Genomic DNA, 922,746 nt, shown 5'->3' with positions numbered 1-922,746 from the left:
ACAACGGCTGGCTCGTAATAGCTTGCTCTGTCGATGAGGTCATTTGTCAAAATACCAACTGCCCCGTTAGTTTGCTTTGAGTTGCTTCGTTGAAAAACCATGTCGTCAGCTACACCTAGTTCGATGCCCTGTCGAACTAATTCCTGAACTTTTGGGGGCAATTGAAAGGTTGCTGTTCTAGCTTGCCCACTTTGGTTTTTGGAATGTATCGTAACCCAAGCAAAGGCGTCCATTCCTTCTTTGCTGTCCTCAATACCTCCTTCTATGCCTACCCAGTAATCGGCATTGGGATAATCTTCTTGGGCCTGAATGGTTCGGTTTAGAGCGCCTTGAAGGGTTTCCTTGTCAGACATGGGTTGATCGCTCACGCCCGAAGGTACCGAGACACCCTCAACTATGATCTTTTCATTTGGAAAGACCTTTTCAAAAGCGATTTGGGTGCACTTTGTCTTCACTGGGTTTTTGGACCCAACAACTACCTTAGTTTCCATTGAGTGCGGCTAACTTATCGTCTAATTTTAGACGTTTGTAGAATACTTCGAGGGCCTGCATTACCTTGGTATCACCAGGTTTAAGTTCCCAGGCTTTTTCCATATAGGGCAAGGCTTTCCGGGTCCAGTCATGTCCGATTTCTTCGCTTTCTCTACCGCGCATTTCATACTCCTCATTGCTCATAAGATTAATTCTCGTGTACACGCGATTAGCCTGTTCGTTGATCATGACGGCATAGTTGTAGTTAGCAGCGAAATGCAATGCATTGCGATTTAAGAAGCGCTCGTAATTGGTGGAGGCCATTTCAAAATAGCGTTCAGACCTCTCCGGTTCGCCATTAATATATGCGTCTTTGAAAATGATGTCGAATAAATCTGCCTGTCTTAGGATCAGCCTGGCATCATTTGGATTTCTTTTCACTGCTGTATTGAGAACCGACTCGGCCGCATCTAACCGATCAAGTCGGATCAGCGTTCTTACCTCTTCAATAATAAAAGGAACATGATTTGGGTAGTCAAAGCGGGCATCTCCTACCACCTCAAGTAATTCCTGATCCGAAACGCGTAAGTTTCGTTTCGCAAGAATAAGCCCGTCATAACCGTCCCGTGGTAAATCGTCAATGTCTTTGACGGCTAGATAATTATCAATAGCTAGTTGATACTTCCCTGCATAAAGCGCACTTACTGCAGTGGAAATATAGGCTCGGGATTCGGAGGGCTTAGTAATTTTCGCTATTTCAAATGCCTCAATCGCCTTGTCAAAAGCCTGCGCCTGAAATAACCGCTGACCTTCATTGATTCCATAAGCCCACAATATCTCAATCTGATTCTTAGCTAGCACATTAAAGTTACTCGTCCGGACAGATAGCGCAATGGTCTTATTGTAAGCCTCCACTATTGTACCTACAAACTCATTTCGATTTTGCTTGAATTGCTCCAGGTTGCGATCATTGGAAAGCAGGATTTCATGATAGATCCTTGCCTTCATAAACCAAGCTCCTGGGTTGTCCACCAGGGTAGTTTTTTCAAAGGCTTCATCGATCGAAGACTTGGCTTCGATATAGTTTTTGTCATTTAGGAAAGTAGAGGCAACAGAAATCAGGTCCTGAGAAATAACCCTCTCAGAAGAAAAGAAAACCAGTATGAAGACTACATATTTCAATGATCCAACACAGCGCGCTGAGCAAATTTAAGGCTTTTGCTACTTTTAACTACTAAGTCGAGGACAGAATGAATTTTAAATATACAACACAAAATTAATCTTTTACATACAATTATCTGTCGGTGACAGCAGTAAAATTGTTATGCAAGTAGCAGTATATACATACATTAAACTATTAGCTAGTTGAACGTAGTCAAGCACCTGAAAGGTTTTTGTGCTTTATAAAGAAAAAAGGGTGACTAAGTCAGCCACCCTGTCCTGATTATTGTTTTTTCCAGTTGGGTAATGCACTGGGCAATAGCGGTAGTCCTGCTTGACTGCCTAGCTTTTGGTCCATTTCCTCGAACTTTTCATGTAGTGCTTTTACTTTATCGAGAACTCCCTGAAACTCATCAGCGGCAATGTCATAATTTCTTTCAGAAGTACCGGTAACATTTGAAGTGGATCCGAAGATGTCGAAAATGGCACTTTGGGCCCTGTTGGCAGTGCTATATTCTCCATCGATGTCTAATCGGTTAGGCGTTCTGTCACCATTCAATAGCTCTCGAGCTGCCCTGAGTTCTGCCTCTAGTTCACGTACTTCCGTGAACATTACTGCGGACTCTTTTGCTGGTAAACCCTTCGCTGCAGCTTTATAGCCCTGGATTTTCGTGTTGAGTTGACCTAGAACACTCTGCGTGGCGTTAATGGCATTCACCAGTTTAACGGCCTTCTTTTTAAAGGTTGCCATGGCAGACCAGTCGTTAGCTGGAATGGTTCTGTTGTCCAACTCACTCACTTTGAAGCTCACAGCGTCAGTTAGATCCGTTACCTCACCTCCTACGTTTTTACTCATAGTAACCGTGTAGTTGCCTGGTACTACATAGACATTCGAAGATGGAAGGCTTTGTGTTTGACTAGCCTGTCTGGTATTTACCTGCCCGAAACTCATGTAAGTAAGGTCCCAAACTATTTCGCCCATGCCTTTACCCATTGGCTTTCTCAGTTCGCTCACAATCTCTCCTGATTGGTCTTTAATGCTAAATATCAAGAATGAGGGTTGTTCATCTTGCTCAGCTTTGAAGGCTTCAACCGTTGGGTATGGAATAGCCTCTCCATTTTTAAATGCTTCTTTTTCTCTTTTTTGTCGCTCTGCCTTCAATGTGGTAGGGCTTTCTTTTACCCAATATCTAATGACGGCCCCAGTCTTTGGGTTTTTTGCAGTGAAAAATGATTCGCCCTGAAAACCCTTCTCTCTTGAACCCAAGCTACCTAATGGTGTCCATGTATTGAACATATGTGATTCCTCAATGGCAAAAATATGAGCATCTTTCTCTGTGGCCTTCTCAGCTAATTCTCTCAAGGGACTGTAGTTATCGAGGATATAGAAACCACGTCCGAAAGTGGCGAGTGCTAAGTCATTTTCCCTTTCCTGAATGGCCATATCGCGAACATTGATCGTAGGTAGACCTGCCTTTAAGGCAGTCCAACTGGCACCACCATTGACTGTTACATGAACACCATATTCTGTTCCTGCGAATAAGATGTTTTCATTAACATGATCTTGTTCCAACGCATAGACAGCACCTTCTGGAAGGTTCGCACTGATATTCCTCCAGGTCAAACCTTTGTCGTTACTGACATAGACGTAAGGCGTAAAATCTCCACTCTTGTGATTGTTGAAAGCCGCATAAACCGTATTAGCGTCATGCTTTGAGGCAATCAGGTCGTAGACATAGGTGTTTTCAGGGACTCCTTCGAACCTGTTGATTTGTCTCCAAGAGGCTCCATCATCTTCGCTAATACTGATCTGGCCATCGTCAGACCCAACATATAAAAGACCTTTTTGGATTCTGGATTCATCTAATGAGACAGCAGCACCATACCTTGAAGTCGATCCGTTTTTGGCAACCGCGTCCATTGGCCAAACCTTACCCATGATCGGCAGCAGGTTTCTGTCAATATTTTGATCCAACTCATCGCTTATGACAGACCATGAATCACCTCTATCCGTACTCTTGAAAAGCTTGTTGGCTGCATAGTACAATGTCTTGTGATCATGAGGGCTTACCATTAGCGGTGCATCCCAATTAAAGTTGTAGGCCTTCTCTCCTTTTCTAGGCCTTGGTATAATGGTGACTCCCTCGCCACTTTTTCTGTCGAAGCGAATGAGCCCACCGTTTTGATACTGAGCATAAACAATGTTGTCATCCACTGGATCTGGAACAGATTCGAAACCATCACCACCCTGTGTTACAATCCAGTCGCTGCTTACAATACCATGCTGACTTACTGTTTGAGAAGGGCCATGTAAACTATAATTGTCCTGCGTTCCACCCATTACGTTATAGAAAGGTTCAGCATTGTCTACAGATACTTTATAGAACTGTGTCACGGGCAGGTTGGTAAAGAATTTCCAGGTCTGACCTTGGTCGAAAGATTCGTATACGCCACCGTCACAGCCTTGGAGGAGGTGTTTGTTATTATTCGGGTCGATCCACATGGCGTGATTGTCCCAGTGCTTGCTACGTTCTCCAAGGTTATTGAAGGTTTTACCACCATCAACGGTCACCAGGGTGAAAGTATTCAACAAATAAACCCGATCAACGTCCACAGGGTCAGCCACAATTTCTTGGTAATAATTTCCGCTGGAAGAAGTACTACTCATCTTCTGCCAAGAAGCTGCGCGATTGGTGCTTTTATAGAACCCACCCTTACCAGATTGAGCTTCTACCACAGCGTAAATTACTTCCGGGTCGACTGGAGAAATGGCCATGCCAATTCTTCCTTTATCACCTCCTGGAAGGCCTTTGTTTACTTTTTTCCAGTTGGCACCCGCATCAGTGGACTTGTAAATTCCAGACTCTGGACCACCTCCAAGGTAGGTCCACTGCCTACGCCTTCTTTGGTGTGCTGTAGCGTATAATACATCAGGGTTTCTTGGGTCGAAATGAATCTCATTCACTCCAGTATGCTCACTTATTTCTAAGACTTTTTCCCAGCTTTCGCCTCCATCGATCGTTTTGTAAAGCCCTCTATCGCCACCGGCACTCCAAAGCGGTCCGGTTGCGGCTACATAAACTACATCTGAGTTTCTCGGATCGATTTTGATCATTCCAATATGCTCCGAGTTGTCCAGTCCTACTTTCTTGAAAGATGCTCCACCATCAATCGACTTATAAACACCGTCACCATAAGAAACCGAGCGTTGGTTATTGTTCTCTCCTGTTCCTACCCAAATCACATTATGGTTATTGGGATCCATGGCCAGTGAACCAATGGAGTAGCTACCATAGTTATCAAAAATGGGTTTGAAAGTAGTACCAGCATTGGTTGTTTTCCAGACACCACCTGCAGCGGCTGCCACATAGAATTCATTTGGGTTGTCGGGATTTACCGCCAGATCGGCTATACGCCCCGATGTCAATGCCGGTCCAATACTTCTAAAGGACATAGAGCCTAAAGAGACACCTTTAAGCGGATCTTCGACCTCGACTTTTTCGGTTTTCTTACCTTTTCTGCGTTGCGCTAGTGAATCAAGATTGACAACGAATAACAATAGCGCAGTCAAAATGAGAGGGGAGATGTATTTTTTCATGGTTTAATTGTTTGACCTAGGAATATAAACCAATTGATTCAACATTAACCACTACTCTTTGATCAAAGGGCATAAAAAAAGCGCCATTGGGCGCTTTCTAATGGTTCATAAATTTTTCTATGCCTTGAGCACTTCGGAGAATTTATCTTTAACTCCAATAAATACTACAATTACCAGTGCCATCCATAGGGCTGCTGGACCAATGCCTGCTGGGTCTAATGAGGCATGAAATAGGAATGCATTGAAGGCGATGGGAGCATTGATAATTAATGCTAAAGCAACATATCTTCCGGATATAAAAGCTAGCCCGGTCAAAATCTCCAGCACACCTATAACATTCAGCACGTTAGCACTTGCAATGGCCCCGAAGTAAGCGCCAGCTGCTTCGTTCAATTCCGGTGGTGGTAAAAAGTTAGCAAATTTGTTCACTCCAAAAACCAGCATAATGATTGCCAATAGGATTCGTGCTATTAATAAAACTTTAGAATTCATAATGGTTAATGTTTAAGCTAAAAACATGTACGTACATGTATAAATAAGTTTAGCTTAATAAAAGTTCCATCATGTCAATCGTAATAGGCTATTAACCAGCCAAAAAGAAAGGGCTCGCGTTAACGAGCCCTAGCAAAATGATTGTGTTTGTTACTACCTTCCTTTAGAGTTAATACTCGTAGGTTCCGGTTTTGTTGCGGCATCCTTCACATATTTTTCAAGCCAGGTGTCCATTTCCCAAAGCATATGGAGTATCGATTCTTTAGCTCGATACCCATGGCTTTCATCGGGAAGCATAACAAGTCTTGCGGTGCCTCCATGCCCTTTGATGGCATTGTAATATCTTATACTCTGAATTGGGAATGTACCCGAGTTATTATCAGCCTCTCCATGTATAAGCAACAGCGGTTCGTTCACCTTATCTGCATGCATAAATGGGGACATATAGTTGTATAACTCCGGAGCTTCCCAATATGTTCGTTGCTCACGCTGGAAGCCAAAGGGAGTCAGGGTTCTGTTATAAGCCCCACTACGGGCTATCCCTGCGGCAAAGAGATCTGAATGGGCTAACAAATTAGCAGTCATGAAGGCGCCATATGAATGACCTCCAACACCTACTCTATTTCTGTCACCTACTCCAAGTTCTGCTACTGCATCAATAGCTGCTTTAGCATTCATGACCAACTGCTCTCTAAAAGTATCGTTAGGCTCATCTTCTCCCTCTCCGATGATCGGGAACTCAGTGTTGGCCATAACGGCATAACCTCTCAGCACCCAGAACAATGGAGAACCAGAACTAACCCTGGTAAATGAGTAAGGTGTACCTCTAACCTGAGCAGCTGTCGCTTTCGACTTATATTCACGAGGATAAGCCCACATCAATACCGGTAATGGACCATCCTTTTCTTTGTCATAACCAGATGGAGTATATAGTACTGCAGTCAAATCAATACCATCTTCTCGTTGATATTTGATGATTTCCTTATTGACGGCCATCATATCTGGCTGTGGATGAGGAAAGTCGGTCACCTGTTTCATGGTTCCCTTCTTAATATTCCTCACATAATAGTTAGGAGGCTCATTCTCTGATTCACGAAGTGTAATGATCTTGTCTCCTTTGGAAGACAGAATATCAATCGGTCGTTCGTAGTATGGCGCTTCCGAGCGGAAAAGGATTTCTTGTTTTTTCGACTTGAGATTGAATTTGCTTAGGAAGGGTCGATTTCCTTCAGAAGAGCCACCTATGCTGTTCATAAAGAGGTTATCCTTATCAAACATCATGGTATAGGTTCCATACTTGGTCTTTTTCATCATCGGCCTACCCGGATCGTTATAACTATCGGTAGTACTACGATCGATGATTACGGTACCTTCTTTTCCAGGCTTTGACGGATCTATTAGCGTTCTTTTATCAAGTCTTTTTGCCCACCAGTTCTCGTTTAGGATGGCTCTGGAATCGTCTCCCCAAGTAATACCTGAGTAACGAAGTGAGGTTCCTGCCAATTTTGTTGGCGCTTGGTCGAAAGGCGCTGATGCCATGTAAACCACATCTCTTTCTGTTACTTCAGCTTTCGGGTCGCCTCCGTCTTGCGCCTCTGCCCAATAGAGTGTAGCAGGTTTGTCAGCCCTCCAAGTCATGCTTCTAGGCCCTAAGCGGGTAGCATCAAAACCTTTTGGCCTTACTTCGTCTAGATTAATCTCCGCCATAACCTTTACCAGATTACCATTGGTGTCCCATACTTCATAATTAAATGGGAACCTGGATGCTGGTACCAAATATGAAAATGGCTTTTGGATGGTTTGGGTCAACATATATTTCCCGTCAGGAGATGGGTTGAAGCTTTTGATAATGCTGGGCTTACCAACCATGGTGGCCTTGCCATTTAAGTCAACTCTTCTTAACTGTACAGTCGTATAGTATTCAAATAGGCGCTCGTCATGAGAATTTTTGAGTAAATCCTGATAGGTTCTTGAAGGAGCCTCAGCACCCGAAGTTTCTTGCAACACAGGGCCTTTTGGTGCTCTAGGTTTAGTTGGAGCTTCACCTCTGCCTTCTACAATGGTGCTTACGATCAGGTGTTCGTTATCTGGCATCCAGTCATAGGCTGATACATAGGCATTATTAATGATGGCGCCTACCAGGCGTTTAGCAGATTTGGTCTTTATATCGGCAACCCATAGTTCAATACCGTCAGCAGTAGTGTGGGTAAATGCAATTTTGCTTTCATCCATCGACCAACCCACATTGCCTATTTGTGGTTTGGCAGGAAGCCCACTAAAGACAAACTCCTCTCCCGAGTCCATACTCTTTAGTTTCAGCCCAGTCATAAAGGTTCTACGACTTCGGCCATTGGTTGCTGGGTTAATTCGAGTTCCCCCGATCCGCAATTCAGGAGCTGCAACCTCTTCGATACTGGGGTAACCCGGACGTTCCATTAAGAGCATCCATTCTCCTTTCGAGTCCATGCTCACAGAAGGAGTGGAAGGTGCATCTATTAACTTGGCAATGACTTCAGGTGGCCTCTGGTAGCCCTCTTGTGCTTGAGCAGGGACCACATATAGCCAGGTGGCAATAAGGCAAATGCCACAGATTTTGAAAATGTTATGCTTTAATTTCATAGCGATGACTTTAATCAGACTATTGAAATTAGAATTGACTCATTGATAACCAATGACTAATACACTGAGGTCAAAAAAATAGGGATGGAAGGTTAATTTAATTGAGCGGGTTCGATCGCACTCAGCTTTTCCATGTCAACTTTGATTTTACCATTACCAGCGCTGTTGTAAATCTGCACGAATTTTTTGCCCCATTCTATTTCATCCGCGATATAGCTCATACGATCGTAAACCTGGCGTACATAGGTATCGTCAAAGGCCTTAAACATAACAATGATTTCGACCTGCCTTTGCTTGAAATCTGATTCATCCCAACCATAAATAGGGCTCTTCTCGTCAATTGGGTGTACGATGGTCCAGGTCATGGAAAAGAAGTTAATTTTTTTCCGTTCCAGATTCACGCTTTTAAAAACTCGCCTGTTGTCCTTGGGGTGCCAATAAGAGATCACGAAATCTACCTCAGCCTCAATTAATTGGTTCTTATTGCCATTGGAAAAGCGGAACATAAGGCCATTGATGCCCCGATAAGGAGCGATGACCGCTTTGTCGCTGTAGATTAGGTTTCTGCCTGGTCTAGAGAAGCGAGCGAACATCAAACCAGTGGCGAGTGCAAAACCCAACAGGCCTATAAAAGACTCGATGGCAGCTAAAATACTGGCAGCATTTGAGTTGGGGTACAGCTTACCAAAACCAACCGTTGTGATACTCTGCGTACTGAAATAAAATGAGTTAATAAAATGGTCTATGCCCGGTTTTGCTTCGTGACCAGCAATACTATCAATTCCGGAGATATAGTATAGGACAGCAAAAATCAGATTAGCAAAAAAGAACGCCAGCGTAATTACCCCAACAAAATTCCACCACTTCATGGAGATCAGCTCGTGATATATATCGAATGATTGCCAAAAGTGAAGACCATCTTTTTCTACATTGAATTCCCCATTTTGGGAGATCAAACGCGTGGTTTTAGTGTAGGCCTTCTGGCCAAAGCCGAGCTCTTCGCTTTTTCCAGACTTCTTTTTGGGATCTGACATTAACAATCAAAACTACAATTCTTAAAGAAAGTTAAAAGGTAAAATTGTCTACGAAATACTTCGTAATAAATTTGGAAGTACGAATCTGTTCGTATATAATTGAAGTACGAAAGATGTCGTAGATAAGATAAAACCAATATGACGAAGCCTACAGATTCAGAATTAGAAATATTGAGAATACTATGGTCTAGCGGACCTTCAAGTGTTCGATTGGTGAACGATAAAATGAATGAAGCCAAGGACACTGGCTACACCACAACCCTAAAGCTAATGCAAATCATGGCACAGAAGGGTTTGGTGGAAAGAGACGAATCGAGCCGAACACATATCTACAAGGCCGTAGCCCAGAAAGACCAAGTTCAAGGTGCTATGGTAGACAAATTGCTTGACCTGGCCTTTGGAGGCTCCTCTTCTCAACTAGTATTGAGCGCATTGGGTCGTGGGAAAACCTCGAAGGAAGAACTCGATAAGATTAAGGAACTTATAAAGAAGCTGGAAGATGGAGATCAATAACAATTTATTCGATGCCCTGGGAATGACTTTGATAGATTCCTTGTGGCAAGGGGCCATCGTTATGGCGATCGCTTTTGTGGGGCTTTGGGTCATGAAGAAGAGCAAGGCCAACCTAAGGCATAACTTCTTGCTGATCTGTATTGTGGCGCTTCCGGTAATGGGTGTTTACACTTTTAGCCAGCGTTACGAGCCAGCAGCTACTTATGTGGAAACAACGCTCCTCCAGGACATTGGTTTTATCAGTGATTCAGAGGCAAGCATGACTTCTGCTCCAGTATCCACATCACTGGATATCAAAAATGAAGCATTTGAATGGGTTCAAATGACACCTTGGATTGGTGTCTTCTGGACGGTCGGAATGCTCTTGATCTTTTTACGTGCTGCTGGTGGCTATTTATACCTAAATCGCTTAAAATCAAGTGCTTTCATTTTGGACGATATTGAGCTGAATCGTCTTTTTGACAAACTCAAGGATGGTTTTGATCTGAAAAGGGAGGTTCTGCTTAAAGAATCCATGAAGATATCAAGCCCAATGGTCTATGGGTACTTTAAACCCGTGATCCTGTTTCCATTAGGGCTTGTTCAGGGCCTAACCACCGATGAGGTGGAGGTGATTTTGCTTCATGAGCTCGCTCACCTGAAAAGAAATGATTTTCTTATCAACATAGTTATCAACGGTTTACGAGCTGTCTATTTCTATCATCCTGTTTTTTGGTGGTTGCAAAGTCAGCTTGACAATGAGCGAGAGTTCGCATCAGATGAAATGGTGATGGAACACCAAGCGGATGGGCTTACGCTCGTACGTGCCCTGACGAAGGCCAAGGAGTTCTCAATGCTCTCTCCTTCTCTTGGCTTTGCCGGTAGCTCAAAGAATCAATTACTCAAACGTGTCAATAGAATTATGAAAAAACAACAAAAACCCAATTGGACAGGGTTGATCTTGCCATGTCTGATATTAGTATCGGTATTGCTCTTTACAAGTCAGCGAGAAAAAGTAGACTTCAAGACGGAAAGTGACCTCGTTGAAGTAGACACTATTCCTAAATCAGATGGCCTTGGCCCTTTCTTGCTTGACTTGAACCCATCAGAAGGGGACAATCTTAATCAAGAATCAGTAAATTCTCCTTTTACAACCTCATGGTCTCATCACCCCCAAAAAGTTTCCGAGTTGATGGCTGATAGCATTACTGTTATGCAGGCTACTATGGAGCTTTTAGAAGATCCAAGCCCAATTTCGGTTACAGTTAGCATGGGTGACGGGGCACCTATCTACTTCTATAAAAACGGAAGAATGATTAAAGGAGATGAATTCAAGGTTTACGAAAAGGCTTATTTGAAACTCTACAAGTATTCGTCAAAGGCATCTACCAGAAACCAACATAGTTTTATGGGTGGTAATGGTCAATTGGATGAGCAACTCGTAAGGATGAGAGGATTTGACTTTTCTGGAACCGATAGTGAGCTTAATGTTAAAGAATTGGATAGGCTTGTCAATGAATGGGCTGAGGAAACAGTACTGAGGGATAAGATGATAATGGACCTGACTAAGAGTAAGAACCCATCGATTGATGAAATAAAGGCGGTACCAAAACAAGTGGAAAAGGTTGCCAATTTGGAGGATGAAATTGCTCGTTTTACCGAAGTTATGACACCTGAACAAAAGGAGGTTTTCTATAAACGTCAGGAAGTGGTTGAAAAGCAGAAACAGTTGCAAGGTCAAGCTGAACTTATAGAGCTTGAAAAGGAACTTGCCCAAGCCACTAGACAGTTGCAAAGCAAGCTCTCGGTGGAGCAGCAGAAATTGGATCAGATGATACTCAAATTAACAAGTGATCCTGAAAATACAGACCCTAAGGCGGTGAATGACCAAGTCATTATGGTGGACCGATTGAAGAAAGAACTCTCGGCCTATCCCACGAATGCCGAAAAGTATATTGATTATCAAAAATCGTTAGAAGAGGCTAGAGATCGGCAGCAAGTAAGAAACAATGAAATCTTTCAAAAGGAGCAAGAGTTAGTTGCTTTGAGGGATGATTTGATTGCCAATGAGCAGAAAATTTTTCAAGGAACGAGCTATTCTGAAGACGGCAAGTCTATTGAATTTCATCTTGGCTCAGAAGGCTTTGAATTCGCTAAGAATTTATACGAGTCTGATCAGGAATCAGGGACTAAGCCGATAATCGAAGTTGATGGCAAGTTGAGACCCGATTTAAAGTTCAGCGACTTCAAACAAGAGAACATCGCAAGCATTCAAATCTTTAAAGGTAGAGCACAGCAAAAGCGTTATCCAAATGGAGAGACTAAAGGTTACAATGGGATTATATCAATTATCACAGTGGCTAATATGGATGTTCTTATCAACCCTAGTGGTCAGCAGGAAGAGCGTTTATTTTCTAAGAAAAGAACAGTATATGGTTTCTCTGAAGATGAAGGTGGACAAAGATATGCGACTCAAGTCATAACAGACGCCAGAGCTGCTTATGATAATTCAGTTATCGTGTTTAATGGCAAATTTATGCCCGATAATTGGTTAGTCAAATATGACAAGTGGATCAAGACGATTAAGGTTATTCGAGGTGAAGCTTTAAAGAAGTTTCCTAAACGAAAAGTCAAGTCATATGACACAGTCATAGAGATATCGACCCGAAAATAGCCCAGTTTCTATGCAGAAAGCCCCAACTGATCGTCAGTTGGGGCTTTTTTATGTTATGGTTTCTTAACAATGCCGATATGGACTCTTAGCTAATAAAAATGTCTTATTTTTATAGTCAGAACACTATTTTTTAACACGAACGAAAATGAAACGCCTCCTGACTATAGTGATCCTCCTGGGGGTCATTTCCTACATCGCGGTTCAATATCTCAAAGACAGAAGGTTTAACCCTCCATCCGCATATGATTATCCAATTTCGGAAGCTATCGATAAAGACTACTATGATCAGCTAGTAGTAAAGGACTACTATAAGACAGCACTAGAAGTGGGATCCTATGCCCGTTCATTATGGTTCAATGATGGTATTGATGTCAGGCTCATGGAGAAGGATAATTTTGAGTCATCTCAGGCAACGGATTACTATGAGTTGCTTCGCGCTAGCGCCAGAATATTAGAGAACAGGCTTGTGAAGTCAGCCGATTTGAAAAAGCAAGGCTATAGCAATGACGAGATTAAGATGCTGGAGAAAGGGATAACACCTGAAGACATCGAGTTTATGGAAAAAGAGCACCTGCTCGGGCTTACGATAGGTTCAAATGGTCAGGAGGCCATGGAACTGCAGCGCATGCTCAATGCCAAAGGTGATAGTATACCCGTGGACGGCATTTTCAATACAATTACCAGATACAGATTAAGGGTATTTCAGACAGAAAACGGTTTGTACCCTTCTGGTCAAGTGGATAAAGAGACTTTAAAAGCATTATTAAAATAGATCATGGCAAAGAAGAAAGAAGAGAAAGCACCTGAAGAAGCCGTAGCAGGTGTAGATCCAAAAATTGAAGCAGTAAAACAGCTGATTTTTGGAGACAACATGCAGCAGTACGACTCAGAATTCAATGAGATTAAGGCACTCATAAAAAAGACACGTACTGATGTTGAGAATGAAATCAACGATACCCGTGATGCCCTCAATAAGCTGATTAATCAGACCAAAGAGACATTGACGAACGAGATTTCTGACCTGCGCAGTGACATGAATAAGAAAGTCACTCAGCTTAGGGCTGATATGGATGATTCGGTGGCAGATTTGGACGAGAAAAAAGTTAACCGGAAACTCTTGGGCACTATGCTTCAAGAAATGGGTAAACAAATCGCAGAATAGACCTTTCGAATGAGCAAGGCCGTTGGTTTTGAGAAACTGAAGGAAATCCTCCTGGAACAAGACCGGGAGGACAGAAACGAACTTGCTCAAAAATTAGAAGAACTAGACCGGCAACTCAACGAGAAAGAGCAGCTGGAAGAGCGCATAAACCCTATTCTCACCGATCAGGAAGGTGCACTTAAAAAGAACTTCTCTGGCTTATTCGGTCCTCAAATCACAGAGTCGATCAAAAGACAGATCAAAGAATCTCAAGATGAGGTTGTGGAGGTCCTCTACCCGATCATTGGTAGAATGATCAAGAAGTACATCACTTCCGAAATCGAGAAGCTTTCTGAAAAAGTAGATGCTCAAATGGAACTGGCTTTTTCATGGGAAGGCTGGAAGCTGCGCATCAAAGCCTGGATTTCAGGAACACCACAAAAAGACATGGTTTTATCCAACCTGATAGAACCTAAGATTGAGGAGATATTTGTAATCGAAAGAAATTCAGGTCTACTGATTGGCAGCTACTCTAAAAAAGGATCACTGGATGGGGATATGGTAGCCGGTATGCTTACTGCCATCAAGGCCTTTGTTGAAGATGCCTTTTCTGCCGATGCGCAAGAGCTGGAGAGCATCGATTATGAGAACTATAAAGTGATCATTAAAAACTTTAAGTCATTCTTTATCTCTGTCGTTTGCTCTGGAGGAATGAGCTCCACTTTCAAAGATAAACTGGATGATCAGCTCTTAACTTTTGCAGAAAAAGTGCTTGTTAAGGCCAAAGAAGGTGATGAAGCTGAAGCATCACAAGACCTGATCTCTTCGGGCTTAGAAGAGCACTTTAATGCTTTTGACGATGTCAGTGAGTAAGAAAGTAATACTCATTGGACATTTTGGCGTTGGCAAATCATCCCTTGTTCAACGTTTCGTCCATCAGAAATTTTCAGATCAGTATATCACCACCATCGGAGTTAAAATTGACAAAAAGATTGTCAAGGTGGGTGACATGGATGTAACCATGATTATTTGGGATATCGCTGGCGAGGACAGTCAGCAAAAGATACCCGCAAGCTATAAGTTGGGTGCTCATGGAGCACTCTATGTCTTCGATATCAGCAGACCCTCCACTTTTGAAAACTTGCAAGCAGAGCTCGAATCCCTTAATGACGTCATACCAGGAATTCCTGTGCAGGTTTTAGCGAATAAGATGGATTTGGTAAATGATGAGGAACGGGGAATGATTCTGTCTCGATTGCCGGTCCAGGGAGTTTTTGAAACAAGTGCTAAGACAGGCCTTCATGTGGAAGAGGCGTTCAAACAACTCGCTGAAAAAATGGTCTAATGTACGATCACATTTCAAACATTGACCGAATCAAATTACAGCTGATTGCTCCCATCTCTCAGGTAGTTATTTTCCATACCAACGGAGAGGTCATAGATACTTGTAATACGCTGTTCAGTGTGGAGACCAAACGATCGGTTTTTGACCAGTTCGATTTTCTCAAGAGTATAGAAGAAGTTTTCCCAGGTTTGCCCCTTGGGGAAAGGCTCACTTTTGAAGCGATAGAGTGGAATGAAGGGACTGAGGGACTCTTTGCCATGGAGTTTGTAAAGACCGATAATATCCGAATTCAGTGGATTATACAAGACCGGAGTAAGGACAAGGCCCAAATCGCACAAGTTCAGCAAGAACGTAATGAGTCCGCAATCAATGAAGAGTTTCTAGAAATTCAGCGCAAGTATCTGGAAATGGAAAAAGAGTTGCTGAATTATAAGAATGATGAATTGCAGCGCATACAAAAATTCAAAGAGCAGTTTTTTGCAGAGGTCAGTCATGAAATGCGAACCCCACTGAATAGTATTTCAGGACTCATTGATCTTTTAAAATCTACAAAGGGTCTCAGAGACCATGAATATCTTACCGCGCTCAAGGCAACTTCAAATCATCTGAATGCCATTATCAATGATGTGCTGGACCTTTCCAAGATAGAGGCAGGCAAGTTTAGATTGACTTCTGATGCCTTCGACCTGCGGCAAATGCTCGGCCGTATTTTAAAGGGCTTTGAAGTGGGTGCCTCTGAGAAAGGAGTGGTTTTAGATACCCACCTTGATACTGCAATTCCAATAATGATCGAGGGCGATGAGGTGAGGCTTTCACAAGTGATTTACAACCTGTTGGGAAATGCACTTAAGTTTACCGAAAGAGGTAGTGTGAGTCTGTCCATCAATGTGAACTCCTCCGAGCTTGGGCACAAGCTTGGCTTTACAATTACTGATACAGGAAAGGGAATGTCTGAAGCAGATGTCAAGCAGATCCTGGAGCCTTATGCTCAGGCAGATGGACAAGACCATGTGAAGTATGGTGGAACGGGACTTGGATTAGGTATTGCTCAGCAGCTGATTGGATTAATGGGAGGAGCGCTGAAAATTGAAAGCCAAAAAGGAGTCGGGACTTCCATGAGCTTTGAGTTAGAATTTCAGATGTCTGAACGGGACGTAGTTAGTGAGGTCAACTCAGTTTTGCCCGACTTAGGTCATTTGAAAGTACTTTTTGTGGAGGATGATGAGATTGGCCTCGTGCTATTAAAAGGGATTGTATCTGAGGCAGAAATCCAGGCAACATTTTCAGAAACTGTGGAGGCCTTTAATAATGAGATACAAAAGCAGACATACGATTTTATAGTTTCAGATGTAAACCTGCCAGACGGAAATATGATTTCTGCTATAAAGGGTTTAAGAGCCACTAAAGGGCCTAATCAATTTACCAAAGTGATCTTCTTATCGGGTGATGACGTCCCCACAAAGGAGCTGAATGAAATCTATGGTAGTCACTACCTTAAAAAGCCTATTGCGACCAATAGCCTTATGGATATTCTCATGGCCGAGGAAACCGAAGTAGCGATCAACTTGGACAACCTTGAAGCTTCAACGAGTGGCGATAAGGCCTTGATGAAAGAAATCTTAAATACAATACTAGAGACGTTGCCTGTCGAATTGTCTAACCTAAAGAAGGCCGAAAGCGAAAATAATCAAGAGCAACTTCGAAAGGTCTTGCACAAGATTAACCCTAGCATAAGCTACTTAGGAAATGAGCAGTTGATTGCCAATCGAAAATCTTTATATGATAAGGTTTTAGAACAAGAGACCGAAAATGGCATAATCTCTGAATTCTGTGACCTTACAAGAAAGGCCTTAGCTGCTGTTGTTAAAGAAAAAGAGAGGCTCTGAAGATATCCTTGGCCCTGGCTAGAATTGAAGCTGTGTTTGGTTATAGCCATAATTAGCCATAAATTAAGTGAGCGGCTGATCTCTAGTCGTTAATTCAATCCCACCAGAACATTGTGAAATACCCATGCATCCATTGGCTGTTCATTGGATCGTGTGCTTTAATTCATGATGTGCTATGACCATAAAACGGAGTTTTTTATCAACGCTTGCGATTGCCCTCTTCGGCATTATTCTTTCAACGAAATATTCCGCTAGGGCCAACCTACCCTTACCTCAACCTACATTTGACAGTGAGATAGCTAATTGGAGTGATTCTGATACTGTAATCGTCTCAGATGAGTTCAAAGCCAATATCAAACTGACTGCTAAGGCAGACGGAGGTAGAAAAATACCGTTCTATGGTAGTTTTGAGGTAGACTTTGTTATCGGAGAATCGAAGAGCAAAGGTAGAATTCGATTGCCAAAAGGAGTAAATATTTTCCGAGCTGGAGATACCGGAGTAGTTGCTGTAAGGCTTCGAAAAAAGATAAAGATCAAGAAAGGTATATCCTTTGAGATTCAAGAACTGGGTAAGAAAATCGGAACAGGCTTGATACTTAAAACCTATAAATAAAAAAAGGTGGTTTAAGAAGTACTCTTAAACCACCTTTTCATCTCTTAGCACGTACTATTGCCCAACCATAAATAAGGCATTGGCCACGAACATTTTTCCGTTTTCCCAGAAAGCCCTGAAAAGTGGGTTGTCAGCCATATAAACCATGGCACCTCTACCCATATTTTCAACCCCGTATACCATGGATTTTGCTAATTGCTCTTTAGCTTTTTTACCTGCTACTCCCGCTACATGTGAAGCCTCACTTTCAATGATGCCCACGTTCCAACCATTGGGTAAGTAGGCTAGTCTTGAGCCATTGGTCTTGATGGTGAAGTAGTGATCAGGGTATCCAAAACCCATAGGATGAGTATTGTCAACCTTGAGCTTGAAAATGGCACCTGGCAATCTGAAATCGTCAAATTTGCTTCCACGATCGGCATAGGAAGTCAAAGCATCTTTCTCTTTTTCTTCAGCGGTCTTTTTAGCAGGCTTACTGTCTTCATCGTTTCTTTTTAACTGAAAGCCATCTTTGCCTGCAAAACTATTAATGGCACGGTCTAATGCGATAACCTTTCCTCCACTACGAACCCAAGATTTCAAGCTATTCATTCCACTTTCGTTGAGCACTCTACCGTAAGATCCGGAAGGCATTACAATCACGTTATAGTTGTCAAGGTCAATCGATCTGAAGTCATCGGTATCCACCATAGTGATTGGGTAGTTTAGTTCTTGCTCCATGAAATACCAGAATTCACCAAAGCCAAGAGAAGAAACACCGTCACCCCGAAGAGCGAGTATTTTTGGCTTTTGAATAAAAGGAACATTATTAGACCCAAAGTCCTTTCCGGCATCCACAAAGGTAGTCGGTGTGGTATAAAGACTACGGTTGAACTTGACAGCGGAGGCTTTGACAACCTCATCAAAACGCTCTTTCATGCGCTGATTTCCTTTGCGCGTGATTATCAAAGTCCCGGGCTTAAATTCTCTACCAGCCACATTAAAGCTTTCAACAGCATAGCGCAGTTTAATATCATGCTTGAGTAACTCAGCTAAGAACTTGGCATCCTCTAGCGTTTCCCACTTGGCCAGATAAGCCGGAGGCGTGGAATTGTTAAGGATCACTTCAGGGCCTTGAATAGATATATCAGCCGCACTAACATCCACTTTTACTTCGGTAGCAAAAGCATTTAAGCCTAACATATAAGGAGTCGCCCAAGCGGTTATATCGTACGTATTATTGGTACTGGTATAAGTGTTTGGTTCAAAGAAAGCCTGTACCAAAACGGCCTTTGGCTGATAGGCAGAAATGACAATGTCACCATTTTGAATGGTCATGTTTTTCGTTTCACCCGAAGTGTAATCGAATGCCGAAACCGCTTTTCTCGTACTGCCAGTACCATATTGAATACTATGTCTGTCAAGAAAGTCTTTCAACTGAGCCAACTTATCTGGGTGGTTGGTGCCTCTAATCACGTAAGTCTTGTATTTCGCTTTGGGGCTGTTTACGGCTGTATTAAAGTAAGCTGTAAACTCGTCCACCATTTTTTCTGAATTGACCGATGCTACTTCTACGGTAGACATTCCCGTAGTATAATGGTGAGCGATGGCGTCTTGCAATTTTAAGGTATCGCCTTCATCGGTAAGAATGGCCAGGTCACTGCTTGCCTGCTCATAGGTCATCCCAATCGCACCATTATACATTGGGTAAGAATCACCATAACTTGGATAAAGGATATCAAAACTCTCTTTGGTAAAGAAAAGCCAGCCATTCTCATCGAAGTATTTGGCATGGTTTCTTCCGATCATTTCCTGAAAGTCTCTTTGCCACTGAGTTACCTGCTCATGAACAGGTTCTGCCGCTGGTGCAAAGTAATATGGACTGTTGCTTCCTTGCTCATGGAAATCTACATGTATATGAGGCATAACCATATTATAAAGCTTCATACGTTGTTGAGACTCTACTTGCTTTTGCCATGCCCAGTCTCTATTGAGGTCAAAAAGGTAGTGATTGGCTCTCCCTCCTGGCCATGGCTCTCGGTGTTCAACAGCGTCACGGCTAGGATTTGGCGAAGTACCAGCTACTTGGTTGATCCAGTTAGAATAGCGATCCCTTCCGTCAGGGTTGATACAAGGATCTAATATGACTACTGTGTTTTTTAACCATTCTTTGGATTTGGCATTCCCAGGTTGAACAAGTTCATAAAGAGTCTTCATGGCCGTTTCGGTAGAATTAGCTTCGTTGCCATGGACGTTATAACTCAACCAAACTATACCGATTTTTCCTCCAACAGGATCTCCCTCCATCATACCAATACGTTTAAGGTTATCCGTACGAATTTGGTCCCAATTGTCTATGTTTTCTTGAGAAGAGACTAGATTCGCGATTAGCGGTCTGAGCTCATTGGTTTGCCCATATTGATGTGTCTTAACGTTGCTCATTTCACCTGCCACATACTGGTAATAGTCTACTACTTTGTAGTGAGGGGTGAACCTGGTACCCAGTTCGTAGCCTAGGAATTCATCTGGGCTTTTGAGTTGCTGTGCAAATGATACAGAGGCAGCAAGAATAAAAATGAGTGATGCTGTTAAGAGCTTTTTCATCATGAGTGAATTTTAAGAAGGCGGAATTTACAGGAATTCACCTCCAGAAACAACATGATATTATGCAGGGGTCAGGCAGGGTTAATTGACTTCAAAAACCACCGCTCTCTGCCTATTTTCAGGAACGCCATTGGCAAAAACCATACGATTTGGCGTCAATTCGATAAGCCTTAGTATCCAAAGAGTAGCACTGGTAGAAGTGCCCTTGCCTTCGGCAATTGAAAAATCTAAAAAGAGATCTCCAGATTCCGGATAATATGTGTAAACGGCACCTCCAAACTGAACTTCAGGATCTGTCCAATAACAAGAGGTCTGACCATGCTCTACCAAGACTTCTCTTTCTGTTGATAGAAAAGTATAAGTTTCATCCAATAGACATGCTTCTAAATCACTCTTTATACCTTCTTCATAATCCTCATAAAATTCAGTGATGTGCCAGACCTTTTGATCTCCATTATGCATTTGGAGTAACTGAGTTTCAGAAAAAGTAAATGGATCAGGAGCTTCTTGGTCTTCGTCTTTGCCACAAGAGACAATCAAAATGAGAAGTGAAGAAAAAATGAAGAAGGGCTTAAAAAATTTCATGACTTTGTTTTGGTATGCGAGTCCATTTTCAAAAGGCATGCCAAAATTAGGAGATTGTTCTTGGCAAAAAAGGAATGTTGTATTGGTGGGACTGACTGATCTTGATAATATTTTGTCATTGAATAGTCGGAACTCGAACGCCAGAGGATATATGGAATAATGATTAGATTCAGCTGTGAAAGCTGCCGAATCGAGATACTTCCTTGCTTTAATCCCCCCTGAACCCCTTCAGTCAGAAATTCAGAAAGTCAAGGAATACTTTCGGGATACTTACAATAGTAAGGGCGCCTTGAGGTCTCCGGCCCATATCACATTGCACATGCCCTTTCTTTGGAAAGAGAAAAAAGAAAGCAAACTGATCAATTTACTTGCTCAAGCAACTAAAGAGGTTAAGTTTGAATTAAAACTTGATGGCTATGGAGCATTCGCCCCAAAAACCATCTTCATTAAGAATCAAGAGAGTCAGGAACTAATCGATTTTCAAAAGCGACTGGCTGGCTTTGCCAAGCGACATATGAATCTTTTCAATGCAACGCATAATCGCGGTTATCACCCGCACATGACGGTGGCCTTTAGAGATTTGAAAAAGGATGATTTTGCGAAGGCTTGGAATGAATTTCAAGACCGATCCTTCAACAAAGTGTTTGAGGTCAACTCATTCTGGTTACTAAAACATGATGGATCTCGCTGGAACGCTCATAAGGAATTTCAGTTTTCCTTGTAAGCCACTTTAATGCTAATTCTAACCAAGTCACCTAGAATCAAGTGGTTTTTGCCTACCCCGTAGTCTCTTCTATCCAGCTCTACATAACCGCTCAGTGACTTTTGCCCTTCGATTTCCTCCATCGTAAAAGGGATTTCGATAGTGTTAGTCGTTTTTTTGATGGTCAATTCCCCGGTCAAGGTATAACCTAGATCCGTTTTGGTGATTTTTGTTGATTCGAAGGTGAGGTTCGGATAGTTTTCAACATCAAAGTACTTGGCTTTTCGCAGGTGCTTGTCACGACCCTTAATTCCCGTGTTGATGGTAGTGGTAGGTATGTTAAGCTTAAAATATGATGCATCTAAGTCATCGGGATTGAACTGATATGTCAGACTATTTTCATCAAAAGATCCATCTACACCAATACCCGCGTTTTTGATGACGAAGCTTATGTTAGCAGATTCAGTTTGTGCGAAACTTAGGTTTACTGCCAAAGAAGCGATCAATAAGCAGCTAATCCTTGAGACGATTGAGAACACCATTTTCATTTAAAAGATTGATATAATCGGTCAGTTTTAATTCTAGTTCTGTTGGCCCAACGGCATACGGGGCGATTTCGTACGGGTTGAAATAGAAAATCAGACTTTTATTGATGATGGCGAAGTTGTCATTCAGCAAAAAATTGCCACCCTCAAAAAAGTAACCTTTGTCTTTTAGCTCCTCATTGGGTGGTATCTCTTTAAGCATTCTAAATTCTATTTCGGCCGCCTGGTTTAGCTCATCTTCAAATCCGGGGATTAGAATGTCTGCTAGGGTAATCGGATTGCCCGTTTCAAGATCAAAACTTCTGTATACCTGATAAGAATTGGGATGTGCACCACCCGTATAAGAGTATATGGTTGAAGCCACACTGATAAAACTGGAGTCTTGATAAATGATGTCCGAGTTGATCTCCATTGACCAAGAAGCGCCATAGTCCGGGTACTCTTTTAGGATGGAGGCATACTCTGTGGAAAGCTCCTCTATTAAGGATTGGAAACTTTCAGGCTTTTCTGTCAGAAATGCATAGTCAAAAATGGTGGATTTGATGTTCTCATTGATTTTGTCAGTAGCCTGCTCGCTAATTAAGCCAGTAATGACGGGATATTCTACCGTATAAGTCGCACATTGGGTAGAAAGGCTGTCCAGTTCACAAGGACCTGACTTTTCATCTAGCGCAGCTATTTCATATTCTACAAAGGTAGGGATGGCCTCCGGAGTTTCTTCCTCTACTATTGCCGGTTTTTTGGCACCGAACTCGCAAGCACTTAAGATGAATAGGAATGAAATAAAGAGTAGGTGCTTTTTCACTAGTCGAATTTGAACTGGATGAATTTAGTGTCCTTGTCAAGCTTATAACTCTTTAGTTTCCCTTTTGATTTGAAATGGACGATGTTTTGTTGATCATCAAAGACTTCCATCAACGCAATATTAGTGACTTCGGCCTCATCTACCTGCTCGACATTCTCGATTTCATAGTAGCACCAGCGTGCATCGCCTTCAAGTTCTGAACCTAGGTAATTAAAATCCTTGGATTCTCCATTGATTACGAAAAGCACCTTCTTTTTGAGATAAGAGCCAATTAAACTGTCAAGCTTTTCCTGGCTTTCGGGTTCATAAGTATCCAACTTTTCGATATCGTGGTACTTCTTTAAGCCGACCTCCAAGTCGTCCAAGAAGATTCGATGGCTGACTTGAATAGACTTAGCTTCAGCATCATGCTCAATGTCAGTCACGCTAACATGGAAAGGGTGCCAGTACAGAACAGCACTTAAAAAAACCGACCAAATAAGCTTTAGCTGCATGCTTTTAAGTTTTATAGGGGTATTCAAAATTAAACTTTATTATTGCATTCCTTACAAAATCCGGGCCCGAAATAAAGGGCGCTTATGAGTCAGTTTGCAATATATTTTGAATTAGGAAGGGAGCACATCCTAGACATTAATGGCTATGATCACATTCTGTTTGTGATTGCCCTATGCTCCATCTATTTGCTACAGGATTGGAAGAAGGTGCTCATCTTAATAACAGCCTTTACTATCGGTCACTCGATTACGCTGGCACTGAGCACGCTGGAGATTGTCAACTTTAGAAGTGACATCATTGAGTTTTTGATCCCCTGTACCATTTTTATTAGTGCCTTTTCAAACCTTTTAAGGAAGCAAAGTGCACTGACTCCTTCTAAATTCAATTTGAATTACTTCTTCGCGTTATTCTTTGGCCTGATTCATGGACTAGGGTTCTCAAATTATTTAAAAAGCATTTTGGGTCGGGAAGACAGCATTGTTACTCCCCTACTCTCATTTAATTTAGGCTTAGAACTAGGCCAGATTATTATTGTGGTATTCTTTATGATCATCTCCTTTGTCTTTGTCAACATATTCAATGTGGCGAGAAGAGATTGGAATTTGATTATTTCGTCTGCAGTGGCAGGAATAGCCATTACAATCATGTTGGAAACAAAATTTTGGTAAAATAAACGATATAAGAATGAAAAGACTTTGGCTTATGGCAATGGTTTTGACCTTTATGGGGTCAGGTGCTTTTGCTCAAGTAGTTAACAGTAATCATGGTAAGCGCTTTGAACAGTTGGAGCGTATGTTAAGGGACCCAAGTGTTTATAGAACGGCTTCCGGGGCTCCAGGACCACAGTACTGGCAACAAAAGGCTGACTATAAAATCGAGGCCACCCTGGATGATGAAAATCAGCGATTGACTGGTGCTGAGACCATTACTTACTACAATAACTCACCAGATCCTCTGAGTTATCTGTGGCTTGCACTAGACGAGAATGTGAGAAACCCGGAAAATGACTCATACAAGTTTGACCCTAGCAGTATTCGTCCTAGAATGACTTTTGGTCAACTGGATGGCCTTGATGGTCACGATAATGATTGGGGCTTTCACATCATGAAGGTGAAAGATGCCAAGGGCAACGATATGAATTATACGATCAATCAGACTATGATGCGTATCGATCTGGCTACCCCTTTGAAGCCAGGTCAGAAGATCGCTTTCAGTATTGATTGGTGGTATAATACTACACCGAGAGCCATTTCGGGTGCGCGTGGAGGCCACGAGTATTTCCCTGAAGATGGAAACTATATCTATACCATCACAGGATGGTTCCCCAGAATGGCAGTTTACTCTGATTTCCAGGGTTGGAACAACAAGCAGTTTACCGGAAGAGGTGAGTTCGCTTTAACCTTCGGTGATTACGATGTAAAAATGACTGTACCAGCGGATCACGTGGTTGGTTCGACTGGAGTTTTACAAAACCCTAAGTCTATTCTTACTTCAGAGCAACAAAAGAGATGGAACCAGGCGCAAAAGGAATTTGTAGAGCCTGTTAAGATTGTGACTTTAGAAGAGGCTAAAGAAAATGAAAAGACAAAAGCATCTGGAACAAAAACCTGGCATTATAAAGCTGAAGACGTGCGTGATTTTGCATGGACTTCTTCAAGAAAGTTTGTTTGGGATGCCATGGCTGTTGACATTGAGGGTCGAGACGATCACCCTATGGCGATGTCTTACTATGCTAAGGAGGCTTATGGCATTTACGAGCGATACTCTACCAAGGCAGTGGCTCATACATTAAAGACTTATTCAAGCTTCACAATTCCTTATCCTTACCCGGTAGCGATCTCAGTTGAGGCTTCGAATGGTATGGAGTACCCAATGATTTGCTTCAACTACGGTAGAACTTTGGCTGATGGAACTTATGCTGAGTCTACCAAATACGGAGCGATCGGTGTAATTATTCACGAAGTTGGACACAACTTCTTCCCAATGATTGTGAACTCTGATGAGCGTCAGTGGACATGGATGGACGAGGGCCTGAATACTTTTGTTCAGTACTTGACAGAACAGGAGTTTGACCCTAACTATCCTCACAGAAGAGGGCCAGCGCATAAAATTGCTCCTTATATGGCTTTGCCAAAAGAGCAGTTGGAGCCAATTATGACCAATTCTGAGAACATTATCGGTTTTGGAAATAATGCTTATGCTAAAGCCGCAACTGGATTAAACATTCTTCGTGAGACGATCATGGGTCGTGAACTTTTCGACTTTGCCTTTAAAGAATACGCGAAGCGATGGGCTTTTAAACACCCAACTCCGGACGATCTCTTCAGAACGTTAGAAGATGCATCGGCTGTGGATATCGACTGGTTTATCAGAGGATGGTACTTCACCATTGATAATGTGGACATTGCTATTGATGATGTGAAATGGTACCAGTTAAGCACTAAGAATCCAGAGATTGAGTATCCGATTCTGAGCGAGCAGGCTAAGGCTACTCAAAGCGATTTGGCAGCCAGAAGGAACAGGGCTGAAGGCCGAAAGTTCTATGTCGAAGAAGATGAAAGACTACAAGATTTCTACTACTCTTATGATCAGTTTGAAGTAACAGATGCTGCAAAGGCTGCATACCAGCGTTTTGATGCAACACTTTCTGACGAGGAAAGAGCTATTCTTGGTGATAAAGCCAACTTCTATGAAATAGAGTTCAGCAACGTTGGTGGTTTAGTAATGCCATTGATCATCGAGTGGACTTTTACAGATGGAACAAAAGAGGTGGACAGAATTCCTGCCTATATCTGGAGAAAGAATGAAGAGAAGGTGACTAAGGCCTTTATGAAGAAGAAACAGGTAGCTCAGATCAGATTAGACCCTGATAGAGAGACTGCTGATACTAATGAAGAGAATAATTACTTCCCGAGAAGTGCTAAACCAAATCGTTTTGAACTGTTCAAACGTAGAGGTGGAGCGGCCAGAGGCCAGTCTTCAGGCTCTAACCCAATGCAAAGAGCAGGCGGAGGAAACTAGGCCTTGAATAAGATATCAAAAAGCCCGAGGTTTATACCTTGGGCTTTTTTATGCACTTAACATTCCTGGAGCTGGTGGCGGTTCTCGATAAGCATAGTAGCCCATAACAGCTTCCATCGCTTGTCGAATGGCTTGGTTGATAGGCAGTAGATTATTGCCTAAGTCGGGGTCAACGCTTCTAATTTGGAAGTAGTAATCGTTCATCATCGGAACACTTTCACCATTGCCAATGCCGCTCTCAATGGCCGCGACCTTTTCAGGACTTTGGGTTTTCAATGGAGCACAGGTGACAAAGCTGGTCTTACCATATTTATTTCTGACAGCTGAGTAACCAAACAATCGACAAATTAAACCCCGGAACTTATACTCAGAACAACTACCATTGACCAGTGAACTCTCTTGCGGCTCGAAAATCGTGCAGATGCTAGACACCCTTTCTAGTAATAGGTCATATTTTTCTTCTATTCTATTGGTGAGGTAGAGATGGAAAGCAAATGGAAGAAACTCTAATGGGGTCGCTTCTACATCCGGCTTAAAACAGCATTTACCACAGCCGGCAATGCAACGAAGTCCACTGGTGGTTTGAAGGGCTGTGATTTCTTGATCGAGGGAAGCAAAAATCTTTTCAACCGCCTTCACTTTGCTGATTATGGACATCTATGCTACACAAGGTAGGTGACTTATGAGCGAATGAACCATAGAAGATGATTAATTTTCAGACTATCAGAGATTTATAGATTGCTGAGAAGTCCATTTCTCCCAAATTTGCATCTAAAGCATTTTTGAAGAGTTCTTCAGTTTGTTCCAGGCTCGGCATTGCTACATTCACTTCACTTGCTGTGTTCAGTGCAAGCATAATGTCTTTGTGAATCCATTTTAGTGGAAAGTTTACATCAAAATCACGATTCAGAAGCCTATCCTTTAATAGACCCATCACTGGTGAAACTACAGGTGTCGCGGTGAGTATGTTCAATACCAAACCTTCATCCAGACCCATACCCTTTCCAAGGCTGACTGCTTCCGCGAATGTTGCCATGGACTGGGCTAACATCAGATTGATTAACATCTTCATGTTCGTTCCATTTCCTGCCTGGTTCAGATAAAGTGTTTTCTTGCCCATAGCGTTGAAATAGGGAGCAATGGCTGAAAGGTCTTCCTCTTTTCCACCAGCGAGAAAAAGGAGCTCTCCATGCTCTGCAGGTGCTTTACTTCCTGCCACTGGGGCATCAATGAAGTGAACGCCATGGTTTTTTGCCAGAAGGTCCATTTTCTTGGAAAAAGAAGGATTGACAGTACTGCAGTCTACCCACCAGCTTCCTTTCTCTAAGGCAGGCAGAAATTCCTTTGCAGTGTTGTTGACGACTTCCGGGGTTGATAACATGGTAAAAATGATGTCAGTGCTCTGAGCCAATTCGAGAACAGTTGATGATAATTTTGCTCCCTGGTCGATCAGGTTTTTTGCCTTTTCTGGCGACCGATTGTAAACCGTTAAGTCGTAACCTGCTTTTATTAGGTTGGACGCCATTCTGCTGCCCATGATACCTAGACCTATAAATCCGATTTTCATATCAATTTTGTTTAATGCAAATGTGTAGGGGTCGCAAAAACAAAAATTGTGTTTTTCAGTCAAAGGCCTAGTTTGCCTGAATTTTCTTGTAATTGGCTAGCGCATATTGCTTGGGAGTGGTCGCGAATTGCTTTTCAAAGGACTTGATGAAATGTGGAATATCAGAGAAACCACAACGGATCGCTACATCGGTTATTGATAAATACTCCTTTGTTAAAAGCTCCTGTGCTTTGTCAAGTCGTCTCTTGATAAGCCATTTTTTCGGAGCCATATTAAAATCTCTATGGAAGTCACGCCTAAATGAAGAGACACTTCTGCCGCTAAGGTTAGCAAAAGTTTCGACTGCTAATGGCTTATCAAAATGAGAGAGCATGAATAGTGATAAGTCCTTTTTGGGATTGACTTTCAACTCAGCTACTTTTTCCAAAAAGTGACCATTGGGATTGAACTCAGCAATGAGGTGTAATATTTCCAAGAGCTTTCCTCTGACCATATTTGAATCGAGCTTGACTTGGCCATAAAGTGTGAGCGTTTGTTCGATAAAAGCCTTGAAAGGTCTATTTAGGCTAAACTTTGTGGGTAACTTCTCGGAGCTCACAATTTCTTGATTAATCGATCTCTGTTCCAAAAAAGTATCCGTAACATCATCATCAAAGAAAAAGACAATGGCTTCAAAGGCTCCATCATCAGGGATAAGGTCTGTGATGGCATATAGCCCTCTAGGTAACAACACCATTTCACCAGCACCGACTTGAATAGGAAGCCCATCATCACTATGAACGACCAAGCCACCATTGAGCACGACTGTTAATGCATGTGCCGCCAGTAGCCTTTGGTTGTCGAGGTCTGCTACTTCGGTTTTCTTATGGACAATGCAGCAGTTGCCATCGACCATAACCTTTTTGATAGTCGTTGCTGTGTAGAATGCCTGGGGAACGATTTTCATAAACTCACTTCTGACACAAAGGTGTCCACATGAATTTAATAAAATTGTGTTTTTCGATCAGTTGTCAACTCTTGTGAGTGTTAACTCACTTTTAATTGGGACAGCCACACCGTCTTTTATAGCATAGAAAACCCCTTTTATCTCTTTCTTGCGGGTTTGATAAATGTAGATGGTGCCCATCTCATGTTGATCCCTTTCCTTGTCATTTGGAGGAAAATCGAACTCCACAGCTGAGATATCATCAAATAAGTAAGTAAAGTATTTTTGACTTTTTAGGCTTTTTCCTGTTGTGACTTGATATGTGCTGTCAGTTGTAAATTGTACTTGAAGATCCTTAAAGTAAGGCTTAGATGAATTTAATTGCCACTGGCCTTCCAATATTTTGGGTGTGGATATCTTTTTTGCTTCGAAAGGAGTGAAATGATAATAGGTTGGTCGATCATCGAGGGTGGATCTCAGGATTAGCTCCTGCTTATTGTAGGTTCCATACAGCGTATCTCTTTGACCATAAAAATAGATTTGATCATTTGCTTTGTCGAAGGTCCATTGCTCTTCTCCATCCCATGAATGCGTTTTGGCTGTTGATCTTTTTTGAAACTCCAGGGTCATAAGGCCTGAATTGTATAGAAAGGTAGAATCCTGAGGGTCTTCATCGACCATTTCATATTGACCATCTATCTCCACCATGGTAAATACGGGTTGAAGGGCCTTTACATACTTCAAAATCCATAGGCCTGTTGGCTTTTGGGCACTGGATATATGGCAGGCGCACAGCAGGAATAGAATCAAGAGTCTTTTGAACATGCCCAAATATAAGTCAAAAGACTGCTTTGACTAAGGTTTGGCATATTTAGAAAACTGTGCTTGCCACAGTTTTCTGTAACGGATAAAGAAGATTGCTCCTAGAAGCATAATGAGTCCAGTGGCAAGGCCAACCATCCCGAAGAATCCGAAATTGATGCCCATAGGCACGCGAGTAATGGTTTCTGAAGCAAAGGCAGCATAAAGACCAATGACAGACCAGTACATAAAACCAATGTGATAGTCTATCCAATTACCTTTTCTTCTAATCGCTGGTACCATACCTCCATAAAGGGTGAGTAGGCTACCGATAGCGCCATAATGAAAGACTCCAAAGGTGCCAAAAAGCCGATAGGTCATGAAGGCTGTAATATTAAGTACAAGCATCGAAATGGCATATACATACCCCCATTGCTTGTGGAAGCGGGTTCCCTTTCTGGCACCAATGACAATGGTACCTGCAATTGTCGCTACCAAAGAGGCAATTAAGTGAACTAAACCAATATTACTTCCTACTAAGTTGTCCATGCAACTATCTGTCTAACCATTTCTTGAATTCCTGTACTTTATCGCGGCTCACAATAGCGTCCATTTCATCGGAGTGCTTCAAAATGAGCCTTAATCTGCTATTTGAGTAAGTAACAATGTCTTTCACAGCCTCCAGTGAGACCAGGTACTTTCTATTAATTCGGAAGAATCGTTCCGGGTCGACTAATTCCTCTACCTGTTCTAAAGTGTAATCGATAATAAAGCGATTCTTCTCAATAGTTTGCAGGTAGGTGGCCTTTTCCTGACTAAAGAAATAAGCCGTTTCGTTGGTCGGGATAGTGTGAATGTGCTCCCCTATTTTGACTACAAAGCGTTCCTTGTACTTTTTAGTCATCATTTGCATTGCCTGCTCTATCAAAGCCATATTCATGGGCTGGCTCTCCTTTTCTGAAAAGAGCTTTTGATACTTGTCAAGGGCATTACCTAGTTCTTCAGGATCGATCGGCTTAAGCAAATAGTCAATGCTGTTCAGCTTAAAGGCCTGTATGGCGTATTCGTCAAAGGCAGTAGTAAAGATGATGGGTGCAGCAACCTGTACCTGTTCCAGTATCTCGAAGCTCAGGCCATCGGCTAGCTGAATATCGAAAAACAGGAGATCGGCAGTACTATCTTTCAACCAATTAACGGCCCTTTTGACAGAGTCTAATTTGGCCAGTATTTCAATATCTGGATTTGCTTCCTGGAGTAGCCTCACCAGCCTTTTGGCGGCCATTGACTCATCTTCAACAATTAATACTTTCATGAGGAGAAGGACAGTAATGGTAGTTTGACAATAAATTCAGATTCCTCTTCGGTGATTTCCACTGGTGTTTGACTCAAGAATTCATAGCGAGCGACTATGTTTTTTAGGCCGACACCAGCCGATTCTTCCATTGGGATATTCTTCTTTTGAAGGTTATTCTTGATCACCAACGTATCACCATTTTCTACGAAAACATCGATGTTCAAGGGCTCCTCTTCAGCGATCGTGTTGTGCTTAATGGCATTTTCAAAGAGCATCTGAAGGGCAATTGGTGGAATCATCTTTTGCTCGTACCCGCTGATATCAATATTGACTTTCAACTTATCATCGAACCTGATTCTTTGAAGAAAGAGGTATGAATTCACGAAGGAGAGCTCGGTTTCCAGTTTGACGACTTCCTTGGACTGATTGTCTAAAACATACCGATAGACCTTTGATAGCTTACGGATAAAATCGGCCGCCATATCCTGGTTTTCATAGACAAGGTTGGTTAGCGCATTGAGGCTGTTGAATAAGAAGTGAGGGTTAACCTGATTTTTCAGGGATTCATACTTAGTCGACATCTGCTCGCGCTTCATACGCTCTGCATCCAGAGACGCTCTTCTCCAGTTGCTAAGAAATGACCTGGCAAACATAAAGAAGGTGATGAAGAAGGTAATGCCAATGGATATGAGAACATCTATGCCTCCCCAGTTTGTACTTACTCCCGGAATTAAGTTATAAGCCCAATTTAGAAATACAATGACAAATGGTGTGTATACAAGCACTGTGATTACACCTACAATGAACCGCTTGCCGGGTTGTTCTAACCATGAAATTTTCTTGTTCCAGAAATCAACCAGATAGGAGTTACCTTTCCAAAAGAAGAGCCACATAAAGCCTGAGTAACTCATGCTGAGCCTGACCACTGACCAGGGACGCTGATACAAGTCTCCATCAAAGACAAAGGCCATTACACAGCCCAGTGCGAAGATTAAAATGGATTCGAAGACTTCTTGCTGCCAAACCTTCTTGAATTTGAAAATGCCCATGTTTAAATATAAGGGTTAAACCGACCGAGTTTGGAACTGCGCTTTGTATTTCCTATTCCAATAGCTCACGATCGGAAAGCCAATGAAAGTTGGAAATACCCAGAGCATCCAGCCCAGTTGGTTTGGGAAGTTAAAGATTTCCCCATTCTGCACTAAAAATGCGGTAATGGTGGCAATGAGACTTCCTGACATGGAGTTCATGTGTGCGAACCACCACCACATCTTGTCTGCCGAATCGATCTTTCTATACATTCGAAGGTTTTCCCATGCATTTTGGGCAGTGAAGAATCCAAAGAAGAGGCATAGATAACCGAGCACGGAAGAGAAACTGGGTACTAAGTAGTTGAAGCCCATTCCAATCATAAATAGTCCGAATAATAGGGTAATGATGCCAGCAGTCCAGTCTATGGTTTCTACTTTTCGTGTCTTCTTGATTTTTAAAGAACGATAACCTGAAAAGGCCATATAGAAGCTGAAAACAGCAATTACCATTAGAAAAGCATTGAAACGAACTAGGCTAATAATGAGTATGGCACTGATAAAGACCCAGAACATACACCAGAAGAAAACTTTACCTACTTGTCTATGCAACTTTCCTCCTTTTCGACCAAAGAAACCAGCCACCAATCCGGTAAGCAACGAGGTAATTCCAGCAACTACATGTGATATAATGAGTATTTGTTCCATTGGGCTTTTGATTATTGGTGTTGGCTGAAGACTCCTGCAAATTCGCAGGTGTCCTCAGCTTAACCTCTTGCTATTGGCCGCATTGTTTTACAATGCCTTCTGCCATTCCTTTTCCCCAAGTTGGATCCAAGGTTTGCTTACCACTTTCGGCTTCAAATGCCGCTAACGTTCCTTTTACTTTGGCGCAAGGTTCATCAGTTGGAGAACCAAAGAACTGCGCCATACCAAGTTGCATTTGACCTAGTAGCATATTAGCTCTTGGGTTTTCTGGATCGATTCTCACGGCCATGCTGAACTGTTGCATCGCCTTCCCTGAAAGCATCTGACCTCTTGTATTTGGGTCGGCAGCCAATTGCGTCATGTAGTTGAAACCTTGAAGAGCTACAACCTCAGCGTTGTTTGGTTCTAGTGCAATGGCCTTGTCAATGAATGTTTGTGCTTTCTCTGTGTATTTGTCTTTAGTGCTAATGCCTTCTGCTACATAGGCCATATTAATGTAGTTGAGTGCAGCATAGTAATTGGGCAGCCATTCGCTATCTACCTTTGCCGCTATTCTTTCAAATTGGCTTGCGACCGCTTGTCTCTCTTCTACTGTTCCGGCAGTTGACATTTGCTCTAAAGCCTTAGACATTGCTTTGATATAGGCTTCCTGACCTTGTCCATGAAGGGCGAAACCTGCTACTAATAATCCGATTAATAAGAATATCTTTTTCATGATCCTGTGTTTTCGTTTTTGATGATTTAAAAGTAGCATGAAGTACAGGTGAGACATAAAAGGATTGACCGAACCGTAGAATAAGCCAGATGAATCGTAGCAAGTGTAAGATCTATTTCTTTAAAACAAAAAACCCCCGGCAAGCCGAGGATCTAATTTTGTGTTGTTTAGCCTAGAAACCACCTAGGTACATTAAAGTCACAGCGGTATCCATGTCCTCATCCACATCGAAGGAGGCATCATCAAAATCTGGTGGGCCTTGCTCTCCCATGGCATCATTTGAGAAGCCATAGCCTTCTGTAGGCATACCATAGCTGTTGAAGTCCATTTCTTCATTGCCATTTTCATCGTGCATAACCGCTAGGGCATACTCCCCAACAGGTACATTCTCAAATACGACCTCAACAGAACCACCTTCAGCTTCTACATATTTGGTCATAAAGGCCTCGGTGCCTGGAAATTCCGTTTCTCCATTGTGAAGAGCAACCGCGATGTAACCATTTTCATTTCTTAGATTATCCACTGTAACAGTGAGTGTAACTTCTTCTTTTTTTGAAGGAACCATGCCGAGCATAAGTCCCATTGCAATGATTAGTGTTGTAATTGTTTTCATGATTTTTGACTTATAAATTTTCTAATTGATTTTCTTGTCCGTCTTTGGTAAGTGTAATGAACAGGCCTAAAAAGATGAAGCGCTTGGCCCCCTGTCTAATAGGCTGTCTGTCATAAATACCATCGAAATTTGGCTGAGCGGCATACTCATAGCCGAATATGTTGTCTCTTCCGAAAATGTTGGAAGAAGACAGGTAAATGATAATGTTCTGTTTCAGTAAAATCGCTGCATTCAAGCTCAAATCCTGATAATCCGGAGTCCGATCATTCTGAAACCCAGGTCTGTTCGGATTGTGAAATGGTCGGCTGGAACCATAATTAAAAGTAGCTCCAAATTGCGTTCTCAATGGCTCAACAAAGTGCTTGATAACAAACGAAAAGTTGTGCTTTGAGAGAAAGGAGGGAGTCGCTAGAGTATTGAAGTCCTGATAATTCCTCTCAGAATCAACAAAGGAGTACGAAACCCAGTAGTCAGTTCCTTTAAAGGTCTTACCGTCTCTCCAGAATACATCAACACCTTTGGCCTCACCGAAACCTGAGTTGTTGTAGTTCAAAGGGTTGAAATCGTCCAAGCTTTGGAATTTCACCAAGTCATCGTATTTCTTCCAGTAAGATTCTACCCTGAATACTCTATTGTCCCTGATGTACTGGTAGTTCAAAATATGATGTGTTGCCTGCTCTGGGGCAAGCTGTTGATTCACTATGGCGTAGTCGTTTAAAGGCGACTGTAGAAACTTACCATAAGCCAGAGAAAACTGCCCATAGTCATTCAATTTGTAAGACATAGCCAAACGGGGACTGACCCAAGTTTGATTCACCAAGGAGGAATGCTCATAACGAAGCCCAGTTCTGAAAACTAACTTGTTTGAGGCGAAATAATCGGCCTCAACGAAACTGGCCAAGGTATTGTCTTCGAAGCCAAAACTGTCTAAAGGACCGTCCGAAAGACCGAAAGATCGATCGAATCGTTTGTGAAAGAATTCACTTCCCATATTGACGGTGATCTTCTCACTGGCATCCCAATTCAGGGCTACTTTACCATGAGCTCCCTTTTCGAGTTCATTCACTCTATCCTCATTGAAACCGACTTTTTCCTTGTTATAGGTAGTTGAAAGGCCCCCACGGATAGACCATTTTTTGTTGAGAATATCCTTATAACTGGCATTGACATAGCCGTAGTTATTGGCAACACTCACAGTATCCTTCAAACCATTTCTGTTAATGTTGGGGAATCGGATTCTGAAGTCTGATACATCAACATTGGTATAGATTTTCAACAGACCGTTTTTATTCACCTTATGTCTGAAGACGAGTTCTCCAACCGTACCCACTGGGCCTTGCTCCCAATCAAAGAATTGACGGATCAGGTCCTGATAGGGACGAAGGTCGGTATACTGAACCTTACCCGATATTGAGGTCTTATCCCATTTCTTGGTGTAAGCAATATCTCCGCCTACAGACATTAAAGAGATGTCTCCTTGAGTTTTGTCAGCGATGTCATTCGAATTCAATACCAAAGCAGAGGACAAGGCTTGTCCATATTCTGCTGAATAGCCTCCCGTGCTGAAAGTGACTCCTTTGAAAAGAAAAGGGCTAAATCGGCCACGGGTTGGCACATTGGGAGCAGTGGCCCCAAATGCATTTCTCACCTCTAAACCATCGATAAAGACCTTGGTTTCGTAACCCTCACCACCACGTACGAATAGGCGACCTGACTCACCAACAGTGGCGGTTCCCGGCAGTGTATTAATAGCACCCATAATGTCTCCTGCCGCGCTTGCCGTTGTAACAATATCTAAAGGCTTTAAGACCGTGACTTTTTTAATATCACTGGCCTCGAAGGCTCCGGCAGTAATCGTGACACCATCAAGCTTATTGATTTCTTCCTGTAGGACTAGGTTCAATACCAGGGTTTCACCTTTCAGTTCTACAGATTTCTCGATATCCTTAAAACCGATGAAACTGACGATTAGAATTTGTGCACCTGACTCTCCAGTTTCAAAGACGAATGAACCATCTGCTTGAGAGTTGACACCGTCAAATGAGTCTTTGATGTAAATATTGGCTCCAGGAATACTGACTCCTTTGGCATCTTTGACGGTTCCCTTGATGACCGTTTGCCCTAAAGCATTGACCGTGCTTATGGCAAGTATTGTGAGTATGAGTTTTAGACGTTGCATCGCTGTTGAGTATTTGATAACTCAAATGTGCAATGACTAAGCTCTCCTTATAAATAAGACTTACCGAATCGTAGGATTGGTAGGATGAATCGTAATGAACTCCGTCTATTCGTTTCTCAATGCCTCAGTAGGGTTGATTCTATTCGATTGCAAAGTCTTCAGCCCGGCAATTAAATATATGATGCTAAAGGTCAGCAAAGTGATTATGCCAAAGGTCAAAACGCCTAGGTCTATTCTGTAATTGAAATTATTAAGCCATTCGTTTAACATATACCAAGTAACCGGGATTGCTATGATGTTAGCGATCAACATAAGGCGTGCATAATTGCCGGATAGCAATACTAAAACCTGTTTCACTTTTACACCCAGAACTTTTCTAATGGCTAATTCTCTGGTGCGCTCTTGTACCGCAAAAGTAAGCAAGGCGTATAGGCCTAATACGGCCAAAAGAATAGCTACAAACGTAAGTGCTCCAACAATCTTACTGGTGCGAGTCTCGGCTTCATAGAGCTTGGCAAAGTTGGCATCCATAAAAGTGTATTCGAATTGCATTTCAGGAAGCACCTGGGCGTAAGTATTCTCAAGGGAGGAAATAAGTGACCTGATGTTACCGCCATCTAGTTTTACGGCCAATTGATTATGATTGCGCTGTGCTCTGATCACCAATACACAAGGGTCAATATCATGATGAAGTGAGCGGAAGTTGTAGTTTTTAACAACCCCGGAAATCGGTACGGCATTGCTCTGTCCAAAGGCGCTGAAAGATTTACCGAGCGCTGTTTCCCAACCGATCTCCTTTACGGCAGCTTCGTTCAAGATGAATTGGGTATTCTGGTTACTTCGAATAGAGGCTAGGTCTCCCTCTATCAGCTCCATATCAACCGTTTCGACAAAGTTCGGGTCGGCACCGATCAGGAACATGCTGATAGGCTCTTCTTGTCCCTCCCACCAAACGGTTTGGTTCCAATTGGCTCCCCCCGGTACAAAATCCGTAGCGGCTACATCGCGGACACCTGATATTTGTCTGAATTGTTCGGCCAGCAGTGGACCATTTTCCTGGGCGGTTTTATTACTCAGGGCAACATTCACAATTTGGTCCTTAGACATGCCCAGGTCCTTGTTTCCTAAGAAGTTGAGTTGCTTGTAAATGAATACACTTGACAGGATAAGAACGGTAGAAATACAGAATTGAAGGCCGAGTAAAACGTTTTTGAAAGCCACACCTTTATTTCCGGCTTTGTAGGCTCCTTTGAGGGCATTGATTGGCCTTGCGGAAATAATGAAATAGGCGATGTAAGAGCCAGAACTTAGCGAGACTGCCAGTATCAGGCCGATCAACACGGAAAGCATAAACGGGTCGCTCAAATCCATTGAGATACGACTGTTCATCAGGTCGTTGACAGCTGGAATGAAAAGAAAGGAGGAGAGGACTAGAGACACGGCAGCGGCAAAAAATGCAACCAAAAATGACTCAGCTATGAATTGTATAATCAACTGACTTCGATTGGCACCAACGACCTTACGAATGCCTACTTCTTTAATCCTTTTGGTCGAACCAGCAATGCTTAGGTTGACGAAGTTGATGAATGAGATAAATAGGATGGCAAGGGCTATGGCACCATAGATATAGATGTATTTGAAGTTGTAAGCTTGCTTTAAATTCCCTCGATTATCAACAAAATGAATTTCTGAGAGCGCTTGAATACCAATTTGACCCAGATCAAAGTTTCTGTTGTCTCCGAGGTTTACCTCCGTATTTTGAATTTTTGATTGTACGGTTTGTGGATCGCTACCATTTGCCAACTCTAAATAGGCGAAGTAGTTGAATTGACCCCAATTGCCCGTTAGGCTAGTTCCGGGAAGTACCTTTTCAAGATTGCTAAAGGAAATGAGAAAGTCGAAATCGAAGTGCGAGTTGAACGGAATGTCTTGGAAGACCCCGGAAACCTGAAAATTGTGCTGATCATCCACGCGTAACGTTTTGCCGATCGGATCTTCGCTACCAAAGTACTTTTCTGCTGTCGAAGAAGAGATGATAACACTATTGAGATCATTCAACGCAGTATTTCTCTCCCCTCTGAGCATCTCCATGTCAAACATTAATAGGATGTCTGGGTCTGCCAGGAAGAATTTGCTTTCGCTGAAAATGATGTTGTTATACTCGACTGTAACCTGAGGATCTCGTGTAATATTGGTAAGCCGGGTATATCGCTCTATTTCAGGAATATTCCTTTTAAGGGCAGCTGGCATAGGGGCAGATACTCTTACCCAGCCATTGCCTCCTTTTACATCACCTGTGACTAGGCGATGAATATTGTCAGCCTTGCTATGATACTGGTCGTAACTTAATTCATAATTGATGTGTAGGTAGCACAGCAAACATGCGGCAATACCAACGGAAAGGCCAAGAACATTAATTAAGAAATAGAGCTTCTGCTTAAGCAAGGCTCGGATTGAGGTTAAAAAGTAATTTCTCATCATAGCGGTAATGTTTGATTTATGTCTGGTATCTCGTCTCTTTAGAATTCCGAGGCGAACGAACCTAAGGGTGTTGTAAACGAATAAGGTATTGGACTTGAACCTGCTTTTGTGCTTCAGGTTGATCTCATATTGCTCAAGTAGGTCCCCAATTATGCTCTCCTGAAGCTGTTCAGGACAAATAGATTCAAATAGGCGCAATGCCCACCGGGGTGGAGATGACACATCCTTTTTCATTTTCAGAGCGTCTTAAGTTCTGGAATCATATTCCATAGGTTTTGTCGCTTCTCATTTACCTGCTGGAGCAGTTTTACACCCAGTGAGGTAAGCTTGAAAATTCGCTTTCTTCGACCACCCCTTTGTGCTGTCGCTCCACCGTAGGAAGAGGTCACATAACCTTTATCCTCCAGTCTATAGAGTGTTACATGCACCGCGCTTAGGTTAACCGATCTGTCCATTCTTAATTTGATCTCTTGAACTATGTTGATGCCATAGGCTTCATCTTTCAATAGCGCACAAGTGAGCATTACAAGCTCTTCAAACTCACCTAAATAGCTTCCTTTCATTTATATATATTTTGTCAAACTAATATAACTATATACTTTGTAAAAGAAATGATTTCTACTAAGAGACCACTGATAATGTGGAGGGTTGCATTAGTATTTCAAAACCTCTTTGAGCTTGCCATGGCCACTGCGGCTTACAGGCAATTGGCTTCCTGTTTTAAGAGATAGGAGGTAAGAGTCTTTTTCGTAAAGCTCGAGCTTCTCGATTTGCTTTACATTGACAATGTGTGATCTATGAATTCGCACAAATTCTCCTTGAGGCAGTCGGTTTTCCAAATGCTTCATCCGAAGCAGCTTTAGGAACTTACCTTGCTCAGAGTGGATGGCAACATAGTCATCTTGTGCCTCAAAGTGAGAGATGCTTTCCAGCGGAAGGATCTGGATTTTGTTGCCTGTTTTCACCACAATTCTATCCAGCGACTCGTCACTTTCCGAGCGCGTTTCTTGCAGCGTTTCTAACTCCGCTTTTGCAGCTCCTTGAGTGCCTATTTTGCCTTTCGCCTTTTCTACCGCTTCATCAAACCGTTGCTCGGCATAAGGTTTTAGTAGATAGTCGGTCGCATTCAGTTCAAATGCTTTGATCGCATATTGGTCAAATGCGGTGCTGAAGATTACAACAGGCGGTTCGTCTAATAATTCCAGCATTTCAAAGCCTGTGATTTTCGGCATTTGTACATCTAGAAAAATCAGATCGGGTTTGTGTTCTTGAATGGCCTTTAAGCCTTGAAAGCCATCACCACATTCGGCAATGATTTCTATCTCGCTAAATTTTTGGAGATAGGCCTTGATCAGGTCTCTGGCTAAACTTTCATCATCGATGATAATGGCTCGGATCATAGGTCAGTGGCAATTTGAGGAATGTCCAATCGAACAGTGAATAAGTTATCAGTCTTATCAGTAAATACCAATTGAGGGACACCATAAATGAGACGAAGGCGTTCCCCTACATTCTTAAGGCCAATGCCCTTTCCTTTTTTCCCGGTCGCCTTTGGGTCGAATTGATTAGAAACTTCAACCCTCAGAAGGTTCTGGTCTTGCCAGGCCTTCAACTTAACGGTCACCTGCTCTAGACTTTCATAGATCCCATGCTTAATCGCATTTTCGAATAGTGGTTGCAATATCAGGTTGGGAAGTTTCAACTGTAGCGATTCCTTGCTGATATCGGTTTCAACAGAAAGGCGATCACCAAAACGGACCTTTTCAATATCGAGATAGAGCATGATATTATTGAGCTCATCTTCCATCGTATTCATTTGATCATTTTCCTTACCCAAAGAATACCTTAGAAACTCAGATAGTTTGATGACCATATTACGAGCCTTTTCAGGGGAGACTATGGTGAGCGATGCAATGGAGTTAAGACTATTGAAGATAAAGTGAGGATTAATCTGAGACTTCAGCATCTCCAATTCAGAGCTTTTAAGCATAGTCTCTAGTTGAGATCGCTCCGTATTTTTTTGATTGAGATCATCATAATAGAGAATCAAGTAGTACACCAAAATGATAATGGAATAGTACATCAGCCCCAAAGCAGAACGCCAAGGGATGGATTGATTAAGAAATAATACGTATTCTTCATCTGCCGAAACTCTTGTCAGGATACTTTTCGATAAGAAAATGGCTAAAGCAATCGAGATCACCAAGGCCGCTATATGACTGACCGCGAGGTTTAGAATTTGGGACTTTTCAAAAGAGTTGTATCTAACATTGAACCAGTAAGCCAAGCCTAGACCAAAGAAGATGCCATTGAAAACGATACTATCTAGAGCGGCAATTTTAGCTTCGAAATCATAGAAGTAATAAAGGGCAAAAGCGAAAAGGCCTCCAATCACCAACCAGATGATGGAATAAATGATAATGCTTCTATTTCGGATAAAGGGGTGGTCCATAAAAAAATCCGCGCCAGGCGGAAATTACAAAAATCTTTGAGCAAAAAGTTGGGAGTTCCAATTTGAAACTCCCTAAATCCAAATCTATTATTTAACCTCTCCGCCTCCGAAAAGAACTAATCCTTTAATGACCAATTCTTTGCCGTCATTGGCATCGTTCTCGTTAATGACTTTTCGCTCGTCAGAGAATGCTCCAAAAATTGCGGTTACTTTCACTTTTACATTCATATCTGAAGGAACTCTAATATCGCAACCACCGAACAAAATAAATACATCCAATACGTTCGTGCCCCAGGCTAAATCAGCGTTTACTAAGTTTAAATCTGTTCCTCCAAATATTGAAGTGAGTTTACCTCCTTTGAATTCTTTTGAATAAACCTTACGTTCTGCCCCTGAGAAGATTCCCATCTCATCGACATGATCGTTGTCGTTTTCAATATTTTTTTTTTCGTAATCGTTACCTCTGTTTCGCTTTAAAATCAGTGATAAACCAATTCCTACAAAGGCCAGTGGCCATAATCTAAAGATGTCTTCGATGTAAAAATCCCAGTAATAATAGTCTGACATTCTATCCACAAGAAATATCGAACCGATAATGATGAGTGTGATTCCTGCACCTACTTTTTCTCTAACAGTGGCTAAGAACACACCGAGGATAATCAAGAAGGTATACCAGCGGAATACGTAATCTGGTAAATCGAAATTGAAGATATCCAGGTTGTCGAACGTCAGAAGCAAGCCTATAATAAGGAAAGCTGCTCCTACAAATATTCGTCTGTTCATTTTATTTTCCATGACTGTTAGTTTTAAGCGTTGTTCTATTTTGAGTTTTGACTTTGGGCTTATTGAGGGACCAACCTCAAGACCAAATGTTGTTTGTTGTTTTTGACTACTCAAATGTACGGGGTCTTAGGGTCTTCGGGGTTCGGCAAATCGGTAAACGAACGCCACAGTTCGGTAAATGATCAGGCGGTTCGACAGAAGTTTTTGGAGATATGGCACCTATCGGTGAATAACCTTGTTTTTCTTTTAGTATCAGGCCTTCAATGCCTAATTTTGGCCTGCTGAAAAACATCTCATTCACATGGAATACAGAATAGAAAAGGATACGATGGGCGATGTTAAAGTGCCCGCTGACAAATATTGGGGTGCTCAGACCGAGCGATCTAGAAACAACTTTAAAATTGGCCCGGAAAGTAGTATGCCACTGGAAGTGGTTTACGGATTTGCCTACCTGAAGAAGGCCGCGGCACACACCAATTGTGATCTTGGTGTATTGGCAGCTGAGAAAAGAGATCTAATCTCTGCGGTTTGTGATGAGATTTTGGAAGGAAAACTGGATGATCAGTTTCCTTTGGTTATATGGCAGACCGGTTCAGGCACACAGTCCAACATGAATGTGAATGAGGTGGTGGCTAACCGCGCCCATGTGATTGCTGGAAATAAACTAGGAGAAGGGGAGCGTTTTATTCATCCGAATGATGATGTCAACAAGTCTCAGTCGTCAAATGATACTTTTCCAACAGGGATGCACATCGCTGCATATAAGATGGTGTTAGAAACCACCATTCCAGGGATTGAGCAATTAAGAGACACGCTGAAAGCGAAATCAGAAGCCTTCATGAAAGTGGTAAAAATTGGACGTACCCACTTAATGGATGCCACGCCACTGACTCTGGGTCAGGAGTTTTCAGGATACGTATCACAGTTAGATCATGGCTTGAAAGCACTGAGAAATACCCTGGACCACCTTTCTGAGCTAGCGCTGGGCGGTACAGCCGTGGGAACAGGCATCAATACACCTGAAGGATATGCAGAGCATGTTGCCAAAAAGATTGCAGACTTCACGGGACTTCCTTTTGTGTCAGCCGAAAACAAATTCGAGGCATTGGCCGCACACGATGCTTTGGTTGAGACACATGGTGCGCTAAAGCAGATAGCGGTTTCGTTGAATAAGATTGCCAATGATATTAGAATGTTGGCCTCTGGTCCCAGATCTGGTATTGGAGAGATCATCATTCCATCTAATGAACCAGGCTCTTCGATTATGCCAGGTAAGGTAAACCCTACACAATGTGAGGCAATGACTATGGTTTGTGCTCAGGTAATGGGTAATGATGTGGCTGTTTCTGTTGGAGGAGCACAAGGACATTATGAACTGAATGTATTCAAGCCAGTAATGGCCTACAATGTATTACAGTCAGCGAGATTAATTGGTGATGCTTGCGTGTCGTTTGAAGAAAATTGCGCCATTGGTATAGAACCAAATACCAAAAGTATACAGCAACACCTGAATAACTCGTTGATGTTGGTAACTGCGTTGAATACCAAGATTGGATACGAAAAAGCGGCCAAAATCGCCAAAACTGCACATGAAAATGGTACGACTCTGAAGGAGGAAGCGGTGAATTTAGGTTACCTTACTGCAGACGAGTTTGACGAATGGGTAAGGCCTGAGGATATGATAGGTAGTTTGAAAAGCTGACCTTATTGTCCTAAATTGTACTTAGAATTAATAATTACTCGATGAAATCTCAGAAAGTATTTTTGACACTCTTGCTTGGAATTTTTGTCGCTTCAGTGGCTTTGGCACAAACGACAGAAGGCAGACCGCTTACAAAGAAGGAGTTGAAGGAGTGGGCAAAGCGCAAGAAGAAGATGTCTATTGAAGACTTCAAATTGCTTTATGATGAGAATGTGACCCAAAAAGCGAAGATCGCTAGTATTGAAGGTGAAATTCAAAACCTCGAACGTCAGGTGTCTACCAAAGATGATCGAGTGAGCGACCTTCAAAAGCAGGTTACTAGAATGCAGGCGGCATATCAGGCAGCACAACGGGAAATCGAAAACCTTAAAGATCAGTCAATCACCCCAGTTTATAACCCAGAGTTGATCAATGGGGAGGACTTTAGTGTTGGGGTCGTCTTTAAGGTGCAAGTAGGTGCTTTTAGAAAAATTGATTTGGCCAAGTACGCAGAAACCGCCAAGGATTTTGATCAGGAGGGTAACGAACTAAGGAAGTACATTATCGGAAATTTTAGAAATTACGATGACGCCAATATTCTCAAGCGTTACTTGAGAGAAATGGGTGTTGAAGATGCGTGGATAGTGCCTTATCGTGATGGTAAGAGAGTTCCACTAAAAGAAGTTATTGCCATTGAGAAGGTGTCTAACAACTAAGTTGTAATCATATTATAGGGGGCAGTGCCTTAATAGGGTACTGCCTTTTTTATGCCTTATAAAAGGAGGATTTTTTAATTTTATCTAATGCAGAAGCGGTGGTTATTTGAAGAAGAATATAATGAGGCAGTGACTGACCTTTTGCAAGAAGAAGTTAAGGTTAGCCCTACCATTGCCAAGCTCCTTTCCCAAAGAGGGATAACTTCTTTTGACGAAGCCAGATCTTTCTTTAGACCCTCCCTTGACCAACTCCATGATCCATTTCTCATGAAGGATATGGACAAAGCGGTAAATCGCTTAACCGATGCGATCGGCAATGATGAAAAAATATTGGTCTATGGGGATTATGATGTCGATGGGACCACTTCTGTCGCCATTTTCTACGGATTTCTAAATGCTTTCTACGATCAACTGGGCTATTATATTCCTGATCGGTATAAGGAGGGTTATGGTGTTTCTGCCGAGGGCATTCAGTTTGCCAAGGATAATGGTTACTCACTGATCGTAACATTGGATTGTGGAATCAAGGCAATGGATAAGGTCGAAATGGCCAATGATCTTGGCATCGATGTGATTATTTGTGACCACCATATGCCAGCGGATAACTTGCCTGCCGCCTATGCTGTTTTAGACCCAAAGCGAAAGGATTGTGGTTATCCTTATAAGGAACTCTCAGGTTGTGGAGTCGGCTTTAAGCTACTGCAGGGTTTTAGCATACAATCGGGAATAGAACCGGAGGTGGCTTATGAATTCCTAGATCTCTTGGCTGTAAGTATTGCCTCTGATATTGTACCGATAACTGGTGAGAATCGGATCATGGCCTACTTTGGTCTTAAGAAGCTCAACAGTAAACCTCGGCCAGGGCTCAAAGCCCTGATAGAACTAAATAAAGTCCAGAAAAACCTCACCATTTCGAGCATCGTCTTCGGAATTGGTCCAAGAATCAACGCTTCCGGTAGAATGGGTCATGCTGGTTCTGCAGTAGAGCTCTTGTTGGCAGAAACCGAGGAGGCTGCGGTAGAGTTGGCCAATACTGTAAATGACAAAAACGAGGCAAGAAGAGATTTTGACAGCTCTATTACTGAGGAAGCCATTGCAATGATTCATTCCGATGAGGGTTTTGATCAGGCGAAGTCAACAGTATTATATAAGCAAGACTGGCATAAAGGGGTCATAGGTATCGTAGCTTCGAGATGTATTGATAAGTTCTATAAGCCAACGGTAATTCTTACTGAGTCCAACGATATGGTGACGGGTTCTGCCCGGTCCGTAATGGGATTTGATGTCTATGAGGCCATTTGCGAATGTTCCGATTTGCTGGAACAGTATGGTGGCCACATGTACGCAGCAGGAGTGACCATGCCCATTGACAATGTCGAAGCTTTTAAAGAAAGGTTTGAGGAAGTGGTGGCAAGAAAGATCACGGACGATCAATTGATTCCTTGTTTGAAGATAGATTCCTTAATGAGATTGGAAGAAATAGACCAACGCTTTTACAATATTATCACTCAAATGGCTCCTTTTGGTCCTCAAAACATGCAACCCGTGTTTGTTTCTGAGCATGTCTATGCAACAAATGTTAAAGTTTTAAAAGAACAGCATCTAAAGTTCATTGTGAGGCAAGAAGGTACGAATGTTGCTTATGATGTGATCGGCTTTGGCTTTGGGGAGTACTCTGATCTGATAGACAGCGGCATGCGGTTTCATATCGCTTATACCGTAGAGGAAAATGAATTTAGAGGACATAAATCACTTCAACTCTTCATCAAAGACATCAAATTTGATTGATTAAACTATTTTTGCCTCGATGAAATTATCTGCAGACAATCTGGTAAAGACTTACAAGAAGAGAAAAGTTGTAAACGAAGTCTCCGTTGAAGTGAATCAAGGGGAGATCGTTGGTCTTTTAGGTCCAAATGGTGCAGGTAAAACCACGACTTTCTATATGATCGTTGGCTTAGTAAGACCCAATGAAGGCACTGTTAAGCTCGAAGGGGAGGATATCACACCTTTGCCAATGTTCAAACGAGCGCAACTGGGTATTGGCTATTTGGCACAAGAACCATCAGTGTTTCGAAAGCTGACTGTTGAGCAAAATATCTTGGCCGTGCTGGAAATGACTAAGCTTTCCAAGAAAGAGCAGCGTGAAAAAATGGAGTCTTTATTAGAAGAGTTCAGTTTGACACATGTTAGAAAGAACCTTGGACGAGTGCTTTCAGGGGGAGAACGGAGAAGAACAGAAATCGCAAGGGCTCTGTCGGTTGATCCGAAATTCGTTTTGTTGGATGAACCTTTCGCAGGAGTAGATCCGATCGCGGTGGAAGAAATTCAATCCATCGTTGCTAAGCTAAAAGACCGAAATATTGGTATCTTAATCACCGATCATAATGTACAAGAGACACTTTCCATTACCGATCGTGCTTATTTGATGTTCGAAGGCAAGCTGTTAAAGGCTGGTACGGCTGAAGAGTTGGCGGCAGACGAGCAAGTAAGAAAAGTATATCTCGGAAAGCATTTTGAGCTGAAACGCAAAATCTAGTCCATTGGCTATTCTGAATTCCATACTTACCTGGGTCATGAAGAAACGCATGCACCAGATTGATTTATTCATGAAGTATCCTCATGAAGTTCAGGAAGAGCTATTCAAAAGATTAATCACCACGGGTAGAAATACTGAGTTTGGAAGAACACATGGCTTTGCCGATGTGCATACCGAAGAACAATTCAGAAGAATGATCCCCATTTCGTCCTATGAGGATATTTGCCCATACATAGAACGTAACATGGCAGGGGAACAGAACCTACTTTGGCCCTCAGATGTAAAATGGTTCGCCAAGTCTTCTGGTACTACAAATGCGAGGAGCAAATTTATTCCTGTTTCATATGAAGCACTGGAAGAATGCCACTTTAAAGGCGGGAAAGACATGCTTTCCATCTATTGCAACAATTTCCCTGAGACCAAAATGTTTGATGGAAAAGGCCTAACCATAGGTGGAAGTCAGCAGATCAACCAGTTTGACAGTAACCATGAGTCGTTCTATGGGGATGTTTCTGCCGTGATTATGTCTAATCTACCCTATTGGACCAAGTTTGTGAGAACCCCAACCTTGGATATCGCCCTGATGGAAGAATGGGAGTCTAAGATTGATAAAATGGCGGAGTATACTATGCAGGAAAATGTGACGAGCATTTCAGGTGTACCAACCTGGACTATCATTCTTTTACAAAAGGTCCTTGAGCTTAAGGGTGCGAGTCATATCCATGAAGTATGGCCAAATCTGGAAGTGTTTTTTCATGGCGCAGTGGCTTTTGGACCTTATAAGAGCCTGTTCAAAAGCTTAATCCCTTCGGACCAAATGCGTTATATGGAAACCTATAATGCTTCGGAAGGTTTTTTTGGCATTCAGTATGATCCATCCGCAGATGATATGCTATTGATGCTGGATTATGGAATCTATTATGAGTTTATCCCATTTGCAGAAATTCATAAAGAAGCACCAAAAGTTATCGGACTCAATGAGGTGGTCAAAGGAGAACAATACGCATTATTGATTTCCACCAATGCCGGATTATGGCGCTATAAGATTGGCGATACAGTTCAATTTACCTCGACTGACCCATTTAGGATTAAGATTTCTGGTAGAACCAAGCATTTCATCAATGCCTTTGGAGAAGAAGTAGTAGTCGAAAATGCGGAAAGAGCAATAGCCGAAGCCTGCGAAAAGACCGGAGCTCAGATCAATAACTTCACGGCAGCTCCAAAGTATTTCGATAAAGACGAAAATGCTGCACATGAATGGATCGTAGAGTTTGAGAAGGATCCTGACGACTTGAACCGTTTTACAATAGCACTTGATGAGACTTTGAGAAGCATCAATTCCGACTATGATGCTAAGCGGTATAAAGATATGGCCCTATCCGCTCCTATTTTACACAAGGCAGCACCTGGTACCTTTTACCAGTGGATGCGCAAAAGAGGAAAGCTGGGAGGTCAGCATAAGGTGCCTCGCTTGTCCAACTCAAGAGAATACCTTGATGATATTCTTAATCTCATTGAGGTCAAATCTTAACTCTCTTAGACTAAATATATAAGGTAAGGCTGAATCGAATTTTTGTTGTACAAACACAAATTGTTCTCTTTGAGCACAAAATTGAAAATTGTACTTTTCTAATGTGTCTCTCGAGCCAATACAATGAAGTGAATTCAGAGTTAAAGCTAAGTTAACCAGATGTTAGAACGCGATGTATGTTCTTAATATTTATGTAACAGCTTATATATCTGACTTTAATGGTATTTGGTTACCATGACTGGCCCTGATTGAGTGCTTCAGAGCTGTATTTTTTGTGAAACTTTTTTTGAAAAAAAATTAAACAATTTGATAAGAAAGTAGATGCGCTTGAAATGAAGTTTTTAGACAAAAAAAAGAATCAATTTTTTGATCTACTTTTTTTCCACAATTTTGGATTTTTATCCACACAAATCACCTAATTCAATATAACTCTCTGATTTACAGAAAATTAAATAGAGATACTTCTTGTTGATTTTTGTTGATAACTATTTTTCTTTTTAGCGCAAAGAGAAATATTGAAATCTTTTGTAAGATGCCTCTAGGGCTAAAATTTGGGGGTTTAAGAGCCCATTTCTTTTTGTTGGCGCTTCAATTTTGTTCTGTAGGTATTGAAAATTCTAGACTTGGAAACGATACCCAAATATTGACCTTTGTCAATCACGGGTAAATTCCAGGCGCCAGTCTTTTCGAATTTGCTCATAACTTCTTGCATATGATCCTCTGGACAGACTGTTTCAGGAGGTCTATGCATCAATGTTTCAACAATTACACTTTTTTGAGATTCTGGGTCAAACATGATCTCCCTAATGTCATCAAGTGTGATTATGCCTTTTAAGGCGTTTTCCTCGTCAACTACAGGGAAGATATTGCGCTTTGATTTTTTCACAAGGGCAACCAGCTCTTCCAAATTTTGCTGAGGCTGGATGGTCAGCAAGTCTTTTTCTAGGAGCTTAGAAATATTCATCAAGCTGAGTAGTTGCTTATCCTTATCATGCTGAATCAGATCTCCAGACTCAATTAGTTTGGCAGTATAGAAGGAGTGTTTCTGAAAATAGCTGTTGGTACTAAATGCCACTGCCGATACTAACATGAGTGGAAGAAAAAGCGTGTAGCCGCTGGTGATTTCCGCAATCAAGAATATTGCTGTTAAGGGTGCGTGTAATACTCCACTCATTACTCCGCACATACCTACCAAGGTAAAATTACTAACAGAGAGTGTGCGACCTAAATCCAGAAGGTTATTTACTTGGGCAAAAAGAAAACCAGTGATGCCACCAATGAAAAGAGATGGTGCGAAGATTCCACCATTGCCACCAGCTCCTATGGTCAGCCCTGTTGCAATAGGTTTTAACAAAAGAACTATAAAAGCTAGGCCCACTAACAACCATTCGTCAGATACATTTGCAAAGAACTGACTATTGCTTAATACCTCGGTACCCTGGCCATTTAGAATGAGCTTAATAGTGTCGTAGCCTTCTCCATACAAAGGGTTGAAAAACAACATCAACACCCCGAGACCAAGTCCTCCTATCACAGCCTTGACGATAGGTTGCTTTATCTTGGACATGATTCTCTCGGCAAATTGAGTGGTATTAGAGAAGTAATAGGAAACAAGGCCGCAAATACCGCCCAATATCAGGTAGAAGATGAAATCTCTAGTGAGAAACGGATCCTTCAAATCGAAGGAAAACAAGACATCATCACCTAGCAATAGCATTGATACTAAAGACCCAATTACAGACGCTATGAGTAATGGAATGAAGGCCGCTATCGTGACATCCGTTAGAATTACTTCTATACTAAAGATCACGCCAGCAACAGGGGAGTTAAAAATACCAGATATTGCTGCGGCAGCACCACAGCCAATCATCAAGGTCCTTTGCTTATAGTTCAGGTGCATCAACCGGCCGATATTGGAGCCGATAGCAGAGCCCGTTACTACAATGGGAGCCTCAAGCCCGACAGACCCCCCAAAACCTACGGTAAGGCCTGAAGTGAGCATGCGGCTGTACATTTTTGTTCTGCTAATAATGCTCGACTTCTTAGAAATTGCATAGAGGATTGTGGTGATTCCATGTCCTAAACGCTCTTTGAGAAGATAGTTTGCTAGTAGGGCGGTTATTAAAATGCCGACTACAGGGAAGAAAATATAAATAAACGAATCGCTCAACCCGGTCAGAGAATGCTGAATGAAGTGAACAACACTCTTTAATGTCACTGCTGCAAAGCCACCAATGACACCGATAAGCCCACCAAGAATGATCACAAAATTCTTAGTACGAATATGGCGTATCCGCCAAATCAGAAACTTACCTAAGAGCTTTTTGAAATTCATTTTAACGTTTTGGCCTTTTCCCAATACTCGTCCATTTCCTCGAGGCTCATATCACTGATGGATTTACCGTCTTTTTTGGACTCTTCTTCCAAATATTGAAATCTCTTAATGAATTTGAGGTTGGTTCTTTCTAGTGCCTCTTCAGGGTCAATATCGATAAATCGAGAATAGTTGACCAGAGAAAACAGAAGGTCTCCGAACTCTCCCATGGCCTTTTGTTTGTCGATCGTATCGTCTTTGGCTACGTTGAACTCATTTTTGAATTCTTGCATTTCTTCCTCGACCTTTTCCCAAACCTGCTCCTTTTTCTCCCAATCAAAACCAATGCCTCTGGCCTTATCTTGAATTCGAATTGCTTTCACTAGAGCTGGCAGAGAATTTGGTACTCCTCCTAAAACCGATTTGTTGCCTTTTTCCTTTAGCTTAATCTTCTCCCAATTCGCTTTTACAGCCTCTTCGTCATTTGCTTCCACATCTCCATAAATGTGTGGATGTCTGTGTACTAGCTTATCACTAATGGCATTCAACGCATCTGCCACGTCAAAAGCCTTCTTTTCGTCCGCGATTTTGGAATAGAAAACCATATGTAGCATAAGGTCACCTATTTCCTTTTTTACTTCATCGAGGTTTTCGGTGAGGATAGCATCAGATAACTCGTAAGTCTCTTCAATGGTCAGATGGCGGATGCTCTCCAGTGTTTGCTTCTTGTCCCAAGGACAGTTCAAACGCAATTCATCCATAATAGTCAAAAGCCTATCGAAGGCCTCGAGCTTTTCCTTTCTGCGTAAATCTTTTGGAGGTTGAATCATCTGTTTTTCCTTTCCAGAAACTTATGGGGCAAAGGTAGCGTTATGAAATCAAGTATGTTAAATTTGCCACAAATTAGTCTGTCATGACCACATTAATATTGACATTAGTTTTAGTAGGGCTGTTTTTTGTAGGGATGTCTGTGCGTTTGATTCTTCTTAAAAATGGCGAATTCAAAGGTACATGCGCTTCCCAAAGCCCATTTCTCAACAAAGAAGGCGTGCGCTGTGGGTTTTGCGGCAAGGACATGAAAGAAGGAGAGACCTGCGGGAACCCTGACAATGAAGTAGATAAGGTGCTCGCACAGTTCAAATAGCCTTCTGTTTCTCACAATTTTTTCAACACATTTTATTAAAGTGTTTCTACACTTGTTTTGCTACTTTTGCATCTGAAATTAAGACAGGTAGCTAGTGACATTAATTAAATCAATTTCAGGTATTCGAGGAACAATTGGTGGCAAGGTCGATGAGGCGTTGACACCGATAGATGCAGTAAAATTTGCAGCCGCTTTTGGTACTTGGGTCAAAGAGAAATCGGGTAAATCAAAGATCGTTATTGGACGAGACGCTCGTCCATCCGGAGAAATGATCTCAAACTTGGTGACTTCAACACTTATCGGTTTAGGTATTGATGTTTTGGATCTTGGGTTATCAACCACTCCAACAGTGGAAGTAGCCGTTCCCGCTGAAGAAGCAGGTGGAGGTATCATACTGACAGCAAGTCATAATCCTGTACAATGGAATGCTTTAAAGTTATTGAACGAAAAAGGAGAATTCATTAGTGGAGCCGATGGTCAAGAGGTGCTTGAATTGGCAAAAAATGACTCATTTGACTTTGCTGAAGTAAAAGATTTAGGGAAAGTCACCTTTGATAATACTTATATCGCTAAGCACATTGATATGGTTTTGGATCTGCCATTGGTCGATGTGGAAGCCATCAAAGCAGCGAATTTCAGAGTGGTGATTGACTGTGTCAATTCTACCGGAGGAATCTCACTCCCTCCGCTTCTTAAGGCGCTTGGAGTAAGTCATGTAGAGGAGTTATACTGTGAACCTAATGGTCAGTTTCCGCATAATCCGGAGCCACTTCCGGAGCATTTAACAAAAATTTCTTCAACGCTAGAAAATGGAAGCTTTGACCTTGGTATTGTGGTAGATCCGGATGTCGATAGGTTAGCATTTGTTTCGGAAGATGGCACGCCTTTCGGAGAGGAATACACGCTTGTAGCTGTTGCTGATTATGTGTTGTCACAGACATTGGGTAACACGGTGTCCAACCTTTCTTCCACGAGAGCGCTTAGAGATGTCACTGAAAAGCATGGGGCTACCTATGAGGCTGCAGCCGTTGGTGAAGTGAATGTAGTCACTAAAATGAAGAATACTAATGCGGTGATTGGTGGTGAAGGAAACGGAGGAATTATTTATCCTGAATTACACTATGGACGAGATGCCTTAGTTGGGATTGCCTTGTTTTTGACGCATTTGGCAAAATTTGGGCAGCCTATTTCCAGGCTAAGAGCTTCATACCCTAACTACCATATCTCTAAAAATAAGATTGATCTATCACCAGAAATTGATGTTGATAACGTGCTTTCCACAATGGAGGAAAAGTATAAAAACCAGCCAGTCAATACGATAGATGGAGTGAAAATAGAATTTGACAAGGAATGGGTACATTTGAGGAAGTCAAATACTGAGCCGATCATTAGAATATATGCGGAGTCTGAATCTCAGGCAACGGCTGAACATTTGGCGAACAAAATAATATCTGACATAAAGGAAATTGTGTCCAATTAATATTTCAAGGCATGAAAGTTTACTTTGACAACGCAGCAACCACACCATTGGATCCAGAGGTTTTTGAGACGATGAAACCCTTGATGCTTGATGTCTATGGAAACCCATCATCTACACATGCACATGGTAGAGAAGCACGGACGAAAGTTGAGTATGCCAGACGTACTGTTGCTGAGTTGCTGAATACTTCTCCTTCAGAGATTTTCTTTACCTCTGGAGGAACTGAGGCAGACAATACAGCCATTACATGCTGTGTGGAAGCGTACGACCTCAAACATATCATCACCACTGAAATTGAGCACAAGGCTGTTCTTGAAACCTCAAGAAAACTCGAAGCGGAAGGCAAACTTAAGGTCAGTTATGTGGAACTGGATGATCAGGGTCATGTCGATATGAACCACCTTAACGACCTGTTGAAAAACAATAGTCGTTCATTGGTCTCTATCATGCATGCCAACAATGAAATTGGAACCTTAAACGATATCGGAGCTATTGGAGAATTGGCTTCGGAATATGACGCTATCTTTCATTCTGATACGGTTCAAACGATGGGCCACTTTGCTCATGATACACAAGACCTGAAGTGTCACTTCTTAGTGGGGGCCGGTCATAAGTTCCATGGTCCAAAAGGAGTTGGCTTTTTGAGGGTCTGCAAGAGCAAGAGAATCGGTCGATTTGTGCATGGCGGAGGCCAAGAAAGAAATCATCGTGGAGGAACAGAAAATGTTCACGGCATTGTAGGCTTGGCGAAAGCGCTTGAGATAGCCTATCGTGAAATGGATGAGCATCAAAGGTATATCAGAGGATTAAAAGACAGAATGATCGCTGGTTTGAGAGAGAAAATCTCAGGCATCTCATTCAATGGAGACATTCGTGATGGACATAGCTTGTATACCGTTCTGAATGTTAGTTTTCCGCCTTCGGAAGACAATGACATGCTCCTTTTCAATCTTGACATCAATGGGATCTCAGCTTCAGGAGGTAGTGCCTGTAATAGTGGCGCTGCAATGGGGTCTCATGTTTTAAATGGAATTAAAGCTGACCCTGATCGTCAAGGAATTCGTTTTTCGTTTAGCAAATACAATAAACCAGAGGAAGTGGACTACGTGCTTGACAAACTTGTTGAGATATTGGAACCTGCTATGGTCTGACGCAACTTTTTGATCGGAATACAGTCTGTATAGCTATACCAAGCACTTATGAAATCTGGCAAATTCTATGTCTTCATCTTCCTTTTGGGGATTCTGTCATGCTCAAATGAAGACTTTCAAATCGATGAAGTCACAGGAGTCGTTGAAGATGTTTCTGGAATTTTCGGTTTGGAAGAATGTGGTTTTATGATTCGCATTGATGGTGAGTTATACAAGCCAACCTACCTCAACCAACAATATGAGCAAGATGGTCTTCAAGTTTTGTTAAATGTTGAATTCTTGGAATTAAGAGCCAGTTGTAGTACTCGGGCACTTGCGCCACGCGAGATTAGAATAGAGCAAATACGCCCCTCAAATTAATATTTGCTCATTTTTTTGCTGATATCCTCCCAAAGTACAATGTTGGTACTTAACTTGTCGTTTAACTAAACGACTCTTTGAGGAATACCAAAACCATGAGAATTAAGTACTTTCTCCTTTTAATTGCTTTAGTATTTTTCGGATGTACGTCCAACGATGATACTACCGTAACAGAACAAAGGGCAATTATTAAAGATGGAGCCAATGTCTCGGGGCATGAGTCATGTGGCTGGGTAATTCAGTTCAATAATGGCTTTAATTCAGTGGTGGTACCCGAAAGCATACCTACAGAGTTTCAGCAAGACAATCTTGAAGTGCTTGTTATTCTTACTAATAGTGCCGTTGCAGCAAGTTGTACTAGTGCTTCCAATCACCAAGTAAGTATTGTGTCGATAAGGCTCGCGAATTAGGCCGATTTAACCAAGTCTTCTAAACATTCAATCCAGGTAGTAGAAGTGTTCAGACTGGGAACCAAATCCCAAACTTCACCTCCAGCCTCTTCAAATTCTTCTTTGAATTCTTCCCCAACCTCTAGTGTAGTTTCAAGGCAATCCGAGATAAATGCAGGAGAGAAGGCCAATACTTTCTTTATGCCCTTTGCTGGCAATTCTTTCAAAAAGATATCAGTATAAGGCTTTACCCATGGGTCTTTTCCCAATCTTGATTGGAAGGTGGTAGTATAATCGCCTTCCTGAAGCCCAAGCCTTTCAGCAAGCTGTCGCGAAGTATAGAAGCACTGTGCGCGGTAGCAATATCGATTTCTCTCATGCAGCTGATTACAGCAAGCACCTAGCTGACACTGATTTCCCACTGAACCCTTCTTAATTTGTCTTTCGGGCAAGCCATGGTAGCTGAAAATCACATGATCATAATCCTCTTTTTCCATCAAGGCCTTACCGTTTTCTGCAAATGCCTGAAGAAACTTTGGGTGATCCATAAACTGGTTAATATGGGTAACTGACGGTATAATCTGCCATGTATTTATGATACTATTGACCTTTTCAGAGACTGATCCTGTGCTGGCAGATGCGTACTGCGGGAAAAGAGGAATTACTATAATTTCAGTAACATTATGACTCCTCAGCTCTTCTAGCGCACTTTCTATACTTGGGCTTTGATACCTCATACCTAAGGCTACCTGATACTCATCACCCAGGCTCTCTTGAAGCATGTCTCTTACATCAAAACCATTGAATTTCAATGGTGAGCCACGGTCTTCCCAGAGTTTTGCATATTCTTTTGCCGACTTGGGAGCTCTAAATGGGGCAATGATACCATTTACTAAAAGGAATCTGGGAATCAATGGGATATCGATAACTCGACCATCCATTAAGAATTCTCTTAGGTATTTTCTTACGTCTTTTGTGGCAGGGCTATCAGGTGTTCCTAAGTTCACCAGCAAAACGCCTTTCTTCTCTTTTCCCATCAGTAAATATATTCAAGCAAAACAGGCTGCAAAGATATTTGTTTTCTGTTATGCTCCATACTTCAGAAAATGTTGAAAGGCTGCTAAAAAAGAAAGCTCGGGATGCCCCGAGCTAACGATCTATGATTGCCCAATATTCTTTAAAGAAATTGTGATTGCCAGTAATTTCCTCGATTTGCTGGCTAGCCCATCACATTGGACAAATTTATTAGGTAGTTATATGCTAAACACTCAAGAATGGGTTGACCCTTAGTTGAACAGTGATTATGCGTATATGTGTGCTGGCAGACAAAGGAGGATACGGAGAACACTTAACTTGTAATAAGTCAAAGGGTCAATAGATGAAAATTAACTCAAACAACTCATGGTTGTCAGCAATCTCTGATAAGAAGAATATTATGCTGGCAGTCAAAATGTCTCTGGTGGTTGGCACATTACTGAATTGTATTAATCAGGCAGAATGCTTGATAAACCAGGATTTCGAGCAGCTTAATATCCCAAAGCTCTTATTTACCTATAGCGTTCCTTTTTTCGTTTCCATTTATTCAAGCACAATCGCTAAATTCAATCGGTAGCACGAACTTTTTTGGAAGCTCGTGACTTGTAGATGAAATCCTTTGAGTGATGAAAAGCTTCAAACTTGAATTCCCTAATGCCGATGGTCAGATGCTTTCGGCAAGACTAGAAATGCCGGTGGATAAAAAGCCCAAGGCATATGCTCTGTTTGCGCATTGTTTTACCTGCTCCAAAAACTTAATGGCCGTTACCAATATTAGTAGGGCCCTGACATCCAGAGGGATTGCCGTTTTACGTTTTGATTTTACTGGGCTTGGTGACAGCGAAGGCGAATTCGCAGACACAAATTTTTCGAGCAATGTTCAGGATTTGATCGTTGCTGCGGAATACCTTAAGTCCGAATATGAGGCCCCTAAGCTAATTGTAGGTCATTCCTTAGGAGGGGCAGCTGTGTTAATTGCAGCCCATAAACTTCCTTATATCACAGCGGTCGCCACAGTTGGAGCGCCAGCCGATCCACCGCATGTAAAGCACTTATTTGAAGGAGCGCTAGACGAAATTGAGACAGCCGGCAAGGCAAAAGTTTCCCTTGGCGGAAGACCTTTTACCATAAAGAAGCAGTTCATCGATGACCTGCAGGAGTACGAACAGTCTCAGGTAATTAAAGAATTGGATAGGCCACTACTCATTCTTCACTCCCCACAAGATGATACAGTAGATATTAAAAATGCTGAGAAAATATATCTGGCAGCGCATCACCCCAAGAGTTATATCTCTCTGGATGGAGCAGACCATTTGCTGACAAGAAAGGAAGACGCCTCCTATGTGGGTGAAGTAATCGCCTCTTGGGCTACCCGGTATTTGCCAAAGCCAGATGAAGATGGGCTAACTACTGATCACCAAGTAGTGGTAAGGAATGAAAAGGAAAGAGGTCTGCTCACGGAGATTTTAGCTAATGGCCACTATATGATTGCAGATGAGCCAAAAGACGTGGGAGGTACCGACTTGGCTGGAACGCCATATGACCTATTGGTTGCTTCTCTAGGTGCTTGTACTGCCATGACCATTCGGTTGTACGCGAACCACAAAGGACTTGATTTGGAAGAGGTTAAAGTTCACCTCACCAGAGAAAAACGACATGCGGCCGATGCTGAGTCTTTAGATGAAAAGAGCAAGATGGAATTCATCGATCGGGAGCTGGAGCTAACCGGTAACCTTACTGAAGAACAGCGAAATAGGATCGTTGAGATTGCCGATCGCTGTCCAGTTCATAAGACACTGACGCAAGGTTTAATTGTGAACACTAAACTGAAGCAAGCTGTTTCCTGAAAATAAAGGCAGGTGATTAGTCATTTTTGATTAATTTGTAAGCTTGCACAAAGCTAGAATTGAATCGATATCATTAATAAGGCAGCTGAATGACTGAAATACAACAGACAGTTTTACTTCTGGGTGGTTTTGCCATTATCGCTGTGGCAGCTAATCAGATTGCCGGCTTTTTCCAAAAGATCAAGCTTCCCTTTATCACGGGTTTGCTGGTAATTGGGCTGTTTTCAGGACCATTTATTTTCAAATTGCTTCCTAAGGAAGCAGGCTCAGGCCTTCAGTTTATCAATGATATTTCATTAGCCTTTATCGCTTTTGCCGCAGCGGCAGAGCTTTACTTAAAGGAGTTAAGAGGTCAGATGAAGAGCATTAAGTGGATGACCTTCGGCCAGCTGGCGGTGACGTTCATCGGCAGCTCCGTATTGATATTCTTTCTTGCCGGACAGATAGAGTTCATGCGAGATATGAACAACGCGTCCAAAGTAGCGGTGGCGATAATGATGGCAACCATTTTTGTGGCAAGATCACCTGCTTCGGCAATTGCCGTCATCAATGAGATGAGGGCTAAGGGCCCCTTTGTGCAGATGGCCATGGGGGTGACAGTAATCAAGGACTTCCTAGTAATCGTCTTGTTCGCGGTGTGCTTGTCTATCGCAACATCGCTTGTGAATGGAAATCCATTTGATTTACAGTTTTTGCTTATTCTTCTAGCGGAACTATCAGCTTCATTTGTATTGGGCTATTTGGTAGGTAGAATACTCATTCTGGCACTGAAACTAAGAGCCAATCCTTATTTTAAGATGGCTTTGATTCTGGCCATTGGCTATTCCGTTTACCTACTTTATTATTTTGTAAAACACTATACACTTGATCATTTTGGTCACGAGTTCCATATAGAACCCCTGCTTATCTGTATCATTGGTAGCTTCATTGTGACCAATTACTCACGTTTTAGGTACGAGTTCATCAAACTTCTGGAAGAAATAGGGCCGGTAATTTATATCTGCTTTTTCACACTTACTGGTGCTACAGTATCTATCGATATCCTTGTCAAGGTAATTGGAGTTGCCTTTATGTTGTTTGGCATTCGTCTGGTTACCATGATCATTGGTTCTTTGGTCGGAGGTTCTTTAGCGGGCGATTCGGCCTTGTTCCGAAAAATAGGCTGGATGCCTTTTGTGACACAGGCTGGAGTTGGTTTAGGATTGGCGACAATTGTAGCGAATACATTTCCTGTCTTTGGAGCAGAATTTCAAACCATCGTAGTTGCCGTAATCGTACTCAACCAATTTGTGGGTCCACCATTGTTCAAATGGTCTATCCAGATGGTTGGCGAAGCGCGCACTAAAGCCAATACTCCACACTTTGATGGTGTTCGTGATGCTATAATCATTGGTATTGAGTCACAGTCGGTGGCTCTGGCCAGGCAGTTAAAAGAACATAATTGGGAAGCTGAATTATTAACCAGAAGCCAGGAGATTGAAGCATCTGAATATCCCGATCTGGTAGTACATAAGGTAGGTGACTTTGATGTCCAAACGCTTATTGACAATGATATTGAAAAGGCCGAGGCCGTTGTTTTAATGCTAACGGACGAGGAGAACCTTGCCATAGCTGAAATACTTTACGAGAAGGTTGGGACCAAGGACATTGTGGTAAGGCTAAACCACCGCTACAACTTCGAGAAATTCCATAAACTGGACTGCCTGATAGTTGACCCAGCAACAGCCATGGTGAGTCTCATGGATCACTTGGTAAGGTCACCACAAGCGGCAACCCTTTTATTGGGTATGCAGGAAAATCAAGATACCATGGATGTGGAGGTGCAAAACCCGAACTTACGTGGTCTGGCATTGCGTGATCTAAGATTACCCTCTGACGTTATTGTGCTTTCTGTGAACAGAGGGGGGCAAAGCATCATCACCCACGGTTATACGCGATTGAGGTTAGGTGATACCCTCACAGTGGTTGGATCTAATTCTAGCTTGGAAGAAGTCTCTTTGCGTTTCGAGCGATAATTAAAGAGTCGAGTACCTCTTGTAAATTCTTGGGAGGGGTTTTGCCGATCAACTTTTATATTGGTACAAATCTCCAACCATGAAACTATTGATCCAGCGTACATTCCTTTCTTTTCTCTTTCTTTTTTCCTTGATAAGCCTTTCGGCTCAAGACCTCTACATCACTGGCGGTTCGTACTTCGATGTGGCCTCAGGTGAAATGATCAAAAACCAGGGGATCGTGATTCGAAGTGGCAAGTTTGTGAACATCAATCAGGCTTTAACCTCAACCGAGGGGTATGAGGTATTAACGCTAAATGATAATCAATATCTGCTGCCTGGCATTTTTGATTTACATGCTCACTACCGCGTGACATTTGATGGGGTCCGAAGGGATGAGGTTGAGGCGAATCCCGTAATTTTTCTGGCCAATGGGGTTACTTCTACCTTTCCGGGAGGCGAAATTCAACCAGAAGTAATGCTTGAGGCCCGGAGAAAAATCGATCGTGGAGAGAAGATCGGGGCGCGAATTCATAGTTCTGGGCCATACTTTGGAACAGCATTTCCAGCCTGGAATAGGGGAACAACCATTGAAGACATTTACAATACGGTCGACAAATGGGCAGAACTTGGCGTCTCAGGCTTTAAAGCCAAAGGCATTTCACCTGTACTGCTGAAAGCTCTGATCGAAAGAGCACATATGCATGGCTTACCTGTCACAGGGCATCTGGGTTCTGGGTTTAGAAACACCGTCAATCCGAGAGATGCCATTACTATGGGGATTGATAGAATTGAGCACTTCCTAGGAGGCGATGCCTTACCCAATACACAATCGGCATATGCTACACTACAAAATTTAGACGTGAATGATCCAGCGATTGATAAGCAAATCGATCATTTCATCACCAATGGTATTTTCTTTGATGCTACACTCACTGCTTATGGATACTATGGTCATCGCGAGGAATTCTACGACCATTGGCATGATGAGCGTAAATATTTGACCCCTTATGCCTTTGAAATCACCAAAGAGACACGCCAGGAATTGGGTATGTTCCAAAAGATCTTCGATGTAAAGAAGGTGACGATCAAAAAGTACTTTGATAAAGGAGGTAAGATAACCTTAGGCACCGATCATCCTTCCGTTGGGGAATATATTCCTGGATTTAGTGCACATCGCGAAATGGAAGCCCTGGTTTCAATCGGTATTCCGAATGCTGAGGTTTTAAAAATTGCCACAATTAATGGTGCTCAGGCTTTGAGAAAGAGCGATATCCTTGGAAGCATTGCCGTAAGCAAATTGGCAGATGCTTTTGTGGTCACAGGCAACCCTCTGGACGAGATTACCAATACAAGAAATGTGCTTACCGTGATTAAAGGAGGAAAAGTATATGATTCAAAGACCTTGTTGAAAAGTGTGGAAGGTAAGATGGGGCCTAAGGATGAAGAGGATTGGAAAAATTGAGTGTTTTATGCCTTCAAAAGAACGTCATCCTGCCCCGAAGTTTCGGGGTATTTCAGGATCTAAAAAACCTTGTAGAACTCTCTTTGAGAGATTCTGAAACAAGCCTGTCTGCCACAGGCAGGGTGTCCGAAGGACGGAGGAGGCTTTTGATAGGTCAATCACGCAAGACCCCCCATTTATTACTTCCTCCACCCCCTAACCCCCGCCAGCGGGGGACAATATGGCTGGTGATGAGCGAAGGTCTCAATTACCTCCGTCTCCAGCTTTCTCTTTCTTTTCCTCAATGCGCTTTTGAGCGGCTCTTTTACGAAGCATCATTCTCCCTTGTCTGAACTGCGCTCTACCCATAAATTGGCGTTGACCGCCTTGTCTTCCTTGACCTCTAACCCCGTCTTGCCCTCTCTGGCCCCTTACGCGTTGCAATCTGTTTTTACCTTGTTTCTGCAGTTTTTGGAATTCTTCCCATTGCTCGGGAGTCAAGATACTTTTCATACGTTCCATTTGTTCTTGGCGTTGAACGAAAGCATCTCGCTTCATTTCTTCTCGCAATGCCCGCATTTTCTCCATCTGCGCTTTTCTGCTTTCTTGGTTGGCTTTTAACTCCTTATCCAGCTCGGCTTTTTGCTTGTCGGACAGCTCTAGCTTTGCTGCGATTTGCTCAGTCCTCAAGAGTGTCTTATCTCCACTTTGGGCGATGGCCTGACTGGCCGAAAAAATAACTGTAAGTATCAGTGTGCTTCTAAATAATGACCTCATATCTCTCTGTTTTAAATTCACCTTTTGGATGTGAAACAATGAGAATGGTTTAATTCAAAAGACGAAAGAATTTTAGAATGAAGTGCCTAAGCTTTAGCTTAGCGTACCTGAAAAGGCACTGTAACCTTGGTGTGATCCCAAGCTAAAATCAGTGCAGGAGTACCGTTTTCTTCAGTAAAATCAATGGTAAAAAGCTCCACCACATCGGGCAATAGCTCTACTCTCGCACTTACATTGACAACGTTGCTTTCTGGGTAATACGTGGTTCCCCAATCGGGAATTCTATTGTTGAAAATGACTTGCCAAGAAGAGGCGTCTGGGATGGTTACTAAAGAGTATTCACCGGCTGGAAGAAGCTGATCTTCTCCAAATGTGATGTCTCTGGAAACCTCAATTGTCGTTGGTTCGTTCGCCCCGGTTCTCCACCATCTGCCATAAGGGACCAAATCACCAAAAATCTCCCGACCCTTTTTTGAAGGACGACTATAAGTAACGCTTATACTGACGTCACTACTGGTATACCTAGCGATCGATTCTGGGCTATACTGTTTTGTTTGATATAGCATGTATTGCTGTACCCCAATAATTGCGAGTAGAACAAAGACAATAGTGCCAAAAATGTATATGACGCGCTTAGACATATGTCGTAAATATACCCATTTAGACATTGGAAACGTCCATTTGTCAAGTCATGTTATTTGATCGGTGTATTTCCTTTTTTAATTCATGTCTTGTACTAGTTGAATCCCTTTTCTATATCTTTGCCGCATGGCACAGAACGAAGATAATTTGCTCAAAAAGATCGCGAGTCACGCGAAGGAATACGGCTTCATTTTTCCATCCAGTGAAATTTATGACGGACTGGGTGCAGCATATGATTACGGGCAAAATGGAGTAGAGCTTAAGAACAATATCAAGCAATATTGGTGGAAGGCAATGGTTCAGATGAACGAGAACATTGTTGGCATTGATGCTTCAATTTTCATGCACCCAACCACCTGGAAAGCTTCTGGCCATGTCGATGCATTTAACGATCCGTTGATTGATAACAAAGACTCCAAAAAGCGATATAGAGCGGATGTGCTGATCGAAGATCACATCGCCAAGATAGAAGCGAAGATCAACAAAGAAGTGACCAAGGCGGAGAAGCGATTTGGTGACAGCTTTGACAAAGATCAGTTCATGGCGACTAATCCGAATGTGCTGAGAAATCAGGCCAAAATTGATGGCATCAATGAACGGATGGGAAAAGGCCTTGAAAATGGGGACCTCGCTGATATCAAAGCCTTGATTGAAGAATTGGGGATCGCAGATCCTGTATCGGGTTCTAAAAACTGGACCGATGTGCGTCAGTTTAACCTGATGTTCTCTACGGAGATGGGTTCCGTGGCTGATGATTCTAACAAAATCTACCTGAGACCAGAGACTGCCCAGGGCATCTTTGTCAACTTCCTCAATGTGCAAAAGACCGGTAGAATGAAAATCCCTTTCGGTATCGCTCAGATTGGTAAGGCATTTAGAAATGAGATCATTGCTCGCCAATTCATCTTTAGAATGCGTGAGTTTGAGCAGATGGAGATGCAATTTTTTGTCAAACCGGGCGAAGAAATTGAATGGTACGAAAACTGGAAGGCCAAGCGAATTGCCTGGCATAAAGCACTCGGCTTAGGAGAAGAGAATTACCGTTTCCACGATCATGTGAACCTAGCGCACTATGCGAATGCTGCTGCTGATATTCAGTTCAATTTCCCTATGGGCTTCAAAGAACTAGAAGGCATTCACTCAAGAACTGACTTTGACCTAAAGGCCCACGAAGAGCATTCAGGTAAGAAATTGCAGTTCTTTGATACAGTTGAGAATAAGTCTTACGTGCCGTACGTGGTGGAAACTTCCATAGGTCTGGATCGTATGTTCCTGGCTATCTTGTCCAGTGCTTTCACTGAAGAAACTTTGGAAGATGGAAGTGAAAGAACAGTGTTGAAGTTACCAGCACCATTGGCACCTTATCATGTGGCTGTGTTGCCATTATTGAAAAAGGAAGAGTCAGGTTTACCTGCAAAGGCAAGAGAGATTCTCTCTGAACTGCAGTTTGATTTCAATTGCCAATATGACGAGAAAGATGCCATTGGTAAACGATATAGAAGACAGGATGCCATTGGTACACCTTACTGCGTAACGGTGGATCACCAGACTTTAGAAGATAATACCGTGACCATTCGGGATAGAGATGACCTTTCTCAAATCAGAGTATCTATAGATGAGGTAAAAGGCAAACTCAAGGAAAAGACTTCTATGGAGTCTCTTTTGAGGAAGCTAGATTAGACTCCTGTGAAATAAGTTTGAGTCAATTCTTGGTTGTCTGCTTGAATCTCCTGTAGCCTTTGAATAGCATCATCTATTTGAGTATCCTTTGAGACAAAGTGTATTCCCTTTTTCTCTTGATCAGCTTTCTCTTTTTCTAAATGATCAAAGATTAACTTGAATTTACCGAATTCTTGATTTGTCATAGCAATAGAGGTGAATGTGCGAATTTATAAAATTATTTTCTTTCTAGCTTGAGCTTCTATTTGTAATCTAAGAGGTGTAAGGTTATTTAATGTGCCACACCTGGTGCATTTGAACGTATTATTTTTAGGGTAAGCTATTGCCCCTTGTTCTAAAGGAACGTTCTTTTTGAGATTAGCTTGTATTTTGTACCGGGCCTGGCAGGTGGGACAGTTATAGTCAATCATAGCTTTATCTGGTTCACCTCCTTTTCCAGGCATATTTTGAAGAGGAGGAATATTTGTTCCCGAGAATCTAAATATTTGTGAGGAGTGCGTTTCAAATACTTTGTAAATATTCGTTGACTCAAATGTCATTCTAAGTAGAGTATAGTATCTATTTATAGCGTCCTCCAAATTGGAATCTTCAGTATAATCCTTTATTTCTAGCTTCATCGCTCTTAAATCCGCGATTTTTATTGACTTGCCATGTGTCAGCCATTCTGAATGCTTACACAAAATGTTGGCAATGTCCTCTGCTCGTTTTACCTTTTCTTCATCAGTTACTTTCTTGCCAGTCGATTTATGAGTTTCCCAATTCTTGAACTTGTACGTTGATAGCCATTTTGTGACTAACGATTTTGAGAATGACTGAGCATTTTCGCAGTGTTGAATTTCTCCCGGAGAAATATTCTGTAAAATCGGTATGTAGGCAGGGTTTAATTTACCTCTTTCAATGACTTCTGACTTTATTTTTTCTAACCCTTCGAGGAATGCTTCCGCAGAGAATCTTTTATTATTAGATGCTATTTGAGCATCTATGGGCCCCAATGCAGCAGTTTTGCCCATAAGTATCTCATCCGTACCCATGGCGAATATTGTTCCAGCGCTTTTTGCTATTCCTGGTATGATTACGGCTACTTTTTCGAACTTTACCCGAAGTAGGTCTATGAGGTCTTCAACCACTTCGGCAAAACCACCAGGCGTTTCAATTATTATATCTACACTTTTGCTTTTGCATTGAGCAATTTGGTCCTTGAATGGAAGTACATCAGATAAATCGATAGATATGGGAGCATTAGCAGCGGTAAGGTCTGCGGCATAGACTAGCACATCAGAATCTCTTAACTGGGCTATCCTCTTTAATTGTTTTTTTCTTTCGTCCGATAATTTTTGAAAGTTCAACCCTTTATCAAGGTACTCAGAGTAGATTCCCATTTGTGTGCGTTTCTTTAATTATACCGAAATTATTTTAACAACACAACTATTATGTTTTGAGAGGATTAATAATAATTAGAATAGTTCTATTTGCCCTTTAGTTGTTCGAGCAAATAAATCTGTTCTAAGTGGCGGTCGATGGGGGATATCTTTGAAATATTTGGCTTTGTTGAGCTCAAACATCCGGTGAATGGACTGTACCATTCGCCCATCACCTTTCATGCGCATGCCAAATCGACTATCATTGAGTTTCCCGTTGTGAGCCCCCTTGATTTGATTTAGAATCTTTTCCGCACGATCGGGGAAAGCCTGTGGCACCCAGTTTTCAAAAACCTGACCAATTTGCCCGTTTAGTCTTACCATGGTAAAACCGGCACTTCTGGCCCCGGCATTGGCTGCCGCTTTCATAATGGCTGGAATTTCATGATCATTGAGTCCTGGAATCACGGGGCCAATCATAATGCTGACCGGAATGCCTCGATTGGACAGCTTTTCTATCGTTTTGAGCTTTTGTTTGGCGGTAGCAGTCCTTGGTTCCAGCTTTCGCCTGACTTTTTCGTCTAAGGAGGTAAGCGAAAAATGCAATCCGATGAGATTCAGATCTGCTAGTGGACCGAGAATATCTATATCGCGCGAGACAATCACATTCTTGGTAATCATCCCCACTGGATGCTTATACTGAAGGAAGATCTCAAGCAGCTTTCTGGTGATTTTCAATTTTCTTTCGATCGGTTGGTAGCAGTCGGTATTTCCAGAAAGGACAATTGTCTTTGGGTTCCATCTAGGATTTTGAAACTGCTTCTCAAGGAGTTCGGGAGCGTTTTCCTTGTAAAGGATGACTCTTTCAAAGTCGAGGCCTGCATTGTAGCCCCAGTATTCATGAGAGTTTCGGGCATAGCAGTAAATGCAGCCATGTTCACAACCCTGATAGGGGTTGAGGGAATATTCCATACCTACATCGGGACTGGTTACTTTATTGACAATGGTTTTAGGAAAGATTTTGATGTATTTGGTCTTTGGCGCATCTTCATCATACTCATCGATACCCTCAATATGTTCCTGTACATATTCATGAAGCAAGAATTTGTTTTTGACCTGTATCTGTGCTCCCCTTCCTTTGTACATAAACTATAAAAATTAGCAAACTAAAAATAATAGTTAAAAACTAATAATTATAGTATAAATCAATGAATGTTTTGGTGAAGTTTAGATCCTTCGTTGCAACTAAGAATCTATGTTCGTCATTCTGTCCCGAAACTTCGGGGTGTTTCAGAATCTACAGTAATAGACCCTGAAACGAGTTCAGGGTGACGCTGTGGATTGATTGGAAACGGATGAAACTAGCCGTCAGACTGCTAGAAGCGGTCGGACGGTTAATTCAGATAGTCAAAAAAGCCGCACCGAAAACACCAGCACTGTCACCAAGCTTTGGCCTAACAATTTTTGTTTCTAAGCGAGGGTTAAATACATGCTTTTCAGCTTCTGCTACTCCTCGTGTATAGAGCTCCTCTATGTTGCCCACTCCACCGCCTAAGATAATGACATCGGGATCTAGAGTATTGATGATAGTCGATATACCTAAGCCAAAGAAGTGCATCAGTCTGTCCATAGTTTTCACTGCATTAGGATCTTCACCTGTACGGGCCGCTGGAATGATTTCCTTGAGTCTTTTTCGGGTGCCCGTGATCTCCTCGTAGTAATTCTCAAGCCCAGTTCCAGAGATAATTTTTTCCGTGCAGCCTGATTTTCCGCAGTAGCAAGGCCCGCCAGAGGCATCAAGGAAGTTATGGCCCCACTCTCCACCAATACCATGCTTACCATTGATGACTTGTCCATTTACCACTACACCCCCTCCACAGCCAGTACCCATGATCACGCCAAAAACTACCTTTGCATCCGGATCTACTTCAGGAACAATACCCATTTGCGCCTCTGCAAGGGCAAAGCAATTAGCATCATTGGCCATAACGGTCGGAATTCCTATCAAAGCCTCAAGATCTTTTTTGAAGGGCTTCTTATTGATGGACTGAGAGTTGCTGTTTTTCAAGAGGCCAGTAGGAGGGTCAATCGCTCCCGGGGTGCCCATTCCGATGATATTAGGCCTTTCGCCAATTTTTTCCGACAATTGATCAATCAACATCTTAATGCGATTGAGTACATGCTCATAACCACCGTCACTTTCCGTATCGATTCTTTCTCTGACCAATACCTGGGGGTCGTCTTTCGACTTCAAAACGATGCCTTCGATTTTTGTACCACCTAAATCAATTCCCCAAAGCTTTTCTGACATGCCTAAATATAATTGTAATCAATCATTAACTCTAAAGACCTTTGCTTCCCAAGGTCTCATTAACAGGTCTTCTGTAGCATCAGTGTAGTTGTAGGCCAATAGTTCGAGGCCTGTGATAATCGGATCGAAGTCGACTTCCTGATCCGAGAAGTTCAACACTACTAAGAACTCGTTGACTTCGTCCCACCTTCGGTAGGCATAAATCTGTGGATGCTCATTTTGGATCGACTCATAATCTCCGTACACCAAAGTCGGATTGTCCTTACGGAACTGAATCATCTTACGGTAGAAATTCAAGATGGATTCCGTATTGCGTTCCTGATCTTCGACATTTATGTCTGTATGGTTGGGGTTCACTTTTATCCAAGGCTGACCTTCTGTGAAACCCGCATTTTTCCCATCCGACCATTGCATTGGTGTGCGTGCGTTGTCCCTTCCAATCTCGTATACCTTGCCTAAGTGATCCTTAGGGTCTTTGCCATCTGCTTCGAGGGCCTTAAAGAAGTTCAGCGTTTCCACATCCTTGTAATCATTAGGGTCTTCAAAGGCAATATTGGTCATGCCAATTTCATCTCCTTGATAGATATATGGAGTTCCTCTTAAGGTCATTAATAGGGTAGAGAGCAGCTTGGAGGCCTTTTCTCTGTAAGGCCCATCTGTTGCAAAGCGCGAGACCATTCTTGGAAAATCATGGTTTCCCAAGAAGATACTTCCCCAGCCTTTTCCTTTGAGTTTTTCATCCCAGCGTGTGAATACATCTTTGAATTCTTGAAAGTCAATGGGCAATGGATCGAAGCGTCCGCCATCTCCCATGTTCATGAACATATGGTCGAAATGAAAAACCATGTTCAGCTCATTTCGGTCTTCACCGACATAGTCGAGTCCATGCTCTAAGGTGATGCCTGGGCCTTCACCTACCGTCATGATATCGTACTGGCTTAAGACTTCTTTATTCAATTCTTGGAGAAATTCATGAACCCTGGGACCATTGGCGAACTGATTCGTTACAACTTCATCGAACCGTTCCCCGATCAGTTTGGCATATTCAGGTCGCTTAGAAATTAGTGAAATCACATCCATTCTAAAACCATCGACTCCCTTTTCGAACCAGTATCTCACAATCTCCTGGACCTCTTTTCGGACTTTTGGGTTTTCCCAGTTCAGGTCCGGTTGCTTGACGGTAAACATGTGGAGATAGTATTCTTCGGTCTGTTCGTCATATTCCCAGGTTGAGCCACCAAAGAAGCCTTGCCAGTCATTCGGTGGACCTCCATTTACTCCGGGTTTCCAGATATAGTAGTCGCGATATGGGTTGTCTTTTGATTTTCTTGACGCTTCGAACCACTTGTGCTCATCTGATGAATGATTGACCACCAGATCCATCACTAGTTTCATTCCTCTTGCATGAATTCCTTCGAGTAGTCGGTCAAAGTCATCCATAGTACCGAATTCATCCATGATATTGCGGTAATCCGCAATGTCATAGCCATTATCGTCATTGGGGGATTTATACACGGGACATAGCCATATCACATCAATACCCAATGACTGAATGTAGTCAAGCTTTTCGATGACACCAGGGATGTCTCCGAGACCGTCATTATCAGAGTCTTTGAAGCTTCTAGGGTATATTTGATATACTACGCTTTCTTTCCACCAGGTTTTTGTCATGATGTCTATTTATTCGTTAACCAATAGAATTGATATGGCTTAAGCGAAAGCCTTCCATCTTTAATTTTAACTGTTTTGCCAGAGATTCTATCTACCATTTTAAAGGGATTGACCTGTGTTTGTGGAAATACCAAATGAGGGTAAACCTCTTGATCGGTATCCTTGAAATTGGCAATTACCAAGGTATTCTGGTTTTCAAGGCTACGCTGAAACGCAAATACATGCTCATTTGACACTTCCACAAGCTGTGTGTTATTCTCGTCAGAGAACTCTTGTACCGATCGCCTTACACTAATCATTCTTTTCAAAGCGTTGAAGACTTTTTCCTCCGGAGTATTCTTTTTTGTTCTCTTTTCGGCCCTTTTCCAATCCATCATTGGCCTGTGCATCCAGCGATTGTCATCGCTTTTCGCTTCGTCTTTTAAGAAGCCATAATCATTCAGTGTTGCAATTTCATCTCCCGAATAGATGACAGGAATTCCCCCGTAAGAGAGGATAATGCTATGGAGCAAGTTGATTCTATCAATGGCTCTTCGAATGCCTAATGTATTGCCTTCATTTATCGCTTCTTCCAAACCCGATAGTGAGGCCATTGAACCCGAAATACGCGCATCACCTGTCTTTGGGTTATACATAAAGGGCATGCCCTTGGCGAAAGACCCGTGAAAGTCCCCGGTTAGAAACTTTGTAAGGAATTTTCTATGAGGTCCTGGATCAAAGCCTGATTCTTGAATATGCCGATCCTCGAAACCCATGCCAATATCGTCATGACAACGGGCATAGTTGATCCACGTGGTACCATTGGGTTTCCGAGGAATATCTCTTAGACTGGCTTTCATAACACGCGTACTTCGTGTCGCCAACGAATTCCATAACAATGCCATTAAAGTGGCATTATAAGCCATGTCATGCTCATTACTCCATACTTCAGAGTCACCGAAGTACTTGACAATTTCAGTAGGAGCAACGATAGCCTCAGCCAGAAATGCCACACCAGGAGCAGTTACTTGTGTACACAACTTAAATAACTGATGTATGATATGAGCTTGTGGTAAATTCTGACATGCGGTACCAATTTGCTTCCACACAAAGGCCACAGCATCCATTCGGAACACATCCACTCCCATATTAGCCAGATGGAAGATGTTGTCGATCATTTCCACCAATACATAGGGGTTGGTATAGTTCAGGTCCCACTGATAGTGGTTGAAAACTGTCATTACCCAGCGCTGCATCTCTTCATCAAAGGTGAAGTTGCCAGGTGAGCTTTCAGGGAAAACCTCTGGCATCGACCGCTCAAACATATACGGGGTAGAGCGATCCTCATACGTGTGGTAAAAATCTTGATGGGCCTTATCACCTGCTTTCGCTTTTTTAGCCCATTCGTGCTCATCGCTGGTGTGGTTCACCACAAAATCGAGCATAACCAATGTATCTCTCGAACGGAGTGCCTTGGTCACTTTTTTAAAGTCTTGGTTAGTACCAAAGCGTTGATCAATTTTTCTATAATCGCTCACGGCATAGCCCCCATCGTTTTTGACTTTAGGACTTTCGAGCAGAGGCATCAGGTGCAAGAAATTGACACCAAGTTCTTCGAAATAGTCTAGTCGATCCACAAGGCCATTTAAATCCTTATTAAAACGATCGACATAGAGCATCATTCCGGTGATTTCCTGACTTCTAAACCAGGCAGGGTTTTCTTCTCTCTTTTGATCAGATTTCTTCAAATATTCCGGCCGTTTCAGATAAGCCTCCAACATGACCTGGCTGAGTTTCTCAAAAGCAGGCATGGCATTTTCGTGCTGGCCATATAGTTTTTGAAATCGACTGTAGATATCACTGAACAGACTTATATATCTTCTTTCGAATTCATCAATACCCTTGCTGCCTGCCTTTACCTTAATTGAGGGCAGAAGCTTTTTCAATAATAAGTGGGCCGATGGGTTATACATTGAAGATGGCGTTCGATACGATCTAAAAGTGGCGGCTAAAGTATTTTATTCTTGACTGAGAACCAATGACAAAAAGCGTAAAAAAAGCCCCGATTCAGGGATTTCCTGAATGGGGCTTTTTTTCAAAGAAGTCCTAGGCAAACCATAGGACAATAATCGCTGTCAATATCAGAAGCAATAGAGACAGTGTTCTGTAGTTTTTATACCAAGGCAGACCAACCAACTCTTTGGTCTCGTCTTGGTAGATTCTCTTGCTCCAGATCATTCCCTCTAGTTTTTCTTCGGTCGGTGCCGGAGACATTGAGCTAACAGCAAGGTTAATTACACAAGCTATGACAAACAATACAGGAACAATGTATAAGAAGTGAACACCTGTTTGCTCTGTGCTAATGCCTCCGTATGTTGAGAAGCAATAGGCAATCCACCCAAGTACTAGTAAATAAGAGAGCACTAAACTCCAGAAGCCACCATTGGCATTGGACCTTCTGCTGAAGAGTCCAACCACAAATGCTGCTACAATTGGAGGCGAAATAAAGCCGAGAATCTGTTGTAAATAAGTCCACAGTGAGCGGAAAGTTTCAATCATTGGCGCCCAGGCCGCAGCAAGAATAACGAGTACAACTGTGGCAATCTGACCAGCTCTTACCAGTCCTTTGGAACTAATCCCAGGCTTCAGTTTTTGCACAAAGTCCATTGTGATCAATGTTGAGGCAGAGTTCAGAGTTGCTGAAATACTAGATGACATGGCTGCCAATAAGCCAGCGATTACTAATCCGAGAATACCTGTTGGTAGCAATGAATAAATCAGTACCGGATATGTCATATTAGGACAATCTGCTAGTGCACCACAAGTCTCAAAACCACCTTCGACTGGAATTTGATAATTCAAGAAGCTGATATCTGTATCTGAGAAAAGTAGTATGGCTAATACACCTGGAATTACCATGATGAATAGTACCGGTAATTTTAATAAACCTGCGAAGATGGCACCCCATCTACCATGGTTAAGATCTTTTGCTGAAAGCACTCTTTGTACCATAAACTGATTATTGGCCCAGAAGTAAAAGCCTAGTAGTGGTACACCGAGAAGTAAGCCAGGCCATGGCATTGACTTATCCGATGCTGGCCGTATAAGACTCAGCACTTCCCCCGAATCTTTTTCTATTGCTCCACTTGCATGTAGGTTATTCAAGCCATCGATCATGGCTCTCCATCCACCCACTTCGCTAAAGGCAAAGTAGGTAACCAATATAGAACCGAATATGAGTAACACAGCTTGAATAACTTCTGTATGCACCACCGATGAAAGCCCGCCTGGAATGGTATAGGCTGCTGCTGCAAAGGCCAGCAAAGCAATGATGATCCAGGATGGTGTTCCTGGGAAAATGATTTTAAGAATTAGATTACCCGCATAAAGGCCGGATGCGGTATCAATAATTACATTACCTACGATGGTAATTCCAGAAAAGAGGTAACGTGTTCTGGTATCATATCGCCTCTCCAGAAACTCAGGCATAGTATACACCTTGGATTTCAAGTAGAAGGGTAGAAAGAATATGGCAAAGATAACGAGCACAACTGCCGCCATCCACTCGTAGTTATAGACAGCCACGTCTGTGTTGAAAGCATCAGAGGTAAGTCCTATCAGTGTATTACTACCAATATTTGCCGCAAATAGGGAGATACCTACAATAGGCCAAGCCATATTTCGGCCTGCGAGAAAGTAGTCTTCGGAGCTCTCTTGTTTTCCCTTTCGGATTCCGTACCAAACGATTCCCACGAGGTACACGATAATGATCGTGTAATCACTCCATTCTAATCCAATATTGTCCATTAGTTGTTTTTAAGGTTGCCAAAATACACCTGTGGTTGCCTTGAGTGTATTTCAGTAAAAGCGCGTTTCAGTATTGAAGCGAGTTGTCAGTGAATTACCACCTGTCGCAACATATAATTATAAGGACTTCGGGGGGAAAATCATAGTTTTTGGAGGGTTAAAGCGAACATCCGAAAACAAAAAAAGCCAGCAATTAAAGCTGGCTTTCAATGACTTTTGAAATGTCTACTGATTATTCTGTGCTAGACTTTCGTTTTTCATTTCGAGTTTGTCAACCACAAAGTTGCCGAGCGCTCTTCCTTGGGTAACCCCATTGGCAATGGCAGGCATGTAGTGAATTCCGCCATACATTCTACTGATCGCAGCTTCTTCAGAGGCATCTATAAAGGAAGTAAACGATCTTACGGGAAGGCCATACTTAACTTCGGTATCGTCATCGAAGGCAAAATTGTCACCGAAGATTGAAGTTAAGGCCACTGCAGCAGCGTTTGAAATTACAGAGTGTCCACTCGTATATTCCGGAAATGGAGGCGTCTGTAACAGCGGTAACCATTCCTCATCAATATGCTTATTGATAAGTGTTTCAGGGCGAATAAGGTTACTCCTAAATTTCTCATCCCAGCAGCTGATGAAACCATCTGCCAGGGCGATTGAAGTCAAGGCATAGGCTTCAGCCGTCTTCATAGGTGCTGTTTCTTCTTTCTGACAAGCAATCTTTACAATACCAATCCAATGTCCACCAGGGGTGATTTTCTTGGTCGCTGCCATTACATGACCAGTCACATTCATTACATAAGGGTTGCAATCCCAGAAGGAGGCAATTTCTTTTTGCTCTTCTGTTAAATTGTTTCCAACCGTGTAAACCTCCATCACTTCTTTGTAGAAAGGGCTGCCTTCCTTCATGTCAAAAGGCGTTGGTCTGACAGGGACAAACTGGTCAGCAGAGTCTATGACAAAAGGCCTGATTTTCGTCCAGTGTGGCTCGATCGCCTCCATATAACCTGGAGGTGTTGGTTGCCATCTGGTAGGGTCGTCAGTTACCGTGAACTTAGGGAAGGTCCGGGTTTGCTTGTAATTGTCGCCATCGGCCCAAGCCAAAATATGAGCTGCAACCTGATCTCCATACGCCACTGAGGCATCGAAGTATGAGCTTTTAACCCCTCTTTTTAAGTCTTTATAAAGCTCGGCCTTATAGGTATCCATTTTGTCTTCAGAAAAAATTAGAGCGGTACCTACTTTGATGAAGGCTTCGAGTGCCGCTAGTTCATGACTGACATTTCCCTCGGGTTGAGGGATTGCAGTCATTTGAGCTAGTTGGCCTGCAAAGGCTTTATACTCGCTATTGTTTTGCGCCAGTATTTCATACATGGCTATGCTTGGGTAAGCATAGATTCTGCTGGCCACAGGTGGAGAGAAAATATCATGGACGATCACCTCAGAGAGCTTCTCCATCGTGTCATGATAGACGTCCGATGAAATGGAAATCTCCTCTTTTCCTGAATCACAGGCAGAGAATATCGATAGGCTTAATACTAGAATAAAAAAGTTCTTCTTCATCTCTTCCAACATTTCTGATTTACACTTCAAATTTTGCGGTTCTTCCGCTTATCTGCAAGCTAATGGGCTAGTATTAAGCCGAATAGGGTCTTATTTTTTGTAAAACCCTTTTATCTCCAAGCTTTTCCAGCCTTTAGGAAGGTTCTGTTTCCCTTTTACAATGCCAGCGTCAGTAATATCTAAACCACCAAAGCCGCCAAGTACAGTCTGCAACATTCCTCCTGCGCCTGTCGCAAAATATGGATTAGTGCCCCCTCTGGTTTCGGACAATACCCCAAAAGGAGGTACTCCATTAGGTCGAAAACTATTAGTCCAGACATCAAAAGCTTTGTTCGCATCACCGAGGCGAGCGTAGATAGTAGCTAAAACGCAAAAGCCCATAGCAGGACCATTTGGAGACATTTTGGTCTCATAAAATTTGAGGTCTTTTTCTATTTGTTTTTTGTCCGAATAGAATTGAAGTGGGTATGAAAGCAGGTTTACATCTGCCTGTTTGATCATGACATCTACATAAGTGGCATTTTCCCTAGTGGTACCATCATCAAATTTGAGAACAGGAATGTTGGCCGCAACATTAGCCCAATCAGGGTCGGCCGTTTCTCCTAAGATTTGAGCGGCCTCTGTTGCATAGCCCAGGGTTAATTTTGCAATAGCATTGGTAAAAGCATTGTTGTCAATGTTCTCTTCCCACTCGTTCGCTCCAATGACATTCTTGATATCATACTGGCCTGGACCATTTCTTTCAACTCTACTCGCCCAAAATGTGGCTACCTCTTTTAGCACTGGCCAGCCGCGATCTCTTAGCCACTCTTTGTCTCCGGTAACCTGATAATATTTCCAGAAAGCCCAACCAACGCAACCAGTAATGTGATGTTCAAAAGGACCTGTTAAGGCCCAAACAGGTGTATCTTCAGAGCCATCATCAGCAGATTCCCAGGGAAATTGAGCCCCTTTGTATCCATGCGCAAAGGCATTTTGCTTAGCCGCTTCCAGTCTTTGAAAGCGATATTCTAACAAGGATTTAGCAATGTCTGGTTGGAGCATCAACAGCGGTGGATACATCCATAGTTCTGTGTCCCAGAAGACATGACCATTATAGCCTAGACCAGAAAGCCCCATGGGCGAAAGTGAATAGGCCGTGCCAGCTCTTGCGAAAGAATACAAGTGGTACAATGCCGATCTAACGTCTTTTTGAGACTGTAAATCACCTTCAATGACAATATCACTTTCCCAAAGTTCATCCCAAGCGGCCACGTGTCTTTCGATTAAGCGATCCATACCTTCCAATCGAGCATAGATAGTAAGCCTTTCCGCTTCATTATGTGGGTCTGCAAAGTGCTCACTAGCCAATGTAGATCCTACCAGCGCAAATGTGTAAGTCTCTCCAGCCTTTAGCTCTTTATCAAACTTGGCCCAGTGTCGGTTGAAATCCCAGTCTTCATGGATCACTTTTGGTTCATGACCATGCTCTTCTGGAAAAATAAATGTAGAGGAGGCTGCTACTGTGCTAGATCCTGATGGACTCTTCCCAACTGAGGTCATCAAAGGGAAGGAAACGTGAGGGCGATCGATTTGGGCATAGAATTGGTTTACCTCGGTTAAGTGATCGGGCGCCTCCATTACGCTAATGGGGGTAATTAGAATGTCCTTTTTTGCCGTGATTTTCATGATTACCATAGCCGTGAAAGGCAATTGGCGTAAAGACATCATCTGATGTTCAACTGAAGCGAGGTCTTCAATATCAAAAGTAGTGGTGAGAATGGCCTTCTTCATGTCCAGGACTTGCTGATAGTTGCTCACCATATCGCCACCAACCCGTCTTCGATTGATGTCCAAATCGAAATTGACGTGATTGAATGTTTTCAGGATGTTAGAAACACGCCCTCTTTGGTAGTTGTCATATACTCCATTTAGCACCACATCTTGCACGCGCATAGGTTGAGGAGAGGAAACAATCCCAACCATCCCATTACCGACAGTGATGCCAAAGTAGTTATTAGGATCGATGTCTTTGGCTGGAATATGCCATGGTGACTGATCATAGTTTTGAGCGAATGCCGCTACAGTAAAGAGCAGCAGAAAACCTGAGATAAATTTTTTCATGATTCAATTAATTAGCGCGTTTCAAGAATATTTCTGCGAACAGAATGTATGAATAATGATACGAATTTTGACAGTGAGATTCTAATAAGAGAGTACTAGAATCGGCCTTAATTATATTAGAGGCTAATCTTCAGGGCTAAGGTATAAGTGCGTGTAGTGAAATGCTGAGCGCGCTCATCAATCCCAGCAGCAAATCCTTGGAAAAGGGAGCGCGCAGCCCTTGGGTGTATATACCTTATTTCTGGGTCAATCCCCGTGTAATTCGTAATTGTGAAAAGGTTTTGACCGATGAGCTCAATGGTCAATGAATGATCTCCGCCTATTACGACCGTCTTAGCAATGGCAAGATTATTTAGCCTTAGGAAAGAGGCCTTTTCTATATAGTTATCAGAAAAGGTTGATTCTGTAGCACCGACATACTGATCAGTAACAACAGAATTGAAACCTGCAGAAAAAGGGTTTAAAGATTCGTAAAACCAGCGAGATACATTTAATAATGAGTGACCAAAACTACCTCTTAGTAAAAAGCTGAGGCGCCAGCTGTTAAATGAAAAGGAGTTATAGAATCCAACATCAGTGGTAGGTAGCGCATTTCCGACTTTTTCCCATGCATCAAAGCTCTGATCAGTAACTTGAACATTACCATTATCATCTACAGAAAGGAGACGTGGGGCATATAGGTCTGCAATGGGACTTCCAACATAGCTTCTGGTTGATATATTGGAAGGTCCTCCTTGAGAAAAGGAGAAGGAGCCTACGACTGCGTCAAAACTTGCTCGGTCCAAAGTATTGGGTTGGTAATGGGTAGTATTTAATTGGCTCATCCATTTCACCTCACCTATTTCTTTGTCATAGTTCAAGGTGAATTCGATACCGGAAGTCGAAATATCGATTGCATTGCTGTAGACAAAGTTTGCTGTGTGGAAGGTCCCTGGATCGTATGCGTTGGGTGAGCCGATTGGCACGAATTCTCGATAAATAATGTCTTCGGATTTTCGATCGAAGTAGTTAAACGACCCTGACAGGCCCCATGCACCTATAGAGAAATCAATTCCAAGGTTTAACTCCTTGGTTTCTTCCCATTGTAACATTGGATTTCTGGAATTTGCCTGTACACCAGCAACGAAAATGTCATCTGTGGTATTGGCATCACCATCAAGGTCTCTGGGCGCATTTGGTACAATTATGTTCTCGGCAAGTAGGGGGCTTGGAGGCAGGTTGCCACTGGTGCCATAACTGGCATGCAGGCTTAGCTTACTAAGCTTCCCCGCATCTAGAATGTCTATCAGGTCATATTGAACTCCTAATCCATAGAAAAGGCCTGTTTTATTATTAATAAAGCCACTATAAGAGTCTGCACGAAGGTTTAAATAGGCGCCAAAGCTTTCGCTAAACTGGGCATTAACTCTGCCATAATAGGAGTTGAGACGGTCATCGGTTCTAGAACTGCTAACCTCAGCAAATGGACCAGAGGCAAGGGCTCCGAAGCCAAGGTTGTTGAATGTTTGAACGTCAAAGAGAAATTGGGTGACTTGCGCAAATAACGATTCGTTTTCACGATTTTGGAATCCGGTCCCCACCAAAAACTTAAAATCAATTCCTTTAATCCTTTTCTGATAGTCGATCGAAAAATCAGCAATCTCTGTAAAAGAATCTGTTGTAGAACGGTTTCCTATGCCATTGAAAAAAACTCCTATTTCATAATCATCCTTACTCCAATATTGCCCACCAAATCCATTGGCATTGTCTTGAGTATAGGACGCACGAATATTCAGGTTATCCAAAACTTTGTAAGAACCCGAGAAATTGAGTAACACCCTTTTGACTTCCAAGATGTCTTGTTGTTGTTTCATTAAGGCAACTGGATTCAACGATTCGAACAACCCCTGCTGGAAAAACCCACCCGTTGTATTGTTGCCGGGGTCTAGCACTGGTGCCGTGGGGTTATAGATTGTCATTTCTCTAAAAATCACAGGATCCACCGTACCCCGTTCTGAATTAGTAAAAAAGACTTGACCAGAAACCTTGAGTTTATCATCAAGCAGTAGATGATCAATTCCAAATCTGGCGTTCAGGCGCTTTTGGAACGAAGGGCTGACTATTCCTTCGATGTCACGATAGTTGGCAGACAAGGTGAATGCAGTCTTGTCGAGCTGTTGACTAACGAGAAAACCTGCGGCTTCCGATAGTCCCGTTTGGGTCGACTCTTCCACCCAGTCTGTGTTGGCCCCATAATCTGTTCCACCTAGACCGAGAAATGCTGATCTATCTAAAACATCATAGGTTTTACCAATACGATCTATGCTCACAGCCGTGTGAGCTGTCGCAATTGGACTATTGTCACGTGCTCGTTTGGATGTCATAAGAATGACGCCATTAGCACCGCGCATTCCATATAAGGCTGTGGCTGCACTTTCTTTTAAAACAGTAAAGCTCTGAATATCATTAGGGTCAATATTATCAAGTGAAACTCCTACCATATTGTCAAGCACAATTAATGGTCTGTTTTGAGAGGTCATGGTGTTTAATCCTCTGATTCTTATCTGATAGTCCCCGTTTATGTCTCCTCCTGGCCGAGTAATAGAGACTCCGGCTACTCTACCCTGAAAGAGTTGGACCGGATCGTATAGGTTTCCTTTGTTCAGGTCCGTGATTTGCTGACTAGAATCCGATTCAATATGCTGACCAGAGGCAATATGGACAGCGGAGAAGCAAACAATGATGGATAGGAGTAGCCGAGATAGTTTATACATAGATAGCGCTAGTTGACTATAAAAAGTAATATTTTATGGCCGTAAACTCAAGTTTTAGACTAAGTATTTAGGTGAAGATTCTGCCTATTTGAACAAAGGCATTAGCTTCTCATTATCTGGGTGTTCAAAGAACTTATCGAACTCTAGAAAGTAGCCTTCTGGATCGAAGCCAACAAAGGCTTTATATCGACCTCCGGGTCCTTCTTCGAAGGCTCCCTCTCTTAGTTCAAAAGGTTCATTTGCTTGCACATATTGATACCAGCCATCAAGGTCTTCGATGATGAATGATACGGTAACGCCCTTTTCTTCGGTGAACTTGTGCATGCCTCTTCTTTCATCCACAAGGCCGATGAAGCCAGTATCCGTAGCACGATAGATTTTTGTCCAGCCCTGATCTGCGACCATTTCTAAACCCAAAACATTTTCGGTGAAACCCTGCATGGCCAATAGGTCCTTATAATAGAGCCAGGTGATTGCGCCATGGAAGCTGAGTTGTTTGGCATTGTAATTAATAGAGGTCTGTACCTCCTCATTTTGTTCTAAGTAAGGAACGAAAGCTTCATTTTCCTGATGCTGTTTGAACATCTCGAATTCTAATAGGTAACCCTCAGGATCGATAGCGACAAAGCCATCATGTGGACCACCTTCTTTGGGTTTGTATGTGTATTTAATCTCTACTCCCTTTTCTTGTAAGTAAGCGTACCACTCAGGCAATTGATTGGTCAGTAGTGCCAAGGCTACCGTTTTAGGCTCATCGGCACTGTGCATGCCTTTGGCAGCGTCCACCAAGATGAGCAAAGCACTGTCGGTAATTTTGATAATGCTCGCATTGTCATATTCCGTCAACAGCTCAAGACCCAAAGTTTCTGTATAGAAGGTTGTGGCTTTTGCCAAGTCTTTATAATAGAGAAAGACATTAGTCGCTTGAATATTAAAGTCATCTAAGGTTCTGTATGCGGTATTATCGGCAAGTAGTTTGTTGATTTTTCTAGGGGAATAACTTAGTAAACGACCGAACCTTCTTGAAATTTCCAGACGTTCCGCTTGGTCATACTTGTTCGATGAGATTAACCCTTCCTGGTCTTTCTTGAGCTGATCGTAAGCATACTTGGTATTTCCCTGATGCAAGAGAAGGACTTCCTTGCCTTCCACAATATCTTTCGGAAAAAGGGAAGTCTTAATCAAATCTGACTCTCTAGTAACCAACACATTATGGACTTTGGCAGCTTCCACCGCAAGGGGATAAAGCTTATCCATTTCTGTTGGTGTCATTGGCGAACTCAAGGCAAGCTGTTTGACCCCTGCATTTACCAATTCGGAAAAGGCCGATACGACCCCTAATTCTCGATCAAATTCTTCTTTTGTACTGCAAGCACTGAGTATAAGTAAGGCAGATAGTAGGGATAGGGCTTTTGTCTTCATGTTTAGTCGTTTTGGTTGCCTGAGAATAATGGGGGGTGTTTTTCATCGAAATCTGTGACTTCTTGATAGGCCTTGGCCAGTGCCAAAATACTTCCTTCATCATAAAGGTTGCCCACAAAGGTCATACTGGTGGGCCTACCTCGTTTGTCAAAACCAGTAGGTATGCTGATCACTGGATGGCCGGTTAGATTGGTGATAAAAAGTTGTCTTCCTCTAAATGTTGGGGCTATGATCACGTCATAATCCTTAAAAAGCATATGAATCTCATCTATCAACTGTCGTCTTTGACGATTGGCCTGCAGGTATTCGACAGCAGGAATTAGACGGGCCTGGCGCAGCGAGTTGGCTCTCGATCCATAGTGCTGTTCAACCATCTGATCTACTCCTTTTGACAGCACAAGGTCGTCAAAGAATGCGCCTGCTTCTGCTCGCAAGATAATGTCGAATACATTGTAGGGATAGTCCTTGGGCAAGGCGATCGGCTCAGGTTCAATTCCCATTTCTTTCAATACCTTAAGGCCTTCCCAGAGGTTCTTGCCTTGGTCCGAAGAATCTGCCTCGATGTCTTCCTTCAAATAAGCAACTCTAAGGTCTTCAGGAGCCTTCTTGACCTGCTCGAAACCTACCGAATTGGTGGTAGGATCCAGATCGTCCTTACCATAAATGGCGTTGAACACAATCTCAGTATCTTCTGCCGATCGGCATAGCGGCCCAACTTTATCCATTGACCAACTGAGGCTCATAACCCCATGCCTGCTGACACGGCCGTAAGTTGGTCTAAGGCCTGTAACACCATTTCGGGTGGCCGGAGAGGTAATGGAGCCTAGCGTTTCAGTGCCCAGCGAAAAAGCAACGAGCCCAGCGGATGTTGCTGAACCCGAGCCGGCTGATGACCCACTGGCACCTTGTTTGAGGTCCCAAGGATTTTTGGTTTTTCCCCCAAACCATACATCTCCTCTGGCCAAAGAGCCTGATACCAGTTTGGCAATTAAGACGGCCCCTTGTGCTTCAAGCTTCCTGACCACGGTAGCAGTGTAGTTTATCATTTGATTTTTATAGGGAGCAGCACCCCAAGTGGTAGGATAGCCCTCGACAGCCATTAGGTCCTTCACCCCATAGGGTATACCGTGGAGTATTCCTTTGTAATTACCAGCAGCAATTTGCCTATCTGCTTCACGGGCTTGCTTTAATGCAAGCTCCCGAGTGACGGTAATAACACTTTGCAATTGCCCATCATACTTTTCAATGCGGCTTAGATAGATATTAGTGAGTCTTTCGGAGGAGAGTTTTTTGGATTTGATTAGGCCTGCCAGCTCTGGAATGCTCATAAGGGCTATTTCGTCTTCCGAGGATGGCAGGGTTATATTTTCGGGAATGCTCCACTCGTTGCCTGTGGCGCTATGATCAGGCATTTTGTAGCCGGCTGGATGCGGATCGAAGAGTAGCGCGGGGAAGGTCTCATTGTCGGTTTCATATTTGCGAAGCGAATCATAACCAGACTTGTTCCTTCCCAGATAGCGATACATGGTATTGACCGCCTGTTTGTCAAACTCCAAGCCAACCAATTTTTGACCTTTCCGGACGTCTTTTTTAGAAAATCCATACTCTTGACTTTTACAGGCTGAGAATAAGCAAATGATGGAAATGGCAAGAAGAGAGAGGGTAGTATTTCTTAAGGTCATAGCTCAATATAAGCATTGAGCTGCAAAATGAATGGATGACTTTTTTTAGCCTCCTTTCAACAGGACAGGCGGCTGATTGTTTCTCACAGCAATTACCATTGATTGCCCATTAACTAAGATTGGTTGTGCCGATCGATACTCACCCCAAGTCTCGGGTGTATTCAAGGAGTAGTCTGTTTGAGGCTCAAAACTTCCCTCACCATTACCCAGGAGTAAGGTGATGGGTTTCGCATCAGAACGACCGTAGTCATTTCTGAAAGTGTAATTATTTCCAAAAACTAAAAGGTCCAAGTTGCCATCACCATTAAGGTCCTTTGTCACAAAGTCCATTGCGCTTGAAAACTGTGCCTCATCTGGCAATGCAATCGCTTCAAATTTTCCGTTGCCCTTATTGACAAATGCTTTTGAACTAAAGGTGTATGCTCTTTTGATCAAAGCCTGGCCTTTATAGTCATTGCCCAGAAGATCTTCTGGACCTTTGATTTGAGCATAAGACTTATAATCAGGATGCAGTTTCTTGATGCCCGCCATTTGTTTGATTAAGTCATCACGAGTGGCAAAAGGAGACTCAATACCTTCCTGATAGTGAAATACGAAAGGGTCTGTTTGGCCATTGTCATCGAAGTCTCTGAGATATAGATTCACGGGCTGATCGCCAGAGGCTTTGAGTTTGTTGTTTAAGCCTAAGTTACCCGCTACAAAATCTGGAAGGCCGTCATTATTAATATCAGTTGCTTTCAGACTAAACCACCATCCATCGGACTGATTGAAGGCATCAACGGCTTTGGCCTCGAACTTTCCTGTTCCATCATTTTCAAAGAGCTGGATGGGCGTCCACTCGCCAGCCACCAACAAATCCTGGTCACCATCTTGGTCGAAATCTATCCACTGAGAGGCATTCAGCATTCCTAGTTCATTGCTTTTGGCTATTCGCGTATTGATCTCATTTTTGAAAAGACCTCTTCCATTATTGATCAGCAAGTATTGCTGTGGATTTTTACCATAGGCTCCGGAAACAATATTTGACCCTACGAAGACATCCAGGTCATTGTCTCCATCAACATCAGCGATTGAAATCGTTTTGCCTTGTGATCCTATTTGGGGTAGGGCTGCAGGCGAAAATCGAAAATTGCCACGTCCATCATTGAGGTATAGCCTATCGTAGGAGAAGAGTTGACCTTCTTCAGACTCATTTCCTCCTGTACTTACATAAAGGTCTTGGTCACCATCCCCATCTGCATCGAAAAATTCAGCAGCAATATCTTCGGCCTTGGCCAGTTGAGTGAAAATAGGAGAGGACTGAGCTTTGAATGTTCCATTAGCCCGTTGTACCCAGAGTTGTCCAGCCTGATCACGGGCCCCTCCGAAGTATACGTCTTCCAGTCCATCTTGATTGACATCTGCTACGGCTAGCGCAGGACCTTCATGATTGAATTGCCTTGGAATTAGATACTCTCGATCAAAATCAGTGAAATCATCCTCCTTGTGCTCAAAGCCAAATGGATTCTTGGCCATGGAGAGTAATGAATTTGCTGTTTTGGTATTCAGATCATTTGTATTCTCAGCATTCTGATAGTCCAAAATCAATGTTTGATTGGCAGACTGATTCGTCAAGGTTTGTGTTTTTCCGTCAGGCCAGATTACCGTTAACTTATCAATGGTTTTCGCTTTTCCAAGACCAAAATGTAGGCTGGGGGCAACGCTCGACTGAAAGCCCCGGGTATTGAAGTTCTCCCTTGTTAATTCCTGATCATTGGTTCTAACTTTCACTTTTGCTCCAATACCAAAAGGGTTGAGCTTTGATCCTTTGAAATTCAACTTGAGGTAGCTATTGTCCTTTGATAGGTTCTCATAAATGAATGCTTCTTGTTCAATGTTGTTAATGACGAGTTCGAGATCTCCATCATTATCCAAGTCAGCATAAGCTGAACCATTGGAGTAGGTCGATTGATTCAAGCCCCATGTCTCTGATATGTCTTCGACCTTGAACTTGCCAAGATTGCGTCCGGCATAATTTGGAATCTTAACGGTAGGCAGGGTTTCTACTAAAAATTCCTCGAGCTCATCTTGACTTCTTTGTCGAACCTCATTTGATGTAGATTGATAATTGAGATAGTCCAAATCGTTTGGCCTTTTGTAAATACCATTGGTGATATGAATGTCTTGAAAACCATCATTGTCCATATCGAAAATTAGAGGGGACCAACTCCAATCTGAGGCATAGGTATTGGTAAAGAGGCTCAGGTCAGAGAATTGTCCATTGCCTAGGTTTCTCTGCAGGGTATTTCGTACATATTGATGTCCATAGCCATAGCCAAGTTTGATTTTGTAGACTTCAGATTTGTCTTCAACCACAGATTTTTTCCAGATTTCTGGATTTGAAGGCAACATATCAGTGGTGATGATTTCACCTAGTCCGTCATTATTTAGATCGGCAATTTCATTGCCCATGGAAAACCGGCTGGTATGTGAGATTCTTTGCTCTAGTTCTTCTTTGAAAGTGCCGTCTTGTTGGTTGATGTATAAGTAGTCGTTTTCCGTAAAGTCATTGGATACGTATATATCAGCCCATCCATCATTGTTGATATCGCTGATCGCCACTCCCAGTCCAAAACCAATAGCACTTGAATAAATTCCTGCTTGATCGGTGATGTCTTCAAAACCTTCCTTGCCTTGTGCTGCTTGGTTTTGAAATAGTCTGTCTCCTCCTTCATCAGGCTTAAAGCGAGTGCTTGCTTCGGCAAAAACTGCCGGATTTTTAATGGAGTGATTCAGAAGGTACATGTCCAAATCCCCGTCTCTGTCATAGTCAAAGAATGCCGCCTGAGTTGAAAAACCTTTGAAAGCCAAGCCATATTTTTCGGCTGATTCTGTGAAGGTATTGTCTCCATTATTGATGTAAAGCTCATTTCGGCCCTGAGCCTCTTTGTAATCACCTACCTGTGAAACATAAATGTCTAGCAAGCCATCAGCATTGACATCTGCCATGGCCACACCTGAGGACCAGGTCCCAGTTCCTGCTATCCCTGCGGATTCGGATATGTCTTCAAATTTTAAGTCTCCTTGGTTCAAGTAGAGTTTATTTGATGATTGATTTGATGTAAAGAATAGGTCAACGAGACCGTCATTGTTGATGTCTCCAGTGGCTACACCACCGCCATTGTAGAAGTAGAGGTATTCTAAAATATTGAAGTCTGCCGAAGAGGAGACTATATTTTTGAATGCCACACCTGTTTCTTCGGATGGGACAAGCCGAAATAAGGGTTCGGATTTTTCAACCGAGCAACTCAATACAATAATTGACAAAAAAAGGATCGAAAACCTGATGCGCATGGCCTAGAACTTATAGGCTTTAACGGCTTCGTTGTTCATGGCTACCAAGAGTACTTTTTCACCATTGATTTCACGAATTAGGAAATCCCTTACTTCCCCTTCAATAGAAAGGCCTGTTCCAGATTTCGAGAGGGCAGAGAAGTTTCCTTTTCCATCACCAATCAATAGGACACCGTAATTGGCATCATATCGACCGACTTGTGGCTTTGCTCGATGTTGATTACCTCCTAGCAATATGTCAGTCTTTCCATCTCCATTAAAGTCTGCGGTGCTGATCGCATAGGTGGGAGATAACTGAGCCTGAAGGGGTAATGCTTGGATATTGAAGGTGCCATCACCGTTATTAATCATGAGCGAACTGGCTAAATGAGTCGCCTCTGAAACCACGGCTTTTTCTAACTGCGCTGGAGAGAATATTTGTTCCATGGTTTGATCATTAAACGCTTCGTATTTAAGGTAGCGTTTCTTAATCGCTGGGATTTGCATTTGCAGCTCGTGCTTCAATGTGTATGGTAAATTCTTACCATCTACTATTCTGGTAAAGATTTGCTCTGGGCTACCGTTTTGATCAAAGTCATTGACATATAACTTAATCGGTTGTGTAGGAGAGGCCTTAAACCTGGAGTTGAGGCCATGGTTTCCAAGAATGAAGTCCATATCTCCATCGCCATCAATGTCACTTGCTTCTATTCTGTTATACCAACCACTAAAATCAGAGGTACCGGCCTGTGCTGAGCTATTGGAAAGCTTTCCATTATCATTTTTGAATACCGTTGGGTTCATCCATTCACCCACGACAATTAAGTCTTGGTCATTGTCATTATCTATATCACTCCATACTGCATCGGTTACCATACCCAGATCATTTAGTGCTGGAGCGATCTCTTCTGTAGCGTTTTCGAATCCGCCATTGCCATTATTCAGATAAATAAAGCTCGGTGCTGGTACGCCATATAAAAAAGGTCGAAGTCTGGAGCCTATGAATAAGTCAACGTAACCATCTCCATTAATGTCGCTTGATGCGACAGTGCCTGTACTCCAGGTGTTCGCTCCAAGCACCGGATCGTTAGCTTTTGTAAAGGACCCTTTGCCATTATTCAAGTAAAGACGATCAATGAATTGCATGGAGCCTAATCCAAATTCATTACCACCACTAGCTACGTAAAGGTCTTGATCACCATCATTATCGAAATCAAAAAACAGGGCATCGACATCTTCAGACAGGGCGTCTGACTTTATATCTTCTTGCTTTGTCTGCCTGTAGGATCCATTAGCACTTTGCACGTAGATGGAACCCCCTTGTCCTTTAGCACCACCGATATAGACATCTTCAAGACCATCACCATTGACATCTGCAGAAGCCATTCTTGGCCCCTCATTTGAGATCATATGGTAGGTCAATCGATCGCGATCAAAGTCTATATAAGTACTCTCCTTGTGGGTGTATGAAAAAACCTTGCCTGCATCAACTTGGCTGAAAACCACATCTACTTTTTCTTCTTCCTTACTTGATTCTTCGGTAGCATCCTCCCAACTGAGTGCGAGCGTTTGATTGGTTGGAATATTCCTCATGGTGGTGACTTTGCCATCTGGCCAAGTGACTTCGATCAAATCAACGCTTTCCAGATTACCTAAGCCAATGTTCGGTCTGGCGTCAACCGTAGATTGAAAACCTCTGATGGGCACTTGTTCTATATAGAATTGCTGATCACCATTGACCACACGAACCTTTGTCGCGATCGCAAAAGTGTTTTGCCCTTTTCCTTTTAGGTCAAACTTTAAGTAATGGTTGTTGGCAAGTTGCTCCCCGGCTTTGTTTTCGAAGATATTCGCTACAGCGTTGACATTGCTTACGACCAGATCTAAGTCCCCGTCATTATCCAAGTCCCCATATGCCGAACCATTTGAATGAACTGCCTCCCCTAATCCCCACTTCTGTGCTTGATTAGAAAATTTCAGGTCACCAGAATTTTTGTAAGCGTAGTTTGGAATGGGAGTGACCGGTATAGGATCAATCAGGCTTTTATAATTTACTCCATCTTGGTTTATGGCGTTGACTTTCGTGTCATTGTCATCGGCAAAATTCAAGTAATCAAGGTCTGTGATGTCTTGGTAGATGCCGTTAGCAACAAATAGGTCTTTCAAGCCATCATTGTCCATATCAAAAAATAGGGCGCCCCAGCTCCAATCGGTAGCTTCTACCCCTGCCAATCTGCCAACTTCGGTATAGGTGCCGTCACCATTGTTCAAATGGAGCATATTGCGAATAAACTGATGGTGATATCCATTTTGGATCCCATAGTTGTATCGATCATAACTTTCGAATGTGGTGACTTGCTTCAGTCTTTCGTCTGGCTCTGGCAGCATATCGGTGACGAAAATATCAGGGTTACCATCGTTATTAATATCGGCCATGTCTGCACCCATAGAGGCCTGACTTATGGAGCGCATGCTTGACTCCAATACTTCATCAAATGTGCCATCACCCTGGTTGATGTAGAGATAGTCTCTTTCGAAGAAGTCGTTTGATATGAAGATATCTAGCCAATTATCGGCATTGACATCACCCACCGTCACTCCCAGGCCAAAGCCAATGATACTTCCATAAATACCCGCGTCCTCGCTCACATCAGTGAATTTGCCACCATCATTCCGGTATAGTTTATCACCTCCAACTGCATCTCGTTTGGGCCTTTCATTCTTTTGAAGGTTAAAACTGCCGATCGCTTTATAGGAGTTGTTCAACAGGTATGCATCGAGATCTCCGTCCCGATCATAATCAAAGAAGGCCGCATGGGTTGAAAATCCTTTGTCCGCCAAACCGAAAGCTTCAGCACTTTCGGTGAAAGTGCCATCACCATTGTTTATGAAAAGTTCATTTTGCTTGTCATCGCCCGAGATATCACCGGAGTTACAGACATAAATATCAAGGAAGCCATCACCATTAATATCCGCCATACTTACCCCTGTGCTCCATGCCTTCTGTCCCGAGACCCCAGCCTGATCTGTAATGTCTTCGAACTTTAAATCGCCAAGATTCTTATAAAGCTTATTTGATACTCTATTACCAGTGAAGTAGATGTCCACCAAACCGTCATTATCAATATCACCAAGGGCCACACCCCCACCATTGTAGAAGTTTCTATAGGTGTAGATGTTGAATTCCTCATCAAATAACAGCTCGTTTTCGAATGATACGCCAGAGACGCTAGGCTCGAGTTTATTAAACAGTGCAGGTCCCGATTTATCGGGAGTAGAGCATGCTATTGTAAGGATGATCAGGCCGAAAAGTGAGGTTTTTATAGCGTTCATAAATCAGTTTTAGGACTTTTCGCTATTGATCTCATTCATTTTAACCAAGTCCGTAAAAACCACGGCTACAGAGGATATACTCTGTCTATATACCCTTATGCGCCTGTTGCCGTCCACTTTTACCCAAACTGTCTTAGAACCATCATCACTTACCATCTTGATAAAACCTTCTCCGTACCATGATTCCAATACATCAATAACCTCTTCCATCAAGTTCTCAACAGAAAGGTCTTCGTTCCAAAGGGACCAGTTGTTATACTTAAACTCTACGGGCATTTCGTAGATTCTTCCATCTGCGAACTTGGGATAGAAGTGCATGGATGTACTTTCTTTAAAGTACTCGCTAACATCATACTTAATTTGGTTCCCTACCCCATTGGTGAGTAGGCCCTTTTTATTCATTTCCCAGCAGTGAACAAAGAACTCCTTGGACTCCATTTGAAGACTGATACCTAGATAGAGGCTATCTTGACGTACGTTTGTGCTTAACTCCGTTTCCACTAGTTTTTGATACTCCGATTTTTTGGTGCAGCTAGTGTACAGACCTACCAGCATTAGCATCATTAAGCTGACAATTATCGATCTACTCTTCATTTATTACTTTTTTGTAGGCAAGGCTACTTTCATTACTTCTCACAAAAAGAAAAACACCTTCACCTCTTATCTCGATTTTCTTGATTTGGCGCGTATCATTTCGGACCAGAATACCAGATTCTGAGGGTTTTAGTGCCTTGAAATCTTCATTACCAAGATTGAGTAAAGTTAAGCCATATGAACCATTATTGATACCCATTTCAGGCTTCATTCGTGTTTGATTACCTCCTATGATCAGGTCAATTAGACCGTCATCATTAACATCCTCTGGAAGAATGCTAAAAACCTGTGAAAATTGGGCCTCTGCGGGTACAGGAACCTTCCTGAAACCTCCGTTAGGTTCTTGGAAGAATATGCTTGTTCTAAGCTCATTAGCCTGACTTTTTAAGGAATTGCCTAGTGTCTCTTGATCAAATATATCTTCGATAGTCTGATCCTTATAGCTTTCATGTTTGACATATTTTTTTCTCAGACCAGGAAGTTGCTTAACCAAATCCGGAAGTAGAACAATGGGGTAACTGGTTTCCCCTTCGAACTGCGTGATAATTTGCTCAATACTTCCGTTTTGATCGAAGTCGTTGACATAAATTGACAGTGGGTGATCAATATCTGCTTTTAATCGACTATTTAGCCCATGATTACCCGCGATAATATCAAGAAGCCCATCGTTATTCATATCCGCAATCGAAAGGCTGTGCCATAGACCTTTGGAAATCGGGATTTCTTCAACCTCAAATACACCCTGGTGATTGCTGAAAACCTTGATTCCCATCCATTCTCCAAGAACTATTAAATCATCATCACCGTCACCGTCAATGTCTGAAACGACCCCATCTGTCATCATTCCTACTTCTTTAAAAGAGGTGACACCTTTGACTTCATTAAAGGTCTGGTTGTTATTTTCATAAAGATGGATGCTTCCAGGTATGCCATAGGCGAATGGGGTGCTTCGCGTTCCTGAAACTAAGTCCAAGTCACCATCGCCATCAAAGTCAATGGGTTTCAAAAAGGCGGAACTTTCACTGACTGATTGGAATTGGGTCCATGGCATCCGTTCAAAATTTGCCTTGCCATCATTTAAGTAAATTCTGTCTTGTAGGACGGGGTCCAGAGCCCCGTATTCATAGCCTCCACTAGCGACAATCAGATCCAGATCACCATCCTTGTCCAGGTCGATAAAAGAGGCGTCAATATCTTCGGACAGCAGGTCCTGATTTAGAAGAGTAGTAGTGAATGATCCATCTACTTTTTGAAGGTGAATTTTACCTGAGAACCCTTTGGCTCCTCCGATGAATAGGTCTTCTAGCTTGTCACCATTGATGTCGCCAATAGCCACAGCCGGCCCCTCGTTAGAACTCATCTGAAAGAGCAGTCTATCACGATCAAAGTCGATAAATTGATTTTCTGTATGAGTAAATTCTCCTTGAATAGGGGTTTGCTTGAACACAGAAGCTTGAGAGGTTCTGAGATGAGATGGTTTAGCTTCCAACCTCTTTTTGGAGAGCACAATCTTCTGGTCAACTGCTACATTGAGTAACTCTGATTCTGAATCATCAGGCCAAGTGATTGCAATTCGATCAACCTTAGGTAGACTTCCCAAACCGAAGTGAAGGATATGGTCCATTGAAGACATGTATCCTTTGACAGGATGGAACTCTTTGGTGAGCTTCAATTCTCCGGAATAAACACTGACTTTCGTGCCGAACAGTTGGTGAGCTTCCAAAGATTCAAAGCCTAGTTGCAGATAATGATTCTCTGTGTTTTGGCTACTGAGGTTTCTATAAATGAGTGCGGGACTATTGATATTATTAACAATTAAATCAAGGTCTCCGTCATTGTCAAGGTCTCCATACGCTGCTCCATTCGAAAAGGCTTTATCTGTCAGGCCTGCTTGCTCAGCTTTGTCTTCAAACTGAAAGTCTCCCTGATTTTGAAAGAGGTGGTTTTGAAGGGGTACAGAAGGTATGGCATCTAGTAATTTCGTTACGACTAGACTATCGGCTCGATACTGCTCGAAAAGGAGCGTGTTATTTGCATAAAAGTTAATATAGTCTTGGTCGGTAAGGTCTTTGACTACACCATTAGCTACAAAAATGTCCGACTTACCATCATTGTCATAGTCAAACATCAGGGCTCCCCAGCTCCAATCTGTGGCATGTACACCTGCCTGCCTACTTATTTCACTGAAGACTACTTCCTTGTTATTTTCTGGGTTGATGCCAAGGTTCTGTTGAAGTGTATTCCTAGTAAACTGATGATGATAACCGCTATTAACGTTGGCTTGGTATTTATCCCAACTCTCAAAAAGTGTTTTGGTCTTGACTCTTTCCTGAGATGCTGGAAGCATTTCAGTGACATAGATTTCTGGATAGCCGTCATCATTGAGATCGGTAATATCCGCACCCATAGAGCCCATACTAGTTTCAGGAATGAGTTGTTCTAAAGATTCGGTGAAGGTTCCATCCTGATTGTTCAGGTATAGGTAGTCACGTTCGAAGAAGTCGTTCGAAACAAAAATGTCAGGCCAGTTGTCTTGGTTAATATCTGCTACCGTTACTCCGAGTCCAAAGCCAATGGCGCTTCCGTAGATTCCGGCTTCCTCACTGACATCAGTGAAAATTTCACCGTCATTTCGGTAGAGCTTATTACCCCCATTTGGGTCTCTTACTTCTCGTTGCCCTTGGCGAAGATCATACCCACCGACAGATCTGGTACTATTATTCAATAGGTAAAGGTCTAAATCACCATCTCTGTCGTAATCAAAAAAAGCGGCATGAATAGAAAGCCCGATCTCGTCAACGCCATACTCCTTGGCCTTATCTGTAAAGGTTAGGTCACCGTTATTAATGAACAGCTGATTGTATCTATGCTCTCCTTCTAAAGGACCAGATTTACATACGAAAATATCGAGTAGGCCATCGCCATTAACATCGGCCATTGACACCCCAGATGACCAGACGTTTTTGCAGGAAACACCGGCAGACTCGGTGATATCTTCAAATTGAAAGTTGCCCTTATTCAGATAGAGCTTATTATCAACGAGGTTGCCAGAGAAATAAATGTCCGTTAGTCCGTCATTGTTGATGTCGCCTAATGATACTCCGGCTCCATTGTAGAAGTTTTTGTAAGTATAGGCGTTCAGTTGCTCATCATATTCCAATTGATTTTCAAAATCTATTCCTGATTCAGAAGCACTGACTTTTTCAAATAGGGGAGCCTTGTCTCTCGACTTCGTACAGCCAAGGGTGATTAAGGATAATGAAAACAGTAAGTAGAACTTTAACCGATGAGGCATCTTACAAAGATGTGAAATATAGAGCAAAAAAGGCCCCGACTAATCGGGGCCTTTTCAATGATTATGATAAAGTAATCCTAGTTAATATCCAGGGTTTTGTTGTAAATCTGGGTTAGCATCCAATTGGATTCTTGGAATCGGGAAGATATTGACAGATGGGTTAGAAGCATTTTTCTCCCACCAAGCGTCATTATATTTGCCGAATCTAATTAGGTCAGATCTTCTATAACCTTCAGCAAACATTTCTCTACCTCTTTCAGCAAGAAGGATGTCGTCAGTTAAAGTAGTAAGCGGGTCAATACCAGCTCTTGATCTGATTTGGTTTACATAATTCAAAGCACCAGCTGAATTACCTTGTCTGTGCATAACTTCTGCTTTCATTAACAAGATATCAGCGTATCTGAAAATTGGGAAGTCATTACTCAAGTTAGGTGTTGCACCAACTCTGTATTCGAACTTAGCAACTCTAACACCAGCTTGTCTCAATGAATTAGGAGCTAATTCGTTGATTTCTGGCGTAAAGTTAAGTCCAGGACCATCAGGGTCAGCATCTTCAGCGTTATCATCTGTCAAAGGGCTACCATCTAATGCAAACTGAGGACCAGCAAGGAAGCTATTTCTTCTTGCATCATTAGTCTCAAAAGCATTGTAGAACTCTTCTAGAGAAGCGTATCCATTCCAAGGAGAATCTTGAAGATCAAATGTTGCCTGAGTCTGGTAGTGACCAGTCATCTGAGCAATATTGAAACCACCTGCATTGTTCTCATCATATGGCAATGTCAAGATATTCTCGCTTGAGTTTTCGTTGTTAGTCACGAAGTTCGAGAAGAAGTTGTTCTCTAAACTGAATACACCACCATTAATGATTAGGTCAATCTGAGTTTCAGCGTCAGCCCATCTTGCGCTTCCAGTATACACTTCAGCATTCAAGTAAAGCTTCGCTAAGATTGCACGTGCTGACCACTCATTTAGTGTAGTCTTCGTGTTTTCAGAAGAAAGGTTAGCGATGTTATCAAGAACAGAATTTTCAATAAACGTGAAAATATCAGCTCTCGTACGAGTTGGAGGCGTTGGATCAGTATCAGTCTCTAATACAAGCGGCACATTACCGTAGGCATCAATTAACCAAAGGTAAATAAGTGAACGAAGTATCACGAGCTCAGATACTAAAGCTGTAACGTTAGGGTTCTGCTGAATCAAAAGGTTGATATCACCAATTGCTCCGTAGCAGTAAGCCCAAGCGTTGTTTATTGATTCCTCGTTTTCGTTGTACTCGTGTCTGTGCATTCTTAACCACTGACCACCATCTTCCCAGTCAGCTCCTTTATGAGCAATTAACATCTCATCTGAAGCTACTTCGTGCATTGACCATAGAGAGTTATGACCTCCCCATGTTCCAATGATACGCTGATAAGCTGAAGCTTTCAACACATCAATTAGCGCAGGCTCCGTGCTATTTGCGAGTTCCTCTGGAGTTACACCATCGAAAATTTCCTGCACCGGTTCCTCACAAGCCGCTGCTACAAAAAGTAGCGCCACAGCAAGAATTGTCGTTTTAGTATATCTAATCATTTCTTAATTATTTAATATTCAATTTCACACCGAGTGTAAATGTTCTCGTAGGAATAAACGTGTTTCTTCTTTCAAGACCAGGAACCAATGGGTTACCACCATCAGTATATCTTACCTCAGGATCTAAACCAGTGTAGTTTGTGATTGTGAACAAGTTCTGCGCAGCGAAGTACACATTGATGTTCTCAACCCAATCAGAGTTAGAAGGAACAGCATATCCTAACTGCAAGTTATCAAGTCTGATGAACGTTGCATCCTCGATATATAAATCAGAGAACGTAGGTGACGCAGTCACGACAGGAGTTTTGTCAGTTACAACACTATTCCATGCACTTGTACTAGCATCTTGGTTTTCATAGAAACTTCTGAACGAGTTATATAGGTCGTGACCGATACTACCTCTCAAGAAGAAACTGAAATCCCAGTTGTTATATCTGAAAGAGTTATTGATACCAAAGTCCGCATCAGGAAGCGCGTTACCAATAACTGCTAAATCGTCAAGAGCAAAGTCTGCAGCAGAATTACCTCTTACACCATTTGCATCTTCTAGAACATACTGGCCGTTCTCATCGATACCGATAAATTTAGCACCTACGAAGTTACCTAATGTCTCACCCACAGTATTAAGAATAATCTGTGTGTTGTTTTGTCCTGGAGAACCTAAGTTACCACCACGGATTTCTTCGAAACCAAGACCATCACCAATTGATAATTTCTCAATTGTGGTTTTGTCGTAGATAGTGAAGTTGAAAGAAGGAGTCCAAGAAACTTGGCCAATTTTCAATCCGTTGTATGCAGCAGAAAACTCAAATCCAGCTGATCTTAAATCTGCAAGGTTTACCCAAGTAGAACCTACAGTGTTGAAGTTTCCATCATCGAATGGGTTTGGAGCTCCAATTGGCACAGGAATATTGAAGATAAGGTCTTCAATGTTTCTTGTGTAGTAATCAGTAGTACCAGTGATCTTACCGTCAAGGATTGCAAAATCGAATCCAACGTTGAATTCCTTTTTGGTTTCCCACTTCAAGGTTGGGTTAGCATTTTGAGATTGTCTTGGAGCAATGTACTGATCATCAGTAGTATTTGCGTCACCATCCAAATCAATTCTACCACCATTTCTAAATACTGGAAGTGCTAAGTCAGCAGAAGGAGGAAGTGCTCCCGTAATACCATATGAAACTCTGAATTTCAATTGTGAAATAGGACCTAAGTCAGCAATTTCAGTAAGCTCAGCACCTGCTGATACCGCTGGGAAGTAACCTGTTTTCTCATTCTCACCAAAGCCTGAGTAAGACTCAGAACGCACACTGGCAGAGATGAAATATATACCTTGGAAATTGAGGTTGGCTCTGAAGAATGCTGAATTCAATACATTAGCATTCTTATAAGAGTAGTAGTTAGTTCCAGGGCCTGCTGACAATGCACCAGCACCTAAGTTATTCGCTCCGAAAGAATCGAAAAGGAACTGACGAGTCTGAAGACCAAAACCTTCGCTTGAAATTTCCTGACGCTCAGCACCAATTAAGAAATTCGCATCAAGTCCTTCAGCAATTTGAGTGTTATAGTTCAAAGTACCTGTGATGATTTCAGTAAATCTGTCATCAGTAGATCTGCCTGCAACACCACCGAAAGGTCCTCCAAAGTCGAAATCAGACTTACTCCAAGAGTTAGCGTTCAAACCAGTAAATCTATCTTGGTTATACTGAACAGCAACAGTCAAATCGTCTGTGATATCAAACTCACCTCTAAAAGATGCAAGAATGGTCTTGTTAGTACCGCTGAAGTTTTGCTCTCTTCTTAATGCTTCAGGGTTGAAGAAGTCAGAAGAAGCAAGCGTTTGGAAGTAACCACCCAAACTGTTCTGGCTAATAGTACCATCATCAAAAATTGGGGCAGTAGGATTGTAAGTCAATGCGAAATCAAACAGGTTGTTGTTTTTAGCACCAAATGATCCATTAGTGATGTTAATGTTAGCAGTTAATCTCAAACGATCGTTGATCGCATTGTGCGTAACATTAAGTCTAGTGTTAAGTCTTTCGTTTTTGAAACCCTTAACAATACCTTCATTATTTCTGTAGTTAACAGAAGCACGGTACGAAGTACCACCCATAGAACCGCTCAAACTTACGTTAGTAGCGTATGAGAATGCATCCTGAGTAATTACGTCAATCCAATCAGTATCTGAGCCAAAGTCAGTTCCACCTCTTGCAAGGAACTCGTCTCTTCCAAGAACGCTGATTTTGTTCAACGTCTTCTGCTCGATACTTGCAAAAGTGTTAACAGAGATATTAGTCACTCCTTCACCAGTATTACCTTTAGTAGTAGTAATAAGGATAACACCAGAAGAACCTCTAGCACCATAGATTGCGGCAGCCGAACCATCTTTCAATACATCGATAGATGCAATATCATTCGGGTCAACGTTTCCAAGGTCTGCACCTGGAACACCATCTAATACAATAAGTGGAGCTTGGTTACCACCGAAAGTTGAGATACCTCTTAAACGGATGTTAAAGCCACCGTTCGGGTCACCACCTGGTCTTGTAATGGATAGACCTGCAACTTTACCTTGAAGTAACTGGGTAGGATTTGAAATGTTACCGCTGTTAAAATCTTCAGGCTTAATGCTGGCTACAGCACTTGTGATCTCTTTCTTTTCTTGAGATCCATAACCCACAACTACGATTTCGTCTAGCTCAGCGTAGTCTGGTTGTAACACTATATTAATAGTGCTCTGTGTACCCACTAGTACCTCCTGTGAGATATACCCCACAAAGGAGAAAACTAATGTTTCGTTGGCAGCTACTTGAATGGAGTACGTACCATCTAAATTGGTCGCCTCACCTCGAGTAGTACCTTTAACCGTTACGTTTACACGTGGGATGCCTAAGCCGTCATCGCCCCCTGTAACCGTACCGGTAACGGTCTTTGTTTGAGCCAGTAGTGCCCCTTGGAAACCCACTGACATAACAAGTAGGATTAGTAAAAACTTTTTCATACAATCATTTTTAATTTACTTGATTTAAGGCCGAATTCGGCCAAAAAAGTGCAATCGAATGCTTAAAGTACTATTACTGGGGGGTAATTCATAGCCGACTTAACCTAAAATTAACGCAAACGTTTGCAGTAAATCGCGATTTTCGCATAGTAAACGCACGTTTAGTGAATCTAACTCTCAGATTCGCAGACTCATATTAAGCTCATGTTAATTAATACTTGAGCCCTCTAAACGGTCAGAAAAAAAGCCGAAAATCATCAACCGATTTAAGCGTTTGGATAGCCATGAAATACGGTTTAATTCATAATAATTTGTGCTGAAGCCGAGGATGTCTAATTTCAGCCCGTAAACAATTTTTGCAATGGACTGGAAAGTACTCTTGGATAGTGGAGAATCTCATCAGAAGAACACAGATCGATCGGTGTTTGACAGAGACTTTGACCGAATAATATTCTCACATCCTTTTAGAAAGTTGCAAGACAAAACACAGGTACATCCACTCCCAGAACATGATTTTGTACACAATCGTTTGACGCATAGTCTCGAGGTTTCAAGCGTTGGGAGGTCTTTGGGTAGAACCGTAGGTGCGGTCATTTTGCAGAGACATCCTGATTTGGAGCCTTTCTTTAGTGCAAACGATTTTGGTTTGATCACCGCATCGGCATCCTTGGCTCATGATATTGGTAACCCTCCTTTTGGACATTCCGGAGAAGATGCTATTTCTGATTACTTCGTCACAAATAAGGATTTGTTGGAAACGGATTTTTCGGAGCAACAATGGTTCGATTTAATCAATTTTGAAGGGAACGCTCAGGGTTTTAGGCTTCTGAATAAATCAGGTTATCAGGGTTTAAGGCTCACCAAACCTACCCTGGCTGCATTTACCAAGTATCCAAGACCATCGAAAGTCGCTGATAAATTCAAACCTAGAAGGAGTCAAAAGAAATACGGTTTTTACCATTCAGAGTCAGAAATCTTTAAGTCACTGGCTGAAGACCTGCAACTTCATTCACTTGCTGAAGAACAATGGTGCCGTCACCCATTGGCCTTTTTGGTTGAGGCAGCTGATGACATTTGTTACCACATTATCGACCTGGAAGACGGCTGTAACTTGGGACTTATTAGCCATGAGGATACTGTGGCTTTATATGCTCAGGTAATTGGTTCTAAGTTTGATGCTGCTAAACTGAAGACCATAAAGAGTAAGGCCGAGCAAATAGCGTTGTTAAGAGCAATGTCGATCGGGGCACTCATTGAGCAAAGTGTTGAACATTTCTTGGCTAATGAAGCCGAGATACTTTCAGGGGTATATGACATATCGCTTACAGATGATATTCAGGCCAAGGAGGCTTTAGAAGAAATCAAGAATGTGTCTATTCATAAGATTTATCGTGCTCAGCATGTGGTTGAGATTGAAGCAGCGGGCTTTAATGTCTTGAATGGATTACTTGAGTCATTTGTACCGGCTGTGATAAACCAATCGACAATCTCTAAGAAACAGTCCGTTGCATTTCGGTTATTGCCTGAAGATGTGAAAACGGAGATTAAAACGTGTGCCGATCAGTACACAGCACTGAGGGCCTTGCTAGATTATATTTCTGGTTTGACCGATTCCAACGCAATGAGCCTCTACAGAAAACTCATGGGCATATCCTTGCCGAGCATGCGCTAGCTTTTTATACCTATTAATAAGGAGTGATTCGAATATGATAGAAAGGGGAAAATATTACCTTTGTCCTCTTGTTTGAAAATGTGGTCTAAACTCCCTCATATCGTATTGAAATACAGGCTTATATTGATCATCTCGATCTTCCTGTTTACTGCCTTTATGGGCTATCAGGCAAGGAATGTCAAGATGGCATTCAATTTCAATACAGCCGTACCAAGCACAGACGAGAGCTATCGCTATTTCCAGAACTTTAAAGAAAAGTTTGGCGAGGACGGTAATATCCTGGTGGTTGGTGCAAAGGATAGCACACTATTTCAGCTAGAGAACTTCAATAAGTACAAAGAACTAAGCGAAACGATTGCAGGCCTTGAAGGCATTAGTAATGTCATATCATTGCCGGCTCTGCAAAAGATTGTCAAGAACCAAGACAACCGGAGTTTCGACCTGGAGGCTCTGATGAAGGAGTCCCCCAAAACCCAGGAAGAATTAGATGCGCTCTTGCAAGAGGCGCTCGGCCTGAAGTTCTATGCTGGCCAATTGCTTAACCCGGAAAATGGTGCAACGCTGATCCTTATTAATATGGAACGGGAGGTACTCAACTCTGCAGGGCGAAATGACATAGTTAATGAGATCAAAAAGATAGGTGAGGAATTTGCCGCAGATACAGGCATCGATCTACACTATTCTGGGATGCCCTTTGTGCGGACCATCATGCAACAAAAGACTAATAAAGAGCTAAGACTTTTCATCGTCTTGTCTTTGAGCATCACAGCACTCATTCTATTCCTGTTTTTCCGTTCCTTCACTTCCGTATTTGTGCCATTGATTGTGATCAGCGTGGTTGTGGTTTGGGTACTTGGAACAATTGGGCTATTGAACTACAATATCACCATCCTGATGGGCTTGATACCCTCCATCATTGTGGTCATCGGTATACCTAATGGTGTATACCTAATTAACAAGTACCATCAAGAGTTTGCCAAGCATGGCAACAAGCCGAAGGCGCTTAGCAGAATGGTCCGAAAGATTGGTTTGGTGACTTTCATTACGAACTTTACTACTGCGATTGGATTCTTAGTTCTGGTAACTACCGATATCAAATTACTCAAGGAGTTTGGCCTGGTAGCTGGAATCAATATTCTGGCGACCTTTATAGTCAGTATCATTCTGATCCCAGGCATACTTTCTTATTTACCAGCCCCAAAAAAGAATCAACTCAAGCATTTAGAATTCAAGGCGGTGGGTAAGTTTCTGGGCCTATTGGATCTTATTGTCCATAGGCATCGCTATCGTGTTTTTGCCGTCACGGCAGTCATCCTGACATTCGCTATTATCGGTTTAACAAGGCTTTATTCGGTGGCCTATATGGTCGATGATATTCCTGAAAAGTCAGAACTGAAGCAAGACCTATATTTCTTTGAGGATAATTTCAGTGGAGTAATGCCGCTAGAAATTATTATAGACTTTGGTAAACCAAAATCCACTATTAATGCTCGGAATCTCAGAAAAGTGGATCGTCTGGAAAAAGCTTTGGAGCCTTTGGAGAATATTTCTTCGCCTATTTCAATCGTCTCTTTTGCCAAGGCGGTGAGACAAGCCTTTTATAATGGCAATGAGCGATTTTACGGTCTCCCTAGTCCAAGTGATCGGAATGTAATTCTCAGCTATTTGAGTAATCGTGATGGAGACGCGGGTTTATTGGATTCTTTTGTGGACTCTACAGGGCAGGTGATGCGAGTGTCATTGAAGATAGCCGATATAGGCTCCCAGAAAATGGACTCACTGATCACCAACGTAGTTCAGCCAGAAATAGATAAGGTTTTTGACGATGAGAAGATAGAGACGGCTGTTACAGGTTCGACTCTTTTGTTTGTTAAGGGAAATAAGTTCTTGATAGAGAACTTGCGTTTCTCCCTGCTATTGGCTTTTGCCATTATCGCTGTGATTATGGCGATCCTTTTTGCCAATATCCGGATGATCATCATTTCGCTGATTCCGAATTTCATTCCATTGATCATGACGGCCGGAATCATGGGCTTCTTTGGTATTCCATTAAAACCGAGCACAGCATTGATTTTCAGCATTGCCTTTGGGATATCTGTTGACGATTCGATCCACTTTTTGGCAAAGTATAGACAAGAACTTTTCGCGAAGAACTTCTTCGTGCCCGTGGCGATTAGCAATAGTATCAGAGAAACGGGATCGAGTATGCTGTATACTTCGATCATACTGTTCTTCGGATTTGTGATTTTCGTGTTTTCGGATTTCGGAGGGACGGTCGCCCTAGGTTTGTTGACATCGCTGACTTTGTTCTTTGCCATGATTACTAACCTGACACTGTTACCGGCATTGTTGATGGTTTTTGACAGTGGAAAGCGAAACCAAAAGATTCATCCTTTGATTGAGCACTATGAGTTCTACATCGAAGATGATGACGAAGAGATAGACACAGACAATTTATTGATAAAGAAAGACGACCCATTCTTGGGTTCTACCGATAGGTAATAAGTATTGAAAGGAATTAGAGTGAGTAAGTATAAAGAGTACAAGAAACCGGAATTTGCGAAGGTTGGCGAAGACATACTTCAATTCTGGAAAGACAATGAGATTTTTGAAAAGTCAGTTTCTGAAAAAGAAGGCAAACCGACTTTTACATTCTTTGAAGGGCCACCATCTGCTAACGGTACGCCTGGTATTCACCATGTCATGGCCAGAACGGTCAAGGATATTTTCTGTCGTTACAAAACTCAAAAAGGATTTCAGGTAAAACGTAAAGGCGGTTGGGATACCCATGGCCTTCCTGTTGAGCTTCAGGTAGAGAAAGAACTAGGCATTAAGAAGGAAGACATCGGCAAGAAAGTCTCTGTCGATGAGTACAATCAAAAGTGCCGCGAAACGGTGATGCGTTTCAAGGATATCTGGGATGACCTTACTGAAAAGATGGGTTATTGGGTCGACCTTGACAATCCATACATCACTTTCGAAAAAGAATATATCGAGTCAGTCTGGAGCATGCTAAAAGAGCTTTATGACAAAGACCTCATCTACAAAGGCTATACGATACAGCCTTATTCTCCTGCTGCTGGTACTGGTCTAAGTTCCCACGAGTTGAACCAACCAGGTACTTACAAAGACATCAAGGATACGTCACTAACGGCCCAGTTTAAAGTATCTGGTACTGAGAATGATTACATCCTTGCCTGGACGACCACACCGTGGACGCTTCCGGCAAACAATGGCTTAGCTGTAGGCGCTGGGATTGAATATGTGAAGGTGAAGACTTTTAATCAGTACACCTTTGAACCGATCAATGTCATCCTTGCAAAGGATCGAGTTGGTTACTATTTCAATGACAAGGCCAAAGACTTGAAGCTTGAGGATTACAATCCAGGTGACAAGCTTATTCCTTTTGAAGTAATTGATTCTTTCAAAGGCCGTGATATGGAAGGAATGGACTATGAGCAGCTGATGCCATACATTCCTTTAGAGAAACCAGCTTTTACAGTGGTAGTGGGCGACTTTGTAACTACGGAAGATGGTACGGGTATCGTTCATATTTCAAAGACTTTTGGTGCCGATGACTTTAGAACATCTGCACAGTACAATATGCCAGGTGTCTTCGTGAAAGACGAAGAGGGTAAGGATGTACCGATCGTGGACAAGCAAGGTAGATACGTGAAAGAGATCACGGATTTTGCCGGCATGTACGTCAAAAATCAATACTACAAAGAAGAGGAGGCTCCTGAAAAGTCGCTAGATGTATTGATTTCCATTAAGCTGAAGGAAGAAAACAAAGCCTTTAGAGTCGAAAAATACGAGCACTCCTATCCGCATTGCTGGCGCACAGATAAACCAGTGCTTTACTATCCATTGGATTCATGGTTTATCAAAACCACCGCCTATAAGGATCGATTGGTAGAACTCAACAAGACCATCAACTGGAAGCCAGCCTCTACGGGCGAAGGCCGTTTTGGTAATTGGTTGGAGAACCTGGTAGACTGGAACCTCAGTAGATCGAGATATTGGGGAACACCACTACCGATTTGGGTTTCTGAAGATAAGAAAGAACAAAAGTGTATCGGTTCGATCGCTGAGCTGAAAGATGAGGTTCAGAAGTCAGTAGATGCTGGTTTCATGAATGAGCAGATTTCTGATGACTTTGATTTACATAGACCTTATGTAGACGACATCATTTTAGTCAGTGACTCTGGTCAAAAAATGAAGCGTGAGCTCGACTTGATCGATGTTTGGTTCGATTCGGGAGCAATGCCTTATGCACAGTGGCATTATCCATTTGAGAACGGAGACATTTTTGAAAAGAGCTTTCCGGCAGACTTCATCGCTGAGGGAGTCGATCAAACACGAGGTTGGTTCTTTACGCTCCATACTTTAGGCGTATTGCTTCATGATAAAGTGGCCTTTAAAAACGTAATAGCGAACGGGCTCGTACTGGATAAGAATGGCAATAAAATGTCCAAGCGATTGGGCAATGCCGTAGATCCATTCAAGACCATCGGGGAGTACGGACCAGATGCCACACGTTGGTATATGATCTCCAATGCGAACCCATGGGATAACCTAAAATTCAATATTGAAGGCGTAGGCGAGGTACAAAGAAGGTTCTTCGGTACACTTCATAATACCTATAACTTCTTCGCGCTATACGCAAATCTTGACGGATTCAAATTCGAAGAAGCTGCAATTCCTTTGGTTGAAAGACCAGAAAGTGATCGTTGGATTCTTTCAAGACTCAATACTCTCATCAAAACGGTGGATGCTGCTTATGATGAGTACGAGCCGACACGTGCTGCCAGAGCCATCATGGACTTTGTGGCCGATGAGCTGAGTAACTGGTATGTCCGTCTGAATAGGAAACGGTTCTGGAAGGGCGAGTATAATGATGATAAGCGTGCTGCCTATCAGACCCTATATACTTGTTTAATGACTGTGGCCAAGTTAGGTGCACCAATTGCGCCTTTCTACATGGAAAACCTATACAATGACCTGAATGCTGTAAGTGGACTTGATCAAAGTGAATCTGTTCACTTGACGGATTTTCCTGTGGCCGATGAGGCTTGCATTAACAATGATTTAGAGGCGCAGATGGCATTGGCTCAGACCGTTTCTTCCCTCACGCATTCAATCCGCAAGAAGGAGAAGATAAAAGTAAGGCAGCCACTTTCTAAGATTATGATTCCAGTGTTGGATGAAGTTACACGTCATCATGTGGAAGCTGTTGCAGACTTAATTATGTCTGAAGTCAATGTCAAGAACGTTGAGTTTTTGGACGATACTTCAGGAGTCTTAGTAAAGAAAGTGAAGCCTAATTTCAGAGCACTAGGTCAGAAATTCGGTCCTAAGATGAAGCTGATCTCAGGCGCTATTAACCAATGGGGTCAGGAAGACATTGCGACAATTGAGAAAGAGGGTCAATATGATTTGGCTTTGGAGGATGAAACCATCCAGCTTACCATTGATGACGTTGAAATCAGCAGCGAAGATATTCCAGGTTGGTCAGTAGCGACAGAAGGAAAAACCACTGTCGCACTTGACATTACCATTTCCGAAGCACTTCGTCAGGAAGGTATTGCTCGAGATTTGGTCAACCGTATTCAGAACTTGAGAAAAGATCAGGGACTGGATGTGCAAGACAAGATTGATGTACGCGTTCTGAACAATGAAGACATCGTAAACCAAGCATTGAGCTCAAATAGAGACTATATCTGTGAAGAGACTCAGGCACTCAGCTTGGAATTAGTGGATGCCTTAGAACAGGCACAGACCGTTGAAATTGATGACTGGAAAATTGATCTTAGCATTTCAGTGAGATAAGTTTAAGCTTGAAGCACCTCAAATACTTCTTTTTAACCTTGGGAGTAATTATCATCGATCAGGTGGTAAAACTAGTGGTGCATTTCAATATGGCGATGGGCCCAACGGGCGAGATCAACATATTGGGTGATTGGTTTAAGCTCCATTATATCCTTAACAGAGGGATGGCTTTTGGGCTTCGCTTTGGTTCGGAGTATGGCAAACTCGGCCTCACCATATTCCGAATGTTGGCCATGGTGGTGATAGGTATCGTGCTGTATCGAATGGCCAAAAAAAAATACCACCCCGGATTGCTATGGAGTATTGCCGCCATTCTTGGAGGAGCAATCGGCAATGTGATAGACAGTATTTTTTATGGCGTGTTCTTGGACAATGCTCCTTATGATGTCATCACGCCCTGGTTTCATGGGCAGGTGATCGACATGCTCTATCTCGATGTTTGGGAGGGCTATGTAGCAGACTGGATACCGATTTGGGGAGGAAAGAAAGTTGCGCTATGGCCAATCTTCAATATAGCCGATGCCGCCATCTTCATTGGGGTGTTTGTAATTCTAATCTTTCAGAAGCGTTTCTTAAAAAGAGAAGCCCAGATCTAAACGATCTCCTCATTGTATTAATATTTCGTTAAATAAAGTGAAAATATTTCTCGTTTTATCGTTTAAGCTATATATTAACTAATTCGATAGTTTACAATCAAACTCCAATCCAATGAAAAACTCAAAATACTTCCTTGGCCTGATCGCACTATTCTGTGTGTTATCACCTCTTACTGTAAGAGGCTTTCAGGAGCTGCCAAACGATCCATCTGTAAAGATTGGAACCCTTGACAATGGGTTTACTTACTACTTAAGAGAGAATAAACGCCCTGAAAATAGGGTAGAGTTCAGGTTAGCCATTAAGGCGGGCTCTATTTTGGAAGATGATGACCAACAGGGTTTGGCTCACTTTTCTGAACATATGCTGTTTAACGGTACCAAGAACTTCGAGAAAAACGACCTGGTCGACTTCCTTCAAAAAATGGGCTTGGAATTCGGAGGGGATCTAAATGCATATACCAGTTTTGATGAAACGGTTTATATACTTCCAATCCCAACAGACGATCCTGAAAATATTGGAAAAGCACTCACCGTACTAAGTGACTGGGCACATCAGGCCACTTTTGACAATGAAGAGATAGATAAAGAGCGAGGTGTAGTGATGGAAGAGTGGAGGCTTAGACTAGGCGCGTTCGAAAGAATGAGACAGCAAATTTGGCCTATCACCCTAGCGGGGTCCAGATATGCTGAGCGCTTGCCAATTGGTAAGCCAGAAGTACTGGAGAACTTCGAATATGATGCAGCCAAACGGTTTTACCGTGACTGGTACAGACCAGATCTAATGAGCCTAATAGCTGTTGGAGATTTTGATGCTCAACAGATGGAGATGGACATTAAGAAATTCTTCGGCCAGATAGAAGGGCCTAAAAATCCTAAAGAAAGAGTTTATTACTCTCGTCCAGATTTTGAGGGAACAAGAATAGCCGTAGCCACTGATGAAGAAGCTACCGGAAATACCATTTCTGTAGAGTTTATTACCCCGGGTCAGGCACAATCTGAAAACACGCTCGAATCGTTTAGAAAAGGTGTCTTAAGAGGCCTCTATTCCAGAATGATCAACCAAAGGTTAAACGAGTTGGTACAATCTGAGAACCCTCCGTTCCAGTTTAGTTTTAGCAGCTATGGTGGAACGCTCGGAAGAGACAAATTTGCCTATAGAATGTATGTTAGTGTCAAAGAAGATGAATTTAAGCAAGGGTTTCAAGCGGCAGTTTCTGCGAACGAGAGAGTTAGGCGCTATGGATTTACAGAGGGCGAATTAGAGCGTGCAATGGCTTCGTATAAAAACAGCTATGAAAGAAATGTTAAAGAGGCGGATAAGGCGGAATCTTGGAGAATAGTTAACCAGTATGTAGGTCACTTCCTCAATGGCGGCTCACTCTTAAGCCCGGCCCAGCGTTTGGAGTACTTTGAGCAAGTAATGCCAACCATCAAGTTGGAAGAGATCAATGAATTGGTAAAAGGATGGATTCGTGATGATAACAGAACCATAGAAATCAATGCAAAGACCAAGGATGCGGATAAAATCCCAACGGAAGAAGAATTACTGAGCATTTTAGACAATGCAAAGAATGACAACAGCATTAAGCCTTATGTGGAAGATAAAATTGCGACTTCCTTGATTACCGCTTTGCCGAGCCCTGGAAAAGTTACTGATGAATTGACTAATGAGACCACTGGCATCACCCAGCTTACCCTGTCCAATGGAGTTAATGTGTATATAAAGCCTACGGATTTTAAGAACGATGAGGTGAGAATGACTGGCTTCAGTTTTGGTGGAGCTTCTCTCTATAACCCTGATGAGCTTATGTCAGTTCAGAATGCTGGGCAAATCGTGAGCCAGATGGGTATTGGAGAATTCAGCTCTGTGGATTTAGGGAAATTTATGACGGGGAAAACTGCTTCCGTAAATGCTGGCATCGGTTTGTATGAAGAGAATATATCTGGCTTTTCTAGTGTCAAAGACTTAGAGACTTTTATGCAACTACTACACCTGAAGTTCACTTCTGTTAGAAAGGATGAAAAGGCGTTTAATAGTTGGTTGACAAGAACGAAAAACCTTTATGCCAATGTTACTTCTAGCCCAGACTTCCAATATCAGATTCAGATGCAGGAAATCATGTATGGCGAAGACAATCCATGGGTGGGGTTTCCTACCCCTGAGAAACTTGATCAGATAGATTTAGACAGGGCTATCGAAATCTACAAGGAGCGATTTGCCAATGCGGCTGACTTTCAGTTTGTATTTGTTGGCAACGTGGATATGACTACGTTTAAGCCACTGCTAGAACAGTACATAGCCACCCTACCATCAAACAATAATAAGGAGTCATATAAAGATGTAGGCCTTCAGGTAAGAAAAGGCCAGATTAGCGAAAACGTATATGTAGGCGTTGACGAAAAGAGTCAGGTTAACATCACCATCAGTGGTGATTATGACTATTCCATGGAGAACAACGGTCTGATGAACGCCATTGCTGGTATCCTAAGCAATAAGATGATTGAGACTTTACGTGAGGAAATGGGCGGGGTATATGGCGCAGGAGCGAGTGCATCACCACGGGAATATCCTGAACCTCAGTTTCTTTTTTCTATTTCTTTTCCTTGTAAGCCGGAAAACGTGGAAGCATTAACACAGGCGGCTTTGACTGAATTGGAAAAAATTAAGAATGGCGAGTTTACCGATGAGGATCTCCAGAAGATTGTCACTGCACGTAAGCAAAACTTTGAAGAGTCCATAAAGCAAAATAGTTATTGGTCTGCAATGATGGGTGCTTATCTCAAAAGTGGTGATGATTTTGAAATGATCCTTAAAGGAAATGAAAGAGCAGATGCCATTACAAGAGAAGCAGTGATTGCAGCCGCGAACAAGTATTTGACAAAAGATAATATGATCAAAGTGGTTAAACTTCCCGAGAATAGAAAAGAGGGGGATTTAAAACAAGAGATCAAGAAGAACTAAGATATTCTCCGAAGTTCAACGGTAAACAGACGTCATTCTGAATTCATTTCAGGATGACGTTTTAGCTTTATGTCAAGGAGCTATTTTACAATTACCTCATTCACAATTGGCTGTCCGAACTCTTTGGTTAACAGCACCAGAATCTTATCTCGAGACATATTGAGTTCATGTTTCAGCGGAGCAGATGATATGTGGACGAAGAGCTTTTTGTCCCTTATATAAATCTTGGATGTCCTCGATGCGATCGGCTTACCCATTACGCGTTCCCAGGAATTGATTAGATCTGTCTCGTAAAATTTTCCATCTATCCGAAAGGCCTTGAGCATTTCTCCAATGGCGTTCCCGATAGTTTCGGGTTCACTTTTTCTGCCTTTTTGGGTCGACCTTCGTCTCATTTATTTCCGTTTGGGACACCAAAAGTACCAATTCAGTGGTTGTCGTTTGGCATTAGATTGAAATTAGTCAATATTTATTGCAAAGTCGTTCACAATGTTCATTCGTAAACTCTTCAAGATCGGAGATAAGGCCAAGTGGCTCACGCTTGAGTTGCTCATCGTATTTATTGGAGTCTATTTGGCTTTTCTGTTTCAGAGCTATGCTGAAGACAACAAAATAGACAAGGAGAAAGAAAAAGTACTCGTTGGCCTTAAGTTGGAACTTGAGGAATTCAGAACCACCTTCGAGCGATTTGCAGATTATCAGAGAGATAAGGTGAAGGAGTGGGACTCACTTTTTCTGGCAGGAGAAGTAGCACGCTATTATGATTGGAGATATATCGAACCTCAATACAACTTTATGATTATTGAGTATGCCTTAAATCAGAAAGGAACTGATATAGTTGATTTTGAGCTTTACTCAAGCCTATCAGAACTATACAACCAGATTAAGAAGCTTGAGCATGCCGAAAGATTGATGACTGATCTGGCGATGAGTTACAATATCTTGCCCAAAGATCTAGACCCTAAAAAAGGCCAAGGGGCTGTGTTGGCCGCTGAGAATAGGTTCCACTTTTATAAGTTCAAGAATTTTGCTCGCGACAGGGCAGGAATGCTAGGACGTGTATGGAGTGCCTCATCAAACATTATCGGATTGATTAATGAGGAGTTGGGGCCAGAGCGATCGAAGGAAGTAGATGCTAAACTCCTTGAGAGGTATGTGAATGGAGGTATTCAGATGGACTTTGTAAAAGAGATATTTGATCAGTACTTCCCACAATATTCTGATGATGATTTCGACAGAATGATTGAGGAAATTCAGGAGAGAGCTTCTGTTAGTCAGACTCAATAAAGAGGTCAGAAGCTATTTTATCGGCAAGCAATTTTCCCTGATCGGTTAAGACTAAGAAACCATCGTCTTCGAAGACCAAGTCCTGTTGAGAAAGCCTTTCTAAGTAGCTTTCCTTTATAGATAGTAAGTCCACTTGGTACTTGGCCTTGAGCAAATCTAAATCACAACCCCACTTGGTTCTAAGAGAAGTTAGTATGTACTCGTTGACCTGATCTTCTGGTGAAAGCGTAATAACTTCAAAGGGTATTTTACCTTCTTCTATTCCTTTCAAATACTTGGCGTTATTGGATATGTTCGCTTTACGAAATTTTCCATTATATGAGTGAGCCGAAGGTCCAATCCCTAAGTACTTCTCATCTTTCCAATAGGCGCTGTTGTGTTGAGATTCATAACCAGGTTGAGCAAAATTCGAAATCTCGTATTGATCATAGCCATACTTGTTCATGATCTCTAATAGTATTTCGAACTGATCTGCCGCAAAGTCTTCATCAATGGCTTTTAGCTTTCCTTTAGCCAACCAGTTGCCGAATGCCGTTTTTGGTTCTATTGTCAAACAGTACGAAGAAATATGCTCTGGCCGAAGTGTGGTGATCATTTTCAGGTCACGAAGCCAGTTGTCATGGTTGTCACTTGGCAAAGCGTAGATTAAATCCAGACTGATGTTTTCGAAACCGGCTTGTCGAGCCAAATAAAAGGTGTCCATGGCTTGCTGACTAGTATGCTGACGATTCATCCATTTAAGGTGATCATCATTGAATGATTGGACGCCAATGCTCAGTCTATTTACACCATGATCGAAGAAAGTTGAAAGCTTGGCCTGATCGAGGTCGTCAGGATTGGCTTCAAGCGTAATCTCTGGGTTGCTCGATAATGCATATTCATGCTGAATAATGCGCATTAGTTTTTTTAAGTGAGGGCCTTCCAGCAGCGAAGGTGTACCACCACCGAAATAAACGGTATAAATGGTATCTCGGCCTAAGAAGTCGCTTTGCATCACCAGTTCATCGGCAATTGCATCTACCATTGTATCTATTTGGCCAAGCGATTGGGTAAAGTGAAAGTCACAATAATGACACGCTTTTTTGCAGAAGGGAATATGGATATATAATCCGGCCAAAGTTTCGTTATTTTAAATTCAAACCTAATAAATGTCAGGCTTTCGCTGTGCCATATTGGTCGTTTTCGGCCTGAGTTTCCTTATGTTTCATTCCTCTTTTGCTCAGCAAAAGACGGAATTGCTAATTAAGACCGCACCGGAATACGAACAACTGATTCGAAAGTATAAGTATAGTCAAAATCATAATGACTCCTTAACCGCTATTCAAACGATCCGGTCTTTAGTGAATCAACTTCATTTGGATGGATACCTTTTGGCCAAAGTTGATACGATTGTTTCAAGTAATGGTAGAATTGAAGCTTCGCTTGATCCAGGTTCCGCCTTTGAGTGGTTGTCTCTGAAGGCTGGCAATGTAGCACAGAATGTTCTGCGGAAATCTGGCTTTAAGGAAAGTCGCTTTGATGGAAAGAGGTTCAACCTGAATACGATTCGAAAAATTGAAGGAAGTATGATTCGTTATGCCGAAAGAAATGGCTACCCTTTCGCATCGCTGAAGTATGACTCTCTGCATGTAGATGCCAACCAGTTGAATGCCACTCTGAATTTGGACTTAGGACCACTGATACGTTTCGATTCGGTCCATGTTTCTAGAAAAAAGGTATTGAAATCACGTTTTGCAACTGCCTATTTAGGCATAGACATGGGAGACCCTTATGACCAGGCTATTGTCGATGGCATTGTGAGTAAACTGAGAAGACTTCCCTATTTGCGATTGGCCAAGAGCCCTGCTTTGTCCTTTCAAAATAGTGAAGCTAAGGTGACGCTAGATCTGGAGAAGCGACCTATAAATACCATTGATGGAATCATAGGTTTTTTACCAAATACGAGCCGGGATAACGGATTGCTGATCACGGGGCAGTTTGATTTAGAACTTTATAATCCTTTTGCTACAGGAAAGAAGATTGGCTTACACTGGAGGCGCCTGAGTGAGGAAACCCAATCGATCTTAATGGAATATGATCACCCTAACATTTTCAGAAGTCCTTTGTCTGTTGAGACCGACTTTGAGTTTTTGAAACAAGATACCACCTTCACTCGGAGGGATTTCAGAGTGAATTTCTCATTTAATCTTGGAGCCAATAGCTCGCTCAGTTTTTTCACTGATTTTCGGAACACTGATTTACTGGCTACGGCACAGTTTGCTAACGCGACCAGCTTACCTGATATCGTTGACTTTGGACTAACACGTTACGGGCTCAGTATGAACTTTGATCGCTTGGATGATGCCTTCTTACCAAAACGAGGTTTTCGTTTCAGTGCTTCGGCATCGGTAGGCAATAAGGTCATTGAACAGAATATCGATTTACCGTCTGAGATTTATCAGGGAGTAGACCTCAAAACCTTGCAGTACCAGTACGATCTTCGCTTGAGCAATTATTTGCCTGTCAGCCAGCGATTGATACTATATACCGGTATGGACGCTGGCTTCCTTTCCAATGATCAACTTTTTCAAAATGACGCCTATCGATTGGGAGGACTCAATACTATCCGTGGCTTTAGTGAGAATTTCTTTTTTGCTACAGCCTATGCCTATTCAACAGTTGAATCTCGGGTGTTTTTTGATGGGTCTTCATACTTGTCGGTTTTCACAGACTTCGGTGTTATCAGAAGTGACATTGTGGATCGTGTGGGCGACAAGAATGAATTTGCATTAGGTTTGGGTGCGGGCATTAACTTTTCAACTAGCAATGGTATCTTTAACTTTGTTTATGCCCTAGGGACTTCAGATAGTTCAGGAGGTTTAGACTTTAACCAATCAAGAATTCATTTCGGGTATACCACCCACTTTTAAAATGGAAGGCACTATTGACATTTCGCCAGCATTGTTTAGGGACATTGCCATCACGATTTCCTTACTTCTACTGGCAACATATGCGGTATCAAGAATAGTGTTTCCAAAAATGTTTGCTGCGACATACGACTTCTCCAAGTTCTTAAACTTCAAGTTGAAAGATGAGTTTGGTTCCAATCTTCGGTTGTTAAGTACCGAGAGCTTTTATTTCACATTGATTCTTTCTGCCTCACTCAGTTTTGTGCTATTGATACTGATTTATGGCTTGAATCAGATAGGGGAGGCAGCATTCGTCAGTTGGCTGATTCCCACCGGTTTTTGGGCAGGCTTGTTAATTTGGCTTGGGGTAACGGCCTCATTTCAACTTATATTCCTGATAAAATATTTGTTCATAGCCTTAGTGGGAGTGCTATTCAACCTTCCCGCTTCAACAAGTCGTCACTTTCAGGAAGTACAAAGCCTTAACAACTGCTTTGTACTGGCCGTGACTTTGGTTTGCACGGTTGTCATTTATAGCAATTTTATGATACCTCAAATCCTGATTAATGGGATAATCATTGTCACCCTCATCTATTTGCTTTACAGATCGTTAAACATTTATCTAAAGCTAGAACAACTCAAGCTTTATAGTAAGTTATATATATTTTCTTACCTTTGCAGCACAGAAATCATCCCTGCTATTGTAGGGATTAAATTACTGACGTAACACGCCAAATTCGGGTAAAAAGTAGGGAAGTATATGTCTAATAGCATCATTGAGGAGAGGCTGAAAGAAGTCAAGAGTTTGCTTGTATCTCAGCCAAAACCGTCTGATCCGAAATCACCATATTATAAACTTGCAGATAAGTACGGAATTAAGGTTGACTTTCGACCTTTCATTCAGGTAGATCCTATCGCAGCTAAAGAGTTTAGAAAGCAAAAGATTGATATTCTAAAGCATACGGCTATTATTTTTACCAGTCGTAACGCTGTTGATCATTTCTTTGCCATTTGTAACGACTTGAAGGTGGATATTCCAGCTGATATGAAATACTTCTGTATTTCTGAGCAGACAGCTAATTATCTCCAGAAGTATATCGTTGTTAGAAAGAGAAAAATATTCACTGGCTCAAGAACGGCTGAAGATCTTATTGAGATCCTGAAAAAGCATAAGAACGAGAAGTATTTATTCCCATGTTCTAATATTCGCAAGGATGATATCCCGAACTTTTTGAAAGACAGTGGTTACGAATATTCTGAAGCGGTCATTTACGAGACTGTAGCGAGTGATTTGTCAGACTTAGATAATGTCTACTATGACATCATTGCATTCTACAGTCCTAGTGGTATCAATTCACTTTTCGTGAATTTCCCAGACTTCAAACAGAATGATACTCGTATCGCAGTATTTGGCCCTACAACAGCTAAAGCGGCAAAAGAAGCTGATTTGGTTTTGGATATTGAAGCACCACAACCAAATGCTCCTTCCATGACTGGAGCGTTGGAGTTATACATTAAGAAGGCGAACAAACTTTAAGATTAGCGAAACCTATAAGGGCTCTTGCTAGTTTTGTTGTAATATATTCGCGCGGTTTAAATAAATGAAAGCTATTTCGCGTTACCACATTATGACAAGAGCCTTTCTGCTAACACTTCTATGCTTATGTTGTCATTTGAGTTTACGCGCGCAACAAGATGCGCAGTTCACTCATTACATGTTTAATCAGTTATATTATAATCCGGCATTCGCTGGTCTCTCAAACGGTAATACACTCACAGCCATTCACAGGTCACAATGGTTTGGCTATGATGGAACCATCAATAGTGGTGGTGCGCCAAGCACTCAGATGATTAGCTACAATACCAGTTCAAAGTTTTGGAATGGTGGTTTGGGCTTTCATGTAGTTAATGATAACCTAGGACCCTCGTCCAATTTAGAGTTCCAGATTTCAGGTTCTTATTTCCTTAGCCTCCCCAATGGGGCTTCGTTGAGTATAGGTTTGAAGGCAGGGATGTTTTCAAGCAGTATAGATTTTGATGAAATTGTGGTAGTCGATCCCAGAGATGGAGTAGGTAATCTAACAGGCAAAGAGTCTCAATTACGTCCAGATTTAGGGGTAGGAATTCTTTATAGAAATGGAAATTTTTTTGGTGGTTTCAGTACAAATCACTTAATTCAACCCGAATTCGACTTCGGTCAGGATCAAATAGCCAATCAATTACTTCGACACTACTATTTGACAGCAGGGTATGACTACGCGGTTACTCCTGAACTCACAATCACTCCAACTTTATTACTTAGATCTGTAGGGTTCGATTCCTACAACTGGGATTTAAGTGTTATTGGTCGTTTTAGAGACCAATTATGGGGTGGGGTATCTTATAGACAATCAGAATCGGCTTCGGCTATGATTGGCTATAAAGTACTAAAAGACAGGAGTTTATCGTTAGCATATGCAGTTGACATTGTTTTGACAGACAGGCAAAGTAAGGAGCCAACTTCTCAGGAAATTATGCTCATTTACACCTTCAAGTCAAAAACTAGAGTAAGAAATCTTGGACGAAATATCATAAGGACTCCAAGATACCGTTACTAAACAAAAGTTCGGTGAGATTGAAAAGGTTGAAATTTTTTCGCGCTCAGCGGATTACTAACAATAAAATATTAATTTTCGCGCTTTAAGCGGACTACTGGCGTCATTTGAGGAGGTAAATGGCCAGGAAAACTATAAAAACTGACTATGATGAGAAAGTCTGTACTGGGTCTTATGATTGTACTATTGCTCGGCACCACAGCCGGTTGTAGTATGTTCGATGGCTTCTTAGCAGGAGGAGGGAAAGAAGGAAAGCTGCTTGAAGAAGGCCAGCTTCTTGGTGTCCTTGATAGAGAAGGTTGGTATCAAGAGCTTCCTTATGGTATGGTTGCCATCCCTGCCGGAACATTTTTTATGGGCCAGGCGGATGAAGATGTAGCCGCCTCTCAAATTAATTCTAATAGACAAATCACAGTGAGTCCATTTTTCATGGACGCTGAAGAAATAACAAATAACGAATACCGTCAATTCCTATATCATGTTTCTGAGCTAGCGCAAAATGGAGACAGGTACTGGGATGCTACTTTGATTGCATCGGTTATGCCTAACCCAAAGGTGTGGGAAGAAGAATTTACTTACCACTATGCCGATCGTATGACACAATATTACTGGAAACATGCCGCTTTTGATAACTATCCTGTTGTGGGCGTTAGTTGGGAAGCTGCAGAGAAGTTTGCAGAATGGAGAACCATCAACCTAAATAATGGTCAACAAATAAAATATGAAGGTGGAGGAGGCCTATTCTCTTTCGGAGGAAAGAAAAAGGATAGAGAAGCCGCTGCAGCTGCAGCTGATGCCGCTCCAGTGCTTGGTGCTGTCGGACCTGCTGGTACTGCTAACGGTGCTGCTGCCAGTACTTTTGTAGATACCTCCCCAATCGAAACCAGATACCCTGATTTTAGACTCCCTACTGAAGCGGAGTGGGAGTACGCTGCCAGAGGAGGTAGAGAAATTGTAAAGTACCCTTGGGGAAATCCATACACTAGAAATAAGGATGGATGTTTCCTAGCCAACTTTAAACCTGGTAGAGGAGCCTATGCCGATGATGGCTATCCTTACACAGCTCCAGTTAATGCATTCTTGCCTAACCCATTCAACCTGTACAATATGTCAGGAAATGTAGCAGAATGGTGTAGAGATGATTTTTCACCGGTCTATAATCCATTGGTTTGGGATTTGAACCCGATGTTTACTTATAATCCAGAAACAGATAGCGACAGCCCGCACTTTGGAAAGAAAGTGGTCAGAGGTGGTGCATGGAACGATGTGTCCTACTATCTACAAACTGGAACAAGATCTTTTGAATACCGTGATGTAGCCTCGGCTTCTATCGGCTTTAGATGTGCCATGGACTACCTTGGCCAACAATAATTTCACCTATTGAATAATTTAACTTCAACCTAACTAAGAAAAAAAATGGCTAGTAAATTCGTTAACAACTTTTATGGCAACGTAATGCCCAAGATCTACGGTCTTGGTGCTTCTGTAGTAATTGTTGGTGCTATGTTTAAGCTTGAGGGCTGGGCTGGTGCAACGGTAATGCTTGTTACTGGACTAAGTGTAGAAGCACTAATTTTTGCTTTCTCTGCATTTGAGCCTAAGAGTACTGACTATACCAAGCTTTTATACGATCATTCCAAAGACAGCAATGGAGCAGCTTCTGATAAAGGAGATATTTCTTTGCAGAAAATGCTTAAGGAAGCAGCCATGAACAAGGAGGGCCTTCAAAACCTGAAAGCCGGAATGGATAACTTGGCTAACAATGCCAAGCAAATGGCCAACATGTCTAATGCATCTGTTGCCACCGATGAGTATGCAAAAAATGCAAAAACTGCAGCTGCTTCATTGGCTAGAATAGATCAATCTTCTGCCCAAGCTGCTACCGCATTTAGTGAGGTAGCTAACACAGTGAAGGGCTCTGGTACAAACCAGACACAATTGAAAGCAGCAACTGAAGCTTATCAAGCTCAGTTGAAAGATGCCGCTACTCAGCTTCAGGCTTTGAGTGGTGCTTATAAAACAGAATTAGCAGATACGGAATCTGTAGCAAAATATATGAAAGGCTACCTGTCGAACATGGAAACCATGATCAAAGGAGCTATGAATACCGCTAAGCAAACTGAAGAGTTCCAGGGCCAAATGGCGAAACTGAACTCGAATGTTACTTCGCTTAATAAGGTATATGGAGCAATGTTATCAGCAATGAAACAATCAAACTCTTAATCTGAAAGATAATGGCAGGAGGTAAAGAAACCCCGCGGCAGAAGATGATTGGCATGATGTATCTCGTGCTGACCGCTCTTCTTGCCCTACAGATTAAGGACTCCGTACTGGAGAAATTCGTATTGATGGAAAGCGGTTTGGAAGTTTCAAACGCGTCTTTCTTGGACTACAATCAGACTATCTTAGGCGACATCCAATCGGATGTAGTCAATCAAGGAGATAAACAGGGTGATCAAGCTGTGGCAAAAGTAGCCGAGGGTGTAAGAAACTATACCAACGGACTAGCTGCTTACCTTGATAATCTTAAGTATGAGCTTGGGAAAGTTTCAACAGGAGGAGATACCTCTAAATTGAGAAAAAGATCCACCTTGAAAAAATACGAGGAGCCGTCTAATTATATGGTGAATCAAGGGTTTGCTGATGAGTTAAAAGCAAAGCTCGATGAATATCCTGAAAAGGTTAATGGTCTAATCGCCCTTTTGGGAAAGGATACCATGACTCCAGAATGGATGGAATCAATTGCTCTTAAGGCGGATGATATCAAAATGTACGAGAATAATCAGGAAGAGAAGAAGAAGGATTATGCTGACTTTAATTTCTACAAAGCACCCTTAGCTTCGGTTCTTGCCCAATTGACATTCTATAAAAATCAGATTTACAGTAAAGAGGCTGTTGCTTTGAACAAACTAAAGTCTTTTGTAGGTACGGCAGTTTCTGTTAATCCAAATGACATACCATCGATAGAAAGTGTTCAGTCTGCTCCGGCAACTCAGTCAAGTGAGCCACAGCAAGTTGCTGAAAATGATAATGTAGCTAATACACCATCAACGACACCGAGTCAGCCATCAAACACTTCTAGTGATGCGATTGACCCTGAAGACTTCTTGACAGGTGCTTTTGCAGGTATTGATTACGCTGAAGCTACTGTATTATCTGAGTCGAATATTATAACAGCAGGTTTACCTTTTAAAGCCCAGGCCTTTTTGACGCTTGGTAACTCAAAACTTGAACCGACCGTGAAGATGAATGGTCAAGATGTTACAATGCTTGGTGGAAGAGGACAAATTGATTTTCCAACTTCGGCTCGCGAGAGTGAGTACGATGCGAATGGCTTGGCAAAAAAGACTTTCGAAGTAGAGATTACAGCTGACGATGGAACAGGTAGTCAAATTACCAGGACTACAACTCACGAGTACTTTGTAGCAAGACCTGTAATTGATGTACGTTCGCAATCAGTTGATGTACTGTATCTAAATTGTAATAACAACTTGACAATTAATGTTCCTGCTTTAGGGCCGGTCTATCAGCCGCGCTTTACGGTTACTGGAGCAACATATACGCAAGGTTCTACTAAGGGTCAGGTTTCGGTTGTGCCTAACAACAGAGCCGTTAAGATAGATGTATCAAGTGGAGGTCAATACATTGGCTTCAGAGAGTTTGAGGCTCGAAATGTGCCATTACCTGCACTGGATGTACGTCCTAATGGACAGGTTTATAATCCAAATGTGGGACTTACAGATATGCCAACAAGGCTTGATCTAAGGCTGAATCCTGATGCAGCATTTGCTGAGAAGTACCCTGATGATGCGAACTTCTATGTGACTAAAGGTACTATTTACTTGACTAGAGGGACTCAGAGAAAAGGTCAGATCAGAATTGATGGCTTGACACCAGATGTAGATTTATCTTCTATAAGAGCACGAATGGCTTCTGGAGATCAGCTGGTTGTGTCCATAGAAGAAATTGCTAGAGTAAACTATAAAAGTGAGCAGATTCCTATCGTTTTTGTAGATAATATGACGATGATCATCAATTAGATTTTAACGTTATGATGAAGAGATTATCCGGCTTATTGTTAATGCTTTTAACCTTGAATGCTATTGCGCAGGAAGAGGGTACAGGTATTGACCCTGCCAAGTTTCTGGAAACTATTGAGAGCACCACTAAAGTGGCTGGACTCAATAGTGCCAAGAAGCAAAACAATGAGTTTTCTGTGCGTCCTATAAGAGACGAAGACGTAATGTTTAGCATTCGTCTTTGGTCAAAAATGAATTTTAATGAAAAGCAGAATTCTAATTGGAATGCAAAGGAGTCTAGGATAACCAAAATCATCATTGAGGGAATAAGGGAGTACTATAAGGCTCAAAATGAAGCATTAGATCAGGTTGTTGGGATAACACCTTATCAAACCTTGGAAAATGAGGTGAAGACATTCACCGAAGACGATATTTTATTGGAAGAGGATTTCAATACAAATCTGTCAGACTTTTCAACCCAGCAAGGTAATTATGATGAGACACAAAGACCTAGAGCCCGAACCGCTTTGAAAATTCGTGATGGAGGAATCTATGCGAATTACAGTAATGCAAGGCTAGACTCGATCATTGATGCAGAATATGCGGCAACTTCTGGTGCTAAGGCACTTGACCCTGCTATTAAAGGTGATTTAGATGTGCTTTTATTGGAAGAGGATTTACTGTTCGATAGAAATCAGTCTTTGGCCAAGTGGGATATTGTTTCTGTTACACTTATCGCTCCTCCAAAGTCATCTGTAGATGGTGCTGAAAGAGAAATTGTGAGAGTGAAATATCAGGAGTTGGTGGCCTATATTGCTAAGATCTACGGAGAGAGTAATAAGGATAGGGCGTATTGGTACAACGATCGTAACCCTCGTAACAAAGAGTTGAGTTTTGCTCATGCCTTTGACCTAAGGTTATTCAGTACCTACATTACTAAATTCCAGAATATTGGAGACGATAATATTCAGACGCTTTACGGAAAACAGAATTACGACTACTCAATCATTGAGCAGGCCATGAAGAAGCGTTTCGAACTGTTAGAGAAAATGCACAACCTCTGGGAATACTAGAGATTGTCGAATGATAAATGAAAAAGGAAGCTATTTGGCTTCCTTTTTTTGTTGGAAGAAATTCTTGATTAACCGCGTTCTTGCTTCACCCACCAACTCATTGAGTTCGGCTTCCGAGGCTGCTTCTATCTTACTCATGGTTTTGAATTCCTTGAGTAATTTATTCACCGTAACTCTTCCCAGGCCTTTCACATTTTCAAGCTCAAAGTTGAAGCTGTTTTTACTTCTAAGGTCTCTATGGAAAGTAATGGCAAATCTATGTGCCTCATCACGCAGCTTTTGTATCAACCTTAACGACTCTGATTTCTTATCAATGTGCAAGGCGAATTGATCGCCCGGGAAATAAAGCTCTTCCAGTCGCTTTGCGATGCCGATGATTGGAATGGTACCATATAGACCGAGTTCTACCAGTGCATCACAGGCGGCATTCAATTGGCCCTTACCCCCATCAATGATGATAAGCTTTGGAAGGGGAGCATCCTCGTCTAAAAGTCGCTTATATCTTCTTCCAACAACCTCTTTCATGGAGCCAAAGTCATCTGGTCCAACTACTGTTTTGATTTTATAATGCCTGTAATCCTTCTTAGAAGGTCGGCCCATCTTAAAGCATACCATGGATGCCACTGGATTGGTACCCTGAATGTTAGAGTTATCAAAGCATTCAATGTGGGTTGGTAGTTCCTTTAATTGCAGATCATTCTGGAGTTGCTTGAGCACTCGATTTCCCTTGTCTTTGACATTTTCGAGAGATGCATACTTCTCCTTCTTGGCAAAGAGGGCATTCTTTAAAGAAAGGTCGATCAACTTCTTCTTATCCCCAATTTGAGGTTGAATTGTCTTGAAGTTATCTGAGTTGAAATCGATTGGCTTATTGACAAGTACTTCTTTGGCACTACTCTGATACTGATCTCTAAGTTGAATCAAGAGTAACATCAGAATCTCTTCATCGGACTCATCGAGTCGTTTCTTTACTTCAGAAGTTTGGGACAGGTTGATCGTACCGTTTTTAATACGCAGATAATTCACGAATGCCCATTTTTCATCCGTGATGATCGTGAATACATCCAAGTCGGCAATCTTGGGGCTCACCACTACAGACCTGGACTGGAAGAGATCGACCATATCAAGCTTCTCTTTGAATTTCTGCGCCTGTTCGAACTCAAGGTTTTCAGCAGCAGTACTCATTCTTTCTTTGAAATACTGCTTGGGTATGGATAAGCTTCCTTTCAGGATATTGATGGCCTGATCTATATCCTTTAAATAGTCTTCTTCGGTCTGCAAACCTTCACATGGACCTTTGCAATTGCCGATGTGATATTCAAGACAGACTTTGAATTTACCCTTCGCAATATTGTCTTCGGAGAGATCGAAGCGACAGGTTCTTAATGTGAAAAGGTTATTAATCAATCTCAACACATTGTTCATCACTTTTACATTGGCATAGGGGCCAAAGTAAGTGCCGTTAGAAGGAATGAACTTTCTGGTGCTGTATATGCGCGGAAAGCGCTCATTCGAAACACAGATATAGGGGAAAGTTTTATCGTCTTTTAGCAGTATGTTATACTTGGGTTGATTCTGCTTAATGAGATTGTTTTCTAGCAAGAGAGCATCAAACTCAGAATTGACAAGTGTAATCTCTATTTCTTTGATTTCGCTGACAAGTCTTCTGGTTTTCCGGTTGACTCCCGCATTCTTATTGAAGTAACTAGACACTCGCTTTTTGAGGCTTTTGGCCTTGCCTACATAGATCAATACACCCGCTTCATTGAAGTAACGATATACGCCCGGACTATCGGGGAGTTTCAGGATATCTGATGGTGTAAAGCGGGTGACCTCCATGGGTCGAAATTAATAAATCTCATCATCAAAGATGATCGTGCTGTCAGATGTACTTAGTACATCGGAGAATTTTTGACAATCAATTTCTAAACTTAACTCTGCTGGTCGATCGAAAAGCGATTTCTCAATACCGAGTGTCGAATCTGCATATACCTGTTGCAGAAAGAGACCAACAATTGGCATTGCCGTTCTGGCACCTTGTCCATCAGTCCATTTGGTAAAACGAATAGCTCTGTCATCGCCACCAACCCAGGCACCTGCGATTAAGTTTTGTGTAATGGCCATAAACCAACCATCAGAGGAGTTTTGAGTTGTTCCTGTTTTGGCCCCCAAGTTACTTTCTTTTTGACCGCGATCCACCAATTGATATTCCCATTGAAGCCTATTTCCAGATCCAGAGTTAACGGTTTCCTGAAGCATATTCAACATCACGTATGCCACATCCTCACTAATAGCCCTACTTTTTCTTGGAGGTTCGTTGTATATCACATTGCCAAATCTATCTTCAATTCGACTTACGTAATAAGGCTCAATATGCACGCCCTTATTCGCAAATGTGCCGTAAGCCCCAACTAATTCGTAAAGAGAGGCCACTTCTGTACCCAAAGCAATCGAGTAATAGGGAGGAATAGTACTTTTTATACCAAGCCTCTTGGTCATATCGACCACTTTTTCAGGTTTGACAATATCCATCACTCTTGCGGTAACAGAGTTCACTGATTTGGCCATGGCCGTTTTCAGCGTCATATCTTCACCACTGAATCTACCCTCAGCATTTTGGGGACTCCAAGGCTCATCCTGAAAAGGAATATCAATCGATACGGCCTCATCTTTAAAGGTGAAACAAGGAGAGTAGCCTTGTTCCACAGCGGTGGTATAAACGAAGGGCTTGAAAAGTGAACCCGGTTGTCTTTTCCCTAATCGTACATGATCATATTTGAAATGTGAGAAGTTGGTACCGCCAACCCAGGCTTTAATACCGCCAGTTCTAGGGTCTGTGGCCATAAAACCTGCCTGAAGAAACTGCTTGTAATACATAATAGAGTCAATAGAACTCATGACGGTGTCAATATCTCCATTCCAAGAAAACACACTTAGCTTTTTTGGGAGGTTCATATAGTAATCCACAGAGTCAGAATCTTCTCCGTATTGCTTCACCAAGTTGCGATAGGCCTTGGTTCTTGGTATCACATTATCTTCTAAGAAGTTTTCAATCTCTCTGTCTTTGCTATCAATCCAAAGAGTCCTTTCTTCCTTAGCTAGTAAGGTATCAAATCTTGCCTGCAACTTACTCATGGCACTGTCCATGGCAAATTCTGCATAGGCTTGCATTCGACTATCGATTGTTGTATAAATCTTAAGGCCATCGGCATAGAGGTCATAACCTAGCTCTTTGCAAAGTTCTCTCAAGTCACCCCTCGCTACTTCACGGAAATACTGGGCTAGTCCTGCATTTTGATCTTGCTGTTTTAAGGTCAGTTCAATGTCTTTCGGCCTGAGCGTATCATATACAGTCTGGTCTAGGAAACCATACTTCACCATTTGACTCATGACGACATTTCTTCTGCGTTTTGAGTTTTCCGGGTTGTTATCTGGTCTGTAGGTAGTTACTCCTTTTTGCATACCAGCTAAAACAGCCGCTTCAGGTACCGTAAGTTCGCTAGGGAGCTTGTTAAAATAGGTCTTAGCAGCTGATTTAATACCAAACGCGTTGTTGCCAAACTCAACAGTGTTGTAGTACATGGCCATAATCTCCTGCTTGGTATAAGACTTTTCAAGTCGAACAGACAGTATCCATTCTTTAGTCTTATAGATCAACTCGTCAAGCATTCGGTTCTTGCCTTCCAGTTTTCCTTTGTCTCTTTCGTCCAATACCCTGGTGGAGAAAAGTTGTTTGGCTAGTTGTTGACTGATGGTACTACCACCTCCCTTTCGGTTAAAGGTCAACACACCATAAGCTACACGAAACATACTCTCTAGGTCAATGCCAGAGTGTTGCTCAAACCGAATGTCTTCTGCCGCTAGTAAAGCATTGATGAGGTTATCGCCCAACTCGTCATAAGTCACAGGATTTCTGTTATCGCGAAAGTAACCAGAACCCAGTTGAACGCCATCGGAAGTGTATAGCGTGGAGGTCAGATTTTGATCTGGATTTTCTAATTGAGAGTAGGATGGAAGTTCTCCAAACCAGTTATTCATATTAGAACTAACAGCCCATATATAGGTGGGCAAGCCAACAACACCTAATGCAAAAAACACCCAAGCTGCGATAGTCAACTTTTTAAGTAAGGGGCGATTCTGGGCTATTTTACTTTTCAGGCTCATCTATTGATAAAATTTGTCATGAAAACTCATGTACTCTTCAATCTTCTCGCTATCGAACAAGAACTGTAAGTTGTCGATAGAGATAGCAAAATTATGAAAATTAGTGTCTTCTTGATTAATCGCTTCTGCTAAGACTTCAGAAAGCACATCTCTATAACGTTGAGAAGCAGATTTAGTCTTAAATGAGTTGATATAAAGTATCTCTACGTTTTCGTTCTTTTTCAAAGTGAGATTGCCGATCGATAGCCTTTGATTTGGAAACCGTTCACTGTTCAGTGTATTGATGATTGCCTTTACCTTATCAACCCCGTTCAAGGTCTTATCTATCGTAATGGCTACCAAATGCTGTTGTTGGAAGTCCTCACTGAAATCAAAGCCTCTGTCTGACAATATCTCGTCTTTTGCAGGTTTTAAGGCTGAAAGCAGGCCATTGGCATAATCAAATAAAGGTCCTTCGGTGTACTTGGCCGTAAATTCTTCTAAGGCTTTCTCGTAAGGGAATAAACCCTCAGTTTTGGCTTTTAAAATTGCCGATAGTAATTCAACGGTTGGTAAAAAGTCCACATCTTCAAAAGAAGCTAGCGCGGCTTTTAACATTTGATCAGCCTCAACATAATTACCGGCTTCGTATTTGGCATAAGCTTCTGCGTATTGCTGCTGAAGTCTGAGGTTTCTGGCCTCCTTTTCCTGAACATAGTTGGGATTAATAAGCACCTTGGCCGTCAGACTTTCTGGAAACTCGGCTATGATAAGTCGCTTGTAATCCTCAGCTCTGCCAGGGTCTGTGTTTTCGAAAAGTGTATAGAGCGCAAAAAGGGTCTCTAAGCGAAATTCGGTTTTGGGGTACCTACTTAACAGGGTTTCATAACTGTTGGCCGACTCACTGTTTCTTTTCAGGCCGAACCGATAGATTCTTCCAAGGTTGAAATAGGCTTCTTGGATTTCGGCATTGGCCAAGTCCTTTTGTTCGGCCGACCTTGGTATGGTCTCCAATAGCTTTTGCTTTTCGGCAGCTGTGCCATCTGTTGCACTTGATGTTTCATTGCCTTGATTTTGATTGTTGTTGTTATCGGCAATCAAGGAAGGGTCAAGTCCTACGGCAACGGTTGTTTTGCTCGAGCGTCTCCAATTATCCTCAAGCGGTCTGTTTCCCCAAACCCTCTGAAATTCACGTTCGCCTTGACTGATCGCTGCCTGATTATAAAAGTACCAGGTGTCATCATCGGATATATCTGTGTTGGTATTGGTAACTGATGGTGAAATGGGATTGGCTTTTCTCTTTTGCCTATCGATTTCTGCCTGCTTGGCAGCCTCAGCCCGCAGATACTGATCAAGAAATGCATCCAGCGACACGGGATTCATTTCTGCCAAGTTCAACAGACTATCATTTCGTGATATGGTATTTAATTGTGTCACAAAGTCATTGAGAACCTGTTGTTTATCGGCAATGGCTACGTAGTTCTGAAAGTCCTCAGGTAGCTTGGCGATTGCACTGTCATAATACTGGCTCGACAATGGGAAATTCTCATAAGGATCAAAATAGATTTCCCCTAGCTTTAAAAAATTCATTCCCTGCTGTCGCTGATCGGGCTGTTCTACCTGCGTTCCGGTTCTATAATGGTTAATGGCGTTGAGCAACTTCCCACGCTGTTCTTCCAACTGGCCCATCACATAGTAGATCTTGTCCTGATACTCTAGGTTCTTTCCGTCCTTAAGCATCTTGTCAAAGGTCTTGTATACCTTTTGAATTCTATCGGCACTGGATTTTGAATAATCTGTCAGGGCCATCTTATTCAATTCTGAATGGAAAACGAGTTCATATGGTGGGTTTCCCTTTAGAGCCAAATCATAGTAGTCAAAAGCCTGTTGCCCATCACCGTTCTTTTGAGCGATTTGTCCTAGGATAAAATTGGTTCTGGCCTTTTGATCGCGATTGCTAATGAGGTTATTGACTTCTCGGAGTGCTTCGGCAATTCCAGCTTCGTTTCCTTGGCGCTGATGATAGTAAGCGAGCAAGACCTGGTAGTCCAGATTGTTTTCAGGTGTTAGTTCTTCCTCTAAAGTCAAATAATTCGAAACGTCTGTCGCATTGTCCATATCGCCCATGTCCATATAAGTGCGCATCAAGCCGATCAATGCTTCTTGCCGTGCACCATCATCCTTACTGGTTTGATTAACAAATTGAAAAGTCTCAATGGCGTATTGAAACTGAGCCCTTAAATGCCTGATTTTCCCTATGAGTATGTAACTATCATCTACCCAATCGCTGGTTTTATACCATTCTATTACCTGAGATGCCTTTTTGAAAGCATCATCAAGCTTTTCTTCATTTCCCTGAACCGTGCCTGAATCTATATCAGGAAAAACCTTAAGAATATCATTGAAATTATAGTCGTATTTGTCCTCCAGGCTTTGATAAACCTCGTCAATGTATTGATTGGCATAGAAATACCCATTATAGCGGGCATTCATGTTCTGATAGCCTTTAGAATTGCAACCGACTATGCCTACGAATAGGAGAAGACAAAAAAATCTTTTGATATGTAAATTGCTGATTTTCAAATCAGAGTGATTTCTGAATAGGAACGAACAATAAGGCGCAATTAATACAATAAAAGGTATCTGGTTAGGTTTTAATCAATATTTTTGTTTCCCTTGATTTTTTATTGTGGCAAGATTCAAGAAAACCTTATCCAACTGGCTAAATACCAGGCATATTTTCATCGTTCAGAATGAGGAAGACTTTTCTGAAAAGGCCACCTATAAGTTTACCTATGCCAAAATAGCCTTCTTTGCCTTTTTGGTCTTCTTAGTCATTTTAACGATCAGTATTTATCTGGTCAATACGGTCTTAGCGCAATGGTTCGACCCACGTTATGCCGAGCAAGAAACCCGCAAAGACTTGGTTCAGATGAGCATATCACTCGATTCACTCACTCAGGAGTTAGAGAGTAGAGATCAGTTCATTACGAGCTTTAAAAAGATAATGCAGGGAGATGTGACTTCTAATGAAGTCCTAGAGTCTGAGGCTCCTCAGCCGCAGTCTCCTGGAAATGTTGAGCAATTGGAAACCACGGATTCAGCATTTAAGGCTGAGTTTGAAAGAGGAGGGGACTTTCTATTGACCGGGCAAATTGAAAATGAAGAACTCAGACAACTTTATTTCTTTTCACCCATCACAGGGTATATTTCAGAGCCTTTTAATGCTCAGAATGAACACTACGGCATTGATGTGGTTGCTAAAAAGGATGAACCCGTTAAGTGTATAGCGGATGGAACGGTAATTCTGGCAAGTTGGACACAGTCTGAGGGCAATGTGATTGCTGTACAGCACAGAGAAAATTTGATTTCAATTTATAAGCACAACTCAACGCTCACTAAGGAAGTGGGTGATTTTATTACTGCAGGTGAAATTGTGGCCATTATTGGTAACACCGGAGAGCTGACTTCCGGCCCACACTTACACTTTGAACTTTGGTATAATGGTTCTGCCGTAAATCCGGAAGAATTCATTTCGTTTTAATTAGAAAAACAGATTGAGCCATGTTTTCAAAAGAAGAAAAAAAATCATCAGAAGAATTGAGCCAAACCAGTAATATTATTGGTAAGGAAACCGTACTCGAAGGCAGTATTGAGTCTGCAGGCAATATCAGAGTAGAGGGTAAGGTATATGGCAATGCCAAAGCCAAAGCGAAGTTTGTGATGGGGCCCGATGCTTATGTGGATGGAAATGTGGTGGCTCGATCAGGAGAAGTGGCTGGTAATATTCGTGGTAATATTGAGATCTCAGAATTACTGATTCTGAAACCTACAGCCGTAATCAACGGTGATATTCTTACCAATCAACTTGTCGTGGAGCCAGGGGCAACATTCAATGGTGGTTGTAAAATGGGCCACTTGGCGAAAGACATTGTGATCGAACTGCCTGAAAGTCGTGCATCAGAGAAGGTAGCCAAGAGGGCCTAATATCAAACCCATATAACTATTTGATTAGTTAAAGGTGTTTTCTACCTTTAATACATGTCCAATCTGAGAATGGCTTGCAATGAAACGCCCCAATTGCGCATAGGTGTTTTGTGGCACACGCTCTTTTCGGTTTTCCTTATCACTTTCCTTGGTATTTCATGCCAGTCTAACCTTGAAAAGGTCATTGAGGAGAAGAAAATCCCTGACGCTATTTGGGTAAGCCTGAATAATGAAACTTCCGCACCCATAAGCATGAGCTTTCAGGCAGGAATCAACGATACCATTCAGGAACAATTTATCAGTGCAAAAAGTAAGGACACCCTCGTAATCTCTTTAGCGGAAGAACGACTTTTGACCATAGCGAATAAGCTTACTCAAAAGCAGGACCTAATCGTTTCGCCCGGAGATTCGTTGTTTTTTCATTTCGATGGTGAAGGAATAATACTCAGGGCCGTACCCGAAAGGGAGTTTATTAACATATTAGAAAGCCAATTTCCCTCTGAGCGATCGGTGGTTCAAGATTCATTATACAACCTGCTTGTGTTTACAGACAGCGCGCAGAAAATGACTGCCTCTAATGACTTTTCGCGAACTGACCTTTACCCTATCTTGTTTCAACGAGATTTTTACGAGGCTAATCCCCAAGTGCTCAACGAGTTTTTAGATCAGACCTATGGTCATATTGAGCAATTAATGAACAAGCTCAGTTTAGAGGCTAACTCGGCAGACACTTTCAGTTTGGACTTAAAGGAAGAGATTGAATTGAGAAGGCATTACCTGAGGCTCTCATTTTTGGTAAAGAAGCTAGATGATAAGACTTATTTAAAGGGCTTACTGGAAAGCTCTCTTTTTGAGGAAGAATTCATCTTGAATAGCCGATATGGTAAAACTTACCTGTACTTCTACATTACAGAAGGGATTCTGTTAGGAGAAAAGAAGCGAACATCAAATAAACTATATATAGATTATCCGAAAGCATTCGACTTGTTGGATAAGCATTTTGAAGGGTCTCTTTTGGCTAAGGCCAAATGGTTTTGCCTGGAAAGAATGGTGGACTCGAATGAATCTTATGAAACCATCTCCGCCTATGCCACTGATTATCAAAACGCATATCCAGATGACACCTTGTTTACCCAAAGATTTCAGGAGGATTTTCTGATCAATCGCGAAGCATTGGTCAAAAGTAATATTGGGGTCAATCTCTTACATGAAGATGGTAGCACCAATATGTTGACAGGTTTACTCAATGAGCTAAGGGGTAAAGTGGTCTATGTGGATTATTGGGCCAGTTGGTGTGCACCATGTCGGCAAGCAATGCCTAGCTCCATACAGTTGAGGAATAAACTAAAGGGTGAGGCTATTTCCTTCGTTTACTTTTCCATTGATAACAAGCAGGATGCTTGGAGGCGAGCGAGTATGTCTGATGGGCTCAATGGCTATATGCACAATTACTTAGTGCTTAATCACAAAAAATCTGAAATGAAAAAGAATCTGGCTATGGATGCCATACCGCGCTATCTAATCTTTGATAAGAAGGGTAGCCTGGTGGAACGAAACGCACCAAGCCCGATGAATGCAGGTTTGGAATCTCTGCTAATGCAGTATATTGAGCGGTAGATCATGAAAGAAAAAAACCCGAATGACTATCTCAAATACTCGCAGCTGGGTATTCAATTGTTTCTCACCATTGGTATTTGTGGTTGGTTGGGTTATAAAATGGATGAGTCTTGGAATTCGGGAAAACCATTATTCATCATTTTAATGATTTTGGTAGGGACTACTGGAGCCATTTATATGCTCTACCGATCGCTGCCCAAGGACTAACCCATTGTTATATCTTTTTTACCACTAAGTTTCTTCTCTAGTTTTCAAAGACTTACCTTTGCGGCATGCAAAGCATAGGCAAGCAAATCACCATATCCATAATCGTTTCGCTGGTACTAGCGGGAATCGTTTTTGGATTGCAGCAAATGGAGAGTACTGCTCAATTTGTGCATGAAAAAGTGTGGTCTATTGTCATTTTTTCAGCCATTCTAGGCTTGATCGTTGTGATCATAGGAGACTGGGGTATCAGAAATATGGATGCCCAAAGCCGGCCTAATTTATTCTTAGGTCTTACAGTTTTGAGACTACTTCTAAGCATGGGTTTTGTTGGCATTGTACTCTTTGTCGGTATCGAAGACAGAATCATTTGGGTAGCCAACTTTTTCGCTGCCTATTTATTCTACTTAGTATTTGAAATATATAGCATTCTGTCTAACTTGCGCGCGATTTCGACAGAGGGCGAAAAAACATGATGAAAAATAGCAGAACTAACTTTCCCAATTTACTGATCATAAGCCTCTTAATAACGCTTTTCAGTATTGCCAACAGTTCAAATTTATTTGCCGCTTCAGGCAGCGGAGACGAAGAAAAAGAGGAGGGGAGCACAGACTTCATCATGCATCACATTGCCGATGACTATCAGTGGCACATTGTGACGATTGGACACACCCATGTGACCATCCCACTTCCAATGATCATTTACGATCACGGTGAATTCAAATTCTTCATGTCATCTGACTTTTATGATGAGCACCATGAGCCTATTGCACATGATGGTTACATGATTTCTCATGGCAAATTGGTAAGAGCATCAGCAGGTCATGGCGAGTCAACGCATGGCACAGATGATGGACATGGCGAAAATGCTGGTCACGAAACAGATGATGCACATGGTGCACCGGCTTCTGATGATCATGAAGCTGAAGCTGACTTCTTAAACCTATCGATCACCAAGAATGTAGCGTCACTTTTTCTAAGCGTATTCTTAATGTTGATCACCTTCATTACAATTGCGAAAAGATATAAAAGTGGTGTTGCTGCCCCTAAAGGACTTCAATCACTATTTGAGCCTATCATTGTTTTCATTAGAGATGATATCGCTAAGACTAACATTGGAGAAGACAAGTACCAGCGCTTTATGCCATTCTTGTTGACCATGTTCTTCTTTATTCTATACAATAACTTACTAGGACTTACTCCTGGTGCTGCTAACCTTTCAGGTAACATCGCAGTGACTTTGAGTTTGGCCTTATTTACGTTCTTCATCACACAGTTTAATGGTAAGAAAGCTTACTGGGGTCACATCTTCGCGACACCTGGTGTACCGCTTCCTTTAAGGCCAATTATCCTTGTGGTGGAAATCATCGGAATTTTCACTAAGCCTATTTCGCTTACACTACGTTTGTTCGCCTCAATTACAGCAGGTCACATTGTAGTGCTAAGTATTGTTGGTTTAGGCTTTATATTGAATAGTGTCGCTGTAGGAGTTGTGGGAACACTCTTTTCTGTAGTGATCACTTTGATTGAAATATTGGTGGCTGTGATTCAGGCTTATGTCTTTACACTGTTCTCTTCGATGTACATCGGGCAGGCGGTGGATGATGGACACCATTAATTAGTTAGAATACCATTGTTTCATTTATAACAAACATAATTATGTTATCTATTCTATTAACTGCTGGTTATGCCCTTATGGGAGCTGGTATTGGTGCTGGTCTTGTTGCGATAGGCGCAGGTCTTGGTATCGGAAAAATTGGTGCTTCTGCTATGGAAGGTATGGCACGTCAACCTGAAGCTGCAGGTAAATTGCAGTCTGGTATGTTGATTATTGCTGCACTTATCGAGGTAATTGCGCTTTTCGGTGTTGTAGCTTGTTTCTTGCTAGCGACTAACAACGAAATCGTTGGTGCACTTTAAGAAGTATTTGAGAAGTTTCAGGCCTAGCATTAGGCTGGTCTGAAGCTTTTCTTCTAAAAAAAAGAGACATGGACATTTTATTACCAGATACCGGATTATTTATCTTTCAGACAATAGCATTTCTATTGCTAATTTTTCTGTTGGGTAAATTTGCATGGAAGCCGATTTTAAATGGGCTAAAGGAAAGAGAAGAAACTATTCAAAACGCTTTGCTTTCTGCTGAACAAGCAAAAAGTGAGATGGAAGCTTTGAACGCTGATAATGCTAAACTTTTAGCTGAGGCTAGATCAGAGCGTGACGCGATGTTAAAAGAAGCAATGGCAGCGGCTAACACCATCAAAGAAGAAGCGAAAGAAGAAACTGGCAAGATCACCGCTAAGATGATCGAAGATGCCAAAGCAGTAATCGAAAACGAGAAGAGGGCAGCATTGGCCGATGTAAAAACATTGGTGGCTTCACTTTCATTAGAGATCACTGAGAAAGTACTTCGCAAAGAATTGAGCGACAAGAAAGCGCAAGAGTCTTTGGTAGACGAATACGTAAAAGATTTGAACTTAAACTAATTCTGACGAATGTCTGAATATAGAATTGCTTCCAGATACGCCAAATCCTTGCTTGACCTAGCGGTTGAAAAAGGACAGTTGGAAGAGGTGAATAAAGACATGTTGATGTTTTCCGGACTCGTAAAGGAAAACAGAGACTTACTCTTAATGCTAAAAAGCCCGGTCATTACGCCTGACAAGAAGTTAAGGATATTGAACCAGGTGTTTGAAGGAAAAGTGAACGATTTAACGTTGGCCATCTTTCAAATTCTTACCAAGAAGCATAGAGAGATGTACCTCGATCAAATTGCGGTGGAATTTCATCACCAATACAATACCAATCAGGGAATTGAGGAGGCAACCATTACGACAACATTTGAACTTGACGCTAAGTCAAAGGCAGAGTTTGAAAATATTGTAACCCAGATTTCTGGTAAAAAAGTAGAGCTAACTGAAGTAATCGATGAAGACCTTATTGGAGGATTTATCTTGAAGATTGGCGATCGCCAAATCGATGATTCTGTAAGCTCAAAATTGAAGGCGCTTAGACTAGAGTTCACTAAGAACTACTACGAAAAGGCATTTTAAAAAAGATTTAAACATTAACTGTAATATAAAATGGCAGACGTAAGACCTGATGAAGTATCAGCAATATTGAGAGAGCAACTCTCAAACTTCAAATCAGAAGCCGAATTAGAAGAAGTAGGAACAGTACTTCAAGTAGGTGATGGTGTAGCCAGAATCTACGGATTATCTAAAGCACAGTCAGGAGAGCTCCTAGAGTTTGAAAATGGCTTGAATGCTTTGGTACTTAACCTCGAAGAAGATAATGTGGGTGCCGTACTTTTAGGTGATTCTGCAGGAGTAAAAGAAGGAGATACAGTAAAAAGAACTGGTCGAATTGCTTCTGTAAAAATCGGTGAAGGTGTGGTTGGTCGTGTTGTGGATACCTTGGGTAACCCAATCGATGGTAAAGGCCCAATCGAAGGTGAGACTTACGAGATGCCATTGGAGCGTAAAGCACCAGGTGTAATTTATCGTCAGCCGGTAAATGAGCCATTACAGACTGGTATCAAGGCGATTGACTCAATGATTCCGATCGGAAGAGGTCAACGTGAATTAGTAATTGGTGACCGTCAGACAGGTAAAACTGCTGTAGTAATCGATACTATCTTGAACCAAAAGGAATTTTATGATGCTGGTGAGCCAGTATTCTGTATCTACGTAGCAATCGGTCAGAAAGCATCAACTGTTGCTGGTGTAGTTGCAGCCCTTGAAAAAGGTGGTGCAATGGACTACACAGTAGTTGTTTCAGCTTCTGCTGCTGATCCGGCTCCAATGCAGTTCTTTGCACCATTTACGGGTGCTGCTATCGGAGAGTACTTCAGAGATACAGGACGTCCAGCATTGGTAGTATATGATGACCTTTCTAAGCAAGCTGTTGCTTACCGTGAAGTTTCTCTTCTTCTAAGAAGACCTCCGGGACGTGAAGCTTACCCAGGTGACGTATTCTATCTTCACTCAAGACTATTGGAGAGAGCTGCAAAAGTGAATGACAATGATGACATCGCTGCTGCAATGAACGATTTGCCTGAGTCTCTAAAAGGTAAAGTAAAAGGTGGTGGTTCATTAACTGCACTTCCTATTATCGAGACACAAGCGGGTGACGTTTCTGCCTATATCCCAACCAACGTAATTTCGATTACTGACGGTCAGATCTTCTTGGAAACTAACCTTTTCAACTCTGGTGTAAGACCTGCTATTAACGTGGGTATCTCTGTATCAAGGGTAGGAGGTTCTGCTCAGATCAAGTCAATGAAGAAAGTGGCTGGTACACTGAAACTAGACCAAGCACAGTTCCGTGAATTGGAAGCCTTTGCTAAGTTTGGTTCTGACCTTGATGCTGCAACACAGTTGACCATCGATAGAGGTAGAAGAAACCAAGAAATCTTGAAGCAAGCACAGTTCTCACCTGCAGCTGTTGAAGATCAAGTAGCAATTATCTACGCTTCAACAAAAGGTTTGATTGACAAAGTGCCAGTGGACAAAGTGAAGGAATTTGAAACTGAGTTCATCACTGTGTTGAAAGCTACTCATGCAGATGCAATGAATGATTTGAAAGCTGGAAAGCTTTCTGACCAAGCAGTAGATGCCTTGAAGAAGGTTGCTAAAGAGTTGTCTTCTAAATACTAATTAATAATAGGGCCTCGCCCATTTAATAATAGCCTATGGCAAGCTTAAAGGAAGTAAAAGAAAGGATTGTTTCGGTCAGCTCAACTCAGCAGATCACTAAAGCCATGAAAATGGTTGCAGCGGCTAAATTGAGAAGGGCGCAAGACAGAATCGTCCAATTACGCCCTTACTCTGAAAAATTAGGTGCTCTACTCGCTAATGTTTCTTCTGGAAATACGGAAGAAGGCATGAATACGTATGGTGAAGTGAGAGATGTAAAGCGCGTGCTCTTCGTGCCTGTCACTTCTGATAGAGGATTGTGTGGTGCATTTAATGCCAATGTTTTCAAAGGCGTTAGAAATGCACTAGCAACTGGAGAGTATGCGAATGCTGAAGTTGAGATACTACCCATCGGTAAAAAGTCATTTGATTTTTATAGAAAGAAGGAGCATCCTGTAAATGATGCACATTGGGGTGTTTTCGGAGACCTTTCTTTTGATGTAGTTAAAGCTGCTGCTGAAGAAGCAATGGAAGGCTTCCAGTCTGGTAAGTACGATAAAGTAGTTTTGGTCTATAACGAGTTCAAGAATGTGGCAACTCAGATCATTAGAACTGAGCAGTTTTTACCTATCGTTGAAAACGAAGTGGATACTGAATCTACAACCAATACCGATTACATCTACGAGCCATCGAAGGACTACATTATCGATGAATTGATCCCTAAGTCATTGAAAATTCAGTTTTATAAGGCTGTTTTGGAATCCAATGCTTCTGAGCATGGTGCGCGAATGACTGCAATGGGCAAAGCAACTGATAATGCCGGAGACCTATTGAAAGAGCTTCGTTTGACTTATAACAGAACGCGTCAAGCAGCCATTACCAAGGAGATTCTTGAAATCGTTGGTGGTGCAGAGGCCTTAGCTGCAGATAGTTAAGATTAATCTGAAACTAGATATATTGAACCCCGACATTTGTCGGGGTTTTTTTATGGAAAAGATTATAGACTTTGTTCAAAACTTGAGTCTCGATATTACGGGAGGAGCAGTGATCTCGAGTCTTTATGTTGCCCAACTCTTTGGGGTAGAACTTTCTAGTCAGATCGTTTTGGGTTTGGCTATTGCTATTTGGCTTATCTACACTGCCGATCATCTTTGGGATGGCTACAGAGTAAAGGGAGATGCGGTAAACCCCCGTCATGCTTTTCATCAGCGTCATTTTAAGCTGATTTTGGGTATTGCAGTTTTCGTATTTGGATGCGGTGTTTACAATACCTTTGAACTACTAAGCGATACAATTTGGTTTGGTCTTGGGCTTGTTGCTTTGACTGGTTTATACTTCTTCTATCTAAAATTCAGTAAAGCGCACCTACAAAAAGAGCTTTTCGCTGCCTTCGTATATGTAGCGGGCATTTTTGTGGGCCCCATGAGCTTGTTGGAACATTGGGATTGGTTTATGTTGGGAGCTTTCATTCAGTTTTTCCTATTGGCCTATGTCAACCTAATGTTGTTTCCACTCTTTGAAAAAGATGAGGACGATCAGCAAGGTATGGCATCTATTGTGACCAATAGAGGGGCTGAGCAAACTAGGAAAAGGATAGTGCTAGCATTGATCTTAAATGGTCTTATTGCCATTGCCTGTATTGGTTTGGGTATTAATGAGGGGAAACTTCAGTTTATGATCTTGGCAATGTCATGGCCTTTGCTGCTGCTGTTTCTTAGACAGGATGTCTTTAAGCGGTATAAGTTTTACCGGATTATTGGGGATGGGATTTTCTTTTTACCAGGTTTGGCCTTGCTATGAAGAACGACTTCAATCTTGTAGCGCCCGTTTATGATACTTTATCAAAACTTGTATTTGGTAAGAAGCTCGAGCAAGCGCAAAAAACCTTTATCTCAATCATTCAGCCGAATTCTCGAGTGCTGATCGTAGGTGGCGGGGCAGGCCGTATACTGGAGTGGCTACCGGCAAACTTCAATTTACAGATCCAATATGTGGAGCTTTCCGAGAGTATGCTGAACAAAGCGAAAGCCAAAACTTCGGTAGGAAATAACATTGAATTTCATGTTGGCGATGCCCTGGGGGTCAAAGGGGTTTACGATGTAGTCATCGCTAATTTCTTTTTGGATTGCTTTGCTCAGGAACGACTTCCAGAAGTCTTGCAAAAGCTTAAAAGTCGATTGAATGAGAATGGTAAGCTGATGGTGACCGATTTCTATCCATCAGAACACTGGTATCAAAAGTTACTGCTCAAAGTCATGCACTCATTTTTTAGACTAGCGAGTCAACTCGAGGCAGGGGAGTTAACGGATATACATGGAACAATTAAGCGATCGGGTTTTGAGACGGCTCATTTGGAGTTCTTGAATGGAGGCGCTCTTTTTTCAGCCGTATATCAACCACTATCTGACTAAAACTTTCAAAGTGACCACCCGCTGATTCTCGTCAAGAATACGAATTAGATTGAGTCCTTTCTGGAATTTGGATGTGGATATCTCTAACTCACCACTTATTGAAGCCGCCCTTTCCTGCTGACCCAAAAACTGTCCTCTAGGGTCAAAAATCATGATTTTAAGCTTTTGATCTCCATCGATCTTATACTTAATCTTTAAGGTTTGGCCTCTAACAATAGGGTTAGGGTAGGCTTTGAATTCTGTTTCAAAACTTGATTCTACGCGAATGGATTTTATTTCAGAGTGATCAAACTCACCACTAAAATCAGTTTGCTTTAATCGATAGAATGAAAGACCTATCAATGGGTTTCTATCAATAAAGCTGTATGTCAATAGCTGATCACTGTTTCCTGCCCCATCAATGATACCTATGGCTTCAAAGGACTGACCGTCTCTACTTCTTTCTATAGTATAGAATTCGTTGTTGATTTCCGAGGCAGTGACCCACTCTAACTTCACCTCATCCTCATTATAATGATCTGCTGTGAAAGAAATGAGTGTGATCGGCAGTGCATCGGTCTCGATAGAACCAAGGGTGTAGAACTGGCCATCAGTGAAATCAACCTCAAATGTTACCGTTCTGCCATCGATAGAACTTGGGCTAATGAGTGTTGCTCCTGATGAGAAATCGCCATCATCATCCACCATTAAACGAACGAGGTTTAGGTTATTATCGCCTATCGGTGTTCCTGTAATTCCTGAAAGATCATAAGTCAAGAGTACAGTATCAACAGTCCCAGTTTCTTGAACTCTCCATTCTCTATTCAATCGACTATTGATGCCTACAGGCCTTTCAGTATTGTCGATCGCCTCCATGGGTGCATTGTCATTTCCTGATAGAATAAATGTGTCATTGTCCTTGAAAGCTGTTGAATCCAACTCGAAAGTTACTATAGCATCGCTATTGAGACTTTTGGACTTCAATTGTTCAAAGCATGAAAGGTCGTCTCTTCCTATGCCTAAGATGTCATTGTGATAAGCTCCCTGGTTGTCAATGTCCCAAATGATACCGCCATCCGCAGCAAGGTAATCTTCGTCTGATTCGGTTAGGCCACCTACAGTTCTGGTAATACCGTATTTGATCGCTAAGTAGCTCTCTACTTTGGCACGTTCAACGGCAGTTAGCACTTTGTTAAAGACAAGTATCTCGGCTATGTCACCTTCAAACTGGCCGTCAGCGTCATAATCGGAATGGTTACCAATGGTGAATGTTCCCCCGGCATCAAGATTGACGTCATCAGAAGTAGCTGACCCAACATTTTCAGAATTCACATATAAGTTGATACCATTGGCCTGGTTGGCATCAACCCTAGTTGCTGTAGCGATTCTGGTTACTTCATCAACATATGTGGTTGCCGGTCTTATACTGTAACCGTTGTTATTTTCAGCATTTATGAAAAGTCTGCCTTCTGCTAAACCAAGCGCATAGTCGTCAGAGCCTGAAGTGGCTTCGTTCGAGATAAGTGCAGGTGATTCTGTAAAGTCTGTTCCAGAGCCATTGGTCTGAGCGGTTTTAAAGACACTAATAAGTGTAAGGTCATTGTCACTCAAATTACTTCCTGTTTCTAACCACGAGTTGTTGTTTGACTGTGCGTCAGAAAAACGAATGGCTGGATTAAAGTTCATTTCGTTGGCCTGATAGGTCGGTTCTACAGGCGATCCTCCACCCGCATTTTGCTCAGTGGCACTGTTTGCAGGAGAACTCTGGTCAGTCCATGTGGTAATATTTTCATTATCGACAGTTGTATTCGTACCAAGATCGGCTCTCAACCATAGTGCAATGTCTGTATTCACACCTCCCGGTCCACAAGTCACGTTCTGAGTGCCGATCGTGAAGAACTGGCCATCGGTAAGATTCACACCAGTGAATGATAGAATGTTTCCATTCAGTGTACCTCCAGTAATTATTTCAGCATCAGCCATCGTTGCAGTGTTTCCAACTAGTAGAGAAAAAGCATTTGGGTCAGAAACATCATATCCTAATCCGGTCAAATCGAATTGAAGCTCAGTTTCACCGACTGTTCCTGTATCCTGAACTTTCCATACCCGTGCCATTCTTTCTGCTATGGTTTCTGGTACATCGCTGGTATTGACACTGGCATCAGCTGTAGCACCATTGTCATTTCCCCAAACCAGATAGTCGTGATCATCGGCAAAAATATTTCCATTTTCTCCATTGGAATTGGCTATACTTCCTAAGCCTATGGTCAGAATGTCATCGGTATCTTCAGCACGAGATTGCTTTTGTTGCCAACATGAATTGTCGTCTCTTCCTATACCGGCAACATCGTTATGGTATGTGGTATTGTTAGAGTAATCCCAAACTATGGTTGTGCCATCTGAAGTAACATAATCTCCTTCAGTGACTGAGCCTGAAATGACCTCACCAAGGTTGCCATCGTTATCATTGTTATTGGTAAGTGTTACACCATACTTTAATGCCATGTAGGTATAAACTTGCTGCTTTTGGATATCCGTTATATCGTTGTCAAATACGATTACCTCCGATATAAGTCCATTATAGTTCCCAACACTAGCCAAATCACCGACATAGTTGGTTTTGGTTCCGCTTAGATCGGTGGAATTTGCATCTGTGTTTCTACCAATAGCACCGGCTCTTAATTCTTCGATAATCCTTCCGGATCCATCGTACTCAGAGAATACGATATAAGGAGCTTGAGGGGAATCAAAAGCACTTATCGTAGCATCCAGATCATTTCCCCAATGAGCAATGGTTGCCTGGGTGCTGCTTCTAAAGCCGAAATGAAGGTCTTCGTTTGCAGTTCCCCCATCCGAACCCAATACGTATTGAACTCCTGTTCCACTCTGTCTAATCCCTGTGGCCAACAATGTATAGTCACCCCCGTTAGTCGCTCCAGATTTGATATTTGCCAAATTGCCAAGACTCAGTCTGTCATCGACACCGTCAAAGTCTATTGTTGGGTTGAAATTGATATTATCGGTGGCGTTATTCTTGAAAAGAGGAGCGTTGCCATCTGCAGCAGCATTTGTGCTAGTGCCAGATTGGTCTGACCAAGTGCTTAGGGTAGTGTTATCCGTTGTGGTAGATGTACCGGCATCAGCTCTTAACCAAACGTAAAGATCAGATGTGATACCACCAGGCCCACATTGGGTTCTGGCAGTTCCTAAAGTAAAAAACTGTCCATCAGTAAGGTTGACATTCGTAAAAGTCAACTTATCACCCACTAAGGAAGCGGCTGGGATGGTTGTAGCTCCAGAAAAGTCACCTCCCACATTGGTATCAGAGATGATCAGCTGAAAGTCACTGACATTAGAACTGTAGCCAAGACCTGTCAAATCGAATTCGATGGTGGTGGCTCCAACAGTACCGGTTTCATCAACTTTCCAAACACGTTGCATACGTTCGGTCACATTCCCAGGAAGAAGGCTTACATTGGATAATGCATTGGCTTGGTTTGGATTTGTATCGTCATTACCCCACATAAGAAAGGAGTCATCTGCAGAGAAGTTGTTGGTGTTACTGGCATTGTCGGCCTCTATGGTTCCCAAGCCCATGGTTACAAGGGCATCGCTATTCTGGCTTATGGATTGTTTTTGCTCTAGGCAGGACATATCATCTCTTCCGATTCCCGCTATGTCATTATTGTATGTAGCATTAGCGGTGGCATCCCAAGCGGTACCGCCATCAGATGCGAGGTAGTTGGTGGCCGAAGATTGATCAATAGTAACCCCATACTTAATCGCGAGATAGGATTGTACCTTTTGCCGATCTGTCGCTGATAGTGTTCCTTCATACACAATCACTTCCCCCAGAAAACCAACAAAGTCGTTTCCTCCAGTATCGTCATCACCTAATGTATAGTTATAGGTACCGATACCTGCATCGGATAGGGTTGCATTGTAAGATGATTCAAAGCTTGCTCCATTTTGGAAAATGTTTGCGGTATTTCCTGATGGATGATCTATCGACCAGATATTCCAAGTGTCTTCGTTCAAGTTGCTCGCATAAGCGGTATTACCTGCATACCTCGAATTGATAAAAAAGCTTCGATCATCTGCAGTACCTCCACGAAGTTCTAATAAGGCATCATCACCTCCTGAAGTGCTGTTGATAAACCCAGCCGTGAATATGGTAAGTCCGGCATTGGTCGTGGTTAGAGAACCTTCAAGTGAAGTAGCATCATTATCGAATGAGATGGCGGGATTAAAGTTTACGGTATTGGTTTCAAACGTTGTCAGGTTCGATGGGTCTGCGGCATCATTGCCTTCTGTGCTTGAGTCACCCCAACCCGATACGGTCTGACCATCTGTGGCCAAAGTTGTACCCGTGTTGTATACCTTATCTGTTGCTTGTAGCCATAGCGCCAAATTAGTTTCTATGCCCCCAGGTGAACATACTCTAAAGTCAGTTCCAAGGGTAAAATACTGGCCGTTTTCTAAGTCTACACCGGTGAAGGTGATTACATTTCCTACCAAAGTTCCCCCGGTCAGTACCGTGGCATTACTAAAGTCGGCATTGCTACTGTTTCCAGCGATTAATAAACTGTAGTCACTCTCATTGGTACTTAAACCAAGTCCAGTGATGTCAAAGGAAACGGATGTAGTCAGTACTTCATTTCTCTCAGCTACCCTCCAAACACGTTCGAGTCTTCGGTCGATCGTATCAGGCTTTGTGAGAACCCCGCTTTCAGTCAATGCTCCATTGTCATTTCCCCAAATCAGCCAGGTATCATCTACACTGATGGTAGTCCCTCGATCAATAGTGACCACAGCATCTGTGTTCTCACTTTTTGATTTTGATTGATCAAGTTCGGAATTATCGTCACGACCTATGCCGGCAATGTCATTATTGTATTCTAAGTATCCACCAATACTTGCGTTAGTAGCAGTATTGAATATTATATCGCCATTTGAGTTTACGTAGTTTATCGCAGTGCTCTGATCCAACGTAATGCCATATTTGATGGCTAGATAACTTTCGATTTTATTTCTTCCAGCAGTTGAGAAAGACCCAGGCTCACTGCAGTAGATAAATTCAGGGATTGAACCATAAAAAGATGCGGCATCTCCTTGGTCAAAGACAGAAGTACTGCAATCCACAACTATAGCATCTAAGTGGAAGTCTACAGAACTTGGAGGATCGGTTTTGGTAATTTGAATATACCTAAAAGCGGTATTGGCAGTGATTACATCAGTTTGTGGTGTTGCCACTGAAACAGTTGGTGCCGATGGGTGATCGACAAAACCAGACCCTGAGCTGGTTGATTCTCTTAAAACCATCTGGGCAGTCCCAGTGGATGAAGGTCTTCTAATCCAGGTGATAGAATACTGTGTGCCTGCCGGATATTCTGCTCCGAAATCCACGGTTATGATGTTTCCGTTGGTATTCACTTCGGCATATGCTGCGTCCGCTGCGCCAATTATATTGTTAGGATTGGTTACACCAGTTGAAGAAACTACGGAGCTGACTGGGCATGTGGCAGGAGTGACCACTTGCGAATTGAAGTCTCCTAAGCCTATTTGGTCAGAATGATCGGCTAATTGCCCCACACTACTAAGGCTTCCAAAACTTTGTCCGTTCAAGTAAGCAGTTACTGTTCCAGTGCCTGAGGCACTGCCATTAAGTTCAAAGGTGATGATATATTCTGTCTCAGTCGAAACCGAAGTGCTAATCGTGGTAGGTGTTCCGGTATTCCAGGGTGAAGAAACGCCACTTCCTGAATCATCAATTTGATTATAAGCTGTCACGACCAAATTACCGGATTCGATATACATATCGATGCCTCTGTCATCATCACCTTGCTCATAAAGTTGCTGTTTGGTAGTCACATTGTTACCTGTTCTAATAGCAATATTGAATGCTTTGGTCGTGTAAGGTGCGCCACCAACGTTAAAATCTGAGTTATTAGCAATCTGAAGCCCTGTTTCTGAAGCGTCAATGAAATCAACAGTAGGGTTAAAGTTGATCGCTTCAGCCTCGGAAGCACTACCATCTCTATAAGTAGGCGCATTTATTAATGTTGTTGCATCATGATCCCCTAAAGACTGATCCTGCCAGTCTGTGACCGTAGAAGCATCAGTAGCTGTAGTTACGCCTTCATTGGCTTTCAACCAGGTGTTTAATGCAGCTTTGTACCCACCGGGGCCAGTTGTTTTTACCAGATTTCCATCACTTGAAACCGCAGAAACGGCTCCTGCAGCCATGTCGAGACCACTATTGTTGGAATCGGTTGGAAAGGTAGAGATGTCAGTAAGGTCATGATCCGTGGTATTCACATCCACCCCAAAAAGAGAATAACCGTAAACTATTTGGTTGGCGGTAATACCTAGCTCTGCAAAAGTGATACCTGTTCCGCCTAAGGCCTGTGTACTTGTTCCTGTAGGAATGGGATCTTCACCCAGTGCTTGCTGTAGAAATAACACTGACAAGCCCAAGTCGACTACACCAGAGCCAAAATCACCCGTGTTAACGGTCACCAGGTTGCCATATGTGGCAGGATCACCATTGGAATCTAAACTTAAGATCATGGCAATTTTAAACTCTCCATTTGCCCCTCGGTCCATCACAGGAATGGCCGCGTTGGCAGGGGTAGAGGTAGCCATACCTGTTCGGTAAATGGCATCTATTCTTTCAATATTGGATGCATTGGTACCAGAGTTTAGTAATACATTGTCATAACCGATATTGAGTAAGTTAGCTTGATATAGCGAACGCTCAGGAACTTGCCGCTCAGGAGCCAAGTATATTTCATCAGCAGTATTGTCTACAGCACCGTCCGCTTCAATCCAAAGACTTAGACGAGAGGCTGATCCAACCCTTCTTAGGGCGAGCGTATCTGGGTCTAAAAGAAAATCATAATCGACACCACCTAGCGTATAGCCCGAAACACGTCTATTGTTTTCTGTGGTAGTATTTCGAGAAAAGAAAATATCATAAGAAACATTATCGTCAATGTTTCCTCCAGAACTTGGAGAAGATGTGGCGGTGTAATCATTGGCACTATTGTTCACATCAACCCACGTAAAACGGATGTCCGTCAACGGGTTTTGCGCTTTGAGTTCGGTAGCCAGTATAGTAAGAAGAAAAATGCCTGCTAGCAGGCAAATTCTTTGTGGTCTCATGTCAGTGTTTTGGTAGTCTGTTCCAAAAAGTATTCCAAGTCATTGAAATACAGAAATCTTACGTTTACATACGAAAACACCCTACTGATCAGATTTATTTTTCTAAAAAAAAGATGAATTTCCCAAATTGGGAGGCTTAATGGAAGGGAAACTTGACTTATTGGACAATAACCTTCACTATTGCCACTTGTTGATTCTCATCAAGAATGCGAATGAGGTTTAGACCTTTTTGGAAGTTGCGGGTTGGAACTTCAATATACTTTTCGGTTACCAAGGCTTGCTCTTCTTTTCTGAAGATCAATTGACCTTTTGAATTGAGTACTGAGAGCCTTAAGGTTTGATCTCTTTCAATGGTATGAGCGATGCGGAGCATTTCCCCCTGTTGGATAGGGTTAGGGTACGCTTTGTAGGAAGATTCAAATTTAGATGTTACTCTGACTGATCTGATTTCAGAGAAATCAAATTCACCGCTAAAGTCAGTTTGCTTCAAACGATAAAATGAAAGACCATTTAATGGTCTGGTATCCATGTATGTATAATATAAGATCGCATCACTATTTCCAGCACCGTCAATTCTACCCACCGTTTCGAAGTCGACTCCATTTGTACTTCTTTCGATAGTGTAAAATGCGTTGTTAACCTCAGAGGCAGTTACCCAATCTAACTTGACTTGATTGTCATTATTGACAGATGCTTCAAATGAAATCAGGGTGATCGGCAAGGCGGCTACTTCAATAGAGCCTAATGTATAGTATTGACCATTGGTAAAGTCTACATCGAAAGTGGCAGTATTACTTGTACCATTTACTGCGCTGGGCGAAATGAGGGTTGTTCCTCCGTTAGAGAAGTCTCCATCATCATCTACCATTAGTCTAAGCTGGGTAAGGTTGTTGGTTCCAACTCCCAATGGACCTGTGATCGTTGATAAGTCATAAGTCAACTCGATAGAACCGACTGTTCCAGATTCCTGGACGCGCCATTCTCTATTAAGTCTACTATTGATAGTCGCCGGTCTTTCATTATTGGGAGCTTCTTCGATTGGGGCATTATCATTTCCTGAGAGGAGGTAAGAATCATTGGTGTCAAAACCCAAAGGAAGGTTGAATGTGACAAGGGCATCACTATTTTCACTTTTAGATTGTGTTTGCTCGAAACATGAGAGGTCATCCCTACCGATTCCGAAGATATCATTGTAATAAGTGGTGCCCTGACCATCATAATCCCAGACAATTCCTCCATCAGCTGCCAGGTAATCTTGTTCTGCCGCGGGTAGCGAGGCCACATCTCTAGTGATACCGTATTTAATACCAAGGTAGGATTCAACTCTGGTTCTTTCATTGGCGGTTAAAGCGGTTGAGAACACGATAGTTTCAGCAATATCTCCAGCAAACTGTGCTTGTACGTCTCCATCACTATGGTTGCCAATACCAAATGAAGTAGGCCCTGTTAGTGCCGTGGTGACACCGGTTCCTGTTGCGGCAGAGGCTCCATCCACAAATATTGCAACAGCCCCACTGGACTGAACTCTGGTGGCAAGGGCCATATGTGGTAAATTATCATTGTAGGTCGAAGATGTTTCGGCATCGAATCCTGTGCCGGTATTAGCATTAATCCATACTGTCCCATTTTCCATACCGAGACCATAGTCAGCAGTGCTGGAAGTTTCACTAGCACCAATCAGTGCTGGAGAATTCACAAAATCGCCCGCTGTACCGTCCACCTGACCAGTTTTAAACACAGAGATTAGGGTCATATCTCCAGAAACATTGTTAGAAGTGGTTTCTATATAGGCAGCGTTATTTGAATTAGGATCAGAGAACCTTAGGGCCGGGTTAAAGTTAATTTCTTCTGTTTCAAAGGTAGGTTCCACCGGATTAGCACCTCCCAGATTGCTTTCTGAGCCATTATCTTGAGGAGAACTTTGATCGTTCCATTGTTGTACATCATTTCCATCTACCGCAGGCGTAGTTCCGGCATCTGAGAACACTTCTAAATCACCTCTTAACCACAGGGCAATATTCGCATTTACACCTCCTGGACCGCAGGTTTCAAATGATGTACCAATTGTGAAAAACTGACCATCTGTAAGGTCAACCCCGCTAAAAGATAGGACATCTCCGTTGAAGGTGCCGCCAGTAACAATTGTGGCATCCGCCATGGTGGCGGTATTACCTATTAATAGAGAGTAACCACTTGCATCAGCAGTACTATAGCCAAGCCCTGCTAGATCGAATTGCAATTCAGTGTTGCCTACCGTTCCGTTATCTTGAACTTTCCAGATTCTCTCCATTCTACTTGCCAAAGAGGAAGGGAGGTCAGATGTATTGTCATTGGCTTGGTTGGTAGAACCATTGTCATTACCCCATATTAAGTAGTCCCCATCATCGGCAAAGGAATTGCTATTACTTGCATTATCAACAGCTACGGAGCCCAGGCCAACTGTAAGTATATCATCACTATTGATACTTGCAGATTGCTTCTGGCTGAAACAAGAGGCATCATCTCTACCTATTCCTGCAATATCATTATTGTATGCAGAATTAGTGGTGGCATTCCAAATCACTGTAGACCCATCAGAAAAAAGGTAGTTTGTTGCACTGGTCTGATCTATTGTAACGCCATATTTAATTGCCAAGTAAGTTTCTATTTGTTGTCTTTCAGTTCCGGTGAATGAGCCTTGGTAGGCAATCACATCTCCCAGGAATCCTACAAAGTCGTTTCCTGCATCATCGTCATCCCCGAGCGTATAATTGTATGTTCCTAAGCCTGCATCTGAAAGATTCGCATTATAGCTTGATTCGAATGAAGCTCCATTTTGGAAGAGGTTGGCGGTATTTCCTGAAGGGTGATCTACCGACCAAATATTCCATGCATCTTCATTAAAGTTACTAGAGTAAGCTGTGTTGCCACCATACCTTGAATTAATTAGGAAACTTCTATCATCTGAAGTTCCTCCCCTAAATTCAAATAACGCATCATCTGTTCCCGAGGAGCTATTGATAAAGCCTGCAGTTATAAAACTAAGACCAGCGGCAGTAGTGGTGATAGTACCTTCTAAAGAAGTAGCGTCATTGTTGAATTCAATGGCAGGGTTAAAGTTCACCGTATTGGTTTCGAATGTCGTTAGGTTCGAAGGGTCCGTGGCATCTGCACCACTGAGACTTTGGTCTGCCCAGGTTGCTACCGTTTGTCCATCAGTCGCTTGGGTGGTTCCCGTATTGAATACTTGTAGGTCAGCGCGCAACCAGAGTTCAAGATCAGCGGTTACTCCACCAGGGCCGCACTGGTCTCGACCGGTTCCTAAAGTAAAGAACTGACCATCAGTTAGATCAACCCCCGTAAAAGTCACAGTATTGGTCCCCACGTCATAACTTGCAGCTGGAATGGTGGTTCCCGAGGCCATTGTGGAACTGTTAGAGACGATAAGTTGAAAGTCAGTGAGGTTTGTTCCATAGCCTAAACCTGTCAGGTCGAATGAGATTTCAGTAGCACCGACCAAACCAGTATCATCCACTTTCCAGATGCGCTCCATTCTCTCCGTAACACTACCAGGAAGGTCGCTTGTATTGGCATTTGCCTGGTCTGCAAAGTCTCCATCGTTACCCCAGACTAAGAAGTCTCCATCATCATCAAAAGTATTTGAATTACTTGCGTTATTAGCCTCAATCGTATTTAATCCCATTTTTACAATACTCCCAGCGTTTTCGCTCTGAGATTGTTTTTGATCAAGACAGGCGTCATCATCTCTGCCAATGCCAGCAATATCATTGTTGTAAGTTGCGTTGGTTGTGGCATCCCATATGGTGGTAGCATCTGATCTGGTATAATTTGTCGCGGAGGTTTGGTCAAGCGTAATGCCATACTTAATGGCCATGCTGGTTTCTATTCTGTTCCTGTCTGTGGCGAGATAGGAAGATGGGGAATCATAATAGCTTATTTCAGAGATAAACCCATCAAAAGACAAAGCTCCTGAGGTGGTACCGTCATCATAACGTGAGGCACTGTTCTCATCACCAAGTCCAATAGCATCAGTATGCGAGTAGAGCCTCCCAACATTGGCCAGTGGAGTCCCAAAGCTTTGTCCATTCAAATAGCCCGTAATGTTTCCTGTAATGGCATCATTTCCCGCATAGTCAAAGGTGAGGACATAAGTTGTATTGGATGCAATAGACGTGGTATTCACAGTTGTAATTGCTCCAGCAGTGTTCCATGGTGCGCCAGTTCCATCACTTGCCTGATTCCATCCAGATATATGAAGGGTACTGGATTCGATATATACGTTAAGGCCTCTGGTGGCCCCACCTTGCTCATAAATGACTTGTTTGGTAGTAGGTGTTATATCGCCAGTTTTAAAAGCGATAGTAAATTTTTTGGAAAGGGACTCTCCACTATTCAGTCCTGCGATGGTTGGCAGGGCTAAACCCGTACTACCGGTGCTAAAGTCTATTGTAGGGTTATCATTGATGAGGTTAGTGGTTGCGCGGTAGACAGGCGCGGTTAGGTTAGTGCCATTATTTCCCGTTGGTGTTTGGTCAGCCCATAAGGTGACGTTAGCTCCTTCTGTTGCCGTAGTTACTCCTTCGTCTGCTCGTAGCCATGTTTGAATACCGTCATTATATCTCCCTGGCGTACAGAAGAAAAATGCTGTACCAAGGGTAAAGTACTGCGCATCATCTAGATCTACTCCAGTAAAGGTGATTACATTTCCGTTAAAGGTTCCTCCAGTTAAAACGGTAGCATTACTGAAATCGGCATTGGAACTGTTGGAGGCAACCAATAAGCTAAAATCAGCGGCATCAGTGCTTAGACCGAGTCCCGTCAAGTCAAAGGACACAGAAGTCGTTTGTACTTCATTTCTTTCTGCCACACGCCATACGCGCTCCAGCCTGGTGTCTATATTACTCGGGGAACTGACAGACGAACTTTCGGTCAAGGCCCCACCATCATTTCCCCAAATCAGCCATGTGTCATCCGTTGAAATGGTAGCCCCTCTATCAATAGTCACTACACTACCTGCATTCTCACTTTTTGAAGCGGGTTGGTCCAGTTCTGAGTCGTCATCTCGTCCGATGCCGGCAATATCATTGTTATACTCTAAGAAACCTCCAAGAGAGGCGTTCTGTGTGGTATTGAAAATTATAGTACCGTCAGAATTCACATAGTTGATCGGTGTAGACTGGTCGAGTGTAATACCGTATTTAATCGCCAGATAACTTTCTATCCTTTGCCTTTGCGCAAGCGGAAAGGATGCCGGTTCATTGCAATAAATAAACTCTGCAATTTCTCCCTCGAATGAAGTGGCTGATGTTCCTCCATCATCGTATCTGGACCCATCGGAGTCACCAAGCTCAATCCCTCCTGTGTGATCATACAGTAGACCAACACCCTGACTGAAGGGGTCAGAAAGTACTCCGAAGGACTGACCATTGAGGTAGCCGGTAATGGTGCCATTTTTCGAGCCTGAGTCATCACCATCAAATTCGAGGGTCACAATATATTCAGTATCTAGCGCTAAACTTGTCGATACAGTTTCAACACCGCTGGCGTCATCATTCCAATCGCCTTGGGCCTGAGCGCCACGGTTCCAAACGGACAAGTGGAGATTGCCAGCTCTGATGTAGATTCCAAGGCCATTGGTACCACCACCCTCTTCAAATAGCTGTTGTTTTGTGGTGATGTCGTTGGCATTTGTTCTAAAGGCAATATTGATTCCTTTTGACAAGAAACCGGTATTGGATACTTTGTCGTTGTAGTCGGCATTGTTTGCAGTAGCTAGGGCTCTTTCAGCATTTTCTACGAAATCAACGGTGGGGTTAAAATTGATACTACTGGTGCTACTTCTGAATGTGGGTGCTGTTCCGGAAGTGGTGTAATCATGATTTCCAGCGGACTGGTCTTCCCAAAACCCTACATTGGTTCCTTCTGTAGAAGCCGCACCTCCACTGGTGACAAAAGCTCCATCATTGGCTTTGAGCCAGGTTCTCAGTGCATCTTTGTATCCGCCTGGCCCAACGGTTTCAATCAAATTGTCATCACTTGCTACCGCAGCAGATACCCCAGCCACTAGGTCTAAGCCTGAATCTGATGAGAGGGTATTGGAAGGGAAAGTGGTTATATCGTCAAGAGAGACACCCCCCGCAATGGTCACAGTTCCACTAGTTAGTGTACTGCCTTGAGTATACCCACTGACTACATCAGCAGCAAATAGAGAATAACCGAAAATACTTTGCCCAGCTGAAATTCCCATTTCAGAAAAGGACACGGCAACCCCCTGCACCACTTGCGAACCAATCTCAATCAATGGAATAGGATCATCACCTACGGCTTGTCTTCTGAGAATTAAATATTGACTGAATGTCTGTCCAGACCCAGGCCAGAAATTTTCTCCTATGCCTACTGCTGTTCCGTAGGTGGCAGGGTCACCATTAGAATCCAGTGAAGTGATTGGGGCGATTACGATGTTGTCATTTCCACCTCGTTCGATTATCGGGAATACAGAAGTTGTTGGGCTAGAACTTTGAATACCTGAATACCAGATGACATCTACTCTTTCTGTTTCTACTTCAATACTTCCGGAAGCTAAGTCATCATCGTTTACAAGGATGTTGTCATAACCTGCATTGAGGTTTCCGGAAAGATAAATGGCATCCGCTTCTGCTACTATATCGGGATCGATATCCAGCTCATCGGGATTGGGTGTTGTGTTGATTTGATTTAACTGATACCAAATGTTCACCAGTCTATCGTTGGTCACTCGCCTTAATAAGATTACCGTATCGGGAGCTAGGAACCGATCATAAGTTGTTCCTGAAACTACATAGGAACTGACTCCAACATTGTTTCCCTGGCCATAATTAATGTTGTATTGGGTATTGGCTAAAATGCTATTGCCAGCATCACTAGGCGATGTAACCAGCGTGGTGGTTGTGGTGCCTGTAGAGGTCGATGTATTTATTGTGGAGATAACGGTCTGACCACTGACACTCGGGCGTAGGAGGAGCATCAGCACACAGTATAGAACTATGTGAAGTCTAGTATTGATTACCACGATGTTTAGGTGTTAAGCCATTCGGCTTAATTGTACTTTAATGATAGTACAAATTTATGGTACGAGCACCCTACTTTTTATTTTTTTGTTCGAAAAAAATATTGACAGGGTGTTTTTAAGGCTGTGATGAGCGGTAAAGAGCCGCAGTGTTGTAGTGGGCTATGTATAAATATTCAAATAATTTTTGACCTCCCAAAAAATACGAACATCAATGAATTGTATTTGAAAAGCCGTTATTTATATCTGAACAGAGTATATGCTCAGTTGGATTTGTAGATTGAGTGTTGTGAAACTGCCTTAATTGAGCTTTTTACTAAGCCTCTATCTGACCAGAATTTTGAGAATTTTCGTGTTATTATCTCGATCCAATATTCTCAATAAGTTGAGACCTTTTTTCATCTTGTCAGTTTGGATCTGGAAAGATTGCTGAGAAGCATATACTTGCTGTTCTTGTCTATGGATCACCTGGCCCGTATTACTCAGTATAGTAAGACTGAGTACTTGGTCCGACTCCACTGTGTAGTTGATTGTTAAACTTTCCCCTTGCACTATAGGGTTAGGGTAAGCACTAAAGTTCGCTTCAAACTGTCTTTCCACCTTTACGGATCGGATTTCAGAATAGTCGAACTCGCCACCAAAGTCGGTCTGTTTTAAACGATAGAAGGAGGTTCCATTAAGCGGATTCACATCAACGAAAGTGTAATACAATAAGTCACTGCTATTACCTGCACCGTCAAGATTAGCAACGGTCTCAAAATTCACCCCATCTGTACTTCTTTCAATGGTATAGAAAGCATTATTGACCTCAGAAGCTGTTACCCAATCGAGTTTGACCTGATCATCTTTGTAGTTGTTTACGTCAAAGGATATCAAAGTGATCGGAAGCGCATCGTTTTCAATAGAACCTAGGGTATAGTATTGGCCATCAGTAAAATTCACCTGGAAGGTCACAGTCTGACTACCGCCATTAGTGGCACTAGGAGAGATTAGCGTGGTTCCACCGTTAGAGAAGTCTCCATCATCATCAACCATTAAGCGGGTTTGCGTGAGGTTGTTGCTACCAGATGCAGTACCGGTAACACTTGAAAGATCAAATGTCAACTCTACTGTTCCGACAGTACCAGTTTCTTGTACTTGCCACTCCCTGTTGAGCCTACTGTTGATTGTTGCTGGTCTTTCAGTATTTCTAGTGGCTTCTAAAGCAGCATTATCATTACCAGATACCAGCCAAGAATCGTCAACACTAAATCCTCCCGTATTGTTTATGGTAACGATGGCATCACTATTAGCACTTTTGGATTGGGTTTGATCAAGGCATGAAAGGTCATCTCTACCTATACCGAAGATGTCATTAGAGTAAGTAGTCTTACCGCTGTAATCCCAAATAGTGCCTCCATCACCCCCACGATAATCTCTTTCATCCACCGATCCGGTAGTGCCATCATCAGCACCTGCAAGAGTGATTCCATATTTGAGGGCCAGGTAAGACTCTACCCTATTTCTTTCATCTGAAGTCAAGATCTGATTGAAGGCAATGGTTTCAGCGATGTCTCCTGCATACTGCGCATCCACATCTGAGGTGAAATGATTACCGATACCGAAGCCACCATCCGCATTCGTCAAGCTTGTAGTTATACCAGTTGCTGTAGCATCTTGCGCTGCATCGACATATAGGGATAGGTCACCAGTACTTACATCTCTGATTCCCATGGCAATGTGTGGAAGATTGTTATTATAAGTACTAGTTGTTTCGACTTCAAATGCTGCATCCGAATCTGCATTTACCCAAATGGTGCCATTCTCCATACCAATAGCATTATCTAAGCCTGACCCCGATCTTGTACTGAGTAGGGCAGGAGAGTTTACATTATCGTTTGCAGTTCCAGAGGTTTGTCCTGTCTTAAAGACTGAGATGAGCGTGAAGTCACCATTGACCGTTCCGGCTGAAGCCGCTCCAGTTCTCATATAGGAGTTATTGGTAGAACCAGGGTCGGTAAAATTAACTACAGGGTTAAAGTTGATTTCACTGGTTTGGAAGGTAGGCTCAATTGGTCCTGCACCACCTAGTGCTACTTCAGATGCATTTAAGTTAGCCGTACCTTGATCGTTCCATTGTTGTACATCATTACCATCGACAGCCGCTGTTGTTCCAGCGTCTGAGAATACTTCAACATCTGCTTTTAACCACAGTGCAATGTTTGTATTGACACCGCCCGGTCCACAAATGGTAATTCCTGTGCCGATGGTAAAGAATTGCCCATCAGTGAGGTCAACGCCTGTAAATGATAGTACGTTACCATTTAATGTACCTCCAGTAATTACTGTGGCATCAGCCATGGTAGCTGTACCTCCCACCAAGAGTGTGAAGGCAGTAGGATCTGCCACGGAGTAGCCTAGGCCCGTCAGATCAAACTGGAGTTCTGTTTCCCCGACAGTACCTGTATCTTCAACCTTCCAGATACGAGTCATACGCTCAGAGACAGAGTTAGGTACATCAACCGTGTTTTTACTTGCCTCTGCAGTAGCACCATCATCATTACCCCAAACTAGGTAATCACCATCATCAGCAAAAGTGTTGATGTTGGCTGCATTGTCTGTAGCCACAGCACCCAAACCTACGGTCAAAATATCGTCAGAATTAACACTTGACGATTGTTTTTGGCTAAAACAAGAAAGATCGTCACGGCCTATACCTGCGATATCATTGTTATACGTACTATTGGTCGTTGAATTCCATATAACATCACCAGCCGCATCAAAGTAATGCTTGTCATCTGCTGAGAGACTTCCATCTTGACTCAATGTAACTCCATATTTAATAGCTAGATATGATTGGACTTTTCGTCTATTGGCATCATCTAGTCTTGATGAAAAGGTTATCACCTCAGCAATTCTACCATCGAAAAAGTCTTCAGCAGGGTTAAGGTCATGATATGCGCCAAGGACATATGGAAGGTTGGTACCGGAAAGATAACTTCCAGCGGAGCTATTGTTTATTGTAATACCATCTTGATAAATGTCTGTGCCTGTAGGACTGCTACTGGTATTATCCTTGACGTTGAATATGTAAGGCTGGCCAGAAGGAATGCTCCCTGCACCTGTAAAGGCTGAACGCCAATCTGCACCACCACCCATGCCATGAAGTAAGATTTCATCTGCAAACGCACTGGTAAACGAACCTAGTGTAAGTCCGGCAAAATCCGCTGCACCCCCATCAAAATCACCTCCAGACCTATCAGCTGTAAATACAGACTCATTGGTTGATGCTGACGTAATGGTATTGTCTGGCTGAAAAACTACAAAGTAGTCGTTTGTATAAAAACCACCTCCTGAAGCACTCAGATAGTCAGAGTTGGCCGAAGTAAAGTCTACTGCATCGTTAAAGTTCACCGTTCCGTCAGCGATATCTGGCCTGTTACCCACACTGCCAGTTGCATTATTACTACTGTTTTGATCTGCCCAAGTGGTTACCTCGGACCCACTCAAAGTGATACCTTCATCCCCTCTAAGCCAAGTCACCAAACCTGTTGTAATACCCCCTGGGCCACAACTCGATCTTGCTGTGCCTAGTGTAAAGAAATCTCCATCACTGAAGTTTACCCCAGTAAATGTTACCGTATTGCTGGAAAATGAAGCAGCAGGTGTGATGGTACCACTTGCCATGGTAGAGGTGCTGGAAGTTATCAGGTTAAAGTCTGACGCAGAAGTACCTGTATAGCCTAGGCCTGAAATGTCAAAAGTAATGGTAGTAGCACCAACTGTTCCAGTTTCTTGAACATGCCAGATACGCTCCATTCGCTCAGTGATAATTCCTGGAACATCTGAAGTATTGGCACTTGCCTGTGCTGTAGCATCATTGTCATTACCCCAAACCTGGAAGCTATTGTCTGCGGTAAATGAATTACTATTGGCGGCATTAGTTGCCTCAATGCCTCCAAGGCCCATGGTGACTAGCCCATCCGAATTAATGCTTGAAGACTGTCTTTGCTCAAAGCATTGCGCATCGTCACGACCAATACCGGCAATATCATTGTTGTATCCAGAAGATTGGTCTGTAAAATCCCATATTACAGTACCCTCAGAATCTCTATAATCTCTTTCGTCAACGGAACCAGTAGTTCCATCATCTGCAGAATTCTTAGTAATACCGTATTTAACAGCAAGGTAGGTCTCGACTCTATTTCTTTCGTCAGAGGTAAGGTCATCGGAGAAAATGATTACCTCAGAAATGTTTCCTGCGAACTGAGCATTATTATCAAAGGGAGAATAGTGGTTACCAATTCCGACACCAGTACCTAAGTTAAGTGTAGCAACATCGGATACCGCTGAGGCTTCATTGTTTCCATCGATATATAGTTGAACCGAACCGGCAGCCGTTGATTGTACCCTGGTGGCTAAGGCAATATGAGTATTTCCATCATTGAATGTACCAGTAGTTCGTGCTCCATACTGGTCACCAGTGATTATTTTGGCATGAACGCGTCCTGCTGACTGACCCAGTGAGTAATTTGCTCCAGGGTTACTGTCATCAGTACTTACAAAGGCAGGAGCATCATAGGCTGCATTATCACCACTTTCATCGGCCTGAGTACTGGAATATACAGCAATTAGAGACATATCCGCTGTGGCCGGGATAGTTGATGTTCTGAGCCAAGAGTTGTTGGTACTATTTTGATCGGTAAATGAAATAGCAGGATTAAAGTTTGTACCTGATGTCACAAAAGTAGGTTCTGCAGGTGTTCCGCCACCGTTGGCTTCTGCAGCATCTGTGCCGTTCAACGATTGATCTTCCCATGAAGTAACATCTGAGCCATTCGTTGTAGTATTTGTACCAGAATCAGCCTCAAACCACAGCGCAAGATCAGCTTCTACTCCACCAGGGGCACAGGTTTCAAAGTCAGTACCCAAGGTGAAGTATTGACCATCTTCTAGGTCTATGCCGGTAAACGTGATGATATTACCATTAAAGGTTCCGCCACTGACCACGGTAGCATTGCTGAAGTCAGCATCGTTCCCACTAACGGTTACTGCATTACTGCCTGCTATCAATAAACTAAAGTCTGCTGCATTGGAGCTTAGGCCTAAGCCTGTTAAATCAAAAGAAACGGAGGTGGTTTGTACTTCTTTTTCCTCAGCCACGCGCCATACTCTGGTGAGTCTTGCGTCAATGGTATCAGGCATGGTGAGGGCAGTAGTTTCGGTCAATGCACCATTGTCATTACCCCAGATTAGCCATGAGTCATCAGTTCCGATGGTATTTCCTTTATCAATGATAACGATGCCATCTGAGTTTTCACTTCTTGACTTGGGCTGGTCAAGTTCAGAATCATCATCTCTACCGATCCCTGCGATGTCATTATTGTATTGCTTAAATCCTCCAGCAGTCTCATCATTGGTAGCATCGAAGATTACCGTTCCTGCGGAGTTCACATAATCGTTGGCAATTGCCTGATCTAGCGTAATGCCATACTTAATGGCCAGATAACTTTCTATTCTATCCCTTTGCGCTGTAGTGAACGATCCGGGCTCGTTACAGTAAATTAACTCCGAGATTTCTCCTTCGAAAGAGTTGGTACTGGAATTGGTTCCATCATCATATTGAGTAGAACCATCAGAACCTCCGAACTCAATACCATCGGTATCAGAGAAAAGAAGCCCAACACTGGAGAGTGTCCCAAAGCTTGCTCCATTTAAGTAAGGTGTTAGTGTACCGGTTGTACCGCTATTTCCATCTAGCTCTAGGGTTAAGATATACTCTGTATCTAGGGCAACGGCTGTACTTACTGTGGTAATATTTCCACTGTTATTCCAAGGAGAGCCAGTGCCATCACTATTTCTATTATAAGCAGAGACATGTAAGTTTCCACTCCGGATGTATACAATAATGCCTCTTGTGTTACCACCTTGCTCGTAGATGACCTGACGGTCAGTGATGTCAGTAGTACTGGTTCTGAATGCGAAGTTTAAACCCTTATTGGTATAAGAAGTGGCAGTATTAAAATCGGTATTGTTTGCAATGGTCAAGCTTGTTGCGCTAGCTGTAAAATCAACTGTTGGGTTAAAGTTGATGGTACTGGAAGTGCTTCTGTAAGTAGGTGCTGCAGTACCAGTGGTGGCGTCATGGTTTCCAATCCAGTGATCTTGCCAATCGGTGACAGTCGATCCATCAGTAGAAGTGGTAATATCATCCGCTTCGTTGGCCTTTAACCAGGTAGACAATGCTGCTTTATAACCTCCAGGGCCTTTGTTTTCAATAATCACATTTGTTGTACTGGCAACACCTGCAGCTACACCTGCAATAAGGTCTAGCCCTGAATCTGAAGATTTGGTTGTGGTTGGGAAAGTCGAGATATCAGCTAAATCAACACCACTATCAATAGTAACCTCAGGGGGCGTAGTATCAAGGGCGGTTCCTGAAGTATAGCCATCTACCACATCTGCAGGGAATATTGAATAGCCATAAATGGTTTCGTCAGCAGCGATATCCAAATTGGTAAAGCTGATAGCCACACCTTGAACGGTTTGACTTCCAATGTCCAAGAGTGGAATTGGGTCAACACCAACGGTTTCTCTCCTCAAAATGATGTAGCCTGTATAGGTTTGTCCAACACCAGGCCAATCATTTTCACTAATTCCGATGGCAGTTCCATAAGTGGCTGGGTCGCCATTAGAGTCAAGGGTAAGAATAGGAGCTACAACAATATTGTCATTCCCGCCTCTTTCTATAATCGGGAATATGGCTTCGTCAGGGTCTGGAGTTTGAATACCTGAGTACCAAATGACATCTACTCTCTCCGTTTCTACCTCAATACTACCTGATGCCAAGTCGTCATCATTTACCAAGATATTATCATAACCAGTATTGAGGGCATTGGAAAGGTAAATAGCGTCTGCTTCGGCAACTTTGGTGGGCTGTATGGTAACTACACTGGCTGTCACTCCATTGTCTTGATACCAAATATTGACAAGTCTGGAAGAGGACACTCTTCTTAATAGGAGCGTATCAGGTGCCACAAAGTTGTTATAAGTAAGGCCTCCTACGGTATAGGAATCAACCCTCACATCATTGCCAGAACCATAATTGAGCGTATAAGCAGCACTTGCGCTTACTGAATTGGAGGCATCACTAGGGGAAGTGACATTATCGGTAGAACTGGTGGCCGACTCGTTAGATACGGTTATAGCAGTAATATCCGACTGCGCATACAGCGTAGTCGATAGTACAAACATGAGCATACAGCCCAGCCAGCCTATAGGTTGTTTAATTTTAATAGTAGTAGTGTCTCTTTGAAGGCCCCAGACCTTCAACCCCTTAACAATTATGTATAACCCTATCGAAGAGAATACCCTCCTCGATAATGAAAAATGTTTAAGTGATTTTAATTGCTGTACGTGCACCCCTTTGAACTAATGAACTAAAGGTCATTAGACAGGACCGTGCCAGTATGTAGAAAGAGTAGTTAGGGCTGCAAAATTCGCCCTTTTTTGGGAATGGACAACATTTCGTAGACAAAATGAGTCCCAAATTGGGAATATTGCTATAATGAATGGGAAAAACACAAAAAAATGTTGTTCATATGTATGAACTTGTAATTGAAAGCGGTTTTTCGGCTAGTGTTGACTTACTTAAACCAAGTAAAAATTAGAATGGCGTTTTGCCTAACGGACAATGAAACGCTTGGTAATAGACCTCTTATTATCGACAAGTATTCTAGCGAAATAAATTCCCTTCGTAAGCCTATTTGTATTGTACGTTTTAGTTTGCGCTTCAGTATTTAGCATGTCCTTCAGTACATGATTTCCCTGGATATCATACACTCCCAAAACGGCATAAAATGCATCGGAGGGAAGCTTGTATTCAAAGGTGATATCTTGTCCTCTGATTACAGGGTTTGGCATGGTCACAAGCTCCAGTTCATCTTTAAGGTGAGTAAATACGCTTTCGATAGGAGAGTAGCTAAATTCACCGCTGAGGTCCACCTGCTTTAGCCTATAGAACGACTGACCCGAGAGTGGTCTCCTATCTAAATATCTGTAGGACCTGATTGAGTTAGTAGTACCCGAACCATCTACTTGAGTAATAGCTTCAAAATTAAAACCGTCATTACTTCTTTCTACTGTAAAAAAAGAATTGTTTTCCTCTGAGAGTGTTGTCCATTCAAGCGCAACAACCCCTTCGTTTGATCTTGCATCGAATGATAGTAATTCAATAGGTAGTGCATCATTTTCAAGAGAGCCGAGCGTGTAGTAGTATCCGTCAGTTCCGTTGAAATCTACCTCAAAGGTGACGGTCTGAGCTCCTGCGTCAATACTCGTTGGTGAAACAAGTGTGACGCCACTGCTAAAGTCATCATCCGTATCTATCATCAACCGTACTTGGGTAAGGTTATTGTCCCCAATGGGAGTGCCGGTAACCTCGCTTAGGTCGAATGTTACGCTTACGGTACCGACAGTACCACTTTCCTGCACCTGCCATTCTCTGTTTAACCTACTGTTAATAGTGGCAGGCCTTTCTGTGTTTCGAGGCGCCTCTAAGGAAGCATTATCATTACCCCAGATCAACCAAGAGTCATCATTATCCCATGATGTTATTTCAATGTCTACAATTGCATCATCATTTTCACTTTTTGAGTGGGTTTGATCAAAACACGAGAGATCATCTCTACCGATACCGGCAATATCATTGAAGTAAGTTGCTCCTCTGGCGGCATAGTCCCATATAACCGCTCCGTCTCCAGCTACATAGTCCCCTTCCCGAATCAGACCAGAGATTACCTCATTGGTAGTTCCATCCCCATCTGTATTATTGGATCTAGTAATACCATACTTCAAGGCCAAATAGCTTTCAGCTCTGGCTTGTTCTTCTCCAGTCAAGACGGATGAGAACACCAATACTTCAGCAATATTTCCCTGAAATTGAGCTCCGTTGGTATATCCACTATGGTTTCCAATGGCCCAGGTATCTGCAGCATCGAGAGCTGTTGCGTCAGATGTTCCGGTTCCCACATTTAAAGAGTTAACATACAAATTGACTCCAAATGGAGTAGTTTGATCTCTTGTGGCAGTAGCCATATAAGGTTCTCCATCATTATAGGTGGCCGTACTTCTAGCTGTGAAATTATCGTTGTTCGCTGCATTTACGACTACTTCACCTTGGTATACTCCGAGTCCGTAGCCATCATTAGTTCCATCGATTCCTGCTCCGATCAGGGAAGGTGTGTTTTCAATGTCGTCATTTGAGCCTTGATTTTGAGCTGTATTAAAAATCGCAATCATGGTTAGATCATTGTCCACATTGTTGGACAAAGGGCCCGAAGTGGTCTCTAAGAATGAATTATTCGTGGTATTCTGGTCAGAAATAAAGATTACAGGGTTATAGTTTATGGTATTGTTAGCATCTGACTCAAAAACAGGTTCTACAACCGACCCTCCTCCACCATTACCTTCAGAGGCATTATAGGCTGGAGAGCTTTGATCATTCCATTGTAGTACATTAGCACCATCAACAGCAGGTGTAGTACCTGCATCTGAGAAGGCCTCTAGATCTGCCCTCAACCATAGACCAATATTAGTGTTGACACCACCCGGACCACAGGTGGTAAGTGCTGTCCCTAATGTGAAATACTGACCATCTGTTAAATCAATCCCGCTGAATGAGAGCACACTGCCGTTGAATGTTCCTCCGGCAGTCAATGTACCATCGGCCATTGTAGAAGTGTTTGAGATAATTAACCTAAAGTCTTCTGCATTTGTGCTGTAACCGAGTCCAGTCAAATCGAATTGAATTTCTGTAGCACCAACGGTCCCAGTATCTTCTACCCTCCAAACCCTTCTCATCCTTTCGGCTACAGTACTCGGAAGGTCTGTTAGGTTTGCTGCAGCAGTGGCCTGATCAGTTGCGACATTATCATGACCCCAAATCAAAAAGTCAAGATTGTCGTGAAGACCTGAATTGGCCGCATTGTCGGCTGCAATAGAGCCGAGCCCTATAGTTAGTATGGTACCTTCACTTGCACTAGTACTTTGTTTTTGGTTTAAACAAGCGTCATCGTCACGCCCTATCCCAGCCATACCGTTATGGTAAGTTGAATTACTATTAGATTCATCCCAAATGATGGTGGTTCCGTCTGAGGCAACTAAATCTCCTTCCGCTACAAGGCCAGAAATAGTCTCGTTGAGTGTGGCATCGTTGTCATTGTCCTGTGGTAATGTGATTCCATATTTAATAGCGAAGTAGGAATAGATACGAAGCTTCTCTATGTCAGATACAGCTCCGTTGTACACTAAAACTTCACTGATAAAGCCATCATAGTTGCCTACACTTGCTAGGTCCCCTATGTAGTTGGTTTGCGTGCCACTGAGGTCTACGGTATTCGTATTTGTATTTCGATTGAAGATGTCATCTCGAAATTCTTCTATTACTTTGCCCGTCCCATCATACGTAGCCCCAATTAGAAATGGAACATTTGGACTGTCGAATGCATTGACCGTTACGTCCAGATCGTTTCCCCATTGGGCTATCGTGGCTGCTGTGCTATTTCTATATCCAAAATGAAGATCTTGGTTGGTGGTTCCACCAGTAGATCCAATTACATAATTAGTGGATCCATCATCCCGCAGACCAACACCAAACATGCTGTATCTACCTGTGCCTGTAGCCGACTTAATTTCGGCTAAGTCACCAACAGATAGCCTGTCGTCAGTCCCATCGAAAGATACTGTTGGCTGGAAATTGATATTGTCAGTACTGTTATCTCTGAATTCTGGACGAGCTGTAAGCGTTTCAGTACCATCATTGCCCGCAGTCGATTGATCAGTCCAAGTGTCTATTGGATTGGTGTCTGTGGTAGTGGAAGTACCCTGGTCTCCTCTAAGCCAAAGCACCATGTTACTTGTTACTCCTCCCGGGCCGCATAGGTCGGCAGAAACCCCAAGGGTAAAGTACTGTCCATCAGTAAGGTCTACTCCAGTAAATGTCAATACTGATCCATTGAATGTGCCACCTGTTACTGTAGTTCCAGCTTCAAGCGAAGTGTTATCTCCACCACTCGCGATGATCAACTGATAATCTCCAGCATTGGTACTATAACCTGTCAAACCCGTAAGGTCAAAAGAGATATCCGTTGCGCCTACATTACCAGTATCTTGAGCCCTCCAGATTCTGAGCATCCTTTCATTGACAGTTCCAGGAGTACCGGCTGTAGTAATGTTGGCAAATGCGGTGCTAGCTCCATCAGAGCCCCATGTCAAGAAGTCCAAGTCATCATCGAAATTATTCGGATTAGCCGCATTGGTGCTGGCGATTTCTCCTAATCCCACCGTGAGAATCGCATCTGTATTCATACTCCCAGACTGCTTTTGCTCAAGGCAAGTATCATCATCACGACCAATACCGGCTATATTGGTCACAAAGCCTGTATCATCAGAGTAGTCAAAAGTGATTGTGGTGCCGTCTGATGCTACATAGTCCCCCTCAACTACAGCACCCGCTATGGTTTCATTTGGTGTTGCATCCGCATCATTGTCATCTGTTAGGGTTACTCCGTACTTAATGGCCAAGTAACTTCTAACCTGTTGGGCTTCAAGGTCACTTATTGCTTCATTGTAAACAATGATTTCTTGCATGTCACCGAAGTATCTTCTTCCTGGAGCGTTGCTGGCCAGCGTATTTGATTCAGAAAGCCTCCCAATAGAAACCGGACCTTGGTCTGTGCCATGCGTACTCGCTTCGGCTATAGCGGCATTATTTAATTCTATACTTCTGGTTTCTGGGCCCCTAACTGCAGTTCCATCTACGTTAAAAACATGAGTGTCCGAAGTTCCTGCACCAATATTGTAATCCGCTTCCATAATGGTTGCTGGTCCTGTTGGAGAAACATCAAAGTTGTTGTTGTCTCCAGGAGATATGATAGTACCACGTGTTGCACTAGAACCCATGGCCACATGAGAAGCATTGCGATCCCCAAAACTATAAATGAATTTCTGCTGATTGGCGTTGTTGCTCCCTCCAGGAATATCTGGCTCAATTGCGGCAAAAACGTGCATACCGCCACCGGCATCTTCCGCAAAGATGTAATTGCTTCCCAGGTTAAAACCTATGTCATTATTTCCGGTAGGAAAATCCAAACCCGGATTAAAGTTCACGTCATTTTCTATCCAGGTTGGCCTAGTCGTGTTTCCTCCTGTTATGGCATCGAAGTCATTTCGGCTCTGATCACCCCAGGTATTAACGTCTTGTCCATTAGTGGCTGGAGTGGTTCCGGTATTGAAAGCTTCAGTATCCGCTTTTAACCACAAAGCAAGTCCATCCTGTACATTTCCAGGGGTACAAATAAAGAACTGCGTACCTAAAGTAAAGTATTGACCGTCTGATAGGTCGATATCATCGAATGTAATAACATCACCCACAAAAGTACCCCCAGTGACAACGGTGGCACTTGAAAAATCTGCCCCAGAAGAAGTGCCAGCTATTAATAGTGAAAAGTCAGAAGCATTAGTGCCAAAGCCCAAACCAGTTAAATCAAAAGAGATATCTGTAACGCCTAGGGAGTTCTCTTCGGCTACGCGCCATACCCTCTCGATTCTTTCATTGATCGTATCCGGTTTGGAGACTATTCTGCTGGCTGTCGTAGCAGCACCGTCATTACCCCAAATCAGCCATGTATCATCATTACCGATGTCGGTGTTCCTATCTACCTGAACCAGGCTTCCAGAATTCTCACTTTGTGATGATAATTGAACAAACTCAGAATCATCATCTCGTCCAATCCCTGCGATGTCATTGTTGTATTCAAGATATCCTCCCAAAGAAGCATTATTGGTGGTATTGAAAATGATATCACCAGCTGAGTTGACATAGTTGATCGCTGTGGACTGATCAAGGGTGATACCGTATTTGAGGGCTAAATAGCTTTCAATTCTGTTTCTTTGCGCTGAGGAGAATGATCCTGGCGAATCACAATAAATAAACTCTGGAATACTTCCATAGAAAGAAGCTGCTGCGGAGGTCCCATCATCATAGCGTGAAGCAGAGTTTACATCTCCCAAACCGATACCATCAGTATCCGCAAACAGCAGACCTACATTAGAAATAGTACCAAAGCTTTGTCCATTGAGGTAGGCTGTGACTGTGCCAGTCACGCCCGAGTTACCATCAAATTCTATAGTTAGAATGTACTCAGTTTCTGTGCTGATCGTACTGGTGCTTGTAGAATTGAATGCCCAGTTATCACCCGTGCCATCGGTATTCGGTATGTTCCATGCCCCGACATATAAAGAACCGGCTCTGATGTAAGCGTTAATTCCCCGATCATTACTCCCTTGCTCATAGATCTGTTGCTTTGTAGTGATATCATTACCCGTTCTGAAGGCAATGTTGATTCCTTTGGTCGAGTATGAGGTAGCCGTATTGAAGTCTGTGTTATTCGCTATTTGAAGCCCTCTTTCTGTAGCATCTAGAAAGTCTACTGTAGGATTGAAGTTGATATCGGCCACTGCATCAGATTCGTAGACAGGTGCTGTTGTTAATGTAGTGGCATCATGGTCACCAAGCCATTGATCCTGCCAGTCAGTAACATTAGATCCATCAGTCGCAGTGGTTACGCCTACATTCGCTTTCAACCAAGTGTTCAATGCTTCTTTATAACCACCCGGACCTTTTGCTCTTGTTAGGTTGGCGTCACTGGAAACGGCTGTCGAAATACCAGCAATTAAATCCAAACCAGATGCTGAACCTGTATTAGTTGGGTAATTTGTCGAGTTGGTGAAGTCCACAAGGTCACTTCCTGTGACAGTTACGTCATCGGCAAAAATGGAATATCCATAGACTATTTCATCTGCGGCTACCCCAAAATCCGAGAATGACACAGTTGCACCATGAATGTTCTGCGAACCTAAATCTACAACAGGAAGTGGGTCTGATGTAGCATCTTGTCTCCTCATGACTAGTGAGACATGGGCAATTCCAGTATTTCCCCATTCACTTGTTCCGTTATTATTGATTTGGACTACAGTCGGATAGTAACCGCTGGGGTCACCATTGGCATCTAGGGAGCTAATCGCTGCAACTCGAATATCGTCATTACCCCCGCGTTCGATAATAGGAAAAACGGCTGTTGAAGGAGAAGAAGTGACAACGCCAGAATTGTAGAGGATATCAATGCGTTCAACGTTCGCAAAGTTGGTGGCATTATTCACCAGAATGTTGTCATAGCCAGCATTCAGTAGTCCACTTTGATATAAAAGGTCTTCGTTGTCTTGTTGTTCAGCGTCCAAATCGATGATATCGTTGGTATTATCAACGTTATCAACTTCGTAGAAGATAATCAATTGGCGTCCAGCGTCTGTTCTACGAATGATCAGCGTATCAGGGAGTACAAAGTTATCATAAGTGGTACCACCAGCTACATAGGAAGTTACAAGTAGGTTCTGTACTTGGCCATAATTTACTGTATATGCTGTTGAGGCACTGATACTTCCACTTGCATCTGAAGGTGATGTAGCCACGTAGCTTGAGGTGGTAAGGCCAGTAGTAACTGCATTTGTGTTAATTGTGGTGATTTGGGTTTGGGCAAGAGATACCTTGCACAGTACTATGAGTAGTATAGTCAGTACTGCGTATCTGGAGAGAATACGTGTAATTATTGTGCTACGCACAGATGTCTAGGTTTACCAAATTCGAAAATCTGGCTGAGGTAAAGATAACGTTTTTGGTGTTGTTATCTCACCTTATATACCCTAATACTCGTATTTACCCCACTCTGTTTGGATAGAAAGGTGCTTTTTTTGTGATTCTTCAATACGGCCTACAATTTGTGCAGGAATACCGAAGCTTTTAGAAATAGAAATGATCTCTTCAGAAATACTTTCATCCACATAAATTTCCATGCGATGACCCATGTTGAAGACTTTGTACATTTCCTTCATGTCAGTGCCACTTTCTTCCTGAATTAATTTAAAAAGAGGCGGTATTTCAAAGAGGTTGTCTTTGATGATATGAAGGTTGTCAACGAAGTGAAGGATCTTAGTTTGAGCTCCTCCACTACAGTGGATGATTCCTCCGATTTCGTTTCTGAATTTCTTTAATATCTCCACCATCACAGGGGCATATGTTCTGGTAGGTGAGAGCACTAGCTTTCCCGCATCCAGTGGAGACCCTTCTACTGAATCAGTCAATTTTTTCGAACCTGAATAGACTAAGTCTTGAGGCACGCTTGGGTCGAAGCTTTCTGGAAATTTTTCAGCCAGATACTTATCGAAAACGTCATGTCTGGCGGACGTGAGGCCGTTAGAGCCCATACCGCCATTATACACTGTTTCATAACTCGCTTGACCGTAAGAAGCCAAGCCTACAATTACCTGTCCCGGTCGAATGTTTTCGTTCGTGATCACATCCTCGCGCTTCATTCGGGCAATGACTGTACTGTCCACGATTACACTTCTGACCAGGTCGCCAACATCGGCAGTTTCACCTCCAGTACTAATGATATTGAGCCCATTGTCACGAAGCATTTGTAGCACCTCTTCGGTACCATTGATCAAAGCTGAAATGACTTCTCCGGGAATTAGGTTCTTGTTTCGACCAATGGTCGAGGAGAGTAGAATATTATCCGTGGCGCCCACACACAGTAAGTCATCAATATTCATGATGATGGCGTCTTGGGCAATTCCCTTCCAGACACTGATATCACCCGTCTCTTTCCAGTACATATAAGCTAAAGATGACTTAGTACCGGCACCGTCTGCATGCATGATGTTGCAATAAGCATCATCGCCTCCCATGAAATCAGGAACTACCTTACAGAATGCTTTAGAGAACAATCCTTTATCAAGGTTTTTGATGGCATTGTGAACATCTTCTTTCGAGGCAGAAACTCCTCGCTGCATGTATCGCTCGTTCATCTTCAGAGTGTTATGGCACAAAAATAAGAAAGCCTCCAAATAAGGAGGTCTTTGATCTATTTTAACTTTAAAGTTCTGGAGAAATTCTAGTTCTGATCTACTTCGATTACTTTGAACTCCGTTCTTCTATTTTTTTGATGATCCTCTTCTGAGCACTCTACGTCATTGGAGCAACCATTGACCAGTAGAGACTCTCCATAGCCTTTTGCCACCAATCTATCCCTGGAAATTCCCTTAGATATGATGTAATCAACCGCTGATTGGGCTCTTCTTTGAGACAAGTCCATATTGGCTTCATCATCATCGCGTGAATCCGTATGTGAACTGATTTCAATCTTAATTTCTGGATTATCATTGAGCAGTTGCACTAGCTTGTCGAGTTCAAGTGCTGCATCCTGTCTAATATCTGCCTTTGCTAGATCGTAATAGATGTTTTCCAATAGAATAACTGCATCAAGCACGATTGGATCTAGTGTGACATCTTCGTTAAAAACTTTCTCCGTAAAACGTTCTACAAGGTCTTCCTGCGCAATACCCTGACCTACTGTGGTAAATATTTTTCTGGCGGTGAAGAAGGCGTCTTTTTCTCCCAAGAGTGTGTATTCTTTCTCTGGGTCTACAGGAAAGCTATAAGAACCTCCACGACTACTCAATACATCATCAACTAGCTGGCCATTTGCGTCCAAAAGCTTTACCCGAACTTCACCCAAAATGACTTGAGTACTGTCTTCATTTCTTTGGTAGGTCGTTCCGCGAAGGACATAAGTAATTTTTTTCAGGTCACTTGAATTGTCCACAAAGCTGTAAAGATCATCTCCGCCCTGACCTCCCTCACGGTTTGAGGTATAAAAGCCCTCAAAAGGAAAATCAGAATAGATTAAGCCGAAATCATCTGCTGAAGAATTAAATGATGGGCCTAAGTTTCTTACGGTTACTACGCCTCCTTTATTTTCTGCTGAGAATAGGTCTAGCATGCCGAAACCTGCATGTCCGTCTGAGGCAAAGTAAAGTTTGTTGTCTGGAGCTACATAAGGAAAAACCTCATCGCCAGCAGTATTAATTGCCGGACCCATATTGCTGACATTTGCCCATCTGCCGCGCGCATTCAATGTTGCACGATAAATATCAGAACCACCGAAACCTCCAGGGCGATCCGATGCAAAATACATAGTAGTACCTGATTGATTAAAAGATGGAGATGTATCCCAGTATTCAGGGCTATTAATCGGCATAGACACTGGTGTGCTCCACCTGCCATTCTTTTTCGTTGAAATGAAGAGGTCTACGCTTCGCCTACTTTTCTTTTCATCAGTGTTTCCTTTGGCAAAAACCATGGTATTTCCATCTGGCGAAAATGCAACAGAACCCTCATTGATACCCTCTGAATTAAATAACTCAGGCAGTCGGCTTAGTGATGAAGCGTCAGGGGTTAATCCTTCAACTCCCACTTTGTATAAGTCACTAAAAGGAACATTGTACCTGTTGAAAGTCTCAGCTTCCCTCGTACTCGAGAAATAGAGCTCATTGTTGTAAAAGGTGGGGCTATACTCAGCTTGAGGTGTGTTCACTTCGTCCAGCGGTGTCAAATCTACATTTCTTACATATAGGCTGATACTATCCAGCTTTTCAAGGTTTTTAATTTCTTGTTGAGCTCGTTCCTTATAGATCTCAATAGTTGCAAAGTTTTCATATTGCGTCAGTACCTCTTTCGCATCATCATACTGTTCATTTGCCTTTAGGGCTAAAGCATAGTTCAGTTCTAGCTCTGGATTATCAAAGCCAGCTGCTATTGCCTTAGCGTAATATGGGATAGAAGCTTTTGGGTTACCCAACTTTCGGTAAGATTCCGCTGTGTAATAGTTCAGGTCCCCGGCATCAGGATTACTCTCCAATTCTTTCCTGAAATCCTCTATGGCTTGAATGTAGTTTTGATCTTCTACATAATTCTTCAAGAACTTAGGCGTCTTCTTTTCTTCCTTATCAGCAGTGATAATTTTTGCTGCATTTTGTGATGGGCCAATGGATGGATTACTAGGCGCAGGGGTGGTTTTCTTGGGTGCTTCTTGAACACCCAAAAAATTTGTCTTCTGTGTAGCGCATCCACTTGCGTAAAGCAATGCTGTAATGAATAGTAATGAATAGAGCTTCTTCATTGCATGTAAATTAGCGAAATGCTACTTTATAATACGCTTTTCGCAGTCTGAAAGTATCTCTTAAGCCAACTTTCCTCTGCTTTAACGATCCATCGATTATCAAGTTCTGACTTCGTGCTCAGATTGTTATCAAAGAAAAGCGAACTACCATTCAACTTGCCTGATTCAATAGCGGACTTTACCTCTGTCATTGCCACAAACTCTACTTTATCTTCTATCAAAAAAGCGAGATTAGCTCGATCGAAGAAATTGATGTTAAACTTGGTTCCAATGTCCTGTACAAAACGAAAAGAACTATCAATGGAACAGCCGCTGGCCATATTAAAGCCTTCATCAGTGGCTATGATTAAGAAATGGTCGTGTTTTACTGTGGCTGAAGCCAATAACGCTTGACCATGGGCCGCCCATTGTTGTAAGAACTGGTCGGAAGCATTCAATATTGAAGACTGTTCTTCTTGACTTAAGGCTCTATCGGCTTGATAAACCCAGATTCTGGAGGCCGGACTTAGTTCTGCAAATGGGCTTAGCATAGGGTTTGTTTTCTTAAAGGGTCAAAATTCGACTAATATTTCTTCTCAAATGTCGTGTCGTAGTCCTTTGTAACCAATTAGTTGGCACAAAAATTCAATGGAATTGTTTCTTGAGTATCACCAATAGGAGTAAAAACACGGCAACGATCCATATTGTTGATTTTTCCGTGACACTTCTGTGATGAATGAACGCTAATCTTACCGATTGTTATGAATAAGAAAGTACTTATTGTCGAAGACGATGCTGATATAAGTGGGCTCATTGAGATCCACTTGAAGGATATGGGCTTCGAAACACTCATTGCCGATCGTGGAGATACTGCATTGGAAATAGCACTAACAGAGGCTTTTGATTTCATCATTCTGGATATTATGCTTCCGGGAAAAGATGGACTCGAGGTTTGCAGGGAGTTGCGGGCTTCAAAGCTCAAAACTCCTATTCTAATGCTTACTGCTAGATCTGAGGAGATCGACAAAATTCTGGGTTTGGAAATGGGTGCCGATGATTACCTGACCAAGCCTTTCAGTATTCGTGAATTGACTGCAAGGGTGAAGGCAATACTAAGAAGAACGGAATCTCAGGCTGACAGTGGTTCAGTTTCTCGTGAGATCCTGCGCTATGACGACTTGGTCATAGACAAAGACAAACGTAAAGTACTACTCAAAAACGAGCGGGTCGATTTAACGCCAAAAGAGTTTGATCTACTAGCATTAATGGCCGAAAATCCAGGAAAAAGCTACAGTCGAGAAAGTCTTTTGAATGTGGTTTGGGGTTATGAGTTTGCAGGTTATGAACACACGGTAAACTCTCATATCAACAGGCTGAGAAGTAAAATTGAAACGGATCTTTCAAGCCCTAAATACATATTGACTTCTTGGGGTGTTGGCTACAGGTTCAATGATGAATTAAATCAAGACTAATGAGTGAAGCGAAGAATTTAAAGGGTGGCATTAGCCTTTTTTGGAAACTCTCTGCTACTTTTTTGGCCTTATTGGTCATGGTAGGAGTGTTCCACATCATACTCTCAATCTCTACTAGTGAGAAGTACTATCTAGAAAGAAATCAGAGGCTGAATGCCAATATTGCCCAGAGCATAATCCAAGAGGTAAAACCCTTTATCGATGGTGAACTAAGCGAAACGGCAACGGATGATATCATGCACCATATGATGGCCGTTAACCCCAGCATTGAGGTCTACCTGCTGGATGAAGAAGGCGGAATCCTCAATCATGTGGCACCCTACAAGAAGGTGAAGCTCACAGAAGTCAGTCTCGATCCGATCAATGAGTTTATTGAGACTAAGGGCGAGGTTTGCGTGATGGGGGATGATCCGCGAAAACCTGGGGAAGAGCAGATTTTCAGTGCTGCACCGATAATGGAAGGAGATGTCCTTCAAGGGTATGTTTATGTGGTACTGGCTGGTGAAGATTACTATGAAGTGGCCTCTAACCTCTGGAGTGACTATATAACTGCACTTGGTGGTGGCACCATGTTGGCTATTCTGATTGCGGCCCTGATCGTTGGTCTCATTGCCATCTGGTTTATCACCAGAAACTTAAGAGGTATTGTCGATACGGTTAGGCGTTTTCAAGAGGGAGATTTAGACGCACGGATCGAGACAAAATCAGGAAAAGAGTTTAATACCCTTGGAGTTGCTTTCAATGAGATGGCGGATACCATTGTGGGGAATATTGAAAACCTCAAGTCTATGGAGAACCTGAGGAGAGAGTTAGTAGGAAATGTAAGTCATGATTTAAGGACTCCACTGGCTGTTATCCATGGTTATATTGAGACTTTAATGATCAAAAAGGATGACCTAAACCCTGCGGAAAGAGATAAGTACCTTAATATAATCCTTCAGAGTACCGAGAAGCTGAAAACAATGGTTTCGGAACTGTTCGAGCTATCAAAACTAGAATCAAAGCAGGTGCAACCTAAAAAAGAGCCATTCTTTGTCAATGAGTTGCTACAGGATGTTGTTCAGAAGTATCTGATACTTGCTCGGAAAAAGGGAGTTCTCATCCAATCCGTGATTTCAAACAATATTGAATTGGTCAATGCTGACATTTCTCTAATCGAAAGAGTCTTACAAAATCTGATTGACAATGCACTCAAGTTTACCCCAGAAGGTGGCACCATTACAATCAAGACTAATGAACTGGATGATGCCGTGGAAATTCAGGTGAGTGATACGGGTGTGGGAATCCCTGAAGAGCAGATTCCATTTGTCTTTGACAGATATCATATTGGCGATAAGCGAATAGGCTTAGATAAGAGTAATACGGGTCTTGGCTTGGCGATCGTGAAGAAGATATTGGAAATCCATGACGCTACGATCCGTTTGACAAGTAAGCTGAATCAAGGCACTTCATTTTCATTTGAACTACCATATCATCAGGCATGAAAAAGATAAAGTTTTATATACTCATTTTGCTCGTTAGTTCGGCCATGCTTGGCTGCATTGGGACGGATATCGTGGAAGATATAATAGTGAACCAGTCAGTATCAATAAGCAACAGGCTTGAGACTCTGGCAGTTGGCGATTCTTATCAGTTTGAGGCCAACTTCTTTGATGAAATGGGAGAACAGGCGACTGCCGACATCACATGGTCATCGAACAATGAAGCGGTGATGTCCATTACGGCTTCTGGCTTGGCAACTGGCGTGTCTCAGGGTGATGTTTGGATCAGCGCGATGTCAGGCGTAGCTCGAGATTCTGTGATGGTTTCGGTTGGTCCAAGTACCACTTTTGCTGCGGCAGAAAGGACTGGCTCATTTGTCGGCCTGAGAGATTATAACGTGAGTGGTAATTTCACCCTTACCGAAGATGGTGACAATCTAGTACTCACTTTTGCCTCGAACTTTATGGCATCAAGAGGCCCGGGGCTGTTCGTATACCTAAGTAACAATTCTACCAGGGTAAATGGTGGTGTTGAGATGGGACAATTGATGCAAAACTCAGGCGCACAGACTTACACCATTGCGCTAACTGAGGCACAGCTAGATACTTATAATCATGTTTTAATCTACTGTAAGCCTTTTGGTGTGGCTTTCGGAACAGGCCAATTTGACAATTAGAAATGAGAAGGATAAATCAAATATTGGTATTGAGTCTATTGATGCTTTTGACTAGCTCGGCATTTGCCGGAGGGGGTTGGCCAACGCCAAAGGAAAAAGGCTATTTCAAATTAAGTCAGTACGTATTGCAGGCCAATCAATATTATTCTCCAAGTGGAGAGATCATTGATATCGCCACAGCCGGCATATACATCAGCAGCATTTATGGAGAGTATGGGCTTACTGATCGCTTTGGCATATCGGCATATGTACCTTTTTTCTCAAGGGCGACATTGAATGAGCAGGTCTCTAGTTCAGGAACACTTTTGGCCGAAGGCGATGCCGTCAATTCACTGGGTGATTTCGATATTTCATTCAAGTATGGATTGATTGTCAACAAGCCAATTGTGGTGAGTGCGAGCTTGACGCTTGGTCTGCCACTAGGTAACCCAAGCGGAGGTTCAACTGAAATTCTTCAGACAGGAGATGGTGAATTCAATGTGATGCTGAGCGTAGAGGCAAGCAGAAGTTTTAATGGAGGTAAAGGGTATGTGAACACTCTCCTGGCCTTTAATGACCGAAGTGAGAATTTCAGCGATGAGTTCCGATGGGGTGTGGAGGTAGGCTATAACATTGCCCCAAAATGGAACGCTGCTTTAAAGGTACTCAGCGTCAACTCCCTAAGTAATGGCAGCGATCTGGAAACACCTGCCAATGGCATCTTTTCTAACAATATTGAATTCTTAGCGATTACACCTGAGCTGAACTATTCACTGAACGAGAAGTTTGGTGTCTCAGGGAGCATTGGCTTTGCTGCCTCAGGTAGAAGGGTCTTGGCAAGACCTTCTTATTCCCTTGGTGTATTTGTGAAACTGTAAGAAATTTTGATGGGGAGAGGTAAAAGGGGGGTTCGGCTGTTCGGAACCCCTTTTTAATTAAAGTCCTTCGTTTTTAGCAATGAGCTCAGCTAAGTCCATTACCGCCACAGTATCTTCCTTTTCTTTGGACTTGACGCCATCACGCATCATAGTCATACAGAAAGGGCATCCGGCTGCTATGATATTGGCTCCGGTATCCAGTGCTTCTTCCGTACGCTCAATATTCACTTCTTTGTCTCCTGGTTCAGCGTCCTTAAACATTTGAGCACCACCGGCACCACAGCAAAGACCTTTGGTGCGACAGCGTTTCATTTCTACCAATTCGGCATCCAGCGCTTCTAAAACCTCTCTTGGAGCATCATAGATATTGTTGGCTCTACCCAAGTAGCAGGAGTCGTGATACGTGATCTTCTTTCCTTTAAACTCTCCACCGCCTTTTAGGCCAACTTTGCCTTCGTTGATCAGCTGTTGCAAGAAAGTAGAGTGATGAATTACTTCATAATTACCGCCCAATTCAGGGTATTCGTTTTTCAGCGTATTGAAGCAATGCGGGCAAGCAGTTACGATCTTCTTGACATTATAGCCATCTAGCACCTGTATATTGGCAATGGCCTGCATCTGAAACAGAAACTCATTACCGGCTCTTCTGGCTGGATCTCCAGTACAAGTTTCTTCTTCCCCCAGAACGGCATAAGAGATGCCTACCTTGTTCAGTATTTTAATGAAGGCTAGGGTTACCTTCTTATATCTATCGTCAAACGAACCTGCACAACCTACCCAAAACAATACCTCTGGAGACTCTCCTTTGGCTGTCATTTGAGCCATGGTGGGTACACTCAATTGCTGATCACTCATTATTTCAGATTTATTTCGATTCTTTGTTTAAGTCTTCTGCCCAGTTGAATCTATCGGTTGGGGCGAATTTCCATGGGGAGAAACTCGTCTCGATATTTTGGAACATTCCATTCCATGATGCTGGTGCTGCCGATTCTTCCATCGAGACATAGCGCCTCATTTCGAGAATAATCGACAATGGATCAATATTAATTGGGCAAGCTTCCACACAGGCATTACAACTGGTACAAGCATTTATTTCTTCCTTGGTAATATAGTCGCCTAATAATGACTTACCATCTTCAAGACCTTTTCCTCCCTTGGCCAGACTCGCACCTACTTCTTCCGCTCGATCACGGGTGGCCATCATAATTTTTCGTGGTGACAGCTTTTTGCCAGTCATATTGGCTGGACATTGGGAAGTACATCTACCACACTCAGTACATGAGTAGGCATTCATGATGTTGACCCAACTCAAATCATTGACATCCTTGGCTCCAAACCGGGCAATTTCGGCAGGAGGTTCATTGGAGCCTTCCGCAGGCATGCCTAGCATCATTTTTACTTCGTTTGTCACTACAGGCATATTCTCAATTTTACCTTTTTCTTCAAGGTTGGAATACCATGTATTCGGAAATGCCATAGCGATGTGTAAGTGCTTAGAATAAGTTACATAGATGGCAAAACCTAGAATTCCGACAATGTGGAACCACCATGCAAAGCGTTCAACAAAGATCAATGTCGAAACACTCATGCCTTCAAACAATGGGATCAAAAAACTACTGAAAAAGAATGTTCCAGTCTGTGCATAGTGATCGTCCTGACCTTGAATGAGCATGTCTGTTGCATTCATAGTCAGGATGGCAAACATTAAAATGATTTCAATGACTAGAATGAGGTTAGCATCTAGCGTAGGCCATTTGCGCATTTCTTCTCCAGAAAATCGTTTTATTTTCATCACGTTTCTTCGGATCAGAAATGCAAAACATGAGAATAGAACTGCTACAGCCAGAAATTCGAAGACATTGATTAATACGGTATAGAAGTCACCTAGATAAGGAGCGAAAATCCTGTGTGTGCCTGCTAGCCCATCGATTACGAACTCTAGAACTTCAAGGTTAATCACTAAAAAACCAGCATATATCAAGAAGTGTAGAAATGCGGGTATTATGCGTTTGAACATCTTTTGTTGTCCAAATGCTACGAGTAGCATAGTCTTCCACCTTTCAGAGGTTCTGTCGGTTCTCCCAGAGGGCTTTCCCAAGAAGATATTCATTCTTATTCGAGTGATGCGTTTGTAGAGGAAAAATGATGCAGTCGCAACAATAATTAGAAAGGCTATTTGAGGCAGAAATTCCATATTATACGCTAGTAAGTGTTGGTCTTATTCTCAATTTTGAATTTATCAAAAATGTTTTGCACGCTTTAACTTTTTATATACTTTTGTGCTCCATTTCAGGGTGCTGTAGCTCAGTTGGTAGAGCATCGGACTGAAAATCCGTGAGTCGGTGGTTCGAGCCCACTCAGCACCACATCAAAGCCTTTCTTTTTGAGAGGCTTTTTTGTTTTCCAATACTGAAATCGTTTGCATAAGCCTTGCTAATATAAGGACGAAACGTAAAATAGTATGCATGCATACTATTTTATTTTAACCAAAGTACCTCTTTTTCGGTCAGAAAGCGCCATTTACCTCTGGGCAAGTCCTTTTTAGTAAGGCTTCCATAGACCACACGATCCAGTTTAGTCACATTATAACCCAAGTGTTCAAATATGCGCTTGACAATGCGATTTTTGCCTAGGTGAATCTCAATACCCAAGGTAGAATTGTCTCCATCTACGATTGCCAGGTCATCAACAAATACCTTTTCATCATCTAGGGTAATGCCGCTAAGAATCTCCTCAAAGTCGTTCTTGGTAATGGGTTTATTCAAACTGACTTGATAGATCTTTTTGATTTGATGCTTGGGCTGTGTGAGCTTCTTTGATAACTCACCATCATTAGTGAAAAGAAGGAGTCCTGTTGTAGATCGATCCAGTCTTCCTACTGGAAATACTTTTTCTAGACAAGCTTTGGAAACAAGATCCATGACTGTTTTTCGGCCCTCAGGATCAGAGGTAGTACTTAAGAAGCCTTTGGGCTTATTCAACAAGAGATATACTCTGTTTTCAGGCTTAAGTACACTCTTTTCATGAACCACAACCTGTCCTGGTTTTACTTTATAACCGAGTTCCTTGATCACTTCACCGTCTACGGTGATCTCGCCTTTTTCTATAAGCTTATCAGCCTCACGTCTGGAACATACTCCAGCATTGGCGATATACTTATTTAGCCTTATGGCTTCGGTTTGTTCGGTGGGTTGTTGAAGCGCCTGATGTTTGTAGTCAGGTTTCTTAACGGCTTTATTATTGCCTCGCTTCTTGTTCGGGTTGAATTTCTTCTTTGTCATAGAGATGCAGTATCACTACTGGATTTCGACAAAGGTAGCTAATTAATCAGCGCTAGTCTCTCCTTCTGGATCAGGCGTACCGATTTCGTTATCTGGGGTAGAAAAGTCCTTGGGTGTGGGGAGGTCTTTCAGGTCATTGATTCCGAAATAATCCATAAAAGAGTCAGAGGTACCATAGAGTAGGGGTCTTCCTACTGTTTCTGCCTTCCCTTTAATTTCAATTAGCTCTTTTTCTAAGAGCTTTTGAACTGAATAATCACAATTAACCCCCCTGATTTGCTCAATCTCAGACTTAGTGGTCGGTTGTTTGTAAGCAATAATCGAGAGCGTTTCTAATGCGGAGGTAGAAAGCCTTTTCTTTGATTGCTGTTTCAGTAGAATACCAATACTGGCTTGGTACGAAGGCTTGGTAAGGAACTGATAGCCTCCTCCACTATTAACTACTTCAAATGAGAAGGTATCAGCACTGAATTTCTCCATCAATTGTTCAATGGCCTCTTCGATATCCTTTTCCGGAACGTCAGCCTCAAACATTTCTGATAGGCAAGCTTTCAGTTCTACCAGCCTAATGGGTTTTTGTGCGCAGAAAATTAGTGCTTCAATATGCTGAGCCAGAAAGTCCACTACTTTCTTTTCGAAAGTTTAGCAGCAATTGAGTGCATGGTATGAGGAACGGCCATAAGCCTTTCCTTAGAGATCAGTTTCCCTGAATCAATGCAAATACCGTAGGTGCCGTTCTTGATGCGAACCAGTGCGTTTTCCAAATTATTGATGAACTTTTGTTGCCTTGCAGCCAGTTGGTTCAAGTTTTCTTTTTCCATGGTGTCGGCACCATCTTCCAGTACTTTTGTAGAATTATTAGTGATGTCATCACCGGTATCACCACTTTTGGTCAAGCTGCGCTTTAACTCGGTTAACTCAACTTTGGCTTTATCTATTTTTTCAAGGATAAGTGCCTCAAACTCTTGAAGCTCATTCTCAGAATATCGTGTCTTCTCCGCAGTGCTCATATGATTTCGATTTGATTAGTTGAGTAAAAAATTTGCGCTAAAATAAGGCTGCCCTATTCATTTGCAAAGTAATAATATGTTTTTTGATGGCATTACTTTTCAAACGTTCGTTTGGTAAAAAACACTTTACTAAGCAAAGATATTCTGAGTACACGGATTTTGACAAAACGTGTTGGGGTAAAAAGAAAAAGACCCCATTTGGAGTCCTTAAGTCTTAGTAGTTGATGTTCATTAACTGCATTCTTTTAGTCAGTGCCGATGTCTCTATACTCACCCGATAGCGCATACGCATATATCGAGCAATGACATCAACCTTCCGACCTCTTCGCAGATAACGGTCAACGGTTTCATTGATTAAGCAATTCATTTTAGTAGTGTCTCTTAGATTGTAGTCTTAACCTTAATATAGGCAAGATTGTTTTAAAATTGGTAACGATTGCGAAACAATTGTATGCTGCATTACCAATTTACTTCTTAATAGTTCGGTTGGCTGAAAATGGCGTAGACAAACTGTTGACAGAACCTAAAATAATGTCCCAACTGCTACCTTGTTTTTTGAATACCTGATAGTTCCATCTCGTGATATTATTTCGGTCAAAATCATATAGTATCCTACTCTGGCTTTCTGAGATTGATCGGTAGTTCCGTCCCAAATGATAGTACCCTCTCGACCAGCAATAGTATTTTGGGTCAGTTCCCTAATCCGATTTCCTTGGGCATCAATAATACTAATGTTTAGCGTATTACCACTTGATATGAATGAGTAGTTAATCGTGACAAAATTGGCTGCTCTAGAAGACTCTGGATCAAAAGTCAAAGGCTCAATGCTGATTTCTCCGGTTTGAGAAAACATAGGTCTTGACTGAGAATTGGCATAACCCGGTGTTGCGGAGTATTCTGTAGATGAAGCTGAAAACCAGCTGTCACGACTGTTGGAAGGCTGTGAGAAGTTGATTCTCTCTAGAGAAACTCCTCTAGGATCAGGCAACAAGGGGGAATGGTAGTCTTCGTTATAGGAAAGGCTGTCTATTACTGTGGTCGCTGAATTCAGTAATGAGAGTTCCCCAGAGTCCGAGGGAATGCTGGGCATGGATAATAATTCGATGAAAGTCTCTGATCTGGCATTTGGGTATTGCTCTTGTAATGTTGTTCCATCATTTGTTATAACAAAGTAGGACTGAGGGGCCATGAACAGGTTTTCAGAGGATAATGTCCTTTCGTTAGTAGATCCAGCGAGTTTCCAGTCTTTGAGGTTTATATACTTTGGGGAGTTGTTATAGACCTCTACAAAACGAACTCCACCTGAACGAGGGTTAAAGAGAATCTCATTTATAATAACGTCTTGAGAGTCTGCGCTGGAAGCAACTATAAGTTCAATGGAGTCACTACTCTCTTGTATTAGATTTCCACTACAATCGGTGATGTTGTCTACTGAAATGGTATAGACCGTATTTTCAATTAAGTCTTCATTTGTTGTGAGTTGAATTGTTCTGCCGTCCTCGTTTACAATTGCCGAAATAAAGCTTAAGCCCTGATCGCCCTTGAATTTCGAAGACTGAACCGTAGAAACATCCAGTTTTTCGTCAAATAGCAATTCGATGGTTGAAGCGTCTAAGGCAATGGCGCGAATCAGCTTTGGGCCAAGTAAATCAGGATTATCGTCATTAGCGGCATTAACCTGACCGGGTGTACCTCCTGATGGGCTTTTTGAAGCTATCCAGTTACGTTCTTCAAGACAGGGATAGTTAGGGTCGATCATCTCAAGAGAATATCCTCCGTTGGCCTTTGTTTCAGACCTGTACCAGGTATCAGAGTATTCTACCGAATGGACAAGGGTTCCATTTTGGTTGTAGATAGATAACTGATCACCGCTGTTGTTCAAGCTTACCCAGTTGCTGACACCTAGGACTTGTCCAAAAGCTGTGAATTGGTCTGAAACATTGTTAGCTGTCAGAATTATGTGTTGATGAGGAAATAGTGTGAAATCATCCAAACTGGTTGAATTGATGGCATCGGCTAGTGTCATTCCTCCTAAGCCGATTATTTTTTCAGAGTTATTGTAAAGCTCTATGTATTCGGCCTCGGGTAAACCCTGAGAAGGGCTAGGGGTGGCCATGATTTCCGTGATCAATAAGTCATTGAATTCTGGGCTCGCCCCAATAAAAAAGTCTAATATTACTTCCTCAATGCCGTTTCCAGAACAGTCTCTTATTCCTGATAGTCTTATGTCGTGAATAATTCCGGGAACTGGGAGTTTATCGAGATGAACGAGTAGGTCGGTTCCTAGGTCATTTCTTATACTTAAGTTCTTAATAGAAAGGCCGTGTGACAATGAGAAATTGGATGGTATTAGGCTGGTCACATCCATGGTCTGGTTGAAGCTAATTTGCAAGGTGCTATCATTGAGGAGCAAAAATGTGTCGACCTTGGGTGCCCGTGTGTCGGGACTTGGGTCATAGATAGAGTTTTGATAACCCGGTGTTCCTCCCTGATCACTCATTGAGCTACTCCAATTGTGAGCTCCAATACATGAAGGGTTGGGGTTAATTAGTTCAATAGACCAGCCTCCGTCCGATTTATCTAGATCATTGTACCAAGATTGGTCATATGAGATGCTGTCAATAGTGTTTCCCAGGTCATCAACAAGGACTATGGTTTCTCCATTATTACTAAGACCATTCCATGATGACACGCCAACAACATCGCCAAAGCTTTGAAACTTCTCAACATTGGACAAAGCCGTTGCGATGACATAAGCATTGGGCATCAATACAAAATGATTAAGCGTACCACCTGAGAGGTCAAAACCCGTGATGTCAATCGCTGTCAATGTATTATTGAATAATTCGATATACTCGTCTCTACTGTCATTTGGAAGCACAGATGGGTTAGGCTCATGATCTCCAGAAGGGTCGGCAAATATCTCGTTGATCAGTATAGCCCTTGGAGGGGTTGAGATTTCATTCCTCAGGTTTATGATAATATTCTCAGCAATCGCATTCCCGCTTTGGTTAATGACATTATTGATGGTAATCGTGTAAGTATTATTGACAAGTGGGCGGTTGAGCTTTAAATGAACTGTACTATCAGTCAAGGCGGAGAATATAGCTTTCAGACCAAAATTGAGGTCATAGTTGGTCAGTTCCAGAGCACTGTTACTCTCCACTGGTTGGTTGAAAGTCAGGTCAATTTCTGTTGAAGAATTGATCGAAATATCGGATACCGTTAAAGGCAGATAATTGAATGTTTTTATTAAGTCATTTGCTATAGCCAATAGTGACCTGTCCCTGAGTCCATTGATTGAGAGTTCGTAGGTTTCTTCTTCCAAATCCTCTTCTAGCTCCAATGTGATCCTGTTTTGAAATTGGCTGTCCAACCCTACCATAATTGGCTGTCCAATTTTTGGTGTTATAGCATAGTGACTTGGAATCATGGCCAGAGAATCGTCAAGTTCAAGGTTGAATAATAAAGCCAGTGTGCGTTGATCAATCACTTCCACCTCCAAAACCTCCAATGGTTCTATAAAGGTGAAATTCGCTTTCAAAGTATCGGAGGTGTTTTCGCCAGAGTCGCTTTCAATTCCCTTTGCAAAAACACTATAATGGCCGTTTTCAAGTAAGGAGGTTGATAGCCTGACCGTGTTCGATGTAATGAGTTGAGCCGCGTTAATAACGACTCCTTGGTTCACAGAATAGTTGATCACCTGTTCTGCTGATTCTTTTGAGATCGGTTGATTGAAGTTGAGCTCCACCGAGTTTTTGGAAGTCGCTTGGGCAGATACAAGCTCTACTGGGAGTTTCTGACTCTCAATTGAGAAGTCGTCAATTATCAATTCGGCTGCTGATCCCGAACCGCTGCCTCTTTCAGCTGTCAGTCTGACCACAACTTGAGATTGCCCACTTGCTTCTAGTGGTAGTTCGTAGAAGTATTCGGCATATGAAGTGGAATCATTGTTGGGAAAAGTGTTCTCGTTTCCAATCAAGGTGTTGGTCGAAAAGCTCAAACCTCCATCAATTGAGGTGGATAAACTAAGTAGGACTGGTCTAGTGGATGAGGAAGATCCATTCCTTTGGGAAAAGGCAAAAAATGATATTCTGGGATTATTGATTCCAGTCAGATCCAAGTCGATCTCTATAATGCCTTTGAAACTTGAGGTAGGGATAATATTAAGAGACTGGTCTCCCGTTCTTGGTGATGCTCCAGCAAAAATCCTGTTTCGTGTGCCGATTGTATTGCCCTTCCAATTTGGAATAAAGTAGGTGTTTGTACCAGTATTGAATGTTTGTTCGAAACTTTCTCGGTATGGAAAACTGTTCACCTGACTTAACAGTATATTTGTAGTTAGTACAAAAAGGGTACATAGTAACAGTCTCATGCATGTTGATTATTGTTTTAATATAATGATTTTGCATTATTTTGACTAAATAATAAAAGCCTAATTTAATAAAAGAGAAATGAAAATTGCCGTTGTTGGAGCGACAGGACTTGTAGGCGGAGAGATTCTGGAAGTCTTAGATGAGAGAAATGTTCAATTTGATGAGTTGTATTTGGTAGCATCTGCCAGATCGGCTGGGATAAAGAAGACATTTAAGGGTAAGGAATACACGGTAATTACCATGGAAGAGGCAGTTAAGTTAGCCCCTGACTTTGCTATCTTCTCTGCAGGTGGAGGCACTTCTTTAGAATGGGCACCAAAGTTTGCTGCGGTTGGATCCGTAGTGGTTGATAATTCATCCGCATGGCGAATGAGCCCGGAGCACAAACTAATCGTTCCGGAAATTAACGCAAGTCAATTAACTGCGGAGGACAAAATCATCGCAAACCCCAATTGTTCTACCATTCAAATGGTTGTGGCCTTGGAACCTCTACGTCAGCGTTATGGAATTAAGAGGATAGTCGTATCCACTTACCAGTCTGTTACTGGTTCAGGTAAGGCTGCAGTGGATCAACTCATGAATGAACGAAATGATCAGTCCGGAGAAATGTGTTATCCTCATAAAATTGACATGAATGCACTGCCTCATATCGATGTCTTCCAAGAGAATGGCTATACGAAAGAGGAGATGAAGATGATCAACGAGACAAGGAAAATCTTCAGTGATGAGTCCATTGCCATTACGACAACCACTGTTCGTATTCCGACTATTGGAGGACATTCTGAAGCGATCAACGTAGAGTTCAAAGAGGATTTTGATCTGGATGAGGTAAGGCAAATTTTGAGTCAGACAGAAGGCATAATTCTTCAAGATGACCCAAATCAAAATTTATATCCAATGCCGCTTACAGCCCACAAGCAAGACGAGGTGTTTGTAGGAAGGCTAAGAAGAGATGAAAGCCAAGCTAACACATTAAACATGTGGGTTGTGGCCGATAACCTTCGCAAAGGTGCAGCTACTAATGCTGTTCAAATTGTGGAATATTTGCAGAAGCAAATGCAAACCGCTTGATCGAAGTACTGACCAAACGAGAAGTTCAAGAATTTATCAAGGATCATCTTTATGATGATCCTGCTGCTTTAATGCTCAAGGCCAATCAATACCCTGAATGGCCAATGAAAGAGATTGTGGAGCAAATACAATCCAAAAGAAAAGCAAAAACTAAGCTTCAATCGTGGTTTGAAGTAGAAGGAATTATTTATCCACCGCTACTATCCATGGAGCAGTGTTCCTCTGAAATGACGGCCAAGTATAAGGCAAGTCTAGTCCCGGAAGGGTCCTCTATGGCAGACTTCACGGGTGGATTTGGAGTTGATTTTGCCTTCTTGTCTCAACGGTTCGAGCGTAGTACCTATATAGAGAGACAATCCGGTTTGGTGGAGCTTGCCAAGTACAACTTTGAGAAGCTCGGGCTTTCTGGCATTGAACTTCATCATGGAGAATCCAGAGAACTCTTATCAGCTCAAAACACCTATGACTTGATCTATTTAGATCCGGCTAGGCGAGGGGGTCATAATGAGAAGGTCGTGAAGCTTGAAGATTGTGAGCCTGATATTCTGGAGCTACTTCCAAAACTACTCGCCAAGGCGAAACGTGTGATATTAAAAACATCTCCTTTGTTAGATATAAAAGGAGCAATCACACAATTGGGCTGTGTAGAAGAGGTTCATGTTGTGTCGGTATCGAATGAGGTGAAAGAGTTAGTTTTCATATTGAATAAAGAGGCAACTGATGAACCAAAGATTCACTGCATTAACCTTAGGAGCAAGGGTAACGAAAGTTTCCAATTCACTTTTGACGAAGAAGAACGTGAGGTGATCGGTCAAGCAGAAGTGGAATCATATCTATATGAACCCAATACTTCAATTCTCAAGGCAGGGGCATTTAAGAGTGTCGGTACCCGGTATGGCCTGAGTAAGCTTCACGCAAATTCTCATCTCTATACGTCACCAGAACAAGTGAGTGATTTTCCAGGAAGGGCTTTTAAAGTAGTTGATAGTATCTCATTAAATAGAAAGGTGCTCAAACGTTACTTTCCGACAATGAAGGCAAACATCACGGTAAGGAATTTTCCGATGACCGTGGCGCAAATTCGGAAGAAGAGTGGTTTGAAGGAAGGTGGAGACTTGTATCTTTTTGGTACAACAGATTTGACAGGAAAACGTCTTCTGTTATGCGAGAAGGTAGATACAGAGCAAGAGAATTAGCATACTTCCATAGTATTTAAGAACCAAAAGACGATTCTGCTTACTCATCCACCAAAGGGCTCGCCATGGGCTTATTAATCCCAAAATCAGTACGAGGGTATTTAATCCGATGATATAGAGTAATAGATTGTCCATAAAAAAACCCCGACTCAATGAGTCAGGGTTTAATATATCGATTTAGAACTTTTATAAAGTTCGTTTCACTTCCTGAATTTCGAATCCTTCGATTACGTCACCAATTTTGATATCGTTGAAGTTCTTAATACTCAGACCACATTCGTAGCCTGATTTAACTTCGTTTACATCATCTTTGAATCGCTTCAACTGACCGATGTCTCCAGTGTAGGCCACGATACCATCTCTGATCAATCGAATTTGATTGTTTCGCTTCACAAAACCATCAGTTACGTAACATCCAGCTACAGTTCCAACTTTAGAAATCTTGAAGACTTCACGTACTTCAATGTTACCCGTGATAACTTCTTTCTCAGTCGGCTCGAGTAGACCTTCCATAGCATCCTTCAGCTCATTAATCGCATCGTAGATGATAGAATATAGTCTGATTTCGATCTCTTCAGTCTCGGCAATTTTTCTTGCTCCACCTGAAGGTCTAACCTGGAAACCAATGATAATTGCATCTGAGGCTGTAGCAAGCAATACATCAGACTCTGAAATCTGACCCACTGCTTTGTGAATGATATTCACCTGAACTTCTTCAGTGGAAAGCTTCAATAATGAATCACTTAGTGCCTCTACAGAACCATCCACATCACCTTTAACGATAACGTTAAGCTCCTTAAAGTTTCCAACAGCAAGTCGTCTACCAATTTCGTCAAGCGTAATGTGCTTCTTGGTACGAACGCTTTGCTCGCGAAGAATTTGCTCACGTTTGGTAGCAATTTCTCTTGCCTCTCGATCGGTATCCATGACATTGAAACGATCACCTGCTTGAGGGGCACCATCCAATCCAAGCATTTGAACCGGGGTAGCTGGACCGACTTTTTCAAGTCTGTTTCCTCTATGATCGTACATGGCTTTTACCTTTCCGAAATGGGATCCTGCTAATACAACATCTCCAATCTTCATGGTTCCACCCTGGACCATAACGGTAGATAGATAACCTCTTCCTTTATCTAGAGAGGCTTCAATTACTGTTCCGACAGCATTTTTATCTGGATTTGCCTTAAGCTCTAGAAGTTCAGCTTCGAGCAATACTTTTTCTAACAACTCATCGATGCCTTGTCCTGTCTTGGCAGAAACTTCCTGGCATTGATACTTGCCACCCCAATCTTCCACAAGGATATTCATTTGCGAAAGCTCTTCTTTGATCTTATCAGAGTTGGCGTTTGGTTTATCAATTTTGTTAATCGCAATTACAATTGGCACTTCAGCAACCTGCGCATGATTGATCGCCTCTTTTGTTTGAGGCATCACATTATCATCAGCAGCTACCACAATGATTACCACATCGGTAATTTTGGCACCACGAGCACGCATTGCTGTAAACGCTTCGTGACCAGGAGTATCAAGGAATGCAATTTTCTTGTTGTCCTTAGTCATTACATCATAAGCACCAATGTGCTGAGTAATTCCTCCAGCCTCACCAGCCGTCACATTCGCATCGCGGATATAATCCAGAAGTGATGTTTTACCATGGTCAACGTGACCCATGATAGTAACAATTGGTGCTCTGTCCAGTAGATCTTCTTCCTGATCTTCTTCTTCTATTACGTCAACCTCCTCATCGGCAGAAGTAAACTGAACGTCATAGCCGAACTCATCTGATATAATGGTGATGGCCTCTGCATCAAGCCTCTGATTAATAGAGACAAACATGCCTAAAGACATACAGGTAGAAATCACATCGTTGACAGAAACATCCATCAAACTCGCCAAGTCACTCGCTGAGATAAACTCAGTAACCTTAAGCGTTTTGCTTTCTTCCTGCTCCTGAAGCATTTTTTCTTCAGCCGCTTCAGCCGCTGCAGAACGTTTTTCTTTTCTGTATTTAGAACGGCTCTTGCCTCCACCTTTACCGCCACCACTTAGACGAGCAAGTGTTTCTTTAATTTGTTCCTGAATCTGCTTGTCAGTAAGCTCTTCTTTAGGGACTCTGCTCTTATTCGAACCACCGCGCTGGCCACCTCTTTGCTGACCACCTCCGCCTTGACCGGCCCCTTTGTTGGCGCGTTCAAACTTAGATTGAATACGTTTTCTTGGTCTTTTAGAGTCTCCCTCCTGCTTCTTCTTTTCTTCAGGTTTGGTCTTCTTTGGAGGATCGGGCAATTTGATTTTACCTACAACCTTAAGACCTCTAAGAGAATCTGCTTTGGCTTCTATCACCTTCTCAGGCGTAGCAGCCTCTTCAGTAGGCTTTTCTACTGCTTTTTTCTCTGGTTCGGCAGGTTTCTCTTCTGCCTTAGGTTCTGGAGCTGCTTTTTTCTTACCCTTATCAAGGTCAATCTTTCCTAAGATTTTAAGACCAGACTTTTCTTCAGCAGGCTCTTCAGTTTTTACCGGTGCTTCCTCTACAGGCTTTTCTTCCACAGCTGGAGTCTCTTCGACTTCAGCCTTTGGTTCTTCAGGTTTAGGAGCTTCTACTTTTGGCTCAACAGGTGAAGGCTCTTCCTTTGGAGTTGCTGGAGCCGGAGTTACTTCTGTTTTAGGTTCCTCAGCCGGAGGAGCGCTCGAAGTAATCGGTGCCAACTCTTCAACATGTTTGGTGCCAATAGTAAGATGAGACGCTTCCTCTTTTTCAGAGGCAGACGCAGCAAACTCCTTAGCAAGCAAATCATATTGCTCACCATTGATTTTTGCATTGGGGCTGCTGTCGACTGAGTGGCCTTTGGCTGACAGAAAGTCCACGATGGTATTTCTACCCACGTTAAGCTTTCTTGAAACCTGGCTCAGTCTCATCATTTTTTCTTCTGACATACTCAAATATCCCTTTTTTTCAGGTTTTAATAAAATCTATTATTTCTCGAATTCCTTTTTCAGGATTTCAAACAAGAACTTTACAGTTTCTTCTTCTAGTTCAGTTCTTCTAACGATATCTTCTTGGGCTAGCATCAATACGCTTTTCGCAGTATCAAGACCGATACGCTTAAGTTCATCGATGATCCAGCTATCAATTTCATCTGCAAATTCATCCAAATCGACATCTTCCTCTTCGTATTCTGATAGTTCTCTGAATACATCGATTTCTAGTCCAACCAATTTAGACGCCAGCTTAATATTCTGTCCACCTTTACCGATCGCCAATGAAACTTGATCCGGTTTTAAGTAAACCGATACGCGTCCATCGTCATCCAAAATTTTCATACTTGAAATTTTGGCTGGACTAAGCGCTCTTGAGATGTATAGCTCCATGTTATCAGTAAAGTTGATAACATCGATATTCTCGTTCTGCAACTCACGAACTATACTGTGGATTCTTGAGCCTTTCATACCAACACAAGCACCTACTGGATCGATTCTGTCATCGTATGACTCAACAGCCACCTTTGCTCTTTCACCAGGTTCACGAACTACCTTCTTAATGGTGATGAGTCCATCAAATACTTCAGGAACTTCACTTTCGAATAGTCTCTCAAGGAATTGGCCTGAAGTTCTGGATAGAATAATTTTCGGACTACCGTTAACCATATCAACACGGTCAACTATAGCTCTCACAGACTCACCTTTTCTAAATCTATCCTTAGAGATTTGCTCATTTCTAGGAATAGAAAGTTCATTTCCTTCATTGTCTACCAAAAGGACTTCACGACTTAGGATTTGATATACCTCAGCAGAAATTATCTCACCCACAAGATCCTTATACTTCTGGTAAAGGATATCTTTCTCAAGGTCCTTGATCCTTTGAATCAATGTCTGACGAGCAGTCATAACTGCTCTTCTACCAAAATCAACAAGCTTGATTTCCTCAGCTACCTCTTCACCGATTTCAAAATCCTGCTCAATTTTGCGGGCATCGGTCAAACAGATTTTGTCATGATCCCAAATATCTTCAGAGTTATCGTCAACGATTTCACGGAAACGCCAGATCTCTAAATCGCCCTTGTCGGCATTAATTACAATGTCGAAGTTGTCGTCCACTTCGTATTTCTTTCTGATCATGGTTCTGAAAACATCTTCCAGAATCCTAATCATTGTAGGTCGGTCTACGTTCTTGCTTTTTGCAAACTCTGCAAATGACTCGATTAATACTACACTGTCCATTTTTTCTAGTTAAATGACACGATCACGTTTGCTTTTTCTATTGTATTGAAAGGAATAGATGCCTTTTCAAGTTTCACCTTCTTCTTTTCAGTTATCTCTTTTTGTATATCCAATGCTTCTTTGGAAAGACCTTCTAGTTTTCCTTGGAGCACAGTTCCATCGACTAATCTGATCTTTAGTTTACGGCCCACATTTTTGGCAAACTGTCTTTCAGAAGCCAAAGGATGGTCCAGACCAGGTGAGGAAACCTCTAACACAAAGGCATCCTGAATTAGGTCTCTTTCTTCGATCTGGTAGGACACTTGTCTGCTCAGCGATGCACAGTCGTCAATTGTAACGCCATTGTCCCCATCAAGCAAAATCAAATGTTTTGTTCTTCCAGTTACTCCTTTGGATATTACATCGACAATGAAGTAGCTCTCATCCTTTAAAAAGGATTCTGCGAGAGCTCTTATTTCCGATGTTATGTCCATATAAGTACAAAGAAAGAGGGGACTTAAAGGTCCCCTCTGGTGTAATTCCAAATAAGTACTGCAAAAGTAGTTGATTTTTATTTCTTATCAAATACGTTAGTCATTCCTATTTTATGGAAAAAGGCTCTTATTTTTAGGTCAGATCTATGTCCTATGCGCTTTAAGTACTCAATAATTTTAGTGGTTTTCGTCCTTGCGGTTTTCTCTTGCGGAGGTGATGGCAACTCCCAAAAGACCTCAAATGCGAAAGTTGAGTTAAAACCAGCTCCATCTGTCAATGCAGATTCGGTTTATGGCTTTGTCCAAAAACAAGTTGATTTTGGTCCCAGAGTGCCGAACACCCAAGCGCATAAAGCTGCTTCAAAGTGGTTCAAGGAAAAATTCGAGAGTTATGGTGCCTCTGTCATCATGCAGAATTTCACTCAATATATCTATGACGGGACCAAAGCAGAACTTACGAATGTGATCGCTTCTTTCAACCCGGAAAGGAAGAAGCGAATTTTGTTGGCGGCACATTGGGATACGCGCCCCTTTGCCGATCGTGATGATGAAGACACCTATGCTGCCATAGATGGAGCTAATGATGGTGGAAGTGGTGTTGGCGTATTGTTAGAAGTAGCGAGGTTACTAAGTGAGAATGAAGCCCCCGATGTTGGTGTGGACATTATCTTATTTGATGGTGAAGATTGGGGAGAACATTTCGAAGAAGGGAGTAAGCAGTTGCCGGCAGGTCAGGATACTTGGTGGTGCTTAGGGTCTCAATACTGGAGTAAAAACAAGCACAAGTCAGGTTATACAGCTTATTATGGAATTTTGCTAGACATGGTAGGTGCCCCAAATGCGACTTTCCTCTATGATTCAGTGTCAAGGGAAAATGCTGGAAGAACGCTTGAAAAGGTATGGGGAATTGCCGGTCAACTAGGGCATGGGTCGATGTTCATTCAGCAGAATGGATTTAGCAACATCATTGATGACCATGTCTATGTGAATAATATTGCCAGAATTCCGATGATTGACATTATTGATTATCGGGAAGAGACAGGTTCATTCACTCCTGCATGGCACACAACAAACGACAATATGGAGAACATAAGTAAGGAGACACTTTCGGCTGTCGCGTCAGTGCTTATGAGTGTTCTTTATAACGAATGATTAGTCTGTAATTAATTTTCTTAGGTATTTACCATACCCAGATTTTTCAAGAGGTTCTGCTATTTCAATGAGCTGTTCTTTGGAGATGTATTTCATACGATAGGCAATTTCCTCAATACATGAGATTTTAATGCCTTGTCTTTCTTCCAAGATTTGTACAAACTGTGCGGCCTGTATGAGTGAATCAATAGTGCCAGTGTCTAACCATGCTGTACCTCTGTCCATTTGACTGACTTTTAGCTTGCCCATCTCTAAATAAGCCTTATTGATATCAGTTATTTCGAGTTCCCCTCTTGGACTGGGTTTAAGGTTTTTAGCAATCTCAACCACTTGGTTGTCGTAAAAATATAATCCCGGAACTGCCCAATTTGACTTGGGATCTGATGGTTTTTCTTCGATTGACAGGGCATTCATATTCTCATCAAAGTCAACGACCCCATAGCGTTCGGGATCATTTACTCTGTATGCATAAATAACCCCTCCATCAGGATCAGTATTACTCTGCAGAAGCTTTGGTAATCCTGAGCCATAAAAAATGTTATCGCCAAGCACTAGGGCTACCTTATCATTGCCAATAAACTCTTCTCCGATAATAAAGGCTTGTGCCAGTCCCTCAGGTTTGGGTTGCTCGGCATAGCTGAAAGTACATCCGACCCTGCTTCCATCACCTAACAAATGTTTAAAAAGAGGGAGGTCATGCGGGGTTGAAATGATAAGAATGTCACGAATACCTGATAGCATTAATATGGAAAGGGGATAGTAGATCATCGGCTTATCATATACAGGCATAAGTTGCTTGCTGATCGCAATGGTCAATGGATGAAGTCTAGTGCCTGATCCTCCTGCTAGTATAATTCCTTTCATGCCTTGTACTGTTTATCGTAATATTCCTGATAAGAACCGGAGGTTACATGTTCGAGCCATTCCGTATTTTCAAGATACCAATCTACTGTTTTTTCAAGACCTTCCTCAAATTGGAGGGACGGCTCCCAGCCTAGATCATTCTTTATTTTGTTCGCATCAATGGCATATCTCATGTCATGTCCTGCTCGATCCTTGACAAAGGTGATTAGTGCTCTGGATTTACCTTCCGGTCTTCCAAGCTTTCCGTCCATGATGTCACAAAGTAGTTTTACAATATCGATGTTCTTCCATTCATTAAAACCACCGACATTATAAGTGCTTCCAACTTCTCCTTTATGATAGATATCATCAATTGCCCTGGCATGGTCAACCACGAATAGCCAATCTCTAATATTCTCGCCTTTGCCATAAATAGGAAGGGGTTTGTTTTCCTTTATGTTACGAATACACAAGGGGAGAAGCTTTTCTGGAAACTGGTTAGGACCATAATTATTGGAGCAGTTAGAAATAACCACGGGCAACTTATAGGTATTTGCATAGGCTCTCACAAAGTGATCTGAACTCGCCTTCGAAGCAGAATACGGAGATTGAGGATCATAGGGAGTATCTTCCAGGAAGAACCCCTCAGCTCCCAAAGATCCATAAACTTCGTCTGTAGACACATGATAAAACCGCTTGCCTTCACGGTTGTTCTCCCATGCCGATTTAGCACTATTCAATAGGTTTACTGTGCCAAGTACATTGGTATTGACAAAAGCGAGAGGGTCAGTAATCGACCGATCGACATGAGATTCCGCAGCGAGGTGAATCACACCATCAAATTGGTATTGGCTGAAAAGTCTATCTAAGAAATGAGCATCACAAATATCTCCTTTGACGAAAGTATAATTCTTGCTTGATGCGATGTCATCCAGGTTTTCTAGGTTACCAGCATAGGTCAGTTTGTCGAGGTTGACAATCTGATATTCAGGGTACTTATTGACCAACAACCTTACCACATGGTTTCCGATAAACCCAGCCCCTCCAGTTATCAATATGCTCTTCATATTTCTTTTTTATCAAATCTAAAATTAAGCTTTCCAAGTGAAACGGGTGTTCGTTGACTGTTTATTTTAAAGAGTTGAACAGTGGAAATTAAAGGTTAACCATTCTACCTAACAAACGTTTGTTTGGAGAAGTAATTTGACTAATTTTCGACAAACTATAATAGGAATGGATTTCGAGATGAATGAAAACCAATCAATGATCGCTGATATGATCAGAGATTTCGGTGAGAAAGAGATAACCCCACATAGAAATCGGTGGGATGATGATCAAGAGTTTCCGATTCACATTTTCAAAAAGTTTGGTGAACTCGGATTAATGGGTGTTCTGGTACCACAAGAGTATGGAGGCTCTGGTTTTGGTTATCATGAATACATCACGGTAGTATCTGAAGTTGCCAAGTTAGACCCCGGTATAGGTTTATCCGTTGCCGCTCATAATTCACTTTGTACAGGTCATATATTACAATTTGGCTCGGCTGCTCAGAAGGAGAAGTGGCTGCCGAAATTGGCCACCGCTGAATGGATTGGTGCTTGGGGCTTGACTGAACCAAACACTGGCTCCGATGCTGGAAATATGAGAACCACAGCCAAAAAGGATGGTGATCACTGGGTTATTAATGGCACGAAGAATTGGATTACACATGGTAAGTCGGGAGATGTTGCTGTAGTGATCGTTAGGACAGGTGAAACCGGTGATTCTCATGGAATGACTGCCTTTGTGGTGGAAAGGGGCACGCCAGGATTCAAGGCTGGTAAGAAAGAAGATAAATTGGGAATGCGTTCTTCAGAGACGGCCGAAATGATCTTTGAAGATTGCCGCATTCCTGCTGAGAACATGCTTGGCAATGAGGGTGAGGGCTTTATTCAGGCTATGAAGATATTGGATGGTGGAAGAATTTCTATTGCCGCCCTTAGTTTAGGTATCGCGGAAGGCGCTTTTAACGAGGCATTGAAATATGCCCAAGAAAGAGAGCAATTCAATCAGCCCATCTTTAATTTTCAGGGAATTTCTTTCAAATTGGCTGATATGGCCACTAAGATTGAAGCGGCTACACTATTGACTCATCAGGCGGCTCAACTCAAAAATGAAGGAAAGCCAATGACCAAAGAGTCAGCCATGGCCAAGTATCATGCCTCTGAATGTGCCGTAGAGTGCGCCACAGAGGCCGTACAGATTTTTGGAGGTTATGGGTATACGAAAGACTATCCAGTGGAGAAGTACTACAGAGATTCGAAACTTTGCACGATCGGTGAAGGGACTTCTGAGATTCAGAAACTGGTAATTGCACGACAGATTTTGAGCTAATCACGTAAGGCTTATTCTTTCTTTTACAGATAGTTATTGAATTTCCGAAAAGGTTGTACCTTTGCCCTCCGAATTGAGAGGAGGTGTTTAATATATTATGATCATCATTAATGTAAAAGAAAACGAGTCTATTGATAAAGCCCTTAAGCGTTTCAAGAAGAAATTCGAGAAAACTGGAGTACTAAAAGAGCTTAGATCTAGAACTGCGTACGAAAAGCCTTCTGTCAGTCGAAGAACTGAAAAAATTAAGGCGGCCTACAAGCAAAAGATGTACGCCAAAGAAAACTACTAAGGCGTTCTGATTATGCCTTTAAATTACTATGTTAGTACTGTGTGTAATACGCAGTGCTGACATGGTAGATTCTTTCCTGAAATACATATCATTCGAGAAACGTTACAGCAAGCACACTGTAAGTTCCTACCAAAACGATCTCGGACAATTTCGTTCCTTTATTCAAGACAAGTTTCAAGCTGACCAACTCAGTGAGGCGACTCAGTTGATGATACGCTCATGGGTATTATCGCTTATGGATGCTAATATTTCGGCCAGAAGTGTCAATAGAAAGATTGCTAGTCTTAGGTCTTATTTCAAGTTCTTGCTAAAACGAGAGGAAATCAAGAAGGACCCGACTTCTAAGATTCGATCATTGAAGATCGACAAAGAGTTACCAAGCTTCGCTGACGAAGCTGAATTCTCAACTTTTTTAGATAGTGTTGTTTTCCCAGACTCATTTGAAGGAAGGAGAGATCAGGTAATTCTCGAGATGCTTTATGGCACGGGTATAAGACTTGCTGAATTACTTGGATTGAAAGTTTCAGATATCAACGAAAGTCAATCGACAATTAAGGTGCTTGGCAAACGGAATAAGGAAAGAGTCATTCCAATCTCGAATGCTTTAAGCGAGTTAGTAAAAAGTTATGTCGATGAGAAAAATCATGTGTTTTCTCATGACCTAAACTCATATTTAATCGTAAACAAAGACGGAGGGCAGGCATACTCGATGTTGATATACAGAACCGTTAAGAAGTATTTAAGTCAAGTCTCATCAATAGATAAGAAAAGCCCTCATGCATTACGCCATTCATTTGCGACTCACCTGTTGAACAAAGGAGCCGATTTGAATGCGGTTAAGGATTTATTAGGCCATAGTAGTTTGGCAGCAACACAAGTTTATACACACAATTCACTAGAAAAATTGAAGTCTGTTTTTGATCAGGCTCATCCTAAAGCATAAGTTTAACCCTTTAAATTTTAGAATTATGAAAGTACAAGTTCAATCAATCCACTTCGATGCAGATGCAAAGCTCATTGATTTCATCCAGAAGAAATTAGATAAGTTGGATACCTATTATGATAGGACTATTGATGCTGAAGTAATACTTAAACTCAATAATGAGGGGATTGAGAATAAGACAGTGGAAATTAAACTAAATGTACCAGGTGACCAGCTTTTTGCGAACAAGACCAATGGGTCTTTTGAAGCTGCCACCGATCATTGTGCTGAAGCCCTGAGGCGGCAAATCAAAAAGCACAAGGATAAATTAGTAGCACACTAAATAAAAAAGCCCCGATAATTCGGGGCTTTTTTATTATAGGCCAAATGCCTGTTTTACTTTGTCTACATAATCAAGTTTCTCCCACGTGAAGAGTTCCACTTCGAAAGTCTCAGGCTGTCCACTTGAATTAATGAATGTTTTGCTTACTGTTTCGTTTTTTCTTCCCATATGTCCATAAGCCGCTGTTTCGGTGTACATAGGGTTTCTTAATTTAAGACGGCTCTCGATTGCAAACGGTCTCATGTCGAAGACCTCTGATACTTTTTGAGCTATTTCTCCATCACTCAAATCTACTTTACCAGTACCATAAGTATCTATAAAGATGCCCATTGGCTCAACTACTCCAATTGCATAAGAAACCTGTACGAGTACTTCGTCAGCTACTCCAGCAGCCACGAGGTTTTTGGCGATATGTCTTGTTGCGTAGGCAGCAGAACGGTCAACTTTTGAAGGGTCTTTTCCAGAAAAAGCACCACCACCATGAGCTCCTTTACCACCGTAGGTATCTACAATAATCTTACGACCTGTCAGGCCTGTATCACCATGAGGACCACCAATCACAAATTTTCCGGTAGGGTTTATGTGATACTTAATCTGATCATTAAAAAGTGCTTGAATATGAGCTGGAAGCTGAGCTTTTACCCGAGGAATAAGAATGTCAACAATATCTTTTCTGATTTTGGCAAGCATGGCCTCATCGGTATCAAAGTCATCATGCTGTGTGGATACGACAATGGCTTCAATGCGCTGAGGTATGTTATCATCAGAATATTCTATGGTTACCTGTGATTTGGCATCGGGTCTCAAATAGGTGATTTCTGAACTCTCTCTTCTAAGGTCTGCTAGGACTTGAAGAATCTTATGAGAAAGATCAAGCGCCAATGGCATATAATTCTCAGTCTCTTTTGAGGCATAGCCAAACATCATGCCTTGATCACCTGCTCCTTGTTCTTCCTTTGATGCTCTGTCAACCCCTCTATTGATATCGTCTGATTGCTCGTGAATAGCGGAAAGCACACCACACGATTTACTATCGAATTGATATTCCGCCTTAGTATACCCAATATGCTGGATAGTTTCCCTGGCAATTCTCTGAACATCTAGATAGGTGTTCGACTTAACCTCACCGGCTAAGATTACCTGACCAGTGGTCACAAGTGTTTCACAAGCCACTTTTGACTCAGCGTCAAATGCTAAGAAATTATCAATGAGTGCATCTGATATCTGATCAGCTACTTTATCTGGATGTCCTTCAGAAACAGATTCTGATGTAAATAAATAAGGCATACTTCAAATGTTTGAGGGCACAAAAATAGAAGTATGACTGGAATAAAGAAAACTTATTTTACTTCGGGCTAATTGGCATAAATCAAGAAGATGGTTGGGATTTTGTTTAATGCGATTTCACCAAGTTTCCACTTGATTACTGACTTGGTCATTACCACCTCTTTTTGCCCTGTAACATCACGTGCTACACAGAGAAATGTATCTTTCCGTGCTACTTTTAAAATATCCCCTAGTAGTTGCTCATTTCGGTAAGGCGTATCCATGAATATTTGCGTCTGATCTTTTTCCTTAGATTCTTTCTCTAAGGCTCGGATCTTTTGCTGGCGTTCTTTTTTATCAATGGGCAGATAGCCATGAAAAGCAAAAGACTGCCCATTGAAACCACTCGCCATAAGTGCTAATAGAATTGACGAGGGGCCTACTATAGGTTGGCATTCTATACCGAATTGATGTGCCATATGAACCAATCTGGCCCCTGGATCGGCAATGCCAGGGCAGCCTGACTCAGAGATTATTCCCGCACTTTTCCCTTCAAGAATCGGTTGCAAAAGATCAATACAGTCTTCGAAAGAGGTGTTCTTATCAAGTAATTCGAACTTTAAATCTTCGATGAATAAACCCAGTTTTAAGGAGCTGATGTACCTTCTAGCAGTTCTAATATTCTCTACCAAAAATAAATCGCAATCCAAGATGGCTCTCCTAACTTGATTCGGAATAACCTCTTCCTGAGTACCATCAGAAATGATATTTGGAATGATATAGACTTTTCCTGCACTCATTTAAGACAAAAATTCGATCACTTTTTTGTAAAAATCACTGGGGTTTTCGGCATGCAGCCAATGACCAGCTCCATCAATAGTGTCCACTTTACTGTTCGGAAACACCGAGTGAATCAAGTTAAAGTCATCATTCAATATATAGTCCGAGTTTCCTCCTCTAAGGAAAAGGGTCTCTCTATCTATAATGGCATTTTGATTTAAAGCCTTGCCTACCTCTTCGATATTCTTAGCAATGATATCCAAATTCATTTTCCACTTAAAACCGCTACCCTCCCTACTCAGGTTTTTAAGTAAAAACTGCCTTATTCCAAAATCTGTGATGGATTTTGCTAGTATATCATCAGCCTCTTTTCTCGAGGTGAGTTGATTGATGGGTACAGAGTAGAACGCCTTTAGTATTTCGGTATGATGTACTGGGTAGAATTTAGGACCAATGTCAGCGATAACCAGCTTATCCAATTTTTCAGGGTGCTGCCTAGCGAACTCCATTGCAGTCTTTCCTCCCATGGAATGGCCAATGATGTGAGATTTTTGAATACCAAGAGAACCCATTAATTGACAGAGGTCCTCGGCCATTTCTTCATAGGAAAATAGGTCGTCATGAAATGACTGTCCGTGATTTCTTTGATCTACAAGGAAAACTTTAAAGTCTTCTCCAAACTTTTTGCCCAAAGTCACCCAATTATCGAGAGACCCGAAAAGGCCGTGAAGTATGATCAGAGGTTGGCCTTCACCGAAGGACTTATAGTTGAGTAGCATTTATTTTAATTCTCTTAAATATAGTTGAATGGTATTTTCGAGGCCATAATATAGCGCATCACAAAACAAGGCATGTCCAATACTTACTTCATCCAAGCTAACCAACTCCTGCTTCAAATAATTCAGGTTAGTTAAATCAAGATCGTGGCCTGCGTTTATCCCTAAGCCTAATTCATGTGCTCTCTTAGATGATTCTTTATATGGGGCAATCGCTTCTTGTGGATTGGTCTTGTGGCCTGTAGCATACATTTCGGTATACAGCTCGATCCGATCAGTTCCAACTTTAGCAGCGCCCTCAATGATTGACAGCTCAGGCTCTACGAAAATTGAAGTTCGAATACCCATCGATTTAATATGCTCAATCAACTCCTTCAGCTTGTCTTTGTGAGTAACAGTATCCCAACCAGCATTTGAAGTCAGAACATATGGAGGGTCTGGAACAAGTGTAGCCTGATCAGGCCTTACATCCTCAAGAATTTTTAAAAACCTTTCATCAGGGTAACCCTCAATATTGAACTCTGTCGTCACCACATCCTTAAGGTCATATACGTCTTGGGTTGTAATATGTCTTTCATCCGGTCTGGGATGTACCGTAATTCCTTGTGCTCCAAAACGCTCCGCATCTTGAGCCACTTTTACCACATTTGGGTTGTCACCGCCTCGTGCATTTCGCAGTGTTGCTACTTTGTTAATGTTAACACTAAGTCTAGTCATTCAAATTCCCTTTATTGCATAACTTTGCGCGCAAGTTAATGATTAAAAAAATCGAAATTATTCTCAAATGAGCTTAAAACAACAAATCGAAGCAGATATCAAAACCGCCATGTTAGCGAAGCAAAAAGATGAGCTTCAGGCGTTGCGGGCAATCAAATCAATGATTTTGCTTGCAGAAACTGAAAAAGGAAATGACGGTTCTGTATCAGTTGACGCTGAACTTAAATTGTTGATGAAGGCTGTCAAACAGAGAAAAGATTCAGCACAGATCTACAAGGATCAAGGACGCGATGACCTTATGGAAACGGAACTCAAAGAGATTGCTGTAATCGAAAAGTATCTACCAAAGCAATTGTCTGAGGATGAAATTCGTTCAGAACTTGTGAAAATCATTGAGCAGATGGGTGCTTCAGGCCCTCAGGATATGGGCAAAGTAATGGGTATGGCATCTAAAGCACTCGCAGGCAAGGCAGACGGAAAAACCATATCTGGTATCGTGAAATCAATTTTGGTAGGCTAGCTTGAAAACACTGGATATCATACTGATTATCCCTCTGGTTTTCGGAGCCGCTATGGGCTATAAAAAAGGCCTTCTACTAGAGATTTTTGGAATCTTGGCTTTTGTACTTGCGATAATAGGGGGCTTCAAACTTATGGAGCTCGGTATGTCCTACCTCTCTGATTATTTCGAGGGTATTGATCATCTACTTCCCTTTATATCTTTTTTGATCATATTTATCGCCATCATTCTTCTGGTGAATATGCTTGGAAAATTAGTTAAGAAGATGGTAGATATGACCCTGTTAGGTGGGGTAGATAAGTTTGCTGGGGCGTTAATAGGCATTGTCAAGTGGGCTATTGGTTTGAGTATCATCTTATGGTTGACGAATAACTTCGGGATTGAACTGCCGGGCCAGGATGAAGAATTGGTGCTTTATCCATTTCTAGCTGAACTCGGTCCAAATCTTATTGCCTCCTTGGATGTGGTTCTCCCTTTTGCAGAAGAAATGCTTGAATCCATCAAAGAGTTAATCTCTCCGGTTTGATCCTACTGTTAGATAATTATGATTCATTTACGTATAACCTGGTTGACTATTTCGGTCAATTGGGTATTGAATCAAAAGTATTCAGAAATGATAGTCCGCTAGAGCAAATTCAAGCCTTTGAATACGAGGGAATAGTACTGTCTCCAGGGCCAGAGAGCCCATCAAGTGCTGGAAATTTATTAGAAGTTGTAGGCCACTACATTGGTCAGTGCCCTATGCTTGGCATATGTTTAGGTCATCAGGCTATTGCTGAATTCTTAGGAGGAAATCTATCAAAGGCAGAGTATCCCATGCATGGCAAAATCTCACGAATTTCTACCGAGAAGAGTCATGTTTTTAAAGACTTACCTCAACATTTTGAGGTAGTGCGCTATCATTCTTTAATTGTCAATAGGCTTCCCTCTACCCTTACGCCAACTGCTTTTACGCCATCGGGAGAGTTAATGGCTTATGAAAGTGAGCCCACATTGAAGGCTTGGGGTCTGCAATTCCATCCAGAGGCAGTATTGACACAATATGGATTGGAAATGCTTAGAAATTGGGTGACATTTTATAATATTGTTTAGTCCCTTGAGGAGAAATCAAGAACTAAATGCCTTTTGGCATCGTTTTACGTCAAAGCTCAAATAAAAAAATGGTAGCAGTCGAATTGATAAATCATATGATTCCACCTTTGAAGCCGTCCGATGATGGGCATAAGGCAATTGTATGGATGGAAGAGCTAAGGACCAACCAGCTACCAGTCATTGAAAAAGGGAAGTTTCTTGGGTTTATCACCGAAGAGATTATTCTTGAGGAGAACGATTCAAAAAGGCCAATTAGAGACTATTTTTTAGATGGTGAAGATTGCTTTGTAATCGAGCATCAACACTTCTATGATGTCATTAAGGTAGCAACTGAGCATGATTTTCAGATGGTTGCTGTTTTATCAGAAACTGGCGGTTTCCAAGGTGTGATTGCTATTGAAGACACTATCAATGCCTTTGCAGAATCTACGGCAATTCAGGAACCAGGTGCTATTTTAGTACTGCTAATGAACCAGAGAGACTACTCTCTTGCAGAGATTAGTCGTTTGGTAGAGGCAGAAGGAGCTAGAATACTCAGTAGTACCGTCAACCCTGACCCCAAGGATATGTCAATGCTGAGGGTTACACTTAAACTTAACAAAACAGAGATTTCACACATCACTGCTTCATTGGAGAGGTTTGGTTATCGTATAATCGGAAGGTTCCAAGAAGAGGAGATAAAATCGAATGATCAAGAGCGATTTGATCTCTTGATGCGTTACCTCAATATTTAATCCATACATGAGAATCGCGATACATGGTAAAAGTACTGGCCCTGAGGCTCAGCATTGCATTCGTGATGTTTTCGAACTTTTAGAAAAGCACAACATTGAGGCTGCCATATCCAGTAGTTATAAATCAGATCTCAATGAGAAACAATTTGATTCCAGCGAGTTGAGCACCTTTAATTTGGGTGACGATTTATCATCATTCGATTACATTTTCAGTTTAGGAGGTGACGGTACCATACTGGATGCCATTACTTATGCGAGTAGTGCTGAGGTGCCAATTATTGGTATTAACCTAGGCAGGTTAGGATTTCTCGCCACCACCCCCAGAAATGAGATCAGCGATATTTTTGATAGGCTTATCAGTGGAAATTTGAGTATTGAGTCTCGCTCTTTGGTTCATGTAGATTCCAATCAGGATCTTTTTAAACCACATAATTTCGGACTTAATGAACTCACAATTGTGAAGAAGGAGACATCTTCGATGATCGTTGTTCATACATATGTAGATGGTGATTACCTGAATTCCTATTGGGCTGATGGCCTCATTGTATCCACCCCCACCGGTTCTACGGGCTATTCTCTGAGTTGTGGCGGCCCTTTGGTGCATCCAAGCATGAAGAACTTCATTATTACACCTGTCAGTCCACATAATCTTAATGTACGTCCAATTATAGTATCAGATCAGAGTGTTATCACCTTTGAAATAGAAGGTAGGTCCAGGCAATTCATGGTTTCTTTGGACTCTCGTTCTCAAAGTGTAGACGATAGTGTGAAAATTTCCGTTAGGAGAGAAGAATTTGAGGCCAAGCTGGTTCGTTTTAACAACCATAAGTATTTTGATACCTTGCGCCACAAATTAAATTGGGGCTTGGATGCGAGAAATTGAGTTAACAATATTTAACTCGCACCCTGAAAAACGTTACTACATTGTTATCTAGCTTGCGCTCATATCATACGGATAAACTGACTCAGCCAGTTTTTTGGCTGACATTATTTTTCCTTACCCTGTCACCTCAGTATCTCAAAGCACAGAATACTGAGATTGGGATGGAATTAGGAGGATATAGTTACTTAGGAGATGTTGCTCGAAGCTATCAGTTCAGCAATAACTCATTAGGAGGTCAGTTTTTCATCAGAAAACACATAGATGATGGTTTAAGCATTAGATTTTCTGTCGGTGCAGGACAATTGGAAGGTGCAGACGATGAAGCTTTTGACGTATTTTCAGCAAATAGAAGAGCCTCTTTTCAAGGAGACTTTGTCAATACAGACATGCTTTTTGAGTATCACTTCTTAGACTACCGGAACCCAAAGCTAGATCAGTACTGGACGCCTTATATATTGTTTGGTATTGGTGCCTATAGGTTTGAGGGACAAGACCAATTGTCAAATGTGTATTCTTCTGGCCTAAAGTTAAGAATCCCTGTAGGAGTAGGTATCAAGGTAAAATTGGACAGGCGTTGGACCTTAGGAATGTCAGCTTCCGTCATCAAGACAAACTCTGATGTTTTAGATAATGTGTCCTTGTCGACACCCAATATCAAAGATTATCGAGGAGGTAATCCAAATGATGATGATGTCATGTTTTTTACCGGATTCTCTCTGAGTTACACTTTCTTTCGGATTGTTTGTCCAAAACCATTCTTTTAATCTCTGACAAAGAGTTGATTAGGACATTTAGAAACCAATTCCATTTTTGTACCTTCGCGGTTGATTTTTGAGAAGCTGGTAGAATGAAGGAACAAATCAAGGCAGAATCTCTCCCCCAACATGTGGCTGTTATCATGGATGGCAATGGTCGTTGGGCTAAGAAAAAAGGGGCTGCGCGCGTTTTTGGGCATAAAAATGCAATCAAGGCTGTGCGTGATGTCACAGAAGGTTGTGCGGAATTAGGAGTCAAATACTTGACCCTTTATGCTTTTTCTACAGAAAATTGGTCTCGACCAAAATTAGAGGTTACAGCACTTATGGAGCTGTTAGTTTCTACTCTTAGCTCTGAAATGAAGACACTAATGGATAATGGCATAAAGCTAGATACCATTGGTGATACGGAGAGCTTACCTCCTAAGTGTCAAAGAGAACTTAAAGAGGCAATGGAAAAAACCTCCAAGAATAATAGGATGACACTGGTCTTAGCTTTGAGCTATAGTGGTCGTTGGGATATCACACAAGCTACCAAGTCAATTGCTAGAGATATGGCCGAGGGCAAAATTGATGCTGAAAATATTAATCAAGATTTAATAGACAATTATTTAAACACCTCAGGTATTCCTGATCCTGAGTTGTTGATAAGAACCAGTGGGGAACAACGCATAAGTAATTTCTTGCTTTGGCAAATGGCTTACACGGAATTCTTTATAACAGATACGCTGTGGCCAGACTTCAGAAGAGAAGACTTGTACAAAGCACTAATATCATATCAGGAGAGAGAACGTAGATTCGGAATGACAAGCGAACAATTAAAGAGTTGAGAAAGCGGATGAGAAAGTTATTGGTAGCTGTCATAGTCATGCTCGTTTGTGCGAGCGCGTTTGCCCAGAATAGATATGGTGTAAATGCAGGTGAAGGCGTTCAGATTGACTATTCTAACCCAAAAGTTTTTGAGATTGCGGATATCAAATTCACTGGCCTTACGAGCCTGAGTGAGAAAGCATTGATCTCATTTTCTGGAATTAAAGTAGGTGATCGTATACCAATCCCTGGTCAGCAAATCTCTGATGCTATTAAAAAGCTTTGGACCGAAGGTATCATAGCGGACGTTCAATTCTGGCTAACGCGTACAGATGGTGACAGGGCGTTTATTGAAGTTAAGATTGCTGAAAGACCACGAATTCGACAGTTTGAGATATCCGGCATTAACTCTACTCAAGAGACCGATATTAAAGATCAGATAGGGATTATAGGAAAAGTGGCGAGCCCTGCACTGATCAAGAACTCCGAGATTGTAATCCGTAAGTACTTTGTTGAAAAAGGTTTTTTGAATACAACGGTAAAAACCATCCAGAACCGAGATACTGTATTGACTGATGGAGTAGGCTTGAGGTTTGAGGTGGATAAACGTTCAAAAGTAAAAATTAACAAAATCTACTTCGAAGGAAATGACTCTTTCGATGACAAGCGTTTGAAAAGGACTTTCAGAAAAACCAATGAGAAGCCTCGGTTTTGGTTAGTATCAAAATTATTTGATCAGGTTTTTAAGACCAACCCTAATTCTATTAGAAATTATGTAGACTCTTCTTACACAGTTTCGAACAAAAAGTTCAAGGAGTTTTTGAATGATAACGTCAAACTTAACTTCCTGAATGGTTCCAAGTTCATCCAAAATCAATTTCGAGATGACAAGCAGTCGTTGATTGACTTTTATAACTCAAGGGGCTTTAGAGATGCCGAAGTAGTTGATGATGAAGTGGTAAAAGTTAATGAAGACTTCATTGATGTGAAGGTTAAAGTAGATGAAGGCAATAAATACTATGTACGTAATATTGATTGGGTAGGAAATTTCAAGTACTCCGATGAATTTCTTTCAGAGAAACTTGATATCAAAAAAGGGGATGTCTATAACCGTCAGAAATTTGATGAAAGAACACAGTTTGATGGTAGAAATGGAGACGATATAAGTTCTCTTTACACAGATGATGGTTATCTATTCTTTAGACTTGATATTGTTGAGGTTAGAGCCGAGAATGATTCTGTAGATATTGAAATGAGAATGTATGAGGGTGAACAGGCCGTCATAAAGCGGATTATTCTCAAAGGTAACAATCGAACCAGCGATCATGTAGTTTTGAGAGAAATCAGAACCTTACCTGGACAGAAGTATAGCAGAAAAGAACTGATTAGAACGATCCAAGAGCTTGGTCAACTAGGTTATTTCGATCCTGAGCAAATTAATCCTCAGCCGATCCCAAATCTTGCTGATGGAACTGTAGATGTTGTTTTTGACCTGGTCGAAAAGTCCTCAGACCAGATTCAGCTCTCAGGTGGTTTTGGTGGTCCTTTTGGTTTTGTCGGTACGGTTGGTCTTTCCTTGAATAACTTTTCTATCAGAAATATTAATGATTGGGATAAGTGGAGACCATATCCTAGTGGAGACGGTCAAAAACTGTCATTACAATTGCAATCCAATGGACGAAGATTTAGAAGCTATAGTTTAGTATTCTCTGAACCATGGCTAGGTGGGAGAAAGCCAAACAACTTTACAGTTAGTCTAAATAGAACGTCCAATAGAACGATCAACTTTACAAACAACGACCTGCTTGGTTTCCTTAAGGCTACGGGTGTTACGATTGGCTTGGGTAGAAGATTGAGGTGGCCTGATGACTATTTCCAGATTCAGAATACGCTTTCTTACCAACTTTATGATGTGTTTAACTTCGGTAATACACTAGGCTTCTCCACAGGGCAGTCTAATAGTTTGACCTTTAACACAACTATTTCAAGGAGTAATATTGACCAACCTACTTTCCCAAGATATGGTTCTCAGTTTACCCTTGCCATAAATGCTACCCCTCCTTGGTCATTGCTAAATCCAGATAGGTTCGAGGGAGAATTAACTGAGCAGGAACGCTATCGATTTGTGGAGTATCATAAATGGATGATGGACTTTTCATTGTTTATTCCGTTGAGTAAGAAGCTCGTTATTAATGCACGAGCTCATATGGGCTTCATTGGAACTTACTCTAGTAGGACTGACTCCGGACCATTCGAAAGGTTCTTCTTGGGAGGTAACGGTCTGAATGGAGGAAACAATTTTATAATTGGACAAGACATTATTGCGTTAAGAGGATATGAAGACAATGTTATTGACCCGATAGACCCTAATACTGGTTTTAGAGGAGGCGTTGTATATAACAAATTTGTCGCTGAATTGAGGTATCCTGTTTCGTTAAAACCTTCTTCAACAATCTACTTGTTGGCGTTTGGAGAAGCGGGAAACACGTGGACAGATTTTTCACAGTACTCACCTCGTAAATTGTTCAGGTCCGCTGGTGTCGGTGCTAGAGTCTTCTTACCTGCCTTTGGCTTGTTAGGAATTGATTGGGCACATGGATTCGATCAAGATCCTTCCTTCTCTCCAGCAATTGTTGGTGGCAGCCAAGTGCATTTTACAATTGGACAACAAATCAGGTAGTATGTACAAAGTTTTTTCCAACGTAGTAATCTTAGCATTAATCTTTAACTTTGCGCCTGCTCAAAAGGCGACTGCACAGAAGTTTGGTCATTTTGACTCAGAATTTGTCTTAAATAAGATGCCTGACTATGCCGAAAAGCAGAAGGAAATCGAAGCTTTGGCAGGCACTTATGACAAAGAGGTACGGAGTTTGTATGATGAGTTAGAAAAGATGCGTGCGGAACTAAGAGCAAGTGAGGTACTTCTGACTCCTGAAATGAAAAAAGATAGGGAGAAGGCTATCCAGGATAAACAGGGAGAAGCGTTAAAGAAATACACCGAGCTCTTTGGGTATGACGGACTCTACTATAAAAAAATAGACGAGCTAGTACTTCCACTAAGAAACAAAGTAAACCAAGCTGTGGAGGTGGTAGCGAGAAGATATGGATTAGATTATTTGTTTGACAAGGCCGAAAGTATCGGTATGATTTACACAAATCAAGTCCATGACTACACTGAGTTCATATTAGAAGAATTAGGTTTAAAACAAGAACAAGGAAACTGAAACATTAAAATAGAGGAATCATGAATCGTAAATTATTGGTGATGATAGTAGCACTTTTTATGTATGGTGCTGCTCAGGCTCAGGATTTTAAAATTGGATATACATATATCGATTTTATCGTATACAACATGCCTGAGATGGTGGGTATTAGATCTGAAGTAAAGACTTTTGAAGACCAGTTGACATCACAGGCACAAGCAAAAAGAGCTACACTACAGACTAAAGTAAACGAGCTTCAGCAAATGGCGCAGCAGCCAAATGCTAGTCAGGCGGCATTACAGGCTAAAGATGCTGAGGTAAGAAAAATGGACTCAGACTTTCAGACTTGGAGTGCACAAGCACAACAGTCTTTAGTAGCTAAAGAATCTTCTCTGATGAATCCAGTATTTACTAAGGTTCAAACGGCTATTGAAGAGGTACGTAAGGAATTAGGTTATAAGATCATCCTTAATATGAGAACTTCGTCTAATGATGGTATCGTTTTGGCCGCTGAGGAAGACTTGAACGTAACTGAAAAGGTATTTGAAAAGCTAGGGGTACCAATGCCGACCACTCCGAATCCTTCAGATCCAAATGCTGTTGATACTGGAAACGGAAACTAAGAATTAGTATTTATTCATAATCAAACCTCTTCCTTGGAAGAGGTTTTTTTATTTTGGCACTATGAAGATTCCTCAGTTTTTGAAAGTAGGTGATGAAGTTGCCATTGTGGCTACTGCGAAACGACTTGAGAAGGACATTTCTGAAGGGATCAACACATTAGAAAAGTGGGGACTAAAGGTCAAAGTAGGAAAGAGCGTTCATAATCAACATGGCTATTTTGCAGGTTCGGATGAAGAAAGAATTCATGACCTACAGAGTGCACTTGATGACCCTTCGATAAAGGCGATCGTTTTTGCCCGTGGGGGTTACGGCACCACCAGAATTCTTGATCAAATTGATTTTACCTCATATCTAAGTCAACCCAAGTGGATTGTAGGCTTTAGTGACTTAACAAGCATTTTGCTACTCTCATCTGTACTGGAAGTCCCTAGTGTGCATGGTCCTGTTGCCCTGACTATAGGTAGGGACGAAGTTTCAGATAACAAACTGAAGGATTTGCTGTTCGGTGAGCTTGACTTTGATATTCCATTGCTTGAATCAAACCACACCAAAGAAGGTAATTGCTCAGGAAAGGTTGTTGGTGGAAACCTGTCTTTGATTTATGAATCAATAGGCAGCTCAAATGAAATAGAGACAGATGGGAATATCCTCTTCTTAGAAGAGGTGAGCGAAGAGATGTATGCTGTGGATAGAATGATGAATAAACTGAGAAGATCTGGAAAACTTGAAGACATTTCTGGGGTGATCATTGGAAGCTTTACTAGCATCTCTGATTCACAATCCTATTTTAAAGAAAGTGTAGAAGAATTACTTTTAAAGTACTTCGGTCACCTGGACATACCTGTGGCTTTTGGTTTGGAAGCCGGGCATGAAAAGCGCAATTACCCCTTAATCTTGGGTATGAATTGTGAAGTGATACTCTCCAAGAATCAAATATCAATTAAGTATATCAGATAAGAAAGCCAGCCAGAAGCCCAGCCAGAATAATAAAAGGAGGGGGGATTTTAGTTAGGGTGAGTAACAGAAACGTTCCTGCTACAACAGAAACATCCATGACCGAGCCTTGTATCGGTTGGAAGAGAATGTAAGCCGCAGCGGCCACCATCCCAGAACTGGCAGCATTGATACCCTCAAGTGAAGCACGAACCACTCGATAAGTCTTTAAACTGTCCCAAAACCTGATCACAAAGAAGATCAGAAAGGTACCGGGTAAGAATATACCACAGGCAGATACAAATCCAGCTAGTATTTGTCCTCCAATGCCAAGATCTCTTACAGAGAGTGCTCCAACGAAAGAACTTACAGAGAAGACAGGTCCAGGAACAGTCTGTACAAGACCTAAGCCGGAAAGGAACTCTTCTGAAGAAAGGTATCCTTTGAACTCTACGAATTCAGTATTTAGAAACGGGATTAAGACCTGGCCACCACCAAAGATCAAACTTCCATTACGATAAAAGTTCTCAAACAGCAATACAAAACGATCTTGAGTGAAAGCACCTAATAGTGCTGCAGCCACTAATACAAGTCCCCAGAGTGTGAAATTCCCCCATTTGATTTTGACCTTCTCCTTGATCGCAATCTCTTGTTTTTTGTATTTGAATGCAGTGATCGTTCCAGCAATTACCAATACAATTGGTAAGGCAGCAGGTGTAGATATAAAGTAAGTCACGACTGCTGATAGGATCATCAATACCACAGCCGTCTTAGTGTTAATTACTTTCTTTGCAATGGTGAAGGCCCCATAGCTAATGAATCCCACGGCCATGGGCTGAATGAATTTTGTGAATTCAAGACTGAGATTTTTGGTTTGGTAAGAATTGATGAGAATAGCAGCGGTGGTCATAATAGTTACTGCAGGTATCATCCAAACGAGAAGCGTGAGGTAGGCTAATTTGGCTCCCCCAATCCTAAATCCTATTGCTGTTATGGTCTGAGTAGAGGTAGGGCCAGGAAGAATCTGGCAAAGTGCATTCAACTCTATTAAATCAGCTTCCGTGAGATAGCCTCGTTTTTCCACCATCACTTTGATAAACATAGCGACATGTGCCTGAGGCCCCCCAAAAGCACTGATGGCAAGGAGCATCACATCTTTGAGGAATATGAAATACCGAATTCTCTTAATCGCCATGATTAAGAATTACTTTTTGCTAAGACCGATTTCGGCTAATCGCTGTTGCAAGAACTGGCCAGCCGTGATGTCATCATACAGTTTTGGGCTGTCTTCGTCAATACAATTTGGAAGCACGGTCAAATCCATATCCGACCTAGGGTGCATAAAGAATGGGATGGAGAACCTGGACGTTTTCATCAACTCTTTAGGAGGATTTACCACTCTGTGAATAGTAGACTTAAGTTTATTATTGGTATGCCTTGAGAGCATATCGCCTACATTAACAATAATTTGATCAGGCAGTGCTGTAATGGGTATCCATTTATTATCACGTCTGAGTACTTGTAACCCGTCTGCACTGGCACCCATCAGAAGGGTAATCAGGTTAATATCACCATGCTCTGCAGCTCTAACGGCATCAGCAGGCACCTCATCAGGGTTTTCTATTGGGAAATAGTGGATAGGCCTTAGAATACTATTTCCATTGTGAACTTTGTCATCAAAGTAGTTTTCATCCAGTCCTAGATAGATGGCAATCGCTTGAAGCATTTTAATGCCGGTTGCCTCTAGCGTTTGGTATACTTCCAAGCCAATTTTTTCAAGTTCGGGCAGTTCTTTTGGCCAGATATTATCAGGATACTCATTTCTGATAGCATCACCATCAGTTACTTCCTGGCCTATATGATAAAATTCCTTCAAATCGCCCGTTGTGCGGCCTTTGGCATGTTCTTTTCCCTTGCCAATGTACCCGCGCTGACCAGCTAGTTCGGGAATTTCATATTGTTGCTTCACTTCATCTGACAACCCAAAGAAGGCTTGTATGGTGGAGTAAAGCTTGGCAGTCATTTCATCAGTCAAGCCATGATTTTTAATAGCCACAAAACCGATATTATTGTAAGCTTCACCAAGGGCCTGAACGAATGCGGCCTTTTTTTCTGGATTTCCGCTAGTGAAATCTGCAAGGTCCAAAGAGGGGACTTCATCGTATAATTTCGTACTCATTTTTCTATCGGTTTAGTCCGAAATTAATAATTAAATGGGAGAATTAATCACTCAAAACCACTTTGAGTATGTTAAGCGATTTGATTTCTCGTAGGCTATCAGAGTGAATGCGGTAGAACTTTATGATATGGTCTAAGACCTCTCTTCTGAAATAATTTGTCATATTAACTTGACAACCGTAATTGTCGGAAATCAACTGGTTTATGAATTCCTTTTCACCTTCGAGCGTACTAAAGTGAAACCCCGATTCGCTCAATTGATGGATAAAGTCTTCAGCACTCCCGGGTCCAAAACCGAGGTATTGGGTAGCCTTTAAAAGTAATTGTAAATGGAAATTGGATACATTCTCATGAAGGTGATCGAAGAGCTCTAGCGAATGAAAGAGGAAGTCGAACATGTCATTATTTTCTGACTCTTCCCTGAGGATTTTTCCAAAAATCTCTGTTATGAAAATCCCGATGGTTCTTTTTAATGGGTCAAAAGGAATTTCAGAAAAGGATTTGGCGAATTTAGCCTCTGAGATGCGCTGAATGTCTTTTCCTGGTTTTTGGTAAACGACCATATCCAATAGCGAAAGGGGTTGGTACATGGCGATTTTTCCTTTTGATCTTTGGCTCCTGACACCGTTAATGATGTAGGACTGCATACCGTAATCTCGCGTGAATATTTTAACAATGATGGAAGTCTCTTTAAACTTCACAGCACTGAAAACGATACCTTTTGTATGAAACAGCATTAGATCACAACAATTTTACCCACGAAGGTTTCTGAACCATCAGCATTTGAACTGAAAAGAAGATATACTCCTGATTTTACTCTATTTCCATTACTATCTCTTGCATTCCATAGCGATGTACTTCCGTTCGATCGCACTTCTCTAACAAGTTTTCCAGATACATCTGTGATCTTAACAAAGGCATTATTCGCTAGGCCGTTGATGACTATATTTCCTTGAAAAGAAGGATTGACAGGGTTGGGATAGATTTCCACATTTACATGTTGCTCGGTCCCCAAGGTGGCATCACTTCTAAATGATACAGTACCCTTGTCTGTGCCTATGAACAATTCTCCTGAAGAAGGGTCCATGAATAATGAGTTGATTTGGTTAGAGGGGAGTGGGCTATTAGCGAATGTAAAGTGATAGATAAGCTCTTCGCCTGTTTCGCTAAAAAGCCAAAGTCCATTATCTCTTGTGCCAAACCACTTACGGTTCGCTGGGTCGATAACAACTTGGGTAATAAACTCATCTCTAAGTAGCAGACGGTTTTCAAAAATAGGAACGTTAGCTGTTAGTGATCGGTTTTCAAGGACGATGGAAGGGTTAGGAAAGAATGCGATTCCCTGGTTGGTACCAACCCAAAGGAATAAGTTTTGATCGATTGCCATGTCAGTGACTTCGGAACCTGGAAGTCCGCCCTGACCACCATTTGTGTTAAGGCTTCTGGTTCTATTGCTTGTTTCATCAAAAACCACAATTCCTCCCCCTCTGGCGGGATCGATACTCATCCATTTATTGCCATCAGGTGCTATGAACAGGTCAACTGGGAACCTACCTAGTGTGGTGGGCAATGCAAAGCCCGTCCATTCATTTAATGTTGTATTCAACGAATAAAGTGAAGTCGATCTATCAGGTGTTGCTACCCATAGTCTATCACCATCTTGGCTGGCCAGAGCCGAAATATCATAGGAACCATTCTGAAAAGTAGGAGGGTTTCCACCAGTCACAGTTTCAATGAGGCTTTCAGAATTATCAATCGCATTACCTCCAAAAAACACTCCTTGGTCGAATGACGAAAACAAAGGTGCGGATATGTTGCCTTTATTGACCACACCAAATTCAAGGTCGGTCAAATTACCGATCGAGTTGCCAATATTATCTCTGGGTTTAAAGAAAGTCCAGGTTTGTGTTTCCAGGTCAAACTGTGAAATGGCAGCACTAGACTTCTCATCAATCCAATAGATACTATTCTCAAAAGCAGCTGGCTTGAGTAAAATATCAGCACCTGGACCTGCTGGTTTGAGACTACTGGGTGGCGTGCTAAGGGTGTTATACCTAAGTAAGCCTTGATCAGAACTCCCCAACCAAATTTGATTATTGAATTGCTCTAAACCTGTAAATTCCTGCTCACTCTCAGCATCAAGTTGTTTTGAAAATCCATTACCGTCATCAAGCCAGAGCGCAGTTTCCGTAAGTACAAATAGAGTGGAAGCATCAGGTAAATTAAGCTCGACTATGGGTTGATTAAAATTCTGACCGAAGGTCCAAGTTCCGGTGCCATATGAGAATACATCAGCATCAGCACTTGCGTAAATCGAATTACCAGATTGGACAATGTATTGAAAGGGAATCCCAGTCAAGGTCCTCTTCCAGTTATTAAAATCCTGTCTATTTATATTTTCGGCCAGACTTGCTGATAGAATTCCACTATTAGTGGCGGCATAAATGCTATCATTAGCGAATGCCGTTTGATAGACAATGAGCTCGGTTCCATTAGGGCCTAAGTTTTGGTAAGATTCGGTGATTTCATTTCTTGAAAGATCGTAAACCACTATCCCTAAGTCACCAGAGATGTAGAGTTGATCATCAAACTTCTGAACATCCCGGAGTCGTTTGTCAACGGTAGTTTCGGCCTCACTGATTGTGGTTATGGTTTCGACCTGCCCATTAGACCAGAAGTCAATATTTCCGTTTTGGTATGCGATAATAAGTTGATCATTGTCGGGATTGAAATAAATGGTACCAATTCCTACTCCTGATAAGCCAGTATTCTTGTTAATTAGATTAAGGCTGTTGTCTTCCAGGTCATAATAGAAAATGGCATTTTCTGTGGCAGCGAAGACTTTATTATCTCCACTGGTGACTTCTTTCACATTTGAATAACTGAAGTGCGTTCTCCAGCCTAGAATGGGAATGTTGTTTTGGGCAATGGATGGATTGGCGATAAGAAAAGCCCAAAGCATTAAGCCAACAGTAACTGGAAGACTATTGCTCTTTTTTATCAAGCTTTTCCTTTTGTCCTTCATAGAAGTATTTCCTGTTTCGGGCCTCATAAATGTCGGTTTCCCCTAATTCAACGGTTTTTTCAGAATCCGTAAGCTTGTAAGAGAACGATGCTAATGAACCACTTATGGCACAAATCGCATGAAGTTTAGTGACAAATTCTGCAATCGCTAAGAGATAAGGCATTGGACCAAAGGGTTTTCCACTGGCATCCATATCTAGGCCAGCTACAATCACCCGTTTTCCACTGTTGGCTAACTTTCGGCTTACATCCACGATTTGCTCATCAAAGAACTGAGCCTCATCTATTCCTATCACATCACTATCTCCAGCCAACAATAGTATATCTGAAGCAAATTGAACCGGGGTCGAACGAATAGCTGTCTTATTATGAGACACTACATCTTCATCGTCATATCGGGTATCTAGCGCTGGCTTAAAGATTTCTACATTTTGCTTGGCAATCGTAGCTCTTCTAAGTCTTCGGATGAGCTCCTCAGTTTTACCAGAAAACATACAACCACAGATCACCTCTATACTTCCAGAGGTATGCTCGCCTGCGATCTTTGATTGTGGTTCTAAAAACATTAGTCTGTATAAGTCATATGTGGAAATTTATTGATTTCCGCCACGCTAATTTCTAAGTCTCCTTTGCAACTGTTTTGACAAGCAAGCCTTTCATTGCTCTTCAGTTTCCCAAGCGTTCTGAACTTAGTTTCGGCTTCTGTGTCGGGGCCAAAACTCTCCAAGCCTGAATGTACAACCATTTTGCAAGTAGTGCACCGACCTTTTGCTCCACAAGCATGCATCCAGTCAATACCAGCATTGTGAATGTCATTCAATATGCTAGCCGAATCTTCGTTAGCTAGGATGACTTTATTGTTCAGATTTCGAATCAGGATTTTGGGCATAATGCTTAATTTACAAATCAAAAGAAATAAGCGATGCGCTACAAGTTAAAGCACGAAGCAGTCAGTGAAATAAGTGAATTAATTGGACATGATATAGTGAGCCAGTCTTTCCAAACCTTCGATAAAATTGACGGGGAAAGATTGATATCATTAACCAATTCAAGACAAGTTAATTCCTTTATTATCCGATCGCTTTTCAATCAATGGAGAGGCGAGGTTGAAAGACTTGAAAGCCCTTATTTCGATTTCAATCATGAAAGAGTGAAAGAGGCGCTAAAGGCGTTTATGAATGTGTTGTCCAATCACATAAGCATTGATAAAGAACACCTGACACCACTACTTGTCAAAGCCATAGAAGATGCTATTCTCATCTCTTTTGAGCCAAAAGGCTATCTGGAGAGTATCCTGGATCGAATCGAGAAACCTCAAGATTTTAGGCTCCAATTCAAGTATATAAAGACTAATCGAGACTTGTTTAAAAGTTTGATTGATAAGATTGGTGATTTTGATACCAAGGCGAGCATTATGATTTCTTATGATGCACTAGACGTTGCACAACTTGAAACCGTTGATGCGAATGAGTTTCTACAAAAGCTAGGTGCTGAAAGCCGAATAGAGGAACTCTTCCAGGCAATTGAAGAACCCAAATCGGAGCCAATTATTGAGGAACCTGTTGTAGTGGAAGAGCCAGTAATCACAAACGAAGAGCCAGCTGTTGACCAAGATCAGCCTGTGACCATTAATGATAAGTTTGACCCTCAGCAAAAGGGTATGACTTTGGCTGAAAAGCTACAGCGCAAGATGAACCAGTCGATAGAGTCTTCCTTGACTCTGAATGAAAAGTTCATGTTCCAAAACAACCTGTTTGGAGGTGATAATGCACAAATGCGAGAGGCCTTTGCCAGCGTTGATCAGGCAGTTGATCTTAATGATGCACTGAATCGAGCAAATGCTTTTAACACTGGATGGGATATGGACAGTGAAGAAGTAGAAGCCTTTATGAACGTTTTAGAAAGACGTTTCGCCTAACTAACCTCTCATTAAGACCTGCGTACGGTGCATATCAATCTTGAGCAGCACAAAGAGCATAATTGTAAAAGACCAAAGGGATGATCCACCATAGCTAAAGAATGGCAAGGGTATGCCTACAACTGGGAATAACCCAATGGTCATGGCGATATTAATCGTGAAGTGAAAGAAAATGATTCCCGCTACGCTATAGCCATAGATTCTTGCAAACTGTGATTTTTGGCGCTCAGCGATAAAAACTATCCGCATCATTAAGGCTATAAATAAGGCAATGATAAATGCACTGCCCAGCCAGCCATGCTCTTCAGCTAGTGTACTAAAAATAAAATCGGTGCTCTGCTCGGGCACAAAGTCAAACTTGGTTTGTGTACCGTCCAGAAATCCTTTTCCGGCAAATCCCCCTGAACCAATAGCGATTTTACTTTGGTTCAAATTGTACCCGGCACCTTGCGGATCGATGATATCTGGATAAAAGATTACCAAGATTCGGTCTCTTTGATACTTTGGTAAAACTTCTTCGAAGGCATAATTAAAGCCACTGGCAAAACCAATGCTTGCCCCAACAATGAGAAGGGTAAGCAGAATATTCTTCAAGGACTTTGAAGTGAGTAAGACCCAAATCACACCAATCGACCCTAGTATAATGGCGATTTGATCAATCGGCAATACAATGGCAAGTACTCCGATAATCACCATCGACAAGCCAGCAATTAAATAGATTGGAGGCAGTCCTTCTCTGAATATCGGAATCACAAACGAGAAAAAAATCAGTGATGAACCCAGATCCGGTTGAAGCATGATAAGACATACCGGAAAAAGCATAATGAGAAGCGAGGTCATCTGACTCTTGAATTCTGTCAGCTTTACGCTGTTGGTAGAAATGTATCTGCCTAATAAAAGAGCGGTGGCAAACTTGGTAAATTCTGAGGGTTGCAATCTGAACGACCCAAACTGAAACCAAGCCTTTGCTCCATTTATCTCTTTTCCAACAATGACCACAGCGATCAGTAGGAGAATGAAAATACCGTAAAGTAGGGGTGCTATGGACTCATAGATTCTGAAATCCAGCAGAAGAATGATGATGATTAGAATAACGGAAGAACCAATGAAAAGAAGTTGCCTGCCCGAATTTATACTGAAGTCCAGTATGCTTAAATCGGCTACAGGGTCGTAAATGGAGGCATAGATATTAAACCATCCCAGTGTGATTAGAATAAGGTATAAAAAGACCGTAAGCCAATCTAAGTTTGCAAAAAATCCGCCTTCTCTGCTCAATTCTGCTTACCGTCTAGAAAATCACCCTTCAATACATATTCTTCGCGCTTCCACCAACCGTGTTTGATATAACCGCGAAGATGTTTTTCTATCAATAGACTAGCTGTGCAAGCGGCAGCTCTACCGCCATACCCAGAGTTTTCTACATAAACTGCGATCGCAATTTTTGGATTTTCTCGAGGAGCGAAGGCTATGAAAACAGAGTGATCAGGCGTTTCATCCTTAAGGCCATTCTCAGCGGTTCCAGTTTTACCAATTATCTCAATATCATTGATGATCGCTCTGGGTGCAGTTTCGGCCATCACTGATGCCATTGCGTCAATTACCACCGGATAGTAATCCTTTCCTTTACCTGGTTCCTTCTTCTCGAACTGTAATAATTCCACTTTGCCATCTTTCTCAAACCCCTTTACTAAATGAGGTTTATAGTAATGACCCCTGTTTGCAATAATAGCTGCTACGTTGGCCATTTGCACAGGAGTTACCAGTAACTCGCCTTGCCCAATTGAAAGTGAGGCTACATTAGAATACTTCCATGGCTTATTGTCGTATAATCTGTCATAGTAAGAAGCGTCAGGAACTAACCCATTCTCTTCTCCTGGAATGTCAATACCGGTAGGCTGACCAAAGCCAAATCGCCTGATACCATCCGCCCATCTATCCATACCTATTTCAGAGTCCTTGTAAGTATTTGGGTCTATTTCTCTGTTAACTACTCTCCGCATTAACTCATAGAAATAATTATTTGATGATTTGGCTATTCCTTTCTTTACATCATAGTAACCAGGAGGTGCGTGATCACCAATGCTGAGCGTATCACAATAAATTTGTTCGGTAGGTGTGGTAACCCCTTCATCAAGGGCTATTAATGCTTGTACAGTTTTGAAAATTGAACCAGCAGGATATTGAGCCATGGTTGCTCTATTGAACAATGGTGCTGTCGTGTCATTTTTGATAATGTCGAAATTCTCTCCAAAATTCTTTCCAGTTAATAAGTTGGGGTCGTAAGAGGGTGCCGAAGCCATTACCAAGATTTCACCCGTGGAAGGTTCAATCGCTACAACACTACCTCGCTTGCCAGCCAGTAATTTTTCAGCATATTCTTGAAGTTCCAGATCAAGGGTTGTTAATAGGTTTTGTCCTGGAACAGAAACCGTGTCAATAGCACCCCCTTTATAAGATCCCTTATCTATACCTTGAACATTGACCATCTTATAACTCACGCCTCTTTCTCCGCGAAGTCGAGGTTCGTAGTATTCTTCAAGACCGGTGATACCTATGTAGTCACCGGCCCTATAGCCAGAGGTATCTTTGTCTAATTGTGACTGACTTATTTCACCTATGTATCCCAGCTCGTTGGCCAGTACAGGTTTTGAATACTTTCTAACTGTTCTCGGGTTTACATAGAATCCATTGAACTTATAAAGCTGATCTTGAATCTTGGCATACTTCTCATGTGAGATTTTCTTCAGGAAAACCGATGGTTTTACTCTCGAATAGCGCTTTGTTCTTGTGATATTCTCATCAAACTCATCTCTGGTAATATCGAACAGCTTACAGAACTCAGTTGTGTCTGATATTTGTACGTCCCGGGGCACAACCATAAGGTCATAGATGGGCTCATTATAAACGATGAGCTCATTATTCCGATCGTATATCAAACCTCTAAAAGGATACTCCACGATCCTCTGAAGGATGTTTCGTTCAGCCTTGGTCCTGTAGGTGTCATCTGCTACCTGCAAGGCAAAGAGGCGCACTAAAAAGACGAGTCCTATGAAAATGAAGAAAATTTGTATGATGTATCGTCTATTCTCCAACATGGCCTACCTCGCTTTTGAATAGAAAAGATATTGTAGAATAACCACAAAAAAAAGAGTAATCACTGTGGTAATCAGTGCTTTGGACAAAATCATCCAAAAAAGCCCGGTGTTGCCCGCCTCTATAAATAAGACAGTTAAAGAATAAACCAAAACTAAGGGAAGGGCATACACGATAAACCAGCCTAAACCATAATTGGGAATTGTGGGTAGATAGTTGACTTCATATCCACTTCTAGGAGTATTGACGTTTAACCAATAGGGTTTTAGAAACATTATTAATACGCCAGCGGCTGCATGGATACCGATGGTCTGGTAAAAGAGATCGATTACCAGTCCTAGGATCAAGGCGATCAGCATACCCAAGCCTATACTCAATTCTCTTGGTAGGCTGAGCAGAAACAATAAATAGATGAAGCAAAACCCCAAATTGAAGAAAACGAAGTTTCTGAAAACAAATACCTGAAGCGGTACCAGAATAACCAAGCTAACAATCAATATGAGTATGTTCCTGTTCACTGAATGTCTAAGGGGTTAGTATTACTTAATGAATCTTGCTCAGGTTTTCTGATATTCTCAATTACGTATACGTAGGAAAGCCTTCCAAAATCAACGCTCAAATCGACATCAACATCCAAGTAAGTATTGTTTGCATCTCGCTGACTACTCTTGACGGTACCTATGATCAGATTTTTTGGAAAGACCGCATTGAAGCTTGAAGTTACTATAGTGTCGCCCACTTGCATATTGACATCTGGTGTGATGAACAAGAGCTTGGCCACTTTTGGGTCGACACCATCCCATTGAACGGTTCCAATTCTATCCGAGTTTTTGTGCTTAGCTGAGAAAGAGTTCCGCGTATTCAAAAGAGAAATCCCCTCGGCATAATTCTTCGATGCATATCGAATTTTACCTACAACACCACTAGGACTGACGACACCCATTTCCGCTTTTATTCCATCTTTAGTTCCCTTGTTAATCATAAAGAAGTTGTTGGCCATGCGGATATTATTCCTGACAATTTCTGCAGACCTCAGCACATACTCTAATGAATCCGTACTGTCGGATTCAATGGTATAATTGCTCAAAGAGTCAATCGAGATACCTGGTTTGGAAAGCAGTAGTTCGCGAAGTCTGGCGTTCTCTTCAGCCAACTCACGGTTTACTCTTCTCAAGCCGAAATACTCCCCAATGTTGTCCGATGATTCAGTGATAGACCCAATCAGACCGTTAGAAGATTTCAAATAGGCACTTCGCTGGTAGTCATTGTTTGAGACAATAAGCGAGATGCATATCAACTCCAGAAAAAGAAAGATGAAAAATGCTCGGTATTTAACTAGAAAGGCGAGTAGCTGCCCCATTCATTTTTAAGTCATTAGTACCGTTCGATACGAATCAATGTTCTTCAAAGACTCACCCGTTCCTCTTACAACCGCTCTTAATGGATCATCTGCAATGTGGATAGGGAGTTTAGTCTTAAGCGCTAGTCTTTTGTCAAGGCCTTTGAGCATTGCACCACCACCTGTAAGGTAAATACCTCTGTCATAAATATCAGCAGAAAGCTCTGGTGGGGAAATCTCCAAGGCCTTAAGCACTGCTTCTTCGATTTTCGAAACAGACTTGTCCAAAGCAAATGCAATTTCGGAATATGAGATCTTAATCACCTTAGGAATACCCGTCATCAAATCTCTACCTCTGATTTCGTAATCTTCTGGCGGATCTTCAAGTTCAGTTAGGGCAGAACCGATAGCTATTTTAACTTTCTCGGCAGAACGCTCACCAATAAGGAGGTTATGTTGCCTTCTCATATAGTCAAGAATATCTTTGGTGAAAGTATCACCAGCAACGCGAATTGACTGATCACAGACAATTCCACTCAATGCGATTACAGCAATCTCAGTGGTACCACCCCCGATATCTACAATCATAGATCCAACAGGCTCATCTATCTTAATTCCAGTACCGATAGCCGCAGCGATCGGCTCATATATCATATAGACTTCTTTAGCATTGGCATGTTCGGCTGAATCTCGTACTGCACGTTTTTCCACTTCAGTGATTCCAGAAGGAATGCAAATCACCATGCGGTGAGAAGACGGCATAAAGCTTCTCTTTTTAAGGTCGATCATTTTGATCATCCCTTTGATCATCATTTCAGCAGCTTCGAAATCGGCAATTACACCGTCTTTCAATGGCCTAATGGTTTTGATATTGTCATGTGTTTTTTCGTGCATGTTCATCGCGTCTTTGCCGATGGCTAACACCTTGTTGGTATTTCTATCGATGGCAATGATGGATGGCTCGTCTACTACGATTTTGTCCTTGTGAATGATCAGTGTATTTGCTGTTCCAAGGTCAATGGCAATGTCACTTGTTAGGAAGTCGAAAAAACCCATTTAAGATAGTCTCCTTGTATTTTAATGAAAGAACTAAAGTAACGAATTACTTATTAATTCTTATGCTATGTAAATTAATGTTTAAAGTGCCTGGTGCCCGTAAATACCATGGCCATACTGTGATCGTCACAGAAGTTAATTGACAGTTCGTCCTTAATGGAACCGCCTGGTTGAATAACGGCTGAGATACCCTCTCCGTGTGCTATTTCAACACAATCAGGAAAAGGGAAGAAAGCGTCTGATGCCATCACTGAGCCATTAAGGTCAAACCCAAATGACTTGGCCTTTTCAATCGCTTGTCTGAGCGCATCTACTCTTGAAGTTTGTCCAACACCGCTGGCTAAAAGCTGACCGTCTTTGGCCAGTACAATGGTATTAGATTTGGTGTGCTTGCAGATTTTAGATGCAAACTCAAGCGCTTCTTTTTCAGTAGTAGTTACATCCTTTTTGGTTACCAGCTTGAAATCGGCTGATTTATCCGAAACCAAATCTCTGTCCTGAACAATTACGCCATTCAATAGGCTCTTGAATTGTTTCTGTGCTGTCAGGTTTTGCTTCTTAACGAGTAGTACCCTATTCTTTTTGCTTTTGAGCAATTCCAAGGCATCATCATTGAAACCAGGTGCAATCAATACTTCAAAAAAGAGCTTGTGCATTTCTTCAGCCGCTGCAAGGTCTACCACTTGGTTGGTAACTAATACCCCTCCAAAGGCACTCACAGTGTCAGCCGCAAAAGCCCTTAAATAAGCGTCTTTTACATCGTTACCTGTTGCCATACCGCAGGCATTCGTATGCTTCAGTATAGCGAAGGCATTGTCACTATTGTCAAACTCCTCGATGAGCGAAACAGCCGCATCAATGTCAACTAGATTATTGTAGGAAAGCTCCTTGCCATTTAGTTGATCGAAAAGGTCGTTCAATGGCCCAAAGAATTGCCCTGCTTGGTGAGGGTTTTCTCCGTAGCGCAATTGCTTGCCTGTACGCTCACTTACTTTGAATTTGTCTAGCCCTTCGTCCTGATTAAAGTAATTGAAGATGGCACTGTCGTAGTGAGATGAAATATCAAATGATTCAGCCGCGAACTTTCTTCGATCTGAAAGGTCAGATGAACAGTCTTTTTCGCTCAACAAAGTCTCCAATGCCGGATATTGCTCTCTAGAAGAAACGATCAGTACGTCCTTGAAATTTTTTGCAGCCGCTCTGATTAGCGAAATTCCTCCAATATCGATTTTCTCCACAATGTCTTGCTCTGGAGCTCCAGAAGCCACTGTTTCTTCGAAGGGATAAAGATCAACAATGACCAAATCAATACTTGGAATTTCAAATTCGGATGCCTGCCCTTGATCCCCTTCGTGATCCCTTCTGTAAAGAATTCCTCCGAAGATTTTTGGGTGTAATGTTTTTACGCGGCCACCGAAAATAGATGGGTAGCTAGTCAAGTCCTCAACGGGTATCACTTCGGCACCTTGATCTTCGATGAATTTCTGTGTGCCACCGGTAGAATAAATGGTTACTCCATTCGCCTTCAGAAGGTCGATAATTGGAGCGAGATTATCCTTGTAAAATACTGATACTAAAGCGGATTTGATTTTTATTTGCGACATGTTGGAGGGGTAAAAACCGAAGTCGCAAAACTAGGAATTTTATATGGATTTCCGAATTACTTCAGCCACGACTTTCGGATAATTTTCGTGCTCCAAACGCAATACTTTTTTAGCTATTTCTTCGGCAGAATCTGAGCTGTCAATAGCACAAGAAGCCTGGGCAATGATTTGACCCTCGTCATAGTTTTCGTTTACGAAGTGTATAGTTATTCCAGATTCAGATTCTTCAGCGGCCTTTACTGCCTTGTGCACATTCATACCATACATGCCTTGTCCTCCAAATTTGGGAAGAAGAGCGGGGTGAATATTGAAGATACGATCGGGATAAGCCTTTACCAGACTATCGGGGATTAATAGCATGAAACCGGCCAAAACAATGAATTCAATCTGTTCCTTCTCTAAAATACCCAGAATTGATTCTCCCGTTTTCCAATAGGTACGATTATAGACATGGTGAGGAATATCGAACCGATTGGCTCTTTCTATTACGCCTGCAGACTTATTATTAGTAAAGATAGAAGTGATCTCTATTTCTGGATCGTTTTGAAAGTATTCAAAAAACTTTTCAGCATTAGATCCGCTACCTGAAGCGAAAATCGAAATTCTTTTCTTACTCATATCCAAATCATACTAATGACACCTAAAAGCATGATGACTTTACTCAAAGTGCTCAACTGATGATAGGCTTTGACAGTGTCTGCTTTTATGAGCCCAAAGATCAGAAAAATTAAGGCAACAGTCAGCGTAATGGGTAGAATCATGGAGATATGGCTGATCATCAAGAATACGGTTGTGAGAAAGCCTGCGGCTATGACATAGATGATCCATTTAGTTTTGGCTATTCCAAAGACTATTGGCACCGTTCTGCAGCCAAAGCGCTCATCGCCCTTCATGTCTTCCATGTCCTTTATTATCTCGCGGATAAGGGTAATGAAAGCGGCAAAAACTGCGTAGCACAGGATCAGATACTTTTTATCACCAAAGTACTCACTTACCAGAATCAATGTTGTTCCTGTCAAAAGGGCAATAGAGAGGTTTCCGACAAACGGAAGTCTCTTCAGTTGATTTGAATAGAGCCATAAGAGAAAAGAGGCCCCAAAGTTGATTATGCCGATTGTTATCGAGAGGCTAAAACCCATAGCCACTGCTCCGAGATTCAAGGCAGTATGTCCCGCAATCACCCACCTACGCTTCAAGTCCTTCCCTACAACAACGCGCTGTGGTTTGTTGATCAAGTCGATTTTTACATCGTAATAATCATTGATTAGATAGCCTGCACCTGTAATCATTACCGTTGAAGAAACGAGCAGAAAGAAGCCTTTATCGGTCAATGTCTGATACCAATTCTCTGCACCACCAATTAAAAAAATAGCGGTTAGGTATTGCGTAAGCGCAACCATAAAGAGGTTAAAACCCCTAACAAGCTTCAGGTAATTAAAAACCAGTGATTTGGAATTGGTAATGCTTTGCATTGCTCCTATGTACGGTGCAAAGCTAAACCTGTTTGGCTAATTATAGCGATTTGTGCGAGCCATCACAGAAAGTACCGTTGCCTGAGTGCTTGCATGCGCACCACGATACCGTCTTAGCTTCTTCAAATACTACTTTCTCAGGGCTGAATGACGAACCTTTGTGCTTGCCATCGCAAAATGGCTGATTATCACTCTTTCCGCAGGTGCACCAAAAATAGGTGCCTGCTTCCATTTCTAGTCTTATGGGTGCTTTTTGAGGTATTTCAGGAGTTTCCATATTCAAAAAACCGAGAGAAGAGAGAATTGTTCTATTCTTGATAGTAATCGATAATATTCTGCGAAATCATACGATAAATTTCGGCCACATTAGGATCATTAGATAGGGATTCAAACTGTTTGTCTAAAGTTTCCATATCACCTCTAATAGCCGGCCCTGTTTGCGCATTATCCGGCCCAATGTCGAAGGATTTATTCAATGTTTCTGCAATCAAGGGCTTGAGCAAGTCAAAGTCAAGATCGTTGGAATCTAAAATACCCTTTGATATGGTAAACATATGGTTGGTGAAGTTGCAGGCAAAGACGGCCGATAGGTGAATGACCTTTCGCTGATTGCTATTGAGTACATGAACGGAGTGGCTTATGCTGTTTCCGATTGCTCTAAGAAGTTCGATAGTCTCTTGTGATTCTCCCTCGATACATATTGGAATATCAGTAAGGTCCGTGCTTTTGCCTTTGCTGAAAGTTTGAAGTGGATAAAAAACACCAATGTTGTGGGTTTGAGCATAGCCTAAAGCATTTAAAGGTATTGTTCCAGATGTGTGAACAAGGGTAGCATTTTGAGGCAGTTTTAACTGCTGAGCCACTTCCTCAATGCTATCGTCTGAAATGGCCATCAAAAATAGATTGGCATCAACACCTGACAGATCCAATGAATCCCCAGTAGATGCGTTAAAATAGTCCATAGCAAACTTTTCTGCCTTGGTAATGTCACGATCATAGATATGACGGATCACGTGGCCACCATTTTCCAAGGTTCTGGCTAATTGCCATGCTACGTTCCCAGTTCCAAGAATTCCAATTCTTTGGCTTTTCATTGCTCGCTAATCTATGAATTATTTTAAGGCAACTGCATCTATGGCCTCAACCAATCTTTCCATGTCATATTTCTTGGTATAAACATGGGGAGTGATTCTTGGACCGTTTACCTTCTCCCATTTAATAGGGCTTGTATGAATCTTATGCGTGCGGAATAATGCATTATGTACTGGTCCGGCATCCATCCCTTCTATACCAAAGTTAAAGAGAGCTCCACTGAGGCTGGGTTTTGTACTGGTATAGAATTTTACTTTATCAATGTCTTTGACTTGATCGATCCAGAACTGCTTTAAATACTTTAAGCGTGCTGCTTTTCTCGCTGCTCCTATGGCATTGTGAAAGTCAATGGCTGAGCCAATAGCCTGCTCTATAGCGAAAGAACGGGTTCCAATATTTTCAAACTTCCGGATATTATCGATTTGATTTTCGGGCGAAGCCAGTAGAGGCCAAACATCCTTGATTCTTTCCTTCCTAATGTAGAGCAAACCTGTGCCAAAAGGGGCACATAGCCATTTGTGAAGACTGGTGCCAAAAAAGTCACAACCTAAATCAGAGATTTTGAAGTCTAAATGTGCGAAAGTATGGGCACCATCTACTATTGAATAGATATTGTTGGCTTTGGCAAGCGCACATAGCGCTTTAGCCGGCATAATATGGCCCGTCCAGTTGATCATATGTGTTATATGAAAAACTTTAGTTCTCGTAGTGATTGCTTCTTTGAACTTCTCAATAACTTCATCGTCACTTTCCATCGGAATATCAAAGTCTAACCACCTAAGGACAATTCCGTCCCGTTTTTCTCGCTGCTTCCAGGCATTGATCATATTAGGGTAGTCATACTTGGTCAGGACCACCTCATCGCCTGCTTTCAAATTAAGACCGAAGATTACGGTGTTAATCGCTTCAGTGGTGTTACGATTGATGGCCAACTCCTCTTGGCTCACACCAGCTAAGGTGGCTAATTTAGTCCTCAGTGGTTCTCGACCCTGATCCAGAATCCTCCACATATAATAGGAGGGAGCTTCATTGGCATAAGTGTAGTACCGATTGGCCGCATCTTGGACTACTTTCGGCTGTGGACTTACGCCACCATTATTCAGGTTGATGATTTGATTAGATGCAGTATAGGCTTGTTGTATTCTTGACCAGAGCTCTTCGTCTTGAGCGGCAGCTTCTGGTGTCATAATCCTTAATTCACGGAAGGCATCTGCGATATCTGCAGCTATTGATTTCTGAAAGAGAGAACCGATAGAAAGCGTTCCTGCTGTCAGAAAGGTCTTTCGGATAAAAGATCTACGATTGTTCATTGGAGTCGAATTGTCTTCAACTCAAATTAGTCAAATTAGGGTAGAACAGAAATGGCTATTATGCGAAGCCCTTGTCGCGCATTTTGGCAAACTCTACATAGCGTCTTCTAGTGGCTATGATAAATCCTATGATCATGACCACCGTTCCAATCCAAAGTATATTGATCTGTGGCTTTTCTAAAGATTGAATAATGATGTAGTCTTTTTGGGCCGTCTGAATGCTGAATTCTACTGAGCCATCTTCTGGGTTAATGCTTTCGAAAATGATTCTGGAAGCAATTTCCTGATTCATAAGTGTCGGTCTTCTCAAAAAGCCATTCTGAATGACATACAATGGCTGGAGCTTATAATTGTTTCCACCCTCAGCAAAGACGGTAATATCAGCTCTAACGGCTACATCTTTGGGGCTTAAGTCTGCAAATGTCACACTTGGAATCCTCTCAAAGCCATCATAAATCGCTACATAATCATTGATAAAGAACCTCTGACCAATAGAATCTACTTTGACAATTTCTTTCTCGCTCCATTGGGTGAACTCATCCTCAAAATCATTACTCAACGCCACATAGGTATAGATATCTCTATTCCATTGCTTCTTGATATCGGGCGAAACGATGGTTTGACCCATGTTTTCGTTTTTCTGAGTCCTAGGGTAAAGCGTGAATTGTTTTCCTGATGTGAGATGGGTGTACTCTACCTCGTGGTATGTGTTCTCTGGGGTCCTAAAATAGAGTGTATCACCAAGAGCTGCATACTTAATACCCTCTTGAATTATGGGTTGGATGGCTACTTTGTAATGAGGATCATTTGTTTCTGCCAAAAGTGATTTTTTAATATAGCCAGGTATTCCTCTAGCGCTCAGCCCTTCGCTTTTATAAAGTAATTGATAACCGGCCACAGGCTTTGGATCATTCAAAAACAGAATGACCATATTATTATTTTGCTCCTCTGTCAAATCGTTGCTAATCCTTCTGGTCAAGTTCTTTGATAGCACTCTCGAATACCCTTCGGAGAACATAATGCCTATCAGCATCATAGCAATACCAATGTGGGCTACAGACCCGCCAGTTAATTTATAACTACGTGATTTAATAAGACTCAGGAAAATCTTACTGTTAGAAACAATGGAGTAGATACCTGCGACTAGTATTACAATGTATACGGGATCATAGATTTTAGCAGATGTGAATATTAAAGCAGAAAGTATCAGGGATATGATTACCGGAAGCGCCAAAGCTGATTTGAGTTTGGCCTTGTCCATCTTCTGCCAGAAGAAAAACTGCCCAGTTCCGGATAAGATGGCAATCGCGATTGCAAACCAGAGTTGCCATTGAGAGTAGAACTGGATTTGATCAGCAGGTGGTGCTAAAGTGGACAAGCCTCCAAAAGCCTCAACAATCTTATTGAAAACAGGAAAGGAGGTAGGTACAATCACCTGAAATGCCATCAAGCAGAGCGTTAATGCACCAATGAAGATCCAGAACTCTCTTGAGTATGTTGAAGCTTCTTTTTCCGAAGTTGGAATATGTTTCCATCTGACAGCTGCTAAAACAATAGCACCAATCACGAATACAAATAGATACACTAATAACTGTCCGGAAAGTCCAAGGTCAGTAAAGGAGTGCACGGAGGCATTACCCAAGATTCCACTTCTGGTTAAAAAGGTGGCATAAAGAATCAATAAGAAAGTAGAGATTACCAAGACAATCGATGTCTTCAAGGCGGTCTCACTTTTCTTAAATACAATCATGGTGTGCATACTCGCAATGAGTATCAACCATGGTACATAAACCGCATTCTCCACCGGATCCCAGTTCCAATAGCCCCCGAAGTTTAGTGTTTCATAGGCCCAGTAACCTCCCATGATAATCGCGGTTCCTAGAATTACCCCACCGAAGATTGTCCAGGGTAGTGCCGGCCTTATCCAATCTGTAAAATCCTTTCGCCAAAGACCTGCAATACAGAATGAGAAGGGTACCAATGTTAATGCAAAACCTAGAAAGGTCATTGGTGGATGTATCACCATCCAATAGTTCTGGAGCAATGGATTGAGCCCTGTGCCATCTTCAGGAACGAAATTCGGATTGATTAAAAACCTCGCATCGCTCAATACATCTCTGAGTAGTATGAAAGGAGAGCTTCCCAATTTGAAATCTCCTATAACGATTCCCAAGATCATCGAAGTTAGGAACACCTGAACTAAGGCGAACACTGTCATGACAGGGGCTTCCCATTTCTTATTGGTTCCAATAAGTACAAAGCCTAAAAGTGCATTCCAGAGTGTCCAAATAAGAAAGCTTCCTTCTTGGCCTTCCCAGAAACAAGCAATCATATAATGAACAGCCAGATTTACAGATGAGTGACTCCAGGCGTAATGGTATTCAAAATTGTGATTATAGATAATCAAAAAGAGCGTGACGGCCGCGGCTATTACAGCCACACCATGCGCAATAAAAATCTTTCTCCCAAAGCTAACCCAGGAGTCTTTTCCTATTTCATTATTGAGGGCTGCTTTACCATAAGCGAAGGTGGCCAGAATTGAAGCAACAAAAGAGATGATTACAAATATGTGTCCTGCGTTGCCTATGCCGAGGTTTATAGTTTGGGTCTCCATGCTTATGGATTTGGTTAGGGGTAGTAATCTTGATGATTATACTAAAGAGTAGTCTCCTCGTACTTTGAAGGACATTTCAAAAGGACCTTGTCTGCCATAAAGCGATCATTCTTATATCCTCCGATAACAACTACTTTTTCGGAGTTTAAAAGGTCTGATGGCATTGGGCTGTTTAAGAAAACCGTCTGCTCCTTGTTGTTCTCGTCAACGAGTACAAACTCTACAGATAGTCGGTCGGCACTTGGCTGAACTCCGACAATTTGGCCTGCACTGTTTTTCTTTAATTCTCCGACAACATGAATCGAACCTGTGTTACCAGTTTCCGACATTGAATAAGCCTCTTCGAAGGTTACATAGGAGCTTGCACTACTAGAGGTGGAGATAATAACAGCTATGGCTATAGCAATGACAACAATACCTATTAGACTTGATTTTTTCATAATCTCCTCTTTTTAGTTTTCAAGGCCAAAAGTAAGACACAAACGGCTAAGAATTAACCTTTTCACCAAAAACCTCATCTTCCATTTTAGACAGTTTTCGGTCTATTCTTACGGCATAGAAGGTTATGCCCAAAAAGATGATAATAATCACCCCAACGACTACATAGATTTTGCCATTCTCGCGCATTCTATCCGCCATGTCGACACTCTTATTTTCGTAGTCATTCTGAGTGATTTCGTGTTTCTCACCAGCTTTAACTTTGTCCAAATCCACTTGTGAAAAAACAGGTGCACATAGTAATAACATCAGGGCAAAAACAATTTTCTTCATCTCAATTTTCTTCTAGTGCTTTTTCAATTCTTTTATATCTAACCCTGAGTTCAGCTAACCAAACTCCCATCAACGTCCAACCAATTACTGCAGGATAAAGAACCATCTTCAATTTGTCATCAGAGTCGAAGAAGTTAAGGGCTGGGTTTCCACCATTTCCTGGATGCAATGAACTCTCAGCCATTCTTGGCAGAATAAAGAGCAGAGGTATCATAGCGGCATAGGCGAAAATGCTATAAACGCTACTGATTCGAGCTCTTTGTTGCTCATCTTGGAGAGAGTTTCGTAGTACTAAGTAGGCTAGGTATATCAATAGACAAATAGCCGCTGCGTTCTGTTTCGGGTCTCCACTCCACCATTCAGACCAGGTGAACTTGGCCCAGAGCATACCCGTCAACAAGCCTAGAATGCAGAAGAGTATGCCGGCTTTGGCTAACTCTACAGACTTCAAATCGAAATCTAGTTTACCAGTTCGGAGGTACTTGATTGAATAAACAACAGATCCTGTCAACATGATGATCATACCAAACCACATGGGCACGTGGAAATGAAGGTTACGAATAGTCTCGTTTAGAATTGCCAATCTTGGGACATCAAGTAAGAGTCCACTAACAATTGTGTATAAGATTAATATAACGGCTAGTACTTTCCACCAGACTTTTTTCATACATGGACTTTATGGTCTGTTCTTTTGAACAACGAGTTTTGATATACAATACCCAACCTGTTGACAATTAGCTGCGCCAAAGATAAGGGAATAGCAAATAAGAAACCGCTATGATAATGGCATTAATGGCAAGAAGCATGAGCATATCATCAAGATATACACCTCTGTCTAGCCCATCCATTGCCGATTTAGAGGTTTTAATAATAATAAGTAATAGGGGTATTAATACCGGAAAACTTAGAATAGCCATTAATGAACTACTGTTTGGCGCTTTAGAGGCTATTCCTGATACCATTGTCAGGGCCGATGCCAGCCCTATGGACCCAAGGCATATGACCAAAAGGAACATTGGTAAATCATTTACCATGCTTCCCATGAAAAGAGTATAGAATAATAATCCGATCATCGCCATTGCGATCATCAGAATTGAGTAATAAATCGTCTTTGAGACTATAAACGCTTCCGCTTTGGCCAGTGAATAATAATAAAGAAGTCGTCCAGAAGATTCTTGGATAAAGCTTTTGGCAACAGCATTGGTGGCAGTAAAGAGAATAATAATCCAAAACAAAGCATTCCATGTTGGTTCATCAATTGCTCCTGCTTTTAATTTAAAGCTCATATAAACCACAAAAATGGTGGAAGCCAAATAAAGAATTATACCATTCAGTGCATAGCGCTGACGCCATTCTGAGAGAAATTCTTTTTTGATTAATGTGATTATGCTTTGGCCCATTTTCTACTTCAAAGTTAACATTCAGGCTGAGAAAGTTTTTAGCCAATTTCCATTCTATTACTTTAGCGGAAATTTTTAGAAACAAATGAATTCTGATAAGATCGCGATTATTGGCTTAGGCTATGTGGGTTTGCCGCTAGCTGTGGCTTTTGCAGAAAAATATAAGGTAATAGGTTTTGACATTAATGAGCCACGGATCAAAGAACTTAATAGTGGACATGATCATACACTAGAGGTGGAAGATGAATTACTAAAATCAGTTTTAAAAGGCAAGGATTCAGAAGAAGGCCTTTTCAATTCTAGTGACCTGAATGATATTAAAGGATGTAACATTTACATCATCACGGTTCCTACTCCTATAGATGAGGATCACAATCCTGATCTCACACCATTGATTAGAGCATCTCAAACTATTGGGGAGGTACTAAAAGCTGGAGATATTGTAATTTACGAATCTACAGTATATCCTGGGGCAACAGAAGAAGATTGCGTTCCCATATTGGAGAAAATATCGGGACTCAAGTTCAACATTGATTTTTATTGTGGGTACTCACCAGAAAGAATTAACCCAGGAGACAAAGAGCACACAGTAACCAAGATTTTGAAAGTCACTTCTGGTTCGACTCCCGAAATAGCAGAGAGAGTGGATCAACTTTATAAAAACGTGATTACTGCGGGGACTTATAAAGCAGCAAGTATTAGGGTTGCAGAGGCGGCAAAGGTTATCGAGAACTCTCAAAGGGATATTAACATTGCTTTTGTTAATGAGCTGGCAATGATCTTTAACAAGATGGAGATTGATACTGTAGATGTTCTGGAGGCAGCGGGGACTAAGTGGAACTTTCTGCCATTCAGACCAGGACTAGTTGGAGGTCATTGTATAGGTGTAGATCCGTATTATCTTGCGCAAAAGGCAAAAAAAGTTGGTTATTATCCACAGATGTTGCTGGCTGGCAGGAGGTTAAATAATTCAATTGGCCCTTATGTTGGTAGTCAAGTAGTGAAACTTCTGATGAAATCAGGTAAGGTTATCAATCAATCTAAAGTTCTCGTTTTAGGAATAACTTTTAAGGAGAACTGTCCAGATATAAGAAACTCTAGGGTGATTGATATTATTCTAGAACTAGAGGAATTTGAAGTTGATGTAGATGTTCATGACCCGTGGGCAGATACAGTTGAGGTTCAGCAGGAATACGGAATTGAACTCGTTTCAGAGCCCAACTACTCGAATTATGATGGTGTGGTGTTGGCAGTGGCTCATGAAGAATTTAGATCTGGTGTACTTGATAAAGTAAATCCTGACATTGTAATATTTGATGTCAAATCGTTTTTTCCAAAAGACCAAATTACAGCGAGACTATAATGGCAAAAGTTTTAATCACCGGAACGGCCGGGTTTATAGGGTTTCATCTTGCACGGAAACTATTGAATAGAGGCGATCAGGTATTCGGTCTTGACAGTATTAACGATTATTATGACTTAAGAGTCAAGTATGGTCGCCTAGGAGAGACTGGAATAAAGAAGGACGCTATTGAATATAATACCTTGGTACAAAGTACAAAGTACCCTAACTACAAGTTTGTTCAATTACAACTTGAAGATTCGCAAAACCTTACCTCTTTATTTAAAAAAGAGAAATTTGACACAGTAATCAATCTGGCTGCACAGGCTGGAGTTAGGTATAGCCTGGAGAATCCAAGGGCATACATCGATAGTAATATCATTGGTTTTATGAACATTTTGGAGGCTTGTAGACATCATGGAGTAAAGCACCTGTCCTATGCCAGTAGTTCTTCCGTTTATGGTCTAAACGAAACTCGACCTTTCTCAGTACAACATAACGTTGATCACCCAATCAGCCTGTATGCTGCCAGTAAGAAGAGCAATGAATTGATGGCGCACACTTATAGTCATCTTTTTGGATTGCCAACGACTGGCCTTCGTTTTTTTACAGTCTATGGTCCGTGGGGAAGGCCAGATATGGCTCTATTTCTGTTTACCAAGGCAATTCTTGATAACGAGCCTATAAACATTTTTAATAACGGAAATATGTCTCGAGACTTTACATACGTTGATGACATTGTAGAGGGCATAACGCGGGTGAATGATAACCCGCCTCAAGGTAATGCAAATTGGACAGGTAAGAATCCAGACCCGTCAACTTCCATCGCACCTTACACGGTTTATAACATTGGCAATAATGCTCCGGTGAAGCTTATGGATTTCATATCTATAATTGAGAAATGTTTAGATAAGATTGCTCAGAAAAATTTTATGCCTATGCAGGCTGGAGACGTTAGTGCTACCTATGCTGATGTACAAAGCCTGATAGAAAACCTAGGTTATAAACCCAATACACCGCTTGAAACTGGAGTGACAAATTTCATAGATTGGTATAAAGAATTTTATAATGTCAGATAAGGCTTATTTTGTTCATGAAAGCTCGTATATAGATGAGGGTTCCGTTATTGGTGCCGGAACTAAAATTTGGCACTTTAGCCATATAATGTCAGGATGTATCTTGGGAGAAGGTTGTAATATTGGTCAGAACGTTGTAGTAAGCCCGAGAGTAACTCTAGGAACTAATGTTAAAGTTCAGAATAACGTCAGTATCTATTCTGGTGTAAAATGCGAAGATGACGTTTTTCTTGGCCCTTCTATGGTATTTACTAATGTTATCAATCCAAGGAGTGCAGTTAATAGAAAAAAAGAATATTTAGAAACTGTTGTACGAAAGGGTGCTTCCATTGGAGCTAACTCTACAATTGTTTGTGGTAATGAAATTGGAGTATTTGCATTTATTGGTGCTGGTGCGGTAGTTACTACTGATGTACCGGCCTATGCTCTTTTTGTAGGAAATCCAGCAAAACAAATCGGTTGGATAAGCGAGTTCGGACATAGATTGGAGTTTGATGATAATGGTAAATCCATTTGCCCCGAATCTGGTGAAGAATATGTTTTATTAAAAAATAAAGTAAGAAAGATATAAAATGAACTTCTCATTGATTGGTGTTGCAGGTTATATTGCTCCAAGACACTTGAAAGCAATTAAAGATACTGGTAATTCTCTGTTAGCGGCTGTTGACAAGTTTGACAATGTGGGGGTTATCGATTCTTTTTTTCCAAATGCGGACTTTTTTGTTGAATTCGAAAGATTTGACCGGCATGTGGAAAAACTTAAAAATAGAGGAGTTTGTATTGATTATACCTCTATTTGTACACCCAACTACTTGCATGATGCACACATAAGGTTTGGTTTAAGAGTTGGTTCAGATGCCATATGTGAAAAACCTCTTGTGCTAAATCCATGGAATATTGACGCACTACAAAGTATTGAAAAGGAAACTGGTCATAGAGTTTGGAATATACTGCAATTAAGGGTTCACCCAAGTATAATTGAGTTAAAGAAAAAAGTTGAGAATAGCCCTAAGGAAAAGGTTTATGATATTGATTTGACCTATTTGACTTCGCGTGGTCATTGGTATTACACTTCTTGGAAAGGTGATTTGGATAAATCTGGTGGGATAGCGACTAATATTGGAGTTCATTTTTTTGATATGCTGGGATGGCTTTTTGGTGATATTCAGAAAAATATAATTCACATACATGAGCATGACAGGGCTGCTGGGTATTTAGAGTTTGGTAGAGCTCGAGTCAGATGGTTTTTATCCATTAACGAAGATTTGCTTCCTAAGGAGGTTAGGGATAAAGGCCAAAGGACCTATAGGTCTGTTAAGATTGAGGGAGAAGAAATCGAGTTTAGTGGAGGTTTTACAGACTTGCATACTGCTTCATATTCGGAGATAATTAAAGGAAATGGCTTTGGGTTAGATCAAGCCAGAAAAGCAATTGAGATTGTCCATACAATCAGACACAGCAAGACTCAAGGCTTAGTGGGTGATTATCATCCTTTTGCACGAAAACCTTTGGCTGTGCACCCGTTCACCAAAACCTAACAAGATGAAGAAAATTCAAATGGTTGACCTGATAAGTCAGTATCAGGTTGTTAAGGATGAAATAAAAATTGAGTTTGATCGTGTTCTAGAATCAGCGACTTTCATTAATGGACCTGTCGTCAAGGAGTTTCAGTTAGATCTAGAATCGTATTTAGGGGTTAAACACGTTATTCCCTGTGCTAATGGTACAGATGCACTCCAGGTAATTATGATGGCTTATGGTTTTCCTAAAGGGTCAGAGGTTTTGGTTCCGTCATATACGTATGTCGCTACTGTTGAAGTCATAGCACTTTTGGGTCTTAAGCCAATCTTTGTTGAAGTCTACCCAGACTCGTTTAACATAAATATTGAGGACATGGAATCTAAAATCACTGAAAATTCGGTAGCTATAGTACCAGTCCACCTTTATGGTCAATGTGCAGATATGGAAAGGCTGATGAAAGTCGCCAAGACCTATGATCTTAGGGTTTTTGAAGATACAGCACAAGCAATAGGAGCAGACTATACTTTTTCAGATGGGAAAAAAGTAAAGGCAGGAACTATGGGTGATGCTGGAGCTACCTCTTTCTTTCCATCAAAAAACTTGGGTTGTTATGGGGATGGTGGTGCCATCTTCACAAATCAAGATGAGTTGGCAGGTAGAATCAGAATGATTGTGAATCATGGACAATCCAAACGATACTATCATGACTCAGTGGGCGTCAATTCTAGACTCGACTCTCTGCAAGCTGCCGTACTGAAGGTTAAGCTAAAACACCTTGATAAATTCAATGAAGCTCGAAGAACTGTTGCAATCAGCTATGATGAGGCCTTTGGTGATACACAAGTCATAGCCCCCCCTTTTAGGTCTGCCTTTTCTAGTCATGTCTTTCATCAATATACAGTGAAGCTGGATAAAGGCTTAGACAGAGATGGACTGAATGAATTTCTGAAGGAGAGGGGTATTCCTTCTATGATTTACTACCCAGTTCCGAATCACTTGCAGAAGGCATATTCTTATTATGGATATAAATTAGGTGATTTTCCAACCACTGAGGACTTGTGTTCAAGGGTAATCTCGTTCCCTATTCATACTGAGATGGAGACGGAACAACAAGGATTAATCATCGACTCTGTATTAGAGTTCATATCCTAACGGAGATCTCTTGACGTTTTATTAGGAAAGCCTAAATAGAGGTGTTTTCGGAATATTCCCATTGAACTTTTTCCAACATTAATTTGCAGTTAATAAATAACGAGTAATTTTGTTACTCGTTGTGCTAAGTCCGTATTTTGTGACTGACCGGGCGAAGCTATATCTAGGTTACTTATCTAAGTATGAAGGTATGTTAGAGACGTTAATTTCATCAAAGACTCGTATTAAGCTATTACTCAGATTGTTTCTTAATCCTGACTCAAAAGCTTATTTGAGAGGATTGGCGGATGAATTTGGAGAAAGCACTAATTCTGTTAGATTGGAACTTAATAGGTTTGAAGATGCGGGTATGCTTTCTTCAGAGCATGAAGGCAATAAAAAAGTCTATTGCGCTAATAGTTACTATCCCCTGTTCGGTGAGATTAGGAAAATATTACTCAAGTATACTGGACTTCAGGACGTCATTGATCAAGTCATAGAAGAACTTGGTGATCTTAATAAGGTTTATTTGACAGGAGACCTTGCTATGGGCAGACATTCGGATATTGTTAGCCTCATTTTGGTCGGTAATCCTGATAGAACGTACCTTTTAGAGTTGATTGGAAAGGTAGAAGAGCTTATACCCAAGAAAATACAGTATTTGATTTATTCTCAAGACGAAGCTGAGTCATTATACTTAGAAAACGAAAAAACACTGCTACTCTGGAATGAACAATGAGATGAATACCTTTTGGACGGCTTTTTATACCAAACCAAGAAGCGAAAAGAAAACCTCAGAACGGCTAATTGAAAAGGGCTATGACGTTTATTGTCCAACACGGACTATTGTTAAACAATGGTCTGATCGAAAGAAGAAAATTTCTGAACCTGTTTTTACTTCTTATATCTTCGCCAAAGTAGATGAGCAATCAAGGAATGAAATCTTGAATGACCAAGGAGTAGTTTCCAATGTGTTTTGGCTTGGAAAACCTGCAGTAATAAGAGACCAAGAAATTCATGCGATTCGCTCCTTCCTTGAAGACTTTCCTATGGCAGAGGCTCAATATGGAAATTATGAATCAGGTAGTAAGGTTGAAATCTCATCAGGACCACTATCTGGGCAAAGTGGCTTAGTAAGACGTATTCAGGGTTCTAAGGCTTACTTGACAATTGTAAGTCTCGGAATTGAGGTACAAGCTGAAATTGGTCTCGCCCATTTAAAAAAGGTAGGCTAATCATCTGTCGGTTAAATATTTTAAACACCTATATTTGCCCAGTTTATTGAATATGCTATCGCTCAACTTTAATATGAGAGAACTCCAAAGACCTATTAATCTCTACTCTCTACTGAGAACTCTCGCACTTATTGGACTCTTCTTTGTCTCAATAGAGAGTTTGCCTGTTCAAGCTCAGGCTCTGAATGGGCTCAACTTAAAATCGGTGAGTGTCGATGATTTGACCGATGAACAGATACTCGGATATATCAGACAAGCAGAAGAAAGAGGTTTGACACAGTCTCAGTTGGAAGCTCTAGCGAGACAACAAGGGGTTTCAGAATCGGAACTTACCAAGTTAAGAAGAAGGTTCGAAAGCCTTAGAGGACGGACAGCATTCAACAACCCTGCTTCGAGGACTAACGGTAATAGTGGTAGAACAACTCAGCTGGTGTCTCAACAAGATGTTTTTGGGTCCCTTGTAGGAGAAGAACCTCTTGAATTGACTGAAGAGCAAAAAAGAATTTTTGGTTTCGACTTATTTCAGAAGAAGAGTTTGACCTTTGCCCCAAATTTAAATTTGCCTACACCTAAAGGTTATGTACTTGGTCCTCAAGATGTTATTGTGGTTGATCTTTGGGGGGCAACTCAGCAATATTCGGAATTTGAGGTCTCACCCGAAGGTACTATTAGACCCGAAAATCTAAGCCCCATTTATGTAAATGGGCTCACTATTGAGAAGGCCACAGATAAAATAATTGCTCGCTTGAGTGAAATTAACAGTGGATTGAAATCCATTAATAATCAGCCACCTAAGATCTTTTATCAGGTGAGCTTGGGTAAGATACGCACTATTAGTGTTAATGTGGTTGGTGAGGTGGCCAGGCCTAGTCTTTACGCCCTTCCGTCTTTGGCAACTGTTTATACAGCTCTGCATGCTGCTGGTGGTCCTACTGAGACAGGCACTTTTCGAGATGTCAGATTAGTAAGAAATAACAAGTTGATTGCTTCTATCGACATTTATTCATTCCTAACGGATGGTATAAGGTCAGGTGATATGACATTGAAAAATGGGGATGTAATCATTGTTCGTCCATTAAAAACTCAGGTTGAATTGGACGGAGAGGTAAGAAGGCCTGGTTTGTTTGAGCTTAAACCGGAGGAAAGGTTTGAAGACCTTCTGGGGTATGCTGGAGGTTTCAACAATGCAGCATTTAAATCTAGGGTGACTGTAAAGAGAAATGGGGTTCGGGAAAGGGAGATTATAGATGTCGATTCCGAAGAATTCGAAAGCTTTATCCCGAATGACGGAGACTTGTTTGAGGTCAGTAGAATCTTAGATAGGTTTTCTAATCGAGTTATTATTAATGGAGCAGTTCTGAGAGAAGGAGAGTACCAGCTTACTAATGGATTAACTGTTAAGCAGTTGATTGAAAAGGCTGATGGTCTGAGAGGTGATGCATATAGAACAAGAGCTACTATTTATAGAACCGGAGAGGATTTTTCCCAATCAACTTTGCCGTTTAATCTAGGGGCTTTAATGAGCGGTTCAGAGCCAGATATCCCACTGTTGAGAGAAGACGTTGTTAGGATAACTTCAATTTATGACTTAAGAGAAGAGTTCATAGTTTCGATTTCAGGAGAAGTGCAAGAAGAAGGAGTTTGGCCCTTTTTTAAGCAAATGACTGTCAAGGACTTGATAGTTTTGGCGAAGGGTTTAAGGGAGTCTGCATCTGGAGCACTAGTTGAGATTTCAAGACGGAATAAAAACAGCAGTACAAATACTACGGCTGAAATAATAAGGCTTTCAATTGACGAAGATCTTTCTCTTAGAGCAGGTGCAGAAGAGACTGTTTTGCAACCATTTGATCAGGTTTATATTCGAAAGTCTCCAGGGTATACGGTACAGCAACAGGTGACAGTTGAAGGGGAAGTGGTAGCTCCAGGGCTTTATACTATCAGCAGAAAAGATGAGAGAATTTCAGACATTCTGATAAGAGCAGAGGGTTTAACCCAATATGCTTACCCTGAGGGGGCAATTTTAATAAGAAAAACTGAATTTTCTGACAGCAAATCTAACGATCAACTGAGTCAAGAGTATCTTCAGGAGTTGAGACAAAAAGTACTTAGTGATGAAACGGAACTTAAGAATATTAGTCAGGTAAGACTCATAGAAAGATTGAATAAAATTGGAAATAAAGTAGGCATCAATACAGATAATGATCAAGTTGGAAGTCGGTTCAAGAAGGATTTAATCGAGGATATAACTGAACAGGATTCCTTAATTAGGGATATAAAAATTGAAGAAGAGGAACCAGTGGCGATTGATTTGGATAGGATTCTAGAGGCTCCGGGATCAAAGTATGATTTAATAATCAGGCCAGGCGATGTCATATCCATTCCAGGAGAGCTCGAGACCGTAAGAATTGCTGGGGAAGTTACTTCTCCATTAAACATCCGGTTTGATGATGCCTATTCTTTTAAAGATTATATTTATCAATCTGGAGGCTTCTTACAAACAGCAAAGAGAGGGAGAAGCTATGTCCAATACCCGAATGGTGAAAAAAAGGGCGTTAGAAGGTTTTTGTGGTTTAAGAAATATCCTAAAATAAAGCCGGGATCGACAATCTTTGTAAGTAGAAAACGAGAGAAACAGCCAGTTAATTTTCAGACTATAATAGCTGCTGCTGGGTCAGTGGCAACCTTAGCATTAGTGGTTGATAGGCTGTCAAACTAGTAATGAAGGGGCTTCCTTTGTTTTCGTGCTAGTTCGTACTCTCTGATAATGTTGTATGCCTGTATTAGTTAAATTATTAAATAATAACCAGACCCCATAGATGAAAGAATTCTCCTTTGAGTCTGTTTTATTCTTGCTAATAAAGAAGAAAAAACAACTAGCAGTAGTACTTATTGTTTCAGTATTTGTGGGTATCGCATTTGCCTATATCAAAAAGCCTGTCTTTTCTTCAGCATCAATTTTGATACCAAATCAGGAGAGTAAATCAGGTGTTTCTTCTAACATATCTGGTATAGCAAGTTTGGCTGGAATCAATGTGGGTTCTATGAATGGTACTCAAGGAGGAATTTCTCCAGTGCTTTTCAACAAAGTTGTAGCGAGCCCTACTTTTGGATTAAAAGTATTAAATCAAAGAATACCAAGTCTTAGCACTGATAGCACTGTTACTTTTAAAGACTATTACCTTAATATTTCTAAACCAGATATTCTAAATCGCTCCAAGTCTTTTGTTTTTAGCATACCCGGAGAGATAATAAGTTTATTCAAAGAAGAAAAAGTTGACGATGAGACTGCAGAAATCATAAAAGTTGAACCTTATTCAACGGCTATTATTGAGTTGAGTAAGGAGGACAGGAAAGCCCTCAAATCCCTGAATTCTTCAATCTTCGTTTCTTTAAATGAACAAGACGGTTTTGTTACAGTATCAACAATAGCCGATAAGGCAAAAATTACGGCTGAACTCAATAAAACGGTCCTAGATGCATTATTGAGTGATTTGAAGGTTTATGTGACCAAAAAGGAAAGGGAAGAACTTGTGTTCTTAGATTCGCTAAGGACTGAAGCTTATGAAGAATTTGTTAGGTTGAAGGAGAAGTTGGCAAAATGGCAAGATGAAAACTTAGGTTTGAGTACTGAGTCTTCTAAAACGGAGCTTGAGTTCATTCGAGAAGAATATGACTTGAAATACAATGTCTATAAGAACATTTTGAACGAATATGAGAAGCAGCGCATTGCTGTTCAAAAAGAAACTCCTGCCATCTCTGTAATATCTCCACCAACTGTACCAAAAAGCAAAAGCGCACCAAATCGATTTATAATCTTGTTTATCACTGTTTTGCTAATCGTTGGGGGGTACATATTTATACTTGTTTTAAAGCCGATCATAAAAATATATTGGAGTAAACTTAAATCATATGATTCTTAAAGATTCGAAAGTACTTGTCATCGGAGGAGCGGGATTTATCGGGAGTTTCGTTGTGTCAGAATTGCTAAAAGAAGATGTAGCTGAGGTGACTGTCTATGACAATTTTGCGCGTGGTAGGAAGGAATACCTGACTGAGCAGTTAAATGACCCAAGGTGCACGTTATTTCCAATTGGGGGTGACATACGAGAAATCGATATTCTAAATGAAGCCATGAAGGACAAAGACTATGTCATAAGTCTTGCAGCCATGTGGCTCTTGCATTGCAAGGATTTTCCGCGTACGGCATTTGATGTTAACATAGCGGGTACGTTCAATATACTGGAGGCTTGTGTTAATAATGGTATTAAGAAATTAATTTGGTCTTCATCGGCTTCGGTTTACGGTGATGCTGTAGAACTTCCGATGACTGAATCTCATCCATTTAATAATAAGAATTTTTATGGGGCTAGCAAGATTGCAGGTGAGGCGATGGCCACCGCTTTTAATGACAGATATGGATTGGAAGTGATAGGGCTTAGATATATGAATGTGTATGGTCCTCATCAGGACCAGACTGCAGCGTATACAGGTGTAGTGCCGATAATGCTCAACAAAATTGAAGCTAACGAGCCACCAACAATCAATGGAGACGGTAGCCAGGCCTATGATTTTATTTACGTTGAAGACGTTGCAAGATGTAATGTAGACGCTCTTAAGAGCGATCAGAAATTCGGAATGTACAATGTAGGTACAGAGGTACAAACATCTATAAAGGAACTTTGTGATACCATTTTAGAGCTCAAAAAATCTGATCTCGAAGTGGTCTACAGACCTTATTCTGAAGATGATGCTAGGGCTTTGGTTCAGAATAGAATCGGTTCTAAAGAGAAGGCGCATGATGAAATTGGTTTTCATTTTAAATATGATTTGAAGCAAGGCCTTCAAAAACTAATCGACTGGAGAATTGCTACGGGACTAGACAAAGAGAAATAATGGAAAAGAGAAATATTCCAATATCCCTGCCTTTTACAGGAAAAGAAGAATGGCAGGCCGTCAAGGAGCCACTTATGACTGGTTGGCTTACTTCTGGGCCGAAAGTTCGGGAATTTGAACAGTTGTTTGCTGAACGACATCAGGTAAAGCATGCTTTTGCTGTAACCAGTGCTACTACGGCCTTACATTTATCTTTGGTTGCGTTAGATATTGGCCCGGATGATGAAGTCATTGTACCAGCATTCACTTGGGTATCTACTGCCAACGTAGTGCTTCATCAAGGAGCAAAAGTTATTTTTTGTGATATCGATCCGGCTACCTTTAACATCGACCCTTCGAAATTAAAGGAGGTAATTACCCCAAATACCAAAGCAATCATGGCGGTACACTTGTTTGGCCTTTGTGCAGACATGGATGCCATCAAAGAGGCGGCTGGAGATATCCCTATAATTGAAGATGGTGCCTGCGCTGCTGGTGCTGCTTTTAAAGATGTACCTGCCGGGGCTCTTGGTGAAATGGGCTGTTTTTCTTTTCACCCTAGAAAGTCAGTAACAACAGGCGAGGGCGGGATGTTGACCACTAATGACGATGCATTAGCTGAGAAGATTGGAATCTTAAGAAATCACGGTGCGTCTATTTCCGAAGAGCAAAGACACCACGGTCCTCGCCCCTATATTTTGCCCGATTTCGATGTGTGCGGTTACAATTACAGAATGACCGATTTACAAGGAGCAGTAGGGGTAGTACAACTCAAAAAACTGGATACTTTCATCAATGAAAGGGATGAATGGGCCAAATATTATAAAGAGGAGCTTAAAGATATTGCCTGGATAAAACTTCCAGAATTCAGCCAAGATTTCAAGCATGGGTGGCAGAGTTTCGTAACCTTGATCGATGAAGAAAAGTCCCCATATTCTCGCAACGAGATCATGGAAAAACTTCAGGAAATGGGAGTTTCTACCAGGCCTGGAACACATGCTGTTCATATGTTGAATTACTATGCAGACAAATACAATATCAAACCAGAAGATTTTCCAGGTGCCCAGATTGCCAACAATCATTCTATGTCCATACCACTTCATAATAGGATGGTAAAAGAAGATTATGAGTACGTTGTTAAGACCTTAAAATACTTAGACAAATGAATACAGAAGAGATTCTAAGAATATTCAAAGAGCCATTCGAAATTGAAGGGAATTTTATCACGTTCGAAACTCAATCAAATGAGGACAATCAGGGACAAACCAACAAAGTCTTTTCAGAGAAATGGGCTAAGGTCGATGATGGTGAGGATGAACTGAGCGATATTGAAAACTTTCAGAAAGATTGGTTTTTATCTCTCTACGGATTCGAATCTGAAGATAGAATTAGAGCTTTTCTTGCTGATAAAAAGATAATTCTGGATGCCGGTTGTGGTTTGGGTTACAAAACAGCGTGGCTAGCTGAATTGGCCCCGAACAGCATTGTAATTGGAATGGACTTTTCGCAGGCTGCCGAATTCGCTTCGAATAGATACAGGCATATAAACAACTGCTTTTTCATCAGAGGAGATATCGCAAACACAGGCATTAATGAGAACTCGATTGATTTTGTCCTTTGCGATCAAGTAATTATGCATACTGAAGATCCTGAATGTACATTTCAGCATCTTGCTGGCATTACAAAACCTGGCGGAGAGTTTGGTTGCTATGTTTATGCAAAAAAAGCACTGCCACGTGAGCTTTTGGATGATTATTTCAGGAAAGCTACTCATTCTATTCCTACAAAAGAGCTGTGGGAAATGTCTGAACAACTGACAGAATTGGGAAAGCGACTGTCAGAACTCGATGTAAAGTTTGAAGCTCCAGATATTCCTCTGTTAGGCATAAAGGGTGGAGAATATGATATCCAAAGATTCATCTATTGGAACTTTGTCAAATGTTTCTACCATGCGGATTGGGGCAGGGGTAGCTGCGATTCAACCAACTTTGACTGGTATTCGCCCTCAAATGCAAAAAGGTTCAGCAAAGAAGAATTTGAAACCCTTATCTCTGACAACAGTCTGACTTCTAACTACTTCCATTCCGAAGAAGCTTGTTTCTCTGGTAGATTCGGAAAATAGTCATGTGTGGTATTGCTGGTATATTAAAGCATGATGGTTCATCGGTTTTTACGGATAATGTGAAGCGAATGTCTCAGGCCTTGGCGCATCGAGGTCCGGATGGTGATGGTATTTATGTCGATGGCCAGATTGGACTGGGACATAAAAGGCTGGCCATATTGGATACATCGGCCGATGGGAATCAGCCCATGACCTCCAAAGATCAAAGATGGACAGTTGTATTCAACGGGTGTATTTATAATTTCCTTGAGCTTAGGCAAAAATTACGAGCCAAAGGTCATTCATTTACAACTGCTACGGATACAGAGGTAATCACTGAAGGTTTAGCAGCTTTTGGTACCAGTTTCATAGAGGAGCTTAATGGTATGTTCGCCATTGCTGCTTGGGACAGCGTGAACAAAGAACTTTATCTTTCCCGGGATCGATTTGGAATCAAACCTTTATACTATTATGAAGGCAATGGAATATTGCTTTTTGCCAGTGAGATCAAGGCGATCATTGCACATCCTGGCTACAAAGCCACTTTAAATTACTCAGCGTTAAACGAGTATTTTACATTCCAAAATCTATTCAGCTTTCAAACACTTTTTGAAGGTGTTCATATGATTCCGCCTGCCAATACGATCAAGATTGGAAGGGAACAAAAACGAGTAAAACACAATTCGTGGTGGGACTATGATTTTTCAAAGACAGAAGAAAGCATGTCATTTGAATATGCCAAAGAAGAGACTGAAAGGCTCTTTCACCAGGCAGTTACAAGACAAATGATCTCCGATGTACCGGTAGGCTCATACCTATCTGGAGGAATGGACAGTGGTTCAATTACTTCTGTAGCTTCACAACATGTAGCCAGATTGGCAACCTTCACATGTGGTTTTGATATGAGCGAAGTGACTGGTGTGGAGGCTAACTTTGATGAGCGGAGAGATGCAGAATTAATGGCTAATCATTTCAAAACTGAACATTTTGAACAAGTCATGAATGCAGGTGACATTCGTTGGTCATTGCCAAAACTGGTTTATCACCTGGAGGACTTGAGAGTGGGGATGTCTTATCCCAACTACTACATTGCAAGGTTGGCTTCAAAATTTGTAAAAGTCTGTTTGCAGGGTACCGGAGGTGACGAGTTGTTTGGAGGCTACCCTTGGCGGTATTACCGTGTTTTTGGTGCCCTTAACCAACAAGAATTCTTTGATCAATATTATGGCTTTTGGCAAAGATTGGTACCAGATCATCAAAAGGAGCAAATCTTTACTGCGGAAGTAAGACAAAATATTGATTTGCAGGAACCAAGAGAGGTTTTTGAACGAGTTTTCAAATTCAATACTGACTTAGGGTATGAAACTCCCGAACAACATATAAATAATTCGCTTTACTTCGAAGCAAAAACTTTTCTTCCAGGATTGTTCCTCGTAGGAGACAAATTAGCCATGGCCCATGGCTTGGAAGAAAGATTTCCGTTCATGGATAATGATCTTGTAGATTTTGCCATGAAAATTCCAGTAAAACACAAACTGGGAAATTTAACTAAGGAGATTGCTGAACTTGATGAAAATCGGGAGAAGAAAAAATCCATTGCGTATAGAGAGTTTGATGATGGCAAAAATGTTTTAAGGCAGGCAATGAAGGATTTCATTCCAGAAAAAATCATCAATAGGAAAAAGCAAGGATTTTCCGCACCTGACGAAAGTTGGTATAGAGGAGAGAATGCAGCATATATTAAGGACTTACTATTAAACCAGAATACTGTAAGTTCGATGTACATCAACCCCGATTATGTTAAAAGGATCGTCCGAGAACACACTGAAGATCATGTAAATCACAGACTTCTCATTTGGTCTCTCATGAACTTTGAGTGGTGGTGTAGAATCTTTCTAGATAATTATAAAATTTCATAGTGGTAAAAATTGTTTTTCTTGGCTGTACGGCATTCAGCGAGGCTATTCTTAAATCGCTATTAGAACACATCAATTGTGAGTTGCAGGCTATATTTTCGATTCCAAGAAAATTCAAAATCTCTTATAGTGAAGAAGAGGTTATCAATTCCAATTTTGCTGACCTCAGCACCTATGCTGAGGATCTGAATATCCCTTTCAAACTGGTGAATTCTGAGAATGGGATGAAACTCAAGGATTACTCCAGTATCATTGAAGACCTGAAACCGGATGTTATTTTGGTGATGGGTTGGTACTACATGGTACCCAAATCTGTAAGACAAATACCCCGCCTGGGTGCATGGGGTATACATGCTTCTTTGCTTCCCTCTTATGCGGGGGGGGCTCCTTTAGTATGGGCCATGATCAATGGTGAAAAGGTGGCTGGGGTCAGCCTTTTTCAACTGTCCGGAGGAGTGGATGATGGTGATATTATCCAACAAGTTTCCTTTCCAATTGAAGATACGGATACAATTAAGGAAGTGTACGGCAAAGCGACTGAATGTTCGATTCATGCTTTGACGGAAACTTTTGATGACATTGAGAACTTAAAATTCACCCCTCAGGATACTTCTAAAATTGAAGTATGGCCTCAGCGATCTCCAGCAGACGGTGAAATTGACTGGAGCTGGGATGCAGATAGAATAAGGAATTTCATTCGAGCTCAAACTCATCCATACCCTGGTGCCTGGACTGAGATAGATGGTAAGAAGATAATTATTTGGGATGCCCATATCATACCTAAGAAATAGGTTCTTGAAGAAGCTTGGCATCAAGCCCAGTGCTATTTATTTCATGAGAAGCCATAAGCAGTGAATATTAACTTTTTTCCGGCCAATATACAGGTATATAAGTTAAAAAAAGGTACTAGTATGTCCCTTTAAAGCTGAATGCGTTTTTCCCGACATTGATTAAGAATTGTATAATAGTTGCTAACAGAATATGTAAATGGTAATTAAGCTTATAGGTGTTACTATTTGTGCAGGAATTCTAGTTCTATTCCATTATTTACTCTCCAAGCAAATGGGATTAGGGTCTGATCATGGCCTGCACGTAAATATCATACAGCGAATAAAAAAAAACAGGCATCGATTTATTTCGGATTATTTACTATGCTACAATGAAAATAACCCTTGTTACCCTCAGTTATTTCATTGGATTTTGTCATTTCTTCCCTTATCAATTATTGAAAGGAAAGCTAAACGGGTGTCTTTAGCACTCAGTATTTTAGAAACAGTACTATTCAATTTTTTTATAATTTTATTTCAGGTTAGATCGCAAGTCGAATTAAGTGTTTTGCAATTGATTCTTGCGAATCTGGTCTTTTTTTCATTTCCTTTCTCTTATGCCGTTTGGAATGCTAAAAACACTGGGATTTCTGCTCGTCAGGCAGGTATAATAGGTGGGCAAATTTTCCTTTACGCTATAGCCTTCTACATTGATCAGCCTAACCTGTATCTGCTGGTTGGCTTGTATTTAATTGGATTTATCATTGTATTGCTGAGCCAATTTGCTATGCAATACCTATTGTTTAGTATCCTGTTTTTTAGCTTGGCCTTTGACCTTTGGCAGCTAATTGGAATACCTATAGTGGCTTATATCTTGTTTTATGCTATAATGCCAAAGGTAGCTGTAAGTTATATCAAGGGGCAGTTCAATCATAAGAGAAATTATGCTCTGTATATGGCTGAGATTTTCATTCTAAAAAGCAGACCAAGTATATACTTAGACTTTATACGAGATTTTTGGCTTCAGCTTAGGGAGAATAAAATTAAGGGGCTTTATTATATTTATGGTAATCCGCTGGTGGAACTATTGTATGGCTTTACCTATTTTTGGCCATTAGTGTATCTATATATTTTTGGTAACCTTGAGGCGCCATGGAACAGGCTAGTAGAAGTGGCGGGTATTGGCGTTGGAATTTTTATAGTCACCAGTTTTCGAAAGACGAGGTTTTTAGGAGAACCTCAAAGGTACATGGAATTTGCTATTCCGTTAATTGCCATAAGCTTCATAAGCGTTTTTGATCCGATAGAAGTTTTTTTATTACTCTTACTGAATTTAATCATAATACTGATTCCTAGAAAGTTGATTTTAAGAGGTAGAAAGCTACAAAGAGATCAAGATGCAAAACACGCATTGATGATCAGCATGAAAGACAAAGATTTGTTAGGGGATGAGCTTGTTTGGTCTTCGAACGATTCGGAACTTTTAAAGGAATTGGCTGTCGAAGGTGTTAAGATTTGTAGACCTGATTATACCTCATATTTTTCAAGTAAATCTGAGTTCAAAAGGCAATTCTTCGATGATTTTTTGGGCAATATTTCTCCCTCTGCGTTGAAGGACTACTTAAATAAGTATCCCCTCAAAGGTATTGTCCTCAATACTGATATATATGGCATGGAGGGACTTCCATTAGCTGTGAAACAAAATTGGGAATATTCATATCGAATTGATAATTATCAAATACTTCACAATTAATGATTAAACTTTTAGCTAAAGATTTTGTCATTTATGGCCTGGCAGCCTCATTGGCAAAATTAATTGGGCTAATATTACTACCCGTTTACACCAGATCATTTTCCGCCAGCGAGTTTGGAAACCTAGATTTGGTATCAACTATTGTTGCTTTTGGGGCAATTTTGGGTATGCTTCAGTTGGAATCTGCCGTCAGCAGGTATTTCTTTCAATCTAAAACAAAGGCAGACAAAAGGATACTTATATCCACAGTATATTGGACAATACTGCTTGGATCCGCTATAGTGATGATAACGCTAGTGGTTTTTAAATATCAGTTGGCTAGTTTACTCTCACTTAGTGACCCAAAAGTACTGATTGTTGCTGCAATGGTTATTCCAGCCTCTTGCCTCAATGCATTGTTGACAGTTGTCATCAGATTTAAAAAGAAACCCTTAATCTACTTAGGGTTTCAGTTGTTACTCATAGGTGGGATAGTCTCATTGACTCTTTACTTAATCCTGATCAAAGAATTAGGTATAGAAAGTGTTTTTTGGGGGCAACTTCTGGGATATCTTTTAGTCAGTATTTTCATGACACTGTACCTGAAGGAATACATTGGGTTCACTTTTAACATGGGTACGCTCAAAAGATCGTTTCGATATTCCTTACCCCTGGTGCCATCAGTAGCTGGTACATGGATAAATTCTTATGCAAACAGGTTTTTCATGTTGGGTTACCTAACGGTAGCGGATGTTGGCATTTACGCGGTGGCGCTCAAGTTAGCGTCAATCATTAATTTGGTAGGAGCTTCGTTTAAAATGGCCTGGGCACCCTTCATGTGGGAAAATTTTGAGAATAATAAAGAGTATAAAAACCTCTTTAGAAGTGTACAGGAATATGTGAGTTGTTCAATTCTTTTGCTGGTTTCTCTTTTGACCATATTTTCATACGACCTTACATCTTTTTTGGCTACTCCTGAGTATTTTTTCGCAAGCAGATTGTTTGGTTTCATCGCTCTATCTTATGCGCTTACAGTAGTTATAAATCAGACTGTAAGTTTAGGGCCGGGAATTGAAAAAAAGACTGAGTATAACACCGTTATATATCTAATAAGTGTTGTTGTTAATATCGCCTGTTTGTTTTTAATGGTGCCTGTTTTTGAACTTCATGGCGTTGTAATAAGCCTCTTAATTAGCTCATTGGTACAGGTAACTTTAAGCTGGATTTTTTCGGAGAAATTGCACCCGATAGGGTTTTCAATATTGCCAACTATACTTTCGTTAACAATCTCTTTTGCGACCGTCTTGGCTTTTTCAATGTGGACTATTGATTTAAGTATCAAGTTAATTCTAGGGCTATGTTTATTAGCTCTTGCAATTTTATATGTCAAAAGAGCGATTGGTAAGACTTTTAGTATTACATCCTGATCGAACTGTTTTAATGGATAAATTAAGTTTCCTTGGAGATGTTTATGTACCAGAGTTTTTTGAATCTGAAGTGTCATTGGAACACTTTATTTTCAATTTAGAGGCTCCTGTTACAACTGATCTTACTAATCCGGCCATACATAAGATAAATCTTCATATTGAAAGATTTGAGAATATTCATGACACCTTTAAAAGGAATCCTCTTGCAGTATGTCTATCTAATAATCATATCTTTGATTACGGAGATTCCGGCTTCAATAGAACAACAGACATACTTGATAAGGCCCAAATAGAGTATTTTGGTGCAGGTCTAAACGGCTCTCATTTCAATAATCCATTTGTATTTACTTTTTCGAATTCAAAAAAGATTGGGGTATTGGGCTTTTGTTGTAAAAGTACGCATCCATCAAAGGGGAAAAATGCCACTGTCGCTACCATTGAGTTTGAGCGCATTGCCAATGCAATAGAAGAACTAAAAAGTAGCGTTGATTTTGTTGTTTTAAACCTGCATTGGGGAGATGAAGAGATTGCGATTCCAAAACCCCTGGATGTAATAATGGCTCGCAAACTTGTTGATTGCGGAGCAAATTTAATCTTGGGCCATCATGCACACGTTATACAATCATATGAAAAGTATAAAGGTGTCAGAATTTACTATGGCATTGGAAACTGTATTTTCCCTGATTTTGATGTCCAAAGTAAGTTTGACGGTGATAGATTTACAACCAGATCACGTAAAGTTCAAGCTCGCAGAAATAAGCGATCAATAATGGTTCATTTGTATGAAGATTTTTCAGTTCATCATGAATTTTTGAAGTTTGAAAGTGGTGTTTTAGCTTATGATAAAAGTTTAAAATTGAGGTTTCAATTTTTGACAATGAGCACACGTGTTTACAATACCTTCAAATTTTTTGAAAGCAGGAAAGCGAAGATAATAGGAGTACTGCAAAACCCGAGAAAGCTCTCTTTTGGAAGTATGCTTAACTTTCTAAAGGGAAAATGAAATTATAGAATGAAACTCGCTATACACAAAAGACCAGGATCGTTCAGCGATAGATGGATAGAGTATTGTAAATTGCACTCCATCGATTATAAGCTTGTTAATTGTTATGCCGATGATATAATTGAACAGGTGAAAGATTGTGATGGACTCATGTGGCATTGGCATCATGCCGATCCAAAAGCGATTTTGTTTGCGAGGCAACTTACTCTATCACTGGAAAAATCAGGAAAAAAAGTCTTTCCCAACTCTGATACCTCTTGGCACTTCGATGATAAGGTGGGGCAAAAATATCTCCTTGAGGCCATGGAGGCGCCTATTGTAAAGTCACATGTCTTTTATTCAAAGAAAGATGCTGTTTCATGGGTGTCGAATACGTCCTTCCCCATTGTATTTAAATTAAGAGGTGGAGCTGGATCAATCAATGTTAGATTGGTTAAGAGTAAAGCTCAGGCAGATAGGCTCATTAGAAGGAGTTTTTCCAGGGGGTTCCCGGCCATAGACAGGTATTCCATGTTTAAGGATAGGCTTTATCACCTAAAAAGAGATCGGGATTTAGCAGCGCTTTTTGGGGTTTGCAAAGGTTTTGCAAGGCTATTTGTTAAGACTTCTATAGAAAAGGAAAGTCACAGGGAAAAAGGCTATGTTTATTTTCAAGAGTTTTTGCCAAAGAATGATTTTGATACTCGGGTGATAATCATTGGAGAACGCGCTTTTGCAGTTCGAAGGTATGTAAGAACAGGAGATTTCAGAGCTTCAGGCAGTGGTGTCAAAGGGTATGAAAGGGAGCTTTTTGATCTTGAGCTGATAAGGGAATCTTTTGACTTAAGTAAGAAGCTTAATACACAATCACTGGCCTTAGACTTTATTTATGATACTGAAGGGGAAATGTATATAGTAGAAATCTCTTACGGATTTGTGACGGGCCCCTTTTACGATGATTGCCCTGGTCATTGGAATAGTGATCTCGAATGGATTCCGGGAAATTTTAAAGCGCAGTATTTTATGATGGAGGATTTTATTACCTCTATAAAGCAAGCCAGTCATTAAGGAAATCAACTTAATAAAGTTAATTTGACTGAATGGTCCTTAAGGTAAAGCCCAATACTGAAATTCAGAAGACTTCATGCCTTGTGGCGTTACTTATACTTTTTTCAGTGTGGTCTTTTTTATATTTAGAAGGGAGTTTTTCGATTATCCTCTTTTCTCTTTTCTTTTTGATGCTGGGCGCATTGACTATCAGCTTATTCTCAAAAAGCTCTAGAAATGAATACGGTCATTTAGTCATATTCCTGAGTGCTTATGCCCTATATACTCTTTACACTGTCTACATAGATAAGCTCTTTTTTACTAACCCGGTAAACGATTATTACGTTTTCAGGGATCAGTTATTTTACTACCGCAATGCCATGGCTTTTGATGAGCGAGGTTTTGCTTACATAGCCAGAGATTCCTTTAATACTTTTGAATACTCCTCACTACCACTAACCATGTTCACTTTTCAGAGCATGTTTTATATTTCAAGTTTCTTTGATCCGCTTAACTACGATCCACTGATCTTAAAGTTGCTCAATGTCTTTTTGCTCTCTTTGAATGCTTCTATTCTCTACCTGCTTTGTCTGAAGTTTTGGAATCAGCAGGTCGCTTTTTTAAGCACACTTTTGTTTGCTCTGTGTTCACACAATTTCTTTTACTCAGCCTTTTTGTTGAGAGACCAGCAAATCGCCACAGTTTTTACATTGATTGCCTTTGTGGGCCTGGCAAATTATGCCCTGCTGAAAAAGGCAATATTAATTTTCTGCCTGGTTCTGATATGCTTCTACATTAGAAAGGCCAACGGAGCAGTGGCCGGGGTGTTTGGCATTTATTTTTTGCTTTCCGATTTGTATAAAAGGATGAATAGTAAAGCAGCGAAAACACTCTTTTATGGCTCCGTCTCTCTTTTAGGTCTTGTTTTTTTGTTCCTATTTATTCAAGTGGTACTACCTCTTTATCAAGACTTATATGCCACAATTGAATCTTACAACAGTAAGGTAGAAGCAACGGCAGGAAGAGGAGGTTCTTTAGGTTATGCATTAAGAGGCTCTCTCATAGGGCATCTACTTCTGACCTTGTTTTCACAGATTATTCCTTTCCCAATTACTCGAACACTGGAAGATGGCCTGGCTTCATTCCCGCTGTTGATCGCAACAGTCTTTTGGTTTATAGTTTGGTCGGTAATGGTCTTGGGGCTTTTACGTGTACGTATTCGAAAAAGTATACCCACTGAGATCAGAAACCTCTTCTTGATGTCTTTGGGAGTGATCTTTCTTACTACTTTTGCTTCCTTTGAGACACGTAGGCTTCTGGGGTTCTACCCATTGATCTACTTAGTTTTTATATCTGTGATTGTTCAACTCAATAAACTGGATAGAAGACTTTTTGTGACCCGTTCTTTGGGTCTGTATGCCATTTTACATGTCGTATACTTTATTATCAAATAATGAAGGTTCTGCTAATTATAGACAACATGGGATCGGGAGGGGCCCAACGTCAGATTATGACCTTGGCTAAGGCACTCAAAGCAGACGATTTTGACGTTGCGATAGCATGGTACTATAATTCCGAGTTTTATTTAGGCGAGATAACCCAGTTAGGTATTGATCACTACAGGCTTTATGAGTCAAACTATTTTGCGAGGTTAAAGTCTTTCGGAAAGTTATTTAAATCAACCAGGCCAGATTGGGTTGTAGCTTACTTACCAGGTCCCTCCGTGTTGGGCTGTTTACTGAAACCTCTTGGCGGGTACAAACTGATAGTAAACGAGAGGAGTGCAAAACCAAGTGCACAAAAAAGCATTAAGTCCCGACTTTATCGGATGGCCTACCTTTTGGCTAATTACGTGTGCACAAATTCATTCGCAAACATGGACTTCATTTCAGAGTCTGTTCCATTTTTGCCGCCTACCAAAAAAAAGGTAATCTACAACTCTTTGGACCTTGATTATTGGGCTGATAAAACTGAGGTGCATGGACAAGATGTATTTCATATGATTGTTTTGTCAAGCCACAGAAGGTTAAAGAATCTAAAGGGATTGATAGAAGCTGTGAACATTCTGAATGAAAGTTTCAGGCAAAACCTTAAAATATCATGGTATGGAGATGATTCTGGTGATCAATCAATGCAAGAAGGGCAGAAGCTCATTGAAACATACGGATTAGAGGAAGTTTTTTATTTCCAACCAGCAGTAACGGATGTGAAATCAGTCATTGCGTCAGCTACGGTAATCGGACTATTTAGCGAGTACGAGGGCTTACCGAATGCTGTGTGTGAAGGCATGGCAATGTCAAAGCCGATCATCGCTACTAAAGTGTCAGATCTCCCCGGTATTCTGGATGACCAAAAGGAACTACTTTGTGATTATCAAGATGCCAATACGATAAGCAAGGCAATAAAAAATGCCATGAAAATGTCTCAGGATAAGTTGCAGTTGATTGGTGCTATGAACAGAAAAAAGGCAACCGAGATATTTTCCTCGGTCAATAACTACAAAACACTAAAGTCACTTTTACGGACGGCATGAGGGTATTGATGATTAGTTCTGAGTGGCCAAGTGATGAGCATCCAAATTCTGGACTATTTGTAAAGCGCCAATTTGATTATTTAAAGAAGAATGGGGTAAATATAGAAATCTATTCGTTTAGAGGAGGAGGAAGCTTAAAAAATTACTGGATACATAGGCGAAAGATTAAGTCAACCATAAAAACTTTTAAACCAGATATATTTCATGCACAATTTGCTCAAAGTGCGCTTCTGGTAGTTGGGCGGAAGGGGAAACTGGTTGTAACATATCGAGGAGATGATGCTCAAGGTATCGTCAATGAAAAAGGCGTACAAACAAAAAAAGGGCTAATACTCATGCTCATTGGGAAAATAGTGTCAACGGTGAGCGACAAGATAATTGTCGTATCTAAGCATCTATTAAAAAAAATCCCATGGATATCGGATGCAAGTGTGATACCTTCAGGTTTGGAGCTTTACAGGTATGATAAACTCTTGAAGTCTGATAGGGCATCAATGAGGGAAAAACTTGGAATTCCTCCTGGTTTTATGATCCTATTCCCCAATAGCACGTCTAATCCGAATAAAAATTATCAGTTGGTTGAGCAAGCCTTAGCATCAGTTGCTATCAATGAACGAAAAGACTTTTTTGTGAAAACAATCTTTGGCCAATCTCATGAGGAATTACTTCAATATATGAGAGCCAGTGATTGTATGATACTTACATCTCTGAGAGAAGGATCTCCTAATGTGATTAAAGAAGCTATGGCTTTAAATACACCTATCATAAGTGTTCCTGTGGGTGATGTTCCTGAGCGGATATCGAAACTCAAAGGATCTTTTGTATCACAAGGCTATGACCCACAGGAACTAGCAAACCTTATGATAAAAGCTAAAGAGTTCGATTATTCGGAATACAACAGCAGGGAATTGGTTTCGTTATTAGATGAGCAAAAATTGACGGAAGGGCTCATTGATATTTATCACTCATTAATGAACTAAGAATATGTGCGGGATATTTGCTGCAGTAGATATTGATAATGGGCTTTCTCATGAAAATCTCCGTTTGTTCAGAAAGAGTGTCGATGTAATCGAACACCGTGGTCCTGACGCTTCTGGAGAGTACTGTTACAATACAAGGATGAGTAATGTCCAAAAAGAGGAGTTCAATTTGTACTTGGGTCACCGAAGACTATCCATCATAGACTTATCGGCCAATGGAAATCAACCACTTGAAATTGGCGATTATGTGATCATATTCAATGGTGAGATTTTTAACTACCAAAGTCTGCTGGATGAATTGGTAAAAGACGGTGTAAGTTTTAGAACTAAAACTGATACTGAGGTAATCATTGGGATATACAAAAAGTACGGGATAAAGGGTTTTGACAAGCTCAACGGTATGTGGGCTTTTATTCTGCTAGATAAAAATCAGAATAAACTAATCGTTTCCAGAGACAGGTTCGGAATCAAACCGCTTTATATTTCTCGTGTAGGTAGCAGTATTTATTTCGCCAGCGAGATCAAGCAGCTTTTACAGTATCAGAAATCACTTAAGGCCGATCATAGCGCCTTATACTGCTATCTAAAGCAAAGCATCCGGGATTATTCGGAAAACACCTTCTTTGAGAACATCAAGCAATTTCCAAAGTCCAATTCATTGGAGCTCGATTTGCAGTCCGGGCATGAACATTTTGAGTCCTATTGGGACTATAAACCCATTGAGAACCTTTCAGAGACAGATTATATAGACCAGTTTAAGGCACTCATGGATGACAGTGTCTTACTCAGAATGGTGAGCGATGTAGAAGTTGGTGCGCTATTGAGTGGAGGGCTTGATTCTACAGTCGTTTCTCTATTAGCGAACAAGTCAGCACCATCATTGAGGACTTTCTCTGTCATTTCAAAAGAACAGAAGTATAGCGAAGAGGAGTTTATAGATATTGCTGCTCAAGAGGGCAATTTGAAGAACTATAAATTCACCCTCGATCCGCAAAATTTTCTAGAACACTTAGACAAGACGATTTATCACCAGGATGAGCCCTTCACCACGGCCAGCGTTGTGGCTAGCCATTTGATTTTTAAACATATTAAGGAGAATTTTGGCCTGAAGGTGATTCTATCGGGACAAGGGGCTGACGAGCTTTTGCTAGGCTACCTGAAGTTCTACTTTTTCTATCTAAGCCGACTTAAACAGGAAAGAAAGTTTCTGCCTCTTTTTGCCAACATCTTTAGCGCTGTACTACAGGGTACCATTTTTAATCAGTTTGACCTCTCTGTGGCTAAGCGTTACATTCCGTTTCTGAACAAGCGAAGAGTTGATTACCTAAGGCTGAGCGGTATTGATGAAGACATCAGTAGCAGGGGCAATATGACCCAGAGACAAATTCTGGATGTTTCGAATTACTCACTGCCTTCGCTTTTTGCCTATGAGGATAGAAACTCTATGGCCTATTCGATTGAGTCCAGAGCACCATTTATGGACCATAGACTGGTAAATTTACTTTTGCACACCCCAGATCACTTGAAAATCAGTAAGGGATGGACTAAGTATATGATGCGAAAGCATCTGACCTACGTGCCTGACCAGATCAGATGGCGTAAAGATAAAAAGGGTTTTGAAACACCTGAGGAGTTATGGTTAAAACAAGATTTTCAGGGCTATCTTAAGGGTTTGAAACAGGAATCGGCATTGGCCGATATAGGTGCCATTGATGCTTCCAGATTCACAGATAGCTACAATCAATACCTTAATAACAGTAGTATCATTTCAAAAAAAGAGATTTTTAGCGTGTTTATTGCCGAAAGATGGGCCCGACTAAATTTTTAAAGACAACATGAAAGAAGTAAAATTTGCAATAGTAGGATGTGGCCGTATTGCCCTAAGACATGCCAAACACATCAATAATTACGGAAAACTGGTAGCGGTATGCGACATTGTCAACGAAAAGGCAGAGGAGCTAGCAGCGGCCTATGGCGCAACTGCCTTTAGTTCAATAGAGGCATTGCTTGATGCAAAGCCTGATGTAGATGTGATTTCCATTTGCTCACCCAATGGCTTGCATGCCAAGCATTCAATTCAGTCTTTGAATGAAGGTTATCATGTGTTATGTGAAAAGCCCATGGCCATAAGTGTTTATGATTGCGGTCAAATGATCACCGCAGCCGAAAAGAACAACCGTAGGCTTTTTGCTATCAAGCAAAATCGCTTTAATCCTCCGGTGATGGCTGTAAAGGAACAGATTGAACTAGGCAAACTAGGAAAGATCAATTCAGTACAATTGTCTTGTTTTTGGAATAGAAACGAAGACTATTACCATAATTCATGGAAAGGGAGTTCAGATCTTGATGGCGGTACTTTATTTACACAATTCAGTCATTTTATAGACTTGCTATTTTGGCTGGTTGGCGATGTTAAAAATGTGGAAGCCTATTTTCAGAACTTTGTGCACCAAGGCATTATCGATTTCGAAGATACGGGAGTGGTCATTATGCAGTTTTATAACGGGGCCATTGGAACCATCAATTATACTGTGAACAGTTATGGCAAGAATATGGAGGGATCATTAACCATTTTCGGTGAAAAGGGTACGGTTAAAATTGGGGGGCAATATCTCAATGAGCTGGAATATCAGAATATTGATGGGATTGAGATTAAGGGTCTTCCAGAAGGTAATACAGCCAATAATTACGGTAACTACCAAGGTTCTATGAGTAACCACGACAAAGTGTATGAGAACTTGGTAAATGTGCTGACCCAAGGAGGGCAAATTTCTACAAGTGCTTTTGAAGGGCTTAAGACTGTGGAGATAATTGACAAAATCTACTCTAAGAAGAAGGAATTCCACAAACTATGAGCTCTGAATTATGAGAGTTATTAAACATCAGATCGTAGACGTAGATTACGGTGAGTCAGTCACTGTAGTAGAGCCCGTAAATATCTATGGGTGTAAATTGGCAGATCATGTCTTTGTAGGGCCCTTCACAGAGATTCAGAAAAACGTGAGTGTTGGCGAAAAAACAAAAATTCAATCCCATACATTTGTTTGTGAATTTGTTAATATTGGCGCCAATTGCTTTATAGGGCATGGAGTGATGTTTATCAACGACCTTTTTCAATCAGGTCGTCCTGCTGGGGGCGATACTTCCAAATGGAGATCTACTGAAATTAGAGATAACGTCTCGATTGGCTCTAATGCTACTGTGTTACCGGTAACTATCTGTGAAGGAACAGTGATTGGAGCAGGAGCGGTAGTAACCAAAGACATCACTACCAAAGGAATTTATGCAGGAAACCCTGCCAAACTTATTCGAAAATTATAATGGAAATTTCATTTGTAGACCTGAAAGCTCAATATGATAGTATCAAAGCAGATATAGATGCTGCTATCAAATCAGTCATTGATAACACAGCTTTCATCGGTGGTCCTATCGTTCGCGAATTTCAGGCCAAGTTTGCAGAGAAGTATGGCGTAAAGCATTGTGTAGCGGTAGCCAATGGTACCGATGCCATATACATAGCCCTTAGAATGATTGGTATTGGGGATGGAGATGAAGTAATTACCACAGCTCATAGCTGGATTTCAACTTCTGAGACCATTAGTCAGACTGGTGCTAAGCCTGTTTTTGTAGATGTTGAACCAGACTACTTCACCATCGACCCTGAAAAGATCGAGGAAAAGATCACGGAACGCACCAAGGCCATCATTCCGGTACACATCTACGGGCAGGTATGTGATATGGACCGAATTATGGCCATTGCTAAAAAACATAAGCTTAAGGTACTCGAAGATACTGCTCAGGCACATTTTTCTGAATATCGGGGCACCCGGGCTGGGTTGATTGGAGATGTGGCCACTTTCAGCTTCTATCCTGGTAAAAACCTGGGAGCATATGGCGATGCAGGTGCCATTATTACCAATGATGATGAGTTGGCTGAAAACATGAGAATGTTTGCCAATCATGGAGCATTAATTAAGCACCAACACAAAATGGAGGGGATTAATAGCCGATTGGACACACTTCAAGCAGCTATACTTGCTGTTAAACTCAATCATATTCTTGACTGGACCCAAGCCAGAAGAGACTGCGCAAATCGCTACGATAAGTTGTTGGGAGGTATTGATGGGCTCGTTATTCCAAAAGTAAGACCCAACAGCAAACACAGTTATCATTTATATGTGATTAGGACAGATCGCAGAGATGAACTGAAATCCTTCTTAGCCTCAAAAGGGGTGCCAACAGTTCTACACTACCCAACCATCTTGCCCTTGCTAAAGCCGTATGAAAAATATGGTTACACACCGGAAAATTTCCCTGTGGCTTATCAAAACCAGAATACAATACTCTCAATTCCTATTTACCCAGAGCTGCCTGATGACCACCAAGCCTACATAGTGGAACAGATTGCAGCTTTCTTTAACAAATAAAATGAGAATAACGGTAGTAACCAGCGAGTTTTACCCGATGAGCCTAGCTGCTGCAGTCAGGATGGCCCCATGGGTAGACGCCTTGATCGATGCGGGACATGATGTAAAAATTATTACCACAAAAGCCTCTAAAGGGGTAGAGAAGTATAAGGTGGCTTGTACTTTTTTTCAGGGGCCAAAAAACAGCCAGGGCTTTGCAGTTCGGTTATTGGCTGAAATTCTCTTTGGGATTGAAATCGGGATCCGTTCTTTTTTCAGAAAGTCAGATGCTTACATTGTCACGAGCCCACCCTTTTTCATGGGGCTTATCGCCATTACGCTGATTCGTTTGAAAGGAAAACCTTATGTATTGGACATAAGAGACGATTATCCCAGGATTTTTAAAGAACAGGGGCTCATCAAGGAGACCAACCCGATCTACAGATTTATTGACGGGAGAACCACAGCGAGCTATAAAAAAGCTGCCATTGTTACCGGGGCCACTCAGGGATTGGTCGATAACATCATCCAAAAAGTCGGAACTGCTGAGAAAGTAGTCTTGCTCAGGAATGGATATGTAATACCGGAAGGGTTCTTGTGGCCTGCTAAGCGAAAAAAATTCACTGCAGTTTTTCATGGAAATTTGGGAAAGTTTCAGAACATAGAACTCTTGTTAGCCGTGGCTGAAAGGCTAAAAGAGCATGAAGGTATCGCTTTTTTGATCATTGGCTCAGGGGCACAGGAAAAACTGGTCAACCAATGTGAGTTACCTAATGTGTCATACTTAGGTAGAATTCCTCATGATCAAATTATGGTTACGATTGCTAGTTGTCATGTTGGTTTATCTTTCCGTATAGATGGGAGAATTTCCCAAGACGCTTTTCCTGTAAAGGTCTATGAGTATATTGGTGTAGGTATTCCGTCCGTTATTACACCTGTTAGCGAAGCGAGTGAATTTGTAAAAAAATATAGTATTGGTATAGAGTTTAGAAATCTGGATGTCAATGAGATAAGCAACACAGTTCTTCGTATGGCCAGTGATGAAAAGTACTATAGAAGCTTTACTAATGAGATTGCCAACCTAAAAAATGACTTTCAAAGGGATAATCAATGTAGAGAGTTTGTAAATTTGTTTGAAAGTAAATTAGTCCGATGATCTTTGATTATTTTTAGATAATATATGGTATATAGTTCAGATGACTTATTTAATCAAAAGCTTAGTGAGCGGTAGGTCAAATCATTTTTTAATTAAAGGATGGCTGAAATTTATATTATTCATGAAGTTACTAATTCTACCTTCCGAAAATATGATTTTAAAAATTCACTCGCTTTGGTAAACGGGTATAAAGAGCTCACGTCCTATACTCTATCTTATCATCAATCAATTGCAGTTGGTCAGCTTAGAAAAAGGGATGTTGTTATTTTATCCTGTAACATTCTTAGGGCAAAATACAAAGTGAAATAATGATAGGTGTAATAGGTGGATCTGGTTTCGTTGGTAGCTTTTTACTTAAAGAGATAGAGACCAAGAACCCCAAAAATTTTGATAAAAACTCTAGTCCATTCTACAATGACATTACTGTGAATGGGAATGTACTTGATACGGTTGCATTGGATGGTTTCCTTAAAAACAAAGATACTGTAGTTTTATTGGCAGCCGAACATAGAGATGATGTTTCACCATCCTCATTATACTATGATGTAAATGTACAAGGCACCAAAAATGTTCTTGCTTCTATGGACAAGTATGGTGCTAAAAACCTTATTTTCACAAGTTCAGTGGCAATTTATGGACTGAATCGTGATAACCCTAATGAAACACAGGTTCAAAACCCATTTAACCATTATGGTAAAAGTAAATGGGAAGCCGAAAAAGTAATCAAAGAATGGTATGATCAAAACCCGGCAGACAAGTCTGTAACAATTATCCGGCCTACCGTGATATTTGGTGAGCGTAACAGAGGGAATGTCTATAATCTATTAAAACAAATATGTTCGGGAAGATTTCTAATGATTGGAAAAGGTCAAAATAAGAAGTCTATGGCTTATGTCGGTAATGTTGTGGCTTTTATTAAAAATAGATTGGAACGAACGGAGACTGGATATCAAGTTTTCAACTACATAGACACACCAGATTTTACCATGACAGAACTGTTAGGTGTAATTGACAAACAAATGAATCTAGAATTGCCAGAAATTAGAGTGCCTTATTGGTTGGGGATGTTAGGTGGTTATGGTTTTGATTTACTGGCATTTCTTTCAAGAAGAAAACTTTCAATTTCATCAGTAAGGGTTAAAAAATTCTGCGCAACTACACAATTTGATGCAACCAAGGTTCATGCTACATTTAAAGCACCTTATTCTTTAGAAGAAGGACTGAAAAGAACTTTAGAGCATGAGTTCATAAATCCTCAAGCGGATGACATTTTATTCTTCTCTGAATAACAGCGACCAATTCTTATCTTTGTAAGATGGAACAAATTTTTTTAGTAGGTGGTACTGCGTTCTTAGTGACATTTCTGATGTTTCCGGTTTTTATAAAGTTTTTTAAGAGAAGAAATTTCTTGGATGATCCAGGTGGACGTAAAATCCACACAGCTAAAACCCCTGCTATGGGAGGTTTGCCTCTCTTCATTGGTTTTTGTATTGCCATTCTTATTTGGGCACCTTTTGAAGTATTGCGAGAGACAAAATATGTCCTAAGTGCTTTGTCCATAATGTTTATTATTGGCTTTAGAGATGATCTTATTAACCTCAGGGCCTTCCAGAAACTATTTGGTCAAATAGCTGCTGCTCTTATTATTGTCACAGTTTGCGACATAAGGCTAATGTCATTATATGGATTATTATTTAGTATAGGAGAGGTGCCATTAGCAGTGAGTTATATGATATCAGTGTTCACGATAATAGTTATTACAAATGCTTATAACCTTGTAGACGGTATTGATGGGCTTGCTGGGTCAGTTGGGGTAATAGCATCTTTGTTCTTTGGCACTTGGTTTTATCTTAACAATCTTGATTCGTTTGCCTTAATTTCCTTTGCTTTTGCTGGAGGACTTTTGGCGTTCTTAAATTTTAACTGGGCTCCTTCCAAGATATTTATGGGTGATACAGGGTCGCTATTGATAGGCTTTTTTCTGTCTATTGTTACAATCAAGTTTATTGACTCCAATTCAGGATTGGTATCTTCCGAATTTGCTTTTGGAGGGTCAATAGGAACCGCAATAGCAGTATTGATATTACCACTCGCTGATACCGCACGTGTTTTTGTCAAGCGAGTTGCCAAAGGCAAATCTCCTATGCACCCTGATAGAACGCATTTTCACCATATTTTGCTAAGACTAGGTTGTAATCACGCCCAGTCAACGGGAATTCTTGTAACGGTTAATATCGTCTTCGTGCTTCTGGCCTTGGTTTTGAAGAATTTTTCTGATGCCATTGTTATTCCTTCCATATTGGTGACTGTTTTTGCTTTGGGCACCATTCTTGAACTTATCTTTAAGTCAGCAATTGACAAACGAAAGGAAGAACTCAAAGAGCGAAATCGTGCTCAAAGAAACGAGACCAAAGTCGTTTCCATTTCTAAGAATGCGGGTTAGCCGTATTCATTCTCTCTAAACCTTCTTTTATATAATTATCTCTTATCTTGCAATAGATAAGTAGTTCCACCCTATGCGTTTATATCGATTGAAATGGGCTTTATTTTTAGCCCTAATTTTTTCCACTCACCTTATCATAGGACAGTCGCTACCTGATTTCTCCTCGGTTAATATTTCAGAGCTTTCGGATAAGCAGTTAGAACTGCTGATTCAAAGAGCGAATGCTGCTGGGTATTCCCAACAAGAGCTGCTACAATTAGCTAAAGGCCAAGGAGTTTCTGTTGAAGACATTGCAAAACTAAATAACCGTATAACGGACTTTAAGAGTAAGAGAGTTTCACCTGTTTCTTCCTCTCCAATTAATGATAGCAGGCTTAGAAAGGCATATCGAGATTCTTTGGATAGGGTAAGTACCTTAAGGTCGGAAATATTCGGTTTGGATGTCTTCAGTAATAGCTCTTTGCTATCTTTTCAAAATAGCCTCAATATCCCGACTCCTGAGGATTATCGATTGGGGCCAGGAGATGAATTGTTTATAGATGTTTATGGACAGTCAGAGAGTTACTACCAATCAGAGATAAATCCTGATGGGACTATTATACTGGAAAATGTCGGTCCCATAAGTATCTCGGGCCTTTCTATTAACCAAGCCAAGGCAACTGTCAGACGTAAACTAGGAGCCGTTTACCCAGGTTTAATAGGTGATAAACCAAATACATTTCTATCCATATCCGTGGGTCAACTCAGAACTATCAGCATCAGTGTTGTCGGTGCGATCCGAATACCAGGGACGTACAGTATGAGTTCTTTAAGCACAGTATTCAATGCCTTGTATAATGCCGGAGGAGTTACAGAGAAAGGAACGTTGAGAGAGATCAGAGTCTTCCGTGATAATAAGTTAGTCAGTGTCATTGATGTTTATGATTTTTTGGTAAACGGTAATTCCAAGGGGAATATTAGGCTAGAGAATAATGATGTTGTAATTGTTGGGCCTTATACCAATAGAGTGACATTATTGGGTGCTGTTAAAACGCCTGGTAAGTTTGAACTGAAAGAAAATGAATCGCTTGAGACCTTATTAGGTTATGCTGGAGGCTTTTCTGAGAATGCCTATTCGAATTCAATCAAAGTGAATCGAATTATTGATGGAGAAAGAGTAATTGCCGATGTTAGCTCCAATCAGTTTGAGGTTTTTAGTCCTAAGGCTGGAGATATTTTTGAAGTTGAGGAGGTATTGGATCGTTATAAAAACCGAGTCATTATTAAAGGGGCTGTTTTTAGGCCTGGTAATTATTCTATTACGGAACAATCCACTGTTAAGTCCATAATTGAAGAAGGATTTGCAATAAGACCAGATGCTTTTTTAAACCGTGCCTTTATTCTGAGAACCAAAGAAGACCTAAGTACCGAAACCATATCTTTCGATCTTGGTAGATTATTAAAAGGTGATATACCTGACATTAAACTTCAGAAGGAGGATGTGTTAAATATACTTTCCAAAAATGATTTGAGGGCGGAGAAGTACATTGAGATTTCTGGAGAAGTCAATAACACTGGGATCTTTGCTTATTCCGAAGGGATGACCTTGCGAGATGTTATTTTATTTGCAGGAGGTTTTAAAGAATCCGCGACTGGCAAACGCATAGATATCAATAGAAGAGTGACTGATGAGTCTGAAGTCAATTTTGACCTTTCTGAAGTTCTAATTGTCGATACGGATTTGAATTTTTTAAATACTGGCAGTAATGCTTCTTTCAGTATTGAGCCGTTTGATCATATAGTTGTCAGGCGTAACCCTAATTTTCATCGCCAAGAGTTTGCGAGTATCGAAGGGCAAGTTCTCTACCCAGGAAAGTATGCAATCAAAAATCATGGAGAGAGAATTTCGGATATACTCACCAGAGCTGGTGGATTAAACAATTATGCTTTTGCAGAGGGTGCCACTTTAATTAGAAGAACTGAGTTTTTTGAAGAAGAAACTGATATTGAACAGCAAATAGACGATTTAGTCGAATTGCAAAAAAGGCTTCAGATTGAACCTGAAACATTGACAGAGTCCGAGTATTTGATGATCGCTAGAGTTGAAGAAAACCTTACAAGGCTGGAGGAACAAAATGAAAGCAATCAGTCATTGTCTAATTTTGCCAAGAGAGAAAGACTCAAAGAGATACTTGAGAAGAACTCGCTTTTAGGGAATTCCTCGTTTAAGCAGGCAGAGGCGATCGGTATAAAGCTTGATGAAATTTTAAAAAGACCCGGTTCTCCTGCAGACCTTCTATTAGAGGAGGGAGATGTCTTGATTATCCCAAAAAAGACTGAAACAGTTCGGTTAAGAGGAAAACTACTCTATCCTACCACTGTGAGGTTCGAGGAAGGTAGGTCTCTTAAGCATTACATAAACAGTGCAGGCGGCTTCGATAACCGAGCCAAGAGAAACGGCACTTATGTAGTATATGCAAATGGTTCAGTGGCTAGAACCAAGAAATTTTTATGGTTCAGGTTTTATCCCAAGGTTGCTAGAGGTGCGGAGATTATTGTTCCCGCTAAGCCGCTTAAAATCCCACTTAGAATCCAAGACGTTGTGGCTGTCACAAGTGGTTTAGCTACATTAGTTCTTGTAGTAAATCAAATTACCAGCTCAAACTAATTTAGGTATACTATTAATCCAATGGAAACGCCTACAATTGGAATAATAATCATTAACTGGAACTCCTTTGAGTTAACACATGATTGTTTGAAGTCCTTGGAGAATGTCCACTACAGGGCCATCTCGGTCATTTTGGTAGATAATGACTCTTCAGATAATTCATTGGAGTTATTGAAGACCGCACACCCTTGGATTGTTACTGTAGAAAATACTCGGAATCTCGGGTTTACAGGTGGGAATAATAGCGGGATTAGAAAGGCACTTGAATTGGGTTGTGACTATGTAATGTTGTTGAACAATGACACTAAAGTTGAGCCAGACTTTTTGAATATTTTGTTAGCGAAAATCGAATCTGACTCGAGTATTGGTGCTGTCCAGCCTAAGATTTATTATGAGTCGGATCGAAACGTGATTTGGAATGCTGGAGGAAAGTATAATCCTTTATTTACCCGTCCAACACCAATCGGTGAGAATAAAATTGACGATGGATCCTATGAAACCACAAAACCTACAGACTGGATTACGGGATGTGCATTTTTAATTCGGAGTTCGGTCGTGAAAGAAGTCGGATTAACCAGTGAGCTATATTTTTATGGTTGTTTCGATGATGTGGATTACTCCATGGAAATCCGTAAAAAGGGGTATCAGTTGTACTTTTGTGCCGATTCCAAAGTTTATCATGCAGTAGGGATGGCTTCTAAGTCTGAAAAGGAGAATCCTGAGGGAGTCTTGAAGCCCTTCTTTCACTACTTGGCAACAAGGAATAATTGGTTTTTCATTAGAAGGCACGTCAAGAGTATTTATATAATTCCAACCTTGATTTATCAGATATACTCATTTCTGGGGCATATTGCATATTTTACCTTTAAAAGGAGATTTAGAAAGCTAAGGGCCTATCTTCATGGTTTTTTTCACGGTTTTACTAAACCCTTAGATGAAAGCAAATTAAATCACATCTCCTATATTCAACTGTATAAATGAACACTTTAGAATTATTTGATATACAAAGGATTATAGATAGTCAGTCTATTTATGAAAATGCAGAACCCTTTCCGCATCTAATTCTGGACGAGTTTTTACCTTTTAATTTGGCAGAGGATTTATTTTATGATTTCCCGAGTATAGGTGATACTAAGTTGTTCGAATACAACAATCCACTTGAAATAAAGAAAGCTCTGAATGATTGGAACTCTTATCCACCAGTTACTTATCAATTTCTTCAATTCTTAAACTCAGAGCCTGTTGTAAAGGCTTTGAGCAAATTGACGGGTGTACAACTTTATCCCGATAATGGATTACATGGAGGAGGCTGGCATATGCATGGTAGTGGGGGTAAGTTAAATCCACACTTGGATTATAGCATTCATCCTAAATTGGGTTTGCAGAGAAAGTTGAACCTGATAGTTTATTTGACAAAGGATTGGGAGGAAGACTGGGGAGGTAGCCTAGGGCTTTGGTCTCATGATGAAGAAAAGGGTTCACCTAATATTCTAAAGACGGAAGTACAAATCAAGTTTAACAGGGCTTTGTTGTTTGATACAACCTGCAACTCATGGCATGGTATTTCAAGACCAGTGAGCTGTCCTCAAGGATACTCCCGTAATTCAATAGCGGTCTACTATTTAGCAGATCCTGTGGAGAATGCTCCAGAAAGATCTAGAGCGCTTTATGCTCCGACTGAAGACCAAAGGGATGATGAAGAGATTCTTGATTTAATTAGGAAAAGAGTCGATGTCAAGACATCAAAATCAGTTTATAAATAAGTTTCTAGTTTTGTAAGAAAGGTATTGAATTGTGAATCAAGAAGAAAATCATATTGAAGAAGAAAAGATATCACTAGGGCTCTTAATTCAATGGTTTTTCGACTGGGTTAAATATCTTTTTTCTAAGTGGTTGCTTATCGGTATTGGTACTGTTTTGATCCTTATCCTGATAGTCGCATACAATTATCTTAAACCCAAAGTGTACTTTTCCAAAACAACCTTTGTTCTTGAAAACGAAAGTACTTCAAGTTTAGGTGGAATATCTTCTTTAGCCTCTGTGGCGGGCATTAATTTGGGCTCCATTACTGACGGGAATACACTTTTTCAGATAGACAATATTCAGGCGCTATATAGGTCATTTAATATGATTCAGAAGACTCTTTTGTTCAGTTATGATTTCCAATCCGGTAATGAGCAATTAATTAGTCGTTTGTCCAGTGTATTGGAATTGAATGATGATTTAATAAAAAAAGACCTGGACTTAGATAGTTTTAAGTTACCTAGAGAAGATTTTTCACGGGCACAGGATAGCGTTTTGTTTGAGTTATCTCTGTTGGTGCAAGAGCAGTTTTTGCATGTGGCTAAACCAAACAGAAAGACCTCGATTTTGGAGATTGGCTTTTACAGCAAAGATGAAGAGTTGGCCAAGGCGTTTAATGAAATTCATGTTAGAAATGTAAATCAATTTTACCAACAGACTAAAGCTAAAAAGGCGAGTTTAAGTGTAGAGGCACTTACTAAACAGGCTGATAGTGTAAGAACTGCTTTAGATGAGTCGTTGCTTTTTTTGGCACAAGCCGAAGAGAGCGTCCCGAATCCTAACCCGCTTTACAGAATGAGTCAAGTTCCTTATCAGAAGGCATTGATTCAGGTACAGGCGAATGGTGCTGTTTATCAGGAGATAGTTAAACAGTTAGAAATTGCTAAGATTTCTTTACGCAATAATACTCCTTTGATTCAAGTGATTGATATTCCCAAATACCCACTTCAACACAACCAATGGAAACTTTTCAAAACACTTGTTGTTGGCATTGTTGTTGGTTTGGCTCTAATGCTTCTTTACTTTACCTTAAAGCGTATGTTTAGTATCGCTTTGAAAAATTAGTTTTCAAAGTGAACAACTTTTAGCTAAAAACTTGCGCTTTTTAAAACAGGTACATTCCAAAAACTTTATTAACCTATCTCTCAATCAAGGAGTCAATGTACTTGTAGCCCTTGTGGTGACTCCATATGTCTTTCAGACTTTGGGCGAGGATGTTTTTGGTGTGATTAACCTTTCTCTTTCTATAGTGATGCTTTTCAGCATTCTGGTGAATTATGGCTTTCACCTGAATGGTCCCAAAAGACTGGCGCTAGTGAGACACAGCTTAGAAAAGAAGGAAGTTCTGATTAACGAAATACTTTGGACAAGACTTTTCGTTGCTGTTCTGTTGTTCTCTGTTCTTTTACTGTTAATAAACGTTTTTGGTGTATTTCATCGGCAGTCCGTCATATTACTGTTTTCCACCATAATTCTCTTGAACGAGGCCGTTTTCCCAATGTTTATTTTGCAAGGACTGGATAGAATTTCCTGGCTGGCTTACGGAAATGTTGTTACAAAAGTCATATATGCTTTTTCCATTTATCTAATTCTAAGATCACCTACTCAGGCCAAATGGGTCAATTTTCTATTTGGAATGAGTGCCTTCATGGTGAACGTAGTGTTGTTACATTTAATTTATAGGGCAGAAAAGATAAAGCTGAGACCACCAACCTTTAGTGCGTTGCAAGTTAGGTTTCGAGAGAACTTTCACTACTTCCTCTCTACGATTGCAGGTCATATTTCTATACATGGGGGAGTAGTGATTCTAAGTAATTTTATTTCGGATTTTCAATTGGGTCAGTATGCGTTGGCGCAGAGAGTGGCATTCTTATTAAGATTGGTACCTATGTTCATTGTGCAATCTATACTTCAACAAGCAACAAGAATGTATCATGAAGACAGAGTTAAGTATCACGCCTACCTCTCAAAGGCGTATATTACAAGTCTGGCAATTACACTATTCATAGGAATAAGCTTTTCTTTAGGAGCTCCATATGTCATTCGAGTTGTTGGAGGAGATTATATTGATTTCAGTGCAGATTTACTCCGAGTAATGTCCTTTATTCCCTTTATGAGTGCTCTTAACGTGAAGAACATAACAAAGATTTTGGCTACTGAGCGGAAGTCTGAATTGGTCAAGGCTACTTGGGTTACTGCCTGCTTTATGGTATTGGCATCATTAATTGGTAGTTATTATTATGGTGCCATGGGCCTAGCTTTTGCTCTTCTACTGACAGAAGTAATTAACTTTGCTGCTCATGGCATGATGCTGAGGTTATCAGCAAGTCCAAATTTTTAACACCCTATAGAGTTGAGCATTGTTGCTTCCTTATTACTAATTGCGTATGCTATATTCTATATATACATAGCACAACAGCTTCTGAAGGCTGATTTTAAATACCTACTTTTTTACTGTATACTGATTTTGCCGGTTTATTCCGTTTTCTTGAATATTATTTATGTAGGTTTTAAAGTCCCAGTTCTTAACCAGATTTTACAGTATTCTAAAGAGGTTCTAATCTTTGGTGGAGCAATTATGATTCTTTTTGGCTCTCAAAATCATATAAAGAGGCAATGGAAATTAGGCTTATTGGATAAAACTCTCTTTCTATTTACACTAATAGCTATAGCCTATGCCATCCTTCCTGTTGGCGAAGCAGCATTCATCAATAAGATTGTTTATCTGAAGAATGTGTTACTTATTCCTGTCTTTTATTTGTTCGGGAGAAATACAAAATTGACCTATGCCGATTGGAATACAGGTTTTAAGCTCTTCTTGGGACTTACTCTCGTTACGACAATAGTGGTTGTATTTGAGAAGATGGTAGGCTATCACTTACATGCATTCATCGATTCCGCACTCTATCATAGAGAAATGAAGGACATCGATTTAAAAGGAGTCTTTGGTATTGGCTATACATTTGAAGCGCAAGGTGGTAAACCTCGGTATGCATCTCTCTATGCTAATCCTTTGGAGCTTTCAGCTTCAATGCTTCTCTTGGTGTCATATACCATTTATCAGATGGTAAATTCTAAAAATAAAACCAACAAGCTGATATACTTTTTCTTTCTTGTATTAGGTCTCCTGAGCCTTTTATTTGCTTATTCTCGAGCCACTTTCCTGGCATTTTTTGTGATGCTAGTATTTGTGGCATTTCAGCTAAAGTATTATCGTATAATTCTGAGTACATTCGTCTTAGCTTCAGTTTTTGGTCTTTACTTTATGTTTCTAGCTTCTGACGAGCTAAGATATTTTGTCATTGACACAATTACTTTTCAGAACTCTTCAAGTTTGACACATGTTTTGGATTGGCTGGAAGCAATTGATAGTATGATCAATAATCCATTTGGTATAGGTTTGGGAACCAGTGGAAATGTTGGTGGGGTTGAGAGTGACCTAATAGTTGGTGGGGAAAATCAGTTTTTAATCTATGGAGTACAAATGGGGTTCTTAGGTGCCTTTATTTATTTCCTTGTCTTGTTCTTAGGAATCAAACACTGTTTTGCTTATCAGCGCACCTTAGGCTCTAATGAGGAAAAAATGGTTCCTTTCATTGCCGCCTCTGTTAAGTTTGGACTTTTGCTACCGCTCCTAACAGCTAATGTGGAGGCTTATCTCTTTATTTCATTAGTAACATGGTGGATGATAGGCCATGGAGAGGATCAGTATATTGATAGCAAAAAACACGTACAATATAGTAATCCAATGAGTCGGTTAAAACTAAAATCAGATTGAAAAGAGACGTTCGTATCACTCAAATTTCATGTATTTATCAGACTTTTTCTTTCTACCTAAGACACGATACAGAGGTCTTTGAAGCGGTTTCAGAAACTGGAGAGCATCTTTAATAGGGTGTACTGAGTGCTTATAACTTGCTTTAAAGGCTTTTTCAGCGGACTCATTAACCGTAGTATTCCTTTCTTTACCACCAATTTTAACGAGAGCAAAGCCGCCCCACATTTCCCTATAAGTATCGTTTTGCCAAAACGAGCCTTGAACATAATCTAACTCGATGTATTCAACATGATTATACTTGGTATAATCGATCATCTTCATTCCTTTGCGAGATCTGGGGTTGAAACTATCATGAATTAGAACAGTCAGATCGTTTTTGTGAGGGTACTCTAAAATCGCTCTCAAATCTCTATAAACTCCCATTTTTGAGTGATCACCATCAACCAAAATGAAGTTGAGTTTTCCCCCCTTGTTTTCAATGGTTTTAAAAAGGTCGGGCAATATTTCAGCAGACTTCCCTACCGAGAAGCTAACATTATCAAATTTCTCCTTTAAGGTTCTTTTTGGTTCATTACTGATGTCTATTGAGTAGACCTTCCGTGAATATTCACTTATTACTTGTAAACTCCCTCCCCTATATGTTCCTATTTCTATGGAACAATCTGGCTTTAGATGTTCGAGGAGACCAATTAGAGTATATTTCTCAGCTCGAGACATCTCCCAGTCATAGTCTGAGTTAGGTAGAAAATTTGAAAAAAATGGGCGACCTGAATCGAACTGCTGATCTGACATTAGTAATTACTTTGTAAACTGATTCGAAGATAAAGGAATACTTATTCAATGGTGGTATTGATAATGAGTGATTTTTTATGAACGGATACTTAGTAGATGACTTGATAAAAAAGAGATTTTATTCTATCTAAGGAGTTTTTATGGATATCAGCTGTGAGAAGCTTAGTTTGATGCCGAATAGTATATAATCCCATATATATTGAAAATACTACAGGTCCATAATATTTTTATCGGTAAAACTGGAGAAGAGACCGTTTTGGAAGAGGAAAGGATTATACTCGAGAAAAATGGGCATCAGGTAGTCCAATTTTTAAAGGATAATTCGACTTTGAGTTCTGCTAATGTTTTTGCAAAAGCAAGATTATACTCCAACCTAAGGAACTCCGAAATTGTAGCCAAAGAGCTAGAGTTATTGATAGAAAAGGAAAATCCTGATATCTGTCACGTTCATAATACATTTCCATTAGTCACACCTGTGATTTATAGAGTCTGCAATGAGATGAATGTGCCGGTTGTGAAAACACTTCATAATTATAAAATGGTGTGTACTAACAGCTTAATGTTTAGGAAGGGTGCTGTGTGTGAGAAATGCTTGAATAAGTCGTTTTACAATTCAATTAAGTATAAGTGTTATAGAGATTCCTACCTGGCCACAGCCATTCAAGCAAATGTACTTCAGCATCATAGGAATTCTGAGACATGGTCACGAAGAGTAGATGCTTTCTTTTGTTTAACAGAGTTCCAGAAGGACCTGTTGGCTTCTGGAGGGTTGCCAGCGAGTAAACTATATGTAAAGCCAAATTTTATTAAGAGAGATAATTCAACGGTTACTTACGATGATTTTTTTCTTTTTGTAGGTAAGGTTGATGATTACAAGGGGCTTCAAGACCTTCTGTATTTATTCGAAAGAAACATTAGGTCGAAATTCGTAGTGATCGGCAAAGCCGACAATCAAGACATCTTTAATGAGTTTAACAATGTAGATTATCTTGGCGAACAAGGAAGGGATGTGGTCTTGGATCACATGAAAAGATGCAGGGCGGTTATATTTCCGAGTTTGTATTATGAAGGTATGCCGATGGTGATTTTAGAAGCATTCTCGAATAGCAAGGCTGTAGTTTCGAGAGATCGAGGAGCAATGAGTTCAATGATTATTGAGAACTACAATGGCTTGAAATATGAAGATGTAGATAAGCTCGTTGAGATTGTTGAAAAGCTAGATGCTGAAAAGTCTATATCTATGAGACTTGGTGAAAATGCATATCTCGACTACCAGAATAAATATACTGAGCAGAAGGGTTATGAAAAATTGATAGGGCTTTACTCTTTAGTAATTAAAAAGAAGCAACGTTGAATAGGTTCATTTGATAAAATGAGAGTAAAAAGGCCATATAGCATTCAAGAGCATTTTTCTGCGTTGAGAAAGGTATTTATTACAAGGCTTTCCTTATGGCTACTTAAATTTTATAGGCCTAAGAAGTTGGTTGTAATAAGAGATGGCGGCTTAGGAGATTGCATAATGGCGACTTCAATAGTCAATGCTCTGAGAGAAAAATATATTGAGAGCAATTTGATCGTAAGTGCGAGCTACCCTGAACTATTCTATGACTACGAAACTGCTAATCACTCATTCCTTACTTTCCCAGTCATTTGGCTTAGTTATACATACTATGATTTTATTCCATGGGTAAAGAATGAGCCTTTGCACTGTGCTCATATTATGGCAAAACTGGCTGGTTTAGGTAGTGAGTTTAAGTACAAGCCTCAATTAGTTGTTAATGCCTTAGATCATCAAATGTTTTTTAATAAGCACATAGCGTCTAAGAACTATATTGTGATTCAACCTACAGCTGGAGGCTGGCTCAAAGAAAAGAATTGGAAGAAGACTGCATGGGATGAGCTCTTGGAAGAGTTAAAGAAAGATTATGAAATAGTCTATCAGATAGGTACCGAAGCTGATCCAGCGATCGAAAATGCAATTGACCTGAGAGGTAAGACAACAATTTATGAGAGCTTTCTACTGGTTAAACATGCACAATTGCTTGTGGGAGTCAATTCCTTTGCTGAGCAAGCCTCATGGGCCTTTAATACCAGCTCGGTTATTCTTTATGGCCCCACCAACCCGATGTACTCCTTGAACCCTAGTCAATTTGCGGTATTTTCAAACCAAGTTACCTCTTATGACATAATGAACACTAAGCGATATGAGTTTCCATCGATAGAAGAAGTAGAGCCTATTACAGTATTAGAGGCTATTCGGCAAGCAGCCCCAATTGAGTAAATGCTCTAAATGATTAATTAAGTATAGATGTTAAAAAATGCCCTTTTGGTATGAGTTCTACTTTTAGAAAGTATAAACTATTTGTTCCAGAATATGCCGATGTAGATTACAATTCTGCTTCGGAAATTATTATCGATTACGCCTCGAAGAGAAATAGTTTCGGAGTGTCAGCGCTAGCTGTTCATGGCTTGATAGAGAGCCTCGTGAATGTAGAGTTAAGAGACGTAATCAATAAAATTGATTTAATCGTTCCTGATGGTCAACCAGTGAGATGGGCGCTAAATAGTTTTTATAAATTAGGAATGAAGGAAAGAGTATATGGACCAGAACTCACACTTTGGGTATTGAAGAAAGCCAATATTGAAGGTTTGAGTGTATACCTTTATGGAAGTACTGAAGATACATTGACAAAGCTCAATGCCTTTATACAAGAGGAGTTTCCAAACGTGGTGATTTGCGGAATGCACATTGATCGGTTTAGAGATGCTTCAGATGAAGAGGATAAGGAAGACATTGAGAAAATCAATGAGAGTAAGGCCAATATAGTCTTAGTAGGCAGAGGTTGTCCAAGACAAGAGTTTTGGGTAGCAGATCATAAAGGCAAAGTAAATGCAGTGATGATGGCGGTTGGTGCAGCTTTTGATTTTCATGCCGGTACCCTAAAACAAGCACCTAATTGGATGCAGGGTATGGGTTTAGAATGGTTATATAGGCTGTTCCAGGAGCCAAAAAGACTTTGGAAAAGATATCTCCTGACCAACTCAATGTTTATTTACTATTATCTTAAATTCAAGCTATTAAAAAAAGATCCTAGTCTTTAATGTTACTAAGTCAAAAGATTGACACAGCGATTGACGTTGTTGAACAAGATGTTAAGAATGTCAGCTACTCGCGTGATATTGAATATTTCCGTTATCATAAACAAAGGTTTCGGAAGTTGGCTACAAGCGTCTCTGAATTATTGCCGCAGGGAGGTAAAATACTAGAGGTAGGAGGTCATTATCTTCAAACGGCATCTATTCTTTCTGAACTTAATTTCGATGTTGAGTCTGTTGACGTCTCAGCCTTTTGGGAGATGGATTTCGTAATCCAACGAAGTAAGGACTTTGAGATTAAAGGGATTACTGAAAATAACCTTCAACATTTTGATCTTAATAAGAATCTTTCTGGGGATTATGACCTAGTGATTTTCACAGAAATTCTGGAGCATATAACATTCAATCCTATTCGGTTTTGGAAATGTATTTATAATCAACTAGCCGATGGAGGGTATATTTACATAACAACCCCAAATGCTTTTTCTTTACCCCATCTAGTCAGAGCCCAATTCAACTTGCTAAGAATGAAATCTTTGGGTATTAAGGTTGACGAAATATTTTCGGAAGTGACTTATGGGCACCACTGGAAAGAATATTCAGCTAAGGAAATTAAGTACTACTTCAAATGCCTTTCGGAAGACTTCGATATATCTATCAACTACTTTAGCTATGGTACTCAAAAGAGTACTGGTTTTAGAAATGGTATTTGGAATAGCTTACTGTATATAGGCTCAATTACAAAGTTTTTGGCTTCAGGTTTAGAAGCTGTGGTTCAAAAGAAGTCTACTGATCAAGGGTTTAATCTTAAGACTCCCAGCTATTAAAGGTTTAGAAAGTATAGAGGATTTTGAAGTCTAGGTTTAAGTTGTTCCTGTCTTTTCCTGGCCTGTATTGAAAAGGAGAACCGTTGGGGTCAAACCGAACTTCCCACTGATAATTAAGTGAGTGCGTATAAAAAGCAGACACTGAAATTAACATTTTCTGATACTGAAAATCTAAGAAGCCATATATGTTATAGTCTACCCAGTATCTGGTGAAGTCAGTGGAGAAAGCCGCTGTCATAAAGTCGTTATTGTGCACACGCCTTTCAATAGCTCCTCCTATTTTTTTCAACCCTTTCAGCCAAGATAGTTCCAAGTACTGTCCATTTCCACCAGGTCCAAGACCCGATCCAAGGACCTCTCCATTGTTCGTATATCCATCTCGTACACTACTATGATGATACCAAGCTCCTGCGTTTCTAGCAAACCGACTTTCAGTTTGTGACATTTGGGTCCATTCAAAATTGAACTGAAGATCAGCGTCTGGATCGGAAGTTGGGAAGAGTTTATTAATGCCGACCGTCAGGGCACGCGAGTGATCTGTATCAACCAGTAAATCTCTAAGGTTGGCAGCTGCATCATTTTTGCCAAACTCGAAATAAAACTCGGCTTTTGAATCATACCAAATCCATCTTCCGAAGATACTTGCTGCTTGATCTCTAGCTTGTTCATCTAGTGTAACGTTGTTGTCATTGTTTCTGAATAGATTAGAAAATGCGGGGAAGTAATCATTGGTCTCTTTTACTGTCTCATAGTATTGCTGTACCCATCTAGTAATGCCCAGCGATAACCCCTTGATCCACTTAGGAGAATAAGAGAAAGAAACTGCTTGAAGATATCTCCAATCATCGGGTTTAGGTATGAAAGCAATAAAACCCCTAAAAGTTTGGTCAGCCGCAGGTGGATTATAATCAGAGGCTTCAAGTCTACCTGTGATAAACTGACCTTCAAAACTACCAATAGCTGTTTTTATTGGCCTTTGAGTATTCAAGGTAATATGGGCAAAGCCCTGAGCATTATGGCTCATCATTAGGCTGTTTCTTCTTGAGGGTCCCCACCAGATATTTTCTGTAGATAAACCTAAGGAAAGCCCCCATTTATTTAATCTTATACTTGACTGCCCTGGTAGGAGTTTATAATAACTATCTGTGCCATAGCGCTCGGGTTCGTCTATTTGATTCCAGAAGGCATATCTTGTTAGCCATGTACTTTCCCAATGCCGTGGCTTTTCGGGAAAGCCTTGATAAGCATTGTTTTCGGCAAAAATAAATTCAGGCTTTAGTTGAATGGACAGTGGTCCAAGTTCGGCATAAATGCCTGCACTTAAATAAGTTTGAAGACCTCTTGACCTTATCATAGCCCCATCATTTCTACTGTCAGGGTGATCATGGTCATATGCAATTCTAAAGTCTAAAGGAAGAAGTGCTACTTTCGATGATTTTCTTGAGTAAATTGGCTTGTAAATTCCTGACAATTCTTGTGGAAGATTCGTTTCATCAATACCATTTTTTGAGAAAACTATTGGTCGGTAATTGAAAGAAAAGGTGCTGTCGAAGCTTCCTTTCAACTGTTCACGTCTGAGGTAATCTTGAACTATTGCAGAACCTAACGTAACCGTTTGAGCGAATGAAGTAGCAGTTACAGCGTATAAAATGAAACCAATAAATGATTTTCTAAACATTACTCTTTCTTAAAGGTGCTTACAGATAGGTTATCGAGTGACCAGCTTTCATCACATAGGTTTCCATTTAATTTGTCATAAAAGGTTAGTACCGCAGTTCTATCCTTGTGAGGGAATACTAAATCCATTTTGTACATGGATGTTCCAGTAGGTGTATTAGACCACAAGCATCTTCCGTTGGTTAAAAGTGATGCTCCTTTTTTGGCGTCATTTGTAAGTGGAAATTGATCTGGAAATGACTGAGTATAACAAAAACCTGGAATACAGAGGCCATTTGAAAAAGTGGTTTCATAATAGAGGATATCGCTTCCCTTGAGGTTTTTTGCTGTGTCTATTTCTAATACCCATGAATCCTTTTCATCAAGAGCCTCCCCATCGAGATTTGCATTTCCTTCCCAAGAATCATGAACATAAAGGTCGAATGTCAAACGAATGAAATCATGCTCGGGCAAACTGGGCAAGTTCAGGTTGAAACCTCTTTTATTAAAGAAACCCATTACCCTATTACTCTCAAATATTGAGATAAAGACACCTTCTATACCTGTATAGTCTTCAGATTCGAAGTCATTGTTATAAACAGCAATTTCTGGCTTCAGACTAAAGTCTTTACACCCCATCAAAATGAGTACTAGTGCTATTATTAAAACTCTGGAATTCTGTCCTGACAATGCGATTTTATATAATCTATTTGCTCATTAAAGAGTCGAAAATAGGAACTATTTGATCATAGTGAAAAAGGAATTAAGTAATTCTTAGTCATACTGACTGATATAATACACAATTGGATTTTTTGATCTGGTAGAACACTTCTATATTCAGTGCAAATTTGTAAGCAGTGAAATCTATACTTGTCACAGGTTCTGGTGGACTTATAGGAAGTGAAGTAGTGAACTTTTTTGATCGTCTTGGTTGGAAAGTATTTGGGCTGGACAACAATATGAGGGCAGATTTTTTTGGAGTCAATGGGGATACCACCTGGAACATCAAACGGTTATCAATCGCTTGTTCAAACTATCAGCACTTTGAACAAGATATAAGAGATAGAAAGGGGGTAAAAGAACTTATTGCTCGATTAAAACCTGAGGCAATTGTCCATTGTGCTGCTCAGCCAAGCCATGACTTGGCTGCTTCAAGACCGTTTGACGATTTTGACGTCAATGCAGTAGGCACTTTAAACCTTTTGGAAGGATTAAGAAATTACTCTACTGAAATACCTTTTGTTCATATGTCGACAAATAAGGTCTACGGTGATGCCCCGAATAATCTTAATATCGTAGAAAATGAGACACGGTGGGAGTATGGGGATGAGACTTTTCATGAGGGAATTAGTGAGACTTTTCCTATAGATCAATCCAAACACTCAATTTTTGGAGCCTCAAAAGTAGCAGCGGATGTCATGGTGCAAGAGTATGGTCGATACTTTGGAATGCCCACTTGTTGTTTGAGAGGGGGCTGTTTGACTGGTCCCAATCATAGTGGTGTGGAACTTCATGGCTTTTTGAGTTATTTAATCAAGTGCAATTTAACGGAGAAGAACTATACCATTTTTGGTTATAAGGGTAAGCAAGTTAGGGATAATATTCATGCTTATGATGTTGCTCGTTTTATCGAGGAGTTTTTGATACAACCAAGGATTGGGGAAGTTTATAATTTAGGAGGGGGTAGAGAGAATTCAATCTCCATTCTAGAAGCCTTTGATTTAATTTCTTCTATTTCAGGAAAAAAAATGAGATATGAGTATTCAGATCAAAATCGGTCAGGGGATCATATTTGTTATATTTCTGACTTGTCAAAGGTGAAAGCACACTATCCCAGATGGTCAATAACCAAGGGTTTGAATTTGACCTTTGAAGAGATTTATCTTTCATGGAAGCAGCGATCCGCTTAACTAAACTTGAGAAATTGAATACAAAATTACTCTGTGCCCTTTTTCTGTTAACGATAGCTTCTTTTTCTGCTTATGCTCAAAGTTTTCCGAATAAAGACAGTTTAAATGTCAAATTTGCTATTGGTACTGCAACATCAACAGAGCCCAGCTTTCTTCCTTTCTATCTTGTGAACGATCGTTATGGCTTAGTCGATGAAGGCGATAATGTTTTTGTTCGAGGAAATTTGCAATATCAGAAAGATATTTTGGACCAGGTCGATTTCACAACAGGCTTTTCTTTCAGAAATGATCTCTTGAACACATACTTTCTCAGGCTAGATCATAAATGGCTATACCTGAGGATAGGTAGTCAGAAGGAACAGCGGGGAGGATTGGAAGAGTCTCTCTCAAGTGGTTCTATGGGCATTAGCAGAAATGCTCGACCAATTCCGATGATTTCCATAGGAATTGATGAGTATGTTGATGTTCCTTTCACCAATGGTTACTTCAAGACTAAAGGTCATTTGGATCATGGGTGGTTTGAAAGTGACAGGTACATATCAAATGCACTTCTTCATTCGAAGTCTTTCTATTTGAAGCTTGACTTGGAAGATGAGATTGGTTGGACCGCAGCTTCTGGTGTCGTTCATTTCGCACAATATGGTGGGATATCACCGCAAGGTGATCAACAACCAAGTTCTTTTTCAGATTTTCTGAGGGTGTTTTTGGGTTCAGGCATACCCAATCCTGATGGCACTACGGCTGGAGAAAGCAACGGCCTTGGCAATCATTTAGGTATTATAGAGACCACCGTCACGCACAGGTTAGGTGATCATAAGTTGACGATTAATTATCAAAAACCTTTTGAAGATCTGGGAGGCTTGCAGTATGTGAGTTTGACAGACTATCTTTTTGGTTTAGAATGGTCATTACCTAAGAAAGAGTCACCTGTTAACACAATTTACCTTGAGTACATTCAAACAAAATGGCAGGGAGGCCCTGGATTGCCTGACCCGACTAATGAAGTGCCTACTGAAACAGAGAATTTTGGGTACTCATTTGGAGGGCGTGATGATATGTATAATAACTGGCTTTATAGATCAGGTTGGACTTATGGAGGGCAAGTAATAGGGAATCCACTTTTTTTGACCCATGAAAGAGTCCAAGAGTTTCTTGGATCTTTTCCAGATTATACGGTTTCCATTGCCAGCAACAGACTCAGGGCTGTGCATTTAGGTTTCAGGGGCAAGGTAAGTTCAAAACTTGGGTATGAAGGTTTGTTCACATATACTCAGAATTTCGGGACATACGCTGGATTGTATGAAGGCCGTTTTGAGTGGGATGGTATAATAAATGATACAAGTTTTGATTATGTTTTTAGACCAATGAGAGAGCAGTTTTACTCTCAAGTTAAACTTGTCTACGAGAATGTATTTGATGATATGCCTATACACTTAGGGATAAGGTTGGCTTACGATTTTGGTGATCTTTATAATCTTTTTGGCTCTGAAATCTCTTTCGTCTATAATTTAACTAAATGATAAATCATACATAGTGTGGATAAAGAGCAAGGTTTTGTATTTTTGATTATATCATTTATTCAATTTCTGCTATCAGTTTGAAGTTTTTTTAAACAAAGTTGAAAAAGCGTTTTAATAAATATTTCCCACCCTTGTTCATAGCTGGAGAGCTTGTGATAGCATCCCTTCTCTTCTTTATCTCTTTGTACATAGCCTTTGGTTCTTTTCAACTTGTAAAACCATATACCCATGCTTTTTTGACTTATTTGACTATATGGCCGATTTTGTCATATGTAAGTCGCGATTTTAAGATTGGAAGAGCTGTTAGTTACTATAATACCTTTAAAAGGGCATTTACCAGTGTATTTATTTTCGTATCGATTATTTCTTTACTCTGGCTTTTTCTTGCCGAAAGTGCTATTGACAGACATTTTATCATGTCTCTTATTCTTCTGCTCTTTGTTTGGCTAACCATATATCGCGTCTCGGTTCACCTGATCCTTGATAAGTATCGCACTTTTGGTGGAAATATCAGAAATACAGTAATTATCGGTTATGACCAACTTGGCTTTAAGCTTTATGACCTTCTCATTAGAAAACCACATTATGGTATAAGATGTAAAGGTATATTCTCAGTCGATCGATCAGATCATACAACAAATGATTACCCCCTAGCGGGTGTCCTTGATGATTTTTTTAAGCTTGATTTATCTGAATTGGATTCGATTTACATAAGTGATAGACTGAATAAGCGTACCAAAGACAGTTTAATTCAATTTGCAGATAGTCATGCGAAGCGAATAAAATTACTGCCTGAGTTCAAAACTGATCTTCTAAAGACTTTTGTCTTGCGAAGGTACGAGAGTGTTGCGGTCATCGATATCAATAATTTGCCGTTAGATGGACTGGTAAACAGGATTGTGAAACGCTCTTTTGATTTGTTATTTTCCTTAATGGTTACTGTTTTTGTTCTTTCATGGATGTGGCCTCTTTTTGGATTAATCATAAAACTTGACAGCAGAGGCCCTGTCTTCTTTAAACAGTACAGAGAGGGTAAAGATGGGTCAAGGTTCCTTTGTTTGAAGTTTAGAACTATGGTGCTAAATGAGCATGCAGATACTATGTGGGCAGCCAGAAATGACCCCCGAACAACAAAATTTGGTTCCTTCCTAAGGAGAACTTCGTTAGATGAATTCCCTCAATTTCTGAATGTTCTTGTGGGTCAGATGTCGGTGGTGGGTCCCAGGCCACACCCAATCTCTTTGAATAATGCCTATAAGTCTAAAGTAGAAAAGTTCGCTAAAAGGCATGAGTCAAGACCAGGAGTGACTGGATTGGCTCAGGCTATGGGGTACAGAGGAGAGATCAACGAATACCATCAGATGAGTTCAAGAGTTAAGCTTGATAGGTTCTATCTACAGAATTGGTCATTCCTTTTGGATATTAAAATAGTGCTATTGACGGTTTTGGGTATTATGAAGGGCCAAGAAAAGGCTTATTAGTCTAGAAAGTTAAACTCTTGGTATACTGGAGTCGTAAACCAAAATTTCTCTGAGATCCAAAATTGGCTTCTTGATAATTGAGTGTGCTACCGAAACTTGCATAGCTTGATAGCTGGTAATTCAATGCGACATTGACAGCCCTTAATCTCAATGATGGGTCAATAACTTCAAACTTGGTGCCCTTGTTCTGAAAGTCAATATAGTTGACCTGATAGTTTAGCTTTCTAATTGATCCGCTGATTCCAATATTCACGGCATTAATGCTATTCTTAATTCTTGATGAGGAGGTTGACCCCTCATTTAAAAGTAAGAAAATTGGGTTTCCAATTACTTGATTATGATAAGACCACCCTGTTCTATATACGGAGTTATTAAAGAAATTGTCGGGTTCAAATATTGTGGTGCCGTCATCCGCTACTTTTTGTGCATTTTGGTTATTGGTTCTCACGACTTCTAACAGCACTTTCTTGATTAGTCTGCTATTCTTGAAATGAATAGAAGCCCCTATAAGGCCATCTCTCCAATTAAAAGGTGTCAAGCCTGATTTATCTTCCCATAAGAATTGCCAATAATTTGTCAATACGAAGCTTTTGAATTCAAAGCTCCCCCTTAAATCATAGCTACCGAGGTGATTTCCAAGTGCGTTTCGTTGGTCGGTCGATAGTGCATCACTACCTCCGGATGACCCTAAGAAAATTCTTGCATAGTTCTTAAGACCTGTTGGCTGAGTGCTTTCATTTTGCGAGTTACTCCCACCCCATTGTGCATTATGATTTAGTCCCCCTATTAACGTGAGCTTATTTTGAAATAACTTGGCTCTTAAGTAAAGGTATTTTTGGTGGAGCATAGCTTCACTTTGAAATCTATTTTGTTCAAACCAGCCATGAGCTAAATAGGCCTGGAAAGATAAATTTTTACCAAGTACTGGGCTTTTTTGCCAGCCGTTTGTTGATACCAACACCTTAGGAATGGGTCTTGCATTATTCCCATAGACTAAATTCCCAATGCTCAGTGTAGTATCACTAAGTCCGAAGAATTCCTCATCATAGCCCATTCTGAATCTGAGAAAATTTGTTTCAAAGCCAAAGTTGGCTTGAATGAATTTGCCATTAACGCGCTCGCGTATATTGAGAATTGACTCAAATTCCCAATTCAAATTGAACCCCTCAATCACTGGATAACTTCCACGGTAGTCTAAAATTTGGTAGTGTGAGTTGGCAGATTCAGCTGTAAATCGATTGGAATTGTTCGATTTCATCCAGAAAGGCAACTTGTCCTTGGCGCTTATCAAGACTCCTCCCTCAAATTTTAGGTTGTGTATTGCAGAACGACTGCTGTCACCTGCATATTCTTGGCTATAAAGACTTGAATAAGCAATAAATAATAAAAAAATAAGTCTAATTCTGACCATATACATTAGACTTCATTAACGTTAAAAAGGTTGTAAAGCTACTTGATAAATGAAGAAAAATTTTTGTGCTCAGTTTTGTGCAACTTCTCTTCAGGTAGTGATTTGAAATATTCGTATGTGATCTTTAACCCTACCTTGCGATCGACTTTGGCATCCCAGCCAAGTATTTTCTTTGCTTTGGAAGTATCTGGTTGACGCTGCATTGGATCATCCTTAGGTAGTGGTTTGTAGATTACTTTTTGATCGGTGCCAGTAAGCTTTATTATTTCCTCTGCAAACTGGGAGATGGTGATCTCATCAGGGTTACCAATATTGACCGGATAAGGATAATCGGACATCAACAGTCTGAAAATTCCTTCTACCTGATCATCTACATAGCAGAAAGATCTAGTCTGACTACCATCTCCAAATACCGTAAGGTCTTCTCCTCTGAGGGCCTGACCTATAAATGCAGGTAAAACACGTCCGTCATTTAACCTCATCCTTGGGCCGTAAGTATTGAAAATCCGTACTATTCTCGTCTCTAATTTATGATAAGTGTGGTAGGCCATAGTAATGGCTTCCTGGAATCTTTTCGCTTCGTCATAAACTCCTCTAGGTCCAACTGGATTGACGTTACCGTAGTACTCTTCCACCTGTGGATGCACTAATGGGTCCCCATAAACCTCTGAAGTCGAAGCGATAAGCATCCTTGCCTTTTTCACCCTAGCTAGACCTAACAAGTTATGAGTACCCAATGAGCCAACCTTTAAAGTCTGGATGGGTATTTTGAGGTAGTCTATTGGGCTTGCCGGGGAGGCAAAATGTAAGATATAGTCAAGTTTTCCAGAGACATGAACAAAATTAGACACATCATGATGGTGAAATTCAAAGTTTTCAAGAGGCATCAAATGCGCAATATTGTCTAGACTACCTGTTATTAGGTTGTCCATGCCTATCACTTCAAAACCCTCATTGACGAATCGATCGCATAGATGAGAGCCCAAGAAACCTGCCGCACCAGTAATCAGCACTCTTTCTTTCATGATCCTAGTTCAATCCAATGCCAAAGTAAGTATAACCAAGCTCCTTCATTTCATTCTGGTCATAAACATTTCGTCCATCGAAAATGATTTTATTCTTGAGAAGCTTACTTACCACAGTAAAATTCGGAATTCGGAATTCTGGCCACTCAGTGACAAGGAGCAATGCATCCGCATCCACGAGTGCTTCATACTCATCTTTAGTATAAGTTATTGTATCACCTAAATCTCTATGAGCTTCTTCCATCGCGACTGGGTCAAATGCCTTTATTTGGGCACCTAATCCCAGCAGTTGATTGATGATTACAATTGATGGGGCTTCTCTCATGTCATCTGTCTTAGGCTTGAATGAAAGTCCCCAAACTGCGAAAGTCATACCGCTCAAGTCATTTCCAAAGTGACTCTTAACTTTATTGACTAGAACGGATTTTTGGTCATTATTAACATCTTCTACAGACTTCAGAACACGCATTTGATATCCATTTTCCTCTGCAGTTTTAATTAAGGCCTTTACATCTTTTGGAAAACATGAACCTCCGTACCCTACGCCAGGGTAAATAAATTTTGTTCCTATTCGTGAGTCACTGCCAATGCCTTTACGAACCATATTAACATCTGCTCCCATAATCTCGCAGAGATTGGCAATGTCGTTCATAAAGCTAATCTTAGTTGCCAACATTGAGTTTGCAGCATACTTGGTCATTTCTGCTGAAGGTACATCCATAAATATCGTTGGGTGTCCATTGAGTAAAAATGGCTTGTAGAGTTTCTCCATAATTTTTTGAGCCCTTTCGGTCTCAACACCTACCACAATGCGGTCAGGTTTAAGAAAGTCTTGGATAGCGGCACCTTCTTTTAAAAACTCCGGATTAGAAGCCACATCAAAAGAGAGTTCGGAGTTTCTATCAGCTAGAGCTTGAGAAACAGTGTTTTTTACTCTTTGGGCAGTTCCTACGGGCACGGTACTCTTTGTAACCACTACAATGTAGTCGTTCATGTACTCCCCAACTTCTTTGGCTACTGCCAAAACATACTTTAAATCAGCGCTGCCATCTTCTCCGGGAGGTGTACCAACGGCAATAAAAACAGCTTCAGAATCTTGAATACTTTCTTTGAGGCTTGTCGAGAAATTGAGTCTACCTTTCTCAACGTTTTTCAAAACCATTGTCTCTAATCCGGGCTCATAGATCGGCATGACACCTTCTTTAAGGCCATCTATCTTTTTCTGGTCGATGTCCACGCAAGTAACATCTATTCCTACTTCCGAAAAACACGTTCCTGTGACTAATCCTACGTATCCTGTTCCTACTATCGTAATTTTCATCTTTGAATTATTTGATTCAAAAGTATCGTGAGGTTGTTTCTTTTATTTCAATAATCGCCCAAAGGTAATATTGATTCGTTAATTGACAGAATTTGATGGTTAAATACCAGATAACTTTTTTTGCCAGTTCCATGAATCCCTCAACGCATCATCTAATGAGTGCTTCGTTTTCCATTCTAAAAGGATAATAGACTTATCTACTTGAGCATAAATTTCTTCAACATCCCCAGGTCTTCTTGGTCCTAAAGAGTAGTTCAGTGACTCACCTGAGGACTTTTCGAATGATTCTATGACCTCCAAAACTGTGCTCCCTATTCCGGTTCCAATGTTAACAAAGTCATAATGGCTTAAATCTTCAATAGAATCAAGGTGTTTTAATGATTGTACGTGGGCATCCGCTAAATCCATGACATGGATATAATCTCTTATGCAAGTTCCATCGGGTGTGTCATAATTGCTACCAAACACAGTAAGCGAGTCTCTTTGGCCTGCAGCAGTCTGGGTAATAAATGGAACCAAATTACTAGGCACTCCTAAGGGCAGTTCACCAATTTCACTTGATGGGTGAGCACCTATGGGATTAAAGTACCTCAGTGCTATAGATTTTAAACCAACTTTAGCATCGACAACATCTCGGATAATCTCTTCACCTATTTGCTTTGTGTTTCCATATGGGGAATTGGCAGGCTTTGTTGGAGACTCCTCTGTGACAGGAAGTGTATCTGGCTGACCATATACTGTACAGGACGATGAAAAAACTAGATTAGGCACTTGGTGTTCGACCATTGCTTCTAGTAGACTCACTAAACCAGAGACATTATTTTTGTAGTAAAGTAGTGGCTTTTCTACTGATTCACCGACTGCCTTTTTTGCGGCAAAATGAATTACACCATCAATTCTGTTTTCATTGAAAATCTGGTCGAAGAGTGATCTATTGAGTATATCTCCTTCGTACAACTTGAAATTCTTACCGGTAATTTTGTGAAGCCCGTTTAAAACCGACTTTTCAGAATTTGAAAAATCATCAAGAATTATTGGGTTATAACCTTCTTCATGGAGTCGAACGATGACGTGTGAGCCAATATACCCGGCTCCTCCGGTGACCAGAATGTTTTTCATATTACTCCAAAAATAGGAGGATGGACTCATTTAATCGTGAAGTACTGTTATTTTTGTTTTCTTAAAGATTAGGGAGTAGAGATATGTCCGATAGATTCAAGGAGTTAGCCGAAGAGATTAAGAGTTTTAGTGTATCGAATGATGAGCAGCTAGAAAGCTATAGATTAAGGTTTATAGGAAGAAAGAATATCATAGGCGACCTCTTTGCTCAAATGAGAGATGTTCCTAATGAGGAAAAGAAAGCTTTTGGACAATCGGTGAATGAATTAAAGAACCTGGCTCAGGAAAAATTCCAAGAGTTGATTAATGGTTTGAATTCAAGAGAGGCTGAGGAAGAGGATCATCCTGACTTGACTTTGCCTCCTGTAGATAATGAGTTTGGGTCTATCCATCCCTTGACGGCCACTCGACAACGATTTATTCAGATTTTTGAGCGCATTGGGTTCAATGTTTCTTCAGGGCCGGAAATAGAGGATGACTGGCATAATTTCACTGCCTTAAACTTCCCTGAGAATCATCCGGCACGAGAAATGCAGGATACCTTCTTTATTGAGAAGAATCCGGATATTGCCTTAAGGACACATACTTCTAGTGTACAGATCCGTGTTATGGAGAACGAAAAACCTCCGATCAGAACATTATCACCAGGGCGTGTCTTTAGAAATGAGGCCATTTCGGCTAGAGCCCATTGCGTCTTCCATCAAATGGAAGGTCTATATATAGACAAGAATGTGTCCTTTGCTGATTTGAAGCAGACGCTTTATCACTTCGTGAAGGAGATGTTTACTAAGGACACTAAGATACGTTTCAGGCCTTCTTATTTTCCATTTACTGAACCGAGTGCTGAGATTGATATTTCTTGTCAGATTTGTCATGGGGATGGATGTAATATTTGTAAGTATACAGGCTGGGTTGAGATTGGCGGTTCTGGAATGGTAGATCCGAATGTCCTCAAAAATTGTGGTATCGACCCTGAAGAGTACTCTGGGTTTGCCTTTGGAATGGGCATTGAAAGAATAACCATGTTGAGGTATGGTATCAAAGACCTTAGGCTTTTTACCGAAAATGATGTGAGGTTCTTAAAACAGTTTAACTCTCTTTAATGAAACTTGAAGACATATCAAGAATTGCAGTAGTTGGGGCCGGGACAATGGGGCAAGGGATTGCTCAAATTTCTGGCTTGGCAGGTTATGACGTGGTGCTTTATGATCTGAATGCTGACGTTTTGAAGATTGCTCAGAACAACATTTCGAAGAACCTGGATAAAGGAATTGACAGAGGCAAGCTGACTCACGAAGACAAAGAAAAGACTCTAAAACGAATCACGTTTTCTGATAATAAGGACCTTTTAGTTGCTGATTTTATCATTGAAGCCATAATAGAGAAGCTAGATGTAAAGAAGGAGTTGTTTGAAACTTTAGAATCCATAAATAGTGAGAAGACCATCTTGGCCTCAAACACTTCATCAATACCCATCACCAGAATTGCTGCAGGCTTAAAATTCCCAGAACGCTTTGTTGGAATGCATTTCTTCAATCCTGCACATATCATGAAGCTTGTGGAAGTGATATCTGGCGTTGCGACTGACGAGACTATCGCAAATACTACAGCCGAACTGGCAAGAAAACTAGGGAAGACTCCTGTAATGGCGGCTGACGCACCTGGGTTTATTGTAAACCGCGTTGCCAGACATTTTTATGTCGAAGGGCTAAAGGTCTTGGAAGAAGGGGTTAGTGATGTCAAGGGGATTGATCGATTGGTCGAATCTTCTGGTTTTCGAATGGGACCGTTTAGATTGATGGATTTAATCGGAGTTGATACTAACTACTCTGTGACAGAGTCTATGTTTAATGCCTTCCATCAAGATGCCAAGTTTAGGCCATCGCGTATCCAACAACAGAAAGTTGATGGTGGACATCATGGGAGGAAATCAGGTAGAGGTTTTTATACCTATGATTAATTAAAGAAGGTCTTCAATCAACTTATCGATTGTAATGCCTTCAGCTTCAGCCTTAAAGTTTCTGATAATTCTATGTCTTAGAATTGGTTTGGCTACCGCTTGGACATCTTCAATATCAGGTGAATACTTTCCGTTAACAAGTGCATTGCATTTCGCTGCGATTACCAAGTTTTGAGAGGCTCTGGGTCCTGCACCCCATTCGATATATTCCTGGGTCGTAGAAGGAGCCATATTGCTAGCTATTCGAGTCTTATGAACCAAGCCAACTGCATACTCAACCACATTATCCGCGATCGGCACTCTTCTTACCAAGTGCTGATAATTCATTACTGCCTCCCCGTCTAAGATATGGTTAACCACATTCTCGACATCTGAGGTAGTGTTTTTAACTATATCGACTTCAGATTGAAATGTTGGGTATTCTAATGTGATGTTGAACAAGAATCTATCTAGTTGTGCTTCAGGAAGAGGGTATGTACCTTCCTGCTCTATTGGGTTTTGTGTGGCCAATACGAAGAACGGCTTGTCTAAATCAAAATGCTGACCCGCTACCGTAACAGAATACTCCTGCATGGACTCAAGTAATGCCGCCTGTGTCTTAGGGGGAGTTCGGTTGATTTCATCTGCCAAGATGATATTAGCGAAAATGGGTCCTTTGATAAATTTAAAATTTCTGTCTTTGTCTATTGTCTCTGCACCAAGAATGTCGGAAGGCATTAGGTCAGGAGTAAACTGAATCCTTTTAAAGCTTAAATCTAAGGCAGAGGAAATCGTCTGGATCAGAAGTGTTTTTGCTAGCCCGGGTACACCTACAAGCAAACTGTGGCCTTTACAAAAGATTGAAGTCAGAAGTAGGTTAACTACTTCATCCTGGCCAATGATCACTTTTGAAATTTCTGCTTTGAGACGTTTAAAATCTTCAAAGAACTTGTCGGCTAATGCGACATCAGACGTGTTTTCACTCATACTTATTGGTTCTTGATAATGCCGCAACGATTAAAAACTGGATCTATCTCAAGATATACTTCTTGCATTTTCTCCTCTAGATATTCGGCACGTTTGAGAGACTTCTTCATTTGTGTAGTTGCGGCTTTTAGCTTCTCATAGTCATCAGTCAAGTTTGCTCTATGAGGAGGTAATTTTTTCTTGTAATAAATGATTCGAACCACCTGCTTATCTGAACCTACCTGAATAACTTGTGGATCAGATATATCACCTTCCTTCATTTTGTCAATCTCAAAGAACAACTCGGGTTCAAGCGAACTTGCAGGAATCCGAAGCGAACCAAATTGATCTGCATAAAAGCCACCATTTACCTTTGTACTCTCATCATCTGACACAAGTTGCGCTGCTTGCTCAAAACTTATGCTGTCGGTTAAAATTTTGTTTCGAAGGTCTATTAAAATATCTGATGCCTTCTTTAAGTCATCCTCATTAGGTTTGGGAGTCATCAGAATATGACGAGTTGAATACTCGTTTCCTCTTTTTTCTACCAACTGTATCAAATGGAAACCAAAAGCTGATTCGACTGGCATCGAAATTTCGCCTGGTTTTAAACCTAAGGCACCAGCTTCATAGGCTGGGTCCATGGTACCTCTTGAGGCGAAGCCCAGATTTCCTCCATCTCTGGCTGAAGGACCTTCCGAATTGAAAGTTGCTAGTATTTCAAAACTCTCTCCATTAATAGCTCTTTCTCTTATGGCTAGTAGTTTTTCTCTAACCCGTTCTTTTTCTGCTTCACTGACGTCTGGTTCTTTTACAATAACACCAATCTCGTATTCCATAGAATAGAGGGGAAGACTGTCTGTCGGAAATCGATTATAGAACTTTCTAACCTCTTTTGGAGTGACTTTGACATCGGCTAGAATATTATTTTCTTGCTGCTCAACTCGGATTTGCTCTTCAATTGAAGGTTTTAACTCATCCATTATTTGGTCCAGTGTTTTACCGTAGGCTTGCTGAATGGCATCTTCCGAGCCAAAGCGTTGGATTATCTGCTGACTTCTACTTCTTATCTCATAGTCAAGTCTAGAGTCATCCACCACTACAGAATCTATTTCTGACATGATCAGCATGACCTTACTCTCTACAAAACTTTGAAGTAATACACATTTGGCATCTCCTTGAAAGCTTTGAGCCTGTGGACTAGTAAGAAATTGAATGTATGCCGATTCTAATTCGCTCTTCAGGATAATTTTATCATCAACCTTGGCAATGATCTTGTCCACTACCTGTCCTTCTTGAGCAAAAGAAACGGCCGGAATAAAAATGGCCAAAATCAGAATGGCTTTAATAATAAATCTTGTAGTCTTCATTTTCCTTCGCACGTTCATAAATATCATTCTCCAAACCCTTTGCCAACGCCACTTTTCTTTTGTTAAGAATTATGTTCCGAATCTCCTCTTGCACAAACTCTAACGGTGAAGCTTCCTCTGAAATTTTGTATTCCTGAATTTTGAGCAGGTAAAGATAGACAGAATCCGCTTCTTCCACATACCTGTTTCTACGAAGAAATTGTACTTTATTTGAGACCGTAGAAAGTGGAGAATTCTTTATTATATCGTCAAACTTGATCCATGTAGAATCTTCTAATGAATAATTATCTGCAAACTGAAAAGCATAGGACTTAAGCGACTCTAAATCTTGTGGACGACTAGATTTTATCCAACGTCTGATATCATTTTTTTTGGGAGCGTCATTTGATATTTTAAGATATCGACCCCTAAATATATTTTGACGGAGAGCGAAATTTTCTCGGTTCTCTTCGTAGTAGTTTTCGATTTCCTCAGTGCTGACCGCTGTATCAAGTGACTGCTGAATCATCTGTTTTTGATATTCATATGATAGTAGCGTATACCGATAGTCCGACACTTTTTTTTCTATCTCTGACTGGTTAATCTTCACACTGCTGTTCGCTTCTTTTACGAGCAATTCCTTTTTGACCCAATTCCTCACAAATTGCTCCACAATGAGGATACTATCTTCTCTATTAGTTTGAGGCGAGACTAAATTTGCAATATCTGATTCAAAGAGGAATGAATTACCCACACTTGCGACTAATGCTTTGCTATTGTCAACACTTCCTTGCTCAGAAGATGCAAAGTACTCACAAGAAAGTGAGCTCGTCAGTATGGCCAATATGAACAGGTACCTCAGTTTCAATTTTTTACTATCTTTTTCAGTGCCTTATTATAAATCTTAATATGGCTCTGCATACGTAATTCCTTTATCCATTGTGCTTCCAAATGGTCTTGATAATCAGAAAGAATTCGTCCTTTGATCTCCTCGTAAGCAAAAAAACCTCTAGGAATAATTTCTTCTAAAAAGTAGTACTTGGATTCATCAGGTTTTTCAATCCAACTGCCTGATTTTAATTCTGTTGAGCCAAATTTATTGATTTCAGATGCCTTAATTGTTCTTTTTACAATTTTTAACAGCGTTTGTTCTTCTTTGGTAAAGGTTGATTGGACAGCCTTCTCAAGGGATTCTTCTTCACTGATGGATTTTTTAAGCCTTTCAAGGAGCAATGCATTATCACAATTCACAATGCTTACTACAATACGCTCTTCAGTTTTGTATTGCCCAAGGTGGTCTTGATAATATTGCTTGGCACCGAGAGAGTCTTCAAGGGCCTTATTCCAAACCTCATTCTGCATGATCTCAAAAAGTAAGAGACCCTCCTCATATTCTTTCAACAAATAACCGTAATCAGGGTATTTTATCGGTGTAATGGAATCTTCATAGGCAATGATACTCTTCCTTTCAAATTCGGAATAGAGAGATCTTACTATAGTGTTATTCAAGGTAATCTTTTGGGAGGGAAGGCTTTGCACAAAGTCTTTAACCTTGAAAAGCTGCTCACCCAAAATGAAAAGCACACTTTCCTTAGTCTCATCATTTAAACTCCCCTTACTTATCGCGAGCAACGATGCATTCAAGGATTGTTCATCCTGTTGAAAATTGTTTTCTGTTTTAAGCTTTTCGATCAGCTGATTGTTGTTTAAGGTGTTTCTTCCCGATCGTTTTAACTGCTGTTCGATGCCTGTCCGCTCTTCGGAAAGGTCTCCGATGGGCCTTTGATCATTCAGCTTTACAATGTGCCAACCGAAACTTGTTTTTGAGGGCTTTGAGATTCCATTTACATTTTTGATGCTATAGGCAATGTCATAAAATTCATCAGGAAGCTGTTTGATTCTTGCCCAGGGGAGTTGCCCACCATTCATTTTGGTGCGATTGTCATCAGAATATCTTCTGGCCATTGTATTCCAATCTGCTCCATTTTTTAAGGAGTCATAAATTGATTCGGCTAACTTTTGCGCATCATCTTCACTTCGCCCACGATTGCTGAAGAAGATGTGAGATGTTTTAAGGCTTCCCTTAGAAGGCCTTTTTTGATTCACAAAGAGAATATGGTATCCAAATTGAGTCTTCACGACTTGTGATACTTCATTGGTGTTGGTGTTGTAAGCAGCATTTTCAAATGGGCCGACCATATCCATGGCACTAAACCAACCGAGCTTACCTCCGTTTTGGGCGGCCCCATCTTGAGAAAATCTTCTGGCCAAGGATTCAAATTGTTCCTGGCTTTCAATGGTTAGGCGTAAACTGTCTATAAATTTATAAGCCTTTAAAGTATCTTTCGGACTGGCATTCGGTCCAAGTTTTATGAGCAAATGTGAAGCATTAATCTCGACCTGCTTTCTGCTGTGAATTTCCTTGATGAGTTTCTCTTCAGCTTCAGGGTTTTCTAAATAAGGTTTTCGGATTTGGCTTATATAACCTTGTAATTCAGCCTTATAGTTTTGGAGTGTATCGTAGCCCTCTTTTCGAGCAGCCTGTACTTTGAGTTTAAAATCAATGTAATTGTTTAGGTACTTTTTTAAGGAATCAATATGCAACTCATCGTTCTGATCGCGGTTCTTTTTGAAGGCGTATAAAAGTTCCGAAGCGCTGATCTCATAGTCATTGACCTTTGCAACGATGATGGAGTCGGATTGAAACCCGTAGGTAGTAAGTGAAAAGAACAATCCAATCAGCAAAGTGCAGAGACTTTTCATATCAGATGCTATTTGGTGTACGCTACCTTTTTATAAAGGGTAAGGGTGTTCTTTGAAGGAGTAGATTTGAATTGAATATCATCCATGATCTTTTTGACTAGCATGATCCCAATTCCGCCTTTGTTCTTATTTCTTACCAAGTCTTCAATGACGGGCTCTTGATAACTGACAATGTCAAAGGCATTTCCTCGATCAATGATTTCGAACCAAACACCCTCATTTTTAAAATTGATTCCGAGTTTTACCTCACTCATATCATCTGACGGGTGACCATGGATAATGATGTTCGCACAGACTTCGTCCACGGCCAATACCATCATGTTAATCTCTATGTCAGAGACATTATGCTCTTTTAGTACGTCAGTGACGAACTTGCGCATCAAGCGTAGCTTGTTTTTGCTACTCGGTATGTCGAAACTATACTTCACGGAGTGCTGATATTGCTGCCTCTTTATTTTCTTTAATAGTCAATAATTGGTCCAAACCGAGAATACCAAAGACTTTTAAGACCTTTTCGGATAAACCGAATAGAATGAAGTCGATGGATTTTTCGGAGATTTCTTCTATGTAAGACATGAAGACTCCAAGTCCTGCAGAAGAAATATAGTTGAGATTGGTACAGTCAATAAGAATGTGCTGATGACCTTCCTCCATAGCTTCCTTAATCGCTTTGTCCAAGTGAATGGAAGAACTTGCATCGGCTTCTCCATTTACGGCAATGTTCAGATAATTGTTCTCGATTGCTTTATTTATTTCTATCATATGCTACTCTTTATCTACGGTAACTAATTAAACTTGATCACCAACATTGTATAGTCATCGTCAAGATCTTTACCACCACAAAACTCATATAGCTTACTGATGAAGACTTTTTGAATCATCATCGGGTCATAATGAGCATTTTGTTGCAGCAGGTTTTTCATTCTGTCATATCCAAATTCATCATGTTCGGCATTGGAAGCTTCCGAAATACCATCAGTGTATAAGACCAAAATATCATCCTTATCGAAAGACATTTTATTCACCTGAATGAAATTCTTGTATGTGGAATTTCTGATTATGCCTAAGCCTAAGCCTTTGTCTTGAAAATACCTTGCTTCCTTTTTCTTCTTATTGTAAAAGAGAGTTGGGCAATGGCCTGCGCGTGAGAATTCAAGTGTCTTTTCCTTCGTGTCGATAATGAAATAAGTCAACGTGATAAAAGAGGTCCTCTCAAGGCATTTGCTTAAAGCGGTGTTGGCATTGATCAAAAACTCTTCGGCTGACAAGTCTAATTGAACAAGACTTTGAAATATTCCCTTCATTTGCGACATGTGGAAGGCTGCTGAGGTACCTTTCCCGGATACATCACCTACTACGATAGCATATCGGTCTTCACTAAGCTGAAAAGTATCATAATAGTCACCTCCAACCTCTGCGGCTGCTTCTGTGAATGCATGAATAGAAAAAGATGAATTATGATCTAATTCCTTAGGTAATAGCGCTCTTTGAACGCTTTTGGCAATGTTTAATTCTTCTTTATATCGCTCATTCAAAAGCGCTTCGCCCATTAACCTGAAGTTCTCAATGGAGACACTTGCCTGGCTGGCAAAGGTGTTGATGATACTGATCATCTCTTTGTTGAAACTATCAGATACCTCATTGAGCAAGTACATAAATCCCTTTACCTGACCTTGTATCGTTAATGGTACTACAAATGCAGAGCGATAGTTAGACTTTTTAAGCCCGACCAGCACCCTATCTGAATCTGCGTCAGTAGCTAGTGGATTTTTAATGACTGACCTGTTCTTGCTAGTCATTATATGCTCCTTCACCAAGTTGATATTTTCTCGACTGATGTGTTTTGATAATATCTTGGTCTCATTTTGATCAAGGTTCACTTCAATCCAGCCGGCATCGGCATAGACTGCATTCATTGATGAGTTGAGCAAAACATCAAAAATTTGATCCTCATTTTCACCTTGTTGAATGGATTGGCTCAGGCGCTGGAAGTTGATTGCTTCCTCCATTTTCTTTTCAAATACCGATGAGGTAGGCAGGTTGAAAAGAATCACGAGCAAAGAGAAAATACTATAGAACAGCAAGAAGGTAAAAACCACAATGACGAATAAGTCATCTATGGCATTAAAATTCGTGATGGCCTCCTCCGGAGATACATAGAGATAAGTGAAGAAATAGAATATATAGATAGTGATAAGAATGATGATGAGAACACTCTTCCACTTCTGCTTAAAGTTCAAATAGGCCACCCATTTGAGATTGCCAGAGAGGATTATGGCCATAATGGCGAGTACTGCGAAAAGAATCTCGAAGATTAGATGTTCCTGTAAAGTAAAGCCTGTTAGGTTAAAGAATATTGATGCCACTAAGGCAACTTCAAATACATTCCAGTAGACGACAAGTTTTCTTGATTTCTGGTAAAGAATAAGCTTTTTCCATACCGTAAGCGTAGAAATCAGAAATACAGAAATTAATGCCCTATTGAGGCTATAAAGAAATGTATCCAGAAACTCATTTTCAGCCAACATGGTGTCAGCAATTGAGTCATAGAACAGTCTGATAGACAATGAAATTACTGTAGTGACCAGACCAGTGGCAAATACCTTCCAAAGTAGGTCCACAAAGTTTCCACTTTCAACGGCCCTTATTTTGAATCTGTAATAGATTAAAATGAATACATAGAATAGGTCTTGTAAGAGTATCGGCAGGTATCTCGATATCTCAAGGTCAAGTCCACTTTTGGCTGCCAGAATCTCCAGTATACGTATTGACGTAGCGATGACCCATATAATTATGGCCATGGTTACGCTCGCACGTATGTAGAATTTCGGTGTGAACTGGACTTTCAAAGGCATAAACTGATCCGAAACTACAAAATAAGGTATTGGTTGATGCTATGAAACGAAGAGTTTCACAATATCATTGTTTATGAGAGCTTTATTCCAAGCTCCTTTAACTGATCATTTGCTACTGGTGAAGGAGAATCTATCATTACATCACGTCCGGAGGTATTCTTGGGGAATGCGATATAGTCCCTGATGGTTTCAGTTCCACCGAACATAGCACAGAGTCTGTCAAAGCCGAAAGCAATACCACCGTGAGGAGGAGCTCCATATTCGAAGGCATCCATTAAGAAGCCGAATTGAGCTTTTGCTTCTTCATCCGTAAACCCTAAATGCTTAAACATGGTCTTTTGCATTTCACGATCATGAATTCTAATCGATCCGCCACCAATTTCAACGCCATTGATTACTAAATCATAGGCATTTGCTCTGACTTCTCCAGGTGCGGTTTCAAGCTTAGCCAAATCTTCTTTTAATGGTGAAGTAAATGGATGATGCATGGCGTGATATCGCTCAGTTTCTTCATCCCACTCCAATAATGGAAAGTCAACCACCCACAATGGCTCATATTCATCGCTTTTTCTAAGCCCCAGTTCATTACCCAAGTGTAGACGCAACTCATTCATCTGTTTGCGGACAGCATTTGTGGCTCCGGATAACACTAAGATCAAGTCTCCAGCTTCGGCACCTGCCTTATCAGCCCAGGCCTTAAGATCTTCTTGACCATAGAATTTATCAACGGATGATTTAAAAGAGCCATCAGCATTGCACTTGACATAAACAAGTCCCTTAGCACCTACCTGAGGTCGTCTGACAAAATCTGTTAGTGCATCCAACTGCTTTCTGGTATATTCTGCACAGCCTTTGGCACAGATTCCGACCACGAGTTCAGCTTGGTCAAAGACATTAAAGCCTTTGTTTTGACTGACCTCATTTAAATTGACGAATTCCATCCCAAACCGAATGTCTGGTTTGTCACTGCCATACTTTTCCATGGCGTCGGCATAAGTCATATGAGGGAATTGATTCAATTCAACTCCTTTGATAGACTTGAAGAGATGCCTTGTCATTCCTTCGAATACTCCCAAGACATCATCTCTCGTGACAAAAGACATTTCACAGTCAATTTGTGTAAACTCTGGTTGACGATCGGCACGTAGATCTTCATCTCTGAAGCATTTTACAATCTGGAAGTACCGATCAAAACCAGAAACCATTAAGAGTTGCTTAAAGGTTTGTGGAGATTGCGGTAATGCATAGAACTCACCCGGGTTAATTCGGGAAGGGACAACGAAGTCTCTTGCTCCCTCCGGAGTGGACTTGATCAAAACAGGTGTTTCAACTTCTAGAAAGTTGATTTCTGCTAAGTAATTTCTAACGGCTATAGCCAACTTACTTCTAAGCGCCAGCTTTTCTCTGACCTCATTTCTTCTCAGGTCTAGATAGCGGTATTTCATTCTTAAGTCTTCACCACCATCAGTATCATCTTCTATGATGAAAGGAGGCGTGTGCGAGGCGTTCAACACGATGATTTCTGTCGTATCAATCTCAATTTGACCCGTAGGGATTTTATCATTCTTAGAATAGCGTTCTACGACCGTTCCTTTAATCTGGATCACAAATTCTCTTCCCAATTCACGGGCTTGCTCGATAACTTCCGCCTTGCTTTTTCCTTCCTCAAAAGTGAGTTGGGTTACGCCATAGCGATCGCGCAAATCGATCCACATAAGCCCACCTTTATCACGGATACGTTGTACCCATCCAGAAAGGGTCACTTCTGTTCCGACATGTTCAATTCTTAACTCTCCGCAAGTATGTGATCTTAGCATTGCTGCACCTTTTAAAAATGAGTGGCAAATTTAGTAATTGTTTTAGCAATTGGGTTTAATATTACAATGAAAACCCAATAGCAAATGGAGCTTAGTGTTCACAAGGATGAGTATTTCATGGAACAGGCCCTGAGGCAGGCCGAGCTTGCATTCGAGTCAGGAGAGGTGCCAGTTGGGGCAGTGGTTGTCGCTGAAAAGCGCATCATCGCCAGAGCGCATAATCAAACGGAGCAACTAACTGATGTAACGGCTCATGCTGAAATGTTGGCCATAACCTCGGCTTTCAATGCCATTGGTTCAAAGTACTTAAATGAATGTACCCTCTATGTGACGCTTGAGCCCTGTGTGATGTGTGCAGGTGCTTTATACTGGGCGCAGCTGGGTAAGTTAGTTTATGGTGCTAGTGATCTGAAGCGAGGTTATAGTTTAAATGAGAAAAACTTACTGCACCCAAGAACAGAATTGACCTCTGGTTTGTTAAAAGGGGAAAGTGAAAAGCTGATGAAGCAGTTTTTTGCTAAGCTTAGATAGAATCACAATTTTTGTATAAATATTAAACCAATTCAATTATGGCATTCGAATTACCTCAACTTCCATACGCACACGATGCTTTGGAACCACATATTGACACAAGAACAATGGAAATCCACCATGGTAAACATCATGCGGGTTATACTAACAATCTAAACAACGCTATTGCCGGAACAGAAATGGAAGGCAAGAGTATCGAAGACCTTTTAGCCAACCATACAGATAATGGTGCGGTTAGAAATAATGGCGGAGGATTTTATAACCACAGCCTTTTCTGGTCGATCATGTCGCCAAATGGTGGAGGAGAACCTTCCGGTGATTTGGCCAATGCCATCAATGAAGCTTTCGGTTCATTTGATGCTTTTAAAGATGCTTTCGCGAAAGCCGCTGCTACTCGTTTCGGTTCTGGTTGGGCATGGCTTTGTGTACATGCTGGAGGTAAGGTTGAAGTTTGTTCTACTGCAAACCAAGACAACTCTTTGATGCCTAACATCGGCTGTGGCGGAACTCCAATCTTGGGCTTAGACGTTTGGGAGCATGCCTATTATCTGAATTATCAAAACAGAAGACCTGACTATATCAATGCTTTCTTTAACGTGATCAATTGGGATGAAGTAAGTAGAAGATACTCGGAAGGAAAATAATTGATCCTTCTTCATAAAGAAAAAGCCACCCCGATAGATCGGGGTGGCTTTTTTGATGGTATGAAAAAATTATGATGCTTTCTTCATCATCTCTGCGATTTCCTCCGGTGACCTACTCTTCGAAAGACTTTCACCATGCTGACTAATATCCAGGCCTACTTCTTCAGAAACTTCATTTACTCTCATAGGAATAATGAAGTTGGTGATTTTAAAGAGAAGGTAAGATGCCCCGAAGGTGAATCCTCCTACTAGGAATATGGCCGCCATATGTCTTAGGAAAGTTGTTGGGTCCCCATATATCAATCCAACATCTTTTGCAAAAACGCCTGTCAATATCATGCCTGTAATTCCTCCAACGCCATGGCATGGAAAAACATCCAGCGTATCATCAATTCCAGTTTTGTTCTTATAGTAGACTACTATATTAGAAATAATAGCACCAGCTACACCGATAAAGACACTTTGGCCAATGGTCACAAAACCAGCAGCAGGAGTAATGGCTACGAGTCCCACGACCGCGCCAATTGAAGCACCAAGTCCCGAGATCTTACGCCCCATAAGCGCATCGTAAAAGACCCAAGCCAACATTGCAGCAGCAGAGGCTACAGTGGTAGTAGCGAATGCCATGGCGGCATCGCCATTAGCACCCAAGGCCGAACCGGCATTAAATCCAAACCAGCCAAACCATAATAGGCCTGTTCCCAGCAATACAAATGGCACATTGGCTGGTTTATGAACAGCTCCATGATTCTTTCTTTTTCCTAAAATGATGGCAGCTGCAATGGCTGCAAAACCTGCCGACATATGAACTACCGTACCACCAGCAAAGTCAAGAACGCCCCATTTTCTGAGGAATCCATCTGGGTGCCAGGTCATATGCGCCAAAGGACTATAGACTACAATACTGAATAGAATGATAAATAGAATAAAGCTGGAGAACCTCACGCGTTCAGCAAAGCTTCCTGTGATCAATGCTGGGGTGATAATGGCAAATTTCATTTGAAATAGTGCGAAAAGGATAAATGGAATTGTGGGTGCTAAGTCTGCCTGAGTGGCGCTTCCGACTCCTTTGAAGAAGGCGAAGGTCCTCGGATCTCCTATAAAGCCTCCTATGGAATCTCCAAAGGCGAAACTAAAGCCTCCAACTACCCATACAAGGGTAATTACACCCATGCATATGAAGCTTTGAAGCATGGTAGAAATGACATTTTTTCGGCTTACCATACCCCCATAAAAGAATGAAAGGCCAGGAGTCATCAATAATACGAGGGCAGTGGCAGCGAGCATCCAGGCGGTGTCTGCTCCACTAATGTTTGGGTCAGCTAAAAACTCCTCTCCTGATGGCATATCGAGGAGGCTGACAAGGGCTACGATGATCAAAAGCGCAAACCCTGGGATCCATTGTTTTCTCATTTTCTGTAATTCGATATAAATCAGGCAAAAAATTAACCTGAAAACTGATTGATTACATAAAATAGAGAAATATTGGCTTAATAAATAACCTCTTGAATTCTAATTCTATGAAAACGATTGAAATATCGTTACGGATCGATAAGCTGGGTAATTACTTTTCTTTGAATGCTATCTTTCACAACTTTTGCTTCTTCTTCGCTTAGGGCATCTAGGTTTTTTTGATATAGTTGTTGTGCTAAGTCATTTTGTACAGTATTATAAGCATCGCGCACAATGTCCAAGACCTTCAAAAAACTGTCATATCCCACTTCTTTTGATACTTGAAATACAACTGTAAGTTCATTGCGATGCTTGCTGATTTGTGATATCAAAATATCCGGCAATAATGAAATATCAGTTTTGATCGAGTCTACAAATACCTCTTGTTCTTGATTCATCAAAAGTTGAATTTGAAGAGGTGTAGTTACCACAGAATCACCAAGATTGGGCAAGTATCCGATGTTGCTGTTTATGGGTAATGTGATGGAGTAAATTGTCAACAGAAACTTCCTTCTGATTGTCTGAATATCGAAGTCTTCATCTTTGAAAGCTCGAGCCCAGATTTTTCCAGCAATAAGGGGATCTTCAGAGAAATTACTTACTGTATCACCTGCATTCATAACTCTTAACTCCCACTCTACAACTTTCTCGAATTCGTTTACTTCATTTAAGGCCAATCGGCAATCTCCTTGTAGTAGATAATACGATGATTCGGTTAAAAGACTTCTTTCTTGCCTTCTTATGGTATCAAAGAGTGTCGGTGCTTGGATTTTTATGAAATCGTGAAGCGCTTTTGAGCTGGTATCTGCACATAGACCTCGCTGAACAAGTTCTAGATGAAAAGCGTCTATTTCATACTTTATGCTATCTAGGCTCTGTTTTGGAAATAGGGTGTCACAAGCTGTCTGACTGTAGGCGGATGTTAAGGATAGGAAAAGAGCGATGCTTAGGATAATTCTCATTTTGTCTTAAGTAGCTCCTTCAGTTCATTTAATTCATCCCTCATCTTAGCGGCTTCAATAAAGTCTAGCTCTCTTGCAGCTTTCTCCATGGATTTTTGAGTCTTCTGAATCATTTTCTCCAGTGCATTCTTATCCATATAAGCAACCACAGGATCTGCAGCAATGGAGTGCTCTTCATTTTCTACATAATAAGACTTGTGACCTTTCTTGGAGTCGGCCACACTGGTTTGTCCCATGATGGCCTCTTTCGATTTCTTGACCGTGGTTGGCACAATTCCGTGCTCTTCATTATAGGCCATTTGTATAGCTCTTCTTCGGTTCGTTTCATCGATCGCCTCGCGCATAGAGTCCGTGGTGACATCGGCATACATAATTACGCGGCCATTCTCATTACGGGCTGCCCTTCCTATGGTCTGGATCAATGACCTTTGGTTTCTCAGGAAGCCTTCTTTGTCAGCATCGAGGATGGCGACTAGCGAAACTTCAGGAAGGTCTAGCCCTTCACGAAGCAAGTTTACACCAACAAGAACATCAAAAATACCCAACCTGAGCTCTCGGAGTATTTCTACTCGATCCAAAGAGCTAACTTCTGAGTGAATGTATCTAACCCTAACACCTGCACGCTCAAGGTATTTGGTCAACTCTTCCGCCATGCGTTTGGTTAGCGTAGTAACCAGAACGCGCTCTTCCTTCTTCACCCGGATGTCAATCTCTTCCAGTAAGTCGTCAATTTGATTGAGTGAAGGTCTAACATCGATAATAGGATCCAGAAGACCTGTAGGTCGAATAATTTGCTCCACTACCTCTCCCTCGGTTTTTGTCAGTTCATAGTCTGCTGGGGTTGCGCTGACATAGATTACTTGATTCGTCAGACCCTCGAACTCATCGAATTTCAAAGGTCTATTGTCTAATGCCGAAGGTAGCCTAAAGCCATATTCAACAAGGTTTTCTTTTCTTGATCTATCTCCACCCCACATTGCGCGGACTTGAGGAAGAGTTACGTGGCTTTCGTCAATGATCAGTAAGTAGTCTTCAGGGAAGTAGTCCAAAAGGCAGAAAGGGCGTTGACCTTTTTGTCTGCGATCAAAGTATCTGGAGTAATTTTCAACTCCCGAGCAGTAGCCCAACTCTCGCATCATTTCCAGGTCAAATTCGGTACGTTCTTTTAGACGTTTTGCCTCTAAGAATCTTCGTTCTTGCTCGTATTGATCTATTCTTTCAACAAGGTCATCCTGGATTTCTGTGATGGCCTGTTGTAATACATCCTTTCCTGTAACGAATAGGTTCGCTGGGAAAATGGTGATGATTTTTTCCTCTGAAATTTTTTTGCCCGTGGATGGATCAATCATTTGGATCGATTCGATCTCATCTCCCCAGAAATATATACGATAGGCAAAGTCACCGTAGGCGATATAGATGTCTACTGTGTCTCCTTTTACTCTGAAGTTGCCCCTTTTGAACTCGACTTCTGATCGACTGTATAATATGTCCACTAGAGCAAAAAGCAGCTGGTTTCTCGGAACAGTATCACCCACTTGTAGCCTGACCACATTCTTTCCAAACTCATCAGGGTTTCCAATACCGTAGATACAGGAAACTGAGGCTACTACCACAACATCTCGTCTTCCCGTAAGGAGTGATGATGTCGCACTGAGCCTTAGTTTTTCAATTTCTTCATTGATAGATAAGTCCTTTTCTATATAGAGGTTGCTATTTGGAATAAAGGCTTCCGGTTGATAGTAGTCGTAATAGGAGATAAAATACTCAATGGCGTTTTCCGGAAAGAACTGTTTAAACTCACCATACAGTTGGGCTGCCAATGTCTTATTATGGCTTAAGATCAAAGCAGGTCTTTGCGTTTGTTGAATCACATTCGCTATGCTAAAGGTCTTTCCCGACCCAGTTGCCCCAAGCAACACCTGGGCCTCTTCGCCAGCTTCAACACCTTTTACAAGTCCCTCTATTGCCTTCGGTTGATCGCCAGTAGGCTCAAATTCTGAAGTGAGTTTGAATTCCATGATTTAAAGCTAATAGGAAGATGTTAGTACGGAAAGATTAGGGGATTGTTTTCCAACTTATCCGTTCCAAATCTCCCAAGATTTTTCCGCTTGACCATGGAGCATTTCCAATCCATTTTTTACCCAGCATTTAGCTTCAATTCCTTTTTGCATAAATGCTGTTTTCATAGGGTTGTACACTAAATCGTAAAGGAGATGATCGTGAGTCAACTGCTCATAAGGCAGGTCGGCTAAAGAGGCTTCATTAGGAGACATTCCTAAGGGAGTAGTGTTGACAATCAGCAAAGAGGAGAGGATGTGATTCGGTGAAGAGACGATACTTTCGTAAGAAAGCTGACCTTCTGCTGGTTCTCTTGAAACGAATTTATACTCGATCCCTAAATCTTCTAGGACAGCTTTTACCGCCTTTGAGGCTCCACCGGTACCTAGAATCAGGGCTTTTTCAGGTAACCCATTGGCGCCAATGAACTTTAACAATGAATCTTTGAATCCAAAATAGTCTGTATTGTAGCCTGTTAATTTTCCACCTTCTATTTTGATTGTATTCACCGCACCTATGGCTTCAGCCTTTGGGTCCATGACATCTAAATAAGCAATGACTTGTTCCTTGTAGGGGATGGTAACGTTTAGGCCAACTAAATCAGAGTTGTCAGAGAGTAACTTTGGTAATTCACTTATCGCTGCAATGGGAAAGAGCTCGTACTGGGCATCAGCAATTCCCTCCTTTTCAAACTTATTGGCGAAATACTTTTTTGAAAAGGAGTGACTTAAAGGGTAACCGATGAGTCCGAACTTTCTCATGTTAATCGTTTTTCAGCCAGTTGGCTAAGCGATCTATAAACAATACGATTAGAAATCCTCCAGCAGCATAGCCAAGGGCTTCAATGAAATGAGGCTCAATGCCCGTTTTTGCTAAGTAGTCGTTCGGCAATACATTCACCTCATACAGAGGTTTCAACTCGCCATGACGATCTACATAAGTTTCAATCGTCTCCTTCCAAGGCCATACCTTATTGAGAGCGCCAATCATGAATCCACTGAGTACACCAACTGTGATGTTATGGTATTTTTTAAATAACCAGCTAATTACCCTAGCAAAGCTCAAAATGCCTACAAGACAGCCAGCAGCAAACACCAGGATATCAACGATCCTTCGTTCGTTTAGTGCTGCCATCATGTATTCGTATTTACCGAAAAGCAAAACGATAAATGAGCCTGAAATGCCTGGCAATATCATGGCACAAATAGCCACCGCACCGGCAATGAATAGGAACCAAGGCTCATCTGGGGTCTCAGATGGTACAGCGGAAGTAATGAGGTAGGCGACTGCCACACCGATTATTATGGCAATAAAAACACCGATATTCCACTTTTTGATTTCACGCAGAACCATAAGTGCCGATATCACTATCAATCCAAAGAAAAAGGACCAGAGTTGTATAGGGCTTGTTTCCAGCAGGTAGGTAATGACCTTAGAAAGAGATAGAAAACTGGTTACAATTCCGGCAAAGAGAACAATCAGAAAATTGCCATTGACATGGTTCCAGAGGGCTTTGATTTCAAACTTTTTCAGATAGTTCAGTGCCTCTAAATCCACACTTTTAATGGAGTTCAAGAGCGTCTCGTATATGCCAGTAATAAAAGCAATGGTTCCACCAGAAACTCCAGGTACCACATCTGCGCTACCCATGGCTACACCTTTAAGGAATAACAGCAGAGGATTGATAATACGATTCATTCTAATCTTTCAGATTAAGGAAATGACTGAAGGTGTCTCCTCTTAATCCCAGACGGATAGTCTCCAAAGGAATGACATCAGCTGGTGCAATGTTACCGAGGTTCACATTAGCACCCATCAACTTAATGAAAAACACTTGCTGAGACTTTTGAGGTGCCTCCCAAATAATTTTTTCAAATGGAATTTGGGTCAAAATTTCCTGAACAAGACCGGACCGAACTTCTCCGGTAGAGCGGAAAAGGCCAACATTGCCACTTTCTCGTGCTTCACCGATTACCTTCCAGGCCCCTGCATCTAGCTCTTTTTGCATCAACTCGATCCACTTATATGGAGGAATGATTTTTTCTTCGTCTTTCGATCCAACTTCTGAGAGTACAGTAACTTGCTCCTTGAGCTTTGCGATATACTCACATTTTTGGTCATGGTCCATGTCTAAAGATCCATCGGAAACTTCAGCAAATGGCATGTCAAATTTATCTAACACCTTTCGGTAGTCGTCAAATTGATTTCTGGCGATGAAGGCCTCGAACAAAGTACCTCCGAAATAGAAAGGAATACCAGCTTCCCGATAAACATTTAATTTCTCGTCAAGGTTTGGTGTAACGTAAGAGGTAGCCCAACCCAACTTCACAATGTCTACGTATTCACTGGAAACGTTTAAAAAGTCTTCGGCTTGTCTAACGCTTAGGCCCTTATCCATGGCCATGGTGAATCCCTTATCTCTAGGCTTCTGTGTCCTTTCGGGCACATCTTTCAAAAAGTAGTGCATCTAATTTTTTTCTCTGTACTGATCAATGATCTTGTAAAGGGCCTTTTGGGTTTCCAGCTTTGGAAAGAACTCAAAGAGCACCTCGTGATTTTCGAAGTCCAAAATTAACGCATTTTCCAGATATGTAAATGCTTCTTTGTAGAGACCTGCGCTGATTTGATATACCACCATTCGATAAAGAAGATCAGAATCGTCAGGAGACTCGTCTAAAGCCCTTTCCATCAATTCAATAGACTTTTCATGTTCGCCTTGATCGTGATAAATAAAAGACCAGTCTAACCAGATATCAGCATTATTGGGTTCGAGCATGGCTGCTTCTTGATATGCCTCTGCAGCGGATACGATATTGTCAATATGATATTCAGCATCCGCGACTGCCATCCAGTAGTTAGCGTTTTCAGGATCTAGCTTCAAAGCCTTATTTAAGAAGTGGATCGCCTCATAATATTTATCTTGAGCTGCAAGGCAACAGCCGATGCCATACCAGGCGTCTTCATAGAACTGATCTAGCTTTGAGGCTTTTCGGTAGTATTTAATTGCATATTCGTAGGCTTCTTGCTTTTCATAAGAGGCCGCAATACAGCAATAGACTTCTGAAGATGGGCCCTCATTAGACAAAGTATTCTTATAAGCCTCTAGCGCGTCCTTGTACTGCTCAAGGTTCATATAAGAGTTGCCTAAGTTGAACCAGGCTGATGCAAAAGTGTCATCGATGACTAGTGCATAATCATAAGCCTTTACAGCATCTTCAAACTTTTCCAGCTTATTATAGACGATACCTAAGTTGTACCAAGCATATGATGAGTATGGATCTCTATCGATAAAGGCTTTATAATAGGAAACACTATCCTCTAACTTTCCGGTGACATCAAGACAATAGGCTAACTCATACAGGGCACTTTCGTGATTCAGATTGGCTTCTATGGCTTGTTTGTAATAATCAATAGCCTCTAAGTACTTACCATTGGTTTGATAAGTCAACCCGACATTATAAAACACTTCAGATTTATCCTCGGCCAGATCAAGAGTGCTAAGGAGCACTTCTATTGCTTTATCAAATTCACCTATAATGGAAAGAATATTTCCCTTTACTGTAAGTAACTCGGCATCATTAGGGTGAAGGTTTTCCGCATTTTCAATGATTTTCAAAGCCTCATCGAATTGCTCCTTCCCCAGATAACATTGTGCAGCCAGCATGCTGATTTCCATGCTGAAGGGGTATTGATCTAATGCTAAAAGCGAAGCTTTCAGGCCTTTACCATATTTAAATCTATCTAGGTAATACTGAATAATGGTCTCGTATTCAGTAACATCGAAAAAATTGAATGTCTTGTTTTTGAGTTGTTCCTCAAATCTATTGACCAGCCCACGTTCCTCTTCTCTACTCGGATAATCTTCCTGCATTGATGTCAATTGGTTTATTTAAAGTACTCAAAACCTATTTCTAAAACCACTCTGGCGATCGAAATTATGATATTACTGGTATTGCGATATTGTAGTTCTCTGAAAAAGAAATAGTTACTTGCTTCAGAGCGAATGCATTTCTTTTAATTCATTAACCGACCACTTGATACTTTCATCTAACGATCTAAACTCAAAATTGAGCGCATCCTTTATCTTATCATTTTGAAAATGAAAGTTTGACCTAGAAAGGATGGCCGTGTCTTTGGTGATCATAGCTTCATTACCTGTGATTCTTGATCGGACAAACTCAAAAGCAACTGCTATTTTTAGCATCCAGGGTTTGACTAATTTCTGTGGTCCCTTTTTTCCAAATGCCTCTGCAATTTTTCCAAAGAACTCTTTGTAAGATAGTGTACCAGCGTTGAGAATGAATCGCTCATCCTTAATGCTTGACTCTAATAATTGAATAATGATAGTGGCGACATCTCGAACATCCACGTAGTTCACTGTTCCAGCTGGATGAAAGGATTTTTCATCGTAGGCATATTTAAATACAGAAGTGCTGCCCCCTTTTCCCCAAAGGCCCGGCCCCAGAATTACTGAAGGGTTTACAATTTTTACTTCTAGGCCCTCTTGAGCACCGCGCCAAACTTCCAGTTCCTGAAGGTATTTGGACCGAGCATAAATAGAATCGAACTCGGTTCCTTCCCACCGATCTGTCTCCCTCAACTCGATTTGGCCGGCTTTTCTACCAATGGCCGCAACGGAGCTGATATGCAAAAACTTCGTGACGTTGAGTTTTAGGCATGTATTGACGAGGTCTGCTGTGCCCAGCACATTGGTCTTGTACATTTTCTTTTCCCAACGCTTATCAAATGAAATAATAGCTGCTGCGTGAATTACGGCATCGATATTTTCTAATGATGCCTCTAGAAACTCGGTGTCATTCATGTCACCAACTACCCACTCGATGTTTTTTTCGATGTCTTCAAGCAAAGTCATCTTGCTAGAGTTTCGTTTTACCGCACGAATCTCATGTCCATTTTCTAATAATTGACGACAAACAAAACTGCCAACGAGACCGGTGGCTCCGGTAATAAATACTTTCATTTATAATGAATTATTAAGCAATTCTAATTCTAATAGCTTTTTCCAATATTTGGTTTGCGTGGCCTCTTTCAAAAGGTCAATATGTCCCATATTGTGACAGTCGGTCCCGACTAAACGCGGAATTCTCATGTCTATTAGCTTTTCAGCAAACTTCTTAACCGGTTTTGAGTAACAGCCAGTTAAGGCAACAGCATTTAATTGAAATATGATGTCCCTATCTATCAACTCCTCCAAGAGCGTCTTGTCCTCTAGCAGATAGATGTATCTCTCTGGATGAGCGAATACCATTTTGTACCCCTTCATGGTAAGCTGAAACGAGGCTTCCTTCAATTGCGGAGGAGGGCTAATAAATGAAGTTTCAACCAGTACGAGGTTTTCCCCAAAGGTCATTAGAGGCTCATCCTTTTCTAACCTTTCCATAAAGGTCTCATCAAGAAAGTACTCAGTGGCTGCTGCTAATTCAATATTGATACCTTCTGAGTCGACAGCTTTTTTTACTCTCTCTAGACCTCCATTTATGATCTCAGGCGTATTGTCATAAGAGCCGGTCATGGTATGCGGAGTCGTTATGACTTTTGAATAACCTAGAGTCTCCATTTCCCTAAGAATCTCTAAGCTCTGCTCTATGGTTTGAACACCATCATCAATAGCCGGAATCAAATGTGAATGGACATCAGTCTTCAAGTACCCGATATCTGGTTCATTCGATTTTGACTTATTAAGAAATGAGAATATGCTCAAAATGCGGGTGCTTCAGTATAGGCTGCAAAGGTAGGTAAAACTTGATCTTTCTCGGAGACTATAGGTTCTGAAACCTCCCAGTTAATACCAAGGGCTGGGTCATTCCATAAAATTCCACCTTCTGATTCTTTGTTGTAATAGTTTGAGCATTTATAAGTGAAAATACTGTCTTCAAGTGCGGTAAAGCCATGAGCAAATCCGGCTGGGATTAAAAACATATTATGTCTACTTGCCTCAAGTAGAACTGTGTGGTGTTTACCATAAGTCGGAGACCCCTTTCGAATATCCAGAGCAACGTCTAGTACTTTACCACGTGAAACCCTTACTAGTTTTGCCTGTGCATACGGTGCTGACTGATAGTGCAGACCACGCAAAGTTCCCTTTACAGAGAAAGACTCATTGTCTTGAATAAAGTCTTCTTTTATACCGAGCTCCTGAAAAATGTTTCTTCGATATGATTCAAAGAAGTAACCTCTGTCATCACCAAAAACATTTGGCTCAAGTTCATAAAGCCCTTCAAAACCAGTTTCTATTATTTTCATTCTAATTCCTTAACCTCCCAAATATTGTGACTTTTTTCAGGAATGTCACAGCCTTTAGTTCAACCTGCCGATAAATACGCTGAATTTCCATTTGGTATCGATTAATCGTAGCTTTGCGCACTGATTTATGGGAGGATACGAGACCAGATCTTACGAAAAAGAGACCGCTGTTTTAGTGGCATTAATTACTCAGGAGCAGTCTGAGCAAAAGGTTGTTGAATACCTAGATGAACTGGCTTTTCTTGCCGAAACTCTCGGTTTAGAGGTGGTAAAGTCATTTACGCAAAGACTTGAAAGGCCAGATACGAGAAGCTTTGTAGGTAAGGGCAAGCTAGAGGAAATACAGACTTATATCAAAGCCGAAGAAGTGAGCACGATCATTTTTGATGATGACCTAACGCCTTCTCAACTTCGAAACCTTGAAAGAGAGCTTAAGGTCAAGATATATGATCGTAGTTTGCTTATACTGGACATTTTTCTTCAGCGTGCTCAAACCGCTCAGGCCAAGACACAGGTAGAACTAGCAAGGTCAACTTATCTATTGCCGAGATTGACCCGCATGTGGACTCACCTTGAAAGACAGCGTGGTGGAACGGGTACACGTGGTGGTGCTGGTGAGAAAGAAATCGAAACGGATAGAAGGGCGATTAGAAATACCATCACTGTCTTAAAGAAGCGCCTTGAGAAGATCGAAAAGCAAAATGCCGTTCAGCGAAAGTCTAGACATAACGTAGTAAGAGTAGCACTCGTTGGGTACACCAATGTAGGTAAATCGACCATTATGCGCTTGCTGACAAAGGCGGACGTTTTGGCCGAAGACAAACTCTTCGCGACAGTGGATTCAACCGTGCGCAAAGTGGTTCTAGAAAATATTCCGTTCCTACTTTCAGATACCGTAGGGTTTATCAGAAAGCTTCCCACTCATTTGATCGAATCATTTAAGTCTACTTTGGCGGAGGTGGTAGAGGCAGATGTGCTTTTGCATGTTGTTGACGTCTCTCATCCGTACTTCGAAGATCAAATGAAGACAGTAGATGAAACTTTGGCTGATATAGGGGTGAAGGACAAACCCACTATTCTTGTCTTCAATAAGATTGACCAATTCAATCATATTGATCCTGAACTGGCTGAGGAGATGGAGGAGCCGCCACTGACGCTGGAAGAATTGAAGAACACTTATATCGCCAAAGGCGCGAATACCTCAGTTTTTATATCAGCAGTAGAAAAAAAGAATATTGAAGAATTTAGGTCAGTTTTGATGGAAAAAGTGAAGAAAAGACACTTTACCATCTTCCCAAACTACTTGAAGGATTCTTATTATTAATTACATTTGTAGCCCTTCACGGTAGTTTTTGGCCTCGTAGTTCAATGGATAGAATAGAAGTTTCCTAAACTTTAGATCTAGGTTCGATTCCTAGCGAGGCTACTCTCTTACTTGACATCTAGCACCATTACCTGAAAGACGAGTACAGCATTTGGAGGAACATTTCTGCTTCCCTCTTCACCATAGGCCATATAAGGTGGTACAATGATGTAGCCGTTATCGCCCTTTTCGAAATAACCCAGACCCTTGATGAAGCCATCGATAAAGTTGTTTCTAAATAAGTTAAGGAGAATTGGCTTCTTTCTACGGAAAGAGCTGTCTAATTCTCTGCCACTATAGAGGTAGGTAGCATAGTGTAGGGTCAGGTCAGTTCTACCCGTTAAAGGCTCATAAAGATCAGATCGCCCCTTAAGTTTCATATAGCGAATCCCATTTTGTCCATTAATCCATTCGAAACTCTTAAACTGTTCGTTCCTCAGTTTTTCAAAAGCCTCTTCTGGGTTCGCATCTTCAATGAGGTTACCGTTTTCATCCCATACCTTCAGCCTGATATGGATGCCTTTATCGTTATAGGTTTCTTCCCTTTGTTTTTCGCCATTTTCAAACCAGAAAGTGTGTTTACCTACTTTAATACCATCCTTGGTCTTACCCTGATACTTCTTTTTTCCATTTTCATAACGCTCAGTTACTTTTTGAGCCAAAATGGTATTTGAGCCTGATATAATAAAGACTATTAGGGCAATACTAGAGATGAATAATCGCATAGAAATCTGAAATTAATAATCCTTGACAGAAGTTTTACACGGAAAGTGTAATTCTTGACTACTCATAGTAACTAACTACATTGATTATAAATTTGATAGTTCTAAGTCTTTGATCGAAGCGAATACCGAAGATAGGTTTGTTGAAATGGTTACTGAGTCTCAGGGAATCATTCACAAGGTGTGCAATATCTATTGTGATGATAGAGAGCACCGTAAAGATCTGTTTCAGGAGATTCTTATTCAGCTTTGGAAGTCGTTTGGGTCCTTCAAAGGAGAGGCAAAGTTTTCCACCTGGATGTACCGTGTAAGCTTGAATGTCGCTTTGCAATATGTGAGAAAAGAGCAGAAGAAGCCTCGTCAAACACAACTCTCTGATGAGATGAAAAACCTTTCTGATACCATATCAGATGACAGTTACGAAGAAGACTTAAAGCAGCTCTATCAAGCCATTAGCCAGTTAAATGATATTGAAAAGGCGATAATTATGCTCTATCTGGAAGATAGGGATAATGAGGAAATTGCTGAGATCATAGGAATATCTCAGAACTATGTCCGAGTTCGAATGAACCGAAGTAAAGAAAAACTCAAAAGGATCTTAAACGCTCAATAAGATGGAAGTCAACGACCTCAAAGCCATATGGAAGAAGGCCAATGACCAAGAGAAATCGGGTTATTGGGTGAGTCGGGAGGATATGCATGCTTTGGTACGGAAGAAATCTCGAGCTACGATTGCAGAGGTAATGAGAGAGTTGACAAGAAAAGTTCGCATCTCAACGGCTATTAGCATTCTGGCCGCTCTCATAGGGCTAATGAACATCTTAAACCCTCAAAATGAAGGCTTCATTTCCGAAAACTTAATAAACGATTCGGTATATGGTGTGTTGGTATTGATCATGTCGGCCTGCATTATGGCCATCTCAATTCATGCGCGTTTTAGAAGAAGACAATTAAGCGCACTTGAAACATCAGCAGAGACTTTAAAGAGAGCATTGATCAGCACGAAAGAAATCTTCGGTAAGATTATTCAGACTGGTATTTGGAGCGATACGGTTGTTACTCCAAGTATAATCATCGGCATGGCCGCCTTTAAAGTTTACCAAAAATCTCCTTTTGCCTTTGATATGCGACTAGTTTACCTGATTGGAGTATGGGTTGCATTGGGTTTTGCCTTTCATGCGCTGGCAAAATTTATGATGCGCAGAAAATTCGGTCGTTTTATCAAAAACCTCGATGATCGTCTCCAAGAATTCGAATCTCTTGAAGAATAAATTTCTAAGAAACTGTAATTCTTCTCTTAGAAGCTTCACTAACAAGTCAAAACAGAATCAATGACGAATCGAAGACATTTAAAATATGTTTGCTATACGGGTGCTATGATGGCGGTTTTTGCTATTCCTCTTTTCAAAGGACTCCAACCTTTAGGTAGCATCATTACAATTACGGGTTTGGCAATAGTGATAACAATGAAGGTGATCCTTTGGAGAACCCGAGTTAAAACAGCTTGATATGAATTACAGATTAAAAACCTTAATCTCATTGTCTATTATATGCTTGTCCTTCATGACGAGCTACGCTCAAATAGAGTATTCTATACAAATTGAGGCTTTGAAGAAGAGTTTTGAAGAACGGACGACTGAAGCGATAAAGCCGTATATAAGTGATTCACTAGCATTTGGCAATTATCCTTCTAAAGTCTCGATTCAAATTTTGACTCAAGTATTTAAGAATTTACCAGATTTAAATAGTCTTGAAATCCTGAGTCAAAAATCTGGAGAAGCTGAATTAGAGTATAATTTTACACTGCTGGGCAAACGCACTTCGAAAGTCCTATTTGACAATTCTGGTAAGGTAATGAGGCTAGAATTAGTAGATAATTTATTGAGGGAAGAGGCTGAAGCTCAAGCTGCACTTGCAAGACAAAAACAAGTGCCAACTCCTGGTGCCTTGGCCGAAAAACACCCATTCAAAGAAGTAAGTTTTAATGCGCCAGACGGTTTAATGATTACAGCAAACTTGTATGAAACTGGAGCAGGTTTACCAGTTGTCCTGCTTTGTCATCAGGCAGGTTATAACAAGTACGAGTATGCTGATATAGCTCCAAAGTTGAACGAAATGGGCTTCAATGTAATGGCGATTGACCAGCGTTCGGGAGGCAGTTTTGGAGGTCAAAGCAATGCCACTTTTGAAAGAGCAAAGTCAGCCGGCCTTGAAACAGGCTTCCTGGATGCCGAACAAGATATTGAGGCGGCAGTTAATTTTCTTTATGAGAAGTACGGTAAACAAGTAATCCTTTGGGGTAGCTCTTACTCATCTAGCCTTGCATTATTCATTGGAGACTCAAATGAGAGGGTTAGTGCGATGATATCATTTAGTCCTGGGGATTACTTTGGAGATGCAAAACCATCCCTTTCAACTGTTTTTAAATCGGTAGAAAAGCCCTTTTTGGTTACCTCTTCAAAAGAAGAAGCAAAGGCGCTGTCATCCTTGATAGAAGGTGCTCAATTGAACCAAAAGCAGTCTCAATTCATTCCTCAAGGTCAAGGATATCATGGTTCACGTGCTTTATGGGAAGGTCAAGAGGGAGGAGAGGAGTATTGGTCACAAGTGACTAGTTTTCTTCGTTCACTCAATTAAAACAGACCTGTTTATAAACTTTTCATACCTTTACTGTCAATGCAAAGGTTCTCATGGTGTAAAAACCATGGGATTAATAGGGAATCAGGTGTAATTCCTGAACAGTCCCAGCTGCTGTAAACCCATTTTTAGGTTTGCTGAATTTTGCCACTGCCCCGAATTATGTCGGGATGGGAAGGCTCAGTAAAACCGGGAAAGTCAGAAGACCTGCCTTTGTTTTTGAACACTATGACGCTTTCTGAGGAAAAGCTACTGGTATGAAAAGACTGAGAAACAATATTACCCATCGCAGGGCGGATTACACCCTGACATGGCTTCCCGCTTTATTGCTAGCCCTTCTTCTGGGCTGCCAAAATTCCGAAAATCAGAATACTGTTGATGAGGGTTTCGACCCGGATCGGGACTATTTTCCTTCAAAGACTTCCATTGACCATGCCATTGGTTTTGATATAGTTTATCACAATAATTGGAAGGAGATTCAACTCTTTCGGCATTACAACGACTTTGTAGATACCGTTAGGTTCGCTTTGGTCCAAAAAGAAACTCCATCTCCTGAAGGATTTTCCGATGAGCGAATTGTTAGCATTCCTTCTGAACACCTGGCTTCTATGTCTACCACTCACCTGGGCATGTTTGAAAAGTTAAATGCTTTGGATGTTTTGAAGGGCATTGAACGTGCGGAATATGTCTCAAGCGAGAAGGTTAAGGCTTTGGTAGAAGAAGGGAATATCACAGAACTTGAGCCTTCGGGAACCCTCAATACCGAATTGGCAGTGAATGAGGGAATAGAATTATTACTGGGCGTTGGATACCCTAATTCTCAAAATGATAGCTATCAAGAGTTGGAAAATGCTGGAATTCCGGTACTGCTCAATGCCGATTGGCAGGAGAAAACACTCCTGGGCCGAGCCGAGTGGATGAAGCTTTTGGCCGCCCTGCTGAATAAAGAAAAGCTTGTAAATGAGGTGTTCAGTGCCATGGAAGAAGAATTCAATCAAGTGTTAGAACTGGTTGAAGCCAATGTAACGAAGGGACCGTCCACTATCACAGGTATAGCCCAGGGGGATGCCTGGTTTGTAGCTGGGGGTAAAAGCTTTGCCTATTACATTCTTGATTTGGCCAAAGTCGAATACCCATGGAAGAACAGTGACAATACGGGAAGCCTAAGGTTAGATTTTGAGACTGTATATGCCGAAGGTCTAAAAGCCGATTTTTGGATGGTACCTAGTACGGCAAAGACATTGGACGAGATTCTTCAGGCCGATAGCCGATACGCAGACTTCAAATCCTTTAAAAACCGAAATATCTACAATATCTATGGTAAGTATACCGAAGGAGGAGGGAATGACTACTATGAATCTGCGGTAGTCAATCCGCATATCGTTCTGAAGGACAATATTAAGGTCTTTCATCCCGAGCTCTTACCAAATCATGAGTTGGTTTACTATAACCGTTTAAGGTAGGTCATTGTCTGTTTTCCATAACATACCGGGTGAATCAGGTAAAGGCCTGACACAATGGAGGCTCATGGTCATGCTGATCGTGGCAGTCATCCTATTGATTTTACTCGATTTGGGACTAGGTTCGGTACACATACCAATACCTGAGGTTGCAAGGATTCTTTTAGGAAGTTCGGTTGACAATGAGGCTTGGCAAGCCATTGTGCTTAAGATTCGGCTTCCAAGAACGATCACTGCCGTTCTTGCTGGTGCCGCATTATCAGTTGGCGGTCTTCAAATGCAAACGCTTTTTAGAAACCCATTGGCAGGACCATCGGTATTGGGCATTACAGCAGGAGCTAGCTTGGGTGTAGCTGCGGTTATGTTAGCCGCGGGTAGTGCCACTACGGCTTTTACTATTCGTTCTTTGGGCTTAGGAGGTAGCTGGTTAATTGTAATTGCCGCATCGATCGGTGCTGCACTTGTATTGTTGGCTATCCTTGCCATCTCTTATCGAATAAGAGATAATGTTGTCATGCTGATCGTGGGTATTATGGTGGCTAATATTACAATTGCCATTGTCAGTATATGGCAGTATTTCAGCAACCCTGAGCAAATTCAAGAATATATTCTCTGGACCTTCGGTAGCCTTGGTGGTGTAACCGCTGATCAGCTTCAAGTCTTAGGACTCATTGTTGGTTTGGGAGTCATTATGACCTTCGCGTTGAGTAAGACCCTTAATGTACTGCTGCTTGGAGAAGACTATGCTCAAAGTATGGGATTGAACATCCGTAGATCTAGGGTAGCAATTATTGGTGTTACCAGTATTCTGGCAGGAGCAATAACAGGTTTCTGTGGCCCGATCGGTTTCGTGGGAATTGCGGTACCTCATCTGACCAGAAGCCTTTTGAATACATCAGATCACAAAGTGCTTATCCCAAGCTGTGTTCTGGTGGGTGCCGTCCTTATGCTGGTGTGTGATATCATTTCTCAAGTGCCCGGCAGTAACACTGTTTTACCAGTGAATGCCATCACCGCAATGATCGGTTCGCCAATTGTCATTTGGATCATTGTTAAACGCAGAAATCTAAAATCTTCCTTTTGATGACCGACTCAAAAGCGATATTGACAAGTCAAAGCCTCGCAGTTGGCTATAAGGAAAAAGAAGTTCTATCTGGATTGAATCTCGTCCTTAAAAAGGGCGAATTGACTTGTTTACTAGGACCTAACGGTTCAGGAAAGTCAACCCTTATCAGATCCATAACGGGTATACAAAAGCCATTGTCAGGTAAGGTACTTATTCAGGAAAGGTCACTTTCTGAGATTACGCCTAAAGAAATGGCGAAGACCTTGAGTCTAGTCCTGACCGATCGCGTAACACCCGGTAACCTGACTGTTTTCGCTTTGGTGTCATTAGGTAGATTTCCTTACACCAGTTGGATGGGTGCGCTAAATAATAAAGACAAAGAACTCATTCAGTGGGCGCTAGAAGTTACAGGTACACTACACTTTGCTGATCGTCATGTTGGTGAGCTTAGCGATGGCGAAAGGCAAAAGGTAATGATAGCGAGAGCCTTAGTTCAAGACACCGATATTATCATTCTGGATGAACCGACTGCTCACTTGGACTCTCCTAATCGTATCGAAATATTCCATCTACTTAAGGAACTAACACACAAAACAGGTAAGACTATTTTGATCTCCACCCATGAGATAGACATGGCCATCGAAAACTGCGACAATATGTGGTTGGTCATGCCCGGAAGAAGTGTAGAGACTGGAATACCCGAAGAACTCGTATTGAGCGGTGCACTGGAATCTGCTTTCGGCTCAGAGGAATTGACCTTTGATTATTTAAAAGGTCGATTCAGCAAGTATGACGAAAGTTCCAGTCTCAGGGTGGAAGTGGCAGGAGATCCAATACTTGCCAAGTGGACAAAACAGGCACTTTATCGAAGTCAAATTAAGAGTCAGGAGGTCATTCAAATAGAGGTTTCTGGTAATCGGAAAGATCCACTTTGGAGAATTTCAGACACAGACGAAAAAATTAATTCACTATCACAACTTATTAACTACTTAAAAACAAAATGACAAACGTTAGAATGAGGGGGACAATACTAGTCGTATTGTTGAGCATCGGCTTTCTTTCATATGCACAAGAAAGAAAAGACACAACTGACCTGGGTGAATTTGTAGTAACCGGGACCCGTTTTAGAACTCCAATAGAGAAGTCTGGAAAGACAATTTACAAGTTAACGCGAGAATTTATTGACAAGTCTCCTAGTAAGACGGTTGCCGACCTGCTTAATGAAGTTCCCGCAGTGCAAACTGATGGTAATTTCGGAACTCCAGGCACGAATATCGAATACTATGTTAGAGGAGCTAGAAGTAAGTATACGCTTGTCTTGATTGACGGAGTTCCGATGAATGACCCAACAGGTATTAGTTTGTTTTATGATCTGAGATATTTACCTGCCAACCAGGTGGAATCAATTGAGATACTGAAAGGAGGTCTAAGCGCACTTTATGGAAGTAATGCTGCCGCTGGAGTTATCAGTATCAATTTGAGAGATAATGCCAAGGATTTGATTCAAGGGACTATCGATGTAAATGGGGGTTCATTTGGAGCGTTTGGGCTTAATGCCAATGTGAATGGAACTAGCAATAGTTTCGACTATGGCTTGTCCTTTAACAGAACTTCTTTTGATGGGTTTACCGCGGCTGCTCAAACTGACCCCAATGCTAATTTTGATGATGACGGTTTCGAAAAAACCAACCTATTGTTCAAAGGAGGTTATCAGGGAGACAACAGATTCGGTATGGATTTCACAGTCGCTTATGATGATTTCAAAGCAGACATCGATGCCTTTTCATTCACGGACGAGCTAAATGCTTTTTCAGACTACCAACAATTCAGAATTGGAGCGCGACCTCAACTGGAGTTCAAAAATGGCAGGTCTGCTTTAAGTGTTAGTTATATAAACAATGAGCGTGTTTTCCAAAGCGCTTTCCCATCCACTTTCGAAGGAGAGAATCTTCAGGTCGATCAGACCAATGAGTTTGAAATTTCGGAATTCGCAAGAGCTCTTTTTGGAGTCAATGTTCAAAGGCTTAAGAACAATACTGAAAACCAAGAGGGAGACTTTACGATAGTTGACCCCTATGCCTCTATTGTTCTAGAAAGCGATCAGGGCCTGAATTTTCATTTTGGATTGAGACTAAATACACATAGTGATTACGACAATCAACTCTTAACAACCGTCAACCCATCGTGGCTGATAGACTTGAGTAGAGATGTTTCCATAAAGCCATTCCTGTCGATCTCTAATGCATATAATACGCCATCACTGTTTCAGATAAACTCACCTTTCTTTGGGAATCAAGACCTTACTCCTGAGCAGACCAATAGCTATGAGTTCGGGACAGCGTTATACACAAAAAGTGGGCTGACCTATAACTTTGCATTATTCAGACGTGATGAAGACAATGCCATTGATTTTCTTTCAATTTTTGATGCTAATGGCGCCTTTATCGGAGGTCGTTATATCAATTTGGATTCAAGAAGGGAAGTGCAAGGCATCGAAACCGACATTACATGGGATATTAACACCAAGGTGACGCTGACGGCAAACTACTCTAAGCTAGCTACGAATAATGACGCTTTGTTCTCAAGAATACCCAAAGAGAAGTATGGCGTTGGACTTTTGTTCACTCCTATTGAAGCTTCATCAATCAATATTAGATATAATCATACTGGAGAACGTAGGGTATCCCCTTTTTCAGATGATAAGTTGGAGAGCTATAGCTTGGTTGACATTGCGTTGCGAAAGCAATTCTTATCTAAAAAACTTACGGCATACGGGGCCATCAATAATATTTTTGATGAGGAGTTTGTAGGCGTTGTGGGCTTCACTACCATGGGAAGAAACTACACCGTTGGACTAAGCTATGACTTTTAGTCTTTATGAATAAGGCAGTTTTCAATTGGAGTGGAGGGAAAGATAGTGCGCTGGCGCTGCACCTTAGCCTTCAAGACTCAGGATTCGAAGTCAATCAACTGCTGACTAGCATAAACACTTACACAAATCGAATATCTATGCATGGTGTTCGATTGGAGATGCTTGAGCGGCAGGCCCAGTCAATTGGTCTACCGCTTGATTTGCTTGAGCTACCCAAAGAGCCCTCAATGGCCGAATATGACCAATTGATGAAGGCAAAACTCGAAGGCTTCATAAAGGATGAAATCAAGTTTTCAATTTTCGGTGATATCTTTTTAGAAGACCTTAAAAAATACCGTGAAGACCGATTGGCAGAAGTTGGTTTAAAAGCCCATTTTCCACTCTGGGGAAGAGATACTCGAGAATTGATCGAAGCGTTTCTTAATCTGGGTTTTAGAACAATAGTTGTGGCTGTGGACGGGAGTAAACTCGATAAATCTTTTGTTGGAAGAGAACTCACTAGAGATTTTGTTTCCGACTTGCCATCGGGAGTAGATCCTTGTGGAGAGAATGGAGAGTTTCACTCCTTCGTCTTCGATGGGCCGATTTTCAAAAGACCAATTGCCTTTGAGAAGGGAGAGGTAGTGGGTAAATCATACAATTTATCACAAAATAGTTCGGATAGTGTCACCTATTGGTTTCAAGATTTAATACCAAACTAGATTAAGTCAACTGGCCGACCTTTAATGCATGGCTCACCATTGCATTGCAACTTTTTCTTCTATGCCCAAGTTTACTTGGTGCAAACATTGAAACCATGAGAATAAAGACAAATAGCTTGGTAGTCCTCGCCCTTTTACTGGCATTGGGATGTTCTAATTCTAAAAATACTTTTGCAGGTAGTGTCACAGATGCCCCGAGTCATGAAAATTGGACCAAGCTTTTGGCCAAGCACGTGCGACCAAATGGGCTAGTTGACTACAAGGGTTTTATTGCTGACAAGTCAGAACTCAATGCATACGCAGATTATTTGAGTGAAAACCCTCCGGCTGAGAGCTGGTCTGACAATGAAAAGATTGCTTACTGGATCAATGCATACAATGCATTTACTGTGAAATTGATCGTGGACAACTATCCTGTCAAGAGTATCAAAGATCTCAACCCTTCACTTTCAATCCCAACGGTACGAAGTATATGGACCAAAGAGTGGTTTCAAATTGGGGGAGAGGATTTTAGTCTGGATCGGATTGAGCATAAAATTCTGAGAAAGGACTTTGAAGAACCGCGAATTCACTTTGCTGTCAATTGTGCTTCCATTTCATGCCCTGTACTTAGAAATGAGGCCTATACGGCTGAAAAACTGGGCGTTCAGCTAGATGAGCAGGCACGTTTATTTTTAAATGATACATCTCGAAACAAAATCACACCACATCGAGTTGAGGTGTCGAAAATCTTTTCATGGTTTGGAGGAGATTTTAAAAAAGGCCAGTCCTTGATTCAATTTTTGAATAAGTACACAGACGTTCAAATTGAAGAAAAAGCAAAAGTTCGTTTTACTAGCTACGACTGGAACCTCAATGATGTGAATTAATTAGTAGAGTGTAAATAAACCCCAAAAGCCGTCCCAATATCTGGGACGGCTTTTTGTTATGTATTTAGTATAATTGTAATCTCAAAATTAGGTCAACGTATAATGCAGGTTCGGACAAGACCAATCGCGGTCTTATGCTTCTTGGTCATCATAGTTTCATTTACCGGTTTAGACAGGGGTGAAGTCATAAATGAAGAGTTAAGCATCAAAGAAGCCACTTCAGATAGAATATCACTTACTAATGAGATGTCTGATTTACCGACTTTTGAACCTATAGATTCGATGGTCAATCGTGCCATGCGAAGTCTTCGGCTTACGGGTGCTACAGTAGCGATAGTCAAAAATGAAAAGCTAGTCTATGCCAAAGGTTTTGGTTTTTCCGATAAGGAAAAGAAAGAGAAGGTAGCGCCACATCACCTTTTCAGGATAGGTTCGGTATCAAAACTAATCACTGCCATTGGGGTGTTGAAATTGGTCGATGATGGAAAGATCACTTTGGACGATTATGTCTTCGGAGAAAATGGAATCCTAAAAGGGCGACTCTATAGTAATATTTCGAACAGAAACGTCTATCGAATCAAAGTCAAACATTTGCTGAATCATACAGCTGGCTGGAGTTTGATTACCTATGGAGACCCTATGTTTATTCCTCATAAAATTCACAAAATGGATAAAGTCAGTTATCCTATCGAATTTGATGATGTGATAAAATTCGTCCTGAAGAGACACTTGCCTTATCGACCTGGAACACGGTTTAACTACTCTAATTTTGGCTATAGTTTGCTGGGAAGGGTTATAGAGGAGGTGACAGGCGATGATTACGAAGACTGGGTTCAGGATGAGATTTTAGAACCTAATGACATTCATAAAATGCGGATCGCTGGGAGTTTTGAAAAGGACCGTGTAAAAGATGAGGTGAAATACTATGATTATAGTGCCGACAACGAACAGTTGTCTTTCAATGGCTCTGGTAAAAAGGTTTATAAGCCCTATGGTGCCGATGATATAGAGATGTTAGGCCCTGCCGGAGGTTGGCTTGCTAATGGTGTGGATCTAATGCGAGTATTGGTGCTCGTAGATGGCTATTCAAAAAGATATGAGGACATATTAAGTTCTGACCTGATCAACAAAATGGTCAATGGAGTCGGAGGAGTGAATCGTCCACTGGGCTGGAGAAGTGTTAAAGGTCAGCACTGGTGGAGAACAGGAACACTTTCAGGAACCTCGGCTTTACTTACCAGAGATTTAAATGGTTATTCCTGGGTGATCATTTCGAATACTACGCCACGGAGGGGAAGCTTTCCGGGGACCAGCCGGTGGGCTATTAGAGAAGGAATCAAAAGGGTGAAATCGTGGCCTTCACAGGATTTATTCGAAGTTTCGGATTAGGGTAAAAAACGAAAGCCGATCTGACGACCGGCTTTACAACCAAAATTAACCCTAACTATGTACTATAGTTTTCTTACTTAGAAAGTCTGTAATATTTGTTGTTACCCAAGCTGCTTAAATAATCAGCCTGATTTACGAGCTTTCTTAATTCTTTATCATTAGCAGGGTTTCCAGAAGCGATTAGGTTATCGTTGTTGTCGAAAACATTTACCTCTTCGATGGCTTCTTCTTCCATTTCCATGTAGATTTCTTCCTCGATCTCCATTTCTTCTTCGTCAAAGAACTGCTCAATTTCTGCTATTAACTGAGCTTCCATTACTGACACTTCGCGATTTAGATCATTTGACTTGACCGTTCCTGCTTGAAATAAGGTGACCGCTGCAAGCAAGACCGCGATGATAGCACTTAAGTTTTTGAGTTTTGGGCTGTTGCTGTTTTTTGTGTTGACGTTTGGGCTTTTCATTTTGTTGTTGTTTTGAGTTTTTAACTTTTTTACTGACCTGCCCTTTTATATCCAATGCCTGTGCCAAAACTTTTAAGTAATTGATAATCAAGTATTTAAAATTAAGTGACCGATTTTGTACAAAAAAAGGTGTACGATAATCGTACACCTTATGGTTAGTTTTAGAACACTTTTACTCGTAACGAAGCGCTTTTACTGGGTTGGTAGTTGCAGCTTTGAAAGCTCGGTAGCCAATCGATAGGAGTGCAATCAGAATTGTCAATAAGAATGCGCCTACAAAGACAAGCGGACTCACTTCCACTTGATAAACGAATGAATTGAGCCATTCTCTCGTACCATAGAACCCAAAGGGTACTGCAATCACTGTAGCAATGGCTATTAACCAGATGTATTTGCTCGATAGTAAGAGTACAAGGCTGTTAGTATTCGCACCAACAACTTTGCGAATACCAAGCTCCTTGGTTTTTTGTTGTACCACGAAAGCGATTAGACTGTATAGGCCAAGGCAGCCTATGGCAATGGCCAGGATGGCCGTAGCATTGATGAAGCCAAAAAGCGTTCTGTCAATTTCGTAGTCAATCGCTATTTCATCGGTGAAGCTCTTGTAGTCAGCTACAAAGTCTGGGTTCATAGAAGAAGATACCTTATCTATATGTTGGGCAACCTCTGAATAATAACCCTCTTTCACCTTAACAAAAGTCTGATTGTAGCCAGCATAGTCTCCTTCGAAAACAGAAGGCTTAATTTCGTTTCGTAGGTTATCGGTATGGAAGTCGGCTAGTACACCAACTATAGTAGCATTATCAGAATAACCATTGATATTGACTCTTCGGCCAACGGCCTCTTGAGGATCGTCCCATCCAAGTTTTTGAAGTGCTAGTTCTGTTACCACAATCTCTCTATTCTCAGTTTGGTAATTTGCCGGAGAGAACCAAGAGCCAGCAATTACTTTAAGGTTGAAGAGTTCGGCATAGTTGATATCAACATGTTTGAAGTCGCAGTTTACTTCAATCCTTTCCGTGCTTTCAGGATCGACTAGTGTCGTGTTCCATGGGTTAATCGCATTGGGACCACCTGTTCCGAAGGTCACGTTTTCAATAAACGGACTTTCCATTAATTGGCTCTTTGCACTATTGATGAGTGCGGGGTCTACTCTATATCCGCCCGGAACAAAGTTGCCTAAGCCAATGATATCCTCAGTGTCGTAGCCCAAATCCTTATTCTTGATGTATGAAAATTGGCTATTGAATATCAAAACAGAAATGACGAGTATTTGCGCTACCACAAACTGAACAGTCAAAAGTGTATTGCGGACAACCGCCTTGCGACCTCTTACTTGTGTGAACTTACTTCTGATAACTTCAAGTGGTTTGAAGTTGACAAGCATTCCTACTGGGTACAGACCTGCCAGAAATGTAAGTATAACACCAAGGCCAATAGCGAAAATGATAGACGCCATTTCCAATTTCAAGTCAATGCTAATGGCAGACATCGCTCCATTAATTTCATTCAATAGGACTTCAGCAATCCAGATCGAGAAGAAGGTAGCGGTCAACGTGACTATCGACAGCTCCAGAAAGAACTGGTTAGCCAATTGACTTTTGGCGCAGCCGATAATTTTCTTAATGCCTACCTCTTGGCTTCTTTTGAGAACCTGAGCGGTAGATAGGTTTACAAAGTTGATGGTACAAGTTGCTAAAACAATGAATGCTATGATAAGCAAACCATAAATGGTGTCATTAGGGATGGTATAGTTGAGTCCGCTATACCGATCGTCTGTGTGCAGGGACTTCAATCCACCCAGTTCGAAGGAAATTGTTTCGGCTGCTTCTTCACCCAGGTTGTTCACCACGATAGCATTGAATTGACTCGCTAAATTTACTGGATCAACATTTTCCGGCAGTAATACCCATGTGGTACCCATGCTCGTAATACTCCAGGTATTTCTAACATAAAACTCCTGCACCTTAGGCATCATGGCCACATTCGCCAGCATGGTATAGGGAAGGTTAGTATTCAATCTTGGATCGGCAACAATACCTCTAATAACACCCTGAGCTCTTCTTGCAAAATCTATCGTTTGACCCATTGGGTCTTCATTTCCAAAGTATCTTTTGGCTGTACTTTCCGTCAGTACAACAGCTTGGGGATCAGAAAATGCTTCTTCAGGATTACCTCTAAGCCACTTTTGGTCGAACATTTGGAAATAATTCTCGTCAACAAATAGTGCCTTGCTTTCATCGAACTTTTCTTCTCCTATGAAAACTCTTGTTTCAATTGGGCCGATGGTACGAGAAACTGCTTCAATTTGAGGGTAATCTGTTCTTAGCACCTTATGAAGAGGCTCTGGAGTTTGGCTACCATAGTTAGCACCCCATTGTGTTTTTTCAACAAAGTTGACACGATAGACACGATCAGCATTTGTGTGGAAGTGGTCAAAAGTATACTGGTACTTGATCAAGGTGAAGATCACTATACTCACAGTCATACCAATGGTTAGACTTAGGAGATTGATTCCAGTATTCGCTCTATTTCTGAGCAGGTTTCTAAAAGCCGTTTTGAAGAATATCTTGTTCATGGCGATATCAATTTAATCGTTAACTGTGAATAATGTTTTAAATAGGTACTCTTTCATATTGTCCGACTGACCGAAAGTATTGGGATCGAATTGGTCAGTATTACTAAGGACAATGAGTGTTTCAGGTCCGTCTAATGAGGTTATGAGTACTGAATTGCTTCCCATTATGCCTCCTCTTCGCTCCATCACTCTAGGTTTGCCAGTAATAAAAGGTGAGTTGAAAGTCCAACAACCCAAGGCGGCATAACCTAAACTTGGTTTTGATTCGAAGAGAGATTTTTTTGCTTCTTTGCCTAATAAGGAATCACCCTTGAGGGCTTTAGTGAATTTGAGCAAGTCCGACACTGTAGAGAACATGGAGCCTGCTGCCCAAAAATTCTGAATATGAATGTTGAGTTCTGGTTTCTTGCTACCTCGTTTGATTTCGAATGATGGGATTACGTCAGCGGGTAATTCTTTCTCAACTAATAATCCAGTATTGGACATTTCTAAAGGAGTGATGATACGTTCGTTGAGTTCTGTCAGGTATGACCTTCCCGCAACCTGCTCTATGACTTTGCCAAGAATGAGGTAGTCAACATTATTATAGTTGATGTCGGCACCGGGTGCAAACTTGGCCTTCTTAGAAGCAAACTTTGAGATATTTTCTTCGGGACTGTTTGCGCTTAAGTAAGATATGTGACTTTCTTTTTTTAATCCTGTGGTGTGTTGAAGCAAATGCTTAATCGTGATTTGATGGGCATTCGTAATTTCTAGATTAGGTAATAGACTGCCGACCTTGGTGTTTAAGGCGATTTTTTCTTCTGCTATGAGTTGCATAATGATGACCGCGGTGAACAGTTTGGTGATTGAGGCGATCTTAAAGCGAGAGTCCGGATCTAAAGATTTAGTATTATCGAGATCTCCGAAACCGGTAGCAGCTATCATTTGGTTGCTTTCACTATCAACTGTGAGTATTGCTCCCGAAAATTGTTGGGTTTCTAAGTAAGCTTCGAGTGCAGCTTTGCTTGAAAGTGGGTTTGTCGTTTGGCTGCGCAACACTGCTAAGGCGAGTGTTAGAATGGTTAATGTTAGTGCAATCTTTCTCATGAAAACCATAGTTTCAACCCTTGTGCCATTATCGTAAAGCACAGAAAAACAGAGAGTTATAAAAATTTAAAAACTTATGCCTCAAAATGTTGTTCCGATATGAAACAGATTTCTGTTCCGCTCAGGAACATTTTTTAAACTTGACACCATGAAGCAGAAGGAAAATGCCCACATCCTAATCATTGATGATGATCCTGATGTATTGTTGACAGGTGAGATCGTGTTGAAGCAAAGGTTCAGCAAGGTTTCTTGTGTTGACCACCCTAAAAAGGCAGATGAGGTTTTAAAGTCAGGTGAAGTGGAAGTACTTCTCTTAGATATGAATTATTCTCCAGGTGCGAATGACGGAAAGGAAGGTCTAGAATGGATTTCAAAACTCAACGGTGCCCATCCCGAAGTCAAGATTATCATTATTACTGCCTACGGAGAGATCACTTTGGCAGTGGAAGCAATGAAGAGAGGCGCTATTGATTTCGTGACTAAGCCGTGGGAATATGAAAAGATTCAAGTTTCAGTAAGTAATGCATTGAAACTTGCTAGGTCAGAAAAGGAAATTCAAAGACTAGAGACGAAACAGCAAGGCCTAAAACAGCACTTAGTAGCCAAATCAGATCAGGTTATAGCCGAGTCATCAGAAATGCAGCAGGTGTTGAAGATGGCTGAGAAAGTGAGCCGAACCGATGCCAATGTATTATTGCTGGGTGAAAATGGCACGGGTAAAGGCCTGATGGCAAAACTCATTCACGAAATGTCGCCACGTGCTGGTGAAGTCTTCATGTCTGTTGATTTAGGGTCAATCACAGAATCCCTGTTTGAGTCTGAGCTTTTTGGCCATAAGAAAGGTGCATTTACCGATGCAAGAGAGGACCGAATGGGCCGATTTGAAGCTGCCGATGGCGGAACCATATTTCTCGATGAAATAGGAAACCTCACACCACAAATGCAGTCGAAATTACTGACAGTTATTCAAAATAGAGAGTTGACGCGAGTAGGTGAAAACAAGCCAAGACAGTTTGATGTGCGGATCATAGCGGCTACTAATGCCAAGTTGGAGCAGATGATTGAGAACGGAGCGTTTCGGGAAGACTTATTCTTTAGACTTAACACGATCGAACTGGACTTGCCCCCCTTAAGAGATCGTTTGGCTGATATAGCTCCTATGGTAGATCATTTTATGGCGAAGTTCTGTAAAAAGTATGCTCAGGATCAACCTAAAATGGGTGCGAACACATTAGAAAAGTTAAAGAAGTATCATTGGCCAGGTAACATCAGAGAACTGGAACATGCGGTGGAACGAGCGGTCATTTTGAGCGATGGTGTGACCCTGATGCCGGAAGATTTTAATCTGAGAAAGCAGATGAGATCTGACGACTTTATCACCACCACGAACCTGGAAGAACTCGAGCGAATCACCATTGAGAAAGTGATAAAGAAGAATGAAGGTAATATGAGTAAGGTGGCTCAAGAGCTTGGAATAGGTCGCACAACACTCTATAGAAAACTAGAAAAGTATGGCTTTCAATAGGTTCACAGTTCAGGTTGCTGTTCGACTGATCTTGATTGCCGCGACCATGTTTGCTGCAGTCTGGTCTTATTTCAAGACAGAGATTATCATGTCCCCGTTAGGCTTTGGCGTGTTGACTATTGCGCAGCTGGTTCTGTTATTCTATTTCATCAACAGAACCAGAGATGAGTTGCTCATCTTTTTTAAGTCCTTTGACAATCGAGACTTCAACAAGGCTTATAACGAATTTGCATGGGGGCAAAGTAAAGACGAATTGAAGGTGGCATTTAACAATGTGCTTAGAACTTTCAAAAAACTCACTTTAGAAAGAGAGGAGCAATATCAGTACCTGCAGATGGTGAATGAGCATGTTTCTGTCGGGTTGATCAGTTTCAAAACTGATGGGAAAGTTGACTTGATGAATTCAGCGGCACAAGACCTGTTTGGGGTGCCTGCTTTAGGAAAAATTGATCAGTTAGCCAATCACGATGAGGGTGTCTGGAATGCACTGAAGGCCCTTAAGACAGGAGATAAAATTGTACTCTCACCCAGTGAATCAAAAACAAAATTAGCCGTTGTTAGCCGATCGTTTAAGCTAGCGGAAGAAGATTATACACTCATCTCCCTTCAAGATATTTCAGCCGAACTCGAAGAGCGTGAAATGGACGCCTGGCAAAAGCTGATCAGGGTGCTGACCCATGAAATCATGAACTCGGTTACGCCAGTGGTATCCCTCACCACGGCCATAAAGATGATTATGCAAGATGATGAGGGTAAGCTTAGGGCAGACCAGTTTGAAAAAGATGATCTTGAAGATGTTTTCAAAAGCATAGTCGCAATTGAAAAAAGAGGACAAGGACTTCTTGGATTCGTTCAGGCCTATCGTGACTATACTAGGCCTCCTGTGCCGGAAATTTCCAGCGTTAACCTCTTCTCTCTAATTCACGACACGGTTCAAATTTCTAAATCGGAACTGGGTTCGGTGAAGCTCAAACTGTCGCCAGATATTCCAGAAGATGCTTTTGTACAGGCGGATGAGAAATTGATCAGTCAGGTCTTGATTAATCTGGTAAAGAATGCGGCCGAAGCGATGGAAGGTCAGTCTGATGCGCAAATCGATATCAACGTTCAGGAAGAAGCTGAGCACATTAATCTAGAAATAACAGATAATGGTCCAGGTATACCTGCAGACATCATCAACGAAGTCTTTGTTCCTTTCTTCACCACAAAGAAGCAAGGCAATGGCATAGGGCTTAGTTTATCCAAACAGATTATGAAGGCGCACAAGGGAGATATCACAGTTGTCAGTAACTCGAGAGGAACGACCTTTAGTTTGAAACTTTGAAAAGTTTGTTAGCCATATTCTTCTTTCCCTGAGGAACGAAGGGTCTTACGCGAATAGAAGATTCTCCTAGACTACAACATCTCATTAGCCAAGTTGGCCAATTCTGAGCGCTCACCTTTCTCCAAGGTGATATGCGCATACAATGGATGATCCTTCACACGATCAATCAAATAGGAAAGCCCGTTAGATTGAGAATCTAGATATGGTGTATCAATCTGATTTACATCGCCTGTAAAAACAATCTTAGTATTCTCGCCAGCCCTAGTGATCACCGTCTTAATTTCATGAGGCGTGAGGTTTTGTGCCTCATCCACGATAAAATAGATGTTGGATAAACTTCTACCTCTGATATAGGCCAATGGCGTAATCAAAAGTTTCTCTTTATTCACCATCTCAGTGATGGCCTTGAATTCTTTATCTGTTTCCTTGTACTGATTCTGGATGAACTTCAGGTTATCCCAAAGCGGTTCCATATAGGGGTTGAGCTTTGATTTGATATCCCCGGGCAGATAACCAATGTCTTTATTACTTAGGGGGACGATCGGCCTGGCAAGGTAGATTTGTTTAAAATCTCTTCGCTGTTCTAATGCTCCAGCCAACGTGAGCAATGTTTTTCCTGTTCCCGCCACACCTTGAATGGTAACGAGTTTGACATCAGGATTCATAATGGCATGAATTGCAAAGGTCTGTTCCGCATTGCGAGGCTTGATACCAGAAACCGGACGTTTGTCTACTTTTTGAATAACATCATCCTGAGAGTTGTGGTAGGCGAGGATTGAATTCCTGTCACTCTTGAGGATAAAGTATTGGTTCGGTAATGATTTTTTGCGCTTCAAAACCTCTTTTGGCTGGAGGGTGCCATTTTCATAAAGGTGATTGATAATGTCTGAATCGACCTTTTCAATTTCAATAGCCCCTTTTCTTAAAGAGTCCACGCTCTTGACTTTACCAGTCTCATAATCTTCGGCTGGCAGCCCCATGGATTTGGCTTTAAGCCTGAGGTTAATGTCTTTGGAAACTAAAATCACATTTCTACCAGCATTTTCTTCGCGCAAGCGAAGTGCTGCATTCAAGATCCTATGGTCATTCTTTTTCTCACCAAAGACTCTGTTGGCGTCAAGAGCACTTTCTCCTGTGCCAGCCTCCATTACTACTTTAAAACTGCCTCGCGTTTTTCCGTTTAATGGAATCCAGTCTTGCAAGGACTTATCTTTTGCCAGCTTATCCAGCAATCGAGTAAACTCTCGAGCTTCAAAGTTTTTAGTGTCGTTTCCTTTTTTGAATTGATCTAGTTCTTCGAGAACCGTGATAGGGAGCCCAATATCGTGCTCCTCAAAATTCATAATGGCATTGTGTTCAAATAGGATTACGGAAGTGTCAAGTACAAAAATCTTCCTTTCGGTCTTCTTAGCTCTCGGCATAGAGTAGTGATCAATATTTGATAGAACGTTGAATTAAGTTATGAAAAAATCGACTCAAACAAAGGTCTGATCGATGCTTAATAATCTGTTAATGGAAGACTTTTTTAAACCTGCTGGTAATGAAGCTTTTAGTGATAGACTATAACTTGGATTTACTCGAGACTCAGTTAGAATTTGATCTTTCTCCAGGTATTTCTCAACATTAATATAGCAGATAACGCCACGACTAGTAGGATGACCCCATTGGTAAGATTTCCATAAATAAACATGCCTGTAGAGAATAGCGCACTATAGACTACAATTATGCCTAAGAAGACCGCGAGAATATCTATACTTGATTTGCCTGTGCCAGACTCCAATGGTAGATTCTCCTTTTGGGCAATCTTTTTAAAACCATTCCAACCAGAACCATAAGGCTTAACTGAATTAAAGAAAGACGCCAGCGTATTATAATCAGTAGGTCTTGTAAAAAGTGTCACCACAACCCAAGCCACGGTAGTAACGCCTACACTTAGCAACAACTTGAATTCCGGTTTAATGGAAGTCAAGAACTCTGGTCCAATATTTTCATTGAGCAGTAAGGCGAAAATAAATGATACCACCATTCCCGTGATTTCTGAATAAGCGTTGATCCGCCACCAAAACCAACGCAATAGAAATATTGAGCCGGTTCCGGCACCTATAGACAACAGGATTTGGAAGGCATCATATGCGCTGGTCAATGCCAGAGCGAAAAGCCCTGCCAAAACCATCAGGAGCACGGTCGAGATTCTTCCCACATTCACAAGCTCCTTGTCGGAAGCTTCTGGTTTTACAAATCTCTGATAGAAGTCATAGGCCACATAAGATGATCCCCAGTTCAGATGTGTTGAAATTGTAGACATAAATGCAGCAATCAATGAAGCAATTACGATCCCTAGAAGTCCTTTTGGTAAGGTCAGAAGCATGGCGGAGTAGCCCAAGTCATGCCCCATCTTGCTTTCCGCAATATTGGGAAATGCCTCGCGAATGGAAGCTAAATCTGGATAGACAACTAATGAAGCTAAAGCGATTAGAATCCATGGCCAAGGTCTTAGTGCATAATGTGTAATGTTGAAAAGTAGAGTAGCAGAAACAGCGTTTTTTTCGTCTTTGGCCGATAACATTCTTTGAGCAATATAGCCACCGCCACCTGGTTCCGAACCAGGATACCAAACACTCCACCACTGGACTGCAATTGGAATGACCAGCAGTGTGATGAATAGTTCCTGATTGTTAATGTCCGGTATAAGGCTCAGTTTACTTACAATTTCTGGTCGCTCCACGAGTGCTGAAAGTCCACCCACCTCTGGAAGGTTCACAATGTAAATGGCAGCAGCAATTGAGCCCACCATGGCCACAATGAATTGTAAGAAGTCGGTAAGAATAACCCCTCTTAGGCCACCAAGCGAACTGTAGGCAACCGTAATCAATGAGGCATAGACGACAGTTTTCCAGGGCTCTAAGCCGAACATGACTTCCCCAATTTTGATGGCTGCCAATGATACGGTGGCCATGATCATTACATTGAAGAAGACACCTAAGTAGATGGCCCTGAATCCTCTCAAAAATGCAGCTTCTTTGCCACTATAACGTTTTTCGTAGAATTCGAGATCGGTTAAGACACCGGAACGCCTCCATAATTTGGCATAGATAAATACGGTGAACATACCCGTAATCAAGAAGGCCCACCAGGTCCAGTTTCCTGCAACTCCGTTTTGCCTTACTATGTCGGTTACAAGGTTGGGTGTATCTGCAGAAAAGGTGGTCGCTACCATGGATACGCCCAGTAGCCACCATGGCATGTTTCGTCCAGAAAGGAAGAATTCTTTGGAACTGGAGCCTGCTTTTTTGGACACCATAACACCGATAACCAAGAAGACAGCAAAGAATATGATGATGATGGTCCAATCGAGAGAGGAGAGGTTCATATTTATCCGTTGTTAGATTGACTGGTCGAAACTTTTTCGTCAACTTCGACCCAACAATATAAAAAGATTTTTAGCAGGACATTATGGATTTGACTTTAGTGGTTTTAGCGGCAGGTATGGGCAGTCGCTATGGAGGAAACAAGCAATTAGACGGGATTGGACCCAATGGCGAAATCATTATGGATTACTCAATTCATGATGCTATTAATGCAGGATTTACAAAAGTGGTATTCATTATAAGAACAGACTTGAAAGAAGCTTTTGAGACACATTATGCCGATCGCTTTAAGGGTAAGATCAAAATGGAATATGCTTTCCAGAATGAGTATACAGAACACACAGCTAAATACGAGGCAAACCGCAAAAAACCTTGGGGAACGACACATGCGATTTTGGCTGCAAAGCACCTGATCAATGAGCCATTTCTGGTGATCAATGCCGATGATTACTATGGAACTGAATCTTTCGTTGAGGCTGTAGATGCCATCAAAAGACTTAAGGGCAATGAATACCTGATCATGGGTTATGAGTTGGTGAATACCCTTTCGGATCACGGAACTGTGAATCGTGGTGTTTGCCAAGTGGATGAAAACATGAACCTTACAGGTATCAAAGAGACACTTTCAATCGGCAAGGATGGTGAGGAGATTTCCTATGAGGAAAATGGTCAGCGACATACACTTGATCCAAAAACCTATGTTTCGATGAATTTTTGGGGTTTCCCAACTTCCGTTTTAGATCATTTTGAAGAGAAGTTCATCGACTTTGTAAAGCAGAACAATGAAGACCCAAAGTCAGAATGCTTTATCCCTGTAGAAGTAGATAACTTAATGAAAGAGGGCAAGGCTACGGTAAAAGTGGAGCCTACCTCTGCTTCTTGGTTGGGAGTTACTTATCAAGAGGACAAGCCTCATGTAGTCAATGGTATTAAGCAAATGATTGCTGATGGTGTTTATCCGGAGGAAGTAAAGTAATGGAAGCCGCTCAAAAGGCACTTCAGACATTTAATATTAAGGGAGCAATCATGTCGGTTGCTCCTTTTGGTTTAGGCCATATTAATGATTCCTATCTGGTCAAGACTCACGACAAGCAATACTTGCTTCAAAGAATCAACAAACAGGTTTTCCAGTCTCCTCAATTAATTGAATCCAACTTTCAAGTTTTGCTTAGTAGAACTTCGAATCTGTTTGTAAGACATTACAAAACCATTGACAATGCTTTCCATGCTGAAGTAGAAGGAGACTTTTGGCGACTTTCCGATTTTATAGCGAATGCCTATGCTCCAGAGACTGCCCATAGACTTAAAGAAGTAGAGAGTGTGGCACTAGGCTTTGGAATACTTACAGCCTACATGAGTAGCTTTTGTCCAGCACAATTTGAAGAGGCTATACCCAAGTTTCATGATCTTTCTTGGCGATTGGACCAGTTTGCGATGGCAGTTGATAGTGACCCAGTGAATCGTTTGGAAACATCCAGAGATTTGGTCGAAAAGGTTGAAAATTTCCGATGGATTCTTGATCAGATGAACGAGTTGAAAGACAGGGGGCTCCCATTAAGAGTGTGTCATAATGATACTAAGCTCAACAATTGTCTCCTCTCAAAATCAGATCAAAATTTCGAGCATATTATAGATTTAGATACGCTGGGACCAGGTTTTGTGCTTTATGACTATGGTGATCTTATGCGTACCGTACTTTCACCAACAGCAGAAAATGAAGTAGATTCAGATAAGATCCATATCCAGCAGGACTATTTGAATGCACTGCGAAGAGGTTTTATTCAAGGTACTGGTGATGTACTATCTTCGATCGAAATTGATAACCTGGAATTTGGAGGGTTATACATGACCTTTACTATGGGCGTTAGATTTTTGACAGATTACTTGAATGGAGACATCTACTATAAAACTTCGTTTGAAAATGAGAACTTCATTCGAGCGAGAAATCAGTTCGCCTTATTAGAATTAATGCATGCACTATGAGTGAGAAATCAGCCGAATATTGGATTGAGAAGTTGAAACTTCAGGCTCATCCTGAAGGTGGCTATTTCAACGAGACCTACCGCTCGAAGGAGCATATCGAAGGGACTGAACTTCCAAGCCGATATGGGTCATCTAGAGTTTTTGGAACCTCTATATACTTCTTACTAACCATTGAGAGTGTCTCTAATTTTCACCGTTTGGCATCGGATGAAATTTGGCATTATCACCAAGGAGGTGGTGCTATAATTCATATGATTTCGGAAGAAGGAGAGTTGACATCTAAGCGTATCGGACCTGACCTTGAAGCAGGTGAATCTCTTCAAGTCATTATCCCTAAGGGAACTTGGTTTGCTGCGGAAGTAGAAAGAGATGCTTATATCTTGGTTGGTTGCACTGTAGCTCCTGGTTTCGAATTTGAGGATTTCGAATTGGCCGATCGGGATGCTCTGTCATCCGCTTATCCTCAGCACGGAACTCTAATTAGTGGATTTACGAACAATAGGAAGTGAGTTTTTACTCCAACACTTATTAAAATCAAAAACTGAATGATACTTACAACAACTAATACGATTGAGGGCTTTACAATTACCGAATATCATGGTGTAATTACTGGAGAGGCGATCATCGGAGCCAACCTCTTCAAAGATATTTTCGCTAGCATCACTGACCTAGTTGGTGGTCGCTCGGGTTCTTACGAACGAGTTCTTCGCGAAGCAAAAGAAAATGCTATGATGGAATTAGAGCATCATGCCAAGGGGCTGGGTGCTAATGCTGTAGTGGGCATTGATTTGGATTATGAGACCATTGGGCAATCAAGCAGTATGCTCATGGTCACCGCTAGTGGTACCGCTGTTACCTATAAATAAACTCAGCTCCTGACAAGGACAAATGTTTTCTATCCCAACAAAGAACCTTCTTTCGAGAAGGTTTTTTATATTTTAGCAATGAGGGTTTGGTTTCAAGCTTCAAAAGATTCAAGCATTGAGTAAGCAATATTCAGATGGAGATATCATTCAGGCTGTGCAGGTCGGTGATCCCACTTTTAGAGACCATGTTCTGTCCTGGCTTTACGGTCAGCAGTACCCTTTAATTGCCCAATATGTTTTGAAAAACAACGGTTCTGAAGCGGATGCAGCAGACGTTTTTCAGGATGCTATGGTTATTTTCTATCAAAAAGTAAGAACGAACAAGTTTCTGGGTCAAAGTAGTATTGGTACTTATCTATATGCCGTTGCTCGCAACCTTTGGCTAAAAAAACTTAGAAAAAGTCGTTTTGACCTATCTAAGATAGAGGTTGAGGAGAGCTATAGTTTTGATGAGGAGACAATTATTCAAAGTGCTCAGCTCACAATGAGGGAGGCACTGGAACAAATAGGGGAGGCTTGTAAGAAGTTACTGATGGACTTTTACTATCATAATAAGACTATGGAAGTACTCATGGAGACTTACAAGTTAGGAAGCAATGAGGCTGCTAGAAACAAGAAATACCGCTGTATGCAAAGACTGATTTCCTTTGTTAATGAAAATAGGTTAAAACGAACTGATTTTGCCATTGAGTAAAGTTGTAGACATAGCGTTGCTCGAACGATATCTGGCGGATGAAATTCCGGCCAAAGAAGTTTGTTATTCGGATGGTAGTCCTTTGTCTACCGATGAATTAAAAAAGGCGGTTGACAACTACAATGATACCATTGTGCAGCTAGAAGGAGCGGCACTCAAAGCCCAGTTGCAAGATTCTCACGAGCATTTGGTTACGCAGGTAAAACAAGTACCATCCTCCAGAAGGTGGCTGGCCATTGCTGCCTCAGTTGTGTTGATAGGAGTTTTCGGAACACTAATTTGGCAGCGTATTAATAAACCACCGGTTTTTTCGGATTATTTTGACCATTTCGATCAACTCTTGACCTATAGAGATTCTGATTCAACGAACTATTCTGATGGTTTGGAGGCATATTCTTTAAGAAATTATCAAAAGGCTTATACACTCTTGGAGAATATAGAGGGACTTACCGATGAAGTGAAGTTCTACCTGGCTATTAGTGCGCTGGCTATTGAAAAACCCAAAGAAGCAATCTTGATTTTCGAGACCATCGGAACCGATAAATCAAACAAATTTTACCAACAAACCCAATGGTACCTGGGATTAGCACATTGGCAAAATGGAGATATCGACAGTGCTCTCAATGCCCTAAAAGGGATATCACCCGGTCAGTTCAAATATGAGGAGGCAATAGAACTCCAAGAGAAACTTTTCAGGTAATCCCTCTACGATTGTTTGCTCTTAGTAGTAGCTGCTCAACTTGTCGCTCCTGAGAATCTTTTTCTTGAAACTAATATGACTCCCAGTAAAACAAGACCGACTAACCAATACCATTGATTACTTCTTGGTGTAAGATCAATAGGGTCAGGATTCCCAATGATAAAAAAGCTCCCCCAGTAATAGGGGTTTGCTGTGATATTATTGGCATTATCGAGAAATTCTAGCTTGGCTTGTCTCAGCGCTTCAGACTTGCTTTTCCCGTCTTGCAAGTGCTTGTAAAAGCCTTCCATAATTTCTGGCGTTGTTGCATCTGACACTTCCCATTGGCTCAACAGCACACTATTGACACCAGCATATCGGAATGCTTTTCCAAGGCTCATAACCCCTTCGCCATCATTTATTTTTCCGTTCCCTGTATTACAGGCACTGAGTACTGCCAGTTCCGCATTTAGTTCTATATTATATAATTCGAAAGTGTGTAGTGCATTATCCTCACCTTGCTCTTCAGGTTCCTGATTACCTGTGAAGTATAGCTTTGAATTATCAGGATCTTTACCATCGACTTCCCCATGCAACGCCATATGTAGTATTGCGTAATTGGATGCAGATTCTTTGAATTGAGATTCACTAGCTTCCTCACCATAGTAGAACTTCCCACTCAATGAATTCTCCAGGATTTTTAATTCTCTAGCGGTTCCAGGAAGGTTATTCTTAGGTGCATCCCTCATATTATCAATTTGAAGCATTGATTGATCATTGTCAGCATAGGAAAAGGCTAGTACCTGATTTCGGGATTTACTTTTGTCGTTACTATTCAACAATAAGCCCGTAGAATGACTATAACTGATAGCATATTTTTGAATGAGATAGTCTTTTCTAATCATCTCATTACTACCTGGGTTTGTTAACAACAAATCAAAGTTCAAATTCCAAAGGTCCTTATCAGGTATTATGATCAGATTACTTCCATCTATATAAGGTTCTACAGGCTCAAAGATTTGAGTATAGATCTGATGACTTGAGGATCTGAAAAGGTCCGTAGAGTCGTTTACCAAAGCTTTCTTAAAACTGATTATATCATTTTGGAGTTCTTCGGACCAATCAAATTTAAATGAGCGGAGACCATTATTATTAATTAGAAATGCATAAATGTTCTCTTCCGAAATGAAATAATCTAATATGTTATTAGTCTTCCCCAAAAACCCAGTGAGTTCATCAAATGAAATATCATCTTCGATATGCGAGAGTGAGTAGTCCTTTGGATATTGTGTCTTTAGTTTGCGTTCTGATTCCTTCTTGGCTTCGAGTGCTTGAAATAATCCTGCCCTAACGGAATCATGTTCATTTCCGTTAATAACTAATGACTTGTAATAAGAGATTTTATCCATTGACCTTTTTTGCTCTTCAAGAATACTGTCAGTACTCTTTAAAGGATAACTAGTTTGCCTCTTCTTCTCATTTAGTTTCTGCGTGACTCCTTTTGATGATTCAGAAAATTGCCACATCCTATGGGTATTATCCGTTTGTGACGAACTACTATCGGAAAGCCATAGAACATTCATGCCTAAAGAATATAGATTCTTATTTGCTGTTTGAAGGGAGATTAAATCAGAACTATTCAGGGTTTCATTCATCAATTCGTTCAATAATTGAAGAGAGATGTCAAATGATTTCCAGAACTCTCCGAAATCTGGCCTCTCTTGCCTTAGTCCTTTTTGATAAAAAAGAAGGGTCCGATGCCTATGAGTCAGCGCGTAAGTGTCTGATTGTTTCGCTAATAAATTCAAGGGAATTCCTTCTGATTTCAGAAGGTCCCTATTGTAGAGGTTAAGCTCAAGCGATTTTTTAGTAAACTCTAAGGATTCCTCAATGAGTCCTTGTTTTTCGAGGATGTTGGATGTGTTGTAGTAGATGTTGATGAGCCTTCTATGTTCTGGCCCATAGAGTTTTATGCACTCTTCTGCAGCTTCGCGGAGATATTTTTCAGCCTTATCATACTCCTCAAGTTCTTCGTGGATTAGTGCTAAACCTGTCCTTGAATTTATATTCAACACAGATAAGTCCTCTTTTGAAGTTTTTATCAGACTAATCATATCTCGATACACGGCTATTGATTCTTCAAATCGCTTGAGTTGTGTTAAGTTGAAAGCGATAGATGTATAAATAGCGGCAGTCATAAAATCACTACCTTTTATCCTTTTGTTTATGGCAAGTGACTCCTTACTCGTTGTAAGTGACTCCTCATAGTTTTCCAGTATATTGAGACCATAAGCCAAATGATGCAAAGCATCGACAGTGCGCCTGTCATATTTCCCATATAGCTTTAGGTTAATTCTGAGGCACTCTCTGAAATATTCTACTGCATCATTTCTCCTATCGCTTTGACGGAGTCCATAGAGGCCCAGTAACTTATAACCAACCGCCATTTCTGGGTGGTCAGGTCCCAATAGTTTCTTTTTTAACGTCATGGACTTCTCTCTATAATCCATCGCAGCGTTCATATTTCCTAAGTCAAAATGATCCACACTAATGAAAGAGAGCATTTGGGCCAATGATAGGGAATCTAAAAGGGGTGCAGAGAGCAAGAACAATTCTTGTTTCTCTTTAGCGAGTAATGATGAATCTTTCTTGCCTTCCCAATTATAGGTGACTCCTAATCGACTATAGAAACCTGAAATAAGATTATGTTCTCTTTGATCTTGTGGTGAAATCCGTTCAATAATTGGTAGTGTACTTAAAAGCTCGTTCTTTGCCTCTTTTACTTTACGCTGATTAATGAAGATGTTTGCCAATTGACTTTTATGTAAGGCTAGCATAAAATCATTTTGTGGCCTCATCTTTTCCGACATGTCGATCAAAACCTCCACGTAGTATTGTGCTGAATCAAAAGTCTGTCTTTCTCTATGCATTTCACCCAAGACTTCAAGTGCCAACATTCGGTTGCTCAAATCTATTGAATCATTTAATGTTGGATTTTCAAAGCGAACCGACTTTTGATCTGCGGCAGTTTTGAGGGCTTGGTGATTGTGGAAGGCTTCTTTCTTAGGGTCTTGCAAGTTGCGCCCATGGAAATTTGCTATATTTTGATGTGACAAGACCCGTGCTCTTATTGCTGCTTTCTCGTTACTCAATATACTGTTAGATATCTCTAGAGCTTTATCGTACTTGGAAGTTGCTATCCATGCACGACCAAGTTCTGATTGAGCTATTGTTTTGGTCCAACTGTCTTTTTCAACGGAGGCTAGTTCAATTGCTTTTTCGAAGTATACAATTGCTGAATCATATTGTCTGACACTGAGAAGGTCTCTGCCAATTTTTATTGCGGATTCGGAGTTGCTATTGCCATTCTGCGCTGTTAATGATAAAGGCAATAGGACAAGGAGCAGAATAGGGATTCTTGATAGGTAATTCTTCATCTTAGAGCGAAGTCTGATTTGCTTATTCGTACTAAAATTAGAATATTTTTGACTTAAAGAGGTCTAGCAATAGAACTAACAGCTAGATTCTTTTAAGAAGTTTGAAAAATACTACTTCATCTTCCTTGGAGGAACATATTTGAACCTTTGTCCACCAACGGAGGCTTCATACATTAAGCCACCTTTCGCCATTGTAAATACGGCAACCCCATCAGTATACTTGGCATCGACCGAAATACCGGATTTTAAGGCAACGGCAGAAGCTTGTGCTGCAAACTGAAATTGATTTTCCACGAATCGGTTGTAAGCATCAGCATCTTCAAAGAAGATTACCTCGCTGTAGGCCTGGCCACCAAATTGAAAACCAATAGAGATTTGAGTCATGTTGACGCCACCGCTAACGGCACCACCTTTATAAACAACTCCTTTACCTGCTGCACCCCCAATACCAATGGCGCCTTTTCCTATAGACGGAAAAACAGCATATCCATAAGCGGACGAAAAATAAGTGTCAATTCCAGCGTTCACTTTTTCGAATTCGGCAATGGTCTCCTGAGCCTTTTCAGGGTCATGCTTCTTTCGTTTTTTTCGCTGGGCTTCAGCCTGAAAACCCGTTATCAATGCTATCGTCAATAAGCAAGTGAAAATTCTTAAAGTGCGCATAATGTCTACTCTTTTATAAAGTACTGGTCACAGCCAGCTTGAGGTTTAATGTCTAATAAATTGGCCAAAACCAGTTTAACCAAGGTCTTTGAGGCCATGAACTTTGGTATTTCGGCTCTATTGGCAAACTCCTCGAGCGTAACGAATTGATTTTCATCAATCATCTGCATCAAGACTTTTTCTTTTTCGCCATAGTTGAAACGTTCGTCACGTTCATTATTGCGTCTTCTGAGAATTTGTCTCATCTCTTTAGAAGCTTTAATACTCTCATCACCTGATCTTACGAAAACTGTGCCGTGATCGGCCTTCGCATGCTCCTTGACACCATATGGTTTGTCGGAACCTTCAGGAATATTAAAAATAGCTACTCCTTTTTTTTGGTTGATTTTCAGTATATCAACTTCATAGTCCAAAGACGGATCAACCAGTTTTTTTATGGTGTCCTCCAAGAGGAAAACTTCTCCTTCGATGTTTCTTGTTCCAGAAATGGTTCCATCATCGTCAATTCCTAACAGTAACTTGCCGCCATGTGTGTTGGCAAAAGCAACTACTTCTTTGATTATCTTTTCTGGAAAATTGACCTTCTTTTTGAACTCAATTCTTTGCCCCTCTCCCTTAGCCACTAACCGTTGTACAGTAGCGATGTCCATTGCGTCTCAGGTTGTTCTATTACTCCAAATCGTCTTCGGTTAGATCGTCCAGGTCGGGCATGGAAAACATGCTGCTTAATAGATCCTTGAACCTTGTCCCTGTATCTAATGCGGTTTTACTAAGCTTGCTATATTCGGCCAGCCCATGAAGTACAAACTCCATTAGAAACAGATGTTCATGTTTACTGACTTTTGGATGTTTAGATTTGACCAAATCACTAAGGCCAGGCACAGCATTCAATCCCGCTTCGTAGTCGGTGACTTGAAGGTCATTGATGAGATCTAAGGTATAGCCTTCTCCAAACCAGCTAATTATTGATTTATAGGGGTTTTCTGATTTGTCCTTTGACTTGTCATCCGGTTGTGGAAAGTAGTCCGTGAACATGGTTCTCACGGCTTTGCCTACCAGGTTGTGTGCTACAATTCCTGCACCTTCTTGTTCACCTTCATAAACCAATTCAACCTTTCCTGTGATGGCAGGAATGACACCCACGAAGTCTGAAACTCTTATATAGGTCTGCTTTTCTTTGTTAATGATGGCTCTTCTTTCCGCAGCACTGATCAAGTTTTCGTAAGCCGAAATTGTCAAACGGGCTGAAACTCCACTCTTTTCATCCACATATTCACTATCGCGTGCTTCGATCGCGATTTGCTCGATTAAATCTTGAGCAATCTCGTTGATGATGACTTTACCTTTTTGATTGTCTTTAATGTCCGCTTCCTGAGTCGTGATTTGCTTGCTGATATCACGTGTTTTTGGATAGTGGGTGATGATTTGGCTATCAATTCTATCCTTTAGTGGAGTCACAATACTGCCACGGTTGGTATAGTCTTCTGGATTTGCAGTAAAAACGAATTGAATGTCTAATGGCATTCTAAGCTTAAAGCCACGGATTTGAATGTCCCCTTCCTGCAGAATATTGAATAAGGCAACTTGAATTCTTGCTTGAAGATCAGGAAGTTCGTTGATTACAAAAATACTTCTATGGGATCGTGGAACCAGACCATAATGAATCACGCGCTCATCGGAATAAGGTAGCTTCAGTGTAGCGGCTTTGATCGGGTCAACGTCACCAATGAGGTCAGCAATTGAGACATCAGGTGTTGCGAGTTTTTCGGCATAGCGATCGGAACGGTGTAACCAAGCGATAGGCGTGTCGTCACCCTTTTCCTCCAGTGTATCAACACCAAAACGTGTAATCGGGTGCATCGGGTCATCGTTCAACTCTGAACCTGCAATAAATGGCACGTACTCGTCCAGCAGCTCAGTCATTTGTCTTGCGATCCTGGTTTTGGCCTGACCCCTAAGACCCAATAAATTCATATTGTGCTTAGAAAGAATGGCACGCTCGATATCGGGAATAACGGTGTCTTCGTAACCCCAGATACCTTCGAAAGTAGGTTCTCTATTTTCAAGCTTGACGATTAGGTTATCGCGAAGCTCATCTTTAATCGATTTGCTCTGGTAACCGGCTGCTTTCAGCCCTTTTAGTGTGTTTATGGAGAGTAATTGATCTGTTGTCAATTCTTTATAATTCATGCTAGAATCTTTTTCTGCGATTGCGTTTGTAGTCTTCAAATATTAAGTGGCCTAGGCCTTTTAGGCTGCTGTAGTAAGCATTGCCATTGTTGGCTGTGGTAAACTCCTGAACAAACTGCTTCAGGTATGGGTCCGAGGCAATCATAAATGTGGTAACAGGAATATTCAACCTTCTGCATTGAGTGGCCAGGTTCAATGTCTTATTTAAGATTTTTGGGTCTAATCCAAAGGCATTCTTATAGTATTTAATCCCCACTTTCATACAGGTGGGCTTGCCATCGGTAATCATGAAAATTTGCTTGTTGGCATTTTTTCTCCTTCTAAGAATATCCATAGCCAATTCAAGACCTGATATGGTATTGGTATGGTAAGGTCCTACCTGTAAGTAGGGCAGGTCCTTGATTTCTATTTGCCAAGCATCATTACCAAAAACAATAACATCAAGGGTATCCTTGGGATACTTTGTTGTGATTAACTCTGCTAGTGCCATGGCGACTTTCTTAGCAGGAGTAATTCTGTCCTCACCATATAAGATCATAGAGTGAGAGATATCAATCATGAGTACTGTGGAGGTTTGGGTTTTGTACTCAGTTTCAATGACCTCCAAGTCGTTTTCGGTCATCATAAAATCGCCAAAGCCATGATTGATTTGAGCATTTCTGATGGAATCTGTCATGGCAATTTGTTGGATTGAATCGCCAAATTCAAAAGGCCTTCTGTCGGTTCCAGATTCATCACCAGTACCTGAAAAGTTTGTTTTATGCTGGCCTTTGCCCGCTTTTTTCAGCTTTCCAAAGATTTCTTCCAGAGATGATTTTCTAATCTCCTGTCCGGTTTTTCCAGTCACTTCAAACTTGCCATCCTGATTTTCCTCAGTGATATAGCCCTTGTCCTTTAAATCTTCAATGAAGTCACCAATGCCATACTGGCCGTCAGTGATGTTATACTGTTTGTCAACATTTGTCAGCCAGGAAAGTGCTTCTGAGACATCTCCGCCCGTAATACTGATGAGTTGGAGAAATATGTTTAAAAGATTGTCGAAAGCGGATTCTCCCTGTGCTTTCTGAGGAATGAATTTCGAAAATCTGTATCCCTTCATAAGTCCCTTGTCAACACGAATAAATGGAAATTGGTTTAAACTTTGAGCAATCTTTGGCAAAGTGCTTTACGCTGAATTAGTTATGTAATAGGTTACGTAATTGATTCAAAAATATTAGCTTGCCGTGTTCCTTTTAGTTGTGAAAGCGTTTTAAGTCCAAATTATCCAATGCCACAGTCATAACCTAGAGTGATCTTGACCAAATCGAACATATCAGAGTATACTGAGATTGAGCTGATTGAAAAAGCGAAAGGAGATAAGCGTTTTTTTGAGCCGCTTTACAAGAAATACTTTGAACAGGTTTATCGATTGGTGTTTTCAAGGGTTCAGGATGTGGACTTGGCAGGAGATATTACTTCCGAGGCTTTCGGCAAGGCATTATCTCATTTGGATGATTATAAATATCAAGGCTACCCCTTGTCAGCTTGGCTGGCCAGGATTGCGCTGAACAGTTGTTATGACTATTTCAGGTCACAGAAGAAACAACGATATGTTTCTCTTGAGAACTATGTTTCTCATGACATTGTGTTTGAGATAGAAATAGATGAGAATGAAAAGGAACTTTGGTTAACAATGTTACCAGAGGTGTTGGAGAAGTTGAAACCAGCGGAACTTGAGTTGATAGAACTCAGGTTCTTCGAAGGAAAGAGCTTTGCGGAGATAGGATATATTCTGGACATTACGGAAGGCAATGCCAAAACCCGTACTTACAGAATTTTGAAGAGGTTGAAAAAGCATTTTAAGCGAAGAACATCGTGAAATACAATTTTGTAAATAAGGCAAAGAAATTATCACCCAGTGATATCAAAGCGCACATGAACTTTGATAATGTAGTCAAGGGTGCGTCTATATGGGCAGGATTCAAATTAGGATCTGCCATACTCAAGTTAGGTACGAAAGCGAGCGCAGCGGTTGTGGCAGGCACCTCCACAGTGGTGGTTACGGCTGCTGTTGTGGTGGCTACAAATACGGATTTACTAAAAAGTAGTACTACGGAGGCTTCACCTCAACCTGAGCCACAGGTGCAAGAGGAGCTAGTACCTGCCTTGAATGACTCTATTTCAGAAGTTGAAGAAGCCATCGTTGATACTTTGGCTTCCACCACGCCACCGCCTGTACCACCGCAGACAAAAAAACCTAAAAAGGTAACCGTACCTGTGAAGGTGGTGGATGATGCTGATAGCATCAAAGCAGAAGATGTGATTGTGGAGGCGAGGCCACTTCCTGATTTTCAAACGTTTAGAGCGTTCGTTGATAGGGAATTAAAGTATCCGGCAGACCCAATTGGTGTTGGTATCAATGAGGCATCTGAAGAAAAGAAATCTCTAGAAGGTTATGTGGAGGTTTTCTGGACTATCAACAAAGAGGGTAAAGCCGAGAATTTCAAGATTAGAAAATCAATGGGGCAAGCTTTCGATAATGAGGCCATTCGAGTGCTCAAATTATATCAGAATTGGCAACCCGCCAGCTTCAATGGTTCTGCGGTTGACAGTAATCTTAGATTTAAAGTAAACTTCAGAGTAAAGTAGTCCCGTTCATACCTTTCTCAAGACGGTATTGATCAGCTTTTGCTTATCTTTTCATAGTGATAAGGTACTCTATAAAGGATCTGGAAAAGTTTTCGGGCATTAAGGCCCATACCATTCGCATTTGGGAACAACGGTATCAATTACTTAAACCCCAACGTACAGATACCAATATCAGGTACTATGACGATGAGCAGTTGAAATACCTGCTTAACGTATCATTGTTAGTCGAAAACGGATATCGCATTTCCCAAATCTGTGGTTTCTCCCAGGATGAGTTCAATGAGACTTTAAGAGATATTATTGATAAGGGCTATCCAACCAAGGAAGACCATCAAGTGAACTCTATCATCAACGAGCTGGTCATCGCTATGCTAGACTTAGATGAGAGAAGGTTTGAGAAAATCCTTTCTTCCAGTCTACTGCAAAGAAGCTTTGAGCAGACTTTGGTGAAAATTATATATCCTTTTCTGAAGAGAATTGGTGTGATGTGGCGAACGGGAGAGGTGTCCACAGCGCAGGAACACTTTATTTATCAACTGATTCGTCAAAAGATAATCGTGGCGATTGATGGCTTGTTGATTCCTAACTCAGATGCTGAGAAATACTTGCTGTTTTTACCTAAATCTGAGTTTAATGACCTACTGATATTGCTTTTTACTTATGTGTTGAAGAATAGAGGGAAACAGTGTATCTATCTTGGGGTTGATATCCCTTTTAAAGACTTAAAGCAAGTAACCGCCATCTCTAAACCGGAGACAATATTCACCTTCATTAAGGCACCTGCATCTAAAATAGATACGCAAGCCTATATCTATGAATTGTCGGAAGCCTTCACCACACAAAATATATTGATTACTGGCAACCCGTACTTTATGGAGGAGTTGGAGTATCCCGATAATGTCTTATTGATTACAGGGGTAGATGACCTGATTACGATGCTAGATGACTGATAATCAGTATATAGTCCATTTTTATTATATTCGACCGTGCGATTTTTTAAACTTGAATATCGACAGGCACTTCTACTTAGCATCTGTTTAACCCTCTTTTCTTGTGAGTCCAATACCAAAAAGACCCAACTATTAGGTCAGTGGTATAACGAGTCTATGGATGTGAAAATTGGGGCATTGGATGGAACAGTAGACTCTCTTTTTAGTGTCCCAGCTGGTCAATGGGAAGCTGTATTGGGCATTAAACCCATACTTACCACATATACCGAAGATGGTAAGTTCAATTCTGACTATATCAGTCTCGAGGGAGAGTTACTCCAAAGCAAAGGTGGTGCGTGGGAATTGAAAGGAGACAGTCTTTTCTTGACAGAGGATGGTCAAACGACAGCGTACTTTTTTGACTGGCGTGAGGGGAAAGCGGGTTTCATTGGATACTTGGATTGGGACAATGACGGCCATGCGGACGATTTGTACGAAGGTGTTCAGATAAAGAAGTAGCTTATTTTTTGAGAATCAACTTTAACTAAATCATATATTATGGATGTTTCAGCTATTAATTGGCTAGCAGTGATTGTTGCTGCGGTCGCATTTTTTGCACTCGGTGCAGTTTGGTATGGACCTATATTTGGTAAGACTTGGCAAAAGGGAGTAGGCCTTTCAGATGATGATATGAAGAATGCTAATATGGGCAAGCTCTTCGGTTCAGCATTTATTTTTGCGTTGATCATATCAGTTGGTATGGCCATCTTCTTCTATGGTTTTGGAGAAAATCCTGATATGAATGCTACTTATGGTGCTACCATGGGCTTGATGACGGGTATTTTCTTCCTATTTCCATCCATTAGTATGAATTACCTTTTCGCCAGAAAGTCAGCGGGTCTTATGCTCATCGATTCTGGCTATCATATTGTGGCTTATACCATTGTCGGTATAATATTAGGTGCCTGGCAGTAACACTTTTGTGTTAGTTGAGTCTAAACACTTAGATCCTGTTTACTTTTTTTAACATAACTGGGTCTAAGTGTATAGTAGACGTTCAGGCGTCTATAGTATGGGCATACAAGTGGCCCTTTGAACTTTCTCTCCATAAATCCGTGTTCAGGGGTAGGGAGATTCATTGGCTGTGGTATGTTTATTAAACTGACACCATGAAATTTAGAACAATTGAAAGGGTGATAAACTCACCTAAAGCCTATAAAAAGGGCTTTCAGATGGCTCAACAAGAGTATGATCGCTTTCTTGAAGTCAAGAATCGATTAAATCAAATGAAAGCTTATCAGCAATTAAAGCAGGGCGAATTATTTCTAGAAGTGATCGAAGCTTAGAAGCTTAGCGGAGATTTTAGATCGAAATTTTTAAAACTACTTTCCACTATTTTAGATGGGATTGTGGGGGGCTCTTCCCAAATCGGAAGGTCAAATCCATATTTTTCAGCCATCTTTTCATGAACTTCTTTTCTCGTTGGATGATGCTCAGATACTAGATTGAAAATTCGATTTTCATGGCTGTCTGGCCATTCATTGATCATATAACCTATAGTCTTGATAATATCATCCAGATGGATGTAATTGACAGGTGTATCTGCGCCTTTGGTAGGCTTACCAGCAAACCACTTTCCAGGAATCCTATCTTTTCCCATTAGTCCACCACATCGCAGAATCGTCAATGACTGACTAATCTGGCTAATCTGACCTTCCCCTTTAACCACTGCTTTTGAAGAACCTCTTTCAAAGTCTGGAGAGGTACTGACATTAACAAGTGTATTGGTGTTAGGATAGTAAGAAGTAGAACTAATAAAGATTACTTTTTCAACCTTACTAGATTGAAGCTGATACTTCAAGTATTTGATCTGCTCTTCGTAGAATTCAGGTTTATTTCTTTTTCTGCCTGGTGGGATGTTGATAATCAATAGATCAACTTGAAAGAGTCTGTTGAAGTCAATACCCTCAGGCATCGGGCTCAATTGAAAAAGGATAGGTTCAATTCCCTTTGAAGAAAGCAATTCTAGTTTTTGCTCGGTGGTAGTACTGCCAATTACCTCATGGCCTGAGTTCACCAATGATTCAGCTAGAGGTAGACCTAGCCATCCACAACCAATAATTCCTATTTTCATTGTTGTTGAAAGTATATGCCGGTCACGAAGTGGCCAACATAGTGGCTGCTACGTCAGCATAGAATTTCTCGTATATCGGAAGAATTACCTCTATATCAAACTTTTTGGCCTGAGCCAAAGCGTTCTTTTTGAAGGTCTCCAAGTTCTCTTCGCTTAAAATGTGCAGGGCATTCTTAGTCATTTCTTCAACGTCCCCGATTTTGGATGTAAATCCGGTCACACCATCAATATTAAGTTCAGGAATACCTCCAGCTCTTGATGAAATTACGGGCACTTCACATGCCATTGCCTCTAATGCTGCTAATCCGAAACTCTCTTTTTCAGAAGGCATAATAAACAAGTCTGCTACTGAAAGCACCTCTTCGACCGCTTCTAGTTTACCTAAGAAGCGGACTTCATCATAAATTCCTAATTCTCTACAAAGCGCTTCTATGTGACCTCTTTCCGGTCCATCGCCAACTAATAGTAATCGGGCAGGAACTGTCTCAGAAATCTTGTGGAAGATGCGGACCACATCGTCCACGCGCTTAACTTTTCTAAAGTTGGATGTATGGACAATCAGCTTCTCACCATTGGGGCAAATGGCCGTTTTAAAATGATCTTTTCGCTGCCTCTTGAATTTGGTCAGATCGATGAAGTTGGGTATTACTTCAATTTCTCTCAAGATATTGAAGTGCTTGTAAGTGTCTTTTTTTAGGTCTTCCGATACGGCAGTCACACCATCCGATTGATTGATACTGAAGGTCACTACCGGCTCGTAAGAAGGATCTTTACCCACCAAGGTGATGTCAGTACCGTGAAGTGTCGTGACTACAGGTATATCTATTCCCTCTGATTTTAGAATCTGGCGTGCCATTACCGCTGCAGAAGCATGAGGAATGGCGTAGTGAACATGAAGCAAATCTAACTTCTCAAATTTCACCACATCTACCATTTTACTTGCTAGTGCAAGCTCGTAGGGTGGATATTTGAAAAGTGGGTAAGACCTGATGTTAACCTCGTGATAGAAAAGATTTTCGTTAAAAAAATCTAGACGAGTGGGCTGTGAGTAAGTAATAAAATGCACTTCATGACCATTTTTGGCCAATCCTTTGCCTAATTCAGTTGCTACTACACCACTTCCTCCGAATGTGGGGTAACATACAATTCCTATCTTCATTTGAAAAATGTCGCGCTACGAAGAGTTAAACCGAATTAATCGGCTTTAGGTTCAAAAATAGATTCGTATAACAAATCATGGATCCTGGTTCGGACATTTTCTTCAAGCAATTTGAAGTTGTCGCTTTCGGGATAAGTGCGGTTGCATAGAAATACAAAAACCAACTCTTCAGCTGGGTCAGCCCAAACGGCAGCACCAGTGAAACCCGTGTGACCGAAGGTGCTTGCGGAAGAATACTTACTGGTGGGACCTTCATCCGTTCCGGTAATCGGTTTGTCCCAACCAAGACCCCTTCGGTTTTCCATATACTGTGCGCTGGTGAAGATTGGGATGGTCCAATTTTGGAAGTATTTCTTTTCGGCATATTCTCCCATTTGCATGTTCATCTGCATAAGGATAGCCAAGTCGTTTGCATTGCTGAAAAGGCCCGCATGGCCTGCTATACCTCCCATTAAAGTTGCATTTTGATCGTGCACGCTACCGCAGACAATTGTGTTTCTAAAGTAGTCATCAACCTCAGAGGGTGCTATATCCTTTCCATATCCCTTTTCTAAGGGCAAGTACATGGTTCTGCTTAAACCAAGTGGACCATAGAACTCTCGCTGAATGTATTCCTCAACAGGTTCTTGGATGATTTCAGAAATGACATGATACATCAGTGTATAGCCCAGGTCTGAATAGAGGTAGTCATACCGTTTTTTCTTTTCGGGTAAATCCCTCAAATCAGAATCTATGGTCCACTGCCATATGGAATCCGCAAGGGAAGGCGGTAAATCATTCTCCTGAAATCGAAAATCATGATTAGGACCAGAAGCATCTGTGAAATACTCCGCTTTCAAGGTGCCTTTGTCTACAGTCTTCTCCCAAAAGGGGATATAAGGCTTTAAACCCGCTTGATGTGTTAGCACGTCTCTTATTAAGAGAGAATCCTTGTTTGTTCCGCTGAGGTCTTTCAAATAATAGCCAACAGTTTTATTGATATCGAGCTTTTTCTCTTCATAGAGCTTCATAATCACCTGGGTGGTTGCAGCTACTTTGGTGATGGAGGCCACATCGTAAATGGTATGATCATTAATAGGCTTTTTTTCTGCATAGGTTTGATGGCCAAAGTTCTTTTGGTAGACCACCTTACCTTTTCGTGCAACAATGACTTGCGCTCCCGGAGTAGCTTTTTGTCGAATCGCCTCTTCAATGATTTCATCGATCTTCCTAAGCGAGTCAATACTCATGCCTACTTCTGATGGTAATCCATAGCTTAATCTGGAAGTGACGAGCGTCTCAATGCCAACACCGGCTTTGAACTCTTCGCCTGCCGAAATAGGAAGTTTCCCCTCAGCTTTTATAGCCCCAAAGATGATTTGTGGCGCAAGGTTTTGCGTGATGGTGTTATCCTCATAGGTACAAATAATGTTCTTGACCCCATTGAAATATTGAAGGCTATAAGCATTGCCGAAAGCAACGACTATTACATTGGTTCTTTCCTGAAGGGATTTGATTAGAGCAATGTCTTCATCCTTAACTCCATGTTGATTTTTTGGGGAGTTGGTAATCCCATGATACGAAACCACTAGCAGGTCGTTTTGTCCTAAAGATTCAATATTGAGTGAATCATTGACGAGGTGGTCAAACTTGGCATATTTATCCAGCATCCTTCTGAATTCTGACGGATCACCTTCCCCTAAGCTTATTGATTTGAAAGATCGATCAGCTAAATCAATGATCGGAAGCAATTGATCCTTATTGTCAACCACAGTGATCGCTTTTTGATAAAGGATTCTGTTGAGTAACCGGGCATAGTCATTATTTATCCTTTTGGTTAGGTTAGTGGTATTGATCATTCGTGGTTTGTCTAAACCAAACCAATATTTGGCCCTGAGCACCTTTTTCACACGCTTATCTATGGAAGCCTGATCTAAGCGATCTTTTTTCAATGCCTTTTTCACCTGCTTGATGGCTTTCGGCACGTCTAGTGGAAAAAGGATGATGTCATTACCGGCTTGTAGTGCTTTTACGTCCGCTTCTCCCGGATCATAATACTTGGCTACCCCTTGCATGTTCATGGCATCGGTAAAGACGAGACCATCGAATTCCAGTTCTTTTTTCAATAAATCTGTGACCACTTTATCGGATAGGGTGGTCGGCATATTTTCTCTATCATCATAGGCAGGCACCTGTAGATGAGCCACCATCATACTCATGAGGCTGTCCTTCATCAGTTGTTTAAAAGGATATAGTTCTGTTTTCGACATGCGATCAACCGAGTGCTTAATTACCGGCAGGGCATAATGCGAATCTGCATCTGTATCGCCATGCCCAGGGAAATGCTTGGCATTGGCCATAATACCATGATCCTGCATCCCCTTCATATAGGCAATGCCTTTTTCAGAAACTGAGAATTTATCCTCTCCAAAAGATCGATATCCAATGACTGGATTATTTGGGTTGACATTGACATCCACCACCGGAGCAAAGTTGATGTGCATATTCAGGGCATGGAATTGATTGGCCACTTCCTTGCCCATTTCATAGATCCATTTATTGTCTTGAATGGCGCCTAAGGTCATTTGCTTTGGAAAGTCGAGCACACTATCGAGTCTCATGCCAATGCCCCATTCTGCATCCATGGCAATGGCTAGTGGTACTTTTGCTTTAGACTGATAACGATTGTTCAGTGCTGCCTGACGGTATGGGCCACCCTGGAAGAAGATCAGCCCACCAATATTGTATTCCGTGATGAGCTTATCAATTTCTTTGTAGTGTTTCTCATCTCTGTTGGAGTAGGCTGCCACCATAAAAAGCTGACCGATACGTTGTTCAGGAGTTAAAGCATTGAATACACTATCAACCCATTCACTTTGTGCTAGTGTATCTGCTTTCTGATAGATTTTTTGGGCTTTTGAAGCACCAATTCCTATCAGAAACATCAACACCATCACGGTAACTTTTTTCATCATAGAGGCGTTTGACTTTTAATAAAAGTAAATTAACTATATTTTTAGGACATTAGTAAGAACGTTAAAAAAGGAGTAGTGATATGATGAAGCTTCCGAGTTTAATGAAAAAAGTGAAGTACCAGCGCTTTCATGTTACTCCACGCTATTACGATCCTATCAAGGAAGATATTGAAAACAGAACTTCTCGCATAAAAGCCGAGTTAGGCATTGCCGATGATTCAGTAGACCCTGGCTACACTTCTCAGATCTCCGGTTCCTTCAGAAAAAACATGAAGCACGCTAAGGGTGATGGCGTTGGGCAGACCATGATGCTTAGACTTATCATCATGATAGTGTTGGTAATGTTTGCCGGTGGTTTTGTTTATGTTGGATCTGACATATTTTATTTAGCCTTACTCTATATTCCGTTCTATCTTTGGAAGCGATTTAAAAAGTAACTTCCGAAGTTTCGAATGCCCGATATCATAAAGTTATTACCTGATAACATTGCTAATCAGATAGCTGCTGGTGAAGTAGTACAGCGTCCTGCCTCTGTGGTCAAGGAGCTGTTGGAGAATGCAATTGATGCAGGGGCTACAGATATCCAACTCATTGTAAAAGATTCTGGAAAGTCATTGATCCAAGTGGTGGACAATGGCCTGGGTATGTCTGACATCGATGCGCGTATGTGTTTTGAGAGGCATGCTACTTCTAAAATCAGAACGGCTGAAGACCTTTTTGCCATAAAAACCATGGGGTTTAGGGGTGAAGCTATGGCTTCTATTGCAGCTGTAGGTCAGGTAGAATTAAAGTCGAAAAGGGAAGAGGATGAATTGGGTGTCATGATCCAAATAGAGGCCTCAGAAGTAAAAAAACAAGAGCCGATCGCCACGCCAAAAGGAACCTCTACCTGCGTCAAGAATCTATTTTTCAATGTTCCTGCTAGAAGAAACTTCTTAAAGTCGAATGCAGTGGAAATGCGCCATATCGTGGATGAATTCCAACGTGTGGCCTTGGCTAACTCAGAAATCGCCATGTCACTGTATCAAAATGACATGGAGGTTTACAAGCTTTCCGGGGGGAAACTCAGCAAGCGCGTGGTTGGTATTTTTGGAAAGAAGTATCAAGACCAGATGGCTTCTTGTGAAGAAGAAACTGACCTGCTCCGAGTTTATGGTTATGTAGGAAAGCCAGAATTTGCTAAAAAGACACGCGGAGAACAATTCTTCTTTGTCAATGATCGCTTTATCAAGAGTAACTATTTGAACCATGCGGTAATGACGGCCTTTGAAAGTCTGTTACCCGATTCAACTTATCCTTTCTATACGCTCTTTATAGAAATTGATCCAAAGCATATTGACATCAATGTGCACCCGACCAAGACGGAAATTAAGTTTGATGATGAACGGACCGTTTATGCCATTGTGAAAGCAGCGGTCAGACAGGCATTAGGTACCCATAATATCGTTCCTGCATTGGATTTCAACCAAGACGTGAACTTTGCTTCTTTCCAATCGGCCCCACCTAAAGAAAGAACCAGCACTGCTGATCGAGATTATGCGCAGTTCAAAACCTTTGAAAAGAAACAGGATGCAGGGCAGTGGGAGAAGCTTTACGAAGGCTTGAAGCAAGACATTTCACAAGAAGAGCAGGCTAATGCCCAAATGGAGATTCATCCTGAGTCACAGAGTACGATTACCTTAGGCAGTGCTGCTAATTCCCCCGATGCTGTGGCACACACCCCTCGTGAACACAAAGCCTATTTTCAAATACACCAACAATATATCGCTACTCATGTGAAGTCTGGATTGATGCTGATCGCACAGCAAGAGGCACATGAAAGGATCCTATATGAAAAATTTCTGCTCCAGTTGCAACAGCGATCGGGGGCTTCACAACAGTCTTTATTCCCCCAAACTTTGGAATTGAATCCAGCAGACTTTTCGCTTGTGAATGATATTAAGGAAGAATTGAATGCGATCGGCTTCGAATTTTCTGATTTCGGAAATCATGCGATTGTGATCAATGGCGTGCCTGCGGACTTAAAAACTGGAAATGAAAAGGTGCTTTTTGAGGGCTTTATTGAGCAATTCAAACAAAACAAGTCTGAGTTAAGTATTTCTAATGATGAGAATATCGCGCGAGCCATTGCGAAAAGATCTTCAATAAAAAGGGGGAATGAGTTAACCCAAGCGGAGATGTCATCGTTAATTGATCAACTCTTTGCATGCAAAACACCAAATTATTCGCCAAGCGGTCTCAAAACGACCTTTATTCTCGAATTGGAAAAGATAGCCCAGTTTTTTAATTAGCATTTATGTTCGGAAGACTCACGCCCCTAGTAAAACAGCTCCTTTTTATCAACATCGGTATTGCCGTAGTTCAAATGCTGATGAAATTGGATCTAGGGGAGTATTTCGGTTTGTACTTCATTCTCTCAGATGACTTCAAACCTTATCAGTTCATTACTTACATGTTCTTGCATAGCACCCAAAGTATTATGCACCTCTTTGGGAATATGTTCGCTCTATTCATTTTTGGGCCGTTGCTCGAGCAATTCCTTGGTCAGAAGAAGTTCTTAATCCTTTACATGGTCACCGGTATTGGTGCCGGGATTTTCTATACGACAGTAAATTATCTGGAAGTGGTTTCAATTCGAAACTCGGTTCAGTCGTACGTTGATAACCCAAGCTCTCAAGACTTCAATCAGTTGATTGTAGACCATAATGTTTATAAGCCTGAGTTCATTTACAATTTTGTAGATCGCTATTCACGTAATGAAAATGATCCACGGTTGATAGAAGAGTCTAAGGAATTGGCCAGAGGCTTGTACAGATATTTTGGTGATTACAATATGGTAGGTGCTTCCGGAGCTGTCTTTGGAATTCTTGCCGCATTTGCCCTTTTCTTCCCTAATACAGAACTATTCTTACTCTTTTTGCCTTTCCCAATTAAGGCGAAGTACCTGGTAGGTTTTTACATACTCTATGAACTCTATGCTGAATTTCAGCGGGCACCTGGAGATAATGTAGCCCACCTTGCCCATATTGGAGGGGCGCTGATTGCCTATTTCTTAGTAAGGTTGTGGAAAAAGGATCGTCATAAGTTCTATTAACCGATGAATAGTATTCTAGAAGATTTTAAGTTGGCTTTTAAGACGGGAAATGTCTTAAATCAGATCATTGTCATTAATGTGGTGGTGTTTCTGTTTATGGGGGTATTGTCTGTTTTATTGACACTCTCTGGGCAGGAAGTGCTTTACGCTCAGCTGAGTCATTACCTGACCTTACCTGCAGACCCTGGTGCATTGTTGTATCGACCCTGGTCAATCATTACCTACTTCTTTTTTCATCAAGGACTTTTACACATCCTTTTCAATATGCTGTGGATGTATTGGTTCGGGAAGATAATCGCTGAGTATTTGGGTCAGAATAAGCTATTAGGCTTCTATGTTTGGGGTGGTATAGGAGGTGGTCTCTTCTACATGCTCATATATAACTTATTGCCCTACTTTCAGGAGGCTGTTCCATACTCGAGTCTACTTGGTGCTTCGGCTGGTGTGACGGCTATTGTTGTAGGCGCTGCAACGTTTCAGCCAAACTTTGCTGTGAACCTCATCTTATTGGGTCCTGTGAAGCTAAAGTATATTGCTTTTTTTAGTGTTTTCGTTTCATTCATACAGTCAACAGGTTCAAATGCCGGGGGAGAGATTGCTCATTTAGGGGGTGCTTTGGTCGGTTATGTTGGAATGACGCAATTGCAAAAAGGCAATGATTGGAGTAAGCCCATTGTGAACTTTATCATTTGGGTCAAAAGCTTATTTAAACCTCAACCAAAGATTAAAGTCTCCTATAAAAAGGAAACAAGCTCGAGGCCGAAGTCGAGAACTGCCAGAAAATCTAGTGTTAAAACGGACAGCAAGAAGGAAACGAGTCAGGCTGAGATTGATGCCATCCTAGATAAGATTTCAGATAAAGGCTATGATGCTTTGAGCAAAGAAGAGAAGCAAAAGCTCTTTAATGCGAGTAAAGACTAGGTAATTGTCTTTTGAGTTCAGGTTCAGTAAAACGGAACTGCATACCTAATTAGTTGAATTTTCATAATCGCATGAGTTCCCTCGACTTCGCTCGGGATAGAAAGGGAGTGGCTACCCATTCTTGCGAGCACTCTCTTTTTCACCTCGACCCCGTGGAGAGGTCCAGAAATAGATAAATATTAGCTCTTGTTCGCCAGCTGCCCACAAGCCGCATCGATATCCTTACCACGGCTTCTTCTGACATTCACGATAATTCCCTTTGCTTCGAGTATCCGCTGATACATATCCAGACTCTCTGGAGCAGCTTGTTGATACTCTCCATCATCGATAGGGTTGTATTCGATGATATTCACTTTGGAGGCTACCTTACCACAATATTTGGCCAGAGCTCTGGCATGTTGCTCATCATCATTGATGTTCTTCCAGACCACATATTCGAAAGTGATTTTGCGTCCCGTTTTGGCATGCCAGTATTGAAGCGACTCTGCTAATTCTGCCAGATTACTTTTCTCGTTGATGGGCATCATTTTAGATCTAGACTCATCGATGGCAGAGTGTAGCGATACTGCCAAATTGAATTTAACCTCATCGTCTGCTAGTTGCTTGATCATTTTTGGTATACCTACAGTAGAAAGTGTGATCCGCTTAGGAGACATGCCCAAGCCTTCTGGAGAAGTGATCATTTCAATGGACTTAAGTACATTCTTGTAGTTGAGCAATGGTTCACCCATGCCCATGTACACAATGTTGGTCAATGGTCTTTCAAAGTAGAGATCAGCTTGGTCTTTAATGGCGACCACTTGATCATAAATCTCATCGGCATTGAGGTTACGCATACGCTTGAGCCGAGCCGTGGCACAAAAGTTACAGTCAAGGCTACAGCCTACCTGCGAAGAGATGCATGCAGTGATTCTTTTTTCAGTGGGGATCAATACAGATTCAACCACGAGGCTATCATGCAATTTGACTGCATTTTTGATGGTACCATCATTGCTGCGTTGCATCTGATCTACTTTAACATGCTTGATGTCAAAATGCGCCTTCAGTTTCTCACGGGTCTGCAGAGAAATGTTAGTCATCTGATCAAAGTCCTTGGCTGACTTTTTCCATAGCCATTCATACACTTGCTTCGCCCTAAAAGCTTGTTCTCCTTCGGCAATGAAGAAGTCTTTGATGTCATCTAATGAAAGCTGACGAATATCTCTTTTGGCAGATGCAGATGTGCTCATGGCGCAAAGGTAGTACTAATCGGATTAAAGCTTATGATTGGAATGACTCAAGCTTTTTGGCAATAGAGGCCGGCATATTGCTGACCTTTCCTTCGGCATAATTGTAAAAGGCAATGCCGGTTTTGCCCAAGGCGATCACTTTGTCGGAGTCTTTAATTGACAACCGATAGTATAGGTCCATACTTTTGCTTGTAGTATCCCCAAGATAAATTTCTGCTGTTACTTGATCGCCATGGAAGCCTTCGCCCTTGTATTGGATGGCTGTGTCTACTTGTATAGTTCCTACTCCGTCAATACTGAGTTCATCGGTATAACCGAGGCTCTTATAAAAGCGAAATCGGGCCTCATGCATAAGACTGAGTACGCTGTCGTTCCCCAGATGATTACCATAATTGATATCTGAGATTCTAATACTCAATGAGGTTTCGAAGACTTTCGTTGGTGGGAGACTGATTTTGATTCTAGACATACTGAAGTGGAATGGTGCAAAATAAGTCAGAATAAGTATCTAATACTTGTCATGGACTTTGATTTTTGCTGAGCCTTGGCCAGAAGTTCCGTTCATGCCAATTCCCTGAATGTCAATCTCGATATCAGTTACGTCATCGGAGCTATAAAACTCGATAGAAGCTTTCCCATTTGCATCTATAGTAATCATCGGTTCCCAATGCATGGTAGCCCGGTTGTCAGGCCTGAAAGGTTCATCTCTTCCGTCATAAATCGGTCTGTAGAACTCTCGAGATACGTGATAACCAGGTAAGGTTCCAGAATAATAACTTGGCCCTTTAGGCTTAGCAGCATAATATTCAGCCCTGGTATAGGTAAATATCATAATGACTCCAGGTGGAGGATCTTTGGTAGCACTAATGGCCTTTATTCTTGTTGCTTCTAATCCATAAGCATCTCGGAATTCAACTGGTCTGCCGTCAATGAAAACAGCAGGAGGGCCACTGTATCGTCTTCCTAATCCCATCATAGGTATTTTTTCGCCAGCTCCGAAACCTAAATAGAAACCAGGAACACGCCCCATCATAATATTGTAGGCATCTCTGCTCTGTTTGTCTTCATAGGGTATGTCGTCCAGAAATAAGGCATTCCCTTGTATGCCTATTTGTCTATTTAACTCCGCCTCCCGGCCATCACGTGCTTCAACGATTACATCGCCCAAGGCGATCACATTCCCAAACCTTTTGTAAGTAGTATCGACCGTAATGTTGGTAATCATAAACTCCTTAAATCGGGTGATTTGCTCAGGTGTTCCAATTACTTCTTGTTCTATTAGTAAGGGATTCCAGCCCACTTCCTCATAACTGATTGAATCGAGCGTAAGGTTGATGTTCTTCCTACCTTTTTTGTAGAAAGCTTGAATGGTCAATACCGTAGTGTCGGTAAATACCTGATTTTTAAACTCAAACTCTCCTTTTTCATTTGTGATCACCAGGTCTTTTGATTCATTGGCATTCACATTGGTAAACATGAATACCTGACCGTTCTTCACGAGGTCCTTACCATCTCGATAAATCCTTCCCTTTACTGTTAAACCTTGTTCAACACTATACTCTGGAGAGAGAGAATCAGTTGATAGCACTGCATTCCATTGAAACCTGCGCCATCCGTTTACCATCATCAGCAAATCAGCTTTCAGCTGAGCTTCTTGTGAGTCACCTAGGTATTGAGCAGGCTGTTTTAGGTAACCTTTGAGATCTGAGCCTAACAATTGGTTTGCACGGATGTTATACTCAGACTGATTGTTTTTTGATACTTTATTATTCAAGGCGGTCAGTGAAAACTGGCCTTCTACAGGTTCTCCTTTGGCGTCTAGAACTGTGACATCCAATTTTACTAGTTCCCTCTTTTTATAGGTTGCCTTGTCAGATGCAACTTGTATGTTTAGCCCTTTTTGGTGGTTGATGAAAATAAGCCTTTCCGCTATTGGGCGCCTATTTGAGTCGAATAGTGTTAGCGTGGTAATTCCTTCGGGTAGGTCATTTTTTGGTATGGTAAGTCGCCCTTTTTTTCTGTTGAGTTTAATTTCACTTTGATAAATAGAAATGCCTCGGGTATGGGCATGTAGAATGTATTGCCCGGGTGAGTTGGTCATGAAAGTGGCAATTACTTCCTCTGGATCCGTATTGTTAACGGTCATTATGGTCCCCTTCTGCTGTGCTTCTGGTAAGGGCCACTTTTGACTCAATGACTCGATAATGGCGTAGTGTGATTCAGACCGAGGTAAGAACCTAAGTTTTCCTCTACCTTCATGAGAGGTTTCAAAGTCTTGAATGAATTGATCGTTTTGATCAAAGATCTTCCCCTTGATTATACGAGTTTTGGAGAGGCCATTAATCTCGAAAGCCATCCATGATTGAATGTCTTTGACTAAGTTTCCCCCTTCAGGGAAGAAACGAACAGATAACTCTTGAGTCTGCTGCTGTGGTTGGAATTGCTCTGAAAGGTCTGGAGAAATGATATTGATCTTCTTTTTAAAGAAGTATTCCTCATCTTGGTTTTTCATCCAGTTGGTGTAGGCGCGAAGATAATATGCGCCTTGCGACCAGTTATCGTCAATTTCAAGGCTAGCCTGACCAGTGCCTTCCTCTGATTGAACCGAAAGCCTTTTCATCACACTGCCACTCTCATTCAGTAGTTCTATGTAGAGTGTTTTGCTTATTGGAGAGGGGAGGTGCATGGGCCCAGCCACGAGATAGGACTTGATCCATATGATTTCCCCCAGTCCGAATTCCGACTTATTCAGATGTAGAAATACCTTTTCCGTAGGGAGTGCATTTTGATAGGTATTCAGTAGGTCTGCCGGGTCTACGTTTGACTTTTTCTGTCCAAAAGAAGAAGAGAAAAGACACATCAAACCAATACTGAGGAATATGACCTTTGATCTCATTAAAATTGTGTTTAATGAGCGTAAAACAGCTTCTTTAAATAGATTGTTTGGCCTTTGTTAGAGATTTCTACGAATGGCAAATCTGGCTGATCCTACACCTGTGAATCCGGTTTTAGAAATTCCCTGCACATCAATAAACACATTCGAGTTCTTATCATGTGTATAGAATTCCACTTGAGCCTTACCCTCACTGTCGGTGGTAATCATAGGTGCCCAGAAGATAGTAGAGCGCTCATCCGGAATAAACTGCTCTTTATTAGATTCATCATACTTGGGGGCATAGAACTCTCGGGCAGCGTGATATCCATTTCCGGTAATAATCCGCATGCCAGGCTTCAAACTCATTGCCTTTTTCAGTTTATCTCCTTTTAAGGTATAGAAGGCCATGGCACCATTAAAGCCATTAACACCAAACATAGCTGCAGATGCACTTTTATAGACTTCCACATAGTCTATCTCTGTTGCCCTTAGGTCATAAACAGCACTATACGGTACGGGCACATTGTCGATAAGAATTAAAGGCCCACCTTGGAAAGGTCCTGGTCTGAGTTGAGGTCTTCTAAATATGGGGTCATTCGCTGTAGACATGTCTGTAAAATTGCCTGCTCCGTTTGAGGAAGAACGTACTGCTCCAGCACCCAAAGACCCGTCTGAGCCAATACTTCCGCCTCCGGGTCCTCCACTGTTTCCCTGACTTGATAGGCCACTGTTTCCTCCGCTTGCTCCGCTTAGAGAAAAACCGGCTAGTCTTCCAAGCATAACGGTAAATGGATCTCGGCCATTTTTTTCTTCGAATGAAAGGTTATCAAAGTTGAGATAAGCTTCCCCTTTTCCGTATTGAGAGTTAAGTGTTCTATATTTTTCTTCACGCTTGCTCGCAGTAACGTATACATCGTCCAAGTAGATAACACCATTTTCTTTTCTATAAGTACTGTCAATTCTGATTGATGTAATTACAGATTCTTTCATTGCCCTCAATCTATCCGGGTTGTCTTGAGCGGGTGCTGCTAAGAATTTTGAATTAGGAATGACTTCAAAATCCTTGTTAATGTTGAATTGTATGTCACGTGCCTTTTTCTTCTGAAAGCCCTGAAGGGTAAGCTCTGTTGTATCATAGTAGACTAGGTTTTCAAAGGCAAAGTTTCCGTCCAGATCGGCCTCTACAAAACGAGAGGATTTATTATTTCCGTTTTCTTCTTGGTTGAGCAGGAAAACTCGTCCGTTCTTAAAGGCTTTACCACCGTTTCTGGTCATTACACCTTCCAAAGTCAGTGATTGCTCAAAGGCATATTGTGGTTGTCTTTTATCCAGGTTAAGCGAAGACCACTTGAAACGTCTCCAACCATTGACCATCATCAGTAAATCAGTATTCTCTTTAGAGGTTTCATCTTGCTTCAAATACTGAGAAGGATTTTTGATATGACCTCCAAGGTCTGAAGAAAGTAATAGGTTAGCCGATATGTTGTAATCGAACTGATCGTTTTGGACAAGCTTGGAATCGTAGGCTGAGAGCGAAAACGATCCTTGAACGGGGTTGCCTTTTTTATCGGTAACCTTTAAGTTGATAGTGGCCAAATCTCTGCTAGCATACTGCGGATCACTTGTGCTAATATCTATTTTGATTTCTGGAGTTGAGTAATTGAAAATGAGTCGTTCGGCAACCGGATCGAAGTCTTGATCAAACAGGGTTAAGTGTGCTATTCCATGGGGAAGATTACTCTTGTCAATCTTCAAGAGGTTTTTTTCGTTCCTAACCGTAATTTCTGAGGCATAGGTAACATAACCTCGCGTATGTACCATTAAGAAGTAATTCTCTGCACTAGGTGTGGCAGTTTTTAGGGCTACACCCATATAATCTGATGTTTGTTCTGTTACGCTGAGTGTTACACCTTCGGGCCTGACTTTTGGCAAGTCATATCGAGTATCAGACCCTTCCAGCTGTGCGTAGTAGCCGTCACCACTGGGTAGCATAGCAAAAACACCTCTGCCTTCATGCTTTGTGGTAAACGCAATAATCTCTTTTTGGTTCTTATCAAATACTTTTCCTGAGATTGGGAATTTACTTTCATTGATTCCGGTAACCTCAAAAGCCACTTGGCTGGTCACGCCATTGACCAGTTCTCCACCTTCGGGGAAGAACTGTAGATCAACTGCTTGATCAGAAGTTTCTTTAGCAATTACTTCATTGACGACTAAAGAGTGGACTTTGATTTTCTTTTTGAAGAAGAACTCTTCCCCCTGGTTTTTCATCCAGTTGGTATAGGCCCTTAGATAATAAAAGCCAGGCTGAAGCTCACGGGTCAAAGCTAAACTGGCTTTGGCTAGACCTTCCTCAGAGCGGAGGGTCAATCGTTTAGCGACCTCATCCTTTTGGTTGATCAACTCAACATAGACGTTTTGGCTAAAAGGAGATGGGATATGTCCAGCACCAGCGACCAGATAAGACTTCATCCAGATGGTTTCACCAATGGTATATTCCGACTTATCTAGGTGAAGAAATACTTTTTCTGTAGGGAGCTCTGTCTGGTAGCTTTGGAAGTCTTTCAACCAGTCTTGAAAATCATCGTTTTGAGCGAAGGAGAAATTTATGGTGCAGCAAATGAGAAAGCTGACGGTAAGGATTTGGTTGCGTTTCATGGCCTTGAGTTTTGCATACTTAAAATACGAAATAATTGACCAATTCTGATACTGTCGTGACAGAATGGCTGTATTTGTGAATTTTGAAGCAAAAATCCAGCCATAATTGCCGGTTTTAGGCCTTGGAGTATTGTTTGTTGATGAGCGGTAGATTGTGGGTAAAACACCCTGATTTTAATGAGATATGGATTTCAAAAAATATACTATCAAGTCGCAGGAAGCTATTCAAAAAGCGGCCGAGATCGCAGGTGCTAATCAGCAGCAAGCGATCGAACCAGGTCACCTTTTGAAGGCTATCCTTTTATCAGATGAGAATGTGATGTCTTTTCTGATAAAGAAGTTGGGAATGAATAGGGCACAACTTGATACCAAGTTGGAAGAGGTAGTAGCCGGTTATCCAAAAGCAAGTGGGCAACAACCCTACTTGTCAAATGATGCGCACAAAGCATTGACCAAGGCATTAGACTATTTAAAAGAGTTTAAAGATGAGTTTGTAGCAGTTGAACATATTGTATTGGGCTTGCTGGCAGGAAAAGAGAAGACTGCTTCCTTAATGAAGGAAGTGGGTTTTGCCAAAAAAGAACTCATTGAGGCGATAAAAGAACTAAGAGGAGGAAATAGCGTGACAGACCAAAATGCTGAGTCAAAGTATCAATCGCTCGAGCGCTACTCGAAAAACCTGAATGAGTTAGCTAAGGCGGGAAAGATTGACCCTGTGATTGGCCGGGATGAGGAAATCAGAAGAGTGCTTCAAATTCTTTCCAGAAGGACGAAGAACAATCCTATGTTGATCGGTGAGCCTGGCGTTGGTAAAACAGCAATCGTGGAGGGTATGGCACAGCGTATTGTAGATGGCGATGTGCCAGAAAACCTCAAAACAAAGACACTCATATCACTTGATATGGGGCTTCTGGTTGCCGGTGCAAAATATAAAGGCGAATTCGAAGAAAGGCTAAAAGCGGTCATCAAAGAGGTGCAGGATTCTGATGGAGAGATCGTCCTCTTTATCGATGAGATCCACACCCTGATTGGTGCTGGTGGTGGAGAAGGAGCCATGGATGCAGCCAACTTATTGAAACCTGCTTTGGCGAGGGGGGAACTCCATGCAATCGGGGCTACTACGCTCAAAGAATATCAAAAGCATATCGAGAAAGATAAAGCCTTAGAACGAAGGTTCCAGACCGTGACGGTGGATGAACCTACTCAGGAAGATGCAATCTCTATTCTTCGTGGAATCAAAGAAAAGTATGAGGTACACCACGGTGTGCGTATTCAGGATGACGCTGTAATTTCTGCAGTTGAGCTTTCAAGCATGTATATCTCCGATCGTTTTTTACCGGATAAGGCCATTGACCTGATGGATGAGGCAGCTTCCAAACTTAGAATCGAGATTGATTCCCTTCCTCAAGAGTTGGATGAGTTGAATCGTAAGATCATGCAGTTGGAAATTGAGCGAGAGGCAATTCGTAGGGAGAAAAACAAGGATAAAGAATCCGTCTTGTCTAAGGAGATTGCCGAACTATCCGAGAAGCGAGACGGCTTGAAAGGTAAGTGGGAGAATGAGAAAGCGGTGATCACCGGTATTCGCGAAGAGAAGGAGAACATCGATAAGTATAAGATGGAGGCTGAAAAAGCCGAACGCGAGGGTGATTTTGGGCTTGTTGCGGAGATCAGGTACGGTAAGATCACCGAAGCGGAGCAAAAACTGGAAGAGCTTAAGCTTAAGATGAAGGAAATGCAAGGCGGATCCACTTTGCTGAAAGAAGAGGTTGATGCTGAAGATATCGGTGAAGTAGTTGCCAAATGGACAGGAATTCCGGTATCTAAAATGCTGCAATCCGAAAGAGAAAAGCTTCTTCACCTTGAGGAAGAGCTTGGCAAGAGAGTAGCAGGGCAAGGCGAGGCAATTGCTGCGCTTTCGGATGCTGTTCGCAGGAGTAGGGCCGGTTTGCAAGACCCCAAAAGACCGATTGGCTCATTTATTTTCCTAGGAACAACAGGTGTGGGTAAAACAGAGTTGGCGAAAGCTTTGGCCGAATACCTTTTCAATGATGAGAATAATATGGTCCGCATTGATATGTCCGAGTATCAAGAAAGACATGCGGTAAGCCGACTGATCGGTGCGCCTCCGGGTTATGTAGGTTATGATGAAGGTGGACAGTTGACTGAAGCGGTGCGGAGAAAACCTTATTCGGTGGTACTACTGGATGAAATTGAAAAAGCGCATCCTGATGCCTTCAACATCTTACTTCAGGTACTGGATGATGGTCGACTCACAGATAATAAAGGTCGTATTGCCAATTTCAAGAACACCATCATCATCATGACGACCAATATTGGTTCGCACTTGATTCAAGAGAATTTTGAGAAGATCAATGAGGAAAATGTGCTGGATTTAATTGATGATACCAAAAATCAGGTATTTGATCTGTTGAAGAAGTCGGTGAGGCCAGAGTTCTTAAACAGGATTGATGAGACCATCATGTTTATGCCATTGAGTAAGGATAACATCCGACAAATTGTAGCGATACAGTTTGGTTTGATTCAAAAGCAGTTGAAAGAGAATGGTATCGAGATTGAAGCCACCAATGATGTACTCGACTATCTCGGGGAGATTGGTTACGATCCGCAATTTGGAGCTAGACCATTGAAGAGAGTGATTCAAAGGAAGGTACTCAATGAGTTATCTAAGCAGATTCTCTCAGGAGCTATTAGCAAAGACTCAGTAGTGAGTATAGAGCTTAATGCCGAGAAGGAGGTTGAGTTTGTGAATATTGAAAAAGTAGAGGAGGTTTAGACTCCTCTCCAAAGAGTAAAAGCACCGCTTGAACTTAAAAATTCAGTGGTGCTTTTTTGTTTGTGCGGAGAATAGAAGATATAATCTCTGCTAATTATGCGGAGATTATATTTGACGTGCGGAGAATAATTTTTACATTTACCGCATAATATGCGGAGAATATGCGGTACATTCATCAACTAAAAGGTTGGCCAAATTTTACTTGGGATAAGGCTCAGGTACTAGAAAGGCTGGTTCAGGTAAGGAACAAGCAAGGGTACCTTTTGGGTAAGATGGAAGGGCTTGGTTTTACTCTGAAAATAGAGGCTGGCCTAAACACACTGATATCTGATGTGACTAAGTCGAGTGAGATAGAAGGTGAATTCCTAGATCATGATCAGGTACGTTCGTCAGTGGCCAGAAAGCTAGGGCTTGAAATAGCCGGCCTTGTTCCCTCTGATAGGCATGTAGATGGTGTGGTTGAGATGACCCTGGATGCCACTCGAAATCATGAAAAGAGACTTACAAAGCAGAGGTTGTTGAGTTGGCACAAACTTTTATTTCCAACTGGCAAGTCTGGAGGGGTTCCGATAGTTGTTGGTAGGTGGCGAGATAATTCACCAAATGATCCGATGCAAGTGGTTTCTGGTCCGTTGGGTAAGGAAAGGGTACACTTTGAAGCTCCTGCTTCAAACTTGCTTGAAGCCGAAATGTCCAATTTCTTGGATTGGTTTAATAAACCAAGTTCATACGATCCTGTTTTGAAAGCCGCTGTCGCTCATTTATGGTTTGTCACGATCCATCCATTTGACGATGGCAATGGAAGAATAGCCAGGGCAGTTGGCGATATGTTACTGGCTAGGGCTGATGCCAGTAGCCAAAGGTTCTATAGCTTATCAACAGAGATCAGAAACCAGCGGCAGCAGTATTATGATGTTTTGGAACAAACCCAAAAAGGCGATTTGAACATCACTGAATGGCTAATGTGGTTTATCAACTGTCTGGAGAAAGCCGTGGAGGCGAGTGAGCAACTATTGCAGACAACTGTGCAGAAAGCTAAGTTTTGGGAGAACCATGCGAGTACACCGTTTAATGAAAGGCAGTCAAAGATGGTGAACAAGCTTTTCGATGGCTTCTTTGGTAAACTCACATCCTCTAAGTGGGCTAAAATGTGTAAGTGTTCTCAAGATACTGCGGGTAGAGATATCAATGACCTTTTGAAGAAGCAAGTTTTAGTAAAATCAACAGAGGGAGGAAGAAGCACCAGTTATCAGCTGAACCTGTCCTAAAACTTGATGGCTATTGTCATAGAAAAGAACGGTCCGATCGCTCAAAGCGGCCGGACCGTTTATTAATTTGTAAGGTACATTCTGCCTTGCCCCTGAGCTTAGACATCTTTATTGGGGTGTCTTGCCTATAATCTTAGTTAACTCTATAATTCCAGGTGAGCTAGTCTGACTCTTTTCATTTAAGAAACCAGTCGATTGATTATTCTCATAAATCGATTTAGCAATTTGAATCATAAGAGTGTTTCTTGAGTTCTCATCATCCGATGAAATCGATTCAGAGAATAGCTTGTATGAATTAAGTGCGTTCTGTCGGTGTATATTCAATACCTGCTGATGTTTTGAAATACTATATTGTTTTGCCGAAAATGTAAGGAGGTATATTTCAAGGCTAAAAATCAATAGTTTCACTATTGCATTGCTAATGCTGTATCGGATTAGAGAGTCAAACTCGTTAGTTATCTCAGTTGGAAGAACATCGTATCTTACGAAGATAAAAATTGTAGCAATAAGTATTATCAAAGAGCCAATGCCTACTTTCATCCAGAGACTGGCCCTTTTTCCGTTTTTAGTTACCTCAGTCTCGAATACTTTGGCATAATCAGAGACTGTACTTTCACTTAGCTTCTTCTCAAATTCACTATAGATCCCATCAAACCGCTTTTTTTGAGATTCCGCATCTTTGACAATTGACATTATACTCTGCTCATACTTCTTTGTGTTGAGCGGAGCATCCTTTTGGTAGCCTTTAGTTACTGCAATAAACTCCAAAAGTCGAGTCTGACTTGAATTTCCAAGTTCAAATGATTCACGATGAAAATTTCGAATATTCTGTAAAGCATTTTTCTTGTTTCTAACTATGTCGTCCTCATTTGATCCTTCGTGTTTATCTTCTATTGAATCAATTAATGAAAGAAACCGATCAAAGATTTGTGTTATTTTTAATACAAGATCAGCAGGAAATCTGTCTTCAACTTTTAAAAGATTTTCCTCTAGCATTATTAATGACTCATACAACTCAGCCAACTTGGATTGGGCTTCTTGTAATTGTCGTTCATCGAGAAATTTGTTCCATTCTAATTTTGATAAATCTATAGAGCTGATTCTTTTTTCTGGATATGTGTATTTATTCATAAGCAAATCTATTTTTCTTTCAACCAATCCTCTCGTCTCTTTTGGGCGGCTGATGAAGCATCAGCATTCCATGAACTGCGTCTATTTTGATTTTCACCCAAGACTGCGACCTTATTCATTTTTTGTCCCCAACGATCAACGCCTATTTCTATCCGGTCTCCTGGCTTATATTGGGTAAGAATTTCCTGAATATTGATTCTTCCTTCCACATCTTCCATCCGTTTCCCTGCAATGCTCACGATCTTATCTTCACGTTCAATTCCTGCCTCGTAAAGTGGGGAACCGACAAGGGCATTGCTTGTTAATCTAGCCGTTCCGTCTACCATTCTTAGGTTAGCGCCCAGCGAAATCTGCCCTGCGTTGGGATTTTCGAAGTTTACACCCATTTGCTGAAATAGGGCTTCGTAGTCCGGCATTTGACTGTCAAAGATGTATTTACCAAAGAACTCCTTGGCAAAGTCTTCTCCCGCATATTCTCCTAGTCTAGCTTGTAAATCACGAACGCTATAGGGGATCTCTGGCTTACCATGCGTTTTCCAGACATGTTGCATGTACCCATCAAGGCTTTTTCCATTATCCATGGTGCGCAATGACATATCAAGTGCTAGACCAATCACCGAACCATAAGTATAATATGATATGAAAATGTTGCTGTTGTTGGTCGGGTCTATAGACGCAGCGGCATCGACAAATGGAGCACGGTAACTCATCTCAATCGGGTTGAAGTACTTTCTACCTGGCGCATTCATGACATAGCTCACAGCACCACCAAGTCCGTTCACATATTGCTCTTTAGTGATGTTTCCTGAGCGTGCTCGAATCAAATTGGTGTAGTAACTGGTAAAGCCTTCGGCAAACCAAAGCTCTCCACTCATATTGGCATCTTCAAAATTGAAGGGTTCTAGCGAAGCAGGTCTGATTCTCTCTACATTCCAGGCATGGAAAAACTCATGTGAAATGGTACCCATGGATGTATTGCCCAATGGACGATCAGCAGACTTTCCACTTACAACATAGGTTGAGTTTCTATGCTCCATACCATCACCACTAGCATTCGGAACATAGCATGACAAGAAAGTATACTCCCCAAAATCGAATTTGGGTAGCTCGCCAAAAACAGCCGCTTGCTGTTCTACGATTTTCACTACTTCTTCGAAGTACGTATCCACTTCTTCATCGCTTGCAGGTGTATGAAGCGCAAGTCGAATGTTTTGTCCATCAATCATTCGCTCTCTTAGGTGGAAATCAGCGATCTCTGTAGGACTGTCCATGAAATAGTAAGTGTCAGGAGCGTAGTAGGTGTCATCTCCCATGTCCTTCATCTGTGTTGCCACCTTCCAATTTGAACCTTCTGGGAGGTTATACTTCACCGTTACAGGCCTATGTCCAAGGTCTCTGGCCCATACGAAGGTAGCCGGGATATTGAAGTGGGCGTGGGTTTCATCGACACCGGAGTAGGTTCCACCGGCTCTATTGGCGTAGAGTGTGTATTCGAAATTTACAGTGCCATCATGGTCCGCAATGTTCCACTGGCTGGGGTCAGATCGGGTAACGGTTAGTGCATTGCCTTTGCTATCAGTTGCCTTAACGGCATATACGTTTTTGGCAAATTCATGTACTGCATATCGTCCGGGAGAACTTCTGCTCATTCGAACCTCCAAGACTTTGTTTTCAAGGTTTGAGAATTTCACTTTAATATGAGCTTCATGATGAACTCGATTGTCAAAGGAGACCTCGTATTCATTGTGAGTTTGCGCCTGTATGCTAAAAGTCACCAGACTGATTAGGGCTAAAAATGTTGATTTGAGTTTCATAGGGTTCAAGGATAAACTGCTCTAACTTCTATTTCTATAAATTTATTTGGGTCAACCAAGGTGTACACACCAATAGTCGATCGGGCTACTTTATTCGGGTTTTCTTCGTTGCCGAAGTATTCGCCATAGGCTTTGAACCAGGCTTGAAAATCTGGTTTATTATCGTTCTCAGGATCAGGTGCCACATAAACTTTCATGGCAATCACATCCTTTAAACTTAGGCCTTCTTCGCCCAGATAACTTTGGATTCTCTTTAATGCGCTCACACTTTGATCATAAGTATCACCAAAACGACCGCGATCACCTGCTGGTTTACTCGCATCCTTTTCGGTAGCGACAATGCCACTGGCAAAATACATACTTTTACCTGCAGGTACTTTCGCACCCTTAAGAATGGAGGAACCTTCCCGCTCGAATCGAGTCACTGCTTCCTGATCGTGATTGTCATCATCATGCGCTTCTTCACAAGAGAAGACTACGACCAAAGAAAACATCAGTAAGTATAAAAAAGCCCTTTGTTTCATAAGAATCACTGTTTGTTCGAATATACAAAATCACCTATCAAAATGGCGTTGGTTTTTACTGACGGCAATGACTATCTTGAGACACAACCTTAAACCAAAATCCATGAAAGTGCTACGTTCTTTATTGCTAGCAGGCCTAATCCTATTGATTTCCTTACCAGAGACTTTCGCACAAAGGCGAAAACGCAAGTCTCAAGAACCTCAAGGTGTTTCATACGATACCGCATTATACAACGCCATGGAATTCCGTTTGGTAGGACCCTTTCGTGGTGGCAGAGCGACTGCCGTGGCAGGTGTGGTGCAAGATCCCATGACCTATTATATGGGCGCTACCGGAGGAGTTTGGAAGACGGATGATGCAGGTGACAGCTGGTTTAATGTTTCCGATGGTTTTTTCAATACGGCATCGGTTGGGGCCATCGCTGTAGCCGAATCTGATCCGAACGTAGTCTATGTTGGGATGGGCGAAGCACCCGTTCGTGGTGTGATGACCTCGCACGGTGACGGTGTCTATAAGTCAACGGATGCGGGAAAAACATGGAGTCATATTGGGCTCGAAAAAACAAGACAGATTTCAAAGATTGTAGTACATCCTGACAACCCAGATGTTGTGATTGTAGGGGCTCAGGGAAGTCCTTATGGAGCCACAGAAGACAGAGGTATTTATCGCTCTGAAGATGGTGGTGAAACTTGGACCAAGGTTCATTATGTAGATGAAAACTCTGGGATTAGTGATCTGAGCATGGATATGACCAACCCGAGGATAATCTATGCTGCCTATTGGGATCATAGAAGGTATCCCTGGAAAGTTCAAAGTGGAGGACCAGGTAGCGGCATTTGGAAATCAGTTGATGGCGGACTGACTTGGAAGAAATTGTCAAAAGGGCTTCCAAAAGGAGTAATGGGGAAAATTGGGATATCTGTCTCAAGAGCCAACCCCAATAAAGTATGGGCCATCATCGAGGCCGATAAAGGCGGTCTTTATCGATCCGATAATGGTGGAAAAAATTGGAGACTGATCAACCCCGATCGTCTCTTAAGAGCGCGCTCATGGTACTATATGCATATTCAGGCACATCCGACTGATGAGGAGAGTGTATTTATAATGAATGCGCCTTTGGTACAATCCACTGACAACGGAAAGACCTTTGTGAATCTGGGAACACCTCATGGCGACAACCATCAGGTTTGGGTCAACCCAGAGCATCCGCAGTATATGATTAATGCCAACGATGGAGGGGCGAATGTCTCGATCAATGGAGGCAAGGACTGGTCAAGGCAAGACAATCAGCCGACCGCACAATTCTATCGCGTCAATGCCGATATGCAATTTCCTTATCGCATCTATGGTGGGCAGCAAGACAATAGTTCAGTATCCATCGCGTCACGGGTGAATGGTGGTGGCATTAGCAATAATGACTTCTTTCCAGTAGGAGGTTGCGAAAGCGCCTACTCAGCTTTCGATCCTAAAGATCCCAAATATGTCTACTCTGGGTGCTATCAAGGTATCATAGATGAATGGAACTCCAAGACTAAGCAGACTAAGGATGTGATGGCTTACCCATTCCAAGGCCTGGGTACCAACCCGAGAGATGTTAAATATCGCTTTAATTGGAATGCGCCAATCATTGCTTCCAAGCATGATCCTTCTGTAATCTACCATGCCGGAAATAAGCTGCTGAAGACTTCTAATAGAGGAATTACCTGGGAAGAAATCAGTCCTGATTTGACCAGAAATGATAGCACTAAGATCAACTGGGGTGGTGGACCTATTACCAACGAAGGAGCTGGTGGAGAAATCTATCATGCTATTTATTATGTGGCTGAGTCACCTCATACGCCAGATGTGATTTACACTGGTGCCGATGATGGCATGCTGCACATTACCAAAGATGGTGGCGCCAACTGGACGGAGATCACGATTCCGAACACTGGCGATGGCATGATCAACCAGATAGAGGTTTCTCCACACGATCCAGGAACCGTGTATGTGGCTTTCAATAAGTACAAGTTCAATGATTTTACACCACATATTTTTAAGTCGACTGATTATGGGCAAACTTGGAATAGAATGGTCAATGGAATAGGTGATGAAGCACACGTCAGAGTTGTGCGAGAGGACCCTAAACAAAAAGACTTATTATTTGCAGGCACTGAATTGGGACTTTATGTTTCGTTGGATGGAGGTGTGAAATGGAATAAGTTCCAAAGAAACTTGCCTATCGTGCCGATCACAGATTTGATGGTGCATGGCAATGATCTCATCATCGCTACGCAGGGCCGAGCGTTTTGGGTAATGGATGATTTGAATCCACTTTATGAACTGAGCGAAGCAGCGAACGCAGATTTTTATGTCTATGAGCCAGAAGATGCCATTCGTGATAATGCCTTCAGAACAGGTAATAGATCCGTAGGTCAGAACCCATACCCAGGATTCTCAATCATGTATTATATCAAAGAAAATGTCGATTCATTAGATATGAGCATAGAATTCAAAAATGCTCAAGGCGATGTAGTGAGATCGTTCTCGACAGATTCAAAAGAACGACAGGAGAAGATCACTAAGAAATCGGGGATGAACCGTTTCAACTGGAACCTGTCAAAAACCAACTTCAAGGGAGTTGATGGTGTCTTTGTAGGGCTAGGTGCTGGTGGGCATCGTGTAGCACCTGGAGATTACACCGTTACATTTACCTACGGAGATACCGTTGTGGAGAAGGAGGTTACCATCAATCCAGACCCGAGATGGGAAGCTAATGAAAGTGATTACGCAGAACAACAGTCTTATCTAGAGGCAGTTAGAAGTATGATTGAAAACCTTCAGGAAAAGGCCAATGACATTCGATCGATTAGGTCGCAGATCAATGATTTGAAAGCAAGGATTTCTAAGGATGACTACGCTTCGGTACACGAAAAGGCCGATGAAGTACTGGAAATGATTAATGCATCAGAAGCAGAAATGGTGCAACCTAAGCAAAAGACTTTTCAAGATGTGATCAATTTTGAAAATAAACTTGAGGTACAATTATTGCATATATATGGCACAATTGATGGCATAGAACCACCGATCACCAACGGGCAGAAGAAGCGTGTACAGGATATGATTGGAAAATATGACACTGTCATGGAGCAAGCAGAGGCCATTGAAAAAGGCTTGGAAGATTTGACGGAATTGATCCGCACAGAAAGAGTGCCTTTTATAGCACCTAAAAAGAAGAATTAATTGGAAAGAAATATCATAGAGGAATTAGGTAGCCTGGCACTGGCTACCCGTCTCAAAAACTTAAGTGAGCGATTGGCGCGTGACGTGGCACAGGTTTACAAAGAATCTGCTTTTGACTTCGAACCGCGATGGTTTGCCATGATATATGCCCTCAAGGAAGGGGAAGAGTTGGCTGTCACGGAGCTTTCTGCTATGCTAAAACAAACACATCCTGCCGTCAATCAAGTCGCTAATGTATTGGTTGAGAAAGGACTGGCAGAAGAGCGGAAAGACTTTTCCGATCAACGTAAGCGACTACTTAAACTTTCCAGCAAAGGCCAGCAATTGGTTAAGAAAATGACGGCTATCTGGGAAAGGATCAAATCTGCGAATGACGAATTGCTCAATGAAGCTTCTGGAGATCTTCTTTCTACGCTGGATAAAGTAGAGTCCGCCTTAGACCAGCAATCCATGTACGAACGCGTTAATGCAAAGGCATAAGCTTATTTAGTGTTAATGATTGTTATTTCTTCAACTTCATCGTATCATTAACGTAAGCACTTACGTAAAATACTTTTTATGAAGAAGGTCTTATTACTTTTTGTGCTGATTGCATCTACCTTGAAAGTCTCTGGTCAAGATTTTGACAAGGAGAAAATCGTCAATCGGCTAGCAGATATTATGAATCGCAACTATGTATTTCCTGATAAAGGAAAGGAGATGCATGACCTCATTAAAGGCAAACTAAAGCGAAACGAGTACAGTGCCTATGAAGATGAAGCATCCTTTGCTCAGGCTTTGGAAGATGATTTAAGGTCAGTGATTTATGATAAGCACATTCGGGTAACCAATAATAGCCAAAGAGCTGAGGCCATTAGAAATAGAGACTTTGGTCCTGGACCGAGGTCCAACGGTAAGTTCGGCTTTGAGGAAGTCAAAATACTGGAAGGGAATATCGGGTATCTCGATTTAAGAGGCTTCTCTGATATTGGACAAGCGGAAGATGTTGCCAAGCCAGCCATGGATAAACTTATAAAGTCCGATGCGATCATTTTTGATTTGAGGAGAAATGGTGGAGGGTCTCCCAGTATGATTCGCTTTATTTCCAGTTATCTGTTTGGTGATGAACCCGAACACCTGAATACATTCTACTGGCGCCCGTCAGACAGCTATTCCGAAACCTGGACTGATCCGAAGATGGCTAGTCAAACCAAGCCCAATATTCCAATCTATGTGCTCACGAGCAATTATACTTTTTCCGCGGCAGAGGAATTTACTTACAATCTCAAAAACATGGAAAGGGCAACGATCATTGGTGAGACCACTGGAGGTGGAGCACACCCTGGAGGACCTTCCATAATTCATGGTGACTTCATTGTGAACGTACCAAGAGGTAGGGCCATTAACCCTATTACCAAAACCAACTGGGAAGGGGTAGGTATCAAACCTCACATCGAGCTGCCTAAAGAAGATGCCTTGAAGAAGGCCCTAGAATTAGCAAGAAAAGCCATTGCCTCGAAGTAACGTGTAACCATTTGCCTAAGTCTAAGTCATATAAATCATTGTCGTCTTCGATTCAACTTTTTTAAAATCAGGTCATGTTTAAAAATTATCTCAAAATAGCTTTCAGAAGCCTACTCAAAAGTAAGGGCACTTCAGTAATCAATATCCTCGGTCTATCTATCGGAATGGCTTGCGGAATCATCATCTTTCTCTTTGTTCAGAATGAACTTAGTTATGATCGGTTCCACGCTAAGTCGGACGATATTTTTCGAGTGCTCACTATTGACGAAGCCCTCGGAGTAAGTAGTAATCTCGTAGGTATCACGCTTCCAGCGCTGGGTCCTGCAATGGAGAATGATTTTCCTGAGGTGGAAAAAAGAGTTCGAATGATTCCCCAGGGAAGGCAACTCATCAACTACGAACAGCAAGGCTTCTATACTGAGCACTTTGCATACGCAGAGCCTTCTCTCTTCGAAGTATTCGATTTCAAATTGATCGATGGTGATACTGAAAAAGCGCTCACAGAACCGAATACAGTCATTTTCACCGAGTCAATGGCGGCCAAGACCTTTGGAAGCGAAAACCCGATCGGCAAGCGAATCGACATTGGGAATCAGGCAGGAATCGAAGTGGTAGGTATTATGGCCGATGTGCCCGATAATTCTCACTTAAACTTTGATGTTATCGTCTCGATGCAACAAGCCGATACAACTTCGGGCTTTGCGCAATTCCTTAGATCGTGGCAAAGTATCAGTATGGTGACCTATGTGGAACTAGCAGATAAGGAAAGCGAAGTCAATGTCGAAACCAAGATGGAAGACCTCATTCGTGCGAATAATGTGGGAGACAATTTCAAGGTGACACTGCAGCCTTTAAAGGACGTCCATCTTAATTCTAGCGGTATTCTGTTTGAGAACTATAACCTCAATAAGACGGATATCGGTTATGTATATACATTGGCAGCAGTCGGTTTGTTTGTTATCCTGATCGCTTCGTTCAACTTTATGAATTTATCCACTGCCCGATCGGCCAATCGAGCGCAGGAAGTAGGTGTTAGAAAAGTATTTGGAGCCATCAGGCGTCAATTGATCAACCAGTTCATGATAGAATCAGTGGTCCTTTGCTTGGTTTCCTTCGTGTTATCCATTGGCTTTGTCGGATTGACCAGCACCTTGATCAACCTGCCTATTGAGGAAAATTTAGCGGTGTACTTTCTTAGTCATTTTGAGTGGGCACTTGGTGCGATTGGCTTCGTACTCTTGTTGGGACTTTTTTCAGGAAGCTATCCGGCTTTGTTGCTCTCAGGCTTCAACCCGATCAGCATTTTGAGGGGCTCTTTTAAAACGAGTTCTAAAGGCGTCCTGCTGAGAAAATCATTGGTAATTTTTCAGTTTACCATTTCAATTTCCATGATCATTGGTACAGCAATAGTCTATGATCAATTGCAGCATCAACGTAATATAGACAAGGGTTTTGACCCAGAGCAGGTGGTTACATTGAACGTAGGGCATCCAAGTTTGCAGCAAGCGATGCCTGTGCTCATCAACAAACTGGAGCAAAATCCAGATATCATCAAGACGGCTCGAACAGGTGGAATGCCAGGAAGGACTTTTGGTAGAAGAGGAGTCAGACCAGAAGGCGTTCCGCAGGAAGACACCTGGATTATATCTGTCCTAAATTTCGATGAAAATTTCATGGAGCTGATGGACATGGAAATAGTGGATGGCCGTGGTTATGACAGAGAGATGCAAACCGATCAACAACAAGGTCTTCTCATTAATGAGGCCATGGTCAAAGAATTGACTTGGGAAGATCCTGTTGGCAGAAAGATCACTTTCGGTCAGCAAGAGAGAACTGTGATCGGGGTAGTGAAAGATTTCCATTTTGCCAATATGCGTCATAAAATTGAGCCATTGGCGATGTTCTTTAATCCAAACGGAGGCGGAAATCTGGCTGTGAAATTTGCATCTGCCAATGTCAGCGAAACCATGGATTTCATTCAGGCTTCATGGGATGAGGTATTCCCGAATAGTCCTTTAGAATACCGCTTTTTTGACGAGGAGTTCGGCCAGCAATATGCTTCTGATGAACGCTTCGGTAAACTTGTTTTCAGCTTTACCTGGTTAGCAATATTCATTGCCTGTCTAGGCCTTTTTGGACTATCAGCATTTACAGCGGAGCAAAAGACCAAGGAAATTGGCGTACGCAAAGTTTTAGGCGCTAGCATATCTGGCATTGTGCTTTTACTCTCGAAACAATTCTCCCAGTTAATTGGAGTGGCCGTTATACTGGCCGTACCTGTGGCTTACTATCTAATGAGTTCGTGGCTAAGTGATTTTGAATATAGGGTTGAAATCAACTGGATTTGGTTCATAGTTTCAGCTTTGGCAGCAATAATGATTGCGCTATTGACGGTGACCTTTCAATCTGTCAAAGCGGCTACCATCAATCCGGCAAAATCCTTACGCTACGAGTGATTTTTGCATTTTTTAACATTCATATGAGCATAAGTTGAAACTAGTATGACCACTTATGGTATTATACTTGTAGTTCCTATGTTACGTCTCCGTTAGGTTTGGGTGATTTTCACTACATTTAAATCCTTTTTTCGGAAAACGTTTAAGATAAAAACGCGTTGAAATGAAGATGATGAGAAAGATATTATGGCTTCCATTGGCAATTCTGTTTACAGGACCGCTTTTGGCAGCAGAGAGGGATTCTAGCCAAGTTTTACAACCCACAGCGGCACATTTAAAAGAGGCTAGGATAATCGTACAGATTTTAGATTACTTCCACTACCGTGAAACTGATCTGGATGACTCTCTTTCATCTGTCATCTTCAATAACTTCATTGAGTCCTTGGATGGTAATAAGAATTACTTCTTGGAAAGTGACATCAGATCATTTGAGAAGTACCGCTATCAATTGGATGACAAACTCAAGAATGGAGACTTAGTACCCGCTTTTTACATTTTCAATATCTATAAAAAGCGGCTCGATGCTAGATTAGACTACGCCTTGAATCATGTCGGTGACAAGTTTGACTATACGAAAAATGAGTCCCTGACCTTCGACCGTGAAAAAGAGCCTTATGCATCGAATAATGCCGAATTGGACGAGGTTTGGAGAAAGACAATCAAGAACCAGGCCCTTGGACTAAAATTGAGTGGTTCTGAAGATGAAAAAATCAAAGAAGTGCTAACAAAGCGTTATGAGAGATTCAAGAGCAATGTTGCCAAATATAATAGCAATGATGTCTTTGAAATGTTCATGAATTCGGTCACTGAAGCTTTTGACCCCCACACTAATTATTTTACGCCTCTTAATGCCGAAGACTTTCAAATGCAAAGCAGAAAGTCTCTCGAAGGTATTGGTGCTACACTACAGCAAGACAATGACTTTACAAAAATCACTGACTTGAGAGCAGGGGGACCAGCTTTTCTAAGCGGCCAGGTAGATAAAGAAGATAGAGTTATAGGTGTGGCTCAAGGAGCTGAAGGCGAAATGATCGATGTTATTGGATGGAGATCTGATGAAGTTGCTGGCCAAATCAGAGGTCCAAAAGGTACCTTGGTAAGGCTAAAATTGTTGCCTGCCGGGGCAAGTCCGGGAGGAGAAACCAAAGAAGTTTCTTTGGTAAGAGATAAGATTAAGCTCGATGAGGCCAGAGCCAAAAGTGAAGTGGTTCAATACACTGAGAACGGTACAGACTATACGATCGGAGTTATTACCGTGCCTGATTTCTACTTAGATCCAGATGGCTATGACAAAGGCGGTGAGGATTATACTAGTACAACCAACGATGTTAGACGCCTAGTTAAAGAACTAGAGAAGCAAGAGGTAGATGGCATTATGCTGGACCTTAGAAACAATGGAGGAGGAGCATTGGTAGAAGCCATTAGCTTGACTGGATTGTTCTTACCAGGAGGCACTGTTGTTCAAGTGAAAGACAGTCGTGGACAGATTCAGAAGTATGACGATGATAATCGAAATGTGACTTATGATGGTCCAATGAATGTCATGATCAACCGATTCTCTGCTTCAGCTTCTGAGATCTTTGCAGGAGCAATTCAGGATTACAAGCGGGGTGTTGTTGTTGGTGAGCAAACTTATGGCAAAGGCACTGTTCAGAATGTGAGAGGACTTAAAGAGTTTTTGAGACAACCAGACGAAGAAGAGTTGGGCCTTTTGAAATTTACAATTGCGAAGTTCTATAGAGTGACGGGTAGCAGTACTCAACATAGAGGAGTGACTCCTGATATTGAATATCCTTCTGTATACAGCGCTCAGGAATTTGGTGAAAGTTCTAAGCCGAGTGCATTGCCATGGGATAAAATTGCAGCAGCTCCATTTAAGCCAATGGATTACGTAGATGGAAATATGCTGTCTATGTTGAAGACACGTCACGATGAAAGATTAAAAAAGGATCAGTCATTATTAGATCTTCAATATGATATTGATGAGTTAAAGAAGAACAGATCTCGAAAAGAGGTCTCGTTGAACTATGCTCAGCGAAAGAAAGAACAGGATGATCGTCAGAAGAAGAGAGATGCTCGTGTGAAGATAGGGGCTTCACTTTCTGAACTTGAGGCAAACAAAGTTCAAGACAGATCGTTAGATGATATGAAAGATGCTTATTTGAAAGAGAGCATTAAACTCTTAGCTGACCAGATTCAAGCTGGGAAGAAAAGAAGAGGATAAAATTAAAACTCATGAAAAGGGCTCCAATTCGGAGCCCTTTTTTTATGTCTATGATTTCTGGTTTTACCTTAAGTTAGCAAAGTCAACCTCTGATGCTATATAGCCAAAGGCCGACCAAGAACTCCCATTAAGTACATTCTGAAAGATTTCTCGTGCTTTAGTAGTGTCATTTTGATACAAGTACCAATTTCCCACACCGTAACCCTGAGTAGCTAAGCTAAGTGCCACGTCATCTCCAGTAGCCTGCAATAAGTCATCAGGGGAGGCCTTGCCTTTGTACATCATAAGCCTTTTCAGATAGCTATCATTCTCTATGATCTCCATGGTGCCATCTATAGTAGTCAGTAACTGTGCTGCCTCATCTTCCTTACCTTGTCTTCTCAAAGTCATGTAGAGCCAATCGGTGGTGGCAACAATAAGATCAGGATTGTCGGAGTAGTCTAAGCACTCTTTATAAATGGCCTCAGCTTTTTCAAAATCACCTTTCAGATAATGGGCTAATCCATAGTGGTAAAGAATATTAAATTGGGTATTGGAAAGGGGGATATTCAACTTATTGGGTGACCCATCTGGTTCTATGTCCATTTGATCTTTTGGCATTAGCTCGTAGGCTTTCTCATAATCAGCGATGGCTTTATCAAACTGTCGGACGCTGATGTATCGATGACCTCTATGCCGATATAGTTTATGGGAGTTAGGATAAGCTGCGATGCCTTCAGTAAACACTGCAATAGCCTTCTTATAGTCGTACAGATAGGCATGCCTTCGCCCAAGCCAGATGGTGTTCATTTCTGTAGCCTCCTTATCGAAGTTTTCCTGAGCTTCAGCAAGGTTGTCATTTAATCGCTTCGCTTGTGCCTCGCTTCTTTCGGGTATGGTCAGATCCTTCCCGAGTAAAGAAGTTGCCTGCACGGAATCCGCAACATAGGTTTCATTTCCCTGCTTTTCGCCACAAGAAAGGCAGATGCAAAGTGCTAGTCCTAATACCAGTTGATGCTTCATATTACTTGTTGGTTAGTTTAAAGGTCATGCCATTTTTCTTCTCGTCAACCATTTTCTTGACGTCTTCTAAAAGCTTCTTGGCATCGTAAATGATCCCATCCTTGATGGTATATTTCACGCCACCCACCCTGATCACTTCATTGTTATCGTCTAACTGGATGGTTCCCGTTCCGTAAAGGACTTTTAGGTTCTGAAGTGGATTTTCTTCCACAATGGCGAAATCCGCATATTTACCCACTTCAATAGTGCCCAGCATATCGTCAGCACCAAGGGCTTCAGCACTATTGAGCGTAGCGGACATGATGACCTCCAGTGGGTGAAAGCCTGATTCACGGAGTAACTCTAGCTCTCGAATAAATCCGAAACCATAAAGCTGGTAGATGAATCCAGAATCAGATCCAGCGGTAACGCGCCCACCTCGGTTCTTGTATTCATTGACAAAGGTCATCCATAGCTTATAATTCTCTTTCCAGGCCACTTCTTGTTCAGTACCCCAAGAAAACCAATAAGAACCATGTGATCTGCGGCTTGGGCGATAGAAATCCCAAAGTGATGGCAAAGTGTACTGCTGATGCCATTCTGCTGTGTAGGCACGCATAAGATCTCGACTGGCTTCATAGATGTTGAACGTTGGATCAAGTGTAAAATCAAGGGCGATCAATTCATCCATCACCTTATTCCAGTGATCCGAGAATGGAGGAGCGGCTTGTTTCCACAATTGCCCTGCCTCACCAAAACGATCCTGCTCGTTTCGGTAGTTGTAATCAAGGCTATAATTCTGAACGCGCCTGTCAGTAAATAGTGCTTCAGGAAGTCCATACCAATGTTCCATGGAAGTGAGTCCCGCTCTTGCGGAATTCAATACATTCCATCGGACCACGTCCATTTGTGCATGATGCATCGCTGATCGCAGTCCCAGTTTCTTATTCTCTTCAAGTGCCGCTTGCATAATGTCAGGTGCTGCACCAAAGAATTTGATGCCATCAGCTCCATTTTTAGCATTATTTCTTACCCACTCTCGGGCCATTTCTGGTGAGGAGATAGGCTCTTTAGAGCCTTGCCCAAAGCCCGTATAAGCGAAAATTCTTGGAGCAGTAATCTGGTTTTTAGCACTCTTCTCTTTGTGTTCCAGTACCCACTTTAGTCCGTTTCCGGCTGAAGGGTCACGAATGGTAGTGATGCCATGTGCTAACCAAAGCTTGAATACATATTCTGATGGAGTCCCTTGTCCTGTACCTCCAATATGGCCATGCATATCGATAAGGCCAGGCAATACGTACATGCCTTCTGCATCCAATTCCTGATCTCCAGGATTAGCTTTAGGCCTATCTCGTTCCCTGATCGGCATGCCCGGATAGCCGACATTGAAAATTCCTTTGATAATGTTTTGCTCAATAACAATGTCTACCGGACCGGTAGGAGGGGCACCATTACCATTAATGAGTGTAGCACCTCTAATGATCAGTCGCTTGAAAGGTCCTTCTCCCTCTGATCTGGCTGGAGCCCTCTCGATTTGAGAAAATGCACTTGAAATGGGTAAAAGTATCAGGCAGATAAGCCCAATGAGGTAGGTTCTGGTTCGCATAAAAATAAAGGTTGACGAATCAAAAGATAGAGAATTCGTCAACCTTTAACAATATGCTTTATAGGAGCGATGTCAGCTCTTATCTCGCATGGTAAGGTTCAGATCGAAAGTGCCACCACCTTGACTCCACTTTCCTTCGAGTTTTCCATCTTTTAGAGTGCCTTCATATGACCCTCCTGCAGCAGTGATAGTAAACGTAAGTTTATCTTTTTCAAACTTTAGATTTTCCACAGGAATTTCTCCCGGTCCCTGATCTGGGCTTTCCATTGCCCCAGTGAGCTTTCCTTCATCGCTTCTTATGTGAACAACGAGTCTATAGGTTGCTCCTCCTGCTTCTAATTTACCATCCCAAATGCCAATTACTCTATTGTTTGGGTTGGATTGACCCATCAGGATCATTCCAAAAAAAATCGCTAATACTGCTTTCATAGGTATAATGTTAATTCCACTGCTAGTTTACTATAATTATGCTAAATGGCCCCTTCCCAAAGGTTAAATGGGGCATAACACGGTTGATCGTTTCATAATTCTACTGAATTTCATTCCTGAGTACCTCTAATGGAGGCTTACTTATAATTCCTCTACTATTCAGCAGGCCTATGATAATCGTGAGGCCAGTAATAATGACGTACACCAATACGATCGGTAGGAGATTAGGAACAAATGTCGAATCGAAAGAATAAAAGGCCAACCCCCAACTGCCCAGCATGGCTAGGAGAATTCCTGAAAGGGATGCGAGACTTCCTAGGAAGAAATACTCCAGGCTATTAATACTTAATATTTGTCTCCTACTGCCTCCCATGGTGCGTAAGAGGACGCTTTCTTTGATTCGCTGAAACTTGGATAGGATTACCGAGCTGATCAATACTAATAATCCCGTTATGATGCTAAATAGGGCCATAAAACGAATGACAAAGGCGATTTTGTCGAGAATATCATCCAACGTATTAAGAATTAGGCCAACATCAATGACCGAAACATTGGGATAATCCTTTACAATTTCTCTTTGAAAAAGTGCGCCTTCTTCGGTGCTCTTTACCCTTGTAATCAATACATGAAATTGAGGAGCTTGTTCCAAAACGCCTGTTGGGAAGAGGGCTAAAAAGTTGGTTTGAACACGCTGCCAATCAATTTCACGTGTACTGCCTAGTCTCGTGGCAACTGGAACCCCTTGAACGTCCCACACCAAAGTATCCATTAGTTCGAGGTTATTACGTTTTACGTAATCATCTTCGAGACTTACAAATGGCATATCTTCGAATTGCTTTTGAATGTGCTCAGGTGCATCTTTTGGAAATGTCAGTGACCCACTAACTAACTCCTCTGAATCAATTAGGCTATCGCGATACGTAACCCGCCATTCTCTCCTGAACATACCGCCTCGTAAGTTGATGGAGGTGTCTTCTAATGCCTGTTTATAAGTGATACCATTTACCGAACTCAGCCTCATGGTAACGATCGGTACGCTCTGTAATATGGGTAGACCTCTGGCCTTGGCTCTATCATTAATGGCATCTACCTGATGGCTTTGAATATCAAAGATCATCAGGTTAGGCCGATCATTATTCGTTGTTATTTCTACTTCGTTGATCAGAAGTGTTTGAATAAAGTAAAGCGTAGTAATCAAGGCTGTTCCTAAGCCAATCGATGAGATCAACACCAAGGTCTGGTTGTTGGGTCTATGGAGATTTGCCAGACTTTGTCTCCAAACATAACTCCAAGCATCGGGGAAGAACTTCTTCACCAACCACATGCTGATTTTCGCAATCAGTGCCAAAAAGCCAAAGGCCAAGCCGATGAATACTGTAAATACCAGGCTATCGTTTAGTGAGCCAATTTGTGTAAAGGCAAAACCGATGATGAATAGGAAAATGCATAAATAGATTATCCATTGTGCCCGGTCCAGCTTGAGTCTACCACCCTCTTGTATACCCCTGAGGGTAATGAGTGGAGAGGCCCTTCTGACCGAAATCAGTGGTGATAAAGCAAAGAGAATCGAGACAAACAAGCCAGTTAAGACACCTCCCAAGATAGAGGTCCATGACAAGGCTATGGTCACATCTACAGGTAGAAAATCTGCAAAGACTTTAGGCAATACAGTTTGGATGAATGTACCCGCAATGGCACCCAATATGGACCCAATCAGTCCAAGGAGTCCTATTTGAGTGAGATAGATATAGAAGGCATCGCGACCGCTTGCCCCCAGACATCTCAAAATCGCAACCAACCGAATTTTTTCCTTGATGTAAATGTGGACTGCACTAGCAACTCCCACACAACCCAGTAATAGGGCTACAAAGGCAACAAGGTTTAAGAAATCCGCCAGGTCTTCGAAGGTATCACCTGTTTCTTCTTTCCGTTCCCTAATGGTTTCGCTACTGATTTTGGCAGCACGCAATGAGTCACTATCTGTGCGAATCTGCTCGTCAATATCGAAGTCGCTGGGTGGATCATTAAACTTATAGAACCTTCGATAATAAACACGACTTCCCTTTTGGATCAATTCGGTATCATCCAAGTAGTCCATCGGAATGTATACTGCCGGAGCAACGAGTGTAGCGCCAATGGATTGGGAAGGAGAGCTAATCAATGATCCCTCAATCTTGAACATCACGCGACCTATTCTTATTGAATCACCCACCTGTACATTATACTGTACCATGACGCTTTGGTCTACCAAAGCCTTCGGGCTGCCATCGCGGAAAGTAGATTCGGCATCTACCGGCTCTGTCTCTATTTTGCCATAGTAGGGGAAACTTCCCTCGAGTGCTCTTACATCAACGAGCCTGCTTTCCTGATTTTTTGGAAAGAAAATCATCGAGGCAAAGCTGTTTTCATACGATACAGTATGATCCATCGCTTCGATCACAGGGTATCTGAAAGAGGAATCATTACTGGCCAGTTCCAAATCAGCGCCCAAGAGCTCGTTAGCTTGGCTGTTGATATCAGACTGAAGGTTATCGCTAAAGGAGTTGATCGCAACCAGTGCGGCTATGCCAATGACGATAGATGAAATGAACAGGAATAGACGAGATTTACTTTTGCGAGCATCCCTCCATGCCATAAGAAAGATCCAACGCCAAGCGACTTTTTGATCGGGTACCGATATCTTCTTATCCATTCTCAGCGACTAATTCATCTGTCCCATGCTGAACCATTCCTCCCTTGAGTCTTATGATGCGATCGGTTTTTCTAGCCAGATCTAAGTCATGTGTGACGAGTACAAGTGTAGTGCCTGACTCTCGGTTAAGCTCAAATAGTAAATGTTCAATTTTCTCCGAGGTCTCTTCGTCAAGGTTTCCCGTGGGTTCATCTGCAAAAAGGATCTCAGGATTGTTCGAAAAGGCGCGGGCAATGGAGATCCTTTGTTGTTCCCCTCCAGAAAGCTGCGTAGGATAATGATCATGTCTTTCGCCTAGTCCAACACGATCGAGAAGTTCTAAGGCTCTTTTCTTAATACCTTTTTCTCTGCGCAATTCCATGGGTACCATAATATTCTCCAAGGCGGTAAGGGTAGGTAGTAGCTGAAAGTTCTGAAAGACGAACCCGACATGCTGATTTCTAACATAGGCCCTTTCGTCCTCATTCAAATTATCCAGTGAGATGCCATTCAGTATGACAGAACCTGAAGTGGCGCGATCCAATCCGGCACAGAGACCCAGTAGGGTGGTTTTACCACTTCCTGATGATCCAACAATGCTGAGTTTATCACCACTTTGGATGCTAAAACTAATGTCAGAAAGTACCGTTAATGATTTTGTTCCGCTGGAGTATGTTTTGGTGAGGTTAGAAACCTCCAGAATATTTGACATATTCGAGATTCAAATGTTTGATATATTCAAGACGAATCTACTTGGTTTAGGTTCGTTTGACCAATTATTAAATGAAGATTAATACACAATTGTTCAAAGCAGGTGGAAGTATAGTGCTGGTCATAAGCTTGCTAAGCGCCTTGTATTCATTTTCCATTCAGGATGAAAAAAAGCGAATTGTCTTCTTTGGTGACAGCATTACAGCGGGTTATGGCCTTTCTACAGAACAGGCATTTCCAGCTTTAATTCAGAGTAAACTTGATAGTAGTAAAATGGACTATCAGGTAATCAATGCGGGTTTAAGCGGTGAAACTTCCGCTGGTGGCTTGAATAGAATTGATTGGATATTAAAGGCGAAACCTGACATTTTCGTTTTAGAATTAGGGGGTAATGACGGATTAAGAGGACTCAGTTTGGATGAGACCGAAAAGAACCTCACCATTATGATTCAAAAAGTAAGAACCCGGAATCCAGATGTGATACTATTTCTGTCGGGCATGCAAATTCCACCTAACTTGGGACAGGAGTACACCGAAAGGTTTAGAACACTATTTGCGAAAGTTGCGAAAGCCAATAACACTGAACTGATTCCATTTCTTTTAGACAAAGTAGGTGGGGAGCCAGAGCTCAACTTGCCAGATGGGATTCATCCCAATGTAGAAGGGCACCACATTGTCGCTGAAACTGTCTGGAAAAATTTGAAGAAATACCTCGACTAGCGCCTGAGAAAAGCCTGATACTTAATGAGGATTTTTTTGGTGATATCAAGTTCACTCCTTCCCAAGATCTCACCATCCAGGAAGTTGCAAAACTCCATAAACTCATCGATCACCCTATCGTCAATTCGAGTGACCCTTTTAACGAGCTTTTTGTTGAAGTACTTTTCCCGTTCCTTTTGTCTTTGGGTTTGAAAAGTCTCAGCCTCTTCCATTTTTCGAATGATCCTCGCTTGCTTTGGATTTTTACTGATCTCTTGAAAAATAGGTATGGACAGTAGCGTGACATCCCCACTTTCTTGAGGAACAAATTTGCTGGGAGGGCCAATGACCGGCATGCCAAGTACATTTACCCCTTTTACAGGAGGGTCAAGTGTGTCTAAAACCTTTCTCCGTAAATAGAAATTATCGGACATCTGATAAATTCTGAAATCGTCTAATGCCAATGCCTCCTCGGTCATTTCGATAGTTTTAACATAACCAGACACTCGCATTTCGCTAGTTACCAGAAAGGTGTAATCAGCATATCCCACAGAAGAAATTTTGATAGAATCGCCAATACTGACTGGTATCTCGAATTTACCATCAGCGCTTGAAGCGATGCCCTTGTTCTTATTGAGTACCAATACGCTGGCAAAAGCCATGGGTCTTTTCGAAGCAGAGTCGAGCAATTGACCTTTTAGATAAAAATCAGGTCGATTTTGTGCGTGGACTACGCCTGTCACAAGCAGTAACATGCATATGGTGAACAATCGCTTCATTAGTCAATTAATAAAACGAAAATCGGGGATAAAGTATTTGAAAGTAAGTGATTAACCCTTTTTAACCTTGGGCTCGTTTTGTTGCTCCAGAAATTTGTTGAAAACAAAGGCCATCCAAATGACAGCAACGGTAAGCAAAGAGATGTACTGATAAGTAGAACTCAAACCCAAATTAAGGGATATTTTGGGTGCCTCAAAGGTGTCTAATTGTTGGATCCCCAGGTCCATACCACCTGCTGCAAAGGCCAAATAGGCTAGAGGGCTCAATATCAAAAGAACAAATACGATTCTCACCCATATAGGGATGGGGAAGGTACTCCGTTTCTCTTCTTTTTTGATTTGCTCCAGAATATTTCTGTTGAAGCCCATAGAAGGTTCATCCATACCTTCATTTTGAAGGAGGGCTTTTAATTCTTTATCTGACAGATTAAACTCTTTCATAATAATGATCTAACCTCAGTGTCTAATAATTGCTCTAAAGCCTTCAAAAGACGTTTTCTGGAACGATGCAATCTAACTTTTACATTAGATAATTCCCAATTAGTGATTTCGCAGATTTCCTGAAGCGAATTCTCGTTTAGGTAAAACAGCGTGATCACTACCTGGTCTTCAGTTGACAGCAACTCTAAAGCCTCCTTTATATACCCCGATCGCTCGGACTTTTGTAATCGGTGCCATTCTTTGTCCGACTCGCTGTAGGAAGCCAGGTTTTCCTCTTGATGAAAGTCCAGATCGGTAGTCTGTAATTTCTTCTTGCGCAACCTTGTCAGCGCGGTATTATAAACGATGGTATAAAGCCAAGTTGAGAACTTTGAATTTCCTTCGAACTGATGAATGCTCTTGTATGCCTTCAGAAATGCATCTTGGGCAACTTCCTCTGCATCTTCCCGATTTTTCATCAGCTTCATGGCCAAGGTGAATGCCATAGCTTTATATTCATCAATGAGCACATTAAATGCAGCCATATCGCCCTCTTTGACCTTGGCGATAATTAACTCCATAGCGTATTGCTCATTTGTTTGCTTCATTATTTATTCGTTGGACTATGTCATTTGAAAATAGGTTACATTAAGGTACTGAGATTTGACAAAACTGGTTTTTTTGAGATATGTGTAACCTATCATCAATGACCTGCATCAAAGACTTTGAAACAAAATTGATAAAACGATGGACGGTGAATTTGCGGCATTTCTTTTTATGTCATCTATGATAATCTCCTTTGCAGGCCTTATTTTTTTCTGGCTTTTGACACGGCATAAAGAAAGAACACAGCTAATCGATAAAGGAGCTGATGCCTCTTTATTTCAGGCTGAACCACGGAAGAGAAACTACTTCTTTACTATGATTTTAGGAGTATTATTCGTTTGCTTGGCATTAGGAATAGGTTTGGGATTTATATTCGAGGGTTGGATGCACGATAACGGTTGGTTGAGGAATGGTAGTCCTGGCCCATATTTCTTCGGTATATTCCTAATGTTGGGAGTCGGATTTATTGTATGCTTTTTCTTGAATAGAAAACTAATTAACAAAGAGTAGTCTCTTTAATCGATTTGGAGGTATTGATAAGCCCTTGCTATATACAGCAAGGGCTTTTTTGTTGTTATGACTTTTTACTCAACATTACTCCAACGGAAATAATCCATAGGACTATGCCGAAAATGAATATTCTGAAACCATGCAGGTCTATTAGCCCAAAACCAGCAACTAGCATGGCCAGAAAACCAAGGCCAATACCAATACCCAAAAAGGCGATCCACTTTGGAAAGGTTTGGTTCTTAAGAATAGCAATTGAATAGAGTAGAAATGCCTCGCAAGTTGCTCCTATGAAGATGTAGTCAAAGGCATGGTTGAGTGAGAAACCATATGACAGGACTGTTCTTGACATTTCCAGTTTTTCTGGAGTCGCTGTTTCCAGATTATCGACAAAGAATGGGACAACCAAACCGTTAATAGCCCCCGCAAGCATAACCGAGATCATACCCAACCCAGCCGTTATAAAGGCGAGAACAGATAGGGTGTTGTCCATACCTATCCTCCGGCTTAACCCCCAAAAACCAAAGATTAAAAAGGGTACAGAGAAGAGAGCAATGGTGTGACTCGCAATGATCACTGTTGATATTTGGATTAAATGGTTTATATCTCCCCCTACTGGATGGAGCACCATGGTGATTACTGCAAGTATAGATCCTATGATTAAGGAGACACCTGCATTTCTTTCTAATTGATTTTTCATGAGATAGACTTTTATCTCATAAAGATTGAAAGTGAATGACCCAGTATTCCTTGATCGAAATCAATAAAGGCTTAGTTCTTGATTTTTGCCCTTACACGGCTGAGTGTTTCAGGTGTCATACCCAAATAAGAAGCGATATATTTAAGCGGGAACTTCTGAACGATTTGAGGGGAGTTTTTTAGTAATGTACGGTACTTTTCTTCCGGAGACTTTATGCTCTCCTCTTTGGTTGGTTCCGCATTTTCGAGCACTTTCCCTAGCATAAAGAAAGCAGGAGATCTGCCGATGAGCTCATGCAAATCATGCATGGTCAATTCCAGCATTGTGGAATCTTCAAAGGCTTGAATGTTATTCTCAGAGGGTTTTTGACCAACAAAACTATGATGGTCGATGACCCAATCACCTTCGACAAAAAGGTTAATCGTCAATTCTGAATATCCATCAATGTCTTTGTAATGCCGAAGACTGCCGGAGTTCACAAAGTATAGAGATTGGCATATTTGGCCTTGTTTAAGCACATAGTCGCCCTTTTTGAGTTCTTGCACCTGAATTCGGTCGGTGATTTGATCAACATGCTCTGTGGAAAAGTTTCCTAAAGATTGGATCGAAGATTGAAGCTGAGCGTACATAGCCGAAATATACGAGTCAAAGAATTATCTGGCCCAACCTTCTCTATCTAAACTTCGATACTGAATGGCTTCTGCTAGATGCTCGATACGAATATCTTCACTTGCCGATAAATCCGCTATTGTACGACTGACCTTGAGGATGCGGTCGTAAGCCCTAGCAGAGAGCCCCAACCTTTCCATGGCTTTCTTAAGGAGAACTCTTCCAGCATCGTTGATTTGACAAACTTCCTTGACCATTTGACTGCCCATCATGGCATTAGAGTGGATGCCATAATCACTAAACCTTGCTTGTTGGATTTCACGCGCTTTGATGACTCTTTCTCTAATCTCTGCACTGCTTTCGGCCTTTCTATCTTGAGTCATTTCATCGAAAGAGACAGGTGTCACTTCAACATGTAAATCGATGCGATCCAGGAGTGGTCCGCTGACCTTATTAAGGTAGCGTTGTACCTGACCCGATCCGCAGACGCATTCTTTTTCTGGATGATTGTAATAGCCACAAGGGCAGGGGTTCATGCTAGCGATGAGCATGAAGTTCGTTGGAAACTCTACAGATATTCTGGCACGACTAATGGTCACCTTTCGTTCTTCAAGGGGCTGACGCATTACTTCAAGGACTGTTCTTTTAAACTCAGGAAGTTCGTCCAAAAAGAGAATACCATTGTGGGCCAATGAGATTTCTCCTGGTTGAGGAACGCCTCCACCACCAACTAATGCAACATCGGAAATAGTATGGTGCGGGCTACGAAAAGGTCTTTGCGTGATAAGTTGGGCATTGCCACCTAATCTACCAGCAACAGAATGGATTTTTGTGGTTTCCAATGCTTCGTGAAGACTTAAGGGAGGTAGGATGGAGGGTAGCCTTTTCGCCAACATAGTCTTACCGGCACCAGGAGGACCGATCATAATGGCGTTGTGTCCACCGGCTGCAGCGATTTCCAGTGCGCGCTTAATATTTTCCTGTCCTTGCACATGGGCAAAGTCAGCTTCGTACTTATCCAGGTTTTCAAAGAAATGTTCGCGGGTGTCATAAATTACAGGCTCGATCTCTCTTTTACCATCCAGAAATTCTTTGGCTTCAATCAAGTTCTGAACACCGATTACATCTAGGTCATTGACAATCGCTGCTTCATTGGCATTTTCTTCTGGAAGGATAAAGCCTTTAAAACCTTTCTTGCGTGCCTCGATCGCGATTGGAAGTGCTCCTTTGATGGGTCTGAGCGTACCATCAAGCGCAAGCTCACCCATAATGACATACTCTTCCATATTATCAGCTGTGATTTGGCCAGATGACTTTAGCACACCAAGCGCTATAGGCAAGTCGTAGGCTGAACCTTCTTTACGAATGTCTGCCGGGGCCATATTCACGACTACCTTCCTGCGGGGCATTCGATAATTGAAGTATTTGAAAACGGATTCTATCCGATGCTGACTTTCTTTTACAGCGTTGTCGGGTAGACCTGAAAGATGAAACTTAGTGCCGTCAACAATATTTACTTCTATGGTGATGATCTGAGCATCGACACCGAAGACTGCACTTCCAAAACCTTTGCTAAGAATCAATGGTCTGTTTTTCTATCAGTTGAATCAAAATATGAATCACCTTGATATGAATTTCCTGAATGCGATCGGCAAAGCCAATGTGGGGGACGCGAATTTCAACGTCAACTAGGTCAGCTAATTCGCCTCCGTTTTTTCCCGTTAGGGCCACGACTTTCATCTTCTTCTGTCTTGCCACTTCAGCGGCTCTGAGTACATTCTTCGAATTTCCACTGGTACTGATTCCCAATAACACATCGCCTTCATTTCCTAAGCCTTCGATGTACCTGGAAAAGACAAAGTCGTACCCAAAATCATTGGAGACACATGAGATATGGCTTGGGTCTGAAATGGCAATGGCCGGCAGTGCTTTTCTGTTCTCGCGATAACGTCCTGTTAGTTCTTCTGCAAAATGCATGGCATCACAGTGTGAGCCTCCATTACCACAAGAGAAGATTTTTCCGCCATTGTTAATGGCCTCTGACATTAACTGAGCCGCAGCTTCAATCTGATTTAGGTTTTGCTCATTATTTAAGAATTGGTCCAATACCTTGGCCGCTTCTTTCAATTCTTCTAAAATCAGTTGCTGGTTATTCATATGATCAAGATTACGGAAGAAAATGATTTATTATATATAAGTCAATAAAAACATGGTTTAATCTAAACAGATTGCATGTTGATCAACTTGTGATAGATGCCTTTTTGCGTGATTAATTCCTCATGACTGCCTCTTTCAACAATCCTACCATTCTCCATGACCAAAATAAGGTCTGCATGCTGAATTGTACTCAATCGATGGGCAATTACAATGGACGTTCGGTTCTTCATAAGATTCGTCAACGCCTCCTGAACCAGCTTTTCTGATTCAGTATCTAGTGCCGATGTAGCCTCATCAAGAATAAGGATAGGAGGGTTTTTCATAATCGCCCGGGCGATGCTGATCCTCTGCCTTTGACCGCCTGAAAGCTTACCACCACGTTCTCCCACCGATGAATCATAACCTTCTTCTAGGGCCATAATAAAGTCATGAGCGTTGGCAATTTTTGCCGCTTTTATGATGTCTTCTTTATTCGCGTTCGGCATGGCAAAGGCGATATTGCTGGCCACAGAATCATTAAAGAGTATGGATTCTTGAGTCACTATCCCCATTAAGTTTCTTAATGAATTTACTTCGATGTCTTTGATTGGGGTTCCATCTATGCTGATTTCGCCCAGAGTAGTATCATAAAACCTGGGAACTAAATCTGCTAATGTCGATTTTCCTGCTCCTGATGATCCGACTAATGCAATAGTTTGTCCCTTTTCAACCGTGAGGTTAATATCTGAAAGAACAGGCTCCTTGTCATAGACAAAACCTACGTCTTTAAATGTGATATCTGAATCAAACGAGGGTTTGATTTGAGCTTGAGGGCTATCCTCAATTTGAGGCTTTTCATCGATCAGCTTGAAAATTCGATCTGCTGATGCCAAACCCCTTTGAATGCTACTGATAGATTGGGAAAGGCTTTTTGCTGGATTCAAGATTTGGCTAAAGACGATAATATAAACCAGAAGACCTTCTCCGTCTAGATTGGTTTCATCATTCAATACGAGATTACCACCAACCACCAAGAGAGTAGCTACCACAAGGATCCCCAGAAACTGAGAGATCGGGGAGGCCAACTCGTTTTTGCGGGCCATGGATACATTAATCTTGCGATAGGTTTTAGTTTCCTTTTCAAAAAGGCCACCTACATAATCTCTGGCATTAAAGGCTTTGATCACGCGCATTCCTCCAAAGACTTCATCCATTAGGTTGACAATTCTACCCAAACTTTCCTGACTAAGAATCGCCTTTTTCTTTAGCCTTTTCACAATTTCGGAAATAACGAAGCCCATGATGGGAAAGAAGACTAAGGTGAAGAATGTTAGTTGGACAGAAGTAGCAAACAAAAAAGTGAGGTATACTATAATGGTCGCAGGTTCTCTAAAAAACACCTTGATGGAGCTCATTAGTGTTACTTCAATTTCTTGAACATCATTGGTCATTCTAGACATGATGTCTCCTTTCCTTTCCCCGGCAAAGAAACCCAGGTGAAGTTTGGAAGTGTTATTGAAAACCTTGTTACGAATCTTTTCAATTAAATCGGCCCTCATATATCCCATAATAACATTTGAGATATAGGTAAAGAGGTTTGAGAATAAAGCAGAAATACCGATGATGATGCTTACATAGAGTAGTGCACCCTGAGGGCCATTGCTTTCCTTAAACTCTATGAGCTTTTGGTAGAAGGATGCTTTTAAAAAATCAATGCCAAAACTCATCCCCTCGGTATTGCCCATTTTAAGTAGCTCGTCCTCCTCTTTTGTCTCAAAAATTACCGTGAATAAAGGTTCGAGTAGTGCCAGATTGAACAGCCCAAAAATGATTGCCAAGAAGGCAAAAACTACATATTGAGGAAAGTACCTGTGATAAGGCTTGGCGTATGAAATAATCCGACCGTAAGTACTCATAGAGTGTCTTTCGGGGGCAAGTTATACATAATTATTTCAGAATTCATGCTGCCGTTGTGGAAGATTCCACCTAAGAGATAGCATAGTAATGAAACTACTTGCCGAACGTGTAGCCAACGCACTATCAAAGTTGCGGTATATAGTCCTAAGGTCTACGAAAAGGTTTTGAACCAACATGTAAGAACCGGAAAGCTCAACATATGTATTTGTGGTAGCCACACCCTGGCCAATGGTATTACCCGTATTGCCAATCCGATCGTCTGTGCTGTTCAACAAATTACCTCCATAGTTAAGACCATTTTCATCTTCGCCAAAATTGCTTCGAATGATCTTACCTGTAACGTAGAGCTTATTGATGGGTTGGTATCTGGCAGAAAGAACAAATTCTTTAAAGTTGGCTCCTAAAGGGTGTGCTAAGGGGTTTCTATAATTGGTATAACTCAATGCGGGTGTTTCAGAAGCATAGAAATATGGTCTTGCGACATTGTACTCAGTTTGCAGGTCGAGATTTGAAATATCGAAAGCATCTATATACTTGCCTCCCAACTGCACACCGAATTTGTTACGCCAATCACCATCGCCACTTCTCAAAGCATCGATAACAAACTCATCTAAAATGAACTGGCCATAGAATTGAAACTTGTTCATAAAGTTGTAGCTGAAGTCTAAGCCTAGTAGTGCATTGTGAGGACTACCACGTTGTTGTTCAATTGCTCTGTAGAAGACAATTGGGTTAAAGAAATTTATATCAGCTTCTTCTGAGATGATTGTTTCGAAAACTCCTATTTCAAGGTTTTTTGTAACGTTTACCCCTAGTCGGTGCATGCTGAGATACTTTCTTGGATAATTGCCATCCCCTGGAGATTGAGGGTTAGCGAAAATGATATCTGCGGTCAACTGACCGAAGAGATTTGTATACTGAAATTTACCTAGGCGTGTATTGATCTGCCCGAAAAGAAACGGACTAGAAAAGTCGGATAAAACCATTGATCTAAGTCCATGCCCAATGAATTTTTTATCATACCCTGCTTGAACATCGATACTATTAGTGACATTAAAGGTGAAGTAGCCTCTGGCATGCGTTAGGTCATACTGTTCAGCATCTCTTTTCCAAAACCCTTCATTGGGTACAGCCTGTTTTGTTAAGATAAAGTCCCTAACATAATTTGGGAAAACAGTTTGAGTGGTTGTAAGGAATGTATAAAAGCCAATTTTATCATCAATCATTCCCTGAGCCTCTACACCTCTAGTATTCGTATATAGTGTTCTATCCACATCGGGATCATTCCCTACAGCAAAATCAATGACTGGGTTTATACGGAGTGTAAAGTTCTCTGCTCCATAGGTCAGAAAATCAGACTTCTTAGCATACATCAAGTCCCACCATGATTTGTCGTTTTCGTTATAAGGAGAATTCGTCCAATCCCAATTGTCATTCATCAAGTACTGATAGTTGAACTGATCTTGTGGTGACAGGCTATCATACTGGTCCTTCATACCCAGTAAGAAATTTGAAACATCTACCCTGCGGAGTGGTTTGAAGGTGGTTTGAAGAAGATTCTCGGAGTTGCCATACTTAATTTGAAACCGATCGATTAGATGATAATAATCTCGATTATAGGGAATAAAGGTGCTTTGAGCATTGACTAGCCCTTGTGTTAGCAGAAACACAAGCAGAATGAGTAGCTTTTTCATAGGCGTATCGAAGACACAAGATAGTGACTTGAGTGGTTCTAACCTTTTATTATCCAAGAGAGTTGAATTTCTTTGAATTATAAAACTAATATGTTTGTGTAATATTCTGCAAGTCACTACATTTGCAGTCCTTTTTGAGGGAAGTAAAATTTAGCGCAATGAAAAAAGACATTCATCCTGACTATAAACCAGTTGTATTTTACGATACATCAAGCGAGACAAAGTTCATGACTCAGTCTACTATGACTTCAGGCGAGACTATCGAATGGGAAGATGGAAATACTTATCCTTTGATTAAAGTAGAGGTTTCTTCTGCTTCTCACCCTTTCTACACTGGTAAAAAGCTATTTGTGGATACAGCAGGTAGAGTTGAGAAATTCAACAAGAGATATAAGAAAAAATAGGCTTAACAGATATAAGTCATTTAAGGAAGTCTCCATGCGATTAAGCTGGAGACTTTTTTATTTTTGTGCATGGACATCAACCTCTACGATCCTGCTGAAATCAGAAGGAGCCTTCTGCCCTTCATTTTTACCAGACCTGTCGCGGATATTAGAATCGGGATTTTAAAAATCTCGGAAAAGTGGGAGCACTTTGGATTCAATGTTGGATTCTCCACTGAAGCCTATCTTTCCGACAAATTCAAAAGAATTGGAACATCCTTGAGCGTGAATGGTAGTTTATGTCCAAATAAGGATTTGGTCAATGGGATCCGATCCTTATCAGAGGGTCAGAAACTAGTTTCGGAAGGCGTAACGTTGGCCACATTCGGTGACGGAACCGAGGTCATTGAATACACCGATTCAATAAGGCTAGTTGCCAATCCTTGGGAAATTTTTCAATACAATAAAGAACAAATTCTAGCCGATTTTGCGCTGATTACCGAGGGCAGAGCATCTGCAGATATCACAGACCCGAATACCATTACCTATGGTGCTGAGAATATCTTTATTGAAGAAGGGGCCACTATCAAAGCGGCTATTCTCAATGCTGAGGATGGTCCTATCTACATAGGAAAAAATGCGCAGGTGCATGAAGGCACGATTATCAAGGGTGCCTTTGCGCTGTGCGAGAGCTCACATGTGAATATGGGCGCAAAGATCAAGGGCGACACAACGATCGGTCCTTACTCAAAAGTAGGAGGAGAAATCAGTAACTCGGTTATTTTCGGATATTCTAACAAGGGTCATGACGGGTTTTTGGGTAATTCGGTGATCGGTGAATGGTGTAATCTTGGAGCTGATACAAATACTTCCAATCTAAAGAATAACTACGCTGAGGTTAAGCTGTGGAACTACGAGTCAGGTAGGTTTGCCAATACGGGACTACAATTCTGTGGTTTGATGATGGGTGACCATGCCAAATGCGGTATCAATACCATGTTTAATACGGGTACGGTGGTCGGTGTAGGAGCCAATGTATTTGGTTCGGGGTATCCAAGAAACTTTGTGCCGTCCTTTGCCTGGGGCGGAGCTAGTGGATTGACCACTTTCCAGTTGCGGAAGTTTTACGAAGTTGCGGAAGCCGTAATGAAGCGCAGGAGTATTGAGCTGGATGATATTGATAAGGACATCTTGTCAACCATTTTCGAGAATACGGCCGTCTATAGAATTTGGGAGAAGAAAGCATGAGATTTCAAGACATTCCAGGCTTAGATTCGACTAAGCAAAAGTTGGTCGAAGCGGTTGCTTCGAGTCATGTTGCCCATGCGCAGCTGTTTGCAGGCACTGAAGGAAGTGCTAACCTGGCCATGGCATTAGCCTTTGCTACTTATTTGAATTGTGAGAACCCATCTTCTACCGACTCTTGTGGAGAATGCTCTTCTTGTCAAAAGAACGCTAAGTTCATTCACCCAGATGTGAACTTTATCTTTCCGTCTGCAGCTACCACCAAACTGAAAAGGGAGGATGCTACCAGCGAGAAATTCCTAAATGAATGGAGGGTGTTCCTCCAAGATTCAGTTTACGGTAACGTCTCCGATTGGAGTAGTCACTTTGGATGGGAGAATAAGCTTCTTATGATTCCTCGGCAAGAAAGCCGAAACATAGTCAAGGCCTTATCACTGAAAGCTTTTGAAGGACAATTTAAGGTAATGATCATTTGGTTGCCTGAGCTGATGAATACCAATGCGGCCAATGGCATACTGAAGATTTTGGAAGAACCACCGGAGAAAACGGTTTTTATAATGGTATCTAATGACGCTAACAAACTATTGACTACAATCCTCTCAAGGACACAACAGTTTAGGATACCGGCTTTTTCAGACGAAGAAATCAAGAATGCCATTTCCTCAGATGGTGTGTCTGATGAACGTGCTTCGCAAATCGCCTATATGGCCGAGGGTAGCATGCGTACAGCTTTACAAATGATGGATGGTGAGGACAACGAGACCCAGAACTATTTCAAAAACTGGTTCAGACAATGCTTCACTTATAACTTCACAGAATTGATCTCCATGGCAGATGAGTTTCAGAAAAAGGGGAAGGACTTTCAGAAAGAGTTATTAGGAGTAGGTTCTAGTCTAATGCGTGAATCATTGATTTACACTGCTCAGGCTACTGAAATTTGTAGAATACCTGCCGAGGAAGAGGACTTCATCCAGAAATTTGGTAAAGTATTCACCCCAGAAAAGATTATGGAGGTTTCCCCCAAATTAGATGAAGCGCAATACCATATAGAAAGGAATGCTAACCCTAAAATTCTCTTCCTTGATTTATCTCTAACGATTGCCCAAATTGCGCGAGCCTAAGGCGAATGAATGGGAGAGCACTTAACTATAATCGGCAGACAAGATATTGTTGATTTGCCCGAATTGAATTTAGTCAATGTAGAGGCTAAGGTAGATACGGGTGCCTACACCTCATCCATTAATTGCTCAAGAGTAAGTGTGAAGGTCATTGATGGAGTCAAAACGCTGACTTTTTTCATCTCAGGAAGCAGAATTCACGAGAAAAAGGCGAGAAAGTTTACAACCACGACATTTGATCAGAAGAAAATTCGCAGTTCAAATGGCATTACCGAAAGTCGATATATTATAAATACCTACATTATTCTTTTTGGAAAGAAGAAGAAGTTGGAATTGTCTTTGGCAGACCGAAGTAAGATGAAGTTCCCAATACTTTTGGGACGAAAATTTTTGACAGATAGGTTTATTGTAGACGTTAGTGAGAAGAACCTCTCATATAAGTTAAAAGGGAAGAAATGAAAGTAGCTGTATTGTCGAGAAATCCAGAACTGTATTCCACCAGAAGGCTTGTTGAAGCTATTGAAGCAAGGGGGCATGAATCTATGGTGATCGATCACTTGAAATGCGATTTGGTGATTGAGTCGAGTGGTCCTGCTGTTTACTACCAAGGGGAAAAGCTCGAGGATATTGATGCTATTATTCCTCGAATTGGCGCTTCAGTGACCTTTTATGGCACGGCAGTGGTAAGGCAATTTGAAATGATGGGCGTATTCAGTGCCTCTTATTCTCAGGCAATAGTAAGATCAAGAGATAAATTGAGAAGTTTACAGATTCTTTCTGGTGCTGGACTACCTATGCCCAAGACCGCATTTACCAACTATTCGAAAGAAGAAAAGAGCCTCATTGACCATGTCGGTGGTGCACCGGTGATCATTAAATTATTGGAGGGCACTCAGGGATTGGGCGTAGTGTTGGCAGAAACTCGCAAAGCTGCACAATCAGTAATCGAAGCATTTCATGGATTGAAGGCACGGATAATAGTACAAGAATTCATAAAAGAAGCTAAGGCTTCTGACCTCCGCATATTCATAGTGGATGGAAAAGTAGTAGGTGCCATGAAGCGCACTGGAGTCGAAGGTGAATTTAGAAGCAACCTGCACCGAGGTGGTTCAGCGGAGATCGTGAAATTGAGTCGAAAAGAGAAGTCTGCGGCCATTAAAGCGGCTCGTGCACTGGGACTGTCAGTTGCTGGAGTCGATATGCTTCAATCCAGTCGAGGCCCGCTAATACTAGAAGTGAACTCCTCGCCTGGGCTTGAAGGCATTGAAAAGGCAACTGAGGTAGATATTGCTGGAGAGATTGTCAAATACATCGAGGCAAATCAACCCAAGAAACGTGGCGTTAAATCAAAATTGAGAACCTCATGACAGTACGAATCGGCACACGAGGAAGTAAACTGGCACTATGGCAAGCTTATAATGTCCAGGATAAGCTTCAAGCCGCGGGTCATAAGACTGAAATCATCACAATCGAGACGAAAGGTGATAAAATACTGGATGTTTCTATTGCCAAAATAGGTAGCAAAGGAGTCTTCACGGAGGAAATTGAGGAGCAGCTAGCCAATGGTGGAATTGACATTGCTGTGCATAGTGCCAAGGATATGCAATCTACTTTGCCCGAGGGTTTTGAGTTGATCGCCTTTATGGATCGTGAAAAAGCCAGTGACGTCATTATTAGTCATCAAGAGGGCTTAGAAATGACTAACGATTCTGACTTCCTACTAGGCACATCTTCCACACGCAGGGTGGCAACACTAAAGCGTTTTTATCCCAATATTAAGACAGTGGCTGTCAGAGGGAACCTTCAAACCAGAATTCGAAAAATGAAAGAAGGTGCTTGTGATGCGCTTCTTTTGGCTTATGCCGGAGTTCATCGAATGGGTTATGAAGATATGATAAGGAAGGAATTATCATTCGATGAGTTTATCCCTGCCGTGGGTCAAGGAAGTGTGGCGATTGAAGTGCATGAAAGCATTGATGCTGAGAAATCGAGTGCGATTAGAGAGGTTTTGAATCATGTAGATACTGAAACCTGTCTTAAAGCTGAAAGAGCCTTTTTGAAGACTGTTGATGGTGGATGTAGTATTCCAGTCTTCGCGCGGGCTACACTTGATGGAGCTGATCTTGAGATCGAAGGAGGCATCATTAGCTTGGATGGAGAAGAAAGAATTTGTTATAAACTCAAAGGGCAATCAAATCAACCCTTTGAATTAGGTGAACAACTCGCCAGAGAAGTATTATCTTCGGGCGGAGAAAGAATTTTGAGAGACATAAAAAATCAGATACATGAGGAATAGAATATTTCAAATATTAAGCGCTGTATGCTTAACACTAATCATCGCGAGCTGTGGGGAGACAAAGTCTTCAGAGACGCCTGCTGCCGAAGGTGACGATTACTTGGTTACCATTAAAACCAGCATGGGTGAGATGAAAGCCATACTTTATGATGAAACTCCTAAGCACAAAGAGAACTTCCTAAAGCTTGTAAATGATGGTTTTTACGACAGTCTGATCTTTCACAGAGTGATCAACTCATTTATGATTCAGGGTGGAGACCCGGAGTCAAAAAATGCGCCACAAGGCCAGCCATTGGGTTCAGGTGGACCAGGATATAAAATTCCTGCAGAGTTTGTCCCGACACTTTTTCATGAAAAAGGCGCCTTATCTGCTGCAAGGCAAGGTGATCAGGTGAATCCTGAAAGGGAATCAAGTGGTAGTCAATTCTATATAGTTCAAGGTACTGTTACACCAAGAGAACAGCTTGAGGGAACCGATCAGAGAAAGATTATTTCTGCTTTCAGAGAGTGCATGCAGACTTACCCGGAAAGTGATCTCGCAAAAGAATATCAGGCCGTTTTGACGGAAAACCCTGGAGATAATGCTGCGATACAGACTAAGGTAGAATCAACACTTGATAGGTTGACTGAATTAACCGGAAGAACTTTTACCATGTCAGAAGCCCGTATTGAGGCATACTCGACAATTGGAGGCACACCATTTTTAGATGATCAGTATACTGTCTTCGGGAAGGTTATTTCTGGATTGGATATTGTAGACAACATAGCAAGCGTTCAAACAGCACCTGGCGATCGTCCATTGGAAGATGTGAGAATGTTCATTTCTGTGGAAGTAATGCCAAGAGCTGAGATCGAAGAGAAGTATGGTTATAAATACCCTGTAGCTTTGGAGCAGTAAGCTTAAAAGACTAGAAAGAAGGGATTTCATTGATATGAATTCCCTTTTTTTATGCCCTGTTGAAAGGGAAACGCTGGAATTATAAGAATGGGTGTGTTTATAGAATTGTGTAGCGTAAATTGTCCCTGGTTCAATAGAAGACTTATGAAAATCAAAGCCTTAATAGTTCTTGCCTTGATAGCCTTTTTATCCAGCTGCGCTCAAGAACAAGACGAAATCGTTATCATCTCCACACCATATGGTGATATGACTGCTGTTCTCTTCGATGAGACACCTCTGCATAAAGCCAATTTTTTGGAATTGGCTAAGTCAGGAAAATATGATTCGGTTCTTTTTCACCGAGTGATCAATCAATTCATGATTCAGACAGGAAATCTTGCAACTGGTAAGGAAGAAAAGGGAGTTGACTATATGCTTCCAGCTGAGTTTATGGCAGAAAAATATATCCATGAGAAGGGAGCTTTAGCCGCAGCGAGAACTGGCGATGCATCAAATCCTGAGAAGAAGTCAAGTGGTTCACAGTTCTATATTGTGCATGGCGAGAAGTTCGATGATGAGGGTTTGGCCGCTCGTGCAGATAGGAGACAATACCTAAAGTTATCCGGTATTTTCCAGCGCATGCTAAGGTCTGAACGTTTTCCTGAACTGACAGAGAAATACAATTACCACGTAAACAAATTTAGAGAGGATTCGACCTATGACTTTAACAGGGCTCAGAGAGAGTTGATATTCAATTCAATTGACGTAATGGAAGAACGCTTTGGTCCACAAGATGATCCAGGCTATCCCGATTGGGCAAAAGAAATTTATGCCACTATTGGTGGAGCGCCCCATTTAGATGGTCAGTACACAGTTTTTGGAAAGGTAGTGGAAGGACTTGAAGTGATTGATAAAATTGCTGGTACACCGACCAATCAAAGAGACAGACCGTTAGAAGATATCCGGATGGAAGTGAAAGTGATCAAGATGAATAAATCTGAGATTACTGATAAGTACGGCATTACTTACCCTAATAAATAAACTTTGAAAATACTTATTACTGGATCAAATGGCCTGCTGGGGCAGAAATTGGTCAAATTAATCCTTGATAAAGGTAAAGACGAATTGATCGCCACCGCTCGTGGTGCCAATCGACTTCCGTATCCTGAAAGCCATTATCAGTTTGATCAGATGGATATCACCGATCGCGCTCAAGTCGATAATGTGATGAACAGACATGCGCCAGAAGTGGTCATTCATACTGCAGCAATGACTAATGTAGACCAGTGTGAAACCGAGCAGGAGGATTGTTGGAAACAGAATGTGGATGCGGTTGAATATCTGATCAAGGCATGCGAGCGGAACTCAAGTTTTCTACTTCACCTTTCTACAGACTTTATCTTTGACGGAGAAGATGGTCCTTATGATGAACAAGCGGAAGCAAATCCGATAAGCTATTATGGAGAGAGTAAACTAGCTGCAGAAGAGCTTTTGCTGAACAGCGATATAAAATTTGCTATTGCCCGGACAGTCTTGGTCTATGGCATTGCCCATGATATGAGCCGTTCGAATATTGTTTTATGGGTTAAGAAGAGTCTGGAAGATGGTAAATCGATTAAAGTGGTAGATGATCAGTTAAGAAGTCCAACATTGGCTGAGGACTTGGCCATGGGCTGCTATTTGATCGCTGAAAAGAAGGCCGAGGGGATCTTCAATATTAGTGGAAAAGACCTATTGACCCCTTATGAAATGGCATTGAAAACTGCGGCATACTTTAACCTTGATACTTCTACAATGGAAAGAGCAGATGCCTCAACCTTTACACAAACTGCAAAAAGGCCCCCAAAAACTGGGCTCTTAATTGACAAAGCAATTGCTGAACTCGGTTATGCTCCACATACGTTTGAGGAGGGAATTGGAATATTGGTTGACCAGCTGTCCTAAAGCCATCCAGCCTATTTAAAGTTGAAGTCTCCACCTTTTTGGATATATTGGTCTGTTATTTTTTAATCTCAACTAAACCTTAAATACTAATTCTATGGCAATCAATGCTTCTTCCGACAACCGTGGGCAGTGGGGATCCAAGTTTGGATTTATCATGGCTGCTGCCGGTTCAGCTGTCGGACTGGGGAACATTTGGCGTTTCCCTTACATCACAGGAGAGAATGGTGGTGGAGCCTTCGTTCTTGTTTATTTAGCCTGTGTAATCCTTATTGGTGTACCATTGCTTTTTACAGAAATGGGTTTTGGTCGATTTACCAAAAAGAGTACCATTGGAGCTTTTAAAGACACTGGGGCTAACCCTTTCTTTATGGGGCTAGGAGCTATCCTTGCCGTACTCGTTAGTTTCTTTGTACTATCTTATTATGGTGTAATTGCTGGCTGGACGATCGGTTATATTGGTAAATCTATCTCTGGCTCTACTGAGTCATTTGCAGATTTTGCCGCCAACCCAACGATGACAATTCCACTAATGGCCGCCTTTACTTTGGTCACGATTTTCATTGTTAATAAAGGGATATCTGGTGGTATCGAAAAAGCCGCCAAAGTTTTAATGCCAGTCTTATTCATTCTCATTGCTGTAGTAGCAATCAGAAGTTTGACACTGGAAGGTGCTATGAAAGGGGTTGATTTCTATATGAACCCTGACTTTAGCAAGATTACCGGAAATACAATTCTAGCCGCATTGGGTCAGGCATTCTTCTCAATGAGTATCGGATGGGGTATTATGGTGACCTATGGATCTTATTTACCAAAAACAGCCAACATCGTAAGTAGTGGTGTTTGGGTGGGCTTTATGGATGCGGGAGTAGCGCTACTTGCCGGATTTATGATCTTCCCTGCTGTATTTGCATATGGACTTTCTCCTGAGGCTGGACCAACTTTAGTGTTTCAGGTGTTGCCAGAAATATTTGCTCAAATGCCAGGAGGTGCCGCTATTGGTGCTTTCTTCTTTTTGCTATTGACTGTTGCCGCATTGACCTCTTCAATTTCAATGCTAGAAGTACCAGCTTCCTATTTTATGGATGAAAAGAAATGGAGCCGTAAGAAATCTGCCTGGGTTGTCGGTATTGCCCTTTTCGTAGTTGGTATTCCTTCAGCACTTTCTTCAGGAGGATCAGCATTCTTTTCAGAAATGGAAGTTTCGATTTTTGGTGGCACTTACACCGGTTTTATGGACATTCTTGACTACTTCTTTGGTACCTTCTTTATTGTGATTGTGGCACTGATAACTTGTATCTACGTTGCTTGGAAAATGCCAATTAACAACATTGTTTCAGAGATTGATTTAGGCTCTAAATGGACTGCAGGTACGTTTGCTTCTAACGCCTTTATCTTCTTTATCCGTTTCGTTTGCCCGGTAGTAATCCTTTTGGTATTGCTTAATATGATGGGCGTGTTCGGCATCTTTGCTGGAGGCGGTTAATAATTCTAAGACTTCAAAAAGTGAAAGTCCCTTCCGCTGGTTGGGACTTTTTTATTAGTTTCAATTATGGCAAAGGATCATACCAATTTCTTTAATAATGTTTATGATGTGGCACGGCTTATACCCTATGGTCGCGTGACAAGTTATGGCGCCATTGCCCATTATTTGGGTACAAAAGGTAGCGCCCGAATTGTCGGTTGGGCCATGAATGCATCTGGCATACATGAAGATGTTCCGGCCCATCGTGTGGTAAATCGAGCCGGTGTACTTACCGGTAAACATCATTTCGGTACGATCAACCCGATGCAAGAACGATTGGAAGCTGAGGGCGTAATAGTAGTCAATGATAAAATTCAAAATTTGAAGGAGGTCTACTGGGATCCAACCGAAGAACTAGCCCTCTAATTCTCCTATATTTGTACATCAACATTTTTCTCATATAAATGGAAGTCTTATTGACCTCAGAAGGCATTATCGCCTTGCTTACCCTTACTTTTTTGGAAATCGTCTTAGGGGTAGATAACATCATCTTTATTTCTATTATCTCAAACCGATTGCCGGAGCATCAACAAGCTAAGACACGGAATCTTGGTTTGCTTTTGGCACTGGTCATGCGGATCGGCCTTTTGCTGGGCATCAGTTGGATTATTGGATTTACAGAGCCCCTTTTTACTGCTTTCGAATATGAGATCAGTATCAAAGACCTAATTCTAATTGTTGGAGGATTATTTTTAATTGGTAAGAGTACTACCGAGATACATGAGTCTCTCGAAGTAGAAGAACATGAGGAAACTAAGAAAGTAGCGACCTCAATGGGTAAGGTGATACTTCAGATTGTAGCACTCGATATGGTCTTTTCTTTTGATTCAATTCTAACCGCTGTAGGCCTTACAACAGAGGTTTTGATTATGATTGTAGCCGTTACGATCGCTATGATAGTGATGATGACATTTGCTGGCCGTATCAGTAACTTCATCAACAAGCATCCTTCATTGCAGATGTTGGCGATGTCATTCCTTATCCTTATTGGTTTTATGTTAGTGCTTGAAGGTATAGGCCAACATATTCCTAAAGGCTATATCTACTTTGCTGTATTCTTTTCGTTGACAGTTGAGTCACTGAATATGCGAAGAAGAAGAAAGGTGGCTGCACTTAAACTGAAGAAAAGGATTACTAGCTAATAGGTCCTTTTCTTGATATCATCAGTAACCCTAGGAAAGTTAAGGCCCCGTTTAAGGCAAGCACAAAGAATCCAAACCAGCCACCTGTATTGAAGTCGATCAGGTAGGAAAGGAGCGGAGCAGCTATACATACAATCAGTACATACTTATCTCTGACCGCTCTTTTGGTTAGCAGTCCGAATGAGAACAAGCCTAGTAATGGGCCATAGGTATAGCCGGCAGCTCTGAAAATAGAGTTGATCACACTATCGTCATTGATCGCATTGAAGATCAAGATGATTAAAAACAGGATTACAGAAAAGGTAATATGTACTTTAAGTCGCGTTCGCTTTTTCTCTGATTCTTCCTTCCGATCAAAATTCAAAAAGTCCACACAAAAAGATGTCGTAAGTGCTGTGAGGGCCGAATCTGCACTTGAATAAGCCGCTGCTATGATACCGAGTAAGAAGACAATTCCTGCGAAAGTCCCCAGGTGATTCAGTGCTAGTAGTGGGTAGAGACCATCTGTTCTGTCAGGAACGGTAATGCCATTTTGCTCAGCATAGAAATACAAAAGTGCGCCCATACTCAGGATGAGAATATTGGCAATGACGAGAATCACACTAAACCAGAAAATGTTCTTTTGAGCATCTTTCAGTGACTTACAGGTGAGATTCTTTTGCATCATGTCCTGGTCTAAACCTGTCATCACAATGGCAATAAGAGCACCAGATATAAATTGCTTTGGAAAGAATCGAGCATTACCCCAATCGAAGTAGAATGTCTTTGAAAGTTCACTTGCCTGAATCTCACCAATAGCCTCAGAGAAGCTCCACCCAAGTTCTTTGGTAATAATGAAAATGGTGGTAACCACTGCGATAAGTAAGAAGGAGGTTTGTAAAGTGTCCGTCCAAACGATCGTTTTTATACCCCCTTGAAAAGTGTAGACCCATATAAGTAGAATAGTCACCGCTACCGACACCCAAAAAGGAACGCCAAAACTATCGAACAGCGCAGTTTGTAATACGATAGCCACCAAAAAAAGCCTGAAGGCCGCTTGAACAGCCCGAGATAGTAAGAAGAAGGCCGAGCCAGTTTTATAAGACCAAAAGCCAAACCGTTGTTCCAGGTAGCCATAAATGGAGACTAGATTCAACCGGTAATACAGCGGTAATAGCACTTTTGCAATGACTAAGTAGCCGAGCAGATATCCCAGAACCACCTGAAAGTAGGAGAAGAAGCTATTGCCCACTTCTCCAGGAACAGAAATAAAGGTGACTCCAGAAAGTGAAGCACCTATCATTCCGAAGGCGACTAAAAACCAGGGGGACTGTTTATTGGCGGTGAAGAAGGTGCTTGTTGTGGCTCCTTTGGAAGTGATTCTCGCGACAACCACCAATAGCGCAAAATATCCGGCTATTAAGCCGATCACCAAACCTGGACTCATGAAATATCAGGGATTACTTAAATTTCAATATCATTGAATTTTTGAGAGTGACCAAAGCCTCTTAAATCTTTATCTTTCTGAAATGAGTAATTCGGCTAAACAAAAGGTACTTAGAACCCTAGATAAGGCGGACGATAAAGATATCGTTAGCAAGCGGTTTGATCAGTTTATCATGGCTTTGATCCTGCTCAATGTGGCAGCCGTCATTGTCGAGACGGTAGATTCAATACACACCAAGTATGAATTGGTCTTTGAGTACTTCGAAATCTTCTCTGTGATCGTATTTAGTATTGAATACATTATTCGTGTCTGGGCTTGCACCGCACTCGAAAAATATAAACATCCGGTTTGGGGTAGACTTAAATATATGGTTTCCGTTGAGGCCATAATAGACCTTTTGGCAATTATTCCATTCTACCTACCGTTCCTTATCAACCATGCCGATGGTAGAATAGTGAGAGTACTAAGGCTTTTTAGGCTCTTCAGAATATTTAAGATGGGTCGATATTCCCTGGCTTTTGGACTAATTACAACGGTAATCAAAAAGAGAAGAGAGGAGCTGGTAGTCACACTGACACTCCTTATCATCCTGCTCATATTCGCTTCCACATTGATGTACTACATCGAATATGAGCCAGACAAACCTGGCTTTCAAAGCATTCCTGAAACCATGTGGTGGGGCGTGGCAACTTTGACTACCGTAGGTTATGGTGATGTATATCCGGTAACCGCATTAGGTAAGGTACTTGGTGCAGTGATTGCCATTTTAGGTGTGGGCCTCTTTGCCTTACCCGCGGGTATTATCGCAGGTGGTTTCGAGTCAGAACTCAGTAGCAAGAAGAAAAAGAAGAAGGAAGAGGAATGAGCAATGCCTTCAAAGGACAAGTATTTATTACTGGTTGCTTGCTCGTAGGCTCTTGCTTGGCTTACCCGGTTATTCTGGCCGATTACTTCTATGAAAAGCCACAGATTGATTTTGTAGTCCACGCAGTGATCTTCATCGCTTCATTCTATGTCATATGGAAGAACTTGACTGGAAGTAGGTGGGTCAAAAACCTCGCCTTTGTCCTGCTGTTGCTCCCATTGGCATGGTTGAAGCTTGAATTTGGGCTTTATTCAGAGCTCAATTCCCCACAGTTTGTCACTTATACTTTGCTGATCATTTTATCTGCCGCAATGGCGTCTATTCTTCGCTTTGAGTCATTTTCGAAAGAAAAGAAATGGACAGGGCTTCTTGCTATACCGATCGTGATAGCAGGATTTGTGATCAGTTTTTTCTCAAGGGAAGGCGGCTTTGTAGGGTTATTTGTGCTCTTTTTTGCTTTGGGATTGACAGCTCAATATTGGGAGAAAGCTAAGGTCAAGGCCTCAACCATCACGCTAGTCGCATTGGGCCTTATTATTCTAGGTCAGTCATTTCAATCACAGCAGTTTTTAGAACAGCAATCGAAATATCATGACAAACTAGTGTTCTCGCGGGAAACAGACATGCAAAGAATTGATGTGACCGAATGGCGTGGAAATCATTGGTTTTATACTGACGGCATAAACCAGTTCAGCTCTATTGACTCTTGGTTGTTTTATGAACCATTTGTTTATCCTGCGCTAAGAATAGCCAGCAACAAGGAGAAAGTTTTAGTAATTGGAGGAGAAAATGGAATGCTGGTGAATGAGTTAAGACGAGCGGGTATTGAAGATGTCCAGATAATTCCGGTAGACGAGGAATTATTTAATATGGCTCAAAATGAAACACTACTTACTCGATACAACGGCAACAGTCTATCAGGTGACGAAATACAACGTATTGATAGCGAAGTATTTACATTTATAAGTCGAAATATAGATGTATATGATATCATCTTTATTGATGTTGCTGATCCGGTAGATCTTGAAAGGAATCAGTATTTCACGAAAGAGTTCTATCAGTTGTTGGGTGGGGCATTGAATGATGACGGACTGTTTATCACTCAGTCTGGTAGTCCTTATTTTGCCACGGAGGCTTTTGAGGTAGTTCAAAAAACCATCGAGGCATCTGGTTTCGATCCGGTCACTTTTCATAATCAAATTCTTACTTTGGGAGAGTGGTCATGGACAATGGCCAGAAAGAACAAAACAAGCCAATTCCTAAAATCAAATTTGTTTGCCGCAGAGTTCAATGAATATCAAACGCAGTGGTTGAATCAAGAGGCTATGCAAATGATGCTCAGCTTCGGCAAACCCACGCGTGTGACGAGCGATTTGCAGGTGAATACCATAATAGAACCCACCTTGTACAAGTACTACCTCAACGGAAACTACGCTTTGAAATGACTAAATTATATATCTGAGAGCCTCTGTGGTATAAAGAATGAAAAGAAGAAAGTTTCTAAAGATATCGTCCTTTGCTACCCTGCCATTGATTTTAAAATCATGTGATTGGGCTTCTTCATCCAATGACTTTCCGATTACGGTTTATACTGATATTCATACAGGTCACCTGATATTTGAGAGTACTACCTTTCCAAAAAACGAACCCATCAGTACGGAAATCCTGATTGTGGGAGGAGGAGTGGCCGGCTTAAGTGCTGCTAACTACTTGAAGGATCGCGATTATCTATTGTGCGAATTATCGGATGACTTGGGAGGTACCTCTTCTTCGGTCAGGAATCCCGATGTCACTTTTGCCCAAGGTGCGCATTACGACTTGGCCTATCCATCAAATTATGGTGAGGACGGACTGAAGCTATTAGAAGACCTTGATCTTATAGAGTTTCAACCATGGAAAGACAGTTGGACTTTCAAAGACAGACAATATATTATCCCCAATCCTCGCAAGAACCAATGTTTTCAGGATGGTAAAATGCGTCAAGATGTTCTTCTTGATGGTGAATTAAAAGAGCAATTCCAGGCACTATTGAAACCCTATTACGGCAGAATGCCTATGCCAACCCCTTTAATTGATCCTGAACTCAGGGCCCATAATGACCTCAGTTTTTATGATTTTCTAAGTCAAAATTTGACCCTGACACCGGCTTTTAAAAGAGGGCTTGACTATCATATGTTGGACGATTGGGGAGGCACGACTGATCAAGTTTCGGCTTTGGCGGGTATTCACTATTTCACTTGTCGACCTTATGAAACTCAAGTGGTGGACTTGTTCTCGCCACCTGATGGCAATGGATACTTTATCAAGCGAATGGCGGATAAACTCAATCCAGAATGGCTACTGAGACAGCATTTAGTCAAATCCATAAAATCTGAGAGGGATGGCTTTCTTTCAGAGGTAATTGATATTAAAACAAAAACAGTCAAACTGATTAGAAGCTCCAAGATGGTTTATGCTGGACAGAAACATGCCTTAAAATATATCATGCCAGAGCAGTACCCGAGTTTTGAGGAAACTACATATGCACCATGGCTTGTGCTCAATTTTGTACTTGATGACAAATTAGATCAGAAAGGCTATTGGCAGAACGAAATGTTGATGGATGACGAAACTTTTATGGGTTTTGTAGATTCGGATATGCAGGAAACCGGAGGTGGTCAGTATCGTGTGCTAACGGCTTACTATTGCCTTCCGCCTGAATCGAGAAACGATCTTAAGCATGTCGAAGCCAACAAAGAAATAATTGTAGAGAAGACCGTTGGGTACCTGAGTCAATACTTCGATCGGGATATATCCGGTCTGATTAAGGAGGCTCATGTTAAGGTAATGGGTCACGCCATGCCAATCCCAAAATCAGGGTATTTGTTCGCTGATAAGAATCAAAATCGCCTTTATCAAAACATGACTTTTGCCGGAGTTGATAATGCGCGCTTACCCTTATTTTTCGAGGCAATGGATTCTGGAATACAGGCCGCTAAATTGTTAGGCAAATGATCGGCATGAACGGGGATATCTCTTGACGAAAAGCAGGTATAAGCCCGCCTTTCGTTGTATCTTAATACTTCTATTCATTCAACCAATATTGCATGTATTTCAGCGCCAGACTATCCATTGACCCTTCTCAACTCACTAAGATTGAGCGTGTGGAGCCTGATGAAATGTTTAAGAAGTTCTTGCACTTCATTACCTCTGGAGCTACTTCAAAAAAGATCGAACGAGAGACTTTTACAGCCGTATCTGTTCTTCAGCAATTGAATCGTCTTTTTTGGGAGCTTGACATCAATAACATCATAAGACTGTCTCATGATGACATAGATATTTACTATGATAGAGAGGGCAAAGAGGATGACTTAAAGGAGGCGATCGACAATTATGAACTTACAATCAACGATGCCATGTCTCATTACTTTGAGACTATCCATATGGTGTTGGAGCATGAAGACACAAATTTCATTTACCTGATTGAGATTAATATCAACCGATCGCATGCAGTGGGTGCTTACCCAATAGAGGTTAAGCTCAATGGTCTAATGAAGGAATTCAGGGCTGGTGATGGTGAGAATCAGGAAAGTGTGCGAGCGAAAATGCAAACGCGATTTGCTTCTCAGGAGGTGTTGGATACTTTCACGAATGAAAAACACATGGCCTTTGAGACTTTCGTAAATGACCTGGGCATGCGTGTGAGAAAACATATGAAGGTGGATGATGTAAAGATTGAAGTAGATAAGCGTGTGGTGATGCCAAAATCTAAAGATCGTAAGCCGATCAGCAAGGGACGCAGAAAGAATCCTACGCGAGATTACGATCCGGTTTTTGATGGCTACCATGGATTTGGAGACATTTTGCTCTACAGCTTCCTTTGGTCTACACTATTACATGATCACCACATGCACGTGAGCGATGTTACGCTCGTGGGAGAGGAGGCTGATATTTTGGGCTCCATTGATAGTGCTGGATTGGATGCGGGCGATGCCGATCTATTTAATGATGACCTGGATTTCGATTCAAAAATGGATGGCTTCGGAGATGTGGACGGCTTTGAATCAGTAGCCGATGTAAGTGACTCTGGCGATTGGTTTGATTTGGGAGATATGGGTGACTTTGGCGGTATTGATATTTAATCAATACAAATCCCACTTCCCTTTTAAATAGTACTTGTAGAGTACCGGGTTATGGATGCGATTGGTCTCCACTGGTTTATCATCATCTGGGAAAACTCTTTTACCAAATGAGGTAATCAAAGTCATGGATTCCTGATTCATCCACTCGGTTTGTATTCCCTCGAATCTTAGGGATTGAAGTGCGGACTTTAATTCCTCTTTACCACCTTCTTTGACTCCCACAACCCATCCCCATTCGCCCAATGTGACCACTTGATTGTGTAAAGGTGCCGTAGTGAAGCCAGCTTCTGTCATGGTTTGGTCTATGCAGTTGAAAGCTCTCGCGGCATAGTAGGGAGATCCGGCTTGTGTTGTGATGACGCCATAGGGTCTCAAGTGATTGTAGCAAAGCTGGTAGAATTCATAAGAATAGAGTCGGCCTAATTCCACAGTTTTAGGGTCAGGTAAATCAATGATAACTGCATCGAAGTAATCTTGATTGCTCTCCAACCAGGTGAAACCATCGGCATTGATGATTTCTACTTTAGGATCATTGAGGGCATTCTGGTTCATGCTGACTAACCAATCCTGGGTTTGGCCGAGCTCGGTCATTCTTGGATCGAGATCCACAAGTGTTATCTTTTCAACCGAAGGGTATTTTAGGATTTCGCGAACGGCTCCGCCATCACCGCCACCCATAACGAGTATATGTTTTGGGTTCTTCAAAAGTCCCATAACAGGATGAACCAATGGTTCATGATACATCACTTCATCTATAGAACTCAGTTGCTGGTTACCATTGATAAATAACCAATAAGCTTCTTTGGACTGGGTAATCACGATGCGCTGGTATTTAGTCTGCTCCGAAAAGATGACTCTGTCCTTATAACGGAGCTCTTCACCAAAATCAATGATGCCCTTGGCTGTAAAAGCCCCTGCTCCGATAATAAGGGCAACGCCCCCGATCAGCACAAAGAGTTGTCTTTGGAGTGGTTTTTCTATCGACTTCCATAGGATGTAAATCAACAGGCAGGCGACTAGGAAGTTGATACTCCCTAGAATGAAAGGCGTGTACGTTAGACCCAAATAGGGGAGTCCAATGAATGCAAAAAAGACACCTCCTAACAGACTGCCGTAATAGTCCTTTTCCATCACTGATGAGACATTCACCTTGAGCTCCTCGTGTTCGTCATTGAGTCTCATGACAATGGGTATTTCCATACCAATCAGCAAACCGACCAGAATGCTAAGGCCATAAATAATAATGGTATTGTCTCCATAATAGGCAGAGCTCAAATAGGTGATTACGGAGACGAAGGCTGTAAGAAGTGATAGGATAAACTCTATGTAGATAAATCGCTTGAGTAAGTCTCCTGAGATATAGCGACTGATTCTACTACCCAGACCCATGGAGAAGAGCATGATCGACACGATCATGGTCCATTGAAACACAGAATCCCCCAGAAAGTAGGTAGCAAGTGTAGAAAGCACATACTCCGCCACTATACCAGACAGCCCGGTGGCAAAGAGCGCTAATTTGAGTATGTTGGATTTTGACATTATTGTTCCAGCCTACCGGGTAATGGTTTTCCTTTATTCTCTATTTCGAAGTTCTCAATCCACTCTTTGATGACAAAATAGGTTGAGTTAACATCTTCCTTTACATCTTCATCTCTTATTCTAAGAAATCTAACTCCTAATTTTTCAAGTGTCTGTTGACGAGCTAAGTCTGCCTCTTGTGCCTCTTTGCTGTCATGGCTACTACCATCTATTTCAATAGCCAGCATAAGGTCCTTGCAATAGAAGTCTACAATATATTGATCAATAGGCCTTTGCCTGTCAAAATCATAACCCTTCATTTGTTTCCCTTTTAAGAGTTTCCAGACCATAGCTTCAGCAGTTGTCATGTTTCTTCTTAGCTGTTTGGCTCGCGCTGTGAGCATTGGATTATATGGAAGAATTCTCCGTTTCAATGGCCCACTCCCATCCCCTCCCAGGAGGGGAGTTGTGCTTGTACGAAGTGATGCGATGTTTTCATGGAATGCCTTCGTAAGAAAGTTCTACATTGAAATTCTCCTCCATGGAGGAGTCAGAGGTGGGCTTTATAATGCCCAAGTAATCAGAACCGATCCACCGATATATGCAAAGGCCTCAATCAGGGCAGCTCCGTTATTTGGCTTTTCCTGATTGACAATCTCATCTGTCAGTTTCCTGCCTGGAAGTAAAATCTTGTCAGTAAGTAGTCTTGCCAGTGGTAAGAAAGCTAAGCCGATGGCTACATCAATGGCCACATCTTCAACAGTAATAATCCAGCTTTCGAAGTCATGCATCAAAGCAAACCTGATCAGGTTGGCAATAGCAATAATGGCTCCGCCCATGGCAATACCAACAGCAACATTGTCCTTCTCAATTTCGGCATGTACGTCATAGGGTGTAATGGCATCGTAAACCTTAACTGTTATGAACAGTAAGAACTGACCCAGTGCCCAATAAAGCACTCCTGTAACCAAGGGTCCGCCAAAGCCATGTCCTTCACCATGAATAGCACCCAAAACAATCAGGCCAGTAGCAACAGCATTAGCACCTTCGATTACTCCCGTACCGACATTGCGATCTTCAAGAATTTCCTTCTTGACACTGAATTTGCTCAGGACAATCTTATCGTTGATGATCAGTGAAACATTCATCAATATGATAGTCAACAGGCCATAGACGCCCATATCCATCAAATCAATTTGCCAGCCATTGGACTCGCCATAGACGGCAGCCCCCAGGGCAATGACTAAACCAATAAAGTAGCCTACATAGGCTACTGAAAAGGCAAAATTATCTTTTTCAACGAGCTCTTCGCTCACTTTAATCTTTGGGTGAAAAAGCTGATAAGCCACTTTACCGATATAGAAGAGTATAAAGGAAGCGGCTAGATATAAAACTGAGTAAAGTATTCCGTCTAAGTATTGCATAAGGTTGTTAGTCTGGGTTGAAGCTTATTTACCGAATCCTCCGCCTCTAGATCGAGAACTCGAACGACCATACCTCGATGAGGAACGTGATGTTCTTGAGGTTGAACTACTAGATCTCGAAGTTCTGCTATTGACCCTATTTTTAAAAGATGACCTGTTATTACTCCAAGTGGAGTTAGCCCTGCTTGTTCTTGTATAGTTGCTGTTGGTACCGTAGTAAGAGCTTCCGCCAGTGGTCGGGCCATAGTAGGCTCTTCCACGCCCATAGTAGTTGCCACGATAGTCATTATAGTATGACCTTCTAACCGGGTAGGTAAACATGTTGAACATGGAAGACATAAAGGCAAACTTGCCATAGAACTCCCAGAAGCTTCCGCCATCTCGTTGTACCCATTGGCCATATTTTTCGTTGCCGACATAGTTGTTATAACCCGGTGGACTTACCTCTTTCACAAGCTTTCCATCCTCACCGCGAGAGACCAACTCCATACCCATGTCATCAACATGTTGCTTGAAATAGCTCTCTGGTACTTCGAACCAGTCGGTAATCCTTTCTTCTGGCTGACCAGGAGTGGTTTCTTCAATGATTCTGTATTTATGATAGTAGTCTTCAAAGAAGTTGCCTTCGACATTCATGTCGTAAAGCATAATAGAAAAGACACGCTCGGTAGGCATGTCTCTAACAATATCATCAACAGGGTTTTTGACAAACTTATCTCTACTACCACCACAGCTCGATACTGCAATAAGTAGCAGGGCGATGATGGTTAATTTGGCGTATTTCATAAATTCTTTTGTCTTGATTAAAACGGGAAGTACGTCCAGCTCTAATGTTTTAAAGTTAAGTAAAACCTCTAAGAGGCCACTATTCGTCCGGTGTGATATTCGAAATCTCGTATGGCTTGATCACTTTGCCTGCATAGGCATCAAAATTCCGTTCATCCCACTGAGAAATTCCAAGCACAAGCGTTTCATCCTCATTTAAGTATTCATAGCTCACCAGCTCTTCCCAATCAGGGTTTTTGGCAGTGATGTCATTGAAATAGCCAGCGGAATCTTCATCCAGGTAGTAAGTAACACCTTCATAATCCAATTTGTCAGGTGCCGCTTCATTTTTTCGAATTTGCTCCCTTAGGCCATCTCCCAATTGTTGGATTTTTATCGGCTTGGTGACTGTGAGAAAAAGCTCGCCATCATTGGAAACACTAAGGAATGCAGTTTCGTCACCTGCATCAATCTTATATTCTTTTGAAAAGACGTTCTTTCCCCAGTCGTATTGATAGACCTCTTTGACCACCCAACTCTTAAGATTGTAGTCAAATACAAAACCTTCATCCAAGTCTGCTACGCTGAGATTGGTGACATCATATGCTGGTTCTTTTTTCTTCTTCAGAAAATCAAATACTCCCATGCTAATCAATAAACACTTTACGAATTAGGTAAAGAATCCCTAGTCCGATCAACAGTATGATTCCTATTTTAAAAAGAATGTTGAATACGAACCCGAAGACAAATACGATCAGTATGATCGCTAAAATGCCTTTAATTATATCTCCCATAAAACTTAAACTTCTCATCTCACTGATAAATAAAATATTGACTGATGTGTAACGAAATAGCCGTCATGGCTGTGCTATAAAAAGCAGGAACCAGAATCGCTTTTTTCGTTGCTTTTCTTAATCGATTACTCAAATGGGTGGGTCTACCACTTACTTGCCAAACCGATAGAAGTGCTACTACAACACCAATAGCGAGGCTGACATATCTTGAGTTTTTTGACTTTTGGGTAATCATGACCGTGATTATTTTTTGGTTGAAGAACTAAGAATGGATTACTCCATTCCTAGTTTATTTTTTAAGGCAGCTAGGCTGTCAGCAGCTTTTGCTTGACTTTCGCCACCCTCTAATGCTTTATCGATTTCATCATCGATAGACTTGCTCTCATTAGCAATTTCTCCATAAGACTGAGCCAGCGCTTCGTCTTGTGCAACCTTATCCTTCATGCGCTCAAGCATAGTCACCGTACTAGATGAGTCGATTTGAGCCATCTGCTTATTCAGCTTTTTTGTGGCTTGACTTACTTTAACGCGAGCTTTCAAAGTTTTCAGTTCGTTTTCGTACTTACTGATAGTCGCTCTGATCTTTTTAACATTCTGATCTAGCTGACCGATGTTAGTTTCGAAACGATTTACTTCTTCTTGTGATCTTGTCGCGTGTTCTAGCTCTTCTTCTTTTTTGACTAAAGCTTCGCTTGCAAGTCTGTCTGCTTCAGATGCATCGATGTCGCCATTCTGAGCCTTCTTCAATAATAACATGGCTTTGTTTTCATAATCTTTAGCCTTGCTTTTAGAAGTCTGAAGATCATTTTTAGAGCGTATTGCCATGGCCTTTACTTCAGCCAAAGCTTTTAAGCTTTCGTCAAGGTCCTTCTTAAGGTCTCTGATGCCCTGCTCTGTTAATTTTATTGGATTTTCTAATTGGTCTAATGCAGAATGTGCTTCTGCCTGGCCCATTTTAAACATTCTCTTGAATACGTTCATATCTATATTTTTTATTTTTCTGCAACAGCTATTAATTGTTCTGAGTATTCACTCAGTAATAAGGCTAATGAATTAAAAGAAGCCTCTAGTTCGTTCAAATCAAGGTTTTCTAATTGAAGAGTATCCCTGAAGATTACGCGTTTTCCGCTTTCGTCAATAACAAAGGCACCATGTACGATATCTCTGTTTTTCTGAAGTAAGTGGAGGTATGTTTCGGCTGAAGTATCTGCTAGGTTTACTAGAGATTGCTCTATAATAAGTAGAGGTTCTTCTATGCCTAAAACAAGGTTTTTAATTCCGTCCTCTTCACTTTCTATGACCATCAAACCATCTGCCTCATCTTCCATGAGTATGGCATAGTCGAGATCTGTGATGTAGTTTTTAACTTTCTGAAAGTAGTTATCCATTTTTTTGAGTTGATTTTATTGTCTGTTATCTGATAACATCAAATTTAAAGATTTAAGCTTATCTTAAGTTTAGAGATTTGCCAGAATTGGAGGTGCTCTAAAACTTGTGAATTGATGCCTTGAAGGCGTATTTTTAATCATGACCGTTTATGTTTTGAATTAATTACTCTATGTTTACGGAACAAATATGCAAAAAGTTTTAGATATGCTCAAAAAATTAGCAATTATTTTTTCATGTCATACGTAGGTCAGAATATAAAGCGCATTAGAGCTGTTAGAAAGCTATCTCAGGCGAAATTTGCCGAATTATTTAATTTGGCCCGACCTAGTGTTGGGGCCTATGAAGAGGGTAGATCTGAACCAAAAATTCAGACTTTGATAGAAATTGCTCATTATTTTGGCTTATCTATTGATGTCTTGTTGACTAAGGAATTGACGGTAAACGATCTCTACAGTTTCAATCTCGTGAACCAAAAACTAGATGCGCTGCATCAGGGAGTTCCTGCCCCTAAGCAAACCAGTAAGGCAAGTTTGGTACTTCAGGCCCAACAGTTGAATTACATTGTCAATTATCAGAAACGAGATTACCTGGAGTCGCTGCCCAAATGTGAATTGCCTTTTACTGGCAAGGGGGTACAGAGGTTGTTCGAAATGGCGGGTGATCATATGGTGGTGGATCAGCAAGGGATTCACCATGGGGATTTCCTATTCTGTGAGAAGATGGACATCGGTGGCAGAAGTGAAAGTCACGTTGGTAATGTACTTCTGGTAGTGACTAAAGAGGTAGTGGCGGTTGGAAGATTAGAAACACTGGAGGGATTTGAGCTTGCTGCGGATAACCCAGGTTTCAAAACGATCAATATTGATGAATCTTCAATTCAGGAGTTGTGGCTGGTCAAAGGGAAGTTGAGCACACACTTGAATTCACCTAAGAAAATCGAAGAGAAGGTCCATTCGGTAGAAGAGCAACTTAAAGCATTGATGCAGCGAATGGAGAATATTGAGCAAAGGAACCAATAGTATTGCAGTGGCGTCTGAGCTTAAATTTTATTAAATTTGTCAAAATTCTGAGCGATGCATTTGAATTACCAGGAAGAAGAGGCGGTTGAGTTAATGGAAGTGGCAGTTGATGATGACCTTTGTGATTTGGTCGTGTTCAATGATGATGTCAATACTTTTGAACACGTAATTAATACCTTGATTAAGATTTGTAATCATTCTGCTGAACAGGCTGAACAATGTACTCTTCTCATTCATTACAAAGGAAAATGCACTGTTAAATCAGGTTCCTTCACAGAATTACGTCCTATGTGCGAAAACATTTTGGATGCTGGCATTACTGCCACGGTCATGTGATTTACTTTTAATCCGCTGAAAAGACTTTGAATTTCCCTCCCAAACTTGTCGAAAACGCAATCGAGGAGATATCTAAACTGCCAGGCATTGGTAAAAAGACTGCATTAAGGTTAGTCCTCCATCTTCTGAAACAAGATAAGATCACCACAAGTCATTTGTCTGAAGCGCTCAATCGCTTGAGAGAAGACACGCAATATTGCAGCACCTGTCACATAATTTCAGATACGACCGATTGTACTTGTAAAACCATCAAGAGAGAATTGACTACCATTTGTGTAGTTCAGGATACCCCAGATGTGATTGCTATCGAAAACACTGCTCAATATAGGGGGCTGTACCATGTACTCGGTGGTGTAATTTCTCCCATTGAAGGGATTGGTCCCGAGGAACTAAATATTGATACTTTAATAAAAAGGGTAAAAGATAGTGAGCCAAAAATAGAAGAAGTAATTTTGGCACTAAATCCTACAATGGAGGGTGATACCACAGCATTTTACTTGACCAAGAAACTCAAGGAATTTGAAGTGAAAGTGACTTCCATTGCAAGGGGTATACCGATCGGTGGGGAGCTTGAATTTGCCGATGAGGTAACCTTAGGAAGAAGTATTATGACGAGAACAACATACGAATAAGTCCGAATATGGAAATGCTTTCAGATCGTATCAAAAACATGGCGGAGTCGGCTACTTTGGCTATGGCCGCAAAAGCTAGAGAATATAAAGCCAGAGGAATCAATGTCATCAGTTTGAGTTTAGGGGAACCAGACTTCAAGACACCCAAGCACATTCAGCAAGGAGCCAAAGATGCGATTGATGAAGGTAAATACTTTGCCTATCCACCGGTGAATGGATACCTGGATGTAAGACAGGCGATTTCTGAGAAATTCAAAAGAGAGAACGGCTTGGACTATGCGGCTGATCAAATTGTGATCTCCAATGGAGCCAAGCAATCCATCGCCAATGTATTTCAGGCCCTTATCAATGAAGGAGATGAGGTGGTTGTGTTCGCACCGTTTTGGGTGAGCTATTCAGCCCTGATTGAATTAGCAGGTGGTGTGCCGGTATATGTAAATGGAAGTATCGATTCAGACTTCAAAGTGACGGCTGACCAACTGGCCGCTGCGATTACACCAAGAACAAAAGCATTAATCTTTTCATCGCCCTGTAACCCGACAGGTTCGGTATTTACCAAAGAGGAGTTACTTGCCTTATCAGAGGTAATCCTGAAGCATGAAAACCTTGTGGTGATTGCGGATGAGATTTACGAGCATATTAACTATACAGGTGCACACGCCAGTATAGGCGCACTGCCTGGTATGAATGACCGAACTGTTACGGTCAATGGAATGGCCAAAGGTTTTGCCATGACAGGCTGGCGCGTTGGTTATATTGGTGCTCCGCTTTGGTTAGCTAAAGCTTGTAACAAAGTGCAAGGCCAGTTCACTTCGGCCAACTGTGGTATTGCCCAACGTGCAGCATATACCGCACTTACTTCGGACTTAGGGCCTACTCATGAAATGAGTAAGGAATACCTTCGTAGAAGAAACTTCGTGAAGGATCTTTTAGATGACATTCCTGGTTTTAAAACGAATATTCCTCAAGGCGCATTCTACTTCTTCCCTGATATTAGTGCCTATTTTGGTAAGTCTGACGGAGAAACGACTATTAACAATGCTAGCGATCTGAGCATGTACATCTTGGATCATGCACATGTATCGGTGGTAACAGGAGAGGCATTCGGAGACCCCAATTGTATTAGGCTCTCCTACGCGGCCTCAGAGGAAGACTTAAGAGAGGCTATCAAGAGAATTAAAAAAGCCCTGGCTAAACTTTCATAAATGACTTTTTCAGACGCTAATTCACTTTTTGAAGCATTCAGTAAACTGAAAATCCTCGTGATCGGTGACGTGATGGTGGATTCCTATGTTTTCGGTGGGGTTTCCAGAATTTCTCCCGAGGCTCCCGTGCCGGTGGTTTTAGCGAATAATAAAGATAAGCGACTCGGAGGGGCTGCAAATGTGGCTTTGAATGTCCAAGCCTTGGGCGCTACTCCAATACCCTGCGCTATCGTGGGTGATGACATCGATGGCGAGTTCTTTTTAAAAAGACTTAAGGAAAGGGGAATCCCAGGCAAAGGAGTAATCGTCAGTACGGATCGTCAAACCACGGTTAAAGAAAGAGTGCTGTCTGGAGCACACCAGTTACTGAGAATAGATTATGAAACTGACAAAGCACTTACAGCCATTGAGCAAAAGAGTCTGCTGGCGCATATCAAGAATCTTCTTCCAGAATGCGATGCTGTAATCTTTGAAGATTACGATAAAGGAGTTATCAATAAGACAATCATTTCCGAGACCATAGCCGAAGCGAATAGGCTGGGTATACCAACTGTAGTAGACCCGAAGAAGAGAAACTTCCTAGACTATAAAGGAGCGACACTATTTAAACCCAATTTGAAAGAATTGAGGGAAGGGCTCAAAATTGATTGCGATCCAACTGATCTGGAGTCAGTAAAGGCGGGTGCCAAGGCCCTACAAGAAACATTGGATGCAAAAATGGTAATGGTGACCCTTTCTGAACATGGTGTTTTCATTAAGGATAATGGAGATACGCATTTGATTCCGGCACATATCCGCCAGATCTCCGATGTTTCAGGAGCTGGTGATACCGTGATTAGTATAGTGGCTTGCGGCCTAGCTGCAGGACTTGATGCAAAACGCACAGCAGCATTAGCCAACTTGGGCGGAGGTTTGGTTTGCGAACATGTCGGTGTTGTGCCAGTCGAAAAGGAAGACCTTAAGAAAGAGATCGAGAAATTCGATCTACTTTAATCAGTAACAAAGGCGGCTACTACTATCGACTGATCTAAAGTGTAGCTTTCATCATTTATACAAAACTCAGTACAAGTCAGATAAACCTCCTCACCCGGTGTGAGGATAAATTGATTGGCTATATAGGGTAATGTATTAGGTATCGAAAAAGCGGTTTTTACTACAACTCTGATGGTCTGATCGGTACTCTTGTTTTTGATAAAGGTCTTTTCTCCGCAGTTTTCTGATTCACACTCGCCTTTGTTGTTAAGTACTATGAATGCTTTGGCTTCCTGATTGAAGTCATCTTCATGCCATTCAATGCGGTTAGCATAGTCTTCAAACATAAGGTCATAGAACTCCCGATAAGTTAGTGCAGAGATATCTGTCTGTTCCTTGGTCTGGCCGCACGATAACAACAGGAGTGGAATACTTAGAATGGTGAGAGATCTTAACATGGTTCTTAGGTTTGGTCACATTCTGTTCCGTTAATCAACTGCGAAACATTAGTATTGAATTACGTTAGTACTTTTGTTTGGTTAATGCGAGTGAATGAATCTTGAAAATATCGATTAATCCATATAACAAGTTATCCATTGGGATGAAATGGTTGTTTTTGGGAGCAACGGTAATTTCAGCTTTGGTGATTCTAGAAGACTATGCCACATATGTAGTCAGTGGATTCAACTATGAATACAGCTGGTTTGCAGTACCGGTCAAGGCAGTGACCAATTATTTTGCCTGGATTCTGTTTGCTCCAATCATTGATTGGCAATCTTATCAAGTCGTATTAATAAAAAATACCGATCGGTATAAAAATCTATTCCTTATTACTCTTTTGAGTTTGATTCTGGCATTCGCCCATAGGTTTTTATCCACTATCGCTTTTGACGGGATTTATTTTTTCAAATCAGGCTTTATGGCCAGCCCCTTAAGCGAGAAAAATCTTCAACTGCTGTTTTCTGGTACATTGACAAGTCTAATTCAGTGTTGGATTTTAATTGGCCTTTTTGTGGCGATAAGATACTATAGGCAGTACTTAGAAAAGCAGCGTGAATTGAATATGGCACAACTCAAGGCGCTTAAGATGCAGCTGCATCCCCATTTCTTATTTAATACTTTGCATTCCATTTCTTCCTTGATTGACATCAATCCAAAGGATGCACAAAAGATGACGTCTAGGTTAGGTCAACTCATGCGCAGCACCTTGGATCATGAGAGAAAACAGGAGGCCAGTTTGGCCGAAGAGGTCGAGTATATTCAAAACTACCTCGGTATTGAGCATGTTAGATTTCAAGATCGACTTGAAATACACTACGACATTGAAGAGGCTGCAATGAATGCTACGTTGCCATACCTGATTTTGCAACCAATTGTTGAGAACGCCATAAAGCACGGGATAAAGGATATGCAAGAGGGAGGAGCCATTCAGTTATCAGCGAAAGTTTCTGACGACCGTGTTGTCATTACAATTCAGGATAATGGCGAAGGAGTTTCGAATGACAATTCTGGATCAGGAATTGGACTTAGTATTGTCTTTAAGAGGCTGTCTCAGTTTTATCAGAACGATTTTGAACTGGAAAGTGGTCAGTTAGAAGGAGCCGGCTATAAGGTAGAGATGAATTTGCCTTTTCTCAAGTTTCAACAGCTATGAACATAAAAGCCGTTATCGTAGATGATGAATTTTTGGCGCGTCAACGCATTCTTAAGTTATTGGAGGTGCATGATGATATTGAAGTGGTGGCCGAGGCTAAGAATGCGGAGCAGGCCATTGATGTTATCCAAGAGCGAGAGCCTGATCTACTGTTTCTTGATATTCAAATGCCAGGCCAGGACGGGTTCTATGTACTCCGTAAGCTCAACCTCAAAAGGCTTCCTATCATCATTTTCACCACAGCCTATGATCAGTTTGCCTTGGATGCTTTTCAGGTAAACGCACTCGATTATCTATTAAAGCCATTTGAGCAAGAGCGGTTTGACGAATCAGTTATCAGGGCAAAGGATCAACTGAAACTTGAAAGAACTTCGGTTTATAACAAGCATGTCCAAAACCTTATTGATTCAGTTGCACAGCATGATGAGGTCCTCAAGACCTTCAAACTGAAAGACAAGGGCAGAGCGTTTTACGTCAAAGTAGATGATGTGCAGTTTTTAGAGGCAGCTGGAAACTACGTTGTGCTCCACACCAGCGACCAACAATATGTCTATCGGGCTACTATGAATCAAATGGAGAATTCTCTGGACAAGGAGGAGTTTTTACGGATTCATAGGTCCTTTCTAGTCAATCGAAGATTTGTAAAGTCTTATCAGTACTTAACAGGTAATGAGTTCAGCTTTACAATGAAGAATGGTAAGGACCTTCGATCGGCCAAAAGTCAGAAGCCTTTGATCACCCAGTTCATGGATTTGTACTTCACCAAGTAGTCAATCATCCCAAACTATTCTGATCGTCCCATCCAGAATCACTTGCTACTTTTCTGGCCGTAAGTTCATGGTGTAACAGAAGAAATATCATGAAAAAACTCAACAAAATTTTTTTAGTCCTTTGCCTAATAGCAATAGGAAGCCTTAACACAAAGGCACAGGGAATAAAGCAATCAGATTTGGCTGGAGCTTGGCAAAACATGACCAATATGTTCCTTACGACAACCAAGGCTATGCCTGCTGAACACTTTACTTTTCAACCAACAAAAGAGGTAGCGTCATTTGGCGGTTTGGTAGGTCATACGATAGGGGCGAATTATCTATTTGGCCCCACAGTGAATGCCCCTAAGGTAGATAGGCCTTCTTTCGATGATTCGAATAAAAAAGATGTAGTGGCAGCTATGGAAGCCTCTTTCAAGTACATCAACGATGCTATTGCCAATCTAAGTGATAGCGATTTGAGTCAGGAAGTAGACTGGTTTGGTAGCAAAATGCCGAGACTCAAAGCCATTCTATCTCTGACCGATCATATCGAAAGAGAGTATGGTAAAGTGATAACCTACGCCAGATTAAAAGGTGTGACACCTGCTGGCGGAAGAGGGTGGTAAACTTGAAAATTAGAAATCAAAAGCAACATGGATGGTTGAATTTGATGGGTCTTCAAGCCCTAGGCTTGTGGCCCATCAATGCCGACTGACTACAAAAGCTCATATCATATGAGGGTGATAAAACCAGCTTGTAAAAAGCTTATTGTGATGGTAGTGTCTTTTATACTTTTTGAAAGCGCATCGGCTCAAGAATATCCTGTGATATTCACTTCGCAAAAGAAAGGAGGGAATGATGAACTTGTCATTCGCTACAACGAAAAGCAAGTTCAGTTGACCTATCATTCGGCTAAGGATAGCAGCCCTCACTTGAGTCCGGACGGTCGAAATATCGTTTTTACTTCTGAGCGAGTAGGATGGTGGAAAATTTGGTCTTATGACCTTCAGACAGGCAAAACTACACAGCTTACAAAAGGTCGGGCTGCTGACTACTCTCCCATGTATTCTCCTGCAGGTAAAGAAATCATATTTACATCAGGCAGGGGTGGCAAGTCTGATTTGTATATAATGAATCTTGACGGTTCTGAGGTAAGAAACCTTACCAATTCATCAGCATCAGAAGGAGCTGCCTATTGGGCTAAAGATGGCTTTATATACTACTCAGCAAACGAGACGGGTCGTTATCAATTGATGCGAATAAAGCCAGATGGTACTGGCAAAGAGCACCTTTCGGATGGTACGGCTGACGATCTGGACCCCGAACTTTCTCCTGATGGAAAACAGCTGGTTTACTACTCCTATAAATTTGGCAACCCAGAAATCTGCGTAATGAGCCTAGATACCAAAGAGGTGATTAGGTTAACCAATAATCCATTGCTAGACATCAGGCCATCTTGGGCCCCAAACGGGGAAAGCATTGTTTTTGAAAGGGGAAATAAGAAAGACAATCAGCAAATATTCATTATCAATCGAGATGGATCAGGAGAGAAGCAACTGACTTTTAGTGGATATAATTACGCACCTGTCTTCATGAACAACTTGGGTGATATGAGTCGCATTAAAACTGAGAAATAGATGCCCACTAATCGGACCTCAAATTGAAGACTAATGAAAAGAAAAAATACATATCTGGAATTTATCAGCTTGGGATTCATCTTGATGATTACCCTTAGCTTGAGAGTAAATGGACAGTCTGCCACTATGGTGTATGCTGCCAAGTCAGGAAGAAATGTAGATATCTGGAAGTGTGATATCAATGGGAGACAGAGAGTCAAGCTTACATCCTATAGCGGTCCAGATTATACACCGACAATTTCTCCAGATGGCAAAACGATTGCCTATACTACTTATGAATATGGTGGGCACCGAATTGCCTTGATGTCTACTGACGGAAGTAATAAGAGAAGGTTGCTGCCACAATCAGAAGGCTATAACCTTGATCCAAGTTGGTCTCCAGATGGAAGCGAAATAGCTTATTTCACAAATTACCGTGGCTATTGGCAGATTTTTAAATACAACCTTTTGACTAAGCAGAAAACCAGACTTTCTGATATTGGTAACACATCAGAAAGGAGTCCTGCGTTCTCCCCTGATGGTAAGAAAATTGCCTTTCAGTCCATCAGAGATGGAAATTGGGAGATATACGTGATGAATACTGATGGAAGCAACCATAAAAGGCTTACGAATAATAAGTTCGATGATTTTAGACCTTCATGGTCACCTGATGGAAGTAAAATAGTTTTTGGCTCTAGGAATAATAATCAAATGGACATTTATATTATCAAGGCTGATGGTTCTGGGCTGAAAAACTTAACGAATGGTAAGCCACAAGTATTACCAGGTAATGGTGAGTCACACAAAGATGATATGAGTCCAGTTTTTACACCAGATGGTAAGCTTATCATATGGTCTTCCGGTATGCTTGGAAAAGGCGTAGATATTTACTCGATGAAACCAGATGGTAGTGATTTAAAGAAGTTTATTGCTACCCAAGCTGATGAAGGTTACCCAGCCTTTTCCAAATAGTCTGCAGGATATCACGTTGGCTTACAGCACTTCGTACACTTTACATAATGATAAGAGCAAGTGAAATGAAGGTTAGAATTGTAATACCCTCTGTCAAAGCGGGGTGGTTTTTTTCAATGGTATTTACGCTGTTCTTTAGCTGTTCTGCTACTGGGCAAGATCACTGGAGAGAATTTGACTCCTCCGTAGAAAAACTGATTCTAGATGAAGTTGGAGCCGGTGCCGAAATTTATATTGAAAGGGCTGGTACCAAGATTTATCACAGGGCTTTTGGCTTTTCCGACCCTGAATTGAAGGTAAAGTCTCAAATTGGCGACATCTATAATATTCGTTCGATGACTAAACCTATGGCGGGTGCGATCGCTGAAATTCTGTTTGAAAGGAATGAGCTATCTCCAGATGATCTGGTTTCAAAATATCTGCCTGAATTTGGACATGGTAAGACAAAGGGTTTAACCATAGAGCATTTACTCCTACATCGTGGAGGCTATACACAAGGTCAGCCAGGGAAATCCTGGACTCGGTACAATAGCCTTAAAGAAATGGTAGACTACTGGGCTGATAATGACCCGACCGGAAAAGTCGGAGGCACTTGGTCCTATGCAGATGCCCACTCAGATATTTTTGCTCGCGTTGCTGAGGTTGTTACAGGGCTTTCTGCTCAAGAGTTGCTTGAAGATTATTTGATTGGACCTTTGCGGATGACCTCAAGTTTTGCGGCATGGACTTCAAAGGATAAATTGGTCAAAAGAATCGTTCCACAATTGAGAGGTAAAAAGGGTGATTGGAAAGTGGTTTGGAGGGCTGAGGATTATCCATGGCATAAGTTTGCCATGTTTGCGCAGAGTGTTTACTCAACAGCGGAGGACTATGCCAAGTTTGCCCGACTCTACATGCCTAAAAGGTCGAGTAACCTCTCACAAGTGATTTCCAATAACTCAGTGAAACGTGCATTTAGTAATCGCCAATTGATCAATGTTACTCCTCAGCTTTTTCCTTTGGCAGGAAAACGAGAATTCACCTATGGTCATTTTTGGGGAATGGCCTTTAACGATCTTGAAGATGAATGGCCTGAAGTGTTTCTCCATCGAGGTAGCGATGGTACCAGCATACATGGTTTCCCAGCAAAGGGTATCATAATTGTGGTCATGACCCAATCCAGAGGTTCTAATTTGCCGAACAACATTGAGTCTGCTATTCAGGAGATCATTATTCCAGAGCTGAGTAATTATTAGGTCATACCTCGAAAGTTGTTGGTTTTCACCATATCTAGGGCATTTGGAATTCGGTAGATTGTTTCGTCACAAAGATTGCTAGTTATCAATAGTTATTGTGTTCCAAAATTGAATCACCATAGTTTTGTCAAAAATGAAGTCCTCTATGAAACGCGTTGCTTTTTTCTGCATAATCATATTGAGTTTTACGGCTTGCACCTCAGGGAGTGATGAGATAGATAAAGAGTGGTTAGGACGCCCGGTAGACTTTGCCAGTATTCGAGAGGTTACTAATACCTATCACATGTTCAATGCAGATGGTGACAAGATGGGTTCGATGATTTTTGGGACCTTCTTTGAAGATGGTCAATTGGTGGCGAGGGACACCTCACAGTTTGATGACGGCAGTGTATATGAAGAAGCTGAGTTTAGGTTTGATACCACAAGCTTTACCATGCAATCGACCTTCATTGACATGAAAACTTCGAACAGTCAGTTTGTTACAAAGCTGACGATGGAAGGATCGTCTGTGAAGGGTCAGGCAGAAATTAGAGCTAATGATTCCACCAGGGTTGTGCCAATCGACCAAAGCCTTGGCTATGATATTGTCAGAAGTGAGCTTTATATGCTGATTCAAACACTTTCGATCGAAGCTGAGGATACGCTCAAATTTAAGGCTTTAGTGCCCTCTAGTTTGCGCTTATCTGAGGCCTCTCTGACATACGATTCAAGCGAGTCCATTCATACAGAGGTGGGTGTTTTCGATTGTGATGTTCTCATCCTAAATACAGATGGTAATATGCCGAGCAACAAGATTTGGGTGAGTCGAGAATCACCAAGACAGATTGTGAATTTCGAAGTGCCAGGCGCTGCTTTGGTTATCCAACTCGTTGCTCAAAGAAGTTCGAAGGAATGATATGTCAATCTTAATCTATCTCAATCAACTCCTTGTGTCTCTTTAGTCCTATCTGTATTATTACAATGAACTAAAGGACTTCACATGCCATTCGTACAACTTGACGAGATTCAATCTAAAGAGCTTCTTCCCGGGTTCTCGGTGAAATTTATTCATGCCGAAAAAATGACACTCGCTTATTGGGATATAAAGGCTGGGAGCGTTCTTCCGGAGCATAGTCATCCACATGAACAAGTGGCTGCTCAAGTGATGTCGGGTGAATTTGAATTGACTCTCGAAGGAGAATCCAAAGTAATGAAAACCGGGGATGTAGCCGTTATTCCCTCAAATGCTGTCCATAGCGGCAAGGCCATCACTGACTGCCAGTTACTAGATGTTTTTAGCCCTGTGAGAGAAGATTATCTGTAGATACGTATTGCGTAGTGAGTACCTGGTATTGGTTAGAAATCAGTCTAAATACTATATACTCAATACTCAGTACCCAATACTACCTACTCTTTTCCCCATAGTCCACCACCATTCTACTCATCAACTTGATTCCAGTAAGCAGTCCTGAATCGTCAACATAAAAATCAGGGGTATGATGTGGTGCCGATGTCTTTGGGTCTTGTCCTTTTCTCATTCCTCCGATAAAGAAGTACAAACCTGGAATTTTCTCCTGGAAGAAAGAGAAGTCCTCTGCGCCAGTGATGGCGTCCATGCTGGATTCTACATTTTCAGCTCCTGCTACTTCGGTAAAAGTATTTCCCATCATAGCCGTGAGTTCAGGATCATTGTAAGTAATTGGGTAACCTCTGTTGATGGTCAAGGTAGCCTCAGCACCATTACTTTCACCTGTGCTCTTCACTATAGTGTGAAAGCGTTCGAATAAGGTTTCTCTCATACCAGCATCCAGTGTTCTGATAGTACCGATCATATTCACCTCTTCAGGGATGATATTATTCCGAACTCCACCTTCGATCTTACCGAAACTGAGTACTGCTGCGGCTTTAGTCAACGGCAGCCCTCTGCTGACAACTGTCTGAGCATTGTTGATGATTTGAGCAGCTGTTACAATGGGATCAACACCTGTCCAGGGAGTAGAACCATGGGTTTGCACTCCCTTAATTTTAATATTGAAGCTATTTACCGCTGCCATAATACCAGCAGGACGATAACGCACTTTTCCGGCTTCAGTTTTCGAGTTGATGTGTAAACCGAAGATGGCATCCATTCCATCAATTACTCCCTCTTTGACCATCAATTCTGCCCCACCTTCTTCGCCTGGAGGTGCTCCTTCTTCTGCCGGTTGGAAGATGAATTTCACTGTGCCGCGCAAGTCATCTTTCACTGAATTCAATACTTCTGCCACACCCATAAGGATGGCCACATGTGTGTCATGTCCGCAGGCATGCATTACTGGAACCTCTTCACCATTGTATTCTCCAATTTGTTTTGATGCCCATGGAATGTCGACTCTTTCTTTGACAGGAAGCCCATCCATATCTGCTCGAAGTCCAACGACCGGCCCTGGTTTTCCACCCTTGAGAATTCCCACAACGCCTGTTTTGGCCACATTCTCTTGTACTTCCAATCCAAGACTTTTGAGATGAGCAGCTACGTAAGCAGCCGTTTTGAACTCACGATTAGAGAGTTCGGCATTTTCATGCACCCAGTGTCGCCAGTTGACCACCTTAGGTTCAATCTCTTTAGAAAGTTCTAATACCTTATCCTTTAATGCTGGTTTTGGATCGGTCTTGAATGCTGATGCAGTTAGCATGGTTACCATGGCTACGGCAACAAGTACAGAGAATAACTTCTTCATAGTTTTGGGTTTGAACCATCAAAATAGCTTAAACCTCAATAAACCAAAAGAAAAACTACTGTATCGGTTAGTCAACCGTATTGCGCATGACAGCGCTGTACTCTTTAACGGTATTAATAAATACCTTCACCTTATCTGGGTTGGTATCGGGATAAACCCCATGACCTAAATTGGCGATATGTCTGCTAGAACCAAAAGTGTCGAGCATCTTCCGCGTGGCGGTTTCAATCTCTACGGTAGAACCATAAAGAGCGCAAGGATCCAGGTTACCCTGAAGTGTTTTTCCCTCGCCAATAAGCCTTCTGGATTCTTGAATATCCATGTTCCAGTCCAGGCCGATCGTTTGGCAATTGAGGTGACGCATTTCAGTACGCGCAAAGAATGCTCCTTTGGCAAAAACAGTAATAGGTACCTCATCAATCGCATCACAAATCTGACTGATATACTTCATAGAGTACTTCTGATAATGCTCGGGAGACAATATTCCTGCCCATGAATCAAATACCTGAACAATATCGGCACCGGCTGCAATTTGAGCTTTTAAATACTCTATTGTACTATCAGTAATGAGCTGCAATAATTGATCGGCAAGTAATGGCTCGGTATAGAGCATTCTTCTAGCCTTAGAGAAGGTTTTGCTTCCCTGTCCCTCGATCATATAGCAGAAAATAGTCCAAGGAGCGCCTGCAAAACCGATTAGCGGAACACGACCGTTCAGTTCCTTCTTGGTGATTTTAATGGCCTCCAGTACGTAGGCCAGATCAGATTCGGCATCTGCTTTTTTCAGTTTGTTGAAATCGTCATAGCCTTTTATCGTTTCAGGGAACCAAGGTCCTTTCTTTTCAACCATTTCATATTTCAGGCCCATGGCCTCAGGAATTACCAAAATGTCAGAAAAGATGATCGCAGCATCTACCCCCAGAATATCGACAGGTTGAATGGTTACTTCAGCAGCCAGTTCAGGAGTCTTCGCCAGTTCAATGAAGCCACTCAGAGAGTTTCGCACAGCACGATACTCAGGTAGAATACGTCCAGCCTGGCGCATCAGCCATACTGGAGTTCTTTCAGTCTTTTCACCTTTTGCCGCTCTAATCAATAAATCATTCTGCAATTCCATGCGGCAAAGATAGCCATTGAACAATTGAAACATAGCGAAGTTTTTATCTTCAATCGTTTGTATAAAATCGATTAGCTTTGAATAAAATAATTTGAAATGAGCTACTTGTTTGAGGACTTCAAGGGTTGGAAAGAATACTGTACATCGAATGATATTTCGCTGCCTCAGTCAGTGATTGAATATGAGGTGGATCAAAAGCAAGCTACCGAAGAGTTGATGTGGGAGGGTTTGGCGAATGCCTATCAGGTAATGAAGGAAGCGGTTCAAACGGGCTTAACTGAAGAAATGACTTCTCGGTCGGGAATGATCAACAATGGTGCTAAAAAGGTTTACAACTACCCAAAACCTGTGCTTTCAAAAGAATTTCAAGTGCTGATTTCGCGTGCCCTTGCGGCCAAAGAAGTTAATTCCTGCATGGGTAGAGTAGTGGCCGCTCCGACTGCAGGGGCTTCCGGTATTCTTCCAGGGGTTATGGTGACACTCCAGGAATTGCATGACCTTCCGGATAAGAGTATTATGGAAGGACTCTTAGTAGGTGCTGGTATAGCCCTAATTATGGAAAAAAGGGCTTCAATTGCCGGGGCAGTTGGCGGTTGTCAGGCAGAGACAGGTAGTGCCGCTGCCATGGGCGCAGGCGCTATGGTATATTGTTTGGGTGGAAGTATAGATCAGGTTTTTAATGCAGTGGCAATTACCGTGCAATGTATGTTGGGCTTGGTATGTGATCCGGTAGCTGGTTTGGTAGAAGTACCTTGTGTGGTGAGAAATGCCAGTGCAGCTGCTATTGCGAATAGTTCGGCACAAATTGCACTGGCAGATGTGAGCGCTGTAATTCCTGTAGATGAGTGCATCGAAGCAATGGGAGAAGTTGGCCAGAGCATGGAGACCCGCTATAAGGAAACCGCCATGGGTGGTTTAGCAGCCACAACAACCGGTCAGGCCATTTCGAAGCGCGTGCTCATTCAAGATATCGAAATGCTCCCGGATGAGGATTGATTAGTTAGTTAAGAATTACGAATTAAGAATTACGTTTTTCCCTTAACTAGGCCCAAATCCATCAGCCAGTCTACTGAAAAGGTCCAGATGGTGGCCCACATAATTCCGAACAGCAGCATGTAGAGGAATACCTGCTTTCGAGGGGCTCCAACCGAAGAAACGAGTAAGGCTCCTCCAGGAGGAGATAGAATCAAAGGTGTCAAAAAGCAAACCCCAATAATTCCATACTTCTTCCAAAGTCTAACCATCCTTCGGCTTTTAGGAGAAAACTTCTTTGGGTTCTTGATAAAAATGGGAATGATATGCTTTTTAATCTTTTCCCCCAGAAATGTGAAAAGAATCACACTTGTCATCAGGCCTAAAACAGTGATTCCAATGATCTCAAGATTTGACATACCAGCAGCAGGTCCCAATAATGGAGGGAAAATAGATTTAAGGCAGGCCAATAAATAGATGCCTATATAAGTCAGTACGTCTTGCCACATTACTTCAACACCATAAAAATGTATAGGCCGTAAAAGGACAGTAGGATAATTCCCGATACGGTTCCTAATCTTCTACGGAAAAGCATTAGTGGAAGGATGCCTAGCGTGAGCACTAACATCCAAATCATATCGCTATTGATAATAACTTCATTGACCCCAAGCGGGTGAACGATACTAGTGATGCCCAATATGGAAAGGATATTAAAAATGTTCGAACCGAAGAGATTACCTAGCGCGAGATCAGTTTCACCTTTGCGCGCTGCAATAACAGAAGTGAAAAGCTCAGGTAAACTTGTACCTAAGGCAAGCACGGTAAGGCCAATTACTCTTTCAGAAACTCCAAGCCCGGAGGCAAGACTTTGTGCTGAATCAATGAACCACTCCGATCCGAAATACAAACAAGCACCACCGATAGCGATGTAAAACAAATCTTTGAATTGCTCAAAACGAGTGTCATTGCTTCGGTCATAAGTGACATCGAGCTTGATTTGGTCTTTCTTGGTCTTAAAAAGAAGAAAGGTGAGGTAAGAAAGTATACCGGCAAAGAGGATTATTCCTTCTCTTAAAACCAGATTGCCATCAGAAGCAAAGTAGAGTAATAGAATCGATGAAAGCATCGTCACCAACCAATCCCTTCTGGCAGTTCCTTTATGAATAGGTATATAGCCAAAAAGACATGCCACACCCAGTACCAATGACAAATTCGAAATATTCGAGCCCACCACATTGCCCATGGCAAAATCCGGGGCTTCTTTTAGCGCTGCTTTTAGGCTCACAAGTAATTCGGGTGCCGATGTGCTGAAAGCGACAATGGTAAGCCCCACAATCATCGGACTTACATCAAACCTCAATGCTACGCGAGAGGCTCCTTTTACTAAGACATCACCGCCAAGAATTAAGGTGGCTAAGCCGATCAGTAAGATAAGTATGTCCAACAGCATCTAATATTCTACAATTTGGGGCCAAAGGCCAGGTCGCCAGCATCACCTAAACCCGGAATGATATAAGACTGTTCATTAAGCTTTTCATCCAAGGCGCAGGTCCAGATTTTGAAATCTAAACGTAAGTTTTCATTTAAGTATGCAATTCCTTCAGGAGCGGCAATTACGGAGGCTAAATGAATGGTTTTCGGGATGCCGTTTTGTATAAGGCGATCAATACTCTTAACAAGTGATTTGCCAGTGGCAAGCATGGGGTCGGCAATAATGAGCGTTTTTCCTGTTAAATCTGGGGCAGCGGCATAGTCCAAATTGACCTTTACCTCATCTCCTGTTGATTCCTGACGAGCGGCACCGATAAAGCCAAACTCAGCTCGATCAAAAAGATTTACGAAACCGTTGCTAAATGGAATCGCGGCCCTGAGAATGGAGATAATCACCACATCATCAGCAGTGGTCTGGGCCATGGTTTGCGCAAGACAAGTCTGAACTTTGGTCTCCTGATAGACCAAATCTTTAGAGATTTCATAGGCCAATAAGGTACCCAAACGTTCTAGGTTTTGTCTAAACCTAAGCCTGTCTCCTTGTATAGACTCATCTCTGAGTTCTACCAGATAATTATTAGCAATAGAGTTGGTTTGATTCAGTATGAACATTCACTGAGTATTTCGGACGGCAATTTATATTTTTCTGAACGCTAGCAACAGGAATGTGTTAGGTCTCTGCTAATTTTAGGGGAAATTTATGCAATGGACTACTCCTTACTAGAAACTATGTGCGGTATTCATGCGCCTTCGGGCAATGAAGTAGCAATGAAAGAGTTTCTACTTTCTTATATCAAAACACATCAAGATGCTTGGAAAGTTAAACCTGAAATTCATATAGGTGAGAATTTCCAGGACTCCATCATCCTCAAATTTGGCACACCAAGAACGGCCATTTTCGCACATATGGATAGTATAGGATTTACTGTTCGCTATCATGATCAATTGGTGCCGATCGGGGGACCAAAAGCAGAAACAGGTTACACTTTGGTGGGCGAAGATTCGCTAGGACCGATCGAATGCGAGTTGATTGAAAACGATGGCGATTTACACTATAAGTTTCCAAGAGGTTTGGATCGCGGAACCGAACTTGTTTTCAAAAGAGATTTCCGTGAAACTGATAACTATGTACAGTCCTGCTATCTGGATAATAGATTAGGTGTATTTAATGCGCTGAAAGTTGCCGAAACTTTAGAGAATGGAGTCATCGTTTTTTCCTGCTGGGAAGAGCATGGCGGAGGTTCAGTACCCTATTTGGCCAAACATATCTATGAAGAATGGGGAGTGAAACAAGCCTTGATTTCGGATATTACTTGGATTACCGAGGGCGTTGTGCATGGTCAAGGTGTCGCCATTTCCATGCGCGATCGTAACGTGCCAAGAAGAAGTTTTATCGACAAGGTAATCGGTATAGCACGCGAAAGTCAGATCGATTTTCAGTTAGAAGTTGAAGGGGGTGGATCGAGTGATGGTCGTGAGTTACAGGTCTCACCTTATCCTTTTGATTGGTGTTTTGTAGGAGCACCAGAAGACAATGTACACAGCCCAGATGAGATCGTTCATAAACATGATATTGATTGTATGGTGGCTTTGTACGGAGCGCTTATGGAACAATTGTAATATATTCGCCTTCTAACTTCCAGGAGACTTGAACTACATAACCGTCCACGACAAGACTTTCCAACCTTTTATCTACGAAGCCGAAATTCAAATAGCGGTATCTAAGATAGGTGAGCGTATAGCTCAGGATTACGCTGGAAAGCATCCACTTTTCATAGGGGTATTGAACGGGGCATTTATGTTCTGTAGTGACCTTTTGAAATCTGTTGATGTGCCATGCGAAGTCACTTTCGTACGACTTTCTTCTTATGATGGCATAACAAGCACGGGTGAAGTGAGAAGTATTGTAAGCCTACAAGAAGATATCGAGGGTCGTGATGTTATTCTGGTGGAAGACATTGTAGACACCGGGTTGACTATGCAAAAGGCGATGGCCAGTTTAAGCGAATTGAAACCTAGTTCCTTAGAGATTGCTTCGCTTTTGGTAAAACCAGATTGCTTGCAATGCGAGCTGGATATTAAATACAAGGGCTTCGAAATACCAGAGAAGTTTGTAGTGGGTTATGGTCTCGATTATGATGGCCTCGGAAGGAACTTTAAAGATATCTATCAACTCAAGCAGGAGTAAGTATAATCCTTATATTTGTGGCCTGTTAAATCCAATCAATAGATGATTAATATTGTATTATTTGGCCCTCCTGGCGCGGGGAAGGGAACGCAGAGTGAAAATCTTATTAAGCAATTCGGCTTAAAACATATATCTACAGGAGACTTATTTAGAAAGCATTTGGGAGAAGGAACTGAGCTTGGTAAAAAGGCCCAGTCTTTCATGGATAATGGAAAACTAGTTCCTGACGAAGTGGTGATCGGCATGGTAGAAGACTTTCTACAGGCGAATACAGACGCCAAAGGTTTCATCTTCGATGGTTTCCCGCGAACAGTGGCCCAAGCAGAGGCATTAGACGTCCTTTTGACGAGCCATAATACGGCTATCGGCTGTATGATTATGTTGGACGTACCTCAAGACGAGTTAAAGAAAAGATTACTCGAAAGAGGAAAAACTTCTGGTCGTGCAGACGATCAAAACGAGGAGAAAATCAATGTGAGAATTCAAGAGTATTTGAATAAGACATTGCCTGTTGCTGCCTTCTACGAAAAGCAAGACAAGACTTGCAAAATCAATGGTGTAGGTACAATCGAAGGTATTTTTGCCGATATCTCAGCTGCCGTTGAGTCGCACATGGCATAATGCCCAATAAAACTTTATATTGAAGATGACCTTTGGGTCATCTTTTTTTATTCAAACCAATTATGGCCAGTTCCAACTTTATCGACCACGTAAGAATCTACTGCCGCTCAGGCAATGGCGGAGCGGGTGCCGTGAGTTTTCGTAGAGAAAAGCACGTACCTAAAGGTGGACCCGATGGAGGCAATGGTGGAAAGGGTGGAAGCATTATCCTGAGAGGGAATACCCAACTTTGGACTTTGCTACACCTACGCTATAAGAAACATGTTACTGCCGATAATGGTGTAAATGGCAGTGGTCATGGTAGCTCGGGAGCGGATGGCCAAGACGTAATTCTGGAAGTTCCGCTAGGTACCATTGCTAAAGATGCGGAGACAGGTGAAGTCTTGCTCGAAGTCACAGAAGAAGGGCAAGAAGCCGTTCTCTTGCCTGGTGGAAGAGGAGGCTTAGGTAATGAGAATTTCAAAACGGCCACCAAGCAAACACCACGATATGCTCAGCCTGGCGAGGAAGGCGAAGAAAGAACATGCGTCTTAGAGCTTAAACTTTTGGCAGATGTTGGTTTGGTAGGTTTTCCTAATGCTGGTAAATCGACTTTACTTTCAGTTGTTTCAGCTGCCAAACCAGAAATTGCAGACTATCCATTCACCACTTTAGTGCCCAACCTTGGGGTAGTTTCTTATCGTGATCATAAGTCATTCGTGATGGCCGATATTCCTGGGATCATTGAAGGAGCATCAGAAGGCAAGGGCCTCGGACTTCGCTTTCTAAGACATATCGAACGAAATTCTATTCTACTTTTCCTTGTTCCGGCAGACGCAGATGACATTGTCAATGAGTATAAAATCCTATTGGATGAGCTTACCAAATACAACCCTGAGCTACTTGATAAAGAGAGGGTTTTGGCGATATCAAAGTGTGATATGCTCGATGAAGAACTGATCACAGAGATCAAAGAGACCCTACCCACCGATGTAGATGTGCTCTTTATTTCATCCTTGGCCAATATGGGTCTGGTAGAGCTCAAAGATGCTATTTGGAAGGCCATAAACAAATAAGGTCAACCCACGGGCTGACCTTAAAATCTCCATTTCCTTTAATGTTATCCTGCTGGTGGAGCAGTAATATCTTCACCGGCCTCTAACCTTTTCAAGAATCCTTCCAAGGCAGGCTTGTTGTTAGCCGGAAGGTTAGGGTTGGCCAAACATTCCTTCTCGTATTTGATGGCTTTTTTGAAGTCTCCATTTGCCGAATAGGCCCTTGCCATTCCATGTTGTGCGAAGATGTTGGTGTCCCACTTCTTATACATCTTTTTGAATACTTCGAGGGCATCTTTGTCCCTGTCAAGGCCAATGAGTTGATTACCGTAAGCATAAACGTTGTTCGGCTGTGTAGTTGGGTGATCTACCATTTCGTTCATGACAGCAATCGCCTCATCAGTCTTTTTAGTTGCAAACAAGATTTGACCTTTCAGACCTAGCGTTTGAGCATTTTTCTGAATACCGATCGCCTGATCTGCCCAGACTAGCGCCTTATCTAAATACACATTGTTATTCACGCAATACTGAGCAGCACTCATTGGTCCTTGGAATCCAAAACCTTGTGTGCTACGCAATTGGTTTTCAGCGTTAGCTATAACGATGCCATGCACGTCAAACTCAATTTTGAAAGGGAAACGTTTGTTTTCCCAATCCAAAACAACATTGGCCGAATTGGCATTGACATCAACGAAGTCATAAGTCAAAGCTTCTGTAAAAGCATTTTCAGTTGACTTCACTTTTACTCTTAATGCATCTTCAGACTCTAGGTAGAAATAGCTTCCCCAAGAAGTAGTATTGTTGGAGAAAATGATGTCAGCATCTCCATTTTCGAAGACTGCAATGTGTAGACCATACGATCCGGCTTCAAGGTCTTTACCCTCGATTTTTACATCATCAGAAAAAGTGATCACTGTGTTTTCGTTCGCGCCAGCTCTCCATGGATTATTTCCACCATTGCCGAAGCCTAGGTTGGTATATCCAAAAGGAACTAATTGTCCCCAAATCTTCCCAGTTCTACCATTAACAAATGGTCTGGAATAATTAATAGTGACTTTAGAGATACCGATGGTTTGACTCACCTCTGCAGCTGGACTTGCCGTCCTTGGTGTAGTAATCGTGGTTTGAGCATGCATCTGAGCGCCCAAAAGGACAAACAACGCCATAAAGGCCATTGAGTAGATTGAATTACGTTTCATGGTTGTTTTTTAAGTTTTAAAAATGATAATGAGACCAATGGGTAGTGATAAAAAAATGATCTCTAGGTAGTTCATCGACCATATACGAGATGCGCTGGATTTTGTTTGTGGCAGGTTAGGGTTGAAGGCAAAAGATGAGATCATGTCATATTGACACTTATTCCCCATTGGCAATAAAATTGCTGACAGGGAGAGCGTTTAGAACTAAGCAAAAATGGCAAAAGAGAAGGAGACGAAAGAAACCGTTGAAGAAACTAATGTAGCTACTGAAGAGCAACCAACGGAAGAAACGACAGAAAATGAGGCACAAGCCGAATCTGAGGCACAAGAAGAGGATGATTTGACCCCGGAAGAAAAGCTGGAGATTGAATTAGGTGAGGCCAAAGACAAATACTTAAGGCTGTACTCTGAGTTCGAAAACTTCAGAAGACGTAATGCCAAAGAAAGAATTGAGCTGATCAAGACAGCTTCTTCTGACCTAATGACAGAATTACTGCCAATCGTTGATGATTTTGAAAGAGCCAATCAGGCCAACGAAAAGCAAGAAGATATCGAGGCGGTTAAAGAAGGTTTCGATTTGATTCACCAGAAGCTTTTGAAATCACTAGAAAGCAAGGGGCTAAAACTAATGGAAACGGAAAAGGGAACTGATTTTGATGCTGATTTGCATGAAGCAGTTACGCAGTTTCCAGTTGAGGAAGAAGATTTAAAAGGAAAAATAATCGACACTGTTGAGAAGGGTTATTACCTGGGAGAAAAGGTAATTCGCTTTGCTAAAGTGGTCATAGGATCTTAATTATGGCGAAGAGAGATTACTACGAAATTCTAGGAGTAAGTAAGGGGGCGTCAGACGATGAGATGAAAAAGGCTTATCGCAAAATGGCGATCAAGTACCACCCTGATAAAAACCCTGACAATCCAGAAGCAGAAGAGAAATTCAAAGAGGCCGCTGAAGCCTATGAAGTGCTCAGCAATGCCGAAAAGCGTGCGCAGTATGATCGATTCGGTCATGATGGTATGCGTGGTGGCTTCGGTGGTGCCGGAGGCGGCATGAATATGGAAGACATCTTCTCCCAGTTCGGAGATATCTTCGGTGGTGGCGGCAGTCCCTTCGAAAGTTTCTTTGGTGGCGGAGGTGGTGGCCGCAGGCAACGTAAAGGTTCGGCACTACGCATCAAGCTGAAGCTTAATCTTGAAGAAATTGCCAACGGTGTCGAAAAGAAGATTAAGGTAAATCGTCTGGTAAATGCCGAAGGTGTCACCTTTAAAACTTGTCCTACCTGTGGGGGCTCTGGCCAGATGAAGAAGGTGGTGAATACCATGTTAGGGCAAATGGTTTCTGCAACTACATGTAGCTCTTGTAGTGGTAGTGGTCAGGTCATTGACAAGCGACCTCCAGGTGTGGATAGCACGGGTCTGGAGATGCAAGAAGAAGTTATTCCAATCAAAATACCCGCGGGTGTTGGTGATGGCATGCAGCTCTCTATGTCCGGCAAGGGGAATATGGCCCCTGGTGGAGGCGTTCCTGGTGATCTCCTTATTGTTATTGAGGAAGTAGAACATGAGTTGCTCAAACGTGATGGCACGAATGTAGTATTCGACTTGTTTGTCAACTTTGCAGATGCTGCGCTGGGTCAAAGCATGGAGGTACCTACCATCGATGGTAAGGTGCGGATCAAACTTGAACCAGGAACACAAAGTGGAAAAATCCTTCGACTAAGGGGTAAAGGTATTAAGGATATTAATGGATATGGTAAAGGCGATCAGCTGATCCATGTTAATGTTTGGACACCTAAAAAGCTTTCGAAAGAAGAGACTGAGATTTTGGAGAAACTTCGAGATTCTGAAAACTTCGAGCCAAAACCAGGAAAAGGAGAAAAAGGATTTTTTGACCGTATCAAAGAATTCTTTTAGAGATACATATAAAAAGGAATTTAGGCCCCGCCCCGAAACTTCGGGGGTCGGGGCTCTTTTTATGAACGTCAGTTACATTTCCAATCAAATCAAGTATACTTCGCATTGAAATATTCCGGGTGTAACCCAAACTCTAAACAAAACGTAAGGAACTGAATGCAAAAAGTACTTTTACTAGTAGCCATAGTAGGGATTGCAGGGATGAATGTATTGGCTCAAACAAAAAAGCACTTTACTGTGCAAGACGAAGGTGCTTGCGAGAAGGTATATTTCCATTTAAAAGCCGCTTCAGGCACCTGTGAAATCCGTACGAGAAAAGGCGACTACCCTATTAATATATTGGGTAGCCATAATGAAGAATACATTACCAGTGACTTTGGTCAAAAGCATGAAGGGAAAGTCCTCAGCGCTTGGTTAAACCTCAAAGACAATGGTAATGAAGGCTTCGGTGCGAAGATATCTAAGATCATCGGTAAGAAGACAGTGGATAATGACAATTACTGGAATATCTATTTCACGGACTTTAAACCTTATACACTAGACCTTAACTATGGGGTGGGAAAAGCTTATGTAGACCTATCTGATATAGCCGTTGAGAATTTAAAAATCAGTTCGGGCAATGCTCATGTGAAAGTGGGCTACCTCTCCAAGCTTCAGAATAAAATGGAGATGGACACCTTTATGGTGAGTGTTGATTTGGGGGACGTAGAAATTGAAAGACTTAATCTTGCGAGAGCTAAGAATATCTTGGCAGAAGTAGGTTTTGGGACACTCGTCATGGGTTTTGAAGAGCTACCGCAGAGAGCGAGTGAGATTTGGGCCAGAGTAGGCGCAGGTTCCTTGGAGATCAATTTACCCAAGGAGGACATTCCTATTATCGTTAGAATGAAGGACACATCCTATCGCAAGTTTAAGATACCTCCAGGATTTGAGAAGATCAGAGATAATGTTTTTGTCAGTTCTAGCTACTCACCAGATGCTGAAAACCTATTGGAGTTTAATATTGATCTGTCCATGGGGAGCGTGATTTTCAGAAACTAATTAAATCTTAGCAGCTGTTTTCATCCGCAAAACGCCCTCTCGTTCCGCTTAACTTTTAATCAAACTTAGTATTTACTGTTTTTTCTAATTAGCGTGCGTATTGAGGTTTTATACTTCAAAGCGATTATTTTTATTCACCATTAAATTGAAACACAGTGAATATTCTCGAAGCGAATAACGTCACTAAAAACTATGCCGCACACAAGGCATTGGATGACGTGAGTATCGCAATACCAAAACAATCCATATTTGGGCTTTTAGGCCCAAACGGAGCGGGTAAAACCACGCTCATCAGGATTATCAACCAAATCATTATGTGCGATGAAGGTGAGGTCACCATAAAAGGTGAAAAGCTCAACCCCAAACACATCAAGGACATCGGGTACCTGCCGGAAGAAAGAGGCCTTTATAAGAAGATGAAGGTCGGTGAGCAACTGATGTACCTGGCACAACTAAAGGGATTGCCAAATGGCGAAGCTCGGAAAAGAATCAAGCATTGGTTAGACAAACTCGGCTTGACCGAGTGGGCTGGAAAGAAAGTCGAAGACCTGTCAAAGGGTATGGCGCAAAAGATTCAGTTTATCGCTACGGTGCTACATGAACCAGATATTCTGATTCTGGATGAGCCATTTTCAGGTTTCGATCCAGTGAATGCCAACCTGATTAAGGATGAGATCTTTGAATTAAGAGATAAAGGGTCTACAGTGATCTTTTCTACACATAGAATGGAGTCAGTAGAACAGCTTTGCGATGACATCGCACTAATCAACAAGTCTCAAAAGATTCTGGATGGAACCAAAAAGGACATCAAAAACTCCTTCAAATCAGGAAAGTATGTGGTGAACTACAAAGGATCTTTAAATGGTTTGAATACCAAATTTGACGTACTAGACACGACTGTGGTTGAGGACGACCTGTCAGAATCAACCGTTCAAGCCAGCGAAGGCCAGTCGCCAAATGACATCCTAAAAGAACTTATCGGTCTTATCGAAGTGCATTCATTTGTCGAAGTGGTGCCTTCTATTAATGACATTTTCATCGACATCGTAGAAGGAGGTAAATCATGAAACAGATATTCTTAGTACTTAAGAGAGAGTACATGACCAGAGTCAAGAAGAAGTCATTCTTATTGGCGACTATTTTGACACCTCTAGTGATGCCAGCGATCATATTTGCGATCGTATACTTTGCAACACAAGAAAAAGAATCAAGAAGCGACAAAGTCTTGGTTTTAGATGAGAGTGGTTACTTCACAGATGCTTTTGATGTTACAAGCTTTGAGTTTGAATACATCACGGGAGATTTAGAATCTGCAAAACAGGATATGCTAGATCAGGGGGCTTTCGGTTTGTTGTATTTGCCAAGTGTCGATCTTTCTGATGCTTCAGTGATTGATTTCTCTGGTTTTGAATTGTACTCCAAAACAAACCCGAGTATTCAGGCTATGAGTCGTCTGGAGGGTGATATTCGCAATAAACTTGAGGATATAAAACTTGATAGATCCGGTCTTGACCCAACATTAATCAATAACCTGAAGGTTCGCGTAGACCTGGATTCCTTTAATATTTCGGAAAGTGGTGAGGCTCAGAAGAGTAATGCCAAATTGAGCTTTGCGATCGGCTATGGTACTGGCTTCCTGATCTATATGTTCATTTTCATCTACGGTGCGCAGATCATGCAATCTGTTTTGGATGAGAAGACCTCACGAATTGTAGAAGTAATCGTTTCATCTGTCAGACCTTTCCAATTGATGATGGGTAAGGTACTAGGGGTAGGAGCAGTTGGCTTCACACAATTATTGATTTGGTTTGTGTTGATCGGTGGTTTAGGTACAGTGGGTTTAAGTATACTGTCGGGTGATAGTGCAGTGATGGAAGCTGCATCTCAACAGGTGCCTCAGGAAGCTATGGAGCTAACCAGTCAACAAGAAATGGCCATGGAAATCCAAGCCATGATTGATACTGTGCCGGTGGTAAAGATTTTGCTCTGCTTCCTGTTCTTCTTTATGGGAGCGTACCTACTATATGGTGCACTTTATGCGGCCATTGGTTCGGCAGTGGATAGCATCCAAGATGCGCAGCAATTTATGTTCCCGATTATCATACCGATTATTGCCTCTATTATGGCCATGTTCTTTGTATTGGACGACCCTAACGGGGGCTTAGCGGTGACATTGTCACTTATTCCATTTACGTCACCAATCATTATGATGGCCAGAATTCCATTTGGAGTGCCGGATTGGCAATTGGCACTTTCTATGGTGTTACTGATTGCTGGCTTCATTGGTACCCTTTGGATGGCAGGAAGAGTTTATCGCATCGGTATTTTAATGTATGGTGTTAAGGTAAATTGGAAAACCATCGGTAAATGGTTTACAATGAAAGTCTAGAGTACATATTATCACAAATAGTACTAAATCCTCATTGAGTCTCAATGGGGATTTTTTTATGATATCCATCATAATTTTAAACTCGAATTGGTCATACGAAGACCAGTGACAAGATCATTATTATCCGTGATGCATATCACCAGATGTGCATACTTCCGGAAATATCTTTGTCTCAATATCTAAACCGAGATTGTGATGAAGAAACCAATTGTAAACCTCTTAATGACATTGTTGATTTTCGCAGGAATGCTCAGCTGTGGAGGCAGTCAGAGTAAGATTGACGAAATCAAGGCCAAGACCCAGTCAGCACCTGCTGATCCAATGGCGGAGTGGGAATCAAATAAGGGGATAGGACCCGTTACAAGCCTAGTTCTTCCCAGCGAGATGGACCCTGAATTAATCGCTAATGGTCAGCAGATTTTTGAGTCTATGTGCTCTGCATGCCACAAGATTGATAAAAAATTCATCGGCCCTTCACCCAAAGACATTCTGACAAGAAGAACCCCTGAATGGACAATGAATATGATCTTGAACCCCGATGAGATGGTTCAAAAAGATCCTATAGCTAAGCAGTTATTAATCGAAGCCAACGGTTCGCCAATGGCCAATCAAAACCTTAGTGAAGAAGACGCAAGAGCGGTCTTGGAGTATTTCAGATCGCTTTAACAAATAACCTTAAACAGTAATACTATGACGGCAATCAGATTAAAAATTTTAGTACTACTCCTACTGACAGGCTCAATTCTGGCTTGCAGTAATAGTAGTCAGACGGAGAGTTCGACAGCCGAACCAAAGGCTTCATCTCATCCACTAGGACAGGCGTCAGTACAAGATGACGTTTCGGACAAGAACATACTTCAGGTAGCGATTGGCTCTGACGCGCATACCACTTTGGTGGCTGCTGTTCAAGCCGCTCAAATTGAACATGTATTAGTCAACGCAGGACCATTGACAGTTTTTGCACCAACCAATGATGCCTTTGCTGCATTGCCAGAAGGGACAGTAGATAATCTACTAAAACCTGAGAATAAGGCTGATTTGGCCACGATTCTGACAAGGCATGCAGCTCCCGGCTCATTTAACATCGAAGGGTTGAAGAGAGAAGCAAGCAAGGGCCGAAAGATATACATGGCCACAGGAGACTACTTAGAAGTAACTGTGGATGGAGATGAGATTTGGGTTGCTGGTGCCAAAGTGGTGGCTACAATTCAAACGTCTAATGGAATCATCAATGTGGTAGATAAGGTAATTCTGCCGCAGTAATCAAAGAAATATAGAGAAATGAAGAAAATTATAAATTCAATTTCAGTCGTCATTAGTGCTTTAGTGATACTGACGATTGCAGGCTGTTCTCAGAACGGTGGAAGTAATGGAGCACTTGGTAGCAATATTGCCGAACGAGTGTATGTAGCACCTGGTGAACATGACGAGTTCTATGCCTTGGTATCGGGCGGCTTTAGTGGTCAATTGGCCGTTTATGGCTTACCGTCAGGAAGATTGTTTAGGGTAATACCTGTATTCTCAGTAGATGCTGAGAAAGCATATGGTTTTAATGAGGAGACCAAACCAATGCTGAACACCTCGCATGGATTTATTCCTTGGGATGATTCGCACCATCCGGATATTTCGCAGACCAATGGAGAATTAGACGGCCGCTGGGTATTTATCAATGGAAACAATACACCTAGAATAGCCAGAATTAGCCTGTCTACTTTCGAGACAGAAGAGATCATTGAGTTGCCGAATAGTGCGGGTAATCATAGTTCCTCATTTGTTACCGAAAACACAGAGTATGTGGTAGCGGGAACACGTTTTTCTGTACCAGTACCACAGGCTGATATTTCAATTGACGAGTACAAGGGGAAATTCAAAGGCGCCATGTCCTTCATCAAAGTAGATGATGAAACGGGTCATATGGACCTGTCTTTTCAGATAATGATGCCAGGATTTAACTATGATTTAGCACATCCAGGAAGAGGCAAGTCGCATGGTTGGATGTTCTTCTCGACTTACAATACTGAGGAGGCAAATACTTTGTTAGAAGTAAATGCTTCCCAAAATGATAAGGACTTTATTGCAGCTATCAATTGGAAAAAAGCCGAAGAGCTAATTGCTGCGGGCGAGTTTGACGTGATGCCAACAGAATATGCACATAATGTATATGATGAAGCGACTCATACGGCAACTTCTGAAATCAAAAAAGAAGTGAGGGTGATTGATCCCTCTAAGCACCCAGGCCTTGTATACTTCTTGCCAACACCAAAGTCGCCACACGGTTGTGATGTAGATCCAACCGGAGAATATATCATCGGTAGCGGTAAGTTGGCGGCTGCCTTAACAGCACATTCATTTACTAAGATGCTGGATGCCATTGAAAACGAGAAGTTTGATGGTGAAGCTTACGGGATTCCAATTCTCAATTACGAAGACGTAGTGGCAGGTACAGTTCAACAAGCTGGTTTAGGCCCTTTACATACTGAGTTTGACGGTAAAGGAAATGCTTACACTACATTCTTTATCAGTTCGGAGGTGGTGAAATGGAAAGTTGGTACTTGGGAGGTACTTGATCGACAGCCTACTTATTATTCAGTAGGTCACCTGATGATTCCTGGCGGTAACTCAAGAAAACCATTTGGCAAGTACGTTTTGGCCATGAATAAAATTACCAAGGATAGATATTTGCCGACAGGCCCAGAATTGACCCAGTCAGCACAATTGTATGATATCTCTGGTGATAAGATGGAACTACTGCTTGATTTTCCAACGGTAGGAGAGCCTCACTATGCAGCCGGTATTCCAGCGGATTTAATTAAACCAATGCAAACCAAAATCTACAAACTGGAGGACAATCAACACCCATATGCGGCTAAGACCGAGAAGGAAACCAAAGTAACAAGAAATGGCAACGAGGTTCATATTTATATGACCACCATTCGAAGCCACTTTGCTCCGGATAACATCGAAGGAATCAGAGTAGGTGATAAGGTCTATTTTCATGTGACCAATCTTGAGCAGGACTACGATGTGCCACACGGTATCAGTATGATTGGTGCTCAGACTTCTGAGCTCCTCATTATGCCTGGTCAAACCGAAACCTTTGTTTGGGAACCGAAAAAAGTCGGTGTATGGCCTTTCTACTGTACAGATTTCTGCTCTGCACTGCACCAGGAAATGCAAGGATACGTCAGGGTTTCCCCTAGAGGCTCCAATAGAGCCTTGAAATGGAGTCTTGATGGAGACTAGTTGATTAGAGATGGGCGGCTTTAGTCTAGGGGGCTGCCCTCTCTTTATTGGCAAACACACATACCCTCAATGTCATCAGACATTTAGAGTGGCAGAACCCAGCATGAACTTTAAATAAACAGATATGAAGAAGTCGAAACTTTTGATGATTGTCGGTGCACTACTATTGCTGCCTTTGTTCGTATTGCCACTGTGGAATATCACACTGGAGGCCCCGCAATACCCGGATGCTATAGGTATGGATATATACATTAACAAGTTTGCAGACGCCCAACCCAATGATATCAAGAATATCAATATCATGAATCACTATGTGGGCATGAAAGACATTCCAGAGACTATCCCTGAGTTTGAAATTTTTCCAAAGGTGATTCTCGCCATGGTTGTTCTGGGTTTGATTATTGGATTTATGGGCAGAAAGAAGCTGTACCTAACATGGTTTACATTGATGGTGGTTTTGGGAAGCATTGGCATGTATGATTTCTACCAATGGGAGTATGATTATGGCCATGATCTGAAAGAAACAGCAGCCATAAAATTCACTACCCCCGATGGTGAACCCATGGCCTATCAGCCACCATTAATCGGTGCTAAAATGATCCTCAATTTCAAGGCCATCTCTATGCCGAGGGCAGGAGCCTATTTGATGTTCATGGGGATGGGCCTTACAGTATTAGCATTCTATCAGGCGAAAAAAGAAGAGAGCTATGAAAAGGAACTGGCTATTGCTTAGTGTATTAATTGCATTAGCGTCTTGTGAGGTTGAGCCTCAAGAGATAAACTATGGCAAAGATGGGTGCAGCTTTTGCAAAATGACCATAGTCGATACAAAGCATGCCGCACAAATTGTGACCACAAAGGGTAAGAATTTTAAGTATGATGCGATTGAATGTATGATCAATCATTTGAACCAGTGGGATGAGGTGTCCATTGAATTTTATCTTGTCGCAGACTATGCAAATCCAAAAATCTTAGTTGATGCCCAAAGAGCACATTTTATTATCTCCGAAGAGATACCGAGCCCAATGGGTGCCAACCTTTCAGCTTTTGGGAATGCTGAAGACTTGCAACCGCATATCGTTCATAGTTCGGCTCGCACCTTTGGTTGGGACCAACTTCTGGATGAGTTTAAGCATAAGCAATGAGAAACTGGTTCCTGACTTTTCTTCTCTTCATTATTTCCATTCCGTTTTATGGAGGCACTATTGAAGTTTGTCAGAAGTGCAATGTCCAGACCTTGGAGGAAGCCTATGCCATCGCTGAACCATATGATACCTTAATCATTAGAGCTGGGACCTATGAGGCAATAGACTTTGAAGTCAGAAAGCCACTGACATTAATTGGAGATATCGGAGCTGTTTTAGATGGTAAATCCAAAAGCTATATACTTAAAATTTTAAGCGATGATGTACATGTGCTTGACCTTAAACTTATTAATGCTGGAAGGAGCTATACCAAAGACTTTGCGGCTATATATGTGAGTGGGGCGAATCGTTTCAGCATTCTAAGAAATACCATCATAGATCCATTCTTTGGCATTCTGATAGAGAAATCCCATCATGGAAAGATAGCTTCAAATGTTGTGGAAAGTAATCGGCTTAGAGAAGACGATGCTGGCAATGGAGTTCATGCCTGGCACTGTACCGATCTGACCATTGAAGACAATGAATTGAGTGGTCTTCGTGACGGTATCTATTTAGAGTTTGTAGAAGAGAGTTTGGTTACGGGGAATAACAGTCATAACAATATTCGGTATGGGCTTCACTTCATGTTTTCAAACCACGATAAGTATTTAGACAATACATTTCGAGAAAACGGTGCTGGCGTGGCCGTCATGTTTTCCAAATTTATAGAGATGAGGCGCAACCGTTTTGTTCAAAACTGGGGTACTGCTTCCTATGGGCTTTTGCTCAAGGAGATTTATGATGCCGAGGTAGTCGACAATACTTTCGAAGAGAATACGATCGGCATATTCATTGAAGGGTGCACGAGAGTCAATTATCTATCGAACGATTTCAGGAGAAATGGATGGGCGGTTAAGGTAAGTGGAGGTTCATATACAAATGTCTTTTCCAGAAACAACTTCCTGAGCAATTCTTTCGATGTTTCATACAACTCCAAAATGAATGACAATAAGTTTGAGGGCAACTATTGGAGTTCTTATTCGGGTTATGATCTGGATAAGGACAACATAGGTGACGTTCCCTACAGACCTGTTAAACTCTTTTCTTATGTGGTAAACAAGACGCCAGAGACCATCATTTTACTCAGAAGCCTCTTTGTTGACATCATTAATTTCTCAGAGCGCGTTTCTCCAGTTTTTACGCCCGATAATCTCATAGATAATGCACCAGCCATGAAAAGCTTTTCAGATGATCAGAATTGAAAACTTACATAAGCGATTTGGCAAACTTCAGGTTTTGGATGGCGTCACATTCGAAATAGAGGAGGAGGGTGTAGTAGCTGTGTTAGGACCTAATGGTTCTGGCAAGACCACTATTCTTAAAACGATTCTTGGGATGGTGCTCCCTCAGGATGGCGAAATTTACTTTGACAATCAGCCTGTCTTGAATAACTGGGATTATAGAAACCGGATAGGGTATATGCCACAAATCGCTCGATTTCCTGATAATCTAACAGTTCGAGAGTTGATTGCTATGATCAAGAATATTCGTGATGTTACTGCTGATGAAGATGCATTGATCGAACGGTTTGAGCTACAAGCTTCTATGGGTAAGAAGCTGGGTCAACTATCTGGAGGCACTAAGCAGAAAGTCAATATCGTGCTGACCTTTATGTTTGACAGCCCACTGCTCATTCTCGATGAGCCTACGGCAGGTTTGGACCCTGTTTCGCTGATTCGATTGAAAGAACTGATACAAGAAGAAAAAGCAAAAGGGAAAACTTTTCTAATCACGACTCATATAATGAGCCTGGTTGAAGAGCTCTCTGACCAGATTGTCTTCTTGTTAGAGGGTCAAATCTTCTTTCAGGGTTCTGTTGAAGCTCTGAAGGCGCAAACAGGGCAAAAGAACCTTGAACATTCCATCGCTAAAATATTAGAAACCGATGCTTAAGATATTGAAATATAGCTTTGCGGATCTTGCTCGAAGCAGATGGAGTTATGTCTATTTGGCCTTCTACCTATTGCTCGGGTTTGTCCTGCTATTCCTCAATAATGACCTTTCAAAGGCGGTCATTACCTTGATGAATGTGATTGTGGTCTTAACGCCCATGATCGGCACCATATTCGGTATTATGTATTTCTACAGTGCAAGGGAATTCACAGAACTATTGTTATCGCAGCCCATTAAACGAAGGGATGTTTTCCTGGGTCAATATCTCGGCATTGCACTTTCGCTATCGCTAAGTCTGATCGTTGGACTAGGCATACCTTTTATAATATATGGTGTCGCTCAATCATCCGAAATTTGGGACTTCACGCTACTGCTCTTAGTTGGTGCATTCCTCACCTTTATTTTTGTGGCTCTTTCGGTTAACATTTCGCTGCGCAATGAAAACAAGGTCAAAGGTTTTGGCTATGCGATTTTGCTATGGCTGTTTATGGCTGTGATATATGATGGGCTATTCCTGGTCTCATTGATTATGTTCGATGATTATCCCCTGGATAAATTCACACTCTTTGCCAGTATGTTTAACCCAATTGATCTATCCAGAATTCTGGTTCTTCTCAAGCTGGATATTTCAGCCCTGCTGGGCTACACTGGAGCCCTTTTCCAGAACTTCTTTGGCAATGGTTCAGGAATGATCATATCTCTGATCGTTTTGAGCTTATGGTCAGTACTCCCGGTAGGATTCCTAATAAGAACAGCGAAAAGAAAGGATTTTTAGAGATTGGTCTGTGGAAGACTATGCATTGAAGTTCGCCTGATGGCTGAGCTTGGCACTGTCTATCACTTTTATTTTTCGATTGTCGATCTCAATCAAGCCCTCATCTTTAAATTCAGATAACAGCCTTATTACAGTCTCGGTGGTTGAGCCTGTTATGCTGGCGAGGTCTTTTCGCGTAAGGTTAATGGCGATTGACTCACTCTTTTGACCTTCCATTTTATAGGTTTCTTTCAACATAAGAAGTACAGAGGCCAATCTTTCGCGCACATTTTTTCCAATGAATTGGGATAATTTCTGTTCCATTATACCCAAGTCTTGACATACAAACTTTAACAGCTTTTGCATGAATATGGGATTACTACTAATCACCTCCAAAAAATCCTCTTTCGGAATAAAACAGATTACAGCTTCCTCGAGTACGGTAGCCGTCATGCTATAAAGTTCCTCGCTCAGTAAAGAGCGATAACCCAAGAAGTCATTTTCCTTTACTATGTATAAAATTTGTTCCTTATCATTTGGACCAACATGTGTGACTTTGACCTTACCAGAGTGAACACAAAACAAACCCATTGGTGTGGTTCCCTGATAGTACAGTATCTGACCTTTTTTATAAGCTACTCTTGACTTTCGACTGGCGATCTTGGTCATTTCCTTGTTGTCTAACTCTGATAAGAGTGACATATGACCCGATAGACAGATTTGGCATTGAAGATGCAGTTCACTCATAAGTCGGTTCAGAATATAGGCTTAAGTTAAGTAGGAGCTGGCTAATAACCTATATCGTCTACTTTGGCTCGGGGCAATCGCTCCATTTGATTACACTGACATTTATGCGATTCCGGAAAGAAGGTCGTTCAAAGGGTGAGATTTTTATTACTTTTCGGTATGCAAAATCCTTTCAAAGGGGCTATCAATATTGATTTCTACACCAATCAGGCTAGAATAAAGTGGTTTATCCTGATCGTTGCGATTATCATTGGTGGAGGATCGATCATCTATACTAATAGCTTGGTCGCTAAGCTGAAGAAAGGAGAAGAGGAAAAAATAAGGCTATGGGCTCAGGCCGTTGAGTTTTCGAGTCTACCGGAGGTAGATGCCTCGGCATTGACTTTTATTTCTAACAACATTATCGGTCCTGATAATACCTTACCGGTGATAGTAGTTGATTCTGCAACACAGCAAATCTATGATGCTAGAAACGTTGGCGAAGACGAAGGTCTGAGAGAAAGAATGCTTCGGAAAATGAGGTCTGAAAACGATCCCTTTAAGATCATAGTTCATAATGGTCCGAATGGGGAGATTTCAGATATTCAATACGTCTATTACCGTAATTCTTATCTGCTAAGGCAACTCAGTACTTACCCCTATATCCAGCTTTCGGTCATCGCCATATTTGGGTTCATCGCCTATTTGGCTTTCAGTTATTCTCGCAGATCAGAACAAAACAGAGTTTGGGTAGGTATGGCGAAGGAAACAGCGCATCAACTGGGTACACCGCTCTCGTCACTGATTGCCTGGGTAGAATACATCAAGGGAATGGACGAGATGAAAGGGAGAGATGATATCATCGTAGAGCTGGAAAAGGATGTTGTCCGACTCGAAATGATCACGGAACGTTTCTCCAATATAGGTTCGGTGCCCGTACTGAAAAGACAGAATGTTTATGATACTGTAAATGGACTTCTGAACTATTTAAAACCAAGAGTTTCATCCAAAGTCAACTTTAATATTGAAGGTACGTCCCAAGAGATTGAGGCCAATCTGAATAAGCCGCTCTTCGAATGGGTTTTAGAAAATATCGTGAAGAATGGTGTGGATGCGATGAGTGGTATTGGAAATATAACCGTCACTATCGGTCAGGAATCAGAACATGAGGTATTCGTAGACATTGCCGATGATGGTAAGGGCATTGCCAAAGGGAAAGCCAACGAGGTTTTCAAACCTGGCTTTACTACCAAAAAAAGAGGCTGGGGTTTGGGGCTTGCACTGGTAAAACGCATCATTGAAAACTACCACAATGGACGCATTTTTGTCAAATCCTCTCAGGCCGATGTGGGTACAGTTTTCAGGATCATTTTATCGGCCTAATCCAGTTGTAAAATATACCCGCTATTTTCGAGATAAGCCTTTGGTTTAATACATTATACACATACCTTTGCACCCAGAAAATTAATCGCATTTTTCCTTTCTTAATAAAGAATAACAAATGGCAAATATTGGAAAGATCACTCAGGTAATTGGCCCGGTCGTAGACGTAAGTTTCGATGCTGAAAGCGCTAAGTTGCCGAACATTCTTGACGCATTAGAAGTAACAAAAGAAAACGGTCAGAAAGTAGTATTAGAGTGTCAGCAGCACCTAGGTGAAGACAGAGTAAGAACCATCGCGATGGATTCTTCAGAAGGCTTGACTAGGGGTATGGACGTAACTGATACTGGCGTGGCTATCTCAATGCCTGTTGGTGAAGACATCAAAGGTAGACTCTTCAACGTAGTTGGTGAAGCTATTGACGGTATCCCTCAGCCAAAAGGAGATAAGAGACTTCCTATTCACAGGGCTGCTCCAAAATTCGAAGATCTTTCTACTTCAACAGAGGTTTTATTCACAGGTATCAAAGTAATCGACTTGATCGAGCCTTACGCAAAAGGTGGTAAGATTGGTTTGTTTGGTGGTGCTGGTGTAGGTAAGACAGTATTGATCCAGGAGTTGATTAACAACATTGCGAAAGCATATTCTGGACTTTCAGTATTTGCTGGTGTTGGTGAAAGAACAAGAGAAGGTAATGACTTGCTTCGTGAGATGATTGAGTCTGACATCGTAACCTACGGTGAGGAGTTTAACGAATCTATGGAAGCTGGTGGCTGGGACCTTACAAAAGTAAGCAGCGAAAAACTTGCTGAGTCTAAAGCAACCTTCGTTTTCGGTCAAATGAATGAGCCTCCAGGTGCGAGAGCAAGAGTGGCCCTTTCAGGTCTTACTATCGCTGAATATTTCCGTGATGGTGATGGCGATGGCCAAGGAAAAGACATCCTATTCTTTATTGACAACATCTTCCGATTTACTCAAGCGGGTTCTGAGGTATCTGCCCTTCTAGGTCGTATGCCTTCAGCGGTAGGTTACCAACCAACTTTGGCAACAGAGATGGGTGCGATGCAAGAAAGAATTACATCTACTAAGAATGGTTCAATTACATCTGTACAGGCGGTTTACGTACCTGCAGATGACTTGACTGACCCGGCTCCAGCGACAACATTTGCTCACTTGGACGCAACAACGGTACTTTCAAGAAAGATTGCTGAGCTAGGTATTTACCCAGCGGTGGATCCATTGGATTCTACTTCAAGAATCTTGACCGCGGATATCTTAGGAGATGAGCACTATGACTGTGCACAGCGTGTGAAGGAAACTTTGCAGCGTTATAAAGAACTTCAAGACATTATCGCCATCCTTGGTATGGATGAATTGTCTGACGAAGATAAATTGGTTGTATCACGTGCTAGACGTGTACAAAGATTCCTTTCTCAGCCATTCCACGTAGCAGAGCAGTTTACTGGCCTTGCAGGGGTATTGGTAGACATCAAGGATACTATCAAAGGTTTCAACGAAATCATGGATGGTAAGCACGATGATCTTCCTGAGGCAGCATTCAACTTGGTAGGTACTATCGAGGAAGCTAGAGAGAAAGGTGAGAAATTGTTGGCTGAGGCAGCCGCTAACTAAGCAATACTATGTTATTAGAAGTTGTAACTCCAGATAAGAAGATATTTGAAGGCGAAGCGTCTTCAGTGACTTTCCCTGGAAGTGATGGCGAGTTTCAAGTACTTAGCAATCACGCTCCAATGATTAGTGCCTTGGGTAAAGGTAAAATGACCATCAAGGCTTCTGGCCAAGATGAAGTGGTCGTGATCGATGGCGGTGTAGTTGAAGTACTCAACAATAAAGTGATTGTGCTAGCAGAGTCTGTTATTGAGGACTAAGCTTATCCACTATAGATAATCAGAAAGCCCTGACGCAAGTCAGGGCTTTTTTTGTTTCAAGCTTGAGCCAAAATTAAAATGATCAATGTCGTGTTGACGAGAAAGTTGGCTACTAGATTCAGTAAGGTCTTATTCTGATACTTTGGCACCTCTGACTTAATATTTGAGGAGATAATAAGCGCATAAACAAAGAGCACCATATTGATACCAACTGGCAAATAGGAAAATTCTAAATAGTCGTTTGGAACGATTTCATTTCGGCTCGCAGAATAGATGATAAAACCAATGACGACTAATACATTGGTAGTCATCACAATCTTTTTCATCTTTTGATTGAAGGCATCCGAATGAGATATTTTACTCATAAACACAATTTATAAATTCATAAACCATTAATCCTACTCCTATCCAACCAAGGTATCTTTTGCCAACATGTTTCAGAGCACCAATCATTGTTTCTATAGTTGCGGCTCCAAGGTTATTTTGAATTATTGCTTGTATAGAAGAAATCCCCACAGCGGCAGAAGCGCAACTTATGAGTCGATCCCAGTCTATTTCTGAATTTACATCTTGATCGATGTAGTAGCTTATATTGAAGACAAAAGATAGTTCTGCGAGTTGATCATCAGATAGTTCATCAATTTCTGCATGAAGAGCATCTCTCTCTGGTACAGAAAGCTCATTATAAACTTCGGAAGTATAAATTATTGCTCTCATTTCACTGTGGATCACCTCTCCGTTTTCGATTAACGGGTTGAGTATTTCTTCAAGATCTGACTCGGGAATTGTGCTGTTGCCATCTACAATACTTGATTTCTTTGAAGAGAAATTTGGGTAGTCTGTGATGTTATTGACTACTGCAAGAAATGATTGCTGATCTAGGATCAGATGTGTTAAATCCATCTCTAATTCAGAGGGAGCAGTATTATCTATTGAGCAACTTTGTAGTAGTAATATAATCGAAAGGCTAAGTAAGTATTTTTTCATATATAATTTTATTTAAATTCTAGTATAAACCATATTTAAATAAAAATATAAAATTATAATTTAAAATCTGTTGTGCAGATCAAGACTTTTCCGATTTAAAACGAATATGTTTTATTAAAAAGAGATTCTATGTTGTCTGATAAAAACCGTTCTAACAGTTTTTTTGAAGTTAGCATAGTATTCAATATCCACTTCGATAAGTCCGCTCTCTTTTCTCACCTCTTTAATTTCTGGACCATAGAATGCCCCAACTTCAAATACTGATCTTCTGGGATAACCATCATTGTCGGAGATAACGAAGAAATAAGAGTGTGTAATCTCTCCAGTATCATTGCCTGCAGAACCGTATGGGTTCTCCTTTTTGTGAATGCGTAAGGTAAATTCTTCTACTGAATAACTATCCCCAGATAGTAGAGAGCCAATTAATTCCCTTTTATCAGAGTCCTTAATTTCAGTGACTTTTGGTGGGCCTGTCTGAGGTATTAACACTATCGCAAACAAGAGGCTTAAGAGTATCATTTTATGTTGAGGGAGTTCATATTGCTCTTTAAAATTCAATCACTTTTCAAACCTATAAGACATTTAGAAGTACACTTTTGAAACGATTGGCTTTTCATACTCGCCATTTATGCGATTCTGAAGGATGGCAACATTGTATTGATAATTGAGTCGCCAAAGTGTTTTTCTGGAGGGGGAGTCTTTGGGTGCTAAATGTTTTTCTATGATTTCTTCATAAATCAAGATACTAGTTTTGCTAAACGCAATGCTCCTTGCTGGGAGATCGAAAGTAACAAGTCTATCATTGACTAGGCTGTAATATTTGGGATAGAAGGGCATGAGTTTGTTTTGATCTTCATTAGGGTGTGCAAATGACACAGATATCTCGTAGCTGCGCAATGTGTCTAAGCTATTCGCTCCTCTTCTAACCTCCTCGTTGATTCCAACATTAAGGTAACCATAGCCATTTGCAAAAAGACTATCACCTTTTTCTTCTATGGCTATTATCTCGCTAAGAGACTCGATCAACAATGTGTCTTCGAGAACCACATACTGAATATCTGCCCTAAATACCTGTGCTTTTGCCATTTGTGTGAAGCAAATAGCTATACTAATAAGTATGGTTTTCGAATAATGCATTAGTTTAATCGTCTACCGTTCATTCAAACTATTACTTCCGAGGTGGCTTCGCAATTATTAAAAGGAATTTTGAGCATGTTTATGTTCTAAGTTACTTACACATTTTACGAACTCTCAATCATGGTACTGTCATCTTTCAAGGTTAATCTAAAGCCTCTATTCAGAGAGGAACTATTGGTATAATAGCCCATACATTCTCGATGTACTAGCCCACTACTTCTAATAGCGATCACCATAAAACAACCATCTGAGGGAACCGAATCCGTAATAACGAATTGACCCTTTAATTCTTCTCCATATCCCAAAGCCCCTAGGTATGTAGAGTCCAAAGCTGCGGAGGACCGTATGTAGACCTTTTCATATTCAACACTTGATTCGTTTATGATGTATACATTCGGGTTTTCTTTGGGTCCACAGCTATGGATTAAGATGATTATTAATACACAGAATATGTAACTCTTTCTCATTTCACTACTTCTACTGAACATTCGTTATATCAATATTCACCATTCCATACAACCAATGATCCTGTGCAATCATTGCTCCGGAAGATAGATAAGCATAATTCTCCCAGGTGAATTCTATTCCACCAATGGGTATAATGGAAACCCACATCTTGACCGCCACAGGCCTGTAGTCCTCATCCAAAATCCACACGTAAGAATCACCAGGAGTTGTGCCACCTGAGGTATAGGTAACTTTAAGGCCCTGCCTGCCATCTTTAAGGGTTACAATACTGCGTTCCGTTCCGGGATCGAAGGCCTTAAAGGGTGCACATAGCCAGAAGCTATCGTTGTTAAAGAAGTCCCATGAGGTATCCACTATTTCTTTGATTTCGGCACCGGTATAGTCACCTGCATTAGCCACTATCCCAGTTTTAAATCTGGGTTGGAGTGCTACTTCTTTATCATCCCATTTTATACCAACTACGTGGTTTTCCATATCCCAGTCATAGTGGTGAATACCTTTGAAAGTCCAGCTCACTCCTGATGTAGTATCCCAAGCGTATTTACCAAGGGAAGACATCATGCGCTCGGCCATATAATCAGCGTCAAGTCCAGAAACTCCTTCAGGAAGCTCTTCATCCAGAATTAACTTGCCGATAAATAGTATAAGGAATAAGCTAAGCACAATTATACCCAGAATGCGAAATGCCTTTTTCATATCCTTAAGTTAATGAACATGAACAAGAAAGGTTTCTATTTGTCTTCCGAACTCAAGATCCTGACCAAATCGAAACACTCTATGAGAATTGAATCACGATAACTATCTAAAGTCGCATTTAATTCTTTGTCTTGTTTGATAAGGAAATGCACGTTGCAGTTTATCCTTTCAGATCCTAATGCAAATTCGTATATCTCATTGTAGGCAGTCTTAAAAGTCGATAGAGAGAGCCCCAGTTCTTGGATTTCATTTGAAAAAATTGACATTAACTTATTCATCGATAGAATGCCTACGGGTAATGCGACTTGGTTTGCAATTATAGCCCTTGAAGTGGAAAGCAATTTCTTTTTTGCAGTTTCTTCTGTATCAATCATCACTTGTTTTTAATACAATCGATCAATGTCCTTATCCTTGACTTTTATGTTGTCCAGCGTGAGGAATTGCTCCCAGAATTGATCTTCAGGTAATCCGGCTCTAACCACAACAGGTTCCTTCTTTACTGGATGCTCGAAATAGATCCTACGGGCATGTAGGTTGATGCTTTTGTCGGGGTTAGGCTTAGAGAAACCATAACGAAGGTCACCTCTGATAGGGCAACCCATCTCAGCCATGTGTACCCTAATTTGATGTGGTCGACCGGTGAGTGGTTCCACTTCGATTAAATAATGGTTGTTGAGCTTTCCCAGCACTTTGAAATCAGTTTCTGCCTTTTGGCCACCTTCCACTGGTTCAGAATAGGCAGTGGTTACATTTCGCTTAGGATCTTTGACTAACCAGCTCATCAGTCTTCCCTTTTTCTGAGGAGGGTGCTTTTTGACAATCGCCCAATAGGTTTTTTGAACTTTTCGGGTAGCGAAGATTTTATTCATTCGCTCCAATGCCTTGGAGGTTCTGGCAAAAACGATTACACCACTTACGGGTCTGTCAAGCCTATGCACAGGGTGTAAGAAAACAGCACCTGGCTTATTATACTTTTCTTTGATGTAATCTTTACAATGCTCAACAAGGGGTTTGTCTCCGGTGGAGTCACCTTGAATCAGGACACCCGCTGGCTTATTGACAATTAAGAGATGATTATCCTCGTATAGAGGCTGTACTATGGAAGGCATGGGCAAAATTAATCAAAAAAACCGCCCTAAGGACGGCTTCTTCTGCCTTCTTTCATAAAAGATGAAAAGGTATGGTCAGCGATTGTTAAGAGATTTAAAAACAATGCCGTTTTTTGGTTTTTGTGATTTACTCTGATCAAAAGCCTCGCTTATCGAATAGTTCGACACTTGATGAATACCCATTACGGCACCGCCTTGGGCAAGGGCGTGTGTATCATACCTGACGGGTAACACTAGACCATCAACTGAGGTATATTCTTTATACACTTTTAGCAAGGGTCCCATGAATTTGGTGTCCGCAGGAAGGTTGAAAACTTTCATGAGATCTTTATCAACCATAGTATATTTTACCCCTCGCAACTGATAGTTTTCCTTATCTATATAGAGCTCATAGTATTCGTAAGGGCTAGCTTGCTTGTATGTCATGCGTACGGTAAAGAATGACTTGCCCTTTTCTATATACTCAACTTGTTCATCATCCCTCAATTCAAGCTGAACGCCATCATCTTGTGTTATCCAGGGCAGGTTGAGAAAGTAATAGGCAACACCTGCCATCATTCCTGCTGGGTTCTGGATTTTCCAGTCCTCAGACCAGACATTTTTTCCATCAAAGCCGAGCTTAGAGCCGTCATGCCAGGTGATATATGATTTTCGTGAGCCTTGCTGATGGACTTCGTCAGAAACCCATTTCAAACTCCCACCCTGCATGATATGGTTAAAACTCAAGCTTGGCGCCTCAGCCCAAGCTTGGTATCCACCATGCGCTTCGATCATGCTTTGAATTACCTTCTTGGTTTTCTTACTTCTATATTCAGGACCGCCTTGAGCAAACACTTGGTTTGTGTTTAGCGCCACTAAAAGGAAAAGGAGTATAGCAGATTTTGTCTTCATGATTATCAAGTTTTGATCATGAAAACGTAGCTCCAACTAGTTTGATGTTGGGCTTGTAACGAGTGTCATTTTTTGTTCCGTACTGCTTTAGAACTCACTGGTAAAGTGGAACTCAATATCAGGGAAGTTGTCTTGCACCATTTGTAGCCAGGCCTTGGACTCTGCCATAAAGACGAGTTTACCGTCCTTATCCTTGGCAATATGTCTTTGTTTAGAAGCAATAAACTCATTGAGCTTTTTCTCATCTTTAGATGAAATCCAGCAAGCTTTGTACAGTTGCATTCCGGCAAACTCAACCGTGGCACCGTATTCATGCTTTAGCCTATGCTGAATCACTTCAAACTGCAGTTGGCCTACCACACCAACAGCCTTACGACTGCCTAATTCGAAGTTGAAGAGTTGGGCAACACCTTCGTCCATCAGTTGGTTGAGGCCTTTTTCCAGCTGCTTGGTTTTCATCGCATCTTTATTGATTACTTCCCTGAAAATTTCTGGAGAGAAACTCGGGATGCCGCGATACATACCGCCTTCACCATCCGTGAGTGTGTCACCGATTTTGAAATTCCCCGTGTCATAAAGTCCGATAATATCACCAGGATAGGCCTCATCAATCGTCTCTTTGTCCTGTGCCATAAAGGCAGTGGCCTGAGAGATTCTGAATTTCTTGTCTTGGCGGGTATGGAAGTAGTTAGAGCCTCTTTCAAATTTTCCTGAGCAAATTCTCAAGAAGGCAATTCTGTTTCTGTGCTTTGGATCCATGTTGGCATGAATCTTAAACACAAAGCCAGTGAAGTTCTTATAGTCGGGCTCTACATGCTTGTCTTCTAGCATGCGAGCGATCGGCCTGGGAGAGATGGTCAAGAAGGTATCCAAGAGTTCTTTCACACCGAAGTTATTGACGGCTGAACCGAAGAAAACAGGAGCTATATCTCCACTTAAATAGGCTTCTTTGTCCAACGGACCGTAGAGATCATCTAGCATCTCCACATCTTCTCGAAGTTGTTCGGCATATTTCTCACCAATATATTCTTCAAGCTTAGGGTCATTAATATCTTCCAGCTTGGTAGCTTCTTCATGCAATTGCTGCTGGCCAGCTTTGAATAGGCGCAGACTCTTATCGTAAAGGCTGTAGACTCCCTGAAAGGTCTTACCCATACCGATAGGCCAACTTAGAGGGTGAACGTTGATCCCTAGTTTCCCTTCGATTTCATCTAATAGATCATAGGGGTCCTGACCTTCACGATCGAGTTTGTTAATGAATGAGATCACAGGAGTTTTTCTCATTCTACAAACCTCCATCAACTTCTCAGTTTGGATCTCAACGCCTTTCACACAGTCGATGACCATAATTACTGAATCGACAGCGGTCAGGGTTCTATAAGTGTCTTCTGCAAAGTCTTGGTGACCGGGAGTATCTAATAGGTTAATGCGCTTGCCTTCATACTCGAAAGCCATTACCGAAGTAGCAACAGAGATACCTCTTTGCTTTTCAATGTCCATCCAATCCGATCGGGCATGCATATCGATCTTATTCGATTTTACAGCTCCCGCTTTTTGAATGGCACCTCCGAATAACAGAAGTTTTTCCGTTAGGGTAGTCTTACCCGCATCGGGGTGACTAATGATTCCGAAAGTCCTTCTTTTATCGATCTCCTGCGCTAAACTCATTGATACTAAATTGAGCTGCAAAAGTAGTAAAATTTGTGGTGTATTGGCCCTGTACTTAGATCATTCAATAGCCTCAGGAAAACTACTGAAAGGCAATTTCATCAATGAACAACCAGGCAGGCGTGTCCTTACCAGGATGCCAATCGGGGAGGTTTCCGTAGTTTTTGGCAACTACCCTGAGATACTTCAAGTCCGTTTTGTCAAAAGCCAGTTCATGAATGATCATGTGTTTAGGTTCTGGGCCATTAGGAGGGGTGATCGAAAGGGTATTGAGTTTTTGTAAATCATTTGAATTGTTGCCTCCCCAGATTTCTAGTTCGGTGGGGGGGAAAATCCACGAACCGGTATCGTCCAGCGTACTGATAAATACAGATTCCAAGGATCTCGTTTCAGATAGTTCAACCTCCACGACCATATCATCACCATTAAAGCCAAGCCAATTTCCGTCTCGAAAGTTTTCACTTCCTTTCTTTAGGTCGAACAAGGTTTCGATGCCTTTCGCTTTGTAAGTGCCTTTCGGATCGAACTTCAGGTTATTCCTCTTAAATCGATTAGGTCTCACCAGGATAAATGCCTGCTCGGCCTTATCACTGTCTTTCCAACCTTCTTTTTTAGCATACACAGTGACCTTCGAGCTGGCCGTGAGTTCAATCTCTCTTCCCTCGAGAATTTTTGGTGCTGCCGATCCAATTTGATAGTAGATATCGGTATCTGAGAGGCTGTAAGGCACGGTGATGGTCATTTTATCGTCAAAAAAGCTGGATTCATAGACCATCCGAGGCGTATTGAGCTGAACCTCTTCAAATGTTGTATCATCGATTGAGCCACCATTAATGATTGCATCCGGGTAATCTGCCTTGAGCTTTTCCAGGTCTTCGGCATTTACTTTTGTTTGCCATAGGTATAGTTTATCTAAGCTTTCAATATTGAGCATCTGTGCGGCTCCTTTGCGTGTAATATTTGTCCCATAAAGATTTAGGTATTCTAGCTTTCTCAGTTTACGCAATGCGCTGATCATGGCATCATCTGCTACCGTATTGTCAAGATATAGGCGATGCAGGTTCTCAAACTTGGCCACTTCCTTCATAATGGATTTGTCGATGCGGCTTCCTCCAAGGTCGAGGGAATAGACCTGCTCTCTAACCTTTCTCAAGCTTTTGATTTCCGTCAATTGAAGTGAATCATGCTGGCCGATATATACCTCTAGGTAGGGCTTGTCATCTTCGATTTGTTTGAGGCTAACCTTTGTTGTATTAAGTGAAGCTAGCGTTTCAGGAGATACGAAGTCTATGTCGATGGGCTCTTCTGGTGTGAAATAATTGGCGAATACAATTTGAATTGGGTCTTCTTGAGGGACTTCGTTGATGGTTTGATCGAAGGATCCGCCTGAAGCCACCCAATACTCGAGCATTTTGATCTCCTCATTGGTCAACTGAGCCTTTCCTTTTGGCGGCATATGCAATTTCTCTTCTGTTGGTAGCAGCAGGTGACTGATAAAGGTGCTATTCAGCGCGTCTCCGGGTTTTATAATTGCTCCGTTTTCTCCCCCTTTTAAAATCTCTTCCTCTGAGGCAAGGGAGAGTCCTCCTTTGATCTTGTTGGGGTTATGGCAGCTCGTGCATTTGCTTTCAAGAATGGGTTTGACAACTTGGGTGAATACGGGCTCGGTATCAACTAGGGCAGAAGTGGCACTTTCTTCAAATACTTCTGTCAAGAAGCCCTCACCATGGGTGAGCGATGCACCATAATGTCCTGTGACAATGAGTAGAATCGTCAGACCACCGAAGGCTGGGATAAATAGTTTTGCAAAGCCCTGATTTGATCGCATCTGAATTAATAGGGCGGCTATAACCGATGTAGCCAATCCAAACCATTGGTGAAAGGCGAAGGTATTTCCTCCATATCCTCCATTCACTGATAGCAGGTAACCGGCAATAGCGCTAAATACTGCAGAGAATGCGCCTAACCATAGTAGTAGTGCCGCTGGATCAGTATATGAAGGTTTGCCTGCCTTTCGGGCTATAAGCTCGAATAAGAAAGCGGCTAGTAATAGCACGATCGGAAAGTGAAGCACTAAAGGATGCAGTCGTCCTACAAACTGGAATATTGCTGGAAGCCCTGAAATTGGAATGATGATCAATAGAATGAGAAGGACATTCAGCGACCATAAAAAAGCAAGAAGTGACTTGTTTTTAACCCTCATTGCTGAAGAAAAATTTCGTCAATAAATAGCCAACCTGGTTGACCTTTGCCTGGATGCCAGTCTGGTATGGCAGATAGAGGTTTAATCGTGATACGCACATACCTGTATGGCCCATCTACACCCAAATGCCAGAATCTCTTGTAGGCGGTTTCACTAGAGATCATCCCAATCATCCCTATTCTAATTTCTGGTTCAAACTCTTTTCCGTCAAGTGAATGTGAATAGCTCAGGTATTCAGGTCTCATAATCCATGAGTCGGGACTAACCAAGGTACTTAACACTAATTTTTCTTTTTGAACAACCTTACCCAAGTCAATATCAATGGTGACGGGCCCTTGATTATAACCGACCCAACGACCGTCTCGAAAGTTGAACGAGCCTGCCTTTTGGTCATTCAATGTCTTTGCGCCTTCGGCCTGATACGGGCTATTAGGTGTAGGGTTAAGTTTGATTGATGCCAGAGGAGAGGTCATTTTAAAAACATCCACACGAACCATTTTCGAAGCTTCAAATCCTTTTTTGAACGCTTTAAATTTGACGGTACTCGATTGTGTGATGGTCAAAGGCTTTTTGTAGCGTTTAGACTTTCGATTGGGTTCGCTATCATCTAGTGTATATCGAATGACTGCCCCCTCTAAGGCGAATTCACAGCGAATCACGGTGCTGTTTTCGAAGAAGCTCTCTCCCTCGATCTTCACTAGTGGCATTCCCAATTGGTACTCTTGGCCATTCAGTATTAAGCATGAAAACAACATGATAAGCGTCAATATCCTTCTCATATCCTGTTCAGTTTATAAGGATAAACATGTCCCGAATTCCATTGGGCTACATACATGTTTTCCTCGTCATCGATGCAGACATCATGTGGATAGATAAAGACCTTTATCGTCTGGTACATCTCGTTTGGAGTAGTTCCCGAGTAAGTTGGAGTGCTGCCCGCCAGATTAGAAACTACTTTGTTTTCCTTGTCGAGAATGGTAACAAACCCAGAGGGATCGTCTCCATAAGCTCTTGATTTAAGTACCGCGGCATAGAGATAGTCGCCATGAATCACCGGACGACAAACGTAGGCGCCTGGCAAAGGAATTGTCGCTAAATATTCTCCTGAAAGACTGTACTTTTTGAAGGCATTTTCTTCACGTGCGGATACAATCAAAGTTGGATTGTTCTTGTCTCGAGTATCCAGGCAGATGCCGTGCGCATTTTGAAGGTTTTCAGGCTGATTGCCTCGACCTCCAAAGCTTCTAATAAACTCTCCAGCGTGAGAATACTGAGTGACCCACTGAGCACCATAGCCATCGGCTACATAGATATCTCCATTTGGCCCGATGGCAACCTCAGTGGGTATATATTGATCGGCTTTTTCATAATGGCCTGACTCCTTAGGGTGATCCAATGTCATTACGACTTTCCCATCTATCGTAGTTTTAATGACTTGATGGCGATCATTGTCAGAGATGAATAAGAAGTCTTCCCCATTCTCTCGGGATAGCGTCAGGCCATGTGCTCCGGGGTATTCTGTGCCCCAGGATTCCAATAGTTTGCCTGACTTATCATACACCAGCACGTTGTTCTTTGTGTGATTGGTCAGTAGGAGGATTCTTCCTTGGGAGTCCTGAACCATTTCATGGCAATCCTTAACCGGATACCTGGAAGGATCAAGCTTTCCCCACTTGGTGTCAATTCTATATCGATGGGAATTATGACCAAGAATTAATTCCTCGGTGCTGTTGGGAACAAGAAGGGAGGGCATCGCTGCAATTGCTGTGGATGCCGTCAAAGTCTTTTGTACAAATGCCCTGCGATCCATCAAATTATGCTAGAATGTCATGAATAATTCTGCCACCTACATCTGTCAGTCTGAACCTTCTGCCTTGGTACTTATAAGTCAACTGTTCATGGTCAATTCCTAATAAGTGAAGCATGGTGGCTTGGAAGTCATGGACATGCACTGGGTCTTTGGCAATATTATATCCGAAGTCATCCGTTTCTCCATACGATACACCAGGTTTTACACCACCGCCAGCCATCCAAATGGTGAAGCATCTCGGGTGATGGTCACGCCCGTAATTAGTGTTGGTCAAGGTGCCCTGAGAATAGTTCGTTCGACCAAACTCACCACCCCAAATCACAAGGGTGTCATCGAGCATTCCACGTTGCTTCAGGTCCATAATCAGTGCAGCAGAGGCTTGATCCACATCCTTAGCTTGCTTTTCAATCGCCCCTGGAAGATTCTCATGCTGATCCCAACCCATATGGTAGAGTTGGATAAAGCGGACGTCTCTTTCCGCTAGCCTTCTTGCTAAAAGGCAATTGGCGGCAAAAGTACCCGGCTGTGCCACATCGGCCCCATACATTTTATAGATGTAGTCTGGCTCTTGAGAGATGTCCATGGTTTCAGGTACCGAGGTCTGCATTCTGTAGGCTAATTCATACTGAGCGATTCGAGCGTTAATCTCAGGGTCGCCAAATTCGGCTGAGTGAATGGAATTCAATTGAGACAAGTGATCTAGCATGCTTCGCCTATCCATTTTCGACATGCCTTTCGGGTCTTTCAAATAGAGCACTGGATCTTTTCCTGATCTGAACTGTACCCCTTGATGTATGGAGTTCAAGAAGCCATTCCCCCAGAGGCGAGAATACAAAGGTTGACCTTGTGGTCGACCACTTCCCCTTGAGAGCAATACAGAAAATGCCGGAAGGTTATCATTGTCACTCCCTAGTCCATAGCTGAGCCATGAACCCATGCTAGGGCGCCCTGGCTGCTGCGAACCTGTTTGAAAAAAGGTAATCGCTGGGTCATGGTTAATGGCCTCGGTGTGCATGCTCTTTATAAAACAAAGTTCATCCACTACCTTGGATGTATAAGGCATAATGTCACTTACCCAAGCCCTACTTTGGCCATATTGCTTAAAATCGAAGATCGATCCCGCCAGGGGAAAGCTATCTTGCCCAGAGGTCATACCTGTCAAGCGCTGGCCATTTCTGACTGATTCTGGTAGCTCTTCACCATTCATTTGCCTCAGGGTGGGCTTGTAGTCAAACAGCTCCAGCTGAGACGGACCGCCACTTTGGAAAAGGTAAATAACCCGCTTAGCCTTTGGTGCAATGTGCCTGAAATCTTCTGGGCCAGGTTTGCACGTATTGCTGAAAAGGCTTTTTGGAGAAAGGAGTGAGGCTAAGCCCAATCCACCAAGGCCAAGACTGGCCTGAGACAGAAAGTGCCGCCTGTTCATGTTATACTGAAATTCTTCCTCTTCCTTGTGCATATCAGGTCTTAGAAATCGCTTCGTCTAAATTGAAAATTGTATTGATCACAGACATAAAGGCGGCAACTTCAGCTGTTTTCTCCTCTTGTCTGTATTGGCCTACTGTCAAATAGGCCTCAATTTTATCTGGTGCCTGCTCAAACCGCTCTTTTTCCTTTGTTAGAAAGCCTCCTAATATCTCAATCTCTTCATTGGAGGGTGATCTACCCAGTATTTTTTCAAAGGCTAGGTTAAGTCTATCAGTGTCTGATGCTCCCTCGGATAAAACACGGTAGGCGAGTACTCTTGATGCTTCTAATATTTGAGGATCATTCATCATGACCAGTGCCTGCAAAGGCGTATTGGTTTTTTGGCGGTCGACTTCGCAAAGGTCTCTCGAAGCTGCATCGAAAGTCATCATGGCCGGAGGCGGTACGGTACGTTTCCAAAAGGTGTAGAGACTTCTTCGATAGAGGGACTTGCCTTGATCTGGAATGTAATTCGTTAGTCCTACACCAGAGGTAGTTTCTGCCCAGAGGCCATCAGGTTGATAAGGTTTTACACTTGGTCCGCCAATTTCACGATTAAGCAGGCCACTGGCGGCAAGTACATTATCCCGAATCATTTCGAAAGTCATGCGATACCTTGGACCTCTGGTCAGCCATTTGTTTTCTGGGTCTTTTTCTAACAACTCTGGACTCATTTTTGAGCTTTGTTGATAGGTAGCGGAAAGCATGATTTTTTTCTGGATTTCACGGATGTCCCAACCGGATGTCATGAATTGAGAGGCAAGATCATCTAAGAGTTCGGGGTGAGAAGGTAGACTACCTTGGTTGCCAAAATCTGCAGGCGTATTGACAAGCCCTTTTCCAAAGAAGGATTGCCAGATTCGATTGACGGCTACCCGTGCTGTGAGAGGGTTTTCTTTTGCGAATAGCCACTTCGCCAAGCCCATTCTGTCTTTCGAAAGCTCATCCCCAAAGGGATTCATTGCCGCAGGCGTAGTAGGGTAGACCCTTTCGCCATGGGCATCATACTGGCCACGATTTAGTACATAAGTAGGTCTGGGTTTAACTGAGTCCTTCATGACCATAAGGCTTAGGTCGTCACCATTGAATTTGGACGCATTGACAAAACTTAGAATACCCTTGAGATCGGCTTCCGTGATTTTGATTTTTGGCTCTGGAATTTCTCCATAGTCGATCCTTCCTTTTTCAGGCACGGAATTGAAAAAGGAATAGACACTAAAGAACTCTTTCTGTGAAATCGGATCGTATTTATGATCGTGACATTTGGCACATTCCAGCGTTAACCCAAGAAAAGCTTTACCGAAAGTGTTGACACGGTCAGTTACGTATTCCACTCTATACTCCTCTTGAATCACACCACCTTCCTGGGTGATCTTATGATTTCTATTGAAGGCTGTAGCCAGAATTTGCTCTTTGGTGGGGTTAGGGAGCAGGTCGCCTGCCAATTGCCATGTGACAAACTGATCGTATGGCATGTTTTCGTTGAAGGCTTTGATTACCCAGTCGCGCCAAGGCCACATGATACGCTCTAAATCATCCTGGTAACCGTGAGTGTCAGAGTAGCGAGCGAGGTCGAGCCAGGAGGTGGCCATGTGCTCACCATAAGCCTGACTTGACATCAGCTGATCAACCACTTTTTCAAAGGCTCCCGGTGTATTGTCAGAAAGGAATGAACTTCTTAGCTCGTCCGAGGGTGGCAGACCCGTCAGGTCAAAACTAGCCCGCCTAATGAGCCTTTCTTTCGAAGCCTTTTCCGAAGGTGAGAATCCCTTTTCTTCATATTTGAGTGCCACCCAATTGTCAATATCATTCTGTGCCCAATCTACCGTTTCCGGTTTTTCCTGCGCTGCCAATGGGATGAATGACCAATGCTTTTTCCATTTGGCACCTTGATCTATCCACTTCGTAAGTATTTCTTTTTCGGTCGAAGTAAGCGTGAGGTTAGAAGCTGGGGGAGGCATCACCAATGTTGGATCATCGGAACTAATGCGATGTACCACTTCTGAAGCTTGAACATTGCCGGGGACTATTCCGAAAACATTTGGTCTGTCTTTGAGTGCAGCATATGCTCCGGCTTCAGTGTATAATCTGTACCCAGATTCCCTTTTGTTAGCATCAGGTCCATGGCAGGCAAAACAACGATCAGAAAGTAAAGGGCGAACATGCAAGTTGAAATCAACTTTGTCAGGAACATAGTCGGATGCTATAGATACTGCTTGACTAGGATTGTACTCAGAGGAGTTGTTCTCTTTTTCCTGACATGATTTTAACAGCACAAAGGCTATAAAGAGTAGTGCTACAACGGCAGCATGTCTAAGGTCAATCTTGGATACTTCTTTTTGTGGCATTGTACTGAGCTCTGAATTTAAAAATTCGAAGTCAGCTTTAGAAGGAGATTTTTGTATAAGTACGAGATTATGGAAACGATTGTATCATCAAAGACAAAGGGAGTCGAATTTGGACTCCCTTTGTTTGCTGAACTATTGTTTGAAGAGTTTTAGGGTTTCGCCCGCATTATCTTTAGTGATGGTCAAGAGGAGTTTGTCTTTTCCTATCGGATTCTCTTGATAAATTCTGGTTCCCACAGGCAGTGTTTCATTCTTGACTGCTTTTGCTCGTATCGGTGCACCATAACCAAAGGGACTTTCTATCGGACCAAGGAGCCTTATGTTTCTTTTTCGACCAGTATTGTTTTTGATCTTTACCTCTACATATTCAACTTCAACCAAAGCTTGCTTTTGGTAATTGTCATAAGTCGTTATGTTGAAATCTTGGTCTGAAGACTTCCCTTTCAACTCAGGGCTACCCAGATAGACTAATTGTCCAAAGCCATCTCCATTATATTCGATTTGATTTGCATTAAGAATGATTCTTCCATTGGCCTCAATGGATGCATCGGCTTTCTCAACTTGAAGTTTGCTCAAGTCTACTTTTCCAGCGTTGGTAGACACCGTTAAGTTCTTCACTTTACCTTCCATCTGCAATGACCCTACGTTCATCTGTGCTTCGAAGGCTTCTTGATCAACATTAATCAATTTGATATTGCCCCAAGCGGTGTTTTTGAGTTTTTGAAGCCCCTGGGCTCCGAATATTACTTTGATATTGGCTTGAGGCTGAATCCAGTCCTTCTGATCTATTCTTAAGGTATTTCCTTTCTTTTTGATGATCATATGATCAAAAAGATTTCCATCGACACGAACAAAAAGCTCATCCTGAATGGATAGATCTATTTCGGCATCTACTGTAACATTAAATACAATCGTCTTGATGTCTTTCATGTCAAATGCTCTCATCTCGAATTGACCATTTCCTTTGATCTGGGCATTTGATAACTGACACGTGATGGCCAGTAATAATAGGGTTAAGTATGATTTAAAATTTTTCATGATTCATCGTTTGGTCAGGTATAGCCAAGCGATGTGCCAATTCAATAAATATTTGATAATCAATGAATTAAATACTGGGCATCTCCAAGAGTTGTTCCGAAGTGAAACATAGTAGTGTTTTGAACTAAAACACTACTCTTCTCCTGGTTTCCTTTTGCGCTTCCAGCGCTTGTGCGTCCAAAGCCAATATTGAGGATCGTTAATGATTTGCTGCTCCAGCCTTTTGGTGTGGGCCTCTGTGATTTCGCCATGTTCGGCTTTGCTCGGATCTTCTATTAGCACATCAATCGTGAATTCATAGAAGCCTCTTTTTACTTTTTCAATTCCCCCAAAAATGACAGGCGAGTTTTTCTCTTTTGCGAATTTTTCCACTCCAAACATAACGGCAGTTTCTTGGTTCAAAAACTCCATCCAATAGACCTTCTTGGCAATGCTTGGGGATTGATCGGCACCGAAAATTGTGGCAGTCAGGTCGGTGGTTTTTTTAAAGTACTCCTTCACTTCTTGCCGTGAAACCATTTTGAGGCCGTACTTCCCTCTCGAGTTCAATGCTTTTTGGTTCATAAACTTATTGCCAAGCCTATGATAAATCGCAACGGATTGATGTGGTATATAGCTATCTATTCCCACTGCCAGCATCTCCCAGTTATTATAGTGGCCACCGGCAATGATTACACTGCGACCAGCATCGAAATAAGGCTGAAGGATTTCAGGGTTGGTCACCACAAATCGCTTTTTCGCATCTTCTTCACTAATGCTAAAGATTTTGAGGCTTTCAACTGTGATATCACAAAAATGTCGATAGAAATCATTTCGAATTTTTTTGATCTCATTGGCCGTTTTCTGTGGAAATGAATTTTCTAAATTTTGATTCACCACCTTGATACGATACCCAAATAGCTTGTAAACAATCAGATATAGAAAGTCCGACAGCATATACAAAACCCGCCAGGGTAGGAGCGAAATAGGCTTAATAATAAGGTAGTAGAGAATCTGTGTCATTTATAATTCGTGACAAAAGACAGAATGTTATTCTGGTTTGCCAAAATTACTGCTTTGCTAGGTCGGAATGCCTATTCTCCTGGCTTTCTTTTCCTCTTCCAGCGTTTGTGGGTCCAAAGCCAAAACTCTGGTTTGTCTATGATTACCTCTTCGAGTGTTCTGACATGAGCTTCGGTGATCGCCCCCATTGGCATATCATTAGGGTTGTCGCATAGCAACTTGAAGGTCATTTGATAATGTCCTTTTTTCACTCTGTCGTTATAAGCATAGAAGACGGCCGCATTTTGAGACCTTGCAAACTTTTCGGCACCAAAGGCTACGGCTGTTTCTTGATTGAGGAATGTAGTCCAGTAAACTTTTTTGGCAATTGTAGGCGATTGGTCTGTTGCGAAAAATGTAGCTAAGGGTTTATCATAGGTATCAAAGAAGCCCTCTTTGACCTGTTTTCTAGAAATGAGCAGCATGCCAGTCCGTCCCCTTTTTTGAAGCATTTTTCGTTCTACGAATTTATTCTTGAACTGATGATAGATTCCGCAAGTTTGGTGTTTCATCCACGGGTTAATGCCATTGGCAATGAACTCCCAATTGTTGTAGTGGCCACCCGTGATGATCACACTTCTGTTCTCTTCAAGATACTTATCTACAATTTCTGGATTAGTAGCCACCATCCTTCTATGCAGCTCTTCGTTACTCATGCTAAAGAGCTTGAAGCCTTCGATCATAACGTCAAAGAAGTTTTTGAGTGCTTTTCTGCGCAGCTCCTTTACCTGCTTATCGGTGTAATCAGGAAATGAGTTTCGAATGTTTTGGTCGACTACTGCAACTCTGTATCGAAAGACTTTGTAGAGCAGCAGGTATAAAAAATCAGAAACCCCATAAGCAAGGGGCCATGGTAGTAACGAGATTGGTTTTAAAACCAAATAGTATAAAAAGAACAATAGTAGGTCAGTTGATTTCTGCAAATATAATATCTGTCATGAATCTATTCTTTAGCTCATTCCAATTCTGCCAATGTGTCACCAAATGTCAGTGAATATCAATTGGCACAACCATTGATGAAGGGAGAACAGCAAATTGATTTTAGAAGAAATTATTTATAGATCATGGGAAAAATTATTGGAATTGACTTAGGTACTACCAACTCGTGTGTAGCGGTAATGGAGGGTAATGAGCCAGTTGTGATTCCTAACAGTGAAGGAAGAAGAACTACTCCTTCCATCGTTGCTTTTTTAGATAATGGCAACGGGGAAAGAAAAGTAGGTGATCCAGCAAAAAGACAAGCGATCACCAACCCGAAGAATACCATTAGCTCCGTGAAGCGATTTATGGGAAAGAAACATAGTAATGTTTCGGAAGAGCTTAGAGGTATTGCTTACGAGGTAGAAAAAGGAAACAATGACACCGTAAGAGTAAAAATCGGTGACAGAAACTATACACCTCAGGAGCTTTCAGCAATGATACTTCAGAAAATGAAGTCTACGGCTGAAGATTACTTGGGCACAGAAGTGACGGAGGCAGTAGTGACTGTTCCTGCTTACTTTAACGATGCAGAAAGACAAGCAACGAAAGAAGCGGGTCAGATTGCAGGCCTAGAGGTAAAAAGAATTATCAATGAGCCTACAGCGGCAGCTTTGGCTTATGGATTGGATAAAAAAGATACAGATCAGAAAATCGCTGTTTACGATTTAGGTGGAGGTACATTTGATATCTCAATCTTAGAATTAGGTGACGGTGTTTTCGAAGTAAAATCTACTAATGGTGATGTTCACCTAGGTGGAGATGACTTTGACCAAGTGATTATTGATTGGTTGGCGGAAGAGTTCTTAAGCGATGAAAGCATCGACCTAAGAAAAGACCCAATGGCTTTGCAGCGTTTGAAAGAAGCTGCTGAAAAAGCTAAGATTGAATTGTCTTCTTCTGCTTCTACTGAGATTAACCTGCCTTATATTATGCCGGTTGATGGTGTGCCAAAGCACTTAGTAAGATCCCTTTCAAGAGCAAAATTTGAGTCACTTGCCGAAAACTTGGTGAAGCGTTCAATGGAGCCAGTGAAAAAGGCAATGAGCGATGCAGGTTACAGTACTTCTGATATTGACGAAGTAATCTTGGTGGGTGGTTCTACAAGAATTCCTAAAATCCAGGAAGAAGTAGAGAAGTTCTTCGGTAAGAAGCCATCTAAAGGTGTGAATCCTGATGAAGTTGTAGCTATTGGTGCAGCGATCCAGGGTGGTGTGTTAACGGGTGAAGTGAAAGACGTATTGCTACTAGATGTAACTCCTCTTTCTCTGGGTATTGAAACAATGGGTGGTGTATTCACTAAGCTTATTGAGTCTAATACCACTATTCCAGCTAAGAAGTCGGAAGTATTCTCTACAGCTGCGGATAATCAGCCTTCAGTAGAAATTCATGTACTACAAGGTGAGCGTCCAATGGCGAAGGATAACAGAACTATCGGTCGTTTCCACTTGAGTGATATTCCACCAGCACAGCGAGGTGTACCTCAAATTGAGGTGACTTTCGATATCGATGCAAATGGTATCATGAATGTGTCTGCTAAAGATAAAGGCACTGGAAAAGAGCAAAATATCAGAATTGAGGCTTCTTCTGGACTGACAGATGAGGAAATCGATAAGATGAAGCAGGAAGCTGAAGCAAATGCTGAAGCAGATAAGAAGGAGAAAGAGAAAATCGATAAACTCAATACGGCTGATGGTTTGATCTTCCAAACTGAGAAGCAACTGAAAGATTACGGTGATAAACTGTCTGATGAGAACAAGAAGCCAATCGAAGAAGCTTTAGCCAATCTGAAGACGGCTCACCAAAACCAGGATGTTGATTCTATTGATGCTGGCCTTGAAGCCCTGAACAAAGCATGGGAAGCTGCATCTCAAGAGATGTACGCTGCACAGCAAGCTGAAGCAGGAGCACAGCCAGGTGCTGATGCAGGAGCAGGTGCCGCTGATGCGGGAGCTGCAGAAGGTTCAGCTGATGATGTATCAGACGTAGAGTATGAGGAAGTGAAATAGCTTCTGAGCTCGATAGTTATAAATCAAAAGCCTCGACTAAAAAGTCGGGGCTTTTTTTTGATCGTTACTATCGCCTTTCTTGATACATTATCAATTCATACCCATACGTCACTCTGCCCCGAAATTTCGGGGTCTTTCAGAGTCTTCTTCATTCTAAATCCTGACACACCCCGAAGTTTCGGGGCAGGATGACGGCTTTTACTTTTTTCGTCATGCTGAACTTGTTTCAGCATCTTTCCTTCCGATTATAAAACTATGAGTGATTATCCTAAGGCAAGTGCCTCTCTTTTGTGTCGCAATCAAAAATGAAAGAGAGTGATTACAATAGTATCTGCAGTCTCTCATTCACTTTCATTAAAGAAAAGTGAAAATTAATTAGACCATTCAGTCTATTTTTATATATTTGAATTGTGAATACCAGAGAAAAACTCGTTTCTACCACCTCTAAACTCATTCGAAAGAAGGGGTATTTCGGAACTGGTATCAACGAGATTTTAAAATCGGTTGAAGTACCAAAAGGCAGTCTCTATCATCACTTTCCTGAAGGGAAAGATCAGTTGATTCAAGAAGCCATTATGTATGGCGGTGAAGCTATGATGATGAAGTACGGGGAAGCCTTGAGGGGTAAGGATGCTACTGATGGATTAAGTGCTATGATCGATGTAATGGTCGATGAGCTCAGAAACTCTGATTTTGAGGATGCTTGCCCCATTGCGGCTGTTGCATTGGCGGCTGGAAACATTGATGAGAAGATTCGAAAAGCTTGTGATATAGTATTCAAAGGTTGGCAAAGTAATCTTTCTGGCTACTTGGAGCGAAGAGGGATTACCAATGCTGAGGAAAAGGCCAATGAACTTTATGCAATGTTCGAAGGTGGCTATGTGCTGAGTAAGGCGCACAAAGATTTGAACTACTTAGAAATGCAGAAGAAGTTTATCAAAGTAGTACTAGAGGCTTAAAAAAATTTGTAAATAAATAGACCGACTGGTCTGTAAATTTTTTGTTATGACAAAACTCAATAAAACACCCTTAGGTCAAAGGACGATTAGATTTCAGGATTGCGATCCTTATGGCCACTTGAACAATGCGAAGTACATCGATTACATGATCAATGTGCGAGAAGATCATTTGATGAATGAGTATGGTCTGAATGTCTTTGCTATGGCACAGATTGACAAGAGATCATGGCTCGTGGGCCATAATGAGATCGCTTATCTAAAACCAGCCAATGTCATGGAAGAAGTGGTAATTCAAACTGCCTTGATTGACTATACAGATAAATATGTAAAAGCTGAAATGGTAATGATGAATAAAGCGAAGTCGCATGTTAAAGCTGTGCTTTGGACAAAGTTCTATCACTTTGACTTTAAGTCAGGTCAGGGAGTCGAGCATCATGATGAGCTGTTAGGCTTATTCGATAATCTAAGAGTCGAAATAGATCAGGAGAACGTAGAGCAAAGAGCAAGATTTTTGGCACGTGAACTCAAAGGCTCAGTGCCTGTACAGTAACACTCTTCTTATTCATTTGAGTAGAGTTTGGCTAAAAAGAAAGGCCGTCATATGGACGGCCTTTCTTCGATTATCAGCTTGTGTTCTTTCTAGTATGCGCTACTTGCTGCAGCGGCTCTTACTTTCGGTGGAAGTGTTTTGTCGATAGCGCTTTTGAAGCTGTCGTCATAAATGATGAACATCCAATCCTTATACTTCGGATCAGACACACCCACCAGGAATTTTTCTCCTTTAACATTGATATAGCTTTCGGCACGATTGTACTCCACATTTTCCTTACCAAAACTACTTTCGATAGATGGTACCAAGAGTGCGGCAATACCCTTAAGGTCGTCCGTATTCAATGGCAGGGTCATATCCATATTGTATTTGATCATGGCATACTTGATATCACCATCTGCAGGAATGGCTTTCTTGCTGACCACATCAAAGCTGTTGAATTTCAATTCGATACCCGCTTGTTCTAGCAAGCTAAAGACCTGAAACATGCTTTTCTTATTGGTGTGTTCGAACAGTTCAGGATAGATATAATCCAATACCTGAGTGTATTTTTTAGTCTTGATCAAGTCCAGGAAATTGCCAGTTCTTTGATCGATGGCTTGAATATCTTTGGTGCTGAGCTCTTGGGCATTCAAGCCAACCACACCCATTGTTAGTACTATACTTAATATTATCTTTTTCATAAGTCTATTTTGGTCCCTTATCCTTTGACGTTCCACTTTCAACTTTTGTAAACATCTGAAAGTTTTGAGTAGCTAACCAAAAACCGTTCCCTTGTTTGTAAACGTCTCTATTTTTTTGCCAAAGACCATCAAAATAGTAGACACCACAGCCAAGTTGCAAGGCATTTTTAGAATAAAGTGTTTTCCGATGTGGTGGGGAATCTATCCACCCCTGTACCAAATGATCGGCCAATTGTAAGTAGTTTCCGAACGATCGGCCACCAACTGCAGAAATATTCTCACCAATTCTCGGGTTTTTAACCCCTGCCAATTTTGCCCTGTTGATTGGGCTCTTGCGTTTTCTTTCTTTTTTATTGATATGATCAAAGAAATCCTTCTTTGCCATGCTAATCGAGTGATTCCAGGCCATGATTTCCAGATTGGGTTGATAGGTCAGTATACCAAGGCCTTGTTCTATTCTGGCTTCATTGGTGACAAAGAAGACTGCTGCATTCAATACTTTATAGTCGATGTTTTTTAAGTCAAGTGACTTATTAAAGAGTTTAAAATCTCGAAAGTTGTCATCATTTAGAGTCTGATAGTACTCATCCTTCCACTTCCTTTGGCCAAAGGATAAAGTGTTGAAGGCAAAGGCAAACAAGATCAGTACTAAGACCTTTTTCATGATTGAGTGTACGCAGATGACAGAGGCGGGTTGAAGATATGATGAAATAGACGAATTCTCGTATTTTTGTTAGAACCAACGCTTGAGCCTTGTTCAAATTACCTAAAAGTGCTGTCCTTTCTTTTCTAGTCTTGCTTATTGTTCTTTTCGGCTGCGCGGGCAATACGGCTAAGACCAAGAAGATCGACTTAGTGGTTCAGACCGCAAGGTCTTATACTGGGACTCCTTACAAGTTTGGGGGAACAACACGGGTTGGAATTGACTGTTCAGCGCTTATTCTTCATGCCTATCGCAGTGTAAACATCAAAATGCCTCGGGTATCTCAAGATCAGGCTAAAAGCGGAGTCAAGGTAAAACTGAAAGAATTGAAGCCGGGAGACCTTGTCTTTTTCGCTACTGGCAAGAGCAAAAGAAAAGTGACGCATGCAGGGATCGTAACCGCAGTGAGAGGAAGAGGAGATATCCGATTTATACATTCCTCTACTTCATTAGGTGTTACGGAAAGCAATCTATATTCTCCCTATTATATGAAGCGTTTTCTTAGGGCAAGAAGAATCCTTTGAAATCAATAAACACCAACTTATATTTGCCGTCCCTTCCAAAGTGAGAGCTTCGGAATAGAAAGGTCTGTTAGACCGGGTTGCAACACCTTCGCTAAAGCTTCGGTGTTTAATAGGGGATTAGCCTGTCTGCCGACAGGCAGGCTCAGCTGGCTAGAGCGTCCCGAGGCATAGCTCGGGAAGGTCACCGGTTGACAAAAAAGATATTACTGTTCTTAAAAGTAAGAACAGATTAAATCAAATGAGGGATTAGCCTGCCTATCGGCAGATAGTCTCAGTTGGTTAGAGCATCCCGAGATATTGCTCGGGAAGGTCACCGGTTGACAGAAAAGTATTACTGTTCTTAAAAGTAAGAACAGATTAAATCAAATGGGGGACTAGCCTGCCTGTCGGCAGGCAGGCTCAGCTGGCTATAGCGTCCCGAGGCATTGCTCGGGAAGGTCACCGGTTGACAGAAAAGTATTACTGTTCTTAAAAGTAAGAACAGGTTAAATTAAATGGGGGATTAGCCTGCCTGTCGGCAGACAGGCTCAGCTGGCTAAAGCGTCCCGAGGCATAGCTCGGGAAGGTCACCGGTTGACAAAAAAGATATTACTGTTCTTAAAAGTAAGAACAGATTAAATTAATGGGGGATTAGCCTGCCTGTCGGCAGACAGGCTCAGCTGGCTAAAGCGTCCCGAGGCATAGCTCGGGAAGGTCACCGGTTGACAAAAAAGATATTACTGTTCTTAAAAGTAAGAACAGATTAAATTAATGGGGGATTAGCTCAGCTGGCTAGAGCGCTACACTGGCAGTGTAGAGGTCACCGGTTCGACTCCGGTATTCTCCACAACAAGAGCCTCGATGTATCGGGGCTCTTTTGGTTTATTATGGTTGAGTTTTATGTCTATATCATCTATTCTGAATCTCGTAATCGATATTATGTCGGGAGTTGTGACAACCTGACTAATCGTTTGGCAGACCATAATGCTGGTCGATCTAAATATACCAAGAGTGGTAAGCCGTGGGTTTTGAGGTACTCAGAAATCTATTCTTCCCGTGGTGAGGCAAGAAAGCGTGAGGCTGAGATTAAAAAGAAGAAATCAAGAAGGTATATAGAATACCTAGTTAACTCGGCTGGCTAGAATGTCCCGAGGCATTGCTCGGGAAGGTCACCGGCCTGCCTGCCGCATATAGTTTCGACTCCAGTATTCTCCACAAAAAATGCCCCGATCGGGGCATTTTTTATATCACTTGATATTAAATCAAAACTATTCTTTCACAATTTTATAGGTCAGTTTAATGATTTGATCAGTAAACATACCATTGGCACCCTGTCCTCCAGGAGCACCACCTCTTCCACCAGCACCGCCACGGCCACCAGCGCCACCTCTTCCGCCTGCACCACCGCGACCACCGCCTCCAGCTCCACCACGACCTCCGCCTGCACCAAATCCAGCGCCACCTCGGCCACCACCAGCGCTCTGAGGCATGTCAATGCCGTTGACTCGGATGTTAATATTCAAATCCTTAGATGTGATTTTGTCCCAGTCCATGCTAGCACCATAAAGTTCTTCCAAAGGGATTCTCAATTCATAGTTGAGAACAGGTTGTTCGACACTGTCATCAAAGGCCAATGCAGTTTGAATGCCTTCCATCTCACTCAAGAGAATTTGTCCGTTTGAAGCTGAAAAGCCCTTAAGCTTGGCTTCATTTTTAGTTTCAAGCAGGCCTTGCATTCTGGCTTTCATTTGAGCTGCTCTGTCAGCACCGCCACCTGCCTGACCGCCTTGTCTTCGCTGTCCTCCACGACCACCGAATCCTCCCTGACCTCTTTCGGCTTCCAAGGGGAACTCGAGTTTCGCATTGACTTTGGGTTTGGTCTTGGCCTTGAAGCTGATTTCCATTCCTGCCGATAGCATTTTTGTAATGCTTGTTTGATTGTCGGCCTGAAACAGAATGTATAGGTATTCATTGTCGTTTCGGATGGCCGTTGTAAGCTTGGTATTCTTGTCTACTTTTAATTCAGTCTCGAGCCAGTCAGATGACTGTCCATCGATTGTGGCTTCCTGGCCATTAATGACGCCCACCGTTGTGCAAAATAGGGCGAGGGTAATAATTTTTCTCATGAGGTTATAGTTTAACCTTGTTTGGACAGATTGGAGTGTTGAAGGTTTAAACGTTTTCATTCAAGGTCACGATTTTCAAGTGGATGGCCAATAATAATCAATGAAATACGAATTAGGCCACCGACTTTAATAGTTATGATAATGTCATTTCGAACCCAATTCATCAGGAAGAGAAACCTTAACTGTCCAGAAAGTAAGTAGCGTTCTAACTGTTATAATGGGTCCGCACTACATTGCGAACCAGGTGCGTATGTTGATGAAGATACTTCGGCAAGCTCAGTATAGAAAAGAGGGCTGACTGGTGAGCCGTCCGACCGCTTAAAGCGGTCAGAGGGAGATAATTTGTATTCGAGGGAGTATTATTACTCTGTATTAGCACGTCATTTCTCTCCCGATTCATCGGGAGAGAAACCTCAACCATCTTGAAAGTCAGACTCCTTAGAGGTTGTAGTTACGGCCCCTTAGGTGGAGAATTTTTGGCCAATTTTCTGGGTAACTAACTGATCATAAGGGCTTGAACTACTTTAAGCCCAATTTCTCCAAAAGTATTCTAATTTAATTTTAAAAGAACTGTTAATTTATTGTAATATATAAATATTGATGAACGGTTTTGTTCTTATCAAATAAACTTCTATAATTGGTGAAGCTAATAATTTTTATAACTATTAATGGTGGAATTATTACTGTTTTGATAAGTTATATTATCTGATTTTGACCATCATTAGGTTAGGTCAGATGTTTTTTTTAATTCTCAATCAATAGGTAATGCACAAGTTTAATTTTTTAGTTGCTATTCTGACCTTGTTTACAATGAGTCTATCTGGTCAGACGCACATTGATCAGAATGGTATCAAGTCTTCGGTCGTCTCAAACCTCAATGCGAACGCAACGCAGGCAAGAAGGTATGAAGTTGCCACAATCGGTTACAACTCCCGTCATTGGCAGTATTCTGGGACGATAATTATAGAATTATGGCATACCTACTATGGAACTGGTTATGAAAAGTACCATTTAGAAGTAGGTTATGGACAGGGTGCAAACAATACTCAACCAGAGCTTCAACTTGTTGAATCAGAAGGTCTTTATCACAATGCTAAAATTTCTTTGGGAACGGCCATAGCTTCTGGAACTACCTATGGTGGGTACGATAATATGCACCTGCCTGTCTATGTTGACGTAAGGTACTATTCTAGATATCGTGTGAAACTGACTTATCAGCAAACGCGAGTCTCTTCCAATCCAAACAAGGATCAAATCACCATCCATGAATCTCCTGCCGGTACTGATATTCCGGATTTCACTCCGGACCTTGTTAATAATGTAGTCAGGGGAGACCTAAGGGTTGAAAATGTAGCGACTTTTAATAACCCCTCATATGACAAGAAAGCAAGGTTCTTAAGAACGGGCGGAAAGGCTACATCAATAGAAAAAGACAATGTCTCTATCTATTTCTACAATGAAGTGGATCAAATAATCATGTCTAGGTTCTTTGATAATGGAGACATCAGGATAGGAAATAATGCCATTGTCGATGGCAACATCGAATCTAAAAAAGTAAAAGTCACCTCTGATCCTGGTTCATTCCCTGACTATGTCTTTAAACCTGATTACAATCTCAGAAGCCTTTCTGAGTTAAACTCATTCATCAAGGAAAATGGTCATCTCCCGAATATTCCCAAGGCAGAAAAGGTGGAAACCGATGGTCAGGACTTAGGCCTCATCCAGCAAAAACTTTTAGAAAAGATCGAGGAGCTCACACTCTATGCGATAAAAGCGGATTTGGAGAAGAATGATCTCGAAGCGAAGGTAGAGCTGCTGTTAAAACGAATTGAAAAATTAGAAAAGAGCAATAATGAATAAGCTATTGATAAGTGTATGGGTGCTGTGCTGCTTTGTATCTATTCCGACCAAGGCCCAGAATCTTTTGAATTTGGATGGCTGGACAGTCGGGACGGGCAGTACAACTGGTTTTAGTCAAAATGGCGCTACATCAGAAAATACCCGTGAATGGGGTATCGGTCCACATGGGGAAAGGGCAATATTGTGGAAGGCCAGTCCTGGCTCTTCTAGTAATGCCGATGGTGGGTGGGTCTCAAGTTATCGCCCTATTGATCATTCAAAGATGTACCGAGTCTCGGTCTGGATAAAAAAAACCAATTCAAAAGATGGATATTCTTATTTGGGTTGTTATGGAGGAGGGGCTTCGGTTACTACGCTCGCTGGGTCTCCAAATTCAAATCCATATTTCTGGGTCAACGATCCTCCTATTCTTGATAGATGGTATCTCATTGTAGGTTATGTTCATGGTAGTGGAGACGCATCTACCACGAACTATGGTGGTATTTATGATGGAGAAACAGGGGAGAGAGTTTACGGTATAACTGACTATAAATTTCAAACATCAACCACCAGTCTGGCGCATAGGTCCTATCTCTATTACGATACAAATACCTCAGACCGACAATATTTTTATGCTCCAAGAATTGATGAAGTCAACGGTAATGAACCGAGCATTGCCGAATTACTTGGACTGACTCCACAAAGCTTAGATCAACTTACCGTAGGCACCGATGACCTCCCTTCTGGCTATAAGCTTTCAGTAGGTGGAGATGCCATTATGGAAAAGGTAAAAGTTCAAGTCGAAACGGCATGGCCTGATTATGTTTTCGATAAAAACTATCCTCTGAAGAGCATTGAGGAGTTAAAAAAGTTTATCGCTGAGAAAGGACACTTGCCTGGTCTTCCTTCAGCCTCCGAAGTCAAGGCAAACAATCAAGACCTGGGTCTAATCCAGCAAAAACTATTAGAAAAGATTGAGGAGCTAAGCCTCTATACCATAGCCCAAGAACAGAAACTGAAAGAACTGACTGACCTAAATACCGAAAACACAGTCCTTAAGTCCAAATACGCAATACTTAATACGCAGTACTCACTACTCTCTACCCAATACAAAGCGCTTTTAGCCCGAATCGAAAAACTTGAATCCGCATCTAATGACAATAAATAAACCATACCCATCGATGAGAAATTTAGTATTGACATTTGTCGCATTGCTTGTTGCGAACTTCTCATTCGCACAAGAAGTTCCTAATGTAATTCCTCCTTCACCAGAAGCAGCCTCTTTGTTGAGCTTCGGTAATACAGGGGTGAATTTTTATACCGGTCAACCCAGCTTTTCGGTACCCATTCACACCGTATCAGTTCGAGGCTTCCAATTTCCTGTAAGTCTCAGTTATAGTAGTTTTCAAGGGATCAATATTGAAGCAGTTGCTCCTTGGGTAGGAATTGGTTGGAGTCTTAATGCTACAGGAACCGTTTCCAGAACGATTAGAGGACTAGCCGATGACATGGATGGGGAAGGTTACACAGAACTAAATGATTTTGACATTTTTGATACTACAATTCCAAGTAATACCCTAGCCAAGTATGGAAAGAATGAATTGGATGGGGAGCCTGACAAATTCACTTATAGTGTTAATGGATTAAGTGGTTCTTTCTTTTTGGATCGTGATGGAAATATCATTAGTAAGACAAAAACAAATGATAGTATATCTTATAACTCAACTCCAGGAGGCTTAATCGACTATTTCACCATTATAGATAAAAACGGTATCACTTATCTCTTTGAAGAAAAGGAACGAACCATTTCTATAGGCCTGGGACAGCCTACTGCGAACTCACTAAGCCCTGTTACCTCATGGTATTTAACCTCAGTATTGGACCCTTCTGGCAATGAATTAATGAATCTCAGTTACTACGAAATGTGTGATAACTGTAGTTATGGATCTTATCGTTTTTGCTCGAATTGTACACTGAGTACACCGACATATACCACCTTATCTCCAAGATTAGAGACCGAGGGCACAATTCCTTTTAATCCCAATAGTGATTTGACCTATACCCGCAATTATGTTACGGCCAAAAGAATAAAGCAAATAACCTACCCGGGCGGATTCATAAATTTTCAGATTTCTGCTAATACCAGACTTGATTACACCAATGACAAATACCTCGATTATATTGATATTTCAGATGGTGATAGTAGTCGAATCAAGAGGTTCGATTTGTCCTACAGCTACTTTGACGCCAATGATCCAGATGGTGAGGTGCCGATTAATTCATCTCCGTCTAGCCTTTTATTCTTAGGAGGCCAGGAGATTGGTGATTTTGAACGAAGATTAAAATTAGATCAAGTACAGGAACTGGATGGTGGCTTGGTGAACAGCCTTCCGCCCTACCAATTCCAGTATAATATGGATTATAAGCTTCCGGATCGCTATAGTTTTGCCAAGGACCATTGGGGTTTTTATAATGGTCAAGATCAGAATACTTCTCCAGAACCAAATTATTTAATAAAGGTATTTGATGTTTCCTACAACGAGTTATACTACGAATTTGGAACGGCTAATAGAGAAGCGTATGCTGACTACACCAAGGCTGGCGTTTTAGAGAAGGTTACCTATCCTACAGGTGGCCATACTACTTTTGAGTTTGAGGGGAATACAGCGGTTTCAGATGAATTAGACAACCCATGGACTCCAGTTGCACCCATAGACGTTCCAGTAAATGGCACCGATGTCTACTTCAACACTACATTGGTCAATCAAGTATTTACTCCTCTAAGTATTAGTGGAGTGGTATCACCCCAAGGAAGTGGTTGCACGATTACCGGTGCAGTGTATAAAACCGGGGACCCAGCACCGCTGGAGACGTTCACCATGCTACCTGAATCTGGAGCTAATACGCACTCTGCATATTTAGTTGGGGTTGTCAAAGAATCGGGTTCTTATTACATCAAGCTCAATTTTCAAACGAATTGCACCACTTATCAGCCGAATGATAAGCTTCAGCTGAGATTTTCAAATGAAACTGCTTTGGTTAATAAACCTGTGGGCGGCTTAAGAGTCAAGTCCATAACGGACCATGATGGTGTTTCCAGCACCAATGACATTACAAGAAATTTCTATTACAATACTTCGGGAGAAACTGGCAACAGCACTGGTAGAATTGTAAATGCGCCAAATTATGCCTTTCAACGGGCCGATGCTGGTGGTCCTGGAGCTCCAGATGTTGTGCCGTTTGGCATTATGCGCATAATGAGGTCTCAATACCCTCTAATGACCACTAATGGCTCATATGTCGGCTACGGGAAAGTCACAGTAATGACCCATGAGGGTGAGGAAACAGGTAAGAGCACTTATGAATTTACCACCGCAGAAAGGTATCCAGATTTTTATGACGGATATTATCGCGACTCCCTATCAGGTGAGGCCTTTTTCGACTTGGGTGTGGCAGGAGTACATGAAGTATATCCTTTTCCGCCTAGAGATGAAAGGGACTTCCTAAGGGGTCTTTTAAAGAAACAAACAGATTATCGTTGGGCTGGAACCCATTATGAAAAAGTACGAAGTACTGAGAATCAATATGCTATGACTTTCGGTCTACCGGGATTTGAAAACATCGATTTCCCTGAGGGCATGAATGTACAGTTAGACTATCAAATAGGTGATTCTCATACCTTGCCATATGTCAACCAGACCTGGCAGTATGCTAAAGGAATTGCCTCCAAAAATTACTATGATACCGACCCTACAGTACCGACCCGGGTTGAACTCAAATACTACAATATCTATGCAGGCAGAGTAGACTTAGAAAAAACAACCACACGGCAGTATGCCTTAGGTGATACAACACAATACATTGAAACAATCAGCCATAATTATTGGGACGATCTGGCGGATGAGTACTTCAACGTCTCTAGGACTCAAACTGTGGATAGTAAGGGCGATACGCTAGAATCCCGAAGCACTTTTGTCTACGACAATCCTACCTGGCTGAACGCTACAGTCAAAGCTGCCTTAGAGGATAAGAACATGCTGAACACTGTACTTGAGCAGGAATCCTATGAGGCGGGGGTTAAACTAAGCACTTTAAGAAACGGCTACAGCACATCGGTCAGCACTTATATGCCTTCAGAAGTGAGTACGGCCAAGGGAGCAAATGCACTGGAGACAAGGGTAAGATATCATAAGTATGATGTCTATGGCAATCCAATAGAGGTATCTCAGGAAGATGGAATGCATATCACCTATATCTGGGGCTACAACAATACGCTTCCTGTTGCAAAAATTGATAATGCCACTTACACAGACGTAGTACTGGCACTTGGGTCTACACCAGATTTAGGTGATGGTGGGCTTTCTCCTACTCAGGAGCAATCGCTTCGCAATATGTCGGATGCCTTTGTCACCACAATCGATTACCATTGGGGAATTGGCATCAAATCACAAACCGATCCAAATGGATTAACAACCACCTATGAGTACGACTCCTTCGGTCGACTGAAGTGGGTAAAAGATCCCGATGGAAATATCATTAATGCATACAAATACAACTATAAAGGACAATAAGCATGAGCACTATGAAAATGAATAAAACGACTAACCAATACAGCTCAATTTTGGCACTCATTTTTATTTGTCTGATCTGTATGTCAACTGAGGCTTTTAGTCAAAATGGAAAGGCAACTGAAAGGCAAGTCACCGGTACTTGGACCATGGACTTAGGTAAGTCAAAGTCGAGGATGACTCAGGACAAAAGAAGCGCCCTTAACGACCTGGATGCTCAAACACGGAATCGAATTGAATCAAAGTATAAGAACCGTGAACTCATCTTCCGGAAAGACAAAACTTTCTCCATGATCATTAATGGAGATGAAGTAATCACTGGTGATTGGAAAATTGCACCCAATGGAAAGCGGATTGTGGTGGTTCCAGAAAGAGGAGAGAACTATCGATACGATATCGTCTCAATAAATGCTAACCGACTTCGGATTAAACCGAGGGTTAAAAGCGAAAATAATTTATTGTTTCCCGAATGGCACCTAGTCAAAAAATAAACCACGTCAGATGATAGCATTTAGAAGAATTACTATGGAAAAAGATATTAGAACGAAAGTGCTTGCTTTCTTGACAATACTGGTCTTATCCTCATTCAGCGTCTTTGGTCAAGGGCCTGGCGGTGGAGGTGGTGGAGGAACCATGTCTGGTAGTGGGAGTGTATTTGTTAATACCTCAGGAACCTATACCATTACGCCTGATCCAGGTTCTGGAAGTATCACAAGTGCTTCTTGGAGCATAACAGGTGGTATTGGTAATGTAACAAATGCCAGCAATACACAGGCTACGGGTAACTGGACATCCACAGGTACAGGTACCATTAGGGCTTTCGTTACTTTCTCCAACGATCCATCTAACGATTACATCGTTTTCAAATCAGTGACAGTTAATGCTGTACCACCAACTACTCCAAATGCTAATCTGGCGGTAGTCACAACTAACTGCGGAAGTTCTGTTTTGACATTTACTCCTCCTTCTTTACCATCTGGAGTGTCGTGGTATTGGCAATCGAGTACTGGTGGAACCAGTACAGCCAGTGGTAGTGGATTTACCATAACTGCAACGGGTTCTTATACTTATTACTTAAGAGCATATGATTCAAACACCCAACTCTGGAGTAGTGCATCTGCTGGTGTTCCAGTAACGGTTTATTCAGACTTGGCCGCAGGAGCGATTTCCGGTGCACATACTATATGCTATAATGGAGATCCCAATGCTTTGGGGAGTAGCTCCAACGCCAGTGGATGCTATGGTACTTTGGCTTATCAGTGGCAGATTTCAACAAATAATAGCAGTTGGAGTAATATAAGTGGAGCCACAAGTAGCACTTATAACCCACCAGCTGGGTTGACTAGCAGTAGATGGTACCGAAGAAGAGTTTCTGCCAATGGAACAACTAAGTATACTTCTAGTGTAAAGGTTACCGTTTTACCTGCCTTAACGGCTGGGTCTATTACTGGCGCACAAACCATATGCTATAATGGTGACCCTGGAACGTTAACTACTACAGCCGGTGCAAGTAATGGCTTGAATGGTTATTCTTACCAATGGCAATACTCGACCAATGGTTCGAATAACTGGACTAATATTAGCGGTGCCACAGGTACAAGCTATAACCCACCCTCAGGTTTGACAAGTAATAGATGGTACCGCAGAAGGGTAATTTCATGTGGTCAAACGAAGTATACATCAAGTATCAAGGTGACTGTACTCCCAGCTTTAACAGCCGGAGCTATCAATAATGCTCAAACAGTTTGTTACAATGGTGACCCTTCGACATTGGGTAACGCTACTCCTCCGACCAACGGCCAGGGAGGCTATATATATCAATGGCAGTATTCCAACAACGGTTCTAGCGGTTGGACTAATATTGGTGGTGCTGTGAGCAGTACTTATAACCCACCATCAGGTTTAACATCGGATAGATGGTATCGCAGACAGGTACAGTCTTGTGGACAAACCAAGCAGACATCAGCAGTGAAAGTAACTGTTTTGGCACCACTAAATGCAGGTGCCATTAATGGAGCAGAAACGATCTGCTATAATGGCGACCCAGGTATTTTAGGGAACGCCACCTCTCCTTCTAACAGTACTGAGGGCTATTCATACCAGTGGCAATATTCTACCAATGGCTCTAGTGGTTGGACTAACATCAGCGGTGCAACGAGCAGCACTTACAACCCGCCTTCAGGTTTAACAGCTAGCAGATGGTACCGAAGAAGAGTACAATCTTGTGGACAGACAGCTTACACAGCTAATATTAAGATTACGGTGCTTCCACAGTTAAATGCCGGAGCCATCAACAATGCTCAAACGGTTTGCTATAATGGGGACCCATCAACTTTGGGTGAAGCCACTCCTCCGACCAATGGACTGAGTGGCTACTCCTATCAGTGGCAAATTTCAACGAATAACAGTAGCTGGAGCAATATCAGTGGTGCCACTAGCAGTACTTATAACCCACCATCAGGTTTAACAGCCGATAGATGGTACCGCAGAAGGGTAATTTCTTGTGGGCAAACAAAGTACACTTCCTCGGTGAAAGTCACGGTGCTTCCACAACTGAATGCAGGTGCCATCAATAATGCACAAACGGTGTGTTATAATGGAGATCCTTCAACTTTGGGTAATGCTACTCCACCTTCTAATGGTCAGGGAGGTTACTCCTATCAATGGCAAATCTCAACCAATAATAGTAGCTGGACAGACATTAGTGGTGCTAACAGCAGTACTTATAATCCGCCAGGAGGTATGACGGCCGATAGATGGTATAGGAGAGAGGTGGTCTCTTGTGGACAAACAAAGTATACCTCTTCAGTCAAAGTCACAGTATTAGATCCACTGGTAGCGGGAACCATCGGAGGAGCCCAAACCGTATGTGCCGATCAGCTGCCAGCAACCCTGACCAATACAGCCAGTGCGACTGGTGGTAATACCATTACCTACCAATGGCAATCATCTCCTAATGGTAATAACAGCTGGACTAATGTAGGCACAGGATTAACCTATACCCCAGGTGTGCTTAGTGCGGATACTTGGTATAAAAGAATAGCAACTACTTGTGGAACATCACTTTCCAGCAATATTGTGAAAGTAACTGTGAATCAACTAGTGGGTGCGGTATCTATCTCAGGCAACACTTCAGACAAGTGTCAGGGAGATAGTCCAGTTGACTATAATGCAACAGCAGCCAATGCCACCAGTTATAGCTGGTCAATTACGCCAGCAGCAGGAAGTATCAACTCTTCGGGAACAGTAACTTGGAACCCAGGATTCCACGGCCAGGCAACCATCACTGTGATAGCTTCAGGAACAGGCAGCTGTAATACAACTACAGATAATGTAACGGTGACAGTGAATCCGACTATCGGAGCGGTTTCTATTACTGGAAATACTGCTGACAGGTGTGAAGGCGGAGGTACCACAGACCTTGGAGCTACTGCTGCTAACGCCACCAATTATAGTTGGACGATTTCAACCACACCATCCAGTAGTACCACTATCAATTCTAGTACAGGACTAATCAACTGGGATGCTAACTTCCAGGGAACGGCCAATATCTCGGTAGTCGCATCTGGTCCGGGGAATTGTAATACTACCAATGCCAGTACAACCATTACGGTGAATCCGACTATTGAGGCAGTGACCATTACAGGAGACAATGCCGATCGATGCCAAGGAGAAGGCTTTACCAATTTTGATGCTACTGCTGTCAATGCAAGTAATTATACCTGGTCAGTATCGCCATCCAGCGCAGGTACTATCGATACAGCCAATGGCGATCTGGTTTGGGACTCAAGCTTCCATGGCACCGCTACGATTACGGTTGTAGCCTCAGGTGCTGGTAACTGTAATACCACAACAGATAATATTTCAGTAGTTGTTCATCCAATTGTGGGTGATGTCACCATTACGGGAGGTCTCAGCGCACGCTGGCCGGGTAGCAATACTACAGACTTTAATGCCTCGGCAAGCAATGCGAGTACCTATACATGGTCCATCATTCCGGTCAGCGCAGGAACCATCAATAGTTCGGGTATCGTCACCTGGGATGCTGACTTTATCGGAGATGCCACCATATCTGTGACCGCATCAGGCAACTGTAATAGCACCACTGATACACATACGGTGACTACTGCAGAAGCAGATATACAGGTTGTAGGAAGCACCATTATCGATGTTGGAGACGAACTCTTACTATCGGCAGATGATACTTATACCACCTACACCTGGAAGAAAGGCTCTACTACAGTAGGTTCGGGAAGCACGTATACAGCTACCTCAACAGGAAGCTATACCCTGACCATTACCAAATCGGGTGTCAGTGGAAGTTATACCACAGCTCCGATTACAGTAACGGCTCCAAATGGATTCGATCCGGGAGACGAAAACTATGTAATGTCTACTTCGGTGCTTATTGCGGGGGTTGATAGCCAAAGCGAGATAGACACATTGACCAGCAACAACCGAAGCATTAGCATTCAGTATGCAGATGGTCTCGGTAGAGGCGTACAAGTGGTCGGCTATGAAGCCGCACCGGATAAGTCCAACATCGTTCAGTCCATGACTTACGACAAATACGGAAGACAAACCAAAAGCTATCTTCCATTTGTGGTGACCGATAATGCAGGCTTATTCCAACATAACCCTACCGGTACATCGATTTCTGGTTATACAGTCAGTCCGCAGTATCAGTTCTATCAGGGGACATCGAGTGTAGCCCAGGATGTAGCTCCATATGCAGAGTCCATTCTCGAGAACTCTCCATTGGGCCGGACCCTAAAACAAGGTGCGCCTGGTGCTGCATGGCAACCCGTTGAAGGGTCCAGTACAGATAAGGTAGTGCGCATGGCTTACGAGATCAACCCAGCCAATGACGTAAGGTTCTACGAAATGGTCGCCAATAGCCCGGCATCTATTAATCCTAGTGGTTATTACGATGCTGGCGAGTTGTCCATTTCGGTGGCACAAGACGAAGAGGGTAACGAGACAGTAGAGTATACAGACAAAAAGGGTCAAGTAATAGTCAAAAGAGTGTCTACCGGAGATACCAACAATCCATATGCAGAAACCCAATATGTCTATGATGAATATGGCAACTTGCGCGTGGTACTGCCTCCAGAAGCGAATAAGGATATAGCTGCTAATAGCCTTAACCTTGTTCCTTCAGGATATTCCTTGGTTGGAACGGACTATACCGTCACCACTTCCAACTATACTGGAGGCTCATATATGTATGCCGATGGCGCATCGGTGACAGTAGATCCCGGAGTTACGCTTGATCCTGGAGCCGAGATTGTTCCATTCACTATGGGTGGAGATTTCCTTAGCCAATGGGCGTTCCAGTACAAGTATGACGATCGTAACCGCATGAGCGAGAAACGTGTGCCGGGCAGTGGCTGGGTCTATATGGTCTATGACAAGTTAGACAGACTAGTGGCTACGCAAGACGCAGAGCAAAGACTCAATAACCAATGGACCTTTACTAAGTATGATGTATTCAGCCGACCGGTATTAACAGGTTTTTATATCAATCCTGCTTCTAGCCAAGCGGCCATGCAAGCAGTGGTTGATGGTTATAGCAACCTATACGAAGAGATAGGATCAAGTGTACTCGGGTATACCAACAATGCTTTCCCAAGTACAACCAATGTCAATGATTATCTCACGGCTACTTATTATGACGACTATAATGACCTGCCGTCAGACTTCACCTTTAGCTATACACCAGAATTGGGTAACGGAACAAACAATACCGCTGTCAAAGGACAGGTAGTGGGTAGCAAAACGAAAGTATTGGATGGTACGAATACCTGGTTGAAAAGTGAGGTTTACTATGACGATCGCTATCGTGTATTACAAACCGTTGCCGATAGTCACTTAGGAGGTACCGATCGCAGCACAAGCAAGTATGACTTTGTGGGTCGCGTGTTGGAAACGAAGACTACCCATGATGATGGTACCGTTTCGGCCGATGTAGTAATCGCTGAAACCTTCACTTATGACCATGCCAGTAGATTGTTGGAAGCCACACATAAAGTGGACAGCGATCCAGCCATTACCATGGTGAAAAATGAGTACAACGCCTTGGGTGAATTGATCGACAAAAAGCTTCACTCAACTGATGGGGGCTTGAACTTCGAGCAATCCGTAGACTACCGATACAATATCAGAGGCTGGTTAGAACGTATCAATGATGCGGACCTTTCCGACAATGAGAACGATTATTTCGGGATGGAACTCGCTTATAACAATACCCTATCGGGTATTACTAGCACGGCAATGTTTAATGGCAATATCAGTGCAGCAAAGTGGAGCAATATCGCCAGTGGAGGACAGTTGCAAAGTGGCTATGCCTACAGTTATGATAACCTAAACCGATTGACCGGTGCAGATTATCATGAAAAGGAAAGCAGCTGGTCTGATAAAACAACTTTCGATGTCAATAATTTGACCTATGACCTGAATGGTAATATCGAGAGCCTCAGGAGATATGCTACCAATACGACACTAGCGATGGATCACTTGAGCTATAGCTATGTGGGCAACCAGTTGCAAGCCGTTACGGATAGTGGTAATTCAACAGATGGTTTCAAAGATGGTAATACCTCCGGTAATGACTATGCCTATGATGACAATGGCAATATGATCAGTGATGCCAATAAGGACATCACCGATATCAGCTATAATCATTTGAACCTACCGGAGACAGTAACCTTTACGGGAGGTCGTAGCATCACCTATACCTATGATGCAGCAGGTATTAAGTTGGCGAAGAGCACCAATGACAATGGCACCATAAAGGTGACCGACTACAGTGGTGGCTTTATCTATGAAGATGATGAATTGCAGCAGATCGCACATGCCGAAGGTAGACTAAGACCTAAAGATGGTGGAGGTTATATCTATGATTATTACCTCAAAGACCATTTGGGTAATAGTCGTGTCACCTTTACCACAGAGCATGAGGAGGTCGTTTATCTGGCTACCATGGAAACTGCACATTCTGTATTTGAGGAAAGTACTTTCTTAAATGTGACGCTGCGCGAAACCAATGCAACGGCCAACTATACCCAAGACAATACTACCAATGAAGATCAGGTGGTACGTCTTAGAGGTAATGATACCAATAGACAGGTAGGGCCAGGCAAATTAATGCAGGTTATGCCAGGCGATAGTGTAGCCATGGAAGCTTTTGCTTACCATACCGGTACCTACTCAGACAATGGTGCCATTTCAAACACCAATGTATTGGCAAGCATTATTTCTATGGTCTCAGGTGCCGCACCAACCACGGTGGATGGTACCGTAATCCAAAGTGCCGTGAATACCAATAGTGCAGCCATCTTTGTAGGAGGTGACGGTAGTTCAGCCAGCCCAAGGGCTTACTTGAATTACATCCTCTTTGATCAGGACTTTAACTACTTAGATGCCGGTTTTACGCAGGTAAGTGGTACAAGTAACACACATGTGGCTGTAAACAGCAGCAAAACCATCAGTGAAAAAGGCTATCTTTATGTGTATGTCTCTAACGAGAGCAATACAAGTTTTGACGTGTTTTTCGATGACCTAAGGATCACCCATACCAAGGGTAAAATCATGCAAGAAGATCATTACTATCCTTTTGGGATGAATATTAATGCACTCTCTAGTACTGCGCCTTTAAGTAAGCCGAATACTTTTAATACTTTCCAAGGACAGGAAAAGGAGACTAGTTTTGATTTAGGTTGGTATGAATTCAAGTATCGAAGGAGTGACCCAAGTTTAGGAAGGTTCATTTCCGTTGATCCATTGGCAGAGAGCTATGTCTATAATTCTCCATATGCATTTGCAGAAAACCGAGTAGTTGATGGTCTAGACCTAGAAGGTTTGGAGTACCTAAGTTCAAAAAGCGCACATGTTTTTATTACTAATCAAGCAGTGAGTATTGATTATAGTAACCTGACAAATACTACTCAAAGAATTATTGCTTCGGTAAATCAAGATAGCAGAAATTGGGGAAGTAATTCCATAGGTGCAGATAATAGAGTCAGAAGCTTTGAAAGTGCTATTACTCCAGTTCCATCAGGCACGAGTAGGAGGCCAGAAGTAAATCTCAACATGGAGGGTGCTATGAAGCCAGTTGAGAATAATTTTACTTTAAGGATTGGTGTTGAAAAGAACAAACAAGGTGTTCCTGATCAAAGATATAAGCCAAGAGGAATAAGTTTAAACCCCGGGGCTTCCAGAGGTGGTCGTAATGTTTTTAGAGGTCTTGGCCTTTTGCAAGCTGCTGCGATGGCTTACTCAGAAGTTGAGAGGAATAACTATGCCACTGATCTGGCTGGTATAAGAGGAGATACTGACTTTGCTCTCAGGGCTATTTCAGATGTGCAAAGTGCGTTTGAAGCAGGAAAGATAGATTTTGGTAAGGATGTTAATAATTTACCTGATAATGCAAGGGCTATCATAGTTGAGTATTATTTATATAAAATCGCTAATTATGTATTAAGAGGAGACGATGGTGGTGATGAAATAGTGCGTAAGAATGGTGAGAAAGTATGGAATTCTGTGAAAGATGATGATAAAAATGATAACTGATGAACTTGGATAAGAAGGTGTTCAAAATCATTTTAGTCGGTGGGGCTTGTGGTCTGATAATGGCTTTCATTTATTTTAGGCAAACAAGACCTATTAACATCTTAGAGGAATTTGAGAAGCTGAGAGAACAACCAATTCAAAGTAAGTCAGGAGAACAACTGGCTGAGTACTATGTTAATGTTCGGAAAATAGACTCACTTTTATTGATTGATCAAGAGTCAGTTGCAATTGACTTTCTTAAAAATCTAGCTGATACTGCATCTCATCATGTTCAGGAGTACTTATTTAATATGGGAAAAATCCTGTATGGTCAGGGTGATTTTAATAGGGCACAACTCACTTTTTCAAGAGTTTTAAATGAGTATGACAAAGATCATATTAATGCGAGAGAGTGGCGTGCCTATTGTTTTATGCAATTTAAAGACTGTGACCTTGCTATGAAGGATGCGAGATATTTAGTTGAGTACGACTCTGCTTTTTTGGATAAATATGAAAGAATAAAGCAGAATTGTGACTCCATTGAAAGTCAAGTTGAGTAGCCCAATTAATCATCTCACCAGCTTAGACAAACCATTAGCCAAATAATAAATAAGCGGTAGTACGATCAATTATCTGGTTTTGCTAAAAAGATTAGAATAGAGATAATAGAGGCTGATTTAGGATCAGCTTCTTTTGTTTTTGGTAGGTACATAGGTGCCAAAGCTGTTGAGAAGAGTTATTATAACGTATTTAAAAGCCCTTTTTCATTCTAAGTGCGCCTGTCTGCCGACAGGCAGGATCAATTATCAGGTATGATAATTTAAATTCAGAATCGAATCTAAGTGTAGTTCCCCCTGGTCCTCACATACTGCCTAGTGCTCGCTTGCAGTGAGTACTGGTCTTATGTTACACTTGAAGTGTAATAATTGTATATCCTAAAATAGGTCCGCACTATAAGTGCGAACCAGTTCGACTAATGGACACAGCTCCTGCCTGTCGGCAGAGTGTAGATACAACAGCACTGGATGTAGTTCCTGTCTTTGGCAGGCGTAGAGAGAAATCTTAACCACCCAGCAAGTCAGACTTTGCATTAAAAATGAGAAAGCCGTCCGACCGCTTCAAGCGGTCAGACGGATCTGTTTTATCTTATTGTTCTTCCTTGCTAACAGACAGGGAAGGATACAACAGCACTGGATGTAGTTCCTGCCTGCCGGCAGACAAAGGGAGAAATCTAGTTAACCCATAAAGCAATGAGGAGATTCCGGACTGAATCCGGAATGACGATACGCCCCCTGGTCCTCACATACAGCCTAGTGCTCACCTGTCTGCCGACAGGCAGGCCTGTGGTGAGTACTGGTCTTATGTTACACTTGAAGTGTAATAATTGTATATCCTAAAATAGGTCCGCACTGCAAGTGCGAACCAGTTAGGGTCTACCTGTCGAGAGGTACAGGGTGAAATCTAATTATCACGTCAGGCAATGGGCAGATTCCTTCTCCCGATGAATCGGGATCGGAATGACGTTAGTGATTAGGAGGTTCAGGCCTAACCCCAGAATGACGATACGTTATGGTTTTACCATTCATATATTTTTGTAAATAATCTTTGATAAATCTGTCTTTTTCTGCCATATTTAATTAATGCGAAACCTCCTGATTTTTTTCATTTGCTGCTTACTTACTTCACCCGCCTTTGCACAAGAGTCATTACAGGACGAATCGCTGGAAATCAGCACACAATCACTGGAAAAGGCCAATAAAAAGGTTCAGAAAGAAATAGACAAACTCTCAAAGCGCTTGCGGAAAAGTGTCAGTGAACTCTACCCCGATTTGCCGGTAGACAAGGTAGATTCGCTGGTCAGCGCAATGGCCGCTAAAAAGGAAGCCATTCAAGGAGAAGCAAAAGACAGCGTAACCAATTACCTTCAAACCCTTAAGCAAGACCTGCTGGCTGACCTGAAAGAAACCCCGGAGAAACTTCCCGTGGCCGATAAGATCCGAGAAAGTGTGGAAAAACTTGAGGAACTCAAGCAAATGCAGGGACTTTTAAAGGACAAAGATCAATTGGTAGAGATGCTGGATGTTTCTGAAATCAAGAAACTGAACAAGCAGGTGGTTGACCTGAAGGGTTCTTTTGAAGAATATAAATCTCAGTTCGATGGGTGGGAAGACAAACTTTTAGAAGAAGTGACCAACCTGCCCCAGGCCCAATTACTGAAAGAACAGGCCGAAAAGATGAAAGCCTACAAACCCTTACCAGAAGGCTATCGCGATGATATGGGTCAATTCCAAACCAATGACTTTGTCAAAGAAAAACTAGAAGCCAAAGCCGAAGAGTTCAAGAAGATTGGCGAGACCACCTTGCAAGAGAAATTTGACCAGGCCCAGACGAAGATCACCGAGGCCAAACAAAAGTTTCCAAGCCTTGAAAGTCTGGAAGATGCACCTAAACGATACAACCCACATAAAGACAAACCCTTTTTGCAGAGGATCATTCTTGGAGGCAATCTTCAAGTCAATCGCCAAGAACCCGTCTCTGCCGATTTGTCTTTGAGTTTGACCTATCCTTTGGGACTCAAATCAGCCATTGGGGTATCAGGCGGTACCAGGGTTTTTCTGGAGAAAGCCAAAGTGGTTAGAACCCGGGACCAAGCCACTGGCTTCCGAGCCTTTTATCGACATACTCTTTACAAATCCTTTTACCTACAAGCCAACTACGAAGTCACCAAGCTGCGGACGGAAGATCTCAATGATAATCAGTTGGGAGAACAATGGGTGAAAACCGCTTTGTTGGGCATTGGCAAGAAGTTCACGATCGCCAAGAAGATTCAAATGAACTTCGGCCTATTCTACGACCTCTTCTTCGATGCTACCCAAAGCCCGAATGATCAGGCCTGGGTCATGCGATTAGGCTTTGACTTGAAAAAGGATAAGTAGGAATCAATTGGCTCCTGGATATGCAGGAACCTCTCTTTAAACTAAATAAATAACACATGATTAGATCAGTATTTCTTTCAGTAATCCTTCTATTCTCGGTTTTTGAATCTATGGCACAGGTCACCTCTTCCGTATACGTTAGAGGCACAGGTTATAATTACAGCCAATCACGTGTAGTAAAGGTAGGAGGGACAAATTATGCCGTTGGTGGTAGAGGTCTAACGCTAACAGTTCTAAATGCTTCAACACACGCCCATATTTCAACTGTTAAATACGATACATACGGTAGTTCGACTGACGCTAACAATCTGGCCGAAGCCCTTAACAAGTTAACCAGGGGTCAAATAGGAATGATCGCTTCTTATGATGCTTGGGAAAACAATGTCACTGAGAATTTGAAAAATGCAGCGAGAAGATTGGGTCTTTTTAAGCTTGGAGGTGGATTGGATGCCGGTTCCAGACGGCCCTACGCGGCAATTTTTAGAGGTTCAGGAACTTCGACAACCTCTAATCTTGAACCTAATCACATAGCTTATGAAGTAATGCAATCTGAAGATCATCAGGCTGAATATGCCACGATTGCCACATATCTAATTGATGATGCCTTTATTGGGAATAATTTGTCAAATGCACTGGTCTCTGGGGATGGTAATTTGGTGGGAGCGTCCATTTTGGTTGACAATAACAATCAGGTTGGAATTGGCACGAATGATCCTGCTTTTAAGCTGGATGTCAATGGAACTAGTCGTTTTACTCAAAAGGTGATAGTGGAGGATGATATCGAATCCAAAAAAGTAAAAGTTACCGCTACGCCAGGTTCCGTTCCCGATTATGTATTCAATCCCTCTTATGAGTTAAGAAGCCTGTCGGAAGTGGAGCTTTTTATCAAAAAGAACTCACACCTACCCAACATTCCCAGTGCCAAGGAAGTCGAGACCAACGGTCAGGATGTAGGAGATATGCAGTTAAAATTATTGGAGAAGGTTGAGGAGTTGACTTTGTATATGATTGAACTGGAAAAGACTGTCAAAAAGCAATCGGCTGAGATAAAGGCGTTGAAGTCTGAAAAGAAGCACCCCTAGCCACTCGCGTCACCCTGAACGTGTTTCAGGGTCTAGTGGAAGAATGGCCATCAAATTGATCCGTCCGACCGCTTCGAGCGGTCAGACGAAGATAATTTCTATTCGAGGGAGTATTATTATTCAGTATTATCACGTCATTTCGCCCCTATTCATCGGTAGATAAATTTTAACCACCCAGAAAGTCAGTAGTGTTCTAACTGTTAAAATGGGTCCGCACTACATTGCGAACCAGGTGCGTATGTTGATGAAGATACTTCGGCAAGCTCAGTATAGAAAAGAGGGCGGTTAGTGAGCCGTCCGATCGCTTAGAGCGATCAGACAGAGATAATTTGTATTCAAAATAAGGGGATTCCTTCTCCCGAAGTCTCGGGATCGAAATGACGATAGAAGACAGACGCGCTTGATCTAATTACTTTATCGCCTCAAAGATCGGTTGCCCGGTGGCACCATTCGGAAGCCTGATCTGTAGTAACATACTCACCGTAGGAGCAATGTCCGTGATATGCATCTTCCTTACCGAAGTACCCGATTGAACTCCCCAACCATAAAAGATAATGGGGACGTGCGTATCGTAATTCCAAGCGTTGCCATGACCTGTTCCCTTTGCTCTGCCAGCTTGCCATGCAGGATTAAGAATCATCTTAATGTCGCCCGACTCTTTGGCATGATAGGAGTTTTGCATCAGAGATCTCAGTTGTTCACTGTAGCTGTTTCTGGCCATGTCAGTGGCGGTCAGTGCCAAATGCACACCTTCAAACTTCATGGCTTGCTGTGCAACAAAAAGCTGTATTTCATAGAGCTCTACTCCTTTTTCGGCCACCACATCGTGATCTAAAAAAGTATCATAGCCTATTGGTCCTTCAAACCATTCAGCTTCACCATACTTTTCATTGACTGCTGACTTGAGTGACTCCGCGTAAGCCCCTCTATTGAAATTGTCTACTCTAAACTTATCATTCTTCATACGAAGCGAGTTCTCAGCCACTGCATGATCGGCAGTTAAGAAGACCACATAATTTCCTTTACCTACTTTGTTGTCTAGTGCATCGAGTAGTCTTTCAATTTCCTTGTCTAATCGAATGTAGGTGTCTTGGACCTCCTTGGACTGAGGTCCAAAATTGTGTCCAATGTAATCGGGGCTAGAAAAACTTACCGCTAAAAAGTCAGTGGTAGCATCGGCACCAAGGCCTTCAGCGTCAATTGCCGCTAGTGCTAAATCATTCAGAAGTGTATTGCCAAAAGGAGTGCTTCTTATCAGTCCTAAGCCACCATTAGTAGTCCTAAGTTTGGAAAGGTCATATGGAAAAGTTGGCGTGTCCTTGCCTCTGAAGCCACCTTCATATGGAGAGTTATCAATACCACTTTCATTGTATTCATTGATCGGTTTAAGCGTATTCCAAGTCCCACCAAGGTACTTATCAGCCAATTTTCTATTGTTAAAAGACTTGACCCAATCCGGAAGGTCATCCATATAATAAGAAGAAGTCATAAACTCTCCCGTGCTGGCATCATACCAATAAGAGCCATCAGAGTAGTGTCCTCCCGGTAGCGCAGAACCTCTGTCTTTGATAGACATTGCAATCACCTTACCTTTTTGCATGGTCGAAATCTTAAGCTCATCTGTGATCGTTGAACTGTACAAGTTCATCGGAGAGATTTTACCACTTCTTGCAGATCCACCGACAGCCACAACGGCTGTATCTTCTGCACAATAGACGTTCCTATTCAATAACCTACTGTACCAAGTATTGTCAACGATACCATGAACGGAGGGAGTAGCGCCTGTATAAACAGAAGCATGACCAGGACCAGTACTTGTTGAAGAATAGTTGAAATGTCCATTTTTGGCGGCAAAACCATCATTCATTAAGCGCTTTATTCCACCTTCTCCAAAGTGATTTTCAAAGCGCCAGATATATTCTTGTTTCATCTGGTCAACCATTATGCCCACTACCAGTTTTGGACGTTCAGTTTGTGCCCTTAGGGCAGTTACGCTTACAAAAAGGAATAGAATGAAGATGGATTTTTTCATGATACTATCATTTTGAAGGGCAAGCTATCTTAAAATATGCTTCCTGAGGAAAGCTTTGTGTAAAAATTTTGTTACCCATTTTGTCAAAGTAGATAACAATGTAAATATCGGCCTCAGGAACGAGCTTCATGGCAAAGTAGATGGGTTCTTCAGCAGCTCCTAAAACTTTGATTTCGGTATATGTAGGTTCAATAAGCTCACCTTGAGAGAGGCTGTAAATGCCCTCACCCGCTTCAGTGCTTATCAGGAGTGTTTTGTCGGCATCATCCTCATTAATGTACTCGTAGGTCAAAATCCCTTCATACAAAGCCTCATCCGCAGCAATGTTATACATCAACCACTCGTCTTCTATTCGGGTTAGTGAAAGTGTGTCATTGTAATACACCACTTCATCGAACTCAAAGGTGGTAAGGGGTTCTGCACTTGCATTGATGAATCCTTTGTAGTTGCCTTCAGAAGCGATCAGCACGGTGTCGGCATAGGGTTCAATGAGTTTTTCAAAGGTAGGAGGAATGTTAATGTCTTTTTCAGGATTGATCACACCCACTTTGCCCTTATCCAAAATGCTCACGAACCCCTCTTTGTTTGAGCCGATACCATCGTATATAAAGTTCAGTAGAAAATGACCGGTGCTATCTGCCAGGGCAGCATTCCTCTTTTGAAGTCTAATCATATTCGGGCTCAAGGCCGTCACATCATTATAGGTCGAAGCTAGAATCTCTCGTCCGCTGTCGTTGTAGATTTTTCTGTACTTCTTAGCATTGCTCAGCATAAAGAAGTCATTTAAAGCCTTTTCGCCCGTGGTAATGTACTGTTGAGGAATTAACAATTGTGGGTTCCATTCCTCCTTCATGAGTATTTCCTTACCCGTTTTGAATTGCGCCCACGCAGAATCATTGCGAAACTTCATCACCATGTTTTCTCCCCAGAAGGCAAGCGAGTCATAGTTACGTTGTGGAAGTGTATTGCCGACTTGATCGAGTAAAGTCCAGGTGCCATCCTGAAAAAGGCCCAACCAACGATCGTTCTCCAAAATTTTATCGTACAGTTTTCCACCGATAAGGTCATTATACCGATCGTGAACCAATTGTACTTTTTGCCGTACTTCCAGCTTCCAACCATAAGGGCGTTCATAAATCTCATATTCACCAAAAGGGATAATGGTTTCAAAGTTCTGATTCAGAATGGACTCCTTGTCGTTCCGTATCACCCATAATCTACCATTCGGTAATTCTTCTATTTCATCAAATTGAGGTTCAAAAGCGGGAGGCTCAAGGCCTGTTAAAATGGGAAAGAGAGCTTCAGGTTTGATCAGCTGAATACCGTTCTCTTTTTCCAACCAAAGCTTTGTTTTGAAGGTATCTATTTGCACAAACTCATTGGGCAGATACCTGAGACCATTGATGCTTGTGAGTCCAAAAAGACCATTTTGCTTGGTGCGGATAAAACTGTTGTTCAATACTTTGATTTCTTCTTTCGGGTCATCAATAATGGACTGGCCAGACTTATGGATCAGCCGATCGCCTTCCACATTGCGAATGATTAACATGCCGTATCCGCCATCAATTACCTGTTCGAAGATGCCCTCGTAAATGAGCGCTCCATTTCTTCCCAAAACCTGCTTTTTCCCATTCACAGTACCGAATACCACGTCTCCGAACGATGGGTTACAGAGACAGTCTTCCGTCAAGGTTTCAAAATTTGTCTGTAGCCGATCATTTCCCACTTTGCTGACATACTTGATCTTCCCGTTCTCTAGCTTTGGCATCCAGAACTCACCTTCAAGTACCTTGGCTTTTCGAAGTGAGTCCATATTCAAGCCAAAGTCAAAATCTTCAAAGAAGTCTCCGTCAGGATACTTGGTATTGTAGATGTGATAAGCGCGATCGGCCATGACTTTATTGAAATCATTACTCGCATAATCGACTAGGAACCTTCGGAACGACTCGAGCGTGTTTTCCGCGGTAGTATATTGAAATATTCCAGCTACTACATTTTTACGATAAGGTGTATTAGGAAATTCCTCTAAGAAGGAGGTTAGACTTTGATAGCTTCCATCTGCAGTGCGCTCTTCATAGATCAATCTTTTGTATCTAAGCTCTGCTTCACCGAAATCTTCGGCAGCAGGATATTCGTCCATAAACTGTTGGTAGCGCTGCCAGGTGTTAATCGATGCAGCCTGTTCAAAAGCGATGTGATTTCTGAGCCTAATCGCTTCCTCGATCTGGTCCGCATCCTGATGATTTTGCATAAACCAGTTATAAGCATCAATGGTATGAATAGACTTGATGTCGATAAACTTGAGGCTGTCAACTTTGTCTTTCAAGTTTTGTAGTGATACTGAATCTACAGACAGCTCTTTCAAAGCTGCAATGTCCTTCGGTTCGGTAATGAATTGCAATTGTCCGAAAGCTTGGTTGGTGTAGAGGTATGCCGTGTCGACATCGTACCGATTGAATGCTGTATCTATGAATAGGTTAGCATAGAGATAATAAGCAGCCGGGTTAAGGGTGTCCTTTCCAATCGATCTGTCAAGGGCTTCTACGGTCTTGACCAAGTCACCCCGCTGATAGAACCTAAAAGCACGTTTCGGAATTTCAATATTCCAAAAGGTCAGTAGAGCGACCAAACTCGATAAGAGATATATCTTCTTTACCAATCGATAGACTGTTTATTAGGCCAAAAATAATAAACGACCGGCCAAAACCTGTATTACGAAACAATAAGCTTATAACGTTTCTTATTAGGTACATATTCGTTCATCCTCTAAAACCCTTCACTCACTGAATAAGAAATCGTTTGCATAAAAGACATGACTTAAATTCGTACAAAAAAGACTTATATTATTGCATTGCACTTTTAAACCTAATTACCACCTAATGGATTCATTATTTCAAGGAACACTGAGGAGTGTATTGATGCTGGTCATACTGTTCGCGTCTGTAAGCGTATATGCTCAGAATAACGAACGTGTCGTTATAGGCGATCCCTCCAAAACTTCCACTGGCAGGGTGAGAATCCAGGGACAAGTCACAGGAAAAGAAGATGGAAAAGGACTCTTTGGCGCCACAGTGGCGATAAGAGGAACCAATATAGGAGCAGTATGTGATGAGAAAGGGAATTATGAATTCACCACGGGTACAGGGCAATTTGAATTAGTAGTGCAATATGTGGGTAAAGTGACCAAGGTTTATGACATCAGAGTCATAGGAAATGGCAGACTGGATATCTCCCTAGAGGATGAAGTTGTATCGTTAGATCAGGTATTGATTGAAGCCGAGGGAGAAGACAAGAATATCCAGCGAATTGGTGCAGGTATAAACCGATTGAATATCAAAGAAATTGAGAGTCTTCCTGCCTTTATGGGTGAGGTAGATATTGTGAAGAGTCTCCAGTCCTTGCCTGGTGTTTCTACCGTGGGTGAAGGGGCCAGTGGTTTTAACGTAAGGGGAGGTAGGACAGATCAGAACCTGATTTTGCAAGACGGGGCGATCTTATTCAATGCCTCGCACGTTTTAGGCTTTTTCTCAACTTTTAATCCTGATGCCACTGAGGCTTTTACCCTTTATAAAGGAAATATGCCTGCGCAATTTGGTGGCCGTATTTCTTCTGTATTGGATGTAAGGATGAAAGAAGGCAACAGCGAAAAGGTAAAAGTAAGAGGAGGTCTTGGGCTAGTCGCTAGCCGATTGGTTGTTGATGGGCCATTGAATGGAGGCAAAACAAGATTCTTGGTTGCGGGACGATCGTCATACTCTGATTGGGTTTTGGGCCAGGCTAGAAATATTGATGTACAAAATAGTGCCGCACGTTTTCACGATGTTAACCTAAAGTTGAGCCATCGATTTGGCAACAAGAATAAGGTGAACCTAAGTTATTATCGAAGTGGAGATTTTTTCCGATTCGCCCAAGACTTCGGATTCGAATGGGACACAGATATCCTCAATTTCAGCTGGAATTCGAGCATCACAGATAATCTCATTTCTACCACACGCCTAGTGTCTGGAGTTTATAAGAGTAAGCTCTTCGACCCATCGGGCATAGATGCTGCCGAGATAGACAATGGTATGAATTACTATCAGGCGCAGCAAAACTTCTTTTATACCCCAAATGATAAACATAGCATCACTTTTGGTGGCGATTTTGTCCGATATGATAGCAGGCCAGAAATTTCTACACCGATCGGCCCTGATTCAGGAATATTAGCAGAGAGAGTGGAAAAGGAACAGGGTAATGAGTTTGGCTTTTTCGTAAACGATGACATTAACATCACCAAGGACCTGGCAGTTTCGCTCGGTTTGCGCTATTCAATTTTTCAGAATAGAGGACCGTATGATGTGTTTCAATACGCAGATGGTGCTCAACGCTTGGTCGAAAACATTATCGACACAACCTCCTATGCCGATGGAGATCTGATTGCCAAATATTCAGGTTTCGAGCCTCGCATCGGACTTCGATACAAGATAGATGACCGAACCTCGGTGAAGTTGAGTTTGAACCGTACAAGGCAGTACATACATACGCTTTCTAACAGTACAGCGGCTACACCTACTGATATTCTTCAGCTGAGTAATACCTATTTAAAGCCATTGATTTCTAACAATGCTTCTATAGGCTATTTCAAAAACTTTAGTGACAATAAGTGGGAGACTTCATTAGAAGTCTACATCCGCGACATAGACAATTTGTTAGACTATAAGGACTTTGTGGACTTGTTACTGAACAACCACCTTGAGACAGACCTTATCGCAGGCAAGGGAAGAGCTTATGGTATGGAGCTCTACATCAAGAAGAACAAAGGTCCAATGACTGGATGGCTTTCTTATACACTTTCTCGTACCGAGGTTCAGATTGAGGGGGGAAATCCGGATGAAGTGATCAACAATGGTAACTGGTATCCTGCCAACTTTGATAGGACCCATAATTTCTCCTGGGTATCTACTGTACAGCTGAGAGGTACAAGTTCTTTCAATTGGAATGTAGTCTATAGCACTGGCCGACCGATTAATGGCATTGTGACAAATTATCGTATCGGTAGTACCGTGGTGCCGCATTTCTCTGAGAGAAATGAGTTTCGTATTCCTGATTATTTCAGAATAGACTTGAGCTTTACCTTCGGAAGAGATATCCTCAAAAAGGAGTACAGAGACAGACTTGAAGGCCGTAATTATCTTGGTACGCTGACCATCGGTATCTACAATATCCTTTCAAGAAAGAATGCATTCTCGGTTTTCTTCAAGAGACCAGAGGATTTAGGCTTAATTCCTAGACCTCACAGACTGACAGTATTAGGAGCTGCATTTCCTAACATCACCTATAATTTTAGATTTTAATGAAGATGCGCAAAACACAATTCCTGTACTTATTGGGTATGGTACTCGTGTCACTACTATTCACGCGCTGTGCTGAGGTAATAGAATTAAACAATGAAACGAGTGGTGGTCAATTAGTGATCGCTGGGCGGATCACCAATGGTACGATGGGTAATGTGGTCAATATTTCCCGAGCACTGCCTGAGGAACAAGCCCCTCAGCTGATCAGTGGTGCATTGGTAAAGGTGATTGATCAGGATGGAATGGAAGAAGCTTACGTTGAAACACAACCCGGTCAGTATGAGCTTTGCAGAGACATTGTACAAGGTCAGGTGGGTGGAGTGTATCAGCTTGAGGTGCAAGTTGATGGGAAAACCTACACTTCCTCATTACAGGAAATGATGCCTATACTGGCCGAAGACGAATTGCGTTTTGAGCTGGACATCCAAGATAACATCTCCGGCTCTGGCACTGCAACCAGTACAGATGTGGTAAGAATTTTTGCGAATAGTACACTGAACAGTCTGCCTGAAGAATTCTATATCCGTTGGTTAATGGAAGAGGCTTACACGGTAGTGGCAATGGACTTACCGGATCGGAACTTTCCTAGATATTCTCAGCAACAGTGCTATATCATCAATGAACTGAGCGCTCAAGATATATTTTTGGTGGATGGAACAGAAATTAGAAATGTTAACCTAAATAATAGGGAAGTGGCCGTAAGAACGGTTGATAATAGCTTCACTAATAGACATTACTTCAACATTATTCAGTTAGGTTTGAATCGCGAGACACATGAATATTGGAGTAAGCTACAGTCGCTCACGGTGAGGCAGGGTTCAATATTTGATACGCCTCCTGCTGCAGTGCCTGGAAACTTCGTAAGCTCTGATCCTTCTGAAGAAGTGTTTGGCTTTTTTGAGGCTTCAAGTGCCGATACGGCCAGGCTTTTGATGACAAATAATGATATTCCCCTCTTCTTTCTGGATCCTTGTCAAGTAGATCAGGAGACATTTCTTCAGATTATTAGAGTTCCATTTGAGTGCATCAGTTGCTTGATCGACAGAGAGATTGTGGAAGCAGAGTGTATCTTCTGTTCGCTACTGCCTAACAGTACTTTAGTCAGGCCCAGTTATTTTTAATTTTGTGTGATGTTAAACCCCAGTCATCATAGCGTTCTCAAAAGTGTTATCGCTGTTCTGTTTGGGTTATGTGCTGTCCTTGCCTGTTCTGAGGTAATAGACCTTAAAAATGACAATGATCGTAAGCAACTGGTCATCTTTGGAAGAATTACCGATGGTGGCATGGGCAACTTGGTCAATATTACCAGAACGCTTCCTGAAGGCCAGAGTCCAGAGACCGTCAGTGGCGCAGTAGTCACAATCTTTAGGGAGAATGGGGAACAGGAGCAGCTGGTAGAAACAACGCCCGGTAACTATGAACTCTGTGGAGATCGGCTTCAAGGAGTGCCTGGAGGCATTTATCATCTTCAAGTAGATTTCGATGGTAAAGTATATACCTCCGAATTACAGGAAATGATGCCTATAATCAGTAGAGATGAATTGCGCTATGAGCTCGACATTGAAGAGGGTATTTCAAACCGAGGAGTGGCAACAAGCAGTGATGTTGTAAGAGTATTTGCCAATACTAGTTTTGATGAACTCCAAGAAGAATTTTACATCCGTTGGGCTATGGAAGAGGCTTATACAGCCGTAGCAATGGACCTCCCCAGGTCTTGGTTTCCAAGATACTCACCCATGGTCTGCTATATCATTAATGAACTTAGTGCTCAAGACATATTTCTGGTAGATGGCACAGAAATTAGGAATGTGAATCTGAATAACCGTGAGGTGGCCGTTCGACAAATTGATAGGAGTTTTGGTGTGAGCCACTACTTCAATATCATCCAATTTGCATTGAATAAAGAATCACATGAGTATTGGAGTAAGCTAAAGTCTCTGACCGAGCGTCAAGGGTCGATTTTTGATACTCCCCCAGCCGCAGTTTCTGGTAATATTACCAGTTCAGATCCATCAGAAGATGTTTTTGGTTTTTTCGAAGCTTCAAGTGTTGATACTTCGCGGGTACTCTTAACGAATAATGATATTCCACTCTTTTTTCTGGACCCTTGCCAGGTGGATCGAGATTTATTCCTTCAGATTATATCCGTTCCTTTTGAATGCGCTCCTTGTCTGGTTACCGAAAAATTGGTGCCAGAAACCTGTATTTTTTGTAACCGATTTGAGAACAGCACCTTAGAACGACCTAGTTACTACTAAAAGAGGAAGGATGAGGAACAAACTGTCATGTCGCTTATCTATTCTTCAAAAGCCAGCTTATAGGCTATTGCTACTGCTTCTTTTGGTGACTTTTGCCTGCTCCGAGGTTATTGAACTAGAAGATAATACAGTGGGCGGTCAAGTGATTATCTATGGCCGGATAAGCAACAGCACAGAAGCCAATGAAGTAATTATCTCAAGAGCACGTCAGGCGAGTACCGCACCCACTCCCATTGAAGAGGCAACCGTTAAAATTATAGATGATAATGGTCTGGAGGAGTTTTTAGTAGAAGGTGAACCAGGCCATTATGTATTAGAACGTAACATTATTTCAGGAGAACCCGGTAGGTCATACCGATTGGAAGTAAATATTCATGGAGATGTCTATTTTACTGATTTTCAAGAACTGCTGCCAGTGATTTCCCAGGATGAAATGAGATATGAAATTGGTGTAGAACGGAATATTACTTCTACAGGAGCGGCTGTTGAAGAAGATGTAGTTCGATTATTTGTCAATTCTGACTTGCCTAGTGATTTACCTGAGAAGTTCTTCATTAGGTGGGAAATGGAAGAAGTATATTCTGTACTGACCGGGGTTCTTCCAGCGTTTTGGTTTCCAGGTGCGCCAAATCAGAGCCAATGCTACGTTACTTACAAGTTGGGAGCAGAGGAAATATTCTTATTGGATGGAAGAGACATTAGAAGAAGTGATTTGAGAAATAGGGAGCTCATTACACGTAGGATTGACCGATCATTTGCCAACAAACACTATTTCAACCTGATTCAATCTCGTGTCAGTGAAGAGAATTTTGATTATTGGGAACGTGTAAGGACACTGACGATCACCAATGGGTCTATTTTCGACTCTGTGGTAGGGCCACTAAAGGGCAATGTAAAAAGTGAAGATCCCGGTGAAGAAGTTTTTGGTTTTTTTGAAGTGATAGGAATTGATACGGCTAGGCTGCTAATGACCAACAATGACATCCCAATCTTCTTTGAGGACCCTTGCAATTTTCAGGGAGACAAAATAGTTCCGTTATTAACAGTACCCTTTGGATGCGTTCAATGCCTGATACAACAAAAGCTAGTGGACCCTGGATGCCTCTCCTGTGCTGCAGTACCGAATAACGGGCCAAGACCTGGTTACTTTTAATGTAATTTGAAATTTCCAATACCATATCGCCCCGCCTCTTTTGTTAAGTCTCTAATTGGCTTACTCTTGGTCGGGATTTTCATTGCCGTAGGTTGTTCTGAGGTGATTGAGCTAGAAGATAATACGGTCGGTGGTCAGGTGATTATCTATGGTCGTATCAGCAACAGCACTCAAGCCAACGAGGTAGTTATCTCCAGAGCTGGTGAGGCGAGCACAGCACCTTTGCCTATTGAAGGAGCCATAGTCAAAATAGTTGATGACACGGGACTCGAAGAATTTCTTGTGGAGGATGCTCCAGGCCATTACACTTTGGGCAGGAATGTGCTATCCGGACAATTTGGAAGATCTTATCGATTGGAAGCGGATATCGAAGGGAGTATTTACACAACTGACTTTCAAGAATTGCTACCCGTTTTATCTCAGGATGAAATGCGCTATGAAATTGGAGTGGAACGAGATATAACTTCTTCTGGTGCTACGGTTACCGATGATGTTGTAAGGCTGTTTGTCGACTCTGACTTACCAGATGACTTGCCGGATCAGTTTTTTATGAGGTGGGAGATAGAAGAAGTCTATTCAGTACTGACAGGCTTCTTTCCGACATTTTGGTTTCCAAGAAGTGCACCACCTCAAAAACAGTGTTATGTGACACATAAATTGGGGGCAGATGAGATTTTTCTATTAGATGGGAGAGATATTAGAAGAAGCGACCTGAAAAATCGTGAACTCATTACGCGTGTAATCGATCGATCATTTCAGAACAAGCACTATTTCAACCTGATTCAGTCACGTGTGAGTGAAGAGAACTTTGAATACTGGGAGAAGGTAAGAACTTTAACCATCACCAATGGATCCATCTTTGACCAAGTGGTGGGACCACTGAAAGGGAATGTAAAAAGTGATGATCCAGGTGAAGAGGTATTTGGCTTTTTTGAAGTAATAGGCATTGATACGACCAGATTACTAATGACCAATAACGATATTCCAGTATTTTTTCGAGACCCCTGTGTTTTCCAGGGAGATTTAGTGCTTCCTTTGCTTACAGTTCCTTTCGATTGTTTTGAATGTCTGCTTCAACGAAAGATTATTGACCCACAGTGTGCCTTTTGTGAGGCGGTGCCTAACAATGGCCCAAGGCCAAGCTATTTTTAGATGACAACCATAAACGAACGTATTTTATCTCTTATAAAGGATTTAGGGGACTCTGAGAGTGGCTTCGCCAAGCGGATAGGAGTTTCAAGTTCAGTGATGTTTAACATCGTGAACCCAAAAGGAAGAAAGAGCTATCCCAGCGGGCCGGTGCTAGAAAAGATTCTTGATTTAGAGAAAAATGGGCAAAAAGTATCAGCGGAATGGTTGATGCGAGGCGCTGGAGATATCTACCAAAGTACCAATGATCAAAAGATTGCTAACCCAGAGGAGGCCTTAGACTATTTGAGGCAAGAGTTCATCCGGCTACAAAGAGGAGATAAATAACAGAAACTGATTAAAGTCATTGGGCCGACAAGTTTATACTTGATATCTTTGTCGAATAAGTAAAAGCTATGAAGAAATTATTGTTTTTGAGTTGTGTGTTATTCGCTTTCGCCTGTAGCCCACAAAATAAATCTGAAGAAAAGACGGCCGAAATTGTTGGCAAGTATGGAGCTGAAATCACTGAAGACGGTATGATTTCGGTAGATGATATGGTCGCCAAATTGTCTAAGTCAGATTCAATTATGGTGAAGGTAAAAGGTGAAATCACTGCTACTTGTGCCATGAAGGGATGCTGGATGAATTTGGTAATGCCGAACGGTGAGGAAATGAGGGTTACTTTCAAAGACTATGCATTCTTTGTTCCAAAAGAAGGTATGGAGGGTAATGAAGCCCTAATTGAGGGTGTGGTTACGAGAACGGTTACGGATGTCGAGACCCTTAAGCACTATGCCGAAGATGCCGGAAAGCCACAATCGATTATTGATGCAATCACTGAAGCTAAGGAGGAATTAGCTTTTGAAGCCAGTGGCGTAATCATCTATAAAACCCAGGTTGCTGAGGAGGTAACGACTGGAGAATAAATCGGAAGAATCTAATGAAAGCCATCCTGACAAGTCGGGGTGGCTTTTTTGTTTTTATGGGGTAGGGTAGAATTCTGTATGGCGTATCTAGAGTCATGCAACCTAACAAGTCATATAAACTCGTCAGTATCGCATTATTGGTACTGCCACTGATGTGGATTGCGCTAAGAGTGGTTACCAATACAAGTACAGTGAGCCTGTCAGAATTTGATCATCAATATGAACTCAGCTATGACTTTACTGTAAGAGGTGAAAGAGATTATTGGATTAAGACATTCATACCACAAAATGATGCACGCCAGTCGGTTGAGGTATTGGATGGCACTGTACCTCAGCAAATCACCAATGCAGAGAATAACACCATCGCCAGATGGGAAGGGAAATCTGAAGGGCTTGAAACAATCAATCTTAGTTTTTCTTTCAAGGGAAAATCAGTCGAGTATCAGATATCTGATGATATCGAATACGTCCCATACATTGCTTTTGACTTGCCGAAGGCACTAGCTTCTACCGAATACATTCAGTCTGACAACGAGCAAATAAAAGATGTTTCGGATCAACTAAGCGGAAGTCAAAGAGGCTTGAAACAAATGCTTAAGAGCTTCTACAATTATGTTTATGAGCTTCCTTCTAACGGTACAAATGAGCTGACAGATGCCGTCACAGCCTTGCAAGATCAAGAGGCCTCTTGCAATGGTAAGAGTCGTTTATTGGTTGCGCTATGTCGAGCGCAGCGAATACCTGCCAGAATGGTTGGGGGTATTATTATGGAATCAAGCGAAAAGAAAACGTCTCATGCCTGGGTAGAAATTCAGGTAAACGACACTTGGGTGCCCTTCGATCCATTAAATGGATACTTTGCTTCACTACCAGCCCATTATTTGAAACTCTATGAAGGAGATAACTTCCTAATTACCCGAAGTCCGGGAATAACTTTTGACTATCAATACAAAATTCAGGAGGAGCGAAATAACAAGTTTTCCAATTGGGGGATCGTTGACCTGTGGGCGTTGAGCACAGAGCAGAACCTGCCGCTAGATATGCTCAGAGTGATGCTATTATTACCGCTAGGCGCTTTGTTGATCGGCATTTTAAAAAATGTTGTTGGGTTTAAAACCATCGGTGTATTCCTTCCTGTACTGATCAGTATCGCACTTATTGAGACAGGAATAAGTACAGGATTAATACTCTTTTCGGTAATCGTTTTTTTGGTTGCTGCCTTGAACTACCCACTTACGCAATGGGGTGTTCAGCATACGGCAAAACTGACCCTAATGATGTCGGCAGTGGTGTTGTTGGTATTGGCACTTACTCAAGTATTGCCGGCTTCGAACACATCGGCACCGCTCTTTTTCCCCTTCATCATTTTGACATTGGTTTCTGAGAAAGTAGCCAGAACCATCGATGAGGATGGCTTGCGAACGGCATTGGACATGTACGCACAAACCTTGGTCGTTACCGTCATCATCTTCTTTGTCCTGAATGCTACTGTGATTCAGAACTTCCTGATGACCTTCCCTGAGATCTTAATCTCCTTTGCTGGAATTAATCTGATGCTGGGAAAATGGATTGGCTTTAGGGTACTGGAATACCCCAGATTTTGGAAAACTGTAAAGGCTTAAGATATGAGGAAGTGGTTAAGCAGTTTTCAAAAGTTAGAGTCCGAGGTATTGGGGATCAATGAGCGAAATATCGATTTCATTTACCAATTCAATAAGCGATCGGACTACATCCTGGCCGATGACAAATGCCTGGCCAAAGATATTTTTGTCAAGCACGATATACCTTGTCCGATTACTTATGGCATAGTTCATCACCTCGTTGAAATCCAGCCTGTCTGGAGTGCCATTCAGGATAAGGAACGCGTTGTAATCAAGCCTGCAAAAGGAGCTGGGGGCAAAGGAATCATGATACTGCGTAAGGCCGAAGGGTTCTGGTATAGTGGATCCAAACAGATCTCAGAAGAGCATATTTTTCATCATGTAGCTAATATCTTATTTGGACTTTACTCCTTCGGAGATAGTGATAAGGCCATTTTTGAAGAGTTTGTGACACCTCATCAATTTTTTGGCGAAATCTATGACCAGGGTGTTCCAGATTTCAGAATCATCCTGCTGAATGCTATTCCCCTAATGGGCATGCTGAGAATGCCTACTGAAGAGTCTGGAGGGAAAGCAAACCTACATCAGGGAGGCCTGGGCATTGGTCTGGATTTAGACAAAGGCATTTTGAAAAGCGCTTACAATGGGAAGGCCTATTTGACACATCACCCAGACAGTCAGCAAAGAATTCAGGGACTTGAAATCCCTTACTGGAATGAACTATTGCAAATGGCGAAAGACGTGGCACAGGTTTATCCACTGAAGTATTTAGGGGTAGACCTCGTGATTGACCAAAACAAAGGCCCGATGATCATGGAAGTGAATGTACGGCCAGGGCTTGGGATACAACTGGCCAATAAGCAAGGCCTAAAAAGAATTTTAGAAACGATAAGGAGGAATGAAAATGAAGCTTAAAAAATCAAAGTCACTGTATGTCTTAGTGCTATTAAGCCTGATCTCAGTGGCATTTATAGACCATAAACGAAACATGAACATGGAATTGACTTATTCACTGGGCCCTCAAAGGGGAGCAGAAGTGCTTGTAGCCAGTGAGGCGCAATTCATCAACCAAAACCAAAAACTAGATGAAACGGATATTCATATTGACGGCCTCACTATTCCTTGTCAGTAATGGACTGATAGGCCAATGGCAAAAGAAGTTCAGCGTAAGTGGCTTTGGGGGTTATGAACATAATATTTTTCTAAGTCCATCCACCTTAATCAGAGAGGGAGAGCAAGTGATCAGGCAGGATTTACTTACCAGCGGGTTTTATGAGGGAATTTCTTTCGGTGGAGACTTCGAGAAAAAATTTGAAGGCGGTAGATGGAAGCTAGGCTTCCAAACATCAGCCGCAAACTTTCACACTACTCCGGATGCCGATCGGTTGACACTGAGTCTAAAATCGTCTTACAGAAAACGCTATGCAAAAGGCAAGTACTTTGAAATAGCCCCTTCATTTGCGCGAAGGTCGCAACAGGGTATTAACGAGTCGGATGGCGTGTTAAGAACCACCTTTTCCTATACACGATTTAATTTACCCGTACACCTGGATTACTACCTGGGTAACAAAACCTGGTTCAAAACTGAGAGTGGTTACACTTTCAAAGCCTATGATCAAAATGACTTGGGTGAAAAGGTATCTTATCATGCTGCCTATACTGGCTTTGGATACAGCAAAAAGTGGGAAAAGGATAAGGTCACTTCCAAACTGACTTTCTCAGGAAATCTTGAATACAGGTACTACACTGATTTGGAAGTAGAAGACGAAGAAGAGGAGGAGGAAGTAGAAGGTGAAGAGGAAAATGAAGTAGTGGCAAGACCTAACAACCCCATTGGTTTTATCGCTGAAGAGCGTCAATGGTTCTTCTATCGTGCTAATCTCGAGTATAATGTCAAGAATAGTGGAACCAAGTTCGACTATACTTTGGGTCTTTATTATGTAGGCAGAGGTGACTCGGAACAACGCTTTGGTTATGGTGAAATTTCTCCCGGAGTGAGTATTAATTATCGAGCTAAGGGGTTTTCACTGACCGCTTCAACCAGATACAGTATGAGAAAATTCAGAACGCTGGAAGTGGGAGAAAACGATGAATTGCTCAGGTATAATTACTTAAGAAGCAGTTTTAGAGTCAATGTGCCATTGTCAAAAGGAAAGACTTGGTTCATCAAGGGAAACTTAATCGATCGAAAGTCAAGCCGAACAGATATTTCGAGCACTGCCTTCAGAGGATATTTCAATAATAGCATTGAAACAGGTATTACTATTCGTTTCTAAATAGTAAGTTTTGGTCTATAGTGCCCAGACAGAAGGTCTGGGCACTTCTTTTTAATGCAACCTTTTAGTCTTTTTTACATCTACTCTTTATAAGGCTGTAACGAAATCAATAATTTTCAGTCTGTATAAAAAACTAATAAGGTCATGAAAACTCAAAAACTCACTACCCGCGCAGTTATCTCATGCGCATTTTTAATGTTAATCACCCTTTCTGCATTCGCTCAACAAAAGGTCAAAGCATCTGATATTATGGAGGCTTTGAAAAAAGGGGATGAAGTTTCTTACAAGGATGTCACCGTCACAGGTGTTTTAGATTTCACCTTTATGGATGAAAAGAAACGTGACTTACCAACGAGGAGACGTTGGTGGAGAGATGGTTCTGACAACGAAGTCAATGAGACCATTGAATCGAAAGTCTCTTTTGTCAATGTGACTTTCGAAGACGATGTATTGGCTTACTATCATGACGATAGATCGGAGTATACCTTTACTGCTGATTTTGAAAAAGATGTCACTTTTGAAAACTGTAAGTTCCAAAGAAACGCCATGTTCAAGTACTCTGTTTTTGAGCGTTCAGCAAGTTTCGCAGCATCTTCTTTCGAAGAAGAAACTACTTTTAAGTATGCGGAATTTGAAGATCAGGCCAACTTCTCAAAGACGTTTTTCGATGAGGATGCCATCTTCAAATACACTAAATTCAGAGACGGTGCCAATTTTAATGCCGCCAAGTTCGACAGATCATTGGACATGAAATACACCAAGGTAAGAGGAGACTTGGACATCAAGGATATGGATGTTCGATGGGACATCATTACCAAGTATGCGGAAGTAAACGGAAGAAGCTTTACCCGCTACCTAATGGATAATTAAACTACCTTTAAATAGATCGAGAGAGCTCCGATCCCGAATCTTTGGGACGGGGCTTTTTCTTTTTATGCTTATCTGGATTGCTTGATGAAGGCATTGGCCAGCATACGCAGCTGTATGCGATATGGTATGATTTTACCCAGAGCCTTGTATACTTTCGGCATAAAGCCTGGTATGGCCACAGCCTTTCCCTGATACATCCTTGCCAAAGCATATTCAGCCACTTCTTCAGGTGTCTGCTGGGTCATTTTTGAAGCTTTCCCCATTTCCTTATCGCGCTGAATGACATCAGGATTGGTCAAAACAGCCGCAGGACAAAGAATAGTAATCCCAATGTTGGTTGCCTCTAATTCCTTTCTCAAAGACTGAGAGAAAGAATGCACAAATCGTTTGCTGGCAGAATAAATTCCTTTGTACGGAATATCATAGAATGCTGCCATGCTTGCCACATTGAGTAAATAGGCCTTTGGAAGCGTTTTCATATCTTCCAAGAACAAGTGGGTCAGCATTACCAGCGAGACCATGTTCAACTGCATCTGTCCATAGTAGAAACTGGCCTCGCGACTTAGAAATGCACCTGAGTTACCTAAGCCTGCATTGTTAACTAATATGTCAACTATATAGCCGTTTTGCTTACACCAGTCATAGATCTCCTGTGGACTATCTTTCTGCATCATATCCGTACCCAGCGCATCAAACGACTGGGTAGGATATTGCTCTTTTAAGGCGTCTGTAACCTCCTGAAGCTTGGGCTCAGGTAATGCTACGAGTAATACATTTTGTCCCCGAGCAGCACAGTTTTTAGCGATTGCTTTGCCGATACCATTGCTGGCTCCAGTGACTAAAGTGTAAGTATTTTGATCAGACATTATTTTCTTTCAGCCAATCGACTGTGTTCTGAATTCCTTGTTTCAAAGAAGTAACCTCATAGCCAAGTTCGTTTTGAGCTTTGGCACTGGATACACTCCATTTATACAGATATTTTCTTACCCATCCTGGCGTAATCATCGGCTGTCTTCCGAACCTTTCGGCCATGAAGAGCTGTAGTCTTCCGAAAGTCAATAATACACCTAATGGCATTTTATAAAGCTTGTACTTCTTACCGCCAATCTCCGCAATGGTGTCGAACAGCTCAAAGTAAGTCGCATCATCACCTCCCAATAAGTACCGTTCACCCGCACGACCGTTTTGCATAGCGAGCACGTGTCCGTTGATGACGTCATCCACGTAGACATAGTTACCCGTGCTCAATCCATCGCCTGGAATAAACTTCCACTTACCCTCGATATACTGTTTCACAAGCTTGGTTACAGAGTTGCTAACGTTCAGTGGACCAGGACCATAAACCCTTGTAGGGTTCACAATGACCACATGTTGGCCTTTGCTGACGTATTCTTTGATCAGAAGCTCTGATTCGTATTTGGTGCTTTCGTAGTCGGTAAAAAAGTCTACTTGTCTCGGAGTATCCTCATTTACGGGGCCATCAATGGCAGGGCCTATCACACCTGCTGTAGAAGTTACTACCACTTTTGCAACACCTTGCTTCTTAGCAGCATCTAAGACATTTAAAGTGCCATCAATGTTTACTGTTTTGAAAGTATCACCTTTAGCCCAGACGCTTGCAAAGGCCGCTAAGTGATATACCTCTTGACAGTCCTTCATCCCATTTTCCAAAGACTCAATAGCAAAGAGATCACCTTCTACAAAGGATATTCTCTCGTGTTGTAAGTCTGCAGCTTTCTGCTTCGAACGAATTAATGCCACTACTTCATGACCTTCATCCGCCAGTTTCATGGCCAATTTTCTACCGATAAAACCGGTACTGCCTGTTATGAATATTCGTTTCGACATTAAATGACTTTCATTTCAGGGTGATGTCTCAAAGAGAAAAAGAAGTTAGAGAGTGCCAATGTAATATGGACGAAGAAAGCGACCCAAATGGTTCCAGTAGTCAAGGTAACTAAGCATAAAATTATACCTAGTGGAACCGCACCGATCGTCTCTTCCAAGTTTTTCGGCACATGCACTAACGCATACAATGCCGCATTAAGAATTATTGCCGGCCATTCACCGAGTAGAGGCACTGTTGCAAAAAGCAGAAGACCTCGGAACATAAGTTCATAGCCAAAAAGGTAGGCGCACCAGGTAAAAGCGTTTGTGGCTACCATAGGCTTCGTCCATTCCTTTTCTCTCACATTGGGGTAAAAAGCCAGGTTTTTGGTCTTTTTGGAGTTGAAGAAGTTCATAGGAATGATGATCATAGCTAAGCCGATGATCCAATACAATGAAGTCGCGTGGTTCTGAAAGGCAATACCATAGTCTGAAGGACTTTTCCCCAAGACCGAAATCATGATTATAGCTGGAATAATACCTATGGTCATTGCACCCACATAGCGGTGTGACCAAATGGCTCTTGTCTTGCCTTTGGTTTCGCCATACTTCGCGATGAAACCTTGCGTCACTCTCTCCGATATGGAATAGAAATGATAAATACTAAAGCCAATAGTGACCAGTGCTATCGCAAGTACAGGTTCTAAGAATTCAGCCTTCCAAACGGGGATATCCATGCAAGAAATTGTGCTATGAGTTGGCAAAAATAAAAACATCTACTGGAATTAGGACGCAAGGCTTTATAAATTACAGTTCAATCCTATGGTATGAAGAAGTTATTTTTAAGTCTATCGATTTGCCTGTTGACGGCTACTGTTTCCGGTCAGTCTGTTACTGCCGATCAATTGGTCAACCGAGCCATTGCTTTCCATGATCCTGATGGCTGGTGGAGTAGAGTTAAAATGGAGATGGTCATCGAAATGGAAATGCCGGGTCGGCCCCCAAGATTGAGTAATGTTGTGGTTGATAATATCAAGGGCGGCTTTCATATCTCGGTCCTGAGTAATGATCGACTCTTGGAATGGATGGTGGACGGCAAGGACTCTTGTGACTTTAAAGTCAACTTTACTAAGCCGACTGTTGCTGAGGCTGACTCCCTGAACCTGACGCCTGACCGTGCCAGAAGGTGGAGAGACTACTATACTTACCTCTATGGTTTGCCTATGAAGCTTACCGATGAAGGGACCAACATTGGAGATGAGGTGATAGAAACCACCTTTATGGGGAAACCAGTATTGTCCTTAAGGGTAACTTATGACGAAGCGATCGGAAAGGACATCTGGTACTTCTATTTCAATCCAAATACTTATGCCATGGTAGGGTATCGATTTTATCATGATGAAGCCAAAAATGACGGAGAGTATATTGTGCTCGAAGATATGATCATCGAAAAGGGCATGAGAATTCCTAAGAACAGGAGTTGGTTTACCAATGCCGAAGACAAGCTTTTAGGAACAGATTACCTGAAAGAGTTCAAAGTCGATCGAGGCTGGTAGTTCAAATAAGAAAGGCGATTACCCAATTATCGGATAAGACCGATTACTTTTTCTTTTTACGCTTCAAAGAATTGATGAACTGAGACCAAGCAAAAGGATTCAGTAAAGGGTTGGCGCGAGGTCCTGCACTGTTTTGAAGGTTTACAAACTGTTGGTTTTGCATAAACCTGTAATTAGCACTTGGGCTGGCTTGCAAAGGGGTGGAACGAATTAATTCTTGAATTACCTCAGGAGCAAAGCTATTAATGACGTTCTGTTGATCCTCATTAAGGTTCATTGCCAAAATCGCTTCTTTAAAAAGCTCTTCGGAAGGGAAAGGGTTAACTTCAACCTCTCCCAGGTCTACAAAATCCTCTTCTAAAGCGAAAATCACAGTCCATCGATCGCCCACATCTTCTGGGATCACAACTTCTCGATTTTTGAAACCCACTGCACTAATGATCAGTGTTTCTCCTGCGAGGAAAGCCTTACTAATCCATCCTTTGTAGTCGGTGATGTCTCCTCTACCACTTCTTTTGTTGAAGACATGAACTCCAGGGATGGTTTGGGTACTATCCGCATTCATTACCAGTCCTGAAACCTGAACAATATGTAGGTCTTCTTTATCCTGAGCACTAGCTGTTTGTGGCAAACACGCTAACAGCGCAGTTGCCAGAGGTAAAATCAGGTAATATTTTTTCCAAAGGGGCTTCACCAATTGAATTCTAGTAATCTTTTACGGAAAGGAAATCAAATGGATTAGATTGACGATTTGCTTTACGCTACAATGATAACATGCAAAAACCATATTTTGATTGGTGAAATAGATTTATTCTTTTCAAATTAACAATTCTTAACCCATGCGTCTCAAGAATTTCAGCCTCAGTTTTGGAAGCCAAATCTTTAAATCCGTCTCTGATGAGTCAAGGGTAAGAATCCTGCATCTGCTTTATCGCAACGGGGAGTTGACCATCTCCGACATTGAACATATCCTTGAATTCACCCAAACTAAGACTTCAAGACATATAACGTATTTGAAGAATTCGGGAATGGTCAGTGCACGAAAAGTAGATCAGTGGGTGTTTTATAGCATTCGCGAAGAGGTGGAGGAATTGACCAATCGTATTTTTGATTTTTTAGTTAAAGATGCTTCTCTTCAAAAGGATCAGGAGACATATGAGGTGCTTAATTCTAATCGCGAATTGGCCAAAAGCAGACTGCAGAATAAAAACCTACTGCGCTAAACTAAGCTTGAGGTTTTCGGTTAATTGACAAACACTATTTCCTTGAGGAACTATAAACATATTTTCTTCGATCTGGATCATACCCTTTGGGATTATGATGCCAATGCGCGTGAAGCGCTTTATGAACTTTATGAACGATACGGCTTTGGTCGATTAGGTCTTTTTGAAAGGGAGCTTCTTGCCGATACCTTCTTTGAAGTAAATGAAGGCTTATGGGATTTATACAATCAAAGTAAGATCCAGAGAAGAGACATTCGCGAAAGAAGGTTTCCTGCGATTTTCCAGAAACTCGATGCTTCATTAGAGCATATGCCTTATCGGATAGAAGAGGAGTACATAGCACTGAGTCCAACAAAAAGCAGGACTTTCGATGCAGCTCATGAGGTGTTGGATTACCTTAGTGAACAATATACACTGCACATTATAACCAATGGTTTTGACGATATCCAAGCCACGAAATTAAGTTCATCACGACTCGATCATTATTTCGATGTGGTAATTACTTCTGAGTCATCCAAAATGCGAAAGCCAGATCCTCGGATCTTTGAATTGGCCTTGGATAAGAGTAATGCCATATTAGAAGAGAGTATTATGATCGGTGATAATCTGGATTCAGACATTGCCGGGGCTATTAATGCAGGAATGGATCATGTTTGGTTTAATCCTGGAAAAATCTCTACCGATCGTAAAGTTCAACACGAAATACAGAACTTAATCGAGCTAAAAAGCATTCTATAAGTTCAGTTTCATAACGGTGTTTTGAAACTGTATATTTGCGCAAACTCAATTGATAAAACCATAAAAAAGTAAACTATGGCAACCGGATTTTTCAACGTGCCTACCCCTACGAATGAACCCGTATTGGACTACGCTCCAGGTTCTAAAGAGAGGAAGGAATTACAAGCTGCCTTGGCTGAAGCCAGAGCACAGCAAATTGATGTACCGATGTACATCGGTGATCAAGAGGTGAGTACTGACAATAAAAAGCCTATGTCACCACCACATGATCATCAGCATATTTTAGGACATTTTAGTGAAGGAGATGCTTCGCATGTTGAAAGTGCCATCGATGCTGCTATGGCGGCTAAAGCGGCATGGGCTGACCTAAGTTGGGAGCACAGAGCTTCTATCTTTTTGAAGGCTGCTGAATTATTAGCAGGTCCCTATAGAGCTAAAATCAATGCTGCAACCATGCTGGGCCAATCAAAGAATGCCTACCAGGCAGAAATTGATGCTGCTTGTGAGTTCATTGATTTCTTAAGATTCAATGTGCAGTATATGACTGAGATCTATGCTCAGCAACCTAATTCTGCTAAAGGTATCTGGAACCGTGTAGAGCAAAGACCACTGGAGGGATTCGTCTTTGCTTTAACGCCATTCAACTTTACCGCTATTGCTGGTAACCTGCCTACTTCTGCAGCTATGATGGGTAATACCATCGTTTGGAAACCATCAAACACACAGATTTATTCTGCCAATGTGTTGATGCAGGTTTTCAAAGAAGCGGGTGTTCCTGATGGTGTAATCAACTTGGTATATGTTTCAGGGCCCGTTGCGGGTGATGTGATCTTCAATCACAAAGATTTTGGAGGTATTCACTTTACAGGTAGCACAGGCGTTTTCCAACATATTTGGAAGACAATAGGTGAAAACATCTTCAAGTACAGATCTTATCCACGAATTGTAGGAGAAACAGGTGGTAAGGACTTTATCATGGTGCACAAATCTTCTGACGCAAAAGAAGTAGCTACGGCTATTTCCAGAGGGGCATTTGAATACCAGGGGCAGAAATGTTCAGCAGCTTCTAGGGCCTACATTCCATCCAATCTTTGGGACGATGTAAAAGCTTACGTTCAGGCGGACTTGGCTACCTTTAAAATGGGGCCAACCGAAGATTTCACAAACTTTATCAATGCTGTAATTGATGAAAAGTCATTTGACAACATCGCTAAATACATTGATGATGCGAAAGCAAGCCCGGATGTAGAAGTAATTGCTGGAGGCAATTATGATAAGTCGAAAGGCTATTTCGTTGAGCCGACTGTGTTGCTGACAAAAGATCCTAAATACACTACTATGTGCGAGGAGATCTTCGGTCCTGTCATTACGATCTATGTTTATGATGAGAATGAGTTTGAATCGACTTTAGCATTGCTAGACGATACATCTCCATATGCGTTGACAGGCTCAATCTTCGGAAGAGATCGTTATGCGGTAGAGTTGGCTACTAAGAGGTTAGAGCAGTCTGCTGGTAACTTCTACATCAATGACAAACCGACAGGAGCTGTTGTTGGTCAACAGCCGTTCGGTGGTGCCAGAGGATCTGGAACTAATGATAAGGCAGGATCGATGATCAACCTATTGCGTTGGGTATCACCAAGAACAATCAAAGAGACGTTCGTTCCACCAACAGACTATAGATATCCTTTCTTAGGCGAAGACTAATTGAAAGCCCGCCCCGTCCCGTCCCGACCCCGAAGTTTCGGGGCGGGGCAGGGTGGGGCTATCTTTTTACCCGATATTTTTTTAGGCTATAAATGAAAGCATCTAGGTTCTGTATGTTGAAGTTAGCTTTGCTTTCAACGATGACCATTGGTGTTGTGATTGTGCCCAAAACCAGACCAACATCATTGACATAACCAAACATCAGTTCTTTGTTTTCGGGATCTTCCGAAATGTCCAAGACATAGTGTGGTATTTTCTTTCTTTTCAGATAATCTAGAGTCCGATCGCATCGGCTACAGCCATCTTTGTCGAATACAATAATTGAATTGGCAGCAATAGACTCATCTATATTAAGTTTTTGTGCTATATCAGCCATGGCCCCATTGGGGTAGTATCTGGTATAATTGTAGTTATAGTCGTAGCGCCATGGTCGTTGTGGATCTACAATTTCGAACTTTATAAAGCTTACCTTTTCCTTAATTGGAATTTCAACTTTTTCTGATCCCTCGACTTTTTTAAGGTTCTGCAGCGCGAAGTTGAAAGTGTAGCTATAATTCTTGGAGCCAACATTTTCTGCAGTCAATATTACATGATTACCGACTCGTTCAAATTTTACATCTGCTGTTTTAGTTTGTGCTTTTGTGAGAATGGTGACCGTTAAAAGGCACCCGAACAATAAAATAATCCGCGTCATTGAATATCCATGCTTTCGAGATTGTTAATTTAAGACACCACTTTTGATATAACATAGTATGAATAAAGAAATAGAGAGCGTTGAGTACTTTTTTCATAATGAAGTGCCAGACTTACTTCAAAATTTAGCTGCAGAAACTAAACCTGTATGGGGGCTGATGACTCCGCAACATATGTTGGAGCATCTTATCGTTACTTTTAAGATGTCGATTGGAAGGATAAAGATTCCGGTAGTTTCCGCAGAAGAGGATTTTCCTCGACTTAAGGCTTACTTAATGAAAGATAGCCCGATGAGACGGTCGGTGCCCTCTCCAACAGGAAAGAATGAATTGCAGCCTTTAAGGTCGGCTAACTTGGATGAGGCTAAGACAAAATTGGTCAAAGAGACAGAGAGTTTTTTGAGCTATATGAAAGCCAACCCAGATGCCGTTGCTGATCATCCTTTCGGAGGACCTATGACGGCTAATGAATGGATTTACTTTCACCGAAAGCATTTCAAGCATCATTTTATCCAGTTTGGTCTGATTCCCGATTATGAATAAAGCCCACTATGATTCATTAGAACGGATGTTTTATGCCGCTCCTATTCAGGATATGCTGAGTGGTGCAGCAATGAAGGTCGAGGAAAGGAAAGCGGCCTATTCCTTAAGTATATCAAAAGACTATTTTCATGCTGCTAAAGCCTTACATGGGGCTGTCTATTTCAAGCTCCTTGATGATGCTGCTTACTTCGCTGCTGCTTCCATCGAACCCACCTATTTTCTCTTGACCAAGACGTATACGATTCATTTCAAAAGGCCGGTGGAAATTGATGAACTCACTGCAACAGGAGAAGTGATTTCCGAAGGCAATGGCGTGATTGTTTCTAGATCGGTAATTACGAACAGTGCTGGAAAGGTAGTTGCCGAAGGAGAAGGTCAGTTTGTTCGTAGTAAAAAGTTGCTGATCGATCAGGTCGGATATCGTTAATCCCTTTGATTTTCCATTGAGACTTTCGTCCAAACCTCTCAGGTTTAGGGTGTAACTTTTTTTGCCAGTTTGAGTCTTTAAAAGGAATACTTATCAAATCAAACCACGGTCAAAATGAAAAAACTCATCACAGCATTATTATTGGTAACTGTCTGCATATCAGTGCAAGCACAGAAAAAAGTCCGAGAAAAAGATATTCTTGGCGAATGGGAACTTGTCATTGATATGGATCATGTCAAAGACGAAGTGGAAGAAGAACTAGAGGAGGAAGAGTTCTGGCTAGCCAGAAGCTTCGCAAAAAGTGTAAGCAACTTTGCGTTAGATATTGTCGAAAGCATTGATGTGCGATTCGACTTTAGAGACAATGGCGAAGTCAAGATTAGTGTCAAGGTTTTTGGAGAAAGAGAAACGGAATGGGCAGAATGGTATATCAATGATGATGGTGAATTAATCATCGAAGATGAAGACGACCATAGACGCAGAAGAAGCCGTAATTTTTCCATGGGTTACTCCAACGATAACGATGTATGGCTGTTAGAAGATGGCAAACTGCACTCTTACGATAAGGATCGAAGAGGAAGACTTGAAAGACAAGAGGTTTACCTTAAAAGGAGATAAAAACGTATTAGAGACTCTGAAATACCCCGAAGTTTCGGGGCAGAGTGACGAAACAAAAAGCCCCGATCGATCGGGGCTTTTTGTTTATCTGACCAAATATTTGAGCTTCTGATGTGTGGCATGATTCATCTCGGCAATCTTCTCCAGGTTATGATTCTTGAAGAAGTGCTCCCTAACTTCTAAAAGCTCATCATAAGGACCTCTTGGTGCAATGAGCTTAACGATAATCGGTGTGCACTCCAGCATGATAAATAGCAGGAGTATGAATATGTTAGCCAGATATATCGCACGATTCTCTTCTCCGAGTACACGAAGTGCTTCGAGTTGCGCAGCCATTCCATCCCATGGGTTTCTTTTGATTTGTTGTAGCTCTGCCGCCTTTTCCGTCATCAAGGCGCTGTACTCCTTTTCTTTATCAGCAATGATGGACAGATTTTGGTTTGAGATTAGGTCCAATTCTCTTTGAGCCTGGTCCGCATCTGCCTTCTTGAGTTGATAAATAGGTCCTGCACTCCGCTGCATGGAACCACCCGTACCATCGGCTTCCGCTCGCGCTGCTGCGGCCAGTTGATCACGTGTTATAGTCTTGGCAGCAATCTCTCCCTTGAGGGTGCTTATTTGGTTCTGTAGAGCGTTGCTCTGATCGCTGTAACGCTGCTCAATTTCAGAAATCTCATTCTGGTATATCTGTTCCTCCAGAACGACAAGCTTACGATCAATCTCTTTTGAGAAGATGCGTAGCTCTAAAGGCTTGGAGATAACTACCGCAAGCATAACGGCTAGCAGCATTCTGGGAGAAGCAATTACAATTTCCTTGAACCAACCACCCTGCTTCTTTCGCATCGTTGATACGATAAATCGATCCAAGTTGAAGATTACCGTACCCCACACCAGGCCAAAAACAGCTGCCCAATACGGGTTTTCGAATACTGTGTAGAAGGCATAGCCTCCCGATAGGGCAGCGAGTATACCCGTAAAAAAGACTGCTGCTCCCATGCCAGTGTATTTTGAGGCATCAGTAGGACATCGCTTGAGTAATGAGATATTGGCTCCTGAACAGAACCAGAAAAATTCCTTGAGTGACTGCATGTTGTTTCGAGTTTATCTGCCTCTGGCAGGTTTATCCGCCTTGTGCGGGTTAAGGCCTTTGGGCAATACTCCATATGACAGAAGCCCGGAGGAATATGTTACAAAGGTTGTGGTAAAGGGTAGAACGAGACCATGTGTCAATATGTTGTGTAGGATAGTACCTTTTTATACATAGTACTGATTTTTGATGTTAAACTTGCCTGTATAGGTGTTGAAAATCACAATCCGTACTGATCGATGAGATAGATAATCGATGCCATGGCTGCAGCCCCTAATTCCAGCTCACGTTGGTTCACAACTTCGAAATTATCGATGCCTGTGTGGTGGTATTTGAAATAGCGCTGGCTATCTGGTAGGTAACCAATGGTTGGGACATCTTGTGTTCTCAAAGGACTGATGTCGGCTCCACCGCCCCCTCTTTTGAACTGATGGATGTTATAGGGTTCAAAAAGCGATTTCCAGCTGAGTAATTTGTCTTGCTGCGCCTTGGTGCCTGATATTCCGAAGCCAATCGGTAGAAAACCACCTCTGTCAGATTCCATGGCAGCGATATGATTTTCATTGTTTTCTTCTGCTAGTTGAGCATACTTACGTCCACCCATTAAACCATTTTCTTCATTCATAAACATCACTGCGCGGATGGTTCTTTTAGGTTGGTAACCCATCGCTTTCATGATCCGAAGAATCTCAATAGACTGTACGCAGCCGGCACCATCATCATGTGCGCCTTCGGCTAGGTCCCATGAGTCAAGGTGTCCACCTACGGCTATAATTTCATCGGGCTTTTGAGAACCCCTGATTTCACCAACAACATTGTAGGATAGCACATCGGGTAGCATTTCACAGTGTGTCTCGAAATAGAATTTCAAGTCAGTATCATCCTCTAGTAAGTCGCTAAGTTTATCTGCATCATTGGTGCTAATGGCAACGGCTGGGATTTTAGGAATGTTCAGACCATATCGTGTGCCTCCAGTATGGGGAACATCATCTTTAAATGAACTCAATGACCTCACTAAAACACCAATAGCACCATATTTTGCAGCCTCAGACGGTCCTGCACCTCGTTGATTAGACGCTCCACTATAGGCTGAGAAGGTATCCAACAGTTTAGCATCCATTGGGCGATTGAAGAAGACAATCTTGCCTTGAATCTGGTCCTTGCCGAGCTTTGCTAGTTCCTGGAAGTCCTGCACTTCAATTACATTCCCCAATACGCCTTCTGAGCCAGAGCCTACTGAATTTCCTAGCGCAACTACATTTACGTCAACTGAGCCTAGTTTTTTTGAGTTGACAATTCGTCCAATCTCTTTTTGACCTCTCACCCAGTGTGGAACCATAACAGGCTGTAAATAGACAGTATCAAAGCCGTAGGCCATCATTTGCTGTCTACTCCATTCAACTGCGGCAGCAGCCTGAGGTGATCCGCTTAAGCGTCCTCCAATGTTTTTGGTGAGGTGCCTTAGCATCTCATAGCTTTCACCTCTTTCTAAAGCTTCGTCAAAGATTTTGCGAATATGGGTTTCATCCTGATTTGTCTGAGCAAAGGATGGGAATGCTGTGAGAAAAACAAGTAGGAGAGATAGTAAATACTTCATGAGATTGAGTTTTAAGGAGCCTGGTCCAACTAATCTATCAATTCCGTTTTCTGGAGAATGTACATCAGTTTCATTGGGTCATCTGGATTGATATTCAGAATGCCTTTAACCTTGATTCTCTTTTCGGTGAACTTAATATTCTTTTCCGAGAAGACTTCAACTACCGTTTCAGGACCGGCACCACCGCAGAAGAAGCAATTGGCAAATGGCAGGGCGGATAACACAAAATAGTTTTTGCCTCGGAGTTCATCCAGTGGGATCATCCAACCTTCCAGGATGATTTCTTTGCCATTGAGTGCCTTTACATCATCACTGAAGGTGGGAAAGTCGATTTCGTAGTTGAGTACTTCATCAAAGCGCTTTTCAATTTCAACTTTGGACAACACTTTCCAGGTACTCTTTTCCTGACCATAACCAGAAGTGATGACCGCGAAAAGTAGTACTATGGTAACCAGCTGTTTCAGCACTACTTGATTAAGTCCAGAATCCTATTAAATCTGATGTTTTGGAAGAAGCCAGCATTTGGATCAGTTCTATCCATAGACCAGAAGATGAACAATGGCTTACCCACAATGTGGTCGTAAGGAACGAGCCCCCAAGTTCTTGAGTCTTCTGAGTTGTGCCGATTGTCTCCAATCATGAAATAGTATCCTTGTTTGAAAGTGTAAGTATCAATTTTTTCACCTTCGATGAATACTTCGTTATTCCGAATCTCCACTTCATCATTATGTTCGTAATGTTGGATTGCCTCTCCATAAAGCGCAATATTCTCCGGTGTTAACTCAATAGTCTCTCCCTTTTCAGGCATACGCAAGGGACCAAAGAAATCCCTACTCCAGTTAAATCCCTCAGCTCGTGGAAAGATTCTGGCATCATCACCCTGCTGGTAGGTAACTTCCTCAACACTTCTTATGAAATTATATTCGGCCAGTTTGTCTGCCTTCTCTTGAGTGGTAAATATGAAGAATCCCTTTTTGCCTTGATAGTTGTACATAGGGACAGCTGTTGTAGCATAAGTGTCTCCAGGGTTATCATCATAGTAATCGGTAATACCGATCTCTCTCATATATCTTTGATGAACACCTTTGTCTGCTTGAACAAAGAAACTTGTCAGCATACCTGGAGGATTTTCAACAGGCTCACCATTCACATAAACCTGCTTATTTCTTACCTCGAAAACATCTCCAGGGGTTGCCATACAGCGTTTTACATAGAAGGTCTTTATGTCTAATGGGTATCCCTTGTCGTAGTCAGGTGGGTAATTGAATACCACAGGTTCCCCAACTCTAGGATCTCTTAAGCCAGGAAGTCGGAAACTTGGTGCCTGGATAATGTCACTATATGAAGGGATGTTCGTACCCCAGAATTTTTGATGCGCTAGTGGAAACTGGATCAAAGTCGTTGGAGTTCTTGGCCCAAAATGCACTTTGCTCACAAAAAGGTGGTCACCGATGAGCATGGAGTTTTCCATCGAACCCGTGGGTATGGCATAAGCTTCAATAAACAGACCACGAATGATAGTCACCGCTATGAGTGCAAACAGTATATCGTTGGCTAACTCTCTGAAGAAACTCCTCTTGACCTTAGGTTCTGATTCGGCTTTCTTTTTTCGCTTTAAGAAGTCGAGCATAAATAGATTTTTAGGCTTTACGTAAGCAGTAAAGGTATTATTAATTTGTCAAAAACTGATGTGTAAAAGTTTTATAGATGTTTTGATAACGGAGAAAACAATTAAGGGGTTTTCGTAATTCTATATGATTGGTTTTATTAATTAGCATACCTTCCGTTAATTTGATTTTCAATTGAAATCTCATGATCAGTATTGATGGTTTAAGTTTCGGGTATTCCGATCAAAAAGTGCTTTCCATTCCTCAGATGGAAGTAAAAGAAGCTGAACACTTGCTGATTTTAGGTAATTCAGGAAGTGGGAAAACTACCTTACTCCATATTTTGGGAGGTTTATTGGCACCTAAAGAAGGGAAGGTGGTTATCGGCAATACCGATTTATATAGCCTTTCAGGTCATCAAAGAGATAAATACCGAGGACAAAACATTGGGTTGGTTTTTCAAAAGGCTCACTTGATCAGTGCACTTTCGGTGGGAGATAATCTATTGCTTGCACAATACCTTTCGGGCACCGCTCAGGATAAGGGCCGGGTCTATGAGGTATTGGAAGAATTAAACCTTGGTCATAAAGCAGAAAAAAAGGTCAAGGCCCTTAGCCAAGGAGAGCAACAGAGGGTGACCATCGCAAGGGCATTGCTTAATAGACCAAGACTTATTCTGGCCGATGAACCTACAGCAAGTCTTGATGATGATAATGCAATGAAGGTGATAAACCTCCTTAAAAGTCAGGCAGAGAAATATCAGGCCTCCTTGCTTATTGCCACGCATGATCAGCGCGTGAAGGAACAATTTGAACTTCAACTTAACCTCAGCGCAGCATGAACCTGATATCCTTAAGTTGGAATTACATCAAAAGTAAGCCCCTCAATACGGCATTGAATATCCTGTTGATGAGTTTGGGTGTGGCTATCATACTTGTATTAATTCTTCTCAGCACTCAACTGGAGGAAAATCTGGCAAAGAACAAGCGGGGCATAGACTTGGTGGTCGGGGCCAAAGGCAGTCCACTACAATTGATTTTGGCCAATGTTTATCATATCGACTTCCCAACTGGCAATGTGAAGTTAGATGAAGCCAAGTCCATTACCAGAAATCGCCTGGTGAAGTCCGCGATTCCACTGGCCTTGGGCGATAACTATCGTGGTTTTAGAATTGTAGGGACCAATCATGACTATGTCAAGCTCTATGAGGGTACCATCAAGTCTGGTGAGATTTGGAAGTATAACCTTGATGTCGTTTTGGGTGCTAATGCAGCAACAAGACTCGAGTTAAAGGTCGGTGATGAATTTTTCGGGGCACATGGTCTTTCAGTTGCGGACTTAGAGCATAATGAAAGGTCTTATCACGTAATAGGAGTCCTTGAACAAAATGGTAGTGTCTTAGACAACCTTATATTGACCAACATAGAAAGTGTATGGGCAGTGCATGATCATGAAGAAGAGCATGAGGGCGAACATGAAGAAGGTCATGAAGAAAAAGAATTAGGTTCTGCATTCGAAACGGGATTCCCCGAAGGAGATGAAGATGACGAGATCACTTCGATGCTGATTCAGTACCGTTCACCTATGGGCGCAGTACAAATGCCCAGAATGATCAATGCCAATACTAATATGCAGGCCGCTTCCCCTGCGTTTGAAACGCAAAGGCTATTTTCGCTTCTCGGAATTGGCGTGGATATGCTTAGAAGTTTTGCCTATATCATTATCATAATTGCTGGTTTGAGCATTTTCATTTCTATGTATAATGCATTAAAAGATCGTAAGTACGACTTGGCAATTATGAGATCACTTGGTGCATCAAGAGGAAAACTGTTTGTTCATGTCATCATCGAAGGAGTGATTATCACAACCCTAGGAGGAATTTTGGGTATAATCCTTGGGCACGGACTGATGGAAGCTTTGGCACGATCCTATGAAAAGTCAGAGGAAGTCGGGGTTTCAGGACTGGTTTTTGTGAACCAAGAGTTCTATGTATTGTTGATTAGTTTAGGCGTTGGGCTGATCGCTTCTCTGATTCCAGCGTTAAATGCTTATAAGACAGATATATCGAAAGTTTTGGCCGAAGAGTAAATTAGAAATGATGAGAAAGATATTTGTATTGATCGTTTTATTTGGACTTGGTTTTTCAACATTTGCGCAAGATGTTAAAATGAAGGGTTCTGAACTCTGGAAAACCCTGGCGGATGTTAGCTATGACATTCAAAAAGATGAGTATGGTGATGTTTTTGTCCCTGTCTTCGGGAAGGATATTAAAGGTATTGCTGACCAAATCGTTGAAGTCGATGGCTTTATCATTCCCTTTGATGGTATGTTCAAACCAACTGAATTAATTCTTTCCTCATTACCGATCAGTGAGTGTTTCTTTTGTGGGTCTGGTGGACCTGAAACGGTAATGGAAATCTCTATGAAAGAAAAGATCAAATACACAACCAAGCGTGTAAAAATCCGTGGTAAGCTTAAGTTAAATGCTAAAAACCCTGACAAGCTGATGTATCAGTTAGTGGAAGGAATTTTCGTTGGCTTAGCTGACGATAGCTATTAGATTTGCCAAAAATTCAAGCGTAATGAAGAAGGTTCTGAGCTTTGTGCTAGTCGCAATTTTTACACTCTCATGTGGAGGAGGCTTTGATGCAAAAGTAGAAGAAGGGAAAATCCTGGATGTACATGATGAAGTGATGCCCAAACTAGGAGAGGTCATGGACCTGAGAAGGCAAGTACTGGCCAAGGCGACCGATCTGGCTGAGAGTAATCCCGAAGATGAAGCACTTGAAGGACTGAGAAGTCTGGCTACTGAGCTGGAAGACGCGCGAAAGGGCATGATGACCTGGATGTACGATTGGGCCAAGACCAAAACCCCTCATGTTTCTGGGCAATCAACTGAGGAAGATCAGAAAGCCTTCTTTCAAGCTGAAATGGAACGCGTGACCAAAGTAAAAGACGATATCAATTCCTCTATTGCTGCTGCAAAAGCTGTCTTGAAATAATCACTTAAGCCGAAAGACAATGCGTAAGGTCATTTGAGAATCTACTGCCTTGTCACCGATCATTGCTGGCAGCCACGCAGGTGAGATTTCCAACATTCTTAAAGACTCTTTACTTAAGATTTCATGCGGACTCTTCACAATTCTCGGAGCAGCTATTCTTCCGTCCGAAAGTACCACAAAAGATATATAGACATCGCCCTGGTATCCATAGCGTTTTGCTTCGGTTGGGTACTTGAGATTTTTTCTTAAATGAAGGTTCCATCCACCTTGACCGCCTATGAATTCCGCCTCCGAATCCAGTTTTAAAGTATCTCCGTCAATTTTCTCAGAGTATGGTCTATCTCTTCTGCCAATTAAGTTTCCAGTGTTGTCATATTCCTCCATCGTGAGAATAATCCCGTTGCTATCAAGGATCACCCAAAAGCCTTTCTTTATGCCATTTTCATAATCTCCATACATCATCACTTCTTCGGCCGGATTGAACCTGTAGTAGGTTCCTGTTTTCTCTCCTTTGATATAGGAAGTAGATTCGGTCATACGGCCTGACTTGGTATACCTGGCAGTGCTTCCGTGGATTCTTTGTTTTCGATCGAGTTGTCTTACCTCAAAAGTTAAGTAGCCCGTTTCCTTATCTGTTAATTCTCCCGACTGGTTATAGTAAACCGTATCTAATTTCAACCTCTGTGCCGGGCTGTAGTGGGCAATCGTGAAAAAGAGGAGGGTTAATAAGATGTATTTATGTGTGTTTCTGATTGTCATTCGTCTATTGGTTAGGATTGATAGACCTCTCTACAGCATCTAAAGTAACGAGCTCTGCTTTGTTGCCCCAGGCATTTGAGATGTAGATCAGAAGCTCCTGAATCTCTAAAGATGTCATATCTGGGTTTGCCGGCATCGGTTGATTATAGTCGATGCTATTCACCTTTATTGGACCTTTTAAGCCGTATTTTATGGTGCGGGCCGCACCTGAAATATCATTCAATAGGTAATCGGAGGCTTTTAAAGGGGGAATCAAGGTACCCAAGCCTTCTCCGTTTTCCATATGGCAGTTTTGACAGTACTTTATGTAAAGCTGCTTTCCGTTGGAAAACATTTGTAGGCCTTTGGTATCTAACCTTGAGTGAACATCTTCATTGTCACTTTTCTCCCCTGAGCCACAACCTAAAACTAGTAATGCGCTCAGCAAGCTTAGATACTTCAGACTTCTATTCTTCATATTCTGCCAACAGCTTAGGAATGTCATTCATTAAGGCATCAACTTCAATTGGTTTGGTACCATCATAAAGTCCTCGAATTCTCTTTTCCTTATCAATAAGTATAAAGGCTCCGCTATGGATGAAGCCGCCAGGTGCATCTGCATCTTCTCCTACAGGAACAAGATAGCCCTCAGCACTACCAATACGATAAATTTCATCCTGATCTCCCGTTACGAATTTCCAAACTTTGCTGTCGGGGACGCCAAGGCGCATAGAGAAATCCTTTAAATAAGCTACCGTGTCATGAGCTGGGTCGATCGTATGGGAAAGAATGCCAAATTCAGGGTTGTCCTTGAATCTGTCATATACTCGAAGCATTTGTTGCTTCATAATAGGGCAGATAGTAGGGCAGGTGCCAAAGAAGAAATCTGCTACATAAACCTTGCCTTCAAAAGAGGCGAGCGTCACTTCCAGGCTGTCCTGATCCCAAAAGGAGAACTCGGGAATGGTATGATAAATTGTATCCAACTTGCCATCAACTTCCTTGAATTCTTGCCTTCCTAGAATAGGTAGTTTTTGAGGTCCATTATTGTTGTCACACGACCAACAAGTCACGAGCAAAACAGTGATGATGAGTAGTATTAATCCTTGCTTCTGCATGTTTTAAGCTTTTGTTCTAAGCCTTTTATAAATACGAATACCGATCATTAGACTAACCGTCACTAGAAAAAAGCCCAATGTTCCTTTGATCCAATTGATCTCATTTTTCAATACGATAATGAAGACCACTGAGATGAGTATTAGCGTAGATATTTCGTTCCAAATGCGCAATTGTGTTGAGCTAAACCTTTTTACATCATTTTGGAGCTGGACAAAGAGCTTGTGGCAGAGAAAATGATATATATACAACACCACTACAAAAGTCAGTTTTACGTGCATAAAGGGTAGCTCCAGCATGGCTGGATACTGATAAATCATGGTGCTGCCTAAAATCAGTGTGATAATGGCAGATGGCCAGGCGATAATATACCATAGTCGCTTAGACATGATTTTTAGCTGATCACCCAGAATCGTCCTATCAGGCTCAGGCTTATCCAATGCTTCGCGTTGATAGATAAATAATCTGGCACCATAGAATAGCCCTGCAAACCAGGTAACAATAAAGATGATATGGAGTGATTTGATATAAAGATCAGCCATAATATGCTGCGGCAAAGGTAGTCATGAATCGGTTATCAGTTAACTAGAAACCAGTATTTCTGTTAGAGCTACTGATCACTGATTTCCGATCCACGGATAACCGATTCACTCATCAAAAGGTCCCTGCTTTTTCTCTAGAACGTTCAAGGTATCTCCAACTTTGATCACTCCTTCATTACTCGGGATGAAGTTCTCTCCGAACAGGATTTTATGCTCCAACTTTCGATAAGTGGCTAAGGTCTTTAGTGGCTCTTTGCCCTTTTGGGCGGTGTCCACGTCAATGGTGGTCATCACACAGCGAGCACATGGTTTTACACCATGCATTTCAACATCACCAATATGAATTTTCCTTAGTCTGTCTTCATCATGTACCTCACCTCCGGAGACAATAACATTTGCTCTGAATCTGTTCATAGGGACATGTTCAGTAGCTTTGTTATTCAGCTCAGCTAGTGACTCCTCACTAATGATAAGCACAGGGTATCCGTCAGCAAAACTAACCTTGTCGGTCTCCTTGATGGCGTAGCGCTGATCGGCTTGACGGATGCTATCTTCATGCATATAAAGCAGGCGTACATTCTTTCCTATGATTTCACTGAACCACTGATCGACTTTTGTATCAACAGGTTTCGCAGTGCAAGTGTCATCCCATACTGTAACAGAAACGGGTTTGGTGTCTGGTTCGGACATGTCAAAACTCACTGGTGGAATCTCTTTTGCGTTGTGATTGATAGTCATGACATCTCCGCTGATTTCAGGCTGAAGCAGTGCCATTTCAGGGTAGTCACGCTGGTGTACGAATATCCCATTTTCATCCGCCAGAACCCACCTACGATCATATTGCAGGCCTCGTTTTTCAACTTTTGTCTTGTTCAGCTGAATTCCAGCAATAGACTTGATAGGGTATATCCAGAGATCGGTAATCTTGAGTGTTGACATTCCTGAAGGTTTAGTACTCGAAAATAAGAAGTACTAATCATTTATCTCCAATATTGATATCGACTTACGCGATTGAGCTTAAGATTATAGCCGTACCATGTCGTTTGTTCTTGTAGCAGATTGGGATATTTTTTGTTGAAGGTATAGGTGTTCACTTTATCTTGTTCCAGGGCTAATTCAACATGCCAAACACTGTCCCTATCGCTTACCCTAAAACTAGCATCGTAGATTTTCGGTTTTCTGGTCTTTGTATTGATTTGACTGTCGACCACTTGCTTGGTGAACTCCAAACCGTCTTTAAACTTGGTTGCTCTGAGCAGATAAGACAATTGGTCTTCCCAGATGAGATCGGTACCTTCAATGGCCATTCGTCCATCTCCATAGCCATCGAAGTAACTGTTGTAGTCGTATTCATAGCCACTTGCGGTCAGCTCAAATTGCTTGAAGGTGTTGCCACACCACTCCTGACCTGTATGGGTCATTTTGTGTAGTTGCTCTGGTTTTTCTCTTTTAAAGAAAAGACTCGTTAGGTAATGGTAGGGATAATTTTCGGTTTCAAAACGACCAAATTTGTTGACTTTCATTACGCTGAATAGATCATCGCGCTGGTAGTCATCGGTCTTTACGTTGAAGTCCTTATTGAACTCTTCCTTGACGGTTATATATGCATTATCAAATTTTCTGACCTTTCCATAAACAATCATTTCAGCATCGTAATGAGCCACCTCTGCCTGGCCATCTTCCCAAATCTTGTTCATGGCCCAATCATGATGGAAGACTTCACTTGCAGGATAGCTTATCGAGGAGGAATTGGGTTGCTCACAACCAAAAGCTACAGTTAGTAAAATGGCCATTGTTAAATGCTTTTTCATAAGCTTACACTATAAGGTTTCTAGGGCATCATCGGCCCATGGACCGAGGTCGTTTTCTGTATCTACGTCATTAAGTGTTTCAATAACATGATAGTCTAAACGAAGTCTTTTAAAGTCTTCAATCGTATCGGAACCGACTGTTTCAGTACTCCATACCTTTTGCTCAAATAGTTCTGGTATGTACCTCGACATACCGATAGTATAGTAGCCTCCGTCTTCTGCGAGCCCAATAACGGTGTCCTTGGTTTTTAAGGCCTCAAATGCCTCTTCCAAATGGGCTTGCGTCATGTCATAACAATCACTTCCGATAATGCAGACTCTTGCATAACCATCTTGAAAGGCGCGACTAAAAGCAGTGGTTATTTTCTGGCCAAGGTCACCATTACTCTGTACAGCTTTCTGATAGACCGAGTTATACCAAAGATCGGAGTCATCAATGTGATCCGAATAATAAACGATCTTATCTGTATAGAGGTTGATTGTCTCCGACTTGGTTTTCTCCAAAAGTAATTTGTAGATGGCCAAAGCTTTTTCATCTCCTAAAGTGGCTGCTAAGCGAGTTTTTGCCTTACCCAAAACTGGATTTTTGACAAAAATAATCAGTAGGTTTTGTTTCATTTTAGTAGACTGCAGTTCCTCCCTTTAGCAATGCACTAAAGTATTGACTGTATACGTGTACGCTATCAGTGAGCTCATTTCTTGAGTTGATCAGTGGTAGTTCAGCATTGGACCAGCCAATTAGGCCATCCTGGAGTTCTATGATTCTGTCAAAACCCTCTTCTCTTAAGGCCTTAGCCACTTGATTACTCCTTAGGCCGACAGTACAGTATACCATCACTGGTTCATCCGATCTCAAGTCTTTCAAAAGGCTTTCTTCGTAGCGTATGGCTCCTTTGAGGTGGCTTACTTTGAATTCTTTTTCATCTCTTACATCAAGGATGGTAAATGGACTTTCTGTGAGTAATTCCGAAGCCTCCAAGGCATCTACACGTTCGAGCTGGGAGTTATTGAAAAATGTAAAAACTCCTCTTTTGTATACTTGATAGCATAATAGAGAGAGTACAATCAGTACCCCAGGAAGGATGAATTTTAGGTATGCCATTAGTTTAAGGATTCAAATAAACTACTTCTTTTTCACTCAATTGTTTTCAGGGTACTAGAATTCCCCAAAATCTCGTCAAATGAAGCTTAAATGACATTTGATTTTATTATTACCTTGCCAACCCGAGATGAAGCGAAGAAAACTCACAACTGAAGAGCTTATAGAAGGTGTTCTAGCTGGCGATCGTTTGATACTGAGCCGAGCCATTACCTTATGCGAAAGTCAGAAATCAGATGATATTCGTGCATCTGAAGCGCTTTTGAAAGCTGTTTTGCCGCATACCGGAAAATCCATGCGGATTGGCATTACCGGTGTCCCGGGGGTTGGGAAAAGTACTTTCATCGAATCATTTGGGACACTTGTGACAGAGCAGGGTAAAAAGCTTGCAGTGCTTACCATTGACCCGAGTAGTCAGAAGACTAAGGGCAGTATTTTGGGTGATAAAACTCGGATGGAAGAGTTGGCACGTAACCCATCAGCTTTTATCAGGCCATCGGCTTCGGGAAGTGCTTTGGGAGGCGTGAGTAGTAAAACGCGAGAGGCGATGCTCCTTTGTGAAGCAGCAGGTTTTGATGTGATTTTTATTGAAACAGTCGGAGTCGGTCAGTCTGAGACATTGGTACATGGGATGGTCGATTTTTTCTTGCTATTGATGCTGGCCGGTGCCGGAGATGAGTTGCAGGGAATTAAAAAGGGTATCATGGAAATGGCCGATGCGGTGGTCATCAACAAAGCAGATGGTGAGAATCAAAAGGCAGCAAAACGGGCAAAGGCTGAATATCAAAGTGCGCTTCACTTGTTTCCAGTCGATGAGTCAGGCTGGATCCCTCAGGTAAAGACATGTTCGGCACTTGAGAATACTGGATTAAATGAGGTATGGGAAATGATCACTAAGTATCAATCTACCATGCATTCCAATGGCTTCTTAGTGGAGAATAGAAAACGCCAACAGGTAGCTTGGTTTAGAGAAAATGTCAGCGAAATGCTGGGTCAAGCCTTCTATCAAAATCAGGAGATTGCTGACTTACTTCCAGAAATTTTAAGCCAGGTTGAAAGTGGAGCTTTACCTGCGAACAGTGCAGCCTACAACCTCATGCAGCAATTTTTAAAAAATTAGGGAGCCCCTAAAATAAAGTTCCCCTGCTTTTCCAGGTATAGACCTTTCGAAGCAAGGGATATAATCGGTCATGATTATATTCAGATAAATTGATTAACCTTTTCTCACGCTTGACGCGCCTGACGTATCACTGTCAACCGAAGCACCACCTTTGTATCTTACATTAGAAGCTCCAGATGCACGTACATCAAGTTGGTCAGTAACATAAACCTTAATAGAACATGCACCACCCACTCTGATGTCTGCATCAGTAGTTTCAAAATCGTATGCACTGTAAATAGACGAACCACTCATACGAATTTTCTGTGTTTTGGCAGAACCCTGAATTGTTACTACACTGGCTCCGGAAGCTTCAAAAGAAAAGTCACCTGTCTCTAGTTCCATGTTTACTACAGATGCACCAGATAAGTGAAGCTCCATATCATCTGATTTAATAATATCGCGTGTTCGCAGATTTGCTGCACCACTCAAGTGAATCTTGTTCAATTCCTTTACGGTGATATAAGCTCTAGGAGATTCTCTCATTCTGCGGTTTCTACGGTTATTTTCTAAACCAATAACCAATGTTCCACCTCTTACCTCTGCGATCAAAGCATCTCTATACTCATCATCTATTTCTATCTCTAAAGACACCTCGTTGCCTACGCTGATTTCAACAACAAAAGATGAGCTAACACTAAGTCCGTCAAAGTCTCTTACGTTGATTGTTTCACGATCCTGGGCAAAAGCCAATGTCGAAAACATCAACATGGCAACGGCCATAAGGCTCAATCGTAAGGACTTCATTTTTAAATTCTTCATTACTCTAATGATTATTTGCTTTAAAGATAATGTCGATCCGTAAAGGTTGCATGTCAGATCCAAATTCTTTTGTCTCTCAGACTCACATTGACTCTACCTTTCGGTATATTAAAAAGGCTATTGTTTCTTTCTGTCTCTGATACGACATCCACAGAGAACCAAAAGTTACATTTTATGTATTATTAGACTCGTCATGGAACACATTGTTATCATAGGAAATGGAATTTCCGGAATCACTACCGCGAGGCATATCAGAAAGAAGAGTGACCATAGAATAACGGTTATCTCCGCTGAAACTGATCATTTTTACTCGCGAACTGCCCTTATGTACATCTATATGGGGCACATGAAATATGAACATACCAAACCCTATGAGGATTGGTTTTGGGAAAAGAACAGAATCGAGCTGAAAAGAGCATATGTCGAGAAAGTGGATACCAATAAGAAGGCTTTGACTTTTGCCGATGGGTCTACCATGGACTACGACAAGCTCGTTTTGGCAACTGGTTCTAAGTCCAACAAGTTTGGTTGGCCGGGTCAGGACTTAAAAGCTGTTCAGGGACTCTATAACTACCAGGATCTCGAGTCAATGGAGGAGAATACCAAGAACATCTCTAGGGCGGTTATTGTCGGTGGAGGTTTGATTGGGATTGAAATGGCTGAGATGTTGTTGAGCCGAGATATCCCAGTGACCTTTCTGGTAAGAGAAAGTAGTTTTTGGAACAATGTACTTCCCGATGGCGAGTCAGAAATGATCAATCGCCATATCAGAGAACACCATGTAGACCTAAGGCTCAATACAAATTTGAAGGAGATTCTCTCCGATGAGAATGGAAGGGCCCGAGCTATAGTAACGGACGAGGGAGAAGAGATTGCTTGTCAGTTTGTTGGTCTTACAGCGGGAGTTTCTCCGAATATTGGTTTTCTGGAAGGATCGGGTATTGAAACCAATCGAGGGATCATGGTTGACCCATATCTGGAAACCAATATCAAAGATGTTTATGCAGCTGGAGATTGTGCCGAATTCAGAGAGACAAATGGAGAGCGTAGAAATCTGGAGCAGGTTTGGTATACCGGCAGAATGATGGGAGAGGCCCTGGCAGAAACGATCTGTAACAAACCGACAAAGTATAACCCTGGCTACTGGTTTAATTCAGCCAAGTTCTTCGATATAGAGTATCAAACCTATGGCTGGGTTTGGGCCAAGCCGAAAGAAAACGAGAACGACTTTTACTGGGAACATGAGGAAGGTAAAATATGCCTGAGGCTGCGTTGGGATAAAAGCAACGATAAGCTTTTAGGAGTGAACAATTTTGGCTTCCGATTAAGGCATCATGCTTTTGATAAATGGTTTAAAGAAGGCAGAACAGTACAGTATGTACTTGAACACTTGAAAGATGCCAATTTCGATCCTGAGCTATATAAGACACATGAACAGGATATCATCAATCAATTCAATGCCGAAAACGGTACTAGCATCAGCTTAAAGAAGAAAAGCTGGCAACGCATTTTACAATTAGTCTCAAATTAGAATATCAAGAAATATGTCATCAGTAGATCCAAGTTTATCTATCGCTAACCCACAGCCAAAGGACACCGATGTGATCCAGAAGGCGGGTTTGGCACTTGCTGGTTTGGGAGTATTAGTGCTGTTCCTCGCTTGGGGAAATGTTGCCATTCCAGCATCTATTGGTTTGCCAGTTGCCCTTTTAGGCATTCTGGTGGGAACCGTCATTTATTCAGCAAGACTATACTTAAACCAACCGGAGGGAATTAAGAACAATGGTGTCTGGTTCAAAAGCTTAACGAACCGAGGGGTGCTCGGTTGGGTGGCAGGCATTGTGCTCACTGGCTTCTATGTGCTGCTCTATTGGTACCCTGAGTATATCGGCTTCAAGGCAACCGGAAATGAAGGTATGGTTGCCTTATTCGATCCATTGAGTATGTTTTTCAAGGGAACCCCTGCGAGTCAATGGTTCGTTTATGGAACGCTTTATACCCTCTGTATTACTGCCTTGGGGATCAAGTTCCTCTTCAAATACCGACATAATCGTTATCAGTTTATTAGGACCTTGGTGGTCATTGCCAGTCAGTTGTTTCTGGCTTATCTGATCCCTGAAATCTTGGCTGGCCTTAACTACAATGATGTGACCACTGCAAGTGGTGAATATTTAGGATACTTCAATACCGACCTAAAAAACACCTGGCCTTTGGATTATGACTTCTTCTATGATTGGCAATTGAATGCCTTTCAACAAGAAGCATATCAACCCGTGGGAATTCTATACCTGATCGTTGGAATAGCCATGTTTCTGGTGGTAACACCGATCATTACTTACTATGTAGGGAAAAGGTGGTATTGCTCTTGGGTTTGTGGTTGTGGAGGACTTGCTGAAACTGCTGGAGACCCTTTCCGTCACTTATCTTCTAAAAAATTAAGTACCTGGAGGCTCGAAAGATGGTTGATCCATGGCGTAATGGTCTTTGTATTTGTGATGACTGCCGCGACCATTTACGGATACTTTTGGAATACCGGAGAGGTCTTCGGGCTGAATATTTATAACAACTTCCAAAAGCCTTATGGCTTCTTAATTGGAGCGACCTTCTCAGGCGTAATAGGCGTAGGTTTCTATCCGATGCTGGGCAATCGTGTATGGTGTCGATTTGGCTGTCCAATGGCTGGTTATATGGGCATTATTCAACGCTTCAAATCAAGATTCAGAATTACGACCAATGGAGGTCAGTGTATCTCATGCGGTAACTGTTCTACTTACTGCGAGCAAGGAATTGACGTTAGAGCATATGCTCAGAAGGGTCAGAACATCGTACGTGCAAGTTGCGTGGGCTGTGGTATTTGTTCTGCAGTTTGCCCAAGGGGGGTACTAAAATTAGAGAACGGTCCTGAAGAAGGAAGAACTGATTTACCACCAATCATTATCGGCAACGAGAGTATTAAGGTGAGTAACTAGTAGTTAGTACTTAGTACCTAGTATTTAGATATAAGATTTTAGAGGAGGTTGCCAGTTCAAGGGTAACCTCTTTTCGTTGGGTAGTGTGTATTGCGTAGTGAGTATAAAGGGCCTCTAATAAGAATTTGAGGAATAACAAGATTTTTAGATATCCAAAAGAGATACATCTTGCCACACATCTTCATAATCCTTGGTAATAAGAAACCTCCATCCGGGAGCTAATCCCAAATATTTTTCAATCAACGGACTCCAGACTTTTGCATGTTTGATATGAACGGGAAGAAAAAAACCTGAATCATCAGAATATTCACCTGCCCAGATAAACCAGCCAGAAGTTCCTTGTTCGAGCGGGTGCCTAAGACCATGTATAGGGAAAACACCTTTCTTAACATCTAAGGAGATTCCAAGTTTTAAGTGATCTGCACTTGCATGAAAATCAGCATTGTACTTACTACAAATTGCTTTTTGCTGTTTAATCAAAGCGTCCTCTATTATTGACATTTACAGGCTACAGTGTTACTTGATACTAAACTACCCAATACTTAGTACTCACTACGCACTACTCCGCTTCCATCGTCAGCGCTTCCCGTACCTGGCCCAAATGATGCTTTAGGTGTACCACATAGTCTTGCATAAAGTAATCCAGTGTGGCAGGCTCATTTTCCTGAACCGTGTAGAAGGCAATCTTGTGAAGATTATGCTTAACCCTTTCCTTATTCCTGACATTGTCAGGGGTTTGGTTCATAACATGAGCAATGTGTAGATTCAATTGTCTCCAAAGAATAAGTAGATCATGCCAGTTGACTGCCTGATAGTTCTGAGAAGTAACCCACTCGTCCTGATCGTAGCCTACACCCACCAAATCATCCGAATCTTGAGCTCTGACAAAGCGTCCATGATTGTTAGAAGCCGAATCGATGAGGTGACCAATGATTTCCTTAGCCGACCATTTTCCAGGCGCTGGTCGCTTTTCAGCATCACTTTCTTCCACTGTAATGAGTTGTTCAAAAGCTGCTAGCACAACTTCTTTGAGGTTGTAATCTCCTGTCATGCGGCAAAGGTAATGGACTGAACTCTATTGTTGAACTGATTTCATGAATTCAATCCCTTTGGCAAACCCATGCTCGAAATCTTTGTTTAGCCCTGTTTTGTCTTGGGAAGTTCGACTCGTATGAAGCGTATCAGGTGTTATTTGTTGAATAGAAACTCCCTCAGGTGGGTTTTCAATGAGGTCAAGTGCATCATTGTAGATGCGATCATGGAGATCTAATTGCTTTTTTAGTTTTGGGTATTTTCTAAGAAAGAAATTCCAAACGTGATTGAATAGGGTGTTCTTACTGCGATAATCTGCCTTTTGTGATCGTAGAACCAATATCTCTTTGGCTCCTTTGTCAATTGCGAATTGTACGGGAATCGGATCAGATGCACCTCCGTCTGAATAATCTTGGCCATCGATATCCACAAAGTTCCTACATGCTAATGGTATATTGCTTGATGCCATTAAGTACGTATGAATATTGTCTTTATTAGGCTTTAAGTAGCGAGCTCTGCCACTGGCAACTTCAGTTGTTACGCAGTAAAAACTACTATCGATCTGTTCTAAACGTCTTTCGTCTATTGGGAATTTTGAGTCTAACTCGTCCCACAGCCAGTTCAAGTCTAAAAGATCTCCTCCTTTAAGAAACCTTCTCCAGCTAATGAACTTGGGTTGTGCCATCAGGGTAACGTACCCATTGTAATTCCTACCGACTGTCTTAGTAAGATATGATGCTAAGTTGCAAGCCCCGGCAGATACGCCTATATAGCAATCAAAAGGGTAATAGTCTTTGGACATAAATGCCTCCAATATACCGGAGCTAAATATTCCGCGCATTGCGCCTCCTTCCACAATGAGCGCCTTCATCAACTAATACTTTGTTTGACTATCTCAATAATAATTGGAATAATAGTCGGTGCGGATAAAATGAGAAAATTGGAAGCGATCTTTTTTGGTGAACGGTATAGTCCATTATCTCTGAGCCATTGATTCCTGATCTCTGCTCTGGTAAGATTCTTCTCGGGATCAGGGTTAATATGTTGAGTCTGGATTTCTGCAAGCCTCCGACTCCAGTTGGAAAGAACTACTGAAACTGGAATGAACATACACAAAAAGACCAGGGTGTAAATTATCCCACCACTTAGGGCTAAAGTATCCGCCAACGAACGTTTTGCTATATCATCGAGTTCAAAGTAACTGAGAATTGACCAGCTATATAGACAATATACTTGTAGAATACCTGCAGCCAAAAATAATGTGGTAGCATAGACACTGGCCTTGTAGAGCCGAAACCTTTCTAAGATATCCTCCACATTTAGCCTTCTTCTAGGCTTAGAGAGTATAGTAGCCATTGACGCTACCGTAATTAAGACGCAGGCGATAGAGAATATCATCGACCAGTCTATAGTGTCGACCAAGTCTATTCCCAGATGTTGACAGACTGCATCTAGAAGCATTACTCCAGCACCACCACTTATACCGTATTCTCGAAAACTCTTAGAGAAGATGAAGATTAAAACGATCACTGAAAAAATGATCAGTGGGACTAAAAAGTTGAGGCTTTGATTGGGTCTTGAGAGGTTTCGATGGATGATATAACATGATAATGCCACATTTACGGCAATGACGAAAAATAAGAATACTGAGGATAAGCCCCATATAATCCTCCAGCGATATTCATGAACATCGGTTCCGCTTAAAAGGTAGGTGTCATCTACCAGGCTAATTTTGAGCAACTCCGAGTGGTAGTAGAATATAAATCCAAATAGCACCAATCCCAGAAAGGAGATAATAGGTGTAAAGGATTCGGAGTATGTGAGTTTTTGGTATTGTGTATTTGTGCTCTGGTTACTCATGAAATATCAAAATAGCTCATTCATTTAGATTCGTCAAATCATGCGTCTTTCCAGCGTTTCACAAATTTGAGATAAGCACTTTCGGTCAATCGAAGTACCCGATCGAAGATTGCGGAATAATCATCTGGATTTTCAAGTACAATTTCTGAAGAGGTCCATACTACACCTTTCAGCCAATAGACCTTAGCCACCTTTACGTCCTGGGTGATTTCATGGCAGATTTCCTTGGCTTTGGTGATCTGCGATTCTGAATCCAGCTTAAGATTGGCTAAACGTGCTAGTCTGAAAAAATTTTTGTCCTTCATGTCAATGGTGATGTAATAGCTTCTCTCTTTATAAGTGAACTTGACATCACCATCACTATCAACTTCTGGTGAATAACCTTTATCAGTCAGAAAAGCCACATACTTATCTTGGATGATTTTCTTCTCAAGCTTTTCCTGAACATCAAACTGGGCCTGAGCCAGTGATGCTGACCCTAGAAAAACTAGGATAAAAAATAGTCTGATCATCGGATTTAGTGTTTTGGTCGGTTGCTTAAAAATAAGAATTCAAAAACAAAAAATGCCATCTCTGTTACGAGATGGCATTACATCAACTAAACGCTAAACTAATTGTATGATTACTTTAACCAGCGAAAGCCAAGGTTAAAGGTCTGTCCTCCTCCGTCATTTCTTGAAGCGAAGAAGTTACTATATGATAATTCTAATTCTAGCTTGCTATTCAACTGGTACTTAAAGCCGAGACCTGCCTGCTGAAACCACTGCGAAAGACCAAATTGATCGTCAAATCCATTTGATACTCGCTCAAACCTTGGTGAGTATTGGTACAGCGCAAATAATGAGGCTTTACCACTCGGTAAGAAGTAAGACAGAATACCAGTTACGGGAGTCCTGAAGAAATCCACCTGATCGTCTCTGCGCGAAAAGCGATAGATTAAATCAGCTTCAGCAAACAGTCTCCAACGGGTATTAATTTCCATGTCGTAGAACACTTGCGTAAATGACGTGTATCTATCGTGGTTTACGAAGGTTCCATTTCTGTCTTCCAAATTGGCCGCTCCTGGAAACCAGAAGGCAGATCTTACAGATAGGTTAGGCACCTGTTTGAATGGTGTAAATCGGATAGCTGGCCCAAAGGCGGCAAGTGCCACCTCGTTTACATTGCCTGATTGGAAAACGGGTGAAAAAGGTGAGTTCCCATCGGAAAAGGAACTCACGATTACATCAAAACCAACATTAATCCTTGCGGATTTTGATGCCCCATAATTCAATGTATACTGTGCATTGAAGAAGCTTTGACGCCCATCAATGGCTACTCTGTCGCCTTCACGGTTTCTGATATTTCTTTGTGTATAGATATTGTAAAAAGATCTGAGCTCTACTTGTCCTTTTGCCAAGAGTACTGAAGGCGTGAACACTTGAAGGTTTGAAGTAGGCTCATTTACCTTTTTTGACGATGAAGCGTTTTGGCTTTGAGCGTTTAGACTCCAGTTATACGTATAGTAAGTAGTTTTATAGTTCGCTGGAATTTTGTTGGTTCTATACTTATTGATATAGGCGATGATGTTTTCAGCCTTGTCATTGAAATCACCAGGGTACCATTTGAAAATCTCTGAGATGCCTACTGATTTTTTGCTATCGTCCACTTGAATGAAGTCATTATTAGAAAGTGCCATTTTTGTGCGTTCTAATATCTGAGCTTCAAGCTTTTCAGGTCTGTAAGCAAAACTGGCAATAGGAGGGCAACTCACGGCTGCACACACAAGTACAAAGTGTAATTTCTCATCACCCGTTACTTTAAGAAGGCTGTCCTTTTCTAACTGGTTAAGCGTGATAGAGCTTCCGGCAATTTGGTGTTTTTTACTGTCGAAGAACCCACCAATTTCTAAAGGTGATTTGGTAGGGTATGCTTTGATGATGCCATTGATGACCGATATGTTATATGCATTGATAAAGAATGCTTTTCTCTCGATATCGCTAAGGCTGCTTGTGTTAAATGAGCCCACTTGGTTGACAAGGTTTTTGAGGTCTTGTCCGTCTTTTGACAAAGTCTTATAATCTACTTGTCCGTTTGATACGTGCTTTTCGAAGAAGGTATCCGCCTCGTCTAAAAAGCTGTTAAGATTTTGCGCACTGGCCACCATTCCGATGAGTAGGCCAAATGCTGATATGATTAACTTTTTCATTTTTGATTTTGATAATGTCCTGATTGTGTTTTGATGCTATTGCAATGCGTATTCGTAAATGCCTTGTATATCCAGCATTTGCCCAAAGATTTCTACTTGTCCGATAAGCTCCATTCTATTGTCTTGAAGTCCGGATAAAGTGGCTCTGGTTTCTAGTGAAGTCTCTCGATCGAAAATGACCATAAGGTTGTCAAAGTCAATCTCCCAAACTCCGGTTTTGATACGCTGATCATCTGCTCCTCCGCAGAGTACCGCTCCACCGTCATATCGGTAGGTGCCATCATTAAAGAAGGAGAAGGTATCATCCAGTCTACAGTTCTGAAAACCATTCAAGCCTTCTAGTTCAAAGGTGATGGCCTCCCACTCACGCATATCGTCATTGGTCAATGCAGTCATGAAAGCAGCTTCCGATGGTGGTAGTCCGATTGGCGAATCAATTTCCACCTGAGGTGCAGGTGACTCTAAGTCTACAAGGCTACAGCCACTGAGCATGAAAATGCTGAGCAGCATTGCAATAAGTTTTGTTGTAGGTTTTGTTGTTTTCATAGTTTAAAAGTTTTGAATCCGTTTGCGGGATTCAGGACATTAATGAGAAGATGCGAAGAATAGTTCTCAGATTTTTCAAAAAAACTCCCTAATAATCAAAGTGTTAGGTCTCAGTGACATGTGCGTGACACTTTCGTGATACTTTGCCCGAAATTGATAGTTTGGTGATAAAAAAAGCCACCCCGATTCATCGGGGTGGCTTCATGAGAGGAGCTACTTTAGACGCTATTTGTTCTCGAAGTCCTCTGGATTATAAGTGATCACACGATCCATGCCCATAGTTTCTGAACCCAGTCGGACTACCGATTTTAATTCATCGGTTTTGTGCATTTCTCTAAGCTGATCTATATGGTAGGTGAAATACACATCATAGAAACCATCATCTTCCATAAGAACAGCTGGTTCATAATTGTAGCCAAAACTATTAGGCGATACATCAATAGAGTCTTCCCGAATATCAATGACTTTTAGGAGGGAGTATTTATACTCAGTAGGTTCGTCTTTATCATATAGGTAGTAAATGTCGTTTACTTCTGGTTCAGTCAGGTACTTTTCGAAACGTTGTTCATCCATATATGTCTCCACTGCGAAGTAAGCTACGAGTGCCATGATGATGGCCACTCCTGAAAACATATAAAAGGGAAATCGCACGCTGGACTTAAGTCCCTTAGCTAGAGCGCGGACTTCTGGCGAGACTTCTTTGGGTTTGTTTGCATGTTGGCAGTTGTCGCAGACCAGGTGTAGTACCTTCTTATAAGGGAAAACAGGAATCCAGAAAATATGTGCATATGAGGCACTGACTATAATATGAGCGCTTTCATGTCCGCAGTTGGTACACTGATGACCGGCAAATGGGGCATCTTTTAGAACTTTGGTGTTCCATCCATAAATTACCATGAGAAAAGTTTAAGGTTGAAGAAGTCAGAAGATACTAAGATTGGGAGGGAAGTCAAAAAAATAGCCATCACAACCCTGCTGAGGTCATGATGGCCTTATGTATACTTTTTGTTAGTCTATTGAATGTCCATGGGCACTTCAATGGCCAAAACTTCGGCATAGGATTTTGCCTTCAACTCTACGCTGTTGCTTTCTGATACACCAACCGCATCACGGCTCAACAAACTTTCTCCTGCAATGGCCACATCACCATTCAAAACAAAGAAGTAAACCCCATTGCCGGGTTTCTTTACTTCATAGTTCAAGTTGGTGCCCGCATCAAGGTTAGCCAAGCTGAAATAAGCGTCCTGGTTTATCCATAGTGCGCTTTCATCATCAGGCGAGACTACAGTTTGAAACTTGTTCATTCTGGACTCTATGTCAAATGACTTTTGTTCATACCTGGGTTTAATGTCTCTTTCCTTTGGAAATACCCATATCTGCAAAAACTGGACTTCGTCATCCTTGCTATGATTAAATTCAGAATGTCTTAAACCTGAACCGGCCGACATGATTTGCACGTCACCTGTCTTGATCACTTCCCCAGTTCCGGTACTGTCCTTATGCTCTAAATCTCCATAAAGCGGTATGGACACAATTTCCATATTGTCATGCGGGTGAGTGCCAAAACCCTGGCCACCTGCAACAATATCGTCATTTAGTACGCGAAGTGCTCCGAAGTGCACGCGATCTGGATTGTAGTATCCGGCAAAGCTAAAACTGTGTCGACTTCTTAGCCATCCGTGATCGGCAAGGCCTCGACTATCTGATTTGTGTACGACAGTATTCATCTTGATTCCTTTCGTTTATGTTTAAAATACATGTACATACATACAACTTGTCTGCTCCTGATTTGGTTCCCTCTAATCCTATCCTTTAAGGTAGATCAAATTTTCGTCAGGAATAAAGGTCAACTTAAACCTATTGATAAAGTCGCTACCCAATATTCCAATGGCATTCAGAGTACTTAGCATGCTTAGGTCCATGAGTTCGAAATTCTGTTCTAGCGTCAAGCTACCCTTTCGGATTTTCTCAGTAATCATAGGGAACCCTTGTGGAGATCTGGTCTTCTTAAATGGCTTGGCCCAATCTTGATCAACCAAAGATATGCCTGAACCGGTGTCCAAAATTACATTCGCTTCCTTTCCAGCTATATAGAGGGGCAGTACAATGTAATTTGAGCTCTTTTCATATTGAATAGGTTTTCCAAGCTCGGCACGATTTTCTTCCTCTAAAAACTCAATGGTCAGGCTTTGATAATCCATGCTGAAGTTAGATTGACTGAAGAAACCCCAACCCAATACAGCGTCAAAGGGAGTGCCTACTTGTTCGCTTACACCCTCTATCTCGTTGGCAGCGCTAAAAAACTCAACCTTTTCCAGCCTTCGACTGCTCACTTTGAGACTGTTCGCTATACCACTGTAGAGGGTCATTGGCTGGCCATTAATATGCTGCATTTTATCCCCTGTGTCCTCTAGAGTGATGTTCTGTCTTTTAGCTTCTCGGGTAGAAACCATTAAGACATGAGGATCGCCAAAGTCGATCATAGCTTTTACCTTTTCACCATTAACCTCGATCATGGTGAAAATGAAACCTTGCTGATTTTTCTCTATTGAGAGAATGTCAGGCTGTTGTGCCATCGCATAACATGACCCAATCACGAACCATACTGTACAAATCATCCGAATCATACCCGAAATTTAAGACCTGTTTTTGTGAAATAATGTCAAAGAGTATCAACTAATTCCATATGCGAAAGGTTATCCAACTGACATTAATGCATGCCTCTTGAAATAATTTGAACTAAGATGTTGAAAGAGTGATTATGTAGGCTCGTTAATTTTTAGCTTTGCACCAAATCTTGAACATCCAGGAAAGACCAAATATCAAGGTAGTTATACCGGCTTTCAATGAAGAAATGTCCATTGCCCATGTGGTGAATGATATTCCTGAAGCTTGGGTAGATGAAGTGGTGGTGGTCAACAATGCTTCAACAGATAAGACTGTTGAAGTAGCTGAAGCCGCAGGTGCCACGGTTTTGACAGAGTTAGCTTCGGGCTATGGAAATGCCTGTCTAAAAGGCATCGATTATCTCAATAATGCAGACAACCGTCCTGATATCCTGGTTTTTATTGACGGAGACTATTCGGATTACCCTGAGCAGCTGCCAGATTTAGTCAAACCGATCATTGATGACGGTATGGACATTGTAATCGGGTCTAGAGCAATCGGAAATAGGGAAGGAGGATCGATGACTTTCCCCCAAGTTTTCGGAAATTGGTTGGCTACTTCCTTGATGAAGTTATTCTATAAGGTCAAATTCACAGACTTGGGGCCATTTAGGGCCATTAGGTTTGATAAGCTCATTGAATTGCAAATGGAAGATCGGACTTATGGTTGGACGGTCGAGATGCAAGTGAAAGCTGCAAGACATAAACTCAAATCGACAGAGGTTCCGGTAAACTATAAAAGGCGCATAGGTGTTAGCAAGGTGTCTGGTACAGTAAAGGGTACTTTTTTGGCAGGCTACAAAATTTTATACACGATTTTTAAGTATTTGTAATGTATTGGCTGGAACTCATAGTATTGACTTTATACACAGGTGCGCTGTCGTTCATCTTTGTATACAGCTTATCTCAGCTCAATCTTGTTTATATCTACCGTAAGGCAAGAAAGAAACAATCTATTGCTAAGGCGGCAGAGATTACCAAAGATTATGAATACCCCATGGTGACGGTTCAGTTGCCCGTTTATAATGAGCTTTATGTAGTTGAAAGATTAATTGATGCCGTGGCGTCTTTCGACTGGCCTAAAGACAAGCTAGAAGTGCAAGTGCTTGACGACTCCAATGATGAAACGATTGAGCTCATCGCTAAAAAAGTTACTGAGTGGCAGGCCAAAGGAGTAGACGTTCAGCAAGTACAGCGACCAGAACGCAAAGGATTTAAGGCAGGTGCCTTACAATACGGGATGTCAATTGCCAAGGGAGAATTCATCGCGATTTTTGATGCTGACTTTGTGCCAGAAGCTGACTTCTTAAAGAATAGTGTTCCGCATTTTCAAAAGGACGAGAAAATTGGCGTGGTACAGACCCGTTGGGGACATATCAACGAGGAGTATTCAATGCTCACTAAGCTTCAGGCCTTCGGTTTAAATACCCACTTCTTTGTAGAACAAAACGGTCGTTCACAAGGAGGTCATTTCCTTAATTTTAATGGAACTGGAGGGGTTTGGAGAAAAGAATGTATTGAAGATGCAGGTGGCTGGAAGGCAGATACTTTGACCGAAGATTTGGACCTCAGTTATAGAGCACAGCTCAAGGGTTGGCAGATATTCTATACACCAGATGTGGTGGCTCCAGCGGAATTGCCAGCAGCAATGAGTGCTATCAAATCTCAACAATATCGCTGGACTAAAGGAGCAGCCGAGACGAGCATTAAGCTATTGCCGAAAGTATTGAAAGCTCCATTGTCATTAGGAACGAAGTTCCATGCGACATTTCACTTATTGAATTCAGCAGTCTTTATCTGTATAGTAGTGACAGCATTCTTGAGCGTACCGGTATTGCTTATCAGAAACCTATCTGACAGCTGGGAGATTCTGATGAATGTCTCCATGATTTTCCTGATGGGCTATGCCTTTCTGATCGTCTTTTACTGGAATGGATTTAAGGAGAAACGCGATGGTTTCTGGAAAACAGCCAAAGATTTTGTACCTCAAATGTTTATGCTTTTGTCCGTATTTCTAGGACTGAGTGTTCATAATGCCGTTGCCGTATTTGAAGGTTTAATTGGTAAGAAAACTCCATTCGTGAGGACGCCTAAGTTTAATATTACGGGTAAGAAAGATACCTGGAAGGGCAACAAGTACTTCAAGAAAAAGATCAATCCGTTGACCGCATTGGAAGGTTTCTTAGGTCTCTATTTTGTGGGAGGTCTTGGTTTAGCCTTTTATTTCAATGATTTTGCCTTACTTCCTTTCCACTTACTCTTGAGTTTAGGATTTTTGCTGGTGTTCTATTACACTGTCCAGCATACCCGACATGCTTAATAAGAATTCTTCTTGGGTAAACTTGGCCTACATTTTAACAGGTGGGTTGACGATCTATATTGGCTATTTCGTTGCCCGAGAGGACACGTGGTTGCTGCTCAGTTTATATACCTTACTCTTTGTTTCCGTTGCATTCATAATTCGAAAGACCAACGCTGAAGATGCAGATTTGGGATACTACTGGGGAGTATTACTTCGCGTAGTGCTGATCGCTTCGTTGCCAAAACTTTCTGATGACTTTTATCGGTTTATTTGGGACGGAAGGCTATTGCTGAATTTTGAAGATCCCTATAAGTACCTGCCAGCGCATCATCTCAACAAGGGCTTAACAGGAATTTCACAAGGGCTGTATGATCAGCTAAATTCTCAAGAATATTTTACAGTCTATCCACCCCTGAATCAGGTCATTTTCTTTATTTCAACCCTGTTTTCACCGGGATCGATTGTATGGTCGGTAGTCATCATGAGGGTGATTATGATTGGCTTTGAACTGGGAAACATTGCTTTGATCAGAAAGCTCTTAAGGCACTATAAACTGCCTCAGGCTTATGGGTTGATTTATGCATTAAATCCCTTGGTGATTTTTGAGGTAACTGGCAATCTGCATTTCGAGGGGATCATGGTCTACTTCCTATTGCTGGCCATTTGGCAATATGAGCAAGGGAAGCTTCACAAGTCGGCCATCTTCTTCGGCTTATCTGTAGCTACTAAATTTTTGCCGCTGATCTTCTTGCCGTTATTACTTCGGAAAATTGGACTTAAGAAAACGTTCATATACGGCCTTATCGTAGCAGGCACTTTGGCTGTCACTTTCTTGCCGTTGATCAATACAGCGCATATTTGGGCGATTAAGGATAGTATGGAGCTCTACTTTCAAAAGTTTGAGTTCAATGGAAGTATTTACTATTTGGCCCGATGGTATGGGTTCGAGACAGAGGGGCATAACATTATTGCCAAATCTGGTAAATGGATGATGTATGCTACTTTAGGTTCGATCATTATCTATTCACTTCTTAGTACAAAAAAGGATTGGCCAAGGCGAATGGTATGGGTTTGGGCTTTGTACTTGCTTTTCGCTACAACAGTCCACCCGTGGTATGTGATTCCCTTGTTGGCGGTTGCGGTTTTTTCGAAAGTGCGTTTTCCCTTCTTATGGTCCTTTTTAATATTTCTTACCTACGCCAATTACTTGGGTGGGGAATATGCCGACCGAATCGAAGTAGTCGTGGTAGAATACAGTTTGGTAGGCCTACTGGCTTTGTGGGAAGTATTCGGAGGTAAAACCGATAGACTATTCTTCGGGAAGAAGATTAGTTGAGCTCATAGCGATAAGTAATGTGCTTTTTGGAAGGTACAGCTCCAAGACCTTTGTGGATCGCAATCATTTTATCGTTGAAGTCACCGACCCAACTGAGTTCTACCTCATTAAGTGGTGTTTCGTTAAAGCAGTATTCGAATGATTTGTAGGTTACGACAGACTCCAGTCCAATGCCCTGAAATTTAGGGTGGGTACCCATGACAACTACCCGAACTCTATCGATCACATTTTTTCTTTTCAACATCAGGAATCTGATTTTATTGATCAGATTCAATTTCCCTTTGAAGCGCTTGAAGATTTGGTTGACATCGGGTAGCGAGAGTACAAAACTTGCTGGTTCACCATTTACATAGGCAAATTGCACAAGCTTCGGGTCAAGTACAGGTTTCATTTTTTCAAATGTTTCCAGCACATAGTCCTTTTTAATGGGAGTAAAGTTTTCAAATTCAGCCCAGGCAGCATTATAAATAGCCATAAAGTCTTCGGCATACTTATCAATTCTTTTTGGATCGAAAGGCTCGGTGGTAATACTTGGCTTACGCTCAACTATATAATTGGCAATTTTGACAAACCTTGGACTCAAACCTTCTTTGAGGTAGAATTTGTTCGTCATCTGCTCCATTTTCACCTGAAAACCATAGTCTTCAAAGAACTTCTGGTAGTAAGGCGCATTATAAGCCATTCCATAGGAGGGGGAAGTAAAGCCTTCAACCAATAAACCCCAGTACTGATCATTTTCACCAAAGTTAATGGGGCCATCTACCGTATTGACTTTTCTTTCTTTGAGCCAGTCCATGGCAGTATCGAAAAGCAGTTTTGCCGCATCATAATCCTCGATTGATTCAAAAAACCCAATGCCTCCAATGCGTTTGTCACCATAATTGGCCTTTTTCTCATTGATAAAGGCCGCTATTCTGCCGATCAGCTTACCATTGTCATCTTTCAGGACCCATCTTGTAGCCTCACCATGGTTAAAGAATGTGTTCTTTGCGGGGCTGAATACCGCGCGGATGTCGTTGTCTAAGGGGCAAACCCATTCATTATCCTGAGCATAAATAACGCGTGCCACGTCTAAAAACTCATTGGCACTCTTTTTATCTGCTACTTCAAAGATTTGCATACTGACCGTGTACTCTTGAAATGATTTAACAAAGAAATCTGTTTATTTCGAATCTCAGAAGTGGTTGTATGTTTTTTTTCCTAACGATCGTTAGAGTAGGCCTTTTTGCCTCAAATCATGGAAGATAATTTTGTCCACATGCGAGGTTTTGTCCATTTCTTCGAAGGGTAACCAGGCGACTTCTTCGATTTCAGCGGCTGCTTTTAAGATTCCATTGTAATTAGCTTGATAACAAGTCATTTGAACGATGATACCTTCGGCATGACCATGGGCTTGTGCTGAAAAAGTACCATAGTATTGAAGCGATTCGGGCAGTAGCTTCACACTCAGCTCTTCATCAATTTCTCTCAACAAAGCCTGCTCATCGTTTTCACCTGGTTCTCGCTTTCCGCCTGGGATATAAAAGGCCTCTTTGCCTTTACTTCTGGCAACAAGAACTCTCTTCTCTTTGACTTCTATCCAGGCCAGTTTGTCTATGAGTTTCATTTAATTGACTTTTTATCTATAATTTAGTTAGACATGAAAAGGTACTTAACACTAGGTTTTTTATGGCCCCTTGTATTCGCACTCGGGTTTTTGTACCTGACCATTAAGTATGGGTATTTTTTCATTTCTGACAATACCGCGTGGCTCGATCTGGCTTTTGGACTGCTCTTTCTGGCTGTCTTTGGCTTGCTGACCTGGCTATGGTTCAAGGTAGCTTTCGCAAATTTGAAAAAGAAGAAATAACCTGCTCTCAGCCTACTCTTCCTCTATCATTTGTCGGAGAATTTCCTGAGCTGCTTTTGCAATCACGGTGCCAGGACCAAATACTGCCGATACCCCTGCTTCGTAAAGAAAATCATAGTCTTTAGGCGGTATTACTCCACCTGCAATTACCATAATATCTTCTCTACCGAGTCTTTTTAACTCATTGATCAATTGAGGGATCAAGGTCTTATGACCTGCTGCCAAACTGGAAGCACCAATCATATGCACATCGTTTTCAGCCGCTTGTAGGGCTGTTTCATCAGGAGTCTGAAAAAGTGGCCCAATGTCTACGTCAAAGCCTAAGTCGGCAAAACTTGTGGCAATTACCTTAGCACCGCGATCATGACCATCTTGCCCCATTTTGGCAATCATGATACGGGGTCTTCTGCCATCCAATTCTGCAAATTGATCCGCCATTTCTCTGGCTTTCTTAAAGTCTTCGTTGTCTTTCACTTCACTCGAATATACGCCAGAAATGGTTTGGGTCACAGCCTTGTGTCTTCCGAAGACTTTTTCCATCGCCATGGAGATTTCTCCTAATGAGGCTCTTTTTCTAGCAGCATCTACTGCAAGGTCTAGTAGGTTGCCTTCACCCGTTTTGGCACAATGGGTTAAGGCTTCAAGCGCCTTTTCGACTGCATCAATATCTCTTTCGGCTTTCAGTTTGGCCAATCGTTCTAACTGTGACTTACGGACAGCAGTGTTGTCTACCTCCAGAAGATCTATGTCGGTTTCTTCATCAACCTTGTAGCGGTTGACTCCCACAATAACATCCTTTCCGGAGTCAATTCTTGCTTGTTTCCGAGCTGCAGCTTCTTCAATCTTCATTTTGGGAAGACCTGCTTCGATGGCTTTGGCCATGCCGCCCATTTCTTCTACTTCTTGGATTAAGGCCCAGGCCTTTTCTACCAATTGATCAGTCAGATATTCAACGTAATAAGAACCACCCCATGGGTCAATGACTCTGTTAATGCCAGTTTCAGACTGCAAGTATTTTTGCGTATTACGAGCGATTTTCGCTGAGAAATCGGTAGGTAGAGCGATGGCTTCATCGAGGGCATTGGTGTGCAATGATTGGGTGTGTCCAAGAGCTGCCGCCAGGGCTTCCACACAAGTTCTCGTCACGTTGTTAAATGGATCTTGTTCGGTAAGACTCCATCCTGAGGTTTGACAATGCGTTCGCAATGCCATGGATTTGGGATTCTTGGGGTTGAATTGCTTCACCAGTTTGGCCCAAAGCAATCGACCAGCACGCATTTTGGCAATTTCCATAAAGTGGTTCATGCCAATCGCCCAAAAGAAGGAGAGTCTCGGTGCGAATTTGTCGATATCCAAACCAGAAGCAACGCCCTTACGCAGGTATTCCAAGCCATCGGCCAGGGTATAAGCTAACTCAATGTCTGCCGTGGCACCCGCTTCTTGCATGTGATATCCCGAGATACTGATGGAGTTGAACTTGGGCATATGCTTCGAAGTATATTCGAAAATATCACCAATGATTCTCATGGAAGGAGCAGGAGGGTAGATATAGGTATTCCTCACCATAAACTCCTTGAGAATGTCATTCTGGATGGTTCCGCTTAAAAGCGACCTGTCTACTCCTTGTTCTTCGGCCGCTACAATGTAGAATGCCATTATCGGAATTACCGCACCGTTCATGGTCATCGAAACCGACATCTTGTCCAATGGAATTTGCTCGAAGAGCACTTCCATGTCAAGAATGGAATCAATCGCAACTCCGGCCTTACCCACATCACCGACAACACGTGGATGATCTGAGTCATAACCTCTATGTGTTGCCAAGTCAAAAGCAACAGAAAGTCCTTTTTGGCCAGCGGCTAAGTTTCGTCTGTAGAATGCGTTGGACGCCTCAGCGGTAGAGAAACCTGCATATTGGCGAATAGTCCAGGGTCTAACCGTGTACATGGAACTATAGGGGCCGCGTAAATAAGGAGGTTTGCCTGCAATGAATTCAAGATGTTCAGCATCTTGAAGGTCTCCTTCGGTCACTAGCGGTGGTACTGAAATACCTTCTGCGGTCTCCCAATTAATGGGGCTAGTGCTTTCAGATGCCGCCACGCTACTTGCTGTTGGGTCAACACCCTCAATTTTGGCTAGCACTTGATTAACGAGATCAATGGTACTTGCTTCCAAATAGTACGAACCAGCAGCAGGGTCCACATTTTTCCCCAGATACGACTCGTCATTCAATATGCTGGAGATATTTCTGGCCATACGTTCGGCCAGCAAAGTATTGTCAGGGAAAACGGGGTAAAATGGATTTACCAACAGTGCATCAGTTCCACCCGTTATCGCGGACATGGCCATGGTAGTGGCCTGCAACATAAAGTCATGCTTATCTTCTATCTGTCCGTCCCACGATGGAGAGGTGCTTATTATGGTAGGCCGATAGTCTATGACGCCCATTCCGGTTGCAATGGTCTTTATTACCTGACGAAGTGCTCTAAGGCCTGAAATTTCAAGGAAGTAGTCTTTGCCAATCCGTTTTTCAAATGCTATGCAACCCAAACTGATGTTGCTCGGAAATGTAGAATTGTCAAGCTCACTGACGGCCGACTTGGTCAGGGCAGACAGTTGATCTACCAAATCCGAACCAGGCATATCGGAGATGACAAACGTCTTGAGTTCAGGGATGGCTTCTTGAAAGAGAACCCCTTTTCCATGGATAAAGCCTGATACTTTGGATAGGTTAGTTTGGGTTTGTTCTAAGTAATTCAGGTACTCCTTATATATATAGGAGGTTTCAATACTATCTGATTGAAACGAGACCTGACAGAACTCCGGCTTAATGTCTTTTAGGAGTGCCTCAAAGCTTGGTAGCTCGCTTATGCTGAAGAGCAGGCCATTGGCACCATTGTTCAAGGCATCCAGTGCCTTGCTGTTAGCCTCTTTTGATGATGACACGTTCACCAGCTGGTAGTTCGTCCAATAGCGATGACCGAAAGCCTCCGGCTGCGGGTGAACATTGGCCGATTGTGGTAGAGAATCTGGTAGATCGGCTTTGGTATAGAATGGTTTTCCGTGGAAACCTTCACTTTCCCAAAGCAATTCTTCAAATGGTTTTCCCTTCAGGTCTTCGAGTAATTTAGACTTCCAAGATTCGGCTGTCTGCGGTTCGAAATCGGCAAACATTCTTTCCTTCATTTCCTTCAGTTTTCTTCTGCGAAAATAAGTCTTTTCTCAACGGCCACGATATAATTTCAGTCAATTGGCATATACCTTGTTTCAATGTCATTATCGCTAGGGAAGAATAGTTATCCACAAAAAGTCTGTGGATAAGCTCTTTTTAAGGGGAAAACTATTTTGGGCTATCAGCTCGTTTCACCTTTCATGTTCATTTAATTTTTATCATTTTTGTTGCCCGCCTAAAGAAAAATGTGAAGCCCTTATTGCAAAATGGTTAGATGGTAAAAAGTGAAATTTCGGTTTGGGAGGACTGCCTCAGATTTATCAAGAATCAGGTAGGAGAGCAGAGTTTCAAGACATGGTTCGAACCGATAAAACCTTTAGGGCTAAGTGAATCAACACTTACCATTCAAGTTCCGAGTCAATTCTTTTATGAGTATTTAGAAGAGCATTATGTACACCTCTTGCGAGAATGTGTTCAGAATGAGCTGGGTTCAGAAGGAAAACTTGAGTACTCAGTAATTGTTGATAGCGGCAGTGTGCAAAATCAGCCGTACATGGTGACTTTGCCCAACCAGAATCAAAATCAAAAGAAGAATTGGGGGAGACAGCCTACTGAACCTGAGATGATTAATCCGTTCAAGATGCAATCTTTGGACAAGGATTCTAGGTATTCTAACCTCAACCCGGGCTACAATTTCGAAAACTATATTGAAGGTGATTGTAACCGCTTGGCCAGGTCTGCTGGCATTGCAGTTGCTGAAAAACCGGGTATAACTTCCTTTAACCCGCTCATGATATATGGTGGTGTTGGCTTAGGTAAAACTCACCTTGTTCAGGCTATCGGTAATACAGTCAGTCAACAGTCTAGTGATAATTTTGTGCTGTACGTTTCTTCAGAGAAATTCACCACCCAGTTCACAGACGCGATTAAGAATAATAACATCCAGAGCTTTACCAATTTCTACTTGCAAGTGGATACACTCATCATTGATGATGTACAGTTTTTTGCTGGCAAGGAGAAAACTCAGGAGATGTTCTTCCATATTTTCAATCACTTGCACCAAAATGGTAAGCAAATTATCATGTCAAGTGATCGTGCACCAAGAGATTTAAAGGGTCTTCAGGATAGGTTGCTTTCCAGATTTAAATGGGGACTTACCGCTGACCTTCAAATGCCTGATTTTGAGACCAGAATGGCCATTATCATGCGCAAGATGCAGTCTGACGGCATTTATATTCCGGATGATGTGGTCGAATACCTCGCTTACAGTGTAGATACCAATGTAAGAGAACTAGAGGGCGTATTGATTTCCTTGATTGCTCATGCGACACTCAACAAAACGGACATTAACCTTGAGCTTGCCAAGCAAACCTTGAAGAATATCGTTCATGATATTGAGTCTGAGGTAGGAGTGGATTATATCCAGAAGACCGTGGGTGAGTTTTTCCAGATCAGTGTAGAAGACCTCAAAGACAAGACCCGTAAGAAAGAAATTGTGATAGCCCGTCAGGTGGCGATGTATCTCTGTAAAGAGTATACCAATCATTCACTCAAATCTATTGGTTACCACTTTGGTGGTAGAGACCATAGTACTGTAATTCATGCAGTACAATCGGTAAGTGATATGATGGACATCGATTCCAAGTTTTCCAACTCAATGGACGAACTGAGGAAGAAGATGAAAATGAAACTCGTATAAACAAGAAAAGGGGCCAACGGCCCCTTTTTTCATATAACTAATCCTAGTTACTTGATAGAAACTGATTGCACAAAGTTTCTACCGTTTGTTCTCATTTTAACTGTGTATGAACCCTGCTCAAGTTTTGAAAGGTCAAATCTTTTCAATGCCTCACCACCGAAGCTTTCAGAAGTCAATTTTCTGAAGTTGCTGTCGAATATTGTGATTGACACCTCTTCATTGTTATCAGTTGGTAAGATGATGTCTAGTTTTTCGCCATTCTGACGAATAACTGGCTTGACAATAGTCACCTGATCTTCTGAAGTAATCCATGCTGAATCTGCATTGATCGATAAAGGAGTTGCAGTGAAACTCATTTCATTTTCAACTTCAATGGTATAATTACCAGCTTCTAGTGCAGTCAGGTCAAACCTTTTTGCAAATTTTTGTCCTTTGATTGTTTGTGCACTATATAATACTGATCCGTTTTCATCTTTAAGTTGAATATGAGCCGTTGCTTCACCCAGTCCCTTGGTAGATACTACCACAGACTTCATCCCTACTTTCTCTACATTAACACTTGGTTTGGTGTCATTAGCAATTACGAACGTTGATGCCATAACCATTACAGCTGTCAACAATACTTTTCTCATCGTTTTCATTTTACTAATCGTTTTGGGTTTTAAACCAATTATGACAACAAAGGTATGGGGTGGGCTATGGCTGTACTACTCCAAAATTGGTAAGTATATATGCTAAATTAACCCTTGATGGGTTTATGGATTTGAAAGTCGGTAATTTAGAGTATATATATGTTAATTTTGTGGTGGTTTGTGGAACTTACTCATTATAAATTGGTTATATCATCATGAGCAAACAGACAGTGGCTACAAAACCATCATTAGAACAGATATTACCAGCTTTTGGCAGTAGTTTTCTTGTAAGAAGATATAATAGCTCATGTGAGCACAACTTGGCCAATTGGCATTTTCACCCAGAACTGGAGTTGGTATTTGTCAACGGAGGTAGTGGGAAGCGCCACATTGGAAAGCACATGTCCTATTTCAATGATGGAGAATTGATCCTCATGGGGGCAAATCTTCCACATTATGGTTTTACGGATCGCCATAGTGGTAATAAGTCAGAAACTGTCATCCAATTCAAGCAGGATTTTCTAGGTCCTGATTTTTTCAATATCCCTGAAATGGGTTTTGTAAAAAGACTTTTGGAACTGTCTAAGAAGGGCCTGGTTTTTAATGGTGAAACAAAGGAGAGGGTAGGAAAGAAAATTGAAGCTTTGGCCTGGGCCGATCAATATGGCAGACTAATAGGCCTACTGTCTATTTTAAAGGAGTTAGCTGAATCCAAGGAGTACACGGTTCTAAATGCCGATGGCGTAGCAGTTGCAGTCAACTCGAAGGAGAACGATCGGATGAACCTGGTTTACAACTACATCCGAAACCATTTCAAGGAGCATATCTCTCTAGAAGAGATAGCAGATGAGGTAAGCATGACCGTACCGGCCTTCTGTAGGTATTTTAAGAAGATATCTCGCAAAACCTTTACAAAGTTTGTCAACGAATTTAGAATTGTTCATGCCTCAAAGCTTTTGGCTGAAACTTCTATGTCCATTACCGAAGTAAGCTTTGAGAGCGGTTTCAATAACTTCTCGCATTTTAACAAGTCCTTTAAAGAGTTTACAGGCAAGAGCCCATCAGCCTACCGTAAGGATTTTGATAATATTATTGATGAGCTTGATTAAGCCTGTTGATTCATAAATGAGATTCAATTACCTTCAATTATGTATACTGAAGTTAAAGTCGCTCGCCAAATTTTAAATTCTGTTAAGTCATTTGTCGTGAGGGTAAAGGATCATTTGTTTGGAAAACGTTCTGGAGCCAGTAAATGATATTTTATTTATTGTATGTAAACGGTGGCAAGGCTTGTCCCACTTAGTATTGAGTTGCCGATTAAGAGGTTCTTACTCGTAGTAATACCCACATTTGGGTTGATCTTTCTATTAGATATTACTTTCAAATTTATTATCGAATACTTTAATGTTATCCCTCTAAATCCAAGGGTCTACAATACATCATCTGTTGATTTTTTGACAGGTTATCTATCAAGCTTGGGCTTGACTTTGGTAATCTCGGGTTGGGTCTATTGTATTTACTACTTGTTGTATTCTCTATTAAGCCCTAGACTGGATAAATTTCAATTCTATATCAAGTGGCTTCTTTCTTATTGCTACTATCTTTTACTCTTTTCAATCGCGGAGTTTTTATTTGAAGGTTTTAGAATGGATGTTTTATTGGTGTTGTTGATTTCGGCAATTCCTATGTCATTGCTAACTGCCAAGATGATTCCGTTTAGAGCTTTAAGTAAGACTATCTGAACTTAATTCATGTTTTATTAAAACTTACTATAAATTGAATAGCTCATGATTGCTATGTACAAAGTACTTAATTGGGTAATGCTCTTGTCGGTGCTAAGTACCCATCAAAACGAATCTTTGGAGGGTACTTGGATGGCCGAAAAAGACTCAAAGAGCAAATGGGTTTTTACCAATGATGGTAAATGCAAGCGCTATTATGATAACGAATTGTTGAATACCTATGTCTATTCACTTTCCAATACATCACCTCAATGTGATAAGACTGTTCCAGTAAACAGTAAGACACAATATTTGAAACTAGTGAAGGTTGGGAAGGTTGATAGCGAGTACTGTTATGAGGTTAATGGAATAACCGCTGAAAAGCTTTCATTAAGACAAATAGGCACAGGAAGCTTGTTATTATTCGATAAGCAGTGATATTCTGGAATTAAAAAAGCCCGATTCATTTGAATCGGGCTTTTTTGATTATCTGCTGAATCGATACGTTTCGGTGCGTTGTCTTCCATTTTTATCTACTATCTCAAAGTAGATCCTTCCATAGTATTGCTCTATATAGTTGGCCAATGCTTCTGGATTATTCGCATACTTTCTGTTGACTGCTACGATGATATCTCCTTCTTCGATGTCATCCAGTTTTCTGAAGAAGCCTTTCTCCTTATCAATTTTACTCACCTTAACCCCATAGCGTAGCCTGAGGCTTTCTCTTTCAGATTCGGTCAAGGCTCTGAACTCAGCACCCAAGTAACCTGAGAAATAGATATCATCCTCATCTAAGGAGTTGTCGCTACTCAGAATATCTGTATTGCCTAGGATGTTTTCCAATGTTAGGTCTGTCTCGTAGAGTCTTTTGTTTCTTTCGTATTGAACAGTAATGTCATCTCCTGGTGACATGGAATTGATCACTTCCTCAAAGCTCGATTTACTTGTAATACGTTGGTTGCCGATTTTTCGGATCACATCACCCGACTCTAAGCCGGCCTTGTCGGCAGCACCGTTTCTTCTAATGGATTGTATCAGCACACCATCCAAGTCTTTTAGTCGCTCTTCCTGCGCCACTTTTTCATCGATTTCGATGACCTCAGCACCGGTATAGGCCTTTTGAACCACCTTATATTTCTTAAGGTCTTCAACGATTTTTTCGACCACATCTGAGGGAACCGCAAAGCCATATCCGGCATAAGATCCGGTTCTCGAGATAATGGAAGTATTGATACCAACCAATTCACCTTCAGTATTCACTAAAGCCCCACCGCTATTGCCAGGGTTAATGGCCGCATCGGTTTGAATGTATAATTTGATTGGAAAGTTCTCTCTGATGGCCTTAGAGTCACTACCAATAGCACTTACAATACCCGCGGTAACGGTCGATGTCAGGTTAAATGGATTACCTACTGCCAATACCCAATCACCCACTTTCACATCTCGGCTTGGAGCAATATCAATGGCAGGGAGATCATTAGCCTCGATTTTCAACACGGCAATGTCCATGCTCGGGTCGGTACCTACCAATTTGGCTTTATAAGTTCTTTTCTCATGCTGTACTTCAATGGCATCTGCACCTTCAATCACATGATGGTTAGTAATGATATAACCATCTTCAGAGTATATCACACCCGATCCAGATCCAATGGCCACCCCGCTCTGAGAACCACCTCTACCACCATAGAAGTATTCCATAAAGCTCATACTTCTTCGACTGCGCTGGATGTTTTTGATATAGACGACACTACTTACGGATTTCTCAGCCGCTAATCTGAAGTCTACCGGCAAGGCAGCAGGAGCTGACTCATAACGATCAGTTGACTCATAATTGGCTTGCTGAAAGTTAGCTGGTACCTCACGAATAACTTCTGTGATCGTGTTGGGGTTGGATAGTTTCTGATAAGTAAAAGCTCCTGCGATTCCACCGACAAAAGCGATCAGGACTATGGCAATCTTACTCTTCATATTCAATTCTTTAATAAGCAATCTCAAATGCGCTCTTGAGATATAACTGACCTTTTCGGAGCGCGCTGTGTTGTCAGTTTTCCTTATTCAAACTTACGCTTAGCAGATGAAATGGGTTTATCTGCTGTGTTAATTATAGTTAAATCAGGCCCTCAAAAGTAAAACCATGTTAAATCGACTTTTGTTGGGTAAGGGTATTCATAAACACTGATGGTCCTGAGCATTTGGTGACCTTTTAAAAAGGTCTAAATTTGCACCGCTGTCAGCAGATTCAAGATCAATGAATTAGGCTGAATTAGATTCAATAAATAAATCCATTTGTCAGCAAAAAAGCATATTGCCATTCTTGGCTCAACCGGTTCTATCGGTACCCAGGCACTTGATGTGATCAGGGCCAATCCTGATAAGTTCGAAGTTGAGGTATTAACGGCTATGAATAATAGCGAACTCCTGATTAAGCAGGCCAAAGAATTCAAACCGAATACGGTGGTGATCACGAATGAGGATCTCTATGATGATGTTTTCGGCCAGCTGGATGCGCTTGATATTAAAGTGTATGCCGGAGCGAATGCCTTGAATTCGGTGGTGCAAATGGATACCATTGATATCGTTCTGACAGCCTTGGTGGGCTATGCTGGTTTAAAACCGACAATTTCGGCCATAGAAAGTGGAAAGAATATCGCGCTGGCCAACAAGGAGACCTTGGTAGTGGCCGGAGAGTTGATTACAGCACTTGCTCAGCAAAAGGCAGTAAATATATACCCTGTTGACTCGGAGCATTCTGCAATCTTTCAGTGTCTGGTGGGTGAGTTTCATAATCCGATCGAGAAGATCATTCTTACGGCCTCTGGAGGACCGTTTAGAGGGCGAGATCGTGAGGCATTGCTCCAGGTAAAAAAAGAACAGGCCCTCAAACACCCGAACTGGGAAATGGGTGCGAAGATTACCATAGATTCGGCAAGCCTAATGAATAAAGGGCTTGAGGTGATTGAAGCCAAGTGGCTTTTTAACCTTAGCATGGATCAAATAGAGGTGGTAGTTCATCCTCAGTCTATAATTCATTCAATGGTTCAGTTCGAAGATGGAAGTATTAAGGCACAAATGGGATTGCCAGATATGAAGCTTCCTATTCAATTTGCCCTAAGCTACCCTGATCGTATTAAATCAGATTTTCCGAGGTTCAATTTTATGGACTACCCAGAGCTCACTTTCGAACAACCGGATATCGAAACCTTCAGAAATTTAGGCTTGGCTTTTGAGTCGATGAAACAAGGCGGCAATATGCCTTGTATATTAAATGCGGCTAACGAAGTTGCAGTAGCCAAGTTTTTGAAAGACGAAATAGGCTTTTTGGAAATGTCTGACCTAATTGAACATTGTTTGGCCAAGACATCTTTTATTAAGAAGCCAACGTATGAGGACTATGTCATGTCCGACAGAGAAACTAGAGAATTAGCAAACGCATATAGAAATTAATGGAAACCATTGTTCAAATAGCCCAGCTACTGCTGGCGCTTTCAATTTTAGTAGGGATACATGAGGGAGGTCACATGCTGACCGCCAAAATGTTTGGTATGAAGGTCGAGAAGTTCTTCATTGGTTTTCCTCCAACCATATTTTCATTTAAGAAGGGAGAGACTGAGTACGGTCTTGGCGCCATTCCATTGGGAGGTTTTGTGAAAATCTCCGGTATGATCGATGAGTCGATGGATAAGGAGCAAATGGCCAAACCACCGCAACCCTGGGAGTTTAGGTCAAAACCAGCATGGCAACGTTTGATCGTTATGCTTGGTGGTATCATCGTCAATGTTGTGGCAGGGGTTATTGCCATGATTATTTTAACTTATAACACAGGCGATGAATATGTTCCAAGCGAAGTTGTTATGGAAAGTGGTATTCAGGCTTTCGATTACGGTGAGCAATTCGGTTTTAAAACAGGAGATATCATTCTTAACGTCAATGGGGAGTCTTACGAGCGCTTTAGCGAGGTAACCAACCCTTCCGTTTTTCTTGAGTCTGACGCCTACTACACCGTGCTGAGAGACGGACAGCAGGTTCGAATAGACGTACCAAGTGATGCACTCGATATTATGTCTAAGGATAAAGGGTTTAGAAGCAATTACATCAACCCTAGGCTTCCCTTTTTGGTAGCATTCCCTAACGATAAGGAATATCAAGCCAATTCGAATGCTAAGAATGCAGGTATTCAGATGGGTGATAAAATCACCTATATCGAAGATGTTAAAATTGACTTCTGGGATCAGATGAAACCAACGTTGGCTCAGTATGCTGGCGAGTCAGTGACAGTTAAAATTGACCGTGATGGAGATGCGCTTGAATTTAACATTCCGGTTAATCCGGATACCACTATTGGCATTATGGTGGGTTCAACACTTGAAACGGCCGTTAAGGACTACACCTTTGGCGAGGCTGTTACTAAAGGCACCTCAGAGGCATTTGGAATGGTAATCCTGAATGCACGTGCAATGGGTAAGATGTTTACAGGCGGATTATCTGCTAGAAGCCTCAGCGGACCTATCGGAATAGTTGAAATGTTTCCTAAGACATGGGATTGGAATGCATTCTGGTTCACGACAGGTTTTATCTCTATGATTCTTGCCTTTATGAACTTGCTACCCATACCGGCATTGGATGGAGGTCATGTGATGTTCTTGCTTTTCGAAATGATCTCTGGTAAGGCACCGTCAGACAAGTTCCTTGAGGGAGCCCAAAAAGTAGGTATGATCATCCTTTTAGGTTTGATGGTATTCGTCTTTGGAAATGATATACTGAAGCTATTCGGGATATAGTTTAATCATTCCCATTATTGAACTGATTCTTAGGCGGGTCACGATAAATTTCGAATTCGACTCGCCTGTTTAACTTTTTGTCTTCTTCAGTCTTTTCTTCCTTAATAATCGGAAGTTCACTGCCATAGCCCATCGCAAAAATTCGTTGTGGGTTGATAGACGCTTTGCCTAGAATGTATCTTTTGATGGCGTCTGCCCGCTGCTGCGATAGCTTTAAGTTAGAAATTGGGTTGCCACTAGAGTCAGTATGCCCTGATATATTAAGGTTAAAAGTTGGGTTGTCGATTAGGAAGTCAATGACCTTATTCAAGTCTGGTTCCATAACGGGTAAAATCTTTGAACTGGCGTTTTCAAATTCAATGGTGGCAAATTCAATTTTACTACCGACTTGCTCAACGACACCCTCATAGTCGGTATCTCCATCCAGGAAGAAAAGTTTTTCCAGCCTGAAGAAGTCATCTCCCTGAACGATCAGTAAGTAATTTCTCTGATTAATTAGATCAAACTCAAAGGTGCCATCGTCTCTGGCAAACTTAGGGGCCACTTCTACTCCTTCGTCCAAGTCAATAATAGAAACAATAGCGTTCTTAGGAATTTTCCCTGTGACCTCACTAATTCTACCATTAAATCTGGTTGTGGCCAGTGGTTGGCCAGCCATAGGTAGTGGAAAAGAGTAGAGGTCCAGGTTTTTCATGCTTTCCTCTTTCGATCTGGAATAAAAGATGAAGTCAGACTTCGCATCTATACTGAAATAGAACTCAGTACCGATACCATTCACGAGTGGACCAATATTGATGGGTTCAGACCATTGTCCTGAGGCTTTGTATGCTTTATAGATATCATAGTCACCGAAGTTCAGCAAGTGGCCATTACTACTAAAGTAAAGCACATCAAATTCACGGTGATAGAAAGGGCTCACCTCATTATTTCGTGTGTTAATGATAGGGCCAAGGTTTTGAGCCTCACCCCATCTTCCTCTCTTATCTTTCACACTATAGTAAAGGTCGGCAAGGCCAAAGCCCCCTCTGCGATCCGAAGAGAAGTATAATGTGTCTTCCGTAGCATTAAGGCTGGGGTGTGAATCCCATTGGTCAGAGTTGACTTTTTCTCCCAAGTTCTCAGGTTCTGTCCATAAGGTATCACCTTGAAAATTGGAGACATAGAGATCGCAATTACCGAAGCCATCGGGTGCCTCGCATCTGGAAAAGAAAAGAGATTTTCCGCTTTGCGATAAATAACCAGAGCCATCATTATAACGCGAATTGATATTGGGGATCATTTCCGCAGTTCCCCAACCAGTCCCCGTATTAAGGGTGTAAAATAAATCTTCATTCACATATTTGTTGATTCCAGTGTTTACTGAGTTCCTTTTGGAAGTAAAAATCATGACGGAATCATTGCTGGAAACCATAGGAGCATAGTCTTCACTGATGGAATTCACCCTGGGACCCATACTCGTCAAAACACTCCTTGGAGGAATCAGCGTATCAACCTTTCTTCTGTACTCGACCAGATCATAATAGTATTCCAGAGGAACGAAGTATGACTTCTTATTTCGATCTAATGAATCATATCGTGCCATGATGGCCGGAATGTCCAGTCCCCGCCTGTAATGCTTAAGCACCATGGCATATAAAGGCTTGGCCTCTTCGGGAGACCCAAAAATTTCTGTGAGCTTGGCCAGTCTCCAGATATAATAGGTTTGAAGAGCAAAGTTCTGAGTACCGAAATTGGAAACATATTTCTTCAGTTCTGGATAAAGCGCTTGCCAGTTACGCTCCCTATCCAATTTTTCAATCTTCTTCTCTAACTTTTTATTAAGATAAACCGGTGTTTTGTTGATGTTGGGGAAGGAAAGGTCAGAAATGTCAACAGCAACCGAATCAGAACTTAGGGCGACTTTTTTAGTCCTTTTTTTGAAAAGCTGTCCATGCGCTGCAAATGAGTAGCAGAGTAGAAGGAGTGTCAAGACAATGCCTCTTCTTAGCATGGATCGATAACTGTTGATAATAGGTGAATTTATGAAAACAAAGTTATCCGTTTTACGGAACTATGAAAAAGGAGTTCATGACAACAAAACGATTGGCATAGCGCTTGCAATATGGGCATGACTTAATTTTTCTGACATTATGTGTCAGATTGACACCTCATTATGAAGATTGATAAGAACACAATAGGATCCATTTTGGCTGCAGAGCTAAGTGAAGAAGAAAGTGGAGAATTCATTCAAATGATTGCTCCTGATGACGAGGATAGTACACAGCTGGCGGATCTTCCTGAAGAACTTCCCATTTTGGCGGTTCGTAATACCGTATTATTTCCAGGTGTTCTTATTCCAATCACTGTTGGAAGACAGAAGTCTATCAAGGTGGTAAAGCAAGCTTACAAAGGGGATAAAATCATTGGGGTGATCACACAGGAAAACCCTCAAGTGGATGACCCGAAAGCGGGAGATCTCTATAAAGTAGGAACGGTCGCCAAGATTGTGAAGATGCTCGTATTGCCTGATGGTAATACGACCATTATTGTTCAGGGTAAGCAGCGATTTGAAGTCACTGAATTTACGGCTACCACACCTTATCTGAAGGCCAAAGTAAATTACCTGGAAGAGAACTTTCCTAAAAGACTTTCAAAGGAGGTGAAGGCAATTATTCAGTCTATTCGTGATACGGCTAATCGCATCATGACATTAAATCCTGAGATTCCTAAAGAAGCACAGGTTGCCCTCGAAAATATTGAAAAACCCAGCTTTTTGGTGCATTTCTTATCCTCAAATATCAATGCTGAGTTGAAGGAAAAGCAGGATTTACTCGAAATCAATGACGGTGTTGAAAGAGCTACTCAATTGCTTCAGCATTTGATGAAGGAAGTTCAAATGCTCGAATTGAAGCATGAGATTCAGAACAAGGTGCACTCTGATATTGATCAGCAGCAACGCGATTATTTCCTTCGTCAACAGATGAAAGTCTTGCAGACCGAACTAGGAGACGGGGGGCCGGAGCAGGAAGTAGAAGAGCTTAGAAGAAAGGCTAAAGAAAAGAACTGGCCAGAAAAAGTTGCCAAGCATTTCGATAAAGAGTTGGATAAAATTCTTCGTATGAATCAGATGGCTGCTGAGTATCCGGTGGCCATGAATTATGCTGAATTGATGGTTGACCTACCTTGGGGTGAATATTCAAAAGACAACTTAGATTTAAAGAGAGCCAAGAAGATTTTAGAAGACGATCACTACGGCTTAGAGAAAGTGAAAGATCGTATTCTCGAATACCTAGCAGTGCTTAAGCTGAAGAACGATCTGAAAGGACCGATCCTCTGCCTCTATGGACCTCCAGGTGTTGGTAAGACCTCACTAGGTCGTTCAATTGCCAAAGCCCTTGATCGTCAGTATGTCAGAATGTCACTTGGAGGTGTTCAGGATGAAGCTGAAATCCGCGGTCATAGAAAAACCTATATCGGAGCTATGCCGGGTAAGGTGATTCAAAATATTAAGAAATCGAAGTCGTCTAATCCGGTATTCGTATTGGACGAAATTGATAAGGTGAATTCTAATTTCAGAGGTGATCCATCTTCCGCTTTGCTGGAAGTACTTGACCCAGAGCAAAACCACGAGTTTACAGATAACTATCTGGAAGTAGAGTATGACTTATCAAAAGTACTCTTCATTGCCACAGCCAACTCATTGGACACTATTCAACCCGCACTTAGAGATAGGATGGAGATTATTGAAGTCTCTGGCTATACCATCGAAGAGAAGGTAGAAATCGCCAAAAGGCACTTGATCCCTAAGCAGAAAACCGAGCATGGTTTGAAGCCAAAAGACGTCTCTTTTGATAAGAAGGCCATTCAGTTTATAGTGGAAGGCTATACACGTGAGTCAGGGGTAAGGAGCCTTGAACGTGTTGTTGGTTCTGTAGTCAGAAGTGTGGCTAAATCAATTGCGCTCGAAGAGGAGTACCCTAAAAAAATCACCACTGAGTTTATAGAAAAGGTATTGGGAGGTCAACGCTTCGACAAAGAGATTTACAATGACAATAAGAATGCCGGTGTCGTTACAGGTTTGGCCTGGACGGCAGTTGGTGGAGAAATATTGTTCATAGAATCTAGTTTGAGCCGAGGCAAAGGTAAATTGACCTTGTCAGGTCAGCTAGGAGATGTAATGAAAGAGTCTGCGATGGCGGCCATTTCTTATCTTAAGTCGAATGCTGAAGCTTACGGTATTAACTATAAGGTTTTCGATAAGTACGACTTACATATGCATGTTCCTGCGGGAGCAGTACCTAAGGATGGACCTTCGGCAGGTATCACAATGCTCACCGCTTTGGCCTCATTATTTACCCAAAGAAAGGTGAAGAATAAGCTGGCGATGACCGGTGAGATTACCTTGAAAGGAAATGTACTTCCAGTAGGTGGCATCAAAGAGAAGATTCTAGCGGCCAGAAGAGCAGGTATCAAAGAGATCATTTTGAGTAAGAGAAATCAAAAGGATATCTCAGAGATTGATGCCCAGTACACTAAAGGTTTGAACTTCCACTTCGTGGAAAAAGCAGATGAAGTCTTAGAGATTGCTTTGACAAGTCAAAAAGTAGATAATCCGATCAAATTTGTAGTTGAGGACTAAAATTCAACGTATTTTCAATAGAGATCTATCTGAATGAGGAAAACCCGACTGCTGTTGTGCACATGTCTTTTAATAAGTTGGCAGTTTGCCAATGCGCAGCTCGGTGGCAGTCGTGCTTTTGAATACCTCAATTTGCCCAATAACGCGAGACTGGCGGCTTTAGGTGGAATTAATATCACCTCTGGATGGTATGATCCAGGTCAGGTTACTTCCAATCCTGCCATGCTCAATGATACGCTGGAACATCAGCTGGTGATATCGAGGTTAGGCTACTTCGCAGACATTGCCAATACCTCAGTCACTTATGTCACGCCTATCAAGAAGTATGGCACATGGGCGTTCCATTTGGACTACCTGAATTATGGAGATATTCAAAGTTTCGATGAAGCTGGATTTTTAAATGGTGAATTCAGTGTGAACGAATACGCATTCTCGGTTGCCAACAGCCAGGTATTTGGCCCTTTTCGAGTAGGTGCCAATTTAAAGGTTGCAGTTTCTGATTTGGCTACTTTCCAGGCTTCGGCTTTGCTCCTTGATGTGGGGGGTACTTTCCTACATCCTGAGAAAGACCTCACGGTTGGATTCGTGATTAAGAATATTGGCTTTTTGATTTCAGATTACACGGAAGATAATAATAGCCAGCTTCCGACAGATATTCAGTTGGGCGTTTCATACAAGCCAGAATTTATGCCCTTTAGGTTTTCCGTGACTGCCAGAAATTTGGTCAGATCGGATGTCACCTTTTTTGATCCATCGACCAATTCACTGTTTGGGCAAAATGAAGAGCCTGGTTTTGGTGAAGAAATATTTAGACGGCTGGTTTTTGGTGCAGAACTGATCGCCTCCCCAAACTTTCAATTGAGGTTTGGTTATAACCATTTACTAAGACAGGAACTTAAGCTAGAAAATGCCAGTGGAGGAGCGGGCTTTTCGTTTGGCTTTATGTTCAAAGTAAAGAGATTTGAATTTGCCTACAGTAGGGCTTTGTATCATACTGTTGGAGGCAGCAATACACTTCAGATGAACCTGAATCTGGATGGTGTTATAAACAAGAATTAAAATGATTGACAAAAGTTATTTAACCCCAAGGCAGATCGTTGCCGAACTAGATAAATATATTATCGGACAGGCTGACGCCAAAAAGAACGTAGCCATTGCACTAAGAAACCGATGGAGGCGCATGCATGTGCAATCTGAAATGCAAAAGGAGATTGTGCCTAATAACATCTTAATGATTGGTGCGACAGGTGTGGGTAAAACGGAGATTGCCAGAAGACTGGCGAACATTGCGGATGCTCCTTTTACAAAAGTAGAGGCATCTAAATTTACCGAAGTCGGATATGTAGGAAGGGACGTAGAGAGCATGGTACGTGACTTGGTAGAGCAATCAGTCAACCTGGTAAAACACTCGAAAAAGGAAGAGGTAAAAGAGAAGGCAGAACAAGCTGTAGAAGATATTATTCTTGATGCACTTATTCCTCCGGTACGTTCTGTAAAGCCTAGTACAGGTTTCCAAACTGAAGACAAAGAGGCTTCTCAGATGACTGATAGCGAATTGAACGAGAAGACGCGCGAACGTTTCAGAGACAAAATCAGATCAGGAGAAATTGACGATCGTAAAATTGAAATTTCTATTCAAGCATCGTCCAATGGACTAGGCATGGTTGGAGGCGGTATGGACGAAATGTCTATGATCAACCTGCAAGACATGATCAGCAATGTGATGCCGAAAAAGCAAAAGAAACGTAAGGTCACTATTGCTGAGGCGAAGAAACTTCTAATCGAAGAGGAGAGTGCGAAGCTCATCGATATGGATGAGGTGAAGGAAGAGGCGATCGCTAAAGCTGAAAATACGGGTATCATCTTCATTGATGAGATTGACAAGATTGCCGCAGGTTCCGGAAAAGGAGGGAGTAGTGGTCCTGATGTAAGTCGTCAGGGTGTGCAGCGAGATTTACTTCCGATTGTGGAAGGTAGTGCGGTGAATACCAAGCATGGTATTATCCAGACGGATCATATCCTTTTTGTGGCAGCAGGGGCATTTCATGTGGCTAAGCCATCGGATTTGATTCCTGAGCTTCAAGGTAGATTCCCAATCCGTGTCGAACTCAATAGTCTTACAGTCGATGACTTTTATCAAATTCTCAAAGCGCCTAAGAATGCTTTGACTAAGCAATATGAGGCCTTGGTCGATTCAGAAGATGTGGCTTTGGAGTTTACTGATGAGGCTTTGAAGGAAATTGCCAGTTTGGCCTTCCAAATCAATGCTGAGGTTGAGAATATTGGCGCAAGAAGGCTGCATACGGTTATGAGTAAGCTTTTGAATGATATTCTTTTTGACATTCCTGAACAGATTCCTCCCAATGCAAAGGTTTCTATCACTAAAGAAATGGTGAATGATCGTCTAAGTGGATTGATTGAGGATAAAGACCTGAGCGAGTTTATGCTCTAGACTTGGGGAAGTCGTAATAGAACTTTTCTCCTTGATGATTTTGAATCTCCCTCCATGAGTCAAATGGGAACTCAATGCCGCATACAGCGCAAGTGGGCAGATTGTAGAGATTAAAATCAGATAGTTTACCGATCAAGGAGGTGAGTCCTGGATTATGACCAAAGATCATTAGGTTATTCACGCTATCATCGATATTTGAAATCACCTCCATGAGTATTGAGGTACTTGCATGATAGAAACGCTCATCATCAAGGAAATTGTCATTAGAGATATCCAATGCCTTTGCGAAGCGTTTTGCCGTGACCCAGGCCCTTTTTGCAGGAGAAGCCACTATCAGATCTACGGGATAACCCATCTCTAAAAAGCGATTGGCCATATCAGGAAGATCTCTTTTCCCTCTTTTATTTAATGGGCGATCAAAGTCAGATAGATAAGGGGAATTCCAGCTGGATTTTGCATGTCGTACGATAAATAGCCTTTTCATACCTCTAATTATGGTAAGTCCCAAAGTAATTACTAGCTTTGGCACTTTATTTATTTTATAATCTTTTAATACGAATAACAATGAAAACAGGTACTGTAAAATTCTTCAATGATGAGAAGGGCTTCGGCTTCATCGTTGATGACGAAAATGGAGCTGACGTGTTTGTTCACGTTTCCGGTACAGTAGATGCGATTGAAAAAGGTGACTCAGTCTCTTTTGAAATCACTGAGGGCAAAAAAGGCCCGAATGCGACTGATGTCAGAAAAATATAATTTAGAGTTATAGATTTTTGATTACCAACCCCGGCCTAGGCTGGGGTTTTTTATTTTACAATAATCCATTCAGGTCGACCTTCATAAGAGGTAGTTTGGGTCAGTTTTCTTAGATCTGAACCATCGGGTCTCATAATGAAGATATCCCCTTCTCGATCGTCACGAGCAGATTCAAAGACTATCCATTCACCGTCAGGAGATAGCTTTGGATGAATGTTTCCAAGGCCGGGATTGTCCGTCAGTGGGATCATATTTGAGTTGCTAGCATTAATGTTCCACAGCTCATAAGTAGTGGAATCCCTGACTTTAATATTAAGGGTGAACTGCTCGTCATCAGAATGCCAAAACATACCGGAATTCATATAGCCTCTTGGAGTTATGATTTGGGTAGTCTCGGTTTCGATATCATAAATCTTCAGGAACTGATTATAATAGTCAGGCCCGTTCATATAGGCAATTTTGCTCTCATCACTGTTCCAATAGGGGTTGGGAAGTAGGGCGGGGGTGCCATTTTCTTTGTTTTGGGTAATCCGTTTAAGGTCGCTTCCGTCACGATTCATGAGAAACAGTTCTAATACTCCTTCTTCTTGTTTTCTGAAAACCACCCTGCTACTGTCCTTAGAAAACCATTGAAAGTCTGCTCCTGAATACACCGTATCCATAACAAAGGGGATTACGCTTCCATCTTTCAAGCTCACCTCGAATTTTCTGTAAACGTTATTGCTATCGACTCGTGTGAAGCGAAGCGTCTCACTATCAATGTATTCGGGAAAGCTATTACGTTCAGGAGTATCGGTGATCTTTTTCAGGTTTGAACCATCTGGCTTCATCGAATAAATATCAATCGATCCTTCTTGGTTAGAGACAAAGGCGATCCTTAGTCCTTCCGGAAATTCAGAGATTGCTTCTTGTTTTGGAGTACATCCTAGGAAAGCAAGACTCAGCAATAACACTAGCTTTTTCATACAAGTCGTTTTCTAGTATACGACCTTTAGTTGTTCCACAGATTTTCAGCCGTGTAATGTCCTCCTTCTCGTTCCCAAAATTTACCATCCAGAAAACGATAACCCTTGTCTAGTCCGTTGATCTCGTTCATTTCATTCTCGCTTAAGGCAATATTTGCTGAGTCTAGGTTTTGTTTGAGCCTAGCCGGATTCACGGACTTCGGAATTACGCATGTACCTCTGCCTTCAGCCCATTTGATCAATATTTGAGCAGGATGCACACCATGATTGTCAGCAATACCTTTCAGTACTTCGTTTTCAAACATATCTGGCTCATCACTTCCCTTCATGCCTGCGGATCTATCTCTTGAACCTAACGGAGAATAAGCAGTATAAAGAATTTGATTGTCAGAGCAGAATTGCAAGAGTTCATTTTGTGCCAAAAGTGGATGAGACTCTACCTGATTCATTTCTGGAGCTATTTCGGCAGTTTCCAATAGCCTTTGGAGTTTGGGAATATTGAAATTTGAAACTCCAATATGTTTTACCAAGTCCTTTTTAACCAATGCCTCCATGGCTTTCCAAGTATCGGCAATTGGGTAGTCTTCGATTGGTGCAAAGCCTGCAGCATCCTCAGAGAAAACTACACCGGGTTGATGCGCGATCGGCCAGTGGATAAGATATAGATCAAGATAGTCGAGTTGTAAGGCTTTAAGCGATTCCATTACTGCTTTTTCGACATCTTCAGCTGCATGGAAAGAATTCCATAGTTTGGAAGTGACAAAGAGATCCTCTCGTTTTACATCTCCCTCAGTGAAGGCTTCCTGAAAGGCTTGACCAATTTCTGCTTCGTTCTGATAAATCCAGGCACAATCAATATGTCTATACCCGATTTTAATAGCTTCACGTACTGCCTGACCTACTTCTCCCGGTTCTGATTTCCAGGTGCCTAGGCCAATGGCGTCTATTTTATCTCCGTTTCTAAATTTCAATCGATTCATTGTTCCAGCGTGTTTTGCGTTTGGCTGAAACTACTAAGAATAATAAAGGCAAACAATCAGGATTACTCGCTTCGCAAAATCTTTGTTGGGTTTACCAACGCTACTTTTATGCCTTGATAACTCACCGTAATGAAAACCAAACCAAGCGTAATGGCCCCGGCAAATAAGAAAGCCAATATGCCAATGTCGATATGATAGGCGAAGTTTTCAAGCCAGGCGTCTAAGGCGAAATATGCCATTGGTGCAGCAACCAAAAAGGCACCCATTATCAGGAGCAGAAAATCTTTGGCAAAAACTGTAATAATACTAGGCAAAGAAGCACCCAGAACTTTCCTAATGCTCATCTCTTTACTCCGCTGATTGACCACATAAGTGGCTAAACCAAACAATCCGGTACACGACATGACGATGGCAATGAATGTAAAGATATCAAAGACCGAAGTCGAAGCTTGATCTGATTCATACTGGCGATCCAGATCTGATTCAAGAAATGAATATTTGAAAGGCTGTTCTGATAGATCGTCCCATGCCTGATTCACTTGCGCAAGGGTAGATTCTAATGCAGCCTGATTTACACGGATCACCGTCATAGCTGGTATGAAATTATTGCCTCCATAGAACATGAATATGGGTCCAATTTCAGAGTGAAGGGAATAGAAATTATAATCTTTAACCACACCCACTATCGTGAATTCAATCGTCTGATTTGGGTTGTTATTGTTGCTGAAAATTTTCATCCCAATAGGATTATCAACACCCATTGCTTCAACAGTCGCTTCGTTTACAATAACACTCAGTGAATCGTTAAACCGGGTGTCAAAAGGTCTTCCCATGGCCATGTCAAATTCCATGGTCTCCATATAGGCCTCATCCGCACTAAAAGTATTGCCACGCACATCGTTAACTTCTGGGTCGTTGACTTTGAAAACCCCACTGCCCATAAAATCACCAGGGATAAATGTGGAACCTCCTATACTTTGGATGGCGCTGATTTGAGATATTTCATTGAAAAAAGCATTGTAGTCATTACCTAGACGAAAAGCCTGTCTCACCACAAGTAAATCTTCCTTATTAAAGCCGAGGTCCTTGTTCATCAGATAATCCATCTGTTGACTTACTATAATGGAACCCGAGATCATAAAAATTGAGATCACGAATTGCACAATGATCAAACCGTTACGCAGCCAAATCCCCTTGTTGCTGTTTTTATAGCTGCCTTTGAGGACTTTGGAGGGTTGCAAAGCTGATATGACCAAGGCAGGATAGAAACCAGAGGTTATGCCGATCACTATGATGAATACTAACAACAAGATAATGGCGATGGGCTGAATGATGGTATTGAAATCAAGGGGGGTACCAAGAATACTATTGAATTGCGGTATGGTGAAATAGACAATGCCTATGGATAGGACAGAGGCCAGAGAGCAAATGAAAATCGACTCGGTTAAAAACTGTGAAATCAATGCCGATCGCTGTGAGCCCATTACTTTTCTAATGCCCACTTCTTTGGCACGCTCAGTGGATCTTGCGATGGAAAGGTTGATGAAGTTGATGCTGGAAATGGTGAGAATAATGATAGCTACTATGGTGATGATATAGACATAGGTGATGTCACTATTAGGCTCTACTTCGAGGTCAAGGTTTGATTCTAAATGAATAGACTCCAACGGTTGAAGAAAATAATTGAAAGCATGACCTTGTGTTTTCCAATCAGCACCTGAAGCCTGAGCAATGTTGGCGCCACCATAAGTTTCCACCAATTCAGGGAATTCCAATTCAAATGCATCGGGGTCTACACCCTCTTTGAGCCTCACATAAGTGTAGAGCCACATATTGATCCAACTGTCCTGCTGAATCGCATTTTGTAAAAACGGTAAAGAGTGGATAGAGCCTAACAAATCGAAGTGAATGTGTGAATTGGCAGGAATGTCCTTTATCACAGCTGTTACCCTTCTTGTTCCATTGTTAACGTTAATAATTTTATCTACCACGTCTGTAGTGCCAAAGTATCTCACGGCAGTGGAGGCAGTTAGAACCACATCAGTTGGTTGAGTCAAGGCTGTTTCCGCTTGACCTTCTATAAACTCATAAGAAAAGACTTTGAAAAAGAGGGAGTCTGCATAAAGAAAGCGGGTCTCGGTAAATGATTTGTCGTTTTCATTGAAAGTGACCGGAACCTCGTTGTTGAAGAAGAGTCGATGTAGCCTTGTTACAGCTTCAATTTGCGGATAGTTTGCCTTTAACGTAGGTGCCAGTTGCACCGAGGAGGTACTAAATGTTTTGACTCTGTCAGGGTAAACCCGTTCTAGAGCAATTCTATAAGTACGTTCACTGGCTTCGAAGAATTTGTCATAGGAAGTCTCATAGTTCACGTAAATGGCGATCAACATTACACTGGCAATACCGATGGATAGGCCAAGGATATTAATGGAAGCATAGACCTTGTTCTTCTTGAGGTTTCTGTATGATATTTTGAGGTGGTTTCCTGTCATCATGATTCTTGCATTCCGTTTTGATTTCTTAAAAAGATGAGGCCTTAACATTTTCAGAACCTCTAACCAATAAATGAGCTTTGCCTTTCGTAGCCCTTTTTCGTCAATGTTATCTTCGAATTGTTCTTCAAGATCTCCTGCCAACTCATTCCACCATCGATCATCAAGAAACCGCTCAAGCATTCTTTGAGCAAGTTTTGGTGGTGTATGACGGGATATCTCAGCCATTAGAATGAGGGCTTATTTGTCACAAGCTTATTCCACATGGCTTGGCGAGTTTCTTGGATATGCTGAACGTTGCCATAGCCCTTTGCCGTAAGGCTATAGAGACGTTTGCTTCGGCCTCCGCGCTTATCCGATGCACCTCCCATTTCTGATTTGAGAAGCCCTTTATTCTCAAGCCGATAAAGTATCGTGTGGATTGTACCTAATGACCAACTGAGACCGGCCTGGTCCTTAATCTCTTTCTGTATGCCATAGGCATATGCCTCTGGTTCAAGACTACCCACGCTTAAAAGCACAATTTCTTCCTGAGTGCTGATTGTTTCTTGAGTCATTGCTTGATTTGTTTTCTGATCACAAAACAAATAATAGCATTATTGACGAGAAGTACAAAAGGAAGGTTGCGAAGTATCTCGTTAGTTCTTCATCTTAAGGGGTGATGAGGAGTTCTATATTTCTAAAAAATGAAGGTATCCATAGCTGACCTTAATAGCGTCTCATGATCTCGTTGAAGTGACATTTTATTGATCACAAGGTCTGTACAAGCTGAATATTATTACCACAAGTATCATCTAGGACGACAAACATAACTGGCCCGGCTTCTTTGGGTTCGACAGAAAATTCAACCCCCAGGCCCTGCAGCCGCTCGAACTCTGCTTTAACATTGTCTACCTCAAATGCGGTATAAGGCATACCGGCATCTTTGCATGCCTTTTGAAACACCTTTGCTGGTTCAAAACCAAGTGGTTCTAACAGTAGTTCTACGCCATTTTGTTCTTTGGGAGAGACAAGGGTCAGCCATCTGTGTTCTCCCATGGGGATGTCGGTCTTTTTAATAAAGCCGAGCTTTTGAGTATAAAATTGAAGTGCCTTCTCTTGATCATCTACCATTACGCTGGTTCCGCTAATCCATATCATATTGCTAAAACTTTTATATGCTCTAAAACTCCTCGATTATTTAATAGATCACTTATCCTAGATTGCTTTATTTAATTCCTGATAGGCCTTGGGTGAATGGCCAGTTCCTTTTTTGAACGCTCTCGAAAAGGTGGGCAGGCTTTCATAACCCACTTCAAAACAGGTCTGGGTCACTGATGTTCCTTCTTTGAGAAGTTCTTTCGCCCTATCGATTCTAAGGCCTTTGAGATATTCTCTTGGTGTCAGTCCATATACAAGTTTGAAGATCCTGATAAAGTGAAAAGTGGACATATAAGCTGTTGCGGCAATTTCCTCCAATTCAATCTTTTTTGAGAGATTGGCCTTCATGAAAGTCCTGGACTGTCTGATTTGGGTATAATAATATGCCGGTTGGTAGATCTCTTTGTTAATTCTATCTACATGCCGTTCAAAACTGGTTTTCTGCTTTGGCATTACACGTTCTTCTGTTGGCGCTTTTGAGCGATCAGCTCATCAACTCTTTGAAGTTGGTAAATTTTCAGAAAAGTTAAGTCTAAGTCAATCCCGGAGTTCTAATAGGACCACATTCTCCACATGATGCGTCTGCGGAAACATATCGACAGGTTGGACCTTGGTCAACTTGTATTTAGCATCGAGTAAGGCCAAATCTCTTGCTTGGGTAGCTGGGTTACAACTCACATAGACGATTTTATCAGCCTCTATCTTCAATAACATGTTCACTACATCTGCATGCATGCCGGCTCTTGGCGGATCGGTGATGATGACATCAGGACGTTCGTGCTGACTCATGAACTCATCATTGAGTAGGTCCTTCATATCGCCAGCATAGAAATCGGTGTTGTCTATACTGTTAATCTCCGAATTGACTTTGGCATCTTCAATAGCTGCCTCTACATACTCAATGCCGATGACTTTTTTGGCTTGCTTGGCTACAAAGTTAGCAATGGTACCTGTGCCTGTATAGAGGTCGTATACCACTTCATTTCCGGATAAATCAGCATAATCTCGTGCAATTTTGTAAAGTTCGTAGGCTTGGGTAGCATTGGTTTGATAGAATGACTTTGGTCCCACTCTAAACTGAATGCCTTCCATTTCTTCTGTAATGTAGGCTTGACCGCTATAAACTTTCACTTCTAGGTCATGGAAAGTCTCATTGGCTTTGTTGTTGATCACGTATTGTAGGGAGGTAATCTCTGGAAAGCTCGTTTTGATAAACTCAAGTAAGTCTTGGTTTCTATCTTCATCCAAGGCAAACTGAACGATGACCATCCACTCATTGAGCACTGAGTTACGGATGATAAGATTTCTCAGTGATCCGGTCTTCTTTTTTAAATCGTAATGCGGGAAATCATTACCTCTACAAAACTCCTTTACTGCATTTCGAATGGCATTGGATGGATCTGGTTGATGATAACATGTATCGATGTCCAGAATCTTGTCGAAGCTCCCTGGTACATGGAAGCCCAGACCTCTTCGGTCAATTTCATCACTATTCTCTATTTCCTCGCGAGTTAGCCATCGCCAATTAGAGAAAGTATATTCTAGTTTATTGCGGTAGAATTGGATGTTTTCAGACCCAAGGATTGGCGTGATTTCAGGTAATTCAACTTTCGCTATTCTTTCTAGGTTGTCAACAACTTGTTGATTCTTGTATTTGAGCTGAACCTCGTAAGGGATATGTTGCCATTTACAACCACCACAGGTGCCGAAATGACTACAGAATGGTTCTACCCGATCTTTTGAGTAGGAGTGAAACTTCACGGGGGTCGCTTCCATAAAACTAGGCTTCTTACGTGTTACGCGTACATCGACCACATCTCCAGGTGCTACTTTTTCGATAAAGACTACCTGATCATCTACTCGTGCAATGCATTTGCCTTCCGCAGCGATACCTTCGACTAAGACTTGCTCTAAAATCTTCTGCTTGCCCCTGAATTTTCCCATGGCGCGAAATTAGTAAATAGTTAATCAGGAAATGGTGATCAGTTGATCAGAAATCAGATATGGGTTCGTCATGCGATTCATTAAACTCACTTGAACCTTGAACCTCTAAGCTTATGGCTATTGAATCTCCTGACAAAGTTCAATCAAAACCCCATTAGTCGTTTTAGGGTGGAGGAAGCACACTAGTTTATTGTCGGCTCCTTTTTTGGGTTCTGTATTGAGGAGGGTAAAGCCTTCGGCTTCGAGGCGTTTCATTTCGGCCCGTATATCTTCCACATCATAAGCGATATGGTGGATGCCTTCACCTCGTTTTTCGAGGAACTTAGCGATTGGGCTATCGGGATTTGTGACTTCGAGTAATTCTATTTTGTTCGGACCTACTTGAAAGAATGAAGTGTTGACGCCTTCCGATTCCACACTTTCAACCTTGTAATGAGGTTCACCAAAGAGTTTAGCAAATAGGTTATTGGAAGTTTCTAGGTCTTTGACGGCTATGCCGATGTGTTCTATTTTTTTCATTTGTGCTTTCTTAGGACGTCATCCTCGCGAATGCGGGGATCTCATAATTTGATAAGGAGATTCCCGTCCCGAATCTTCGGGATACGGGAATGACGATTAGTAATAGTATGTAATCATTACTTATCTTTGTAACCGAAACAGGAAACTTATTTTCATGTTCACCTGTTTCAATAATTGCTCAATATATTCAATTGAGCTCAAATTGTTGCCAAAATGAATATGACTGGTGCAGGTACAGATATCCACGTAGAAAGCGTCAAACTTCAGAAGAAGATTGAGAGCCATTTGGGTATGAAAGGAAGCGAATTGAGTTTTGAGTTTTCTGCAACAGAAGGCAAGACAAAACTCGACATGATCACCATCAACCCAAGGCATAACCAATCGTTTCTTTTTCATTCAGAAATCGGAATTGATAAGTTGGATGCCTTGAGAAAGATGCTGGATTATGTGAAGTCGTATAAGGACAAATACAATTCATATACCATCCAGTGGATAGCGAAAGGAGAGAGTGAATTGCACACTTCATATTTCACAGCCAGCAACATGTATGATGCGCTTGATAAGCTTTATTACAGCCGAGACATCAATACCATTACAGTGTTTAGTGTAGTACTTAACCCGGTAGCCTAATGATTACAGTAACAGATACAGCAAAGAATAAAATTGTCGAGCTTAGAACGAAAGAGGGGAAAGACGACAATCAGAATATACGAGTAGCAGTACAAGGTGGAGGATGCTCTGGCCTGATGTACGACTTAGAGTTCGATGCCGAAATCAAAGAAAAGGATGAGGTATTCGAAGACAAGGGTGTTAAGATTCTGGTGGATAGAAAGAGTCTATTGTACTTATTGGGAACAACGCTTGACTTCTCAGATGGATTGAACGGAAAAGGTTTCCAGTTTATCAACCCAAATGCATCTCGTACTTGCGGCTGTGGAGAGAGCTTCTCTGTTTAAGAGATATCCAAAAAAATTGAAAAGGCTTCTATCGAAAGGTGGAAGCCTTTTTTATATCTCAGCTATAAGGTATCCAGCACTTTGTGAATCTAGATTTTCAAGAGGGTTACCTCTTTTGTCCCAACTCCCCGACTGTCCCCCACCAATATTGCCATCGAATTCACCGACACAGTTACACATAAGCACTGGAATGTTGTTCTGCTTTGCAATTTCTGAGAGTCTGGGATTATTTCTCGCTACACCACTGATGGTTTTTGCGACACTGGCGATATAAACTTCGGCACCATTTTGATTTGCTGTTTTGCTGTGCTCTGGAATGGTTAGCTCATAGCAGATGGCGAGAGCTACTTTCTTGTCTGCTTCGATAATACCATCGCTAGTCGGTCCAGGTACAAAGTATGGGTCTTCGTCCTCATGTAGGTATTGCTTGGAGTAAATCCTTCTTTCTTTATTCGGTTGAAAAATGATCAGGCTAATGCAGATGCCATTGTCGGCTTTTGTGGGCGCACCAACACAAATAATAATGTTATGCATATCGCTCAGGGCCTGAAAGGGATCAAGTCTTGAATCATTTAAATGGATGGCCAAGTTCTTGGCCAGTTCTGGCTCATAACCCGTCAATGAAAGTTCTGAAAATATGACCAGGTCAGCACTCTGCTCGATTGCCTGCTCAACGAATTTGAGATGGTCTTTAATGTTTGCTTCTAGATTTCCGGCTATCGGTTGGGTTTGCGCAAGACTGATCTTCATGGAGCCTAATATCCATAAATCTCAATTCTAAGAAAAGAGGAAATTGTAACTATCTCAATACCAGGTACGCAATACCCACTACTAATAAGCTCTAACCTCTTTGCCTTCCATAAAGTTGATAAAGGCTTTGTTCACTACGCGATTACCACCTGGAGTAGGATAGTCTCCTGTGAAGTACCAATCGCCCAGGTTTTTAGGACATGCCTCGTGTAAGTTCTCTACGGTTTGATAGACTACTTCTAACTCTGCTTTCAGACCTTCAGGTCTTACGATATCAGTGATCTTTTGAGACACTTCTTCATAAGTAAACTGATCGTAAAGTTCCTTCACGCAGTTGACTTGATCCTTGTTGTTGATGTTTGCCAAAGCTTTGTGATAAGCTTCTTCGAGAAGATTCTCTTTGAAATTTTCTTTCAACAAGGCAAGCATGGCACGGAAAGCCACGAATTCTTTCACCTTCGACATGTCAATGCCATAGCAATCGGGATATCGGATTTGAGGTGCGGAAGAAACGATAACGATTTTCTTTGGCTCTAGCCTATCGAGCATTTTTAAAATACTCTTCTCAAGGGTAGTTCCGCGAACGATAGAATCATCAATGACCACTAAGGTGTCAACACCTTTGTTGATTACCTCATATGTTGTATCATAGACATTGGCCACGAGTTCATCACGGCTACTATCGTCTGCGATGAAGGTTCTTAGTTTCGCGTCTTTGATGACCAATTTTTCAACTCTAGGTTGAAAGCTGAGTAACTGCTCTGGTGTTTCCAGTGAAGGCTGTCCATCAATAATGACTTCCTTCCTTCTTTTAAGCATAAACTCATCCAAACCTTGCATCATTCCCAAGAAGGAAATTTCAGCCGTATTTGGAATATAAGAGAAGACGGTATTCTTAAGATCCATGTTAATGGACTTTAAGATTTGTGGGATCACAAGTCTTCCTAAATCTTTTCTCTCATTGTAGATATCGGGATCGGTACCTCTGGAGAAGTAAATGCGCTCGAAAGAACAGGCCTTCATTTCACCCGCTTTCATGATCGGCACTTCATCCCATTCTGCATTCTTCTGAACGATAAGGGCATGACCAGGCTTTACATCCGTGATCTCTTCGTAATTCACATTGAAGGCAGCTTTGATTGCCTGCTTTTCAGAAGCAACCACAATGACCTCATCATCAATGTATTTAAAGGCTGGTCGAATACCATTTGGGTCTCGAACCACAAATGAGGCACCATGTCCCAAGAGGCCTACCATGGCATAACCGCCATCAAAATCTTTAAAAGAACGCTTCAGAATACGCTGAATGTTCATTTCATTTTCGATGTGTTTCGTAATCTCGAAGTTCTCCTTCTTGTTGCGGTACTTATCGAAAATGCGTTGGTTCTCTTCATCGACAAAGTGGCCGATCTTCTCCATCACAGTCACTGTGTCAGTCTTTTCTTTAGGGTGCTGCCCCAGTTTGACAAGTAAGTCAAAAAGCTCATCAACATTGGTCATGTTGAAGTTACCCGCCATCACCAGGTTACGGCTACGCCAGTTATTCTGTCTTAGGAATGGATGACAGCTTTCGATACTGTTCTTTCCATGAGTACCATACCGGAGGTGACCCATCCAAAGCTCTCCTGTGAAACCCATGTTGTTTTTCATCCACTGGGCATCGTTGGGATCGTAACCCTTTTTCTTCTTAGCCTTTTCAAACTTTCGAGCAATCTTGGCGAAGATCTCGTTTACCGGCTGTTGGTTAATGGTTCTATACCTACTGATGAAACGCGTCCCTGGATCAACATCAACTTTGATGTTGGCCACCCCGACACCATCTTGGCCGCGGTTAGACTGTTTCTGCATCATGATATAAAGCTTATTTACCGCGTAAGAAGCCGAACCATATTTGTCAATATAGTATTGAAGCGGTTTTCTGAGGCGAATGTGGGCTATACCACATTCGTGTTTGATCTGCTCACTCATTTAGGGTATCCAAAGCTCAAAATTAATACTATTCATTAGGCCTACAAACCAATCTGACCGAAAGAACAAGAGTAACAAAGGCAATACAAATAAAGTGCCCACTAGCGCATCTTTGATTTCTTGATTGTCCAACTTGGTTTCAGCTTGCGATGTTTTAAAAAAGAGTAGGTAAGGAAGTTTGAGGTAATATAATAAGGCGATCACCGTATTCAATAATCCAATAACAAAGACCCAGATTAGAATTTCATGTCCACTGGCTTGATAACTTTCCCAGAGTGCTGAGAAAATATAAAGCTTAGCGTTGAAGCCTGCGGTGGGTGGAAGTCCCGTTAAAGCGATCATTACGATCAATATCAAACTACCGATGAGTGGAAGCTTGACACCCAAACCTTTCATGCTTTCAAAAGAAGTGTTTCCAGTTTGCCGTTCTAGGGTCTGCACCAAATAAAAGGCTCCAAAATTCATGATCAAGTAAATCGATCCATAGAAGAGCATGGCCTGATTACCTGAACTACTAAAGGCCAAAATGCCAACCAATAAGAAACCTGCATGGGCTATGGAAGAATAGGCCAACATTCGCTTGATATCTTTTTGCCATAGAGCCGAGAAATTGCCCACCGTCATACTCGCGATGGCAACTATACCGATCCATAATTCCCAGTCGATCAGGGGTGTGTTGATCAGATTAACGAACTTAAAAATGATAGTCAATGCCGCAAGTTTTGGTAGCACTGAGAATACAGCCACAATGGGAGTAGGAGTGGCCTCATAAACATCTGGAGACCAAATATGAAGTGGAAACGCTCCTAGCTTAAATAAGAAACCACCCAATACCATAATGCAGGCAATGGTCAGCGGTAATGCTGGTATCTGAGCAATGGAATTGATAAATGACTGATCCGTCAAATTCAAAGACCCTGTAAAGCCATACAGCCAGCTCATACCATAAAGCATAATGGAAGAGGCAACAGCACCATAGATCAGGTACTTCACCCCAGCTTCTGCTTTCTTACGTCCTTTTGTCAAACCCGTTAACACATAAGAGCAAATAGAAACCACCTCGATAGATATGTAAATCATGAGCAAGTTGCTAGACATGGTCATGAACGAGGCACCCAGTAGCAAACCGAAAAGCATGACCAGAATTTCGCTAGTCTTGAAAAAGCCCTTCTGTACGTCTCCCGATCGAATGGCCGTGATCAGCGCAATAGCCAGTCCGATAATAAAGCCTCCTTTTAGGAAGATAGAGAGTCTATTGAGGTTGAGCAAACCTGACATTAGGGATCGTGAAGACTCAATAGCATGCCATTGCTGAAGGGTCAATACAAAGCAATAGGCTAGTCCAACAAATGAAATAGCTGCTAAGCCGATCGACTTATTTTTCTTAAAGATCAGATCAAAGACAATCAAAAGGACTATGGTCGAGACAATGACAATCTCGGGGAGCAGTGCCCATAAGTCTTGACTTGTATTTGCCAGTTTTTCTTCTAGTCCACTATGTTGTAGTTGGCCGATCAACATTATTTACGAAACTGTAATAAGTGGTCGGCAAAACTCTCAACCGAATTGTTGATCAGATCTAAAAGAAGCGATGGATAAATACCAAAAGCCAATATTAGAATAACCAGAGGCACTAGCATCAGGTATTCCCTGCCATTTAGATCGGTCAATGAGCTCACCCAGTTTTTATCTTTTACCCAGAACTTGCCAAAGAACATCCGTTGCAGCGTCCAGAGATAATATCCAGCACCCAACACAAGTCCAGTAGTTGCCACAACAGGCATCCATGCCGGAATAGCGGATGACTTAAAGGAACCGATAAAGACCATCAATTCAGCAATGAAACCGGAGAAGCCAGGAAGACCTAATGACGCGAAGAAAGCAATCGCCACGAAGACCGTATACTTTGGCATTTGGGAAGCCAGACCACCATAGTTTTCGATCATGCGATCGTGAGTACGATCATAGATTACACCTGCGATCAAAAATAGCATGGCCGAAATCAAACCATGAGAATACATTTGATAGATGGCACCATTGATTCCTTCCACTGTCATAGCGGCCAAGCCCATCAATACAAAACCCATATGCGATACAGAACTGTAGGCGATCAGCTTTTTCAAATCTTTTTGTGCGAGGGCATTTAAGGCGCCATAGATAATGGCGAACATGCCGAAGAAACCGATCAACCATGAATAGTGATAAGCACTATCTGGGAACATGACAAATGCTGTTCTGATCAATCCGTAACCTCCGACTTTCAGGAGAATTCCTGCCAAGACAACAGAAATAGGAGTAGGGGCTTCCACGTGAGCATCAGGCAGCCAGGTATGAAAGGGCACTGCCGGTAACTTAATCGCAAAGCCTATAAGAAGCGCCAGAAAAGCAATCCATCGAGCGGGTTGCCCAAAGATTTTTGCGAGTCCTGATCTTTCAAGTAATGATCCGGGTATAAAGTTGTCGGCATCCGCCATGTGGATCATATTGAAGGACTTCACAATTTGGTCTGACTCAATGGTGCCCGCTTGTACCATTTGTTGAACCTGTTCTACTTGATTGGCTTGGTACCCAGCTTCCAGAGCGGTTTTCACTGGATCGTAAACTGAGTTATAAAGGCCTATCATCACGATGAGAATCAGTATAGAACCAACTAGCGTGTATAAGAAGAATTTGATGGCAGCATATGCTTTTCTAGGTCCGCCCCAAATACCGATTAAGAAGTACATCGGTAGGAGCATAAACTCGAAGAATAGGTAAAACAGGAAGAAGTCTAAAGCCACAAAACAGCCTAGAATAGAGGAAGAGAGTAGTAGATATAGTCCAAAATACGCCTTTTGCTTTTCCTTAATATTCCAAGAGGCGACAGCTCCGATTAACAATACAATGCCTGCTAACAAGAGCATTCCTACATTGAGGCCATCAACACCCACGAAATAATCCACCGAGAATTTACCCAATGAGCCCAAGGACATCGAAAACCATTCGGACTTTTCGACCAACTGAAGATTCGCCTCATCGTTAATCGCCTCTTGAACCGATCCGTCAAACTTAAAGACAGCAAAAACGATGAGAACAAGCGTAAGCCCCAAACCAAGCAAAGTCAGTACACGGTAGAGGTTTTGATGCACTCTCGGTGTTAGCAGTACCAATAATGCCGCTACTAGGGGAATGAAAACGATATATGATAACAGGTGCACCATAGTTTAAAAGACCAAATAAAGCATTAAAAGGATCAAGAACACAAAACTCATCAGGATGTACGCCTGTACATTACCAGACTGAATCGATCGGGTCAACTGACCTATTCTTCCGCTGGTGAAAACTGTCAAATGGACCAGACCATCTACGAAGTATCGATCAAACCATTTGATGAGATGAGCAAAAATGACTTGGAATTTAGCCAAACCATCCACGATTCCATCAATAACCTTTCTGTCGAACCACGCAAGCGCTTGTGCTTTTAGCATAACAAATTTGAGAATCGCCTTTCGGTAAAGGGCATCCTGATACCAGTGATAGAATGAAACCTGTCCAAAAAGACCTCTTGGTTCTCTTTTCTCCACAAAAGATTGTTCCAACTTGGCATTCGGCTTATAAGCCAAATAAGCAATGACGATTCCAATAAGTGCCAGGCCGATCGACACCGCATTAACAAGTCCATGAAGTGCTTCGAAAGTCTCAGGCGTCACATCTACTAAGCTCTTGGCAGCGTATGAAATCGGCACTAGATAGATCGGTGTTGGCATGGCTTCAACAAACCATGTATGCTCGGCATTCAGCGTAAAACCAAAAACTGGACTTAGCGATAGGAGCGCTAAAATGGCAACTGGCACAAGCATGACCCAATTTCCTTCCTTAAGCTGCCCGGAAAGCTCATCCTTCTGCATAATGATCGGCAGTCTGAAATTTCCAAAGAACACCAACATGATCATTCTGATGGTATAGAAACCTGTAAATAGCACTGTGGCAAATGCGAGGACTTCAGGGATATAAAAGCCTCCGCCTTTGATGTCGGCCCAAACCGCAAGGTCTAGGAGAATAGCATCTTTAGACAGGAAACCCGAGAACCCAGGCAAACCAGCAAGCGCCAAAGCGCAGATCAGAAAACAAAAGAATGTCTTGGGCATCTGCTTTCTAAGGCCTCCCATTACACGCATGTCCTGCGTATTGAACTTTATCTCTTTTGATTCCAACTTATGGAGTTGATGAATAATAATCCCTGCACTTAAGAACAGCCCCGCCTTAAAGAAGGCATGGGTAACCAGATGGAAAAGTCCGGAAGTATAAGCCCCAATACCCATGGCCATTACCATATATCCTAATTGGGATATAGTACTGTAGGCCAATACTTTCTTAATGTCGAATTGTGATAGGGCCGCAATGGCTGCCATAAAAGCGGTTATGGCACCAACGATGGCCACAACCTCTAGGGCTTGGGCATCCAAAATCACAAATACTCGTGCCAGCATGTATACACCAGCTGCCACCATGGTAGCAGCATGGATCAGGGCTGAGACGGGCGTAGGTCCCTCCATCGCATCTGGCAGCCAGACTTGTAAGGGGAATTGTGCCGATTTACCCACAGCTCCGCAGAAGAGGGCAATTCCTGCTGCGCTTAACCATCTGCCGTCAAGCGTATTGGTAACCTCCTGACCATTGTTGACGAAATGGGCTACCCAGTTTCCATCCTCTATTTCACTATAAATCATCAAGGATTTGATGGCCTCTAGGTCGAAGGATTGGAATTGTGTATAGAGAATCATGAGGCCAGTAATGAAGCCAAGATCACCGAGGCGATTCATGATAAATGCTTTATTCGCAGCTAGTGATGCTGATTTCTTCTCGAACCAAAAGCCGATCAATAGGTAGGAGGACAGCCCAACCAGTTCCCAGAAGATGAAGATGAAAAGCAAGTCGTTAAATAAGACTATGCCCATCATGGAAAAGGTGAATAGGCCTAGAAAGGCAAAATACCTCGGTTTCGCTTTGTCCTTTCTCATGTATTCCTGAGAAAATAAGTGGACCAGCAAAGAGATGAAGTTCACAATCACCGACATGGCCAACGTAAGCCGATCGATTAGGAAGGAATAAGTGATCTGGGTTTCACCCAATTTGAACCAATGGCCTCTTACGGTGATGAAATTACTGTTCCAGTATTGGGTAGTCAGGTAAATAGCAATCAACGTATTCAAGCCCAAAAGAAAAGTGGCCCAATGCGGAGCTTTCGACTTAAACTTTTGTGTGGTGATAAAAGAGAAGAATGGGATGGCCAGCAAGGCGATAACCCAATAAATGATTGGGTCGCTTTTGGGCAATATGATGTCCTGCAGATCGATCATCCTTTCAACTCATTGATTTTATCCAAGTCGGCCGTTTGAAAATGCTTGTAGACTTTAACCACGATAGATAGCCCGACTGCTGCTTCTGCGGCTGCTACCGTAATGATGAACAGTGAAAAGATCTGGCCTTGTAATGCATTGGGATCAAAACTGCTGAATGCAATCAAATTAATGTTAGCCGCATTTAGCATCAGTTCGATGCCTATTAAAACCATGATCGCGTTTTTGCGGGTTACTACTACGAACAGACCAATGCAAAACAAGAAAGCACCCAAAATGAGCAGGTAATCAAAGGGCATCATTAACCTCCTTTCTTGTCTTCCCAGCAATTCTCACTGCACCGATCAGTGCCAGTAATAGTAATACACCAATAATTTCGAAGACTAAAACGTAGTCTGTCATCAAGGTCAACCCAAACTTAGGGATACTAGATTCTGCTCCTTTGCTTTTATCAATCCAGTTCAGTGCACTAAAATTGGCTTCTAAAATGCCCTTGAAGAGTATAGCGAAAAGGCCACCGGCTACTATCAAGCCCATAAGCTTGTGATAGGCAGGGCTCACGACTTTCTTACCCGAAAGCCTATTGGTGAGCATGATGCCGAATACTAAAAGAATGAGAATTCCACCTACATAGACCAAGATCTGTGTCACGGCAATAAACTCTGCTCCTAAAAACACATAGATTCCTGCCACTCCAATAAATGTCAGTATCAATGCGAAAGCAGCATACAAGATATTCCTAGTCAGCATGATATAGAGTGCTGATATTGCAGTAATGGCACCGAAGATGTAGAATATGATGTCGTTCACTTCCATGAATTATTGATCGTCTTCAGACTCATCTTTTTTTCGAGGTGGAACAGCGGGTTTCATCGGTATTTTGGGTCGAGCTGCCTTCTTTGGTTGCTCCTCAGTTTTCCTGACTTGGACCTTTGGTTTGATCACAGGTCTTGCCTTTGGCTTTATCTCTTCATTGCCTTCTTTTTTGACTTGGATTTTAGGCTTAATCACAACTTTCGGCTTGGCGGCACTCGCACCTGGTACCTTAGGTTTCATTACTGGCTTAGTACCTGATCCCCCAACTTTGGGTTTCATCACAGGTTTTGCACCAGCGGTTGACTTCGGTTTTATAGAAGGTTTTACTACTGGTCTCCCCGCTGAACTCGCAGGCTGAGCTGCTTGTGCTTTGGCTTTAGCCTCTTCCTTTTTCTTATTGAATTCTTCCAGTTCCTTTTTCTTCTCCAGAATTTCGAGCGGAGACATGTTAGCGAAGGGAACATTATGTTCTGCAAAGTCAAAAGCACTGAAATCATATTCGCTGGTCATGGTCAGACATTCTGTAGGGCAAACCGTTGTGCACAAACCACAGAAGCAGCACTTGGCCATGTCAATGTCAAACTTGGCGGCATAGATTCTCAACGGAGTGCCGTCCGAAGTTTTGCCAAACTCTTCAGTGGCTCGAACGGGCTCGATGTCAATACAATTGACTGGGCAGACCTTTGCACACTTGTCACAGACGATACAGTCTTCGATTTCATTGTGCAGTTTGTATCTGCCGTGATCTGGAACTGGGATTTGTTCTTTGGGATACTGGACAGTGAAAAGTCCGTTTTGTTGATCAAAGTAATTCTGGTCACTCGGGGAGATAGCGTCTCGCTGCTTACGAGCATCAACCATATGTTTCCCAGTAATTTCAAGACCTTTTTTTAAGGTCTTTACAGTGGTCTTTATGTTGCGCCAATACTCCTTCATATCATAAGCAACCTCCAAATGCCACTTAGTAAGACCAGTAGTATTGCAGCTGGCGTCAAGTACTTCCAGCTTAAGTTCATCAATTGATCAATTCTCAACCTTGGATATGTCCATCTGATCCACATTTGCAGACCAACAAGTAAGAAGGTTTTGGCGAGCATCCAGAAGGCACCCCAAATATGACCTGCAATGGTGCCCGGGGTTCCGCTGGTCCATTCTGCCAGAGTCACTGATCCAATGTTTGGTAGGGGAGTATTCCAACCGCCTAAGAAAAGAATAACAGCTAAGAATGAAACTAAAAGCATCATGCCATATTCACCCATCATTACCAATCCCCATCTGAGGCCTGAATACTCTGTATGAAACCCACCGACTAATTCAGACTCGGCTTCTGGGATATCAAAAGGTCCGCGATTACTTTCAGCCAATGAAGCAATGAAGAATATGATAAATCCGAATAGGAAGATGGGTGCTCTGAAAATATTCCAGGTAAGAATACCACCAATCTCTGTCGTATTAATTCCTAGTGCCTTAATACCGAATAAGAAGTTTTGCGCTTCCTTGTCTATCGTATTCCACCAGATGCCTTGTTGGAAGACAATTTCCTGTAGGTTGAGGGTTTGAGATACCATAACCACGCAGACTACGGTAAGCCCCAAAGGGATTTCGTAAGATATAATTTGGGCTACGGAGCGCATGGCACCGAAGAGGGCATACTTGCTGTTAGAACCCCAACCGGCCATCAGAATACCAATGACATCCAGTGAGACTATGGCTAGCAGATAAAAAATGCCGACATCAGCGGCTGAACCACCAAAGTCAGAAGTTAATGGCAAAACGGCAAAGCCAGCGAAAACGGCTGTAAATATGACGATTGGGCCTGGCTTGAATAATTTCTTGTCCGCAGCGAGTGGAACGATGTCCTCTTTTTGTACCAGTTTGAGTAGATCAGCGACCGTCTGCAGAATGCCGTAGTAGCCAACTTCCATCGGCCCATAACGGTCTTGGATAAAGGCAGAAATTTTCCTTTCGGCATATACTACAAAGACCATGTAGACTAAGAAAAAAGAAAGGAAAAAGAGAAATGCGTACACGCTTTGATTAGCCCTTGTTTGGTACAAAGAAAACACTTTTCTACCAAAGAAACAGCTAGTATCCTAGTGATTTAGTAGACTATTAAATAACAAGTAAGTTTTCGAAAAGTTCAACTAACCTGAAAGGTGATCACTCCCAGAGTTTATGCAGGGTCAAAGGCACTTTAGTACCGAAAAAAAGCCCTGTGGCTGCTTCGAAAGAAGGCGTGATATCCGATACTAAAAATTCATTCGGTTTGGATCTTTTCTTGATCAGAAGATCATTTTCACCCAAGACCTTTTTTAAGGTAGCCGCAACAATTTCAGAAGAATCGATCACCTCAACATTTTCAGCATAGTACTTAGTGACCTTTTGTTTGATTAATGGGTAATGCGTACAACCCAAGATGAGTGCTTCGATAGCCTCTAAAGTCTCACTACTGAGATATTCTTCAATGATGGCTTCTGAAATCTCATTGCGATGAAAGCCTTCTTCAATCATTGGTACTAAGAGTGGGGTGGCCAGCGATCCAATTTGAATAGAACTGTCCTTTAACTTTACCTGGTATTCGTAGACCCCCGACCCAACGGTTTGCTTTGTGCCAATCAAACCTATTTTTTTCTTGCTGAAGTTTGATACCAAATATTCGACCACCGGATCGATCACATTAATTACCAGGGCTTTGCTCCCCACATAAGCCTTTATCAGTTCATAGGCAGCAGCAGATGCGGAATTACAGGCAATCAGAATGACCTTACATCCCTTTTGTAATAGCACATCACAGATTTTTATAGAGTAGGCCTGTATGGTGGCTGCTGACTTATCGCCATAGGGTAGATGCGCGGAGTCTCCAAAATAGATAAGCTGTTCTTCCGGAAGCAAATGACTAACAGCATGGGCAACCGTAAGACCACCCATACCGCTATCAAAAATCCCTATGGGATGCTGCTTATTCATTGTTGCGAAGGTATTTGAAACTCATCAAATACCTAACGCAGGATGCCCAAAATATTGAGCTATTCATTTCTCAACCACTTAATTGGGTTGGCTGTTGCGAACCTTAAGGCCTGAGAGCAGATAGTAATAATTGCCAATGTTATGGTAATGAATCCGGCAGCGCTGATAATACCAATACCGATTTCAATGTGATAGGCAAATGAACCGAGCCAATGTTGTAAGGCATAAATGGAAATAGGCACCGAGATACAAAAGGCAACAAAGATGATTAGGGCATAACTACGATTTACCATGAGTAAAATTCCGCTGACAGAGGCACCAAGAACTTTTCTCACGCTAATCTCCTTCGCCTTTTGCTCAAGTGTAAAACTCACCAATCCGAGAAGACCTATACAGGCGATAAAGATGGCAAGCAGGGAGAAGGCTTTGGAGATTTCGCTCAACTGATCTTCTGCTTGATATTGTCTGTTGAAATCATCATCTAAAAAACTGCCATCAAAATTTCTATCTGGATTGTAGGTTTTAAAGTTTTCTTCCAAAAAGCTCATGGTTTCAGGTATATTATTTCCCGCAATCTTCACTGAAGCGATTCTCTTATTTCTGGACGTATTGAAAAATATTATAGGTTGTATAGGGGAATGAAATGATTCAAAATGGAAATCTTCCACAACGCCTTTTACAAAACCTCTTAACGAGCCATATTGAAGCCTTTTGTCAATTGCTTCTTCAGGAGAAGCCCAACCGAGTTGTTTGACAGCAGTTTCATTGATAATGAATACCTGATTACTGTCCGATGGTACCATGCTCTGAAGATTACCTCCGGCTACTATGGAGATGTTATATAAATTAAGAAAATCATGGTCTGCTCTGATAAAAGGTAGACGAAAATCGACATCGGAGGATGTATCATCATCTAAAAATGACGCATCCATTGAATCAGCTAGTCTGCCAGTTGGAACACGTGTTGAGAATGTGGTTTCCAGAATATTTGGATTGGTGGCCAGTTTGCTTTTGAAAACTTCGGTCTGTTCATTCATTTCTCCATTGGCGGAGAAGGTTACGACTAATTCTCGATCAAAGCCAGGATCCTGGTTTCGGATAAAGCTGAGTTGACGGTCTACCACAATTACTCCCATGACAAGGCTAATAGTGATGGTAAATTGAAAAACCACCATGCTAGTCCGGAATAACGAACGTTTTTTGATGTTGAGCTTGCCACTTTTCAAGGCACTCACAGTTTTAAAACGCGACATAAACAAGGCAGGGTAACTCCCGGCTATTAGTCCCACGAAGATTGCTACACCCAATAAGAAAAGATACAAGCTGAAGTTAGAAGCAAAATTCATGGACAAGGACTTCTCCGTGAATCTATTTAGAGAAGGGAGTACTAGAAGTGCCAATCCAATGCTTAGGATTAATGAAATGAGTGTGTAGCTAACAGATTCGACCAAGAACTGTTGGGATATACTTGTTGAGCCTGCGCCCATCACTTTTCTAACCCCAATCTCTTTCAACCGATTGGCATACTTAGCCGTGGCCAAATTCATATAGTTAATACAGCCAATTAGTAAAACCAAGAGTCCGACTGCTGAGAATAGGTATAAATAGAATACTCGCTTGGTCCCAGCGGTACCTGGAGTTCCATACAAATGGATATCGGTTATTTTTTGGAATACCAGACCAATCCTAGTGCTAGCTGGGTCACCTTGAATGTTTTCAATGTACTTGTCAATCATTGCTGGAATTTGTGCAGACAGGTCTTTGATTTTGGTGCCCGGGTTTAGCTTTATGTAGGTTGGAAAGTTATAGTTGCCATAGTACTGTGTTCTTTGACTCAGGTCAACCATGGATTCAAAAGTTGCCCATGAACCTAAAAAATTGTAATCCATGTGAGACTCTTCAGGGAAGTCTTCAACTACACCGGTTATCTTAAAGAGAAAGCTACCGCCATCTACGACCTTTAATGTTTTACCAAGGGCCGTATCTTCACCGAAGTATTTTTTTGCAGTCGATTCGGTGATCACTAGTGTGAAGGGATCTGTTAAGGCACCCTGAGCTTGGCCCTCTATCCATTTGAAAGTGAAAACATCAAAGATGCTGGGCTCGACTAAATTGAAAAAAGCCTCCTCGAAACGTTTGTTGTCATATTCGACTACAGGAAAATTGAAGGGGTTGAACCTGACCACTGACTCAATTTGAGAGAAGTCATTTTTAAGCATCTCAGCTGTTCTGAGTGATCCATAATCAAATACGGCACTGGTTTCCCCATCTGCATCATAATTTGGTATCACAACCCGATAAACATCTTCTGCATCTTCATGATAGCGATCATAACTTAATTCATTCTGGAGGTAGAGAAAAATCAGTAGGAAGCAAGTAATGCCAACGGAAAGTCCGGCAATGTTAATAGAGGCATAGACCTTATGCCGAAGCATATTCCTGAATGAGATTTTGAAGTAATTTTTAAGCATAGCGGTTTGATTGAGTTTTCGTTTCTTTTTCCTTTTGAGCGCAAAAGGCCTGATCATATCAAAGCTGTCTTTGATGAAATGCAGCTTAGCTTTTGCCTTCCCTTTTTTTAATAACCTGTACTCGTATAGCTCAAAGAGATCACCCTGAAGTATCTCGAAGTGATCTTCTGAACAGAGCCATTTTAATAAGCGCTGTGGCCACTGAGGAGGATTTGACCAGTTCCTACTCATGAATTGAGACCTTGAAAGTTGGGTATCAATTTGAAGAGCTCATTTCTAAGCTCGTTGGCCTTGATGAGTGTGCTTTCCCCAGCAGAGGTAATGGTGTAAAACCTTTTTCTTCTGCCACCTCTAGACTTAGTAGCACCACCTTCGCGAGATTTGATGAAGCCTTTATCCTCAAGCCGACTTAGTGCTGAGTGCAAGGCGCCAATACTAGGCGTTCGGTTGGTTCGCTGCTCAATTTCGAGTTTAATGGCCACGCCATATGCCTCTTCTTGAAGCACTCCAATTGTGAGCAGAACTATCTCTTCGAACTCTCCCAAATAAGTTCCTTTCATAATTCAGGTAATTAATTAGTTTCCTAAATGTAGAGTTCATTTTATTAATTTCCTAATTGTAGAGCAAATGGTGGTTAAATTTTAACAATCAGTGCCTGTTTGATAGAAGGAGTGTGCTTTAGTGATTAGAGGGACTTGAGTTTTTCTTTAGCGTTAGCATTGTTAGGGTTCAATTTCAGAGACTTCTGATAATTGGCCTTGGCCTTCTTCTTATCGCCTTTTAGCAGGTAGGCCTCGGCCAGACTGTCCCAGGTATTGAATGAATTGGGGTAGGCTTCTGTATTGATCAGAAAGACGCCAATGGCCGTGTCCATTTGTCTTGAGTTTAAGAGTTCATAACCAATACGATTCAATGTTCCTTCCGTATGATCATTTTTGTAGGCTCGGTGATTTTTATAGGCCTCGTGTGTTTCTTTGACTGCTTTGAGGTCTCCACTGGCTGATACCCTTTTAATCAGGTCATAGTATTCTGTGAAGTTTATCTGCCTAACCACCGTCTGTTGTCTTCCATTAGATCCTGGAATTTTATCGTTTACAAACAGCTTTCCTGTTCCGGCCGCGATGCCATTTGGGTTTATGAATTGGGATTGAAGTGCCTCACCATTCTTAACTCCAGTCTCGCCTGTTCCTGCAAAGTGTGTGACCTTGGCATCTGCTGATACCTTGAATATTTTGTGATCGGCAAAGCTGGTAATATAGAAATTGCCCCTGTGCTGAATGATATGTCCACCTGTACTGGCAGGTAATTTGGCGAAGAGTGTGGCTTCTCCTTCGGGATTGATCTTTACGATGTTTGGATTACTAAAATTGACAACATAAAGGTTGCCATCAAAACCTACAGTGATACCGTTGGGACAATTTAAAAGTGGGCTCTTAGCAAACTCAACTACCTTTTGGTCAGGGCCCATCTTGGCGATAGTGTTGTTAGCGCAGTTACAGATATAGAGGTCTTTGTTTTTAAAAGTTAAGCCAACAGGCCCGAAGAGACCTTCATGGGCTACCTCCGAAACTTCTCTGGTATAGCGATTGATTTTGGTGATGGTATTTCCATAAAACTGCGCTTGGAAGAGGTTGCCTTGTGGGTCAAGCGTGTTACCCGATGAGCCATACATTTGATTGCTAAAAACTGAGACATCACCCCATGGAGATATTTTCCAGACTTTCTCACCAAAGTCAGCGACAAAGAGGTTGCCAATGACATCTCTTTCGATTTCTCCTACTGCACCGTTTAGGGTGTCGGTTAGTGATACTACATTCACATCCGGAATAGTTTCTTGACTTAGGACCACTCCGTTAAGGGAGAATAAAAGTATAGAGGAGAGAAGGAAGGTTCGTAAGTTTTTCATAATGGTTGACTTGAACCTAAGTCAACGGGCAACAATACTGACCAAGTTGCGATTTAGTAGCGGATCTGTCGTATTTCACATATTCATGTGATGTGAATATCAAAGCCTTCTAAACACTGGCTAAGTTGTTAAATGATGTAAAAGGTAAAGGGGATAGAGCCCGAACTTTCTATATTCGTGAGCCAATAAAAAAAGCCCCAGTTTTCTGAGGCTTTTGGTTGTGATCTGGCTGGGGCTCGAACCCAGGACCCTCTCCTTAAAAGGGAGATGCTCTACCAACTGAGCTACCAGATCATGAAGTTTTATTTGGTGAATTAAGAGCGTTTTTCTTAATTCGGACTGCAAAGGTAAGAGGTTCAATATAAAATGCAAAAGAGAGGTTCTAAATTTATTCTACTATTTGTTTTGGGGATCATTTTTTCTCTTCAAGTATCTTATAGTCAGTCTATTACGGAAAAATTATCTAAGGCGGATTCGCTCTTTAATGAACGAATGTTTACGCAGTCATTGGAGATATATGAGAGTATATATACTGATACTCAGCGTGCTACGCCTGCCATGCTTTTGAAGATGGCGTATAGCCAAGAGGCGATGGGAAACTTGAGTAACGCCTTAGTCTATCTGCATGACTATTATAAAGTGACTTCAGACAAGACTGTCTTGAAGAAAATGAGTGATCTGGCTCAGGTCAATGGGTTGGAAGGATATGATTCTAATGACTTTCAACGGTTTGTCAAAACCATTCAAGATTATAAACTGATTATCATTGCTGTTTTACTCGCCCTGAGTCTGTTGATCTTATCTATGATTTTTAGGAAGATCAAGAAGCACAATGAAAAATCTCCTGGACTGGCTGTTGGTTTTGTCCTCATTTTGGGCTTGGCAGTGTTCTTTGTCAATTTTAGCGGGCAACCACAAAAGGGGATCGTTACTTCCACTAATTCTTATGTCATGTCTGGACCTTCGGCTGCCGCTGAGTTGATCGAAGTAGTAGGTCAGGGGCACAAAGTCGAAATCATCGACAAGACTGACATTTGGTACGAGATCAAATGGAGGGGAAAACGTGCTTTCGTAAGAGAGACTAATTTGCAGGAACTGCTTTAGCGATCTACTTCCCCAAGCACAATATCTATTGAGCCGAGAACAGCTACCATATCGGCAATTAGACCTCCTTTGGAAAGTTCACCCAAAATAGAAAGGTTCACGAAACTAGCTCCACGTGCCTTGCAACGGAAAGGGATATCTGATCGTCCATCTGCTCTGAAGAAGAAGCCGGTTTCTCCTTTTGGGTTTTCTGCTCGAACGTAAAAATCTTGTGCTTTTGGGCGAATCTTTTTTGGGACGGTGGCCCTTGGATCGAAGTCACGAGTTCTTTTGTGGTCGCCTGTAAGTTTGGTCAGGCATTGCTCTATGATCTTCACTGACTCATAACATTCCAACATCCGTACAGAAGTACGATCCCAGCAATCACCGAGTGTTCCCATCTCACCCTTGCCTACCGGAACCTCAAAGTCGATCTCTGGATAAACAGAATAGGCATCCACTTTTCTCAGATCAAATTTGAGGCCTGAGCCTCTGAGCATTGGTCCCGTAATGCCATAATTGATGGCGAGGTCGGCAGGGAGTATGCCTACATTGGCGGTCCGATCAACAAAGATCTTGTTTTGAAGTACTACCTCATCGAACTCTTTGAGTTTGGGTTTAATGTATTGACAAAACTCTAGGCATCTTTCTTCAAAACCTACAGGCAGATCATAAAAGAGACCACCCACCCAAATGTAATTGTACAGCATTCTGGCGCCTGATGCCCATTCTAACAATCGGAGAATGTGTTCTCTATCTCGAAGCATCCATGGAAATGGCGTTATCGCACCAATATCCATGGCATAGGTGCCCAGCGCAATAAAGTGAGATGCCAGTCGGTTCAGTTCGGCAACGAGCACTCTGATATATTCGATCCGCTTGTCAATCGTGTTTTCGATGCCTAGCATCCGCTCTACCCCCATGACAAAGGCGTGTTCAGAATTCATGGCGGCCAGATAGTCCATTCTATCTACGAATGGTAGCGTCTGATTATAGGGGAGGCTTTCAGCATGCTTTTCGAAGCAGCGGTGCAGGTAGCCCAAGTGAGGCACGACATCTACAATTTCTTCTCCTGAAGTGATAACTTCTAGTCTGAGTACACCATGAGTAGAGGGGTGCTGAGGGCCAATATTGACGATCATTTCCTCACTCTTCAAGTCTTCAGACTTGAATTTTTGAGGTTCTGACTGCTGCAGATTCTGATTGTCAAATATGTACTGAACTTCGTTGGCCACTATTCTGCTACTTTAACCCCGCGATAATAGGTCTGATGTTCATAATCCTTTCTCAATGGAAAGCCTTCCCAATCGGCAGGAAGGAGTATTCTCCTTAAGTCTGGGTGGTTGTTGAAATGAATGCCGAATAAGTCATAGACCTCCCGTTCTTGCCAGTCTGCAGTCTTCCATATGGGTGTAAGCGAATCTAGTACTGGTTCCTTTCTTGATAGCGTCACTTTCACCATCAAGTGATGATCACATGGGATGGAATACAAATTATAGATGACTTCCATTGTGCCAGCCTCAGGACCATTGTCGAGCCCAGTAATACAGGATAGTGAATCGAAATATAACCCTTCAGTTTGATGAAGGTATTCCATGGTCTCGACCAAGCGATCGGCATGCACCTCAAGGCAATTTGGACTAGCAGTTTCATCAATTGATACGACTAGCCCTTCGCCAAACTCTGCTTTTAATTTCGATATGATGGCCTCAAATGTCATGCTTCGGCTTTAGCCAATAAATTTTCAATTGCCTTTGGTGCAATAATGCTTTCTCCCTTAATCTTCTCTTGAAGTTTTAGCAAACCACCGATTAGCGCTTCTGGCCTTGGTGGGCAGCCGGGTACATAGACATCAACGGGAATGATACGATCGACACCTTTGACCACATGGTAGCCATGCTCCCAATATGGTCCGCCACAGTTGGAACATGAGCCCATGGAGATGACATAGCGAGGTTCGGCCATTTGCTCATACAGTCTTCTTACCCGATCGGCCATTTTGAAGGTGACGGTACCGGCAACGATCATAACATCTGACTGCCGAGGACTTGCTCTTGGCACGATACCGAGTCTGTCCAGATCATAAGGCGTTCCTTGGGTACTCATGAACTCGATGGCACAGCAAGCCGTTCCGAAAGCCATGGGCCACATAGATGATAATCTGGCCCAGTTGATTAGGTCTTCAAATTTGGTGATGATGATACCACCTTGTCCTAGTTTTTGATCGAGTAAACCCACTATCCTTTATACTTATCGTATGCGCTTTCTGGTATTTTTGATTTGTAATCGGAACCAACCGGTTGTGGTTTGACCCAATTCAGATATCCCTTTCGCCATGCGTAGGCGAGGCCCAATGCCAATACTAAAATGAAGATGAACATTTCTGTTATAGCAAACCAAGCCCAGCTCCAGTTAGTGCCTTGAATAAGTTCTTTATCTCCAAAAATTACTGCCCAGGGGAAGAGATAAATGATCTCTACTTCGAACAAGAGAAAGATCAGCGCTACGATGTAGAATTTAACACTAAAGCGACCCCAAGCCGAGCCAACCGTATCTTCTCCAGACTCATAAGTCGTAAGCTTCTCGAAATTAGGTCTACTTGGGCGTAGGAGTTTTGATGCCGTTAAACCAACAATAGCAAAGGCTAGTGCTCCGAGGATGAAGATCAATAAGGTACCGAACTCGGATAAATTGGTTTGGATCATTCTTAAAAATTCAGCGGATCGTGATGCTGAAAATGGCCATTCATTTTGATGCGGTCTTTGGCATTTTCCATTTCTCGAATGAGCGGCAAGGCCCTCTCCAAATGGTTGATCATATAAGTTTGCCTTTGAGACTCACGCGGCATTTGCAGCATGTCATATTCCTGTTCCAAAGATAAACCTAATTTGTGAGCCAATTCAAATGAATTTGTCAACAGGTCGACATCGAGCGCGTCATCCATCTTTAGGACTGAAACGAGTTCTTTGCCTAGGCGCTTAAGGTCTTGCCATTGCTCTTCACTGCTATCGTGAATATTTTCGATGGATTCTACTTCACCTCCAGCGTAGAGTTTTCCAGGAGCTTTTTCGTCAAAAGTGAAAATTTTGAAAGCACTCAGACATCTGGTAATAATATCCATTTCTCCATCTGGATAGCGCTTTACTACCCTGACGAGTTCCATCTCAGAGCCGAACTTTTGCATATTTTCACCAAATACGGGTATGCCGAAGGTTTTACTTTCTTCAATGCACTCGTTGATGAGCTGTTTGTAACGTGGCTCGAACACATGCAAATTGAGCTGCTCACCTGGAAAGGCGGCCAATTTCAATGGAAAGAATGGTAAATACCGTTTACTCATAAATGTTTAACCTGTAAAAATAAAAAAGCCCCGAGAGGGGCTTTTTGTTTACATGTTTTTCACAATTTCTTCTCCGAACTCAGAACATTTAAGGAGTGTTGCTCCTTCCATGAGTCGTTCAAAGTCGTAGGTAACTCGCTTGGATGCAATGGCCGCCTCTAGCCCAGAGTAGATCAGGTCAGCAGCTTCTTGCCAGCCCATATACTCAAACATCATAGCGCCTGAAAGAATTACTGAACCTGGATTTACCTTGTCTTGACCAGCGTACTTTGGTGCTGTACCATGTGTAGCTTCAAAGATGGCATTACCTGTCAGGTAGTTGATATTAGCTCCAGGAGCAATACCAATACCACCAACAATAGCCGCTAGTGCATCTGATACGTAGTCACCATTGAGGTTCAAAGTGGCGATTACAGAATACTCAGCAGGTCTTAATAGAATTTGCTGCAAGAAAGCATCAGCAATCACATCTTTGATAATCACTTTATGACCATCTTTTTCGATGATCTGCCATGGACCACCTTCATAGTCGGTTGCGCCATATGCATTTTTAGAAAGTTCATAACCCCATGCTTTGAATGCACCTTCGGTGAACTTCATGATATTACCTTTGTGAACAAGTGTAACAGAATCTCTTTTCTGAGCGAATGCGTAATCAATCGCACTCTTCACGAGACGATGGGTTCCTTCTTCTGAAACAGGCTTAATGCCGTACCCAGCACTTCCCGGGAACCTTACTTTTTTGTATCGATTAGGAAAATTTTCTTCTAATAGTTTTCCAAACTTATCACAGTCTTCTGTGCCTTGTTCGAACTCGATTCCGGCATAAATGTCTTCTGTGTTTTCTCTAAAGATCACCATGTCGCAAAGACCTGGTTGCTTTACTGGAGAGGGAGTTCCCTCGAACCATCTTACGGGTCTAACACAAGCGTAAAGGTCTAACTCCTGTCGAAGCGCCACATTCAGTGATCTGATACCACCTCCGACTGGCGTGGTCAATGGGCCTTTGATACCCACTAAATATTCTCTAAAAGCGTCTAGGGTAGCGGATGGCATCCACTCGCCAGTCGCATTGAATGCCTTTTCACCTGCTAAAACTTCCTTCCAATTGATGGCTCTATCCGTGCCATAGGCTTTAGATACAGCATTGTCAAAAACGTGCTGTGCGGCAGGCCAGATATCTACTCCGATGCCGTCACCTTCAATGAAAGGGACTGTTGGGTTATTTGGTACGTTAAGTACTCCGTTGTTTATGGTTATTTTTTGTTCACTCATACTCCGATGAATTAAAAATGTGTTGTTCTTTTTAGGATGCGAAAGGTAACAATTTCTAAGGGCTACAAAGTTTCAAGTTTCAAGTTTTTCAAGCAAAAATGTAGACCGAAGGTGACCGGTCGGCTAATAACTTTCTGACTCGTTAGGGAAGTCTTTTGATTTCACATCTTTGATGTAGTTGCCTACAGCTTCTGTAATGATGCTTCCCACATCAGCATATTGCCTAAGAAACCTTGGCTTAAATTCTTTTGTAATACCAAGCATATCGTGCATTACCAATACCTGGCCATCCGTATGTGGTCCTGCACCAATACCGATGGTTGGAATATTGATTTCTTCAGAAACACGCTTGGCGAGATCTGCTGGAATTTTCTCCAGAACAATGGCATAACAACCGCACTCCTCTAGGAGCTTGGCATCGGCAATTAGCTTTTCTGCTTCTTCAGATTCTTTGGCTCGAACAGCGTACGTACCAAACTTATAAATGGATTGGGGAGTCAGCCCCAGGTGACCCATTACTGGAACACCAGCACTGAGCACGCGAGTTACGGATTCTTTAATTTCAGCACCACCCTCCATTTTGACCGAGTGTGCCCCGGACTCTTTCATAATTCGTATGGCCGATCGCAAAGCTTCTGAAGAATTACCCTGATAAGAACCAAAGGGGATATCCACTACAACAAAGGCTCTATTTACCGCCCGAATAACCGAGCTGGCATGGTAAATCATTTGATCAAGGGTAATGGGTAATGTGGTCTCATGACCTGCCATTACATTAGAGGCAGAATCACCCACTAGAATAATATCGACACCTGCTCCATCAATCAGTTGCGCCATGGAATAGTCATACGCTGTGAGCATAGAGATTTTCTCACCTCTATCTTTCATAGCCTGTAACTGATGTGTAGTTACTTTCTTAATCTCCGACTTGTGAATTGACATGCCTATAAAAATTGAAGGGGTAAATATACACATTTACCCCTTCCTGTATTTCTATTAGAATGAATCCTACTTCTCGTTATAAACGTGAATATCTCGCTGTGGGTAAGGAATGGATATTCCTGCTTTGTCCAATTCTCTCTTAATGTTTTCGATCATATCGAAGTGAACGTTCCAGTACTCAGAAGTGTCTACCCATGCTCTGATGGTTATATCAACGCTGCTATCACCAAGGTTACCCACTCTTACGAAAGGAGCAGGGTCCTTATGAAATCTGCTGTCAGCAGCGATAAGTCCTTGGATGATTTCTTTTGCTTTGTCGAAATCATCGTCATAACCAATGCCGCAAGTAAAGTCCCATCTTCTAGTAGGCTCTTGTGTGATATTAGTAATGGTAGCGCCCGCTACTGCTCCATTCGCCATGTAGATTACGCGGTTGTCTGGAGTCTTTAGCGTTGTGGTTACAATAGAAATGGCTTGAACAGAACCTGTTTCTCCATTTACATTAATGACATCGCCATTCTTAAACGGTTTGAGTACTAGGATAAGAATACCACCAGCGAAGTTGGCCAAGCTACCCTGTAATGCGAAACCTATAGCTAAGCCCAACGCGCCTAGAATTGCAACAAGACCGCTAGTTTCAGCACCGGCTTTGTCGACTACCGCAATGAGCAGGACAACGGTTAGCATGCCTTTTACAACTCCTTTTAGAGTAGGCATAAGAGTAGGTTCTACACCTCTTTTAGTTAGAACCTTCGCAAAGACTTTGACAACCTTCTTGATCACCCAAAGCCCAATAATCAGTATCAATATAGCTGACAAGATATCAACGCCTTTGTTGATTATATCGTCAGAGTATTTCAACCATAACTCTTCGATTTTTTCCATAATTGTTAGTTTAAAGTTGTTCGTAAAAATTAATACAAAAAGGCCGAATATTCATCATCTAATTTTACATCAATGTGTTCTTGAATGGTTGTGCCTAGTTCAAAGCCTTTGTAGTCCACGGCAATCGGAAATCTTTTGTGACTTCTATTGACCAACACTGCGGTTTGAATTTTAGATACATTCATTTTCAGGAAAGGGTCCAATGCATAAATCATGGTTCCTCCTGAATTCAAGACATCATCGATCACAATCAGTGTGAAATCTGACACTTCAGGTTGAGCAGAAAAACTTACTTGAGGTTGGCTCGTTGCGGATTTATCGATATCCACTCGGATGAGTTGGATGCGAATATCAGAAATTTTTTCAATTTCTTTTTTCAGTAGTTCGGAAATTATAACACCATTGGTGTCAATGCCTGCAAAAAATAACTCCTCAGTCTTATGATTTTGCTCGTAAATCTCATAAGCCATCCTTTTGATAATCTGAAGGATTTGGGAGTGTTCTAAGATGCGTTTTCTTTCTTGATGCATTCGGCTATTCAGGTATAGGCATCACCTTGCTGTCTTTAAAAGTAGACAGTATCACCATGGACTGCAAGTTGTCAACTACAGAAATATCACTCACTTTTTCCAACATTAATTTTTGGTAAGAAGAGATATCCTGAGCAATTACTTTTAGGACGAAATCGCCCGAACCTGTAACGTGATGGCATTCTATTACTTCTTCAATACCATTGATAGCATCTATGAAGATTTCAATATTTTGCTTGTTGTGTCCCTTTAGCGTAGCATAGACAAAAGTACTGACACCCATGCCGATCTTATCGGTATCGAGCTTGGCGTGGTAACTCTTAATGATTCCTGAGTTTTCCAGCTTTTTAACACGTTCTAAGGTTGGGGCTGGTGACAGACCGATCTCTTTTGATAACTGGGCATTGGTGATTTTGGCATTGGCCTGAAGGATGTCCAAAATCTTACGGTCGATTTTATCTAATTTTAGATTGAGGTTCATAATATATCAGATACAAAATATAATTCTGTTCAAAGGTAGTATTTTCGAAGAAAATTTTACCATCAGTTAAAAATAATCAGAACGACTGTTAGGTTTTTCGCCTGATTTCTTTCCTCAATGCCCTGGCTTTCTTATTAATTTGCTCTCTCCTTTTGGTATTACTTCTGATGATGGATATCCTTTCTAAAGCACGCTCATAATTTTGAGACTCGTCATCATATTCGGCAAGGTAAAGTTGGGAGGTAAGGTAATAACCAGAATCTTCTGAAGAAGTGCTTTCTGAAAAATCAATCACCTGCTGAAAGTAGTCTTGTGCCATGCTATGGTCACTACGTTTCTTATGAATATGGCCTAGGTAAAAGCTGGCATAACGACCACTGACAGCTTCATAGCCAAGTTGTCCTGCATCTATCCGCTTTAAAATGTCCTTGGCAACTAACTCAGCTTTTTGATATTGGCCCGTGGTGTAAAGCATTTGCGCATAGAAACGATGAAAGTATGCATTGTTGGGGTACTTCGTGAAAACCTGCTCCCCAAGTCTCAGAGCATCATAAGTCTTCTTTTCTTCAAAGGCTTTGATCCTCATTAAGAAATAGATGGCCTCGATCCTCGTGTAAAAGGCGTTTTTGGAGACCTGCTCCATTTGTTCAATACCCAATTGTTTTTCGCCTTTTGGAAAGAACAGGAGTATGGGTTTGAGCATGGGATAGTTTTCTCGAATCCATATAGAGTAGTAATTAAATAGTGCATCCCCAAATAGTATTTCCGGGCTGAAGCCTTCATTGCCTTTTGTTTTTTCCAAGTACCTGAGAGCCCACTTTCCAGCGCTCGCAGCCCGACCCCAGTTCCTTTTTTCAGAATGATAGCGTCCTTTAAAACCATATGATCCCGCCAGGAAGAAGGCGGCCTCTACGTTATTCTCATCTGCTTCTAAAAGCACTTTTGCCTTGACAATGGCTGTGTCCATATAAGCTAGGAACTCATCTCCCAGAGGAGTCTCGGCTTCAAGGTTGGGAAGCATTTGCCACCAAGTGCTGATACCATACAAGAAATAAGGCAATGGATGTTCTGGGTATCGATACTTTAGCCAATTGAAGTCAACTTCCGCTTTACGGAAATTGAAGTTGTACATATTATCCACTGCATCAGTAATTTCAATCTGCAGGGGCATGTTCAGCAGTAAGTATTCGCTACTGTTGTTCGCGCTTTGAGCAAAGGTGCTTTGCATCAAGGTGCTAGCCAGAATAAATGTGTATAAAATGTACTTTCTCACTTGGCTTTTAAAGTTCGTGCAAAATTATAGCCCTTAATGTCATTTACTACGCGTTGATACATTTTTATTAAGGCCTTCGTCCTATAATCGTACTTTTATCCAAAATAGTTTTCAATGCCGAGGGAATTTAGCGCATTAGAATTGCGAGCAAGAGATTGGGTGAGCTTTAACAAGAAGCTCTTTTTTGCTGTAGTCTGCTTAATTGCATTCCTCTTACTCTATGTACAACAGTCGTTTATTGTGGCAGAAATTGCTGCATTCAAATTCTTGGAAGGCCCGGAGGCGTTGCTTTTTCAAATATTCGCTGCCTTAGAGTTTTTTGCTGTGCCGATCGTTTACGCACTCAAGTTTACGGTAGTCGGCTTTATCCTTTGGACGGGCTGTTTTATGTGGGGTTATAAGGTCACTTACACCAAATGTTGGCAGATTGCTATGATAGCCGAGGTAGTTTTTTTTGTGCCCACAATCCTCAAAATCTTTTGGTTTATGTTCGTGAGTACCGACCCGAACTATTTCGAGTACCAGGCATTTTACCCCCTTTCCTACATGAACTTTTTCGACTATCAAGAAGTACCCAAGAAGTACATATATGCTAATCAGGCCCTGAATGTATTCGAAATTCTCTACTGGGTGGTACTGACTTATGGAGTAGATTTTGCGGCCAGAAAGAAGAAGTCTGTCGCCAATGCAATCGTGGCAACTACCTACATCCCATTATTTTTGTTTTGGCTTTGGTTTAATATCAACATCACCGACTAAGTACAGGGCTTCCGATTAATAAAAATTAACGCCTTGCAAGCCATATTTTTACTATTTTCACGCCTCAAATGTGGAATAAATGACAGATTTTAAGAAGATCAACAATCTTACCGGCTGGGGAGTTTTTCTCGTTTCTTTGGTCACCTACATACTGACCATTGAGGAAACAGCCAGTTTTTGGGATAGTGGGGAGTTCATTGCCATAGCCTACAAGTTGGAGGTATCACACCCTCCTGGGGCTCCTTTGTTCATGTTGATTGGTCGTTTGTTTTCATTCCTTGCATTTGGAGACGTTACTGATGTGGCTTTTTGGATCAATATGTCCAGTGCGGTGGCATCGGCATTTACCATACTTTTCCTGTATTGGTCGATCGTCATGTTGGGGAGAAAATTGGTTGATGCCAAAATTGGTGAAGAGACTGACTATCAAAAATTACTGCTCGCAGGAGCCGGAGCGGTTGGTGCTTTGGCATTCACTTTTAGTGACTCTTTCTGGTTTTCAGCCGTGGAGGGCGAGGTTTATGCCTTGTCGTCATTCTTCACTGCTGTCGTCTTCTGGGCGATTCTGAAGTGGGAGTTGGTCAAAGACGAAAGCAAAGCCAATCGATGGTTAGTATTCATCGCTTACATGCTAGGACTGTCCACAGGTATTCACTTGTTAGGGCTTGTAACATTGCCTGCATTAGGATTGATTTATTACTTCAAGAAGTATGAAAACCCAACTTGGGTAGGAGGGCTGGTAGCCATTGTTGCGAGTTTGGGACTGATTGTTTTAGTCAACAGCATCATCATTCCTGGGCTACCTACGCTGGCAGGTAAGTTCGAGATTACCTTTGTCAATACATTTGGTTTACCATTTGGTTCGGGCGCGCTTTTTCTTACACTTGCAGTAATTGCAGGTATCATTTTCGGCCTGCGCTATACGGTGAAGAAGGATTGGGTAAACCTAAATACACTCATTCTTTCAGTAGCCTTTATCCTGATTGGTTACACGTGTTATGCTGTAATTCTGATTAGATCAAGAGCTGATCCGCCAATTGATCAAAACAACCCTGAGGATGTGATGACTTTCGTTTCTTACCTAAAAAGGGAGCAATACGGAAGCCGTCCATTGTTGAATGGCCAGTATTATAATGCTCCTCAAATCAGTGCGAGTCAGGGGGCTCCGGTTTATTACAAGGCTGAGGATAGCTACAAAATTGCTGACTATAAAACGGAGGTTGAGTATGATCCTGAGTATACCACTTTCCTACCGAGGATGTGGAGTGCAAACCCTGGTCATCCGGAGACTTATATGGCAAAAACTGGACTGAGACCTGGGGAGAAACCAAGCTTTGGTGATAACCTATACTTTATGTTCACTCATCAGATTGGACATATGTACCTGAGGTATTTTATGTTCAACTTCTCCGGTAGAGAAAGCGATATTCAAGATGCGAGTTGGTTAGGACCATTCGCCAGTAACGAAGGTGTTCCGGAGACCATTAGGAATAATAAGGGACGAAACCAGTATTTCATGATCCCGCTTTTACTGGGCCTAATTGGTTTCTTCTTCCAGTTCAATAAGGATCCAAAGCGTTTTTCAGCCACCCTTATGTTATTCATTCTAACGGGACTGGCTTTGGTAATTTATCTCAATTCGCCACCGGTCGAACCACGCGAAAGAGACTATATATATGTAGGCTCATACTATGTGTTTGCGTTCTGGATAGGATTCTCAGTTTTGGCAATCGGCAATGCTTTTGCCGCTAAGGGAAGAAAGTCTATGGTTATTGGAGCAATCGCGCTAGGTATGTTGGCACCTATTATTATGGCCTCAGAAAACTGGGATGACCATGACCGATCAGGTAGGTACTTGTCGGTTGATTCGGCAAGAAATTTCCTTGCATCCTGTGCGCCTAATGCCATCCTATTTACTGGTGGTGATAATGATACTTTCCCATTATGGTACTTACAGGAAGTAGAAGGTTTTAGAACTGACGTCAGGGTAGTGGTGCTGAGTTATTACCAAACGTCTTGGTATGTAGATCAGACAGCCACTAAGATGAATGACTCGGAAGGTTTTCCTTACTCCTTGACCAAAGATAATTACCGGGACGGAACGAATGATGTTCTATACATTGATGAGAACGGAGCCTTTAAAGACCGTGTAATAGACCTTGAAGATTACATTGACGTAGTGAGAAGAGATGTCGCTCAGTTTAAGGTAGCATTTCAATCTGGAAATCAGTTGATGTCAGTTCCGACTGGAGTAGGTTTGAATTTGAATGTGGATACTGCAGCGGTATTGAACAAAGGTTTGATACCAGACAATTTGAAAAAGTATGTGACACCATCTATGTTCTTTCAGTTCAATCGTAATCAAAATGGAGACCTATCCAGCAGATTCTTGGATAAGGGACAAATGATGATGCTTGACCTAATTGCAAACAACAATTGGGAGAGACCTATTTACTTTAACTATACTTCAGTCAACTCAATCAACTTCAATGTGAATCCTTATTTGGTACAAGAGGGGATGGCATACAGATTACTGCCTGTGAGAAAGCCAGCCAATGTGCGGGACTTGGTTAATACAGAGGTTATGTATGACAACATTAAGAATGAGATGCGTTTCAGAGGCCTTGATAATCCCAAGGCGAATTTAAATGAAGATTATAGAGGCTTTATACAAAACCATAGGTCTATGATCACTAGCCTCTCAGATGCATTCGTAACCGAAGGTGATACAGTTAGAGCCAAGGAGATGCTTGATTTTGGGATGGAAAAAATGCCGGTTGAGGCGGTACCATATGATATTTCATCTATCGGTTTTGTACAAGGGTATTTTGATATCGGTGAAACCGAAAAAGCTACTAATATGGCCATGGAAATCGCCAATCAGTTTGATAGCGAAGTGACCTATCTACAGAAGAATGGTAGATATAATAGAGAGTTTTCTATCAAGTCCAGAGGGCTTAGGTTCATAGAAGCCCTACTTACCGGTAATGGTAAGACGGCAGAAGCTGATACCGTGCGTCAGATGTTAAATGCACAAAACGTCAGATTAGGAATGGACAGAAGCGACTTTTAGTTCAAAATTGAAAGAAAGAATTTGGGCCTGCTCAGTGAGTGGGCCTTTTATTTTTCCAAGATCAAGAAAAGGTCTAGCGCCGCATCGCCATTCTCCATTAGCAAATAGTCCTCATGACTAATTTCTGAGACAAGGCCAGTATTGGCTGTATTGAGCTTATTCCTGTTCATCCTGTTTAGAATGTCATAAGGAATTCTAAGAAGCGGAGCTGGAAGTCTATATTGTAAGTTAAAAATGTCAAAGCGGGTAATGCGTTCAACCGATCGCTTATTTTCTTCATAATAAGCCATCACTTTTTCATTTCCACCAACGCCTTTCATCTCAACTTTGTCGAAGTACTTACTAGCCAAATCAGTAAGTTCAGAAGCGGTGTATTCTCTGACATGCCATGGGTTTCGGCTGAGCGTTTTTTTAATATTCGGGGTTGTGAGTATGGCTTTTCCTCCTGGTTTTAGTACTCTGAATATTTCGGCAAGAAAATCACCATCTGCTTTTACGTGTTCTATCACTTGAAAACTGACAATGGTATCAAAACTATTGTCCCCGATTTCTTTGAATGGAGGAAAAACGGCTTGTCTAAAATCTAATTCAGGGTGCTTGGCCTTCAGTTTTTCAATGACTTCCTGGATTTTGTCAAGGGCCACGTAGTTGTCGGCCAAAGGGGCCAGCAAATCAACTCCTCGACCTTCGCCACAGCCTAATTCCAGCAAATCACCTTTTATATAAGGTTTGGCTAAATAATAGGCCTTCAACAAACGTTGATGTATAGGGTTATCCGAAGGGATACTATCAGAAGCAATTTCAGTTGTATAGGTAGCCATCCTTGAATTTTGGCCAAAAATAACCTATTTGACCCAGAATCGATGAATTCACACAAATTTGTTCTGCTCCATTCAAATTCTATATACCTTTAGTTAATCGTTTAATCATGATACGTCTAAGCTCAATATGTATTCTGCTATTCTTGGCTATGGGGCTAATGGCTCAGGTCAGGATGAGCTCTGCCGAAATTAGCTATCTCTATAATCAGGAAAATGAATTTCTGGTGCAGCACAAGGTGGCTTCCTCTGAGGATCGAGTAAAAGTCTATTTAAGATTCATCCTAAACAGCGGGAATGTTAAGATTTCAGATTATCGCATCTCATACGATTTGCGAGCAAGCTATATAGATGAAAAAGCAGTTAACTCGTCAGTCACCATAGATTCAGCCAATGTAGTGGACGTTGCCTTCAGGCAATATGTTTATGCATTCGAATTTGAGAAGGAGTCTAATGATAATCTCATTGTGATTGACTTTTATAATGCAGCACGCGACAAGCGATTTAGCTTGGATATACCTCTGAAAATTAAAGACTGGACTCCGGCATCCCATCTAATCTTTCAGGCCAATAAAGACATACCTTATTTCGACAAATACATTAACAAAGACTTTCCGATTAGGATAGTCAACGTCTTTGATAACTCAGACAGCTTTGAAATCAATGGTGTGAATAGCAATAAGAATGTGGCTATGCCTCCATTCGATGATTCTGATATGCAGACTGCCTCTGATATTCCTTTAGATACTCTTTATGGAGTTACCAATGGTGAGGAGTTTCGATTCTACAACAACGGGTTTCATACGATCAGATCGTCCTCCCAACCAGAAAAGGAATTAGGTATCATTGTTACAGACGAGGTTCATCCATATTTTGATAACTATCGAGATTTGATCGATCCTTTGATTTATGTCAGTACTAATGATGAGTTTAAGGATATGCAGGCAGCCACTGATGATCGCGAGGCATTCGAAGCCTTTGTGAGCAATACTATTTCTTCCAACGAGCAAATCGGCAAAGATTTCATTAAGTATTATTACAGACGAGTTAGAAAATCAGCACGGCTTTTTTCTGAGAACCAGGCGGGCTGGAAAACAGATCGAGGCATGATCTATCAAGTATTTGGGAACCCTGCCCAAGTATTTAGAAATGAAAGCACAGAGCTTTGGGTTTATCCATCAAGCACGGGAGGCCGTGTGAAATATATCTTTGATATAGTAGTCGAGGACGGAATTACTAAATACAAATTGATCAGAGATAAGCGGTACAGGGAGAACTGGATGCGGGCCGTCACACAGTGGAGGTCAGGCAGAATAATAGAATAAATGCGATCAAACTCATCTTCAGACTTCATTTATGGCACCCGTGCTATCATAGAAGCGATTGAATCAGGCAAAGAAGTAGACAAGTTGTTTGTTCAAAAAGACGTTCGGAACGAGTTGTCTTCGGAACTCTTAAAGCTATGCAGAGACTTGTCAATTCCAGTGCAAAGGGTGCCTGTTGAGAAGCTTAATCGAATCACCAGGAAGAATCACCAGGGTGCAATTGCCTATCTGTCTTCTGTCAGTTTTGCTTCACTCGACAATTTGATTTCTGAAGCATATGGTAAAGGAGAAAATCCTCTATTCATTATGCTTGATAGGGTCACAGATGTGAGAAACTTCGGTGCCATAGCAAGAACAGCTGAATGTGCTGGTGTCCATGGAATTATTGTGCCAAGCAGAGGGACTGCTCAAATCGGCTCGGATGCAATGAAAACTTCGGCCGGAGCGCTTAATTACATACCCGTTTGTCGCGCTGAAAACCTCAAGTTGACCATTAAGGACTTACAAGAGAATGGCATTCAGATAGTAGCATGCTCTGAGAAAGCTACTGAGACCATATATGAAAAGGATTTTTCCGTACCTGTAGTCTTGTTGATGGGTTCAGAGGAAGATGGTATTTCACCTGAGTACTTAAAACTTTGTGATGGACATGCGAAATTACCCATTACAGGTAATATCGAATCTCTAAACGTTTCAGTGGCAACAGGTATAATCGCTTATGAGGCAGTAAGGCAAAGGGCTAAGTAAACTGCTCTCCTTTGCCCTTGGCATCATTTAAGAAATCACGAAATTTTTTCTCCGCATCCTTCTTACAAATCAAGATCACATTATCTGATTTGGTGATTAGATAGCCATCTAGGTCTTGCGCTACGATTAGCGTATCATCAGGTCCTTTGACAAAGGAATTCTTTGTGTCATATAAGATGGCGTTCCCTTCAATTACGTTATTGGCACCATCTTTTTCCTTGATTTCGTGCAATGAATCCCAACTACCCAAGTCTGACCAGTCAAATTTGCCTTTGACCATATAGACATCAGATGCCTTTTCCATAATGCCGTAATCAATTGAAATGCTCTTGCATTGCGAATAGGCCGTATCAATGAAAACCTGCTCTTGATCAGTGTAGTATTTTTGAGATCCTTCCTCAAATATGACTGCCATGTCCTTTAAGTACTCATGGAAAGCCTTAGTGATCGTGTCAATTGACCAAATAAAGATGCCAGCATTCCAAACGAAATCACCACTGTCTACAAACTTCTTAGCGAGTTCTAATTCAGGCTTTTCGGTGAAGGTTTTCACTTTTTTCACCTTTTTTAGTGGACTGGAGTGGTACTGAATGTAGCCATAGCCTGTCTCTGGGCGAGAAGGGACAATACCTAAAGTGATCAGTTTTTCTGATCCTTTGGCAGCCTTAACGGCCGTATTAATGTTATCTTGAAAAACCTTCTCCTTGAAAACGACATGATCGGATGGTGCTACAATCATTACACCTTCGGGATCTCGCTGCTTAATCTTAAAGGCCGGATATGCTACAGCTGCAGATGTATTGCGTCCGATGGGTTCCAGTAGGATTTGGTCGTCACTCAAATCTGGCAATTGTTCCTTTACCAAGTCTTTATACCGAGTGTTGGTAACAACGTAAATCCTATCACTTGAGGAGATGTTCAAGAAACGGTCATAGGTCATTTGTATTAAAGACCTTCCGGTGCCCAAAACATCAAGGAACTGCTTAGGCTTTTCAGCGCGGCTATAGGGCCAAAACCTACTGCCGATTCCACCGGCCATGATGACTACATAATTATTTGGCATACTAAATAATTCCTTCGTTGATTAAATCGCTTATGTGTAAGAAACCTACAACCTTCTGGTTGTCAATAATGATTAATTGATTGATGTCATGCTCGCGCATTTCATTCAAAGCCCTAATGGCGTATTCTCCTTTTTCAATGGTTTTCGGAGTATGGGTCATTACCTGACCTATTTCCAAAGTAGAAAAATCGTCATACTTCTCTAGCATTCTCCTCAAATCTCCATCGGTAAATATCCCGACCAATTCCTCACTGTCATTTATAACGGCAGCCGCACCGAGACGTTTCTTTGAAATGGTCAAAATGCTCTCTTTTACCAAATCAGTTTGGTGCACGATCGGTAATTCGTTCTTAGGGTAGATATCATCTACTTTCAGATAAAGCCTCTTGCCCAGAGCTCCTCCGGGATGAAACTTGGCAAAGTCTTGGGCTGTAAAGCCTCTTGCTTCTAACAAACTAACAGCCAGTGCATCACCCATAGCCATATGAACAGTGGTACTTGTCGTAGGGGCGAGGTTATTGGGGTCAGCTTCTTCGCTTACGATAGCCTTTAATACATGATCTACATGTTTTGCTACAAAACAGTCTTCGTTACTGACCAGGCCGATCGTTTTGGCCCCTGTCTGTTTTAAAAGTGGAATAAGCAACTTGATCTCCTCAGTATTCCCACTTTTTGAAATACACATGACTATATCGTCTGGCTGGATGATACCCAAGTCGCCATGAATTGCATCTGCGGCATGCATGAATATAGAAGGAGTGCCTGTTGAATTTAAAGTAGCCACTATTTTATTGGCAATGATTGCACTCTTACCGATTCCTGTCACCACCAAACGGCCTTTCATATTCAGTATTTCGAGTACGGCTTGCTCAAAATCATCATCGATATACTGAATTACATTCTTAATTGCCTCTGCTTCCTTGAGGAGCGTTTCCTTGGCTATTGTTTGAATATTTTTCTGTAACTTCAATTCAGTCACTTTTTAAAAGTCCGAGCAAAGATAAGCATTGGACTTTATCCTTTTTAGGTTGGCCAAATTAATATGACAAGTGTAGAAGAAATCCGAGGAACCCTCAAGAAAGTCTTCGGTTACGATAAATTCAGAGGCAATCAAGAGAAAATAATCCAGAATATACTAGAAGGCAAAAACACTTTTGTCATTATGCCCACAGGAGCAGGCAAGTCCATGTGCTATCAAATGCCTGCCATAATCCAGCCTGGGACAGCGATTGTTATTTCACCTCTTATTGCTTTGATGAAGAATCAGGTAGATCAGTTAAATGCCTTCGGGATTAATGCCAGGTTCTTGAATTCAACCCTTTCAAAGTCGGAAATCAACAAAATCAAAAAGGCAACACTTGAAGGTGAAGTAAAGCTCCTCTATGTGGCTCCCGAGTCCTTGACCAAGGAGGAGAATGTGGAGTTCTTAAAACAAGCAGACATCTCTTTTGCCGCGATCGATGAAGCCCATTGTATTTCAGAATGGGGACATGACTTTCGCCCTGAGTATAGACGGATTAAGTCAATTATCGCTCAGGTAGGTGAAATACCGATCATTGCTTTAACCGCAACTGCCACACCTAAGGTCCAGCTAGATATTCAGCGCAATTTGAATATGGAAGATGCTGATCTATTCAAATCTTCCTTTAACAGAGAGAACCTCTATTATGAGGTAAGGCCTAAAAAGAACGTTAAGAAACAGCTGGTAAAATTCATTCGAGAGAACAGTGGAAAATCGGGTATTATCTATTGCCTGAGTAGGAAAAAGGTTGAAGAGATCGCTGGTTTTCTTCAAGTCAACGGAATTAAGGCGGCCCCTTACCATGCAGGCTTTGAGCCTTCCGTTCGGATGAAGAACCAAGACGACTTCCTGAACGAAGAGGTTGATGTGATTGTCGCAACCATCGCCTTCGGTATGGGGATCGATAAGCCGGATGTACGCTTCGTGATTCACTATGATGTGCCAAAGTCACTGGAAGGATACTATCAGGAAACGGGACGTGCAGGTCGGGACGGTCTGGAAGGCCAGTGCATCATGTTCTACAAATACGAGGACATTCTCAAACTGGAGAAGTTCAATAAGGATAAACCCGTTACTGAAAGGGAAAATGCCAAGGTGCTCCTTGATGAAATGTCTTCATATGCTGAGTCCGCAGTGTGCCGGAGAAAGCAACTGCTACATTATTTCGGAGAAGAATATGATGATACAGCTTGTCGGGAATCAGGGCTATGTGACAACTGCCGCTACGAGAGAGAGAGTTTCGATGGCAAAAATGAAATTGTTACGGTCATAAAGACTGTAAAGCAGACCGAAGAAAGGTTTGGCACTACCCACTTGGTAAGCGTGATTAGAGGTTCACAAAACCAATACGTGAAAAGCTATGGACACGACCAACTCGAAGTCTATGGAGCTGGTAAGGACCAAGACGAGCATTACTGGAAATCTCTGGTTCGTCAAACACTGTTGAATGAATTTCTTCAAAAGGATATTGAAAATATCGGTGTACTCAAACTGACAAAAAAAGGTGAGGATTTTATTGATAAGCCTTACAGCGTTGATATTATCAAAGATTTAGACTTTAGTGATGTCGATAAAAAAGAGGATGAGAACAATGAATCGCAAGGTTCATCTCCAATCCACATTGGGGATTCTTATGATAAAGAGTTATTCGAATTACTGAAGATCGAGAGAAAGCGAATTGCGAGAGATCGAGATTTGCCCCCTTATGTGATTGTTCAAGATCCATCGCTTCAAGAAATGGCAACTACCTATCCGACCACCGCAGAGGCGTTGGCGAATGTCAATGGTATTGGCATGGGTAAGGTGCAGAAGTTTGGGCAGAGCTTTTTAGATCTGATCAAGCAATATGTAGATGACAATGATATCGGTATTGAAGATGTGGTTGTGATCAAAACTGCAGGGTCAAAGTCAAAGAACAAAATCTATATCATTCAACAGATTGACCGTAAAATCGACCTGGAAGAAGTGGCCGAAGGTCAAAACTGGTCCTTGAGTGAGCTGATTGATGAGATGGAGATTATCTGTTTTGCCGGTACCAAACTGAACATCGACTATTATCTGGAGCATGTTTTGGACGAAGAAAGGCAGGAAGACATCATGGACTATTTTCTCAATGCCGATTCTGACGATATCGATGAAGCTTTGGATGAATTCGAAGATGAGGATATCGCTGAAGAAGATATGCGATTGATGCGGATTAAATTCATCTCTGAATACGCAAATTAATTACCTTTATCCCTTAAAATTTTTGACTTCATGAACATCCTGATTTTAGGAAGTGGAGGTAGGGAGCATGCTTTCGGTTGGAAGATCGCTCAGAGCCCACAGTGTGATAAATTATATATAGCTCCCGGGAATGCAGGTACCGCTGCGATCGGAGAAAACGTAAATATTGGCGTCAATGACTTTGATGCCATTGGCTCCTTTGTAAAGGAAAATGGAGTAGACCTTGTTGTTGTTGGACCTGAGGACCCTTTGGTAAACGGCATAAGCGATTATTTCAAAGCTGATGAGGAGTTAGCGAAAGTTGGCCTCGTAGGACCCTCAAAAGCTGGGGCAGAACTTGAGGGAAGTAAAGACTTCTCTAAGAAGTTTATGGACAGACATAACGTTCCTACTGCCCGATCGATGACCTTCACCAAAGAAACCTTAGAGGAAGGCTTGAACTATGTTTCAAGTCACCCAACTCCAGTGGTCCTAAAGGCTGATGGCTTGGCGGCCGGAAAAGGTGTGATCATTGCTGAAACACATGAGCACGCTCGCGAAACCCTCAAGGAGATGTTGGTCGATGCCAAGTTTGGAGAGGCCTCGAGTCGTGTAGTGATCGAACAGTTTTTAGAGGGTATCGAGCTTTCTGTTTTTGTTTTGACAGATGGTGAGAACTATAAGATTCTTCCAGAAGCGAAGGACTATAAACGTATTGGTGAACAAGACAAGGGACTGAATACTGGTGGAATGGGAGCTGTTTCTCCTGTAGTTTTTGCAAAGGGTGACTTTCTGAGCAAAGTAGAAGAGCGAGTTGTAAAACCTACTGTGAATGGACTCAAGGCAGATGGTATTGACTATAAAGGCTTCATTTTTATAGGCCTGATGAATGTGGCTGGCGACCCTTACGTGATTGAGTACAATGTACGTATGGGAGACCCTGAAACTCAGGTGGTATTGCCTCGAATCAAATCGGATTTGGTTGATTTATTACAGGCAACAGCCAAGGGTACGCTGAGTGAAACGGATTTTGAAGTAGACCCGGAAGCTGCGACTACTGTAGTAATGGTGGCAGGAGGATATCCTGAGGCCTATGAAAAGGGCCATCAGATTAGCGGAATAGAAGGAGTTTCAGAGGCGACAGTATTTCATGCAGGTACCAAATTGGCTGATAATGGGCAAGTGGTAACCAATGGTGGGCGTGTGCTTGCGATTACCGGTAGAGGTGATTCGGTAGCAAAAGCCCTTGAAAATTCTTATAATGGCATAGCAAAGATTTCCTGGCAAGACGTATATCACAGAAGGGATATTGGTCAGGATATTTTGCGATTGATAGATTAGTAGACTCAAAGCCCTAATGGGCGTTATATATACCTATGAGCTGTAGCTGTGGCGTAAGCGTTGAAGGAAAGACAGCGGGTTGCAACAATAATGGTGGTTGTTCTACCGGTGGTTGCAATAAACTCAATGTATTTGATTGGCTTTCGAATATGGACATCCCTGTCCAGGAGAAATTCGATGTGGTAGAAGTTCGTTTCAAGAATGGGCGAAAGGACTTTTATCGAAATGTATCCAATCTTGATCTGGTAACCGGTGAAGCTGTAGTGGTAGATGTTCAGGGCGGGCATCACATAGGATATGTATCGATGCAAGGAGAACTTGTTCGTCTCCAAATGAAGAAAAAGAGCATTGCCGATAATGACGATATCCGCAAGATCTACAGAAAGGCTACGCTCAACGACCTTGAGAAATTCGAAGAGGTAAGAAAACGTGAGAACCCTGCACTCTATCGAACCAGAAACATCATCCTGGAACAAAAGCTCGCTATGAAACTCACAGATATAGAGTTTCAGGCAGACAATACCAAAGCTACTTTTTACTATTCAGCTGATGAACGTGTCGATTTTCGTGAGCTGATCAAGGTATTAGCTGGCGAATTCCGAATTCGGGTTGAGATGCGACAAATCAGCCTTCGTCAAGAGGCGAGTCGTTTAGGTGGTATTGGCTCCTGCGGAAGAGAACTTTGCTGTTCCACCTGGTTGACTGATTTCAAGAGCGTATCTACCTCTGCAGCGCGTTATCAAAACCTGAGTCTTAATCCTAGTAAGTTGTCAGGCCAATGCGGTCGATTAAAGTGTTGCCTGAACTATGAATTAGAGACTTACATGGATGCGCTTCAGGATATTCCTGAAGTCAAGTTTCTGAAGACAAAAAATGGAGATGCGCGTCTTCAGAAGACGGATATCTTTAGAAAGCTGATGTGGTTCAGTTTTGATAAGGACAATAACTGGCATCCGATTTCCACAGAACGTGTGAAGGAAATCATGGAGATGAACAAGGCCGGAGAGTTTCCTGAAAGCTTGACGCTAGATACCATTGAGGTCACGATTGCTGATAATCGGATCAATAGAGACCTTGAGCAAATGGACGAAAAGTTCAGAAAGAAGAACGCTGGAGGTAAGAAGAGACGAAACAATAAGAATAGAAACCGAAAAAAGAAACCTAATAACCCCCAGGCCAACTCAGGACAACAGCCTCAGGCCAAGTCGTCCAGTGAACAGAAGCCACAAGAAGGAGGGCCTAACAAGGGACAGGCCAACAGAAAGAAGAAAAGACGTTTTAGAAATAAAAAGTCGAGCAACAATGAATAAGTATTCCTTATCCTTAATTGGGCTTTTGGCCTTAATGATTGTTAGCTGTGACAGTAGAAGGGTCTATGAATCTGACTATGATTTTGAAGGTCAGCAATGGCATATGGATACCATCCCAAGCTTCGAATTTCAAATTGATGAGCCATCAGGTAATGACATTCTTCTCAAGATTAGAAATAGTCTGGATTTCCCTTTTAGGAACTGTTATATGACCTATTATCTGGAGGATAGTGTAGGTAACGTATTGGCTTCAGACCTTGTGAATTTCCAGTTGTTCGATGAAACCACAGGAAAGCCATTTGGTAAGGGTAATAGTGTTTTTCAGCATAGCGAGACCATTTTGTCTGGATACAATTTCCCTAGTACTGGGCGCTATAATTTGAGGATTGCGCAGTATATGCGAAAGACCGATTTGGAGGGGACTTATTCTATTGGGGTAAGAATTGAGGAATCCGATCAGGATTGATCGCTTATTTGCTCAACAAATCGCTTGAGTTTATCCTTGGTCTTCTCCTTGTGCATCCAGTATTCTCGAGATAGGATCATATCAACAGGCCAGTTTTTTGACTTCATATGGGCAGGCCGATAGGCAAAAACTTCCTTGGAAGATAGGCTATTATAAAAGTAGTCGTCATCCGTAAATAGCAGTCCGAGGTATTTTTCTTTGAGCTTGATAGAGAGATCGGCATAAACGTCTTCATATTGGAAGGACACAGGGAGATCGTTTTCCCATGCTTGCAGTTTTCTTTTCAAATACCAGTCTAGACCAAATTCTGTGGAAGGCGCCTTTGATGGTTCGAAACGATTGCTTGAAACCTCATGGGCATATTCTAGATAGGCTCTTAATAACTTCGGTCCTTCGTTTTTCACGTGATCGACTTTGAGATCAGTTGGTAAAATTGAGGTGACCATGATTACCCTTTCCTTAGCTCGTGTTACCGCCACGTTCAAACGATTCTCTCCACCCACTTGATTGAGGCTACCGAATTGTATCGAAAGTTTGCCAGCGGCATTTGGGGCATAGGCCGTTGAAAAGATGATGATATCCCTTTCATCTCCTTGAACATTCTCAATGTTCTTGACGAACAAGTCATTTACATGGCTCAAGCCAGCTTCTTCTAACCGATCGAGAATCAGGGCTTGCTGAGGTGCATTGAAGGTGACAATGCCTATGGACTTATCGTTCTCTTCTTCTTGAAGCGATTTGACCAGTGCTACAATTCGATCCGCTTCGACCGAATTCGTTTGTTTTTCCCATTGACCTTCAACTTTAATGTATTCTATAGCCGGGTCCGTATCATTAACACTTTTGAAGTCTGGTAATACGCGAAGCTTTCCTTTATAAAAGTGTTGATTGGAGAAGTCTATCAATGCCATCGATCGACTTCTATAATGGCCCTTAAGGTCAACTTGCATCAAGTGATTATTGGCCAGTTCTAATAGAGAATCGACTTCCAGTGCCATTTCTTCCTGTTCATCTTCCCACCTTACCCTGTAAAGGTCATTGGGCCGGAGCTGTTGGCTGTCACCCGCGATAACTACCTGCTTGCCTCGGTAAATTGCAGGAAGACCCTTCTCGGTAAAACACTGACTTGCTTCATCAAAAATGACCAGGTCAAAGAAGGACTCCATAGGAAAGATGGCGGAGACCGCTTCTGGTGAAGCTAACCAGCATGGTACCAGATTGAAAAGCTCGTGCTCAAAGTTTGATATTAACCTTCTCAGTGGCCAGATCTTCCTTTTTTTGGTGACCTGATGTTTTAAGTCTCTGTAAGTAACTTGATTATTCAGTCGGTTGAATTCCAGACCTTCATAGGTTCTTTCCTTCGTACGCTGTAATAAAATTGAGGCACTGGCTTCGGCTTTATCAAAAACCGATTGCTGCAGTTCATCTACCATAGTCTGGAACTTCAGTGTTGAAACATCCGCCAAAACTGGGTACTTGTTTTCGATGTGATTGATCCATGCCAGTCGAATGCTATTGTCGAATAGCTCAAGGGCTTCCTCTTTACTGGAAACATCATGCTCGATAATCTTATCCGTTGCAGCCGTTTCTGCCTCAGTAAATGATGCTCTGATTTTATCTAGAGCGATCAGCACGTCAAAGTCTTTTCTAACACTTTTCCTCAGTGCATCGGCATACTTAGCATCAGCTAACATGATATCAATCTGCCTTGGAAGTACATATTTATTCCAATTAGCCCTTTTGTCCGGAAGGTTCTTAAGTATTTTACCGATCGCTTTGAGCTTGCCTCCAAATATCTTTGCTGAGGAATTCTTCAGTGGGAAAAACTCTTTGAAATTGGCAAAAGAGTCGAATAATGTCTTGGCATTGATCGCTTGCTCCATTTGATCCAACCAATCATTGATGACATTCTGATCAGTAGACTGTGGTACATCTTCTATCCACCCAACTCCCTTGAGTTTGGTCAGTTGATGTTGAAGGTTTAGTCGATTATCAATGCGGGCTGTCAATACTCGGAGGGCAGCTTTATCATCCCTGAGGTTGTTAGCTACCAGTATCCGCGCGAGCCTCAATTTCTCCTTAGAAAACCTCCATTTCAATGACTTCCAAAAGGTGTTTTTGGCATCGCTGCGTTGCTTCAAGATGCCCTGTACCTCACCAATTTCGTTGGCGGGAATGCTCTGTTCTACACGATGATCGGCAAAGCAAGTGTTAATTAGTTTTCGAGTGTTTTGAAGCCACAGTAAACCCGCACTTTCACTTCCAAAGACCACCATAGGACGGAATAACTTAAAAGTATCTTCCGTTTTGAGCAAGGACTGAATTTCCTCCAGTCGATTCAAGTTCTCACTAATAGTACGGCAATCATCATAGTCCACCTTCTCACCGATGACTTCACCCACTTCTTGCTTCAATTGTGTGGCTACTTCGAGGATTTCATCGATGTAATTGAGGATAGCCTGTAAATCAGAAGGCCCAAAGGCGGCAAAGCTCACGCGGTCTGACCATGGATGCTCTTCGACATTCAAGTCTTTGGCGTAGTCGAAATAAAGGCAAAGGTCTTTCTTGAATGCCTTGAGTTCATTGAAATGAAAGTCGCTGTATTCCTGAACGAGCGGAATCGATGCCGCGTCAGGACTTGAGGTGAGATAGAGTTCTTTAATGGAAAGGCCACATTCGCTCGTGTCAAACAAGGCTTTTTTGTACTCATCAAGCGACTCAGTGATGTCTTCAATACTCAGGCTGGCCTGTTTAAAGGCGCGATCTAACTGCAGTGCATCGAGGCTGGTATTGCTTCTTTTATAGTCCTGAAGCTGCTCGATTTGGTTGGCTAGCTGATCATAAATTGTCTTGCGATCGGCTTTGAAATCATGGACTAAGGTGGCAAAGTCTTCGGCCTTGATGGACTTTAACCGTTCGTAGACGACATCCAGCGCAGCGCGCTTTTGGCTAACTACCAATACCTTTTTCCCCCGGGCAATAAAATCTGAAATGAGGTTACAGATCAATTGCGATTTGCCTGTTCCTGGTGGGCCTTGAACTACAATTGAGTTTCCTTTCTTTACGGCATTCAGCGCATTTTCCTGATAGGCATCTAGCGCGAAGGGCGTGAAAGTTTCGTATTCATTGACATTGCTAAGGAAATGCCTAGTTGGGTCAAAATCTTCGGAGCTAACATCCGGCTCATTTAGGCTTTTACTTTCAAAGAACTGATCAAGGTCTTCCGCCTTAACCTGATCCAGCATAAAGTCATAGTCAGGCACCAGGTAGGAGTCAGCCTGTGGGAAAATACCCAAGACTGCCTGCATTTTTATGCTCACCTCCCCCTCTTGCGAGGTAAATTCGAGCCCCTCTTTGTTCTTTGGAGCAAATGACTCGAGCTGACTCCCGTAAAATTCTCTGCTGAACTGGAGGTCAACAGCACTTTCTCTCAACTGCTCATAGAGCATATTCTTTAAAGCTGTGCTCTCTTTGTCATAACCATCAAAGGTAAATTCCACCAACTCATCGGCTAGATCAATCTGATTATAGTGGGCAAAGGCGAGAAGGAGACTTTTATTGAAGCTTATGTTTACGTCCTTTTTGGGACATAAAATCCAGTCTTTTCCGGTTTGATCCAGCTCTACCGGGAAAAAGCATAAGGGTGCTCTTAGGTTTGTGCCATCATTGAACTTTCCTTCAACAAAGGGCCAGCCTACATACAGGTCTCTTGCTCCGCTTTCCTGAAAAATGAACTGCTCCCTGCGTTGAAGCTTCTTTAATCGGGTCGAAAGTTTATTCGATTTTTCATCTCGTGCATCAGCTATAGGGATTAGCTTGACCTTTGACTTGCGAGAAATGATCTGATCGACAAGGTTCCAGGAAGGTTCTCCATTGACATAGTCGAGATCGTGAAGGTCTAAAAACTGTTCAGCATTTAACCGAAGTAGTAGCAAGGAACGGTTGTTGCCCGATAGGTTGGTCAACCGTCTTTGATACGTCTTCAGAATCTGCTGCACGGGTTGGTTGTTAGTTAATGGTTATTAGTCAATAGTGAATTTAATGAATCACTATTAACTATTAACCGAGAACAATTAACTATTTACCGAAAGGAGAATCCGGTTCTTTGGCAAACACGTTGAATACGATTTTGTCCATTCTACCGGGCATCCACTTGTTTAAGAAGACTGCCAGTTTGCCTTGTGAAGTAAAGACAATATCGCGCTTTCTCTTTCTGATCGCTTTGATAATGCCCTGAGCCACGGCTTCGGCTGTCATCATTTTACCTTCATCTCGTGGAGAATCTCCTTGCGAAGTGCCATCCGCTGTTAATGCCGCATTCCGGATATTGGTGCCTGTAAATCCAGGACAAGCGACTAAGACATGTACTCCACGATGCATCACTTCAGTTCGCAATGATTCAAAAAAGCCATTCATGGCATATTTTGATGCTGTATAGGCTGTTCTAGCTGGTGTGCCCCGATAGCCATTGATAGAAGAGATCCCTACGATACTGCCCTTGGTTTTCAGGATATGGGGAAGGCAATATTTCGTAGCGTATAAAGTGCCATTGAAGTTGATGTCCATCACCTTTCGGAAAACATCAAGATCAATTTCTTCTAAAAGTGCGCGCATTGAAATACCGGCATTGTTGATCAGGATATCAATCTTACCGAAGGCCTCGATCGTTTGGGTCACCAGGCTTTCGTTATCGCTCTCCTTGGCCACATCAAGTTTAAGGCATAGGTTTGCCGTATTTAGGGTATCAAGTGCCGCACTTACTTCCTTAAGCCTTTCTTCGTTTCTTCCAGTGATGACAACTTTTGCTCCAAGTTTTCCAAACTCTAGGGCTAGGGCCTTGCCTATACCGGAAGAGGCTCCCGTGATGATGACGACTTTATCCTTCATTGGAACAAATTAAGTGAGAATTTTATAGACAACCACATGTAGGAAGCCCAACTCGGAACTATCCATTATCTTTGCCCTCCAAAATCAGGAATAGGCATGTCTGAAAAAAGAACAGAGTTATCAGAGTTGGGAGAATTTGGTCTGATTGATCGATTGGCAGAAGGGTTAACTCCTAAGCAAAAAAGTACCGTTTTAGGCATTGGAGATGATGCTGCTGTCATCAATGAAGGCGATGACTATGGTTTAATTTCTACCGATATGCTGGTGGAGGGTGTACATTTCGACCTTTCCTATGCGCCACTTCAACACCTAGGCTATAAGTCCATAGCAGTGAATGTATCAGACATTGCCGCTATGAATGGCATTCCTCAGCAGGTAGTGGTTTCTCTGGCCCTGAGCAATCGCTTTTCAGTGGAAGCCATAGAAGCCATTTATGCTGGAATAAAGGCTGCCGCAGAAGATTTTAATGTGGATGTAGTTGGAGGTGACACCACTGCTTCGCAAAGTGGCCTGGTGATTTCAGTTTCGATTTTTGGAAAGACGCCTAAGGATCTGATCACTTATAGAAAAGGTGCTAATAACAATGATATTCTGTGTGCCACGGGTGATTTAGGAGGAGCCTATATCGGCTTGCAGGTGTTGGAAAGAGAAAAGCAGACGTTTTTGGCAAACCCCAATATGCAACCGCAACTGGACAAGTATCAGTATGTGGTGCAACGCCAATTGAAGCCCAAGGCCCGTATGGATGCCATTCATGAACTAAGAGAAATTGGAGTGATTCCGACTGCTATGATCGATATTTCTGACGGCTTGGCTTCCGAAACTTTGCACCTTTCTAAGCATTCTGGGGTAGGCTTTGTGATTTATGAAGATCAATTGCCGATCGACAATCAGACTTACCAAACGGCTGTAGAATTCAACCTGGATCCTATGACTTCAGCATTGAATGGAGGAGAAGATTATGAGCTGCTTTTTACCATAAAGCAATCGGATCATGCCAAATTAGAAAAGCATGCCGATATCCATTTTATTGGTCATGCACAGGATTTATCTAAAGGAAATATCATTACGACCAAGAAGGGTAATCAGGTGCCTTTATCCGCCCAAGGGTGGAATCACTTAAGCGAAAAATAGGCTTAGGATCAGAATCACGCACAGAAAACCTGAAATGATGGCAGCGTTAAACTGACGTTCTGCAGTGAGTAGTTTGGAAAGACCCAATATGGCTGCTATTATGGCCAAAAGACTAATCAGTGTCACATAGGACCGATCACTGAAATAAAGAAAATCAGTTTTTTGGCCTCCTTTAAAACCCCTAATCTTAGCAAATAGAAGGCTTCTCTTGTATTCAATGATGTCTCCGGCTTTAAGGTCATAATTCCCGTCAGGACTTTTAAAAATTATACCTTCTGCACTTACATAGTTGAGTTCAGTGATGTAGGCTCCATTATTGAATGTTCTGGTCTGATTGACCCTGACAATCTCAGTGCTCTGAATAGGCTTATAGAAAGTCATGTCCACTAAAAAGAGGAAGGCTAGCACCAGAAATACCATATTGAATGTTTTGGAGTGCTTGGCATTGGCCTCATAATCTGTGGGTGGATATGCATTCTTGGGTTCAAATCGGAAGAAGGAGTCGAATTCTCGGCCCATGCTGCTTTCAGCGCTCGACATTTGGTTCCGATATTCCATGAGCGCCTGATCATACGCTTCTCGCGATTCGCTATCGGAAAGCACGCTGTATGCCTCATTGATTTCCTGAATAGAAATCAGGTCCTTCTTGCTGGGGCTTACATCTGGATGAGCACTTTTAGCCTTTTCACGATATGCCTTTTTGATTTGCTTCGTGCTTGCATTTTCTTTGACTCCCAGGATATGGTAATAATCTTTAGGCATATCTTTAGCAAGTTAACAAGTGCATGGGCAAACCAATACGAAGATGAAAGAGACGGTTCACTACTTTAACGGCAACTTTGTGCCAAAGCGTCTAATTAATTTGTCAATTGATGATGTGGGTATTTTAAGAGGCTATGCAGTGTTCGATTTCTTTAAGGCGATCGGCAATGTTCCACTCTTTTTGGAAGATCATCTGGATCGTCTCGAGAACTCCGCCAATAAGATCAACTTAGAATTGCCCATTTCAAGAGATGAGATTAGAAAGGTGATTAAGAAGCTGATTTCAGAGAATCAGTTTTCGGCAAGCAATTTTAAAATCATTGTCACCGGGGGTGAATCAGAAGATGGCTTTTCGCCTGGCAATCCCCAAATTATCATTCTCAACAACCCTCATAAGGATCCTATGGCTGAACTCTTTGAGAAAGGGATTAGTCTGATGCTGTTCGAATATCACAGAGATTTCCCTGAAGTAAAGTCTACCTATTATGCTCAGGCACTATCACTCCAAAAGGGATGGTTGGCCAAAGGTCATACGGATGTTCTCTATCATGACGGAACATTCGTTTCGGAAGTATCCAGAAGTAACATCTACTTTTTTGAAGGCGATAAATTGAGAACCAATAGAGAAGGCGTACTTGGAGGAGTGACCCGTAAAAATGTACTCAAATGTGCTGAATCTTTATTCAATGTTAAGATCGGGCCAATTCGTTTGGATGAGCTGCTCAGGGCTGAGGAGGTTTTTATTACCAGCACCAATAAGAAAGTGATGCCTGTGGTGAAACTGGATGATCAGCTTATAGGAAATGGGGAGGTAGGAGATAGAACGAAAAGGCTAATGAAGGCCTTCGATGAATACATTGATCAGTATGTTAGTGCTAGGTCAGCAGGTTAGGCATGATCTAACTCATAGCCAATTACATCCAGAAGCATATCCATAATCTGGATTGGAAGTCGCTTTTCAAGATCTTTGTACCGATAATTGATTACATGGCCGTCTTCTAGTTGGAAGGCAATGCGTCCGGTCTGAATTTTGTTCTCAAAAATTTGAATTTCAAGGACGGTATTGTCGATGCCATTGCTGTAGGTATTGTTAATTCTCCAGGTAATATTCTGACCTACTTCTTCGAGCTTGCCCAGCAAGCTACGGACCAGTGTTTTGTTTTCTTGAGCTACCGCCTCCATATTGACTTTTATAAGACAACGGTTGAAAAGCCATATTGGTTATTCGTCTTCTGGGAACGGTACGAATAAGAAGTTGGTAAAGGTCTGGTCCACTACAAAAAGGCAGCAAAACTCATCTGGATTTTTGAAAGCCTGCTTAAAAGCGTTCTCATCTTCAACAAGTTTGCGCTGTACAAACTCATCTAAATAGGTGATGTGATAATTCCACTCGGTGTTCAGTTCATTGCGACCAATAAGCAATTGCCCAATGGGAATATCAGTTTGTGAAATTGGGAATATGGGAAAATCAGAAAAGCCTCTTTTTCTGACTTGATAAGATGCCTCTTTCAAGGTATCGGCCACCACTACAAAATCCTTTGTGATAGAGCCGAGGTATTTACCATTTAATTCCGGATCGTTTTGCATGGGGCAAAATTAGTAAACGAATTCATTTTAGACCTGGAGATTCAAGTTTAAAACTACCAACTGTAATATCCTTTGCTTTTAACAATTGACTTATGGGACGCACATGAAGTTCCCCAGTTAGAAAACTGCAATTCAATACATATTCATTGCCCTCAATATCAAAGAACCTAAGTCCTATTGAGCATTCAATTTTATCATAATTCAATGGAACTGTTATTCTTAGGACAATATACTCTCCCACAAGTTTTCTAATACTCTTTTGCGTATTGCTCTTTGCACTTGCGTCTTGTGAACTACTTTTAAATTCTAACTCGTTCCAGATTAGGTCGTTCTTTAAAATTTCAAATGAATATGCAAACTCAACATGAAAGCTGGTCTTATTTTGGTTTTTACTTTTAAGTCTTACCTCTGGCCTTACTTCGGCCATACGTGTAACTCTGTGCATCTGAATTGTTTCTCTATTTATTTCAGCTATTTGAGCTTGCGCCTCTGCCGATTTTTTTAATTCTGCTCTCGTTAGGTTGAGTTCTTCTCTTTGCAGTTGTAATTCTTTTCTCTGCATCATTGCCGTATAGATTAGTAGAGCGAAGGCAAGGGAACTAAATAGGGCGTTTACGGCCCCAAAGGAGTCTCCTATTGAGCCGGATACAGTAATTGAGCCAGATTTGAGATAAATTAGATAAGTGACTCCAGCCCAGATTATCGCCACTGAGATAATAGCGATTACTAGATAGGGTTTTGTGCGGTCTTTATTGTTCATCTATGAATTTATGCTAAAAAATAATTGAATGTTCACCTATCCTTTACTCGGTACATAAACTTTAGTCCAGACCAGATGTCATCAATGGCAGCTACTTTGACATCTACCAGTCCGATATCCAAGCCAAAACTTCTGATCACATTACCATCAAGGTCAGTTTTGAGCTTTGAGGCTTTCTTTGGCCACGAGATCCAGAGGGAGCCGTCTTTCTTGAGGTAATCTTTGACAGGCGGAATCAGAGATTTCATACCCTCCTGAGACATAAGGAATACATGAGCAAAGTCAACGCTCTCGGCCTTCGGTTCTTCGATGGCTTCTATGTCGGGCATTGCTTCGAATAGGTTGAAGTAATACTCAGGGATCTGCAAAAAGTGGCAAGCGTATTGATCCTTTATTCCGAGTTTTTTGGCTAAAGGTGTGCCTGAATATCCGGCAGTTGTCATGGAATAAGTTTAAAAAGTGATCATATAATATAATTACTTTTTAAGCAACAAAAAGGCCTCAAGGTGTTGAATCACACTTTGAGGCCTGTTTTTCTGATGAGTGGTGTTGTTATTCCTCCTTTAGGTAAGTAATCGGATTGGCACGCAGTGCTCTGTATAACTGAGAGAATACCGTCAATATCGCTACTCCCAAAACGGTAATTAGAGCCGCAGCGCCAATGGTCCAGCCAAAGTCAATTTTGTAGGTATAGTTGTTCAGCCAGTCCGTCATTATACTAACTGCCACGGCAAGTCCCACTGCTGCGCCAATCAACAAAAGCCAGATGTATTTGCTGAGGTAGAGGCCAAAGATTTGCTTGCCATTAGCTCCAACGACTTTTCGGACGCTCACATCCTTCATTTGCTGACGGATTTGGTTGCCCACAAAACCCATGAGTCCAAGGCAGGAAAGGAATATAGCCGCTGCCGAGCCTACCTGGGCAATCTTCTTGATACTTGCCTCTAAAGCATATCGATTAGCAATGTCATCTTCCACGAAACCATAGCTGAACGGATAAGGGGAGAAGTATCGGTCGTGGATCGCCTCTATCTGGGCTATCTTGTCTTGACTGATATCTGAGAACTTGATATAGGTATTATAGGTGAGCAGTCGATCACCCATCCACATGACCAGAGGATCTACTCCAGAACGTAAAGACTCGAAATTGAAATTCTTAACAACGCCCACAATGGTTGGCTTTTGGAACTCGCCATAACCGAAATAGATTTGCTTGCCAATGGGGTTTTCGAGCTTTGTCTTCTCCAAAAATGCCTCATTCACAATGACAGCTCCCGTGACATCGGTGGATATTTCCCGGCTAAAACTTCTCCCATCGACAAGTTCTATGCCCATCGTTTCAATATAATCAGGGTCTATACGAGCGTGACGTACATCTACCCTTACATCATTCTCATCTTTATAATTGGTCCCATTAAAGCCTGAAGTGATGGTCACATTTTCTACGCCAGCAACAGCCAATATGTCATTTTTAAAGCTCTCTTTAGTTTGTGCGTCTTGGATGGGTCTGAATATCCGCACCACTTTTTCTCCGGAATAGCCGAGGTCATGATTCAGCAAGAAACTGAGCTGACCATTCATGGTAAGCATACCCGCGATTAGAAAGGCTGAAATGGCAAACTGAAGGGTGATCAGGCCCTTGGCCAAATAGTTTTTACCTCCTAGTTTCGATTTGCCCTTGAGCCCATTAATGGTTTTGTAACGTGATAATAATAGCGCAGGGTAGATGCCAGAAAGCAAGGTGACCACCACGAGTATGAGCATTCCACCAAAGAGCACCTCGCTGTTAAAGATGATGTCGAGTGTATAGGTTTTCTCAGCATATTGAGCGAAACCTGGTAGCATCAGTGCCATAAACACTATTGATAAGATTAAGGCGAGAAAGGCCGAGATAAATGCTTCTGCCACAAACTGCTTGAATACCGAAGTCTTTTCAGCTCCGAATACTTTGCGAAGCGCAACTTCTTTCAATCGGATGATGTAATTACCTACAGCGAAATTGGCGTAGTTTACACAGGCGATCAGCAGGCAGAATATTCCAATGATGGTCACAATGGTAATCAATTCGTTATCCCCTCTGGCCGCAATGCCATTGCCTGTACCGAACTCAGGGTTGAGGTGTATATCCGTCAATGCCTGAAGCCCTAAACGAACCTCAACTTCTTCCAATTCCGGATCTTCTGGAAAGACGTCATTCATCTTTTGTTCAACCACTTCAGCACTTGAGTTGGGGTCGATTTGAAAGAAGGAGTTCATGTTGATGTCGAACCAGACTTTTGTTCTACGCTCGTTGTCAGCAGCCCAGCTAGAAAAGGGGAAGATGATTTGCGGCCTGATAGAAGTATTCAGTGGGAAATCTTTATAGATGCCAACTACTTTTAATGTCTGATCTTCTTCTCCTGCTGAGACGGTGATCTCTTGTTGGCCGCTCGCTTTTGCAATACCAAGGCGGTCGGCAGTAGCTTCTGAAACTACTATCGAGAGTGGATCAGTAAACTCTCCAGGGTTGCCGATGAGAAAATCCACGGAAAATATTTCGAAGAAATCACGATCGGCATAATGGAAGGACTCTTGCTGATAGGCGTCCTTCACTTTCACCAAGGTTGAGGCATTTTTGAACCGACTGCTCCTGATGATTTCAGGTATCTGATTGGGAAATTCTTCCCCCATGATATAAGAAGAACCGGCAAAGCGATCCACACGATCCGCACTGCTCATAGTGGCAGTGGGTCTATAGACATAATCGCCATTGGCATAAAAGCCATCAAATGATTGCTCGTCTGTGACGAAGATATAAGCGAGCCAACTGATGGCAATTCCCAGAGCGAGGCCCAGGATGTTGAGACTGGAATAGCCTCTGGTTTTCCATAGAAACCGGATGCCGATTTTGAAATAATTCTTGATTAACATGACACTATTATTTTGAGTTTGAACTTTGATTCTAAAGTACCTGAGGCATCTGATTACCTCGAAAATGTATTTTCTGCGTGCATAGGAGATCCCCTTTTCAGTAGCGCGCCACTGAAAGGCTTCATATAAATCTCCTTCCACTTCTTCGACCAGGTCAGTGGGGCAGATGTATTGTAAAAGCCGTAAGGCCCAATGTGGAGGGCTCTTAAATGAGGCCATACTGTAATGATGTTTTGGGAACCAGCGACCACATTTCTGATCTGCGTTGCTGGAGTTCTTGAGCGATTCGGTAACCGGCTGGCGTACCCTGATAATACTTCTTTCGCTTGCCGCCCCGCTCAGGCGTGGGCTCACCAAATGAAGATTTTACCAGACCCTTCTTCTCCAGTCGCTTTAGTACAATATGGATGGCAGGGAGCGATATGCTCTGTTTGACATGATTCTCATAGACTTTGGCTATCTCAACACCATAACTCTCCTCTTTCATTAATACAATCACCAGAATGGTCTCTTCTAGTGATCCAAGGGAATATTCACTCATATAATTAACAATTGTTTATAATATGGTGACGAATATAATTAACATTTGTTTAATTAATCAAATTAAGAGTAACGAAATGGTCAAGAACTGTATTGAATTGGTCGCTTTAGTCTACCAGTTGGGCTTCGGGTTAGGATCGTATCGGTGCCAAGGGACCTCATTTACCCAATTAAAACCTCGATTGGTCAGATAGAAGTTGGATAGATCATAGGTCTTCAACTTCATTTGTAGTGTGTCCTGCTCAAAAACTCCACTTAGGGTAAGGCCATCATCTAGCTTCTGATAGGATAGGGGATATTCCTTTTTGAGCGAGTCTCTTCCAATGGTGAAAGTCACGGTCATTTCAACGGTGTCGATCGTACTTGAATAGTACCTGACCCTATCGTCCATAAATATGGCAATCGATCGATTTGGATCTTCAAAGATGAGGCGTTGCCACCTTTCCTTGTCCGTCAATAGTGGAGGTAAAGTGTCTCCATTTTTTATATAATGCTCTACATCATAAAGACCCAATAGCGCTGATTTGGGTCTTAGCTCTCCATATTGTTTCCTGCTCCTCAAGTCCCGACTGATTTGTGACTGGAAGAAATAGAAGACGAGTAGTACCTGAATTAGTAGCAATACGTTCTTTTTCCATTGAGTCTTAAACATGGGTGGCCATGGGGTGATCTTCTCCGGTTTTTGGAAGAGTAACAAACCGAAAATGGCCTTTCGGTCGATCATAGCGATATAAAGCCCCATGAACATCAGTTGTGCTGAAAAAAGCTTTACTGGCACATCATAGGCCATATTGAGCATAAAGACATTGAACATTACCCCGAAGGTGACGAGTCCTCCGAGGGTTCTGGTCCTCCTGAAAATGAGCAATGTACCAGCGATCACTTCGCTCATTCCGGCATAAACGGAATAGGTCTTGGACGCACCCATAAATGTCCAGAGTAGTCCCATCGGACTTGATTGGCCATATGTTCTGAGTAATCGGTCTATCCTTAGCTGTGGCATTTGAAGCCAAAAGACTTTGATAAAGCCATAGAGCAGCATATAGAAAACCAGGTAATAGACGGTGATGAGTACAAACCAGCGCCAAGGGCGATAATAGTTCTTTCGGCCTTTGTCGATCAATGACCAGATGATGGTCCCAATTAATGCTAGCGTGGTAAAAAGACCATACTGCACCCAATTAAAGGACATGTCTCCACTACCTGTGGGAGTACTGGAAAGCTCCTTTAAGCCCAGTAGTTTTGTCCCAACCAGATTGGTGACCCAAGTCCAGAAGTCACTGAATTGAGTGTCGAGCCAAGACTCATTGAAGACATTCAAAGGGATAGTGAATGGGAAGGGAAGAATGAATAGGAGGAAGAGTATAAAAATAAATCTGAAGCCGATTTTCCTAAGAGGGCTCCATTCCTCATGTGCAGCCAGGGTAGTTTCCATTGAAAAAGTATTTGGTTTGAAATTAAAGGATTTAGCCTGAGTTTTTAATACCGCTCACCATTATGGAGTGTGAAAATTGTTTTTTAGCTTTCTCATTATGAAGAAGAATGGATCTTCCCGAAACATCAAATACTTCCTGGCAGAGCTGATGATTCTGATCATCGGTATTTCCGTATCCTTTGTACTGAATGAGTACAGGCAGCAGAAAAAGGAGGAGAGACAAGAAGTGCAATTGTTAAAGAGTTTTAAGGCCAACCTCATTAATGACAGCACTATTCTATCTGCTGGGTCAGAACTTATGTCAAAGCAGATTGAATCTGCCAGAAGACTGATTCTCCTGCCCAACGATGCACCATTCAAGGATAGTACCGCACTGGATGTCGTGACCCTTTTGAGTTACTTACCCTTCAATCCTGAGGATATCACTTATCAGGAAATGAAAAGCTTGGGAACAACTTATATCATTCAAAATGATGGCCTTTCAAAAGAGATCATTGGCTTGTATGAGCGTTCTTATGAAAACATTCATGAATGGACGAGCATTGATTCTGACCATGTCAAAAACAAGCTGATCAAATTTACAATCGATCGTTTTCCATTTGCTCCCAACCTCAACTTTGCCGTATTAAGACCAGCCAAGCAAAGAGAATTGATGTCACTGATCAGGACGGATGAATTCAGGCATTTGGTCCAATGGGGAATGCTGTACAAAGCAAGTACCAAGGCTCAGTTTGATGCTGGCATTGCGAGTATAGAATCTATTATTAAGAAAATCGATGCCGAAATAGCCCCTAATTAAAGAGTTTCTGATCCATAGAATACTTCCCTGGGCCTGTGATAAACAAGAACAGGTAAGCCAATAGATACAAGAATGCCTTTTCCTGCCCTCTGAAGGGATCATCAAGATGTACCGTAGCCAGTGCAACAATCATGGTAATCATCAGCGGAACAAGGGCATAACGCGTGGTCAGTCCTAAAATCAAGAGTATGGAACAAATGAACTCACCAAAGGCAGCTAATATCAAGGAAGCTTCTGGCCCAATGCCCAGTGGATCGCCAAATTGAAAATTACCATTGAGCACCTTTTGAAATTTAGGATACCCGTGGGTGAACATCATCAAACTTGTGGCGACTCTAAAGATGAGCAGTCCAAAGTTGACGGCAGAAGAATTCTTGCCTGTTTTCAGTAGTCTCTTCATATCAGATGAATTTCCTACAATAAAAGAGAGAATCAGATTATTTGCAATACTCGTCCATATAGGCGGTAGCCAGCTCGTCATCCATGGCATCTCCTTTCTTGAAGTCAGCGCAGGCCGAGCTTACACCATGCCAGGACGAGGCGAGTTTAGCCATACCCCTTCGCGCATAAGCCTCAGTGTATTCAGGGTTTTTCTTTATAGCGAGATCGTAGTTATCTATCGCCTCATCGTAATTTTCATAGTGAAGAAAAACAGCTGCTTTGTTGAAATAGGCGACTGGAAGATTAGGATCGATCTTTAGTGCCTTATCAAAGTCTTTAATGGCATAGCTACCATTACCGGCTCTAGCCCAAGCGGCACCTCGACTGATCAATGCCTGCACATCATCTGGTCGTTCGTTCAGGTATTTACCGAGGTCTTCAATACCATTATAAGACTCCCCGAGTTTGACGTAGGCTCTGCCACGCAATGAACGAGCTTCCAGGTTATCAGGTTCAAGACTGAGTATCGTATTGGTGTCAAATACCACACCATCAAAATTCTCAAGTTCAAAGGAGCAACGGGCTCTGCCTAAAGTGGCTTTTCTGGAATTGAATCGAAGTCTTAGAAGCGTATTATAATCATCATAGGCCTTGTCAAACTCCTCCAGCTTTTCATTGGCTAATGCACGATTGAAGAGCGCATACTTATCTTCTGGTTCTAACTTGATGACCCGATCGTAGGCAGCGGCAGCGGCTTTGAAGTCACCTGCTTTCATATGCTCATCGGCTTCTTCACGAACGGCCGTCATATCACAGGAGCAAAGAAGAACTGCAAGTGCGATTGTGTTAAGGAGTAATGTGCGCATATACAAATAAACTAAATGATTAGTTTAATGTTGCAATATGGGGACTAAAAATTAAGTTGATTTAACATTTAATAGCTTCCGTGGTACTTACGGGTAAACCATTCCACAGAGAGTAGTACCAATAATAGGAGCAGAATCCAGGGGTTATGGATGATTGGATTCAGTCTTTCATTGGACCGAGCCAATGGTTTTGGATTAAGCGCCTCTATGGCATCGACTGCCTGATCGGCCTGACTGAAAGGGAAGAACTGGCCTTCCGAATTGTTGGAGATATTCCTTAGCAGTTGAAAGTTGGCCGTAAGGTCAATGTCTTCCAGAGCCAATTTCTGAACAGCAAAACTACCGCTAGCCACTTCCCGATTACCTGCAAGACTAGTGGAGGCTGTATAACGATAAACACCTGGTGTCAAACCATTTAACTGATAGTTCTCAGTAGGTGTGTTGACGTAGTTATACTCTACAGTTTCATTTTCACTATTGGTCACCTTTAAGTCGATATTATAGTCGTAGACTTTTTCAAATAGCTCATTATAGACTTCGGTATTGAATTCCACAGGCTCACTTTCGAAATAGCTTTCTTCCGTGGTACTGACTCTAAAATTTCTCTTGTCGTCCTTGGTTGCCAGGTATTGAATCAGCTTGCCGAACAATTCATTAAACAGTTCAGGGGTTTCATACAGGCCACTTTCCTGAAGTTTCCATTTCCATATGCCACTACCTGAAAGTACTGCAGACTTTCTCTCATCCCCATTGTAAATACTTAGCAGCGGTCTGTTGGTCTGCACATTACCAATTTTTTGATAGAGGAAGATATTGGCATTGTTTTTCAAGGTAAACTGTCCGTAAGGGGCTCTTATCGGTGGATAGTCTCTTCCTCGACTAAGGAGTGTTTCGTCAATAGAGAATAGCTCGAAATTGGGGTTCAAGTTTCCACCAACCAGATCAGATTGCCCGAAGCTCTGATAGCTAATCACTGGATTGGTTTGGTTCATGGTGTTCAATGACCCGGTACCCGTAATAAACCAAGTGTTCGTTTTGTCAAGCCAACTGTTTAACCAAGGAGGTAAATCTGTGACGCCAGGAAGCTGATGCATGATCAGCAAATCGAATGGTCCGTCAGGGGTATCTTCGGTAATGCCGTCCAGGTAGATTTGCACTTCCGTGCCTTCTTTTGATTCAATCAGGCTTTTCAGGGCTTTCACATCAGGATGAGGCGATGCCGCAGCGATCAGTATTTTTTGTTTGCTATCAACTGTCTCAATAAAGGCCCTTCTGGTATTGTTGACGGTAGAGCTTTCGCCTTCTTTTGGTACGATGACAATATTATAGGCTTCAACGCCAATGGTCTCCGCATCCAGAATAAATTCGAGGCTATTCACTTCCTGATCACCCTTGAGACTGAGGTTTTGAGAACTCACCAAAGCGCCTCGCTTTCTTACTTCGACACTGACATTCTCATCTACATAACCATTATTATAAATGTCTACTACCAAAGGGAATTGATTACCCTGATAAACTACTTTGTTATAGTTAATGCGCTTGATACTCAGATCACGCGCAGGGATGGTATCGCCTACACCCACGCTGAAAACGGGGTAGTTCAAGGTGAGGAATTGTGGCGAACTGCCATAATTGTGAATGCCGTCACTTAAAAGTATGGTGCCGACCAGGTTTTGTTGTTCAAAATCCTGCCGAACGCCTTTCAGTATACCATGAAGGTTGGTCGCTTGCTGATCGAACTGAATGTCAGAAGCATTGTCATAATAGCTTTCTATTCCCCTGATACGGACATCAAGATCGGCATCTTCTAATCGATCGGCCATAGTAGCCACTTGATTTCTTACCTCAATAAATTGGGTGGAATCATAACCATCGGGTAGGGAAGCAGAATCATCTACCGCCAGTACAACGATCGGCTTTTCCTCAAAGAATTCGATTTGATTCAGCAGAGGTCCCAAAATCAAAAAGCACATGATGCTGATCAGGGCGAAGCGAAGTCCTGCTAAGAGTCGGTTAACAGATTTGCTCCAAGGAGAGTTTTTCGTGTATAACAGTACTGCATATCCTGCACCAACCAACAGACATAATGGTATAAACCACGATGAGAACTCTGTCTGAAGTGAAATCTTGGAAAGGAGTGTAGAAAGGTTATACAATGCTTAGAAGCCTAAGTAAAATCGGTTAATGACAGTATAACGCATAACAACGTAAATAAGCCATTAACCGATTCGAAAATTGTAAATGAATTTTATGAATGGCGCTTAGGTCATCATGCCGCCATCTACAACAAGGGTCTGTCCTGTCATATAAGCAGACATATCTGATGCTAAGAAAACGCATGCATTGGCCACATCTTCAGGTGAACCACCACGCTTCAATGGAATACCATCTCTCCATCCCTGAACGGTCTTTTCATCCAACTGATCTGTCATCTCCGTTTCGATAAAACCGGGAGCAATAGCATTAGATCGGATGCCTCTTGAGCCTAGTTCAAGGGCGACTGATTTGGTGAAACCGATGATACCCGCTTTAGAAGCAGCATAGTTGGCTTGACCTGCATTTCCTTTCACACCGACTACAGAAGTGATGTTAATGATCGATCCGGCACGTTGTTTCATCATTGTTCTGGTGGCCGCTTTCACGGTGTTGAAACAAGACTTAAGGTTCACGTTGATCACCTCGTCCCACATTTCTTCTGTCATTCTCATTAAGAGATTATCACGTGTGATACCTGCGTTGTTTACGATGACATCGAGCGAACCGAATTCGGCTACTACATCATTCACCAGTTGCTCAGCTGCATCAAATTCAGCTGCATTGGAACGAAAACCTTTCACTTTAGTACCAAAGGCAGCAAGTTCGGCTTCTAATGCCTGTCCTCTTTCAACACTTGAGAGGTAAGTAAAAGCCACATTTGCACCCTGTTGTGCATAGGCAGTTGCTATTGCTTTGCCAATGCCCTTTGAAGCACCAGTTACTAAAGCAGTTTTTCCATCTAAAAGACCCATATAAATTGTTTTGAAGTCAAAAATTAAGCTTTCGGTTTTGTGCTCACCGAAATCAATCTTCAAATAAAACCAAAAGGATTAACTCATACAATTCCAGTATTTTTTTGTCATTGGATTTGGCTTAACTTTGCGGCTCTTCAAAACGAGAAAAATCAAATAGAAATATGGCAACGAAATACGATTTAATAGTCATTGGAAGTGGCCCTGGAGGATATGTGGCAGCGATTCGAGCATCTCAGCTCGGTATGAAAGTAGGTGTGGTTGAGCGTTCAGAGCTAGGTGGAATTTGCCTGAACTGGGGATGTATTCCTACCAAAGCACTTTTGAAGAGTGCTCAAGTATTTGAATATGTGCAGCATGCACAGGATTATGGAATCAAGATTGAAGGAGCTGAGGCCGATTTTGACGGCATGGTGAAAAGAAGCCGTGACGTTGCTGCAGGTATGAGCAAGGGCATCCAGTTTCTATTCAAGAAAAATAAAATCGATCATATTGCTGGTTTCGGTAAGCTGAAAGCCGGTAAAAAGGTAGAAGTGACTGCGGAAGACGGTTCGAAAGTAGACTATTCTGCTGATCACATCATTTTGGCAACAGGTGGTCGTTCAAGACAATTGCCTAACCTGCCGATCGATGGTAAAAAGATTATCGGTTACCGCGAAGCAATGGTATTGGACAAGCAGCCTGAGTCCATGGTGATTGTGGGTTCTGGTGCTATTGGTGTTGAGTTCGCTTACTTCTACCATTCTATTGGTACTAAAGTGACCATCGTTGAGTATATGGATCGTATTGTTCCTGTAGAAGACGAGGAAGTTTCTAAGCAATTAGAGAGAACCTACAAGAAGTCTAAGATGAAAATCATGACCAGCTCTGAGGTGACTTCGGTAGATACCAAAGGCGCGAAGTGCAAGGTGCATGTGAAAACTAAGAAAGGCGAAGAAGTGCTTGAAGTAGATGTAGTACTTTCTGCAGTAGGCGTTTCTACCAACCTAGAAGGCATTGGTCTGGAAGATGTTGGTGTGGCTACGGATAAAGGCAAAGTGATCGTAGATGATTACTACAAAACCAATATCCCTGGTGTTTACGCGATTGGTGATATTGTTCATGGTCCAGCTTTGGCCCACGTTGCTTCGGCCGAAGGTATTATCTGTGTAGAGAAGATTTCAGGCATGGATGCTGAACCATTGGATTACAATAACATCCCAGGTTGTACTTACTGTAGCCCTGAAGTTGCTTCTGTCGGTTATACTGAAAAGGCAGCCAAGGAAGCCGGTTATGATGTGAAAGTGGGTAAATTCCCATTCTCAGCATCAGGTAAGGCAAAAGCTGCGGGCGCTAGCGATGGTTTCGTAAAAGTAATTTTCGATGCTAAGTATGGTGAGTGGCTAGGGGCACACATGATTGGTGCCAATGTAACGGAGATGATCGCTGAAGTTGTGGCGGCTAGAAAGCTGGAGACAACAGGTCACGAGATCATCAAGACGGTTCACCCTCACCCTACTATGTCTGAGGCAGTGATGGAAGCTGCAGCTGCGGCTTACGATGAAGTAATTCACTTGTAAACAAGATTATATATTTCTCCTGTACCCAACCATATTGACGAGAACGAATTAGTTCTCCGGCTCAAAGGTCAGGACAAAGAGGCCCTGGCTTATCTCTATGATAAGTACGGGGCCGCTTTGTATGGTACTGTGGAGAGAATTGTCCAGAGTGAAGAGCTGTCTACCGAAGTCGTGCAGGACATCTTCATGAAAATCTGGAATAAAATAGATCAATACGACTCCAAAAAGGGGCGTTTCTTTACCTGGATGCTCAACATGGCCCGAAATGCGGCCATCGATAAGGTGAGGTCCAAAGAAATCAACCGATCGGCTAAAACTGATTCGATTGATGACTACGTATATACGATTGATAGTCAAAATCAAAGCGAACTTCCCATTGATGGCATTGGTGTAAAAGAACTCATGAATGACCTGGCAGAAGAGCAGCGATTTGTTTTGCTTAAAGTATATTTCGAAGGTTTTACACATTCGGAGATCGCTGAAGAGTTTGATATTCCTCTGGGAACGGTCAAAACCAGATTGAGATCTGCATTAAAACATTTAAGAAAGCGACTGGAATAGCTTGGATATAAAAAAGTACATATCGTCAGGAATCTTAGAGGCTTATGCCCTTGACACCCTCTCTGCTGAAGAACGGAAAGGCGTGGAGGATATGTTGAACCAATATCCTGAGCTGCAAGCCGAACTTGAAGCAATCGAGCTGTCTTTGGAAGCTGTTGCTATGAAAACGGCCGTGGCGCCACCTTCAGGCTTGAAGGATGCCATATTATCTGGTATTGAAGATGCGGCACCTGCCGAAACTCCTTCCAAGGAAACTAAAGTGGTAGCCATGCAACAGCCATCGTCTTGGAAGTATCTGGTAGCCGCTTCTGTCGCGCTCGCCTTAATCAGCGGCTATATGGCCTATGACTATCGTGCCAAGTGGAAGTCTACCAATGAGGCTTATGCGGAATTGGTAGGCAGCAATACACTGATGGCCGATCAATACAACAAGGTCAACCAAAGACTGGAAGGTATTGAGAGTGACTTGGCGATTATGAGCAATACAGAGTTTTTGAGGGTTTCCATGGCAGGCACGGAAAATGCGCTTGAAGCTTCGGCCAGTGTTTTCTGGAACAAACGGACCGAAGAACTCTTCCTCAATATCCAAAACCTCAAAACCCTGTCCGAAGATCAGCAATATCAGTTATGGGCCATTATTGACGGCAAACCGGTGGATGCCGGAGTCTTTGACTTAGGTGCTGAAGGACTGATCAAAATGAAGAATACTGCCTCCCAGGCAGTCGCCTTTGCTGTGACCATCGAACCCAAAGGTGGTAGTGAAGCACCGCACCTAGAAACCATGCAGGTGATCGGGAATGTGGGATAGGCTCTGACCCTAGCGCTTTGCTCTAGCGCGCACTTGTAGTGCGTGCTGATCTTAAAAGACATTATACTTTGTAATATGGGTCCGTACTACAAGTGCGAACCAGATGAGGTACACCTTACCGGAGTCAAAGTTATTCTCGGAATTTGGTGGACATTAGCTGTTTGTCTCATACTTAGTTTTTTATTTTAGCCTTTAACTCTCTTGTCTTAGCGCTCACCTGTCTGCCGACAGGCAGGCTTGTAGTGAGTGCTGATCTTAAAATACATTGTAATTTGTAAGATGGGTCCGCACTACAAGTGCGAACCAGGTACGATCGAACATTTAATAAGTGGACGATCTTATGCTTTATGATTAAATTAAGTCATGTCCGAAAAGTATAAGGTTCGTAATCCACAAGCAGTTTACTTTATTACCTGCACTGTAGTTGGTTGGGTAGACTTATTTGTTCGACCTACTTACAAGGACATTGTTATCAATTCACTTAGGTATTGCATTGAACGTAAGGGTTTGAAAGTTCACGCTTATGTAATTATGAGCAGTCACATTCATTTGTTGGTCAGTACGAAAGATGATGTCTCACTTCCTGATGTTATTCGAGATTTTAAGACATTCACATCCAAAGCACTGATTCATGAAATCAAAGCTATCAATGAGAGTAGACGGGAATGGTTGCTGAATAAGTTTTCTTATGAAGCGAATAGAAAGAAACGAGGCAGTGAGTATAAATTATGGAAAGACGGGTTTCACCCAATTGAAATACTATCAGGAGAGATGTTGGCACAGAAACTGGATTACATCCATCAGAACCCAGTTGTTGAGAGAATAGTAGATGAGTCTGTGGATTATGTCTATTCCTCAGCCCGTCAGTATGCTGGTGAGGTTGGAGAGCTAGAGATTGATTTTATTTAAATTGAAGATAGGTCCGCACTGCAAGTGCGAACCAGGGTTTTTAAACCTAGTGCGCACTTGCAGTGCGTGCTGATCTTTAAAACCAGTTACCTAGGCCCCCACTGGTCTTAGCATCTCGCTAAGACCATATTTCGAACTCGGGCATCATCCATGGACTAAACTACTAACACTAGTGAGTCGCATACTAGCACTAGTGATTCACTTATACCAGCACTAGTGATTTCCGGTGGAGCACCCGCCCTCTATATTTGCATCTATTAAGAATCATTCTAAATAAATGCAAAAAGCAGCACTGATCTTTATTATAAGCACATTATTGGGTGCTCAGGCCTTGGCCCAAGGGCTTCTCTTTAGGGATATTGAGACTCAAAAGCCAGTGTCTGGGGCTGTGGTAAAGCTGCAGTCATTGAACGGAAACCAAAGTGCTGTCGAAGTAACGAATGCCCAGGGAGCAGTGGTGGCAAATCTTCCTTTTCCTATCCTTATTCAGACAAGCCACCTGGCTTATGAAGTCTATCGTGATACGCTTTATGCAGAAGGGGTTAGGGCCTTTGCGCTAGTGCCAAAAGCTAAGGAATTGGATCAGGTGGTAGTAACGGGGCAGTTCAATCCTCAGGCGGCCAGCAATTCCATTTTCAGGGTACAAACCATCGATTCAAAAGAGTTCAAGCAGCGGGGTGCTTTTAACCTGCAAGAGGTGCTGAGCAATCAACTCAATATTCGAGTCAGTCAGGATTTGGCGATTGGCAGTTCGTCCATTAGCCTTCAGGGTATTTCAAGCCAGAATGTAAAGATCTTAGTAGACGGTATTCCATTGGTCAACCGATCGGGGAATGGCAATGGCGCAGATCTAAGCCAGATCAACCTCCAGAATATCGAGCGAATCGAAATTGTAGAAGGCCCCATGGCCGTGAACTTCGGTGCGAATGCATTGGCTGGTGTTATCAATCTGATCACCAAAAAGGATTTTGAAGAAGTCACAGAAGTCAGATTGGATATTCAGTCAGAGACCGCTGGCAATGAAGTCGGACTGGATGCGGGTCGGCATGTGCAGTCCCTAAGCCTTAATCACCGACTGAATGAGCATTGGTCGGTATTGGTAAGTGCCCAGCATAATGATTTTCTCGGTTTTCAAGGGGGTGCTGGTCTTCGGCAGCATGAATGGAATCCGAAGAGGCAATGGTTGGGTAATGGTCTATTGAAGTACCAGGGAGGAAATCATACGCTGCATTATCGCTTCGATGCCCTCAATGAATTGATCGAAGACTTTGGCTCCACGCAGAACAACTTTTTACCCTCAGGTGAAAACCAGCCTTTCGCCATTGATGAAACCTATGATTCAAGGCGTTATTCCCATCAGATTCAGGCAGAAGGCAGGCTGCCCTTCCTGAATAGATATACTGCCTTTGCCTCCTTCTCAGATTTTGAAAGAAACAAGAGGCGTTTTAGCAAGAACATTGTCACTGGAGAGGAGCAACTGACCAGTGGAGATGGTGATCAGGATTTGAGTACCTATCGGGTTTGGGAGTTTGGAGGCACAGGTTTCTTGAGTCCAGCGAATGCTTTTGATCTACAGGTAGGATATCAGATCTCGCTGGAACGCGTTGGTGGCGGCCGAATCCTGGATGCTGCGCAGGGTATCGAAGAATATGCGGTTTATACTTCCGCAGAATGGAGGCCTCTGGCCAAAGCCACTTTTAGGCCTGGGCTTCGCTTTACCACCAATAGTGCTTTTGGTAGCCAGCTGATTCCGTCACTACAGTTTAAGTACCATCAAAGCGAGGCCCTGCAGTTCAGGTTCTCTTACGGCAGAGGCTTTAGAGCGCCATCGGTACGAGAGCTTTACTTCGAGTTTGTCGATTCTAATCACAGGATTTTCGGAAACCCAGACTTGACGCCCGAAACCTCAAATCACTTCAGCCTGAATACCATTTCGAGCTATAAAATCGTCTCGACCAAGGTGAAGGTTGACCTCAACTTATTCTATAATAGCATCAGCGATCAGATTTCTCTGGGTCAGAATGTGAATGATGTCACGAGCACCACTTACCTGAATATTCAGCGTTTTAAAACCCAAGGTATTACGCTCACGCAGCAGGCACAGATTGGTCGACTATCGGCCAACGTAGGCTTTTCTTATATCGGTCGTTTCAATCAGATTTCAGAGGCTGAGGAAGGTCTTACGACTTTCTTCTATTCACCCGAGTTCAATGCCAACTTGTCCTATCAGCTTCCTAAAAGTCGCACTTCCATCAATGCTTTCTATAAGTATACAGGCAGACTGCAGTCCTACTTCACAGAGACGAATGCGCAAAATCAACAAGTGGTCAGCATAGGAGAAATCAACGATTTCCATTGGCTAGACGCTACCATTATTCAGCCTTTGGGCAATGCCTTTGAAGTGACACTGGGCGCAAGAAATATTTTAAATGTAATCAATATCAATAATTCAGGAGTGGGCGGAGGAGCCCATTCTGGAGGGCCTTCAGTACCCATATCTTATGGAAGGTCCTACTTCTTAAAACTAAGCTATAATCTAAAGTAAAATGATACAAAAAAGAGTAACCTATTGCCTGGCCGTCATTGCCTTAATAGCCATGACAGCTTGTTCTAACGATGACACCCCGACTATCGATCCACCGGCTACAGGAGCCATTATTGACCCTTCCGTAGGTGGTCCGGAGCAGCCGAACCAAGTCTTTATCGACCTATCAAAAGAAAGCCAGACTTCTGTGGCCAGAAACTCTTGGGACCTAGGCTTCTATACGGGTGCCGATTTCAGAGTGATTCTGAATAATTCAGCCAGTACCTTGGCCAGATCAATCGATAAGAATGATCTAAATGATGTGACGGCAGCCGATACTGCGGGCTTTGGTGCACAGCTCAATATTGATGCTATTTTCGGTGCCCTATTTGGCCCACCACCGGCATGGTTATTCAGTGCTGCGACTTGGTCTGATGATCCGTCAGGAGACCTGACAAAGACTGCGATTGCCGAAGTTTCTGCCACTGCTGATGACAACCAAGTCTATATTGTCAACAGAGGCAAGAACCCGAACGGTTCGCCTAGAGGATGGATGAAAATCCGTGCCTTGAGAAGCTCAAATGGCTATACTCTTCAGTACGCTGAGATCAATGCCACAGACTATCAGGAATTGACCATCGCTAAAAATGATGAGGTCGATTTCGTTCCTGTGAGCTTTGATAACGGGATTATCTCCACTGTTCCTGAAAAGAATGAATGGGATTTCACTTTCACCATTTTCACCAGCCTATTACCAGTGAGTACGGATATCTCTATCCCTTATGCCATCAGAGATTACATTCTGATTAATGCCAATAGGGTAGAAGTGGCCATGGTGGAGATCACTGCTGGTACTACTTATGAGGACTTTGCGATTGGTGGCATCGGAGCACTAGATTTTTCTACGGAAGTAGCGACTATTGGCAGCGGCTGGAGAAATGTAGCGCAGCCAGGATCAAACATCGAAACCGGCATTAAGGATGACATATTCTATGTGGTGAAAGATGCTGGTGGGAACTACTATAAACTCCGCTTCACGAGACTTGTCGATGCACAGTCCGGAGAGCGAGGAAACCCGCAATTCCAATATGACCTACTAGAGGAATAAGCCAAAAGATTTAAGAGACGAATACAATACGATTTAATATGAAACAATTACTAATGATCGCCCTATGTGTCATAAGCATGAGTACTTGGGCACAAAGCAAAAAGAAGCAGGATGTTGCTGCTATCAAGGAAATGTGTGGATGCTACAAGGTGAGGTTCGAATTTGCCGAGACCTTCGCGCCAGACAGACGCTATGAGTTCCATAAAAACTATAAGTCGAAGGGTTTAGAGTGGGTTCAATTGGTGGAAGAGGATAAGAATAAGGTCTCTTTACAACACCTATTGATTGTTGCGCCTAAGACGATCGTGAAGCATTGGCGACAGGACTGGGTTTATCAAAATACAGACTTTTATACCTACGATAAGGACAACAGTTGGAAGTATAAAGCACTTTCAAAGAAGGATGTCAAAGGCCAGTGGTCACAAAAAGTCTATCAGGTAGATGGTAGTCTTCGTTACGAAGGTTCTGCCAGCTGGGTACATGTAGATGGTCGACATTATTGGGAGAATACTGCTGATTCGCCTCTTCCAAGACGTGAGTATTCTAAGCGAACAGATTACAATCTAATGGTGAGAACCAATCGTCAGGAGTTGACACCAGAAGGTTGGGTGCATGAGCAGGACAATGATAAGGTCATCCGATCAGAGAAAGGCGATAAGCTATTGGCTCAAGAGAAGGGTTGGAATACCTATACCAAAGTTGATGACAGCGAATGTAAAGACGCTCAGGATTGGTGGGCAAAAAACAAGCAATACTGGTCTGATGTAAGACAGGTATGGGATGAAGTTTTTGCTTCAAAAAGCACGTTAACCTTTAAGCGAAAAGTAGACGAGAAGGTGATGTACGAGAGAATTTTCGCCCTTGGAGATAAAGTGTTGGAAGCAGATGCTTATGACAGTGAAGCGATTCAGCAAGAGTTAACAGAGATCATAAACACATATCGTGATTAGTTAAATTGTTTCATACAATCAATGGTGGAGAGGAGCGCGCAAGTGTTCCTCTTTCTTTTTGTACTTACTAGGATGAATTTTGATTAGTAACAGTCGGTCTTAATTTGACCACACATTTTCAGGTGATCAAGAGTGAGTCCCGATCCTTTCTTGAGATGCTCAGCCAGTACCTTTTCTACTGCTTGCTGCATGCTAAGTCCACCACAAATCATGATGACATGGCCCTGGCTCAGCGCGGTGGTAATTGACTCTAGTTCTTTGGCAATAACATCCTGAACATATTGTTTCTCGTCACCTTCTCTGGAAAATGCCGTGATGACTTTATTGAGTTTTCCCGATGCCTTGGCTTTCTCCAATTGATCTTCATAGAGTTGGTAAGAAGCCTTGTTTTGCCCTCCCCAAAAGAGTGAAATGTGCTGATTGAGAGAACTGTCATTGATCATGCCGAGGTAAGGGGCGATGCCGGTTCCATTAGCAATCATAATGATGCCTGGTGCTTCCTTGGGGAAGTGGAAGTCTGGATTTGCCCTTAAGTTGCCTAAAACTTTGCTCCCTGGATTTACCTGACTCAAATGGTTAGAGCAGAGGCCCATTTCGTGCTTTCTGATGCTGAGCGTAATCGTTGATGCCTCACGATCCACCGACATGGAGTACAAACGTTCACGACTTTCTTCCGGAGGCACAATCGATAGGAGATCACCCGATTGATATGCTTTGAGCTTACGCTTCGAAGCTTTCAACTCCAACAGAAATGTTTGATCTGCCGCATTGGGAGAATCACGTCTGTCAAGCACTTTGAATGTCGACTGCTTCTTTTTTGGAACGGATAGATCCTTTTCGTCAATCACGATTTCATGACCCAGTTTTGCTCCTAAAGCATTGATCCAGTTCAAAAACTCGTCTTTGGACCCATTATTCACTTTGTGCAAGGGTACTAACTCGGTCGCCTCTGAGACCTGACTTAATTGATCATCGGATTCAATGGCGAACTGGCAAAAGTCAGGATAAGCAGTGCTGCCAAAGCCTAAAACCGAGTATTGGAATGGCTGTGACTGTTTTAATTGCTGAACCTTATCAATAAACTTCGTTGCATTGGCTGGTGCCTCACCCACACCATAGGTGGAGGTCAAAATGAGCAGATGCTCCATACTATTGAAGGGCTCATAATTGTCCATGCCGGTCAGATACACCTTATGCTTCAATTTGAGTAAGCTCTTTTGTAGTGCTATCGCAAAACTCATGGTGCTCCCTTGTTCTGAACCCACCAAGATGACGATCTGGCTTTCCGTCTTGCCATAAGGATTCACAATTTTGGTTTTATCCCTTTTCAGGTAAATGGCAAAACCACTGTAGATAAAGAATAGAATGCCGATGCAGGTAAGACCTAATATGGCCGCCCAAATAATGGTGCCTTCACCCGTATGAAGATTAAAGCTCATTTGATAGGCCAGCTTCACAAATGGGTAGTCAAGCTTGCTGATTACTTCCCCATTAAATTGGTTAACAAGGAGCTCCTTGTTCTTCAGTTTGACTTCGTAGTATTCCTCAGGAAATTCTGCAAATGGAAAGTTGATATCTCTTAGATCTTCGAGGGTATAGGTATTGAATGCCTCAAAAGAGGATAGGGCTTGCTTAGGTTCTTCCGTGAGTCGGGCCTCATCTATTGAGTGATCGAGTGGAGGTATGACAACCAAATTGAACCGCTCCATAAACAGATAGGTGCCCGTGGCGCCAAGCACTATGATAGATAAAATGAGCCAACGACTGAGGCGCGTATGATAGTCTTTGTAGAAGTCATTTTTGATGACTTTCGAAAAGTAGTTTTTGAGACCTCCTTGCTTCTTAAGGATCAGAAAGAAACCGCTGAGTGCCATAAACATGAGTATGACAGAGGCCAGGCCAATGAGAAATCTTCCGATCTGACCCAAGAATAGGGATCGGTGTAGGGTACGGCTGAACTCAAAGATTCTCGGGGTTCGGATCAGGTCACCAATCTTCAGACCTGTGAATGGATCGACATAAAAAGGAGTGTCTGAATCAATAGTTTGAATAGAGACAAAGCCATTCTTGTCACGAGATATGTTCAGCACCTCCTCGTGTTGTGCTGTGATGTTGGTGATCGCCTTGCTTAATAGTAAGTCATCGGCTTTTTTCACCTGATAGGAATGTGTCTTTTGATAGATAGGTTCAAAAGACAAGATAGCGCCTGTTATGGACGCTATCAGAAGAAATATCGTACTGATTATAGCTAGCCACAGGTGTGTGACCCGCCACAATGAGAGTGACATATGGATTTTTACTTAGCCGACTTTTGGATTAACTGTACATAGCGGATGTAGCCATTACCCTTTAAGCGCTGACCTGCCACATCTTCCGTAAGCTCTATCTCTAGATCTTTTTCGTGGTAGTCTTGGTCTTCTACAGCAGTTTCGAACCTTAGCTTGTAACCGGCATTGAGCATTGAAGCATCTAGATCCAATGTGGTCACTTTTCTGCCACCACTGGAAATGGAAGCACCGGCCATACCATCGATGGCTACTTTATTACTTGGGTAATACTCGTACCATGCCGGTAGGTCTTCATACCAGTCTTCATCATCACCGTGTACTGATAGTGTCTTTACGTATTCTCCTTCAGCATTTAACACAGAAACCACAACATAAGCGCCTTCACCACCATAGTTGGTTAATTGGATAAGGCACTTAAAAGTGATAGCATCACTGTTGATAGATTTAAACCCAAAGCTGATGCTTGCTGCCAATAAGAGAACAGCGATTAATACTTTGTTTTTCATTATTGCTGAGTTTTCAAGAATTCAATATTGGCGATGTTGGCGCCTAAAATTTCGTTTTCCATGGCCAGGTCGTAAGCAGACTCTTCAAATTCTGTTCTTACGTTTTTATCGGCACCAGAAGCAATCAAGAACTTGAGTAAGTCGCTGGTTTCTGATAGCATAGCCGCATGGTGTAAGATGGTTTGTCCGTTGGCATCTTTAGCGTTGATATCAACGCCCATGGCAATTAGCTTTTCAAGAAGATTTTTGTTCTGCTTTGCAATGGCTACATGTAGAAGCGTCTGCCCATCAAACTGTGTTGTCTTTGGATCATATCCTTTTGACGTCAAGAATTTCATTTTTTGATCGAAGAGATCAAGGTTGTTTCGCGTACCATCCACGACATGGTAACCTAGATCATAAGCTCCATCCGCTTTGACTTCCACTTGAGCTCCGGCATCAGCAAGAAATTCAACTACGTCCATATTGTTGTACTTGATCGCACGCATGAAGCTTGAAAAGCCTTCTTTATTCTTGCGACTAATGTCTCTGGTTTTGCCGGCCAGGAACTCGATTTTTTCCAATCCTCCTCTCGCTGAAGCATTGATTAGAGGCGTATTGCCATCTTTATCCACCTGGTTGACATCAGCACCCTTGTCTAAGAAGTACTGTAACATTTCAACGTCATTCGACCTGAAGGCCAGATTGTGAAGCGCATTTCTGCCTGACTTAGTCGATTGTGCAGGATCGAGCCCAAGGCTTTCAAAGTATTGGAACAGTTCGATTGGAGATGCTTCGTCTTCTCCAAAGTTTCTATTCGTTGCAAAGTAGAAAGCATTCTCATCAGTCTTTGGGTTAGACTTGAAGTCGACTTTGTAATCATCAACAAGCTTTTGTAATAGTTCCTTATTTCGAGTAGAAGCTGCATAGTGGAATAGACCATTGCCGTTGTCGTCTGTATCATGGATATCTACACCTAAGCTGATAAAGTAGTCCAACATTTCGGTGTTTTCGAGTCGACCGGCAAAAGTCATTAAGACATTTCTACCGTTGCGCTCATTCTTTGCTGTAATGTCTAAGCCATTGGCCATGGACAGTTCATAGACCTTTTTGTTGGACTGGCCTGAACGTGCTGCAAACATCATGGCATTATTGCCGCCATCATCTACGATTTCAATTTTGATTCCGCTAGCCAGTAAGTATTCCATCACTTCAGTATTGCCTCTTAAGGCAGCCCAGTGAAGGTAGGTTCTTGCATCGTGTGTAATGGTATTGACTTCACCTACTTGCTCTACCAAATATTTGACAACATCTGTCGAGTTATTCTCAAGAATAGCATAAGTAGTTGGGTCGAACATGGACGAGTTGAACTCAGTAGGCGAGTGGCCTTCTTTTACTTTTTGTTTTACTTCTTCCAATGAAGGTTTTGATCTCCAAAAACCTCGATCCAAGAGTTTATTGGCCTGTTGTGCCGCTGTCGTAAACTCCATGAACAAGCAAGAAATCAATAAAATCCCAGTTAGTAATCTGATTCTCATAGCGAACGGATTCGTTATTGTTGTTATTTAGACTAATTCCAAACAAAGGTAAAGCGCAAAGGTTCAAGGATCAACTGCTGATGGCTCAAATTCAATCACTAGTACTAGTATTTTTTACCCCCTTGAAAACGGAAAAATCTGCTTTGAATGGACTGAGAAGAGTGGAAGAAGGACCTTTTAAAGAAGTCGTTTCAGGACTTTTTTCAACTGCTTTGCATTGACAAATGCATCATGCTGATGGAGTATTTCATACTGATCGTTGAGAAACACAAGCGTGGGATATGCTACTACACCTTCTTTGGCACCTAGCTGTTGAGCCAGTTCATGCGTACCCGTGTTGGCCCCGGTGGGCTTATACTTGAAAGTCTGCCCGAGGAAAGAGACATCTTCTTTCGATTCCCCATCAAAGCTCACAAAGTGGAAGTCTCTGGTGAGTAACTTTTTGACCTCTTCATTTTGAAAAGTAGTCTGCTTCATGTTCTCGCAGAAGTTACACCAAGGGGCATGCAGGAACACGACCATGGGTTTTGGGTCTGTCTTTTGCACGGCTTCTAGCTTCTCGAAACTTAGGGCATAGTCTTGTGCATGAGCCATATTGAATCCAAGTGCGAAGCATACCAGAAAAAGCGAAACAACTCTTGCCATAGCTTATTGAACAGTGAATCTTAAACCAAGAAAACCTCGAATGCCTTGATTGGAGGCATATACGTATGTTGGGTCAAAAGTAAGACCCTTAGGATTGTTTGGGGTAGGGATTACCTGCCCGTCATTACCGAAGGTCACATTCCTGTCAAAGGGGTCGAATGGTCTGGCGATGCTGTTATCAGCAGGAGTGAAATTCAATAAGTTTTTGACACCTCCATAAACTTCCCATCGGCTACCGAACTTCTTGGTCAACTGGATGTTTTGAATGCTAAACCATGGAGATTCTGCCGGCCGATCGTCTAGTTCTCCCAGAAGTGGCAGGCGCATAGGGCCATACAAATTACCAGTATAATCCACCTGAATGCCATTGCCAAACGTGTAGCTAATGCTCCAAACTCCTTGCACAGACTCAGTGAGAATCTGTCGGGTTCTTTCACCGTTTTCTTCAACTGTAACATCCATAACGGTCAGACCACCATTGATTTTTAATCCATTGTCCCAGGCCATATCCAGATTGACAGAAACACCACGAGAGATGGAGTTTCCCTCCAGGTTACTATAAATGATTTTGTTTGGATCCGTCTCGTAATCCGGTAGAATACGATTCGTAAAGTAGGTATAGAAGGCGGTGGCGTCCAAGCCAATATAGGTGCTATTGCTCGTATAGAACTTCTTCACAAAGTTGATGTTGGTGTTCCAAGAAGTTTCAGGTCTTAACTCTCCATCAAACTCAACTGTTCTGGCGCCAGAAAGGGCTGCATGGTCTTCAGTAAAGACATTGGCTACCCTATAACCATTACCAGCACTGATGCGAAGAATGTTCCTTTTGTTAGGAGAATTCCATTTGTAATTGACTCTGGGGGTCACAATGCCACCATGAAGGCTGTTGTAGTCATAGCGCATGCCTAGCAATAGTTTATTGTTGGGCTTTAAAGAGATCTCATCCTGAACAAATATGCCTGGCAGATGGGTTCGAGATGGATTGTTGTCACTAGTATTATCATTAAATGTTGCAGGCGTATTGTCATCGTAATAGGTGTAGCGATAGACGGCCCCTGCTACAATATCATGCTTGCCCACCGTCTTATTCCATGTCAACTGACCGAAGGCAACATATTGATCGGCAGTGTACTCAGTGTCTCCATAGAATGAATCTTGGACGTGGCCATTAGCACTGAATTGGAAATTCAATAACTCGCTCGTTGGGAATTGGTATATGCCGAAGGTTTCCCATCGACTGGTGTAAATGCTTTCGCCATAGACGTCCGTACCTCCTCGGTTTTCGGTATTCCAGTTCATTTCACCACCCCAACGATCCTCATACACGTAACGACCCGCAATAGAGAATACTCGGTTGTCCTTGCGCTGAAAGTTGACTTTGTTAAAGATCGAAATCCGATCCTGAAGGGTTAAATCGGTGAAGTTATCACCATTATTATCAATTGGATTTTGGTAGTTGAAATAGTTAATACCTAATAATGACTGTGCTCTTTTGCCCAGATTGTACTTCAAGCCAATATCAGTGTTTACCTCACCCCAATCTGTGGCGAAAACATCCACCGAGGCTTGAGGTGCATTGCCTGGCTTTTTGGTGATGATGTTCACCAAGCCGCCTACCGCTTCAGATCCGTATAGCGTGGAGGCCGGCCCCTTCACAATCTCTACACGCTCGATTAAGGATTGAGGAATCCCGGTCAAACCATAGACAGTGGATAGGCCACTGACAATGGGCATACCATCGATCAATACCATAGTGTATGGTCCTTCAAGGCCATTGATGTGAATATCTCCCGTATTACAGACGTTACAGTTTAACTGTGGCCGAACGCCATTTACGTTTTGTAGCGACTCAAAAATGGAAGGAGTGGGATTTGCCCTAAAGAACTTTTGACTATAGACTTCGACAGGAACAGGGCTTTCCAGTTTGGATACTTCTTTGAGTGTACCAGAAACTACGATATCATCCAGGGCATTGATCTTTTCTACCAAGTCAAAAGATAGGCTTAGGTTAGGGGTGTGAGCACTGATTCGAAGACGTTGACTGATCCTTTCATAACCTACCATTGAAACCACCAGTGTGTAGCTGCCATAGGGGATGTTTTGAATGCTGAATACCCCGTTTTCATCGGATACATCACCATAGACAGTATTCAATAAACCGACATTCACCAGCGCCATGGGTGACCCTTCTGAAGACAAGGTGCCATTGATTGACCCCTCCTGTGCCCAAGCGCAAATGGACACAAATAAAAGGCAGAAACCGAATAGAAACCTGTTGAGTCTCATGATTAGAGTTGTCGATTATATTATTTTGATTTGTAAAATTATATAATTAGACTAGTCTAAAAAAATAATTAGATAGATTTCATTGACTTTATTCTGGGAGATAACAAAAAAAAGGCCGCCCCGACTCCTCGGAACGACCCATCTCAACCAATTAATCAACAACTCATAACTTAATGCCCAGGGATATTCTTGCCTGAAATGGCGTGCCTGGGGTAAAATGTATTTCACTTACTGGGGCAGCCTCTGAGAATAATCTCGACTCTGTCTCAAATTGTGCTTCCTTCCATTCTCTGTTTAATAGGTTCTCGATCGAGAGCCCAATATCAAAGCGTCCGACCCGATAGTTCATGGTCATGTCTAATAAGAAGTATCCATCAGCTATCAAGGACCTATCTTCGTTGGCGGATCTATCCCCCAACAGTCGATAACTTAGACTGCCACTGAACCTTTTCTTAGTGTCATAAATGATGCTTCCGATGCTGGTAAAAGTTGGAGCCAATGGAATATACTGTTGACCTTCTGCTTCCTCTACTGAACGAGGATCAGTATAGTTGACATCCATACTGGCATAAAGGCCTGGAGTAAACTGATAGCGAAGCCCAAGTTCAATGCCTTGTCTGGTGGTTTTGCCTCCTGCCTCGACTATGCCTTCATCACCTACGTAAACAAATTCCTGATCTAGATTTAGTCTCCAAAAAGCCAGATTCACTAATAGCTTGTCTGAAGGTTTCCAGATGGATCCGACATCCAGACCATAGGCCTTAGGTAAAATCTGTTCGCCAGACCTTGCCACTACTACACGTGAATCATTAGAATGAAAACCAACACCTGATTTGACGAACAAATTAAGGCTGGGATTGACAGTATAGCTCAATTTGAGCTTAGGACTGAAGATGCCTTGATTTACATCAGGTTGTGATGTTGCGAGTTTATCGGCATAGCTAAAACTAAACCAATCATATCGTACTCCTGTGGTGAGTTCCAATTTGTTTGTCAAACTCACTTGCTCTTCGGCAAAGAGATAAAGGTTGGTTTCTCTGATGTCTCCGAAGGCCAAATCCTCAAGAATTGTGTTCTTCTGAAAAGTTCTGGACAGGCGATTGTCATCGATGATATCGTGTCGAAATCCTATTCCCAATTCAGTAGAGGCATCGCGTCCAAGAAGGGACCAATCAGTCCAATAAGTATGTCTACTACCCAACATGGTTCGCTTCTCTGATTGGGTAATCTGGTCTCCGAAAACGGGATCGTTCAAGAAGAATGTAAAATTGGAAACCAGGTTAAAATCATATCGCGATAAGAATATCTGGTTCTCAATAAACGAACCATCGTTGAATTCAGAAACCAACTGAGCATTGAGATTGTATCGGCTCGTCTTTCCACCTTCCGTATCATCAATAGCCCCAAATCTTGATATTCGACCGCTATCAATGGCCCGCTGAGGGATTTGTCCTGATGCGCTCCAGCGACTGCTAAAGGCAGAAGCGGAGATTTCAAGCGTATTTCGATCGTTTAGCCGCTGGTTGAACTTTAAGAGTGAGTTGAACCGGTTAAAGTTTTGTGGACTTTCAAAGTAGCCATCAGAGATGGAGTACTCGCTAGCTAAATATAAGCTTGGCGCATACTTCTCGTTTGATGGAGTGATAAGGTTGAATAAACCAACACCGCGAAAGGTATTGAACTGACCTCCTTCAAGCTTAATTGAACTCTCGCTGATTCGCTTTTTGGTTGAAAAGGCTGCAAAGCCTGCTGTATTCAAATTGCCTTGATCCGTATAATAAGGCCCCTTGTCAAAAGCCACTCTTTCAATGGTCTCAGGAATCACAAAGTGTAGGTCTGAATAGCCTTGACCATGCGCATGAGAAACCATATTCACCGGCATACCATCTACCGTTAGCGCAATGTCAGTACCATGATCGATATCGAAACCTCTTAAGAATATCTGTTCTGCCTTTCCACCTCCTGCATGTTGCGCAATGAAAAGTCCTGGAACGATTTGCAGGACATCCTGTGAAGACTTGATAGGTCTTAAGCCGATGTCAATTGCTGATATCTGAGATTGGTTTTGGTCCAAACCTGGCATTATCCGAACATCCTTCAGTTCTAGATTGGCGCGTGATAAAGTCACTTCAATCTCAGTCTTTTCCCGATCGTTGATGATGATCTCTTCGGTATACTTTTCGAACCCGATAAAGCTCACTTGCAATTGGTATTTGCCACTATCGACATTGTTCAAATAGAACTTACCCATTCTGTCGGTCGGGCTTCCCTGTGCTGCTTCAACTAACACGACATTAGCACCTACCAAGGGTTCCCCTTGAGCATCGACTATTGTACCGGTGACTTGGCCTTTTTGTGCTAGGGCCTGAAAACCAAATAGGGCAATACAAAGTGTTAAGATGTAGGATCTCATTTTCACTAGCTTTTAAGGTTTTCCTTGATGTGCTTGGTCGTGAGAGGCCCCAGCTCATATTCACTTTCTAAGGCTTCTTTCAAGAATTTATTACCCTTGCGATCTTGCCCATTCCTTTTATAAATGAGGCCCAGATGATAAAGAACCTCGGGTTCGGAGGACTGACCATCTACGAATAGGCTGGCAATTTTGAGGGCCTTTTCTAATTCACCGTTTTGGAAGTAGGTCCAGGCCAGCAGGTCATACATTTGAGGTGTAGGTCGCTTTTCCTGCTCCTTTTCAGCTGCTGCGATGGCCTGAGCGTTCATTTTTAAATCCTCGCTGGCCAATAGAATGAGGTATTTATTGTGCATACCCATGTATTTTGGAGAGGAGGCCTGCTCAAAAAAGGCTTGCTTTAATTGCAGGCTCTCATTCCCCAAGCCTTCATAGTCGGCAATTTCTGCGAGCATGAGTTTTACCTGTGGATCATTGCTGTTTTCATCGATATGGCGAAGAATCCGTTTTGCTTCATTCACATTTTGATCATGAGCAAAGTTGATCCATGCCAATCCTTTCCAAGAATGCCAGTGTTGGGGATGGTGATTCAGTACCTTGAGATAGGCTTGGTAAGAATCCTCAATTCTGCCTGCATGACCATACATGTCTCCAAGATTCGAAATGCTCCAACTCATGATCGAATTGTCGAACTTTACTCTTTCATAAGCCATCTCCATAAGTTCAATGGCTTTATCCAGGTCACCTTGATGATCCGCGAACTTGGAAGCTCTGGTCAGATAGTCAAAGGAGTTTTTGCTCAGTTGACGATTCAAGATACCCTCTGCGGTTTCAAACTCTCCTAATTCCATCAAGGCATCGAAAAGCATATAGTAAGAGGCGGCTTGGTCTTCGCCAGCATCTATGGCCTTGAGTGCATACATCTTTGCTTTTGGGAATTCATGTTGCGTGACCGCATTGGCACTCAGAGCTCTATAAGTGGCTGCCTTATTGAATGGATTTAGTGCTAAAGACTTTTGGTAAAGACTATCTGAAATGTGTAGGTCATGGATCAAACCACCGGCTCTAAACCGTTTGCTATAAAGGCCTGCTAGCTGATTGAGGTTCATATGGCTTTGAGGAGACTTTTCTAGTCTGTCTTGCCAAAACTCTATGTCGGCATTAAGGTCTCGGCTTTTTGTAGCAGCAGCCGATAATAAGGTGTCGTAATCTGTAGCCTCTGCTATTGACTTCGGGCTTTGTTGGCAGGAAGCAAGTAGGAGGCCTGTGAGTATAATTGTGAGTAATGATTTCATGGTGAGATTTTTTTAGCGGCCCAGCACTTCCCCATAAGGGAAGACTGAGTCGCATATGATTGTATGAAAATGATCAACTACCAAGGGCTTGCCAGGTAGGGGAATGTGTTAAGAAATGGCTTATCATTACCATCAACATGGTCGTCTGTTAAGCCAGGATTTGCGGTGCCATCAGGTCCACCGAAGATCAATAAGAGTTCAGTAGAGATGACGTCATCCGAAAGTGTTCTCCCAGTCAAAACATTTGTCCCGTCAAAGAAAGTTGTAGTGCCTGTAAGTGATACGGTCAATACATCAGTAGCTAGTACTCCGATGAATGTTGATGCATCGAGTCCAAGGGCATTCGTGGAATAACCAGCATTCAAGGCCAAAAGTCGATCTTGCATTTCAGTGCTAAACGCAGCGCCCATCTGCGATGGAATGGTCACGTTAAAGATGTCTTTTCTAGCGCCCTGAATAAATACGGTATTGATTGCAGGGCGGCCCATTTGATCTTCCTGTGCATAGACTGCGGCTATATCAGGTGTATTGTCATCATCGTTATCACATGAGGTGAAACCGATGGTTAGTGCGCCCATAAACAGGAGCGCAACGAGTTTATTTACTTTTATAAATTTCATTTTAATTCGTTTTAGAAGTGAAGATTATTGCTTGCGTTTGGTTTCGACCCAGGTGTTAATAGAGTCTCCGGTGCCTACCATGGATTTTGGTACCTCAACTACCACGGCTAAGACATTGGTGCCTGCGAAAGAGTCGTTACCAGGGTCATTAAATGATGTAGCATTACCTCCGAGAATGGCACCGAATTGAGCAAAATCAAAGAAGAATGGGTCATCTCTGGGGCCTGCGAAAACGCTTACTCCGTTGTTCGACCCCACTACAGCATTACTGCCATAAGGAGTGATATCGGCTTGAGCCAATGAAGCATTCGTATCTATCGAGCTATTGAGTCCAGTAGACATCGGAGCATACGGTCCGTACGCATAAACTTGTCCGTTTTCAAAGATGCATTGGATGACCAAGTCTTCGATGGCATCTCCATCGTTGTCGATATTGAATTCTATCATCACATTTTCGTCAAACTGCGCATTGGCAGTTGCACTCGGACTGAGTAAGCCTTGTACAGTTGCAGCAAAAACCAGATTGTTGGAATTTTGCGGACTTTGATAGGCAAAGAGATCGGCAATGTCAGACCCAGTGTCTTGCACGCCAAGCGCTTCGTTGTGGTCGGCAGCAATCAAGTAGATGCTGGTCGCAATGGCCAAAAGGGCCGTCATAAAGGTTATTTTTCGTTTCATTGTATTTGATTTTTGGATGTATTTTTCCTGTTCGCGATTTGTATCGCGTTAATTTTCAATGGGTTAAATGATTTTGTTTAAATGGTTATTGGACTAGCCCGGCATAACGACCGTGTCGATCACATGGATGACGCCATTGGACTGGTAGACATCGTAAAGAGAAATATTCGAGATGTTACCCTTGGCATCTTTGAGTGTAATGTTCATGGCACCATTCATCATGGCGATCAATTTTCCACCACTGACGGTTTTCAATTCCGCCATGCCTTTTCCTTTTTTGATGGCCTTCATCAAAGCCTTGGCATCCATCTTACCTGCTACCACATGATAAGTAAGGACATTGGTCAGTAGCTCCTTATTCTCAGGTTTTACAAGCGTTTCCACCGTTCCATCAGGCAGTTTGTCAAAGGCCGCATTAGTAGGGGCAAAGACTGTAAATGGTCCATCGCCTTGAAGCGTTTCAACCAAACCGGCTGCTTTTACAGCGGCAACTAAAGTGGTATGGTCCTTAGATTGAACGGCATTCTCAATAATGTTCTTCTTGGGATACATCGTTTCTCCACCCACCATGACGGTACTCTGGGCGTGAGCCGACTGAAGGCCAAATACTAATAAGGCGGTCAGTGCGAGTTGTGTGATTTTCGTTTTCATATGTTCTGAATTTTGATTTCAGGCATACATACGGGAGTGGTTTGGTGATTGGATTTAGCAGGTTCAATTTTTTTCTCAATCTTTGCTAAATGAGTGAAAAACAAGTGAACTCACTGTTTTGGATGGGGCTGTTTTTAACAGCAGTAGGAGTGATGGGTTTATATGTACTGGATCTCGGGTTAACCGAAATGGATATTTATTACTCGAAGATCATTCTTTACCTATCGGGATTAAGCACGATCTATTTTGGGTGGAAAAAGATTGAACATAAGTTCCCTGACAAAAGGAAATAGCGATATGGAAATAGATATTTCAACCCCCGCCTTACTTTTTCCTGCGATTACACTACTACTATTGGCGTTTACCAATCGATTTGTGGCTCTTGCTACCTTGGCCAGAGGATTGAGGCAGCGTTATAAAGACATGCCTGATATGCCCGAAACCGTTCTTGGCCAAATTAAAAACCTTAAGACCCGGCTCTTGCTGATCCGGAACATGCAGGCCTTGGGCATTGGCAGTTTCTTCTGTTGTGTACTGAGTATGGTACTGATGTATTTATCCAGACAAGTAGTAGCCGATTATATCTTCGGTTTAAGTCTGTTTTTGCTCTTAGGATCGCTGGTTTTATCCTTTATCGAGACCCAAATCTCTACTAGGGCCCTCAATTTAGAGTTGAGCGATTTAGAGTCTGGCTCTACAGAAAAGTAGCATTTCAAGTCATTTCTAATCTCTTTTCACTCATTTAAAAAGTGAGGAATAGATACCTATTGAATTTCTAAGAAAAATTCTTTCCAGATCAGCGAAAGTTTCATCTAAAAACTTGTCTAGACAAGTTTTTTAGCCTATATTTCGCCCAGATTTACCACCAAAAATGGATTTCGGTAAGGCTCTCTTTCATCTCAATAATAATCTCGGCTATAATCTATATCGCGCATACCTGTTGTTTCACAGGGAGCTGATTAGAGGGTTAAAAGCTTATGGGGTTACTCCCGAGCAATGGCAGGTCTTGATTATTCTGTGGAACCATGGAAGTGTCACACCTACTCAAATCAGTGGAGTGACACTTCAGGATTTACCTTCTATCTCGCGAATGCTCGTGAGAATGGAAAAGAATGGATGGATTGAAAGGGTTGTGAATGAGGAAGACGGTAGATCCTTTCACGTGGTACTCACCGAGAAAGGAAGGAAGAGCAAGAACGAAATGATCATTAAGCTGGATAATCATTTTGCTGGCTACTTAAAAGAAGTGCCGCGCGTTTTACATGATGAAATTCGAGATGAGCTCCAACGTTTAAGGAGCCATTTAGGAGATTACACACCCATAAAGTGACAGACGGTCCGGTCATTTTAGATGTTTGACATCTGATCTTCATATGTTTAGGTTAAATGGAGATTACCGGTGCGGTTGGCATATGGTCTACCGCATCGGGGATGACTTTCTGATCAATGGGCTTCGTTTATTGCCACTTCAGACTATCTTGCATGCTCATGCATTTTCCTGATCCCTACTAGTCTGATGCGCGCCTTCAAATATTTATTCTTTATCCTTTTTCTTGCTGTAATCACTGCCAGTTGCAGTTCTGATCATAAAATATCCGATACGTCCGATTTGAAAGGAATGAATGATGCGGCCATGGTACTGTATGGCGCAAAAGATTTCTATTCATGGACGGAAGATCGTGTACCCATGGTAAGTGCACATCGGGGAGGTCCTTATCCTGGATACCCTGAGAACTCCATTCGCACTTTTGATTATGTCTTAAGCTATACTCCAGCTGTCATTGAATGCGACATAGAGATGACTTCTGATTCCGTTTTGGTGATGATGCACGATAATACACTTGACCGAACAACTAATGGTACTGGAAGGGTGAGAGACATGACTTGGACTGAACTGAAAGGCCTTCGTTTGAAGGATAATGAAGGGGTTGTTACCGAGGATCAAATTCCTACGCTAGAAGAAGTTTTACGTTGGGCTGATGGTAAAGCACTTTTGACCCTGGATGTGAAGAGAGGGGTTCCTTTTAAGATGGTCACTGATTTGGTGGTAGCAACTGAAACAGAAAACTATGCCGCCATCATTACCTACTCTGCAAATGATGCACAGACTGTGTATGATTTGAATCCAGATCTTATGATCTCTGTCGGCATTGGTAATTTATCGGCCTATGAGGCGCACAAGAACCTTGGCATTCCTGATGAAAATATGATTGCCTTTACGGGTGTTTCAGAGCCAGAACCTTCTCTGTATAAGTTTCTGCACGACAAGGGTATTTATGCTATTTTAGGTGTTCTGGGTAACTTGGATCGAAAGGCCATTGCCCGAGGCGATAGTATATATGCGGGCTTTGTGAACCGAGGAGCTGATATTTTGGCTACTGATCGACCGATAGAAGCAGCAAAGGTATTGGAAACCTTAAGACCCAGTTCGAGTTCAAAGTTTAAATATTTTAAATGGTGATTGATTTAAGAAGCGATACGCTGACCAAGCCTACCCCTGAGATGCTAGAAGCTATGATGACGGCCGAAGTTGGGGACGATATGTTCGGTGAAGACCCAACGGTGACGGCCCTCGAACAGAGAGCAGCCCATATGTTTGGAATGGATGCCGCCTTGTACTGCGCTTCCGGTACCATGACGAATCAGATTGGTATTCGTTTGCATACCACGCTTCAAGACGAAGTGATCTGCCATAAGTACTCGCATATTTATCTGTATGAAAGTGGGGGCTTGATGTCCAACTCGGGTGTTTCTGTTCGCTTATTAGAAGGAGAGAGGGGGTTGATTACCGCTGCAGATGTCAAAGCTGCTATTCAACCTGACGACATTCATGCGCCTGTGTCCAAAGTGGTTTCACTGGAAAACACCATGAATAAGGGTGGGGGGAGCTGTTATGATTTTGAAGAGATTTGGGCGATCCGAGAAACCTGCCATGAACATAACCTGTCCTTGCATTTAGATGGAGCAAGGCTATTCAATGCACTTGTGGCTACAGGCCAGAAGGCTAAAACGTACGGAGAGGTCTTCGATACGATTTCTATTTGCCTGTCTAAAGGTTTGGGTGCTCCTGTAGGATCATTACTCCTTGGAGGACATGATGATATCAAGCGCGCTAAGCGGATCAGAAAAGTAATGGGAGGTGCCTGGAGACAGGCCGGTTACATTGCAGCAGCGGGACTTTACGCATTGGATCACCATGTGAAACGTTTGGCAGAAGATCATAAGAAGGCGAAAGAAATTGCCGAGGTCCTGAAAGGCTTGGATTATGTGGAAGAGGTATATCCATGCGAGACCAACATCCTGATCTTTAAGCTCACGGATAAATACGACAATCAAAGCTTTATTAAAAAACTAGCGGATCATGACGTCCATGCTTTCGGTTTTGGGCCGCAGCTCATTCGTTTTGTGACACACCTTGATTTCACCGATGACCATATGGATCAATTGATCAAAGTTTTAAAAAGCCTCTAACATGAAGCATTTCTTGCTGACCTTAATCGGTCTATTCTTAATCTCAAGTTGTCAGTCATCTAATAAGGAGGAAGCGGTGAAGAAGCCAGATAATGTCGAAATTCTGTTCATTGGAACATATACCCAGAAAGAAGGGCATGTGGATGGGAAAGGCGAGGGAGTTTATGTCTATGAAATGAACAAAGAGACTGGGGCGCTCAGGTATCTATCTACTTCTGATGCCTTGATCAGTCCGTCTTATTTGGCGGTGCATGAGAATGGCAAATGGGTTTATGCAGTCAATGAATTCAATGGGGGTGAGGATGAATTCGCTTCCCTAACGGCTCTGGAATACAATCCTAAAGATCACAGCCTTAGTTACTTAAACGAAGTTGGAAGTATGGGGCAGTACCCTTGCTATGTCAGTATTGACAATACGGGAAAATTTGTGATGGCTGCTAACTATGTAGGTGGGAGCGTGGCACTCTTTCCCATCAACGAGGAGGGAATGCTGGAAAACTATACCTCTTATAAGAAGCACGAGGGGAGTTCAACACATCCTCGACAAGATGCAGCGCATGCGCATCAAATCATTCAACATCCTACCCAAGATTGGGTAATTGCGGTTGACCTTGGGGCCGATAGAACTTATGAATATGAATTGGATACCCTCTCACAAACCCTGAACTACGTAGGTGATTATCCTAATTCTCCGAGGATGTCAGGCCCAAGGCACCTGGCTTTTCATCCTACTTTGGAGGTTGCCTATATGTTGAATGAGTTGATAGGCACAGTAGAAGTTTATCGCACATCAGAAGATGTTCGCATGAGGAGAACAACCCAAATGATTTCCGTGCAACAAGAAGGTGACAATCGAGAACCTGCCAGTGCGGCCATCAAAGTACACCCTAGTGGTAAGTTTCTCTATACCTCTAACCGAGGAGAACTGAACGAGATCGTTGTTTTTTCTATTGATGAGAATGGTGGTCTGTCAGCTGTAGGTAGGCAATCGACCTTGGGTTTAACGCCAAGGGATTTTGAGATTGATCCTTCTGGCCGATTTCTGCTAGCCGCCAATCAGGATACGGACACGATCGTGACCTTTGCGATTGATCAAGAAACGGGTATGCTTTCAGAAACGGGTTTTGTGGCGGAAGTACCTACTCCGGTTTGCCTGAAATTCTTAAAGTAAGTCAGAACTCATTCATTCCCCTCCTTATGAAGGAGGGGTTAGGGGAGGTTTATTTCAACCTCACCAATTTTCCAGTTTTAGCGCTCTTCATGGCCGCCTGAAGGATTTCCATCACCACCATATTATTTTCGAGGGCTGATAAATCGGTAGGCAAGGGCTTTACATCGCCACGAACTACGGCAGCCAATAGGCTGAATGGATCGTCTAGTGGACTTTCTTTCCTGAGGTCTTTCAGTGTCACCTCTTCATTATCATCACCCAAGCGATATCGAAGTGTGGATTCGTTATCAGCAATTACTTGTCCTTTGACACCATAGACTTCCATATCTTTTCGACTAACTGGCCAATTCCAAGAAGCCTGTATAATGACTTGGGTCTTTGGATATTTCAGAACGATGGTAGCCTCATCATCGACTTTTGGATATAAGTCTGGTTTGTTGGTTTGAGCAATAGCGAATACAGATTCTGGTCGTTCCCCCTTCATGAGCCAGGTGGCCAGATTGGCACCGTAGCAACCAAAGTCGGTCAGGGCTCCGGCACCGTTGAGTTTAGGGTCGGTCAGCCATTCTAAAAACTCTTCATTGACCCCGATCTCCTTTGGTCCGGGATGTCCATCATGCACCACTATCTTTCTTATATCACCAATTTGATCCGTTTCGTGGACCATTTCGTAGGCTTTGAAATTGCTTCCATACCAAGTGGTTTCGTAGTTAGTCAGTAAGTGGATATTATGTTTTTTGGCCAGGGCCTCCATTTTCTTAGCATGATCTAAGCTGACCGCGAGGGGCTTTTCGACCATGACATGAATGCCTTTGGGAGCGAAGAATTCTACCACGGAAAGATGATCATAGATAGTACCAAAGGCAGTAACGGCCTCGGGCGATTTATTCTCCATTAATGCATCCATAGAATCATAGACGATATCCATCGAATACCCGTGTTGATCGGCATAACGCTGGGCTAGATCCTTGTTGGATTCAACAATTCCTATGATTTCAATATCGCCTCGATCTTCACGACCTAAAATCCAATGCACATGGGTGTGGGTAAGACCGATCACGGCTACCTGAAGTGGTTTCTTTTGTTCCTGTGCTTGCATTTGCCCGAAAGAAAGAATGGTTAAAATAAAGGCTAAAAGCTTCTTCATATGTTAGACACCTTTTAAATATCTTCGAATCAGACCGTGATGGTGTTCGGCATGATAAATTGTAAAATAGAGCATTTCCCTCACTGTGATCTTGCCCATGAGCGGATGTGGAAAGATATACTTATCCATATCGGACCCAGACCAACCATCTAGCCTTTTGATCATGGCTTGGATAGCATCTTGAAGGTTCTTGACGTTCTTTTGGGCATTGACAAATTTTACCTTGCCCGGGCTATAGGCTGATGGAGCAGGACCATCATAATCAGATAGTTTATTCTGGTATTTCTCTACCAATTCGCGGTATTCTAAGCTGGGTCGATTTGCCTTTCCAAACTTATAGCCGATCATGAGCTTTGGAACCGTTAGCCCAGTGGTGACTGCTCTGACACTCTTGCTTAAATGTTCTGCCTGTTGGCCCGCGTTCCACTTGCCTTCGGGAGCATATTCGTACTCGTCTTGTGAAAGGTCGAGAAGAAAATCGCTCAGTCGTCCATATACCTCTTCTAGCTTTCCTATGATTTCCGCCCTGTTCATTGGGGAAAATTAAAGTTTAAGAAAAAGCTTCCCAAGGAAATAAATGGATTAATGTGACTATTCTATCGGTGTATCATGGAAGGCGGCCCTTTTCCAGATGCCCTCCTGAAAAACCCAAAGGTGGGTAACCCTCAATTGTCGGTCAAAGGCTTCTGAATAATGGTTCCCTTTGGTGTAAATGAGCCCAGTGATTACAGCGGAGTTCTCATAAAGCTGCACCTCAATTTCAGACATCTCATAGCGTTGCAAATTAAGCACACCGTTATTTAGGTCTTCTTTTCTTGAAGTGAGGTATTCAAACCAAGAGGTTTTGCCAAAGGCTTTGTTGGAATTGTTGGTATGCCGATAATCGCTTGTCGTATGCCGATCGAGGAAGTCTAAATCTCCTTCGGCAAATGCCAGGTTGAATTTGTCAAGGGTGGTCATAAGGTCCTTTTCTGTACCCTTTTCTAGGGTTTGTTGACAACCGAGGCTAAGGACTAAAAGTAAACTGAGGAGTAAATGTGTTCTTGACATTAGAAGCTCATTAACTCCCTGAATTTAATACTTTGTCTACGAGATACTTCTATTTCTTCACCATCCTTTAAGTAAACTTTTAAGGTGCCACTGAACCAGGGCTCAATTCTTTCGATGTATTTAAGGTTGATGATTTGCTGTCGGTTAGCCCGAAAGAATACTTCTGGATCAAGGCGACCTTCCATATAGTTGAGCGATCGGGGGATCATCGGTTTTTGATCTTTGAAGTAAATGCGTGTGTAGCTGCCCATGATTTCTAACACCCTGATTTCTGCTAAGCTTACGAACCAACATGCCTCACCGTCTTTGACAAATACCTGATTATTAAGCCCCAGTTGCTGGCTTTTTGCTTCTTGTTCAGCACGAAGTTTTATGGTTTCTCTAGCCTTTTCAAGGGCTAAGGAAAGGCGATCCTCTTTGACTGGTTTTTGAAGGTAATCCAGCGCGTTATGATCGAATGCTTTCATTGCATACTCATCGAATGCGGTGATAAAAATGATCTCAGGGACATCTTCTAGTTCTGCTAAAAGCCCGAAGCCATCTTTATCAGGCATTTGAATATCCAGAAATACCAATTCAGGTTTTAATTCCTCAATGAGCTCTTTTGCCTGCTCGGCATTTTCTGCTTCACCGATTACTCGAATGTCATCAAAAGTCTTTAGCAGGTGTTTGAGTTCCTGCCTGGCGAGGTGCGAGTCGTCTACAATAATTGATTTCATTGGATAGGTATATTGAGTGTAGCGGTGACGGTGTCTTTTGACGAGTTTTCCAGACTGAATTTTGCGAATGGGCCAAAGAGAATCTTCATGCGCTCTACCAGGTTTTTGAGGCCAATCCCTTCACGACCTTGTTTCTGTCCTAACTGACCTGTATTGGTGACTTTGATTACCAGAGCGTCTTCCTCTCTGCTCGATTCGATCCTAATAAATCCACCATTCTTTTGAATAGACAGACCATGTTTAATGGCGTTTTCAACAAGTAGTTGAATGGCCATAGGAGGAATACTAAGTTCCCGAGTTTCGTCTGCAATATTCAGTACATAGGCCAGCCGATCGTTGAATTGAATAGACTCTAATTGCAGGTAGTCCTGCACAATATCCATTTCCTGGCTCAGAGTGACTTTTTCTGATGCATTGAACTGAATAGAGTAACGTAAGAGATCGGAAATGTGGGTGACCATTTGCCTGGCTCGATTCTGATCTGATAGAATTAGAGAACGGATATTGTTCAGGGCATTGAATAAAAAATGTGGATTGATCTGGTTCTTCAGGATCATCAGCTCTGCTTCCTGTAAGTCAGTTTTCAGGGCTAATTTCTCCATTTCATTTTTGCGATTTTTCTCCGTGTTTTTGATGAAGAAATAAATGGTAGACCAGAGCATAAGTACCACATAGACACTAAAGACGTACCCACCAAAGGCTGCCCAGCTAAATGCTGATAAATCATCGAGTTTGAGGATGGAGTAGATAAAAATGTGGATGATACCTTGGGCGGCAATCGCTACAATCAAAGCGCCAATTAAGACGCGAACCGTCAGCTGAAGAATACTTAAATCAACCCAATTATTTCTGAGAATGTAGAGACGAAAAAAGTGTGAAAATAAAACAAGGGTAAAGAAGATGATGATTTGAAGTAGGATGGCGGACTGAGTGATTGCCCCCAACCCTCCAAAAATAACAATCATGGCAGTTGAGAAGGCTATATAAAGAAGCCACCCTCCGATTTGACATAGCCAGTAAACGAGTTTCTTATTCATAGTTGTGAAGAATGGTGGATAATTTAACATTTATCACCCACCATTCATGAATTGTGATTTAGAGGAATTTTTTCAACCAGCCGTAGAAGAACTCAGGGTCGTCCCACATGATGAAGTGGTTACCAATGTCCGTCATGTCAACTATCACGTTATTGAGTTTCTCATACTGACCGGTATAGATAGCTAGAGTACTTTCTCTGGTACTGCCGTAAGGTTTGTAAGCCACCCATGCACCTAATACCAATGTGGGCACTTTGATTTTGACCAAGTCTTCACGAATGTCAGTAGTGTACATTTCATACATAGATTGCCCTACGGTGTGCAGGTCGCTATCGGCACCCCAGCCAGCCGCAATTTCAATTTTATCCTTGTCAATAATCATTGTCTGAAGCATTTGCTTTTGGTAAGCTACCTTGTTAGCTCTGGGCTGGTCAGCACTGGCGGCAACCATAGACTTCATTTGATTAGCCATTTGTTCTGCTTGCTCAGGAGTTTGTGCTTGTGGCATTTGAACCTGTGTTAAGTAAGGAAGAGAATCTACAATGACCAGTTTGGAAGGAAGGTCTGGTCTTTTGATCGCAATATTCAAAGCCATAAAGCCGCCAAGGCTATGTCCAATGATGATGGGCTTTTCGATATTGTTTTCATCAATGTAGTCCAACACCATGGCTTCCACCTGCTTGAAGAAACCAGCTTCTAGGTCTTCTAAAGGTGCATTGCCTGCAAAGCCCGGTAGTGTCATGACATGGTACTGGTAGTTATTGCCCATAGCCTCGATGGTCTCATCCCAAACGGAGCCGTCACAGGTGAGGCCAGGAATCATAATTACAGGCTGACCTTTACCGATGACTCTGGTCTTAATACCTGGTGCTACTTCGCCATAAGACAGATGATTACTTATGGCAAACAAGATGCTGATAAGCGTGAGAATGCTAAATTTTAAGATGCGTTGTTTCATGATATTTTGATTTTTTGTTTGATCAAACTTACGCTGAGCGCTTCGCATCAAGTGGAGGTTTTAAGGGAACGGAAGAAATTCCTCGGGAGCGGAAGGCCTCGTTTTACTCGGCAGTTATTGATGAATTAGCTGATTAGTGCGGTTTTTGGTCAGATTTCTAGACCACTGATATATATCCTAAACAAATATTTACTTAATAATTTGATTACCTAAACAAATGTTTTGTATACTTGTGTTTAGGAAATAAGGATTTCGAATTATGAATCAGACACTAGGAGCCCTCGAAGAATTGATTCTCTTGCTCGTTTTAAGAGAAAGAGAGTCATATGGAGCAGAGTTAGTCAAGCTATACGCAGAGCACACTAACAAGTCGATCACTTTGCCAGCGGTGGTGATGGTACTGAAGCGGCTGGAGAAAAAGAAGATGTTGAAATCCTACACCGGAGACCCTTCTGCCCAGCGAGGAGGAAGAAGAAAAGTAATGTATGAAGCCACCGAACTTGGTTATCATAGTGCCGAAGAAGCGGTCAAAACCAAAACCCAAATCTGGGATATGGTGCCCAAAATGTCTTGATGGAAAACAACAAGCTCATAGCACCTCCAAAGTTTGCTGAATGGTTAGTGAAGCTATTTTGTCGGAAGGACTATGCAGAAGAGGTACTGGGCGATGTACACGAAGTGTACTGCTGGCGAGTAGAAGAGAGGGGTAAAACGGTCGCCAATCTCCGATATTTTTTAGATGCATTTTCGGCCATGCGGTTGATGAGAATACACAACAAAACAACGGTCAAACTTAATTTTTTAGCAATGATTTCTTTAAAGGTCACACTACGCACATTTATGCGTAACAAATCTCAAACGGTCACCAACCTATTTGGTCTTGCCTGTGGGTTCATGGTTTTTCTAGCCATTTTTCAGTACGTCTCATTCGAGAAGAATTACGACACATTTATTCCAGAACACGAGAATCTATTTCGTGTTAATAGCACGCTTTTACGCGATACACTCTTGGTCTTTGAGAATGCCGAGGCGGTTCCTGCCGTGGGCCGAAATGCCTATGAGTTAATTCCTCAGGTTGAAGGTTACTTTAAACTCTTCAATTCTGGTAGTGAGAACAATTGCGTTATCAGCCTGGATGATCGAGGGAAAAACTCCTTCAATGAGTCTGGTGTCATGCATGCTACAGCGAATGCTCCAAAGATACTTGGCTTAAATATGATAGAAGGTGATGCCGAATTCGTTTTAGACCAGCCTTTTGAGATAATCATATCAAAGTCATTCCAACAAAAGTATTTCCAGGGAGCATCTGCGGTTGGCAAAACGATCATTTTCGATGATGATGATGAAAATCACGAGGTGCTTACTGTCAGTGGTGTGTTTGAGGATTTTCCCGGAGACTCTCATCTAGCCTTTGATATGCTCATTTCATTCGAAACACTTTTTACCCGAGAGGTGAAGAGAGACCTGACGGCAAGGTTTCGCTATGATGAAGATTGGGAAGGTGCTCATGACTTTCTAACCTATTTAAAACTGACGCCTGATGCGGACCATGAATCAATTACTACGGTACTTGAAGAAAATATTAACGCGCCAATAACCTACCCAGGATACGCTTATCAGTTGAGTTTAATGCCAGTGGCTAGCATCCACACTTCTGCCGCTATCAGGGAAGAGGTTAAAGCTGTAGCTGATGTTCAAAAACTGAATACCCTGCTGATTTTGGGTGTTTTCGTACTGGTACTGGCTTGGGTTAACTTCATTAACCTGACTACGGCTACCGCCTTGGGTCGTGCTAAAGAGACTGGTATGCGAAAGGTGCTAGGTGGAACAAGAAAACAGCTGGTATGGCAGTTTTTGTTTGAGTCGGTTCTAACCGGTTTCATTGCCTTTGCCATTGGTATTCTATTCTTCAGCCTGAGCTTCACTTACTTCAATGAGTTTTTACCCGTAGCTGAAAAGTGGTATCTCTTTAATGATGTAAAGAATATACTCCTGATCGGTGGAATCATTCTTACATCAGGTTTGGTGGCTGGTATCTATCCGGCTTTCGTCTTGTCAGGTTTTAAACCTGCAACGGTACTCAAAGGCGTTTTTAAAACTTCAGGAAGTGGACTGTTGGTAAGAAAAGGGCTAGTGATTTTACAGGCGGGCATATCAATATTCCTGATTACCGGATTACTGGCCATTGTGAAGCAAGTGGACTTTATGATGAACAACGATCTGGGCATGGAGCCAGAGCAGGTTTTGGTCATTGCAAAACCAGGTAACCTTAATATGATTGCCGATGAGGATAGAGATCATAAAAACCTATTCAAATCATTATTGAGCTCAAAATCTTTTGTAAAAGACTATGCCGTCACTGATGCCTTACCGGGCAGTGTGCTCCGAAAAGGAAAGGACATCAACTTGACGGAGGTTGAAGAGAACGAAATTGAGGCCCGAGCCATTTATGTGGAGTATGACTACTTCAAGTTGCTCGATATACCATTTATAGCCGGTCGTGACTTTAGAAATACTATTGTGGACGAAAAATCTGTGGTACTGAATGAATCTGCGGTAAAGGCATTGGGCTTTAGTAATCCTGAGGAAGTGGTTAACCAAAGGTTATATGAAGGAGATGAGTGGGTGAATGTTATCGGTGTTATTTCAGATTATCATCACACAAGTTTGAAAAGCGAGGTGGTGCCAATGATTGTTGGAACACGCAGTTGGGGCTTGGACTATCACTTGGTTAAAATCGATGGTGGTTCCATTCAAAAGAGTCTGGCCGAAGTGGAAGAGGCCTTTAATACGGTGTTCCCTGGAAATCCTTTTGACTACTATTTTCTGGACGATCACTTCGAACAAAACTATCAAGATGAGCAGCGTTTCGGCCGATCGTTTGGCTTCTTCGCCCTGATCGCGATACTGATCGCCAGTATTGGTCTCTATAGTCTATCGTCTTTCATTACGTTGTCTCGAAGCAAGGAAATTGGTATTCGAAAAGTGTTGGGTGCAAAAGCATCCAGTATTGTGAATCATTTGAACAGAGATTTTCTAGTGTTGATTTTACTGGCAGCCGTGGTGACCACACCACTATCGTTATGGGCTGTAGAAGGCTGGCTGGAATCCTTTCCGTATCGAATAAGTCTCGGGGTTTTGTTTTTTGTACTTCCCGGTTTGATCATTCTATTGGTTAGCCTGGTGAGTGTGAGTCTCAAGACGGTAGCCGCATCAAGGGTGAATCCGATTAACCTTTTACATAGGGAATAATGATGGAAGGCAAAAGACCTAAATCCCCTCCTAGGTTAGCTACTTGGTTGCTCGGCAAATTTTGTCGGAAAGAATATCTGAATGAAGTTCAGGGAGATCTTTTGGAGGTATTTGAATGGAGGGTCCAGAAGAGGGGAGTGCTGTTTGCTCAAATCTGGTATTTGGCTGATGTGATAAGTGCTTTGCGCCTGTTCAAGCCTACAAAATCAAAGCCCAGCGCCTTTAATGGCTTATTATTGAGCTTTGTCAAAAGTTCCTTCAGAAACTTTAGAAGACATTGGTCCTACAGTCTGTTGAACTTATTGGGACTTTCTTCCGGAATAGCCATTGCCTTATTGATTATGCAGCACGTTTCCGATGAGTTGGACTATGATCAGTTCAGCCAGGCAGAAACAATGTATCGGGTAGAGAATAACTACATCAGGTTTGGGCAGACGATTTATGAAAGTGCCATGACATTCTCAGGTGTAGCACCTGCTATGATCAAGGAGCTTCCCGAAGTGGAAATGGCTGCCAGATTATATAATATCTCCGAAGATCGGGGTGGTGCGAATATTATTACCAGCCTGGAAAACCCATCGATCAACTATCAAGAACCGGCCTCCTATTTTGCTGATCGTGAGATTGTCGATCTCTTTGATATTTCTGTGGTCTCTGGTGTTAATGGTTTGACTGAACCCAATACAGCTTTGATCACAGAAGAATATGCAGAGAAGTTCTTTGGAAGTTCGGCAGGAGCTTTGGGTCAGACGATTCGCTTCAGCAACGTTCTTTTTTCTAAGGACCTAAAAGTCGTTGGCATTATAAGAGTACCCGATTTCAATATGCAGGTAAGCCTTAAAGTGCTGATCTCCTATGCCACATTGTATACACTGGAGGGAGGAGAAGACGATTATAGTAACAACTGGGGAAACTACTCTTTTCTAACCTATGTGAAATTAAGATCGGATGCCGACCCAAGGGTAATCGAGGAAAAAATGTCCTCAATTACACTTAAGTACAAACAGGGCTACACCGAAAAGGATGAAAATGGTGAATACCTAAGGGTTAACTCATATTTTCTTACTCCTGTAAAGGACGTTCATCTGAATTCAACCTATCAGAATGAAGTTGGACGGGTGGGGGACAGCACCGCGATACAAATGCTGATCATTATTACGGTTTTCATACTGATCATTGCATGGGTGAATTATATAAACCTGTCCACCGCCCGATCATTAGACAGGGCCAAAGAAGTGGGGCTTAGAAAAGTACTTGGCGCTAAAATGAATGAGCTCATTGGCCAATTCTTTACCGAGGCCTTTTTGTTAAATCTAATGGCCTTATTAATTGCCTTAGGGTCCGTTTTACTATTACAATCTTCCTACAATAACTTCATTGAAAAGGAGTTGAGCTTAGGCGCTATCGATTGGAGTAAATATGGAGGTATCGCAGCGATTATTTTTTGTGTAGGCATGCTGCTTTCTGGCTTGTATCCGGCCATAATCATTGCTCGCTATAAAACCTTAGATGCTTTCAAAAAGAAGTTGAGCGTAACAACATCAGGCGTCAGCTTGAGGCAAGCCCTGGTTGTTTTTCAACTATTGATTACTTCTGTACTAATTATAGGTACTTATACGATCAAGGAGCAGATCGACTTTATGAAAAGTAGAACGCTGGGTTTCGACAAAGAACAAATCCTAATTCTCAAAAATCCGACCATAAGAAATGGAAGTAGCCTGGAAGAGCGGGTTGGAGACATTCGACTCTTCAAAGAAAGGGTAGCGGCCATACCTGGGGTTGGTTCGGTGGGTACTACCACTGAAATACCAGGGAGTGGGATATTAAGAGGTATTGCCATATCCACTGTCTCTGAGAGTGAAGCACATATGCATGCTATTGAACGCGTTTTGGTTGACAATCACTTTCTGGATATTCTGAATGTCAACTTTGTTGCAGGCTCAAATTTTGATCCCCAGAGAGCTTATAGTACTACTCCTATTGTTCTGAATGTTTCTGCTGCCAAGGAGCTTGGTTTTCTGGATCCAAAGGAAGCGATCGGTAAAACGATTTATGAATTTACCCGGGAGCCCAGAGAGATTGTCGGCATTATTGAAGACTATCATCATGAGTCTCTGAATAGACCGAAAGACCCCATGTATTTTGTGAGAAGCGAAGCCTTTGATTCATACTATGCCTTAGGTCTAAGTTCAGATCAAGTGCAGAAAGTAGTTAAATCTGTAGAGCAGGTATTTGGCGAAGTATTTCCGGGCAATCCACCTGAGTATTTCTTTCTTGACAGCCATTTTGATGGTCAGTACAGGTCTGATGAGCTTAACTCCAAAGTGTTTACAGTTTTTGCATTGTTGGCCATTACTGTGGCATGTCTTGGACTCTACGGACTTTCTTCCTTTGCCACTTCGCAAAGGGCAAAAGAGATGGGAATAAGGAAGGTTCTGGGTGCGAGAGTATTTACAATTTTTTCTCTGTTGACCAGAGAGATATTGACCCTTGCGCTTTTGGGCTTTGTGCTTGCAGTACCATTGGCGTACTATGGGATTAACCGTTGGCTAAATAGTTTTGCTTTCCATATCGATATTTCGAGCTTCCTGTTCTTCATTCCCATGATCTTGGTCTTGGGTGTGGCCTTGCTTGCGGTGAGTCAAAAGATCATAAAAACCGCGGTAACCAATCCGGTTGAGTCATTGCGATATGAATGACGCTTACGGTTGAATTCTTATTCGAATTTCTTAACCGGTATACTGATTCTCTCAACCAACATTCCTAATTTCAGGGAATGAATTACGCTTCCAAACCTCTTGCTGAACGCATCAGACCACAGACCTTGGATGACCTGATTGGTCAGGAGCATTTGGTGGGTAAGAATGGGGTTTTGAGAAGGGCCATTGAGTCTGGGAGCATTCCTTCAATGATTCTTTGGGGACCTCCTGGTGTAGGTAAAACGACCATTGCCAACATCATCGCAAATGCAGTGAAAGCGCCATTTTTCACCTTGAGTGCGATTAGTTCAGGAGTGAAGGAAGTCAGAGAGGTAATTCAAAGGGCTAAGTTCCAGACCAACACCATTCTCTTTATTGACGAGATCCATCGGTTTACCAAGTCTCAACAAGATGCACTCCTAGGTGCGGTGGAGAAGGGAGACATTACCTTGATAGGTGCCACCACCGAGAACCCTTCGTTCGAGGTGAATTCTGCATTGCTCTCTCGGTCTCAGGTATACACGCTTAAAGCCCTTTCGAAAGAGGATTTGGAACGCTTGGTTCAACTCGCTCTTGAGAAAGATGAAATCCTCAGTAAAAAGAAGGTTGAGCTCAAAGAGACTCAAGCCTTGTTCAGTATTTCGGGAGGTGATGCTCGGAAATTACTCAACCTACTCGACCTGGTTGTTGAAAACCTGGGTGGGGAGAAGGTAACCGTGACGGATGATAAGGTCCTCGAGATTGCACAACAGCGTGTGGCGATCTATGATAAATCTGGAGATCAGCATTATGACATTATCTCGGCCTTTATCAAGTCCATTAGAGGAAGTGATCCGAATGCTGCGGTTTACTATCTGGCGCGGATGATAGAAGGGGGAGAAGACATTAAGTTCATCGCCAGAAGATTGGTGATTTTGGCTTCCGAAGATATTGGCAATGCAAACCCCACTGCTTTGGTTATTGCGACCAATGCTTTCCAAGCCGTGAATTTAATCGGCTATCCTGAAGGTCGAATTATACTTTCTCAGGCAGTCACTTATTTGGCCTCTTCACCTAAAAGCAACGCTGCGTATATGGCGATTAACCAGGCGCAAAGCATTGTCCGAAAAACGGGCGATCTATCCGTACCGATGCCGATCAGAAATGCACCGACTAAATTAATGAAGGAAGAGGGCTATGGTAAAGGCTATAAGTACGCACACGATTTTCCAGGGAATTTTGTAGATCAGGAGTTTCTGCCTGACGAAATCAAGGGTACTAAGCTTTACGATCCAGGGAAGAATGCGCGTGAAGAAGAAATGCGTAAGCGCCTCAAGGTGATGTGGAAAGAGAAGTATGGGTATTAGAGTACTGCGTATCTAGTATTGAGTAGTTAGACTTTTGGTCAGTGTTTCTTTAAGTAGGCTATTTCAAGATTTTGTGAACAACTAATCTATCTCCAACTACCATCTGCACTAAGTATATTCCCTTTTTAAGTTGAGCTGTGTTGATCTCGAACACTTGATCTCCGGGTGGAAGAATTCTGTCGGGCACTTTCTGATGAGCCTGACCATCCATACCTACTAGTTGTAGGTTAAAGTTGACGGTTTGTGTGTTACTGAAAGTGATTGTGAGCAAGTCTGATGTCGGATTTGGATAAGCCTTGAATCCGATTTCCTCAATGAATGGATCGTCAATTGAAGTAATAATGTCGGGTGTCAAGTCCGCTCTGATGATCAGGAACCGTTTTTGGTTGCTTGAAACAGTTTCTGGAGAGGTACTTCTATCGATAGTCCAGGTAATGCTTTGTGCATTAAGAACATCCAGGCGCGATAAAGCTGTCGTATCAACAAGGGTAAGTTTTAGCTCATTAGACCCATTCAAAAAGTCAGAGGTAGCAACTGAAAGTGTATTGTTGTTTTTTGCCAAAGTGTCACCGTTCAAAAGCCACCATGTTTTCAAAGTATTCGGTGTTGGCTCCAGGGTGGATACATCAAAGTTGTTTTGACTATTCAGACCGTTCTGAGATTCAGGTGTGAAGTCATCGTAGTTGATAGTCAGTTCGCTGAATGTATTTATAAATGTCTGGTTGCAAACAGCACAAAAAGGGACCCCTAAAAATTGCATTTTACAATTCTGGTGAGGTTTTTTCCAGGTAGCATCTCCGCTATGAGAATAAATACCAATATCGAAATCACCCATCCAATTTGCCCATTTGACTTGAAGAGGATTGGTCTCCTGTGTCATGTTAGCGGTTTCCCTGGCAAATTGTGATCCTGCCCAGTATTCGTCTGACAGTCCTGCCATGGAGTGGCCAATTTCATGTATAGCGATTTCACCGGCTGAAGCATTGGTTGAGGAAGTGGCTAGCCAACCACCGCTGCCGCCATACTTGTCATCATTAACCAAAACGAAGGCCTGGTCATATTGAGGGAAATTATCGGCTAAGACTGACGCTACAACACCGTTTTTGGTGGGAACCAACAGTCGGTCGATGTCAGCAAAGTTATATGTGCTTCCAAAATAGTTGTCTATTAGATTACTTGGGTCTCTGGCGGCCCCTCTTTCATTAGATGGAACTTTGATTGCTATTACATTAAAATGGTTGCTGTATTCTTTAAATGGTGTAGCATCGAAAAGTTGGGCAGTGATATTGTTAATGTCAGTAATGTACTTATCCAAATCTTCCGCTAAATACCCATCACCAAGGAACACAAGATTAATTCTGTTTTCACCGGGGCCATTATAGATCAGCGTATCAGTAGGAAATGTTTGCCCAAAACTGATTGAACAACTCACAATTAATGCCGCTATTATCAATCTTAATCTCATTGTTCGTCAAGTTTTAGGGTTGTAATAAGCTCATTGGTATTATGCGAAATGGAGATGTTGTCCATTCTGCTAGAGTAGTTAACCCTTAAAACCACTGAGGACTTGTCAAGCTCCACCTGTTGTCTGGAGAAGGTGCCATTCTCAGAAGGTACTTCTACAACTTTATTCAATGGGTTTTCAATGGCAACCTCTAACAAGGAGTTTCCTTTTCTGTCATTAAAACTGACCTTAAAGAATTCAGAAAGACTTAGCTCCGATGGCATCGGTCTTTTAATCTTGCCATCTACTAACTTTTGATTTAAGATTTTGAAAGAGATTGAATCGTCAGACTTAGTAGCTTCTAAAGTCAAGAACAGAATTTCATCCTTGATATCAGCTCTCTGATTTGAATCGTTCCTAAGGTTTGAAATCGGACTACAGGCATATACACAAGTTAGAAGGAAACAAAGGTAGAATGTATGCCTCTTCATATGTGTAGGTTAAATGTTGATAAAGTACTAATGGAAGATAAGCCAAAGTACTTGATTAATAAACTATAAATCCTTTTTAAGATACACCTTCATGGTTTCAGCACCACCTTTTTGCGTCCAGATCATTTGATCGTTTGCGAAGGAAACTTCCCATTTGACGTTGGTCTTGCCATCTTGGGTCATAATGCTTAGTGATGGAGAGTGGGAACCAATATGCCAAATGCCCATCTCTGTTCTTTCATTGTTTTCATCGAACTTTCGATATTCTCTGTCCCATCGGAAAAGGTAGGCACCGGGTCGCATCGAGTATTCGGATTTGACCACACCTGTTTCAGGGTCGAGGCCTTCAGCTTTTTCAATGCTCCACCTCCCCACGATTTTGTCCCATGGGGCCAGTGGCTTATAAGTGGCTCTCTTTAAGGTCACTTTTACACCTGTACCGTCTTCTACCCTCTGCCAAGTCATGCCATCATTGCTTAGGTTGATCTTGAAGGCTCCGTATTCATCGGCTTTTCCCTCAGTGGCTTGTATAAGCTCTTTCGTATCCTGGTCGTAGTTATAACTGCCATAGAAGTTTTGCAGCCATCCATTGCCGGAAGAGAGTGTGCCATCGGGAAGAAATTCAAACCATTTGGCCGTAGGCGTGAGTGTCTCTTCGCCTACTATGACCTCGGTGACTTCCCAAAGTCCCACCAAGGGAGAGGGTTCAAGGCTATAATTTCCTGTCTTCTGATTGGCAATATCAGAATAGCTTTGGGCAGAAAGGGGGACGATCGATAAGATTAAGACAAAATTCAATACAGAACTGAAGCACTTCATAACATAAAACTAATCACCTAGTTCAACTAAGCCATATTAGCCGGCAAAAATTATTTATCTTCAACTCCCCTAATGATTAGCATTATGAAGAAAATCGTACCTGGCCTATTGGTAGCCTTATTTTTTGCGGGTTGTCAGTCACAAGAAACTACCGAGATTCCTGAAGTCACCATTGATACACTTACCATAGATAGGCATATGTCCATCTTGGCATCAGATGAGTTTTTAGGTAGAAAGCCTTTTACTGAAGGTGAGGAAAAGACAATCTATTATCTGGAGTCAGAGTTGAAAACGATGGGAGTCAAGCCTGGTAATGGTGATAGCTATTTTCAAGAAGTGCCATTGGTTGAGATTACCGGAACCCAATCTGAGGTAATGACTGTCAAAGGAAATGGGAAAACGCTAGAGTTTGAAACCGGCAATTCCGTGGTGGTGTATACCGAGCGTGTCGAAGAGAAAGTTTCCATTGAAAACTCGGAGTTGGTGTATGCAGGTTTCGGAATTGTTGCACCAGAATATGGGTGGAATGACTATGAGGGGCTTGACGTAAAGGGCAAAACGGTAGTTGTCTTAGTGAATGATCCGGGTTTTGGTTCTGGAGATAGCACGTTGTTCAAAGGAGATCAAATGACTTATTATGGCAGGTGGACTTATAAGTATGAGGAGGCCGCCAGACAGGGAGCTGCGGGTGTGCTGATCGTTCATGAGACCGTTCCGGCTGGTTACCCATGGTTGGTGGTTGAGAGTTCCTGGACAGGGGCTAAACTTAATCTTGATGATGCAAACCCGCCTTATAAATGCGCTATTCAGGGTTGGATTACTAGAAATACTGCTGTCTCACTTTTTAGAGAAGCCGGAATTAAAGATTATTCAGACCTGGCAAAAAGCAAGGATTTTAAACCCGTTTCTATGGGTTTGACAGCAAGTGTGGGAGTTGAAAATGCCATCAAAAAGGATATGTCCAGAAATGTAGTGGGAATGATCGAAGGGACTGAAAGACCTGATGAATACATTATCTATTCTGCACATTGGGATCACCTGGGTGTGGGAGCCCCTATAGATGGTGATTCCATTTACAATGGAGCACACGATAATGCCACGGGGGTTACAGGAATGTTGGGTATTGCTGAGGCATTCGCTAAACTAGAAACTAAACCTGAGCGATCGGTGGTATTCCTATTTGTCACGGCTGAAGAGCAGGGTTTGCTGGGTTCTGCTTACTATGGTCAAAACCCAATTTTCCCACCAAACCAGACGGTTGCCAATATTAACATGGACGGGCTTCCAGCATATGGAGAGATGAAAGACCTGACAATTACGGGTTATGGTCAATCGGAACTCGATAAGTATGCTACCGCTGAGGCCGAAAAACAGGGAAGGTATGTGATACCGGATCCAGACCCAGGAAAAGGTTACTTCTTCAGATCAGATCATTTCAATTTTGCCAAGGTTGGGATTCCAGCACTGTACGCCTCTGGTTCCTATGAATCCATGGAAAAGGGAGTTGAGTTTACTGACCAGAAAACCCAAGAGTACTTGGCCATTAGGTATCACCAACCACAGGATAATTACTTACCTGATGAATGGGACTTGAAGGGCATTGCTCAGGATGCTAAGCTCTTGTTCAATGTAGGCTACCGCATTGCCAATGAGACCTATTTTCCACAATGGAATGAGGGCTCAGAGTTCAAAGCTAAGCGTGATGCTGATATGAGTCTAAGGAAGCGTTAAGTCAAAAGAGTTATTTGATTTTGACCACTACGGACATATCCTTTTTGGCATCTTCATCCTTAAACGGATAAACGATCCAGCGAATCGTGTTGTCGTCTTTCCGCTCGTACTCCTCATTCGAGAATGATTTGATCTTTTTCGCAAAAGCTATTTCACTAGCGAAATACAAGTCACCGAACATCATCTTCATCATGCCCATATCAATTTCTTCGTCACCTGCTCCTTGATTTAAGCCTTCTTCAAAGGACTCAAGGATTCGATTAATACCCGTTCTGGTGATCGTTTTCTTGTTCATGCTGTAAAACTCGAACATCTCAATTTCAGATTTTGTGGAGTCGGCTAGATAGGTGCTCATACCTTCATTGAGTGCATCTATATCGGCAAAATCAAATCCCACAGTAACTGTAAAGTTTTCATCGTCAAATTCAGTTCTGACATTGCTGACACCATCAATAGCTTCTAGTTTCGCGACCATTTTGTTCTCGTCCATGTTCATGTCGCTCATCATTTTTTCGGAAGAGATGTCTTCACCGCTCATTTCGGCCAGGGCTTTCAACTGATTCATGTCTACCGAGAAGGTATATTCACCACTACCATTGGCATTGAAGAATACTCTTTCAATGAAATTGATGCAAGAAGTTGCGCTGATGCAGACAAATAGAATTAGGAATGTGGTTAGAAGTTTTTTCATGGTTGAATTTTGGTTGTGACTGAATATAAAAATTAAACTTCAAAGATCACTTCTTCATTTGGAACTCTGAAGCGTTCGGAGTATACACCTTCTTTCAATCCAGGGCCGCAACCGATGACCATATTGATTTCGGCTTTTCTGGGGAGGCCCAAGAATTTCTTTATGCGTTTGGCGTCCATGCCTTCCATAGGACATGTATTGTATCCTTCGGCCTGCATACTCATCATAAAATTTTGAGATGCTAGTCCGGCACTTTTGTGTACTGAGATTCTGATATCAGCACGGTTACCGTGTCTGACCATCGGTCGCTTGAGGCCTACAAAAAAGTAGATGAGTTTTTTAATCACGCCCCAAAGATCCAGCGGATCGGAGTAATAATATTTGGGAATAAGGTTTTTGTAATAGCCAATGGCTCTCTTAGCACCCTTGTCTTCTTTTCCGGCATAGACCGCTTCAATTTCTTTGAGCAAGACCCGTTGTCGCTTCCTCCATAAATCTCGTCTCGTAACCACTACCACTAGTTCTCTGGCTGTCTTGGCCGCCTTTTGATTCATACACATCCAGGCCACTTGTTTTAATGCATCTGGTGATTTGATACGATAGAATTCCCAGAGCTGCATATTGCTGCTATTCGGTGCAAGCACAGCCCTTTCTATACTTCGCTTTACCGCTTCATGATCAAAAGATGCTTCAGCATCGTAAATTCTAACGGATCGCCTTTCTTGTACAAGTTGATCGAAAATGACAGCTGATTCTTTCATATCAATAAATGGCTGGTATTAAAGTCTGCGATAGGATGACAAGCAATATGATGGCAATGATATTCAAAAGAATTCCGGCCCTCATCATGTCTTTGATTCGAATCATTCCACTGGAGAAAACAATGGCATTAGGTGGTGTAGATATTGGCATCATAAAGGCATAACTCGCAGCCAAAGTTACGGGCATGGTCAGATACATCGGGTTAACGTTGAGGCTGACAGATATGCCAATCACCACGGGTACAAAAATGACCGTGAGGGCTACATTACTCATCAGTTCGGTCATGAAAAGCATGAATGCAGTTAGGCCCGCAATCAATAAGATAGGAGAGATATCACCATTACCAGCGATAGTTTCGCCCACTACTTGAACAATATTGGATTTCTCCATGGCCTTGGCTAAGGTTAGTCCTCCTCCAAATAATAAGAGGATTCCCCAGGGCAACTTCGATGTATATTCCCACTCTAAAAGGAACTTGGTCTTCTTGATCTCAAGGGGCGTAATAAACATGAGTATACCCCCTGCAATAGCAATGATGGAGTCGTTCAACAAGTTGGTGTCGAACCAATTGTTAATGCTCCCACGCAGAATCCAGGCAAGGGCTGTCGCGACAAAGATGACCGCAACCCTCTTTTCTGCTTTGCTGATTTCTCCTAGTTCAGCAAGCTGGTCTTCGATGACTTGTGCAGAGTCAGATAGCTTGGCAATACCACTAGGGTAAAGGACTTTGGTAATGAGGAAGTAAGTTATGCCAAGCATGATGAGGCATATGGGCAAACCTACACTGAGATACTTGGCAAATGTCACCTCAGTATTGAGCATGTCGCTCATAAAACCCACCCATGCTACATTCGGGGGCGTTCCTATAATGGTAGCCGTACCTCCTATGTTCGCTGAGTAGGCGATGCCCAACATTAAGGATAGTGCAAAGCGTTTCTTTCCTTTTTCTGAGGCCTGATCGATTCCGAGTAAATTGATGATGGAAAGTCCTATAGGTAACATCATCACTGTGGTCGCAGTATTGCTGATCCACATGGAAATGAAGGCAGTGGTTAGCATGAAGCCCAAAATGATGCCATTCGGATTGGTGCCCGTGAGCCTAATCAGATTTAATGCAATTCGCTTATGGAGGTTATGTCGTTCCATCGCCAAGCCCAGCATAAAGCCTCCCATGAATAAGAAGATGATCTTATTGGCATAAGGTGCCGTTGCTTCATCAACAGTGAAGATTCCGGTCAACGGGAAGAGGACAATTGGGAGTAGAGCCGTTACAGCAATAGGTGCGGCTTCTGTGATCCACCAGACCACCATCCAGGCCGCTACGGCTATAACTTTCCAGGCCTCAGGGCTCAATGATGATGAGGGACTCCAAAGCGTTAATAATGCAAAAAGAGCAGGTCCTGCAACCAGACCAAAGATTTTTGCACCATGAAATTCGGGTTGTTTCAAAATTGCACCGATTAAAATGATTGCATGAAACCAAAAGTACAGCTCTTAACCGTCCGAACTTTTGCTTAATGACAAAAGATAAAGGAATGAATAGAATTATCATATACCACCTATCTAAATGACTGATGGTGGATTATATGTTTTCGTAAGATAAGGTAATTAGGCCAGTTAAAATTGACTGTCAAATGCCTATTTCAGGTAGTCAATAAATAGAAAGAGCCCCGACAAATCGGGGCCCTCTCATCTTCAACCTTAAAATACTAAAAACTAACTAACTATGTTTAAATCGCTCTCTTGTAGAATTTAATTCTGATCTTACTTCACTTATCTCTCTCTTTTAGAATTAACTTCTGCAATATAGACGCTGGCTTGTGCGAAATAGTTTCAATTGATCAAGCATTTTTTTAGTTAAAAAGCGTTAAACGGAGCACCGTCAATTTTATGGGTGCGTCTTCCAGATTAAAGGATGTTTCTTGAAGTACATTCTCTTTGGTCGAGCCATTTTATATTCTATTTTTGCGTCAAAATTAAACCCACTGCGATGAGCGTTTTAGTGAATAATGATTCGAAAGTGATTGTGCAAGGATTTACCGGTTCTGAGGGTACATTTCATGCTGGTCAAATGATTGAATATGGCACCAATGTAGTTGGAGGTGTTACACCTGGAAAAGGAGGACAGACGCATTTAGATAAACCGGTTTTTAACACTGTGGAAGATGCAGTGAATGAGACAGGTGCTAATGTTTCTATCATCTTCGTTCCCCCTGCGTTTGCAGCGGATGCGATTATGGAGGCGGCAGATGCTGGGATTAAAGTAATCATCGCAATCACTGAAGGTATTCCAGTGAAAGATATGGTTTATGCCAAGGAATACATCAAAGGAAAAGATGTTACACTTGTTGGACCTAACTGTCCTGGTGTTATTACTCCGGGTGAAGCGAAAGTGGGTATCATGCCTGGTTTTGTTTTCAAGAAAGGAAGAGTAGGGTTGGTTTCTAAATCAGGTACTTTGACTTATGAGGCAGCGGATCAATTGGCTAAGGCTGGTCTGGGTATTTCTACTGCCATCGGTATCGGTGGTGATCCAATTATTGGAACTCCTACCAAGAATGCAGTTGAATTGTTGATGGAAGACCCGGAAACAGATGCAATTGTAATGATTGGTGAGATTGGTGGGAACTATGAAGCTTTAGCAGCTGAGTATATTCAGAGCACAGGTAACAAAAAACCTGTGGTAGGATTTATTGCTGGGCAGACAGCGCCTCCAGGTAGAAGAATGGGACATGCTGGTGCCATTATCGGTGGAGCAGAAGATACCGCAGAAGCTAAAATGAGAATTATGGCTGAATGTGGAATTCACGTTGCTAAGTCACCAGCTGACATTGGAGAAACAATGGCGAAAGTCTTGAATGGATAAGAATTAGTATAATCATGAAAAAGCCTCCCGATTGATTCGGGAGGCTTTTTTTATGCACTTAGAATAATAGTATCAAGCAAATTACGATCAGCAGCAGTAATAACTCAAACTGCCGTGACACGTGCTGAACTGCTTTAGAAAAAAAGTTCATGACTATTTGGTTTTGGTTGTTGGTTAATCAATTAAACAAGTGCGTGCGTGTTTGATTGGCCAATGTGTAAGAGGAGGGGTCACCATACGTGACCCCGAATCCAAGAGACTCAACTAAATCAGACTACTATTGAATCTTTACTGACTATATCAAAGTTGATGTTTTAAGCAGGGGAGGACAATACCTAGTTTTGGGTATTTTTAAAATAGCACCATGAATTGAGTCCATAAAAAAAGTCGAATACAACAATTGTTGCATTCGACTTTGACAAGTTCTTGTTAATAAAATGCCTATTTAGCGTAGTTTACGGCCCGCATTTCACGAATTACAGTGACCTTGATTTGGCCAGGGTACTGCATCTCTTTTTCTATCTTCTGAGAGATGTCGAAAGACAATTGACCCGCCAGAGTGTCAGTCACGGACTCGGCATCTACCATCACCCTAAGCTCTCTACCTGCCTGGATCGCGTAGCATTTGTTCACCCCTTCAAACCCAAGGGCAAGTGCCTCAAGGTCTTTCAATCGCTTGATGTAAGATTCCATAACCTCTCTTCTGGCACCAGGTCTGGCACCTGAAATAGCATCACAAGCTTGAACCAATGGGGATATCATCGAAGTCATTTCAACCTCATCATGGTGTGCGCCAATGGCGTTACATACGGCAGGGTGTTCCTTGTATTTTTTGGCCAGTTCCATACCGAGAATTGCGTGAGGTAACTCTGGCTCCTCAGGCCATACCTTTCCAATATCATGAAGAAGGCCTGCGCGTTTTGCGCGTTTAGTGTTTAGCCCAAGCTCTGAAGCCATGGTGGCACATAGGTTGGCAACTTCTCTTGAGTGCTGTAACAGATTTTGACCATATGACGATCTAAATCGCATACGACCCACCATCTTAATCAATTCTGGATGAAGGCCATGAATCCCCAAATCGATCACGGTTCTTTCTCCAATTTCAGAGATTTCCTCCTCTATATTTTTTGTGGTCTTTGAAACTACTTCTTCAATTCGCGCAGGGTGAATTCTACCATCAGTCACCAATCTGTGAAGAGACAGTCTTGCAATCTCGCGCCTTACCGGATCAAAGCCTGAAATGATAATGGCCTCAGGTGTGTCATCGACAATAATCTCGACTCCTGTTGCAGCTTCCAGCGCCCGAATGTTTCTTCCTTCACGACCAATGATTTTTCCTTTGATGTCATCACTTTCGATATTAAAAATAGACACACAGTTTTCAATGGCATGTTCAGTCGCTGTCCTCTGGATCGACTCGATCACAATCTTCTTGGCTTCTTTAGCCCCGGAAAGTTTGGCTTCATCAATGATGTCTTTGACTAGGGCAGAAGCTTTAGATTCTGCTTCGTCTTTGAGCGTTTCAATAAGTTGTTCTCGGGCTTCATCAGCGGAAAGGTTGGCTACTTTTTCTAAAGCTTTCACCTTAGCTTCAACCTTGTTTTCCAACTCTTCTTTACGCTTCTTGACAATCTCCAACTGAGCTTCTACATTCTCTTTCATGCTGTCAAGCTCAGCTTCCTTGCGGCTAATGTTTTCCTGTAAACTAGAGATCTTAGATTCTCTTTGCTTCAGCTTATTCTCATTAGAGATGATTTGATTCTTCTTGCGATTGGCTTCTTCTTCGAAGTCGGCCTTGATTTTTATGTATTTCTCACGGGCTTCTAGAATCTTGTCCTTTTTGATGCTCTCAGCTGTAATCTCAGCTTCCTTGACAAGTAATTTGCTCTTTTCCTCTATTTCTAAGAGGGCCTTTTTGTTTGCTTTTTGCAAAGCTATTCGCCCTAAAAAAATTCCTAGTGCCAATGCTCCAATGGCTACTAGTATAATAGTAAGTATATCTCCCATAGGTATTTATAATCTATACAGGAGAAGAAATGTAGAGTTGAAATTGAGCTTAAGAGATAGCGTCTTTGATCATTTGGTTCAACGATTGAATCTTGTCTTCTGTAGTGCTATCGATTGCACCTGAGGACTCTTCACTTTTTAATTTGGCAACCATACAATCAAAAGCGACCATGGCTAACAAATCTTCTTTATCGTCAATACCGAACTTTTCTCGGTAGGATTTTAACTGATCATTAATGTATTTACCAGCAGTACGTACCCTTTCCTCTTCGTCCGGTTTCACCTTCATTGGGTACTCACGGTCTCCTATTTTTAATCTTACTGATAGAAGATCCATCTATTTTATGTGGCTTAGCTCAGATGCGAAATGCATCTGTCTATCTCTTTAATATACTCGTTTAACTTAAGTTTCAACTCAGCAGATTCTTCCTTCTCTACTGTAGTACTTGATACAATTTTAGCGATTTTATCCTGATTTTGAAAATCTGATAATTGCGCTTTCAGTGCTTCAACTTCTGCCTGAAGTTGGTTGTTTTTCTGCAGCAATTGGTCCTTGGCTTCCTTCTCTTTTTGTTGTGAATTTATCAAAGACTTGAGGTTATTCTCAAGCTGAAGGAGCTTTTGGTCAATTGATTCAGCAGCCATTATTTTCTAATTATTGCACCTAGTTCTTTTTCAAATCCTTGGATGAGTCTGTTCATGGTTTTATCAATCACTTTGTCATTCAGGGTTTTTTCCTGGTCTTGCAAGAAGAAGCTTATCGCGTAAGCCTTCTGGTTTTCACCAATCTTATCACCTTCATAAACATCAAAGACACTCGTTCTTGTGATAAGTTGTCTTTCAAGTTTCAAGGCAAGTTTCCTAATCTGGTCAAAATTTATCGCTTTGTCAACAACTAATGATAAGTCTCGCTTAACTTCTGGGAATTTGGAGATAGGTCTAAAGTCTACACCGAGTGGATAGAGTGACTGTAGGAATGTCCAATCTATGTCTGCCATGAAGACTTCTTGCTTCACATCACAGAGCTTGGTAAGTTTTGCATTCACCTTACCCATCGTTAACAGCGGTTTTTTTCTAGTGGAAACTGTTAAGCCGTAGGCGAATAAGTCACTGTCAGATTCAGAAGTTTCGTAATTGTCTATACCGAACTTGTTGAGTAGTTGACTTATGGTGGTCTTCAAATCAAAGTAGTGTGCCTCCCTTTTCTTCTCGAGCCAATTCTCCTCAGTATTATTCCCTGTAATGAAAAGCGTTAGTCGCTCTCTCTCTTTGTATTTGTCGTTGACCTTGTGATAGGTCTTTCCGAATTCGAAAAGCCGAAGGTTTGTTTGTCTTCGTTTGATATTTCTTTCAATGACCTCGAGCCCATTGAATAGAAGACTTTGGCGCATCACGTTCAGGTCTTCGCTCAGAAAGTTTAAGATGTCAACGTTTTGGCTATCATCAAGGCTCTCAGTTGCTTCTGCGTAGGTGTGTTTGGTCAATGAGTTCGTAACAATTTCATTGTAGCTACTCCCAGCCAGTAACCTGGAGATCTCAAGCTGAATGGCATCAGCATCCCTTTGTGGGAACTCCGAAAGGAAAGTGCTGCTGAGTGTGTCTTTTAATTCAATGTTATTGTAACCGTAGATTCTAAGTACTTCTTCAACGATGTCTGCCTCGCGTTGAACATCAACTCGATAAGGCGGTACAATGGCCGTAAATCCTTCAGCTGTTTCATTAGAAACTTCGATATCAAGACTGATGAGAATGTCTTTTATTTGATCCTGAGATAAGGTCTTGCCGATAAGTCGATTGATGTTTCTGTAAGTCACTGGTACCTCAAACGGACCGATAGGGTCAGGATAAATGTCGGTGATTTCAGAACTGACCTGACCTCCGGCTACTTCCTTGATTAATAGTGCTGCATACTTTAATGCGTACACGGTCATGTTCGGATCGGTACCACGCTCATAACGGAAACTTGCATCAGTCTTAAGCTGATGTGTTTGGGCAGTCTTTCTGATATAGTCAGGAGAGAAGTAGGCACTTTCCAGGAAAACATTGGTGGTTTTTTCTGTTACACCCGACTTTATACCCCCAAAGACTCCGGCAATGCACATGCCGTCTTTCTCATTGCAAATCATGAGATCCCTATCCGATAGAGTCCTTTCCTTTTCGTCCAAAGTGGTGAACTTGGTGCCTGCTGGCATAGTTTTGACCACTATATGATCTCCTGTAATGGCAGCAGCATCGAAAGCATGCATGGGTTGACCAAGACTATGTAATATATAGTTGGTCACATCAACCACATTGTTTGTGGGGTTGATGCCAATCGTCATAAGCTTCGTCTTTAACCAATCAGGTGACTCTTTTACACTCACTCCTGTGATTGACAGGGCCGAATATCTTGGACAGGCCTCAGTATTTTCAACTGTTACCTTGGTTTTGCTTGAGGTGTTATCAATTTCAAAGGCTTCTACTGACGGCAATGAAATTTCTCTATGGAAGAGCGCCTTTAAATCTCGGGCAGTACCTAAATGTGAAGCTGCATCAGCTCGGTTGGGTGTTAGCCCAATTTCATATACAAAATCTGATTCCAGATTAAAGTAGTCTGCCGCTGGTGTTCCATTCGGAAGGTCCGTATCTAAGACCATAATGCCATCATGACTGGCTCCAAGACCTATTTCATCCTCAGCACAAATCATACCCATTGAGACCTCACCCCTAATCTTCGCCTTTTTAATTTTAAAAGGCTCTCCACCGGAAGGATAGAGCATGCTGTTAACGGTTGCCACGACAACTTTTTGTCCAGCGGCCACGTTTGGAGCTCCACATACAATTGGGGAAGCTTCTTCAGTACCTATGTCTACAGTAGTAACGCTCAGTTTATCTGCATTAGGGTGTTTGGAGCAAGTGAGTACTTCGCCAATCACTAAGCCCTTTAGTCCTCCTTTAATACTTTCTATCTCTTCAAGTCCTTCTACTTCAAGGCCCGAATGTGTCAATAAATCTCCTATTTCAGTGGGAGATTCGGGTAAGTTAATGTATTGCTTAAGCCAATTGAGAGAAATCTTCATGAGTATTGAATTGCTCGTATTAAAAGAAAGCCAAAATTAAGGATTTAGCCTTTTGATTTGGTGCATTAGTCAACTTTATACAGCTTTTCGCCTGCTTCAATGGCAATATCCAGCATGTTTTCTCTAGGAGGGATTGGACAACTGAATTCTGCATTGAAATGGCAGTAGGGATTGTACGCATTGTTGAAGTCAATGGTGACCGCATTTGTATTCCTGTATTGCACGTCTAAGTATCTTCCGCCACCGTAGGTTTCACGGGCACTGGTGTCATCAGCAAACATCAGGGACAGTTTATTAGGGTCCTTCTCTTCCCAGTCTTGATAAAGAATGACGCGTTGTTGGCTGCCATTGATTTTAAAATCGGCATAGGCGAAAGGGATGTACTTAAGCTCTTCTCCAGTGGTAGATGGAATGAAGATCGGTTGTTTCTTATCTATCAAGGTGAGCTTAGCTGTTACCTTGAAGTTTTCATCGATTGGATAATAGTTCAGTCCTTTAAAGTCACGCTTATCTTCCTCAGTAAGGGGCGAAGTGGACGAGAGCATGAAGCTATTTTTATCTTTGCGGTCTGTTTCGAGTCTTTCGATATAGTCTTCAGAATTTTCACCTACTGTGAGAAAGTTGAGGACGGTGATGGCAACTATGGCCACAACAAGCAAGCCGAAGATTGTATTTCGCTTCATTCAAGTAGATTCAATCAATGCACAAATGCAATGCGAAGTTATACTTGAACGACCTGAAAATGAAATATTAATGACTGTATCTCTGCCTGGTTAGGATGGAGCCTAGAGCATGTTTTCGTCCATGAAACTTAAGTAACCTTCGTCAGCAAAAATGATATGATCCAGTATCGGGATTTCGAGTAATGAGCCGGCCTCCTTGAGTTTTTTGGTTAATCGAATATCTGCTTCGCTGGCTTTTAAGTTTCCGCTTGGATGATTGTGTACAAGTATGATTCCACTAGCCAAATTTTCCAGCGCTACTTTGAAAACTACTTTTGGGTCGACTACCGTTCCTGAAATGCCCCCAAGACTGATTGGCTTTTTATGGATCACTCTGTTACTTCTATTCATAAGAATAACCCAGAATTGCTCAGTAGGTTGATCCATCAATTCGGGTTTCATCAATCGGTAGGCATCTTGTGAGGCTAGAATTTGGGGTCTTACTTGACTTGAAATGTCTTTTCTTCTTCTGCCTAGCTCTAGTGCACTCACTATTGAAATGGCCTTTGCCTCGCCAATGCCATTGAACTTCGTCAAATCTTGTATACCCAATTTAGCAAGTTGATTGAGATCATTATGGACGGACGAGAGGATGCTTTTTGATAATTCTACAGCGCTTTGACTTTGAGAACCTGAACCGATAAGTATGGCAACCAGTTCCGCTTCGGAAAGTGAAGACTTACCTTTTAACTGGAGTTTTTCTCTGGGTCTATCTTCTTCGGCCCAACTAAGGATGGTCAGCTTTTTATTCATGCATTAAATATTAGCATGAATAAATATAAAATAATAAGTAAAATAATACAGAGTAGACATAAAAAAACCGGAACACATGGTGAACCGGTTCTTTCAATTTTCTTGTTATTAAAGGCTATTCACCATTTTAGTCAATTTTGACTTATTGTTGGCTGCCTTGTTTTTATGAATAATGTTCTTCTTAGCAAGTTTGTCCAACATGCTGATCACTTTCTTCAAAAGCTCTTGAGCTTCGCTCTTGTCAGAAGTGCCTCTCAACCTTTTGATAAAAGTACGAGTGGTTTTGTTCTGATATCTGTTTCTCAAACGCTTCGCTTCGTTTGATCTGATCCTTTTTAATGCTGACTTATGATTTGCCATTTACTCTACGCTTTCTAAATTGGGATGCAAAGATAGGTCTATTTCAAATAATTGCAAAAACTTGCAATTAAATTTCAGAGATAATTTACCCAGCTGCTCACTGCGATCATTTGCCCTCCATCAAATATCAATTCTATTTTTCGATCGATTTGTATATTTTGAGATATAAACGAGAGCTTATGAAAACTTTATCTACACTCTTAATCATCTCAATAAGCCTTTTAACAGGTCTGAATACGAGTAAATCAACCTTAGCCAATGCTCTTGAGGGGGCATGGGAAATAGAGACAGTTAATGGAGAGAAACTAGCACATCGAGGCGCTATGTTAATCCAAGCACCCTATGCATTCTATACTGAATTCGATGTTGAAAAGAAGATTTTTGTCGGTAGTCAGGGAGGAATGATTGAAATAATGGGCAATAAGATGTCTCTCAAGATGGAGTTTGATACTTGGAATCCTGAACGTATTGGTCAGGAATATGAGATTACCGCCAGTTTGAAAGGTAGTCAGGTGACATTGAATTTTGAAGCTGATGGAGAGGCATTTGAAATGAAGCTGAACAGATCTGATAATGGGAGTGGAGATTTAGCAGGAGCTTGGCGTATTACGGATCGCATGAGAAATGGGGAAATGACTGCGATGCGAATGGGGCCTAGAAAGACAATTAAAATGATCACGGGTACTCGATTTCAATGGGCAGCCTATAATCCCGATACCAAGCAGTTTTCAGGAACGGGTGGCGGAACAGTGATTCTTGAAAACGGGAAATACAATGAACATATAGAGTTCTTTTCACGCAACCCTGACCGTGTCGGTGCTGATCTCAGCTTTGACTACAAGGTGAACGGTGACAAATGGGACCATAGTGGATTGAGTTCTACTGGTAATCTCATTAGAGAAATCTGGACCAAGCAAAAGTAATTACCTCACCCTTTTAAAAGTAGCCACTTTACTGTCAGGTGTACTGATAAAGTTTGAGGGTCTAGGGTCACCGAGCTCTGTAGCGAGCTTAAGTTCAAAGGTATCTTCATCCTTGAATCTGATAATACCTTTCATTTTGCCAATAGAATTGCCAGAGGATTTGAATACAAAGTCCAGTTGATTAGGCGTATTAAATGAATTGATCTCGTACTCCAAGTCGATCTCCATACCTCCTTGGGTGTAGTCATAGCCTCCAAGGGTGTCACCTTTGTCACTGATCATCATAGCAATGTCATCACTATAGAATCTAAAGTATCCATTGTCATTCTCACCTTCAGCGCCACCATACCAGGTGCCAAGAAGTGCCAACTTTAGGTTTGTCGGTTTATATGTAGTGCTTGTAGAAGTGTTGCTTGTGTAGCTACTAGTCTTTTTCAAAGTACCATAAGATAGGTCGGTCAAATAGTAACCTTGATCCCAGTATTTTCGAATTTCTTCCTTAGGAAAAGTACTTGAGGCAATTAGCTGCTGAGGCCGACTACTACTGTATTTATTCATCACGAGTACCCACCAGTCATCTTCACGCGAAAGTTGTGCCACCGAGTAACCTTGACTTTGATATTCTTTAATCTCTGACTCCGGAAATTGCGATTTTTTAAACCATTTTTGTCCTCTGATATTGGTGTCTTGAGAAGACACAAGAACCCATCGATCTACGCCATAAGCAATCTCGGTTATCCATAACCCATCATCTCCAAATTCCTTAATTTTATCGGAGGGGAAAGAACTTCCTTTAGTTGCCCAACGTTGCCTGCCATAAGCCCCCCCTTTAGAAAATACAATGGCCCACACTCCATTCCCATAGTTTACCTCTGTGATCCGGTAACCATCATCCCATTTTCCTTTAATATCATCTTTTGGCCATTCTTTACGCGTAATCCAGGTCTGGGTAGAATATCCAGTGCCTTTGGACATAATCAGACTCCATTTATCATTGTCATAACTCAAGTCAGATATATGATAACCATCATCCCAGTCACTCTTGATAGCGTCTTTAGGAAATGCATCTCGCGTCTTCCATCGCTGAAGGTTATAGCCATTGTATTTCGTCATGATCCCCACATAGTTCTTTCCTGCGGGTAGGCTGGATGCTAAAGAGAGATCTTTGGGTTTGAGATAGGAAACATCTAAATAATCAATCTGTACGGTGGTATTTGGAGCAACCATAAAACCTACCTTATCGCTAGTCACGGTGTGATAACTCTTTGTAGTTAGGAGTTTCTCATTGAAAAAATAGTAATAGGTATTGCCCTTCTTCCTTACAGTGATTTTGTTAAACGCACTGGTATTCACCAAGTCTGATTTTGTAAAAGGAACAATGCTTTGGTATTCAGATCCGACTTTTTTGGAGAACACATATTTGCCTTGTCCGGTAAAGCCGAAATGATACTTGTCACGATTATTCTCATCCATATTCCAAACAAGGTCGTTTGACGAGTTTTCCTTGCCCGTAACAAATTTCACCCTGGTCTCAATTTGCCAATCACGTGACCAGTCCATATCGGTAAGGGTGTGCCAGATCATTTGAGCACTCGTATTCATAGATATCCAGTCCAATACACCATCATGTATTTTGCCCATTCGAGAGCCACTGCGATAAACTTCCCACTTACTATTCGGTTCGCTGAAGTTCTCACGATACACCCTGGTTTTATCCGAGCTACCGTAGTCTGAATAACGACTTTGAGATAGTAAAGAACCTATTGAAATGTAAAAAAGCAGAGACAGTAACATGCCTCTTGAGAAAAGACGAGAAGTCACAATAGTACGTTTTGGTTGGTTCTTCAAGATAAGAATTTCTACTGAAATCAAAGGATCATCAGGGTGGCTAAATTGCCGGAAAGCAATTTTTGGCACGGTAATGGAATAAAGACAATCAATGCATTAATTAAGTGGTCCGGACCTTGAAATGAATTTGAACATTAAAATCTCAAGGTTATGAAAAGAGCTTTACTAACAATAGCGATAATATTATTCACTGGTTTGTCAGCTGATTTGTTGGCACAACGCACCAGGCAAGACAATAGAAAGCCTCGCAAGGAAGAAGCCTTGAATAATAGACGAGAAGGTAAGAAGCCTAAAAGAAATGATAGGGGCTTCAGAGCAGAGCGAACCTCAAGAGTAGTTGATAGAAGGGTTAGGAGAGATAGAGGTTGGAGAAATTACGGCTACTCAAATACTGTAGGTCGTAGAAACATCAGATACTATGACTACGATTTCAGAAGGGGCAGAAGAATCCTTGTCAACAGAGGATACAGACCTAGCAACAGACATATATGGGTTGCTGGTCACTGGAGATACAGTCCTCGTTTTAGAAGAGATGTTTGGGTAGATGGTCGTTGGACTGTCCGAAGAGCAAATCACAGATGGGTACCTGGTAGATACCAAAGATTCAACGGTGTCAGAATTTGGGTTGACGGTTGTTGGACGGTCGTATATTAACATAGAAGCTTCTTGAGAAATCAAGAAGCTTTTTTATTGCACCTGACTTTTTAATGCATCAAAAGAAACCTGCATGTGTGAGGCGTCATAAATGGCCTTTCCATCTTTCAGGAGAATAACCTGAGGAGATTCATGATAAACTTGGAAGTTTTGAGCTACAGCATTGGATACATTCCTAAAGCTTATCAAGTCCAATATGTAAGGCTTCATGGGGTTGTCTTCACTCGTCCAAGTTCTCTCAAGCCGGTCTAAGACCATACTTGAAATCCCACATCGCGTACTGTGCTTGTAGATAAGTACAGGTTGTTCCTTGCTTTCTTCAACCAACTCTTGGATCTGGTCCTCAGAGGTGAGTAGGTTCCAATTAACTCCTTCAACAGGTTTACTTTTTTTCCAGAACATGGGCTTAATATGCTGCTAAGTTTTTCAGCTTTTCTATAAGTCTTTTTTGAGGTAAAAAGTTTTCTTCTAGTGGCTTAGTAAAAGGAACCGGTGTGTCCAAACTGGCCTCGCGCATAACAGGAGCATCTAAATGCTCGAAACAATGTTCACTGATCCAGGCAGATATTTCAGCACCAATTCCACCAATCAAAGTGTCCTCATGCAATACCAAAACTTTGTTTGTCTTTTTAACAGACAACTCGACAGATTCCTTGTCCCAAGGTAACAGTGTTCTTAAATCTAAAATGTCCGCTGATATACCATCCAGGGCATTAATGGCTTCTTTAGCCCAATGAACACCCATGCCATAAGTGATGATGCTAAAGTCTTCGCCAGTTTCTGTCAGTACAGCTTTGCCCACTGGTGTGGTGTAGTAATCCACAGGAATTTCCTGGCTGTGCGAACGATAAAGCGCCTTATGCTCGAAGAATAAATATGGATTTGGATCCTCGATAGCAGCGTTTAGCATGCCTTTGGCATCATGTGCATTTGATGGATAAAGTATTTTCAAACCAGGCGTATGGAAAAACCAAGCCTCATTAGACTGTGAATGAAATGGCCCAGCACCAACACCAGCTCCCGTTGGCATGCGTACTACCACATCAGCATTTTGACCCCATCTATAATGAATCTTGGCCAGGTTATTTACGATTTGGTTAAACCCACAGGTGACAAAGTCTGCAAACTGCATTTCCACAACAGCTTTATAGCCATTTATGCAAAGCCCCAGCCCGGTGCCGATAATGGCTGATTCACAAAGTGGCGTATTCCTCACGCGTTCTCTTCCAAATTGGTCGACAAAGCCCTCTGTGATTTTGAAGACGCCTCCATAGTCACCAATATCCTGACCCATGATCACCAAATTGGAATATTTCTCCATGCTCTGTCGCAAGCTGTCAGAGATGGCATCAACCAGTCTTCTTTCAGATTTGGTCTCGGTCTTAGGCATGATAACCTCTTGTTCAAAAGGCTCGAACAAGTCTGCTAATTCCTGTTCCTGGTTTACGGTGGGCAAAGGTTCGGCATAGGCAGTTTCCAAACCTTCATCAATATCTTCTTTGATCTTTTTTCTGATCTCGGCAATTGTGGCTTCATCCAGAACGCCTTGTTTTATAAGGTACTGTTCGTAATTCTCAACAGGATCTTTTTTCGCCCAATGCTCCATCAGCGCTTTGGGCACATACTTGGTTCCACTGGCCTCTTCATGACCTCTCATTCTAAAAGTCATGGCTTCCAAAATGATCGGCTTAGGATCTTGTCTTATTTCTTCGGCCAACTCCTTAATGGTTCGATGTACTTCTAAAATATTGTTTCCATCTACCTGAACTGCCTTGATTCCATAGGCAGGGCCTTTGTCCACAAAGTACTTAAAGCGGTATTGTTCTCGGCTAGGTGTTGAAAGTCCATAACCATTGTTCTCAATCACGAAGATTACAGGCAAATCCCAAACGGCTGCTACGTTCAAGGCTTCATGAAAATCCCCTTCAGAGCTGGCGCCATCTCCCGTGAATACCAAGGTCGCTTTGTTTTCGGCTTTGAGCTTATTGGCTAGGGCAATACCATCAGCCAAGGCCATTTGCGGCCCTAGGTGCGAGATCATGCCAACGATATGATGCTCCTTGGTACCGAAATGAAAGGACCGATCTCTGCCTTTGGTAAAGCCACTCATTTTGCCTTGAAACTGTGCAAAAAGCCTGTGGTAAGGTACGTTTCTACCTGTAAAGACACCGAGGTTCCGATGCATAGGTAGAATGAATTCATCCTGTGCAATGGCATTGACTGCTCCAACCGATACAGCTTCCTGACCAATGCCCGAAAACCACTTGCTGATTTTGCCCTGACGAAGTAGGATCAACATCTTTTCCTCGATCATGCGAGGTCTTAGAATTTGTTCGTAAAGGTCTAGAAGTTCCTGGTTGGAATAACCGGCTTTTTTGAATCTCATAGGTTTGGATGTAGCAGGCAAAATTAAAGTAATGGCGCTATTGCTAAAATTAAAGATCATATTTTTAATTTCGCTCACCTTCCTACAATGATAGCATACGAAAGTTTTGTTTTAGATAATGGGTTGAAAGTAGTGGTTCATGAAGACCATTCTTCCCCAATGGCAGTTGTTAACTTACTCTATAAAGTTGGAGCTAGAGATGAGCAGCAGGAAAAAACCGGTTTTGCACACCTCTTTGAGCACTTAATGTTTGGTGGCTCTAAGCATGTACCCTCGTTTGATGAGCCACTACAGTTTGTTGGTGGTGATAACAATGCTTTTACCTCCAATGACATTACCAACTACTATATCACAGTTCCCTCAGCGAATTTAGAAACAGCCTTTTGGCTGGAGTCTGACAGAATGCTCAGTTTATCTTTCGACCCGAAGGTTTTGGAAGTTCAACGATCGGTGGTTATTGAAGAATTTAAACAGCGCTACCTGAATCAACCCTATGGAGATGTTTGGTTAAAGCTTCGGCCTTTGGCCTACAAAAAACACCCTTATAAGTGGCCCACTATTGGGGAAAAGATTGAGCATATAGAAGAGGCGACTATGGAAGATGTCAAGGCCTTCTTTCACAAGTACTACGTACCGAACAATGCAGTATTAGTGGTTGGGGGAGATGTGACAGTCGATCAGGTAAAAGCATTGAGTGAGAAATGGTTTGCTCCTATACCGAAAGGAAAGACCATAGCAAGAGAGATTCCGGTGGAGCCAAGCCAAAAGTCTTATCAGTTGCTAGAGGTTGAAGAAAACGTTCCGGTGGATGCTCTGTATTTGACCTTTCATATGGCCGGTAGAAATGATGAAACTTATCATGCCGAAGATTTATTAAGTGATATTCTGGGGAGAGGTAAATCAAGCAGACTTTATCAGGCGTTGGTTGAAGATAAGCAAGTGTTTAATTCCCTGAGTGCCTATGTAATGGGTTCAATTGATCCGGGACTCCTCGTCATTCAAGGGAAATTGAATGGAAATCACAGTCTTGAAACGGCCGAGAATGCTGTTTGGGAATTACTTGAAGATTTTAAGTCGGACAAGCTGAAAGAACAAGAATTGGAGAAAGTCAAAAACAAGGCAGAGTCTACAATGGTTTTCTCGGAGATGGAGTTACTCAATCGAGCAATGAATTTGGCCTATGCTGAGATGCTGGGTGATTTGGACCTAGTCAATCAAGAGGTAGTAAAAGTAAGAGCTGTAACTTCAGATACTGTAATGCAGGCTGCACACCGCATACTGCGTAAAGAAAATGCCTCTGTATTAAGATATAAAGCAAAGCGATAGTCATGAAAATTAGAACAGGATTTGGGTACGATGTTCATAAGCTGGAAGCAGGTAAAGACTTTTGGCTAGGAGGTATCAAGGTGCCGCACAGTCATGGTGCTGTGGGACATTCAGATGCTGATGTTCTAATACATGTTATCTGTGATGCCCTTTTGGGTGCTGCTAATATGCGAGATATTGGATATCATTTTTCCGATCAGGATCCCAAATTCAAAGGAATTGACAGTAAGATATTGCTGAAGGAAGTAATGGAGTTGATTCGAGGAGCAGGATATGAAGTAGGTAACATTGACTCTACCATTTGTTTACAACAACCAAAAGTCAACCCCCATATCCCAGCGATGAAAACATGCCTTTGTGATGTTATTGGGATCGAAGAGGAGGATTTGTCAATAAAAGCAACAACCACTGAGAAGCTAGGTTTTGTAGGTAAAGAAGAAGGTGTAGCCGCTTTCGCTACCGTGCTGATCACTAAGTCATGAGTTCCATAAGAATCATTAAAACCGAAGATGGTTCGCAGTCTTTGTACAATGAGAAACTCAATGAAACCTATCACTCTACGCATGGTGCGCTAACAGAGTCTCAGTATGTTTTTATAGAACAAGGCCTGGACTTGCTGGTCGAAAGAGGGGAGAAAGAAGTTAGAATCCTTGAGGTAGGTTTCGGGACCGGATTAAATGCCCTATTGGTTCAGGAGTATGCGCTGAGAAACCCTGATTTAAAGATCCACTTTTCCACCCTAGAGCCCTTTCCTTTATCTCCAGATTTAATTTCGGAGTTGAAATATGATGAATTAATAGATCATATAACCCGAGAAGATTTCGAAAGGCTTCATGCGTGTGCATGGGAGACTTCCTTGCCACTTCTAGAAAACTTTACTTTCACAAAGTATAAATGTCCTTTGGCTGAGTTTAAGGCTGAATTCAGATTTGATATTGTCTTCTACGATGCTTTTGCACCCAGCAAGCAACCTGAAATGTGGGAGAAAGCGTTGCTTTCTAAAGTTTATTCGTTGTTAAATGACAGTGGAGTATTTGTGACTTATTGTGCCCGAGGTCAACTGAAAAGAGATTTGGCTGACTTAGGGTTAACAGTTGAAACGCTTCCTGGACCTCCTGGTAAAAAGGAAATGGTAAGGGCCATTAAGCCATCGATTTAAAAGCTGTTGCCTCTTACCCAAACCTCTTTCTCCCTAGGAGAAAATGGCAGATAAATTGTATCTTCCATGGTAAAGAATAGCACAGATGACCCTTAGCAAAACAAAAAACGCCATTATTCCTATTCTCTTTTTTTCTCTTTGGATAGGGCTTGCCGGCTGTAAAAGTGTTAACACAACACAGAAGTCTATTAATGTTCCTGAAGATCAGACTGTTTTGACTCCTCAAAAACTACCCAGAAAGGCCATTAGGCTGAGTGGTGAGGTGATTACGGATGTTGCATTGATTAACAACCGGAAGATGTTTAATCTAAGAGTTAGTGCAGTTGAAGGTATCGGATCAAACTTCAGGACAAAGGAACCAGAAGCAGGTGAAACGGTTAGTATCAATTCACCCTCGGATATTGCTTTTGAAAAGGGCGAAGTAGTTTTGGTAGATGTTGCAGCTACTAAGAATCAAACAGGGGATAACTTAATGTTTAACCTATTAAGAAAGGTTGTGAAATGAACAAACGAATACTCTATATAACATCTTTACTTCTTATTGCATCTTTGTCATTCCTAGTGATAGACCGAGCATCAGTCAATCATGTTTCATCGAGAACTATAGAAGACCGCCAATTCGGTGATATCGAACTTGACCAAAAAGAGAGAGAAGATAAAAATACTAACCCAAGAGCAAGAGCGGAGTTTGAATTCAATCAGCTTAAGGATCCGGCAACTGGTAAGATTCCGGCCTTAATTCGTCAAAAGGAGCTAAAATTTGCGGAGGAGAATTTAGTGGAGAAAATTGATGCAAGACCTAGATTCCAACGTGCTCAAGCCAGTGGGGCTAATGCAACAAACGAGGCCACATTTCAGAATTTCGGACCTTTTCATATCGGTGGTAGAACCAGAGCTCTGGCTATTGATGTAGCTGATGAAAACAACATTCTTGCAGGTGGCGTGAGTGGAGGAGTCTGGAGGTCTACAGACGAAGGTGCCTCATGGACAAAGACCAGTGGCCTAACACAGCATCCGGCAGTTACAGATATCATCCAAGATACAAGAGCTGGAAAGACGAATACTTGGTATTACTCCACTGGAGAGATGCTTGAGAGTAGTGCAGAAATCAATAGTGACTTTTACTTCGGAAATGGTATCTATAAATCAGAAGACAATGGTGTTACCTGGTCACCAATAGCATCCACTATTATTGATGGTTTTGATAATACTCCTGGTGTTGTGAGTCAAGGTGACTTTACCTTGGTGGATGAATTAAATATAGACATCTCAAATCCGAATGGGACCGAAATATATGCTGCAGGTATTGGGAAAATAATCAGGAGTGAAGACGGTTTCGAAACCTACGAGATTGTATTGGGGTCCAATGATGATGAGAATTGGACGGACTTAGAAATTACTTCCACAGGTAAGGTGTTTGCAGTCATTTGTAATCTCTCACCCAGTGGGACTAACGGTGACCAAGGTCTTTTTGAGTCCGAGGACGGTATCAATTGGACAAAAATTGATTTTCCTACAGGTTTTCCGGCTACCTTATTAAGAGCGGAAATGGCCATTGATCCCCAAAACGAAAACAGACTTTATTTTGCGAGTGTGACCAATGAAGACTTGGATAATAATGTTAATGAAGGAAATCTTTTACTCTATGATGATGACACGGATACATGGACGGATTTAACGGATAACATGGGGCTGGGTAATGACTTCTTCGCTAGTCATTATACGCAATTTGGCTATGATTTTTACTTGGCGGTACATCCTGGCGATGATCAAGTGCTTTTCTTAGGAGGCGCTAATCTTCTAAGGTCTACAGATGGTTTTACAACAGATGATAATAGGTCCAAAGTTGGAGGTTATAACACTGCCAACCAGTCAGGATTGTATAATAACCAACACCCTGATCAACATAGCTTTGCATTTTTTCCTTCCGACCCGAACAAAATGTTGTCAGGAACCGATGGTGGTGTCCATATAACAACTGACAATGTAGCTCCAGCTGCCTCAAACACAACCGAACCTATTACGTGGACAGATTTGAATAATGGTTATATCACTTCTCAGTTTTATCACTTGGCCATTCAGAAGTATGACTACGCAGATGATCAAGTCGTGGGTGGTATGCAAGACAATAGCAGCTTTGCCAAATTTACTGATGAGACCGATGAGGAATGGACGCAGGTGCTTACCGCTGATGGTGCTTATTCAGCGATTACGTATAATTCGTTAATTGTATCCACTCAGTTGATCGGAGCTATCAGACGTTATGAGCTTGTTGGCAATACGTATCAAAATGCTTTTGATATCTCTCCTGATCCTAGCCAAAATGGTAATGAGTTCTTGTTCGTTACTCCAATCACTTACAACCCTGTTGCTCAAGATCAGTATTTCATTGCAGCAAGGGGAAAAGTATATTTCACCAATGACGTGAGAGAAAATCCGGGTACTGGCGAATGGGATGAAATACGCGGTGGAAGCCTACCCAATAATTCAAGAGTATCTGCGCTGGCACTGTCCCATCAGCCGGAGGGAGTACTCTATTTTGGAACCCGAAGTGGCACTATGTTCAAAATTGATGATGTTCGAAATCTTGAGGATGGAACAGCGCCTGAAATTTTGGATACAAGCGAATTACCAGCCGGTAATATAGCGGCTATAGCAGTCGACCCGAGTGATGCAGACAATGTAGTGATTGTAATTTCTAATTATAATATAAGGAGCGTTTGGCAATCTGTAGATGGTGGGGAATCTTGGTCTTCTATATCAGGAAATTTGGAAGAGAACTCAGACGGCACAGGTAATGGTCCTTCTGTTAGAGCCGTTGCCATTATGCCGGATGACCAAGGAGGAAACTACTATTTTGTGGGTACTTCTGTTGGTCTATACATGACCCAGACTTTGGATGGTGACAATACCGTTTGGACCCAGCAGTCGCCAGATGTCATCGGACAGGTAGTTGTTAGTTGGATTACAACCAGACCGATTGATGGTACAGTGGCTGTTTCGACACACGGTAATGGAGTTTTTAAGGCACAGTATGATGTCGGTCATTATCCTAACATCAACTACTCAATAGATGCACAGACTGGTCAAATTGTAATGAGAGCCAATTTGTCCTTCGATTCATCTACACCCTTTGCCTATGAATGGATAAGGGATGGAGAAGCAATACCTAATTCAAATGGAGATTCATTCACGAGTAACTTGACGGGTTCTTATCAAGCAAGGGTAACCCATCTGGATGGCACTACGGCATTATCCAACACTATTGTCTATGAGGGAGATGATATTACCTCAATTGACAATAACCTACTAACGGAGATTGAAGAGATAGTAGTAGATGCTAATCCTTCAAACGGGGTCTTTAATCTGGCCTTTCCTAATCAGTATATAGGTGATTTTGATCTGACTGTAGTGGGCGCTGATGGTCAACAAAAAGTAGCTAATACCATTCAGGGATATAGCGAAGGAGATCAGGTTCCAATTGACTTGAGTAATCTTCCTGATGGTTTATATGTCTTAAATGTGGCCAATGAAAATGCTCGTTCTTCGATTAAATTATTAAAACGTTCTAACTAAGGATACCTGACATTCGCGTACACCAGATTGATGATGAAATAGCCATTTGTGTATGCTATCACTCATTGACATAAAGTAATGTCCATCCCTAAATTTTTGTGAACTCAATTGTCGGGGTCATTTCCTTCATTCCTAGGAGATAAATTGTATATTTCGTCCCCAATAAAAATGGAATGGACTACTACGCTAAAAAACCTCTATTGTTTCTTTCTTTGCTGGTGTTGGCAGCGCTTATGACCAATTGCTCTGCCGCCAAAAACTTAAATACCTATAGTGTCAATACGGAAGGTGTTTTGGAAGCCCAGATCGAGCGAATGAACAAAGATGCGATTCGGTTGAAAGGTCAGATTATGACAAAGGCTCAAAAAATTGCTGATCGATATCAGTATGAGTTTAAAGTGACCGAAGTTGTTAAGTTGGGGTCTACCTTTTCTACTGCTGAACCTAAAGTAGGAGAGACGGTTTTGCTCTATACCCCAGGAGTAGTCTTCAAGAAGAATAGCGAAGTGATGATGGATGCCTTCTCAACACCGAGAGGATCGGATGAGCCATTGACCCTAAACATGATTGTAGAATAAGACTAGACATGAAGAAATTATTTCTAACACTTACTGTGCTTAGCGTAGCACTACTTATTGCGATATATTTCAATCGTAACCAACGGCCACCTTATCATGTGGCTGTTCAAAAAACATCAGTGAATAGTGCTGAAATAGTACAATCTTTTAGAAATCAGGGCGAAGAAAGTGAGAACCCGGATGAGAGGATTGATTATGAGATAGACATGCTGAAAAACCCGGAAACCGGACAGGTACCGGCATATATTCACCAACGTGAGTTGGCCTTCGCGAAGAAAAACCTGAATCTCATTAAAGAAGTAAGGAGTGGAGCTGCAGGTAATGTGAGAAGTGCGGCAGCTGCTACATCAACCCAGACAGAGGATTTCATCAACAGAGGGCCTTATCATATTGGTGGACGTACGCGTGCACTGGGACTTGACGTGAATAATGAAGATATAATTCTGGCTGGTGGAGTCTCAGGGGGTATGTGGAGAACTACAGATGGAGGAGCTTCCTGGACAAGAACCACAGCGCTGGAACAACATCCCGCTGTAAGTGCCTTGGTTCAAGATACTAGGTCTGGAAAGACAAATGAATGGTACTATTCTACAGGAGAGAGAAGAGGAAATTCAGCGACCAATAATGGAGATATATACGTAGGTAATGGTATATATAAATCTACCGATAATGGTGCTTCTTGGACGCTAATAGATGCCACCGCTGTGGTTGGTACAAGTGGTACAGATGTAATCTTAAACAATAGAGCAGAGTTTGCTCTTATTGACGATTTGGCCATAGACCTGTCAAATACTGAAGGGACGGAGATATATGCTGCTGGCTCTAGTGAGATCATCAGGTCAACAGATGGTTTTGAAACTTGGGATATTGTCTTGGGTTCTGAAAACACAGGAAGGAATTTCACGGATGTTGCTATTACTTCAGGTGGCAAGGTATATGCTACGATTGCCAACTCAAGCTTTAATGGTGCTAATGCAGTTGACGGTTTCTTTAAGTCTGATGATGGTATAACATGGACAGAAATAGATTTTCCAACAGGGTTCCCGACTACTTCTACAAGACTAGAATTGGGAATTGATCCTTCTGATGAGGATAGGATTTATGTTTTGGCACCTAACAATCTTTTCCTATACAGTGATGCAACAGGTACCTGGAGCGATTTAACCCCAAGGTTAGATGTCATTACAGATGACGGTATCAATGGGCATGATGCTCAGGGAGGATATAATTTGTTAGTCACAGTACACCCTGATGACCCCGATGTAGTTTATGTTGGTGGAATAAATCTGTTAAGGTCAACGGATGGTTTTACTACAGATGCGAACCGATCTCAAGTTGGAGGATACCGACCAGGCAATTGTTGTAGACTGTACCCCGATCAGCACCCTGATCAGCATGCTACTGTCTTCTTTCCTTCTGATGCGAATAAAATGCTCTCAGGCACAGATGGTGGAGTTGCAGTAACAGACGACAATTTGGCTGCGACAAATACAATAACACCAATCGACTGGACTTCATTAAATAATGGTTATCTAACTACACAATTCTATCACATTGATATTCATAATTATGACCTTGGCGACAATCAAATATCTGGCGGTCTGCAAGACAACAGTACTTGGGCGGTTTTTGATCCGGAACCTGATGCTGAATGGACAGATGTAGGTACAGGTGATGGTGCGTTTACGGCTATTACTTATAATTCATTAGTTGTTTCTTCTCAAAGAGGAAATGTGTTTCGTTATGAAACCGATGAGAACAGGGTTTATCAATTTGAGGCAAATATATCTCCTACTAGTGATGACAATGATTACTTGTTTATAAACCCATACACTTATAACCCAGTTCACCAAGATCAATTGTTCATTGGCGCTAGAGGAAGAGTCTTTACCACGAATGATGTCCGTACCAACCCAGGCAATGGAGATTGGATAGAAATCGGTGGCCCGAATTCATTGACCAATCAAAACGTATCAGCATTGGCGGTCTCAACGCAGCCTGAAGGCGTACTCTATTTTGCCACGCGATCCGGCCGACTCTATAAAGTTGATCAAGTGCGAGATATTGAAGAAGGTGTTGAAGCCGTTGAACTAAATAGAGATGGGTTGCCAGTCGGTAATGTTTCAAGCATAACAGTAGACCCGAATGATGCGGACAAAGTAGTGGCAACTTTTTCTAATTATGAAGTAATCAGCGTTTGGTATACCGAGGATGGAGGCGATTCATGGTCATCTATTTCTGGTAATTTGGAAGAAAGCCCTAGCGGTGCAGGAGCTGGACCGTCTGTTAGGTCCTCTGCGATAATGCCTGACGGCAATGGAGGTGCTTACTATTTTGTTGGTACATCTGTAGGGTTGTTTATGACACAAACACTTGATGGAGACAATACCGTGTGGACTCAGCAAGGGGTAAACCAAATAGGTAATGTGGTGGTGTCAACAGTTCGAGTAAGACCGATAGAGGGAGTTGTTGTTGCTTCAACACATGGTAATGGTGTTTTCAAAGCTACCTATGAAGTAGGTACGGTTCCAAACATTAACTACTCGCTCCAAGCTGAACCAAATACAGCATTGCTTCGAGGTAATGTGTCCTTTGTTGAGGGCAAAGGGATGAATTACCAGTGGCTCAAGGATGGTGTAGTAATCGAGGGTGAGACGAGCAATACCTTATTAGTCACTGAAGGAGGAGATTATCAGCTCAGCTTGGCTATTCAGGGTAATGAAAATCGAGGATTCTCTAATACAGTTTCGTTTAATTTTGATGGTACCGGCCCTGATGTGAGCTCAATCACGAGGCTCGATCCTACTGATGAAAATACGACCGGAACGACAGTTCAATTTCAAGTTACTTTCTCAGAGTCTGTACTAAATGTTGACGCCACAGACTTCGAAACTTCTGGTGATGCTTCCGGTACTATTGGTGATGTCACAGTGGTGGCTGAAGGAACGGTCTTTAATGTGACTGTAAACAATATTGGTGGGAATGGAACACTAAGCCTTGACGTTGCAGCCTCTACTGATATCACAGATGCAGTTGGTAACGCATTTACAGGAACTGTGATTTCGGAGGAAAACTATACAATTCAGGATGGTACAGCTCCGACCTCTGCCATTACTCGTGGAACTCCAATGGATGAGACGACAGATCAAAACAGAGTAACTTTTACAGTGACTTTCACAGAGGCTGTCCAAAATGTTGATGTTAGCGACTTTGCTCTTTCTGCTGGATCGCCCTCAGCTGCCCTTAGCTCTGTTACTGAAACAAGTGCCGGAGTTTACGCGGTTGAAGTAATTGATATTGTTGAGGACGGCACGCTCGGACTTGATTTCGTTGCAGGTCAGGATATTCAAGATAATGCCGGAAATGTTTTCGATGGTACTGTTACCACCGATGAAACCTATACCATCGAGAATGTTATCACTTCTATTGATGATCCTCTTCTTGTGAATGTTCAAAGGATAATAGTAGATGCTAACCCGTCAACGGGTCTGTTCAACCTTGCTTTCCCTAACACATTCATAGGTGATTTTGAAATGAGAGTCGTGGATGCGCAAGGTAGAGTTACGGTAGTACGAGAAGTCAAGGGATATACGAGCGGCAGTCAGGTAGAATTAAACCTCACAGGTTCACCAGATGGCCTGTATATACTCAAGGCGTCTAATGGCCGAAGCGCAGCGTCAATCAAGCTGCTTAAATCAAGTAGCTCAAGATAGTCTTAAAGGAGGTGGTTTTCACCTCCTTTTTTAATGCTCAGGCCTTCCTGGTATAGCTCATTCTTAATGTAAAATGACGGTTTTAATTACCGCTCGTTAGTGATTTTAAAAATGTGAACTGCATTTATTTGTGTTTAAAGAGTACTTTATTGACTAATAACTAGGCCTTTAGTCATGTTTTACATAAATGGACTAGAAGAGTCAGATTTTTATATTATAATCACTTTTAACTTTCACCTACACAACATTCTGTAATGGATCAGTACTCTAGGGTACGTACCACGCTGACTACAGGTACGCTATTCTTAATGGTCATATCGGCTTGTTCCGTATCTCGGAACTCATATGCTGTCCAGTCTCCAAACAATAAAGTAGATTCTTCTCAAAAAGTGATCAATGTAGCGCCAGCCACAATGGTCAAAGATGCCATCCGCTTGCAGGGGCTTATAATGTCTGTCAAGGGAAAAAAAGATGGTTGGTATCAGTATCAATTCCAAGTTAATAAAACGCTGAAGTACGGTGCCACCTTTGCGAGCATCGAGCCACAACAAGAAGAAGTAGTAGTGCTCAATACTTCCAAGAAGCTTGATTCAAAACCAGGAGATGAAATTATAGTGGATGTAACCACGCCTAGAGAACGTCATGTAGGTAAGTTGATGATTTTTAAAGTCTCAGAATAGTTGTCACTTATGAAAAAGAGATCTCTCATAATTTCTACCGTCTTACTTGGATTGACAGTGCTCTCTTTGGTTCGCTATCAGAAGCTAAATTTTATCGTCAATGAAGTAAGTACTCAAAGAATGTCCTTTGAAGAACCATTGGCTGTAGATCGTGAAGAAAAGGAAAAAGAAAACCCACAGGACCGGTTGGAATTTGAGCGTTTGCAACTGGCTGATCCATCCACCGGAAGAATACCGACAATCATAAGAGAGCGTGAAATTGGTTTTGCACAAGAGTCACTCCAACCTTCAGAAAGGATAGATAACGTACGGAGTAGTGCAAGTGGAAGTAATGCCCAGAGTAATGTTGTTATTCCTTTCGCCAGTATGGGGCCATACAATATCGGGGGGCGTACGCGTGCATTGGGTATCGATATTGCAAATGAGAACGTTATCCTGGCTGCTGGCATATCAGGTGGTGTTTGGAAAACCTCTAACCAAGGAGCATCATGGACAAGAACCACTGGTCTTCAAGAACACCCTGCCGTTTCTGCGATTATTCAGGATCGGAGAGCCGGTAAAACCAACGAATGGTATTATTCCACAGGGGAGAACATAGGAAATTCAGCAGATGCAGTCGGTGCCTTTTATTATGGAAACGGGATTTATAAGTCTACCGACAATGGTGATAGCTGGGATCTACTTTTATCAACTGCGGTTGCTGGCAAGGTAGGTACACAGGTAGTCTTAACCAATGGCACTTTTACAACGATTGACGAACTGGTCATTGATTACTCTAATGCTCAAGGCACAGAGATTTATGCTGCAGGCAATGGAAAAATTATTCGCAGCGAAGATGGTTTCAGTACATATGATATCGTATTGGGTCAAAATAACACTGGCTTTGCCACTTGTGATGTAACGGTATCCTCTACCGGGATGGTCTTTGCCACTATTGGTAACTCCGCCAATGGGATTTCACAACATGGGATTTTTAAGTCGAATGATGGCGTCAACTGGACAAACATTAATCCTGCTGGTCTTGATGCAACTTATACCAGAATAGAATTGGCTATCGATCCATCGGACGAGAATACTGTTTATGCAGTTACAGATGATCAACTGTTCGTCTTAGATGTTGCGAATAACTCTTGGACGGATCGATCAAGCAATTTGGGTGTTTCTACAGATCCAGGAGAGGGTTATGACTCTCAAGATGGTTATAACATGATTGCCTCGGTTCACCCGGGCGATAACGACTTGGTATTTATTGGTGGTACAAATTTGCTTCGCTCAGATAATGCCTTTACAACGGCAAATTCGACTAGTCATATTGGTGGGTATTTATCTGATGGTGGAAACGATCAAAGTTTCCCATCCTATCCTAATCACCACCCAGATCTGCATGAAATATCGTTTTTCGCATCCGACCCTGATAAAATGTTGACCGGTAGCGATGGTGGTGTTCATCTTACAAGAGACAACACAGCCACCTCTAATGATAATACTCCTGTGACCTGGGAATCGTTGAACAACGGTTATCTGACTTCACAATTTTCACATGCCGCGATTCAGGAATACTTTCTTGGGGACAACCAGATAGTCGGTGGAATGCAGGATAATGGTACCTGGATAGTCTTTAGCAATAGTGCTGAGGCGGATTGGCTTGAGCTGGTAGGTGGTGATGGTGCAAGGGCGGCAATTTCGTACAATGCCTTATATGCCTCCGCCCAGGATGCTTTTATGTTAAGAGCTGAAGTGGTTGATGGTAGCTACCAGAACTTTACTCGAATTTCACCTTCAACAGATTCAGATGAGTTTTTACAGGTAAACCCTTACATCGTTAACCCGGTGCATCAGGATCAGTTGTTTGTAGGTGCGAATGAGAAGCTCTATGCAACAAATGATGTCAGAACAAACCCAGGAGAAGGCGATTGGATAACGATTGATGGAAGCACCAATACGCAGATAAATGGTTTTGTCTCCGCAATGGCTATGTCCATACGTCCTGAAGGGATACTTTACTTTGGAACTTCCTCTGGGAGGCTCTATAAAATATCAGATACACGTGACGTATCTAGTATTGCTGATTTAACTGCCTTGAATAGATCAGCGCTTCCAGCAGGATATATTTCAAGTATATCGGTTGATCCAAATAATGGATCCAGGGTAATGATATCATTTTCAAATTATGAGGTCAAGAGTATTTGGTATACTGAAAATGGTGGGGATTCATGGAGTTCAATCTCGGGTAATCTAGAAGAAAATAATGATGGAACAGGCGCAGGTCCTTCAGTTCGAGACCTTGCCATCTTACCTGATGGCTTTGGTGGAAACTACTACTTTGCTGCCACTTCCGTGGGGCTCTTTATGACCCAGACTTTGGATGGTGATAATACCGTATGGGAACAACAGGCAGTAGATCAAATTGGTAATGTGGTTGTGGCTTCTGTAGAAGTACGGCCAATTGACGGAGCTGTGGTTGCAGCAACTCACGGCAATGGTGTCTTTAAGGGTTTCTATCAAGTGGGAATCAATCCGAATATCAACTTTTCAAAAGGAGCACAGGCGGGTACTGCAGTGCTGAGAGGAAATGTGTCTTTCGTGCAAGGAAGAGGTATAGCTTATCAGTGGATCAGAAACGGAGTGCCAATAGTTGGTGCTAGTGTAAGTGAATACACAGTCACTCAAGATGGTGACTACAAACTTAGGATTGCCGTTCAGGGAGTGAATGGTGTGGCAGAATCGAATACTATAACATTTAATTTTGATATAGTCAGTCCTGATGTGGTGTCCATTGCGAGATTAAACCCTTCTGAGATAAATACTAGTGCCAGTAGTGTTCAATTTAGAGTGACCTTCTCGGAGAGGGTTGTGAATGTCGATGCGGACGATTTCATGTTGTCAGGAGACGTTAGTGCAGATATCACAAGTGTGGTTCCCAATTCGGATGGTCTATTTTATGATGTCACTATATCAAATATCAATGGCAAAGGAGCGCTTAATCTATCTATAAACACAAGCAATGACATTACAGACGTTCAGGGAAATACACTAACCAATGGTGTAGGCACTGTTGAGTCTTACAATATTGTCGATAATACCGCGCCAACCGCCACCATTACAAGGCGTAATCCGACCTCTCAAATTGCCAGCAGTGCTGAGGTTACGTTCTTTGTCCTCTTCTCTGAAAGTGTCCAGAATATTGACTTGGCTGATTTTAGACTTACGAATGGCTCACCAGCAGCTACTTTGAGTCGCTTAACAGAGGTAAGCACAGGAGGCTATGAATTAGTAGTTTCGAATATACTCGACAATGGTACCTTAGGTCTGGACTTTACAAATAGTCAAGATATTCAGGATTTAGCGGGCAATAATTTTAGTGGAACAGCCTTGGCCTCGGAGTCATACATAATAGATAATGATATCGTAGCACCGACTGCCGTGATCTCTAGATTAGATCCTACCTCTCAGGTAACCGATCAAAATCAAGTGACCTTTTTGATACTCTTTTCAGAGGCTGTTAATAATGTCAGCCTTGGTGATTTTGTATTTACGCAAGGATCACCATCAGCAATTTTTAATGGGGTTGAAGAAGTTGGAATTGGTAGATATGAACTACTTATTACGGATATCAGTGGCAATGGTACATTAAGTATTGATTTCAGTAATACACAGGATATTGAAGATGATGCGGGTAACTTCTTTGACGGAAACCCTATTGCTAAAGAGTCTTATATTATTGAAACGGACGTTATTGCACCAACGGCTGTGATTTCCAGGTTGGATCCCTTAACTGAAACTACAGACCAGGATCAGGTGACGTTTTCAATTCAGTTTTCCGAAGCGGTCGTCAATGTCGATTTAACGGATTTTGTATTTGAGTCGGGATCACCCTCTGCCACTTTCGGTGATTTAACCGAAGTCGAACGAGGATTATATGAATTGCTAGTGACTGACATAAGCACCAATGGAACTCTAGGTATTGACTTCAGTGGTTCGCAGGATATTGAGGATAATGGAGGGAATGCTTTTGATGGTAATGCGACAGCTCGAGAGACTTATATCATAGAAGCGGATGTGATTGCACCTACAGCGACAATAGCTAGATTAAATCCGCTAAATGCTACTACTGACAGTGAGCAGGTAACATTTCTCATACTCTTTTCTGAGGCGGTTAAAAATGTGGGCATAAATGACTTCATAATTACGCCTGGCTCATTGAGCGCAACACTAAGTAGTATTACCGAGGTCGATCGAGATCGCTATGAGTTATTGGTCACCGGAATTGGACCCAATGGTACGCTTGGTATCGATTTTAGTGATGCTCAAGATATCGAAGATATTAGAGGGAATGCCTTTGACGGAAACCCCATAGCCAATGAGTCATATACTATAGAAACAGATGTAATTGGCCCAACGGTAACTATCTCCAGATTGGAACCTACAGATCAGGTGACCGATCGGGATCGCGTCACTTTCGAGGTGCTATTTTCGGAAGGAGTTGATAATGTGGATATCACTGACTTTGAACTGATTGCTAACTCACCAGTCGCGGTGCTTTCTCAACTGACCAATACCAACTCAAGCCGATTCGAACTGACAGTCACCAATATCTTGAGTAATGGAATTCTTGGAGTTCAGTTTGTGGGGAGTCAGGATATTGAAGATGAAGCGGGGAATGACTTTGACGGAAATATAGCCGCTAATGAAACCTACTCTATAGAGGCAGATATAACGGCTCCAACCGCAGTGATTGCCAGAAGGAATCCGGATTCGGAAACTACCGATCAAAATCAAGTAACCTTCTTTATTCTCTTTTCTGAGGAGGTTAAAAATGTAAGTTTGAACGACTTTGTATTGACTGAAGGATCGCCTGCTGCTACTTTAAGTCAGTTGACGGAAGTAAGTACAGGAGGCTATGAGTTGATCGTGTCCAATATTAGCGGAAATGGAATGTTGGGTGTTGATTTTGCCAGCAGCCAGAATATTGAAGACAATGCTGGAAATGCGTTTGGAGGAACAGCCATAGCCAAGGAAACATATACTATTGAGAATGACACTACGGCACCGACAGCAGTGATTTCACGACTCGATCCTTTAAACGAAAATACCGATCGTGATCAGGTAACTTTCCAGATCCTTTTTTCAGAAGCGGTGCAGAACGTAGACTTAACAGATTTTGTCTTTACCTCTGGTTCTCCATCAGCTTCCCTTAACAGTATAACTGAATTGGAAAGAGGGAGGTATGAGTTGCTTGTCACCAACATTTCTGCGAATGGCACGCTCGGGGTCGACTTCAGTAGCGGTCAGGATATAGTAGACAATGGAGGTAACGCCTTTGACGGAGTAGCAACAGCAAGAGAATCGTATACAATTCAGTCAGATATGACCCCTCCAACTGTGATCGTAACAAGACATGATCCTAGTGTCCAAACAACCAATTTAAGTCAGGTTACTTTTGAGGTCTTGTTTTCTGAGGCTGTTAGGAATGTGGATGTTACGGATTTTGTCTTTGCGACAGGATCACCATCTGCTACGATAACCTCAGTCACTGAAACAGGGATAGGAAAGTACGAATTACTAATCACGAGTATTAGTGGAGAAGGAACCTTAGGAATTGACTTTGCTTCTGCTCAAAACATTGAAGACAATGCAAGCAACAGTTTCGATGGGAACATCTTATCTCGAGAAACTTACAACATTGTCGCTGAAAGCGGGGACGTTTCTGGTCCAATTGCCTTTGTGACCAGAGTAAATCCATCAAGTGAGATTACCAATAAGAATCAAGTTACTTTCCAGGTGCTTTTTTCTGAATCTGTTAGAAATGTAGACATAACTGACTTTACCTTCTTGGCAGGCTCACCTTCGGCAACATTAAGTGGTATCTCTGAAGTGGCCCTGGGACGTTATGAGTTGGTTGTAGCCAACATACAAACTAATGGGGTTTTGGGTATCGAGTTTACGGCTAACCAAGATATTGAGGACGATGCCGGTAATCGGTTTGATGGAAATGTCGCCTCTAATCAAACTTATATAATTGCCTCCGGAGATGACATTACAGCACCAACAGCTGTTATAACCAGACGAAATCCTTCGGATCAGTTTACTGATGAAAGCAGGGTGGTTTTTCAAATTATCTTCTCTGAGGCTGTACGCAATGTGGATTTGACTGACATTGTCTTGGCTGACGGTTCGCCTAATGCTACCATAGAGTCCTTGTCATCTCTTGGCGTAGGGATCTTTGAGGTAACCATCAATGATATTCTTTCGGATGGAACCCTTGGAATAGACTTCTCACGTTCTCAAGATATTGAGGACATTATTGGTAATCGTTTTGGTGGTAACGCCATTGCAAGGGAAACTTATACGATACAAAACCTTGTGACATCCATTGATGATCAACTTTTGGGTAATCAAGAACGAATAATCGTTGATGCCAATCCATCAACAGGTGTTTTCAACCTGGCTTTCCCAACCTACTTCCAAGGCAATTTCGAAATGAGGGTGGTCGATGTAAATGGCAATGTGATCCACAGTCAGCAAATAGAGGGTTATGTAAATGAGGAACAGGTAAGCCTAGATCTATCTCGTTTTTCTGATGGTGTCTACATTTTGAATGCATCGAATGGTCTGAGAACGGCTTCGATTAAGCTGCTGAAAAAGAGCAAGTAATTAGTATGCCGATCGCTTAGCTAAAGTGATCGATGCCTAAATGAGAGATGTAGTAGTCCAGGGGTATATCAAATTCATTGTTGTAATCAATATTATCCAGCGTACTTGTAATCCCAATACCTACTTTTAAGCAGTCTTTTCTAACCTCGGTTAAAAAGCGATCATACAGGCCAGCTCCATAACCAATGCGATTACCCGCTGCATCGCAAGAAATGAGTGGTACAAATATCAGGTCTAGTACTTGAGGAATTACTTCTTGGGCATTAACAGGTTCTGGTATTCCCAGTTTTGAAGTTTCTAATTCAGTATTTCGATTGATGAGAAAATGCCTAAGCAATTTTCTTTTAAACAGCGTTTTTGAGAGGTATACCTTGTGTCGATCACTTTGTCTTAGTCTATTAAATAAAGGCCAAGTGTTAGGTTCTCGATACTTAGTTATTGGTAAGAACAGATGGCAGTGGATAACCTGCTTATGTCTTTCAAGAAATGAAGCGCAATTTGTGAGGAGCAATTCATTTCTCCGCTCAAACTCTTCTTGCGTAAGTGTCTGACGCTTTTCTAAAAATAGTGACCTGAGGACTTCTTTATTCATTCACTTCTATCATATGGAAGCGATAATCGAATGGATCGAATGCTTCCAGACATGAAGCTATGAAATTTGGGTTATTAATATAAAAGTTCAAGAAGTTGTCCTTCCTTTCTTGTGGGCCGCCTCCTGGGAATAAAGCTTCTTTTAGGGCATAGATTCTATTGACCAATACCTCTTGATTCTTTCTTTCGGCTTTGAGGATCTTATGTTCAATTTTCTCTAGACTCTTTTCAGATTTCCTGAGTTCAGCCAATACTAGTTTCTCCAAGGTTGAATCCACTTGTATCGCTTGTTCCTTGGCTTCATTGAACAATGAACTTAAGCGTTGTTTCTGTTCATCCAAGTCCATCTTAAAATGAGTATTGGCAACCACTTTTTCTTTCACCAATGCATTTTCTTCTTTAAAGATGTCTTCAAAACTGAGGCCTGCTTTATTTAACTTCTCCACTTGCCCATTGGTCATCACTCCTGCAAAGTTTCGAGGCATGAGTAGTGGGAAAGTAGTGTCAAAGTGATCGAATATTCCTTTAAGCTGAAGCCAGTAGACCAGCTCAGAAGGTCCTCCTACATATGCCAAGTTGGGTAGAAGAAACTCTTGATATAGTGGTCGCAATACAACATTGGGGCTGAACCTTTCGGGATATTGCTCGATTTCTTGTCTGATATTGTCCTCAGTAAAGGAGATGTTTGAGTCTAGCACCTCATATCCTTGACCATTCCTTACAATTCTGGATCTAAGATTGTCTTTCAAATAGAAGAAATTAATCTCTCTAGGGAAAACCTGCGTTTTATAACCCTTTTTCTCAATTTCCTCGGTAGTTGCTTTAGCTAGTTGTTCAGGCATATGATCGAAAATATCGGACTGAATGACGGGTTGAAATAATGTTTTCAGGTCCTTGTCATCCGCATCTATAACAACCAATCCATGCTCACCAAATAGGTGATTCATATAGTACCTAACTGCAGCAGCAAGATTCTTTTCTTTCAAGTAGGCATTTCTGAAGAAGTCCGGAATGCCAATGATCTGGTCGAAGATTGGGCTGATTGTTTTGCTATTAAACCTTCCAACTGCACCGACCTGATCAGTTTCCCAAGAGAACTTTTTCCCATTGAACCTGAAGTGATTGATTTCATCGAAGTCATGATCTTCACTCGCCATCCAGTAGACTGGCACAAAATTACAGTCTGGTCTAAGCTTTTTGAGCTCTTGGCAAGCACGAATGACTGAGACAATTTTGTAGATCACATATAAAGGCCCAGTGAAAATATTGAGCTGATGACCTGTAGTGATGGTATAGGTATTTTCGCTTTTGAGATCTTCAAGGTTCTTTTGAGTGCCCTCCGAAATATCTAGGTCTTCATATTGACGTACGAGTGATGAATAGAGTACCGATCTGTGCTCTATTGGAAAGTTTCGCTTGCCAATTTGGGCAATAAGGTTTTCGGCAGTGGGTAGACCGTTGTGAAAGGGGAGTAGGTCCGCTTGCCCATTGATGTAGTCTAGGAAAAATTTTGAGAAGCTGTTTGTCTTATCAAACTCAATTTTAGTGAGTAAACAGTCAGTTTTTTCCAATGTTTCCATAAACTTTTTAAGGGCTTAAATGGGGTTACCTAAGTTGACAATAAGACTAATCAACGGGTTCCCCATAAAGGTCAAATTCAGTCGCATCTGTGATCTTGATATTAGCGAAATCACCGATACGGAGATAATGCTCCTTGGCATCTATCAATACTTCATTATCTACTTCTGGAGAATCATGTTCGGTTCTTCCAACAAAGTTTCCGCTTTCTTTTTTATCGATTAGAACTTTGAGGGTTTTGCCAATTTTTTGCTCGTTGATCTCACGAGAAATATCTTCTTGTATTTGCATTACGTGATTGGCACGCTCATGTTTTACTTCTTCTGGAACATCGTCATTATAAGAGAAAGAATGTGTGTTCTCTTCATGTGAATATGTGAAGATACCGAGTCGGTCGAAACGAGATTTTTCAACAAAGTCGACCATGTCTGCAAAGTCAGCTTCAGTCTCGCCCGGATGACCCGCGATCAGAGTAGTTCTAATACCAATATCAGGAACTCGTTGACGCATTTGGTCCAGAAGTATTTCTGTTTTCTCACGAGTAGTCCCTCTGCGCATGAGTTTGAGCATATTAGTAGAACCATGCTGCAATGGAATGTCCAAGTAATTGCAGATGTTGTCTCTTTCGGCCATCACGTCCAGCACATCCATTGGGAATCCTGTCGGAAATGCATAGTGCAGTCTGATCCAATCTATGCCCTCAACGTCAGACAAGTTTCTGAGTAAATCCGCCAGGTTTCTTTTCTTATAAAGGTCTAAGCCGTAATAGGTGGAATCCTGAGCGATTAGGAGCAATTCTTTAGTGCCATTTCTGGTGAGGTTTTTCGCCTCAAGCACAAGCTCTTCTATAGGTCTTGATCTATGTCCACCACGCATTAAAGGAATAGCACAGAACGAACAGGGTCTGTCACAGCCTTCCGCGATCTTTAGATAAGCATAGTGGTTAGAAGTAGTGGTAATCCTTTCACCAACTAATTCGTGTTTATAATCGGCTTTAAATTTCTTGAGTAGGGCGGGTAACTCCATGGTGCCAAAGAAGGCATCCACTTGGGGGATTTCTTTTTCAAGATCATCTTTATAGCGATGAGAAAGGCAGCCTGTTACATAGACTTTATCAACAAGACCTTCTTCTTTCGCATCAACATAACGAAGAATAGTGTCAACAGACTCTTGTTTCGCATTATCAATAAAGCCACAGGTATTAATGACAACAATATTTGCATCATCATTTTGTGCCTCATGAGTAGTATTAATGCCGTTTCCCTTGAGTTGGGTAAGCATTACCTCAGAATCAACCAGATTTTTGGAGCAACCTAGTGTGACAATATTGACCTTGTCTTTCTTTAAACCCTTCGCCTTCATGCCTTATATTTCACAAAGGGCAAATTTAACAAATAAAAGGAGGTGAACTACTTGATGAGTATACTATACTCTCTTCCTACGGAAGGTAATAGGTACCAATTCCTCAGTAGGCATACCGATGGTATATAGCTCCCAGTTTGAATCGTATTTATCCAGGATTTGTCTAATGCAATCTACGCGATCATCGCTTGGGTTATCACAATCGGCCCAGTAGAATACTTCTACTCGATAATTGTACGACATTTTTTTGCCGTTTACTTTAACTTCTACTTCGATTTCTTGCTCACCACTGATTTGTGGAATTTGGATTGCTATAGCGCTCATAAGCCTGTTCGTTAATGTACAAATGTTTTCTATCCATGTAAGTACATAACAATATGGATGCCAAGCTTGTAACTACCTGATCTATAAGGGGTAAAGAATGGTTAGGGCTTACGAATGACCGTATTAGTGCAGCAAAATGTACGCAAACGTTCAGGGTTTGTAAAAATTATACCGTTAGTAAAAAGCGATGATCTTGACTTGATTGGCGCTATTTCTTGAACAATGAATCGACAAATTCAGCCTTGTTAAAGACTTGAAGATCGTCCACTTGCTCGCCCACACCAATATACTTCACAGGGATTTTGAATTGGTCAGATATGCCGATCACCACACCGCCTTTGGCCGTGCCATCTAGCTTAGTAATCGCCAAGGCCGAGACTTCAGTCGCTTTGGTGAACTCCTGTGCTTGAATAAAGGCATTCTGTCCTGTAGACCCATCAAGGACTAGCATTATCTCATGAGGAGCATTAGGGATGAATTTTTGCATCACTCTCTTAATCTTAGAGAGCTCATTCATTAAATTCACTTTGGTATGTAGTCTTCCAGCTGTATCTACAATTACTAGATCAGCACCAGTTTCTACTCCTTGTTTAACTGTATCGAAAGCCACGGCACTAGGGTCAGTATTCATGCCATGCGCTACTACAGGGACACCTACACGCTCACCCCACAGTTTCAATTGATCAACTGCGGCTGCTCTAAACGTATCTGCAGCACCAAGTACCACTGACTTTCCTTTGGATTTGAATTGCGCTGCAAGCTTACCAATGGTCGTGGTTTTACCCACACCGTTAACTCCAACTACCAAAATTACATGAGGTTTATGTCCTTCAGGTAGCTCAAAATCGGCAAGATCTTCAGTATTATTTTCCGATAGGAGTGCGGCTATTTCATCTCTTAGGATCTGATCAAGTTCGGAGGTGTTCATGAACTTGTCTTTAGCTACCCTGGCCTCAATGCGTTCAATGACTTTTACTGTGGTGTCTACCCCTACATCAGATGTGATCAGGATTTCTTCTAGCTCATCCAGTACTTCATCATCTACCTTAGATTTTCCGGCAACAGCCCGGCCTATTTTGGAAAATATATTTTCCTTGGTCTTCTCAAGACCTTTATCTAGAGATTCCTTCTTTTCCTTCGAGAATAATCCAAATAATGCCATGCTGATGAATTGAATTTGATGTAACAAAAAAGTCCCTCAAATGGGGACTTTAATTTATGATATAAAAGCTAATTCTTACTTATCGGCTAATACAGATTTAACCATATCTTCCGTAACCATCTCTTCTTTGAAAGTGTAAGCTCCAGTTTTTGGAGATCTTACCGCCTTAATCACTTTAGCGTACTTTACTCCGCCTTCTTTCTTTAGGGTTGCAACTACTTTCTTAGCCATGATTATTTAATTTCTTTGTGAACTGTATATTTCTTAAGAATTGGGTTGTATTTCTTCAACTCCAATCTTTCAGTCGTATTCTTTCTATTCTTGGTGGTGATATAACGAGAAGTTCCAGGCATACCACTCTCTTTGTGCTCGGTGCACTCCATTATTACCTGAACTCTATTCCCTTTATTCTTAGCCATTTTTCTATGCTTCTAAAATTCGGACTGCAAATATACGAAGCTTGTTTTGATTCTAAAACCTGAACTCAGAAATAAATTCACTATTTATTGCCTTTTAATTCAGGCAAAGTAAACTGATCCAGAGGACTAGGTTCCTTCATCAGTTTTTCAATCTCTTCTGTGGTCCTAGGAGCGAATGCTGATAGCAACTCAAAACCATCTTTAGTAATCAAAATATCATCCTCTATTCTCACAGCGATGCCCCACCACTTTTTGTCGCATTTAGAGCCTTCCGGAATATAGATACCAGGTTCTACTGTAATGACCATATTCTCTTCCAATTGCGCATATGTACCCTTGTCATGAACATCTAAACCAATGTGGTGAGAAAGTCCATGAGGATAGTACAAGTGTCGTTCACTTTCATCTGCTATAATGCCTAATTCTACCAAGCCTTTGTTAATGATACTTCTAGCAGTGGCACTCAACTGTCCAAAGGTTACGCCTGGCTTGGACATTTGAATGGCCTCTTCTTGAGCTTTATAAACTAGGTCATAAATGGCCTTTTCTTCGGGGGAAAATTTACCATCAATAGGAATGGTTCTTGTGACATCGGCTGTATAGCCGTGATATTCTGCGCCCAAATCCATTAAGATCATTTCCTTACTCTCAACCTCTGGTTTGTGATTTTCTATATAGTGGAGAATACAACCATTGTTACCGGCACCCACAATAGAAGGATAGCCTTCATATTCTGATCCGTACTTCTTGAAGACAAATTCATGTATGCCTTGAATTTCAGTTTCAGAAAGTCCAGGCCTCATAGCCTTCATTACTTCCACCTGACCTACGGTTGAGATAAAAACTGCTTTTCTTATTAAATCAAGTTCTTCGGGAGTTTTGATACCTCTTAACTCACTCATTAGTGTATTGAGCGTACTTACGTCAAGATTATTCTTCTGAGGCTCAGTACCTAAATTTGCTGAAGTAGTCTGATAACCTGTCTTAGTTTTAAACTGAACGATTAGGCTGAAAAGGTCTGCCGGATCATTCGGGTTATCTCTGACATCATTTTGAAAGTCATAGAACATGACCTTATCAAACTGAGAAAAATCGATATCGAACTTGGCAAATTCTTTGCCATTGTAGGCATCTATTTCTAGCTTTTCTTTAACACCTTCATTTCCCAATCTTCGTCCATTCCACATTTCTTGTAGGGGATTTCGCTCCTGAACAAAGAATATTTCGTCATAGGCCTCACCGCTTTGATTGGTTTGTTCTTGTTTGAAAATCAGTAAAACAGCATGCGGTTCACGATAACCGGTGAGATAGTATAAATCCGGATCCTGATGGTAGATGTAGTCTACATCATTAGCTCGATTCCTTACCGGATTAGCAAAGAACACGGCAACACTGTTGTCAGGCATTTTAGCCCTAAGAGCCTCTCGTCTCCCTTTGTGGAAGTCTGAGGAAAGAAAATCCGTTGGCGCCTCTTGACTTTGGGCAACAAAAAATCCTGATAGCAAGAATGCTATCAGGATTGTAAATGTTTTTATGGGTTGTTTCATTGTAGTATAGTAACGTACGAGGACGCTATTATACTAAAATGTTACCGCTTTGTCTTGCTTTTTTTAGTACAGCGGAGATACCATTTTTATTGATGGTTCTCAAAGCTGAAGTAGAAACCTTCAAAGTAATCCAAGTATCTTCTTCAGGGATATAGAATCTCTTCTTCTGAAGATTCGGATAGAATTTTCTCTTCGTTTTATTATTAGCGTGAGAAACGTTGTTTCCTACCTGTACTTTCTTTCCTGTGATATCACAAACTCTTGCCATAACGTCTGAATTTACCGCTTTTTCTAAACGGACTGCAAATATCTGAATAATTCCTGAACTGAGCAACCTTGCCTAGAAAATCTCTAAGAAAATTATTACATCCATTCCCGCTGATCGCTTTCTACTCCGTAAAGAATAAAACTTTCAAGCGCTTCGGCCTGCTCAATAGGTATAAAAGGGACTTTAAGAGCCCCAGCTGCGTTGGATAGCACCACTGTGGCAATTCTTTTTCTACGCTGATACCAGCTTTGTTTTATTTGTACAGATTGCACCTTATATAGCTGAGTCAGTTCGTAGATATGACCGAAAGTTCCTCGATTGTTTTTTAAGAACTCATCGTTGACCTCATAGGTGCGCTTTCTGTAATAGGCACTGACAGTTAGCCAAATGAAAAGTCCCCAAATTAGAAAGTAGAGCGCTTCCCATTCTATGAAGTAATAGCTTATTCCAGCACCAATTAGTGTAGGGAATAGGCCAATGAAGACGAAGAGCCTATACTTCAATAGCTTACTCACATGGTGTCGTTCCTCTGGTCGGTAGAACTCTTCTGGAAAGACTGCCTTAACCACACTGTCAACCTGAGTTTGATAACTTCCGGGTACTTTAATTTTGGATTTGAGTTGGTCTGCTTCGGCACTGCTGGCTTGCTCAATTTGTAGGGTGAACATCTTAAACATCATCCGAATTGGATTGTCAGACCAGGATATCACCTGGACCTTCTTTTTATTGACTGAGATTTCTTCACGGTTTAAAAGTCCCTTTACCAGCTTGAGGCCACCTTGCTTGATAGAAAGTTTCAAATCATAGTTGCGCAAAACCGTGGTAATCAAAGAATAAAGAAATGATATAATGCCCACAATGATCACCGAGGCAAAAAACATAACCCATCCAGTGTTTAGAATGGTTTGATCGTATCCCGATAGCTCGTCAGCGATCAGTTCGGGAACATCTTCGGTGACTTCGTTCAAAGTTGAGAACACAAAGGCAAACAGAATACCCATCGATTTCAAATGGTTCTGACTAACCCCGACTTTAAAGAGGTCTGAAACTCCTAAGTGTAGCACTATCTGTTCATCTTCTTCGATTGCCACGTCTGTTTCAGTAGACTCTAATGGACTTTCGATTTGTGCTTTCTCTTTTAGAATAAAGCTTCTTAAGGCTTCTGCATCCTCTTTTTTTAGAGCGTCAATGGTCAGCTCCGATTTTTTTGCACCAGCAGTGTCAATCTCCAGGCTAACCACTCCAAAGATTTGATGTAATAGGTTTTGCTTGAAGTTGATGGTTTGAATGCGTTCGAAAGGAATGTTTGTTTTGGTTCTTTTCAGAATACCTTTATCTATAATGAACGCGCCTTCCTCTATATGAAAGTAAAACCGAAAGTAAGTAAGTACAGAACCAATAAGGTTAAAGGCTGCAAAACCCAAGGCGATATAGCCAATGATCATACCGAAACTATCGTTGTTTCTCCCACCGATAAAGAAACTTAGAAGTATAGGCCAGAATGATCTAATGGTCATTCTAAGGAATTTGATCAGAATAATACCAATGGCAACACGCGACTGTCTTTGAGGTGTATAATACTGATCAATCGTCATTTCCATCGATCGCAGTTTTACCCAAAACGAATTCTTTTAACCTTGAGGCGGTGTCTTCTCTAAGTCCAGGTATCACTAGGTCGCTGCTCTGGCCTCCTGCTGTGAAAATCTTGAGGCTGTGCAGCTTGAACATACGATCCACAGGGCCTTGTTTTAACTCGGCATGTTGTATTCTATTAAAAGGTATGCTAGTCCTTTCCCACCAAAGCAGGCCTTTAGTATAAATAATATCCCGTTCTCTGAGGGCATATTGTTTCTTAGGGAAGGCCTTTACGGTGACAAGAATATTGAGTCCCCAGAGTAGGATAATTGAACCTAAAACAATCGAATAAACTTTTACAGAACCCTCAATATCATCGTTGAAGAAAATCAAGCAAAAGCCTCCAATTAAGAGTAGTAGAAAAAAAACAGCACCTGAAATCAGAGATACTTTCAAGTAGCCCTTTTCGATATGATTGAAATCGGCTTCTTTGACTGAAGGAAGATCGTTTGGATTTACAGAGAGATTCTGAAATGTTTCATTCATTTTTTAAAACCATATGGGCAGTGACGGCAGCCGTTCTGGCAACAGTAGCCCCTCTTCAAGAGATACTTCTCTGTGAAGACTAATTTGCCATCCTTACCAATGTAGTAATCTTCGGTTTTACTGGCAAAGATTTGGTTCTTGTTTGAATCTCTAGACATGTTTTTCTGCTGAAATAGATTCTCTACCTTTGGTGCAAGGAAATTGTTTTTAGAAACACAAATAAAGTAAACTAATATGGAAGTAATACACTCTAGTCAAGAGGCAATCTCTTTAGAAAACGAGCACGGAGCGCATAATTATCACCCACTACCTGTTGTTCTATCGCGTGGAGAGGGCGTTTATCTGTGGGATGTAGAGGGTAAAAAGTATTTCGATTTCCTTTCTGCCTACAGCGCTGTCAATCAAGGACATTGCCATCCAAGAATAGTTGGTGCCTTAAAGGATCAGGCAGATCAATTAACGCTTACTTCCAGAGCATTTTATAATGACGTTTTAGGACCTTATGAAAAGTATGTAACAGAATACTTCGGTTTTGACAAAGTATTACCAATGAATACAGGAGCCGAGGCTGTCGAAACAGCGATAAAGGTTTGTAGAAAGTGGGGCTATGAGAAAAAAGGAGTGGCCGAGAATGAAGGTAGAATTATAGTTTTTGATCAAAACTTTCATGGACGTACGACCACGATAATTTCTTTTTCAAGTGATCCGGATGCGAGAAAGAACTTTGGTCCTTATACTGCTGGTTTCACTAAGATACCATACAATGATGTACAGGCTTTAGAGAATGCCCTGAAAGAAGAAAATGTTATTGGTGTTCTAATGGAACCAATTCAGGGAGAAGCTGGTGTATTTGTACCTGATGCTGATTTTATTAAAAACGCTGGTAGACTTTGTAATGATCATAACGTTCTTTTCATGGCTGATGAAATTCAGACAGGTATTGGAAGAACAGGAGGGCTTTTAGCCATATGTGGTAACTGCGACTGTCAAGGACATTGTGAGCAACAAGAGAGTTATACCAAGCCAGATATACTGATTTTAGGAAAGGCAATTTCGGGAGGAGTCTACCCTGTTTCGGCTGTGCTAGCAAACAATGAAGTGATGGATGTGATTACACCTGGAACGCATGGTTCTACATTTGGAGGTAATCCACTTGGAGGTGCTGTGGCCATGGCTGCCTTGGAAGTCATCAGAGATGAGAAATTAACACAAAATGCTCGCAAACTTGGAGAGATCTTCCGATCGAGAATGAACGATTTAATTGCAAAGACAGACTTAGTGACATTAGTTAGGGGCAGAGGACTCTTAAATGCTATCGTCATTAATGATTCTCCTGATAGCTCGACAGCCTGGAACATTTGCGTGGTACTGAAAGAAAACGGTTTGTTGGCAAAACCTACCCATGGCAATATTATCCGTTTTGCACCACCCTTAGTAATGACCGAAGAGCAGTTACACGAGTGTTGCGATATCATTGATTCCACTATTACTCAATTTAATGCCGTTTAAATCCAATTAATAACCTCTCGTCACCTAAGTAAGGAGCAGGGGCTAATTTTTTTTCTAAATTTGAATGATTGGATATTGAAGTAGGGTATTGCTCTGCAGAGGTGTCTAATACATCAAAACAGTTACATGCTTACTTCAACCAAAAGAAGAGTACTAAACGTAATATGCGTTACATTGGCTATTGCCTCTGTATCATACGGCTTGGTATTGCGTTATGAGAGGTCAACTCTTGAGGCTGCGGTTGTCCAAGAGAATGAGCTGAAGATAGAAGATGAGACACTCGAGGCAGATCCCGCCTTAGTGCTTAGAGCCAACAACCCCTTTACAAATCCCAATAACTAAATTTAATTGACAAAAGACTCTAATGAGCCTCATGTCAATCATGTTTTATTCCTAATAATTATTGTCTTGAAACTGAGCCCGTAGGTACGGAACCTAAGTTTTGACCGAATTCATGAGCAGCGGGTGCAGTTGCAGCATCCGTAGCTAAATCAACTAATAATGGTTTTAATAGAAATGGGGCAGGGGAGTTGTCTGGTACAGGTTCCACCGATATAACGATCCTTCTACCTCTAATATCCAATGGGAATGTCTCACCTGCTGGAGCTGCATTGAAGAAGTCTTCCCCTGGTACTGGTGGACCTGCATTATTTTCGGTTCCGCTAAATGGATTTCCTGAATCTCTGGCTCCAAAGTCAGTAAAGGTTCCTGTAGAAATTGGCCCAGCCTCACCAATTACCCATCCTTCATATGCCCAACCTGCCGGTAATGTAGGTAGTGTAAAGTTGGGGGTTGGAGGCATGCCTGGTGTCCCAAACCATACACCATAAATGTCGTTTCCGTTGTTACCATCAGTCTCATCAGTGGGAGTTCTGAGAAATAAAGTACCTGCTGCATTAGAAAAGTCACCTAAAGCGGGTGCGACACCGGTTGAAAGTGTGGCACTGGTCCCGTTAAAATCACCAGCAAGTAATTTTGCATCTGCAGGAGCAGGGTCTGGATCTGGAATTGGTTCAATTGTTAAAACGAATTTTGTAGCGGCTTCAAGATCTTCAGCGTCAGCTGAAAATGAAGAGGTCGATAAGTTTCCATTTCCATCTACGGTGAATGTTCCTGTACTGATAGGAGTGCCATCTACGATAATCCATCCTTCGTACTGGGCAGTTGCTCCTAAATCTTCAAGTCCGTTAATTGTGACATTTAGATTTGCCAACGAAGGACTGTCGTCATCTCCACAACTCAAGACGAGCGCTGGAATGATCAAAAGTGCTAATAGTTTTTTCATAACTGAGTTTTAATGTTTTCGCTGGTAAAACTCAGTCTAGGATATCATGAAAAGATCACGGAATACTAACGATTGCTAGTAGGGGGATGGATTGCGACAGCTGGCTGACCAATCGGCAGTTTCAAGTAGTGACTGCGAAATTGCTAATTACCTCCCATTTTGGTGAACTTATAGGAGAGGCTAAACCTAAATACTTGGCGTAAGACATTAGTCTCGGTGTTTTGGATGTACTCGGATGTTACGTTTCGATTGATAAGTGCATTCTGCTGAAGAATGTCCGTTGCAGAAACCCTGAAGTCTAGTTTCTTCTTAAGCAGTTTTTTGCTCAATGACATATTCCAGATCCATAGACTTGTTCCGGCTATGTCTTCAATTCTTCCTTGTACACGATTCGATAACGATGTATTGAGTGAAAAACCATTCCAGAATTTCCATGTAGCCCTAAACGAGTTTGAAAGCGTAAAGTATTTTCTGTCGTTTTGTTCTCGGTTCGTATTGTCTACCATGGAGTAAGTCGGATTTGCACTAAGAGACATATCCAGCTTGTCATTGAAATTACTGCTTAGTCTCACTGAAACTCTGTAGTTGGTCGATTTCGTGAGTTGACTCACCTCGTTAAGCAATTGCGGATTTCTACTGTAGTTGATAGAGCCTCCAAGTCCCAGATTTAGTTTTTTACCTTTCAGAGGTTTTGAAAGGCTTACGTTAATACCTGCTGCCATTCGGCCAGCGAGGTTCTCAGGCTTTGTCAACCTAGCTCCAACAGGAAGTAAAACTCCTTCGGGACTGTTTGCGCCATCTCCAACCAAAGTATTGCTCACAATGGAGTTTTCGGTAAATGATAGTGAACCGCTGACTTGAATATATGATCTGGTCTTCTCATTAAACTCTAAGTGACTTAATGAAATGCTATTGGTAAAACTTGCATTTAAGTTTGGGTTACCTTGACGAATAAAAAGTGGATTTCTATTGTCTAATACATCTTGTAGTTGTGTTGCGCTTGGCGCCCTCATGGTTCTTCTAAATGAAAGGCTAGATTGTTTCCCCTCCTTATTGCTCTTGCGAATGGACAAGTAGGGAAGAAGGCCCGAGAAAGAGTTTCTGGTATCAACAGTATTTGGGTAGACTTGCATGTTTTCAATCGTCTGTGATTGATAGATGAGGTTGGTCGATAGGTTAAAATCTGAGACCTTAAAACTGATGCCGGAATTGACTTTATGACTGAAGTTATTTAGTTCAAACTCACTCGATCGCTGTTCATCCAGGTCTGTATAAGCATCATTACCTTCATTAAAGTCTAAGAGGAGTCTCTGATTATCTGTTACACTCAGGGTGCCATTATAAGATAGTCTAAGGCTGCTCTTTTCGGCTATAGGCTCAGTATAGGAAATTTCCGCACTATGCCTTCGGTTTACATTGTTTGGGTCTGAGATTTGGTCAAATAGTTGATTTTCAATATCACCTGTAGTGAAGATGTTCTCAGAACGAACAGAGTCAATTCCTCCACTAGATGATAGTGAGTTAGTTGACTTAATACTGAGGGTCCTACCTTTCTTTTTGAATTTATGTCGCCAAGTTAGACTGTTGCTCCAGCCATCGCTTGTGGCATTTGAATAGTTTAGGTTCTCCGTTGAGTTGAGTAATTGGTCATCAACTAAAGTGACACCACTAAGACGAGAAGAGCGCGTACTTCGACTTTGATTAAGAGATTGATTAAAAAAGATTTCGTCTTTCTTAGAGGGCTTGTAAACCACCCTTAAAGAGCCGCTTTGACCTCCACTATTTGAATTATTTTCTGATTGTTCATTATAAATTCTGCCTTCGTCAGCAGTCTGTATAAACTGTCGTGAGATCTCATTGAATGAACTGCTCTCCGAACCATTCAGGCGAAATGATAATGTCACCTCTAATTTGTCATTAGGTTTAGTATAGTAATAACCGCCTAGCGATCGGTTTTCCGTGATACCTCCCCTTTGTGGGATATTCAGGTTACTTGCATCAAATTCTTGTCCATTCACTATAACATAATTCTGGCCGCTTGTCGAACCAAGGTTATTGTAGCTGCCATTCAGTGAAAAACGATCGTCTTTGCGTAAGAAATTTATGTTTCCATTGAGGTTATATCTAGATGGCTGACTATAGGTCAAAGAACTCCTGCCAAAGTAGCCCTTCTTCTTTTCTGGCTTTGTTTCGATGTTGATCACCTTGGTTCTTTTGCCATCATCATGCCCTGTAAACCTAGTTTCTTCGCTTTTTTCGTCTATCACCTGTACCTTTTTGACCATGTTTGCTGGTATGTTTTCCAGCGCAGAGGCAGGGTTACCATCAAAGAATGGTTTGCCATCAACAATGATTTTGGTAATCTCCTTACCTTGAGTCTTTACCTTGCCTTCTTCTACTTCCAGCCCCGGCATTTTCTTCAAGAGTTCTCCCAAACTGGCATCCTCAGTAGTTTTATATGCTGATGCATTAAACTCCACTGTATCTTTCTTTAAGACTACAGCTTCAGCCTCTGCAGTGACTGAAACAGAATCTAGGTCTGTTGGATCTTCAACTAAATAGATTTTTCCAATACTAAGGGAGGCGTCCGTCAAAGTGATACTTTGCCGGTAAGGTTTGAATCCAACAAATGATATACGTAGCTGATAAGCTCCTTTGGGTAAATCTTTAATAATGAATTCACCTTCTTGATTACTGATTGTCGCCTGAACTAATGAATCGAGGTTATCTCTGAGTACTATATTGGCAGAGGGGAGTGGCTTTTTGTAGGTACTGTCTAATACGATGCCGTCAATGGCCAGACGCTGCCCAAATGCATTGAACCCAATGAATAGAAGTAGTAAGAGTATTAAACCTTTTGACCTCATAGCAGATAAACTACACCTATGAAGATAGTTGTCTTATCTGCTATTCGTATGATTTAATTGTAAATAAATCTTAAATGGATCATAAATAATGTGAATGGTGAATTGAGAGCCGGGGGTATTACTGATCATTTCCATTGCCGCCTCTTCTTCCTCCGAAGCCACCAGCTCCACCAAACCGTTCTCTCAATTGACGGAGTCTATCATTTTCAACAGGTAGTTGTTGGCCCTGGCCAAAGCTCCTGATGTTATAGACAAAGGATAGCATAAAGTATTGGGTCAGTATTTCGGTCTGGTTGTCTTCAATATATGAGCCCGTTATTGATCTGGTAATGCTCTGGTTCTGCTTCAATAGGTCAAAGACAGATAATTTTATCTCGGCTTTCTGCTTCATGAGTTTCTTGCCCATTTCCATGTTCCAAAGCACAAAGCTCTGATTAAAGCCGTCCGATAAACCTGAGTTCGCAGTGTGACTTACTGTAGAGCGGAAAACAAAGCCATCTCCAAAAATCCAGTTGAGCCTTAGTCTTGTCGATTGCGTAAAATAGTCAGTATCATTGGCGGATTGAAGTGTATTACTTACTGAACTAAAGTTAGAGTTACTGGAGATAGTGAAATCCACTTTTTCGCTGATGTTGCTACTCAATACTAAGCCTAGGCCTACAGTGGGTGATTTCGCTTGGTTTAACTCATCGTTGATTAATTCAGGTGTTTGAGTAAAAGAGAGTGTTCCAGTGAAATTCAAGTTTGACTTAATAAAACCTAATGGAAGACCATAGGCTATGAAACTTCTTACGTTCCAATAACCAGTCAGATTAACGGGTTTGCTAAACCGGGCACCTGGTTGCAGTACAATGCCGTCTACAACAGTGTTACCTCTGGATGCAATTGTGGTACTATTCCCAATGTAATTATCTGAAAAGGTACTGCTCAGTAGCGTAAAGAATGTTCTGGAAGTTTCGCTATCTACCTTGTTATACCTGATGGTAGCAGTGTGCTGATAGCGTTGATCTAATTCAGGGTTTCCTGATGTGATGTTTAGCGGGTCTGTATTATCTATTACACTTTGTAATTGATTCACACTTGGTGCATTGGTAGACGCTCTGTAATTGATGCTCAGGCTCTTGCCCCGATCAAACCTAAATCGATAATTGACTGAAGGCACAAAATTGTTGAAGTTTCTATCTACATTATCAAGCACCGGAAAGGTCTGATCATTGTCTAAAATCGCCCTTTGGTAAGTCGCTCGAATTGTTAGTGTTCCTTTTGTTCCTCTCAAATTATAGCCTAATGTGCCTTGATGGGTATAGTAGTCATTTTCAAAAGTATTACTCAAAGGGGTATTTAAATCAGTATAAGCGTCATTGCCCTCATTAAAATCAAAGGTCTGTAAGTCCGAGTCGTTAAACTGATAGCCATATCTATAAGTGAATAGAATAGAGCTTCTATCTGCTAGAGGTTCAGTATAGGTGGCATTTACCGTCATGTTAAAGCCATCCTGATTCTGATCATTGAATTGATTAAAATCAACATTTCTGGATGTCCCTGTGAAGAACTCAGATTCGGACAGCAGAAAACCTTCCCCATTGTTATTATTCAATCCTGTGTTCAGATTGATCGAAAAGGTTCTTCCTCGTTTTTCAAATGAATGTCTCCACAGTAGGTTGTTACTAAAACTGAAAGCCTCCAAGTCCGAGGTGTTTTCGGTGTTAATGGTATTCAAGGTTTCTGCCCCCAAGAAAGTCGTTCCATCTACTAATGCTGCTCCCGAGTTATCCTGGTAAGTAAATCGAGGACGCATGATAATAGAATTCCTGTCATTGATTTTATACTCTAACTGTCCACTAAAGCGATGATTCGTATTTCTGCTTCCTGACAAGCTACTTTCATCATAAGTTTGCCCTTCATTCTCAGCCAATGTGAATTGTCTAAAGACCGCTTCGTTAGACGAATTGTCTGACTGATTGAAAAAATAGCTGCCACTAAATTTGATCTTTTTTGTGTCTTCGTAGGAATAGTTGACACCAAAGGCCTTTGTTTCATTTATACCTCCTTGTTGGCCTACCTGAAAGTTGCTCGCATTACCACCATTTGTAAAGCGACCACCTCCGCCTCCACCGGCCAAGCCACCAGCAAGACCACCTCCTCCGCCTCCGCCACGGCCGCCTCTGCCACCGCCTCGTCTTCCTCCACCAGCAGTAATACCCAGTAAATCACTAGTAGAGAAGTTTTGAATATTGATATTATTCATTTGGCCCAGGAACGTAGTTCTGGCCTTGGGACGAAATAAATTAATGCTTCCACCAACGTTGTAGGTGTCATCTGTTCCAGCACCTGCGTTGATCCTTCCGAACTCTCCATTTCGCATGCTTACACGGGTGATAATGTTCATCGTTTTGGATGTCTCACCGTCCAGAAAGCCTGTAAACTGGGCCTGATCACTCGCTTGATCGTAAACCTGAATTCTCTCAATCATTTCTGCCGGTAGGTTCTTGAGTGCGGCATTTGGATCATCACCAAAGAATTCTCTACCATCTACTAAAACCCTGCTTACATTTTCTCCCTGAGCTTGTACCTGACCATTTTGGATAACAATACCCGGCATCTTTTCAATAAGGTTTTCTGCTGTGGCATCTGGGTTGACTTTGAAGGCGGCAGCATTGAATTCAGTAGTATCCCCGTTTTGTTTCACTCTTTCCGTTAAGCCCTCGACAACCACACCATCCAGGTTTTTGGTATCTATACCGAGCATAATGTTGCCAAGATTGAGAGATGCGTCTGATATAGTGAAGTTTCTACTATATTTCTTAAAGCCAACATAGGAGATGCCAATCTGATAGGCACCATTTTCTACACCTGTCATCCTAAAGCCACCAGCATCATTGGTTGAGTATGCTTTAGCTGTTGAGTCAGACAGATTTATCAATAATACCGTTGCGAACTTTAGGGGTTTGTTCTGTGCACTGTCCAGCACGTTGCCTTTGATTACCCAGTATTGAGCAGAGGCTGAAAAGGAGATTAGGAATAAGATGACCGTAAAAAAGTGTCGCATGTCGTTGAGATTTGAATTTTAGACATTGACATATCTGAAAGGTTTAGTATGGCTGTAATTCAGTAAAAAATTATTGTTTTACAATAAATATTTATTACATTTCGAAAAACATAGAATGTCGGAAATATCGTTTGACCGTCTATGAAAGACATATAAAGTACGTCATGCACAAAACTAGATAGCCATGAGATGGAATAGAATGATTACCTCGGTTTGTATTTTCTTGCTGAGTTTAGCAAGGGTGTTTACAGGAGTGCTTGGGGTTGCTGGACTCGCGTTTTTGGTAATAGGAGACACCGATAACCCACTAATGTTTACTGTAAATGATTATCAATTTGAAGAAGCAGTGATTTTCAAGCCAAATGCCACTTATAACGGGGTTAGTTATGATAGCGTAACGGTAACACCTCAAACTTATGCTGTGTTGATTGAAGATGTTCCTATATCAAAGTATCTGATGTCTTCACCAGTTATTCTCATTGCTCTGGTACTCTTCTATTTTCTTAGTCTCATTATCAAGTTGTTGAAATCCATTGAAGAACGTGAGTTCTTTAGTTTGGCCAATGTGAAAAGACTGAGAATTATCGGCTTGATGGTGATTGGCTCAGCAATCATCCGATGGTCCTATTCAATGATACTAGATTCGTTTTTGAGGAACAATTTTGAAATTGAAGGTTTTTCAAAGGTGAGCTCCAGTTTCTTGCTTAATTTTGATTTCCTCGACTCACTTTGGTTTCTAGGGCTCATGATTCTTCTAGTGGCCAATGCTTTCGAACATGGTGTGAGATTAAAGGAAGAACAAGAACTAACCATCTGATTATGGCAATCATAATAAATCTTGATGTTATGCTTGCCAAAAGAAAGATGCAGAGCAAAGAGTTGGCTGAAATTGTTGGTATTACATTGGCCAACCTTTCTATTCTCAAAACGGGTAAGGCCAAAGCGGTTAGATTCAGTACACTAGAGGCAATTTGTGAAGCTTTGGATTGCCAACCTGGTGATATTCTAGAATTTAAAACCGATGAAGAATAATGACTATTAAAGAAAGACCATGGGTTTTGGGCGCACACATTGGAACCCTGTTGGGTTATACGGTAGTGTTGGGTAGCTTCCTGGTGCCTTTGTTTATCTGGCTATCAAAAAAGGACGAGTCTGAGCTCATTGAAAAACATGCCAAAGCTTCGTTGAACTTTCAGATTTCAATGGCCCTATATACTATAATAGCCGGGTTCGGAATTTTCTTATTGATAGGAATTCCATTTTTGGTGATCTTACCTATTGTCAACTTTGTTTGTGTGATCTTGGCCACTATAGATGCAGATAAAGGGAAGCTATTTAATTATCCTTTATGCATTAACTTTGTCAAGTAATCGTAGAGGTATGGACATCAGGCCAAGAAGAAACAGAAAATCGGAAGCAATCCGGAATTTGGTAGAAGAAACTCAAGTCACGAATAATGACTTTATCTTTCCGCTTTTCCTGCTCGAAGATCCTAACGGTAGTATAGAGGTAGACTCTATGCCAGGTATTTACCGATTGGGATTGAATTACATGCTTCGTGAAATTGAGTCATGCATGAAGTTAGGAATAACAGCCTTTGATATTTTTCCTGTAGTAGCTGAGTCATATAAGGACAAGACTGCCACAAGAAGTTATGATGATGATTTCTTCTATCAGAAAGCTTTGACAAAGATTAAACAGGAGTTTCCTGAGGCTGCGATTATGACTGACGTGGCCCTAGACCCATACAACTCCGATGGTCATGATGGCATTGTCAAGGATGGTAAGATTCTGAATGATGAAACGCTAGAAGTATTAGGTAAACAGGCACTCTCTCAGGCGCGTTGTGGAATAGATATCATCGGTCCTTCAGATATGATGGATGGCCGAGTTGGATACATCAGGGAAGTCTTAGATGATCATGGCTTTATGGATGTCTCCATTATGTCATATACTGCCAAGTATGCAAGTGCTTTTTACGGGCCCTTCCGAGATGCGCTAGATTCTGCACCGAAGAGTGGGGACAAAAATACTTACCAGATGAACCCGGCCAATCAGCGTGAGGCACTTATTGAGGCGGATCTTGATGTAGACGAAGGGGCTGATTTCTTAATGGTAAAACCAGCTTTGGCATACTTAGATGTGATTAAGCTATTGAAAGACAATTATTCTCAGCCTATTGCTGCATACAATGTCAGCGGAGAGTATGCCATGCTCAAGGCAGCAGCCCAGAAAGGCTGGTTGGACTATGATCGGGTAATGGCAGAAACCCTACTGAGTATAAAGCGTGCAGGTGCAGATATTATTCTTACCTATCATGCAAAAGAATTCGCTCAGCTTTCAGCACGTTGATATTTCTTTAAAACTCTTTGGGCAGCGTTTAAGCCACTGAATACAGCCCCGTCCATATAGCCAGGGTAAGCAAGTGAGCTTTCTGTTCCTGAGAACATCAGTTTTCCATCATAGGCTTCTGCTCGCAGTATTTCATGACCATTATTTTGGTGTGGTACTACTGGAATTGCATCCTTGACTGATGTAAAGGGATCATTCGCCCAGAGGTGTTCGGAGTATTCCAGATATTCACCAGCCTGGTTACCAAAAAGTCTGATAAGCGTACTTATAACTTTCCCCTCTCTCTCTTCGTAATCCAGACGAGCCAAGTCAGGATTCAGAAAACCCTTTAATGCGAAGAATTCATTTTCAAAATTGCTGTGGTCATGAACCTCTTGAATAATGCCTGTCTGGGAGAAGCCCATTCCTGATAGCCCTTTTTCGCGCCAGAAAGGTGAGGCGTAGCTGACAGCATACTTAATGGATTCTCCCATCCAGGTATGTGTCTGCCACATAATTGAGGTTTTATTTTCAGGAAGAGGAGGTGTGAACTGAATGCTCCTTGCTAGTAGCTGAGGGGGTATAGTTGTAATGACTGTTGCGGCTTCCAATGCGGTTCCAGAATTTAAAATTACTTCAACCGAGTCACTATTGTCTTTAATTTCAGCGACCTGAGCATTGAAGAGAATTGTGTCCCTATCAATCCTGTCAATCAGTGATTCGATTAGCTTCGCGCTGCCTCCTTTAATTCGATATGATGGAGCCTGACCTGGTGGGAAATCGAAATGCTGGATGTCTTGAAAACTCGATACTTCGTATGAAATTTTACCCTCAGTATGTTGAGGAAATATTTCAACACTCACCTGCTTCAATAATTGAAGCAGGTGAGTGTGCTGTCCTCCAAGCCATGTAGCGCCCATTTCTAATGGTCCGTCAAGCGTGTTTATACGTCCGCCTGGCCGATCTCTGGCTTCCAGAATTTTATAGTTAATACCCTTTTCCCTTAAAGCGTATGCAGTTGTTAATCCAGATAGACCAGCACCAATGATTAGGACATCATACATGCTCTATTTAATAGATACGCCCTTCAGAAAGTTCATAAATAGAACTTCTTTTGTTATGTAGGAGAACAATGGATTTGGAGATCTTTATTAAACTGTTTCCACTCGACCTAAAGTCTTCAGCATTTTCGCATGGCTAACGATGGCCGAAACAAAGGTGGGTTCCAGATTATAGGGCAAACCATATTCTTTTGCAGTCTCTCTGACGATTTTAGAGATTCTTTTATAATGAACGTGGCAAATGTTCGGAAACAAGTGGTGTTCAATTTGGTAGTTCAAACCACCCACGTACCAGAAGAAAAGTTTGCTCTTAGGGGAGAAGTTAGTGGTTGTAAAGAGCTGATGAACGGCCCAGTTATTTTCCATATTCCCCAAGTTATCTGGAATTGGGTATTTCGAATTTGGCATGACGTGGGCAGGCTGGAAGATCAAAGCAATCCACAAACCTGTGATGATATGCATGGTCAAAAAGCCAATTACAACAATCCACCAAGGCGCTTGGATAAAGATTAATGGAAGAACCAGAGCATAGGCATAATAGGCGACTTTTGAAAAAATCGTTTCTATCAGCACACTTCTATAAGTTCTCTTTTGACCCTTTATGAGTCCCATTTTTTTGTACCTATTCAGTTGTACAAAGTCTTTTGTAGTAAGCCATAAGAAGGTCATAATGGCATAAAAGAACCAGCCATATATATGCTGAAACTTATGCAATCTGTAGTGCTTCGCATGCGGAGATAAACGCATAAGAATACCGGGGTCGATATCTTCGTCTACACCCTCTATGTTGGTGTAGGAGTGATGTAATACGTTATGCTGTATTTTCCAATTAAATGAGCTGGCACCAATTAGGTTCATTACGTAGCTCATGTACTTATTTACTGTTTTATTATTTGAGTAAGACCCATGGTTGGCATCATGCATTACGGATAACCCGATTCCCGACATTCCAAAGCCCATAATTGCCCACATGACAATGATTAGCCAAGGTTGGGTAATTACTCCGGTAAGCATTAGTACATAAGGAGCAAAGTACATTAAGAACATGGCTGCTGTTTTGCTAAACATGGTGAAGTTGCCGTGAACCGATATCTCGTTCGAGTCGAAATAAGTCTTGACACGTTTACGTAGGTCACTTATAAATTCGGCTTGATTAGTACGAGAAAATTTAATGCTCTTGTAATTCATATATTATTTTAACCTAATGCTTCTTGCTGAAGACTTTGTTTCTAGTTTTTGTTTAGATGTACCTAATATAATTCAGGAACACAAAAAACTCCAGAGGGATTACACGAATTGACAGTCCACTGGTTAATAATGTTGCAAAATTAGTGATTAAATCCCTGAAATCTGACTTCCTCAGAAATCTTCCTCGCGTTCGAGCATCAAAACTGACGCTTGAGGGACTATAAAGAGCTTTTCGCCTTGATAAACAATTTCAACGGCCCCCTTCTGTAAGAAAATTGCCAGATCGCCTTCTTCCGCTTGTAGCGGCACATATTTAACTTTTTCATCATTGCCTTTCCAATGATCCTCTTCATCGGTGGGCATAGGGATAGGATAACCTGGGCCAATTTTGATGACATAACCGGTCTGAACCTTTTCTTTCTCTTGAACCCCAGGGGGTAAATAAAGACCGCTTTCAGTTTTTTCTGGTGACTTTTTTGGTCTTATGAGTAAGCGATCGCCCACTATGATGAGCTTTTTCAATCTGTTGTCAGCCGTCAATTCCATAATAGTCAGTTCTGTGAAGCAAATATATAATGGTAACTGGTGTAAATAAAAAGGGTCAACGTAAAGTTGACCCCTCTCCCTGTTGATTGGTAAAAGGAGATTAATGCTTAATTATCAATTTCTTTGTTTCTACCATACCAGCGGTGTTCACCCTGATCATATATAGCCCACTGACTAGATTAGTACCATCAAATTCAAATGAATAGGTTCTATCCGCTTCTGTATCTCCTTCAAATAGCTTTCCTACCAAGTGTCCTTGGCTGTTGTAAACATTGATAGAAGCAGGGCCAGCAACCGATGATGTAACGTTGATGGTAGTTCTGTCGCGAGTTGGGTTTGGATATGCATTCACTTCAATGCTTACTGAACTGACAGGCACATCGGTATCAGTGACTATAACACCTTTTGGTGCTCTGGCACTAGGAAGAATTACCGCACACGAACCTAATTTGGCACCATCAGCGATAAGCGTTGCAGCTTCTTCCTGACTGACGCAAATAGATTCACCCTGATAACATAGGGTAACATTGCCGTTCCAACTAATTAAGTCTAAATCACAATCTCCTGGGTTATCTGAACCGTCACTGTCGCAGTTAGAGAGATCCATATTGATATCTCCCTGTACCCAATGCCCGTAATCATTCTTATAATAGAACCAGCCTGAAATACCGTAGTTGGCATTTTTATTATTGGCTTTATTACCGATTTGGAAACCAAACTGGTAATTGGAAGGCATATGACTTACAATCTTTTGACGGCCCGCATTGCTGCCTTTACCGACTAGTCTGTTGACTTTGTTCACATCAAGTACATGATAGGTCCAGTCTTGATAGGCCGACCCAGCAATACCTTGTTCATCTTTATAGCTTCTACCCAAGGCGCTCCACTCATTCCATGTTTTACCTTCGTCCAAGTAGAACTCAATATCCCATTTGTCATTCGGATCATTTTTATTATAGACAGAACCTGTAACCGTGGCCGTACCATCTTCTAAATGGCTCAACGTACCAAAGCCATTTTCAAACATGTACCTAGCACTACCCTGAGAACTATACTGGCTTAACCAAAGTGCATGTCCATTGTTGCTATAGCTTGTCGCATCACATGTTGATTCTACTTCTACATCATCTGGGGTGTCATTAATTGAGCAAGTGTTGTCCTTTTTGTCTTTAAAACCTGTTACGGTGAATGGTCCGTAAGATCGTCCAACAATATCGATATAGCAGGACGTATAAATTTTGTATAAGTAGGCACCCACCTTGAGGTAGGTTTTATAATCTAACAGTCCAGAGCTGCCATATCCATTAATGACTAGTGTTTGACCTTTTTGTACATACTTATATTCACCCAGTTTGACATTACCCCAACGGTTATAAGCTTTGATCCATGTTCCTGAAGTACCGTTATAGACAACGGTAATTTCTTTCATCCCACCTTCGCAATCGCAGCCTTGATTTACATTGCCTTGACCGCCATAGTAAGTACTTCTGGAGATATTATTATCATCTGTAAAGGCACTTAGTCCATTATCGTCATCGTCAAACTTAGGTTGGTTATCATCGTCATCGTCATCCTCGCCCTTATCATCATCATCATCGTCTTTCTTCTTATCATCATCGTCATCGTCATCATCATCACCCTTATTATCATCGTCATCGTCCCCATTATCATCATCGTCTCCGTTGTCAATATCACCGTTTCCAATACCCGCCATGCACACAGCACCTTCTCCATCGGTGTAAGCGTCCACTTTAAATGGTCCATAGGACTTTCCTATTATGCTTTCGGAGCAGGAAGTATGGATTTTGTAATATTTTGATCCAATTCTGAGATAGGTCTTCGAATCTAATCTCCCCTTTTTGTCAAAGCCGTTTACTGTAATCTGATCGCCATTTTTGACATTAGTGAACTTCTTTATTTGGCTTCTGCCATTTTTCTTATAGGCTCTAATAGTAACACCTGATGGGCCATTATAGGTTACCGTGAAGTTCTGCATTTTGCCTTCACACTGACATATCGTTATGTCGTCATTTTCTCCATTGTCATCGTTGTCATCGTCATCATCATCGCTGTCCCCATTGTTATCGTCATCATTGTCACTTCCGCCACCGTTATCGTTTCCTCCATCGTCATCTCCACCTGGATTATCATTTCCGCCCCCATTGTCTCCACCAGGGTTTTCTGAGACAACTCCCCCCTCACAACGTATATCAATGACATAAATGGTGAAGGTACGTTCAGTGATGCATCCATTAGCATCAGTAACTTTGACAGTATAGTTAGTGGTAATCTTAGGGGCTACTGTCGCACTATTATCGTTAATACACGAGATGTCTCCGTCAGAAGACCACTCATAAGTGTATTCACTATTACCACCAGAGGCAGCCGCGCTTAAAGTGACAGATTGCTCTCCATAACCCAGGTATATCGTATTGACAACCCCCGCTTCACCACCAGGCAATGCTGGTGATACATTGGTTTCAATTGTCAATGGATCTGGTTCAGACAATTCGATTGTCTGAGAAGCTTGGGCACCATTGGCATCTGTGATTGTTAATGTATAGTTACCTGCTTCTAAGTTGTTGATCGAAGTTTCAGAAGATCCGTTGCTCCAACTATAAGTGTACGGTGCACATCCACCTTCTACTGTAGCATTGATGATACCATCGCTGCCACCATTACAGGTGATATTATATCCTTCTTCATCGTTGTATACTTCAGGATCAAGCGTGATAGCAATTGGTAAAGCCACCACTGTAACATCAAATGATGCATCAACGGAATTACCACTGCCATCCGTAGCGGTATAGGTTACGGTTGTAGTTCCAACTGGGAAGACATCACCAGGAGCGTGTGTACTTGTCAGCGTGAGATTGCAGTTATCAGTAGCATCAGGTGCAGTCCAAGTGATAGCCTGGCCACAGTCCGTATCCGTTTCATTATATACAATGTTAGAAGGAATTCCAGTAATCTCCGGAGCAATGTTATCAATTACAGTCACTGTTGCCACCGCTGTTGAGGTATTCCCACTGATGTCAGTAACGGTTAGCGTGACAATGTTCTCTCCAAGGTGGCTGCAATCGAAATTAGCTTTGTCAACTGAGACACTCGCAACACCGCAGTTGTCAGTGCTACCATTATTAATTTGACTTGCCGAAATACTTGCTGATCCATGCTCATCTAAATAAACAGTCAAGTTCTGTGTGATGGCATTAGGAGAGATATCATCAACTATGGTAACAATAGCTGTAGTTGATGTAGTATTTCCTGCGTTGTCAGTACCGGTGAGTGTGACAGTATTCGGTCCAAGGTTTGAGCAATCAAAACTTGTCTGATCTAGGCTTAATGTAATGTTACAGTTATCGGTTGATCCATTATCCACCTGGCTGGTTGTGATGACTGCCTGACCATTTTGATCTAGCGATACAGTTAGGTTTTGAACAAGAACGATAGGAGCGATCTCATCAACGACAGTCACAGTGGTTGTTTCTGTTACCGTATTACCTTGGTTATCAGTTGCTGTAATGGTTACGGTTTGTTGACCTAAATCAGCACAAGTAAAGTCTTCTGTAGAGATGGTTACTTCTGCAGTAGCACATGGTCCATCACCTACTGTGTAGGTAGTACTAGTGATGTCTAAATTAAAGTCGCCCTGAACAGTATTACCTTGATCGTTCTGATAAGTAAACCATCCTGAGAAGCCAAGGCCTTTGTCTTTGTCATTAGCTGCTTCACCTATCTGGAATCCATAGTTGTAATTAGCAGGAGCATGCGCTAGTGTTTTTGTTTTGCCTGCATTGTTACCAAGTCCTGTTAGTGTAGAAGGGTTGGAAGGATTAGTATCCATGATATAGAAGTTCCAATCCAAGTAGTTATCTCCAACATTGCTGGTATTTCCTTTCCACGATCTACCTAAAGCAGACCATTCATTCCATGATTTTCTATCGATCAGGTTAAGTTGAACTGCCCAGCTGTCGTTCTCATCATTAATGTTAACAAGTGTACCAGTAATGGTAGCAGTACCATCCGCCTGTTCGGCCAGCGATCCTTCGTCCTGTAGGAAGTGGAATTTACCCACTTGATTATCAGGCGTGTACTTACTTAGCCATATGGCATGAGAAGAGCTTCCTCCATAATGCTTGACACCACGCTGAGTTGTTACTCCAGCCACTACATCGCTTGGAGTAATTGAACCAACACCATTTTCATCTAAGCTCACCGTAGCAGGCTGAGCAGTGATTGAAGGTGCGGCATTGTCTACAATGGTTACTGTTGAAGTAGCCGTAGAAATATTACCAGCATTATCAGTAACAGTAAGTGTAATGGTGACCTCCCCAATGTTACTGCAGTCAAAGTCAGTTTGGCTGATGGTAATGCTTGCAATACCACAGTTGTCTGTACTACCATTATTAATCTGATCCGCAGTGATGCTAGCTTGTCCATTCTCATCGATGGAGATTTCTAAGTTCTGAGCTATCGCAGTAGGAGCAATGTTATCGATTATGGTAACAGTTGCTGTTGCAGACGCAGTATTTCCTGAGTTGTCAGTACCAGTAAGGGTTACAGTGTTAGTTCCTAGATCGTCACAATCGAAGGTAAGCTTATCAAGGCTCAAAGTGAGGTTGCAATTATCGCTTGATCCATTGTCTATCTGAGGGATGCTGATTGAAGCAGCACCATTTTCATCCAGTATAACTGTTACATCTTGCGCTATAACTGTTGGAGCAGTAACATCCTGAACCGTTACATTGACTGTCTTTGTAGTGATATTTCCAGCGTTATCAGAGACTGTGTAGGTAACGGCATGAACTCCCAAGTCATTGCAGTCGAATGATGTTCTACTGAGTACTTTAGCTGCTATACCACAGTTGTCAGTACTAGATACTTCAATTAGGTCAGTTGTCAATTGAGCTGTGCCATTGGCATCTATGTTAATGGTAGCGTCTTGTACAGTTACTATTGGTGCTGCATTGTCAATAACAGTTATAGTGGCAGTGGCTGAGGCTGTGTTTCCGCTAGCATCAACTCCAGTCAATGTTACAGTATTAGTACCTAAATCGTTGCAATCGAAGTTGAGCTTGTCTAGGCTTAGTGTGAGGTCACAGTTGTCACTAGAACCATTGTCAATTTGAGAAACAGTGATAGATGCTAACCCATTTTGATCTAGGACAAGACTTATATCTTTAGCGATGACTGTAGGTGTAATATTATCTACGATTGTTACGGTAATCGTCTGAGTGGTGGTATTCCCAGCACCGTCAGTGACCGTGTATGTGACAAGATTGGTACCAACATCAGTGCAGTCAAATGTAGTTTGGCTCAAGACCTTAGACACTATTCCACAATTATCAGTGCTTTCGGATACTTCGACTACCTCAGTGCTTAAACTTGCTGATCCATTTGCATCCAGGTTCAAGGTGACGTTTTGAGTTGTAACCGAAGGTGCTATGTCGTCAACGATGGTAACTGTGGCAGTTGCTGATGTAGTATTTCCAGCATTATCAGTACCAGTGAGTGTGATAGTATTCGGCCCAAGGTTTGAGCAATCAAAACTTGTTTGATCAAGACTTAATGTAATGTTGCAATTATCGCTTGATCCATTGTCTACCTGACTTGAGGTGATGACTGCTTGACCATTTTGGTCTAGCGATACAGTTAAGTTTTGAGCAATAACGGTAGGAGCGGTAATGTCCTGAACAGTTACATTGACCGTTTTTGTAGTTGTATTCCCAGCATTATCAGTAACAGTATACGATACAGTGTGCACTCCTAGTTCTGTGCAGTCAAATGATGTTCTGCTTAGAACTTTGGTTGCTATACCGCAGTTGTCAGCGCTAGATATTTCTATTAGGTCTGTTGTCAGTTGAGCTGTTCCGTCAGCATCTATGTTAATGATGGCATCTTGAACAGTGACCACTGGTGCTGCAATGTCGGTAACAGTTACTGTTGCCGTGGCCGAAGTACTGTTTCCACTTACATCAACACCTGTTAGTGTGACCGTGTTGGTTCCAAGGTCATCACAATTGAAGTTGAGTCGGTCAAGACTTAATGTAATGCTGCAGTTGTCATTAGAGCCATTGTCAATCTGAGGAATTGTGATTGAAGCTTCTCCATTCTCATCCAATGCTATGGTGACATCCTGAGTGACCACAGTAGGAGCGATGTTATCGGTTACTGTAATGGTTGCAGTAGCAGTACTCGTGTTACCATTGGTATCGGTCACTGTGAGTGTTACAGTGTTTTCACCAAGGTCAGCACATCCGAAAGTGTCTCTGTCCAGAGTAATGGAGCATCCAGGCTTAGTGCTACATCCTGAGTGGAGAGTGTAGGCGGTGTATTATCAGCTACAGTTACGGTAGCCATACCAGTAGAGATATTACCATTGCTATCGGTGACAGTAACCATAACAGAGACATCTCCAATATCGCTACAGTTGAAAGTATTTTTAGAAAGGGTAGCATTAACGATGGCGCAGTTGTCTTCGGTGCAAGAGGTAAACTGACTTACATCAGAGGTAACGATTACATCAGAGTAGTCTATTGTTGGTTCTGTAGGTCTTCCGCGTCCACGACCTCTACCACCACCAGAAGAAGGCGGAGTAGGATCGGGTACATTAACATCAGCTCCTTCACAGATATAGAGTACATCAGTACCTCTGATTTTACCATTACCGTTTTCATCCAGATAGATCAGGATGTTTTGCGTGACCACTGTAGGGGCAAGGTCATCAACCACAGTCACTACAGCAGTAGCAGTTGCGGTGTTGCCAGAAGCATCGGTAGCGATAAGTGTTACGGTATTAGGGCCAATCTCATCACAGTTGAAAGTAGTTTTAGAAAGGGTGAGTGTGATATCCCCACAACCATCATTAGAACCGTTGTCGATCATCTCCGGAGTAATGGTAGCAATACCATCTGCATCAAGCGGAATGGTAATGTCTTGAGTAGCCAATACCGGAGCCTGATTATCAGTAATGGTTACCGTGGCAGTAGCTACAGTACTATTACCGCTTTGATCGGTTACTGTAACAGTTACAGTATTAACCCCAACATCATTACAATCGAAGGTGTACTTATCAAGTTCTTTAGAGGCGATGGTACAGTTATCTTCGGTACAGGTAGCAAACTCGATTGTCACCTCACCAGATCCTGGTACAGGCTGAGGGATAGAAGTACCGCCCCCACAGTTGAAGTTAAGCACATCATCAGCGGTAATGGTTACCTGCCCACCAGCTCCAATGACTCTTGCAATATCTCTGGTTACCACGGTAGGAGCGATGTTATCGGTTACTGTAATGGTTGCAGTAGCAGTACTCGTGTTACCATTGGTATCGGTCACTGTGAGTGTTACAGTGTTTTCACCAAGGTCAGCACATCCGAAAGTGTCTCTGTCCAGAGTAATGGAAGCGATACCACAGTTATCATTAGAACCATTATCTACCTGAGTAGGAGTGATAGTGGCCACTCCATCCTGATCTAAGAATACTTCAAAGTCTTGCGCGATGGCAGTAGGAGCTGTGCTGTCAATGATGGTAATGGTAGCGGTAGCAGAGGCAGTATTGCCACTAGGGTCCGTACCGGTTAGTGTTACGGTATGCTGTCCGACATCACTACAATCAAAGGCAAACCTGTCAAGGCTTAGGGTGATGTTACAGTTATCAGAAGAGCCATTGTCGACCTGACTGGTAGTAATGGAAGCGAGTCCGTCATTATCTAGGGCGATGGTTAAGTCTTGCGCGATTACTGTAGGCGCAGTATCATCAGAGATGGTAACGTTGAAAGTATTTACAGTCTGGTTACCGGCATTATCAGTCACGGTAAGGGTTAACAGTTATCTTCGGTACAGGTAGCAAACTCGATTGTCACCTCACCAGATCCTGGTACAGGCTGAGGGATAGAAGTACCGCCACCACAGTTAAAGTTAAGTACATCATCAGCAGTAATGGTTACCTGCCCACCTGCTCCGATCACTCTTGCAATATCTCTGGTCACCACAGTAGGAGCGATGTTGTCTTCAATTGTTACAGTGAACTCTTGCGTACAGACATTACCCTCCTCATCAGTAGCTGTCAATGTTACAGTGTTTTCACCCAGATCGTCACAAGTGAAAATCTCTTGACTCAATGTTCTCGTTACTTCGCCAACCGGAAGGGTTTCATTATCCTGACAATTGTTAAGGTCTAAGTTGAAATCGCCTTGATGATAATTTACACCATCCCAAGAGTAGCTGAACCATCCCGAGAGACCAAAGTCTGCATTTTTGTTGTTGGCAGCTGTTCCTACCTGAAAGCCGTAATAATAATTTGACGGCATATGCTCAATCGTAAGTGAGCTTCCGGCATTGTCTGCCAGGCCGACTAGCTCGCTAACTTTCGCAGGATCCTCAATATAATAGCTCCAGTCAGTGTAATTACTACCGGTAAAGCCTCTCTCATCTTTATAGTTGCGACCTGCATTACTCCACTCAGTCCAATTCTTTTTGTCTGCTAAGAACAGTTTTACCTCCCACTTGTCTGTTGGGTTGGCCGTATTGTATACAATTCCTGTAATAGTGGCTGTTCCATCAGGGAACTGAGAAAACTCAGCGCCACTTTCGAATAGGAAGTCTGTTGTGCTTCCTGGAAAAATATTATTGCTTAGCCAAAGGGCATGGTCATCACCGATTGCTCTGGAAGGCGTGCAAGTGGTCACTATTTCGCTTTCGAAACAGAGTTCAAGGCCATTGGCATCTAGGACCGCTTGGCCATCTTGATCTAAATAAAGAGTTTGATTATTGCTTTGAGCAAAGGATACAGGTGTTCCCATGACTAAAAGTAGGATAGTCACACACCACAGGCGTTTTAAAAAAGCATGAGTTCTATAGGATAGAACCTGCATTTCCATTGTAATCGTGTTTTGGTCAAAGTGCAGCTAGTGTAATCTATCACCGGACTGTTTAGGGAGTCTCTATATCATATAAACGCCATTTCAGGCATTTAAACGCGACTTAGGTGATGTAATAAGTGAAAGGACTGTAAATATACAAAAAATTGCATTTCACATACAATCTTTTGTTGTTTTTTATCGTTACAAGTCGCTGTAAATCAGGGGACTTAAAATTGATCCTTAAAAGGAGAGGTGTCAGGTCTTATTCTTCGGACCTATTTAGGAGTCTTTCATCCATTTGTTTGCTGGCTTTAGCACCCAGTTTTTTCAGTGTTTCAGCACGCTTCACCAAGTTGCCACTTCCTTCAGAAAGCTTCTTCATGGACTCTTGATAGGCTTTCTGAGTTCCATTGAGATGTTTTCCAATAGAGATTAGATCTTCAGTAAATGACTGAAACTTATCGTAAAGCGCTCCCCCTTGTCGAGCTATTTCTATGGCGTTCTTGTTCTGATATTCTTGCTTCCAGATAGAAGCAATAGTCCTCAAGGTGGCTATCAGTGTGGTTGGACTTACAATGACGATGTTCTTAGCATAGGCATCATTGAACAAATCCGGATCGTGCTGAACCGCTAGGGTAAAAGCTGGCTCAATGGGAATGAAAAGCAATACAAAGTCGAGTCCATCTAAGCCATAAAGGTTTTGATAGCTCTTTTCACTCAGTCCCTTGACGTGTGCTTTAATCGAATTGATATGGAGTTTGAGTTGTGTAAGCCTTTCAGTGTCATCTTCCTCGTTGACAAAGCGCTCGTATGCCGTCAATGAAACTTTGGAATCGACAATCACATGTTTATTGTCCGGTAACTTAATGACTACATCAGGCTGATACCGTTTTCCATCATCGCCAGTTTCGGAAACCTGAGTTTCATATTCACGGCCCTTTTCAAGCCCCGATTTTTCTAGAATTCTTTCCAGAATTACCTCACCCCAATTTCCCTGAGCTTTAGAATCACCCTTCAGTGCTTTTGTCAAGTTTTCAGCTTCCTTGGTTATTTGCTTATTGAGGTCGCTAAGATGTTTGATTTGCTGTACTAAAGAAGCATTTCTTTCTGCCCCTTCCTTGTTAGAATCTTCTACCTTCTTCTGAAATTCCCCGATTTTCTCTTTTAAGGGATTCAGGAGATCATGGATATTGGTCTTATTCTGCTCGGTGAATCTTTTGCTCTTCTCCTCAAAGATTTCATTGGCTAAATTTTTGAACTCAAGGGCAAAGCGCTGGTTCAGTTTTTCCAACTCCTCTTTTTGCTCTCCAAGCTTTGACTGAAGATTTTTATGTTCGGTTTTAACCTGGGTAAGCTGATTGCTTAAATCTAGGTTCTTATCTCTTTCCTGCGAAAGCTCTGGTTTGACATCAGTCAATTCCTTGGCGATCATAGCATATCGCTCTTCTGCCAGTTGTAATTTATTTTGGATGTCGTTGTGGTCCGTATTCGAAGTGTTAGACTTGCTTTTGGCCATAAACCAACCAACCAGTCCACCCAAAATTACCCCCGAAATCAGCCAAATTATCTCCATCAATACTCAGTCTTTCTACAAATATATCTGTTCAGAGGTATTTGTATGAGTTATTGAAGGGATTAAAGTTTAGGCAAGCATTTTGGCTTCGCTGAAAAGAGACCTCTCTTCTTCTAGTATTACGTTTTTAGAAACTAAGTGCTCGGTCAATTGAGATTCAAGTTTGGCATCTAATGCTAGGAAATCGTCTAAAAGACACCAAGGTTTAATGGAAAGCTCCACAAAGTCATTCTTGATTTTAGATACTTGAATTTTGGCCTTAGGTGAATTAAGGAGTCGTTCGTGTTCGGTAAAGAAAGCCATGATTTCTTCCTTCACTTTAGTCATATTGCTCTGGTAACTTACACCGATTGTCAATTCCAAAGCAATGATATTTTTGCTTGAAAGGTTGTGCAGATCTCTCTGGTAAAAAATGGAGTTGTTGACTTTAATTTCGGAGCCGTCAATTTTCTTGATGGTAGTTCTTTGAAAGCCACTTCTCTCTATAGATCCTACTTGACCATCAATTTCGATAAAATCCCCAATGCTGAAGGGCTTCAATAATCTTAGTAAAATACCACTGCCGATATTACTCAATGGTGCGAGTAGGGCACTCTGGATGTTGTAGTTTAGCGTACTCATTTTGGTCAGTTTGTTTGCAAGTAGTCCTGCAATACATATACCAGTACGCCATGCCGGAAAGAAACCCTACTTTCTGTTGAATATTTGGGGTTTTGACGTTATCACACAACTTACGGATATTCCCAATATGGGATTGAACGTCATGAAAATGGAAGAATTAGGCGCTAATGAACCGCTATTTTATCCAGAATTATAAGCCCTTTGTGACTTTGATTAAATATGAGTTTCATAGACTTAATCGCAGTGATATCGAAATCTTCTAAGTTTAAAAACTTACTCAAATCAACGAAAAATGTATTGTAAACTGCCTCAGATCGTTTGGTGCTCTGAAGTTCTTTATTCTTCAGTACATCCACAGATAATTGTCTTTGAAGGTAACTATAATCGCTCAGTTTGAAACCTGTAGTATTGCCATTTACGTCCGCTAATTCTATGGTGAAGTCTAGAGGCTCAGGTGCCTTTTTCTCTTCGTCCTTATCGTCTTCTTCCTCTTTATCATCTTCTTCTTTGTCCTCAGTTTCTTCTTTCTCTTCTATGTCCTCGTTTTTTTTCTCCTCCTCATTGCCTTGCTCCTTCTTCTTTTTTTCCTCGTCTCGCTTTTTGTCAGGGTAAGTACTGCCTTTGGCTTCAGACATTTCGAAAGTCAAGTATGAGGATTGAGATGCATCTATACTTTCTTTAAAGACCACTTCATAACTGGCTGTGTCAGCTTCATATGCCAAGCTATCCCAACCAATATAAGCGGCTCTGGTGCCTCGATTTCCCCACTTCATACCCACAATTTGCTCTTTCCATACCGTGAGGTTTTTCGTCTTGATTTTACCTCCAGAAGAAGTTGTGGTCAAATCCAGATCTTCTTCAAAGTCGGCAAGGACTTTCCAATCTGAGTTCTCGTATTGATTCAAATAGATCGTTTCTGGTAACCATTTTTCACCAGCCCGATGATCTCTGAACAGCGATTCATATTCCTTTTTGCCTTGTAAACTGGCTTGCAGAAATGCACTGATATAAACCTGACCTATCTTCAATTGATCTTCCATAGGCATTAAGGCATCAACATTTAGGAGTGATCCGAAAGGAAATCCTGAGTCGCGATTTCCCCAGGTGGTATTGAATTGTCCATGATTGGCCCCATAAACATAAACGGCCGACTTGAAGTAATCCGAGGAGTCATTGAACTCTAGCCTTTCATATTGTCTTAATCCCGCGAAAGACTGAACGTCCCCATCATTTGCGCCATGGATTACCAAGTAATTGACATTTTCCAGTGGCGTACTGACATTACCAGGTCGATATTGTCCATCCACTGGCGCGATCGACACGACAGCTTTTATGTTAAAGTCGAAATCAAAGACCTGCTTGGCATCATCGGGGTAAAAGGGGAGTCGATTGAAAAAGCCGGCAACAGCAGCTGCCTCTCCACCTCTTGAATGCCCCATAACAGCCAGGTTTTCCATATCAACCTTTCCATTGAAAAGCCCTCCTTCGGTATTATTCCATTTTTTCCAGTACTTAAGATGTTCTAGTAGAAGCCATCCGCGGGCATCATTCTCTTCATTCAGGCCATCACCAATAAAATCTGTCCAACCACTGTTGATAAAGTTTTCATCCACACTGACCATGATCATTCCTTGACTTGCCAAAAGCTCACCTAAGTACTCATAGCCGGGGTCAGAAAAATCAAACATGCTGTGATTGCCATGTACAATAAGTGCTAAAGGGAATGGACCTTCACCTTTTGGGTACCAAACTCGCCCATTGATTGGGAGTGCCTTATCGTCAAAGCCCCAGTACCATGTTCTTAATTTTCCAGGCGTTGCTTTCCAACCAGAAAGTAGCCGGGAACCGTCTATAGAATCGGTAATAATGGTGGCATCAGACCCAAATTCGTCCCGATGCTTGTCTTTACCACTTCCATATGTCAGGTATTCCACTTCGTATGGCCCGGGTTCTGATGGATCCGGAAGTTGAATGTGTTCCGGTCGGTATTCTGATTTTTTAGCGGCATTGATATGTTCCACTTCGGGTTTAAAGCCTGTGTCAGCTAACCAAATAAGTCCCCATACCAAACCTGCAATTCCCAACAGGCTGCCTGTTGAAGCGACTATCTTTTGGAGTAGGGTTAATTCTGACCTTGTCTTTTTGGTGAGGGTGAAAATACCTGCGCCTAATGCTCCTGAGAAGACGACAACCAATACCGGGAATTTCCAACTCAAACTCCCCATACCAAAAACAAATGGCATTAAGAAAAAAGCTCCTGGTATGACCCAAAAAAGCCCTTTGTTCATGTTTTTGACAAGAAGGCGAGCAAGAAGGGCTCCGGCACCCATAAGAAAGGCAAGAATTATCCCTAATAGCACCATTGCTATGCCGAAATAGGTTTGTGGTTGCGTCACAAACATCATCATAGAGCCGATGATCCAAATAATGACAACCGTTGTGCCGATCGCTTTGCTGGCTCCTTTCCAGGCAACAGGGCCAGGATTAAGTTTCTTTAGAAATCCAACAATTGCTTTCCAGATTCTTTTAAAAAATTTGATCATCTTCTTGATGTGAGGTTGAATATTTCCTCATGAAGATAAACAAATGCTTAGGAATGCTTTATACAGTAGCGATGCACTTTAGCTCAATCGCAATAGGTGTCGGGAGACAATTGATTTCTACTGTGGTTCTGCATGGCTGGTTATCCTTGAAGTATTCAGCGTAAACTCGATTATAAGTCTTGAAGTCGTCCTTCATGTTTGTTAGGAAAACTGTAACGTCTACCAGTTTATCCCAGCTACTGCCTGAAGCCTCGAGTATCAATTTTACGTTATTGAAAACCGATCGGCATTGTGTTTCAATATCATAGTCAACAATATTTCCGGAGTCATCCAAAGTCACTCCGGGAATGTCTTTGGTTCCTCTTTCTCTTGGTCCGACACCCGATAAGAATAAGAGTTCTCCAACTCTTCTGGCATGAGGGTATAGGCCTACAGGTTCTGGTGCTTTCTGACTGTTGAATTTTTCACTCATAATAGGTTTTTAATCATCTCAATCCGGTAGTTCTTCAACTCATCTTTAGGCTTAATGTTATAGATTTCAAATCCATTTTTTATGGCAAAAATGAGCATCGCCTTATGTCTATTTAAGGTTTTGAATTTTATACATTCATAGCCTTCTTGCTTAGCCCAAGCTTCTTGTTTATCTGCAAGCGCCTGAGCAATGCCTTGTCTTCGGTATGCTGGGTTCACCCCACCAAGCCAACTGTAGAATGATCCATCATTTAATTTGTCGTAGCCTACTTTACAAGCCACTGGTTTCGAATCTATCTTCGCGATCAGTGCAAGATGCTTTGAATTTCTTATCCTGTCGGTATAATAGTCATCGTCACGCATTGGAGTAAACTCTGGAAGCGACCTTAACACCGCTATGGCTTCTAGAACTGAAGTTTCAACAATTTCAAGTTCCATTTCAGGAATTCATCAACTCTTCAATTTCTTCGACCTCAATTGGAATATTGCCCATCAAATTATGATGGCCGTCTTCGGTAATTATAATATCATCTTCAATTCTGATCCCGATATTCTCATCCGGTATGTATATGCCTGGCTCAACGGTGAATACCATGCCTGGTTTGAAATCGGTGTAAATACTGGCGACATCATGTACATCTAAACCAATGTGGTGAGAAGTACCATGCATAAAATACTTTTTATAGGCAGGCCAGGCAGGATCTTCATTCTTAACATCAGTCTGATCTATCAAACCAAGACCTAATAATTCCTTGGTCATGATATTGCCAACTTCCTGATGATAATCTGGTATGCTATTACCCGGTGTTAATAATGCTGTAGCCTCATTTTTAACCCTGAGGACAGCATTATAAACGTCTTTTTGTCTATCTGTAAATCGTCCATTTACCGGAATGGTGCGCGTCATGTCTGCATTATAATTGGCGTATTCAGCGCCTACATCCATAAGCAGTAAATCACCATCCTTAAGCTGATCTTTGTTTTCTATATAGTGTAGTACACAGGCATTTCCACCACCAGCAATTATCGGAGTGTAAGCAAAGCCTTTGGACTTATTTCTCACAAACTCATGCAGATATTCAGCCTCCACTTCGTATTCCCAAACCCCTGGTTTCACGTATTGCAGAATTCTTCGAAAGCCTTGATCGGTCAAATCACAAGCCGTTTGCATTAATTCAATTTCCCTTGCTTCCTTAACCGTTCTAAGATCATAGGCTATCGGTGCGAGGCGCTCAAATTCATAGTTGGCGTATTTTGCTCTGCACCATTTATTAAACCTGTCAGTTCGAGTTTCTACTTCTGAGCCATTGCGAATGTGCTCGTTATTATAGAGATAGATGTTATTAGTTTCTGCCAAAAGTGTGTTCAGCGTGCTTTCGAATTTGTCGTTCCACATAATGGTGGAAACCCCCGAGGTTTCGGTAGCTTCTTCCATGGTGTATTTGTGTCCTTCCCATATTGCGATCAATTCGCTGGTTTCTCTAAGGAAGAGTATTTCTCTCATCTTAGGATCAGGGAAATCAGGGGCAACAATCAAGATAGATTCCTCCTGATCTATGCCAGAAAAGTAAAGCAGGTTGCTGTTTTGGCGAAAGGTCATGGTGCCATCGGCATTGGTAGGCATAATATCATTAGAACAAATAATGGCGATAGAATTGGGCTTCATTTTCGCCTTTAATTTTTCTCTGTTCTTTATAAAAAGGTCTTTACCGATATGCTCGTATCTCATGGCGCTAAGTCTATAGTGATTCAACGAATTAAGCAGGAATTGACGAGAAAAGGAAGGCTTCTTTGAACTGTCAGTTTAAAACAGACACCAACTGCTTAGTGCTGATGTCGAAGCCACATTTAAAGTGACCTTTCGGGCAGGCTTTTTTGCCATGCAGTCCACAGGGTCGACATTCTAATTGTTCTTCTACTTGAACAATATGGCTTTCATCTGAAAGCGGACCGAAACCAAATTCTGGAATAGTAGAACAAAAGATGGCACAAGTTTTCGCGTTAATGGCAGAGGCCAGATGCATGGGAGCGCTGTCATTGACATAGTTCATTTCCGCATCCTTCATCAGGGCGGTAGACTGTAACAATGAGAGTTGGCCACAAAGGTTCTGGACATTCGAATGCCCTGACTTCTCCATAATTTCGTTGCACAAGTCTTTATCCAAAGGTGCCCCGAGCAGAAAAATATTGACTTGGAAGGCTAGGGCTTTTATAAGCTCGATCCATTTTTCTTTTGGAAACTGTTTGGTGAACCAAACCGAGGCTGGGGCCATGCAGATGTAGGGTTTTCCCTGCCATGGCTTTATGGCTTCAAAGTCTTGTGCCGATGGATAAAGTTTCGGTTTACAGTACTGGCTGTCCGTAAGTTTTCGAATTAGGTCATGATTTCTTTCCACTTCGTGAACTCCATTACCAATTTCATGAGGGATTTTTTCATCAAAAGCCCAGGAGAAGGGATTCTTGTCAAAACCGATTTTGAGTTTCGCCTTGGATAGGGCAGTGATGAGACCTGAGTTAGCAAATCGTTGAACATTTACGGCCAAATCATACCTGGTTTTACGAACCTTACCGATCAGTTTGAACAGGTTTCTATACTTTCCACCTGTTTTATTCCAGACAATTGTCTCCCTGATAAAGGGATGTCCGTTCATTAAACTCTCATTGCCTTTGCGGACAAGAAAGTCGATTTCTGCTTCCGGATATTTAGAATGTAACTTTTCTAGCAACCCCGTGGCTAAAATAACGTCTCCGATAAAGGCGGTTTGAATAACGAGTATTTGACGAATTGCCATTGACAGTGAATTCACTCAAATATAAAGGAATTGATTTTCCGAAAAATGTGTTCACTGTATTAGATCGAAACTTAGCATGCAACAAGCCACCATACTGATACCAGACATTAGCGGGTACACCAGCTTTATGACCAAAACGGAGTTGAGTCACAGCACGCATATTGTCAATGAGTTACTTCAGGTCATAGCCGATTCTGTTCAATCCAAATTTACCCTTGCAGAAATTGAAGGTGATGCGCTGCTAACCTATGCTAATGGAAGAGTATCAGAAGAAGAAATCGAGGCTATCTGTGCTGACGCTTTCAAGAACTTTCATTACTTCTTGAAGGTGATTGAAAGGGATAGTGTATGTCGGTGTGGGGCCTGTAACAATGCAAGTGACTTGTCTCTGAAGTTCATTGTACACTATGGAATGTTCGAAGAAATTAAGATAGCACAATTCACGAAACTCTCGGGACCGGATATGATCATTGCGCATCGTTTGATGAAAAACAGTGTGCCCTCCAAAGAATATATTCTTGTGACGGACGCCTATCAGTTTTCAGGCGAAGATTCTCTATTAAGTTGGGAAAGTACTGAGGACCACTACGATTTGATTGGGAGGGTGTCCTACCAGTATGCTTCAATCAGCCACTTGAAGAATGAGGTGTTAGATCCGGAAAGTGCTGAGGACTACTCTTCTGTTTTTGGTCTGGCCAGAGTGATGGACATAGAGATTGAAGCGTCATTGCAAGAGGTTCATGCTACACTAACTGACAATAACGAAAAGGTAAATTTTGTCGATGGCTTGATCGACCTGAAAATGGATTCAAGTATCAATCGCATTGGCAGTACACATATCTGCGAGTTTGATGGCGATACCTTCGATATAAAGACCTTGCAGGATGTTGGGGAGAATGATCAGATCGTTTATATTGAAAAGGCTCGCTCGCTCAATAGTGGTATGACTTTACTGACTTATTACGAGCTTAAGAAAACTGAGAACGGTACTAACTTATCTTTCAGGGCTTTGACGGGAGATCGGCAGCCAATCCCTGCAGAGTTTTCGGATATGATCTATGGCCAAGCTATGCATAACCTTGAGCGTATGAAAAGCTACATTGAAAAGCAGCAGGTGGCTTAGCAACAAAGCCAATTCTTTTCTCTTTCATGCCTATTAAATAATTATCTTTGCCGAATTGAGGAGACCCGGAGATGCTTGATTATAACCTATTTACACTGCCAAACGGCATCAGAATAGTTCACAAAGAAGTACCAAGTACTAAAATTGTTCATTGTGGCTTTGTGCTCGACATTGGGAGCAGAGATGAGCGCGAAGATCAATTGGGTATTGCTCATTTCTGGGAGCATATGGCCTTTAAGGGTACCAAGAAACGTAAGGCTTTCCATATTCTAAATCGACTCGATTCAGTTGGGGGTGAGCTCAATGCTTATACCACTAAAGAGAAGATTTGCTTCTATGCTTCGGCATTAGAAAAGCATATGGAAAGTGCTTTTGAGTTGCTTCAGGACATTACATTTGATTCAATTTTTCCAGAGAAGCAGATCGAAAACGAGCGTGGCGTCATTCTGGAAGAGATGTCACTATATCATGATAGTCCGGAAGATGCCATACAAGATGAGTTCGATGATGTGGTTTTTAAGGATCACCCTTTGGGCAAGAATATCTTAGGTACACCATCCAGTGTGAAATCCTTTCACCGAAAAGATTTTCAAGACTTTCTAAAAGCCAATATGAATACCGAAGGCATTGTTTTCTCTTGTGTTGGAAACGTTCCTTTAAAGCGAGTGAAAAAACTTGCGGAAAAGTATTTTGGAGCCATTCCCCATGTCAAAGCCGAAAGGCAACGCATCACCTTCGAAGGGTATACCCCAAGTTCGGAGGTTATCAAAAGAAATATCACACAGGCGCATTGTGCCATTGGTACAACTGCCTATGCTTTGAACGATAAGCGCAGACTGCCATTTTTCATGCTCATGAACATCTTGGGTGGTCCCGGAATGAATTCTCGTTTGAATTTAGCGCTAAGAGAGAAGTATGGTTTCGTCTATAATATAGAAGCAGCCTATCATCCGTATTCGGATACTGGACTGTTTGCCATTTTCTATGGTACAGAATTAAGCCAGGTAAAGCGAAGTAAAAAGTTGATTTCGAAAGAGCTCAAATTGCTAAGAGATAAGCGACTTGGTACCTTGCAATTACACAAGGCAAAGGAACAGCTGGTTGGGCAGTTGGCTATGGCGGAGGAAAACAATGCCAGCCTAATGCTCATGATGGGAAAGAGTATACTCGACCTCAATAAGGTGCATAGTCTGGAGAGCATTATTAAAAACATTCGATCGATTAGTGGTGAACTGCTTCAAGATATTGCCAATGAGTCACTCGTAGAAGATCAGATGAGTCACCTAACCTTTTTACCTAAGAATTAATGGAGTTTTTACCTGCCGATATTCAAGCTTATGTAGAAGCACATTCTGATGAGGAAACGGGCCTATTAGCCGAATTAAACAGAGAAACGCATACTAAGGTGATGATGCCGAGAATGCTTTCTGGCCATCTTCAAGGTAGAATGCTTTCTATGTTGAGTCATATGATTCAACCTAAGTGTATTCTTGAAATTGGTACCTATACAGGTTATTCAGCCATTTGCATGGCAGAAGGTTTAGCACCAGATGGTCAGCTCATTACCCTTGATATTAATGAGGAATTGGAAGGAATGGTAAGGGATTACTTCGATAAGGCTGGCCTCACCGAAAAGATTGACTATCGCATCGGAAATGCCATGGAATTAATTCCAGAAATAGACGCTGAATTGGACTTGGTGTTTATCGATGCTGACAAGAAAAATTACACGAATTACTTTAACTTAGTGTTCGATAAAGTCAGGTCTGGAGGATTCATTATAGCCGATAATGTGCTCTGGAGTGGCAAAGTAGTGCAGACAGAAAAGAAAACTGACAAGGACACACAAGCAATCTTAGATTTTAACCGTTTCGTTCAAGAAGACGATCGAGTTGAAAACGTACTGTTTCCAGTAAGAGATGGCTTGATGGTAATAAGAAAAAAATAGTGAGGCATCTCCTAGTGTCATTCATCATCCTAATGATGGCTTCGTTGAGCTCTTTAGCGCAAGCCCCAATGAATGTCCCCTCCCAAATAACCGTTGCTGGCGTCAAGCTCAAAATTAACAATGAGGCAAAGAAGGAAATAGCTGAAACCTTAGACTTGCTGGTAAGAAGCCAATACCACTTTCAGCTTAAAGCAGATCGGTCGAACCTCTATATGCATTTTGTGGAGAAAGTCTTGAAAGAGGAGGGCATTCCCGATGATTTTAAGTACCTGGCGATCCAGGAAGGAGAATTTATCTCAGATGCAGTGTCTACCTCTAATGCAGTGGGTTTTTGGCAGTTTAAGAAAGCTTCGGCACAAGAATTGGGACTTAGGGTCGATAATGTGGTGGATGAGCGTAAGCATATCATCGCTTCCACCATAGGTGCTACAAAGTATCTTAAGCGATCGAATTTTGTGTTTGACAATTGGGTCCTTTCCTTACAATCCTACCTCCAAGGACTTACGGGTACACAACGATCAGTTGCGGACAAACTTTATGGAGCCAAGTCCATGAATATTACCGGGAAGTCTCACTGGTATATCAAGAAATTTATTGCGCATAAACTAGCTTTTCAAGACTTCGTTGGCGAAGGACGAAAGCACCCTGAAGTGCGCCTCAATGAATTTGAAGGTAAGGGTAGAACGCTCAGACAGGTGAGTCAAGATGTTAGAGTAGACTATGACGAATTAAAGCGATTCAATAAATGGCTGAATCAATCAAGAATACCGGATGACAAGTCTTACATGGTGATTTACCCAGCTAAGGGTAAGCAACAAGTAATTGCGCAAAACAGGGATAAGCCGAAACCTACCAACAAGCCAAAAACCAATACTCGGGTGAATAATAGTAAGCGCCAACGACCAACTTCAGTACTGGCAGGTAATTCATTCAGGCCGCTAGAGGGAAATGTTGGGGTATACCCTAAGGTGACGGGCAATATCAGCCGAGCCTATGAGTCTGGTCAAATCAGAATGAATGGCATTCCTGCGATTAGAGCCAGAGCAGATGAGAATATTCAATCGCTCGCCAGGAGAACGGGAGTCAGCATAAACAAACTATCAAAGTTCAACGATATCAATTCCAAGAACCGCTTTAAAGGAGATGGCTACTACTACCTAAAGAATAAAAAGGCTAAAGGGAAAGTGCACTATCATGTCGTTCAGCAAGGAGAGACATTATGGTCTATTGCACAGGATTATGGCGTGCGCTTAAAGAAGCTGAGACAAAAGAATCGCATGGCTGAGGCGGAGGAACCCAAGGTGGGAAGAGTATTGTGGCTTCGTTTTATCAGACCGCAGAACATCCCGATTGAATATAGTAATGTGCTCAAAAGGCGAGATGAAGTCTCAGCGGAAGATCGCTTAATTACGGAAGTCTCTTTGGCCACTGCTGTGGAAGATAGAAGTAATGGAAGAAAGGTGGAAGAAGTAGCATCTCCTGAAGAGAATGAGGTTTTTGTACAACCCAAAACTGTTAAGCCTTTGGCGGAAACAGAGACGGAGACTATTGTGGTGCACAAAGTGAAAGCCAAAGAAACTTTCTTTGCAATATCTCGGATTTATGGCGTTGAGATTGACGATATATTGGCTTGGAATCAGTTGAGTATTCAAGATGGTTTAGAGGTCAATCAAGAGATCAAATTGTTGGTGCCGAAGGTGAAAGCTGAGATTATTGGTTTGAAAGAGCTAAGGCATGAGGTTAAGGCTGGTGAAACCCTCTGGTCAATTTCAAAACTTTATGATGTAACTGTTGAAGACATTATGAAGTGGAATAACAAAAAAAGTAACGAACTTTCCCCAGGAGACCAACTGAAAATTTTAAAGAGACCTTAGGAGTATTATTGATTTGAAACGCGCCAATTTTTGCTGGACACAGCGCTTTCTTCTTATTTTTTTATTGGGTGCCATCACATCAATGAACAGTTTTGCTCAAGAAAAGCCAGAGGACAAGGACACTACGACCACCGTCCCAGATAGCCTTATTTTTTGGAAAAAGGGAGCTAAACTCAACTTGACAGTACAACAAGTGGGCTTGACGAATTGGGCAGCTGGGGGTGAGTCTTCAGTCGCCATTGGAGGGGGAATAGATGGGTTTATCAATTACGAAAAAGACGAAATTCTCTGGGAGAATGCAGCGCAAATCGGCTATGGTGTAATTAGAAATGGTGGAGGGGGAAACCGCTTTGAAAAAACGGATGATCAAGTCCTACTATCGTCTAAGTACAGTCAGAAGTTTAGTGAGAAAGTGCTGATGACTTCGGCCATCAACTTCAGGACCCAAATGGATCGTGGTTATAAAATTGAGAACATTCCAAATTCTAGCGAGACTAGAAGAACACTGATCTCCAACTTTATGGCTCCTGGTTATTTACAGGCTTCGTTGGGCTTGACTTTTAGAGATAGTAAAAAAGGTTATACGGCAACTCTGGCACCCTTTACTGGTCGATTTACCTTTGTACTGAACGATTCCTTATCCAAGGCTGGAGCTTTTGGTATTACACCAAATGATAAGGTAAGGTCTGAGGCTGGGATAAGTTTGCGTGGAGGCTACCAGAAGGATATTATGGAGAATGTGAAGTTCCAGACAAATTTCAACTTGTTCTCTAACTATGAGAAGTTTCCTAACACCGTTGTGAATGTAGAAGCCGTGCTCAACCTTAAGGTGAACGACTTTATCCAATCCAATATCAGTACCCAGCTGATATATGACGATGATGTAATCGTCACCCGATCCGATGGCAGTCAGGGGAGGGACTTGCAAATCAAGAATGTGATCAATGTGGGCTTTGTGCTCGGTTTCTAATCCAATTCAACTTCTCCCTTTATGAAGGGGAGACACAGAGGGGTTGCTTTCTTAGACTATATCACTTCGTCACCCTGAGCGTAGCGAAGGATCTTATCCTCAATGATAGATTCTTCGCTGTGCTCAGAAAAAGAAAAGAGGGTTGATTAGAAGATTACTTCGAGCTGCGCTCTCGTAATGACGAGCCTTTTAGAATGATTATTGACTATCAACTTCTGCCCTTTTCAAGGGGAGACACAGAGGGGTTGTTCCCAAAACCTTATGGCTTCGTCATCCTGAACGCAGTGAAGGATCTTATGCTTTATCTTAGATTCTTCGCTGCACTCAGAAAAAGAAATAGGGTAGATCAGAAGATTACGTCAAGTCGCACTCTCGCAATGACGAGCCTTTTAGAATGATTATTGACTATCAACTTCTCCCCCTTTTCAAGGGGAGACACAGAGGGGTTGTTCCCAAAACCTTATGGCTTCGTCATCCTGAACGCAGTGAAGGATCTTATGCTTTATCTTAGATTCTTCGCTGCACTCAGAAAAAGAAATAGGGTAGATCAGAAGATTACGTCAAGTCGCACTCTCGTAATGACGGGCCTTTTGGAATTAATATTGACTATCAACTTCTCCCCTTTTGAAGGGGAGATACAGAGGGGTTGTACTCACAGACCTTATCGTTTGGCCATCCTTAGCGCAGCAAAGGATCTTATACTCAATATTAGATTCTTCGCTTTGCTCAGAAAAAGAAAAGGGGGTTGATCAGAAGGTTACCTCGAGCTGCACTCTCGTAATGACGGTAGTATTAAAACTCTGGATCAAGACCTAGTTTTTCCTGTAAGTCTTTTAAAGCAGGGTATTTATTCTTTAAGAATTCGAACTTCTCACGATCGGTATAGAGCATTTTCTCTTGAGCAATCTCCACCACATTAGACTGGAGAGAGATATGGTCATTCTTGAGAGAATTTCTCAAATGCTGAAGGAGCTCAGATCTAAATTTTTCGAAACTTGAGACCAATGCTTCATTTGGTATAGAAATGATCACTTTGGTGCCCTCTAGTTGATAAGGGTTTTTAAGTACTTCCTGATCGAGGTTTTGAAAATTCCCTTTTGTTAGAAAGTCTTGCCACACCACCTCAAAGGCTTCAGGGGTAAAAGATGTATCTCTTAAGTCGACTTTTTCTTCTTCTTGCTCAGCTTCCTCTTCCTTGGGTTTGTTGATTTCTTGTTTTAAGGCATTCAGGTCAGTAGGTACTGACATAGTTTTAGAAGGTGACTTTCTAATACTAGGCCTTTTAGCAACAGGGATTGCAGGTTTCTCAGTAGCAGGAGCCACAGATTCTGCTTCAGTAACAGGAGGTGTCTCAGGTTCGTCCTGCTGAGGTTCATCATGAGCGGTTGGTAATGGAGGCGCTTCTTCTTTTTTTGGAGCAGGAGCAGGAGCAGGAGCAGGAGCAGGAGCAGGAGCAGGAGGTGCCTCTGTTTTTATTTCTGGTTTTGCTGGCGCTTCAGCCGGTTCAGTTAGAGTTTTTTTTTTGATGAGTCACCATTGGCGCTCACTTGGGCTAGCGAAAGTGCTGAATTGAGATGGGCCATTTTAACTAAGGCCAACTCTACATGCAGTCGTTGGTTCTTACTCGCCTTGTAATTGATGTCGCATTGACTGGCAATATTTAAAGCCGTCAGCAAGAAGGATAGCGGGATCTGATTAGCCTGTTCCGTATACCTTGCCTTTACGCTATCTGATACTTCGAGAAGTTCGACCGTTGCATTGTCCTTGCAGACCATTAGGTCACGCAAATGGCTGCTTAGACCCACAATGAAATTGTGTCCATCGAAACCTTTCTTTAGGATCTCATCGAAAATGAGTAGTGTATTGGTAGTATTCTCAGTGAAGAGGGCTTCGGTCATTCTGAAATAGTAATCATAATCCAGAATGTGAAGGTTATCAATCGTATCCTTGTAGGTAACCTTCTGTCCTTTGGAGAAAGTAACGATCAGGTCGAAAAGAGACAATGCATCACGCATGGCACCATCTGCCTTTTGTGAGATCAGATTAAGTGCTTCCTCTTCAACTTCAATGCCTTCCTTTTCGGCAATCATCTTCAATTGATCGGCAATATTTTTTACTTCAATTCTATTGAAGTCGAAAATCTGACAACGAGAAAGAATGGTCGGGATAACCTTATGCTTTTCTGTGGTAGCCAAAATAAAGATGGCATACGAAGGAGGCTCTTCCAGGGTCTTCAAAAATGCATTGAAGGCCTGGTTAGATAGCATGTGCACCTCATCTATGATGTATACTTTGAACTTTCCTTGTTGAGGAGGGTAGCGGACCTGTTCAATCAAATTTCGGATATCATCTACCGAGTTATTTGAAGCAGCATCCAGTTCATAGATGTTGAAAGTATCATTACCCATTAAAGGGTTTTCAATGGTCTGCTCGTTGATCAATCGGGCCACAATCCGGGCGCAAGTGGTTTTACCCACACCTCTTGGTCCACAGAACAAGAGTGCTTGGGCCAATTGGTTGTTGTCAATGGCGTTTTTAAGGGTTGTAGTGATGTGTTCTTGTCCCACCACTTCCTCAAAGCCAACAGGTCTGTATTTCCTAGCCGAGACAACGAAGTTTTCCATTGCCGCAAGATATAAATCTTAAGGAAGATGTTGAATGTTCTTTGTTCAAAGTTTTTCAAAGGACGGATGTGAACCAAAAAGCCCTTACCTTTGTATCAAACACCGGAGCCTAGGCGAAGGTGTTTATTTGTCTACATCTACGCCAAGGCTGCGATGTTTTGCATGGGGCCGACTGGAATTGACAGTAGGTGAAATGCGAGTGTAAGCATGTCGGGAGTTGTTCGTATTTCCCGTAAATAAAACGATCATACTTTATAAATGGCGAAAGACAATACGCCCTTGCTGCCTAATTAGTATTAGATAGCAATGTGTCTCGCTGACCCCCTGTTCTGCCGGGTCGGCAACCGAGGCATCAACTGCGGAACTGGCGCTTGCGGAGTTGTGACGTAAGCGTAAGACTAATCGCATCTAAGGTTTGAATCAGGGTGGCTGCTGTCCTTATCAAACTCGAAAATTAATCAGCAAATAAGCATGTAGAAGGCACTTAGTGTTCCTTATCTGGACGAGGGTTCGATCCCCTCCGGCTCCACAAAAAAGACCACCAAAAGGTGGTTTTTTTGTTACGCCTTCAGGGGCTGCCTTGCAGGCTGGCTATTCGTTAAATTCTTCCACCGGAAGAATTCTTAACGCTCATCCCTCCTCCGGCTCCAAAAACTGGCACTGGTTTTGAGGCCTTTTTGGTGTTTAAAATCCTAACACCACATACATGAAAAAAATATCTATTATCATGCTGATGCTATTAGGCTTTCAAGCTTACGCTCAGCTTCCAGGGTTAAAAAAAGAAGAAGTTACCACCCCAGATTCTTTGTATGTCAAAGATGTCGGAGTTTATCCAGTGAGACATGTGAGAACGACTCAATATGAGTATCACTACTACCTCCTCACTGGCGATGATACCACTACCTTGAGAAAAACACTAAGGGCCAGAGTCGAAAAGTTGGTAAAAGCACCCCGAATCAATGAGAAGGTAAGTGTGTTAGATAAAAATGCTTTAATAGGCAAGGAAATTATTATTCAAGTGATTCCATTCTCACCCGCCCTGAGTCGCTATTGGCAAGTACTGATCGATGATGGAATCAATCGTCCCTATATACTGGCAGATGAAGAAGATAATCGGGTCAAAATGCGCTCTGATATATCCATAGTCAATCATTTTATGAGTCGAGGCTGGAAACTGGAACAGATGCAAAACCTGGTATCTGAGGAGTACGGTTACGCCACTGAGTTTTTAGGAGGAGTCTACCAGAGAAACGTTAGGTTTTCAAACAATGTCTATTACTTCAAGGCGGTGTATGAGGGGAAATGACTTAGAATTCTCTATATAATTTAAGGCATAGATAAGCAGGTCTGGGCCTGCTTTTTTTATTGTTGTTCTTAACTACTTTTTCAGATTTGCTCCAATATGTTAATACACCTCTTAAACAATTCAGGGTGTCCTTGATCCATAAGTTTGAGCATATCCGCTTTTTCGGAGAGGTAAACTTTGGCAAAGCTTTTATCATGTTCCGTAATAGACTCTGAATTATTGATCAAATCCGCATATTTGACGGTTTGGGCTATATAGCTAATGTTTCCGAGTCGTTCGGCTTCCTTCTCTTTCCGAGCCTTTCTGTTTAAATCAGGATATGCCTCGTGGGTGAACTGGTCAGTTAGGTCAAGCACTCCGGCAATGATAAAGGCTGCTTTTTCATTCTGATATCCGCAGGCTATAAGTTTTTCACTTAAATCACTTTCTGTGCACTCGGTATCTTCCAAGAGGTCATGGCATAAAGCGATTTCTATTCCAGAGGGTTCGTACTCCGCAACTATTTCCGCAACAGCATAAACATGGTGCCAATAAGGCTCGTGGGTATATTTCCTTTTCTGGTCGGTATGGCATGCTTTCACAAATTCGAGAAGCAGGCTTTGTTTATCGTCTAACCTCATGATTCGAAAGGTCATGATTTTTTTCTTTTTTTAAATCTTAAAAGCATCATTCTTAGCGAGGACTCTCGGTTTTACTTTTTGGAGCGAAAAACCTACCTTAATTTCTACACACAAACAACACACATATGCTCTTAAAAATTGGTTCTCAAGGCCAGCAAGTGAAAGACTGGCAGAATTTTCTCAACACAGAAGGACTTAATGCAGGTGCGGCCGATGGTATTTTCGGGTCGGGCACGGCAGCGGCTACTAAAGGCTTTCAATCGGCCCATGGACTTTCAGCAGATGGAATGGCCGGTAATAATACCATTGCTGCGGCTCAAGCCCTAGGCTTTCAGTTTACAGCAAGCGTATTTCCACCCGTGGGTAATATCAATGCGGTGGTCGATATTTCTCACTTTCAATCTAATGTCGACTTTGCTAAAGTGAAAGCAGATGGACTCTTGGGGGTAATCCATAAAGCCACGCAAGGAGCTAGTTATACCGACCCTGAATATGTATCCAAGAGAGTTGCCGCAGGGCAGGAAGAATTGCTTTGGGGTGCTTACCACTTTGGTACGGCTCAGGATGTAGGTACACAAGTATCCCACTTCTTGCAAGTGGCAGCAGCCGATGCCAATACCCTTCTGGTCCTAGACTGGGAAGAAAATGGTATTGCCTCTCAGGGAACAATGACCTTGGCCCAAGCGGTAGAATTTGTAGAGCGGGTGAAAGACGCTGTGGGTCGTTATCCCGTGTTATATGGTGGCAGCCTGATCAAACAGTCAGTTGGCGGGGGTAATAGTGTGCTGAGTCAATGCCCCTTGTGGTTGGCACAGTACAGTGCTAATCCAAGCCTGCCTGCCGGCTGGTCTAAGTATACCATGTGGCAATATACCGATGGTGTCCATGGACCAGAACCACATAGCGTCAATGGAATCGGCAATTGTGATCGCGATGTTTTCGCGGGTACCGCCAGTGAATTGAAGTCCTTCTGGAAGAGTGGATTATAAATGATTCCGTCACTCTGAATGTCTTGATGATTATCTAGACCGAAAGAGTTCCTATATCAATTCCTGTTTTCTAATATGGCAATTTCACCCTTTGCGTTCATGCCATTCCTGAGCGAATGGCATGAATCATAACATTAGGGCTTATCTAAACCTAAACTGTTTCATTTAAGGTTACATCGATACCCACAACCGTACTTGCCGTCATGGTGACATCCAAGTCGGAACTGTAGCCTCCATTGTCATCAAAAGGAAAAGCATAGCCTCTTCCATCTATTGTAGGTATATCAGTTCCAAGGTTGCCGTTGTGGAAATAATAGGAGTACATATTCCAAGCACCATCAGGTGTATTCTTGTTCATTGGATAGAAGTTTGAGAAGAGCAGGATGCCAGCATTAAAGGGTTGAAATGGCATTGGCGATTTTAGGATAATGCTACTCTTGTCACTGTTGACATAGTAGACTTCCATGGGTTGTGAAAATTCTGAAGTAGTGGTCATCTGCATACCAACCTCAATGTCGGTATTATCTTTCCCTAAGTCATTGGTGAATTTCACGGAAGCCGTTGGTTTATTAGGATCTAGAAATTGAAGAGTAGCATACCTGTCACTTAACACGTTTCCATAAGAAAATGAAATTTCGGCAGTCACAGCAGAGATATTAACAGCATTGTACCAATTGATGGTAAGGGTTGAAGTAGCACTATCAAAACTTAATCCGGTGGCATAGTTAGCAGGTGTACCATTCTTTTTAAAGGTTGCCGTACCTGCAGCATCAATTGTGAAGGTTTGTATTAAAGTGCCGGAGAGGTACAGATTTCCGCTGATGGTTTCAACGGGAATGCCAGTACCTACCGGATTGCCTAAGCTGAACTTGGTCATCGCACCAGGTGTTGAAGTAGGTGCAGCAGGTGCAGTAGCTGGAACGGATGTCAACTTAGATAGATCTATTGGATCGAGTCCGTCATGCGTGATGTAGCCCAGTTTGAGCTGTAGATTGTTGTTTCCAGACCCGGTATTTGGAGAGATACCTCGGTTCAACATGGTTACCAACTGGTTTTCTATATTACCCAGAACCGTGGCATCTTGAAGCTTGTTATTTGAAGAGGCATGATATGCCCAGCTTTGGTAGGAACTATCCGCAAATGTACCTGCACAACCTAAAGCCATTTGGGTAGCAGGAGATACAATGTTAATGTCTCCCAATGGTCCACCATCGGTTGCCGGTATGTTTGCTCCCCAACTATGCTTAAACCAAACGGGTGGTGCTGGAGGATTTCTCTTGGTCAATGCATTACCTCCCGGTGCGCTCACGCAGTTCGTAGAGAAGTAAGGATAGAAGACTTGGTAAACATTGGTTTCACCAGCCGCCAGACCAGGTACCTTTGTCAAGACATTTGAGGCATCATCATAACGGTAACCTGTTCCCTTAAATTGAAAGACGCAGTATTTCGTTCCGACATTACCATTGATATCCGGAAGACTGTCAGGCAGTACAAAGTCAGTGATGACCTCACCTTCATAAACCTCAGTACCACTATTGGTGCCGTTGGCTACCATATATAGTTTGTGTGTCTTATAGTATGTAAACATCTGGTGGATTGCATCATCCATACTGTTAATGATGGCATCAGAATGCTTTTCGTAAAACCATAGTTGAACGCCAGTTATATTAACAAATTCACCCGTAGTACTTTCGAGTGTAAGCTGATTAGAAGCAACTGATTTTACTGTTGCGCCAGGAGGCACACCTGGCCCTGAGGCTACCCATCCAGTGATGGCTCCAAAGTTCTGATTTGCTGTGGTGAGTGTGAAGGTAGCCGTATTGGGTGTACCAGTAGCAGCATTACTAACATCACCTTTGAATTGGTTCGGCACAATCAAAGTATCAATAAGATGTTGAGGACCGATTAAGCGATGAGACGCTGGAACCGCAGGTTTTGCTGGGGTACTTCCCTTTGCAGGAACGGCTGCTCTGGCGGGAATTGGTTGTGCACAGTTTTTATATGGGGCAAAAGCTGTATTGCCACAAAGTGCATTGAAATTTGAGATCACTGTGGATCTTTTCGTACCTGCTTTAATGCCCGTACCATTAGGGAAATTGGTATCTCCAGGAGTGACCTGAACAGTAATCGGCATACCAAATTGATCGATCTGTGTAGTATCTAAGTTGACTTCCTCATTTCCTTTGATGGTCAGTTCTACAAAATCGAAAATAAACGGTGCCGTGGGTGAGGGGCCATTGATAGAACCTAATACGCCATTGGTGCTTGTTATTTGTACCGCAGATGCAGAGTCACTGAAATACATTCTACCCGATTTCAACTTTTGCGACTGATCAATGAAAAAAGCGTACTCTCCATTTTGTTTGAGTGAAGCTAAACTAATAGATGGTGCATCGGTAGTAGTTGCCTTACCAGTCGTAGAACTCGGAGGTGATGCAATACTGGCTTTTCGATCTGTTTTAGAGATTTGATAAATCTCGGTTTGGCTTTGCAGAAATATGTAAAGCTCGTTTTCATTGATTTTTGAGTTGTTAGTAATGGTCACTTTGATGTAACCGGGGATGGTCTGTGGAGTGCTCATGGTTTAGTATTAAATAGTACTATGTGTTTTGAATTGAAAACTACCAATCCCTGATGGAATTGCACTAGTGGTAATCAGCTAAAAAATGAATTAGTAACTGAGAAGTAAGGCGGGAATTTTGGACTATATTACTCTTTTATCGAATTTTTGAGACGGTAGTAAACTATTCCCATCTTCACTTCTCCCCAAGAATATTCATCTCCTAATTGGGCTTTGATTTCTCCTGAGCCTGAGGTTTCTGGGGTGATTAGAGAAAGGATATTGTTGAACTTTTCCTTTTCAACGATGTCATAAGGATCGATATCTCCAGTCTCGACATATTGAGAGAGGTGCCCTTCTATAGTGGCTGGTACTAAGCTCCTTACTTCGGCAATTTCTTCAATCGTCTTTCCTTCCTTGAACAGATTGAAGGAGATTTCGGCCGTAGGGGTTTTGTCTTTTTTCTTCGCCTTGAGTTCGATTTTACGCGCCTTATGCAGGTCATTCGCTTCGAGGTCTTCTTTGGTCAGAATCTTATCTTCTGCCATTGACTTGACTAAGAGGTTGACTTTTTGCATGGCCAACACTTTATTAAAGATGGCCTGCTCCAGCTCTTTCAATTCCTTCCGGTAGGTTTTTAGCTTTGTTTTCTCTTTCAGGTTAGCATCGTGACTTTTTAAATCCTTAGAAGCCTTTTGTAAAATAGGTGAAAAGTATGCAGTGGCTTTATTCACTCGGTCAGCCAATTGTTCCAAATAATTAGCTTCGCGACTTACGATCCCCTGTGCTTGTTTTACAAAGCTTTCGCCAACGGATTTAATCGGCAGCACTTCTTCGATGAGAGCTTTGGTCCAATGAATGTGTTGCTGCTTGGCAGATCGATTTTCTTGCTTATCAAAGCTTTTTTCGTGGGCTTGAAGTTGATAAATGACCCCTCCAAAATTGAAGGTATTGGTGATCAGTTTTTGGAGGTATTGCTTTCTATCAGTAGCCAGGTTGTCTGACAGTGAATCAACCGAGGCCTTGGATTGGGCAAAAGCCTTCATTGACTCGCTCACATCAAAGTTTGATTCAGGAATTTTGGACGAGAGTACGAGTCCATCCAATGAAGTCAAACGTGATAGTGCCACATAAACCTGCCCCTGAGCAAAAGCATCGGTAAGGTCAAGAATAGCCTTTTCGAAAGTAAGCCCCTGGCTTTTGTGAACCGTTACAGCCCAAGCAAGCTTGAGGGGGTACTGCTCGAAGCTACCCAATACTTTTTCGTCAATCTCGTTGGTTTCTTTATTGAGTGTATAGCGCTTGTTTTCCCAAGTATAAAAGGGTACTTGTACTTCATTGCCATCTTCAAAGGCTACGCGAATGTCATCGGATTCTAGCTTGGTAATATGGCCAATCTTGCCGTTGAAAAACTGGCCTTCACCGCTGGGATCGTTTTTGATAAACATAACCTGAGCGCCCTCTTTCAGTTCCATGCGATCGGCTGTGGCGTGGAGATTTTCTGGGTATTCCCCCTGAATTTTGGCATTGTAGGTTCTTGGTTTAGTCGTCAACTCAGCCAGACGGGTCGTATTGATTTCATCGGCCTTTCGGTTGTGAGTAGTCAGGTGGATATATCCTTGGCTAGAAAGGCTTTGGTAATCTTCACGATAGTGCTGATTGAGTGCGGCTATGTCTTCGGAGGACTGCTCATTTTCTCTGAATCGATTCAAAATACTAATGAATCGCTCATCGCTTTGCCGATAGACTTTGTCTAGCTCGACATTGATAGGTGGGTTATCTTTCAAGGCATGTGCCTCAAAGAAATAGCTACTGGCATAGTAGTTTGATAAAACCTGCCACTCATTGTCCTTTACAACGGGAGGAAGCTGCAATAAATCACCGATAAACAGCATCTGAAGTCCACCAAAAGGTTCATGTTTCCTCTTCCTGAGAAAGCGAAGCATATGGTCGATGCAGTCCAAAAGATCAGCACGCAACATACTGACTTCATCAATGATTAAGAGCTCTATCTCATTGATGAGGTTTCGCTTTGAAGCATTAAAGCGCAGATTAGAAAAGAGGTTGAAGAGAGTAGTAATCTGTGCATTTACATTCGGAGGTTGAATTCTCTCGGGGATAAAAGCTCCGAATGGCAATTGTAATAAGGAGTGGAGGGTAACGCCCTCAGCATTAATCGCTGCAATGCCAGTTGGAGCCGCCACTACAGTCTTCTTATGAGAGTTGGCTACTATGTATTTGAGAAATGTGGTTTTTCCCGTACCCGCTTTTCCCGTCAGGAAGATATGTCTGTCGGTGGTATTAATATAATCTGCTGTAACTTTAGCGAGTTCGCTTAACTCAAATGACATAGTGGATTATTCTATTTCAAAGATGTGCGATTCAATTGAATAAATGGTCTTCTAACTTGTGTTGATATTCGGTACTCAATACTATTGTACTCAAATATGTCCTGCTCTACCCGCAAATATCAGTATTACACCCAAGATTTGGCCGAAACGGCACTGATCGATCAGCATATCTACAAGGGATTCTTGCCTCACGAGGGTCCTCAAAATGTATACGAATGCGACCAATGCGGTCACTGGCACCTGACCAGTAAAGCTCCAGAACGTAACTCCAGGCTTCAAGAAATGATCGACTCTGGTGAGATGAAACGTAAGCAAGAAGCCAGTAAGTGGGAGCGGGGTTTCTAGGTTAGTCAATAAAGGGCCGAGTGGATATTACATTATTCGCAATATCCTTTAGCTTTACATAACACACTACTGCATTATGAAAGGATCACAGGGAAACGCAAGCCATTCCGGCCTTGCCCTCAATTCAATTAAACAATCTCTTTACGAACAGTGCCGCGTCATGTTCGACCATGCCATGAAAATGGGAAAGGTCATAGACGGCAAACTCGTGATGGCACTCAAAAAAGACTACGATAAGGTAAATCAGGAAGAACTATTAATAGTATTTAACTACCTGTCGAACTTGGTGAAACCTGCCACACCGGGAACACTCATCCTCTTTGAAAAAAATCGTCAAAGTAAGTCAAAGTTTAAGAAGTTAGGGCCTTTGCCGATCGTCAGGTGGTTCATGATGGTGGCCATCATTTCATTGTTTTCCTTAATTGCCATAAGCCTCTTTCCCCAAGTCAATAATGACACCATGCAATACAGCATGCTGCAGGGCTCGGGATGGTCGCAGTTCGAGCGGCTCATGTTTTTGCTCGCGGCCGCTAGTGTTGGTGCTTCTTTCTATGCGCTTTTCAAAATGAACGGTTATATCCAGCAAGGTACATTCGATATGAAGTATGCCGCTACTTATTGGTCAAGGTATGTCTTGGGCTTGGTAGCAGGTGTTTTATTGTCCGAACTCTTTGTGGTCTTTATTGAGACATTACCAGCAACAACTGAATCTGCTACTTCTAATGAGGCTCCACCGCTTACCTCAGCGCCTTATTTAATCAAGCCTATTCTGGCAATTCTGGGAGGTTTCTCGGCCAACTTGGTTTACCGCATACTGAATAGACTCATCGATGCAATCGAGTCTTTGTTTAAAGGGTCTGTAGATGAGATAATAGCGAATAAACAAAGTGAGCTAGAGACGCTGGCAGCGGCTAACGAGCACCTGATCAAGTCCACTACAGCTAATAACCTCTTGAAATTAAAACAGCAACTGATAGCAGAGGGTGCGGCTCAAAGTATTTTGGATAAGGTTGATGAGACCCTCGCACAGACTATTGAAATGCCTGTTCCTGATCAAGGTACCGAGGCATCCGAAGATCAAAAGGACTAGGCTACATGCCTGCCCAAATCTTAAAATTGAGCACCCTTTCTCTGCTAACAATGACCTCTTCCTCGGATGCTGGTGACAGTGTCAATAAAAGCCTGCTATTGAAATAGGAATGGATTTCTTTCACTGATTTAAGGCTGATAACATATTGCCGGTTTATCCTGAAGAATGCTTTGGGGTCTAGCTCTTCAATCAGTTGATCCAGTGTGTAGTCGATCGGTAAACATTGATCGCTAGTGTGCAAATAGCTAAGACCATCCTTATAAGAGAAGTAGGCTATTTCATCGGTTAGTATGCTTTTAAATTGCAACCCTACTTTTACTAGGAAGCGCTCCCTGAATGTGGGCATCAATTGTTTCCCTAGGGCCTCAATTTTGTCTTGATAATTGCTCTCCTCGCTTTTGTGAATTTGCTCTAATTTATTGACGGCTGTCAGCAATTCCTCTTTGTCAATAGGTTTCAGTAGGTAATCAATACTGTTGAATTTGAAGGCATCCAAGGCATATTGCTCGTAAGCCGTGGTGAAAATAATGTGGGGATAACCATCCAACTTCCTGAGAATTTCGAAGCCAGTACCATCATTCAATTGAATATCAAGGAAAATAAGATCTGGATAATCATTTTCATGAAACCAGGCAATGGAAGCATTCACAGATTCGAGCATGGTGAGCACTTCCATATGTGGGAAAACTTCCCCAAGGAGCTTGGCTAACCTTTTGGCAGAAAGCGCTTCATCCTCTATGATTACTACCTTCATTAGCTCGTCTCTTGTGATTTAATCAAAGGTAACTTTACAGTGAAATATCCGTCCTCTTGCGAAACATCAATTTGTTTGTTTGCTAACATTTGGTAACGGTTATTAATGTTGTCAAGACCAATTTTAGTCGGCTTTTCTAAGGCCGATCGCTTATTTATGTTGTTACGAACTACCAGAAAGTCTTGATCTTGGTTAAAAACCTCAATAACCAGAGGGTTCTCTTTCGAGAAGTAGTTGTGTTTCAATGCATTCTCGATCAGCATCTGCATTGATAAAATGGGGACTTGGTAGCCTGATTCGATCCCGTCCAGGTTGGTTTTGACAATAAGACTTTCGCTATGACGCGTCTTCAAAAGAAATATATAGTGATCAAGGTATTCCAACTCTGTATCAAGAGAGACAAGCTGATCATTTGTGTCTAATACATAACGGTAAATCTTCGAGAGTTTCGCAACAAATTTCACTGCCAGCTTTGGATCTTCTTCAATAATGGTGGTCAGTACACTGAAGCTATTGAAAAGAAAGTGAGGCTTTATTTGATCCTTTAGGCTTTCGAACTTTGACTGTGCAAGTTCCTTCTGTAATAAACTCTTTTCTCTCTCTGAGATTCTGCTGTATTCGAAATAGATCATAAAGGTCTTGGCCATGATGATAAGCCAGGACAACACTAATCCTTGGGCAATGGTGGTGGTTAAGCCGGGCTCCCAGTCATGGGTACAACAAGGGAATTGGGGTATAAGTAACTCAGTGTGGATATAGGATGCAGCGACTACAATAGGGGCTGTTACAAAGCAGTTGCCCCAGTAAAATTTGAAAAGTGTTTTGTGCTCTGTAAGTCGGTTTTTATAATGTTTAATGAGATGTTTGGCAGTATAGTCTAAGATTTCAAAGACAATAAGTACTACCAAAACCGTATAGGTCATCGATACAAAAGTGACGGCCTCCCAATCTGAGTAATTCCCTGAAGAAAGTTTGAAGAAAAGGAATACGAAAAGCCCAATGCCTAATCTCAGTAAGTAAATCGTGCTTTTCGACATGCCTGAATATACAAAAAGCCTGATAGCCGAAGCTACCAGACTTTTAAATGATGAACTTGAATTATTCTTCTTCTGCCGATATCACTTTGACCATCAATGTAGTGCTCTTGACAGCATTTCTCCCGTTACCATCTACTTTGAGGACAAACATATGGTTACCTACTGGGGTGTTTTCATCAACCTTAACTCTGACGCCATAAGTGATAGGGTCAGATGATTTGTTATTAAACCAGAAATCAATTCCGTCTTTGCCCTTGGCAGTCGCTGCGCCAAGGTTCAGTTTATATTTTCTTGCTTTAACTACCCACATGTCAAAAGTGGTTTCTTCACCTTGCTTTAGGGTAATGGTATAATCCTTTAGTCGAATTGCATTTCCTTTTTGAGGTTTTGAAAGGTCTTGGGCAAAAGCGCTGGTGCCCAGAAAGACAAAAAATAGAAGTGTGATGAGTTTTTTCATAATAGTTGGTTTTGACTATTAGACGCTCGCTGTTTACAGTAGGGCATGATTTTTTGGCGAGTTGTTAGATAATGCTGTTCTCTTGTCAATAGGCAAGTGTGAGTTGTTTCAAAACTTATATGCTACAAAAGTTGATATAATAGAATTTTTTATAAACCTTTATATGCTACAAAAGTTGATGAAATAAGATTCATAGATATGAAGAACCTTGGTAATCTAGAAGAAACCGTTCTCCTTTTGGTCATGATTATGGACGAACCCTACGGTTATGCCATTGCTGACGAATACATGGCGCAGACCGGTCAGCAGATATCGATCAGCGCGATCCACACCGTGCTTATGCGATTGGAAAAGAAAGGACTTATCGAAACAAAAATGGATGGTGCCACGGAATCCCGAGGAGGCAGAAGAAAGAAGGTTTGTATAGCCACTCCTTCCGGAAAGGCGATCATTCAATCGCTAAAGGAGAATAGAATGAAACTCTGGAGTCAGGTACAAGGCCTTTAGTATTTCATCGATATGCAAAAGAATATTTCAAGCAAAAACGAACCACCCAAATTTTTGGAAAAACTACTCACGTGGTTTTGTGATGACGACTTAGTCGAAGCAATATCAGGTGATTTATATGAAGGGTATCAGCGAACATTTAGAGCTTCGGGTCAGCGGAGTGCGAATTGGTGGTACTTGATCAGTGTACTTAAATTTTTAAAACCTCAATTCATGCAAAAGCTCAAGAGAACTCAAGATTTCGTGCCAAAGTTTGGCAATTATTTTAAAGTAGCCCTTCGGAATTTCGGACGTCATAAGTTGGTAGCAGGGATTAATCTGATAGGTCTTACGGTTGGCCTTGCAGTTATGATATTCTCAGCTCAATATTTACAACATCAATTAACGGCCGATCGATACATGCCAGATTCAGATAGTATCTATCGTATTGTAAGAAACTACAGGTCACAGACCTATTCAAACCTCGGTTTTCCAAATTACTACAATACATCTCGCGCTAATCAACTTGCTCACATCAATGCATTTCGTGATGTTCCCGAAGTTGAAGTTGTTGGACAGCTTGCCATCTCGAACAGTAACATTATGGGTCGTGAATTTTTCGTAGAGGCCAACGATCGCAGGCTTAGAGGAGGGCCAATCCTTTACACCAATACCGCTACATCTCTTCAGGAAATCTTCCAGTGGAAATTTATAATGGGTACAATGACCCAGGCCAATGCTGAGGGTGTAGTACTGTCGGACAAGACGGCCAAGCGGTATTTTGGAGACTTATCGGATGAAATAGTTGGGAGCACCGTTTATATTGACGACAAGGCATTCTTGGTGAGAGGGATTGTGGAACACATTCCTGAGAACGCCCATTTCGATTTCAACATGATTGCGGTGGTCGATAGCATTCCTTATAGCTGGGGTGCTTATACTTATGCAAAGTTGAAGCCCAACACAAAGAACCTAAGTCAAGTAGCGGAAAAGATCACTCGGGCCAGTTATATTAATGATCCGGAGGCCGAAACGGACCCACTTGAAAAAGGACTGAACCTTCAGCCACTAAGAGATATTCACCTTGGGTCTGATCATCTCTACGAAATTGAGGCGAATGTAAAGCCTATATACATCTATCTATTTGCTGCGATTGGTTTGATCGTTTTGATAATTACCATCACTAATTATGTGAACCTCGCTGTGGCAATAAATGCTAATCGCTTTAAAGAGGTAGGTGTTAGGAAGGTGATCGGAGCGAGAAAGAAAGATGTTTTTGCACAGTTTATTTCAGAGGCAGTGATTTCCATCTTTGTAGCACTCTTGATGGCACTACTGCTCGTCTATACGCTCCTTCCATATTTTAATCAGCTTCTATCCGTTGGTTTGGAGTGGGCCGATATCTTCAAGCTTGATGAATTTCTTTTGTTATCGGCTTTTTGCTTTTCCATTGGAGTACTGAGTGGGCTCTATCCTTCAGCACTTCTCTCAAGCAAGCCATTATTAAAGCTGCTAAGCAACAGTGTCAATCGGGGTTCTGGTAAGATGAACTTGCGGAAGACTTTGCTTGGCTTTCAGTTCTTTTTGCTTGTCCTCATGGCCGGCTTTGCATTTTATGTAAACGCTCAACTCAATTATGTTACAGAGACTGACTTGGGTTTTGAAAAGGATGGTATTCTGACGCTCGATATTCGAGGTGCCGAGAAGTTCAAACTTTTAAAGGATCAATTATTAAAAAACCCTAATGTTCTTGAGGTGGGCAGTGGGGGAACACCAGGGAATATGCCCTTTAATACGATTACTTATAAGTTCGAGGACGTAGATGAGGTATTTGATGATGCTAATCAAATCTTCATGGACTATAGTTCTGCCAAGATGTTTGGCTTAAAGTCAGAAGCATTCAAACAGCTTGAAGCGGGAAAGGATAAAGTTTTTCTGCTAAATCGCGCGGCAGGACGTAAATATGAAAAATTGACCCAAAAGCCAATGTTAGACTTGGTGGGTGCCAATCTGATTGAGGAACCTGAGTGGATTCAAGATGATGGGACCGCTGGTGATCCGGAGGTGATTGATGGCTTTGTTCAAGACTTTCACTATTTCACCAAGAGGGAATCATTTAATCCTCTGCTCATTCAAGTCTATAATGATATACCTTGGGTATATGAGGTCAATGTGAAATTGCAGACAGAAGATCTTTTTGAAACTATGGCCTTCATAGAAGATGCCTACTATGATGTAGAAAAGGATAAGCCTTTTGCTGCGCAATTTTTGGATGAACGTCTTGATAGCCTCTACACTGAGGAATTTAAAGTGGCAGCGATTGTAAAGATTTTGAGCATATTGTCCATTGTCTTAGCGCTTGCTGGCTTAATCGGCCTCACTTATTACAGCGCGAAACTAAGACAGCGCGAAGTGGCAATTCGAAAAGTGCTTGGTGCTAATGTGCTTCATGTACTAAGACTGATGTCTAAAGAATTCTTTTGGGTTGGGTTATTGGCAATGATTGCCGCCTTGCCGATCACTTTATATGTAATCAATCAATGGTTGGGTAATTTTGCTTTCCACATTGAGAGTCAGCTTTGGGTTTTAGTAGCCATTGGAATAGCAGGCTTGGTGATCATGTTATTGGGTGTAATATCACAATCTTACAGAACAACTAAAATGAATTTGGTTGAGCCTTTGAAACAAGAGTAAACAATGGTTTTCCTTGGGATATTATGCTGTTTTTAAGAAGTCTCTTTATTGCCGTGCTTTTTGGTTGGATAAACTTGCATCATGGGTTTGCTCAGATAACATGTGAATCTTTGAATGCTTCTATCAACACTGGGTTTGCTGAAGATTCTCCAAGTATTTCGAATGACGGCAAGGCATTGATTTTCTTACGCTCGAAGTCAGATGATTGGCCATCCAGTATTTATAAACATGCTTACTGGGCTTCACTTGAGACAAATGAGGTCCAAAAACTCACCTCATTTGGTGACTCTTTATATACCATCAGTTTCGGTAAGGATGACCGAACCATTCTATTTTCAAAGCGGATTGTTCATCAAGATGGAGACCAAATTGTCCTATACAGAGCTGAATTGGATTCAGGTATCTGGAAAACAATCAATCTTACCGAGCGATATGGGTTAAAGGGCAGTTATGCACATGAGGTTGCTGATGGAAGTTTATACTTCTATGACTTTGAGGGTGAAAAGGGTTCAGGCATTTATCGCGCTCAGTTCCTCAATCCCGGTTTTAATGAACCTCAATGGCAAGGAGATAATATTTCTACTAAGGGCACAACGGCCTTTGATGCCTGGGTTGCAAAGCACGAAAGTTGGATGATCTATTCGAAGTATTTTGAAGACACCACTGAAGAGATGAAAAGCGGCTTTTATCATGCCAGAAAGAATGACAATGGATGGCAATCTGCTCGAATAGATATTCTTCCCTATGGTTGGGGAGCTAGTCTTTCGATGAAATCCGGGTATTTCTATTTCACCGATGGTGATGATATTCTCCAATGTCCGATTTCCAGCTTAAATCTTCCTTTTGGTAATTGATTTTATTGAGGAATGGATGCCCTCAAATTTCAAGAATTCCTATCTTCCCATGAAATCGGATTTATGAAAAGCCTATTCATTTTTGGAGCATTCGCCATATTATTTTCTTGTCAATCGACCAATAAAGCATCAACAGTTGAGAGTAATGGAAAGTTGACCATTCTCGAGGACGTAGGTGTAATACCGGGGCAAGATGAACCCAGAACTATTCGTGTCTATACTCCACCGGGTTATGCCGAAAGTGATGATTCCTACCCCGTACTTTATATGCATGATGGGCAAAATTTGTTTGAAGACTCCACGTCATTTGCCGGAGAATGGGGAATTGATGAGACACTCGATTCACTTAGCATTAAGTCCGGCTTCAATCTCATTGTGGTTGGTATCGATAATGGCGGAGAAAATAGAATCCATGAACTGACAGCTTGGGATCATCCACAATATGGGAAAGCCGAAGGCGAGGCTTACATGAGTTTTATAATTGATATTGTAAAACCTTATATAGATGGAAATTATAGAACCAAACCTGATCAATCGAATACCGCGATCATGGGTAGCTCTCTGGGTGGATTGATCTCGCACTTTGCCATTTATCAATATCCAGATGTCTTTAGTAAGGCAGGCATCTTCTCACCTTCTTATTGGTGGGGAACTGGTCCCTTCGAACAAGTGGACAACACAGATTTACCGTCCAATATTAGGTTGAATTTCCTTATGGGAGAAAAGGAGGGAGAGAATATGGTAGTGCCCATGCAGCGAATGGTTCAAAAGATTCTCGAGCGTGGTCATGCAAGTGATAGGCTCACTTCGAAAATTAATCCTGAAGGCGAACACAACGAAAAGTTCTGGCGAGGAGAGTTTGCAGAAGCTGTCCTCTGGCTATTTAAACAATGATTTTTAGGAACTGAGAAATATATTTTTCCAAAGATGAACTAATTTCGAATTAATCAATGTTGTAACATTGAAATATTTAAATAATAACGATCATGTCACAGCAATTGAATATCGAAGAGAATTTAAACGACCTACTATCACTTTTAAGTCAGGGTCAATTTATTGAAGCACAAGAAAAATACTTGGGAGATGACGTTTCACTAACCGAAGGAAACGCAGTACCAAAAACAGGCAAGGCAAATGTAATTGCACAGGAAAAAGAAGTGCTTTCAGGCGTGGGAGAGTTTATCAGATATGAAGCCTTCAACACTGCAGTAAAAGATAATGTAAGCTTCTATGAAGGAGTAATGGAGTATGTCCAAAAAGATGGAGTACATGTAAAGGTTGAGCAGACAGTTGTTGATAAGTGGGAGGATGGGAAGATCGTTTCAGAGCGATTCTACCATGCGTAGTTGAAGTCAACTTAGTAAAGAAGGTACCCAAATGGGTGCCTTTTTTTTGGGTTTATGAACCAAATATGTTGACTATACCGTTCTGTCCATACATTTGCAGAAACTCACATAATGTACCTGGTCAGAATACTTTCACGCTTACCCTTCTGGTTCTTATATCCTTTTGCTGAAGCAACTGCTTTTCTGGGTTATCATGTACTCAAGTATAGAAAAGCGGTGGTTCAAGAGAATCTGTCTAAAGCATTTCCTGAAAAGTCTGAAAATGACTTACGCAGGATTGCTAAGCGTTTTTATAGGCAATTCTCTCAGGTGTTTGTAGAATCTATCAAAGCCTATCGATTTACAAAAGAGGATTGGGCTAAGCGAGTTCCCATAACTAATCTAAATGAGGTCAGAGCATTTCTGGATAAAGGAGTGCCGGTGATTCTAATGTCCGGTCACGCAGCGAATTGGGAGTGGCCTGCCTTTTCGATTGGTGCTCAAATGGAGTACCCGATGGAATTTCTCTACAAACCCGTTCAGAATCAGAAGTTCGAAAAGATAATGCTTCAGTTGAGAACCCGTCATGGTGGTATAGCAGTGCCCAAAGATGCTGCGGTGAGAGAAATCATAAAGAGAAGAAAACAGCCGAGGCTTGTAGGTATCATTGCAGACCAGTTGCCTTCAATCGGTACTGAAAAGCTTTGGCTAGACTTCCTGAATCGAGAGACTGCTTTTTATGTAGGCGCTGAAAGGATTGCCTCAATGGCTCAATATGCTGTTTTTTATGTCGATGCAGTGCGTACAGGCTTGGGAAAGTATGAACTGACCTGTAAGAATTTAGCCACCCCTCCCTATGCTAAGGGTGAGCCCCTTGGTATTATTGAGAAGTATAAGGACTTATTAGAAGTCACTATTCAAAAGAATCCTTCAGACTACTTATGGTCTCACAGACGATGGAAGTATACCAAAGAAGAGGAGGAAGCTGTGCTAGCTTCTTCCAAATAGAGGTTTATTCATCCCTCAATACTTCTACAGGGTTTCGGTTGGCTGCACGCAGGGACTGAAATCCGATCGTCAACCAAGCCACCACTATAGAGCCTACGGCCGCAGCGATAAATACCATAGGACTAATGGGCGTTTTGTAAGCAAAATTACCCAGCCAGTTATCTACAAAGAGGTAGGCTAGTGGACTTGCTATCACAAGGGATACAAATATTAGCACGGTGAATTCTGCGGTAAACAGATACATCAGTTTATACACTGAGGCACCCAATACTTTTCTTACTCCTAGCTCTTTTTTTCGTTGCTCTGCGGAAAAGGCAGCTAAACCAAATAAACCAAGGCAGGCGATGCTCAAGGCCATAACAGTAAAGACATTCAGCACCTGACTCATTTGTTGTTCGCTCCTGAAGTAGCTCTCAAAGTCTTGATCCATTAAGGAATATTCAAACGGTATCCCCGAGTTGACCTCTGAAAGTTTTGATTCAACATCTTTCAAGACATTCGCCAGATCAAATGTGCTTTGAACTTGATTTTTGTTGACTCTGATCGAAATGAAATCAGTGCCCCCTTCAAACATTTGATCATTGTCTTCGTGAATGATCATTAATGGACTTATTTCATACCGTACACTATTGTAATTGAAGTCTTTAACTACACCGATTACTTCGAACAGCGCTGCCTCACTATTGGGGTAAGTTACATGCTTTCCGATTGGAGAATTTGTAGCGTAGTCTTTGGCTGTTCCCCATCCCAATTCTCTAACAGCAGCTTCGTTCAAGATAATTTTATACTTATCTGTACCTCTTGTTTCATCGAAAATACGTCCTTCTAAAAGCTCCAAATCAAGAAGATTTAGGTACCCTTGATCAGCCCTCAATCGATTGAGGGTTACAATGTCATTGTCAGGCCCAAAGGCCTTATACTTATCTTCATTCCAGATGTTGGGTGGGATCTTATCCGAAAGTCCTACTTCGTCAAATGCGGCATTAGACTTTAAGAGGGTCTGGAAAGTCTCTTTATTGCTGTCGTTTAGCAACTCCATATTATGGAGTTGAATCACATTGTCGTTGTCAAACCCCAGATCTGCATTTGATGCAAAGTCCAATTGTTTTTGAACAAACATGGTGCTAATGATCAACGCGATCGAGATAGTGAACTGAAAAATAACGAGTCCGTTCCTTACCTTTTTACCTTTAAAACCAGCGCTCAATTTCCCCTTTAATACTTCAATGGGATTGAAGGATGATAGGTAGAAGGCTGGGTAGCTTCCCGCAGCAAAACCAAGAAGGATGACGAAGCCTATTAGGCTAACTATAAATACTGGCTCCGATAATTTCTGATAGAGTGATAGATCCGTATTGGCGAGTGTGTTGAATGTATTGATTGAAACCTCTGTCGCTACTAAGGCAATGACTGTGCTCACCAATACAAATAGTATCGACTCAAATATAAACTGTCTGACGAGCACTTGTTTAGGGGAGCCTAGGGTCTTACGAATACCTACTTCCTTGGCTCTGTTCGCTGACCTAGCCGTGGATAAGTTCATGAAATTGATACTGGATAGTAATAATATTAATAGGCCAACAGCGCTGAAAATTTGGACATAAACATAGTTGCCAAATGGCCCAATGCGATTGCCACTGGAAGGGGAGTGGATATAAGCATCCTTTATAGGTTGCATGAACAAAGTCCACTTTTTACCCTGAACATAGTCTTCGAAACTCTGTCCAAAAACACGTTGTGTTTCTACTTCTGCCCATTTGGGTGGTACTTGTTGAATTTTGGCTTCGAGCTTATCGATATCTGTGCCTGGCTGTACCAGTCCGTAAGTAACAAAGGTGGTCCAAATCCACTGTTGCTCTCTATTTTTGATGTTTTGATACGAGCTCATGGAAGTCAACATATCAAACTCGATATGCGAATTTGTTGGTACGTTTTGTGCCACGCCAGTTACTTTAAAGGCATTTGATGCTCCCCCTTGTTCTACTTTTAATGTCTTTCCAAGCGCCTCTTCCTCTCCGAAGTACTTGTTAGCCATTTCTTCCGTGATCACAATACTGTATGGTTCAACTAGAGCGGTATTAGGATCTCCTTTTAGAAGAGGGTAAGTGAATATGTTAAAGAAGTTTCCTTCTGCTACAAAAAGATTATTCTCTCCAAATGATCTTGGTGTACTACCATCTTGTTGAAAGCTAACTACATGTCTTCCTGGAGTGTGTAAGCGTGTCACCTCTTCGAACTCTGGAACATCGGCCCTCAATGCGACTGCTACGTTAGGTCCGGTAGATGCGAACTCATCTGCCCAATCTCCCCAAATCATTGGCTGATTGATCCGGTAGATCCGATCCCCTTTTGCATGAAAGTTGTCATATGACATCTGATTCATGACGTAAAGACCAATGAGCAATGATGCTGTAATCCCAATAGAAAGCCCTAGGATATTGAGCAAGCTGAATTGCTTGTGACGGATGGCATTTCTCCAGGCGATTGTGAACATGTTAGTGAGCATGAGATATCAATTTAATGAATTAATGATTCGTAGTAGCCAAATAGAGTGCCAACTAGGAATGCCTTATTCTAGTGTCTATTCGAAGGTTTTGACATTGCGTGATTAAGTTGGCCGTCCTTTGAAGAACGCTAGTGTTCGCTGACGGTCGGTTAAATAAAAAGTAGGTTCGTCTCAAATGACAGGTTTACATCACCCTGTCCCGAAACTTCGGGGTATTTCAGGGTTTGTACATCTTCACTAATTCCAATCTTGAGATTCTAAAACCTGCCTTTGCCATGCGCAGGCGGGTTCAGAATGACGGGCATTATACTTCTTGTTAATGAATTCCTTGTCTAGTAGTTACTCATCCCTTAAAACCTCTACAGGGTTTCTGTTGGCGGCTCTCAGAGATTGAAAACTTATCGTAATCCACGCTAAACCAAGTGATCCAATAGCAGCTCCAATAAATACGAGTGGTGTGATTGGAGTTGTGTAAGCAAAATTAGTTAGCCAGTCTTTTACAAACCAATAGGCAAGAGGACTCGCGATCAATAGTGCAATTAGAACCAAAACAGTGAACTCAGATGTGAAAGTATACATGAGTCTATAGACTGATGCACCAAGCACTTTTCTAACACCTAGCTCCTTTTTTCTTTGTTCTGCAGAGAAAGCAGCTAAACCAAACAAACCAAGACAAGCGATACTCAATGCCATAGCAGTAAAGACATTCAGTACTTGACCCATTTGTTGTTCGGTTCTGAATTGGGCTTCAAAGTTCTGATCCATCAGAGAGTATTCGAAAGGTACTCCTGGATTCACATCCGATAATTTGCTTTCAACATCCTTTAGTAGAGCCGAAAGATCTGATGACTTTTGAACAAAGTCCTTATTTAATCTGATGGAAATAAAATCACGCCCACTTTCCCACATGCGATCATTGTCTTCATGAACAATTAATAGTGGGCTAATTTCATACTTCACAGAGTTAAAATTGAAATCTTTCACAACACCAATTACTTCGAAAGGAGGCGTTTGACCACTATCTACGAAATCAATCTGTTTTCCAATGGGTGAATCTTCAGTATAGTTTTCCTTAATGCCCCAGCCTAAATCTCTTACAGCGGTCTCATTTAGAATGACTTTGTATTTGTCGGTTTCTAGCGTTTTGTCAAAACTGCGGCCAATTATAAAATCTAAATCCAGCATGTTCAAATACTCTTCAGTAGTCCTAAGCCTACTGAGGTTTATGCCTTTGTTTTCCATATCATCAGCCGGTTTATAGTTATCTTCTCCCCATATATTGGGAGGAACAGCGTCTGAGAGGCCTATTGCTTCAAAGGCAGTATTCGACTTCAATAAGGTTTGGAAGGTTTCCTTATTATTATCGTTTAGCAACTCTATGTTATGGATTTGCAGTATGTTATCGGTATCAAAGCCCAAGTTTTCCTTAGATGCATAGTCCAATTGCTTATGCACAAATAGGGCACAAATGATTAAAGCAATCGTTATTGTAAATTGAAAGACTACTAGTCCATTTCTTACAGTTTTCCCTTTAAAGCCAGTACTTAATTTTCCTTTGAGCACTTCGATAGGGTTAAAGGAGGAGAGATAAAAAGCAGGATAACTTCCGGTAGCTATACCTAGGAGCAGTATGAACCCTCCTAAAAGCGCTATGAATGATGGGTCCACTAATTTGGAGTGTAGCGAAAGATGGGTATTGGCGAGCGTGTTAAAGGCACCTAGTGAGAACTCTGTTGCCACTATGGCTATGATAGTACTCACGAGCACAAACATGACGGACTCAAACATGAACTGTCTGATAAGCGCCTTTTTTGGAGATCCGAATGTCTTTCGGATGCCGACTTCCTTAGCACGATTTGCCGAGCGAGCGGTTGACAAATTCATAAAATTGATGCTTGAGAGTAACAGAATGAGTAGCCCCACAGCCCCGAAAATTTGATCATAGACATAGCTACCAGATGGGCCAAATCTATTGCCACTCGAAGAGGAATTTATATAAACATCTCTGATGGGTTGCATGAATAGTTTCCATTCTTTGCCCTCAACAAACTCATCGAAGGTTTTTCCTAGTGCACGTACACCGGCCCATTTCGGTGGAATTGCTTGAATTTTAGCTTCTAATGCCTTGATATTGCTGCCTGAACGTACAAGTCCATAGGTGCCAAATTGTGTCCACATCCACTGGAATTCTCGTCTCTTAATTTTTGGGTAGCTGCTCATGGAGGTGAGCATATCGAACTGGATATGTGAATTGGTGGGCACATTTTCGATAACCGCGGTGACGATGAAGGCTCTCGACTCTCCTCTTTCTTCATCGATTTTTAATGTTTTACCGATGGGCTCTTCATCACCGAAATACTTGGATGCCATTTCTTCTGTGATCACTACACTTAGTGGATTGGATAGCGCCTGATCAGGATTGCCCTTTAAAAGTGGGAAAGTGAAGACATTGAAGAAGTTTTCTTCAGCAATGAAAATTTTACGCTCTCGAAAAGAGACAACATTTCCCCCATCTGGCTGGTAGGATACTAATTGTCTCCCAGGTGATTGAATTCTTGTTACTTCTTCGAATTCAGGTACATCAGACCTTAGTGCTACGGCTAGATTCGGACCGGTTGAACCAAACTCTTCATTCCAATCGCCCCAGACCCTCGATTGGTTGATACGGTATATGCGATCTGCCTTTTCATGAAAATTGTCGTAAGACAATTCATTTAGCACATACAACCCAATAAGGAGGGAAGCGGTTATACCAATGGATAGACCGAGGATATTAAGTAAAGTGAATTGCTTATGACGGATGGCATTTCTCCAGGCAATGGTTAACATATTAGATAGCATGGCAGATCAATTTAGGATTTTTTGGTTCAACCAAGCCAAATAGGGTGCCAACTAAAAAACATCGATTAATATATTTAATCGATGTTTTGATTCATTATAGGCGTTCTCAGCTGTCCTAAAGAGAACGGTATTGTTCGCTAGCGGGCGTCTATTTTAGATGCTTCTCCAATGTCTTTGTAATTTGTTTCGATCCTGAGCCATACCAAGAGTCGATCACTTTTCCTTCAGGGGAGATCAGAAAATGAAGGGGCCATCCTTCTACATTATAACGTTCGAATACTTCAAGTTTATCATTACCCTTCCAAAGCACTGGCCAAGGTAATTCGATGTCCCTTCTTGCAGCAATTTGATTCCAAGCTTCTATTTCTTCGTCTTCATTGTAAGTGAGTACTTGTAGGTTTTCATACTTCTTAGTTTCCTCTATCATACCAGGATAGCCTGTCCAGCAGGGGCCACAGCCTGTTGAGGCAAAGTCGAGCAGTAGATACTTCCCTCTGTAGTCTTGAGTCTTAAAAGTATTGCCGTTTTGATCCGTACCCTCAAAGTCTAGAACCTGAGCACCTACTTTCACCTTATCAAGTCCAAAAGTGTTAAGGTGGGCTCTTACATAAGACAGTCCTTCTTGCTTGTCAGGACTAACCGCGTCATACATGCTTTGTAACTCTTCCTTGGCGAAATCTTGAAATTTGAAGGTTGAGTTCAGCACACCGATCGCAATGCTATTGTCTTTATGACTCATAAAGGCCTTAATAAAAGCATCATTATCTTCAGCAAACTTCAGGCTTTGATATACCTGATGACTTTTAGAACCCTTAACAATAGTGTTTTGTGGAAAGCCTTTCTTCTTAATAATTACTTCTCCTTTACCAGGTTCAAGCCAAAACCCAGAATACCTATTCTGTTTATTCAGGATCATGCCATAGGTGGGCTCAGTAATCTCCATTTCCTTACTAAAAAGGATATCACCTTTATCGTTAGATTCGGTGAGTTGATTGCCGAAAATCAATTTCAACCCATGTTTGTTCCCAAAACCTTCTTGGCGAATAGTTACGAGGGTTTTTTCCTGAGCCAGACTTGCAAAACAAGATAGAATGAGGGTTATGCCGATCAAGTACTTCATGTGGGTAATTATTTACTGATACAAACTGCGCGCAAGCTATTTAGTTTTTGAAGCAAAAAAAATACCACATCCTTTGGAGGACGTGGTATTCAATTTTGTGAGAGCTAGGAATTACTTACTCAAGATATCCGTGCTTCTCTTAATGAACTCAGTCAGGTCTTTGCCTTCTAGAAGCCCTTGAGACAGTAAAGCTAGGTCAAATGCCTGTTTTGCTACTTTCTCTTTCGTTTTGTCTGTTTTAGCACTGATGATTTTATCAGCTAATGGGTGATTACCATTTACTGATACATCATAGGTATCAGGCATTGATCCAAACATGTTGAATCCACCGCCACCTCCAGTAGCCTGCATTTCTTTCATTCTTCTCATGAATTCAGGCATGGTCACTGTCACAGGGGCATCTGAAGGAGATAATGGCTCGATTGAGACTTTGTAGGTTCCATTATTGATCGCCTTTTCAAAAACTCCTTTGAGCCCTTCTTTCTGCTCCTCAGAAATCACTAACTCACGCTTTTCGTCTTTGTCGATCAGCTTGTCTACGTTATCTGCATCCACTCGCTTGATTTGAGTTTTTTCAAGCTTGGTCTCCATATGATTAATGAAGTGACTATCAATTGGCGTATCAAAGACCAGCACATCATATGCCTTATCTGTCGCAGCAGTGATAAAGCTGTCCTGCTTGGCAGGGTGAGAAGAATATAACCAAACTTTGTTGTCGTCCTTATCCGTCTGATTCGTCTCAATGTGCTTTTGGTACTCATCGATAGTGAAGTACTTGCCTTCGGTGTTTTTCACCAAACCGAAGTCTTTCGCTTTGTCATAAAACTTCTCTTCTGAGAGCATTCCATACTTTACAAAAAGCCCGATATCATCCCATTTGCTTTCGTAAGACTCACGTTCTTTTTTGAAGAGTTCACCCAGCTTGTCTGCTACTTTCTTGGTGATATAGGCATTGATTTTCTTCACGTTTCCATCAGACTGTAAGTAACTTCTAGAAACGTTCAAAGGAATGTCTGGTGAGTCAATGATACCGTGTAGTAACATCAAGAATTCAGGTACAACATCTTTTACCTCGTCTGTGATGAACACCTGGCGAGAGTAGAGCTGGATCTTATTCTTCTGAACCTCAAAGTCATTCTTGATTTTCGGGAAGTAGAGAATACCTGTCAATTCAAATGGGTAGTCTACATTCAGGTGAATCCAGAATAATGGATCTTCCTGAAATGGATAGAGCTCTTTGTAGAACTTGATATAATCTTCATCTGAAAGATCAGAAGGAGACTTTGTCCAGATAGGAGTAGTGTTGTTGATGATGTTATCAACCTTGACGGTCTTATATTTCTTCTTACCCTCTTTGTCTTCTCCATCTTCCACTGACTCATCTTTCTCACCAAATTTTACTTCGATCGGTAAGAACTTAGCGTATTTGTCAAGGATGTTCTGGATACGCATTTCTTCCAAGAACTCCTCGGAATCATCATTTACGTGAAGCGTAATGGTTGTACCACGTGTTTTCCTCTTGCCAGCTTTGATTTCAAACTCAGTGCTGCCATCGCAAATCCATTTGGCTGGCTCGGCACCTTCCTGATATGACAAACTGTCTATTTCAACTTTACCAGCTACCATAAAGGCAGAGTAGAAACCTAGACCAAACTTACCGATGATCTCTTTGGCATCTCCAGCATCTTTGAATTTCTCAACGAATTCGGTCGCGCCAGAGAAGGCAATTTGGTTGATGTATTTTTTTATTTCCTCGGCCGTCATACCAATACCACTATCGCTAATGGTGATGGTTTTTTTCTTTTTATTGACAGCTACTTCAACCCTAGTTTCGCCAACTTCTCCGGTATATTCTCCTAGTGATGCCAGTCTTTTGAGTTTTTGAGTAGCATCGACTGCATTGGAAACAAGCTCTCTCAAAAAGATTTCATGATCTGAATAGAGGAACTTCTTAATGATGGGAAAAATGTTCTCGGTGTGAATCGAGATAGTACCTTTTTCTTGCATAGCTATTTTGTCATTGTTTTATTCTGTCGCCACAATATCAAATGCCATACCAATGGAGAAAGGGTGACATATTGTCAAGAACGGACTTTAACCCTAATGTCTTCTAACATGGATTGGCAGTCTCCTTCGGTTTTCATTAACCGTTGGACCGCCAGTTGAATAGGTATATTCTCAAAGTAATTATCCCGCACAAAGTGCACGAATTTCATACACAGAAACCCATCAAACCAAATGAAGAACTGCTTTCGAAATTGCTCGAGGTTTTTACAGTTTGACTTGATCAAGTTGATCTTTCCTTCGTACCCATAAGTTTGAACAAAGGTTCTTGGGATTTTAGGGAGTTGTTCGATAATGGCTTCTAGACGATATTCAAAAAATTGATCTACTGCGTCAATCAATACCCTGAGTTCTTTAAATACCCTTGGGTCATAGGTCAGGTAATCGTCTGAACCTTCATCTAACCAATCCTGCTGAGCTTTTCCAGTTCCGAAAGGCACACGATCTGAAGTACGACAGGACGGATATACAGTCGCATCGTTTATTTCAATAAACGCTTCATGTGGGATGATTTTATGAAGGAAATAAAAGTCTTCTCCTGCCTTGCGTTTGTTCATACCTCCATGCTTAGCATAAGTGGATGCCTTGACCAACATACACGAACCGATCGTTTGGATGGCAAAAGGAAAACCTGCCTGTTTTAGGCCTTCTACATAGTAGTATAGAAAAAGCTCATAATTGATAATCCCTTTTCTAAGTTTCTCATTCCTTTCAAGTTTGAATTGATGTTCGAAATGGACTTCGCCCAAACCAGCATTTGACTTTCCGAACTTCTCTTCTATTTCCGTCAAATAATTTTTTGACACCCTGCAATCTGCATCGAGACAACCGATGGTCCCATCTATACCAATAGCATCAAATCGCCTTAATGCTTCATCCATACCTGTCTTTCGTGCCAAGCCAACTCCGGCATGCTTTTTCGGCATGTCTAATGCTTCAATCAAATGGAAGTCTAAGTTTTGATGCTTTATTGACCCGTTCCATTTTTTGAAGGCCTCTATAGTTCTGAGGTTTTGTACCCTTACTTCCAAGTCGGTGATTTCACTTTGGTTTACCACAATGATTACTTCTATTGGAAAACTGGGAGGATAACAGGATGTCAAAGAGTTCAGTGTGCCGATGAGGTCTGGTTCATTATAACAGGGAATCACAATGATCAGTCCACAAGTGGAGTTTATGGGCTGATCAATGATCGGCTTTCTGGAAGCAAATCTCTTGAAGTAATTATTGATATAAAGCTCAGCTGTTTTGTTCACCTTTTGCAAATGTTGTGAAATATCTGGTGCGGGGGTAATTTTTATTTTTTTAACAATTGGATTAGCAAAGTTTAACCTTCGGCCAGAACATGTGTCAATGGAGATCAGTTTATTTTATCATAGTATCAAAACAACACTCAATGAAAAAGTTAATATTCCTTGCCGTTATCGCCTTAGTCTGCTCTTGTAATAACTCAGATGAAGAACCCTACGACCCAGTGGCCCAGTTGCAAATTGACTTAGGGTTAATTGATGCTCATCTCTCAGACAATGGGCAAACGGTTCAAATTCACCCTTCAGGAATAAGGTACTCTGTTAATAATACCGGTAATGGCGATTTTCCAATTAATGGGGATTCTGTCACGACACAATATGACATCTATACATTATCAGGTAGACTTATCGATACCACCAATGAAGATCTGGCCAGAGCTAATGGAATTTATTCTGCGAGTAGAAGTTATGGACCTTTCAAGTATTTGTTAGGTACCGGTACTGTTATTGAGGGTTACGAAATCGGGACATCACTCTTGAACGTTGGTGCTGAGGGTACCTTCTATGTCCCTTCGACACTGGCTTATCGGAATACTCCTGCGTTTGGACTTGAGAGAAATGAAATACTCAGGATAAGGATAGACGTGCTAGAAATATTCTGAATTCGATTACTTTTATTACAAGGAGACTCTTTGTGAACCTCCATCTGCAATGAATGAATTGAATGAAGTATTCTGTTGAAGTATTAAGTGCATCTTCACAAGAGTGGATAGATGCGGTGATGAACGATTTTCCGTCCTTTTTGCAGGATCATGCGGATTGCGAACGAAAAGCATCTGCCATGGCCATGAGCTTGATTGCGAAGTATCCTGATCGCGATTTTATCATTCCAGATCTTATTGATACTGCCCTAGAGGAGTTGGAGCATTTTCAACAGGTATATGAAGTAATGAAAGAGAAAAATGTGCCACTTCCCTCTAAAATGGAGCCTGATGTGTATATCCATCAACTGATGGAAGAAGCTAAAGGAGGCTCTTCAGACTCCCGTTTTTTAATCCGTTTGTTATTGGGTTCGGTAATCGAATGCCGTGGATGTGAGCGTTTCAAGTTGGTAGCCGACAATATTGAAGACCCTGTTCTCAAAAAATTCTACAAGGAGCTTTGGGTATCAGAAGCCAAGCATGGTAATATTTATGTTAAGCTTGCCCTTAACTACTTTGACGAAGACTTAGTGTATACAAAGCTAGATGAACTTATGCAGAAGGAAGCCAAAATATTAGCTGGTTTAAAGATTAGACCAGCTTTGCACTAAAAAATTATCTAATCCTATCAACAGATTTCACCAGTTTTTCGTCCTTACGAATGAATCTGTTGGATAGTAGATTACACATCATGGCAACGCCAACCAAATAAAAACCTATTTGAATACCACCTTGACCTTCGGGATTCACGAGGTTTTCATAGGTGTAGATCTTGTAGAAACTTAAACCTAGAGTAGCTGCCATGAATAAGGCATTCAATGCACCAAGTTTCATTTGATTTAAACGATTTTTGTATTGCAATATTGAGAAGATCGCTACGAGTATTACCAAAATTGCTAATACGCCTACATACCAAATCGAATCTGTCCTAATCACTTCATCATCCATTTGGTTTTGAAGAGTACCTGCTGTATCGAATACCTCCATTTTAAATGCACTTAGCCTTGCTACCTTGCTTTGGTCCGCACTGACCTCAGCCCAAATGAACATATTTAAAAAAGTAGCCATACAAATGGCCACCAATAACAAAAGAACAGTTTGAAATCGCTGAATCATCGGTTTTGAATTTGAGCTGCAAATATAGCCAAAAGCAGAGCGAATTTTGAAAGGGGAACTACGATTTGATTCAAGTGGTTTTCAGAGCTAAGGCAAATTGAGTTAATTCGTAGCGCATAAACTTTAGAGATGGAATCGGCATATATAGTAGATATTGTAAGGACCCCAATTGGGAAGTTTGGTGGCACACTCGCATCAGTTCGGCCAGACGATCTGGCAGCTCATGTGATTAAGGCCTTGATGGAAAGAAATTCCGCATTTGATCCACAATTGTTGGAAGATGTAGTTTTTGGAGCAGCCAATCAGGCAGGAGAGGATAATCGTAATGTTGCCCGAATGGCTGGGCTAATGGCTGGCTTGCCTGTGGAGGTTGGAGGCATAACCGTCAACAGGCTTTGTGCCTCAGGCTTACAGTCCATAATGGATGCGAGCCGCGGATTGATGGTAGGTGATGGTGAAGCCTACATTGCTGGGGGTACCGAAAGTATGACACGTGCTCCTTTTGTCCAGGGGAAATCAGAAACGGCATTTGGTAGAGCCACCAATATGTTTGATACAACGATTGGTTGGAGATTTCCTAATCCAAAATTATCTGCGATCCATTACCCTTACGCCATGGGAGAAACTGCTGAGAATGTTTCTGAAAAATGGAAAGTGAGTCGTGAAGATCAAGATAAATTTGCACACCATACCCAAGAGAAATATCAGGCAGCCCACGAAGCTGGAAAATTCAGTGATGAGATTGTGGCCATTGACATTCCACAACGCAGGGCAGACCCTCTTCATTTCGATAAAGACGAACACCCTAGGCTTTCATCACTAGAAAAGTTGGCCTCCTTAAAGCCAGCCTTTAAGGAGGGGGGAACTGTCACAGCAGGAAATTCATCTGGCATCAATGACGGTGCTGCAGCCTGTTTGATCGTTAATGAAGAGACTTTGAAGAAGTTCAACCTGACTCCAATGGCAAGAGTAAAGTCCATGGCCATCGCTGGAGTGTCCCCAGAGGTGATGGGAGTGGGGCCGATTCCGGCAACACAAAAAGCACTAAAAAGAGCAGGTATAAAAGCCAGTGACTTGGATTTAATTGAATTGAATGAGGCTTTTGCCGCACAAGCAATCCCCTGTATGCGAGAACTTGAACTTGACCCAGAGAAAGTCAATGTAAATGGCGGCTCTATTGCCATCGGTCATCCTCTAGGGGCTAGCGGAACGAGAATTTCGGCTACCCTCCTTCATGAAATGAAAAAAAGGGAAGGTGCAAAATATGGTTTGGCAACTATGTGTGTAGGCGTTGGCCAAGGGGCTGCAATCATCTTTGAGAAGTGCTAGTTAGGAGGAGATAGAAGTTAGGAGTTAGAATTTAGAATGGATAGGGCTTCATCATTTGAGGATTTAGTAGTTTGGCAGAAATCACATGCTGTTGTGCTTGAAATATATCACTTGACGGATTCCTTCCCGAAATCCGAACAATTTGGTTTAACCTCGCAAATGAGAAGAGCGGCTTATTCTATTCCATCCAATATTGCAGAAGGATTCGCAAAGAGAGGAATAAAGGATAAGCTACGGTTCTATAACATTTCTCAAGGGTCTATTCAGGAGCTGAAGTATTTCACAATATTGTCTGCAGACTTAAAGTATCATGATTCAAAAGAATTGCTGTTCAATAAGATTAATGAGGTTGGTAAGATGCTTTCTGGATATGTTTCAAAAATCTCCTCTAACTCCTAAATTCAGGCTTCTGACTCCTAATGAGATATTTCATCGACATCAGCTATAACGGCTCCAACTATCGCGGTTGGCAGGTGCAAGCCAATGCCCATACGGTGCAAGGAGAATTTCAAGCGTGTCTTTCCAAGGTGCTAAGGGTTCCAACGGAGATCATGGGAAGTGGAAGAACCGATACTGGTGTTCATGCAAAACAACAAATAGCTCATTTCGACAATGACCAGCATTTAGATACAGTTGATCTGGTCTACAAGCTGAACAGCATTCTACCTCCTGATATTGCTGTAAATGAAGTTAGAGAGGTAAAGCATGATGCTCATACCAGATTTGATGCCATTGAAAGGGCTTATCAATATTTCATCAATCCCCAAAAGTCACCTTTCTACGTGGGTCAAAGTTACTATTTCAGTCAGCCATTGGATCTTGACCTAATGAACGAGGCGGCAAAAGAACTGCTTGGTGAGCAAGATTTTGAGAGCTTTAGTAAGGTGAAAACGGAGGTGAATAACTTTATTTGCACTATTACCCAGGCAGAGTGGATTGTAGAAAACGATCAACTCGTTTTTCACGTAAGGGCAAACAGGTTTTTGCGGGGCATGGTAAGAGCGCTGGTAGGCACCTTGCTGGATGTCGGTCAGCAGAAACTTACTGTTGAAGAATTTGTTAATATTATTAAAGCCAAAGATCGCAAGGTTGCGGGAAGGGCTGTACCACCTCATGGATTGTTTTTGACTGAGGTCAAATATCCGGAGTCAATTTATCTCTAACGATTGGAACAAGAGAAAGAAAAAGTCAAAACCGGGAATCTGGTTGATTTTCAAGTATTAAAGAGGCTATTCCAGTTTGCAAGGCCATACATTAAGCAGTTTTACTTACTGGTATTTCTGACGATTTTCTTGGCTATACTCACACCGATCAGGCCATACATAGTGCAGCGTGCCATTGATGATTTTGTGCCTGCCGGAGACTATGATGGACTGGTTTTTATGACCACGATCCTAATAGGTCATATCATTCTCTTGGCCATTGTTCAGTATTCTCACACCTATTTGTCTGGCTGGGTTGGTCAAGTGATTATCAAGGATATAAGAGTAAAGTTGTATAGACACTTGCTCAAGCTGAGACTCAAGTTCTTTGATAAAACACCAATAGGAAGGCTGGTAACGAGGAACGTCTCTGACATCGAAACGCTCTCTAACGTCTTTAGTGAAGGCATTGCGGCTTTAATAGGAGATCTACTTCAACTCGTTTTTCTAATGGGTTTCATGTTCTATCTCGACTGGCGTTTGACCCTTGTCAGTTTATCAACATTACCATTACTGATTTTCAGTACCTATATCTTCAAAGAGAAGATCAAAGTGACTTTCAACTTGGTGCGAAACGCGGTTTCAAACCTTAACTCATTTGTTCAGGAGCACGTGACGGGGATGAACATTGTACAGATTTTCAATGCTGAAAAGCGTGAGATGGACAAGTTCAAAGAGATTAACACAGAGCACAAGAAAGCACATATCCGATCGGTACTTTATTACTCCATTTATTTCCCAGTTGCAGAGATTATACAGGCCATTGCGATCGGTATGGCGGTTTGGTACGGGGCGAGAGGAATCTTGATCAATACGGAAACAGGCCCGGGAGTAATCATCGCTTTTATCATGTACATCCAGATGTTCTTTAGACCTATCAGGATGATTGCCGATCGCTTTAACACACTCCAAATGGGTATTGTCAGTTCTAATCGAATCTTCGATCTATTAGATAGCAAAGACCATATCCCTGATGAAGGAGATTATAAGCCAGCGGAAATCAAAGGAAATGTGTCTTTCAAAAATGTTTGGTTTGCCTACAACGATGAAGATTATGTCCTAAAAGACATCTCATTTGAGGTAAAGGAAGGTGAAACGATCGCCTTAGTTGGAGCTACAGGAGCAGGGAAATCTTCAGTGATTAATCTTTTGTCTCGATTCTATGAAATCAACAAAGGAGAGATCGATATAGACGGAAGAGATGTCAAGGATTTTGATCTGGGGGCCTTACGTCAAAAAATTGGAGTGGTTCAACAGGATGTATTCCTTTTTTCTGATACTATTCGTCATAATATCACCCTCGGCAATCCTGATATCCCTGACAGCAAGATGATCGAGGCAGCGGAGTTGGTTGGCGTCAATAAGCTGATTCAAAAACTGCCTGGTGGCTATGACTACAATGTAATGGAAAGAGGTTCTACGCTTTCCGTAGGACAGAGACAATTGATCTCATTTGTTAGGGCTATGGTATACGATCCAAAAGTGATCGTGCTGGATGAAGCCACTTCTTCCGTAGACACAGAAACAGAAGAGTTGATTCAAAATGCCATTGAGGTACTGATGAAGGGTAGAACGGCAATTGTAATTGCGCATCGACTATCAACTATTCAAGGGGCTGACAAGATCATAGTGCTGGACAAAGGTGAGATTAAGGAAATAGGCAATCATCAAGAGCTCTTGGATAACAAGGGTTTCTATGCCAACCTATACCAAATGCAATACAAAGAAGTAATAGTCTCATGAGCAAAGGAAGAATTACCATTATTGGCGTTAGTGCAATCATCATTATAACGGCTGTTTATTTTTATCTCGGGGGATTAAATAAGGTTGAATACTCCATCGAAAATGTCAGTGACTATAACCTTGTAGGTGTTGCCTATCGGGGTAAGTCTGATAGTTCTGCCATTGAAGAAGCCTTTTTTAAGGCAAAGGAGCTTATTGAAGATGAAATTATTGACGGGACACTGGTAGTCATACATTACAATGATTCCACTTTAGCTGAAGATGAGCAAAAGCTGTTTATAGGGATTAAGTTGGATCAAGGATTAGCCTCCATACCTCAAGGCTATACCCGAATTACCATTCCGACCAAAAGAGCTGTTCGTGCAAGTATTGAAGCACACAATGTTGTGATGCCGAGCCCTAAGACAATCGAAAATAACATTCGGGAAAAAGCCGCAGAGGCCAGTATAAGGCTTCAGGATTTCACTGTTGAACAATACGTCTCCGCTAATGAGATTATTATAGACATGTTGGCGAAATAGCTTAGGCCGATTCCGCTGACTCTTCCTGTTTCAACTGTTTTTCGTACAGTTCCTTATAGACACCGTTTTGTGCCAAAAGGCTTTCATTGGTACCCTGTTCGATGATTTCACCATCATCAAGTACAATGATTTTGTCAGCAAGTTTTGCGGAAGAGACCCGGTGTGAAATAATCACAGTAGTACGCCCTTCCATGATATTCGCTAGGCTATTCAGGATGGTGTTTTCAGTATTGGTATCTACTGCCGATAGCGCATCATCAAGAATAAGAATGTTTGGGTTTCTGACTATTGCCCGAGCAATTGAAGCTCTTTGCTTTTGTCCTCCAGAAAGCGTGATTCCTCTCTCGCCCAACATGGTCTCAAAACCCTCAGGGAAGTCTGCAATATTGTCGTATAAGTCAGCATCCTTCGCGGCTTGAAAAACCTGCTCTTCTGTGATGTCATCATTGCCAAATGCAATGTTGTTTTTGATGGAATCAGAGAAGAGGAAAATATCCTGAGGGACATAGCCCATTTGACTCCGCAGGTTAGGGATGTTGTATTTTTTGATATCCTGATTGTCTACTGCAACAGAGCCACTTGTAGTGTCATACAGCCTAAGCATTAGGTTAGCAATAGTGCTTTTTCCTGAACCGGTTGTGCCAATGATCGCAATGGACTGACCTGCTTTTACATCAAAGGATACATTTTTTAGGGCTTTAATCCCTGAGTCAGGATAAGTGAAACTAACGTTATCAAATACCAGATCGCCCGCAATTTCTTTCTCTAGGTTCTCAGTAGATTGAATGTCGTTTTTCTCTCTCAGGAACTCATTGATTCGTTTTTGCGAAGCAGCGGCTCGTTGATTAATGCTAGTGATCCAGCCAAGGGCTGTCACGGGCCAAGTGAGCATGTTTACATAGATCACAAATTCCGCAATGTTTCCATATGTAATCTCACCATTGATCACTTGAGAACCGCCTATGTAAATGGTCAAGATCACACTCAGTCCGATAAGGGCCATAATCAGTGGAAAGAAAAGTGCATTGACGAAAGTCAATCGCAATGATCGATACTTATATTTTTCGCTTTCGTTTTCAAAACGCTGTGTTGAGTCTTGTTCTCTCACAAATGCTTTGAGTACACGAATGCCTGAAAATGCTTCCTGTACACTTGTTGATAGGTCAGAAAGGCTTTCTTGAATCTTTTCAGAGCGCTTGTTGATAATATTATTAACAAAATAGATGCTCACTGAAAGTATCGGCAATGGAAGTAAAGCATAAAAAGTAAGCTCAGCATTCACCCGAAGCATTTCATAGATCACCATAGGAAAAAGTACCAGCAGGTTAATTCCATACATGATTCCAGGCCCCAGATACATTCTTACCCTACTGACATCTTCAGAGATTCGATTCATCAAATCACCTGTATTATTCCTTCGGTAAAAGCTTAAGGGAAGGTTCTGGTACTGCTCGAAAACTTCGTTTTTCAGATCAAACTCAATCTTTCGAGACATAACAATGATGGTTTGCCTCACCAGAAATAGGAAAAAACCTCTTAAAAGCGCCATGAGAATCATGAGGGCACCCAGAACCAGAATGCCTACTTCCAACTGTTCGAACACTCCAGCGCTTAATTCACCCCCCTCAAACAAGCGGTAAAGGGCAAAACTCTCGGTTACATAGTCAATGGCATAGCGAACAACGCGTGCTGGCCAAACAGCAAAATAGTTTGAAACCACTAAGAAGATGAACCCCAGGATTAGAAGGTGTTTGTACTTATAGAGATACTTGTTGAGGTGCCTGAGTTCTTTCACGATAGTCTTAACAGAAACAACACATTAAAGGTTGCCGAGGGTACTTTTAATCTTTAGAAATGTCGATTAATTGGTTAGTTTTGCGCTCCGTCAAAAGACTGTTTCGGCAGATCTGAGGCAAATATAAAGTAAACTCTAATATGAATGTAATGGATGAAGTAGATGTAACCGAAAAAGCCGGTGGCATATCCATCTTTGAACAAACATCTAAGATGGGTCATGAGCAGATTGTTTTCTGCCAAGACAACGCAACAGGTCTTAAAGCAATCATTGGTGTTCACAACACAGTATTAGGTCCCGCGCTTGGAGGAACGCGATTTTGGAACTACGCTACTGAAGAAGAAGCCATTGTTGATGTACTAAGACTTTCTCGAGGTATGACCTATAAGGCTGCCGTATCGGGATTAAATTTGGGAGGTGGTAAAGCAGTAATTATTGGCGATGTCACTAAACTAAAAAATGAAGCATTTTTACGAAGGTTCGGGAAGTTCGTGAATAGCCTTGGAGGAAGGTATATCACAGCAGAAGACATGAATATGAAGACCAGCGATATGGAATATATCGGAATGGAGACAAAACATGTAACTGGACTTCCGGTAGAAATGGGTGGTAGTGGAGATCCTTCTCCAGTGACAGCCTATGGAGTCTATATGGGCATGAAGGCAGCAGCTAAGAAGGCATATGGAACCGATAGCTTGAATGGGAAAAAAGTTTCTGTTCAAGGAGTGGGTCAGGTAGGGATGTACTTGGTTAATCACCTGGTTGAGGAAGGAGCCGTAGTTTCAATTACAGATATCAATCAAGAAAGACTTGCAAAAGTGTCTAATGACACTGGAGCTACTGTGGTGGGTATGGATGAAATCTATGATCTAGATGTCGATATTTATGCGCCATGCGCGATGGGAGCCACTCTAAATGATAATACAATTGGGAGATTGAAGGCTAGCGTGATCGCAGGTGCAGCTAATAATCAGTTAGAAGATGAAGCGAGACATGGTCAAATGCTTATCGATGCTGGTATTCTATATGCTCCGGATTTTGTGATCAATGCAGGTGGAATTATTAATATCTCAGGTGAGTTGGCTGGTGCTTACAATAAGCAACAGGCTTATTCATGGACTGAGAAAATCTATGATACAACGCACAATATCTTTGCACTAGCGACTGAGAAAGGTATTCCTACTCAGGATGCTGCAATGAAATTGGCAGAAAAACGAATAGAAGACATAGGAAGAGTGAAACTTTCAATGTAATATTAGGTGGGTGGTTAGAAATGCTACCCACTACTACTTAATTTTATAGTTCTTATACTTTTTGCAATGCTCAACAGGAGATCATTACGAGTAAAAGCCATGCAGACCATTTTCGCCTTCGGTCAGTGTAAAGAGGCTAACTACAATATAGGCTTGAAGGAGATCGAGGAAGCTTTTCAGCCTGACTTGAACTCGATGGAAGCTCCAGATCACGACTTATTAAAGTCAAATCAAGAGCAAGCAAAAGCAGTGCTGTCAGAAAAAGTAATTCAACGACCGCTCCCTGAGGGAATGGAAGTGTCTAAAGAAGCACAATCTGCCGCAAATCAAGCGCATAAGAATTATCTCAGCAATACGAAGGAAGACTTAACCAGACTGAAAAAGTCAATGATTCTTGATGCAGAGTCTTTGGTCGACCATTTCCTATGGGTAATCAGTCTACTGATTGCATGGTCTGATCTGAGCAAATCTGAATCAGACAAGAAGCAAAAGCTTTCTCCCGAGAAGCTACTAGTCGGTGACTACAACCTTTCGCAAAATAAGATCATCGACTTTTTTAGGAAGTCGTCAAAAGTTCAAGTCGCCCTAGTTAAAAAGGATATGAGCTGGGAGGGGGAAGAAGATAACCTAAAGAGCTGGTATAAGGATGTGCTCAAGAAGGATGAGAATTTTAGTTCCTATAGAAGAACAGCTAATCCGACATTCAAGCAAGACAAGGAAATTGTTGATCATCTGATTAAACAAATTGTTTTTAAGGCGGATGTTATCCTGTCTTATTTTGAAGAACAAGACATCCATTGGGTCGAGAATAAAGCCATCATAAGGAGTTTGGTAGCCAGATCGGTAAGAGATGTTGAAGAGGATACAGAGCCAAAGACATTCGATTTGCCTGACTTCTCTAACAATTGGGAAGAGGACAAGGAGTTCTTTGAAAAAATCCTTGACACAACCGTAAAGCACGATCGGGAGTATAGTGAAATGATTGCTGCCAAAACAAAGAATTGGGAGGTGGATAGACTGGCAAATACGGATCAAATAATACTTAAAATGGCCATTTCCGAAATGATGAATTTCAGAAACATCCCTGTGAAGGTGACCATTAATGAGTATATTGAGCTCTCAAAAAATTACAGCACACCTAAAAGCAAGCAGTTTGTTAACGGGATTTTAGATGTGATATCAAGCGACCTTAAGGAAAATGGTCAATTGAAAAAATCGGGCAGAGGCCTATTAGACAACAAATAAGATTATGAGTAAAGGGTCAAGTAGTTTATTGGCATTTGTGATTGGTGCGGCAACTGGTGCCATTTTGGGGATACTATATGCGCCAGATAAAGGTTCTAACACAAGAGATAAGCTGTCTTATCAGTTAGATAAGTATAAGAAACAATTAGAAGACCTGTTAGAAGACTTGATTAATGGAAAAGTAGAGATTTCTTCTACAGCCAAAAAAGAAGGTCAAAAGGTAGTCTCAGACGCACGTCAAAAAGCAGAACAGCTATTGAGCGATGTGGATGACTTGATAGGTCAGATAAAATCAGGAGAAAAAGAATAAAATTTAAAACTATGAAAACTAAAGTTACACTTCTTAGTGCACTTGCATGCATTGTGATGCTTAGTAGTTGTGGAAATGCTGAGCTTGAGAAAAGAGTTGCAAACCTAGAAAGAAGAATCAACCAAATGGAGAATGGTAATGTGGTAAGAAATACTGCTACACCTACTTCATCAGCGCAAGCGATTGAAACAAATGTTGCTTCAGGTGCTTCATTCAAATGGGAAAAAACAACCCATAACTTCGGTACAATCAATCAAGGTGAAGTGGTGAACTTTACGTATAAGTTCACTAACAATGGCACCGAGGATCTTTTGGTACAGAGTGCCTCCGCTTCTTGTGGTTGTACTGTTCCTAAGAAACCTACAGGACCAATTGCCCCAGGAGAAACAGGAGAGATTGTTGTAAGGTATGACAGTAAGGGAAAATCAGGTCAAGTAAGCCCTGTAATCACAATTGTTGCCAACACCAACCCAAGACAAACAAGGTTAAGCCTAAGAGGATTCGTTCAGGTAGGAGCGGTACCTCAACCATAAGAAAGATTTAATGATATATTCAATTTTAGCCCAAGCAGAACCACAAGGTAGTGGTTGGATGTCCCAACTCATACTATTTGGTGGTATCGCTCTAGTGTTTTACTTCTTCATGATTCGTCCGCAGCAGAAAAAGCAAAAGGACCAGAAGAAGTTTATCAGCGAGATTAAAAAAGGTGATGCTGTAGTAACGATAGGTGGTGTACACGGAAAAGTATATGCTCACGATGATGATACTATCACTATTGAAGTTGACAAGAGCACTAAGATTAAATTTGAAAGATCTGCAATCTCTCTGGAGGCAAGCAAGCGTGAGTCTGATAAATCATAACTCGCTTGAAAAGTGCAGAGGACATAATTGAAAGATTAAAGAAGTCTTTTCATACACCAAGTAAGAAAGACGAAAGAATAAAGGTGGTAGTGATATGCATAGTCATATCTACCACCTTTTGGTTTTTTAGTGCTCTGAATAAAGAAGATTACATTAGCCAAATCAACTACCCGATCGAAATCGAGTTTGATGAGTCTGAATACATAGCCACGCGCGACCTACCCACCAGAGTTCCAATTGAAGTCACTGGTGGAGGCTGGGACCTTATGACACGATCCTTTGGATTTAATATGAGTCCTATTAAAATTGCGTTGGATAAGCCTGACGAATCCAATTACGTCATGACTTCATCGTTGAGAGGGCAATTGACCCCACGCCTCGATCCTGTGGTCATCAACTATATTTTGAGAGACTCCATTAACTACGACATTCAAAAGAAGGTCTCCAGAACTTTTAAACTCGCTTTAGACCCTTCTTCCATAAGTCTAGATGATAGCTACAGGATATCATCACCAATCAGTATTCAACCCGATACAGTTGTCTGGACGGGTCCTGAGCGTACAATAAGAGATCTTGATCGTGTTATCTATTTAGAGGCTAACCTCACAGAAATAGATAGGGATGTGACAGAGGAAGTTGATATTCCGAAAGCACCAGAGTTTGTTAATACTGCTCTAGAATCTGTTTCTGTGAGCTTTGAGGTGGTTCGTATGCTGGATGTTAGTGATAATGTGCCGATTGTATTACTCAATTTCCCAGATAGTACATGGCGACCAAATATCAGCGAGGCATCTATAAAGTATAAGATTGCCGAAACCCATTTCGATGCTGTGGACTCTGCCCGGGTCCAAGTAGTTGCAGACTTCAACGAAATGAACCCTTCAGACTCATCTCTAGTGCTCAAGGTGGGTTTTCGCGATGAGCATGTCGATGAATTGGAGGTGTTGCCTGCTTCAATTAGAGTTTTCAAAAATGACTAAGCCTCGGAGCATTGGTATCACAGGTGGGATAGGCTCTGGAAAAAGCACTGTGTGTCGGATATTCGAATCCTTAGGAGTGCCCATCTATTATGCGGATGATCGAGGCAAATACTTGTTGAAAAATGACAAAGGCTTGGTCGAAAGTGTCAAGTCGATATTTGGTGAAGAAAGCTACTTAGCTGATGGCGAGCTCAACCGATCTTATTTGGCCAAGGTCGTTTTCTCGCAATCTTCGGAACTTGCGAAGCTTAATGCCCTTGTTCATCCCGCTGTGGCAAAGGATTTTGAACAATGGTTCAATGAACATAGTGGACATTCTTATGTCCTGAAAGAGGCCGCCTTGCTCTTTGAGACTGAATCCTATAAATCATTGGACGAAACTATCTGTGTTTTCGCGCCTAAGAAAGTAAGGTTAGAACGTGTTCTACTTCGTGATATTCAAAGAACAGTTCAACAGGTTGAGCAAATCATGGATCAACAAACCAGTGATCGGCTTAGACGAGAATTGACTACTTATTCCATCCAAAATGATTCGGAGAGCCTGCTCATTCCTCAAGTGATGAAGATTCACAAGGAAATCCTAAGGTCAGCTAGCAATTGATTTAATATTGATTTGATCGGCATAGAACTTCATTCTCGTATGCTGATAGTCTAAGGGCTGTATTTTCTCTATAAAGTCTTGTTTGTGGTTGTAGAAGACTTCTACATAGTCATTCTTGTAGAGGTATAGATTTACTTTATATCCGTAATACCTAATAGAAAGTATAAAGGTGCCATCAAGAAAGAGTAGGCGCGTCTGCTCGCTGGTGGATAGCTTTAAGAAATCTTCTATGCCTTGGGACATAAGTGAAGATAAGCATTTCGCTCAAGAATCAATGATGTAAGGTGTGATAAAACAGACGCTTCTTTCGGAAGGATGTTTTGTAAATGAAGATGTGGTGACCTTTTTCAGTGTAGTCGTTCAGTTCTGATTTGAAGACGAAGTTTCGCTTATTCAGCCGGCTTAGTATGCCGATCGCTTTCTTGAATGAATCGGCTTGCCAGCACCTGAAATGCTTGCATTCGATGTCTCTTAAAATCCTTGTTTTTATGCCCTTGAGGATAGGTTCTGTACTAACTCCCACTTGCCACACATAGCCCTGATCCGAATAGAAGGTATTCGATTCCATCCAGTTTTCTATTTCTTCAAAAAGCGATGGGCTTTTGAGACGATAGTCAAATTCATAAGCCAACTCGGAAGTTGAATTCATTATTGCTTGGGCCTTAAGTTGAGAGTGGTGATTCTCTACTGCATGAGTAACAGTATGTTGAAGTAAATACATAAACATCGGAAAATCAAGCGCTTAGCTTGAAAAGGGTCCGCTCAGCAGTTTACCAAGCTCACTTCTTTAATGATTCAAGTAGCTGAAGTAGGGTATAACTAGAAAAATACCCAAAAGTGGGTATTGTCAGATGGTTGACTTAATGATAACATGCAAGAGCAAACAGACCTCTGTTCAAGGCTCAAATTAGAGCTTCAGGGGTCTTTTTCTAAACAAGCTCCATGAGAAAGATAAACGTCAAGCAATTCTTGAAAATCCTTAAAGGTGAAGACTTGGAGTTTAGAATTTCTCCTTTTCCATTCAAGCTGAATCAGTCTGTACATATTTCGGGTATTCATTTGCCCTATGACTTAGATTTTACAAACTGTACTATGGATCATGTCGTATTCACGGATTGTCGGTTCTCTGGAAACGTTAAGGTCTCGAAGTCTAAGCTTAGGAATTTGACTTTCAGGGAGTGTAGATTGCATGATGTGGAGGTTGATTCCTCATCGATTGGTGATTTCGCTTTGGAAGGATCAAGTGAGCTGAAGGAGCTAATAGTCAAAGCTTCTGATATCCATAAAGTCATTGTAGAGGATAATCCAATCTATGAGACGATTCATATTGGCTGCGAGAACAATGTGCGGGATTGCCGAATATCTAACAATGGTGAGCCTGAGAAAAACTCATTTTCTACCAGAGTATTCATCTGCCCTGAAAGGTTTGAGAATATAAGCCTCAGTAATCTGACTACAGAAGCCCTTCACATTGGTACATTCGGTGAGTACGCAAAGTTTATCGTTAAAGATGTTAATGCTGAAGTAGTGCTCATTGATGGTTGTTCAGCCGAACTGTCCAAAGTCAAGTTTGAAAATGTTCGACCATTAGATGCTTCCATAAGTGCCCTTCATTTCATCAACACACCATTCGATCCTGAGGTCTTCGGAGATAATGCTTTTAGCGATTACAAAGTCACCAAAATCCATCACCAAAATGTCGATGTTGCTTCATTGATGCTGAACTAAGCCTAAGGTAACTTACGAGCCTACTAATTTGTTCTAATTGCACTATATCAATGGGAAGTTTAAGGCTTCTTAGGTCGTCTCGATAGCTTTTCCTTGGATCATTCGCATATACTTCGAAAGCAGTGCATTTCCTGTAATAGATTGACTTTCAATTGGGTGAATTCAATATATTGGTTCCCTCAATTAAATAAATCGACTATGAAAAAGACAATGCTATTATTATTCGCCCTTACAGTTTTAACTTTTGGATGCGCTGATAACGCAGAAGATACCATGCCAGATCCGGTAGTTCCTGAGATACAACAATTAGATGACCAGAAAAGTGGTACGGGTGAAGAGGCATCAGGAAAAGTGATGAAGAGGCGTACTACAAAAAAACGCGGATAATCTCCTTGCCTTATTGATTTACTCACCTCGCACAATTTGTGTGAGGCAATATTGCGTGCAAAATAAAAAGAAAAAAGTTCTAGCTTTTTCCTCATTTTCATTACTTTAGAAGCTAGTTAAGTAATGAAAAATAGGCCTTACGGCATGCTTAGAGCACTTTACATACTGTTTATATGCATTTGCACCCAGTTAATTGTAATTGGTCAGACAAATAACTTGTATGACCTGTTAGATGAAGCTGTTGAGATAGTTGATGAAGCCCCTGAAAAAGCAATCGAACTTTCTGAGAAAGCTTTTTACATGGCTCAGCGAGATAAGGACATGTATGGAATGGTGTCGGCCAAGTCTACTTTTGGTTATATAGGAATGTTAACGAATGACTATGAAGCGTCATTCATCAACTATTCCGATGCTCTGGACTACCTTGAGAAATGTGATACTGTCGATCTATATCAAAAGACAGAAATTCTCAACAATTTGGCTATTATTAAGTCAAGCTATGATGATCATAGCGGAGCGGCATATCTGTATGAATTAGCCCATGATGCTGCAATCGAGTATGTTGATCAGTATAGGGAAGTTGCCGAAGAGTATGGAGACCTGAGGCTCCTTGTGGACATACCTTATGATTTGGCTTCCGAATTAAAGAAAGATGGCAAGTATTCGGAGGCTGGTGAAATTTTGGTTGACCTTTGGGAGCAATCAGAGTTCAGAAAAGATACTGTTTTATTGGCTAAGGTAGTAAATGAGCTAGGACTGATTAAACAAGATAATAAAGAGTTGAACCGTGCTGAGGAATTTTTCTCTATTGCAGCTTTTAATGAAGGTGTAGACCCGGCTCTGAGGTCTATTGCCATGCATAATTTGGCGAATATCTACATGGAGCAAGAGGATTATTCGAAAGCGGATAAATATTTTACTCAAGCGCTAGATTTAAAAAAGGAACATTCCAGCGAGCGGTCTCAATTTATCACTTTACTTGACCAGGGAGAGCTATCTTATATCAAAGGGGAAAATGAAAAAGCTATTTCTAAGTGGGAAACTGCGGTAAATACTTTTGATGGTATCAAGAACGATCCTGATTTGTTTATCGTTTATGATTGGTTGCAAAAAGCATATCGAAATACTGACTTAAATAAGTCAGTAGAGTATAGTGATTTATACGCTGCTAATTTCAAGAATTGGATGACAGTCCAAAGCTCTCAGCAGAATTCAGCTCCTACACTTCAGGCCTTTAATACACGCATTGATACCATCCTTGCGGATAGAGCCTTAAAGGCTGAGCGCTTAGCTTTATTAAGGCAATATTGGCCACTGGGCGTTGTTGCTTTGCTCTTGATTATGCTGTTCGTTTATGTGGTTCAGCTTAGCTACAACAAGAGAAGAGAGAAAGTACTTGAGGCGAGTCTGAAAGCCGATAGAGCTACTGTTGCAGATGAGATTCTAAACAGAATCAGAAGAGATTAATTCTCCTCCTTATTTCCTTCTACATACAATTCGTATAAATCCTGAATGCCTTTGCGTAATCTGTGATTTTCTTCCAGTGCATCAAGTTCTGTATCGCTGAGTTCGCGTTTGATTGGGCCTTGATTCAGAATAAACCAGTGGATATTGATTTCAGGGTAGGCCCTTAGAATGTTTTGCACCGCGTCATAGCCAGGCTTGGTGTTTTCCTTGATATATGCATCAACTGTAGGGGCAGTCAAAAAGACTTTTCGAGCAAAAGCGGCTGTATTGCCATTCTCAAAATGCTCAATAATCCATTTAATTTTTTTCCCAGGGTGTTGGTCAAGGTCCATTAGTACTAAGATATAATAATTAGGTTAACATCAATAGGTACTGGTTCTAAGGCGTTGTTTCATGCTTCATCCGTCAATTGTATAAGTGCAATGAGTTGATGGCTTACAGCTGAGCTTACTTTACCTCTTTCAATCTCGTTGGCGTAAGCGACAATGATAGGCCAGCTATTAGCTAACTTGTCCTTCAAAGAAGTCAGGGAATTCTGGATATGTCCGGCATCCGTAGCACGTAATTCAGCTTCCAATAGCTGGAACACAAACTCGATATCATTTACCTCGAAACTTTCTGTAGGTATCGCCAAGATGGTCTGCACAAGATCACCTTTGAGGTGTTCGCGGTAATCCCCCTTGAGTTTATCAAGTAGCGGTCGTGTGTGCGTTCCGTCATTAGGCTTCTCTTTCAAGGTTGAGAATTTTATTAAGTGAAAATCAAACTATGCGCGGTCCGTCTGAAATTAATCAAATGGCATGAGAGAATTTTGCCATTCAGATAATTTATCCAAATGCCTATAATTGGCTCAATTCGAGCAGTATGGTACTATTTTGATGTCTCACATCCCTTTAAAAAGTATTATAAATACTTGGAGTCAAATAGGATAAAAATATTTACCAGAGAGTGGAAAATAATGAGATAAAAATTTTAGTAAATAAAAAAGGAGAGCCTTTTAAAGCTCTCCTTTCTTCAGGTGGGTGGAAGATGGGACTCGAACCCACGACCCTCGGTACCACAAACCGATGCTCTAACCAACTGAGCTACAACCACCGTGATTGTTCATCGCTGAACGGGCTGCAAATGTAAATTATTTTGAAATAAAATCAAGAATGATAATCAATAAAAGTAATAGGGGAGTACTAAAAAAGTGACTCGATTTCTTGAATTTGTCTTCTGAGAATGTTGAACATTCTATCTCGAAATTCTTTATCTGAAGTCTTTTCGTGGTCTGCCTGGGATGAGTTTTCATTTTGATGCTGTCTCAATGAGACGCTATCAATGGCTCTCTTGTCACCAGTAATCACCGAACTTACAGATTTAGACCGCAGTTTAATATTAAATGGCTCAGAGGCGTACTCCTCATTGAATATGGTGTTGATGATCGTTACTCTCCCTGTTCCATTGATGTTTCTGGAAAAAATTTCCTGGTTAACATTTGCGGTGATGGTCTGCTTGTTTATCACCTTTGTATAAGTCTTAACATCATTTTTGCTCTGGACAAATGGTATCTGTAAAAACTCAAAATCAAGTGTAATAACATACTGAAAGTTCATGCCCTCTTTTTCTTTGCCTTCAAAGACGTATTTAACATTGCTACCGCCAAACGCATTGATGTCATTCACCAGTACGGTGTTGAGTTGAAAAATGGCCTGTTCTAATTCTTCAAAGCCTTCCAAATCATACCTAATCAATACATTATAGGAAATCTGACTATTCAAATCGTCAACTAACTTTTCAACCTCTTTATAATTGGGGTCTAAGGCATGAACAAACTTTAGGTTGGATAGAGCGACTATCTTGGAAGATTGGTCTTTCTCGCCCATCGAGCTGACGCCTGCATCGTAGTACTTACCTAGGACGAGATCAGCTCTTTGAAGCATTTTATTTTCACCCTCAATTGTAGGAGTTGTTCCGTACAAGTTTTTAACCAATTCTTTGGCCTTGCTATAGCCTGTGGCAGCACTTAAAACCCACCGATTTGGAGGGTATGAAGGATCATTAAACTCATTGACAAGATCACTTATTTGAGTTTCCTGTAACTGAGTATAGCTCTTTTCAATTTTCTTTCTGACAGATGTTTTACTGGCTTTTCGCGTATTCTTTCTTACCAGCTTTTCAAAATCAGAAATACCTTGACCTTGTGTGGTAAATGATGCAAGAATAAGAAAAATGGCAATTAGCGAGAGTTTGTTCAATGGCATGTTAAAAAATCTTAGCCTTTAAGAAAGGTTAATTAATCCGTCAAATCAAAGAAAGTCATAAAAGATTAGTCTCTTTCAAACCTAAGCCTCATGCCATTGCCCACCTCTGCGAGCTGACCTCCTTCGTAGGCCACTTTCCCATTTATCAGTGTGTGGCTTACTGATGATTTAAAGGTATGGCCTTCAAAAGGAGACCACTGGCATTTATAGAGTAGGCTTTCCTTAGTCACTTCGCTTGGCTGCTCTAAATCTACTATGACAAGGTCAGCATAATACCCTTCTCTGATATACCCTCGCTTCTCTATGTCGAAAAGATCAGCCACGGCATGAGACGACTTTTCAACAATCTTTTCAAGGCTAATCTTACCCTGATGATGTAGGTCTAACAGTGCTGTTAAACAGTGTTGGACTAGGGGGCCACCAGAAGGAGCAGAAAAATAATCATTCTGTTTTTCCTCCAGTGTGTGAGGAGCATGATCTGTCGCGAGCACATCAATATTATTGGCAATCACACCTTGTAGTATTGCATCTCTATCTGTAGCTTTTTTGACGGCAGGGTTCCACTTGATTAAGGTGCCCTTTTCTGCATAGTCAGCATCAGAGAACCATAGGTGATGTACACAGGCTTCAGCTGTGATTTTCTTATCCTTTAGTGGAATGGAGTTATCGAAAAGAGACAATTCTTTAGCTGTTGAAATATGAAGTATATGAAGTCTGGCTCCAGTTTTTTTGGCCAGATCAACAGCAAAAGATGATGAGGCATAGCAAGCTTCTTCATCCCGAATAACCGGATGCATAGCGATCGGCACATCCTCTCCATATTTTCCGCGGGCAGTAGCAGTATTTCTTTGAATTACTTCTTCTGACTCACAATGGGTAGCGATCAGAGTAGGAGAATTGGCAAAAATTGATTCAAGTGTATTTTGGTTGTCCACCAGCATATTTCCAGTGGAAGATCCCATAAAAATCTTCGTGCCACAGATGTTCTTGGGATCAGTCTTTAAAACCTCTTCCAAATTGTCATTAGAGGCACCCATATAGAAGCTATAGTTGGCGAGGCTGTTCTTGGCTGCAATATCATACTTGTCTTGAAGCAGTTCTTGTGTGAGTGTATTGGGTACCGTATTTGGCATTTCCATAAAGGAGGTAATACCTCCAGCTACAGCTGCTCTGGATTCAGTATAAATCTCCGCCTTGTGTGTAAGCCCAGGTTCTCTGAAGTGGACTTGATCGTCAATAAGACCTGGGATAATGATTTTTCCTGTAGCATCAATTACCCTATCGGCTTGCTTATGCTGAAGATCCTTACCTATTGCTTCAATAATGTCATTGTTGATAAAGATATCAGCTTCGAAAATTTCATTTTCATTAACAAGGGTGCCGTTTAATATGAGGATGGATGCCATTATGATTTTATTTTGTAGACCGTTTCGCGTAATTGCGCTGTAAAACAAACACGAATCCATCAGAAATGGCAGTAGAAATTCAAAATTTTGAAGATTTAAAGCTTAACCGTCAGGTTTTGAATGCCATTGATGATTTGGGATTTTCAGTGCCAACAGAAATCCAGAGTAAGGCGATACCCATTGCCCTAGCTGGACATGATCTCCTGGGTATTGCGCAAACCGGCACAGGTAAAACGCTTGCTTTTGCCACGCCATTGATCATGAAAGTGAAATATGCTCAAGGGGAACACCCTAGAGCGTTGATTCTAGCACCTACTCGCGAGCTTGCTATTCAAATATCAGGTCACTTTGAAAGCTTGGCCAAGTATACTGACCTAAGGGTTGTGACACTCTATGGAGGACTGGGGCCTAAGACTCAGCTGGAAGCATTAGATAAGGGAGTAGACATCATTATCAGTACACCGGGCCGTTTTCTTGATTTGTACAAAAAGGGGGCTATTTATCCGCGAGGGATCAAAACGCTCATATTAGATGAGGCGGACAAGATGATGGATATGGGCTTTATGCCTCAAATCAGAAATATTTTAGAACTCATTCCTGTCAAAAGGCAAAACATGCTCTTTTCTGCCACCATGCATGATAAGGTGGTAAAACTCACTGAAGAGTTTTTGGAGTACCCAGAAAGAGTAGAAGTGGCACCTCAGGCTACGGTCGCAGAGACAATTGATCAGGTACTCTATGAAGTACCGAATTTCAGAACGAAACTGAATTTGCTAAGTCACTTTTTAGAAGATGAGTCTTTTCAAAGGGTAATTGTATTTGTAAAAACAAAGACCAGTGCGGATAACATAGCGCATTATCTCGATAGAAAATCTATGGGGCCTGTTCGCGTGATTCATGCCAATAAGGGGCAAAACTCTCGTATCAACGCAGTAGATGAATTCAAGGAAGGGCATGTCAGAATATTGGTATCAACAGATGTAACGGCCCGAGGTATGGACGTGTCTATGGTGAGCCATGTGATCAATTTTGATGTGCCTCTGATTTATGAAGACTATGTTCATCGCATTGGCAGAACAGGACGGGCTCAGAATGAAGGGAAGGCCATCACCTTTGCTAATAAACTGGAGATGCAACATGTCCCACGAATTGAAGCGCTGATTGACGAGACGATCGCTCTTGAAACCATCCCAAAATCTGTACTCATTGAAAAGACACCTTTTGCCGAGCAGCAAGAAATGGATAGGGCCATCGACAATATGCGCAAGAAAGCTGATCCTGACTTTAAAGGTGCATTTCATGAGAAGAAGCACAAGTTTAAAGACAAACCAACCAAGGGTAAGCGTAGCCGTGGTCGCAAAAAGCGGAGATAAATACCGAAGGCTTATTACATAATATTCGTTAAATTGAGGTAGTCAATTTTAACAACAACTCAGAATATTATGAAAACGAAAGCATTTTTATCCAGTCTTTTCATGCTAGCATTGCTTGTCGGCAATGTGTCTGCTCAAGACAAGAATTTCAGCTTAGACGAAGTCTATTCCCTTGCCGCTGATGGAACGGTTCATTTGAGGTCACAAGATGCTAATGTGAAAATCACAGGCTCAGATCGGAGCGATGTCCATGTAGTGATCGAAAGAACAGAAATAGTTCGCGGTGTTAGAACCAATCGTGGTCGTTTTAATGTGGAAGTAGAAGAGCGACAAGGTGACTTGTACATAACCGAGTCTGAGCGAAGAGGCGCTTCCTTTCAAATTGGTATGCGAAGGGTAGATTATGAAATAGAGATTGAAATGCCTCAAACGGGGTCGTTGAGGATTAAAGGAGATGATGATGACTACGTTATCCGAAGTGTCAATGGTAACATATCTATTGAGACAGATGATGGCGATGTTGAGTTGATCGAATGTAATGGAGATAAATTCGATCTTGAACTTGAAGATGGCGACCTAAGAATGGATGGAGGAAATGGCTCGCTTTATGTGAGAGTAGATGATGGTGATCTAGACATCCGTAATGGAAATTTTGATCGAGTAGAGGTTGCCGCAGAAGACGGAAACGTTTCATTGGAAACCACACTTTCTGATAACGGTGTTTATGAAGTCAGAGGTGATGATGCCGATATTGACTTTGTAGTGCTAAGCGGTGGTGGTGAGTTCAATGTATCTAAAGATGATGGTAGAATATCTTCTACTTCAGCTTTCGAAACGATCCAAGAGACCGAGAGAAGGGCCAAGCTTTCGTTAAATGGTGGTAAGGCTGATGTAGATATTAGAGTAGAAGATGGGCGGGTTAGACTTTCAACAGGAAAGTAATCTCAGGCTAAATGAAATTATGACGCTGATTCCTTTGGGATCAGCGTTTTTTCATGTTTATCCCAATACCAATCACTCAATTGAGCGCCACCCAATTTTTTATTCCTGTCAAGTAATTGCTCAACCTTACTTTTATCTAAGTCATTGTGAAGCACTAGCTTTTCAAAGTCCTTGAACAGTGGCTTCATGTTTTCCAGGATGTTAAAGTATTGCAGGTCTCCAAAGCCTTGATGCTTTTGCCACCTGAGCATTTTGCCCACTAATTTTCGTTGATCGGATTCACCTGCTTCAATAAGGTCGATCATTCTCTGCTCAATTTCTGTCAGTCCTGAATCCTTGTAAGGGTATCGTCTAAAATGTGTGTCTAGAGCATCTGGTAGATAGGGGAGCTCTGATAGACTCATCAAGACATAATTATATAGGTCCGTTGGGTCACTGGCGCAATATGTCTCATAAACATCGCTGCAAAACTCAAACTCACGAGAGCCTAACTTGAGACGTGTCTCAAATAATTGGGCGTATTGACTTGCTTCGATTTCGCCTAAACCATAAAGCCGATCCGAGTCGTCTATCTTGCCTACACAAACTAATGAAGTGGTATTGTCAAGTTCTTGTTTTCCAAGCCAATGGATTAAGGCTACCATATTAATCTGACAGAATAAATCATACTCGAACCATAGCACTACCTCATCATATATTGGAAGTGATCCTTCCATCTCTTTGAAGAGGGTAACGCATTCTTTTTGATATCGACCTGGTTCCAATTGAAACTCGCGACTCATGAACTGATCACGTTCTGCCCAGAATAACTCACTTCCAAAATCAGCACTTACCGGACCATCGCTCAATACTTCTCTCCAAACGTAGGTATCACCTTCAATACCCGATTTATTGAATTGATGGAGTGTGCTATCTCCATTAAGTATATGTAAGATTTTAGGCATAAAAAAAGGCTACTCGAAAGTAGCCTTAATATGTTTTTATTCAAATGTATGACGAATTAATCACGCGAACCGTAGTCCATGTCATCAGTTCTATCAACGGGTGTTCTATCATTTCTATTGGCTAGAATCCATGCCGTATGGAAAACCAGCTGAGCTCTTTTAGCCATCACGTCAAACTCGATCTTATCGACTGTGTCCGTAGGGCGGTGGTAGTCAGCGTGAACACCATTAAAGTAAAAAATGATCGGAATACCTTTCTTCGCAAAGTTGTAGTGATCAGAACGGTAATAGAATCTATTCCTGTCATTCGGATCGTCATAACGGTAATCCAAGTTCAAGCCTGTGTAACTAATGTTGGCATACTCAGAAATGATCTTCAAGTGGCTTGACAGCTTCTCAGAACCAATGACATACACATATTCCCTATCACTCTCATGATCCGGATCAACACGTCCAATCATGTCAATATTAAGATTGTTAACAGTATTTTCAATCGGGAAAAGCGGATTGTCGGCATAATAAGCCGATCCTAAAAGCCCTTTTTCCTCACCTGTAACATTTAAGAAAAGAATACTTCTTCTTGGTCTGTTGCCTTCGCTTGCAGCTTGTACAAATGCTTCGGCAATTTCCATTACGCCAGTGGTACCCGATCCATCATCATCAGCACCATTATTGATTACAGTGCCATCTTCATTCTGGCCAATATGATCGTAGTGTGATGAGATGACTAGTACTTCGTCTTTGAGGTCAGTACCTTCCAGGAAGGCAACCATATTCTCAGTGCTTAGCTCAACAAGCTTCTGTTTTACCATAAAGCGAACTGTTCTTGCTTTGATACTAGCTGGATTATCAGCTGCGGCATCTAATTTTTCGGCAGTGGTATTTAATAGCTGAGCTCCCATTGCCTTTGTGATATTGAATATAATGCTCTGGTTAGCACCTAATTCTTTATTGAATCTTAATCTACTCTTTAGTCTGAACCTTGCCTGACGAGGCATGGTTTGCATGAACTGTTCATCATTGCTGCTCATCACAAAAACCGCTTTTGCACCAGCCTCATTCACTTTTGTCAGCAGTTCTCGAGAGATAGTTGTCATGACAACGCCTTTGTCTTTCACGTCCATATCTGCTAGACCATCACCGTTACCAATGAACATAGTCGAAAGCTTCATTTCTTTGTCCATGTTGGCGCTTCCAGAGAAAATGAAATCCACTCCATTCATCTTCTTTTTGCCTTTGACCTTTACATAGACATCTGACCAATCAGATTGGTACATATTAAATTTTTGTCTGTAAGTACCATCAGCTGGCCCTTGTAAGCCAAGGTCTTTGTAAAAATCTTCTAAATATTGAGAGGCCTTTTTCTGACCTTCAGTTCCTGTTTCTCTCCCGCCAAAATCATCAGAAGCAAGCACAGTAAGCTTTTTTCTCATGTCTTCTGGTGTAATGGTTTTAGCGTACTTTATTGAAGCATCTTGCGCTGTTGCCGCAAAGCCCAAAACCAACAATCCTAAAAAGGATGCCTTTATTTTCCTCATTTTGTAAACAATTTATTACTACAATTTTTTTGCAGCCTAAAGCTAAACATAATTTTAGAAGGGCATGAATTTTCTTATTTCAATGGTATCGTTTTTTGATTCGATATATAAGGAAATCAATCTGTTGTGGATTACATTTGTGCATCTTTTGGAAGAGAGGAAATTACAACTTATTGGATTCGGAAAATGACAAAAATTGATTTGAACCAAGTCCCCAAATTCGAGGACAGACATAATAGCCCCCAAGATTCTGAAATAAAAGAAATGCTTGAGGTGATTGGTGCGGATAGTATTGATACGCTTATCAACGAAACTGTACCCGCTGGTATCAGAATGAAAGAGGCAATGAACTTGCCTGCTGCAAAGTCTGAATTTCAGTTCTTGAATGACTTGAAGACCATGGCGTCTCAAAACAAGCTATTTAAGTCGTACATTGGAATGGGTTATTATGGAACCATAGTTCCTGGTGTAATTCAAAGAAACATACTGGAAAACCCAGGGTGGTATACAGCTTATACCCCTTATCAAGCTGAAATAGCACAGGGTAGACTTGAGGCTTTGATCAATTTCCAAACCCTTGTGATTGATTTGACTGGGATGGAAATCGCTAATGCTTCTTTACTCGATGAAGCAACAGCAGCTTCTGAAGCCATGACCATGTTTGCGGGCCTAAGGAAGAAAGCTAAAAAGACAGCCAATAAGTTCTTTGTTGACGAAAATACCTTTCCACAGACATTGGATGTCTTAAAAACTCGTGCAATCCCTGTTGGAATTGAACTTGAAATAGGAGATATAGATCAGGTGGACCTAACGGATCCAAACCTTTATGGTGTACTCTACCAATATCCTGGAGGCGATGGTAACGTAAGGGATTTTAGTGCCTTTACGGAAACAGCAAAAGAACAAAATGTATTTGTCGTTGCTGCTGCGGACCTAATGTCGCTCGTCTTATTGACTCCTCCTGGCGAAATGGGTGCTGATGCCGTGATCGGTACAACTCAGCGCTTTGGTGTGCCAATGGGCTTTGGAGGTCCTCATGCTGCATATTTTGCCACAAAAGAAGATTTTAAGAGACAGATTCCTGGAAGGATCATCGGTGTTTCTTTGGATAGCCACGGAAATAAGGCCTATCGAATGGCACTACAAACCCGTGAGCAACACATCAGAAGAGAAAAGGCAACATCTAACATCTGCACAGCACAAGTTTTACTTGGCGTGATGGCAGGTATGTATGGTGTTTATCACGGTCCTGAAGGCCTTAAAGGTATTGCAAGCAATATCCATGGCAAGGCAAAACTATTAAGTGATGGCCTAGGGGAGTTAGGTTTTACCCAACTTAACGAGGTTTACTTTGATACCATTCAAGTGGAATCTGATGTGGCCATGGCTGACAAATTGAGAGGTATAGCTGAGGCTAAAGAAATTAACTTCCGCTACTTCGAAAACGGTAATATTGGTATTGCAGTTGACGAGACTACAACGGTTGCTGATCTAGAGGAGGTACTCAATGTGTTTGCTGAAGCTGCAGGTAAGTCAATGGGACTGGATGTGGCGGCAATGTCAAAGCAGGTGGAGATTAGCTTTCCTGATAAGCTAAAAAGAACTAGCGATTTCTTGACGCACCCTGTTTTCAATCAATACCAGTCTGAGCATGAAATGCTTCGGTACATCAAAAGGTTGGAGAACAAAGACCTCTCTTTGGTACACTCAATGATTTCATTGGGATCATGCACCATGAAATTGAATGCTACGGCCGAAATGGTACCTGTTACCTGGCCGGAATTTGGTAATATTCATCCTTTCGCACCAGGTGAGCAGACCAAAGGTTATCAGCAGATGTTTACCGATTTGGTAGACTGGCTCTCTGAAATTACTGGATTCGATGATGTATCGTTACAACCAAATTCAGGTGCTCAAGGGGAGTATGCCGGACTTATGGTCATCAGAGCTTATCACCACAGCAGAGGGGATCACCACAGAAATGTAGCGATCATCCCTACGTCAGCGCATGGTACGAATCCTGCATCTGCTGTAATGGCGGGAATGAAGGTAGTTCTGGTCCAGTGTGATGAAAAGGGTAACATTGACGTAGAAGACTTAAAGGCAAAGGCAGAGCTTCACAGCGATAACCTTGCCTCTTTAATGGTGACGTATCCTTCAACACATGGTGTGTTCGAAGAGAGCATCAAAGAGATTTGCGATATCATTCACCAGCATGGTGGTCAGGTATATATGGATGGTGCCAATATGAATGCCCAGGTTGGCTTGACAAGTCCAGGATTGATTGGTGCAGATGTTTGTCACCTCAACCTGCATAAGACATTCTGTATTCCACATGGTGGTGGAGGACCTGGGATGGGACCAATCGGTGTGCGAGCACATTTAGCACCATTTTTACCGGGTAATCCAAATGTAAAGAGTGGTGGGGAAGAAGCCATTACTGCTATTTCAGCAGCGCCATGGGGTAGTGCTAGTATTTTGACAATCTCTTATGCTTACATCGCTATGATGGGTGCCGAAGGGCTTACCAACGCAACTAAGATTGCCATCCTGAATGCTAACTATATCAAGGCAAGATTGGAAGAGAAGTTCCCAATCCTTTATACTGGATCGCAAGGAAGGTGTGCACATGAAATGATTGTGGACTGCCGTGATTTTAAAGCACAGCATATTGAGGTGGAAGATATTGCCAAGCGATTGATGGATTACGGATTCCATGCCCCAACAGTGTCATTCCCTGTAGCAGGTACGGTAATGATTGAGCCAACAGAATCTGAGTCTAAAGCTGAGTTGGATCGCTTCTGCGATGCCATGCTGGGTATCCGTGCCGAGATTCAGGAAATTGCTGACGGTCAGGCAGAAGCAGATAACAACGTACTTACTAATGCCCCTCATACCAATGAGGCTGTGTTGTCAAGTGACTGGAATATGCCGTATAGCAGAGAGAAAGCAGCTTATCCTGCTGAGTATGTAAGAGCAAGTAAGTTCTGGCCTTCTGTAGGAAGAATTGATTCTGCTTATGGAGATAGAAACTTAATGTGTAGCTGTATTCCTGTTGGGGATTATGCCGAGGAAGAGGCCATGGCCTAAGAATATAGATACAATGAATAAATAAAAGTGGCTGCCAATTGGCAGCCACTTTTATTTTGTGTTGTTCGTCACCCTGCCCCGAAGCCTCGGGGTATTTCAGGGTCTTATAAATGGAGATGCTGAAACAAGTTCAGCATGACGAGAATGCTTTAGAATTCATCGATTATGTTAGCTCCATTTCACTTTTTCTAAAACCGGAGTAAAAGCGGTAGGGTAGGTAAGTGAGGCCGAAAGTGAGAATGGAAATAATTAGAAGGAGTTCTCCATTTTCGAATTTCGTTGCTCTATCAAGCGCATTTTGATTGGATAGTTCAGACAGTTCTTCATTTAATTGCTTCCGCCTTTCCTTATTATCCATAGTCAAGTTGAGCCGATAAGACTCAATTTGCATCGCCTGAGATTGTAGAATCACTTTTTTCGAGCTGATGAGTGACTGACTAAAGAATAAAATGGCTAGACAAAGGCAAAGTGCGCTGAGGTAACCTCCAATGTATGCGATTTTCTTAATCATGATATTTTGAGTTTTTGTGGTTAAAAATTCTAAGTCTTTTTGAACCTGTAGAGGTTCTTTTGGGAGTATCTTCTCTCTTGATATCGGCCAGGCCTCTTCAAATGACGCTCCTACTTCCATTTGTAATTCGATGTCACAGGACAGGTGATCTAGTAGATCATCCATAAGCCCCTGATCGGTAATCTTTGCTTCTTTCAAGAAGTTCTTAATGATTTCACTTTGATGTTGATCAATCATGAGATAGCGGGTTTTTCTTTTCCAAAAAGTAAACCGAGCGTAGTCTGAAAATCTACTAGCTCATTGAGCGCAGGCACTACAAGTCCATTACCTTTTTTGGTCAACGAGTAATACTTGCGCGTGCGATTACCTACTAATATGGACTCTGTTGAGAGATAGCCCTCCTTGGTTAAACTATGAAGGGTAGGGTACAATGACCCTTCTTTGATCAATACCTTGCCTTCGGTCTTTTCTTTTACATGCTGGACAATCTCATATCCATACATCTTATCATGCTCGGAAAGCAACTTCAGAATAATAGGTTTTAGGATGCCTTTTAAGAGTTCTCTTGAATACATAGAACAATAATACATCATAATATGATGTATTACAAATTGAACAGAAAAAAACCACCCCGACAAACCGAGGTGGTTTTCATTATTTTCTTTTCGAATCAAACGTGAACGTGTCTTTCCGCGTGATATGATGATCTCACCAATGGACCAGATTCAACATATTTGATTCCTCTTTTAAGTCCTTCCTCTTTAAAGAACTCGAATTTATCAGGATGCACATAGTCAATCACTTCATGGTGCATCTTGGTAGGTTGTAGATACTGACCTAGGGTTAGGATGTCTAGTTTTACTTCCGCCAAGTCATCCATCAATTTGAACACCTGATCATCCGTTTCACCCAGACCTAGCATAGCACCCGATTTGGACCTTTTACCGAACTCCTTGATGCGATGTAGCTCTTCTAAGCTTCGATCATATTTGGCTTGTGGCCGAACGCGTCTGTAAAGATCTTTTACAGTTTCCATGTTATGAGAAACCACTTCTTGTCCACCATCAATCATTCGCTCTAAAGCATCCCAGTTGCCTTTAACATCTGGGATTAGGGTTTCAATTGTCGTGGTGGGACTTAAGGCTTTTGTTTGGACCACGGTTTGGTACCAAATTTCAGCACCACGATCCTTCAGTTCGTCTCTGTTTACTGAGGTAATTACCGCATGTTTGACACCCATCGTTTTGATAGCTTCAGCCACACGCTTCGGTTCTTCCTCATCGTACTCAGGTGGACGCCCCGTGGCTACAGCACAGAAAGAGCATGATCGGGTGCACACATTACCCAAGATCATAAAGGTGGCTGTTCCAGCTCCCCAGCATTCCCCCATATTTGGGCAATTACCGCTCTCACAGATTGTATGGAGTTTATTCTCATCTACCAGCTTCCTTACCTTGGCGTATTCAGGGCCAATGGGAAGTTTAACACGAAGCCAGTTCGGTTTCCTTTTTCTTTCTTCAGTTTCCTTAGAAACGACAGGTAGTTCTATCATAGCTTTCTCCTCTGTCTATTGAAACACAAATGTAAGTCAAAGGTTCCAAATAAAATTGTGAATGGACTATCTTCTACGGCCGAAATAAATGGCCATAAAGGCGGATGTGAATACGCTATTATTACCAGCCACCGGAAGGATGTTAATTTCTCTGGTGTAAACGTCTAATGTGAACCCAACTTCAACGCCAAACACTCTTTGTTTGGTCGAATTAGTTTCAAATGTAAGAGAAGCTTTGGCATGAGCGCCAAGTACAAATTTAGTTTGCCCAAGCCCTCTGAAAGGCCCGGCATTACCAATGATTCTGTTAAAGCCATGTCTGCTGTCATCCGGATCGTATTGCTCTTTCTCATTTCCGATTAACTCTACAAAATAAGGTATTTCCATACCAATAGATGGGCCCGCGGAGAATAGGCCAGTTATTCTGGCTCCTTGTTGAGGAGCTTTTTTGAACAGGACCTTTTCTCTACCATAGGTAGGCCTAATGGCTACAAGGTAGTTAGACTTGCCAAAAACGAACGTACTGCCCGTAATAGTCGTTTCCTTCCCCTCTCGTGCATGTTTGATATTGACAATCTCAATACCATAATTCATTAAGTTCCCTTCACTCAAGGTTTTTGAGTGTCTATAATAAAAACCGCTGAGTAAGCCGCCATGTGTAGCTTTGCTTATGCCAAAGACATTTTCAATTGAATACTCTTCACCCTGAACTTCGGTATTTTGTTGTGCCATAGCACTTACACTTATGATAAGAAGCAGGGATAAAAAGATACTTTTAATGAATGAGTGCATACAATTTTGTCGGTAGAAATAAGGTCTCTAAATTAACGAAAAATAAAGCTGCTTAGTTTATGGCTACTGTCAATTCTAAATACATCGGAGGCCTTAGAACCACTGCTGTCCATGTGAAATCTGGTAACGAGTTTGTTACTGACGCACCTATCGATAACAATGGTAAAGGGGAGACCTTTTCTCCTACAGACACGGTAGCTGCCGCTTTGGGTAGCTGTATGATGACCGTAATGGCTATTGCCGGAGAAAAAGAAGGAATCGATTTGACGGGTATGCATTTAGAAACAACTAAAGTTATGTCTGCCACTGCCCCAAGAAAAATTGCAGCACTAAAGGTGGAATTCTTTTGGGATAACTGTTCCTTAAACGAAGAAAAGCGTGAATGGCTCAAAGAAATTGGTAGAAACTGTCCGGTAGCCTTAAGCCTTCACCCAGATTTGAGGCAGGAGATTAATTTCCACTTTTAGTTACCCAGGCCACCATTTTACCAATATCTTCAGGATTTCTGTGCTTGAGCTTATTTTTGCGGGCATACTTTCTAAGTGATTCTGAGTATCTTCCGAAGAAGTCGAAGAAGGCCGTTTTGCCAGTTGGGATTTCCTTCCAATTGCCACCAGTTTTTAAGTAGCTGTCAGATTTTGCAATGACCTTATCATTCTTCTCACCCATTTGTGTGGAAGGATCCCAAGTCGCAGGTATGTATTCGAGATAGTATTTTATTTTGACATATTCTGAACTATATAAGTCTCTGAGGAACCCGCCATATTCACTATCTGGCCAAACGAGCTTCATATTTGAGAACTTCTGAGCCGGACTATCTTTGGTAGCATCAAATTCGAATGTACTTACGAAGTTCCAGGCGATCAGCGAATCACCATCGGCAGACTCTAGTGTCTCACTTTCCATATTGTACATATAACTGCCACGAATCGTATCTCCTTTAATGAGGACAATTGTTGCCTTTCGAGGGGTTTCATGCATGTACCGATTGAAGTCAACAGTGTTTCCAATTGGGATTCTACTGCGGATAAAGCTTCGGTTATTACTTGAGCCATCTCTTAGGTTAAAAACTATTTCGGAGGTTCCACCTATACCGAGGCTTTGTGCACTCAGCCCAAAGGATAATAGACTAAACAGAAGTATACAACTGATTCTCATAGATCTAATTTAAGGATTATATGCTTAATGAACGTTTCTCAAATCAAAAGCAACAGGCCGTTAGCCTAGTTTCTTATATCTGATTCTGGTTGGGCCCACATCACCAAGTCGCTTCTTGCGATTCTCTTCATACTCCGAATAAGTACCTTCAAACCAATATACCTGCGAATCACCCTCAAAGGCTAGAATGTGAGTACAAACTCGATCCAGAAACCACCGGTCGTGAGAAATGATTACAGCACAACCACCAAAGTTGTCTAAACCTTCCTCTAATGCTCGTAAAGTATTAACGTCCAAATCGTTAGTAGGTTCGTCAAGGAGCAGTAAGTTGGCACCCTGCTTTAGGGTAAGCGCCAGGTGAACCCTGTTCCGCATTCCTCCAGACAGCTCGCTTACTTTTTTATTTTGGTCCGTGCCATTAAAGTTAAAACGACTCACATAAGCTCTAGAATTGATTTCCTTACCACCCAATGTAATGAGCTCGTTGCCCTCAGAAATAACTTCCCATACCGATTTGTTCGGGTCAAGTCTTGTATGCTCCTGGTCTACATAGGCAATATCAACAGTAGAGCCCACTTCAAAGTCACCTGCATCGGGCTCTTCACGCCCTGTAATCATGTTGAACAAAGTCGTTTTACCAGCGCCATTGGGTCCAATAATTCCGACTATTCCACCTTGTGGTAGAGAGAATTCGAGGTTTTCGTAAAGAAGCTTGTCTCCAAAGGCTTTGGATACTCCTTTGGCCTCAATCACCTTGGATCCTAATCGAGGTCCGGCAGGTATATATAATTCTAATTTCTGTTCTTTTTCTGCAGCTTCTTGACCGACAAGTCGATCGTATGCTCCCAATCTAGCTTTAGATTTAGCCTGTCGACCTTTGGGTGACATTCGAACCCATTCAAGCTCTCTTTGAAGTGTTTTTTGTCTTTTGGACTCTGTTTTTTCCTCATCGGCCAAACGCTTTTGTTTTTGATCTAGCCAAGATGAGTAGTTGCCTTCCCAAGGAATACCTTCGCCTCTATCTAATTCAAGAATCCATCCAGCAACGTTATCCAAGAAGTATCTATCGTGAGTTACCGCAATCACGGTTCCTTTGTACTGTCTTAAGTGTTGTTCTAGCCAATGCACTGATTCTGCATCCAGATGGTTAGTTGGCTCATCTAATAACAATACATCCGGTTCTTGGATTAACAAACGACACAGTGCCACCCTTCTTTTTTCTCCACCAGAAAGATTTTTGATAATGGCATCGGCAGGAGGAGTTCTCAAGGCATCCATCGACCTTTCCAGTCTAGAGTCCAACTCCCAGGCGTTCACCTGGTCCAGCTTCTCTTGAACCTTGCCCTGATCTTCAATCAGCTTATTCATGGCGTCAGGGTCTGCCAATACTGCTGGGTCAGCAAACTTAAGATTGATGTCTTCAAATTCTTTCAGAAGATCAACCGTTTCTTTGGCACCTTCTTCAACGACCTCTTTTACAGTTTTTTCAGGATCAAGATCAGGTTCTTGTTCTAGCATTCCTACAGAGAATCCAGGAGAAAAAACTACTTCTCCCTGATACTCTTTATCCATTCCTGCAATAATCCTGAGTAGGGAAGATTTTCCAGAACCGTTCAATCCCAGTACTCCGATTTTTGCCCCGTAAAAGAAAGAGAGGTATATGTTCTTTAAGACTTGTTTATTGGGAGGGTAGACTTTGCTAACGCCTGCCATTGAAAAAATGATCTTATTATCACTCATTTGGCTGATTTTGGATCAAATATGCTAAAAAATATGCTTCAATTCAGCGCAATAAATTGAATTAACTAATTTCGAGCCCGATTAGAAAAATCAACATTGGAAAAGAAAGATTACGGATACGTTTTAGACGGAAAAATTTATCGGAAAGGCTTTATGGAATTTCCTGATTTGGCCTTGGCTGAAGTTACTGAAACCGAAGAACAAGCATTGAACCATTACACCGCCCGCTTTGACATGGCTGTGGAAAAGGTGGAAGAAGTGAAGACTAAGATTGCTTCCAATACCAATAAAGGTTCCTTCCTTGTACAAGTGGATCGTCTCATCGATAGCTTGCACACGTTCGATGCTATAGGTGATTTTGAGTCTTTGTATACCACATTGTATGGATTGCAGGAAGAATTGACCGCATATATAAAGGCCAATAGAGAGAAGAACCTTGAAATTAAAACAGCCCTATTAGACCAGCTAAAGGAAGTGGCAGAAAGTCACGACTGGAAGGCTTCTTCGGCAGCAGTAAAGGAGATTCAAGGTAAATGGCTAAAGACAGGAGCTATAGATCAAGGAAAAAGAGAAGAGGTTGAGGGTTCTTTTAAGGCTTTGATCGATAAATTCTATACAAGAAGGTCTTCATTTTATGCCGATCTGGAGAAAATGAGCGAGGAGAAAGAGGCAGCTTTTGAGGAATTTCTAATTAAGGCTGAGGCCTTGAACTCCATAAAAGACATCACCGCTCTCCGTAAGTCAATAAGCTCTTTTAAGGAAGAATGGCAAGCACTAGGAAAGATCAAGCCTAATAAGCACAACGAATTCTGGCAGCGGTTTCAGACCATCATTAAGTCATCGTTGGAAGAAGCCAAAAAGCTTGAGAAAGCCAAAGCGAAATTGACCCCTCAGGACAATCTCAAACTGAAAGAAAAGATTATTGCGGAGTTGGAAAAGGCTAATACGTCTTTGACACCAAAGATTGATTTGAATCAGATAAAGAAGAAGTGGAAGGGCGTTGGTGGTTTGGACAAGGAAGTGTCTCAGCAACTTTCGGCCCAATACCTGAGACTTACAGGGATGATCTCCGAGAAGAGATTTTTAAACACTTTGGTAGAAAAGAAGGCTAAGAAAGGTTTATCAGAATCGGATCTAAACAAGCTGCGCATTCGGCTGCTGAGAGGACTTTTAGACAGAGATTACAGTGAGTTGAAAACTTTCGAGGAGAATCTTGGTAAGTTCAACATGGCGAGTGGTTTAGATAATTTATTGGACCGTAAACTTGCGCAACAGAAACTTAAAGTAGAGATTAAAAAAGATATTCTGACTGAACTAAAAAACCTTAGTTAGCGTATTGAAAATAATTGCATTTAAGCATTTGAATTTTAGGAATTTATTCTATTCTTTTGCACGCCATAAACAAGAAGAGAAATGTACTGGACATTAGAACTTGCTTCATATTTGGAAGATGCCCCTTGGCCAGCCACCAAGGATGAATTGATTGACTTTTCAATTCGCTCTGGTGCACCACTAGAAGTTGTCGAGAACCTTCAAGAACTTGAAGACGATGGACAACCATACGAAAGTATAGAAGAAATTTGGCCGGACTATCCGACAAAAGAAGACTTCTTCTTCAACGAAGACGAATATTAAGAAAAAGCCTCGATATGTCGAGGCTTTTTTGTTTCCCACCCTTTTGACATTGCCATAGGTCAAAACTTCCTGTCATTTTTGACGCATTCTGTTTATATTTCTTTCCTATCCCAGAATACGCGCTGGATAAGATTGTATAAACTTTTACTCAAGACTATTCTCAATGAATTTAAACCTAAAAGCAAAGCAGGAAAGAACCTATGATGCTATTGTGGTTGGGTCGGGTATCAGTGGAGGTTGGGCCGCTAAGGAACTTAGTGAAAATGGCCTGCAAACGCTGGTATTAGAACGTGGTCGTAAAATCGAGCACATCAAAGACTATCATACCGCCACCATGGACACTTGGGATCTACCCAATAGAGGTAGGACCCCAAAGGAGGTAATCGAAAAGGATTACCCAAAACAAAACAGAACTGGTTATACCACCGCTGAGGCACACCGCCATTTTTTTGTAAAGGACAGTGAAAACCCATACCAGGAAGACACTCGATTTGATTGGATGAGAGGCTATCACTTAGGTGGAAGATCAATTACCTGGGGCCGGCAAAGTTACCGCTTAAGTGATATTGATTTTACAGCAAATAAAAAAGACGGTTTCGGTGTAGACTGGCCTGTTCGGTACAAAGATATTAAGCCCTGGTATGACTATGTAGAACGCTACATTGGTGTAAGTGGCGAAAACCGGGGATTCAAACAACTACCTGACGGTAAGTTTCTTCCTCCAATGGAGATGAATTGCGTTGAAAAGGATTTTCAAAAGGCGGTAGAAAGTAAGTGGAACAACCGATGGGTGACCATTGGTAGAACGGCTCACTTAACTGAACCTTTGGCTGTGAGTCAGCCGGACCACAAGAATCCTGGAGGAAGGGCACAATGCCTCATGAGAAACAGGTGTATGAGAGGTTGTCCTTATGGAGGGTACTTTTCGAGTTTGTCATCTACTCTTCCAGCTGGTGTAGAAAGTGGCAATTTGACGATTCAGACAGATGCCATTGTACATGAAGTCATCTACGATGATAGTACTGGTAAGGCAACCGGTGTTCGAGCTATCGATCAGAATACTAAGGAGTCCACCGAGTATTATGCAAAAGTAATTTTCCTTTGTGCTTCAGCCATTGCCTCTGCAAGTATCTTGATGCAGTCTAAGAGCGAACGCTTTCCTAATGGCTTAGGTAATGATAGTGGAGAACTTGGACATAACATCATGGATCATCACCTAGGCGTTGGTGCTTATGCCACTGTCGAAGGTTATGAGGACAAGTACTTCAAGGGCCGTAGAGCGAACGGTATATATATACCTCGTTTTAGAAACCTTGGCGGAAGCTCTAACATGAAAAACTTCATTCGTGGTTATGGATATCAAGGTGGAGCTGGCCGAGATGGCTGGGGTCGTAGCATCGCTGAAATGAGAAATACCCGAGTTGGTGGTAATATCAAAGATATGCTCATGGAGCCAGGAGGCTGGACTATGGGATTTGGAGGCTTTGGTGAGGTATTGCCTCAACATAAAAACCACATGAAATTAGATTATGATAACTTGGATCAGTGGGGTTTACCGCAAGTCAGGTTTGACGCAGGAAACTTTCATGAAAACGAGTATGAAATGCGTAAAGACATGGCAGCCGCTGGTGCGGAGATGCTAGAAGCCGCTGGCTTTAAGAATGTCGGAACGTATGACAATGGGCCTCATATGGGCCTTGGAATTCACGAAATGGGTACTGCAAGAATGGGACGTGACCCAAAGACTTCGGTACTTAATAAGTGGAATCAAGTCCATGCTTGTAAGAACGTTTTCGTTACGGATGGAGCATTTATGACTTCAGCTGCGTGCCATAATCCATCTTTGGGTTATATGGCTTTTAGTGCAAGGGCAGCAAATTATGCAGCAGATCAACTTAAAAAAGGAAACCTATAAGCTATGGAAAGAAGAAAAGCACTTAAGAATATAGGTTTTGGCTCTGCGGCATTGTTCTCTTCGAGCATGCTGTTTGGCGCCATGCAAGGTTGCTCGGCTAAGCCAACCGTGGATTGGATTCCGGTCTTCTTCACACCCGAAGAAGCGGCTCAGATGGAAAAAATTTGTGAGGGTATTGCACCCAAAACGACTACTCCCGGGGCAATCGAGGCAGGTGTGCCAAATCATTTAGATCAGGCATTTTCTGTATTTAGTTCGGAGTTAGAATCTGAATATTTCAAAAGAGGGCTGGTCGTCTTTGTAAAGAACTTTAACGAGAATCAAGAAGTATCTTTCAATAAAGCGACTACCCAACAAATAACAGATGCGATCAATAGCTATTTCAGAAAGTATAACGATGATCCTAATACGCTAAGGAACTATCGGGAAACTTTCAATGATGAAGGGGAGAAGAGTGATGACTTTGTAGAAGTACATTTTGTGACTTCGGTGGTTGATGCCACATTCAGCAGTTATTACACTTCAGAGCTAGTGGGCGAGACAGTAATGGCCTATGATCCTATACCTGTTAATTATAATGGATGTATTCCACTTGAGCCGGGACAGAAGTCCTGGTCCAGCGTGTGATCATCATAAATCGAACGAAAAGGCCCCGCTCAACACGGGGCTTTTTTATTGATCCGTATACTGCCGATTTTCTATATACTTGACAAATGGATGCTATCGACTTAAATTTCTTGCTTAATTGATTTTCAATTAAACGTATGATCAAAAGACTTAAACTTCTTGTTTGGCTATTACTAGTATTCACATGCATTTCCTCATTTAGGCCAGCTAGTGATTCAACTTTCAGGCTGCTCATCTTTGAAGGTTCGGATTGGTGCGCAAATTGTAGACGATTGGAGCGGAATATTCTCACTCAAGAGGTGTTTAAAGAGTTTTTAACCCAGCATGAAATTGTGCTGGAGAAAGTCGACTTTCCCCAAAGAAAGAAGTTAGAGAAGAACGTTAGGGTTTATAACGATTCAATAGCGACTAAATATAATTTTGATGGTGCCTTTCCTACAATGCTATTAATAAATGAGGGCTCAAAAGACTACGTAAAGCTCACCAACTATGTGAAACAGTCTCCTGAAGAAATGATGACTTTATTGCTAAGTCAAATGGAAGCTCTCCGATGAAAGAATTTAGGAGAGTGGCCAGGCTCATGGGTTCTGCTTTTGAGTTATGCGTTGTGCATAGTGATAAGGAGCAATCAGAGACTCTTCTTGACATAGGAATAGATGAAATCGCTCGGATAGAAGAACTGCTGTCAGAATTTAGACACACTTCTGAAACGTCAAAAATTAATGATTCGGCTTTTCAAAGTGCCGTTGAGGTTTCTAGAGAAACTTTAGCCCTAATACAGCGGGCATTGCAGATTTCCGAACTTACCTCTGGAACATTTGATATTACCGCGGCACGGTTAAAGGGTTTGTATGAATTCAAAGGGGAAGAAGTCCGTCTTCCTCAGAGTGTCGAAATAGATAGGGTTCTTAATGAGGTTGGCTATCAACATATAAGACTGGATTATAAGAATAGTACTGTTTCATTTAATAGAGCTTTAAAAATTAACTTTGCAGCTATAGGCAAGGGGTATGCCTCTGATTGTGTCAAAAAGCTATGGCTTGACCAGGGAGTTGTTTCAGGATACGTCAATGCCAGTGGCGACTTGAACGCTTTTGGCTCAAGAGCTGATGGCAGTGATTGGAAAGTAGGAGTGGCCAACCCTGATAATGCTGATGAAATGCTCCTGTATGTCCCTACTGAAAAGCTCTCAGCAGCCACCTCTGGAGATTATGTTCAGTTTTTTGTCCATAATGGTCAGCGATATTCCCATAATATAAATCCACTAGATGGCCTGCCTTTAAAAGGCGTGAAGAGTGTCACTGTGCTTTCTCCAAGTGCAGAGTTATCGGATGCGCTGGCCACAGCAGTCTATGTTATGGGTTCGGACAAGGGCATAAGGTTCATTAATCAGTTACCAAATACACATTGTATTATAATAGACGACAGGAATAGGTTATTTTTATCAGAAGGTCTTAATTATGAGAAAGTCAATCCTTAAAGTCGGATCTTTAGCCTTAGTGCTTATTTCATTGGGGTTGTCTTCATGTGCTCCTACAAGCCTGAAACCCTATGAAAGGATTTATTTAAATGATCCGGCCATGCAGATGGGTTTAGATGCAGGGCTGAGTTTTCAGAACTATATTTTTACAATTAGAGAAGGGTCTATGCCCGCAGGAACATCTAAGGCAAGTGGTGGTTGTGGCTGCAACTAAGTTCTGAGATGAAAAAGCGATACCTTTTGATCGGGAGTCTTGCCTTTGTTCATGCTTTTGCCAAGGCACAAAAGGAGGTAGATTCGGTTGCCACAAAAGTCAATAAGACTCAAATTGAGCTAGTCTATAACCATTATATCCAAGATGGCGACAACTCGGCCGTAACGGGAGGTATAGGTACAGAGGAACTAACAGTTTATGGGCCCTCTTTAAAGTTCAAAAAAGAAAGAGGAACAAAAACCTGGTCAGCCAATTTGGGGGTAGACATAATTTCATCAGCTTCCACTGATAAGATAGACTTCGTTCCTTCCTCGGTGTCTCAGCATGATATCAGATACTACGGTAATGGCACATTTCAGAAAGAGTTTGAAGACAAGAATTTGTCCATTATTGGAGGTACTGGGTTCTCAATAGAAAGCGATTATACCTCTATATCTGCCAAGCTTGGTGTAATCAAGAAAGACCGGAATGAACTGAGAACGTATTCAGCGATTTTTCAGTACTTCAATGATGACCTGCGATGGGGTAGATTCAATAATCGTGAGCCTGACGAAAGGATAGAGCTTATTTATCCTGCCGAACTGCGTGGAATAGAATGGCATGATAGGTTTAAAAGGTATTCATATAACTTTAAACTAGGGTATGAGCAGGTTTTGAATAAGAAAAACGTACTGGGCTTATTTCCTGAATTGACCATTCAAAATGGTCTTTTATCAACACCATTTCATAGAATATTCTTTTCAGATGATACGCGCGCAGTGGAAAACCTACCCGAAAACAGATTTAAGTTTGGTTTGGGACTTAAGCTGAACTCCTTTGTTGCTGGAGGAGTAATACTTAAGAATACCTTGAATTTTTATGATGATGATTTTGGCATTACAGCTTTTTCAGTTGGGAACGAGACTGTGATTAAGTTAGATGCTATTTTTTCAATCATGCCGACATTTCGGTTTTACACTCAAAGTGACTCTAAATACTTTGCACCATTTCAAGGGCATCAACCAGGGACTCGATACTATGCCTCCGACTTCGATTTGTCAAAGTTCAATTCGTATAACATTGGTTTCGGTTTTGGGTATAGTCCCGCACGACTAGTAAATAAGAACATCCTATTTAACACAGTGATTTTTCGTTATAGCTTTTTTAAGCGATCCAATGGACTCACAGCCCATATTTTTTCGTTAGCTCTGCAAGCCGATTTTTATAAGAAGAAAAAAGGTTAGTTCTCATTCCATCTAAACTAGGGTTTTGATTTATAATTCGAAGACCTCATTTTGGATTGCCCATTTGGCAAGGCCTACCGAATTTTTCAACTCAAGCTTTAGAAGAATATTTGCACGATGACTTTCCACCGTATGCGTACTTATGGATAGTTCGTCAGCTATTTCACCTGTCGTTTTTTCCTGACAAATCAATTGTATGATTTCTACCTCTCGTTTCGTCAGTAGATCTTTCTTTGCAAAGCTGCTGGATGACTTTTTATTCCCTGCATCAAAGAAGGTGGACATGAGTTGAGGGTCGAAAAAGTTCCTGCCCGCTGAAACCTCGTCAATGGCTTTGAGAATATTCTCTTTGCTCGAGTTTTTCAATAGGAATCCAAAGGCGCCATTTTTTATCATCCGCTTTGCCAACCTAGGGTTGTCATGCATGCTTAGGGCGATGACTCTAATATTAGGATAGTGCTTGTTAAGGTATGCTGTGCATTCCAAGCCATCCATCTCCGGCATATTGATGTCCATTAAAACCATGTCGACAGGTTTTGACTCCACTAATTCGATCACTTGGTGACCGTTCAACGCACCACCTGAAAACTCAAGATTTTCTGTATTATTGATGATGGCTTCCATGCCGTCAATGATCACCTGGTGATCATCGGCAACCGCAATTTTAATCCTATCCATAGTGTGGTATTGTAATGTTAAATGATGCCCCTTGCCCAGGAGATGACTCAAATGTCAGTTTGCCTTTTAAGATGTCTACCCTTGAGGCGATACTACGAAGCCCGAGCCCAGACTTGACTTTCGACTTTTCAAACCCCTTACCATCGTCTTGATAAATCAAAACATAGTCTTGCTTAGATTTGGCGAGTTCTATCGAAAGCTTTGTGGGGTCGGCATACTTGAGGCTATTGTTGATTAACTCTTGAACAACTCTGTAAATCAATACTTCTTTTGATTCATCATAGGCACCTTCTTCATATGAGAGGGCCTCTTCAATGACTATATCTGTGGAAGCTTGAACATTATCCAAAAGGTCTAGAATGGCCTCTTGTAATCCAAGCTTGGTAAGACTGGCCGGAATCATGTTATGAGAGATTCTTCTGACCTCGGTACAGGCATTGTCGATTTGTTCAAGGGAATTTTTGAAATCATCCTTGGCTTCCACTTTATCCTGAAAATTGGTGAGACGGAGTTTTACGCTGGTTAACAGCACGCCAATGCCATCATGTAAATCTTTAGCCACCCGTTTTCTTTCGTTTTCTTCCCCTAGGACCATGGCTTGTAGGTTTTCGAGCTTCTTCTTCTGAATAGCTCTGGAAAAGAGCAGGTAAGCAATAATGAATATGACAATCATAATGATGATTACTATGCCGAAAATTCTTGCCCTTCGTGTAGCGAAAAAAGCCTGTTCTTCCGCCTGATCTAATTGCTTGTCGGTACGGTAGTCTTCAGTAATTTTTGCAATGGATTGTGTGTTTTGCTTTTGTAAAAGAAAAGTAGCGGTATCATACTGTGATTCTTTGTATGCGAGTGCTTGTCGATAATCTCCAAGACCCTTGTAGGCATCAATTAGAATTCCATAAGCACGAATATAATATTGAGGGTCTTTGAAAGACCTGATTGTCTCCATATTTTCTTTGAGAATGAGGATCGCCTCGGAATATTTGGCTTCTAAGACCAATAACTTCGCAAGTTCGTTTGAAACGGCAATCTTCATTTGATCAGGCCCAACCTGATCATATAGTTCTTTGGCTCGTTGAAAGTATATTAGTGCGCTATCAATGCTAGTCGGTTTATTATAAGAATTTCCCAACATGTAGTAAAGATTGGCTAAGAGGGATATCTGGCTATCCCCGTCAATACTTGCCACACCTTTTTTATAGTTCTTTATAGCCTCTTCGGAGTTTCCTGAACGCCATTGGAGACTACCTAGAGCATAGTATGACTTTGCAAGTTCAGAAGTGAGTCCGTTTTCCTCCCTTATAGAAATCGCTTGATTGAAGTATGAGGTGGCTTGGTCAACTTCTCTGAGCTGAATATAAACGTCTGCGATGCGGTCATTAATATCTGCTTCTTTAATTGGTTGATCCAATTCAGATACTATTGGTAACAGATCAATGTATACTCTTATGGCACTATCGTACCTTGCAGATAACCTGTGATTGTAACCTCTGTAAAGTTGAAACCTTATGAATTGATCCATATCGAGTTGCTCTGGATCAATTCGGTTTAAGTACAAGCGAGCAGAATCTTTTTGGCTATTAAAAAGAGATAATATAAGGTCAAGACCCGTCTCTGGGTTGCCTGTCCTATTAAATTCAAGTTTTAAGCTATCTACATTATTAGATTGAGCCTTTATCAAACAGGGTAAGCATAGCCCTAAGGCTATGCTCATAATTATTACAAATCTGGTTTTCAAATCTATTCAGTTGGAGGAGGAGGGGGCATAACTACTTCACACTCTTCTGTAAAGTACATAGGAATACCCGTTATTGGATTCACATACCCTTGTTGTGCAATTGGATTCTTTGGATTAGCCTGATTGTACTCATTAATAACTTGCTCAGTAGTATCCATTTTAAAAAGTAACTTATTTTCTTCAATATCAGTGCTGAAGTAATATGTGTAGCTGATTACCATTCTCTTGATACCTTTATCAAAAGCAGTCGCTTCGAAATTTAAGACGTTACCTGGAGGCATTTCGTCAAAATAGTGACCATCCTCATAGGGACTTGTGACTACTAAATTTTTGTAGAAATATAGGTAGTCCATGATTCTGTACGTTTTGCCCTCGTGGTTATGCACGTGTGGTCTAAAAATGACAAACGGCATGTGTGTCATAATCTTTTTGGGAAGGTCCTTTAATTTTTTCAAAGGCGTTCCCATGGTCGGTGGGTTTGTAGTAGTCATTACCTTGCGTTTGTTTTAGTTGAACAATTAATCTACAATGACTTTCTGTCATTCACAATGAAGGTATGCCATAATCAATGAATACAACTAGTGGCAGTAGTCCAATCTTCGATATAGCTGAATTCAGCTACTTAAAATACCTCTAGCTGAAAACCACTATTTTTTGATGCTAAGGTATTCTACTATCAAATTGAAGCCGTTTTTCTGTCTCTTTATGTCAGACTACTTAAGCGACTAAATCATATGAGGCACATTCAACTGAAAATTGATTTCACGAATCGGGAATTTGAAATAATAAATCTGCTGGCTGAGGGTAGCAGAGCCAAAGAGATAGCGAATGAGCTGTTTGTATCAGAATTTACAGTTAGGACGCACATGAAAAATATTTTAAGAAAGTCACATGCGCGCAATACTACTGCATTAGTGGCGACCTGTATCAGACAAGGCCTTATCTAGCAGTCGGGCTTTTATGATCCAACTGGGGTATCAAGATATTGGTACCCTTTTTTATTTTCTATGAATCTTTCGATTGGTGACGTTTTGTCTACATCGATAATTTGAAAAAGGGAGGTAGTGACCCTACTTTTATCACAAGCTCAATTCAAGCACTGAGCGGTTAGGTGTAAGTCAGTTATCAGCGGATTCTGTGGTGAAAATTAGGATGAAGTTGATTTATTTAATAGTAGTCAAACTATTTACCTTGAAAAAGCCCCGCCCCGAAACTTCGGAGGTCGGGGCTTTTTATTGTTAGTCGCTTCTAGTGCTATTAGAGTTCTCTAAGCCAAATATTCCTAAATCTCACAGGGTTGCCATGGTCTTGGAGGATGATAGAGCCATCACCGTGGGCAGGATTCTTTGGAAATCCAATGTACTCGGTGGTCCCTAAGAGCCTCTGATGATTTTGAACTACAATGCCGTTATGCATAACCGTGACATAGCCATCCGCTACCTTTACCCCATCTTCATTGAACCGTGGGGCATGAAAGATTATATCATAAACATTCCACTCACCAGGAGCCACAGTGGCATTGACTAAAGGAATGCTCTGTTTGTATAATGAGGCTGCTTGTCCGTTTGAGTAGGTTCTGCTTACATAACTGTCTAAAACTTGCACCTCATACCTTTCTTGGAGAAAAACACCGGAGTTGCCTCTGCCTTGTCCTTCACCAACGATTTCCATAGGTGCACTCCATTCGATGTGCAGTTGAATATCACCAAACTTGCGATTGGTCATAATATCACCTGTGCCTTTGACCACTTCTAGGTATCCGTTTTCCACTTTCCATTTGGCAGCTGCTCCGTCTTTTCTCGATTTCCATTCGTTCAGGTCTTTGCCGTCAAAAAGAACAATGGCATCGGAAGGAGCGGCCCCATTCCTGGCTGGAGTAACTTTACGGGGTACAGGTTCCCAGACTTCGGTTGCTTTTGGATCTGTGATTTGTGCAAAGGCGGTAGCACCGCAAAAAAGTATGAGTAATATGATTGAAAGCTTTTTCATGTTATTCGATTCCTAGTAGGTTTTTAAATTCGTCATCACTTATGCCAGCATCAGCAAAGTCATCGAAGCTCTTTTCTGTAGCTTCAATAATAAACTGATCGATGTATTGAGCACCTTCTCGCGCTCCTTGCTCAGGAGACTTAATGCAGCATTCCCATTCTAAAACTGCCCAGCCATCATAGCCATATTGGGTCATTTTGGAGAATATGGCTTGAAAGTCTACTTGACCATCACCGATAGATCGGAAGCGTCCTGGTCGGTCTATCCAATCTTGATAGCCGCCATATACACCGGATTTTCCATTGATATTGAATTCAGCATCCTTGACATGGAACATCCCAAAGAACTCATGGTAGTGATCAATATAGGCAAGGTAGTCTAACTGTTGTAATACGAAATGAGAAGGGTCATAAAGAAGTTTTACTCTGTTATGCTTTCCTGTTGCCTCATAAAACATTTCGAAAGTGGTACCATCATGTAAGTCTTCCCCTGCATGAACCTCATAGCAAACATCAACTCCATTTTCATCAAAATGATTGAGGATTGGTTCCCATCGTTTTGCCAGTTCCGCAAAGCCTTTTTCAATCAAGCCAGCAGGTCTCTGAGGCCAATTATAGAAATAAGGCCAAACCAACGCCCCTGAAAAGGTAGCATGCACATTAATGCCCAGGTTCTTAGACGCAACTGCAGCTTTTTTTACCTGATCGATGGCCCATGCGTTTCTTTGTTTTTTATTAAGTCCCTTTGGAGCAAAACCCTTGAATAGCTCTTCATAAGCAGGGTGAACCGCTACCAACTGCCCTTGTAAGTGTGTTGAAAGCTCACTAACCTCTAAGCCGTGATCAGCCAAGGTACCTTTCAGTTCGTCACAATAGGTTTTGCTTTCGGCCGCTTTGTCAAGATCAATCAATCGGCTATCCCAAGTAGGTATTTGAACCGCTTTATAGCCCAAGTCACTTGCCCATTTGCCGATGTTGTCAAGCGAATTAAATGGTGCCTGGTCATCAGCAAATTGAGCCAGAAATATGGCAGGTCCTTTTATCGTTTTCATAGCTATTTAGTCTTCAATTTCTGTCCATGTATTACCGTTGCTGTCGGATGCCAGTACAGCTTCTATAAATTTCATGCCTCTGACACCGTCTCTAATAGTCGGGTAAGCACCATCCATATGCGCTTCTCCTCTAATGGCTTTAGCAGCACCGATGTAGAGATTGGCCATAGAGTCGAATATCCCTTCTGGATGACCTGGGGCCATTTTTGTACTTTCCTCAGCAAGCTTGCTGGCATAAACATGTCCTGGTTTTAAAACGTGTACAGGCTCACCGTCTTGAAGGTGGTATAAATAATTAGGGTCTTCCTGCTCCCACTTTAATGCGCCTTTGGTTCCGTATACTGAGATACGGAGGCTGTTTTCTTCGGCAGTGGCGATCTGACTTGCTCTGACTATGCCACGTACATCATTCTCAAACCTTAACAAACTAGTGCCATCGATATCCAGCGGGTTATCATCATATAATGTGTTGAGGTCCGCTAATACTTTCATGGTTTTCAAACCCGTAGTATACTCGATCATATTAAAGGCATGGACGCCAATATCACCCATGCAACAACTTTGACCTGCCTTTTCAGGGTCAAGGCGCCAAACACCTTTGCGCTTTTCTTTGTCATGAATCACTGGATTGATCCAGCCCTGGTAGTATTGTGCATCTACCTTCTGAATATCACCAATAACTCCATCTGCAATCATGGATTTCATCTGTCGAACCATTGGATAACCAGTATAGGTATGCGTAAGCATAAAGACCACTTGGTGCTTCTCAACCAGTTCTTCCAATTCTATGGCTTCAGCGGCAGTATTGGTTACCGGTTTTTCACAAATGACATGAAAGCCAGCCTGAATTAGTTGCTTCGCCATAGGATAGTGCAGGAAGTTAGGGGTCACCACAACTACCGCTTCGATGCGCTGGTCTTCTGGCAGCTCAAGTTCCTTTTCAATGAAGGTATCAATGTTTGGATATGTTCTTGATGGATCGAGTTCCAGTTTGTTGGCAAATGTGAGGGCATTATCATAGTTGGTGTCAAAGGCACCACCCACTAAGGTGTATTCTTCACCAATGTAGGTGGCGATTCGGTGAACGATGCCAATAAAGGAGGAAAGTCCACCGCCAATCATCCCTAATCTGATCTTTTTTCTATCTGACATTTTCTTTGTGATATAAGGTTAGTCCTCTTTGTATTCTATTGTCTCGTTTTTAAACGAGAAGGTAAATATTAGGAATACCACTGCTGAGAATATTGCAGGGATAACCCAGATGCTTTCCCAAGCATGGCCATCAGCCGTTACGTAGTATTCTGAAATCTTTCCGGCTGCCCAGAAACCGATCAACATACCCACTCCATAAGTGGCGAGTGTGATCAAACCTTGTGCTGAACTTTTGAATTTCTCACCTGCTTTTGAATCAGTATAGATTTGGCCAGAAACAAAGAAGAAATCATAACAAATACCGTGTAGTGCAATACCCGTCAGAAGCATAAACACTAGCTCATCACCATTGCCAAACGCAAAGAGTAAATATCTTAAAGCCCAAGCCAACATGCCGAAAAGGAGTGTCTTCTTAATACCATATTTCTTTAGGAATACGGGTAGTAAAAGCATAAACAGAACTTCTGAAATCTGCCCAATGGTCATTTTTCCGGTGGCATTTGCAACACCAATTTCTGTTAGGAACGGGTTGGCATTTTGGTAGTAGAAAGCTAATGGAATACAGATTAAAACTGACGAGAAAAAGAATACGGCAAAGTTTCTGTCAGTCAGAAGCTTTAAGGCATCAAGGCCTAAGATCTCTCTAATACCGGCCTTTTCATTTTTATCCACCACTGGTGGTGTTTTTGGCAGTGTAAAACTAAAAAGCCCCAAAGCACCTGCAGCGATTGCTGTCATCAAGAAGGTGTTTTTCAACATGCCCGAGGCAATGGCTTCTTGAGAATCCCATGAGAATACAAAACTGATTACCAAACCAGCTAGTATCCATCCTATAGTACCCCAAACTCTGATTTTGGAAAAATCCTTCGAAGGATCGCTCATGGTTCTGAACGCCACAGAATTAACGAGCGCCAAGGTTGGCATATACAGTATCATATAACCTAGCACATAAGGATAGAATACACTAAACTCTGTGGTATTAGACATTAGGTACATCAAAACGGCTCCTACCAGATGCAATACAGCCAAGATGCGTTCAGCATTGAAGTACCGGTCGGCAATGAGACCAATAATGAAAGGCGCTATAATCGCCCCCCAAGATTGGGTGGAAAATGCCTGCGCGATCTGTCCATCACTAGCGTTGATATTATTGCCCAAAAATGTGCCTAAAGTCACGAACCATCCGCCCCAAATAAAGAACTGGAGGAACATCATGATGCTTAGTCTTACCGTAATTTCGGAGTTACTCGTACTCATAGTTGATCGTTTTAGTATTTCTACAGACCTGGTCTACTTTGAAAGGTCCTTTAACATTACTTTTCTAAACTGAATAGGATGGCTTTCGCTCTGTAAAGCGATATATCCCTCAGTCAGAGGCTTTCCGTCCTCTTTTATTTCTTCTTTGAAATTATTTACTACACCTCCGCCAATGACGGGGTTTGAATACTTGATGACTGTATCGCCCGCTATGATATGAGCGATCTCTTGATTATTTCTGACTAGTATGTCAATAGTCACCCATTGATCATCACTGTAAGTGGGGGCTTTTGCATTTATGCAGTGTTGCGAGACAAACTCATTGTCAATATCTACATGTGTGCCAGGGGTGCAAAGGTTTCCAGTAGGTCTTTCACCTTCGCCATATCCTCCCAAAAATTGTGCTTCCAAGGAGATAGGGAAGTCTTGTTGATTGTTCATTGATTCAGGTGACTGTGCATGAAGCATAACACCACTGTTTCTTTTAGCCCAAAGCTCTCCACCTTCTACTTGTTCACCGATAAATCTATATTCAATTCGTAGTAGATAGTCAGAGAACTTGTCTTTATAGAATAAGTGACCAAAACGATTATCGAAACGGTAGTATTTGTCATAAGAAACCGTCAATAAGCCATCAACTACTCTGAAGGTTTCTCCATAATTCTCACCTACATCATAGCCCGTGATTTTCGGTGTCCAGCCTTCAAGATCTTTTCCATTAAAGAGTTGAATCCATTCATCCTCCCTTTGGTTGCAGGATGTAAGGCAGCAAAAAATTATCCCTAAAAGGGTGCAAGAGAAAAAGGCGCGTTTCGTCATAAAAATGGAGCAATAAGATAGGGAAAATCTACCTGAAATCAAGCTAGTTTTATCTGGCTAAAAATGACTCGGCAACCAATAAATCTTCTGGGGTTGTGATTTTGATATTTCGATAGTCTCCGTCTATCAGGTGGATAGAACCACCGTTGTTTTCAAAGACTGAAGCATCGTCAGTAAATGCGGATTGGTAAGGTGTTTCAAATGCTTCTTTAATGAGACCGAGTTGAAAGGTTTGAGGGGTTTGGATTAACCTATATACTGAGCGATCTACGGATCGATTTGAGTTTGAAGAGATTTCTCTTAATGAATCCTTTAAGGGCACTGAAGTAATGGCATTGCCATGGGTTAGAGCCTGATCAAATGAGGCTGAAATAATATCCCTGCTGATTAATGGTCTAACGCCATCATGAATCGCAACAAGACCTGCGTTTCCCTTGATACTATCCAGCCCATTTTTAACGGAGTGGAATCGTGTTTCTCCACCTTGAACAATATGGTGGGGGACTGCGAATGTGTGTTCTTCGCAGAGCGTTTCCCAGTATTCAATCTGTTCCCCTGGAAGTACAAGCCTAATCTCGATATCATCAAAGTTGAACGCTTCAAGCGTATGCATCAAAATGGGCTTGCCATTCAAGAGGAGAAACTGCTTGGGTAATTCGCTCTGCATCCGAGTTCCACTTCCTCCCGCAACGATGATGGCATTTTTCTGCATGGTTAAAATTAAAAAAGCCTTCCTAGTATACTAAGAAGGCTTTCAGTTTTATTGTTCATTATGGATTAGATGATCAACATCGCATCACCGTAACTAAAGAATCTATAATCTTCTTTAATAGCTGTTTGGTAAGCTTCCATCATCAGGTCATAGCCAGCAAAGGCTGCTGCCTGCATAAGTAAAGTAGATTCAGGTAAATGGAAGTTAGTCACTAAAGCATTACAGATTTTGAATTCGTAAGGAGGGAAGATGAATTTGTCCGTCCATGCAGAATTGGCTTTCAATCTGTCGCTTGCTGAAACTGAAGATTCCAGTGCTCTCATAGAAGTAGTTCCGATGGAGCAAACTCTCTTCTTATTATCTAAGGCTCTGTTTACGATTTCCGCTGTTGGATCCAAGATGGTATAGTTCTCAGAGTCCATTTTGTGCTTTGTAAGGTCCTCTACATCTACAGGTCTAAAAGTGCCAAGTCCAATGTGTAGGGTGATCGGGGTAACGTCAACACCTTTGATTTCCAAACGCTTCAATACTTGATGCGTAAAGTGAAGACCGGCTACTGGAGCAGCTACGGCACCTACGTGCTTGGCATAAATAGTTTGAAATCGCTCTCTATCTTCTGGCTCAGTTTCTCTAGGGATAGTTCTCGGAAGAGGGGTTTCACCCAATGTATCGATCGTCTTGTAGAATTCCTCATCACTACCATCGTATAAGAATCTGATGGTTCTACCTCTTGATGTCGTATTATCAATTACTTCGGCTACTAACTCACCTTCTCCAAAATAGAGTTTGTTGCCAACTCTAATCTTTCTTGCAGGATCTACGAGTACATCCCAAAGATGCATTTCGGAGTTTAATTCTCTTAATAAGAAAACTTCGATTTGAGCCCCTGTTTTTTCCTTCTGCCCATAAAGTCTGGCCGGAAATACTTTGGTGTCGTTGTTCACCATTACATCTCCTTCATCAAAGTAGTCAACGATATCCTTAAAGACTTTATGTTCAATTTCGCCAGTGTCTTTGTGCAACACCATCAATTTTGACTCGTCTCTATTTTCTACAGGATATTTAGCGATCTTGTCTTCTGGAAGCTCAAGTTTGAAAGCTGATAATTTCATATAGGGTTTCTTGTTAAACCTTGAATTTCAAATAGCTGGCAAAGATATGAATATTTGCTTCAGCTTTGCATGAATTCTGCTGGAAATCTAATTGGAAAGTTTTGTGATTTTCAGGTCACATAGGTCTCTCCACTTAACTGGGTATTGTTCCTTTCAGTAGGAAGAATAGTTTTTTTAACCATTTTCCGTTTTATGGCGTTTACATTTTTTGATTCTTTACGTTGTAAAAGTATTGTTGCTTTAAAGCGCTTCTTCCATGCGATTAGGTATTTTTCTTAAGTTGTTTGCAGAGAGTATAAGGTTTGCCATGCAGGTCTTAACCACAAACCTGCTTCGAACCACACTTTCACTATTAGGGGTTACCATTGGTATCATGCTGATCACCTTGGTTTTTACGTTAGTAGACTCCCTGGAAAAGAATATTAAAGATAGTCTTGACTTCTTAGGTTCTAATGTGGTTACTGTTGACAAATTTCCATTTGGAGACGGCCCTGATCCTGATTATCCTTGGTGGAAATATTTCAGAAGGCCTAATAACAATTACGCTGAATACGAATTTCTAAACGCCAATCTCAAAAATGCTTCTGCGGTGACCATTGTGGGCAGGGCATCTAGTGTTATCAAAAAAGGAAGTAGCAGCTTGAGTAGTACTGACATTTGGGGGATGACCTACGAATACAAAGATGTCTATGAGGTTGCAGTTGAGAAAGGAAGATATTTTACCCAACAAGAAATTGAGGGTGGAAGAACAGTAGCACTTATTGGTGATGAAGTGGCCAAACAACTCTTTCCGAATGAAGAAGCCGTAGGTAAAGACATTAAGGTCAGAGGTTACAAGGTTCGTGTGATTGGCGTAATGGAGCGAGAAGGTGAGAGCTTTATTGGAACCCCAAGTAGTGATGATCGCGTCTTCATTCCTTATAAGATGTTTACAAAAATGTACAACATTGGCCGGGTTTTCGGGATTAACCCTTCAGTAGCGGTGAAGGGTTATGATAATGACATTGGTCTGGTGGAACTTCAAAATGAGATGGAGGGGATGCTCAGGAAAGTTCGTGGTTTAAGGCCGAAAGACGAGACAAACTTTGCACTCAATAGACCAGAAGCCCTTGCTGATGCCCTTGGAGGAATTTTCGATGTTTTGGGAATTGCAGGCTGGGTAATCGGAGGTTTCGCGATCCTTGTAGGAGGCTTTGGTATTATGAACATCATGTTTGTATCTGTTCAGGAACGTACCAAACTGATCGGTATTCAGAAGTCGCTTGGAGCAAAAAATTACTTTATCCTATTCCAATTTTTATTTGAGTCGATCTTCTTATGTCTACTGGGAGGTGTAGCAGGGATTCTCATTGTCTACTTGTTGACATTTGTTCCATTAGGAAACTTGGAGGTAATGCTTTCAACGAAGAACATCCTTTTAGGTGTGGTCGTATCCAGTACGATTGGTATTGTTTCTGGAATTATTCCTTCAGCAAAAGCAGCAAGGCTTGATCCTGTGGAGGCGATGCGATCGGCATAAGGAGTGCTAATGTATTAGCTGCTTTGCTTCGTTTTTGACAAATACGGTTTTTCGAAAGTCTTTGGGCTGGGTATCATTCAGTAGTTTAAGTGCCCCTTTGGCTTCTATTAGCTCACCAAAGTTCTTTTCCCTTGCTTCAAACTGGCTTTGGTCAGCGAAAGTAGTGATCAGAATAAAGTGAAATGGACCGTCCTCAGAATAGTCCGTCTCTAGTAGGTTGTATTCCTTTATATAGTTCTTTGATTTGGCTTGTATTCTCAATTGCAACCAATTGTTTTCGTAGTAATACCGAGCTTCTTTCTGGTTGTCATTTAATACCTCAACAAATTCCACAGTAGTGAGCGTTGTGGATTTCGAGTCATCCGTTGAGCCAATTTTAGGATGACTTGCAAAGGCGATGGTTAGGAGTGAAATAGTGATTGTCAATGCGGCTTTTGAGAAAGTGTATTTCATAATATTCATAACTGAGATTATTGAAGTGGGGTTGGACCATAAAAAAAGCCCTCGATAGAGGGCTTTTAAATAATGCTTAATGAGTGCCTTTATTCGACAGAAGCTTCCTCTACTTCTCCGTTGATTACGGCTTTTATTCTGTTTTCGAGCTCTTCTGCTAGCTCAGGATTGTCTTCGATCAAATTCTTCACGGAATCACGTCCTTGTCCTAATTTCTCTCCATTATAAGAGAACCATGATCCAGCTTTCTTAATGATTTCAAATTCAACTCCAAGGTCAAGAATCTCACCAGATTTGGAAATACCCTGACCATACATAATATCGAACTCAACAATCTTGAACGGAGGAGCTACTTTGTTTTTCACCACTTTAACTCTTGTGCGGTTACCCATGACATTGTCAGCACTTTCTTTGATCTGGCCAATTCTTCGAATGTCAAGTCTTACCGAAGAATAAAACTTCAATGCGTTACCACCTGTAGTAGTTTCAGGATTACCGAACATCACACCAATCTTTTCTCTGAGTTGGTTAATGAAGATACAAGCACAACCAGTTTTGTTGATTGTTCCTGTAAGCTTTCTAAGGGCTTGAGACATCAAGCGGGCTTGAAGTCCCATCTTGCTTTCACCCATTTCTCCTTCAAGTTCAGCCTTAGGTACCAGAGCAGCTACTGAATCAATCACAATGATGTCTAGGGCGCCTGACCTAATCAGATGCTCAGCAATTTCTAGTGCTTGCTCACCATTGTCTGGTTGAGAGATTAACAGGTTCTGAGTGTCAACTCCGAGTTTTTCTGCGTAGCCTCTATCAAATGCATGTTCCGCATCAATAAATGCAGCAAGGCCTCCTTTTTTCTGGGCTTCAGCAATACAGTGTAAAGTAAGAGTGGTTTTACCTGATGATTCTGGGCCATATATCTCAATGACACGACCTCTAGGGATTCCTCCAATTCCGAGTGCTATATCCAATCCAAGCGATCCTGTAGGGATAGAAGGAAGGTCTACGACAGTTTCATCACTCAACTTCATAACAGCTCCTTTGCCGTATGATTTTTCGAGTTTGTCTATTGTTAATTGTAATGCCTTTAGTTTTTCGGAATTCTCACTCATCTTTATGGGGTATTTGTGTTCAGAATAGTCTGTGAAGATAGTAGTAAAGACTTCAATTAACAACGATAGATTAAGGCTTATTTTTACATCCTAATGAAGGTGAAGAAAATACTAAAAAGAGTAGGTTTAGTACTGTTGGTATTGATCATTTCAGCTGTGATTTGGCAGTTCGAATTGGTGAACTATGGACTCATGCAATTACGAGGTCAATTAAGAGTAATCAATCAGTCAATTCCTTTGGAAGAATACCTTCAGGATACAACAATCACTGCAGATCAGAGAGAGAAGGTACAGGTGGTTTTGGAGGCTAAGGCTTTCGCTTTTGAAAAGCTAGGAATAAACTATTCAGAGAATTATTCGACCATATTCGATCAGCAGGGTCAGCCTTCCATGTTTGTGATTACTGCTTGTGAGCCCTTTGCTTTTCGGCCAAGGCTCTGGAACTTCCCAATAGTGGGTAAGTTCCCCTATAAGGGTTTCTTTGATAGAGAAAAAGCGGTTGACGAAGCCAGAAGAATTCGTGAAGAAGAGGGTATGGAAGTGGGTTTAAGAACTGCCGGTGGCTGGTCAACATTGGGCTGGTTCAAAGACCCTGTCTTGTCCAACATGCTCAACAGGTCAGAGGGTGACTTAGCGAGTTTGATCATTCATGAACTAACCCATGGAACCCTATTTGTAAAAGATTCGGTAACCTTTAATGAAAACCTGGCCTCTTTTATTGGAGATAGGGGAGCAATAATGTTTTTAGAAGAAAAGTATGGTGAGGGGAGCCAAGAGGTAAGCGATTTTATTGATAAGAATGCAGACGAAGAAGCTTTCAAGAGTTATATGCTTGGAGCAGCTCAACGCCTGGATTCTTTGTATCAAACACTGACAGATTTGGACTTAGAAAAAAAGGTGTCTCTTAAAGCGGCTTTGATTGACGATATCAAAGTCAATTTTGATACTGTTGACTTTAAATCACAGCGTTATGTCGGCTATTTTGATAATTTTACACCAAATAATACTTTCTTTATGTCGTTGCTGAGATACAATTCTCAGCAGGACATTTTAGCACTCACATTAGAGCAAAAATTTGACGGAGATCTTCTCGCATATTTGGAATACCTTAAAGCGCAATACCCCTCTCTTTGAAATTATTGGTATGGCATTTGTCAGAAAGACAGGAAAGTTTAAAATGAGACTATTTTTTTCTATCCTATTCTTGGCAGCTTTTCACCTAACCTTTGCTCAAGATTATGCCCTGACAGATGATATGCCCTTTAAACCAGGTGAACGCCTGGAAATGAAGGCATCTATTGGGTTTGTAAAAGCGGCTGAAGCTACTTTTAGTGTGAGTGATATCATTTACACGATTAACGATCGCCCGACCTGGAAAATTGACATCAATGCACGGACTTCTGGTATCTTCGATTTCTTCTCGCCAGTCAGAGATAATTGGGGTACCTATTATGATACCGAACAGCTGATTCCTCAACGTTTCTACCGATACATAAGAGAAGGTCGCTTTAGAAAAAACGAGATCCTCTACTTTCATCACGATCGTGATTCGGTGACTGTTAATAAGTTGCATAAGGAAACGAAACGACTTGAGCGGACAGAGGAGTATGCCATACCGCATAATGTTCAGGATATGGTGACTGGGTACTATTACCTAAGGTCAATCGATTTTAACAAGCTCAAAGTTGGTGAGATTATCACCATCCAGACTTTTTTTGATGAGAAAGAACAACCTTTTCGAGTGAAGTTTACGGGTAGAGAAGTAATCAAGACCAAGTTTGGTAAAGTCAAATCAGTTGTCCTTGTACCGATTATTGAAAAAGACAGTCTCTTTGAGGAGGACAATACTTTGAAAGTCTGGCTTTCAGATGACCTCAATAAGGTTCCGCTTAAGTTTCAAGCAAAGATATACGTGGGTTATTTGCGCGTTGAGCTCAAGAAAGCCGAAAACCTAAAGCATCCTATGGCGATTGTTGAGTGATTGAAAATTAGTTGTCCGAGAGTCTATATTTCGTATATCTTTGTTAGACAACTGAAAATCCATGACAAACAAGCAAAGCCCTAAAGTACTCGTTGTAGATGATGACCTTGACATCCTTGAACTCTTAAAGTACAACCTTAAGAAAGAAGGTTATGAGGTCGAAATTGCAGAAGACGGTATGAAGGCCGTTTCTATTGCCAAGAAATTCGTTCCGGACCTTATCCTCCTAGATATTATGATGCCCGAACAGGATGGCGTTGAAACTTGCCGTCAGATCAGGGAAATTCCAGAAATGTCAGATGCACACGTCACTTTTTTGACAGCAAGGACAGAGGAGTACTCTGAAGTAGCAGCTTTTGAGGCAGGCGCTGATGACTACATTACAAAACCCATCAAACCGAGGGCTTTAATGAGTCGCATTAGTGCGCTATTTAGGAAAGAAAGTAAGAATAAAAAGAAGCCCCAGATTGTTGCAGGTAATCTAACGATTGATCGATCGAGCTATACGGTGAGCGCTAACGGAGATCAATTTACATTGCCTAAGAAAGAGTTTGAGTTACTTTATTTCTTAGCGCAGAACCCAAATAAAGTCTTTAGTCGAGACGAATTGCTTCAGAATATTTGGGGGACCGATGTCTATGTACTGGCCAGAACCGTTGATGTACATATTAGAAAGGTACGTGAGAAAATAGGTGACGGATATATTTCAACCGTCAAGGGCGTAGGGTATAAGTTCGAAGTAGCTTAGAGATGTTTTTAAATTCCAGAGTCGTTGCATTGGTCTTAGCAGTAGTCGTTGCTATTGTAACCACTGCGTTTTTATCTCTGGTGCCGGATGTTTCTGAGCAAGGTCTTTTAGTGACCGCATTATTATCCTTCGCGGCCACCTACCTATTAGTTTACATTACTTTTGAGTTTTTAGTCTTTAAAGAAATAGGAGAGATATATAAGGTGTTGAATAAAATGAGGAAGAAGGATTTCTCTTTTATTGATGCCGGTGACGCCTCTGACACCAACAACCCTTTAAAGCGCATCAATCGAGAAATCTATACCTATGGGGTTAATCGAAACAAGGAGATAGAAGACCTCAGGAAATTGGAGGCTTTCAGACGAGAGTTCTTGGCAGATGTGAGTCATGAGTTAAAAACGCCTGTTTTTGCGGCACAGGGATTTGTACATACCTTATTAGATGGTGCTGTTGACGATAAGAAAGTCCGTAAGAAGTTTCTGAAACGAGCAGCAAAGAGTTTGGATAATCTTGATGCTTTGATTCATGACCTGCTCACACTATCGCAAATAGAAACGGGTGAAATCAAAATGCACATGGAGCATTTTGATATTGTGCGAACCGCGCATGAGGTTATCGATCAACTTGAAAATAAAGTTGAAAAGAAGGGGCTCACAATTGGCTTTGATAGAGAATACAGTGAACCCATATTCGTACATGCAGATGCGGAGCGCATTTACCGTGTACTCATGAACCTTGTGTCAAATTCTGTCAAGTATACCGACAATGGGAATATAGAGGTTGGCATAGAGACTGAAGAAAATGAAGTTAAGGTTTTCATCCGTGATACGGGAGTGGGGATTCCTCCTGAGGACCTAAGTCGAATTTTCGAGAGATTTTTCAGAGTTGATAAGTCAAGATCCAAAGAAGGTGGTGGCACAGGGTTGGGACTTGCTATTGTGAAGCACATACTGGAAGCACACGAGACTCAGGTCAATGTGACTAGTACAGTGAAGAAAGGCTCGATTTTTAGTTTTAAACTGCCTATCGGTCAAAGTACTCAAGAAATGGAAGAGGAGGCCCGACTGGAACTTGAGTTGCTAGAACAAGAAGACGCTTAGTTCTTGTTAATTTTGCCCAGCGCATGAAAATCAATTTCGAATCATTAATCATTTATGAGGATGACAACTTTATGGTTGTCAATAAACCTCCGTTTATGGCTTCGCTAGAAGACCGTAACGATCCGGTAAATTTGCAGAAGCTGGCAAAGCAGTACGATGAAAATCTTTCGGCATGCCATCGACTTGACAAAGAGACCTCTGGGTGTATTCTTTTGGCAAAAAATAAGGAGGCCTATCGTCATGCTTCATTACAGTTTGAGCATCGATCCATTAAGAAAGTATATCACGCCTTTGTACATGGGGTACATGAGTTCAAGGCAGAGCTTATAAACCTGCCGATCTACGCATTAAGCAAAGGCACAACTAAGATTGACTATGCAGTAGGCAAACCTGCTAAAACGACTGTCAGCACTTTAGAGCTGTATAAATTTCATTCTTTAGTTGAATGTATTCCTGAAACGGGACGTATGCATCAGATTAGAATTCACCTTTCGCAGAGCAAGGCTCCATTGATCAACGACCAGATGTATGGAGGTGATCCTTTGTTCCTTTCACAGATCAAGAGGAAGTTCAAACTCAAAAAAGACACCGAAGAACTCCCTTTGATCAAGCGTTTCGCGTTACACGCTCATGAACTTGTTTTTGACAATTTCAAAGAGAACATCACCGTACAAGCCCCTTACCCTAAAGATATGGCTGTTTTGCGCAAACAACTGATGGCAAACAAGCGTTAATTCTCGACTTCCTAGCTGTCCATTTTGACCTCAGGTTATTCAGGTCTTTAATTCTGAAAAGAATTATTAATAGTGGTGTTGGAATTGAAAAATCAAACTTCTATCTTTGTGTCCCTTTTTAAGGGGAGGACTGAATAAAGTATTAAAAGTCAATTAAATATACTGAAGTGGATACACTAAGTTATAAGACAAAATCGACCAACAATGCAACTGCAGATAAGCAGTGGGTCTTGGTTGATGCCGCCAACTCAAAAGCATTGGGACGTTTGGCAAGTGAGGTAGCTAAAATGATTAGAGGCAAGCATAAGCCAGGCTACACTCCGCATGTTGATTGTGGAGACAATGTAATCGTAATCAATTGCGACAAAGTGAAGTTGACAGGAAAGAAGTGGACAGACAGAGTGTACCTTTCTTATACTGGCTACCCAGGTGGTCAAAAAGCAACTACACCTAGACAGTTGAAAGAGAAATCTTCTACACTTTTAGTGGAAAGAGCTGTAAGAGGTATGTTGCCTAAGAATAGATTGGGAAGAAGTCTTTTCAACAATCTATATGTATATGAAGGAGCTGAGCACCCACATGAGGCTCAACAACCAACAGTAAAAGAATTATAAGATCGCTTCAATGGACGTAACAAATACAATCGGAAGAAGAAAGACATCTGTAGCCAGACTTTACATGCAGCCAGGTAATGGTGACATTAATGTAAATGGCAAAACTGTTAAAGATTACTTTAACTCTGATGTTTTAGAAATTATTGTGAAGCAGCCTTTAGTGAAAGTTGAGCAGGCTACAAACTTTGATATCAAAGTAAATGTAGATGGTGGTGGACCAAAAGGTCAGGCTGAAGCGATTAGACTAGCTATTTCAAGAGCACTTTGCGAAGTGGATGCTGAGCACAGACCTGCATTGAAAAGCGAAGGTTTCCTTACTCGTGACCCTAGAATGGTTGAGCGTAAGAAGCCAGGAAGAAGAAAAGCGAGAAGATCATTCCAGTTCTCGAAACGTTAATTAGAATCTATATCAAGTTATATAATGTCAAAAATTACTAACAAAGACTTACTTGATGCTGGTGTTCACTTTGGGCACTTGACGAGAAAGTGGGATCCTCGTATGGCACCTTACATCTTCATGGAGAAGAATGGTATCCATATTATTGATCTTAACAAAACCCTTAGCAGCCTCGAAGAAGCATCAAACGCTGTTAAGAACATCGTCCGTTCTGGAAGAAAGGTGATGTTTGTCGCTACTAAGAAACAAGCGAGAGCTATCGTTTCTGAAGAAGCACAAAGACTAAACATGCCATTCGTTACAGAAAGATGGTTAGGTGGTATGTTAACCAACTTTGCTACCATGAGAAAGTCTCTCAAGAAATTGTCAGGTATTGACAAGTTGATGAAAGACGAAAGCTTCAAAGCACTTGCTAAGCGTGAGCGTTTGATGAAGACTCGTGAGAAAGCAAAACTAGAAAAACTATTAGGTGGTATTTCTGACCTGACTAGACTTCCAGCTGCACTTTTCGTGATCGATGTAAAGAGAGAGCATATTGCAGTAGCAGAAGCTAAGAAGTTGAATATCCCGGTTTTTGCACTTTGCGATACTAACTCTGACCCAACCAAGGCTGACTTTGCTATCCCTGGTAATGATGATGCTTTCAAGTCAATTGAAATTATCACCAGAGCTTTCGGAAAAGCGATCGAAGAAGGATTGTCTGCTCGTAAAGAAGACAAAGAGGAGAGAGAAAGAGAGAGAGCTGAGGAAGAAAAGAAAGCTGCTGATCAGCAGACTGAAAAACAAGAAGCATAAGATTTAATTGAATCATAATCAAAATTGAACATTGGATCCGCTTCGATGTTCAATTTTTGTTTAGACCAATCTGTAATTAATAAAACAATATAAAAATGGCTATTACAGCACAAGAAGTTAATAAACTAAGACAAATGACCGGTGCCGGCATGATGGATTGTAAAAAGGCATTGGTAGAAGCCGAAGGCGACTTCGATAAAGCGATTGAAATTCTTAGAAAGAAGGGCCAAAAACTTTCTGAGAAAAGAGCTGATAGAGAAACTAAAGAAGGTAGTGTATTTGTAAGAGTTAGCGAAGATGGTACTAATGCTCACTTGGTAGCATTTACTTGTGAGACTGACTTTGTTGCTAAAAACGAAGATTTCCAATCACTTGGAAATGAGATCGCTGACGCTGCATTAGCTAACAACCCTGCTGACCTTGCTGCATTGAACGCTCTAAGTCTTGGAGACCTTACTGTTGAAGCAAAGGTGACTGAGCTTTTGGGTAAAATCGGTGAGAAACTTGCTGTTACTGCATACGAAACTATCTCAGGAGAGAAAGTAGCTTCTTACATCCACTCAAATGGCAAACTAGGTGTACTAGTTGCTATGACAGGTGCTGGTGATGCTGACGTTGCTGACGCTGGTAAAGATGTGGGTATGCAAATCGCTGCAATGAACCCTGTTGCTCTTGATAAGGACGGTGTTGATTCTGCGGTTGTTGAAAAAGAAATCGAAATCGGAAGAGATCAGGCACGTCAGGAAGGTAAACCAGAGGCTATCCTTGATAAAATTGCTCAAGGTAAGCTTCAGAAGTTCTTCAAGGAGAACACATTGTTAAGCCAGGCATTCGTAAAAGAGCCTAAGCAATCTGTAGCCCAGTACCTTGATTCAGTAAACAAAGGTTTGACAGTTACAGCTTTCAAAAGAGTATCTATCGGGTAATTAATCCGAAATTATAAAACACAAAAGCGGCCCCGATGTATCGGAGTCGCTTTTTTTGTGTTGAATAAACGTCATTCCGAGAAAGACGATAGCCTGACGAAGGAATCTCCAAATCAGGTCTCAGCAAGCTAGTTGGAGATTGCTTCGTCCCATGTCCTCGCAATGACGAAAAATCACTTCTTCACTTTCTTTACTTCATTACTTAGTCTCTTATTCTCCTCCTTCAAAACCTCAATCTCCTTCTTCATATCAATCATATAAAGCGTCAGCTCTTCCACCTTCTTCAGTAGCGTAGCATCCATATTTCCTAAATCGAGCCCTTCCTTTTCTACCTTCTCAGCTGAGGGCACTTCAGGTAGGTGACCATTCTTCTTGACGAAATCCTCCACCTCACTTAAAGCTCTGAGCTCGTAACTCGAAGCAAAGACATAATCTGGCCAGTTGCCGGGGTTTACACTGACTTTTACTTTCATAGCTTCGACATCACCATTAACAATTGCATCTCCAGAAATTTTTGCTTTTGACTGAATGTGAAATTGATTTTTATTCCCTTCGAAATAAATATAGCTTGAACCAGCAGGGTCTTCAAAGCCGATACCTACCCATCCGTCATTTGATTTCACTCTGATAGGGGCATCATTGTCCGCAGTGACTCGAAGAAAGTTTGAACCTGTTGTCATTCTAGCTTGACCCACCTGATACAAATCACCATCAATTTTAGTATTACCATTGACTTCTAGTTTTTCTCCTGGGGTAGTGGTGCCAATACCTACATTGCCATTGTCTTTAATGGAAAGTCTTTGCTGGCCACCTGTTGAAAAACGGATATCGTTATCTGGGGATGATCCATCTGCTCTATTCCTGATATGAAAAATGTGAGCACCATTATTATCACTGTCCTGAAAATATTCAAGATATGCGTTGTTGTCTTCCACTTGAAATTGAAGCCGTTCGGTGGAATTTCTTCCAAACTTCATGGTGTTGTAGGTCGTATTACTGAGGAAGCTCACGTTTTGACCTACTACACTTAGGCGATCATTAGGAGAATCTGTGCCAATCCCAACATTACCATTCAATTGATCCCAAGTCATGACTCTGGTGTAGCTACCGTTATATCGCCAAAGTGCTAAGTCATGATTTTGTCCAACAGGCCTTTGTCCAAACTCCCATTTAATGACATCATTTACCCTAAATTCAATGGGCACTTTGTTGCTTTGATTTACATCATTCAATATGAGTTTTGGGCCATAGACACTGGGCTCGATCCTAACTGTTTGCGTATAGGTCTGTGAAAAAGCGCTGGTATAGAGCACGAGGATAAGTAAAGTGTATGCTATTTTTTTCATGATGAATAGATTTGATAGTTTGAAATGAGAGAAGGACTACTTTTTTTCAAGCTTTTCTAGTCTCTCGATGACCTCATTAAGTGTGTTTTCGAGTGCTTGGTTATTCGTTCTTAGCTTTGAGTTTTGGACTTCTAACTTTTTTCTTCCAGCTTCCAACTCTAACACGTAAAGCGTCAACTCCTCCACCTTCTTCAGTAGGGCAGCATCCATATTCCCTAGGTCTAACCCTTCTTTTTCTACTTGTTCAGTTGAGGGGACTTCAGGTAGGTGGTGGTTGGTTTTGATAAACGCCTCTAATTCACTCAAAGCTCTGAGCTCGTAACTCGAAGCAAAAACATAATCCGGCCAGTTGCCAGGGTTAACACTTACCTTCACCTTTTTAGAGTAGAGCTCCCCATCAATCAATGCATTACCATTGACTTCTAGTTTTTCCCCTGGGGTTGTTGTGCCAACTCCAATATTGCCATTGTTGGAAACTGTCATTCTGAATTCCGGTGTAAAAGTATTTCCCGAAGCAAGTCCTGAATTTGAGAATAAGTGGATGTAACCATTATTTTGGACAATGCCACTACTGTAATTACTTCTGGCTGTAAAACTTCCTGCGGAATAATAGTGGCCTCCTTGTGAGATAACTCCATAGTTGGCTGAATGACTACCTAGAAACATTCCATAAGTATTATTTGTGGTATGAAGGTGTAGCTGAGAGTCAAAATAATTGGATGAGTACTGACCAACTACATCAACTCGATAACCTGGTGAGTCAGCACCTATACCTACATTTCCGTTGGCATCTAGGACCATCAAGTTAGAATTGGTCCAAATGTCTTTGTTTACCCCATAACTGAAGGACAGCTTGTCACCAGAATTACTTCCGGTAATTCCTGTATTGGCCCATGAAGTGATTCCAAACTTGTGTATGAGTGCGCCAGTAGATTCATTGTACCTGCCAAAACTTATGTTGTTCGAAACGGTCGAATTATCGTCAAAGGATAATAGGTCAAAATTACCATCCCTGCCATTAACAACCAGGCCAGAATTCCCCATAACGGCAGAGGACAATGGCTCATTTGATGTCAAACTAACCTGTAGTTTTGATAGTGGAGAAATGGTGCCGATGCCAACATTACTTGTACTTCCATCTATAAAAAGAGCATCCGAATTGAATTGAATATTATTGTTGCCTCCATCAATTATAAAATGGTCAGCTGTATCATTAGCCCTTAACTTTAATTGATCACCTACATGAAGGATCCGTGAACGGCCGAGATTATCTTTAATATAAATGTTTGCAATTCCATCAGTACTCTCAAAAGTAACAACATCGTTTCCATTATTACTTGCTACTACATGTAGGGGCATTTGTGGTGAAGTAGTACCAATGCCCACATTACCACCACTTAGGATGGACATATATCTTGTTCCTCCTACATCGAAATAATGACCACTGGTTGCACCATATTTCATATAAGTGCCTTCGTTTCTTATGGAGGCATAAGTGGTACCTGCCCAGCTAATAGACTTATTGTTTGCGAGTTTTAAGATATCCGAAAAGTAGCCGGTACCGGTTACATGTAGTTTATAACCTGGTGTAATGGTCCCTATACCAACATTTCCCGTAGTCGGAAAAGTATTGGTTTGGGCTAATGCGCCAACGGTGCAGAGGGTGCCAATAATTATGAATGCTGCCTTTTTCATAGTGAGTCTATTTTCTATTTGACTGATAATTTATGATTGTAAAATATAATTATAATTAGTGAGAGTATATTTTATTTTTTATGAATTATTGATTACCATAGATAAAGGGTAAAAAAAAGCCCCTTCCTAATAATTAAGAAGAGGCCCAATCGGGGTGTTAATATGCTTTAATTATTCATTATGCTGGTACAAGTGCACATCTCTCTGAGGGAAAGGAATAGTAATGCCTGCTTTGTCCAGCGCATCTTTGGAGCCTTCTAAAATATCGAAGTAGACATCCCAATAATCAGCTGGGTTACACCATGGACGAACGGCTAGGTTAATGGCACTGTCGGCCAGCTCTGCAACACCCACAAATGGAGCTGGTTCGGCTACAACCTTCTCATGGTTCTTCATTACTTCCACTAGGAGTGTTCTGGCAAGTTTTACATCCTCATCATAGGCGATGCCAATGGTAAGGTCTACCCTTACACTGTCCTTTGCAGTGAGGTTCTTTAAACTTCCGTTGGACAATGATCCGTTAGGAATAATGACTAACCGATTATCAGGAGTTAGAATTTTAGTCACGAAGATCTCGATCTCTTCTACCACACCCAGATGGCCTTGGCCTTCAATAAGGTCTCCTACTTTAAAGGGTTTGAATATAAGGATGAGTACACCACCTGCGAAGTTGGCCAGTGTTCCCTGAAGTGCAAAGCCTACCGCAAGACCAGCAGCTCCAATGATTGCGACAAATGACGTATTCTCTATACCGATCATATCGGCAACGGTCACAATCAATAGGACCTTTAAAATCCAGTTAATGAGGTTTGAGATAAATGGACGAAGCGTAACGTCAATGTTGCGGGCCTCGAATCCTTTGTTAATAAGTTTGACTGCGAATTTTATTAGCCTGAGACCAATAATTAAAACCAGAATGGCCAGTATAATTTTTGGGCCACGTTGCATGATCAGCTCAACTCCCTGATCGTAATATTTTTCGAAATCGATATCCATAATTAGCTTGTTTTAGTTCAAGCCAATGATGCAAGTGCTATGCCTTAGTGTAAAGTGCGTCCAGAGGCCTTAAAGGAAGCATTTATACAAAATAGGCATGAATTAGATTCTCAAATCTGACTTTAATTCTAATAATGGGAACAGAAGCTTAGAAAGTAAAGACTTGCCCTTCTCTGGCCACCTTATACCCAGCATCTAAGACTGACTGGTGCTCCGGACTGTTGCTGAAAAGAAGTGGGTTGGTATGGTTGAAATGAATAAAATGAACTTTGGCTTTATCTTCTGTTGAAAGGTTTTCAAAGAGTTTCATGCTTTCTTCGACAAAAGGATGGGGTATTTCGCTCATATCTCGGCCAGGGATTTCTCCATTTTTAAAGAATGAAGCATCTAGCAAGGCCGCGTCTACGGACCGAATCATGTCAAGAATATCTAAGTCCCACTTCTCCCATTTGTCAATATCTGGAATGAATAGGATAGACTTGCCATTCGATTCTACTTTAAAGCCAACCGTTTCACTGAATTCATCACGATGAGGTACTTGATAAGGAGTTACTTTGAACGATCCGATGGTAGTGGGCTCTTGATTCGTTATTGATTTTAGGTCGATATTTCCTAAAGAAACTAATTGACTCCAGGGTCCATTTGTGCTTAAGTATTCATGCATTTTTGGCATCGCATACACCGGTGTTTTCTGAGTCCCCATTGCTTCTCTGCCCATATGCATTAATCCTGTATAATGTCCCATATGGGCGTGCGTTAAAAATATCCCATCGTAAGGGTAGTTATCAGTACTTGATACCTGATCCATCAGCTGAAGCTGCTCCTTAAAATCGGGAGTAGCTTCGAACAACCAACGTTGATTGTTCAAGGGGTCTATTAAGCCGAGAGATACAGCGTAAGTTTTTCTGGCCTTTCCCTCTTTAATCAATTTCCATTCTTCCTGTTGACCTGCTTGAGGGTAACCGGCATCTTGTGCAACACCGAGCACTATGAGGTAGGGTTGATCTGTCGGTATGGTCATGCCCACATATTCCTTATCAGTTTGACAGGCGCCTACCAATAAGAATAAAAAAAGAGCCACAATCGGCTCTAAGTTTAAGGTTGAAAAAGGTGCTTTCTTCATTATTAACTACCGCAACCTACACAATCAAAGTGAGAGTCCATTGGCTTAACACCATTAAGCTTCATGGTCAGGTTGTGGATTTCGTCTTTGATGTCCATGTCGCTAAACATGTCACCGGTTAGTTTGCTGTTCAATTCGGCAATCTGTACTTCTAATTGTTCTTTTGTTAATTCCATTGGGGTAATTGAAATTGGGTTATTGGTCTGATAGGTACTTCAATTTAAGGTTTACCAATTGAAAAACAAATACGGGTACCTACATAAGGTTAAGGTTTTGGCCTCAAAGGTCTGATTTTCAGTGCTGAAAAAAATTCAAGGAAAAAAAGTAACTTCCCCTGTAACCATTCGGAAAACCCAGAGTTTCCCCCACTGAATTCTCAAAACAAAACATTGGATTCACTCTCAGACAACACATTAATGCTCAAGGTTAAAGCTGGTCAACTTGATCAACTTGGTTTGCTTTTCGAGCGACACAATAGACCCCTTTACGGGTTCTTTTATCGCTTGACCGCTGATAGCGCTATTAGCGAGGATCTTGTGCAGAATGTGTTTGTGAGAATAATGAAGTACAGCCATACCTATAAGGGGGATGGCAAGTTCACCACTTGGATGTACCACATGGCCAGAAATCTTTTTGCCGATCATTATAAAAAGCAAAAGAAGATGGGCTACAAGGAAGATCCGGAAGTGACAGATAAATACTTCAGAGATGAGTTCAATGCAGAAGAGAAGAGGATCAAGGAAGAACAACTTGACATGCTGCAGTTGGCTATGAACAGGCTATCGGCAGAAAAAAGAGAAGTCTTAGTACTAAGTAAATATCAGGGTATGAAGTATCAGGATATAGCTGAGGTACTTGACATCACTGAAAGCGCAGTCAAGGTTAGAATCTTTCGGGCCCTTAAGGACTTAAAAGTTCAATACGAGAAGTTGGAAGTTGTGAATTCACAGGGAACTTAAAAACAACGAATGATGAAAAACTTAATGAACATATTGGTTTTGCTGGCAATTTCTAGCACTACGCTCTTCGGTCAAAGAGATAGTGAAACGATTAAGAAGAGCTTCGAAGTGGAAAAGGCAAGCAGCGATTTCTGGTTCTGCCTGTGCAATATCAATGGAACGGTGGAAGTAGAAGCCTATGATGGTAAAACGATAGAATTGGAACTGAATAAGCAGATCAAAGGCCGTTCAGATGATGATGTGAAACAAGGGATGGAAGATTTAAAACTCTTGGTAGATGAAGGGGAGGACTATGTGAAAGTGCTGATGGAAGCACCAAATCAAACCATCAGAGAAAAAGACGATCCATTGGCCTGTGGCTGGAATTGGAATGGTAATAATAGAAGAGGTCCACGATATGATTATCAATTTGATTATAAGATTCGTGTGCCGAAGGGGATAAGTGTAAAAGTGTCTACAGTTAACAAAGGAGATCTGGAGGTCAGAAACGTGGAAGGCAATATCTATGCTAACAACGTGAATGGAGATGTCACCCTTGAAAATGTTCAAGGAGATACCAAAGCGGGTACTGTCAATGGGGTGATTGAGGTATCGTATGTAAAGATGCCTAAGGAGTTTGGCAGTTTTGAGACGGTCAATGGAGACATACTGATCGAAACACCTGACGATGCTAACGGGAAATTCAACTTCCAGACACAGTGGGGTAAGGTTTACAGCGATTTGGACTTTAGTGCCAAACTGGCCCCGAAGGTGACCAAAGCCTCTGGAAAGCGAGGCGGTACCATGTATAAGATATCAAATTCGAATGGTTACCAATTAGGTAAGGGAGGTCCTTCGATGGAGTTTGAAACCTTAAATGGAGACATTAGAATTAAGAAGAAAAAGTAGGAAGATGGAAGAGCAGTATATGTCATTAATTACGGACTATATCGATGGCAACCTAACGGCCGAGAGACAGCGTGAATTCGATACGTATGTCGCAGAAGGTCACATTGATATGGCAGAGGTAGATGCCATCATGGCACTTCAGGGGCGAATGGCAGCTGCTGATCATCCGGAACCATCAGCTGCCATGAGCGAAAACTTCTACACCATGCTGAATGAAGCCAAGGCTCAGGCAAGTAATGGCCGAGGTGAGTGGGGCTTGGACCGTATTTGGCAAGTGCTTTTCGGTACAAATAGCGGAAGACTAGCCTTTGGTATGGCAGTACTCGTTATAGGAGTAGTGTTGGGGAGAGGCTTTTCCGGTTCGGCCTATCAAAATGAATTAAAGAGCCTATCGAGTCAGATGACGGAGATGCAGCAGATGATGTCAATGGCCATGTTGGAAGAGGAGTCCGTGTCCGAGCGATTGAAGGGAGTGCAAATGAGTAGTCAATTGGTTAGCTCAAATAAAGAAGTAACTGATGCCATGTTTGTAACCCTTAACAATGATGAGAGTACTAATGTACGAATGGCAGCACTGAATCTTTTGGCAGAATATGCTGACGATCCAAACATCAGAGAGGGTTTAATAAACAGCATTTCAAAACAAGAGTCTCCACTGATGCAATTGGCCTTAGCCGAGTTGATGGTAGAGCTTCAAGAGCCTAAGGCTGTAAAAGAATTTAAAGAAATTATTGAGGGTGAATACACTCCTGAGGAAGTGAAAACAACGTTGCGTGAGAGTGTTAATAAAATCATGTAATCAAAAAAGGAATTAAGAGATGAAAAATATGAAAACAATATTGATGGCTTTAATAGCGGGGTTTATGATAAAACCGGCTTTGGCCCAAGACATAGATGTAAAGGTTGATACGCGCCAACTCGAGGCCAGCGTAGAGCGAATTGCTGAAACTGCTGTAGAACATGTGATGGCTGGTTTTGGAGATGCACACCATAGTAAGAGTGAGAAGCTGCAGGAGCAGTCAACACAAGAGGTGGAAATACCATTGACAAATCCAGGAGAACGAGGTACGCTTAAAGTGTACTCTAGAAATGGAAGAATAAAGATTGTTGGTTATGATGGGAGAACAGTCAAGGTCAAGATGATCAGGTATGGCAAAAAAGTGTCAAAAAGCAGCGACAAGAATGGTATGCGATTGATCAGCAATGGTGGGTTTAACTTCGAAGCTTCTGAACAGAATAACAATGTCAAAGTTGAAAACGAAGGCTGGAATAATCGGGTAGACTTTGAAATTCAAGTACCTAAGAACTTTGATCTGAAGGTTGAGAGTTATAATAATGGCCATATCGATGTTGAAGGTGTAGATGGTGAGTTAGACCTTGAGAGTTATAATGGCCCAATTACTATGACAAATATTTCTGGTTCTGCATCAGCTTCTACTTATAACGGAGCCGTTAAGGCCATCTTTACCTCGGTTACTGCAGATGTACCGATGAACTTCGATACTTATAATGGAGATGTGGATATCACAGTACCCGGGGGTACTAAGTTTTCTACTAAGATGAAGACCAATAGGGAAATTTATACTGATTTCGAATCCTTCAATCTAATCCAGACAAAGCCCACTAGAAATAGAGACCCACGTAGAGGAGGAACATCCATAAAGATTGAGAATTGGGTGCAAGGTGACCTTAATGGAGGTGGAGCTGAAGTAACCATGAAGACGCGAAATGGGAATATCTATATTCGGAGAGGGTAGCTAAACTCCCACAGAGTAATTGATCCTGCGAGTGGAAATTCGCAGGATTTTTTTATTTTTGAACTTCTCAACACGGTAACAGATAAGTAAAGCATCGACTCATTACCGACTTCTTAAAATCAGACCAAATGAAAACAATGAAGAAATTATGCTTATCAATAGCACTCGTGCTTTTTGCTGTAAGTGTCCAAGCTCAGGATGCCAGTAATAGAGTAAAACTGCTTGCGGATAAATATAAAGCGACCCCCAATTACAAAGTGGATATCACTTATCAGTCGAGTAATGACAGAATGGGATTTTCAAATACACAGAAGGGTGTGTTGGTTGTAGAGGGTGAGAAGTATATTTTAAAATTCGGTCCTAATGAGACCTGGTTAAATGACGGAAAAACAGAATATGTTGGTACCAAAGAGGAAGACCACTCTCAAATCATGTATTTCTGCCCAGGTCAAAACTCTGAGGCCATTGTTGACTTTGGTCACCTGATGACCTTTTATGGTGAAGGACATAGGTCTCGAATTGAGGGAAGAACACTTACATTGACTCCAATTGAAGAGACTACATATGTACAGATGTATATCGAAACTAACGGTGAAGATGTACTTTCCTTGGCTGTTCTTGATGATTTTGGAACTATGCACAAATACATATTGTCCGGATTCTCTACGGATACAGCAGGCACCAAATTTGTAATTAATCCTGCCGAATATGAGGAGAAGATCTACGAACGAGAAGGCTGTCAGTAGATACTTTTTCTAAGTTAAAAAAATTAAAAGCCCGACCCGAAACTTCGGGGGTCGAGGCTTTTTTTATGATCTCTTGTGGTTAACCTCCAATTGAAAGACATCGTTGCGTTGATAATGCCCAGTAACATCCAAGGCCATTTTCTCCTCATAACAACGGTTTAAGTCTACTTCTGCCGTAAATACCCCCTCTTGATCCCATACAGGTTCCATCACATAATGTCCGTCAGGGCCCACAATGCAGCTGCCTCCATTGAGTAACATGTGCTCTGGTTTATCTTTCAAATCATCCGGTAACACTAATTCACTGGGAATGTCCTTGACCCTCATGATTTGACCTACGCCTACAGCAAAGCATCTGCCTTCAAAGGCATAAGAACGTGTAGCAATCTGAAGCATCTCATGCACCTTAGGCCAAACCGCGATGTGAATATGTTCGCCAGAATTATGCATGCTTTGTCTGGTTAAAGGCATCCAATGCTCCCAACAAATGAGTCCACCGACTCTACCGATAGCGGTGTCTACGGCCTTCAATCCAGCACCGTCTCCTTGTCCATAAAGTAACCTTTCAGTATGAGTGGGCATTAGTTTGCGATGATGATTGGCTAGTACACCCTTTTCATTCCAGGTCAGTAGGCTATTGTAAATAGTACCATTGCCTGGTCCTGAGGTGACTTTCTCATTGATACCCATCACAATGACCAAACCTAATTCTTTGGCCCATTTTCCTATTTGTGCTACTTCTGGTCCGTTGATGTCAAGGCTGTTGGCGTAGGTTTTGGCAAAGACCTCTTTGGTGGGCTTGAAATCCCATTTGGCATATTCGTCACAGTAATCTATCCATGCCGGATAGCCTGTAAACCAGGTTTCTCCAAAACTAACTAGTTGCGCACCTTTGGCAGACGCTTCCTTGAGTAGGGCTTCCACCCTCTCCATTGATTGCTCAACATTAAGGTAGACGGGTGCTGACTGCACCACTCCTATATTCACCTTTTGCTTCATGCCTCCATATTAAGCATTCCCAAGACTATAGAAAAGGCCTCAGTGTCTCTATGGTCGGAAAGAAGTCAAAAAGTCTCAGAAGATCGGTTTGGACGTAAGTATGATGAGTTGGATGTACCTAGAATTCAAAAAAAAGGTCATATGAAAAGAATAAGCTTAATTTTTGCCCTGATGTTATCGAGCTGGGCAGTAAAAGGTCAAGACAATGAATTCTCACTAGAGGTTAATATCAGTGGGATCAAGTCTGTAAAAGGTAAATTAGGTCTATGCCTGATTACTGATAAACGTGAGTTTCTTGGGGATTGTAGTTATTACAGAGAGTTTGAAGTAAACCAAAAAACACTGCTGTTGGCATTAGAGGGCATCAAACCCAATGATTATGCGATAACTATATACCATGATGCCAATTCAAATGGCAAACTGGATACGAACTTTCTAGGTCTGCCTAAGGAGCGTTATGGCTTTTCTAACAACCCGAGGACTACATTTGGCCCACCAAGTTTCGAGAAATGCCTTTTCACTTTAGATAAAGATATGTCTATAAACCTGCGGCTCAAATAGTTTAGTTGATGGTGACTTTTTCGTTGATGATTTTTGAAAGCTCAATGAGTTCACCATTGTCGTAAAGTTCATCGATGGTCATGATATCAATACCTTCATCTTCTGGCTTTAGATTGATATAGTCTTGTATGAGCATGCCATTGACTCTTCTGGGGTTGATGGCTTCTCTAAAGCGCATGCCACCGCCATCCGTATGATACAGATAGGCCATATAATCCATGCTATAATCTTCCTTATCAAACCAATAGAGGAAAACATCGTCAAAGTCTTCTCCACCACCCTCTTGCTCAAAAGTGATCTTTACTTCATGGTAGGTCTTTCCTTTTATTTCAGTTTCTCCTAGATAAGTCTTCTGTACGGCCGGATCATTGAGACCATAGGGAAGGCGAAAAAAATAGATGACTGAATTGACTGATCGGGTATAGGCTGCTCTCTTTTCATCAACCACGTCTGTAGCCACACCGTTGGTATACCTAATGAGAGTGTCATTATCCATTACGTCAAGAATAGTGGCTCCTAGACTGTCAATTTGAGTTCTTGTGTACTCATACATGCCGTTGTCATTACGGTAAGTGTAGTCTATGTCTCTAAAAGTCAGAGAGAATTCGGCATTGCCTAAACCTCCCATTTGATGAAACTCAATGGACTTGTCTATCACTTCCTGAACTTTTGATTTGGGTGTTGTTTCCTGTGCAGATTCTTTTTTTTGTGGATTACAGGCAAGACAAAAAAATGCTAAGAGAAGAAAAGTATAAGGCTTGGTCATTTTTCGTAAGTTTTCTGGGTGTACGCAGTGGTTATCAAATAGTTGAAGGTTTTGTGTTGTTGACAAGCAAGCTGACAGCCAAACGACATTTTATTAACAATGATAATTGTACAAAACTAAGCATAAAAAAACCACCCCAACATCATCGGGGTGGCCAATAAACACACACAATACCAGAGGCTATGGAACCTCTAGATTATCTTTATAAACTTGAAAACAAGCTTTTTGGTTCAATTCTTTAACGAAGAAATAGCAAAAATATCTTTCCAACAAGTTTTTAAAGCGAATAAAGGCAAATATTAATTTTATTAGAATCGATTCTTTGAATAGTGCTACGGATTAAATACAAGTGGAATTATGGCTCTCATCCTTACGGAGTTTTTGACTTCGGGAAGTTCCAAAGTTGTACAACTATGTCCTTAAAGGTTTAGGACTATTTCGGCACTTTTGACCTTCGATAGGCCATCTTGAGAAACTGTCCATGCCAAAATGATTTGATCACCGTAATGTGTCATTACCGGAAAACCGCTGGCTCTTTCTATTGAGGTTTGTGCGATAGATTGTCTAATGATTTCTTTTCCGTTGAACTCGAACACAGCAAGCATAATATCAGCAATATCGTTTTCCGTTTCAAGCCAACTCATGGCGACAAGACCGTTCTCCAAAATTGAGATGCCGACCCGGCCTAGCGTTTTCCCTTGACTGATGATTATAGGTGCTTCAAAGTTTTCTCCAGCATCTGAAGAAATTGCCAATTTAACCTCTGAATAGCCTTTTGCCGCAGTGAACCAAGCTAATGCCACCTGATTTTTTCGAGCAGCTATAGCCGGTCCGTTAACAGGGCATCCACTGATTTCCCAGTTATCATCAAAGACTGCTTTTGGCTGGGTCCAGGTTTCATTCACTCTTCGGGTCACATATATATCTCGAATTTCGTTTTCAGACCGATCACGATAAGCCACTATAGGGCCATTATCGGTGATTGCCGCAGCCGTTTGACAACAGTCGCAAGTACGATTGTCCAGTTCCCAATCGGCAGTCATATTTCCTTGATGATCAAAAATACCTGCTCGAAGTGTCATAGCACCAGCATGGCCGTGTTCATGCTCTCCAGACGACTTGGTGTTTCTACCATCGAGCCAGGTGATAAAGTTCTGACGATCATAAAGTGATAGCATACTTACAAAACCATGTTCTGCTGCAATGCCATCACTATGGGGGATAAATGACTCAGACCATGTCAGGCCCTGATCCAAAGATTGACTGATCCTTACATCATAGTCATAAGTGCCTTCAGATCTTTTCTGAAGCCAATGTGCCGATAATACATCATCATTGACGATGAACGAAGGAAAGTCTGCCCAGTTGACAAACCAGTTGTTTCCAGCGCTTATGAGTTTAGGTGCTGTCCAAACCTTTTTTTCAAGGGAAGAGTATTTGAATTCTGTTTGTTGCTCCGTTTTTTCTAACCACGACAGATAAATCGTTCCATTGTCAGCTGTAAAAAGGTTTGGCGTTAAGCTGCGGTCTGATACTGGGGAAGCGAGAATCGTTACCCCTAAAGTCGGTGGTTTATTATTACTACACGAGATAAGGAACAAGAGAAATAGAATACCGAGATGTTTCATAGTTCGAGGTAACTAAGTTAGCAAGAACTCGCAGACCTCATTTGATTATTCCATCTATCTAATTCCTGTTCCATACTAACTTAGGTATTCTTATTTTCATCGCCTTAACCGAAACTGATATCCCAATGCGAATCAATACCGCTCTTCTGTTAATTACTACTTTACTTTTTGTAAATACCGCTTACGGCCAAAAACTGGATATGTCCATGATGGGCGATTTGAAGCCTCGTAGTATAGGCCCTGCTGGTGCAAGTGGAAGAATCACCTCCTTCGATGTACAACTAAGCAATCCCGATATCATTTATGCAGGTACAGCCGCTGGTGGACTGTGGAGATCTGAAAACGGAGGCTCTACATGGGATGTGATCTTTGATGATGGAAAATCAGCGTCTATTGGATCGATTGCTATAAACCAGAATAATCCCAATGAGATTTGGGTGGGTACTGGTGAAGGCAACCCACGCAACAGCATGAATAATGGTGCAGGTATTTACAAGACGATTGATCGTGGCCGAACCTGGACTTTTTTAGGCCTCGAGAAAACAAATGGTATTCATCGGATCATTCTAAATCCCAATGATCCAAAAACTGCGGTTGTAGCTGCTACCGGCACACCATGGGGTGAAAATCCTGAACGGGGCATTTACAAGACAATCGATGGTGGACAAACCTGGACGCAGACCTTGTATATTGACGTAAAGACAGGAGCAGCCGATCTGGTTGTTGATCCGGCCAATCCCAATAAAATGATAGCCGCTATGTGGGAGCACCGCAGATGGCCTTGGTTCTTCAAATCAGGAGGCCCTGGATCTGGAATCTTTGTGAGCCTTGATGGCGGAGATACCTGGACAAAGAGAACATCTGAAGATGGATTGCCGAATGGCGAGCTGGGTCGTATTGGGATTGCCTTTGCACCCTCAAACCCAGACAGAGTCTATGCTTATGTTGAATCGAAATCAAACGCTATTTACCGTTCGGATGACGGGGGTTTTAAATGGAGAAAAATCTCGAAAACAGGTGATCGCAATATCGGAGGAAGACCATTCTATTATGCTGATATCTATGTCGATCCTAAAAATGAAAACAGGGTATATAGCATACATTCCACAGTGACCGTTTCTGAAGATGGTGGTAAGACATGGAGTAGTTTTGTCCCTAGCTCAAGGGTACATACCGATCATCATGCCTGGTGGATTCATCCTGATGACCCAAGTTTCATCTTAGATGGTCATGATGGGGGCTTAACCTACACCAGAGATAGAGGAAAGAACTGGCACTTTGTAGAGAGTTTACCTCTGACACAGTTCTATCATGTCCGTGTAGACAATGACATTCCCTACAATATTTATGGAGGTGCGCAGGACAATGGTTCATGGCGTGGCCCGAGCCAATCTTGGTTCAAAGGAGGCATTAGAAACTTTTACTGGCAGCGCCTAAGTGTAGGAGATGGCTTTGATATGGCACCAGACCCAAATGACAACAGATACGGCTGGTCCATGGGGCAAGGCGGAAATTTAAATTACTATGATCGTATCTCTGGAATCCTCTATAAAGTCAGACCTGTTCACCCTAATGGAGAAAGACTAAGGTTTAACTGGAATGCAGCACTCGCAATAGACCCTATTGATAAATCTGTGGCCTACTATGGAAGTCAATTTGTTCATAAGACAAATGATGGTGGCAAATCATGGGAGATCATTTCTCCAGATTTGACGACCAACGATTCTACCAAACAAGACTATAAGACCGGTGGACTTACTTATGATAATACTGCAGCCGAAAACCATACCACCATCACTGCCATCGGTGCAAGTGCTAGACAGGCAGGAGTGATATGGGTAGGTACTGACGATGGTAATGTTCAGGTGACTAGAGATGGTGGTAAAACCTGGACTAATGTGGTTAAAAACATTAAAGGGTTGCCTGCGAATAGCTGGATCGCTCAGGTTAAACCTTCTGAATACAATGCGGCCGAAGCCTTTGTGGTGATCGATAACCACAGAATGCATGATTGGACACCTTATGTCTATCATACCAGAAACTTTGGCAGAACCTGGAAGAGGTTGGTAGATGACTCAAAAATGAGGGGTGCGACATTGAGCTTTGTCCAAGATCCGATCGAACCAAAACTCATGTTTACCGGAACAGAGTTTGGTCTTTGGGTCAGCATTGATGGAGGAGATAACTGGACGCAGTACACTAATGGTTTTGGTACAATTCCAACGCAGGACATGGTAATCCAGCCAAGAGAGCATGACTTGGTCATCGGTACCTTCGGAAGGTCATTCTGGGTATTGGATGACATTAGGCCATTGAGAACCCTCGCGAATCTGGGCTTGAAAAAGGTCATGGACAAGCAACTTCATGTTTTCGACACACCTGATGCTTACAGAGTATTTCGCGGAGAATCATTTGGCTATCGTGCTAACCTGGTAGGAGAAGCAATTTTTGAGGGAGAGAATAGGCCGCTTGGTGCTATGATCACCTATTATTTTAAAGACACAGGTAGGAAGTCAAACAATGTGAAGGCAGAAATTCTGGATCAGTCAGGCAAGGTGATTAAAACACTCAACCAAAGGGCTTCTGCTGGAATGAATCGTTTCTATTGGAGAATGGATACCGATGGCGCCAAATTGGCTAAGCCAGTGGGAAGCCGAAAGTTTGCTCGTGGGCCTGATGCTTTGCCGGGAGACTATACGGTACGATTGACTTATAAGGATTCAGAATCCGAAAACACGGTGACTGTTCATGCCGACCCTAGAATTGAAGTTGATCCAGAAGCAATGAAGGTCAAGAAGGCCTTTATGGAAAAACATGGAGCGTTGCAGGCAAGGGTCGACAAAATGAACAATGATCTTCTCGAAGCAAAAGAGCAGGTGGAGTTTGTAAATGAGCGAGTTAAAAACGAAGATGCATCGATCAAGTCCGAAATTACAACACGGGGAAAGGCTTTGGTAAAAGCAATAGATGGGGTTTACTACCAAATCAACAGTAAGCCTGTAAAGCAAGGAATCTATCGAGATGCTACGGTATTGTCAGCTCAACTCGGTGCATTATCAGGTACAATGCAATCAGTGCAATTGCCATTAACAAAGAATCAAGAAACGGCTATGTCTCTTTTAGAACCAGCTGTGACTGCTATGGAAGAAAAAGTAAAACAGGTGCTTTTTAAAGAATTCGGTGAGTATAAAGCTTATATCAAAGGTCTGGGTTTAAGCCTGATTCCTGAGAAGTAAAAAGAAGGTGAAGGAGCTATTGCTCTTTCACCTTCTTTTTTAGGGCTTCATTTTCTTTTTTCAGATTTTCGACCTCTTTGATGAGTTGCTCTTGCTTTTTATTTACATCGATGAGATAAAGGGTTAATTCCTCAACCTTCTGTAAGAGAGTCGCATCCATTTTACCTAGATCAAGACCTTCTTTTTCTATTGCTGCCGCAGAAGGAACCTCAGGCAAGTGATGGTTGTCGGCAATAAACTTTTCAAGGGCGTTTAAGCTCCGAAGCTCATAACCAGAAGCAAAGACAAAGTCTGGCCAGTTGCCTGGGTTTATGCTCACCTTAACTTTTTTGGAGTATAGTTCGCCATCGATCAAGGCATTGCCATTGACCTCCAGTTTTTCAGAAGGATTGATGACACCTATGCCTACATTCCCAAATATTTGCGTGGTACCAAAGCCTTCAGCGATATCGAGTCTGCTCGTACCATCATGTCCTTCCATGGCACGTCTTCCATCGAAGTAAATTCTTGAATTTCCATCCATAATATTAATGCCCTTTGCTCCCGTTGGACCACCTTGAACTGTCAATGTGTGGCTTGGGTTGGTAGTACCGATGCCAATATTACTTAAGAAGTAAGAGTCCTCAGTGCCGATTGATACTTGTTCAGAGTTTAATCCACGGAACGCGGCAATTTGTCCTGAAGAATTCCCACGATTGAAAGTGGAAGTTCCATTATCAACGTAAAGCTTTGTAGAGGGAGACGTGGTGCCGATGCCTGTATTCCCATTGTTTAATATTGTAAACCTTTGACTATTGTCCAGTGATGATGTTGCGGCTATGGTAAAGGCATTCGAATTTGAGTTATCCATACCCATTGACCAATCGGCTGCTCCATTGAAATATAGGAGTTGATCATATGCAGAGTTGTTTCCAATCCTTAGACGGGTATTGGCTCCTGATTTCGAGATATGGAGTAGGTCATTGGGTGAAGTAGTGCCTATTCCAATATTGCCATTATCTCGTATTGTAAGATGTTTAGTTGAGCCATTACCACCTGATAAATGCAGTCTGGAGGCTGATTGACCCGTATGAATCCATCCATCATATGTACCAACGTTAAACCCTCCTCCAGAAGAGCCCATTGAACGAATATATAAACCACTTGTACCATTAAAGACAGGCATCATTATTTGAGTTTCGGTTCCATTGGTATTTGTCGTGTTATTCCAAAATCTTGCCTGTAACAGACCTCCTGCAGCACTTTTTTGAACATCAAGTAATTTGCTTGGTGTTGTAGTGCCAATTCCCACATTACCTGAGGTTGGAAATGTGTTGGTCTGGGCCATGATTGCTGTGCAAATAAACAGTAGCAATAAGCTGTAGGCGATCTTTCTCATATTATGTGGTTTTTGGTCTAAAAATTTTATAGATAATGAAAGATAAAAAAATCATCTATAATTCATATTTGAAAATAGCAATAATTGACCTTCTATATTCGATAAAGCAGGATAAGTGAGTTACTGTAATTGCCTAGTCGTAAACATACCGCCAAGAACCATCTACCTGACGTTTCCAAATGGAGTGGAAGGTACCGGTGTTTTCGAACGCTTCGCCATTCTCTCGAATGCCTTTGAAAAAGGTGGGACCCCAGGTATAGGCCATTGATAAGTCATCTGAGACATCAACAAATGATGGCTTCCACGTGAGCTTCAGAATCTTGGTGGTAGAGTTTGCGTAGAAAGCCCTGATAGAATCTTTTCCAGTAATCAATCTGCCACCACGGCTAATACTTCCGTTTTCGGCTGCAAAATATGCGAATGCCTCAGCTCTGCCTTCCTTGGCCAACATATCATTAAAGGCTTGCTCCATTTCATAGATCTCTTGTATAACCTCTGCCCTGGTTAGTTCGCCTGAGTTGTTTGAAGCGCAACCAATAATACTTAAGAGAAAGATTGATGCTAAAAAATTCTTCATGATTCAAAAGTTTACCAATAAGGTAGGGCATTGGAATCAGAACTCTAAATGGATTTCTATAAGCCCAAATGCTTGTAGATTAGTGGTTTAAAACATCACCTTTTTGGAAATCTCCTTCTCCAATAGTGTCGCCTTCGTTGGTGTCGGAATCTATATAGATTCTCCAGATATCTGAGGCCTTTTTCAGTGTTACGTTAAATTTGCCATAGTAGGACTTTGATCCAGTGGCATTGTATCGAGTAAGTTTATAGATGCCGATTTCATAGGCCCAACCTCCTTTTTGGATGCGTTTTAAAAAGCTAAACTCAATCCTTTGCTTTACTTTTTGAGCATTCCAACGGTTAAAATTATCGAGGTTTCTGTCTTTGTATTCCTGACCGATATACATGTTGCCTCCATCGGCAGAAACTCTGATTACATCATCGGTATGTATTTGATTGAATAAGGTGGCGTCCAAGTCTTGATAGGCTTGCATAAAGTTCAGCCAAACATCCTTGTCGATTTTTTCCTGCTCGTTGACTTGAGCAAAAGCGTTCTGCGCTATAAGCAGTATAACTGCTATGCAATAATTTTTCATTCTAATGACCTTTCGACAAGAACGGTAGATTTTTAGTTTTCTTATGCTTGACAAGCTCCTACCTGGTCTGTAGTAACACTCCGTTCGATTGGTTTTGCAGTAACTCTGGGTTTCTGAAGAGCTCTATAGCCTGTCTATAGATCTCGTTAGTTTCATTGTAAATCTTGTAGAAGGCATCATCGTCAAAGATGTCACGGGCAATTCGGGCTTTAACCAAATAGCTCAATAAGTTTCGAGACTTATCGAATTGCTTTTTGTTATATCGAACCCTGTTCTTATTACCGAGCAGTACTAATTCCTTCAGCATGTTTGAAGTCACCTTGAAGTTAGCTTGATAATCTTCAAAACTCATGTCTTTGAGTTCAGGGTGATTGTCTCGGTAGTCTAGTGTGTATTCGCGGATGGTATTGCTCGCTGAAAGCCTATTGATGTAAGAGCTATTGTCAGTCGTGTCAAGCGCTACAAAGTAGTCTGGCATTATACCGCCACCACCATAAACCGTGCGGCCATTAGATGTCTTATAGGCCAAGTTTTCATCAAACTGAACGCTGTCCTTTACGAATAATTCGCCAGACATATATCTGTTATAATAGTCTGAATTATAATCTTTTTCACCATCGTCATAGGGTTTTTGGATGGAACGACCACTTGGTGTATAGTACCTGGCGATCGTCATGCGGAGTTCTGATCCGTCCTGTAAGTCGAAAGGCAATTGAACCAGCCCTTTACCAAAAGACCTTCTACCCACGACCAGTGCTCTGTCATTGTCTTGTAATGCACCGGCAACGATCTCTGATGCTGAAGCACTACCTTCGTTGACTAAAACCACAAGAGCTCCGTCTTTGAAAATGCCATCATTCGTAGCTCTGGCCTTGCTATCATATTTGGTGCTTTGGCCCTTTTGGCTTACAATGACTTCACCTGCGCTAAGAAATTCATTACTCATACCAATTGCTGCACTCATATAACCACCAGTGTTATTCTGAAGGTCTAGAATCAACTTGTTCATTCCCTGAGCTTTCAGTTCAGCTAAGGCCTCTTTGAATTCGTCATAAGTAGTTTCTGCAAAGCGATTGACTTTGATATAGCCCATCTCTTCGTCAATCATATAACTGGCGTCCAATGAGTATTGAGGAATGGCTCCTCTTTTTAATTCAAAGGCTAGTAGTTCCGATTCATTTTTTCTGACCACTCCAACTTCCACTTTCGACCCTCGTGGGCCTCTGAGCATGTCAAACACTTTCCTGTTATTCATACCGATACCTGCGATGTTTTCGCCATCAACAGATACAATTTTGTCTCCCGCTATAATTCCGGCTTCCTCTGAGGGTCCTCCCGGTAAAGGGGATACCACATAAAGTGTGTCTCTCAAGAGGTTGAATTCTACCCCTATACCGTCATAAGTTGCTCTCAACTGAGAAGCGGCAAGCTCTCTCTCTTTTGGAGGAATGTAGATGGTATGTGGATCGAGCTTGTCGAGCATGTTTTCGATGGACTCTTCAATCAAAGATTCTGTATCTACAGAGTCGACATAATCATTTTCGATATACTCTAAAAGCTCTCTGAATTTCTGAATGGAAGCCAGATACTTCTTGTCCGTTTTGGGTTCTGCATATTCAGAACCTATCAGTATACCAACGATGACCGCGATGGTAAGAAGTATAGGCAGCTTGATGTGGTAGGATGAATTTTTGTAATCGCTCACTTTTGACCTGTTATTAATTCACTAAAATATGAATTTGACCCGAAAACATGGATAAATGTCATAGTATGATTGTAACGAATCGTCTTAGTTTGTGTTCAGTTTTTTAGGCGTTTGGCATAGAAAACTATGACCTAAAATCGTTAAATTCGTTAATCACGTAGACAAAATGGATAAAATACTCAAACGTACGATCACCGACCTTGTATCTGAGAATCATATCAGAGCTTCAGTACTCTATTATTTCGGAGTGAAGTTCTATGATTACAAGCTTGAGACTTTGGAGGAGGTTTGTGCTGAGTTGGGTATTGATCCGGATGCTTTGATCAGCAGCCTTGAGCTGGTGATGGACGAAAAAGCGTCTACACAAAAGCAACTCAAAGCTTACCCAGCAGAGTTAGTCGTTGAATACCTCAAACACGCACATTACCTTTTTATCAAGAAGAGGTTGCCTTACATCGGGCAGCTTATTGACGGCATAGAAGAGGTTAATTTTAGGTACAAATCTTTGTCTGCCGATCTGAAGTCCATCTTTCCAATGTTTGTGGAAGACTTTATACATCACATTCATGAGGAGGAGGATACCATGTTTGCGTATGTAGGTAGACTTAACCGATTCTTGAATGACGAGAAGCCCTCTTCAGAGACCTATTATTTAATGGAAGCATTTTCCGTTCAAGAATTCGCCATGGAACATGAGGTCCATGAAAGTGAAATGGAGGGTTTCAGAAAGTTCACGAACAACTATCAGTACTGCGATGAAGCAGATCTCCATATCAAAGTGCTCTTTACAGAGCTAAAGCGGTTCGAGCGTGACTTACTCATACATGCGAAAATTGAGAATGAGATCCTTTTTCCGAAGGCCATGCAGTTGGAACGCCTGGCGAAACTTAAGTTCTACGATTTATCCAAATTGAATTGATGGGTAGAATCATTGCCATAGACTATGGCACCAAAAGAGTCGGTTTGGCTGTTACAGATCCTCTGCAAATCATTGCCTCCGCTTTGGATACTATTCATTCTAAAGATGTAATTGCCTACCTGAAAACATACGATGAAAATGAGGGTATTGAATCCTTCGTTCTGGGTATGCCCAAGAAGCTGGATGGTACTCCCACAAATGCTACTCCTTTAGTCCAACAATTTCAGCGGCTGTTGAAAAAGAATTTTCCTGAAAAACCCGTTTATTTGCATGACGAAAGATACACTTCGAAAATGGCATTGGATGCTATGATCGCTGGCGGTGTAAAAAAGAAGGACAGGAGAGAAAAAGGTAATATTGATAAGGTGAGCGCCACCATAATTCTTCAATCGTACCTTGAAAGCAAATAGCATATGATTTATCCAATTGTTGCCTACGGGGACAACGTATTAAGGCAGGAAGCAGAAGATTATCCACAAGATTCACAAGACTTGACCACTTTGGTTGAGAGCATGTACGAAACCATGTACAATGCCAATGGTGTTGGTCTGGCCGCACCTCAAATTGGTATGTCACATAGAATCTTCATCATCGACTCTACCCAAATGGGAGAGGAGGAAGAGGCAGCCAAAGGCGTAAAGCGTGCTTTTATCAATCCTGAAATTCTGGATGAATATGGCAATGAGTGGTCTTTCGAAGAAGGTTGCTTAAGTATCCCTGATGTACATGCCGAAATCCTGCGTCCTGAAAAGCTGACCATTCACTACTATGATGAATTATGGAATGAACATGAGGAAGAGTTTGACGGTTTAACAGCTCGAGTAATTCAGCATGAGTATGATCACCTGGAAGGAGTGTTGTTTACAGACTATGTAAAGGGCCTGAAGAAGCAGATGCTCCGTTCAAAGCTGGTCGGCATCTCAAAAGGGAACGTTAGCGTTAAATATCGAATGAAATTCCCCATCAAGAAGTAGTTCATTATGAGGATGGCAAAAGTTTGCTTTGCATTACTATTGTTGGCTATGACAGCCTGTCATTCTGATGTTAAAATTAAAACGGATTCTGATGCCAAGGCTTCAGAAGACATTATTGATTCTCCCTTTATCCATACGGTTTACTTCTGGTTTAAGGAGGGTGTAACCGAAAGTCAGATTCAAGATTTCGCCAAAGCGAGTATGAATTTGGAAGAAATTGATGGTGTCCAGAAAGTTTATGATGGAACTCCGGCAGCCACAGACAGACCCAATCTAGAAAAGAGCTATGACTACGCACTTGTGGTTTTGATGAAAGATCTGGCCACGCATGATGCCTATCAGCAAGATAGTATTCACCTAAATTTACTGGCTGCCTACTCGGGTATGTTCGAGCGTGTTCTGGTCACAGACATCGACTAAATTCCTCACTTTTCCTTTCTTTCATGTAACCAATTCCTCTAGTTACAGTATTAGTGTTATATTAGTTTTACAAATAAGAGTGAAATATGAAAGGAACCCACCTTGGAGAATTTGAAGAATTGGTGTTGATGACCTGCGCACTTTTGATTAATACAGCTTATAGTGTCACAATTGGAGCAGAGATTGAATCACAGACGGGTAGGAGTGTGACGCTTTCTACAGTGCATACCGCTTTATATAGATTGGAAAAAAAGGGTTTTGTTGAGTCATATATGGGAGGAAGCACTACTGAACGAGGTGGCAGAAAGAAAAGGCTTTATCGAATAACAGCCTCAGGTTTCGATACGCTAAATCAGGCCAAGGACTTGCGCCAGCGTATGTGGTCTATGATGCCAGAATATAAATTTTAAGAAAATATTAGTTTGACAAATAAGAAGAATATAGGTCACACTACTCCTCCAAAGTGGATTGATAAGTTACTGCAATGGTTTTGCTCGGCTTATTATATCGATGAGGTTCAAGGCGACTTGCATGAGTGGTTTGACAGAAGAGTAGAGCAAAAAGGTCAGCGCTATGCTCGCATGATTTACTTCTTTGATGTTATCACTTACTTCAGACTTTTTAGGTTAAAACGAATCAACGAAATGGAACGAAACAACAACATGTTACTGCTCAACTATCTCAAGGTAGCGGTTCGACAGTTCAAAAAGAACTTTTGGTATTCTTCGCTTAATGCTTTCGGACTGACAATAGGTATTCTCAGTTCCTTACTAATCTCCTTGTATATTCTTGATGAGTTGAGTTATGATCGCTTTCATACCGATCATGAGAATATTTATCGATTGATTAGTCATAACCCTAAGTCTGGCGACAAGAGCCAGGCAACACCTTCTCCTTGGAAGGTTAATATGGGATCTGACTTTCCAGAAATCAAGGCACATACCCGTTTAGGGCAAGATGTAGTATTGGTTAAGCAAGAAGATCAGAACTTCTTGGAAAACGACTTCTATTGGGCGGATGAAAACTTTATGAGTTTTTTCAGTTTTGAGGTTCTGCAAGGAGATCGAGCAACTATGCTCACGGAGCCTAATAGTATTGTGCTCACCGCCTCAAAAGCAATACGCTATTTCGACCGTCTTGATGTAGTTGGTGAACAACTTCCCATAAAAGTGTATGACGGCAATAAAGACTTTCTGATGAAAGTAACCGGGGTCATAGCGGATATTCCAGCCAACTCTCATTTGCAGTTCGATTTTTTGGGTTCCATGCCAACCACCCGAGAAATGTACGGGAAGTTTGATAATTGGTGGGGACTCAACTGGTTGAGTAGCTATGCGAAGTTAGAATCAGCATCTGACTTAGAGGCTGTCAAGGCCAAAGTGCCGGGTTTCTTTGATAAGTATCAAAGAGAAGGTGCTTCAGAGACGAATGGGATCATCTTTCAGCCTCTGGCCGATGTTAGGTTAAACTCAAGTGACATCCATGGTAAGGCTGAAAAGGGAAACAAAGACTATATCTACCTCTTTGGTTTCGTTGCGATAATGATCCTTTTAGCCGCTTCTATTAACTACATCAATCTTACTACAGCAAAATCATCTTTGAGGGGTAAGGAAGTGGGAATGCGGAAAGTCTTTGGAGGAACACGAAGACAAGTAGCTCGACAGTTTTTCATTGAATGCGGGTTTCAGGTGGCGATTGCCTTGATACTAGCAATGGGTTTGGCCATGCTGGTTTTGCCCTTGTTTAATGAAGTTGTAGGCAAGGAGATGCTACCCAGAGATTTGTTTCAGGTACCTGTCTTGGCAGTTCTTGGCCTCATGTTTATCACCATTTTCTTATTATCCGGAATTTACCCAGCCTTGGTAATGAACAGGTTCAGACCGGTCGATGTGATTAGAGGTAATATGCTGGGCGCATTAGGTACAAGGTCATGGGTAAGAAAGATCCAGGTACTTGTCCAGTTCTGTATTGCCGCATTCCTCATTTCCAGTACGCTCATTGTGCTCAACCAAATGTACCACATTGATCAATTTGATAAGGGATTCAATGCCAGTCAGCTGATATCCATTCCGGTGGATGATAGAGGTATGCAGGAAAAGTTGACCCTAATCAAAGAAAGAATGCGACAGATAGATGGTGTTAATCATATTTCTGCATCGGGCGAAAGTCTACCGAGCCAAATGAATCATACACTAAGTTTTTCCTGGGATGGAAAAACCACAGAGGAGAATGATTTGATTCATTTGGTGGCGATTGATTATGATTATTTAGAAACCATTGAAGCTAACTTACTTTTTGGTCGAAATCTGTCGAAAGAGATCATTTCTGACTCTACAGTTGTCTGTCTGATCAACGAGTCTGCCTTCAAAAAAACTGGCTGGGAATCACTCGATGGGCAGAAGTTAGTTTTAGATAATGACACTCGAGTCGTGGCAGGCGTAATAGAGAACTTCCATTATAATTCACTTCACAGTACTGTTGCCCCAACAGCCTATGTTTTAATTCCACCAGGTTCCAGAGCCAGCCCTGATAATTTGATCATAAGACTCAATACTGAATTGGTGACCTCTGCACTGGATCAGATTGATCAAATCTGGAGAGAGTACAGTGATCAACCATTAGATTTTAGGTTCGTAGATCAGTCTTTCGCAAACCTCTATGGAGACGAGCGTCAGTTTGTCAAAGTAGTGCTAGGTTTTTCGGTGATCGGCATCTTTCTGACGGTGTTGGGCTTAGTCGGTTTGGTCTCCTTTATGGCTGAGCGACATTCAAGGGAGATTAGTATTAGAAAAGTGTTGGGAGCTACTATTGGAGAAGTGCTCGGAAGGTTTAGTAGTCAGTTTGTTGTGATTTTCTTGGTGGCGATGGCTGTGGCCTTGCCATTAAGTTATTTAGCCATGCAAGAATGGCTTCAAGGTTTTGCCTTTCCTGTCGATATCTCGTGGACAGTTTTTCTGTCGGCAGCCTCCATATCTATTTTCATCACCTTGCTTAGTGTTGGGAGCCAAAGTTTGAAAGTGGCTTCGTCTAACCCAATAAAATATTTGTCAGATCACTGACATATCATCTGAAAGCCAATTACGTTTTGCACTTCGGCAACCATAAAAATCTATGATGATGGTACCCAAAATCAAAGACTCGATGAAAACCATATGTCTTAAATTCTTTTTTCTGATTGGCTTTTTTCTACCGACTAACTCTGTTGGGCAGACTAACCAAAGCGATTTAAATACGAAACTCGCTGAACTCGATGACTTCCTTTCAATGGCTCAAGGGGAGGTGGGGTTTCCAGGAATAGCTTTTGCCGTAATGCAAGGAGAAGAAGTGATTTTACAGAAGAATTTAGGTTATGCCAATCTTGAACATAAAGTTGCTGTCTCTCACAATACCGTATTTCCGCTTTATTCCTTGACTAAGCCTTTTATTGCGGTGGGCGTGTTTTCACTTATCGAAAATGGCAAACTAACCTTAGATGACTTTGCCTCTAATTATGTAGACGGCCTACCGGATAGCTGGAAAAATGTTCAAATCAAACACCTTTTGTCCCATTCTTCAGGCCTGCCCGATATGGCGGGCTCTAACCCATATGAAATTAGAGATTTTACTAAAGAACAAGCTAAAGACAGGGTTTTCGAGATGCCTTTGATATTTCAAAAGGGAGAAAAGTATGCCTATAACCAAACAAATTTTTGGCTACTAAAGGAGATCATTGAAAAAGTCAGTGGTGAGGAGCTTTCGGATTTCATAATTCATAATCAATTTCCCAATGCTAATGACGAAGGAGTCTTTTTCTCAGCAGATGCTAGAGAGGTAATTCCGGGCAGAGCGACAGCATATTTTCCATGGGTAAAAGGAAAATTGATGATAGATACGCCTTACGCAAACGGAGATTATTTTTTAGCCTGCAATGGCTTTCATATCACATTGGAAAATTTCATTCAGTGGGATCAAAGGCTAAGGACCAATCACTTGATTTCTGAAGCCTCCAGAAATGCAATGTGGAAATTGTTTGATTACACTAATTCAGAAAAGTCATTTGCCTATGGCTGGGAAGTGACAAACCTCAATAATGAAATCGGATATGGCTTTTCAGGAGCAATGGCAACATTTTATAGAACTTACCCAAAGAAGAACATTTCTATCATTTTTTTATCGAATGGCTTTGCCTCGATGTATAATCAAGATGCCTTGGCCAATGGAATAAGTAGTATCATGTTGGGGCAATAAGGTATCTTAGTAGACTCAGTGTCCTTGTCCGAGGACAGAAGAATTACCCCGAAATAGTCGATTAGTACGACATATCTTTGCCGAGAAGTCATATTCCCTATTTTTGTGCCTTTATTCATTAGAATCGAGCAGTTGATATGCAGCAAGTAGATGATTTCCTGAGACTCATTGATAGTTATATTGGGAGTGCCGGATGGTTTCCTTTCGCGCTTTTAGGTGTGGGTTTATTCTTCACCATCTATTTAAAATTTCCTCAAATAAGATTTTTTGGCTTCGCCATAAAAGTTGTTAAAGGCAAGTTTGACCGTAAGGATGATGAAGGAGATACATCTCACTTTCAGGCACTTACTACCGCCCTATCAGGTACTGTAGGTACAGGTAACATTGCGGGTGTCGCTTTGGCCTTACATTTAGGTGGTCCTGCTGCCTTGTTTTGGATGCTGGTGACTGCGGGTATTGGTATGTGTACCAAGTTTGTGGAGGTAACACTTTCGCATAAGTACAGAGAGAAGACCGCTGACGGTAGTATGGCGGGTGGACCAATGTATTATATGAAGAATGCGAGTTTTGACTTTAGAGGTAATAAAGTCAATATGAAATGGCTAGCCGTGATCTTTGCTTTTGCTACCGTATTATCCGCTTTTGGTACGGGTAGTCTTCCTCAGATCAATAGTATTTCCACTTCCATTCAAGCCACCTTTGGCATTGAGTTATGGATTACGGGAGCCGTATTAGCTGTCTTGCTGGGTATCGTAATCATTGGAGGTATCAAGCGGATTGCTGCTATTACTGAGAAGTTAGTGCCAGCCATGGCCTTGATTTACTTCATTGGATGTTTTGCTGTTATTCTTGCTAATCTGGACAATCTCTTGCCATCATTAGCGGCTATTGTGGGTGACATTTTCACAGGTTCTGCAGCCGCAGGAGGGTTCCTTGGTGGTACCATCTGGTACGCTTTTGACCGTGGGGTGAATAGAGGTTTATTCTCAAATGAAGCGGGGCAGGGTAGTGCACCTATTGCTCACGCATCAGCTAAGGCGCATGAGCCAGTATCAGAGGGTATGGTGGCAATTCTTGAGCCGTTTATTGACACGATTATTATTTGTACCATTACAGGTTTGACACTGTTGTCCTCAGGTGTTTGGAATGAAAAGCACCAGAATATTTTCCAGGCAGCCGACATGGAGATTCTAGCTGGAACAAACTATACTGATGAAACGGAAGAAGGTGTAAAGCAATTGGCCGAGCACATTGGAGGTGTCAGTCCGCTGGCATTATTTGATGGTCCGTTGGATGTGGAAAACGGTAAGATCACTTCTGATGCTACGATTATTCATGCCAGATCATTGGCCGAGAATGTAACAGTGAAGAATGATATTGATGAACCTTTCACAGGTATAATATTGGTTCGAGAAGGTAGGCCTGTAGATTCTTACGAAACCTTTGAAGGCGAATCGCTGGTGCATAGTGCGCCATTAACAACCATAGCTTTCACCAAAGGATTCTTTGGAGACTACGGTCAGTATATCGTATCAATCGGCTTATTGCTGTTTGCCTTTAGTACTGCGATTTCATGGTCATACTATGGCGATCGTGCAATGACCTTCCTTTGGGGTTCTGGCTCAGTCAAGTATTTCCGAATGGTTTATGTAGTAGCCTTCTTCTTGGCCTCTTTTCAAGACACAACCATCATATGGACCCTTTCTGGGATTACTATTGCGCTAATGACGCTACCAAACCTTGTTGGGATCTTTTGGTTGCGCAAAGAGATGAAATCGACTATAGCAGATTATTGGAAAGGTTTTAAAAAGGAATTTCCTGATGTGAAAACACCAGAATAAAAAATGCCCCGAACCCCGAAGTTTCAAGGCATTTTTTATGAATCAGTTTCCGTTCGGTTTGTACCTAAAAACTCGGGTAGTGGCAAAGCTGTCATACACCGGAAAGTACTTGTTGAGAATGCCTTTGTACTTCTCGTAATGCTTACCAAGCGTTCTTTCTCCTTGCAGTACATCTGAGTACTGAAACATAAGGGTAATCTTGGTCTTATTCTCATTGAGAATGCCATCTTTCACGAGTTCGCGTTGTACTTCTTCCATCATCTTTTTTGACTTTGCAAGTGCATTATTGACACCTCTTATAAACTTGACGGGCTTGCCGTCTTTCATGATTACCACCTGAGCCAATTGGGCAGAATCTTTACCTGCCAAGTAGCGCTTAATTTCATCCCATGATTCTGCTTTCAAGGTATCCTGCTTTGTGTCTTGAGGTATTATTTCAACGGACTCTGGAGCCACGGAAGCTTTGCCTACAAAAGCACTGCTTATAATAGTGGCTGTAAGTAAGAGAGTAATGATGCCGACCTTTGGGCTAATGTTGGTTTTCTTTGGATAAATCATACGTTCTATTCTGTTTTTAAATTCTGAGTTATTGCCTTTGGCTGCCAATGCAACCTGATTTGAAATTGAAATTTCTTGAAGCCTCATTAGCGCTCGGCTATAGGCCAATTCGTCATATACTTTAATCACTTCATCGTCACAAGCGTATTCCATTTCTCTTCTCAAGTCCCTTATGATCATTATGAGAAATGGGTTGAAGAAGAACAGCGTCTCAAGACCGACTAAAATGGCATTAATCAGATAGTCGTGATGCTTGATGTGCATGAGTTCATGCCTGATGATGGTGTCGAGCTCATCAGAAGAAAAACCGGAAATAAGACCTGTCGGAAAGTATATAATAGGTTTCAGCGTGCCGATCGTCATAGGGGAATTGATCAACGAGCTCACCATGAGTTTTACTGAACGAGAAACATTTAATGTATTGCGCATTTCGCTGACTTTGCCAAGAGTGGTATCATCGTTAACTTCGACTGCTGATGCTTTGCATTGATGAAGTCTATTACGGTTAGTCATAAACCGCACAATACCAATGCCTATTCCAGTTAACCAAATGATGTTGATTAAGAGGCTATTATCACTCACCCAGAGTTTGACTTGTTCAGTCAAAGTAGTCGGAGAATGAAAGTAGACCGGTTGTGATTCTACCAGGCCAAAACCCTGCTGGGCTATGGGTAATGGAGATTTCGAAAAGAGGGTAGCAATGGTGAGTAATAGAAAGATAGAGATCCCCCATATCTTCAACACCCTCCTGTGCTTTGATTTTTTCAGTAAGAAGGAAAGGAGGTTGACGAGAACCCAAAGGCCAAGGGCTATCCACAAGGAGTGGATCAATGTCCAAGTCATTATGATTTCTAAGCCTCTCATTTCTTCTTTCTTTTGTTTTCAAGCTGGTCTAGCATAGCACGGATTTCGTCAAGTTCCTCCTGACTAGGTTGTTGGTTGCCTAAGGCTTGTAGGATCAGATTTTGAGAAGAACCGCTAAAAACTTTGTTGACAAAGCCACCCAACATTTCTTTTTGTACATCTGTCTGCTCGACCACTGCCGAATATATATGCGTCTGTCCTTTGGGTTCACGGCTTAGAAATCCTTTATCAAACATGTTCTGAATGATCTTCAGTGTGGTGGTATAGCCAGTACTCTTCGTTTTGGTCAAGTGATTGTGCACTTCTCTTGCCGTTGCACTACCAAACTCCCATAAGACGGTCAATACTTCGAGCTCACTGTTGGTAGGTTGAACCTCCATAAATTATACTTTTTAGTTACTCTACGATTTGTGTCGTAGCAAATGAAGGAAGTTTATAAATTGGAAACAAGAAAAACCTACGATTTCTATCGTAGGTAAGAAGAAAGTACTCCAAACTAGCTATTTAGGAGGTTTTGTCAATTCAAGTTAAAGACCTAGGATCTTCTTTGAAGCAGCAATTCCAGCTTTGAGAAAGTCCATGACTATCTTGGATTGCTGTGCGGCCGACTTTGACTTTACTATTTCAGATGCTTTTAGTACTGCCCCATTGAATGGCTTTTCAATCCATTCTCCATGTGGAAGCGCTTCTAAATTCTTATAGTGATTATCTCCAGCTTGGGACCAGGTGGTAATATAATAATAGGGTTCTTCACTGGCAGAATCAGGAATTCCCAGGCCAATACTGAATGATTTGGTAGCATTGCCTGCATCATCAAAAGTCATGGGTATGTAAACGCCATGGTCGAAGTGATGCGGCCAGGTTCTGGTGGTAGAGGCTGTTTCATGAGCCTTGGCAAAGTACTCAAGTGCCAAGTTACTGTTCGCCCTATGCTTGGCCATTTCTTCGAATAGGGCCGGTGTATGCAATTTATATGGAGTTCCCTTGTCTGTTTCATGCTCAGGGATATCATAGTGGATGTCCATTTTCATTAGAGAGGCATCTTTACCGAATTCGGTGAGCTGGCTTTTGACCCATGACAGCGCCTCATCATTGGTTTTGCCATGTAGCGGAAACTCAGAAGTTGGTTTCATGTCAGCATTGTACACAATCAAAGTGAGGTCTCTTGATCGCATCGCAAAGCGAAAATTGCCCTTGCGTTCTCGTATCCAATTCCCTGCAAGCACCTCTTCCTGGGGTAGCCATCTCAGGTGGGTATGACTATCGTCAGGCAGATTTTTGACATAATGTTTACCGGCCATTGCGATAAACTGTACACCTCTGTGAATTTGCGCAATAGCCGGAGCCAAAGTTTTGGGGTCTTCACTACCGAGTAGTGACCAATTGGATTTGATTGAAGCAAGGCTCATATTATCTGCTAATCTCCTTCAAGTCTTTTGCGTACTCTTTTTGGCAAGTTGGGCAAACATAGCCTTGCGCATGTTTCTTAAGCTGGATGCCACTTACATGGTTTACCACAAAGTCTTGAATAAAGGCGTGCCTTGTTGTACTGTTATTGACGTCTATCTGTTTATCCTCCATCAAGTCAATGGCTTTTCCGCCATACTCTTGAAGCCCCCAACAGTTTGGGCAAACACCTTCGGGTGTGGGGATCGGATTCTTTTTCCAGTGGAATAGTCCCATTAGTCCTCGATTTTAACACCTTTCCAAAAGGCAACATAGTTCTTAATCCCCTTTGCTAATTCTGAGGTCTCAGGGTAATACCAGGCTGCATCCGGATTCTCTGACCCATTCACCTCTATGGTATAGTAGCTGGCTATTCCCTTCCAGGGGCAATTAGAATGGGTGGAGCTTTCCTTATAGTACTCCTTTTTGATGGATTCATGTGGGAAATAGTGATTTCCTTCAACCACAACAGTTTCATTGCTCTCGGCAATTACTTCATCGTTCCAAATCGCTTTCATAATTGATATTTTTCCTCCAACACAATATACAGGATATTAAGTTGCCATTTGGTGCATTCTTGGTTCAAGAATGTCGTCTGGCTGATAGTGTGATTTGGCAAGGGTATGAAATAAAGAAGCCAAGTGCTGCAATAGCACCCGGCCTCACGGTCTGATCAAAACAGCATTACTACTTTCTTATATCCGTTGAAGTATCCACAACAGCATTTGAAGGTTTCTTCATTCTGGATTCATCAAAACTCAAATTGAACTTGAAATCATAAGCCACATGGTCACCGAACTGTTGCTTTTGTTCTATGTCACTTGTGGTCATTAATGCAGGAAATTTTAGGCCATCAATTTCAGCGATATAATTATTGACCCTCAAGGCTGGTCCATAAGCCTTTTGATCCTTCGGTACGTTGAGTGTATCAAGCAGAGCGCCATAGCCTAAAGTGTATTCGTAACCCACCAGTAAAAACGTGGTGGCGTCAATGTAAAGGATGTAAGTGTCATTTTTGGATTTGCCTAATATAGGTGCCTGCTTATAGCCCATCTCTATCTTATAGACTTCATTTTCAAATGCTTTGTGATTGATTTTTTCAGGCTTGCCGAGCTTTACATTGGCATCTTGTGTGAGCCATGGTAAGTTCAAATAGTAAAACCAAACATAGTGCTGATGATTAGGCGGGTTGCCATTGCGCCAATTGACAGTCCAAACTTCTTCGCCATCATAAGTCAATTTAGAGCCAATTAGTGGCCAATCTTGATATGACCTTCTTGTCGTCATGTCAAAAGACTGTTCAGTGATCCAAAACCTCAAAGCCCCAAGGGACTCACTGTGCATTACAGTTTTAAAAGACATGGTTTTGAGACTTTTCCACTTGTCATAACCCCCATGGGCGACAAGCATTTTCTCAATCACCTCTTTAGACTTCTTGTTGGCATAGGTTGGGCCATCAGTCATGGCTGACAACTGTTGCAAAGAGAGTCCACAGAGTATCACGAAAACCGAAATCTTGTATAGCCGTTTCATTTCTTTGAAGCACTAACGGGGCGCAATCAAAGAGGTATTTCAAGATGTTGTGAACAACAAAAGATGTCGTTATCGACAATGAGGGTTTAGAAACTTGATCTATTAAATCAAGTTTACATCGGCCATGACTTCGAGTAGTGCCGGTCCGTCATGAGCCAATATCTTTTCCATTTGACGCTCCAAATCACTCTTATCTTCGACTCGAATACCCAGGGCGCCACAACTGTTAGCATACTGGGAGAAATTAGGGTTATGCAAGTCGGTAGCCCATACATCAAACTCTCCAGCCCGTTGTTCCTTGGAGATTTTACCGAGCTCTGAGTTGTTCAGTAGAATAAGCTTAATCGGCATTTTGTATTTAACAGCTGTAGTCAACTCGGCAAGGTATTGGCAAAAGCCACCATCACCTGCCACGGCTATCACTGGTCGTGTATCGCCCACAGCCGCCCAAGCGCCCATGGCAGCTGGAAAGGCAAAACCAATAGAGCCTAAGTAACCTGACATAAGAAAATCGTGTGATTTACTCTCGAAGTATCGACCGAATGAGTAGGCATTGTTTCCAACATCTACGCACATCACAGCATTTTCAGGAGCTAGCTTGTTCATCGCCTCGAATACGGCTATAGAACTGATACCTTCTCCACGGTCATCGATCAAGCGTTTAGCCTTCTCTGATTTCCATATTGCCCATCTTTTGGCGACCTCTGGCCTTTGGTCAGCTGTCTCGATTTTGCCAGAAAGTGCATCGCTAAAGATTTTTACCGTAGCCGATATTTCCCCCCAGATGGGTGCATCTATTTTGTGGAATTTACTCAGCGCCAGCGGATCGAAATCGACCTGAATAGTAGGTTTGTGATCAGTGATTCCTGTATGATTCGAGAAAGAAGCACCGAATACACAAAGCAAATCTGCTTCATTCATAAACCAAGAAGCGATTGGAGTTCCGCTTCTACCGAGCACTCCACAACCAAGTGGATGGCTATCGGAGATAAGTCCTTTGGCTTTAAAAGTAGTAAGGACAGGAGCGTTCATACTTTCAGCGAAAGCGGTGATGGCATCCATATGGAATCTTGCACCATGACCGACAATGATAACGGGTCTCTTCGCTTCTTTAAACATCGACAACGCTTTGTCAATACTCTCCTGCGCAGGAGTAATCTGTGGAGCAGGCATTCTGCCTTCCATAGTTTGCGCCACTGCATTTTCTGGAGCAGGGAGTTCTTGCACCTCATCTGGGAAGGTTAAATGTGACACATCCCTTCTTAGAATAGCGTGTTTAACCGCCAAAGACATCAATTCCGAATGCTTAGAGTTGTTTTGCACGCGATGATTGAATTCGGCAACTGTACTGAACGCTTTCACTAAATCAACTTCCTGAAAATTGCCTGTTCCTACAACCTGGGTGGCTACCTGGCCCGTTAAAGCTAAAATGGGAGCCCGATCTACTTTTGCATCCCATAGACCGGTAAATAAATTGGTGGCGCCAGGACCTGCAATAGAGAAGCAAGCGGCTGGTTTTCCAGTCAGTTTTCCGTAAGCCGAAGCAGCAAAAGCAGCAGCACCTTCATGGCGAATGCCGTAGAAGTTAAGATTGCCTTTTTCTTCCTGTCTTCTCATCGCATCAGCAAAACCCAGGTTGGAATGTCCCACCATACCAAATACTTTGTTAACTCCCCAATTGACCATGGTTTCTGCCATGACATCAGAAATGGTGTTTTCATGAGGAGCTTCTTCTTCAATACCCACATAGACCGCATCATCTTCTACTTTGGTCAAGAATGTCGCTACACCATCATCAAAACCTGGAGCAATTCCAGTACATGGGTGGTAATCCCATCCATGCCAAGGGCAACGCAAAAGACCGTTTTCAATACTGCCTTCACCCAGAGGCCCTCCTTGATGGGGGCATTTGTTATCTAGGGCCGAAAACTTGCCTTCAAAATGAGTGAGACAGATGCCTTGGTGTTCGGCTGTAACGGACATTACGCGCCCTTCGGGCAATTCCTCGGTGTTGTCGAGCACTTTGTGCCATTTCATTTTTGTAGCCATGCGTCTATGGGTTAATTCGGTTTAAAAATTGGTCTCGTTTGATCTTTACCTTTCTAGTAGAGAAAACAATGAGGAGCAGAGTGGCCAATACAAGGGTTGACACACCAATGATTAAGAGAATTGTTCTTAATCCACTATCATGCATCTCTGATTGTAAGGTAAAGATGGCTTCAATCAGGCCAGCAACGGAAAAAACAGCTATGCTGATGTAGAGCCCAACCTTTGCGAGATTCAATAGGAAGAGCTGAGATATCTTCTTTTTAATCAGTGATGTGTCACACAAATCATCCCTCAACAGTTGGTTGATCTCATCACTTGTAGCAGTACTTAAATGAGAGGTCGACATGATGATCATACCAATGCCAGGAAGAAGTGTTAGTGGTATGACCCAGTTATCCATTATTCTAGTCGTCTAATTTTTTGAGGGTCTATATAGAGAATGTTCCATTCGTGGTGTTTTAAGAACTCACCTTGAATTTTAACACCTTGTGCTACAAAGTCGAGGACTTCTTCATTAATGTCTTGTCCATCTTGTCCCTTGAGAATGAAGTATCTTGCCGTCTTCGCTTTGGTTTGTACAACATAAACCGGAGGGATACCTCCAGATATACATAAAGCAGCGCAAGATAAGTGCGGTTTATTTTGAGCCGGTTTCATCGAACCGAAGTAGCATTTAGGATCCACAATTTCTCCAGTCAACTCCACATAGTATGCCGGTGGTACTTCCTCGATCGGCATAAAAGCCATAACTTCTTTCCAGTCCAAAAGAGCATTTTCTTTTTCAGTGAGCTCCATAAGTGTAAATCCATCCTGGTAGATTAACGTTCCGCGAATGGTGACTTCAAAATCACTGATGCTTCCACCTGTCTTTTCCTGCATCTTTTCTACAGAACTTCGAGCCCCAAACTTCCCAAAGTCGATCAGCATGATGTTTTTGCCGATTTTTCCCTCTTCATCCGCAAGCACACGAATATGTGGAACAGGTTCCATTCTGATCACTCCTTTCACCTCAGTAAGTTCTCCGAATTCGTAGGTACCATTGGTAATGTGGTCATGGGAAGTGGAAAGGAAGTAAGAGACTCCTCCCATGATCACAAAGAGTAACACCACAAAAGCCAGTACGAATCTGACGATTCCTTTGGGTGCCTTGGGCATATATCCGATATAGAAGTCGTTCTTCATATTAGCTTTCTATGGTCACAGGTGCTATGGTCGTTCCTTCTGGCTTAGGCGCAGGATTTACAAATACGCGTTCACCTTCCAGCTTTAATTCGTAAGTCGATACTTTCTCTGTGAAAGGTGGAGGTGAAGTACCGTTATGTGGTTCATATTGATAACCATGCCACGGACATGTCACACAGCCATCGATTACCTTTCCTTCACCCAAAGGACCGTTTTGATGTTTACAGACATTGTTAATAGCGGATAGCTTTCCATCATATTTGAAAATGGCAATGTTCTCACCATTCAGGGTCAGTACTTTGGCGCAGTCATCTTGAATGTCTTCCAGATTGCAGGCGTAATAATAGCCGTCTGATTTTAGGTCCAGTCCTCTTCCAGATAGTACAGATGAGGCGAAATGCAGGGCGATAATGGTGACCATACCGAACATTAAACCCCCATATAAAAATGGAGAAGATTCTAATTGGACTACTCCGAGCATAACGTGCATAATGATCAGACCATAAGCCACATATACCATCATATGAAGTGCTTTCCACACTTTTGGACTTAGGTTTTTCAACCAAAAGTCATGACTGGTAGCTGCCATCAGGAAGAAAATGATTAAGGCTATGAAACCTAAAACCTGAAAGGGAAACCTCACCAGACTATCATAGCTGCCATTAGAAGTAAGAAGCGATAGGAGTGGGTTTTTATTCCCTAATGAATGAAACTGCAGTATGCTGAAGATACCATGGACTAATGCCACCAAAAACATGGTAACTCCCAAATGTCTCCGGTTATAGAGTAGTGGCAAGAACCGCTTGTTCAATCTTGATAATGGACCAATACTGAGAATGATGTGAAGTAAGAGCAAAGCTAAAGTGGCTGTTGCCCGAATAATCATTGTTTCGGCCGTTAGTTCTGGATTGAAGGTGGCCGTAAATCCGACATAGAGACCAATATAGGCCACAACGAAGATGGCTAATATGATATCATATATCCTCTTCTGCCGATTCCACAGTATGCCCGCATAGTTTACACTCATTCTGCAGAAGTTTCGATTAACTGATGATACAAGGTCTTGTCATTGAGTTTGTCGACCAGCAAAAGATAGGTCTGTCCGCTCATCTGAGTGTCAAGATCAAAGCTATATTCTCCCATAGTGTGAATGGCTCCTAAGAGTACCGCATCCTCATTGAATTCTTGTGACCTTGAGACATAGGCTAGTGTAAAGGCTGATTTCAAGGGTGCTTTGATATTTAAGTCTAGGGTATTGGCTGTTTGGCTTTGCTCTATGACGATCGGGTAGTCCACGTTGTCAATTCCACAAATACCGATGTCTAATGTGCATGAATGCCTAGGGATATCGGCAATTACATTTTGAGGTATCGCTTCAATGGCCTCCAGACAAAGTAGGGGAAGGGCAATACCCAGAACCATCCACATATACCGATGTCTCTTGCGGAGCTTTACGTTCATGATAGCTCTCCTTTCTTCACCTTTTTAAGTAAGATGGGCCACAGCGCCACGGTTCCAGGAAAAATCAGAATCTTCATAAACCTGGGTGCATCTTTGACTCCCTCATCAATTTTACGAACTCCATTCTTGATAAAGGGGAAATAGAACACGATCCCTATGAGGATGTAAATCCCTAACGCGATTAACAATATCGTAGCGATCACCTCAATCATTAGTCAATTTGGCCTCTGCTTCCGCTATTTTCTGTTCCATTTCTCTTTCGTGATAGACTGCTTGTTCCACTGCCTTGGCCACCACATCAGCAAGAGAAGTATCAAGTGCCGAAGGGATTACCATTTCTTTGGTTGGTTGTTCAACCGAGCGTGCAATCGCGTAGGCTGCTGCCAATTTCATCTCAGTACTGATGACCTCGGCTCGCGCCATAAGAGCTCCTTTGAAGATACCCGGGAATGCCAGTACATTATTGATTTGATTAGGGTAGTCGCTTCTACCCGTTCCCACAATAGATGCTCCAGCCGCATGGCATTCTTCTGGAAGGATTTCGGGTGTAGGATTGGCCATGGCGAAAATGATCGGGTCATCCGCCATATTCTTAATGTCTTCCTGTGTTAAAATATCTCCTTTACTGACACCGATAAATACGTCAGCACCTTGGATCACATCATGAATATCACCATCCACATCATCAAAGTTGGAATATTTGAGTAGCTCGGTTTTGGCCTTGTTGAGATCGTGGCGAAACCTATGGATTGCGCCCTTGCTATCGCAAACAATAAGTTGCTTGACCGATCGGCATAGTTCAGAATCGATATCAAAGCATCTCAATAGCTTGGCGATGGCGATTCCTGCTGCACCGGCTCCATTGATTACGACTTTCATGTCCTCTAATCTTCTGCCAGTAACCTTAGCCGCATTGACAAGCGCGGCAAGTGTAACGATGGCTGTGCCATGCTGATCGTCATGAAAAACAGGTATTCCTAAGTCTTGTAGTTTCTCTTCGATTTCAAAGCTTTCTGGCGCTTTTATATCTTCAAGGTTAATCCCCCCAAAAGCCGGGGCTATTCGGGTGATGGTTTCTATGATATGTCTTGTGTTGGTACTGTCAATACAGATTGGCACGGCATTGATACCTGCAAACTTCTTGAATAGCATTGCTTTACCTTCCATTACAGGTAGTGAGGCCAGTGGGCCAATATCTCCAAGTCCCAAAACGGCTGTTCCATTCGTGACAACAGCAATGGTGTTGCCTTTCATGGTCATATCATAGGCACGTTCAGGGTCCTTCTCAATTTCTAGGCAAGGCTGAGCAACACCTGGTGAATAGACCAGAGATAAAGTGTCCGTATTATCTACAGCAATCTTGTTCGTCATCTCGATCTTACCCTGCATTTCTTCATGCAGCTTGACCGATCTCTTATATACTTCTTCCATTATTTTTCTTCTTCCTTAAGGGTTCACACCCGCGTATGAGATGCCCGCCAATTTATGGATATCCCAGTTGAATGTGCTCAGGTCACTATGATTAAATTTCGTGAAATCATCGTGGCCACATGAGCGGGCTACAACTTTCATTAAATCAGTAGTAGCACTAAAGAAGTTGTGCAGTTGTTTGGCAGAAGACTGAATAATTAGCCTCTCTCTTAAATTTTCTTTTTGGGTAGCGATACCCACTGGGCAGTTATTGGTGTTACAGGCTCTCATACCCAAACAACCAATCGCCTGAAGAGCCGAATTAGAAACGGCAACCGCATCTGCACCCATCATCATCGCTTTGGCGAAGTCTTCGGCCACACGAAGTCCTCCAGTGATAACCAGTGATACTCCCTCGGCATTTTTCTTGTCTAAATGCTTTCTGGCTCTGGCCAATGCAGGAATGGTAGGTACGTTGATATTATCTCTGAGTATGGTAGGTGCGGCTCCGGTACCACCACCGCGGCCATCGAGAATGATATAGTCTACTCCAACTTCCAAAGCAAAGTCAATATCTTCTTCCAGGCGAGCAGCTGAGATTTTAAAACCAACAGGTATTCCACCAGTTACCTCTCGCACTTTTTCTGTAAAATCTTTAAAGTCTTGAACCCCGTGGAAGTCAGGAAAGGTGGCGGGTGAGATGGCCGATTCCCCCTCATTCAATCCTCTTACTTCCGCAATCTCTTTTGAGACTTTATGACCCGGCAAATGTCCACCCGTTCCTGTCTTGGCACCTTGACCGCCTTTGAAATGGAAAGCTTGGACATTTTTGAGTTTATCCCAAGAAAACCCAAACTGAGCAGAGGCTAGTTCATAAAAATAGCGCGAGTTACTTTCTTGCTCTTCAGGAAGCATTCCACCCTCACCAGAACAAATACCCGTTCCAGCCATTTCTGCTCCTTTGGAGAGTGCCAGTTTTGCCTCCTTAGATAACGCCCCGAAAGACATGTCAGAGACGAACAGTGGAATATCTAGCTCCAGAGGCTTTTTAGCATTTGGGCCAATAATAGTTTTTGTGCCTACACTTTCATCATCTAATAGGGGTCTTCTGGACAGCTGGGCTGGCAAGAACTGAATGTCTTCCCATTTTGGCAGTGTATTTCTGTCTACTCCCATGGCTTCGGTCGGGCCATGATGTCCCCAATTTTTGAGACCATTTTGGGCAAGTTCCTTAATATAGCGGGTATAAGGTTCGGTAGATTCAGGATGTGTATCAGCATAAACACCCAAGTACTCATCTCTATTGAACTGGGCTGGATTGGACACTTCATAGTCAAGAACTTCCTGCTCATCAACGATTACCTCGTCATTCTCAATTTTGGAAGTGAACTTGTTTAAGAATTCACTGTTGTTGTACTCACTCACCCCCGTGTCGATGCGATAGTCCCAATTGTGTAGTCCGCAAATCAAGTTATGACCATCTACATGACCATCAGAAAGCAATGCCCCCCTATGTAAACAGCGACCATACAGTACTGAGACTTCATCTCCATATCGAATGACCACAAGGTCGGTGGAAGAGACTAAGGCATGGGTAGGTTCTTTTTCGCCAAGAGATGAAAATTTGGCAACCACTACAGGTTTTTGCATACTAAAAAGTGTTAGTTGTTTTAACTAAAGCTAAGTAATTCAATTCCAAAAAGAAAAGCTGTTAGGGAAGCGACAGTGTCTTCCAATCTTTTCAATTAGGATATCGCAAGATTGCCCTTGGCTTCAAGCTCTTTGTTTCTAATGAAATAGAGATAGTCTGCCAGTAAGTAGGCACCAATACCCGAGAAGATATGCCATAAGAAGTGGGTGCCAAACGGGACAATGTCAGTAAACTCTTTGTCCACTTGCCTGAAATATATGGCGAGCACAAAGCAAATGGCTCCAATAACAATATTGACAGTTTTCTTAAACTGATATTTTCTAAGTATTAGGAAGACTGGGACCAAAAAGGCTGCTCCACTAATCATATAAGAGGTGTTGATGCCGCCCTGACCTGGAATAAGATCAATGACACCAAAACGCATTAAGAATATCGGTGTAATTACGGCAAAGCTCATCCACCATTTGGGCAGCACGCGGGACCAGAAATAAACGGTAATCATCAATGTCAGTATGAGTGCAGGCATAAAGTCCATGAGCAGAAATACCCTTGAAGTTCTAAGGCCGTGGAATAGGGTACTACCAATTCCATTTAAAAATAGAAAGGGGATTGCTGCAAGGAGAAAGCCATATTGCTTAGGATTCTTTCGGATTTTCCAGAGAAAGTAAATAGCAGGAGCAGCAATGGCCAATGAGGAAACCGCATTCCACGGCTCAACAATTAAGTTGTCCGTGATTTGAGTTTCGGCATACCAGGGGCCGCCATCTGTAATTTGTTCTGGTCCTAAAAACATATCCAGCTATCTAACCGATAAATGCACAAAAGAGTTGTGCGGATTGATAATTATTCGTCAACTGTTTGACAAGCAGCAGGGATCATACCAGAGAACAGGATGATTCCTTAAAAAATGTTAAACCTAAGAAATTAGTTATTATTATGTAATCACTTACTTATATTCGATAAACGACTAAACCGATATGAAGACATTATCTACGATTCTTATAAGTATAATGTGTCTGATCACACCAAAGGATATTGTGATGCGGCATGATGTTGATGAAGCCAAGTATTTAGCACTTGCCGACCAATACGCAGGTTCAGTAGTGAGGTTAAATGCAGGATGTGGCACCTTTATAAGGGCTAATTGGATCCTGACTGCGGCTCATGTGGCTGTGGTTCCCCAAATTGGAGATGATGTCACTGTTGATGGAGTGAAGTACAGTATTAAGCAAAAAATCGTTCATCCAGATTTCGATATGAACAGGGGTATTGCCAATGATATCGCACTACTTGAATTGGAAAACCCTGTGCCTGGCGTTGAGCTGGCCAAGATATATGAATCAGATGATGAGGTAGGCAAACGTATCATTTTTGCTGGCACCGGTTGGGCAGGAACAGGTGATAAAGGCATGGCGGATGGTGCCATCAATAAGGATAGAAAAATGAGAGCCGCAGAGAATATGGTTAATGGTGTGAGGCAAGACGGTTTCATACGGTTCACATTTGATGGGCCTGATTCCAAAGATGCTTTGCCCCTAGAAGGCATAAGTGGACCAGGGGATAGCGGAGGACCAGCCTTATGGTTCGATGGCGATCAAGCCTATATTCTAGGCGTAAGTTCTCATCAGGATGGTAAGGGAATGGGAAAACCTGAAGGAAGATATGGTGTGGATGAGTTTTATACTCGGGTTTCGACTTTTGCCGATTGGATCAAAGAGACCATAAAATAGAAAAGCCAGCAGGACGCTGGCTTCTCGGTACTTGTACTAAGTCCAATATTCAACTTTAGTTGACTAAAGCAGCATGTACAATACCATTGTTTCCTGTTAAGACATCCGTTTCGTAAATGAAATAGGGGTTGGCATTGGCCGAGCTATTCTCTAATACAAAGCCAAAGCCAGAAGTCGCATTCTCTGCTGCGATCATGCGCCACCAAATTCCTTTTTCGCTTTCTAATGATAAGTCTGTTTGGAAGCTAGAACGCTCATAACGCTCGTCACTTTTAAAAATGTGCCCCAGTAAGAAGTCTCTCGTTTTGGCTGGTTGTCCACTATGGGTGAATTCATCAATTACATCAGCAACAGTGGCTTGAAAGTTAGGTGAACTCCATTCTACTGCGAGTAACTCGAATACTTCGTTGGAGGGAGCGAAGACAGTGACTTCCAAGTTATCAGATTCATTGAGCATCTGTAGTACACCCGTTTCTCCTTGTGGGATTTCCCTGTCGGCAATTGTGATAAGGGCTGCAAATTCGCTAAAGGCAGCGGATTGCATAATGAGGGTTCCAATATTTTCCTGAGGATCATCTTCAGGCGAAGTCTCTTCGGTTTCACCACAGCTCTGGAGTAGTATACTGGCTGAAATAATGAGCAATAGGCATACATGCCTGATGGGTTGGTCAAGTTTCATAATTCAAAATGTTAGGTGAAAGGATCAATTTGACCCTATATAAAGCTAAGAATTCCGTTGGTTATCAGGTAATTACGATTTACAAAGCAGATGTTTGGATGGGAATAACAAAAATTAATCTGGGTGATACATCCCCAGGCCAAATCAAAGGTTCTGCCAATGATTTAGTAGGGAAACAGAAGGAGAGCCCATGGTTTTGGACTCTCAATTCTTTAAAAGTTGAAGTTATCGGGGTCTGGTCCAAGCCTTCTTCCTCTATCAAGCGAAGCGATGAGGTTCATTTCATTTTCCGATAAGTCGAAATCGAATATATCGGCATTCTCTACAATTCTCTTTTCCTTCACTGATTTTGGAATAACAATGATTCCTCTTTGAGTCAGCCACCTGAGAGTGATCTGAGCGGGTGATTTTTGATAACCTTTCGCGATTTCCCTCAATTCGGGAAGTAACATTACTTCACCCATCATGATCGGTCTCCACGCCTCGAGCTTTATTTCGTGGGCCTTGGCAAAGGCTTGTAACTCTCCCTGTTGTAGGTGCGGATGGGTTTCTACCTGGTTAATCATAGGGGTGATCTCAGCTACTGACATCAAGTCTTCTAAATGATGTACCTGAAAGTTACTGACTCCAATGGCCCTGACTTTGCCTTGTTTGTAAAGCGTCTCTAGTGCACGCCATGTATCTTTATACTTTCCAGCGACAGGCCAATGAATAAGGTAGAGGTCTATGTAATCTGTTTGAAGCAATTCCAGACTATGCTCAAAAGCAGCTAGCGTATTTTCATAACCCTGGTCACTATTCCATACTTTAGTGGTTAGGAAAATTTCATCCCTAGGTATTCCGCTGGCTTTAATGGCATTTCCAACTCCCGCTTCATTCTGATAAGCAGCTGCTGTGTCTATAAGCCTGTAGCCATTTTGTAATGCTGTTCTTACTGCGGACTCTACTTCTAAACCATCTTTTGCCTTGAGTACTCCAAGCCCGACCATTGGGATAGAGACTCCATTACTTAATGTTGTTTCTTGAATGTTCTGTGTTAATGTTTCCATGATTATTTGGTTTTAATGTTTCTTAATCTTTTAAGACCCGGCAACACCAGGTATTGTAAAATGAATACCATAAGTCCGGATAGGACTAGTGTTCGCATGTAAATGGGCATGGGCGATAGCCATTGGCTAAGGCCATAAAAGAGCAAAGTGATTATGAGGTAAACTATACCCCAAAGCGTCACTACATTTTTTAATTTACTCATCACTGTATTTCAATTTTTCAATTTTGTCTTTGTTGACAATACAATGATACGGGCCATATAAGGCATATTCCTTATATGATCTATTTCAAAAATTACACTTATTATAGATTTTACTGTAAAAGCCGATTGGCTCTCCTAAACTTAAGGGGGGTGGACTGTGTAAGTCGCTTAAAAAACCTGTTGAAGTAAGATATGTTAGTAAAACCTAATCTGTGAGAGATTTCTGCCATCTGAAGATCGGTGTGCATCAGGTAGCTTTTTATTTCCAATAGGGTCTGGTGATGGATGTAATCAGACGCAGTCTTGCCTGTCAGGTTCTTTATTACAGTATTTAGATAACTTGGGTTTAAGTTGACTCTTGCTGCTATTAGTGCTACCGAGGCTTGTTGGTGTGTCTTGGAATCTGCTAGTAATTGAAAATACGTGGCAACTTCTTTTTTGAACTTGTTATAGATCGATAGTGGATTACTTTGCTGCCCGGCCTCAGTACCAAATTGATCAGTATATACTCGCCTGACCTGAATTAAGTATTGTTGAAGCAGATTTCTGAGCATTTCCTTTTTATCGGGCTGATTTGAGTTCATTTCCATCAGCATTTTTTCAAGCGTCTGCTTTATGGCTGCGGCAGTGCTTTCTTCCATCCTTAATATAGACTGTGAGTCTAGGTGGAAGTAGGGATATGCCTCTTGAAAGGTAGAGTGAAGCGCATTGATGCCAGCAAAGTCATCTGTGAAGCAAACTAGATACCCGGATATCTTTCTGTCAATGACCCAACTTTCCAACTTTCCAGGATGCGAGAAGTAGATGCTATCTATTGAATTCGAAAACTGCTGGTCTGGCAGGTTCCAAATCACTCCGGGGCTTGTTAAGAAGACTAGCCTATAGAAGTTACAGCGGAACAAGGGCATTTCTACCAACTTCGTATCTGGCTGGTCCTCTATGCGCATTATAGAAAAGTCATCTCCTTGGGGAGTACCAATCCTTAAGGTCTGGTAAAAATCAGAGATGGTCTTTAATAGAGGAATATGTCCTTCTTTCGACATGCTCCAAAATAGTAGATTATCGGGAAAGAAGACAGGCTGAGGTAACCAAAGAGTTTATTTGGGTTGATAGAAAGGGGCAGCATTTTCCTTGACCACTCCTTTTACAAACCAAGTCATCACATGGTTTTGTGGCCATCGCTGAAGCACTTTATGGTTAGCCTGATCATACCACACCGCATCGAATTCCCCTTTTGTTGTAATGACCACTCTCCATTCTTGCGATAGCTTGGTGGAATCCGCGTAATCTGCAGAGAGCGTGTCCCAGTCGACAGTGGATAGTACTTGCGGATCTATATGAGCAATTACCTCGGTTTCGTCCAAAATAGCGATCCACGTAGGATCACTGATATGTTCAATGCGATGTGTTTTTCCTTCGGAACCCCAGGCGATTCGAATCTCATTTCCATTGCGGATTGCATTGATCAATTCCATTTTGCTTCCCAGGATTGCATTTCCCTCCTTGTCATTTTTGTAGACTGGAACCCAATCATTCTTTTCCTGACAGCCCGAGCTTAGACTGAAACTGATAACGATAAACAACGAATAGAGTCTTTTCATAATCTAAATTTCGGATTGAAAGCAATCTTGGACACGGCTGCGGTAACTTCGGCCTATGGGTATTTTGGTACCAGGGATTTCGAGTGAGTCATAGCGAATGGCATTGACACACTTTGTATTCACAATAAAGGACTTATGGGTGCGCAAAAAACCTTTATCTCCTAACTGATCTTCCAAACTGCTAAGCGAATGGAGTGTCACCAATCTTTTGTCTTTGGTATGCCAACTTACATACTCTTTCATCCCTTGGACAAAGAGAATATCTTCTATGGCCAGTCTATGAATCACTTTTCCCTCTTTAAGCATTAAGGTGTTTTCAACTTCCTCCTCAGGCTTTTCGAACGTTTCACTTGCAGGTGTTTGATTGATTAGGTTATTGTTTTCTCTAATAAGGCCAAATACGGTACTGCCTAAGAGTGCAATGGAGTATGGGGCCGATCCTGAAAGAATCGTCCAGAAGGAAGTGACCCACCTGAATTTATAAGGTGTGAGGGCTTTAATGTTTGGAAAGGCCATTGAAAGTGTTGCATCAATTAGAGTATAGGCAACGGAGTAGATGAGGTATACTAAGCTTATGGAGATAAGCGAGAAGAGTAGGTAACGCTTAGTGGCGATCAATCGAAATAAGAGATGCCAGTTCACATATACGATGATGATCTGTAGTCCAACAATGACTAGGTTTTTTACTAGGTAAAAATCCAAATGTCTCCCCCCACTGAAAAGTAATGATTGAACAAACCAAAAGACTAGCCAAAAGCCGAGGTGTTGATATATCTTTTTATGTCTAGAGTTCATATCAAATGCGAGCTATCTAAAATACGATTTTGAAGCGTATAAGGCTGGTGTCGTTTGTAGATGTTAACTGGTTGTTTGTTGAATTAATTTCTGAATAGCACTTGAAGAGCCCAGATTTCCTCAAAAAAGAACATGAAACTCAGAAATTTATTAATCACAGGTTTGCTCGTCTTTTGTGTAAGCAGCTTACTATCGGCTCAAGAAGGTAGCTTGTACAAGGTCGTTTACGAAGCAGACAGAGAGGGAAATAGAATCAGTGGAAGCTTGGAAGAGCTTAATGATTATGTGAGGAATGGAAACCCAATAAGAGTGGGTTGGGAGTTGGGCAAAAGGGACTCCACAGGTAGGGCACGTCTTGAACACTGGACGGACGCGGGATTCATTACTATTCTCAAAGGCCATGTATTTGCTCAGATCACCTCGATTTATGGGCAAGGCAGTTCACATCCATCCATTGAGGTACCCTTTGTGCAAATGATGAATGGAGAGCCTGATGGCTGGGTCGCTATTATTGGAACTACTGGAGAAATGAGACAGAAATTTAAGACCGATCAAGCAACGCTTGACGCTTACAGGGAGATGGGTTTGAATGACGAGCAAATTGCAGAACAGCTAAAGGCACAGGAAAAGATGAAGGTAAGGACGATGTGGGCAGTAATGATCAAAGAATAATCCGAGATATGAGACAGCTATTAAAATTGTTATTACTACTTCTATCCACGCCCTTGTTAGGGCAGGAGGTGTACAATGAAGCCCTAGCCAAGGAGTTGGAGGCCATGCTCGAAAAAGATTCTAAGCATAGGCATGAAGTCATTGCCTTGATTGACGAACTAGGAAATGATGATCCAAAAGTCAAGGCCAAATGGGATGAAATTATGGAAATTGACTCTCTACATACCAAACGAGTAAACGATATACTGGATGAGCATGGTTGGCTGGGAGTGGACGTAGTTGGCTCAAAAGGCAATGTGGCACTTTTTCTGGTTATTCAACATGCAAAACTCGATGTCCAGATCAGGCGGTTGCCAATGATCAGACGGGCAGTGAAGGATGGAAAGGCACGCTCAGAGAATCTTGCCCTGCTGGAAGACCGGGTGGCTACTAAAACAGGAAAGAAACAGATCTATGGGAGCCAACTAAGGAATGACAAGGAAACGGGGGAGTTGTATGTGCTACCTATGATTGAGCCCGAAAAAGTCAATGAAAGAAGGGCCTCGGTAGGCCTGGGAACCATTGAAGAATACATCGCATACTGGAACCTAAAATGGGATGTGGAAGCTCACAAGAAACGCGTAGCCGCCTGGGAAGCTTCGAAAAAGAATTAACCAAAACAGCCCTCCTGTCTGCACCAGAGGGCTGTTTCTTAAGCTTTTACCAGAAGTTAGATTTAAATTATCATCAATCTTAATTCACTCCAAACTACCAACTAGCTGGTATGCAAGATAAGCTTATGCAATGTCAATCAGACTGTTGATAAGAATTGTTTAGATAATCCGGAGTATTTAATCAGTCGCTATCACGAGTTTCTATGCGATAAGTTTAGCAAGAAGGTCAAGTGTTGTTTAATTCTTGATCAACCGAAGATTTGAGTTCAATCAACTTGGTAATGTTGGTTTTGACTATTTGTGTATAAACTTGATTTTGTTCCAAGTGATAGTTCATGAGCTTGATCAATTCACTTCCATAGGCTTTTTTTAGGGGTTTAAACTTTTGGGTTCTAGAGTCCCAATAGATCAGAATGTCCCAGTCAATTTTTTCTACTACACCATCCAGCACCTCACCATTGTACATAGTACGTTCAAAATAGCGGTTGTACAAATTCATAATCTCGTATTTGAGCTTGTTGTTCTTAATCTCTTCTATTTTCCCAGAGGCTAGAGACGTCTCATATACTCCTGATGTGGGGAAGAAAGTAGGGTTTTGAGATTGAACTATTTGGTAGTTAAGGTTTAGCTCATTGATATTCTCAGGATCATTTTCTAATACTGCGATGGTCCTTTCAAGAGATTCACCCACTAAACTCTGGATTGAATCTACTTCCTGAAGTTGCTCAAGGTTTGCACTTAACTCATTCTCTAGGTCAATCAGGTACTGTTTTTCCCACTTGGAGAATTGATTTTTGGTGTTCCAATTGTTGATACTCAAAGCGATCAGGATACCTATGACTACAAGGAAAATTTCACCCACTGCATATTTCAAATACTTGGTTGATTTCATATTGGAACGTCTAAGCTTTCGGAAGATGTTGGGCATTACTTAGTTTATCTGTTTTCGAGATCCTCATCAATTATTTCAATGATCGAATTGGTACTGTTGATTAGGCCATTTGTTCGACTTTTGGCAGCGATATACAGCAGTTCTAGTTTGGTTATGGTATTCTCAAATCTACGATCATTGAAAAGGCCCTTATAGTCTTTGCTAACTTTGGATTCTCTTTCTTTCGAAGGTGCAGGAAAACTATAGTTTTTGAACCAATCATTTACGGAGGTATAGCGCTGTGCAAAAGGCACCCATTCTTCATTGGTGACTACTTTGGCATCCAATTCCCTTTCAATCAAATTCTCTATTTGCGATGGCCAGGCCAGCAGCATCGATTTCAATGAATCATTGCTCAATAGATTGATTTTGCCAGAGTTGATCACAATAGCAATAGAACTGGTGTTGCCATTGTAAGTTGGGGTGAAGGTGGCCTTAGCCAATAGCGTATCAATGTGCAATTCATTGGAGAAGTCACCTGAATTTCTCACCTCAATGAGTCTTTTGAAGTTAGAGAGTGATTCCTCTCTTCTGATGTTCAAGGCTTGTAGTGTGGCTTTCGTTTGTTCAAAGTCTACTTTGATGCTTTGAAGAAGCTTTGTCTCTTCAATTCTTTGCTTTCTTCCTTCATTCCAATTGTTAACCTGGAATGCGATAAGGATACCGATCACTACAAGTAAAATCTCACCAAAGGCATATTTCAGGTACCTGGTGCTTTTCATTTCGTTGCGTCTAAGTTTTCTGAGGAAGTTGAGCATGGGTTTTAAGGAAGCGCTATCGGATCATGTTTAAAGGGGTAGTTGGTTTTGCGGATCATTGTAGAATGGAATTTTGAATACGAAACTGTCCCCCTTTGGAGGGGGCTAGGGGGAGGGTTTTTGAAACTTCCTCCTCCGCTCTTCGAGCACCTCCCTGTCTACTGATCAGGCAGGCTCGAGAGGAGGACAAAAGAGAGGGTAATTTCCAGTTCACTTGGCGAATCATGTTTTGGTTGAGTACTCAAAATATACGGAATTTTTAGTGGTGGTGAGTGGGCAGCTTCTAATGGCAGAGGTGCCAGTAGTAAAAAAAGATAAGTCCTTATCTTCATCCCTCTTAAATTAGTGTTATCGAAACCTTCAGCTTATGAAAACCAATATCCTAACCATCCTTTGTCTACTTATCTCCGTTACGGCTTTTGGACAAAAGAAAACACTCGACCATCCTGATTTTGATATCTGGAATACCATAGAAAATCAGCGTATCTCCCGAAATGGAGAGTTCATTATGTATTCGCTGGAAAAAGGGGAAGAAGATAACTTCCTGAAAATAAAAGATACCAATGGAAATATGGTGTTTGAATATGATCGTGGATATAGCGGCCAGTTCACCTATTATAGTGACTTTGCAGTATTCACTATTAAACCTTGGCAGTCATCAATAAGGGAATTGAAAAGACAAAAAACCAAGAGTGATGATATGCCAAAAGACTCTTTGGGCATCCTAAACCTAAAGACAAAAGCTTTGGTGAAGATTCCGATGGTAAGGAATTTTAGAATGCCTCAGAAGTGGGGTGGCTTTTTAGCATATCAACTGGATGCCAATGCGGTGGCTTCTGATAAAGGGGAAAAACCCAGTGGCAAGAACGGTTACCATACCATCATTAGAAATCTAAATAATGGTCAGCAAGACACACTGAAATATGTTAAGAAATATGCTTTTGCCAAAGATGGACAAGCACTTACCTATGTATCAGGCCCGCTGAATTTGGAGACACCTGGGGTATATATTGATGAACTCAAAGGAGAAGGTCCAAAACAGATATTTTCAGCCAAGAAGGCAGAATATCCACAAATGAGTATTAGTGCTTCGGGAGAACATGTGTCCTTTGTGGCTGACTTAGACACTACGAAAGCTCTGGTGAGGCCGAATGCTTTGTATTCATGGTCGAAAGGAATGGATACGGCTGAAAAACTGGTAGATAAGGAGAGTGCTCCTGATGGCTATCGCGTATCGGCCGATCGATCCATTAGCTATGCAGAGGATGAGTCGAAGCTCTACTTCGGCTTAGGAACTCCTCCCATTTTGCAAGACACTTCCCTGCTCGATGAGGAAATCGTGAATGTTGAGGTTTGGACTTATGACGAACCGAGACTCTATACGGTTCAAGAATTACAGCTGGAGAACGATCGGAGAAAGTCTTACCTGGCAACGATCCACCTAAATAAAGGGAATCAAATGGTTCAGCTGGCCACCACGGAATTACCCAATGTGTCCTTGGGCGATGAGGGAAATGCCAAGCTTGCTTTGGCCAGTACATCTGCGCCTTATGAACTACAAAGGCAATGGGAAGGTGGCTCTTATAGTGACTACAGCCTAGTTGATGTTGAAACTGGAGCCGTTAAGTCTGCTTTTAAAAAGGTAAGAGGTCAGGTGCGCTTAAGTCCTGGTGGAAACTATGCTTATGGGTATAGTGCTGCTGATAGTGCTTGGTTTGCTTATAATTTGAATACAGAGAACTACCGATCGCTTACGAAAGGAGAGGTGTTTTATAACGAATTAAATGATTCACCGAACTTTCCGAGCGCCTATGGATCAGCAGGATGGACGGAAGATGATAAAAGTATCTTGATCTATGATCGATATGATATTTGGGAATACAATCCTGAAACCGGTGAGGGAGAAAGAATTACAAAAGGTCGTGAACAAGGCATGACGTATCGCTATGTGACTTTGGATAATGAAGCGCGATTTATTGACAAGAAAGAGAAATGGTTGCTGACCACTTTCAATAATGAGAATAAGCATAGCGGATATTATGAGTTGAACCCAAGGAATGGCAGAGGAAAACAGCTTTTAGAAGGACCTTTCAGATATGGCCGACCAGTAAAAGCACAAGATGCTGATCATGTAATGTTTACCAAAGAGTCGTTTGTAGAGTTTCCAAACATTCATGTTTCCGACCTTTCTTTTAAGGAAACAACCCAAGTTTCCGATGCTAACCCACAGCAATCGGAATACAACTGGGGAACTTCGGAGCTTGTCCATTGGACTTCTTTAGATGGAAAGCCATTGACAGGAATGTTGATTAAGCCAGAGAACTTCGACCCTAATAAGAAGTACCCGATGATTGTGAACTTCTATGAGAAGAGTTCGGATGGCGTTTTTGGACATAGGCCTCCGGCAGCCGGGCGTTCTACGATTAGCTATAGCTGGTATACAAGCAGGGGCTATGTCATTTTCAATCCTGATGTGCATTACCGTATTGGTTACCCAGGGGAGAGTGCGTTGAATAGTGTGGTGCCGGGTGTTACTTCATTGATTGAGAAGGGTTTCATCGACAAGGACAATATTGGTGTGCAAGGCCATAGCTGGGGAGGCTATCAAATTGCTTACTTGGTTACCAAGACTGACATCTTTAAAGCAGCAGAATCAGGTGCTCCCGTGCCTAACATGATCAGTGCTTATGGTGGTATTCGTTGGTGGACAGGATTAAGTCGTCAGTTTCAATATGAGCATACCCAAAGTAGAATTGGGGGAACGCCTTGGGAGTACCCAGCACGATACATTGAGAATTCTCCAATTTTCAATATCGACAAGATCAATACACCACTATTGATTATGCATAATGATGCCGATGGTCACGTACCATGGTATCAGGGTATTGAGTTCTTTGTTTCCTTGAGAAGATTAGGAAAGCCTTCGTGGTTCCTCAACTATAATGGAGAACCTCACTGGCCATTGAAACGACAGAACAGAAAAGACTTTAATGTGCGAATGGCGCAGTTCTTCGACTATTACCTAAAGGGTGCTCCAAAACCTGTATGGATGGAAAGAGGAGTTCCGGCAATAGAAAAGGGTATTAATCAAGGCTTGGAACTTACTAATCACAGGTAGTTTGCTGTAAGTCAAAACCTCTTCATCATTACTATGCAAATAGAATCGAAACTGCCTGATGTTGGTGTTACCATTTTCACCAAAATGTCGAAAATGGCCAATGAATATGGAGCCATTAATCTAGCCCAGGGCTTTCCTGATTTTCCAGTATCTCCTAAGTTAATTGATCGAGTGCATCATTATATGCAACAGGGTATGAATCAATATGCTCCCATGCCGGGTGTGCCGATCTTAAGGGAGGCGATTGCCACCAAAACGGAGCATTGTTATGGCTGGAAACCCAATATAGATTCGGAAATAACCGTTACCTGCGGGGCTATTGAGGCGATCAATAGTGCCGTCACAGCACTTATCCATACCGGGGATGAAGTGATCATAATGGACCCTGCTTATGATGCATATGAGCCAATCA

The 922,746-nt window shown here is 41.8% G+C and carries 808 protein-coding genes, 5 tRNA genes, 1 other RNA gene, 1 pseudogene and 1 riboswitch (2 of these 816 running past the window's edge); of the genes and pseudogenes, 393 read left to right on the top strand and 422 right to left on the bottom strand.

Annotation, left to right across the window (positions count from 1 at the left end; all coding sequences use genetic code 11):
- From yjjX to BFP97_RS14560, 6 genes are all read right to left on the bottom strand, one after another.
- Positions 1–491, bottom strand: partial view of an inosine/xanthosine triphosphatase gene (gene yjjX / locus BFP97_RS14585; RefSeq protein ID WP_069843127.1) — the 5' portion only. 40 nt of this gene lie to the left of the window's left edge; 491 of the gene's 531 nt are visible here — the first part of the coding sequence; the start codon lies at positions 489–491; its stop codon lies off the left edge, out of view.
- On the bottom strand, positions 481–1,653 hold the full coding sequence (locus BFP97_RS14580; RefSeq protein WP_069843126.1) for a tetratricopeptide repeat protein: 1,173 nt from the start codon (positions 1,651–1,653) through the stop codon (positions 481–483). Before BFP97_RS14580 ends, yjjX begins: the two co-directional genes overlap by 11 nt.
- Before the next feature lie 262 nt (positions 1,654–1,915).
- Positions 1,916–5,230 (bottom strand): WD40/YVTN/BNR-like repeat-containing protein, encoded by a 3,315-nt coding sequence (locus BFP97_RS14575; protein ID WP_069843125.1) that lies wholly within the window; start codon positions 5,228–5,230, stop codon positions 1,916–1,918.
- Between the two features lie 117 nt (positions 5,231–5,347).
- A complete protein-coding gene (locus BFP97_RS14570; RefSeq protein ID WP_069843124.1) occupies positions 5,348–5,722 on the bottom strand; it encodes a DoxX family membrane protein in 375 nt (124 codons plus the stop codon).
- Between the two features lie 153 nt (positions 5,723–5,875).
- A complete protein-coding gene (locus BFP97_RS14565) occupies positions 5,876–8,341 on the bottom strand; it encodes a prolyl oligopeptidase family serine peptidase (RefSeq protein ID WP_069843123.1) in 2,466 nt (821 codons plus the stop codon).
- Positions 8,342–8,433: 92 nt separating this feature from the next.
- Complete coding sequence (locus BFP97_RS14560) at positions 8,434–9,375, bottom strand: ion channel (RefSeq protein WP_069843122.1); 942 nt, start codon at positions 9,373–9,375, stop codon at positions 8,434–8,436.
- A gap of 138 nt (positions 9,376–9,513) precedes the next feature.
- Between BFP97_RS14560 and BFP97_RS14555 the strand changes: the two genes are divergently transcribed.
- The 8 genes from BFP97_RS14555 to BFP97_RS14520 all read left to right on the top strand — a co-directional run bounded on the left by BFP97_RS14555 (position 9,514) and on the right by BFP97_RS14520 (position 17,526).
- Positions 9,514–9,888: a BlaI/MecI/CopY family transcriptional regulator gene (locus BFP97_RS14555; RefSeq protein ID WP_069843121.1), complete on the top strand. Its 375-nt coding sequence runs from the start codon at positions 9,514–9,516 to the stop codon at positions 9,886–9,888.
- Positions 9,875–12,541: a M56 family metallopeptidase gene (locus BFP97_RS14550; protein ID WP_069843120.1), complete on the top strand. Its 2,667-nt coding sequence runs from the start codon at positions 9,875–9,877 to the stop codon at positions 12,539–12,541. The genes BFP97_RS14555 and BFP97_RS14550 overlap by 14 nt, the downstream gene beginning before the upstream one ends.
- A 145-nt stretch (positions 12,542–12,686) precedes the next feature.
- Positions 12,687–13,313 carry a peptidoglycan-binding domain-containing protein gene (locus BFP97_RS14545; protein ID WP_069843119.1) on the top strand — a complete coding sequence of 209 codons (627 nt, stop codon included), beginning with the start codon at positions 12,687–12,689 and terminating at the stop codon, positions 13,311–13,313.
- A gap of 3 nt (positions 13,314–13,316) precedes the next feature.
- Entirely contained in the window at positions 13,317–13,703 is a 387-nt protein-coding gene (locus BFP97_RS14540) for a hypothetical protein (RefSeq protein WP_069843118.1), read from the top strand.
- 9 nt (positions 13,704–13,712) lie between these two features.
- Positions 13,713–14,555 carry a hypothetical protein gene (locus BFP97_RS14535; RefSeq protein WP_069843117.1) on the top strand — a complete coding sequence of 281 codons (843 nt, stop codon included), beginning with the start codon at positions 13,713–13,715 and terminating at the stop codon, positions 14,553–14,555.
- Positions 14,542–15,027, top strand: a complete 486-nt coding sequence (locus BFP97_RS14530; RefSeq protein WP_069843116.1) for a GTP-binding protein — start codon at positions 14,542–14,544, stop codon at positions 15,025–15,027. The genes BFP97_RS14535 and BFP97_RS14530 overlap by 14 nt, the downstream gene beginning before the upstream one ends.
- On the top strand, positions 15,027–16,913 hold the full coding sequence (locus tag BFP97_RS14525; protein ID WP_069843115.1) for an ATP-binding protein: 1,887 nt from the start codon (positions 15,027–15,029) through the stop codon (positions 16,911–16,913). Before BFP97_RS14530 ends, BFP97_RS14525 begins: the two co-directional genes overlap by 1 nt.
- A 175-nt stretch (positions 16,914–17,088) precedes the next feature.
- A complete protein-coding gene (locus tag BFP97_RS14520; protein ID WP_069843114.1) occupies positions 17,089–17,526 on the top strand; it encodes a hypothetical protein in 438 nt (145 codons plus the stop codon).
- Between the two features lie 54 nt (positions 17,527–17,580).
- On the opposite strand, the gene BFP97_RS14515 is transcribed toward BFP97_RS14520, so the two are convergent.
- A complete protein-coding gene (locus BFP97_RS14515) occupies positions 17,581–20,112 on the bottom strand; it encodes a M14 family metallopeptidase (protein ID WP_255399466.1) in 2,532 nt (843 codons plus the stop codon).
- Between the two features lie 78 nt (positions 20,113–20,190).
- A complete protein-coding gene (locus tag BFP97_RS14510; RefSeq protein ID WP_139135315.1) occupies positions 20,191–20,694 on the bottom strand; it encodes a hypothetical protein in 504 nt (167 codons plus the stop codon).
- Positions 20,695–20,869: 175 nt separating this feature from the next.
- Here BFP97_RS14510 and BFP97_RS14505 point away from each other — a divergent pair, with 175 nt between their 5' ends.
- The gene (locus BFP97_RS14505) at positions 20,870–21,418 is read left to right on the top strand and encodes a 2'-5' RNA ligase family protein (RefSeq protein WP_069843112.1); all 549 of its coding nucleotides are present in this window, start codon (positions 20,870–20,872) and stop codon (positions 21,416–21,418) included.
- Here BFP97_RS14505 and BFP97_RS14500 read toward each other — a convergent pair.
- From BFP97_RS14500 to BFP97_RS14490, 3 genes are read right to left on the bottom strand one after another with little or no spacing between them, the layout of a single operon-like run.
- Positions 21,403–21,939 carry a YceI family protein gene (locus BFP97_RS14500; protein ID WP_170827476.1) on the bottom strand — a complete coding sequence of 179 codons (537 nt, stop codon included), beginning with the start codon at positions 21,937–21,939 and terminating at the stop codon, positions 21,403–21,405. The genes BFP97_RS14505 and BFP97_RS14500 overlap by 16 nt on opposite strands.
- Positions 21,911–22,747: a DUF3298 and DUF4163 domain-containing protein gene (locus tag BFP97_RS14495; RefSeq protein WP_069843110.1), complete on the bottom strand. Its 837-nt coding sequence runs from the start codon at positions 22,745–22,747 to the stop codon at positions 21,911–21,913. Before BFP97_RS14495 ends, BFP97_RS14500 begins: the two co-directional genes overlap by 29 nt.
- Positions 22,747–23,241 carry a DUF6702 family protein gene (locus BFP97_RS14490; protein ID WP_069843109.1) on the bottom strand — a complete coding sequence of 165 codons (495 nt, stop codon included), beginning with the start codon at positions 23,239–23,241 and terminating at the stop codon, positions 22,747–22,749. The genes BFP97_RS14495 and BFP97_RS14490 overlap by 1 nt, the downstream gene beginning before the upstream one ends.
- 84 nt (positions 23,242–23,325) lie before the next feature.
- Here BFP97_RS14490 and BFP97_RS14485 point away from each other — a divergent pair, with 84 nt between their 5' ends.
- Together BFP97_RS14485 and BFP97_RS14480 are read left to right on the top strand one after the other, a co-directional pair.
- Positions 23,326–23,910, top strand: coding sequence for a HupE/UreJ family protein (locus tag BFP97_RS14485; protein ID WP_069843108.1), 585 nt, complete (start codon positions 23,326–23,328; stop codon positions 23,908–23,910).
- Positions 23,911–23,926: 16 nt separating this feature from the next.
- Complete coding sequence (locus BFP97_RS14480; RefSeq protein ID WP_069843107.1) at positions 23,927–26,263, top strand: M1 family metallopeptidase; 2,337 nt, start codon at positions 23,927–23,929, stop codon at positions 26,261–26,263.
- Positions 26,264–26,311: 48 nt separating this feature from the next.
- Here the strand turns inward: BFP97_RS14480 and BFP97_RS14475 are convergent, their stop codons facing one another.
- The 16 genes from BFP97_RS14475 to BFP97_RS14400 all read right to left on the bottom strand — a co-directional run bounded on the left by BFP97_RS14475 (position 26,312) and on the right by BFP97_RS14400 (position 41,821).
- Positions 26,312–26,920 carry a YkgJ family cysteine cluster protein gene (locus tag BFP97_RS14475; RefSeq protein ID WP_069843106.1) on the bottom strand — a complete coding sequence of 203 codons (609 nt, stop codon included), beginning with the start codon at positions 26,918–26,920 and terminating at the stop codon, positions 26,312–26,314.
- Positions 26,921–26,978: 58 nt separating this feature from the next.
- Positions 26,979–27,893 (bottom strand): NAD(P)-dependent oxidoreductase, encoded by a 915-nt coding sequence (locus BFP97_RS14470; protein WP_255399465.1) that lies wholly within the window; start codon positions 27,891–27,893, stop codon positions 26,979–26,981.
- Between the two features lie 4 nt (positions 27,894–27,897).
- The gene (locus tag BFP97_RS14465) at positions 27,898–28,776 is read right to left on the bottom strand and encodes an AraC family transcriptional regulator (protein WP_069843104.1); all 879 of its coding nucleotides are present in this window, start codon (positions 28,774–28,776) and stop codon (positions 27,898–27,900) included.
- Positions 28,777–28,833: 57 nt separating this feature from the next.
- Positions 28,834–29,580, bottom strand: a complete 747-nt coding sequence (locus BFP97_RS14460; protein WP_069843103.1) for a hypothetical protein — start codon at positions 29,578–29,580, stop codon at positions 28,834–28,836.
- A gap of 30 nt (positions 29,581–29,610) precedes the next feature.
- Positions 29,611–30,105 (bottom strand): DUF2306 domain-containing protein, encoded by a 495-nt coding sequence (locus tag BFP97_RS14455; RefSeq protein WP_069843102.1) that lies wholly within the window; start codon positions 30,103–30,105, stop codon positions 29,611–29,613.
- A 4-nt stretch (positions 30,106–30,109) separates the two neighbouring features.
- Positions 30,110–30,868 carry a LytR/AlgR family response regulator transcription factor gene (locus tag BFP97_RS14450; RefSeq protein WP_069843101.1) on the bottom strand — a complete coding sequence of 253 codons (759 nt, stop codon included), beginning with the start codon at positions 30,866–30,868 and terminating at the stop codon, positions 30,110–30,112.
- Positions 30,865–31,899: a sensor histidine kinase gene (locus BFP97_RS14445; protein WP_083262579.1), complete on the bottom strand. Its 1,035-nt coding sequence runs from the start codon at positions 31,897–31,899 to the stop codon at positions 30,865–30,867. Before BFP97_RS14445 ends, BFP97_RS14450 begins: the two co-directional genes overlap by 4 nt.
- Positions 31,900–31,914: 15 nt before the next feature.
- A complete protein-coding gene (locus BFP97_RS14440; protein ID WP_069843100.1) occupies positions 31,915–32,586 on the bottom strand; it encodes a hypothetical protein in 672 nt (223 codons plus the stop codon).
- Between the two features lie 70 nt (positions 32,587–32,656).
- A complete protein-coding gene (locus BFP97_RS14435; RefSeq protein WP_083262578.1) occupies positions 32,657–33,301 on the bottom strand; it encodes a hypothetical protein in 645 nt (214 codons plus the stop codon).
- Between the two features lie 172 nt (positions 33,302–33,473).
- Entirely contained in the window at positions 33,474–33,914 is a 441-nt protein-coding gene (locus tag BFP97_RS14430) for a DUF2141 domain-containing protein (protein ID WP_083262577.1), read from the bottom strand.
- A gap of 10 nt (positions 33,915–33,924) precedes the next feature.
- A complete protein-coding gene (locus BFP97_RS14425) occupies positions 33,925–36,093 on the bottom strand; it encodes a TonB-dependent receptor (protein WP_069843099.1) in 2,169 nt (722 codons plus the stop codon).
- Positions 36,094–36,198: 105 nt separating this feature from the next.
- Complete coding sequence (locus tag BFP97_RS14420; RefSeq protein WP_069843098.1) at positions 36,199–38,808, bottom strand: ABC transporter permease; 2,610 nt, start codon at positions 38,806–38,808, stop codon at positions 36,199–36,201.
- 2 nt (positions 38,809–38,810) lie between these two features.
- Complete coding sequence (locus BFP97_RS14415; RefSeq protein ID WP_069843097.1) at positions 38,811–39,137, bottom strand: PadR family transcriptional regulator; 327 nt, start codon at positions 39,135–39,137, stop codon at positions 38,811–38,813.
- 90 nt (positions 39,138–39,227) lie between these two features.
- On the bottom strand, positions 39,228–39,974 hold the full coding sequence (locus BFP97_RS14410; RefSeq protein ID WP_069843096.1) for a LytR/AlgR family response regulator transcription factor: 747 nt from the start codon (positions 39,972–39,974) through the stop codon (positions 39,228–39,230).
- Positions 39,971–41,026: a sensor histidine kinase gene (locus BFP97_RS14405; protein ID WP_069843095.1), complete on the bottom strand. Its 1,056-nt coding sequence runs from the start codon at positions 41,024–41,026 to the stop codon at positions 39,971–39,973. The genes BFP97_RS14410 and BFP97_RS14405 overlap by 4 nt, the downstream gene beginning before the upstream one ends.
- An 87-nt stretch (positions 41,027–41,113) precedes the next feature.
- Complete coding sequence (locus BFP97_RS14400; RefSeq protein WP_139135314.1) at positions 41,114–41,821, bottom strand: LiaF transmembrane domain-containing protein; 708 nt, start codon at positions 41,819–41,821, stop codon at positions 41,114–41,116.
- A 289-nt stretch (positions 41,822–42,110) separates the two neighbouring features.
- On the opposite strand from BFP97_RS14400, the gene fumC reads away from it, so the two are divergent.
- From fumC to BFP97_RS14375, 5 genes are all read left to right on the top strand, one after another.
- The gene (gene fumC, locus BFP97_RS14395) at positions 42,111–43,511 is read left to right on the top strand and encodes a class II fumarate hydratase (RefSeq protein ID WP_069843093.1); all 1,401 of its coding nucleotides are present in this window, start codon (positions 42,111–42,113) and stop codon (positions 43,509–43,511) included.
- Positions 43,512–43,552: 41 nt separating this feature from the next.
- Positions 43,553–44,206, top strand: a complete 654-nt coding sequence (locus BFP97_RS14390) for a hypothetical protein (protein WP_069843092.1) — start codon at positions 43,553–43,555, stop codon at positions 44,204–44,206.
- Positions 44,207–44,293: 87 nt separating this feature from the next.
- Positions 44,294–45,994 carry a single-stranded-DNA-specific exonuclease RecJ gene (gene recJ, locus BFP97_RS14385; protein WP_069843091.1) on the top strand — a complete coding sequence of 567 codons (1,701 nt, stop codon included), beginning with the start codon at positions 44,294–44,296 and terminating at the stop codon, positions 45,992–45,994.
- Positions 45,995–46,013: 19 nt separating this feature from the next.
- Complete coding sequence (lptB, locus tag BFP97_RS14380; protein ID WP_069843090.1) at positions 46,014–46,745, top strand: LPS export ABC transporter ATP-binding protein; 732 nt, start codon at positions 46,014–46,016, stop codon at positions 46,743–46,745.
- 4 nt (positions 46,746–46,749) lie between these two features.
- The gene (locus BFP97_RS14375) at positions 46,750–48,276 is read left to right on the top strand and encodes a GH3 auxin-responsive promoter family protein (RefSeq protein WP_069843089.1); all 1,527 of its coding nucleotides are present in this window, start codon (positions 46,750–46,752) and stop codon (positions 48,274–48,276) included.
- A 559-nt stretch (positions 48,277–48,835) separates the two neighbouring features.
- Here BFP97_RS14375 and BFP97_RS14370 read toward each other — a convergent pair.
- Positions 48,836–50,611: a chloride channel protein gene (locus BFP97_RS14370; protein WP_069843088.1), complete on the bottom strand. Its 1,776-nt coding sequence runs from the start codon at positions 50,609–50,611 to the stop codon at positions 48,836–48,838.
- Entirely contained in the window at positions 50,608–51,420 is an 813-nt protein-coding gene (mazG, locus tag BFP97_RS14365) for a nucleoside triphosphate pyrophosphohydrolase (protein WP_069843087.1), read from the bottom strand. The genes BFP97_RS14370 and mazG overlap by 4 nt, the downstream gene beginning before the upstream one ends.
- Positions 51,421–51,503: 83 nt before the next feature.
- Here mazG and BFP97_RS14360 point away from each other — a divergent pair, with 83 nt between their 5' ends.
- The 5 genes from BFP97_RS14360 (at position 51,504) to BFP97_RS14340 (ending at position 55,135) form a co-directional block, all read left to right on the top strand.
- Positions 51,504–51,734, top strand: a complete 231-nt coding sequence (locus BFP97_RS14360) for a hypothetical protein (protein ID WP_069843086.1) — start codon at positions 51,504–51,506, stop codon at positions 51,732–51,734.
- Between the two features lie 94 nt (positions 51,735–51,828).
- Entirely contained in the window at positions 51,829–53,214 is a 1,386-nt protein-coding gene (gene glmM / locus BFP97_RS14355) for a phosphoglucosamine mutase (protein WP_069843085.1), read from the top strand.
- A gap of 11 nt (positions 53,215–53,225) precedes the next feature.
- A complete protein-coding gene (locus BFP97_RS14350; RefSeq protein ID WP_069843084.1) occupies positions 53,226–54,365 on the top strand; it encodes a cysteine desulfurase family protein in 1,140 nt (379 codons plus the stop codon).
- 48 nt (positions 54,366–54,413) lie between these two features.
- Positions 54,414–54,725 (top strand): hypothetical protein, encoded by a 312-nt coding sequence (locus BFP97_RS14345; protein WP_069843083.1) that lies wholly within the window; start codon positions 54,414–54,416, stop codon positions 54,723–54,725.
- Between the two features lie 95 nt (positions 54,726–54,820).
- A complete protein-coding gene (locus BFP97_RS14340; protein WP_069843082.1) occupies positions 54,821–55,135 on the top strand; it encodes a hypothetical protein in 315 nt (104 codons plus the stop codon).
- On the opposite strand, the gene hemH is transcribed toward BFP97_RS14340, so the two are convergent.
- Positions 55,132–56,151, bottom strand: a complete 1,020-nt coding sequence (gene hemH / locus BFP97_RS14335) for a ferrochelatase (RefSeq protein WP_069843081.1) — start codon at positions 56,149–56,151, stop codon at positions 55,132–55,134. The genes BFP97_RS14340 and hemH overlap by 4 nt on opposite strands.
- A gap of 341 nt (positions 56,152–56,492) precedes the next feature.
- Here hemH and nrtS point away from each other — a divergent pair, with 341 nt between their 5' ends.
- The 4 genes from nrtS (at position 56,493) to BFP97_RS14315 (ending at position 61,455) form a co-directional block, all read left to right on the top strand.
- The gene (nrtS, locus tag BFP97_RS14330) at positions 56,493–56,726 is read left to right on the top strand and encodes a nitrate/nitrite transporter NrtS (RefSeq protein ID WP_069843080.1); all 234 of its coding nucleotides are present in this window, start codon (positions 56,493–56,495) and stop codon (positions 56,724–56,726) included.
- A gap of 49 nt (positions 56,727–56,775) precedes the next feature.
- The gene (locus BFP97_RS14325; RefSeq protein WP_069843079.1) at positions 56,776–57,996 is read left to right on the top strand and encodes a bifunctional alpha/beta hydrolase/OsmC family protein; all 1,221 of its coding nucleotides are present in this window, start codon (positions 56,776–56,778) and stop codon (positions 57,994–57,996) included.
- Positions 57,997–58,085: 89 nt separating this feature from the next.
- Positions 58,086–60,011: a cation:proton antiporter gene (locus BFP97_RS14320; RefSeq protein WP_069843078.1), complete on the top strand. Its 1,926-nt coding sequence runs from the start codon at positions 58,086–58,088 to the stop codon at positions 60,009–60,011.
- A 79-nt stretch (positions 60,012–60,090) separates the two neighbouring features.
- Positions 60,091–61,455: an amidohydrolase family protein gene (locus BFP97_RS14315; RefSeq protein ID WP_069843077.1), complete on the top strand. Its 1,365-nt coding sequence runs from the start codon at positions 60,091–60,093 to the stop codon at positions 61,453–61,455.
- Between the two features lie 243 nt (positions 61,456–61,698).
- On the opposite strand, the gene BFP97_RS14310 is transcribed toward BFP97_RS14315, so the two are convergent.
- Together BFP97_RS14310 and BFP97_RS14305 are read right to left on the bottom strand one after the other, a co-directional pair.
- Positions 61,699–62,211 carry a hypothetical protein gene (locus BFP97_RS14310; RefSeq protein WP_139135313.1) on the bottom strand — a complete coding sequence of 171 codons (513 nt, stop codon included), beginning with the start codon at positions 62,209–62,211 and terminating at the stop codon, positions 61,699–61,701.
- 98 nt (positions 62,212–62,309) lie between these two features.
- Positions 62,310–62,852 carry a DUF2911 domain-containing protein gene (locus tag BFP97_RS14305; RefSeq protein ID WP_069843075.1) on the bottom strand — a complete coding sequence of 181 codons (543 nt, stop codon included), beginning with the start codon at positions 62,850–62,852 and terminating at the stop codon, positions 62,310–62,312.
- A 127-nt stretch (positions 62,853–62,979) separates the two neighbouring features.
- Here BFP97_RS14305 and BFP97_RS14300 point away from each other — a divergent pair, with 127 nt between their 5' ends.
- Entirely contained in the window at positions 62,980–64,533 is a 1,554-nt protein-coding gene (locus BFP97_RS14300; protein WP_069843074.1) for a glycine--tRNA ligase, read from the top strand.
- Here the strand turns inward: BFP97_RS14300 and BFP97_RS14295 are convergent.
- The 18 genes from BFP97_RS14295 to BFP97_RS14210 all read right to left on the bottom strand — a co-directional run bounded on the left by BFP97_RS14295 (position 64,530) and on the right by BFP97_RS14210 (position 98,280).
- Positions 64,530–64,718 carry a hypothetical protein gene (locus tag BFP97_RS14295; RefSeq protein WP_069843073.1) on the bottom strand — a complete coding sequence of 63 codons (189 nt, stop codon included), beginning with the start codon at positions 64,716–64,718 and terminating at the stop codon, positions 64,530–64,532. The genes BFP97_RS14300 and BFP97_RS14295 overlap by 4 nt on opposite strands.
- A gap of 24 nt (positions 64,719–64,742) precedes the next feature.
- A complete protein-coding gene (locus BFP97_RS14290; protein ID WP_069843072.1) occupies positions 64,743–65,912 on the bottom strand; it encodes an SDH family Clp fold serine proteinase in 1,170 nt (389 codons plus the stop codon).
- Between the two features lie 75 nt (positions 65,913–65,987).
- A complete protein-coding gene (locus BFP97_RS14285; protein ID WP_069843071.1) occupies positions 65,988–67,037 on the bottom strand; it encodes a PA0069 family radical SAM protein in 1,050 nt (349 codons plus the stop codon).
- A gap of 253 nt (positions 67,038–67,290) precedes the next feature.
- Positions 67,291–68,202 (bottom strand): ROK family protein, encoded by a 912-nt coding sequence (locus BFP97_RS14280; RefSeq protein WP_069843070.1) that lies wholly within the window; start codon positions 68,200–68,202, stop codon positions 67,291–67,293.
- Positions 68,203–68,220: 18 nt separating this feature from the next.
- Complete coding sequence (locus tag BFP97_RS14275; protein ID WP_069843069.1) at positions 68,221–69,873, bottom strand: glycoside hydrolase family 13 protein; 1,653 nt, start codon at positions 69,871–69,873, stop codon at positions 68,221–68,223.
- A gap of 5 nt (positions 69,874–69,878) precedes the next feature.
- The gene (locus BFP97_RS14270) at positions 69,879–71,825 is read right to left on the bottom strand and encodes an alpha-amylase family glycosyl hydrolase (RefSeq protein ID WP_069843068.1); all 1,947 of its coding nucleotides are present in this window, start codon (positions 71,823–71,825) and stop codon (positions 69,879–69,881) included.
- Positions 71,826–71,958: 133 nt separating this feature from the next.
- Positions 71,959–73,659, bottom strand: a complete 1,701-nt coding sequence (locus tag BFP97_RS14265; protein WP_069843067.1) for a sodium:solute symporter — start codon at positions 73,657–73,659, stop codon at positions 71,959–71,961.
- A gap of 225 nt (positions 73,660–73,884) precedes the next feature.
- Positions 73,885–75,216, bottom strand: a complete 1,332-nt coding sequence (locus tag BFP97_RS14260; RefSeq protein ID WP_069844326.1) for a vanadium-dependent haloperoxidase — start codon at positions 75,214–75,216, stop codon at positions 73,885–73,887.
- A gap of 90 nt (positions 75,217–75,306) precedes the next feature.
- Positions 75,307–77,319: a glycoside hydrolase family 65 protein gene (locus tag BFP97_RS14255; protein ID WP_069843066.1), complete on the bottom strand. Its 2,013-nt coding sequence runs from the start codon at positions 77,317–77,319 to the stop codon at positions 75,307–75,309.
- A 116-nt stretch (positions 77,320–77,435) separates the two neighbouring features.
- The gene (locus BFP97_RS14250; protein WP_069843065.1) at positions 77,436–80,072 is read right to left on the bottom strand and encodes a TonB-dependent receptor plug domain-containing protein; all 2,637 of its coding nucleotides are present in this window, start codon (positions 80,070–80,072) and stop codon (positions 77,436–77,438) included.
- An 84-nt stretch (positions 80,073–80,156) separates the two neighbouring features.
- The gene (locus tag BFP97_RS20275; protein ID WP_083262575.1) at positions 80,157–81,494 is read right to left on the bottom strand and encodes a VOC family protein; all 1,338 of its coding nucleotides are present in this window, start codon (positions 81,492–81,494) and stop codon (positions 80,157–80,159) included.
- Between the two features lie 2 nt (positions 81,495–81,496).
- Positions 81,497–83,176, bottom strand: a complete 1,680-nt coding sequence (locus tag BFP97_RS14240) for an amidase (protein WP_069843064.1) — start codon at positions 83,174–83,176, stop codon at positions 81,497–81,499.
- A gap of 45 nt (positions 83,177–83,221) precedes the next feature.
- Positions 83,222–86,404 (bottom strand): VCBS repeat-containing protein, encoded by a 3,183-nt coding sequence (locus tag BFP97_RS14235; RefSeq protein ID WP_255399463.1) that lies wholly within the window; start codon positions 86,402–86,404, stop codon positions 83,222–83,224.
- A 108-nt stretch (positions 86,405–86,512) separates the two neighbouring features.
- On the bottom strand, positions 86,513–89,821 hold the full coding sequence (locus BFP97_RS14230; RefSeq protein ID WP_069843062.1) for a VCBS repeat-containing protein: 3,309 nt from the start codon (positions 89,819–89,821) through the stop codon (positions 86,513–86,515).
- Between the two features lie 9 nt (positions 89,822–89,830).
- Positions 89,831–90,415 carry a hypothetical protein gene (locus tag BFP97_RS14225; RefSeq protein WP_069843061.1) on the bottom strand — a complete coding sequence of 195 codons (585 nt, stop codon included), beginning with the start codon at positions 90,413–90,415 and terminating at the stop codon, positions 89,831–89,833.
- Positions 90,405–93,710 (bottom strand): CRTAC1 family protein, encoded by a 3,306-nt coding sequence (locus BFP97_RS14220; RefSeq protein ID WP_069843060.1) that lies wholly within the window; start codon positions 93,708–93,710, stop codon positions 90,405–90,407. Before BFP97_RS14220 ends, BFP97_RS14225 begins: the two co-directional genes overlap by 11 nt.
- Positions 93,711–93,791: 81 nt before the next feature.
- Positions 93,792–95,282, bottom strand: a complete 1,491-nt coding sequence (locus tag BFP97_RS14215) for a RagB/SusD family nutrient uptake outer membrane protein (protein ID WP_069843059.1) — start codon at positions 95,280–95,282, stop codon at positions 93,792–93,794.
- Positions 95,283–95,289: 7 nt separating this feature from the next.
- The gene (locus tag BFP97_RS14210) at positions 95,290–98,280 is read right to left on the bottom strand and encodes a SusC/RagA family TonB-linked outer membrane protein (RefSeq protein WP_069843058.1); all 2,991 of its coding nucleotides are present in this window, start codon (positions 98,278–98,280) and stop codon (positions 95,290–95,292) included.
- A 361-nt stretch (positions 98,281–98,641) separates the two neighbouring features.
- Here BFP97_RS14210 and BFP97_RS14205 point away from each other — a divergent pair, with 361 nt between their 5' ends.
- The 5 genes from BFP97_RS14205 to BFP97_RS14185 all read left to right on the top strand — a co-directional run bounded on the left by BFP97_RS14205 (position 98,642) and on the right by BFP97_RS14185 (position 109,339).
- Positions 98,642–99,952, top strand: coding sequence for a deoxyguanosinetriphosphate triphosphohydrolase (locus tag BFP97_RS14205; RefSeq protein ID WP_069843057.1), 1,311 nt, complete (start codon positions 98,642–98,644; stop codon positions 99,950–99,952).
- Positions 99,953–100,030: 78 nt separating this feature from the next.
- Positions 100,031–102,454 (top strand): efflux RND transporter permease subunit, encoded by a 2,424-nt coding sequence (locus BFP97_RS14200; RefSeq protein ID WP_069843056.1) that lies wholly within the window; start codon positions 100,031–100,033, stop codon positions 102,452–102,454.
- A gap of 21 nt (positions 102,455–102,475) precedes the next feature.
- On the top strand, positions 102,476–105,781 hold the full coding sequence (gene ileS, locus BFP97_RS14195; protein ID WP_069844324.1) for an isoleucine--tRNA ligase: 3,306 nt from the start codon (positions 102,476–102,478) through the stop codon (positions 105,779–105,781).
- An 8-nt stretch (positions 105,782–105,789) separates the two neighbouring features.
- Positions 105,790–106,377, top strand: coding sequence for a lipoprotein signal peptidase (locus tag BFP97_RS14190; protein WP_069843055.1), 588 nt, complete (start codon positions 105,790–105,792; stop codon positions 106,375–106,377).
- A gap of 112 nt (positions 106,378–106,489) precedes the next feature.
- Positions 106,490–109,339: a M16 family metallopeptidase gene (locus BFP97_RS14185; RefSeq protein ID WP_069843054.1), complete on the top strand. Its 2,850-nt coding sequence runs from the start codon at positions 106,490–106,492 to the stop codon at positions 109,337–109,339.
- Between the two features lie 80 nt (positions 109,340–109,419).
- Here BFP97_RS14185 and BFP97_RS14180 read toward each other — a convergent pair whose 3' ends face one another.
- On the bottom strand, positions 109,420–109,734 hold the full coding sequence (locus tag BFP97_RS14180; RefSeq protein WP_069843053.1) for a DUF721 domain-containing protein: 315 nt from the start codon (positions 109,732–109,734) through the stop codon (positions 109,420–109,422).
- Between the two features lie 94 nt (positions 109,735–109,828).
- On the opposite strand from BFP97_RS14180, the gene BFP97_RS14175 reads away from it, so the two are divergent.
- Positions 109,829–110,626 carry a hypothetical protein gene (locus BFP97_RS14175; RefSeq protein WP_069843052.1) on the top strand — a complete coding sequence of 266 codons (798 nt, stop codon included), beginning with the start codon at positions 109,829–109,831 and terminating at the stop codon, positions 110,624–110,626.
- On the opposite strand, the gene hemW is transcribed toward BFP97_RS14175, so the two are convergent.
- Positions 110,610–111,743, bottom strand: a complete 1,134-nt coding sequence (gene hemW / locus BFP97_RS14170; RefSeq protein ID WP_069843051.1) for a radical SAM family heme chaperone HemW — start codon at positions 111,741–111,743, stop codon at positions 110,610–110,612. The two genes, BFP97_RS14175 and hemW, sit on opposite strands and share 17 nt — an antisense overlap.
- A 31-nt stretch (positions 111,744–111,774) precedes the next feature.
- Here hemW and BFP97_RS14165 point away from each other — a divergent pair, with 31 nt between their 5' ends.
- From BFP97_RS14165 to BFP97_RS14130, 8 genes are all read left to right on the top strand, one after another.
- Positions 111,775–113,535: a BamA/TamA family outer membrane protein gene (locus BFP97_RS14165; RefSeq protein ID WP_069843050.1), complete on the top strand. Its 1,761-nt coding sequence runs from the start codon at positions 111,775–111,777 to the stop codon at positions 113,533–113,535.
- Between the two features lies 1 nt (position 113,536).
- On the top strand, positions 113,537–114,241 hold the full coding sequence (locus tag BFP97_RS14160; RefSeq protein WP_069843049.1) for a DUF4271 domain-containing protein: 705 nt from the start codon (positions 113,537–113,539) through the stop codon (positions 114,239–114,241).
- A 33-nt stretch (positions 114,242–114,274) separates the two neighbouring features.
- Entirely contained in the window at positions 114,275–115,051 is a 777-nt protein-coding gene (locus BFP97_RS14155; RefSeq protein ID WP_069843048.1) for a uroporphyrinogen-III synthase, read from the top strand.
- Positions 115,052–115,115: 64 nt separating this feature from the next.
- A complete protein-coding gene (locus BFP97_RS14150) occupies positions 115,116–116,111 on the top strand; it encodes a type IX secretion system membrane protein PorP/SprF (RefSeq protein ID WP_069843047.1) in 996 nt (331 codons plus the stop codon).
- A gap of 144 nt (positions 116,112–116,255) precedes the next feature.
- Positions 116,256–117,479: an SUMF1/EgtB/PvdO family nonheme iron enzyme gene (locus BFP97_RS14145; RefSeq protein ID WP_139135312.1), complete on the top strand. Its 1,224-nt coding sequence runs from the start codon at positions 116,256–116,258 to the stop codon at positions 117,477–117,479.
- A 45-nt stretch (positions 117,480–117,524) separates the two neighbouring features.
- Positions 117,525–118,331: a gliding motility protein GldL gene (gene gldL, locus BFP97_RS14140; RefSeq protein WP_069843045.1), complete on the top strand. Its 807-nt coding sequence runs from the start codon at positions 117,525–117,527 to the stop codon at positions 118,329–118,331.
- Positions 118,332–118,342: 11 nt separating this feature from the next.
- Positions 118,343–120,148: a GldM family protein gene (locus BFP97_RS14135; RefSeq protein WP_069843044.1), complete on the top strand. Its 1,806-nt coding sequence runs from the start codon at positions 118,343–118,345 to the stop codon at positions 120,146–120,148.
- An 11-nt stretch (positions 120,149–120,159) separates the two neighbouring features.
- A complete protein-coding gene (locus BFP97_RS14130; RefSeq protein ID WP_069843043.1) occupies positions 120,160–121,200 on the top strand; it encodes a hypothetical protein in 1,041 nt (346 codons plus the stop codon).
- Between the two features lie 30 nt (positions 121,201–121,230).
- Here BFP97_RS14130 and uvrC read toward each other — a convergent pair whose 3' ends face one another.
- Genes uvrC through BFP97_RS14115 form a run of 3 tightly spaced genes read right to left on the bottom strand, consistent with a single transcriptional unit; the run spans position 121,231 to position 127,836 of the window.
- A complete protein-coding gene (gene uvrC, locus BFP97_RS14125) occupies positions 121,231–123,039 on the bottom strand; it encodes an excinuclease ABC subunit UvrC (RefSeq protein WP_069843042.1) in 1,809 nt (602 codons plus the stop codon).
- A 9-nt stretch (positions 123,040–123,048) separates the two neighbouring features.
- Positions 123,049–125,364, bottom strand: a complete 2,316-nt coding sequence (locus BFP97_RS14120; protein WP_083262573.1) for a penicillin-binding protein 1A — start codon at positions 125,362–125,364, stop codon at positions 123,049–123,051.
- Positions 125,365–127,836, bottom strand: a complete 2,472-nt coding sequence (locus tag BFP97_RS14115) for a tetratricopeptide repeat protein (RefSeq protein WP_069843041.1) — start codon at positions 127,834–127,836, stop codon at positions 125,365–125,367.
- A gap of 196 nt (positions 127,837–128,032) precedes the next feature.
- Here BFP97_RS14115 and BFP97_RS14110 point away from each other — a divergent pair, with 196 nt between their 5' ends.
- The 13 genes from BFP97_RS14110 (at position 128,033) to BFP97_RS14050 (ending at position 138,196) form a co-directional block, all read left to right on the top strand.
- Positions 128,033–128,887 carry a M23 family metallopeptidase gene (locus BFP97_RS14110; protein ID WP_069843040.1) on the top strand — a complete coding sequence of 285 codons (855 nt, stop codon included), beginning with the start codon at positions 128,033–128,035 and terminating at the stop codon, positions 128,885–128,887.
- A gap of 20 nt (positions 128,888–128,907) precedes the next feature.
- Positions 128,908–129,330, top strand: a complete 423-nt coding sequence (locus BFP97_RS14105; RefSeq protein ID WP_069843039.1) for a polymer-forming cytoskeletal protein — start codon at positions 128,908–128,910, stop codon at positions 129,328–129,330.
- Between the two features lie 54 nt (positions 129,331–129,384).
- Positions 129,385–130,947, top strand: a complete 1,563-nt coding sequence (locus tag BFP97_RS14100; RefSeq protein ID WP_069843038.1) for a TlpA family protein disulfide reductase — start codon at positions 129,385–129,387, stop codon at positions 130,945–130,947.
- A gap of 3 nt (positions 130,948–130,950) precedes the next feature.
- Positions 130,951–131,154 (top strand): AtpZ/AtpI family protein, encoded by a 204-nt coding sequence (locus BFP97_RS14095; protein WP_069843037.1) that lies wholly within the window; start codon positions 130,951–130,953, stop codon positions 131,152–131,154.
- 65 nt (positions 131,155–131,219) lie between these two features.
- Positions 131,220–131,627 (top strand): hypothetical protein, encoded by a 408-nt coding sequence (locus BFP97_RS14090; protein ID WP_069843036.1) that lies wholly within the window; start codon positions 131,220–131,222, stop codon positions 131,625–131,627.
- Positions 131,624–132,769 carry a F0F1 ATP synthase subunit A gene (atpB, locus tag BFP97_RS14085; RefSeq protein ID WP_255399459.1) on the top strand — a complete coding sequence of 382 codons (1,146 nt, stop codon included), beginning with the start codon at positions 131,624–131,626 and terminating at the stop codon, positions 132,767–132,769. Before BFP97_RS14090 ends, atpB begins: the two co-directional genes overlap by 4 nt.
- A 38-nt stretch (positions 132,770–132,807) precedes the next feature.
- On the top strand, positions 132,808–133,071 hold the full coding sequence (gene atpE, locus BFP97_RS14080; protein ID WP_069843035.1) for an ATP synthase F0 subunit C: 264 nt from the start codon (positions 132,808–132,810) through the stop codon (positions 133,069–133,071).
- Positions 133,072–133,139: 68 nt separating this feature from the next.
- Positions 133,140–133,634 (top strand): F0F1 ATP synthase subunit B, encoded by a 495-nt coding sequence (locus BFP97_RS14075; RefSeq protein ID WP_069843034.1) that lies wholly within the window; start codon positions 133,140–133,142, stop codon positions 133,632–133,634.
- 9 nt (positions 133,635–133,643) lie between these two features.
- Positions 133,644–134,201 (top strand): ATP synthase F1 subunit delta, encoded by a 558-nt coding sequence (atpH, locus tag BFP97_RS14070; RefSeq protein WP_069843033.1) that lies wholly within the window; start codon positions 133,644–133,646, stop codon positions 134,199–134,201.
- Positions 134,202–134,231: 30 nt separating this feature from the next.
- Positions 134,232–135,806: a F0F1 ATP synthase subunit alpha gene (gene atpA / locus BFP97_RS14065; protein WP_069843032.1), complete on the top strand. Its 1,575-nt coding sequence runs from the start codon at positions 134,232–134,234 to the stop codon at positions 135,804–135,806.
- A 35-nt stretch (positions 135,807–135,841) separates the two neighbouring features.
- Positions 135,842–136,720: an ATP synthase F1 subunit gamma gene (gene atpG, locus BFP97_RS14060; RefSeq protein WP_069843031.1), complete on the top strand. Its 879-nt coding sequence runs from the start codon at positions 135,842–135,844 to the stop codon at positions 136,718–136,720.
- 52 nt (positions 136,721–136,772) lie between these two features.
- A complete protein-coding gene (locus BFP97_RS14055) occupies positions 136,773–137,585 on the top strand; it encodes a hypothetical protein (protein ID WP_069843030.1) in 813 nt (270 codons plus the stop codon).
- The gene (locus BFP97_RS14050) at positions 137,582–138,196 is read left to right on the top strand and encodes a class I SAM-dependent methyltransferase (protein ID WP_069843029.1); all 615 of its coding nucleotides are present in this window, start codon (positions 137,582–137,584) and stop codon (positions 138,194–138,196) included. The genes BFP97_RS14055 and BFP97_RS14050 overlap by 4 nt, the downstream gene beginning before the upstream one ends.
- Here BFP97_RS14050 and BFP97_RS14045 read toward each other — a convergent pair.
- From BFP97_RS14045 to BFP97_RS14015, 7 genes are all read right to left on the bottom strand, one after another.
- Positions 138,185–145,339, bottom strand: coding sequence for a T9SS type A sorting domain-containing protein (locus tag BFP97_RS14045; RefSeq protein WP_069843028.1), 7,155 nt, complete (start codon positions 145,337–145,339; stop codon positions 138,185–138,187). The two genes, BFP97_RS14050 and BFP97_RS14045, sit on opposite strands and share 12 nt — an antisense overlap.
- Positions 145,340–145,496: 157 nt before the next feature.
- The gene (locus BFP97_RS14040) at positions 145,497–152,342 is read right to left on the bottom strand and encodes a hypothetical protein (protein ID WP_069843027.1); all 6,846 of its coding nucleotides are present in this window, start codon (positions 152,340–152,342) and stop codon (positions 145,497–145,499) included.
- Between the two features lie 366 nt (positions 152,343–152,708).
- Positions 152,709–159,617, bottom strand: a complete 6,909-nt coding sequence (locus BFP97_RS14035) for a T9SS type A sorting domain-containing protein (protein WP_139135311.1) — start codon at positions 159,615–159,617, stop codon at positions 152,709–152,711.
- Between the two features lie 429 nt (positions 159,618–160,046).
- Entirely contained in the window at positions 160,047–167,042 is a 6,996-nt protein-coding gene (locus BFP97_RS14030; RefSeq protein WP_139135310.1) for a T9SS type A sorting domain-containing protein, read from the bottom strand.
- Positions 167,043–167,123: 81 nt separating this feature from the next.
- Positions 167,124–168,287 carry an AIR synthase related protein gene (locus BFP97_RS14025; protein ID WP_069843024.1) on the bottom strand — a complete coding sequence of 388 codons (1,164 nt, stop codon included), beginning with the start codon at positions 168,285–168,287 and terminating at the stop codon, positions 167,124–167,126.
- 86 nt (positions 168,288–168,373) lie between these two features.
- Positions 168,374–170,440 carry an OmpA family protein gene (locus BFP97_RS20885; protein ID WP_069843023.1) on the bottom strand — a complete coding sequence of 689 codons (2,067 nt, stop codon included), beginning with the start codon at positions 170,438–170,440 and terminating at the stop codon, positions 168,374–168,376.
- 26 nt (positions 170,441–170,466) lie between these two features.
- Entirely contained in the window at positions 170,467–170,970 is a 504-nt protein-coding gene (locus tag BFP97_RS14015) for a hypothetical protein (RefSeq protein ID WP_069843022.1), read from the bottom strand.
- Positions 170,971–171,180: 210 nt separating this feature from the next.
- Between BFP97_RS14015 and BFP97_RS14010 the strand changes: the two genes are divergently transcribed.
- Genes BFP97_RS14010 through BFP97_RS13995 form a run of 4 tightly spaced genes read left to right on the top strand, consistent with a single transcriptional unit; the run spans position 171,181 to position 174,906 of the window.
- On the top strand, positions 171,181–171,891 hold the full coding sequence (locus BFP97_RS14010) for a response regulator transcription factor (RefSeq protein WP_069843021.1): 711 nt from the start codon (positions 171,181–171,183) through the stop codon (positions 171,889–171,891).
- Positions 171,891–173,375 (top strand): HAMP domain-containing sensor histidine kinase, encoded by a 1,485-nt coding sequence (locus BFP97_RS14005; RefSeq protein WP_069843020.1) that lies wholly within the window; start codon positions 171,891–171,893, stop codon positions 173,373–173,375. Before BFP97_RS14010 ends, BFP97_RS14005 begins: the two co-directional genes overlap by 1 nt.
- Positions 173,372–174,049, top strand: a complete 678-nt coding sequence (locus BFP97_RS14000) for a DM13 domain-containing protein (RefSeq protein ID WP_069843019.1) — start codon at positions 173,372–173,374, stop codon at positions 174,047–174,049. Before BFP97_RS14005 ends, BFP97_RS14000 begins: the two co-directional genes overlap by 4 nt.
- 2 nt (positions 174,050–174,051) lie before the next feature.
- Positions 174,052–174,906, top strand: a complete 855-nt coding sequence (locus BFP97_RS13995) for a hypothetical protein (RefSeq protein ID WP_069843018.1) — start codon at positions 174,052–174,054, stop codon at positions 174,904–174,906.
- Between the two features lie 57 nt (positions 174,907–174,963).
- Here BFP97_RS13995 and BFP97_RS13990 read toward each other — a convergent pair whose 3' ends face one another.
- Positions 174,964–175,761 (bottom strand): (Fe-S)-binding protein, encoded by a 798-nt coding sequence (locus tag BFP97_RS13990; RefSeq protein WP_069843017.1) that lies wholly within the window; start codon positions 175,759–175,761, stop codon positions 174,964–174,966.
- A gap of 10 nt (positions 175,762–175,771) precedes the next feature.
- On the bottom strand, positions 175,772–177,100 hold the full coding sequence (locus BFP97_RS13985) for a 4Fe-4S dicluster domain-containing protein (RefSeq protein ID WP_069843016.1): 1,329 nt from the start codon (positions 177,098–177,100) through the stop codon (positions 175,772–175,774).
- Positions 177,101–177,199: 99 nt separating this feature from the next.
- Between BFP97_RS13985 and BFP97_RS13980 the strand changes: the two genes are divergently transcribed.
- A tRNA-Phe gene (locus tag BFP97_RS13980) sits at positions 177,200–177,272 on the top strand.
- Positions 177,273–177,383: 111 nt separating this feature from the next.
- Here the strand turns inward: BFP97_RS13980 and BFP97_RS13975 are convergent.
- The 5 genes from BFP97_RS13975 to BFP97_RS13960 all read right to left on the bottom strand — a co-directional run bounded on the left by BFP97_RS13975 (position 177,384) and on the right by BFP97_RS13960 (position 183,572).
- On the bottom strand, positions 177,384–178,187 hold the full coding sequence (locus tag BFP97_RS13975; RefSeq protein ID WP_069843015.1) for a pseudouridine synthase: 804 nt from the start codon (positions 178,185–178,187) through the stop codon (positions 177,384–177,386).
- Positions 178,188–178,229: 42 nt separating this feature from the next.
- Positions 178,230–178,811, bottom strand: coding sequence for an SMC-Scp complex subunit ScpB (gene scpB, locus BFP97_RS13970; protein ID WP_069843014.1), 582 nt, complete (start codon positions 178,809–178,811; stop codon positions 178,230–178,232).
- On the bottom strand, positions 178,811–179,197 hold the full coding sequence (locus tag BFP97_RS13965; RefSeq protein WP_069843013.1) for a TraR/DksA family transcriptional regulator: 387 nt from the start codon (positions 179,195–179,197) through the stop codon (positions 178,811–178,813). Before BFP97_RS13965 ends, scpB begins: the two co-directional genes overlap by 1 nt.
- 214 nt (positions 179,198–179,411) lie before the next feature.
- On the bottom strand, positions 179,412–179,564 hold the full coding sequence (locus tag BFP97_RS20760) for a hypothetical protein (protein WP_170827473.1): 153 nt from the start codon (positions 179,562–179,564) through the stop codon (positions 179,412–179,414).
- A gap of 156 nt (positions 179,565–179,720) precedes the next feature.
- Positions 179,721–183,572, bottom strand: a complete 3,852-nt coding sequence (locus BFP97_RS13960; RefSeq protein ID WP_083262571.1) for a lamin tail domain-containing protein — start codon at positions 183,570–183,572, stop codon at positions 179,721–179,723.
- Between the two features lie 79 nt (positions 183,573–183,651).
- Here BFP97_RS13960 and BFP97_RS13955 point away from each other — a divergent pair, with 79 nt between their 5' ends.
- Together BFP97_RS13955 and BFP97_RS13950 are read left to right on the top strand one after the other, a co-directional pair.
- The gene (locus BFP97_RS13955) at positions 183,652–184,644 is read left to right on the top strand and encodes an aspartate-semialdehyde dehydrogenase (protein ID WP_069843011.1); all 993 of its coding nucleotides are present in this window, start codon (positions 183,652–183,654) and stop codon (positions 184,642–184,644) included.
- Positions 184,641–185,840, top strand: coding sequence for a class I SAM-dependent methyltransferase (locus BFP97_RS13950; protein WP_083262570.1), 1,200 nt, complete (start codon positions 184,641–184,643; stop codon positions 185,838–185,840). Before BFP97_RS13955 ends, BFP97_RS13950 begins: the two co-directional genes overlap by 4 nt.
- Positions 185,841–186,026: 186 nt before the next feature.
- On the opposite strand, the gene infB is transcribed toward BFP97_RS13950, so the two are convergent.
- From infB to rimP, 3 genes are read right to left on the bottom strand one after another with little or no spacing between them, the layout of a single operon-like run.
- On the bottom strand, positions 186,027–188,774 hold the full coding sequence (gene infB / locus BFP97_RS13945; RefSeq protein ID WP_069843010.1) for a translation initiation factor IF-2: 2,748 nt from the start codon (positions 188,772–188,774) through the stop codon (positions 186,027–186,029).
- A gap of 39 nt (positions 188,775–188,813) precedes the next feature.
- A complete protein-coding gene (gene nusA / locus BFP97_RS13940) occupies positions 188,814–190,058 on the bottom strand; it encodes a transcription termination factor NusA (RefSeq protein ID WP_069843009.1) in 1,245 nt (414 codons plus the stop codon).
- Positions 190,059–190,063: 5 nt separating this feature from the next.
- Positions 190,064–190,531: a ribosome maturation factor RimP gene (gene rimP, locus BFP97_RS13935; protein ID WP_069843008.1), complete on the bottom strand. Its 468-nt coding sequence runs from the start codon at positions 190,529–190,531 to the stop codon at positions 190,064–190,066.
- Between the two features lie 153 nt (positions 190,532–190,684).
- Here rimP and BFP97_RS13930 point away from each other — a divergent pair, with 153 nt between their 5' ends.
- The gene (locus tag BFP97_RS13930; RefSeq protein ID WP_069843007.1) at positions 190,685–191,683 is read left to right on the top strand and encodes a M28 family peptidase; all 999 of its coding nucleotides are present in this window, start codon (positions 190,685–190,687) and stop codon (positions 191,681–191,683) included.
- On the opposite strand, the gene rfbA is transcribed toward BFP97_RS13930, so the two are convergent.
- Positions 191,684–192,547 carry a glucose-1-phosphate thymidylyltransferase RfbA gene (gene rfbA / locus BFP97_RS13925; protein WP_069843006.1) on the bottom strand — a complete coding sequence of 288 codons (864 nt, stop codon included), beginning with the start codon at positions 192,545–192,547 and terminating at the stop codon, positions 191,684–191,686.
- The gene (gene rfbB, locus BFP97_RS13920; protein ID WP_069843005.1) at positions 192,544–193,593 is read right to left on the bottom strand and encodes a dTDP-glucose 4,6-dehydratase; all 1,050 of its coding nucleotides are present in this window, start codon (positions 193,591–193,593) and stop codon (positions 192,544–192,546) included. The genes rfbA and rfbB overlap by 4 nt, the downstream gene beginning before the upstream one ends.
- A 166-nt stretch (positions 193,594–193,759) precedes the next feature.
- Between rfbB and BFP97_RS13915 the strand changes: the two genes are divergently transcribed.
- From BFP97_RS13915 to hpf, 4 genes are all read left to right on the top strand, one after another.
- Positions 193,760–194,899 carry an acyl-CoA dehydrogenase gene (locus tag BFP97_RS13915; protein WP_069843004.1) on the top strand — a complete coding sequence of 380 codons (1,140 nt, stop codon included), beginning with the start codon at positions 193,760–193,762 and terminating at the stop codon, positions 194,897–194,899.
- A 97-nt stretch (positions 194,900–194,996) separates the two neighbouring features.
- A complete protein-coding gene (gene rpsU / locus BFP97_RS13910) occupies positions 194,997–195,191 on the top strand; it encodes a 30S ribosomal protein S21 (protein WP_069843003.1) in 195 nt (64 codons plus the stop codon).
- 28 nt (positions 195,192–195,219) lie between these two features.
- Positions 195,220–196,134 (top strand): tyrosine-type recombinase/integrase, encoded by a 915-nt coding sequence (locus BFP97_RS13905; RefSeq protein ID WP_255399458.1) that lies wholly within the window; start codon positions 195,220–195,222, stop codon positions 196,132–196,134.
- Between the two features lie 25 nt (positions 196,135–196,159).
- Positions 196,160–196,456: a ribosome hibernation-promoting factor, HPF/YfiA family gene (hpf, locus tag BFP97_RS13900; protein WP_069843001.1), complete on the top strand. Its 297-nt coding sequence runs from the start codon at positions 196,160–196,162 to the stop codon at positions 196,454–196,456.
- A gap of 33 nt (positions 196,457–196,489) precedes the next feature.
- On the opposite strand, the gene metK is transcribed toward hpf, so the two are convergent.
- The 4 genes from metK to BFP97_RS13880 form a co-directional block, all read right to left on the bottom strand.
- Positions 196,490–197,743: a methionine adenosyltransferase gene (gene metK, locus BFP97_RS13895; RefSeq protein ID WP_069843000.1), complete on the bottom strand. Its 1,254-nt coding sequence runs from the start codon at positions 197,741–197,743 to the stop codon at positions 196,490–196,492.
- 68 nt (positions 197,744–197,811) lie between these two features.
- Positions 197,812–198,522 (bottom strand): SAM-dependent methyltransferase, encoded by a 711-nt coding sequence (locus BFP97_RS13890; protein ID WP_069842999.1) that lies wholly within the window; start codon positions 198,520–198,522, stop codon positions 197,812–197,814.
- Positions 198,523–199,281 carry an alpha/beta fold hydrolase gene (locus BFP97_RS13885; RefSeq protein WP_069842998.1) on the bottom strand — a complete coding sequence of 253 codons (759 nt, stop codon included), beginning with the start codon at positions 199,279–199,281 and terminating at the stop codon, positions 198,523–198,525.
- Positions 199,282–199,995: a pyridoxine 5'-phosphate synthase gene (locus tag BFP97_RS13880; protein WP_069842997.1), complete on the bottom strand. Its 714-nt coding sequence runs from the start codon at positions 199,993–199,995 to the stop codon at positions 199,282–199,284.
- 67 nt (positions 199,996–200,062) lie between these two features.
- Between BFP97_RS13880 and BFP97_RS13875 the strand changes: the two genes are divergently transcribed.
- From BFP97_RS13875 to BFP97_RS13825, 11 genes are all read left to right on the top strand, one after another.
- Positions 200,063–200,515 carry a GatB/YqeY domain-containing protein gene (locus tag BFP97_RS13875; RefSeq protein WP_069842996.1) on the top strand — a complete coding sequence of 151 codons (453 nt, stop codon included), beginning with the start codon at positions 200,063–200,065 and terminating at the stop codon, positions 200,513–200,515.
- 1 nt (position 200,516) lies between these two features.
- Entirely contained in the window at positions 200,517–201,041 is a 525-nt protein-coding gene (locus BFP97_RS13870; protein WP_069842995.1) for a CvpA family protein, read from the top strand.
- Positions 201,038–201,607 (top strand): anthranilate synthase component II, encoded by a 570-nt coding sequence (locus BFP97_RS13865; RefSeq protein ID WP_069842994.1) that lies wholly within the window; start codon positions 201,038–201,040, stop codon positions 201,605–201,607. Before BFP97_RS13870 ends, BFP97_RS13865 begins: the two co-directional genes overlap by 4 nt.
- A 68-nt stretch (positions 201,608–201,675) precedes the next feature.
- On the top strand, positions 201,676–202,341 hold the full coding sequence (locus BFP97_RS13860; protein WP_069844320.1) for a CBS domain-containing protein: 666 nt from the start codon (positions 201,676–201,678) through the stop codon (positions 202,339–202,341).
- 7 nt (positions 202,342–202,348) lie between these two features.
- The gene (locus BFP97_RS13855; RefSeq protein ID WP_069842993.1) at positions 202,349–203,224 is read left to right on the top strand and encodes an NAD kinase; all 876 of its coding nucleotides are present in this window, start codon (positions 202,349–202,351) and stop codon (positions 203,222–203,224) included.
- Between the two features lie 41 nt (positions 203,225–203,265).
- Positions 203,266–203,988 (top strand): DUF6089 family protein, encoded by a 723-nt coding sequence (locus BFP97_RS13850; RefSeq protein WP_069842992.1) that lies wholly within the window; start codon positions 203,266–203,268, stop codon positions 203,986–203,988.
- An 83-nt stretch (positions 203,989–204,071) separates the two neighbouring features.
- Positions 204,072–204,809, top strand: a complete 738-nt coding sequence (locus tag BFP97_RS13845) for an isoprenyl transferase (protein WP_069842991.1) — start codon at positions 204,072–204,074, stop codon at positions 204,807–204,809.
- A gap of 8 nt (positions 204,810–204,817) precedes the next feature.
- A complete protein-coding gene (locus BFP97_RS13840; RefSeq protein ID WP_069842990.1) occupies positions 204,818–207,469 on the top strand; it encodes an outer membrane protein assembly factor in 2,652 nt (883 codons plus the stop codon).
- 1 nt (position 207,470) lies between these two features.
- Complete coding sequence (locus BFP97_RS13835) at positions 207,471–208,013, top strand: OmpH family outer membrane protein (protein ID WP_069842989.1); 543 nt, start codon at positions 207,471–207,473, stop codon at positions 208,011–208,013.
- A 20-nt stretch (positions 208,014–208,033) separates the two neighbouring features.
- Positions 208,034–208,615 carry an OmpH family outer membrane protein gene (locus BFP97_RS13830; protein WP_083262568.1) on the top strand — a complete coding sequence of 194 codons (582 nt, stop codon included), beginning with the start codon at positions 208,034–208,036 and terminating at the stop codon, positions 208,613–208,615.
- A gap of 61 nt (positions 208,616–208,676) precedes the next feature.
- Positions 208,677–209,573, top strand: a complete 897-nt coding sequence (locus tag BFP97_RS13825; RefSeq protein WP_069842987.1) for an LD-carboxypeptidase — start codon at positions 208,677–208,679, stop codon at positions 209,571–209,573.
- On the opposite strand, the gene chrA is transcribed toward BFP97_RS13825, so the two are convergent.
- The 6 genes from chrA to BFP97_RS13795 are packed head-to-tail and all read right to left on the bottom strand — an operon-like array spanning position 209,566 to position 215,640.
- Positions 209,566–210,744: a chromate efflux transporter gene (gene chrA / locus BFP97_RS13820; RefSeq protein WP_069842986.1), complete on the bottom strand. Its 1,179-nt coding sequence runs from the start codon at positions 210,742–210,744 to the stop codon at positions 209,566–209,568. The two genes, BFP97_RS13825 and chrA, sit on opposite strands and share 8 nt — an antisense overlap.
- A 9-nt stretch (positions 210,745–210,753) precedes the next feature.
- Complete coding sequence (locus BFP97_RS13815; RefSeq protein ID WP_069842985.1) at positions 210,754–211,728, bottom strand: isopenicillin N synthase family dioxygenase; 975 nt, start codon at positions 211,726–211,728, stop codon at positions 210,754–210,756.
- 43 nt (positions 211,729–211,771) lie between these two features.
- Complete coding sequence (gene recO, locus BFP97_RS13810) at positions 211,772–212,464, bottom strand: DNA repair protein RecO (RefSeq protein ID WP_069842984.1); 693 nt, start codon at positions 212,462–212,464, stop codon at positions 211,772–211,774.
- Positions 212,464–214,731 carry a T9SS type A sorting domain-containing protein gene (locus BFP97_RS13805; protein WP_221406609.1) on the bottom strand — a complete coding sequence of 756 codons (2,268 nt, stop codon included), beginning with the start codon at positions 214,729–214,731 and terminating at the stop codon, positions 212,464–212,466. The genes recO and BFP97_RS13805 overlap by 1 nt, the downstream gene beginning before the upstream one ends.
- On the bottom strand, positions 214,712–215,317 hold the full coding sequence (locus BFP97_RS13800; protein WP_069842982.1) for a thymidine kinase: 606 nt from the start codon (positions 215,315–215,317) through the stop codon (positions 214,712–214,714). The genes BFP97_RS13805 and BFP97_RS13800 overlap by 20 nt, the downstream gene beginning before the upstream one ends.
- A complete protein-coding gene (locus tag BFP97_RS13795) occupies positions 215,317–215,640 on the bottom strand; it encodes a 2Fe-2S iron-sulfur cluster-binding protein (RefSeq protein WP_069842981.1) in 324 nt (107 codons plus the stop codon). The genes BFP97_RS13800 and BFP97_RS13795 overlap by 1 nt, the downstream gene beginning before the upstream one ends.
- 33 nt (positions 215,641–215,673) lie before the next feature.
- Between BFP97_RS13795 and BFP97_RS13790 the strand changes: the two genes are divergently transcribed.
- Positions 215,674–216,669, top strand: a complete 996-nt coding sequence (locus BFP97_RS13790) for a hypothetical protein (RefSeq protein ID WP_069842980.1) — start codon at positions 215,674–215,676, stop codon at positions 216,667–216,669.
- Here the strand turns inward: BFP97_RS13790 and rodA are convergent, their stop codons facing one another.
- From rodA to BFP97_RS13715, 16 genes are all read right to left on the bottom strand, one after another.
- A complete protein-coding gene (gene rodA / locus BFP97_RS13785; RefSeq protein ID WP_069842979.1) occupies positions 216,670–217,944 on the bottom strand; it encodes a rod shape-determining protein RodA in 1,275 nt (424 codons plus the stop codon).
- Positions 217,941–219,764 (bottom strand): penicillin-binding protein 2, encoded by a 1,824-nt coding sequence (gene mrdA / locus BFP97_RS13780; RefSeq protein WP_069842978.1) that lies wholly within the window; start codon positions 219,762–219,764, stop codon positions 217,941–217,943. The genes rodA and mrdA overlap by 4 nt, the downstream gene beginning before the upstream one ends.
- A 3-nt stretch (positions 219,765–219,767) precedes the next feature.
- Positions 219,768–220,280, bottom strand: a complete 513-nt coding sequence (locus BFP97_RS13775) for a hypothetical protein (protein ID WP_069842977.1) — start codon at positions 220,278–220,280, stop codon at positions 219,768–219,770.
- Positions 220,277–221,122 carry a rod shape-determining protein MreC gene (gene mreC / locus BFP97_RS13770; RefSeq protein ID WP_069842976.1) on the bottom strand — a complete coding sequence of 282 codons (846 nt, stop codon included), beginning with the start codon at positions 221,120–221,122 and terminating at the stop codon, positions 220,277–220,279. The genes BFP97_RS13775 and mreC overlap by 4 nt, the downstream gene beginning before the upstream one ends.
- Positions 221,123–221,128: 6 nt before the next feature.
- Positions 221,129–222,157, bottom strand: coding sequence for a rod shape-determining protein (locus tag BFP97_RS13765; RefSeq protein ID WP_069842975.1), 1,029 nt, complete (start codon positions 222,155–222,157; stop codon positions 221,129–221,131).
- Positions 222,158–222,231: 74 nt separating this feature from the next.
- A complete protein-coding gene (purH, locus tag BFP97_RS13760) occupies positions 222,232–223,761 on the bottom strand; it encodes a bifunctional phosphoribosylaminoimidazolecarboxamide formyltransferase/IMP cyclohydrolase (RefSeq protein ID WP_069842974.1) in 1,530 nt (509 codons plus the stop codon).
- Between the two features lie 39 nt (positions 223,762–223,800).
- Positions 223,801–224,379, bottom strand: a complete 579-nt coding sequence (locus tag BFP97_RS13755) for a phosphoribosylglycinamide formyltransferase (protein ID WP_069842973.1) — start codon at positions 224,377–224,379, stop codon at positions 223,801–223,803.
- Positions 224,376–225,233: a geranylgeranylglycerol-phosphate geranylgeranyltransferase gene (locus BFP97_RS13750; protein ID WP_069842972.1), complete on the bottom strand. Its 858-nt coding sequence runs from the start codon at positions 225,231–225,233 to the stop codon at positions 224,376–224,378. Before BFP97_RS13750 ends, BFP97_RS13755 begins: the two co-directional genes overlap by 4 nt.
- 40 nt (positions 225,234–225,273) lie before the next feature.
- Complete coding sequence (locus BFP97_RS20270; RefSeq protein ID WP_083262566.1) at positions 225,274–225,510, bottom strand: CDGSH iron-sulfur domain-containing protein; 237 nt, start codon at positions 225,508–225,510, stop codon at positions 225,274–225,276.
- Between the two features lie 31 nt (positions 225,511–225,541).
- Positions 225,542–226,327: a Rossmann-like and DUF2520 domain-containing protein gene (locus tag BFP97_RS13745; protein ID WP_069842971.1), complete on the bottom strand. Its 786-nt coding sequence runs from the start codon at positions 226,325–226,327 to the stop codon at positions 225,542–225,544.
- Between the two features lie 18 nt (positions 226,328–226,345).
- Positions 226,346–227,635 (bottom strand): aminotransferase class V-fold PLP-dependent enzyme, encoded by a 1,290-nt coding sequence (locus tag BFP97_RS13740; protein WP_069842970.1) that lies wholly within the window; start codon positions 227,633–227,635, stop codon positions 226,346–226,348.
- Positions 227,636–227,693: 58 nt separating this feature from the next.
- Positions 227,694–230,249, bottom strand: a complete 2,556-nt coding sequence (gene ccsA / locus BFP97_RS13735) for a cytochrome c biogenesis protein CcsA (RefSeq protein WP_069842969.1) — start codon at positions 230,247–230,249, stop codon at positions 227,694–227,696.
- A 41-nt stretch (positions 230,250–230,290) separates the two neighbouring features.
- Positions 230,291–230,689 carry a cytochrome c maturation protein CcmE gene (locus BFP97_RS13730; protein WP_069842968.1) on the bottom strand — a complete coding sequence of 133 codons (399 nt, stop codon included), beginning with the start codon at positions 230,687–230,689 and terminating at the stop codon, positions 230,291–230,293.
- Between the two features lie 46 nt (positions 230,690–230,735).
- A complete protein-coding gene (locus tag BFP97_RS13725) occupies positions 230,736–231,020 on the bottom strand; it encodes a CcmD family protein (RefSeq protein ID WP_221406608.1) in 285 nt (94 codons plus the stop codon).
- A 1-nt stretch (position 231,021) separates the two neighbouring features.
- Positions 231,022–231,687, bottom strand: a complete 666-nt coding sequence (gene ccsA, locus BFP97_RS13720) for a cytochrome c biogenesis protein CcsA (protein ID WP_069842967.1) — start codon at positions 231,685–231,687, stop codon at positions 231,022–231,024.
- A gap of 67 nt (positions 231,688–231,754) precedes the next feature.
- Positions 231,755–232,420: a heme exporter protein CcmB gene (locus BFP97_RS13715; RefSeq protein WP_069842966.1), complete on the bottom strand. Its 666-nt coding sequence runs from the start codon at positions 232,418–232,420 to the stop codon at positions 231,755–231,757.
- A gap of 85 nt (positions 232,421–232,505) precedes the next feature.
- Between BFP97_RS13715 and BFP97_RS13710 the strand changes: the two genes are divergently transcribed.
- The 34 genes from BFP97_RS13710 (at position 232,506) to BFP97_RS13540 (ending at position 273,315) form a co-directional block, all read left to right on the top strand.
- Positions 232,506–233,783, top strand: coding sequence for a nucleotide sugar dehydrogenase (locus BFP97_RS13710; protein WP_069842965.1), 1,278 nt, complete (start codon positions 232,506–232,508; stop codon positions 233,781–233,783).
- Positions 233,783–234,841: an NAD-dependent epimerase gene (locus BFP97_RS13705; protein ID WP_069842964.1), complete on the top strand. Its 1,059-nt coding sequence runs from the start codon at positions 233,783–233,785 to the stop codon at positions 234,839–234,841. Before BFP97_RS13710 ends, BFP97_RS13705 begins: the two co-directional genes overlap by 1 nt.
- The gene (locus BFP97_RS13700; protein WP_069842963.1) at positions 234,831–235,409 is read left to right on the top strand and encodes an acyltransferase; all 579 of its coding nucleotides are present in this window, start codon (positions 234,831–234,833) and stop codon (positions 235,407–235,409) included. Before BFP97_RS13705 ends, BFP97_RS13700 begins: the two co-directional genes overlap by 11 nt.
- A 1-nt stretch (position 235,410) precedes the next feature.
- Positions 235,411–236,376, top strand: coding sequence for a Gfo/Idh/MocA family oxidoreductase (locus tag BFP97_RS13695; RefSeq protein ID WP_069842962.1), 966 nt, complete (start codon positions 235,411–235,413; stop codon positions 236,374–236,376).
- Positions 236,377–236,380: 4 nt separating this feature from the next.
- Positions 236,381–237,511, top strand: coding sequence for a DegT/DnrJ/EryC1/StrS family aminotransferase (locus tag BFP97_RS13690; RefSeq protein ID WP_069842961.1), 1,131 nt, complete (start codon positions 236,381–236,383; stop codon positions 237,509–237,511).
- Positions 237,512–237,701: 190 nt separating this feature from the next.
- Positions 237,702–238,229 (top strand): winged helix-turn-helix domain-containing protein, encoded by a 528-nt coding sequence (locus BFP97_RS13685; protein ID WP_069842960.1) that lies wholly within the window; start codon positions 237,702–237,704, stop codon positions 238,227–238,229.
- Position 238,230: 1 nt separating this feature from the next.
- Complete coding sequence (locus BFP97_RS13680; protein ID WP_069844318.1) at positions 238,231–238,725, top strand: UpxY family transcription antiterminator; 495 nt, start codon at positions 238,231–238,233, stop codon at positions 238,723–238,725.
- 73 nt (positions 238,726–238,798) lie between these two features.
- Complete coding sequence (locus BFP97_RS13675; protein WP_170827472.1) at positions 238,799–241,441, top strand: SLBB domain-containing protein; 2,643 nt, start codon at positions 238,799–238,801, stop codon at positions 241,439–241,441.
- A 100-nt stretch (positions 241,442–241,541) separates the two neighbouring features.
- Positions 241,542–242,645 carry a hypothetical protein gene (locus BFP97_RS13670; RefSeq protein ID WP_069842959.1) on the top strand — a complete coding sequence of 368 codons (1,104 nt, stop codon included), beginning with the start codon at positions 241,542–241,544 and terminating at the stop codon, positions 242,643–242,645.
- On the top strand, positions 242,635–243,618 hold the full coding sequence (locus tag BFP97_RS13665; protein ID WP_069842958.1) for an NAD-dependent epimerase/dehydratase family protein: 984 nt from the start codon (positions 242,635–242,637) through the stop codon (positions 243,616–243,618). The genes BFP97_RS13670 and BFP97_RS13665 overlap by 11 nt, the downstream gene beginning before the upstream one ends.
- Positions 243,618–244,763: a DegT/DnrJ/EryC1/StrS family aminotransferase gene (locus BFP97_RS13660; RefSeq protein WP_069842957.1), complete on the top strand. Its 1,146-nt coding sequence runs from the start codon at positions 243,618–243,620 to the stop codon at positions 244,761–244,763. Before BFP97_RS13665 ends, BFP97_RS13660 begins: the two co-directional genes overlap by 1 nt.
- A complete protein-coding gene (locus tag BFP97_RS13655; RefSeq protein WP_069842956.1) occupies positions 244,760–245,719 on the top strand; it encodes a class I SAM-dependent methyltransferase in 960 nt (319 codons plus the stop codon). Before BFP97_RS13660 ends, BFP97_RS13655 begins: the two co-directional genes overlap by 4 nt.
- 2 nt (positions 245,720–245,721) lie before the next feature.
- Positions 245,722–247,617 (top strand): asparagine synthase (glutamine-hydrolyzing), encoded by a 1,896-nt coding sequence (gene asnB / locus BFP97_RS13650; RefSeq protein WP_069842955.1) that lies wholly within the window; start codon positions 245,722–245,724, stop codon positions 247,615–247,617.
- Positions 247,617–248,405 (top strand): methionyl-tRNA formyltransferase, encoded by a 789-nt coding sequence (locus BFP97_RS13645; RefSeq protein ID WP_170827471.1) that lies wholly within the window; start codon positions 247,617–247,619, stop codon positions 248,403–248,405. The genes asnB (BFP97_RS13650) and BFP97_RS13645 overlap by 1 nt, the downstream gene beginning before the upstream one ends.
- 196 nt (positions 248,406–248,601) lie before the next feature.
- Complete coding sequence (locus BFP97_RS13640; RefSeq protein WP_221406607.1) at positions 248,602–250,134, top strand: hypothetical protein; 1,533 nt, start codon at positions 248,602–248,604, stop codon at positions 250,132–250,134.
- Entirely contained in the window at positions 250,134–251,540 is a 1,407-nt protein-coding gene (locus BFP97_RS13635; protein WP_069842952.1) for a lipopolysaccharide biosynthesis protein, read from the top strand. Before BFP97_RS13640 ends, BFP97_RS13635 begins: the two co-directional genes overlap by 1 nt.
- Positions 251,541–251,553: 13 nt before the next feature.
- Positions 251,554–252,543 (top strand): CapA family protein, encoded by a 990-nt coding sequence (locus tag BFP97_RS13630; protein WP_069842951.1) that lies wholly within the window; start codon positions 251,554–251,556, stop codon positions 252,541–252,543.
- 9 nt (positions 252,544–252,552) lie between these two features.
- Positions 252,553–253,590, top strand: coding sequence for a RimK family alpha-L-glutamate ligase (locus tag BFP97_RS13625; protein ID WP_069842950.1), 1,038 nt, complete (start codon positions 252,553–252,555; stop codon positions 253,588–253,590).
- Between the two features lie 32 nt (positions 253,591–253,622).
- On the top strand, positions 253,623–255,023 hold the full coding sequence (locus BFP97_RS13620; RefSeq protein WP_069842949.1) for a hypothetical protein: 1,401 nt from the start codon (positions 253,623–253,625) through the stop codon (positions 255,021–255,023).
- Positions 255,023–256,102: a glycosyltransferase gene (locus BFP97_RS13615; protein WP_069842948.1), complete on the top strand. Its 1,080-nt coding sequence runs from the start codon at positions 255,023–255,025 to the stop codon at positions 256,100–256,102. The genes BFP97_RS13620 and BFP97_RS13615 overlap by 1 nt, the downstream gene beginning before the upstream one ends.
- The gene (locus BFP97_RS13610; RefSeq protein ID WP_069842947.1) at positions 256,099–257,082 is read left to right on the top strand and encodes a glycosyltransferase family 4 protein; all 984 of its coding nucleotides are present in this window, start codon (positions 256,099–256,101) and stop codon (positions 257,080–257,082) included. The genes BFP97_RS13615 and BFP97_RS13610 overlap by 4 nt, the downstream gene beginning before the upstream one ends.
- A gap of 4 nt (positions 257,083–257,086) precedes the next feature.
- On the top strand, positions 257,087–258,910 hold the full coding sequence (gene asnB / locus BFP97_RS13605) for an asparagine synthase (glutamine-hydrolyzing) (protein ID WP_069842946.1): 1,824 nt from the start codon (positions 257,087–257,089) through the stop codon (positions 258,908–258,910).
- Between the two features lie 7 nt (positions 258,911–258,917).
- Positions 258,918–259,937: a Gfo/Idh/MocA family protein gene (locus BFP97_RS13600; RefSeq protein ID WP_069842945.1), complete on the top strand. Its 1,020-nt coding sequence runs from the start codon at positions 258,918–258,920 to the stop codon at positions 259,935–259,937.
- Positions 259,938–259,947: 10 nt separating this feature from the next.
- Complete coding sequence (locus BFP97_RS13595; RefSeq protein WP_069842944.1) at positions 259,948–260,403, top strand: acyltransferase; 456 nt, start codon at positions 259,948–259,950, stop codon at positions 260,401–260,403.
- Entirely contained in the window at positions 260,403–261,509 is a 1,107-nt protein-coding gene (locus tag BFP97_RS13590) for a DegT/DnrJ/EryC1/StrS family aminotransferase (protein WP_069842943.1), read from the top strand. Before BFP97_RS13595 ends, BFP97_RS13590 begins: the two co-directional genes overlap by 1 nt.
- Position 261,510: 1 nt before the next feature.
- The gene (locus BFP97_RS13585; RefSeq protein ID WP_069842942.1) at positions 261,511–262,644 is read left to right on the top strand and encodes a glycosyltransferase family 4 protein; all 1,134 of its coding nucleotides are present in this window, start codon (positions 261,511–261,513) and stop codon (positions 262,642–262,644) included.
- A gap of 308 nt (positions 262,645–262,952) precedes the next feature.
- Positions 262,953–263,933, top strand: a complete 981-nt coding sequence (locus BFP97_RS13575; protein WP_069842940.1) for an NAD-dependent epimerase/dehydratase family protein — start codon at positions 262,953–262,955, stop codon at positions 263,931–263,933.
- Positions 263,934–263,959: 26 nt separating this feature from the next.
- The gene (locus tag BFP97_RS13570) at positions 263,960–265,087 is read left to right on the top strand and encodes a glycosyltransferase family 4 protein (protein WP_069842939.1); all 1,128 of its coding nucleotides are present in this window, start codon (positions 263,960–263,962) and stop codon (positions 265,085–265,087) included.
- A 73-nt stretch (positions 265,088–265,160) separates the two neighbouring features.
- Positions 265,161–267,734 carry an SLBB domain-containing protein gene (locus tag BFP97_RS13565; protein ID WP_069842938.1) on the top strand — a complete coding sequence of 858 codons (2,574 nt, stop codon included), beginning with the start codon at positions 265,161–265,163 and terminating at the stop codon, positions 267,732–267,734.
- A 21-nt stretch (positions 267,735–267,755) separates the two neighbouring features.
- Positions 267,756–268,715, top strand: a complete 960-nt coding sequence (locus tag BFP97_RS13560; protein WP_069842937.1) for a glycosyltransferase family 2 protein — start codon at positions 267,756–267,758, stop codon at positions 268,713–268,715.
- Positions 268,712–269,497, top strand: a complete 786-nt coding sequence (locus BFP97_RS13555) for a 2OG-Fe(II) oxygenase (protein WP_083262562.1) — start codon at positions 268,712–268,714, stop codon at positions 269,495–269,497. The genes BFP97_RS13560 and BFP97_RS13555 overlap by 4 nt, the downstream gene beginning before the upstream one ends.
- A gap of 31 nt (positions 269,498–269,528) precedes the next feature.
- Complete coding sequence (locus BFP97_RS13550; protein WP_083262561.1) at positions 269,529–270,602, top strand: hypothetical protein; 1,074 nt, start codon at positions 269,529–269,531, stop codon at positions 270,600–270,602.
- Between the two features lie 31 nt (positions 270,603–270,633).
- The gene (locus BFP97_RS13545; protein ID WP_069842935.1) at positions 270,634–271,878 is read left to right on the top strand and encodes an oligosaccharide flippase family protein; all 1,245 of its coding nucleotides are present in this window, start codon (positions 270,634–270,636) and stop codon (positions 271,876–271,878) included.
- Between the two features lie 291 nt (positions 271,879–272,169).
- Positions 272,170–273,315: an O-antigen ligase family protein gene (locus tag BFP97_RS13540; RefSeq protein WP_139135306.1), complete on the top strand. Its 1,146-nt coding sequence runs from the start codon at positions 272,170–272,172 to the stop codon at positions 273,313–273,315.
- A 15-nt stretch (positions 273,316–273,330) separates the two neighbouring features.
- On the opposite strand, the gene BFP97_RS13535 is transcribed toward BFP97_RS13540, so the two are convergent.
- Positions 273,331–274,107 carry a class I SAM-dependent methyltransferase gene (locus tag BFP97_RS13535; protein ID WP_069842933.1) on the bottom strand — a complete coding sequence of 259 codons (777 nt, stop codon included), beginning with the start codon at positions 274,105–274,107 and terminating at the stop codon, positions 273,331–273,333.
- Positions 274,108–274,306: 199 nt separating this feature from the next.
- On the opposite strand from BFP97_RS13535, the gene BFP97_RS13530 reads away from it, so the two are divergent.
- From BFP97_RS13530 to BFP97_RS13515, 4 genes are all read left to right on the top strand, one after another.
- On the top strand, positions 274,307–275,461 hold the full coding sequence (locus BFP97_RS13530; RefSeq protein ID WP_069842932.1) for a glycosyltransferase family 4 protein: 1,155 nt from the start codon (positions 274,307–274,309) through the stop codon (positions 275,459–275,461).
- A 165-nt stretch (positions 275,462–275,626) separates the two neighbouring features.
- The gene (locus BFP97_RS13525; RefSeq protein ID WP_170827470.1) at positions 275,627–276,388 is read left to right on the top strand and encodes a glycosyltransferase family 9 protein; all 762 of its coding nucleotides are present in this window, start codon (positions 275,627–275,629) and stop codon (positions 276,386–276,388) included.
- Between the two features lie 50 nt (positions 276,389–276,438).
- Positions 276,439–277,209, top strand: a complete 771-nt coding sequence (locus tag BFP97_RS13520) for a WecB/TagA/CpsF family glycosyltransferase (protein ID WP_069842930.1) — start codon at positions 276,439–276,441, stop codon at positions 277,207–277,209.
- Complete coding sequence (locus BFP97_RS13515) at positions 277,209–278,030, top strand: class I SAM-dependent methyltransferase (RefSeq protein ID WP_069842929.1); 822 nt, start codon at positions 277,209–277,211, stop codon at positions 278,028–278,030. Before BFP97_RS13520 ends, BFP97_RS13515 begins: the two co-directional genes overlap by 1 nt.
- 4 nt (positions 278,031–278,034) lie before the next feature.
- Here the strand turns inward: BFP97_RS13515 and BFP97_RS13510 are convergent, their stop codons facing one another.
- Positions 278,035–279,708: a capsule assembly Wzi family protein gene (locus tag BFP97_RS13510; RefSeq protein ID WP_083262558.1), complete on the bottom strand. Its 1,674-nt coding sequence runs from the start codon at positions 279,706–279,708 to the stop codon at positions 278,035–278,037.
- Positions 279,708–280,376, bottom strand: coding sequence for a hypothetical protein (locus tag BFP97_RS13505; protein ID WP_139135305.1), 669 nt, complete (start codon positions 280,374–280,376; stop codon positions 279,708–279,710). The genes BFP97_RS13510 and BFP97_RS13505 overlap by 1 nt, the downstream gene beginning before the upstream one ends.
- Before the next feature lie 167 nt (positions 280,377–280,543).
- Here BFP97_RS13505 and BFP97_RS13500 point away from each other — a divergent pair, with 167 nt between their 5' ends.
- From BFP97_RS13500 to BFP97_RS13490, 3 genes are all read left to right on the top strand, one after another.
- Positions 280,544–281,596 carry an NAD-dependent epimerase/dehydratase family protein gene (locus tag BFP97_RS13500; protein WP_069842927.1) on the top strand — a complete coding sequence of 351 codons (1,053 nt, stop codon included), beginning with the start codon at positions 280,544–280,546 and terminating at the stop codon, positions 281,594–281,596.
- A 14-nt stretch (positions 281,597–281,610) separates the two neighbouring features.
- Positions 281,611–283,116: a capsule assembly Wzi family protein gene (locus BFP97_RS13495; protein ID WP_170827469.1), complete on the top strand. Its 1,506-nt coding sequence runs from the start codon at positions 281,611–281,613 to the stop codon at positions 283,114–283,116.
- Between the two features lie 98 nt (positions 283,117–283,214).
- On the top strand, positions 283,215–284,597 hold the full coding sequence (locus BFP97_RS13490; protein ID WP_069842925.1) for an exopolysaccharide biosynthesis polyprenyl glycosylphosphotransferase: 1,383 nt from the start codon (positions 283,215–283,217) through the stop codon (positions 284,595–284,597).
- Position 284,598: 1 nt separating this feature from the next.
- Here the strand turns inward: BFP97_RS13490 and BFP97_RS13485 are convergent, their stop codons facing one another.
- The 4 genes from BFP97_RS13485 to galE all read right to left on the bottom strand — a co-directional run bounded on the left by BFP97_RS13485 (position 284,599) and on the right by galE (position 289,473).
- Entirely contained in the window at positions 284,599–286,008 is a 1,410-nt protein-coding gene (locus BFP97_RS13485) for a capsule assembly Wzi family protein (RefSeq protein WP_069842924.1), read from the bottom strand.
- 38 nt (positions 286,009–286,046) lie between these two features.
- The gene (locus BFP97_RS13480) at positions 286,047–287,033 is read right to left on the bottom strand and encodes a UDP-glucuronic acid decarboxylase family protein (RefSeq protein ID WP_069842923.1); all 987 of its coding nucleotides are present in this window, start codon (positions 287,031–287,033) and stop codon (positions 286,047–286,049) included.
- Between the two features lie 4 nt (positions 287,034–287,037).
- Complete coding sequence (locus BFP97_RS13475) at positions 287,038–288,354, bottom strand: UDP-glucose dehydrogenase family protein (protein ID WP_069842922.1); 1,317 nt, start codon at positions 288,352–288,354, stop codon at positions 287,038–287,040.
- Between the two features lie 99 nt (positions 288,355–288,453).
- Positions 288,454–289,473, bottom strand: a complete 1,020-nt coding sequence (gene galE, locus BFP97_RS13470) for a UDP-glucose 4-epimerase GalE (protein WP_069842921.1) — start codon at positions 289,471–289,473, stop codon at positions 288,454–288,456.
- A gap of 83 nt (positions 289,474–289,556) precedes the next feature.
- Here galE and BFP97_RS13465 point away from each other — a divergent pair, with 83 nt between their 5' ends.
- Together BFP97_RS13465 and BFP97_RS13460 are read left to right on the top strand one after the other, a co-directional pair.
- Positions 289,557–290,576: a phenylalanine--tRNA ligase subunit alpha gene (locus tag BFP97_RS13465; protein WP_069842920.1), complete on the top strand. Its 1,020-nt coding sequence runs from the start codon at positions 289,557–289,559 to the stop codon at positions 290,574–290,576.
- Positions 290,576–291,433 carry a 3-hydroxyacyl-CoA dehydrogenase NAD-binding domain-containing protein gene (locus tag BFP97_RS13460; protein ID WP_069842919.1) on the top strand — a complete coding sequence of 286 codons (858 nt, stop codon included), beginning with the start codon at positions 290,576–290,578 and terminating at the stop codon, positions 291,431–291,433. Before BFP97_RS13465 ends, BFP97_RS13460 begins: the two co-directional genes overlap by 1 nt.
- On the opposite strand, the gene BFP97_RS13455 is transcribed toward BFP97_RS13460, so the two are convergent.
- The 8 genes from BFP97_RS13455 to aspS all read right to left on the bottom strand — a co-directional run bounded on the left by BFP97_RS13455 (position 291,434) and on the right by aspS (position 301,162).
- Complete coding sequence (locus tag BFP97_RS13455) at positions 291,434–292,399, bottom strand: AAA family ATPase (RefSeq protein WP_069842918.1); 966 nt, start codon at positions 292,397–292,399, stop codon at positions 291,434–291,436.
- A 2-nt stretch (positions 292,400–292,401) separates the two neighbouring features.
- A complete protein-coding gene (locus BFP97_RS13450; protein WP_069842917.1) occupies positions 292,402–293,748 on the bottom strand; it encodes a peptidylprolyl isomerase in 1,347 nt (448 codons plus the stop codon).
- Complete coding sequence (locus tag BFP97_RS13445; RefSeq protein WP_069842916.1) at positions 293,723–294,595, bottom strand: peptidyl-prolyl cis-trans isomerase; 873 nt, start codon at positions 294,593–294,595, stop codon at positions 293,723–293,725. The genes BFP97_RS13450 and BFP97_RS13445 overlap by 26 nt, the downstream gene beginning before the upstream one ends.
- Positions 294,592–296,490 (bottom strand): peptidylprolyl isomerase, encoded by a 1,899-nt coding sequence (locus BFP97_RS13440; protein ID WP_069842915.1) that lies wholly within the window; start codon positions 296,488–296,490, stop codon positions 294,592–294,594. Before BFP97_RS13440 ends, BFP97_RS13445 begins: the two co-directional genes overlap by 4 nt.
- Positions 296,491–296,498: 8 nt before the next feature.
- Positions 296,499–296,918 (bottom strand): ATP-binding protein, encoded by a 420-nt coding sequence (locus tag BFP97_RS13435; protein ID WP_069842914.1) that lies wholly within the window; start codon positions 296,916–296,918, stop codon positions 296,499–296,501.
- Positions 296,908–297,252, bottom strand: a complete 345-nt coding sequence (locus BFP97_RS13430) for an STAS domain-containing protein (RefSeq protein ID WP_069842913.1) — start codon at positions 297,250–297,252, stop codon at positions 296,908–296,910. Before BFP97_RS13430 ends, BFP97_RS13435 begins: the two co-directional genes overlap by 11 nt.
- A 23-nt stretch (positions 297,253–297,275) precedes the next feature.
- Complete coding sequence (locus tag BFP97_RS13425; protein WP_170827468.1) at positions 297,276–299,291, bottom strand: GAF domain-containing SpoIIE family protein phosphatase; 2,016 nt, start codon at positions 299,289–299,291, stop codon at positions 297,276–297,278.
- Between the two features lie 125 nt (positions 299,292–299,416).
- On the bottom strand, positions 299,417–301,162 hold the full coding sequence (gene aspS / locus BFP97_RS13420; protein WP_069842911.1) for an aspartate--tRNA ligase: 1,746 nt from the start codon (positions 301,160–301,162) through the stop codon (positions 299,417–299,419).
- Between the two features lie 84 nt (positions 301,163–301,246).
- Here aspS and BFP97_RS13415 point away from each other — a divergent pair, with 84 nt between their 5' ends.
- Together BFP97_RS13415 and BFP97_RS13410 are read left to right on the top strand one after the other, a co-directional pair.
- On the top strand, positions 301,247–301,693 hold the full coding sequence (locus BFP97_RS13415; protein WP_069842910.1) for a nucleoside deaminase: 447 nt from the start codon (positions 301,247–301,249) through the stop codon (positions 301,691–301,693).
- Between the two features lie 38 nt (positions 301,694–301,731).
- Positions 301,732–302,337, top strand: a complete 606-nt coding sequence (locus BFP97_RS13410) for a superoxide dismutase (RefSeq protein ID WP_069842909.1) — start codon at positions 301,732–301,734, stop codon at positions 302,335–302,337.
- 69 nt (positions 302,338–302,406) lie between these two features.
- Here BFP97_RS13410 and BFP97_RS13405 read toward each other — a convergent pair whose 3' ends face one another.
- From BFP97_RS13405 to rfbC, 10 genes are all read right to left on the bottom strand, one after another.
- On the bottom strand, positions 302,407–303,750 hold the full coding sequence (locus tag BFP97_RS13405; protein WP_069842908.1) for an ammonium transporter: 1,344 nt from the start codon (positions 303,748–303,750) through the stop codon (positions 302,407–302,409).
- A 128-nt stretch (positions 303,751–303,878) separates the two neighbouring features.
- Complete coding sequence (locus BFP97_RS13400; protein WP_069842907.1) at positions 303,879–304,751, bottom strand: biopolymer transporter ExbD; 873 nt, start codon at positions 304,749–304,751, stop codon at positions 303,879–303,881.
- Entirely contained in the window at positions 304,748–306,769 is a 2,022-nt protein-coding gene (uvrB, locus tag BFP97_RS13395; protein ID WP_069842906.1) for an excinuclease ABC subunit UvrB, read from the bottom strand. The genes BFP97_RS13400 and uvrB overlap by 4 nt, the downstream gene beginning before the upstream one ends.
- Before the next feature lie 57 nt (positions 306,770–306,826).
- Complete coding sequence (locus BFP97_RS13390; RefSeq protein ID WP_069842905.1) at positions 306,827–307,570, bottom strand: shikimate dehydrogenase family protein; 744 nt, start codon at positions 307,568–307,570, stop codon at positions 306,827–306,829.
- 1 nt (position 307,571) lies between these two features.
- The gene (locus BFP97_RS13385) at positions 307,572–308,507 is read right to left on the bottom strand and encodes a DUF368 domain-containing protein (RefSeq protein ID WP_069842904.1); all 936 of its coding nucleotides are present in this window, start codon (positions 308,505–308,507) and stop codon (positions 307,572–307,574) included.
- Position 308,508: 1 nt separating this feature from the next.
- Positions 308,509–309,276 carry a phosphosulfolactate synthase gene (locus BFP97_RS13380; protein WP_069842903.1) on the bottom strand — a complete coding sequence of 256 codons (768 nt, stop codon included), beginning with the start codon at positions 309,274–309,276 and terminating at the stop codon, positions 308,509–308,511.
- Positions 309,277–310,680: a tetratricopeptide repeat protein gene (locus BFP97_RS13375; protein WP_069842902.1), complete on the bottom strand. Its 1,404-nt coding sequence runs from the start codon at positions 310,678–310,680 to the stop codon at positions 309,277–309,279.
- A gap of 123 nt (positions 310,681–310,803) precedes the next feature.
- Positions 310,804–311,790, bottom strand: a complete 987-nt coding sequence (locus BFP97_RS13370; protein ID WP_069842901.1) for an SDR family NAD(P)-dependent oxidoreductase — start codon at positions 311,788–311,790, stop codon at positions 310,804–310,806.
- The gene (locus tag BFP97_RS13365; RefSeq protein ID WP_069842900.1) at positions 311,791–312,531 is read right to left on the bottom strand and encodes a tyrosine-protein phosphatase; all 741 of its coding nucleotides are present in this window, start codon (positions 312,529–312,531) and stop codon (positions 311,791–311,793) included.
- The gene (gene rfbC, locus BFP97_RS13360; protein ID WP_069842899.1) at positions 312,528–313,073 is read right to left on the bottom strand and encodes a dTDP-4-dehydrorhamnose 3,5-epimerase; all 546 of its coding nucleotides are present in this window, start codon (positions 313,071–313,073) and stop codon (positions 312,528–312,530) included. Before rfbC ends, BFP97_RS13365 begins: the two co-directional genes overlap by 4 nt.
- Positions 313,074–313,200: 127 nt before the next feature.
- Between rfbC and hflX the strand changes: the two genes are divergently transcribed.
- Together hflX and BFP97_RS13350 are read left to right on the top strand one after the other, a co-directional pair.
- Positions 313,201–314,397: a GTPase HflX gene (gene hflX, locus BFP97_RS13355; RefSeq protein ID WP_069842898.1), complete on the top strand. Its 1,197-nt coding sequence runs from the start codon at positions 313,201–313,203 to the stop codon at positions 314,395–314,397.
- A 30-nt stretch (positions 314,398–314,427) separates the two neighbouring features.
- Positions 314,428–314,499: transfer RNA gene (locus tag BFP97_RS13350), tRNA-Arg, on the top strand.
- A 5-nt stretch (positions 314,500–314,504) separates the two neighbouring features.
- Here BFP97_RS13350 and BFP97_RS13345 read toward each other — a convergent pair.
- Complete coding sequence (locus BFP97_RS13345) at positions 314,505–315,161, bottom strand: FKBP-type peptidyl-prolyl cis-trans isomerase (RefSeq protein ID WP_069842897.1); 657 nt, start codon at positions 315,159–315,161, stop codon at positions 314,505–314,507.
- A gap of 109 nt (positions 315,162–315,270) precedes the next feature.
- Between BFP97_RS13345 and BFP97_RS13340 the strand changes: the two genes are divergently transcribed.
- The 11 genes from BFP97_RS13340 to BFP97_RS13295 all read left to right on the top strand — a co-directional run bounded on the left by BFP97_RS13340 (position 315,271) and on the right by BFP97_RS13295 (position 326,152).
- On the top strand, positions 315,271–315,771 hold the full coding sequence (locus BFP97_RS13340; protein ID WP_255399456.1) for an RNA polymerase sigma factor: 501 nt from the start codon (positions 315,271–315,273) through the stop codon (positions 315,769–315,771).
- A gap of 1 nt (position 315,772) precedes the next feature.
- Positions 315,773–316,429: a hypothetical protein gene (locus BFP97_RS13335; protein WP_069842896.1), complete on the top strand. Its 657-nt coding sequence runs from the start codon at positions 315,773–315,775 to the stop codon at positions 316,427–316,429.
- A 60-nt stretch (positions 316,430–316,489) separates the two neighbouring features.
- A complete protein-coding gene (locus BFP97_RS20755; RefSeq protein WP_170827467.1) occupies positions 316,490–316,666 on the top strand; it encodes a hypothetical protein in 177 nt (58 codons plus the stop codon).
- Position 316,667: 1 nt separating this feature from the next.
- Positions 316,668–317,795: an alpha/beta hydrolase gene (locus BFP97_RS13330; protein WP_069842895.1), complete on the top strand. Its 1,128-nt coding sequence runs from the start codon at positions 316,668–316,670 to the stop codon at positions 317,793–317,795.
- 28 nt (positions 317,796–317,823) lie between these two features.
- Positions 317,824–318,025: riboswitch (cobalamin riboswitch) on the top strand.
- A gap of 27 nt (positions 318,026–318,052) precedes the next feature.
- On the top strand, positions 318,053–319,258 hold the full coding sequence (locus BFP97_RS13325) for an ABC transporter substrate-binding protein (protein ID WP_083262554.1): 1,206 nt from the start codon (positions 318,053–318,055) through the stop codon (positions 319,256–319,258).
- A 4-nt stretch (positions 319,259–319,262) separates the two neighbouring features.
- The gene (locus tag BFP97_RS13320) at positions 319,263–320,339 is read left to right on the top strand and encodes an iron ABC transporter permease (protein ID WP_255399455.1); all 1,077 of its coding nucleotides are present in this window, start codon (positions 319,263–319,265) and stop codon (positions 320,337–320,339) included.
- Positions 320,339–321,325, top strand: a complete 987-nt coding sequence (locus tag BFP97_RS13315) for an ABC transporter ATP-binding protein (RefSeq protein WP_069842894.1) — start codon at positions 320,339–320,341, stop codon at positions 321,323–321,325. Before BFP97_RS13320 ends, BFP97_RS13315 begins: the two co-directional genes overlap by 1 nt.
- On the top strand, positions 321,322–323,193 hold the full coding sequence (locus BFP97_RS13310) for a TonB-dependent receptor plug domain-containing protein (RefSeq protein ID WP_083262553.1): 1,872 nt from the start codon (positions 321,322–321,324) through the stop codon (positions 323,191–323,193). Before BFP97_RS13315 ends, BFP97_RS13310 begins: the two co-directional genes overlap by 4 nt.
- A gap of 5 nt (positions 323,194–323,198) precedes the next feature.
- Positions 323,199–323,894: a diphthine--ammonia ligase gene (locus BFP97_RS13305; RefSeq protein WP_069842893.1), complete on the top strand. Its 696-nt coding sequence runs from the start codon at positions 323,199–323,201 to the stop codon at positions 323,892–323,894.
- 95 nt (positions 323,895–323,989) lie between these two features.
- Positions 323,990–324,763 (top strand): DUF547 domain-containing protein, encoded by a 774-nt coding sequence (locus BFP97_RS13300; protein WP_069842892.1) that lies wholly within the window; start codon positions 323,990–323,992, stop codon positions 324,761–324,763.
- 102 nt (positions 324,764–324,865) lie between these two features.
- Positions 324,866–326,152: a serine hydrolase domain-containing protein gene (locus BFP97_RS13295; RefSeq protein WP_069842891.1), complete on the top strand. Its 1,287-nt coding sequence runs from the start codon at positions 324,866–324,868 to the stop codon at positions 326,150–326,152.
- 73 nt (positions 326,153–326,225) lie between these two features.
- On the opposite strand, the gene BFP97_RS13290 is transcribed toward BFP97_RS13295, so the two are convergent.
- The 3 genes from BFP97_RS13290 to BFP97_RS13280 form a co-directional block, all read right to left on the bottom strand.
- A complete protein-coding gene (locus BFP97_RS13290) occupies positions 326,226–326,615 on the bottom strand; it encodes a hypothetical protein (RefSeq protein ID WP_069842890.1) in 390 nt (129 codons plus the stop codon).
- 172 nt (positions 326,616–326,787) lie between these two features.
- The gene (locus BFP97_RS13285) at positions 326,788–329,193 is read right to left on the bottom strand and encodes an ABC transporter permease (RefSeq protein WP_069842889.1); all 2,406 of its coding nucleotides are present in this window, start codon (positions 329,191–329,193) and stop codon (positions 326,788–326,790) included.
- 12 nt (positions 329,194–329,205) lie between these two features.
- Positions 329,206–330,282 carry a serine hydrolase domain-containing protein gene (locus BFP97_RS13280; RefSeq protein ID WP_170827466.1) on the bottom strand — a complete coding sequence of 359 codons (1,077 nt, stop codon included), beginning with the start codon at positions 330,280–330,282 and terminating at the stop codon, positions 329,206–329,208.
- 148 nt (positions 330,283–330,430) lie between these two features.
- Between BFP97_RS13280 and BFP97_RS13275 the strand changes: the two genes are divergently transcribed.
- Positions 330,431–331,807, top strand: coding sequence for a sigma-54-dependent transcriptional regulator (locus tag BFP97_RS13275; protein WP_069842887.1), 1,377 nt, complete (start codon positions 330,431–330,433; stop codon positions 331,805–331,807).
- Positions 331,794–333,131: a sensor histidine kinase gene (locus BFP97_RS13270; RefSeq protein WP_069842886.1), complete on the top strand. Its 1,338-nt coding sequence runs from the start codon at positions 331,794–331,796 to the stop codon at positions 333,129–333,131. The genes BFP97_RS13275 and BFP97_RS13270 overlap by 14 nt, the downstream gene beginning before the upstream one ends.
- 71 nt (positions 333,132–333,202) lie before the next feature.
- Here the strand turns inward: BFP97_RS13270 and BFP97_RS13265 are convergent, their stop codons facing one another.
- Both BFP97_RS13265 and BFP97_RS13260 read right to left on the bottom strand, forming a co-directional pair.
- Positions 333,203–334,552 (bottom strand): PhoH family protein, encoded by a 1,350-nt coding sequence (locus BFP97_RS13265; RefSeq protein ID WP_069842885.1) that lies wholly within the window; start codon positions 334,550–334,552, stop codon positions 333,203–333,205.
- 167 nt (positions 334,553–334,719) lie between these two features.
- Positions 334,720–336,501, bottom strand: coding sequence for a sodium:solute symporter family protein (locus BFP97_RS13260; RefSeq protein WP_069842884.1), 1,782 nt, complete (start codon positions 336,499–336,501; stop codon positions 334,720–334,722).
- 83 nt (positions 336,502–336,584) lie between these two features.
- Here BFP97_RS13260 and BFP97_RS13255 point away from each other — a divergent pair, with 83 nt between their 5' ends.
- The 6 genes from BFP97_RS13255 to BFP97_RS13230 all read left to right on the top strand — a co-directional run bounded on the left by BFP97_RS13255 (position 336,585) and on the right by BFP97_RS13230 (position 340,742).
- Positions 336,585–337,475 carry an NDP-sugar synthase gene (locus BFP97_RS13255; RefSeq protein ID WP_069842883.1) on the top strand — a complete coding sequence of 297 codons (891 nt, stop codon included), beginning with the start codon at positions 336,585–336,587 and terminating at the stop codon, positions 337,473–337,475.
- The gene (locus tag BFP97_RS13250) at positions 337,475–338,482 is read left to right on the top strand and encodes a phosphotransferase enzyme family protein (RefSeq protein WP_069842882.1); all 1,008 of its coding nucleotides are present in this window, start codon (positions 337,475–337,477) and stop codon (positions 338,480–338,482) included. The genes BFP97_RS13255 and BFP97_RS13250 overlap by 1 nt, the downstream gene beginning before the upstream one ends.
- The gene (locus BFP97_RS13245) at positions 338,479–338,991 is read left to right on the top strand and encodes a cupin domain-containing protein (RefSeq protein ID WP_069842881.1); all 513 of its coding nucleotides are present in this window, start codon (positions 338,479–338,481) and stop codon (positions 338,989–338,991) included. The genes BFP97_RS13250 and BFP97_RS13245 overlap by 4 nt, the downstream gene beginning before the upstream one ends.
- A gap of 36 nt (positions 338,992–339,027) precedes the next feature.
- The gene (locus BFP97_RS13240) at positions 339,028–339,348 is read left to right on the top strand and encodes a heavy metal-binding domain-containing protein (protein WP_069842880.1); all 321 of its coding nucleotides are present in this window, start codon (positions 339,028–339,030) and stop codon (positions 339,346–339,348) included.
- Between the two features lie 115 nt (positions 339,349–339,463).
- Complete coding sequence (locus BFP97_RS13235; RefSeq protein ID WP_069842879.1) at positions 339,464–340,042, top strand: RNA polymerase sigma factor; 579 nt, start codon at positions 339,464–339,466, stop codon at positions 340,040–340,042.
- A complete protein-coding gene (locus BFP97_RS13230; protein ID WP_069842878.1) occupies positions 340,029–340,742 on the top strand; it encodes a tetratricopeptide repeat protein in 714 nt (237 codons plus the stop codon). Before BFP97_RS13235 ends, BFP97_RS13230 begins: the two co-directional genes overlap by 14 nt.
- 35 nt (positions 340,743–340,777) lie before the next feature.
- Here BFP97_RS13230 and BFP97_RS13225 read toward each other — a convergent pair whose 3' ends face one another.
- The 5 genes from BFP97_RS13225 to BFP97_RS13205 form a co-directional block, all read right to left on the bottom strand.
- Positions 340,778–344,158 carry a CHAT domain-containing protein gene (locus BFP97_RS13225; RefSeq protein WP_069842877.1) on the bottom strand — a complete coding sequence of 1,127 codons (3,381 nt, stop codon included), beginning with the start codon at positions 344,156–344,158 and terminating at the stop codon, positions 340,778–340,780.
- Positions 344,159–344,269: 111 nt separating this feature from the next.
- Entirely contained in the window at positions 344,270–344,821 is a 552-nt protein-coding gene (locus tag BFP97_RS13220; RefSeq protein WP_069842876.1) for a YSC84-related protein, read from the bottom strand.
- A gap of 5 nt (positions 344,822–344,826) precedes the next feature.
- Complete coding sequence (locus tag BFP97_RS13215; protein ID WP_069842875.1) at positions 344,827–345,471, bottom strand: helix-turn-helix domain-containing protein; 645 nt, start codon at positions 345,469–345,471, stop codon at positions 344,827–344,829.
- 19 nt (positions 345,472–345,490) lie between these two features.
- On the bottom strand, positions 345,491–347,011 hold the full coding sequence (locus BFP97_RS13210; protein WP_069842874.1) for a magnesium chelatase: 1,521 nt from the start codon (positions 347,009–347,011) through the stop codon (positions 345,491–345,493).
- Position 347,012: 1 nt separating this feature from the next.
- The gene (locus BFP97_RS13205; RefSeq protein ID WP_069842873.1) at positions 347,013–348,110 is read right to left on the bottom strand and encodes a vWA domain-containing protein; all 1,098 of its coding nucleotides are present in this window, start codon (positions 348,108–348,110) and stop codon (positions 347,013–347,015) included.
- Between the two features lie 195 nt (positions 348,111–348,305).
- Here BFP97_RS13205 and BFP97_RS13200 point away from each other — a divergent pair, with 195 nt between their 5' ends.
- The 6 genes from BFP97_RS13200 (at position 348,306) to BFP97_RS20750 (ending at position 351,914) form a co-directional block, all read left to right on the top strand.
- Positions 348,306–348,869: an RNA polymerase sigma factor gene (locus BFP97_RS13200; protein WP_170827465.1), complete on the top strand. Its 564-nt coding sequence runs from the start codon at positions 348,306–348,308 to the stop codon at positions 348,867–348,869.
- Complete coding sequence (locus BFP97_RS13195; RefSeq protein WP_069842871.1) at positions 348,866–349,639, top strand: energy transducer TonB; 774 nt, start codon at positions 348,866–348,868, stop codon at positions 349,637–349,639. The genes BFP97_RS13200 and BFP97_RS13195 overlap by 4 nt, the downstream gene beginning before the upstream one ends.
- Positions 349,640–349,695: 56 nt before the next feature.
- A complete protein-coding gene (locus tag BFP97_RS13190) occupies positions 349,696–350,589 on the top strand; it encodes a MerR family transcriptional regulator (protein ID WP_069842870.1) in 894 nt (297 codons plus the stop codon).
- A gap of 36 nt (positions 350,590–350,625) precedes the next feature.
- The gene (locus BFP97_RS13185; protein ID WP_139135302.1) at positions 350,626–351,087 is read left to right on the top strand and encodes a hypothetical protein; all 462 of its coding nucleotides are present in this window, start codon (positions 350,626–350,628) and stop codon (positions 351,085–351,087) included.
- 39 nt (positions 351,088–351,126) lie between these two features.
- A complete protein-coding gene (locus BFP97_RS13180) occupies positions 351,127–351,543 on the top strand; it encodes a DUF1761 domain-containing protein (protein ID WP_069842868.1) in 417 nt (138 codons plus the stop codon).
- A 194-nt stretch (positions 351,544–351,737) separates the two neighbouring features.
- Entirely contained in the window at positions 351,738–351,914 is a 177-nt protein-coding gene (locus BFP97_RS20750; protein WP_170827464.1) for a hypothetical protein, read from the top strand.
- On the opposite strand, the gene BFP97_RS13175 is transcribed toward BFP97_RS20750, so the two are convergent.
- From BFP97_RS13175 to BFP97_RS13165, 3 genes are read right to left on the bottom strand one after another with little or no spacing between them, the layout of a single operon-like run.
- Positions 351,911–352,702, bottom strand: coding sequence for an NAD(P)-binding domain-containing protein (locus tag BFP97_RS13175; RefSeq protein WP_069842867.1), 792 nt, complete (start codon positions 352,700–352,702; stop codon positions 351,911–351,913). The genes BFP97_RS20750 and BFP97_RS13175 overlap by 4 nt on opposite strands.
- A 22-nt stretch (positions 352,703–352,724) precedes the next feature.
- A complete protein-coding gene (gene bshA / locus BFP97_RS13170) occupies positions 352,725–353,861 on the bottom strand; it encodes an N-acetyl-alpha-D-glucosaminyl L-malate synthase BshA (RefSeq protein WP_069842866.1) in 1,137 nt (378 codons plus the stop codon).
- A gap of 35 nt (positions 353,862–353,896) precedes the next feature.
- Positions 353,897–356,815 (bottom strand): glycoside hydrolase family 3 N-terminal domain-containing protein, encoded by a 2,919-nt coding sequence (locus BFP97_RS13165; RefSeq protein ID WP_069842865.1) that lies wholly within the window; start codon positions 356,813–356,815, stop codon positions 353,897–353,899.
- Positions 356,816–356,916: 101 nt separating this feature from the next.
- Between BFP97_RS13165 and BFP97_RS13160 the strand changes: the two genes are divergently transcribed.
- From BFP97_RS13160 to BFP97_RS13145, 4 genes are read left to right on the top strand one after another with little or no spacing between them, the layout of a single operon-like run.
- The gene (locus BFP97_RS13160) at positions 356,917–357,252 is read left to right on the top strand and encodes a hypothetical protein (protein WP_139135301.1); all 336 of its coding nucleotides are present in this window, start codon (positions 356,917–356,919) and stop codon (positions 357,250–357,252) included.
- A 15-nt stretch (positions 357,253–357,267) separates the two neighbouring features.
- Complete coding sequence (gene mutL / locus BFP97_RS13155) at positions 357,268–359,106, top strand: DNA mismatch repair endonuclease MutL (RefSeq protein ID WP_069842863.1); 1,839 nt, start codon at positions 357,268–357,270, stop codon at positions 359,104–359,106.
- A 5-nt stretch (positions 359,107–359,111) separates the two neighbouring features.
- Positions 359,112–359,909 carry a rhomboid family intramembrane serine protease gene (locus BFP97_RS13150; RefSeq protein WP_069842862.1) on the top strand — a complete coding sequence of 266 codons (798 nt, stop codon included), beginning with the start codon at positions 359,112–359,114 and terminating at the stop codon, positions 359,907–359,909.
- Positions 359,910–359,912: 3 nt separating this feature from the next.
- Positions 359,913–360,830, top strand: coding sequence for a rhomboid family intramembrane serine protease (locus BFP97_RS13145; RefSeq protein ID WP_069842861.1), 918 nt, complete (start codon positions 359,913–359,915; stop codon positions 360,828–360,830).
- 179 nt (positions 360,831–361,009) lie between these two features.
- Here the strand turns inward: BFP97_RS13145 and rlmN are convergent, their stop codons facing one another.
- From rlmN to BFP97_RS13125, 4 genes are read right to left on the bottom strand one after another with little or no spacing between them, the layout of a single operon-like run.
- Complete coding sequence (gene rlmN, locus BFP97_RS13140; RefSeq protein WP_069842860.1) at positions 361,010–362,059, bottom strand: 23S rRNA (adenine(2503)-C(2))-methyltransferase RlmN; 1,050 nt, start codon at positions 362,057–362,059, stop codon at positions 361,010–361,012.
- A 31-nt stretch (positions 362,060–362,090) separates the two neighbouring features.
- On the bottom strand, positions 362,091–362,528 hold the full coding sequence (locus tag BFP97_RS13135) for an acyl-CoA thioesterase (protein WP_069842859.1): 438 nt from the start codon (positions 362,526–362,528) through the stop codon (positions 362,091–362,093).
- Between the two features lie 39 nt (positions 362,529–362,567).
- Positions 362,568–364,955 carry a hypothetical protein gene (locus BFP97_RS13130; RefSeq protein WP_069842858.1) on the bottom strand — a complete coding sequence of 796 codons (2,388 nt, stop codon included), beginning with the start codon at positions 364,953–364,955 and terminating at the stop codon, positions 362,568–362,570.
- Positions 364,956–365,012: 57 nt separating this feature from the next.
- Positions 365,013–367,592 carry a Plug domain-containing protein gene (locus tag BFP97_RS13125; protein ID WP_069842857.1) on the bottom strand — a complete coding sequence of 860 codons (2,580 nt, stop codon included), beginning with the start codon at positions 367,590–367,592 and terminating at the stop codon, positions 365,013–365,015.
- 184 nt (positions 367,593–367,776) lie between these two features.
- On the opposite strand from BFP97_RS13125, the gene clpB reads away from it, so the two are divergent.
- Positions 367,777–370,389, top strand: a complete 2,613-nt coding sequence (gene clpB / locus BFP97_RS13120; RefSeq protein WP_069842856.1) for an ATP-dependent chaperone ClpB — start codon at positions 367,777–367,779, stop codon at positions 370,387–370,389.
- 161 nt (positions 370,390–370,550) lie between these two features.
- Entirely contained in the window at positions 370,551–371,657 is a 1,107-nt protein-coding gene (locus BFP97_RS13115) for a Fic family protein (RefSeq protein WP_069842855.1), read from the top strand.
- A 108-nt stretch (positions 371,658–371,765) separates the two neighbouring features.
- Here the strand turns inward: BFP97_RS13115 and BFP97_RS13110 are convergent, their stop codons facing one another.
- The 3 genes from BFP97_RS13110 to BFP97_RS13100 are packed head-to-tail and all read right to left on the bottom strand — an operon-like array spanning position 371,766 to position 375,126.
- Positions 371,766–372,788: a hypothetical protein gene (locus BFP97_RS13110; RefSeq protein WP_139135300.1), complete on the bottom strand. Its 1,023-nt coding sequence runs from the start codon at positions 372,786–372,788 to the stop codon at positions 371,766–371,768.
- 8 nt (positions 372,789–372,796) lie between these two features.
- Positions 372,797–374,602 (bottom strand): M61 family metallopeptidase, encoded by a 1,806-nt coding sequence (locus BFP97_RS13105; protein ID WP_069844310.1) that lies wholly within the window; start codon positions 374,600–374,602, stop codon positions 372,797–372,799.
- 5 nt (positions 374,603–374,607) lie between these two features.
- A complete protein-coding gene (locus BFP97_RS13100) occupies positions 374,608–375,126 on the bottom strand; it encodes a RidA family protein (RefSeq protein WP_069842853.1) in 519 nt (172 codons plus the stop codon).
- A gap of 103 nt (positions 375,127–375,229) precedes the next feature.
- Here BFP97_RS13100 and BFP97_RS13095 point away from each other — a divergent pair, with 103 nt between their 5' ends.
- The 5 genes from BFP97_RS13095 (at position 375,230) to BFP97_RS13075 (ending at position 384,532) form a co-directional block, all read left to right on the top strand.
- The gene (locus BFP97_RS13095; protein ID WP_069844309.1) at positions 375,230–378,349 is read left to right on the top strand and encodes a VPS10 domain-containing protein; all 3,120 of its coding nucleotides are present in this window, start codon (positions 375,230–375,232) and stop codon (positions 378,347–378,349) included.
- Positions 378,350–378,829: a MarR family winged helix-turn-helix transcriptional regulator gene (locus BFP97_RS13090; protein WP_069842852.1), complete on the top strand. Its 480-nt coding sequence runs from the start codon at positions 378,350–378,352 to the stop codon at positions 378,827–378,829.
- A 78-nt stretch (positions 378,830–378,907) separates the two neighbouring features.
- Positions 378,908–379,852, top strand: coding sequence for a S41 family peptidase (locus BFP97_RS13085; protein ID WP_083262551.1), 945 nt, complete (start codon positions 378,908–378,910; stop codon positions 379,850–379,852).
- A gap of 74 nt (positions 379,853–379,926) precedes the next feature.
- On the top strand, positions 379,927–382,308 hold the full coding sequence (locus BFP97_RS13080; RefSeq protein ID WP_069842851.1) for an ABC transporter permease: 2,382 nt from the start codon (positions 379,927–379,929) through the stop codon (positions 382,306–382,308).
- A 169-nt stretch (positions 382,309–382,477) separates the two neighbouring features.
- Positions 382,478–384,532, top strand: a complete 2,055-nt coding sequence (locus tag BFP97_RS13075; RefSeq protein WP_255399454.1) for a carboxy terminal-processing peptidase — start codon at positions 382,478–382,480, stop codon at positions 384,530–384,532.
- A 63-nt stretch (positions 384,533–384,595) separates the two neighbouring features.
- Here the strand turns inward: BFP97_RS13075 and BFP97_RS13070 are convergent, their stop codons facing one another.
- From BFP97_RS13070 to BFP97_RS13050, 5 genes are all read right to left on the bottom strand, one after another.
- On the bottom strand, positions 384,596–385,534 hold the full coding sequence (locus BFP97_RS13070) for a tetratricopeptide repeat protein (protein ID WP_069842850.1): 939 nt from the start codon (positions 385,532–385,534) through the stop codon (positions 384,596–384,598).
- A gap of 1 nt (position 385,535) precedes the next feature.
- On the bottom strand, positions 385,536–387,119 hold the full coding sequence (locus BFP97_RS13065; RefSeq protein ID WP_069842849.1) for an amidohydrolase family protein: 1,584 nt from the start codon (positions 387,117–387,119) through the stop codon (positions 385,536–385,538).
- A gap of 72 nt (positions 387,120–387,191) precedes the next feature.
- Positions 387,192–387,548, bottom strand: a complete 357-nt coding sequence (locus tag BFP97_RS13060) for a hypothetical protein (RefSeq protein WP_069842848.1) — start codon at positions 387,546–387,548, stop codon at positions 387,192–387,194.
- A gap of 100 nt (positions 387,549–387,648) precedes the next feature.
- Positions 387,649–390,240: an ABC transporter permease gene (locus tag BFP97_RS13055; protein WP_069842847.1), complete on the bottom strand. Its 2,592-nt coding sequence runs from the start codon at positions 390,238–390,240 to the stop codon at positions 387,649–387,651.
- Entirely contained in the window at positions 390,233–390,931 is a 699-nt protein-coding gene (locus BFP97_RS13050) for an ABC transporter ATP-binding protein (RefSeq protein ID WP_069842846.1), read from the bottom strand. The genes BFP97_RS13055 and BFP97_RS13050 overlap by 8 nt, the downstream gene beginning before the upstream one ends.
- A gap of 71 nt (positions 390,932–391,002) precedes the next feature.
- Between BFP97_RS13050 and BFP97_RS13045 the strand changes: the two genes are divergently transcribed.
- Complete coding sequence (locus BFP97_RS13045; RefSeq protein ID WP_069842845.1) at positions 391,003–391,650, top strand: arylesterase; 648 nt, start codon at positions 391,003–391,005, stop codon at positions 391,648–391,650.
- Here BFP97_RS13045 and BFP97_RS13040 read toward each other — a convergent pair.
- From BFP97_RS13040 to BFP97_RS13030, 3 genes are read right to left on the bottom strand one after another with little or no spacing between them, the layout of a single operon-like run.
- Complete coding sequence (locus tag BFP97_RS13040) at positions 391,647–392,408, bottom strand: carboxypeptidase-like regulatory domain-containing protein (RefSeq protein ID WP_083262550.1); 762 nt, start codon at positions 392,406–392,408, stop codon at positions 391,647–391,649. The genes BFP97_RS13045 and BFP97_RS13040 overlap by 4 nt on opposite strands.
- Positions 392,409–392,459: 51 nt before the next feature.
- Entirely contained in the window at positions 392,460–392,849 is a 390-nt protein-coding gene (locus BFP97_RS13035; RefSeq protein ID WP_069842843.1) for a hypothetical protein, read from the bottom strand.
- The gene (locus tag BFP97_RS13030) at positions 392,846–393,436 is read right to left on the bottom strand and encodes an RNA polymerase sigma factor (RefSeq protein ID WP_069842842.1); all 591 of its coding nucleotides are present in this window, start codon (positions 393,434–393,436) and stop codon (positions 392,846–392,848) included. Before BFP97_RS13030 ends, BFP97_RS13035 begins: the two co-directional genes overlap by 4 nt.
- 139 nt (positions 393,437–393,575) lie before the next feature.
- On the opposite strand from BFP97_RS13030, the gene BFP97_RS13025 reads away from it, so the two are divergent.
- Positions 393,576–393,944, top strand: coding sequence for a DUF6249 domain-containing protein (locus tag BFP97_RS13025; protein ID WP_069842841.1), 369 nt, complete (start codon positions 393,576–393,578; stop codon positions 393,942–393,944).
- Between the two features lie 64 nt (positions 393,945–394,008).
- Here the strand turns inward: BFP97_RS13025 and BFP97_RS13020 are convergent, their stop codons facing one another.
- The 6 genes from BFP97_RS13020 to BFP97_RS12995 all read right to left on the bottom strand — a co-directional run bounded on the left by BFP97_RS13020 (position 394,009) and on the right by BFP97_RS12995 (position 400,997).
- Positions 394,009–394,641: a hypothetical protein gene (locus tag BFP97_RS13020; RefSeq protein ID WP_069842840.1), complete on the bottom strand. Its 633-nt coding sequence runs from the start codon at positions 394,639–394,641 to the stop codon at positions 394,009–394,011.
- Between the two features lie 71 nt (positions 394,642–394,712).
- Complete coding sequence (locus BFP97_RS13015; RefSeq protein ID WP_069842839.1) at positions 394,713–395,270, bottom strand: Crp/Fnr family transcriptional regulator; 558 nt, start codon at positions 395,268–395,270, stop codon at positions 394,713–394,715.
- Between the two features lie 24 nt (positions 395,271–395,294).
- The gene (locus tag BFP97_RS13010) at positions 395,295–396,830 is read right to left on the bottom strand and encodes a YifB family Mg chelatase-like AAA ATPase (RefSeq protein WP_069844306.1); all 1,536 of its coding nucleotides are present in this window, start codon (positions 396,828–396,830) and stop codon (positions 395,295–395,297) included.
- Positions 396,823–397,407, bottom strand: a complete 585-nt coding sequence (gene lpcA, locus BFP97_RS13005; protein WP_069842838.1) for a D-sedoheptulose 7-phosphate isomerase — start codon at positions 397,405–397,407, stop codon at positions 396,823–396,825. The genes BFP97_RS13010 and lpcA overlap by 8 nt, the downstream gene beginning before the upstream one ends.
- Before the next feature lie 62 nt (positions 397,408–397,469).
- A complete protein-coding gene (locus BFP97_RS13000; RefSeq protein WP_069842837.1) occupies positions 397,470–399,302 on the bottom strand; it encodes an ABC transporter ATP-binding protein in 1,833 nt (610 codons plus the stop codon).
- Positions 399,303–399,338: 36 nt separating this feature from the next.
- Positions 399,339–400,997, bottom strand: coding sequence for a capsule assembly Wzi family protein (locus tag BFP97_RS12995; protein ID WP_069842836.1), 1,659 nt, complete (start codon positions 400,995–400,997; stop codon positions 399,339–399,341).
- Positions 400,998–401,155: 158 nt separating this feature from the next.
- Between BFP97_RS12995 and BFP97_RS12990 the strand changes: the two genes are divergently transcribed.
- The 12 genes from BFP97_RS12990 to BFP97_RS12935 all read left to right on the top strand — a co-directional run bounded on the left by BFP97_RS12990 (position 401,156) and on the right by BFP97_RS12935 (position 411,524).
- The gene (locus BFP97_RS12990; protein WP_069842835.1) at positions 401,156–401,401 is read left to right on the top strand and encodes a type B 50S ribosomal protein L31; all 246 of its coding nucleotides are present in this window, start codon (positions 401,156–401,158) and stop codon (positions 401,399–401,401) included.
- 69 nt (positions 401,402–401,470) lie between these two features.
- On the top strand, positions 401,471–402,628 hold the full coding sequence (locus tag BFP97_RS12985; RefSeq protein WP_069842834.1) for a GlmU family protein: 1,158 nt from the start codon (positions 401,471–401,473) through the stop codon (positions 402,626–402,628).
- On the top strand, positions 402,625–403,746 hold the full coding sequence (locus tag BFP97_RS12980; protein WP_069842833.1) for an ATP-binding protein: 1,122 nt from the start codon (positions 402,625–402,627) through the stop codon (positions 403,744–403,746). The genes BFP97_RS12985 and BFP97_RS12980 overlap by 4 nt, the downstream gene beginning before the upstream one ends.
- Positions 403,747–403,755: 9 nt before the next feature.
- Positions 403,756–404,202, top strand: a complete 447-nt coding sequence (locus BFP97_RS12975) for an ATP-dependent zinc protease (RefSeq protein ID WP_069842832.1) — start codon at positions 403,756–403,758, stop codon at positions 404,200–404,202.
- The gene (gene rimK, locus BFP97_RS12970; RefSeq protein WP_069842831.1) at positions 404,199–405,110 is read left to right on the top strand and encodes a 30S ribosomal protein S6--L-glutamate ligase; all 912 of its coding nucleotides are present in this window, start codon (positions 404,199–404,201) and stop codon (positions 405,108–405,110) included. The genes BFP97_RS12975 and rimK overlap by 4 nt, the downstream gene beginning before the upstream one ends.
- Positions 405,107–406,039 carry a hydroxymethylbilane synthase gene (gene hemC, locus BFP97_RS12965; RefSeq protein ID WP_069842830.1) on the top strand — a complete coding sequence of 311 codons (933 nt, stop codon included), beginning with the start codon at positions 405,107–405,109 and terminating at the stop codon, positions 406,037–406,039. Before rimK ends, hemC begins: the two co-directional genes overlap by 4 nt.
- Entirely contained in the window at positions 406,029–406,937 is a 909-nt protein-coding gene (locus BFP97_RS12960) for a peptidylprolyl isomerase (protein WP_083262549.1), read from the top strand. The genes hemC and BFP97_RS12960 overlap by 11 nt, the downstream gene beginning before the upstream one ends.
- A gap of 144 nt (positions 406,938–407,081) precedes the next feature.
- Positions 407,082–407,957 carry a peptidylprolyl isomerase gene (locus BFP97_RS12955; protein WP_069842829.1) on the top strand — a complete coding sequence of 292 codons (876 nt, stop codon included), beginning with the start codon at positions 407,082–407,084 and terminating at the stop codon, positions 407,955–407,957.
- 3 nt (positions 407,958–407,960) lie between these two features.
- Positions 407,961–408,860, top strand: coding sequence for an SDR family oxidoreductase (locus BFP97_RS12950; RefSeq protein ID WP_069842828.1), 900 nt, complete (start codon positions 407,961–407,963; stop codon positions 408,858–408,860).
- A gap of 94 nt (positions 408,861–408,954) precedes the next feature.
- On the top strand, positions 408,955–410,343 hold the full coding sequence (locus BFP97_RS12945) for a sodium-dependent transporter (RefSeq protein ID WP_069842827.1): 1,389 nt from the start codon (positions 408,955–408,957) through the stop codon (positions 410,341–410,343).
- Between the two features lie 66 nt (positions 410,344–410,409).
- Positions 410,410–410,748, top strand: coding sequence for an MGMT family protein (locus BFP97_RS12940; RefSeq protein ID WP_069842826.1), 339 nt, complete (start codon positions 410,410–410,412; stop codon positions 410,746–410,748).
- 38 nt (positions 410,749–410,786) lie between these two features.
- Positions 410,787–411,524, top strand: coding sequence for a TerC family protein (locus BFP97_RS12935; RefSeq protein WP_069842825.1), 738 nt, complete (start codon positions 410,787–410,789; stop codon positions 411,522–411,524).
- Here the strand turns inward: BFP97_RS12935 and BFP97_RS12930 are convergent.
- On the bottom strand, positions 411,517–412,950 hold the full coding sequence (locus BFP97_RS12930; RefSeq protein ID WP_069842824.1) for a sodium:solute symporter: 1,434 nt from the start codon (positions 412,948–412,950) through the stop codon (positions 411,517–411,519). The two genes, BFP97_RS12935 and BFP97_RS12930, sit on opposite strands and share 8 nt — an antisense overlap.
- Before the next feature lie 82 nt (positions 412,951–413,032).
- Here BFP97_RS12930 and BFP97_RS12925 point away from each other — a divergent pair, with 82 nt between their 5' ends.
- The 4 genes from BFP97_RS12925 (at position 413,033) to BFP97_RS12910 (ending at position 417,936) form a co-directional block, all read left to right on the top strand.
- Positions 413,033–413,815 carry an ion transporter gene (locus BFP97_RS12925; protein WP_069842823.1) on the top strand — a complete coding sequence of 261 codons (783 nt, stop codon included), beginning with the start codon at positions 413,033–413,035 and terminating at the stop codon, positions 413,813–413,815.
- Complete coding sequence (locus BFP97_RS12920; protein ID WP_069842822.1) at positions 413,812–415,260, top strand: hypothetical protein; 1,449 nt, start codon at positions 413,812–413,814, stop codon at positions 415,258–415,260. Before BFP97_RS12925 ends, BFP97_RS12920 begins: the two co-directional genes overlap by 4 nt.
- Positions 415,261–415,297: 37 nt before the next feature.
- Positions 415,298–416,809: an NAD(P)-binding protein gene (locus tag BFP97_RS12915; protein ID WP_069842821.1), complete on the top strand. Its 1,512-nt coding sequence runs from the start codon at positions 415,298–415,300 to the stop codon at positions 416,807–416,809.
- 92 nt (positions 416,810–416,901) lie between these two features.
- The gene (locus BFP97_RS12910) at positions 416,902–417,936 is read left to right on the top strand and encodes a hypothetical protein (protein WP_069842820.1); all 1,035 of its coding nucleotides are present in this window, start codon (positions 416,902–416,904) and stop codon (positions 417,934–417,936) included.
- Here the strand turns inward: BFP97_RS12910 and BFP97_RS12905 are convergent, their stop codons facing one another.
- The 8 genes from BFP97_RS12905 to BFP97_RS12875 form a co-directional block, all read right to left on the bottom strand.
- Complete coding sequence (locus BFP97_RS12905; protein ID WP_069842819.1) at positions 417,937–419,475, bottom strand: polyamine aminopropyltransferase; 1,539 nt, start codon at positions 419,473–419,475, stop codon at positions 417,937–417,939. It abuts the gene before it with no gap.
- Positions 419,475–419,858, bottom strand: coding sequence for an endonuclease domain-containing protein (locus tag BFP97_RS12900; RefSeq protein WP_069842818.1), 384 nt, complete (start codon positions 419,856–419,858; stop codon positions 419,475–419,477). The genes BFP97_RS12905 and BFP97_RS12900 overlap by 1 nt, the downstream gene beginning before the upstream one ends.
- A gap of 159 nt (positions 419,859–420,017) precedes the next feature.
- Positions 420,018–420,878: a DUF350 domain-containing protein gene (locus BFP97_RS12895; protein ID WP_069842817.1), complete on the bottom strand. Its 861-nt coding sequence runs from the start codon at positions 420,876–420,878 to the stop codon at positions 420,018–420,020.
- Positions 420,879–420,902: 24 nt separating this feature from the next.
- Positions 420,903–421,664: a hypothetical protein gene (locus BFP97_RS12890; RefSeq protein WP_083262548.1), complete on the bottom strand. Its 762-nt coding sequence runs from the start codon at positions 421,662–421,664 to the stop codon at positions 420,903–420,905.
- 79 nt (positions 421,665–421,743) lie between these two features.
- The gene (locus tag BFP97_RS12885; protein ID WP_069842815.1) at positions 421,744–422,289 is read right to left on the bottom strand and encodes a DUF4178 domain-containing protein; all 546 of its coding nucleotides are present in this window, start codon (positions 422,287–422,289) and stop codon (positions 421,744–421,746) included.
- 167 nt (positions 422,290–422,456) lie between these two features.
- On the bottom strand, positions 422,457–422,672 hold the full coding sequence (locus BFP97_RS20655; protein ID WP_139135299.1) for a hypothetical protein: 216 nt from the start codon (positions 422,670–422,672) through the stop codon (positions 422,457–422,459).
- A 38-nt stretch (positions 422,673–422,710) separates the two neighbouring features.
- Positions 422,711–423,418 (bottom strand): PspA/IM30 family protein, encoded by a 708-nt coding sequence (locus BFP97_RS12880; RefSeq protein WP_069842814.1) that lies wholly within the window; start codon positions 423,416–423,418, stop codon positions 422,711–422,713.
- A gap of 11 nt (positions 423,419–423,429) precedes the next feature.
- Positions 423,430–423,825 (bottom strand): YbjN domain-containing protein, encoded by a 396-nt coding sequence (locus tag BFP97_RS12875; RefSeq protein WP_069842813.1) that lies wholly within the window; start codon positions 423,823–423,825, stop codon positions 423,430–423,432.
- A gap of 234 nt (positions 423,826–424,059) precedes the next feature.
- On the opposite strand from BFP97_RS12875, the gene BFP97_RS12870 reads away from it, so the two are divergent.
- The 5 genes from BFP97_RS12870 to BFP97_RS12850 are packed head-to-tail and all read left to right on the top strand — an operon-like array spanning position 424,060 to position 428,011.
- Positions 424,060–424,845: a helix-turn-helix domain-containing protein gene (locus BFP97_RS12870; protein WP_069842812.1), complete on the top strand. Its 786-nt coding sequence runs from the start codon at positions 424,060–424,062 to the stop codon at positions 424,843–424,845.
- Positions 424,846–424,899: 54 nt separating this feature from the next.
- The gene (locus BFP97_RS12865) at positions 424,900–425,181 is read left to right on the top strand and encodes an ATP-dependent Clp protease adaptor ClpS (RefSeq protein WP_069842811.1); all 282 of its coding nucleotides are present in this window, start codon (positions 424,900–424,902) and stop codon (positions 425,179–425,181) included.
- Between the two features lie 26 nt (positions 425,182–425,207).
- Complete coding sequence (gene recR, locus BFP97_RS12860) at positions 425,208–425,813, top strand: recombination mediator RecR (RefSeq protein WP_069842810.1); 606 nt, start codon at positions 425,208–425,210, stop codon at positions 425,811–425,813.
- 8 nt (positions 425,814–425,821) lie between these two features.
- A complete protein-coding gene (locus BFP97_RS12855; protein ID WP_069842809.1) occupies positions 425,822–427,018 on the top strand; it encodes a pyridoxal phosphate-dependent aminotransferase in 1,197 nt (398 codons plus the stop codon).
- Positions 427,019–428,011: a bifunctional heptose 7-phosphate kinase/heptose 1-phosphate adenyltransferase gene (locus BFP97_RS12850; protein ID WP_069842808.1), complete on the top strand. Its 993-nt coding sequence runs from the start codon at positions 427,019–427,021 to the stop codon at positions 428,009–428,011.
- Here the strand turns inward: BFP97_RS12850 and BFP97_RS12845 are convergent.
- Positions 428,008–428,448: a hypothetical protein gene (locus BFP97_RS12845; protein WP_139135298.1), complete on the bottom strand. Its 441-nt coding sequence runs from the start codon at positions 428,446–428,448 to the stop codon at positions 428,008–428,010. The two genes, BFP97_RS12850 and BFP97_RS12845, sit on opposite strands and share 4 nt — an antisense overlap.
- A 101-nt stretch (positions 428,449–428,549) precedes the next feature.
- Between BFP97_RS12845 and BFP97_RS12840 the strand changes: the two genes are divergently transcribed.
- The 8 genes from BFP97_RS12840 (at position 428,550) to BFP97_RS12805 (ending at position 435,522) form a co-directional block, all read left to right on the top strand.
- Positions 428,550–429,644 carry a sensor histidine kinase gene (locus BFP97_RS12840; protein ID WP_139135297.1) on the top strand — a complete coding sequence of 365 codons (1,095 nt, stop codon included), beginning with the start codon at positions 428,550–428,552 and terminating at the stop codon, positions 429,642–429,644.
- The gene (locus BFP97_RS12835) at positions 429,641–430,414 is read left to right on the top strand and encodes a LytR/AlgR family response regulator transcription factor (protein WP_069842805.1); all 774 of its coding nucleotides are present in this window, start codon (positions 429,641–429,643) and stop codon (positions 430,412–430,414) included. Before BFP97_RS12840 ends, BFP97_RS12835 begins: the two co-directional genes overlap by 4 nt.
- An 89-nt stretch (positions 430,415–430,503) precedes the next feature.
- The gene (locus tag BFP97_RS12830; RefSeq protein ID WP_069842804.1) at positions 430,504–431,022 is read left to right on the top strand and encodes a DinB family protein; all 519 of its coding nucleotides are present in this window, start codon (positions 430,504–430,506) and stop codon (positions 431,020–431,022) included.
- A 108-nt stretch (positions 431,023–431,130) separates the two neighbouring features.
- A complete protein-coding gene (locus BFP97_RS12825; RefSeq protein ID WP_170827463.1) occupies positions 431,131–432,033 on the top strand; it encodes a DPP IV N-terminal domain-containing protein in 903 nt (300 codons plus the stop codon).
- A 33-nt stretch (positions 432,034–432,066) separates the two neighbouring features.
- On the top strand, positions 432,067–432,984 hold the full coding sequence (locus BFP97_RS12820) for a DUF5050 domain-containing protein (RefSeq protein ID WP_069842802.1): 918 nt from the start codon (positions 432,067–432,069) through the stop codon (positions 432,982–432,984).
- A 65-nt stretch (positions 432,985–433,049) separates the two neighbouring features.
- The gene (locus tag BFP97_RS12815; RefSeq protein WP_170827462.1) at positions 433,050–434,219 is read left to right on the top strand and encodes a serine hydrolase domain-containing protein; all 1,170 of its coding nucleotides are present in this window, start codon (positions 433,050–433,052) and stop codon (positions 434,217–434,219) included.
- Positions 434,220–434,364: 145 nt separating this feature from the next.
- Complete coding sequence (locus tag BFP97_RS12810; protein ID WP_069842800.1) at positions 434,365–435,114, top strand: hypothetical protein; 750 nt, start codon at positions 434,365–434,367, stop codon at positions 435,112–435,114.
- A gap of 84 nt (positions 435,115–435,198) precedes the next feature.
- Positions 435,199–435,522 carry a cupin domain-containing protein gene (locus BFP97_RS12805; RefSeq protein ID WP_069842799.1) on the top strand — a complete coding sequence of 108 codons (324 nt, stop codon included), beginning with the start codon at positions 435,199–435,201 and terminating at the stop codon, positions 435,520–435,522.
- Between the two features lie 79 nt (positions 435,523–435,601).
- Here BFP97_RS12805 and BFP97_RS12800 read toward each other — a convergent pair whose 3' ends face one another.
- Positions 435,602–436,918 carry an amidohydrolase gene (locus tag BFP97_RS12800; RefSeq protein ID WP_069842798.1) on the bottom strand — a complete coding sequence of 439 codons (1,317 nt, stop codon included), beginning with the start codon at positions 436,916–436,918 and terminating at the stop codon, positions 435,602–435,604.
- A 67-nt stretch (positions 436,919–436,985) separates the two neighbouring features.
- Positions 436,986–438,035 (bottom strand): uroporphyrinogen decarboxylase, encoded by a 1,050-nt coding sequence (gene hemE / locus BFP97_RS12795; RefSeq protein WP_069842797.1) that lies wholly within the window; start codon positions 438,033–438,035, stop codon positions 436,986–436,988.
- A 96-nt stretch (positions 438,036–438,131) separates the two neighbouring features.
- Between hemE and sdaAA the strand changes: the two genes are divergently transcribed.
- The gene (gene sdaAA, locus BFP97_RS12790) at positions 438,132–439,031 is read left to right on the top strand and encodes an L-serine ammonia-lyase, iron-sulfur-dependent, subunit alpha (RefSeq protein ID WP_069842796.1); all 900 of its coding nucleotides are present in this window, start codon (positions 438,132–438,134) and stop codon (positions 439,029–439,031) included.
- Between the two features lie 29 nt (positions 439,032–439,060).
- On the opposite strand, the gene BFP97_RS12785 is transcribed toward sdaAA, so the two are convergent.
- From BFP97_RS12785 to upp, 3 genes are read right to left on the bottom strand one after another with little or no spacing between them, the layout of a single operon-like run.
- Positions 439,061–439,516, bottom strand: a complete 456-nt coding sequence (locus tag BFP97_RS12785) for a hypothetical protein (RefSeq protein ID WP_069842795.1) — start codon at positions 439,514–439,516, stop codon at positions 439,061–439,063.
- Positions 439,516–440,457 (bottom strand): calcium/sodium antiporter, encoded by a 942-nt coding sequence (locus BFP97_RS12780; protein WP_069842794.1) that lies wholly within the window; start codon positions 440,455–440,457, stop codon positions 439,516–439,518. Before BFP97_RS12780 ends, BFP97_RS12785 begins: the two co-directional genes overlap by 1 nt.
- Before the next feature lie 8 nt (positions 440,458–440,465).
- The gene (upp, locus tag BFP97_RS12775; RefSeq protein WP_069842793.1) at positions 440,466–441,110 is read right to left on the bottom strand and encodes a uracil phosphoribosyltransferase; all 645 of its coding nucleotides are present in this window, start codon (positions 441,108–441,110) and stop codon (positions 440,466–440,468) included.
- A gap of 93 nt (positions 441,111–441,203) precedes the next feature.
- On the opposite strand from upp, the gene BFP97_RS12770 reads away from it, so the two are divergent.
- From BFP97_RS12770 to obgE, 4 genes are all read left to right on the top strand, one after another.
- On the top strand, positions 441,204–442,118 hold the full coding sequence (locus BFP97_RS12770) for an aminopeptidase (protein WP_069842792.1): 915 nt from the start codon (positions 441,204–441,206) through the stop codon (positions 442,116–442,118).
- A 28-nt stretch (positions 442,119–442,146) separates the two neighbouring features.
- On the top strand, positions 442,147–442,686 hold the full coding sequence (hpt, locus tag BFP97_RS12765; protein WP_069842791.1) for a hypoxanthine phosphoribosyltransferase: 540 nt from the start codon (positions 442,147–442,149) through the stop codon (positions 442,684–442,686).
- 42 nt (positions 442,687–442,728) lie between these two features.
- A complete protein-coding gene (locus BFP97_RS12760) occupies positions 442,729–443,307 on the top strand; it encodes an adenylate kinase (protein WP_069842790.1) in 579 nt (192 codons plus the stop codon).
- 62 nt (positions 443,308–443,369) lie between these two features.
- Positions 443,370–444,362: a GTPase ObgE gene (gene obgE / locus BFP97_RS12755; RefSeq protein WP_069842789.1), complete on the top strand. Its 993-nt coding sequence runs from the start codon at positions 443,370–443,372 to the stop codon at positions 444,360–444,362.
- Positions 444,363–444,406: 44 nt separating this feature from the next.
- On the opposite strand, the gene BFP97_RS12750 is transcribed toward obgE, so the two are convergent.
- Positions 444,407–445,540, bottom strand: a complete 1,134-nt coding sequence (locus BFP97_RS12750) for a DUF2911 domain-containing protein (RefSeq protein ID WP_069842788.1) — start codon at positions 445,538–445,540, stop codon at positions 444,407–444,409.
- Between the two features lie 214 nt (positions 445,541–445,754).
- Between BFP97_RS12750 and BFP97_RS12745 the strand changes: the two genes are divergently transcribed.
- The 13 genes from BFP97_RS12745 to BFP97_RS12685 all read left to right on the top strand — a co-directional run bounded on the left by BFP97_RS12745 (position 445,755) and on the right by BFP97_RS12685 (position 457,979).
- A complete protein-coding gene (locus BFP97_RS12745) occupies positions 445,755–446,336 on the top strand; it encodes a nucleotide exchange factor GrpE (RefSeq protein WP_069842787.1) in 582 nt (193 codons plus the stop codon).
- A gap of 2 nt (positions 446,337–446,338) precedes the next feature.
- Positions 446,339–447,454 (top strand): molecular chaperone DnaJ, encoded by a 1,116-nt coding sequence (gene dnaJ / locus BFP97_RS12740; RefSeq protein ID WP_069842786.1) that lies wholly within the window; start codon positions 446,339–446,341, stop codon positions 447,452–447,454.
- A gap of 156 nt (positions 447,455–447,610) precedes the next feature.
- Positions 447,611–448,495 carry a hypothetical protein gene (locus BFP97_RS12735; RefSeq protein WP_139135296.1) on the top strand — a complete coding sequence of 295 codons (885 nt, stop codon included), beginning with the start codon at positions 447,611–447,613 and terminating at the stop codon, positions 448,493–448,495.
- A 155-nt stretch (positions 448,496–448,650) separates the two neighbouring features.
- Complete coding sequence (locus BFP97_RS12730; protein WP_069842784.1) at positions 448,651–449,562, top strand: ABC transporter ATP-binding protein; 912 nt, start codon at positions 448,651–448,653, stop codon at positions 449,560–449,562.
- The gene (locus BFP97_RS12725; RefSeq protein ID WP_069842783.1) at positions 449,559–450,884 is read left to right on the top strand and encodes an ABC transporter permease; all 1,326 of its coding nucleotides are present in this window, start codon (positions 449,559–449,561) and stop codon (positions 450,882–450,884) included. Before BFP97_RS12730 ends, BFP97_RS12725 begins: the two co-directional genes overlap by 4 nt.
- A 195-nt stretch (positions 450,885–451,079) precedes the next feature.
- Entirely contained in the window at positions 451,080–451,550 is a 471-nt protein-coding gene (locus BFP97_RS12720; protein WP_069842782.1) for a c-type cytochrome, read from the top strand.
- Positions 451,551–451,574: 24 nt separating this feature from the next.
- Complete coding sequence (locus tag BFP97_RS12715; protein WP_069842781.1) at positions 451,575–452,147, top strand: fasciclin domain-containing protein; 573 nt, start codon at positions 451,575–451,577, stop codon at positions 452,145–452,147.
- Positions 452,148–452,165: 18 nt separating this feature from the next.
- Positions 452,166–454,127: a Sec-dependent nitrous-oxide reductase gene (gene nosZ / locus BFP97_RS12710; protein WP_069842780.1), complete on the top strand. Its 1,962-nt coding sequence runs from the start codon at positions 452,166–452,168 to the stop codon at positions 454,125–454,127.
- A 124-nt stretch (positions 454,128–454,251) separates the two neighbouring features.
- A complete protein-coding gene (locus tag BFP97_RS12705) occupies positions 454,252–454,860 on the top strand; it encodes a hypothetical protein (RefSeq protein WP_069842779.1) in 609 nt (202 codons plus the stop codon).
- Complete coding sequence (locus BFP97_RS12700) at positions 454,835–455,272, top strand: nitrous oxide reductase accessory protein NosL (RefSeq protein ID WP_069842778.1); 438 nt, start codon at positions 454,835–454,837, stop codon at positions 455,270–455,272. Before BFP97_RS12705 ends, BFP97_RS12700 begins: the two co-directional genes overlap by 26 nt.
- Complete coding sequence (locus tag BFP97_RS12695; RefSeq protein WP_069842777.1) at positions 455,269–456,513, top strand: nitrous oxide reductase family maturation protein NosD; 1,245 nt, start codon at positions 455,269–455,271, stop codon at positions 456,511–456,513. Before BFP97_RS12700 ends, BFP97_RS12695 begins: the two co-directional genes overlap by 4 nt.
- Positions 456,500–457,204, top strand: coding sequence for an ABC transporter ATP-binding protein (locus BFP97_RS12690; protein ID WP_069842776.1), 705 nt, complete (start codon positions 456,500–456,502; stop codon positions 457,202–457,204). Before BFP97_RS12695 ends, BFP97_RS12690 begins: the two co-directional genes overlap by 14 nt.
- Positions 457,197–457,979, top strand: coding sequence for an ABC transporter permease (locus BFP97_RS12685; RefSeq protein WP_069842775.1), 783 nt, complete (start codon positions 457,197–457,199; stop codon positions 457,977–457,979). The genes BFP97_RS12690 and BFP97_RS12685 overlap by 8 nt, the downstream gene beginning before the upstream one ends.
- A gap of 18 nt (positions 457,980–457,997) precedes the next feature.
- Here BFP97_RS12685 and BFP97_RS12680 read toward each other — a convergent pair whose 3' ends face one another.
- The gene (locus tag BFP97_RS12680; RefSeq protein ID WP_170827461.1) at positions 457,998–458,660 is read right to left on the bottom strand and encodes a Crp/Fnr family transcriptional regulator; all 663 of its coding nucleotides are present in this window, start codon (positions 458,658–458,660) and stop codon (positions 457,998–458,000) included.
- A gap of 204 nt (positions 458,661–458,864) precedes the next feature.
- Here BFP97_RS12680 and BFP97_RS12675 point away from each other — a divergent pair, with 204 nt between their 5' ends.
- The 3 genes from BFP97_RS12675 to atpC all read left to right on the top strand — a co-directional run bounded on the left by BFP97_RS12675 (position 458,865) and on the right by atpC (position 461,954).
- Positions 458,865–460,067: a sensor histidine kinase gene (locus BFP97_RS12675; protein ID WP_069842773.1), complete on the top strand. Its 1,203-nt coding sequence runs from the start codon at positions 458,865–458,867 to the stop codon at positions 460,065–460,067.
- Between the two features lie 118 nt (positions 460,068–460,185).
- Entirely contained in the window at positions 460,186–461,697 is a 1,512-nt protein-coding gene (atpD, locus tag BFP97_RS12670; protein ID WP_069842772.1) for a F0F1 ATP synthase subunit beta, read from the top strand.
- 8 nt (positions 461,698–461,705) lie between these two features.
- Positions 461,706–461,954, top strand: coding sequence for an ATP synthase F1 subunit epsilon (atpC, locus tag BFP97_RS12665; protein WP_069842771.1), 249 nt, complete (start codon positions 461,706–461,708; stop codon positions 461,952–461,954).
- A gap of 56 nt (positions 461,955–462,010) precedes the next feature.
- On the opposite strand, the gene BFP97_RS12660 is transcribed toward atpC, so the two are convergent.
- The 18 genes from BFP97_RS12660 to BFP97_RS12575 all read right to left on the bottom strand — a co-directional run bounded on the left by BFP97_RS12660 (position 462,011) and on the right by BFP97_RS12575 (position 479,716).
- Positions 462,011–462,319: a hypothetical protein gene (locus BFP97_RS12660; RefSeq protein ID WP_069842770.1), complete on the bottom strand. Its 309-nt coding sequence runs from the start codon at positions 462,317–462,319 to the stop codon at positions 462,011–462,013.
- A complete protein-coding gene (locus BFP97_RS12655; RefSeq protein ID WP_069842769.1) occupies positions 462,312–462,941 on the bottom strand; it encodes a hypothetical protein in 630 nt (209 codons plus the stop codon). Before BFP97_RS12655 ends, BFP97_RS12660 begins: the two co-directional genes overlap by 8 nt.
- A 114-nt stretch (positions 462,942–463,055) precedes the next feature.
- The gene (locus BFP97_RS12650; protein ID WP_069842768.1) at positions 463,056–463,460 is read right to left on the bottom strand and encodes a hypothetical protein; all 405 of its coding nucleotides are present in this window, start codon (positions 463,458–463,460) and stop codon (positions 463,056–463,058) included.
- 63 nt (positions 463,461–463,523) lie between these two features.
- Complete coding sequence (locus tag BFP97_RS12645) at positions 463,524–464,078, bottom strand: hypothetical protein (RefSeq protein WP_139135295.1); 555 nt, start codon at positions 464,076–464,078, stop codon at positions 463,524–463,526.
- Positions 464,079–464,182: 104 nt separating this feature from the next.
- Complete coding sequence (locus BFP97_RS12640) at positions 464,183–464,545, bottom strand: hypothetical protein (protein ID WP_139135294.1); 363 nt, start codon at positions 464,543–464,545, stop codon at positions 464,183–464,185.
- A 10-nt stretch (positions 464,546–464,555) separates the two neighbouring features.
- On the bottom strand, positions 464,556–465,242 hold the full coding sequence (locus BFP97_RS12635; RefSeq protein WP_069842765.1) for a hypothetical protein: 687 nt from the start codon (positions 465,240–465,242) through the stop codon (positions 464,556–464,558).
- Between the two features lie 35 nt (positions 465,243–465,277).
- Positions 465,278–465,616: a hypothetical protein gene (locus BFP97_RS12630; RefSeq protein WP_069842764.1), complete on the bottom strand. Its 339-nt coding sequence runs from the start codon at positions 465,614–465,616 to the stop codon at positions 465,278–465,280.
- Positions 465,617–465,625: 9 nt separating this feature from the next.
- The gene (locus BFP97_RS12625; protein ID WP_069842763.1) at positions 465,626–466,351 is read right to left on the bottom strand and encodes an RluA family pseudouridine synthase; all 726 of its coding nucleotides are present in this window, start codon (positions 466,349–466,351) and stop codon (positions 465,626–465,628) included.
- A 75-nt stretch (positions 466,352–466,426) separates the two neighbouring features.
- Positions 466,427–467,242, bottom strand: coding sequence for a hypothetical protein (locus tag BFP97_RS12620; protein WP_069842762.1), 816 nt, complete (start codon positions 467,240–467,242; stop codon positions 466,427–466,429).
- An 87-nt stretch (positions 467,243–467,329) separates the two neighbouring features.
- Positions 467,330–468,910 (bottom strand): peptide chain release factor 3, encoded by a 1,581-nt coding sequence (locus BFP97_RS12615; protein WP_069842761.1) that lies wholly within the window; start codon positions 468,908–468,910, stop codon positions 467,330–467,332.
- Between the two features lie 82 nt (positions 468,911–468,992).
- The gene (locus tag BFP97_RS12610) at positions 468,993–471,113 is read right to left on the bottom strand and encodes a c-type cytochrome domain-containing protein (RefSeq protein WP_069842760.1); all 2,121 of its coding nucleotides are present in this window, start codon (positions 471,111–471,113) and stop codon (positions 468,993–468,995) included.
- Entirely contained in the window at positions 471,110–471,892 is a 783-nt protein-coding gene (locus tag BFP97_RS12605; RefSeq protein WP_069842759.1) for a chitobiase/beta-hexosaminidase C-terminal domain-containing protein, read from the bottom strand. Before BFP97_RS12605 ends, BFP97_RS12610 begins: the two co-directional genes overlap by 4 nt.
- Positions 471,889–472,923, bottom strand: a complete 1,035-nt coding sequence (locus tag BFP97_RS12600) for a 6-bladed beta-propeller (protein ID WP_069842758.1) — start codon at positions 472,921–472,923, stop codon at positions 471,889–471,891. Before BFP97_RS12600 ends, BFP97_RS12605 begins: the two co-directional genes overlap by 4 nt.
- Positions 472,924–472,927: 4 nt before the next feature.
- Entirely contained in the window at positions 472,928–474,382 is a 1,455-nt protein-coding gene (locus BFP97_RS12595) for a DUF1501 domain-containing protein (RefSeq protein ID WP_069842757.1), read from the bottom strand.
- 1 nt (position 474,383) lies between these two features.
- On the bottom strand, positions 474,384–476,738 hold the full coding sequence (locus tag BFP97_RS12590; RefSeq protein WP_069842756.1) for a PSD1 and planctomycete cytochrome C domain-containing protein: 2,355 nt from the start codon (positions 476,736–476,738) through the stop codon (positions 474,384–474,386).
- 132 nt (positions 476,739–476,870) lie between these two features.
- The gene (locus BFP97_RS12585) at positions 476,871–477,776 is read right to left on the bottom strand and encodes a GIN domain-containing protein (protein ID WP_069842755.1); all 906 of its coding nucleotides are present in this window, start codon (positions 477,774–477,776) and stop codon (positions 476,871–476,873) included.
- 132 nt (positions 477,777–477,908) lie between these two features.
- Positions 477,909–478,778 carry a lysophospholipid acyltransferase family protein gene (locus BFP97_RS12580; RefSeq protein WP_069842754.1) on the bottom strand — a complete coding sequence of 290 codons (870 nt, stop codon included), beginning with the start codon at positions 478,776–478,778 and terminating at the stop codon, positions 477,909–477,911.
- A 71-nt stretch (positions 478,779–478,849) separates the two neighbouring features.
- A complete protein-coding gene (locus BFP97_RS12575; RefSeq protein ID WP_069842753.1) occupies positions 478,850–479,716 on the bottom strand; it encodes a lysophospholipid acyltransferase family protein in 867 nt (288 codons plus the stop codon).
- Between the two features lie 165 nt (positions 479,717–479,881).
- On the opposite strand from BFP97_RS12575, the gene dnaK reads away from it, so the two are divergent.
- From dnaK to BFP97_RS12560, 3 genes are all read left to right on the top strand, one after another.
- The gene (gene dnaK, locus BFP97_RS12570) at positions 479,882–481,804 is read left to right on the top strand and encodes a molecular chaperone DnaK (RefSeq protein WP_069842752.1); all 1,923 of its coding nucleotides are present in this window, start codon (positions 479,882–479,884) and stop codon (positions 481,802–481,804) included.
- Between the two features lie 410 nt (positions 481,805–482,214).
- On the top strand, positions 482,215–482,763 hold the full coding sequence (locus BFP97_RS12565; RefSeq protein WP_069842751.1) for a TetR/AcrR family transcriptional regulator: 549 nt from the start codon (positions 482,215–482,217) through the stop codon (positions 482,761–482,763).
- A gap of 46 nt (positions 482,764–482,809) precedes the next feature.
- Entirely contained in the window at positions 482,810–483,313 is a 504-nt protein-coding gene (locus BFP97_RS12560) for an acyl-CoA thioesterase (protein WP_069842750.1), read from the top strand.
- A gap of 89 nt (positions 483,314–483,402) precedes the next feature.
- Here the strand turns inward: BFP97_RS12560 and BFP97_RS12555 are convergent, their stop codons facing one another.
- Together BFP97_RS12555 and BFP97_RS12550 are read right to left on the bottom strand one after the other, a co-directional pair.
- Entirely contained in the window at positions 483,403–483,996 is a 594-nt protein-coding gene (locus BFP97_RS12555) for a hypothetical protein (protein WP_139135293.1), read from the bottom strand.
- 4 nt (positions 483,997–484,000) lie between these two features.
- Positions 484,001–484,660, bottom strand: a complete 660-nt coding sequence (locus BFP97_RS12550) for a CAP domain-containing protein (RefSeq protein ID WP_069842748.1) — start codon at positions 484,658–484,660, stop codon at positions 484,001–484,003.
- A gap of 89 nt (positions 484,661–484,749) precedes the next feature.
- Here BFP97_RS12550 and BFP97_RS12545 point away from each other — a divergent pair, with 89 nt between their 5' ends.
- The 3 genes from BFP97_RS12545 to BFP97_RS12535 all read left to right on the top strand — a co-directional run bounded on the left by BFP97_RS12545 (position 484,750) and on the right by BFP97_RS12535 (position 486,344).
- Complete coding sequence (locus BFP97_RS12545; protein ID WP_083262545.1) at positions 484,750–485,223, top strand: C40 family peptidase; 474 nt, start codon at positions 484,750–484,752, stop codon at positions 485,221–485,223.
- Positions 485,224–485,975: 752 nt separating this feature from the next.
- Positions 485,976–486,049, top strand: a tRNA-Ala gene (locus BFP97_RS12540).
- A 40-nt stretch (positions 486,050–486,089) separates the two neighbouring features.
- Positions 486,090–486,344: a GIY-YIG nuclease family protein gene (locus BFP97_RS12535; RefSeq protein WP_069842747.1), complete on the top strand. Its 255-nt coding sequence runs from the start codon at positions 486,090–486,092 to the stop codon at positions 486,342–486,344.
- 126 nt (positions 486,345–486,470) lie between these two features.
- On the opposite strand, the gene BFP97_RS20800 is transcribed toward BFP97_RS12535, so the two are convergent.
- Complete coding sequence (locus BFP97_RS20800) at positions 486,471–487,328, bottom strand: hypothetical protein (protein WP_185113774.1); 858 nt, start codon at positions 487,326–487,328, stop codon at positions 486,471–486,473.
- Positions 487,329–488,093: 765 nt separating this feature from the next.
- Here BFP97_RS20800 and BFP97_RS12525 point away from each other — a divergent pair.
- The 8 genes from BFP97_RS12525 to BFP97_RS12490 all read left to right on the top strand — a co-directional run bounded on the left by BFP97_RS12525 (position 488,094) and on the right by BFP97_RS12490 (position 506,303).
- The gene (locus tag BFP97_RS12525; RefSeq protein WP_139135292.1) at positions 488,094–489,188 is read left to right on the top strand and encodes a hypothetical protein; all 1,095 of its coding nucleotides are present in this window, start codon (positions 488,094–488,096) and stop codon (positions 489,186–489,188) included.
- A complete protein-coding gene (locus BFP97_RS12520) occupies positions 489,181–490,335 on the top strand; it encodes a hypothetical protein (protein ID WP_069842745.1) in 1,155 nt (384 codons plus the stop codon). The genes BFP97_RS12525 and BFP97_RS12520 overlap by 8 nt, the downstream gene beginning before the upstream one ends.
- A 13-nt stretch (positions 490,336–490,348) precedes the next feature.
- On the top strand, positions 490,349–493,738 hold the full coding sequence (locus tag BFP97_RS12515) for an RHS repeat domain-containing protein (protein ID WP_170827460.1): 3,390 nt from the start codon (positions 490,349–490,351) through the stop codon (positions 493,736–493,738).
- An 11-nt stretch (positions 493,739–493,749) separates the two neighbouring features.
- Complete coding sequence (locus tag BFP97_RS12510) at positions 493,750–494,226, top strand: hypothetical protein (RefSeq protein ID WP_139135291.1); 477 nt, start codon at positions 493,750–493,752, stop codon at positions 494,224–494,226.
- Between the two features lie 10 nt (positions 494,227–494,236).
- The gene (locus BFP97_RS12505; RefSeq protein WP_083262544.1) at positions 494,237–502,306 is read left to right on the top strand and encodes a DUF6443 domain-containing protein; all 8,070 of its coding nucleotides are present in this window, start codon (positions 494,237–494,239) and stop codon (positions 502,304–502,306) included.
- A gap of 17 nt (positions 502,307–502,323) precedes the next feature.
- Positions 502,324–502,845: a tetratricopeptide repeat protein gene (locus BFP97_RS12500; RefSeq protein WP_170827459.1), complete on the top strand. Its 522-nt coding sequence runs from the start codon at positions 502,324–502,326 to the stop codon at positions 502,843–502,845.
- A 1,080-nt stretch (positions 502,846–503,925) separates the two neighbouring features.
- Positions 503,926–505,221: a hypothetical protein gene (locus BFP97_RS12495; protein WP_069842740.1), complete on the top strand. Its 1,296-nt coding sequence runs from the start codon at positions 503,926–503,928 to the stop codon at positions 505,219–505,221.
- 56 nt (positions 505,222–505,277) lie between these two features.
- Positions 505,278–506,303: an interleukin-like EMT inducer domain-containing protein gene (locus tag BFP97_RS12490; RefSeq protein WP_069842739.1), complete on the top strand. Its 1,026-nt coding sequence runs from the start codon at positions 505,278–505,280 to the stop codon at positions 506,301–506,303.
- Positions 506,304–506,712: 409 nt separating this feature from the next.
- On the opposite strand, the gene pafA is transcribed toward BFP97_RS12490, so the two are convergent.
- Entirely contained in the window at positions 506,713–508,335 is a 1,623-nt protein-coding gene (gene pafA, locus BFP97_RS12485) for an alkaline phosphatase PafA (RefSeq protein WP_069842738.1), read from the bottom strand.
- 7 nt (positions 508,336–508,342) lie between these two features.
- A complete protein-coding gene (locus tag BFP97_RS12480; protein WP_139135290.1) occupies positions 508,343–510,994 on the bottom strand; it encodes a WG repeat-containing protein in 2,652 nt (883 codons plus the stop codon).
- Between the two features lie 220 nt (positions 510,995–511,214).
- Here BFP97_RS12480 and BFP97_RS12475 point away from each other — a divergent pair, with 220 nt between their 5' ends.
- The 12 genes from BFP97_RS12475 (at position 511,215) to BFP97_RS12420 (ending at position 523,883) form a co-directional block, all read left to right on the top strand.
- Complete coding sequence (locus BFP97_RS12475) at positions 511,215–513,668, top strand: TonB-dependent receptor (RefSeq protein ID WP_069842736.1); 2,454 nt, start codon at positions 511,215–511,217, stop codon at positions 513,666–513,668.
- Between the two features lie 5 nt (positions 513,669–513,673).
- Complete coding sequence (locus BFP97_RS12470; protein WP_170827458.1) at positions 513,674–514,789, top strand: DUF4249 family protein; 1,116 nt, start codon at positions 513,674–513,676, stop codon at positions 514,787–514,789.
- 9 nt (positions 514,790–514,798) lie between these two features.
- Positions 514,799–515,926, top strand: coding sequence for a DUF4249 domain-containing protein (locus tag BFP97_RS12465; protein WP_069842734.1), 1,128 nt, complete (start codon positions 514,799–514,801; stop codon positions 515,924–515,926).
- Positions 515,927–515,936: 10 nt separating this feature from the next.
- Entirely contained in the window at positions 515,937–517,079 is a 1,143-nt protein-coding gene (locus BFP97_RS12460) for a DUF4249 family protein (protein ID WP_069842733.1), read from the top strand.
- 6 nt (positions 517,080–517,085) lie between these two features.
- Positions 517,086–518,231: a DUF4249 family protein gene (locus tag BFP97_RS12455; protein ID WP_083262543.1), complete on the top strand. Its 1,146-nt coding sequence runs from the start codon at positions 517,086–517,088 to the stop codon at positions 518,229–518,231.
- The gene (locus tag BFP97_RS12450; RefSeq protein ID WP_069842731.1) at positions 518,232–518,555 is read left to right on the top strand and encodes a hypothetical protein; all 324 of its coding nucleotides are present in this window, start codon (positions 518,232–518,234) and stop codon (positions 518,553–518,555) included.
- 68 nt (positions 518,556–518,623) lie between these two features.
- Positions 518,624–519,136, top strand: coding sequence for a DUF4920 domain-containing protein (locus BFP97_RS12445; RefSeq protein ID WP_069842730.1), 513 nt, complete (start codon positions 518,624–518,626; stop codon positions 519,134–519,136).
- 95 nt (positions 519,137–519,231) lie between these two features.
- Positions 519,232–520,758: a 7TM domain-containing protein gene (locus BFP97_RS12440; protein ID WP_069842729.1), complete on the top strand. Its 1,527-nt coding sequence runs from the start codon at positions 519,232–519,234 to the stop codon at positions 520,756–520,758.
- 3 nt (positions 520,759–520,761) lie between these two features.
- Complete coding sequence (locus tag BFP97_RS12435) at positions 520,762–521,652, top strand: sugar-transfer associated ATP-grasp domain-containing protein (RefSeq protein ID WP_069842728.1); 891 nt, start codon at positions 520,762–520,764, stop codon at positions 521,650–521,652.
- On the top strand, positions 521,642–521,869 hold the full coding sequence (locus tag BFP97_RS12430; protein WP_139135289.1) for a hypothetical protein: 228 nt from the start codon (positions 521,642–521,644) through the stop codon (positions 521,867–521,869). Before BFP97_RS12435 ends, BFP97_RS12430 begins: the two co-directional genes overlap by 11 nt.
- Entirely contained in the window at positions 521,823–523,013 is a 1,191-nt protein-coding gene (locus BFP97_RS12425; protein ID WP_139135288.1) for a hypothetical protein, read from the top strand. Before BFP97_RS12430 ends, BFP97_RS12425 begins: the two co-directional genes overlap by 47 nt.
- A gap of 144 nt (positions 523,014–523,157) precedes the next feature.
- Positions 523,158–523,883 (top strand): pentapeptide repeat-containing protein, encoded by a 726-nt coding sequence (locus BFP97_RS12420; RefSeq protein ID WP_069842725.1) that lies wholly within the window; start codon positions 523,158–523,160, stop codon positions 523,881–523,883.
- A gap of 68 nt (positions 523,884–523,951) precedes the next feature.
- Here BFP97_RS12420 and BFP97_RS12415 read toward each other — a convergent pair whose 3' ends face one another.
- The 3 genes from BFP97_RS12415 to BFP97_RS12405 are packed head-to-tail and all read right to left on the bottom strand — an operon-like array spanning position 523,952 to position 526,447.
- Complete coding sequence (locus tag BFP97_RS12415; RefSeq protein ID WP_069842724.1) at positions 523,952–524,749, bottom strand: SDR family NAD(P)-dependent oxidoreductase; 798 nt, start codon at positions 524,747–524,749, stop codon at positions 523,952–523,954.
- Complete coding sequence (locus BFP97_RS12410; RefSeq protein ID WP_069842723.1) at positions 524,742–525,731, bottom strand: SDR family oxidoreductase; 990 nt, start codon at positions 525,729–525,731, stop codon at positions 524,742–524,744. Before BFP97_RS12410 ends, BFP97_RS12415 begins: the two co-directional genes overlap by 8 nt.
- Complete coding sequence (locus tag BFP97_RS12405) at positions 525,731–526,447, bottom strand: CPBP family intramembrane glutamic endopeptidase (RefSeq protein ID WP_069842722.1); 717 nt, start codon at positions 526,445–526,447, stop codon at positions 525,731–525,733. Before BFP97_RS12405 ends, BFP97_RS12410 begins: the two co-directional genes overlap by 1 nt.
- A gap of 90 nt (positions 526,448–526,537) precedes the next feature.
- On the opposite strand from BFP97_RS12405, the gene BFP97_RS12400 reads away from it, so the two are divergent.
- Positions 526,538–527,266: a DUF6503 family protein gene (locus BFP97_RS12400; protein WP_069842721.1), complete on the top strand. Its 729-nt coding sequence runs from the start codon at positions 526,538–526,540 to the stop codon at positions 527,264–527,266.
- A gap of 43 nt (positions 527,267–527,309) precedes the next feature.
- On the opposite strand, the gene BFP97_RS12395 is transcribed toward BFP97_RS12400, so the two are convergent.
- On the bottom strand, positions 527,310–527,960 hold the full coding sequence (locus tag BFP97_RS12395) for a carboxypeptidase-like regulatory domain-containing protein (RefSeq protein ID WP_139135287.1): 651 nt from the start codon (positions 527,958–527,960) through the stop codon (positions 527,310–527,312).
- A gap of 145 nt (positions 527,961–528,105) precedes the next feature.
- Between BFP97_RS12395 and BFP97_RS12390 the strand changes: the two genes are divergently transcribed.
- From BFP97_RS12390 to pruA, 3 genes are all read left to right on the top strand, one after another.
- The gene (locus BFP97_RS12390; protein WP_069842720.1) at positions 528,106–528,489 is read left to right on the top strand and encodes an ArsR/SmtB family transcription factor; all 384 of its coding nucleotides are present in this window, start codon (positions 528,106–528,108) and stop codon (positions 528,487–528,489) included.
- A 42-nt stretch (positions 528,490–528,531) separates the two neighbouring features.
- A complete protein-coding gene (locus BFP97_RS12385) occupies positions 528,532–529,227 on the top strand; it encodes a YjjG family noncanonical pyrimidine nucleotidase (protein WP_069842719.1) in 696 nt (231 codons plus the stop codon).
- Between the two features lie 75 nt (positions 529,228–529,302).
- The gene (gene pruA / locus BFP97_RS12380; RefSeq protein WP_069842718.1) at positions 529,303–530,934 is read left to right on the top strand and encodes an L-glutamate gamma-semialdehyde dehydrogenase; all 1,632 of its coding nucleotides are present in this window, start codon (positions 529,303–529,305) and stop codon (positions 530,932–530,934) included.
- A gap of 58 nt (positions 530,935–530,992) precedes the next feature.
- Here the strand turns inward: pruA and BFP97_RS12375 are convergent, their stop codons facing one another.
- Positions 530,993–531,628 (bottom strand): glutaredoxin family protein, encoded by a 636-nt coding sequence (locus tag BFP97_RS12375; RefSeq protein ID WP_069842717.1) that lies wholly within the window; start codon positions 531,626–531,628, stop codon positions 530,993–530,995.
- Positions 531,629–531,686: 58 nt separating this feature from the next.
- On the opposite strand from BFP97_RS12375, the gene BFP97_RS12370 reads away from it, so the two are divergent.
- The 3 genes from BFP97_RS12370 (at position 531,687) to BFP97_RS12360 (ending at position 533,214) form a co-directional block, all read left to right on the top strand.
- The gene (locus tag BFP97_RS12370) at positions 531,687–532,169 is read left to right on the top strand and encodes a DinB family protein (protein WP_069842716.1); all 483 of its coding nucleotides are present in this window, start codon (positions 531,687–531,689) and stop codon (positions 532,167–532,169) included.
- Positions 532,162–532,596 (top strand): PaaI family thioesterase, encoded by a 435-nt coding sequence (locus tag BFP97_RS12365; RefSeq protein ID WP_069842715.1) that lies wholly within the window; start codon positions 532,162–532,164, stop codon positions 532,594–532,596. The genes BFP97_RS12370 and BFP97_RS12365 overlap by 8 nt, the downstream gene beginning before the upstream one ends.
- Positions 532,597–532,710: 114 nt before the next feature.
- Complete coding sequence (locus BFP97_RS12360) at positions 532,711–533,214, top strand: hypothetical protein (protein WP_069842714.1); 504 nt, start codon at positions 532,711–532,713, stop codon at positions 533,212–533,214.
- Between the two features lie 84 nt (positions 533,215–533,298).
- Here BFP97_RS12360 and BFP97_RS12355 read toward each other — a convergent pair whose 3' ends face one another.
- From BFP97_RS12355 to lepB, 4 genes are all read right to left on the bottom strand, one after another.
- Positions 533,299–534,303: a DUF4407 domain-containing protein gene (locus tag BFP97_RS12355; protein WP_069842713.1), complete on the bottom strand. Its 1,005-nt coding sequence runs from the start codon at positions 534,301–534,303 to the stop codon at positions 533,299–533,301.
- 218 nt (positions 534,304–534,521) lie between these two features.
- Positions 534,522–535,898: a M28 family peptidase gene (locus BFP97_RS12350; protein ID WP_069842712.1), complete on the bottom strand. Its 1,377-nt coding sequence runs from the start codon at positions 535,896–535,898 to the stop codon at positions 534,522–534,524.
- A gap of 29 nt (positions 535,899–535,927) precedes the next feature.
- On the bottom strand, positions 535,928–536,365 hold the full coding sequence (locus BFP97_RS12345; RefSeq protein ID WP_083262538.1) for a hypothetical protein: 438 nt from the start codon (positions 536,363–536,365) through the stop codon (positions 535,928–535,930).
- Positions 536,365–537,528 (bottom strand): signal peptidase I, encoded by a 1,164-nt coding sequence (gene lepB / locus BFP97_RS12340; RefSeq protein ID WP_069842711.1) that lies wholly within the window; start codon positions 537,526–537,528, stop codon positions 536,365–536,367. Before lepB ends, BFP97_RS12345 begins: the two co-directional genes overlap by 1 nt.
- 182 nt (positions 537,529–537,710) lie before the next feature.
- Between lepB and BFP97_RS12335 the strand changes: the two genes are divergently transcribed.
- From BFP97_RS12335 to BFP97_RS12320, 4 genes are read left to right on the top strand one after another with little or no spacing between them, the layout of a single operon-like run.
- Positions 537,711–538,346 carry an ABC transporter ATP-binding protein gene (locus tag BFP97_RS12335; RefSeq protein ID WP_069842710.1) on the top strand — a complete coding sequence of 212 codons (636 nt, stop codon included), beginning with the start codon at positions 537,711–537,713 and terminating at the stop codon, positions 538,344–538,346.
- Positions 538,343–539,593 carry an ABC transporter permease gene (locus BFP97_RS12330; RefSeq protein WP_069842709.1) on the top strand — a complete coding sequence of 417 codons (1,251 nt, stop codon included), beginning with the start codon at positions 538,343–538,345 and terminating at the stop codon, positions 539,591–539,593. Before BFP97_RS12335 ends, BFP97_RS12330 begins: the two co-directional genes overlap by 4 nt.
- Before the next feature lie 7 nt (positions 539,594–539,600).
- Positions 539,601–540,065 carry a hypothetical protein gene (locus BFP97_RS12325; protein WP_069842708.1) on the top strand — a complete coding sequence of 155 codons (465 nt, stop codon included), beginning with the start codon at positions 539,601–539,603 and terminating at the stop codon, positions 540,063–540,065.
- Between the two features lie 22 nt (positions 540,066–540,087).
- Complete coding sequence (locus BFP97_RS12320; protein WP_069842707.1) at positions 540,088–540,507, top strand: hypothetical protein; 420 nt, start codon at positions 540,088–540,090, stop codon at positions 540,505–540,507.
- On the opposite strand, the gene BFP97_RS12315 is transcribed toward BFP97_RS12320, so the two are convergent.
- The 8 genes from BFP97_RS12315 to BFP97_RS12280 form a co-directional block, all read right to left on the bottom strand.
- Positions 540,508–541,266 carry an energy transducer TonB gene (locus tag BFP97_RS12315; RefSeq protein WP_083262537.1) on the bottom strand — a complete coding sequence of 253 codons (759 nt, stop codon included), beginning with the start codon at positions 541,264–541,266 and terminating at the stop codon, positions 540,508–540,510.
- Between the two features lie 4 nt (positions 541,267–541,270).
- Positions 541,271–541,723, bottom strand: a complete 453-nt coding sequence (locus tag BFP97_RS12310; RefSeq protein WP_069842705.1) for a c-type cytochrome — start codon at positions 541,721–541,723, stop codon at positions 541,271–541,273.
- A complete protein-coding gene (locus tag BFP97_RS12305; protein ID WP_069842704.1) occupies positions 541,713–542,363 on the bottom strand; it encodes an SCO family protein in 651 nt (216 codons plus the stop codon). The genes BFP97_RS12310 and BFP97_RS12305 overlap by 11 nt, the downstream gene beginning before the upstream one ends.
- Before the next feature lie 3 nt (positions 542,364–542,366).
- Positions 542,367–542,903: a CopD family protein gene (locus tag BFP97_RS12300; protein ID WP_069842703.1), complete on the bottom strand. Its 537-nt coding sequence runs from the start codon at positions 542,901–542,903 to the stop codon at positions 542,367–542,369.
- A gap of 105 nt (positions 542,904–543,008) precedes the next feature.
- Positions 543,009–543,842 (bottom strand): MOSC domain-containing protein, encoded by an 834-nt coding sequence (locus BFP97_RS12295; protein WP_069842702.1) that lies wholly within the window; start codon positions 543,840–543,842, stop codon positions 543,009–543,011.
- Positions 543,843–543,883: 41 nt separating this feature from the next.
- Positions 543,884–544,714 carry a hypothetical protein gene (locus tag BFP97_RS12290; protein WP_069842701.1) on the bottom strand — a complete coding sequence of 277 codons (831 nt, stop codon included), beginning with the start codon at positions 544,712–544,714 and terminating at the stop codon, positions 543,884–543,886.
- Positions 544,715–544,723: 9 nt separating this feature from the next.
- Positions 544,724–545,332: a TIGR04282 family arsenosugar biosynthesis glycosyltransferase gene (locus BFP97_RS12285; RefSeq protein WP_069842700.1), complete on the bottom strand. Its 609-nt coding sequence runs from the start codon at positions 545,330–545,332 to the stop codon at positions 544,724–544,726.
- Between the two features lies 1 nt (position 545,333).
- Complete coding sequence (locus BFP97_RS12280; protein ID WP_069842699.1) at positions 545,334–545,816, bottom strand: rhodanese-like domain-containing protein; 483 nt, start codon at positions 545,814–545,816, stop codon at positions 545,334–545,336.
- Positions 545,817–545,943: 127 nt separating this feature from the next.
- Here BFP97_RS12280 and meaB point away from each other — a divergent pair, with 127 nt between their 5' ends.
- Entirely contained in the window at positions 545,944–546,933 is a 990-nt protein-coding gene (gene meaB / locus BFP97_RS12275) for a methylmalonyl Co-A mutase-associated GTPase MeaB (protein WP_069842698.1), read from the top strand.
- 93 nt (positions 546,934–547,026) lie between these two features.
- Here the strand turns inward: meaB and BFP97_RS12270 are convergent, their stop codons facing one another.
- Positions 547,027–547,734 (bottom strand): head GIN domain-containing protein, encoded by a 708-nt coding sequence (locus BFP97_RS12270; RefSeq protein WP_069842697.1) that lies wholly within the window; start codon positions 547,732–547,734, stop codon positions 547,027–547,029.
- A gap of 193 nt (positions 547,735–547,927) precedes the next feature.
- On the opposite strand from BFP97_RS12270, the gene BFP97_RS12265 reads away from it, so the two are divergent.
- Together BFP97_RS12265 and BFP97_RS12260 are read left to right on the top strand one after the other, a co-directional pair.
- Entirely contained in the window at positions 547,928–549,265 is a 1,338-nt protein-coding gene (locus BFP97_RS12265; RefSeq protein WP_069842696.1) for an NAD(P)/FAD-dependent oxidoreductase, read from the top strand.
- A gap of 13 nt (positions 549,266–549,278) precedes the next feature.
- Positions 549,279–550,703, top strand: coding sequence for a 4Fe-4S binding protein (locus BFP97_RS12260; protein WP_069842695.1), 1,425 nt, complete (start codon positions 549,279–549,281; stop codon positions 550,701–550,703).
- A gap of 144 nt (positions 550,704–550,847) precedes the next feature.
- On the opposite strand, the gene BFP97_RS12255 is transcribed toward BFP97_RS12260, so the two are convergent.
- The 10 genes from BFP97_RS12255 to BFP97_RS12210 form a co-directional block, all read right to left on the bottom strand.
- Positions 550,848–551,204: a hypothetical protein gene (locus BFP97_RS12255; RefSeq protein ID WP_069842694.1), complete on the bottom strand. Its 357-nt coding sequence runs from the start codon at positions 551,202–551,204 to the stop codon at positions 550,848–550,850.
- 58 nt (positions 551,205–551,262) lie between these two features.
- On the bottom strand, positions 551,263–551,754 hold the full coding sequence (locus tag BFP97_RS12250) for a DinB family protein (RefSeq protein ID WP_069842693.1): 492 nt from the start codon (positions 551,752–551,754) through the stop codon (positions 551,263–551,265).
- 24 nt (positions 551,755–551,778) lie between these two features.
- Positions 551,779–552,606 (bottom strand): patatin family protein, encoded by an 828-nt coding sequence (locus tag BFP97_RS12245; protein ID WP_069842692.1) that lies wholly within the window; start codon positions 552,604–552,606, stop codon positions 551,779–551,781.
- Positions 552,606–553,595: a hypothetical protein gene (locus BFP97_RS12240; protein ID WP_069842691.1), complete on the bottom strand. Its 990-nt coding sequence runs from the start codon at positions 553,593–553,595 to the stop codon at positions 552,606–552,608. The genes BFP97_RS12245 and BFP97_RS12240 overlap by 1 nt, the downstream gene beginning before the upstream one ends.
- A gap of 38 nt (positions 553,596–553,633) precedes the next feature.
- Positions 553,634–554,107: a hypothetical protein gene (locus BFP97_RS12235; RefSeq protein WP_069842690.1), complete on the bottom strand. Its 474-nt coding sequence runs from the start codon at positions 554,105–554,107 to the stop codon at positions 553,634–553,636.
- A 110-nt stretch (positions 554,108–554,217) separates the two neighbouring features.
- Complete coding sequence (locus BFP97_RS12230; RefSeq protein WP_069842689.1) at positions 554,218–555,783, bottom strand: DUF547 domain-containing protein; 1,566 nt, start codon at positions 555,781–555,783, stop codon at positions 554,218–554,220.
- A 36-nt stretch (positions 555,784–555,819) separates the two neighbouring features.
- Positions 555,820–556,329, bottom strand: coding sequence for a lipocalin family protein (locus tag BFP97_RS12225; RefSeq protein WP_069842688.1), 510 nt, complete (start codon positions 556,327–556,329; stop codon positions 555,820–555,822).
- A 225-nt stretch (positions 556,330–556,554) separates the two neighbouring features.
- The gene (locus tag BFP97_RS12220) at positions 556,555–557,226 is read right to left on the bottom strand and encodes a hypothetical protein (RefSeq protein WP_069842687.1); all 672 of its coding nucleotides are present in this window, start codon (positions 557,224–557,226) and stop codon (positions 556,555–556,557) included.
- 116 nt (positions 557,227–557,342) lie between these two features.
- Positions 557,343–558,056 carry a pirin family protein gene (locus tag BFP97_RS12215; RefSeq protein WP_069842686.1) on the bottom strand — a complete coding sequence of 238 codons (714 nt, stop codon included), beginning with the start codon at positions 558,054–558,056 and terminating at the stop codon, positions 557,343–557,345.
- Positions 558,057–558,134: 78 nt separating this feature from the next.
- Positions 558,135–558,956 carry an aspartyl protease family protein gene (locus BFP97_RS12210; RefSeq protein ID WP_083262535.1) on the bottom strand — a complete coding sequence of 274 codons (822 nt, stop codon included), beginning with the start codon at positions 558,954–558,956 and terminating at the stop codon, positions 558,135–558,137.
- Between the two features lie 170 nt (positions 558,957–559,126).
- On the opposite strand from BFP97_RS12210, the gene BFP97_RS12205 reads away from it, so the two are divergent.
- From BFP97_RS12205 to BFP97_RS12195, 3 genes are read left to right on the top strand one after another with little or no spacing between them, the layout of a single operon-like run.
- Complete coding sequence (locus tag BFP97_RS12205) at positions 559,127–559,828, top strand: glycosyltransferase family 2 protein (RefSeq protein ID WP_083262713.1); 702 nt, start codon at positions 559,127–559,129, stop codon at positions 559,826–559,828.
- Positions 559,828–561,315, top strand: a complete 1,488-nt coding sequence (locus tag BFP97_RS12200) for a cellulose synthase family protein (RefSeq protein WP_069842684.1) — start codon at positions 559,828–559,830, stop codon at positions 561,313–561,315. Before BFP97_RS12205 ends, BFP97_RS12200 begins: the two co-directional genes overlap by 1 nt.
- Positions 561,308–562,633, top strand: coding sequence for a hypothetical protein (locus BFP97_RS12195; protein ID WP_069842683.1), 1,326 nt, complete (start codon positions 561,308–561,310; stop codon positions 562,631–562,633). Before BFP97_RS12200 ends, BFP97_RS12195 begins: the two co-directional genes overlap by 8 nt.
- Here the strand turns inward: BFP97_RS12195 and BFP97_RS12190 are convergent.
- Positions 562,626–563,753 carry a hypothetical protein gene (locus tag BFP97_RS12190; RefSeq protein ID WP_069842682.1) on the bottom strand — a complete coding sequence of 376 codons (1,128 nt, stop codon included), beginning with the start codon at positions 563,751–563,753 and terminating at the stop codon, positions 562,626–562,628. The genes BFP97_RS12195 and BFP97_RS12190 overlap by 8 nt on opposite strands.
- Positions 563,754–563,843: 90 nt before the next feature.
- Positions 563,844–564,239 (bottom strand): NUDIX hydrolase, encoded by a 396-nt coding sequence (locus BFP97_RS12185; protein ID WP_069842681.1) that lies wholly within the window; start codon positions 564,237–564,239, stop codon positions 563,844–563,846.
- A 33-nt stretch (positions 564,240–564,272) separates the two neighbouring features.
- Here BFP97_RS12185 and BFP97_RS12180 point away from each other — a divergent pair, with 33 nt between their 5' ends.
- The gene (locus BFP97_RS12180) at positions 564,273–564,482 is read left to right on the top strand and encodes a hypothetical protein (protein ID WP_069842680.1); all 210 of its coding nucleotides are present in this window, start codon (positions 564,273–564,275) and stop codon (positions 564,480–564,482) included.
- A gap of 12 nt (positions 564,483–564,494) precedes the next feature.
- Here BFP97_RS12180 and scpA read toward each other — a convergent pair whose 3' ends face one another.
- Positions 564,495–567,668, bottom strand: coding sequence for a methylmalonyl-CoA mutase (scpA, locus tag BFP97_RS12175; protein ID WP_410527947.1), 3,174 nt, complete (start codon positions 567,666–567,668; stop codon positions 564,495–564,497).
- Positions 567,669–567,928: 260 nt separating this feature from the next.
- Here scpA and dnaA point away from each other — a divergent pair, with 260 nt between their 5' ends.
- On the top strand, positions 567,929–569,353 hold the full coding sequence (dnaA, locus tag BFP97_RS12170) for a chromosomal replication initiator protein DnaA (RefSeq protein ID WP_069842679.1): 1,425 nt from the start codon (positions 567,929–567,931) through the stop codon (positions 569,351–569,353).
- Positions 569,354–569,400: 47 nt separating this feature from the next.
- On the opposite strand, the gene BFP97_RS12165 is transcribed toward dnaA, so the two are convergent.
- Positions 569,401–569,985 carry a hypothetical protein gene (locus tag BFP97_RS12165; RefSeq protein ID WP_139135286.1) on the bottom strand — a complete coding sequence of 195 codons (585 nt, stop codon included), beginning with the start codon at positions 569,983–569,985 and terminating at the stop codon, positions 569,401–569,403.
- A gap of 215 nt (positions 569,986–570,200) precedes the next feature.
- On the opposite strand from BFP97_RS12165, the gene BFP97_RS12160 reads away from it, so the two are divergent.
- Both BFP97_RS12160 and BFP97_RS12150 read left to right on the top strand, forming a co-directional pair.
- Entirely contained in the window at positions 570,201–571,094 is an 894-nt protein-coding gene (locus tag BFP97_RS12160) for an AraC family transcriptional regulator (protein WP_069842677.1), read from the top strand.
- 687 nt (positions 571,095–571,781) lie between these two features.
- A complete protein-coding gene (locus BFP97_RS12150; protein WP_139135285.1) occupies positions 571,782–572,144 on the top strand; it encodes a hypothetical protein in 363 nt (120 codons plus the stop codon).
- 48 nt (positions 572,145–572,192) lie between these two features.
- On the opposite strand, the gene BFP97_RS12145 is transcribed toward BFP97_RS12150, so the two are convergent.
- A complete protein-coding gene (locus BFP97_RS12145; RefSeq protein ID WP_069842674.1) occupies positions 572,193–573,674 on the bottom strand; it encodes a S1C family serine protease in 1,482 nt (493 codons plus the stop codon).
- A gap of 318 nt (positions 573,675–573,992) precedes the next feature.
- Between BFP97_RS12145 and BFP97_RS12140 the strand changes: the two genes are divergently transcribed.
- Positions 573,993–575,150: a 1-deoxy-D-xylulose-5-phosphate reductoisomerase gene (locus BFP97_RS12140; protein WP_069842673.1), complete on the top strand. Its 1,158-nt coding sequence runs from the start codon at positions 573,993–573,995 to the stop codon at positions 575,148–575,150.
- Positions 575,150–576,484, top strand: coding sequence for an RIP metalloprotease RseP (rseP, locus tag BFP97_RS12135; protein WP_069842672.1), 1,335 nt, complete (start codon positions 575,150–575,152; stop codon positions 576,482–576,484). The genes BFP97_RS12140 and rseP overlap by 1 nt, the downstream gene beginning before the upstream one ends.
- Position 576,485: 1 nt before the next feature.
- On the opposite strand, the gene BFP97_RS12130 is transcribed toward rseP, so the two are convergent.
- Entirely contained in the window at positions 576,486–578,474 is a 1,989-nt protein-coding gene (locus tag BFP97_RS12130) for an OmpA family protein (protein ID WP_083262534.1), read from the bottom strand.
- A gap of 162 nt (positions 578,475–578,636) precedes the next feature.
- Between BFP97_RS12130 and lon the strand changes: the two genes are divergently transcribed.
- From lon to hslU, 3 genes are read left to right on the top strand one after another with little or no spacing between them, the layout of a single operon-like run.
- The gene (gene lon / locus BFP97_RS12125) at positions 578,637–581,102 is read left to right on the top strand and encodes an endopeptidase La (protein WP_069842671.1); all 2,466 of its coding nucleotides are present in this window, start codon (positions 578,637–578,639) and stop codon (positions 581,100–581,102) included.
- Positions 581,103–581,135: 33 nt separating this feature from the next.
- Positions 581,136–582,161, top strand: a complete 1,026-nt coding sequence (porQ, locus tag BFP97_RS12120) for a type IX secretion system protein PorQ (RefSeq protein WP_069842670.1) — start codon at positions 581,136–581,138, stop codon at positions 582,159–582,161.
- 1 nt (position 582,162) lies between these two features.
- Positions 582,163–583,554 carry an ATP-dependent protease ATPase subunit HslU gene (gene hslU / locus BFP97_RS12115; RefSeq protein ID WP_069842669.1) on the top strand — a complete coding sequence of 464 codons (1,392 nt, stop codon included), beginning with the start codon at positions 582,163–582,165 and terminating at the stop codon, positions 583,552–583,554.
- Here hslU and BFP97_RS12110 read toward each other — a convergent pair.
- On the bottom strand, positions 583,544–584,083 hold the full coding sequence (locus tag BFP97_RS12110) for a SixA phosphatase family protein (protein WP_170827457.1): 540 nt from the start codon (positions 584,081–584,083) through the stop codon (positions 583,544–583,546). The two genes, hslU and BFP97_RS12110, sit on opposite strands and share 11 nt — an antisense overlap.
- Positions 584,084–584,118: 35 nt before the next feature.
- Between BFP97_RS12110 and BFP97_RS12105 the strand changes: the two genes are divergently transcribed.
- A complete protein-coding gene (locus tag BFP97_RS12105; protein ID WP_069842668.1) occupies positions 584,119–584,310 on the top strand; it encodes a cold-shock protein in 192 nt (63 codons plus the stop codon).
- Between the two features lie 50 nt (positions 584,311–584,360).
- On the opposite strand, the gene BFP97_RS12100 is transcribed toward BFP97_RS12105, so the two are convergent.
- The 8 genes from BFP97_RS12100 to mce form a co-directional block, all read right to left on the bottom strand.
- Positions 584,361–585,275, bottom strand: coding sequence for a TolB family protein (locus BFP97_RS12100; protein WP_083262532.1), 915 nt, complete (start codon positions 585,273–585,275; stop codon positions 584,361–584,363).
- Between the two features lie 26 nt (positions 585,276–585,301).
- The gene (locus BFP97_RS12095; RefSeq protein ID WP_069842666.1) at positions 585,302–586,255 is read right to left on the bottom strand and encodes an aldo/keto reductase; all 954 of its coding nucleotides are present in this window, start codon (positions 586,253–586,255) and stop codon (positions 585,302–585,304) included.
- A 62-nt stretch (positions 586,256–586,317) separates the two neighbouring features.
- The gene (locus BFP97_RS12090) at positions 586,318–588,975 is read right to left on the bottom strand and encodes an ABC transporter permease (protein WP_083262531.1); all 2,658 of its coding nucleotides are present in this window, start codon (positions 588,973–588,975) and stop codon (positions 586,318–586,320) included.
- Positions 588,975–589,304 carry a PadR family transcriptional regulator gene (locus BFP97_RS12085; protein ID WP_069842665.1) on the bottom strand — a complete coding sequence of 110 codons (330 nt, stop codon included), beginning with the start codon at positions 589,302–589,304 and terminating at the stop codon, positions 588,975–588,977. Before BFP97_RS12085 ends, BFP97_RS12090 begins: the two co-directional genes overlap by 1 nt.
- A 193-nt stretch (positions 589,305–589,497) precedes the next feature.
- Positions 589,498–589,887 (bottom strand): VOC family protein, encoded by a 390-nt coding sequence (locus BFP97_RS12080; protein WP_069842664.1) that lies wholly within the window; start codon positions 589,885–589,887, stop codon positions 589,498–589,500.
- 57 nt (positions 589,888–589,944) lie between these two features.
- A complete protein-coding gene (locus tag BFP97_RS12075) occupies positions 589,945–590,340 on the bottom strand; it encodes a helix-turn-helix domain-containing protein (protein WP_069842663.1) in 396 nt (131 codons plus the stop codon).
- 84 nt (positions 590,341–590,424) lie between these two features.
- Positions 590,425–591,831: a 23S rRNA (uracil(1939)-C(5))-methyltransferase RlmD gene (gene rlmD / locus BFP97_RS12070; RefSeq protein ID WP_069842662.1), complete on the bottom strand. Its 1,407-nt coding sequence runs from the start codon at positions 591,829–591,831 to the stop codon at positions 590,425–590,427.
- Between the two features lie 117 nt (positions 591,832–591,948).
- On the bottom strand, positions 591,949–592,350 hold the full coding sequence (gene mce, locus BFP97_RS12065) for a methylmalonyl-CoA epimerase (protein WP_069842661.1): 402 nt from the start codon (positions 592,348–592,350) through the stop codon (positions 591,949–591,951).
- A 213-nt stretch (positions 592,351–592,563) separates the two neighbouring features.
- Between mce and BFP97_RS12060 the strand changes: the two genes are divergently transcribed.
- Complete coding sequence (locus BFP97_RS12060) at positions 592,564–592,980, top strand: hypothetical protein (RefSeq protein ID WP_255399451.1); 417 nt, start codon at positions 592,564–592,566, stop codon at positions 592,978–592,980.
- Positions 592,980–593,306 carry a HesB/IscA family protein gene (locus tag BFP97_RS12055; RefSeq protein WP_069842660.1) on the top strand — a complete coding sequence of 109 codons (327 nt, stop codon included), beginning with the start codon at positions 592,980–592,982 and terminating at the stop codon, positions 593,304–593,306. The genes BFP97_RS12060 and BFP97_RS12055 overlap by 1 nt, the downstream gene beginning before the upstream one ends.
- 51 nt (positions 593,307–593,357) lie before the next feature.
- On the opposite strand, the gene BFP97_RS12050 is transcribed toward BFP97_RS12055, so the two are convergent.
- The 14 genes from BFP97_RS12050 to BFP97_RS11985 all read right to left on the bottom strand — a co-directional run bounded on the left by BFP97_RS12050 (position 593,358) and on the right by BFP97_RS11985 (position 609,817).
- Entirely contained in the window at positions 593,358–594,056 is a 699-nt protein-coding gene (locus BFP97_RS12050) for a carbon-nitrogen hydrolase family protein (protein ID WP_069842659.1), read from the bottom strand.
- Positions 594,057–594,137: 81 nt separating this feature from the next.
- Positions 594,138–596,024, bottom strand: a complete 1,887-nt coding sequence (locus BFP97_RS12045; protein ID WP_069842658.1) for an amidophosphoribosyltransferase — start codon at positions 596,022–596,024, stop codon at positions 594,138–594,140.
- Complete coding sequence (locus BFP97_RS12040) at positions 596,025–597,545, bottom strand: NADH-quinone oxidoreductase subunit N (protein ID WP_083262530.1); 1,521 nt, start codon at positions 597,543–597,545, stop codon at positions 596,025–596,027. It abuts the gene before it with no gap.
- The gene (locus BFP97_RS12035) at positions 597,545–599,224 is read right to left on the bottom strand and encodes a NuoM family protein (protein ID WP_069842657.1); all 1,680 of its coding nucleotides are present in this window, start codon (positions 599,222–599,224) and stop codon (positions 597,545–597,547) included. Before BFP97_RS12035 ends, BFP97_RS12040 begins: the two co-directional genes overlap by 1 nt.
- Before the next feature lie 3 nt (positions 599,225–599,227).
- Positions 599,228–601,363, bottom strand: coding sequence for an NADH-quinone oxidoreductase subunit L (gene nuoL / locus BFP97_RS12030; RefSeq protein WP_083262529.1), 2,136 nt, complete (start codon positions 601,361–601,363; stop codon positions 599,228–599,230).
- On the bottom strand, positions 601,360–601,665 hold the full coding sequence (gene nuoK / locus BFP97_RS12025) for an NADH-quinone oxidoreductase subunit NuoK (RefSeq protein ID WP_069842656.1): 306 nt from the start codon (positions 601,663–601,665) through the stop codon (positions 601,360–601,362). Before nuoK ends, nuoL begins: the two co-directional genes overlap by 4 nt.
- The gene (locus tag BFP97_RS12020; protein ID WP_069842655.1) at positions 601,652–602,179 is read right to left on the bottom strand and encodes an NADH-quinone oxidoreductase subunit J; all 528 of its coding nucleotides are present in this window, start codon (positions 602,177–602,179) and stop codon (positions 601,652–601,654) included. The genes nuoK and BFP97_RS12020 overlap by 14 nt, the downstream gene beginning before the upstream one ends.
- A gap of 3 nt (positions 602,180–602,182) precedes the next feature.
- Positions 602,183–603,115: a 4Fe-4S dicluster domain-containing protein gene (locus BFP97_RS12015; RefSeq protein WP_069842654.1), complete on the bottom strand. Its 933-nt coding sequence runs from the start codon at positions 603,113–603,115 to the stop codon at positions 602,183–602,185.
- Positions 603,112–604,209, bottom strand: a complete 1,098-nt coding sequence (locus BFP97_RS12010) for a complex I subunit 1/NuoH family protein (protein WP_083262528.1) — start codon at positions 604,207–604,209, stop codon at positions 603,112–603,114. Before BFP97_RS12010 ends, BFP97_RS12015 begins: the two co-directional genes overlap by 4 nt.
- A 130-nt stretch (positions 604,210–604,339) precedes the next feature.
- Entirely contained in the window at positions 604,340–605,146 is an 807-nt protein-coding gene (gene murI / locus BFP97_RS12005; RefSeq protein ID WP_069842652.1) for a glutamate racemase, read from the bottom strand.
- 59 nt (positions 605,147–605,205) lie between these two features.
- Positions 605,206–607,848 carry an ABC transporter permease gene (locus BFP97_RS12000; protein ID WP_083262527.1) on the bottom strand — a complete coding sequence of 881 codons (2,643 nt, stop codon included), beginning with the start codon at positions 607,846–607,848 and terminating at the stop codon, positions 605,206–605,208.
- A complete protein-coding gene (locus BFP97_RS11995) occupies positions 607,845–608,177 on the bottom strand; it encodes a PadR family transcriptional regulator (protein WP_069842651.1) in 333 nt (110 codons plus the stop codon). Before BFP97_RS11995 ends, BFP97_RS12000 begins: the two co-directional genes overlap by 4 nt.
- 125 nt (positions 608,178–608,302) lie before the next feature.
- Positions 608,303–609,523, bottom strand: a complete 1,221-nt coding sequence (locus tag BFP97_RS11990; protein WP_069842650.1) for a tetratricopeptide repeat protein — start codon at positions 609,521–609,523, stop codon at positions 608,303–608,305.
- 221 nt (positions 609,524–609,744) lie between these two features.
- A tRNA-Lys gene (locus tag BFP97_RS11985) sits at positions 609,745–609,817 on the bottom strand.
- 198 nt (positions 609,818–610,015) lie between these two features.
- On the opposite strand from BFP97_RS11985, the gene BFP97_RS11980 reads away from it, so the two are divergent.
- Positions 610,016–610,627, top strand: a complete 612-nt coding sequence (locus BFP97_RS11980) for an SH3 domain-containing protein (protein ID WP_221406605.1) — start codon at positions 610,016–610,018, stop codon at positions 610,625–610,627.
- On the opposite strand, the gene BFP97_RS11975 is transcribed toward BFP97_RS11980, so the two are convergent.
- From BFP97_RS11975 to BFP97_RS11925, 11 genes are all read right to left on the bottom strand, one after another.
- Positions 610,624–611,820: an NADH-quinone oxidoreductase subunit D gene (locus tag BFP97_RS11975; protein ID WP_410527952.1), complete on the bottom strand. Its 1,197-nt coding sequence runs from the start codon at positions 611,818–611,820 to the stop codon at positions 610,624–610,626. The two genes, BFP97_RS11980 and BFP97_RS11975, sit on opposite strands and share 4 nt — an antisense overlap.
- 20 nt (positions 611,821–611,840) lie before the next feature.
- Entirely contained in the window at positions 611,841–612,326 is a 486-nt protein-coding gene (locus BFP97_RS11970; protein WP_069842647.1) for an NADH-quinone oxidoreductase subunit C, read from the bottom strand.
- The gene (nuoB, locus tag BFP97_RS11965; RefSeq protein WP_069842646.1) at positions 612,323–612,844 is read right to left on the bottom strand and encodes an NADH-quinone oxidoreductase subunit NuoB; all 522 of its coding nucleotides are present in this window, start codon (positions 612,842–612,844) and stop codon (positions 612,323–612,325) included. The genes BFP97_RS11970 and nuoB overlap by 4 nt, the downstream gene beginning before the upstream one ends.
- Complete coding sequence (locus BFP97_RS11960; protein ID WP_069842645.1) at positions 612,844–613,311, bottom strand: NADH-quinone oxidoreductase subunit A; 468 nt, start codon at positions 613,309–613,311, stop codon at positions 612,844–612,846. Before BFP97_RS11960 ends, nuoB begins: the two co-directional genes overlap by 1 nt.
- 2 nt (positions 613,312–613,313) lie before the next feature.
- Positions 613,314–613,946, bottom strand: a complete 633-nt coding sequence (locus tag BFP97_RS11955; RefSeq protein WP_069842644.1) for an LON peptidase substrate-binding domain-containing protein — start codon at positions 613,944–613,946, stop codon at positions 613,314–613,316.
- Positions 613,947–613,994: 48 nt separating this feature from the next.
- The gene (icd, locus tag BFP97_RS11950) at positions 613,995–615,221 is read right to left on the bottom strand and encodes an NADP-dependent isocitrate dehydrogenase (protein ID WP_069842643.1); all 1,227 of its coding nucleotides are present in this window, start codon (positions 615,219–615,221) and stop codon (positions 613,995–613,997) included.
- Positions 615,222–615,344: 123 nt separating this feature from the next.
- Positions 615,345–616,163, bottom strand: coding sequence for a 3-methyl-2-oxobutanoate hydroxymethyltransferase (gene panB, locus BFP97_RS11945; RefSeq protein WP_069842642.1), 819 nt, complete (start codon positions 616,161–616,163; stop codon positions 615,345–615,347).
- A 66-nt stretch (positions 616,164–616,229) separates the two neighbouring features.
- Positions 616,230–617,048: a mechanosensitive ion channel family protein gene (locus tag BFP97_RS11940; protein ID WP_069842641.1), complete on the bottom strand. Its 819-nt coding sequence runs from the start codon at positions 617,046–617,048 to the stop codon at positions 616,230–616,232.
- A gap of 29 nt (positions 617,049–617,077) precedes the next feature.
- A complete protein-coding gene (locus BFP97_RS11935; RefSeq protein WP_069842640.1) occupies positions 617,078–617,578 on the bottom strand; it encodes a phosphoribosyltransferase family protein in 501 nt (166 codons plus the stop codon).
- 4 nt (positions 617,579–617,582) lie between these two features.
- Positions 617,583–618,059 (bottom strand): Lrp/AsnC family transcriptional regulator, encoded by a 477-nt coding sequence (locus BFP97_RS11930; RefSeq protein WP_069842639.1) that lies wholly within the window; start codon positions 618,057–618,059, stop codon positions 617,583–617,585.
- A gap of 88 nt (positions 618,060–618,147) precedes the next feature.
- Complete coding sequence (locus BFP97_RS11925) at positions 618,148–619,332, bottom strand: tetratricopeptide repeat protein (protein WP_139135283.1); 1,185 nt, start codon at positions 619,330–619,332, stop codon at positions 618,148–618,150.
- Positions 619,333–619,446: 114 nt separating this feature from the next.
- Between BFP97_RS11925 and BFP97_RS11920 the strand changes: the two genes are divergently transcribed.
- Together BFP97_RS11920 and BFP97_RS11915 are read left to right on the top strand one after the other, a co-directional pair.
- On the top strand, positions 619,447–620,091 hold the full coding sequence (locus BFP97_RS11920; protein WP_069842637.1) for a hypothetical protein: 645 nt from the start codon (positions 619,447–619,449) through the stop codon (positions 620,089–620,091).
- 79 nt (positions 620,092–620,170) lie between these two features.
- Positions 620,171–623,164: a DUF2723 domain-containing protein gene (locus tag BFP97_RS11915; RefSeq protein WP_069842636.1), complete on the top strand. Its 2,994-nt coding sequence runs from the start codon at positions 620,171–620,173 to the stop codon at positions 623,162–623,164.
- A gap of 47 nt (positions 623,165–623,211) precedes the next feature.
- On the opposite strand, the gene BFP97_RS11910 is transcribed toward BFP97_RS11915, so the two are convergent.
- A complete protein-coding gene (locus BFP97_RS11910; RefSeq protein WP_069842635.1) occupies positions 623,212–623,985 on the bottom strand; it encodes a class I SAM-dependent methyltransferase in 774 nt (257 codons plus the stop codon).
- A 107-nt stretch (positions 623,986–624,092) separates the two neighbouring features.
- Here BFP97_RS11910 and BFP97_RS11905 point away from each other — a divergent pair, with 107 nt between their 5' ends.
- Complete coding sequence (locus BFP97_RS11905) at positions 624,093–625,307, top strand: GWxTD domain-containing protein (protein WP_083262526.1); 1,215 nt, start codon at positions 624,093–624,095, stop codon at positions 625,305–625,307.
- Positions 625,308–626,054: a 23S rRNA (guanosine(2251)-2'-O)-methyltransferase RlmB gene (gene rlmB, locus BFP97_RS11900; RefSeq protein WP_069842633.1), complete on the top strand. Its 747-nt coding sequence runs from the start codon at positions 625,308–625,310 to the stop codon at positions 626,052–626,054.
- Here rlmB and BFP97_RS11895 read toward each other — a convergent pair.
- Together BFP97_RS11895 and BFP97_RS11890 are read right to left on the bottom strand one after the other, a co-directional pair.
- Positions 626,047–627,117, bottom strand: coding sequence for a mannose-1-phosphate guanylyltransferase (locus tag BFP97_RS11895; RefSeq protein WP_069842632.1), 1,071 nt, complete (start codon positions 627,115–627,117; stop codon positions 626,047–626,049). The two genes, rlmB and BFP97_RS11895, sit on opposite strands and share 8 nt — an antisense overlap.
- A gap of 1 nt (position 627,118) precedes the next feature.
- Positions 627,119–628,096, bottom strand: a complete 978-nt coding sequence (locus BFP97_RS11890) for a KpsF/GutQ family sugar-phosphate isomerase (RefSeq protein WP_317039331.1) — start codon at positions 628,094–628,096, stop codon at positions 627,119–627,121.
- Positions 628,097–628,159: 63 nt separating this feature from the next.
- Here BFP97_RS11890 and recQ point away from each other — a divergent pair, with 63 nt between their 5' ends.
- From recQ to BFP97_RS11870, 4 genes are read left to right on the top strand one after another with little or no spacing between them, the layout of a single operon-like run.
- A complete protein-coding gene (gene recQ, locus BFP97_RS11885; protein ID WP_069842631.1) occupies positions 628,160–630,364 on the top strand; it encodes a DNA helicase RecQ in 2,205 nt (734 codons plus the stop codon).
- Positions 630,365–630,394: 30 nt separating this feature from the next.
- Positions 630,395–631,684 (top strand): phosphoribosylamine--glycine ligase, encoded by a 1,290-nt coding sequence (gene purD, locus BFP97_RS11880; protein WP_069842630.1) that lies wholly within the window; start codon positions 630,395–630,397, stop codon positions 631,682–631,684.
- A 35-nt stretch (positions 631,685–631,719) separates the two neighbouring features.
- Entirely contained in the window at positions 631,720–632,994 is a 1,275-nt protein-coding gene (locus BFP97_RS11875) for a stage 0 sporulation family protein (protein WP_083262525.1), read from the top strand.
- Positions 632,987–633,460, top strand: a complete 474-nt coding sequence (locus tag BFP97_RS11870) for a gliding motility lipoprotein GldH (protein ID WP_069842629.1) — start codon at positions 632,987–632,989, stop codon at positions 633,458–633,460. Before BFP97_RS11875 ends, BFP97_RS11870 begins: the two co-directional genes overlap by 8 nt.
- Here the strand turns inward: BFP97_RS11870 and BFP97_RS11865 are convergent.
- Together BFP97_RS11865 and BFP97_RS11860 are read right to left on the bottom strand one after the other, a co-directional pair.
- Positions 633,451–637,458, bottom strand: a complete 4,008-nt coding sequence (locus tag BFP97_RS11865) for an AAA domain-containing protein (protein WP_069842628.1) — start codon at positions 637,456–637,458, stop codon at positions 633,451–633,453. The genes BFP97_RS11870 and BFP97_RS11865 overlap by 10 nt on opposite strands.
- A gap of 79 nt (positions 637,459–637,537) precedes the next feature.
- On the bottom strand, positions 637,538–638,347 hold the full coding sequence (locus BFP97_RS11860; RefSeq protein WP_069842627.1) for an SDR family oxidoreductase: 810 nt from the start codon (positions 638,345–638,347) through the stop codon (positions 637,538–637,540).
- A gap of 96 nt (positions 638,348–638,443) precedes the next feature.
- Here BFP97_RS11860 and thiL point away from each other — a divergent pair, with 96 nt between their 5' ends.
- A complete protein-coding gene (gene thiL / locus BFP97_RS11855) occupies positions 638,444–639,481 on the top strand; it encodes a thiamine-phosphate kinase (RefSeq protein ID WP_069842626.1) in 1,038 nt (345 codons plus the stop codon).
- On the opposite strand, the gene BFP97_RS11850 is transcribed toward thiL, so the two are convergent.
- Positions 639,467–640,243, bottom strand: a complete 777-nt coding sequence (locus BFP97_RS11850) for a J domain-containing protein (protein ID WP_069842625.1) — start codon at positions 640,241–640,243, stop codon at positions 639,467–639,469. The two genes, thiL and BFP97_RS11850, sit on opposite strands and share 15 nt — an antisense overlap.
- Before the next feature lie 43 nt (positions 640,244–640,286).
- On the opposite strand from BFP97_RS11850, the gene BFP97_RS11845 reads away from it, so the two are divergent.
- Positions 640,287–641,135, top strand: a complete 849-nt coding sequence (locus BFP97_RS11845; protein ID WP_069844291.1) for an aminotransferase class IV — start codon at positions 640,287–640,289, stop codon at positions 641,133–641,135.
- On the opposite strand, the gene BFP97_RS11840 is transcribed toward BFP97_RS11845, so the two are convergent.
- The 7 genes from BFP97_RS11840 to BFP97_RS11810 form a co-directional block, all read right to left on the bottom strand.
- Complete coding sequence (locus tag BFP97_RS11840) at positions 641,132–641,425, bottom strand: hypothetical protein (RefSeq protein ID WP_069842624.1); 294 nt, start codon at positions 641,423–641,425, stop codon at positions 641,132–641,134. The two genes, BFP97_RS11845 and BFP97_RS11840, sit on opposite strands and share 4 nt — an antisense overlap.
- Positions 641,426–641,464: 39 nt before the next feature.
- Complete coding sequence (locus BFP97_RS11835; protein WP_069842623.1) at positions 641,465–641,830, bottom strand: hypothetical protein; 366 nt, start codon at positions 641,828–641,830, stop codon at positions 641,465–641,467.
- Between the two features lie 22 nt (positions 641,831–641,852).
- Positions 641,853–642,590: a hypothetical protein gene (locus tag BFP97_RS11830; protein WP_069842622.1), complete on the bottom strand. Its 738-nt coding sequence runs from the start codon at positions 642,588–642,590 to the stop codon at positions 641,853–641,855.
- Positions 642,591–642,622: 32 nt separating this feature from the next.
- Entirely contained in the window at positions 642,623–643,033 is a 411-nt protein-coding gene (locus tag BFP97_RS11825) for a DUF3052 domain-containing protein (RefSeq protein ID WP_069842621.1), read from the bottom strand.
- 109 nt (positions 643,034–643,142) lie between these two features.
- Positions 643,143–645,719, bottom strand: coding sequence for an FtsX-like permease family protein (locus BFP97_RS11820; protein WP_069842620.1), 2,577 nt, complete (start codon positions 645,717–645,719; stop codon positions 643,143–643,145).
- The gene (locus BFP97_RS11815) at positions 645,706–646,041 is read right to left on the bottom strand and encodes a PadR family transcriptional regulator (RefSeq protein WP_069842619.1); all 336 of its coding nucleotides are present in this window, start codon (positions 646,039–646,041) and stop codon (positions 645,706–645,708) included. The genes BFP97_RS11820 and BFP97_RS11815 overlap by 14 nt, the downstream gene beginning before the upstream one ends.
- A gap of 111 nt (positions 646,042–646,152) precedes the next feature.
- Positions 646,153–647,475: a hypothetical protein gene (locus tag BFP97_RS11810; RefSeq protein ID WP_069842618.1), complete on the bottom strand. Its 1,323-nt coding sequence runs from the start codon at positions 647,473–647,475 to the stop codon at positions 646,153–646,155.
- A gap of 97 nt (positions 647,476–647,572) precedes the next feature.
- Here BFP97_RS11810 and BFP97_RS11805 point away from each other — a divergent pair, with 97 nt between their 5' ends.
- Positions 647,573–648,274, top strand: a complete 702-nt coding sequence (locus BFP97_RS11805; RefSeq protein ID WP_069842617.1) for a hypothetical protein — start codon at positions 647,573–647,575, stop codon at positions 648,272–648,274.
- Here the strand turns inward: BFP97_RS11805 and BFP97_RS11800 are convergent.
- The 4 genes from BFP97_RS11800 to fabG form a co-directional block, all read right to left on the bottom strand.
- Entirely contained in the window at positions 648,267–648,674 is a 408-nt protein-coding gene (locus BFP97_RS11800) for a DoxX family protein (RefSeq protein ID WP_069842616.1), read from the bottom strand. The genes BFP97_RS11805 and BFP97_RS11800 overlap by 8 nt on opposite strands.
- A gap of 37 nt (positions 648,675–648,711) precedes the next feature.
- Positions 648,712–649,521 (bottom strand): tetratricopeptide repeat protein, encoded by an 810-nt coding sequence (locus tag BFP97_RS11795; RefSeq protein WP_083262523.1) that lies wholly within the window; start codon positions 649,519–649,521, stop codon positions 648,712–648,714.
- Between the two features lie 68 nt (positions 649,522–649,589).
- Positions 649,590–651,677 (bottom strand): VWA domain-containing protein, encoded by a 2,088-nt coding sequence (locus BFP97_RS11790; RefSeq protein ID WP_139135282.1) that lies wholly within the window; start codon positions 651,675–651,677, stop codon positions 649,590–649,592.
- 105 nt (positions 651,678–651,782) lie between these two features.
- Positions 651,783–652,529 carry a 3-oxoacyl-[acyl-carrier-protein] reductase gene (fabG, locus tag BFP97_RS11785; RefSeq protein WP_069844289.1) on the bottom strand — a complete coding sequence of 249 codons (747 nt, stop codon included), beginning with the start codon at positions 652,527–652,529 and terminating at the stop codon, positions 651,783–651,785.
- 164 nt (positions 652,530–652,693) lie between these two features.
- On the opposite strand from fabG, the gene lpdA reads away from it, so the two are divergent.
- From lpdA to BFP97_RS11750, 7 genes are all read left to right on the top strand, one after another.
- Positions 652,694–654,088 carry a dihydrolipoyl dehydrogenase gene (gene lpdA / locus BFP97_RS11780; protein WP_069842614.1) on the top strand — a complete coding sequence of 465 codons (1,395 nt, stop codon included), beginning with the start codon at positions 652,694–652,696 and terminating at the stop codon, positions 654,086–654,088.
- Positions 654,089–654,100: 12 nt separating this feature from the next.
- On the top strand, positions 654,101–654,649 hold the full coding sequence (locus BFP97_RS11775; protein WP_317039351.1) for an RNA polymerase sigma factor: 549 nt from the start codon (positions 654,101–654,103) through the stop codon (positions 654,647–654,649).
- A gap of 1 nt (position 654,650) precedes the next feature.
- Positions 654,651–655,457: an anti-sigma factor domain-containing protein gene (locus BFP97_RS11770; protein ID WP_069842612.1), complete on the top strand. Its 807-nt coding sequence runs from the start codon at positions 654,651–654,653 to the stop codon at positions 655,455–655,457.
- 363 nt (positions 655,458–655,820) lie between these two features.
- Positions 655,821–656,366 carry an REP-associated tyrosine transposase gene (locus BFP97_RS11765; protein WP_069842611.1) on the top strand — a complete coding sequence of 182 codons (546 nt, stop codon included), beginning with the start codon at positions 655,821–655,823 and terminating at the stop codon, positions 656,364–656,366.
- Between the two features lie 277 nt (positions 656,367–656,643).
- Positions 656,644–658,911: a TonB-dependent receptor plug domain-containing protein gene (locus BFP97_RS11760; protein ID WP_069842610.1), complete on the top strand. Its 2,268-nt coding sequence runs from the start codon at positions 656,644–656,646 to the stop codon at positions 658,909–658,911.
- A 1-nt stretch (position 658,912) separates the two neighbouring features.
- Positions 658,913–659,998 (top strand): HmuY family protein, encoded by a 1,086-nt coding sequence (locus BFP97_RS11755; protein ID WP_069842609.1) that lies wholly within the window; start codon positions 658,913–658,915, stop codon positions 659,996–659,998.
- 38 nt (positions 659,999–660,036) lie between these two features.
- On the top strand, positions 660,037–660,948 hold the full coding sequence (locus BFP97_RS11750) for a DUF6607 family protein (protein ID WP_069842608.1): 912 nt from the start codon (positions 660,037–660,039) through the stop codon (positions 660,946–660,948).
- An 83-nt stretch (positions 660,949–661,031) separates the two neighbouring features.
- On the opposite strand, the gene BFP97_RS11745 is transcribed toward BFP97_RS11750, so the two are convergent.
- From BFP97_RS11745 to BFP97_RS11700, 10 genes are all read right to left on the bottom strand, one after another.
- Positions 661,032–663,236, bottom strand: coding sequence for a PepSY domain-containing protein (locus BFP97_RS11745; protein ID WP_069842607.1), 2,205 nt, complete (start codon positions 663,234–663,236; stop codon positions 661,032–661,034).
- Positions 663,237–663,244: 8 nt separating this feature from the next.
- Positions 663,245–663,742 (bottom strand): DUF2271 domain-containing protein, encoded by a 498-nt coding sequence (locus tag BFP97_RS11740; protein WP_069842606.1) that lies wholly within the window; start codon positions 663,740–663,742, stop codon positions 663,245–663,247.
- Entirely contained in the window at positions 663,742–665,259 is a 1,518-nt protein-coding gene (locus BFP97_RS11735) for an ankyrin repeat domain-containing protein (protein ID WP_069842605.1), read from the bottom strand. Before BFP97_RS11735 ends, BFP97_RS11740 begins: the two co-directional genes overlap by 1 nt.
- 177 nt (positions 665,260–665,436) lie before the next feature.
- Positions 665,437–665,904: a thioredoxin family protein gene (locus BFP97_RS11730; protein ID WP_069842604.1), complete on the bottom strand. Its 468-nt coding sequence runs from the start codon at positions 665,902–665,904 to the stop codon at positions 665,437–665,439.
- A gap of 3 nt (positions 665,905–665,907) precedes the next feature.
- On the bottom strand, positions 665,908–668,190 hold the full coding sequence (locus BFP97_RS11725) for a TonB-dependent receptor (protein WP_083262521.1): 2,283 nt from the start codon (positions 668,188–668,190) through the stop codon (positions 665,908–665,910).
- Positions 668,191–668,353: 163 nt separating this feature from the next.
- Positions 668,354–670,603 (bottom strand): TonB-dependent receptor, encoded by a 2,250-nt coding sequence (locus BFP97_RS11720; RefSeq protein WP_069842603.1) that lies wholly within the window; start codon positions 670,601–670,603, stop codon positions 668,354–668,356.
- A 5-nt stretch (positions 670,604–670,608) separates the two neighbouring features.
- Complete coding sequence (locus BFP97_RS11715) at positions 670,609–671,895, bottom strand: tetratricopeptide repeat protein (protein WP_069842602.1); 1,287 nt, start codon at positions 671,893–671,895, stop codon at positions 670,609–670,611.
- Positions 671,896–671,972: 77 nt separating this feature from the next.
- Entirely contained in the window at positions 671,973–672,515 is a 543-nt protein-coding gene (locus BFP97_RS20940) for a DUF4331 family protein (RefSeq protein WP_069842601.1), read from the bottom strand.
- A gap of 24 nt (positions 672,516–672,539) precedes the next feature.
- Complete coding sequence (locus tag BFP97_RS20935; protein WP_069842600.1) at positions 672,540–673,193, bottom strand: DUF4331 family protein; 654 nt, start codon at positions 673,191–673,193, stop codon at positions 672,540–672,542.
- A 93-nt stretch (positions 673,194–673,286) separates the two neighbouring features.
- Positions 673,287–673,844: a fasciclin domain-containing protein gene (locus tag BFP97_RS11700; protein ID WP_069842599.1), complete on the bottom strand. Its 558-nt coding sequence runs from the start codon at positions 673,842–673,844 to the stop codon at positions 673,287–673,289.
- An 89-nt stretch (positions 673,845–673,933) separates the two neighbouring features.
- Between BFP97_RS11700 and BFP97_RS11695 the strand changes: the two genes are divergently transcribed.
- From BFP97_RS11695 to BFP97_RS11670, 6 genes are all read left to right on the top strand, one after another.
- A complete protein-coding gene (locus tag BFP97_RS11695; RefSeq protein WP_069842598.1) occupies positions 673,934–674,137 on the top strand; it encodes a hypothetical protein in 204 nt (67 codons plus the stop codon).
- A 4-nt stretch (positions 674,138–674,141) separates the two neighbouring features.
- Positions 674,142–674,552: a DUF2721 domain-containing protein gene (locus tag BFP97_RS11690; protein WP_069842597.1), complete on the top strand. Its 411-nt coding sequence runs from the start codon at positions 674,142–674,144 to the stop codon at positions 674,550–674,552.
- 163 nt (positions 674,553–674,715) lie between these two features.
- The gene (locus BFP97_RS11685) at positions 674,716–675,174 is read left to right on the top strand and encodes a MarR family winged helix-turn-helix transcriptional regulator (RefSeq protein WP_069842596.1); all 459 of its coding nucleotides are present in this window, start codon (positions 674,716–674,718) and stop codon (positions 675,172–675,174) included.
- Between the two features lie 186 nt (positions 675,175–675,360).
- Positions 675,361–676,305, top strand: coding sequence for a glycerophosphodiester phosphodiesterase family protein (locus BFP97_RS11680; RefSeq protein ID WP_069842595.1), 945 nt, complete (start codon positions 675,361–675,363; stop codon positions 676,303–676,305).
- Positions 676,299–677,315, top strand: a complete 1,017-nt coding sequence (locus BFP97_RS11675) for a threonine aldolase family protein (protein ID WP_069842594.1) — start codon at positions 676,299–676,301, stop codon at positions 677,313–677,315. The genes BFP97_RS11680 and BFP97_RS11675 overlap by 7 nt, the downstream gene beginning before the upstream one ends.
- A gap of 1 nt (position 677,316) precedes the next feature.
- Positions 677,317–678,486 carry a lactonase family protein gene (locus BFP97_RS11670; protein ID WP_069842593.1) on the top strand — a complete coding sequence of 390 codons (1,170 nt, stop codon included), beginning with the start codon at positions 677,317–677,319 and terminating at the stop codon, positions 678,484–678,486.
- Positions 678,487–678,535: 49 nt separating this feature from the next.
- On the opposite strand, the gene BFP97_RS11665 is transcribed toward BFP97_RS11670, so the two are convergent.
- From BFP97_RS11665 to BFP97_RS11640, 6 genes are read right to left on the bottom strand one after another with little or no spacing between them, the layout of a single operon-like run.
- The gene (locus tag BFP97_RS11665) at positions 678,536–679,633 is read right to left on the bottom strand and encodes a Gfo/Idh/MocA family protein (protein ID WP_069842592.1); all 1,098 of its coding nucleotides are present in this window, start codon (positions 679,631–679,633) and stop codon (positions 678,536–678,538) included.
- Between the two features lie 3 nt (positions 679,634–679,636).
- Positions 679,637–680,167 (bottom strand): DinB family protein, encoded by a 531-nt coding sequence (locus BFP97_RS11660; protein ID WP_069842591.1) that lies wholly within the window; start codon positions 680,165–680,167, stop codon positions 679,637–679,639.
- 57 nt (positions 680,168–680,224) lie between these two features.
- A complete protein-coding gene (locus BFP97_RS11655; protein WP_069842590.1) occupies positions 680,225–680,683 on the bottom strand; it encodes a nuclear transport factor 2 family protein in 459 nt (152 codons plus the stop codon).
- Complete coding sequence (locus BFP97_RS11650) at positions 680,683–681,402, bottom strand: LytR/AlgR family response regulator transcription factor (RefSeq protein WP_069842589.1); 720 nt, start codon at positions 681,400–681,402, stop codon at positions 680,683–680,685. Before BFP97_RS11650 ends, BFP97_RS11655 begins: the two co-directional genes overlap by 1 nt.
- Entirely contained in the window at positions 681,399–682,439 is a 1,041-nt protein-coding gene (locus BFP97_RS11645) for a sensor histidine kinase (protein WP_170827456.1), read from the bottom strand. The genes BFP97_RS11650 and BFP97_RS11645 overlap by 4 nt, the downstream gene beginning before the upstream one ends.
- Positions 682,440–682,497: 58 nt before the next feature.
- Positions 682,498–683,397 carry an alpha/beta fold hydrolase gene (locus BFP97_RS11640; protein WP_069844287.1) on the bottom strand — a complete coding sequence of 300 codons (900 nt, stop codon included), beginning with the start codon at positions 683,395–683,397 and terminating at the stop codon, positions 682,498–682,500.
- Between the two features lie 259 nt (positions 683,398–683,656).
- On the opposite strand from BFP97_RS11640, the gene BFP97_RS11635 reads away from it, so the two are divergent.
- The 4 genes from BFP97_RS11635 to BFP97_RS11620 all read left to right on the top strand — a co-directional run bounded on the left by BFP97_RS11635 (position 683,657) and on the right by BFP97_RS11620 (position 690,694).
- Entirely contained in the window at positions 683,657–683,971 is a 315-nt protein-coding gene (locus tag BFP97_RS11635) for a PadR family transcriptional regulator (RefSeq protein WP_069842587.1), read from the top strand.
- The gene (locus BFP97_RS11630) at positions 683,971–686,649 is read left to right on the top strand and encodes an ABC transporter permease (RefSeq protein ID WP_069842586.1); all 2,679 of its coding nucleotides are present in this window, start codon (positions 683,971–683,973) and stop codon (positions 686,647–686,649) included. The genes BFP97_RS11635 and BFP97_RS11630 overlap by 1 nt, the downstream gene beginning before the upstream one ends.
- Positions 686,649–689,348, top strand: coding sequence for an ABC transporter permease (locus BFP97_RS11625; protein ID WP_069842585.1), 2,700 nt, complete (start codon positions 686,649–686,651; stop codon positions 689,346–689,348). The genes BFP97_RS11630 and BFP97_RS11625 overlap by 1 nt, the downstream gene beginning before the upstream one ends.
- Positions 689,349–689,425: 77 nt before the next feature.
- A complete protein-coding gene (locus tag BFP97_RS11620; RefSeq protein ID WP_069842584.1) occupies positions 689,426–690,694 on the top strand; it encodes a replication-associated recombination protein A in 1,269 nt (422 codons plus the stop codon).
- Between the two features lie 58 nt (positions 690,695–690,752).
- Here BFP97_RS11620 and BFP97_RS11615 read toward each other — a convergent pair whose 3' ends face one another.
- From BFP97_RS11615 to BFP97_RS11605, 3 genes are all read right to left on the bottom strand, one after another.
- The gene (locus BFP97_RS11615) at positions 690,753–692,159 is read right to left on the bottom strand and encodes a M64 family metallopeptidase (RefSeq protein ID WP_069842583.1); all 1,407 of its coding nucleotides are present in this window, start codon (positions 692,157–692,159) and stop codon (positions 690,753–690,755) included.
- Positions 692,156–692,629 carry a hypothetical protein gene (locus tag BFP97_RS11610; RefSeq protein WP_069842582.1) on the bottom strand — a complete coding sequence of 158 codons (474 nt, stop codon included), beginning with the start codon at positions 692,627–692,629 and terminating at the stop codon, positions 692,156–692,158. Before BFP97_RS11610 ends, BFP97_RS11615 begins: the two co-directional genes overlap by 4 nt.
- Before the next feature lie 63 nt (positions 692,630–692,692).
- Positions 692,693–693,448, bottom strand: coding sequence for a hypothetical protein (locus tag BFP97_RS11605; protein WP_069842581.1), 756 nt, complete (start codon positions 693,446–693,448; stop codon positions 692,693–692,695).
- 84 nt (positions 693,449–693,532) lie between these two features.
- Between BFP97_RS11605 and BFP97_RS11600 the strand changes: the two genes are divergently transcribed.
- A complete protein-coding gene (locus tag BFP97_RS11600; protein ID WP_069844286.1) occupies positions 693,533–695,179 on the top strand; it encodes a M28 family metallopeptidase in 1,647 nt (548 codons plus the stop codon).
- Between the two features lie 10 nt (positions 695,180–695,189).
- Here the strand turns inward: BFP97_RS11600 and BFP97_RS11595 are convergent, their stop codons facing one another.
- From BFP97_RS11595 to BFP97_RS11585, 3 genes are read right to left on the bottom strand one after another with little or no spacing between them, the layout of a single operon-like run.
- On the bottom strand, positions 695,190–695,870 hold the full coding sequence (locus BFP97_RS11595; protein ID WP_069842580.1) for a hypothetical protein: 681 nt from the start codon (positions 695,868–695,870) through the stop codon (positions 695,190–695,192).
- Between the two features lie 32 nt (positions 695,871–695,902).
- On the bottom strand, positions 695,903–696,631 hold the full coding sequence (locus tag BFP97_RS11590) for a nitroreductase family protein (RefSeq protein ID WP_069842579.1): 729 nt from the start codon (positions 696,629–696,631) through the stop codon (positions 695,903–695,905).
- A 1-nt stretch (position 696,632) separates the two neighbouring features.
- Positions 696,633–698,081, bottom strand: coding sequence for an SLC13 family permease (locus tag BFP97_RS11585; RefSeq protein ID WP_069842578.1), 1,449 nt, complete (start codon positions 698,079–698,081; stop codon positions 696,633–696,635).
- 541 nt (positions 698,082–698,622) lie between these two features.
- Here BFP97_RS11585 and sucD point away from each other — a divergent pair.
- Complete coding sequence (gene sucD, locus BFP97_RS11580) at positions 698,623–699,498, top strand: succinate--CoA ligase subunit alpha (RefSeq protein WP_069842577.1); 876 nt, start codon at positions 698,623–698,625, stop codon at positions 699,496–699,498.
- A 441-nt stretch (positions 699,499–699,939) separates the two neighbouring features.
- Here the strand turns inward: sucD and rny are convergent, their stop codons facing one another.
- From rny to rpsT, 7 genes are all read right to left on the bottom strand, one after another.
- Positions 699,940–701,505 (bottom strand): ribonuclease Y, encoded by a 1,566-nt coding sequence (gene rny, locus BFP97_RS11575; RefSeq protein WP_069842576.1) that lies wholly within the window; start codon positions 701,503–701,505, stop codon positions 699,940–699,942.
- A 49-nt stretch (positions 701,506–701,554) separates the two neighbouring features.
- Positions 701,555–701,842, bottom strand: coding sequence for a cell division protein ZapA (locus tag BFP97_RS11570; protein ID WP_069842575.1), 288 nt, complete (start codon positions 701,840–701,842; stop codon positions 701,555–701,557).
- Between the two features lie 14 nt (positions 701,843–701,856).
- Positions 701,857–702,150: a hypothetical protein gene (locus BFP97_RS11565; RefSeq protein WP_069842574.1), complete on the bottom strand. Its 294-nt coding sequence runs from the start codon at positions 702,148–702,150 to the stop codon at positions 701,857–701,859.
- On the bottom strand, positions 702,150–704,564 hold the full coding sequence (gene pheT, locus BFP97_RS11560) for a phenylalanine--tRNA ligase subunit beta (RefSeq protein ID WP_069842573.1): 2,415 nt from the start codon (positions 704,562–704,564) through the stop codon (positions 702,150–702,152). Before pheT ends, BFP97_RS11565 begins: the two co-directional genes overlap by 1 nt.
- Positions 704,565–704,629: 65 nt before the next feature.
- On the bottom strand, positions 704,630–705,247 hold the full coding sequence (locus BFP97_RS11555) for a DUF1684 domain-containing protein (RefSeq protein ID WP_069842572.1): 618 nt from the start codon (positions 705,245–705,247) through the stop codon (positions 704,630–704,632).
- Positions 705,248–705,349: 102 nt separating this feature from the next.
- Positions 705,350–706,039 carry a RadC family protein gene (radC, locus tag BFP97_RS11550; RefSeq protein WP_069842571.1) on the bottom strand — a complete coding sequence of 230 codons (690 nt, stop codon included), beginning with the start codon at positions 706,037–706,039 and terminating at the stop codon, positions 705,350–705,352.
- 108 nt (positions 706,040–706,147) lie between these two features.
- Positions 706,148–706,399: a 30S ribosomal protein S20 gene (gene rpsT / locus BFP97_RS11545; protein WP_069842570.1), complete on the bottom strand. Its 252-nt coding sequence runs from the start codon at positions 706,397–706,399 to the stop codon at positions 706,148–706,150.
- Between the two features lie 179 nt (positions 706,400–706,578).
- Here rpsT and BFP97_RS11540 point away from each other — a divergent pair, with 179 nt between their 5' ends.
- Positions 706,579–707,322, top strand: coding sequence for a hypothetical protein (locus BFP97_RS11540; protein ID WP_069842569.1), 744 nt, complete (start codon positions 706,579–706,581; stop codon positions 707,320–707,322).
- Here the strand turns inward: BFP97_RS11540 and BFP97_RS11535 are convergent, their stop codons facing one another.
- Positions 707,323–709,170: a hypothetical protein gene (locus BFP97_RS11535; protein ID WP_139135280.1), complete on the bottom strand. Its 1,848-nt coding sequence runs from the start codon at positions 709,168–709,170 to the stop codon at positions 707,323–707,325.
- A gap of 150 nt (positions 709,171–709,320) precedes the next feature.
- Between BFP97_RS11535 and BFP97_RS11530 the strand changes: the two genes are divergently transcribed.
- On the top strand, positions 709,321–709,824 hold the full coding sequence (locus BFP97_RS11530; RefSeq protein ID WP_069842567.1) for a hypothetical protein: 504 nt from the start codon (positions 709,321–709,323) through the stop codon (positions 709,822–709,824).
- A 33-nt stretch (positions 709,825–709,857) separates the two neighbouring features.
- On the opposite strand, the gene ytxJ is transcribed toward BFP97_RS11530, so the two are convergent.
- Positions 709,858–710,226, bottom strand: coding sequence for a bacillithiol system redox-active protein YtxJ (gene ytxJ, locus BFP97_RS11525; RefSeq protein WP_069842566.1), 369 nt, complete (start codon positions 710,224–710,226; stop codon positions 709,858–709,860).
- A gap of 4 nt (positions 710,227–710,230) precedes the next feature.
- The gene (locus BFP97_RS11520; protein ID WP_083262710.1) at positions 710,231–712,210 is read right to left on the bottom strand and encodes a thiamine pyrophosphate-dependent enzyme; all 1,980 of its coding nucleotides are present in this window, start codon (positions 712,208–712,210) and stop codon (positions 710,231–710,233) included.
- 87 nt (positions 712,211–712,297) lie between these two features.
- On the opposite strand from BFP97_RS11520, the gene BFP97_RS11515 reads away from it, so the two are divergent.
- From BFP97_RS11515 to BFP97_RS11475, 9 genes are all read left to right on the top strand, one after another.
- Positions 712,298–713,536: a M16 family metallopeptidase gene (locus tag BFP97_RS11515; RefSeq protein WP_069842564.1), complete on the top strand. Its 1,239-nt coding sequence runs from the start codon at positions 712,298–712,300 to the stop codon at positions 713,534–713,536.
- Positions 713,537–713,538: 2 nt separating this feature from the next.
- The gene (gene ispF / locus BFP97_RS11510) at positions 713,539–714,018 is read left to right on the top strand and encodes a 2-C-methyl-D-erythritol 2,4-cyclodiphosphate synthase (protein ID WP_069842563.1); all 480 of its coding nucleotides are present in this window, start codon (positions 713,539–713,541) and stop codon (positions 714,016–714,018) included.
- The gene (mnmD, locus tag BFP97_RS11505; protein WP_069842562.1) at positions 714,015–714,695 is read left to right on the top strand and encodes a tRNA (5-methylaminomethyl-2-thiouridine)(34)-methyltransferase MnmD; all 681 of its coding nucleotides are present in this window, start codon (positions 714,015–714,017) and stop codon (positions 714,693–714,695) included. The genes ispF and mnmD overlap by 4 nt, the downstream gene beginning before the upstream one ends.
- Before the next feature lie 85 nt (positions 714,696–714,780).
- Positions 714,781–715,200, top strand: coding sequence for a hypothetical protein (locus BFP97_RS11500; protein WP_069842561.1), 420 nt, complete (start codon positions 714,781–714,783; stop codon positions 715,198–715,200).
- Complete coding sequence (locus tag BFP97_RS11495) at positions 715,197–718,271, top strand: T9SS type A sorting domain-containing protein (protein ID WP_069842560.1); 3,075 nt, start codon at positions 715,197–715,199, stop codon at positions 718,269–718,271. Before BFP97_RS11500 ends, BFP97_RS11495 begins: the two co-directional genes overlap by 4 nt.
- A gap of 173 nt (positions 718,272–718,444) precedes the next feature.
- Positions 718,445–718,849, top strand: coding sequence for a hypothetical protein (locus BFP97_RS11490; protein WP_069842559.1), 405 nt, complete (start codon positions 718,445–718,447; stop codon positions 718,847–718,849).
- An 8-nt stretch (positions 718,850–718,857) separates the two neighbouring features.
- Entirely contained in the window at positions 718,858–722,562 is a 3,705-nt protein-coding gene (locus BFP97_RS11485) for a T9SS type A sorting domain-containing protein (RefSeq protein ID WP_069842558.1), read from the top strand.
- A 254-nt stretch (positions 722,563–722,816) separates the two neighbouring features.
- Positions 722,817–723,242 (top strand): hypothetical protein, encoded by a 426-nt coding sequence (locus BFP97_RS11480; RefSeq protein ID WP_069842557.1) that lies wholly within the window; start codon positions 722,817–722,819, stop codon positions 723,240–723,242.
- Between the two features lie 9 nt (positions 723,243–723,251).
- Positions 723,252–729,896, top strand: coding sequence for an Ig-like domain-containing protein (locus tag BFP97_RS11475; RefSeq protein WP_069842556.1), 6,645 nt, complete (start codon positions 723,252–723,254; stop codon positions 729,894–729,896).
- 16 nt (positions 729,897–729,912) lie between these two features.
- Here the strand turns inward: BFP97_RS11475 and BFP97_RS11470 are convergent, their stop codons facing one another.
- The 12 genes from BFP97_RS11470 to BFP97_RS20740 form a co-directional block, all read right to left on the bottom strand.
- Positions 729,913–730,488: a 5-formyltetrahydrofolate cyclo-ligase gene (locus BFP97_RS11470; protein WP_069842555.1), complete on the bottom strand. Its 576-nt coding sequence runs from the start codon at positions 730,486–730,488 to the stop codon at positions 729,913–729,915.
- Complete coding sequence (bshC, locus tag BFP97_RS11465; RefSeq protein ID WP_069842554.1) at positions 730,481–732,067, bottom strand: bacillithiol biosynthesis cysteine-adding enzyme BshC; 1,587 nt, start codon at positions 732,065–732,067, stop codon at positions 730,481–730,483. The genes BFP97_RS11470 and bshC overlap by 8 nt, the downstream gene beginning before the upstream one ends.
- A 46-nt stretch (positions 732,068–732,113) precedes the next feature.
- Entirely contained in the window at positions 732,114–733,427 is a 1,314-nt protein-coding gene (gene rimO / locus BFP97_RS11460; RefSeq protein ID WP_069842553.1) for a 30S ribosomal protein S12 methylthiotransferase RimO, read from the bottom strand.
- Positions 733,428–733,490: 63 nt separating this feature from the next.
- Positions 733,491–733,751: a hypothetical protein gene (locus BFP97_RS11455; RefSeq protein WP_069842552.1), complete on the bottom strand. Its 261-nt coding sequence runs from the start codon at positions 733,749–733,751 to the stop codon at positions 733,491–733,493.
- 208 nt (positions 733,752–733,959) lie between these two features.
- Complete coding sequence (gene ftsY, locus BFP97_RS11450; RefSeq protein ID WP_069842551.1) at positions 733,960–734,913, bottom strand: signal recognition particle-docking protein FtsY; 954 nt, start codon at positions 734,911–734,913, stop codon at positions 733,960–733,962.
- A 75-nt stretch (positions 734,914–734,988) separates the two neighbouring features.
- On the bottom strand, positions 734,989–735,144 hold the full coding sequence (locus BFP97_RS20265) for a DUF4295 domain-containing protein (RefSeq protein ID WP_083262519.1): 156 nt from the start codon (positions 735,142–735,144) through the stop codon (positions 734,989–734,991).
- A 2-nt stretch (positions 735,145–735,146) separates the two neighbouring features.
- Complete coding sequence (rpmG, locus tag BFP97_RS11445) at positions 735,147–735,332, bottom strand: 50S ribosomal protein L33 (RefSeq protein ID WP_069842550.1); 186 nt, start codon at positions 735,330–735,332, stop codon at positions 735,147–735,149.
- A gap of 80 nt (positions 735,333–735,412) precedes the next feature.
- Positions 735,413–736,879 carry an aminopeptidase P N-terminal domain-containing protein gene (locus tag BFP97_RS11440; protein WP_069842549.1) on the bottom strand — a complete coding sequence of 489 codons (1,467 nt, stop codon included), beginning with the start codon at positions 736,877–736,879 and terminating at the stop codon, positions 735,413–735,415.
- Between the two features lie 28 nt (positions 736,880–736,907).
- Positions 736,908–737,147: a 50S ribosomal protein L28 gene (gene rpmB, locus BFP97_RS11435; protein WP_069844285.1), complete on the bottom strand. Its 240-nt coding sequence runs from the start codon at positions 737,145–737,147 to the stop codon at positions 736,908–736,910.
- Positions 737,148–737,242: 95 nt separating this feature from the next.
- Positions 737,243–738,748, bottom strand: coding sequence for a PH domain-containing protein (locus BFP97_RS11430; RefSeq protein ID WP_069842548.1), 1,506 nt, complete (start codon positions 738,746–738,748; stop codon positions 737,243–737,245).
- Positions 738,732–739,268: a PH domain-containing protein gene (locus BFP97_RS11425; protein WP_069842547.1), complete on the bottom strand. Its 537-nt coding sequence runs from the start codon at positions 739,266–739,268 to the stop codon at positions 738,732–738,734. The genes BFP97_RS11430 and BFP97_RS11425 overlap by 17 nt, the downstream gene beginning before the upstream one ends.
- Positions 739,265–739,426: a DUF5522 domain-containing protein gene (locus tag BFP97_RS20740; RefSeq protein WP_170827455.1), complete on the bottom strand. Its 162-nt coding sequence runs from the start codon at positions 739,424–739,426 to the stop codon at positions 739,265–739,267. The genes BFP97_RS11425 and BFP97_RS20740 overlap by 4 nt, the downstream gene beginning before the upstream one ends.
- 76 nt (positions 739,427–739,502) lie before the next feature.
- Between BFP97_RS20740 and rocD the strand changes: the two genes are divergently transcribed.
- Entirely contained in the window at positions 739,503–740,777 is a 1,275-nt protein-coding gene (gene rocD / locus BFP97_RS11420) for an ornithine--oxo-acid transaminase (RefSeq protein WP_069842546.1), read from the top strand.
- Between the two features lie 126 nt (positions 740,778–740,903).
- On the top strand, positions 740,904–741,119 hold the full coding sequence (locus BFP97_RS11415; protein ID WP_069842545.1) for a hypothetical protein: 216 nt from the start codon (positions 740,904–740,906) through the stop codon (positions 741,117–741,119).
- A 58-nt stretch (positions 741,120–741,177) separates the two neighbouring features.
- On the opposite strand, the gene BFP97_RS11410 is transcribed toward BFP97_RS11415, so the two are convergent.
- The 3 genes from BFP97_RS11410 to BFP97_RS11400 all read right to left on the bottom strand — a co-directional run bounded on the left by BFP97_RS11410 (position 741,178) and on the right by BFP97_RS11400 (position 747,978).
- Entirely contained in the window at positions 741,178–742,062 is an 885-nt protein-coding gene (locus tag BFP97_RS11410) for an anti-sigma factor (protein WP_069842544.1), read from the bottom strand.
- A 143-nt stretch (positions 742,063–742,205) separates the two neighbouring features.
- Positions 742,206–744,929: a TonB-dependent receptor gene (locus BFP97_RS11405; protein ID WP_069842543.1), complete on the bottom strand. Its 2,724-nt coding sequence runs from the start codon at positions 744,927–744,929 to the stop codon at positions 742,206–742,208.
- Positions 744,930–745,047: 118 nt separating this feature from the next.
- Positions 745,048–747,978, bottom strand: a complete 2,931-nt coding sequence (locus tag BFP97_RS11400; protein ID WP_069842542.1) for a TonB-dependent receptor — start codon at positions 747,976–747,978, stop codon at positions 745,048–745,050.
- A 184-nt stretch (positions 747,979–748,162) separates the two neighbouring features.
- Between BFP97_RS11400 and BFP97_RS11395 the strand changes: the two genes are divergently transcribed.
- The 4 genes from BFP97_RS11395 to hemB are packed head-to-tail and all read left to right on the top strand — an operon-like array spanning position 748,163 to position 750,330.
- Positions 748,163–748,795, top strand: coding sequence for a DUF2975 domain-containing protein (locus BFP97_RS11395; RefSeq protein WP_083262518.1), 633 nt, complete (start codon positions 748,163–748,165; stop codon positions 748,793–748,795).
- Between the two features lie 2 nt (positions 748,796–748,797).
- On the top strand, positions 748,798–749,010 hold the full coding sequence (locus BFP97_RS11390) for a helix-turn-helix domain-containing protein (protein WP_069842540.1): 213 nt from the start codon (positions 748,798–748,800) through the stop codon (positions 749,008–749,010).
- A complete protein-coding gene (locus BFP97_RS11385; protein WP_069842539.1) occupies positions 749,010–749,348 on the top strand; it encodes a DUF4870 domain-containing protein in 339 nt (112 codons plus the stop codon). The genes BFP97_RS11390 and BFP97_RS11385 overlap by 1 nt, the downstream gene beginning before the upstream one ends.
- Before the next feature lie 10 nt (positions 749,349–749,358).
- Entirely contained in the window at positions 749,359–750,330 is a 972-nt protein-coding gene (hemB, locus tag BFP97_RS11380; protein WP_069842538.1) for a porphobilinogen synthase, read from the top strand.
- Here hemB and BFP97_RS11375 read toward each other — a convergent pair.
- The 13 genes from BFP97_RS11375 to BFP97_RS11315 all read right to left on the bottom strand — a co-directional run bounded on the left by BFP97_RS11375 (position 750,312) and on the right by BFP97_RS11315 (position 769,968).
- Positions 750,312–751,373 (bottom strand): flavin monoamine oxidase family protein, encoded by a 1,062-nt coding sequence (locus BFP97_RS11375; RefSeq protein WP_069842537.1) that lies wholly within the window; start codon positions 751,371–751,373, stop codon positions 750,312–750,314. The genes hemB and BFP97_RS11375 overlap by 19 nt on opposite strands.
- An 87-nt stretch (positions 751,374–751,460) precedes the next feature.
- Positions 751,461–752,558 carry a fatty acid desaturase family protein gene (locus BFP97_RS11370; RefSeq protein WP_069842536.1) on the bottom strand — a complete coding sequence of 366 codons (1,098 nt, stop codon included), beginning with the start codon at positions 752,556–752,558 and terminating at the stop codon, positions 751,461–751,463.
- 171 nt (positions 752,559–752,729) lie between these two features.
- Entirely contained in the window at positions 752,730–753,104 is a 375-nt protein-coding gene (locus BFP97_RS11365) for a co-chaperone GroES family protein (RefSeq protein WP_069842535.1), read from the bottom strand.
- 100 nt (positions 753,105–753,204) lie between these two features.
- On the bottom strand, positions 753,205–759,327 hold the full coding sequence (locus BFP97_RS11360; RefSeq protein WP_069842534.1) for an HYR domain-containing protein: 6,123 nt from the start codon (positions 759,325–759,327) through the stop codon (positions 753,205–753,207).
- An 8-nt stretch (positions 759,328–759,335) separates the two neighbouring features.
- Positions 759,336–760,919 carry a hypothetical protein gene (locus BFP97_RS11355; RefSeq protein ID WP_069842533.1) on the bottom strand — a complete coding sequence of 528 codons (1,584 nt, stop codon included), beginning with the start codon at positions 760,917–760,919 and terminating at the stop codon, positions 759,336–759,338.
- A gap of 8 nt (positions 760,920–760,927) precedes the next feature.
- Positions 760,928–761,986 (bottom strand): hypothetical protein, encoded by a 1,059-nt coding sequence (locus tag BFP97_RS11350; protein ID WP_139135279.1) that lies wholly within the window; start codon positions 761,984–761,986, stop codon positions 760,928–760,930.
- Between the two features lie 244 nt (positions 761,987–762,230).
- A complete protein-coding gene (rmuC, locus tag BFP97_RS11345; protein ID WP_069842531.1) occupies positions 762,231–763,541 on the bottom strand; it encodes a DNA recombination protein RmuC in 1,311 nt (436 codons plus the stop codon).
- Between the two features lie 69 nt (positions 763,542–763,610).
- Positions 763,611–764,162, bottom strand: coding sequence for a mechanosensitive ion channel family protein (locus tag BFP97_RS11340; protein ID WP_069842530.1), 552 nt, complete (start codon positions 764,160–764,162; stop codon positions 763,611–763,613).
- Positions 764,163–764,326: 164 nt separating this feature from the next.
- Positions 764,327–766,705 (bottom strand): hypothetical protein, encoded by a 2,379-nt coding sequence (locus BFP97_RS11335; RefSeq protein WP_069842529.1) that lies wholly within the window; start codon positions 766,703–766,705, stop codon positions 764,327–764,329.
- Positions 766,706–766,763: 58 nt separating this feature from the next.
- A complete protein-coding gene (locus BFP97_RS11330; protein ID WP_069842528.1) occupies positions 766,764–767,177 on the bottom strand; it encodes a RidA family protein in 414 nt (137 codons plus the stop codon).
- The gene (locus BFP97_RS11325; RefSeq protein ID WP_069842527.1) at positions 767,174–767,614 is read right to left on the bottom strand and encodes a GNAT family N-acetyltransferase; all 441 of its coding nucleotides are present in this window, start codon (positions 767,612–767,614) and stop codon (positions 767,174–767,176) included. The genes BFP97_RS11330 and BFP97_RS11325 overlap by 4 nt, the downstream gene beginning before the upstream one ends.
- A gap of 1 nt (position 767,615) precedes the next feature.
- A complete protein-coding gene (locus BFP97_RS11320) occupies positions 767,616–768,905 on the bottom strand; it encodes an aminopeptidase P family protein (protein WP_069842526.1) in 1,290 nt (429 codons plus the stop codon).
- 70 nt (positions 768,906–768,975) lie between these two features.
- Entirely contained in the window at positions 768,976–769,968 is a 993-nt protein-coding gene (locus tag BFP97_RS11315) for a glycosyltransferase family 9 protein (RefSeq protein WP_069842525.1), read from the bottom strand.
- 76 nt (positions 769,969–770,044) lie between these two features.
- Between BFP97_RS11315 and BFP97_RS11310 the strand changes: the two genes are divergently transcribed.
- The 5 genes from BFP97_RS11310 to BFP97_RS11290 all read left to right on the top strand — a co-directional run bounded on the left by BFP97_RS11310 (position 770,045) and on the right by BFP97_RS11290 (position 775,883).
- On the top strand, positions 770,045–771,091 hold the full coding sequence (locus BFP97_RS11310; protein WP_069842524.1) for a DUF2652 domain-containing protein: 1,047 nt from the start codon (positions 770,045–770,047) through the stop codon (positions 771,089–771,091).
- Between the two features lie 71 nt (positions 771,092–771,162).
- Positions 771,163–772,398 carry a M16 family metallopeptidase gene (locus tag BFP97_RS11305; protein WP_069842523.1) on the top strand — a complete coding sequence of 412 codons (1,236 nt, stop codon included), beginning with the start codon at positions 771,163–771,165 and terminating at the stop codon, positions 772,396–772,398.
- Positions 772,398–773,039, top strand: coding sequence for an O-methyltransferase (locus BFP97_RS11300; protein ID WP_069842522.1), 642 nt, complete (start codon positions 772,398–772,400; stop codon positions 773,037–773,039). The genes BFP97_RS11305 and BFP97_RS11300 overlap by 1 nt, the downstream gene beginning before the upstream one ends.
- A 14-nt stretch (positions 773,040–773,053) precedes the next feature.
- A complete protein-coding gene (locus tag BFP97_RS11295) occupies positions 773,054–774,913 on the top strand; it encodes a LysM peptidoglycan-binding domain-containing protein (RefSeq protein WP_139135278.1) in 1,860 nt (619 codons plus the stop codon).
- Positions 774,914–774,995: 82 nt separating this feature from the next.
- Positions 774,996–775,883 (top strand): DUF3078 domain-containing protein, encoded by an 888-nt coding sequence (locus BFP97_RS11290; protein ID WP_069842520.1) that lies wholly within the window; start codon positions 774,996–774,998, stop codon positions 775,881–775,883.
- 792 nt (positions 775,884–776,675) lie between these two features.
- Here BFP97_RS11290 and BFP97_RS11275 read toward each other — a convergent pair.
- A complete protein-coding gene (locus BFP97_RS11275) occupies positions 776,676–777,131 on the bottom strand; it encodes a hypothetical protein (RefSeq protein ID WP_069842517.1) in 456 nt (151 codons plus the stop codon).
- A 143-nt stretch (positions 777,132–777,274) separates the two neighbouring features.
- Between BFP97_RS11275 and BFP97_RS20840 the strand changes: the two genes are divergently transcribed.
- A complete protein-coding gene (locus BFP97_RS20840) occupies positions 777,275–777,409 on the top strand; it encodes a hypothetical protein (protein WP_255399445.1) in 135 nt (44 codons plus the stop codon).
- Here the strand turns inward: BFP97_RS20840 and dnaX are convergent.
- Positions 777,392–778,507, bottom strand: a complete 1,116-nt coding sequence (dnaX, locus tag BFP97_RS11270) for a DNA polymerase III subunit gamma/tau (protein ID WP_069842516.1) — start codon at positions 778,505–778,507, stop codon at positions 777,392–777,394. The two genes, BFP97_RS20840 and dnaX, sit on opposite strands and share 18 nt — an antisense overlap.
- 164 nt (positions 778,508–778,671) lie before the next feature.
- Here dnaX and ssrA point away from each other — a divergent pair.
- Both ssrA and BFP97_RS11260 read left to right on the top strand, forming a co-directional pair.
- Positions 778,672–779,039: a transfer-messenger RNA gene (gene ssrA, locus BFP97_RS11265) on the top strand.
- A gap of 174 nt (positions 779,040–779,213) precedes the next feature.
- Entirely contained in the window at positions 779,214–779,813 is a 600-nt protein-coding gene (locus BFP97_RS11260; protein ID WP_069842515.1) for a hypothetical protein, read from the top strand.
- Positions 779,814–779,893: 80 nt separating this feature from the next.
- Here BFP97_RS11260 and BFP97_RS11255 read toward each other — a convergent pair whose 3' ends face one another.
- Positions 779,894–780,448 (bottom strand): HD domain-containing protein, encoded by a 555-nt coding sequence (locus tag BFP97_RS11255; RefSeq protein ID WP_139135277.1) that lies wholly within the window; start codon positions 780,446–780,448, stop codon positions 779,894–779,896.
- A gap of 110 nt (positions 780,449–780,558) precedes the next feature.
- Between BFP97_RS11255 and BFP97_RS11250 the strand changes: the two genes are divergently transcribed.
- Positions 780,559–781,422, top strand: a complete 864-nt coding sequence (locus BFP97_RS11250; RefSeq protein ID WP_170827454.1) for a GH25 family lysozyme — start codon at positions 780,559–780,561, stop codon at positions 781,420–781,422.
- A gap of 151 nt (positions 781,423–781,573) precedes the next feature.
- Here BFP97_RS11250 and BFP97_RS11245 read toward each other — a convergent pair whose 3' ends face one another.
- Positions 781,574–784,003: a beta-1,3-glucanase family protein gene (locus BFP97_RS11245; RefSeq protein WP_069842514.1), complete on the bottom strand. Its 2,430-nt coding sequence runs from the start codon at positions 784,001–784,003 to the stop codon at positions 781,574–781,576.
- A gap of 128 nt (positions 784,004–784,131) precedes the next feature.
- Positions 784,132–786,333, bottom strand: a complete 2,202-nt coding sequence (locus tag BFP97_RS11240; protein WP_069842513.1) for a helix-turn-helix domain-containing protein — start codon at positions 786,331–786,333, stop codon at positions 784,132–784,134.
- A 96-nt stretch (positions 786,334–786,429) separates the two neighbouring features.
- Here BFP97_RS11240 and BFP97_RS11235 point away from each other — a divergent pair, with 96 nt between their 5' ends.
- Together BFP97_RS11235 and BFP97_RS11230 are read left to right on the top strand one after the other, a co-directional pair.
- Complete coding sequence (locus tag BFP97_RS11235; protein WP_069842512.1) at positions 786,430–786,678, top strand: hypothetical protein; 249 nt, start codon at positions 786,430–786,432, stop codon at positions 786,676–786,678.
- Positions 786,679–786,754: 76 nt separating this feature from the next.
- Positions 786,755–787,768 (top strand): hypothetical protein, encoded by a 1,014-nt coding sequence (locus BFP97_RS11230; protein ID WP_139135276.1) that lies wholly within the window; start codon positions 786,755–786,757, stop codon positions 787,766–787,768.
- A 1-nt stretch (position 787,769) separates the two neighbouring features.
- On the opposite strand, the gene BFP97_RS11225 is transcribed toward BFP97_RS11230, so the two are convergent.
- From BFP97_RS11225 to BFP97_RS11215, 3 genes are all read right to left on the bottom strand, one after another.
- Positions 787,770–788,522 (bottom strand): LytR/AlgR family response regulator transcription factor, encoded by a 753-nt coding sequence (locus BFP97_RS11225; RefSeq protein ID WP_069842510.1) that lies wholly within the window; start codon positions 788,520–788,522, stop codon positions 787,770–787,772.
- Positions 788,522–789,559 carry a sensor histidine kinase gene (locus BFP97_RS11220; protein ID WP_069842509.1) on the bottom strand — a complete coding sequence of 346 codons (1,038 nt, stop codon included), beginning with the start codon at positions 789,557–789,559 and terminating at the stop codon, positions 788,522–788,524. Before BFP97_RS11220 ends, BFP97_RS11225 begins: the two co-directional genes overlap by 1 nt.
- Positions 789,560–789,620: 61 nt before the next feature.
- Positions 789,621–790,016 (bottom strand): hypothetical protein, encoded by a 396-nt coding sequence (locus BFP97_RS11215; RefSeq protein WP_069842508.1) that lies wholly within the window; start codon positions 790,014–790,016, stop codon positions 789,621–789,623.
- Between the two features lie 198 nt (positions 790,017–790,214).
- On the opposite strand from BFP97_RS11215, the gene BFP97_RS11210 reads away from it, so the two are divergent.
- From BFP97_RS11210 to BFP97_RS11185, 7 genes and pseudogenes are all read left to right on the top strand, one after another.
- Entirely contained in the window at positions 790,215–790,523 is a 309-nt protein-coding gene (locus BFP97_RS11210) for a PadR family transcriptional regulator (protein ID WP_069842507.1), read from the top strand.
- 12 nt (positions 790,524–790,535) lie between these two features.
- Positions 790,536–790,733: pseudogene (locus BFP97_RS20930) on the top strand (permease prefix domain 2-containing transporter); the annotation flags it as partial.
- Between the two features lie 3 nt (positions 790,734–790,736).
- Positions 790,737–793,196, top strand: coding sequence for an ABC transporter permease (locus BFP97_RS11205; RefSeq protein WP_170827453.1), 2,460 nt, complete (start codon positions 790,737–790,739; stop codon positions 793,194–793,196).
- Between the two features lie 23 nt (positions 793,197–793,219).
- Complete coding sequence (locus BFP97_RS11200) at positions 793,220–794,050, top strand: hypothetical protein (RefSeq protein WP_069842505.1); 831 nt, start codon at positions 793,220–793,222, stop codon at positions 794,048–794,050.
- 63 nt (positions 794,051–794,113) lie between these two features.
- On the top strand, positions 794,114–794,944 hold the full coding sequence (locus BFP97_RS11195) for an alpha/beta hydrolase (protein WP_069844282.1): 831 nt from the start codon (positions 794,114–794,116) through the stop codon (positions 794,942–794,944).
- 92 nt (positions 794,945–795,036) lie between these two features.
- On the top strand, positions 795,037–795,396 hold the full coding sequence (locus BFP97_RS11190; protein WP_069842504.1) for a hypothetical protein: 360 nt from the start codon (positions 795,037–795,039) through the stop codon (positions 795,394–795,396).
- A gap of 111 nt (positions 795,397–795,507) precedes the next feature.
- A complete protein-coding gene (locus tag BFP97_RS11185) occupies positions 795,508–796,383 on the top strand; it encodes a lysophospholipid acyltransferase family protein (protein WP_069842503.1) in 876 nt (291 codons plus the stop codon).
- A 4-nt stretch (positions 796,384–796,387) separates the two neighbouring features.
- Here BFP97_RS11185 and BFP97_RS11180 read toward each other — a convergent pair whose 3' ends face one another.
- The 5 genes from BFP97_RS11180 to BFP97_RS11160 all read right to left on the bottom strand — a co-directional run bounded on the left by BFP97_RS11180 (position 796,388) and on the right by BFP97_RS11160 (position 806,170).
- On the bottom strand, positions 796,388–798,889 hold the full coding sequence (locus BFP97_RS11180; protein WP_083262516.1) for an ABC transporter permease: 2,502 nt from the start codon (positions 798,887–798,889) through the stop codon (positions 796,388–796,390).
- Positions 798,890–799,228: 339 nt separating this feature from the next.
- Positions 799,229–801,730, bottom strand: coding sequence for an ABC transporter permease (locus BFP97_RS11175; protein ID WP_083262515.1), 2,502 nt, complete (start codon positions 801,728–801,730; stop codon positions 799,229–799,231).
- Between the two features lie 148 nt (positions 801,731–801,878).
- The gene (locus BFP97_RS11170; protein WP_069842500.1) at positions 801,879–802,850 is read right to left on the bottom strand and encodes a TlpA family protein disulfide reductase; all 972 of its coding nucleotides are present in this window, start codon (positions 802,848–802,850) and stop codon (positions 801,879–801,881) included.
- 111 nt (positions 802,851–802,961) lie between these two features.
- Entirely contained in the window at positions 802,962–804,857 is a 1,896-nt protein-coding gene (htpG, locus tag BFP97_RS11165; RefSeq protein WP_069842499.1) for a molecular chaperone HtpG, read from the bottom strand.
- 74 nt (positions 804,858–804,931) lie between these two features.
- Positions 804,932–806,170: a glycosyltransferase gene (locus BFP97_RS11160; RefSeq protein WP_069842498.1), complete on the bottom strand. Its 1,239-nt coding sequence runs from the start codon at positions 806,168–806,170 to the stop codon at positions 804,932–804,934.
- Positions 806,171–806,310: 140 nt separating this feature from the next.
- On the opposite strand from BFP97_RS11160, the gene BFP97_RS11155 reads away from it, so the two are divergent.
- The gene (locus BFP97_RS11155) at positions 806,311–806,826 is read left to right on the top strand and encodes an FKBP-type peptidyl-prolyl cis-trans isomerase (protein ID WP_069842497.1); all 516 of its coding nucleotides are present in this window, start codon (positions 806,311–806,313) and stop codon (positions 806,824–806,826) included.
- Positions 806,827–806,888: 62 nt separating this feature from the next.
- Positions 806,889–807,476: a tRNA-(ms[2]io[6]A)-hydroxylase gene (locus tag BFP97_RS11150; protein ID WP_069842496.1), complete on the top strand. Its 588-nt coding sequence runs from the start codon at positions 806,889–806,891 to the stop codon at positions 807,474–807,476.
- 4 nt (positions 807,477–807,480) lie between these two features.
- Here the strand turns inward: BFP97_RS11150 and BFP97_RS11145 are convergent, their stop codons facing one another.
- A complete protein-coding gene (locus BFP97_RS11145; protein WP_069842495.1) occupies positions 807,481–807,981 on the bottom strand; it encodes a DUF4293 domain-containing protein in 501 nt (166 codons plus the stop codon).
- Positions 807,982–808,110: 129 nt separating this feature from the next.
- Between BFP97_RS11145 and BFP97_RS11140 the strand changes: the two genes are divergently transcribed.
- The 5 genes from BFP97_RS11140 to BFP97_RS11120 are packed head-to-tail and all read left to right on the top strand — an operon-like array spanning position 808,111 to position 812,776.
- Complete coding sequence (locus BFP97_RS11140; protein WP_069842494.1) at positions 808,111–809,310, top strand: thiolase family protein; 1,200 nt, start codon at positions 808,111–808,113, stop codon at positions 809,308–809,310.
- Positions 809,311–809,346: 36 nt separating this feature from the next.
- On the top strand, positions 809,347–809,709 hold the full coding sequence (locus BFP97_RS11135) for a four helix bundle protein (protein WP_069842493.1): 363 nt from the start codon (positions 809,347–809,349) through the stop codon (positions 809,707–809,709).
- Between the two features lie 20 nt (positions 809,710–809,729).
- Entirely contained in the window at positions 809,730–810,473 is a 744-nt protein-coding gene (gene truA / locus BFP97_RS11130; protein ID WP_069842492.1) for a tRNA pseudouridine(38-40) synthase TruA, read from the top strand.
- Between the two features lie 3 nt (positions 810,474–810,476).
- Positions 810,477–812,255, top strand: coding sequence for an ABC transporter ATP-binding protein (locus BFP97_RS11125; protein WP_069842491.1), 1,779 nt, complete (start codon positions 810,477–810,479; stop codon positions 812,253–812,255).
- Positions 812,252–812,776, top strand: a complete 525-nt coding sequence (locus BFP97_RS11120) for a GyrI-like domain-containing protein (protein ID WP_069842490.1) — start codon at positions 812,252–812,254, stop codon at positions 812,774–812,776. Before BFP97_RS11125 ends, BFP97_RS11120 begins: the two co-directional genes overlap by 4 nt.
- 1 nt (position 812,777) lies before the next feature.
- Here BFP97_RS11120 and BFP97_RS11115 read toward each other — a convergent pair whose 3' ends face one another.
- Positions 812,778–814,571: an ABC transporter ATP-binding protein gene (locus BFP97_RS11115; RefSeq protein ID WP_069842489.1), complete on the bottom strand. Its 1,794-nt coding sequence runs from the start codon at positions 814,569–814,571 to the stop codon at positions 812,778–812,780.
- A gap of 149 nt (positions 814,572–814,720) precedes the next feature.
- Between BFP97_RS11115 and BFP97_RS11110 the strand changes: the two genes are divergently transcribed.
- The 7 genes from BFP97_RS11110 to coaE all read left to right on the top strand — a co-directional run bounded on the left by BFP97_RS11110 (position 814,721) and on the right by coaE (position 819,821).
- Entirely contained in the window at positions 814,721–815,824 is a 1,104-nt protein-coding gene (locus BFP97_RS11110; RefSeq protein WP_069844281.1) for a Glu/Leu/Phe/Val family dehydrogenase, read from the top strand.
- A 66-nt stretch (positions 815,825–815,890) separates the two neighbouring features.
- Positions 815,891–817,069, top strand: coding sequence for a transcription antitermination factor NusB (nusB, locus tag BFP97_RS11105; protein WP_069842488.1), 1,179 nt, complete (start codon positions 815,891–815,893; stop codon positions 817,067–817,069).
- A gap of 4 nt (positions 817,070–817,073) precedes the next feature.
- Positions 817,074–817,379, top strand: a complete 306-nt coding sequence (locus BFP97_RS11100; RefSeq protein WP_069842487.1) for a YtxH domain-containing protein — start codon at positions 817,074–817,076, stop codon at positions 817,377–817,379.
- Between the two features lie 11 nt (positions 817,380–817,390).
- Positions 817,391–817,912: a DUF1573 domain-containing protein gene (locus BFP97_RS11095; RefSeq protein WP_069842486.1), complete on the top strand. Its 522-nt coding sequence runs from the start codon at positions 817,391–817,393 to the stop codon at positions 817,910–817,912.
- A gap of 10 nt (positions 817,913–817,922) precedes the next feature.
- A complete protein-coding gene (gene yajC / locus BFP97_RS11090; protein ID WP_069842485.1) occupies positions 817,923–818,240 on the top strand; it encodes a preprotein translocase subunit YajC in 318 nt (105 codons plus the stop codon).
- 5 nt (positions 818,241–818,245) lie between these two features.
- Positions 818,246–819,220: a hypothetical protein gene (locus BFP97_RS11085; protein WP_069842484.1), complete on the top strand. Its 975-nt coding sequence runs from the start codon at positions 818,246–818,248 to the stop codon at positions 819,218–819,220.
- The gene (gene coaE, locus BFP97_RS11080; protein ID WP_069842483.1) at positions 819,213–819,821 is read left to right on the top strand and encodes a dephospho-CoA kinase; all 609 of its coding nucleotides are present in this window, start codon (positions 819,213–819,215) and stop codon (positions 819,819–819,821) included. The genes BFP97_RS11085 and coaE overlap by 8 nt, the downstream gene beginning before the upstream one ends.
- On the opposite strand, the gene BFP97_RS11075 is transcribed toward coaE, so the two are convergent.
- Both BFP97_RS11075 and BFP97_RS11070 read right to left on the bottom strand, forming a co-directional pair.
- On the bottom strand, positions 819,807–820,064 hold the full coding sequence (locus BFP97_RS11075) for a hypothetical protein (protein ID WP_069842482.1): 258 nt from the start codon (positions 820,062–820,064) through the stop codon (positions 819,807–819,809). The two genes, coaE and BFP97_RS11075, sit on opposite strands and share 15 nt — an antisense overlap.
- A gap of 28 nt (positions 820,065–820,092) precedes the next feature.
- Positions 820,093–820,470, bottom strand: coding sequence for a hypothetical protein (locus tag BFP97_RS11070; protein ID WP_139135274.1), 378 nt, complete (start codon positions 820,468–820,470; stop codon positions 820,093–820,095).
- Positions 820,471–820,763: 293 nt separating this feature from the next.
- Between BFP97_RS11070 and BFP97_RS11065 the strand changes: the two genes are divergently transcribed.
- The 3 genes from BFP97_RS11065 (at position 820,764) to BFP97_RS11055 (ending at position 823,403) form a co-directional block, all read left to right on the top strand.
- Positions 820,764–821,549, top strand: a complete 786-nt coding sequence (locus BFP97_RS11065; RefSeq protein ID WP_069842480.1) for a hypothetical protein — start codon at positions 820,764–820,766, stop codon at positions 821,547–821,549.
- A 210-nt stretch (positions 821,550–821,759) separates the two neighbouring features.
- Positions 821,760–821,936 (top strand): hypothetical protein, encoded by a 177-nt coding sequence (locus BFP97_RS11060; protein WP_221406602.1) that lies wholly within the window; start codon positions 821,760–821,762, stop codon positions 821,934–821,936.
- A gap of 123 nt (positions 821,937–822,059) precedes the next feature.
- Positions 822,060–823,403: a tetratricopeptide repeat protein gene (locus BFP97_RS11055; protein ID WP_069842478.1), complete on the top strand. Its 1,344-nt coding sequence runs from the start codon at positions 822,060–822,062 to the stop codon at positions 823,401–823,403.
- On the opposite strand, the gene BFP97_RS11050 is transcribed toward BFP97_RS11055, so the two are convergent.
- From BFP97_RS11050 to BFP97_RS11030, 5 genes are all read right to left on the bottom strand, one after another.
- On the bottom strand, positions 823,400–823,735 hold the full coding sequence (locus BFP97_RS11050) for a hypothetical protein (RefSeq protein WP_069842477.1): 336 nt from the start codon (positions 823,733–823,735) through the stop codon (positions 823,400–823,402). The two genes, BFP97_RS11055 and BFP97_RS11050, sit on opposite strands and share 4 nt — an antisense overlap.
- 59 nt (positions 823,736–823,794) lie before the next feature.
- Positions 823,795–824,139 (bottom strand): hypothetical protein, encoded by a 345-nt coding sequence (locus tag BFP97_RS11045; protein WP_069842476.1) that lies wholly within the window; start codon positions 824,137–824,139, stop codon positions 823,795–823,797.
- A gap of 284 nt (positions 824,140–824,423) precedes the next feature.
- Positions 824,424–824,499, bottom strand: a tRNA-His gene (locus tag BFP97_RS11040).
- Between the two features lie 88 nt (positions 824,500–824,587).
- Complete coding sequence (locus BFP97_RS11035; RefSeq protein ID WP_069842475.1) at positions 824,588–825,649, bottom strand: hypothetical protein; 1,062 nt, start codon at positions 825,647–825,649, stop codon at positions 824,588–824,590.
- Positions 825,650–825,714: 65 nt separating this feature from the next.
- Positions 825,715–827,055, bottom strand: a complete 1,341-nt coding sequence (locus BFP97_RS11030; protein WP_069842474.1) for a dihydroorotase — start codon at positions 827,053–827,055, stop codon at positions 825,715–825,717.
- A 65-nt stretch (positions 827,056–827,120) separates the two neighbouring features.
- Between BFP97_RS11030 and BFP97_RS11025 the strand changes: the two genes are divergently transcribed.
- Positions 827,121–828,428 (top strand): DEAD/DEAH box helicase, encoded by a 1,308-nt coding sequence (locus tag BFP97_RS11025; protein WP_069842473.1) that lies wholly within the window; start codon positions 827,121–827,123, stop codon positions 828,426–828,428.
- 69 nt (positions 828,429–828,497) lie between these two features.
- The gene (locus BFP97_RS11020) at positions 828,498–829,370 is read left to right on the top strand and encodes a DUF4097 family beta strand repeat-containing protein (RefSeq protein ID WP_069842472.1); all 873 of its coding nucleotides are present in this window, start codon (positions 828,498–828,500) and stop codon (positions 829,368–829,370) included.
- A gap of 17 nt (positions 829,371–829,387) precedes the next feature.
- Here the strand turns inward: BFP97_RS11020 and BFP97_RS11015 are convergent, their stop codons facing one another.
- Together BFP97_RS11015 and BFP97_RS11010 are read right to left on the bottom strand one after the other, a co-directional pair.
- Positions 829,388–830,314: a hypothetical protein gene (locus tag BFP97_RS11015; RefSeq protein ID WP_069842471.1), complete on the bottom strand. Its 927-nt coding sequence runs from the start codon at positions 830,312–830,314 to the stop codon at positions 829,388–829,390.
- Between the two features lie 56 nt (positions 830,315–830,370).
- The gene (locus BFP97_RS11010; protein ID WP_069842470.1) at positions 830,371–831,852 is read right to left on the bottom strand and encodes a M28 family peptidase; all 1,482 of its coding nucleotides are present in this window, start codon (positions 831,850–831,852) and stop codon (positions 830,371–830,373) included.
- Positions 831,853–832,038: 186 nt separating this feature from the next.
- On the opposite strand from BFP97_RS11010, the gene gcvP reads away from it, so the two are divergent.
- Complete coding sequence (gcvP, locus tag BFP97_RS11005) at positions 832,039–834,942, top strand: aminomethyl-transferring glycine dehydrogenase (RefSeq protein ID WP_069842469.1); 2,904 nt, start codon at positions 832,039–832,041, stop codon at positions 834,940–834,942.
- Positions 834,943–835,105: 163 nt separating this feature from the next.
- On the opposite strand, the gene BFP97_RS11000 is transcribed toward gcvP, so the two are convergent.
- The 4 genes from BFP97_RS11000 to BFP97_RS10985 form a co-directional block, all read right to left on the bottom strand.
- Complete coding sequence (locus BFP97_RS11000) at positions 835,106–835,690, bottom strand: hypothetical protein (RefSeq protein WP_069842468.1); 585 nt, start codon at positions 835,688–835,690, stop codon at positions 835,106–835,108.
- Complete coding sequence (locus BFP97_RS10995; RefSeq protein WP_410527946.1) at positions 835,687–836,046, bottom strand: PadR family transcriptional regulator; 360 nt, start codon at positions 836,044–836,046, stop codon at positions 835,687–835,689. Before BFP97_RS10995 ends, BFP97_RS11000 begins: the two co-directional genes overlap by 4 nt.
- Before the next feature lie 77 nt (positions 836,047–836,123).
- Positions 836,124–837,005, bottom strand: coding sequence for a lipoyl synthase (lipA, locus tag BFP97_RS10990; RefSeq protein WP_069842466.1), 882 nt, complete (start codon positions 837,003–837,005; stop codon positions 836,124–836,126).
- A gap of 66 nt (positions 837,006–837,071) precedes the next feature.
- Positions 837,072–837,737, bottom strand: a complete 666-nt coding sequence (locus BFP97_RS10985; RefSeq protein ID WP_139135273.1) for a hypothetical protein — start codon at positions 837,735–837,737, stop codon at positions 837,072–837,074.
- A 119-nt stretch (positions 837,738–837,856) separates the two neighbouring features.
- On the opposite strand from BFP97_RS10985, the gene BFP97_RS10980 reads away from it, so the two are divergent.
- On the top strand, positions 837,857–838,264 hold the full coding sequence (locus BFP97_RS10980) for an OsmC family protein (RefSeq protein ID WP_069842464.1): 408 nt from the start codon (positions 837,857–837,859) through the stop codon (positions 838,262–838,264).
- On the opposite strand, the gene BFP97_RS10975 is transcribed toward BFP97_RS10980, so the two are convergent.
- A complete protein-coding gene (locus BFP97_RS10975) occupies positions 838,248–838,955 on the bottom strand; it encodes a hypothetical protein (RefSeq protein WP_069842463.1) in 708 nt (235 codons plus the stop codon). The two genes, BFP97_RS10980 and BFP97_RS10975, sit on opposite strands and share 17 nt — an antisense overlap.
- Before the next feature lie 60 nt (positions 838,956–839,015).
- The gene (gene ettA / locus BFP97_RS10970; RefSeq protein ID WP_069842462.1) at positions 839,016–840,695 is read right to left on the bottom strand and encodes an energy-dependent translational throttle protein EttA; all 1,680 of its coding nucleotides are present in this window, start codon (positions 840,693–840,695) and stop codon (positions 839,016–839,018) included.
- Positions 840,696–840,791: 96 nt separating this feature from the next.
- On the opposite strand from ettA, the gene BFP97_RS10965 reads away from it, so the two are divergent.
- From BFP97_RS10965 to BFP97_RS10930, 8 genes are all read left to right on the top strand, one after another.
- Positions 840,792–842,027, top strand: coding sequence for a DUF349 domain-containing protein (locus BFP97_RS10965; RefSeq protein ID WP_139135272.1), 1,236 nt, complete (start codon positions 840,792–840,794; stop codon positions 842,025–842,027).
- Between the two features lie 81 nt (positions 842,028–842,108).
- Positions 842,109–842,330: a DUF2795 domain-containing protein gene (locus BFP97_RS10960; RefSeq protein WP_009196519.1), complete on the top strand. Its 222-nt coding sequence runs from the start codon at positions 842,109–842,111 to the stop codon at positions 842,328–842,330.
- Positions 842,331–842,493: 163 nt separating this feature from the next.
- Positions 842,494–844,245, top strand: coding sequence for a GMC oxidoreductase (locus BFP97_RS10955; RefSeq protein WP_069842460.1), 1,752 nt, complete (start codon positions 842,494–842,496; stop codon positions 844,243–844,245).
- Positions 844,246–844,248: 3 nt separating this feature from the next.
- Positions 844,249–844,872 carry a gluconate 2-dehydrogenase subunit 3 family protein gene (locus BFP97_RS10950; RefSeq protein WP_069842459.1) on the top strand — a complete coding sequence of 208 codons (624 nt, stop codon included), beginning with the start codon at positions 844,249–844,251 and terminating at the stop codon, positions 844,870–844,872.
- A 137-nt stretch (positions 844,873–845,009) separates the two neighbouring features.
- On the top strand, positions 845,010–845,426 hold the full coding sequence (locus tag BFP97_RS10945; RefSeq protein ID WP_069842458.1) for a thioredoxin family protein: 417 nt from the start codon (positions 845,010–845,012) through the stop codon (positions 845,424–845,426).
- Entirely contained in the window at positions 845,423–846,352 is a 930-nt protein-coding gene (locus BFP97_RS10940; RefSeq protein ID WP_069842457.1) for an FAD:protein FMN transferase, read from the top strand. Before BFP97_RS10945 ends, BFP97_RS10940 begins: the two co-directional genes overlap by 4 nt.
- Positions 846,333–846,566, top strand: a complete 234-nt coding sequence (locus tag BFP97_RS10935) for a DUF4266 domain-containing protein (RefSeq protein WP_069842456.1) — start codon at positions 846,333–846,335, stop codon at positions 846,564–846,566. The genes BFP97_RS10940 and BFP97_RS10935 overlap by 20 nt, the downstream gene beginning before the upstream one ends.
- Positions 846,567–846,574: 8 nt before the next feature.
- On the top strand, positions 846,575–847,789 hold the full coding sequence (locus BFP97_RS10930; RefSeq protein WP_069842455.1) for a DUF3570 domain-containing protein: 1,215 nt from the start codon (positions 846,575–846,577) through the stop codon (positions 847,787–847,789).
- Between the two features lie 30 nt (positions 847,790–847,819).
- On the opposite strand, the gene BFP97_RS10925 is transcribed toward BFP97_RS10930, so the two are convergent.
- From BFP97_RS10925 to BFP97_RS10915, 3 genes are read right to left on the bottom strand one after another with little or no spacing between them, the layout of a single operon-like run.
- Positions 847,820–848,467, bottom strand: a complete 648-nt coding sequence (locus BFP97_RS10925) for a response regulator (RefSeq protein WP_069842454.1) — start codon at positions 848,465–848,467, stop codon at positions 847,820–847,822.
- The gene (locus BFP97_RS10920; RefSeq protein WP_069842453.1) at positions 848,460–850,181 is read right to left on the bottom strand and encodes a tetratricopeptide repeat protein; all 1,722 of its coding nucleotides are present in this window, start codon (positions 850,179–850,181) and stop codon (positions 848,460–848,462) included. Before BFP97_RS10920 ends, BFP97_RS10925 begins: the two co-directional genes overlap by 8 nt.
- Positions 850,182–850,207: 26 nt before the next feature.
- Positions 850,208–850,696, bottom strand: coding sequence for a hypothetical protein (locus tag BFP97_RS10915; RefSeq protein WP_069842452.1), 489 nt, complete (start codon positions 850,694–850,696; stop codon positions 850,208–850,210).
- 243 nt (positions 850,697–850,939) lie between these two features.
- On the opposite strand from BFP97_RS10915, the gene BFP97_RS20925 reads away from it, so the two are divergent.
- Positions 850,940–851,152: a response regulator transcription factor gene (locus BFP97_RS20925; RefSeq protein WP_069842451.1), complete on the top strand. Its 213-nt coding sequence runs from the start codon at positions 850,940–850,942 to the stop codon at positions 851,150–851,152.
- Between the two features lie 310 nt (positions 851,153–851,462).
- Here the strand turns inward: BFP97_RS20925 and BFP97_RS10905 are convergent, their stop codons facing one another.
- The 7 genes from BFP97_RS10905 to queA all read right to left on the bottom strand — a co-directional run bounded on the left by BFP97_RS10905 (position 851,463) and on the right by queA (position 858,297).
- The gene (locus tag BFP97_RS10905) at positions 851,463–852,194 is read right to left on the bottom strand and encodes a DUF1080 domain-containing protein (RefSeq protein WP_069842450.1); all 732 of its coding nucleotides are present in this window, start codon (positions 852,192–852,194) and stop codon (positions 851,463–851,465) included.
- 1 nt (position 852,195) lies between these two features.
- The gene (locus BFP97_RS10900) at positions 852,196–853,245 is read right to left on the bottom strand and encodes a sugar phosphate isomerase/epimerase family protein (RefSeq protein ID WP_069842449.1); all 1,050 of its coding nucleotides are present in this window, start codon (positions 853,243–853,245) and stop codon (positions 852,196–852,198) included.
- A gap of 6 nt (positions 853,246–853,251) precedes the next feature.
- On the bottom strand, positions 853,252–854,397 hold the full coding sequence (locus BFP97_RS10895; protein ID WP_069842448.1) for a Gfo/Idh/MocA family protein: 1,146 nt from the start codon (positions 854,395–854,397) through the stop codon (positions 853,252–853,254).
- 18 nt (positions 854,398–854,415) lie between these two features.
- The gene (locus tag BFP97_RS10890) at positions 854,416–855,654 is read right to left on the bottom strand and encodes a nucleoside permease (protein ID WP_069842447.1); all 1,239 of its coding nucleotides are present in this window, start codon (positions 855,652–855,654) and stop codon (positions 854,416–854,418) included.
- 33 nt (positions 855,655–855,687) lie between these two features.
- On the bottom strand, positions 855,688–856,473 hold the full coding sequence (locus BFP97_RS10885; RefSeq protein ID WP_069842446.1) for a DUF1080 domain-containing protein: 786 nt from the start codon (positions 856,471–856,473) through the stop codon (positions 855,688–855,690).
- Between the two features lie 49 nt (positions 856,474–856,522).
- Positions 856,523–857,185 (bottom strand): 2-C-methyl-D-erythritol 4-phosphate cytidylyltransferase, encoded by a 663-nt coding sequence (locus tag BFP97_RS10880; protein ID WP_069842445.1) that lies wholly within the window; start codon positions 857,183–857,185, stop codon positions 856,523–856,525.
- 65 nt (positions 857,186–857,250) lie between these two features.
- The gene (gene queA, locus BFP97_RS10875) at positions 857,251–858,297 is read right to left on the bottom strand and encodes a tRNA preQ1(34) S-adenosylmethionine ribosyltransferase-isomerase QueA (RefSeq protein ID WP_069842444.1); all 1,047 of its coding nucleotides are present in this window, start codon (positions 858,295–858,297) and stop codon (positions 857,251–857,253) included.
- A 256-nt stretch (positions 858,298–858,553) separates the two neighbouring features.
- Between queA and BFP97_RS10870 the strand changes: the two genes are divergently transcribed.
- Positions 858,554–859,816, top strand: a complete 1,263-nt coding sequence (locus BFP97_RS10870; protein ID WP_069842443.1) for an ABC transporter permease — start codon at positions 858,554–858,556, stop codon at positions 859,814–859,816.
- Positions 859,817–859,822: 6 nt separating this feature from the next.
- Here the strand turns inward: BFP97_RS10870 and BFP97_RS10865 are convergent, their stop codons facing one another.
- Together BFP97_RS10865 and recA are read right to left on the bottom strand one after the other, a co-directional pair.
- Positions 859,823–860,269, bottom strand: a complete 447-nt coding sequence (locus BFP97_RS10865; protein ID WP_221406601.1) for a hypothetical protein — start codon at positions 860,267–860,269, stop codon at positions 859,823–859,825.
- Between the two features lie 89 nt (positions 860,270–860,358).
- On the bottom strand, positions 860,359–861,378 hold the full coding sequence (recA, locus tag BFP97_RS10860; RefSeq protein ID WP_069842442.1) for a recombinase RecA: 1,020 nt from the start codon (positions 861,376–861,378) through the stop codon (positions 860,359–860,361).
- 99 nt (positions 861,379–861,477) lie between these two features.
- Between recA and BFP97_RS10855 the strand changes: the two genes are divergently transcribed.
- The 9 genes from BFP97_RS10855 to tsf all read left to right on the top strand — a co-directional run bounded on the left by BFP97_RS10855 (position 861,478) and on the right by tsf (position 868,673).
- Entirely contained in the window at positions 861,478–862,512 is a 1,035-nt protein-coding gene (locus BFP97_RS10855; RefSeq protein ID WP_170827452.1) for an aminopeptidase, read from the top strand.
- Between the two features lie 10 nt (positions 862,513–862,522).
- On the top strand, positions 862,523–863,359 hold the full coding sequence (locus BFP97_RS10850; protein WP_069842440.1) for a DUF3108 domain-containing protein: 837 nt from the start codon (positions 862,523–862,525) through the stop codon (positions 863,357–863,359).
- 61 nt (positions 863,360–863,420) lie between these two features.
- Positions 863,421–864,107, top strand: a complete 687-nt coding sequence (locus BFP97_RS10845; protein WP_069842439.1) for a response regulator transcription factor — start codon at positions 863,421–863,423, stop codon at positions 864,105–864,107.
- 2 nt (positions 864,108–864,109) lie between these two features.
- A complete protein-coding gene (locus BFP97_RS10840) occupies positions 864,110–865,207 on the top strand; it encodes a sensor histidine kinase (protein WP_069842438.1) in 1,098 nt (365 codons plus the stop codon).
- 23 nt (positions 865,208–865,230) lie between these two features.
- The gene (locus BFP97_RS10835; RefSeq protein ID WP_069842437.1) at positions 865,231–865,941 is read left to right on the top strand and encodes an RluA family pseudouridine synthase; all 711 of its coding nucleotides are present in this window, start codon (positions 865,231–865,233) and stop codon (positions 865,939–865,941) included.
- A gap of 167 nt (positions 865,942–866,108) precedes the next feature.
- Positions 866,109–866,555, top strand: coding sequence for a 50S ribosomal protein L13 (gene rplM / locus BFP97_RS10830; protein WP_069842436.1), 447 nt, complete (start codon positions 866,109–866,111; stop codon positions 866,553–866,555).
- 10 nt (positions 866,556–866,565) lie between these two features.
- The gene (gene rpsI, locus BFP97_RS10825) at positions 866,566–866,952 is read left to right on the top strand and encodes a 30S ribosomal protein S9 (RefSeq protein WP_069842435.1); all 387 of its coding nucleotides are present in this window, start codon (positions 866,566–866,568) and stop codon (positions 866,950–866,952) included.
- A 24-nt stretch (positions 866,953–866,976) separates the two neighbouring features.
- Positions 866,977–867,747 (top strand): 30S ribosomal protein S2, encoded by a 771-nt coding sequence (gene rpsB / locus BFP97_RS10820; protein ID WP_069842434.1) that lies wholly within the window; start codon positions 866,977–866,979, stop codon positions 867,745–867,747.
- Between the two features lie 95 nt (positions 867,748–867,842).
- Entirely contained in the window at positions 867,843–868,673 is an 831-nt protein-coding gene (gene tsf, locus BFP97_RS10815) for a translation elongation factor Ts (protein ID WP_069842433.1), read from the top strand.
- A gap of 173 nt (positions 868,674–868,846) precedes the next feature.
- Here tsf and BFP97_RS10810 read toward each other — a convergent pair whose 3' ends face one another.
- The 5 genes from BFP97_RS10810 to BFP97_RS20735 all read right to left on the bottom strand — a co-directional run bounded on the left by BFP97_RS10810 (position 868,847) and on the right by BFP97_RS20735 (position 874,009).
- The gene (locus BFP97_RS10810) at positions 868,847–870,019 is read right to left on the bottom strand and encodes a hypothetical protein (protein ID WP_069842432.1); all 1,173 of its coding nucleotides are present in this window, start codon (positions 870,017–870,019) and stop codon (positions 868,847–868,849) included.
- Positions 870,020–870,055: 36 nt separating this feature from the next.
- Entirely contained in the window at positions 870,056–871,714 is a 1,659-nt protein-coding gene (locus BFP97_RS10805) for a hypothetical protein (RefSeq protein WP_069842431.1), read from the bottom strand.
- A gap of 171 nt (positions 871,715–871,885) precedes the next feature.
- Entirely contained in the window at positions 871,886–872,710 is an 825-nt protein-coding gene (locus BFP97_RS10800; protein ID WP_069842430.1) for a mechanosensitive ion channel family protein, read from the bottom strand.
- Between the two features lie 148 nt (positions 872,711–872,858).
- Entirely contained in the window at positions 872,859–873,833 is a 975-nt protein-coding gene (locus BFP97_RS10795) for an MBL fold metallo-hydrolase (protein ID WP_083262512.1), read from the bottom strand.
- Positions 873,834–873,835: 2 nt separating this feature from the next.
- Positions 873,836–874,009 carry a hypothetical protein gene (locus BFP97_RS20735; protein ID WP_170827451.1) on the bottom strand — a complete coding sequence of 58 codons (174 nt, stop codon included), beginning with the start codon at positions 874,007–874,009 and terminating at the stop codon, positions 873,836–873,838.
- Positions 874,010–874,249: 240 nt separating this feature from the next.
- On the opposite strand from BFP97_RS20735, the gene BFP97_RS10790 reads away from it, so the two are divergent.
- The 5 genes from BFP97_RS10790 to BFP97_RS10770 all read left to right on the top strand — a co-directional run bounded on the left by BFP97_RS10790 (position 874,250) and on the right by BFP97_RS10770 (position 878,183).
- Entirely contained in the window at positions 874,250–874,792 is a 543-nt protein-coding gene (locus BFP97_RS10790; protein ID WP_069842429.1) for an RNA polymerase sigma factor, read from the top strand.
- 9 nt (positions 874,793–874,801) lie between these two features.
- On the top strand, positions 874,802–875,680 hold the full coding sequence (locus tag BFP97_RS10785; protein WP_069842428.1) for a DUF4097 family beta strand repeat-containing protein: 879 nt from the start codon (positions 874,802–874,804) through the stop codon (positions 875,678–875,680).
- Positions 875,649–876,479 (top strand): HEAT repeat domain-containing protein, encoded by an 831-nt coding sequence (locus tag BFP97_RS10780; protein ID WP_069842427.1) that lies wholly within the window; start codon positions 875,649–875,651, stop codon positions 876,477–876,479. The genes BFP97_RS10785 and BFP97_RS10780 overlap by 32 nt, the downstream gene beginning before the upstream one ends.
- A gap of 28 nt (positions 876,480–876,507) precedes the next feature.
- Entirely contained in the window at positions 876,508–877,437 is a 930-nt protein-coding gene (locus BFP97_RS10775; protein ID WP_139135271.1) for a DUF4097 domain-containing protein, read from the top strand.
- Positions 877,438–877,574: 137 nt separating this feature from the next.
- Positions 877,575–878,183, top strand: coding sequence for a hypothetical protein (locus tag BFP97_RS10770; RefSeq protein ID WP_139135270.1), 609 nt, complete (start codon positions 877,575–877,577; stop codon positions 878,181–878,183).
- Between the two features lie 63 nt (positions 878,184–878,246).
- On the opposite strand, the gene BFP97_RS10765 is transcribed toward BFP97_RS10770, so the two are convergent.
- Positions 878,247–879,182, bottom strand: a complete 936-nt coding sequence (locus BFP97_RS10765; protein ID WP_069842424.1) for a carbon-nitrogen hydrolase family protein — start codon at positions 879,180–879,182, stop codon at positions 878,247–878,249.
- A 141-nt stretch (positions 879,183–879,323) separates the two neighbouring features.
- Here BFP97_RS10765 and BFP97_RS10760 point away from each other — a divergent pair, with 141 nt between their 5' ends.
- Complete coding sequence (locus tag BFP97_RS10760) at positions 879,324–879,743, top strand: DUF2141 domain-containing protein (RefSeq protein WP_139135269.1); 420 nt, start codon at positions 879,324–879,326, stop codon at positions 879,741–879,743.
- 1 nt (position 879,744) lies between these two features.
- Here BFP97_RS10760 and BFP97_RS10755 read toward each other — a convergent pair whose 3' ends face one another.
- Positions 879,745–880,509, bottom strand: a complete 765-nt coding sequence (locus tag BFP97_RS10755) for a DUF6503 family protein (protein ID WP_069842422.1) — start codon at positions 880,507–880,509, stop codon at positions 879,745–879,747.
- Positions 880,510–880,928: 419 nt separating this feature from the next.
- Complete coding sequence (locus BFP97_RS10750; RefSeq protein WP_069842421.1) at positions 880,929–882,137, bottom strand: sialidase family protein; 1,209 nt, start codon at positions 882,135–882,137, stop codon at positions 880,929–880,931.
- A gap of 125 nt (positions 882,138–882,262) precedes the next feature.
- Here BFP97_RS10750 and BFP97_RS10745 point away from each other — a divergent pair, with 125 nt between their 5' ends.
- Positions 882,263–885,373 (top strand): VPS10 domain-containing protein, encoded by a 3,111-nt coding sequence (locus BFP97_RS10745; protein WP_069842420.1) that lies wholly within the window; start codon positions 882,263–882,265, stop codon positions 885,371–885,373.
- Positions 885,374–885,389: 16 nt separating this feature from the next.
- Here the strand turns inward: BFP97_RS10745 and BFP97_RS10740 are convergent, their stop codons facing one another.
- The 4 genes from BFP97_RS10740 to BFP97_RS10725 all read right to left on the bottom strand — a co-directional run bounded on the left by BFP97_RS10740 (position 885,390) and on the right by BFP97_RS10725 (position 889,610).
- Entirely contained in the window at positions 885,390–886,751 is a 1,362-nt protein-coding gene (locus BFP97_RS10740; protein WP_069842419.1) for a hypothetical protein, read from the bottom strand.
- 133 nt (positions 886,752–886,884) lie between these two features.
- Complete coding sequence (locus BFP97_RS10735) at positions 886,885–887,328, bottom strand: YybH family protein (protein WP_069842418.1); 444 nt, start codon at positions 887,326–887,328, stop codon at positions 886,885–886,887.
- Between the two features lie 79 nt (positions 887,329–887,407).
- A complete protein-coding gene (locus BFP97_RS10730; RefSeq protein WP_069842417.1) occupies positions 887,408–887,905 on the bottom strand; it encodes a DUF4440 domain-containing protein in 498 nt (165 codons plus the stop codon).
- 58 nt (positions 887,906–887,963) lie between these two features.
- Positions 887,964–889,610: a S41 family peptidase gene (locus BFP97_RS10725; protein ID WP_069842416.1), complete on the bottom strand. Its 1,647-nt coding sequence runs from the start codon at positions 889,608–889,610 to the stop codon at positions 887,964–887,966.
- Positions 889,611–889,776: 166 nt separating this feature from the next.
- On the opposite strand from BFP97_RS10725, the gene BFP97_RS10720 reads away from it, so the two are divergent.
- The 8 genes from BFP97_RS10720 (at position 889,777) to BFP97_RS10685 (ending at position 897,991) form a co-directional block, all read left to right on the top strand.
- Entirely contained in the window at positions 889,777–890,529 is a 753-nt protein-coding gene (locus BFP97_RS10720; protein WP_069842415.1) for a hemerythrin domain-containing protein, read from the top strand.
- The gene (ruvX, locus tag BFP97_RS10715) at positions 890,529–890,939 is read left to right on the top strand and encodes a Holliday junction resolvase RuvX (protein ID WP_069842414.1); all 411 of its coding nucleotides are present in this window, start codon (positions 890,529–890,531) and stop codon (positions 890,937–890,939) included. The genes BFP97_RS10720 and ruvX overlap by 1 nt, the downstream gene beginning before the upstream one ends.
- A 3-nt stretch (positions 890,940–890,942) precedes the next feature.
- Positions 890,943–891,503, top strand: a complete 561-nt coding sequence (gene def, locus BFP97_RS10710; protein ID WP_069842413.1) for a peptide deformylase — start codon at positions 890,943–890,945, stop codon at positions 891,501–891,503.
- Positions 891,504–891,509: 6 nt separating this feature from the next.
- Positions 891,510–891,923, top strand: a complete 414-nt coding sequence (locus BFP97_RS10705; RefSeq protein WP_083262511.1) for a Dabb family protein — start codon at positions 891,510–891,512, stop codon at positions 891,921–891,923.
- Positions 891,924–892,009: 86 nt separating this feature from the next.
- A complete protein-coding gene (locus tag BFP97_RS10700) occupies positions 892,010–892,333 on the top strand; it encodes a PadR family transcriptional regulator (protein WP_069842412.1) in 324 nt (107 codons plus the stop codon).
- A gap of 12 nt (positions 892,334–892,345) precedes the next feature.
- A complete protein-coding gene (locus tag BFP97_RS10695; protein WP_069842411.1) occupies positions 892,346–894,982 on the top strand; it encodes an FtsX-like permease family protein in 2,637 nt (878 codons plus the stop codon).
- A gap of 82 nt (positions 894,983–895,064) precedes the next feature.
- The gene (locus tag BFP97_RS10690; protein WP_170827450.1) at positions 895,065–896,150 is read left to right on the top strand and encodes a serine hydrolase domain-containing protein; all 1,086 of its coding nucleotides are present in this window, start codon (positions 895,065–895,067) and stop codon (positions 896,148–896,150) included.
- Between the two features lie 137 nt (positions 896,151–896,287).
- Positions 896,288–897,991, top strand: a complete 1,704-nt coding sequence (locus tag BFP97_RS10685) for an alanine/glycine:cation symporter family protein (RefSeq protein WP_069842409.1) — start codon at positions 896,288–896,290, stop codon at positions 897,989–897,991.
- Between the two features lie 42 nt (positions 897,992–898,033).
- Here the strand turns inward: BFP97_RS10685 and BFP97_RS10680 are convergent, their stop codons facing one another.
- The 15 genes from BFP97_RS10680 to BFP97_RS10610 all read right to left on the bottom strand — a co-directional run bounded on the left by BFP97_RS10680 (position 898,034) and on the right by BFP97_RS10610 (position 910,938).
- Positions 898,034–899,413, bottom strand: coding sequence for a M56 family metallopeptidase (locus BFP97_RS10680; protein ID WP_069842408.1), 1,380 nt, complete (start codon positions 899,411–899,413; stop codon positions 898,034–898,036).
- Positions 899,410–899,793: a BlaI/MecI/CopY family transcriptional regulator gene (locus tag BFP97_RS10675; protein ID WP_069842407.1), complete on the bottom strand. Its 384-nt coding sequence runs from the start codon at positions 899,791–899,793 to the stop codon at positions 899,410–899,412. The genes BFP97_RS10680 and BFP97_RS10675 overlap by 4 nt, the downstream gene beginning before the upstream one ends.
- Positions 899,794–899,940: 147 nt before the next feature.
- A complete protein-coding gene (locus BFP97_RS10670) occupies positions 899,941–900,822 on the bottom strand; it encodes a hypothetical protein (protein WP_069842406.1) in 882 nt (293 codons plus the stop codon).
- A 1-nt stretch (position 900,823) separates the two neighbouring features.
- Positions 900,824–901,096 carry a hypothetical protein gene (locus tag BFP97_RS10665; protein WP_069842405.1) on the bottom strand — a complete coding sequence of 91 codons (273 nt, stop codon included), beginning with the start codon at positions 901,094–901,096 and terminating at the stop codon, positions 900,824–900,826.
- Positions 901,096–901,377: a DUF427 domain-containing protein gene (locus BFP97_RS10660; protein WP_170827449.1), complete on the bottom strand. Its 282-nt coding sequence runs from the start codon at positions 901,375–901,377 to the stop codon at positions 901,096–901,098. The genes BFP97_RS10665 and BFP97_RS10660 overlap by 1 nt, the downstream gene beginning before the upstream one ends.
- Before the next feature lie 169 nt (positions 901,378–901,546).
- Entirely contained in the window at positions 901,547–902,392 is an 846-nt protein-coding gene (locus BFP97_RS10655) for a hypothetical protein (protein WP_139135268.1), read from the bottom strand.
- Positions 902,393–902,494: 102 nt separating this feature from the next.
- Positions 902,495–904,441, bottom strand: a complete 1,947-nt coding sequence (locus BFP97_RS10650; RefSeq protein WP_069842402.1) for a thiamine pyrophosphate-dependent enzyme — start codon at positions 904,439–904,441, stop codon at positions 902,495–902,497.
- 4 nt (positions 904,442–904,445) lie between these two features.
- A complete protein-coding gene (locus BFP97_RS10645) occupies positions 904,446–904,841 on the bottom strand; it encodes a hypothetical protein (RefSeq protein WP_069842401.1) in 396 nt (131 codons plus the stop codon).
- The gene (locus tag BFP97_RS10640; protein ID WP_139135267.1) at positions 904,841–905,623 is read right to left on the bottom strand and encodes a hypothetical protein; all 783 of its coding nucleotides are present in this window, start codon (positions 905,621–905,623) and stop codon (positions 904,841–904,843) included. The genes BFP97_RS10645 and BFP97_RS10640 overlap by 1 nt, the downstream gene beginning before the upstream one ends.
- 1 nt (position 905,624) lies before the next feature.
- Entirely contained in the window at positions 905,625–906,650 is a 1,026-nt protein-coding gene (locus tag BFP97_RS10635; protein WP_069842399.1) for a Rieske 2Fe-2S domain-containing protein, read from the bottom strand.
- Positions 906,647–907,084 carry a hypothetical protein gene (locus tag BFP97_RS10630; RefSeq protein ID WP_069842398.1) on the bottom strand — a complete coding sequence of 146 codons (438 nt, stop codon included), beginning with the start codon at positions 907,082–907,084 and terminating at the stop codon, positions 906,647–906,649. Before BFP97_RS10630 ends, BFP97_RS10635 begins: the two co-directional genes overlap by 4 nt.
- Entirely contained in the window at positions 907,081–907,296 is a 216-nt protein-coding gene (locus BFP97_RS10625; protein ID WP_069842397.1) for a hypothetical protein, read from the bottom strand. The genes BFP97_RS10630 and BFP97_RS10625 overlap by 4 nt, the downstream gene beginning before the upstream one ends.
- The gene (locus tag BFP97_RS10620) at positions 907,289–908,515 is read right to left on the bottom strand and encodes an NADP-dependent malic enzyme (protein WP_069842396.1); all 1,227 of its coding nucleotides are present in this window, start codon (positions 908,513–908,515) and stop codon (positions 907,289–907,291) included. The genes BFP97_RS10625 and BFP97_RS10620 overlap by 8 nt, the downstream gene beginning before the upstream one ends.
- Positions 908,516–908,530: 15 nt before the next feature.
- Complete coding sequence (locus tag BFP97_RS10615) at positions 908,531–910,144, bottom strand: glutamate synthase-related protein (protein ID WP_069842395.1); 1,614 nt, start codon at positions 910,142–910,144, stop codon at positions 908,531–908,533.
- A gap of 95 nt (positions 910,145–910,239) precedes the next feature.
- Positions 910,240–910,938: a ceramidase domain-containing protein gene (locus BFP97_RS10610; RefSeq protein WP_069842394.1), complete on the bottom strand. Its 699-nt coding sequence runs from the start codon at positions 910,936–910,938 to the stop codon at positions 910,240–910,242.
- Between the two features lie 184 nt (positions 910,939–911,122).
- On the opposite strand from BFP97_RS10610, the gene BFP97_RS10605 reads away from it, so the two are divergent.
- Positions 911,123–911,875: a S1 family peptidase gene (locus BFP97_RS10605; protein ID WP_069842393.1), complete on the top strand. Its 753-nt coding sequence runs from the start codon at positions 911,123–911,125 to the stop codon at positions 911,873–911,875.
- A gap of 55 nt (positions 911,876–911,930) precedes the next feature.
- Here the strand turns inward: BFP97_RS10605 and BFP97_RS10600 are convergent, their stop codons facing one another.
- The 6 genes from BFP97_RS10600 to BFP97_RS10580 form a co-directional block, all read right to left on the bottom strand.
- On the bottom strand, positions 911,931–912,554 hold the full coding sequence (locus BFP97_RS10600) for a fasciclin domain-containing protein (RefSeq protein ID WP_069842392.1): 624 nt from the start codon (positions 912,552–912,554) through the stop codon (positions 911,931–911,933).
- Between the two features lie 212 nt (positions 912,555–912,766).
- The gene (locus BFP97_RS10595) at positions 912,767–913,603 is read right to left on the bottom strand and encodes an aldo/keto reductase (protein ID WP_069842391.1); all 837 of its coding nucleotides are present in this window, start codon (positions 913,601–913,603) and stop codon (positions 912,767–912,769) included.
- Between the two features lie 2 nt (positions 913,604–913,605).
- A complete protein-coding gene (locus BFP97_RS20645; protein WP_139135266.1) occupies positions 913,606–913,806 on the bottom strand; it encodes a hypothetical protein in 201 nt (66 codons plus the stop codon).
- Between the two features lie 110 nt (positions 913,807–913,916).
- Positions 913,917–914,849: a helix-turn-helix domain-containing protein gene (locus BFP97_RS10590; protein ID WP_069842390.1), complete on the bottom strand. Its 933-nt coding sequence runs from the start codon at positions 914,847–914,849 to the stop codon at positions 913,917–913,919.
- A 54-nt stretch (positions 914,850–914,903) separates the two neighbouring features.
- Complete coding sequence (locus BFP97_RS10585; RefSeq protein WP_069842389.1) at positions 914,904–915,407, bottom strand: hypothetical protein; 504 nt, start codon at positions 915,405–915,407, stop codon at positions 914,904–914,906.
- 3 nt (positions 915,408–915,410) lie between these two features.
- Complete coding sequence (locus BFP97_RS10580; protein WP_069842388.1) at positions 915,411–916,202, bottom strand: LytR/AlgR family response regulator transcription factor; 792 nt, start codon at positions 916,200–916,202, stop codon at positions 915,411–915,413.
- A gap of 132 nt (positions 916,203–916,334) precedes the next feature.
- Between BFP97_RS10580 and BFP97_RS10575 the strand changes: the two genes are divergently transcribed.
- Together BFP97_RS10575 and BFP97_RS10570 are read left to right on the top strand one after the other, a co-directional pair.
- The gene (locus BFP97_RS10575) at positions 916,335–916,874 is read left to right on the top strand and encodes a hypothetical protein (RefSeq protein WP_069842387.1); all 540 of its coding nucleotides are present in this window, start codon (positions 916,335–916,337) and stop codon (positions 916,872–916,874) included.
- 8 nt (positions 916,875–916,882) lie between these two features.
- Positions 916,883–917,527, top strand: coding sequence for a DUF6624 domain-containing protein (locus tag BFP97_RS10570; protein WP_139135265.1), 645 nt, complete (start codon positions 916,883–916,885; stop codon positions 917,525–917,527).
- A gap of 226 nt (positions 917,528–917,753) precedes the next feature.
- On the opposite strand, the gene BFP97_RS10565 is transcribed toward BFP97_RS10570, so the two are convergent.
- Both BFP97_RS10565 and BFP97_RS10560 read right to left on the bottom strand, forming a co-directional pair.
- The gene (locus BFP97_RS10565; RefSeq protein WP_069842385.1) at positions 917,754–918,419 is read right to left on the bottom strand and encodes a DUF6090 family protein; all 666 of its coding nucleotides are present in this window, start codon (positions 918,417–918,419) and stop codon (positions 917,754–917,756) included.
- Between the two features lie 44 nt (positions 918,420–918,463).
- On the bottom strand, positions 918,464–919,180 hold the full coding sequence (locus BFP97_RS10560; protein ID WP_139135264.1) for a DUF6090 family protein: 717 nt from the start codon (positions 919,178–919,180) through the stop codon (positions 918,464–918,466).
- Positions 919,181–919,583: 403 nt separating this feature from the next.
- Between BFP97_RS10560 and BFP97_RS10555 the strand changes: the two genes are divergently transcribed.
- Entirely contained in the window at positions 919,584–922,334 is a 2,751-nt protein-coding gene (locus BFP97_RS10555; protein WP_069842383.1) for an alpha/beta hydrolase family protein, read from the top strand.
- A 33-nt stretch (positions 922,335–922,367) separates the two neighbouring features.
- A protein-coding gene (locus BFP97_RS10550) for a methionine aminotransferase (protein WP_069842382.1) crosses the window boundary here: on the top strand, positions 922,368–922,746 show its start. 764 nt of this gene lie beyond the right edge of the window; the window shows 379 of its 1,143 coding nt (coding positions 1–379); its start codon is at positions 922,368–922,370; its stop codon lies beyond the right edge, outside the window.

The sequence above is a fragment of the Roseivirga sp. 4D4 genome, assembly GCF_001747095.1.
Classification (GTDB): Bacteria; Bacteroidota; Bacteroidia; order Cytophagales; family Cyclobacteriaceae; genus Roseivirga.
The sequence above is the reverse complement of the archived record's forward strand: the minus strand, read 5'-3'. Positions and strand labels throughout refer to the sequence as shown.

Excerpts from the sequence above, each read along its gene's own strand:
- atpA (WP_069843032.1), top strand. The coding sequence starts at position 134,232 with ATGGCAGACGTAAGACCTGATGAAGTATCAGCAATATTGAGAGAGCAA.
- chrA (WP_069842986.1), bottom strand. The coding sequence starts at position 210,744 with ATGGCGATTAAGAGAATTCGGTATTTCATATTCCTCAAAGATGTGATG.
- nuoL (WP_083262529.1), bottom strand. The coding sequence starts at position 601,363 with ATGATCGATCTGCAGGACATCATATTGCCCAAAAGCGACCCAATCATT.
- BFP97_RS12955 (WP_069842829.1), top strand. The coding sequence starts at position 407,082 with ATGAAAATCAAAGCCTTAATAGTTCTTGCCTTGATAGCCTTTTTATCC.
- BFP97_RS10590 (WP_069842390.1), bottom strand. The coding sequence starts at position 914,849 with ATGTCGAAAGAAGGACATATTCCTCTATTAAAGACCATCTCTGATTTT.
- BFP97_RS14155 (WP_069843048.1), top strand. The coding sequence starts at position 114,275 with ATGTCTAATAGCATCATTGAGGAGAGGCTGAAAGAAGTCAAGAGTTTG.
- BFP97_RS12845 (WP_139135298.1), bottom strand. The coding sequence starts at position 428,448 with ATGTTAAGATCTCTCACCATTCTAAGTATTCCACTCCTGTTGTTATCG.
- BFP97_RS12980 (WP_069842833.1), top strand. The coding sequence starts at position 402,625 with ATGAGATTTCAAGACATTCCAGGCTTAGATTCGACTAAGCAAAAGTTG.
- BFP97_RS11055 (WP_069842478.1), top strand. The coding sequence starts at position 822,060 with ATGAAAAATAGGCCTTACGGCATGCTTAGAGCACTTTACATACTGTTT.
- BFP97_RS11590 (WP_069842579.1), bottom strand. The coding sequence starts at position 696,631 with ATGAAAGAATCAGCTGTCATTTTCGATCAACTTGTACAAGAAAGGCGA.
- BFP97_RS11255 (WP_139135277.1), bottom strand. The coding sequence starts at position 780,448 with ATGACCTTTCGAATCATGAGGTTAGACGATAAACAAAGCCTGCTTCTC.
- BFP97_RS14560 (WP_069843122.1), bottom strand. The coding sequence starts at position 9,375 with ATGTCAGATCCCAAAAAGAAGTCTGGAAAAAGCGAAGAGCTCGGCTTT.
- ccsA (WP_069842969.1), bottom strand. The coding sequence starts at position 230,249 with ATGGAGACCCAAACTATAAACCTCGGCATAGGCAACGCAGGACACATA.
- BFP97_RS12360 (WP_069842714.1), top strand. The coding sequence starts at position 532,711 with ATGAAAAAACTCATCACAGCATTATTATTGGTAACTGTCTGCATATCA.
- BFP97_RS13745 (WP_069842971.1), bottom strand. The coding sequence starts at position 226,327 with ATGAAAAGCCAAAGAATTGGAATTCTTGGAACTGGGAACGTAGCATGG.
- BFP97_RS12465 (WP_069842734.1), top strand. The coding sequence starts at position 514,799 with ATGTTAAACCCCAGTCATCATAGCGTTCTCAAAAGTGTTATCGCTGTT.
- BFP97_RS11305 (WP_069842523.1), top strand. The coding sequence starts at position 771,163 with ATGCTTGATTATAACCTATTTACACTGCCAAACGGCATCAGAATAGTT.
- BFP97_RS13105 (WP_069844310.1), bottom strand. The coding sequence starts at position 374,602 with ATGAAACTCAAATCAACATTTTTAGCCCTAATCAGTCTGGTGACTTTT.
- ettA (WP_069842462.1), bottom strand. The coding sequence starts at position 840,695 with ATGAGTGATAATAAGATCATTTTTTCAATGGCAGGCGTTAGCAAAGTC.
- BFP97_RS13765 (WP_069842975.1), bottom strand. The coding sequence starts at position 222,157 with ATGGGTTTTTTCGACTTCCTAACAAGTGACATTGCCATTGACCTTGGA.
- uvrC (WP_069843042.1), bottom strand. The coding sequence starts at position 123,039 with ATGGAGGTCACCCGCTTTACACCATCAGATATCCTGAAACTCCCCGAT.
- BFP97_RS12450 (WP_069842731.1), top strand. The coding sequence starts at position 518,232 with ATGACAACCATAAACGAACGTATTTTATCTCTTATAAAGGATTTAGGG.
- BFP97_RS12180 (WP_069842680.1), top strand. The coding sequence starts at position 564,273 with ATGAAAAGGTACTTAACACTAGGTTTTTTATGGCCCCTTGTATTCGCA.
- BFP97_RS14455 (WP_069843102.1), bottom strand. The coding sequence starts at position 30,105 with ATGGACAACTTAGTAGGAAGTAATATTGGTTTAGTTCACTTAATTGCC.
- BFP97_RS12820 (WP_069842802.1), top strand. The coding sequence starts at position 432,067 with ATGAAAAGAAAAAATACATATCTGGAATTTATCAGCTTGGGATTCATC.
- BFP97_RS12885 (WP_069842815.1), bottom strand. The coding sequence starts at position 422,289 with ATGGGAGTATTTGATTTTCTGAAGAAGAAAAAAGAACCAGCATATGAT.
- def (WP_069842413.1), top strand. The coding sequence starts at position 890,943 with ATGATTTATCCAATTGTTGCCTACGGGGACAACGTATTAAGGCAGGAA.
- BFP97_RS12830 (WP_069842804.1), top strand. The coding sequence starts at position 430,504 with ATGAAAAAACTCAACAAAATTTTTTTAGTCCTTTGCCTAATAGCAATA.
- BFP97_RS11910 (WP_069842635.1), bottom strand. The coding sequence starts at position 623,985 with ATGGCTACCTATACAACTGAAATTGCTTCTGATAGTATCCCTTCGGAT.
- BFP97_RS11495 (WP_069842560.1), top strand. The coding sequence starts at position 715,197 with ATGAACAAACGAATACTCTATATAACATCTTTACTTCTTATTGCATCT.
- BFP97_RS12475 (WP_069842736.1), top strand. The coding sequence starts at position 511,215 with ATGGATTCATTATTTCAAGGAACACTGAGGAGTGTATTGATGCTGGTC.
- purD (WP_069842630.1), top strand. The coding sequence starts at position 630,395 with ATGAACATCCTGATTTTAGGAAGTGGAGGTAGGGAGCATGCTTTCGGT.
- BFP97_RS12430 (WP_139135289.1), top strand. The coding sequence starts at position 521,642 with ATGAAGCTTAAAAAATCAAAGTCACTGTATGTCTTAGTGCTATTAAGC.
- BFP97_RS12645 (WP_139135295.1), bottom strand. The coding sequence starts at position 464,078 with ATGCATTATTCGAAAACCATACTTATTAGTATAGCTATTTGCTTCACA.
- BFP97_RS13565 (WP_069842938.1), top strand. The coding sequence starts at position 265,161 with ATGCGTTTATATCGATTGAAATGGGCTTTATTTTTAGCCCTAATTTTT.
- BFP97_RS14145 (WP_139135312.1), top strand. The coding sequence starts at position 116,256 with ATGATGAGAAAGTCTGTACTGGGTCTTATGATTGTACTATTGCTCGGC.
- BFP97_RS14205 (WP_069843057.1), top strand. The coding sequence starts at position 98,642 with ATGGACTGGAAAGTACTCTTGGATAGTGGAGAATCTCATCAGAAGAAC.
- ftsY (WP_069842551.1), bottom strand. The coding sequence starts at position 734,913 with ATGGCATTATTTGGATTATTCTCGAAGGAAAAGAAGGAATCTCTAGAT.
- BFP97_RS13425 (WP_170827468.1), bottom strand. The coding sequence starts at position 299,291 with ATGGCCATAATTATATGGGTCATCGCTACGTCAATACGTATACTGGAG.
- BFP97_RS11300 (WP_069842522.1), top strand. The coding sequence starts at position 772,398 with ATGGAGTTTTTACCTGCCGATATTCAAGCTTATGTAGAAGCACATTCT.
- BFP97_RS13215 (WP_069842875.1), bottom strand. The coding sequence starts at position 345,471 with ATGGACATCGCTACTGTACAACGGTTAGTGGCTAAGGGAGAGGGGCAA.
- BFP97_RS14290 (WP_069843072.1), bottom strand. The coding sequence starts at position 65,912 with ATGGGAATCTACTCTGAGTACCTTGATAAAGGGTTGAACTTTCAAAAA.
- BFP97_RS14540 (WP_069843118.1), top strand. The coding sequence starts at position 13,317 with ATGGCAAAGAAGAAAGAAGAGAAAGCACCTGAAGAAGCCGTAGCAGGT.
- BFP97_RS11470 (WP_069842555.1), bottom strand. The coding sequence starts at position 730,488 with ATGAATAAAGAAGTCCTCAGGTCACTATTTTTAGAAAAGCGTCAGACA.
- BFP97_RS13660 (WP_069842957.1), top strand. The coding sequence starts at position 243,618 with ATGGAAAAGAGAAATATTCCAATATCCCTGCCTTTTACAGGAAAAGAA.
- BFP97_RS10945 (WP_069842458.1), top strand. The coding sequence starts at position 845,010 with ATGATCAAAAGACTTAAACTTCTTGTTTGGCTATTACTAGTATTCACA.
- BFP97_RS11660 (WP_069842591.1), bottom strand. The coding sequence starts at position 680,167 with ATGAACAGGGCGGAAATCATAGGAAAGCTAGAAGAGGTATATGGACGA.
- BFP97_RS12105 (WP_069842668.1), top strand. The coding sequence starts at position 584,119 with ATGAAAACAGGTACTGTAAAATTCTTCAATGATGAGAAGGGCTTCGGC.
- BFP97_RS12315 (WP_083262537.1), bottom strand. The coding sequence starts at position 541,266 with ATGACAATCAGAAACACACATAAATACATCTTATTAACCCTCCTCTTT.
- lptB (WP_069843090.1), top strand. The coding sequence starts at position 46,014 with ATGAAATTATCTGCAGACAATCTGGTAAAGACTTACAAGAAGAGAAAA.
- BFP97_RS13575 (WP_069842940.1), top strand. The coding sequence starts at position 262,953 with ATGATAGGTGTAATAGGTGGATCTGGTTTCGTTGGTAGCTTTTTACTT.
- BFP97_RS13790 (WP_069842980.1), top strand. The coding sequence starts at position 215,674 with ATGCGCTACAAGTTAAAGCACGAAGCAGTCAGTGAAATAAGTGAATTA.
- BFP97_RS10955 (WP_069842460.1), top strand. The coding sequence starts at position 842,494 with ATGAATTTAAACCTAAAAGCAAAGCAGGAAAGAACCTATGATGCTATT.
- BFP97_RS13030 (WP_069842842.1), bottom strand. The coding sequence starts at position 393,436 with ATGAAGCAAACAAATGAGCAATACGCTATGGAGTTAATTATCGCCAAG.
- BFP97_RS12335 (WP_069842710.1), top strand. The coding sequence starts at position 537,711 with ATGATCAGTATTGATGGTTTAAGTTTCGGGTATTCCGATCAAAAAGTG.
- porQ (WP_069842670.1), top strand. The coding sequence starts at position 581,136 with ATGAGGAAAACCCGACTGCTGTTGTGCACATGTCTTTTAATAAGTTGG.
- BFP97_RS13595 (WP_069842944.1), top strand. The coding sequence starts at position 259,948 with ATGAGAGTTATTAAACATCAGATCGTAGACGTAGATTACGGTGAGTCA.
- BFP97_RS14265 (WP_069843067.1), bottom strand. The coding sequence starts at position 73,659 with ATGGACAATATTGGATTAGAATGGAGTGATTACACGATCATTATCGTG.
- BFP97_RS13695 (WP_069842962.1), top strand. The coding sequence starts at position 235,411 with ATGAACTTCTCATTGATTGGTGTTGCAGGTTATATTGCTCCAAGACAC.
- BFP97_RS11035 (WP_069842475.1), bottom strand. The coding sequence starts at position 825,649 with ATGCCATTGAACAAACTCTCGCTAATTGCCATTTTTCTTATTCTTGCA.
- BFP97_RS11430 (WP_069842548.1), bottom strand. The coding sequence starts at position 738,748 with ATGGAAATGACGATTGATCAGTATTATACACCTCAAAGACAGTCGCGT.
- BFP97_RS14450 (WP_069843101.1), bottom strand. The coding sequence starts at position 30,868 with ATGAAAGTATTAATTGTTGAAGATGAGTCAATGGCCGCCAAAAGGCTG.
- BFP97_RS11755 (WP_069842609.1), top strand. The coding sequence starts at position 658,913 with ATGATACAAAAAAGAGTAACCTATTGCCTGGCCGTCATTGCCTTAATA.
- BFP97_RS13440 (WP_069842915.1), bottom strand. The coding sequence starts at position 296,490 with ATGAAAAGTCTCTGCACTTTGCTGATTGGATTGTTCTTTTCACTTACT.
- BFP97_RS11150 (WP_069842496.1), top strand. The coding sequence starts at position 806,889 with ATGAAGTATTCTGTTGAAGTATTAAGTGCATCTTCACAAGAGTGGATA.
- BFP97_RS10665 (WP_069842405.1), bottom strand. The coding sequence starts at position 901,096 with ATGGGACTATTCCACTGGAAAAAGAATCCGATCCCCACACCCGAAGGT.
- BFP97_RS12185 (WP_069842681.1), bottom strand. The coding sequence starts at position 564,239 with ATGAAACTCATAGACAAACTGGCCTGGATAGAAGTCAAAGAGAAGAGA.
- BFP97_RS12080 (WP_069842664.1), bottom strand. The coding sequence starts at position 589,887 with ATGATATGGATTAGCGGAACCAGCGTAATGGTAGATGATCAAGAGAAG.
- BFP97_RS11260 (WP_069842515.1), top strand. The coding sequence starts at position 779,214 with ATGAAAAAAATATCTATTATCATGCTGATGCTATTAGGCTTTCAAGCT.
- tsf (WP_069842433.1), top strand. The coding sequence starts at position 867,843 with ATGGCTATTACAGCACAAGAAGTTAATAAACTAAGACAAATGACCGGT.
- BFP97_RS13525 (WP_170827470.1), top strand. The coding sequence starts at position 275,627 with ATGGCGACTTCAATAGTCAATGCTCTGAGAGAAAAATATATTGAGAGC.
- BFP97_RS13250 (WP_069842882.1), top strand. The coding sequence starts at position 337,475 with ATGGAAGCCGCTCAAAAGGCACTTCAGACATTTAATATTAAGGGAGCA.
- BFP97_RS11250 (WP_170827454.1), top strand. The coding sequence starts at position 780,559 with ATGCTCTTAAAAATTGGTTCTCAAGGCCAGCAAGTGAAAGACTGGCAG.
- BFP97_RS12240 (WP_069842691.1), bottom strand. The coding sequence starts at position 553,595 with ATGAGTAACCAGAGCACAAATACACAATACCAAAAACTCACATACTCC.
- BFP97_RS11120 (WP_069842490.1), top strand. The coding sequence starts at position 812,252 with ATGAGCAAAGGAAGAATTACCATTATTGGCGTTAGTGCAATCATCATT.
- BFP97_RS11475 (WP_069842556.1), top strand. The coding sequence starts at position 723,252 with ATGAAAAAGAGATCTCTCATAATTTCTACCGTCTTACTTGGATTGACA.
- BFP97_RS10980 (WP_069842464.1), top strand. The coding sequence starts at position 837,857 with ATGGCTACTGTCAATTCTAAATACATCGGAGGCCTTAGAACCACTGCT.
- BFP97_RS14550 (WP_069843120.1), top strand. The coding sequence starts at position 9,875 with ATGGAGATCAATAACAATTTATTCGATGCCCTGGGAATGACTTTGATA.
- BFP97_RS12925 (WP_069842823.1), top strand. The coding sequence starts at position 413,033 with ATGAGTAATTCGGCTAAACAAAAGGTACTTAGAACCCTAGATAAGGCG.
- BFP97_RS12760 (WP_069842790.1), top strand. The coding sequence starts at position 442,729 with ATGATTAATATTGTATTATTTGGCCCTCCTGGCGCGGGGAAGGGAACG.
- BFP97_RS11400 (WP_069842542.1), bottom strand. The coding sequence starts at position 747,978 with ATGCGACACTTTTTTACGGTCATCTTATTCCTAATCTCCTTTTCAGCC.
- BFP97_RS12040 (WP_083262530.1), bottom strand. The coding sequence starts at position 597,545 with ATGTTGATCGGCCAACTACAACATAGTGGACTAGAAGAAAAACTGGCA.
- BFP97_RS10770 (WP_139135270.1), top strand. The coding sequence starts at position 877,575 with ATGAAGAAATTATGCTTATCAATAGCACTCGTGCTTTTTGCTGTAAGT.
- BFP97_RS10870 (WP_069842443.1), top strand. The coding sequence starts at position 858,554 with ATGCGATTAGGTATTTTTCTTAAGTTGTTTGCAGAGAGTATAAGGTTT.
- BFP97_RS13725 (WP_221406608.1), bottom strand. The coding sequence starts at position 231,020 with ATGAAGAAAATTGTTTTTGCCCTGATGTTATTACTATGTGCACCTGTT.
- BFP97_RS12505 (WP_083262544.1), top strand. The coding sequence starts at position 494,237 with ATGATAGCATTTAGAAGAATTACTATGGAAAAAGATATTAGAACGAAA.
- BFP97_RS12415 (WP_069842724.1), bottom strand. The coding sequence starts at position 524,749 with ATGTCTGATCAAAATACTTACACTTTAGTCACTGGAGCCAGCAATGGT.
- BFP97_RS11500 (WP_069842561.1), top strand. The coding sequence starts at position 714,781 with ATGACCCTTAGCAAAACAAAAAACGCCATTATTCCTATTCTCTTTTTT.
- BFP97_RS10705 (WP_083262511.1), top strand. The coding sequence starts at position 891,510 with ATGAGGATGGCAAAAGTTTGCTTTGCATTACTATTGTTGGCTATGACA.
- BFP97_RS11970 (WP_069842647.1), bottom strand. The coding sequence starts at position 612,326 with ATGACATTTGAGGCCATCATATCGAAATTAAAAGCAGAGTTTGGCGAA.
- BFP97_RS14445 (WP_083262579.1), bottom strand. The coding sequence starts at position 31,899 with ATGGGCATTTTCAAATTCAAGAAGGTTTGGCAGCAAGAAGTCTTCGAA.
- rimO (WP_069842553.1), bottom strand. The coding sequence starts at position 733,427 with ATGAAGGCGAAGGGTTTAAAGAAAGACAAGGTCAATATTGTCACACTA.
- BFP97_RS11665 (WP_069842592.1), bottom strand. The coding sequence starts at position 679,633 with ATGAAGAAGCTTTTAGCCTTTATTTTAACCATTCTTTCTTTCGGGCAA.
- BFP97_RS11205 (WP_170827453.1), top strand. The coding sequence starts at position 790,737 with ATGCAAAAGCTCAAGAGAACTCAAGATTTCGTGCCAAAGTTTGGCAAT.
- mutL (WP_069842863.1), top strand. The coding sequence starts at position 357,268 with ATGCCCGATATCATAAAGTTATTACCTGATAACATTGCTAATCAGATA.
- BFP97_RS10885 (WP_069842446.1), bottom strand. The coding sequence starts at position 856,473 with ATGACGAAACGCGCCTTTTTCTCTTGCACCCTTTTAGGGATAATTTTT.
- BFP97_RS14040 (WP_069843027.1), bottom strand. The coding sequence starts at position 152,342 with ATGCTCCTCCTACGCCCGAGTGTCAGTGGTCAGACCGTTATCTCCACA.
- BFP97_RS12875 (WP_069842813.1), bottom strand. The coding sequence starts at position 423,825 with ATGGATAACTACTTTCAGAAAGTTAAAAACTACATCACAGATCTCGAC.
- BFP97_RS13400 (WP_069842907.1), bottom strand. The coding sequence starts at position 304,751 with ATGAGAATTATCCTAAGCATCGCTCTTTTCCTATCCTTAACATCCGCC.
- BFP97_RS12210 (WP_083262535.1), bottom strand. The coding sequence starts at position 558,956 with ATGATTCGGATGATTTGTACAGTATGGTTCGTGATTGGGTCATGTTAT.
- BFP97_RS12370 (WP_069842716.1), top strand. The coding sequence starts at position 531,687 with ATGAATAAAGAAATAGAGAGCGTTGAGTACTTTTTTCATAATGAAGTG.
- BFP97_RS12975 (WP_069842832.1), top strand. The coding sequence starts at position 403,756 with ATGGGAGAGCACTTAACTATAATCGGCAGACAAGATATTGTTGATTTG.
- BFP97_RS12390 (WP_069842720.1), top strand. The coding sequence starts at position 528,106 with ATGCGTCTCAAGAATTTCAGCCTCAGTTTTGGAAGCCAAATCTTTAAA.
- BFP97_RS14165 (WP_069843050.1), top strand. The coding sequence starts at position 111,775 with ATGTCAGGCTTTCGCTGTGCCATATTGGTCGTTTTCGGCCTGAGTTTC.
- BFP97_RS12225 (WP_069842688.1), bottom strand. The coding sequence starts at position 556,329 with ATGAAAACAACAAAACCTACAACAAAACTTATTGCAATGCTGCTCAGC.
- BFP97_RS13485 (WP_069842924.1), bottom strand. The coding sequence starts at position 286,008 with ATGGTCAGAATTAGACTTATTTTTTTATTATTTATTGCTTATTCAAGT.
- hemC (WP_069842830.1), top strand. The coding sequence starts at position 405,107 with ATGACAGTACGAATCGGCACACGAGGAAGTAAACTGGCACTATGGCAA.
- BFP97_RS13050 (WP_069842846.1), bottom strand. The coding sequence starts at position 390,931 with ATGTCAAATATTCTGGAGGTTTCTAACCTCACCAAAACATACTCCAGC.
- BFP97_RS10790 (WP_069842429.1), top strand. The coding sequence starts at position 874,250 with ATGCTCAAGGTTAAAGCTGGTCAACTTGATCAACTTGGTTTGCTTTTC.
- meaB (WP_069842698.1), top strand. The coding sequence starts at position 545,944 with ATGAAGCGAAGAAAACTCACAACTGAAGAGCTTATAGAAGGTGTTCTA.
- gcvP (WP_069842469.1), top strand. The coding sequence starts at position 832,039 with ATGACAAAAATTGATTTGAACCAAGTCCCCAAATTCGAGGACAGACAT.
- BFP97_RS14315 (WP_069843077.1), top strand. The coding sequence starts at position 60,091 with ATGAAACTATTGATCCAGCGTACATTCCTTTCTTTTCTCTTTCTTTTT.
- BFP97_RS14150 (WP_069843047.1), top strand. The coding sequence starts at position 115,116 with ATGAAAGCTATTTCGCGTTACCACATTATGACAAGAGCCTTTCTGCTA.
- thiL (WP_069842626.1), top strand. The coding sequence starts at position 638,444 with ATGTCTGAAAAAAGAACAGAGTTATCAGAGTTGGGAGAATTTGGTCTG.
- BFP97_RS13535 (WP_069842933.1), bottom strand. The coding sequence starts at position 274,107 with ATGTCAGATCAGCAGTTCGATTCAGGTCGCCCATTTTTTTCAAATTTT.
- BFP97_RS14480 (WP_069843107.1), top strand. The coding sequence starts at position 23,927 with ATGAAAAGACTTTGGCTTATGGCAATGGTTTTGACCTTTATGGGGTCA.
- BFP97_RS11840 (WP_069842624.1), bottom strand. The coding sequence starts at position 641,425 with ATGGAGGCGGTAGCTCAAGAAAACAAAACACTGGTCCGTAGCTTGCTG.
- nuoK (WP_069842656.1), bottom strand. The coding sequence starts at position 601,665 with ATGATGCCCTTTGATTACCTGCTCATTTTGGGTGCTTTCTTGTTTTGC.
- BFP97_RS10760 (WP_139135269.1), top strand. The coding sequence starts at position 879,324 with ATGAAAAGAATAAGCTTAATTTTTGCCCTGATGTTATCGAGCTGGGCA.
- hemE (WP_069842797.1), bottom strand. The coding sequence starts at position 438,035 with ATGGAATTGCAGAATGATTTATTGATTAGAGCGGCAAAAGGTGAAAAG.
- BFP97_RS11805 (WP_069842617.1), top strand. The coding sequence starts at position 647,573 with ATGAAGAAGAATGGATCTTCCCGAAACATCAAATACTTCCTGGCAGAG.
- BFP97_RS14090 (WP_069843036.1), top strand. The coding sequence starts at position 131,220 with ATGCAAAGCATAGGCAAGCAAATCACCATATCCATAATCGTTTCGCTG.
- dnaJ (WP_069842786.1), top strand. The coding sequence starts at position 446,339 with ATGGCGAAGAGAGATTACTACGAAATTCTAGGAGTAAGTAAGGGGGCG.
- BFP97_RS13305 (WP_069842893.1), top strand. The coding sequence starts at position 323,199 with ATGAATAAGGCAGTTTTCAATTGGAGTGGAGGGAAAGATAGTGCGCTG.
- BFP97_RS14390 (WP_069843092.1), top strand. The coding sequence starts at position 43,553 with ATGAAATCTCAGAAAGTATTTTTGACACTCTTGCTTGGAATTTTTGTC.
- BFP97_RS13830 (WP_083262568.1), top strand. The coding sequence starts at position 208,034 with ATGAATCGTAAATTATTGGTGATGATAGTAGCACTTTTTATGTATGGT.
- BFP97_RS10745 (WP_069842420.1), top strand. The coding sequence starts at position 882,263 with ATGCGAATCAATACCGCTCTTCTGTTAATTACTACTTTACTTTTTGTA.
- BFP97_RS13460 (WP_069842919.1), top strand. The coding sequence starts at position 290,576 with ATGAAACTTGAAGACATATCAAGAATTGCAGTAGTTGGGGCCGGGACA.
- fabG (WP_069844289.1), bottom strand. The coding sequence starts at position 652,529 with ATGGGTCTTTTAGATGGAAAAACTGCTTTAGTAACTGGTGCTTCAAAG.
- BFP97_RS12990 (WP_069842835.1), top strand. The coding sequence starts at position 401,156 with ATGAAAAAAGACATTCATCCTGACTATAAACCAGTTGTATTTTACGAT.
- BFP97_RS14575 (WP_069843125.1), bottom strand. The coding sequence starts at position 5,230 with ATGAAAAAATACATCTCCCCTCTCATTTTGACTGCGCTATTGTTATTC.
- BFP97_RS12700 (WP_069842778.1), top strand. The coding sequence starts at position 454,835 with ATGAAAAGGAACTGGCTATTGCTTAGTGTATTAATTGCATTAGCGTCT.
- rny (WP_069842576.1), bottom strand. The coding sequence starts at position 701,505 with ATGGGAGATATACTTACTATTATACTAGTAGCCATTGGAGCATTGGCA.
- BFP97_RS10920 (WP_069842453.1), bottom strand. The coding sequence starts at position 850,181 with ATGAGCATAGCCTTAGGGCTATGCTTACCCTGTTTGATAAAGGCTCAA.
- BFP97_RS12595 (WP_069842757.1), bottom strand. The coding sequence starts at position 474,382 with ATGCACAAGGAAGAGGAAGAATTTCAGTATAACATGAACAGGCGGCAC.
- BFP97_RS10800 (WP_069842430.1), bottom strand. The coding sequence starts at position 872,710 with ATGGATATCGATTTCGAAAAATATTACGATCAGGGAGTTGAGCTGATC.
- BFP97_RS12510 (WP_139135291.1), top strand. The coding sequence starts at position 493,750 with ATGAAAATGAATAAAACGACTAACCAATACAGCTCAATTTTGGCACTC.
- BFP97_RS14095 (WP_069843037.1), top strand. The coding sequence starts at position 130,951 with ATGAAAGAAAAAAACCCGAATGACTATCTCAAATACTCGCAGCTGGGT.
- BFP97_RS11375 (WP_069842537.1), bottom strand. The coding sequence starts at position 751,373 with ATGTATGATGTCCTAATCATTGGTGCTGGTCTATCTGGATTAACAACT.
- BFP97_RS13915 (WP_069843004.1), top strand. The coding sequence starts at position 193,760 with ATGGATTTCGAGATGAATGAAAACCAATCAATGATCGCTGATATGATC.
- BFP97_RS12420 (WP_069842725.1), top strand. The coding sequence starts at position 523,158 with ATGAAAACTCAAAAACTCACTACCCGCGCAGTTATCTCATGCGCATTT.
- BFP97_RS11990 (WP_069842650.1), bottom strand. The coding sequence starts at position 609,523 with ATGAAAAACTTACGAACCTTCCTTCTCTCCTCTATACTTTTATTCTCC.
- BFP97_RS14520 (WP_069843114.1), top strand. The coding sequence starts at position 17,089 with ATGACCATAAAACGGAGTTTTTTATCAACGCTTGCGATTGCCCTCTTC.
- BFP97_RS13205 (WP_069842873.1), bottom strand. The coding sequence starts at position 348,110 with ATGAAGGGATACAGATTTTCGAAATTCATTCCTCAGAAAGCACAGGGA.
- BFP97_RS13560 (WP_069842937.1), top strand. The coding sequence starts at position 267,756 with ATGGAAACGCCTACAATTGGAATAATAATCATTAACTGGAACTCCTTT.
- BFP97_RS12835 (WP_069842805.1), top strand. The coding sequence starts at position 429,641 with ATGAACATAAAAGCCGTTATCGTAGATGATGAATTTTTGGCGCGTCAA.
- BFP97_RS12735 (WP_139135296.1), top strand. The coding sequence starts at position 447,611 with ATGCAAAAAGTACTTTTACTAGTAGCCATAGTAGGGATTGCAGGGATG.
- recA (WP_069842442.1), bottom strand. The coding sequence starts at position 861,378 with ATGAGTGAGAATTCCGAAAAACTAAAGGCATTACAATTAACAATAGAC.
- BFP97_RS10620 (WP_069842396.1), bottom strand. The coding sequence starts at position 908,515 with ATGGAAGAAGTATATAAGAGATCGGTCAAGCTGCATGAAGAAATGCAG.
- BFP97_RS13025 (WP_069842841.1), top strand. The coding sequence starts at position 393,576 with ATGGACGGTGAATTTGCGGCATTTCTTTTTATGTCATCTATGATAATC.
- BFP97_RS14000 (WP_069843019.1), top strand. The coding sequence starts at position 173,372 with ATGAAAAAGATAAAGTTTTATATACTCATTTTGCTCGTTAGTTCGGCC.
- BFP97_RS12285 (WP_069842700.1), bottom strand. The coding sequence starts at position 545,332 with ATGAAACAAAACCTACTGATTATTTTTGTCAAAAATCCAGTTTTGGGT.
- BFP97_RS12160 (WP_069842677.1), top strand. The coding sequence starts at position 570,201 with ATGAGCAAACAGACAGTGGCTACAAAACCATCATTAGAACAGATATTA.
- BFP97_RS10845 (WP_069842439.1), top strand. The coding sequence starts at position 863,421 with ATGACAAACAAGCAAAGCCCTAAAGTACTCGTTGTAGATGATGACCTT.
- BFP97_RS12435 (WP_069842728.1), top strand. The coding sequence starts at position 520,762 with ATGAGGAAGTGGTTAAGCAGTTTTCAAAAGTTAGAGTCCGAGGTATTG.
- nusA (WP_069843009.1), bottom strand. The coding sequence starts at position 190,058 with ATGGACAGTGTAGTATTAATCGAGTCATTTGCAGAGTTTGCAAAAAGC.
- BFP97_RS13430 (WP_069842913.1), bottom strand. The coding sequence starts at position 297,252 with ATGATAGAAATAAATAAAGCAATCGAGAACAATTATCTGAACATTGCC.
- BFP97_RS11655 (WP_069842590.1), bottom strand. The coding sequence starts at position 680,683 with ATGTCAAGAACACATTTACTCCTCAGTTTACTTTTAGTCCTTAGCCTC.
- BFP97_RS13875 (WP_069842996.1), top strand. The coding sequence starts at position 200,063 with ATGAGCTTAAAACAACAAATCGAAGCAGATATCAAAACCGCCATGTTA.
- atpD (WP_069842772.1), top strand. The coding sequence starts at position 460,186 with ATGGCAAATATTGGAAAGATCACTCAGGTAATTGGCCCGGTCGTAGAC.
- BFP97_RS13860 (WP_069844320.1), top strand. The coding sequence starts at position 201,676 with ATGGTAGCAGTCGAATTGATAAATCATATGATTCCACCTTTGAAGCCG.
- BFP97_RS13080 (WP_069842851.1), top strand. The coding sequence starts at position 379,927 with ATGTTTAAAAATTATCTCAAAATAGCTTTCAGAAGCCTACTCAAAAGT.
- BFP97_RS10950 (WP_069842459.1), top strand. The coding sequence starts at position 844,249 with ATGGAAAGAAGAAAAGCACTTAAGAATATAGGTTTTGGCTCTGCGGCA.
- BFP97_RS11370 (WP_069842536.1), bottom strand. The coding sequence starts at position 752,558 with ATGAATTACAAGAGCATTAAATTTTCTCGTACTAATCAAGCCGAATTT.
- BFP97_RS13985 (WP_069843016.1), bottom strand. The coding sequence starts at position 177,100 with ATGGAATTTCTGCCTCAAATAGCCTTTCTAATTATTGTTGCGACTGCA.
- BFP97_RS11315 (WP_069842525.1), bottom strand. The coding sequence starts at position 769,968 with ATGGCAATTCGTCAAATACTCGTTATTCAAACCGCCTTTATCGGAGAC.
- BFP97_RS11565 (WP_069842574.1), bottom strand. The coding sequence starts at position 702,150 with ATGGCTGCTGAATCAATTGACCAAAAGCTCCTTCAGCTTGAGAATAAC.
- BFP97_RS12725 (WP_069842783.1), top strand. The coding sequence starts at position 449,559 with ATGAAACAGATATTCTTAGTACTTAAGAGAGAGTACATGACCAGAGTC.
- BFP97_RS11800 (WP_069842616.1), bottom strand. The coding sequence starts at position 648,674 with ATGAAGAGACTACTGAAAACAGGCAAGAATTCTTCTGCCGTCAACTTT.
- BFP97_RS14485 (WP_069843108.1), top strand. The coding sequence starts at position 23,326 with ATGAGTCAGTTTGCAATATATTTTGAATTAGGAAGGGAGCACATCCTA.
- BFP97_RS12940 (WP_069842826.1), top strand. The coding sequence starts at position 410,410 with ATGGCAAAGGATCATACCAATTTCTTTAATAATGTTTATGATGTGGCA.
- BFP97_RS13795 (WP_069842981.1), bottom strand. The coding sequence starts at position 215,640 with ATGCCCAAAATCCTGATTCGAAATCTGAACAATAAAGTCATCCTAGCT.
- mrdA (WP_069842978.1), bottom strand. The coding sequence starts at position 219,764 with ATGTTGGAGAATAGACGATACATCATACAAATTTTCTTCATTTTCATA.
- BFP97_RS11610 (WP_069842582.1), bottom strand. The coding sequence starts at position 692,629 with ATGAAGAGGCATACATTCTACCTTTGTTTCCTTCTAACTTGTGTATAT.
- BFP97_RS12655 (WP_069842769.1), bottom strand. The coding sequence starts at position 462,941 with ATGAAAAAATACTTACTTAGCCTTTCGATTATATTACTACTACAAAGT.
- BFP97_RS12055 (WP_069842660.1), top strand. The coding sequence starts at position 592,980 with ATGATTACAGTAACAGATACAGCAAAGAATAAAATTGTCGAGCTTAGA.
- BFP97_RS14135 (WP_069843044.1), top strand. The coding sequence starts at position 118,343 with ATGGCAGGAGGTAAAGAAACCCCGCGGCAGAAGATGATTGGCATGATG.
- BFP97_RS13160 (WP_139135301.1), top strand. The coding sequence starts at position 356,917 with ATGAAAAAAGTGAAGTACCAGCGCTTTCATGTTACTCCACGCTATTAC.
- BFP97_RS12295 (WP_069842702.1), bottom strand. The coding sequence starts at position 543,842 with ATGTCAACACTCAAGATTACCGATCTCTGGATATACCCTATCAAGTCT.
- BFP97_RS11455 (WP_069842552.1), bottom strand. The coding sequence starts at position 733,751 with ATGAGCGCTATAGCAATCCAAATTCCACAAATCAGTGGTGAGCAAGAA.
- BFP97_RS13275 (WP_069842887.1), top strand. The coding sequence starts at position 330,431 with ATGAAGCAGAAGGAAAATGCCCACATCCTAATCATTGATGATGATCCT.
- BFP97_RS13370 (WP_069842901.1), bottom strand. The coding sequence starts at position 311,790 with ATGAAAGTATTTATTACCGGAGCCACCGGTCTCGTTGGCAGTTTTGTT.
- BFP97_RS11825 (WP_069842621.1), bottom strand. The coding sequence starts at position 643,033 with ATGACAACTGCCGGATATTCAGGCACACCTTTAGCCAAAAAACTCGGA.
- BFP97_RS20885 (WP_069843023.1), bottom strand. The coding sequence starts at position 170,440 with ATGAAGAAGCTCTATTCATTACTATTCATTACAGCATTGCTTTACGCA.
- atpC (WP_069842771.1), top strand. The coding sequence starts at position 461,706 with ATGTTATTAGAAGTTGTAACTCCAGATAAGAAGATATTTGAAGGCGAA.
- BFP97_RS10595 (WP_069842391.1), bottom strand. The coding sequence starts at position 913,603 with ATGGAAACATTAACACAGAACATTCAAGAAACAACATTAAGTAATGGA.
- BFP97_RS14325 (WP_069843079.1), top strand. The coding sequence starts at position 56,776 with ATGAAAAGCTTCAAACTTGAATTCCCTAATGCCGATGGTCAGATGCTT.
- BFP97_RS12525 (WP_139135292.1), top strand. The coding sequence starts at position 488,094 with ATGCACAAGTTTAATTTTTTAGTTGCTATTCTGACCTTGTTTACAATG.
- BFP97_RS13095 (WP_069844309.1), top strand. The coding sequence starts at position 375,230 with ATGAAAGTGCTACGTTCTTTATTGCTAGCAGGCCTAATCCTATTGATT.
- BFP97_RS11235 (WP_069842512.1), top strand. The coding sequence starts at position 786,430 with ATGTCCTGCTCTACCCGCAAATATCAGTATTACACCCAAGATTTGGCC.
- BFP97_RS12265 (WP_069842696.1), top strand. The coding sequence starts at position 547,928 with ATGGAACACATTGTTATCATAGGAAATGGAATTTCCGGAATCACTACC.
- BFP97_RS12600 (WP_069842758.1), bottom strand. The coding sequence starts at position 472,923 with ATGGATCGCAGGGCATTTGTACAAAAGACTTTGACGGCATCCACAGCA.
- BFP97_RS11745 (WP_069842607.1), bottom strand. The coding sequence starts at position 663,236 with ATGTCACTCTCATTGTGGCGGGTCACACACCTGTGGCTAGCTATAATC.
- BFP97_RS11540 (WP_069842569.1), top strand. The coding sequence starts at position 706,579 with ATGAAAACTTTATCTACACTCTTAATCATCTCAATAAGCCTTTTAACA.
- ruvX (WP_069842414.1), top strand. The coding sequence starts at position 890,529 with ATGGGTAGAATCATTGCCATAGACTATGGCACCAAAAGAGTCGGTTTG.
- BFP97_RS11490 (WP_069842559.1), top strand. The coding sequence starts at position 718,445 with ATGGACTACTACGCTAAAAAACCTCTATTGTTTCTTTCTTTGCTGGTG.
- BFP97_RS13750 (WP_069842972.1), bottom strand. The coding sequence starts at position 225,233 with ATGCAAAGCATTACCAATTCCAAATCACTGGTTTTTAATTACCTGAAG.
- BFP97_RS12650 (WP_069842768.1), bottom strand. The coding sequence starts at position 463,460 with ATGATACTCTTAAGCCTCTTGTTTGCGATAGTGTTAATACCTCAGACA.
- BFP97_RS14500 (WP_170827476.1), bottom strand. The coding sequence starts at position 21,939 with ATGGTGTTCTCAATCGTCTCAAGGATTAGCTGCTTATTGATCGCTTCT.
- BFP97_RS12325 (WP_069842708.1), top strand. The coding sequence starts at position 539,601 with ATGATGAGAAAGATATTTGTATTGATCGTTTTATTTGGACTTGGTTTT.
- BFP97_RS14525 (WP_069843115.1), top strand. The coding sequence starts at position 15,027 with ATGTACGATCACATTTCAAACATTGACCGAATCAAATTACAGCTGATT.
- BFP97_RS13450 (WP_069842917.1), bottom strand. The coding sequence starts at position 293,748 with ATGAAGACTACAAGATTTATTATTAAAGCCATTCTGATTTTGGCCATT.
- BFP97_RS13020 (WP_069842840.1), bottom strand. The coding sequence starts at position 394,641 with ATGAAAAATCAATTAGAAAGAAATGCAGGTGTCTCCTTAATCATAGGA.
- BFP97_RS11625 (WP_069842585.1), top strand. The coding sequence starts at position 686,649 with ATGATGGAAGGCAAAAGACCTAAATCCCCTCCTAGGTTAGCTACTTGG.
- BFP97_RS12220 (WP_069842687.1), bottom strand. The coding sequence starts at position 557,226 with ATGGTAATTTATGGATGGAACACCAAAGTTCTAAAAGATGCCCCATTT.
- BFP97_RS13610 (WP_069842947.1), top strand. The coding sequence starts at position 256,099 with ATGAGGGTATTGATGATTAGTTCTGAGTGGCCAAGTGATGAGCATCCA.
- BFP97_RS11830 (WP_069842622.1), bottom strand. The coding sequence starts at position 642,590 with ATGAACAATAAAGACCGCACAAAACCCTATCTAGTAATCGCTATTATC.
- BFP97_RS14530 (WP_069843116.1), top strand. The coding sequence starts at position 14,542 with ATGTCAGTGAGTAAGAAAGTAATACTCATTGGACATTTTGGCGTTGGC.
- BFP97_RS11210 (WP_069842507.1), top strand. The coding sequence starts at position 790,215 with ATGAAGAACCTTGGTAATCTAGAAGAAACCGTTCTCCTTTTGGTCATG.
- rfbB (WP_069843005.1), bottom strand. The coding sequence starts at position 193,593 with ATGAAGAGCATATTGATAACTGGAGGGGCTGGGTTTATCGGAAACCAT.
- rpsB (WP_069842434.1), top strand. The coding sequence starts at position 866,977 with ATGTCAAAAATTACTAACAAAGACTTACTTGATGCTGGTGTTCACTTT.
- BFP97_RS12640 (WP_139135294.1), bottom strand. The coding sequence starts at position 464,545 with ATGAGAAAGAGTTACATATTCTGTGTATTAATAATCATCTTAATCCAT.
- BFP97_RS12635 (WP_069842765.1), bottom strand. The coding sequence starts at position 465,242 with ATGAAAAAGGCATTTCGCATTCTGGGTATAATTGTGCTTAGCTTATTC.
- BFP97_RS10780 (WP_069842427.1), top strand. The coding sequence starts at position 875,649 with ATGGAGACATTAGAATTAAGAAGAAAAAGTAGGAAGATGGAAGAGCAG.
- icd (WP_069842643.1), bottom strand. The coding sequence starts at position 615,221 with ATGAGTGAACAAAAAATAACCATAAACAACGGAGTACTTAACGTACCA.
- BFP97_RS12235 (WP_069842690.1), bottom strand. The coding sequence starts at position 554,107 with ATGATCAGACTATTTTTTATCCTAGTTTTTCTAGGGTCAGCATCACTG.
- scpA (WP_410527947.1), bottom strand. The coding sequence starts at position 567,668 with ATGAAGGAAAGAATGTTTGCCGATTTCGAACCGCAGACAGCCGAATCT.
- BFP97_RS11645 (WP_170827456.1), bottom strand. The coding sequence starts at position 682,439 with ATGAATAAGAAACTCGTTTACTGGCTATGTCAAATCGGAGGGTGGCTT.
- BFP97_RS12050 (WP_069842659.1), bottom strand. The coding sequence starts at position 594,056 with ATGAAGATCAGTCTTGCGCAAACCCAACCGATAGCCGGAAATCTAGAA.
- BFP97_RS20750 (WP_170827464.1), top strand. The coding sequence starts at position 351,738 with ATGAAATTTAGAACAATTGAAAGGGTGATAAACTCACCTAAAGCCTAT.
- BFP97_RS13690 (WP_069842961.1), top strand. The coding sequence starts at position 236,381 with ATGAAGAAAATTCAAATGGTTGACCTGATAAGTCAGTATCAGGTTGTT.
- BFP97_RS10840 (WP_069842438.1), top strand. The coding sequence starts at position 864,110 with ATGTTTTTAAATTCCAGAGTCGTTGCATTGGTCTTAGCAGTAGTCGTT.
- BFP97_RS13510 (WP_083262558.1), bottom strand. The coding sequence starts at position 279,708 with ATGTTTAGAAAATCATTTATTGGTTTCATTTTATACGCTGTAACTGCT.
- BFP97_RS11065 (WP_069842480.1), top strand. The coding sequence starts at position 820,764 with ATGAGAAAGATAAACGTCAAGCAATTCTTGAAAATCCTTAAAGGTGAA.
- BFP97_RS14055 (WP_069843030.1), top strand. The coding sequence starts at position 136,773 with ATGGAAAAGATTATAGACTTTGTTCAAAACTTGAGTCTCGATATTACG.
- BFP97_RS12150 (WP_139135285.1), top strand. The coding sequence starts at position 571,782 with ATGTACAAAGTACTTAATTGGGTAATGCTCTTGTCGGTGCTAAGTACC.
- BFP97_RS13375 (WP_069842902.1), bottom strand. The coding sequence starts at position 310,680 with ATGCAGGAAGATTATCCGAGTAGAGAAGAGGAACGTGGGCTGGTCAAT.
- rlmB (WP_069842633.1), top strand. The coding sequence starts at position 625,308 with ATGCGATCAAACTCATCTTCAGACTTCATTTATGGCACCCGTGCTATC.
- BFP97_RS13295 (WP_069842891.1), top strand. The coding sequence starts at position 324,866 with ATGCAGGTTCGGACAAGACCAATCGCGGTCTTATGCTTCTTGGTCATC.
- BFP97_RS14005 (WP_069843020.1), top strand. The coding sequence starts at position 171,891 with ATGAGTGAAGCGAAGAATTTAAAGGGTGGCATTAGCCTTTTTTGGAAA.
- BFP97_RS14260 (WP_069844326.1), bottom strand. The coding sequence starts at position 75,216 with ATGAAGAAGAACTTTTTTATTCTAGTATTAAGCCTATCGATATTCTCT.
- lpdA (WP_069842614.1), top strand. The coding sequence starts at position 652,694 with ATGGCAACGAAATACGATTTAATAGTCATTGGAAGTGGCCCTGGAGGA.
- asnB (WP_069842955.1), top strand. The coding sequence starts at position 245,722 with ATGTGTGGTATTGCTGGTATATTAAAGCATGATGGTTCATCGGTTTTT.
- BFP97_RS12310 (WP_069842705.1), bottom strand. The coding sequence starts at position 541,723 with ATGAAGAATAGAAGTCTGAAGTATCTAAGCTTGCTGAGCGCATTACTA.
- BFP97_RS12890 (WP_083262548.1), bottom strand. The coding sequence starts at position 421,664 with ATGAAATACGCCAAATTAACCATCATCGCCCTGCTACTTATTGCAGTA.
- BFP97_RS11320 (WP_069842526.1), bottom strand. The coding sequence starts at position 768,905 with ATGAGATACGAGCATATCGGTAAAGACCTTTTTATAAAGAACAGAGAA.
- BFP97_RS14475 (WP_069843106.1), bottom strand. The coding sequence starts at position 26,920 with ATGTCCATAATCAGCAAAGTGAAGGCGGTTGAAAAGATTTTTGCTTCC.
- BFP97_RS13890 (WP_069842999.1), bottom strand. The coding sequence starts at position 198,522 with ATGAGTGCAGGAAAAGTCTATATCATTCCAAATATCATTTCTGATGGT.
- queA (WP_069842444.1), bottom strand. The coding sequence starts at position 858,297 with ATGAAATTATCAGCTTTCAAACTTGAGCTTCCAGAAGACAAGATCGCT.
- BFP97_RS10630 (WP_069842398.1), bottom strand. The coding sequence starts at position 907,084 with ATGAACGTAAAGCTCCGCAAGAGACATCGGTATATGTGGATGGTTCTG.
- BFP97_RS13385 (WP_069842904.1), bottom strand. The coding sequence starts at position 308,507 with ATGAATCGTATTATCAATCCTCTGCTGTTATTCCTTAAAGGTGTAGCC.
- BFP97_RS13175 (WP_069842867.1), bottom strand. The coding sequence starts at position 352,702 with ATGAAAATAGGAATTATTGGTTGTGGATGGCTAGGTCTACCTCTAGCT.
- BFP97_RS11335 (WP_069842529.1), bottom strand. The coding sequence starts at position 766,705 with ATGATCAAATTTTTTAAAAGAATCTGGAAAGCAATTGTTGGATTTCTA.
- BFP97_RS13965 (WP_069843013.1), bottom strand. The coding sequence starts at position 179,197 with ATGAGCACTGCGGAGAAGACACGATATTCTGAGAATGAGCTTCAAGAG.
- BFP97_RS10765 (WP_069842424.1), bottom strand. The coding sequence starts at position 879,182 with ATGAAGCAAAAGGTGAATATAGGAGTGGTGCAGTCAGCACCCGTCTAC.
- BFP97_RS11290 (WP_069842520.1), top strand. The coding sequence starts at position 774,996 with ATGAACAGTTTTGCTCAAGAAAAGCCAGAGGACAAGGACACTACGACC.
- BFP97_RS13620 (WP_069842949.1), top strand. The coding sequence starts at position 253,623 with ATGGTCCTTAAGGTAAAGCCCAATACTGAAATTCAGAAGACTTCATGC.
- rocD (WP_069842546.1), top strand. The coding sequence starts at position 739,503 with ATGGAAGTAATACACTCTAGTCAAGAGGCAATCTCTTTAGAAAACGAG.
- BFP97_RS10795 (WP_083262512.1), bottom strand. The coding sequence starts at position 873,833 with ATGAAGAAAGCACCTTTTTCAACCTTAAACTTAGAGCCGATTGTGGCT.
- rpmG (WP_069842550.1), bottom strand. The coding sequence starts at position 735,332 with ATGGCTAAGAATAAAGGGAATAGAGTTCAGGTAATAATGGAGTGCACC.
- BFP97_RS13380 (WP_069842903.1), bottom strand. The coding sequence starts at position 309,276 with ATGCACTACTTTTTGAAAGATGTGCCCGAAAGGACACAGAAGCCTAGA.
- BFP97_RS10720 (WP_069842415.1), top strand. The coding sequence starts at position 889,777 with ATGGATAAAATACTCAAACGTACGATCACCGACCTTGTATCTGAGAAT.
- BFP97_RS13590 (WP_069842943.1), top strand. The coding sequence starts at position 260,403 with ATGGAAATTTCATTTGTAGACCTGAAAGCTCAATATGATAGTATCAAA.
- BFP97_RS11960 (WP_069842645.1), bottom strand. The coding sequence starts at position 613,311 with ATGATCCAAACCAATTTATCCGAGTTCGGTACCTTATTGATCTTCATC.
- BFP97_RS11245 (WP_069842514.1), bottom strand. The coding sequence starts at position 784,003 with ATGAGCACTCCACAGACCATCCCCGGTTACATCAAAGTGACCATTACT.
- BFP97_RS13600 (WP_069842945.1), top strand. The coding sequence starts at position 258,918 with ATGAAAGAAGTAAAATTTGCAATAGTAGGATGTGGCCGTATTGCCCTA.
- BFP97_RS14510 (WP_139135315.1), bottom strand. The coding sequence starts at position 20,694 with ATGAAATTTTTTAAGCCCTTCTTCATTTTTTCTTCACTTCTCATTTTG.
- BFP97_RS13990 (WP_069843017.1), bottom strand. The coding sequence starts at position 175,761 with ATGAGTGATCAGCAATTGAGTGTACCCACCATGGCTCAAATGACAGCC.
- BFP97_RS12785 (WP_069842795.1), bottom strand. The coding sequence starts at position 439,516 with ATGTGGCAAGACGTACTGACTTATATAGGCATCTATTTATTGGCCTGC.
- BFP97_RS13335 (WP_069842896.1), top strand. The coding sequence starts at position 315,773 with ATGGAAGTCAACGACCTCAAAGCCATATGGAAGAAGGCCAATGACCAA.
- BFP97_RS10925 (WP_069842454.1), bottom strand. The coding sequence starts at position 848,467 with ATGGATAGGATTAAAATTGCGGTTGCCGATGATCACCAGGTGATCATT.
- BFP97_RS12865 (WP_069842811.1), top strand. The coding sequence starts at position 424,900 with ATGCATTTGAATTACCAGGAAGAAGAGGCGGTTGAGTTAATGGAAGTG.
- BFP97_RS11195 (WP_069844282.1), top strand. The coding sequence starts at position 794,114 with ATGAAAAGCCTATTCATTTTTGGAGCATTCGCCATATTATTTTCTTGT.
- BFP97_RS14340 (WP_069843082.1), top strand. The coding sequence starts at position 54,821 with ATGAGAATTAAGTACTTTCTCCTTTTAATTGCTTTAGTATTTTTCGGA.
- BFP97_RS10730 (WP_069842417.1), bottom strand. The coding sequence starts at position 887,905 with ATGAAAAATTATTGCATAGCAGTTATACTGCTTATAGCGCAGAACGCT.
- BFP97_RS11135 (WP_069842493.1), top strand. The coding sequence starts at position 809,347 with ATGGATAGGGCTTCATCATTTGAGGATTTAGTAGTTTGGCAGAAATCA.
- BFP97_RS12995 (WP_069842836.1), bottom strand. The coding sequence starts at position 400,997 with ATGAAAAAGCTACTCATTCTGCTTGTGTTTCTGCTAACACAAGGGCTA.
- BFP97_RS14435 (WP_083262578.1), bottom strand. The coding sequence starts at position 33,301 with ATGAAAAAGATATTCTTATTAATCGGATTATTAGTAGCAGGTTTCGCC.
- BFP97_RS12440 (WP_069842729.1), top strand. The coding sequence starts at position 519,232 with ATGCAACCTAACAAGTCATATAAACTCGTCAGTATCGCATTATTGGTA.
- rlmN (WP_069842860.1), bottom strand. The coding sequence starts at position 362,059 with ATGAGCACATCTGCATCTGCCAAAAGAGATATTCGTCAGCTTTCATTA.
- BFP97_RS10975 (WP_069842463.1), bottom strand. The coding sequence starts at position 838,955 with ATGAGAATCAGTTGTATACTTCTGTTTAGTCTATTATCCTTTGGGCTG.
- BFP97_RS12045 (WP_069842658.1), bottom strand. The coding sequence starts at position 596,024 with ATGAGTGAGCAGATCAAACACGAATGTGGTATAGCCCACATTCGCCTC.
- BFP97_RS12880 (WP_069842814.1), bottom strand. The coding sequence starts at position 423,418 with ATGAACGTATTCAAGAGAATGTTTAAAATGGGCCAGGCAGAAGCACAT.
- BFP97_RS13625 (WP_069842950.1), top strand. The coding sequence starts at position 252,553 with ATGAAACTCGCTATACACAAAAGACCAGGATCGTTCAGCGATAGATGG.
- BFP97_RS12270 (WP_069842697.1), bottom strand. The coding sequence starts at position 547,734 with ATGAAGAATTTAAAAATGAAGTCCTTACGATTGAGCCTTATGGCCGTT.
- BFP97_RS11810 (WP_069842618.1), bottom strand. The coding sequence starts at position 647,475 with ATGGAAACTACCCTGGCTGCACATGAGGAATGGAGCCCTCTTAGGAAA.
- BFP97_RS13075 (WP_255399454.1), top strand. The coding sequence starts at position 382,478 with ATGATGAGAAAGATATTATGGCTTCCATTGGCAATTCTGTTTACAGGA.
- rpsU (WP_069843003.1), top strand. The coding sequence starts at position 194,997 with ATGATCATCATTAATGTAAAAGAAAACGAGTCTATTGATAAAGCCCTT.
- BFP97_RS10625 (WP_069842397.1), bottom strand. The coding sequence starts at position 907,296 with ATGATTGAGGTGATCGCTACGATATTGTTAATCGCGTTAGGGATTTAC.
- BFP97_RS13415 (WP_069842910.1), top strand. The coding sequence starts at position 301,247 with ATGGAGCTTAGTGTTCACAAGGATGAGTATTTCATGGAACAGGCCCTG.
- BFP97_RS20735 (WP_170827451.1), bottom strand. The coding sequence starts at position 874,009 with ATGGAATTAACAAAAGAACAATTAGAAGTACAGATTGCCGAATTGAAC.
- BFP97_RS12945 (WP_069842827.1), top strand. The coding sequence starts at position 408,955 with ATGGCAATCAATGCTTCTTCCGACAACCGTGGGCAGTGGGGATCCAAG.
- rfbA (WP_069843006.1), bottom strand. The coding sequence starts at position 192,547 with ATGAAAGGAATTATACTAGCAGGAGGATCAGGCACTAGACTTCATCCA.
- BFP97_RS14275 (WP_069843069.1), bottom strand. The coding sequence starts at position 69,873 with ATGACAAAAACCTGGTGGAAAGAAAGCGTAGTATATCAAATATACCCT.
- BFP97_RS11325 (WP_069842527.1), bottom strand. The coding sequence starts at position 767,614 with ATGGAACTTGAAATTGTTGAAACTTCAGTTCTAGAAGCCATAGCGGTG.
- BFP97_RS10580 (WP_069842388.1), bottom strand. The coding sequence starts at position 916,202 with ATGAACTCTAGACATAAAAAGATATATCAACACCTCGGCTTTTGGCTA.
- BFP97_RS11895 (WP_069842632.1), bottom strand. The coding sequence starts at position 627,117 with ATGCCAAATAATTATGTAGTCATCATGGCCGGTGGAATCGGCAGTAGG.
- BFP97_RS14425 (WP_069843099.1), bottom strand. The coding sequence starts at position 36,093 with ATGCAACGTCTAAAACTCATACTCACAATACTTGCCATAAGCACGGTC.
- BFP97_RS11860 (WP_069842627.1), bottom strand. The coding sequence starts at position 638,347 with ATGAAGGATAAAGTCGTCATCATCACGGGAGCCTCTTCCGGTATAGGC.
- BFP97_RS20265 (WP_083262519.1), bottom strand. The coding sequence starts at position 735,144 with ATGGCTAAGAAAGTAGTTGCAACCCTAAAGAAAGAAGGCGGAGTAAAG.
- BFP97_RS10645 (WP_069842401.1), bottom strand. The coding sequence starts at position 904,841 with ATGGATAACTGGGTCATACCACTAACACTTCTTCCTGGCATTGGTATG.
- BFP97_RS14160 (WP_069843049.1), top strand. The coding sequence starts at position 113,537 with ATGGAAGGCACTATTGACATTTCGCCAGCATTGTTTAGGGACATTGCC.
- BFP97_RS14300 (WP_069843074.1), top strand. The coding sequence starts at position 62,980 with ATGGCACAGAACGAAGATAATTTGCTCAAAAAGATCGCGAGTCACGCG.
- BFP97_RS12960 (WP_083262549.1), top strand. The coding sequence starts at position 406,029 with ATGAGGAATAGAATATTTCAAATATTAAGCGCTGTATGCTTAACACTA.
- lipA (WP_069842466.1), bottom strand. The coding sequence starts at position 837,005 with ATGATAGAACTACCTGTCGTTTCTAAGGAAACTGAAGAAAGAAAAAGG.
- BFP97_RS11815 (WP_069842619.1), bottom strand. The coding sequence starts at position 646,041 with ATGAGTGAATATTCCCTTGGATCACTAGAAGAGACCATTCTGGTGATT.
- rpsT (WP_069842570.1), bottom strand. The coding sequence starts at position 706,399 with ATGGCAAATCATAAGTCAGCATTAAAAAGGATCAGATCAAACGAAGCG.
- BFP97_RS12260 (WP_069842695.1), top strand. The coding sequence starts at position 549,279 with ATGTCATCAGTAGATCCAAGTTTATCTATCGCTAACCCACAGCCAAAG.
- BFP97_RS10895 (WP_069842448.1), bottom strand. The coding sequence starts at position 854,397 with ATGTCAGATAGAAAAAAGATCAGATTAGGGATGATTGGCGGTGGACTT.
- hpf (WP_069843001.1), top strand. The coding sequence starts at position 196,160 with ATGAAAGTACAAGTTCAATCAATCCACTTCGATGCAGATGCAAAGCTC.
- BFP97_RS14430 (WP_083262577.1), bottom strand. The coding sequence starts at position 33,914 with ATGAAAACAATTACAACACTAATCATTGCAATGGGACTTATGCTCGGC.
- BFP97_RS10660 (WP_170827449.1), bottom strand. The coding sequence starts at position 901,377 with ATGAAAGCGATTTGGAACGATGAAGTAATTGCCGAGAGCAATGAAACT.
- BFP97_RS11555 (WP_069842572.1), bottom strand. The coding sequence starts at position 705,247 with ATGAAGCGAAATACAATCTTCGGCTTGCTTGTTGTGGCCATAGTTGCC.
- BFP97_RS12100 (WP_083262532.1), bottom strand. The coding sequence starts at position 585,275 with ATGAAAAAGCTAGTGTTATTGCTGAGTCTTGCTTTCCTAGGATGTACT.
- BFP97_RS13150 (WP_069842862.1), top strand. The coding sequence starts at position 359,112 with ATGTTCGGAAGACTCACGCCCCTAGTAAAACAGCTCCTTTTTATCAAC.
- BFP97_RS12695 (WP_069842777.1), top strand. The coding sequence starts at position 455,269 with ATGAGAAACTGGTTCCTGACTTTTCTTCTCTTCATTATTTCCATTCCG.
- BFP97_RS13680 (WP_069844318.1), top strand. The coding sequence starts at position 238,231 with ATGAATACCTTTTGGACGGCTTTTTATACCAAACCAAGAAGCGAAAAG.
- BFP97_RS12470 (WP_170827458.1), top strand. The coding sequence starts at position 513,674 with ATGCGCAAAACACAATTCCTGTACTTATTGGGTATGGTACTCGTGTCA.
- BFP97_RS14565 (WP_069843123.1), bottom strand. The coding sequence starts at position 8,341 with ATGAAATTAAAGCATAACATTTTCAAAATCTGTGGCATTTGCCTTATT.
- BFP97_RS12550 (WP_069842748.1), bottom strand. The coding sequence starts at position 484,660 with ATGAAAAAGGTCTTAGTACTGATCTTGTTTGCCTTTGCCTTCAACACT.
- BFP97_RS11010 (WP_069842470.1), bottom strand. The coding sequence starts at position 831,852 with ATGAGGAAAATAAAGGCATCCTTTTTAGGATTGTTGGTTTTGGGCTTT.
- BFP97_RS12350 (WP_069842712.1), bottom strand. The coding sequence starts at position 535,898 with ATGAAGTATTTACTATCTCTCCTACTTGTTTTTCTCACAGCATTCCCA.
- BFP97_RS12190 (WP_069842682.1), bottom strand. The coding sequence starts at position 563,753 with ATGCAAATCTTTGAAGTAGCAGATAAAAAGAGTGCCAATGAGTTTTTA.
- BFP97_RS13710 (WP_069842965.1), top strand. The coding sequence starts at position 232,506 with ATGAATTCTGATAAGATCGCGATTATTGGCTTAGGCTATGTGGGTTTG.
- BFP97_RS13615 (WP_069842948.1), top strand. The coding sequence starts at position 255,023 with ATGAAGGTTCTGCTAATTATAGACAACATGGGATCGGGAGGGGCCCAA.
- BFP97_RS10610 (WP_069842394.1), bottom strand. The coding sequence starts at position 910,938 with ATGTTTTTAGGACCAGAACAAATTACAGATGGCGGCCCCTGGTATGCC.
- BFP97_RS13015 (WP_069842839.1), bottom strand. The coding sequence starts at position 395,270 with ATGTACGCTCAGCTTCAATCTTCGATCCAATCTTTAGGAAACTTTTCC.
- BFP97_RS14440 (WP_069843100.1), bottom strand. The coding sequence starts at position 32,586 with ATGGAACAAATACTCATTATATCACATGTAGTTGCTGGAATTACCTCG.
- BFP97_RS12605 (WP_069842759.1), bottom strand. The coding sequence starts at position 471,892 with ATGAGAAGGATATTGACGCTTATCATGTTGTTTTCATGCTTAATACTG.
- BFP97_RS14200 (WP_069843056.1), top strand. The coding sequence starts at position 100,031 with ATGTGGTCTAAACTCCCTCATATCGTATTGAAATACAGGCTTATATTG.
- BFP97_RS14050 (WP_069843029.1), top strand. The coding sequence starts at position 137,582 with ATGAAGAACGACTTCAATCTTGTAGCGCCCGTTTATGATACTTTATCA.
- BFP97_RS11385 (WP_069842539.1), top strand. The coding sequence starts at position 749,010 with ATGACTATTAAAGAAAGACCATGGGTTTTGGGCGCACACATTGGAACC.
- BFP97_RS12900 (WP_069842818.1), bottom strand. The coding sequence starts at position 419,858 with ATGCTCACAGCGCGAGCCAAACAGCTAAGAAGAAACATGACAACTGCT.
- recQ (WP_069842631.1), top strand. The coding sequence starts at position 628,160 with ATGACAAGTGTAGAAGAAATCCGAGGAACCCTCAAGAAAGTCTTCGGT.
- ytxJ (WP_069842566.1), bottom strand. The coding sequence starts at position 710,226 with ATGTTCTGGAAAAAAAGTAAACCTGTTGAAGGAGTTAATTGGAACCTA.
- BFP97_RS13480 (WP_069842923.1), bottom strand. The coding sequence starts at position 287,033 with ATGAAAGAAAGAGTGCTGATTACTGGTGCGGCAGGTTTCTTGGGCTCT.
- BFP97_RS14515 (WP_255399466.1), bottom strand. The coding sequence starts at position 20,112 with ATGATGAAAAAGCTCTTAACAGCATCACTCATTTTTATTCTTGCTGCC.
- BFP97_RS11875 (WP_083262525.1), top strand. The coding sequence starts at position 631,720 with ATGAGCTGTAGCTGTGGCGTAAGCGTTGAAGGAAAGACAGCGGGTTGC.
- BFP97_RS13390 (WP_069842905.1), bottom strand. The coding sequence starts at position 307,570 with ATGAGAAAGTTCGGACTCATCGGTTACCCTTTAAGTCACTCCTTTTCA.
- BFP97_RS14255 (WP_069843066.1), bottom strand. The coding sequence starts at position 77,319 with ATGAAAAAATTTATCTCAGGTTTTCTGCTGCTCTTTACTGTAGCGGCA.
- BFP97_RS12075 (WP_069842663.1), bottom strand. The coding sequence starts at position 590,340 with ATGCCAAAGCAGAAAACCAGTTTTGAACGGCATGTAGATAGAATTAAC.
- BFP97_RS13930 (WP_069843007.1), top strand. The coding sequence starts at position 190,685 with ATGCGCTTTAAGTACTCAATAATTTTAGTGGTTTTCGTCCTTGCGGTT.
- BFP97_RS13255 (WP_069842883.1), top strand. The coding sequence starts at position 336,585 with ATGGATTTGACTTTAGTGGTTTTAGCGGCAGGTATGGGCAGTCGCTAT.
- BFP97_RS12400 (WP_069842721.1), top strand. The coding sequence starts at position 526,538 with ATGAAGAAGTTATTTTTAAGTCTATCGATTTGCCTGTTGACGGCTACT.
- BFP97_RS13905 (WP_255399458.1), top strand. The coding sequence starts at position 195,220 with ATGTTAGTACTGTGTGTAATACGCAGTGCTGACATGGTAGATTCTTTC.
- BFP97_RS13310 (WP_083262553.1), top strand. The coding sequence starts at position 321,322 with ATGACAAACGTTAGAATGAGGGGGACAATACTAGTCGTATTGTTGAGC.
- BFP97_RS14105 (WP_069843039.1), top strand. The coding sequence starts at position 128,908 with ATGTTTTCAAAAGAAGAAAAAAAATCATCAGAAGAATTGAGCCAAACC.
- BFP97_RS14250 (WP_069843065.1), bottom strand. The coding sequence starts at position 80,072 with ATGTATAAACTATCTCGGCTACTCCTATCCATCATTGTTTGCTTCTCC.
- BFP97_RS12425 (WP_139135288.1), top strand. The coding sequence starts at position 521,823 with ATGAAACGGATATTCATATTGACGGCCTCACTATTCCTTGTCAGTAAT.
- BFP97_RS12920 (WP_069842822.1), top strand. The coding sequence starts at position 413,812 with ATGAGCAATGCCTTCAAAGGACAAGTATTTATTACTGGTTGCTTGCTC.
- BFP97_RS11670 (WP_069842593.1), top strand. The coding sequence starts at position 677,317 with ATGAAGCATTTCTTGCTGACCTTAATCGGTCTATTCTTAATCTCAAGT.
- BFP97_RS11635 (WP_069842587.1), top strand. The coding sequence starts at position 683,657 with ATGAATCAGACACTAGGAGCCCTCGAAGAATTGATTCTCTTGCTCGTT.
- BFP97_RS13730 (WP_069842968.1), bottom strand. The coding sequence starts at position 230,689 with ATGAAAAAATCAAGTCTAATAGGTATTGTTGTCATTGCTATAGCCATA.
- BFP97_RS14045 (WP_069843028.1), bottom strand. The coding sequence starts at position 145,339 with ATGAGACCACAAAGAATTTGCCTGCTAGCAGGCATTTTTCTTCTTACT.
- BFP97_RS13345 (WP_069842897.1), bottom strand. The coding sequence starts at position 315,161 with ATGCGATTATTCATCTCTAGTATTGCCCTAATAGTCTTTATTATATCA.
- BFP97_RS11795 (WP_083262523.1), bottom strand. The coding sequence starts at position 649,521 with ATGCGCACATTACTCCTTAACACAATCGCACTTGCAGTTCTTCTTTGC.
- BFP97_RS12490 (WP_069842739.1), top strand. The coding sequence starts at position 505,278 with ATGATTAGATCAGTATTTCTTTCAGTAATCCTTCTATTCTCGGTTTTT.
- BFP97_RS13585 (WP_069842942.1), top strand. The coding sequence starts at position 261,511 with ATGAGAATAACGGTAGTAACCAGCGAGTTTTACCCGATGAGCCTAGCT.
- hemB (WP_069842538.1), top strand. The coding sequence starts at position 749,359 with ATGGACATCAGGCCAAGAAGAAACAGAAAATCGGAAGCAATCCGGAAT.
- BFP97_RS13225 (WP_069842877.1), bottom strand. The coding sequence starts at position 344,158 with ATGAAGAATTACCTATCAAGAATCCCTATTCTGCTCCTTGTCCTATTG.
- BFP97_RS13165 (WP_069842865.1), bottom strand. The coding sequence starts at position 356,815 with ATGATGAAAAAAGTTACCGTGATGGTGTTGATGTTTCTGATAGGAATT.
- BFP97_RS11700 (WP_069842599.1), bottom strand. The coding sequence starts at position 673,844 with ATGAAAACGAAAATCACACAACTCGCACTGACCGCCTTATTAGTATTT.
- uvrB (WP_069842906.1), bottom strand. The coding sequence starts at position 306,769 with ATGGAATTCAAACTCACTTCAGAATTTGAGCCTACTGGCGATCAACCG.
- BFP97_RS10575 (WP_069842387.1), top strand. The coding sequence starts at position 916,335 with ATGAAACTCAGAAATTTATTAATCACAGGTTTGCTCGTCTTTTGTGTA.
- BFP97_RS11110 (WP_069844281.1), top strand. The coding sequence starts at position 814,721 with ATGGATGAAGTAGATGTAACCGAAAAAGCCGGTGGCATATCCATCTTT.
- BFP97_RS12930 (WP_069842824.1), bottom strand. The coding sequence starts at position 412,950 with ATGAGTCCAGGTTTGGTGATCGGCTTAATAGCCGGATATTTTGCGCTA.
- BFP97_RS11070 (WP_139135274.1), bottom strand. The coding sequence starts at position 820,470 with ATGAATTCAACTTCCGAGTTGGCTTATGAATTTGACTATCGTCTCAAA.
- BFP97_RS12280 (WP_069842699.1), bottom strand. The coding sequence starts at position 545,816 with ATGGCATACCTAAAATTCATCCTTCCTGGGGTACTGATTGTACTCTCT.
- BFP97_RS13325 (WP_083262554.1), top strand. The coding sequence starts at position 318,053 with ATGAAAAGACTGAGAAACAATATTACCCATCGCAGGGCGGATTACACC.
- nrtS (WP_069843080.1), top strand. The coding sequence starts at position 56,493 with ATGAAAATTAACTCAAACAACTCATGGTTGTCAGCAATCTCTGATAAG.
- BFP97_RS10960 (WP_009196519.1), top strand. The coding sequence starts at position 842,109 with ATGTACTGGACATTAGAACTTGCTTCATATTTGGAAGATGCCCCTTGG.
- BFP97_RS13115 (WP_069842855.1), top strand. The coding sequence starts at position 370,551 with ATGCGGTACATTCATCAACTAAAAGGTTGGCCAAATTTTACTTGGGAT.
- BFP97_RS12230 (WP_069842689.1), bottom strand. The coding sequence starts at position 555,783 with ATGAAAAAGTTAATCATATCAGCATTTGGCCTACTCATCGGAATGGTG.
- BFP97_RS11650 (WP_069842589.1), bottom strand. The coding sequence starts at position 681,402 with ATGAAATCAATTATTGTAGACGACTCGCACCTCGCCAGGCAGGAACTC.
- murI (WP_069842652.1), bottom strand. The coding sequence starts at position 605,146 with ATGAATAAGCAGCATCCCATAGGGATTTTTGATAGCGGTATGGGTGGT.
- BFP97_RS14570 (WP_069843124.1), bottom strand. The coding sequence starts at position 5,722 with ATGAATTCTAAAGTTTTATTAATAGCACGAATCCTATTGGCAATCATT.
- BFP97_RS12895 (WP_069842817.1), bottom strand. The coding sequence starts at position 420,878 with ATGCAATACTTAGACGGAATACTTTACTCAGTTTTATATCTAGCCGCT.
- BFP97_RS20760 (WP_170827473.1), bottom strand. The coding sequence starts at position 179,564 with ATGAATTGCTTAATCAATGAAACCGTTGACCGTTATCTGCGAAGAGGT.
- BFP97_RS12770 (WP_069842792.1), top strand. The coding sequence starts at position 441,204 with ATGGACTACTCCTTACTAGAAACTATGTGCGGTATTCATGCGCCTTCG.
- panB (WP_069842642.1), bottom strand. The coding sequence starts at position 616,163 with ATGTCAATTCACAAGTCGGAGATTAAGAAAGTAACTACACATCAGTTA.
- hemH (WP_069843081.1), bottom strand. The coding sequence starts at position 56,151 with ATGGGAAAAGAGAAGAAAGGCGTTTTGCTGGTGAACTTAGGAACACCT.
- pruA (WP_069842718.1), top strand. The coding sequence starts at position 529,303 with ATGGCAACCGGATTTTTCAACGTGCCTACCCCTACGAATGAACCCGTA.
- BFP97_RS13270 (WP_069842886.1), top strand. The coding sequence starts at position 331,794 with ATGGCTTTCAATAGGTTCACAGTTCAGGTTGCTGTTCGACTGATCTTG.
- rpsI (WP_069842435.1), top strand. The coding sequence starts at position 866,566 with ATGGACGTAACAAATACAATCGGAAGAAGAAAGACATCTGTAGCCAGA.
- BFP97_RS12915 (WP_069842821.1), top strand. The coding sequence starts at position 415,298 with ATGAAAAGAAGAAAGTTTCTAAAGATATCGTCCTTTGCTACCCTGCCA.
- BFP97_RS11415 (WP_069842545.1), top strand. The coding sequence starts at position 740,904 with ATGCTTACTTCAACCAAAAGAAGAGTACTAAACGTAATATGCGTTACA.
- BFP97_RS12690 (WP_069842776.1), top strand. The coding sequence starts at position 456,500 with ATGATCAGAATTGAAAACTTACATAAGCGATTTGGCAAACTTCAGGTT.
- BFP97_RS13055 (WP_069842847.1), bottom strand. The coding sequence starts at position 390,240 with ATGGATAAGAAGATATCGGTACCCGATCAAAAAGTCGCTTGGCGTTGG.
- BFP97_RS12825 (WP_170827463.1), top strand. The coding sequence starts at position 431,131 with ATGAGGGTGATAAAACCAGCTTGTAAAAAGCTTATTGTGATGGTAGTG.
- BFP97_RS12290 (WP_069842701.1), bottom strand. The coding sequence starts at position 544,714 with ATGAAAAAGCATTTAACAATGGCCATTTTACTAACTGTAGCTTTTGGT.
- BFP97_RS13960 (WP_083262571.1), bottom strand. The coding sequence starts at position 183,572 with ATGAGACTGTTACTATGTACCCTTTTTGTACTAACTACAAATATACTG.
- atpH (WP_069843033.1), top strand. The coding sequence starts at position 133,644 with ATGTCTGAATATAGAATTGCTTCCAGATACGCCAAATCCTTGCTTGAC.
- BFP97_RS11000 (WP_069842468.1), bottom strand. The coding sequence starts at position 835,690 with ATGATTGATCAACATCAAAGTGAAATCATTAAGAACTTCTTGAAAGAA.
- BFP97_RS14555 (WP_069843121.1), top strand. The coding sequence starts at position 9,514 with ATGACGAAGCCTACAGATTCAGAATTAGAAATATTGAGAATACTATGG.
- BFP97_RS12590 (WP_069842756.1), bottom strand. The coding sequence starts at position 476,738 with ATGCCACAAAAAGAAGTATCCAAGATTGACCTTAGACATGCTGCCGTT.
- BFP97_RS12245 (WP_069842692.1), bottom strand. The coding sequence starts at position 552,606 with ATGAAGGCGCTCATTGTGGAAGGAGGCGCAATGCGCGGAATATTTAGC.
- BFP97_RS11170 (WP_069842500.1), bottom strand. The coding sequence starts at position 802,850 with ATGAAGTACTTGATCGGCATAACCCTCATTCTATCTTGTTTTGCAAGT.
- BFP97_RS11940 (WP_069842641.1), bottom strand. The coding sequence starts at position 617,048 with ATGGAAAAAATCGAAGAGTTATGGTTGAAATACTCTGACGATATAATC.
- BFP97_RS11595 (WP_069842580.1), bottom strand. The coding sequence starts at position 695,870 with ATGAAAAAACTTCTAACCACATTCCTAATTCTATTTGTCTGCATCAGC.
- BFP97_RS12535 (WP_069842747.1), top strand. The coding sequence starts at position 486,090 with ATGGTTGAGTTTTATGTCTATATCATCTATTCTGAATCTCGTAATCGA.
- BFP97_RS13840 (WP_069842990.1), top strand. The coding sequence starts at position 204,818 with ATGAGAAAGTTATTGGTAGCTGTCATAGTCATGCTCGTTTGTGCGAGC.
- BFP97_RS11920 (WP_069842637.1), top strand. The coding sequence starts at position 619,447 with ATGCCGAGGGAATTTAGCGCATTAGAATTGCGAGCAAGAGATTGGGTG.
- recO (WP_069842984.1), bottom strand. The coding sequence starts at position 212,464 with ATGCTGTTTCATACAAAAGGTATCGTTTTCAGTGCTGTGAAGTTTAAA.
- BFP97_RS11980 (WP_221406605.1), top strand. The coding sequence starts at position 610,016 with ATGTTTACGCAGTCATTGGAGATATATGAGAGTATATATACTGATACT.
- BFP97_RS11240 (WP_069842513.1), bottom strand. The coding sequence starts at position 786,333 with ATGTCATTTGAGTTAAGCGAACTCGCTAAAGTTACAGCAGATTATATT.
- BFP97_RS13995 (WP_069843018.1), top strand. The coding sequence starts at position 174,052 with ATGAGAAGGATAAATCAAATATTGGTATTGAGTCTATTGATGCTTTTG.
- BFP97_RS13220 (WP_069842876.1), bottom strand. The coding sequence starts at position 344,821 with ATGCGCACTTTAAGAATTTTCACTTGCTTATTGACGATAGCATTGATA.
- BFP97_RS11520 (WP_083262710.1), bottom strand. The coding sequence starts at position 712,210 with ATGAGATTCAAAAAAGCCGGTTATTCCAACCAGGAACTTCTAGACCTT.
- BFP97_RS11425 (WP_069842547.1), bottom strand. The coding sequence starts at position 739,268 with ATGAATGAAACATTTCAGAATCTCTCTGTAAATCCAAACGATCTTCCT.
- BFP97_RS14310 (WP_139135313.1), bottom strand. The coding sequence starts at position 62,211 with ATGAGGTCATTATTTAGAAGCACACTGATACTTACAGTTATTTTTTCG.
- BFP97_RS12200 (WP_069842684.1), top strand. The coding sequence starts at position 559,828 with ATGTATTGGCTGGAACTCATAGTATTGACTTTATACACAGGTGCGCTG.
- atpB (WP_255399459.1), top strand. The coding sequence starts at position 131,624 with ATGATGAAAAATAGCAGAACTAACTTTCCCAATTTACTGATCATAAGC.
- BFP97_RS11820 (WP_069842620.1), bottom strand. The coding sequence starts at position 645,719 with ATGGCCTCATTTAAGAGCCCTCCACATTGGGCCTTACGGCTTTTACAA.
- rimP (WP_069843008.1), bottom strand. The coding sequence starts at position 190,531 with ATGGACATAACATCGGAAATAAGAGCTCTCGCAGAATCCTTTTTAAAG.
- BFP97_RS10755 (WP_069842422.1), bottom strand. The coding sequence starts at position 880,509 with ATGACCAAGCCTTATACTTTTCTTCTCTTAGCATTTTTTTGTCTTGCC.
- BFP97_RS11020 (WP_069842472.1), top strand. The coding sequence starts at position 828,498 with ATGAAAACGAAAGCATTTTTATCCAGTCTTTTCATGCTAGCATTGCTT.
- BFP97_RS14405 (WP_069843095.1), bottom strand. The coding sequence starts at position 41,026 with ATGGACCACCCCTTTATCCGAAATAGAAGCATTATCATTTATTCCATC.
- bshA (WP_069842866.1), bottom strand. The coding sequence starts at position 353,861 with ATGAAGATAGGAATTGTATGTTACCCCACATTCGGAGGAAGTGGTGTA.
- BFP97_RS12095 (WP_069842666.1), bottom strand. The coding sequence starts at position 586,255 with ATGAATCGATTGAAATTTAGAAACGGAGATAAAATAGACGCCATTGGC.
- aspS (WP_069842911.1), bottom strand. The coding sequence starts at position 301,162 with ATGCTAAGATCACATACTTGCGGAGAGTTAAGAATTGAACATGTCGGA.
- BFP97_RS10690 (WP_170827450.1), top strand. The coding sequence starts at position 895,065 with ATGAAAACCATATGTCTTAAATTCTTTTTTCTGATTGGCTTTTTTCTA.
- BFP97_RS12015 (WP_069842654.1), bottom strand. The coding sequence starts at position 603,115 with ATGAAGGAGTATTGGCGCAACATAAAGACCACTGTAAAGACCTTAAAA.
- BFP97_RS12910 (WP_069842820.1), top strand. The coding sequence starts at position 416,902 with ATGTATTTCAGCGCCAGACTATCCATTGACCCTTCTCAACTCACTAAG.
- BFP97_RS12660 (WP_069842770.1), bottom strand. The coding sequence starts at position 462,319 with ATGAGTAAAATATCTCATTCGGATGCCTTCAATCAAAAGATGAAAAAG.
- BFP97_RS13555 (WP_083262562.1), top strand. The coding sequence starts at position 268,712 with ATGAACACTTTAGAATTATTTGATATACAAAGGATTATAGATAGTCAG.
- BFP97_RS13755 (WP_069842973.1), bottom strand. The coding sequence starts at position 224,379 with ATGAGTAAGAAAAGAATTTCGATTTTCGCTTCAGGTAGCGGATCTAAT.
- BFP97_RS12405 (WP_069842722.1), bottom strand. The coding sequence starts at position 526,447 with ATGGATATCCCCGTTTGGAAGGCTGAATTCTTAGAACCTGTACTTGCG.
- BFP97_RS14420 (WP_069843098.1), bottom strand. The coding sequence starts at position 38,808 with ATGAAAAAGGATGTGTCATCTCCACCCCGGTGGGCATTGCGCCTATTT.
- BFP97_RS14230 (WP_069843062.1), bottom strand. The coding sequence starts at position 89,821 with ATGAACGCTATAAAAACCTCACTTTTCGGCCTGATCATCCTTACAATA.
- BFP97_RS10890 (WP_069842447.1), bottom strand. The coding sequence starts at position 855,654 with ATGAGTACGAGTAACTCCGAAATTACGGTAAGACTAAGCATCATGATG.
- BFP97_RS13465 (WP_069842920.1), top strand. The coding sequence starts at position 289,557 with ATGTCCGATAGATTCAAGGAGTTAGCCGAAGAGATTAAGAGTTTTAGT.
- BFP97_RS13300 (WP_069842892.1), top strand. The coding sequence starts at position 323,990 with ATGAGAATAAAGACAAATAGCTTGGTAGTCCTCGCCCTTTTACTGGCA.
- BFP97_RS11015 (WP_069842471.1), bottom strand. The coding sequence starts at position 830,314 with ATGCCTAAAATCTTACATATACTTAATGGAGATAGCACACTCCATCAA.
- mazG (WP_069843087.1), bottom strand. The coding sequence starts at position 51,420 with ATGATTCAACCTCCAAAAGATTTACGCAGAAAGGAAAAGCTCGAGGCC.
- BFP97_RS14175 (WP_069843052.1), top strand. The coding sequence starts at position 109,829 with ATGTTCATTCGTAAACTCTTCAAGATCGGAGATAAGGCCAAGTGGCTC.
- BFP97_RS11185 (WP_069842503.1), top strand. The coding sequence starts at position 795,508 with ATGTACCTGGTCAGAATACTTTCACGCTTACCCTTCTGGTTCTTATAT.
- BFP97_RS10935 (WP_069842456.1), top strand. The coding sequence starts at position 846,333 with ATGAGAAAGTCAATCCTTAAAGTCGGATCTTTAGCCTTAGTGCTTATT.
- BFP97_RS13685 (WP_069842960.1), top strand. The coding sequence starts at position 237,702 with ATGTTAGAGACGTTAATTTCATCAAAGACTCGTATTAAGCTATTACTC.
- mreC (WP_069842976.1), bottom strand. The coding sequence starts at position 221,122 with ATGGGGCAGCTACTCGCCTTTCTAGTTAAATACCGAGCATTTTTCATC.
- BFP97_RS11215 (WP_069842508.1), bottom strand. The coding sequence starts at position 790,016 with ATGAAAAAACTCATCACACTTCTATTTTTTGTCTTTCTGGGCACCAGC.
- BFP97_RS12560 (WP_069842750.1), top strand. The coding sequence starts at position 482,810 with ATGACAAAACTCAATAAAACACCCTTAGGTCAAAGGACGATTAGATTT.
- BFP97_RS13515 (WP_069842929.1), top strand. The coding sequence starts at position 277,209 with ATGTTACTAAGTCAAAAGATTGACACAGCGATTGACGTTGTTGAACAA.
- BFP97_RS20645 (WP_139135266.1), bottom strand. The coding sequence starts at position 913,806 with ATGAGTAAATTAAAAAATGTAGTGACGCTTTGGGGTATAGTTTACCTC.
- BFP97_RS11720 (WP_069842603.1), bottom strand. The coding sequence starts at position 670,603 with ATGAGATCCTACATCTTAACACTTTGTATTGCCCTATTTGGTTTTCAG.
- BFP97_RS10600 (WP_069842392.1), bottom strand. The coding sequence starts at position 912,554 with ATGAAACTTGACCAACCCATCAGGCATGTATGCCTATTGCTCATTATT.
- BFP97_RS12255 (WP_069842694.1), bottom strand. The coding sequence starts at position 551,204 with ATGTCAATAATAGAGGACGCTTTGATTAAACAGCAAAAAGCAATTTGT.
- truA (WP_069842492.1), top strand. The coding sequence starts at position 809,730 with ATGAGATATTTCATCGACATCAGCTATAACGGCTCCAACTATCGCGGT.
- BFP97_RS13210 (WP_069842874.1), bottom strand. The coding sequence starts at position 347,011 with ATGAATTATAAAGAATTGACAACAGATCAATTACTCTCCATAAACACA.
- BFP97_RS11695 (WP_069842598.1), top strand. The coding sequence starts at position 673,934 with ATGAGTGAAAAACAAGTGAACTCACTGTTTTGGATGGGGCTGTTTTTA.
- BFP97_RS14415 (WP_069843097.1), bottom strand. The coding sequence starts at position 39,137 with ATGAAAGGAAGCTATTTAGGTGAGTTTGAAGAGCTTGTAATGCTCACT.
- htpG (WP_069842499.1), bottom strand. The coding sequence starts at position 804,857 with ATGCAAGAAAAAGGTACTATCTCGATTCACACCGAGAACATTTTTCCC.
- yajC (WP_069842485.1), top strand. The coding sequence starts at position 817,923 with ATGATATATTCAATTTTAGCCCAAGCAGAACCACAAGGTAGTGGTTGG.
- BFP97_RS20940 (WP_069842601.1), bottom strand. The coding sequence starts at position 672,515 with ATGAAATTTATAAAAGTAAATAAACTCGTTGCGCTCCTGTTTATGGGC.
- BFP97_RS13125 (WP_069842857.1), bottom strand. The coding sequence starts at position 367,592 with ATGAAACGCAACCAAATCCTTACCGTCAGCTTTCTCATTTGCTGCACC.
- BFP97_RS10585 (WP_069842389.1), bottom strand. The coding sequence starts at position 915,407 with ATGAAAAGACTCTATTCGTTGTTTATCGTTATCAGTTTCAGTCTAAGC.
- dnaA (WP_069842679.1), top strand. The coding sequence starts at position 567,929 with ATGGTAAAAAGTGAAATTTCGGTTTGGGAGGACTGCCTCAGATTTATC.
- BFP97_RS10670 (WP_069842406.1), bottom strand. The coding sequence starts at position 900,822 with ATGAGCCTTGCTTCAATCAAATCCAATTGGTCACTACTCGGTAGTGAA.
- BFP97_RS13885 (WP_069842998.1), bottom strand. The coding sequence starts at position 199,281 with ATGCTACTCAACTATAAGTCCTTCGGTGAAGGCCAACCTCTGATCATA.
- BFP97_RS14460 (WP_069843103.1), bottom strand. The coding sequence starts at position 29,580 with ATGTTCAAAAGACTCTTGATTCTATTCCTGCTGTGCGCCTGCCATATA.
- BFP97_RS11175 (WP_083262515.1), bottom strand. The coding sequence starts at position 801,730 with ATGCTATCTAATATGTTAACCATTGCCTGGAGAAATGCCATCCGTCAT.
- BFP97_RS11530 (WP_069842567.1), top strand. The coding sequence starts at position 709,321 with ATGAAAAGAGCTTTACTAACAATAGCGATAATATTATTCACTGGTTTG.
- BFP97_RS11075 (WP_069842482.1), bottom strand. The coding sequence starts at position 820,064 with ATGTCCCAAGGCATAGAAGATTTCTTAAAGCTATCCACCAGCGAGCAG.
- BFP97_RS11730 (WP_069842604.1), bottom strand. The coding sequence starts at position 665,904 with ATGGCAAGAGTTGTTTCGCTTTTTCTGGTATGCTTCGCACTTGGATTC.
- BFP97_RS13265 (WP_069842885.1), bottom strand. The coding sequence starts at position 334,552 with ATGCCGAGAGCTAAGAAGACCGAAAGGAAGATTTTTGTACTTGACACT.
- BFP97_RS12810 (WP_069842800.1), top strand. The coding sequence starts at position 434,365 with ATGAAACGCGTTGCTTTTTTCTGCATAATCATATTGAGTTTTACGGCT.
- rmuC (WP_069842531.1), bottom strand. The coding sequence starts at position 763,541 with ATGGAGATAATTTGGCTGATTTCGGGGGTAATTTTGGGTGGACTGGTT.
- BFP97_RS12555 (WP_139135293.1), bottom strand. The coding sequence starts at position 483,996 with ATGAAAAAGATAATATTAAGTATAGTACTAACAATGGGTGTGGTTGGC.
- BFP97_RS11030 (WP_069842474.1), bottom strand. The coding sequence starts at position 827,055 with ATGGCATCCATCCTCATATTAAACGGCACCCTTGTTAATGAAAATGAA.
- BFP97_RS11605 (WP_069842581.1), bottom strand. The coding sequence starts at position 693,448 with ATGAAGTGCTTCAGTTCTGTATTGAATTTTGTCTTAATCTTATCGATC.
- BFP97_RS13260 (WP_069842884.1), bottom strand. The coding sequence starts at position 336,501 with ATGAACCTCTCCTCTCTCGATTGGACCATCATCATCATATTCTTTGCT.
- BFP97_RS10805 (WP_069842431.1), bottom strand. The coding sequence starts at position 871,714 with ATGAAAAAGGCAGCATTCATAATTATTGGCACCCTCTGCACCGTTGGC.
- BFP97_RS14240 (WP_069843064.1), bottom strand. The coding sequence starts at position 83,176 with ATGACCTTAAGAAATACTACCCTCTCTCTTCTTGCCATTTCCATCATT.
- BFP97_RS10735 (WP_069842418.1), bottom strand. The coding sequence starts at position 887,328 with ATGAAGAATTTTTTAGCATCAATCTTTCTCTTAAGTATTATTGGTTGC.
- asnB (WP_069842946.1), top strand. The coding sequence starts at position 257,087 with ATGTGCGGGATATTTGCTGCAGTAGATATTGATAATGGGCTTTCTCAT.
- BFP97_RS12085 (WP_069842665.1), bottom strand. The coding sequence starts at position 589,304 with ATGACTCAAGAAACAATCAGCACTCAGGAAGAAATTGTGCTTTTAAGC.
- mce (WP_069842661.1), bottom strand. The coding sequence starts at position 592,350 with ATGAAAAAAATAGAACACATCGGCATAGCCGTCAAAGACCTAGAAACT.
- BFP97_RS12935 (WP_069842825.1), top strand. The coding sequence starts at position 410,787 with ATGGAAGTCTTATTGACCTCAGAAGGCATTATCGCCTTGCTTACCCTT.
- BFP97_RS13045 (WP_069842845.1), top strand. The coding sequence starts at position 391,003 with ATGAAGATTAATACACAATTGTTCAAAGCAGGTGGAAGTATAGTGCTG.
- BFP97_RS13715 (WP_069842966.1), bottom strand. The coding sequence starts at position 232,420 with ATGGGCCAAAGCATAATCACATTAATCAAAAAAGAATTTCTCTCAGAA.
- BFP97_RS13975 (WP_069843015.1), bottom strand. The coding sequence starts at position 178,187 with ATGACAAAGAAGAAATTCAACCCGAACAAGAAGCGAGGCAATAATAAA.
- bshC (WP_069842554.1), bottom strand. The coding sequence starts at position 732,067 with ATGGAAACATTGGAAAAAACTGACTGTTTACTCACTAAAATTGAGTTT.
- BFP97_RS12305 (WP_069842704.1), bottom strand. The coding sequence starts at position 542,363 with ATGCAGAAGCAAGGATTAATACTACTCATCATCACTGTTTTGCTCGTG.
- BFP97_RS14285 (WP_069843071.1), bottom strand. The coding sequence starts at position 67,037 with ATGTACAAAGGAAGGGGAGCACAGATACAGGTCAAAAACAAATTCTTG.
- BFP97_RS14115 (WP_069843041.1), bottom strand. The coding sequence starts at position 127,836 with ATGAATGCCCGCTATAATGGGTATTTCTATGCCAATCAATACATTGAC.
- BFP97_RS14400 (WP_139135314.1), bottom strand. The coding sequence starts at position 41,821 with ATGGAAAATAAAATGAACAGACGAATATTTGTAGGAGCAGCTTTCCTT.
- BFP97_RS12090 (WP_083262531.1), bottom strand. The coding sequence starts at position 588,975 with ATGGCTGAGATATCCCGTCATACACCACCAAAACTTGCTCAAAGAATG.
- BFP97_RS13315 (WP_069842894.1), top strand. The coding sequence starts at position 320,339 with ATGACCGACTCAAAAGCGATATTGACAAGTCAAAGCCTCGCAGTTGGC.
- BFP97_RS14025 (WP_069843024.1), bottom strand. The coding sequence starts at position 168,287 with ATGAACGAGCGATACATGCAGCGAGGAGTTTCTGCCTCGAAAGAAGAT.
- BFP97_RS11485 (WP_069842558.1), top strand. The coding sequence starts at position 718,858 with ATGAAGAAATTATTTCTAACACTTACTGTGCTTAGCGTAGCACTACTT.
- BFP97_RS10785 (WP_069842428.1), top strand. The coding sequence starts at position 874,802 with ATGATGAAAAACTTAATGAACATATTGGTTTTGCTGGCAATTTCTAGC.
- BFP97_RS12060 (WP_255399451.1), top strand. The coding sequence starts at position 592,564 with ATGAATATGACTGGTGCAGGTACAGATATCCACGTAGAAAGCGTCAAA.
- sdaAA (WP_069842796.1), top strand. The coding sequence starts at position 438,132 with ATGAGCTACTTGTTTGAGGACTTCAAGGGTTGGAAAGAATACTGTACA.
- lepB (WP_069842711.1), bottom strand. The coding sequence starts at position 537,528 with ATGCTCGACTTCTTAAAGCGAAAAAAGAAAGCCGAATCAGAACCTAAG.
- BFP97_RS10650 (WP_069842402.1), bottom strand. The coding sequence starts at position 904,441 with ATGGCTACAAAAATGAAATGGCACAAAGTGCTCGACAACACCGAGGAA.
- BFP97_RS13240 (WP_069842880.1), top strand. The coding sequence starts at position 339,028 with ATGATACTTACAACAACTAATACGATTGAGGGCTTTACAATTACCGAA.
- rpmB (WP_069844285.1), bottom strand. The coding sequence starts at position 737,147 with ATGGCAAGAGTTTGTGATATCACAGGAAAGAAAGTACAGGTAGGAAAC.
- BFP97_RS10915 (WP_069842452.1), bottom strand. The coding sequence starts at position 850,696 with ATGACTACTACAAACCCACCGACCATGGGAACGCCTTTGAAAAAATTA.
- BFP97_RS11690 (WP_069842597.1), top strand. The coding sequence starts at position 674,142 with ATGGAAATAGATATTTCAACCCCCGCCTTACTTTTTCCTGCGATTACA.
- BFP97_RS13635 (WP_069842952.1), top strand. The coding sequence starts at position 250,134 with ATGATTAAACTTTTAGCTAAAGATTTTGTCATTTATGGCCTGGCAGCC.
- radC (WP_069842571.1), bottom strand. The coding sequence starts at position 706,039 with ATGAATAAAAAGCTGACCATCCTTAGTTGGGCCGAAGAAGATAGACCC.
- BFP97_RS13035 (WP_069842843.1), bottom strand. The coding sequence starts at position 392,849 with ATGAAAGAGTTTAATCTGTCAGATAAAGAATTAAAAGCCCTCCTTCAA.
- BFP97_RS11395 (WP_083262518.1), top strand. The coding sequence starts at position 748,163 with ATGAGATGGAATAGAATGATTACCTCGGTTTGTATTTTCTTGCTGAGT.
- BFP97_RS10570 (WP_139135265.1), top strand. The coding sequence starts at position 916,883 with ATGAGACAGCTATTAAAATTGTTATTACTACTTCTATCCACGCCCTTG.
- lpcA (WP_069842838.1), bottom strand. The coding sequence starts at position 397,407 with ATGAATAACCAGCAACTGATTTTAGAAGAATTGAAAGAAGCGGCCAAG.
- lon (WP_069842671.1), top strand. The coding sequence starts at position 578,637 with ATGAAGATTGATAAGAACACAATAGGATCCATTTTGGCTGCAGAGCTA.
- rlmD (WP_069842662.1), bottom strand. The coding sequence starts at position 591,831 with ATGGGAAAATTCAGGGGCAAGCAGAAGATTTTAGAGCAAGTCTTAGTC.
- upp (WP_069842793.1), bottom strand. The coding sequence starts at position 441,110 with ATGTTCATACTGAATCAAACCAACTCTATTGCTAATAATTATCTGGTA.
- BFP97_RS13825 (WP_069842987.1), top strand. The coding sequence starts at position 208,677 with ATGAAGATTCCTCAGTTTTTGAAAGTAGGTGATGAAGTTGCCATTGTG.
- BFP97_RS12300 (WP_069842703.1), bottom strand. The coding sequence starts at position 542,903 with ATGGCTGATCTTTATATCAAATCACTCCATATCATCTTTATTGTTACC.
- BFP97_RS13000 (WP_069842837.1), bottom strand. The coding sequence starts at position 399,302 with ATGAGTACTTACGGTCGGATTATTTCATACGCCAAGCCTTATCACAGG.
- BFP97_RS11220 (WP_069842509.1), bottom strand. The coding sequence starts at position 789,559 with ATGTCGAAAAGCACGATTTACTTACTGAGATTAGGCATTGGGCTTTTC.
- BFP97_RS12715 (WP_069842781.1), top strand. The coding sequence starts at position 451,575 with ATGACGGCAATCAGATTAAAAATTTTAGTACTACTCCTACTGACAGGC.
- BFP97_RS13630 (WP_069842951.1), top strand. The coding sequence starts at position 251,554 with ATGGATAAATTAAGTTTCCTTGGAGATGTTTATGTACCAGAGTTTTTT.
- BFP97_RS11515 (WP_069842564.1), top strand. The coding sequence starts at position 712,298 with ATGATAGCATACGAAAGTTTTGTTTTAGATAATGGGTTGAAAGTAGTG.
- BFP97_RS11310 (WP_069842524.1), top strand. The coding sequence starts at position 770,045 with ATGCAACAAGCCACCATACTGATACCAGACATTAGCGGGTACACCAGC.
- BFP97_RS12520 (WP_069842745.1), top strand. The coding sequence starts at position 489,181 with ATGAATAAGCTATTGATAAGTGTATGGGTGCTGTGCTGCTTTGTATCT.
- BFP97_RS12625 (WP_069842763.1), bottom strand. The coding sequence starts at position 466,351 with ATGCCTTCCATAGTACAGCCTCTATACGAGGATAATCATCTCTTAATT.
- BFP97_RS11390 (WP_069842540.1), top strand. The coding sequence starts at position 748,798 with ATGGCAATCATAATAAATCTTGATGTTATGCTTGCCAAAAGAAAGATG.
- BFP97_RS10555 (WP_069842383.1), top strand. The coding sequence starts at position 919,584 with ATGAAAACCAATATCCTAACCATCCTTTGTCTACTTATCTCCGTTACG.
- BFP97_RS12815 (WP_170827462.1), top strand. The coding sequence starts at position 433,050 with ATGAAGGTTAGAATTGTAATACCCTCTGTCAAAGCGGGGTGGTTTTTT.
- ccsA (WP_069842967.1), bottom strand. The coding sequence starts at position 231,687 with ATGAAAAAAGTCTGGTGGAAAGTACTAGCCGTTATATTAATCTTATAC.
- nosZ (WP_069842780.1), top strand. The coding sequence starts at position 452,166 with ATGAAGAAAATTATAAATTCAATTTCAGTCGTCATTAGTGCTTTAGTG.
- BFP97_RS12805 (WP_069842799.1), top strand. The coding sequence starts at position 435,199 with ATGCCATTCGTACAACTTGACGAGATTCAATCTAAAGAGCTTCTTCCC.
- BFP97_RS13665 (WP_069842958.1), top strand. The coding sequence starts at position 242,635 with ATGATTCTTAAAGATTCGAAAGTACTTGTCATCGGAGGAGCGGGATTT.
- hflX (WP_069842898.1), top strand. The coding sequence starts at position 313,201 with ATGGGAGGATACGAGACCAGATCTTACGAAAAAGAGACCGCTGTTTTA.
- BFP97_RS13475 (WP_069842922.1), bottom strand. The coding sequence starts at position 288,354 with ATGAAAATTACGATAGTAGGAACAGGATACGTAGGATTAGTCACAGGA.
- BFP97_RS11405 (WP_069842543.1), bottom strand. The coding sequence starts at position 744,929 with ATGAGGTCAAAAGGTTTAATACTCTTACTACTTCTATTCATTGGGTTC.
- BFP97_RS11995 (WP_069842651.1), bottom strand. The coding sequence starts at position 608,177 with ATGAAAGGAACTTATTTGGGAGAGTTCGAAGAGATAGTTCTGCTCACA.
- BFP97_RS11230 (WP_139135276.1), top strand. The coding sequence starts at position 786,755 with ATGAAAGGATCACAGGGAAACGCAAGCCATTCCGGCCTTGCCCTCAAT.
- BFP97_RS11140 (WP_069842494.1), top strand. The coding sequence starts at position 808,111 with ATGGAATCGGCATATATAGTAGATATTGTAAGGACCCCAATTGGGAAG.
- BFP97_RS11275 (WP_069842517.1), bottom strand. The coding sequence starts at position 777,131 with ATGTCAGTACCTACTGACCTGAATGCCTTAAAACAAGAAATCAACAAA.
- BFP97_RS13060 (WP_069842848.1), bottom strand. The coding sequence starts at position 387,548 with ATGAAAGCAGTATTAGCGATTTTTTTTGGAATGATCCTGATGGGTCAA.
- BFP97_RS10865 (WP_221406601.1), bottom strand. The coding sequence starts at position 860,269 with ATGAAATACACTTTCTCAAAAGCCGCATTGACAATCACTATTTCACTC.
- BFP97_RS12705 (WP_069842779.1), top strand. The coding sequence starts at position 454,252 with ATGAAGAAGTCGAAACTTTTGATGATTGTCGGTGCACTACTATTGCTG.
- BFP97_RS10655 (WP_139135268.1), bottom strand. The coding sequence starts at position 902,392 with ATGAAACGGCTATACAAGATTTCGGTTTTCGTGATACTCTGTGGACTC.
- BFP97_RS13290 (WP_069842890.1), bottom strand. The coding sequence starts at position 326,615 with ATGAAAAGCCCAAACGTCAACACAAAAAACAGCAACAGCCCAAAACTC.
- coaE (WP_069842483.1), top strand. The coding sequence starts at position 819,213 with ATGACTAAGCCTCGGAGCATTGGTATCACAGGTGGGATAGGCTCTGGA.
- BFP97_RS11870 (WP_069842629.1), top strand. The coding sequence starts at position 632,987 with ATGAATAAGTATTCCTTATCCTTAATTGGGCTTTTGGCCTTAATGATT.
- BFP97_RS14410 (WP_069843096.1), bottom strand. The coding sequence starts at position 39,974 with ATGATCCGAGCCATTATCATCGATGATGAAAGTTTAGCCAGAGACCTG.
- galE (WP_069842921.1), bottom strand. The coding sequence starts at position 289,473 with ATGAAAAACATTCTGGTCACCGGAGGAGCCGGGTATATTGGCTCACAC.
- BFP97_RS20840 (WP_255399445.1), top strand. The coding sequence starts at position 777,275 with ATGGAGGCGCTTCTTCTTTTTTTGGAGCAGGAGCAGGAGCAGGAGCAG.
- BFP97_RS10900 (WP_069842449.1), bottom strand. The coding sequence starts at position 853,245 with ATGAAAACGATAAAAGGACCTGCCATATTTCTGGCTCAATTTGCTGAT.
- BFP97_RS12035 (WP_069842657.1), bottom strand. The coding sequence starts at position 599,224 with ATGGTGCACCTGTTATCATATATCGTTTTCATTCCCCTAGTAGCGGCA.
- BFP97_RS14035 (WP_139135311.1), bottom strand. The coding sequence starts at position 159,617 with ATGTTTGTACTATCGACTACGCTGTATGCGCAGTCGGATATTACTGCT.
- BFP97_RS11915 (WP_069842636.1), top strand. The coding sequence starts at position 620,171 with ATGACAGATTTTAAGAAGATCAACAATCTTACCGGCTGGGGAGTTTTT.
- BFP97_RS12165 (WP_139135286.1), bottom strand. The coding sequence starts at position 569,985 with ATGAGAAAAGTATTGTTGACAGCTGTAATGGTTATGGCATCAACGTTC.
- BFP97_RS12780 (WP_069842794.1), bottom strand. The coding sequence starts at position 440,457 with ATGCTGTTGGACATACTTATCTTACTGATCGGCTTAGCCACCTTAATT.
- BFP97_RS10940 (WP_069842457.1), top strand. The coding sequence starts at position 845,423 with ATGAAAGAATTTAGGAGAGTGGCCAGGCTCATGGGTTCTGCTTTTGAG.
- BFP97_RS14120 (WP_083262573.1), bottom strand. The coding sequence starts at position 125,364 with ATGAGCCTGAAAAGTAAAATAGCCCAGAATCGCCCCTTACTTAAAAAG.
- dnaX (WP_069842516.1), bottom strand. The coding sequence starts at position 778,507 with ATGGAAAACTTCGTTGTCTCGGCTAGGAAATACAGACCTGTTGGCTTT.
- BFP97_RS20755 (WP_170827467.1), top strand. The coding sequence starts at position 316,490 with ATGACGAATCGAAGACATTTAAAATATGTTTGCTATACGGGTGCTATG.
- BFP97_RS14320 (WP_069843078.1), top strand. The coding sequence starts at position 58,086 with ATGACTGAAATACAACAGACAGTTTTACTTCTGGGTGGTTTTGCCATT.
- BFP97_RS20925 (WP_069842451.1), top strand. The coding sequence starts at position 850,940 with ATGAGGCACATTCAACTGAAAATTGATTTCACGAATCGGGAATTTGAA.
- BFP97_RS11095 (WP_069842486.1), top strand. The coding sequence starts at position 817,391 with ATGAAAACTAAAGTTACACTTCTTAGTGCACTTGCATGCATTGTGATG.
- BFP97_RS10905 (WP_069842450.1), bottom strand. The coding sequence starts at position 852,194 with ATGAAAAAGCTTTCAATCATATTACTCATACTTTTTTGCGGTGCTACC.
- BFP97_RS12445 (WP_069842730.1), top strand. The coding sequence starts at position 518,624 with ATGAAGAAATTATTGTTTTTGAGTTGTGTGTTATTCGCTTTCGCCTGT.
- obgE (WP_069842789.1), top strand. The coding sequence starts at position 443,370 with ATGGCCAGTTCCAACTTTATCGACCACGTAAGAATCTACTGCCGCTCA.
- BFP97_RS13835 (WP_069842989.1), top strand. The coding sequence starts at position 207,471 with ATGTACAAAGTTTTTTCCAACGTAGTAATCTTAGCATTAATCTTTAAC.
- BFP97_RS20935 (WP_069842600.1), bottom strand. The coding sequence starts at position 673,193 with ATGAAACGAAAAATAACCTTTATGACGGCCCTTTTGGCCATTGCGACC.
- BFP97_RS13815 (WP_069842985.1), bottom strand. The coding sequence starts at position 211,728 with ATGAGTACGAAATTATACGATGAAGTCCCCTCTTTGGACCTTGCAGAT.
- BFP97_RS10930 (WP_069842455.1), top strand. The coding sequence starts at position 846,575 with ATGAAAAAGCGATACCTTTTGATCGGGAGTCTTGCCTTTGTTCATGCT.
- hslU (WP_069842669.1), top strand. The coding sequence starts at position 582,163 with ATGATTGACAAAAGTTATTTAACCCCAAGGCAGATCGTTGCCGAACTA.
- BFP97_RS13740 (WP_069842970.1), bottom strand. The coding sequence starts at position 227,635 with ATGAACAATCGTAGATCTTTTATCCGAAAGACCTTTCTGACAGCAGGA.
- BFP97_RS12330 (WP_069842709.1), top strand. The coding sequence starts at position 538,343 with ATGAACCTGATATCCTTAAGTTGGAATTACATCAAAAGTAAGCCCCTC.
- BFP97_RS11615 (WP_069842583.1), bottom strand. The coding sequence starts at position 692,159 with ATGAGATTAAGATTGATAATAGCGGCATTAATTGTGAGTTGTTCAATC.
- BFP97_RS13070 (WP_069842850.1), bottom strand. The coding sequence starts at position 385,534 with ATGAAGCATCAACTGGTATTAGGACTAGCACTTTGCATCTGCCTTTCT.
- BFP97_RS12195 (WP_069842683.1), top strand. The coding sequence starts at position 561,308 with ATGCTTAATAAGAATTCTTCTTGGGTAAACTTGGCCTACATTTTAACA.
- ispF (WP_069842563.1), top strand. The coding sequence starts at position 713,539 with ATGAAAATTAGAACAGGATTTGGGTACGATGTTCATAAGCTGGAAGCA.
- BFP97_RS11365 (WP_069842535.1), bottom strand. The coding sequence starts at position 753,104 with ATGGAATTGACGGCTGACAACAGATTGAAAAAGCTCATCATAGTGGGC.
- BFP97_RS11100 (WP_069842487.1), top strand. The coding sequence starts at position 817,074 with ATGAGTAAAGGGTCAAGTAGTTTATTGGCATTTGTGATTGGTGCGGCA.
- BFP97_RS14185 (WP_069843054.1), top strand. The coding sequence starts at position 106,490 with ATGAAAAACTCAAAATACTTCCTTGGCCTGATCGCACTATTCTGTGTG.
- BFP97_RS12145 (WP_069842674.1), bottom strand. The coding sequence starts at position 573,674 with ATGAAGAGTAAGATTGCCATAGTCCTGATCGCTTTTGTCGGTGGAATC.
- BFP97_RS14345 (WP_069843083.1), top strand. The coding sequence starts at position 54,414 with ATGAAATCTGGCAAATTCTATGTCTTCATCTTCCTTTTGGGGATTCTG.
- BFP97_RS14305 (WP_069843075.1), bottom strand. The coding sequence starts at position 62,852 with ATGTCTAAGCGCGTCATATACATTTTTGGCACTATTGTCTTTGTTCTA.
- BFP97_RS11440 (WP_069842549.1), bottom strand. The coding sequence starts at position 736,879 with ATGAAACAACCCATAAAAACATTTACAATCCTGATAGCATTCTTGCTA.
- BFP97_RS13570 (WP_069842939.1), top strand. The coding sequence starts at position 263,960 with ATGGAACAAATTTTTTTAGTAGGTGGTACTGCGTTCTTAGTGACATTT.
- BFP97_RS11905 (WP_083262526.1), top strand. The coding sequence starts at position 624,093 with ATGATACGTCTAAGCTCAATATGTATTCTGCTATTCTTGGCTATGGGG.
- BFP97_RS20270 (WP_083262566.1), bottom strand. The coding sequence starts at position 225,510 with ATGGAAACTCCTGAAATACCTCAAAAAGCACCCATAAGACTAGAAATG.
- BFP97_RS10680 (WP_069842408.1), bottom strand. The coding sequence starts at position 899,413 with ATGAGAGGCTTAGAAATCATAATGACTTGGACATTGATCCACTCCTTG.
- BFP97_RS12855 (WP_069842809.1), top strand. The coding sequence starts at position 425,822 with ATGGAAATGCTTTCAGATCGTATCAAAAACATGGCGGAGTCGGCTACT.
- BFP97_RS12620 (WP_069842762.1), bottom strand. The coding sequence starts at position 467,242 with ATGAAGACAAAATCTGCTATACTCCTTTTCCTTTTAGTGGCGCTAAAC.
- BFP97_RS11200 (WP_069842505.1), top strand. The coding sequence starts at position 793,220 with ATGCTGTTTTTAAGAAGTCTCTTTATTGCCGTGCTTTTTGGTTGGATA.
- BFP97_RS13040 (WP_083262550.1), bottom strand. The coding sequence starts at position 392,408 with ATGAAGCGATTGTTCACCATATGCATGTTACTGCTTGTGACAGGCGTA.
- BFP97_RS14490 (WP_069843109.1), bottom strand. The coding sequence starts at position 23,241 with ATGCAGCTAAAGCTTATTTGGTCGGTTTTTTTAAGTGCTGTTCTGTAC.
- BFP97_RS11350 (WP_139135279.1), bottom strand. The coding sequence starts at position 761,986 with ATGGAAATGCAGGTTCTATCCTATAGAACTCATGCTTTTTTAAAACGC.
- BFP97_RS13085 (WP_083262551.1), top strand. The coding sequence starts at position 378,908 with ATGAAGAAGGTCTTATTACTTTTTGTGCTGATTGCATCTACCTTGAAA.
- BFP97_RS13655 (WP_069842956.1), top strand. The coding sequence starts at position 244,760 with ATGAATACAGAAGAGATTCTAAGAATATTCAAAGAGCCATTCGAAATT.
- BFP97_RS11145 (WP_069842495.1), bottom strand. The coding sequence starts at position 807,981 with ATGATTCAGCGATTTCAAACTGTTCTTTTGTTATTGGTGGCCATTTGT.
- BFP97_RS13330 (WP_069842895.1), top strand. The coding sequence starts at position 316,668 with ATGAATTACAGATTAAAAACCTTAATCTCATTGTCTATTATATGCTTG.
- BFP97_RS13455 (WP_069842918.1), bottom strand. The coding sequence starts at position 292,399 with ATGAGTGAAAACACGTCTGATGTCGCATTAGCCGACAAGTTCTTTGAA.
- BFP97_RS10985 (WP_139135273.1), bottom strand. The coding sequence starts at position 837,737 with ATGGCACAACAAAATACCGAAGTTCAGGGTGAAGAGTATTCAATTGAA.
- BFP97_RS11725 (WP_083262521.1), bottom strand. The coding sequence starts at position 668,190 with ATGAGACTCAACAGGTTTCTATTCGGTTTCTGCCTTTTATTTGTGTCC.
- BFP97_RS12615 (WP_069842761.1), bottom strand. The coding sequence starts at position 468,910 with ATGAGTTTAGCGCAGGAGATCGATAAAAGAAGGACTTTCGGAATCATT.
- BFP97_RS14075 (WP_069843034.1), top strand. The coding sequence starts at position 133,140 with ATGGACATTTTATTACCAGATACCGGATTATTTATCTTTCAGACAATA.
- BFP97_RS10810 (WP_069842432.1), bottom strand. The coding sequence starts at position 870,019 with ATGAAAAAAATAGCATACACTTTACTTATCCTCGTGCTCTATACCAGC.
- BFP97_RS13880 (WP_069842997.1), bottom strand. The coding sequence starts at position 199,995 with ATGACTAGACTTAGTGTTAACATTAACAAAGTAGCAACACTGCGAAAT.
- BFP97_RS13100 (WP_069842853.1), bottom strand. The coding sequence starts at position 375,126 with ATGAAACAAAGGGCTTTTTTATACTTACTGATGTTTTCTTTGGTCGTA.
- BFP97_RS12675 (WP_069842773.1), top strand. The coding sequence starts at position 458,865 with ATGCAAAATCCTTTCAAAGGGGCTATCAATATTGATTTCTACACCAAT.
- BFP97_RS12720 (WP_069842782.1), top strand. The coding sequence starts at position 451,080 with ATGAAGAAACCAATTGTAAACCTCTTAATGACATTGTTGATTTTCGCA.
- BFP97_RS11340 (WP_069842530.1), bottom strand. The coding sequence starts at position 764,162 with ATGAGTACGCTAAACTACAACATCCAGAGTGCCCTACTCGCACCATTG.
- BFP97_RS14465 (WP_069843104.1), bottom strand. The coding sequence starts at position 28,776 with ATGAAAATCGTTCCCCAGGCATTCTACACAGCAACGACTATCAAAAAG.
- atpG (WP_069843031.1), top strand. The coding sequence starts at position 135,842 with ATGGCAAGCTTAAAGGAAGTAAAAGAAAGGATTGTTTCGGTCAGCTCA.
- gldL (WP_069843045.1), top strand. The coding sequence starts at position 117,525 with ATGGCTAGTAAATTCGTTAACAACTTTTATGGCAACGTAATGCCCAAG.
- BFP97_RS13245 (WP_069842881.1), top strand. The coding sequence starts at position 338,479 with ATGAGTGAGAAATCAGCCGAATATTGGATTGAGAAGTTGAAACTTCAG.
- BFP97_RS13110 (WP_139135300.1), bottom strand. The coding sequence starts at position 372,788 with ATGAATAAATACACATATCCAGAAAAAAGAATCAGCTCTATAGATTTA.
- BFP97_RS11225 (WP_069842510.1), bottom strand. The coding sequence starts at position 788,522 with ATGAAGGTAGTAATCATAGAGGATGAAGCGCTTTCTGCCAAAAGGTTA.
- BFP97_RS12745 (WP_069842787.1), top strand. The coding sequence starts at position 445,755 with ATGGCAAAAGAGAAGGAGACGAAAGAAACCGTTGAAGAAACTAATGTA.
- mnmD (WP_069842562.1), top strand. The coding sequence starts at position 714,015 with ATGAGTTCCATAAGAATCATTAAAACCGAAGATGGTTCGCAGTCTTTG.
- BFP97_RS10740 (WP_069842419.1), bottom strand. The coding sequence starts at position 886,751 with ATGAGAAAGATCGCCTACAGCTTATTGCTACTGTTTATTTGCACAGCA.
- BFP97_RS11750 (WP_069842608.1), top strand. The coding sequence starts at position 660,037 with ATGAAACAATTACTAATGATCGCCCTATGTGTCATAAGCATGAGTACT.
- BFP97_RS13855 (WP_069842993.1), top strand. The coding sequence starts at position 202,349 with ATGAGAATCGCGATACATGGTAAAAGTACTGGCCCTGAGGCTCAGCAT.
- BFP97_RS13800 (WP_069842982.1), bottom strand. The coding sequence starts at position 215,317 with ATGTTTTTAGAACCACAATCAAAGATCGCAGGCGAGCATACCTCTGGA.
- BFP97_RS12680 (WP_170827461.1), bottom strand. The coding sequence starts at position 458,660 with ATGTCACTCTTATCAGAGTTAGACAACAAGGAAATGACCAAGATCGCC.
- BFP97_RS11600 (WP_069844286.1), top strand. The coding sequence starts at position 693,533 with ATGAAGAAAATCGTACCTGGCCTATTGGTAGCCTTATTTTTTGCGGGT.
- BFP97_RS13520 (WP_069842930.1), top strand. The coding sequence starts at position 276,439 with ATGAGTTCTACTTTTAGAAAGTATAAACTATTTGTTCCAGAATATGCC.
- BFP97_RS13065 (WP_069842849.1), bottom strand. The coding sequence starts at position 387,119 with ATGCGAACCAGAACCTACCTCATTGGGCTTATCTGCCTGATACTTTTA.
- BFP97_RS12985 (WP_069842834.1), top strand. The coding sequence starts at position 401,471 with ATGGACATCAACCTCTACGATCCTGCTGAAATCAGAAGGAGCCTTCTG.
- BFP97_RS13705 (WP_069842964.1), top strand. The coding sequence starts at position 233,783 with ATGGCAAAAGTTTTAATCACCGGAACGGCCGGGTTTATAGGGTTTCAT.
- BFP97_RS20740 (WP_170827455.1), bottom strand. The coding sequence starts at position 739,426 with ATGTCTAGAGATTCAAACAAGAACCAAATCTTTGCCAGTAAAACCGAA.
- rseP (WP_069842672.1), top strand. The coding sequence starts at position 575,150 with ATGGAAACCATTGTTCAAATAGCCCAGCTACTGCTGGCGCTTTCAATT.
- sucD (WP_069842577.1), top strand. The coding sequence starts at position 698,623 with ATGAGCGTTTTAGTGAATAATGATTCGAAAGTGATTGTGCAAGGATTT.
- BFP97_RS12375 (WP_069842717.1), bottom strand. The coding sequence starts at position 531,628 with ATGACGCGGATTATTTTATTGTTCGGGTGCCTTTTAACGGTCACCATT.
- BFP97_RS11330 (WP_069842528.1), bottom strand. The coding sequence starts at position 767,177 with ATGAGTGAAAAATTCAACAGTCAGAAAGCACCAGAACCTGTAGGCCTA.
- BFP97_RS12460 (WP_069842733.1), top strand. The coding sequence starts at position 515,937 with ATGAGGAACAAACTGTCATGTCGCTTATCTATTCTTCAAAAGCCAGCT.
- BFP97_RS11685 (WP_069842596.1), top strand. The coding sequence starts at position 674,716 with ATGGATTTCGGTAAGGCTCTCTTTCATCTCAATAATAATCTCGGCTAT.
- BFP97_RS11845 (WP_069844291.1), top strand. The coding sequence starts at position 640,287 with ATGAAAGAGACGGTTCACTACTTTAACGGCAACTTTGTGCCAAAGCGT.
- BFP97_RS12580 (WP_069842754.1), bottom strand. The coding sequence starts at position 478,778 with ATGACACAGATTCTCTACTACCTTATTATTAAGCCTATTTCGCTCCTA.
- BFP97_RS12750 (WP_069842788.1), bottom strand. The coding sequence starts at position 445,540 with ATGAAACGTAATTCAATCTACTCAATGGCCTTTATGGCGTTGTTTGTC.
- BFP97_RS11675 (WP_069842594.1), top strand. The coding sequence starts at position 676,299 with ATGGTGATTGATTTAAGAAGCGATACGCTGACCAAGCCTACCCCTGAG.
- BFP97_RS14180 (WP_069843053.1), bottom strand. The coding sequence starts at position 109,734 with ATGAGACGAAGGTCGACCCAAAAAGGCAGAAAAAGTGAACCCGAAACT.
- BFP97_RS11935 (WP_069842640.1), bottom strand. The coding sequence starts at position 617,578 with ATGCATCAAGAAAGAAAACGCATCTTAGAACACTCCCAAATCCTTCAG.
- BFP97_RS14270 (WP_069843068.1), bottom strand. The coding sequence starts at position 71,825 with ATGTATAACCCATCGGCCCACTTATTATTGAAAAAGCTTCTGCCCTCA.
- clpB (WP_069842856.1), top strand. The coding sequence starts at position 367,777 with ATGGATTTCAAAAAATATACTATCAAGTCGCAGGAAGCTATTCAAAAA.
- BFP97_RS12870 (WP_069842812.1), top strand. The coding sequence starts at position 424,060 with ATGTCATACGTAGGTCAGAATATAAAGCGCATTAGAGCTGTTAGAAAG.
- BFP97_RS11180 (WP_083262516.1), bottom strand. The coding sequence starts at position 798,889 with ATGCTCACTAACATGTTCACAATCGCCTGGAGAAATGCCATCCGTCAC.
- BFP97_RS10995 (WP_410527946.1), bottom strand. The coding sequence starts at position 836,046 with ATGATGTATTATTGTTCTATGTATTCAAGAGAACTCTTAAAAGGCATC.
- BFP97_RS11930 (WP_069842639.1), bottom strand. The coding sequence starts at position 618,059 with ATGAACCTCAATCTAAAATTAGATAAAATCGACCGTAAGATTTTGGAC.
- BFP97_RS10635 (WP_069842399.1), bottom strand. The coding sequence starts at position 906,650 with ATGAGTGTAAACTATGCGGGCATACTGTGGAATCGGCAGAAGAGGATA.
- BFP97_RS14360 (WP_069843086.1), top strand. The coding sequence starts at position 51,504 with ATGACCACATTAATATTGACATTAGTTTTAGTAGGGCTGTTTTTTGTA.
- BFP97_RS10560 (WP_139135264.1), bottom strand. The coding sequence starts at position 919,180 with ATGAAAAGCACCAGGTACCTGAAATATGCCTTTGGTGAGATTTTACTT.
- infB (WP_069843010.1), bottom strand. The coding sequence starts at position 188,774 with ATGTCAGAAGAAAAAATGATGAGACTGAGCCAGGTTTCAAGAAAGCTT.
- BFP97_RS14370 (WP_069843088.1), bottom strand. The coding sequence starts at position 50,611 with ATGAATTTCAAAAAGCTCTTAGGTAAGTTTCTGATTTGGCGGATACGC.
- BFP97_RS13135 (WP_069842859.1), bottom strand. The coding sequence starts at position 362,528 with ATGTCTAGAATCAAAATCAGTCTCCCACCAACGAAAGTCTTCGAAACC.
- fumC (WP_069843093.1), top strand. The coding sequence starts at position 42,111 with ATGGAATACAGAATAGAAAAGGATACGATGGGCGATGTTAAAGTGCCC.
- BFP97_RS11155 (WP_069842497.1), top strand. The coding sequence starts at position 806,311 with ATGAAAAAGTTAATATTCCTTGCCGTTATCGCCTTAGTCTGCTCTTGT.
- BFP97_RS12585 (WP_069842755.1), bottom strand. The coding sequence starts at position 477,776 with ATGAAAAATTTTAAATCATACTTAACCCTATTATTACTGGCCATCACG.
- BFP97_RS12020 (WP_069842655.1), bottom strand. The coding sequence starts at position 602,179 with ATGGAAGTGAACGACATCATATTCTACATCTTCGGTGCCATTACTGCA.
- BFP97_RS12365 (WP_069842715.1), top strand. The coding sequence starts at position 532,162 with ATGAATAAAGCCCACTATGATTCATTAGAACGGATGTTTTATGCCGCT.
- BFP97_RS11050 (WP_069842477.1), bottom strand. The coding sequence starts at position 823,735 with ATGGACCTTGACCAACACCCTGGGAAAAAAATTAAATGGATTATTGAG.
- BFP97_RS11850 (WP_069842625.1), bottom strand. The coding sequence starts at position 640,243 with ATGCCTAAAGATTATTACCATATCCTGGGAGTCAAAGAAAATGCAAGC.
- BFP97_RS13180 (WP_069842868.1), top strand. The coding sequence starts at position 351,127 with ATGGATGTTTCAGCTATTAATTGGCTAGCAGTGATTGTTGCTGCGGTC.
- BFP97_RS14535 (WP_069843117.1), top strand. The coding sequence starts at position 13,713 with ATGAGCAAGGCCGTTGGTTTTGAGAAACTGAAGGAAATCCTCCTGGAA.
- BFP97_RS14010 (WP_069843021.1), top strand. The coding sequence starts at position 171,181 with ATGAATAAGAAAGTACTTATTGTCGAAGACGATGCTGATATAAGTGGG.
- BFP97_RS12685 (WP_069842775.1), top strand. The coding sequence starts at position 457,197 with ATGCTTAAGATATTGAAATATAGCTTTGCGGATCTTGCTCGAAGCAGA.
- BFP97_RS14350 (WP_069843084.1), top strand. The coding sequence starts at position 53,226 with ATGAAAGTTTACTTTGACAACGCAGCAACCACACCATTGGATCCAGAG.
- BFP97_RS20655 (WP_139135299.1), bottom strand. The coding sequence starts at position 422,672 with ATGATTACCCAAAAGTCAAAAAACTCAAGATATGTCAGCCTCGCTATT.
- BFP97_RS10835 (WP_069842437.1), top strand. The coding sequence starts at position 865,231 with ATGAAAATCAATTTCGAATCATTAATCATTTATGAGGATGACAACTTT.
- BFP97_RS12850 (WP_069842808.1), top strand. The coding sequence starts at position 427,019 with ATGACTTTTTCAGACGCTAATTCACTTTTTGAAGCATTCAGTAAACTG.
- BFP97_RS20800 (WP_185113774.1), bottom strand. The coding sequence starts at position 487,328 with ATGAGAAAAATTATTACCCTCGCCCTATTTTGCACAACGGTGGGCGTC.
- BFP97_RS11765 (WP_069842611.1), top strand. The coding sequence starts at position 655,821 with ATGTCCGAAAAGTATAAGGTTCGTAATCCACAAGCAGTTTACTTTATT.
- BFP97_RS12800 (WP_069842798.1), bottom strand. The coding sequence starts at position 436,918 with ATGAAGAAGTTATTCTCTGTACTTGTTGCCGTAGCCATGGTAACCATG.
- BFP97_RS11680 (WP_069842595.1), top strand. The coding sequence starts at position 675,361 with ATGCGCGCCTTCAAATATTTATTCTTTATCCTTTTTCTTGCTGTAATC.
- BFP97_RS11735 (WP_069842605.1), bottom strand. The coding sequence starts at position 665,259 with ATGAGAATCAGATTACTAACTGGGATTTTATTGATTTCTTGCTTGTTC.
- BFP97_RS13280 (WP_170827466.1), bottom strand. The coding sequence starts at position 330,282 with ATGAGAAAGATTGCACTAACATTAACCATTCTAACACTCGCCTTAGCA.
- BFP97_RS12250 (WP_069842693.1), bottom strand. The coding sequence starts at position 551,754 with ATGACAGGAGATTACAACCTCAAAGAAGTTGTGCTAGCAGCTTTTGAA.
- BFP97_RS11410 (WP_069842544.1), bottom strand. The coding sequence starts at position 742,062 with ATGAAAAAACTATTAGCACTTTTGATCATTCCAGCGCTCGTCTTGAGT.
- nusB (WP_069842488.1), top strand. The coding sequence starts at position 815,891 with ATGCTCAACAGGAGATCATTACGAGTAAAAGCCATGCAGACCATTTTC.
- BFP97_RS13145 (WP_069842861.1), top strand. The coding sequence starts at position 359,913 with ATGAATAGTATTCTAGAAGATTTTAAGTTGGCTTTTAAGACGGGAAAT.
- BFP97_RS12215 (WP_069842686.1), bottom strand. The coding sequence starts at position 558,056 with ATGAATACTGTCGTACACAAATCAGATAGTCGAGGCCTTGCCGATCAC.
- BFP97_RS12610 (WP_069842760.1), bottom strand. The coding sequence starts at position 471,113 with ATGAGGGTTAAAAACAAGTCACTTCTTGCTTTTTTATGGTCGCTGAAT.
- BFP97_RS10685 (WP_069842409.1), top strand. The coding sequence starts at position 896,288 with ATGCAGCAAGTAGATGATTTCCTGAGACTCATTGATAGTTATATTGGG.
- BFP97_RS11760 (WP_069842610.1), top strand. The coding sequence starts at position 656,644 with ATGCAAAAAGCAGCACTGATCTTTATTATAAGCACATTATTGGGTGCT.
- BFP97_RS14215 (WP_069843059.1), bottom strand. The coding sequence starts at position 95,282 with ATGATTAGATATACTAAAACGACAATTCTTGCTGTGGCGCTACTTTTT.
- rfbC (WP_069842899.1), bottom strand. The coding sequence starts at position 313,073 with ATGAAAATAATAGAAACTGGTTTTGAAGGGCTTTATGAACTTGAGCCA.
- BFP97_RS11570 (WP_069842575.1), bottom strand. The coding sequence starts at position 701,842 with ATGGATCTTCTATCAGTAAGATTAAAAATAGGAGACCGTGAGTACCCA.
- BFP97_RS12410 (WP_069842723.1), bottom strand. The coding sequence starts at position 525,731 with ATGTCGAAACGAATATTCATAACAGGCAGTACCGGTTTTATCGGTAGA.
- metK (WP_069843000.1), bottom strand. The coding sequence starts at position 197,743 with ATGCCTTATTTATTTACATCAGAATCTGTTTCTGAAGGACATCCAGAT.
- BFP97_RS10615 (WP_069842395.1), bottom strand. The coding sequence starts at position 910,144 with ATGCAAAAACCTGTAGTGGTTGCCAAATTTTCATCTCTTGGCGAAAAA.
- BFP97_RS13845 (WP_069842991.1), top strand. The coding sequence starts at position 204,072 with ATGAAGGAACAAATCAAGGCAGAATCTCTCCCCCAACATGTGGCTGTT.
- BFP97_RS11480 (WP_069842557.1), top strand. The coding sequence starts at position 722,817 with ATGGATCAGTACTCTAGGGTACGTACCACGCTGACTACAGGTACGCTA.
- BFP97_RS11190 (WP_069842504.1), top strand. The coding sequence starts at position 795,037 with ATGTCACAGCAATTGAATATCGAAGAGAATTTAAACGACCTACTATCA.
- BFP97_RS13670 (WP_069842959.1), top strand. The coding sequence starts at position 241,542 with ATGAAAGAATTCTCCTTTGAGTCTGTTTTATTCTTGCTAATAAAGAAG.
- BFP97_RS14295 (WP_069843073.1), bottom strand. The coding sequence starts at position 64,718 with ATGACAAATCAAGAATTCGGTAAATTCAAGTTAATCTTTGATCATTTA.
- BFP97_RS12000 (WP_083262527.1), bottom strand. The coding sequence starts at position 607,848 with ATGAGTAGGAACTGGTCAAATCCTCCTCAGTGGCCACAGCGCTTATTA.
- BFP97_RS12905 (WP_069842819.1), bottom strand. The coding sequence starts at position 419,475 with ATGTCAAAATCCAACATACTCAAATTAGCGCTCTTTGCCACCGGGCTG.
- BFP97_RS14220 (WP_069843060.1), bottom strand. The coding sequence starts at position 93,710 with ATGCCTCATCGGTTAAAGTTCTACTTACTGTTTTCATTATCCTTAATC.
- BFP97_RS10640 (WP_139135267.1), bottom strand. The coding sequence starts at position 905,623 with ATGAAGAACGACTTCTATATCGGATATATGCCCAAGGCACCCAAAGGA.
- pafA (WP_069842738.1), bottom strand. The coding sequence starts at position 508,335 with ATGAAAAAATCCATCTTCATTCTATTCCTTTTTGTAAGCGTAACTGCC.
- BFP97_RS13285 (WP_069842889.1), bottom strand. The coding sequence starts at position 329,193 with ATGAACAAGATATTCTTCAAAACGGCTTTTAGAAACCTGCTCAGAAAT.
- BFP97_RS13405 (WP_069842908.1), bottom strand. The coding sequence starts at position 303,750 with ATGAGAAAACAATGGATCCCAGGGTTTGCGCTTTTGATCATCGTAGCC.
- BFP97_RS20275 (WP_083262575.1), bottom strand. The coding sequence starts at position 81,494 with ATGAAGACAAAAGCCCTATCCCTACTATCTGCCTTACTTATACTCAGT.
- BFP97_RS12630 (WP_069842764.1), bottom strand. The coding sequence starts at position 465,616 with ATGATTGATACAGAAGAAACTGCAAAAAAGAAATTGCTTTCCACTTCA.
- BFP97_RS11060 (WP_221406602.1), top strand. The coding sequence starts at position 821,760 with ATGCTATTATTATTCGCCCTTACAGTTTTAACTTTTGGATGCGCTGAT.
- BFP97_RS11715 (WP_069842602.1), bottom strand. The coding sequence starts at position 671,895 with ATGAAATCATTACTCACAATTATACTCACAGGCCTCCTACTTGCTTCC.
- BFP97_RS10775 (WP_139135271.1), top strand. The coding sequence starts at position 876,508 with ATGAAAACAATATTGATGGCTTTAATAGCGGGGTTTATGATAAAACCG.
- BFP97_RS11740 (WP_069842606.1), bottom strand. The coding sequence starts at position 663,742 with ATGAAAAACAAAGTATTAATCGCTGTTCTCTTATTGGCAGCAAGCATC.
- BFP97_RS10850 (WP_069842440.1), top strand. The coding sequence starts at position 862,523 with ATGGCATTTGTCAGAAAGACAGGAAAGTTTAAAATGAGACTATTTTTT.
- recJ (WP_069843091.1), top strand. The coding sequence starts at position 44,294 with ATGCAGAAGCGGTGGTTATTTGAAGAAGAATATAATGAGGCAGTGACT.
- BFP97_RS10605 (WP_069842393.1), top strand. The coding sequence starts at position 911,123 with ATGAAGACATTATCTACGATTCTTATAAGTATAATGTGTCTGATCACA.
- BFP97_RS10700 (WP_069842412.1), top strand. The coding sequence starts at position 892,010 with ATGAAAGGAACCCACCTTGGAGAATTTGAAGAATTGGTGTTGATGACC.
- BFP97_RS13955 (WP_069843011.1), top strand. The coding sequence starts at position 183,652 with ATGAAAATTGCCGTTGTTGGAGCGACAGGACTTGTAGGCGGAGAGATT.
- BFP97_RS10675 (WP_069842407.1), bottom strand. The coding sequence starts at position 899,793 with ATGGAGGTTCAACCTACCAACAGTGAGCTCGAAGTATTGACCGTCTTA.
- BFP97_RS11630 (WP_069842586.1), top strand. The coding sequence starts at position 683,971 with ATGGAAAACAACAAGCTCATAGCACCTCCAAAGTTTGCTGAATGGTTA.
- BFP97_RS13700 (WP_069842963.1), top strand. The coding sequence starts at position 234,831 with ATGTCAGATAAGGCTTATTTTGTTCATGAAAGCTCGTATATAGATGAG.
- BFP97_RS11955 (WP_069842644.1), bottom strand. The coding sequence starts at position 613,946 with ATGAGTAAACGGTATTTACCATTCTTTCCATTGAAATTGGCCGCCTTT.
- BFP97_RS10880 (WP_069842445.1), bottom strand. The coding sequence starts at position 857,185 with ATGCAGAAAAATGCCATCATCGTTGCGGGAGGAAGTGGAACTCGGATG.
- BFP97_RS11025 (WP_069842473.1), top strand. The coding sequence starts at position 827,121 with ATGGCAGTAGAAATTCAAAATTTTGAAGATTTAAAGCTTAACCGTCAG.
- BFP97_RS12515 (WP_170827460.1), top strand. The coding sequence starts at position 490,349 with ATGAGAAATTTAGTATTGACATTTGTCGCATTGCTTGTTGCGAACTTC.
- BFP97_RS14280 (WP_069843070.1), bottom strand. The coding sequence starts at position 68,202 with ATGTCAGAAAAGCTTTGGGGAATTGATTTAGGTGGTACAAAAATCGAA.
- BFP97_RS10750 (WP_069842421.1), bottom strand. The coding sequence starts at position 882,137 with ATGAAACATCTCGGTATTCTATTTCTCTTGTTCCTTATCTCGTGTAGT.
- BFP97_RS14210 (WP_069843058.1), bottom strand. The coding sequence starts at position 98,280 with ATGAAAAAGTTTTTACTAATCCTACTTGTTATGTCAGTGGGTTTCCAA.
- BFP97_RS11640 (WP_069844287.1), bottom strand. The coding sequence starts at position 683,397 with ATGAAACAACGCATCTTAAAATTTAGCATTCTCACGCTTATCAGCATC.
- pheT (WP_069842573.1), bottom strand. The coding sequence starts at position 704,564 with ATGAAGATTTCTCTCAATTGGCTTAAGCAATACATTAACTTACCCGAA.
- BFP97_RS12130 (WP_083262534.1), bottom strand. The coding sequence starts at position 578,474 with ATGCTAAGAAGAGGCATTGTCTTGACACTCCTTCTACTCTGCTACTCA.
- BFP97_RS14130 (WP_069843043.1), top strand. The coding sequence starts at position 120,160 with ATGATGAAGAGATTATCCGGCTTATTGTTAATGCTTTTAACCTTGAAT.
- BFP97_RS11620 (WP_069842584.1), top strand. The coding sequence starts at position 689,426 with ATGAATTACGCTTCCAAACCTCTTGCTGAACGCATCAGACCACAGACC.
- BFP97_RS13410 (WP_069842909.1), top strand. The coding sequence starts at position 301,732 with ATGGCATTCGAATTACCTCAACTTCCATACGCACACGATGCTTTGGAA.
- BFP97_RS14015 (WP_069843022.1), bottom strand. The coding sequence starts at position 170,970 with ATGCTAAGCCCATTTGCAGAACTAAGTCCGGCCTCCAGAATCTGGGTT.
- purH (WP_069842974.1), bottom strand. The coding sequence starts at position 223,761 with ATGTCGCAAATAAAAATCAAATCCGCTTTAGTATCAGTATTTTACAAG.
- BFP97_RS14545 (WP_069843119.1), top strand. The coding sequence starts at position 12,687 with ATGAAACGCCTCCTGACTATAGTGATCCTCCTGGGGGTCATTTCCTAC.
- BFP97_RS13640 (WP_221406607.1), top strand. The coding sequence starts at position 248,602 with ATGGTAATTAAGCTTATAGGTGTTACTATTTGTGCAGGAATTCTAGTT.
- BFP97_RS13130 (WP_069842858.1), bottom strand. The coding sequence starts at position 364,955 with ATGAGATCAAAGGTCATATTCCTCAGTATTGGTTTGATGTGTCTTTTC.
- BFP97_RS12320 (WP_069842707.1), top strand. The coding sequence starts at position 540,088 with ATGAAGAAGGTTCTGAGCTTTGTGCTAGTCGCAATTTTTACACTCTCA.
- BFP97_RS14225 (WP_069843061.1), bottom strand. The coding sequence starts at position 90,415 with ATGAAGAGTAGATCGATAATTGTCAGCTTAATGATGCTAATGCTGGTA.
- BFP97_RS12495 (WP_069842740.1), top strand. The coding sequence starts at position 503,926 with ATGCGAAACCTCCTGATTTTTTTCATTTGCTGCTTACTTACTTCACCC.
- BFP97_RS10565 (WP_069842385.1), bottom strand. The coding sequence starts at position 918,419 with ATGAAATCAACCAAGTATTTGAAATATGCAGTGGGTGAAATTTTCCTT.
- BFP97_RS12355 (WP_069842713.1), bottom strand. The coding sequence starts at position 534,303 with ATGCAGTCACTCAAGGAATTTTTCTGGTTCTGTTCAGGAGCCAATATC.
- rimK (WP_069842831.1), top strand. The coding sequence starts at position 404,199 with ATGAAAGTAGCTGTATTGTCGAGAAATCCAGAACTGTATTCCACCAGA.
- BFP97_RS14100 (WP_069843038.1), top strand. The coding sequence starts at position 129,385 with ATGTCCAATCTGAGAATGGCTTGCAATGAAACGCCCCAATTGCGCATA.
- BFP97_RS13675 (WP_170827472.1), top strand. The coding sequence starts at position 238,799 with ATGAGAGAACTCCAAAGACCTATTAATCTCTACTCTCTACTGAGAACT.
- BFP97_RS11835 (WP_069842623.1), bottom strand. The coding sequence starts at position 641,830 with ATGCAAAACGATCCGGAATTAAATGGTAAATACCTCGGCTCTATCACA.
- dnaK (WP_069842752.1), top strand. The coding sequence starts at position 479,882 with ATGGGAAAAATTATTGGAATTGACTTAGGTACTACCAACTCGTGTGTA.